Source organism: uncultured Algibacter sp., assembly GCF_947490405.1.
In the GTDB taxonomy this organism is placed as follows: domain Bacteria; phylum Bacteroidota; class Bacteroidia; order Flavobacteriales; family Flavobacteriaceae; genus Algibacter_B.
In genome coordinates this window covers 1-858,454 of sequence record NZ_CANLGU010000002.1, presented here as the reverse complement: position 1 = coordinate 858,454, position 858,454 = coordinate 1, and the positions used below count along the sequence as shown (strand labels likewise).

Genomic DNA, 858,454 nt, shown 5'->3' with positions numbered 1-858,454 from the left:
CAATACTTTTTAAATCTTTTTTAGAAAAAAAATTTTACAACCCTTTTTCTTAACCTAATCCGTATCTTTATATGAACGATCGCTTACAACTTTACTGCTGTTTTTAGCGGGTGCAAACATACTACCTATTTTTAATTACACAATGACTTTTTTAAGCTTTTTTTTATTCTTTTTTTAACTGACTTTTAAATGCCTTGTTTTCTGCTATTTATACACCAGAATTTTTTTGAAACTTTTTTAATTTAAAAGCAATAAATGAGCTTTTAATGTTCATGTTTGTTTCATTCTTGATTAAAACTTGATATTAATTAAGCATCTGCACCTTTTATTTTACTCTTAACTTCGAATTAAAATAGATTTCATGCAAACAAACAACCTGTGAAAAACTGAAAACGCTAAATGTAATATTTTAAGTCAGAGTTTGAAAATTTATAGAAACAAGTAATTGCTAAAAATGGTCCAACAAAAATCCTGATATAAATTCACGGAGTTAAAAAACTTCAAAATGAATTTATAGAACTATTATAAGAAGAAATTCCATACTAAACCAAAACGAATTGAAAAATCTCGATAAGGATAAGTTGGAGCGGAATAATAATTATATCCAGTGAAGGATGCATTAAAATGTTCTAGTTTAAAAAAGATACGCGTTTGTCGGATTTTAGCATTTAAGAAAAAATCTAAGCGTGGAAAATCTCCAAATTCAGTATGGTTTTGGACATAGAATTCTGCTAACAATGGACTGTAAGCATCCATGTAATATTTAGTAAAGTAGTTGAGCGTAATACCAGTTTGTAAGTAAAGTGCTTTTTTAAACAGATGACTTGTAAAGTAAAAAGTATTTCTTGTATTGATTTCGGGAACGTTCAAAACATTATTATCATCCTTTACATTTTGATACATTATGGTGTTATTGATAGCAAACTTTCCAAACTTGATTTCATTTTCTAGCTTTCCTCTGAGATAACTTATCGTTTGGTTGTTTTGAAATGGACTTATCTGTTCTGAAATTTCATCTTTTTTAAAATATACGTAATCGTTTATGGTTGAATAATCTACCGTTAATTTTAAAAGTTCCTTGTATTTCAATTTGAAACCTATTTGCTGTGTTTCTATATTATTAAAATTATTTTGCCAATTATAATTTACATAGTCACTCTGATACAGTAGGGTATTGTAGTTTGGCACTTTTGAACTATGATTTATAGATGCAGAAGCTGCAATTTCGTTATTTATGTTAAAGCTTGCTATTGCTTTGAGATAATTACCCTCAAAGTCTCCTGTTAAATTAACTCCAGCCTCCCCAATAAGCTTAAATCCTTTGTATCGCTTACTATACTTGCCACCTACTCCTAATACGTTCCCTTTTAAACGATTTATAATGGTTTCGCCATTTAACTGTATTAATTTATTATACCCATAATTATAATTAGTATTATTGATATTAACCTGGATATTACCCAATACGTTATTATAATAATCTAACTGCACCTCATTATAAAAATTTTCCAAAGTAGCTTTATCTGACAATCCTGAGGTTTGGAATGCTTCCCCAAATATTGCTGAATTTACCTGTGATTGTTTGTACTGATAATATTTGTCTTCAAAAGACATAAGATGCCTAACACTTAATTTACTTTTGGATGTTGAATCATTCAATGTTTGAGGTAGAAATTTTTCTACTACTTTATTAAATACATCATAATTCTGATCTAGATAGAACCGCTTGCCTATCAATATATTTTCAGCATTTTCAAAATTCACATCTAATATAGGGCGCTCAAGAAATTCATCTTCTCCAGTTTCAAAATTTTCTACACTTTCATCTGTAAGCCCTCCATTTTCTTCATTTGATAGATCTTGGGTTACAAAATGCCCTCTGACTTGATAGCGTTTATTTTTAGTAACATAATTTGAAGTAAACCTAAAATTACCCGTACTAGTTATCATGTGTTGATAATTACCAATAGAGCGCATACCTTTATATGCAATAGAAAAATTAAATTGAGGTGATGTATTTACTGTAAAAAAAGAATCCGCCAATTGCCCTTGCTCAAAAGCTGTACGGTAAAACAATTCAGTTAATGGTGTAGGAACGTGATAATACCTTATATCTTCAGTAGCCATGTAATTAAAATGTCTAGCCTGAGCTCCAAAATTTGGCATAACACTTGTGTTTTCAAAGTTATGAGTTAACGAATTATATGTTTGTCCTAAGTTTGAAAAAGGTATTAATCCAAAATTGTCTTTACGCAAATAATTAAACTTATATTCTTTTTGTATTGTTAATGATGTATCAAGATATGTAGTATCTCTTTCATAAGTCATTATTAAATAATTCTCAATTTTAGCTTCTGGATTTTTCAAGTTTTTAATACTTGTTGACTCTTGAGATTGATTCTGTAAAGAATCTTGAATTCCAACTCCAGGAATATTCCGATTATTATTCAAAACACCTCTCCCAGTTTGAATTTGTGCAGATACTTGTATAAACACAAAGAACAGAAAACAACTAAATAAGACTTTTTGAATCTGATTTATCTTATATCTGTCCTTAGTAATTAAGTGCGCTTTAAACATAAAGGTAAATTGGGCAATTTCAGCTATGTTGTTTAATTATAAATTTTATGAGGCAAAAGTAATTATTTGAACGTAAAGTGCGAGTAATTATTTTAAATAAAGAAAGCCAGCATTTTTTGCTGGCTTTCTTTTCACTATTAAACATCTAATATATAGATGATAATTCGAAATTTAATTTGAGTTAGTCATAAACAAACATCTTAATATTATTTCTAAAAACCAATTTTTTATCAAAAAAAATGCATGTGATAGATAAATGTTAAGACGATTTAGGCCTTGATTGAAGACATATTATATCTTTGTTTTTAATTTATGTTATTACTTAATCATTCAAATTACAAGTTAGAATGTGGAACAGATGAAGCTGGCCGTGGCTGTTTAGCTGGCCCTGTTACTGCAGCTGCAGTAATACTTCCTGATGATTTTAAAAATTTAATCTTAAATGACTCTAAGCAAGTTAGTGAAAAAAAACGATTTATTTTAAAACCAATTATTGAAACCGAAGCATTGTGTTTTGGTGTGGCTCATGTTTTTCAGGAGGAAATTGATACAATTAATATCTTAAATGCTTCCATATTAGCAATGCACAAATCGATTGAATCTCTAAAACCTCAACCAGAGTTCATTATTGTTGACGGCAACAAATTTAAACCTTATAATAATATTCCATTTGAGACCATTATAAAGGGTGACGGCAAATATTTAAGCATCGCTGCTGCCTCTGTTTTAGCTAAAACATATCGTGATTTGTATATGAACAAAATACACCAAGAGTTCCCGATGTATAATTGGAAACAGAATAAAGGTTATCCTACCAAAGAACATCGGGAGGCCATAAAAAAATACGGCATAACAAAATACCACAGAAAATCATTCAGATTATTGCCCGAACAATTAAAGTTAGATTTATAAGTTTCTATATTTGTAGAAATTAATTCCATACATGAGATTTTTTTGCTTTACCCTCCTGCTTATTTTAGTTTTTGGTTGCTCTAAATCTAATACAGAACACTTGAATCTCTTAGATTTTGTTCCAAAAAACACATCTATAATCATCAAAACTTCAAACCTAGAAAGTTTAAGTAACAGTATTAGTAATAGTGATTTTTTAAACACTATATCTGAAGCTTCTTTCTCTGAGAAAATTGAACAAAAATTAAAACCTATATCTCACCTAAAATCAAGTAACGATTTATTGATTTGCTTTTCTAAGGAAGCCAATGATAGTCTTCAATATACAGTTATTACAAAATATTCTACGGACTTATTTATAACAGACTTATTACCAAATTATACAGAAGAAGTACTTACTTATAATAACAGGTCCATTATTAAATCCACATTACACAACAACACATTTTATAGCGTTATTATTGATAGCACTTTTTTCGCATCTTCATCAAAAACTATTGTAGATGATGCTTTTAACTTTGTGAATGATGATTTAGAACTTAAGAAAACATATAAAACCTTAAGTAACGACAAAACGCTTTCTTTAATTTTAAAATCTAATACTAATTTCTCACCTTCATTATTTATTGAAGATTCTGTGACTTCAAATAGGCTTTCAAGGTTTATTGCTGTTGATGTTGATTTGAATCAGAATGAAACTTATTTTAATGGTATAACAAAAGCAACAGATTCTACCGAAAGCTTAATTAATATTTTTAAAAAAACCACTCCTCAAGTTAATAAACTACCAAGCATAACTCCATCAAATAGTGATGGTTTTCTCAGTTTTACTTTTGATAATTTTGACATTTTCAAAGCGAATTTATTAAAATTCAATAAAAAAGATTCAATTACAAATAACACTAAACTTTTTAATGATATAGTGGAAATTGGTATTATCTACGAAGATAAAAACCGTGCTATTGTTTTAAATTCAACTGATGTTATTGCTACTAAAGATGCACTTTTAGCAGAGGAAACTATTGCAGACACTTACAGAGGAATCGATGTCTATAATTTTAGCAAGCCTGTTTTATTTGCCAAAACATTCAATCCGCTAATACGTTACAATGATGCGAATTTATATTGTGTTTTGGATGATTATTTTGTGTTTACAAATAAGATTGATATGCTACAAAATATTATAGCCAATTATCAAAACAAAACTACTTTAAATAATACTTCAAATTTCAAAAATGCTAAAGAAAAATTAAGTGATGCCGCCTCTATATTACAGGTAATGAATGCTACGACATTAAAAACCGTTTTAAATAAAAACATAGAAACGAGCTCCAATTCCGTATTTAAAAACTACAATACTTCGGCTATTCAATTTATTTATGATACTAATTTTGCCCACGTAAACGGCATCATTAAAAAGAATAAAACAAGAGCTACAGTTAATTCTGTTTCAGAAGAATTGAATATTAAACTGGATAAGCCACTTTTAAACACACCTCAATTTGTTAAAAACCACATTACTAAACAGAAAGAGATAGTAGTTCAAGATATAAACAACAACTTATATTTAATTTCTAATAAGGGTAAAATTCTTTGGAAAAAACAATTAAAAGGTGCTGTTTTAGGTAAAATTAAACAAATTGATATTTACAAAAATGGGCGATTACAGTTAGCATTTGCAACTCCAAATCGAGTTTACGTTTTGGATAGAAATGGCAAAGAAGTAAAACCCTTTTCTTTAAAATTTAATGACGAAATTACACAACCCTTGGCTATTTTTGATTATGATAACCGAAAAAAATATCGTCTTTTAGTTACTCAAGGCAAACATGTTTTAATGTACGATACAAAGGGAAAAACCGTTAGGGGCTTTACTTTTAAATCAGCAAATAATGATATAATCTCGCAACCCAAACATTTCAGAATAGGCAACAAAGACTACATTACCATAAAAACAAAAAACAAACTTTATATCCTTGACAGGTTAGGAAAAACAAGGGTAAGACCAAAACAATCTCATTCCTATTCAAACCAAGCCATTTTCTTGTATAATAATACTTTTACAACAACTACAGATCTAGGCGATTTAATTTCTATTGATTCAAAAGGTAATATATCTTCAAGAAATTTGAACCTTTCTCAAAATCACTATATAGAAAGTACAAGTAAAACATTAGTCACCCAAAGTGAAAATAAACTTACTATAAAAAATAAAACTACAGAATTAGATTTTGGGGAATATTCAAAACCTAAAATTTTCTACATAAACAACAAAATATATGTTAGCACAACAGATTTACAATCGCATAAAACATATTTGTTTGATAGTCAATTTAAATTACTTCCAAACTTTCCAGTTTACGGAAACTCCAATATAGATCTTGATAATATTGACAAAGACAAAAATTTAGAGTTTGTAACTAAAGGCGATAATAATGCCATTATTCTTTATCAAATTAATTGAATACCGAAATTTAACATTTCGTCTTTGTCTATAAAAAAGTAATTTCTATCTTTAAGGCAGCTATTAATCAAATAATTACAAATGAAAATACCCAAGAGTGCAATAAGCATCCTCTCCTTTTGGATGGCTTTTGTATTTGTTACTCCAAACCTTGAAGCTCAAACAAAACAAATAAAAAGGCCAAAAAGTAGAACTGGAGTTAATAGTGTTGATACTTTTGTTTCTGAGTCTTTTGATATTTATGATAAAGTATACAAATACGATGGTTATGCCCAATCAGGAACCCCATTAGAAGATGAGGATATTGATGTTCTTGAAGATGCTCTTGATAATCTTGAGGGTTTAAGTAACAGTGCACCTGATATTTTAGGAGACTTAGATGGATTGAGTGTTTTAAAACAAGGAAAGGCCACTCTACAAATGAATAAAGCTAAGAAAGCTTTAAAATATAGTATAAAAACTTCAAAAGAACTCCTTTTAGGTCAGCGAAAGCGTGATGAAAATGAGAAACCAAAATCTAAAAACGAATCAGGTGAGACATCATCAAATAAGACAAATTCAGGAAACAATCCAAATAGTATCGGAGAACCTGAAGAGGTTAAAGAAAATCCAAACATTTCAGACAATCTAGAAGTTTACAGCAAATATGATTTTGTTCCTGGAGACAAACTCTTATTTTTTGATGATTTTGCTCGAGATTTTATAGGAGATTTTCCAAGTAAATGGAATACTAACGCCTCTGGAGAAGTTGTGAAAATTGGAAATAAAGGTAAATGGTTTGAACTCAAAACGGGATATGGTGTTTTTTATATTCCAGATGTAAAAAATCTTCCTGAAGATTTCACCATTGAGTTCGACATCTTAACCAAAGGCATTAGCCAACAAACCTCATCTACGGCTAGATTCAACGTTATTTTAAGTGGTGATGATAAATTTAAAAATGGTTCTGATCATTTTGCTAAAGTATCTATACCTCTAGGGCAGTATTCAGCTTTTTCATTTAGAGCAGATAACTATTTTAATAGAGGTGGTGGTGCTATAAATACAGATATAAAAGCCGATATAAGAAAAGCTATACTTAACCAACCTCACATTGCAATATCTGTTACAAAAAAACGCTTTAGACTATGGATTAACCAAACTAAATACATTGATATACCTAGGTTTATTGAAGAAATAAATGTGCTTAAGTTTTTAAAGTTTCATCTTAACAATTTAAAAGACGGAGAAGAGCATTTATACATTACAAACTTAAAAGTTGCTGAAGGCGGTGTTGATTTAAGACGTAAACTACTTTCTGAAGGCAAAATATCCACCAATGGTATTTTATTTGATTCTGGCTCAGCAAATATTCAACCGCAATCTTTAGGCATAATACGCCAGATTTCTCAAGTCTTAATGCAGGATGAAAATATTAAATTAAATATTGTTGGACATACTGATGCTGACGGAACTGAAGAAACGAACTTAAAACTCTCTAAAGCAAGAGCTGCAGCGGTTAAAGATGCACTTGTAAACATTTACAAAATTTCTGGAGACAGACTTGAAACAGGTGGAAAAGGAGAATCTGTACCTATTGGAGATAATAGTACAACAGATGGAAAAGCTCAAAATAGACGTGTAGAATTCATAAAAATATAAATACCATGAAAACAAAAATTATAGTTCTAATTAGCGTTTTTTTCATAAGCTTCTCTTCTCTGAGTCAAAATGCCTGTAAAGCATATTATCCATTTGAAGAAGGCACCAAATTTGAAATTACTAACTACAACAAAAAAGGCAAAAAAGAAGGTGTAGTAAAATACGAAGTTACTGATGTAAATGGTAATGAAGCAACTATAAAAACAGTAATTTTTGATGGCAAAGGAAAAGAAATCACAACATCTAACTACAAAGTTATGTGTGAAGGAAATAAAGTATCTATCGATTTTAAATCTCTTATAAATCCAGACATGCTTAAGCAATATAAAGATATGGACATGGATATTACAGGTACAAATATTGAACTACCTAATTATTTACAAGTAGGACAATCACTAAAAGATGCCAACATGAATATGGCTATAAACATGGGTGGTATAACAATGAATATGAAGATTGATATGCTTAACAGAAAGGTTGACAAAAAAGAATCTATTACTACTCCTGCTGGCACTTTTGATTGTTTTGCTTTAAGCTATGATAATGAAATGAAAATGGGCATGAAAATGAAATTTAAAATTAAAGAGTGGATCGCTGAAGGTGTTGGTATGGTAAGAAACGAATCCTACAATAAAAATGGCAAACTTATGGGCTACTCTGAACTTACAAGTTTTAAGAAATAAGGATTTTTAACCACCAAAAGCAAGTCCTCGAATCTTGAGCGTCAAAATGTAATGTTTTGGCGCTCATTTTTTATATCAAACTCAGCATAATTTTATAGTATTGCATTAATAATACACAACAAATGATTTCAAGAAAAAACGCGTCCATTTCAAAATTCATCATCCATAAAGTAGGTAATAAATTTAATGATACAAAAAATGCTTTTTCAGAAAAGTTAGTCGATTTTGACGAAGCTAGTTATGATTTAATGTTACCTTTTCTTTTAAAACCTTTTGGAAGCGTGGTTCAAAGCTATCGTTTTAATCATCATGCAAACATCTCTTTAAACGAAATTAATAGCTATTGCACACAATTATTTAATGATGAAGATGGGTTTATAGATATTTCAAAACATATTGTAATGCATTTATACGAGCAATCTAGTTCTGCACAAATAAAAACTGGCGATGTTTTAGTTGTTATGTTTGAAGGTATCGAGTTTAGAGACATGACTACCAATGCCATTGGAATTTTTAAAATTGAAAGTAAAGTGAATTTCTTTCAAACCTATTTAGAAAATAATAGCTACGATGTGTTGGTGCAAAAAGGTATAAATTCTAAAAAAGTAGATAAAGGCTGTTTAATTTTAAATCAAAGCGACACAGAAGGTAACATTATTTTAAGTGTTGATAATAATAGTTACGATGCACAATACTGGATTAATCATTTTTTAAATATTAAGTATGCTGATGACGCTAATAACCATACCCAACAATATATTGAACTTTGTAAAGAATTCTCTACTGAGGTTTTAAAAACCAATTATGGAGCCAAAGAACGAAACACTTTTTTAGCTCAAACCATAGATTTTTTTAAAGAAAATGAAGTTGTAAATATTGAACGCTTCAAAGAAGAACTTTTTGAAGAAGAAAAGCACATTAGAGAATTTGAAAATTATAAGAAAGAATTTGAAGGCGAGCAGAACCTAGTAATTCGAAATCAGTTTGATGTTGCTGAAGCCGTTTTAAATAAAGAAAAACGAAAAATTAAAACTGATATTAAACTAGATACTAATATTCAAATTAAATTAGATATTGATGCACCAGATGCTTCTGCTGAATATTTAGAACGCGGCTATGACAATGAGAAGAAAATGCATTATTACAAGGTGTTTTTTAATGCAGAAGATTAATTTTTTGAATATCTGCTTCAAATACACGAACTTGTAGAGATTAGTTTTAATTATAAAATCTATACAAAGTCATGAAAAAAACAATACTACCTTTGGTTGTTTTACTAATTGCCACTATTGAAACAACCTTTGCATTTACACTAAAAAATAGCGCAACACCAACTATAGAAATAAATAAAGATTCTCTACGTATTGCAGAACTTGATAAATTTTGGACTGAATTAGCAAGAACAGTTCGTGAAGGTGATTTTGAAGGTTATTCTGCTACTTACCACGAGGATGCCGTAGTTATATTTGCTTCTGGTAAAAATAAAACTTCCATTCCTGCAGCCAAAGCTTTGGCTGGTTGGAAACAGGGATTTATAGATACTAAATCTGGTAAAAATAAAAGTGATGTAAAGTTTCGTTTTTCTCAAAGAATTGGTGATAAAACTACAGCTCACGAAACGGGGATTTTCATTTACACATCTTCAAATAGTAATGGCGAAAATGAAGTACAGTATAGAGTTCATTTTGAAATGCTTCTTATAAAACGCAACAATAAATGGCTTGGAGTTATGGAATATCAGAAATCTGATGCTACTGAAGAAGAGTGGGAGGGTATGAAGAGATAAGCCTTAGATTTATTAAGCCTGAGAAATCAATCTTGATTTTTATCAACGCCAGTTATATCATCAATAGAGCCTTTAAATAAATCTGCATCGGTTTTGATAATACGTTTATAAAGATGGTAAGTTTCAAGAAATAAACACAAACCAAAAACAAACATTAGTAAACACACCATATAAGCTATATAAACCTCAGTATTTTGGTTTGTTTGATAGAGCAAATATAATGAGTACAACAAGTACAAAGCTGTTAAAACCTGAGATATTGCAAATAATGTATTACCTACCCACAATACAACATCTTTAAAACCTGTTGCTTTTGATTTTAAACCATAAAACCTCATTGTTTTAAAATGATAGACAACACTTAAAACACCAGCAGGAATCATAAAAAGAGGAATAAGCATACTATACTCAAACCGAGCGTTTTCAATGTAGAAAACAATATACATTAAAGCAACTAAAAACCCTGTTAGCGCAATACTTATAATTAATAATGAAATTTTTAATATGCGCTTTAATCTCATTTTAAATAAACTCTGCCTCGAAAAGCGTTGTAAAATGTTTTAGTAATTTTTCTTTAACCTCAGTCTCATCCACTTGCTTTTTTCCAAGTTCTACATTTAAAGAGGTTACTGCTTTACCTCGAATACCGCAAGGAATCATTAAGTCGAAATAACCCAAATCTGCATTTACATTTAATGCAAAACCATGCATGGTTACCCAACGGCTAGCACGAACTCCCATAGCACATATTTTACGTGCAAATGGTGTTCCTACATCTAGCCAAACTCCTGTTTCTCCAGAACTACGTTCTGCTTTTAAACCGTATTCAGCAAGTGTTAGGATTATCATTTCTTCTAAGAATCGCAAGTATTTATGAATGTCTGTGAAAAAATTATCCAAATCCAAAATAGGGTATCCTACTATTTGACCTGGCCCATGATAGGTAATATCTCCTCCACGGTTTACTTTATAGAATGTTGCGCTTTTAGCTTTTAATTGAACTTCATCAACTAATAAGTTAGACATATTGCCACTTTTACCTAAGGTATACACATGAGGATGTTCTACAAACAAAAAATAGTTATTGGTTTTCAAATTAGCACCTTCTCTCCTATTTTTAATTTTAGAATCAACGATACCTTTAAACAACTTTTCTTGGTAATCCCAAGCCGCTTTGTAATCTTGCAAACCTAAATCTTGTAGTTCTATTTTTTTATTCATAGCCTACAAAATTACGATATTTTTATATTTTAATTTTTTGGATTGTTAAGTATAACTAATGCAGCTATTACGCCAGGTACCCAACCACAAAGCCATAATAAGAAGACAATAATAATAGAGCCACACCCTTTATCGATAACGGCTAAAGGTGGGCAAATAATAGACAGTAAAACTCTCCAGAAACTCATTTTTGATTCATTTTAATTGATGATTAACTATTTGACGTAAAAGCTTGTTGTTTGTTACACTTTGCGTTAGGGATAGTAGTGGCATCCTTTTTAAAACCTTTGAAAAAACATTTTACTTAGAAACTTAAATTTAACAGATTGTTACGGTTGTTCTTTCTTCACCATGACGTTTTAAAAAGATATAACGAATAGCCCGACCCTTGCGGTAACGCCCAAAAAAATCATAAATCAATCAACTAGAAAAGGAAATCAAATGTTTATCTTTGTGCCTTAAAAATTTTTACTTAGAATTTAAATCATGTCACAATTATCTGAACAAGAGCTTGTAAGAAGAGAGAAGTTAGCAAAATTGCGCCAGTTAGGGATTAACCCTTATCCTGCGGATTTATACCCTGTAACACATACCTCTAAACAGGTAAAGGATGGTTTTGAGGTGGCAAAAAAGGTGGTGATTGCTGGACGATTGATGATGATAAGAGTACAAGGAAAAGCAAGTTTTGCTGAGTTACAAGATGCCGAAGGAAACATACAAGTATATTTTAATAGAGATGAAATTTGCACTGGCGAGGATAAAAGCAAATACAATGACGTGTTTAAAAAACTTTTAGACTATGGTGATTTTATTGGTATTGAAGGCGAATTATTTACAACTAAAGTAGGCGAAAAAACCGTTATGGTTAAAGACTTTAAATTGCTTAGTAAAGCCTTGAAACCTTTGCCTTTGCCCAAGGAAAAAGATGGTAAAGTTTACGATGCGTTTACCGACCCTGAGCAGCGCTACAGACAGAGATATGCAGATTTAGTAGTAAACCCACATGTTAAAGAGGTTTTTGTAAAGCGTACAAAATTGTTTAATGCAATGCGCCAGTTTTTTAATGACTCTGGTTATTTTGAAGTTGAAACACCTGTGTTACAACCTATTCCTGGTGGTGCTGCGGCGCGCCCATTTATTACGCATCATAATGCTTTGGATGTACCTTTGTACATGAGAATTGCTAATGAATTGTACTTAAAACGATTAATTGTTGGTGGTTTTGATGGAGTTTATGAGTTTTCTAAAAACTTTAGAAATGAGGGAATGGACAGAACCCACAACCCTGAGTTTACGGCTATGGAAATATATGTAGCCTATAAAGATTACAACTGGATGATGGATTTCTGTGAGCGTTTACTTGAGCATTGTGCTGTTGCTGTAAATGGTTCTACAAAAGCAACTTTTGGAGATTATGAAATCGATTTTAAAGCACCTTACGCCAGAGTAACCATGGCTGATTCTATAAAACACTTTACTGGGTTTGATATAACTGGAAAAAGTGAAAGTGAAATAAGACAAGCTGCCAAAGATTTAAGTGTTGAAGTTGATGAGACGATGGGGAAAGGCAAGTTGATTGATGAGATTTTTGGCGAAAAGTGTGAAGGCAATTATATCCAACCAACTTTTATTACGGACTATCCGAAAGAAATGAGTCCGTTATGTAAAGAACACCGAGATAATCCTGAATTAACAGAACGTTTTGAGCTTATGGTTTGTGGTAAAGAAATTGCAAATGCTTATTCTGAACTTAACGACCCTATTGATCAACGTGAGCGCTTTGAACACCAATTAAAATTAGCTGCAAAGGGTGATGATGAAGCTACTGAGTTTATAGACCATGATTTTTTACGTGCTTTGGAATACGGTATGCCTCCTACGTCTGGTATGGGAATAGGCATGGATAGATTGATTATGTTTTTAACCAATAACCAATCTATACAAGAAGTACTATTCTTTCCGCAAATGCGACCTGAAAAAAAGGCTGTTGCTGTAAGTGATGAGGCTAAAGGCATTTTAGAAATCTTGAAAAAAGCTAAAAAACTTGAACTTGTAGATTTGAAAACCCAATCTGGTTTATCTAATAAAAAATGGGATAAATCCATTAAAGAATTGACTAAAAATAGTTTAGCTAAAGTTGAGAAAATTGACGAAGGCTTATTTGTTAATATAATTTAAGGCTTTACTTTAATTTTTTTATATCGAAAAACCATACTAACCCCCTTACCCCTTAGATGTAAAAGCTTTTAAAAGACTAAATAGTTTGAAAATTAACTTCAAGACAAAAGTTAAATGGTATAATTTTTGTAGCTATTTTTTTATTAATTTCATTCAACTCAAATAGCTTTTATTGAAAAAATTATCCCAAATACTTATAATACTGTGTTTAAAACTATCGTTCTCCCAAGTTGAAGCTGTAGTAATTGATGCTGAAGGTTGGGCAAGAGGAGATTTTGTTGAAATTGGTGTTAGTAACATAGGTAGTTTTGGAGCAAACACAAGTAATAAACCAAATAGTTTTCATGATAATAGGGAGATGAATTTCAATAACCTTTTTGGGTTTATTGCTAACCCACAAAAAGATGGTTGGCTTGATTATGATGGAGATTATTTTGCTCCAGGAAATGCAGAAGAAGGTTTTACCATAGAGATAGATGGCATAAATTACAGCAACAACAGCCTTAACAAAAAAGAATCTTACGATATTATAGGTGAGGTTACTTCTGCTAGCACAATAACATCTAGTTGTTTTGATATATCTTCTCAATTAATTTGGGAAGGATCAGTAAATAACTTGCAAATAAAACGTTTCTTTAACTTAACAAAAGATGGGCTTTTTATTAAAATGACAACATTTCTGTATAATGATTCGGATGAATTAAAAAGAAATGTTTTTTTTATGCATAATGTAGACCCTGATAATAATCAAGCCATTGGCCACCCATACGAATTTAGAACAGATATACTTTTATTTTCTCAAGGAGATTTACCAGAAAACATCAGTTTAATTAAAGCATCTCAACCTCCTGAACCATTTATAGGTGATACTGATGGTTCTCATATAAGTTTTTATGCTAATGATAGAAGATCCAGAGTAGCATATGGAGGCTTCAGTAATAGATCTGCTTCTGATGTTTGGAATGGTATTTCTTTAAATTCGTCTGTAGGTGATCGCTCTGAGAGTATAGACCAATCTATATCTATTGCATTCAACTTAGGAGATATAGGTCCTTACGATAATATAGAATTCACCTATTACTACATTTTAGAAGATGTTAACACAAGTTTTGATCCTCCTATTATCGGTAATATATCGAGAATAGACCAAGGTTTATGTGGTCCTGGTAGCGGCGAAATACTTGTTGCTGGTTTAAAACCTAATGAAACTTATACCATAAGTTATAACTACGATAATATCATCGTACCAGCTGTAAATTATTCTACAAATGAATTTGGAAACTTTGTTATTCCTAGTCTTTCTGATGGCGTATATTCTAATTTCATTATTGAACAAAATAATTGCTCAACCACTATTAATGATACCATAGAAATTTTTAGAGAAAATCCCAATGGATCAATAGATGCTAAAGTTGTTATTTCTAAACAATTTTCCCCTAATCAAACTGCCAGAATTGTTATTTCTGAACCTAATAACTATAGATATAGACTTAATGACGGAGCATATCAAACCTCCTCTCTATTCAAGAATATACCTTTCGGTTTAAATAGGTTTTATATTATTGATTTTGAGGGATGTAACGAAACTCTTATTGAAAAAATCTCAGCGGGTTATTCGCCTTACTTTACACCAAATGGTGATGGCATTAATGATAATTGGTATATAAGAAATATTGAATCAATAATAATTAATAAAATATTTATTTTTAACAGATATGGGAAGTTATTAAAACAACTTGGAAAAAATAATGACAGTTGGGATGGCACTTTTAATAATGTACCAATGCCTACTGCTGGTTATTGGTTTACCGTCCATTACATTGACAATGATGAAAATATAGAGAAGTCTTTTAATGGTTATTTCACCTTAAAACGATAAACACAAACAAGAAAAAAGCAGCAAAGATTTAACTTTACTGCTTTTTCTAACTAACCATATATTGCTTAAACTAAACTCTGTACAAATAGAAGAATTTAATTTAAACCGTAAAAGTATTTTAGAAATGTTTAACAACATCTATCAACATTTTAGTCTTTCTTTAAGATTAGAAATTCTGTATGTTAATTTTTTAAGAAAAAAGCTCGTTAAATTAAACTAATATAGATGAATGTAGTCAAAAATATTTAAGAATTAATTAATACAAAAATCTACATCCATATTAATAGAAAAGATAATCTTTACAACAATTATGATTAAAAAAGCATCCTTATTTATTTCGATTTTAATTTTCGTATCCTTCACTCTGGTAAATAATTTTAGAGAACTTGTTATTGAAAAGCTTGAAAATTACCGTAATAATTATCCGGAAAAAATTTATATACAAACAGACAAACCTTATTATGCATTAGGAGATGATATCTGGTATAGTTCTTATTTGGTTAACGGTATATCACACAAAGCATCTAATACCAGCAATGTTGTTTATGTTGAATTAATAAATAGTAAAGACAGTATTGTTTCTAAAAAACAATTATGTGTTACTGATTTAAGTGTTGCTGGTGATTTCAAATTAAGAAAACGTTGGGAACCCGGAAATTATACACTTAGAGCTTATAGCAATTATATGCGCAATAAAGAGCAAGACTATTTCTTTCAAACTAATATTCCTGTACTAGATACATCAAAAAAGAATTTAACTTTTAATGGCGACACCAGTAAAAATTTTGAAATATCAAAAAACTCAATAAAATCAAATCTTGAAATTGGTTTTTATCCAGAAGGTGGTTATTTAGTAGACAATATCCCTTCAAAAATAGCGATAAAAGTAAAAGGCAAAAACTTTAAAGATGATGATGTTTTAGAGGGAGTAATAAAAGATTCTGACAATGAAATTATAACAACTTTTAAAACTTACAAATTTGGCCTAGGTTTAATAAAATTTACACCTGAAACAAATAAAAGTTATTTTGCTAGTATTATTATCAAAGACGATGAAGTTAAATATCCATTACCAAAGACACTACCTTCTGGTTACAATCTGGAGATTTCAAATAATGGGAAGCAAATTATTGTACAACTATCCTCAAACACAACTCTTGGGTTAAAAAATACATTTTTAGTAGCTCATCAAAGAGGAAACTTAATATATGAAAATTTACAAACTCAAGATACCACCTCTCAAAGAATTAGAATAGATACTAAATTTCTAAAAGATGGTGTTTCCAATTTCACTTTGTTTGATAGCACTGGAAAACCTGTCTGCGAAAGATTAGTTTATATTGACAATCCTGAAGACGATGTTGATGTAAACATCTCTCTTGATAAATCAACTCCTGCAACTCGAGATAAGGTTACCATGAAAATCAATTTAACTGATAATATTAATAGTCCGCAATACGGTAACTTATCCATGTCCGTTACCGATATTAATGCCATTAATCATGATACCAAAGATGAAAACATAAAAACCTATCTTTTATTAAACTCTGATTTAAGAGGCAAGATAGAAGACCCTGGTTATTTTTTCCAAAAAAAGGGTGATTACAAAAGAAGGTATCTTCTAGATTTAGTTATGTTAACACATGGTTGGAGACGTTTTAAATGGGAAGAACTACTCTACAATACACCTAATAAAAACCCAAAATTCAAACCAGAAAAAGGACTTTACATCTCTGGTATTACAACCGCTTTAAAAGGCTCTAGAAAACAAATCTCTGCAGCAACACGACTAACAATAATGCAAAAAAATATGCATCAAGAAAGTATGCAAGCAGATGCAAATGGACGTTTTAGATATGGACCTTATATATTCAATGATACAATAAAAGCTATGCTTGAAGCACGGGTAAAAGATTTTAATTCTGATCATGAAAAACTTAATAGGTTTGTTGATATTGGATTAAATGATCAGTTAAAAAATAGTCCTCCAATAAATAAATCAATCTACAACTATATCTTTAATAACATCAAGGATTCAACTAAATTGATAAATTACTTAGAACAAACAGAACTTAAACTAAAAATTGATACAGAATTCTCTAAAACAAGAACTAAGTTAGATGAAATAGTTATTACTGCCAAAAACACATCAAAAGAAGAAGAAGAACGAAACAAAGAAATACGAGAAAAAACATTATATGGAAATCCAAATCAGAGATTAGATTTGTCTAAAAATGAAGATCAGCGCATTTATAACGTTATGGATCTAATAAATCAATTACCTACTGTTGTGGCTTTTGACGATAATATTTCAATCAGAAATCAAGGACAAGCTAATATATTACTAGATGGCCAGAATGTTCAAGTGGAGGATATTTTATTTTTAACTGGTGATGATGTTGATTTTATTGATGTACTAGATGGCCCGCGTGCAGCAATTTTTCCGAATTCCGCAAATGGTGTTATAGCCATTTACTCAAGAACTGGTTCGTTTTCAAGCAATCAGAATGTAAAAAGAAGCCCCGGTATTACAAACTTTAGCGTAGCAGGATTTTATTCAACAAGAGAGTTTTATGCCCCTAATTATAGTGATGAATTTGAAAATTTTAGTAATTATCAAGATATAAGAACCACTTTACATTGGGAACCTAAAATTGTATTAAACCAAGCTTCAACTGAAGCAGAAGTTTCGTTCTACACAAGTGATGTAAAAAGCAGATACGCAATAAAAATTGAAGGCATAACACATACAGGAATCCCGGTTTATCATCTATCTACCATTGAAGTTGATTAAATTACTCATTTCAATACTTTATTCATATACTGATGATAAATTTCAAAAGCACTTAAGTCGCCATGGGTTCCACCTTCAATAGTCACAAAAGTGGTTTTTAATTTTGGAGAAGCTTCATATAGTTTTTTTGCAGACTGGTAAGGCACCACTTGATCTTTAGTACCATGAAGTATTAAAATAGGACACTTAACATCTTTTATAAATTGATAACTAAGGAGTTTATATTTTAAAAGTTGTTTTACAGGAAACATAGGAAACCTATATTGTGCCACATCTAAAACACTATAATAAGGGGTTTCCAAAATAAGTTGTTTTGGATTTTTTTTTGAAGCAATATTTGTAGCTAATCCACTTCCCAAAGAACGTCCATAAACAATAATTTCATCTTCAATATACATTGTCTTTAAATAATCATAACAGTATTGAGCATCATTATAAAGCGCCGCTTCACTTAGCTTACCTGTACTTTTTCCGTAAGTTCTATAATCCATAACCAATACATCATACTGCTTCTCAACAAAATATTCAGCTAAAATACCCCAACGCGATAAATCTCCTGCATTTCCATGAAAAAAAAGCACCACACCCTTTGGTTTTTCAATTTTAAAATGAATGGCGTTTATAATAGCCGTTTCATCAGTCTTCAGAAATAATTCCTCAAAAGAATAAGAAAATTGATACTGATAATCTTGTTCTAAAGTAGTAGGCAAAAACAATAACTTTTCTTGAAAAAAATACAATGCCGATGCAACCATAAGATAAATTGTAGTTAAAACAACAAATGCCCTTTTAAGCTTTTGTTTTAGTTGGTTTTGAGGAATGTTTAACATGAATACTTGTGGTTGATAAATCGATGCTTTGAGGCTTACTATTTAAAATCTCATGAATCATTTTGTGATAGGATTCAAAGTTATTCAAATTTTTATGTCCGCCACCAATAACCGTATGCAACTTGGTAAGTTTTGGATTTACTTTTGATAATTTCACACTAGTTTTATATGGAATTAAATTATCATTTGTACCATGAATGATATGAATAGGACACTTTACATATTTTAACCATTTGTATGTGGGTAGAGGATATTTTATAAGTAGTGATAGTGGCATAAACGGTGCATAACGTGCCGTAACTTTGGTTAAACTATAATATGGTGCATCAAGAATCAACATTTTTGGATCATTCATGGATGCTAATTTTGCAGCAAAACCTGAACCCAGCGACCTACCATACAATATAATTCTATCTTCAGTTGTGCGTTCTTTTATTTTATTATAAACCTCTTGTAAATCTCGTTTTATAGCTTTTTGAGAACGCCTACCAGTGCTTTTACCAAACCCACGATAATCAACCATCAAAACATTATAGCCATGTCTGGTAAAATCTACTGCAAACTTCCCCCAACCCTTTATACTTTTTGAATTTCCTTTTAAGTATAAAACAATGCCTTTTGATTGGATTTTGGGTTTAAACAAAATACCATTTATAGTAGCTCCATCTCTAGTTTCCAGATTATACTCTACGATATCTTGATTTTCATAGTAAAACTCAAAGTCTTTAGGTAACTTTTCAGGCTTAAACAACATGTAATCTTGCAAATAATACAAAGCAATACTAATTGTGACATACACAATTAGAACAATTACAAGAATATGTAACCAATATGGCATTACTAAAACTGTTTAATTACTAATATACAATAAATGAATTTAGAGAAAAAGCTTTAAGAAAACATCCTTAAATGGATCTTCGTCTAAAACTGTATAATAAAAAAACGCACCTAACCAACTATGAAAAAGCCCCATAACATAAAGGTTATTATTTTTTAAATACACAATACCGTAAAAAATTGCTAAGAAGAATGTGCCAATCATCAGCCATAATGAAGGGTAATGTACTATGGAAAATAACACCGCAGTAAATATTATAATTAAAACCTTATTGATTTTTACACTCTTGAGATGATTTAAATTTCCTGCTATTAGACCAATAGTTAAAAATTGTTGCATTACACCCCAAAGTGGATATGTAATCAAAATAGGAAAAATATGCCAACTTAAATTGATTGTACCTTGATTATATCCAATAACTAGAAAAGATATTATTGCTAAAATACCAAAAGGAAGAATCATCATTAAAGTTTCTTTAAAATTATCGAATCTGAACCCCCAATACTTCAAAACATCTTTTTCTTTCTTACATCTAGCCAAAATGTAAAGACTCCAGCATAATATCGCAAATACTACATAAAACAATCTGTAATCGAGTAAATCCATGAAAATGAATTTCCCTAATGCAGTAAATACAACTGCTAAAAGTTCAAGAAATCTTCTCGTATCTGGGACTGAAGGCATTAAATTTTCTGAAGAAAACTTCAACAATTCTTTAGTAAGTTTTGATTTCATAAATCATCAATTATTTTATTTTAAAACCTCGCAACCAAAAAGCCACGAGGTTTTGGGTTAACTAACCAATCATCAAAACAACCCATTATATTTTTTGCTTTGAGACCTTATTTAAACTATTTAGATTCATCATCATTCCTCTCAATATATTGCACATCTCTAGTGTTTTTCTGTACAGCAATAGCGGCAAATAGACTTAAAAGGAAAGACATCCCATAAAATCCTTTTTCACTTAAAAGTAAATCGGCATTCCAAAGCCCAATAACAAGAAGTACAATAGAAGCCATGGTTGTAAACCAACTAATACTATAATAAATATCAGTTACAGGAATATCTTCCATTTTATCTCTAACTGCTTTTTGAACAGAGATTACAGAGAATAAACCAAAAAGCAATATTGTAAAGTAATACCCTTTTTCGTTAAGCATCATATCCGCATTCCACAAACCAATACAATACGATGTCATACCAACTAACAAAGCAGTCCACGAAGCTCCTATGAATGCCGCTGTTGGTTTTTGATCATACACTTTAATTTCTTTTTTAACTTTTGTTTCTTTTGATTTTTCATCTATTGAAACTGTTGTTTGATAATTCATCTTTTTTGTTTTTAATGATTCTGATACAAAACTGCGAAATGCAATAGCACATAAAAACACAATATTTTTAAAAAACTGACGATATAAAAATTACTTATACACTATAAATAATTATATTTAATGACAATAAAAATTATTTACTGATTATTAAATGACTGAATTAAATACAATAATTTTAACTTTTTCTACCGAAGAACAACAAAAATTCATCTCATATTTAACAAAAAAGAACAAACGAAATGACACCAAAAACGTTGCATTATTTAAACTTCTATTAAAAAAAGAACAAAACTCAAATACTATTTGCAAGACACTTTATGGCAGTCAGAAAAAAGATGCTTACCACGCCTTAAGAAAACGCTTATATGAATCTTTAATAGATTTTACAGCAAACCAAAGTCTCCAAGAAGAGAATTCTACAGACATGCAAATCATTAAATACATACTAGCTGCCAAATCTTTTTTACAACAAAAACATTTTAAAATAGCTTATAAGATTTTAGACAAAGCAGAAAAACTGGCTAAAGCACATGATTTATTTCCGTTTTTAAATGAAATTTACAACACTCAAATTCAGTTTGCTCATGCATACCCTTTGGTAGATATAGACTCCCTTTCTTTAAAATTAAAAAACAATCAGAAAAACAGTCTATTAGAAGACGAACTCAATATTGTTTATGCTAAAATCAAGAAAACCTTAAATAGTATTTCATATCAAGCTAAAGTATTGGATTTTCAAACCATTTTAAATAATACTTTAAAAGCACATAAAATAAATTTAAACGATATTATATCATTTAAAGCATTATACCAATTAGTTACTATTTCAAGTATTTCAGCATTTATAACCAAAGATTATTTAAAAATAGAACCCTTTTTAATTTCTAATTATCATTCTATACTCACAAATAAAAACACAGAAAAACAAGGCTATTATCATATTCAAATTTTATACGCTATAGCCAACACCTTGTTCAGAAATAAAAAATTTAAAGAATCCTTATTCTATTTAGAACTTATGCTTCAACAAATGCTTTTACATAAAAAGAAGTATTATAGCATATTCAAATTAAAACACCTGCTACTAAAAGCTTTAAACGCAAACTACAATAACCAACAAGACCATGCTATAGAAATTCTAGAACCTATTATTGATAATAAACATCAAGACACAGAGGGATTGTTAGATATCCATTTAAGCTTAATTGTATTTCACTTTCAAAAAAATAATTTTAAAAAAGCACATAATCTACTTTCAAAATTCAAACATTCAGACCAATGGTATAAAGAAAAAGCAGGAATTGAGTGGGTTATTAAAAAAAATCTAGTTGAAATTTTACTTCATATAGAGTCACAAAATATAAATTTAGCTGAATCTAAATTTCGGAGCTTCAAAAGAAGTTACTACTCTTACTTAAAAAGTATAAAACAAGATCGAGTAATAACATATTTAGGCTTAGTTGAAATGTATTACAAGAACCCAAAACAAGTTACTTCAGAAGCTTTCAAAAATAAAGTTGAAAATGCTTTTGACTGGTTAGAAACACACAAAGAAGATATTTTTGTAATAAGTTTTTACAGCTGGTTAAAAAGCAAAATGAATAATGAAGGCTTATACAAAGCTACATTACAGTTAATAACTCAAGCACAAAAAGAATTAAACAATACCTAAATTACTTATTACTCAAACTTTATCTATTTTTACACAATGCTTAGAAAAAAACTTTTTATTGTATTCTGCTTATGTAGTTTCGTTATCGTTGCTCAAGAAAAAGATAGCTTATCAATAAAAAATGGCATTCAAAACCCCAGCCTTTTATCTACACATCACTTTGGAATATTTAGTTCTAGAATTAATACAAATTTTAAATATATTCCTTCCAAAACCCCAACATTATCATTCAACTATTCCAGCGGAAACACATTCCATCCTTTTGTGGAAGCCTATTTACCGAAAGACCCAGTGGTTCGCCAACAATTAAGTAAAATTAAATGGCATGACCGTCCTTTTAATTTCATCGACCAAGATATTACTCCTGCAGATTACATGAATATTGTTATAGATGCAGTTATTAAAGAGTTTAGAGTAAATGCTTCTTTCCCGATAAATAACCAACACGAGTTAGCAATTAATATGCGTAGTTACCTAATTACCAAAGGAAAACATCCATTTTCATTATTTACAAGTGATGAAAGCATTGAGTGGTTTCATTCAAACATTGCAGGAGGTGAAGACCCTTTTGGTAGACGTTACTACGGTTTAAATCAAGTTAATTTTACTTATCAAGACAGAAATGGAAGTACACTAAACCTTAATAACAACGCTTTTTTTATTGGCGGTTTCGAGTTTAGTCATTACTACTACCCCAAACTCAACATCAATAAAACCAAAAATATTTATCTAAATTTTGGCACGCATTTAAGCTGGAACACATCTAGGTTCAATGCTTCAATAGATGCAGGTCTGTCTGCTAATGCTATAAAAAAGCTCCCTCTGAGAAATAATTATGAGCTAAATTTTGCCTTCGGAGCCAACATACTTCGAAAAAATCTCATCAATTTTAAAGATGTTATTGATTTGGGTAACAACCGCTACCTTGGGACTGTTGAAGGAGAAGTTGAAATTACCAAATACACAAAAAAAGGCAACTTCAACGCTTTTGGCATAAACTATCAAGCACAATCACGTTACAATAAAAAAGACGAAACCGATTACTTTAAACTTCTAGGTAAATGGCGCGAAATTAATGCTGGATGGCAAAACGGTGTTTTTACTCTTTACGAACCTTTAGTTACTTGGAATTTTATCTACACATACGGCACGCCTAAATTCTTGCTCAACCTTTTTCTAAAACAAGATTTTTTGGTAAATAATGCTCCAGATTTACAAACAGGTATTAATTTAAAAATCCCTTTTTTAAAGTAATCCTGATGTTACCGCAAGAGTGGCTTTACTAACTAATTTCTGTTTAAATTAATAAATTCGTGAAGATTAATATTTCACTACTAAACCTCTCTTTCATTGGGGCTTTCAAACATACCAATCAACTCCTTACGCAAATCCGTTTCCACATTCAAAATGCTCAAATAGTGTTAATGTCACGTTAAAATATGAATAGTAATTAAACCTTTTTAAAAAGTAAAAGTCCAAAGAACAAACACAATAAAAACATAATACCATGAGAAAAATTTTAATTCTTGCATTAGCTATGTTCGCATTGCAAGCTACTGCGCAACAGCATAACAAAAAAGGAAACAAAGGAGAAAGAGCCAATAAAATGATGAATCTTTCTGCCGAAGAAATTGCAACACTGCAAACAAAAAAAATGACCTTATTTTTAGATTTAAACGAATCGCAACAAGCCAAGATTCAAAAAATCAATCTAGAAAACGCTACCAAAAGAAAATCCATGATGGAGGCACGTAAAGCCCAAAAAGAAAATGGAGAATTTAAAAAACCATCACAAGAAGAGCGTTTAAAAATGGCCAATGCTAAATTAGACCATAAAATTGCTATGAAGGCAAAAATGAAAGATATTTTAAACGACGAGCAATATGCAAAATGGGAAAAGGCTCAAGCTCGTATGGCTATGAAAAGAAAAGACAAAGGAGAAAAAAGAGCAAAAGGAAAGAAAAAGCAATAACGATTTTATTATTTTGATTATAGTTTAATTGATGTTAAAAATGCCTTCTATAGCCTTAGGAGGCGTTTTTATTTATCATTGTATGGTTCTATAATATTTTATTTTCTTTCCAATCATTTTTTAAATATTTTAGAGCATCTTCAAAAGCCTTTTTTGAGGACTTAGGATTAAAATTTAAATCTTTCCTTGATTTTCTTATATCATAATCTTGCTTTAAACCATAAAACATATCCAAGTAATGCCTTTGCAATAGAGGTTCTTTTCCAGTAATTTTACTACTAAACTCCATTAAACTAGCAGTAAAATATAACACCCATTTTGGTGCTTTTTTAGGAGTTTTTAATTTTAGTTCAGGATACAGATCAGAAGCTATTTTTACACTTTCTTGTAATGTTGTATGCATCTCGTTAGATAAAATATACCTCTCACCATCCTTACCTTTCATCATTGCGCTATACATCCCCAAAGCTACGTCTTTTACATCTACCCAGTTTAAAGTAATATTGGTATCTACAGGTATTTCTCCATTTAAAACTTGTAACACAAGGTTATTAGAATAACTTAATTTATAAGCTATAGAACCAATCATAGCAGAAGGTAAAACTAGAACAGTTCTAATGGCGTATTTTATTCCCAATTCTAATGCTAATTTATCTGAGTCATTTTTAGAATTATAATACCAATTTCTTCTATCTTTATTATACCCATTAGCGACATTGGCTGGCAATATTGTAAAATCTAAACTAGCAACTGAACTTACATATACGATATTTTTAATACCACATGCTTTTGCAATATCGAACACATTTTGGGTTCCCTGCATATTATTATCATAAATTTCTGCTTTAGGATTTTTAGCCCACAAACTAAAATTTGCAGCAACTGCATATAAGTTAGTAACTCCCTGAAATGCTTTTCTTAGAGATTTCCTATCGGTAATATCAGCTTGAACAACTTCGCAATCTAATCCTTTAAAGGGTTCTTTATTGCTAAGATTCCTGACTGTTGTTCTTACTTTTAGTTTTTCTGAAAGTAAAAGCCTAACTAAGTTGTTACCTAAATGTCCATTTCCTCCTGTTACTAATGAAATTTCGCTGCTCATGCTTGTGTATTTAATTTGAGCAAATTTCAAAAACTACTAAGGATTTAAATATAACATTTGTTAGAAAGCGATTTGTTTGCGAATACGACTTAAAGATTGAGGCTCCATTCCTAAAAAAGAAGCGATATTATCAATAGAAACATTTAAAGCTAATTTCGGGTGTTGATTTACAAATTTTAGGTAACGCTCTTTAGCTGTTAATATTTGAAAATCTTTAACACGCTGTAGCTTACAACTTAAGTGTTCATTGGTAATTTCTTTTACAAATGCACTCCAAAACTCAGTCTCATTTTGTAAAATATCAAAATCTGGTTTCGAAATTTTTACAAGCTTACAATTTGTAATAGTTTCGAAATAATCTAACGAGGGTGTTTCAGTCATAAAACTATCTAAAGATGTAAAAAAATCATGTTCAGCAACTAAATGTTGCACAACAATCTTTCCATCAATATTTTGATATCCTTTTACAATACCATGACTTAAAAAATAAACATATCGTTCTACTTTACCTGCTTTTAGGAGACTAGTTTGCGCTGGAATTTCTTCATAAACAAAATATTTTTTGATTAAATCAATATCGTTTTGTTCTATATTAGTTCGAGATTTTATATAATCAATTAAGCAATCCATTCTTAAGTTATAATGATATAAGACAATATCCTAGGGTTACTTTAATGTTTTGGCAACTTTATCTACAGCATCTATAGTAAAATCTAAATCCTCATAACTTAATGCATCTGTTAAAAACCAAGTTTCAAAAGCACTAGGAGCTATATATACCCCAGCATTTAGCATACCGTGAAAGAATTTTTTAAATGTATCATTATTGCCTTTTGCAGCTGTATCAAAGTCAATAACATCTGCTTCATCAAAATGCACAGAAATCATAGAACCTACTCTGTTTATAGTATGCATGATACTATTATCATTCAAAACTTTAGCAATACCTTCGTGCAAATACACTGTTTTTTCTTTAAGCCTATTAAATACATCAGTATCTGTATTTAATTCTGTAAGCATAGCTAATCCAGCTGCCATTGCCAATGGATTCCCACTTAGTGTTCCCGCCTGATATACAGGCCCTAAAGGCGCTAAATGGTTCATAATTTCATTTCTAGCAGCAAAGGCACCAACTGGCAACCCACCACCAATCACTTTACCAAAACATACAATATCAGCTTGTATTCCAAACAATTCTTGTGCACCACCTTTAGCTAAACGAAATCCCGTCATCACCTCATCAAAAACTAATAATATATCATTGGCATCACATAAATCTCTTAATGCTTGCAAAAAGCCTTCTTTAGGTGGAATACACCCCATATTTCCGGCAACAGGCTCAATGATAATACAGGCTATTTCATTCTTATTAGAATTTATAAGCTCAGATACATTATCAATATCATTATATCTAGCCAGCAACGTATCCTTAGCGGTTCCTTGTGTAACACCCGGACTATTAGGTGTCCCAAATGTGCTTGCACCACTCCCTGCTTGAATTAAAAACGAATCCGAATGCCCGTGATAACAACCTGCAAACTTGATAATTTTATCCTTCCCTGTAAAACCTCTTGCTAAACGCACCGCACTCATACAAGCCTCTGTTCCAGAATTAACAAAGCGAATTTTATCAATATTGGGCACCATAGACACCGCTAATTCTGCAATTTGAGTTTCAATTTCTGTTGGCATCCCAAACGATGTTCCTTTCTTAGCTTTTTCAACAACTGCATTTACAACAGGTTCGTGGGCATGCCCCAAAATCATAGGTCCCCAAGAATTGATATAATCAATCAAACGATTGCCATCAGCATCATACAAATAAGCCCCTTTAGCCTCGTCAACAAAAATTGGAGTTCCGCCAACTCCTTTAAACGCTCTAACCGGAGAGTTTACTCCTCCTGGAATCACTTTTTCTGCTTCAGCGAACAACGCACTGCTTCTCTTATAAATCATGAATTCTTATTAATTTTTTGATGATGGTTTTACAACTAATACTTGCCCAATACTTAAAGCTGAATCACGTAAACCATTTATATTTTGAAGTTTTTCTACTGAAATATTATAGCGTTTGGAAATAGAATACAAAGTATCACCCTTAACAACTGTATAAGTCACTGCCTCATTAACCTCGGGGCTTTTATATTTAACATAAGTATCACCCATAACTTCTTTATCAAACTCATACAACTTATAACGCTCAATTAAACTAATAAGCTTTTGTGGGTATTTTTTATCGGTAGCATATCCAGCTGCTTTCAAACCTTTTGCCCAACCTTTATAGTCTTCTTTTTTTAATTTAAAAAGTTTCGAATAACGCTTTCGCTCAGATAAAAACAACGAATGGTCTCTAAAAGAATATTTAGCATCCTTATACTTTCTGAAACACTCTTGTTTTTCATCATCATCATGATAAATCTTTTTTCCAGACCAACCATGACACTTTATACCAAAGTGATTATTTGCTTCAACAGATAACCTACCCTTTCCTGAGCCAGATTCTAGAATTCCTTGTGCTAAAGTGATACTCGCTGGTATACCATACAAACTCATTTCTTGCTGTGCAGTAACTTTGTGTATATCTATGTAACGCTCGGTATTATTGGCATAAACTTTAGTTGGTTTTTCAACTTTATCGTTTTCATTTTTATTTACAGGTGTTACCGTGTCATTAGGTTTTTTAGTTACAATTCCTTTTTTAGATTTACAACTAAATACCATAAGCGATACAAACAAAACAACAACTAATCTACTCATTATTTTAAATGATTACAGATAACTTCTTACTTTTTAAAGTAACATTCATACCTTCAATACCCTGCAATCCTCCTGTATGAATTACAAGTATTTTAGACCCCTTTGAAAAATAATTATTATCAATTAAATCCATAATCCCGAATAACATTTTTCCTGTATAAATAGGATCTAAAGGCACATCAAAATCTTTTTTAAACTGATTGATAAACGTTACTAATTTCTCATTTATTTTAGCATAACCCCCAAAATGATAATCAGTAATTAACTTCCAATTGTTTTTCGTTACAAATTTACTAATATCTTCCTTCAAAAAGCTCCCTTTTAGAGCAGGAAAACCTAAAACTTGTTGACTGGGTTTTGAACAATTTATAAGTCCCGAAATTGTCCCGCCAGTACCTACTGCACAACAAACATAATTGAACACCTCATCATCAGGAGTTAAAATTTCTTCACACCCCTTAACAGCTAGGGCATTTGTCCCTCCCTCTGGAATTGTATAAAACACTCCATATTCATCCTTTAAATTCTTTAAAAACGCTTTTGAAGTTTTATTTCTATAAGACTCTCTGGTAACAAACTTAAATTGCATCCCTTTTTCTTTTGCAAAACTTAAAGTGGCATTAGTAGGCACCATATCTTCTAACTCTTCACCCCTTATGACTCCAATAGTTTTAAATCCTAATAAACTCCCTGCTGCTGCCACAGCAGCTATATGATTTGAAAATGCACCACCAAAAGTAAGTAAGGTTTTAAAACCAAGTTTTTTAGCTGCATCAAGATTATATTTAAGCTTTCTGTACTTATTTCCTGAAACAAAAGGATGAATTTTATCCTCACGTTTTATATAAAGTTCAACAGTTTTATTTGATAAATTTATCCGCTGATTAACACTATGTTCAAGCTTAAATATCATGACTACGAAGGTACTTTAAAAAACTCCAAAAAGGCCGATTATTAAGATATTCTAAATCGGCTTCATTGAAATAAGCTTCTCTTTCAAAAGAAATATTTCTATACGCTTTTTGCCAACTTTTATATTGCACTAACTTGAATAAAAACTCTATACAGTAGAATACATAAAATGGCAAAAGCAATAATTCTACCTGTTGCCTTAAATGAATTTTCTCGTGATTAATCAAAACACTATTCAATTTTAATGCTTTATATTTTAAAAAAACAAAAGGAAAGATGGCTATTCCAGTATAACCTTTTGGCACTAAATATTTTGAGATAAAAACCATGATTATACACGTTCAAAAATCAATCCAATTTACATTATCTTTGCTAATAATGAAAAAGATTATCCCCATTGAAGAAGGCGACTACTACCTAACACCAGAAGGTTATCGTTGTTTTACCGAACAATACCATTTAAAGCGTGGTTATTGCTGTCAAAGTGGTTGTAGGCATTGCCCTTATGGTTATAACAAAGCGACTAACTCTATAAAAAAGTAACTATACCCTGTAAAAACACAAGTATCTTGGTATGATTATTGATAATATTTACATACTAAGTTATTAAAAAAAAGCTGCTAAGAATATACTTTTTATACAGCTATGGCAACCTAAAAAATTGTATTATGAAAAAAATTATTAAAACATTACCACTTTTAGCATTGTTTATAGTGGTATCATCTTGTAGCTCCATTAGAGTAGCTGCAGACTACGACAGAGAGGCAACTTTTAACGATTACAAAACCTTTGCTTTTTTTAAAACAGGAATAGATAAAGCTGAAATTAGCGATTTAGATAAGCGCAGAATTTTAAGAGCTATTGAAGCCGAACTTTTAGCTAAAGGTTTTACAAAATCTGAAAAACCAGATATCTTAGTAAGTTTATTTACAAAATCGCAACAACGTGTAAATGTTTACAATAATGCCTGGGGTGCTGGCGCCTGGGGCTGGGGCGGATGGGGCCCTTGGGGTGGCTTTGGTCCTGGTTGGGGCTGGGGTTGGAATAATCAACCAGCAGTTTCCACAAGTGTTCAAGGGCACTTATATATTGATCTTATTGATGCAGATAAAAAAGAATTAGTGTGGCAAGGTATGGGCACAGGCTATTTAAGCAGAAATATGGATAAGAAAGAAGCCCGAATAAAAGAATTTGTTACCAAAATCATGGAGAAATATCCTCCTGACACAAAAAAAGAATCCCTTTAATAGTGGATTCCTTTTTTTTCTTTAGAGTAATATTTTTCTAGTAATTCTTTTATATCATCAGCTTCTTTACTTTCTGCAAATGCAGTCATTATCATCAAGGGTAAAGGTTCGTTTAAAATTACAGATAGAGTTTGTAAAGTTTTAAATGAAGCATTTTTAGTTCCAGCTTCTATGTGATACAAACTAGATTTAGCTATGCCTGTTTTTTTAGACAGTTCAATAATTGAGAGATTTTCTCTTTCTCTTAAACCCTTAATGACTTTGCCTATGTTGTAAGTCATTTTATTTATTTTATTAAATTCCTAATATATTTTTTAAATGATTAACAAAACCAAGTAAAACATCGATTGGCATATTATCTGGTGTTTCATATTTTATAATAAATTCTAAAATAGTTCTGAAAAGAATTTTTTGATATTCTTGAGTTTCAAAAACATCATAATCTTTACTTATCACCTTTAAATTTTCAATCGCTTCGGAAATTGATTCTTCTCCACCAGATTCTAATAATCTTATTATGTTCTTTAAGTCATTTTCGTAAACTTTAATTCTTTTGTTTTTCATGAGGGTTAAGTTTTTGTAATGGTTCGCCAGCAATAATTAATAAAACTAAATTTTTCATAATGATAAGGTTTAATGGGTTAATATTTATTTTTACATATGTTACTAAAGTAATAAAAAAATTCTACTAAAAGTAGACAAAATCTACTTTTAGTAGAATTTTAACATTTTATAACTAAATTTTTAAGTATAAGTAATTACATCACAATATCATTCTCCCATTTATAAGGTTCAGGGATATCGGTATCATCTATAAGTTGTCTGATATCAATTTCTATACCTCTACTCATATCTGTAATAGGAATATCATTTGGTCCACCTTCAAAAGGGTTCTCTGTATTTTCTCCAATAGCTTCCATGGTATGAAACACCCAAGAAATTAATGCACTAAAGGGTATAGAAAACCACACAAAATGCTTTGCTATAAACTCTTGTATTAAATGCCCTAGAGAAGTATGAGATTGATGGTTTGCTAAATCTTCTAGAATATGGTCGCCAATAGATTCAAAACCCTCCATAATTCCAAACGGCAATAGAATAATAAATATCCATACAAAAAGATAATTTAAAGTAGCAAACTGCCTTGGGTATGGAAAATTTTTAATGCGCTCGCTCTTTCCTTGTAAGGTATAAAATTCAACAAGCATATTTGCCATTTCCATGTGCCTAAAATCTTCAATTAAACCTTCATTCATAAGTGTTTTTAGATGTCTTGACTGAATTCCTAAAATTTGAGAGGCTTGATTTCCTTTTGCAAATATTTCTTTGAATTCATCTTCAGAAAGATAGTCTTTAATGGCATCTTCCACTATAATTTCATCTTCACATACTCTAAAATGATTGCTTCTAAATTCTGCATTTTGTTTTCCTTGCTTTAAATGCATCTCCCATGGCTTATCTTGCCTTAATTGATACCTTAGAGCTGTTAACCAAGCTACATGCCTATGCACCAATTTACGTTTTATAGCTTGTAATTCCGTGTCTGTTCTTTTCTTCTTTGCATGTGTATTATCAATAAAATCCTTAACCATAATTGTCCAAGAACGAGAAGCGTTAACAATACCGCCCCAAATTTTTCGAGCCTCCCATAACCTATCATAAGACGCATTATTTTTAAAACTTACAATAAATGCCACAGCGGTACCTAAAACACCTAATGGTAACCATGGCACATGCAACCACTTTAGCCCAACAACATCAAATAATACAACTGGTATTAGCGCAATTAATAAAAACAAAAAAATATGTCTACGCGTCCATTTTAAAACACCTCTTACAGGAAATATTCGTCTAGTATACATGAAGTTTGATTAAAAAATTAGGTGTTCTAAATATATGGAAATCTTTAAGGTTTTCTTAAACAGAATAAACTAATAGGTTCTAATATTGAAAGAAAACCTAAATTTCACGATATATAGTGAATAATTCGTATTTTTATAAAGGATTTACATGTAAAAATTAAAGATGTCGAAATTATTTGAATCTAACGAAATTCTTCAAAAGCTACCAAAGCATTTGAAACAGTTTATAAAACCTCAAAATTATGAGGATTATTCTGCTATTAATCAAGCAGTATGGCGATATGTTATGCGAAAAAATGTAGATTTCTTAAGCACTGTTGCTCATCATTCTTACTTAAAAGGCTTAAAACAAACAGGTATTTCAATTGATAGTATTCCAAATATGTATGGCATGAACCGTATTTTAAAAGATATAGGTTGGGCAGCTGTTGCTGTTGATGGATTTATTCCTCCAAATGCCTTTATGGAATTTCAAGCTTACAATGTTTTAGTTATAGCTAGCGATATCCGACAATTAGAACATATTGAATACACCCCTGCACCAGATATTATTCATGAGGGTGCAGGACATGCTCCTATTATCGCAAACCCTGAGTATGCTGAGTACTTAAGGCGTTTTGGAGAAATTGGAAGCAAAGCGATTTCATCAGCAAAAGATTATGAATTATATGAAGCCGTAAGGTATTTATCCATAATAAAAGAAGCTCCAACTTCCAAAGAAGATGATATCGCTTCCGCGGAAGCTAAAGTAGAAGCTTTACAAAAAAATATGGGAGAACCCAGTGAAATGGCACTCATTAGAAACTTACATTGGTGGACCGTAGAGTATGGCTTAATTGGAAGCCTTGAAAACCCAAAAATATATGGAGCAGGTCTGCTTTCATCAATAGGTGAAAGTGCTTGGTGCATGACCAACGAAGTTATAAAACTACCTTATAATATTAATGCTACGTATAAAGATTTTGATATTACCAAACCACAACCACAACTATACGTAACACCAGATTTTGCAAATTTAAGTTTGATATTGGAGGAATATGCAAACACTATGGCACTGCGTAGAGGCGGTCTTTCTGGAGTTAATAAGCTAATAGAATCAAACGCATTAGGAACAATCGAACTGAGTACAGGGCTTCAAATTTCTGGAGTTTTTAATCATACTATTGAACACGAAGGCAAACCCATTTATATTCAAACTATTGGAAAAACTGCTTTAGCTTATCGCGAAAAAGAACTTGTTGGCCAAGGTACACATTCACATCTAGAGGGTTTTGGTTCTCCTATCGGAAAATTAAAAGGGATTAACCTTGCTATTGAAGATATGAGTCCGCGAGATTTAGCTGCTTATAATATTTACGAAGAACGCATTGTAAACTTAGAATTTGAAGGTGGCATTAAGGTTTCTGGAGAAATTATTACTGGAAAACGAAACCTTCAAGGTAAAATTATACTTATCAGTTTTAAAAACTGCGCCGTTACACACAACGAAACTATATTATTTAAACCTGAATGGGGTAATTATGATATGGCTGTTGGAAAAGATATTGTTTCTGCCTTTTCTGGACCTGCTGATTTGAGTAGTTTTGATTTAATAACACACAAAACTTCTTCAAACACCATTCATATTGAAAAATCTAAAGAACAATTGGCTCTTGAAGTATTATACCAACAAGTTAGAGATTATCGAGAAGGCACAAACAAAACCATATCAAGAACGAAAGTTTTAGAGCAACTTATAGATGAGCATCCAAATGATTGGTTGTTACCTGTTGAACTTTATGAACTAGCCCAAATTGGAAATGAAAGAGAATTAAGCGAAAAAATCATGAACCACCTAGAATCAATCAAACAAAACAAACCTCAAGTTGGACATTTGATTGATGATGGGTTGAGTATTGTGAGGAATGATAAAATTAATAATCATTAAATTTTAAAACAAGCTTAAAATAACAAACAAAACCCTATCTAAACCGCTTTAATGTGTGTTTTGTAAACTCACTTAAAACAAGTCTTCCACTCATTTCAGCACGTTCAGATAATAAATCATCCCAATGATCAGTGCCTTTCCAAAATACTTTTTTCATTTCGCTTAATGCTTCTGGGTTATATGCAGCTAACTTTTCTGCTAAAGTTTTAACTGCATCATCTAATACTTCAGTAGTTTCAAAAACATCAGCATACAAACCTTTATCTTTAGCAAATTGTGGCGTGAAAAAAGTTTCCGCATCAATAGTCATTTGAGACATCGCTGTAACCCCTATTTTTCTAGATACTGCAGGCTCTATTACAAAAGGCCCTATGCCTATACTTAACTCGCTTAATCGTATGGACGCGTATTGAGTAGCCAAACAATAATCTGTTGCAGCTGCCAAACCAACACCACCACCTACGGTTTTTCCTTGTACTCTTCCAATAATTAATTTGGGGCATTTCCTAATTGCATTAATAACGTTAGCAAAACCCATAAAAAATTGTTTTCCAGCAGTTTCATTATCAATAGCAATTACTTCATTAAAGCTAGCTCCAGCACAAAACGTCCTATCTCCACCGCTTTTTAAAACAATAACATTCACAGCATTATTATTACCTGTTTCAATAATTGTTTTTTCTAATTCAGATAAAACATGACTAGGCATTGAATTTCTATTTGGGTGAAAAAACTCAATATAACCTACTTTATTTTCAATAGTTAATGTAACATATGCGTTTTCCATGAATAACATTGTATTTACTTGGATTTAATATACACGAAAATATAAAATTAAGACTTAGTTCCTGTGATTAGTTATTTAAATAATTATTAATTTTAAAGAAAAAATATAATGGGATTTTTAAAATACTTTTTTAAAAACAAAAACAGCCAAATTAAAGAATTCATAGATCGTGGCGCAGTGATTGTTGATGTTAGAACTGAACGTGAATGGAATGAAGGATATATTCCAAATGCTATTCATTTACCTTTAAGTGAATTGAAAAACAATATTGAAGAAATCAAGAAAACCAATAAGCCTGTAATAGCATATTGCAAAAGCGGTGTTCGTTCTGCCAGAGCCACAAAACTTTTAAAGTTTTATAAAATTGAAGCTATAAATGGTGGTGGAATGGCAGATTTAAAACAACTTACAGCTTAATACCTCGAAGAGTTTCATAATTAGTAATTGGTGTTTCGTTGTACTGCAATGTCCACCCAAGTGAGTTGGTTAAAATATAAAATTTAGAAAGCTCACTTATCAATCGATTTTTGGCATTTGCTTTTAAATCTGATTTATCAATTTTTATTGATAGGGATTTGTTGATTGTATTTTTAATATCATTATAATCTTTGGCTTCAAAAGGATTTAAATAGTCTGCTTGAACGTCATAATATTCTAAATCTGGATTTATTTTTATTTCTTCTTCAGGAATACTTATAATCGTTAATGTTTTATTGGTTTTATCTATTTCAAACTCAATTTTACTTAAATCATAAGCAATAGTAACTTCAGCATTTACAACCACTAACGCTTTCTTTTCAACAGATAATAAGTCTCCAAAAATATCCTTTAAACTCTTATAATTAAATACCTCGCTAAAATATCCTTCTGTTACAATAAGTTTACCCACATTATTAATTTGCTCTTGAATAAGCGCTGTGTTTTCCTGAAGTACAATTTTATCCTCGCGTTTATCTCCACAATATTTAAAAGTGAATAAAACAATTAAAGTGATTATAACACCGAATAGAATTTTTCGCATGTACCAATTTAGTGATATTAAATTTTGAAGCAAAAAAAACATCAGTTTCTCCGACATATAGAGCCAAACCAATGTATTTATAAAACTAAACTAACACTACAAATATAATTGTTTTGTAATTTAAGCGTATTATGCTAAGGTTAACCATAGTTTAAATTAACTTGTTCTTTTTTGCTTTTTGAACTGCTTCTAGTTTATTATGGACCTGTAATTTTTTGTAGATATTTTCTATGTGCTTTCTTACTGTTCCAACAGATAAAATAAGATTATCTGCAATGGCATTATAGCTTAGTCCCTTACTTAATTGCTCTAAAACCTCAACTTCTCTTTCGGTTAGCTTAATATCTTCCTTTTCATATTCATTTTCAATCTCTAATGGATTCCGAAGAAGCTTTAAAGTTTTTAATGCTATTGAAGGGTTCATTGCTGCACCACCATTTAAAGTATCTTTTATTCCGTGATATAAATCTTTAGCATTAACTTCTTTAAGTAAATAACCATCAGCACCCGCTTTTATAGCATTGAATATATTTTCATCATTATCAAAAACAGTAAGCATAATAATTTTAATGTGCGGATATTTTTGTTTTATAATTTCAGTGGTTTCGATACCATTTAAAACTGGCATTTCAATATCCATCAATATGATATTTACATTATGATCTTCCTGAAGTTTCTCCAATAAATCAGAACCATTCATTCCTGAAAATTTAACTTTTAAATCTTCAAAAAAAGACAGCTTCTCTTCTACTGCTCTAATTAAAAAAGAATTATCATCTGCTATGGCTATTTTTATATTCATTTACTTGATTTTCAACATAGGAAATCTATCACTTTTTACTTGAGAAATCCATACGTAATTCATCGTATATTTTCAGAGCTAAACACACATAATAATCAACACCTCTGTACCCTTATTTAACTGACTATCTATATCTATATCTGCCCCAATTTCCTTTGCACGCTTTTTCATATTGTTTAGCCCGTTACCTTTTTTTAGGTTATTCTTTTCAAAACCTTTACCATTATCGGTGATTTTAAACTGTATGTTTTTATCCTGTTTAAGTATATCAACTTTTATCATTGATGCTTCTGCATATTTGATAGCATTATTTATGGCTTCCTGAATAATTCTATAAATATTCATTCCTTTTACTGATGTAAATGCTTCCGATTTGTCTATGGATTTATCAATCTTAAACTCAAAAGTCAAATTATTAGAAAACATATCAGCTTTATCAATAAAGTTTGAAATTCGAGTTTCTAAATCCTCTAGATAAATAACATTCTTATTCATAGCCCAAATAGTATCCCGCAACTCATAAATGGTATCTTTAGTAAATGCACTTATACTCAATAGCTTACTATTTAATTTTTTATTTTTTATTTTGAAGCCATATTGCAAATTCTCTATTGAAGAAATAATAAAAGTAAGTTGCGCCCCAATATTATCATGTAAATCTCTGGATATTCTTAGACGTTGTTCTTGTAATTTATTCTGGGTTTCAATCTTTACTAAAGCTTCTTTTAATTCACTTTCTTTTTTTAATTGCTCATTTTTTAATTTTTGCTGCTTAAAAAGCATGTAACCTAAAAGAGAGATAGCTATTGCCAAAATAATTAAACCTATTAACTGGGTGTTTTTTTTGTTTAAGTTTAGTTCTTTCTCTGCTATGTCTGCACGTTGTCCAAGTATTTCTTTTTCTCGTTCCGAGGCATTATACTTTTCTTGTACATTAGCTATTTCATTTAAAACTTGTTTACTATACAAGCTGTCTTTCAAGGTCTTGAACAACTCACGATAGTGAATAACACTATCTGTTTTATTTTGGTAAGCATAATAGTAAGCAAGCTTATCGTATGCTTCAACCTTTAACTCGTTGGCATTAAACTCCTCTGAAAGCTTTAAACCTAAGCGTAAATTCCGTTCCACTTTATTAAACGCTTTCATATCAAGATATAAACCACCTATGCGTATTGATGAGCTAGCAATTCCAAACCTATCATCCAGTTCTTGTCTTAACCGCAACGATTCTTCTAATGATTTTAATGCTTTACCGTACTCCCCTTTACTCTGTAATAAACTACCATAATTATTATACAAAGCAGCTAAACCAGTTTTAAAGTTATTGATTTTAGCAAGTTCAATACCTTTTTTATAATACAAGGTGCTGTTAACGGTATCAGTAAGATGTAAATAGGCATTTGCAATGTTATTATATGATTTTACTAAAGCCCTAGCATCATTTAATTCTTTGTTTAATTCTGCTAATTCCAAATGCGCTTCTAGAGCTTTTTTATATTGCTTTAATCCTTTATATATATTAGCTATATTATTTTTTAAAACAGCAGCGTATCTAATATTATTTCTTGCTTCATAGATTTTTAAAGCCTTAGTGGCATGGGTGATAGCGGAATCCATCTTAAAGGTATTTTGATATACCAAACCTATTTTATTATGCAAGCTTGCGATACCCGAAGAATCTTTCAATGATTGCCTTATCTTCAAAGACTTCTCATAAACCTCTAAAGCTTTAGAATATTCTGCTAATCCATAATGCAAAATACCTAAATCATTATATGCCTGGGCTTCTCCTAATTTATTTTTGTTTTTTTGGGAAATCCCTAATGCTAACCCTCCGTAATAAAATGCACTATCAGTAGAAGTGTTTCTATAATACCAACACAAATCACTGTATACTTTTGCCTTAATAGAGTCACTAGGTTTTAATTTTATGATTTGTTTTAAACTGTCAATTACTTTTGCTTGATCTTGAGAGAAGCTATAAAAACTTAATAAAACAAATAGGGTTGAGATAAATTTATTACACATAATGGCACTACTTACTATATGTTTGTTTATGTAATGAAATTAATTCATTAATAATTAAAAATAGTTTGTCGACTATAGAATAATTAAAACCATCCATTAGTTTTAATTTATCATAACTTATTCCAAATTGTTTAGTTTCTTTTTCTATGGTTTTTTGTATCAAATCTTGTTTCTCGATTCCTGATTTTTTTAAGAACTCTGTACTTAAATAGGTTTTAATAATAAGAACTAAAATTAATAAAACCAATAATGCAATTAAAATGCTAAAAAAATCAAACATCATAACAACTTATATTATGATGAAAAACATGTATAAAAAAACACCAAATACCTGAAATTTTGTGGATTAAAGGCTTTGGTGCTTTTTGATATGAACTGATTAATAGCATTTTAAAACTACAATTAAAAGTGTTATGTGATTAAATTTTTCGACTAAGTGTTATTAAAAAAGATTAAGCGCAATAATCTGATTATCACGCCTAATCAACAAATCTCAACAACAAGATTTAGTTTTTAAGGTTATAAGCATATATAGTATTGTTGTTTGCTAGATAATATAAATACCCTCCAAATTCATCAACTTCATATGTTGGTTTTTTATCTTTTAATAGAATTTCTTTTTCGGCTACCCCTGAATCTTTATTAATTTTTACTAATCCTGCACCACTGTCAAGTTTTGTAAGAATAAATTGAGAATTTTCAGTTGCTGCTGTAGCTTTAAATCGCTTAGCCATCTCATTAAAAGAAGCTGTACCAATTTCTGAAAACATATCTGCAGTTCTTTTCATTTGAGCTCCATATTGATTGTATTGTCCTAAATAATTTCTATTTGCACCAGCTCTAGCACTTGCACTTGTTGCCATTGCTGTTGAAGCTACTGCAGTTGCCGCTAATAAAGCAACAGCTAAGGCACTCTTCCCTGGTGAACGAAAATATTCATGATACTTTTCTGAACCATCAAAATCGAGCATCATTAAATTCTGATCTGCGCTTAATAAAAGCCCTCCATCTCTTACTTCTAAATTTGTAGGGTATTCTTTTTCCTCAAACTTATAGGTTGCTAGTGTACTTATATCTCCTGAGTTTTCATCAATTGCAATCATTTCAGCACCAGTACTGATTAAATATCTATCGTGAGATTCATCATAAACACTAGTAACCGCATTAGCTCTCTTGTATTTAATTGGCTTATTCCAAATAGATTCTCCCGTATCTAAATTCACAATATTGGCATCACTATCTGTTATATATATCATACCTTGCTTAGTTAATGCCATAGTATGTATATTCTCTCCTGTTTTTAATGGTTTTTTAAATAGTGGTTTTCCGCCAAAAGAAATTTTATTTATTCCTCCTTCTCTGATGCCAAAAAGAATACCATCTTCCATAATATAAAAGTGTTGAACATACCCCTTTGTTTTTGGCGCTTTTTCCCATAAATCTTCTCCTGTGCTAGATGATAAAAAAGATATATTACTCTGCGCTTTAGCTGCTGCCAATTTACCCAAACCTTTTTTTCCTGTATCTGCTACATCACTTACAATAGCTAACCCCTTTGGCGTTACCTCAAAATTAGACACTACACCTTTTAGTTTATTACCCTCTCCCCACATTTGAGAACCTGATGCTCCAATTTTATGAATCACATGATTCTTCCCTTTGCCTTGAACAGCATACATAGATTTACCATCTTTGTCTGGAATAACATATGCTACATTCTTTAAATCTACAACCCAACTTTCTACACCAGTATTCATATCTATTCTATAAACACCCTTATATGTTGGAAGTATAACACCCCCATCTATAATACTTGGTTGTCCGGTAAGAGAGTTTGTTCCCTTCATTTTAAAAAGTTTCACCTCATTTCCTGTTCCCATATCATAAATACCGACAGCTTGTACATATTTTTCTTTTGCTGTACGCTGGCCAGAAACAATTAATTTATTTTCTGGCATTAACAATGTTGGCCTGCCTGCTGCTTTCCAACCATTGGCTTTAGTATCAAATAAACGTTTTCCAGAAACAACATCAATAACACTTTGTTTAGCTGATATTCCTCCAAAACCAGATTGTCCCACCATAACATATGGCGTATTTGGCACTATGTGAATTTCTTCTTGTTTTACTTTTCCATAATCATCAAAATTAAATACTAATCCTTCTTGCCCTGGTTTTATTCCTGCTAATCCTTTACCATGAGTAATTAACATAACACCAGAGCTAGTTAATGTCATTTGTTCAATCTTACCTCCTAGATCATAAGTAAAATCTGGAGTTTCAGCTTTCTGCGCGTTCAATATTAGCGTACAGGCTAATAAGAAAACTAATATTTTTAAATGTCTCATTATTAATCTTTTTAAAAAGAAAACCGCACAATACAGGTGTATCGTGCGATAATCAATTATTATTACTCTATTGAAGCTTTAAATTCTCCTTCAGTAAAGGATTTAGTTGACATGTCACTAGCATTGTAGCCTGTGAAAGTAAAAGTCCCCTCTATTGTAGATCCGTCATCAGAAGTTACTGTAATAGTTCCTGTAGCAGAACTGTTCCCAAGAGATATTATTCCACTGCTAATCCAAGCTACCGTGGGCGTACTTATATCCCCATACTGAATTAAATTTGAATTAGTTAAGGCATCACCAGTTGTATAGGTTCCTGTTCCAGTATAATTCAGGATATTAAACCTAAGGTATTCACCATCATTTGTACTTCCTTGTACTGCAAGCACACCGCTGTCTACCACAGCACTAATCAATGATGCTGGGTCTGTTGAAGCAGAAAAACTAGCCCCATCAATTTTAACGGTTAAAAATTCACTTCCTCCTTTACTTGAGTCTCCATCGCCATCATCATCTTTTGAACACGATGTAAATGCTAGTAATGATCCCACCATTACGAATAACATAATTTGTTTTAAATTTCTCATTGTTGAATTATTTTATTGATTAATAGTGATACAAAACTGCAACAATGGATAAATGAAATCAATACGACGAATTACGTATATTGAATTTACGACATACGAATTTCAACTTAAGAATAATAAATGATGCTAAAATTTAATGTGTGGAAAACGAAATGATATCTGATCTTTTTTATCATTTAGATTTTGAAGAAATCTTTGATGCGCTTCAGAATTTTGATTAAAAGGTTTATGTTGATTTCCTTTTTGAATGGTTTCTACCTCCTGCATAGTTTTGATAGATTCATCAGAAATCCAAATACTTTGAAACTTTTCCCAGATATAATTAATAGCTAATGGACTAGGGTGAATCATATCTTGATTATAGAAACGATAATCACGAAGTTCGTCCATCATAATTTCATAAGAAGGAAAGTATAAAACTTTTATATTTAAGAGTGTATGGATAGCAGATATTAAGTTCGATTTTGCTAATGTGTTTTCTATAAAACCATCTTTTAGATGACGTACTGGCGATACCGTAAAGAGTATTATAGCTTTATGATTAACACGCTCAATTAGATTTATAATATTTTGAAGTGATTTTGAAATATCTTCCACATTTAACAATTCTTTTTTGAATTGTTTTTGAGGCACTTTATGGCAGTTAGCTACAACTTTATCAGATTCTAAAAATCGATATACCCACGATGTTCCTAGAGTTATAATAACATGTGTTGCCTTTTGAATAGATTCTGAAGTTAATTGAACTTGAGTATTCAACGCATTGAGCAAATCATCTTTAGAATTGGAACTAAGTCTTGAATGTGCGTCAAAACTATGCCATTGTTCATTTTGATTAAAAACATCTTGATTGGAGTACTGCTTACCATTTACAGCATTAGATATTAAAATCTCAATGGCTTTAGGATGAAATAATATCCCAAAAGGGTTTTGCGTATTTTGAAACTTAAAATAATCGAGTTTTTCACCTATATTTTCTGAAAAGCACGAGCCCAAAAGCAAAATATTAGAATTGTAGTCTATCAGATTTTTAGACTGTTTTTCTAATGGTATTTTGGTTTGCAATTCCATCTAATTTAATCCTGAAATAAGCTCAGGAAGATAAACTAATTCAAATAATCTTTTGAAGATTCTAAAGCTTGATTTATCCCTGAAGGGTTTTTACCGCCTGCTGTAGCAAAAAATGGTTGTCCGCCACCACCTCCTTGGATGTATTTACCCAATTCTCTAACTACTTGTCCAGCATTTAAGCCTTTACTTGAAACTAATTCTTTTGAAATATAACAAGACAATAACGCTTTTCCGTTTTGCTCAGTAGCTAAAAGTAAAAACAGGTTATCAAATTGGCTTCCCAACTCGAATGCTACATCTTTCAAGCCTCCTGCATCTAAATCCAATTTCTTTGCTAAAAACTGCACACCATTTATAACTTCTAGCTCATTTTTAAGATCACTCTTAATACTCTTTGCTTTATCCTTTAATAAACTTTCTATCTGCTTTTTTAAATTGGTGTTTTCTTCTTGAAGATTCTGGAGTGCTTTTACTGGTTCTTTGGCATTGTTTAATAAATCTCTCATTTCAAAATAAGCGCGGTTATTTTCAAAATAAAAATCTTTTACAGCATCATTAGTAATCGCTTCAATTCTTCTAATTCCAGCAGCAACAGCTCCTTCAGAAACTATTTTAAAATGCCATATATCAGAAGTATTTTGTACGTGTGTACCTCCACAAAGTTCTATAGATTTTCCAAATCTAATTGCTCGAACAGTATCTCCATATTTTTCACCAAATAAACTCATCGCACCTTCAGCAATTGCTTGTTCTTTTGGAACATTACGCATTTCTTCTAAAGGCAATTTACCTTCAATACGTCTGTTTACAAAATTCTCAACGTCTCTTATTTCTTCAACAGTTAATTTTGAAAAGTGTGAAAAATCGAAACGTAAATATTTTGAATGTACTGCACTTCCTTTTTGCTCTACATGCATTCCTAAAATTTCTCGCAAAGCTTGGTGTAGTAAATGTGTTGCTGTATGATTACACTCTGTTCTATGTCGCTGTTTAGAATCCACGACTGCTTTAAAAGATTCATTAATATGCTTAGGTAAGTTTTTAGCAAAATGGATAATAACGTTATTTTCCTTTTTAGTATCTAAAATATAAACCACATCACCATGCGTATCTTCCAAGTAGCCTTTATCGCCTACTTGCCCGCCTCCTTCTGGATAAAACGGTGTTAAATTAAATACTAACTGATACATGTCGCCTTCTTTTTTTGAAGTTACTTTTCTGTATCGTGTTAATTTTACATTAGCCTCTAAGGTGTCATAACCAACAAATTCTTCTTCAGCATCATTAACTAAAATGGTCCAATCATCTGTAGACATTTCACTTGCTGCACGAGATCTACTTTTTTGTTTTTGTAACTCAACATTAAAGCCTTCTTCATCAAGTTTTAATCCTTTTTCAGAAAGAATCAACGCTGTTAAATCAATTGGAAACCCATAAGTATCATATAATTCAAAAGCTTTTTCACCCGAAACGGTATCGTCTTTGGTTTCATTTACAATTCTATTTAGTAATACTAAACCTTGGTCTAGAGTTCTTAAAAACGACTGTTCTTCTTCTTTGATTACATTTTCAATAAGTTGTTTTTGAGCTTTAAGTTCTGGAAAAGCCTCTCCCATTCTTTTACTCAAAACATCAACTAATCTATAGATAAAAGGTTCTTTTTTATCAAGAAACGTAAAGCCATAACGTACCGCTCTACGTAAAATTCTTCTAATAACATAACCTGCTCCTGTATTACTTGGCAATTGCCCATCTGCTATTGAGAAAGCTACCGCACGAACATGGTCTGAAATAACACGAATGGCTACATCAGCCTTTTCGTTTTTACCATAATTTTTATTCGTAATCGTTTCAATCTCTCTTATAAGCGGTGTAAAAACATCTGTATCATAATTGGATTGTACTCCTTGAAGCACCATACAAAGACGCTCAAACCCCATACCTGTATCAATATGTTTATTTGGGAGTGCTTCTAGCGAACCATTTGCTTTTCGGTTATATTGCATGAAAACCAAGTTCCAAATCTCAACTACTTGTGGGTGATCTTCGTTTACTAAATCTTTTCCAGAAATTTTTGCTTTTTCTTCCACAGAACGAATATCTACATGTATTTCGCTACAAGGTCCACATGGTCCTTGATCTCCCATTTCCCAAAAATTATCCTTTTTATTCCCTTTTAAAATACGGTCTTCAGAAATGTATTGCTTCCAAATATCATAAGCCTCAGTATCCATTCCAATACCATCTTTTTCATCACCTTCAAAAACTGTTACATATAAAATATCTTTATCAATACCGTAAACCTCAGTAAGAAGTTCCCAAGCCCAAGCAATAGCTTCTTTCTTAAAATAATCACCAAAACTCCAATTTCCGAGCATTTCAAAAAGCGTATGGTGGTATGTATCATATCCTACTTCCTCCAAATCATTATGCTTACCAGAAACGCGTAGACATTTTTGCGAATCTGTAATACGATTATTTTTTGGCTTTGCATTTCCTAAAAAATATTCTTTAAAAGGTGCCATACCTGAATTAACAAACATTAAAGTAGGGTCATCTTTTAAAACCATAGGTGCAGAGGGCACTATACTGTGCTTCTTTTCTTCAAAAAAACTTAAAAATTTCGATCGTACTTTTTGTGACTTCATCTATATAAATTGAGCATCTTGCTTCTTTCAAATTCTATTTAATCAGAAACAATTTTTATATTTACTCTCCAAAACTATTTAAAATAAAGGAGATGTTAACCTTCAATTACATTTTTAGTTTAATTACTATAAAAATAATTTCGTAGGTTTGTTCGTTTACTTAATTAACACAGCACCTTAAGCTGTTTAATTGTAGTTGCAAAAATAGTATAATTTAAGGAATGAGTAAGGTAAAATATTACTACGATAAAGAATCACTTTCTTACCGCAAAATAGAACGTAAAAAGCGTACTACTTTTAAATATGCTGCAATTTTTATTTTAGCAGCTGCTTTTTTTGCTTTCATCTTTGTTTTTATTGCGAGTCAATACGTTGAATCTCCTAAAGAGCGTGCATTAAAACGAGAATTAGCGAATATGAAGTTACAGTTTGAATTGCTTAACAAGAAAATGGAGCATGCCGAAGCTGTATTGGAAAATATTGCTGATAGAGATAATAATATTTATCGTGTTTACTTTGAAGCTAATCCTATTCCAGATGAGCAACGTCGTGCTGGTTTTGGAGGTATAAATCGATATAAAGATTTTGAAGGGTTTGATAATTCGAAATTGATTGTTGAGAGCAATAAGCGTTTAGATATTTTACAAAAACAAATTGTAGTGCAATCTAAATCGCTTGATGAGATAGCTATTCTTGCTGAAGAAAAAGAAAAATTACTTACTGCTATTCCAGCAATTCAACCAGTAAGCAACGAAAACTTAACGCGTATGGCTTCTGGCTACGGGATGCGTTCTGACCCGTTTACTAAAGTACGAAAAATGCATTGGGGTATGGATTTTACAGCACCAAGAGGCACTCCTGTTTATGCGAGTGGAGATGGAGTTGTTGAGCGTGCGGATAGTAACTCATCAGGATACGGTAAGCACATTAGAATAAATCATGGTTATGGCTACACGAGTTTGTATGCACACCTTTACAAGTATAACGTTAGGAAACATCAAAAAGTAAAACGAGGCGATTTAATTGGTTTTGTAGGCAGTACAGGACGCTCTGAAGCCCCTCATTTACACTACGAAATATTTAAAGACGGAGACCGTATTAACCCTATAAACTTCTACTATGGTAGTTTAACTGCGGAAGAATTTAACAAGCTATTGGAGCATGCTTCCTTAGAAAACCAATCCCTCGATTAATGTATATAGAACTTCCAGAAAAAAGATATTACGGTATTGGCGAAGTTGCCAAAGCGTTTAATGTAAACACGTCTTTAATTCGCTTTTGGGAAAAGGAATTTGATGTTTTAAAACCTAAAAAGAATGCAAAGGGCAATCGTAAGTTCACACCTGAAGATATAAAGAATCTTAAATTCATATATCATCTAGTCAAAGAACGTGGTTTCACGCTTGAAGGTGCCAAAACACATCTGAAAGAAGAAAAAAAACAAGCACTTAATAATTTTGAAATTATTAGTAAGCTAGAAGATGTTAAAAATCAGCTTATCAAAATTAAGCAGCATCTTTAATATTAGGTTTATGTAACTTTTTATTAAAAGAAGTGTCTTATCTATAACCATTAACAAAATTAAACTAATTAATCATGAAGAAATTTTTACCATTAATTATTATTGCCATTGTGGTACTAGGAATCTACTCTTGGGCAAAAGGATTTAATAATACAGCTGTAGAATATGAAGCTGACGCGAAAACAGCTTGGTCTAATGTTGAAAGTGCTTACCAAAGACGTGCCGATTTAATTCCAAATCTTGTGGCCACAGTAAAGGGTTATGCTGCACATGAAAAAGAAACTTTAGAAGGTGTAATTAAAGCACGCTCTGAAGCAACAAAAACAACTATTGATGCTGGTAATTTAACTCCTGAAAAAATGGCTCAGTTTCAGCAAGCGCAGCAAGGTTTAAGTGGCGCTTTATCAAGATTATTAGTAACTGTAGAGCGTTATCCCGATTTAAAAGCCGACAAAAGCTTCTTAGAATTACAATCGCAACTTGAAGGCACTGAAAACAGAATTAATGTAAGTAGAGACCGTTTTAACGAAAAAGTAAATATCTACGACAAATTCACGACTAAATTTCCAGGGAAATTATTAGCCAGTTTATTTGGTTTTGAAGAAATGGCTCGATTTAAAAGCGCTCCTGGTAGCGAAAATGCTCCTAAGGTAGAATTTTAAACATGTCAAATAAAGTTGAGGATTTTTTAACTTCCGAGGAAGAACAAGAAATTGTTGAGGCTATTCGAGTAGCAGAGCTAAACACATCTGGAGAAATTCGTGTACATATTGAAAAAACATCTGAAGGCGATTCAACAAATCGTGCTTTAGATCTTTTTCATACTCTGAAAATGGACAATACCAAACTTCAAAATGCGGTATTAATTTATTTAGCTATTGAAGATAAAACCTTTGTGATTTATGGTGACAAAGGTATTAATGACGTTGTTGAAAACGAGTTTTGGGACAGCACTAAAGAGATTATGCAATTACATTTCAAAAAAGGAGATTTTAAACAAGGTTTAATACAAGGGGTTTTAAAATCCGGTGAGCAACTCAAAAAATATTTCCCATACACAGATTTAGATTCAAACGAATTGACTAACGAAATTTCAAAAGGATAAGGTTCTTATGCAATATCCACTACTAAGTAATTTACTATGTTTTAAAATGAGGAGCAAATTCGTGCTAACTCTATTAATTGCACTATTTACTTGTAGCAATACCCACGCTCAATTTGATATTCCCAAAAAACCCACAAAAGCCAATCCTGATGCTGTTTATGATTACATCAACTTACTATCATCATCACAAAAAAATAGTTTAGAACGAAAGTTAATTAAGTACTCCGATACCACCTCAACACAAATTGTTATTGCTATAATTAATTCTACTAATGGAGAGAGCATAAATTATTTAGGTGCGAAATGGGGACAAAAATGGGGTATTGGTCAAGAGAAAGAAGATAATGGGGTTTTAATATTATTGGCTAAGGACGACAGAAGAATAGCAATAAACACTGGATATGGTGTCGAACATTTACTAACAGACGCGATGTCTAAACGTATTATTGAGCGAGACATTATCCCTTATTTTAAACAAAATAATTACCCCGGAGGCTTAAATAGAGGCACTGATGCCGTTTTTGAAGTCTTGAATGGCGAATACAAAGGTACACGTCAGTCCAATCAAAGTGAATTCCCTATTGGATTGATTTTTATTTTGATTTTCATATTCATAATCATACTCATATCTATTTCAAAAAAGAGACGTGGAGGCGGTGGCGGAAATCGCGGAAACCGATCTTCAGGAAGTGACTTGTTAGAAGCCATAATTTTAAGTAATATGGGACGTGGTAGTTACCGTAGAGGTTCAAGCGGCTGGGGCGGAAGCTCTGGCGGTGGAGGATTTTCTGGTGGTGGGTTCGGTGGCGGATTTGGCGGCGGTGGCTTCGGCGGGGGCGGTGCTTCAGGAGGTTGGTAATGATGCAAAAAACACTATTATACATAACAATTTTAGTTTTGGTTTCTTGCAAAACAAAAACCAATCCCAACTTTTTAAAACACCATGCGGTAGTTCAAGATTATGCACATCTCTTTTCTTACGCAGAGAAAGACTCCTTATCTAATACTATTATTGATTACGAAATAACTTCTACAAACGAAGTTTGTATTTACACAATAGACTCGCTTCCTAAAAATGTTTCAGTTCATGATTATGCAACAACATTAGCAAATAGATTAGGCGTTGGTAAAAAAGAGAAAGATAACGGACTTTTAATTTTAATTTCTAAATACAACCGAGATATTGCTATTACTACTGGCTATAATACTGAAAAACATTTAACAGATTATGATTGTAAAATTATAATAGATAGCACAATTGTTCCAAAATTCAAAAAAGGAGAATTCTATAATGGCATCAATAATGCTCTTAATCGCATTATTTATAAATGGAAATAATTACAGCAATTAATCATTAAATAAGATATTGTCTTATTCTTTTCTTAAAAACACTAAACTTTTAGTTTGCTATTTCTGCCTTTAAAATCGACTTTAACATACTATTATTCATGTGTCTCATTTTTTGTTTTACAACCTCTCCTTTTTTGTTAACTAATGTATAATGTGGGATTCCTGTTATTTTAAATTTATCAGCTAAATAATTCCACTCATCAGCAGATACTCTGAAATGTTCACCATTTATATTTGGAATAGCATTTTTCCATGTTTTTTCTGGTGATGTTTGATTTGTAACATATAGAAACACAACATCCTCGTCTTTCATTTCTTCTTTTAAAGGCTCAATTTTTTTAATTCCAAATTTACAAGGACCACACCAAGTTGCCCAAAAATCTACATAAACTACTTTTCCTCTAAACTTTTTAAGCATAGCATCAAATAATTCGTCACCTTCACTTTTCTTTACTGTATTAATTGTATAGCCGCCTTTAGTTCTATTGGTTTCTATCTTTTCCGCTGTTCTTTTATTAGCAATTGCTAAATAATCAGCAAAAATTGGCTCATTAAATTCATTTTGTACTTGTTTTAATTCTCCTGAATCATATACTTCAAAATCATTTAACTTCTTATTTGCATCGTGTAATTTTAGTATATCAAATAAAAATGCATCAGATACACCGAAAAAACTCTTCATCCTGTTATGCTTCTTAGACGCCATTCTATCTCTTGCAATATCTGTAATAATATGATTATGCTTCTTATAAAAAGCCTTTCTTACTTTACCATATTCTGAATTGAACCCCCTTTCTTTTTCTTCTTCTTCGGGTGTTTTTAAAGTTTTTATAGCCTCAAGCATTAAAATTTCTTCATCTAGTAAAACAGCTCCTTTTTTCTTAGAATAATCCGCCATTCTTAACATAAACGGAGTATCACTTTCAGATTCATCTTTATTTTCTTTTAAAAAATCTTGATAATCCTTCATATATTTTTTATAAAATGCCTGTTGAACTTTACCATGAACCTTTCTAAATGCCTCTTGTTTTTTTAGCACCTCAGGTGTTTCAATTTCTTTACTCATTTCTATCATAGCTAATTCATCAACAGAAAGCTCTTTGTTATTTTTTTGCAGCCAATCTCCCATATCAGCTATTGTTGACGAATACACAGACCTTTCATTTTCCTTAAAGATTTTAGCATAAGCTATTCTATTTATTAAAATATAAAACTCGTTTGATAATACTGCTAATTTATTATCAATAAAATCTTTTGTTAGAAAATCATAATACGATTCATCAACTTCAAACGCTTTATAAGCCTTTTTCTTTTTTTTAGATTTTGCTTTTTCATTACTACGCTTTAAACTCCCCTTATACATTTCGTATCCAAATGCTTTTACTAGTGTCCCATAATTAATTTCAAGTTTCTTAATTTGGTGTGCTTTTACGCTTAAAAAGCTTGAGCTTTTATAGGCCTCTAAAGCTTTAAGTTCTTTATCGCGGGCATCTAAACAAATTGCTTTATAATCTTTAGGCGATAGTATTCCAATACTATCTCTAATAATTTTGTAATCGAAATATTTAATTTCATTTAACGCATTCAAATCAGAATTTACTTGTGCTAGACTCCCCATAAACAATGAATCTCCACCATCTATGTAATGAAATATTTCTTTACCTGGCTCTACAAAAACAGAAGTATTACTATTAGCAATACGAACCAATATAGATTGCGGGTAATTTATTGGAAGCTTTACAGAGAAACTTCCGTCATCAGCTATTTTAAGTAGATGAGACACCTGCTCTCCAACAAAAATATCGTTAACATATATCATCCCTGTTTTTTGTTGAGCACGTGGTGTGTAGTTTTTAACGACTCCAGAATATGTAGTGAAATCTATTTTAAATAAATTTGTATCCCTATATAAAACATCATAAGCTAATTTAAAAGCAGGATTATTTACTTTTTCTAAACTATAGGTTTTTAAAGATTTAGCACTATTACCAAAATCTACCGTCCCATTTTTATTTAGTTTTGCAAAAACTGTTTTAGTCTTACCATTACTTACTAAAGAAATAGCATATTTATTCTCTTTCTTATCTATAGATTTATAATTCCAAATAGCACTTTCTATAATGGCATTTTTAGAATTAAATCCATAATCCCAACGATTACTACCATCTGCTAAAAGCCAATTCCCCCTTAGTTCTTTTGGTATTGACAAACTACTTTCATCTTCTTGTAACACAATATCATAAACATGCCAACCTCGTTCTTTCTCTACACCAAAATCAATAGTCTTAGCAGTTTTATCAATAGGCGGGAAATATAACTGATACGTTACTTCTCCTGATGGTGGAAAATCATTTCTTTTAAATTTGGCACCTGTTACTTTGGTAACAAATAGTTTGTTATCACCACTTAAATCTTGAATATAAGATTCTTTTAATATATGAAAATAACCCCATCGCAACTTTTTTATTTTAAAATGTAACACAGTTGTAGTATCCTGTATTTCAATTTTTGTTATTTCCCCTGGGTATTTAGATAATCCGTACTCAGGGTTTTCAATAAATTTTTGAGCAAATGTAAACGTGCACATAAGCATTAATAAAATAACTGATACGCTTTTTTTCATGACTGTTTAATTGGTGTTTCAAGATTGTGGTTTAAAAAAATGGAAAGACAAAAAAGAGTATGATTAATCACTTTCCAATCTTCATGTATATTATTAATAGCTAAACTACTAACGAATATAGAGCATATTTCGTGTGATTATTCTTAAAAAAAGCCTAATTTACAGAGGGGATTTTACTTCTTACGCATATATACACTAATAGGTACGCCATTAAACCCAAAGTTTTCACGTAATTTATTTTCTAAATAACGTTTATACGGTGCTCGTATGTATTGTGGTAAATTACAGAAAAACGCAAATTGTGGTTGGGGTGTTGGTAATTGCATGATATATTTAATTTTCACAAACTTTCCCTTATACGCTGGTGGCGGATAACTTTCTATAATAGGCAGCAATACATCATTCAACTGACTAGTTTTAATTTTTTTAGATCGATTTTTATAAACCTCAACAGCAGTTTCAATAGCTTTAAAAATACGTTGTTTAGTTAGTGCTGAAATAAAAACTACTGGAACGTCTGTAAATGGTTCCATTTGTTTTTTTATAGCCTTTTCGTATTCCTTCATAGACTTATGGTCTTTTTCAACTAAATCCCACTTATTTACTAAAACCACAATCCCTTTTCTGTTACGCTCTGCTAACCAAAATATATTTTGCACTTGTCCGTCAAAACCTCTATTAGCATCTAAAACCAATAAACATACATCGGCATGCTCAATAGCTCTTACGCTTCGCATAACCGAATAAAACTCTAAATCTTCTTTTACTTTAGATTTTCTTCTAATTCCAGCAGTGTCTACCAAATTAAATTCAAATCCAAATCGATTGTATTTTGTATCAATAGAATCTCGTGTTGTTCCAGCAATATCAGTAACGATATATCTCTCCTCACCAATTAATGCGTTTATGAATGACGACTTTCCAGCATTAGGCCTTCCTACTACAGCAAATCTTGGCAACTCCTCTTCTATAACCTCTTCCTTTTCGGGTAAAGCTTCAATTAAAGCATCTAAAAGTTCTCCTGTACCACTTCCGTTAATACTAGCAACGGTATAATATTCGCCTAATCCTAAAGAATAAAACTCAACAGCATCTTCAGCTCGTTTTCCATTATCTACCTTATTTACAACAAGAAATACAGGTTTAGTCACTTTTCTGAGTAATCTAGCCACATCTTCATCCATCCCTGTTACTCCAGATTCTACATCCACCATAAAGATTATAGCATCAGCTTCATCTATAGCTAATTCAACTTGCTTATCAATTTCAGCTTCAAAAACATCATCACTCCCCAAAACATAGCCGCCTGTATCTATTAAAGAAAATTCTTTTCCGTTCCAATCACTTTTACCATAATGACGGTCTCTAGTAACGCCACTAACAGCGTCAACAATAGCTTCACGTCGTTGTATTAAACGATTAAAAAACGTTGACTTTCCAACATTTGGCCTTCCTACAATTGCAACAATATTACTCATAAACTTAAATTAAATGCATCAGAAACAACATCTTATAGTTGTATTCTGAAAACTTTTGCAAAAATAGGAAATATAGACGACGCAAAGTTCTTTTTTAATAAAGATTGAGCGTATTTAAACTTTAAAGAAAAAATAGTACTTTAATGTTCTAAACTTAACTATAAATGCCACTAAGTAATGACATTGTTTTAAGACCAAGGTTTAAAATGGAAATACCTAGGTATAATGAAGCCATTTTAAGTGATTTCGAGAATGCAAAAACTACTCAAAAGGATTTTGTTATAACTCGAGTAGATGACCATGTATTCATAAAATTCCCTAGAGACAAACAAACATTTTGGACGCCACAACTTCATCTTGAAATTAATAAAATTGACGATAATTCAAGTAAACTTCACGGATTATTTGGACCAAACCCAACAGTTTGGACACTTTTTATATTTCTTCATTTTATAGTTGCTGGACTATTTATAACATTTGCCATTTGGACGTACACAAATTGGTCGTTAAAAGAAAGTTATGCAGCTCAAGCTAGTGTTACATTTCTGATGGTTTTGGTTTGGATAACGCTATATTTTGCTGGGAGTATAGGAAAAGCTTCTGGCACAAGTGATATGCGATTACTTAATAATTTTATGAACAGCATATTAAACGCTGAAAATTAAAACCAGAGTGTAAGTTACACTCTGGTTCTCTTATTTACTCTTTATAAATATTGTAAAATTCTATTTTGAATAAATATTTAAAGTAGCGTCACTTGGAAACTCATTTGAAACAATTAATAATCTTTTTCCATTAGGACTTTCTTCTGGGTTTACTACTAATAAACCTTCAGGTGAAGTATTCCTTAATCTTTGAACGAAAAATGGATTATATACATCTGTTATATTATAAATAAGCACATCCCCACTTCTTTCTAGTCCAATTATTGCGAATGTATTTATTCCATCAGAATAAGTAGTTACAGCCTCTGGCTCAGTTCCTTTATCATCTGATCTGTTTTCAGGATAATTTCCAAAATCAAACAAACTCGCTAGTGTAAACTCATTCCCAGAGTCAAAAATCAATTTACCTGTAGTATTCCATATAGAAAAGGAACGTGCTCCATAGCCATATATTTGATCTATATCACCGTCTCCATCTGTATCTCCATTAGCTGTGGTAACTTTTAAACGTCCTAAATTTTCTTCCTCTTGAAGTATTGCTGCATTTGGGTAAGCTACCGGATCCAAAATTAAATCATCACCTCTTTCTTCTTCAGAATAACCATCATAATCTCTTGCATCTCCTTCATTAGCAGTAATAATATAACCAATACCTCCTATTTCAAAATAATCAATAGCATCAGGTTGATAAAAACTCCGTACTGGCCAATGTTTTAAATTTCCAATATCATCATCTCTATCACTTAAATCAAAAGCTATTTCAGAATAATCTTTTGTACCTAAAGGATAAATATTTGTTATTATTTTAGTATCAATATCCAATTTAGCAATACCATTATTCTCTTGTAGTGCTATAAAAGCTGTTCTTGAGTCTGATGATACTGTTATATACTCGGGCTCAACATCTGTACTTAAATCTGCTCCTGGACCAAATACTCTAAATCCATTATCCTCTAAAGTGGCTTCCTCTGAATTAAAATTATCAAAGAAAATTTGAGTTGCAGTTTTAGTTTCTACTTCAATTAATGTTATTGACCCTTTAGGATCTATATCATAAGCATCATTAGGTTCACCTTCATTTGCAGCTATAATATATTTTGCATCTGGTGTAAAAGTTACCATATCTGGTAATGCTCCAGCAGTAATTTCAGCATAAGGAGTGGTTAAATTATTTGTTTCAAAAACAATCACTTTACCATTATCAGTAGATTCGTTTGCTTCTATTGCGATTGCCAAAAGACCACTTCTACAAGCTACAGAGTTTACATTACCTCCATACAAAGTAACATCAATTGGATTTTTAATCTCTGGGTTGTTTAAATCAGATATATTTATAACATCAACTTCTTTAGCTTCAGAATTTGTTGAAAACACAGTTTTAGTTGCAGCATCATAAGCAGAAATTTCCGGAACACCGTCGCCTAAGCTAATTTTAGCTTCAGTAGTAAAATAGGCTACATCCATGCCGTCTTGCCCATTGACCCCATCTTGTCCATCAAGACCATTTGTTCCGTCTTGCCCGTCCATACCGTCTTCAACACATGAAGTGAATACTATAAAAGTTCCCACAAGGGTTACACTAAGTAATTTAAATAATTTGTTACGTTTCATAATTTTGAATTGATTAATTAATTCACAAATATGAAACAGCAACTTTACGATAATGTTAATTTATCAAGAAACTACTATTAGGATTTACTAGTTATTGTAACCAAAACGTTTCAGCTGATTTTGGTTACTACGCCAATTTTTATTCACTTTTACATATAATTCTATATGAATTTGTTTTCCGAAGAACTTCTCTAAATCTTTTCTTGCTTCAATACCTACTCGTTTTAAAGCACTTCCCTTATGCCCAATTATAATTCCTTTTTGTGTTTCTCTTTCAACCATAATTACTGAACGTACTCTGATGATATGGTCTTCTTCAAAAAACTCTTCTGTATCAACTTCAACGGCGTAAGGAATTTCTTTTTTGTAATGAAGTAAAATTTTTTCACGAATAGTTTCATTTATAAAAAACCGCTCTGGTTTATCTGTTAGTTGATCTTTAGGGTAAAATGGTGGTGATTCTGGTAATAAATCTAAAATACGACTGAATACTTCTTTGACATTAAATCCTTCAAGTGCTGATACTGGAAATATTTCTGCATTAGGTACCTTTTCTGCCCAAAGCTGTACTTGTTCTTCTAGTATTACTTGATCTGACTTATCGATCTTGTTGAGCAAAAGTAAAACTGGTATTTTAGAAGCGGTAATTTTATTAAAGAATGCTTCATCTTTTAATTCTTTTTCTCCTATTTCAACCATATAAATCAGCACATCAGCATCTTCAAAAGCAGACTTCACAAATCCCATCATTGACTCTTGAAGCTCATAAGCAGGTTTTATAATTCCTGGTGTATCACTTAATACCACTTGAAAATCATCTCCATTTACAATACCTAATATTCTGTGCCTTGTGGTTTGCGCTTTTGATGTTATTATCGAAAGTTTTTCGCCAATAAAAGCATTCATTAAAGTTGATTTACCAACATTAGGATTTCCTATAATATTTACAAAACCTGATTTATGTTTCATTTTGATTATTTAATACAGTGTAAAGTTACAATCTTGATTGGTTAACTTGGTTATAAAACAAAAAAACAGGAAGATGAACCTCCTGTTTTAATAATTATTTAAAATGTTAGAGTAAATTTACTCAACTATTTCTAATAATTCTACATCAAAAATTAATGTAGAATTAGGCTTAATTTTACCTCCAGGTCTTGGATTAGATCCATAAGCTAAATCCCCTGGTATAAAGAATTTATATTTAGCACCTTCTTTCATTAATTGCAAACCTTCTGTCCACCCTTTTATTACTTGAGTAACACCAAATTCTGTTGGCTCTCCTCTATCCACAGAACTATCAAAAACAGTTCCGTCAATTAAAGTTCCATGGTAATGTACTTTTACTTTAGATGTAGTTGTTGGTTTAGCACCAGTTCCTTCTTTTAAAACGATATACTGTAAGCCACTTTCTGTAGTTTGTACACCGTCTTTAGTTTTATTCTCTGCTAAGAATTTATCCCCTTCTTCTTTGTTTGCTTTTGCTTCTTCTTGACGCTTAGATGCTTCTTCTTGTTGTTTCTTTTGAAAATATGCTCTAATAACCTGTTGCGCTTTTGTTTCATCTAACAACATATTTGTAGAATCTAAAGCATTTGAAAACCCTTGAATAAACAAATCATTATCAAAATCATCAAAACTCGCTTTTACGTTTTTAGCTACATCCATTCCAATAGCGTAACTTACAGAATCTAATTCTGTTTTTATAGGTTTTTGCGCAACGCCATTCTTGTTACATGATACTAGCAACAATAACACAGTTCCAAGACTTAAATATTTCATTATTTTCATTTTTTATATTTTTTTAATGTGATGCCAAATGTAACAAATTTATAGTGAGTAAAAAAGTAAAATATATTGCTTGACTTAGTTAAAATATTATTAAAAATCTAATCTAACTATATCGAAAAAGTATAAAATTACACAAAAAAAGAGTCGCTTAATGGCAACTCTTTTTAAATTCAAATAAAATTTTAGTTTAGATTTATTTTCTAACAGACTTTACTATGTCTAATGCAGCTTTAACATCTTGCTCTAACTTAGCATAATCTTGATTTGCAATAATATCTTTTGAAATTAGCTTAGACCCCATTCCAACACATGCAACGCCTGCATCAAACCAACCTTTTAAGTTTTCTTCTGTTGGCGATACTCCGCCTGTTGGCATAATCGACGTCCATTGCTGAGGACCTTTTATACCCTTAACAAATTGAGGTCCATAAATATCTCCAGGAAATAACTTTACTATTTCACATCCTAATTCTTCCGCTCTTGTAATTTCAGTTAATGTACCACATCCTGGTGACCATAATACTTTTCTTCTATTACATACTATTGCGATATCTTCTCTTAGTACTGGTGTTACTATAAAGTTTGCACCCAAAGCCATATACATAGATGCTTGACCTGCATCTGTTACAGAACCTACTCCCATTATCATACCAGGTAATTCTGCTATTGCATATTTAGTTAACTCACCAAAAACTTCGTGAGCAAAATCCCCTCGAGCTGTAAACTCCATTAAACGTGCTCCACCATCATAGCATGCCTTTAATACTTTTTTACTTAACTCTATATCATTATGAAAAAACAAAGGAATCATCCCCGTATCTTTCATTGTTTGTGCTACTTCTAATCTTGTAAACTGTGCCATTTTATAAAATGTGTATTTTGTTGAAATGTGTATTTATTTGTCTGCAAGCTGAATAAACAACATAAAAGACAAATTAATAAATACTATGTACTATCTAGCTACTCTACCAGATGCATCTCCTCCCATTAATTTTTCTACTTCAGAAACTGTTACCAAATTAGCATCACCTTTAATGGTATGTTTTAAACACGAGGCTGCTACAGCAAAATCTAAGGCATTTTGATCATTTTCTGGGTATTTTAATAATCCATATATTAAACCTCCCATAAATGAATCACCTCCTCCTACTCTATCTACAATATCAGTAATTTGGTATTGGCGTGTTTCGTACATTTTCTTTCCATCGTATAAAACTCCTGCCCATGTATTGTGTGAAGCCGAAATAGAACCTCTTAAAGTTGTAATTACTTTTTTAGCCCTTGGAAATTTTTCCATCATTTGCTGACAAACGGATAAGAAAGCTTCTGCTTTAACATCATGCCCTTGAGTTTGAACCGTAATACCTTCTGGTTTAATACCAAAATGCATTTCAGCATCTTCTTCATTCCCTAAAACAATATCACAGTATGATGTTAACTCAGTCATAACCGCTTCTCTATGAGAATCACTACAATATTTCCAAAGTTTTGCACGGTAATTCAAATCTGTAGAAATTGTAATACCTTTTGCACTGGCAACTTTTAAAGCTTCTAAACAAACATCTGCAGCACCTTGAGAAATCGCTGGTGTTATACCTGTCCAATGAAACCATTCAACACCATCAAAAACAGCATCCCAGTCAATCATACCTGATTCAATTTCAGCAATTGCAGAATGTGCTCTATCATAAACGACTTTACTTCCTCTAGAAACTGCTCCGGTTTCTAAAAAATAAATCCCTAAACGATCTCCACCCCACACAATCTTATTGACACCTACACCTCTTTTACGCATTTCCATCATAGCACACTCACCAATATCATTTTTTGGTAAACGTGTTACGAAATCTACATCGACTCCATAATTAGCTAAGGAAACAGCTACGTTTGATTCTCCTCCACCATAAATAGCATCAAAATTATTTGCTTGAGAAAACCTTAAAAATCCTTGAGGAGCTAATCTTAACATGATTTCTCCAAATGTTACTACTTTACCCATTTTAATTGATCTTATTTAATAAAATATTAGTTTTGGTTAAACGTTTAACCTAGACTTTAAAAATAAATCAAAACCTTGATTTAATATTAGATTTTGATTAGTTTATTTAATACAGTACATTTGCTTAAACGATTAAGCAAAGATATAAAAAAACTGAATATCAAAAAGAAAACTACAATAAAAGATATTGCAAATGTGTTAAATATCTCTGCTGCTGCTGTTTCTAAAGCATTACATGACGACCCAAGAATTAGTGAAAAAACAAAAAAGGCAGTAAGACAGGTTGCTAAAAATCTAAATTATCAACCAAATCATCTTGCTAGTGCTTTAAGAAAAGGAAAAAGTCATTTGGTTGGTGTTATCGTACCCAGAACCAATAGTAACTTTTTCTCTTCTGTTATTCAAAACATAGAACAAGTTTTAAATAAAGAGGGGTATAATATTATAATCACCCAATCAAACGAATCTTATAAAAAAGAATGTGGTAATATAGACACCTTATTATTCACTCAAGTCGATGGTATTATTGCTTCTATGGCAAATGAAACTATTAACTTAGAATACTATGAAAAAGTAAAAGCTAAAGGTATTCCATTAATATTATTTGACCGAGGTGAGAATGATCTAAATGTGGATTATATTGGTATTAATGATTATGATAGTAGCCATGTAATTGTAGAGCACCTTGTTAATCAAGGACGACAACGAATAGCTCATATTGGAGGTTATAAACGCACTAGAATTTATAATAATAGAATTAGAGGCTATATTGATGCCTTAAAAAAACACAACCTTCCTATAGAGCCCGAACTTCTTATTGAAAGTAGCCTAACAATTGAAGATGGAAGAAAAAAAATGACACAACTTCTTAAGCTTGAAAATAGACCTGATGCTATTTATGTCGCTGGTGATTATGCCGCATTAGGAGCGCTACAAATACTTAATGAAAACAAAATTAGAATTCCTGACGATATAGCTCTTGTGGGTTTTGGTGATGAACCTTTTACTTCTATGGTAACGCCTTCTATTACAAGTATAAATCAACACAGTGAAGAAATAGGTAAACAAGCTGCACTTACATTTCTATCATACACTAATAAAAAACAGATAAAACAAACGTTGAATAAAATTATTTTAGATGCTAAATTAGTAGTAAGAGAATCTTCAAATATTTTATTGAAAACAACTCATAAGTAAATTCACAAATAGGTTCTGGATATAAACTGAGTTTAAAAGCCTAAAGTTTCAACACAAATACTCTTTAGTATTTCCAAAAACCTGTTTTATCTTTTTATTGAGGCACACTTTCTACAGTCATATTCAAATTATCAACTATATAGGCGCCTAAATTTCTACCTTGGCTTACACCAACCTCAACTGCAGCTCTATAATGTATACCGCCATACATTCTACTTATAGCAGCTTAATCTGCTGGTACGATATAAATTTCAATTTAATTATACTTTAAAATTCTAAGCCATATGTCATACTTAGAAACTAAACCTCTTATATTTTATTTAAAATCTAATATCAATATAATTTTATAGAATAAAAGTAAAAAGCCTTCACAAAAATGTGAAGGCTTTTTTAGTAGCGGGAACTGGACTCGAACCAGTGACCTTCGGGTTATGATTATCAATAGGTTACATTTATTTTAAATTTAGGTATGCCTAAAAGTGCACCTTTTTTCTACCACTAAACTTAATTGCCTTTTACCACCAATAGAAGAGGTGTAATAGTCTATTCTGTTTTGAACTTTGAAAAATTGTAAGTTAAACTCAGAAACCATCCAAACTTAGGAAATGCTTTAATAGTTGGTGGAGATTCTGGCAACTCACTTTTATTATATTCTACGTCAAATTTATAATTTCTATCTAATATTATTGCCTCTCTCATAGTTACACCTCCTGTAATAACTAACCTGTTTTTTCTTCCAAATATAGCTGATGCTCCCAAGTGAAAATTTAATCCATCCAATTCTGATGTTGTACTTAACCCTGGGCTTATAGCCCAATTAACCTTCTCTCCTTGTCTATAGTAAATATGCATTAATGCTCCTATTGATAACATTAACCTATCTCCTCCATCTTTAGATTGTATGATTGAAGTAGTGCTATCAACAGGTTTGTACTGTATTTCTCTACCAAGGAAGTCATCATTACCTCCATTGAAAAAGATTCCTGAGCTGAAATCTACTTTCCATCCTCCTTTAGTTTTCAAGGTTTTTAATAAAACAACTTCATTGTTCTTATCACATTTAAGAAGACTATCAGATGATATTTTGATATCAAATTTAACTTCATCTTCTTTTACTTTTATTGGCTTACTCTTATAAGTAAAATTTGATTCATTAATGAGGTTACAATTATCTATAAGAACTTGTATATTATTTTCATCTTTATATTTACGCATTTCTGCAACAAGTTCATTTGCCTTTGACTTTAACGATTTTAATGATTCTATATAAACCTTTGATTTACTCACATCATCAATTAGCACTTTATAAATTACATAAGCCTTAACATAATTTGCATGAGTTTTCGGCAAAGGTTTAGCTTCCCATTTGTAAATGTCTAAATTTTTCTTTCCTATCTCTACATTTATAGCTTCAATTACCTTAGGCAACAATTCATTAATCTTATATGATGAAGTTATAACAGAGTTGATAATGGTATTTACAGCCTCTTTTAATTCATTCAACTGATGACTTTTATCATCTGAAGTATCTCCTGTGAAATTTTTAAGCAACCCTATCAATTCATTATTAATTGAAGCATAAGACTTGTCACATGAAACATATAAATTTTTTATATCATTATTCAAATTCACTAACTTTTGAAATTTTATATACTCCGTTTTTATTTTCTCTACTTCATTTTTATAATTATCTTCCCCTGACCCAGTAGGCAATGACTTCAAACCATCTTTAACAACAGAGCCATCTTCAATTTCAGGGAGAGACAAATTCAAATAAGAAGGAATCTTAATCCCTTTAAAAATTTCTGGCAATTTTGTGTTATTATCCTGCTGAGTAATTGCACTAGTTATTTTGTACAAGCCTCTATTGATATTTTCAATCCTTACAATATACTTTTTGCCATGTTCTACTTCTTTAATGTTCCATTCAAAATCATCAATTGACAAAAAATCTATTTTAATTTCCTCTACATTAGAAGTCTCTTTTTCACTATTAGCTTCATTATCTTTTTCTTTTACCTTATTTTGAGCAAATGATGAGCTTAAAATAAGTAGACAGCTTAGGGTAATGATTTTTTTAATTAAATTCTTCATAGTGTAACTTTTTAAAATGGATAAAAAATATTAATAGTTTTCTTGTCTAGTTTTGAAAGTTCTCTTGGCCAAGGAATTGATACCCCATTTTTAGTCAGAGAATCAGGAACAGCATATATCATAATAGATTTTGAATCAAACTTACTATAGTCATCTGTTATGATTTTCTTAAAAATGTTTTTATTAACCTTAACTGAATCCCATTCATAAATCTTCTCGTAATATTTATATACTTTTGATGAATCCCATTTAATAATTGCTTCAGGATTCTGCAATTCATGCTCTAAACCTATAGCATGACCAAACTCATGCAATACAACTCTCTTAAATTCTGTATCTGTTCTTTTATGTAGATTTTGAAGATAAATTGTTGGTTTACCTAAAAACTTATACTCCTCAGCTTCAATCCCAAGAGCTGAAGCATAGCCCTTCTTTGCTAAAAAAGACACTCTCAAATCTGATTCATAAATAGAAGATGTTAATTCAAACTTGATATTAGAATATCTTGACCACGTATTTGCAGTTTTTACAGTTTTATCCATTAAATCTTCATCCTCTACATCAACAAAATAGACTAATAATTTATTCTTACCCCATTTATACGGTGTATTTAGAACTAATTGAACTCCTAATGAGTCAATATCAATCTTATTTAAGGATGTAGGTGCAACACCACAAGGAAATTGATAAGTGTTTTTTTCTCTATCATTTACTATTCTCCAAACCATATAAAGAAAGAATAACAACAAAATAAGAGTATATGTATATTGTTTTTTCACCCTGTCAAAATAGATAATACTTAAAAACGACAAAATCCCCAATAATGGGTATTTCATCTTAATTCAATAAATATTTAGCTATTAACTACAATACAGAGGGAGAGATTTTCTGTACTTGAGTTTAAATGTAAGTATTATCCTTAACAATACAAAGTATTGTATTTAAATCTTATTGATTTTAATCAATGTATTTTCAATTTCACTTCTCTTGTAATAAACTCTGTAACCAATTCCATAACTATTTAGCTTACCCTTTTTTGTCCAATTCCACAATGTAGTTATATTAATTTTTAAATAATCTGCAACTTCTTGACGCGTCATTAACTCTTCTTGTTCTTTGGGTTGAAAATTCTCCTTTATATTTTTAAGTTCTTTCTCTACAGAGGATAATTTCTCTAAAACAGTTTCCATAGCTTTTGGCAAATCCTCAAATTTCAAATTATTCATATCTATCTATTTTATCAATATCAAGTTGGCAATATATTTTTAAAAACTCAATTGTGTATTTAAAATCACCTCTTTCAACAAAAAGGTTTTCAGAATTATCTTTTATTAAAAAAACTTTTAAATGGTTTGTCTTTAATGAATAGTTTAAATAATCAACAAAAAAACTAACATATTTATCTCCCCCAAACCTTTTGTTTTTAGACAACCATTTACCTACTTTTTGAGGCTCATTTTCAATACCCTTATAAATAGCCATTTCTTGCTTGAAGTAGTTTTCGTTTTGATGAAAACATGATAGCTTTTCAAGTGCTTCATATAAGTACAAAAACTTTTCTTCTTCTGATGGTGGATTTATCAATGATGGTAAAACAACTTCTTCTTCATTTAGCAAAATAGTATTTTTATAATCTTCAATTGATTTAATATGATGATATGCCTTTTCATATTTCAATAACCACCATTCAATCTTGGCCATAGTGTAAATACCATCAGAAGAAAGAGTACTAAGTTCTTTTAGTTTGATACAATACAAGTTTTAATCAACAAAACTGATACTTTCAAATAGCTTCACTACATTTTGAGAACCAACAAGATAAGAAAGAGTAAAATAATAGTCATTGTGCCTAGTACTCATTATTACCATTTCTGATTGTTTTTCATTATTAAATTCTGATTTATAAACTTCAACAAAAAACAACCTCTCTTTTATTATTCTTTCATATTTCTTTCTTAGTTTTAAGGATATACCTGCTTTTCCAAGATTTTTAATAATCTTTTGACTTTGATACTCTGTATAGTCTTCTAACTCATTGAAATCATTTATTGTTCTAAATAGTATATTAAAATAATCTACACCCATAGTTAATTGAAGCATTCCTACTTCATCATTATTTTCAATAGGTTTACTGACAATTTTCCATCCCTCAATATCTATTCTTAAACTTTTAACATACTTGATATTCTTATCTTGTTGAATTTCATTAGTATTATTTTTAATCTCTTTCTTTTGATATTTATTTAAAGTGTTTTCTATTTTTTCTCTATTCTCAGGGTTTGAATACCACTCATCATTTTCTTTAGCCATTTTTTCTCCTGAGTATCTTATTATAGGAATAGCTATTAAAGCTCCAACTATTATTATCATCAATATTGATATTGGCAATATTTTCTTAAATAATATTTTAATCTGTGTCTTATTCATAATGAGTTATTTAAATAAATTAAAACTTGCCATATATGGCATTAAATCAAACAAATATAAACCATTTCTTGACTTGTCAAATATGTCAAGATGGAAAAATCTGAATTATTAAAAATTGTGGGTAAAAGAATTAAGGAAATTAGAGAAGATAAAGGACTTTCTCAAGTTGATTTGGTTGGTAAAATAGATGGTAATATTGATACCACCAATATTTCAAGAATTGAATCTGGCAGAACCAATCCTACTATATTTACACTACATAGGATAGCAGAAGGCTTAGATGTATCATTACAGGAAATAATGAATTTTGGTAAACCTGAAAATTAAAAAAAACGCTATTAATTAATATCTGTAATTTTTTAAAGTTTAAGATTTAACTTGTTTAAGACTAGTATTTAGCTCATTCACATTAACAATTCATCTGCAAAACTAAAATATGCACTCCTTGTAATTATTAAATGGTCAAGTAGTTTAATATCTAAAAACTTACCAGCCTCTATTAACTTTTTTGTAATATTCTTGTCAGCTTCACTAGGCTTTAAATTTCCTGATGGATGATTATGAGCAATAATAATATTTGAGGCACTACACTTTAAAGCTACTCCAAATACTAACTTTGCATCAATTACAGTTCCTGAAACTCCACCTTTTGATAATGGGTAAACTCCTAAAACTTGATTATTCCTATTTAAGAGTAATACTTTTGCTTCTTCCTGAAGTTCAATAGTTTTCATAGACCAACAGGAAAAGAATAGCCTATGTGAATCAATACTGTTTTTAATCTGCAACCTTTCTTTATTGGCATTGGTATAAGACACCTGTATTTCTGAAATATTTGTTTCCATATCTTAAAAATTAAAATGTCCAAAATTTATAAAGCAGTATATAAATTTTGGACATAATTATTACTCCACTCCATTACTTGAAAATGCTTCCTGTGGGTTTTCAAACTTCACAAAATCATCTATGGTTGATGAACTCAATGCCTCTCCTTCTGATGGTTCTTCAGGAATGTATTCATACTTATGAGTAAGTGTCACCTCTTCATTAGTATCAGGGATAGTGTACTTATAAGGTTCACACTTAACTTTTTGAATCTTCCCTTCTAATTCTGTACCTATCAATGAAGCACATGTTTTCTCTGTAAACGTTGATGAAATAAAGGTCTTTCTAGCTGTTGCGTAGAACTTGCCAGTTTCTTGGCTTTTTACAAATTCTAATGAACCTTCAAGCTCTAAAGCATAGAAAACTTCTCCACTCTCAGATTCTCTCTTTTGAAATGTTACAATTCTTACCATTGTTTTTAAATTTTTAAAATTGATTAATATTATTTTAGTGGTTTGTCTTGCACCAACAAGCAAAGGAGCAACTATCAACTTGATTCTTATCTTGGTGGCATAAAAAAACACATCTTATTCACAAAGGGGTGGGGAAGCCCATTTGCTCAAGTATGGGTGGGGGCTTTATTGAGGTATATCAGGCTAACACTAATAAAAGAGTTAGAAAAATTTTAAAAATAATTTTTTATTGGTAGTATTATTTCTACATTTATAAACTCTCCCTTATTTACTTAATAGCAAAGTAATTTTTTAATTAAATAGTAGGTATTCTATGCAATTAACCAAAACTAATTTTATTCAGTATTTAAGCTGTCCTGAATCACTCTGGCTATTAAAAAACAAAGAAAATGAATATCCTTTTGGTGAATTTTCTTTGTTTCAAGAAAAATTAAGAAATGAAGGGTTTGAAGTAGAACATTATGCTCAATTATTATTCCCTGATGGGTTAAGACTTGATGAATACATTGCACCAACAGCAACAAAAAAGGAATTAGATAAAGGTTTGAAATTCTATTTTCAACCTTCATTTGAAACTTCTAGAGGGGGCTATGCAGTAATTGATATTTTAGAAAGAAGTGATAATAACACATGGCACATTTATGAAATAAAGTCCTCAACTTCAATTAAGACAGACTCAAAACATAATCAAATAAAAGATGCCTGCTTTCAAAAGTATGTAATGACTGAAGCAGGATATACTGTTTCAAAAGTTTCAATTATTAATCTTAATAAAGGTTATATCAAAAATGGAGATATTAACCCTTCTGAATTACTTGAAATAGTAGATATTACTAATGAAGTAAATCAGATTTATTCAGAAACAGTAAATGAAATAAACACAGCTTTTAATTTCTTAAAAAAGGACATCAGTATAGATAGGTGTTCTTGTATTGAAAAAACTAGAAGTAATCATTGTGATGCTTTCAACTATTTTAATTCAGAAATTGATGAACATAATATTTATGAATTAAACAGAATCAGTGTTAAAAAAATTAAAGAGTTAAGGGAATTAGGAGTTTCAAAAATAAAAGACATTCCTGATAATTATAATCTTACTGCTAAACAGCAGTTACAATTAGTATCAAACCAGAAAGAAGAAGCAGTTTATGATTTAAAAGAGATTAAAAACACTCTTTCTGAGCTTAAATTCCCATTACACTTTATTGACTATGAAACTTTCCCAACAGCAGTTCCAAAAATAGATGGTCTAAGCCCACATGAACAATTAACATTTCAAGTTTCAATACATACTCTTCTTTCTGATGGTACTTTAAAACATTATGAATATTTATCTGACTCATTAGAGTTACCAAAAAAACTAATTGAATATATGGAGAGTATCACTGGACTAACAGGAACATTTGTATCATGGCATGCTAGTTTTGAAAAAGGCAGAAATGATGATATGATGAGACTATTCCCAGAGCATAAACCTTATTTGGATTTTATGAATACAAATATGTTTGATTTAGAAACCATATTTACACAATACTATGTTGATTATAGATTTTTAGGAAAGACTTCAATTAAAAATGTACTACCAGTTTTAGTACCAGAACTCTCATATAAAGTCCTAAATGTACAGAATGGAACAGAAGCATTAGATACTTGGGGGAGATTAGTATTAGAACCAGAAAAAATAGAAGACAAAGAATCAGTTAGAAAAGACTTGTTAGAGTACTGTAAATTGGATACATTGGCTATGGTAAAAATTTATGAAAAATTAATAGCATTATAACATGCCAACACTTAACTGGATAGGAAAAGAAAAAGTAATAAACCATCATCAAGATGTACCTTATAAAATACTTGAACCACAATACACATTTAGTGATGGTAAAGAAAGTAAAAAAGCTACTTCTGGAAACAAGATTATACATGGAGATAACCTAGAGGCTTTAAAAAGTTTGCTACCAGAATATGAAGGTAAAATTAAATGCATCTATATTGACCCTCCATACAATACAGGAAATGAAGGTTGGGTATATAATGATAATGTAAACCATCCTAAACTAAAAAAATGGTTAGGACAGGTAGTTGGAAAAGAAAGTGAAGACCTTAGCAGACATGACAAATGGCTCTGCATGATGTACCCTAGATTAAAACTGCTACATAAACTATTAGCTAATGATGGAGCTATTTTTATTTCTATTGATGATAATGAACAAGCTAACCTAAAATTAATCTGTGATGAGATTTTTGGTATTGGTAATTTCTTGACAACTTTTATGTGGAAAAGGAAAAAAGAACTATCTAATGACTCAAAAAATATATCTATACAAGGAGAGTATATTTTAGCTTATTCTAAGTCAAAAGAAACTCAATTATTGTTTGAAGATTTATCAAAAGAATATATCGAAAAAAGCTACAAAGATAAAAATGATGAATTTCCACTTGGTAAATGGAGACCAGTACCAATTACTGTCTCTAAAGGTTTATCAGGTGGTGGATATGAATATGAGATTAAAACTCCATCAGGAGACAAACACAATAGACTATGGGCTTACCCAGAAGAAAGTTACTTAAAATTGATTGAGCAAAAAAGAGTTTATTTTGGAGTTAACAAAAAAGGAATACCCCAAAGAGTTATTTATGCACATGAAAGTAAAGGGCAACCAACAACAAATTATTGGGATAATGTTATAACTAATAAAGAAGGCAAAAAAGAAATAATACAACTTTTTGGAGGTAATGATTTTAATACTCCTAAACCTGTACTTTTAATTTGTAAAATATTAAAAATATCAACAAACAAAAACTCCATTATTTTAGACTCTTTTGCAGGTTCAGGCACTACTGCACATGCTGTTTTAAACCTAAACAAACAAGATGGAGGTAATAGAAAATTTATTTTGGTAGAAATGGAAGACTATGCCAATACTATTACCGCTGAAAGAGTAAAAAAAGTTATAAATGGTTATGGAGAAGATAAAAAAGTAATTGAGGGTACAGGTGGAGATTTCATTTATTATGAATTAGGAGAGCCATTGTTTAAAGCAGACAAAATGCTTAATGAAGATGTACCTCTACCTAAAATACAAGAATATGTTTGGTATACAGAAACCAAGGAATCTTTTAAAGCACAAGAAGAAAATTACTTGTTAGGAACAAAACATGATACTGCATACTATTTCTATTATGAAAAAGAGAGTTTAACCACCTTAGATGAAAGTTATTTAAGGACTCTAAAAACTAAAGCACAACAATATATTGTTTATGCAGATTTATGTTTACTAGACCAAAAACTAATGGATAAGTATCATATAGTTTTTAAAAAAATACCAAGAGACATTACCCGATTTTAAAAAAATAGCATGGAATTAAAACCATATCAACATACAGTTATTAAGGACTTAGAGAAGTTTTTGGAATATACCCAAAAACAACCTACACCTGCAAAAGCATACAACCAGTATTGGGAAGATAAATTAGGAATGCCTTATACACCACAATTAGATGGCTCTTTTGAAGGTATGAAACCTTATAAAGATAATATTGCTAATGCAGTACATATAGCCATAAAAGTACCAACTGCTGGTGGTAAAACATTTATAGCAGTAAACGCCTTACATAGTATCAATAAGAATTTTAATAAAGGGAATACTAAAGCAGTAGTATGGTTAGTGCCTTGGTCTAACTTATTACAACAAACTGTAAATAATTTATCTAACCCCAATCACCCCTATAGAGAAAAATTAAATACACTATTTGGCAATAGAGTTGAAGTTTATGAAAAAGACCAATTATTACAAGGTGCAAACTTCAATCCTACCTCTGTAACAGAACAACTCAATATTTTTGTGTTCAATTTTAGTAGTTTACGTATTAATAGCAGAAAAAAGGATGATAGAAAAGTATATCAAGAAAATGGTGCTTTAGAGTCTTTTAGAAATACTATTGTAGATAAAGATTTAGTTATTCCAGACACAGATGAAACTGCTTTAATCAATGTTATTAGGAGTTTAAATCCTATTGTTGTTGTAGATGAAAGTCACAATGCTGAAAGTGATTTAAGTGTTGAAATGCTCAATAACTTAAATCCATCATTGGTGCTTGATTTAACTGCTACACCAAAAGAAAATAGTAATATTATTTCTTATGTAAATGCCTTAGCTTTAAAAAAAGAAAACATGGTTAAACTACCAGTAGTAGTCTATAACCATCACAAGAAAGAAGAAGTTATTACTAGTGCATTACACTTGCAAAGAAAGTTAGAATTAATTGCCAATGAAGAAGAAAAGCAAACAGGTAAATATATAAGACCTATTATCTTATTTCAAGCACAATCAAATATTAAAGGTAAAAACAATACCACTTTTCAAAAAATAAAAGAGCAATTAGTAAAACTTCAAATACCAGAGGAACAGATAAAAATTAAAACTAGTGGCATTGATGAGTTAAAAGGTATAAACTTGAATGCTAAGGATTGTAAAGTAAGATATATTATTACTGTTAATGCCCTAAAAGAAGGTTGGGATTGCCCTAATGCATATATACTAGCATCTTTGGCTGATAAATCTTCAGCAGTTGAAGTAGAACAAATTTTAGGTAGGGTTTTAAGGCAACCTTATGTAGTAAAGCATCAAAATGCCCTACTTAATATGTCTTTTGTACTTACTGCTTCTTCAAAATTCAATGATACTTTGGAGAATATTGTAAAAGGTTTACAAGATGCAGGATTTAGTAAGGATGATTATTATGCAGAAGAACAACCAGAAGAAGAATTAACTCCTAATGAAATCTTAACTCAAGATTTATTTGAACAAGAACAATCAAAACTTGATGACATTCCAAAATCTGATGAAGATTTTAATGTAGCAGAAATACAGTATAACCCTAATGAAGAAATTACCTTAGAAAACATAGAACAAAGTAACCCTTTATTAAGTACCATCACAAAAAAAGCTGAACAACAAGGAAGAGAGTTTGAACAAAAAGTAAATGATTTAGAAATAGATGACACCACTTCCATATTTACTGAAGTTATGAAAACAGCACCTAAACATTACTCTATTATTGAAGAGTATCAAGAAAAGGCAAAAAGTATTAAACTCCCTCAATTCTTTATTGAGAAAAAAGATGATTTGCAAAGTGGTCTGTTTCCAGAACTTAATGAAGAATGGCAACTATTACATAAAAATAGTTTATTAGATGGTTTTAAACTATCTAAGTATAATACAGAAGTAACTTTTGATGAAATTTCAAAAGATATTATTGCAGTTGACTTTGATGAAACCAAAGGAACTGCTACTGTAAAAAACTTCAACAAAAAGGCAAAGGGTATTTTAATAGACAATATTTTATCCACACCTAAAGAATCTCAAATTAACCAGGTAAGTAGCATAGTAGTTTCTAAATTGGGAGATATGACACCTATTAAGGAACAAGAACTAAAAAAGTATGTCAATAGAGTTTTTGATAATCTTACTAATGACCAAATAAGAGATATAGTTGAGAATGATTTTATTTATGTAAAGAGAATTAAAGATAAAATCAACCAGCTATCAAGTGCCTATGCCAAAGAAAGATTTAAAATACTTATTGATAGCAATAAAATTGTAGTAAGAGATAGTTTTGCATTTCCAGAAAAAATAACACCTTTAAGTTTAAGTACTAATATCAACAAATCTCTCTATGAAAGAGAGGGTAAAATGAATAACTATGAGCAATCTATGATTTTGGAAGTTGCCTCATTAGATAATATTGTGTTTTGGCACAGAAATTTTGAAAGAGGGAAAGGCTACGCTTTAAATGGCTATAGTTCTAATCATTATCCAGACTTTATACTTTACACTAAAAAAGGGAATATTATTCTATTAGAAACCAAAGGAGATGATAGAGTAAATGAAGATAGTAGGAGTAAAAATATTTTAGGTAAAACTTGGGAAAAATTAGCAGGGGAAAAGTTTAAATACTTTATGGTTTTTCAAAGTCAAAAAGTAGAGAACACCTATACAGCACATAGTGTTATTGAAGTTTTAAAAGGATTGTAATATTTAGAGTGATATATGATTGAAAAATTAATTGAGACCACACTTGAATCTGAACAAATTAAAGCCCTCATAAATGACAAGAGTTATTATTTTCAACACCTTCTGGATGTTAAGGACAGATATTTAAGCCATGTAGTCTCTGAAACTACTATTCAATCCATTTATGACAATTATTTAAATAATAAAACTAATATTAGTTTTGAAAAATTTGTAGCTAACCAAGGGGATGGTGATAATGAATTTTTTAATATTCTTGGAGAATTAATAAGCTATCTAGACTTAAATGCTTCTGGTAAAAAAAACTGGAATAAATACGATGATAATAGGGTTGTTGCTAAAGCTGGTGTGAGACAAACTCATTGGATAAATCATTTAATACTTTTAAAAAAAGACCCAAATCATAAATTACCTGACAATATAAAAAACGCATTGGATTATGCCATTTCTCCAATGGATAACCTGACCATATTGTCAAACAATCACAGAAAGCTCATTTCTGAAATACTTCTAAAGAAAGTATATAATGAACAAACTTTTACTAATGATATAATAGAATATTTCAAAGGGTATAATATCACCCCTAAGAATAAAATGAATTACACTTATATCATAAGTTCAATTCCTTATTTTAAAGAAATTAAATCAATATGGAACCATGAATCTGAGTCAAAAAAAATGCCAGATACAGAAAAAATATTTTATCAATTTAATGAGTATTTAAAAAACAAAAACTATTCAGAAAGTTCAACTAAAGCATATTTAGGTTCTATCAAAACTCGAACCCCTATTCTATATGAAGAGAAGTTTAAAACTTCTTTCTCTTCATTTAAAATTAACCAAGAAGAAATAGAAAAGCTAATTAAAATCACCCATATCCCTTTTGATGGAAATTTTAAAGGAAAGTTGACATTCAGAGATTTTTTAAATGGTTTATTAAAAAATAAAAAAGCATCAAATATGGAAGAAAATATTTTTGATTTATTTGAAGCATATTTAAAGGAACATAGAGCTTCAGAAATATCACCATCAACAATAACTGCATACTTAGAGGTTGCTAAAATACACATACCAACAAGTTGGAAAGAAACATATGATGAAGATTTCGATGACTTTGAATATGATTATTTCAATTTAAAGAAACTGAGAAGAGTAACCTATTCAAAGGGCTTTTCTGGTCAAATGTCTTTTGGGTGGTTTGTGAATGATTTAATTGAAAAACACAGAACTCACATTCCACTTAATCAAATTCTTTATGGACCACCAGGAACAGGAAAAACATATAAAACAAAAGAAATTGCCGTAAATATTATTCTGGGTGAACAAGACAGGAGTAGAGAAGAAATTTTAGAATTATATGATGACCTAAAAAATCAAAAACAAATCAGCTTTGTTACTTTCCATCAAAGTATGAGCTATGAAGATTTTGTTGAAGGCATAAAACCTTTCACCAATGACAATCAAAAATTAAGTTATGATGTAAAAAAGGGTATATTTAAAGAAATATGTGCAAGAGCAAAAGGTGTTTCTGGTTCAAGAATAATTAATAGTGGAGTAGATTTCCCAAAAGTTAATTATCATAAAATGAGTTTAGGTGGTAAGAACAGATACCAAATTCATAAATGGTGTATTGAAAACAATAAAATTGCTTTAGGTTGGGGTGACAATGAAGATTATACTACTTATACTAAAATTAATGATTGGAAAAAATTTAGAGATAAATTTACAGAAGAATATTCACATTTAGTTGAAAGCTCAAGATTTCATATACAAGCTATGTTTGCTTTTCAAAACATGGTAATTGGTGATGTTGTAGTTATATCATTAGGAAATCATATAATTGACGCTGTTGGTATTGTTGAGGGTGAATACGAATATGATGAGAATAATGAATTTGGTTTTCATCATTTAAGAAAAGTTAGATGGTTAGCAAAAAACATGAATGCTTCTCCTGAATTATTTCTTGATAAGGAAATTTCTCAAATGTCTATTTATGAATTTAATAAACAAGATGTAAAAATTGAAAAATTTATAGAATACTTTCATAAACAAGGTGAACCGAATAATATTAACCAAGATTATGTTCTTATTATTGATGAAATAAATAGAGGGAACATTTCAGCAATTTTTGGAGAATTAATTACTCTTTTAGAAGAAGATAAAAGAACTGAAGGAAAAGAAGAAATAACAGTAACACTTCCCTACTCTAAAGACAATTTTTCTGTCCCTAATAATTTATATTTAATTGGAACAATGAATACTGCTGATAGAAGTGTTGAGGCATTAGACACAGCATTAAGAAGAAGGTTTTCTTTTACAGAAATAAAACCTGATGGCAATATTTTAGAAATTGAACATAAAAAAAATGGAATTATTTCAATAAATCAAGATGATATAAACTTGATAGAACTATTAAATTCTATTAACAGTAGAATAGAACTTTTAATAGATAAAGACCACAAAATTGGACATTCTTACTTTATCAACGTGTTAAGTTTTGAAGATTTGGTTCAAGTATTTAAAGATAAAGTTATACCTCTATTAGAGGAATATTTTTATGGTGACTTTGGTAAAATTGGATTGGTCTTAGGTAAGGCTTTTATAAAATCCATTGAAAAAGACTCTACAATCAAGTTTGCTGATTTCAACTATGAAGACAAGGACATGTTATTAGAAAAAAATATTTATTGTTTTACAAATTCTAGTTCATGGACTGCTAAATCTTTTATATCAATATATGAAAACTCAGCTATAGCCTTAGATGATTAAAAAGAATTTCATACAGGTATTTGAATATCAGAAATTGAGATATGCTGAAAATGCTAATTTTAAAAAACATCATTTTGATGCTATGGTTAGGTTTAATGAAAAGAACCATAACAAGTACTTTACTATAATTCATAAAGGCATACAATTCAATAGTTATGTTGGAGTTATCCAGATAGGTGGGCTAACCATTGAAATTCTTCCCAAGGCTGACAGAAATAAGAATCCAGATAAAAACTTATGGCAAGGAGTCCTTCTAAATATGCTAAAAGTTTGTAATTATATTAATGTAGATAATGTCTCTGAAACAACCTTAAAGAAAAGGTACAACTCTATTTTGCAGGTTTATTTTGATATGTACTTAACTGAAATTGAAACCCTAATAAAAAGAGGGTTAATCAAAAAATACAGAAGAGTACAAAGCAACCAATTAGCATTAAAAGGAAAACTGTTATTTGCTAAAAACATTCAAAAAAACACAGTACATAAAGAAAGGTTTTATTGTGAACATCAAGTCTATGATAAAGACCATTTATTGCATCAGATTCTTTTTAAAGGATTAACAATTCTAGACAAATTAATCAATAATGGTTTAAGGGATAAACTTAATAGGGTGATGTTTGATTTTAATAGTTTCAAAGATGTCAATATCACAAAGAAACATTTTGAAAAAATAGTTCCTAACAGAAAAAATACTCCATATTCAAAAGCACTAGAAATAGCTAAAATGCTCATTTTAAATTATTCTCCTAATCTTAATTCAGGAAAAGATAATATGCTAACACTCATATTTGATATGAATGCACTCTGGGAAGAATATATTTATAGAATCTTACAAAAACACAAAGAGGAAAATACTACAGTCTCTTTCCAAAATAAAAAAGATTTTTGGTCAAGTGACACTAAAACCAAAACTATTAGACCTGATATAGTAATAATGGATTCTAATCATAAACCATCAGTAACTTATATTATAGATACTAAATGGAAGATTAGAGACTCAAACAATCCTGATGATGGAGATTTAAAACAAATATTTGCATATAATTTATATTGGGAAGCTGAAAAGAGCTTACTGTTATTTCCTAAAATCAATCAAGAAGACAGTAGTTTTGGCAACTATTATCAGCTGACTAAAAAAATGAATGAGAACAAGTGTAAGTTAGGCTTTATCAATATAATTGATAATAATTCTTTAAAAAGCAGTAAAATAATTGCAAGTGAAGTGTTTAAAAAATTGACTATCAATAGCTAAATAAAATTAACTTACTTTAAAACTAAGTTGATTTAAAATATATTCAACTTCATACAATACATGAAAGTATATCTTAAAAAAATACTTCTCTTGCTGTTGGTGCAAACAAATTTTACATAAATCATAAACATTACTGAAAAGTAGAGTTACACTTCTTCCTCAATCTTTTTTCTCTAAACTTCTGATTTTCACTAATGGAAATCCCCCAATAAAAGAGTATCTACTTCAAAAATTCTATTAAGCTATAATTAATAAAATAGCCAAAGGAAATCCATTGAAGGAGAATTAAAAAGAAAGAGAGGCTATAAGCCCCCCTTTCAATCTTACTGCATTATGTTTTTAATATTGCACTCATCTGATTCATTTGCAATATTCTTTGCCCTAGAGTCAGGTTCCAGATATTTTAAAATATCATGTTTAATATCCCATTCTGTCTCTTCATCCAAATAGATTTCAGGTATTAAATCAATAATTTTATCTGTATATAGAGTATAGTATGTAATTTGCCTTGGTTGACAATTAATTAACTCTGTTTTAATTTCAGAACTTAAAAACCCTAATCTTTTAAATTTCTTAATTATTGAAACAGCTCTATCCTTTCTAATTCCCATTTCACGGTTAATAGTTGGAAATGACAAAAAGAATGGAACAAATCCAAAATACCTATTCTTCATTACAAGAAACTCAAATAAAACCCTCTCATCACATTTGAATAAGTCACTATTGTAATTCTTGAACCTATTGAGACGTAAACCAAACATAGTAGCATAATCTACCACAACTAAATTTTCCCCAATACTGTCACACTCAAACAACTCATCTTGCTTGAGTATAATCTTTGAAAATTCACTCAAAAGTTGCTCATTTTTAACTTCACCAAAACCATCTGAAGAAATTGGCACCAACAAATATTTTGTACCAGTTCTTAAATTCTCTTCTTTGGTTTTTTCAAAATCATAAATTGGAACTTCAAAAAACTCTTCTTTTTCACTTTCATCAGTATCATAGTCTTTGTCTGATGGTAAATTTTGCTCAATGCAATCTTCTGGCTCTGTATAGCCATAACTCATTTTTTTAATCATTTTGATTAATTTTTTAAATAAAATAAATAATTACAAAACTCATCAAATATTAAACAATAGAATATTGTCTAATCGTAAATCCAAAACTCATCATGGAAATTTCCAAAAAGTGGAAATCTTAAAATGCCTACTAAAGTATAGGGCTTATCAAAACTCGCAGAAAAAAGGTTTACACCTTTTCAGGTACAAATGTATAAACATTAAGATAAATATTAACTATTTTTCATTTTTTTCTTTAAACGAAAAATTTCTTCACTAACTTTCTTCTGTACCACTTTACCATAAAATTTTTGTGTAATAGCCATTTTTGAATGTCCTAAAAGCTCACTCACAATTTCCATTGGAACATCATTATAAAGCAATACAGTGGTTGCAAAAGTCTTTCTGGCAATATGGTGTGTCAGCTTTTTTTTAAAGCCTAAAATCACTGCTATTTCCTTCAAATAGGAATTAAATTTTTGATTAGTAATAATAGGTAATATTCCTTCCTCTTGCTGGTACTTTTCAAGTATTACATTTGCTTGTGGCAATAAAGGCACACTTAGCAAACTCCCTGTCTTCTGCCTATACATTTTTATCCATTTGCTACCATCAAAGCCCTCAATAATGTGTTCATGGCTTAAAGCTGACATTTCAGCATAAGCCAATCCTGTATAGCAACAAAACACAAAGCAATCCCTTATTCTTTCTAATCTAGGATTATATGAAAAATCATGGCTTTCTAATTCTTGTAATTCATCAGAGTCAAGATAAACAACTTCAACTTTATATTTTTTAGGCTTGTACAAAATAAAAGGGTCCTTAAGTAAATAACCTTCAGCCAGAGCTAATTTGATAATTTTACGGAGTCTCTGTATAGACTTATTAATAGTAATTTGTTTATGACTAAGCTCTGACTTTAAGTAGAAATCGAAATCTTCAATAAATTTTAAAGTAATCTTGCTTAACAAAATGTCATTACGCTTATATTTAAAAGACAAGAAATTTGAAAGATGATTTTTAGCCTCAACAAACTTATAATAAGTTGACTTAGTGTATTCTTTACCAATAAGTTTGAACATGTTTTCATTATGAGTTTTAAACACTTCCATCAAAGTCTTTTCTTCATTAGTAGTTTCTCCTTTATACTTTAAATAAATATCTTCTACATCAAAAGGCTTATTATTAACCTGTAAAAACAAAAAAGCCTCATTAATCTTTTGACTAATAAGGCTCAATTGTAAATTGATATAATTGTTATCTGAATTAGGTGGTTTAGCTTTTTGCTCTTTACTGTACCAGTATTTAGGCACTATAAAAAAACCTGTTGAAAACACCTTCCTTTTTCCCAAGTAGGTAACTCTACACCTTATTGGGGATTTATTTTGCTTGTTAATTTTTACTCTATTGAGCAAAAACAACACTCTTATATTTTTGAAATTCATAATGTTACGTTTATAATATAGGGTGTACCTTTTTTATGAAAGGGTGTGCCTAAAAGTGTGCCTTTTGCTTGATGGTGTGATACAATCCTATAAAAAGTGAAGTATTAGTAAAACACAGTAACCCACAGATTTTACTGCATAAAAAAAGAGTAACCATTTCTGATTACTCTTTGCTAGTAGCGGGAACTGGACTCGAACCAGTGACCTTCGGGTTATGAGCCCGACGAGCTACCTACTGCTCTATCCCGCGATATTGGACTGCAAATATACAATCCTTTTTAGTTTCTGCAAGTATAAAATTAGAAAATATTATTGTTCGATACTATCTGCTTGAAAGCCCACTAATTCTGTATTAATAAATTCAGAAGTTACTTGTATTGGGTTACAGCATACCTCACAATCTTCGACATAAGATTGTTTTGAAATAGAACTATCAAACAACATAGAAATAGATTCCCAACAATGCGGACATGTAAAATGGTGTTCTATCATGATATAAAACTAAAAAAGCCATCATACAGATGGCTTTTAAACTAACTAATTTTATGAAAATTTATTTATTCTTTTTCAATATCCATGGTTGCAGTAGCATTTTGCAACTGTAATTGCATCAATGTTGGTGGGTTTTTACCAGAAACAGTAATGTATTCCTTATTTAAATTATTATCACTCACCATCATGGTATTTAACTTAGTTAAATTCATAAACTCTTGAGGTAAGTCTCCTGTAAACTGATTTGTAGACAGTAACAATTCTTCTAAATCTTTTAATTGAGCCAATTCTGCTGGTATTTCACCATCCATTTTATTATCCATCAAACTAAGCTTTTGTAATTTTGATAAAGCATAGATATCTGTTGGAATTTGTCCTGTTAAATAATTACTACCCAACAACAACTCTTTTAAGTTTGTTAAACCCATTAAAGAAGAAGGTATTTCTCCAGTAAATTTATTACTGTATAATTTTAAAGATTCTAGGTTTTTTAACTCACCTAACTCTGAAGGAATATTTCCTTCAAATCTATTCATAAATAACTCAAGTGATTTAAGTTCTTTTAAGCTACTTAAAGATGTAGGAAGCTCGCCCTGTAATTTATTGAATCCTAAGTTTAAAACTTTTAGATTTGAGAGATTACCTATTTCTTGTGGTAACTCTCCGTTTAAGTTATTAAACTGTAAATTTATTTCAGTAACTCTGTTATTTTCAATTTTAACACCATGCCACTTGTCAACTGATGCATTTAAATCCCATGAGGAATTCCATTCAGCACCGTTGGTAGCATTATATAATGCGATTAAAGCATTTTTATCAGTTGAAGATACATTAGCAAAAGCATACGCTGTAACTAAGAAACAAACGACAAGTAATTTTAAAGACTTCATGTTTTTGGTCAAATTTGGGATTAATTCTTGCACGAATATAGGCCGAAACCAGACAAAAAACTATTTTTATCGATAAAATACACTAAATTTTAACATTTTTTAATCGACAAACTGCTCAATTTCCAGTTGAATGACCTCCCATTTACTCATCAACTCTTGCAAATCAGTCTTTTTTTTCTGATAATCGTCGAAGAAATTAGGCTTAGAAGTAGCCTCTTCATAATTAATTTCAAGTTCAAAATCTATATCTTTAATAGCTTTTTCAAGCTGATTAATTTTAGATTCTACATTACTCAACTTGTTATTCAAAGATTTTAACTTTTTTTGATCTTCATACGACTGTTGTTTTTTTTCCTTAGGTGTTTCCTTAACCACAGTTCGTTTTTCCACTTCACGTAAACTCTCTACTTTACGCTGATCTAGGTAATAATCAATATCACCTAAATATTCTTTAAGCTTATGGTCTTTAAACTCATAAACAATATTGGTTAAACCCTGAAGAAAATCACGATCATGCGATACTAAAATCAAAGTCCCTTCAAATCGCTTTAAAGCTTCCTTTAAAACATTCTTAGATTTTATATCTAAATGATTCGTAGGCTCATCCATTATAAGGACATTAAAAGGTTGTAACATCAATTTAGCTAGTGCTAATCGATTACGCTCTCCACCAGAAAGCACACGTACATATTTTTCAACCTCGTCTCCTCTAAACAAAAACGAACCCAAAATATCTCTTACTTTACTTCTATTTGTTTCGTTGGCAGCATCAATCATGGTATCGTGCACAGTCTTGTTACCATCTAAATACTCCGCTTGGTTTTGAGCAAAATATCCTATCTGAACATTATGCCCTAATTTAAGGTGTCCATCGTGCTTTATATCACCAACAATAATTTTAGCTAATGTAGATTTTCCTTGTCCATTCTGTCCAACAAAAGCCGTTTTACTATCACGTTCAATTAACAAATCAATATCCTTTAAAACTTGATTATCGCCATAGTTTTTTGAAATTGTTTCAGCCTCTACAACAACTTTCCCTGGAGTAATAGAAACAGGGAAATTAAGTGTCATCACACTATTATCATCCTCATCAACCTCAATCCTATCAATTTTATCAAGCTTTTTAATAAGCGACTGAGCCATTGTTGCTTTTGAAGCTTTCGCACGAAACTTCTCTATTAACTTTTCAGTTTGCTCAATTTGTTTTTGCTGATTTTTTTGAGACGCCAATTGCTGCGTTCTTAGCTCTTCACGCAACACCAAGTATTTAGAGTACGGTTTTGGGTAATCATAAATACGCCCCAATGATATCTCGATAGTTCGATTCGTTACGTTATCCAAAAACATTTTATCGTGCGATACAATAACAACAGCACCTGCATAATTTTTTAAAAACCCTTCTAACCAAATAATAGATTCAATATCCAAATGGTTTGTAGGCTCATCTAAAAGTAAAATATCATTATTCTGCAATAAAAGTTTTGCTAACTCAATACGCATACGCCAACCTCCAGAAAACGTGTCTGTAAGTTTTTCAAAATCTTTTCTCTGAAACCCTAAACCTTGTAAGATTTTCTCAGTATCCCCTTGATAATTATAACCACCTAAAATTTCGTATTGATGTTGCAACTCATTAATATCAATCATTAATTGATTATAAGCTTCACTTTCATAATCCGTTCGTTCTGCCAACTGATTATTTACATCGTCCATTTTAGCTTCTAAAGCCTTAATCTCAGTAAAAGCCTCATACGATTCTTCCAAAACTGTTCTACCAAAAACAAAATCAATATCCTGTTTTAAAAAACCAATTTTCAATTCTTTATCAGTGGCTATTTGCCCTGTATCGGGTTCCATTTCTCTAGATAAAATTTTAAGCATCGTAGATTTACCTGCTCCATTCTTTCCAATTAGGCCAATTCTATCCCCGTTACCTAACTTAAAGGTAATGTCTTCAAACAGATATTCTCCTTGAAATGAAATCGATAAATTATGAATGTTCATCATAGAAATGTAACTTTTATCACAGTGCAATATCTATTAAATAGTATTTTTGCACTAAGTTCTCGATTCTATTTCGAGAAAACCTTTTAATATTTAGCTTGCAAAAATACATTAAATAATATGTTAAAAAAAGGCTTAAAGTTATATAGTATTCTCAATGGCTCTTGCCCAAAATGTCACGAAGAATCCATGTACAAAAACACAAACCCTTATGTGCTTCCCGAGGTTTTAGACATGCACAACACCTGCTCAAATTGTAAAACTAAATACAAAATAGAACCCTCGTTCTTCTATGGTTCCATGTACGTTAGTTACGCCGTAGGTATCGCCTTTGCCACAGCTGCATTCGTTATCTCATTCTTTTTATTTAATGCTAGTTTAATGCAGGTATTTATAGCCATAGTAATTACACTAATCATTTGTCTTCCAATTATATTAAGGCTTTCCCGAAATATTTGGATTAACTTTTTTATGAGTTACGATAAATCACTAGCAAAAAAATAAGGTTTTGGGCGTTACCTAAAGGTCGGGCTTTCACTACTCAATCCCTCCTTCGTCGGGTATTTCAAACATACCGTTCAATCCCTAACGCAAGCCAACCTCATCATTATAAAATAGGTTTAGCTTTTTATTTTCCATTAAACAAACCTGTTTATATCAATCTCGACATCCAAAGGTTTATTCTGCTCAATAAGGTTATAAAGCGCTTTAGCAACATAAGGGCCAATCATAACACCTCGTGTTCCAAGGCCATTTAAAACAAAAATATTATTGTAATCTTGATGCATACCCACCAAAGGCCTTCTGTCCTTAACTGTAGGTCTAACACCAGCAACTTGGTTAACAATTTTATAAGAACAACTTATAAGCTTATCTAATTTACTTAAAAGCGTATCCTTTGCTTTGTTAGTAGGCGTATTAGTTAAATCTTTCCATTCGTAAGTTGCTCCAACGATATATAAATCATTCCCCATCGGAATTAAAAAAACACCTGCTTTCAAAACAAAATCAATCTTTAAATCTGGCGCATATATGGTTAGCAACTCGCCCTTTACAGGATTTAAAGGTAAATCTTTAAAATAAGGGTTTTCCTTAACTCCAAAACCTTCAGCAAAAACAATATGTTTTGCATTAATGTTTTTATAACTAATTCCTGCGTTTTCAATTTGCAAATTATTGTAATCAAAAGGGCTCTCAAATAATAGTTTATTATTAATCAAATCTCTTTTATAGGCTTCAATCATAGTTTTAACATCAATACGTCCGGTTTCTAAAACCTTTCCATACCCATAAGGCGCATTAACAAAGTCATTATTATTTTTTATAATTTGTGTTGAAAGATATCTTGAAAGCAGAGGCTTGTCTGAAGCTGTAAACCAATCATTCTGTTCCTCTAACGAGGCAAATTTCCTGTAAACTGGAATCTTATAATCTAATTTTACATCTAGCCTTTTTTCGATATTAGTATAAACTGGTAAAGCTATATCCAACTGTTCGGTGCTTTTCCAAACCGATGTAAATCGTTTTAAAACCACTGGATTATACAAACCACCAGCTACTGTTGAAGATTTTTGCGAAGCATCATCAAATACTGCAAAAGATTTATTGTTTGCTCTTAGCTGCTCACAAAAACTTATGCCAGCAATACCTATACCAACTACAATGTAATCTAATTTCATAATTACGTACGAAGATAAGTAGATTTTTACTTAACTTTTTAAGGTTTCGACTGCACTTAACCTAACATATTAATAAACAAAAAACGCTCACTTTAAAAGTGAGCGTTTTTTTAATATATTTATCATTATGGCTTAATACGTCCACATATCTAATTCAAAGTCTCTAATTTTATCTTTAATTCTTTCAGACTCTAATAACTGCATTAAAGCGTTTTGAGATACATATTCTGATATCGCTCTATCACCTTGTACATTTTCTTCTCTAAAAATATACCCTTGAAAACGTCTTGCATTTAATACATGATCAAAAGAAAATGGCATAGAGCTATTCTCGTTATTAAAAGATTTAGCTTCATGAAGCACCTCTCTAGCATCTGGAAAAAACACCCAGAATAAAGGCACTAAATCTGGCTCAGAATCATCAATAAAGTTAACATCTGGTGCCACTGGAGCAATACCTAATAAACGGTATTTCATTTCCGCTTGACGCTTATCAAAATACCAAAGCCCTTTAATGTGATACTCTTTTATATCAGCAGAAGTAATTTCTCTTTTATTAATATACTCTGCAGATAATTCTTCACCAGCATTAATTTGTTCAATACCCAACTCTGTGGTATCAATCATAGTTAATGCAGATTCAATATCTTTTAACGTTCGTTTTGTTGTAAAATAAGAATCATCATAAATGTTCTTTATTTTCCCATTTTTAATGTTCTTCATAAGTACATCGTACAACGATCTTCTGTCACTACCAATATTGTTTGTATCTATTGGATAGTACAATGGAAAGTTAGCTCGCTCATCAAGAACAACTTTTTCCCAAGTCATCTTAGAAAACAGAATATCTCTATCATCAACGTAACCGTATTCTAAAGGTTTATCATTGTCTACTGCTTTCTGAGCCTCTGTTCTTACACCAATTTCCTCAGGGCTTTTAGCATTAAGAATATTTGCTTGTGCAATGATACCAGACACTGTAAAAACAGTTGTTAGGGTTAATAAAAAACGTTTTAAGTTCATTTCAATTTTATTTTACATTATGAATATTAGAGATATTCCTTAACAGAATATCTCTAATAGTTTTTCTAGTTTGTAAGCTCAACAAAAACTGGTGATACTTTTTTAAGTATTACACTTACACCACTAGCTTTTGCTTCGATGTCAAATATTTGAACTCCAGATCCACGTTTAGCTTTTGCTAAAGCTTTCTGCGCTCTACTATCTAACTTGTTTCCTTTTACATTTATTGTAGGTTGTCCAGGAACTTTAAATTTAAATCCTGATACACGTAATGGTAATTCAAAATCAAAATCATCAAACTTAGCACCAATAGTAGAGATTTTAAGACTGTTACGTTGCATTTTAATAGCACCATCTTCACCTCTAATTGTTCCTGTAGGTTTTGGTAAATCTTTAATTCTAAACTTAGCATTATCTGGAACTTTTTTCCCATCAGGTAAGGTAGCTGTAACATTAATTGTAACTTCTCTACCTTGAATTCTGGTAGCGTCCATTACGTATTTACTACCTGAAACTCGTGATAATCCTTGAGCACTTGCAGTAACTTTGTTATCTGGAACACCAGCAAATGAAATAGTCATAGGGTTTTTAACACCTCTATAAACTACATTCATTTTGTCTGCAGAAATAGTAGCGGAGTTAGGCCTTGCAACAGTAGCAAACTTTTGATAAACATCAACAGGTTCTTCTTTCCCGTCTTGGGCAAAAAACAGTTTTCCTTTGATTGTATGTTCTCCAACCCCACCTGAACTTACTTGTAACTTTACTTTTCCTCCTTCTAGTGTAAAATCTTTATCTTTTACAAGTTTTCTACCATCAAGTGTTAATTCTACTCTACTAGGCTTTGTAGATTCATCTGTACGACCTAAAACAATTTCACCATCAAATCTTTCTCCATTAAAGTAAGCTGATTTAGAAGTTTCCATTAAAGTTGAATAATTATCCATTGCAACTTGATTTGCAAGCTCTCCTGCTAGCATTTTTGATAGTACTTCAGACTCCGTAGTTTTAATATCAGCTTGAAGCTGTGTCATTTTAGTTAAAGACGCTACTAAAGGGAATCCTTTGTAGTGGTAGTCTAACCAATCTACTTTGATGCCATCTCTATTCACTTCTTGTTCTGTATTAAACTTATCTTTAACTTCTTTAATGATGGGTTCCATACCTTTTTCACCAGATAAGATTTTTACAACACCATCTCTAAATCCATTGATTTGATTTAGAAACTCTTGTCCATCTTCTTTTAACTTGTCTCCTTTAAAGAAATTTTGATCAAGGTAATCGCCTTTATCCATAATCTCATAATCTCTAGCATCATCAAGCTTAGCGGTCATTTTTCCTTTTAATTCTTCTAAATATCCATCAAATTTATGCGCTAGGGCATCTATTTGGTCAGCTTTAGCTTTTAAAGGCTTGTATTTTTCTGGTTGATCTGAAGCTTTTACAGCTAAACTTTTTACAAAATCAGCATTTCTTGCTTCAGTTGCTTCATTAGATTCAGTAAGCTTCTCGTTCATTAATCCGAAGGCTGAAAGCACTTCTTTTGACATATTTAAAGCTAGCATTGCTATAAATATTAAATACATCAGATTAATCATCTTCTGTCTTGGTGATAAATTATTTCCTGCCATGTGTAATTAGGTTTTTTTGGTTAATTAATAGTAATTTGGGATTAACTCACCTAATTATTTATTCATTGCAGATAACATTCCTCCATAAACACCATTTAATGATGATAAGTTAGATGCTAAAGATTGCATTTGCTCTTTTAACTTAGCAGCATTTTCAACAGACTCGTCGTTAATTTCAGCTTGTTTACTGATGCTTTCTAATTGTACTTTATATAAGCTGTTTAAAGATTCCATTTGAGCTGCAGCTAATGATAATTCTTCACCATATTTCTTACTAGCTTCAATTGAATCTACTGTAGAAGACATGTTTTTAGCTGCACCTTCGAAACCTCTGATGCTTTCTCCTAAACTAGAAATTAATTCACCATCGATTTTTGCTTCTTTTAATAAGTTATCTAGTTTTTGAGATAATAACCCTTGGGCATCTTCATTACCTGCCTTTTTAGATGATGCTTGTCCTCCAGCTAATTCTGGATATACTAAAGACCAATCTAATTCATCATCAACAGGTTCAAATGCTGATAATGCAAATATAATTGCTTCTGTTACTAGACCAATGGTTAACATTACGTTACCTGTTAACGGTCCTATTTCGAAATGAATAATCTTGAATAGTGCACCAACGATTACAATTGCTGCTCCTAATCCGTACGCCATATTCATGAATTTCTTACTTGCTTTTGACTTTGCCATAATTTTCGGTTTTTAATTTTAAGTAGGTTTTTGTTACTTAAGTAGGTTAATTAATAGTATTTATTATTATTGATTTGAATTAAAGTTTATTGCCCGTTCTGTGTTACTGCTGTCCCCATATAATCTTGAACGGTTCTGAAACCTATATAACTCCTTGCAGAATCTGCATATTCGTAGTCTCTTGAACTTACTTGCAAAAAGTAAGCTACATCTTTCCAAGATCCCCCTCTAACGATTTTACGTTTATTATTTGAATCGTTTACACTTGGATTTATGCTTGATGTGTATTCATATGATGAAGGATCGTAAGAAGCATTCACCCACTCTGACACATTTCCTGCCATATTGTACAGATTATAGTCATTAGGCTCATAACTCTTTGCCTCTACAGTATATAGTGCTTGGTCTGCTGCATAATCACCTCTTACAGGTTTAAAATTTGCCATAAAACATCCTCTATCACTTTTTGTGTAAGGCCCTCCCCATGGATAAGTTGCTGCTTGAAGACCTCCTCTTGCGGCATATTCCCATTCTGCTTCTGATGGTAATCTAAACGTATTTACCATTTGTGCTCCTTTTTTAGCTTTCTGGTAGGTGTTTTTCCATATTGTTCTCCACTCACAAAAAGCTTTAGCTTGTTTCCATGTAACTCCTACAACAGGATAATCACTGTAAGCATCGTGCCAAAAATAATCGTTATGCATTGGCTCATTATATGAATATGCAAAATCTCTAATCCAAACTGTAGTATCTGGATAAACTTCTACTTCTTCTTTAATGATGACATCTTTACGCTTTACGCCTCTGTTTCGAGCTGCTTCTTGAATATCCATATGATTATACTGGAACTTAAATTTAGTAACATCCCATGTACGTTGTCCATTATAAGATTCTTCTAAAGGTAGATACATAGTGTCCATTACTTCAGCATAGTATTCATCTAGATATTCACCAGTATCAAAAATTAAATCTACATCTTTATTAATTTTTCTTCCCTCATAGCCTGTTGGCCCTAAACCAGTGTAATTATCATACATGTATTTTTCATACACCGACATGTTTTCTGGATCTGCATCACTAAAAGCAAATTCACCTATCGTAGCTTCATCAGCTTGGGTTAAACCAACCTCATCTGCCAAAATAGCTAATCGCATTCTTACAATAGAATCTCTTACCCAATTTACAAATTGACGATATTCACTATTGGTAATTTCAGTTGCATCCATATAAAAGGCTCTAACAGTAACCGTTTTTGATGGCGCATCTTGAACACCAGCTAAATCATCATCTGCCTTACCCATAATAAAGGCTCCGCCTGGGATAAGCTCCATGCCATAAGGCTTTTCTGGATGCCATTTTTTTCCTCGTACACCAACTAGTTCACCTCTATCTTTAGAGCCGCAACTTGCTAGCATTGCAAATACTGTGGTTAATAATATAAACTTCTTAATATCCATAGAAAACTTGAGGTTAATTATTTTAAGCTTCATTTTTGAGAGCGTAAACATATTTATATATTTTTAATAAAACAACTTTTTATCTAAAAAAATAACATTTCATCGTGAAAAATAAGCATTTCACCGATGAAATTGGTAGTTAGACTATACTTTAACTTTTACACACTATTCTTCTGTAATGCTTTATACCAGCGTTCTGGCACCTTATTATTACAGGCATCAATGTAATCTTGATGCATGCAAGGTAATAACGTATGTCTTTTTAATTTATTATTGACTTCTGCTAAAAAAGGAATTTCAATCCACCAGCGCCCAGTTTTATTACTCTTATAGAATACTAATTCCTGTGATTCAACTAAAGTGATATACTTTTGATAGCTTCTATCATCCGAAAAATCATCATCTTTAACTCTAAAGTTAACACCCTCAATAAAATACCATAATATTTGAGCCACTAACATAGATGTGAGTTCATCATCTTTTGAAGGTTTGTATTCATAAATACCAAATGATGACACCTTATTGCTTATACCCGCATAACGAGCAATAGCACAAATTTCTTTTCCATCTAAACCGTTAGGTGAATACTTTTGTTTCGAACTTACCTCTGAACCTTTTACCGAATCTAAATCAATACTAACTATGTTAGCATCTCTTAAAACAGGCTCAACAATTGTAATATCATTTGAAACCTCACCAAGACGATACGATTCAAAATACAGATTGTCCATCAAATCAATTTCTTCTTGCGAATTAAAATAGGTTTGATAACCAATTGTAGCGTAATTAAATAAATTATAGGGTTGTTCTAAAATAATTTTTCCAACGAAACTATTATTCTTAATAGGCTTAGTAGAATCCCCTAAATTAAACTGTGCATCAATATTCACAACATTAACCATAGGAATTAAAGCATCGTAAGCTCTGTAGTTAGCATAAGTAAGATCTTGAGAACCGCCAATTACTACTGGTATAATATTCTTTTTGACCAATATAGTTATAGCTTCTTTTAAGGCAAAATATGTGTCTTCTACACTTTCACCTTTATAAATATCTCCCAAATCTGCTATAGAGGTATTCCAACTACCTGGAAAAAGACTATAAAACGATTTACGAATTTCATCTAACTGAAACGTTTCTCCTATATAATTAATATCATTTCTGTTCTCTAAAACTCCAAAAATAGCAACTTGCACACCATCCAAATCTGGCATACCATTTTGCGTTGAGTGAATTTTTATTTTCCGTCCGAGTGCTTGAGCCTGTAGTAGCTCGTTATGTGCTAAAACCGAATCTGAAACTGGGGATAAAAAATTAAAATTCATGTATTGTTATTTCTTTTTTGCTGGTGCCTTCTTTTTGGTTGCGGTTTTTCTTTTAGCAGCCTTCTTCTTTGGCGCATTAGCTTCAATAATTGCTTTAGCTTCTTCCAAAGTCATTTCTGAAACATCAACTGTTTTTGCAAGCTCAACTTTTACTTTTCCTTTGATAACATTATGTCTTCCCCATCTCGCTTTTTCAACACGTATACCTTCATCTTCCCAGTTGTGAATAACCTTATCAATTTCTTTCTGAATTTTCACTTCGATCAACTCTACAATATCTTCATCAGATAAATTATCCCAATCGTATTTTTTGTTGACGTTAATAAACATGTTGTTCCATTTTATATATGGACCAAAACGTCCTTTACCTTTTTGAACAGGCAAATCTTTATACATATAAATAGGAGCATCTGCTTTTTGCTTTTCTTTAATCAAAACAATAGCATCATCTAACTCAACACTTAAAGGATCGACTCCCTTTGGTAAGGACACAAAGGCAGCTCCAAATTTTACATAAGGCCCAAAACGACCATTATTAACTTGAACTTCTTCTCCTTCATAGTTACCTAATGTTTTAGGAAGCTGAAACAAATCCATAGCTTCCTCATAAGTAATGGTATTTAATTGTTGATCTGGACTTAAGCTAGCAAACTGTGGTTTTTCTTCATCATCAACGGTTCCTATTTGAACCATGGGTCCAAACTTCCCTAATCTCACACTAACTCTTCTTCCTGTTTTTGGATCCTCTCCTAAAATACGTTCACCAGATTCTCTATCAGCATTTTCTTTAACATCTTCAACTACAGGATGAAAATTCTTGTAAAAAGACTTCATCATTTTAGTCCAATCTTCATTACCTTCAGCTATTTCATCAAAATCAGCTTCAACTTTAGCCGTGAAATTATAATCCAAAATAGTATCAAAATGATTCACTAAAAAATCTGTTACAATCATGCCAATGTCTGTAGGCACTAATTTGCCTTTGTCTGAACCTACTTTTTCAGTAAGCACTTTTTCCTTAACAGTACCTAACTGTAACTTTAACTGAGAGTAATTACGCTCTTCCCCTTCTACGGTTCCTTTTTCAACATAATTTCTATTTTGAATGGTTGAAATTGTTGGCGCATAAGTAGACGGACGCCCAATACCTAGCTCTTCCAGTTTTTTTACTAAAGAAGCCTCTGTATACCTTGCTGGCGGACGTGTGTAACGTTCTGTGGCTGTGATGTAATTGTTGAGCAATGTTTCATTGGTTTTCATTGCTGGTAACATACCATCTTGCTCAATATCTTCGTCATCAGTCCCTTCTAAATATACTTTTAAGAATCCATCAAAGGTGATAACTTCTCCGTTAGCACTGAAAGTTTCGTTATGCGTAGAGGCGCTTATTTTAACATTGGTTCGCTCTAACTGAGCTTCACTCATTTGTGATGCAATAGCACGTTTCCAAATTAAATCATATAACCTTGCTTGATCTCTATCTATATCAACTGAATGTGTTGCAAAATTTGTAGGACGAATAGCCTCATGCGCTTCTTGTGCACCTTTAGCTTTTCCTTTGTAATTCCTTGGCTTACTATAATTATCACCGTAAGCTTCTTTTATTTCAGCTTCAGCCCCTTTTCTAGCTTCATCAGACAAGTTTACACTATCTGTTCTCATATAAGTAATTAAACCAGCTTCATAAAGGCGTTGTGCCATCGTCATGGTTTTACTTACAGAAAAATATAATTTACGGGATGCTTCTTGTTGCAATGTTGATGTTGTAAACGGAGCTGCGGGAGATTTTTTTGCAGGTTTCTTTTGTAAATCTGCTACTTTAAAATCTGCAGTACCATTTTGCTCTAAGAATTTTTGAGCTTCAGCTTTTGTTGAAAAATTCTTTGGAAGTTTAGCCTTAAACGTTTGCCCATCTTCATTTGAAAATTCAGCATCAATTCTATATGAAGCTACTGGGGTAAACCCTTGTATTTCTCTTTCTTTTTCAACTATTAATCGAACTGATACCGATTGTACACGACCAGCTGATAAACCACCTTTTACTTTTCTCCATAAAACAGGCGACAACTCATAACCTACAATTCTATCTAAAACACGACGTGCTTGTTGTGCATCAACCAAATCGTAATCGATACCTCTTGGGTTTTCAATAGCTTTCTTAATTGCTGATTTAGTAATCTCATGAAAAACAATACGCTTAGTCTTGTCTTTATCTAATTTTAAAGTTTCAGCTAAATGCCATGCAATTGCCTCTCCTTCTCGATCTTCATCACTAGCCAACCAAACCATTTCAGCTTTTTTTGCAAGATCTTTAAGCTTTTTTACTACAGCCTTTTTATCTTTTGAAACTTCGTATTTTGGTTTAAAGTCTCCATCAACATCTACCCCTAATTCCTTAGAAGGTAAATCGGCAATATGCCCAAAACTAGATTCTACTTTAAAATCTTTCCCTAGGAATTTTTCAATGGTTTTTGCCTTAGCAGGTGACTCTACTATTACTAAATTCTTCGCCATAAATCAATTTTTGAAGCTACAAATGTATATGAAAAAAAGTTTATCTGCCTAATTTATCTATATTTTACAGAATCTTAATGTGAAAAATTACGCTTTTTAAGATGCTTACAAAACAAACCCAAAAGTAAATACACCAAAAGCATGCGATTTAGATAATGGCGTTTCTTTGGTATTGTAATTATATTCCAACTTGAAAAAATTTCGTTTTGTTCTTAAAACCCCTCCAAATTTCAAATTAAAGATATGCTTTTCTGCAATTGTTGTAAACGGATCGTTAGACTTAAAAGGACTCCCTTGAATTAAGGTATTTAATAAAACATATTTATAACCACCACCTAGAAAACCAAAAAACTCTTTACTGCTATTTGAAGCTATAGCAGCTATTCGAGATGAATTTTGAAATGTGTTAATTTTTCCAAAGAAAACATACACATTGTTTTCTAAAAAGGTATCCTTACTACCTATACTGAGGGTGACTTCATTTTGAAAATTACTCCATGCATTTAGTTGAAAATCGTTCACTTGAGAAACTTTAAAATTAAAAAGCCACTTATATGCAATTTCATCAACCCAGGTTGGTTTACTATCAATATTTAATAAATCATGAAATGCTATTTGCAATTTACCAGCCAATGATTCTTCTCCTGTTATTCCAGATTCAATAGCTAAAAACAAAGCGGATTTATGTTTTATTTTAGCCAATTCTATTTTTCCAAATAACCATCCAGCATAAGGACGATCTAAATCATTTACATTAAAAGAATTAAGATTACTTGGAGTATAGGTCTCGTTACCAAACGAAATATTTAACTGTAGCTTTTCATTTTGTTTCTTTTTTAACAAAAAATTATTTAGCAGATTCTGCCTATACGTTAAATGAATGCCATTGGTATAATATTTATCCTGAAGCACAAACTTATCATTACTTATCTTGATTTCTAACTGTTTGTTTTGAGCTACCAAAAACTGTAAACAGCAAAAGATTAGTATGTAAATAATTCCACCTTTAAAATCAAAAAAATTAAACAAAAAGTTATGTTTTGCGAATAATAAGATTATCTAGCTTCAGCATAATCTATAAATTACCTCTCATTAAAAAATACTTATAATGTAACTGTAGTCGTAATTAGTTTATAATCCTATCTTAACACAACTATGCGAGAACTAGTATTCATCTGCTACACCAATCTTTTCAATTTCATCATTATCATCAAAACCAATAGTCTTTTTGTATATTAAATAAATTGGATGATACGTAAATGCGGCAGTAAAAAACAAGCCTATACCACATAAAATATAACCAACTATATTTGACAAAAGAGACGAAACAACTATTAATCCAAATGATAACAACCATTTTTTATTCCCTAATTTAAAGCTCACCTTTACTATTTCGCCTATGGTTAAATCTGGGTTATAAGCAAAAATCGCTGCGAAAAAAGATAGCGGAACAATCATATATATTAATGGTATATAACACAATAAAGCTGAAGGTATCGCAATTAATATTGAAACCAACATGAGCATAAACGTTTTAGATAAATATTGTTTTTTTACAAAATAAAAGAAATCAGATGTGGCCACTGTTTCATTATAATCTAACTTTCTCATAATTCTGTAAAATCCCGCATTAATGGCAACTGTAACAGCACCTGCAACTAAAGCTCCTACTATTACAAAAATGATATATAAAACAGACATGCTTGCAAAAAAAGTTTCAAAACCATCAGTATCAGCATAACCACTTTCTTGTTGCGCAATAACAGCTCCAATAAGAGGCACATAAAACACTATAATCAAAGGCAACATTATCAACATTGTAAACAAAATCATCAAAAACCCTTGTAACCAAGTCTTTTTAAATAATTCTATTGACTCACTGAAGATAGTACCAAAATCTAATTCTTTAGCTCGCTCAATTTTCCCTAATAACTTTTCTACTGTATTCATTTCTTAATTTGGTTAGATAAACTATACGTAATTCTGATTATTAATATGTTACAATTATAAACAAAAAAATCTGCCCGAAGGCAGATTAAAAACAACATTTATTTAGTTTTAGTCTAGTTTGAATGAGCTAATTAGCTCAATGTTGTTTTCCAAATATTTGTATTGATATAAAGTCTCTCCTCCTATCATGATCAAACTATTATCTAAAGGAATAACATCGGTAGCTTGCACATCTTGTAGTGTTTCTACCAACTTTAAATCTTTTGGTGTTTCACGTTCAAATAGTTTTAAACCAGCAGTACCGTCGCAAACATAAAGCATATCGTTTCTAACACCCAAACCATAAGGATTTTCCAAACTATATCTTTCTGCTAATACAGGATTGGATTTATCACTGATATCTATCACCTCCAAAACACTTTCAATTTGCCCACAAAGATTACCGCCTCGTAACGTTAAATATGCATAATCTCCATCAACTACTACAGGATCACAACCTTCCCAATGCACAAACTCTGAAACAAACTCTGGATCCGATGGGTTATCTAAGCTATAAATATACATACCGTTTGTACTTCCAAGATACAAATACCCTCCAGCCTGAAACATAGTTTCAATATTCCAACCCGCATATTGAGTGTTAGCGAGCAAAGGCTCTTTTAAATTTTGAATATTAAAAATAGCCATTTCGTAGTTTCCTACAGCATACAAATAATTATCAACTATTTGAAACCTAGCTAAAGAACCTCCAGTCCCTGTTGCAGATTCTGCTCCAGAACTTAAAGGCACAACATCGTTTGTAACAAAATCAATGCGTGAATTATCAACTTTCTTTCTACGCTCTGTAGTTACAGTCCACCCAACAATAATATCTTCTTCAAAATCATATTTTCCGTATTCAACAGCTTGAGCTTCTGTAGGGATATCTAAATCGTATACATTAAAAACATCTTCTAAGCGCTCTACAATAGTCACATTATTGATATCCGAAATATCAAAAACCACTAAATCGGTAGCACTATCAGCATATAAAAAATTATCTTTCACAGATATATCCTCATTACCAGGAATTTCAATAAACTTAATAGCCTGAGGTGCTTCAGGGTTTGAGTTATCAATAACATGAATCCCAGCATCCACATCGCCAACAAAAATATAGTTGTTGTAAACATAAATTTTACCCGGTTCCTCAATAGCTTTTGGAGCAACAATATCTACCGAACTTCTAAAAGCTGATTTACTCATTAATTGCGGCGTTGCAACCTGTACAAATTCATAGTCATCATCATCATTCTTGTCACAAGACAAAAATCCAATAAATATTAGGGACAAAAAAAGGTACTTTAATTTCATAATTTAAATAATTTAGTATATATAATTTAATGAGCTATCAAACCCGTCGATATTTAAAATAATTTCACCACTGTCATGAATTCTAACGGGTGTTAAGTCAAAAGAAGTTGTTCTTTGAAAAAAGGCCTCACAATCTTCATTATTTACCAGTTGTAATTTTAAAAAACGTTGCTCAGGCAAAGACTCTGCAATAGCGCCAGAATCTACTAATTCAAACTCCCAAGTACCCCCATCACAGCCAGAGGCCCCAATTTCAATAATTAAACAATCATCAATTATTTCAGCACTAACAAATTCAAATGTTGCAGATTGAAAATCCTTATATAAATCTGCATCAATAATGGTTTCGTAATCACAAAAACCATAATTAATCTTTGGCTCATCAATGTCTTCACAAAGCACATTCATCGAACAAAACATAATTCCTGTAGCAAAAGATACTTTTTTAAGCAGATTCTTCATTTAGGGCAAGTTTATTATACTATAGATACAAAAACTCAGGTAAGGTTGCGTATAAAAACCAATTTTTTAAAATATTATGGCGCATCCCTTAAGGGTCGGGCTTTACGTTACAAGTCCTCGCGCTCCCGATAGCAATCGGGAACGCTGTGGGCTTTCCACTGCAATCCCTTGCGCACCTATTCGCAGCTGTGTTTTATTAATCATAAATTCTGTTCTAACCCCAAAACCACAAAAACTTCTTTCAAAAAATCAAACTGCCACTTTGTCATAAAACACAAATTAATTGTATCTTTGCATGCTTATTGACTCAGTAGAGTTATCAATCAATTTATGGAAAAGACAATAGACGAAAACAAACAAGGCCAATCTTTAGTGTTAGAACAAAAAGAAGGCAATAATCGTAAACTTTTTATCGAAAGTTATGGTTGTGCTATGAATTTTAGCGACAGCGAAATTGTAGCTTCCATTATGACAGAGCAAGGTTTTAATACCACTCAAAAATTAGAAGAAGCCGATTTAGTTTTAGTAAACACCTGTTCTATTCGAGACAAAGCTGAACAAACTGTTCGTAAACGTCTTGAAAAATATAACGCTGTAAAACGCGATCACAATCCAAAAATGAAAGTTGGTGTTTTGGGCTGTATGGCAGAACGTTTAAAAACAAAATTTCTTGAAGAAGAAAAAATTGTTGATTTAGTTGTTGGCCCCGATGCATATAAAGATTTGCCAAACCTTTTAGCAGAAGTAGATGAAGGCAGAGACGCTATAAACGTTATTCTTTCAAAAGAAGAAACTTACGGAGATATTGCCCCTGTTAGACTTAACACTAATGGTGTTACCGCTTTTGTATCCATTACCCGTGGTTGCGACAATATGTGTACGTTTTGTGTTGTACCCTTTACAAGAGGAAGAGAGCGTAGTAGAGACCCACAAAGTATCCTTGAAGAAATTAATGACCTGTGGAATAAAGGCTACAAAGAAATCACCTTGCTTGGACAAAACGTAGATAGCTACTTATGGTATGGTGGCGGACTTAAAAAAGATTTTGAAAAAGCCAGCGACATCCAAAAAGCCACATCTGTAAATTTTGCAAAACTATTAGAGTTGTGCGCCAAAACACAACCAAAGATGCGTATTAGATTTTCAACATCAAATCCTCAAGATTTTACTTTAGATGTTATAGAAACCATGGCTAAATATCACAATATTTGCAACCATATACATCTACCTGTACAAAGCGGCAATAATCGTGTTTTAAAAGAAATGAACCGATTACACACACGAGAAGAATATATGACGCTAATAGATAACATTAGAGAAATAATTCCTAATTGCGCCATAAGTCAGGATATGATTGTAGGTTTCCCCACTGAAACTGATGACGAATTTAAAGATACCGTTTCGCTAATGGAATATGTGAAATACGATTTTGGATATATGTTTACCTATTCTGAGCGTCCAGGAACACTAGCAGAACGTAAAATGGAAGATGATATTCCTGAGCCTGTAAAAAAACAACGCTTAGCAGAAATTGTTGAATTACAACAAGAACACAGTGGTTATAGAACACAGCAAAACTTAAACACAGTTGTTGAAGTGCTTATTGAAAAGACATCTAAAAAATCAGATGCACATTGGTCTGGTCGTACACCACAAAATCTTGTGACTGTTTTTCCTAAGGAGAATTATAAAATAGGCGATTTAGTAAACGTAAAAGTTAACGATTGTACTACCGCAACACTTATAGGTGAGGCTGTTGGGTATTCAGAGAATAATTAGCAGTATGTCAGAATTCAACTTTAACAATAAAACATTTTCACTTTTAGAGAACTCTGAAAACGGAACAGTGAATTCTGAGACCATTTTTAAATATAAACAAGAGGGCAGTTTAGTAACCGCTAATTATTCTGGTGGCACCATTAAATATGGAAAAATAATTGCTCACTTAAGTAACAATACACTCAATATGTTATACCAATGTATAACAACAGAAAACGAATTAAAAGCAGGAAAAGCCCTTGCTCAAATAAGTTTAACAAGTACAAATAAAATAAAGTTAACACTTAATTGGGAATGGCTGGATAACAAGAATGAAAGTGGAGTTTCTGAATATATTGAGCATTAAAAATGCTTCCCGTATGTATAGGGAATAAAAAAGAAGATTAATTACATGGAATCAGTTCAAGCTATAAAACAACGTTTTGGGATTATTGGAAACACACCATCACTAAACAGAGCTATTGAAAAAGCGATTCAAGTGGCGCCAACTGATATTTCAGTTTTAGTAACTGGAGAAAGTGGTGTTGGTAAAGAAAGTATCCCTAAAATCATACACCAATTATCTCACAGAAAGCATAACAAGTACATTGCTGTAAACTGTGGCGCTATTCCAGAAGGCACCATAGACAGTGAATTGTTCGGACATGAAAAAGGCGCCTTTACAGGAGCCACTCAAACCCGTGCAGGTTATTTTGAAGTAGCCGATGGCGGTACTATTTTTTTAGATGAAGTTGGAGAATTACCACTAACAACCCAAGTGCGCCTTTTACGCGTTTTGGAAAATGGAGAATTTTTAAAAGTGGGCTCCAGTAAGGTTCAAAAAACCAATGTAAGAATAGTAGCTGCCACCAACGTAAACATGCATGAAGCCATTCAAAAGGAAAAATTTCGTGAAGATTTATTCTACAGATTAAGCACTGTAGACATCAATTTACCTCCTCTCAGAGAACGGCAAGAAGATATCCATTTACTATTTAGAAAGTTTGCTAGCGATTTTGCACTCAAATACAAAATGCCAACAGTAAAGCTTACCGATAATGCAATTCAGGTTTTATTAAAACATCGCTGGGGCGGAAACATTCGTCAGTTACGAAACATTGCAGAACAACTTTCGGTTTTAGAACAAAATCGCACTATAAGTGCCTCAACACTCCAAGGGTATTTACCAGCTTCATCTGAAACAAATTTACCTGCTATAATTAAAACATCCAAATCTGAAAGTGATTTCAGTAGTGAACGTGAAATTCTATACAAAGTTCTTTTTGATATGAAAAGCGACTTAAACGACTTGAAAAAGTTGACAATGGAATTGATGAAAAATGATAACACTAAAGATGTTAAAAAAAATAACGAGGGGCTGATTCAGAAAATTTACGGTGACAATGATGATGATGCCGTTAATTATGAAGAAACCATTGAAAACAATGATATTATAGCCATTCCTGAACATTCTCCTACTGAAGAGGACACAGCTCCAACTCAAGATAAATACTATTTTGCTGAAGAAATTCAAGAGGAAGAAACATTATCCCTTCATGATAAAGAACTAGAATTAATCAAAAAATCGCTTGAACGTCACAACGGAAAACGTAAATTAGCAGCAGCCGAGTTAGGCATTAGTGAACGTACATTATATAGAAAAATTAAACAATACGATTTATAAGATAACGTTTAACTTGAGAAAACAATTAGTCTACTAAATTTTAGGAATCTAATAAATATGAAAAAAAATATTATATACCTTTTTCTTTTAACTTTAAGTATTACTTTTTTTGGTTGTAAATTCTATTCTTTTACGGGAGCTTCAATTCCTCCTGGAACAGAAACCTATCAAGTCAATCGTTTTGAAAATACAGCTTTATTATTTGAACCAGGATTAGATCGTGATTTTAAAATAGCTCTTGAAGATTTGATTCAAAACCAAACCAATTTAACACTTGTACCTTCTAAAGGCGATTTAGTTTATGAAGGCGAAATAACAGAATACAGAATCTCTCCTACTACAGCAACATCTGACAACAGAGCTGCACAAAACAGACTAACCATTACAATTAAACTTCGCTTTTTTAACAGAAAAAAAGTTGAAGATGATTTAGAAAAAAGCTTTTCATTCTTTTTTGACTACGAAGGCAGCCAGCAGCTAGTTGGCTCACAAAAAACTACCGCTCACGAAGAAATTTTTGAGCGTATCACTCAAGATATTTTTAATGCTACATTAGCTAAATGGTAAAAATGGATCAAACAGGTTTTACAAATATTCTTCAAAACCCTCAAACAATTTCGCATGAGCAAACTGAAGGCATAAAATCAATTATTAAAGATTTTCCTTATTTTCAACCTGCAAGAGCCATCTATTTAAAGGGACTAAAAGATCAAGGCAGCATATCCTACAACCAAGAGCTAAAGACCACTGCAGCCTACACTTCAGACAGAAGTATCCTTTTTGACTTTATTACATCTGACGCATTTATTCAAAATGAAATCTCAAAATTCATCAAAAAGAACACTGATAATTTAAAAGATATTAATATTGATATCGAGGACATTTCAGTACTAAAAAAAGTCACAATTGATGACAAACTTAAACAACATATAAAAGAAACAGATGGTGTTTTAGATCCTTTGCTTTTTCAACCCAAAGAAGCACTACCTGAAAAAAACCCTAGCTTCATTTTAGATGAATCTGAAGCCATAGAAAATGTTACTGAACACACAAAAACCCAAGAAGTCACTGCTGAAGATATATTGAATCTGGGAAAACCGCTTCAATTTGACAAAAAGGAAACACATTCTTTTAATGAATGGTTGAAGCTTACAAGATTTAAACCTATTGAAAGAAATACTCATGAAAAATCCGCTGAAACTAAAACAACGCTAGATAAAGCTAAGAAGTTTCAACTTATAGATAAATTTATTTCTGAAAATCCAAAAATAAGCCCCGTTAAAGCTAGTACACAAAAAGTGAATTTAGCCAAAGCTCAAATGATACAGCCTGAAGCTTTAATGACAGAGACTTTAGCACGTATTTATGTTGAGCAAAAGAACTACAAAAAGGCTATTCAATCTTATAAGATTTTAAGTTTGAAATATCCAGAAAAAAGTAGTTTCTTTGCAAACCAAATTAAAGCGGTAGAGCAATTACAAGAACAAAACAATAAAGAATAATGAGCACGTTTACAATATTTTTAATCCTTATCGTGGTTGTAGCATTTTTGCTAGTAGTAGTAATCATGGTGCAAAACCCTAAAGGTGGTGGATTATCTTCATCTTTTGGTGGCGGTGGCACCCAACAATTGGGTGGTGTAAAAAAGACAACTGACTTTTTAGACAAAAGCACATGGACATTAGCAACCTTGTTACTAGTATTAATTTTAATATCTAACGTTGCTATAGATAGAGGTGGCGCAAGTGCAGATTCAAAAGCATTAGATCCAGACGCACAAACAACACAACCATTACCAAGTACCACACCTTTACCTGCAACCAATAATACTGCAACACCTGCAGATTCAACTGGTATCTAAAAATTAAAATAAATAAAACAAAATGCCAACTTTTAAAAGTTGGCATTTTTTGTTTCTAGCTAATTTAACAAATCAAGGTCTGCAAGTTTGTCAGTTACCAAGTATTGGCACATTTTTAGCATAACGCTTAAGCGTTAATTATAACTTTAAAATCAAAAATATACAACACATGGCATTAAACATTAAACCACTAGCAGACAGAGTTCTTATTGAACCTGCTGCAGCCGAAACAAAAACTGCCTCTGGAATTATTATACCAGACAACGCAAAAGAAAAACCTCAAAAAGGAACCGTTGTTGCTGCTGGACCTGGCACTAAAGACGAACCTATTTCGGTAAAAGTTGGCGACACTGTTTTATACGGTAAATACGCAGGAACAGAACTAAAACTTGAGGGTAATGATTATTTAATCATGCGTGAGAGCGATATTCTAGCAATTATATAATTACACCAGTCATTCCGCACTTGATGCGGAATCCAATAAAATTCAACAAAAAGTTAAATAGATTCCTGCCTTCGCAGGAATGACAAAAAATTTAAAAAATGGCAAAAGATATAAAATTTGATATTGAAGCACGTGATGGTTTAAAGCGCGGTGTAGATGCATTAGCCAATGCTGTAAAAGTAACTTTAGGACCTAAAGGGCGTAATGTAATTATTAGTAAAAGTTTTGGAGCACCACAAGTCACTAAAGATGGTGTTTCTGTAGCAAAAGAAATCGAACTAGAAAACGAGCATGAAAATATGGGTGCTCAAATGGTAAAAGAAGTAGCTTCTAAAACTAACGATTTAGCTGGTGATGGAACAACCACCGCTACCGTTTTAGCACAAGCAATTGTAAAAGAAGGTTTAAAAAATGTAGCTTCTGGTGCTAACCCAATGGATTTAAAACGTGGTATTGATAAAGCAGTAGATGCTATTACTTCTGACCTTGAAAAGCAAGCTAAAAAAGTTGGTAATTCTTCTGAAAAAATAAAACAAGTAGCAGCTATTTCGGCTAACAATGATGATACTATAGGCGAGTTAATCGCTCAAGCTTTCGGTAAGGTTGGAAAAGAAGGCGTAATTACTGTTGAAGAGGCTAAAGGTATGGAAACGTACGTTGATGTTGTTGAAGGGATGCAATTTGATAGAGGATACCTATCACCTTACTTTGTAACCGATTCTGATAAAATGGTAGCAGATTTAGAAAATCCATACATTTTATTATTCGATAAAAAGATTTCTAATTTACAAGAAATTCTTCCAATATTAGAGCCTGTAGCCCAATCTGGTCGTCCTTTATTAATCATTGCTGAAGATGTTGACGGACAAGCTTTGGCTACTTTAGTAGTTAACAAATTAAGAGGTGGACTAAAAATTGCTGCTGTAAAAGCACCAGGATTTGGAGATAGACGTAAAGCTATGCTTGAAGATATTGCCATCTTAACTGGAGGAACTGTTATTTCTGAAGAAAGAGGATTTACTCTAGAAAATGCAGATTTAAGTATGCTTGGTACAGCTGAAACTGTAACCGTAGATAAAGACAACACAACGATTGTTAACGGTTCTGGAAAAGCTTCAGATATCAAAGCACGCGTAAACCAAATAAAATCTCAAATAGAAACAACTACCTCAGATTACGATAAAGAAAAACTACAAGAGCGCTTAGCTAAATTAGCAGGTGGTGTTGCTGTACTATATGTAGGTGCTGCTTCTGAAGTAGAAATGAAAGAAAAGAAAGACCGTGTTGATGATGCTTTACATGCAACTAGAGCTGCTGTAGAAGAAGGCATTGTTGCTGGTGGTGGTGTTGCCTTAGTGAGATCTAAAAAAACCCTTGAAAAGATAGAAACGGATAACCTTGATGAAACTACCGGTGTTCAAATTGTAAATAAAGCAATCGAAGCACCTTTAAGAACAATTGTAGAGAATGCAGGTGGTGAAGGTTCTGTAGTTATCAATAAGGTTTTAGAAGGCAAAAAAGATTTTGGTTATGATGCCAAATCTGAAGAATATGTGGATATGCTTAAAGCAGGAATTATAGACCCTAAAAAAGTAACACGTATCGCATTAGAAAATGCAGCATCTGTAGCTGGCATGATTCTTACAACCGAGTGTGCTTTAATCGATATTAAAGAAGATGCTCCTGCTATGCCTCCAATGGGAGGTGGCGGCATGCCAGGGATGATGTAGTAGTCAAGAACCTCTACATACATATTATAACAAGAACGCTTCAATTAATTTTGGAGCGTTTTTTATTTAATTAAACCAAACTGCATAACGCTTTCTTCTTAATTCTAACGCTAAGAGTTTCTCTATTTTTAGAGCTTCTTGTCTTGAACTTACAGGGTTAATATGATTATACAAACTGGGCCTTAAATAAGAACCATATTTCTCTACAATACTAGAAGATATTTTATAACCTTTCTTATTTCTATAACCCGTTTTGTGTTGAATAAATCGTTCTTTTGGTGTTTTACTAGTCATACCAACATAGAGACATTCTAAAACACCATTAAACTGCGGGTTAGCTGCTCTAAACTTAGCATTTTCAGTAAATACACGTTTCGATAATTCAATAACATAAATTTGATATTGCACTTTACTTTTCATTTAAATTAAGCTATTCTCTTCCCTCTAACTGATGACTTTCACTAAAAATTGTTTTTGTAAATTACACCTAACAGAATATGTCAACTAAATTAATTTAAATCTTTAACAAAGACAAAAAGCTATATTTTAGTGTGTTATTTTGTCTTATTTTTACATTCTACAAAACATAGTTCAAAATTGATATCACAATCATCCATAGATCAAGTTTTTGATACCGCACGAGTGGAAGAAGTAATTGGTGATTTTGTACAACTTAAAAAAGCAGGAAGCAACTTTAAAGGCTTAAGCCCTTTTAGTGACGAGCGCTCCCCAAGTTTTATGGTATCGCCAGTTAAGCAAATCTGGAAAGATTTCTCTACTGGAAAAGGTGGTACGGCAGTCTCTTTTTTAATGGAACATGAGCATTTTACGTATCCAGAAGCTATTAAGTATTTAGCTAAAAAATACAATATTGAAATTGAGGAAACTGAACAATCTAACGAGCAAAAAGAAAAAGCAAACGAACGTGAAAGTTTATATTTAGTTAGTGAATTTGCCAATACTTACTTTCAGAGAATACTACATAAAACAGACCAAGGTAAATCCATTGGACTCAGTTACTTTAAAGAACGTGGATTTACAGATGAAACCATTAAAACCTTCGATTTAGGGTATTCTCTAAACGAATGGCAAGCCTTTACAGATGACGCTTTAAAACAAGGATACCATATTGACTATTTAGAAAAAACAGGGCTTACTATTGTTAAAGAAGACAAACGCTTTGACAGATTTAAAGGACGTGTTATGTTCCCTATAAAAAGCATGAGCGGTCGTGTTTTGGGGTTTGGAGGGCGCATATTAATTACTGATAAAAAAGCAGCAAAATATGTTAACTCTCCTGAAAGTGACATTTACCACAAAAGCAAAGTACTCTATGGCATTTATCATGCAAAACAAAGCATTGCCAAAGAAGACAACTGCTATTTGGTTGAAGGTTATACTGATGTCATTCAGTTTCATCAAACAGGAATAAAAAACGTGGTTTCCTCCTCTGGAACAGCCTTAACTTCTGAACAGATTAGACTTATTAATAGACTCACAAAAAACATTACAGTGCTTTTTGATGGTGATGCTGCTGGAATGCGTGCTTCATTGCGAGGTATTGATTTGATATTAGAACAAGGTATGAATGTTAAGGTGTGTACTTTTCCAGAAGGAGAAGACCCTGACAGTTTTGCAAAACAGAATACCCTAGAAGAACTTTCTACTTATTTAAATGAAAATGCTAAAGATTTTATACAATTTAAAGCCTCAGTTTTATTTGAAGAGTCTAAAAACGATCCTATAAAAAAAGCTGAAACAGTTAGGGATATTGTTAATAGTATTTCTAAAATCCCAGATCGTATAAAAAAAGAAATTTATATACAGGAATGTGCAAGAATCATGGACATAAGTGAGGAAGTTCTGTTCAGCACACTAGCACAAATCAATAAAAAAGAACACCAAGAAGAGAATAAAAAGTTTAAAACCGAAAAGAAAGCTTTTGAGGTAATAAAGCATGAACAACCTGTAAAAAAAGTGGATGTTCAATTTGTTTTAGAACGAAAAATAATTGAAATCTTATTACTGTATGGAAATAAAACTGAAGATTTTGAAGATTTAGTTTTAAAAGAAAACGACGATGGGGATTTAGTATTAGAACCTGTTATTCATCAAGCTAAAGTTTTTGAAAAAGTATTTTTAGACCTACAAGATGATGAGATGGAATTTACAAACTCACATTTCAAAACACTTTACTTTACTATTATAGACAGGCTAAATCAAGACGAAGCATTTGAGCTAAAAACTTTTGTGAATTCTGTAGATCAAGATATGGCCAACGAAATCACTACCATTTTGATGGAAGATGATCGTTACACTTTAGATGACTGGAATAGGATGAACATTTTTCCCAAAGAAAAAGAACACACCATAGCTCAATTGGTAAGTGAAACTATTTTAAGCTTGCGCTGCTTTTTAATTGACCAAAAGGTAAAAGAATTTCAGCAAGAAACATTAAAAAACAAAATAGACTCGAATAGAAATATACTTGAAGAAGTAAAAGACTATTCGGGTCTAAAAATGTTATTATCTCGAAAGCTAAATAGAGTATTGTAAACTCTAAACTTGTTGGCTAAGTTTAGCCTGATTAACTAAATCAACTAAATTAGTAACTTTAAGCTTACGCATTAATCTTGCTTTGTAAGTACTAACTGTTTTTTCGTTAATGTTTAACTCTTTTGAAATTTCCTTGTTTTTTCTACCAATGGTAAGAAGCTTAAGTACTTCGGCTTCTCTGGTAGAAAGCTTTTTGTAAAACGTACCACCTTTATTAACTCTAGTACCAAAAGCTAGTTGCTGTGTTAAATCATTACTTAAATGAATACCGCCATCATTCACTTTTAAAATGGCTTCATTAATAGTAATAACGTTAACAGATTTGTTTAAATAGCCTTGAGCACCAGCTTTAATGGCGTTAATGGCATAAACTTCTTCTGGTTGAGCACTAAAAATAATAGTTTTAATGTCTGGGTAATCATTTTTTAAATGGCGCAATACTGTTAGTCCATTTAACTTAGGAAAATCTGCTTCTGTTAAAATAATGTCTACAGGATTTTTCTTTACAAAATCTAAGATGGCCTCGCCATCGTCTACGCTACCAACAATTTTGATGTTGGAAGATGCAGAAAAAAGAACTTCGAGCCCTTTTCTCGTAATTGGGTGGTTGTCTGCTATTAATAATTTTATCATAATGAAAAGCTTTTTTTAATAACTAGTTGAGAGCTAGTTAGGTTGAGAGATTAAGCTTGCCGTAAATGTAAGACTTTTTTAAATAATCTGCAATAGTTACAGTAAATTACTAGGAATATCGCAAATTGGAATAGGAATCATCTTATGTTTGTTATTATTGTTATAACGTTTATATATTTTAAATACCTCTTGTTCTCTCCCAGAAAAGTCATTGACTTTCTTACCTTCATCATCCATTTTCATTGCCCATTCTAATTCTGGATAAGATGCTCCAATTTGATCTTCATCACTTCTTGCATCACCAAATAAACCATCACTTGGAGCTGCTTTCATAATAGATTCTGGCACTTTAACAAATTCTCCTATGTTATAAACTTCAGATTTCATTAAATCAGCTATCGGACTTAAATCTACACCTCCATCTCCATACTTAGTGTAAAAACCAACACCAAAATCTTCTACTTTATTTCCTGTACCAGCAACTAGTAAACCATAAAGTCCTGCATAATAGTATAGGGTAGTCATTCTTAATCTTGCACGCGTATTAGCTAAAGCCATATCAATTACGGCTTGCTCTCCATCCAGAAACACTTCAGTCTTAAATTCTTCAAAAACTGGCGTTAAGTCTGCTCGCGTATCATCAACATTTTCAAAACGTGCTTTAAGTTGTGCAATGTGCTCGTGCGCTCTACTAACATGACTTTTTGCTTGATGTATTGGCATTTCAACACATAATACATTTAATCCTGTTTTAGCACATAACGTAGAGGTTACAGCCGAATCAATACCTCCTGAGACCCCTACCACAAAACCATTTACACCTGCATTAGTAGCATAATCTTTAAGCCATTTCACAATATGATTTACAACTTTTTCTGTTTGCATTTTAAATGAATTTAATTCTAAGAATAGTACCTTTGTTAACAAAAATAACCTATACCCTCAATTTATAAAAATTTATGTCGTTTAAGTTTTATATGAAGCCTTTATTATTGCTTTTTTTCATTACACTTGTTGCTTTTTCATGTAAAAAAGATGTCGCACTAGTACAGAATATAGCAAAAATTAATACAGATATACAAATTGAACGGTTTGATATGCTATTCGCTAATGTGACTTCTGGTAAACTTTCTGATTTAAAAACAGCCTATCCTTTTATGTTTTCAGAAAAATATCCAGATTCGTTTTGGTTAGCAAAAAAAGCAGATACATTACAGGTTCAATTATTTAACGAAGTTGAAAATACTTTTTCGAATTTTGAAGATACTGAAAACGAAATAGAATCCTTATTCAATCATTTAAAATATTATTTCCCAGAATTTAATCCACCAAGAATTATTACAACAACAAATGATGTGGATTTTAGAAACCGCGTAATAGTTACAGACACTATCGTGGTTATAGCCTTAGACTCTTATTTAGGTAGTAACCATGAGTTTTATGGAGGTATTGCTAATTTTTTAAAAGCGAATCTAAATAAAGAGCAGGTTGTTGTAGATTTAGCAAATGAGTATGCTAAGAAGCACACCTATCATCCTAACCGAAAGACATTACTTGATGAAATGATTTATTTTGGAAAGCTTTTATATTTTAAAGACATTATAATTCCTTTTAAAACTGAGGTATCACGCATTGGCTATAATAAAGATGAATTAGAATGGGTAAAAGCAAACGAAAGCTATATTTGGCGTTATTTTGTAAGTCGAGAATTACTTTTTAGTACCGATTCAAAATTACCCAGTAGATTTATTAATCCAGCACCATTTTCAAAATTTTATCTAGAAGAAATCGACACAAAATCTCCAGGACGTATTGGACAATACATAGGCTGGCAAATTGTAAGAGCTTACATGAATCAAAATGATATTTCTTTAAAAGACATGCTTATAAAAAGTACCGAAGATATTTTTAATAATTCAAAATTTAAACCACGCAAGTAATGGCAAATAGCATAAAATCTAAAATAGAAATTAATGTTGAATTAGATGAAAATCGCGTACCAGAAAAATTACACTGGACCGCACAGGATGGCGGCATAACTGACGAAGAAGCTAAAGCTATGATGCTTGCCGTATGGGATGCCAAAACACAAGAAACGCTTCGTATCGATTTATGGACAAAGGATATGCCTGTTGACGAAATGAAAGTTTTCTTTCATCAAACTTTAGTTGCTATGAGTGATACATTTTATAGAGCTACCCAAGATGATAAAATGAGTGCTACTATGAAAGATTTTTGTGATTATTTTGCTGAAAAATTAGAACTCAATAAAAAGTAGATATTTACAAACGCCAACCGAGTCCTATTTTTATAATATTAATCTTTGTATTATATTTTATATCAGGTATACCAGCATCAGGTTTAGTTTTTATAAAATCATATTGAATCTGAGCATATAACTTTTCAGAAACATCAAGAACTAGACTTAAATTTATATTTATTCCGCCTTCATTCTCGCTAGCGTTAATTTGAGAATTGAATCCATCAAAATCCCTTATGTTAAAATTCATCAGCGCATAACCTAAACCTATTGAAGGATGTAATTTTTGCAACTTATTTATCTTGAATTGGGTAAAAATCCTTGGTTGAATAGCTATCATACTTGTCTCGTTAGGTTGCAACCTATCACTTTTCGGTCTTTTAAAAAGTCCTCCATTCACAGAGATTCCTAAATTAACAACCTTGTTTGTTGAAAAATGGTATTTAAATCCTAAATCAATTACTCCTTTAAAGTTTATACCTACAAAATTATCATCAATTGGCGTTGGATAATTAATATCCAAATTAAATTTAGAATCTTGAGAAAAACTATGTGAAATACAAACTAGAATTAAAAAAAATGCTGTAATCCGCTTAAACATCATATCCTTAGAAATTCATCGAAAACCCAACACCATTTGTGTTTGCGATAACATTAAACTCTGGATTAAAATTACTATATGATGTTCCATTTAAAGCAGCATTATACAATTCAACCGCCTGATTAATTTTTTTATTTGATTTTGAAGAAACAGGAATACTAACTACAACCAAACCCGCACCAATACCAGCCAATGTCCAATTTGCGTCACCACCCCCTATCGATGTTCCAATTGGCCAACCTATTAAAGCGCCTCCTGCAAAACCTAAAACACCAGCAAAACTTCTATTAGTCCTTCCTTTTTTTATTAATTCCAAAGCTTCAGTGTTGTTTTCCATAATAGTCACTAAGTCTCCAATTGAGATTAGTTCCTCATTTTGTGTGTATTTAAAACCACCAAAAACTTTTTCTACATCAATTTTTTGAGCATTAATAAAACTAAAAGATGAAATAATGAAGGCTAAGCTTAAGATTGTACTTCGCATGTTTTTAAAATTTGGGTTCTGTATTTGTTATAGTCTTACACAAATATATAAAACTCTAACTAGTTCATATTATTACGTAATTCCTTCTCCAAATGATCGAGATAGAGAATACCATTAAGATGGTCTATTTCATGCTGAAAAATTACCGCAGTAAACCGTTCTATCTGCTCAGTTTTATGTTCTCCTTCTAGTGTATCGTATTCAATAAATATCTCTTTAGAGCGACTATTCAAAGTATCCGCTCTGTCTGGAATGGATAAACAACCTTCTTTTACTGTCTGTTTACCCTCAGAATACTTTATAATCTTTGGATTTAAATAAACTTCAAAAGGAAAACCCTCTTTATCAAAACGTTGTACCCAAATAATATTTCTTAAAACTCCTACTTGAGGTGCTGCTATACCAACCCCCATAGAAACACTGTCTCGAACAGTAGCATATAATCGCTTTACAAAGCTTTGTAATATGGGATCTTTGGGGTTAGGCTTAACATAAACACTCTTTGTTCTGAGCACCAAAGAATCTTCTTTATTTGTAATTTTGTAAACACGCATGGGTTTAATACTGTCTGCCCTCATAATTAGAGCGATTTCTTTTTCAGAAAAGCACTTTTTACTCAGGTTTTTTGAGCTAGAACAACTAATAAAACATGAGTATAAAACCAAAAAAACAATTACTTTTCTAATTTGTATGTTTTTCATTTAAATGAGATAATCAAAAAAAACTGTTGCTTACCATTCGTTTATTCTATTGGAATCCAACTTTATAAAAATAAAAATTAAAATGGTAAATGCCCAAAGTCCAGAGCCACCATAACTAAACATAGGCAGGGGAATACCAATAGTTGGGATTAAGCCCATAACCATACCGATATTAATAAAGAAATGAATAAAAATTATTGAGGCTACACCATAACCATACACTCTGCTAAACTGTGACTTTTGTAATTCTGCAAGATGTAATATTCGCAATAAGAGTAGTACAAAAACAACCACCACAAATGCACTTCCTAGAAAGCCCCATTCTTCTCCAACAGTACTAAAGATATAATCTGTGTGTTGTTCTGGAACAAACTTTCCAGTAGTTCTGGTACCCTCCATAAACCCTTTTCCTGTAAACCCACCAGAGCTAATAGCCTTTTCAGATTCATTTAAATTATAAGCAAACGTACGTTTCATTTGCTCAAGTTTTTTTGGATCTTTTTCCAATCGTAACCAAAGACTTATCCTGTCTTGTTGGTGAGGTTTTAAAATACTCTGATAAAAGAATTTAACGCCAAACGAAATACCTAAGGCAATAATAGATATAAATATAGATTGAAAAATTCTTAGTTTTTTCTTAGAATAGAAATGAAAAATGACTAAAAACAAGAAAGCTATTACACTGGCTAAAATAGCACCAAACTTTAGTGACAAAACAGATAATAAAATAATAGCAACTCCAATGGTTAAATAATATTTTGGCAAACCTTCCCGATATAAAACAAAAAAGAAAGCCCCGTAAACAATAGTACTTCCTGTATCATTCTGAAGCAATACTAAAAGCGCTGGAATCATAATAATTACAAACGTTCGTATCTGATCTTTAAACGTATTGATATTCGTATTTAAATCGCTCACATATTTAGCCACAGCTAGTGCTGTAGCAGTTTTTGCAAACTCACTAGGTTGAATGGTAAAACTTCCAATAGCATACCATGAGGTGGCTCCATTAACATTTTTCCCAAAGATAAAGAGCCCCACAAGAGACAACATAGAAATAATGTATATGATACTTGAAAAACGCTCATAAAACTTAGCATCAATAGCCAGCAATAGTATGATTAAAATAAACGTTAAGATGATAAAAACAAGCTGTTTTCCGAACGGTTGCGAAAAATCAAAATAACTAAAATCAGTTCCGGTATGAGAAGCCGACATAATATTTAACCAACCAAAGCCAACCAATAAAAAGAAAAGGATAATAGTGATCCAATCAAATTTAAAATGTCTATTGCTCTCCCTAACCATCAATTTTTCGAGTTATTAATTCGATTTAGCTCTTTTTTTAATCGGTAGTATTCTTGCGCCTCTACAATTTGGAGTGTAGTATATCCATTAATTTTGAATGGCTCTCCAGAATACGGTTTAGCATACTCATCTTCTAGCGTATGTTTTAAAAGCCACTCTTCTAAATCTTTTCTTGTAATGTATCCTTTTATGTGCCTCTCAATCATTAAACTTGCTACTTTACCTGCAAACCTGCTTCCCCAATAACCATTTTCAACAAATACAGCTATGGCAATTTTAGGGTTGTCTTTAGGAGCAAATGCTACAAAAATTGAATGATCGGTTAGTTGCGTTTTTAAACTATCAATAATGGCAAAGTTTTCAACAGTTCCTGTTTTTCCACATATCTCAATATCTTTCACTTGTAAACTTGAAGCTGTTCCCTTTTTATAAACTTGATGCATCCCTTCAATTACTGGCTCAAAATGCTCTTTATCAATAGTTGTATATTTTGGTTTTGTATAATTTTCATGCAAACCTTCACCCTTAATATTTTTGATAATATGCGGCGTAAAATAATATCCTCTATTCGCTATAGCCGCAACCATATTGGCCAATTGTATTGGAGTAGTAGCGACTTCACCTTGACCAATGGCATTCGATATGGTATATGTAGAATAAAAAGTTTTTGGATAAATACGCTTGTAATAGGCTCTATCTGGAATCCTTCCTTTTTGTCCCACCTTTAAATCGTAACCTAAAAAATTACCTAATCCAAAACTTTTGGCATGCTTACTCCAAGTATCAATACCTTCAGAAGCACTACCGCTTTTGTCTAAAATTTTTCTGTAAGTAGTAGCAAAATAAGCGTTGCATGAACGTTGAATACCGCCAGTCATATTATTCTTTGTACCCCTATTACAATGGCATTTCATAAATCTGTTACCGTATTTATAACCAGCATAACAAGTGACGGTTTCTTCAGGAGTTAAAACATTTTCTTGAAGCGCTATTAAAGCATTCATTAATTTAAATGGCGAACCAGGTTCGTAAACACCTTGTAAACTTCTATTAAAAAGAGGATTAGCCAACGAGTCTTTTTTTAATTGTCTAAACCCTTCCGAACGATTTCTACCAACTAATATATTAGGGTCATAAGTTGGTGCAGCAACCATAGCCAGTATTTCTCCCGAGGCAGGTTCAATGGCTATAACACCACCACGTTTATTTTGCATTAATAATTCACCATACGCTTGAAGTTGGGCATCAATAGTTATAGTAATGTCCTTTCCTTGTTCAGGAATGGTATCAAATTTACCGCCTTTGTATGGACCAATATTTCTATTAAATCTATCTTTTTGAATAAACTTGATACCTTTAACACCTCTAAGTGTTTTTTCATAAGATGCTTCAACACCTTGTCTACCTATTAAATCACCCATTTTGTAGTAGGGTTCTTTTTTTATGTCTCTATTGTTTACCTCTCCAATATCTCCCAAAACATTTGCTCCAATAGTAGTTTCATAACTTCTAAGGGAACGTTTTTGAATGTAAAACCCATCAAATTTTCGCATCTTTTCTTGTAAAACCGCATAATCTTCTTTGGATAAATGTGATACAAATACAGATGGTAATCTTGGGGAGTAGCGTCTAGCTTTATTGAATTTCTTAATGAATTGTGCTTTATCAATTTTTAATAACGAACAAAATTCCAACGTATCTAAAGGTTCTACTTCTCTGGGAATAACCATAACATCATATGATGGTTGGTTAGCTACCAACAATTTCCCATTTCTATCATAAACAAAACCTCGTTTAGGATAATCGTATACTTTTCTAATGGCGTTATCTTCAAACAAACTATAATTATTTGCATCATAAATTTGCAAATAAAAAAGCCTTGAAAGAAACAAGATACCTACAGCAATTATAGATATGAAAAGTAAAAATTGTCTCATTTAGATGTTCTACTAAAAATTATAGTTATGACTACACTCAATAAAATAGTGAATATACTTGAGAATAACGTTTTTTGGAAGATTAAAAGTATTTTGGAAATACTAAAAATCTCTAAAGAAAATAAAACAATATGATGCAATATTGTAAGTAGTGTAAAATAGGTAAGCTTAGACCCAAAATCTACGGTATTAAATTTTATGGTTTGATGCTCATAAATCATCCCAAAAGATGTTTTTAATACTAACGGCCGTACATAAGCTACAAACACTGATGCACCAGCATGAATACCACCTGTATCTAAAAACATATCTATGGTAATTCCAAGAAGAAAAGCTAGTAAAATAAGAATCGCTCGATTATTTTTCACTGGAAATAAAGCGATAAAAAGTATGTATACATACGGATTTATATAACCTAAAAAATTGATGTGGTTTAATATTAAAATCTGCACAAACACTAAGGCAACAAATCGGATGGTATGTATCGAAAAAACACTATTCATTTAGTTATTGCTTAACAAAGTTGTTATTTCTTCTTTATTAGTGTTTTCAATAATATAAACATGTTCAACACTTGTCATATCATTAAACAGTTTCACATTAATTTCATAATAATTTTCAGCTTGATCTAATTGAAAATCTTCAACAATACCAATAGGCACACCTTTAGGGAAAATTGAAGAACGCCCAGAGGTAATAATGGTATCACCTTTTGCAACAGGTGCAATTTTGGGTATATCTATAAGTTGATTGAATTCGGGCGTCTCCCCATTCCAAGTTAAAGTTCCAAAATGGTTTGTCTTTTTTAACTGTGCACTAATTCTACTTGTTGTATTTAAAATTGAAATTACTGTAGCATAATTGCTACTTGTCTTATCAATAATACCTATTATTCCCTTTGAAGATATAACGCCTAAATCCTGTTCTACACTATCATTCTTCCCTTTATTCAATGTTAGAATATTATTATTCAACGAATAACTGTTTTTTATGATATTGGAAGTATAAAAACGATACGATTCATCAAACATTAAGCTATCAATAAAAACAGAATCTAATGCTACTCCATTGTTTTGTAATAAACTCCGTAACCTTTTATTTTCTTCTGAAAGTAATTGGTTTTGAGATTTTAAATCAAAATAACTACTAATGTTATTTAGGGAATTATAAACTCCACCAGTTAAAAAATTAGCTGAATTTATAAACTTACTACGATGATAAGAATGTGATTGAATAGTAAATAAAAGCGAAAATCCAAACAGCAACAAGAACAACAAAAAGTTTTTGTTCCTTATTATAAAATTAATAATCTGTTGCATGAGCTATTTGCCTATTTTATCAATACACTTTTGTATTTAGGTAAATTTTTAAGTGTAATACCAGTGCCTCTAACTACGGCACGTAAAGGATCTTCAGCTATATATACAGGTAAGTCTGTTTTTTGAGACAAACGTTTATCTAAACCACGCAACATAGATCCACCTCCTGCTAAATAAATACCCGTGTTATAAATATCCGCTGCTAATTCTGGAGGTGTTTGTCCTAGTGTTTCCATTACAGCATCTTCAATTCTCAAAATCGATTTATCTAATGCTTTAGCTATTTCACGGTATGAGATAGATACTTGCTTTGGCTTACCTGTCAATAAATCACGTCCTTGAACACTCATATCTTCTGGTGGTAACTCCAAATCTTCAGTAGCTGCGCCTATTTGTATTTTTATTTTTTCAGCTGTACGTTCCCCGACATAAAGGTTGTGTTGGGTACGCATGTAATATACAATATCGTTAGTAAACACATCACCTGCAATTTTTACAGATTTATCACAAACTATACCACCTAAAGCTATTACTGCAATTTCTGTAGTACCACCACCTATATCAACCACCATATTTCCTTTGGGTTGCATAATATCTACACCAATACCAATAGCCGCAGCCATAGGTTCGTGTATTAAATACACTTCTTTTCCATTAACACGTTCTGCACTCTCTTTAACCGCACGCATCTCCACTTCAGTAATTCCTGAAGGAATACATATTACCATTCGAAGCGCAGGCGTAAAAAACTTCTTTTTTAAAGCTGGTATGTTTTTAATAAACATACTTATCATTTGTTCCGAAGCATCAAAATCTGCAATAACACCATCTTTGAGAGGTCGGATGGTTTTAATATTTTCATGAGTTTTTCCTTGCATTAGACTAGCTTCCTGACCAACAGCAATTATTTTACCAGAAATTCTGTCTCGAGCTACTATAGAAGGCGCATCCACAACAACTTTATCGTTATGAATAATGAGTGTATTTGCAGTACCTAAATCTATTGCAATTTCTTCTGTTAAGAAATCAAAAAATCCCATGTTTTATTAAAATTTTAAGTGGTTTAAAATCGAATCCCGTAAATGTAATAAAAGATAAATAAATATTTGAATTTAATAGTATTCAAAATCTTCTAAAATTAAAATACTCAAACTATTCTATCTTTTTATCGAGACAATATAGCTAACAGTAGTAATGAAAATATTGAATTTTAACATTTGTTTTAGTCAAATGTTAGATAGCTAACATTTATAATTATTAAATCACTTTAATTTTATCAAAAATTCAATAAAAAAACAAAAGCAATGAAAACAGAATTACTTTTAAAGAAAATTAAACATTGGAGTGTTTATACACTCTTGTTTTTAGCAAATGTAGCACTTTTACAAGCCCAAGAAGATGTAAGGTTAACAAAAGTGGATACCGTAGAAGACGAAATTACAATATCAAATTTCGGGACAATGGAAGCAAACATAACCAACTATCAGCTTTGTTTGGGCCCAGGAACGTATGTAAGAGTTGGAGCCACAACTGGTGGCAACGTAATTATACCTCCCAGCTCCGATGTTATAATATCATATAACGTTAATGAAGCTAGCGGTGGACTAAGCTTGTTTAGTAACACTAATTTTGGCTCTAGTAATCCTGCTGATTTAATTGCATACGTACAATGGGGTGCTGCAAATCAGTTACGTGTTGGTCAAGCAGTTACTGCAGGTCGTTGGGATAATGCTTCTAATTTCGTGTCTGGCACACCTCCGTATTCTACAACCGAGGGAGGTTCTGCAGCGGTATGGTTTGAAGCATGTGATGCTAACGGAGGTCAAATCCAAATAGCTGCCACTACTGACACCACCGCCGAAATTTGTGTTGGTGAAGGTATAGATGATTTAATAGATGTGGAGTTTGTAGACCCTAATGTACGATCTGGTGATAGCTTCTCATGGGTCATTACTGACCAAGCTACTGGTGACATTTTAGGTAAACCTGCAAGTGTTCCTGCTGGCGGATTCAGTTTAGAAGGTGCTCCAACAGGTATTTGCGATATTTGGTATTTACGTTACAACGGTGATATTGGTTTTGATACTGCTACTAATGTATCTCAACTATCTGGTTGTTTCGATTTATCTAACCCAATCTCTGTAACTAGAAACGCTGTAAATGGTGGCGAAATTCAAATAGCTGGTACTACTGACACCACTGCCGAAATTTGTGTTGGTGAAGGTATAGATGATTTAATAGATGTGGAGTTTGTAGACCCTAATGTACGATCTGGTGATAGCTTCTCATGGGTCATTACTGACCAAGCTACTGGTGACATTTTAGGTAAACCTGCAAGTGTTCCTGCTGGCGGATTCAGTTTAGAAGGTGCTCCAACAGGTATTTGCGATATTTGGTATTTACGTTACAACGGTGATATTGGTTTTGATACTGCTACTAACGTATCTCAACTATCTGGTTGTTTCGATTTATCTAACCCAATCTCTGTAACTAGAAACGCTGTAAATGGTGGCGAAATTCAAATAGCTGGTACTACTGACACCACTGCCGAAATTTGTGTTGGTGAAGGTGCAGACGATTTAATTGATGTGGAATTTACTGCAAGTTCAACTACAAGTGGCACAAATGGAATTTATGTTATTACTGATCAAGCAACTGGTCAAATATTAGGAACTCCAGCTGCTGGTCCTTTCAATTTAGAAGGCGCACCTGCAGGAATCTGTGATATTTGGTATTTGAGATATGAAGATGGTTTAACAGGACTTACAATGGGACAAAATGTTGCAGGCTTAGCTGGATGTTTTGATTTATCTAATCCAATCTCAATTACAAGACTAACAGGTACAGATTGTAGTGCTTTAAGTGTTGACGATTTTGAAGCAGATTTTAATTTTTCAGTGTATCCAAATCCTGTTCAAGATGAATTATCAATTAAATATGCAGGTTCTCAAAATTTAAACTTAGAAGTTCAAGTTATAAATATGTTAGGAAAACAATTAATAAATGATGTTGACTTCTCAAATAAAGCTAATACAGTTTTAGATATGAGAGGATTAAATTCTGGAACATACTTCTTAAATATTAGGGATAAAAATTCAGGAAGTTCAATTGTAAAAAGAGTAGTTAAAAACTAATTAACTATTGCATCTTATAATTTTCAAAAAGAGCACTTTTAAAAGTGCTCTTTTAATTTTAATGAATATGAAAATCGAATTATACAATTTAAATTTTTACATCAAACTATAAAAAATTGCTCAAATAAATATATCATTTAATCCGATTAATTTGCTTTTAATCGATTAATTTCATATTATTGAACATCTATTTACCTCTAAAAAAGGTATTTAGACTTATTATTTTACCCAAATTTATTAACCTTAAATCTCTTAATTATGAGTACAACTACCTTAAGTGTAACCATTCCACCAGGACAACCTATTAACCGAAATTTAATAAAAATAACTAATTTAAATTCTCAAATTGAATTTGATTACAATTCTACAAGCTTAAAACCATTAACACCACTTGTACAAGTGAGTTTTAGCCCAGAAGGGAATCTACAAGTTAGCGCTGTAGTGTTTGTTGCTTCTTCTGAAACGCCAAACTTATCCGCTGTAAACCAAGAATCCGTTATTTCAGATTCTGGAGAAACTCAATTAGACTTTTTTATTATTTATGATGCACCAGAGCAGAGTCATCAAACTTTTAATGCTTATCGTGTTGATTTTATAGTTGAAAATCCACCTGCAGATTTAGTTCAAATTGAAACCTTTTTATGGGATAGTGATCCAAAAACTTCAAGAGGAGTAGTAACTACTGTTAATGGTGGGGGGGATTAATTTTTATTTACATCCTAATAAAAATAAAATAACCATTGGCTATAACTGATGGTTATTTTTTTGGATATATTTGTTTTCATGTATCCATCTTTGTTTAAAGGTATTGTAAATGTTTCATTCTTGGTGGTAATGTTTTCTGGTTATTTTCTTTCTTCTCAAGAAGAACATAAAACGGATTCGTTTGATTTAGAAGTCAAGAAAAAAATAGAGCAATACAAATCATACTCCTATTTCTACAAGGCTGGTATGTTTTTTATTGAGAACAATTGGGACTCTACTTTGGTATATTCAATGCGTCATCTTAATACCACCAAGCAAAATATTGAATTAGCTAATTACTCCCATTATTTTAGAGGCTACAGCTTGAATGAAAAAAAGTTATACCAAGAAGCTCAAAAGGAATTCGATCTAGTATCCTCAGAATTCAAGTTCAATTTTATCGTTAAAAAACGTTTAGCTGAAATAGCTTTAGAAAAAGATGAATTCGAAAAAGCGATTTCTTATTTGATACCGTTAACAAAATTACCAGAAGAGCATTATAAATATTTTAAAAAAACTGAAGTTTTTCAAAATTTAGGCATTTGCTACATTCATCTTAATGAATTTGATAAAGCGGAATCTTATTTATCCGAAAGCACTAAATTAAGCAAAGAACGAAAAGACACTCTTAAAATTATTAGTGCTTATGGCAATATTGCTGCTTTATACTACAATCAATACAAAGATGATTTAGCAATTCCTTATTTTAAAGAAGCATATGAACTTTCAAAAAACATAGACAATTTCGAAACAAAAAGGATCGCAACGCTTAATATGGCTGTTGTAGAAGAAAATCGTAAAGACTTAAGAAAAGCACTAGAATACAGAAAAGAATATGAAAAGTGGAAAGACTCTCTGAACGACCAAAATAAAATTTACGAAGTAGCACAAATAGAAAAAGCATTTGCAGTAAAACAAAAACAACAAGAAGTTAATCTGCTTGAAGCAGAGAACAAATCAAAAATTAGAGAACGTAATGGCTTATTATATTCTGCATTAACACTTCTTATTTTGCTTGGAGTTGCTTTGTATTATTATAAAGAAAAAAGTAAAGCTAATAAAATCATAGTGGCTCAAAAAGAAGATTTAGATGCCCTAAACGCTACTAAAGACAAACTTTTTTCTATTGTAAGTCATGATTTGCGTTCTTCTGTAAACGCATTAAAAACTAGTAATAATAAATTATTAGATAATCTAGAAGCAAAAAATCTAGATGCTCTAGATGAGCAGTTACAGAATAATAGCGCTATTGTAAATGGTGCCTATAATTTATTAGATAATTTATTGCACTGGGCTTTATTGCAAACCAACCAATCCTATTTTGAGATTGCTCCCATTCGTTTGTTTTCTATAGTAGAGCAAACAGCTTATAATTACAAACCTTTGATGCTGGAAAACAATATAGATTTTAAAAATGATGTTTTAAAAAGTGATTCAATTTTTGCTGACCAAGAATCTCTAAAAATCATTTTAAGAAATTTGCTAGACAATGCCATAAAGTTTTCTAAGCCTAACGGCACCATAAAAGTTTATACACAATCTACAAATGAAAAATATTGCGATTTAATCATTGAAGATTCTGGTATTGGAATGCAAGAAAGCACACGATTGGCACTTATAGAAGACACCATTTCACTCGCTAAGAAAGAAAACAAAAATAGTATTGGAACAGGATTAGGTTTGCAGTTATGCAAATCCATGATTAAAAAAAATAAAGGCAAACTTGATATTGAAAGTGAATTAGGAAAGGGTACAAAAATGATTGTATCTTTACCTTTAAAAGCATAAAATGGAAAACGTAAATGTACTTGTAGTTGAAGATACACCAGAGGAAAGTAATGCTTTAATAAAAGTACTAGAAGCAAATAATTATAATATTATAGGTGTTGCAACTACTTTTAAATCTGCACTAGACATTTTTTACAACAAAGCAATTGACATTGTTGTTTTAGATATTTTTTTAAACGGAAATCCAGATGGTATTGCCTTTGCTGAAACAATAAGTGTTACTCCAAACGCCTCAAAACCTTTTGTGTTTTTAACCAGTTCTACAGATCGTAAAATTTTTGAGCGCGCTAAACTCACACAACCTTTTAGCTATTTAATGAAGCCTTTTAATGAGCTCGAAATTCTTTACGCTTTAGAAATGGCTGTTGAAAAATTTTATGCGCAACCCGATGTCTTTTTAGGTGATGATGAAGATACCATTATAAGTTCAGAATACTTATTTATAAAAAAAGGCAAGTCTTTAAAAAAAGTATTGCTTACAGACATTATCTATATTGAAGTTGAAGAGAAATACTGTAATATCATTACTGAAAAAGAAAAATTCGTTATCCTTATATCTCTAACAAAAATATCCAAATTACTAGACGATTCAATGTTTAGTAGAACACACAGAAACTTTATTGTAAATACTGAAAAAATAACAGAAATTATTCCTTCAGATAACTTAATACTGTTATCAGGAAATCATAAGGCTACATTAAGTGATACTTACAAAGACATCTTAAAAAATGTACGTACACTTAAATAATTTCTATTAATTTACTTACTCAACAAGTTCGAAGTAGCTCATTTGTAATTCATCAAAAGTTTAATAAGAAAGATATTTATCACCTTGAGCGCAGTCGAAAGGTCATGAAAATTATTTGTTTTAAAAAGGTTTCGACTGCGCTCAATCTAACAATACATTTAACTATATTGAAATCAGAGATTTTAAATATTTGTTATATCAAACTCAAAATTAATTCATTTAAAATCATAGTTTCATTTATTATTCAAAATGATAAAATCATTATTGAAAGAAAAGCTTATGTATGCTTTTTCGTCTTTCATACCTAAAAATTCCTGTTTCGTGCCTATTTCTTAAAAAAGCCATGTATTTAGGTATAGTTTTATATTAAAATAAAGAACGCTTCAACATAAAAAGTATGCATTCTGAAGAAAAAGACACAAATAAAACTAATTCAAAAAATGATTCAAAAATGAATTTAGAAAGTACTCGAAAAAAAGTATCAGATTATTTCATATTCATACTAGTTATAGCAGTAGTCATTCAATTAGGATTACTTGTATACCGTTTGGCTCAATTATAATTTCTATATATAAAATTGAATTACACAATTAAGGGATTTGTAATTTAATTTTTTGGATTGTCTGCTAAATTACCAAACATAGAATTCAGTTGAGATGAGGGAAGATTGTTAGTTTTGGGATTAATGAACCTTTCCAAAAAAAAGAGCACTATTTATTAGTGCTCTTTTATTTTTATAATATGTAAGTATCGTTTAGTGCTTAAAATGACGCGTACCAGTCATTACCATCGCAACATCATTATCATTACAATAATCAATACTTAATTGATCTTTTATAGAACCTCCTGGTTGAATCACTGCGGCTATACCAGCATTGTTAGCAATCTCTACACAGTCAGGAAACGGAAAAAATGCATCACTCGCCATAACTGCACCATTTAAATCAAATTTAAAGGTTCCTGCTTTGTGAATAGCTTGTTCTAAAGCATCAACACGACTGGTTTGTCCTGTACCACTAGCACATAATTGCTTGTTTTTTGCTAGAACAATCGTATTGGATTTTGTATGCTTGCAAATTTTAGAAGCAAAAATTAAATCATCAATTTGAGCTTGCGTAGGTGCTATGTTAGTTACATTCTTTAAATCTTCAGCTTTATCAGTAATATCATTTCTATCTTGAACCAAAACACCATTTAAACAACTTCTTACATTTGTTTTTGGCATATCTATATCATGAATTACTAATAAAATTCTATTCTTTTTGCCTTTTAAAACCTCCAAAGCTTCATCTGAAAAAGAAGGTGCTATAACCACTTCGCAGAATAATTTATGAATCTCTTCAGCTGTAGCTAAATCAATTTCTGTATTACTAATTAAAACTCCACCAAAAGCCGAAACTGGATCGCCTGCTAAAGCATCGATATAGGCTTGATGTAGTGTGTCGCGTTGTGCTAAACCACAGGCGTTATTATGTTTTAAAACTGCAAATGTTGGTGCATCATTCTTAAATTCTAACATTAAGTTTACTGCAGCATCAACATCTAATAGATTGTTATAACTTAATTCTTTACCGTGAAGCTTAGTAAACAACTCATCAAAATTCCCAAAGAAAAACCCTTTTTGGTGTGGATTTTCACCGTAGCGTAATGTTTTCCCATTAGTTTCACTAAGCTTTAAAACTGTTTCATCATTATTCTGATTAAAATAGTTAAAAATTGCTGTATCATAGTGCGACGATACGTTAAAAGCTTTTCCAGCAAAACGTTTTCTATTTTCTTCAGAAATAGTACCGTTATTTTCTGAAATCAATTCTAAAAACTCAGCATAATCATCAACAGAAGACACACAGATAACATCTGCATAATTTTTAGCAGCTGCTCTAATTAAAGAAATACCACCAATATCAATTTTTTCAATAATATCTTGATTGCTTGCTCCAGAAGCTACTGTTTTTTCAAATGGATATAAATCAACAATCACAACATCAATTTGCGGAATATCGAACTCTAGTAATTCAGCCACATCACCATCGTGATTTTGCCTGTTTAAAATACCTCCAAACACTTTAGGATGTAAAGTTTTTACACGTCCGCCTAAAATTGAAGGGTATGATGTTACATCCTCTACAGGAACAACATTAACACCTAAATCGTTGATGAACTTTTCTGTACCACCAGTTGAGTATATGGTAACACCTTGTTTGTCTAATTCTTTTACAATAGGTTCTAAACCTTCTTTACTAAATACAGAAATTAACGCTGATTTGATGGTTTTTTCGTTGCTCATTGTTGTTGTGTTATGAAATTTTCAAGTTTAGTTCTTTGAAAATTCAAGATTAGTTTTAAGTTAAAAATTGATACTTTTTTTAGTAAAACGCAAAAGTAGTTATTTACTTTAGAATTTCAACTTGGAAACCATCCAAAAGACACTGTTTTTTTAACGAAAACTAGAAGTTATTAACATGAAATATTATAAAAGTAGTTTTGCCACCTTAGCGCAAACAAACTCCAAAAATCGTTCATCAGCTTCCGTAAAAGGGTTAGCAGTGTTCGAGTCAATATCTATTTGTCCTATATTTTCGTCATTTACAAAAATAGGCACAACAATTTCTGCCTTAACGGTAATACTACAAGCTATGTAATTATCTTGTGCAGCTACATCTGGAACTACAAAGTTTTCGTTACTTATGGCAACTTGCCCACAAATCCCTTTCCCAAAAGGTATAACAGTGTGGTCTGTTGGCTCACCAACATAAGGCCCTAAATGCAGCTCTTTTTTATCACTATTTGCAAAATAAAACCCTACCCAATTGTAATAATCAATATGAGACTCCAGTAATTCACAAATATCAAAAAGACGCTCATCAACTGTTTTATTTGAGTTAGAAACAATATTCTCTATTTGTGGTTTTAACTGTTCAAAAATCATAACGTCGAAAAGTTTTGGTAAAAGTATTTAAAAAGGTGTAAATTCGATATTCAGATTAAATAAAATTATTTCTATAATTGAAATCCCTATTCATAAAATACAAGTCGGTAATAAAATTTATCCTTACGTTTTTGGCAGTTTACGTTTTATTGTCTGTAGTTTATAAATTATATTTACAATATTCTGACGGTTCTAAGTTTTACCCAGATTGCGTTACGCATTTAGTAGCATTACAAAGCGAAGACTTACTCAATGTTTTTGGCTATAACACAAAAGTTTTACCGCACCCATATGAACCTTCAATGAAACTAATTTTAAATGGCAAATTTATTGGAAGAATCATTGAAGGCTGTAACTCAATAAGTGTTATTATTTTATTTCTATCGTTTATAGTTGCTTTTTCAGGCAAACTAAAAACAACTTTCTTTTACATTATTTCAGGAAGCGTTTTAATCTACGTGGTGAATCTTATACGAATTGTTGTTTTAGCCGTAGGATTGCATTTATACCCTAAGTATGGAGAAGTATTACATACCGTTATTTTCCCAGGAATAATCTACGGCATGGTATTCTTATTATGGATTTTTTGGGTGAATCGGTTTTCTAAATTAAAGAAAAACAATGCATAAAAGCGTAATATACATATTGCTTTCAGGTTTAGTATTTCTTCTGATTCTAATTCGGTTTTATGAAGACTTACTCTTTTATGATCCTTATTTAACCTTTTTTGAAAACGATTATTTATACATTGATAGTCCAAGGCGAGAAGTTGCAAAATTAGTTGGTTTCACTACCCTGCGTTATGTTATGAATACAATCATTTCATTGGCCATTTTATTTCTTGTTTTTAAAGATAAAAGTATTATCAAATTCTCAGTATTAATTTATGGAATTGCGTTTTTTGTACTGATGCTATTCTACTTATATTTTGTAATCAATCCAAGACAAGAAGATTATTATTTGTTTTTTAATATTCGTCGGTTCCTTATTCAGCCTATATTTTTAATACTACTATTACCTGCGTTTTACTACCACAAACTCAAAAACTAGGTGTTAATCATTTTGTAAAATTGAGAAGTTAATTTCAAATTTTCTTATTTTTACAACGTGTTAAAACAACTACTACATAAAGGGTTTTCAATAAGTCTTGCGCTAATTGTATTGTTTTCAACGGTATCTTTTACTATTGAAAAACACTATTGTGGTGATGTTTTAGTTGACGTTTCTGTTTTTTATGAAGCAGAAAAATGCGGAATGGAAGCGATAGAACTAGCTCAAAAAAAGTCTTGTTGTAAAGATGAAATTGATATTGTTGAAGGACAAGATGAATTAAAAATATCTTCTTTTGAAGACTTAGAATTTGAAAAGCAACAGTTCTTATCTGCATTTATTTATTCTTACATAAATGGTTTTGAAAGTTTACCAAAACAGACCATTCCTCATAAAGATTACTCTCCCCCTAATTTGGTCGCCGATATTCAGGTTTTAGACCAAGTTTTCATCATTTGATTTTTTATTTTTTTATCATTCTGAACCAGCTTCAGAAACTATTTCCGTTTAAGGAATTCATTCAAAAAATAATAAATAAAATATCATGAAACATACATATACAATTACAGGAATGACCTGTAATGGCTGTAAAGCTTCAGTGGAAAAGACACTAAACACAATTCCAGAAGTAACAATTGCATCAGTGAATTTAGAGAAATCTGAAGTTATTATTGAAATGTCAAGTCATATTTCAACTGAAAAATTACAAAACGCACTTTCTGACAAATACAGTATATCAGAAAAAAATATTTTTAATACATCTTCAGGTATTAAAGCTGAAGATAAAAGTGATTTACAGCAACTATTTCCACTTTTTTTAATATTTAGTTACATCATTATAGCTTCAATTTTACTCAATAATAATCCATGGGATGGCGCAAGTTTTATGCTCGATTTTATGGGACTTTTTTATATTGTTTTTAGCTTTTTTAAGCTGCTGGACTTGAAAGGTTTTCCAGAATCATTCAAAATATACGACCCTTTAGCCAAAGTATTTCCTACTTATGGTTGGGTCTATCCTTTTATCGAAGTAGCTCTTGGAATGCTATTTTTAATGCGAATTGAAATTCCAATCGCATTAATTACAACACTAATTATCTTAGGAATTACAACAATTGGTGTCACAAAAACTTTATTGAATAAAAAAACTATTCAATGTGTTTGCCTTGGTACTGCCTTAAAACTCCCCATGACCAAAGCCACATTTATTGAAAATAGTATTATGATTGTTATGGCTATTATAATGCTTATTAAAACCTATAATTAAATGAAACAGAGAATATACATACTGTTGCTGTTTCCAATTATAGCTTTTTCTCAAAATTCTATTTCAGGAATAGTTTTTGAAGCCAATGAACAAAACCAAAATATTGGTTTAGTAGGAGCAAACGTTTATTGGTTAAATACCGAAGTGGGTACAGTAACTGATATTGATGGTAATTTTACACTATCATATAAGGCTGAATATAAAAAATTAGTAATTAGCTACGTTGGTTTTAAAACAGATACATTAACAATAAACACTCCTAAAAAAATAAAACATTGGTTACAATCAACAGATAATTTAGATGCTGTAACTGTAAAATCAAGAAAGCAAACAACAGTTAAATCGTATTTTAAAGCCACTAATGTAATTAACGTAACTAGTGAAGAGTTACTAAAAGCGGCTTGTTGTAACCTCTCAGAAAGTTTTGAAACTAACCCATCCATTGATGTTAATTTTGCAGATGCCATTACAGGAACACGCCAAATAAAAATGTTGGGATTAACAAGTCCTTATATTTTAATTGCTACTGAAAATATTCCGTCAATACGAGGTGCATCACAAGCCTATGGGTTAAGTTTTATTCCTGGAACTTGGGTAGAAAGTATTCAGATTACAAAAGGCGCAGGCAGTGTAGTAAATGGTTTTGAAAGTATTGCAGGACAAATAAATACAGAGCTTGTAAAACCTTCAACGGATGACAAATTATTCGTTAACCTTTACGGCGCATCAAGTGAACGATTGGAGTTAAACACTCATATTAATACCAAAGTAAATAATAAATGGCATACAGGTCTATACATTCATGGGAACATGCATAATAAAAAACATGATGTAAATGATGATGGCTTTTTAGATATGCCGCTATTTAATCAAATAAACGTGATGAATCGTTGGCAGTATACTGATACCGAGAAAGGTTTTGTGAGTTTTATTAATTTCAAATTCTTAAATGATGAAAAACAAACAGGCGAGTTAGGTTTTAATTCAGACACTGATAAGTTAACTACCAATAATTGGGGAAGTGAAATTGACACTCAGCGGTATGAGATTTCAACTAAGTTTGGATATGTTAACCCAGAAATACCATGGCAAAGTATAGGTGTGCAAACAGCATTTAGTAGCCATAAACAAGACTCTTATTTTGGTTTGAATGTGTATGACATCAAACACAATAGTTTATATGCAAATGCCATTTACAACTCGATTATAAGTGATTCTCGTCACAAAATAAAAACAGGCTTAAGCTATACTTATGACCATTATGATGAATTAGTGAATACAACCAATTTTGAAAGAACCGAAAATTCTGTAGGCGCTTTTTTTGAGTATAGTTTTAATAACTTAGAATTGTTTAATCTTACGGCGGGTGTTCGATTAGATCATCATAATCTATTAGGAACATTTATAACACCTAGAGTGCACGCAAGATATTCACCTTGGAGTAAATCTGCTTTTAGGGCATCTTTTGGGCGAGGAAAACGAAGTGCAAATATTTTTACTGAAAATCAACAATTATTCTCAACATCACGACAAATTAACATTCTGAATTCTGGCGGAAACATTTATGGATTAGATCCAGAAATTGCATGGAATTATGGTTTTTCATATTTGCAAGGATTTAATCTATTTGGAAGAAAGGCGGATATCACTTTTGATTATTATAAAACTGATTTCACCAATAAAGTAGTTGTAGATTGGGAAAATTCACAAGAAATTAATTTTTATAACCTTGATGGAAAAAGTTTTGCGAACAGCTTTCAAGTTGAATTAAATTATAATCCTTTTGAAGGTTTTGATTTAAGAACAGCTTATAAATTTTACGATGTGAAAACCGATTATAATTCAGGAAGATTTGAAAGACCCTTAACACCTAAACACCGATTGTTTGCAAATCTTGGTTATGAAACGCAAGTAAAAGAAAGTGGAGCACGTTGGAAGTTTGACACCACCTTTAATTGGTTAAGCAGCCAACGTTACGCATCAACAACAAACAACCCCTCTGAATATCAATTATCAGAACGCACACCAACTGTGGCGACATTAAACACTCAAATCACAAAAGTATTTTCTTCTAAATTTGAAGTATATTTAGGAGGTGAAAACATCACCAATCTAAGGCAGTCTAATCCAATTTTAGGGGCTAATGATCCCTTTGGTGCGAATTTTGATTCCACATTTGTATATGGACCCATTTTTGGAAATCTGTATTATGCTGGATTACGATATAGAATTAAATAAAAAACTAGATCCCTGCCTTCGCAGGAATGACAAAAACAACAAAACATATGAAAAACTTAATAATTATCATACTATTACTACTAGGAACAACAACATTTGCACAAAACAAAAATGCTAAAGCCTCTATGGACGTAGATGGAGTTTGCGGGATGTGTAAAGCGCGTATAGAAAAAGCATGTTTAAACACTAAAGGTGTAAAATTTGCCACCTGGAGTGTTGAAACTCACGAACTAAAATTAATTTTTGACGAGCGAAAAACAAATACTGAAATTATAAAAAAGCAAATTTTAGGTGCCGGACATGATGTGAAAGATGAAAAAGCTACAGATGAAGCTTATGCTCAAGTTCATGCGTGTTGCAAATACCGAGACGAAGCTGTAAAAGATGATCATGAACCCAAGGAAGATAAATAGTATTAAAAAACTAAAAATCATCTTTAACTAAATGAATCGTTTTCTAGAAAAAGAATTTGGACTTAGCATAATTAAAACTGAGAAACTCAACGGTTACGACAATGCTAATTACCTTGTTTCAACGCAACAGAATAATTATATATATAAAACTTATAAATATTCTGAAGGTCTCTATGATATTTTGAAAGCCGAAAATGAAACACTTCTATTTTTGCAAGACGTTTTTAAAACCAAAGTTCCAAAACCAATTCCTTTTAAAAACAATTCTTATGTTAAAACACTAAACGTTGACAACAAGACTGAAATTTCCCGTATGTTGTCTTTTTTACCTGGTGTGTTTTTCGGTGATACCAAACATACTAAAAAGCTATTTCAGTCTTTCGGTTTATTTTTAGCTGAATTGGACACAAAACTTAAGACGCTAAAAAATTATACAATTCAAGCAAGACAATGGGAATGGGATCTTCAATATTTTGATTTAAATAAAAAATACATCTGTGATATTGATAATGCAAAAAATAGAAACATAGTTAAATATTTCTTTAATGAATTTGAAGAAATTATAAGGCCCGTAATACCTGAACTAAGAAAACAAATTATTCACAATGATGCTAATGAATGGAACGTTTTAGTACAAGAAGAAGAAATATCTGGAATTATAGACTTTGGGGATCTTGCACATTCATTTTTAATTAATGAGCTAGCCATAGCCATTACATACGCCTGCTACGATAAAGAAAACCCTATAGAGTGGGCAGTTATAATTGTAGAATCTTATCATAAAAAACTCCCATTAGAAGAAAAAGAAATTCGAATTTTATACTATTTAATAGCAGCTAGACTCTGCACTAGTGTTTGTAATTCTGCCCACGCTAAAAAAACAAATCCAGATAACATTTATGCTTCTGTAAGCGAAAAAAATGCTTGGGATATGCTTTACCAATGGTTGACTATAAATCCTATACATGCTGAAAATAAATTTAGAAAAGCTATTGATTTGCCTGAATTAAATACTACAAATATTGATAGTATTGTAGCAAGACGTCACAAACATATAAGCCATACTTTATCATTAAGTTACAATAAACCTATAAACATGGTTAAATCTGCGTTTCAGTTTATGTACGATGCATCAGGAAATACATTTTTGGATGCTTATAATAATATTCCACACGTTGGCCATTCTCATCCTAAAGTGGTTGCTGCAGGTCAGAAACAAATAGCTAAACTAAATACCAATACTAGATATCTTTATAATGAATTAGCGGACTATGCAGAAAAACTATTACGCTATTTTCCTCCACATTTAAACAAAGTCTTTTTTGTTAATTCTGGAAGTGCTGCAAGTGATTTAGCTATGCGAATGGCCCACAAACATACCGGATTAAAACACACCATGGTTATGGAATCTGGATATCATGGAAACACCCAAACCTCTATAGATATTAGTGACTACAAATTCAATAACTCAAAAGGAGAGGGACAAAAAAACCACATTATAAAAACACCGTTACCAAATACTTACAATGGGAAGTACACTGGAAGAGATGCTGGCAAATTTTACTCAAAAGACGCCATAGAGCAAATAAAAAATAGCACACCCCCTATTTCAGTTTTTATAAGCGAACCTATTGTGGGTTGTGCGGGTCAAGTACCATTAGCAAAAGACTATTTAAAGTACGTATATCCAGTAATAAGAGCTCAAGGCGGAATATGTATAAGTGATGAAGTACAAACAGGTTTTGGGCGATTAGGACATCACTTTTGGGGTTTTGAAGCTCATGATGTAAAACCAGATATGGTTATTTTAGGCAAACCTATTGCAAATGGGCATCCTATGGGCGCAGTAGTCTGTACCGAAGAAATTGCAGCTTCATTTGAAAAAGGTGTCGAGTTTTTTAGTTCTTTTGGCGGGAACCCTGTTTCTTGTGCTGTAGCCTCTGCTGTATTGGATGTTATTGAAGAAGAAAAACTACAAGAAAATGCTAGAATTGTTGGAGATTTTTACATGTCGCTTTTAAAAAGCTTAATGATAAACCATCCTTGTATTGGAGATGTAAGGGGTTCAGGATTATTTATTGGTTTTGAAATCGTGAAAGCTAATACAAAAATACCCGATACAGAATTGGCTAACTACATTAAAAATGAATTAAGAAATAAACATATTTTAGTGAGTACAGACGGGCCACATAACAATGTTATCAAAACAAAACCTCCTTTGTGTTTTAGCAAAGAAAATGCTGAACGTGTAGTTGCTGAACTCAAACAGATAATCAAAAATTATTAAAGCCCATTAAACTAATTTGAGTTGGCTTGCTCCTTTTAAAACTTAAAAAACCGAAACTTTTATAAGTTTCGGTTTTTTATTTTATTTTTCAAATACTGATTTCTAATCCATATCAAACCTAACTCCTACTGATATATTATTCTGGTCTGTAGTTTGATCTTTAAAAATTGGTGACAAGTCATATTTCACGTAAAATGCAACTTCATCAAAAGCTATATAAGTACTTAAACCGTAAACTAAGTTTGTTGTATTAAATGATTTTTTTTGTTTGTCTTTAGTACGTTCCCCATCCAATTCATATTTTAATTTTTGGCGTGAGCCTATATTAAAACCTGCATAACCTCCAATTCCTATTTTAAATTGATTATCTGTAGAATATCGAAAATAGGTGTCTTTGTCAATCTTTTTTGAAGGTCCAAACTCAAAATGAACAGGGAATACCAAATTGGTAATAGATAGCTTTGACTTTTTCAAGTCTTCAGGAAATTCTTCTAAGATAGTTTGATTACCATCCTGTACAAAATAATTATTATCCTTGGGCTTTAAGCCATTAATTTGAAAGGAGTACCCATATTTTAATCTTAAAAAGTTTGAGTTTTTAAATACACGCGTTTTCCACGCCCAACCTATTTCAAAAAAACGAGAACCGCCAAATTTATATGGTGAATCATCAAGATTTTCACCTTCAATTATGGCATTATTCAATCCAAAGGCTATTACAAAATCACTTGTTGTTCTTAAGTCATATTTTTTAGGTTTGTTTTTATTAGTGATATTAATCCCTGCAAAACTCCCTTCTTCTCCACCAATACTGATGCCGATTTTTGATAATTCTTCATCTTCATTGGCATTATAACCTTCTTCATTCCGTTGTAAAAGTGAAATTTTATTACTGACTATTGCTATGCGATTCTCTATATTTAACGCTCGCTTTTTAGCAGCATCCTTTTTCAATTTTTCGGCTTCTTCATTTGATATATCAGCATTTTCTAGACGACGATTAATAGCTTCTACTTCTGCTTTTAAAAACTCCTTTTCTTGATTTTTAATATCGTCACGGAGTTTTTTAAGCTCTTCTATTTTGTGTTTATTGTTTACATTAGCGATAGTATCTTGAGCATAAACACAATGAAGATTTAAGCATAATATTAATAACACTAAATACTTAGTAATTGTTTGCATAACTGTTCGTTTTTTGTGTGCTGAATGTATTTACAGCATCTTTTGATTAATGATTTTACTATTTGATTGAATTTAATTATTACGTTGGGCAACTGCAGTTTTTACCGAATTGTAACTTGATTTTAAGGCATCGAAAACCTTAGTCCTGAAGGATTGATCCAACTCCGCTTCAACGTCTTGAAGTAAAGCATTAGCATCAACCACTCCAGTTGTTTCGTTATTAAGTCTATTAAGTTGAATTTCTTTTTGAGCAGCTAGCAATAAGGCTTCAATATCAGCATCTGTAACCATATTATTTTCTGCTTTCATGAGTTGAACCTTTGCGACAACATCTTGTATTTTTTGCTCTTCAAAAGATAATTCCTTACTAGTTATATCTATTTCTTTTTTAGATTTAACGTTATCTTGAACTAGTTCCTTTTCGTATGCTAAATCAATAGGCGCATTTTTATTTTCTTGTTTAATTGATTGTTTTTGTTCTACTAATTCTTTTTGAATGTCTTTGTTTTCATTGAGAAGGATACTTTGTTCTTCCATCTCTATAACTTCATCATTATCAGCAGCAATAGTTATGATTTCACTTTTAGTAGTTTGCTCTGGAGTTTCAACTACTGCAGGTTCGTCTAAATTAACATCATCATTTAAAAGCTGAGAGACAACAAATAAAACACCAATAATACTGGCTGCTACACCAAACCACCAATAGGATTTTCTATTGCTTTTTTCTTCTTGATTATCTAAGCGTTCTGACAACTTAATCCAAGCTTCTGTTGATGGTGCTATGTCGCGTTTATTCAGCTTTTCTTTAAAGTCGTCTTCAAATTTAATGGGTGCCATAGCTCGTTTTATTAATTTTTTTTATTTGTTCTTGAAGCATCTTACGTGCTTTAAAAAGTTGCGATTTGGATGTACCTTGACTAATATTTAAAAGTTCTGAAATTTCATGATGCTTATACCCTTCAATGGCGAACATAACAAATACCATACGGTACCCTTCGGGCAAATTATCTATTAACTTTTGAATATCGTTGACTTCTAAATTGGTTTGAATACTATTACTATACGCATTAGTACTTACATCTTCATCTGACAAAAAATCAATCCTTTTTTTTTGCCTTAAATATGAAATAGATTCTCGAATCATGATGCGTCTAACCCAACCCTCAAAACTCCCATCTCCTTTATAGGATTTTAAGTTTTTAAACACCTTAAAAAAACCGTTCAACATAGCTTCTTCGGCTTGTTGAATATCTTTTATATAGTATCTACATACACTTAACATTTTAGGCGAATGCATTTCAAACAATACATGTTGCGCTTCACGATTATTTTTAATCGCTTTTTTTATTAAAGCATTTTCGTTTTTATGCAATTGTATGACTTTCAAAAATGTATTCATTTTTAACACCAAATAAATTTAGTATAATGCGTTTAATTGTCTCTTTTTAAGATATCATACATTATCTGATGTGCTTCTACTTATAAAGACGCAAATTTTAAGTTAATGGTTGCCTTAAGGTTAATATTTTTCAATTGATATAGAAACTATAAGACACGTTAGAATAAATAAAATGTAATTTATTGTATTTATTTTCATAAATGCTAATATTATTCTTAATAAAAATCAAAAATCCTTAATTTATTTTTTTAAAAACAACTAATACACTGAATATTTCTTAAAATATACTTATTTTTAAAGAAAGTGAAGCTTATGACCAACGATAACTTATTTTCATCATATGACTTACTTCCAAATACCTGGGATGAAATGTACAGTAGTGATTCTAACATTAGATCTCAGTACAATATAATTAATGAATATCTTAAAAGTACATCTCCAGAGGTTCTCTTTAAAAAAGAAGAATTATCCAAACAGTTATTTATGAGTCAAGGGGTCACTTTTACAGTTTACAACGATAATGAAGGTATTGAAAAAATATTTCCATTTGATATTGTTCCTAGAATAATTACAGCCCTTGAATGGAAAAAAATTGATAAAGGAATTAAACAACGTATCAAAGCACTTAATCTTTTTATTAAAGATATTTATCACGACCAATTTATAATTAATGATGGTATTATTCCTGCTGAACTCATTTATTCTTGTCCAAATTTTTTAAGAGAAATGAAAGGGGTTAAAGTCCCTCATGATATTTATGTTCATATTGCTGGGGTTGACTTAATAAGAAATAACGATGGTGAGTTTTATGTACTTGAGGATAATTTAAGAACGCCTTCTGGAGTAAGCTATATGCTTGAAAATAGAGAAATTTCTAAACGTATATTTCCTGGGATTATTCCAAAAAACCAAATAAGACCTGTAGATAGTTACCCTAATTTATTATATAAAAAACTTAAAGAACTCTCTGATCAGAACGATCCTAACGTAGTATTACTAACCCCGGGTATTTATAATTCGGCTTACTACGAGCACACTACACTAGCACGCCTCATGGGTATTGAATTAGTAGAAGGAAGTGATTTAGTAGTTAAAGACCACTTTGTTTTTATGAAAACAACTAATGGTCTAAAACGAGTAGATGTTATTTACAGACGTGTTGACGATGAGTTTTTAGACCCTTTAGAATTTAATGAATCAAGCACATTGGGGGTTGCTGGTATTATGGCTGCTTATAGAAAAGGCAATGTAAATATTGTAAATGCACCTGGAACTGGAATTGCTGATGATAAAGCCATTTATATTTATGTACCTGATATGATTAAGTATTATTTAGAAGAAGAACCTATTTTAAAGAATATTGAAACCTATCAATTAGGAAAACCAGAGGAGTATAAGCATGTAGCAAACCATATAAAAGATATGGTAATTAAAAAAACTGATGGAAGTGGCGGTTACGGCATGCTCATGGGGCATGAAGCTACTGATGAAGAAATTAAGGACTATCTTGAAAACGTTAAAAAAAATCCTGATAATTTTATAGCACAACCCATTTTAAGACTATCTACGGCACCATGCTGTATTGATGGAAAACTATCACCCCGTTGTATAGACTTAAGACCTTTTGCGCTCTCAGGTAAAGATGGAATAGATATAACTCCTGGTGGACTTACTAGAGTAGCTTTAAAAAAGGGGTCGTTAGTTGTAAATAGTTCGCAAGGGGGTGGCAGTAAAGATACTTGGGTGACTCAATAAAAATAAAAAAACAAAACATGCTAAGCAGAGTTGCAAATAATCTAATTTGGTTAGATAGATATATGGAACGCGGGAACGGTATTTTAAGTTTACTCAAAGTGAATTTTTATGCTAATCAGGACTCTCCAGAATTATTCTCATGGTCGCCAATAATTAAAAACTACACAAGTACTGACAACACATTTTATACCGAAGATGCTATTGAATGCATAAACTTCATGGTTTTTAATCATGAAAATTCCAACTCTATATTAAATATTGTTACACGAGCTAGAGAAAATGCCAGAAGCGTTCAAGAACATATTTCTAAAGAATTATGGTTATGTATTAATAGTTATTATTTATTCCTTACTAAAAAAGCACTTAGAGAAGAGCTTAAAGAAGAGGACCCAATTGTTTTTTTAGATAACTTATTAGCATTTCATCTAAAATTTTATGGTAATATGGACATTACTCTAGAACGAGGTCCTGCGTATTACTTTATGAACATTGGTAAGTATTTAGAACGGGTTATTCAAATTTCAGATTTTACTGCGATGAAACTTATTGAAATTGCTAAAACATCCGATAGTTTAGAACAAAGTTTTTATTGGAAAAACTTATTACTTTCCATTGGCGGCTATCAACTATATCTAAAAAAACATAAATCATCGTTCAGGGAAGACCATATTATTACCATGATATTTCAAGACACATTATTTCCTCGCTCTGTATACTATTGTATAAATAAACTAAACAGGCATGTAAATTTATTAATTGAATCTGGTGAACTTGAAAAAAATAATATAGAATTTTTACTCGGAAAACTTGAAAGTACAATAAAATACACTACTATTGAGAGTATAAATGATCAAGGCCTTGATAATTTTATTAAAGGCATAAAAGAGGATATTAAAAATATTTCTTTTAGTATTAATACTGTTTACTTTTCAAATGTTAACTAATTAAGCTCATGCCTACATTTTTTATAAAACATCTTACTAAGTATAGCTATAGTAATTTGATTATAGATGGTGCTAACCAAATTATGTTGCACCCAATACAGGATGAGTTTCAGAGTGTATCTTCTCATACTTTAAGTATTAATACGAATCCAAAAATAGAAACCTACACCGATTTTTTTGGAAATACAGTAGGTACATTTATGATTTTAGAACCTCATAATTTCTTGTCTGTTATTTCTGAAATTGAAATAAAAACAAAAGAAAAAATATTTCCTAACGATTTAAAACCTATTAACGAACAATGGGAGGAATTAAAAAACATAAAGCATAAACCAGATTTTATTGACTACTTAAAGTACAAAACATTTGATGGCACAGATTCTATTTTAGAATTATTAAATACAAAAGATTTAAATATACTCTCGCCTTTTAAAATCGTGCTTGAACTATGTGAATATATTTATAGTAATTTTAAGTATATACAAGGTATTACCAATGTAGATTCTAAACTTGATCATGTATGGAGCTTAAAGGCTGGTGTTTGTCAAGATTTTACAAATATTTTACTTCAAATGGTTAGAATGTTAGGTATCCCTGCACGTTATGTAAGTGGTTATATTTGCCCTAATGAATCTGGTTCAAGAGGTGAAGGTGCTACTCATGCATGGATAGAAGTTTACATCCCTTTTTATGGTTGGCTAGGTATAGATCCAACTAATAACGCGATTGCAAATGAGTACCATGTGCGGTTGGCTGTTGGAAGAGATTATAAAGATTGTGCTCCTGTTAAGGGTGTTTTTAAAGGTAACGCAATAAGTGATTTACTTGTTAAAGTAAAAGTAAGCACTTTTAAAAATAATGAGGAACTTAAAATCTCCTTAAAAAAAGAAGAACTTGAAGTTAGTAATAACAGCTATCTTCAAAACGTAAAATTACTACAACAAATGCAGCAACAGCAATAACTATTTCTTTCTATCAATCACATAATTCACCATAAGTTCTAGCGAATTTTTATAGTCTGATTCAGGGTAGTTTTCAAGTAATTGTAGTGCTTCTGCTTGAAATACTTTCATTTTTGAAATTGCGTAATCTAAACCACCGTTATCTTTAACAAAAGCAATAACTTCTTTAACGCGTTTAGCATTTTTGTTATGGTTTTTAACAGAATTGATAAGCCACTTTTTATCCTTTTTATTAGCATTATTAAGCGCATAAATTAAAGGCAATGTCATTTTTTGCTCTTTAATATCAATTCCTGTTGGCTTACCAATTTGAGTGTCTCCGTAATCAAATAAATCATCTTTGATTTGAAATGCCATACCAATAAGTTCACCAAATTTGCGCATGGTTTCTACGTGCTGTGACTCTGGCTTTACCGATGCTGCTCCCAAACTACAACAAGCTGCAATTAATGTTGCCGTTTTTTGCCTAATAATTTCGTAGTAAATATCTTCAGTTATATCTAGTTTTCGGGCTTTTTCAATTTGAAGGAGTTCACCCTCACTCATTTCCCTAACAGCAATGGAAATAATTTTCAGCAAGTCGAAATCGCTATTATCAATAGATAACAACAAACCCTTTGAAAGTAGAAAGTCTCCAATTAACACTGCTATTTTATTTTTCCAAAGTGCATTTACTGAGAAAAAACCTCTTCTACGATTACTATCATCCACAACATCGTCATGGACTAAAGTTGCTGTATGTATTAATTCTATTACTGATGCGCCTCTGTAGGTACGCTCATTTACTTCTCCATTAGAGACCATTTTTGCTACCAAAAACACAAACATAGGTCGCATTTGTTTACCTTTTCGGTTAACGATATAGTGCGTAATTCTATTTAATAAAGCTACTTTACTTGACATGGAAAGTTGGAACTTTTGCTCGAAAAGATCCATTTCAAAGGCTATAGGTTGCTTTATTTGTTCTACTACTTTCAAGTAATTGGTTTAAGGAATTTCAAAGATAAGTTTTAGAATATAATTTTTTAGGTTTTGTTTGCTAATTGCCCGCATGCGGCATCAATATCTTTACCTCTGCTTCGTCTTACTGTTACTGTAATATTATTTTCCTCTAGCACTCTTACATACATATCTAATGCTTTTGAGCTCGCTTGCTGAAACTCGCCATCATCAATAGGGTTATATTCAATAAGATTGACTTTACTTGGCGCAAATTTGCAGAACTCAACTAGTGCGTCAACATCTTTTTTCTTATCATTAATATCATCCCAAACTACATACTCATAAGTAATTCTGTTTTTAGTTTTGGCATACCAATATTGAAGTGCTTCTCTTAAATCGTTAAGCGGAAACGTAGCGTTAAATGGCATAATAGATGTTCTCACCTCATCTATTGCCGAGTGTAAAGACACAGCTAATTTAAATTTAACTTCGTCATCTGCCATTTTTTTTATCATTTTAGGTACTCCTGAAGTTGAAACCACAATACGTTTTGGTGACATTCCTAAACCTTCTTCTGATGTAATTTTATCAATGGCCTTTATTACGTTATTGTAATTCATGAGTGGTTCTCCCATTCCCATGAACACTATGTTACTTAATGGTCTGTTGTGATATAATCTACTTTCGTTATCTATGGCAACAACTTGGTCGTAAATTTCATCTGGATTAAGGTTACGCATGCGTTTTAATCGAGCTGTTGCACAAAACTTACAATCTAAACTACAGCCTACTTGACTAGATACACAGGCTGTAGTTCTTGTTTTTGTTGGAATTAAAACGGATTCTACTATTAAATCATCATGTAAACGGACTGCATTTTTTATGGTGCCATCTGAACTTCGTTGCATTTGATCAACCTTAATATGATTGATAACAAAATGATCTTGCAACATTTGGCGCGTTTCTTTTGAGATATTAGTCATATCTTCAAAAGTATGTGCAGATTTTTGCCACAACCATTCGTAAACTTGATTTCCTCTGAATGCTTTATCGCCTTCTTTTACAAAGAAATCTCTAAGCTGTTCTTTGGTTAATGCGCGTATATCTTTTTTACTTGTCGCCATAAGTTTTGCAAAAATAGTGAATCGAATTACGAATTACGATGTTTTCAATTATGAATTGTATTTGGAGTTAGCCTTTGCATTAGGGATAGTAACGGATAGCCCACAGCTTTTGCGCCCTTGCGCACAAGCGAGGACTTGTAGTGGATAGCCCGACCCTTGTTGTAATGCCCACCAAATAATTGAAATAAAAAAAGCCTCTTAAAAAGAGGCTCTTGATTTTAAATACTTGGGATTATATGATTAACATAGCATCGCCGTAGCTATAGAATTTGTAGCCTTCTTTAATAGCTTCTTCGTAAGCGCGCTTGATAAAATCGTGACCTGCAAATGCTGAAACCATCATTAATAGGGTAGATTTTGGTGTATGAAAATTAGTAATCATTGCGTTTGGGATACTAAACTCATAAGGTGGAAAGATGAATTTATTGGTCCATCCTTCAAACTCATTTAACTGACCGCTTGACGACACAGCACTTTCTACAGCACGAACTGCGGTGGTACCTACGGCACAAACACGTCTTTTTTCTTTTAGTGCTTTGTTTACAGTGTCTACTGCTTTTGTATCAATAGTTAACTCTTCGCTATCCATTTTATGTTTAGATAAATCTTCTACCTCTACAGGGTTAAAAGTACCTAAACCTACATGCAGGGTAACTTCGGCGAAATTAACACCTTTTATTTCTAAACGTTTTAGCAGATGTCTTGAAAAGTGAAGACCAGCTGTTGGAGCCGCTACTGCTCCTTCATTTTTTGCGTAAATGGTTTGATAGCGTTGCTCATCATCTGGCTCTACGTCTCTTTTAATGTATTTTGGGAGTGGTGTTTCTCCTAATTCGTTGAGCTTTATACGAAATTCTCTGTAAGACCCATCATATAAAAATCTTAATGTACGCCCTCTTGATGTGGTATTATCGATAACCTCTGCTACTAAAGTTTCGTCTTCACCGAAATATAATTTATTCCCGATACGTATTTTTCGTGCAGGATCTACCAAAACATCCCATAAACGTTGCTCTTCATTTAATTCTCTTAATAAAAAAACCTCTATTCTTGCTCCTGTTTTTTCTTTGTTACCGTAAAGTCTTGCAGGAAATACTTTAGTATTATTAAGTACTAAAACATCATCCTCATCAAAATAGTCGATTACATCTTTGAACATTTTGTGTTCAATGGTTTGCTCTTTTCTATTAAGCACCATTAAACGTGATTCATCTCTATTTTCAGCAGGATATTCTGCTAATAATTCTTCTGGTAATTCGAAGCCGAAGTGTGATAATTTCATTTAAAATGAGTTTATTAAATTATTTCTATAATCGCCTGTAATTAGTTTAAAAATTACAAACGATTGCAAATATACAATCTAGGAATAGGGGTTGTCAAGTAAATTGACAATTATTATTTATCTATGTTAAACCCAATGGCCTCTAAATCGCCCCAAAAGGTTGGGTAAGATTTTGAAACAACCATAGCATCTTCTATAACTATTGGAGTTTTTAATGCTAATGGAGCAAATGCCATCGCCATTCTATGGTCATTATAAGTAGCAATTGAAACCATAGGCTTTATACCTTTAGAGGCTGCTAGATGTAAAGATTTGTCTGTAATTTTAACATCACCTCCTAACTTTTCAATTTCTGTTTTTAAAGCTACTAACCTATCTGTCTCTTTAATTTTTAGAGTATGTAAACCAATCAAATCACATGGTATACCTATTGCAAAACAAGTTACAGCTATAGTTTGCGCTATATCTGGCGCATTTTTTAAATCTAGAGAAAGCGTCTCTAAATTAAATTTTTCTTTTTTTAAGGTGATTGTGTTTTTATTAAACACAGTAGACACTCCAAAATGTTTATAAATATCAACTAATACGGAATCCCCTTGAAGTGAATTCTTTTTGTAAGCCGACAAGGTAATTTCTGTACCAACCTCACTTAACGCTGCAATACTAAAATAATAGGATGCTGAAGACCAATCTGACTCTACTGTTAGAGTTTTAGGTTTTGAGTTTTGGATTTTGGGCTTAACGATTATAGTATTGTTTTGAAATATTGATTCTACCCCTATTTCATCTAATAGGCTTAGTGTCATTTTGATGTAAGGAATGGATGTGATTTCGCCTTCTAAAGATAGTTCAATACCATTTTCTAATTTTGAGCCGATAAGTAATAAAGCAGAAATATATTGACTACTTACATTAGCCTTTAATGATACTTTATTTTTTTTAAGCTTTTTTCCTGTAATTTTTATTGGTGGAAAACCTTCGTTTTCTGTGTAAGTAATTTGCGCTCCTAATTCTTGTAAAGCTTCAACTAAAATTTTGATTGGACGCTCTTTCATTCGTTTAGAGCCTGTAAGTACTGTTTCTCTGCCTTCTTGAATTGAAAAATAGGCTGTTAAAAAACGCATTGCTGTTCCTGCATGATGAATATCTACTATTTCTGAATTTGAGCTTAGTGCATTAGTCATTAAGTTACTATCATCAGAATTGGAAACATTTTCAAGTTTAAACTCTGGATACAATGCTTGGAGTAATAAGAGTCTGTTTGACTCACTTTTTGACCCTGTTATTTTAACAGATGATTGTTTAGCAATTTCAGATTTTTGAAGAGTAACATGCATGTTCTTAAAATTCGAATTTAAAGAAGTTGCAAATTTACTTGATAATAGAGATTAATACTAAGTAATTTAGTCTTTTTTTTGGGGATTGGACTAAATTCTGATACATACCATTCTAAAAATTGTTATTTTAATTTTTCGTTATTATGGTGCCTATCGTGGTCTCGTTTTCCTTTCTTATCCATTCTTTTATCAAAAGCTTCTTGTAAATCTACGCCTGTTTGGTTTGCTAAACATAGCACTACAAATAAGACATCGGCTAACTCTTCTCCTAAGTCTTTATTTTTGTCGCTTTCTTTTTCGCTTTGTTCGCCATAGCGTCTGGCTATAATTCTGGCAACCTCTCCTACTTCTTCTGTAAGTTGTGCCATGTTAGTAAGTTCGTTAAAATAACGAACACCGTGTTCATTTATCCAGTTATCTACTTCTTTTTGAGCGTTTTGAATGTTCATTTATATTCGTGTTAGTACTACTTGATCTGTTTCTTTTTTAACTATCATGCTAAAATAAGATTTTAAAGCTTCATAATATTGAGGTGCAATTATAGAACTATTAATTTTTGAGGAAACAATGACTTGAACCTTTTCCTTATCATTGGAAATTTTATACGAGAAGAACCCTAAATCATCTGCCATTTTAAACGCTTCCGACTTGGGTAGACTCTCAACTTTATAACCATCAGGTAAATTTATAGTAAAACGGTATTTAGTTTCGTAAGGATAACCAAAATCTACAGGAAATTCTCGATTCTCTATTTTAAAAGGGTTTTCACTCATCCTCATATAAAACAAAGGCGAAAAGTAAATTTTATCTCCAATAATATCTGCTTGATTTTCTTTTTCAAAAGTAAAAGACTCAATGATAGGTTTAGCTAAATCAGCGTTATTCTTTACAATGAATTCTGATATCTCCATACCGCCGTATTTATTTTCTAAATCATCTAAAAAATCATCTTCACCTTTTCTATTAAAATCTCTTCTAAATGATAAGGCTTTATGGTTCGTTTTTGTGTTTCTACACTTTCCTTTAATCGTCCCGTTCTCATCAAGATTTACCATCATCCCAACCATATCTTTAGAAATTGAGTTTGGGTATAAATCTATTAAAGTAGAATTACCTTTTTCTGCTATTATTCTTCCTTGCCAGTTTAGTGCTCTAAAAGGCAATAAATTTGGGTAACTATATTTACTAGTAGCGTCTAAAAGAAATGTCATTTCTGGCATTTTAACGTAAGTTACTACATAATTATACCCTTCTCGTGTTGGGAATAATGGCACACCATTTCTTCGAGTACTAACTAATACAGGATACGCATTGATACCAGCATAATTCAACATAGCTGTTAGCATTAAATTAATATCAGCAACATTTCCTGTTTGTTCCTTATAAGCTTTTTTCACACCTTCATCAACGAAATATCCATAATAACCATTCCAATTTATATGGCTTTTTACATAATTAAAAATTAAAGCTGTACGCTTTTGAGGATCTGAAATACTACCAACTATATTATCAATATCTTTCTTGAAATATGATGTTTTATTTAATTCATCACCAAAATTTGAACTTCTATAAATCGTCTTAACCACATCTTCCCAAGTTGTTGAATAATACTCTACAGTCGAGTTTGGGAATTTGGTATAAGAGAGTTCGTATTTAACTGATGACCTATAATTATTAATATTATTCACATAAGGCTCATCTTTAAGTGCCCCTATATCAGTTAAGTTATAATTAAAAACTTCGTTTTTATACTCAACCTCTCCTGTTCTATAATGTATAGTAGGATCCATTGGTGCATTTTCAGACAATGGTATTTCATTCTTATACAAAAGTTTAGCTCGCTTTGATTCTTTGGCAGGCTTAACCATGAAATAACCCTTAGTGTTTGATTTAAAGCTAAAATACTCTGGCACTTCAAAAATAGATTCTAATTTTTTAACAGGGATATCATGCTGGAAGATAAATTCACCTACATTAGACCAAAATGGAGAAGTTATTTCGTATTTATATTCAATAACTGATCCTTGTTTTACATCTGGCATTGTAAATTTAACCTCATTATTATACTTATTAGCTTTGGTTTTAAAAATACCACTTTTATCTAATTTTAATTTAATAAGCTTTCCATCTTTTAAATTATAACTATAGGCTTTTATTGTAGAAACTTCCTCTCTATTACCATTACTACCTTGATAAAGTCTCATTTTTTTTGTTGCATAATCAAGACCTTCTTGATTATAAATTTTTATGCGCTCATGTACTTCAGTTTTCAACTCAAAACCTTGCTCTCGTTCATATTCAAAATAAGTTTTTCTATATTTATATAGGTAAGCTGCATTAGCTGTTGAATCTATTGAACACGTTTTTTCCTTGACCTCTTCTATAGAAACTTTACCAAAATTATAATTCTGTGAAAAGGTGGGTATAGTAAAACATAAACCCAAAACAACTATCAGTACTCTCATTATAATTTATTTATTTTTTTTAAAGCGATTTTAGCGTTATCTTTTTTTGACACTTCTTTATGAAAATCACGAAAAGCGCGATAGTCCTCCTTTGGAAACTCCCCATCATTTATTACAAACTCTCTTTTGTATACAAGCACATTATCACTTTTAACAATAACTTCTGTTTTGTATTGTCCAAATTTGTTTTCAATTAAAATATTATCGGGCATTGATTCTACTTTATAATCTAAAGGAATTTCAATTTCAACCTCGTCTATATCTTTAAAGCCTCGCTTAACTTTAAGTGGAAATTTTCTGTTCCTATATCGATCGGGCACATGTGTATTTCTATTAAATGCGTTTACTGTAAGCAACATTCTATCTCCAACCATTTTTGTGTAATTGGGTGCTTCAAATGTAACTCGCTCAACAAATTCAATATTAGTTTTATCATTTTCAATATCCATACCACTTATAGATAGGCCATTTATATAACGCCAACGCTTTTTATAATGCTTATCTAAGTCTCTTTGGGCTTCAGTTTCTAACCAATATTTATCATCGTATTGAATACCTCCTGAATTCACTTGTACTTCAGCATTAATTGCGCCTTCATTTGACACCTTATATTTCCCTAATATTATTTGCGAGCTCTCGTTTACATGGTACTTTTTTGTATGTTTTATTTCACCTCCTTCTGGAGTAATTACCAAAACATCTCTATCATCAGTAAAATCTCCAATAAAACCAAATGGTAATTTTTGACTCGTACATTCTAACCAAATGTTATCATCTTCTGTAGGAATATTTAATATCACATGATTTCCTTGCATTGCAGCAAAATCTTTTTCCAAACTTCTTTGGGATTTGCCTGCATAAACCACTGTATAGTTGGATTTAACACCAGCAGCTTTCAATAAAGCCATAGTGTAATTTGTTAATCCTTTACAATCTCCATAACCCAACCTATCAACCTCTGAAGCATTAAAAGGCTTCCAACCCCCAATACCTACTTGCACACTGATATAGCGTGTTTTATCTTGAACATATTGATATATTTTTTTAGCCTTCTCGATATCATTCGGTTCATCCTTTACCAAATCTTGAATCATACTAGTAGTACTAGTAGGTAAGTCATGTGTATGTTTTATTAAATCATGGTACATCCATTTGCCAAAATCATTCCAACTCGTTACTTCGGAATGCACGCCTTCTAAAGCAAACTCATTAGAAGCCAACAAAACTTTTGGAGCTATATCAAAAAATGCAGGTGCATATTTCTCTGGTTTAATAGCTAAAATATTTTTCGCTTTGTATTTAATCACTCCAGCTATCTCTTCCTTTTCTATCTTAAAATCTTCAAGATTTTTATTTTTTGTTCTAATAGTAATATCATCAGGATAACTGATTTGATAGCTACTATTTTCAACACTCACAAAATATTCACTAAGTGGCATAAACGGTCTAATAAATGCGGTATTGTTATTTGATGTTTTACAAGTAAACTCTAAAGTATAAGGATATCCAATTGGTGTATATTCCAAATATTTCACTCTAGAATCAGAATATAGTGTACCGCCATCTACAGCGCTAACGTCCTTAAAATCATTTTTCTTTATTTTTTTAATTTGAACTCCAGCAGCATTATAAACTATGGCTTCTAGTTCTTTTATTTTCACATTATTATCATAATAAACATAAGCATTCACAGCATCATCACCCGATTTATTGAGTACCGTAATTATTCTTTTTTCCGTGATATACATTTCACTATAAGACTCTAGAGCAATATGGGTTTGGTTATATCGCACTACCGCATTTGCATTTGCAGTTAAGTTTGCAGGAATAGTAAAACTTGTTTTAAATTCTTGTTGAGAGAACGTATTTGTTATTATAAGAAACAATACAATGCTAACGACGTATTTTAAATTCATTCTTGAGACTTTAAAAACCAAATAGAAAGCTTAAAAATAGAGGGAATCTACTTTTGTTTCTATGAGATAAATCATACTTTAATAAAATGCTAATTTAATTTTTTAATTAAAAATCGTACAAGAAATATAAAGAAACATGGTAATAAAATGTATTTAAATTCGCTAAAAAGCACTTTTATTCCCCAAGAGGAAAAAAAGTTTTTAATTCCTAAAGGTGAAACCAATATTTCTCTAAAAGAAAAGAAAAATCTATCGTTGTTGAATGGTATAAAAAACCCAACACCTTCGCCTCCAGAAGTCATCGCATCTAAAATACCATGAGATATTGTAGAAAAAAAGACAACTACAAACCAAATAGCCTTGTATTTTCTGCCTAAGGTAAACATTAATATAAGTGCCCAAATTAGAGCAAAACTTATAGAATGCGTAAATCCACGATGTCCTAAAGGGTGGTTATAGTGTATACCAAATTTAAAACCAACAACATCAAAGTCTGGCAAAATTGTAGAAAAAATCGCTGCTAAAAGCAGCCATTTAAGATTTTTAGCATCAATGACTTTTGAAATCGTAAAACCAGCTATAACATGACCAAATATTGACGCCACTACTCTTTGTTTTTTGTATCAATAATAATGGTTACAGGTCCGTCATTCAATAAATCTACTTTCATATCGGCTCCAAAACGTCCGGTTTGCACAGGTTTATCTAAGTTATTTTCCAGTTGTTTTACAAAGCTTTCGTACAACGGAATTGCAACATCTGGTTTGGCCGCTTGGATGTAGCTTGGGCGGTTACCTTTTTTAGTTGATGCATGAAGTGTAAATTGACTTACCACAATAACATCACCATTTACATCAATCAATGACTTATTCATGATCCCATTTTCATCTGCAAAAACCCTAAGGTTCACAACTTTATTTGACAACCACTTAATATCATCTTCAGTATCTTCATGCACAATGCCTAATAAAATTAATAATCCAGATTGTATTGAAGCTATTTTTTCACTCTCAACAGTAACACTTGCTTGGGTGACTCTTTGTATAACTACTTTCATGGCTTATCCCAAATATCTGTTCTGTAATTTTCATCTTCACCTTCTAAAATCTGCAAATAACTTCTGTAACGCGAGTATGCTATTTCATCATTATCTAAAGCTTTTTTTACTGCACATTTAGGTTCTTGGATATGCAAACAATTATTGAATTTGCACTCTTGTTTCAAATTGAAAATTTCTGGAAAATAATCTCCAACTTCTTCCTTGTCCATATCCACAACACCAAACCCTTTAATACCAGGTGTATCAATAATTTTAGCACCAAAACTTAAATCGTACATTTCTGCAAAAGTTGTAGTGTGTTGACCTTGCATATGCTGCGTTGAAATCTCCTTAGTCTTCAAATTTAACAAAGGCTCTATAGCATTTACCAAAGTAGATTTGCCTACACCTGAATGTCCAGAAAACATACTTGTTTTATTATGCATAAGGGCCTTCACTTTATCTATATTTTTTCCTGTTTTAGCAGAAACACCTATACATTCATAACCAATTTTTCGGTATACATGCGCTAGATATCTCACTTCATCAAGTGTCTCTTCATCATAAGTATCCAACTTATTAAACAGTAAAACAGTTTTAATAGAATATGCTTCAGCAGTAACTAAAAACCGATCAATAAAACTGGTAAATGTTGGTGGATTATCTATGGTAATCATTAAAAACACTTGATCTAAATTAGCCGCTATAATATGCGTTTGCTTAGATAAATTTACAGATTTTCTAACTATATAATTGGCTCTATCATGTATCTTAAAAATAACACCTGTTTCCTCATTATTATAGGTTTCTAGTTCAAAATCTACAACATCACCAACAGCAATTGGATTGGTACTTTTAATGCCTTTAATACGAAATTTACCTTTTATACGACACTCATAGGTGTGCCCCAAATTGGTTTTAACGGTATACCAACTTCCTGTAGATTTATAAACGTGTCCTGTCATGCATTAAATTGTAACACAAAATAACAATTTTTATATTGAATACGTCAATCTATAATTGCTTTTTTAGTAGCTATTTGCTTTCCATCAGCATTCACATTTATGATGTACATACCTGAGGCAAGCTCACTTAAATCCATATATAGAAGCTTGTTGTTTGGTCTGGCATAGAATGATTTTACTAATTGCCCTGAAATATTATATACTAACAAATCAACTTTTCTATAATCACCTATTAATCTTAACTGAAATCGCCCTGATTTTGAAGGATTTGGATATAATTTTTCTGTTAAAACTTCATTCTCTTTTTGAAAACTCATGCTACTACCTATTAAACCATAACATATTATTGTTCTACAACTGTAACTTGCATAAGCCATAACAACAACCTCATCTAAAGCTATATAGCCATCTAAAGAAACATCTATATGCTTTTGATCACCAATTACAATTTCTTTAGGGGTAAAACCTAAATAAGAGATAACCAAAGTATCTCTGGGAGCTACCCTAATCTCGAAATTCCCATCAAAGTCTGAAATTGTTCCTTTTTTAGAGTGCTTAAGAATAATGTTTGCTCCAACAAGAGGATCTGCTTCTCCTGAAACATGCCCAGTAATTATAGCTTGCGAAAATGTTTCCATAGCAATGAATAAGAGTAAAAGTGTAATTTTTAATTTCATTATTTTAAAATTTTGGTTAATAATTCAAACCTAAATGAAACCAAATAGTATTAAAAGCAAAAATGAGTAAACGCTTACTTTCAATTAGTAAAGCGGTTTAAAAAAATATTATACTATTTACACTTTTATGTAAGAGTATTTTTATATTAGCTGTTAATAACCTTAAATTTTTAAAAACCTCAACAACATGAAAAAATTATTAATCGTATTAGCTGTTTCTTTATTTTCTTTTATTGAAACAAACGCACAAGTAGAGTACAAAGTAGTAACAAGTGTAGAGTCTATTGTTCCTAATGGTTTAGGGCGTTCTAGAATTATTAGCGCTAACGAAACGAAAGATTACAAAGAATTTACTTCAACTCAAACCGAAGAAGATAACACACGTAACAAATCCAAGCGTGGAGAAATTAGAGTAAAAGGTTTTGACGAAACTAAATTGTTAAACTTTTATAACATTGGTGGTATTCGTTTTCAAAATATTGCAGCCAATGATGCAATAATAGAATCTAAAATCAATACAATGATTGAAGAAGGCTGGGAACTAGCTTTTGTTACTAGTGGTGTTGAAAGCTCTGGTGGTAAAGGCGACAACCAAGGTATTTTTATTACTCGTTATATCTTTAAAAGGAATAAATAAATTGTAAAAAAGCCACAAAAAAAGCCTCCAAAAAATGGAGGCTTTTTTTATAATAGATACTCTTACTATCCATTAATAATCTTCTCTTGATGGTTAATCGATTCTTGATGAACCGCTTTAAACATCCTTAAGATAAACTCTTCGCTCAACCCGTGTTGCTCGCCTTCAAGTACCATTTTGCCTAAAATCTCGTTCCAGCGTTTAGACTGTAAAACAGCAACATTTTTGTTCTTTTTAAGCTCACCAATACCATCAGAGGCTTTCATACGCTGCCCTAACAATTCAATAATTTGGTTATCAACCACATCAATCTGAGCTCTCAAATTATTAAGTGCACTATTATATTCTTCTTCTTGATTAGACTCTTTTCTAATTTTCAAATCCTTCATGATTTGAACCAAAGTAGCAGGCGTAACCTGTTGTGCAGCATCACTCCAAGCATTATCAGGATCGTAATGCGTTTCAATCATCAACCCATCAAAATTTAAATCCAATGCCGTTTGAGACACATCAAAAACCATATCTCTCTTTCCTGTAATATGAGACGGATCGTTAATTAAAGGAATATCTGGAAATCTATTTTGAAACTCAATAGCCATTTGCCATTCTGGAATGTTTCTATATTTCGTTTTTTGATATGTAGAAAACCCTCTATGAATTGCACCAATATTTTTAACACCAGAACTGTATATTCTTTCTATACCACCTAACCACAAAGATAAATCAGGGTTTACTGGGTTTTTAATTAAAACTGGCTTATCTGTACCTTGCAAAGCATCCGCTATTTCTTGCATAATAAATGGAGAAACTGTAGATCGGGCTCCAATCCATAATAAATCAACATCATGCTCTAAAGCTAATTTTACATGCGCTGCATTAGCCACCTCAGTACAAACCTTCATGCCAGTTTCTTCCTTAACTTTTTGCAACCATTTTAAACCTAAAGCACCAACACCTTCAAAATTTCCTGGGCGTGTTCTTGGTTTCCAAATACCAGCTCTAAAATAGCTTACATCTGTGTCTTTTAGCTCATGAGCTATTCTTAAAACTTGTTCTTCTGTTTCTGCGCTACAAGGACCCGCTATTACTAACGGATGATCTAATCCTAAATCATCTAACCAGGTTCTCATTTCTTTATTGTTTTCCATTTTTACTTAATATTTAGCTGCTTAAGCTATTTTATGTTTACTATTTAATTTTTGTTGTTCTATGTTCAATTTATTTGGGCGTTACCACAAGGGTCGGGCTTTCCGTTACAAGTCCTCGCTCCGTGCCTCCGCTGTGGGCTTTCCTCTGCAATCCCTAACGCGGGTTTACTTGCCAAGGCCGCTTTCAAACCTTTCTAAATTATACCATTCAAAATATCTTTTATATGATTGGTACTTTTCATCTCCTCAAAAATGGCTTCAAAATTATCAGCAGCCATTAACTCTTTAAAATGCGTAAGGTTATTAATATATTCCTCTAAGGTTTCTATAACATTACTTTTATTCTGTTTAAAAATAGGCGTCCACATTTCTGGCGAACTTTTAGCCAAACGTACTGTAGATGCAAATCCACTACCCGCCATATCAAAAATATCACGTTCATTTTTCTCTTTATCAATTACTGTTTTCCCCAACATAAATGAACTGATATGAGATAAGTGCGATACATATGCAATATGTCTATCATGCTCCACAGGATTCATATATCGTATACGCATTCCAATATCTGTAAACATCTTTAAAGCCTTTTCTTGCAACTTAAAAGTTGTTTTTTCAACCTCACAAACAATATTCGTTTTCCCTTTAAACAAACCTTCAATAGCTGCTGTTGGCCCAGAATGTTCAGTACCTGCAATGGGGTGCATCGCTAAAAAGTTTCTTCGCTTCGGATGATTCTCAACAACCTTACAAATCGCTTCTTTTGTAGAACCTGCATCAACTACCAAACCAGTATCTGATATTTTATCTAAAATAGTTGGCAACAATTTCACTGTAGCATCAACAGGGATAGACACAATTACTAAATCAGCGTCTTTAATATCCTCCAAAGTTGCCTTTTTATCAATTAAGCCTAATTCTAAAGCGGTATTTAACGTAGTATCTTTTCTACTTATACCATGAATAACCACATCTGGGTTTTGCTTCTTGATATCAATAGCAAGACTCCCTCCAATTAAACCGACTCCTATGGCGTATATATTTTTCATACTATTTTACTCTTGCTAAGGCTTCTTCTAAAACTTCAGTTGATGCGCACAAAGAAAACCTAATATAACCTTCACCTTTAGTACCAAAAATGGTTCCTGGTGTAATAAAAATATGATTCTCCTTCAATACTAAATCTATAAACTCTTCAGCTTTTAAATAAGCAGGTAACTTAGCCCAAACAAAAAGTCCAGACGCTTCTTTATCATAAGTACAATTAAGCGCATCAGCTAATTTCCATACTAAATCCCTACGTTGTTTATATACATTATTTAAAGTTGCAAACCACATATTCGAGCATTTTAAAGCCTCTATAGCACCCTTTTGTATGCCATAAAACATACCAGAATCCATATTGCTCTTTACCTTCAAAATATTACTAATATGCTCGCTTGCTCCCATAACCATACCTACACGCCAACCCGCCATATTAAAAGTTTTGCTTAAAGAATTTAATTCTAAACACACCTCTTTGGCGCCCTCAACACTTAAAATACTTGTTGGGTTATCATTTAATATAAAACTGTATGGATTATCATTTACTATTAAAATATTATTCCGCTTTCCAAAGGCTACTAGCTCTTCAAAAACTGTTTTACTTGGTTTTGCTCCAGTTGGCATGTGTGGGTAGTTTACCCACATCAATTTCACTTTACTTAAATCTAAATTTTCTAGAGCTTTAAAATCTGGCATCCAATTATTTGCCTCATCCAATTCATATAAAACTCCTTTTGCTTCAACCAATTTGGTAACTGATTGGTATGTTGGATATCCAGGGTTAGGAATTAGCACCTCATCACCCGCATTTAAATAGGTCATAGAAATATGCATAATACCCTCCTTACTTCCCATTAAAGGCAAAATTTCTGTACCCGAACTTAAGTTTACCGAAAAATGTTCTTTATAAAATCTAGAAATTGCATCTCTAAGTTCAGGAAGCCCTTGATAACTTTGATATTTGTGCGCAATAGGATTCTCAAAACTCGCAGAAATTGCAGATAGCACCTTTTTTGGTGGCTGTAAATCTGGACTACCTATACCTAAATTAATGATAGGCTTACCATTTGCAATCAGCAAATTAACCTCTCTTAATTTTTTTGAAAAGTAATATTCTTCAACCGTTTGCAATCTATTTGCAACCTCAATCATAACTTCGCATTTTTATATTCTCCTAAAACTTTAAACCCTTCTCCCATAATATCTATAACAGATTTAGCCTTCTTAAAACTGTCATAAGTTTCAAACGTAACATCCACAAAAAAAGCATACTTCCATGGTGTTTCAACAATTGGTAATGACTGAATTTTAGTTAAATTTAATTTACAATCGCTCATTACATTTAATATCGTAGCCAAACTTCCACGCTTGTGGTTAGCCTCAAATTTTATTGACGCTTTATTAATTTCTAGTTCTGGGACTTCAGAATTGGTTCGTTTAACAATTACAAAACGCGTTTCATTATGTTTTATAGTCTGGATGCTATGTGCTAAAATATTCAAATCAAAAATTTCTGCAGCAGTTACACTAGCAATAGCAGCAACACCTGTTGTTTGATTTTTAGAAATACGTTCAGCAACCTCTGCAGTATCCTTGTCCTCAACTAATTTAATATGAGGGTGCTTTTTAAAAAACTCTTTACATTGTAACAAAGCCATAGGATGCGAGTATACCTCTTTAATCTCTTCAATACTTTGATTTGGCAATGCCATTAAATTATGCTGAATATCTAAATAATGCTCACCAACAATATGCAAACCATATTTGTCAATTAATGCATAATTAGGAATTATTGAACCCGCAATAGAATTCTCCAGAGCCATAATTGCAGCATCACATTCTTTATTGCTTAAAGCATCTACCACCCTATCAAATGTCATACACTCAATACTATCTACAGGTTTGTTAAAAAACTCCTGAGATACGATGTGATGAAATGATCCTCTTACACCTTGTATGGCTACTGTTTTTATCAAAATTCAGTTATTAATTCAAATTACTTTACTTCGTATTTGCTTTACCAATAGTTAAACAAAAAAAAGTCTCGATTTTCATCGAGACTTGCATTAAAATATATTGTTCTTCAACTATACATACAACGTCTCGATTTCTTTGCTAAAAAAGAAATAAAAAAAGTTAAAATATGTATAATATGCTGTTGTTCTCATAATTACACGGCTAAAGTAATTATTATTTTAAGAAATCAAAATACTATAAAACCTTTTTTTTATTTTTCTAAAAAATTTTAAAGATTTTATAGTAAATCTACCATTACGTTAGTTATTCAATTATTTTTGAGCAAATTATTTTAAATATGTCTATTGAAGTTCATGATGTTTCAAAAGCTTATGGTAAGCAAAAAGCTTTAAATAGCATCTCTTTTAAAGTTGATAAACCAGAAGTAGTTGGTTTTTTAGGACCTAACGGTGCTGGTAAATCTACGATGATGAAAATTTTAACGACCTATTTAACCGCCAGCAACGGTACTACTAAAGTAAATGGTTATGATGTAAACACCAATGCCAAAGAGGTGCAGCAAAGTGTTGGATATCTTCCAGAACACAACCCACTATACTTAGATCAGTATGTTAAAGAGTATCTAACCTTTAATGCCAATATATATGGTGTAAGCAAACAACGCATTAATGAAGTAATTGATTTAACTGGACTCATACCCGAATCGCATAAAAAAATTGGACAACTATCAAAAGGTTATCGCCAACGTGTTGGTTTAGCCAATGCCCTTTTACATGATCCTGAGGTTTTAATTTTAGATGAACCTACAACGGGTTTAGACCCAAATCAATTGATTGATATTCGAAATTTAATTAAAACCATCGGGAAAACAAAAACCGTATTTCTATCTACACATATCATGCAAGAGGTGGAAGCTATGTGCGACCGTGTTATTATTATAAATAAAGGCAAAATTGTTGCTGATAAAAAATTAAAAGACTTACGCGATGAGAAAGAACAAGTGGTTATTGTTGAGTTTGATTATAGAGTTGAAGACGCCTTTTTACTTAAACTACCCAAAGTTACAACAGTGGTAAACACTCATGACTTTGTTTATGAAATCACGTTTAAAACCTCTGAAGACATGCGCTCTTATGTATTTGATTTTGCACATGACAATCAATTAAAAATTTTACAACTAAATCAAAAAAACACAAGTCTAGAAACACTTTTTAGTGAATTAACTTCGAAATAAAAAAACGATGTCGTTGTCGTTTTATTAATTTTTTGATTTTATTTTGAAGTATGATAAATATCATCTTACTAAGGTTTGGAAGATATTAATTTTGCTGTGTTATTTAGTAAAAAGCATAGTTAATTTGCTAAAAGATATTAGTAAAACTATTTTGTAACCTACAAAACATTAAAAATGAGTAAAGGAATTTATGTAGCAACTATAGAACCCAATAGTGGTAAATCTGTTGTCGTACTGGGATTAATGCGGATGTTATTAGGAAAAACTGCTAAAGTTGGTTATTTCAGACCTATAATTGAAGACACCAAAGCAGGTGAAATGGATAACCACATAAACACGGTAGTCTCATACTTTGAAATAGATATTAACTATAAAAAAACATACGCCTTCACAAGGAGTCAAGTATTAGATTTATATAACAAAGGAAAATCTGGTGATGTTATAGATGAGATTATAAAGAAATACAAATACCTTGAAGAACGTTTTGATATTATTTTAGTTGAAGGCACCGATTTTTCTCATGAAAATTCCAGTTTAGAATTAGATATCAACCTTTTAATTTCTAAAAACTTAGGATTACCTGCCATAATAGTTTCTCAAGGAGATGGAAAACCACTTGATGAAATTGTAGACAATGTTCAGTTAGCTCATGACACCTTCAAAGAAGAAGTTGATGTGCTTTCCATAATGACTAACAAAATTAACCCAGATAATGTTTCTGAATTAAAGTCCCTTTTAAAAGGACGTATTAATAGCGGAACTGATATTACGGTTATCCCCAAAATTAAAAGTCTAGCAAGCCCAACAATTAAAGAAATTGTAAAAAACCTAAAAGGCAGGTTCTTATTTGGTGAAGATATGATTAACAATCAGTCTGAAAACTTTAGTGTTGGTGCTATGCAACTCCGTAATTATTTAACGCATCTAAAGGAAAACGCACTTGTTATTACTCCAGGCGACAGAGCCGATATTATTTTAGGAGCACTTCAAGCAAATATTTCTAAAAACTACCCTAAAATTTCGGGTATTATTTTAACAGGCGGATTAGTTCCAGAAGATTCTATTATGAAACTTATAGAAGGGCTTTCTAGCGTAGTCCCAATTATTAGTGTTAATCAAGGAACGTTTCATGTAACTAATAAAATTGGAAAGATTCGTTCTAGAATTTATGCCGAAAACACTGAAAAAATAGAAACTTCAATCGCTACATTTGAAAAACATGTAGATACTGATAAACTTTCTAATGATTTAATAACATTTGAGTCTGGTATTTTTACACCAAGAATGTTTCAATACAATCTATTACAGCGCGCTTTAAAAGACAAAAAGCACATTGTGCTTCCTGAAGGTTATGACGAACGAATTTTACGAGCTTCTACTAGATTGATTGATGCTCATGTGGTAGATTTAACTTTAATTGGAGATGAGGATAAAATCAGAGAACGTGTTGAAAAATTAGATATCCCACTAAATTTAAATGATATTAGTATTGTTTCACCACAAAAATCTCCACATTTTAAAGATTATGTTGAAACGTTTTATGAATTAAGAAAACATAAAAATGTGAATTTGGATATGGCTAGAGATGCTATGTCTGATGTGTCTTATTTTGCCACCATGATGATTTATAAAGGGCATGCAGATGGCATGGTTTCTGGTGCAGTACATACAACAGCTCACACACTTAGACCAGCATTACAATTTATAAAAACAAAACCTGGTGTAAATATTGTGTCTTCTGTATTCTTTATGTGTTTAGAAGATCGCGTATCCATTTTTGGAGATTGCGCTATTAACCCAAATCCAAATGCAGAACAATTAGCTGAAATTGCAATATCATCTGCTAAATCTGCTGAAGATTTTGGTGTTGAGCCTAAAGTAGCCATGTTATCTTACTCATCAGGTGCTTCTGGAAAAGGTGAAGATGTAGAACGCGTTAGAAAAGCAACCGAAATTGCAAAAGCAAAAGCACCTAATTTAAAAATTGAAGGCCCCATTCAATATGATGCTGCAGTAGATATGCGTATTGGGAAAAGCAAATTACCCGATTCTGAAGTTGCAGGACAAGCAAGTGTTTTAATTTTTCCTGATTTAAATACAGGAAACAATACCTATAAAGCAGTACAACGTGAAACTGGCGCCTTGGCAATTGGCCCTATGCTTCAAGGCCTAAACAAACCCGTAAATGATTTAAGCAGAGGCTGTACTGCTGATGATATTTACAGTACCGTTATAATAACCGCCATTCAAGCTCAAGATATTTAATATGCAAGTACTTGTTTTAAACTCAGGAAGTTCTTCTTTAAAATTTCAATTATTCTATATGCCAGAAGCTACTATTTTATGCTCTGGAATTATTGAGCGTATTGGTTTAGATGATGCTATATTTAGCTTCAAAACAGATAAAGACTCTATTAAAGTTGTTCAAGCTATTCCAAATCATAAAATAGGTTTAGAAATACTTTCAAAACAATTATTGAATAACGAAACTGGTATTATAAAATCCACAGATGACATAAATATTGTTGGACATCGTGTGGTACATGGTGGAAAACATTTTACAGATACTACAGAGGTTACACCAACTGTAAAAGATAAAATTAAAACATTATCCTCTTTAGCTCCTTTGCATAATCCTGCTAATTTGGAAGGTATTGAAGTAGCTGAAGCTATTTTTCCAAATGCTAAACAAGTTGCTGTTTTTGATACGGCATTCCACCAATCTATTCCAGAATATGCTTATAAATATGCTATCCCAAATAAGTTTTCAGATGAGCACAACATTCGGTTATATGGATTCCACGGCACCAGTCATAAATATGTTTCTGAGAAAACTATCGAGTTTTTAGGTAAAGGGCATTCAAAAATCATCACTATTCACTTAGGAAATGGTTGTAGCATGACTGCGATTAAAGATGGAAAAAGTATCGACCATTCTCTAGGATTTTCTCCTGTAAATGGATTGATTATGGGAACACGTTCAGGCGACATAGACCAGTCTATTATATTTCATTTAGCTGATAAATTTGGTTATAGTCTTAGCGAAATCAATACACTACTCCAAAAGAAAAGTGGAATGTTAGGGCTCACAGGATTTAGCGATTTAAGAGATATTCAAGCTGAAGCCGAAAAAGGAAATAAATCTTGCCAATTAGCATTACAAATGAATGCCTATCGCATAAAAAAATACATTGGAAGTTATGCTGCGATTTTAAATGGGTTAGATGCTATTGTTTTTACAGCTGGAATAGGTGAAAACTCTATTGATATGAGGCAACGCGTGTGCGAAGATTTAGACTATCTAGGTATCAATCTTGACATAGAAAAAAACAAAGTTAGACCAGATAAATTAACTGTTATTAACAAAGAAAACTCCAAGGTTAAAATATTAGTAATCCCAACAAATGAAGAACTAGAAATAGCCAAACAATCAGTAAAGTTATTCGAAAATTAATCGTCCTCTGTAAACTTCTTCAACATCAACAATTGGAGGTTGGTTCACAGAAATAACATCGCCTATTCCTGAAATTATACCTTTAATTTCTTGCTGTGGATTTACAATCATGTCGTTGGATCCTCTGTTAGAAACACTAACATTCTCAGCTATTAAATTACGCCCTTCAAATCTGGAAGTCCCAGCAGCAAAGGTTACACTCAAATTTTCCGTTTCTCCAGAAACATAAGCTACAGAGAGATTATTAAAAACCAATCTAAAACTTATATTGTCAATTTGTAATCTAAAATCACCTACATTAAAGGTTCCTTGAGCACCAAAATCCTCAGATAAAACAGTTAAATCAGGATACGTTAACACGCCATCCGAACGAATATCATATTGTGTTGAACTCCTAATCTCAGTGATATTTGGAGCCGTTACATATATTTTTGTAATACCATAATCTCTTACATAATTACAAGTATTATTATCTGTTAAAATCAATCTACCATCAACAACCTCAGCACTAACATCATTCCATAAATTCTTTCCAGTTTCAATGATGACGCTTTGGTTTACATCTTCTTTCAAAATAAGTTCCACATCACGATTTACGAGAATTTTGTCAAAACTAGAAACAACTACTTCTTCCTTAATAATAGTTCCCGCTTTTTGAAAACAATCCCCTGCATCTTCGCTATCACAAGCAAAAACAAAAATAAAAAGTACTACGTATTTTAAAGTTTTCATGTCTTGTTATTCATCAACTGCATTTCCGTTTTCATCTATATGTAAAAACGGATTATAAGCTATTTCCCATAGGTTTTCATCCATATCTGCAACATAACTACTATAACCTCCCCAGAATACTTCCTCTGGTCGTTTTACAATTTTCACACCTTTATTTTCAAGTGTTTCAATTAACGCATCAACCTCTGCTTTTGTTCTCGTATTATAAGCCATAGTAAAACCCTTAAAACCAGAACCTTTAGGATTCACAGTAGCATCTTCAGCTAATTTCTCTCGAGGGTAAAGCGATAGTAACATCCCATTCATTTGAAAAAAAACAATGTTTTCATTACTAGACTTTGTTTTCTTCCATCCAAATTTATGCTCATAAAAATCTGAAGCCATTTGCAAATCATCAACTCCCAGTCCAATAATGGTTAATCTTTGTTCCATTCTTTTAATTTATAATCTAATGCCTATTCCAAATTCAACACCTTCAGCTTTGGCACCATGAGATTTAAGTGTTAAAGCTCCATACCATTTTTTGTAAACATAACGTTTTAAACCAATCCTAAAATACGTTCTACCCTCAAAATCAAAAGGGTAGTATACATAATACCCAAGTTGGGTTAATAAAGATGTTTTATTTATAAATAGTTCATGACCGGCAAAAACTCCTACACGCTTATGGTCTTCATCTCCTGTAACACCAGCATCAGGAAACGCCACACTTCTGTAATAAATAAGTTCCTTTAAAAAATTAGAAAAGAATATATCGGTACCAACCTGTAACGCACTAGATTTATTAATACGTTTATCCGCATAAGCAGAAACCACATACATAGCATATTGCCCACTACCAACCACATCACTTTCATTTATTCCTGCTCTAAAAGCTAAATTATACTTAATAGGTTCTGAAAATTCCTGATCTGCTTTTTTATCTAAAGTATTTTGGTATTCCAAGTCTGAATCTTGCAAATTATAATTTACACCAATATTAAAGGTAATTGAATTGGTTCCGTTATTAGGTGATTTCACATTAGCGTTCGAATAATGAATTAAAGAAAACCCCGCTTGCAAACCAAACCTATCAATTATTCGCTCTTTTTTATAATTAAGCATCACATAAGTACTGCTTCCAAATTTAGTACCAAATGCTACATTCTTAAAATTGGTTTCTCGGTTATAAGGGTTGGTATTGTAAGACATCCCTTGTCCAATTCTAAACATTAAATTTCGCTTAAAAAAATAAAAATTATAATGTGCGTAAAGTGAATAATTGTCTCCTAAAACAGGATTCTTCATATCTTGATAAGCAAAAGACACACCATAATCTGGATAATTAAAACGCTGCTCCCAATCTTCAAAACCGTATGTTTTTTTATTCCAACTCAAAATAACACCGTCAGGGTGTCCTTGAATTAAATGTAGTATTTCATTATTATGTAGTGCAATATTACCCTGAAAATAATTAACATCTACATACGATGTGTGGTTCTTATCCTGAGCAAAAGACAAGCTAAATGCTAAACAAAAAACACATAAAAATATTTGGCGCATAAATAGGTTTTACCCTGTAAAAGTAATGTAATTATTAAAACAACTCTGATGCAATCGCTTTAATATTATCACTTTTCCCCATAGAGTAGTAATGCAACACGGGGACACCAGCGTCCAACAACTCTTTAGATTGCTCGATAGCAAACTCGATACCTACTTGACGTACCTCTTTATTCGTTTTACAATTCTCAACTTCAGAAATTAAAGTTTCAGGAATATCTATTCTAAAAACCTGAGGTAATAATTGCAAATGTCTTTTAACAGCAATAGGTTTAATCCCCGGAATAATAGGCACATGAATACCGGCTTTCTTCGCAGCTTCAACAAACTCAAAATACTTCTGGTTATCAAAAAACATCTGCGTAACCACATAATCTGCACCAGCATCCACCTTCTCTTTTAATCGTTTTAAATCCGTTTGTAACGATGGAGCCTCTAAGTGCTTTTCAGGATACCCAGCAACACCTATACAGAAATCAGCTTTATCATCAACATCTATAACACCATGTAAATACTTTCCAGAGTTTAAATTTTGTATTTGATTTACAAGTTGTGTAGCATAAGAATGCCCTCCTCTTGTAGCCTTAAAATATTGTTCTCCCTTCATAGCATCACCACGCAAAGCCATAACATTATTAATACCCAAATAATGGCAATCCACTAGCAAATATTCCGTTTCCTCTTTAGTAAAACCACCACATAAAACATGAGGTACCGTATCCACATTGTATTTATGTTTAATAGCTGCGCAAATACCTAAAGTACCAGGTCGCATTCTAGTAATCTTCTTATCAAACAATCCCTCTTTTTCAATATACACATACTCTTCACGAGAGGTAGTAACATCAATAAACGGGGGATTAAACTCCATTAACGGATCAATATTATCATATAACTCTTGAATATTTTTCCCTTTCTGCGGTGGTATAATTTCAAACGAAAACAACGTTTTTCCGTTAGCTTTATCTATGTGGTCTGTTACCTTCATCTTTATCTTTTGTCATTCCCATAAAAAACGAGAATCTCATTAATACTCTTATTTTATTTTTTGCGTTCCCCTCAAGGGTCGGGCTTTCACTACTCAATCCCTTCTACGTCGGGGATTTCAAACATGCCGTTCAATCCCTAACGCGGGCTATCCTGCCAAATTAGGGTGCAACCACTTTCTTGCTTTTTCTTTGGTTATGCCTTTTCTTTCGGCATAATCCATTAATTGATCGTCGGTAATTTTACCTAACCCAAAATATTTAGCCTCAGGATTACCAAAATAATATCCCGAAACAGCTGCTGCTGGCCACATCGCTAAACTTTCGGTTAGCGTAACGCCTATTAATTTCTCAACTTCCAATAACTCCCAAATCGTTTCCTTTTCCAAATGATCAGGGCACGCAGGGTATCCTGGTGCAGGACGAATGCCTTTGTAACTCTCCTTAATTAAATCTTGATTTGTTAAATCTTCATCAGCGGCATATCCCCAATGCTTGGTTCTAATTTGCTTATGTAAATACTCTGCAAAAGCCTCAGCAAAACGATCTGCTATAGCCTGTGCCATAATCGCATTGTAATCGTCATCTTTAGCTTTATAACTTTCGGCTAATTCTTGTGCTCCAAAAATCCCAACACAAAATGCACCCATGTAATCTGTTTTTCCAGACGCTTTTGGCGCAATAAAATCAGCTAACGCATGATTTGGAATTCCTTCTCGTTTTTTTAATTGCTGACGCAATGTTCTAAAAACAGCAATTTCTTCACCTTTTTTCTGAACAGAAATATCATCTTCATTAATTGAATTCGCTTCAAACAACCCAAATACCGCTTTAGGCTTTAATAGCTGTTTTGCTATAATATGTCGTATCATGTCTTCAGCATCTTCAAACAATTGTGTAGCCTGCTCTCCAACCACCTTATCAGTTAAAATATCTGGATATTTACCATGTAAATCCCAACTTCTAAAAAACGGACTCCAATCTATAAACGGCAACAATGCTTTTAAACTCAGTTGCTTTAACACCTGAACGCCTAATTCTTTAGGTTTTACAATTTCAGACGTATTCCAATCAATTTTATATTTTCTTTTTCTCGCTTCTTCAATAGAGATATAAGATTTCTCTTTACCGCGTTTTAAAAACTTGGTTCGAAATTCATCATAATCTGCTTTCATTTTTGCCACATAAGCATTTGATGTTTTCTTATTTAACAAATCGCCCACAACCGTTACGGCTCTAGATGCATCATTAACGTGTACTACCGCATTTTTATATTGCGTATCAATCTTTACTGCTGTGTGCGCTTTTGATGTTGTAGCACCACCAATTAATAGTGGTACTTCTAAATTTTTGTTTTGCATCTCTTTGGCGAGATATACCATTTCATCAAGCGATGGCGTAATTAATCCAGACAATCCAATAGCATCAACACGCTCTGCAATAGCGGTTTCTATAATTTTTTCTGGCGGCACCATAACCCCTAAATCTACGATTTCGTAGTTATTACAAGCTAGTACAACACTTACAATGTTTTTACCAATATCGTGCACATCGCCTTTTACGGTTGCCATAAGTATTTTGCCAACAGGCTCCGACTTATCTGATTTTTCAGCTTCAATAAACGGATTTAAATACCCTACTGCCTTTTTCATCACACGGGCAGATTTTACCACTTGGGGCAAAAACATTTTGCCTGCGCCAAATAAATCGCCCACCACATTCATACCTATCATTAAGTTTCCTTCAATGACTTCAATAGGTTTGTTTGCAGCTACTCGTGCCTCTTCAATATCTTCAATAATAAAGGCATCAAGTCCTTTTACTAAAGCATGTGTAATTCTATCTTGTAACGGGTTTTCGCGCCACGATAAATCAACTGTACGTTCTTTTGCTGAACCTTTAACAGTTTCGGCGAAATCTAGTAGGCGTTCGGTTGCATCGTCACGTCTGTCTAAAATTACATCCTCAACATGCTCTAATAAATCTTTTGGAATATCATCATAAACCTCCAACATGGCAGGATTTACAATACCCATATTCATACCATTTTGAATGGCATAATACAAAAACACAGAGTGCATAGCTTCGCGAACGGTATTGTTTCCTCTAAACGAAAAGGATACGTTGCTTACACCACCACTAACCGAAACATTTTCTAGGTTTTCACGAACCCATCGTGTGGCTTCAATAAAATCTATAGCGTTTCTACGGTGTTCTTCCATTCCTGTTGCTACAGGGAAAATATTTAAATCGAATATGATATCTTCTGAAGGAAAACCAACTTTATGCACTAAAATATCATACGAACGTTTTGCTATTTCTATACGGCGCTCATAATTATCGGCTTGCCCAACTTCATCAAATGCCATAACAATTACCGCAGCACCATAGCGCTTAATTTGGGTAGCTTCCCAAATGAATTTTTCTTCGCCTTCTTTAAGTGAAATTGAATTTACAACGCATTTTCCTTGCACAACTTGAAGACCTGCTTCAATGATTTCCCATTTTGAGGAATCGATCATCATAGGAACACGACAAATATCTGGCTCTGCAGCAATTAAGTTTAGAAAACGTACCATGGCTTCTTTTCCATCTATCAAACCATCGTCCATATTAATGTCGACAATTTGTGCGCCACCATCTACTTGATGCCTTGCGATGTCTAATGCCTCATCAAATTTTTCTTCTTTAATCAAACGCAGAAACTTTCGAGATCCCGCAACATTAGTACGCTCTCCTACATTTATAAAATTGCTGTTTTCGTTTAGGATTAGTGGTTCTAACCCCGACAATTTCATGTATTTGGTTTGTTTTACTTTCATTATTTATAGTGCTCAACTAATATAAACAGTTTGAAAAAAATTCTTTTCAATTTTACTATGCGCTACTTTTTAAAATCATAATTGATATGATGACATGATCCACAACTTTCGGCCAGCAACAGTTTTAACTTCATCTTTTTTAAAACCTAACGATTGATATAGCTTAATCGCTCTTAAATTGTCTTCATAAACATCTAGCCAAATTTGTTTTGCTTTCAATTGAGTAAAACAAATTTGTTTTATCAACTTAATTGCATCCTTTCCATAGCCTAGACCTTTTTTATCAACAACTATTCTTCTAAATTCAATAATTCTATTTTTACTAAATGTTCCTACTAATATTATATATCCAATTAAAGCTTCGCTTTTCTTTTCGATTATAGATAAATGGAGTTCTTCTTCTATTATATTTTGATGCTCAGCTTTACTATATTCTTGAACATACTGACTATCCTTTTTTTCAAGATCTACAATCTTATCAAGATTATTAGGAACTGTTTTTCTTATTATTATTTTATATGTTTCATTCATTTTATATCATACTGAAACAACTTCAGCATAACGACGCGGTTTATACTTAGCCGCAATATCTGCAATTACCTTAATATGTTCGGGACTCGTACCACAACAACCTCCAATAATATTTATTAAATTTTTCTTTAAATATTCTTCAATTTGTGCACCCATTTCTTCTGGCGTTTCATCGTATTCTCCAAAAGCATTAGGTAAACCAGCGTTTGGATGTGCAGAAATAGCAAAGTCTGTTTTATTAGCAATCGCCTCTAAATGCGGTTGTAATAAATTTGCACCTAAAGCACAATTAAACCCAACAGACAACAATGGTACATGCGATACCGAAATTAAAAAAGCCTCGGCTGTTTGTCCAGATAAGGTTCTTCCAGAAGCATCTGTAATCGTACCACTTAACATGATTGGAATATCAATATTACGCTCTGCCTTCACCTCTTCAATAGCAAACAAAGCGGCTTTAGCATTTAACGTATCAAACACGGTTTCAACTAGTAATAAATCTACACCACCATCTACTAATGCTTCAATTTGCTGCTTGTATGCAATACGTAATTCATCAAAAGTTACGGCACGATATCCAGGATCGTTTACATCGGGCGACATGCTTGCTGTACGGTTTGTTGGCCCAATAGAACCTGCAACAAAACGCGGTTTGTGGGGCTCTTTAGCTGTAAATTCATCAGCTACTTCTCTAGCTATTTTAGCCGACTCATAATTTAACTCATATACCAAATCTTCCATTTGGTAATCGGCCATAGCAATGGTAGTTCCCGAAAAGGTATTGGTTTCCACAATATCTGCGCCAACCTCAAAATACTTACCATGAATGGTTTTAATAGCTTCTGGTTGGGTGAGCGACAACAAATCGTTATTACCCTGTAGTGGTGTTGGATAATCTTTAAAGCGTTCGCCTCTAAAATCTTCCTCAGTAAATTTATACGCTTGTAGCATGGTACCCATGGCACCGTCTAAAACTAAAATTCGTGCTTGTAAAGCTTTATGTATGTTTGACATTTTTTATTTGTTATCTAAAATGTCATCAAGAAAAGTATGGAATTCACTTTTCGTTATCTTTCCAATACAAATTGTATTAGTAGAATTTAGCACCTTCTTTAAAAGATAAAGGGTTGCCAAGGTTTCATCGGGTCTAATCCCTCTACCTTTCTTGATAACTTTTAGTACGTTTATGAACTGAGGACAAAAATAACAACTATATTTTTCTTATCCTTAAAAATTTATCTTTTTATTCAAACAATGACGATGACAAATAACGATCACCTCTATCACAAATAATTGCAACGATTACACCTTCGTTAATTGATTCTGCGGTTTTTAAAGCACAATACATAGATCCACCACTACTCATGCCTGCAAAAACACCCTCTTCTTTGGCTAATTTTATAGTAGTTGATTTCGCATCTTCTTCTGACACATCTATTACTGTATCTACTCTTGAGCGATCGAAAAACTTAGGCACATAATCTGGTGACCATTTTCTAATCCCTGGAATTCTGGCTCCATCAGCAGGTTGTGCACCCACAATTTGAATATCTGGATTCTGTTCTTTCAAAAACCGAGAGGTGCCCATAATCGTTCCTGTAGTTCCCATCGTCGCTACAAAATGTGTAATCTTACCTTTGGTATCTCTCCAAATCTCAGGACCTGTAGTTTTATAATGCGCTTTCCAGTTATCATCATTTTCAAACTGATTTAAAAGTGTATAACCTTTTTCATCTCTTAACTTAAAGGCTAAATCTCTAGACCCTTCAATACCAACATCTGCAGGTGTTAAAATAACCTCAGCACCATAAGCACGCATGGTTTTTACACGCTCCTCAGTTGAATTCTCAGGCATAATCAACACCATATTCAAACCTAAAAGCTTTGAAATAAACGCCAAAGCAATACCTGTATTTCCGCTTGTAGCTTCAACAAGAGTACCTCCCTTTTTAATATCACCGCGCTTTAAAGCTTCATTAATCATATTAAATGCAGGTCTGTCTTTTACACTTCCTCCAGGGTTATTGCCTTCTAATTTTAAAAACAGTTTTACACCATCTTTATTAAGCAAGTGCGTTACTTCCACTAAAGGTGTATTTCCAATCTGGCCAATAATACTATTCTCGTATGCCATTCTTTTTCGGTCTTATTTTAATTTCTGTTTGATACGTTACTAACGAGTTTTCAGGAACAGATTCTGTAATCCAAACATTGGCACCAATAGTACTGTTTGCACCAATAACAATATCGCCTCCTAAAACTGTAGCATTAGCATAAATGCATACACCATCTTCAATAGTTGGGTGACGCTTTGTTTTGGCTAAACTCTTAGATATTGAAACACCTCCCAGTGTTACCCCTTGATATATCTTTACATCCTTACCAATAATCGCTGTTTCTCCTACAACAATCCCTGTTCCATGATCGATATAAAACGACTCGCCAATAGTGGCTCCTGGATGAATATCTATACCCGTAATACCATGAATATATTCACTCATCATCCTTGGTAGAATATAAACATCTCTTTTGTAAAGCGCATGACTTAAGCGGTAAATAGAAATGGCATGAAACCCAGGATATGCTAAATAAATTTCTTGTAAACAATGTGACGCTGGGTCATTTTGTTCAAAAGCAATAGCATCTAAATCTAATTTTTCTCTTATTTCTGGAAGTTCTGCTTTAAAACTTTTCCAAATTGCTTCTCCGTTTTCAATCTCTAAAGCAGAAAGTATTTTTAAAAACGTGTCACCCAAATACGCCTGGTGTTCTTTTTCTTGTTCACAATCGAACAACGAATAGAAGAGACGTTTGGTAAAGGTATTAACCGTATCTTTTAAGCAAACATTATAGCTTTTCATGGATAATATGTATTCACTGTTATGGTTGTATGCCACCTTCAACATCAAAAATAATTATAGTTATTAGAACAATTAGTATTTTGAATATGTTGGTTTTATCGTTTCAATTTTAAGTTGATAAAAATAAAACTAATACCTGAATAATTTGGTTTTACTATATAATAAATCCCGCGGTTTTTAAAAGAAACACGCGGGATAGTTTTATAATAAAAGCCAAAACTTTAATTTATAGCTTGTACAACCGCTTTTGGTGCTTCTTTTCTTGTACCATCAAAACCATTAACACCACTTACCGTTGTGTACTTTAACACAAATTTCTTTCCTGGATTAATGATTTTATATGCCGCTTGACACATTATGGTTGCTTCATGAAAGCCACACAATATCAATTTTAATTTTCCAGGGTAATAGTTACCATCGCCAATGGCGAAAATACCAGGGATATTAGTTTGATAATCTAACGCATTATTTACTTTTATCGCATTTTTTTCAATCTCTAAGCCCCAATTCGCAATCGGTCCTAATTTAGGCGACAGCCCAAATAATGGAATAAAATGATCGGTTTTTAATTGCATTGGTGCTTCATCCTTTTTGGTAATCTCTATAGCTTCAACCTTACCATCACCTAAAATATCAGTAACCTCAGCAGGGGTTATCAACGTAATTTTACCTTGATTTTTTAATTCTTGAACTTTTTCTACAGAATCTAAATGCCCTCTAAATTCATTACGTCTGTGTATTAATGTTACACTTTTTGCAACATCAGCTAAAAAGATACTCCAATCTAAAGCAGAATCTCCGCCACCAGCAATAACCACATCTTTATCGCGGTACATTTCTGGCTCTTTAATCATGTATTCCACACCTTTATCCTCGTACTTAGCCAAGTTTTCAAGTTGTGGTTTTCTTGGTTCAAAACTCCCTAAACCACTAGCAATAGCTACCACTGGCGCTTGGTGTTGCGTGCCTTTGTTAGTCGTAACTATAAACGTACCATCCTCTTGTTTTTCAACAGTTTCAGCACGTTCACCAAGGGTAAACCCAGGCTCAAATTGCTTTCCTTGCTCCAATAAATTATCTGTTAAATCGCCTGCTAAAATTTCTGGAAAACCAGGAATATCGTAAATAGGTTTTTTGGGATATAATTCTGAACATTGTCCACCTGGTTGTGGCAATGCGTCAATTAAATGACATTTTAATTTTAATAATCCTGCTTCAAAAACTGTAAACAATCCTGTTGGACCTGCACCGATAATGATTATATCTGTCTTTATCATTTTTTTATTTTTTAGACCTTACAGGTTTTGAAAACCTGCTAGGTCTTTAATCTATTTTTACTTTTTCTCTATTAATCCTTTTGTGAATTCGTTTAGTGTTTCCACTTTTTCTTCAAAATCACCTTTTATTGTTTTTCTGTACTCGTTTAAATTCTTTACCAAATCGTCTACATTCTCTGGAATAACATCCTCGAAAAACTGTCGCAAACGTTTTGCTGTTGTTGGCGATTTTCCGTTGGTACTAATAGCTACTTTTACGTTACCTTTTGTTACAATACCACCCATATAAAAATCGCAGTATGGTGGGTTATCAGCAACATTTACTAATTTAGCTTCTGCACGACAATCTTTCCAAACCTGTACATTTACATCGGGTATATCTGTCGTAGCTACAACCATATGCTTTCCTTGTAAATATTTTTTATGATACACATCATCAACTAGCGTTACACAACCTTTTTTAGCTAAAGCTATTGTTCCTTCACGAAACATAGGCGACACCATGGTGACATGCGCATCTGGACTCGATTTTAACAAGAACGTTAGTTTTTCTTCTGCAACATTACCGCCACCAACAATTAACACATTTAAACTTTTAGCTTTCAAAAAAATTGGATATAAATTATTACGTTCCATAATTTATCCTTGATTTACCTCATTATAAATTGCGCTTAAAGTTGCTCTTTCTTTTACAACGTCTCCAATAATTATAATTGCTGGGTTTGCTAGTTGCTGCGCTTCTACTATCTTTTCAATTGTATTAATGGTTCCAATGCCTACGTTTTCATTAGCCCTTGTACCATTTTGAATAACAGCTATTGCGGTATCTTGTTTATTTTCTTTTGAAAAAATAGCAACAATTTCAGACAGCTTACTCATACCCATTAAGATTACAACCGTAGCTGTAGATTTTGCAGCTAAAGCCACATCTCCTGATAATTGATGCTTTTTAGTTGTACCTGTAATTACCCAAAAACTCTCTGATGCACCACGTTTTGTTAACGGAATACCTTGATATGCGGGTACTGCCATTGACGAGGAAATACCAGGCACCATAAATGTTTGTAAACCAAACTGTCGTACATAATCAATTTCCTCAGCACCACGACCAAAAATAAATGGATCGCCACCTTTTAATCGCACTACATGCCCTTTTTCTTTAGCTTTTGAAACAATTAAATCATTAATCTGTTCTTGTTGAAAAGCATAACATCCCCTGCGTTTCCCCACAAAAATAAGTTCCGCATCTTCGGAAGCATATTTTAATAAAGATTCGTTTATAAGTGCATCATACAGAATAACATTAGCAGATTCAATAGCCTTAATTGCCTTAAGCGTTATTAAATCTTCGTCTCCAGGACCTGCACCTACAACCGTTAATTTTGGGGTTACTGTACTCATTTTATCTTTTAAACCGCTTTTTGTTCCAGTTCTTGTTGCGCTTCTCTAAACGCTCTAACTTTAGCTAAAAACTGATTTGCGTTTTCAATGTATTTTGAAGCAAAATCCTCAGTTGGTGCAAATTTATTAATTTGATATATCAATTCTGAGAAAGACGTTCCTAAATCTATTTTTCCGCTGGTAATAAATAACTCGTCAAAGTCTTTTATAATTCCTGCATGTGTATTGGTCTTCTTGTTTTCTGCTAGTAATAATGCTTTTGCAGAATTCACTAAAGATTGGTATGCTAAGTAAATAGCTCCAGAATACACACCGTTTTCAAAAGATTGCTTTGCATTATCAATTTTTTCTTCACTTTCAAAAAATAACGTTGCAATTAAATCGATAACTACACCGGCACATTCTCCAATTCCAATTTCTTTAACGTATTTTTCTTCTTCGCCCCAATCAATAAAATCGGCTTGCGTTAAATTTGTAGCATCTTGTAAATCATTTAAGAAATCGTAAAAATACTTTTCACCTTTTTCTTGGTAGTATTCTACAAATTGCTTGCCGTTAGCATTCGCCTCAAAATCATTTAAAATTCTACGTAAAGCTTCTGGACCTCTTTTACTTGGTACTTTTACCACTTTATCAGCAAATGTTGCGTTACCATCACCTTGGTTACCACCACCGAGCAACACTTGTAGTGCCGGTGCTACCAATTTATCTGGCGTACGAACGGTCATCCCTTGAAAACCAATATTTGCCATATTGTGTTGTCCACATGCATTCATACAACCACTAATCTTAATAACAAGATCTTCATTTTTTAAATATTGAGGGTATTCTGCTTTTATAACACGCTCTAACTCTTCGGCAATACCAGTACTACTAGCAATACCTAAGTTACACGTATCTGTACCAGGACATGCCGTTATATCTACTGCTTTATTATAACCTGCCTCCACAAAACCTAATTTTTCTAATTCAGCGTAGAAAAATGGCACTAATTCTTCTTTCACAAAAGGAATTACTATGTTTTGGCGTAATGTTAAACGCACTTCTCCAGCAGCGTAAGTATCAACTAAATCTGCTAACAAACGTGCTTTATCAGTATAAAAATCGCCTAATAAAACTTTAATACCAATACCAACATAACCGTCTTGTTTTTGAGGAATTAGGTTGGTAGATTTCCAAGTTTCAAAAGCTTGTTGATCTTTAATTGTTACTTCAGGAATATCAGTAATTTCAACTGGCGTAGACGCTACATAAGCATCTGCATCAATAGCGACACTTTTAAATTCAATCGCTTTTTGCTCTTCAGCTATTAAATCTCTAAACGCTTCTAACCCTATATCTTTTAATAAGAATTTCATGCGCGCTTTGGCACGACTTTTACGCTCACCGTAACGGTCGAAAACACGTAAAACCCCTTCCATTATTGGAATAATTTTATCTGTCTCTACAAAATCAAACAACACATCTGCATGACGTGGCTGAGACCCTAATCCTCCAGCTACCATCACTTTAAATCCGCGCACACCGTCTTTTATTTTCGCAATGTACCCGATGTCATGTAAATAAGACAATCCTGTATCTTCATCTGTAGAAGAAAAAGACACTTTAAATTTACGTCCCATTTCTTGACAGATAGCGTTACGTAAAAAGAATTTATACAACGCATCTGCATAAGGCGATACATCAAAAGGTTCGTTAACATCAATACCGGCAGTTTCAGAAGCTGTTACGTTTCTTACCACGTTACCACAAGCCTCACGAACTGTAACTTCATCTTTTTCTAACTCTGCCCAAAGCTCTGGCGTTCTATTTAAATCCACATAGTGAATTTGAATATCTTGACGCGTAGTAATATGCAAGCGCCCACGAGAATACTCATCTGATACTGCAGCAATTCTGCGTAATTGGTTGCTCTTTAGCTTTCCGTAAGGCACTTTAATACGAATCATTTGTACGCCTTCTTGACGCTGACCGTAAACACCACGTGCTAAACGCAGACTTCTAAATTTTTCCTCGTCGATTTTACCGTTATGGAATAACTCAATTTTTTGAGCTAATTCGATAATGTCTTTTTGGACAATCGGATTTTCTATTTCTGTTTCGAAACTTCTCATCTTCTTTTTCTTTTTATTGGATAAATCCGGCTCCAACCGTATTATTTGACTGTGGATCAATTAAAATAAAAGATCCATTAGTTCTATGATTTTTAAACTGATCGTAAAAAATAGGCTTATTCAATTTAAATGTTACTGAAGCAATATCATTAATACCTAAACCAGTAACATCCTTTTCAATACCTGAATAGTCAGGATTAATTTTATGATTGATTCTATCTACTTTAGCTAATACTTTATTAATACCATGTTGAACAATATACTTTCCTCCAGGGTTTAATTGATCTGAATCCATCCAACACACGTTAGCAGTAAATTGCTTATCAATAGTTGGCAAATCATTCTCCTTTACAATCATATCACCACGGCTCACATTGATATCATTTTCCAAAGTAATGGTTACCGAAGAACGTCTTGAAGCCGTTTCATACTTTTCATCATAGAAATAAATATCTTTAATTTTTGAACGTGTTTTAGATGGTAACACAATAATATCATCACCAACACTTAAATCACCTCCATATACCTTTCCAGCATAGCCTCTGTAATCATGAAAATCTTCCGTTTTTGGACGAATTACATATTGCACAGGAAAACGTGGTGTACCAGCATTGAAAATATCAGCTTTGTCTAATTGCTCTAAATGTTCCAATAATGCTTCACCTTCATACCAAGGCATTGCTTCAGATTTATTTACAACATTATCACCTTTTAAAGCACTTACAGGAATGAATGTGATTTTTTGATCTTGATAATCTCTTTTACTCATCAATTCAGAAAAATCAGCTTTAATCTTATTGTAAACTTCTTCAGAGTAATCTACCAAATCCATTTTATTGATAGCAACAACCACATCTTTAATTCTCAATAAATTATTGATGAAGAAATGACGATTAGTTTGTTCAATCACACCTTTTCTAGCATCAATTAAAATGATAGAAGCTTGCGAAGTTGAAGCTCCAGTTACCATGTTTCTAGTATACTCTACATGCCCAGGTGTATCTGCAATAATGTAACTTTTCTTTTTTGTTGAAAAATAAATATGCGCAACATCAATAGTAATACCTTGTTCCCTTTCTGCAACTAAACCATCCGTAGCTAAAGAAAAATCTAAATAATCGTATCCACGTTGTTTACTTGTTTTCTCAATGGCTTCTAACTTATCTGTAGTTAATGACTTTGTATCGTAAAGAATACGTCCAATCAACGTACTTTTTCCATCATCTACACTTCCTGCTGTTGCTATTTTTAATACTTCCATGTTTTTGTTATTGGTTGTTGGTTTTTAGTTTTTGATTTATCACACATTCCCTATAAATTCAACAACTTATTTTTTATTCTTTTGAACATTTATATGCTGATAATTACTAATAACCAGTAACTAACAACTATTAACCATTTTAAAAATACCCCTGTTGTTTACGTTTTTCCATGGCTGCTTCAGATCGTTTATCATCAATCCTTGCACCACGCTCTGAAATTGTAGAATCTCTAATTTCTTCTACTACTTTATCAATTGACACCGCATCAGATAATACAGCTGCTGTACAACTCATATCTCCAACAGTTCTAAAACGAACCATTTCTTCAATTACTTCTTCATCCTCATCTCTGTAAACCACACCGTCTTCGGCAGACCATATCATACCATCTCTTAAGAACACCTTACGTTTGTGTGCAAAATAAATAGATGGAATTTCAATATTTTCTCTTTCTATATAAGACCAAACATCTAATTCTGTCCAATTTGAAATTGGAAATACACGTACATTTTGACCATGATCTATCTCACCATTCAACATATCAAATAATTCTGGTCTTTGGTTTTTCTCATCCCATTGCCCAAAATCATCACGAACTGAAAAAATACGCTCTTTTGCTCTTGCCTTTTCTTCATCACGACGTGCACCACCAATAGCTGCATCAAATTTAAATTCTTCTAAAGCATCTAAAAGTGTTGTGGTTTGTAACATGTTTCTACTAGCGTAACGCCCAGATTCTTCTTTTACTTTACCTTGATCAATAGAATCTTGCACATTCCTTACGATTAATTCTAAACCTAATTCTTTAACCAAACGATCTCTGAATTCAATCGTTTCAGGGAAGTTGTGTCCTGTATCAATATGCATTAAAGGAAAAGGTACTTTTGCAGGATAGAATGCCTTTACTGCAAGTCTTACCAAAGTAATTGAATCTTTTCCTCCAGAGAATAACAATACAGGTTTTTCAAACTGTGCTGCTACTTCTCTCATGATGTAAATCGCTTCATTTTCGAGCGAATTGATATGTGATGTATCTTTCTTCATAATATCTTATTTAAGCGTGTAAGCCACACTCTCTATTTTCTAATGCTTTTGTTGGATCGAAATATTTGAATTCGTTAGGTAAATTATTGTCTTCTAAATACGTATCTAATTTTTCATCAGACCAATAGTAAAACGGACTCACTTTTAAAACGCCATCTTTACTTAAGCTAAAAATACCGATACTGTTTCTAAAAGCTGTTTGTCCTTGACGTAAATTTGTGAACCACACGTTTGGTTTATGCTCTTCCATGGCTCTTTTAAAAGGCTCTAACTTTACTTGCTCAGTAAACAAAGCGTGTTCTGGCGCATCAATACTAGGAATTCCCATAACCACATCTCTGTGGGAAGACGTTTGTTTTGGAACATACAAATGTACATTTAAACTCAAATCTTTAATCACTTGTTCTGCGTGCTTGTATGTTTGAGGTGTATTGTAACCCGTATCACACCAAACCACAGGAATGTTTGATTCTACTTTACTTACCGCATGAAGAATTGCAGCTTCATAAGGTCTAAAGTTAGTTGTAACTACAGCATTATTATTAAGCTCAAAAGCTTTCTGAATAATTTCAGAAGGTTTAGCTTTTTCAAAGTCTTTGTTTAATGCTTCTATTTGATTGTCTGTAAACATAACCTTATCTATTTATTTTCCCCATTTTATAGCATTCCAAATACGCTCATGGAAAAAGTACAATACTAATTTTGTTAAAAAATCTACTGATGCAATGGATGCTGCAACTGAAATTTCGCCAGTTAACACATAAGAAACTACCAGAGTATCTAAAGTCCCTACTACTCTCCAACTTAAAGCCTTAGCAACACTTCGTATTGGTTTTTCTCCAACACTATCTTCCTTGTAAGTGGACTTTTGTTTACTCTTTAATAACATTTGCGCTATCATTTGTTGTTATTTTATATTAATCCTATCAATTTAGTAGGGATTACAAAAGTAATACTTTTTTCCACTCTACAAACTATCAAACTTATTTTTTTGAATAATGAAGTATTTTGACGATAAATTGAAGAAAACTTACAGGGTTTTCGTGTAAACTGTGAATCTTTTAATCATTAGATACCAGAAAGATCTGCTAATGTTGTATTTCTAAAGACTTTAAGTGTGTTATCTCTCACCTCAATCATGAGTTTATGCACACTACATTTATGTTCGTCAGGGCAATCGTCGCACTTTTCGTAATAATTTAAACTTACACAAGGAACCATGGCGATTGGACCTTCAAGAACTCGCATAACATCAGTCATTTTTATTTCAGAAGGCAAACTTCTTAGATAGTAGCCACCATGTTTTCCTTTTTTTGAACCCAAAATTCCAGACTTCCTTAAAGTTAAAAGAATACCTTCTAAAAACTTCTGTGGAATTTGCTCACTCTTTGCTATAACACTAACCTGAACAGGCATATCGCTTTCACTTCTTGCGATGAAGGTCAAGGCTTTTAGTCCGTATTTGGTTTTTTTAGATAGCATTATGCTAATATAGATAATTTAGTTTTTGCACAATAAAACTACAGAAACATTTAAAAATACTGCCCAATCCCAAATACAAATCCATTACCTCCATTTCCTGTTAAATTAATGCCATAATCAAAACGTAAAACAGCATTAAAGATATATTTATGAATAAAGCGAACTCCTAAACCAGAATAAAATCGGGTTGTGTTTTTTGAAAAGACATCATTAAAATTAGTATCTGGTCGTTGCACACCACTAACATCCATAAAACTGTTGCCTTGTATAACGAACCAACCTTTTTCTAAAAGTGTGTGTCTATATTCACTGTTTAAACTAACAATAGCAGAACCTCTATCAACAATATTCCCAACACCTCGTGTGTTTAATTGGTTATCTATAATTAAAGGTGCGAAAGCACTATTTTCTATAGGGTTACTAAATTGTATTTGCAGTTGGCTTGCAAAATTACCCTTACTGCCCATTCTTTTAAAATATTGTATTGTATTATTAATAATAAAATCTGTTTGTAGCAATGTATTACTTTTATTAAATACAGTTGTTTCAAAAAGATTTCTAAACCCGGAAACATTCTGGTATTCAATATCTAAATCTACATATTCATGAGAACCTCTAAAAGCTGTTCTTCTTATGTTTGGTTCTGCTGCGTTAGATACACCTGCATCATCTTCAGACAAAAACACATAGCTTTCTTCAGAAGTTCTTACACCAAACTCAAACCTGTTGTTAAAGTTTAATTCATAAAATAATATGGTTTCAAAACCTTTGTTGGTAAAAACATAATCTGTGGCGTTATCACTATTATTAGGGTCGAAAAAAAGAGGCTGTTGCGTACTATCGTCCATATAATTAATCCCTAAACCTAACTTGTTTGTAAACAAATATGGGTGTTCTAGAAACACACCAAAAGCATTAAAAACTTCCTTTTTAAAAAACCCTCCAAAAATTATATTTCTACCTAATCCATTAAATTCAAATGCTGAAAATCTATACGAAAAGCTATCATCTGCAGCTTGTCCAGCTCTAATACCAGGAATGATACTAAAATTCTCTTCAACTATATATGTGATTTTATAGCCTGCATCACCAACAGATTCCACTTTGTAATCGGCAAACGCAATACCATCTAAACGTTTAAAACGTTCTATATCTGTTACTACTACAACACTATCCGTTTCCTGTCCTGCTTTTACTTTTGCTATTCTGGTTAAAAAACTGGCTTTAGTTTTTTTAAGGCCTTCGAAATTTAAACTTTCTACCTTGAATTTAGTTTGGGCTAAACTTTGAAGACTTGAGCAAACTAATAGAAGAATTATAAGAATGCTTTTATATCTAGATATCACAATCATTTTTTTTTAAGATTGTAAGTCGAGATAGTTAAAAAGAAATTACTTGATAACTGATTATTATTTCAAATTAGCAAAAAACAGTTTCAAGTATAATGTCTGCAAAATAAAGTTACAATGTAGTATGAGACTTATCTAAGTCATAAAACGTAGCTTGAACATAATCGTCTGCATCGCCAGAATTATTTTGGTTATAAACTCCAGCCTTAAAATACATATATTGCCCTCCAATATTAAATCCACTGCTGGCCATATTTATAGTTTTAACCACGTTATCTTTTCCTTCCCTAAAGATAATAACCGTAAGTACATCTCCAACAGTCCTAATACGGTAGCTAAATTTTTCATTAAGAGCGATACCGTCTGTAGGGTTCGAAGCAGAACTACTTCTTGATCCAATCATTTCGTGCCATTGTTCATTTCCATTACCATCTGTGGGTTCATGAGCAAAGTAAATTGATCCAAGCGAGTTGTCTGGTAACTTTCTATAATACAAACGTATAGGCTCATCATCATTGGCATGTATTTGTCCTATAATTACCCTACCCACTTGATTACTATTTCCTGTGGTAGTAACATGATTTACGGCCACGGTAGCATTCATCTCACCATCATAACCATAAGCCGCATTTTTATCAGCTTCTGAAGCAGTACCAAAAACCCAGTTGTTCTTATTTACACCTTGCGTACTTATACTTGTATTAGTACCTCTTAACATTTCACGCAGTTCTACTCTTACATAACTTGTATTAGCAGAAGTTTTAAAACCATCAACTGGACATTTAAACACCATGCCGCCATCATCACCAGTATAAAAATAGTTACTGTTTTCATAATTATTATTAATCTGGCTAACGGTAATTGTAGTTGCTGTACCATTCCCTTTATCTTCTGGAATACTTAAATTCCAAGTAGATAAATCAAAATTTTCTGAAGGTGTTTTACTAGCATCTAATCCTCCTGTATTTGGCTCTTTTCCCGCCTGGGTAATGGTTAAATCTCTTGATACATCTCCGCCTATAACACTAATTATTCCAGTACGTTTAACTTCCGTTGTGTTTGAAGACACAGCAATATTTATAGTTCCATTATTTGTGCCGTTTGTTGGAGTAAGGGTAATCCAATCATTGTTATTCTCAGTATACCAGTATAAATTAGCAGTTACTGCAAGTGATTGTGTTTCTTGGTTTGCAGAAAATTCAGAAACTGAAGACAAACTCAATTCTACAGCTTTCTCTTCATTTGAATCTTCTGAACTACAACTAATTATTGCTATAAAAATTAGAAATGTAAAAATGATTTTTATTAGCTTCATAACATGTTTTTTACAAAAATAGTAACTTAACCTCTAAATTGGTTAACCAATTTAAAATTCTTTGTAAAACCTTGAAAAAACATGCTATACACCTATAAAATTAAGACAAAGCCTGCTCAATATCGGCAATAATATCATCAATATGTTCTAACCCTAACGAGCAACGCACCATTCCATCCGTAATGCCCGCAGCAGCTTTCACATCGGCTTCAACCTTAGCATGCGTGGTACTTGCAGGATGCGTCACAATAGTTCTCGTATCACCCAAATTAGCAGAAAGCGAACACATTTTTACAGCATTTAAAAATGCTCTACCACCATCTAAACCACCTTCCACTTCAAAAGCCACTATATTACCACCTAAGCGCATTTGCTTTTTAGCAATCGCATATTTAGGATGCGATTTTAAAAACGGATACTTCACCCATGTTACTTTAGGATGCGCTTCTAAAAATTCAGCTAATTTTAGAGCATTCTCACAATGTTTATCTACACGAATGGCTAATGTTTCTAACGATTTAGATAGTACCCATGCGTTAAACGGACTCATAGCTGGCCCTGTTAATCTAGAAAACAAATAAATCTCGCGAATCAAGTCCGCTTTACCAACCGTAACACCACCTAAAACACGCCCTTGGCCGTCCATTAATTTTGTAGCCGAATGTATCACCAAATCTGCCCCAAACTTTATAGGATTTTGTAAATACGGTGTCGCAAAACAATTATCAATCACCAATAGCAAATCGTGCTTTTTACAAATAGCACTCAACGCTTCCATATCTAAAACATCAACCCCAGGATTTGTTGGCGTTTCTGCATAAATAAACTTGGTATTGGGCTGTATTAAATCCTCAATCGCTTCAACATCATTAATACCAAAATACGAACATTCAATATTCCATTTGGGAAAGTACTTAGTAAACAACCCGTGGGTTGCCCCAAATACAGAGCTACAAGACACCACATGGTCGCCTGCATCAAGCAAGGTCGCGAATGTTGAAAACACCGCAGCCATTCCACTCGCAAAGGCAAATCCTGCCTCAGCACCTTCCATCGCGCACACTTTATCTACAAATTCGTTTACATTCGGGTTGCTGTATCGGCTGTATAAATCGCGCTGTTTTTCCTCCGCGAAAGAAGCTCTCATGTCCTCCGCATCGTCAAATACAAACCCCGACGTTAAGTACAGGGGTACAGAATGTTCCGAAAACTGAGTGCGTTCACTCTGCGTTCTTATCGCGTCGGTTTCAAATTTTTTATGGCTCACTTTAATTCTTTTTTTTATTTTATTATTTGAGCATTTCCCTATCGGGTCGGGCTTTCCGTTCCAAGTCCTCGCACCTCCTTCGTCGGGCTGTGGGCTTTCCTCTGCAATCCCTAATGCACTTGTTTGCTGGGGTTTAGTTTTAAACCTAAGCTTATTTTTTGTAAGCTTTAGTTCTATTAACCCACCCCTAACCCCTCCAAGGAGGGGCACTCATACGCTTTAATTTATTTAAAACGCGAGATTTCAATAAGACCTGTCAGGTCTATTTAATCTTTTGATTATTTTACGCTAACATATAAATTTGTTGGAACCTGTATTTCTTCATTTTCTTTGTTATTAATTTTAAAAACAGCTACCAACTTAATATTGTACTTTCCTACTTTTTCTGGAACAAAATTATATATGAATTCATTATCTGTGAGGCTTTCGTAAATCAGCTTATCAAGTTTACCATCCCTAGTAGTTGTATAAACATCATAATTCGGCAACTTTTCAAGATAGTTAAAACAGAATTTCACTTCACTTTCTTCGTGTATAATAAACTCAGACTTAGCAGTCAGCCCGATAATATTCGAATTTAAAACTTTATTATACGCCGATTTAGAAATCGAATCAACGAGTTTTTTATTTTGAATTTCAAGCTCAGCGATTCGAGTATTTAGTTCCAAAATTTTCTCTTTATTACAAGAAGAAAACAAAGTGAGAAATATTAAAATTAATCCAAAGGTTGCTTTTTTCATATTTTTACCTAATTAATATGCTTACTCAACCGCAAAATATCACCAAAAACTCCGCGTGCGGTAACCTCAGCACCAGCGCCCGCTCCTTGAATTACTATAGGTTGCTCGCCATAACTTTCGGTAAATATTTCAAAAATAGCATCAGAGCCTTTTACGTGGCCCAACGTACTATCCTCTGGAATAGATACTAATTTTACTTCCAGATTCCCTTTATCTTGTGATAAATCTCCCGATAAATCACCAACATATCTTAGCACATGCCCTTCCTTTTGCTCGTCTTTCAACTTCTGATATTGCGCATCTAAAACCTCTAACTGACTCAAAAAGTCTTCCACCGAAATATCTCTATACGCCTCAGGAATCAAATTCAACACTTCAACATCTTCAAACTCATTTTGTAAATCTAATTCTCTTGCAAGAATTAACAGTTTTCTCGCCACGTCGTTTCCAGAGAAATCTTCTCGCGGGTCGGGTTCTGTAAATCCTTTATCCACCGTTTCTTGAATAATGGCACTAAACGGCTTGTCTTCCACAGAAAAATTATTAAACAAATAACTCAACGTCCCCGAAAACACACCTCTAATTCGTGTGATATTTTCTCCAGATTCGTGCAATAATTTAATCGTATCAATTAACGGTAAACCCGCACCAACCGTTGTTTCGTATAAATACTGTTTGTTGTTTTTGGCTAATTGTACTCGTAATTCAGTATAAAACGCATGCGAAATGGTATTCGCTATTTTGTTGGACGATACCAAATCGAATCCCGCTTCAACTAACGGAATATAATTGGTATAAAACTCCGAACTCGCCGTATTATCTACCGCTATCAAATTCTCTAAATGATGATTTTTTGCATAAGTAATAACATCTTCAATCGAACTCTTATACGTACTCGAAGCAATAGCAGTTTCCCAATTGGCATTCGCGCCATTTTTATCCAATACCAATTTTCTAGAATTCGCAATGGCAAACACATTCAAATTGATGCCTTTACGCTTTTCAATATCGTCTTTCGATTTTAATATCTGATTAATCAATGCGCCACCAACACCACCGTGTCCAAAAATGGCAATATTTATCTTTTTAGAAATCCCGAAAACTTCACCATGAACTACGTTTACTGCTTTGTGTAATTGCGATTTCTTCACCACCAAACTCACATTCTTGCCCGTAACCGTATTATTAAATAATAAGGGTGTAATCTGGTTTTTAATTAAAGCATTAAACGGTTTATGAAACGAACTTAACTCAATTCCAATAATCGAAATAACCGCAACATCATCAATAACATCAATTTTATTCACATCTTGCGAATAGAAATCGCTTTCAAACTCTCGCTCTAAAGCAATAACTGCTTGGGTAGCTTGGTCTGCATCAATAATCAATCCGATGCCTCTTTCTGAAGAACCCTGAGACACAATGCTCACGCTAATACCGTATTTGCTTAACGCTCCAAAAATTCGGGCATCTACACCAATTTTTCCGAGTAAACCGCGCCCTTCTAAATTCAACAAGGCCACATTATCTAAAATAGATAACGACGTCACTTCTTTAGTGCTTGGTCTTGCAGTAATTAGCGTCCCCTCGTCATCAGCATTAAACGTATTTAAAATACGTAAGTTGATATTTTTCTCAACTAAAGGAATAATGGTTTTAGCATGTAACACAGACGTTCCAAAATTGGCTAGTTCATTAGCTTCACTAAAAGATAATTCTCTAATTTGTTTTGCATCAGGAACCAATCCAGGGTCTGCGGTATAAATTCCACTAACATGCGTATAGTTTTGTAATTCTTCAGCATCTAAAAAATTTGCGATTAAAGCAGCAGTATAATTACTACCGTTACGTCCTAAAGTGGTTGTTTCATTCTTTAAATTAGACGCTATAAAACCAGCCACTACATTAACCACACCTTTATTTGCATTAAAATAAGCCTGTGTATTTTCTTTTGAAATTTTTGATAATGGTTGTGCATTGCCAAAAGATTCATCCGTTTTTATAAGTTCTCGCGCGTCAGTTGCTTGAGCTTTTACTCCATGCGCATTCAATAAATTTGCAATCAGTTTGATAGATAACAATTCGCCTTGCGCCAATATATTATCCTTGGTTTTTTTACTGTAATCTCGTAACAGGCTAACTCCTTCAAACAACTTATCTAAAACTGAAAATTCTTCAGAAAAATCTATGGTTTTTAAAGGCTCAATTTGATATGCTTTAAACGCTTCTAAATCCTCTTGATACGACGCTCCTTTTAGCGCTTTATTCAAAATAGCATCTAAAGCATCTGTTGCTGAACCTCTTGCAGAAACCACAACAGAAATTCTATCGCCAGCTTCCACTTTATTTTTTATAATTGAAAGTACTGTTTCTAAGCCTTTTCCGTTGGCTAAAGATTTACCTCCAAATTTTAATACCTTCATTGGTTTTCTTTTAGAATGTGGTACAAAAATGCCTTCTACAATTTTTTCAAGTTGATCGTATTCCATTAAAAATGCATCGTGCCCGTGCACCGAATGTATTTCGTTATACGTCACATTAGGATGTGTTAAGGCCAACTGTTTATGGGTTTCACGGTTTTCTTCAGCAGTAAAAAATAAATCAGAATCTACACCTACAATATGGATTTTGGCTTCTATATTTTCAAGCACATTAAAGTTACTAGAACGACCTTTAGTCACATCAATAGACTTTAATAACTGATTCATCAATTTATAAGCTGATAACTGAAACCGTTCCTGCAATTTTTTTCCATGATGCAACAACCAACTTTCGACATTAAAAATTTCTAAATCATCATTTTTAGAACGCTTAAAACGTTCTTTAAACGACTCTGGCGTGCGGTAACACAACATAGCATGCATACGCGCATCGTGTACAGGATGCTTAGAGTTTAATAAGAATTGTTCTTGTATTTGGCAGTTGGCAATCAACCAATCGGTAGATTTCCAATCGGTAGCCACAACTACCAAATGCTCTGTGAAATCAGGTTGTAACACCGCCATTTCCCAAGCAATGCCACCGCCTAAAGAGCCGCCAATTGTGGCGAATAATTTGCCAGTACCTAGCGCTTTTAAGCCTTGTAAAAATAACTTTGCCACATCGCGTGCCACAAAATCTTTATAATTATCAATCACAAAACCATCAAAACCGTTCCCTGGAATATTAAACGCCAACACCGAATACAATTTGGTATCAATAACCTTATCATCACCAATTAAATCTTTCCACCATCCGTTGGCACCAGCCACCTCACTATTTCCTGTCAATGCATGATTAACCAACACAATGGGCGCACTTCCCAAAGCCTTACCAAAAACTTGGTAGCTTAATTTAATTTCAGGGTTACGCGCACCACTTTCAGTAATGTAATTGGCAATGGTAATATGTTGTAATTCGTGTTTCATAAAGCCCCTCCTAACCTCCCCGAAAGAGAGGAATACTAACTCGTGTTATTTTTAAACCTGTCAGGTTTTAAAAACCTGACAGGTCTTGTTTCAATCAATTATATCTTAGCAAATGCTTGTTTTAAATCGGCTTTTAAATCTTCAATATCTTCAATACCAACAGACAAACGTATTAAGTCTGTAGACACACCTGCCGAAGCTTGTTCTGCTTCATCCAATTGTTGGTGTGTGGTACTTGATGGGTGAATAATCAATGATTTAGTATCTCCAATATTGGCTAATAAAGAGAATATTTGAGTTTCATCTGCAATGGTTTTAGCAGCATCGAATCCACCTTTATGTCCAAAGGTTACAATACCACTTTGTCCGTTTGGTAAATATTTCTTAGCCAAAGCATTGTATTTACTACTCTCTAACCCAGGATAATTTACCCAAGCCACTTCGTCTTGTGCTTCTAACCATTTTGCCAATTCTAAAGCGTTTTCACTGTGTTGCTTAATTCTAACTGGTAATGTTTCTAACCCTTGAATGATGTTGAATGCATTTGTTGGACTCATAGCGCCACCAAAATCTCTTAAACCTTCTAAAATTAATTTGAATGTGTAAGATGCTGCACCTAAAACTTCATGGTATTTTAAACCGTGGTAACCCGCAGATGGCTCAGTAAATTCTGGGAATTTCCCGTTTGCCCAATTGAAAGTACCAGCGTCAATAATGGCGCCGCCTAAAGATGTGCCTTGTCCGCCAATATATTTAGTTAATGAGTGTATAACAATGTTTGCCCCGTGTTTAATTGGATTTAATAATGCTGGTGTTGCCACCGTATTATCAACAATAAAAGGCACTTCTGCCGCTTTAGAATGTGCAGCAATAGCTTCTAAATCTAAAACATCAAGTTTTGGATTCCCTAAAGACTCCACAAAAAATGCTCTAGTATTATCTTGCACAGCATCTTTGAAATTATCAGGGTTTGAAGCATCCACAAATGTTGTTGTAATACCCAATCTTGGAAGCGTAACACTTAATAAATTATACGTACCACCGTATAAACTACTTGACGCCACAACATGGTCACCTGCCTTTAATAATGTTAATAACCCTGTGGCAATAGCTGCTGTTCCTGAAGCAAAAACTACGGCACCAATACCACCTTCTACAGCTGCTAAACGCTCTTGTAAAATTTGGTTGGTTGGGTTGTTTAAACGTGTGTAAATAAACCCTAATTCTTGTAAAGAGAAAAGGTTTGCTGCGTGGTCTGAATTGTTAAATACATACGATGTAGTTTGGTAAATAGGAACTGCTCTTGCTCCTCCGTTTGCTGTTACATCATGACCTGCGTGTAATGCGTTTGTTGCTAATTTTTGATCGCTCATTTTTCTATATCTTATTTAGTTAAACTTAAAGATTCCCGCGTTCGCGAGAATGACAAATTCAATCGAAACTTCAATGCAAAAGCATTTCAGAGTACTTTTTTGACTTAATAGAAAAATGTTATAAAGAATTATTAAAATTACAAAAAGTAATTTCTTTGGGGTTATCTATCCAAACGCCGATAAATGAATCGGTGTTTAAGTAGAATTTAGCACCTTCTTTAATAAGTTTAAAGGGTTGCTAAGGCTTCACGGGGTCTAATCCCTCCACCTTTCTTGATAACATTTCAATAAGTGTTTGAACTTTATGACTGCAAATATCGTATAGAAAAGTTAATCTGCAAATTTTTTGGGATACTATTTTTGTTTTCTTAGTAATTGCAAGTTGCTAGTTATAGAAAACTGCGAATGACACACTTGATTTTGTAAAAATTTTCAGCTACCTTCGTTTAACGGCGGATATAAGCCATTCCAACGGCACATATCCGTTAATTCGTTGTAAGTAATGTTGACCAAACCAAGATAATTTCTATATGCAATTAAAAATACCAACAGATAAAGCAATTGAAATTTTAAAAAAAAGAAAATCTGAAATCGGAACGTTTGACTTTGAACCCAAAGTCTGGAAAGGAAAAACGGAAAATGATTTAAGAGAAATATTTGATGGTTTTGATACAAAGTGGCTACAAATAAGTCAAATTAATTTTGACACCCCATTTTCTGATGTGAAATATGAAGTACTTGAAAAAGGAAAAAAACAAGCAAATCAATATTTAGAATCATATATAGAACAAATTAAAGAGTATTCCGAAATTCAAAATATTCAACACGAAGAAAATGAGAAATACTTTGAAAATCAAAATCGAGGGTTAAAAAAACAACTTTCAGAAGCCATTTCGAGTGCGAACGTAATTTTAGAAGATAGAAACCAAATTCTATCAGAACTAAATGACAAAAACAAAGAAGTAATAAACCTCAAAGAAAATACAGTACAATTGTCAGAAATCACGATAAATAAACTTTTCGGACTTTTAAAAAATCTTCCTATTGGACAAGTTGTTGCACTTTTTGGTTCAATTTTCGCAATTATTGGTTTTGCTTTTTATTTTGGAACATTAATCCAAGAAAAATCAAATATGGATGACGAATTTGAATTACGAGAAAAGTTAAACAACATCGAAAATTCAAACCAAAATTTAGAGGACAAAATAATTATATTGGAAAAAGAAAATTCTGAACTCAAAAATAACTTGAAAGAACAATCAACTAAAAAAACAGATACCATCAAAACAAAATAAAAATGAAAAAAATTATCATCGTCTCATTGTTTCTTACCTTTTGCTTTAAATCTTATTCTCAGCAAGTTCAAGGTCAAGCAGTAAAAACAAATGTGAACATTACCAAACAAAGAGATTTGGTATTGAAACCTGAATCTTCAATAATAAATATTCCTTTGGAAACTGATTTAACTAAATACAAAAAAATTGTTTTAAGTGTAGAGGGTTGGGCAAAAAAGGCAAATGAAAAAGATATTCGAAATGCTTTAAAACAATCAATTTTTATCGTTGAAAAGAAAGATTACAAAAAGGGGAAAACCAAAATGAATAGTGACACTTTATACTTTTTTTGGAATCGTTCGGCAGACCACGATGACAGAAACACAACTATTATTGTTAGAGATTCAGATATGAAAGTTTTATATAGTGCTTCGCATACAAACGTTGGTCGAGCCAAAATGTTAGACTTTATTTTGAGTATTTAATAAAAAAACACTACTTACAACAATGGCTATAAGTAATTGCTTGTTCTCGCCTACTTCTGAAAATCCTCGCGGATTTTCAGTTTGGTGTGTACTTGTAAAGTTAAGTGCTAAACCACGCAACTACTCATAGCCTAGACCGTTAAACGAACTCCTCAAATAAACAACTCTAAGTCCACAAAAGCACTAACCCAAGTAAATACACCTGCGCAAGGGATTACGAATACCGTATAGAAAAGTTAATCTGCAAATTTTTTGGGATACTATTTTTGTTTTCTTAGTAATTGCAAGTAGCTAGTTATAGAAAACTGCGAATAACGCACTTGATTTTGTAAAAATTTTCAGCTACCTTCGTTTAACGGCGGATATAAGCCATTAAAGAACGGCGCATATCCGCCGTTAAACGAACTCCTCAAATAAACCACTCTAAGTCCTCAAAAACACAGACTAAATTAAACACACCCGCGCAAGGGATTATGAATACCGTATAGAAAAGTTAATCTGCAAATTTTTTGGGATACTATTTTTGTTTTCTTAGTAATTGCAAGTAGCTAGTTATAGAAAACTGCGAATGACACACTTGATTTTGTAAAAATTTTCAGCTACCTTCGTTTAACTGCGGATATAAGCCATTAAAGAACGGCGCATATCCGGTAATCCATTACCTACAATTTGAACTCAACCACAACTAAAGAAACTACCTTGAAAGATTTGACTCCATTAAAAGTCAATAATGAATGGACTTATAGACAAACAACTTTTGACAAAGGAACTTCTAGGTCAAAAGAAACGACTGTGATAAACAAAGTTATCGACTCATTGAATTATATGGGACAAACTTGGTTTTTGGTAAGAGAATTTGGGGATGAGTTTTATCTGCGAAATTCTGAAAACGGACAACATTGTGCGGAATTTGAAAAAAAAGATTTAATTCAAACTTCATTATATTTAAAACACCCTAATTCGGTTAAAACTACTCCTTTTGAATACTCTGAAATTGTTAAGCAAAACGACCTCAATGAGAATTCAAATATTCCTAATATAGAAACGAATAGAATAAATTTAGTTTCTAAAAACATTGAAATTAAGATTGATAATCAAATTCATCATTGTCATCAATATGATATTAGCCCTATTGACATAGATACTGGCGAAATAGAAAATTATAAAATAACTATCTATATTGAATTAGGAATTGGAATTATAAAGCATATAATCTACGATGAAAATGAAATAGTGACGAGCGAATTAATAAATAAAAAACTGTAGGTAACATTGTATATAAAAAATTGCTATTTTGTGCCTAATCAATGTAAGTTGATTTGTTTGCTAGCTTCTGATTTTCCTTCGGAAAATCCTCGCACACAAACACGCAACTTTCCATATACGCAACCGTTAAACGAACCTCCACAAACAACCACTTTACAACAGTAAAAGTACTAACCCAAGCAAACAGGCCCCGCGCAAGGGATTGCAGTGGCAGCTTTTGGCGAGGCGTGCATCGAGCCAAAACTATTAACGGAAAGCCCGACCCCTTGTGGGTTGCGCCCTAAAAAATTATACGGTTGTTGCTTTAAATTTATCGCGAATAATATCGCCAATGGGTCTGTTTTCTATCTTAGATTCTAGCCACGAAATGATGTCTAGATACAAAAATGCGCGACTTTGGTAGGGATCGTTTTCAAACTCTTTTAATTTTTTGTGCAACTTGTTAAATTCACCTTTTACCTCGTGCGGGTAGATGTCGCCCAAACCACGTAAAAATTTAATGAATTCTTTTTGCACTTCGTATAAGTCTTCCATTTTTATTAGGAACTTGTATGTGCTTCTTATAAGTACGTCTAAATTATAATCTAAACCTGCCTCGTAATGTGCCACCAGGTTTAATATTCGAGAAAAACAGAGCAAATCTTCGCGCATTTGCAATGATTTGTTACTTATTATTTTATCGAGGTAGTAGATGCATTTTCGACTATCACCAGCACCAAAATACATACTCGCCATTTTGTAATAGAACACCATAATATGATGCTCATCTATACGGTTTTTGTAATTTTTTAGTTTTTCTAAAACCTCTTCTATTAATGGCAAACCGTTTTCAAAACTACCTTCAATAAAGTGTAAATTAAACTTGTTGTTATAAATGTACAAAAAGGCTAAGGACTCTGTATTATCGTCTAGAGGAAACCATTTTTCTTGAGTTACCACTTCGAATTTTGATAGGGTTTCTTTAAACTTATCATACTGCCTTAAATAAAACAAGGCTTCTAACAAATAATGATTTCCACGAAGGAAAAAGACTGGATTTAGCTTTATCATGTCTTGATTTTCGTAAAATAAATCTACCCATTTAGAAGCAAATTTGTAACAAGACAAAAAATCTACGGTTAAAAAGCTATACCACAGTTTTGCTTTGTATAACCACAATTTTTCTCGAAAACCGAGTTTATTGATATCGTATTTTGGTAATCTATCGTGATAATACTTATCTATAATTTGATATTCCTCATCATTCTTGACATAGCCTGTTTTTAAAAACAAGCCGTATAATTGTAGTGATAAATTAGACAGTTTGCTTGCCAAAACATTTTGTAAACTCAACGCTTTGGCTTGAATAGTTAATTCATCAGCTCGATTACTAATACTTCTTGTAATATACTGAGATTCAATTATTTTTTCAAGCTCTACAATTTCATAAGCAACATTTTTCTCCTCATTTGAAATAGCCAAATTTTTGGCCTTATCAAGAATTTTTAAGCTTTGTTTATAAAGCCCTTTATGGTACAAAATGGTTGCAAAATCGAGTTGCTCGCGAATTTGAATCCTGATATCTTGATGCGAAGGGTTTAAACGCAAACTGATTAAAATTTGCTTGTATAAGTGTGCTTTAAGGTTTGAAAGTTGCTGTTTCTTAACAATGCCTTTTTTGAGGATTACGGCTTCATTGTAAACCAAAAGTTTGTCAAGAATATTAAAGAGTTTCAAAAATTTTGATTCCTCATTAACACCTAATCGACCCACATAAAGCTTGAATTGTCTTTTTTCTGATTTAGACAATGATTTTATTAATATGAATAAATTATCTTTTTGCTCTTTTGTCATAGTCACAAAATAAGTCTCATTGTCTTGATTTTCAATTAATTAAACCTTTAACACCATGGTTAAACATCGTAAAAAAAATGAGATGAATAGTAGCTTTTACGAAACCAAAATATAAATTCGTATAGGAATAAGAAAATATATTTTAATAAATGTCTGATAATAAAGTCCAAATTTTTGATACAACGCTAAGAGATGGTGAGCAAGTCCCTGGTTGTAAATTGAACACTGAGCAAAAATTAGTCATTGCTGAACAGCTTGACTTATTAGGTGTAGATATCATTGAAGCTGGTTTTCCTGTGTCTAGTCCTGGTGATTTTAAATCAGTTGAAGAAATTTCTAAAATAGTAAAGCATGCTACGGTTTGCGGTTTAACTCGCTCGGTTGAAAACGACATAAAAGTAGCTGGAGAGGCATTAAAACATGCTAAAACCCCAAGAATACACACTGGAATTGGCACTTCAGAATCTCATATAAAATTCAAATTTAAATCGACCCAAGACGCTATTATAGAACGTGCAGTTAAAGCTGTGAGTTATGCGAAATCTTTTGTTGAAGATGTAGAGTTTTATGCGGAAGATGCTGGTAGAACAGACAATGCATATTTAGCCAGAGTTTGCGAAGCAGTTATAAAAGCTGGAGCAACAGTATTAAACATACCAGACACAACTGGATATTGTCTTCCTCACGAATATGGTGCAAAAATTAAATATTTAAAAGAAAACGTAAAAGGGATTGATAAAGCTATTTTATCTTGCCATTGCCATAACGATTTAGGATTAGCAACTGCAAACTCTATTGAAGGGGTTATTAATGGCGCGCGTCAAATTGAATGTACCATCAATGGTATTGGAGAACGTGCTGGAAATACCGCTTTGGAGGAAGTAGTAATGATTTTAAAACAACACCCATATTTAAATCTGGATACTGGTATTCAAACCGAAATGTTATATGGTATTAGCCAATTAGTATCAGATAGTATGGGTATCTATACACAACCAAATAAAGCTATTGTTGGCGCTAATGCATTTGCACATAGTTCTGGAATCCATCAAGATGGTGTTATAAAAAATCGTGAAACTTACGAAATTATAGACCCTAAAGATGTTGGTGTAACAGAATCTGCCATTGTATTAACAGCAAGAAGTGGAAGAGCTGCATTAGCTTATAGAGCAAAGAATATTGGATATGAATTAACAAAACTTCAATTAGACGAGATCTACACAAATTTCTTAGATTTTGCTGATAAGAAAAAGGAAGTTGATGATAACGACATCCATCAAATTATAGAAAACAGCAAAGTATATAACGAGATTACTTCTGCTTAAATAAATTAGATTTCTGCCTTTGCGGAAATGTAAAAACGAGATTGATGAAATTAAATATTGCCGTATTAGAAGGCGATGGTATAGGGCCAGAAGTTACTGCTCAAGCCGTAAAGGTTTTGAAAGCAATAGCTATGGAATTCAATCATATATTTACATTTCAAAAAGGGTTGATTGGAGCCAGTGCCATTGATAAAAAAGGACATCCATTACCAGAAGAAACCATCAGCATGTGTAAAAAAGCTGATGCTGTTTTATTCGGAGCTATAGGCGACACAAAATATGATGAAGATCCTGATGCTAAAATACGTCCAGAACAAGGACTTCTAGGAATCCGAAAAGAACTAGGCTTACACACCAACATTAGACCCATTATCGCCTATGAAGATTTACTAAACAAATCTTCACTTAAAGTCAAGCAAATAAAAGACACCAATATTCTTATTTACCGTGAGTTAACAGGTGGTATTTATTTTGGCGAACGTTATTTAAGTGATGATGGAAACATTGCTTCAGATGTATGCAAATACGAACGTTTCGAAATCGAACGTATTACACACCAAGCCTTTAAAGCAGCCTTGTCCAGAAAAAGCAAATTAACCCTTGTAGATAAAGCCAATGTACTAGAAAGCTCGCGCCTATGGAGACGTGTGGTAAAAGAAATTGCACCACAATATCCAAACGTGAAGGTTAACTACATGTACATCGATAATGCAGCCATGGAACTCATTATAAAACCAAGGCAATTTGATGTTATTTTAACCGAAAATATGTTTGGCGATATTCTATCAGAAGAAGCCAGTGTTATTGTAGGTTCCATTGGGTTGTTAGCGTCCGCATCAATTGGCGATAAACATGCCATGTTTGAACCCATACACGGTGCTTATACAAAAGCAGCAAACAAAGGTATCGCCAACCCAATTGCTTCTATTTTATCAGCAGCCATGTTACTCGACCATTTTGGGCTATATGAGGAAGCTGCATTAGTTAGAGATGGTGTAGACAAGTCTTTAAAACTACATATTACAACACCAGATTTAAATACCAAATACGACAATATAACCACAACAAAAGTGGGTGATTTTATAGAAGATTTTATACAAAATCCAGATGAAACTAATCTAAACTTTACTAATATACATTTAGGGCAATCCACCATTATTTAATTATTTGAGTTAGTCATCAAACAAATTAAACTTTATATTTTTTTTGGAGAGTCCTTAAAAGCGCATTGTAACAAATGCGCTTTTTTAATGCGTTACTTTTTTCTGTTAATTATTATTTGGGCGTTACCACAAGGGTCGGGCTATACGTTACAAGTCCTCGCTTATGCGCTAAGGCGCAAAAGCTGTGGGCTTTCCACTGCTATCCCTAACGCGCCTGTTTGCTAATGTTGGGTAATAAATCGGGAGTTAGTTTATTTTTGATATAATTTAACTTGGAAACTTCTCGCGAATTTTATCTAAACTCAAATTATGAATACTACCAACATGGGTATGTTGTTTTGAAGTATCAGGAACATAGGTACCGTCTTGCACTTGTCCACCAATTTTTTGGTAAGCTTCTCTAAAACTCTGCCCTTCAACAACAAGGGTGTTAATGTTATCTACAGTAAACAAATACTTATACTTATCATCATGAATATCAATATCTTTCACAATAATTTGTTGAATAGAATAATTAAAAATATCTAAAATATCTTTTAACTCTTCAAAAGCAGCAATCATATTTTCTTTTAATAACTGAAAATCTCTGTGATAACCGCTAGGTAAATTGTTGGTAATTAAAACCATTTCGGTTTGTAACGCTTGTATTTTGTTACACTTTCCGCGAATTAGCTCAAATACATCCGGATTCTTTTTATGTGGCATAATACTACTTCCTGTAGTTAACTCATCCGGGAACGAAATAAACCCAAAATTCTGACTCATGTACAAACAAGTATCCATTGCAAAACGCGCCAAAGTATTACTTAAACTTCCTAAAGCTGCAGCAATAGTACGCTCGTTTTTACCGCGACCCATTTGTGCTGCAACAACATTGTATTTTAAGGTTGAAAAATCCATTTCTTTCGTAGTCAATTCTCTATCTATTGGAAACGAACTACCGTAACCTGCCGCCGAACCTAAAGGGTTTTGGTCTACCGTTTTAATGGCAGCATCCAATAAAAACACATCATCAATCATTAACTCAGCGTAAGCTGAAAACCATAAACCAAATGAGGATGGCATTGCCACTTGTAAATGCGTATATCCTGGTAAAACTTTATCTTTATAACCATCTGCTAAATTTAAAAGCGTATCAAAAAGTGTTCTTGTTTTAGTTCTAATTAAACTTAAACTATCCTTATAATACAAATGGCAAGCCACAAGCACTTGATCGTTTCTAGAACGTGCGGTATGGATTTTTTTTCCAACCTCGCCTAAAGACTTCGTTAATTCAAACTCAATTTTAGAATGCACATCTTCAAACTGTTCTTCTATAACAAACGTTCCGTTTTCAATTTGCGTCTCTAAGGTTTTTAATCCTCTTAATAAATCAACCAATTCTTCAACCGTAATAATACCGATTTTTTGAAGCATTTTAGCGTGTGCTTTTGATGCTATAACATCATACTTCGCAATATGTATGTCAATTTCACGATCGTTCCCAACGGTAAAATTTTCTATTTTTTTATCTATTGATATGCCTTTATCCCAGAGTTTCATTCTAAAGTTTTTTGTCATTCCCGCGAAGGCGGGAATCTATTTTATTTTATTGGTTGGATTCCTGCCTACGCAGGAATAACAGAATTGCTAAACAATTACCCGATTCAACAATTCAACATATATTTTAATACCTTCTTCAATTTCATTTACATAAATAAATTCATTGGCCGAATGCGATCTTGTACTATCACCAGGTCCTAATTTTAAACTAGGGCAAGACAATACCGCTTGATCAGACAATGTTGGCGACCCATAACTCGTTCTTCCCATGGATAAACCTGCCTTTACCAAATCATGATTCACAGGAATAGACGATGAATTTAAACGTAAACTACGTGGTGTAATTTTAGTAACTGGTGCTTTTTCTTCTAATATTTTGGCAATTTCAGCATTGCTATAGGCGTCATTCACACGAACATCAATCACCAAATCCACATGCCCGGGCACCACATTATGTTGCGAACCTGCATTTATTTGTGTTACGGTTAACTTTACATCTCCTAAGGCTTCAGAGCCTTTTTCAAACTTAAAATCTTTAAACCACTGCAAAGCTTCAATACTATTATAAATAGCGTTGTTGTTATTAGGATGTGCCGCATGACTTGGTGTGCCTTCAATAACCGCATCAAAGACTACTAAACCTTTTTCAGCTACGGCGAGATCCATTAAAGTGGGTTCGCCCACTATAGCCACATCAATTTTCGGGATGATAGGTAACATACTATTTAACCCATTAGGCCCACTGCTTTCTTCTTCCGCAGAAGCGACAACAACTAAATTATATTTTAAATTTTCGTGGTTGTAAAAATATGTAAACGTTGCTATTAACGAAACCAAGCAACCTCCAGCATCATTACTTCCTAAACCATATAACTTACCATCTTCTACAAAAGCCTTAAAAGGATCGTTGGTATAAGCCGAATTTGGTTTAACCGTATCGTGATGCGAGTTTAGCAACAAGGTTGGTTTGCCTGCTTCAAAATGTTTGTTTACCGCCCAAACGTTATTCTTAGTACGTTTAAAATCAATATCGCAACGCCTAAACCACGTTTCAATATGTGTAGCAGTGTTATCCTCTTCTGATGAAAACGACTGTGTTTCAATCAAAGTTTTGAGTAATGTTATAGCGTCTTTTGTAAGTTGCTCTATCATAAATACAAGGTAGTAAACTTTTGATTTTTATTACTGATTACCGTAGGATTTCCTATAAATACCCTAGACACACCAGATGCTATCGCATGAAAACTATTGGCAAGTTTGGGCAACATCCCATCATGAAATACACCTTGGTGTTTTAACTGCTCATAAGTACCGTAATCCATATATTCTATTACCGAATTATCATCCTCAACAGATTTTAGTACACCGTTTTTTTCAAAACAAAAATACAACTCTACATTGTATAATTCTGAAAGGCCTATAGCCAATTCAGATGCAATAGTATCTGCATTGGTATTGAATAATTGTCCGTTTTTATCATGCGTAATCGCGCAAAATACGGGTGTAAAATCTGCTTCAATTAACTTGTTTATAGATTTGTGATTTACTTTTTTTACATCACCTACAAAACCATAATCAATGTCTTTAACTGGTCGTTTTTCGGAATAAATACTATTAACATCTGCTCCTGTTAAACCAATAGCATCAACCTGCAGTCCTTGAAGTTTAGCGACGATATTTTTATTTACTAAACCGCCGTAAACCATAGTAATTACCTCTAAAGTATCGGCATCAGTAATACGACGCCCATTCACCATATTTGATGCTATACCCAATTTTGAAGCCACATGTGTTGCACGTTTGCCACCACCATGTACCAAAATCTTCTTTCCTTCTATTTTAGAGAAATGCTCTAAAAAAGATTGAAGTGCTACTGCATCCTCAATAACATTCCCACCGATTTTTACTATGGATAGTTGTTCTTTCATTTATCTAATGTTTTTCTTCAAGAGATAATTTATATAATTTTCAATAATATTTTCATTTATAAAATTACTCTTAGAATCATCATTTAATAAGAAATTAATATTCGAAATAAAAGTAATTAACTTTTTTCTTAAAGTGTAAACACCAAAATCTATAATATCATCTTGAATAATAAAAAAAACTACGTAACCATTTTGTTTTTTTATATATAAACAAGGATGATTAGAATTTTTAAAACTATTTTCCTTTTCATATTGAAAGGCTTTATTTTTCTTTAGAAAATCTAACATCCCTATAAATCTTCTAATATCTTTTTAAGCACTAATTGTGCCGCATAAGTTCTGTTATTAGCTTGTGCTATTACTATGGAACTATCGCTATCTAAAACCGCATCTTCAACAACCACATTACGTCTTACGGGCAAACAATGCATAAATTTTGCATGCCCTAATTTTTCTTTAGTAATCATCCAATTCGCATCTTTATTTACAACTTTACCATAGTCTTCATAAGAACTCCAATTTTTGGTATATACAAAATCGGCATCCTTAAACGCGTCTTCTTGATTGTGACAAACAGGTGTATCACCTATAATTTCAGGATTCAAATTATAACCTTCGGGGTTTGCAATTACAAATTCCACATCCATTTTTTGCATGGCTTGAGTAAAGCTATTGGCCACCGCATGCGGTAAGGCTTTTATATGCGGCGCCCAACTTAACACTACTTTTGGACGCTTGGTTTTAGCATGTTCTGAAATAGTTAAAGCATCTGTTAATCCTTGTAATGGATGCCCTGTAGCGCTTTCCATATTTACAATAGGTACAGAGGCATATTTAGTAAAAGACTTTAAAACGTGCTCGCTCTCGTCTTTTGCCTTATCAGTTAAGGTTGGAAATGCACGCACTGCAATAATATCGCAATATTGAGATACCACAGCTGCTGCTTCTTTAATATGTTCTGCAGTAGTGCCGTCCATAACCGTACCGTCACCAAATTCAATACCCCAAGCATCACCAGACACATTCATTACAATAGGATTCATCCCTAAGTTTAAAGCTGCTTTTTGCGTGCTTAAACGTGTACGCAAACTAGAATTAAAGAATAATAACCCTATGGTTTTATCTTTTCCTAAAGCAACATGCTGTAATGGATTTGCTTTTAATGCTTTTGCATCTTCAATCCAAGCCTTAATATTATCTATATCGTGTATTGATGTGTAATGTTTCATACTTTTTTATTCTTTTCCAGACCTGTAATTTTTTTAAATCAGAGAGGTCTAATTTTATTGCGGCATCAACACCATTTGTTGATGCATAATTCCTGTTTTTTGTGACGGATATTTAGCTCCAAAAGCTATAAAATCATGCTTCTTATAAAAATGTATTGCTGTTGCCCTTGCACTAAGTTCGATATTAGAAATTCCGTTTTTTCTACTATATCCAACCAGTTCATTCAATATTTTAGCACCAACGCCTTTTTTTTGATAAACAGCTTTAACTGCCATTTGAGATATGATGTTTTTTTTACCTTCTGTGTGCAAACGCCCAGTTCCAATCACTTCATTTCCCTTTAAACACACTACATGTAAAGCCGTTGTTTCAAATTCATCATTAATTAAATCTAAACTATTGGTCATATCTTTAAAAAATAGTTTTTCTCTAATCGTAACAGCCGCTTTGTAAAAGGGCGTGTTAATGGCAACATATTTTAACTCAAACTCAGACAATCACTTATTTTATTTTTGTAAACGCTACCTTGTTTTCCATAGCATTCACTATAAAATTATCTTCTAGTCCGTTTACAATCCATGTTTCTATATTAGCACCTTTAGTAACTTGAGCTGCTTCAATTTTACTCTGCATACCGCCACTTCCGTGCGAGGATTTAGAGCTTACTACCTCATCTGCCAACGCTGTAAAATCAGTGACTTCTGCAATGGTTTTTGGTGTACCGTTCTCCATAGAAGCTTTGGTATAAATACCGTTCGTGTTGGTAGCAATAATAAACAAATCAACATCCAAAAGTGATGCCGTTAAAGCTCCTAATTTATCATTATCACCAAACTTGATTTCATCAGTAGCTACCGTATCATTTTCATTAATAATTGGTATGTAATTATTATTTACTAATACATTAATGGTATTGGATATATTAAGTTTACTTTCTTCTTTTTCAAAATCTGAATACGACAATAAACATTGCGATGTTAGTAAACCATATTCCCTAAAAATCTCCTGATAAATACGTATTAAATGGGGCTGACCAATAGAAGCCAATGCTTGCTTTACAAAAATATCCTCTTGCTTACTTTCTAATTTTACAAACTGTTTTGCCACCGCTATAGCACCAGAACTTACAATAATAAACTCACAGGTATTTTGAAGTTTGGCAATTTGACTTGCCATATCTTCAATTTTACCTCTAGAAATATTATCGGTTTCCTTGGTAAGGGTATTAGACCCCATTTTTAGTAATATGCGTTTTTTCTTCATCTTGTTATCACAAGCTATTTCTCAAAATACTTATTATGGATTTATCGTATTTGTCCGTTACCATGAACATACCATTTATTCGTCACCAAATGCTGCAAACCAATTGGCCCGCGTTGGTGTAGTTTATCTGTACTTATGGCTAATTCGCCACCTAATCCTAATTGTCCGCCATCGGTAAATCGCGTTGATGCGTTATGATACACTGCTGCTGTATCTACATTTTCCATAAACAGTTTTGCTTCGGCATCATTGTTTGTAATGATGGAAGACGAATGCCCACCAGAATACTTATTAATCATAGCAATAGTATCTTGGTTTGATGCAATTTCACCTATAAGAATCTTATAATCTAAGAACTCCTCGTACCAAATATCATCAGATGTTATAGATTCTAATCCGTTTGTTTTTGAAATGATTTCATCACCTAAAACTTCAATCTTATAGTCTTTTAATTTTGAAATCAACGTGTTTACAAACGCCTGCTTATTTGGAAGATTTTCATCTATTAAAACCTTATCAACAGCATTACAAGCTGATATTTTTGATTTTCCATTCATAATCACGTCTGCAGCAATATCTACATCTGCATCTTTATGAACGTACACAAAGTTATTACCACGACCACTAATAATAACAGGACACATAGCGTGTTGCTTCACAAAAGCAATTAAACGTTCGCCGCCTCGTGGTACAATTAAATCTACTTTTTGCGTTGGCTTTTCTAAAAACGCTTGTGTTTCTGTTCTATTAAATTGCAAATACGCTACCCAATCAGTAGATTCGCCTTCTTCCTCCAAAGCTTGGTGCCATAATTCTACAATTTTAAGGTTAGATCGTAATGACTCTTTACCACCTTTTAGTAATATTTTGTTTCCAGATTTAAACGCAATACCAGCAGCTTCAACCGTTACATCAGGACGCGATTCATAAATAATTAACACCGTACCAAACGATGCTGTTTTGTTATATACCTGCATACCGTTATCGTGTTTAAAGCTAAAACGCTCCACACCAACAGGATCATCTTGAGATGCTAAATGCGTTACCGCATTAATCATCTCATCAACTTTAGCATCGTCAACTTTCAAACGGTCAAACATCGAAATATCATCACCACTGTAAGCATCTAAATCGGCTTTATTAATAGCGATTATCGCCTGTCGTTCTTGTTCTAAAAGCACTGCCATTTTAAGTAAAACAGCGTTTCTTGTTTCTATAGATAAAAGTGTATTCATGTTTATTACTATACAGTTGTTTCAACTTCGGCTAAAGCTTCGATAAGAGCTTCAAAAAACATAGTTATATGCTCTTTTCTTACCGTTAATGGTGGCAGAATTCTTAACAAGTTTTTGTTAGCAGCTCCTCCTGTGAAAATATGATATTTATAAATCAATTGTTTTCTCAATTCACCAACTTCAAAATCGAACTCCAATCCAAGCATTAAACCTCTTCCTTTAATTGTTTTTATCTGCGGAATTGTTTTTGCTATCTGAACAAAATACTCAGACATCATGTTCGTATTATCAATAAGTTTTTGTTTCTCAATTACATTTAAAACCGATAAACCCGCAGCACATGCTAAATGATTACCTCCAAAAGTAGTACCTAACATTCCAAATTTCGCCTCAATATCTGGATGAATTAAAATCCCACCAATAGGAAATCCGTTACCCATGCCCTTAGCTATAGAGATAATATCTGGCGTTACATTATAATGTTGAAATGCAAAGAATTTACCTGATCGTCCGTAACCAGATTGTATCTCATCTGCGACAAACATAGTATTATTCGCTTTACACAAGGCATAAACTTGCTCAAAGAAATCTGTAGTTCCTTGATCCAAACCGCCTACTCCCTGAATAAACTCTACTATAACTGCACATACATCACCTTTTTCAAGCTCTTGCTTTACACCAGCTATATCATTCAAATCAAGAATCGTAACTTTTTGTTGCGCGTTAATTGGAGCAATAATCTTTTTATTATCGGTTGCAGCCACAGCAGCAGAAGTACGCCCATGGAAACCATTTCTAAATGCAACAACCCTAGATTTCCCTGTTTTAAAAGATGCTAATTTTAAGGCATTCTCATTAGCTTCTGCACCAGAATTACATAAAAATAATTCGTAGTCCTTACAGCCAGAAAGTGTTTCAATCTTATCTGCTAATTCTTTTTGTAAAGGATTTTGAATGGCGTTAGAATAAAAACCAAGTTTTGACACTTGTTCCGTAACAGCCTCAACGTAATTAGGATGTGCATGCCCAATAGAAATCACAGCATGCCCTCCGTAAAGGTCTAAATATTCAGTTCCTTGGTCATCATAAACATAAACCCCTTTCCCAGAAACAGGCGTTACATCATACAACGGATATACATTAAATAACGGCATTTTATTTAGTTTTTAATTGATTGATTTTTTCAAACGAAGCCACAATCCCTTGTATTAAAGCAGAGCTTAATCCTTGGTGCTCCATTTCATTTAAGCCTTCAATAGTGCATCCACTTGGTGTGGTTACTCTATCAATTTCCTGCTCGGGGTGTCTACCAGATTCTATTAATAAGCTAGCTGAACCAAAACATGTTTGTACAGCCAATTCATGTGCCTCTTCAGCTTCAAAACCTAATTGAATCGCGCCTTGTGTTGTAGCTCTAACCAAACGCATCCAAAAAGCAATACCACTAGCACAAATCACGGTAGCAGCCTGCACTAAATCTTCAGGAATTACCATAGTTGTTCCCAATTGCCCAAAAATCCCTTCTGCAACAGGCACCTTATCTTTCCCTGTTTCATTAGCAGCAATACAAGTCATAGATTTTCCTATAGAAATTGCTGTATTAGGCATAACCCTTATTATATTTTTGTCATCGCCTAAAATATTTTCTATCCTATTTATCTCTACACCAGCTGCAACAGACATTATAATATGGTTATGGCTTATTTTAGATTTTACGCTTTCTAAAACACCATCAATATGTTTAGGTTGTAATGCAAAAATAACGATATCCGATTGCTCTATCGCCAAAACATTATCGCTAGTAACTTCTACATTTTCAAGAGTTTCAAAGGCATCCACCGCCTTAGTATTTCTATCACTTAGGTATAATGAGCTAAACGACTTGTTACTAATAAGTCCTTTCGCAATCGAACTCCCCAAATTCCCAGTTCCAATAATGGCTATTTTCATGTCTAAATACTTTTGTCATCCCCTCAAAGGAGGGAATCTTATTTTATTATTCTTTTTTTATGGCGTTACCCACAAGGGGTCGGGCTTTACGTTACAAGTCCTCGCTCCTGCGTCGCTGTGGGCTTTCCTCTGCAATCCCTAACGCGCCACTCTTATGTGCTTACTCAAATTTTTAAAAGTAAGTCCCTTTTAATCCTAGTCCAGTCGTTTCTTCTAAACCAAACATCAAATTCATGTTCTGTACCGCTTGTCCAGATGCGCCTTTCAATAAATTATCAATAGTACTTGTAATTAATAATTTACCATTATGCTTATGTAGATGCACCAAACATTTATTGGTATTCACTACTTGTTTCATATGTAAAAACTCATGTGACACAAAGGTAAACTTCGCATCCTTGTAAAACGATTTATAAATCGCTTTAGCATCTTCAACATCGCCCTCAAAATCAGTATAAATTGTTGCAAAAATACCTCTGGAAAAATTACCCCTATTTGGCATAAAAATAATTTCAGAAGAAAAATCAGATTGTAATTGATTCACAGACTGATTGATTTCACCTAAATGCTGGTGCGTAAAGGGTTTGTAATACGAAAAATTATTATCTCGCCACGTATAATGCGTTGTAGCAGATAATGATGTTCCAGCGCCAGTAGCACCAGTTACCGCATTAATATGCACATCTCTTTTTATCAAACCAGCATCTGCCAATGGCAATACCCCCAATTGAATCGCTGTAGCAAAACACCCAGGGTTTGCAATATATTTAGCCTTTGTAATAGCCGCTTTATTCAATTCTGGCAAACCATACACAAACGTTTTACCTTCAAAAATTTTATCTGCTTCCAGTCTAAAATCGTTACCTAAATCTATAATTTTAGTAGCATCAGAAAACGTGTTTGCAGACAAAAATTTCACAGAATTACCATGCCCTAAGCATAAAAACAACACATCAATATTAGGGTTTACCGTATCGGTAAATTTCAACTCTAAACTCCCCACTAAGTCTTGGTGCACCTTACTAATTTTGTTTCCAGCGTTACTTGTACTAAAAACAAAATCTATCTCAGCTTCAGGATGATTAATTAGTAATCTAATTAATTCGCCTGCGGTATAACCCGCACCCCCAATAATTCCAACTTTTATATTTCCCATCCTTTTATTCATTTATGTGTCATGTCGAAATAAGGAACGATTGAGACAACTCATAAAATAACCTTTCTCAAATTATGTGATTTCTCCTATCGTCGAAATGACTAAAATAATTTCATTTTATATTTATTTTAGACCCATTACGAGTTTACTTGTTTGTATATTTTATTCTGGTTTCCTAGAATTTTAATAAATCCTTTAGCGTCATCAGCTGTCCAAGCTTTATTTTCTTCACCATAAGTACTAAACTTACTCGACATTAAATCATGGTCTGAAACAATACCATCTAGAGAAAAATGGTAAGGCTTTAAACTCACCACTACATTACCCGAAACCATCTTTTGAGAACTTTGTAAAAACGCTTCAATATCTCTCATCACTGGATCTAAATATTGACCTTCATGTAAATGCATGCCATAAAAACTAGACACATATTCTTTATGCTGTAATTGCCATTTCGTAAGTGTATGCTTCTCTAATAAATGATGTGCTTTTACTGTAATTAAGGCAGCAGCAGCTTCAAAACCAACACGCCCCTTAGTACCAACAATAGTATCGCCTACATGAATATCTCTACCAATAGCATAGGCGGAAGCTATATCATTTAATTTTTCAATATTCACTTCTGGTTTATTAGCGTCTCCATTTAGTGCTACAAATTCACCGTTTTCAAAAGTCAAGGTAACTTTTTCTTCACCTTCTTTTTCTAACTGCGATGGATACGCTTCACTTGGTAGAGGCTTTTCAGACTTTAAAGTCTCAACACCACCAACACTTGTTCCCCAAAGCCCTTTGTTTACAGAGTATTTAGATTTTTCCCAAGGCATATCAATACCTTCAGACTTTAAATAGTCAATTTCTTCTTGTCTTGTTAATTTTTGATCTCTAATAGGTGTAATAATTTCAATCCCTGGAGCCAAGGTTTGAAAAATCATATCAAAACGCACTTGGTCATTTCCAGCACCCGTACTACCATGAGCTATATATTCTGCACCAATACTTTTAGCGTATTCTATAATTTCAATAGCTTGAATAATACGCTCTGCGCTTACAGAGAGTGGATACGTACTGTTTTTTAAAACATTACCAAATATTAAATACTTTACTACTTTTTGATAAAATGTAGAAACCGCATCAATATTTTTATATGTAGAAACCCCCATTTTATAGGCGTTGATTTCTATATGTTTAATTTCTTCTTGTGTAAAACCTCCAGTGTTTACACTTACCGCATGTACATCATATTCTTTTGATAAACTTACCGCACAATATGAGGTATCTAATCCACCACTATAGGCTATTACTAACTTTTTCATTTTTTTACTTTTTTATCTTTTCTTAAAAACAATGCTTGTTTTATTCTTTTTAATCTTTTAAATACTTTCTCCTTTACCTCTTTGGTATCTTCTTCTTCCTTACCAACTTTTTTAGGATCGTAAAGCATACCTGTACACAAACACATTTTTCTGTTTGTACGCGTTAATACATCATAATTTTTACAAGTTTGGCAACCATCCCAAAACGTTTGATCGTCAGTAAGTTCAGAAAATGTAACAGGTTTATAACCCAAATCGCTATTCATTTTCATAACAGGTAAACCTGTTGTAATACTAAACACTTTGGCATCTGGAAATTTATGTCGTGAATGCTCGAAAACTTTATGCTTAATTTTTTTAGCAAGACCTTTACCTCTGTAATCTGGATGAACAATTAAACCAGAATTGGCTACAAATTTACCATGTCCCCATTTTTCTATATAGCAAAACCCTGCAAATGTATCACCATCAAGAGCAATAACAGCATTACCATTTTCAATCTTTGCAGATATATATTCAGGCGTACGCTTCGCTATACCAGTACCTCTAACCTGAGCAGAAGCTTCAATGGTTTCGCAAATGGCATTAGCGTATTTTATATGTGATTTATCGGCTATTACAACCTTCATTTCCTTACTTGTATTATTGTCAATTATTTTATTTTTTAAAAGCTGAACTGGACTCACCTAGTTCAATAAATTGAAGCATACCCTTACGGGCGACGTGGAAATTTACGGCGCATAATAGAACTGTTGTTAATTATCGAATTAACTTTATTTTGAAATACTATGAGAAAATTTTTAGACACTTTTTGAAAAATTAAAATTACGTTTGGTTTTTACTAATATTGGAGCATTAGAAGCGGCGGCGATTGCGCACGGGCAAACCGGGAGTAGAACAACGTATTTTATTTTTTAAATTTTTCACAGTGTAAAACTAAGATATTATTTTTTTAAATGATTAAAAATCATAGAGTTTTTAACAACAATTATAGAAATTTCTATTATTTCATGCTTTTATTTCAAAAAACTTAATTTTATAACGGATTTTTAGCAAATTTTACTTTGAAAGTTAATAAAAATGGCAGTTCCTATAATCATTTCTGTACTTTAAAAGACCTAGAAGCTGTTTTTTGAGCAGTAGGAAAATCTTCAGGCATCTCATTATTAACAACTTGCCCTGTAGCTGCCCATTCAACGCCTCGTCTTAAAAGCGTTATAAAACCAACACATTCAAATGATGTTGTATCGTGACCAAGAGTTGTGTGAAAAACTCTGCCTTTACCATAATCTATGGCCATTACTACGGGTTCTTTTTGTTCTAACTCTGGTGCTTTTTTACTTGATACCGCTGTAGCCAAAATAGTTACATTCTCAGCAGGTCCTCTTAAAAACGCATAACATTCATCACTGGTGTGCATCCATGAATCAGGCATATCTTTTGTAATTGGATGTTCTTTATTGTAAGTAGTCACAAGAAATGGTTCTTTGGGACCATGACTACCTGCAGCCCCTTCAGTATAATCTCTTTTAGGCATATTATCTTTATCCACGTATAAATAAGGCCCATCTTTTTCATTTCTATTTCCCCAACCACCAATAGCAATCATTTTATTATATGCTTTCCATTCTGGGAAACTATTATCAGCAGCATGGACACTAACAAAACCGCCACCATTATTCACATAAGTCTCAAATTCCGCCTTTGTTTTCTCAGACCAAGATGCTGCCTGCCAGCCAAAATTAGAAATAACAACATCATATTTTGAAAAATCTGGATTAAAACCTGGATCCGTTTTCGGTTTACCTTCAACACCTTTAGGAACATCAGCTAATGCTAACCATTCACTAAACGTTTCACTTTTATTCAAGAATTGAGTCCTAGAAATATCAACTTGAAACACACCAGTTTCTTCCAAATATTGCTTCATCATTATTGTTGATTTAGGCCACACTACGTGATTATTTTGTCCATCAACAATTAAAACTTTAATTTTTTCGTCTTTAGACTGGCAGGATATACTTGCAAAAAAGACAAATCCCAATAATAAATAAAATGTTGATTTTAACATAGTTGATTTACAGTTTACTATTTTCATTTAATTGTTCCTAAATTCCCAAAATACCTTTTAAATAATCGGCATCAATAGCACCACCAGCAAAATCATCAAAACTACGTGTTGCCGCTTCAATAATATGTTTTTGAATAAATGGTGCGCCTTCTCTTGCGCCTTGTTCTGAAGATTTTATGCAGCATTCCCATTCCATAACCGCCCATAAATCTAACCCGTATTTAGTCAGTTTTGAAAAAATACCACTAAAATCTACTTGTCCATCGCCCAAACTTCTAAAACGCCCAGCACGGTCTTTCCAATCGGCATAACCACCATAAACACCTTGTTTACCCGTTGGATTAAACTCTGCATCCTTAACATGAAATGCTCTAATACGCTCATGATAAATATCTATAAACGCTAAATAATCTAACTGCTGCAATACAAAATGACTTGGGTCGTACAACAAATTAGCACGCGAATGGTTTCCTGTAGCGTCTAGAAACCGCTCATACGAAATCCCATCATGCAAATCCTCTCCAGGATGAATCTCGTAACACACATCCACACCTTGTGCATCAAAATGATTTAAAATAGGTAGCCAACGCGCCGCCAATTCCTTAAAACCCATCTCTACCAATCCGTTAGGACGCTGCGGCCATGGGTACACGGTGTGCCACATTAACGCTCCCGAAAACGTAGCATGCGCCTTTAAGCCCAAACGTGCGCTTGCTGTTCCAGATTTTTTTACAAAATCTATCGCCCATTCCGTTCTAGCTTTTGGGTTGCCTCTTACGGCTTCTGGCGCAAACCCATCAAACATGGTGTTATACGCAGGGTTTACAGCCACCAATTGCCCTTGCAAGTGTGTCGATAATTCTGTGATTTCCAAGCCGTACGACGCCACTTTTCCTTTCAAATCATCACAATACGTTTGGCTATCCGCGGCCTTCTCAATGTCAATTAATCCCGTTTCCCAAGTTGGTATTTGTATCCCTTTATATCCTAAATCTGAAGCCCATTTGCACATGCCATCCAAACTGTTAAACGGCGCTTCACTTCCTGCAAATTGCGCTAAAAATACTGCTGGTCCTTTTATAGTTTTCATAAAATATTGTTTATGAGCCCCTCCTAACCTCTCCAGAAGGGAGAAATTGAGAACTCAATTATTTTTTATTTGGGCGTTACCACAAGGGTCGGGCTTTACGTTGCAAGTCCTCGCACCTCCTACGTCGGGCTGTGGGCTTTCCACTGCAATCCCTAACGCGGGTGTGTTTGCCAATTTTTGTTTTATCCGCTAGTTAACTTATTATCAAATACCTTTAATTCAAAAAAGACCTGTCAGGTTTTAAAAACCTGACAGGTCTAGATATAGATTAAATTTTTGTCCAAGCTGCATTATTGGTATCACTTTTCACAGCAGCGTAAATAAATTTCATCCCACGAACACCATCGGCAATCGTAGGATAATCTGGTGTATCACTAGATTTTCCTTCGTAAACAGCATTAACATGTGTTGCAAAATTTTTATAAATAGTAGCAAAAGCCTCTAAATACCCTTCAGGGTGTCCCGCAGGAATTCTAGAAACCGCCAAAGCTTCATCATGCAAACCATTGCCGTTTGGTGTGTATATTTTTTTGGGTGCTTCCAGCCAACGCGTAATCAATTCATTCGGATTTTCTTGATACCATTCCAAGCTGCCTTTTGTACCGTACACTTTAATACCTAAATTATTTTCTTCACCTAAAGCAATTTGCGAAATAGACATTGTGCCTTTCGCACCATTTTCCATACGTATCAACATATTGCCATCGTCGTCTAAAATACGACCTTCGCCAAATCGACCTAAATCGGCCGCAATTTCCTCTATTTTTAATCCAGTAATGTATTCAATTAGGTTTTCGGCATGCGTACCAATATCGCCTAAAGCACCACCAATACCAGAACGTTTGGGGTCTACTCTCCACGCTGCTTGCTTTTGCTCGGTTTTCTCCAAAGGTGTAGATAACCACCCTTGCAAATATTGCGCTTGTATTTTTCTAATACTTCCCAATTCACCTTTTGCTACCATAGCTCTGGCTTGTTTTACCATAGAATTACCAGTGTAATTATGTGTAAGTGCAAATAGCTTTCCGCTTTTTCCAACAATCTTTTCCAGTGCTTCGGCTTCTTCTAAAGTTAAAGTTACAGGTTTATCTGAAACCACATGAAACCCATGCTCTAAAGCCATTTTTGCTGGTGGAAAGTGCATATGATTAGGCGTTACAATAGCCACAAAATCCATTCTCACATCCTCAGGCAATGCTTTTTCCTTTTCAATCATGTCTTCAAACGTACCATAACATCGGCTTTCGTCTAAGCCAAGTGCTATACCAGATGCAATAGACTTTTCTGCAGTACTACTAAATGCACCACATACCAATTCAATCATCCCATCAATGGCCGCAGCCTTTCTATGTACATCGCCTATAAATGAGCCAGCGCCACCGCCAACCATTCCCATTCTTAATTTCCTACTCATATTCTATTTAAGCTTCTACTTTATTTCTTTTTTTCATATACATATGTAATCCTAAAAACGCTACAATAAGTATTGCAGGTAAGATAGACATGGTTCGTAACGCTTCCGCAGCACTTGCATTATCCATTAAATTACCCATTACAGGGAGCACAATTGATACTGAAAACATACCTGCACCTCCCATAATGGAAAGTCCTAAAGCACCAGTTTCTGGTAAATACTCTGCTACAAAACCGAGCATTGTTGGCCAGAAAAAGGTAACACCTACCGCAAAAACTGCGGCTGCAACAAACGTCATTCCACCACTAGATATGGTGAGCAACCACAAGCCTGCAAACGTAAATATTGCCGAATACAACAACATTCCAGAAGGACTTAATTTATGCACAACCTTACCTGCAAATAAACGTCCCAAAGCCATAATACCATTAATAAATGCTAGTACTAACAAAGGTTTAGCTACCGATGCTTTCAACAAAGATTCTATACGTTGTGTAGTTCCCAATTCTGAAGCTGCAGTTAAAAACATACAAGCTACCATGAATAAAAACAAAGGCTTTAAAATACTTGAAAACATTTTTTTATTACTAATACCCAACTGCACACGCTCTGTTACTGGAATAGTTTGCCCTAAAAACAAAAATCCATAAATTGCTAAAGGCACAAACAAAGTGCCTACCATAACTTGCCAACTTAACCCTAAAACATCCATAACAAGCCAACCCACCAATGCACCAATTACGATACCTCCAGGAAACCATACATGAAACCGATTTAGCATTTTAGTTTTTTCCTCAGGATACATTGATGCTACCATGGGGTTTAAAGCAGCCTCCACAAAACCATTACCAATACCTATAAAAAGTGTTGCAATAAATAGTGACGTCATGGAATCTGCCATCAACGTTAACACAATACCAACAGCATGCGTTATAAACGCCATCCACGTTATTTTTTTTATACCTAATAAATCTACTAACGGTCCACCAATAATCATGGCTATTGTAAATCCAAAAAATGCTGGTGCAAAAGCATAACCAATTTGCTCTAAAGTTAAACCAACGCCTTCGGGACCAAAAACGGTTTCCAATCGTGCTCGAATGGCAAACGTCATTGCTGTAGTAATTAAGGCTAAACAACTTGCTAAAAACAGTCTATTTTTATTAATATGTTCCATAATTTATTTGGTTTGGTTGGTTTTATTTTTAAGACAGTTGTTTCCCCACTTTAAGCAATAAATCTCTGGTTGCTTTTATACCTTCATCTTCGGGTAAACGCTTACCTTCATATTCAACACCTACAAATCCTGTATAATTTGCGTCCTTTACCATGTTCATCACTTTCATAAAATCTATAGTGGTTTCGTTACCATTAGCATCAAAATCATAAGACTTTGCGCTTACCGCTTTAGCAAAAGGGAGCAATGCTTCCATACCTTTATACCTATCGTAAGCCTCTAAACAATTACGATCTTTATCTTTGGTGATACAGAAATTTCCAAAATCTGGCAAGGTGCCACAATTTTCACTTTTCACATTTGAAAACACGCCAGACATCCATTCACCATTTGAAGAAAAGCCACCGTGGTTTTCAACTAAAATATTAATATTAGAATCTTTTGCATACGCTGAGAGTCGCTCTAAGGAATCTACTGCAGCTTTTGCTGCATCTACCTTATTAACGCCTCCCGCTAAATTAACACGAATGGCATGACAACCTAAAAAGTGAGCCGCATCTACCCATTTATGATGGTTTTCAATGGCCTGTAATCGTGCTTTTGCATCAGGGTGCGCTAACTTACCTTCACCATCAATCATAATTAACACGTTTTGTTGCCCTTCAGCATCTGCCCTATTATTCATCTCTTTTAAATACGCCTTGTCTGTCGCTTTATCTTTAAAAAAAGCATTCACATACTCCAAACCTTCACACCCAAAACCTCTGGAAGCAGCAGCAAAATCAAGATTATTCATCTTCTTATCAAACAAAGCATTATGTAACGACCATTGCGCTAGTGATATTTTGAAAAACAAATCCGCTTCTTCTTTCTCCACCATAATAGCTTCTTGTACCTGTTGTTTTGTTGCATTTTTACAAGCATACATGCCTAATGCAGCTATTCCTATACTTGCTTTAGATGTTTGTTTTACAAAATCGCGTCTTTTCATAAATTGATTCGTTAGTAATTTATTGAATATTTTCTAAACAGAAAATATCATAATCCATTTTATTTAGTAGAAAAATAAACTTTTAATTCATGCAAATTAATTAATTTTCGAATAATTAAGAATTTAATTATTAATTCCTTAAATTTTGAAATATTTAATTATCAATTTACCCTTAAAATACTTAAACATTTAAATGACCGAAGATAAGATAACCGAATACCCTACCGCCTATGACGCCATTGTAATTGGCACAGGCATAAGTGGAGGTTGGGCAGCTAAAGAGCTTTGTGAAAACGGACTAAAAACGCTTGTTTTAGATAGGGGCCGCATGGTAAAACATATTGAAGATTATCCTACTATGTATGATGACCCCTGGGATCTTAAATACAGAGGTGCTAAAAACCCTTTAGATGTAGCAAAACAACCCATACAAAACAAGTCGTACATACTAGGTCCTACAAGTCAACATTGGTTCGTTAATGATTTTAAGCATCCTTATAATCAAGTAAAACCCTTTGATTGGATTAGAGGTTATCATGTGGGAGGCAGATCGTTAATGTGGGCAAGACAATCGTACCGCCTAAGCGATTTGGATTTTGAAGCCAATAAAAAAGATGGGCATGGTGTAGATTGGCCTATACGCTACAAAGATATTTCGCCTTGGTATGACAAAGTAGAAACTTTTATTGGTGTATCGGGGCAAAATTTAGGGCTTTCACAATTGCCTGATGGTAAATTAACAAAACCCATGGAGCTAAATTGTGTGGAACTTGATTTTCAAAAAAAATTAGAAGAAAATTTTGATGACCGTTTACTAACCATAGGGCGAACAGCTCACAAAACAGGTGATGCCGTACATGAGGGACGTTCCAATTGTCAATTTAGAAATAGATGTGTTAGAGGATGCCCATTTGGTGGGTATTTTAGTAGTAACTCTTCAACACTTCCTGCTGCAGAACGTACAGGCAATATGCATTTGAGACCCAACTCTATTGCTTATGAAATAGTTTATGATGATCAAAATGGTGTAGCTTCAGGAGTTAGAATTATTGATGCTGAAACCCGAGAAAAAATTTTCTTTAGAGCTTCTATAATTTTTAGTTGTGCATCTACAATAGGATCAGCTAGTATCTTGATGCAATCAAAATCTGAAAGATTCCCTAACGGCTTAGGCAATGACAGTGGAGAATTGGGGCATAATATTATGGATCACATGTCCAAATCTGGTGCTTCTGCCAAAGTAGAAGGTTTTGAGGAGTTTTATTATAAAGGGCGGCGTCCTAATGGATTTTATATTCCACGTTTTAGAAATTTAGATAAAAAAACGCAGCACAAAGACTTTTTACGCGGCTATGGTTATCAAGGAAGCGCTAGCAGAACAAGTTGGAAAAGCGGTTTAGGAGAACTTAGTTATGGTGAAGATTTAAAAGAAGACTTGATGAAGCCTGGACATTGGCGAATTGGGATGGGAGGTTTTGGAGAATGTTTACCCTACCATGATAATAAAATGACTTTAAATTATGAAAAGCTAGACGACTGGGGCTTACCAACAGTAGACTTTGATGTTACTTTTAGGAATAACGAAATAAAGATGAAAGAAGATATTACAGAACAAGCTGTGGTTATGTTAAAAGCTGCTGGATTTAAAGATGTAGTAGGTAAAAATCCCGAAAGCACTCCTGGAATAGCCATTCATGAAATGGGTGCGGCAAGAATGGGACACGACCCAAAAACCTCTGTACTAAATAAACACAACCAAATACATGCAGTGCCTAATGTATATGTAACCGATGGTGCTTGTATGACATCTTCTGCTTGCCAAAACCCGTCTTTAACCTATATGGCCATTACTGCTAGAGCTGCTAATCATGCAGCAAAGGAATTTAAAAAGAACAAAAAAGCCTAAGATTATGGATAGAAGAACTGCTTTAAAAAATTTAAGTATTAGTTTGGGTTATACCGTTGCAGCTCCAACTATTTTTAATATGTTATCGTCATGCACTGCTGAGGCTAGTGGATGGAAGCCTTTATTTTTATCGGCTGATGAGAAACATATGATAACGCATTTAGCTGATATTATTTTACCTGTTACGGATACTCCTGGAGCTCTAGATGTTAATGTGCCACAATTTTTAGATTTGATGTATGCCGATATTGAAAAAGAGTATAATCAAAACATCTTTAAAAAAGGCGCTTTATTATTCGCTGAAGCCTTTAAAGCGAAGTTTAATATAGAAGTTTCTGAAGGAACTAAAGTGCAATATGAAACCCTTTTTGCATCTTATTTTAAGATTTCCGAAGCAACAGAAACATCAGTTTTAAAATTGCAGAATCAACCAATAGAAAATATCACTAGTGCTGAAATGGACAGTTATTTACTTTATAAATTTTTACTTTCTGTTAGGCGATATACATTATTTGGATATTATACTTCAGAAAAGGTTGGAGAAACAGTTCTAAACTACGACCCTATTCCAGGGAATCAAAAAGGATGTATTCCTATTGAAGATGTACCTAATGGTAATGCTTGGTCTTTATATAAATGAAAGCGTAATGAAATTTTTAAATAAAATATTGCTGGTTTTTATCTTGTTGCTATTCACTACACATTCTTGTAAACAAAGGCAAAGCAAAATACCTTCTTTTGAAAAGGAACAATGGATTAAACTATTTAACGGAAAAGATTTAGAGGAATGGTCACCAAAAATAAAGGGTTATACCTATGGAGATAATCACAATAATACATTTGTAGTAGAAGATGGTATTCTAAAAGTAAGTTACAAAGCCTACGATTCCTTTAACAATGCTTTCGGCCATTTGTTTTACAAAAGCCCTTACAGTAATTATAAATTTAGAATGGACTATCGTTTTACAGGTGAGCAGATAGCAGGAGGAAGACCATGGGCATTACGAAATAGTGGCATTATGATTCATTGTGAAGATCCTAAAAATATGGAGCTAGACCAAAACTTTCCTGTTAGTATAGAAGTACAACTTTTAGGCGGAAATGGTGAAGATGAACGCTCTACTGGAAATTTATGTACTCCCGGAACGCATGTATTTTACAAAGACACTTTAGTTACTGAGCATATTATAAAATCATCCTCAAAAACATATCATGGCAACCAATGGGTGCATGTTGAAATTGAAGTAAGAAACGATTCTATCATCAAACATTTTATCAACGGGAAGGAAGTTTTACAATACAACAAACCTCACATTGGTGGTGGCGCTGTTAACACAGGAGACAAATGGAAACCAAAACAGAACCATTCTTTAAAAGGCGGTTATATTTCATTACAAAGTGAAAGCCATCCTGTTGAGTTTAAAAATATTGAATTATTGGAATTAAAATAAAAAAAATCTCAGTTCAATGTTGAACTGAGATTTTTGGATTACATGTCAATCTTAGTGTGTTTTTTACTCTACAATAAACTTTCCTTTCATTAAAGCATAATGCCCAGGGAAACTACATAAAAAATCATAAGTTCCTGGTGCTGGAGCATCAAATTCTATAACAGCAGTTTCTCCTCCTCCAATCATTTTTGTATGCGCAATTACATCTGTTGTACCTTTTGGTATGTAACCATTTGCTGCTGCAGTAGCAGCTTTATTACCAAATGCAGTAAGATTTACACCTTGCTCCAAAATAACAACATTATGTCCCATCACATTTTTATTCATTTTTCCAATGTGTCTTAATGTGATTTTAACCTTCTTTCCTGCTTCAACTTTAATTTCTTTTTTGTTGAATTGCATGGCGTCATTACCTGTAATGGTAACATCATTCGGATTATTTTCTACCTCTTTCGAAACTTCAGATGTATTCTCGTAACTAAATCCTTCTTTCTTTTTTTCCTCTTTTCCTCCACAAGCAACTAGAAACATTGAAAAAATGAGTAGAGTAGTTATTCTTATTACTTTCATATCTGTATAGATTTTATATGTAAAATTAAATAATTTCAACTATAAAATATAATCCGTACTTATGAAATTTGAAGTTTTCTTATCTAATAATTCCTCAAGAATCGCATTATTATATTCATTGTCTTTTGAAGCCACAAAGGTTCTTATTGAAAACGAACGTAATGCATCATGTACACTTAAGGTACCAAATGCAGAATCTTTTCTACCAGTGAATGGATAAACATCTGGTCCACGCTGGCAAGAGCTATTCAAATTCACACGACAGACTAAGTTAACTAAAGTATCAATTAATGGCGATAAAGTCTGGATATTCTTACCAAATAAACTCACTTGCTGCCCATAATTGGATTCAGCCATATCGTCAAGAGGTTCTTCAATATCTGAAAAAGACACTATAGGTATTACTGGTCCAAATTGCTCTTCTTCAAAAACTCGCATCCCTTTATTCACTGGATATAAAGCAGCAGGAAAGATAAAATTTTCAGAAGTCTCTCCCCCTTTTTTATTTAAAATTTTAGCGCCTTTTTCAATAGCGTCATCAATTAATTCTTGAATATAAGCTGGTTTATCTGTTTCAGGAAGTGGTGTTAATTTTGCACCATCATCCCAAGGGTTTCCAAATTTTAACTGATCAATTTTATAAGCAAATCGTCTGTTAAACTCTTCCACAATAGACTCATGAACATATAACACTTTTAAGGCTGTACAACGCTGTCCATTAAAAGACAATGTACCTGCAATACACTCGTCTACGGCTAAATCTAAATCGGCATCAGGTAATACAATAGCTGGATTTTTAGCTTCTAAACCTAAAACCATCCTAAGCCTATTTCCTTTTGGGTGTTGCGCTTGTAATGCATTAGCAGATTTACTATTTCCTATTAGTGCTAGCACATCAATTTTTCCTGATTGCATTATAGGTGTCGCTAAAACACGACCGCGACCATATACAATATTTACTACACCTTCAGGAAAACTACTTTGGAATGCCTCTAGCAAAGGAGAGATTAATAAAACACCCAACTTTGCAGGCTTAAAAATTACGGGGTTCCCCATAATTAATGCAGGAATAAGTAAAGTAAATGTCTCGTTTAAAGGATAATTATAAGGCCCTAAACATAGTACAACACCGAGCGGCCCGCGACGAATATGTGCATAAACTCCAGAGTTTTTTTCAAACTTAGCAGAGTCTCTATCTATTTGTTTATAAGCCTCAATAGTATCATATATATAATCGACTGTTCTATCAAACTCCTTTTGCGAATCAGGAAGATTTTTACCAATCTCCCACATTAAAAGTTTTACAACTTCTTCACGTTTAGTTTTCATTTGTTCTACAAAAGATTCCATACAAGCAATTCTGTCAGCAACTTTCATAGTTGGCCACAGACCTTTTCCATTATCATAAGCTTGAGTTGCAGAATCCAATACTTGTAATGCTTCTTTTTCTCCTAATTGAGGTATAGTCCCTAAAAGTGTTTGCTTATATTTTGATGTTGATGAAATGGTTGAGTATACTTCTGCCGTATCCCCATTCCAATTTTTCAACTCTCCATTTACTAAATATGTTTTTTGGTGTAAAAGCGAATCTATTTTGTATGCTTCTGGAATATCTTGAAACTTTACTTTCATGAGGTGAAATTTTTGTTAATAATTTAGCTAAACTACCTTTAAGTTAATTGACAACTATCCTGTAATATACGGTTCTAATAAAAAAAACCGCATACTTTATATTAGAATTAATAGAAATTAAAACGCAAACGTTTTAGTTAAAAAGTGTAAAATAAAACCCTAATTAAACTAAAAACTGAAATAAATCTGGCTTGTCGTTAAGGTAATCACCAAAAAATTTATGATGCTTCATTTTATCAATTAGCGGTTTTAAATCTGAAGCTGATTTTAATTGTACTCCTACAACAGCAGATCCATTTTCGCGATTAGTTTTTTTGGCATATTGAAAATATGTAATATCATCATTTTCGCCTAAAATATCAACAACAAACTCCTTTAAAGCCCCAGCTCTTTGGGGAAAATTAATAATAAAATAGTGTTTTAAATTAGCGTATAGTAGAGCACGTTCTTTAATTTCTGGTGTTCTTGTTATGTCGTTATTACTTCCACTAACTACGCAAACAACATGCTTTCCTTTTATCTCATCTTTATAAAAATCTAATGCAGAAATACTTAAAGCACCAGCGGGTTCAACGACAATAGCATCTTTGTTATAAAGTTCTAAAATAGTCTCACAAACTTTACCTTCTGGAACGGTTATTATACCATCTAGGTTTTCTTTACAAATCTCAAAATTTAAATCTCCTACACGTTTTACGGCGGCCCCATCGATAAATTTTTCAATAGTTGTTAGCGTTGTATTTTTATTATTCTGAATAGAAGTTTTCATTGAAGGCGCACCTTCAGGCTCAACCCCAATAATTTTTGTGTTTGGAGATAGTATTTTAAAAACCGTTGATAATCCAGCAGCTAACCCTCCGCCTCCTATGGCTATAAAAACATAATCAATTGGGATGTCAGATTGTTGTATAATTTCTAGACCTATTGTTGCTTGACCTTCAATAACTTTTTCGTCGTTAAAAGGATGAATAAATGTTTTTCCTAACTCGCTACATTCAATCATGGCTGCATGGTAAGCATCATCAAAAGTATCGCCTTCTAATTTAATATCTATATAATCTTCCCCAAACATTTTAACTTGCTCCACTTTTTGATTTGGAGTTGGTGCAGGCATATAAATAGTTCCTTTTATCTCTAGTAATTTACATGACAAAGCAACACCTTGTGCATGATTACCCGCACTAGCACAAACAACACCACAAGATGATTGACTTGTATTTAAAGAACTTATTTTATTGTAAGCACCTCTAATTTTATAAGAACGAACTTGTTGCAAGTCTTCTCTTTTAAAAAAAATATTAGATTGAAATTGCTTTGAATATCTTAAACTGTAGCCTAAAGGGGTTACTTCTGAAACCTTTTTTATGTTTTCAGCTGCTCTTTTGATATCTTCAATTTCAGGAAAATATGTGTTTTTTTCCTTATTCATCTTTTTTTATTTTTTAAAAAGTTATAGAATTAAACATTATAAGAATAAAAAAAGCCTGTCAGGTTTAAAGTCTAACAGGCTTAATAGTACAAAGTAATTATAGTTTAGTTTAGTTGTTTTGTACTATACTATAGGTTTCATTGCCGTCATAGACGATCTTAAAAATTCACCTACTTTTTCAACAGGATGATTTCTTAAAGCCGCATTTACCTCAATAAGTTTTGCATTATCAACACCTTCACCATTATCTTTAGCGTAAGGCTTTCCAATAACATCTGTTTTTATATTCTTCATGAAATCTGTTAATAAAGGCTTACATGCATGATCGAATAAGTAGCATCCGTACTCAGCTGTATCAGAAATAACAGAATTCATTTCGTACAATTTACGTCTTGCAATAGTGTTTGCAATAAGCGGTGTTTCGTGTAAAGACTCATAATATGCAGATGCATCAATAATTCCAGAATCTGTCATCGCTTCAAAAGCTAATTCCACACCAGCTCTCACCATAGCTACCATTAAAACCCCATTGTCGTAATACTCTTGCTCTGATATTTCAATATCTCCTGCAGGTGTTTTTTCGAAGTTAGTTTCAGCTGTAGCAGCTCTCCATCCTAATAAATCTTTATCATCATTAGCCCAATCTGCCATCATACCAGCAGAGAAACGACCTTCAATAATATCATCCATATGCTTTTGGAATAATGGACGCATAATATCTTTTAACTCTTCAGATAATTCAAACGCTTTAATTTTTGCTGGATTAGAAAGACGATCCATCATGTTAGTAACACCACCATATTTAAGACCTTCTGTTACAGTTTCCCATCCGTATTGAATTAATTTTGAAGCATAACCTGCGTCAATACCTTCTTCAACCATTTTATCGAAACAAAGGATTGAACCTGTTTGTAATAACCCACAAAGAATAGTTTGCTCTCCCATTAAATCAGACTTCACTTCAGCAATAAAAGACGATGCTAAAACACCAGCTTTATCTCCACCAGTAGCAACTGCATAAGCTTTTGCTTGAGCCCAACCTTTTCCTTCTGGATCATTTTCGTCATGAACCGCTATTAATGTTGGGACACCAAAACCTCTTTTATATTCCTCTCTTACTTCTGTTCCTGGGCACTTAGGCGCTACCATAATAACCGTAAGGTCTTCTCTTACTTGAGTTCCTTCTTCTACAATATTAAAACCATGAGAATAAGATAAGGTTGCTCCTTTTTTCATTAAAGGCATAACTGCACCTACTACACTTGTATGCTGTTTGTCTGGTGTTAAGTTTAAAACTAAATCTGCAGTAGGAATTAACTCTTGGTAAGTACCAACATTAAATCCATTTTCTGTAGCATTAATAAAAGACTGACGCTTTTCAGCAATGGCAGCATCACGCAATGTATAAGAAATATCTAGACCAGAATCTCTCATATTTAACCCTTGGTTTAAACCTTGAGCACCGCAGCCTACGATAACTATTTTTTTACCTTTTAATGCGTTTACGCCATCTGTAAATTCTGAAGCGTCCATAAATCTACACTTCGATAATTGATCTAATTTATCTCTTAAAGATAGTGTGTTAAAATAATTTCCCATTGTTATATTTAATTGTAATTATTATTGGTTATTGAATGCTGATAGCATTTCAGTTATTTTCATTTCGTCTTTTGTGACCGCAATACGACCTGAGCGCACAAACTGCATGATTCCAAAGACATTTAAATCACGCCTTAAAGATTCTATCTCATGTCTTCTACCTGATTTTTCAAGCACAAAAAATTGTTTGTTTACGGTAACGATGTTAGAGTCACTTTCCTTTATTATATTTTGAATTTGAGGTTCATCAAATAATAACTCAGATTTTATTTTAAACATACATGATTCAGTAAAAATAGTTTCTTCATCTGTATGATAATATGCTCTAATAGTTTCAACCTGTTTTTCAATTTGCTTAACAATCTTAATAGCATTAGTTTCTGTAATGTTAACTACAATTACAAATCTATTTACACCATCAATCTCTGACTGTGAAGTTGTTAAACTTTCTATATTGATGTGTCTACGTTGAAAAATTGCTGAAATTCTATTTAGCAACCCTATGTTGTTTTCTGTATAAACAGATATTGTGAATGTCTTTATATCTTCGCTCATGTCTTTTTTCAATTTAGCTTAAACGGATATCTGAAACCGATGCTCCTGAAGGAATCATTGGAAATACATTATCTTCTTTTTCCACACAAACTTCTAGGAAATATGATTCTTTTGAAGCCATCATTTCTTTTACGGCATCTTCCAATTCATCACGCTTAGTTACTTTTCGCGCTTTAATGTAATACCCCTCAGCAATAGCTACAAAGTTTGGGTTTGTCATTTCTGTAGACGCATAACGTTTATCAAAAAACAACTGTTGCCATTGACGTACCATACCTAAAAACTCATTGTTTAGCACTACAATTTTTACTGCTGCTTTTTGCTGAAAAATGGTTCCTAATTCTTGAATATTCATTTGATATCCACCATCTCCAATAATAGCAACAACTTCGCGTTCTGGCGCAGCCATTTTCGCTCCAATGGCTGCAGGAAGTGCAAATCCCATAGTACCTAAACCTCCTGAAGTAATATTACTTTTTGTAACATTAAAATCAGCGTATCTGCAAGCTATCATTTGATGTTGACCAACATCTGAAACAATGGCAGCGTTACCTTTACTTTCTATATTTATTTGTTTTAAAACCTCACCCATTGTCAATCCTTCTTTCGTTGGATTAATATCGTCATTAATTACTTTTTCAAATTCTATATCATATAAATCTTTAAATTCTTGCAACCAAGATTCGTGAGTATTTTCATTTAATGCATCAAAAAGCATTGCTAAACTCTCTTTTGAATTACCAAGAACAGCAACATCCGTTTTAACATTTTTATCAATTTCAGCTGGATCTATATCAAAATGAATAATTTTAGCTTGTTTAGCATAAGTATCTAAGCTACCCGTTACGCGATCATCAAAACGCATTCCAATAGCAATTAAAACATCACACTCGTTGGTTAATTTGTTAGGCGCATAATTACCATGCATCCCTACCATACCAACGTTTAATGGATGTGAGGTTGGTAAAGCAGACGCTCCTAAAATAGTCCAAGCAGCAGGAGTTCCAGATTTTTCAATTACCGCTTTAAGTTCCTCTTCAGCTTGACCTAAAATTACTCCTTGCCCCCAAACAATCAATGGTTTTTTTGCATTGTTAATTAATTCTGCTGCTGCATCAACTGACTTTTGATTTGTTTTAGGTATGGGATAATAACTCCTTACTCCTTTACATTTTTCGTATTTAAAATCTAATTCAGAAACTTGAGCATCTTTAGTTATATCTACTAATACTGGTCCTGGTCTTCCACTTTTAGCAATATAAAATGCTTTAGCAATAGCTTGTGGTATATCTTCAGCTTTGGTAACCTGACAATTCCATTTTGTTACTGGTGTTGAAATACCAACAATATCTGTTTCTTGGAACGCATCACTCCCTAATAAATGAGAAAACACTTGCCCTGTAATGCATACTAAGGGTGTAGAATCAATTTGAGCATCTGCAATTCCAGTAATTAAATTGGTTGCACCTGGGCCTGAAGTAGCCATAGCAACACCTACTTTACCAGAGATTCTTGCATATCCTTGAGCAGCATGTGCTGCACCTTGTTCATGACGCGTTAAAACATGATGAATTTGGTCTTGAAATTTATATAATTCATCATAAACTGGCATAATAGCACCTCCTGGATACCCGTAAAGAATATCAACACCTTCAGCTATCAAACTCTTTACAATAGCTTCACTACCTGTTATACGTTCCGTTTTATTTGCCACGTCTTGTTTATTATTAATTGTTTGTGTTTTCATATCCTCAATGTTTTGAGATTTCCGCATTTGCAGAAATGAAAATTTTTATGTCTTATGCGTCAGTCACACAGCCTTTTGAAGCCGATGCTACCGATTTTGCATACTTATACAATATTCCTTTTTTATGTTTTAAGTCTGGTTGAACCCATTGCGCTTTTCTTTCCGCTAATTCTTCATCAGAAAGCAACACGTTAATAGAATTATCTTCTGCGCTTATTCTAATTTTATCTCCTGTTTTCACCAAACCAATAGCTCCACCATTTTGTGCTTCTGGTGTAATGTGTCCTACAACAAAACCATGTGTCCCGCCTGAGAATCTACCATCAGTAATCAACGCTACAGATTTCCCTAAACCTGCTCCCATAATTAGAGATGTTGGCTTTAACATTTCTGGCATCCCTGGTCCTCCTCTAGGACCTACATAACGAATGACGACGACATCTCCTTTTTCTACTTCTCCGTTAGAAATTCCTGTATTTGCAGCTTGTTCTCCATCATAAACCACAGCTTTACCTTCAAAAAGCAAACCTTCGTTTCCTGAAATTTTGGCTACAGCTCCTTCTTCAGCAAGGTTTCCGTATAGAATCTGTAAGTTTCCTGATTTCTTTAATGCGTTTTCTTTTTGATAAACAATATCTTGCTCTTCAAACTCAATAGCTTCGACATCAGCTAAATTTTCTGCTAATGTTTTGCCTGTAACCGTCATACAGTCGCCATGTAAATAACCGTTTTCTAGTAAATACTTCATGATTGCAGGAATACCTCCAATACTATGAACATCTTCCATTAGATATTTACCACTAGGTTTTAAATCACCAATTAAAGGTGTTCTATCGCTTACTCTTTGAAAATCTTCTAAAGTAAACTCAATATCAGCTGCATGTGCAATTGCTAAAAAGTGCAGTACTGCATTTGTAGAACCTCCTAAAGCATTTACTAGTGTAATAGCATTTTCGATAGATTTTTTTTCAATGATATCTAGAGGTTTTAAATCTAATTCTAAAAGGTTTTTAATAGCCCTAGCTGTTCTTTCACTTTCTGATAATTTATTAGGGTTTGTAGCAGGAATTGATGAATTATAAGGCAATGCAAAACCCATACATTCTATTGCAGAAGCCATTGTGTTTGCGGTGTACATCCCACCACAAGCTCCTGCTCCAGGAATAGATCGTTTTATAATTTCTTTATATTCGGCTTCATCAATCTCACCAGCTACTTTTTGCCCTAAAGCTTCAAATGCCGAAACAATATTTAGTTTTTTTCCTTTATAAGACCCTGATGCAGTAGACCCACCATACATCATTATTGATGGTCTATTTAAACGCAACATAGCCATAATAGATCCTGGCATATTTTTATCACAACCAACAATAGCAACTAATGCATCATAACTTTGCGCATTCATAACGGTTTCTATAGAATCAGCTATAATATCTCTAGAAGCTAAAGAGTAATTCATACCAGATGTACCCATAGAAATACCATCACTAACACCAATAGTATTGAAACCTAAACCAACTAACCCAGCAATATTACATTCAATTTTAACCTCATCTTTCAACCCATTTAAATGCATATTACATGGATTACCATCGTAACCCGTACTAGCAATACCCACTTGTGCTTTATTCATGTCTTCATCCGTTAAACCTGCTGCATAAAGCATGGCCTGTGAAGCTGGCTGAGATTCATCTTGCGTTAGCCTTTTACTATGTTTATTAATTTCTTTCATTTTTATTGTAGATAACTTTGTGCTTTTCCCTTTTTGATTTGTGATTCTAAATAATTTAAGGTTTTTAACAAAAATTCCTCATTTTACTTCAAACAAGTCATCGAAATTAATTTATTAGCTTCTTATACGAATAAATGTTTCTTTTTTTTGGTTAAATTCATAGCTATAAATATCAATATAAACAACTTATTTTCAAGTATTTAGATTCGTTTTTTTATGATGTTCAAAAATGAAAAAATAGTCCATAAAAAAACCTTCCGTTTTAAGGAAGGCTTTAAAAATCTATATTAGTTTAAATACACCTACCCTTTTCCTTGTGAAATAATCACACTGACAATGACAGAGATACTATTTAAAAATTGTTTTTTCATTTACTCAACAAATATTCTAAATTAAAACTAATTAACCAACTTAATATTGAAAAAAAGAAAAATCCATGTACATATTCTTTTATTTTTTTACTTTTGCCAAATCAAATAATAAGAGGAAAGATTTGACTGATTGCAACCTCTTTATACATAACAAAAAAGTATAAAATAAAAATGCTAAAGGCAGTGAAAACTCCTTCGACGTTACTGTCAAATCTTGCCCCGAAAAATAAAAAAAATGGCTTATTTATTTACTTCAGAAAGTGTTTCTGAAGGACACCCGGACAAAGTTGCTGATCAGATTAGTGATGCTTTAATTGATAATTTTTTGGCTTTTGATGTAGATTCTAAAGTAGCTTGTGAAACTTTAGTAACCACCGGACAGGTTGTTCTTGCTGGCGAGGTAAAATCCAAAACATATTTAGATGTCCAAAAAATAGCGCGAGACACTATCAACAAAATAGGGTATACTAAAGGCGAATATATGTTTGATGGTAATTCTTGTGGTGTGCTTTCTGCAATACATGAGCAGTCCGAAGAAATTAATCAAGGGGTTGATAGAGGTAGTAAAGAAGAGCAAGGTGCAGGAGACCAAGGCATGATGTTTGGTTACGCCACAAATGAAACTGAAAATTTTATGCCTTTAGCCTTAGATTTATCGCATAGAATTTTAATAGAACTTGCTGAATTACGACGAGAAAATAAAGATATTCCTTACTTAAGACCAGATTCTAAAAGTCAAGTTACTATAGAGTACAGCGATGATAATGTTCCGCAACGTATTGATGCCATTGTGGTTTCTACACAACACGATGATTTTGCTGATGATGATACTATGCTTGCAAAAATCAGAAAAGATATTGTTGAGATTTTAATTCCTAGAGTTATAACTAAGCTTCCTGAATCAGCTCAAAAATTATTTAATAACGATATTACATATCACATTAATCCAACTGGGAAATTTGTAATTGGAGGCCCTCATGGAGATACTGGATTAACAGGACGAAAAATAATTGTAGATACCTATGGCGGTAAAGGCGCGCATGGTGGTGGTGCTTTTTCTGGAAAAGACCCAAGTAAAGTAGACAGAAGTGCTGCTTATGCTACAAGACATATTGCTAAAAATTTAGTAGCTGCTGGTGTTGCTGATGAAATTTTAGTACAAGTGAGTTATGCTATTGGTGTAGTTGAACCCATGGGGATTTTTGTTGACACTTACGGCACATGTGCTTTTAACATGACCGATGGTGAAATTGCCGAAAAAGTATCTGAAATTTTTGATATGCGCCCATTTGCTATTGAAGAACGTTTAAAATTACGTTCGCCAATGTATAGCGAAACGGCTGCTTATGGCCATATGGGACGAAAAAACGAAACAGTAACTAAAACTTTTTCTCAACCTAATGGAGATAGTAAAACATTAGATGTAGAGCTATTTACATGGGAAAAATTAGACTATGTTGATAAAGTTAAAACAGCTTTTGAATTGTAAAATTTAAAACCTAGCCACATAAAAAAAAAGACCGCTTTTACGAGTGGTCTTTTTTATTATCAAAACTTGACTTTGTAAAAATTTTCAGCTAACTTCGTTTAACATCGGATATTTCCCTTTAGGAACTCAACTATAATGATTTCATAAAACAATTAAAAAATAAATCAAATGAAAATCTTAAAACCTCTACTTTGCATCCTGTGTTTGACGCTTAGTTTTCAACATACCATTTCTGCTCAAAAAAGTAAGACCAAGACAGTGATAGTAAAATATGTCATGCCACCATCAGAACCACTTCCTAAGGATCTAACTAAGTATTTTATAAAATTTAGCTGCAAACCTAGCTTTTTTAAGAAAGAAGCTGAGTTATTGCACCCTAAAGAATCTCTAACGATAAGGGGTTTAACAAGAGTAAATACTGAAAAAGAAGCAGATATTCTTATTTCTATGGCATTAAACTCTTTAACTGATAAAATAGAGTTTGTTTCACAAAAATCTAAATTAAAAAGGAAAGATGGGACTGAATACGATACTACGCTTTATTACGCAGATAAAACGTACATTTTGAATTCTACTACTTATGTTAAAGACCTTAGAAATAATAAAATTTTATTTTCAGAGGAAAACCATGAAAAAAAAGAATTTTTATCTACACAAGGATATGAATCCAAACAAGAAGTTCTTGCTGTTTTAGCAACCAAGGATAAGACTGGGCTAGAAATGTATAAGCGAGCCTTTGGTTTGCGAATAAATACTTTGAATAAGAGTTTTAAAAGTAAATTTGCGTTTCAAAAATTCACAAAGAAATTACCTATTGAAATAGGTAAAGGAAAAAAGTATGACTATTCCAATTTAGAAAAAACTTTTGAACGTTTTAAAGATGTAACTTCAAAAAAAGAATTCATAACTGATGATAATGGTAAACAAGTTCTTAATGATTGTATAAAAACTTGGTTAAAAGTGACCGAAGAATATAACGATAAATCCAAAAAGGCAAAGATTAATATAAAGAATGTAGGCGGTATTTATATGAACATTATTTATGCTTATTTTATGCTAAAGGACTGGGATAATGTCTATAAGTATTGTGAAAAAGCAATAATATTTAAAGATAATGAGAAAAAAGCATCCACCTTTAATCAATTCATAAAGTTATTACACAATAGGTATAAAACAAACAATCTACAGTGATATTTTAGTATTATGAAATTTCTAAAGTTCAACGAACCAAAACACATATTTATAGAAGCAGTTACAGTTCTTGAACTGAAATTTTATTTCAAAAACAGATTTAAATGGCTGGAGCGGTGTTAATCATAGGATAATGTAAACAAAATTTACTTATCATGAATATTTCAAAAATGAGTGCAACTTAACAAAAATTAACTTAGAGAAATATCGAACAAATGGAAAGTAAAAAAGCATTATAACAAAGATGTATAAAAAAAATACTAGAAGTAAGTCAATATTTGGAAAATTAGTCACTTAAACACGCAACTAAACTCATACACAAAAACGTTTAACGAACTCCCTAAAAATAAAACCCAAAACTCCCCGTAACACCAAACTTTCTAGCATCAGGGTACGCCTCCCGATCTTTATAATTTCCCCTAAAATTAAAATCAATTCTGAACACTTTAAAGATATTACCAATACCTAAACTATACTCATAATAAGGCTCTTGAGAAGGCGCCACTAATTGAAGGTTATTTGGGTTACTCGGAACATTGTTTAAGGCTACATTTTCAGCTGAAATATCAGCTATAACACCACGTACACTTACAATTTCACGAAGATTAAACTTCCGTAAAAATGGAATTCTAGAAAATAAACGTCCGTTAAAATTATGCTCAAAATGAAATGATGCATACGTATCAGACACAAACTCATAAAAATCGAGTTGAGAAAAAGTATTATAAATAGAAAAGTAGGTTTGATTTCCTGGGATAACACTTAATAAACCTAGAGGTACTTCTCCAAAAGTTTTACCAGCTTCAAATGTAGTAAACAAACGTCCAAAAGCACCAATTTGCCATGGTTGCGTGTAAGAAAGCTGAACCTTTGTATAGTCAAAATCGCTATTAAAAATAGTTTTATCGCCTCGAGTTACTTGAGCAAATATACGAGCAAAATCATCATTAGCTATTTTTCGTTCTACACCAAAACCTGTCATTTTTCTTCCTGGGAAATAGGACGCAGATAAACTAGTCTCAAACTGCTTAATTTCTGATGCAATTCCTGTTGGCGTGTTATAATCCAAACTAAAAGTTGGTGATGCAGATTCTAAAGTTCTATAGTTTCCTCCTAACCTAAAAATTACATTGCGCCAAGGCTCTGCTTCAATGGATAAACTCGTTAAATTTATATTGGTTAATTTATCATTAGCACCAGTACCAACAACCGCTGAAGACGCTAAGCTTCTACCTAAAACATCTGTACTTGTTGTTAAACTTGCACCTATTTGCTCTACATCACGCCTATTACCTCCAGAAATAATTAATCGACTCTTTTTATCTAGGAGCCACTTTCCAGAAATACCGTATTTAAATTTATCGTCTTTAAATCCGTAAGCTAAAAAACCTTCTAAACGCCACAAGTCATTTCTACCAAAATAGGTTCGTCCACCAGTACGCAAACGCAAACCTTCAACCTCATTAAATCCAAAGGTTGAAAAAATGGGGCCATAATCTAACGGTAACGAATTAAATTCAATATAACCCGAAGCCAAAATACTTCCTAGGTTATATAAACGCTTAAACTTTTTTACGGTTTTAAGAGTATCTAACATTTTATAGACACCTTGTTCGTCTTTATTTAATTGCTCTAAACGATTGTTAGCCCAAAATTCATCGTCTCTATCGTAAACATCTTTATCGTAATTATAGACTTCTGTTTCGTAAAACTTCTCATCCTTCTTTACATTAAATTTATAATTATTATATAACGTGGTGCGTTTTCCATAAACACCTCGCGACTTTTCTTTTTTATTAAATGCAAAGTCTGATAACATATAATCTCTAGTTACCAAAAACAGTGAGTCATTCAACACTTCAAACTCCTGCTCGATATAAATTTCTTTTACCCAATTTATATTGGCGCTTTTTGAAGCTTGAAGATTAATTTCCTTAATTGCATAAGTGGTATCTGCTACCCAAAAGTCGCCTTTAAAAGTCAATTCATTTTTACGCCTTGGATAGTAAATAATATTATAACACCACTTATTATCAACAAAAGCACTATCTGACAACACATAATTGTAAGTGCTAATTCCTGTTTTAGATAATGGACTAACAAAGCTCTTATCGAAAAACTTCATGTAGTTATCATATACACTAAAGTCTGAATATAAATCGTCAACAAAGTCAATAATCACTTGATTATCGCTAAAGCCTGAATTTTTATTTCCTAATAATTCCTCTTTCTTTTTATTGATAACATTATTACCATAAACCTTAGAAACTGCTTCGTTAATAAAAATTGGCAAGTACGTTTTTCCGGTAACATTGGAAGTATCCACTTCTTCAAAAACAAACTCCATACCTTTAAATAGTTTACTTTTTATCAAAGCACTATCAATGGTATTTAAATCAAACTCAACTTTTTCATATTTATCATATTCATATTGATTGAATTGTTTTAAACCATTACTACGTTTGTTTGCCCAAATTTTTCGAAGTAAATCTATGGCAGGATTATTCTTTTTTGGCTGTTTTCCAGAAACTACTAACACAGCATCTAACTGCGCAGCTTCTTCTTTGAGTATAAATTTTAAATTGTAGTTAACTTTCTTGTCTAATGGAATAACTAAAGTTTCATAACCAATAAAAGATACGGTAATACTACTCCAAGTTTCATCTGATTCTAAATAAAACTTTCCGTTTTCATTAGTAATAGTACCTTCTGTAGAGCCTTGAAAAATTACATTTGCAAAAGGCACAGGTTCATTAAGCTCATCAAACACAAAGCCACTTACTTTGGTTTGGGCAAATGCGGAACAAATTCCGAGAAAAAAAAGGGTAACTATTAATCTTATATTCATAATAAAAAAAAACTTCATCAACAACTATGCTAATGAAGCTTCTATAACGTAAAAAAATACGATTTATTTATACATCACTTTTTTAACTGCTTTGATCACATCTTCATAATCAGGTAACCATTCTTTCAATAAAACAGGAGAATATGGAGCTGGAGTATCAGCAGTATTAATTTTTACAACTGGAGCATCTAAATAATCAAAAGCCTCAGATTGTACTAGGTAAGTAATCTCAGTAGCAACATTCCCAAAAGGCCATGCTTCTTCTAAAACTACTAATCTATTTGTTTTTTTAACAGACTCAAGAATGGCTTTTCTATCCATTGGACGAACCGTACGTAAATCTATAATTTCACAAGAAATACCTTCTTTCTCTAATTCATCAGCAGCTTTGTAAGCTTCTTTTATAATTTTACCAAAAGATACAATTGTTACATCAGTTCCTTCACGTTTAATATCAGCAACGCCTATCGGTAAAACATACTCCCCTTCAGGAACCTCACCTTTATCTCCATACATTTGCTCACTTTCCATAAAAATAACTGGATCATCATCACGAATTGCAGCTTTCAATAATCCTTTAGCGTCATAAGGGTTTGATGGCACAACAACTTTTAATCCGGGTGTATTAGCAAACCAATTCTCAAATGCCTGCGAGTGAGTTGCTCCTAATTGACCAGCAGAAGCTGTAGGACCACGAAAAACAATCGGACATTTAAACTGCCCTCCAGACATTTGTCTGATTTTTGCAGCATTATTTATAATTTGATCAATCCCAACTAAAGAGAAATTAAAAGTCATGTATTCTACAATTGGTCTGTTTCCCGTCATCGTAGAACCAATAGCTATACCTGCAAAACCAAGTTCAGCAATTGGTGTATCAATAACACGTTTTTCACCAAATTCATCTAACATGCCTTTGGATGCTTTGTATGCACCATTATATTCAGCTACTTCTTCCCCCATTAAGTAAACGCTTTCGTCTCTGCGCATTTCCTCGCTCATTGCTTCGCAAATAGCTTCTCTAAATTGAATTGTCTTCATTAAAATTTATTTTAAATCGAGTTGCAAAAATAGGAATATTTCACAACACTTTTGATAAAAAGTTATTTCTAATCATGTAAAAATTACACTAATCTTTTAACGATTTTTAAATAAATTCATAAATGCACAGATAAACATTCATAATTCTTACCATTCACAAAACGATTTAAAATTGAGAAAACACTTTTAAACCCAACCCTTAATCAGCGATAAAAGCAATAAAATTAAAGAATTTTTTAAATTTACTATGCATGCATAGTAAATATTCAGAATAAAATATTTAACTTCGTAAATTCAAAAAATAAGACATTTTAATACATAAAAATTATGAAAATATTAGTGTGTATAAGTCACGTACCAGACACCACTTCAAAAATTAATTTTAGTGATAATAACACTAAATTTGATACCAATGGTGTTCAATTTGTTATTAATCCAAATGATGAATTTGGTTTAACCCGTGCTATGTGGTTTAAAGAAAAGCAAGGTGCTCAAGTTACTGTAGTAAATGTTGGTGGCTCAGAAACAGAACCTACTTTACGCAAGGCTTTGGCAATTGGTGCAGATGAAGCCATTAGAATAAACACGCCTGCTACTGATGGATTTTCAGTAGCTAAACAATTAGCGAACGTTGTTAACAATGGTGGTTACGATTTGGTAATTGCTGGTAGAGAATCTATAGACTATAATGGTGGCATGGTACCAGGCATGGTAGCTGGTTTAATTGATGCTAATTTTGTAAATAATTGTATTGAACTTGAGGTTGATGGTACATCTGCAAAAGCTACCAGAGAAATTGATGGTGGTAAAGAAACTGTTGAAACATCGCTTCCGTTAGTTATTGGTGGACAAAAAGGCTTAGTTGAAGAGAGCGATTTACGTATTCCAAATATGAGAGGGATTATGATGGCACGTAAAAAACCATTAAATGTTGTTGATCCTGTTGATGTTAGTGCCGAAACAACTTCGGTTTCATTTGAAAAACCAACGCCTAAAGGAGCAGTTACATTAGTTTCTGCAGATAATATAGATGAATTAGTAAGCTTGCTTCATAATGAAGCCAAGGTGATTTAAAATAGATACATATGTCAGTTTTAGTATATACAGAATCAGAACAAGGTGCTTTTAAAAAAGCAGCTTTTGAAGTAGCTTCTTACGCCAAAGCAGTTGCTAATCAATTAGGAACAACAGTTATAGCAGTTGCTATTAATGCAAATGATGTTTCTGCATTAGGAAATTATGGAGTAGATAAAGTTTTAACTATTTCAAATTCTCAATTAGATAGTTTTAATGCAAATGCATTCGCATCTGTTATTAAACAAGCAGCAGAGAATGAAAGCGCACAGGTTGTTGTAGTAAGTTCTACAGCAGACAGTAAGTATCTAGCTCCTTTATTGGCAGTTGGATTAAATGCTGGTTATGCTTCAAATGTTGTTGAGGCGCCATTAAACACGAGCCCTTTTACAGTAAAACGTACTGCTTTTACAAATAAAGCTTTTGAAACTACTCAAATTAATACCGATGTAAAAATTGTTGGTGTCTCTAACAATGCGTTTGGTTTGGTTGAACAAAATGGTAGCGCTTCTGCGGAAGACTTCTCTCCTTCAATTCCAGAGTTAGGTGTTACTGTTGAATCTGTTGATAAAGCAACCGATAAAGTTACTATTGCTGATGCTGAAATTGTAGTTTCTGCTGGTCGTGGATTAAAAGGACCTGAAAACTGGGGAATGATTGAAGAACTTGCTGATGTTTTAGGTGCTGCTACCGCGTGTTCAAAACCTGTTTCTGACTTAGGTTGGAGACCACATGGAGAACACGTTGGACAAACAGGAAAACCTGTAGCCGCAAACTTATATATAGCCATCGGGATTTCTGGTGCTATTCAGCATTTAGCTGGAATTAATGCTTCAAAAGTAAAAGTTGTAATAAATACAGACCCTGAAGCACCTTTCTTTAAGGCTGCCGACTATGGTGTTGTTGGCGATGCATTTCAAGTAGTTCCAGAACTTATCGAAAAATTAAAAGCATTTAAAGCACAACAATAATTTATATTTATAAATTGTTTAGTACTACAGAACTGCTTAAATTAGCATTTTGACTTAAATATGCCTTGTGCAGTTGGTAAAGTTCTAATTTAAGCAGTTCTTTGCGTTTTTTAAATTATGAGTTTAGTAAGATTAAATATAAAAGGCATTTCTTATAGCCAAACACAGAATGGCGCTTATGCCTTAATTTTAAATGAAGTTGATGGAGATCGAAAACTCCCAATAGTTATTGGTGCTTTTGAAGCCCAATCTATTGCTATTGCTTTAGAAAAAGAAATTAGCCCTCCAAGACCATTAACTCACGATTTATTCAAAAACTTTGCAGACCGATTTGATATTGTAGTTAAACAAGTAATCATTCATAAACTTGTTGATGGCGTTTTTTATTCTAGTTTAATTTGCGAACGCGATAAAATTGAAGAAATTATTGATGCACGAACAAGTGATGCTATTGCTTTAGCGCTACGTTTTCAAGCGCCAATATTTACTTATAAAAACATTCTTGATAAAGCAGGTATTTATTTAAAAGTAAATCCAAAAAAGGAAGATGAAGACGATGAAACTCAAGATAGTATTTTAATGGACGAATTGGTTGCCAATGAATTAGAACCCACTGAAACTCGTGAAAATTTCAAAGGTAAAACTTTAGAAGAGCTCCAAACATTACTTGAAGAAGCCGTTACTAACGAAGATTATGAAAAAGCAGCTCATATCCGTGATGAAATCTCAAAACGAGAATAACCATATTTAAGATTATGAAAAAGCTGTTTTTGCTCATTCTTGCCATCTTCTTATGTTTTTCTCCAACCATTACAGCGCAAGATTTAGACAAAACAGACCCGTCTGAAGTCGTTGAGCTTGTTTCACAAACAGAAACTATTTTAATCGATTCAACTCAAATAAATTTCTCGGATACTGAAATAAAAAATACCTCCTCAACTTCTACTTCAGAAAAAACAAAAAACACTATTATTCCAAGTCAAGGTTTTTCTATTAAAAGTCTATGGCGAGGTGCTTTAGGCATGGTTTCATTAATCTTTATTGCCTTTGTTTTTAGTAGTAACAGAAAAGCCATAGATTGGAAAATTGTTGGTATTGGATTAGCTTTTCAACTTTTAATAGCCATAGGTGTTTTAAAAGTTGAGTTTATAAAAACTATTTTTGAATTTATTGGCAGTTTATTTGTAAGTGTTTTAGATTTCACAAGAGCTGGAAGCAAATTTTTGTTTGAAGGTTTAGTTGTAGACATGGACACTTTTGGATTTATTTTCGCTTTTCAAGTATTACCTACTATTATATTCTTTTCTGCTTTAACCTCAGTCCTTTTTTATTTAGGAATTATTCAAAAAGTAGTAAAAGCAATGGCATGGTTACTTTCTAAGGCTTTAAAAATTTCTGGTGCTGAAAGTTTAAGCGTTGCAGGAAATATATTTTTAGGACAAACGGAAGCCCCCCTTTTAATTAAGGCTTATTTAGAAAAAATGAATAAATCTGAGATGCTATTGGTCATGATTGGCGGTATGGCAACCGTTGCTGGCGCTGTATTAGCAGCTTACATTGGGTTTCTTGGAGGTGATGACCCAACGCTACGATTATTTTATGCAAAGCATTTATTAGCTGCATCAGTAATGGCTGCACCTGGTGCCATTGTAATTTCTAAAATATTATACCCACAAACAGAAAATGTTAATACAGATGTTTCTGTATCACAAGAAAAAATAGGTTCAAATTTCTTAGATGCTATAGCAAACGGTACTACTGAAGGCTTAAAACTTGCCGTAAATGTTGGAGCGATGCTTTTAGTATTTGTAGCTTTTATTGCCATGTTTAATGGTATTTTAGGTTGGGTTGGCGACATAACTTCGTTAAATGGATGGATCGCATCTAACACAACTTACGAAAGTTTATCTCTAGAACTTATACTAGGATATATTTTTGCTCCACTCATGTGGCTTATTGGTGTAGCTTCAGAGGATATGGCTTTAATGGGGCAGCTGCTTGGAATAAAATTAGCCGCAAGCGAATTTATAGGTTATATCCAACTTAGAGATTTAAAAGATGTTTCAAGCGCGATTCACCTTAGCTACGAAAAGTCTATAATTATGGCCACCTATATGCTCTGTGGTTTTGCGAATTTTGCTTCCATTGGCATCCAAATAGGCGGTATTGGTTCTCTAGCACCAGGGCAACGAAAAACACTTTCTAAGTTTGGAATGAAAGCACTTATTGGTGGCACAATTGCATCTTTAATTTCGGCTAATATAGCTGGAATGATTATTGGGTAAAAACAAATTAGTAAAGATTAGTTGTTTAATCACAAAACAGAAAATTTCGTTAATAACTTTCTTATAATATATTGATAGGTAAAGTTTTTCATTTCGACCTATTTTTTATTTTTACGTTGCTTTTAAAAATCCAAGTTTAATTAAAAAAAGATCCCCATTTTCATGGGGAATGTTATGAAACAATATCACGACCTAGTAAAACATGTTTTAGAAAACGGAAATGAAAAAGGAGACCGAACTGGTACTGGAACTAAAAGTGTTTTTGGTTACCAAATGCGTTTCGATTTAAGTGAAGGTTTTCCTATGGTAACTACCAAAAAGCTTCATTTAAAATCTATTATATATGAATTACTTTGGTTTTTAAAAGGCGATACAAACACTAAATATCTTACAGAAAATGGTGTGCGTATTTGGAATGAATGGGCAGATGAAAATGGCGATTTAGGTCCTGTCTACGGGCATCAATGGCGCAACTGGAATAATGACGAAATTGACCAAATAAAAGAAGTTATTCACGCACTAAAAAACAACCCTAATAGTAGGAGAATGTTAGTATCTGCTTGGAATCCTTCGGTGTTACCAGACACTTCTAAAAGTTTTAGTGAAAACGTAGCAAATGGTAAGGCAGCTCTACCACCTTGTCATGCATTTTTTCAATTTTATGTAGCCAATGGTAAATTATCTTGCCAACTCTATCAAAGAAGTGCAGATATTTTTTTAGGCGTTCCTTTTAATATCGCATCCTATGCCTTATTTACCATGATGATGGCGCAAGTATGTGGTTATGAAGCTGGAGAATTCATCCATACTTTTGGTGATGCACACATCTACAGCAACCACTATGAGCAATTAGAATTACAACTTTCAAGAGATATTCGTCCGTTACCAAAAATGATTCTAAACCCAGAAATTAAAGATATTTTTGATTTCGGTTTTGAAGACTTTACGTTGGTAGATTATAATCCGCATCCACATATTAAAGGAGTTGTGGCTATTTAGGGTTTCACAATAATCAAGTGTTTTTAAAATTGACTTTGTAAAAAAATCTCAGCTAACTTCATTTAACAATCGATAAGTTAAATTGAAATGAGAACTTATCTTTGCATTGTTCGCAATGCAAAAAAAACGAAATTGAATGAAAAAAACTTTATATGATTTAACTAAAGAAGATTGGAATACTCTTTTTCCAATTGAGTTAGTTGACCATAATACTGAATGGAAAAATATTTACGAAAAAGAAAAAAAACGAATAATTCAAAAATTAGGGGATGAAATAATATTACGGGTAGAGCATTTTGGTAGTTCATCTATTACAGGTATTAAATCAAAACCATATATAGATTTAATGATAGAAATACCGAAAGAAAAACTATTTGACGAAAATCTAATTGAAAAATTCTCCGAATTAGGTTACACTCACTTTGTAATTCCGGCAAGAGAAAATATTGAAGCATATTCAAACTTTGGCAAAGGCTACAACCTAGAAGGAAAGAAAGAACAAATTTTCCATATTCATATGTGTCCAAAAGATAACGTAATGTGGAGACAGATAGAATTTAAAAATTATTTAAATAAGAATAAAAAACGAGCAAAAGAATACGAAGATTTAAAGATTGAGTTAGCTTCTAAATTTAAAAATGATAGAGGTTCTTACGTACTTGGAAAAACGGATTTTGTAAAAGAAACTTTAGAACTAATAGATAAAAAGCCAGCGCACAATGAGGTATAAACTGTATTGCTGGTTTTTTGCCTACATGCTAAAGCTCTCGCGGACTTTCACTTTCTGTATCAGTAATTATTTGCTAACTTTACTGTAAACTAATCGTAATAAAGTTTAAACAGAAACATCTAAAAAAGCCATTAAAAAACCTTCATCAAATAGCACACACTAGGAATAACAGTGTTATCCTTTTTGAAGCTATGAAAGCCAACAAAAACATATACAAATAACACAAAAGCACCTCTAATGAGGTGCTTTTGTGTTATTTTAAAACTAATAATTAAACATTTACAACACTGTTTTCCGCACCAGCAAAATCATTCCATGCATAAGCATCGGCAGCATCATCGTTAACGTAAACACCGTCTACAATGTATTTAAATTCGTAAGAGCTTCCAGCTTCTAAATCAACAGTCCCTTTAAAGGTACCATTCTTTAATTTTTTAAGCGGCGCTTTTTTAGCATTCCAATCGTTGAAAGAACCAACAACAGATACTTTCTTTGCATCTTCAGCTGGTAAAGAAAAAGTTACTTTACAAACTGGTTTACTTTTTAAAAATTGTTTTTTAATAGCCATAATTATATGATTTAATTTGTTTTTTTCTTTTATTATCGGTACAAATTTATAAACTATTTATAACCCGTAACCATCTAGTACTCTTTACTTTTAAAAAATTATCAATTTGATAATTTGAATTCTACAAAAAGTTAAAGTAGGCAAAATTTTAGCAAAAAATTTACTAGATTAACAATCTAAAACTACTGTTTTTACCTGATTATCAGCGCTTTTTAAAACAAAATTGATTTTGCTTATATTTTTATTTTAGCACTTTCAATTTGATGTTTTAGTCTTGCTAAAAAGCTTTAACTTTACACTTATTATTTCATTTATATGTTTGGAAAAAAGAAACCTATACCACAAATAGATAAAGACCAATTGGAGCTTATAGAAAATGCCCAAAGACGCATTAAACAAAAAAAACGTTTATATGTACATTTTGTAATTTTTTTAATTGGTGCTATTTTTTTAATTCTGGCAAATACTGTACTTGGTATTGGTAAGGATTTTAAACTTTTTGGAATAGATTGGTTCGTATTTGCCATCCTTATATGGTTGTTCCTGTTTGCATACCATCTTTTTAATGTTTTTATTACAAATAAGTTTATGGGGAAAACTTGGGAAAAACAACAACTTGATAAATTGGTTGCTAAACAGCAACAGCGTATTGATAAACTTAAAGGAGACTTCATCAAAGAAGAAAAACTTATAGCGCAAAGCGAAGTGTATTCAGAATCAAATAAAAAAACTAAAAAACAAAAACCTGAACTTACCATTATAGTTGCTGCTGCAGAGAATAATGCTATTGGTTTGGGAAATAAGCTCATTTGGCATTTAAGTGATGATCTAAAACGTTTTAAATCGCTTACTAACGGACATCATATTATCATGGGGCGTAAAACTTTCGAGAGTTTCCCAAAGCCTTTACCCAACAGAACACATGTTGTTATTACAAGACAGAAAGACTACAAAGCACCTGAGGGTGTTATAATTGTACATAGTTTGGAAGATGCTATTGACGCTTCAAAAAGTGATTCGCAGCCATTTATTATTGGTGGTGGTCAGATTTACAAACAAGCTATGACTATTGCAGATAAAATTGAATTAACACGTGTGCATCATGATTTTGATGCAGATACCTTTTTTCCTGAAGTAGATAATTCGGTTTGGAAAGAAACTGCAAATGTGTTTCATAAAAAAGACGGTAATCATGACTATGAATTTTCGTTTTTGACTTATGAACGAAAATAGTTTCAATTGATTCTATCAAATGCTAAAAGAAATACAACTTCGTATTACCCTTAAAGAGGAAGAGCAACCTAATATTTTAGTTTTAAAATCTGCCATTAAACTAGATATTGACAGAAAAGATATTTCAGGCGTAAAAGTCCTGAGAAAGTCTATTGATGCTAGGAAACCTAAAATTATTTTAAATTACAAAGTAGCGGTATATATTAAAGAGCCTGTTCCAGAAAACTCAGAATATATTTTTGAGTATAAAAACATATCTAAAGCTAAACCCATTCATATTATAGGTTTTGGTCCTGCAGGCATGTACGCAGCTCTAAGGTGTATTGAATTGGGTTTTAAACCCATTGTTTTAGAGCGCGGTAAAAATGTTCAAGATCGTCGTAGAGATTTAAGAGCCATAAACCAAGACCATTTTGTAAATGAAGATTCCAATTATTGTTTTGGTGAAGGTGGAGCAGGAACATATAGCGATGGCAAACTATACACCAGAAGCTTAAAGCGTGGTGATGTACGACGTATTTTTGAAAACTTAGTTTATCATGGTGCCACCGAGCAAATTTTAATTGATGCACATCCGCACATTGGCACCAATAAACTTCCAAAAGTGGTTCAGAATATACGAGAAACCATTCTTAAATATGGTGGTGAAATTCATTTTGAAACTCGTGTTACAAATTTCGTTTTAAAAGATCAAAAAATAACAGCCATACAATTAAATGATAATAACGAAATTCCTGTTAAAAAAGTCATTCTAGCCACAGGTCATTCAGCCAGAGACATCTTTTATCTATTAAATAAAAAAACCATTGCTTTAGAAGCAAAATCATTTGCAATGGGAGTTCGTGTAGAACATCCGCAACATATAATTGATTCCATTCAGTATCATTGTTCTGGCAATCGTCATGAATTACTTCCTGCCGCATCTTACAGTTTAGTACATCAAGTAAAAGACCGTGGAGTGTATTCCTTTTGCATGTGTCCTGGTGGCTTTATTGTACCCGCTGCAACTGCTAATGGTGAGGTTGTGGTAAATGGCATGTCTCCATCAAAGCGAAATAATTTATATGCCAATTCAGGTATTGTTGTAGAGATTAATGCAGATACCGATTTACCAAAATACGAAAAATTTGCCGCCTTAAAAGGCTTAGAATATCAAAAAAATTTAGAGCGTTTAGCATTTACAGCTGGTGGTAGAAGTCAAGTAGCTCCTGCACAAAGATTAACGGATTTTGTTGATGGCAAATTATCGCCCAAATTAAATAGCACCTCCTATCAACCAGGTTTAAAATCTGCACCACTACACTCTTTATTACCAAAATTTATTGGTGGCAGGCTCAGAAAAGGCTTTGAGGCTTTTGGAAGAAAAATGAAAGGCTATTATACAGAAGAAGCTAATATAGTTGGTGTAGAATCTAGAACCTCATCACCAGTTTCTATTCCAAGAAATGAGCAATTACAGCACCCTCAAATCAATAATTTATTTCCCTGTGGTGAAGGTGGCGGTTATGCCGGAGGTATTGTTTCCGCAGCTATGGATGGTGAGCGTTGTGCAGAAGCAGCTACAAATATTTAATACTTGGTTAGGGTTACTGTCAAATTTTCGTTATAGCTTTTTTATTCTTTGTTTTATAATGTACACCTAGGCAACGCTAACCTCTTACAATTAACTTATTATCTAAAAATAATTAAAATTAATCTATAGAATCATTTTCGTTTTTCTTGCTTCCTAACAAACCACCCAGAACATTTTTAATTACTTTAGTTGTAGATTTTGTAGTATCAGCTGCAGTAGAGTCTTGTGGTTTTTTAGATCTTAAAATATCAGTAAGCACATCGGTAACCGAATTGTTCTGCTCTTTTTTTATAGAGTCAGTTTTTGTCTTATTACCACCAATAACGTCGCCAATTAAATCTTTAACCTTATCCTTTCCTTGACTTAACAACTTTTGTTTTTGAATTTCAATAAGCTGATTGGTTAAGCTTTTAACACCACTAGTCAAGTCTGTTTTAACAGTAGGATTTGTAAAAACCCCAGAAATATTAGCAGTTACTGGAATCGTTATATTATTCACTTCAGTATCATTTATTTTACCAATCAATCGATTTACTTCACTCCCCAAGTATTTTGCAGGGACATTAAACACAGCATTATAGTTAAGTGTTTTATCAAAACCATGCGCTCCAGACACTTCAATAGCAATATCCTTATACTTTAAATCAAAAGGTTTAACGGCAACTTTTCCATCAGCAAAATCTAGTTTCGTTTTCACATCTTTTAAATTTAACTTGTCAAATTCAATAAAACTTAAAGAGCCTTCTAGTTTACTTAACAACCCGTCTTGAGTATTAATTTTAGTAGTTAATAATTCTGCTAGTGCATCACCAGAAACCGAATTTAATACAGGAGAAAATTCTTTATCTAAAGACCCCGAAAGACTTAGCGTGGTATTAAGTTTTCCTTGGAATAGTTTTACAATTGGCGCCAAATTCTGAAGTAATTCCATGCCTTTAAAAGACTGAGCGATATCAAAATCTTGAGCCCCCAATTTTAAATCAAAAACTGGTGTTTCTTCTTTAGTAGATACTGCGCCATTGATTGCTAATTTTCCATCAAAAAGAGACGAAGTCATATTTTGCAATGAGGCTTTTTGGTCTTTTATATAAAGCGTTCCCGTAACATTTTTAAGATTCAAATTGTCGTAAATAACAGTTTGGGCATTGGCATTTATTGTACAATCTAAAAATGATGGGATTTTTAAAGATTCTGAATCGCTAGTAGTTTTATTACCTTCAGAAACAGTTTCATCTTCAGACATAAAATCACTTACTTTAAACACGGTAGAGTTCACATTAAAATTACCTTTCAACGTATTATCACTTAAAAGAAAACCTAATAGGTTATTAATGGTTCCCACTGCATTCAAATCACTATCTCCCGTTTTAGCTTTAAAATTATTTAGTGAAACCCTTCCAGGGTTAAAAGCCATATTAGCTTCAGAAATATGAATTGGATTTACAATATCCTTTGAAGAAAACACAAAATCTGTGATACTCGCAGAACCGCTATTTTTAATGCGTTCGTAAGCATTAGTTTCAATAGCTTTCATATCAAAAGACGTACTTATTTTTCCTTTTAAAATACCAGTGAGTGTATTTTCTAGCTCTACAGGGTATACTTTTGTAATGTTTCCTAAATTCAAAACACCATCCACATTAGCATTAACCAACATGTTTCTGGTTAAATTTTTTAATGTAACGGACGACTTAAACATATCTTCATCAATTTTAAAGTTTAGGGTTTTAATATCTATATATGTGTCATCAGTTTTTCCGGTTTCGTTTTTAATACGTGTATCAATCGTAATATTACTCACGCGTTTTGGTAAATCAGGATATTTAAAGGACGCATTATTAGATGTAATACCAACATTTATATTTGGTATCGTTTCTTCTGAACTTAAACCTTTAACAATGCCTTTTATCTTAAAATCGCCAGTGGTTTGAACGCCTTCTATGTTTTTTGAATATTCATTAGGAATGACTGCTAAGAAATTTTTAAAGTCAGATTCTGGATTTTCAAACGATATATCTATTTCTTGTCCGTTTTCAACTTGTTGCACATAGCCGTTAAATTCTAAAGGCAAATCGTTAATAAACCCTTTATTTTCTTTAAAAGTGTATTTTGAGTTTTGAAGGTCTATACCAATCAAAGCATTAAGCTTAATAGGGTTGTTACTTAAATAATTTGTGCTATCTAATGAAATACTCACATTCGCTTCACTTTGCGTATCTAATTCCGAAGCTTTGGCAGAAAACGTACCATGCCCTTCATGATTCAATTCTGTTACCTGAATTAAAATATCAGAACCTTCGTCTATATAAGTAAAAGCACTTTTCTTTATTTGGTAATCTTCAATATCAAATCCAAATCCATTATTGTTATCACTTTCAGGGATGGTTTGGCTTTCTCTTTCTTTGGTTATATCATAATTATTATTCCCGAATTTATCAGTTTTCAAGGTCAAAAGTGCCTCGTCAATACTAATCGTGTTCACAACCAAAGGCGCTTCATTAGCAGACTTAAATAATTCAGTAATATTCATGGTAAATGAAATGTCCTTGGCAGTGGCAAACGTTTCATCTTTAAAAGGTTCAAAATTAGTAATCACCAAATTGTTTACACTAAGATGCGCTTGCGGAAAACTTCTAATAAAACTTAGGTTAACATCGCTGAATTCTACTTTAGCATTCACATTTTCGTTTATAAAACGTTTAACCATGTCTTTAATTTGCCCTTGAAAAGCAAACGGAATGGCTATTAAAAGTGTAATGATGATTAATATGGTTATTCCAACGATTTTTAAAACTTTTTTCATAAAGATTATTTGTTATACTAACTAAACAGGATTTTTTTAAAACAAAACTAATTAAAAGAATATACGCAGAAAAAGTGTTAATAGTTGAAAAAGAAAGCTTATCATTTTGTTAAGACTTGAAATACTAGAGTAAATCTATCTCTTCATTCACTTTTAAATTAAATCGTTTTCTAAAAAGATAAACACCCAAATATAGCAATGGCGTATCCAAAATAGCAATAAAAACTTTAAAAAGAAATCCACTTACCAACAAGCCTTTAAAATTTATCCAATCTATAATACCAAAAGAACACAATAAAAATACGATGGTAAAAGTGTCTACAAATTGTGAAAACCAAGTAGAGAAATTATTTCTGAGCCATAGATGCTTACCTTTAGTTAGACGTTTCCAGAAATGATAAATTTGGATATCTACAAACTGTGCAAATAGGTATGTTAACATACTAGCAAATACAGCAATTGTAGAATTTCCAAACACAGTTTTAAACGTTTCATTATCTACCGGAGACCATGGTGTTGCAGGGACAATATCAGCGATATAAATAATTAAAAGCGAAAAAATAGATGTAAAAATCCCGACTACAACCACATCATTTGCACGTTTTTCACCATAAATTTCACTTATTAAATCGGTAATTAAAAAGGTAATAGGATAAGGTAAAATGCCTACTGAAATTTCAAAAAGTTTACTACCAAAAATCGCTATATCCAATGGATACCAGTAAAAAAACTTCTGGAAAATTAAGTTTGAAACTACAAGTGATGTAATGAATAAACCTCCCAAAAGTAAATAAATGCGTTGGGCAAGTAATTTGTCTTTTAAATTCATGAATTGTGAACAAATAGGTACTGTAAAGATAACCCAAATCCGTTTACTTTTTATTATTTTGCTTTCCCGATGGAAAAACCAATGACATTTTATATTGCACTAGGAAGTAACAAAGGTGATAAGTTCAAAAACTTGCAAGCTGCAGTAGATGCTATTTTCCAACGAGTTGGTAATGTGAAGCTAATTTCGAAAGTTTACACATCGCCAGCCATAGGGTTTGAAGGTGATGATTTTCTAAATTGCTGTTTGGTGTTAGAAAGCTATTTGGCACCACAGGTTGTTCTAGATGTATTATTAGATGTAGAAACCAATTTAGGCAGAACGAGAGCTGAGACACAAGGCTATGAAGCACGACCAATAGACCTAGATATTATTTTTGTTGATGATGCCACCATAAATACAAAAACACTACAGGTACCTCATCCTGAAATGCAAAAACGCAAATTTGTACTGCAACCTTTACATGATATTGCTTCAAAAACAAAGCATCCAACCTTAAATAAAGACGTATCTGTTTTATTGAATGAATGCGAAGACAACTCAGTTTTAAAACCTATTAAAATATGGTTAAAAAACCCAGGCAGGCAATTTGACTTTTCAAAATACAACTACATAACTATTGAAGGTAACATTGGTGCAGGTAAAACAAGTTTAGCTACAAAAATAGCTCAGGATTTTAATGCAAAATTAATTTTAGAGCGTTATGCTGATAATGCATTTTTACCTAAGTTTTATGAAGATGCAAATCGGTATGCATTTCCTCTAGAAATGGCATTTTTAGCAGACCGTTACCAACAAATTTCTGATGATTTAGCACAACTAGATTTGTTTAAAGATTTTGTTGTGAGTGATTATTACGTTATCAAATCACTAATTTTTTCAAAAATCACACTTGGTGGCGATGAGTTTAGTTTATACAGAAAACTATTCCAGTTGATGTATAAGGATATAAAAAAGCCAGAATTGTATGTGTATTTATACCAAAACACTCAAAGACTACAAGAAAATATAAAGAAGCGCGGTCGCGATTACGAGCAACATATTGAAGACGATTATCTAGAAAAAATTAACGCAGGCTATTTAGAGTTTTTAAAATCTCAAAATGATTTTAAAGTAAAAATTATTGATATTTCTGATAGAGATTTTGTAGAAAATCGTGCTGATTTTTTGTGGGTTTTAGGGGAAATTTGTAGAGAATGATTTTATTTAAAACCTCTATACAATGTTGTTACAATACATCCTTTTTCGTTTTCTAAAGTATGTTCTCCAAGTTGTTTTTCTTCTTTTATTTTAAAATTGAAAGGCTTATCTAAAATATCAATACCACTATTTTTTTTAAATCGTATACCTTGTCCAGAAATAATATCTTTATTCGGAATAAAATCACCAAAAGGAATATGTTCAGTTAGAACAATGTATTTATAATCTTTTAGTTTTTTAAGGATATTTTTAATTTCAGTATTCGACAAATGTTGTAATACCTGGCGTAATATGATACAATCAGCGTGAGGCAACTTATCTTTTGAAATGTCTAAACATTGAAATTCTAAATTATCAGCTTTAAATAGAGTTTTATTTCTTTCAATAAGATCGTCTACAATATCAATAGCAATATAGTTTTTGGTGAATTTTACAAGATGCTTTCCAATATTAAAATCGCCACAACCCAAATCACAAACTACCAAAGGTTCAGAGAACGATTTGAAAAAATCACTAACAGTTTCTAAGTAAGGTGTTATAATTTCAGGATGATGCGACCCTTCACCTGAATAAAAATCAAAGTCTTTTCCACCCCAAAGATGTTTTTCATAAACCTGATGCATCACATCTTTGGTAGGCCAAGGTGTTTTAGGTTTTTTAATCACTAGAGTTATTTCTGTTTTTTATGGGTTTTTAGCCACTCTTCTCCTTTTTTATCTCGGAAAAAATCCATCCAAACATAGTACATTTTATTGTTTTCTTTTACTGATACAGAATGGCTAGAGCCTAATGGAATGTGGAGTATTGTATATTCTGGAAAATATATTTGTGCACTATCGGCATACACCATGGTTTGGTTATCTGTAAGTCCTAAAAATAGTTGCTCTAACATTGGATGTTCGTGTGCGCCAACTTTATCAGGACCAACAGTTTCTACTGTACCCATAGCTATTCTAGGAATAAATTTATTAGGCAATATTGTTCTACTTGTGGTTTGAGGGCTTTTAATAGGCTCAGTATACGATTCACAATCTGTAAATTTTTTAAAATAGATGTTATTTATGTTGTCTTCTGGAAACGTTTTTATATCGGTCTTGTCTATTTCAGTTTGTAAAACCGTTATTTTAATATAGTGTAAAGTGTCGTTTATTTGAGGTTTAAAGTATAGGTCTTTGACATTGTTGGGCAAAAAAATTGTTTCAGGTACTATGTCATAAGTTTTGTCTTTTGTACTTAGATCACCATTGCCTTTTATGAACAAATAAATGGTTTTATAAGAGTTATCCACAGTAACACGTTCTTTGAGACTATTAGTTAAAATCTCGTGTTTAGTACTAACGCCTGCAATCTCATTTTCTAAAACAGGTTTTGAATATTTAGATTGGTTTTTATCGATATTCATATTAAGAAACTCAATAGGAATATTTTGAGCACTAAGGCTTGCATTTATAAAGCCAAAGATCATTAAAAATAATATTTTTGATTTTTGATACATAATCACTCATTTTTATGAGTGAGAAGTTACAATTTAATATGAAAAACACAAGCTAAAATGCTTATTTTTAATGGTTTCAACCTTGTTAATAATGACAACGCCTTGTTCGTAAAAGTCCATGATGAAGTTTTCGTCAGGATCTTTTAACATAATTTCAAGCTTCTTCCATATAATTGCTCCAATGAATATAATCAAACAAAAAAATCACAACTGATCTATGTTAGATTTTACTAAAAATATCCCAAACTACAATGCCGCAACTTACTGAGATGTTTAAGGAATGCTTTGTGCCAAATTGAGGGATTTCAATCACTACATCACAAGCATTTACAACACCTTGTGCTACACCTTTAACTTCATTACCAAAAACTAACGCGTATGTCGTGTTTGGTTCAATATTGAATTTATCAAGCATTGTAGCATTTTCAGCTTGTTCTATAGCACAAACTTTGATGTTTTTAGCTTTTAGTTTTTCAACTATATCTAAGGTGTTTTCTGCATATTCCCAAGCAACTGTATCTGTACTTCCTAATGCTGTTTTGTGAATATCTTTATGTGGCGGTGTTGCCGTAATACCACAGAGGTAAATTTTTTCAATTAAAAACGCATCACTCGTTCTAAATACCGAACCAATATTATTTAAACTTCTAATATTATCCAGAATAATGATAATAGGTGTTTTTTTAGCAGTTTTAAACCCCTCAACGTCTAGTCTCTCTAATTCGCTATTTTTTAATTTTCTCACTACTGAAGTCTTTGTTATTTCCGCAAATGTAGAAATCTCTTCTAATGTGTTACTTTATTCAAAATAACAACTATTGTTAAAATCTCGTCGTAATTGTAGATAACTTCTAAAATATCAACTTCAAAAAACATGAAATTAATGGTAAATTGCAAGCTACAACTTTGCCAAAAGTAACACTTAAAAACCACTTTTCCATCACGATTTTTATCCTCATGGAAATGCTAAAAGCATGAAGAAAAAAGCAAAAAAAGAAACCCCGTTAATGAAACAGTACAATGCTATAAAAGCAAAGTATCCAGATGCGCTATTGTTATTTCGTGTGGGCGATTTTTATGAAACTTTTGGAAGCGATGCTGTAAAAGCTGCAGGTATTTTAGGTATTATTTTAACCAAGCGAGGCGCTGGTAGCGAAAGTGAAACAGAGTTGGCTGGGTTTCCGCACCATTCCTTAAACACGTATTTACCAAAATTGGTAAAAGCAGGAGAGCGTGTGGCTATTTGCGATCAATTAGAAGATCCAAAACAAACTAAAACTATTGTAAAACGTGGGGTTACAGAGTTGGTAACTCCAGGAGTAGCATTAAATGATGAGGTTTTAGTTTCAAAATCCAACAATTTTTTGTGCTCGGTGTATTTTGATAAAAAATATATTGGTATTTCGTTTTTAGATATTTCTACTGGAGAGTTTTTAACTTCTCAAGGCAATGCAGAGTATATCGATAAATTACTCCAAAACTTTAGTCCCAGTGAGGTATTAGTCTCTAAACAAAAACGAACGCTTTTTAATGAAACTTTTGGCGACGATTTTCATACATTTTATTTAGAAGATTGGGTGTATCAAACCGATTATGCCTATGAAACTTTAACAAAGCACTTTGATACAAAAACACTAAAAGGGTTTGGTATTGAAGATTTGTATGAAGGTATCATTGCATCAGGTTCTATTTTACATTATTTAGGCGAAACACAGCATCATAAATTGCAGCACATTACATCTATTGCGCGTATTGCTAAAGATGACTACGTGTGGATGGATAAATTCACCATCAGAAATTTAGAACTTTATAATTCTACAAATAATAATGCAGTTACGCTTTTAAACGTTATTGATAAAACCATTTCGCCAATGGGCGGCAGGTTATTAAAACGTTGGCTGGCATTACCTCTTAAAAATGTTGAGAAAATTAAGCAACGTCATGAGGTTGTAGATTTTTTAACCAAGCAAGATGAGGTGCTTCAGCATATTCAAAATCACATCAAACATATAGGCGATTTAGAACGTTTAATTTCTAAAACAGCTACAGGTAAGGTAAATCCGCGCGAGGTGATTCAACTTAAAAACTCGTTAGAAGCTATTGTGCCTATTAAAAATTTAGCTTCAAATTCTGAAAACGAATCACTGAGAATTATTGGTGATAATTTACAAAGCTGCGAGGTGCTTCGCGAAAAAATAAAAACAACTTTAAATGAAGAAGCTCCTGTAAATGTATTAAAAGGACAAACCATTGCTACGGGGTTTTCTTCGGAATTGGACGACTTAAGAGGCTTGTCTAAATCTGGAAAAGATTACTTAGATAATATGTTAGAGCGTGAGAGTGAGCGTACGGGCATCACATCACTTAAAATAGCATCTAACAATGTGTTTGGGTATTATATTGAGGTACGAAACACTCATAAAGATAAAGTGCCTGAAGAGTGGATTAGAAAGCAAACTTTAGTAAACGCCGAACGCTACATTACTGAAGAACTCAAAGAATACGAAGCTAAAATTCTAGGTGCCGAAGAACGTATCTTAGCCATTGAACAGCAGTTGTTTTCTGAACTTGTAGGTTGGATGAACCAATACATCAAATCTGTACAGCACAATGCGTATTTAATTGGGCAGTTAGATTGCTTATGTGGCTTTTCTCAATTGGCAAAAGACAATAATTATGTGTATCCTAAACTAGATGACTCCTTCGATTTAGAAATTAAAGACGGGCGTCATCCAGTAATAGAAAAGCAATTGCCACTTGGGGAAGCGTATATTGCGAACGATGTGTTTTTAGATAGAACATCGCAACAAATCATCATGATTACAGGGCCAAATATGTCTGGTAAATCAGCTATTTTACGTCAAACTGCCTTAATCGTATTATTGGCGCAAATAGGAAGTTTTGTACCGGCAAAAGCCGCTAATATAGGAGTGGTAGATAAAATATTTACTAGAGTTGGCGCTAGTGATAATATATCTATGGGCGAGTCTACTTTTATGGTAGAAATGAATGAAACAGCCTCTATTTTAAATAATATTTCAGATAGAAGTTTGGTATTGCTTGACGAAATTGGTCGTGGTACAAGTACCTATGATGGTATTTCTATAGCCTGGGCAATAAGTGAGTATTTGCACGAACATCCATCAAAACCAAAAACGCTATTTGCTACCCATTATCATGAGCTTAATGAAATGAGCGATACGTTTGGGCGTATAAAAAACTTTAATGTTTCTGTAAAAGAACTAAAAGACAATGTGCTGTTTTTAAGAAAACTTGTTGAAGGCGGTAGCGCACATAGTTTTGGAATTCATGTTGCTAAAATGGCTGGAATGCCACAGCAAGTGTTAAGACGCGCCAATAAAATTTTAGAAAAATTAGAAAAATCGCATTCTAGTGAGGAACTTACAGATAAAGTAAAAACCTTAAATGACGATTTACAGTTAAGCTTTTTTAACCTTGACGATCCACTCCTAGAAAACATTAAAGACGAAATTTTACATACCGATATTGATACGCTTACGCCTGTTGAAGCACTTATGAAACTTAATGAAATAAAGCGTATGTTGGTAAAGAAAAAACAAGCCTAAAAATATTTTTATTTATTTTGATAAAAGGCTTTGCAATTCCTAGAAATATTTTAAATTTGCAACCGCAATCGAAAGATTGTACGTTCATAAAAAACTGCGAAAGTAGCTCAGGGGTAGAGCATCACCTTGCCAAGGTGGGGGTCGCGGGTTCAAATCCCGTCTTTCGCTCTGGAACTTTCTTAAAATATACCAATTCATTGTGCAATAGCACTCTCGAATTATGCTGAAGTGGTGGAATTGGTAGACACGTTGGACTTAAAATCCAATGTCCATTAGGACGTACGGGTTCAAGTCCCGTCTTCAGTACAGATGAAAAGCCGAAACGAAAGTTTCGGCTTTTTTCGTTTAAGAAAATTTTTATTTGTTTGAAAAGTTTATTTACGACTCCAGACTTTCAATTCTGTTATCACCAATAATATTAATGGGGTTTGTTTCCTCGGTATCTAATGTTTCAATTTTCTTTCTTCCTGTAAGCTATTTTTTTTGATGTAAAAACTTTATTTATCTCAGCAATAGACGAATTTGTATTAGTATTAGACCTATTTGTTTTAATGATACTATAAAATCTTTTTTAGCTTTATAGAAATTATTAATATTTTTTAGCTACAATTTTCACAAAACTTACTTGATAATAGAAATTCTGTTAATCTATGGCAAGTCTATACATCAAAATAATAATAGCTGTCGTTTACATAATATTTTGATTGTTAGTGACATAAGATGTTTTAAAAGGTTAATAATAGAACATCTAATTAAAAAAACACCTGATATTTAAGACACTATAAGTTAAATAAAACTATGTATCAAAAACTAATACTATTTTTAAGTACCATCGTCATCTGTATAAGCTGTAAATCAAAGGAAAATAAAGTAAAAACAGATGGAAATTTGAAAGCTGAACTAGAATATAAAATAGCATCAGATTTAGGAGAGGGCTCCATTTGGAACTATAAAACACAAGAATTATATTGGATTGATATTGAAAAGAAAACGCTAAATATCTATAGTCCTGATAAGAAAGCGAATCGTATTATAAATATGCCTTCTAGAATTGGTACGGTGGTGCCAATTAACACCAATAAAGTATTGTCTGCCCTTGAGGATGGAGTTTATAAAACGGATTTAAAAACAGGTGATTCAAAGTTGTTTATTGATATGAGTGATGAACTTAAAGATAGTAGACTCAATGATGGAAAGTGTGACCCTAGCGGGCGTTTTTGGGTAGGCTCTATGCACTTAGAGCAAAAAGAAGGGCGTGCAAAACTTTTCAATATAAATACTGAAGGAGAACTACAAATAAAAATTGATAGCGTTACTATTTCTAATGGTATTGTTTGGACCTCAGATAAATCAATAATGTATTACATTGATACACCTACATCGCAAATTAAAGCTTACGATTATAATGATGGTACAGGAGAAATATCCAACGGAAGAGTAGCTGTTGAAATTGAAGCATCACTAGGATTTCCTGATGGAATGGCTATTGATGAAAACAATATGCTGTGGGTAGGGATGTGGAATGGCAATGCCGTAATACAATGTAATCCCAAAACAGGCAAAGTTATTCAAAAAATTGCTGTACCTGCTCATAATGTTACATCTTGCGCTTTTGGAGGAGATAATTTAGATATTTTATACATTACCACAGCAAGAATAGATATGACAGAAGATGAGCTTATAAAATACCCTAATTCAGGTTCTTTATTTAAAGTGATACCTGGTGTAAAAGGTGTGAAAAGTACGTTTTACAAAGACCAATCAAACATATAAACCAATGAAACAATATTACATATTAGTAGTTCTTTTATGTTTTTTAAGTTGTTCTAAAAATGAGCAAAACGAAAAAAAAGCTGTAAGCGAGAATGAGGAAAAGTATGAGCATATTATAAATAAGTTGCTTTCTAAAATGACGCTTGAAGAAAAAATTGGACAAACCAATTTAAGAGGTACTTCAAGTAGAGCCAAAACCTTATCAGAAGAACTAAAACAACAAGTGAGGGCGGGTAAAGTTGGAGCGTTGTTAAATGTAATGAAAATTGAATTTGTCGATGAATTACAAAAAATTGCAGTTGAAGAAAGTCCTAATAAAATACCTTTAATTTTTGCAAGAGATGTTATTCACGGTTTTAAAACCATGTTTCCCATTCCGTTAGGGATAGCAGCATCTTGGGATGAAGATATCGCAAGAACATCATCACGAATAGCGGCTATAGAATCTAGTTCTGTTGGTATCCGTTGGACGTTTGCACCCATGCTAGATATTGCAAGAGATAGCCGCTGGGGCAGAATAGCAGAATCGCCAGGAGAAGATCCTTATTTGGCCTCTGTTTTAGGAAAAGCCTATGTGGAAGGGTTTCAAGGCGACTCCTTAAATGATCCAACAAGTATTGCTGCCTGTGCAAAACATTATATTGGTTATGGTGCTGCCATTGGCGGTAGAGATTATAATACTACTATCATTTCAAAACCATTAATGCATAATGTGTATTTACCTCCTTTTGAGTCGGCTTTAAATGCTGAAGTGGCAACGGTAATGACAGCTTTTAATGAAATTAACGGTGTACCTGCTACAGGAAATAAATTTTTATTGAAAGATGTTTTAAGAGGTAAATTAAAGTTTGATGGCTTTGTGGTAAGTGATTGGGAATCTACCATAGAAATGATTGCACATGGCTATGCTAAAAACGAAAAACATGTGGCAGAATTAGCCGCAAATGCTGGTTTAGATATGGAAATGACTAGTAAAGCCTATGAAAATAATTTAAAAGCCTTGATTGAAGAAGGCAAAGTTTCTGAGGATCAATTAAATGAATTTGTAAGAAATATTTTAAGAATAAAACTAAGGTTAGGCCTATTTGAAATGCCTTACAGAGATACAAAAAATGAGGCTACATTTTACAAAAAATCTCATCTTGAAAAAGCAAAAAATGCGGCTGTAAAAAGTACTGTAATGTTAAAAAATACAGGCGTTTTGCCTTTAGCTAAAACTTCAAAAGTAGCTTTAATAGGTCCTATGGTTGATGCACCTCTAGACCAAATGGGAACATGGACTTTTGATGGCGAAAAAGAACACACCCTAACACCATTAGATGCTTTTAAAACAGCTAATATAAATTACAATTTTATTCCAGGATTAACGCACAGTAGGGCTACTTCAAAAAAAGAATTTAAAAAGGCAGTGGCTATAGCAACAGCTTCAGATGTAATTGTTTGTGTTGTAGGAGAGGAGGCTATTCTATCTGGAGAAGCCCACAGCAGAGCCTCTATTGATTTACCTGGCGCGCAAGAAGATTTAATTAAAGAATTAGCAAAAACAGATAAGCCAATTGTTTTGGTAATTATGGCTGGTAGACCAATTACAATTACCAATATAATTGATGATGTAGATAGCGTTTTAATGACATGGCACCCTGGTACAATGGGTGGTGAAGCATTACGGGAAATTTTATTTGGATTAAGCGAACCACAAGGTAGGCTGCCTGTATCATGGCCAAAAACAGCAGGACAGTTACCTTATTATTATAATCATAAAAATACAGGGAGGCCTGCAAATAAAGATGATTTTGTTGCTATCTATGATATTCCTGTTGGCGCGTGGCAAAGTTCTTTAGGGAATGATTCTCATTACTTAGATGCGGGGTACACACCTCATTTTCCTTTTGGTTATGGTCTTGGTTATACAAATTTTAGATATGATAAGGTAGAAGTATCAAAAGATACTATCACGTTTAATGAAGATATTATAATAAAAGCCACCATTACAAATACGGGAAAAAGAGCGGGGAAAGAAGTTGTGCAACTATATGTTCAAGATGTTGTGGGAAGTATTACTAGACCAGTAAGAGAGTTAAAAGGGTTTCAGCATATAAATTTTGAGCCTGGTGAAACTAAAGAAGTTCGTTTTAAATTGTCATCTAAGTCATTAGAATTTACAAGTCACAAATCTGTAAAAGCAGCCGAAGAAGGCGATTTTAATATTTGGGTTGGACCACATTCAGCATCAGGATTAAAGCATTCTTTTTATTTAAAAAATTAAGGATATGGTTATTGTAGTAATGGGTGTAAGCGGCTGTGGAAAAACGACCATAAGTAAAAAGTTATCAGAGCAGCTTCAATTACCGTATTATGATGCTGATGATTTTCATCCAAAATCAAATATTGATAAAATGACCAATAAACAAGCTTTAAATGATGAAGATAGATGGCCATGGTTACAAATATTATCAGATAACATAACCGATTGGTCAGTTAATGAAGGCGCCGTTTTAGCATGTTCGGCTTTAAAGGAAAGTTATAGAATACTATTATCTTCAACATATAAATCCATCATTTGGGTATATTTATCAGGAAATAAAAGTTTGATTAAAAAACGTATTGAAAAACGAAGCGGACATTATATGAGTTCAGATTTATTAGATGCGCAATTCAAAGATTTAGAAATACCCGATTATGGCATTCATGTAGATATAACTAAATCACTCGAACATATTATAAACACTATTGTTTCAAAAATAACATGAGCAAATCAACCATAGGCGTTATAGGATTAGGAGTAATGGGAAGCAGTTTAAGTCTTAACATTGCAGAGAAAGGTTTTGCTGTATCCGTTTACAACAGGGTTAAACAAGGAGAAGCACACGTTCTTTCTGATTTTTTAAAACGAACTGATGCGAGTATGAATATCAAAGGGTTTACAGAATTTAAAAGTTTTGTAACATCTTTAGAACGCCCTAGAAATATACTTGTTATGATTAAAGCTGGAAATGCTATTGATGCTGTTATTGAAGCTATTTTACCTTTTTTAGATGAAGGCGATATTTTGATTGATGGCGGAAACTCACATTATTTAGATACCAACAGGCGAGTAACAAATTTAAAAGATAAAAAAATAAATTTTGTGGGTTGTGGTGTTTCTGGAGGTGAAGAAGGCGCTAGAAAAGGGCCTTCAATAATGCCTGGAGGTACTAAAGAGAGTTATGCTAAAATAGCTCCGGTTTTAGAAGCTATAGCAGCAAAAGATAATCATGGTAAATCATGTTGTATACATATTGGAGAAGCAGGAGCTGGACATTTTGTGAAAATGGTTCATAACGGTATAGAATATGCCGAAATGCAATTATTAGCTGAAGTATACGCATTACTTTCGGTAACTAAAACTAACGATGAGATTGCAAACGTATTTTCTGAATGGAATAAAACAGATGTATCTAGTTACCTTTTAGAAATTACCATAGATATTCTTCGAAAAAAAGAAAATGGTATTTATGTTTTAGATACAATTTTAGATAAAGCAGGTAATAAGGGAACGGGATCTTGGTCTTCAAAAGCGGCATTTGATTTAGGAACTGTAAATACTATGATGTCTTCGGCAGTTTTTGCGCGATATATCTCAGCGTTTAAGCATAAAAGAAATGCACTCTCTAATGCCATTAAAACAGTTGCAAACCAAGTTGAAACTGTTGATGTTAAAGTTTTAGAGAAGGCATATAGGTTTGCAAGAATTGTAAACCATCATCAAGGTTTTGAGTTGATGCAACTCGCTTCAAATACCTATAATTGGTATTTAAATTTATCTGAAATAGCACGTATCTGGACTAACGGGTGTATCATTAGATCTGAGTTCATGGAAACTTCAATCAATATATTTAAATACAACAATAATTATTTAGAAGATGAGACTCTTCTTGAGGTATTAACATCTTCTGAAGCGGCAATTAAAAAGAGTATTTCATATAGTTTGTCACATCGTATTGCATTTGATACATTTTGGTCTGCCTATAATTACTGGATTGCAATAACAACAGAGCGTTTACCTGCAAATTTAATACAGGCGCAACGTGATTATTTTGGTGCACATACCTACCAAAAAACAGATGCTCCAGAAACGCAGTTTTTTCACACTAAATGGTATTAATAATGATTGATTTTTCTCTTTTAGGAGCTGTATTTTTAGGTGTGGTTTTACTTATCGTGCTTATTTTACGATTTAAAATTCAAGCATTTATAGCTTTACTAATGGCTAGTATTTTAGTGGGTGTATTATCTGGAATGGAACCGCTAACCATTGTAAAAACTGTACAAGAAGGTATGGGCAACACTCTTGGTTTTGTAGCTGTAGTTGTTGGTTTAGGTGGTATTTTTGGAGCTATTTTAGAACATTCTGGTGGTGCAGAAGCATTGGCCAGTAAATTACTATCCAAGTTTGGAATTGAACGCTCACCTTGGGCATTAATGCTTACAGGGTTTATTGTGGCAATTCCTGTATTTTTTGAAGTAGCGTTTATCATATTAGTTCCTATGATTTATGCGCTTCAAAAGAAAACAAAAAAACCAATTTTACTTTACGGCATTCCGCTATTAGCTGGTTTAGCAATAACACATACGTTTATTCCACCAACACCTGGGCCAGTTGCCGTAGCCGATATTTTAAAAGCAGATTTAGGTTGGGTTATTCTTTTTGGGTTTATTGCTGGTATTCCAACCGCTATCTTGTGTGGTCCTATTTTAGGAAAGTATATTTCAAAACGTATTCCTGTTTCTGGCATTGCTTCAAATGATATAATTAAGCCAGAGCAAAAGGGTTTACCATCTGTGGGTATTATCGTAAGTATTATTGCAATTCCTATAGTACTTATTGTTATAAATACTATTATAAACAGTCCATTAGTTGGTGAAGAACTAGTATCTAAAAACTTAAAGGGGTGGCTTGGAATGATTGGGCATCCCTTTTCTGCATTAATTATTGCAAATCTTATTGCTTGGTATACTTTAGGAATTAGAAGAGGGTTTACAAAGCAACAATTGTTAGATATTAGTACAAAATCTATGGCACCAGCAGGTATTATTATTTTAATTACTGGGGCTGGAGGTGTATTTAAGCAAATGCTTGTAAATACTGGAGCTGGTGAAATGCTAGCAAATTATTTTGCAGATAAAGGGGTGAGCATTTTATTATTTGCATTTTTATCAGCTGCTTTAGTAAGAGTATTACAAGGTTCTGCCACAGTTGCTATGATAACAGCTGCAGGACTTACTGCACCTCTTTTAATGGATTCTATTTCAGAGCCTCAAAAAGCATTACTAGTTATAGCTGTGGCTTCAGGTGCCAGTATCATGTCTCATGTTAACGATAGTGGTTTTTGGCTCGTTGGAAAGTATTTAGGACTTACCGAAAAACAAACTTTTAAAAGTTGGACATTAATGACGACGCTACTCGCCTTAATTGGGTTTAGTTGCTCGTTTGTGTTGTCTCTGTTTTTTTGAAATAGACAAGTTTTATGATTAACTTAGAAACATCATGAAAAGAGTCAATTATTTCAAAAGGTTTGAGTAGAATTAACTATGTAATTATTTGTAAACTCAGTTAATTTCTGAAAAACTCTAAAAGATGATTCGAGAGTAGATTCTTAATGTAAAAAAAAGCATTGTCAAAATTTTGATATGGCTTTTTGATTTTTACAAAAACATTGAAAATATAAAAAAGCCACCAAATAGGTGGCTTTTTAATTTATAAAACTAATCTAAGTTTAGTGACCAGTTTTTAATTTATCTGCTTCTTTTTTTACTGCGTCTGCAGCTTTATCAACAGTTTCTCCTGCGGCATCCACAGCTTTATCTACAGCTTCACCAGCTTTGTTAGCAGCATCACCAGCGGCATCAACTGCATTATCTACAGCTTCACCAGCAGCATCAGCAGCATTCTCAACAGCTTCACCTGCAGTGTTAGCTGCATTATCTACAGCTTCACCAGCGGCATCAGCAGCATTCTCAACAGCTTCTTCTATTGAATCTGCTTTTTTTGTATCTCTACATGATGTGAAACTTAAACTTAAAGCTAACAATAAGATTGAACTTAATACTAATTTTTTCATCGGTTTTTGTTTTAGTGTTAATTATTTTTTTAGTTAGTGCCAATTTAATGACTTTTCATCAGAATTACGAATATTTGTATAATTCTTAGATTAAAACATAACTATATACGTAGGTAATTTAGTATTTGGATGACAGCACCACGATTATTTTGTATGAATGCTTTATTTTTTGACCCTAGTTCTTGGCATAAGTCACTATCGTTAATCAATTTTTTAACAAGATCGTCAAATTCAACTTGTGTAGAAATGGAGAACATTCCTCCATTTGTAATTAAAGCCTCAGCTTCGGGGAATTTATGGTGATTTGGGCCGATAATAATAGGAACTCCAAAAACTGCTGGTTCTAGAGTATTGTGTAATCCTGTGTTACCCATTGCTCCTCCCACATAAGTAATATCTGCATAGCTATATATCTTTGAAAGAATTCCTATTGTGTCTACTATAAAAATTTGTTTTTCAGAAAGCTCTTCATTGTCTTTTTTAGAAAATAAAATACTGCTTTTGGTTAACTTTTCTTGAAGACTTTTTATATGAGATGTTTTAATGTTATGGGGGGCAATAATAAATTTTAAATCACTTGAAGCTTCAGAATTAATAAAATTTATAAACAGGGCTTCGTCTTCTGTCCATGTGCTACCAGCTATAATGCAGGTTTTTTTGTTTTTGAAATTTTCAATAAAATCTAATGTGTTATCTGTGTTTAATTGATTGTTAACACGATCAAAACGCGTGTCACCAGAAACTGTAACTTGATTACAACCTATGGATTCGAGTAGTTTTTTTGAAGACTCATTTTGAGTAAAAATATGTTCAAAACTAAATAATGCTTTTTTGAAAGGCGTGTTGGAATTTTTAAAATAGTGTTGGTTTTTTCTGAATGAAGCAGAAATTAATATAGCTCTCAGGTTTCTTTGTTTTAATTCAATTAAAAAATTTGGCCAAATATCGTATTTAACAAATACGGTGAGATTGGGGTTTACAATATCAAAAAAACGTTTTGCGTTTGCTTTTGTATCCAGAGGAAGATATATAACTACGTCAGCAATCGGAGTGTTTTTTCTAATTTCATATCCAGATGGAGAGAAAAAACTAAGAATTATTTTGTGATGTTGATAGTGATTTCTCAGTTCAGAAAAAACAGGAAGTCCTTGTTCATATTCTCCTAAAGATGCACAATGAAACCAAAGTGTTTTATCTTCTTTTTTTAGGTTGTTTTTCAAAATGTCAAAAGTAGACTCTCTTCCAAGAACACCTTTTTTAAGTTTACTATTAAACAATGCTCCAAACTTTAGACCAAAATTTGTAAGATATATTCCTATGTTGTAAATAAAGTGCAATATTCTATCTTTGAGTGCTAAAATACATTTCTTTGAAATAAATTCATTGGTTAGCGTTAATCATTTTTGTAATTTTGTTGCTTGTTAGTCCACAACAGATTAGCGTTAGAATGAGTCAATATTCTTTCTTTAAAATACTGACTACAATTTTCTTTAGATGAAAAAAATTCAAATGGTTGACCTCAAAGGTCAGTATAACGATATAAAAGATATTGTTAATCCTTCTATTCAAGAAGTCATCGAAAACACAGCATTTATTAATGGTCCTAAAGTCCATGAGTTCCAGGGAAATTTAGAGAGTTACTTGCATGTAAAACATGTAATTCCTTGTGCTAACGGAACCGATGCGTTGCAAATAGCTATGATGGGACTTGGTTTAAAACCAGGTGATGAGGTTATTACTGCCGATTTTACATTTGCAGCAACTGTAGAGGTTATAGCGCTTTTGCAATTAACACCCGTTTTGGTAGATGTTAATGAAGACGATTTCAATATCAATATTGAAGCGATAAAAAAAGCTATTACACCAAAAACAAAAGCTATTGTGCCAGTTCATTTATTCGGACAATGTGCTGATATGGAATCTATTATGGAAATAGCTAAAAAGCATAATTTATTTGTTATTGAAGATAATGCTCAAGCTATTGGAGCTAACTATACCTATACTAATGGGACAAAAGTAAAGGCTGGAACTATTGGAAATGTTGGAGCTACATCATTTTTTCCTTCAAAAAACCTTGGATGTTATGGAGATGGAGGCGCTATTTTTACAAATGATGATGATTTAGCTCATACAATACGTGGTATTGTAAATCATGGTATGTATGAACGTTATCACCATGATGTAGTTGGTGTAAATTCTAGATTGGATAGTATTCAGGCAGTAGTTTTAGATACTAAATTACCACGTTTAGATGATTATAATACAGCAAGACAAGAGGCTGCTAGAAAATATAACAAGGCTTTTGAAGGCATAGATAAAATAATAACTCCTAAAACAGTAAGTAGAAGTTGTAATGATATTTGTGATACGTGTGATTGTCATGTATTTCACCAATATACGCTAAGGGTAAAGCTTATAGACAGAGATGGCTTGGTAAAACATTTAAACGAGAATGGAATTCCTTGTGGCGTGTATTATCCCATACCGTTACATAAACAAAAGGCATATCTTGATGAAAGATACAATGAGTCTGATTTTAAGGTAACCAACAAATTGGTGAAAGATGTTATTTCATTACCAATGCATACAGAATTAGATGATGAACAAATAGAATTTATTACATCAACAATTATAAAGTTTATAAATGAATAAAATATTAGTTACAGGAGGATTAGGGTTTATTGGATCACATACAGTTGTTGAGCTTCAAAATGAAGGTTATGAAGTTGTTATTATTGATGATTTATCAAATTCTTCTGAAAAAGTATTAGATGGTATTACAGCTATAACTGGAGAAAAGCCAATTTTTGAAAAGTTAGATTTAAAAGATAAAGCTGATGTTGAAGCTTTTTTTGCAAAGCATAATGATGTAAAAGGAGTTATTCACTTTGCTGCAAGTAAAGCTGTTGGAGAAAGTGTTAAAGAACCTTTGATGTATTATGAAAATAATATCGGTTCGCTTATTTATATTCTTAAAGAATTAAAGAAACTGTCGTCAGCCGCATTTATTTTCAGTTCTTCTTGTACAGTTTACGGACAAGCAGACGAATTACCAATTACTGAAAATGCTCCAGTAAAAAAAGCTGAATCTCCGTATGGTAACACAAAACAAATAGGAGAGGAAATCATACAGGAAACATGTAAAGTGGTGCCTACATTAAAAGCAATTGCATTGCGTTATTTCAATCCAGTTGGGGCTCATGAATCTGTTGAAATTGGTGAATTACCAATAGGTGTGCCACAAAATTTAGTACCGTTTATTACGCAAACTGCTATAGGGTTGCGTGAAGAATTGTCTGTATTTGGAGACGATTACCCAACTCCTGATGGCACATGTATTCGAGATTATATTCATGTTGTAGATCTAGCTAAAGCACATGTTGTAGCTTTAGGCAGATTATTGAAAGGTGAAAATAAAACTAGCTATGAGACATTTAACTTGGGGACAGGTAAGGGAAGTTCGGTTCTTGAAGTAGTTCAGTCTTTTGAGCGAGTCTCAGGAAAAAAATTAAACTACAAGATAGTAGGTAGAAGAGAAGGTGATATAATTTCAGCCTATGCAGATACCAATAAAGCGAATAATGATTTAGGTTGGAAAACCAAATTATCTCTTGATGATGCTATGCGATCTGCTTGGAAATGGGAACAAAAAGTAAGAGAGAAGGAATAAAATTAGCTACAATAATTATACAAAAAAGACTACTTTTAAGTAGTCTTTTTTTTTACACAATTATTTAAAATACAAACTTAATTAGTAAACTATTATCGGTTTTTACCTTTTTAAGAAAGTTTTAAGACTATTAAAATCCATTATTTTTAAGTTAGATTAACATTCATAAACCAAGCTATCCTTGATGTTTAATTTTTCTAAAATATCCCTTATATTTTTGTTGTTTGTTCTACCAAATCATTTGATAGCTGAGACAATTTCTATTCAATCAGTACAAATAGACAGTTTGATAAAAGAAAAAAAAACAAATAACGATATGACTCAGCTTGAATTATTGTTGTTATATAATGAAGCCTTGAAAGAAAAACCAAAAGATTCAATTGATATTTTTAGGCAGTTAGCAATTCTAAATGCAGATTTAGATCAGCCAAAGGATGCGTTTATATATACTGAAAAATATATTTCAAATACTTTAGATTTCTCAATATTAGATAATGGAGCGTATGATTTCATAAAATACTCCAAGGAATATAAAGACTTAAAAAACAAGTACCTAACTAAAATAAATATTCTTACATTCTTTTATTTTTATACTGCGTTAATCGGGCTCTTCTTATCAGTCATATTGAGTTTTACCAAAATTGGTGATAGAAATAGTAAAATTTTTATTGGAAGTTTTATTGGAGCAAATGCTCTATTTATATTGGACTTTGTAATGTATGCCTCAAATCTTCAATTTAAATTCCCTCATGTATACCGCATGTCATCTTCAGTAGCTTTATTGTTTGGCCCTTTATTATATTTCTACTTTAAAAGCTTAAAAAAAGATTTTAGAATAAAGATTCTGGATTGGATTCATTTTATCCCCACAGCTATTTTAATCATATTTCTTATCCCCTTATATACTCAATCGTCAATTGATAAAATTAAATTGATGTTATATTCATCAAACCACCAAAAAATGTTCGATTATGCGATTTTCATCATGAAAATAGCTTCATTAACTTTTTATGCTTACTGTATATGGAAAATACAATTTCCTAAAGAAACCGTTCAAAAACCCAATATCCAAGCTATAAATAAGTGGTCAAAATCATTATTCAGAATTCACTTAGTATTTATTGTTTGCTATGCTTTTTATGGTATTGCAGCATACATTATCTATAGTGATATCTCTAGTTTTATTTATCATTTACAAATAGCCATAATGTGTTTAATAGTTATTTACATTGCTTATATGTCCTTTGTTCAACCAAATATTTTTAAAAGCGAACATGTATCATTAAAAGATAAATTATTTTCAGAAAAATACAAAAATTCTGGCTTGACCGAAGCACTTTCAAACGAACTTAAAGAAAATTTAATTAAGCTATTAATTGAAGAAAAAATTTATAGAAAAAGTGATATAAGTCTTGAATTATTATCACAAAAACTCAATACTACTAGACATAATACGTCTCAAATCATAAATGAGCATTTTCACATGAACTTTTTTGAACTTATAAACAAATTTAGAATTAATGAAGCTGTAAAGATTCTTGAAGAAGATGCTCATGGCAACTTGAACATTATAGATATAGCCTATGAAGTTGGATACAACAACAAAGTTACGTTCAATAAGGCTTTTAAAAAAGAAACCAACTTAACACCTTCTGAGTTTATTAATACTTCTTTAAACTAACCAATAAGTAAATACTGAGTAAACTATTAACGGATATAGTAAATTATTATAAGACTTACCCCTATTTATAAGTATTATAACTTCTTTTACTTAGCAATTGTTAAAAGGTAGGTAGTATAAGGACTTTACTTACTTTAGATTCCTCTAAACTTTTTTTTCAAAAAGTAAAGTATAATTTTTTGAATTAGTCACTTAAAAAAATCTTTACTACCTCCTTTTTTTCAATCTGCCTAGACTAACTCAAATAATTATAAGTATGGAAAAAAAGTTCAATAGATTACTAATGCTATTGATAGCATTGACTCTGCAATTCTCTTATGCACAAGAAATAACTATTTCTGGTATAGTTAAAGACGCTAATGGCCTACCTCTACCAGGAGCTACCGTTTTAATCAAAGACTCATCCACAGGTGTTTCTACAAATTTTAACGGCATATTTTTAATTCAAGCTAATCAAGGGGACACACTTGTATTCAGCTATATTGGGTATACTACTCAAGAAATTATTGTTAGCACTTCACCCAAAATTGATGTCATTCTAAAAGAAGATGCACAGTCACTTGAAGAAGTTGTTGTTGTGGCCTATGGAACACAGACGAAAGAATCGATAGTTGGAGCTGTTGGAGTTGTTTCATCTGATGTTATAGAAACCCAACAAGTTACTTCTCCATTAAGAGCATTACAAGGAGCAGTTCCAGGAGTAAACTTAATTACTGCTGGTGGACAACCTGGTAATAATCCAAGTATAAGAATAAGAGGGTTTGCTAGTGTTAACCTATCTCAAGAGCCTCTAATTATTGTCGATGGCGCACAGTTTAATGGTAATTTAAATACTATTAGTCAAGATCAAATCAAATCTATATCGGTATTGAAAGATGCGTCATCTTCTGCTTTGTATGGATCTAGAGCTGCAAATGGTGTTATTATAATAACTACCAAAACAGGCAATATTAATCAAGAACCAAAAGTATCTATCAGATCTCAAATAGGAGTCTCTAATCCTACTATTGGTATTCATAATCTTGTAGAACCAGAAGGTTATTTGAAATTAACATGGCAAGCTTTAAAAAACACAAATCAATTTACTAACAACCAATCTGCTACTGAAGCTGCCCAAAATGCAACCAACGGGCTAACAGGTTACTTAGGCTATAATCCATATAATGTTCAAAATCCAATTGATACAAATGGAAATTTAGTTAACGGTGCTAATTTATTATGGCAATCTAATTGGGAAGATGAGGTAATTAGGCAAGACTATTTAAGAACTAACCATAACGTTAGTGTTAGTGGTGGAAGTGAAAAAACCACATACTTTTTATCATTTGATTATTTAAATGAAGAAGGGCCTGTAATACCCTCAAATTTTGAAAGAATATCAACAAGATTGAATCTAACAACAAAAGTAAAAGATTGGCTTAAATTAGGGCTAAATACGAGTTTTTCTCGTTCTAGATCAAATAACCCTGACCAAACATCATCAACTACAGCTCAAACTATTTCATGGATATATGGCATTTCTAGTATTTATCCTATTTATGCAAGAGATGCCAATGGGGCACTTTTACTAGATGATGCTGGACAACGAATATTTGACACCGGTAATGGTATTGTTACAGGTCAACCAATCAATAGTGTTAGACCCACATTCAACGGTGAAAATTTACTTGCCAATTTAACTTTAGGCAAAGAAAGACGCATAAGAAGCAATTATTTAGCCAGTGCATATGCTGAATTGACACTTTTAGAAGGTTTAACTTTTAAAAGTAGTTTAAGTTATGAAAACTATTTATTTGATTCTTACAGCTTCGATGATGACAAAATAGGAGCTGCATCTGGAGATGACACCAAAGGGCGTGTTACCCAAGATAGAACCATAACATCTACCTTAAATGCTATACAAGCAATAAATTATAAAAACACTTTTGGTAAACATAATATATCTCTGGATGCTATTACCGAGTCTTATACTAGAACAGATGATGATGTTTTTGCTCAAGGGATAGGTTTTTTACCTGGTGTTGAGAATAATGATGGTGCTACAAACCCAGAATTAGTTGGTGGAAATATTATTACCGATAGACTAAATAGTTATTTAGGTAGAGCTAGTTATAATTTTGATAAAACTTATTTCGCTGAGTTTTCTATTAGAACAGATGGATCTTCTCGTTTTGCTGAAAATAATAGATGGGGCACTTTCTTATCTGGTGGTGGAAGTTGGATTGTAACAAATGAATCTTTTTTAAACAGCAACAACATCTTAAGCTACTTAAAAATAAGAGGTTCATATGGAGAACTAGGCAATAATCAGACTACAGGTTTTTTTCCCTATGAATCTGTATTCTTAACAGGTTTTGTAAATGAATCTAATCCAGGAATTTTACTTGATGGTATCTCAGATATTAATCTTGAATGGGAGAAAATAGAATCGTTAAATATTGGTATAGATTTCAATCTTTTCAAAGGTGTTCTCTCTGGTACAATAGATTATTACAACAAAGAATCTGTAGATCTTATACTAGAAAAACCCTTAGCTCCCTCTTTAGGTGTAACTAATATTCTAACAAATGTTGGTTCAATAAGAAATTATGGATGGGAATTTAGTCTAAATTCAAAAAATATAGATACTGAAAGTTGTACTTGGACCACTGGTCTAAATTTTTCACTAGATAAAAATGAGTGGACAAAACTTCCTGAAGAAGAAACTGTTCAGGCATCCAAATTATGGAAAGTTGGTAATTCTTTATTTGATTTCTATATAAGAGAATGGGCTGGTGTAGATCCAGCAGATGGACAAGGTATGTGGTATATGGATGTAACAGATGCTAATGGTGATGTTGTTGACAAAGTAACGACCAAAGATTATGACAATGCCACCAGATATGATCAAAACAAAACATCTTTACCAGATATTCAGGGAGGTTTTACATCATTTGTAAAATACAAACAATTCGATTTAAATGTCTTATTTAACTTTAGCTTTGGAGCTTACTTATTAGATTCTGATTATTCTGGTCTTATTGATCCTTTTCAGTTTCCAGGCTCAAGTGCGCATCCAGACAATTTTAAAGCGTGGCAAGCACCTGGTGATATAACAGATTTTCCATTATTACTTGTTAACAGTAACAATAATACTTCTAGATCAACACGATTTTTATTTAAGAATGATTATGTAAGGTTGAAAAGTTTAACTTTTGGTTATAATTTACCTCAAGGCGCATTGCATCGGTTTGGTTTAAGTAAACTTAGATTATTTATTCAAGCAGATAATATATGGACTTGGCAATCTCACAAAGGCATAGATCCAGAACAAGCTTTTAATGGAATAACGAATAATAGGTCTCCATTATCAAAGACTATTGCTTCAGGTGTAATTATCGAATTTTAACAAAAAGATATGAAAAAAATAAAGAGACATAATAGAACCATTTTTTTATTGATTTTTACAATAACAACTATTTTAAGTTGTTCTAAAGATTTTTTAAATGAACCAGAAAACACAGCTGGATTACCAGAAAGCATTGTGTTTTCAGAACGAGAAATTATAGAATCGTTTGAATCAGGAATATACGATCGTTATAAGAGTCAATGGGATAATGATTTAGGCGATGGTGTTAATAATTCTTCTCCAGATACGGGAGGGCTTTATGCACAATATTTCGCGAGAACAGTTAAAGGAAATGACTTAATTCAAGCTGTTACTATATTTAGATTTGATTATGGCCATGAAAATAGAGAGCCTAATTTCAGGAGAACCAGTTTTGCTTGGGAGTTTAATTATGAAATTATAAATTACGCAAATATTATTATACGTAATGTTGCTAGTTCTGATTTAGATGAAAACACAAAAAAAGAATTCATTGCAGTTGGCAAAGTTTTCAGAGCATTTCATTACTTTCAACTTGCTCTAGAATTTGCGCCGAATTATAATAATGACAGATCTGTAGCAAAAATACCCGTTTATACTAGTCCAGCAACAGGATCTACTATACCAGCTAAACCTAGCCCGCTTAGTGAAGTATACGCTTTAATAATTAATGACCTAAAAGAAGCTATTCTAGATTTACCTGAAGAGAGACTAGGCAAAAGTTATATTCGTAAATCTGTAGCTAATGGTATATTGGCAAGAGTCCTACAAGTAACGCAAGACGATTGGGCTTTAGCATCAGCCTCAGCTAGAGCAGCTTATGGTGGAAACTCTGCATCAGCTGTTGTATCAACTAATTGGAGAACAGGTTTTAGCGATTTATCTGATCAAGAATGGTTGTGGGGTCATTTTCAAAATGGCTCCAACGAAACTAACTTCTTTTGGATGTCTCCTCACCCATTTTTTGATCATTTGGTTTTATCTTATAATGGCACCTACATTAATCCTAATTTTAGGGATCAATTCTCAAGCACAGATATAAGAAACAACTTTTTCAACTTGTATAATGTCGAGGCAACCGAACCTTGGAGAGAATTTGTTTCAACAAAATTTTCATTTGCATTTACCTCTGATGTACCATTAATGAGAAAATCAGAGATGGTCCTTATCGATGCTGAAGCTCAATATCAATTAGGCAATGAACTTGAAGCTAAAAATTTACTTTTTACACTACAAAGTAATAGAGATTCTAACGCAGTAATGTCTGCAACCACAGGACAAGCATTATTAAATGAAATCCTTTTAGAAAGACGCAAAGAAATGTATGGTGAGTTTGGTGTAGAGTGGTTTGATGCTAAAAGATATAGATTACCAATAAACAGAGATCCTGTCCATAGAATCCCTATGAATATACCCGCTGACAGTGAATTATTTGTTTTAAAAATCCCTGAAAGCGAAACAGATGCTAATCCTAATATGGATACTAGCATAAATGATGATATATAGCAATCTAAGATCATTACCTTTTAAAAACTTAAAATAATTCAATTTCGATAACCTTGCTTAAACTAGCTATTATAATAAATACGTTACACGATGAATAGTTTTAGTTTGGTTTAAAATATTGAAATGCAAAACATAGTAACTAATAATTAATATAAAAAACATGAAAAAACTATTATTTATTTTAATAATTATTTTCGGAATTTTTAGCTGCGAAAAAAATGAAGACAACCCTACTGTTACTAAAATAAATTATGTAGGTTTTGAATCTGGTTTTATTATTGGTGTAGATCCAGTGGGAATCACTTCTCAAGAAGTGGTAATAGCATCCTCTAACACAGATAATAATCCTAGAACATACAATTTAAATATAAACACAGATTTAACAACTGCAGATCCAAACTCATACAATATTCCCACTATGGTCACTATACCAGCAAATAGTAATATTGGAATGTTTATTATAGATGTAAATGGAAAGTATGTTAATCCAATAGGAGATGACATTGTATCTATTTCCTTTTCTACTAATGATGATACTCTTTTTATTAGCAACCCTATTAGTTTAAATTTGAAGCAAGTATGCTCAAACCCAGAGCTTATTTTAGATATTACCTTTGATGACTGGCCAGAAGAAATCTATTGGGCAATTATAGATTCTAATAACGATACTATTTTTGAAAGTGCAACACCTCCTGGATTTGGAGCCTACGAAAATTTAACTGGAGGAATTTCTAGAACATTTTGCTTAACTCCAGGCAATTACACCTTCCAAATTTATGATCAATTTAATGACGGTGCTGGACCTTTTTCTTTAACTTTTGATAATAATCTTATTTTTTCCTCAAATGGCTCATATGGAGGATTTACTCAGACTACCTTCTCAATTAACTAAACCAAACTAATTGAATCTTGAAGAACCGAGGTATTAACCTCGGTTTTTTAATTTATTAGGTTTCTTTTTAAAACTTGTTAATAGAAGAATTATCATTCCAGTGGTAACTGATAAATCGGCTAGATTAAATATGCCAGTTCTAAATACACCTCCTAAATCAATAAATAAGAAATCGGTAACTTTTCCAAAGACTATTCTATCAAAAACATTGGCAATTCCTCCTCCAATAATGCTTGCAAAAGCAAAAAGTGACCAATTATCTAAAGATTTATCTTTAAAAATATGCCGAAGTACAAATCCTAAAACCAGTATGGGTAAAATGAGCAATAAAACAATTCTAAGGGTTTCGTTTAACTCGCTTCCCATACCTAAAAAAGCACCGGTATTCTCAACATTCATCATAATAAAGGCATCACCAATTAATGGAATACGATCTCCTGGGTTTACTTCTGTTCTAAGTATGATGTGCTTTCTAACAAGAACTTTTGAGATTTGATCTATCGCTATAGTTAAAACGATGACCAAAATTATAAAAGCGTTACGTTTGTTTTGCTTCATTTAACTATTAGCTTCAAAAGTTGCAGAAATTGTTTCTGATTCTCTATTGATTTTTTTAACCAAACCTTGTAAAACTTTACCAGGACCCACTTCTGTAAATGAGGTGGCACCATCTGCAATCATTTGCTGTACAGACTGTGTCCATCTTACAGGAGCTGTTAATTGAGACATTAAATTTGTTTTAATAGCATTTTCATCAATTACAGCATTTGCTGTTACATTCTGGTATATTGGGCAGTTTGGTTTACTAAATGTTGTGTTTTCAATAGCTGTTGCTAATTCTTCACGAGCTGGCTCCATTAAAGGAGAGTGAAAAGCACCACCTACAGGTAAAACTAAAGCTCTTCGTGCACCTTCTTCTTTTAAAGCATCACAGGCTTTAGTAATGGCTTCAACCTCGCCTGAGATTACTAATTGTCCTGGGCAGTTGTAGTTAGCTGCAACTACGGTACCTTGAGTTGTAGCACAAATTTTTTCAACCACATCATCATCAAGTCCTAGAACTGCAGCCATGGTACTAGGTTGTAACTCACAAGCTTTTTGCATAGCAGTTGCACGTTGCGATACTAATTTTAAACCATCTTCAAAAGTTAAAGTGCCATTGGCTACTAAAGCCGAAAGCTCTCCTAAAGAGTGTCCAGCAACCATATCTGGTTTAAAACTATCTCCTAATGTTTTAGCTAAAATTACAGAATGTAAAAATATGGCGGGTTGTGTTACTTTAGTTTGTTTTAAATCATCGGCAGTACCTTCAAACATAGTATCTGTGATATTGAAACCTAAAATATCGTTAGCATGTTCAAATAGTTCTTGGGCTAAGGCTGAATTTTCATAAAGATCTAAACCCATTCCAGAGAATTGAGCACCTTGACCCGGAAAAATATATGCATTCATGTTAGTTCGTTTTTGTGTGGCAAAAATAGGAATAAATCTTTAGAAGAACCGATTATGTTTTCTAGAAGTTGTGCTGCTGCGTTAGGGATTAAACGGCATGTTTGAAATCTCCGACGCAGGAGGGATTGAGTAGTGAAAGCGCGACCCCTTGTGGGTAACGCCAAAATTATTAGACAAATTACTCCATGAGCACTTAGATAGCTAAACAAATGAAGGTAAGGTTGTGCATGTGCTACTTTATCCCTAAAAAAAGGTTCTAAAAAACTATTTAGTTTAAAATTAAGGAATAAAGACTGTGATTTATTAGGTTATTCTAACAAAAAATTAGAAATTTGCATCCCTTTTAGGAAAACCATAGAAAACGATATAATAAAATATACACATGTTAAAGATTATAGTTAAAGATGGCGAAAACATCGAGAGAGCTCTAAAACGCTACAAAAGAAAGCATAGAAATATTAAAGTAATGCAAAACTTAAGAGATGGACAGTATTTCACAAAACCATCTGTTAAAAGACGTCGTGAAATCCAAAAAGCGGCTTACATCCAGACTTTAAGAGATCAGGAAGATATATAAACGTCTTTCTAAATTTATATAATTAAATCCCATTTACTTTTAGTGAATGGGATTTTTTATTGTAAGTTTTATAAATCTTATGCTACAAAGTATTTATGACGATACTTTATTTGTTCATAGGAATTTTGGCAGCTACTCTAAGCGCTTTACCACTTGGGGCTTCAAATATTGCGGTTATTAACACTACTTTAAAAGAAAATGCTACGCAAGCATTTAAAATTGCTATAACTGCAGGTATTGCCGAAGTATTACTGTCTTATTACGCTTTAGATTGCAACCAAGCCATTAAAGCTTTTTTTGACAATAACTTATGGGTACAAACTACCATAGCAATATTGCTTTTTGTAATAGGTGGTTACTTGTTTTTCAAAAAACAATCCTCATCCGCATCTAGAAAAAGAAAACACACACAATCAAAATACACTACAGGTTTTATACTTGGTATTATTAATCCTCCGGTTTTAATTTATTGGGTAATTGCTTTTGGAGTTTTAAATAACAACGATTTTATGTTATCCCTACAATCGTCTTTCCTTGTATTATTTCTATTTTTTACAGGTGTTTATCTAGGAAAACTTGTAACGCTTTACGGCTACAGTAGAATGAGTGTAATTATTAAAAGTAAAGTAAACAACATTACTCAAATATTAAATAGAGTAACTGGTGTGTTGTTAATGATAATTGGGATTTTACAAAGTACCCATCTTTTTTTTCTCTAAATTTTTATTTATTGATATAGCACAGGTTCAACTTATTAAAAATAAATAACTAGAGAACTGAAATATCTACAACTAAACCCTCATTAGCACGCACATTAAAAACAGTTTCATCTTCAAAAATGAGATACTGACCTTTTATACCAACTAAAGTTCCTTGGTAGACATGAGTTTTTTGAATATTTAAACTCTTTGGCTTTTCAGGGTATTTATGTACTGGAAATTCCAAGTTGGTTTCGCTATTATTTTCTATAAAATAGTCTTTTGCTTCATCTGGAATAAAAGACTTTAACCGCGCTCTCCATTCAATTAAATTCTCATCTTCAATATCATTTTTTAGCATTTTTCGCCAATTAGTTTTATCGGCTACATGGTCTTTTAAAGCTACTTCTGTAATACCTGCCAAATAACGGTTGGGCACCTCAACAATTTCAATAGCTTCGTGAGCACCTTGATCTATCCATCGTGTTGGCACTTGACTTTTTCTAGTCACACCTACTTTTACATTACTAGAATTAGCCAAATACACAATGTGTGGTTGTAACTGAGCTTTCTTTTCATACTCTAAATCACGGTCTTCTTTACCTAAATGTGCCGTACTTAATTCTGGGCGCATAATCCAATCGCCAGCTCGGGCCGTATCAAAAAAACACTGCTTATCAAAGCCTTGCCTGTAAATAGGTTTATCCAATCCACAATTTAGACACTGAAACTTTATAAATTCTATTTTTAAATGTTTATTTAGCAATTGATTCATGTTAATGAAGTCATTATCAAATACTAAATAGTACTGAATTGGATTAGAAAATTCAGTTTCCATTTTCCTTAGAACACCTTGGTAGGTCATATAAAAAAAAGTATTATTTTTAAAAAAATAAAGATAGCATAAATATGCCAATTCCATTAGTAAATTCAATTGCGTCATGGTTCCTTAAAAAGCGATTTCATCAAATTGAATTGTTTTTAAAATACCCTAATGAAGTACAGAATGAACTCTTATTGAGCTTAATTGACTTTGCTAAAAACACTGAAATTGGTAAGCAATATGATTTTGCTACAATTAAAGATTATAAAACATTCGCAGAACGTATACCCATAAAAAATTATGATGGTTGGCAAGATTGTATTGAACGTTCTAGAAGAGGAGAAAATAATATATTTTGGCCCACACCTATTAAGTGGTTTGCCAAATCTAGCGGAACTACTAGAGCTAAAAGTAAATTTATACCAGTAAGCGAGGAGTCTTTGGAAGATTGCCATTACGCAGCCAGTAAAGATTTATTGTGCATGTACTTAAATAATAACGAAAATGCTCAATTATTCACAGGAAAAAGTTTAAGACTTGGAGGCAGTAAAGAGTTATATAAAGAAAATGGCACCGTGTTTGGAGATTTGTCGGCAATCTTGATAGACAATATGCCTTTTTGGGCAGAATACAGCAGTACTCCAAGTAATAGAGTATCGTTAATGAGCGACTGGGAACATAAAATGCAAGCCATTGTAGACGAAACCATTAATGAGAACGTTACCAGTTTAGCAGGCGTACCTTCTTGGATGCTGGTATTACTGAATAACGTTTTAGATTCAACAGGGAAACAAAGCCTTCACGATATTTGGCCAAATCTTGAAGTTTACTTTCATGGCGGAGTCAGTTTTGTACCCTATAAAGATCAATACAAAAAAATATTACCAAGTAAGCAATTTAAGTACTATGAAATCTATAATGCTTCGGAAGGTTTTTTTGCCATTCAAGACCAAAACAATTCAGATGAATTACTCTTGATGTTAGACTATGGTATTTTTTATGAATTTATCCCTATTGATATTTATGCTACTTCAGAAGAAAAAGCAATTCCTTTAAGCGAAGTTGAATTAAAAAAAAATTATGCTGTTATAATTTCGACTAATGCTGGTTTATGGCGCTATAAAATTGGAGATACTGTTAGGTTTACTTCCTTAAACCCTTACCGTATAAAAATTACAGGACGAACTAAGCACCATATTAATGTTTTTGGGGAAGAACTTATTATAGAAAACGCTGAAACTGCATTAAAAAAAGTGTGTAAGCGAACAAAAGCAGAAATTGTAGATTTTACTGCTGCTCCGATTTTTATGGAGGGCAAAGAAAAAGGAGCACATGAATGGCTGATAGAATTTAAAACACCTCCTAAAGACATCAATTATTTTAATGAGTTATTTGATAATGCCTTAAAATCATTAAACTCAGATTACGAAGCAAAACGTTATAACAACATCACACTAAACAAACCCACCATTAATGTTGCAAGACCTCAACTATTCCATGACTGGTTAAAACAGAACGATAAATTAGGAGGGCAACATAAAGTTCCCAGACTTTCAAACACCCGAGATTACCTAGATGATTTATTGAGCCTAAATAGCTAAAATAATTGTCAGAATATACTCAAAAACAGGAAGTTAACGATTTTTGATGTTATTTGGTCTAAGAAATTTAAGAGATACTTGTTTTGCTTGGTATCTTTAAAATCAATTAATCCAAAACCCTAAACCAATGAAAGCAAAACTATGTTTTCTATTATTCCTAGCTTTTAATATTATTGTTGCCCAAGGCCCTTCAAATTTAATAGCATCAAACAATTATCTATATAATACACCCATTTTAAAGGCTAATAATACAGCTGATATCAATTCCAATGGTTTTGATTTTGAGCTTTTAGATGCTGGTGTAAACACTTATTTTTCTGAAATCGGATCTGGCTTTTTTAAAGATAAATTGATTATGGTCTCCTCCAAAAAACTTGGAGGATTTGCAAAAATAGACCCTAATACTAATGAGGCTTATAAAGAGTTATTTTGTTTAGATATTGACAAAAATGGAGCATTAAGCTCTCCGTATTTATTTAGCAGAATACTAAATACCAATGCCAGTGAAGATCAATTAACCTTCTCACCTGACGAGAAAACAGTTTATTACACAAGAAGTAGTAAAGAAAACTCATTGGAGTTTAAGCTTTACAGAGCTATACTCAAAGAAGATTCACATGGTAACTGGATAAATAATGAATTGTTAAGCATTAATAAAAACAATGTTTCTATTGAAACCCCTTTTGTAAACCATGCTGGTAATAAGTTATATTTTTCTGCCAACTACCCAGACGCCATAGGTGGATATGATTTATATGTTTCTGAAATAAATGAAGATGGTACTTTAGGAACTCCTAAAAACCTAGGAACAACTATTAATACTACTTTTGACGAAAAATACCCTGCACTTTCATTAGACGATAAATATTTTTATTTTTCTTCTAAAGGGCATCAAAATATTGGAGGCTATGATCTTTTTACCAGTAAAATATCTAAATCTGGTTTTAAAGCTCCTAGGAATATGGGTAATACCATCAACACAATTTATGATGAAATCGCTTATTTTTTAGCAGCTAAAAACAAGGGATATGTATCATCTAACAGACCCAATGGCAAAGGAGGTTATGATATTTATACAGCAACAAATGATGAAGTTATTCAAATTATAGAAGGTAAGATATTAGATAAAGAAACCAGAATTAAGCTGCCTAATACTGAAGTTATGTTAATAGATGAAAATGGTAATGAGGTCTCTAGAACATTGACTAAAGAAGATGCAACATATAGTTTTGATGTAATCCCTTTCGAAACATATACAATTTCAACATATAAGGACGGATTTAAAGATGCATCAGTTGAGTTTTTTACAAGCAGTGGAGATAAAACAACTTACAAGAAAAATATTGAACTTTTAACAACAGCACCGGTGATAGCTAAAGTTAAAGATGAAATGCGTATTATTTTAGAAAACATCTATTTTGATTTTGATAAATGGAGTGTTAAAGAAGAATCAACTATTTCTCTAAACAAGGTAGTTAAAATTTTAAATGAGCATCCTGAAATGAAACTTACCATAAATGCACACACAGATAATAAAGGTAGAGACTCTTACAACTTAAGTTTATCAAATAAGCGTGCTGCTTCTGCTGTTAAATACCTTATCAAAAATGGTATTTCAAAAAACAGACTAGTATCTAAAGGCTTTGGAGAATCTGAACCTTTAGTAGATTGTAAGACTAATTGTTCTGATGATGATTTACAGGCAAACAGGCGTGTTGAGTTTGTTATTTTAGATTAAGCAAATTACATCGATTAAATGTCAGCATATCGACAAGCTACAATGCTGTAAGTTTTTAAACGAGTATTTCGTCTTATAATCTAAAACTCTTAAAAGTGACTTTGCACAACTACTAATTAGACATACTTTTACTAAAGTTTTGAAGCAGAAATAATTTTTTTAAACGATATATCCATTATTAATTAATATCCATAAATGAAAAAAACCACGCTAAGGGCGTGGTTTTTTTATTATATATATTTAACTTCTTCTTTTAAGAAACAGCTTTAAGTTTCTTTAAAGTTGTTTTAGTCAATTTATCTTCGGCGTAAGTTTTAGTAACATTCAGCTTTTTCTCATTTGAACTCGGAAGCTCAAACATGGCATCAGTTAAAATCTCTTCACATAAAGAACGTAATCCTCTTGCTCCTAACTTATATTCAATAGCTTTGTCTACAATAAAACCTAGAGCACCATCAGTAATGGTGAATTCAATTTCATCCATTTCAAACAATTTCTTGTACTGCTTTATTATTGCATTTTTTGGCTCAGTAAGAATAGCTCTTAATGTACCAGCATCAAGAGGGTTCATATATGTTAGAACTGGTAAACGTCCAATTATTTCTGGTATTAAACCAAAATCTTTTAAATCCTTTGGAATTATATACTGTAATAAGTGATCTTGATCTATAACTTCATCAGACATCGAAGCACTGTAGCCAACGGCTTGCATATTTAAGCGTTTTGAAATAACACGCTCAATACCATCAAATGCTCCACCAGCTATGAATAAAATATTCTCGGTATTTACTTCAATGAATTTTTGATCTGGATGCTTACGCCCTCCTTTTGGCGGAACATTAACAACAGTTCCTTCTAATAATTTTAATAGTGCTTGTTGCACACCTTCACCAGAAACGTCTCTGGTAATAGATGGGTTATCACTTTTACGTGCAATTTTATCAATCTCATCAATAAATACGATTCCCTTTTCTGCTTTTTCTAAATTGTAATCAGCTGCTTGTAATAAACGTGTTAATATACTTTCAACATCTTCTCCAACATAGCCAGCTTCAGTAAGTACTGTTGCATCAACGATAGCTAAAGGAACATTTAACATTCTGGCAACAGTTTTTGCCATTAATGTTTTACCTGTTCCCGTTTGCCCTACCATTATGATATTACTTTTCTGAATATCAATTTCATCTTTCGATGGTGGTTGCAACAATCTCTTGTAATGATTATATACAGCTACAGACATCACTTTTTTTGTAGCATTCTGCCCTATTATATATTCATCAAGAAATGATTTTATTTGTTGTGGTTTACGAAGTTTTAATTCTGCCGATAAATCACTACTATCACTTTGCTTTGATTCTTCTATAACAATACCATGAGCTTGCTCAATACACCTATCGCATATATGAGCATCCAATCCTGCAATTAATAAATTTGTTTCGGGTTTTTTACGACCACAAAACGAACATTCTAGTTCTTCTTTTGCCATTAATCTTATTATTTTTGGGAATGAACTATTGTAAATCCCTGTACAACAATTCTTTAAAATTACAAATTATTTATTTGCGAGCCAAAATCTCATCAATCATACCATATTCTTTGGCTTTATCTGCCTTCATCCAATAGTCTCTATCACTATCTTCATAAACTTTGTCGTAATCTTGACCTGAATGCTTACTAATAATCTTGTAAAGCTCTTCTTTAAGAATTAAAATTTCTCTAGCAGTAATCTCTATATCACTAGCTTGACCTTGTGCACCACCTAATGGTTGATGAATCATTACACGTGAATGCGTTAGCCCACTACGTTTTCCCTTTTCACCAGCACATAATAACACCGCACCCATTGAAGCAGCCATACCAGTACAAATAGTAGCAACGTCAGGTTTAATAAATTGCATAGTGTCATAAATACCTAAACCAGCATAAACACTGCCTCCAGGAGAATTGATATAAATCTGAATATCTTTATTAGCATCTGTACTCTCTAAAAACAATAGTTGAGCCTGAACAATGTTTGCTACTTGATCATTAATTCCTGTTCCTAGAAAAATAATTCTATCCATCATTAAACGAGAGAATACATCAAAAACAGCAATATTCATTTGACGCTCTTCTATAATATTTGGCGTTAAGTTTGTTGGATACATACTACTTATTATTTTGTTGTAGTATGTACTACTTATTCCTTGATCTTTAATCGCGAATTTTTCAAATTCTTTTGCGTAATCCATAATCTTTTATTGTCTTTCTTTTTACTAAACTCTTAGCTTACATGAAGGTGAGTTTAAAAACTTATTATTGAGATAGCTTTTAAATAAAAAAGCGCTTAAATCTAAAACGATTTAAGCGCTTAAAGATAAACAATTATTCTTTATTTATTTATCGCCATAAACTTCTTTAACAAACTTTTCGTAACTCAATTCTTTTACCTTAAGATTTGCCTTTTCTTTATAAACTTCTAATAGTTTTTGACTTATTAATTGCTCTGAAATCCTGCGAGCCTCATCTTGATTTGACAACACTCTAGCTGCAATATCATCTAATTCTTTATCTGAAGGATTCATTTGACCAAATTGTGCCATTTGCCCTTTTATCATCTCTCTGGCGTGATTTTTAATATCATCCATGGTAACTTGAACATCATTATCTTGAATTAATTTACCTTCAATTAACTGGTAACGCAAACTCTTTTCAGACTTTTCATATTCCTCTTTTGCTTGAGCCTCATCCATTTCTTTTTCACCAGCTGTTTGCATCCATTTAGTTAAAAATTCTGCTGGTAAATCAAATTTTGTATTTTCAACTAAATACTCAGTCACATCATTAAGTAACTTTTGGTCAGCTTGCTGTACAAATTGCTTTTCAGCATCTTCCTTAATTTTAGCTTTTAACTCAGTAACCGAAGTTACAGCTTTAGGTCCGAAAAGCTTATCAAACAAATCTTGATCTAAATCAGCTAACTCACGCTTGTTTATTTCTGAAATGGTAAAATTCACTTCAATGTCTAAACCATGAACATCATCATGCCCTAATTTTAAAGCGTGCATTAAATCATGTTCATCATCAAAAAGACCTTTAGTTTTTAATGTAATTACATCTCCTGCTTTAGCGCCAACAAACTGTTTTGCTGTTGCTTTTCCTTTAAACTTATCTAAAGTTAAAGTAACAGTATTATCGATTTCTTTTTCTTCGTTTGTATATGCTCCAGTAATTTCGCTATCCTTTTCAACAACATCTTGAGATACTAGTTTCCCATATTGTTTTTGAATACGCTCAATTTGCTCATCAATCATTTTATCATCAGCAACAATATTATACTGCGTAATTGCTTTTTTACTTTTTAACTGAACATCAAATTCTGGCGCTAGCCCTAATTCAAATTCAAAAGAAAATTTATCGGCATTCCAATCAATTTCATCTTGAGTTTTTGGTAATGGTTGCCCAAGAACATCCAATTTTTCTTCAGTTAAATATTTGTTTAAAGCGTCTTGTAAAAGTTTGTTTACTTCATCAACCAATACAGCTTTTCCGTATTGCTTTTTTACCATTCCCATTGGCACATGTCCTTTTCTAAAACCAGGAATATTTGCTGTTTTACGGTAATCTGTTAAGATTTTTTCAACTTTATCGCTGTAATCTTCTTTAGCGATATCTACTTTTACTACAGCATTTAATGCATCAACGTTTTCTCTTGTAATATTCATTTTAAAAATCGATTTTTAGTATAACTAAAATTGGGTGGCAAAAATACAACATTTTTCCACACCTAACAAAGTTTTTAAACGACTGATTTTGAGGTTATTTTTTGTCTTTTTTAAGGAAAGACTGTAAAAGTGATTGCAGTATTGATAACAAGATGCTAAATAGTATTGCCCACCAAATATTAACTACAGAAAACCCATCAATAAATTTGTCTGCCAAAAGAATAATTAGCCCATTTATTACAAGTAAAAATAAACCTAAAGTAAGAATGGTTACTGGCAATGTTAATATCACCAAAAGCGGTTTTACCAGAAGATTTAAAATAGATAGAACAAGCGCTACAATAACTGCAGACACATAGCCATCTACACTAACACCTGTTAAAACATGTGCCAACACAAACACAGCAACTGCATTTAATAAAAGTTTTATTAATAAATTCATCTGAATATTTTTACTAAATGTACAAAATATATTAATTAATAAACTGAACTACCGCTTCATAAAACTCTTTTGGATTTTCAGCATGCAGCCAGTGTCCAGCATTGGAAATAGTTACAGTTTCGGCGTTTTGAAAATGGTTTTTTATAATAGCTTCATCTCCAACACCAATATACTCAGAACGATCACCTCTTAAAAACAATGTGTCTTTATCAAATGTAGCATAACTTGGTAACGCTTCTCCCACTTCTGAAACCTCATCCTTTAAAATTTCTAAATTTATACGAAGTCCTAATTTTCCTTTTTCAACCCAATATAAATTTTTAAGTAAAAACATACGTGTTCCAACCTCAGACACATAATTACTTAAAACTTTATCAGCTTCACCTCTACTTTTTATGGTCTCAAAATCTAAGGCACTTAACCCTTCTAAAATAGCATCGTGGTGCACAGGATAAAACCGCGGAGAGATATCAGCAACTAACAATTTTGAAACGACATCAGGATATAACGTAGCAAATAGCATCGCTGTTTTCCCCCCCATAGAATGTCCGAGTAAAACAATATCTCTCAAACCGTGTACATCGCAATACCTTTTTAAATCTTCAGCTAGCACTTCGTAATTAAAAGCATCATCATGAAAACTTCGTCCATGGTTTCGCTGATCTACCAAATGAATTTGAAAACCAAGTTCACCAAACTGTTTCCCGAGTGTTTTCCAATTATCACTCATTCCTAAAAACCCATGTAGAATAACAAATGGCTTTCCTTCTCCTATAATATTTGAATGTAAAAGCATTATTTAAGTTTATGTAAATACATTTGAATAACATTTTCTACTCCCAAATATAAACTTTCAGCTACCAAAGCATGACCTATGGATACTTCCAATAAATTTGGAATATTCGCTTTAAAAAACTTAATGTTATCCAATGATAAATCATGACCTGCATTAATACCAAGCCCCAAATTGTTAGCTAATTCAGCGCTTTCAGCGTAGGGTTTTATAGCATCTTTTTCACCTAAACCATATTGATGAGCAAAAGCTTCTGTGTATAATTCAATCCTATCAGTACCTGTTTCTTTAGCGCCTTCAATTTGCTTTAAAACGGGATCAACAAAAATGGAGGTTCTGATACCATTATTCTGAAATTCCTTAATCACATCAACCAAAAAATCTTTATGTTTAATTGTGTCCCAACCAGCATTACTTGTAATAGCATCAACAGCATCAGGTACCAAAGTTACCTGTGTAGGTTTAACTTCTAAAACAAGGTTTATAAAAGATTCTATAGGATTGCCTTCAATATTATACTCTGTAAAAACTTCGGGTTTTAAATCTCGAGCATCTTGATAGCGAATATGCCTTTCATCAGGTCTTGGGTGGATTGTTACACCTTCTGCACCAAACCGTTGCACATCCTTAGCAAATTGTACCACATTTGGCACATCTCCACCACGAGAATTTCTTAACGTTGCTATCTTGTTAATATTAACACTTAACTTTGTCATATAATCTAATTATAAAAAGACAAAAATACAAAGTAGAACAAGCATAGATACTATTTTTTTGATTAATTTGCAGTTCTATTGATTATAGTAAATGCAACTAGCTTAACTTTAAATTTAGTAAATTAATAAGCAAGTACATTTAACAGAATTAATAAAATAGAACCTATAGATGAAACTTTCAGAACTTATAATAAACGACATAAAACCTTTAAGCACTAACAGTAAAATTGGTGATTTACAAATGTTGTTTAATCAGCTTACTTTTTCCCATATTCCTGTTAAAAATGATTATGGTGCCTATTTAGGTTGTTTCTCAGAAGCGGATGCACATTGTTTTGACAGTGACAAACCATTAAACGAATACCTCTATGCTTTAGAAGACTTTCATGTTAGAAAAAACACACTTTGGTTAGATGTACTAGAAAATTTTGCCGTAAATTCTACCAACATTATGCCTGTTTTAGATGAGCAAAATGAGTATTTAGGTTATTATGAGATTAACGATGTTATCAGCTTATTTAGCGAATCGCCTTTTTTCTCCGAGGCTGGTGGCATTTTAGTTGTTGAAAAAGGCATTAACGATTATTCGTTTAGTGAAATAAGCCAAATAGTAGAATCTAATGACGGAAAACTTCTTGGTGCATTTGTTTCAAAAATGAATACAGATTTAGTTCATGTAACCTTAAAAATTGGAAATACCGGACTTAATGAAATTATTCAAACATTTCGCAGATACAGTTATAATATTGTTTCTGGACATGAAGAAGATGGCTATATTGAAAGCTTAAAAGAGCGCTCAGATTACCTTAAAAAATACTTAAACATGTAAGTATACATGTGTACTAAAATTTCGAATAGATGAAAGTTGCCATTTTTGGACGATATTATAACACTACTACACCAAAATCTGTTGAAACGCTTTTTAAATATCTTGAAAACCAAGGTAGTGAAGCTTACATAGAAACGGAGTTTTATAAACTAATAGATAAAGAGCCTCATGATATAAAAGACTATAGCAACTACAAAACATTTACTGAGCTAGATAAAAGTTTTGATTTCTTAGTTAGTATCGGTGGTGACGGTACCATTTTAAGAGCCACCATGTTTGTTAAAGATTTGGGTATTCCTATTATTGGTATTAACACAGGGCGCCTAGGTTTTCTAGCTACAATTCAAGTAAATGCTATTGAAAAAGCTATACAAAATATCATAGACGGTAAATACCGAATTTCCGAACGTAGCATTCTAGCAGTTGAAACCTCATCAAAAAACAAGGATATAGAATCTATGAATTTCGCGTTAAACGAAGTTTCAGTGAGCCGCAAAAACACCACGGCCATGATTACTATAGATACCTATTTAGACAATGAATTTCTTAACTCCTACTGGAGCGATGGTCTAATCGTTTCAACCCCAACAGGCTCCACAGGCTACTCATTAAGTTGTGGTGGTCCTGTAATTACCCCAGGCGCAAACAATTTTGTACTCACCCCTATTGCTCCGCACAACTTAAGCGCACGCCCGTTAGTCATTCCAGACAGTACTGAAATTCAACTCAGCGTAAACGGACGAGAAAAACAACACCTCATATCTCTAGATTCAAGAATTGCAACGCTCGACAACGGCACAATCATAAAAATTAAAAAAGCCGATTTTAAAATAAAAATGATTGACCTCTTAAACGAAAGCTTCCTACAAACCCTAAGAAAAAAACTCCTTTGGGGAGAAGACAAACGAAATTAATTTTTGGCGTTACCCTTTAATCCCGATAGCTATAGGGAGGGTCGGGCTTTCCACTATATCTTTTTAAAACCTAATCGTTAATAAAGAACACAAAATAACTACCTTTCAAGCATATTAGGCAACAATCAAAATATAGTATTTCAAACTTTAAAAAGGATGTCGTTTCAATCCCTAACGCATCTATCCGCTAAATTCAGTATCAAAACTGCAAGCTTAGCCACCATTTTTAAAGTCATTCCAAATGCTATTCTAATCTTAAAACAACAATAATTTCAAAGAATTTCTGTTTTACACTAATACAATTCAGCCCAAATTACATTTGGCTAATCTTATTTATTATATTTGCAAACTTTTGAATATTTATGAGGCATTTAACCATATTGATATTAAGCATATTAAGCACCCAATTAAGCACTGCTCAAATTAACGAAATAGGCGTTTTTCTAGGTGGCAGTAATTTTATTGGAGATGTAGGTGCAACCGATTATATAGCGCCAAATCAATTTGCCATTGGTGGATTATATAAATGGAATAGAAGCAAAAGACACTCATACAGAGCATCAGTAATCTTTAGTGAACTTCAAGGTATAGATAAAGATTCAGATGATCCAAGACGAATTCAAAGAGGCTACGAGTTTTCAAGTAAAATCACAGAAATTTCATTAGGTATGGAGTTTACATTTCTTGATTTCAACTTACATTCTGGTGAAAAATTAGGAACACCTTATTTATACTCAGGTATAACGGTAGCTCACCATGATAATCATTATTTTGCAAGTGGTGTACAAACATCAGAAAACACATCAAGTTGGGCTTATGGTATTCCTATGGCGCTAGGATTTAAAACTAATTTCTTAGAAAACTTTATCTTGGGGTTTGAAATTGGAGCGCGGTATACTTTTTCAGATGAATTGGATGGTAGTGTTCCAGAGCGAGAATCTTTACAGTCACAACGTTTTGGAAACATAAACAATAACGATTGGTATGTATTCTCAGGCATTACATTAACTTATACTTTTGGGGAAAACCCATGCTATTGCGTAGAATAAAATGGATTTAAAAAATAGTATTCTTACTGAAGCATTACCAAAACACATCGCTATTATTATGGATGGTAATGGGCGTTGGGCAAAACAAAAAGGAATGCTACGCGCTTTTGGACATGAAAATGGCACAAAATCTGTTAGACGAACTGTTGAAGCTTGTGCAGAATTAGGAATTGAAAATTTAACGCTCTACGCCTTTTCAACAGAAAATTGGAATAGACCGAAACTAGAGGTACAAACCTTGATGAAACTTTTAGTATCATCACTAAAAAAAGAAATAAAAACACTTCAAGACAATAATATAAAGTTATCCGCAATTGGGTCTTTAAATACCTTACCTAAAAAAGTATACAAAGAACTTTTTGAGGTGATAGAAAACACTAAAAACAATACAAGAATGACTTTAACCCTTGCACTTAGTTATGGTTCAAGGGAAGAAATCATAAACACTGTTAAAGAAATTAGTATTAAAGTTAAAAATAATATAATTTCGCCCGATAAAATTGATGAATCAATTATAAATGAGCATCTTTACACGCAAGATTTACCAGATGTAGATTTGCTTATTAGAACCAGTGGGGAACAACGTATAAGTAACTTTTTATTATGGCAAATTGCTTACGCCGAATTATACTTTGCAAGTATTTTATGGCCGGATTTTACGAAGCAGCATTTGTATGAAGCTATTATTGAATATCAAAAAAGAGAACGACGATTTGGGAAAACAAGTGAACAACTTAGTTAAAATTACATCTATATCTACATTTTTAAAGTACTGTTTTGCTCTAATATTTTTTATTAGTTACTTTAATTTAAGTGCACAGAATTCAAACTTTAGTACTGGAAAAAAATACACCATAGGTGAAATATCTGTTGCTGGAAACACAACTTTTAGTGAAAAAACTATAATCACTTATTCTGGCTTGAGAAAAGGTAGTGAAGTAACTATTCCTGGTGAAGATATTGGTAAAGCTATTAAAAAACTTTGGAACTCTAAATTATTTAGTGACATAGAGGTTTACGTCATAAATGTAGATGGTAATGTAGCAAATCTTCAAATAAAACTATCCGATTTACCTCAACTTAATGAACTTAAAATTAACGGTGTAAAAAAGGGCAAAAAGGAAGGTATCATAAAAGATAATAAATTAAATAAAGGAACAAAAGTTACTGAAAATTTAATAACAACTACAAAAAACTTTTTAGTAAAAAAATACAAAAAAAATGGTTTTTTAAATACCAAAGTCCATATCAATACCATAGAGGTTCAAGATTCTATTGAAACTGCAAGGGTAAACATGGTTCTTAATATTGATAAAGGAGAGAAAGTAAAAATTAAAGATATAAGTTTTAACGGCAATACGGTTTTAAGCGATAAAAAGCTTAGAAAAAGTATGAAAGGCACTAAAAAAATTAACCGAATTAGAATACTTAAACGTTCTAAATTTATTGATTCGTCTTATCAAGCCGATTTGGGTCATGTTATTGATACCTATAAAGAAAATGGATACAGAGATGCGAGAATTTTGTCAGACAGTATTATATATAACAATGATAAAACTATATCGCTTGTTATAGATGTTAATGAAGGAGAGCCCTATACGTTTGGAGACATCACATTTATTGGTAATACGGTTTACACTGATGAACAATTAAGTCGACTTTTGCGTATAAAAAAAGGAGACACTTATAATGGTATATTATTGCAAAAGCGAATTGCCGATGAAACAAAACCTGATGCTTTAGATATTACAAACCAATACCAAAATTACGGCTACCTTTTTTCTACTATCAACCCTGTAGAAGTAAGTGCAGACAACAATATTATTGATATTGAAGTTAGAATATCTGAAGGTAAACCTGCTTATTTCAATTCTGTCTCAGTAGTTGGAAATGATAAAACCAACGACCACGTTATATATAGAGAACTTCGAACTAGACCTGGGCAATTATACAGTAAAGCAAATGTTGTTCGAACAGTAAGAGAACTTGGACAATTAGGATTCTTTGATGCTCAAGAAATCTCTCCAAATTTCATAAACCCGAATCCTGTTGAAGGAACCATTGACATGGAGTATTCAGTTAAAGAAACTGGATCTAGTCAAATTGAACTACAAGGTGGTTATGGTGGTGGTGGATTCATTGGGACTCTAGGTTTATCTTTCAATAATTTCTCGATTAAAAACATATTCAATAAAGAAGCATACAAGCCTATCCCAATGGGAGATGGACAAAAGTTAGCATTACGTTTGCAAGCTAGTCGTTTTTTCCAAACTTACAGTTTTTCATTTTCTGAACCTTGGCTAGGAGGGAAACGCCCTGTACAATTTTCATCATCTTTATCTCATACAAAACAATTTTTATTTGATCCCCTTAGAAGAAATGCCGATAAAAGTAGAAGTTTTAATATTACTGGAATTACTTTTGGTTTAGCAAAACGCTTGTCAGTACCTGATGATTATTTTACATTATCTCAAGCCATAAGTTACCAACGTTACGATTTAAATAACTACAATACTGGCTTATTTACTTTTGGCGACGGATTTTCTAATAACTTGTCATATACGGTTGGCCTGAGTAGAAACAATACTAGTGTGGATCCTATATTCCCAACAGGTGGTTCGAATTTTAATGTTACAGCAAAACTATCCCTACCATATTCATTATTCAGTGATGTAGATTATGAAGCTTTAGCAGAAGAACGAGATATTAATGACGCCATAAGAGCAGATGCAAATGCTACAGAAGTAGCTAGAGCAAATGCTTCTACAAGAATAGCAGAAATAGACCAACAACGCTTTAGTTGGTTAGAATTTTATAAAGTTAAATTTTCTGGAGAATGGTATACAGAACTTACAAAAAATGTTGTTCTAAGGCCAAAAATTGAGTTTGGTTTTTTAGGAGCATATAATAACGCTAGAGGAGATATCCCCTTTGAAAGATTCTACTTAGGTGGAGATGGTTTAGGTAATTTTGCTTTAGATGGTAGAGAAGTTATTCAATTACGTGGATACCCAAATCAATCTTTATCAGATCAAGATGGTGGTACCATTTATAATAAATTTTCTTTAGAACTTCGCTACCCAATTACATTAAAAGCTTCAGCAAAAATTTATGCTTTAGGATTTTTAGAAGGTGGATCATCCTATAACAATTTTAGAGATTTTAATCCATTTAATATCAATAGATCAGCAGGTTTAGGTATTCGCATTTTTATGCCTGCTTTTGGTTTATTAGGTATTGATTTTGGTCATGGATTCGATCCTTTACCTGGGCAAACTACCAAACACGGATGGGAAACTCACTTTATAATTGGACAACAGTTTTAAGTTAAAAATTTACTTTGGCACGATATTTTCTAATAACACATTGATGATTTGCATGAGAATTAAAATTTTTAAGATTATATTTCGTTAATTTTGAAGATAAGATTCGATAAGGCAGAAAAAATCATCTGTCGTTTTAGAATTTATAAGTCATGAATTATAAAATATTAAACAGATGAAAAATCCATTATTGAAAATTCAATCATTTAGAAAGATGTCTAAATGGATTTTACGTGTAACCGTTAGGAATAATAACAACTATTACACGAAAAATAACGTTCTTTTTTTATTGACACTAGTTTTCATGCTAAGTTTCTATTCACATGCACAACGTGGGGTTAGAATTGCTTACATCGATACTGAGTATATTTTAGAAAATGTACCAGAATATCAAGAAGCTACAACACAATTAGAAGATAAAGCTCAAAAATGGAAAAATGAGATTCAATCTAAATTAGCTGCTGTGGAACAAAAGCGACAAAATTTAAGCAATGAAAAACCGCTTTTAACTAAAGAATTGATTGATGAACGCGAAGAGGACATCACTTTTGAAGAAAATGAAATTTTAGATTATCAGCAAAAACGTTTTGGTCCAAATGGTGATTTATTCATTCAAAAGAAACAACTCATGCAACCTATTCAAGATCAAATTTTTGCAGCAGTTCAAGATATGGCTGAAGGCAGAAAGTATGATCTTATATTAGACAAGACAGAAACAACAATGCTATACTCTAATAAATCTCTAGATGTTAGTGAGCAAATATTAAGAAGTATAACAAGATCATCAAAACGTAAACAAGCGCAAACCAAAGCAGAGCGTAAAGCTGCTAAGGAAGAAGAATTGTTACCAGAGATAAATGAAGAGCAAGAAGCTAGAGAAAAAGCTTTAGAAGAAAAGAAAGCTGCCAGAGAAAGTGCTGTTGAAAAACGCCGTCAAGAAATTTTAGCCTCTCGCGAGGCTAAGAAAAAAGAAGCTGAAGCAAGACGTGCAAAAATATTAGAAGAAAGAGAAAAAGCGAAGCAAGCAAAATTAGATGCTAGAAACAAACCTAATGATGCTGCAAAAACAGATGAAGTAGATAATAATGCTGAAAACACTGAAGCTAAAAAAGAAGACGAAGGTGCAACAAAAACAAAAGCACAACTGATTGAAGAAAACAGACAAAGAAAACTTGCAGAAAGAGCCGCAAGAAAAAAAGAATTGGAGGACAGAAAAAAGAAAATATTAGAAGATCGTCAAAAAGCGAAAGACAGTATAAACAAAAACAATTAATAATTTATAACACACTTAATACCATTAAAAATGAAACAATTTAAGACTCTCTTATTAGCAACTGTACTATGTATTGCAACAGTAAGCTTTACACAAGCACAAAGTAAAGTTGCACATATAAATACACAGGAATTAATTGCAGCAATGCCAGCAGCTAAAACAGCACAAGCTGAGATTGAAGCTTTAGGTAAAACTTATCAAACAGACATTCAAGCTTCTATTACTGAATATCAAAATACAGTAAAGCAGTATGATGCTGAAGCTAGCACAAAAACTGCTGAGGAAAACCAAAAAAGAATGGTTGAACTACAAGAAAAACAACAACGTATTCAACAATTTAGAGCAGATGCTCAAAAAGATTTAGCTGAAAAAGAAGCTGAATTATTTAAACCTATACAAGAAGCAGCTATGAAAGCTATAAATGAGGTAGCTAAAGCTAAAGGTTACGAATATGTTTTAGACAGAGCTACTTTAATTGTTGCCAACGGAACTGATATTCTTGCTGAGGTAAAAGCTCAATTAGGCATCTAAAAATTAAATTGCAATAAAATTATATAAAGCTGTCTTTTAAAGACAGCTTTTTTATTTTTGTTTACTATGAGTACACAACCTATTGGTATTTTTGATTCTGGCGTTGGAGGCACTTCCATTTGGAAGGAAATCCATAGCTTGATACCCAACGAAAACACAATATATTTGGCAGATAGTAAAAATGCGCCTTATGGACCAAAAGGTAAAGATGTAATAATAGATTTAAGTGTTAAAAATACGGAACACTTACTAAGTAAAAACTGTAAACTTATTGTTGTAGCTTGCAATACTGCTACTACAAATGCAATAGAATATCTGAGAGCCAACTACAACATCCCATTTATTGGTATTGAGCCAGCTATAAAACCTGCTGCCCTACAAACTAAAACAAATACCGTTGGTATTTTAGCTACCAAAGGCACTTTAAGTAGTGAGCTGTTTTCTAAAACTTCTACACTTTTTGCAAATAACATCAAAGTTGTTGAACAAATTGGCAATGGTATAGTTGAACTTATAGAAAGTAACCAACTTCATTCCGAAGAAATGAAATTGCTTTTAAAGGTTTATTTACAACCTATGATTGAAGCCAATATTGACTATTTGGTTTTAGGATGTACACATTACCCATATTTAATTCCTATTCTTATAGACTTGTTACCTAAACATGTTAAAATTATTGATTCTGGTGAAGCTGTTGCTAGACAAACTAAAACTATTTTAGAGCAGCATAATTTATTGAATTCTGAAATGCTAAAACCTAAACTTGAATTTTACACTAACGGAAATCTAGATGTTATGAGATCACTTTTAGATGGCAATTTTGATATTGAATATCTAGATTTTTAATATTATGAAAAACTCGATTCTTGTATTCTTTCTATTGATGCTTTTTTTAAGCTGTAATAATGACAAGCAAAATGAGCGTTTAAAAAATGCAATAAACTTTGAAACTGAACAAATTCAACAATTTAATTTACCTCCAGATTCAATAATTAGCATAACAGGAAATAAAGGCACTAAATTAACTTTTAAAATAGAAGATTTAGAAGGTCTCATAAATGGCACAACAATTACAGACTCTTTGCAAATTAATTTGATAGAACTAACATCGAAACAGGATTTACTGTATGTAAATGCGCAAACAGTCTCAAATGGCAAATGGTTGATTTCTGGTGGTGCATTTAAAATAGACATACTAGCTAAAAAAGGAGGAGAATCATTAACTTTAAAAAAAGGTAAAACTATAAATGTTGTATTCCCAAAATCAATCAATAAAACTGGAATGCAATTATTTTATGGTGAAAGAGATGGTTTTGGAAATTTAAACTGGGAAAAATCAAATTTAAAACTTGATGAAAAAAAATATTTTTCAATTTTTTATACTTTAGCTAGTCAACTTGATTCAACATTAACAAGGGATTACGGAATTGATGTTGTCGAAGATTATTTCATTTCTGACACGTTAGGATATTTAACTTTAAATGAATATAAGTTAAAACACCCAAAAACAGACAGTATTTATTTTGTAAATGACACGCTTTCAAACTTAAAGTCTTGGAGAAACTATAAAGACTTTCTATCTGACATATCACAATATCAAATTATAACCCAAAGCTTTTATAATAACATTGAAATTGAAAAATTAGGTTGGATAAATATAGACCAATTTGCACCTGAAGAGGAAAAAGTGGTGATTAAATTAAGTTTTCAACCAAATATTGAAATAGTCCAAACATTTCTTATTGATCAAAGAAACAATACTTTAGTGAGCTTTTACAAAGATGAACTAATAATTCCAATCAATAGAAGTTTCCATTTTATTTGTTTTGGGATAAATGACGGCTCTTACTATGCTTACAAAAAATCGGTTAGGTTTAATAAAAATGGAGAGTATTTAGTAGGTTTTAAAAAAGTTAAAAAAAATCAACTTAAATCAATATTGAAATTAGACTAATTTTTTTGCGTTAGGGATTGAGGCATTTGTTGAAGCTCCCTGACGCAGGAAGGAGCGACTGCCGAAAGCCCGACCCTTGTGGTAACGCCATAAAAATAAACCTTACTAATGTTGAGATCCTGAAACAAGTTCAGGATGACAAGTCATTCTTGAAACCAACTTGAGTATTTAATATAAGCATCGGAAATACGATTGATTTCTCCTGCAATAAGCTCTTTACTGATATCTTTTACTTTTTTTGCGGGAACGCCAGCATAAATACTTCCGGATTTAACGATTGTATTTTGAGTAATAACTGCACCTGCGGCAATAATACTATTACTTTCTATAATTGCGCCGTCCATAATGATGCTTCCCATGCCAACCAAAACATTATCGTGAATAGTGCAGCCATGTACTAGGGCATTGTGCCCTATAGACACATTATTACCAATGGTTGTCCCTGATTTTTGATAGGTCCCATGAATGACGGCTCCATCTTGAACATTGACCTTATTACCCATTTTTATAAAATTTACATCGCCGCGAACAACGGCACTAAACCAAACGCTGCATTGGCTTCCCATGGTAACCTCGCCAACTATGGTGGCATTTTCAGCTATGAAACAATCGTCTGGAATTATAGGAGATTTTCCTCTTACTGGTTTTATTATTGGCATAGTTTAATGTGAATTTATTAGTTTTTTGAGGAGCAAATACTTTACTTAACAAACGGCTTTAATTTTATATCTTATTTAAAATACGATAGTAATTGTGATTTTTTTGATGCTGAAACCATCACTTGCTTTCCGTTACTAAGCACAACGCTTCCCCCTTTTCCTTTTACATATTTAACCACCTCATTTACATTGACCAAATAGGATTTATGTATTCTAGCAAAACCTGAATCTGTTAAAGCCTCTTCAAAATATTTAAGTGTTTTACTAACGATTTTCTTTTTACTGGTGTTTAAATAAATTTCGGTGTAATTATCATCTGCTTTACAATATAGGATGTCTGAGGTATTTAAAACCTCAAAACCATCTAACTGTGGTATGGTAATTTTACCTTCAACATTATGTGTTTTAGGAACTAACACTTGGTCTTGTAGAGCGTCTTCTTTAGTTTTAATTTCAGTCACATAATCCACTGCTTTAATTAACTCATCTATAGAAATGGGCTTCATCAAATAGTAGCTTGCATGTGCATTTAGGGCATCAATAGCATAATGGTTGTAGGCAGTAACAAAAATGGTTTCGAAATTTACATCGCCTACTTTATCTAACAAATCGAAGGCATTACCATAAGGCATCTCAACATCAAGAAATACTAGATCTAAATCGTGATTTCTGATTAAAACTAATGCTTCCTCAACATTTGAAGCTTCTCCTAAAACGTTAATATTTGGGCAGTATTTTTTGAGATAATTTTTTAGAATCTCTCTACTGGTTTCTTCGTCCTCTACTATGATTGAGTTTAGTTTCATTATTAATCTTTTTTAAGCGTTACAACCACTTTTGTTCCTGTATCATCTTCATCTTGAAAATCATCAATAAAAACATCAACTTTATCCTTATACATATCATTTAAAATTGAGACCCGTTTTTTAATATTCCCCATGCCTTTGGAATTTTGTTTTTGTTGATTTTCGGTTTTTAAAGCTTTAGACTTTTTACGTCCAATACCATCATCTGTTATCATGATTTTTATTTCGACTGGTTTGGTTTGAGTTATTGCAATTTCTAAATAACCTTTAGTCTTTTTATACCTCAGTCCATGCCAAACAGCATTTTCTATGTAGGGTTGCAGTAGCATAGGTGGAATAACAAAATCTTCAACCTTTATGTTTTTATCTACATTTAGAGCATAATCAAATTTATCCTGAAACCTAAAATGCTCGAGTTTTGTGTAAAGCTCTAATAATTTGATTTCTTTTTCTAAGGAAATAAAATCTTCTTCGCTATTCTCTAAAACAGCTCTCATTAATAACGAAAAGTCTGTTAAGTATTTATTTGCTGTACGCTCATCATTTGAAGCGATAAAGCTATTTACTGAGTTTAATGCATTGAATATGAAGTGCGGATTCATCTGGCTTCGCAAACTTTTTAGGGCTAGTAAATTATTCGCTAATCGTTGTTGTTTGATGTTTTTAAACATTAAAAAGGCTGTCATTAATAATAAAAACAAACCACCGATTAAGGAGTAAATGATGAGTTTTTGTCGTTTAGCTTGCTCTTCAGACAGTTGATATTTACTTTCAGAGAGTTCCCTATCACTTTCTAAACTTAAAATACGATTTTGTTTACTGATGATATCTTTACTAAACCTAGCTGCTTGGGCAATCTCTTGTTCTTTTATTCGATAAAGTTTATCTAGTACTTCTACATAATCTTGATAAGCCAACAAAGCTTCGTTAAATTGCCCTGCATCCCGATAAACTTCTGATAGTTTTCTAGTGGCATCTTTCTTAACAACTAAATCTGATTTATTGCTAGCCTCTTCTATACTTTTTTGCAGATACGGAATAGCATTATTAAAATCTCGTTGTGATGCATAGGCATTACCTATCTTATAGTTTTGCTTCTGTATTGTTAGTGGGCTTTCTATATCATCTGATTCACTTTCTATTTCGCTCAAGGTATTTAAAGCCTCTTTACGTAATTCAATTTCATTAGAAAAATTATTGTTTTCACTTTCAAAATCAGCTACTTTAATTTTTTCTTCAACAGCACGTTTTTTGTTTTCTGTACTGGCTAACTCCATCGATTTATTAAAGAATGATTGTGCTTTCGCTGGTTCGCCTTTTACATTATAAGCTTGGGCAATTTTTGAATTTAAATCAGTAATTTTTGGTGTTATTGTATGTACTTGGGCTACTTTTAAACCGTCCTCATAAGCACCTATTGAAAGGCTGTAGGATTTAGTTAAAAGATAAACATCTCCTAAACCCTCATACAATTCTGTTAATTGCCAGTTGGACAAACGGCTCTTATCTATATCATTATAAGTTTCAATACTTTCTTGATAATTTTTATTTTTTCTATAAGCACCTGCCAATTTCAACTTTACAGAGTTTGAGTTAGAATTTTGCAGACTAATTCTATAATTTGAAACAGCTAAGTCGTGCTGATTCCAATGCGAATAAATATCTCCTAAAACTTGATAAGCTTCACTGTTCTCTTTTGAAGATTTACTTTTTGTTAGAGCATCAGCAACAAATTGAATACTTTTTTTAGCATCTTTTTTTAAATACGTTTTTGCTGAGTCTATCAACGTTTTAAATGATTCAGATATTCGTGAGCGTGATATTTTTTTCGACTTAGAAAGCTTCTTTATATTCTCATCTTCATTGGATTCAACTAGTACTTGTATTTTATCATCATTTCGAATGATATGATATACGGTCTCAAAATCTTTATGACGAATAATAAGTTCGTCTCCTTTCCTAACATCTATTTTGAATTCTCCAAATACATCAGTTGTGGTATAAGCGCCACCACTAACCTCAACATTTACATTCTGAATAGGGTCTCGGGTATCACTTTCAACCACGGAACCTTTAACAGTGAATTTTGGTACTTGATTATTAAAATTATCATCAACCTGAGCTGATAACAACATCACCCCCATTGAGAGGTAAACAGTAAATAAATATGTGAAAATATCTTTCATTCTGATTCGAGTAGATAAACTTACGCACTTTACTTGGTTTATTAAAATGTTGATTTTATAAAAATTACACTTTTCATTGGCTAAAAGATGAGTTTACATAATCATGAGGTTTGTTTACTCAATAAAAGGTCCTCTTTACTCATTATACTTTTTTTATGAATTAAGTTGATTTTAGTTTTACACTATTAGTAAAGAGTCTTAATGACTCATTTATCATTAATCTAAAAACAAAATCTTATGAAAACCTATTTTAAAACACTTTTACTCTTCATAGCATTAATTGGGTTTACTTCCTGTAATGCTAAAAATAAAAAACAACATGTAGCTGCTAGCCAAATAAAAGCCATGTATCACGAACCTAATAAACAATTTATAAAAGTAGCTTTACTATTAGATACTAGTAATAGTATGGATGGGTTGATAGATCAAGCTAAAGCACAACTTTGGGATATTGTAAACGAGCTGTCTTATGCTAAATGTGGAACCAAAAAACCAAATCTACAAATTGCTCTATACGAATATGGGAACGATAGACTTAATAGTTCAGAAGGCCATATCAGGCAAGTTCTGGCTTTTAGTGACGATTTAGATGATATCTCGAAAGAGCTTTTTTCTTTAACTACAAATGGTGGTAATGAATATTGTGGACAGGTAATTCAAACCTCATTAAACCAATTAAATTGGGGTAAAAACTCAGATGACCTAAAACTCATCTTTATTGCTGGAAACGAACCTTTTACACAAGGAAAAGTTAACTACCAAGATGCCTCTGCAAATGCCAAAGAAAAAGATATAACTATCAATACTATTTTTTGTGGTGACTATAATCAGGGCATATCTTCATATTGGAAAGACGGTGCACAATTAACTCATGGCGATTATATGGCTATAAATCAAAATCGTGCCACAGTCCATATCGCTTCGCCTTATGATGATGATATTTTAATTTTAAACCAAAAGCTTAATAAAACTTATGTGGCTTATGGCAGAAAAGGTGAGAAAAAAATGGCTCTTCAAGCTGAACAAGACATGAATGCAAGCGGTTACAGTAAAGCCAATGCTGTAAAACGAACGGTTAGTAAAAGTTCTCATCTTTACAAAAACAAAAGTTGGGATTTGGTAGATGCTGTTGAATTAGAAGAAGTTAACATTGAAGCCATTTCAGATAGTGAATTGCCACAAGAATTAAAAGGCAAAACTAAATCAGAAATTAAGAGTTATGTTTCTAAAAAAAGTAAAGAACGAGAAACCATTCAGAATAAAATTAAAGAATTAAACAATAAACGTAAAGATTATGTGCTAAAACATAAAAAAGAAAATACTAATGGCTTAGAAAATGCCATGACTAAAGCTATAAAAGAACAAGCTAAAAAGAAAAAATATACTTGGGAGTAAAAATAAAAAGAGGCTCAAAATTGAGCCTCTTTTCTATTTAATTTACTGCAGGACAATTACATTTGTAACGCTCTCGTCTACAGTTAAAGTTATACCCTAATGTTATTTGGTGAAAACCACCACTTGTAAAGACCACATCATTCATTTGATAAGTGTAATTATAAGCAAACATAAAGTTGTTATAATTAACCCCTAAGATAGGTGTAATTTGTTGAAGCTTTTGGCTACTTACAGCATTAGAGCTAGTTATAAATTCTGCACCGTCTAAACTTTGTCTATATGATAATCCTCCCCAAATTTTACCAAAATCCATTTGCTTGTAAACTTTAGCATTTACGTCAATTGCAGCTTCTTTTGTTAAATCTCTATATTGAAACATTACAGAAGGTTCGTAACTCCACTCGCTACCATATTTGCTATAGACATAGCCAGCAGAAATTAAAAAACGTCTTAGATTACTTGTAATTTCAGTATCCCTATTAATTCCTGAATTCTCTAAAAGATTTTTTACTGTAGCATGCGCGTAAAAATCAAGATAGTGATATGAGAACCCTAAATCAACATTAAAATTTGTTTGACTCTCTACAGTTCCGCTAATCAAATCATCTTGCACAGGAGCACCATTTAAAAATGTAGTTTCATCTAATTGGTACTGAACAAAACCAGCACTTAGACCAAAAGAAAGCATATTTAAATCTGCTTCGCTTCTAGAAAACATTAAATGATGTGCATAAGTAAAATAGGCTCCTTTTTGAGAATGAAACCCGTTTTTATCGGCGTACAATATCCCTCCAATCCCTGATTGAGAATCTCCTATCCTACCATTAACACTCATTGTTAAAAGTTTTGGTGCGTCATCCTGCCCAAACCACTGCTGTCGACCAGTTATTCTAACTTTTGCACAGTTTGCAACTCCAGCCATAGACGGATGAATTAAATAATAGTTGTCTGTTAAGTAATCAGTATAAATTGGCAAGCCCTCCTGAGACATCGTTATGTTAGAACACACAACCATAATTGCCACTAAAATGATATTTTTTATTTTCATAAATTTTTTCCCAAGTAGGTTTGGTTTTATACAAACGTCTTGATTATTAAAAAATTACACATAAAAAAGATAAAGTTGCACTTTATCTTAAGGTGTATTTCAAAAAACCAACAATACTCAAATATATGGATATCTAAAGTTTTCTTTTAGTATTTTTGTAAAAAATTAGCTAAAATGAACACTTTCAAGGTTTCTGTGCAAGAAACATCTAATAATTCTATAATAAAATTCGAGGTAAATCAATTTATCACGAAACATCAGAGTTTTGAGTTTAATAATATTGATGAAGCAAAATCATCTCCTATAGCTCAACAATTGTTCTACTTACCGTTTGTAAAGAAAGTATATATTTCTGGAAATTTTATTGCAGTAGAACGTTACAATATTGTTGAGTGGAAAGATGTACAAGATGAAGTTGCAGAACAAATAGAGGCGTATTTAAATGATGGAGGAATTGTTGTTGAAGATACTGCTGAAGCACAAAAAAAAGTTCCTGTAACTGTTTATGCTGAAAGTACACCTAACCCATCAGTTATGAAGTTTGTTGCTAATAAAAAATTGGTTACTGCTTTATACGAATTCACATCCATAGAAGATGCTAAATATTCGCCATTAGCAACAGAACTTTTTCACTTTCCGTTTGTAAAAAGTGTATTTATAGATGAAAACTACGTTTCTATCACAAAATATGATATTACAGAATGGCAAGAAATCACTGTAGAAATTAGAGAGTATATTAAAAAATATATTGAAACTGACAAGGATATTGTTTCTCCAGAAGCTGCGGAAACACTGCAAAAAACTTCAGCTCAAAAAGATAGTAATTTTGAGGCATTAGATGATACATCAAAAGAAATTGTAAATATTCTAGAAGAATACGTTAAACCTGCTGTAGCCAGTGATGGTGGGAATATTCAATTCATTTCTTACGACTCTAATGATAAAAATGTTAGTGTTTTGCTACAAGGTGCATGTAGTGGTTGTCCATCATCTACGTATACTTTAAAGAGTGGTATTGAAAACATGCTCAAAGAAATGCTTCCTGGAAAAGTTGAAACTGTTGAAGCTATAAACGGCTAGACACCTGTGACTTTTTATATTTTTAAGTGTCAAAAAAATGCTACCTTCAAAAACGAGGAGTAGTTACTGAATATTAATCTAAAAACATAAAAATCATGGCAGTTTTAAAAGTAATTGAAATTTTAGCAAACTCAGAAAAAAGTTGGGAAGACGCTACAAAGAAAGCCGTAAAAGAAGCTTCAAAAAGCATAAAAAATATCCGATCTGTATATGTACAAGACCAAAGTGCTAGCGTAGATAATGGAGAAGTTATTGACTTTCGAGTAAACGTAAAAATCACATTTGAAGTAAAATAATTTTCACTTCAAAATCAAACAAAAAGCGTTCTTCAATAGAGCGCTTTTTTTATGCTTAAAATTCGCTAACTTTGATAAATGAAGTATCTATCTCTACTCGTTATTTCCATTCTAATTATTGGCTGTAAAGGTGAAAATTCAGAAGCCACAAAACACAAATATACCAATGCGCTTGTAAATGAAACTAGCCCTTATCTTTTACAACATGCACACAATCCGGTTGATTGGAATCCATGGAACGACACTACCTTAGAAAAAGCAAAAACTGAAAGTAAATTAATACTTATTAGTGTCGGTTATGCTGCTTGCCATTGGTGTCATGTTATGGAACATGAAAGTTTTGAAGATAGCCTTGTAGCTCAAGTAATGAATAAAAACTTTATCAATATAAAAGTTGATAGAGAAGAACGACCTGATGTAGATCAAGTATATATGAATGCGGTACAGTTAATGACAGGTAGTGGTGGCTGGCCTTTAAACGTTATTACTTTACCAGACGGAAGACCCGTTTGGGGAGGTACTTATTTCAAAAAGGAACAATGGATGGATGCTTTAGAGCAAATCTCCAAATTATACAGTGAGAACCCTGAACGACTTCAAGAATATGCTGATAAATTAGAGGAAGGTATCAAATCATTAGATGTTGTTCAATTAAATACGGATGAGCCTGTTTTTAAAACGCCCTTTATTAAAGATGCTATTAAAAATTGGTCAAAACAATTTGATAATAAACTTGGTGGTATGGATAGAGCTCCAAAGTTTATGATGCCAAATAATTACCATTTCCTATTAAGGTATGCCTATCAAAATAACGATCATGAATTATTAAACTTTGTTAATCTAACACTCAAACAAATGGCTTATGGTGGTGTTTTTGATCAGATTGGTGGTGGATTTTCAAGATATTCTGTTGATAAAAAATGGCATGTCCCTCACTTCGAAAAAATGCTTTATGATAATGGACAATTAGTAAGCCTATATTCAGATGCTTACCTTATTTCTAAAAACGAATTATATAAAAATACTGTTGTAGAAACTTTAAATTATATTAAATACAATATGACTACTAGTGATGGTGCTTTTTACTCGTCATTAGATGCAGATAGTAATACTAAAGAGGGAGAATTAGAAGAAGGTGCTTTTTACGTTTGGAATAAAGACGAGCTAAAAACGCTCTTACAAGAAGATTTTAAATTGTTTTCAGACTACTATAACGTTAATGACTATGGTTTTTGGGAACATGATAATTATGTCCTCATAAGAAAAGATGATGATACTAAAATCATAGAAAAACACAAACTTTCTAGAGCTTCATTAGAAGATAAAAAAAATCAATGGAAAACCATCCTTTTAAAAGAACGCAACAAAAGAGCTAAGCCAAGGCTAGATGACAAGACCCTTACCTCATGGAATGCTATTATGCTCAAAGGTTATATTGATGCTTATCGAGTATTTAATAATGAAGATTATCTGGCTTCAGCTAAAAAGAATGCCAATTTCATTGTAGATAATCAATTAAGAAAAGATGGTGGACTAAATCATAATTACAAAAATGGTACGAGTAGTATTAATGGTTATTTAGAAGATTATGCAACCACAATAGACGCTTTTATTGCGCTTTATGAAAATACTTTGAATGAAAAATGGTTGAAAATTAGCCAAGATTTAGCTAACTACACATTCGATCATTTTTTTGATGAGTCTAGTAACATGTTCTTTTTTACCTCAAATGAAGATGCTTCATTAGTATCAAGAAGTATTGAGTATCGAGATAATGTGATTCCATCTAGTAATTCAATCATGGCTAAAAACCTATTTAAATTATCACATTATTATGATAATGAACACTTCGGTAAAACAGCGATGACGATGCTTAACAATGTTAAACCAGAAATGCAAGAATATCCATCTGGATACTCTAATTGGTTTAATTTAATGCTAAATTATGCAAAACCTTACTATGAAGTTGCAATTGTTGGAAAAGATGCAAAAGAAAAAATAAAACAACTAAATCAAAATTATATTCCTAACAAGCTTATTGCTGGAAGTACATCAGAAAACAATATGCCACTGCTCGAAAACAGATACAACCCAGACAATACGTTTATTTACGTGTGTGTAAACAAAGCTTGCAAGCTTCCTGTTTCAGAAGTTAATAAGGCGATTAAATTTTTAAAAAAATGAGTTTACTTGCAATCTCTTTAATAGCATTTGTTGCCTTAGAGCATTTTTACTTTATGATTTTAGAGATGTTTTTATGGACAACAAAAAAAGGAATTAAAACGTTTGGATTAAAATCAAAGAAATTTGCAGAAGAAACAAAGGTTTTGGCCGCTAACCAGGGTCTTTACAATGGCTTTCTAGCTGCTGGTTTAGTATTCTCAATAATTATTGATGATAAAAAAATCGCCATTTTCTTTTTAATTTGTGTGACTATTGCAGGTATTTACGGGTCTTACTCCACAAAGCAAATAAAGTTATTTTTAGTACAAGGAGTTCCTGCAATAATTGCTCTACTTTTTTGCTTTATTTAAAAATTAATTAATCATATAAACAGTTAAAAACTTAAGTATAGTTTTTAACTTCGTATTTACTAAAAACTAAAATGTATGGAAAACTTAGAAAACACTAATCCTCAAAAATGGATTGATATGGGGATAGAATTTATTTCAAATTACGGACTAAAGGTAATTGGTGCAATTATAATTTGGATTGTTGGTTCTTGGATTATTAGAAAACTAACCAAAGGATTAGAAAAAGTAATGTCTAAAAAGAATTATGATGAAAGCTTACAAAAGTTTTTATTGAATTTAGTAGGGTGGATTTTAAAAATACTATTAATCTTATCTATACTTGCAAATTTAGGGGTTGAAACCACATCATTTGCTGCAATTTTAGCTGCTGCTGGTCTTGCTATTGGTATGGCCTTACAAGGCTCTCTTGGTAATTTTGCTGGAGGTGTTTTATTAATGATTTTTAAACCTATTAAAATTGGCGACTTAATTGAGGCTCAAGGAGAATTAGGTGTAGTTAAAGAAATTGAGATCTTTACAACTAAAATAGTTTCTCCAACTAACAAAGAAATTATTATACCCAACGGGGCTCTTTCTAATGGTAATATCACAAATTATTCTACTGAAGGGAAACTACGTGTAGATTTAACTATTGGCGTTAGTTATGACGCCGATATTAAACAAACAAAAGATGTTTTAATGAAAGTTTTAACAGACAATCCTCAGGTTTTAAAAGATCCTGCTCCTTCTGTAAATGTATCAGAGTTAGCAGATAGTTCGGTTAACTTTGCTGTAAGACCTTACTCAACAGTTGCTGATTATTGGGATGTTTACTTTGGCACTATTGAAAAATGCAAAATAGCACTTGATGCTGCTGGTATTGAAATACCTTACCCACACAGCGTAGAAATACACAAAGAAGGTTAACATCCTTTTTTACATAAATATTTAGCCTCATCAATATTTTTAAAATTGATGGGGCTTTTTTTAATAGTACGTTTTAGGATTTATTTTGCCTTAGGTTTTAAAGCCACAAAGTCTTTTAAATAATAAGGTTCAAAATAAGCGACATCTTCGATGTCGCTTATTTTATATTTATTATAAGCTAACAAACTCATTTCATTTGCAGAAGGTAACTTTGCTTCTATAAAAACAGCATTTTGATGATTAATTAGTGTTTTGCTTTTTTCAACACCATTACCAACAAAATAAACTTTTCCTTTCTGCAAATAATCCTCAAATGACTTTTCATCTAAAATTTGTGCTTCAGTATTACGTAATTGCTTATAATCTGAATCGTAAACAGCTGAATATACTTCCATACGCCTAGCATCAAGCATTGAGACAATAACACCATCATTAACTTTAACTTGATGTGCTAGAACATCTAAAGTTGGAATAGATATCAATGGTTTATCTAATGCAAAACATAAACCTTTAGCAGCAGAAACTCCAATACGCAAACCGGTGTAAGAACCAGGGCCTTTACTAACCGCAATGGCATCTATATTACTTGAAGATAGGTTTGCCTCTTTTAAAACTTCATTTATATAAACATGAAGCCTTTCGGCATGCGAATAACTTTTATCATTATCTTCTTTCAAAACAATCGTTTTACCATCTTTTGAAAGAGAAACTGAACAATTCGTAGTTGCTGTCTCTAAGCTTAAAATATATGCCAATATGTTTGGTTAAAAATTATCTGTGTAAAAGTCTTAAACTTTCTTATTAAAACCAAAGATTAGAACAATACAGTTAATTTTGTCTTAAGTCAGTTATAGGAATTCCGAAGTAAAACTCCAACACTTTCAACTTAAAAATATAATCGTATTTTGTTCTTACCACCTCGCTCTGAGACTGCTCATAACGTGCTTGAGATTGACTAAAATCAAAAGAATTAGACAACCCAATATTATAACGTTCTTTCGCGTAATTAAAAGCTTCTCTTCTAGCTTCTTCTGTTTTTAATGCCGCTTCATAAGCTGTTAAAGCTCCCCTAGCATCATTCATAGCTTGGTAAACTTCTGTCTCTAAATCTAACTGAGTTTGGTCGTATTGATTTTTAGTTCGCTCCAAATTAACAATATTTCGCTGCACATTGTTTTTCGCTGAAAATCCATTTAAAATAGGAATGTTTAAACTAACTCCAAAATTATGTCCATCGTTTAAACTAAACTGACTTAATATATCGTCTGGACCTGCAATAATTCTGTCTGTAGTAAAATTTGGTGATAATACAGTCTGTCCTGTTACTTCAACAAAACCGATTGCAGTATTAGTTCCATCTGGTGTTCTTTCTACACCTAAAACTCTATCACTGTAAGATGCTCTTGTATTATAACGGTAAAACCCACTTAAAGAAGGCTGCAAATTACCTTTAGCTAATTTTAAATCGTACTCTGCAAGCTTTACATTAGCATCTGCTATTCTTAAATCGTACCGTCTTTCTTTTGCTTTTTCTACAACGGCTTTTGGAGACTCCTCCAAAATCGTAGTTAACGGTACATCATATTCAACATCCATAGTATCAAAATTTTGATAATCGTCAATACGCAATGTTTGTGCTAAACTTATTTTAGATAATAATAATGTGTTTTCAGTATTAACTATTTGTTGCTCTTGGGAAGACAAAGTGGCTATTAACTCTAAAGCATCTCCTTTAGGCAAAACACCAGCTTCAACTAGCTCTTCTGTTCGCTTCAAATCTTGATTAGTAATTTCATACTGTGCTTTTTGAATTTTAAGCTGCTCTTTATTAAATAAAATTTGAAGAAATGAATTTGCTATTAAAAGTGAAATATCATCTTTCATATCTGAAAGGCGGTATTGACTTGCCAATATTTCAAGATTAGAGCGATGCAACTGATTCATATTTCTTAAACCATTATAAATTGTAACATTAGATGACACACCTAAAGAAGTAAACTGAGTTGTTAAGTTCTCTAGTAAACCTGTTGTGATATTTTGGTTTAAACCTATGTTCCACGAGTGATTCCCCGAGGCATTTACCGTAGGTAGAAAATTACCAATAGCATCTTTTCTGTTTAATTCACTTAGCTGAACATCTAATTCACTTTGTTGTATAGAAATGTTATTCTCTAATGCATAATTAACACATTCTAGAAGCGTCCATTTTTTTTGTTGTGAAAAAGACAACATCGAACAAAAAAGGACCATATATAAGCTCGTTAATTTCATATTAGTCTTCATCATCTTCGTTATCTTTTGATGCTTTATTCCAAACTTTAATTTTGTCGCCTTCTTTAACACCTTCTGTTATTTCAACGTTAATACCATCGGATAAACCTAACTCAACATTTTCCTTTTTAAATTTCCCATCTTCTTGTTCTATTTCAACAAAAGGTTTTTCGGTAATTCTATTATACTGTAATAGAGCTTCTCTAATGGACAAAACACTATCCTTAGCTTCAATATCTATTTCTGCATTAGCACTGTAGCCTGCTCTAATATTTGTAAGTGAATCAATAGTTACATCAGCTTTTATTGTAAACTGTACAGCACCATTTTCTTCTATTCCCTTTGGAGCAACAAAAGTTAATTTAGCTGGAAACTCTTTATCATTAATGGCACCTAACAGCACTTTTATATCTTTACCTTCTTGAACTTTACCTACTTCAGCTTCATCAAGCTTTCCTTCAAAAATCATTAAACTCATATCAGCAATAGTGGCAATAGTTGTACCTGCATTAAAGTTGTTACTTTGTATAACTTGATCACCCTCACGAACAGGAATTTCTAAGATAGTACCAGGTATTTGAGCTATAATATTTGTGTTTGCTGAACTTCCTCCAGAAATAGAACCTCGCTTAATAATTTGATAATCATTTTGAGCTTGGGCTAAAGATTCTTTTGCTTGATTAAAAGACAGCTCACTGTTTTCAAAATCTTGTTGAGATATTACGCCTTTTTCAAATAGACTTTTATTTCTATCATATAACACTTTAGCGTTATCGTAAGACAACTTGGAAGTAGATATCCTTCCTTTTGAAGCGACTAAATTTTGCTCATTTGGCACCACTCGAATGGTAGCAATTAAGTCTCCTTTTTTTACTTTATCACCTTCTTCAACAAGTATTTTATCTACAATACCTGAAATTTGAGGTTTTAATTCAATCTCTTCTTCAGGATTTAATTTTCCTGTTGCTACAGCCTTGGTGTTTATTGACGTATAAAAAGGCTCTTCCACTTTATAATCAACCACATCTTTTGAATTAGCATCTTTAAAATACTTTAAAACAAATGCTAGTGCTATGATAGCAACTAATACTAAAATAATTTTTACTGTTTTGTTCATTTTTTTGATTGTTTATTCTTCTCTTAATGCTTCTATTGGTTTTACACTAGTGGCTTTAAATGCTGGTATTAACCCTATTAAAGTTCCTAAAATAACTAGGATAACTAGAGCAATAAATACAACGCCTATTGACACGGATGCGTTCACTATTGTGGCATCATCACCTTGCCCAAATGCAGCGTCTAGCCCAATTAAAATCCAACCTCCAGTTATAATTCCAAATAGTCCTGCCACTATGGTTAAAAAAACCGCTTCAACAACTATTTGTCTTTTAATTTCAAATGGTGTTGCTCCTAAGGCTCTACGCACTCCAATTTCTTTAGTGCGCTCTTTTACTGTAATTAATAAAATGTTTCCAATAGCAAAAACGCCTGCAATTAAAGTAGCTATACCTACAAACCAGGTTAAAAATTGCATCCCTATTAAAAATCCTGTTACTTTATCAAATTCTTTTCCTAGATTAAAACTACCAAATGCTCGTTTATCTTTAGGGTGAATTTTATTTAGGTTTTTAAGTAGTAATTTGGCATCTTCCTCAATTTGTTTGATATCGTATTCAGGCTTTCCTGTAATCATCATCCATCCTATTTGATCGCCTTGATTATATATTTGCTGAAATGTTGTAAATGGAATATGCATATCGGACGTAGGGCCCATATTTACATTCCCATTTTCAAACATGCCTATAACTTTAAAGTTAATTTTATTAATTTCAATATATTCTCCTATAGGCATTTCATCTTTCTCAAAAAGTTGTTTATAAGCGTCTTCAGAAATAACAACTACCTTTTTATTGTCATCAATATCATTTTGATTAATAAAACGTCCGTGAATGAGTTTTTTCTTTTGCACTTGGTCAAGCAAAGGGTAATCTCCATTGATTCCAAAATTACCAGACAGAAAATTTCTGACTACACTCGCTTGATTTTGATTTCTTGGTACCAAAAATTCAATACCTTCAACGTTTTCTTCAACTTTTTTTGCATCGGTTAATGATAAGGATACTTGCCTGCCTTCTTGAAAGCCTTTAAATGGTTTGCTTGTACTTTGCCCCCAAACAAATACACTATTAGTAGCAAAACTTCCGAATAAACGATTAAATGAATTTTCTAACCCACGCGCAGAACCTAAAAGTCCTATAAGCAATAAAATACCCCACCAAACACCTACCATAGTTAAGATAGACCTTAGTTTGTTTTTACTAAAGCTATCAAAAACTTCTTGCCATGTATCTCTGTCAAATAAAAATTTAAACATGCTAATCGTTTCTTAATGCTACAATAGGTTTAATTCTTGATGCCTTTTTTGCCGGTAAATATCCAGCAATAGCACCTGCTATAATTAATGTAAGTGTTGCGCCTATAACTAAACCATTACTTACTCCTGGGTCTTTTATAAAATACTCCTTTAAATTAGGACCAACCCATTCTAAGACACCAACACCTAGCAATAATCCGAAATATCCCGCAATAGCTGTTATCAGAATAGATTCTATTAAAATTATAGATACGATTGATCTTGGTGAAGCACCTAGCGCCTTACGAATACCAATTTCTTTAGTACGTTCTTTAACTATAAAAATCATGATATTACTAACCCCAACAATTCCAGCTATTAAGGTTCCAAATCCTATTACTAAAATTATAAATGTTAATCCCACCGTCATTTGGCTTATAGCTTTAGTTCCTTCAGCCATATTACGCACGCGTACAGCTCTTTGATCACTTCTTGCTACCGAAAATCGATTTTTTAATTTTTTTGTTAAAAGGGTACTGAATGCTAAAGCTTGATCATAATCCATTTCTGGATTATAAGTCAAGTTAATTTGATCGATATAATCATTATTCCCATAAAGATATTGTGCCGTAGTAACAGGCATATAAATTTGTCGTTCTTCATTATCTCCACCATCATCTGTAAAAACACCAATAACCTTAAATTGAATACCGCCTAAGTTAAGATACTTACCTAGCGCCCTTGTTTTTAAGAATAAATCTTCTTCAACTAAACGACCAATCACAACAGACTTTGTTTTATTATTCAAATCGTTTTGATTAATGTAGCGCCCTTCTTTAATTTTTGTTTTCTCAAGAAATTGATGATCTGGATGAACCGCTCGAATATTATATCTATTCTGTTCTCCTTTAAAAGATGCTTGGAAGTTTTTATAGATTCTTGCTGTTATAAACTCAACTTTATCATCAAAATCTTCTTTTATATAATTAAAATCTTCATTTTTAAATTGAATTCTTCGTCCTGCTTGCAATCCTTTGTGTGCTTTAGTTGTTCTGCCAGATCGTATGGAAATTGAATTATTGGCATCATCAACAAAAGCTTCCGCAAAGGTGTTTTGTAATCCATTGGCAATTCCAAAAAGAATAGTAAATAACAAAATAGCAAAAGCCACAGTAAAACCAGACAACAAGCTTCTGGTTCTATTCATATTTATGCTTTGAAATATTTCTCGCCAAAGATCGATATCAAACATACTGTTCTGCTCTTACTTGATTAACCTTTTTATCCTCCATTATTACACCATCTCTTAGACGAACAATACGTTTACACATATTAGCTATATCCTCTTCATGCGTAACCATTAATATGGTTTTACCTTCATCATTCAATTGTTGAATAAAAGCCATAATATCATAGGATGTTTTTGTATCTAAAGCTCCTGTCGGCTCATCAGCCAGAAGTAATTTAGGATTTGCTGCCAACGCTCTAGCAATAGCTACACGCTGCTTTTGACCTCCAGAAAGTTCTTTTGGTAAGTGTTTAGCCCAATCTGCTAATCCAACTTTTCCTAAATGAAATAATGCTTTCTCTTGACGCTCTTTACGTTTTAAACCTTGATAATACAGAGGAAGTGCTACATTTTCAAGAGCCGTTTTATAGTTTATCAAATTAAAAGATTGAAAAATAAATCCTAGAAACTTATTTCTATACACTGCTGCTTTTTTCTCGGTAAGATTTTTAATTGGAAGCTCATCTAAAATATACTCACCAGAGTCCGCTTCATCTAACATGCCAATAATATTTAACAATGTTGATTTACCAGAGCCAGAAGAACCCATGATAGCAACCATTTCGCCTTCTTCAACATTAAGATCTATTCCTTTTAAAACATGTAAACTGGAGTCTCCTATAGCATAGGATTTGTGCAATTGATGAATTTTAAGCATGCTTTGATTGATTGATAAATTGATTCCTCTTAAAGTTAGACTACTCTTACAAAGAAATGTTACAAAAGAAAGACAAAAAACTTTTTATTACTTTTTTAACGTATTGTATTTACGATAAATAAAGTATCCAATTCCTGCTACAAGTATATATGGTATAGCCATTAAATAAACAATCCCATCGTTGATACCTTGAGCAGCAGTTTGTCCTTCTTCACTTTCTAGTACTGCACGACACATGGCACATTGCGCTTCAGTTGAAATTGAAACTAAAAAAATAAAACCTAATACGATAATTACTTTCTTCATGTTACAGATTCTTTCGCTTTGCTTAAAATGATATTATGCATAATAAGGCGAAATCATTATATAAACAACAACTCCTGTAATAGCTACATAAAGCCATAACGGAAATGTAATTTTTGCTATTCTTTTATGCCTTTCTATATTGTTAGTAATGGCCCTAACATAGGTGATTAATACAAATGGAATAACAGCTATTGATAATATAATATGGCTTATTAGAATAAAGTAATACAGGTATTTAACTATCCCTTCTCCTCCAAACTTTGTAGAATCACTCGTCATGTGATAAGCGATATACATCAATAAAAATAGTACTGATAAAATAATAGCAAATTTCATTAAGCGCTCATGCAGAATTACTTTTTTACTTTTAATAGCAACGAACGCCAAGACTAAAACTAAGGCTGTTATCGCATTAATAGACGCATAAATAGGTGGTAAAAACACTGGTAGTTCTGCATCGATTTTAATTCCAAAAAGTGCTGCAACAGCTACAGGAATTACAATGGATAGTACAACAATTAGTTTATTATACTTTTTATCGTCTAGTACTTTATCTTGATTATCTTTCATTATTCTCTAGCATTTAAGGTTATTGTGAAACAACCCTTCGACTGCGCTCAGGGTGACATTTCCAAAATAATAAATGTCACTCGTTAAGCAACTTTTTTATATCTGCCTTTAGGGCACTTATTTCTTCAGCCTTACCATCTTCATCAATCTTTTCAGACTCTGATGTTATACCGTTATAATATATTATTGGATTTCCATTAACAACTCTGGATCTGATAAATCCGTTTTTATCAATTAAAGCAAAATTACCCGAATGTTCAAATCCGCCTTCAACATCATCATTTGCAGCTGCGTAAATATAAAACCCTTCGTTTGATAATTTGTATATGGCATCTTTGTCTCCCGTCATTAAATGCCAGTTGGGGTTGGTAACACCGTATTGGTCAGCGTATGCTTTAAGCACCTCTGAAGTATCGTGCTGCGGGTTAATTGTAAAAGATGCTACACCAAAATCTTCAAACCCTTCAAATTCCTTTTGGATTTGTATGAGGTTTCTATTCATTCTTGGGCAAATGGTTGGACATGTTGTAAAAAAGAATTCTATAACATACACCTTACCTTCGTAATCTTTATTAGTTATAGTCTTTCCGTTCTGATTTATAAATGAAAATGCGGGTACTTTCCTAAAAGATTCACCATTCGGGATAAAAACTAAATCTGATTGTTTTACAATCTCTTCCTTTAAATCACTTCTACTCTCTTGTCTAGAAATATCATCATTAGATATTCTATCTACAATTCTTGGAATAAAAATAATTCCAAAAACAAGAATAATAAATGCTATACCGATGTATGAATAGTTTGTTTTTTTACTCATTAGTTTCAGATTTCAAATCGCTTGCTCTTCTGGTATCAGAATTGAACTCACCTTTTCTTTTTTGTCTATATTCTGTAAATAAAATACGTAAATCGTCACTCATTTTGTTTTTTATTTCTGCGACTTCAATACAATCGTAAGCGCTGAGCCCGTAAATAGGTTTGTTTTTTTCTACTTCGTTATCTGTTCTATCGTCCAATCTACCGCGTTGGTTTAAATCTTTATCAACAACATAAACTTGATTGGTTGCCAAATCTGCTGATAGATTACCCTTTGTTTTTAAACTAAAAAACATACGTTTTATATCACTTGGTTCTCCAAAAACAAAATGCCAAAATCTTAAATCTTGATAAGAACTAATTTCTGCTTTTAATTTTTTTACGGCTTCTTCTGTACCTTTTGGCATTAAAACAACTACTTGAAAGCGCTTAAAGCCTTTAAACTTATCATACACCAACTCTTTTAAATTTAGGGCTGCAGTATTACTTGCTATTGGATTGTTTCCAAAAAAACCGAGTACCGTAATATGGTCTTTTAAAACAATATTTTCTTCAGAACTTGAAGTAAAGTTGTCTATATCTAAAACCGATTCATTTACAATTTCTAAGGGCGTGTAATTATGGGTAGCTGGATACAAAAACAATAAAAAAGTAACTGGTAGAAAGAATAAAATCCCTAAAACTACGTATCTACTTACCTTTTTATAATTCATTAAATATCAGTGTTTATTGTTCCTTGAAATTGTTTTGCAAAAATACAAAAAAGTGTTCTTATTAGTTGCTCTAATATTACTATTTAGCTTCTTGTTTTTTTGTTAAAACTAGCACTTCTGATAGTCTAAAATAAAGTTTGATAACATAATTTGGCGGATAGTTGCGTTAGGGATTGAAGTGGATAGCCCACAGCCCTTTCCCGTTAGCTATTGGGAGAGGTGCGAGGACTTGTAACGAAAAGCCCGACCCTTGTGGTAACGCCCAAAATATTGTAATAAAAAAATCCCGCCATTAGGCAGGATTTAATTTATAATTTTTAAAAGCTATTGCTTAAAAATCTCTTTTAATATAACCATTATCGTATACTTCAAAAACATAACCACCTTCTTGTAATAAGATGAATATTAAATAAAGTATTAGAAAGATAGCAGTCCATACCACCATACGTCTTAAGCCTTTAGTTTCATCTCGCATATGCATAAAATCCCATGTAATATAGTATGCTTTTACAATGGTTAGTATAATGAATATCCAGTTTAAGATTTTCATTCCTAAGAATTTTGCCATTAGCGATTCTGGTTTGAAGATACCCAAAGCTACTTCTATAATTGTTACTATGGTTAGAAAAATTAAAACACCCCAAATTTTTTGAGTATTTGATTTAAATTTTAATAATCCTTGAAATATTTCTAATTTATGTTCGTGTGCCATTTTAAATTTGCTTTTGGCCTCTAGCTTTTGGCTATTGGCGAATATTGTTTAATTAAACTAGATAGAAGAATGTAAATACAAATACCCAAACTAAATCTACGAAGTGCCAATACAATCCTACTTTTTCAACCATTTCATAACTTCCGCGTCTTTCGTAAGTTCCTAAAACAACATTAAAGAAAATGATGATATTTATTACAACTCCAGAGAATACGTGAAATCCATGAAATCCAGTTATAAAGAAAAAGAAGTCTGCAAATAACGGTGAGCCATATTCGTTAACGTGCAAGTTAGCACCTTCTACATATAACCTACCATTTTTCATGATTTGGTTTATAGATTCTTCTCTTGATAGTACTGTTTTTTCGCCTTCTTCGTTTATAATTTGAGTACGTACTAAAATATCTTTATTAGCTTGTAAACCATGAATTACTTCGTCCATAGTGTAAGTTGGTAAAGCACCCTCGTTAACAAACCACAATCCGTTTTTGCGTTCATGCTGCACACGCTCTCCATGAGCATTCATTGCAAAATCTCTCACAGCTATACGATGACCTTCCTTATCAACAAACTGTAAAATATTTCCACCTTTGGTCTGTACAGCGCCATAATCACCTTTAATAAAAGTATTCCACTCCCATGCCTGAGACCCAACAAATATTAAACCACCAATAATGGTTAAAAACATATAAATAGTCACTTTGGATTTATTCATATGATGTCCTGCATCTACAGCTAACACCATAGTTACAGACGACATAATAAGTACAAATGTCATAAACGCCACATAGTACATTGGTGCATCTACACCGTGTAAAAATGGAAAGTGCGTAAACACCTCGTCGGCAATAGGCCATGCATCAATAAATTTAAATCTTGAAAATCCGTAGGCTGCTAAAAACCCAGAGAATGTTAAAGCATCTGAAACGATGAAAAACCACATCATCATTTTACCGTAACTTGCTTTTAACGGTTGGTTACCGCCTCCCCAAGTTTTGCCTTCTGCTACTGCTGTACTCATATATAATGGTTGTTATTTAAAAGTTGCACAAAAATAATCATTTTATTCATCTAATAAAATATCGTGCTCTAAAAATTAAAATCTTGTTCTTTTCTATTTGAGCGTTCCCTTCTTTCCGTACCTACAAGTTAGAAAAAACCTTGTAGGAGTCTCTTCGGTCGGGCTTTCGGCAGTCGCTCCCTCCTTAGGTCGGGGAGCTTCAACATATGCCTCAATCCCTAACGCGGGTAACCTCCCTAAAGCCTTATATTTAAAACAAAAATTGCGATTATTTAAGACCAGTTACCTTACAAAATATAAAAACAAAAACAAGTATACCCATAAGATATCTATAAAATGCCAGAAGGTTGCTGCTAGCCCAAAACCTAACATATTCTCCTCACTATATTTTTGTTTAAAATGATTATAAATTACTACCAATAAGCAAATCAATCCAACAACCACATGTAAAATGTGTACAATGGCTATTAAATAAATATAAGACATGGTTACATTACTCGTAGGTCCAGTAAAATTATACCCTAAATCTATAATTTGTTGAAACCCCGAAAACTGGTTAAAAATAAAAACAAACCCTAGAATTAATGTGGCAAATAACCATAACATTGTTGCTTTATGATTTCCACTTTTTAAAGCACGTTTTGCTAAAATAAAAGTAAGACTACTAATAATTATTACAACAGTACTCACTACAAAAGCATTTGGCAATACAAAATCCTTTAACCAGTCTGGTCTTGAACTACTCACCACAAAGGCACTTGTCCAGCCTGCAAAAGACATAATTAGAGAAATAATCCCAAACCAAAGCATCATCTTTTTTGCTCTGCTATTTTTTTCCTGCGCTGTTCCTTGAGTTAAATCCATAATATTATCTGATAAATTTATCTGCAACGTAAATAATTTGTATTAAAGTAATGTAAGACACACTAACAAGCATTAATTGTCTTGCCGCTTTTTCAGTCATTAACCGAAACAATCGTATTGCATAAAACAAAAACCATAGGCCCGCACCAAAAACTAAAATAGCCGCTACAATGGATAGTTGCAATTTTCCTGTAAATCCAAATACTGGAATTATAGAAATTATAATCGTCCATATTGTATACATAATGGTTTGTACAGCCGTACCTTTATCTTGCTTACCTGTGGGCAACATGTAAAATCCGCCCTTTTTATAATCTTCAAACAAAAACCAACCAATAGCCCAAAAATGTGGGAACTGCCAGAAAAATTGTAATGCAAATAAGGTTCCTGGTTCAATACCAAAATCATCTGTTGCTGCTACCCAGCCTAACATAAAAGGAATAGCTCCAGGAATAGCTCCTACAAAAACCGCCAAAGGTGTTTTGGTTTTTAAAGGCGTATATGCACAGGTGTATAAAAAAATAGATATCGCACCAAACATAGCCGTTTGCTTATTTATGGTATATAAAATAGCAATGCCTAGTATTGTAAAAATAGTTGAAATAACAAATGCTGTATTCACAGACATACGTCCAGCAGGTATTGGTCTGTTTTTCGTACGATTCATCAATGCATCTAAATCTTTTTCTATAATTTGATTAAATCCATTGGAAGCACCAACCATAAAATAACCACCTAAAGCTAGTAATATTAAAGTTTGAAAGTCTATAGTGTCAACACCCAGCAAATACCCTGCAAGTGATGAAAATACGACACTTAAAGACAGACGCATTTTAGTAATTTCTTTAAAGTCTGAAATTACGGAAGGGGTTGCTAATGAAGTTTTTGAACGACTCAATATGTTATATGCTTAACCGCTTTCGCTTTGCGAGTGCAAAGATACGCCTTAAAAGCAATTTGAGCAATGCTTTATCTCAAATTTAAACGCGTGTCCTCGTTAAAATTTGTATTTTTAGAGTACAATAATCTTAAAACTGCTCATGAAATCACTTCACTTTCTTTTTGTCTTCTTTTTTGTTGGTTCTGTAACTTTAGCTTGTGCCCAAAAAAAGAAAGTTACTATAAAAACATACAAACTCACTGAAAGTATTTACATGCTTGAAGGCAAAGGAGGAAATATTGGTATATCGGTTGGAAACGATGGTGTTTTTATGATTGATAGTCAATTTGCACCATTAACACCAAAAATTTTAGCAGCTATTAGAGAAGTAAGTGATAAACCTATTAAATATTTAGCAAACACCCATCACCATGGAGATCACACAGGTGGTAACGAAAATATTTCAAAATTAAACACAGCAATAATTGCACACGATAATGTTTATAAACGTGTAAAAAACAACCCTAAACAAACAGACGCTTCACTTCCTGTAATTACTTTTAATGATAAATTGAGTTTATATGTTAATGGTGAGCAAGTCATGATTTTCCATATTGATAATGCGCATACTGATGGTGATGCATTACTCTATTTTACAAAAAGCAATGTGCTTCATACTGGCGATACGTATTTTAATGGACGTTACCCATACATCGATTTAAGCTCTGGCGGAAGTGTTGACGGTTATATCAATGCAGTAAAAAGCGCTATGATTTTTGTTGATGATAACACAAAAATAATCCCTGGCCATGGAAAGCAATCAAACAAACAAGAATACACTACGTTTTTAAACATGCTAGAAACACTTAAAAGTAAAGTTGAAACCGAAATTAGTAATGGGAAAACTGAAGATGAAGTAGTTTCAAATACTAACCTAACAAAAACCTTTGATGATTTATATTATGGTTGCTGTTTTGTTTCTTCTGAGAAAATGAGGCGCACACTTTATAAGAGTTTGAAAAAAGAATAAAAGAAGATTCCTGATTTCGCAGAAATAAAAATAATTTGAGATGCTGAAACAAGTTCAGCACGACAACTTTAGTTATCGAAATACCAATTAAACAAATCAGTTCTTAAACCAAAATTAATCCAGAGGGTATTATTTTCAAAAGTAGCAGTTGTAGTCGCCTCAGGGTCAAAATTTCTAACGGAAATATCTGTAAAAATTTTCAAGTTAGACGCTGGATTAATCAGATAACCTGCCTGCAAATTCCCATTAAAGGTAGTTACTTTATTTCCTTGACCTACTTCTACACCAGTTTGGAAAGGTCTATCGTTTTCACTTCTATATATATCACCTCCGTAACTAAAATTATCAGCACCGTTATTAAAATCTAGTCCACGCGTTCCAAAAATAAATTTGGCATCACCAAACCAACGCTTGTAACGGTAACGTCCAATGATGATGGCTTCACTAAAGTTAGCCCCCCATAAATGCGCCATAGATTGATTATTATGTGCATAATTCAACACAATCGTATTATGTGAGTAAGTATACGGTCTAACTCGATTATATTCAAATTGTAATAATAAGTTATCAACTTTAAAAGCATTAAAGTATTTAACACCCAATTGATAACCAAATTTGTTTTTCCAGCTTTTCTCACCTGCTTTTACATCACCTAGAGAAAATTCATCTAAAATAAACTGGCTGTATAAATTCACATTGTCATTCCATTTATATTTTGCAGAAGCTCCAAGGATAGCATTACCAGCACCTTGCCCTGTCTCAAACTCAATAGCTCTGTAAAATATAATAGGGTTTAAATAATTTACATCAAAACCTCTGTCGTTAGAGTTTGTCCATAGTACCGATTCGAACAACCCAATATTTAATCGTTTTGAGGCATTCCAACTTAAATAATGGTTAGCGATGTATTTGGTTAAAAAGGCTTTGTCTTGCTCCACTTCAGGGCGCACATCTTTTAACCACATCCAGGTATTGGTATATTTTATTTTCCAAAACTTGGTATTCAATTTTAAAAATGGGTGTGGACTAGCCGCATCTCCTAACAATAACGAGCGATAGCCATCTCCAATAAAGTTTTTACCATGCCCAAACTGGATATTTATAAACTTAGCAGGCGCAAACGACAAATAGGCTTCAGCTACAGGATAATCATAAGAATCTGTTTTAAATCGCTTCGCAATACCCCTTCCAGGAATAATAGCTGGGTCTGGACCAAACGCTTTTAAACTTTCAGCATACCGGTTTACATAATCTGCAAAACGCCCTTGGCTTTCAAATACGGTAGCGTAGAAATTTAATTTACTACCTAAACCACCCTGAATTAAAATTCCTCGAGTGTTATTATATGTTTTATTATTTTCAAGGTTCGATTCTATTCCAAACTCTAAATCCAAAATAGGGTCAACAGTAAACCAATAATCTTTTCCTTGGAGTTCCACCAAATGTTCGTTCCATAATTTCTTTTCTCCCCAAGAATTGGCTTCTTTTTTTAATCGATCTTGTTCTGCCTGAAAATCAAAATATTTAGAAACCTCTTCGTAAACAAAAGGTTTAGAGGCTGTATGACTATTGGTGCCAATTAGGTTCATTTGCCTATCAAAACGGGCATAATCACTATGGGTAAACTGAATATTTAATTGACTTTGAAACGCTTTATTCTCAAAGGCTTTTAAGTCTTCATCAACTTTATCAAATTCGGTTTTAGCAGCCTCTTCCAATTTAGATATTTCTTTTTCTTCTGCTAAATCTTGAGTAACTATCGATTGGTCGACTAATGGAATTTTAATAGAAATTGAATATTGCTTGAATACTTTTCTACCGCTATAAGTTGCTGGTTGAATTTTAGGGAACTCAGAAAACACCTTTTTGGTTTCTTTTTTTAACTCATCATAGATAGCATCAGTATAAATAACTCGAAAATACCCTGTAGTATCTACTTCAAAAATCACAACTACTTTACCTTTATAGTCTTCTTTTGAGACACGCTCTGGAACTTTAAATTTGCTGAAGATATGTTTGTAAACTTGTTTATCAAAACAGTGTTGTAGCGAATCTATAACAACACTTTCGCAGTCAGGAAAAACAGGAGGTTTCTCTGATGTGAAAGCGTTTTGTGAAAAGCTATTATATTGAACTAAAAGTAGGAGTAGTGCAATAATTTGCTTCATGTTTTTATTGAGAATTGATTTAGGGTAGAAAGATACTATATTTTTAATAATGATATATTAAAAAAAACCGCTATCATAACAAGATAACGGTTTTTAAAGCATGAAATTATATGAAGTATTTACTGAACTTGAAATATAATTGGTAAATTATAAATAACACCAACGTTTTTATCTCTTTGTCTTCCTGGGGTCATTTCTGGAATAAAATTAATTACACGAACAGCTTCTTTTTCTAACTTAGGGTGTGGCGCTCTAGTTTTTACATCAGTTACCTTTCCTGTTTTATCAATAGTAAACTGGACGTCTATTTTTTGTTTTCCTGACAAACCATAGTTAGAGGCAACGTCTCCTCCATCAAACTTTCGTTGTATGAGTTTAGCTATTTTTTTAGACATACATTTTTTTCTTGCCTCATTACCTTTCACTTTTTCACAGCCAGGATAAATTGGTACATTTTCAATAGAAATAAATGGAACGTTTTCTGGTTCAACGGGTTTTTCTATGGTAGGCGTAAAATCATCAAGATCTATATCTGGAGTATTAGTCAAGGGTTCTAAAAACTCTTCCTTAAAAAGGTTCTCTGGAGTATCATTAGGCACTTCTTCAAAATTGATTGGATCTTTTACTCGCTTTTGCTTAACTGGCTCTTCAACTACAGGCGCTATTTCTTTAATTACTGGAACATGAACAAATAATTCATCATCAATTGAAGGTAAACCTTCTTTGTAATTAGGAATTGTAGTCTCAAACTTCATTTCAAGAAGTCCAAATACAGCTATTAAACATACAATCAATCCAATTTGAAAATAAAGGGTTGAGTTTTTTTGTAAATTTGCTTCATGCTTTTGTGATTTTTTCACGATTTGCTCATTTTGCCGAATGAGTTCGTGAGAATTCTTTTGATTTCTCATAATAATTATAATTTAAATGTTAATGTTATGATAAAGTCACAATAAGCATACCAAAACAAGAAATCCCGTTCCATAATGGTAACGGGATTTTATTTATTTTAAAAAAACAAAAAAAACCTCAAAGCTAGCTTTAAGGTTTTGATATATAATTAAAGAATTAAATTCTTAGTCTTGCACTTGAAAAATTATTGGTAAAGAGTATGGAACATTTACTGGTTTACCACGTTGTTTTCCTGGTTTCATTTTTGGTAATAATCCAATAACTCTTTTAGCTTCTTTTTCTAAACCTGGATGTGGTGCTCTTGCACGGATACCTGTTACCGTACCAGTTTTATCAATTTTAAAAATTACGTTAATACGTTGTCTTCCTGATAAACCTAAGTCACCTGCTAACTCTGTATTAAATTTTTTATTTACAAATTGAGATATCTTTTTGGACATACAAGCCCTTTTCGTGTTATTGTTGCCTTTTTCACATCCTGGGAAAATTGGTACATTTTCAATAACTGAAAATGGAACATCTATATCTTCTTCAATAGCTTCAACTTCTACTTCTTCAACTTCCACAATCTCTGTTTCTTGATCAACCTCGGTAGATTCGATAACCGTTTCTTCAATTTCTACTTCATCTTCAACTATCTCTATCACTTCTGGTGCAGCAGGTGGTGGTGGCGGAGGTGGTGGAGCAAGAATTTGTTCTGTAATCGGAATTTCCTCATCTAATTCTTCATCAAGGTTTAATTGCCCGATATCAATATCAGATTTATCATAGGTTTTGTAATTTATAGCGTAATTTGTTAAAAACAACATTAGCGCTAATCCAATCGCGAAGAAAAGTGAACTGTTACGTCCAACATTTGCTTTGGTATTCTTTTTAGGTTCCATAATTTAAATCATTTATCAAGATTGCTAAAATAACTATTTATTTATCAAAAAAACAAGTGTTTAAGAGTTTTTAACGTGTAAAGATTTATTCATCCACAACACAATTCCTGCCATTAAAGCCCCTAGAGTATTAGCTAGAGCATCATAAACGTCTAAGGCTCTTGATGCTGTCATAGTATCTTGTAAAACTTCAATAATTATACCAAAAGTTACAGCCAAAATAAAAGCATAGCCAATAGCTTTTCTTTTTTTAAGGTTAAATTTATAATATAAAGCTAGATACCACAAAACAACAAAAATACCATAAGCCAAAAAATGAAAAATTTTATCAGCAAACGAGATTTGAACTTCAGGAAGATTATTCAGTGTTATTAAACTCACCGTGGCTAAAACTATGGTATAAATTAATGCTACTAAAAAAGTTACTTTTTTAAGCACCAATGAGAGATTTATAATCATCAGCAGACATCAATCCGTCCACTTGAGATAAATCAGAGCACTTCAATTTTATCATCCAACCAGCATCATAAGGATTTGAGTTTACAACTTCTGGTTCGTCTTCTAGACTTTCATTGAATTCAATAATTTCACCAGATAGAGGTAAGAATAAATCTGAAACAGTTTTTACCGCTTCCACAGTTCCAAAAACCTCATCTGCTTCTAAAGTTTCATCTAAAGTTTCAACCTCAACATAAACGATATCACCCAATTCACTTTGTGCAAAATCAGTGATCCCTATAGTTGCAATATCGCCATCTAATTTTACCCATTCATGGTCTTTTGTATATTTTAATTCTGATGGAATGTTCATACTGTTTTTTAATTTATTGTTATTCAACAAATGTATTTATTCAAATTTACATTTCAAACTTCAAAATAAATTATCATCGAATTATACTTAAAGTAATTTAAAGTGGTATAATTATTAATTTCCAAAATTATACCTGATAGTAAACCCAGACCTGATAGTAGTTTGTGGGAAAGCTGTTGAAATAGCATAGTCAGAGAACGTATAATCAAAATAGAAAATACCTGTTAAATTTTTACTGAAGGCATAATCTGCCGAATATTTAACCCCCCAAATGGTTTGACCTGAAGTGATTTGATTATTTTCCAAATCTAAATACCTGATAATAGTTTTATTATCTCTAACTGAAATATCTGCTTTCATGTTTAAATCACTAACAATACGCTTTTTAGGCCCTGCTAATTTAGAACGAATTCGTAAATCTTTAATTCGATATCCTAATCCAAGAATGTATTCATTACCTTGAACCTCGGTAACTAAATTATTATCGAAACTTAGTGATAACATTCTATCTTTTTTAACTTCAGCTAGGATTCTAACAGAGTTTTTCATTTCCATATCTATTCTAACTAATGGACTAAATAACTCTGTTAAATTGATATTGCTAAATAGTCTTTCGTTTTTGAAATTCCCAGATTGATCTAGTGCTTCTTGAGGCTGACTTGCATATGGTGTATTAGAAACAGGAGCTTCATTATCATTAGGATCTAAGTTCAAATCCAAATTCGTATTAAACTGATTTATGGTATAATTAGAGCGATATCCATGAGTGATTGAAAAACGCTTGAAACGCTTTTTAAACCATTTAAACTTCATGAAACCAGTATACTTTAAATCCCAATTTGGTATCGGAATATTTCTAAATGCGTTTGTGGATATCTTATTTGCATCTTGCCCTGTGTATGCTGCCAAAAAGGAAGGCAACAATACTTTTTGATTATTTTTACCAAAACCAAGAGGATAACCTTCAGCATCTCTAGCAAAACCTGTTGTTCCATAAAATTTTTCTGCTAATCGATCTGCTATTTTCAATCTATTTGTATCAAAGTCATCAAAAGCAGGAGAACTCACTTCATCACTTTTACCAAATGCTGTTTTAATTAAAATTGTTGAGATATTAAAATTCCCAAAAGTATTTGGTGTTAAACTATTATAATCTAATATCCCGTCTGGAACTAAATTTCCATCTCTATCCTTAAAGTCTTCTACCTTATAATTTTCAGTAAAATTCTGATAATAAGCCCTATTACCAACAATATCAATTTTTAAATCTCTAACAGGTTGCAAGCTTGCAGAAATATCGAGTTGCTTTGTATTTGTAGAAGTATATTGTTGATTAAACTCATCAAAGGTTGTTAGCCAACCTCGTCTTGCTGCAAGATCTCTAATATCTCTTTGGCTTCCAAAAGTAAAGCCAACAGTAGGCTTAAACGTTCCTATAAACCCGGGTGTATTTAAGTATCCTGGTAAAAATATACCATTGTTTTCAGAATAGTTTACTTGTATTCTTTTGATACTTGTTAAAATATCAATTCCTGCGTTCAATAGTTTTCTAACCGATTGATTTTTGGGTCTGGATTTTTTCTTTTTGCTATCCTCTTCCTTCCCTCCTGGAGGTGCTCCCCCAGCTGCTGTTCTTGAGCGAACGCGCCTTATTGGTTTTTTAACTAAGCCAATATATTTATAGAAACGTTTCATATCGAGCGATGTATTCAAATTATGAACATTTGAATTTTGAACCGTATTTCCTAAATCAAAAGTCTGACCGTTTACTTCTAAATTCCCAAATAAATCTGAGCCTTTTTGCCACTGAAAAGTTCCTGTGTATTGATATGTAGCATCAACAAAACTAAAGGTTGGAATTTTATTAATTGGTAATTGATAAGTAACTCCAAGCGTTTGTGTTTGCCTGTTTGGGTCACCTATATCCATTAAGCCATCCCATACATCAAGCGTCTCATCTTGCTCTCCTCTTATTAAATCATTGTCTTTAAAATAATTACGAACAATATTATTATTAGCCGCTTGGAAATTTACTTGCAATGCATTGGTTATGTTATAGTTGATGGCGTATTGAAAATCGAAGGTGTAATTTCTTCTAAATAATTCTTCTATACCAATATTAGAGCCTGTTAAATCAACCTCTCTAAATTTTTGTCTATTAAACTGTCTGTTTATATCTGTGTTTACTGTGAAACTAGTTGGTAGTAAGTTAAAATTAAAGTCTTTTAAAATCTTCCAGTATTTTCCTCTAAAAAGTGAATCGTTATTCTTGAAAGGCTCAATCGTGACTGGGTTGAAATTATGCGCATAGTTTGCACCTATGCGTACAGTTTTATTTACTGCGTTTTCAATTTCAAAATCCCTATGTTGTACTTTATTATAGGAATAGTTTAAAGTTAAGTTTTCAACATCATAAAAACGTGGCTTTTTATCTGTTGTTCTGTTTTTTCTAACCCCGATAAAATTAATACTTTGTCGTTTTGTATAATCTTCCGATTGCTGCTTTATTTCCTCTCTTTCGGTATTATTCTCAGCTGCATCTAATCTGGAATCTAAAGTTAAATCTTTATAAAACTGATCGTATTTTGGTGTAATTAACTCTTCACTCTGCGCATAATTAAATGGTACTTGAATCCCCCATTTTTTTGGTAATAACTGCCCTACATTAATATTGGTAACAATATCATATTGCTTAACATCTTCCAAAGCACGTTGGCTTGGACCTTGCTCTAAAGAACCAAATCCAGAAGTACTTTGCCTACCAGTGGCGCTGATGTTTGCAAAATCGGCAATATTGGTATCCATACTTACTACGGCAGCCCAACCACCTTCGTTATCTAAATCTGATAATCGCAATTCATTAAACCAAACTTCTGCGCATAAACCATCTTGTCCCGAAGCGTTTTTAACACCAACCATAAGCGTTCTTATATCTCCAAAGTTTGGATTTCCTTTGATTCCTACACGGTGCTGACCCGCTACATAACCTGTAAATTGATTTGGTGCCAAAACTATATCATTGCCCACAACATTATAAAACGTTGGATCTTCATTAGCTAACGTCATATTAGAAATACCTTCTGCCTTTACCTTACCAAGAATTTCAATGGGTAAATTAATTTCATTTTCTGTTGGCCATAACCCTTCTCTGGTTGTTGATGTAGATACTTGAAGTGGTAATTCAATCTGATAATAGTTTTCAGTGAGGTCATTACCCATTCTTATAAAGCCTACCAAATCATCACTAGCTAAAGCATTAGTTCCAGATTCGTCATCCTCAGCATGCATAAACATTCTAATACGTTTATACTGACGCATATCAATATTTATATTTTTAAATGCTGCTCTAGAATCTTCAGCTTCCAAATCACAAACTTTAGCTACTAAAGATTGTTCATTCTGTCTAACTACATTATTGTTATTAAATAATTGCTCTGGTTCTATTCCTGGAGGTCTTTGATAACTTCCATCATTTTCAATAGTACCAATAATACCAATAGAAAAATCAGTTTGATCATCCTCAGGAGTTGGGTCATCTTTATCTAGAGCTAAGTTATAACGTCTCCAATCACTTCTTACTAAATCAAGTGTACCAAAACGAAATACGGTAGTTTCTTGAAAATCCTTAAGATAAATTCTAGTGAATCTTACAGAACGTAAATCATTAATTCCACCTACAGCTTTTACATGACTTCCTTGAACAGGAATTCTAAACTGATACCATCTTACATTTCTGGAGTCTCCGTTAGGAAATGAACGTGGTTGATCTTTAAAATCTCTTAAGAACTGTTTTAAAGGATTGGAATCAGGTAAATTTTCAAAATCAGCCTGTGATTCTGGTAAATACTGTCTTTGAAGGTCTAATTCATATTCAAAATAACTATCAATCGTATTCATGGTATTATCACGATTAATATCCTCTACATCAGGTTGTGTATTAGCACCTCTATCTGTATTAGTAAATGTATCAGGAGTATTACCTTCAACTCCATTGTATTTTTTATAGCGTTCAAAAATATCCCCTTCAGTATTCAAAAAATAGGCGTAATTATCCTTGGCAGGATCATCTAAATTTTGAAAATTGGAGTAAATTGAATTGAGTGTATTAATTTCAGGATCATTATCAGGGTTTGGTAAAGGTGTTGCCTCTACAGCATCAATGTATCCATCGTAACCAACATCTTGATTATTTCGATCATTCCCTGTAGTATCAAAAGCATAAATTAAAGATTGATTTTGCGGTACAACAGTACCCCAAGTTGTTGGCTGCTGTCTCAGTATAGTGATATCCCCATCATCTGGCAACCCATTTTCATAGAGTTTTTTTCCATCCTTTATAATATCTTCAGAGATATTACCAAGATTAAATACTAACTTTCCGCCGGGGTTTGTTGGACTATCTTGAAACGGATCTTGTAACCAAAAATCAATATATTCAACATTTTGTTGCTCAAAATCAGTTGATGTAATTTGCCTAGTGATACCTGCCCAACTACTTTCTGGATTATCTAAAACATCATCCTCAGAACCTGGTTCAAAATTATAAGGACCTCTCTCCTCTGGATAATATGCCAAATCCAGGGTAAATAGTACTGAGTTTTGACCTTGAACTAAATCGCGCTCTGGGAACAATTCATTAATAAAGACGCGACTGGTGTATAAGCTAGACACATCATCATCTGATATTTCTCCAGGGCGTTGCGCACTATAAAAAATAGGATCAATAGTATACCAATTTAACAAAGCACGCCCATATCCATTTTGTATTCCAGCTTGATCTTCAAACTCTTCAGGATTACCGTCACCATTAATATCTAAAGGTCTACTAGATAAAAACCATGATTGTTGCGATGTTAAGTCTATGCCATTTTGCGAACCTTCAAAATCATCAATGTATGATGTAGCCTCTCCATTAAAATCTGTCCCTTTAGGAGCGCCTGGTGCTAAATAGGCAAATTCCCCACGTAGTGATAAATTTGATTCAACGTCTGTATCAATATTTGGTAACTTATTTGCTAAACGTGTTAAAAAGGGCACTTTAGTTGAATAATTACCATTTAACCCGAAAATAGTGTTATTTATTGATTCTGATCCAAAATTTGCTTTTTGGGTTATGGGGCGTTCATTCAAATTCAACAACGTTCCTCCTAAAACAAAGTTATCGTTGAATTTGTGCTCGATATTTAATCCCGTAAAACGTCGTGTTTGTTGACCAAATACCGCATTATTTTCTGTTGAAACTTGAATAGGTGTATTTGATGCTTTTAATGATTCATCTAAAATCTGAACACGCCCCAGTTGATAATTTACAGTATAGTCAATACCTTCAACTAACACACGTCCGCCCGCAGTAACTCTTACGGAACCTCTCGGTACATTAAACGCTCCTATTGGAATACCATCACCACCCCCAGAAGATGTGTAGCGTCCCTTAAGTTTGAATTTATTTTTTTCAACCTCATTTAACGCCTCCGTTTTAGTACTCTTATAAAGTATATCGTAAACATACTTCTCTTGATTCTCATTAAATGCTGCATCATTGTTATAGTCACCACCACCCAGCACGTTAAATAAATATTCTCCAAAAGGCTCAGCACTAGTAAATACAATTTTCCCGTTTTGAGGAATTACGGTAATTCCCGGGTAGTAATCAAAAAAACCGTCTCCTCTAGATTGCGGATCGTTATTGAAATTCAATTTATCTAAATTAAACACTCTTAATAAAGGCGAGTTTTCAATTAAATCGTCACTTGGCGTATTTGACGTAACTGGGTTCCCGTTTATATCCAAATCAAAACTTCCTCCTACAGGTGTTATAAAATTTAACGGTGATGCTTCGTTATAAAAAATGTTTAAGGTAAAATCTTCTTGACTCAAGTTAAAAGCACCAGTATCATAGACATTTTTCATCATCAAATCCCAGATGGGTTGATTAACATTAGTAATACTGCTCTTAAGCATTTTTAAAACTAAAGCGGTATTAACAACTGATGTGGTTTGACCTTGATCATTGGTTTCTACATCGGTGGCATCTAAACCATCATTTGCAAATTCACCTACTTGAAATACATTTCCTCCAATAGTATATTGAAAAGCAACTGCTAGCACTTCATCATTATTTAGCCTTTGGTTTAATGAAATGTAACCAAGTTCAGAATTCAAAGTATATTCTTGTCCATTTATTAATTTCCTAGCATTTTCTAGTTTTGCATAATCTCCGCCTTCGTTAACTTGAGTATTTAAAGCACCAAAACCTTGGTCTGCAGTAGATATATCTCTAATCTGTTCTGTTAAAATAGAACCTGTTCCAATAGCTGTAGGATCGAAATCATTATTCCCATTATCTGGAAGCGCATTTGGTGTATTAATAAACCCTCCTGGAATTGGATCTAATAACAAATTATCGTTTTCAGGATCTGTAGTACTATAAAATGATTCTCCTAAATCTTGGAGTGCCACAATATTTCTAACATTTTCAGTTCTGTTACTTCTATTAGTTACCCAAACTTCTAAACGGGTTATTTGCAACCCTTTATTATTAGTGAATGGATAGTTGGCTAATGCATTATCATATTCATCCCTAAAATATTGTGCCAAAAAGAAGTGCCTATTTTCATCATATTCTCTGATAAAAAATTCAAATTCTTCAAGTGTTCCACCACCTTGCGCTATAACAGTATTTGCTTGTGATTTTTGTTCTGAAAAGACTCCTGTAACCGTTGTTCTTCCAAATTGCAGTTGTGCTTTCACACCAAATAAACTTTGCGCTCCAGTAATTAATGAGCTATTTAATGGCATATTTACGTTACCAACTTCAATTTTTTGAATAATATCATCTTCTGTAGGTGTATATTCTAACTTAACGAGCTGTTGAAAATCAAACGTAGATTGTGTGTCATAATTTGCTGTAACCTGAAGTCTCGTACCCACTTTTCCTAAAAGACTCAAACTGATTCGTTGATCAAAATCAAAAGTAAAATTACTTCTATTTCGCGGAGAAAAAGACGGGTTATCTTGTCTTGAAAACAAGACTCCTAAATCCATCTCAACTGAACCTTGAGGAATAACTTCAATGGTGTTACTTCCAAAAATACTTTCAAAAAAGCCTGAATTTACATAGAATTCTGGGAGTAAATTTTTTTGTCCATCTTCTGAACCATCTTTTTTCCCATCAAAAGCATCAATCTTTTCCTTATAATAATTCTTCAGATTTTCTTTTGCAACCAAAGCATAGTACTCTTTAGGAGTTAAAATGATAGGGTAATTTATATTGAAAGATCCTATTTTTTCTGTATAGATATATCTATCTGTTAAAGGATCATAAGTATATTTAGACTCTACACTATTTGGATTAGGAATATTTATTTTACCCAGACTAAAACCTGTTTTGGTTGAATCCTGAGCTGGTTGTTGAGACCAAGCAACTAACGAACAGCATATCAAAAATACTGTTAGGAGAGATTGTTGAGTTCGTTTTTTTAGTTTATAGTTAATTTGGTTCAAAATATATTATAAATTTTTCAGGGCTTGTTTTATGATAGTTTCAACATCTGCGTCTTGTTGATTTGTCATAATTTTTTCCACAACACGTTCAGCTTGCTTTTTTGCAAAACCAAGCACTTCTAAAGCAGATAACGCTTCATCTTTATTGGTATTGCCTTTAGAAACAGAAACTTCATCAATATCATAAATCTTTAAGATTTTATCTTTTAAGTCTAAAATAACACGCTGTGCTGTTTTAGCACCAATACCTTTTATTGATTGAATTAAAGCCACGTCTCCAGTTGCGATACCCTCTCTAATTTGTTTTGGTGTTAAAGAGGATAACATGGTACGAGCAATACTAGCACCAATACCACTTACAGAAATTAATAATCTAAAAATTTCACGCTCTGCTAAAGATGAAAAACCATATAACGTGTGAGCGTCTTCTTTAATCTGTAGATGTGTGTATAGTTTTAGATTTTCTGCGTCAGGAATTTGAGAATAAGTATGTAACGATATATTTAACATATAACCTACGCCATTGCAGTCAATAACTACATGAGTTGGATTTTTCTCAGCAAGTTTCCCTTGAATATGAGTTATCATTTAGAGCTATTCATTAAACAACCAAATGTAATAAAATTATTCACATTAAAAAGGGCTAATCATCAGCATGTTCTAATTCCCATTTTTCTTTGTGTTGAGCATCAATTACAGCGATAGCCGTCATGTTTACAATTTCATCAACACTAGCACCTAGTTGCAGTATATGAACAGGTTTTCTCATTCCTAACATAATAGGTCCTATCGAATCTGCTTCATGTAACTCTTTTAATAATTTATATGTAATATTTGCAGAATCTAAGTTTGGAAAAATCAATGCATTTACTTTTTTTCCGACTAGTTTTGAAAACGGAAACCGCTCCTTAAGCATTTCATCATTCAAGGCAAAATCTGTTTGTAATTCACCATCAACTATCATATCAGGGTAATTTCTATGTAATAAAGAAACTGCTTCCCTAACTTTTGATGCCTTATCACTAATTGATGAACCAAAATTAGAATACGATACCATAGCTAATACTGGTGTTAACCCAAACATTTTGATAACTCTAGATGTCATTTGTGTAATTTTGGCTAGAGTTTTAGCATCCGGATCTATGTTTATAGAAGTATCACTTAAAAATAAGGGGCCTCTTTTCGTCATCATTAAATTTGTTGTGGCCGCTCGACTTATTCCGGGCATTAAACCAATAAGTTCCAACATTGGTTTTAATACTGTAGGATAATTTCTAGAGTAACCAGAAATCACAGCATCTGCATCGCCTTCGTTAACCATCATAGCTGCAAAATAATTTCGTTCTCTCATTAAACGTTGCGCTGAATAGTAGGTTACTCCCCTTCGTTTTCGTTGCTCCCAATATACTTTAGCGTATTTATTTTTTCGAGGATTTTCTTCTTCCGTTTTTGGGTCGATAATCATGATATCGCCTTCAAACTCGATTTCTTTCATTAACGATTCAATCGTCTCTTTTCTACCCAATAGAATAGGAATCGCAATTCCCTCTTCATAAACTATTTGAGCAGCCTTTAAAACATCTAACTGATCCGCTTCAGCAAAAACAACACGTTTTGGATCAAGTTTAGCACGGTTCAATAAAAGTCTAACTAGTTTATTATCAGAACCTAATCGCTCAAGAAGCGTGTTTTCATATTTTTCCCAATCTTTAATAGGTTGCTTAGCCACACCACTTTCTATCGCAGCTTTAGCAACAGCTGGCGGTACTTCAGCAATTAAACGTGGATCGAATGGTTTTGGAATGATATAATTTTTACCAAAAGTTAAACGCGTTTCTCCATAAGCAATATTAACTTGTTCTGGAACTGGCTCTTTGGCTAATTTCGCCAATGCATGAACTGCAGCCATTTTCATAGCTTCATTAATTTTTGTAGCACGTACATCAAGAGCTCCTCTAAAAATAAAAGGGAAACCTAACACATTATTTACTTGATTAGGGTGATCACTACGACCAGTGGCCATAATAATGTCCTTTCTTGTAGCAACTGCCAAATCATATTTTATTTCAGGATTTGGATTAGCCATAGCAAATACTATTGGATTCTCTGCCATCACTAATAGCATATCAGGAGTTACAATATCTGCCATAGAAAGTCCAATAAATACATCAGCATCTTTCATAGCTTCATCAAGTGTATCTATTTTTCGATGAGTCGCAAATTCCGCTTTTTGAGATGTAAGACTATCTCTATCTTGCCTAATTACACCTTTACTGTCCAACATCACCATGTTTTCCCGCTTAGCACCGCAAGCTTGATATAAACGTGAACATGAAATAGCTGCAGCTCCCGCACCACTTATTACAATTTTAACGTCTTCTAACTTCTTATTTGCTAGTTCTACGGCATTTAAAAGTGCTGCAGCCGATATAATTGCTGTACCATGCTGGTCGTCATGCATTACAGGGATATCTAACTCCTCTTTTAAGCGTCTTTCAATTTCAAAAGCTTCTGGAGCTTTTATATCTTCAAGGTTTATCCCTCCAAATGTAGGAGCAATATTTTTTACAGTTTCTATGAATTCATCAATATTTTCAGTGTCAACTTCAATATCAAACACATCAATATCAGCAAAAATTTTAAAAAGCAACCCTTTACCTTCCATCACAGGTTTTGAAGCTTCAGGACCAATATTTCCTAACCCTAAAACTGCTGTTCCGTTAGATATTACTGCCACTAAATTTCCCTTTGCAGTGTAGCGGTAAACCAAATCCTTGTCTTTCTCTATCTCTAAACAAGGTGCTGCCACTCCAGGAGAATATGCTAATGACAAATCTCTTTGACTTGCATATTTTTTGGTTGGCACAATTTTTATCTTACCAGGTGTAGGTTTTGCATGGTATATAAGGGCCTCTCTTCGCTTGCTCTCTTCGCTCATAAGGAATAATTAATTAAATGAATTCTATGCAAATCAAAATAGTACTTTTAATTTTTACATTAATCCACAAATATAATAATCCTAATAGAGGATAGCCTTAATCTTTTAAAAAATTGATATTCTTTTCTTATTTAAAACAATATCTATTTAAAAATACAAAATCCTACTTATCCCAGCTTCAGTATAGTTTATTGTGAAATTGTATGTTTTTAGATTTGCAGTAAGATGAGCTACTTCATTTTTATTAATCCATTTAATATCAATTTCTTTATCAGAAGTCTCGTTGATTCTCACATTTCCGGAAAAGGCTTTAGATGTGTTTCGTAATCTCAATAATTTGAGCTGATTTAATACAACTTCTCTTTTAAGACCCTCTTCAATATTTTGTAGTGTTAAATTCGTTCTATTAATTTCCTTATGCCCTCCACTTCCACCAGCATCAGCAGCTTGATAATCATTTTTTCCTGCAAAAATATCTAAATACCATACTTGCGGTGTCCCTGGCATAAATAACTGAATAGCTCTAGCTAGCAATAATTTTTGTTCATCTTCACCTAACGCACTAAAAAATGTAGCATTTACTTGATAATACGAAATCTTGTTACCTTCGGGATCGTATAGATTTTTTACACGACCACCACGTTCCATTATCACACTCATAACAGCTTCAATCTCATCATCTTCCAACAAACCTTTATTATACTTACCATTAACAGATTTCCCTTTTAAGTCTAGTACAGGAATCCCATCATGACACCCCAACATATTTACCGTTTTGTAACCTTTACTAATAATTTCTTTAGCCCAAGTTATTAAGGCTTTATTATTTCCAGTTTCAAGTGTATGAATCGTTAATCCTGGTAAGAAAAAATCGTAAATGCGATAACCTTCTTTAGCTACCTCATCGTGTAAATGCAAACCATATTCCGCATGAATTTCTGGCAAAAGCGTTAAATCATTTGTATCTGCAATCTGTTTAATTCGCTCTAAATATTCCCAAGTACCAGGCTTGTTGAAAAAGTTTGATTGTCCAATCTCTTTGTGCAAATATGCAAAAGCATCTAATCTTAAAATTTTACATCCAAAACGTTTTACTTTTTGTAAAGTTTCCTCATAAAAATCCCAAACTAACTCGGATTTTGCATTTACATCCATTTGCCCTAAAAACGTTTTATCATCGTTAACTTTCTGATAAAAAGTATTCCAATATGGTTGTTCAGTACCATCAGGAAAAGGCACTTTCAAAATTGGAAGCCCTGATTTCCTCATAAACAATTTACTTAGAAATTCTTCTTTAGGGATAATTATTCCATCTTCTCTCATAGCTCCATTACCCTCCCAAAAGGTATTCCAATTGATAAAAAAATCTTTATATTTTGATTTTGCACCGTTTTTTAGTAAATCTTTAAATTGTGGAGATGCTACCGATAAATGATTTAACACTATGTCAAACTTTAATTGAATATTAAGGTTTTCGAGCACTTTTAAATCTTCTTCTGAGACTAAATCCTGATTAAGATCATAATCTATTATAGAAAACCCTCTATCTAGATCACTATTAAAAAATGTTGGTAGTATATAAAACAACGAAAAAACATCTTTAAACTCTGGCTTTTTAAGCATCATTATGGTATCGCTTAATCTATCCCCAATACTATCTGGATAAGCATTTAGCATAACACCATTAGTAATATTAAAATCTTTTGACATCATTTGATTTTATAAAAGTTCAGACAAAATATTTATGTTATCAGGCAGTCTTCCTACATTTTGAAGTTTTAATGCGGCTAATTGAAGGGCTACTTCTAGACATTTTTCAATTGGCTTTTCTTTAATATAGGCGAACAAAAAACCAGACCAAAACGCATCACCTGCTCCTGTTGCATCCTGTACTACATCAATTTGTATTGCAGGTAACTTCACAACAGCTTTTCCTTTTTGAGACAATTTTACACCCTTACTTCCTAAGGTTAAACATACCGTATCAACACCTTCAGAATGGAAAAAATCAAAAATATCTTCGTGTGGCAATTTTTGCTCAAATAACCTAAGCATGTCATCTTCACTAATTTTTACTAGAGGATTAAATTTACAGTATGATTTAATAACCTGAAGTGCTTCTTCTTTACTATGCCATAACTTTTTAGCATAATTTACATCAATGCTTAATTTGCATCCTAAACTAAAAGCTTCTTCTGCCTTTTTTAAAATAGTAGTTTGTGCAGGGTTTTTACTTAAAGCAAAACAGGTTGTGTGATATATATTTGTTTTTAAAAGTAAATCTGTTGAAATTTGATCTTCTAGAATATAAGAATCTGCTTTTCTAAAAGGAATAAAATCTGGTGTACTATCTGTTTTTGATACAAAAATAACACTTGTAGGCTTATCACTAATTGTTTTAATATGATTTGTATTTACGCCAACTCCAGATAATCGTTCAAAAATATACTCTCCAAAACCATCATCGCCAACTGTTGCCACCAAAGCAGATTCTAAACCTAATCTTGCAGAATTCATAGCTACATTTGCAGGCGAACCGCCTAAATATCTATGATAATCTCTTGTATTATTAATAAGCACACCTGTTTGGTGTCCAATGAAGTCTACAAGAACTTCGCCAACACAAAGAATGTCTATATCTCTTATATTATTATTTTTCAAAACTATTTTTCTTGTTAAATTTAATGCCCGCCGCCTCCTAAAACAGAAACACTTGCATCATCTTCATTTGATTTTGGTTGTTTTAGTCTCAAAGCCAAAACACCAGCTATGATAAAAAATACGCCACCAAACAATATGGCATTAACTGCACTATTACCTAATAGATTTTTTACTATGGGCCCAAATGTTACGGTTTGAATACCCATAGGAATAACAATCATCATATTTAAAATTCCCATATATACTCCGCGTCGTTCTTGAGGTACAATTTTAGAAACCATAGAATAAGGAATACCCATCATTGCTGCCCAACCTATACCAAACAAAATCATTGGTAGAATAACTAAAAAAGGGTCTTGTATGTATGGAATACTAAGCATTGCAATTCCTGTTAAAAACAAACTAAACACATATACTTTTTTTCCCCCAAACTTTAAAGCCAATGGTACAAGCGCTAATGCAAAAACTATAGTTGAAACATTATATGTAGTATTCATTTTTGCTGCTTGACTTAAGGCCTCTGAACTATTAAAACCCATACTTTCTTTAAACATGGGTGCTATAAACTGCCAATAGACAAATAAAGCATACCATTGAAACAAGTAAACTCCAGATAATTTCCACATAAACTTAGGCATATCTTTAATAGCTTCAACTATCTCTATTATTGGTGTTTTTAACCTATCTAAAAAAGGTAAGGCATTATGCTTTTTTATCTCTTCAAACTCTTCATCAGATGGTGGAATTTCTGGTGTTTTTAAAACCGACCACAAGATTGTTGAAACGGATAACAAAGCACCTATAAAAAATGAATAATACAACCACTTAGGAATACCACTTGATACCTCAACTGCTTCTGCAGCACCAAACCAATCTTGAAAAAGAAATATAGAAGCATTTGCTAAAACAATTCCTGCTCCAACAAATAAACTTTGCATTTGATACCCAAAGCTTAACTGCTTATTTGGTAATTTATCACCTACAAAAGCGCGATAAGGCTCCATAGCCATGTTATTACCAACATCAAGAATCCACAACAAACCAACAGCAAACCAAAGTGCAGGACTAAATGGAAACGCAAACAAACATAAACTACCTATTATTGCTCCAATTAAGAAGAATGGTTTACGTCTACCCCAACGTGGCGACCATGTTTTATCTGAAATAGCACCTATAATAGGCTGAATAATTAAACCTGTAACAGGACCAGCCAAATTTAATAAAGGTAAATCTTCATGATGAGCTCCTAAAAATGAAAATATAGGATTAACTGCTGTTTGCTGCAAACCAAAACTGAATTGAATGCCTAAGAAACCCACATTCATATTAAAGATTTGCCAAAAGGATAAACTTGGTTTTTTTATCTTCATTTTAATTTAGTTTTTTAAGAAAATTTTCAAAATTAGCTTCATTCATAACAAGTTTGTTACCCAAATCTACAACTGGTAATGATAAGTTATCAACTGGAATTCCTGCCTTTTGAAGTTTTATGAGCATTTCTCTTTGCTTTAGTAAATTTATATCTACATCGTAATAAATAAAATCTATTTTTTTTTCTTTTAAATATGCTTTGGTATCAACACAGAAATGACAAGTATCGCTTCCATAAACAATCAATTTGTTTGATTTATTTTGAGAACTTACATTACTGTTTAAATCTGATTTTTTTATTTGTCCATAACCCTCTTTCCCGATGGTAATCATTAATAATATTGAAAAAACAAACGCCTTCATGTATATAAATTTTAGATTAAAAAGAGCTGGAACTTAAAATAAAACCCCAACTCTTTTATTACAAACTTAAAAATCAAACTAAAACCTTACAGTTTGTTAAAACTTGTATTGTAAAGATAATGTTGTAGAACGACCACTAATTGATCGGGCTCTTACTAAACGATCTGAACCAAAAGCACCATCTCCATTTCCTTCTACTTCAGTTATACCAACTGTATCAAAAAGGTTATTTACACTTAAAACCAGAGCAAGTCCTTTTGTTAAACCAGCTCTACCTATTAAATTAAAGTATGCATAAGCCGGCATTACTAAATCATTATCATCTTGAGCGTACGATTTAGATGTTCCTAAAACACTTAATGCTAAGGCATGTTGTCTATCGTCTCCAAAATTATACGATGGCGATAAGTTGTATACTAAATCAGCTTGTCTTCTTGGTGTATTTCCTTTGTTTGCCCCACCATCAATTTCAGCTTTTGTCCATGTAAAAGATCCATTAAAAGAAAAGTTCTCTCCGAATGCTAAAGCCGTTTCGGCTTCTAAACCTAAAGCTTTGAATGGATTACCTACAGATCTATTTAACTCGTTACTCAAGCCTTCGTCAGTATTACTCATAAAACCTGTTAGATTAAGTGTACCATTTTTAAGTCTTTTCTTAAAACCAACTTCAAGTTGCGATACTTCATCATATTGTACATCTGCTCTACCATTTGTACCGTAGTTATTTCTATCAGCAGCTCTTCCTGATGCTCCAGAACTATATCTTCCAAAGACAGCTGCCCCATCACTTAATTTATAATTAAGACCCGCAGAAAATGAAATAAAATTATAATTATCATCAATTATTTGACCCGCATTACCAACAATAATGGGCACACTTTCCTCAATACCTTCAATAGTTCCATTTCCATTATAATCAAAACTATCTTGACTTGTTGGACCACCAGCAATGTTACCATTTACACGAACATTTTCAAAACGAATACTTCCATCAAAGTTTAACTTTTCGTTAATATCAGCATCAATACCTACATACGGAGAATTTACGTTATGTACAGTATTATATTTACGCTGGCAACAGTTACCCCAAACAGGCGTTCCATAAGAATATTGACCACCTCTAGAAAAACCATCAAAATCAGCTAATCTTGCTTGTCCGCCACCTTTAACTTCTGAAAGAAATGAACTCCACTGCCATCCAATTTTTGTGTTTTGAGTCGCTGTGAACAAACCAGCTGTAACCCCAATATTATCAGTAACCTTTTTACTTACTTTCACATCACCAAAAAAGTTACTCAAATCTTCTATAGAAACATCAAACATATGAATGATTTGTGCTAATCCATTTGATGGACTAAATGCCTCTCTGTCACCATCAGCATAAACTAATGTACCTGTTGCATTTGAAGCATCTCTAGCTGTAGTTTCGATTTCAGAAACAGTTCCTACAGCTGCAGTGAATGGAGCAACCCATTGTCCACTATTATTAGAATACCTTGCTTTACCTAATATTTTCCAGTCATTTGGTAATTTAAAAGAAAACTCAGCACCCAAAGCTTTAGAAATAGGGTTATTCCCATTTCTAACATCATTAACATGTCTTTCCCCAGTAAAAGGAGATGTTCCAGCACTTTGCTGTAAATGAACAGACTGCAATGCATCATTAGTAATATCAAATCCTGGCAAGTTAGAATATGTTGGGTTTGAATTCCCTCCTTCTAATAACATTGGCATTGGCAAGTACATAACTGATCTATCGTTTAAAAACTTCATATACACACGTACATGACCTTTATCGAATTTTTTAGTAATATTTGCTTTAAATTGTCCACCTTTATTTCCTTGATAACCTATTTCTCTTGGACCTTCTCCAGTTCTCATAAATCCACCAATATGATAAGATAACCCATTACCTAATGGTGTACCATATTCAAAATCTAATCTACTAGTTTGGTAATCTAAACCAAAAGTTGTTCCTAAAGACCCTCCTTCAGTAGCACCTGTTTTGCTAATCATATTTATGATACCCGCAGGTCCATTTGATGTTTGCGTAGATGCCGACCCCCCTCTAATAGCTTCAACTCTCCCAACATTAGAATCGATTCTCAAAAAGTTATCTGCATTTCCAAATGATGTATCACCAAATAGATTGAGTGGCAAACCATCTTCTTGAATTTGAAAATATCTTGATCCACCAGATGATACTGGCACACCACGAACATTAAAGTTAGCATTACCTTCACCACCTGAAGACTCAGCACGAATACCTGGTACGTTTCTAAAAAGCTCACCAGCACTCCTAGGTGCAGCTTGTTCAATAAATTTAGCACCTATAGTTGAGATGGAAACACTAGATTCTATTCTAGATTTTGGGTTTACAACTCCTGTTACAATAATCTCATCTAAGGATTGTGCATCTTCTTTCATTGTGAAATCTACAACAACATCTGCACCATCAATTGTTACACTTTGTGAAGTTTTTGCATACCCAACAAAAGTTGCAGATATTGTGTAACTTCCATTTTCTAAATTACTAATAGTATAGTTACCATCGAAATCAGTAACCGATCCTTTAGTAGTTCCATCAAGAATAACGTTTACACCTGGTAAGGGTATTCCCGCTTGGTCTTTTACATTTCCTGATATTGATTGTGCTACAGCAGTACTAACTGAAACTAGCAACATTATCAATAAAAATCCATTTTTTCTAATTGAATTCATTTGTCTTAAATTTTAATTATTCAATAATTTATTTAGTTAATTTTTACCAAATCTATATTTATGACGGACTCAATTTCAATTTTTAATAACGAAAACGTTTTCGATTTAACCGAAAACGTTTTCGATTCTTCATTTAATTATTATATTTAGTCTTTAAATTAAAGATATGAAACCTGTAACATTAAAAGAAATAGCAGAACAATTAAATATATCTGTCACTACAGTTTCAAAAGCCTTAAAAGATTACCCCGATGTTAGTAAAAAAACTAAAGGCTTAGTAAAAGAATTAGCTAAAACTTTAAACTATAAACCCAACACTTTTGCTGTTAATCTCAGAACTAAAGAATCTAAGACTATAGGCTTAATAATACCCGTAATTGTACATCATTTTTTTTCAAATGTGATTAAAGGCATTATTTCACAAGCTGAAAAAAAGGGGTATTTGGTTATCATTCTTCAATCCAATGAATCTTATGAACTAGAAAAAAAACAAATTGATTTGTTACTAAGTCAACGAGTTGACGGTATTCTTATTTCTTTGGCAAATGGAACAGCAGATTTTAGTCACTTAAACCAAATTATAGATCAAGGAAAACCTTTGGTTATGTTTGATAAGATTGCGAAAATAGTAAAATGCTCTAAAGTTATAATTGATGACCGAAAAGCTGCTTATAAAGCAACGCAGCATTTAATAGATATAGGTTGTAAACGTATTGCTCATTTTAGAGGTGCACTTTTACCTCAAAATTCTATTGATAGATTTCTTGGTTACAAAAAAGCATTGTTAGACAACAATTTACCTTATGATCCTTCTTTAGTTTATATATGTGAATGTGGTGACATGAGTTTTGAAGAAGGCAAAAAAAATGCTAAACAATTATTAAATGAGCATAAAGACGTTGATGGTATCTTTATAAATACTGATTTGGTAGCTATTGGAGCTATGACAGAGTTTAATGAACAAGGTATAAAAATCCCTGAAGATATTAGCATCGTTGGGTTTAGCAATTGGTTTATGTCTTCCGTTATATCTCCCACCTTAACCACTATTGACCAACCTGGTTTTAAAATGGGAAAAACAGCTTTTAAACAGCTCTACAAAGAAATAAAAGCTATAAAAAACAAAAAACCTAAAAGACCCAAAACCATTACTCTTGAAACTGAATTAATTGAGAGAGAGTCAACAGAAAAATAGATACTTATAAATCAATTAATATTAATTTTTTATGAAATTAATATTTCTTTTTAATCCTGAATATTTAGTTCGTTTTATTGCCGAATTCTTAAATACTTTTTTGAATGTATCTTCTGTAATTTCCTCCCAATCTTTTTTACTCATAGACAATAATTCTGGGTTCGGATTAAACAATGGTTCATTATGTGATTTTGAAAAACGATTCCATGGACAAACATCTTGACACACATCGCAACCAAACATCCAGTCGTCAAATTGTCCTTTAAATTCTGATGGAATATTTTCTTTTAGTTCAATAGTGAAATAGGAAATACACTTACTGCCATCTACCACATAAGGCTCTGTAATAGCTTGGGTTGGACATGCATCTATACAAGCTGTACAAGTACCACAATGATTGGTTACTGGTGTATCATATTCCAACTCTAAATCGATTATTAACTCTGCAATAAAATAAAATGACCCCACTTGTTGGGTAAGTAAATTACTGTGTTTTCCAACCCAACCTAAACCTGATTTTGCTGCCCAAGCTTTATCTAGCACAGGAGCAGAATCAACAAAAGCACGACCGTAAACCTCACCTATTTCATCTTGAATAAAATGTAATAGTGATTTGAGTTTGTCTTTTATAACGAAGTGATAGTCGTTTCCAAAAGCATATTTAGAAATTTTAAAACTGTCTTGATTTTGTTCTTCTAAAGGAAAGTAATTGAGTAATAATGAAACCACACTTTTAGAACCTTCAACCAATTTTGTAGGATCTAAACGCTTATCAAAATGGTTTTCCATATAACGCATTTCTCCATGCATATTTTGGTTTAACCATTTTTCTAAACGCGGGGCTTCGTCTTCTAAAAATTCAGCTTTACTAATACCACAAGATAAAAAACCGAGGCGTTTTGCTTCGGTTTTTATGAGTTCTGTGTATTTACATTTATTATCAATCAAAATAAACCACCTTGAGTTGATCCTTGTATTTTACCCAAATGCTTATAAGCTTGTTCAGTGACTTCTCTTCCACGAGGTGTTCTCATAATAAACCCTTGTTGAATTAAAAAAGGTTCGTAAACCTCCTCAATAGTTTCAGGACTTTCACTAACAGCTGTAGCAATAGTTGTAATACCTACAGGACCTCCTTTAAATTTATCGATAATAGTAGATAAAATTTTGTTATCCATTTCATCTAAACCATGCGCATCTACATTCAATGCTTCTAAAGCAAATTTGGCTATTTTAATATCGATAGAACCATTACCTTTTATTTGAGCAAAATCCCTAACACGACGTAATAATGCATTTGCAATACGTGGTGTACCTCTACTTCGTCCAGCAATTTCAACTGCTGCCTCCATAGATATTGGAACGTCCAAAATCATAGCACTTCTTTGCACAATAGTTGTTAATAAATCTGTTTTATAATATTGAAGCCTACTTTGAATCCCAAAACGAGCACGCATAGGTGACGTTAATAAACCTGACCGCGTTGTAGCCCCAACTAATGTAAATGGATTTAAATTGATTTGAACGGTTCTAGCATTTGGCCCCGTTTCAATCATGATATCTATTTTATAATCTTCCATAGCAGAATAGAGATACTCTTCCACTATAGGACTCAATCGATGAATCTCATCTATAAATAATACATCTCGTTCATCCAAATTGGTTAATAAACCTGCCAAATCTCCAGGTTTATCTAAAACCGGACCTGAAGTAACTTTAATACCAACGTCTAATTCATTAGCTAAAATATGGGCCAATGTTGTTTTTCCTAATCCTGGAGGCCCATGAAATAAGGTATGATCTAAAGCTTCAGTTCTTAAATTTGCTGCTTGTACGAATATTTGAAGATTTTCCAGAACTTGATCCTGCCCTGTAAAATCATCAAAAGACAGTGGTCTTAACTTTCTTTCTACATCTATTTCCTCTGGAGAAAAATTTTCGTTTGTTGGATCTAGGTTTTCGTTCATATTAAACCCCTTCGACTGCACTCAGGGTGACATTTGGTTTCAATTTAAATATAAGTAAAAATATGGATTCCTGCCTGAGTAGGAATATCAGAGACACTAAAATAAGTTCAGCATAAGCAAATATAAACAAAAAGCCTTTCCGTAATGGAAAGGCTTTTCAAATATTTGGTTGGTAATTCTTGGCTGGTTATTTTAAAATTGTAAACTCACAACGTCTATTAATATCATATTCATCATCATCACAGATACCTTCTTTAACACATTTGTTAAGCGGTTGCATTTCACCATAACCTATACTTTTTAGTCGGTTACGCTCTATACCTTGACTTACTAAATATTCTAGAGTAGAGGCAGCTCTTCGCTTTGATAAATCTAAATTGTATTGATCTGGTCCTCGCGCATCAGTATGTGCAGAGACTTCCACTTCCATAGATGGATATTTCTTCATTAAATTGACTAAAACATTCAGTGTAATGGCAGCATCTTCTCGAATAACAGCTTCATCAAAATCAAAGAAAATCTTATCTAACTCAACTTGTACAACTTGTTCTGTTCCTTTATCTTTTTCTCTAACACGCTCTTCAGCATCAGCAAATGATTCTAAGTTTAAATATATATCATGTTGAACTTTTCCTTTACTATCCGTTGAAAACTCAACATCTTGAGGGATATATGCTTTTCGTGTTCCTCTAACTTTGTATTTTTTATTCGGTTCTATTTTAAAAATATAATACGCATCATCACCAACTATGGTATCCTGAATAACAGTATCTGATTCATCAAATAAGGATACTAATGATCCTGCTAATAGCTCTTTGCTGTTTAAATCTTGTACAACACCTTCAACTTGATATATCGTTAGTGGATTTTGTTGTCTTGCGAAACCGAATAACCTATCATAACCTGTACGATTTGAGGACACATAGCCTTTATTCGTTTTCTCTCTAATCACATAAGCAAAATCATCTAAATTACTATTAATAGAGCTTCCTAAATTAACAGGTTTGTCAAACGTATCATGAACCATGTTGCTTCTAAACACATCTAATCCACCATATCCTTGATGCCCAATAGATGAAAAATACAGCACGCTAAATTCACTAATAAAAGGAAACTGCTCCCTGTGTTTTGTATTGATGGTTTCTCCTAAATTTTCAGGTTCACCATAAGTACCATCATCATTTATTGAAACTCTATAAATATCAAAACTTCCATAAGTCCCTGGCATATCACTGGCAAAATAAAGTGTTTTTTCATCTTTACTTAATGCAGGATGCTCTGTACTATATGAGTTTGAAGTGAATGGTAATGCTGTAACATTTGTCCACTCACCATCAACTAATTCTGCTTTATAAATTTTGATATGTGCAATTCGTTCAGCATCTGTTTTTTTACGTGTTGTATTTGTTCTATTAAAATACATCGTTTTACCATCTTTAGAAATTACTGCATTACTTTCATGCGAACTTGTATTTATGGCTTCTGAAAAAGGTTGAATATCCTCTAAAACATTTTGATTGGTAATTGTAGCACTATACAAATCCAGATACGGCGTATTATTCCATGCATACTCTGGGTTTTCAGAATTTCTTGCCGAAGCAAAGGCTACTTTATTTTTTCCATAAAAAGACAAACCAAAATCGCTGCTAGAATTTCTATTTTCTATCTGTTTTAGTTTAAACGTGTGTGGTGTGGTATTATCAGTCTCCTCAATAAACGCCAAAGTATTTACAGGTTTATTGTAGTAACGTTTTAAATGCTTATCTGCTTCTTTATATTCTTTAACGCCTTTTAAAGCTTGCGCAAATCTAAAATGATAATCAATATCAATGGAATCTCCATATTCAACAAATAACTCTCTATAGGTTTTAATCGCTTTTTGAAGACTAGAATTATAGTAATAACTATCAGCCAAATTTTGAAGTACCTCTTGATTTCGTTCTTTGGTTTCATAAATTTCAGCGGCATCTTTATAAGCTCTCATTTCGAAGAGTTTATTAACGCGTTTTATATTTTTCTTTTGGGCAAACCCTATTCCGCTAACTAATAAAAGGCTTGCAAGTATGTATGTGTATTTTTTCATGTTTCCTAGTATTAAATTATTAGAAGAATCTTGGTGAACGGTCATACCCACCTTTAAATCCGAATAAATCGACATCAAATAAAATGAATATTTCATGAGATCCAGAATTGAAATCCCCCAAATTTGTAGTTGTGTAATCGTAGGCATAACCTATTCTTAAATCTTGAGTAACTCTAAAGTTAATTAGTGCACTAATGGCATCATCTAAACGATAGCCTAATCCTGCTTCCAGCTTTTCATTGATTAAAACATTTGCCGTAATATCAACCGCTAATGGTGCGCCTTTAACACCTCTTGCCATAAATGCGGGTTTTAATTTTACATCTTTATTAATATCAAATACATAACCACCTGTTAAGAAATAATGTACATTCTCGATACCTGTTGCTTTTATACCATTCTCGTTTTCTAGATGTTTGGTTGAAAGCATATTTGGGGCTGATAAACCAACGTAATAGGTGTCAGTAAAAAAGAATGCACCTATTCCTAAATTTGGAAAGGCTCTGTTGATGTTTTCATCAAAAGCATTATCACCACTTGCTGGTCCTGATTGTAATTGTAAGCCATTAAAATTAGTGTCAAACATTCTAACTCCTGCTTTTACACCAAAAGATATTTTTGTTTCAATTCCAACGGGCAACACATAAGCAAAATCTGCAAATATGTTATTTTCATTAACAATATCTCCAATATTGTCGTTAGTAAAAGACACACCCATTTCAATCTTTTCATTAATAGGTGTATGCGCAAAAAAGGTTCCTGTTTTAGGTGCTCCTTCTAGTCCTACCCATTGGGTTCTATATAATCCACCAAGGTTTAAAATACCTTCTTCTGCCGTAGCATAGGCTGGATTGATTACACTCATATTATACATATACTGAGTGAATTGTGGGTCTTGTTGTGCAAAACTTTGTAATGACAAGAGCGTCAAACTTAACAAAGCAGCGATTTTATGATATATATTTAATGTTTTCATCGTCTTAAATTTTGCTTTATCTATAAATTATCTGCTTAAGTATAAGCGTCCTTGTTCTGGTTTATTTTCCCCATCGTTAAATCGGAAAATGTAGAAATAAACACCTACTGGTAAATCGCCTTTTGCAACAATTCTTCCTTGATTAGAGGTTCCATCAAACCGTGGTGTATTCGCATTCCCTTTATAAACAATATGTCCATTTCTGTTGTAAATCTCTAAAACGAAATTTGGATACAAAATATCTAGATTATCAATATCATAAGTATCGTTAATTCCATCTCCATTTGGAGAGAAACCATCAGGCAAACTTACTTTACCACAGGCTGTTAAATCTGGAATAACCTCCAAGCGAATACTGCTCTCACAACCAGTTACTGCATCAAATAATGCTACATAATAGGTTATGTTTGTTAGTAATGTTGTTTCAGAAAGTGCTGAACCTCCAGTTTGAACATCATACCACCTGAGATTATCTGCTGTAGAATCATACTCAACAATATTATCAGAAAGTGTTCTTATTGTTGGATTATCGTTTATACAATATTCAATCATAGCATCATCTATTGTTGGTGTTGGTGTATCATTAACTGTTACATTAATTTGAACTGAAATGGATGACTCACAACCTGTACTATTTGTCTGAGTTGCATAATAATCTTCCCCATCTACCAATACATCTGTAACAGTTAAGGGTAATGTTAATGCTGCGTCTTCATACCAATTTACGGTACCTGTTGGACGAATACTTGAAGATAAATCAGCAACTGTAGGATTATCTACCAAACAAAACTCAGGGTTTGCTTCTAAGACAATTATTGGTGGTGAATCATTAACAGTAACTGTAATACTCGCCATAGAATCTGGTGAACAGGGAGATACTGCGGTTACTGTATAAGTGTAGGTTCCAGAAGCATCTACTGTTGGGTCAAACATTCCTGTTCCACTATCCAATACTGGAGACCATGTTCCACCACTTTGTGCTCCTGAACCTAATAACGTAAATAAATCTATTGGCATATCACCAGCACAAATTCCTGTAGAAGCATCACTTCCTGCATTTGGAGCAAGTGTTACTGTTGTTATAACTTGATTGGTGAATGTTCCACAACTATTTGTTAGTGTGTATGTATATGTACCGTCAGCATCAACTAATGGATCAAATACACCTGTGCCACTTGCTAATGTTGGCGACCAACTACCTCCAGTATCTGCACCTCCCAAGAGTGTAAATAAATCTTCCGTACCATTATTGCTACAAATATCTAAAGTTGGATTGATATTTGACCCAGCACTTAAAGGTTCTTCAATAGTAACCGTTATAGTTTCACTGTCATCAAGACAAGGAGCTGAAGCAGTTACCATGTATATAAAACTATAGGTTCCAGCTGAAACACCTGTTGCATCAAAAAGATTTCCAGATAAATTACCCACTCCATCATCATTATTCCATGTACCACCAGAATCTTGAGTTCCGTCAAGTCCAGTAAACAAATCAATACTAGTATTGTTATTACATGAAACTATTATTGTTGTGTTTGGATCTCCAGCATTTGGTGTTTGATAAATAGTAGCCATTACAGCTGTTCTAACTGAAGACTCACAATTTGTAGTGGCATCCGTTTGAGTTGCATAGTAGGTTTGACCATCTACTAAGGCTGTTGTATCAGACAACAGATTACCCCCTGTTAAAGCGTCATACCATTGAATGGTTGTTCCTGTTGCAACTAAATCTGATACTGTTGCTGTATCACAAAATTCCTGTGGTGTTGTTGCAGTAGGAGCTGGAGTATCATTAATAATTATACTAACTGTAACATTAGCATCGTCACATACGCCTATTGCATCAACATCAAAAGTAAAATTATATGTTGCCGGTATTAAAGCATCTAAAGCAACTATGTTTCCAGATAAAGCTCCAGAAGCATCATCATCTATCCAAGTTCCTGTTTGATCTTCATCTGTTAATAAATCAAACAAATTATATGTTTGACCAGTCATTATATCTGCAGCACAAAATTCGATTGGTGCGTTTGCAGTACCTGATTCTGGCGCATCTACTACAGTTATTCTAACTGTTGAACTGTTTGTACAACTATTAACATCTGTTATGGTATAAGTGAAATTATAATTTCCAATTGTCAATTGTGTTAAATCTACATCGCTTCCTGTAAGCGCTCCTGATGTATCATCGTCTGCCCAAGTTCCTCCTGTATCTTCTCCGGTTAATTGTCCGAATAAATCTAATGGTGAATTTGTAGCTAAATCATTTTCACAAAATGGAGATGGGTTATTTACTATACCGGTATTTGGTAATGGATTGATTATAACTTGAACGGTTACTAATTCATCATCACAGATTCCAATAGCATCAACATCAAAAGTGAAACTATAAGTATTTGGAGTTAGTACTGATAAGTCTATTAGATTACTAGATGTTGAACCTGTGTTATCAATACCTACATACCATTGCCCAGCTTGATCTTCGCTTTCTAATAAATCGAACAAATCAAAACTTGAAGGTGCTGAACCTTCGCAATATTCAGGAAAAGCAGTAACTGATGTTCCCGATTCAGGTGCATCTTCTACTATGATAGTCACTGTTGAACTATTTGTGCAATTATTTGTATCTGTTATAGTATAAGTAAAATTGTAATTTCCAATCGTTAATTGTGTTAAATCTACATCACTTCCTGTAAGCGCTCCTGATGTATCATCGTCTGTCCAAGTACCTCCTGTATCTTCTCCAGTTAATTGCCCGAATAAATTTAATGGTGAATTTGCAGCTAAATCATTTTCACAAAATGGAGATGGATTATTTACTATACCAGTATTTGGTAATGGATTGATTGTAACTTGAACCGTCACTAATTCATCATCACAACTTCCAATTAAATCAACGTCAAATGTAAAGTTATAAGTATTTGGAGTTAGTACTGATAAGTCTATTAGATTACTAGTTGTTGAACCTGTGTTATCAATACCTACAAACCATTGCCCGGTTTGATCTTCACCTTCTAATAAATCAAATAAATCAAAACTTGAAGGAGCTGAACCTTCACAATATTCTGGAAAAGTAGTTATAGGTGTTCCCGATTCAGGTGCGTCTTCAATAATTATTGAAATTTGTTCAGAATCCGAGCATGTTCCATTATCAATAGTATATGTAAATAAATATGGACTTCCTGCTACTGTAAAACTTGTTATATCGATTGGATTTGAGACTGAAGTATTGGTAACATCTGTCCATGTTCCTGAATTATTATCTTGAGAACCATCTAGAGCATCAAACAAATTATAAGGGGAGTTTGATATTAAATCATTTTCACAAAAAGCATCGTTTAAGGCCACCCCTGCATTAGGATCTTGTAGGACTATAATTTGTATTGTTGTAGATTCTTCAGGACATGGATTGGGTGATAAATTTTGAGTATATGTAAAGTTATAAGTATTTGGAGTAAAACTTGATAAATCAATAGTAGAAGTAACAATAGGATCTGAACTTGATGTACCTTGTGTCCATTGACCTCCTAAGTCATGATTTTCTATAAGAGAAAATAAATCAAATGCTGAAGGTAATCCAGCCTCACAAAATGATACTGGGTTTAAAGGAGATGGAATTCCAGAGGAAAGCGTTTCAAAAACTTGAATTGTTACATTAGAAATACCATCAGGACATACGCCGTTACTTGTTACTGTATATGTAAATGTATAAGTTCCTGCTGTTGTTAGTGTTGAAATATTTACAGTACCGTTATGCCCGTTTGAAGTAGATATTGGTCCAGACCATGTTCCAGTTGTATCTGGTGTCCCTCCAAGCTCATTAAACAAATCGAAATCTGAAGCAGGCAAACTATCATCACAGTATTCTAGATTCCCTGGGGTTCCTGGGTCAACTGGTATATCAATATTTACTATTACTTCAACAGGGTTGCTATCGCAGAAAACATCATTAATTTGGAGGTAGTAACTATTACCATCTATTAAAGCAGTTGACAAAGATAATGCTGGAGGAACTGGGTCTCCAGACCCATCTAAACTAGTATACCAACTAAAATTGGTGGCTGTTGTTCCTGTATCTAAATCACCAATGGTAGGATTATCGTCTGAACAAAACGCTTGAGGAGATGTTGGATTAGGGTCTGTAGGTGCACTAAAAACACCCAATTGTGCCAGTTCTAATTGGCTTTTACAACCTCCATTATCAACAAAAACAATATAATAATTAGTGGCCCCCACAGTTATTGTATCTGTCGGATTAGCTAAACTTGTTAAATCAACATCATAGTAGATCTCTACAGAACCTCCAATAGGAATAATCGCTTGTAAAACATCATCTATATAAGTTTGTACTGTAGCGTTTTCATTACTACAATACACCTGATCTAAATTTTGACCAGTATCGTTCAATAAAAAATCAATGGTTATAGAGGCTCTAGCTCCACAAGTTCCCGAATTATCATCAGCATAATAAATACCTTCTGTAACAAGCTCTGTTGGATTAAATAAACTTCCTCCTGAGGGAGAGTCATACCATACAATACCATTTCCGCCATCGGTAGCAAAGGCATTTAAATCATTAAAGGTAAAACCCGAAGCATCACATATAGGTGGAGGGGTTGGATCAGTAATAGTTGGACATTGAGCTAAACTCGAAAAAGATAGCCCAAAAACCAACAAATAAAAAAATGCATAGTAAGTCGCATTTTTTCTAGTAGATTTGGTTCTCATAGTTGATAGATTAAAATCAATTAATTAATAGCAGTGGAAATCATATTAAAACAAGGTTTAAAATATTTCCGAACGCAATTTAACTGATTTTTTTGTATTTCATCGAGTTTTTTTAATATTTTTTGTATTTCATCGAAAAAATAAGCTTTTAAACAGAAAAAGGCACACTTTAAAAGTGTGCCTTTTTTAATATAAAAAATAATGCTGTTTAGTGTTGTAGTTCTTCTTCGCCTTCTTTTAGAGGAATATTTTGTGGTACAAAGTCTACATCATGTCCTGGTTTACTGTAATCATAGGCCCATCGGTGTACATGAGGTATTTCACCTGGCCAGTTACCATGCATATGTTCAACTGGAGCTGTCCATTCTAATGTTGTAGATTTCCATGGGTTTTGTACTGCTTTCTTACCATAAAAAATACTTGCAAAGAAATTGTATAAATATACTATTTGAACAACACCTCCAACTAAAGCAAACATTGTAATAATAACATTTGCATTTGCAGTATCATCAAATAATGGGAAGTTACTATTTGTATAATAACGTCTTGGTAAACCTGCCATACCTATAAAGTGCATTGGAAAAAACACACCATAAGCACAAACAGCAGTAACCCAGAAATGAATATAACCCAAGTTTTTATTTAACATACGTCCAAACATCCTTGGATACCAATGGTAAATACCAGCAAACATTCCATAAAGAGCAGAAATACCCATTACTAAGTGGAAGTGTGCAACTACAAAATAAGTATCGTGTACATTAATGTCTAAAGCTGAATCTCCTAAAATAATACCTGTTAAACCACCTGTTATAAATGTAGAAACAAATCCTATTGAAAATAACATGGCAGGGTTCATCTGTAAATTACCTTTCCAAAGTGTTGTTATCCAGTTAAATGCTTTTACTGCAGAAGGTATAGCAATTAGTAATGTTGTGAATGTAAATACAGATCCTAAAAATGGATTCATTCCTGAAATAAACATATGGTGACCCCACACGATTGTTGAAAGGAATGCAATCGCTAATATAGAAGCAATCATAGCACGGTAACCAAATATAGGCTTACGCGAATTTGACGCCATAATTTCTGAAACTAATCCCATCGCAGGTAATATAACAATATATACTTCGGGGTGTCCAAGAAACCAAAACAAATGCTCAAATAATACAGGTGAGCCACCTTGGTAATGTAATACTTCTCCTTGAATAAATATATCTGATAAGAAGAATGATGTTCCAAAACTTCTATCCATTATTAATAATAAGGCCGCAGACAATAAAACTGGGAATGATATAATACCAATTACCGCTGTTACAAAGAATGCCCAAATAGTTAAAGGCAATCTAGTCATAGACATCCCTTTAGTTCTTAAGTTGATTACAGTAACCACATAGTTTAATGACCCCAATAATGAAGAAGCAATAAATATAGCCATAGATACTAACCATAAGGTCATACCCATACCAGAACCTCCTTGAGCAAGTGGCAACGCACTTAAGGGAGGATATATAGTCCAACCTGCTGCTGCAGGTCCAGCTTCTACAAATAATGAAATTACCATAATTACACTAGATAGAAAAAACAACCAATATGAGACCATGTTAAGGAATCCTGATGCCATATCTCGTGCTCCAATTTGTAATGGAATTAAAAGATTACTAAACGTACCACTTAAACCAGCCGTTAATACAAAGAATACCATAATGGTACCATGAATAGTAACTAATGCTAAATATATATCTGCATCCATAACACCATCTGGTGCCCATTTACCTAATAAAGCTTCAAACAATACGTTTGGTTCCTCTGGCCATGCAATTTGCATACGGAACATCATAGACATTAAAACTCCAATAACTCCCATTATAGTACCTGTGATAAGGTACTGCTTAGCAATCATCTTATGATCCTGACTAAATATATATTTAGTAACAAACGTTTCTTTATGATGATGTCCGTGATCGTCGTCGTGAGCGTGGTTATCTGCGTGTGCTGACATAATCTTATATCGTTTTTTTCTTTTTTAAATTAATTTACTAGAGAGTTCTTGAATTCTTTTTGTTCTGCAATCCAAGCATCATATTCTTCTTGTGTTTCAACTACAATCTTCATTTGCATATTATAATGTGATTTTCCACATATCTTATTACATAATAATAGATAATCAAACTCATAACGTTCTAAAGCATCTTCACCTTTAGCTACAAGCTTTTTACTCTTCTCTACTCTAATATTATTAATATTTTGAATCTTTTCAATCATCTGAGGTGTTTCTCGCATTTCAGAAGTAGTAACCGTTGGTGTAAAACCAAACTGAGTAATCATACCTGGTACACAATTCATTTGTGCTCTAAAGTGTGGCATATATGCAGAATGTAAAACATCTTGCGATCGCATTTTAAATAAAACTGGTCTACCAACTGGTAAGTGCAATTCTGTAGTAATAATATCATCTTGAGCATTAGGGTCAGATTCATCTAAACCCAAAATATTAGCACGATCTATATCAATTAAACGCACATTTGCTTTTCCAAGAGTATTATCTGCACCGCCATATCTAGCTTTCCAGTTAAACTGCTGCGCATATAATTCAACTACCAATGGGTCGTCACTTTCATCTACACCCATAATATTAATCCAAGTACTTAATCCATAAATGATTAAACCTGCAAGAACAATTACTGGTATAATTGTCCATATGGCTTCTAATTTATTATTATCAGCGAAAAACAATGCTTTCTTACCTTTTTCTCCTTTGTATTTATAAGCAAAATAATGTAATAAGAATTGTGTAACTGTTTGAACAAAGAAAATGATAACCATAGAAATAATCATCAAGTTATCTATAGTTGGACCATGTTCAGAAGCTGAGTTAGACATTAATGGCAAATCGCCCCATTTAACAAAACTTACAATGGTTATAATGTAAATGAATGCCAAAAAGCCCATCATTAAATAACCATTTATGGTATTGTCTTTGTCAGTAGCAACGCCAGAGGTAGAGCTTTCGTTTTTAGCTTGAGCTAAATCAAAAATCTTAACCATTTGCCATATGGCAATAAGAATAAATACTAAAACTATAATTGTTAATAAAGCAGTCATTGGTATCGTTCGTCTTTATTTAAAATCTTATTAATAATGAAACTCTTCACTTTCCTTTCTGAAAGGATAGCCTTTTACAAGTAATGGTGCTTTTGTTAAAGCTGTAAATACTATAAATATGAATAATCCTGCAAAAAGCAATACTGAACTTATTTCAGGGATTCCTATAAACCATCTATCTCCAACAGTTGCAGGCATAATCATATTAAAAATATCAATGTAATGTCCAAATAAAATAACTAGACCAGCCATGACTACAAACCAAGGAATACGTTTATAATCGGCATTCATTAACATTAATATTGGGAATACAAAATTCATAACCACCATGCCTAGGAAAGGTAATTTATAATCTTGAAAACGTGTTACAAAGTATGTTACTTCTTCAGGGATATTAGAATACCAAATCAACATAAACTGTGAGAACCACAGGTATGTCCAGAAAATACTAAATGCAAACATAAATTTAGCTACATCATGTAAATGGTTTTCATTTACAAACTCTAAATAATTTCTAGATTTTAAGTAAATAGTTATTAAAGCTATAACTGTAATACCACTCACAAACATACTAGCAAACACATACCATCCAAATAATGTTGAAAACCAGTGAGGGTCTACACTCATTATCCAATCCCAAGACATCATTGATTCTGTGTATATAAAAAACACTAAAAATGCTGCTGAAATACGGAATGATTTTTTGAAATTACTTTTATCTTCAGCGGTATCTTGAGCAATAGAGAATTTTCTTGAGAAGTGACGATATAAACTCCAACCTCCAATAAAAATTAAACCTCTAATAATGAATCCCCAAATATTTAACCATCCAGATTTTCCTTGTATTAATTTATCATGAGCCACAACCTCTGGATCCATCCAGATAAATATATTGTTATGACCTATAAAATGTGATGCTGCAGCTATTCCCAAAACAATTAAAGCTCCAGGCAATAAGTAAGCTGTCATCCCTTCCATAACTCTAAAAAGTACTGGTGACCATCCTGCTTGAGATGCAATTTGAATCGCATAAAACGCTAAAACGCCTAAAGCAATCATCATAAAGAAAAAGGCAGCTACATACAATGCAGACCATGGTCTATTTGCTATTTGGTGTTGAACATGTTCAATATGTTTGGTATGTTCATCAACTTCTGAATGCGCATCATCTCCATGAGTTTCAACTGCAGCATGAGCTCCGTGACTAGCTTCAGCATGAGCAACTTCTTCCCCATGTCCACCACCATGATGAGATTCTTCTGCAAGTAAGTGTTCAACTTCTTCAAAAGATTTATGAGATGTCATAAAACCATATCCTACACCTAATGCTCCTAATATCATTAGAATGAAAGAAAATGTCTTTAATTTATTTGAAAATGTATACATATCTATAATAATCTTATCAATCTTACTTTTCTAAATCGGCTTTCAACTTTAAAACGTAAGCAACCACTTGCCACCGCTCTTCTTCATTTAATTGGTTAGCATAAGAACCCATTGCATTTTTACCATAATAAATGGTGTGATAAATGCTACCTTCATTTATAGCTCTTCCTGCATCATCATAACTTGGTATTCCAAGAATTTTTTCACGCTTTACTAGTTTTCCTTGACCTTTACCTTTGTTACCATGACAAATGCCACAATAAATACTATAAAGCTCTTTACCTCTTTCCAAATCTACTTGTGTAGAATCTAAAGAAGATTTCAAGGTAGCTTTAGCCAATTCATAACCTTGAGTACTGTTCTCTATATCAAAAGGCACAAAACCTCTTGGAATGGAGCCTTCAGCAGGCACTTGTGCTTCAATTCCATTAGGAAATGCAGCTTCTCCATAAGTTTCATATCCAGCAGATTCATACATGTTGGGCATGAATTGATAGTTTGGTGCAGTATCTTTTTTACATGATACAGACACTAAAACAACTGCTATTGCTAATATTTTAATTAAGCTTTTCATATTTATATTAATGGGCTTTATCAACTAAATTAATTTCAACTGCTCCTGTTTCTTTAAGTAAGCTTTCTAATTCTCCTTCATTTCCATGAACCGCAATTTCCATCAAGAAATGATCATCGGTTGTTCTTGGGTCAGGGTTTTCAGCCTCTTTGAATGGCCACATTCTACTACGTAAGTAAAATGTAATTACCATTAAATGTGCTGCAAAAAATACAGTTAACTCAAACATAATTGGAACAAAGGCTGGCATATTTTCCAAGTAACTAAAACTTGGCTTACCACCAATATTTTGTGGCCAATCTTCAATCATGATAAAATTCATCATAACTATGGCAACGGTTAAACCAACTAACCCATACATAAATGCTGTAATAGCAATACGTGTAGGCGCAAGTCCCATAGCTTTGTCTAGTCCGTGAACCGGAAACGGTGTATATATTTCTTCAATGTGATGTTTTTCTGCCTTAACCTTTTTTACGGCTGACATTAAAATATCATCATCAGTATAAATAGCGTGAATAACTTTTGAAGCTTCCATTGACTATATTTAGTTTATTAATTTTTTAGCTTGTCCTGCCCAATCATCACGTTCTGCTCTTCCTGGGAAAGATTCTGTAATTGAGTCTAACAAATCATATTCTTTTTTTGTCATTTTACTAACTTGAAGGAAAGTATAAATACCTATACTATTAAGTACCCCCTCCATTTTAGGTCCAACACCACTAATTTTCTTCAAATCATCAGCAGTTTGAGTAGCCGCATCAAAAGCACCAATACTTCCCAATAAGTTACTTACTTTTTCAGAATTATCACCAGTAGATATTTTCGCTTCTGTCTTTTTTGCAGGTTGTATTGCTGTATTTCCAGAAGTTCTAGCATCTGCACCAGTTCCAACTAAACTATCGCCTCTTTCTCTAATGTTTTTATAACGTTCACCAGAAGATTTCAAAATTGTTTTTACTTCTGCTTGAGCGATAACAGGGAATGTTCTAGAGTACAACAAGAATAATACAAAGAAGAATCCAATTGTTCCGATGAAAATTCCAATATCTACAAATGTTGGAGAGAACATTGTCCATGATGATGGTAAGTAATCTCTATGTAAAGATGTTACAATAATTACAAAACGCTCAAACCACATACCTATGTTTACCACAATAGAAATAAAGAATGAGAACATAATACTTGTTCTTAGTTTCTTGAACCACATAAACTGTGGAGAGAATACGTTACAAGTCATCATCGCCCAATATGCCCACCAGTAAGGACCAGTTGCTCTATTTAAAAAGGCATATTGCTCATACTCTACACCAGAATACCATGCAATAAATAACTCTGTAATATATGCTACACCAACTATAGAACCTGTAATCATAATTACTATGTTCATTAACTCGATGTGTTGTACTGTAATATAGTCTTCAAGGTTACACACTTTTCTCATAATTATAAGAAGTGTATTTACCATAGCAAATCCTGAGAATACCGCACCAGCAACAAAGTATGGTGGAAATATTGTTGTATGCCAACCAGGAATAACTGATGTTGCAAAGTCAAATGATACGATAGTATGCACAGAAAGTACTAATGGTGTTGCTAAACCTGCAAGTACCAATGATACTTCTTCAAAACGTTGCCAATCTTTAGCACGACCTGACCAACCGAAACTTAATAAAGAATATATTTTCTTTTGGAACGGCTTGATAGCTCTATCACGTAACATAGCAAAATCAGGTAATAAACCAGTCCACCAGAATACTAATGATACCGATAAATATGTTGAAATTGCAAATACATCCCAAAGTAAAGGCGAGTTAAAGTTTACCCATAACGAACCAAATTGATTTGGAATTGGTAATACCCAATATCCTAACCACGGACGGCCCATGTGTATAATAGGGAATAAACCTGCTTGAACTACAGAGAAAATCGTCATGGCTTCCGCTGAACGGTTAATTGCCATTCTCCATTTTTGACGGAATAATAGAAGTACCGCAGAAATAAGCGTTCCTGCGTGACCAATACCAACCCACCAAACGAAGTTAGTAATATCCCAAGCCCAACCAACGGTCTTGTTTAAACCCCAAGTTCCAATACCTGTAGATATAGTATATAAAATACATCCAATTCCCCAAAGAAAAGCTGCAAGAGAGATACCAAAAACTATCCACCATTGTTTATTTGCTTTTCCTTCTACAGGTTTAGCCACATCCACAGTAACATCGTGATATGATTTTTCGCCTGTAACTAAGGGTCTTCTAATAGGTGCTTCGTAATGAGACGCCATAATTATATAATTGATTCTTTAATTAGATTTATGCTTCAGTTGTATTTCTCACTTTTGTTTGATATTGCACATTTGGCTTAGTGCCTACATGTTCTAACAAGTGATACATACGGTTATCTTCCTTAAGTTTTGCAACTTTACTGTCTTTATCATTGATATCTCCAAAAGTCATTGCTCCATTACTACAAGCAGCAGAACAAGCGGTTTGGAATTCGCCATCTTTAATTTGACGTCCGTCACGCTTCGCATCAAGAATTGTTTTTTGTGTCATTTGAATACACATAGAACATTTTTCCATTACACCACGAGAACGCACAACAACATCTGGATTTAATACCATTCGTCCTAAATCATCATTCATATGATAATCGAACTCATCATTTCCATTATATAAAAACCAGTTGAAACGACGGACTTTATAAGGACAGTTGTTTGCACAATATCTAGTACCTACACAACGGTTATATGCCATATGATTTTGACCTTGACGGCCATGTGATGTTGCAGCTACTGGACAAACAGTTTCACAAGGTGCATGGTTACAATGCTGACACATTACTGGTTGGAATGCTACTTGAGGATTCTCAGAAGCATTTTCCATTTCACCAAACTCACTTAATGAGCTTCCTAAACCAGAAATATTATCTTTTTTATCATTATCACCTTCAAATGATTCCTCAGATGAATAATATCTATCAATACGCAACCAGTGCATATCTCTACTTCGTCTTACTTCGGTTTTACCAACAACAGGTACATTATTTTCAGCGTGACAAGCAATTACACAAGCACCACATCCTGTACAAGCATTTAAATCGATTGATAAGTTGAAGTGATGCCCGATAGAGCGATCAAATTCATCCCATAAATCAACTTCTGGAGAAGTTACTGGAGTTTCTTCATGATTTAAAGAGACTACAGGAACTGCATTCCAGTATTTTTTATCCTTTGTGTTAAATATCTCTAAAGTAGTTTCTTTAATGATATCTCCACGACCCATTAATGTATTGTGAAGCTGAACTGAAGCAAATTCATGCTCACCAGCAGTTGGCTCGATAGTAACACTCTGAACGTTATTAAAGTTTTGGTATAATGTGTATGCATTAACACCTGTTTGCATTTCCTCTTTTAACCCTGCAGTTCTACCATAACCTAGTGCTAATCCAACAGAGCCTTTTGCTTGACCAGGTTGTATCATTACTGGAGCAGTAATTGTCACACCGTTTACAGTAACATTAGCATAACTACCGTTTAATGCACCATTAGCTACATGTGTATTACTTAACCCAATAGTATCTGCATCTGCTTTTGAAACCGTTAAATAGTTATCCCATGATGCTCTTGAAATAGGATCTGGAAATTCTTGTAACCATGGGTTATTGGCTTGCTGACCATCACCCATACCTACTTTGGTATATAATGTTAATTCTAAACCTTCAGATTTAGCAGATGCGGCTAACGAGCGCGCTGCATTTCCAAAAGGTGTTGCATTTTCTTCTTCAACTACTTCTGCAGTTTCTTCAACTTCTGTAGCAATTGTTCCAACATAAGCACCATCATGTAAGGCTTTATTGAAAGAACCTCCACCCAAAATACTAGTTCCCCAAGCGTCTTTAATATAATCGTGATAAGACACATCGTTTCCATTCCACTTTAATAAAGCTTCCTGAAACTGTCTTGTATCAAATAAAGGACGAATTGTAGGTTGCATTAATGCATAGTGCCCTTTTTTAAATTCAACATCTCCCCATGACTCTAAGTAGTGAGGTGCTGCTGCAATATATTGTGCTTGTGTAGACGTTTCATCAGCTTTCATTGAGAACGCTACAGATAATTCTGTTTTTTTCAATCCTTCAGCAAAATCTGAAGCATTCGCCAAGGTGTATATTGGATTTACTCCACTCATGATAATTGCAGCAACTTTACCAGCTTTCATATCAGCTACTAATTGTGCTACTGCTTTATCATTACCTTGTCTTGTTTTAATTGGTGTTTTAGGATCAAAAGCCTTACTTCCTAAAGCTTCATTAATTTCGATAGCAACTGTTTGTGCATTTACATCGTTAATACCAGTAACTACAACACCATTACTTCCTGCTTTCTTCAATTGAGAAGCAGCTTTTTTAACTGCATCTTCAATATGAGTAGGTAAATCTCCTGAAACAGAACCACCAACGATTTGACTATGTAATTTAGCTAAAGCTATTTTTTGTTGAGATGGTGTTAAAGGCACACGTTTATCAGCATTTGCACCAGTTAAAGACATGTTAGACTCAAACTGAACGTGTCTTGACATTTTGCCGTGATCTGGAACTCTATTTTTAGAATATCCAGAATCAAAACCGCCACCTTGCCAATCTCCTAAGAAATCAGCACCAACAGAAACGATAGTCATCGCTTTTTCAAAATCATAATTTGCCAGTGCGCGTTCACCATATTTAGCTTGGTAAGCATCTAATGCAGCAGATTCTGAAACAGCATCATAAACTACATGACGTACATTACCGTATTTTTCTTTAAACTCAGATATCAACTTACTAGTTGAAGGACTTGCAAAAGTTTGTGTTAGCAACACAATATCTTTATTTGCTGCTGCAATATCAGTTAACTTACTAGTAGTTTCAGAATCAAAATCACTCCAGGAAATTGACTTATCACCCTTTTTTGGACCTTGTACTCTTAGACTATCATACAAACCTAAAACCGAAGCATTTACTCTAGCATTTGCACTACCATTAGTAGCCGCCATAGTATTGTTTTCTATCTTAATGGGACGACCTTCGCGTGTTTTCACCAAAACACTTGCAAAATCAAATCCATTAGCAATAGTCGTTGCATAGTAATTAGCTACTCCAGGAATAATCTCTGTAGGTTGAACTACATAAGGGATAGATTTTTTTACTGGCCCCTCACAAGCAGCTAACGATGCTGCAGCTGTACTAAACCCAACATATTTTAAGAAATCGCGACGTGTAGTAGACGTTGACTCTAATGTATCTTTATCACCTAAAAACTCATCTGTAGGAATCTCTGCTACAAACTCATTTTGTTTGAGCGTCTCAACAATAGAGCTATTTTCGTTTAGCTCTTCAACACTTTTCCAGTATTTCTTGTTTGATGACATATTGTTTACTAGTTATTAGTTGTTAGTTATTAGCTATTAGAATTTCTTCTGACTAAAACTTTACTTTTTATTAATAATGACACTTACCACATTCTAGACCGCCCATTTGAGCAGCTGTTAATTCATCAACCCCATACTTTTTAGAAAGTTCTTCATGAATTTTTTCGTAGTATGCATTTCCTTTTACATCAACCTTAGTTTCTCTATGACAGTTAATACACCACCCCATAGTTAAAGGCGCATGTTGATACATCACTTCCATTTCTTCAACAGGACCGTGACATGTTTGACACTCTACTCCTGCCACTGTTACGTGTTGAGAGTGATTGAAATATGCAAAGTCTGGCAAGTTGTGGATACGCACCCATTTAACTGGTTTGGTTTCACCCGTATATTTCTGCTCAGCATCGTCCCAACCTACAGCTTCGTATAATTTTTTGATTTCTCCATCATAAAACTCTTTACTGTATTCTTCTGTAGCTGTTTCTGGAGCAACCTCATAAATAGATTTATGACAGTTCATACATACATTAAGAGATGGTATCCCAGAGTGCTTACTAACTCTTGCTGAAGAGTGACAGTATTTACAATCTATACCATTATCGCCCGCATGTATCTTATGTGAATAATGTATTGGCTGTACTGGTTGATAGCCTTGATCTACTCCTATTTGAGACAAATAACCATAAATAAAATAAGCACTTGCCAATAAGAAAAATATAGACACTACAATCATTAAGAATTGATTCTGAACAAACGCTTTCCATAACGGTGTTCTTCCAGATGACTCTGGCAAATCCAAACCTTGAGCCGTTGCAAAACGACGCAATGTTTTATTTACTAAATATAAACCTGCAGCCAAAAGAATAAATAAGATAGCTAATGCACCTAATATTATCTCGTTTGAAATTCCGCCTGAAGTATTTGACTGACTTACAACCTCAGATCCAGGCACTGGAGCAGGAGGCGCAGGAGCTTCAGCAGCTGTGTAAGCCAAAACATTATTAATATCTTCATCAGACAATTGTGGAAATGCCGTCATTGCAGCACCACCATACTCATTGTAAATTTTGTTAGCATAAGCATCGCCAGATTTAATAACCCCAGCACTGTTACGAATCCATGCGTATAACCAGTCTCTATCTAAACCTTGTTCCTCAGCTAATCTTGCTTCTACGTTACGTAAAGCAGGACCAGTCATTTTCTTATCTAATTTATGACAAGCCGCACAATTGGCATTAAATAAAGATTTTCCTTTTGCTGGATCGCCTTCCTGAGCAGAAAGAGCAGATGTAAACGCTAATAATACAACTAAGCCCAAACGAAGAAAGTTCGTACTTAATTTACGGTGAATCACCTTTTTCATATTGTTGGTCAAATTAACTTCTAAACTTTGGTATGATTTTTTCATTACTACAAATGGAAAAATATACAGTTAAAAAAATCTCTCGCAAAAGTAATATTAAAAGTCGATTTTAGAAATGTTAGCGAAGTGTTAATTACTAATTTAGAGGGATTCTAAATAATAAAAAAAGCCATATTTAGTTTTATATCGTATACATTTGTATAATAATATTTTAAAAATGAAACCACTACATTCCAAATTCAAAATTATAAGTTTTCTTTCCTTGATTTTAATATCATCATATGCTTTTTCTCAACAAGGACAAGTTGTAATAAATCAAGATAAACATATTACGGTTTTATTAGACTTAAAAAAAGAGATGAATAAAAACGAAACGAGTCCTGAACGTTATAAAATACAAGTATATTCTGGGAATCGTTCTGGTGCTTATGAAGCTCAAAAAGAATTTAGTAGTTCATTTGGCGGGTGGTATCCAAGCATGCAATATGAAACACCAAACTTTAAAGTTTGGGCAGGCAATTTTAGAACTAGACTAGAGGCAGATAGAGCACTAATGAAAATTAAGAGAAAATTCCCTAATGCTTTTATTTTTAAACCTAAGAAAGAAAAGAGTTAATTTTTAGCACTTGATAACCTCAATTTTTTTATTCGGTACATTATACTTGCTTTAGCTCTAAGCAAAAAACTATTAAACTTTGTTACAAGCCCTACTTTTTTATCAAAGAAAGATTCTCCATCTCTATCATTTATAGTTTCATAAGTACATTTAACAAATGAATCAGGAATCTTTTTGTTTTGACTGAAAGACATATGCATGCCGTAATCGCAAATTGAATAATTTTTATTTGTTTTATCTTCAATCTGAAAAAAAGGTGACGAATCCTTAAATGTTCTAATAGAAATATCACAATTATCTACAATATACATTTCTACACAAAAAAACAGAAAGTTATCAGTTTTCAATTTTTCAAGGAAATCGAAATTTTTGCTTGAATAAAACTTTTTATGGTTGATGCTATAATGTTTATCATTTGTACAATAAAAAACTGAATTGAAATCAAAGTCATTCATTTTACTTATTATGACTTTTTCATTCATACTCAAATCCAACTTTTTATTTAATCGATCTGTTCTCCTTAAATGTAATCCTATCGTAGGTTTTGGCAATTGAGCTATAACTTTATTTGCTATTTCAATTACTCTTTTGGGTGCAGCAACCATTGGAATCACAAATTTAGCTCCATTACCATGATATAGTTTTGCTAAACTAACAACATCACCTAATTTGTTTAGGTTCCAAAAATTATCATCAACTAGATTTCTAACAACTAAAACTTCATTTCTATTATAATCTAATGGGGTATCATTAATTTCTAAGATATCTTTTTCATCTATTTTATTTGCAATATCATCAAAGTTCTCATTGAATATATAATCTACTTTTAAACTATCAATATTACAATACTCATCAACTATGTAACTATCCTTTTTTTTACCATTGTTATGTTTCGAACCTAAAGCGAATTTTGGAATAACTGCTGTTCTATTACTTAATTTTGCTTCTGCTAATAAAATCATCAAACAAGCTCTTCTATCTGACAAACCTTCACCCCATCTGGCCTTTGCGTTATAATATAAATATTTCACCATAAGTCTAATACCGTTAGAAAGATCATAAATATACTTTATAAAAAAAGAGCGACCTAGAAAAGTCGCTCTTTAGTAATTTACCCCTTATGAGAAGGTTATTTCAAAGTCTTTTTAACCTCAACTTCATGGAAGGCTTCTATAATATCTCCTTCTTTAATATCATTGTAGTTTTTAATTTGCATACCACAGTCATAACCTTTTGATACTTCTTTAGCATCATCTTTGAATCGCTTTAACGATGCTAATTCTCCTGTATAGACTACTACACCATCACGTATTAAACGAATACCTGAATTTCTGAGAATTTTACCATTGGTTACCATACAACCAGCGATACTACCTACTTTAGAAACTTTAAATATTTCTCTAATTTCTGCGGTACCGGTAACTTCTTCTTTAAGTTCAGGAGATAACATACCTTCCATCGCATCTTTCAAGTCATTAATAGCATCGTAGATAATTGAGTATGTTCTGATATCAATTTCTTCCTTATCTGCAATCATTCTTGCATTACCAACAGGTCTTACATTAAACCCAATAATAATGGCATCAGATGCTGTTGCTAATAATACATCACTTTCAGTAATAGCTCCAACACCTTTATGAATAATGTTTACATGAATTTCTTCAGTAGATAATTTCTGGAATGAATCTGTTAAAGCTTCCACAGAACCATCCACATCCCCTTTAAGGATGATATTCAATTCTTGGAAATCTCCTAGTGCAATACGACGACCAATTTCATCAAGCGTAATATGGCGTTGTGTTCTAACAGATTGCTCGCGTTGTAATTGCGCACGTTTGGAGGCAATTTGTTTTGCTTCACGTTCGTCTGCAAATACATTAAACTTATCACCAGCTTGTGGCGCACCATCTAAACCTAATATAGAAACAGGTGTTGAAGGTCCTGCAGCTACAACATCATTTCCGCGTTCATCATGCATTGCCTTTACTTTACCACTATGCTGTCCTGCTAAAACATAATCTCCAACCTTAAGTGTTCCTGCTTGTACAAGAATAGTTGATACATAACCACGACCTTTATCTAAAAATGCTTCTACAACCGTTCCAACAGCTGGTTTATCTGGGTTAGCTTTAAGCTCTAACAATTCAGCTTCAAGCAATACTTTTTCTAATAATTCTTTAACTCCCGTACCAACCTTTGCTGATATGTCATGAGATTGTATTTTCCCACCCCAGTCTTCAACTAATAGATTCATATTAGCAAGTCCTTCTTTTATCTTTTCTGGATTTGCGGCGGGTAAATCGATTTTATTGATAGCAAACACAATTGGCACTCCCGCAGCTTGAGCATGCGAAATAGCTTCTTTAGTTTGCGGCATAATATCATCATCTGCAGCAGCTACAATAATAGCAATATCTGTTACTTGAGCACCACGAGCACGCATAGCTGTAAAAGCCTCGTGACCAGGAGTATCTAAAAACGCTATTTTTTGTCCGTTTTCTAATTGAACTCCGTAAGCTCCAATATGTTGTGTGATTCCACCAGATTCTCCAGCAATTACATTCTCTTCACGGATGTAATCCAAAAGCGATGTTTTACCATGGTCTACGTGACCCATTACTGTTACAATTGGTGCACGAGATTCTAAATCTTCTGGTTTATCTTCAATTTCTTCAATAGATTCTTCAATATCAGCAGTTACAAATTCTACTTGATAACCAAATTCCTCAGCAACAATAGATAATGTTTCAGCATCCAAACGCTGATTCATGGTTACCATCATACCAAGAGACATACATGCTGAAATAATTTCGGTAACCCCAACATTCATCATGGTAGCCATTTCACTTGCTGTAACAAATTCGGTAACCTTAATTATTTTACTTTCTGCTGCTTCTATCTGTTGATCAATCTCAGATTGTTCTCTGTGTTGATCTCTTTTATCTCTTCTATATTTTGCCCCTTTACCTTTGTTTGATTTACCTTGAAGCTTTTCAAGTGTTTCTCTAACTTGTTTTTTTACATCCTCTTCACTAGGCTCTTCTTTAACAACATTACGGCGTCCTTTTCCTTTAAAACGATCGTTTCTATTTCCACCTCTATTATTGTCTTGAGGACCACCAGCTTTACTTATACGACGACGTTTTCGCTTGTTTCCAGAAGCAGCGTCACCAGATTTTGCATCAGGTTTCTTATCTTCTTTCTTCTTTTTTGGTTTGTTGAATTGTGATAAATCTATTTTATCTCCAGCAATTTTAGGACCTGTTAACTTTTTGTATTGCGTAGTAACTTTTTCATCTGGAGTTACCAATTCGCCATCTACAACAACTTTTTTAGGCGCTTCTTTTTTAACCTCTTCCTTCTCAGGAGCAGGTTTTTCTTCTTTTTTTACAGGTGCTTCTTTTTTAACCTCTTCCTTCTTAGGAGCAGGTTTTTCTTCTTTCTTCTTTGCATCTAAATCAATTTTTCCAACTGTTTTAGGTCCTGAAAGTTCAGCAGCTGCTTTAACAACTTCTTCTTGTTGAGCTTTTTCTCTGGCTTCTTGAGCTTTTTGCTTTTCTTCTAATTCTTTTTCACGTTTAATACGTAAATCTTCTTTTTCCTTAAGCTTAGCTTCACTTACTGCTTGCGACTTAATTTTCTTATTGGCATCCGTCTCAAATTCATCTGAAAGCAGATTATAAGTCTCCTCAGAAATTTTAGTAGTGGGACGTTTCTCAATTTCCACGCCTTTAGAATCTAAAAATTCTACAGCACGGTCTAAAGAAATATTCAGTTCGCGTAATACTTTATTTAATCTAATTGTGTCAGCCATAAATCGCCTTTAAAATACTCAAATATATAGATTATACCAATTAAGGCATAAAATCATGCAAATCTGCACTTTTATTTACTATTCTTCAAATTCTTCTTTTAGAATTCTAATAACGTCTTGAATCGTTTCCTCTTCTAAATCCGTTCTTTTAACAAGATCATTAACATCCTGCTCTAATATACTTTTGGCAGTATCTAAACCTGCTTTACTAAACTCATCGATGATCCAAGATTCTATTTCATCAGAGAACTCGCGTAATTCAACATCCTCTTCAGCACCTTCTCTAAATACATCTATCTCGTAGCCTGTTAACTGTCCCGCTAAACGGATGTTATGACCACCTCTACCAATAGCTTTACTTACCTCTTCTGGCTTAAGTATAACCTCGGCACGTTTATTCTCTTCATCCAATTTAATTGATGTTACACGTGCTGGACTTAATGCTCTTGTGATGAATAATTGTAAGTTATTAGTGTAGTTAATTACATCAATGTTTTCATTTCCTAACTCACGAACGATACCATGAATTCTTGACCCCTTCATACCAACACAAGCTCCAACAGGATCAATTCTATCATCATAAGAATCTACTGCTACTTTTGCTTTTTCTCCAGGAATTCTTACCACATGTTTGATAGTTATTAAACCATCAAAAACCTCAGGTATTTCTTGTTCAAATAATTTCTCAAGAAATACTGGAGAACTTCTAGACATGATGATTGTAGGTTTAGCACCTTTAAGCTCTACACTATCAATAACACCTCTTACATTATCCCCTTTTCTAAAAAAATCAGAAGGAATTTGTCTGTCTTTTGGAAGCACAATCTCATTTCCTTCATCATCTAAAAGAATCACTGCTCTATGACGAATATGGTGTACTTCTGCTGTGTATATTTCTCCTACTAGGTCTTTAAATTGTTTAAAGATAATGGTGTTATCATGCTCATGGATTTTAGAAATCAGATTTTGACGTAATGCTAAAATAGCGCGTCTTCCTAAATCAATAAGCTTAACTTCTTCAGACACATCTTCACCAACCTCAAAATCTGGCTCAATTTTACGAGCCTCAGTTAATGAAATTTCTTGATTTGGTTCTTCAACCTCACCATCTGCAACAACAATTCTATTTCTCCATATTTCTAAATCTCCTTTGTCTGGATTTACAATGATATCAAAATTATCATCATCCCCAAACTTCTTTTTTAAGGCACTTCTAAATACATCTTCTAAAATTGCCATTAACGTTACTCTGTCAATTAGCTTATCGTCTTTGAATTCTGAAAATGATTCAATTAACGCGACATTCTCCATAACTCTTTAAATTAAAATTTAATCATAACTTTTGCTTCTACAATATTTTCATAAGGAATATTTACTTCCTTTTTTACAGTTACTTTGCCTTTACCAACAGGTTTAGGTTCTCTAACTTTCCACTCTAATTTTATATTATTTTCTGTTGCTTCTGTAAGTTTGCCTTCAATTTCCTCAGAAGATGTTCTTACTTTCAATGTTCTTTCAATATTTTTTATATACTGGCGTTGATGCGTAAGTGGTGACGCTGCTCCGGCAGACATAACTTCTAAAGAAAAATCTTCTTCTTCCCTATCTAAATTATGTTCAATAGCTCTACTTATAAACATACAGTCTTCAACCAAAACACCATTATCTCCATCAATAATCACCTTAATATGATTTTCAGAGTTAATTGAAAAATCAATTAAAAACAAATCCGAACGTTCAACTAACGCTGTTTCAAGTAATTCTTTAACTTTATTTTTAAACATTTTAAGTATAAAAAGAGGGGACTGTCCGTCCCCTCATAATCTTTAATTTCGCCTTTCAACGGTGCAAATATATAACATTTTATTGATTTTTAAAGGAATATTTCATAAATTTAAGTACACCATAGCTTAACTAATTATGAAAAAAATATTAGTTCCTACTGATTTTTCTGAACAAGCAGAAAACGCTTTAAAAGTAGCTGCACAATTAGCTAAGGCTCACAAGGCAGAAATATACCTTTTGCATATCTTAGAAATCCCCCTACATGAGGTAGATGCGATGAATTCGCAAAGCGACTTACCCGAAGCCGTATTTTTTATGAAATTGGCTCATAAGAAGTTTGAAAATATTTTAAATAAGGATTACTTAGAAGGCGTAACCGTACACGAAACTGTTGATTTTCATGAAATTTTTAAAGGTGTTTTTCAAACATGTAAAAAACATGATATCGATTTAATTATCATGGGATCAAATGGTGTAAGCGGTTTAAAAGAAATGCTTATTGGTAGCAATACTGAAAAAATAGTTAGAACTTCTGAAACCCCTGTACTTGTTGTTAAAAAGGAACATGAAACTTTTAAAGTAAGTGATTTTGTTTTTGCTTCTGACTTTAAAGAGGAAAGTAAGGTTACGTATAAAAAAGCGGTTGATTTTGCTGCAATTTTAAAAGCGAAATTACATTTACTTGTGGTAAATACACCTAATAAATTTATTACTTCAGACCATGCTAATGAGCGCATGCAAGATTTTGCTAATTCGTCCAGCTTTTCAAATTACTCTACTAATATTTATAATGATGTAACTATTGAAAAAGGCATTATGAATTTCTCGGAGTCTATTGGTGCCGATTTAATAGGTATGAGCACCCATGGCAGGCAAGGGATTTCTCATTTTTTTAACTGTAGTATTAGTGAAGACTTGGTGAATCATGCAAAACGCCCTGTGATTACTTTTAAGATTTAATTTTTCTCGCAGAGGTTTAGAGGCGCAAAGGTTTAATCTGGGATTTATTTTGATTTATGTAAATTTGAATAATTAAGCGAGGAAATTATGAAGCTTACTTGTCTTTACATTCGTAATTAATTTCAAAAACAACAACTCTACCGTTTCTGTTAATAATTAAATCATAGTTATCACTTTTTTTTGAAATAATATCTCCAGATTGGATATAATCATAAGCACCACTTTTGTCATAATTAAAAATTACAATATCTTTTCCTTTATTTTTAGTTAGCTTGATAGTTTTGTTCAAGTGATTCGTAGAGTCAATATATTTTTTAGATACTAGGCCTGAATAGGAAAAATTCTTTTCCGTTTCAAAAGATTTTTGACATGACGATATACTATTGTTAGTTTTTGTAATAAAAAAAATAACACAGATTACTGGACTTATATATAGAGCAATTTTCCAATATAACTTAAATATTTTATTCATAACTAAGCTTTTTATTGACAGTTTTCCAATACGGATTGAGCATAGAAAGATCCCCAGAATAACCAAGACACACCTATAACAGTGAATGTTATCGTTAACACAATAGATAATAAATGGCTATTGTCTATTTTAGGCCTCTCACTTATTATTTCTGTAGCATTATTTTTTTTATGATAGTACATATAATTCAATGCCATTAATAAAATCGCAACTCCAATCATAATCCACTTATCAATCTTACAGCAAAACAAGTTAAGAGCAATCATATCGATTACACTATTAATCCATAATGATTCCACAAAACTCAATGTAAATATAACTGTAGCATGTGGTTCATCATCTGGAATCACTCTTGTGTAAAATTCGTAATAGTAAAAATAAAATACTTTAAATAATTTCATATTTGTTTACAATTAATACCCGAATAAAACAAAAAATCCTAACTTCTTTCGAAATTAGGATTTAAATGTTGGCCCACTAGGGCTCGAACCTAGACTCTTTGGTACCAAAAACCAACGTGTTGCCAGTTACACCATGGGCCATTCTTGCAATGAGGGTGCAAATTTAAAATAAAATTTTCTTTGCACAAGTATTTTTTAAAAATAATATAGTCTGTTTGACGTTTTTGTGTGTGTCATTGATGTATATGTTAAGACAAACCAAATAGTTGTGTCTCGTTTGAGATTTATTGTTAAATTCGCCAATGCAAACAAACATAGACATACATGGCACATTTAAACTATAAAAAATGGAATACCATTTTAGGTTGGTTCTCGTTTTTAATAGCACTGATTACATATAGCTTAACCGTTGAACCTACAGTGAGTTATTGGGATGCTGGTGAGTATATTTTAACGTCGGCTAAGTTGCAGGTTGGACATCCACCAGGGGCACCTTTATTCCAAATGATGGGTGCGTTTTTCTCTATGTTTGCTTTTGAGCCTTCTCAAGTTGGTTTTATGCTAAATATGATGAGTGCCGTAGCAAGTGCATTCACCATTCTTTTTATGTTCTGGACCATTACTTTGCTTCTAAAAAAATTAGTTGGTGGTAAAAAAGATATGTCTCAAGGCAAAGCAATGGCTATTTTAGGTAGTGCTTTAGTAGGAAGTTTAGCGTTTACTTTTACAGATTCGTTTTGGTTTAATGCCGTTGAAACAGAGGTTTACGCCATGGCTACTCTAATCATGTCGGTTTTGTTTTGGTTAGGTTTACGTTGGGAACAAGATATGGACAAGCCTCGCGGTAACCGTTGGCTTATTTTAATTGCTTTTGTTATTGGACTTTCTTTTGGAGTTCACTTCATGGGATTATTAACTATTCCTGCCATTGGTCTTATTTATTACTTTAAAAACTACAAAGACATAACTATTAAAAACTTTATTATTGCTAATGTAGTTTCTGTTGGGGTTTTACTTTTTGTTTTTAAATTATTAGCACCTAACATTCTAAGGATTTTTAGTGCTTTTGAGTTGTTTTTTGTAAACACTATTGGCTTACCCTTTAATTCTGGTTCTGTAATTGCTGGTATTGCATTAGTAGCTATTATTTTTTATGCTTTAAAATATACACGTCAAAAAAATTACACACATTTAAATACAGGAATTCTGTGTTTAACTTTTGTTATTATTGGGTTTTCAACTTGGTTAATGCTACCTATTCGTGCAAATGCTAATGTTGTTATTAACGAAAACAATCCTTCCAGCGCGCGCGAATTATTAGCATATTACAACTTAGAACAATACCCTGAAACCCATTTGTTTTACGGTCCGCAGTTTACTGACCAATATGCATATTTAGATGATAATAACCCGTATATAGATGACAAACCTAAATATGAAAAAGATGAAGAAAAAGGGGAGTATGTGATAGTTAATAATTGGAAAAATGCTAAGCAAAATTACAATTCTGATCACGCATCTATATTGCCTCGTATGTGGAGTACAGAACATGCTGAAAACTACATGATGTTTTCTGGTTTTTTAGATTTTAAATTGAAGCCAGAATACGCCATGGAGAATGAGTTGATTGGTGCGGTTTCAAAATTTAGAAACGATGTTAAACAAGGCAACATTGATTATGAAGATTATAATGCTTTTTTAAAACAGTTTAAAGACTATATTGTTATAGAAAAGCCCTCTATAGCGAGTAATGTAAGATACCTTTTTGAATATCAATTAGGATATATGTATTGGCGTTATTTTATGTGGAATTTTACTGGAAGACAAGACGATATTCAAGGGCGATATGACAACCACGGAAATTGGATTTCTGGGATAAAACCAATTGACGAATGGCATCTAGGATTTTCTCAAGATAATTTACCAAGTGATGTAAAAAATAATAAAGCCAGAAATACGTATTACCTATTACCACTAATCTTAGGTTTAATTGGGTTTTTCTTTTTATTTAATAAAGACAGAAAGCTATTTTGGGTGATGCTTGTATTTTTCTTGTTTACAGGTATTGCCATACAGGTTTATACCAATGTGCGACCTTTTGAACCTAGAGAACGTGATTACTCTGTAGTTGGTTCTTTTTATGTGTTTGCACTTTGGATTGGTTTTGGAGTTTATGCTATTTATGATTTACTCAAAAAGTACATGTCCAAAAAATTAGTAGCACCAATTGTTACTATGGTTTGTTTAATACTAGTTCCAGGAATTTTAGCAGCCAATAATTGGGACGACCATGATAGATCTGACAAATACACTGCCAGAGCTATGGCCAAAATGTATTTAGATTCCTGTGCTGAAAATGCCATTTTATTTACTATTGGAGATAATGATACGTTTGCATTATGGTATGCCCAAGAAATTGAGGGATATAGAACTGATGTGCGTGTTGTAAACACCAGTTTGTTTCAAACAGATTGGTACATAGACCAAATGAAACGTAAGGCTTATGAGAGTGACCCTGTGCCATCTCAACTTACGCACGACTTATATAAATATGGCACTAATGATTATATTATTATTCAACCTGTTGTAAAAGACACGTTAGAAGTTAAACGCTTTTTAGATTTCGTTGCCAGTGACAACCCTAAAACAAAATATAAATACGTCTTGAAACAGCAAGGTGTTGATATGACTAACGTAAGGAGTCAGGATGCCAACGCAACCTACCTGCCAACACAATTTTTAAGAATTCCTGTAAATAAAGAAAACGCTTTAAACTCGGGTATTGTAAAACCTAAAGACGCTGATAAAATTGTATCGAAAATAGATATTAAAGTTACGGGTGGTGCCCTTTACAAAAACAGATTATTAATGCTGGATATTGTTGCTAATAACGAATGGAAACGCCCTATCTATTTTACTGGAGGAAGTTTTGGTGATGATGATTATATTTGGATGAAAGACTACTTACAATTGGATGGTATGTGTTATAAACTTGTGCCAATTAGAACGCCAGTTGACAGAGCAAATCCTTTTGATATGGGACGTGTAGATAGCGATTTAATGTATGAAAAGGTAAAAAATTGGGATTGGGGTAACAGCGGAAGCTCTGAGATTTACCATGATGTGGAAACACGTAAAAACTCAATTACTTACAGAGGTAACTTAGCGCGCCTTACTGAGCAGTTAATTAACGAAGATAAGCTTGATAAAGCTGAAGAAATTGCAGATATAGCTATGGATAACATGCCTGTAGACTATTTTGGCTATTACACTTTATTAGAGCCTTTTATTGGTGCTTATTACGAAGTTGGCAACAAAGAAAAAGCGCAACGTTTATTTAAAGATGTTGCCAAGAAGTATCAAGAAAACTTATCGTATTACAGTAGTTTAAAGATTGATAACCAAGAACGTTCGTTTGAAGATATTTATACAGATATACAACGTTACAAAGGCTTGATTGATGTTTTAATAAAATATGACATTGATTTTGCTGAAGCCGAAGGTGATGTGTTTAATAACTACTTGAGAGCTTTTAAACATTTTTATGGCGATGATGTGAAAGAAGATGAAGTTAGAACAGATGTAGATATTCCTGTTGATAGCAGCTTGCCTATTGAAAGTGATAGCTCGAATTAATATTGTTTAAGGCATGCCCTTAGTTACTGTAAAAACACCTGTTGTTGCGAAAAAACTATTTCCGAATTATGTTTGGAACATGCCCAGAACTGAGAAAAATATTTATTTGACTTTTGATGATGGACCAACTCCAAAAATTACCAATTGGACTTTAGATATTTTAAAGCAATATAAAGCTAAAGCATCCTTTTTCTGCATTGGAAATAATATTGAAAAGCATTCTGAAATTTTTCAGAATATTTTGAATAATGGGCATGCTATAGGAAACCATACACATAACCATATTAAAGGTTGGAAAACTAAGGCTGGAGATTATTTGACCAATATTGATTTATGTGAATCTGTTTTGAAATCTCAAGTTGTAAGTTCTGAAATCGCAAATCAAAATTCGTTAATCGTAAATCTTTTTAGACCGCCTTATGGGCAAATAACACCAAAACAAGGGAAAAAGCTAATAGCTTTGGGCTATAAAATAATTATGTGGGATATTTTATCTTTTGATTGGGATAAAAGCGTATCGCCTGAGCAATGTTTAGATAATGTTTTAAAGAAAGCCTCAAACGGAAGTATTATTGTCTTTCATGACAGCCTAAAGGCTTCAAAAAATATGCAATATGCTTTACCTAAGGTTTTAGAGCATTTTTCTAAAAAAGGATATTTCTTTAAATCTTTGAATACTATTTGAAGTTTGAATTTGTCTCAAAAGCTAGAAGTAAAAGTGGCATGCTTTTTACTTTACACCAAAAACTGTTTCGATATACATAAAAAAAGCTTGAAGCTCAACTCTTTTGGTAAAGCTCAAAAATTAATAGATTACATATATTCTTGAATAATATCTATTAGCGTATTGGCATTTTGTTCGCCACTTTGGCGCCATTTCATCTCACCATCCTTATAAATAATTAATGTTGGTAGAGTCTTCACCCGAAGTGCTTCTGCAAGCTCCTGGTTTTTTTCAACATCAATTTTTATAACCTTTGCCTTATCACCTAAAGCAGCTGCGACGTCTCTTAAAACAAGATGCATAGACTCAGATTGCGTATTTAATTCTGTGTAGAAATCTAACAAAACTGGAATTTCAACATCTATAAGTTCCCCAAATTTTGACATACTTTTTAATGTTTTAGTTCAAACATCATATACAAACCCATGCAGATTTTAAATAAAAAAAATCTCCTTTCTTTGATAGGTTTGGTCTGACTTTATTGATAAAAATAACAAATTTTTAGAGTAAATATAACATTTCCATGCAATTACGCACTATCAGAGGCTTTTTTAAGTTCTATAACTGTAATTTCTGGCCAAATACCAACCCGCCCCGGATAAGCGTGATAACCAAACCCTCTATTTACATTTATGTATTGATTGTCTTCTTTATACAATCCTGCCCATTGTTTGTATACATACTGTACGGGGCTCCATTTAAAGAAACCTGGAATTTCTATTCCAAATTGTAAACCATGTGTATGACCACTAAGTGTTAAGTGAAAATGCTCTTTATGTGATTTTACTTCGTATTCCCAATGTGATGGGTCATGGCTCATCAATATTTTAAAATCTTCACTAGAAACCGAGCTTATAGCCTTTTCTAAATCTCCAGCTTTTTTAAATTTTTTACCCCAATTTTCAACACCAATTAAAGCTAATCGTTCCCCATCCTTTTCTATAAACCGATTTTCATTAAGTAATAGGTTAAAATCTATCTTATTGTGAATACTTTTTATGGCTTCAAAATTAACTTGTTTAGCTTCTTTTGATGGCCATGATGCATACTCGCCATAATCATGGTTTCCTAATACTGAATACTTACCAAACTTAGGTGTTTTGATGCGCTTAAAGGTATCAATCCAAGGATTCATTTCTTCAGCTCTTGTATTTACAATATCGCCAGTGAATAGTATGAGATCTGTTTCTTGCATATTTATTAAGTCTATGGCGTATTCAATTTTTTCTCTGTCATCAAAACTTCCTGAATGAATGTCACTTATTTGAGTGAGTTTAAATCCATCAAAAGCGTCTGGTAAATCGTCAAACTTTAACGAATATTTTAAAACCTTGTAATTATACCTACCCTTATAAATTCCATACAACAAGGAAGCAAAAGGTATAACTGCTATACCTAAAGCTATTTTACTAACAAAATGCCGTCTACTGGGTAAGTGTTTTTCTGATGTGCCAGAGAAAAAATTATCAGTTATATAATTATAGCCTCCAACCAAGACTCTAACAATATCTTCTCCAAACATTATGAAAAAAAGAACCAATTTTGGGATAAATGAAAGCAAAAACAGCCCCATAGCCCATAGCGTTTTACTTGTTTGTCCTACGCTACGATCATAATTTAAGAATACATACATGAAATAACCATAAACCGCAAGAGAAACAAAGAAATAAACCCACGGCAACCATTGGTGTTTAAATATGGTTTTAAAAGCTTGATAAGCGTATATATCAATAGCTGCAAATACTAATAAGAAAATAATCCAACGTAGCATATTTCTTTTTTCATCAAAGATACTGGTATTACAAGTCAATGCTGTATAAGTAGTTTTTATTTAACTAATTGTTAAGAATTTAGCATACTTATTCTTGTGAAAAGAATTTGAAGCTATTTTTTGAATCTCATTTTACTATCTTAGTTGCATTGATTTTTTAATCAATTTATATTCACTTATCAATACTATTTAAAGTATCAGTTTCTATGAATCATCAAAATAATAAATCTGCCTTAACCACTTTAGTAACCGTATTTTTCTTTTGGGGCTTTATAGCCGCATCAAACGGAGTGTTTATTCCGTTTTGCAAGACCTATTTTAATATTGATCAATTTCAATCGCAATTAGTAGATTTTGCATTTTATGGTGCTTACTATATTGGCGCATTATTGTTGTTTATTTTATCTAGCGCAGTAAAACGCGATATTTTAAACAATTGGGGATATAAAAATGGTATTGTATATGGTTTATTGTTATCTGCAATAGGCGCATTTATTATGTTTCCTGCCACAGCTGGTGCAGAGCAGGGGCAAACTGCAGTATTTTATTTTGTGCTTGTGGTGTTATTTATTGTTGGTTTGGGCTTTTCTTTACAACAAACCGCTGCAAATCCGTTTGCAATTGCATTGGGAGATCCAAAAACAGGCTCTCATCGTTTAAATTTAGCAGGAGGTATTAACTCTTTTGGAACCACCATTGGACCCGTTGTTGTTAGCCTTATAATATTTGGTTCAGCATCGTGGTCTACGAGTGAGTTGGCTAAAATGATTAACAATAACGAGATTACGCTTATTACAGTACAGTGGTTATATGTAGGTGTTGGGGTACTATTTTTGCTTGCTGCTGCGCTATTTTATTTTTCAAAAAAATTACCTGATCTTAAATCTGATACTGCTTTTGAGTCTGCCAATAAAGCTAAAAACTTACTTATTGTTTTAACGCTCATTATTGTTGGGTGTTTTGGTTATATTTTTAGCACATATTCTGGTAATGCTGTTGCCACTGAAGATTTAGAGCAACAACGTTTAATCGTACTTTTCGTAGCGTTATTTGCTGTAATAGTGTCTATTTTTATTGCAAACTCTAGTGCTTCAAAAAAACCTGAAGGTTGGGGCGCAATGAAATATCCACAATTGGTTTTGGGGATGTTAGCCATTTTTACTTATGTTGGTGTAGAAGTAACTATTGGCAGTAATTTGGGAGAATTACTTAAAAAAGGTGTAGGCGATTCTGGATTAAACGGCATAGGTTTACCCGTTTTAAACGATTCTGAATTGGGCAAATACATCTCATTATATTGGGGCGGATTAATGATTGGGCGTTGGGTGGGCGCTATTACGGTTTTTAACCCAAGTAAAGGTTTAAAAAAAGCACTTCAAATTATAGTGCCATATATTGCGCTTGGGGTAATCGTTCTGGTAAATTCTATCAAATACACGTTTTCTACAGACGAAATTTTATTTTTCTCGGTGTGTATCGCTGTTCAAATTTTAGGGTTCTTCTATGCTAAAGATAATCCTGTAAACACATTAAAAACCTTTAGTTTATTAGGTGTTATAGCCATGTTAATTGGGTTGTTTTCTTCAGGAAATATTGCATTGTTTGCCTTTTTGTCTGGTGGATTATTTTGTTCTATTATGTGGCCATGTATTTTCACGTTAAGTATTGCTGGTTTAGGCAAGTATACCTCGCAAGGTTCTGCGTTTTTAGTGATGATGATTCTTGGTGGTGCCATTATTCCTCCAGTACAAGGAAAACTTGCCGATGTTTTCAATATTCAATCCTCTTATTGGATTGCAGTAGCTTGTTTTGCGTATTTGGTATTTTATGCCTTTAGAACCAAAACGGTTTTAGACAAACAAAATGTAACGTATTAACTAATTTACCATAACACAATTAAGCCTAACTTTTTGTAGCTTTGATGTTCTATCAAAACACACAAAATGTCAGACCAAAAACGCCTTTTTTTAGTAGATGCTTACGCTTTAATTTTTAGAGGGTATTATGCGTTCATAAAGAATCCACGAATTAATTCCAAAGGAGAAGACACCTCAGCTATTATGGGATTTATGAATTCGCTTTTAGATGTGATTAAACGCGAGCGCCCAGACCATTTAGCGGTGTGTTTTGATAAAGGCGGAAGTGCCGACCGTTTAGAAATGTACGAAGCTTACAAAGCGAATCGTGATGAAACACCTGAAGGTATAAAAACTGCTGTACCATACATTTATGAAATTTTGAAGGCCATGCACATTCCTATTATGGTTAAGGAAGGTTATGAGGCCGATGATGTGATTGGAACCTTATCGCGACAAGCAGAAAAAGAAGGCTTTAAAACCTTTATGGTGACACCAGATAAGGATTTTGCGCAATTAGTAACCGAAAATATTTTTATGTATCGCCCCGTGTTTGGTGGCGGTTATGAAACTTGGGGCATTCCTGAAGTTCAGAAAAAGTTTGAAGTAACCGACCCTATGCAGGTGATTGACTTTTTGGGTATGATGGGCGACTCTAGTGATAATATTCCAGGATTACCAGGCGTAGGTGAAAAAACTGCTAAAAAGTTTTTAGCGCAGTTTGGGAGTATGGAAGGCCTTTTAGCAAATACCGATCAGCTTAAAGGAAAAATGAAAGAAAAGGTTGAAGCAAATGGCGAATTAGGTTTACTTTCAAAAAAACTAGCAACCATTATGCTAGATGTTCCGGTTGAATTTAATGCGAAAGATTTTGAGTTAGACCATCCAGATGTAGAAAAAGTAAAAACTATTTTCCAAGAATTAGAATTTAGACGATTAACTGATAATTTTGTAAAAACGTTTGCAACCGAAACACCAACAACAAACCAAACCACTGCAACTTCGGAAACATCCGAAACAAAAGCAACACCTAAGGAAGTTACAGCTGCTGGTGCAGGACAATTTTCGTTATTTGGAGCAGATCCTTCAAAAGAAACAGATACTGAAATAAGTGCTGTATCTTCAAGAAAAACGGCTGAAACCGCATCGCATTTTTACCAAAGTGTGGCTTCTGGTATGGCAACTAAGCTATTTATTAAAAACCTAATGAATCAAATCTCAGTATGTTTTGATACTGAAACTACAGGATTAAATCCGCTTACTGCAGAATTGGTTGGTATTGCATTTTCATGGGAAGTTGGTAAAGGATTTTATCTGCCATTTCCTGAAGATAAAGCAGAAGCTCAAGAATTGATAGAGCAACTACGTCCGTTTTTTGAAAGTGAAACTATTGAAAAAGTTGGTCAGAATTTAAAATACGATATCAAAGTTTTAGCCAAGTATAATGTCAATGTAAAAGGTAAATTGTTTGATACCATGTTGGCACATTATCTTATCAATCCAGATATGCGCCACAATATGGATGTATTGGCTGAAACGTACTTAAATTACACACCAATTTCTATTGAAACTTTAATTGGTAAAAAAGGAAAAAACCAATTATCAATGCGCGATGTACCTTTAGAAAAACAAACCGAATATGCGGTTGAAGATGCTGATATTACGTTGCAGTTAAAAGAACATTTTCAAAATGAATTAGGTGAAGCTAACACACAAAAGCTGTTTAATGATATTGAAATTCCGTTGCTTAGAGTTTTGGCGGCTATGGAATTAGAAGGTATTAATCTTGATGAAAAATTTCTGAATTCATTATCTGAAGCGCTAAATAATGACATTGCAACTCTAGAAAAAAATATTTACGATGCTGCAGGAGAAACATTTAATATTGGCTCACCAAAGCAGTTAGGCATTATTTTATTCGAAAAATTAAAACTTGTAGACAAGCCTAAAAAAACCAAAACAGGACAATACGCTACTGGTGAGGAAATTTTAAGTTATTTGGCTAAAGATCATGAGATCATTAAAAACATATTAGAATACAGAGGGCTTTCTAAATTAAAAAGTACTTATGTAGACGCACTTCCTAATCAAGTTGAAGATGCTACAGGGCGTGTACATACCGATTATATGCAAACTGTTGCCGCTACAGGACGATTAAGTAGTAATAACCCTAACCTTCAAAATATTCCTATTAGAACAGAACGAGGTCGTGAAGTTCGAAAGGCATTTATTCCGCGAAGCGAAGATTACATATTATTAGCAGCAGATTATTCGCAAATAGAGCTTCGCATTATCGCCGCACTAAGCAAAGAGGAAACCATGATTGAGGCCTTTAAAAACGGAGAAGATATTCACGCCTCTACCGCTTCAAAAGTATTTAATGTAGGTATAGATGAGGTAACACGTGAGCAACGTAGCAATGCTAAAACGGTAAATTTTGGTATTATTTATGGTGTTTCTGCGTTTGGATTGAGCAACCAAACCGATTTATCAAGAAGCGAAGCTAAAGAACTCATTGATACGTATTATGCAACCTACCCAAAGTTACGTGCCTACATGAGCGAGCAAGTTGATTTTGCTCGCGATAATGGTTATGTGCAAACCGTTTTAGGGCGCCGTCGTTATTTAAAAGACATAAATTCTAGAAATGCTGTGGTTCGTGGTGCAGCAGAGCGTAATGCTGTAAACGCCCCAATACAAGGTAGTGCAGCAGATATTATTAAAATTGCAATGATTAATATTTACAACAAATTACAAGAAGGCAATTATAAAACCAAAATGCTACTACAAGTGCATGATGAATTGGTATTTGATGTGTACAAACCAGAATTAGAAACTATAAAAACCTTAGTTAAAACTGAAATGGAAGATGCTTTTAAAATGGATGTGCCTTTGGATGTTGAAGTGGATACTGGTTTGAATTGGCTACAGGCGCACTAGAGTATCTTTTTTATTATTTCAAATATTTAATCGAAGGATTGTCTCCTCAAGGGAACAATTATTACAGTATATCTTTTACGAAAATTAATATTTCAAACTACTAAACATAACATAAAAACGTTATCTAAAAGGATGTCTTAACTCAAATTAAGAGATTCAGGAGATTTGAAGCGTATTCGTGTAAAATAAGTTCCTCTTTAAAAATTAAATAAAGAGGAACTATATATTATTTTTAATAAAGTTACATATAAGACATTTACTTATATCTCAATAAGTTTTTCAAAAACTAGCTCTGAAGCTATATCTCCCAATTCACCAAAAGGCTCACTTGATACAATGGCTACGCGAGAACTCTCAAATCTAACGGTTGATGAATCTGATAAACCATTTAAGGATGTGAGCGTAAGTATTTCTCCATCAAAATTCCAAGTACCTTCTTGAACTTGACGGTCTAAGCAATCAAAAGTTGGTATATTCGGGTCATTTCCCTCAAATACTTCTTCAACTTGAAATATCTCAAGCGTTACCGTATTGTCTGCTCTTAAATCAATAGATATTAAATTACAGTTTAAATCTTGTAAAGCCTCTTTTAACTCTTGCGCATCCAATTGTTCTTCAACAGGATTACTTTCATCAACAATAATATCGGTTAATACCCAAATTCCAACAATATTGTTATTCTCGATTTCAACCGTGTCGTCTGATGATTTTGAGCATGACAATGTAATTAGAAATAGAGATAAAACAGCAATTTTAATAGTTTTCATATTCGTTTAATTTATGTTCATATACTCGTACATAAGCATAAATTAAAAATGTCATCATTAAAATTTAAAAAAAATTAAGCGTGTGTAGAATGTAAATTAACGCCGCTTCTTCTTACTCTTAAACTTAGCCTTATTTTTTCGTTGATTAAAAGGCACCGCATCGTCAAACGTATGCTTTGGTTTACCTGGTTTGTTTTTACGCCATTTTTCGGTTTTGGCAGGAAGTAGTACATCCAATAAATCTTGACGCCCCAGTTTATTCAACGTGTTTTTAATCCACGCTTTATTTTCATCTTTATACCAAAAGAAAAAACGATGTTGCTCGTCTTTTTCTTTTCTAGTTTTAGGCGTTTTTACCTTTTTTAACGTGTAAGGATGGTATCCACTATAGTAAATTACCGTGGCCACCGTCATAGGTGTAGGCGTAAAACCTTGCACTTGCTCTAACTGAAAGCCCATATCTTTGGTTTCGGCAGCAAGATTAGCCATATCTTCGGCCTCACAAGCAGGGTGATTTGATATAAAGTAAGGTATCAACTGTAGCTTTAAGCCTTTCTTAATATTAATTTTATCAAAACGCTCTTTAAACTTATGAAAATACGTAAACGATGGTTTTCGCATCAGTTTAAGTACAGGGTCGCTAGTATGCTCTGGCGCTACTTTTAAGCGTCCAGAAACGTGTTTTGTCATCACCTCTTCAGTATAATCGTCTAGCTCTTTAGCATCTGCATTTTTATTAAACTCAGGCACCAACATATCATGGCGAATACCAGAACCAATAAACGATTTTTTTACTTTTGGATGACTATCAACCGCTTGGTACAACTCCGTTAACGGTTTATGCGAAGTATCTAAATTACTACATATTACAGGCGAAATACAAGACGGCGCCACACACTTATCGCAAATTTCTTGCACCTTCCCTTTCATTTGATACATGTTTGCCGATGGGCCACCAATATCACTTAAATACCCTTTAAAATCGGGCATATTTGCAACAATATCTACTTCTCTTAAAATAGATGCCTTACTTCGCGAAGCAATAAATTTTCCTTGATGGGCAGAAATAGTACAAAAACTACAACCACCAAAACAACCTCTATGAATATTTATAGACGTTTTAATCATTTCAAACGCTGGTATAGCACCGCGTTTGTTATATTTTGGATGTGGTAAGCGCGTATACGGCAAATCAAAAGACGCATCAATCTCTTGCTCTGTCATGGTTGGATACGGCGGGTTTATCATCAAAACCTTCTCATCTACCTTTTGAAAAATACGGCGCGCCGCCAATTTATTAGATTCCTGCTCTATAATTTTAAAGTTAGAAGCATACTGCTTTTTATCCTTTAAACACAACTCGTGCGAAGCAATCTCAACATCTTCCCAATTACTATTTTTTGGTATTTTGTGGTCCTTTTGTAAAAGTACAGCCGTTTGTTTTACGGTAGTTATACTACTAAATGGCACGCCCTTTTCAAGCAGTCGTACAATTTCACGAAGTGGTTGCTCGCCCATACCATACACCAACATATCTGCTTTAGAGGTTTCCAAAATGGTAGGCATTAACGTATCACTCCAATAATCGTAGTGCGTAACGCGCCTTAAAGACCCTTCAATACCGCCAATTAGCACAGGCGTATCAGGCCATTTTTCTTTTAAAATTTTACTGTAAACGGTAGAGGCATAATCGGGTCTAAAACCAATATCGCCATTGGGTGTGTATGCATCCTTATCGCGTCGTTTTTTATTAGCGTTATAGTTGCTCACCATGGGGTCCATACAACCACCAGTAACACCAAAAAACAAGCGCGGTTTCCCCAATTTCACAAAATCCTGTAAATTATCGTTCACGTTAGGTTGCGGTACAATAGCCACACGCAGTCCAAAACTCTCTAGCAATCGTCCAATAACCGCAGGCCCAAACGTTGGGTGGTCCACATAGGCATCACCGCTAAATAGTATAACATCTAGCGCTTCCCATCCGCGAATTTTCACCTCTTTGTTTGTGGTAGGCAACCAATCTGAAAGTTTTAACTCCTGCATAGCATTGCAAAAATAGGCAAAAATCGTGGCTTCCTAAGTATATACAAACTATTTAGGGCGTTACCCCGCAAAAAGGCGGGGTCGCGCTTTCCGCTATATCTTTTTTTCGTGCCTCAAAAAAGGATGCCGCTACAATCGCTAACGCGGACGTACTTGCCAGCATAAATCCTTTAAACTTAAATCACATCATATTTTTAAGTAATTTTGTGCGCAATTAACGCGCATGAGTATTATTTCAAAAGACATATCAAAAGCCGTTGCTTTATTAAATAATGAGGAACTAGTGGCAATTCCAACAGAAACCGTGTATGGTTTAGCTGGTAATATTTATAGTAAAACGGCTATAACATCAATTTTTACAACCAAGCAACGCCCACTATTCAACCCGTTAATAGTACATATTCCGTCAATTCATCATCTTGATACTATTGTAAGTGCCATACCAGAAAAAGCAACACAATTAGCTCGCGCATTTTGGCCTGGGTCGCTAACCTTGGTGCTTCCTAAAAAAGATACCATTCCAGACATTATTACAGCGGGTAAAACTACCGTGGCGGTTCGCGTGCCAAATCACCCCGTAACTTTAGAGCTTTTAAAACAGCTCGAATTTCCTTTGGCAGCACCTAGCGCAAACCCGTTTAATAGAATTAGCCCCACAACAGCACAACATGTAGATGCCTATTTTAAAGATGCTATAAAAATGGTTTTAGATGGTGGCGCGTGCAAAAATGGTATAGAATCTACCATTGTAGGTTTTGAAAATAACGAACCTATTATTTACCGTTTAGGGTCCATTTCTGTAGAAGATATTGAAGCTGTAGTTGGCACAATTACTATTAAAAATAAAAAAGAAAATAATCCTGAAGCACCAGGAATGCTAGATAAACATTACGCGCCAACAACACCAACCGTTTTATCGCATGATATTTTAGAGACGCTAACAAAATACCCTAACAAACGTGTGGGTATCTTAACATTTAAAGAGCAATTAAAAAATGATAAGGTAACGCACCAAATTACAGTATCTAAAACAGGAGATCTGGCAGAAGCGACTTCTAAATTATATGAAGCCTTACACCAACTAGATGAACTTAATTTAGATGTAATTATCGTAGAAGTTTTCCCAGACTACGGTTTAGGTAAATCTATAAATGATAGGTTGCAACGGGCAGCTTTTAACGGTTAAAATTTTGCTGTAAAAAATTATTTAAAAAGAAAAGAGTACCTCTTTAATACGATTTAAAGAGGTACTCCTTTTAGTAAATTAGTGCCGTATAACTATTCTTTTTGTCTCTACTTTACTAGCAATAGTACTACGTAATAGATATACTCCATCTGGGATACTACTAAGATCTACTCTTGTTTTTTCTGATTGTGTTTTCTCGATTATTTTTAATGAAATTCCTAAAACATTAATAATTTCAATCTTACTACTTTTGTGTCCATAAACATCAATAAAAGCATCTGAAGGATTAGGGATTACTCTTAAAGTGGCAATACTCGCTGATTGAGTACTACTTGAAAGTGTTTTAGGCTCTGATTTGCTTGAGACTCCATTCGCATTCGGGTCAATTATATTTATATCTAATGTAATAACACAACCAAATTCTGACTCTATAGCATAAATTCCAGATTGCGATAACTCTACATCGCCTAAATTGTAATTATCGCCTACCTCACTACCATCTGGCAAGATTATGGTAAGGTCTACTCCATTAGGTAAAGCACTCAGAATAACCTCATCGCCTACCTCTACATCAATAGCATCCGATCCACTTTGCCATACTCCATTTATCTTGTACTCTTGTGTTAATGGATTTGTTACACACGCTAAATCATCAGTTATGGTAACACTCAATGTTTTTATACATCCGAATTCTGACTCAAAAGTATATAATCCAGACTGAGACGTTGTAACACTTCCCATATCGTAATCTCCAGTTTCAACTGTTCCTCCAGGTAAAGTAATTGTAAATTCGTCATTTTGAACTATACCTAGCACAAGAGTATCTCCTTCTGCTATAGTAATTTGTCCTGTTCCACTTCCTGAAACACCATTAATAACATAATCTACATCCATTGGATTACTAGTACATGCAGGGTCGGCATTAGGATCTTCAACATTTATATTTAATGTGATAACACACCCGAATTCTGACTCTATAGTATAAATTCCTGATTGCGTAACTTCTACATCGCCTAGGCTATAATTATCTCCTACCTCACTACCATCAGGTAAAGTTATGGTAAGGTCTACCTCATTTGGTAAAGCACTTAAGATAACTTCATCACCAACTTCAACATTAATAACATCTGATCCACTTTGCCATACTCCATTTATCTTGTATTCTTGCGTTAATGGATTTGTTACACATGCTGAGTCATCTGTTATGATGACATTCAATGTTTTTATACATCCAAACTCAGATTCAAAAGTATATAACCCCGACTGAGATGTTATAACACTACCCATATCAAAATCTCCAGTTTGAATTCCTCCTCCTGGTAAAGTAATCGTAAAGCTATCACTTTGAGTGATACCCAATATTAATTCATCACCCTCAATTAACGCTATAGTTTCTAAACCAATTCCTAAAACACCATTTATACTGTATTCAACATTCATTGGATTAGATACACATACAGGGTCTTGCTCATTAACAATTATATCTAAGGTTTCTATACATCCTAAGTCTGATTCAAAACTATACAAACCAGATTGAGATGTTGTAACATTACCTAAGTCATAATCTCCAATTACATCAGACCCATTTGGTAATGTGATTGTAAAGCCACCACTTTGAATGATACTCAATATTAACTCATCACCCTCTGTTAAAGTTATAGTTTCCAAATCACTTCCCGAAACACTGTTGATAATATATTCAATATCAATAGGGTTAGTGATACATGGGTTAGCATCTGGGTCTTCTATATTTATATCTAATGTTATTATGCATCCAAATTCTGACTCAATAGTATAAACTCCTGATTGTGATAATTCAACATCTCCTAAACTGTAATTATCACCTACCTCGCTACCATCTGGCAAGATTATGGTAAGGCCTACTCCATTTGGTAAAGCACTCAGAATAACCTCATCACCTACCTCTACATCAATAGCATCCGATCCACTTTGCCATACTCCATTTATCTTGTACTCTTGTGTTAGTGGATTTGTTACACAAACTGAATCATCAGTTATAGTAATGTTTAATGTTTTAATGCATCCGAATTCTGACTCAAAAGTATATAATCCTGATTGTGATAATGTGACACTACCTAAATTATAATCACCTGTTTCAACTGTTCCGTCTGGTAAAGTGATTGTAAATGTGTCACTTTGATTTATGCCCAATACCAACGTATCTCCTTCTGCAATAGTAATTTGTTCTGATCCACTTCCAGAAACACCATTAATAATATAGTCTACGTCCATTGGATTACTAGTACATGCAGGGTCGGCATTAGGATCTTCAACATTTATATTTAATGTGATAACACACCCGAATTCTGACTCTATAGTATAAACTCCTGATTGCGTAACTTCTACATCGCCTAGGCTATAATTATCTCCTACCTCACTACCATCAGGTAAAGTTATGGTAAGGTCTACCTCATTTGGTAAAGCACTTAAGATAACTTCATCACCAACTTCAACATTAATAACATCTGATCCACTTTGCCATACTCCATTTATCTTGTATTCTTGCGTTAATGGATTTGTTACACACACGGTATCATCAGTAATGGTAACATTTAATGTTTTTATACAACCTAAATCAGATTCAAAAGTATACTCCCCCGATTGTGAGGTTGTCACACTTCCTAAATCATAATTTCCCGTTTCAACTGTTCCATCTGGCAAAATAATTGTAAATCCATCAGTAGCTCCGAGTATACTTAGTACAAGTGTGTCTCCTTCTGCAATTATAATACTTTCAGAAGCGCTATCAGAAATTCCATTAACAATATATTCTGGAAAGATTTCAGTATCGCCTTCACAAGGCAATGGTGGCATTCCATTAACTATAATTTGTAAACTTACCTCACAACCATAAACTGAAGTTAATTTATAAACTCCTGCATCACCGAAATCTACAGTACCTAAATCAAAATTATCTCCTACTCTAGTTCCATCGGGTAAGGTAATTGTAAGCCCTTCTATATTAGGTAATGCACTTAAAACAACTTCATCACCTACATTAACATTAATAACTTCTTCTCCACTTAACCAAACACCGTTTATATTATATTCTTGTGTATGATCATCACATGTTTGTTCTGCAAAAACCTTTAGATCTATTGTTTTGGCACATCCATCTATGGTTGTAAAAGCATAGGTACCCGTATCTACTATTTCCACTAAACCGTCTCCAAAATAAGTGTCTATTTTATAAGCCGTTGTATCTTCAAAATTTGGAAAATCATTTACAGAGCTAAAAGTAGGACCATCTACTACAGGCAATGTAACCATATATTCTTTGTTACCTGGAATTACAGCTCTTATAAAAACTTCTACACCCTCAGCAACTTCTACATAATCTCCATCAACCCAATCACCATCTGTTCCTATTTTATATTGTGTAATTATATTCTCAACAGTACAGTCATAAAGAGTATTATCTTCTTGTAATCCTAATTTATAATAATACTCTATCACTTCAGGTCTATGTGCTTTGTTGAATACTTTAAGCTCATCAATCTTTCCATTTAATTCATCAGTAATACCACTACCATTACCTATAATTCTTCTATCATAAAAACCAGAAGTAGTAAAAGAAGAAAAATATTGTTCTACGGTTTCAAGAGTTATTTCTCCAGTTATGTAACCAGAATTTATTTCCACACCGTTTGCATAGAGTCTTGCAATATTACCATCATAAGTAGCTGCCATATGAACCCATGTTTGGGGCGGAGTATAGCCTGAAAACAATCGGACATGAGAACCATCTGTTGTTGGAAATGCCCATTTATATAGACTGTTATGAAAACCAAAGAATAAATCTGGATAATCGTTAGTTAATATACTTGCGTTGAAGACAATATCATCTCTGTACACCCAAGCCATAACTGTAATCTCATTGGCTATTGTGCCCATTGAGGCAGAATACGGAATTTCTACAAGGGTATTACTATCGTGTTCACTCCCGTCTGTTTCAAGTGCATTACCTTTAAAACCATCTGTACTCCAATAATTTTGTGTTAAATCTACTGAATTAGCATTATTATCCCGCTCTACGATTGTTGCATCATTATGGTATATAGAAAAGTCTTCTATTATACTTCCAGCACCCTCTTCAAATCTTAAGTCTAGCACCAATGTTGGGTCATTCTCGATAGGAATAACTGAACCAATTTTTACACTTTCAGCAATTGAAGGCACACCATTATTATCTATAGCAAATAGCATATAAATTCCAGGAGGTAGTAATTCTCTATTAGGAATAGATACTGAGTAATCACCGCCATTAGAGCTAAAAGAAACAGGAATACGTCTTTGCTCATTATTAGTACTATGTGTTGCTGAAGAAAAACGAACAAGGCTAAATTCTTGAATGTTAGGTGAACCTGCAACTGTTATTTGGCTATCATAATCTGCAGCTTCAGGAGCACTAATTGTTGGTCTTGTTGCTAAAGTTCCATCAGAATTAAATAAATATGCTGGACTATATATTTCTGCGCTAAAATGGTTTACGCAATCTGGAACTGGGCCTGCACACAAACCTCCTCCCCCAACAAAAACACGTCCATCTTGCATCAAAATAGCCACACTATGGTAAGTTCTGGCTTCCTGCATAGCAGCTGTGTAAGACCATGTATTGGTTTGAGGATTGAAAAGTTCACCTGCATAACTTGCTCCTTCATCTGTAAATACAGATCCAGAATCTAAACCTCCTGTTATTAAGACTGTTCCATCTGGTAAAACTGTAGTATTGTGCATAGCTCTGGCTTCGTTAAGCCCAGGAACTTTTGTAACTGATGGAATTTCTGAGTTAATATCAATAACATAAGAAAGATCAGAAGCGGGTGCTCCCATACTGTAAGTTCTTGCTCCGCCTGTTTTTAAAACCTTACCAATATCAAACATAGCCGCATTACCATTCATTGAATAGACATCATCTAATCTACTACCTAAGTCTTGAACTTGTGGATTACTAATATCATTTACATCTATCCAATGCATATTAGTACCGGGTCCAGCATGAAAAATCTTACCATTTGGAGCAGGGATTAACCAAGCATGATTATCTGTTCTATAAATCTGCTGTGAAGGATCAGGATCATCTAAATTTGGATCATTCCCATCAGTTAATAATATACCCGGTAATGATGGCATTCCTATCCAACCCGTATTAGGCGTCCATATTTCTGCATACTTACCTCCACGTTCACCTGCCCAAGAGCCTCCAATAGTAAACACAGAACCATCAGATAAGGTTACATTTCCTTGATACCCTCTAGGTACATTCATCTCATCTGCAACAGTCCACAAACCTGTTTGGTAATCATAAAGACTTGTTTTTTCGCTTGAGCTTCCTCCTGCTGCTAAAATTCTGCCATCTGGTAAGTTATTGATACCAGGACAAAACATATCGTGATTTGTATTAGACTCTGTACTTGGTTCAGCTACCCCATCAGTTCCTTGAAAAGGATCAAATATTTGAGTATAGGTATGACCATCTGCTCCACCATAAGTATCCTTATATTTGGAAGACCATACTATTAGTTTTCCATCGGGAAGATTAGCAGCAGCCACAGGAACAATATCGAAAACGATAGGATCACTCCATTGCCCATCTTGTGATGGGTTTTGTGCATTTATTTTTAAAGGCAGCAAAAAGCTTAACCCAAAAAATAATAATATAAAATGAAAGTATTTTTTTTTCATGACAGAGAGATTTAGAGGCTTGAGCAAGAAATATTTAGCTCAAAAAAAATTCATTAAAATTAACCTAATCTAATAGCTATCAACGAAAGTAAAAAAATAAATCAATGGCATACATAGTATTCGTTATTTGACAGAAAAAACCGTTAAATTTCAAATTTTTGATTTCTAAGTGGTTAACTCGTATTGTTCTCAACTTATTAATTTAAAATAATCATTAACAATTAAATACAATCAATAATTTTATATAAGAATATTATCCTATTTTTTATGAAACAAAAACTACAATAAAATCAAAAAAAATGAACGCTGATTAAAGTACTAAACAGTATATAAAATAATATCTCTTCACTATTTGGTAATCAAATATATAATCGTAAATTTGCAAACTCTTTTTGAGAGAGGAATGTTTAATAATTAAAAAATCAAAGTGTGGACACATTAAGCTACAAAACGATTTCAGCAAACAAAGCTACTGTAAATAAGGAGTGGGTTTTGGTTGATGCTGAAGGTCAAGCGCTTGGTCGTTTAGCTTCTAAAGTTGCAAAACTTTTAAGAGGTAAGCACAAGCCAAACTTCACACCTCATGTTGATTGCGGAGATAATGTTATCATTATTAATGCAGAAAAAATCACGTTATCTGGTAACAAATGGACTGATAAGTCATACATTCGTCACACAGGTTACCCAGGGGGTCAAAGAAGTTTAACTGCTACTGAGTTGTATGGGAAAGACCCAGCAAGAGTAGTGGAAAAATCAGTTAAAGGAATGTTACCTAAAAACAAATTAGGTGCAGATTTATTCCGTAACCTAACAGTTGTTGTTGGTACAGAGCACAAACACGACGCTCAAAAACCAAAAGCAATTAACTTAAACGAATTCAAATAATGGATGTAATTCACAAAATTGGCCGTAGAAAAACGGCTGTTGCGCGCGCTTATGTTGCCCCAGGAAAAGGTAACATTACAATTAATAAAAAAGACTTAGCTAACTATTTTACTACTGCTACTTTACAGTACAAGGTAAAACAACCATTAGCTTTGACTAACAATGACGCCAACTTTGATATTACAGTTAATGTATATGGAGGTGGTATTACTGGACAAGCAGAAGCTGTTCGTTTAGCAATTTCTCGTGCAATGTGCGAGGTAGATGCTGAAAACAGACTAACACTTAAGCCAGAAGGTTTATTAACAAGAGATCCAAGAATGGTAGAGCGTAAAAAATTCGGTCAGAAGAAAGCTCGTAAGAAGTTCCAATTCTCTAAACGTTAATATCCTGGACTTGGTTCAGGATCTGTATTTCAGATTCCTTTATCATTTTCAAAACAAAATAATAAATTAAAAACAGTTATTGTTGTCCTGGTGAAAAACAGGATTTAGTTTAGCATCTAAATGGTTAAGGCGAATTGAAAAATGACCACTTAATCATTGCTAATTCAACAGAACGTAAACTATTACAAAATGGCAGTAGAAGTAAAAGAATTACTTGAAGCAGGTGTACACTTCGGACACCTTACACGTAAGTGGGACCCAAATATGGCACCTTACGTATATATGGAGCGTAACGGTATCCATATTATAAACCTATACAAAACAGCGGCTAAAATTGACGAAGCTGGAGCAGCACTTGCGAAAATTGCTGCATCAGGACGTAAAATTTTATTCGTTGCAACAAAAAAACAAGCAAAAGATATTGTTGCTGAAAAAGCTGGAGAAATTAACATGCCTTACATCACTGAAAGATGGCCGGGTGGAATGTTAACAAACTTTGTTACTATTAGAAAAGCGGTTAAAAAAATGGCTTCTATTGATAGAATGAAGAAAGACGGTACTTTCATGACTTTATCTAAAAAAGAGCGTTTACAAGTTGATCGTTTAAGAGCTAAATTAGAGAAAAACTTAGGTTCTATTAGCGATATGACACGTTTACCAGGTGCTTTATTTGTTGTAGATATTAAGCGTGAGCACATCGCGATTAAAGAAGCTCAAAAATTAAACATTCCAATTTTTGCAATGGTTGATACCAACTCTGACCCACGTCAGGTTGATTATGTAATACCTGCAAATGATGACGCTTCTAAATCGATAGATAAAATCTTAACGCATGTAGCATCTGCAGTATCTGGTGGATTAGCTGAACGCAAAGCTGAAAAAGAAGCTGCTGCAGCACCAAAAGAGGAAGCTCCAAAAGCTAAGAAAGCTGCACCAGCCAAAAAAGCTGTTGCCGAAGAAGAAGAAGAAGAATAAATAACATAATACACACAAATAAGTCGTTTAGTTCTTTTTCTACATTGAAAATAAATTAAACGACTTTTTAAATTATAATAATTATGAGTACTACTGTAAAAGTTACAGCCCAAGAGGTAAATAAATTAAGACAAGCTACTGGCGCAGGAATGATGGACTGCAAGAAAGCTTTAGTAGAAGCTGGAGGTGATTTTGATAAAGCTATTGAAGTGCTTCGTAAAAAAGGACAAAAAGTAGCTGAAAAAAGAGCTGACAGAGATTCTTCTGAAGGCGCTGCAGTTTCAAAAATTAACGCAGACCAAACAGAAGGTGTTGCCATTGTACTAGGATGTGAAACTGATTTTGTTGGTAAAAACGAAAACTTTTTAGCATTGGCTAACCAATTAGCTGACATAGCATTAAACACAGAATCTAAAGAGGAATTTTTAGCTGCTAATTTTGACGGTATGACAGTTGCTGAAAAATTAGTTGAGCAAACTGGTGTTATTGGTGAGAAATTAGAAATCAACGCTTTTGAGAAATTACAAGCTGCTTATGTTGGTACTTACGTTCACATTAACAAAATTGCTGCTTTAGTAGGATTATCTGCTAAGGTTGATAATGCTGATGTTTTAGTTAAAGACGTAGCAATGCAAGTAGCTTCTATGGGAGCAACTTCATTATCTTATAAAGATTTTGATCCTGCCTATGTTGCATCAGAAACTGAAGCTAGAATTGCTGTTATTGAAAAAGACAATATTGAATTAGGACGTTTAGGGAAAACTCTAAAAAATGTTCCTAAATATATTTCTATGGCTCAATTAACGCCTGAAGTTATTGCTGAAGCTGAAGAAGCTGCAAAAGCTGAATTAAAAGCTGAAGGTAAACCAGAACAAATCTGGGATAGAATTTTACCAGGTAAAATGGAACGTTTCATTTCTGATAATACAACTTTAGATCAAGAACAATGTTTACTTGACCAAAAGTTTATTAAAGATGAAAAGAAAACTGTTGCTGAATACGTTTCTTCTTATGGAGACGTTGAAATCTCAGGTTTCAAACGTGCTTCAGTAGGATAAAACTTCCGCGAAAGCGAAAACAAAATAAAAATCACACCACTATTCTAATTGAGAATAGTGGTTTTTTTATGCTTAAATTCTAGGATTATAAAAATTCAAAAAATAAAAAAATTACGTAGTTTTGCACAACTTCAGTTAGCAAACAATGAAATACAAAAGAATACTCCTCAAATTATCAGGCGAAGCCTTAATGGGAAATCGTCAATACGGTATAGACCCTGAACGATTAGCAGAATATGCCCAAGACATAAAAACTATTACAAATAAAGGTATAGAAGTTGCCATAGTCATTGGTGGTGGAAATATTTTTAGAGGCTTAGCTGGAGCTAGCAAAGGAATGGATCGTGTGCAAGGAGATCACATGGGGATGCTTGCAACTGTTATTAACGGTTTAGCCTTACAAGGCGCATTAGAAGATGCTGATATTCCAACTCGATTACAAACAGCCATAAAAATAAACGAAGTTGCTGAGCCTTTTATTAGAAGAAAAGCGATGCGTCATTTAGAAAAAGGTCGTGTTGTAATTTTTGGTGGTGGTACAGGAAACCCTTATTTCACCACAGATTCTGCAGCTGTTTTAAGGGCTATAGAAATTGAAGCTGATGTTATTTTAAAAGGAACACGTGTTGATGGTATTTACAATACAGACCCTGAAAAAGATACTACAGCTATTAAATTTAATTCTATTTCTTTTGATGATGTTTTAAGAAAAGGATTAAAAGTAATGGATACAACAGCTTTCACATTAAGTCAAGAAAATAAGCTACCTATTATAGTTTTTGATATGAATAAAAAAGGTAATTTACTCAAAGTGGTTTCAGGTGAAAATATTGGAACTGTTGTAAACGTATAATAATTGGCGTAGTTTTTGGATACGTATATATAATTTGAAATAAAAGTTTAAGACAATGAACGAAGACATACAATTTATATTAGATACCACAAAAGAGGCAATGGACAACGCTATTGCTCATCTTAAAAAACAATTTTTAAACATTAGAGCAGGTAAAGCAAGTCCTGCTATGTTAGGAAGTGTTATGGTCGATTATTATGGCACTCAAACACCACTCAGTCAAGTGGCTAATGTTAATACTCCTGATGGCAGAACCATTACCGTTCAACCATGGGAAAAAAGCATGCTTCAAGAAATTGAACGTGGTATTGCCTATGCAAACTTAGGTTTTAACCCAATGAATAATGGAGAAACTATAATTATAAATGTACCGCCATTAACAGAAGAGCGCCGTAGAGATTTGGCTAAACAAGCCAAGGCAGAAACCGAAGATGCTAAAGTAAGCATCAGAAGTGCTCGTAAAGATGCCATGAATGATATCAAAAAGAACGATGACATCTCTGAAGATTTAAAGAAAAATGCTGAAATTGATATACAACAAATAACAGATAATCACGTTAAAATTGTTGATGAACTTTTCGATAATAAAGAAAAAGAAATCATGACCGTATAACTTATAAAGCGACTAAAATGTCGCTTTTTTTATATAAATTTTCTAGTTTCTGGATTTCTTGCAAATGGTTAAGCGTTATTATACTTTCTTTTTTTTAATGTGTGCTACTATTTTGCAAGCGCAATCATATCATAAAAAACACTTAGAACCTAAACAAGACTCTATAAAAAAGAAAGAATTACTTAAGAGTCTGGGAAACGGATTTTTACCCTCAAAATACTTCAACGCAGATTTAAGATACCTTATAAAGTTTAACCAATACGAAGGAATTAGAACAGGTATTGGTGGCCTTACAAACGAAGCTTTTTCAAAAAAATATAGATTTAATAGTTATGTAGTATATGGTTTCAAAGACCACCGCTTTAAATATAGTATAGGCGGTGGATTTAGATTATCCGATAAATCGAACACTTGGATCAATTTATCTTATACAGATGATTTACAAGAAACAGGGAGCACAAAATTCTTAACTGACAAACGGTTTTTTCAATTCTTTGAACCTCGCTTATTAAATATCGACTTATTCCATAAACACATCACAAAATCATTAAGTTTAGAACACAGAATAACCCCTAAATTACTTTCTAAAACAGAATTCTCAGTAAGCAACGTAAACCCTACTTACAGCTATAACTTTATTTCTGATGGTGAAAGTATAAGTTCTTTTCATTTAAGTAGTACAAAAATAGGACTTCAATGGAATCCATTTAACACGTTTAAAGTCTCAAATAAAAATACCGAGGAAATAGAAGATGGTTATCCTAAATTTACGCTTCAGTATTCAAAATTTTTTAATGATGTTTTAGGAAGTAATTTTGGTTTTTCTAAATTAGATTTTAGAGCTATTCATAAAATAGGAAATGAGAACGATGCGTTTTCAGAAATAACTGTGGTTTCAGGAATTGCCCGAGGCAATACACCTTTGACTCATTTGTACCACGCATACCCCAATAACATCACCAAAGAAACGATACTACAACGCTTTTCTGTGGCTGGCCTAAATAGTTTTGAGACGATGTATTTCAATGAATTCTTTTCAGATAAATTTGCCACATTTCAACTGAAGCATTATTTAAAACCTTTTAGTATCTCTGCAAGATATAAACCGCAAATGGTCTTAATAACTCGGTATGCTGTTGGAGATATGAATAGCCCTGAGAGACATCAAAATATTTCATTCGGTTCGTTAAAAAAAGGATATACAGAATCTGGTTTTGAACTGAATAAACTACTCTTTGGTTTTGGTTTAAGCTTTACGTATCGCTATGGTGCATATCATTTACCAAACTTTGAAGATAATATTGCATTTAAATTTACATTTAACGTCTCATTATGAGGTATTATACTTGTTTTTTCTACCTTTGCGCATCTTTTAACTAAGGCATGTTTAAACTTTTTTCTAAGGACTTTTGGGACGTTACTGCAAGACTGATTTTACGTAATAAAATCGTGATTCTTCTCAGTATTCTAATTGCAACTTTTCTATTAGCACAGAAATGGGAAAACATGCGTTTTACCTACACGGAAGCCAACTTACTTCCAGATGATCACGAAATAAATATTATTTACAATGACTTTTTAAAAACTTTTGGAGAAGAAGGTAATTTGATTGTTTTAGGAGTTAAAGACAGTACACTATTCTCAGTTGAAAAATTAAATGCTTGGAATAAACTTTCAGAAAATTTTAAAAATGACGCGGCTATTGAAACTGTTATTTCAATAAAAGATCTTCAAAAACTAATAAAGGACACTGAAAATGAAAGGTTTAAATTAGAGCCTTTTATTAAAGATTCAATTACCTCGTTATCACAAATAAGCATCTTACAAAGCGAGCTTTTCAAGAAGTATCCATTCTATGATAATTTTCTATTTAATAAGGAAACAAAAACAATACGCTCTGCGCTTTATTTAAAGAAAGATATTGTAAACACTTCAGCAAGAAAAGACTTTGTTGTTAATATATTAATACCAGAGATCGAAGCTTTTGAAAGCAAATATAGTATGGATGTGCGTATTTCTGGAATGCCATATATCAGAACCTTAAATTCTCAAAACATTGTTGATGAAATAAGCACCTTCATTTTAGCAGCTTTATTGGTAACATCAGTTATTTTCTTTTTCTTTTTTAGATCATTTAGAGCCACTTTTATTTCTATGATTGTGGTTTGTATTGGTGTTATGTGGACACTAGGAATTATAGGATTCTTAAATTATGAAATAACGGTTTTAACAGCTTTAATACCACCACTTATTATAGTAATTGGAATACCAAACTGTATTTTCTTAATTAATAAATATCAGCACGAAGTAAAGTTACATGGGAATAAAGTAAAATCTTTACAACGGGTTATTACAAAAATTGGTAATGCTACCTTAATGACTAATGTAACTACCGCTTCTGGTTTTGCAACATTTATACTTACAGAAAGTAAACTTTTAAAAGAATTTGGTGTTGTAGCTTCATTAAGCATTTTAGCCATTTTTATTTTATGTTTATTGATTATTCCAATTATTTACAGCTTCATGCCATTCCCAAAAGATCGTCATTTAGAGCACCTTAACAAGCGCTGGATTGGTGGTTTTGTAAATTGGATGGAACTTATGGTAAAGAAAAAACGTATTGCTATTTATATTACATCAATAATTCTTTTGGTAGTTAGTATCATTGGTATATATCAAATAAAAATCTCAGGTAGTTTAATTGAGGATATGCCCCAAGAATCTGATTTTGTAAATGATATTCGGTTTTTTGAAGACGAGTTTAATGGTATTATGCCATTAGAAATTATGGTAGATACTAAGCGAAAAAAAGGTGTCATGAAGCTTTCAACGCTTAAAAGAATGGACGCGCTTGAAGATTTGATTATAGAAACGCCAGAGCTTTCAAAACCCGTTTCAATTGTTGGGTTAGTTAAATATTCTAAGCAAGCCTATTATAATGGTAATACTAAATTTTATCAATTACCTACTTCACAAGAAAACAGTTTTATTCTATCTTATGCCAAAAATTCATCTTCAAATATAGATTTGCTGAATAATTTTGTAGATAGTACTGGGCAATACGCTCGTATAACGACTTTTATGAAGGATATTGGCACTGATAAAATGGAGCGCATTGAAGAAAATCTTCAAACCAAAATAGATAAAGTTTTTCCTAAAGAACGTTATGATATAACCATGACAGGTAAAGCCTTAGTATTTCAAAAAGGCACCAAATACTTAGTAAAAAACCTCGTGATTTCTCTATCATTAGCCATTATTTTAATCGCTTTATTTATGGCATATATGTTTAGGTCTGGACGAATGATTATTATTTCTCTTATTCCAAATTTATTACCGCTATTGGTTACAGCAGGTTTAATGGGTTATCTGGGAGTGCCTATAAAACCTTCAACTATTCTAGTTTTTAGTATCGCTTTTGGTATATCCGTAGATGATACCATTCACTTTTTAGCAAAATATAGACAGGAACTTCAAGCTAATAACTGGAAAATCAAAGTATCTGTGTACGGTGCTTTAAAAGAAACTGGTGTAAGTATGTTTTATACCTCTATTGTCTTGTTTTTTGGGTTTTCAGTATTTACCATATCTAGTTTCGGTGGTACAGTGGCTTTAGGAGCATTAGTTTCAGCAACTTTACTTTTCGCCATGTTATCAAACCTACTACTTTTACCTTCTCTACTCCTTTCTTTAGAGCGAAGTATTGCCAACAAGCAAGTGCTTAGAAAACCTTCAATAAACATTATTCCTGAGGAAGAGGAGGAAGGTTAAATTCTACTCTTAATAAATTTCAAACTCTGAAAAATTTTGGATTTTAGAAATTAAATTATGAGCATTGAAACCGTTATATTTACACTATGAATTTTTAAATATGTGTGACTTTGAAAACTGTTTCAGAATTATTATCAGAAGATATTATCATACCTGATGTAGAAATTAAAGGTTGGGTAAGAACCTTTAGGGCAAACCGATTTATTGCTTTAAATGATGGATCTACAATCAATAATATTCAATGTGTTGTTGATTTTGAAAATTTTGATGAAGCGTTATTAAAAAGAATAACGACTGGTGCAGCAATTCATGTAAAAGGCAAGCTTATTGAAAGTCAAGGCAAAGGTCAAAAAGTTGAAATTCAAGTTGATGAATTATACATTTTAGGAGATTCTGACCCCGAAACATACCCTATTCAACCGAAAAAACATTCGTTTGAGTTTCTTAGAGAAAATGCACATTTACGCACAAGAACTAATACGTTTAGTGCAGTGATGCGATTACGCTCTGCTCTATCTTTTGCCATCCATAAATATTTTAATGATAATGGATTTTACTACATGCATGCACCAATTATTACAGGCAGTGACGCAGAAGGTGCCGGGGAAATGTTTCAAGTAACCAATTTAGATATCAAAAATTCACCTGTTGATGATTCTGGTAATATAGATTATTCGCAAGATTTCTTTGGGAAAGAAACTAACCTAACTGTTTCTGGCCAATTAGAAGCTGAGACCTATGCGATGTCTCTAGGAAAAGTTTACACCTTCGGACCAACCTTTAGAGCTGAGAACTCAAATACCTCAAGGCATTTAGCAGAATTCTGGATGATTGAACCAGAAGTTGCATTTATGGATTTAGCTGGTAATATGGATTTAGCGGAAGATTTCATGAAATCAGTCATCAAATACGTTTTGGATAATAATCGAGAAGATTTAGAATTTTTAGATCAACGTCTTCAAAATGAAGAAAAAACTAAACCTCAAGCTGAACGAAGCCCCATGAATTTAATTGAGAAATTGAATTTTGTAACTGATAATAATTTCAAACGTGTTAGTTACACTGAAGCTATTGATATTCTTAGAAATTCTAAGCCTAATAAGAAAAAGAAATTCAAATACCCCATTAACGAATGGGGAACAGATTTACAAAGTGAACATGAGCGTTTTCTCGTAGAAAAACACTTTAAATGCCCTGTTATTTTATTTGATTATCCAGCTAACATTAAAGCTTTTTATATGCGTTTAAATGAAGACGGAAAAACGGTACGTGCTATGGATATACTTTTCCCTGGAATAGGAGAAATAGTTGGTGGCGCACAACGTGAGGAACGCTTAGATGTTTTAAAAGAAAAAATGGCTGCCATAAATATTCCTGAAGAAGAGCTTTGGTGGTATCTAGATTTACGTAAATTTGGAACTGCGGTACACTCTGGCTTCGGCTTAGGATTTGAACGTTTAGTGATGTTTGCGACAGGAATGAGTAATATCAGAGACGTAATCCCTTACCCAAGAACACCTCAAAACGCTGAATTTTAAAAATAGTTTTAAAAATAGAGCTTTTGGTATGACTTTGGTATACTAATCCCTTTTTATATCTTTGAGTAACAACCTGAATAAACCACATGCTTAAACAACATTTACAGTTTAAATTATCACAAAAGCTATCGCCGCAGCAAATTCAATTAATGAAATTGATACAGCTGCCCACACAAGCTTTTGAGCAACGTTTAAAGCAAGAATTAGAAGAGAATCCAGCCCTAGAAGGAGGAAAAGAAGAGAGTAAAGATGACTTGGATTCTGATTTTGACAATACAACAGATGATTTTGATGATAACGAATCTATAAATGCAGAAGACATCAATGTTGATGAGTATTTAAGTGACGATGAAATTCCAGACTATAGAACTCAGGCCAATAACTATAGTAGCGATGATGACGAAAAAACAATGCCTTATGCAGCTGGAACTTCGTTTACACAACATTTAAAAAATCAATTGAACACTTACAGGCTTTCTGATGAAGAACGTGATATTGCTGAGTTCTTGGTTGGAAGCGTTGATGAAAGTGGTTATATAAGACGTGATTTAAGTGATATCATGGATGATTTGGCGTTCACTCAAAACGTCTACACAACTGAAGAAAACATAGAAAAAGTTCTAAAAATTGTACACCAATTAGATCCTGCTGGTGTAGGTGCAAGAAATCTACAAGAATGTTTAAGTATTCAACTGCACCGAAAAGAAAAAACAGTAGATACAGAATTAGCAATTAATATTATTGATAATGCTTTTGATCAATTTACAAAAAAGCATTACAAAAAGTTACTTCAAAAATTTGATATTTCTGAAATTCAATTAAAAGATGCCATATCTGAAATAGAGCACCTAAATCCAAAACCTGGTGGCTCTTATGCTGGAAATAACCGAATTGTGGAGCATGTAGTACCAGACTTTGCAATTAAAATTGTTGATGGTGAATTGGAGTTAACCCTAAACGGAAGAAATGCTCCTGAGTTACATGTATCTAGAGAATACAACAACATGCTTAAAGGTTATAAGGATTCTAAAGACAAATCTAAATCGCAAAAGGATGCCGTATTATTCATCAAACAAAAGCTAGATGCTGCTAAATGGTTCATTGAAGCTATTAAACAGCGTCAACAAACTTTATTTGTAACTATGAGCGCCATCATGCATTATCAAAAAGAATATTTTTTGACTGGAGATGAACGTAATTTAAAACCCATGATTCTTAAGGATATTGCCGATGAAATCAATATGGATGTTTCTACCGTTTCAAGGGTTGCCAATAGTAAATATGTAGATACACCCTATGGTACTAAATTAATAAAAGAGTTCTTTTCTGAATCTATGAAAAATGATCAAGGAGAAGACGTTTCTACCAGAGAAATAAAGAAAATCCTAGAAAGTGTAGTTGAAGAAGAGAATAAGAAAAAACCTTTAACAGACGAGAATTTAGCTGCTATATTAAAAGAAAAAGGTTATCCTATTGCACGACGTACAGTAGCTAAATATAGAGAGCAACTAGACATTCCTGTGGCACGTTTACGTAAGAAAATATAATGGATAAACTACTAAAGAGTATCTCATATATTTTTCATCCATTAATAATGCCGTTACTAGGAGTTGTTTTTTATTTTGCAAAATCTCCACGTTATTTTCCAATAGAAGTTATTCAAGCAAAAGTAGTTTCACTTTTTATATTAACTATAATTCTACCAATTTTATTATATTTTCTTCTAAAAACCCTTGGCTTAGTTAGCACTCTAAATCTTGATACAACCAAAGAGCGTATTTACCCTCTAATCCTCAATGGTATTATTATTCTAATTGTTTTACAACGAATTTTAACGCCTTCGCAAGCTATAGAACTTTATTTTTTCTTTGTAGGGGTATTACTATCTAACATGGCTTGTTTGCTGCTAGCAATAATGAAATTTAAAGCAAGTATCCATATGATAGGGATCTCTGGTTTATTTATGTTTTTTATAGCTATAAGTATTCATTTTAGCATAAATATTAATGGAACACTTGCATTAATGTCGATAATAATAGGAGCTATTGCAACATCAAGACTACATTTAAAAGCCCACACCTATAAAGAATTAATCATGGGTGTTTTTATAGGTTTAATTCCACAATTAATTTTAGTAAACTATTGGTTGTTATAGAACATAGAACATGAGTCCTATTTTAACCGCATTAAAATCCAAATGCTGTCCATCTATTTCCGCATCTTCTTTTAATATTGGATTCAATCCATAATACACATGCACATTCCAAGTGTTATATCCAGCACTTAAAGTAAGTCCATACTGAAACCTATTAAAATCATTATTGCTCGTGAACTTGATACGCCCTAAATCACCTTCGTATTTAGAAGTATTAATTAATGTATAACCCAATTTAATTCCAGCATAAATACGCCAAAAATTATACTCCGATGGTGTAGATGTTCTCCATCTAAACTCTAAAGGTATTTCTATCAAATGTGTAGAAAATTTATTTTTAGAATAGGTTTCACTGTCCTCTAAAATAGTATAAAGAAAATCACCTGTGTCATTCTGGTTAATAAATAAATCTTGATTATAAGAATTTGCAGAATAACCAAGTCCTATACCAATAGCTAAATTTCTATTTTTATTTATAGGCATATCTTTAATAAACCCTAAATGAAACCCTAATGAAAAACCACTCTGATCTATATTATCACCTCTCTTGCCCAATAAATTATAAGTTATACCGGCATAAAGCTGATCTTCTTTATAAAGTGAATCAACTTCTTTACTGGTTTCTTCTTGAGCAATACCATGCATAATACTAGATAAGCAGAACAAAACAAAAAATAGATGTCTCATCAAAACTGATATTAATTAAAGTATAAATATTATAAAACCACAATAATAAATTAAAATTGTGAACTTCGCTAAAAAGTAAAAGGCGTTTTGAAATTTCAAAACGCCTTTATATAAAATTAAGAAAGTAAAGTTATTGTCCTGTAAACACACTACCCTTCTTAGTTGTGTAATTTATCTTAAGTGCATTAACCTTACGTAGTTCTTGCTTAATATCTCCTATTAATCCCATATTTGCATCACTATCAACCTTTAAGGCTGTAGTAAGAAATGGAACCAATTCTTCACGCTTGGAGGCACGTTCTTGCGCAATGAAAGATGCTATATCTTTCACACTGGCAAAATCATCATTAAGTTGAATTCTAGCTACAGAACCAAACTGCTTGTAATTTTGACTTGGTTTACCAGCATAAATATACATTACCAAATCTTTCTTGTCAAGTTTTTCAACTTGATCCGCAAAAGGCAAGTTATTTTCAATTTTCAAAGTATTTTGCCTCATTACTGTGGCCACCATAAAAAAGAATAATAACATGAATACGATATCTGGCAATGCAGCAGTATTTACAGCAGGTATTTCACCACCTTTTTTCTTTTTAAATTTAGACATATTTAATAAATGTTAAATTTTAATCTATTGTACTTCTGAAAGCTTTTGAGGATAATCTATCTTTATCTGATCGATTTTCTTCTTAAGCGCGTCTTTATTCCCAGGCCAATTAACATCTTTGTAATTTGCCTCCATCTCGGTAAATGGTTTACCGTAAAGGGATAATGCTCTAGCATCTCTTAAATCGTTGTATGCAGCAACTAATTCGTTCTGTACTGCGATATATTGTTTATAAGATGTTTCACGTTCGTTCTTCAATGAAATAATGGCTTTATCAGGATTATCTGATGAAGCTGGGTCTTTTTTCCCCTTGCAATAATCACAAGATTTATCCCCACCATTATCTAAAAACTCTTTGGCTGCTGCTCTTAAATCCTTAAGTTCCATAAGTTCATCTTCAACAAGTAATTGATCTTTACCATTTAACAAAACAGTAAAAATATTTTTCTGTTTGATGATGACATCCTCTTCAGATTCTTCCATAGGAGGAAGTTTTCTATTAATTCCAGAATCTACTTCAATAGTAGTAGTTACAAGAAAGAATATTAATAATAAGAAAGCAATATCGGCCATTGAGCCTGCATTTACTTCTGGTGCTGCTCTTTTTGCCATAATTTATTTATTAAACATTTTTTTAGCTCCTCCATATAACATTGAGCCAATTGCTACTGCTGCTAGTATATAAAAAGCATATAAACCAGCTCCTACATTTTTAGAAGTTGCGGTAGTGACATCAGCTCCTTTATCTGTAAAAGGTTTCAAATCTAAATCTGTTCCAGACGAAATAACATAAGATATAATGATTACTGCTGCAAACGCACCAACTGTCATTAATGTCTTTTTAATATCACCAGCAAATAAGCCTTTGATAACAAACAAAACAACTAACAACAATACTATACCTAAAACTACATAGGCTATAAATAGCATATAACTACTCATATTCTGAGCTGTATCTTCATCTCCAGCCATAATCATTAGCGCAAAAATCGCACCAATAATAGCTAAAGCAAAAGCTACAATTTTTAAAATTTTATGTAAACCCATAATTTTTTATTTTTTAAATTATTACTTTTTGTGTCTAATTAATAGATCCATTAACGTTATAGAAGCATCTTCCATGTTGTTAACTATGCTATCAATTTTAGCAATAATGTAATTATAAAAAATTTGAAGTATAATAGCTACTACAAGACCAAATACCGTAGTTAAAAGTGCTACTTTAATACCTCCAGCAACAAGTGATGGTTGCATATCTCCAGCTGCCTCAATCTTATCAAAGGCTTGAATCATACCGATTACCGTACCCATGAAACCAAGCATTGGTGCTAAAGCGATAAATAAAGAAATCCATGATACGTTTTTCTCTAACTGTCCCATTTGTACACCACCGTATGCTACAACAGCTTTTTCAGCAGCTTCAACACTCTCATCCGCTCTATCTAATCCTTGGTAATAAATAGATGCGATAGGACCTTTAGTATTTCTACAAACTTCTTTAGCAGCTTCAACACCTCCAGAAGACAATGCGTCTTCTACATCTTGAGTTAATTTTTTTGTGTTTGTAGTAGATAAATTTAAAAAGATAATTCTTTCAATAGCTATTGCTAAACCTAGAATTAAACATAATAATACTATACCCATGAAGCCAGGACCTCCTTCAATAAAACGCTTTTTTAATTCTTGATGAAATCCAAGTTCTTCAGCAGGAGCTGCATCATCTTGAGTCATTGTTGTAACTGTTGTTACGGCTGTACTAGTGTTAGCAATTGTAGTTGCATTAGCTGTTCCGAATGCCACCATTACTGTTATGGCAAGGATAGAAAATAATCTTTTCATGTTCTCGATCTTAATTTTATTAGTTAAAGTGTTAAAGATATAAAAAAAAAGCAATTAAAAATAAAAAATAACAGCAGAGAGGAAGGGATTCGAACCCTCGATACGCTATTAACGCATACACGCTTTCCAAGCATGCGCCTTAAGCCACTCGGCCACCTCTCTGTATTTAATTTTATTAATTACAGGGGTTCAAATAACAAAAAAAACTTTGAAGGCTAAAATTTTAAGAGTTAATTTTAATTCATTTCTCCTCGCAAGGGTTTTTCATATATGGTTTTGAAGGTTTTAGCAGGAATATTTTGTCCTAATAAAAACATCAATTTGCCAACTGCTGCTTCGGTTGTTATATCCTTACCTGAGATAACACCTATTTTTTTTAACAAACTACTAGTTTCATAATGTCCCATCATAACACTTCCACCAGCACATTGTGTGATATTTATAATATGTACTCCTTTAAAAATATATTTTTTTAAAATATCAATAAACCATGATTCAGTAGTGCAATTCCCAGCTCCATAAGTTTCAATTATCACTGCCTTCAAATTAGAGGTTTCAAAAATACTTTTTAAAACAGACTCTGTAATTCCTGGATACAATTTGACTACAGCAATGTTTTCATTTAAAACTTTATTTACTTTGAATTTCTTTCTAAGGTTTGGTTTAAATAAATACTCATGGTTCACTTTTAAATGAACTCCAGACTCTGCTAAATCAGGATAGTTTAAAGAAGCAAATGCTTGAAAATTTTCAGCATTTAATTTAGTTGTTCGGTTTCCTCGGTACAATTTATATTCAAAATAAAGACAAACTTCTTTAACAACAGGCTTCCCTTTATCTTGCATTGATGCCACTTGAATTGAAGTAATTAAATTTTCCTTTGCATCGGTTCGTAAATCTCCTATTGGTAATTGCGACCCTGTAAAAACTACAGGTTTAGCTAAGTTATCAAGCATAAAACTTAAAGCCGAGGCTGTGTAACTCATCGTATCGCTTCCGTGTAATACAACAAAGCCATCAAATTTTTGATAATTAGATTCAATAATTTCTGCAATTTGAAGCCAATAACTCGGATTCATATTACTAGAATCTATTGGTTTCTTTAAAGAAACTGTATGAATATCACATTCTAAGAGTTGTAGTTCTGGGATTCTATCTAAAAGATTTTTAAAATTAAATGCTTTTAAAGAATTCGTTTTAAAGTCTTTTACCATACCAATAGTTCCACCAGTATATATGAGTATTATTCTAGTTTTAGATTTTCCCATACTTTAGATTTTAAAAATATCTTTAGAATTCTGTGTTGTTATTTTTGCTATCGTTTCTTTAGATACATTATATATCTCAGAAAGCTTTTCAAGAACGTTTACTAAATAAGCACTCTCATTTCTTTTACCTCTGTATGGTACTGGAGATAGATATGGCGAGTCGGTTTCTAAGACAATATGTTTTAAATCAATTTTATTTAAAAAGGCGTCAATCTTTCCGTTTTTAAATGTTGCTACACCACCTATACCTAATTTCATATTATAGGACATCGCTTGGTATGCTTGTTCTAAAGATCCTGTAAAACAATGAAATATTCCAAACAAGTTATCATCATTTTCGGTTTCTAAGACTTCAAAAATCTCATCAAATGCTTCTCTACAATGAATTACAATTGGTAAATTATATAGCTTTGCTAACTTTATTTGATGCCTAAAAGCCTTAATTTGGATCTCTAAAGTAGATTTATCCCAATATAAATCAATACCTATTTCACCAACAGCATAAAATTTTCGTTCTTCCAGCATATTTTCAACATGCTTTAATTCTTCTTCATAATCATCTTTTACATGTGTTGGATGCAAACCCATCATCAAGAAAATAGATTCTGGATAATCTTCTTCAAGCTTAAACATGGCATTGGTATATGTAGAATCTATGGCTGGAACAAAAAATCTTGAAACACCCTGTTCCATAGCTCTTGCAATCATTTCATCTCTATCTTTATCAAATGCTTCGCTGTATAAATGAGTATGTGTATCCGTAATTATCAAAGTGAAAGGTTTTGGTTATACTATTCTGTAAAAATAATTGTTTTATAGGACTATATTTGTTTAAAATCTATTAAGATGGAAACGTTGAAAGAATTTCTTGATAAGAAAGGATACACTAAAATAAAATTAAAGTTTACCAAAACGAATCATTTTGAAATTAAAGCCACCATTAATGGTGTAAGAGGTAATTTCATTTTGGATACTGGAGCATCAAGTTCTTGCGTTGGTTTTGAAGGTATAGAAACGTTTAAACTTAATGCAGAAGATTCTTTGATTAAGGCTGCTGGCGCTGGCGCTACAAATATGGATACTAAAACAGCAAAAAAAAATAAAGTTAAAATAGGTAAATGGTCTAACAACAAAATTGTTTTAGTTTTATTTAATCTTACCCATGTTAATACCGCGCTTGTTAATCATAACTCCAAACCTGTTGATGGGATTATAGGCGCAGACATTTTAAAAAAAGGAAAAGCCATTATAGATTATGAAAAGAAATATCTATATTTAAAGTTATAAAATTAATAGTAAACCCTATCTCTCTCCTAAATTAAATGAATACATCTATTGTTATAGCTGATGACCACCCACTTATGTTACGTGGACTAACTGATTTTTTAACCTCAAAAGGATACAATATAATTGGTAGTGCAGAAGATGGTAAGGCTGCTTATAATTTGATTGTTAAATTAAAACCAGAAATTGCTATTCTTGACATAAGAATGCCTTATAAAACTGGATTGGAAATTGCTGAGGCCTGCAAAAAAAATGACTTACCAACAAAGGTTATCCTTATTACTTTTGACAAAGAAGAAGAACTTTACGATAAAGCCCAAGAATTTGATGTTTACGGTTACATTTTAAAAGAATTTGCTATTGAAGAGATTGAGACTTGCATTAGTCAGGTCGTAAATGGTAAACCTTATTTTAGTGAAGAAATAGCATCTTATTTAAATGCAAGCACTATTGATAAAAAGCCTGATGCTTTGGATATGCTTACAAAATCTGAATTGAGAATTATAAAACTTATCTCTGAGAGTAAAACGAGTCAAGATATTGCAGATGAATTATCAATTTCTGTTAGAACAGTAGATAAACATAGAAGTAATATTGTGCATAAGCTAGAGCTTGACAACAAACCCACATCTCTTTCTATTTGGGCCAACTTAAACAAAGACTTTTTGTAGTTGCGTATAAAATACGTAGATGTACGTATTTATTGTATCATTTATATATTCTATCTTTACAGTGCTATTAATTAGTTCTTAGGGAGAATTATAGAAAACTCTAAATTGTAATGATTTAGAGTTTTCGTTTTTTATAGATTCATCTCTCTTACTAACAATTATAAAAATACGTACAAGTGCGTATTTTTTTTTTAATTAATGCATCTTATTTTTACAGTGCTATTAATTAATTCTTTTGAGAGAGAATTTTTTAGATACTCTGCACTGTAATGGTGCAGAGTTTTTAAACAAATTTTTTAAAACAAAAATCATGCTTAAAGCCGAAATGGAAAAAGAGAACAACACTCTAAATAAATACTTTATTATAGGATTGTCAATTTTAGTTGTTATCGTTATCGCAGTAAATATTGTTATGTGTTTTATTTAGTTAGTCTAGAGTGCCTCAAAACTGGAACTAAAAAAGGTGTTACATAAAAATGTAACACCTTTTTTAGTTTGATACTTATAGATTACACTACAATTCTAATGCCTTTTTAACATCATTATCCATTAATAACTCCACTGGATTTTCAAGAGCTTCTTTAACTGCTACCAAAAACCCAACACTTTCTTTACCATCAATAATTCTATGGTCATAAGATAAAGCTACGTACATTATTGGCCTTATTTCAACCTTCCCATTAATTGCAACAGGACGTTCAACGATATTATGCATCCCCAAAATCCCACTTTGAGGCGGGTTTATTATTGGTGTAGACAACATACTTCCAAAAACGCCTCCATTTGTAATTGTGAAAGTTCCTCCTGTCATTTCATCAACTGTTATTTCTCCTTCTCTAGCCCTAATTGCTAAACGCTTAACTTCAGACTCCACACCTCTAAAGCTTAAATTTTCTGCATTTCTAATTACTGGTACCATAAGTCCTTTTGGTCCAGAAACAGCAATACTAATATCACAAAAATCATAAGAAAGCATTTCTTTACCATCTATCATAGAATTAACAGCTGGATACATTTTTAATGCTCTTACAACAGCTAATGTAAAGAAACTCATAAACCCTAAACTAACACCATGCTTTGCTTTAAATGTTTCTTTGTATTCAGTACGTAAAGCAAAGATTGGAGACATATCTACTTCATTGAAAGTAGTTAACATAGCCGTTGTATTTTTCGCTTCAACTAGTCTTTCTGCCACTTTACGACGTAACATTGACATTTTACTTCTTGAAGTCCCTCTGTTTCCTCCTGTAGGTGTTCCCATAGATGGCACAGCTTTTATAGCGTCGTCTTTAGTAACTCGACCATCTTTACCTGTTCCAGAAACAGTGCTAGCATCCATTCCTTTTTCAGATAAAATCTTTTTTGCAGCAGGACTTGCAGTACCTGTAGCATAAGTTTTAGTTTCAGAAGACACCGGTTTTGAAGCTTCAGTCTTAGAAACCTCTGCTTTTTTCTCTTGCTCTGGTGCTTCACCCCCTTCAGGTTTTTCAGCACTTGTATCAATCAAACACACTACTGCTCCAACATCTACTGCATCTCCTTCCTCAGCTTTAAGCGTTATAATTCCACTAGCTTCAGCAGGTAATTCAAGGGTTGCTTTATCACTATCAACCTCAGCAATAGCTTGATCTTTTTCTACATAATCCCCATTTTCAACCAACCATTCTGCTATTTCAACTTCTGTGATTGATTCACCTGGTGAAGGCACTTTCATTTCTAAAATCATTGTCTATAATTTTAATGTATCTTAATTTTAATTTTTGGTGTTAAAAACAGCGTCAATAACACGTCTTTGTCTTCTTTTATCTCGTGTACTCGATCCCGGTGCAGGAACAGAACTAAACGCCCTAGAGCAAACCTCAAGCTTTACTAAATTCATACGTTGTAACATATAGCTCCAAGCACCCATATTTTCTGGTTCTTCTTGAGCCCAAACATAATTTTCAACGTTTGGATATCTATCAATTATTTCTTGAATTTTTTCAAGATGAAGTGGAAATAGTTGCTCAATTCTTACTAATGCAACATCTTCTCTATTCAAATCTTCTCTTTCTGCTAACAGTTCATAATAAAATTTACCTGTGCATAATACTAATTTCTTAACCTTTTCTGGGTTAATAGAATCATCGATAACTTCTTGGAATTGTCCAGTTGCTAAGTCGTTTATTGTAGAAACAGCCTTTGGATGACGCAATAGACTTTTAGGTGTAAAAACCACTAAAGGTTTCCTGAAATCACGTTTCATTTGACGGCGTAACAAGTGGAAAAAGTTGGCTGGTGTAGTACAATCTGCTACTATCATATTATCCTTACCACAAAGTTGTAAATACCGTTCCATTCTTGCAGAAGAATGCTCAGACCCTTGCCCCTCATATCCATGAGGTAATAGAACTACGATACCGTTTTGAGACTTCCATTTATCTTCAGCAGCCGATAAATACTGATCGAAAATAATTTGTGCACCGTTACTAAAATCTCCAAACTGTGCTTCCCAAATAGTAAGCGTATTTGGATTTGCCATGGCGTAACCATAATCAAAACCTAAAACTCCATATTCTGATAAAAACGAATTGAAAATTGACATTTCGCCCTTATTATTTGGATTTGTATTTAACAGATTTATACGTTCTTCGGAAATTTCATCACGTAAAATAGCATGTCTATGACTAAATGTTCCGCGTTCTACATCCTGTCCAGATATACGTACATTAAAACCTTCTTCCATTAAACTTCCATAAGCCAAAGTCTCTGCCATACCCCAATCTAAAGTATCAGTTTCAAAAACCATTTTAGCTCGTCCTTGAAGTATTCTTTCTGCCTTACGCAAAAACTTAACACCATCAGGCACTGTAGAAACTACTTTAGAAATGTGTTTAAGATTATCTTCAGAATAGGTTGTATCTTCCGTTTTAAGCATAGCATCGACACCCTTGCGCTCAAAGCCTTTCCAACGCTCTTGCATAAATTCCCTAACCTTTGAAGATTCTGCCTCTTTTGATTTCGAATATTCTCTTTCTAAAGTTTCTTTGAATTCTTTTATAATTTTATCCGAATACACTTTATCAATAGTGTTTTCAGAAATCAGTTTATCAGAATATATTTTGAAAGGATTCGAATGTTTCGAAATATTCTTATAAAGTTTGGGTTGAGTAAACCTTGGTTCATCTCCTTCATTATGTCCATACTTTCTATAACCTAACAAGTCTATATACACATCTTTTTTATAACGCATTCTATATTCCAAAGCCATTTCAACAGCATGAACAACTGCTTCGGCATCATCTGCATTTACATGCATTACAGGAGACAATGTAACTTTAGCCACATCAGTACAGTATGTACTTGAACGAGCATCTAGATAATTTGTGGTAAATCCAATCTGATTGTTAACTACAATATGAATGGTTCCCCCCGTTTTATATCCATTTAACTGACTCATTTGTGCTACTTCATAAACAACACCTTGTCCAGCAACTGCAGCATCTCCATGTACAATTATTGGAATAATTTTAGAGTCATCACCATCATAATCATTATCTATTTTTGCTCGCGTAATGCCCTCAGCAACTGGAGCAACTGTTTCCAAATGTGATGGGTTTGGAACCAGATTCATTTTAATATTTTTACCGTTTTGGTATGTTTTATCTAGTGTTAAACCTAAATGATATTTAACGTCTCCATCAATATTTTCATCTTCAAAATCCTTTCCATCAAATTCACTAAACAATTCATTTAAAGGCTTTCTAAAAATATTTACTAGAGTACTTAAACGCCCCCTATGGGCCATCCCTAAAACACATTCTTTTACACCATACTTTTCAACAGCATAAAACAACACATTACTAATTGCTGGAATTAGAGACTCGCCACCTTCCAGAGAAAATCGTTTTTGCCCAACATATTTAGTTTGCAAAAAATTTTCGAAATGAACCGCTTGGTTTAATTTAGATAAAATGTATTTCTTAGTTTCTGGCGAATAATTAGGGTGATTATCATTCTCATTTAATTGTTCTTGCCACCACTTAATTACTTCAGGATTTCGTAAATACATATATTCCACCCCAATGGATGCACAATAAATACGCTCTAAATGTGCTATAATTTCTCGTAGCGATTTGGCTCCTACTCCAAGAATATCACCTGCATTAAAAACAGTATCTAAATCCCTTTCAGAGAGTCCAAAATTACTAATATCTAAAGTTGGTGTATACGTTCTACGTTCTCTTACAGGGTTGGTATCTGTAAATAAATGTCCACGGATTCTGTAGCCATCAATTAACTTAACAACGTTAAACTCTTTTTGAACGTGTTCTGGGATTTGAGTAGAAACACCTTCGATAATCTCTCCATCTAAACCATAATTTTCACTTCCAAAATCATAGCCTTGAAAAAAAGCTCTCCAACTTGGCTCAACGGCGTCTGGGTTTTCTAGATATTGCTCGTATAAATCAGCAAAATATGCTGTGTGTGCTGCGTTTAAAAATGAAAATTTATCCATTATTGCTTTTAATCCCCTAATAGGTTAGTCAAAATATTTTTCAAAAATACAACTTTTACTAAAATTAGATGTTTCTTTAACTATATTTATAACTGATATTATGCTTTTAAATAATCTCTCTAAATTATTGTTAATTTTTTATCAAAATCTCATAAAAATGAAACCATTTTCTCAAACCTTAAATAATACTCTTTTTATATGCATCATCATTGTGTTTTCATTTCAAGAAAACGTTGCTCAAGAACAGAAAAGTGATTTCTGGAAAAATGTAAGATACGGTGGCGGACTAGGTTTAAATTTTGGCGACGGATTTTTCAGTGCTACAATTGCACCAAGTGCTATTTATGAATTTGATCAGAATTTTGCCGTTGGTATTGGCTTAAATGCAACATTTAATAATCGAAAAAACCTATATAAATCTACAATTTTAGGCGGTAGTTTAATAGGACTCTACAATATTGTTAGAGAATTGCAAATTTCTACAGAATTTGAACAACTAAATGTTAACAGGCGTTTTAATGTAAATACAAATTTTGAGGATGACAACTACTGGATTCCAGCTTTATATATGGGTATAGGTTACAGAAGTGGCAATGTTACTTTTGGTGTCAGATATGATGTATTATACGATGATGAAAGAAGTATTTATGCAGACCCTTGGGCACCTTTTGTTAGGTTTTTCTTTTAACTAAACAATAAAATAAAGACTTGACTAATTTCAGTTCTTTCAGATAAACCTATGAATATTTTTGTTTAAACCACACCTTCTGCCATTCACGCTTCAAAATTAAAAAACTAACATCTTCTGATAGTTTTAAAGTGTCTTCGCCATCTAGAGCCTTAACTTGTTTTTCTGAAACATCAATAATGTATAGTAAATTAAGATACTCTGCAAACTTCTCTTGAATGAGTTTATAAACGGTTTCATGCAGTATGAGTTTTAAACTTGAAGGTAAAACATCTTCATGAAAATCTAAATCGATATTAGCTAGCAAAAAATCTTTATTAAGTTGGAAGATTAATTTCTTGTACAAATCTAACTCAGTAGCCTGCTCAATTAAATTTTCAAAAGTTTTTGGTAATTGCATTATACTGTTCTGTTCATCAGGTTCGTTCCAAAAGCTTTGAGTAAAGCTTTTTTGTCCTCAGAAATATTTAACAATTCCAATTCAGAAAACGCTCTATTAGTATAATCTTGAATAGCTTGTTTGGTAGCATCAGCAGAACCAGAAGTTTTAAAAAATTGTTTTGCAAGTTCTACTTTAGAGTCTACATGTTCAGGGTTAAAAGAAAACAACTCAATCAAACTAGCACCGTCTTTTTCGTTGGAAAACTCTAAAGCTTTCAAGTACAAATAGGTTTTTTTGTTTTCAATGATGTCTCCACCTACTTGCTTTCCAAACGTTTTTGGATTACCAAAAGCATCTAAATAATCATCTTGTAATTGAAAAGCAATACCTAAGTTTCTTCCAAATTCATAAATATTATTTTGATCTTCACTCGAAGCTCCTGCGACAATAGCCCCCATTTTCATAGCAGCACCAACTAAAACAGCAGTTTTATATTCAATCATTTTTAAATACTCAGGTATAGTAACATCATTTCTAGTTTCAAAATCAACATCGTATTGCTGTCCCTCACAAACTTCAAGAGCCGTTTTACTAAATAATTTTGCTAAATCCCTAAAAGTATTTGACTCATAATTTTCAAACAATTGATAAGCCATTATAAGCATCGCATCACCAGAAAGAATCCCTGTGTTAAGATCCCATTTTTCATGGACAGTTTGCTCACCTCTTCGCAATGGTGCGTCATCCATTATATCATCGTGTACTAGTGAAAAATTATGAAATACTTCAATGCTTAATGCTGCATCTAATGCTTTTTTATGGTCACCTTCAAAAACATCTGTGGTCATTAAAGTTAAAACTGGACGTAAACGTTTTCCTCCTAAGCCTAAAATATAATCAATAGGATTGTATAGGTTTTTAGGTTCTTTTAAAGTTTGATAGCTATTTAAATAACCTATAAACTCTTCTTGATATTCTTGTATTGAAAGCATCAAACAAAAATAATGGAATTAATACGATATGTAAAAGCCATTATAAAAGTAATTAACAAAAATCTAAAAAATATGTCCCCAATTGTAAATCACAAAACGTTTATTAAGTAAAGTATATGTTAAATAATTATTAAAACTCAGGAAACTTTTTTTGTGTTTAAAGTTTCCTGAGTTATATTTGCACCGAAATATGAGAGAAAAAATTATACACAAAGCAGCAGAATTATTCCTTACACTTGGTTTCAAGAGTGTTACAATGGATGATATAGCACATGAAATGGGTATATCTAAAAAAACCATTTATGTGCACTTTGCAAATAAAACTAAACTTGTTGAAGCTGTTACTTTTGAGCTTTTTGAAACGATATGTGATGGTATTGACGGTATTTGCGAAAGTTCTAACAATCCCATTGAAGAACTTTACGATATTAAAATGTTTGTAATGCATCATCTTAAAAACGAAAAATCTTCACCCCAATTTCAGTTAAAAAAGTATTATCCAAAAATATACGAAATGCTAAAACTTAAACAGTTTGAAAAAATGCACGATTCTGTAAAAGACAGTTTGAAAAAAGGGGTAGATACTGAGTTATTTAGAGCCAACATTAACATCGATTTTATTTCTAGAATGTACTTTAATGGTATGACGGGTATAAAAGACAACTCTATTTTCCCGCAAGAACTATTTACTATGGATTACTTAATGGAAAGCTATTTAGAATATCATTTAAGAGCTATTGTTACCGAAAAAGGTTTTGAAATATTAAACAAATTTATAACATCAAATCAATCATAAAATGAAGAAACAACTAATATTAGCTTTAAGTTTGTTATGCTTTGCGATTATGTTTTCACAAGAAAGCACACAAAGTTTCTCCTTACAAGAAGCTATCGATTATGCCTTAGAACACAATAGGACCGCAAAAAATGCGGAGCGAGACATAAAGGCAGCAAAAAAGCAAAAATGGGAAACCATAGCTAGTGGTTTACCGCAAATTGATGGCGTTATAAGCTACATCAACAATATTGAACGCCAATTTCCAGGAATAGATTTTGATGGTGATGGCGCTGTTGATATTGGTGCAAAACAAAACATAACGCCTACAATAACGTTAAGCCAACTTATTTTTGATGGGTCTTATTTAGTTGGTTTGCAATCTGCAAAAGTATTTCTAGAAATCTCTGAAAACGCTAAAGAAAAAACCGATTTAGAAATTAGAAAAGCTGTTATTAATGCTTATGGTAATGTATTATTAGCCGAGGAAAGTCTACAAATTCTACAACGTAATATTGATGTTCTTGAAAAGAACCTAAATGAAATTACTACAATTTACGAAAATGGTTTGGAAGAAGAAGAAAGTGTGGAACAACTGCAAATAACCTTATCTGGTTTAAAAAGCAACATGAATAACACAAAACGTTTAAAAGACTTATCGTACCAAATGCTAAACTTAACTTTAGGTTTAGATATAGATAGCAGCACTACTTTAACAGATAGCCTTTTAAATCTTACTGTTATTAATATGCAATTCGATTTATTAGATACCAGTAATGAAGTTGAAAGTACTATAGACTATAAAATTGCAAACAACAACAAAGTATCTAAAGAGTTATTAGTAAAACTAGAACAAAGTAGAGCTTTACCCACATTAAGTGGATTTGTTACAGGTTCATACATTGGAAACAATGAAAAATTTAGATTTTTAGATAACAGTCAGACTTGGGTCGGTACAGCTGCATTTGGTCTAAATTTAAATATCCCCATATTTGGTTCTGGTTTAAAATCTGCCAGAACACAGCGTGCAAAAATTAATTTAGAAAAAGCGAAAGACGATCTTACTGAAACCGAGCAAAAATTAAAACTTCAAATAGCATCTGCTAAAAGTGATTTCAAATTTGCCATAGAAGATTACGAAAATAAAAAGCAAAATTTAAACCTTGCTGAACGTATTGAAAAAAAGAATCAAACCAAGTTTTTTGAAGGCATCGCTTCAAGTTTCGATTTAAGGCAAGCACAAACTCAACTTTATAGTTCTCAACAAGAATTTTTACAAGCCATGCTTGATGTTATAAATAAAAAAGCTGAATTAGAAACCGTTTTAAACACCGTTAATAACTAAAATCAATCAAAATGAAATATATATATTCACTCGTATTAGCAACACTTTTTCTAACATCTTGTGGAAGTGATAAAAACAAATCTGTTGAAGATATTATTGCCACAAATGACTTAGAACTTATTAGAAAGAAGAAAACAGAGTTAGATGCCTCAGTTCAGGAAATTTCTACGCAATTAAAAGCATTAGAAAAGTCTATTAAAACCTTAGACCCTCAAGAAAAAATTCCTTTAATAACAACGTTTCCTGCTAAAAAAACAGTTTTCAATCACTTTGTTGAATTGCAAGGTAATGTTACCACTAAACAAAACTTGGTTATATATCCTGAGTTTTCTGGTGTGCTTTCTCGTGTTTATGTTAAAGAAGGCCAAAAAGTGAGCAAAGGTCAAATTTTAGCAAAAATTGATGATGGTGGTTTAAGTCAACAATTATCACAATTAAAAATTCAAGCAGATTTGGCTAAAACAACTTTCGAGCGTCAAGATCGCTTATGGAAACAAAAAATAGGTAGTGAAATTCAATATTTACAAGCAAAAGCAGCTTATGAATCTCAATTAGAAGCTACCAAACAATTACAGCAACAAGTAGGCAAAACAGTTGTTCGTGCACCATTTTCTGGATCTATAGATGATGTTATAACAGAACAAGGTAGCGTAGTTGCTCCTGGACAATCCATGTTATTTAGAATCGTAAATCTAGATGATATGTATATTGAAACTGACGTACCAGAACGTTACGTTTCAGACATCGTTAAAGGCAAAGAAGTAAAAGTAGAATTTCCAGTTTTAGGAAAAGAAGTTGATGCAAAAGTGCGTCAAGCTGGGAACTTTATAAATCCTGCAAATAGAACCTTTAAAGTTGAAGTAGCACTTCCTAATAAAGATATAGCAATAAAACCAAATCTTACGGCAAAACTTAAGATTAACGATTACACCAATCAAAATGCCATTTTAATTCCTCAGAGTATTATTTCTGAGAATGCAGAAGACCAACAATATGTTTATACCATTACAAATAAACAAGGCGAAAAAGCGAAGGTAAAACGCACTATCATCACCACTGGAAAAACACAAGGCGATGCTATTGAAGTGCTCTCAGGTATTACAAATGGAGATGAAATTATAGATGAAGGTGCACGAAGTGTAAAAGACGGTCAAGATGTGAAAATTTTGGATTTAGAAACCTCTAACGACTAAATACTACAACTAATGACTAAAAATAAAAAAAACAAAAAAGTAGACAAAGAGTTTGCTTTATCATCGTGGGCTATTAACAACAAAACAACCATGTATGTGTTGATAGCTGTAATATTGATACTTGGTACTAGCGCCTATTTTAGCATGCCAAGAGAAAATTTTCCAGAAATTAAAGAAACTAAAATCTACATAAGCTCTGTATACCCAGGAAATACAGCAGAAGATATTGAGAAACTAATTACTGACCCCATTGAAGACCAACTTAAAACAGTAAGTAATGTTGTAGAAATCACCTCAACATCGCAAGAAGACTACTCTATTGTAATTGTTGAATTTGATGAGAGTATTACTGTTGAAGCTGCAAAACAAAAAGTAAAAGACGAAGTAGATTCAGAAACCGCCAGTGAAGATTGGCCAACCTTTAACGGTGCGAAAGTAGAACCTAATGTGTTCGATTTAAGTATGTCTGAAGAAATTCCAATTCTTAATATCAATATCTCTGGAGATTATCCTGTAGATAAGTTAAAAGAATTTGGTGAGTATTTAGAAGATGAGATTGAAAGTCTACAAGAAATTAAGCAAGTAGATATTCGTGGTGCACAAGAAAAAGAGGTAGAAATAGCAGTAGACATCTATAAAATGATGGCAGCACAAGTAAGTTTTGATGACATAATTAACACGATTAGTCGCGAAAACATGACCATGTCTGCTGGAAACCTCATTACAAGTGGGCAACGACGTACTGTTAGAATTATTGGCGAAATTGAAACCCCTGAAGAACTAGAAAGTTTTGTTGTAAAATCAGAGAAAGGCAACCCCATTTACCTTCGTGATGTAGCACAAGTAAGTTTTAAAGACGAAGACAAAACCACGTATGCAAGAGAATTTGGGCATCCTGTAGTAATGCTTGATGTAAAAAAACGCGCTGGAAAAAACATGGTAGCCGCAGCAGAACAAATTCAAGTTATTGTGGATGATGCTATTGAAAACGTATTTCCTCCAGATCTTACGGTAACGGTTGCAAACGATCAATCTTCAAAAACCATCGGTCAGGTAGACGATTTGGTAAATAATATCATCTTCGGTATCATACTCGTTGTCACCGTTTTAATGTTTTTCTTAGGATTTAAAAACGCGCTATTTGTTGGGTTTGCTATTCCTATGTCCATGTTTATGTCTTTGATGATTTTAAATGTGATGGGATACACCATGAATACCATGATTCTCTTTGGATTAATCATGGGCCTTGGTATGTTAGTAGATAACGGTATTGTAGTGGTTGAAAACGTGTATCGTTTGATGACCGAAGAAGGTATGAGCCGTATTGAAGCTGCTAAAAAAGGGATTGGAGAAATTGCATTTCCAATTATTATTTCAACATTAACAACCGTGGCAGCTTTTGTACCACTTGGGCTTTGGCCTGGAGTTATGGGGCAGTTTATGATATATTTCCCAATTACCTTATCGGTAGTTTTAGGGTCTTCACTGTTCGTAGCCATCTTTTTCAACTCTGTATTAGTATCCCAATATATGACTACTGAGGATAAAGACATGCCTCTTCAAAATATCATTAAAATATCAGCCATAGTAGGCGGTATTGGTTTAGTAATTGCACTTTTTGGTGGAAGCTACAGAGGCCTTGGAACACTTATGATTGTTGTGGTTGTACTATTATGGATGTACCGTTTATTTCTACGTTCTTGGGCCAACGGATTTCAAAACAAGATTTTACCTAAGTGGGAACGTTTCTACGAAAGAGCACTAAGAGGGGCTCTAAAAGGTAGAAAACCAGGTATTATAGCTATTGGCACATTTGTTTTATTAATTATTGCGTTTATGGGCTTTGGCGCATCGGTTGGGAGCCAACGTACAAAAGTGGAATTCTTTCCAGACAATACACCAAATCAAATTATTGTTTATATAGAATACCCTGAAGGTACAGACATTAAGAAAACCAATGCCATTACAAAAGACATAGAAAAGCGTGTTTATAAAATTATAAACGAAGACGCCTATATGAAAGGCGACTTTAATTTCTTAACAGAAAGTGCGGTGTCTCAAGTTGGCGAAGGTGCAGGAAACCCACAAACTGATGGTGGTTCTGCTGCAGAAATGCCACATCGTGGAAAGATAACTGCCACCATGCGAGAATATAAATTTAGAGACGGTGCAGATAGTAACGTACTACTTAAAAAAGTACAAGAAGCGTTAAAAGGCATTTATCCTGGTGTTGCTATTTCTGTTGAAAAAGATGCTGTTGGGCCTCCTGCGGGTTATCCTATTAATTTAGAATTAGAAGGTGAAGATTACGGTGAACTAATTGCTACTGCCGAAAAAATGCGTGATTTTATCAATTCTAAAAATATTCAAGGTATTGATGAATTAAAGATTGATGTAAACAAATCTAAACCTTCGATGCAGGTTTTAGTAGATCGAAAAAAAGCAGGTGAATTAGGTGTAACTGCAGGACAAGTTGGTCAGCAATTACGTAATTCTATATTTGGAGCCAAAGCAGGTATTTATAAAAAGGATGGTGAAGATTATGATATCTATGTTCGTTTTAACGAAGAAAACCGATATAACACAAGTGCTATTTTCAATCAGAAAATCACATTTAGAGATATGGCTTCAGGGCAAATTAAGGAAATTCCAGTTTCTACAGTGGCTAAACAAAATAACAATTCTGGATTTAGCGCTATAAAACATCGTGATGTGCGTCGTGTAGTTACTTTGTATTCAGCATTAGCTCCAGGGTTTACTGATGCAGGTGCTATAGTTTCAAAAATTCAAAATGAGATGAATAGTTTTACCGAAAAACCAGATAGTGTAAAAGTAGATTACACAGGCCAAATTGAAGAACAGAATAAACAAATGGCGTTCTTAATGGGTGCATTTTTCTCTGGCTTAGGTTTAATCTTCTTTATTTTAATATTTCAATTTAACTCAGTATCTAAACCGGCTATTATCATGTTGGCCATTTTCTTAAGTTTAATTGGTGTATTTGGAGGTATTGTAATTACTGGAAGTGCCTTTGTAATTATGATGACCATGATGGGTATCATTTCGCTTGCGGGTATTGTAGTAAACAACGGTGTAGTTTTACTCGATTACACACAACTGTTGATAGATAGAAAAAAGGTGAAACTAGACATAGAAGACAACCACTATTTACAAACTAACGATTTAATTGAAGCTATTGTAAAAGGCGGTAAAGCGCGTTTGCGCCCCGTATTATTAACCGCCATCACAACAATTCTCGGGTTAATACCATTAGCCACAGGTTTAAATATCAACTTCTTTACCTTGTTTAGTGAATTTGATGCTAACATTTATGTTGGTGGCGATAACGTAATTTTCTGGGGGCCATTGGCTTGGACTGTTATTTACGGCTTATTCGTAGCTACCTTCCTTACGTTAATTGTCGTGCCTATTCTGTTTTTCTTAGCAACTAAATTTAAAATGTGGTTGTATAAAAATCGTGTGTCGACAAATGAAGAATTGATGACACAGGAAGTGTTTAATATGGATCAACGTTTGGACTAATTTAATAACAGCTCTTCGAAAATTTGTATTGGTATCCTCAAGAAATTTGTATTCTTGCCACTCAGATATTTTCTGACAGTTTAAACAACTTTTCATCTTTTAAGTTGTTTTAAAAAGATCCTTTTGTTCTTTGATCAGGAGGATTAGTTAATAGCGAAGAAAAGCCCTAACAATTGTTAGGGCTTTTTGATTAATAATTGCAGAAGTTACGTAAATTTGCACATCAAAATTTAACTATGTACAGAAGTCATAATTGCGGCGAATTAAGAGCAGCACATATCAATAGAGAAGTAACCTTAGCAGGATGGGTTCAGAAATCTAGAGATAAAGGTTTTATTGTTTGGGTAGATTTACGTGATCGATACGGTATAACGCAGTTAGTATTTGATGAAGAACGCACCTCTAAAGATTTAATTGAACAAGCACAAAACTTAGGTCGCGAGTTTGTTATTCAAGTTAAAGGAACTGTGATTGAGCGTGCTTCAAAAAACCCAAATATACCCACTGGAGATATTGAAATTTTAGTTTCAGAATTAACCATTCTAAACGAAGCAAAATTACCACCTTTTACTATTGAAGATAAAACAGACGGTGGTGAAGATTTAAGAATGAAATACCGTTACTTAGATATTCGTCGAAATCCTGTAAAAGAGAGTTTAATTTTTAGACATAAAGTTACTCAAGAAGTTAGAAATTATTTATCCAAAGAAGGTTTTATTGAAATTGAAACACCTTATCTGATAAAATCGACCCCCGAAGGTGCTCGCGATTTTGTAGTCCCATCAAGAATGAATGAGGGACAGTTTTATGCTTTACCACAATCACCTCAAACCTTCAAACAATTGTTGATGGTTGGTGGTATGGATAAATACTTCCAGATTGTAAAATGTTTTAGAGATGAAGATTTACGTGCTGATAGACAACCAGAATTTACACAAATTGATTGTGAAATGGCGTTTATTGAGCAAGAAGATATTTTAAATGCGTTTGAAGGATTAACACGTCATTTATTAAAAGAAGTAAACGGTATTGACGTTAATAAATTCCCTAGAATCTTATACGATGATGCCATGCGCTTGTATGGAAACGACAAACCAGACATTCGTTTTGGGATGGAGTTTGGTGAGTTAAATGAGGTTGCCCAACATAAAGATTTCAATGTATTTAATTCAGCAGAACTCGTAGTTGGTATTGCTGTTCCTGGAGGAAACACATATACCAGAAAAGAAATTGATAAATTAATTAACTGGGTGAAACGTCCACAAGTAGGGGCATTAGGCATGGTTTATTCCCGTTGTAATGATAATGGAACTTTTAAATCGTCTGTAGATAAATTCTACGATCAAGACGACTTAGCAAAATGGGCAGAGGTAACAGGAGCAAAACCAGGTGATTTAATTTGTGTGCTTTCTGGCAATATAAATAAAGTGCGTGCACAACTAAGTGCTTTACGTATGGAATTAGCAGAACGTTTAGGTTTGCGTAAACCTAATGAGTTTGCTCCGCTTTGGGTTATGGATTTTCCATTATTAGAATGGGATGAAGAAACAGAACGTTATCATGCCATGCATCACCCATTTACATCACCAAAACCAGGGCAATTAGAATTATTAAAAACAAACCCCGGAGCTGTAAAAGCCAATGCTTATGATTTAGTATTGAATGGTAATGAAATTGGTGGTGGCTCAATAAGAATTCATGATAAAGAAACGCAGTCTTTAATGTTTGATTATTTAGGTTTTACACCTGAAGAAGCTAAAGCACAATTCGGCTTCCTTATGGATGCCTTTCAATATGGTGCTCCGCCACATGGTGGTTTAGCCTTCGGACTAGATAGATTAGTTGCAATTTTAGGCGGTCAAGAAACCATAAGAGATTTTATTGCGTTTCCTAAAAACAACTCTGGTCGTGATGTGATGATAGATGCACCTGCTCCAATTGATGAAGAACAATTAACAGAATTAAGTTTAAAACTTAATCTAAAATCATAAAAATTAAATCCCGCTAGCGCGGGATTTTTTGTTAGTTTTATAGTATGCCTTTTAGCTCAAAAAAACTATTGCGGAAATTCTTAATCTGGAAATACAAGCATATTTCTGAACGTCAGTTTATTTACGCTTTAAGCATTTTAGTTGGTTTTTTAGCAGGTTTAGGTACAGTAACTCTAAAAAACCTCACACACTACATCAGGTATTTTTTTAGCTTATATATTTTTCAAGATTATCAAAGCTCATTATATTTTATTCTACCAATAATAGGGCTCTTGCTAGTTTATATAATTAAGCAAACCTGGTTAAAAAAACATATTGGGCACGGTATTTCTACAACATTACATGCTATCTCCAAACTTAATGGTATTATTCCAAGATATAATATTTATGCAGCACTAATTACAGCGCCTTTAACAGTAGGTTTTGGAGGATCGGTTGGATTACAAGGGCCAGCAGTAAGCGTGGGTTCAGCATTAGGTTCAAATGCGGCACGTTTATTTCGAATGAATACTAAAACCAGAATGCTTTTAATTGGTTGTGCCGCTGCAGGTGCTATGGCATCTATGTTTAAAGCCCCCATTGCTGCCATAGTTTTTGCCATAGAAATTTTTAGTTTGGATATTGCCTTTACCTCTTTAGTACCTTTACTTTTAGCTTCAGTCTCTGCAGTAGTAACATCGTATTTATTTACTGGTACAGACGTGCTTTTAAGATTTGAACTGACTGATAAATTTGAAGTAAACGATATAGCATTTTATGCCCTATTAGGTTTAGTTACCGCTTTTGCTTCTGTATATTTTTCTAAAGTATTTTTCGCAATTACCAATTTTTTTAAACAATTTGAAAGTAGAGCACTAAGGCTACTCATTGGAGGTTTGGCTATAGGTACCATGCTTTATTTTATCCCGCCGCTTTATGGTGAGGGTTATGGTATTATGAATAACCTTTTAAAAGGCGATCATTTGTCCGCCATTGGTAATACACCCTTTAATTTAGACTTATCAAACATCTGGATTGTTATCTCCCTATTATTAGGTATCGCTATTTTTAAGGCAATTGCCATGACTACTACGTTTGGTGCAGGTGGTGTAGGTGGTGTTTTTATTCCAACCTTAGTTATGGGAAGTGCTATAGGCAATGCCTTTGCAAAAATTATTAATAATATGGGGTTAGATTTTCAAGTTTCAGAATCTAACTTCACACTTATTGGCATGACGGGATTAATGGCAGGTGTTCTTCATGCACCATTAACTGCCATATTCCTTATTGCAGAAATTACTGGAGGCTACGAGCTATTTGTTCCACTAATGATAGTCGCTGCCATTTCATTTGCCATAACAAAATACTATGTTTCACATTCTATTTATACACTTAAACTAGCGCAGCGTGGAGAATTAATGACCCACGATAAAGATAAAAACGTCCTTATGGTTTTAGATATAGATAAAGTTATCGAAACAAATTTTATCATCCTAAAACCCGAAATGAAACTAGGAGAAATTCTAAAAAATGCCGTCGCAAAATCCTCTAGAAATCACTTCCCTGTTGTTAATGATAATCACGAATTTTTGGGCGTTATCCGTTTAGATGATATTAGACACATGATGTTTGATGCGGACCTCTACGAGAAAGTGGAGGCTTCAAACCTTATGCATGCAGACGCAGGAATTATTGATTACAATGAAGATAGCATGAATGATATTATGAATAAATTCAAATCCAGTGGCGCTTGGAATTTACCCGTTATTAAAAACGGAAAGTACTTTGGTTATATCTCAAGATCAAAACTATTAACAGCTTACAGGCAACAATTAATAAACTTTACCCAATAAATAATAAAAGAATTCATGAAATATCTCATCCTAATTTTAGCAATCGCTGCAATAACAAGTATTGCTTTAGGGTTTACATTAGATGTCCATTATACTCAAAAGCTTATCGGATTCGGTGTTGCAGGTCTCTTTTTAATAGTCATCCCACTATTTACGTATCATAATTGGAAAGATAAAAACGTACAAGACTACATGCTTACCAAAGAAAATTTAGATAAAATGCGTGATAATCAACGTAAAAAAAAGCATTAATTTTTGGGAGTTATCACAAGGGTCGGGCTTTACGTTACAAGTCCTCACTCCTATACAACTTTAGGCTTTCCTGTGTAATCTCTAAAACCAGCTAGTAGCCATAATCTTTTCTATCCTCAATTTTTCGATATGTTTAATGTATTTTTGCTTAAAATAAAATATCATGTGGCAATTTTTGTTAAACTTATTTAAAAAGGAAACCAAAATTGAAGAACAAGATTCTATGAAAAAATTTTTAATTGTAGGCTTAGGAAATATCGGCGAAAAATACAAAAACACCCGCCATAACATAGGTTTTAAAATATTAGATTACTTTGCCGAACAAGAAAATCTAAGCTTTGAAACTCAAAAATTAGGAGATCTATCAACTTATAAATTCAAAGGAAGAACCTTTATTTTTTTAAAACCTAACACCTATATGAACCTCAGCGGAAAAGCTGTTCAATACTGGTTAATAAAAGAAAAAATCCCTATAGAAAATCTACTAATTATCACCGACGATTTAAATTTACCATTTGGCAGTATGCGCTTAAAAACAAAAGGAAGCGATGGTGGACACAATGGATTAAGAGATATCCAACTAAAGTTAAACTCTTCAAAATACAATCGGTTTAGATTTGGTATAAGCGATGCTTTTAGTAAGGGAAGACAAGTTGATTATGTGTTAGGCGAATGGACGGAGCAAGAAAACGAAACACTTCCTGAACGCCTTGATAAATCAATAGAACTAATAAAGTCTTTTGTGCTTGCAGGAGTTAATAATACCATGAACATCTTTAACGGAAAATAAAGAAGCATTTCAAAATCTTCCTTTTTATTTTTCTATTATAATCTTTCTAATAGACTTCCTTTGCCCATCACTGACCGTTAAAATATACATACCTGACTGTATACTTTTTAAGTTTATATTTTCCTCAAAATCTCCTCCTATAGTATAGAGTTTGTTATATACTGCTCTACCCCTTAAGTCTATAATTTCAATTTTCACTTTATTTAATAATGCTGTATCTAACTTTACAGTAAACTGACCCTTATTTGGATTAGGATATAATACAAAATTCTCAAAACCAAATTCCTCTACAGATAGCGTTGGCATAATATTTAGGCTATAATCCTCAACTTCTCCATCAAAATCGTTCTCACACGAACCTACAGTACCATCCCCTAAAAACTTAGTAGAAACTCTCATAATTGTATTTCCTAAAAGTGCATCTGTAGGTATTGTTATTCCTCTTGGGCTCTCTCCTGTAGGACCATTAGCAATATTAGTAGCATTACCCATATCATATTCTTCGCCAGCATCAAAAACACAATTTTGGTTCCAATCTATCCAAACCTTTGTATTTGTGGTAAATGCTCCATCAGTATCTACATTAACAGATAAATTATATAAAGTACCCCTGTTAACATCTGTTGGAGTAGCACTATAGTCCGTGTAACCTTGTGTTTTCATAGCTGGAGAAAACTCTGTTATAGTATTGAATTGAACAAATGTTGTTCTTGTATCATATTCAGTATTTCCAACAGAAGGACAAACACCATTATATAAAGGAAGTATTTCATTTTTATTCTTGGTACTAGTAGCATTAACTCCTCGAATAATAAAATTATAATCCCCCTGAGATACTCCGTCCAAATTACTAATAGTTAAAGTAACATTACCTGAAGTTGTTCTGGCTGTGGGAGAAAAAACAGCTGTTGCACTACTAGGCAATCCTAATGCGCTAAAAGTTGTATTCTCTGAAAACCCATTTACTGTTATGTAATCAAAATTATAAACTACCATTTCATCTCCACATTCAATTGTTGTGAGAATTTCATTTGCTATAAAAAAGTCTGGATCTGTAGAAATAGAAAAATTAAAATCTGAAACATCATAAAATATATTATCTACAGCTTCAATTAAAATTCTTGCATTACTTGTGCTTGGTATAGAAGGAACAGTATAAGAAAAAGAACCGTCGTTAGGGGTTGCTGCTGTAATAATAGTAGGAAAAGTTAACCCTCCATCAGTAGATAGTTTTATGCTTACAGTTTGGCAATTAATACCACCTACATCAGCTGATTGTCCAACTACCCATTCTATATTTTGTGTAGAACCTTGAGCCCAAGAAAACGGATTTACTACAGTAAATGGGTCTGTACTATCTACAATAATATCCACAAAGTCAACATCCGTCTGCCCACCACCATTAGCTCCTACTACATCATTATCACGAACTGTTAAAGCAAAAGTCATCGTTCTGTTAACTGAAGGTATTTTTTCCCAAGTAGTTGATCCACCAGCCGCAACATATTCATCAAATTTAGGTATATTCCTAACTGGATTAGATGTCCCTTCATAAGAGCGTACTAAAGGTCCTGTTAGGTTATTCTCTTGAGGTAATCCAGTGGGACCTAAATCGTATTGTTCCCAAGTGTAAGTATGTCCAGAAATTCCATCAGGATCAGTCGAACTACCAACTAGTTTATAAGCTGTAGAAACAGGAATTGTATAATTAGGTCCAGCATTTGCAATTGGTGCATTATTTACTAAATCAGTCTCAGCACCACATGTACTACTACCTGTGGTAATATTGTCCCATATCATCTGGATACTCTTTTGATGAAAATAAGCATCTCCACTATTTTGTACATTTTGTGGTGGACAAATTCCTGCATATGCCATAATGGTAGTTCCACTCCCAGGTTCATAAGCATTACTGGCAGTTCTATTGTCTCCTGCACAATTACCAGCATCTCCATTAAAGGTATGTGGCGCACCAAATTGATGTCCCATTTCATGGGAAACAAAATCAATATCGTAAGCGTCTCCTACAGGAGACGGTAAACCTGTAATTCCCTCAGCTTTGCTTCCCGGTACACAAGGAGAATTTAAGGCAGCTAGTCCGCCACCACCGGTACTAAAAGTGTGTCCAATATCATAAGTAAAAGGAGTTGATACAGCAGCAGCATCTATTTCAGTTTGGCTTTCATTTATTAAAGCACTGGCATTATCATTAGAAAAATTATCTGATAGAATAAAAATAAGATTACTATTATCTACCAAAGTCATTTTAATAGCTAAATCCCTTTGAAAAATGGTATTAACACGATTCATGGTAACTACCATAGCGGCTAATACAGCCGCTTTTCTATCTTCAACAGAGCTAAGATTATTTAAACCAGCTGCTTGCCAGTGAAATTGTGAATACTCAATAGTAGAAGCTAAAGCCAACCTAAACGTTCTAAGTTTTCTGTCATTAGCATTTTTTTGAAGTCCAGACTTTTTGTTATTACTATCCAATACTATTACATCATCAGGCACAAGGCATTTAAACCCTTTTGTCAGAACTGGAAGATCACCCTTATCATAAACAATATATGTGTCATTACCTGAATAAGGATCAATAAACTGAGTTCCTGTTTTTGATGATAAAGTCATGGCATGTAATCCCTGAGGAGTAATACTAAAACTAATTATTGAAGCTGGATTGTTAATGTTTTGACCAATATATGTTCTAATTTCTGGATGCTTTTCTTGATAAGCAGGTTCTAACATTGATGATTCTTCAACTCTAAATTCATCAAAACCACCTTCACTATTTGGAAATTTTATAATTTGATTAGGTGTTTTATTACTTTTTGTTTTTTTTGAAGAAAAATTTAATGTGTTTTTCAATGCATTTACATTCAAATGATAGAAAATAGATTTAGAAGGCTCTGTTTTTCTGATCATTTTTTTTCCAATAGAAGCTCCTTTTTTAGAAATGTTAGACCAAATCTCTTGATTGGTCTGTGCATAATTTGTAGTTAAACAAAGCGAAAAAAGAAGTAAACTTAATTTTATTTTCATGGTAAAAAATTTCATAGCATTGTATGTTTTTATTTTTCTTAGCATGTTAAAAATAGGTTGTAAAATTATCAATCACAAAAAATAAGTAGGCATTTTAAAATAACATATATTTGTTTATGAGGTTTTTTTGTCTATTATACGTAGCGATTTGCTTACTTGCATGTAAGGCTAAAAAAGATGCAAACGCAGTAATCGCAGAGCATGAGACTCTTTTTGAGTGTCCTGAAAATGGAGCGTGTTCCTTTGAAATCTTTGAAAATAAATCACTTCAAATAATAACCGATGAAATACAAGGCACCTACCCCAAGATAGAAAATGGTGCACATTTAGTGTTAAAATTTGAATATAAGAAAGTTGGAAACTCCAATTATGAAGATAGTGGTTATAGAGAAGAAATCTTTATTGAGCTTGATAAAAACAATCTTGAATTTGAAACTGAAGATTTACAATCTCAGAAACTTTTTTTTGCAAGATGGTGTTATTGCAAAGGACAAACAGGGTACTATAAAATTAATCAAGGGAAATTAATGATAACTAAAATTGACGATAAAAATTTTCAACTGCAATTAAATTTTAAGACAGAAGAAGTTCCTCAAATCATAACTGGAATAACTCATAACTTCAGTACACAATAAATATTTAGGGTTTGTTTTAAGATACATAATACCTAATTTTGTTGAAAATAGAAAGCTTGAAAACTAAGCGTAATTTAAATACTTTACTAGATAAGAAAACGGTTGTTACTATTGGTACGTTTGATGGTGTGCATATTGGACATCAAAAAATAATCAGCCGCCTGATTAATACTGGAAAATTGGAAGGATTACAATCTGTAATACTTACTTTTTTTCCACATCCGCGAATGGTACTACAAAAAGATTCGAATATAAAACTCATAAACACCATTGATGAGCGCCATGATATTTTAGAGGGATTAGGGTTGGATTACCTAGTTATAAAAAAGTTTACCCAAGAGTTTTCTAGACTTTCCGCTGAAGATTTTGTTAAAAATATTTTAGTCGACAAACTAAACGCAAAAAAAGTAATTATAGGTTACGATCATAGGTTTGGTAGAAATAGAAATGCAGACATATCAGATTTAAAAACCTTCGGAGAAATCTATAATTTTGAAGTAGAGGAAATCTCAGCACAAGATATTAATGATGTAGCTGTAAGCTCTACAAAAATTAGAACCGCTATTATTGAAGGTGAGATAGACAAAGCAAACACCTATTTAGGTTACAATTTTATGATAACTGGAAAAGTTACAAAAGGAAGAGGTTTAGGAAGAAAACTTGGATACCCTACAGCTAATATAGAGATAGAGGAAGACTATAAAATCATTCCCAAACACGGTTCATATATTATTAGTTCTATTATTAAGGATAAACTTGTTTATGGAATGATGAATATAGGTATGAACCCTACAGTAAATGGTAATAAACAGACCATTGAAGTTCATTTTTTTGATTTTAAGAAAGATCTTTATGAAGATACCCTAAAGATAGATTTACTCCGCAGAATTCGGGATGAAGAAAAATTTGAGTCTGTAGAAGCCTTAAAGCGTCAATTAGCTATAGATAAAAAAACAGCTTTAGACTATATATCAAATCAAAATGCTTAATAATTGGCTATTTAAACATATAGACAATTCATCGTTAATCGTTTTTAGAATTATTTTTGGATTACTTTGTTTTCTAGAATCTATAGGCGCAATTTTTACTGGTTGGATAAAGAAAACTTTAGTAGAGCCCGATTTCACATTTAATTTTATAGGTTTTGATTTTTTACAGCCCTTACCGGGTTATGGTATGTATTTTTACTATGCTATCATGGGTGTTTTTGGGTTGCTAATTATGGTTGGGTATAAATACCGTTTTAGCATGTTTACATTTACTATTATGTGGTCTGCTACGTATTTAATGCAAAAATCATCATACAATAATCATTACTATTTATTAATGCTGTTAAGTGCAATTATGGTGTTTCTTCCAGCTAATAAATATGCTTCAGTTGATGCTAAATTAAACCCAGAAATTAAAAGTTATTCTATGCCGCAATGGTGCAGGTGGTTTATTATTTTGCAGTTATTTATTGTGTATACGTATGCTTCTGTAGCTAAGTTGTACCCAGATTGGTTGGATACCTCAGTTATAGAACTGATGATGAGAGGGAAAAAAAATTATTTTATAGTTGGTGATTTTCTTCAGCAAAAGTGGCTTCATTATGTATTGTCCTATGGTGGAATTTTATTTGATGGATTAATTATACCCTTATTATTATTTAAACCAACAAGAAAGTATGCTTTTTTTATTTCAATCTTTTTTCATTTATTTAATTCATTCATATTTCAAATTGGCATTTTTCCATATTTATCTTTAGCATTTTCATTATTCTTTTTCCCAGCTAGGAAAATTCAACAGTTATTTTTAAAAAAGAAACCATTTTATACAGCTAATGCAATTAAGGTACCAAGCCATAGTTTGTTATTAGCCGTGGTATGCTCAATATACTTTATAATTCAAATAGGGTTACCACTAAGGCATCATTTTATTGAAGATAATGTACTCTGGACAGAAGAAGGGCACAGACTTTCATGGCGCATGATGCTGCGTGTAAAAAGTGGACAAACAAGTTATTGGGTAGAAAATAAAGATACTGGAAAACGTACGTTTATAAATTTAAATGCGTATTTGAGCAAAAAACAAAAGCGATCTGCCAGTACAAAACCAGACGTGATGTGGCAATTTGCGCAGCGCCTTAAAACAGATTTTAAAAACAAAGGAGAAGACGTAGCGGTTTATATAAACAGTAAAATTAGCGTTAATGGTAAACCGTATAAAACTTTAATTAATCCCGATATAGATATTGCCAGTATAGAATGGGAGGTTTTTAAACATTGCGAATGGATTTTATCTTCAGAAGGCGATTGATTATATATTCAATTCATTAAATTTGTCGCTTAAAATTTTAAGTCATGTTACAAGTTGCTTTTATTAGAGAAAACAAAGATTTAGTTATTGAGCGATTAGCAAAAAGAAATGTTGATGCTTCGCAAATGATTAATGATGTTATCACTTTTGATGATGATAGAAAACGTCTTCAAACGGAGTTAGATAAAACTTTGGCTGAATCTAATACCTTGTCAAAAGAAATAGGAAACTTGTATAAATCTGGCGAGGTTGAAAAAGCAAATCTTTTAAAAGAAAAAACAGGTCAATTAAAGGATACTTCAAAAGAATTAACTGAAAATTTAGGTAGTACAACTGAAGCTTTAAAGGAGTTACTTTATAAAATCCCTAATGTGCCTCATGATTCTGTACCCCGTGGTAATTCAGATTTAGATAATGAGGAAGTATTTAAAGCAGGAGACATTCCAACTCTACATCATGGCGCTTTACCACATTGGGAGCTAGCTAAGAAGTATGATATTATTGATTTTGAGTTAGGAAATAAAATCACAGGAGCTGGATTTCCCGTATATAAAGGTAAAGGTGCCAGATTACAACGCGCTTTAATTGCATATTTTTTAGATAAAAATACAGCAGCTGGTTACACAGAGTATCAATTACCACTTTTGGTAAATGAAGCCTCAGGTTTCGGTACAGGTCAATTACCCGATAAAGAAGGACAAATGTACCATGTTACTGAAGATGATTTATATTTAATTCCAACTGCTGAGGTACCAGGAACCAATATTTTTAGAGATGTGGTTTTAAGTGAAAGCGAGCTTCCTGTAGGTATAACAGGTTATACTCCATGTTTTCGAAGAGAAGCAGGTAGCTATGGCGCGCACGTAAGAGGTTTAAATAGATTACATCAATTTGATAAAGTTGAGATTATTCGTGTAGAACATCCAAGTAAATCATATCAGGCTTTAGATGGTATGGTAAACCATATAAAAGATATTTTAAAAGCGTTAAAATTACCATACAGAATCCTACGCTTATGTGGAGGCGACACCTCTTTTGCTTCAGCACTAACTTATGATTTTGAAGTATTCTCAACTGCACAAGATAGGTGGCTAGAAATTAGTTCTGTTTCAAATTTTGAAACCTTTCAAGCCAATCGCTTAAAACTTCGATTTAAAAATAGTGATGGAAAAAACGAATTAGCCCATACTTTAAATGGAAGTGCTTTGGCATTACCAAGAGTATTAGCAGGAATCCTTGAAAATTATCAAACAGAGGATGGTATAGTTATTCCAGAACTACTTCAACCTTACACAGGTTTTAAAATCATAAATTAAAGTAAAATACTACATTTTTAATTCATTCATTATTATTTTATCGATTAAAAGCAATATATGCATGCTCATTAACGATTTTATTCGTATTTACTTGATTTTCTAATAAAAATTTTTCAAGTTCGCTTAACCAAATTTAGTTAGCCTACTTAATTATGAAGAACTTTAAGCGTATAGTACTGTTAATTACTCTAATTTTTTTCGCATCTAAAGTTTTATCTTCCGATTTTCAGATATTCGAATCCGAAGATAAAACAACAACCATTGCGAGTAAATAGGGATTTTTTCAAACAAATTTCTTGATGCAATCTATAAGATTTTTTGAAAATAGTCGTTCTTGTGTAAATGAGAATTAAAAGACTGTCCCCAATCGAGTATTTAATTAACAAGTAGTTAATAGAAATTATTTTTGGTTGGTAAGTGCCCGGTTTTATGTCGGGCACTTTTTTTAGTGAAACTCATTATTGAAAAGTTTGTAAAACGCATTCAATAATGTTTAGTTGAACTAATCCCGATGGCTATCGGGATATCACAATTAAAGTGAGTTAATTTTATAAAAACTTTTACAAAATCAACACATTACATTTGTTATATTTACCCTATGCGATATATTTTATTTTTATGCATACTTATTTCTGGTGTTATGTTTTCGCAAAACGTAACACTAGCCAAAGACTATTTTCAAAAAGGTGATTATGAAAAGGCATTGACTGAATACAAGAAACTATATGCAAAATCGTCTTCAAATATTAATTATATAAATCAAATAATAAGTACTTATCAGCAATTAGAACAATATGATAATGCTGAAGAATTTATTTTAGAATTAATGGAACGCGTAAAGTATCCAGCTTTTATAGTTGAGTTAGGATATAATTATCAGCTTAAAAATGATTTAGAGAAGGCCAAAGTAAACTATCAAAAAGCCATTTCTACCATAGATAAAAAGGCAAGTAATGTATTTGCTGTAGCAAGAAGTTTTCAAACGCATTCACTTTTAGATGAAGCTGTTATTTCTTATGAAAAAGCCGCTGCTTTAAATCCAGACTATAATTTCAATATACAATTGGCACAAATCTATGGTGAACAAGGTAATATTGAAAAGATGTTTAATAGTTATATCAATTTTGCACAATCAAATCCTGTAGTTATAAGAGATGTAAAACGAGCTGTGAATGATTTTATAACAGAAGATAGCAGTAATGAGAATAATGTTTTATTTAGAAAGCTGTTACTAAAAAAAATGCAGCAAGAGCCAAATATTCTTTGGAATGAGTTATTGAGCTGGTTATTTATTCAACAGAAAGATTTTAAAAAAGCATTTACTCAAGAAAAAGCAATTTATAAAAGGCTAACAGAAAGTTTGCAACGCATTGAAGAGTTGGCTGCAATAGCTTTAAATGATAATGAAAATGAGATTGCTCATGAGATTTATGAGTATGTAATTGAAACTGCTCAAGATGCCGAAACCAAATTAGGTGCCCATAGGAACTTAATAAAAATTGATATCAAGGAAAGCTCTGAGTCAAATTATGGTGCTATTAAAAGTAAATACCTAAACCTATTGAAACAGTTTGGGGATGACTCTGAAACTATTGAATTACAAATTGCGTATGCACATTTTTTAGCTTTTTATTTAAACGAAACAAAAGATGCTACGGCGTTTTTAGAAAATAGTTTAAAGCTACCATTAGCGGCTATAGAAAAGGCTAAAGTAAAATTAGAGTTGGGTGATATTTTGGTGCTTCAAGAAAAGTTCAATAAAGCATTAATCTATTACACACAAATCCAGCGAAACCTAAAAAATAGTACCATTTCTCAAGAAGCGCGTTTTAAGGTGGCAAAAGCGAGTTATTACAAAGGCGATTTTAAATGGGCAGAATCTCAACTTAAAATCTTAAAGGCTTCAACATCTCAACTTATTGCCAATGACGCTTTAGATTTAAAACTCTTAATTTCAGATAATAAATACGAGGACTCGCTTCAAACAGCATTAAAACGTTATGCAAAAGCAGATTTGTTGGCGTTTCAGAATAGAAATGATGAAGCTATTAAGATGTTAGATAAAATCTTAACTGAGCATAAAACTGAACCTATTATTGCACAAGCTTTACTAAAACAGGCGCAGTTATTCGAGCTTAAATCTCAGTTTGATAAAGCAAAAGCAAATTATGAAGTGCTCATTGATAATTACAGAGATGGTATTTTGATAGATGATGCTTGCTTCTATTTAGCTGAAATATTTGAGAATAAATTAAGCCTTCCCGAGAAAGCTAAAGCACTTTATGAACAAATTATTTTTAATCATGCCGATAGTATTTACTTTGTTGAGGCCAGAAAACGCTATAGAGCTATAAGAGGTGATGCCATAAATTAAAATATGATAGCTGAAACCGAACGTTTAATTATTGAAAAATTCACAACCAAAGACGCGCCTTTCTTTAAAGCTTTAGTAAATACACCACATTGGTTAAAGTATATTGGGGATAGAAATATTAATACCATAAAAGATGCAGAAACCTATATACAAAACACACATCTTAAAAGTTATGAAAGTGTAGGTTTTGGTTTTTATAAAATAATTTTAAAAGACACAAATATACCGATAGGATCTTGCGGATTAGTTAAAAGAGCCGAGTTAGAAGATGTAGATATTGGTTTTGCGTTTCTTGGAGAATACGAAAAACAAGGTTTTGGTTTAGAAGCTTCAAAAGCTATTATGAAATTGGCTAAAAATGAATTTGGTATTGAAAAACTTTTAGCAATTACGGTTCCTTACAACACAGGATCTGTAAAACTGATTGAAAAACTAGGGTTTAAGTATGAAAAAAGAGTGAAACCTTTTGAAGATGATCAAGAACTCCTGTTATTTGCAAAAATTTTATAGTAAATATGATAATTTATAACGTTACCGTAAATATTGACGAATCGATTCACGACGAATGGCTTAAATGGATAAAAGAACACATTCCACAAGTTTTAGGCACAGGTAAATTTGAAAAAGCAACGCTTTCAAGAGTTTTAGTAGAAGAAGATATGGGCGGTGTTACGTATTCTATTCAATATCGCTCTTACTCACGAGAAGCTCTCGATACATATTACAAAGACGACGCCGAAAAATTAAGAAATGAGGGTATGAAAAAGTTTGCAGACAAAATGTTGGCATTCAGAACAGAACTTCAAATTGTTGATGAATACACAGTAAATTTCACTTAATACCTAACCCACTATACGTGTCAGTAAAAGCAAAAAAACATTTAGGACAACATTTTTTAAAGGATGAATCTGTAGCTCAAAAAATTGCGGACACCCTCACTTTAAAGGGCTATAAAACCATTTTAGAGATTGGTCCTGGTATGGGCGTGCTTACAAAGTATCTACTCAAAAAAGATATCACAACTTATGTTATTGAAATTGATTCGGAGTCTGTAGAATATTTACAGTCTAACTACCTCAATTTAGCACCAAGGATTATAGAAAAAGACTTTTTAAAGTATGATTTAAATACTGTTTTCAATCAAGAACCATTCGCCATTATTGGTAACTTTCCATATAATATTTCAACGCAAATCGTTTTTAAAACGCTAGAAATGCGCGAACAAATCCCTGAATTTTCTGGAATGTTTCAAAAAGAAGTAGCAAAACGTATTTGCTCAAAAGAGGGTAGTAAAGTTTACGGTATTCTTTCAGTACTAACTCAAGCCTTTTACAATGCGGAGTATTTGTTTACGGTGCCACCAGGGGTTTTTAACCCTCCACCAAAAGTAGATTCGGGAGTTTTAAGACTCATCAGAAAAGAAAATTATACATTACTCTGTAACGAAAAACTCTTTTTTAAAGTGGTTAAAGCCGCTTTTCAACAACGTAGAAAAACGCTTCGTAACAGTTTAAAAACATTCAATTTATCAGATAATTTAAAAGCAAATAGTATATTTGGCAAGCGTCCAGAACAATTGAATGTTGAAGCTTTTATTGAGCTTACGCAGTTAATCGAAAACGACGCTTAAAACTTTTTAAAACAGTTCTATTTGTCCGAAGAAGCAGAAAACATACAATTTCAACTCACTGATGAACTCCTGGAGCAAGTTGAGCGCTTTATCAAAGAAGAAAATGATAAAGAACTCAAAACACTATTAGATGAGTTTCATTACGCTGATATTGCTGAAATTTTAGATGAACTTAATCTAGAACAGGCAGTGTATGTTATAAAACTTTTGGATTCTGAAACTACTTCAGACATATTAACGGAGCTAGATGAAGATAACCTAGAAAAAGTTTTAAAGAATCTTTCTGCCAAAGAAATTGCTGAAGAAGTAGAGGAATTGGATACTGATGATGCTGCAGATATCATTGCAGAACTTCCTGAAGCACGTCAACAAGCTGTAATTTCTCAAATTGAAGATGAAGAACATAAAGCTGAAATCACAGAACTCTTAGCCTATGATGAAGATACAGCAGGTAGTCTTATGGCTAAAGAGTTGGTTAAGGTTTATGAAACTTGGACAGTAGCTGGATGCATGCGCAGAATTCGTGGGCAAGCCAAAGAGGTTACCCGTGTACATTCTATTTATGTAGTTAATAAAGAAGAAAAACTAATTGGAAGACTCTCTCTAAAAGACCTTATTGTTGCTAAAAGCGAACAAAAAATAGCAGATATTGTTAAGGTAAATGTGGATTATGTAAATGTAGAGGAAGACGTAGAAGAAGTTGCTAAAGTCATGGCAAAATACGATTTAGAAGCGATTCCAGTAGTTGATGAAAACAAAACACTTCTGGGTAGAATTACCATTGATGATATTGTAGATGTTTTAAAAGAAGAAGCCGAAAAAGACTATCAAATGGCAGCAGGTATTACTGGAGATGTAGATTCAGATGATAGTATTCTAGAACTTACCAGAGCACGTTTACCTTGGCTATTTTTAGGTTTGGTTGGAGGTATAGGCGCTTTTTTAATTATGGAAGGTTTTCAAGACACTTTCAAAACATACGCCGTTTTATTCTTTTTTACGCCCTTAATTGCGGCTATGGCTGGTAATGTAGGCGTTCAATCAAGTGCTATTATTGTGCAAGGTTTAGCAAACGATGATGTAAAAGGAAGCATTAATAGTCGTTTAATAAAAGAAATGTTATTAGCAGCATTAAATGGAGTCATATTAGCCATATTTCTTTTCTTTTTTGTTTGGGTAACTAAAGGCGAAATGAACACCGCTTTTGCCATTTCAGTATCACTTGTGGCAGTCATTATTGTTGCTGGACTCATAGGCACATTTGTTCCTTTATTTTTAAACAAACGCGGTATTGATCCAGCCATTGCTACAGGACCTTTCATCACAACAAGTAACGATATTTTAGGAATTCTACTCTATTTCTGGATCGCAAAAATGATTTTAGGTATATAGATACATTAGGGCGTTACCACAAGGGTCGGGCTTTTATTCATGCATTCTATTGTAAATTTTGGAATTCATGAACATAAATGTTTCGTTACAATCTTTTTAAAACGTCATTGCGAGGAGTGGGCGATGTGGCAATCTGTTAATTTTTATATTAAAACACAATTATAAGTTATCAAATTTTAAAAAGGATTTCCTCTGCAATCCCTAACGCAAAACTTCGTAATTTTATAACATGAATTCAATTAATATTAAAGAAAAGTTTACCAAATTCAGTAAAAATTGGCATCCACACCAAATTGCAGTTGTAGATAATATGCAAGTTGTTTTAGCAAAATTAAAAGGTGAGTTTGTATGGCATAGTCATGATGATGAAGATGAGCTATTTCAAGTGATTAAAGGCACATTATACATGCAATTCAGAGATAGAACAGAGGTTGTAAACGAAGGAGAGATAATAGTAATTCCAAAAGGTGTAGAACATAACCCATGTACAAAGAATGATGAAGAGGTACATGTTTTACTATTCGAAAAGTTAGATATTGCACACACAGGAAAAGTAAAATACGAAAAAACTCAAACACATTATCCAAAAATATAATCAAATGTCAGGTCGAGCGCAGTCGAGATCTTTATCATTCACATATGAAAATATTACACTTAGATACTAATCACGAATTACTAATAAATCAACTTAAAGATTTAGGCTATACAAACCACGAAGATTATACATCTTCAAAAGCTCAAGTGGAAACCAAAATACACGAGTATGATGGTATAGTATTAAGAAGTCGTTTTACTATAGATAAACAATTCCTTGATGCAGCAACAAACCTAAAATTCATAGGACGTGTTGGCGCAGGATTAGAAAACATAGATTGCGATTATGCTGAAAAAAAAGGCGTGTATTTAATTTCTGCACCAGAAGGCAATAGAAATGCTGTTGGAGAACATAGTTTAGGGTTGTTATTATCACTTTTTAATAAACTTAATAAGGCAGATAATGAAGTTAGAAATGGAAAATGGCTTAGAGAAGATAATAGAGGAATTGAATTAGATGGGAAAACAGTTGGCTTAATTGGTTATGGAAACATGGGTAAAGCCTTTGCAAAAAAACTAAGAGGCTTTGATGTTGAGGTGCTTTGTTATGACATTAAAGAAAATGTAGGTGATGCAAATGCAAAACAAGTATCACTTTCAGAATTCCAAGAAAAAGTAGATGTAGTAAGTTTACACACCCCTCAAACACCATTAACTTTAGGAATGATAAACACTCAATTTATCAATTCCTTTAAAAATTCATTCTGGTTAATTAACACAGCTCGAGGTAAAAGTGTAGTGACTAAAGATTTGGTTTCTGCTTTAAAATCAGGAAAAGTTTTAGGAGCTGGACTTGATGTTTTAGAGTACGAAAAAAAATCTTTTGAAAGTCTATTTTCAGCAGAAATGCCAGAAGCTTTCCAATACCTAATTGAAGCTAAAAATGTACTATTAACACCTCATGTTGCCGGTTGGACTATAGAGAGCAAAGAAAAACTAGCACAAACCATTGTAGATAAAATTAAAGCTAAATTTTTTTAATCGAAAAGAAATTCCCAGACAATCAGTTTCGAGGTATATGTTGAAATTGTCATTCCCATGAAATCAAAGATTCATGAATTCATTAATTTGAAATAAAAGTCTATGAATAAAATGGGAATCTAAATACCCGAATTTAGGTTTTTAAACAAAAAGCTTAAAAGGAAAATTGTCATAATTTTATAGCTACACTATAAGCACAATTTGTTTTAATAAATTCTTTATTTTTAAAGCATGAAGAAAACTGTTCTTGTTTTTTCTCTACTAATTTTGGCGTTATTACTTCTATTTCAATTTAGCAAGTATACTGTTATTAGTGGCGATTTAAATATTGAATATATTATGGCAATTATAGCTATTGCTTTTTTAGGTATAGGTATATTTATTAATAAGAAAACCCAAAAACAACCAGAAACCTCTAACGATCAAATAAACCTTCAAAAAGTTGAAGAATTAGGCCTTAGTAAACGAGAATACGAAGTATTAAAAGAAGTGGCCTTGGGTTTATCTAATCATGAAATAGCAAAGAAATTATTTGTTTCAGAAAGTACAATTAAGACACATGTTTCAAGTTTACTCTTAAAGCTAAATGCTAAACGTCGTACACAGGCAATTCAAATTTCAAAAGATCTAAATATTATATAATTTAGGGGTTTTACAACTAAAGTAGTATCAAATTAGTACTTTAGTATGAGCTTCTTATCTTCATATCTCCCTACTTTTGGCTTACTAATCAATTACCAAATAAATTTTAATATGATTGATAATAAATTTGAATTATATTTTATTTAGATGAAATAGAAAATATAAGCATAGCCTTAGTTACGGTTTTATTTTATATTGAAATATAAAGTAAATAGAAACGAATTTAGTCAGTTATATTAATGTTTATTTGGTATAAAATAATTTAAAATGAAAAATACTGTAATTAAGTTTGGTCTTTATGCATTAATAAGCGGCTTTCTGTTATTTGGGTTACCTTTCTTTTTAGGAATGGGTGTAGATTATGACTATGGAGAACTTATAGGTTATACATCTATGATACTCTCTCTATTGTTTGTTTATTTCGGGATTAAGCATTACCGAGATAAAGTAAATGAAGGAAAAATATCTTTAGGAAAAGCTATAGCAATTGGAATGCTAATAGCTTTATTTTCAGCAATTGGAGTTGCCGTTTTCGATTACATTTATACCTCATATATAAACCCAGATTTTGCAAGTGAATATTTAGAGTATTCTATTAAAAAAATGGAAGAAACATTATCTGCTGAAGAAGTAAAACTTAAAACGGCTGAGTTAACACAACAAATGGAAGATTATGGAAGCCCTAGTTTTATGGCTTTGATGATGTTTGTATCCGTTATGATTCTCGGATTTATCATATCTTTAATTTCAGGATTAATTCTTCAACGTAAATAATTTGACTATGCAGTATAAAGCTACATCACCAGAAGACTATATAAACCAAGTTCCAGAGGAACGACAGGCTGCTCTAAAAAAACTGAGAAAAATTATAAATAAAAACCTTCCTAAAGGCTTTGAAGAAGGCATACAATATGGTATGATAGGTTATTATGTTCCACATTCTGTTTATCCAGATGGTTATCATTGCAACCCTAAAGAGCCTTTACCTTTTATGAGTTTTGCATCACAGAAAAATTCAATAAACCTTTACCATAGCGGAATATATTCAACAAAAGCGATACATGATTGGTTTGTATCAGAATACCCAAAGTATTCTAAGCTTAAATTAGACATGGGAAAAAGTTGTATTCGCTTTAAAAAAGTAGACCAAATACCCTATGAGTTAATAGGAGAATTATCAAAGAAGTTAACCGTTCAAGAATGGATAAATATTTACGAATCGGCTATTAAAAAATAATTATTAATAAAATTAGCAATATGAAATTAGGAGCATTTTCAACAAGCCTAAATGTTAAAGATATTAAGGCATCAAAACAGTTTTATGAAACATTAGGATTCACAAAGTTTGCTGGCGATATAGAAATGAATTATCTCATCATGAAAAATGGAAACGCACTTATAGGCCTTTTTCAAGGCATATTTGAACAAAATATATTAACCTTTAATCCTGGTTGGGATGAAAATGCAAATAAAGTTGAACCATTTGATGACATAAGAACCATTCAAAAGCATTTAAAAGACAATAATCTTAAGCTTGAAAGGGAAGCAGATAAAAATTCAACAGGACCAGCGAGTCTTGTTCTCTATGATCCTGATGGAAATACTATTCTTATCGACCAACATGTTTAAATTGAATCAATTAAAATGAAAAATCGAGTAACAGGAATAGGCGGGTTATTTTTTAAAACCAAAGATCCAAAAGCATCAAAAGATTGGTACAAAAAACATTTAGGGTTTAATACAGATGATTACGGTTGTACTTTTTGGTGGAAAGATAATGCAGGTAACAAGTGTTCTACACAATGGAGCCCTTTTCCAGAAGATACTAAACACTATGAGCCTTCTAAAAAAGACTTTATGTTTAATTATCGCGTTGAGAATTTAAAAGAATTATTAAAAGTTTTAAAAGCTGAAGGGGTTACAATTGTGGGTGAAGTAGAAGAGTATGAATATGGTAAGTTTGGTTGGATTCTAGATAACGATGGAAATAAAATAGAATTATGGGAACCTATAGATAGTGCTTTTTTGTAATTTTATCCACATAAAAACACACTTTGTCTTATTTAGAAATTCTTCAATCGCACGGTTTATCTCAACTTCAATGGGTCGCCATTTTTTTAGCTGCTTTTATTTTAGGCTTTTCAAAGTCTGGTATTAAGGGTATAGGCATCATCATTATTTTAATACTGGCATTTGTTTTTGGTGAAAAAGCATCTACGGGCATTTTATTACCCATGCTAATCTCTGCAGATATTGTTGCGGTTAGTTATTACAATCGGCATACGCAATGGCGTTTTATAAAAAAGTTAATGCCCTCAATGATTATTGGTGTTTTAGTAGGCGTTTGGGTTGGTGATACTATTTCTGAAGTAGTTTTTAAACGTATTATGGCCATAATAATTATTGGCTCTATTGGTATTATGTGGTTTTTTGAAAAGAAAAAGAACAATACGATTCCTCATAATAAAGTGTTTTCAAACTCAGCGGGATTTCTCGCAGGTTTTACAACCATGATTGGAAATTTAGCAGGCCCTATTTCAAATATTTATTTTCTGGCAATGCGCTTACCCAAAAACGAGTTTATTGGTACGGGTGCTTGGTTGTTTTTTATCATTAACGTTTTTAAGCTGCCATTCCACTTTTTTGTTTGGAAAACGGTAACCAAAGAAAGTTTAGTGCTCAATTTAACCTTAGTTCCAATAATTGTAGCTGGTTTTTTTCTTGGGGCTCGTGTTGTAAAATTAATATCCAATGTTAATTACAGACGTTTTATTCTTATCGTTACTGCTATTGGAGGTATTATTATGTTAATTAAATAATTGTAACATTTTAATAATTTAATATACATATAGTTATAAAAAGTTATTTTTATTAACTTTAGAGTCTAACCAAAAAAATAAAAGAAAATGTCTGATGATAAAAATTTAAGTGACGACCTTAACGATATGTTAGGTGATGCTAAAGAAGGTGCAAAAAAAGCGGCTGATAAAGCTGGTGAGCTAGCAGATGATGCAAAAGAAAAAGCTAAAGAATTTGCTAGTGAAGCAAAAGAAGCTGCATCTGATTTTGCTGATGAGGCAAAAGAAGTATATGAAAAGGCTACTGGAGAGAACAAAAAAGTGCTTGCTGGTATTTTGGCTATTTTATTAGGAGCATTAGGAATTCATAAATTTATTTTAGGTTATAACAAGGAAGGAATTATTATGCTTGTTGTCACATTAATAATTGGTGGGTTTACTTGTGGTATTGGTGTTGGATTAATGAGTATTGTTGGTTTAATAGAGGGAATTATTTATTTGACCAAATCTGACGAGGAATTTTATAATACTTACCAAGTTGGCCAAAAGCCTTGGTTTTAATACCTTTTAGAAAGATATAAATATTTAAAAAAGTCAAAAAAAAATGTTTTGACTTTTTTAAATCAAATTAACATCGTAATATTGCAATATATAGTTTACTTATGGGCGTTACAAAAACTCAAATATTTACAGATAAGCAAAATGATTTGGCACAGTTTTTTAAAGTGTTAGGGCATCCTGCTCGTGTAGCAATATTACAGTATGTAAGTAAACAAAACGCTTGTATTTGTAGTGATTTAGTTGATGAAATTGGATTAGCACAGGCCACAATTTCTCAACATTTAAAAGAACTAAAAAGCATTAATTTACTCAAAGGCGAAGTTGAAGGTAAGCGTATGTGTTATTGTATAAATGTAGAACGATGGTCTGAAATACAAGAACAACTAAACACTTTTTTTAATAATGCAAAGTCTAACTGCTGTTAAACACTATTATAACAATAAAAAAAATTAAAGTATATATGAAAACTCAAGAATTTTTTCAGGTATTAGAACAAAATAAGGACAAATCCTTATTGTTCGAATACGCGCCAGATCTATTAGTTGGTGCTAATTACCATATTACTGAAGTAAAGCATATTAAAGTTGATTCTGTAGACTGTGGCGCACAAACAGATTCTTGGAATGAAACCATTATTCAATTATGGGAAAGTCCTTTAGAAAAAGGAAAAACAGAATATATGTCTGTACTAAAAGCACTTGGTATTTTGAATAAGGTTGGTAAGATGAAATCTTATGACTTAGAGTCTGAGGTTAAATTTGAATACAGCAATGCAAATTTTCATACCGCTCAATTATTTGTTAATGATTTTGAAATACAAAACCAAAATATAATCATTAAGCTCGCCATTCAAAAAACAGACTGTAAAGCTAAAGAACTTTGTGGGGTTCCAGAGAGCGTTGTTGAGGTTGCAGAAAAAGTAAAAGAGAAAGTTGAATCTTGTTGCTCACCAAGTTCAGGTTGCTGTTAATATATAAGATACATGAATACTATATTATTTGAAAGTATTTCTAATACTATAAATGCATTAGAAATAAATAAAATTTCAGAAGGCAGAAAAGCTATACTAAAACCTTTAATTGGTTATTTACAAAATAAAATAGAATCTAATAAATCTATACGCCTAAATTTTATTTGTACGCATAACTCAAGACGCAGTCATTTGTCTCAAATTTGGGCGCAAACTATGGCAGCATATTATAGTATTAATAATGTGTCTTGTTATTCTGGAGGCACTGAAGCTACAGCTATGTTTCCAAAAGTTGGAGAAACTTTAGTTAATCAAGGGTTTAAAATCAATACATTATCTGATGGAAATAATCCAGTTTACAGTATCAAGTTTTCAGAAAATGAACCTGCACTTATAGCTTTTTCAAAAGAATTTAGTAATGCGTTTAATCCTACTTCTGAGTTTGCTGCAATCATGACGTGTTCATCGGCAGATGAAGCGTGTCCTATGGTTTTAGGTTGTGACAAACGTATTCCTATAACTTATGAAGACCCTAAAAAATCTGATGGTACACCACTGCAAACTGAAACTTATTTGAAACGGAGTTTACAGATAGCAACAGAAATGAAGTATGTTTTTTCTAGTTTGATTTAAGTGGTAAGGATTTTAAAAAAAACATTTACAGACTTTTCAGGTTTTTAAAATTTGAAGATTTTTTTTGCGTTAGGGATTGTAGAGAAAAGCCCACAGCCCGACGAAGGAGGTGCGAGGACTTGTAACGGAAAGCCCAACCCTTGTGGTAACGCCCAAATTAAAAATTTTGGTAAAAAATATAAGTGGTTTAAATTAGTCCTTGTTATTGCCAAAAACCTTGCGCTCTAATTCAGCCTGAAATTCTTCCATTACAGGTTTTACAGTACTCTCAGGTAAGTCGGCAATTCTTATATACATCAAACCATCAACCGAGTTATTAAATAAAGGATCGACGTTAAATGCTACCAAACGCGCATTTTGTTTGATGTATTTTTTTAAAAGAACTGGAAGACGCAATGCTCCGGGTTCTATTTCGTCAATAAACTTATCAAATTTATTTAAATCAGCTTCAGCTTCATCAAAAACAAAATCCTTATCAGCGTCTTTTAATTTAACCTTAAACTCCTTTTTAGGATGCACGTATTGGGCAATGTATGGATCGTAATAGTGCGACTTCATAAACTCAACCATCAAAGATTTTGAGAAGTTAGAAAACTGATTACTAATACTCACACCACCAATTAAGTATTTATGTTCTGGGTGACGTAGTGTTGTATGTACAATACCCTTCCAAAGTAAAAATAAAGGCATAGGTTTTTGTTGATATTCTTTGATGATAAATGCACGCCCCATTTCTATAGATTCGCTCATCATTTTATACAATTCAGATTCGAATCTGAATAAATCTTGAAGATAAAAACCATTAATACCATGTTGCTTGAAAATGAGGGAACCTAAACCCATTCTATATGCACCAGCGAGTATTTTTTTTTCATTATCCCACAAAAACATGTGGTGGTAGTAGTTATCAAAAGTATCTAAATCAATAGCTTCATTGGTACCCTCACCCACTTCTCTAAAGGTAATTTCTCGAAGTCGACCAATCTCACGAAGGATGTTAGGTATCTTATCTGCTTGAGCTAAAAACACTTCATAATTTTTACTTTGCAAAAGTCTTGAATCATCTTTTTTGATTGCTTCTACTTCTTCAATCATTAATGACTTATCAACTGGAGTAACAATATTTTTGGGCGTTTTGGGTGTTTTTAAACTAGAAGACAAATTATCTAACATTTTTGGCTTGTCTTCAAAAGTATTAGAAAGCATATATGTTTTTCTTCTTAAGAATTCAGTAAATTCTTCAAGAGAACTGTGTTCTTTTTGATCATTTAATGAGACAGGTTTCCCAATTCTTACCCGTATTGTGCGTCTTTTTTGCGTTAACAACTCTGATGGTAATTTAGCTGTCCTGAACGTATCACTGATTTTGGAAAGCTTGTAGAATAACTTACTGTTTTTTGCATGAAAATAAATGGGAACTACAGGAACCTCTGCTTTTTTAACCAACTTCATAGCAGCTTCTTCCCAGGGTTTATCAACAACCAATTTCCCATCCCTATAGGTAGAAACCTCTCCAGCGGGAAAAATTCCTAACGGGTGTCCGTCTCTTAAATGTAGAATAGCATTTTTAAAACCTGCAATACTAGATTTTACATCTTTCCTGTCTTCAAAAGGATTTACAGGCATAATATAGGGCTTAAGAGGCGCTATTCTATGTAATAAAAAGTTTGCTATAATTTTAAAATCCTTACGCTGTTCTAGCATTAATTTTAAGAGTAAAATACCATCAATACCACCAAGCGGATGATTAGAAATAGTAATATAGGCGCCATCTTTTGGTAATCGCTTTAAATCTTCTTCAGGAATTTCAAATTTAATCTGAAAATCATCAAGAATACCATTTAAAAAAGGAAGTTCGTTTAAATGTTTATTACGTTTGTAAATTCTATTTAGAGTAGATATTTTAAGAACTTTCATTAAAATCCAACCAATAAATGTGCCTAAAAAGCCATATTTATCTAGTTGAATAGCTTTAGCAACTTCTTTTGCATTTACTAATCCTACATCTTGCGGTTTACTCATGTTGTAAATGTACTAAATTGTTTATTTAGTTACTATTTGAACGGTTTCTTGAGTTAATTGTTTTAATAACACCATTTTACCAGATTCAATCTGTTGAATGGCTGATGCGTTGTAGTGGCGAATTGTGTAAAGTGATACATTTTCATCACAGGTTACTTTAAATTTAGCTTTTAAATGTTGCAAAAGCTTGCTAAGATTGTTATAAATATTATCTATGCAAACGGAGAAGCTAATTGCTGAATTTTGAATGACATCCACTTTCATTTTATATTCGTGTAAGAGACTAAAAATGGCACTAATATTATCTTCAACGATATATGAAAAATCTAAAGACGATAATGAAATTAGAACCTGGTTCTTTTTAACTATAAAGCAAGGTATCATAGGCTCTAAAGTTTCGTTTTTCCCTATTTGAGTCCCTGCTGCTTCGGGGTTTAAAAATGATTTTACAAACAATGGAATTTCCTTTCTTTGTAATGGTTGTAATGTTTTAGGGTGTATTACAGATGCTCCATAAAATGCTAATTCTATGGCTTCTCTATATGAAATTTTATTTAGAAGTTGAGCGTTTTCAAAATAACGTGGATCAGCATTTAAAACACCAGGAACGTCTTTCCAGATGGTTACAGTATTAGCGTTTAAACAATAGGCATATATTGCTGCAGTATAATCACTACCTTCCCTACCAAGTGTTGTTGTAAAATTATTTTCATCACTACCTAAAAAACCTTGAGTTATATTTAGAGTATTGGTATTAAGTTTTGATGATATAGCATGTTGTGTTTCAGTCCAATTAACGTTAGCGCGTCTGTAATAATTATCTGTTTTTATTTGAGTTCTAGCATCTATCCAATTATTACTTAATCCAATATGGTTGAAGTACTCACTAACAATTGTAGTTGAGACGAGTTCGCCATAACCAATAACTTGATCGTAAACAAAATTATAGTCAGGAGATTTATTAACTTCTAAAAAACTGTTTAATTCATCAAATAAATCATTAACTTTTTTAAATGCCTGATGATTAACATTTTCAAATAAATCAAGTAAAATTTGATTATGATATTTTTTTACTTCTTGGAATGAGCTTTGAAATTCTTTCTTGTTTTCAATATAGTTTTCAATTACAAGCTCAAGAGCATTAGTTGTTTTGCCCATTGCAGAAATAACAATCAATATATTATTGTAGCCTGTTTTTTTTAAAACAGAAGCTAAATTTTTAACGCCAGCTGCATCTTTTATTGATGCACCACCAAATTTAAATACTTGCATGTTATAATTTTGCTACATAATTTTTAATACCAGCTTCATCTAGCCAAACCACATCCCAATCGCGTAAAACCTTTGCGCCTTTCTTTTCGTAAAAAGTAATCGCTGGTTCATTCCAATCAACAACTTCCCAGTTAATCCGTTTCACACCTAAATCATGGCCATACTTTACAACTGTATCTAAAAGTGCTGTCCCTAGGCCAGATCCACGCATAGTTTTACTTACAATCAAATCTTCAAGGTGTAATATTTTACCTTTCCATGTTGAGTATCGATTGTAAATTAAGGCTATACCTTCAATTCTAGAGTTTACCTCAGCAACAAAACAGTGAAAAGCTGGATGTGTTCCAAAACCATCCTCCTGCAAATCATTAATGGTTACTTCTACTGCATCTTGTTCTTTTTCAAATTCGGCCAATTCTTTTATCAAATCAAGCACCTGTGGCATATCATTTTTAGTAGCGTCTCTAATTGTATAATTCATAGTTTAGTAATTCATCCAAATATAGTTTAAAGTTGTCTAAATTATTGTTTTTATACTAATCTATAACGTTGTAGTTTCATAAAATTTATGCATATTTGTGTAAATCTAATTTTATTAAACATGGCTCAAAAAAAACAAACCTTAGGAGAATTTATTATTGAAAATCAATCATCATTTCAATATTCTTCTGGCGAATTATCCAGTCTTTTAAATTCAATTCGTTTGGCTGCCAAGGTAGTAAACCATGAAGTAAATAAAGCTGGTTTGGTAGATATAATAGGAGCTGTTGGAGATACCAATATTCAAGGGGAAGATCAGCAAAAATTAGATGTTTATGCAAATGATAAATTTATTCAAACACTAACACGAAGAAATATTATTTGTGGTTTAGCAAGTGAAGAAGAAGATGATTTTATTACCATTAATAGTCAAGATGAAAACCATCAAAACAAATATGTCGTTTTAATTGATCCTTTGGATGGATCATCTAACATTGATGTTAATGTTTCTGTTGGAACCATTTTTTCTATATACAGAAGAGTTACTCCGGTAGGGACTCCCGTTCAGTTAGAAGATTTTTTACAAAAAGGAAGTGAGCAAGTTGCTGCGGGTTATGTAGTTTATGGAACCTCAACTATGTTAGTGTATACTACTGGAGATGGTGTAAATGGGTTTACATTAAATCCAGCTATTGGTTCTTTCTATTTATCACACCCTAAAATGGAATTTCCTGTTGATGGTAATATCTATTCTGTAAATGAAGGTAATTATATTCATTTTCCGCAGGGAGTAAAAAATTATATAAAGTATTGTCAAGAAGAAGAAGATGACAGACCTTATACATCAAGATATATAGGATCTTTGGTTTCAGACTTTCATAGAAATATGATAAAAGGTGGTATTTATTTGTATCCGCAAAGTTCTAAAAACCCTAATGGGAAATTACGTTTGTTATATGAATGTAATCCAATGGCTTTCTTAGCAGAACAAGCTAATGGTAAATCTAGTGATGGCTTTACAAGAACTATGGATGTAGAACCTACAGAGTTGCACCAACGTGTCCCTTTTATATGTGGCAGTAAAAACATGGTTGATAAAGCAGAGGAGTTTATGAGACAAGCCATAAAGTAAACTATTTATATAATTCCTTTCCTTAGAATATTAAAACAAAAAATGCGAACTAAATAAGTTCGCATTTTTTTAAGGTATAATTGTATTTATAACAATCTTTCCCGTTTAATTTGAAAAAGAGAGGTTGTCACCATTTTTTGTAAAGCTGACTACTTCAGCAGTACTACCATTTTGGGTTGTTCCTTCATAGCTTCTACTTTCACCAGAACCATTTATGGTTACATAAAAAATATTAGGAGTTGTTGTGCCTTCAAAATCGTTAACTGCTACAGAGTATGAACCGTCAGGTGCATTTTCTAGCCAGAAAATATTTTCAGGACCAAAACCATCTATATCATCTCTATCAAGAGCTCCCCCGCTAGATGATTGCGTGTTTATGAAAGAGATAATTTCACCACTTGGATCTGTAACATATAAATCCTGATCAGTAGCAGTGTTCCATGAAAGACTTATTTGTAGAGCTCCAGTTCCTAGCCTCAACACATTTATACATGTGTTAACAACATTACTTACTAATCCATTAGTGTCATAAACACAAAAGCTTACACAAAAAACTCCAGCTTCAACATTGGTAGGAATTCCTAAAGGCACTTGTAAGTCACCAGAATTTCCAGCATTTGAATCATAAGGTATTGTGAAGTAGTTGCCTGCCCCATCTACTTGAACATAACAACCTCCTAAATTATTACTTACATTTGAGTATGAAAAGGTTAAAGGGGAGGTGGAGCCATTAGAACTGTTAATGATGGATATTTCATTTGTTACTTGTGGTGCTTCACTGGAAGCAGAAGGACCGGGAGGTGTTCCTTGACTTGTCTGAGTGCCAGCTGGTGTTATTAACACACGGCTTATTGCATTGGCATCTGTTGGGTCTACAAGTTCCTCTTCAGGATTTGTACCGCTATCGTCGCTTCCTCCACAGCTTAATATAAGTGTTGCAAGTAGTATGAAACATAGTTTTAGCTTGATTGTTTTTGTTGATTTGTTTTTACTCATTTTTTTTGAATTATTGGTTAATAGTTATTCAATAATAGCACATTTTAATGTGTTAATCAATACCTATTAATGGGTATATTAAAGTGCTATATTTCTTGTTAATCTTAAAGATTTACCACATAGCCTGAAAAAAATTAGCACGCTAAGCTGAGGAATTTATATCTAGTGAGATTATGAGAATGCGGGTGTTTCCACCCACATCTCTAAACACCCTCGATCATAGCAGACCTATTGGGAATAGCAATCTATTCTTTTACTATTTTAAATGTGGCTTTACCATGTTTTGATGAAAGTTGTAAAAAGTAAATGCCTTGAGGCAAGAAATCTAAGTTCAAATTTTTAGAACTTGATTTCTTCTTGTAAACCTCTTTTCCTAGGGTATTATAAATTGTAATTTCATCTAGATCCTTAGGGTTTGTTAGAGATATATTGATGGTTTCATCAAAAGGATTAGGATACACTGAAGTAGATTTTTGTAAAAAACTTTCTGTTCCTAAACTAGCAACTTCATCAAGCACTGTGGTAATAGACCAATTTTGATTTGAATCTTTTACGCGCACAAACAAAATATCGTTAAAATCATAATCCCCAGCAGGGTAAGGCACATTAAAAGTCCAACTTCCATCAGGCTCAGGTGAATTGATACTTACTAGACTATTATTACCAAACTCTAAATCATCACCAAAAAAATATTCGATTTCGACCACATTTGTAATTGGATTAACATAAACCTCTATATTTTTTCTAAAAGTTTGACTCCAATTACCTTTGGAATCTTTTACCCTTCCATATAGTTTATGATATCCTAATGATGTAGAATTAAGTATTTGAGCTGTAAAAGCTTGTTCTATATCATTTTGTTCTGGGCTTATAGGGAAAGATATAGCATCTTCAAACTCTGGATCGATATCTATAAAATATTCCCCCATCACGATATTATTTTGAGTAACAGGAGGAAATATCTCTATATTTTTTCTAATAGTTTGGCTCCACTTCCCATCTTCATCTTTAGTCCTTATATATAGTTTGTGGTATCCAATAGTTGTAGATGGTGGTATATTCGCCATTACTGTTTCCAAAACATCTACATCAGGCGATATTATATTTAATACTGTGTTAAGCCCAAACCCATTATCCGTATCTAAGAAATATTCTATCTGTGAGACATTAGATTGGGCTCCGGTAGCGCAGAAAGGCATTACTAAAACAGTAATTATAAAAACAATATGTTTCATAATACAATTAATTATTAGTTCTCGCCTGAATAGTTACTGACAAACCAGTATTAGGTTCAGCAACGCCTGGAGTTGTTACATTATAGACAACCGGAATTGAACCTAGGCCAGAGATATTATAACGATTAGTAGGTACAGCACCACCAAAAGCACCGCGTTCTGCATTGTCGATACCTGGCTGATTATATGTTGGATCTGTTTTCAATTTATAACTTCCATCAGTAGTTCCCGAATCAACAAATAAAAGATTCATACTTGGCACCCAAAGGTTGCCAGTTGTATTTTGGAATACACTAGAATTAGATACAGTATTAAACTGGACATTGTTATTAGTACCGTTATTAATATTAGCTGTGATACCTGGAGATCTTAGTATATTATTTTGAAATGCCCCAGTGTTAAATTCTAAATTTAATTCGTTAGCTGGACCATTAAAAACATTATTATTACATTCTAATAGCGTACCTAAAAAATTACTATTGGACCATATTAACTTTTTTTCACAGATGTTATTATTAAATATGACATCTTGTGGCGGTACAAAAATACTAGTTACTCCAAGTGAAAAAGCGTTAGTGTTCGTATTCGTGAAAAAGTTTTGGAGAATATAAATCTCTGATAATTGAGTAGCAAATTGTATGTCACGGTCTATTCTACATCGCTTAATTGTAATTCCATTTACATTTAAATAAATAGTACCTGTTAATGATGAACCATTAATTAGTACATTCATTCCAATAACTTGAGAAAATTCAGATCCTGTATCAAATGTTATACTGCCTATTCTGGCATCATAGGTATTATTAGATACATTAGAATTTTCAGTTAAAAAGTACCCAGGTCCGATAATAACTAATCTTTTAGTAATTGTTGCATCCCCATAATCAATAGTAGAGCCTTCTATATGCAATGTGTCACTGGCTGTAACATTGGGATACGCTACAGCATCATTTATTTCCTTAAATACAGGAAAACTTGGTGTGCCTCCATAGTTTTCACCAAAAGCTGTAGAGCCATCATAATTTGATTGGTTATTTACACGCCATGTCTTAGCTTGCGCTATAGAAGCGAAAAATAAAGCAATACATACTACTGAGTTAAAAAGTAATCGTTTTGTTTTCATAATTTTAAGTTTTAAGAGGATTAATTAATAGCTATATTATCTTAAGTAGATTTATATTGGGGTTCTAAAGATTTCTTAAACTTGATGCACTTTTTATTTATTTTAATCTTCAGTATAAGACAGGTTAGTAAATTCACCGTTGGTAACGTTATATGTTTTTTCATTGTTGCTATTGTCTTCAACAATTTCAACGAAACTGAATTTCCCAGACACTAGCTTTTCGCTTGTATCTACCTTGGTAAATTCAAGACGCATGGACGTATTTTCAACAAAGTCGTATTCTTCACTGCCAGTTTCCGTATATACCCCGCTAAGAAATAAATCTTCATCGTTATGAGTTAATACTAAACCACTACGAAACTCAAATTCATTGTTGGTTGAAACGAATGTAATTCCAATAGCTTTAGCGAAATTATTATTTTCAAGATCCGTAGCTACAATGGCAAATGCGCTGGCTCCTGAAGAAGCATTATAACTGGCTCCAATAAAGGGGTCTCCTGAGATAAAACGATCCCCATTTACTTGAGCAAAAAATTTATCATTTGTTTGTAAATCATTATCATCACTATCGTCATTTTTAGAACAGCTGACAGTTACAAAAAGAAAAAGAAGCGAAACTTTTAAAATGGTTTTCATAAATATTATTTTTTGGGTTATTCTTGTTTTTCAGTTATGTATTTTAGATTATTCGCTATTTTTCTAGCATTTTCTACATCCGTAGCTTGTATAGCAATTTTGTAGGCATAACTTTTTATACTACCATCTTGATAGGTTTTTATTATTTTTTCTAAATGTTTGGTATTCAATTCAACCATAACTTGTTTTCCAGAAGTTATGATTGCTATATTTTTAGGGTTTATATCTCCCAAACCAAACTCATAGATAGTCTCTTTACTACTCTTAAGATTGGAATACACAGAAGTAATCTTAATAATATAAGGAGATGTATTAATTACCTCTAAAGATTGGTCATAATTATTATCGCCAATTTTAACCAGTGTTATATCTTTTTGTAAGGCATCAAGTTTAGATGAAATAGAACTAGATGATGTTTTTGGAGTTTTTATTTCGCAAAATTTAACTATGTTTTGCAATGCCTCTTTTGAAACCATTGCCTCTTCAATACCATTAACATATAATTTGAAAGTACTGGTGTAATTTTGCAGCTCATCGTTTTTAAGATAGCGTATAAATTTTGCTTTTTTACGAGTATTAATTTCTAAGTAAAGCTGATTCTTTGCAGAATTATAATCAATATTATCTACGTTAATATCACTAAAATTAAATTCAAATACATGCTCTTTGGTTTCCTTTATATCAGCTTCTTTAATCATTACCTTACTTACACAACTACCTTCTATATTCTGCGTGTACGTTTTATCATTAGTTGAAACACTTTGTGTAACTGTATTTAAATAGGCTACAGCTCTTTCAACATTAGATATATCTGGTTTAGATTGAAGAAAAGCTTTTTCAGCTAAGGGAATAATTTGCTTTATAACTTTATAAATATCTTTGGCATTCTCGATACTTGTACTATAAAAACGTACCTTATTAGTATAGCTTTGTTGTACACCGTCTTTAAAAGCTTTAATTACTTTTATATTTCTGCGATTTGAAGCTTCAATATAAAACTCGTCTCCACTAATTTTAAAAGAAAGACTATTTGGGTTTAATGTGGCAAGGTTAAACTCAAACTCTTCGGTAGTGGTCTTACTTTTGGAGTTTGTGGTTGTACTTAACTTTAAGGATCCATTGTTAAGTTTTCCATGTTCTAATTTTTGAACAATTTGGCTTTTGGTGAAATCTACATCTTGAATATTTGAAGCTAACCAATTTTGATGATCTTGGAAACTTGAAAGTGCCAATTTGTTTTTTTCAAGTACTTCGTTAATTGGAATGATTTTTTTAATTTCATCAACCAATACCCTACCATTATCAATATTTTTTGCATAAAAAGAAAGATTGTCAACATAGTTTATCTTATCTCCACTATTACTTGTTTTTTTGATTAACTTTTGTTTCCCTTTAATTAGTAATTGAATTAAAATAACATCCTTTTTGGTGATGGTTCTAACCGTATTAACATCAATATCTGAGAAACTAAAACTATATAGACTTTCTTCACTTTTTCCTTTTGCATCAACTTCAGTTAATGTGTAATTTATATAATTAGTAGTTGTGAGTTTTAAGTCTTGTGCATACTCCAATTTTGAAGCTTCTACAATTTCTAAAGCATCAGCAATAGTGTTTACATACTTGTTAAGCTTTTGAGAATAAGTAACATTATAAAGCAACAAGCATATAATGAAACTATTAAAACATTTCTTTTTTGTCATAATCTCTAGATCTTATTATTACTTTATTTGAAGATGCAAGCTTAAAATCTTTAAGTTTTGCATCCTCATAAATAAAACACTGATGAATGATGATATAACTAAATTTATTATAGATTGAAATAATAATGTATTCCGCCACCACCGTTGAAACCTCCAATGGAGCCTATACCATCAAAAGAAACATTTGTATAACCCAATTCAAATGAAAAAGCTAGACCATCAACGAAATTATTAAAAGACCATTCTATACCAGCACCTGCCCCAATAGCTATTGAGTTTTGGTTAAATTCACCTCCAAAGGCACCCAAATCGTATTTATATGTCCAGTATCCTATTTGTCCATACAAATAGGGCTTATAGGATGCAAAATCAATATCGCCTGCCTCAAAATTATAAGCATACCTTCCAGTGAGGGAAAAACTGTTAGCACCAGAAAAGTTAAATCCATAATTGGCTGAACCTACAATAATCTGACCTGTGTGTTTTTCTGTAAAATTATATTTAGCAGACACCCCATAATTTAAAGAGGTCCATGCTAAACCAGCTCCTAAGGCCCCAGCTTCACTCATCTCTTGAGCTTTAATTTTACTACTAAATAATAATAGAAATGCTACTGTTGTTAAAAAATAGATTTTTTTCATGGTTACTTATTTTAAATATGTATTGATTAATTATTGTTTCGGAGAGTTAAAATCAGAGTCATAAGCTATACGGCCCGTATTATTTGGAATCCATTCACCATTTGGATTTCCTTTATTATCAAGCATCATAAAGGCCATTTGAATATTTTCAATCCCACCATCTGTTAATACTCCTGATATTGAAATAGCTGAATCAGCAGTAGTGTTATTAGACTCATCAGTAGATGTAGTAATTAATAAAACAGTGAAATTGTCATCATCTCCAGAAATAAATGATCCACTTCCTTGATCTATTTGGTTACCTTGATCACCAAAATAATCAATCGTTAAAGCACTATTATTTTGATTAGAAAATGTTATTGTATAATCATTAAAAGGCATTCCAACTATATCTCCCGTTACACTGCTAGCTTCCAATAATAATGGCGACACAAAATATACCCCTTCAATATTAGGAGGATTATTTCCAGTATTTAAATTAAAACCCAAGTCTTCAAGCGCATCTACCAAATCATCATTATAAAAATCTCTAATGTCTTCTATGGAGCCATCAAATCCTTCATCTTGATTATTGTCATCATCATTATTACTGCAGTTAAATAATAGAAATGGACTTACAGTTAATAGAACAAATAGTAATCTTTTCATCTTTAATTTTATTTATTGTTAATAGCAATAGAAACAATAACATATAGTAGATAAATTGAGAGGAAGATTTTTGGGTTGATTTACTTATTCAATATTACGCCATAAGAGAAAGGAGTGCAATCCGTAAATTCCCGTAATTTTATATTTATAAGGTAATTTATAGCCAATATTTTTTAATTTGGTGGAGTAAACCAAAAACCCTCAATGAAAAATCTTGTTTTTCTATTGTTATTCTCATTTACACACTTGTATCCAGAATGTCAAACCTTTAATCAAAAGAATGAGAGGGATAGAATAGATGCTTTAATTAAAAAAGGAGATAGTTTAAAGAAAATAGATAATACAGCTGCTTTAGATATTTTTAAAAAAGGTTTAGCTATTGCTTTAGATAATAAAAACAATAGTAAAGCAGCTATTTTCTATAAGAAAATTGGAGCTCTATATCACAGAAAACGAGATTATATTAAAGCTGAATTTATATATAAAAATGGGCTTGCCTTAGATAGTACATCAAAAGTTGCTGCAGATTTAAATTATAATATTTCACTGCTTAAGGCGAGACATAACCAGCAAGATAGTTTATTAACATACCTTAAAAAAAGTATTGATATCTATGAAAATTTTGATCCTGATAAATCTATTTATAAAGCTTATTTAAAAGCAGGAATTGTTTATAAAAACAGGCAGCTTTATGAAGACGCTTTAATATACTCAATAAAAGCCTATGAGGGTTTTAAAAAAACAGATAACAAACAAAAGCTAGCTGATGTTTGTACCATTATTGGCAATATCCAAAATCAATTAAAAAACCATAATCAAGCTTTAATCTATTATTTTCAAGCATTAGAGCTTGAACAAAAACTAAATAATAATTTAGGCATCGGTATATGTTACACAAATATTGCTAATGCTTATGATAATCTCAAAATTTTAGATTCTGCGATTGTAAATTATAAAAAAGGACTAAAATTCTTAGACAAAAATAGCTCCCAATATGCTATTTTACTTAGTAATCTTGCTCTAACCTATAAATCACTTGGTAAGACCAAAGCCTCTGAAGAGAATTTCATTAAGTCTATAACTATAAATAGTATTTTAAAAGATACTATCTCACTCCTGTATAATTATAATGGTATTACTAACTTATATTTAGAATATTTTGATTTAGACTTAGCAAAACAAAACTTAAATAAAGCAAATCAACTTCTACCTTCTGTAACAAATCAACAAGCTATTCTTAGCCATTATAAGAATGAGGCTGAATATTATAAAAAAAAAGGGCTTTATAAAAAAGCACTAGAGGTTTATGAAAAACACTCTAACTTATATGAGGTTGTTTATAATTCTGAACAAACAAAGCTTGTGCAAAACTTACAGGCAAAATTTGAAAATAAAAAAAAAGAAAATGAAATACTAAAATTAAATATAGAGAATAAAAATGCACAAATATTACTTACCCAAAAAAACGAAAACATAAAGAGTAAAAATTTAACAGTTATAATTTTAGCAACTATAACCTTATTACTTATCGTTGTTTATTATTTTTTCGTACAAAAACAAAGAACAGTTGTTCAAAGTAATAAAATAGAAAAACTTGAAGCTATATATCAAGGGCAAGAAACCATCAAAAAAAGAATAGCAAGAGATTTACACGATATTATCACTACAAATTTTGATGGGCTTAGGTTAAGGGTATTAGCCTTAAAACGATCTAAAAAACTAAATCAAATGGTTGATGAAATTACAGAAGATTTAAAAAAAATGAATCAACAAATTAGAGTGGTTTCACATAGAATCTATCCTTTGGAAATGTATATGGGAAGTCAAAAATTTACAGATATTATTAAATCTAGGCTTAGTGAATTTCAGTTATACGGTAATATTTTTGTTGAACTTGAAACTCAATTACCCGATGTTTTAAATACGTTACCTCTGGTTGTAAAAAACAATTTTTACGGTATTTTACTAGAGGTATTAAATAATGTTGAAAAGCATTCTCTTGCTACAAAAATCACTATTAAAAACTATAAAGATAACAATGATAATTTGCATTTTTTATTTGATGATAATGGCATTGGGATAGAAAATAATCATAAAGAAGGCATTGGTTTACTTAATATTAAACAACGTGTTGAAATTATTGAAGGCAAGTGTAAAATAGAAAAGACCCATACAGGAACTCAGGTACATGTTAATTTTCCAATTCAAAAAGACTTATGAAGGTAATAAAATCAGATATTTTAATTGTAGATGACTCTGTTATTTTCTCTCAAGGACTAGTGTCTTTATTAGAGCAGTATCCCAACTATGTGAATAGTATAAATGTTTCTTATAATTATCAGCAAGCTCTTGGTATTTTGTCTTCTCAAAAAGTAACCATACTAATTTTAGATTTAAATTTTGAATCAGATGATTATAATGGGTTTGATATAGCAAAAAAAGTTAAGGCGTTCTACCCAGAGATTAAAATTATAATTCTTTCTCAAGAAGCAAAAATAGATAGTTACGAAATCCTGTTTAACCATATCCATGTAGATGGCTATTTGCACAAACAATTGGGTATAGATGAAACTTTGGAAGCTCTAACTGCCGTAATGAATGGAGAAAAATATATAGACAAAAATATTCAGGCTATGTTAAACATAGGTAAGTGGTTGAATATATCCAATCGAGAAAAAGAAGTTATAAATCTTTTAACTATAGGCTTAACACAAAAAGAAATTGCAGATAAATTAAATATAAGCAGTAGAACAGTTGAAACTCATATTAAAAATTTAACCGTTAAGATGGATGCAAAAAACACAGCGCATTTAGTATCCATTTATACCAAATATAAGAACGGAAATAGAGAAACCAATTATTAATTAAAACCAATTTTAAAAAGACAACAAACCCTTTAAAATTGGTTTTAAATATTAATGATTAATCATTAGGATCATCATCCGTTGGTGGATCAAGATCTTGGTTTGGTGGGTCAGTAACAACTTGTTGTTGATCACTATCCAACTCTTGTGCTGTACAAGAAACACATGTTAAGCTTAAGCAAAACACTAGTAGTAATAACTTAAATACATTTTTCATTTTATAAGGGTTTTAGGATTAAAATTTTATTAAACCTAGCCCTATACCTATCAAAAAGCTATTTGGAATTATTATTCAAGGGTGTTTATTTATTATTTGAAAAAAAATTAAAAATTTAATATTCATGAAGTGTTCAAAAAGAGATTATATAAAAAGGGCAATAGGTTTTTTAGCACTTATTTTAATGCCTGTTTTTATGTCTTCTCAACAACAAAAAGAAGTAGATTCTTTACTAATGGTAATAGAAAATAATACCCAGAAAGACTCTTTAAAAGTTATGTTAATGCTAAAAACAGCCTATAAAATAATGTATAATTACCCTGATGAAGCTACAAGCTTATCACAAGCATCTCTTATATTGTCGAAAGATTTGGATTATAAGACGGGAGAATTCAGGTCTTTTTTATTTCTTGGAATGTCCTATTATATTAAAAAGGTGTTTTCTGAAGCATTAGATAGGTTCCACCAAGCGTTGGATATCGCTAATGAAATAGACAATAAAGTCTTTAAATCTACTGTTTATGCAAATATTGCTAATATCCATGCTGACTTAGGTGAATTTGATAAGGCTTTTGAAAATTATAACGGTTATTTAGAAATTACCCGAGAACTAAATAATTTGCGCGGTCAATCTGAAGCTTTAACAAATTTAGGAGTGCTTCTTACTGAAAAAGAAAGTCGTATTGCAGAAGGTATAAAGTATTTAGAAGAGGCATTATCTATAGCTAAGCAAGAAGATTATAAGGACTTTATTCCTAACATAAGCTTGAATCTAGGACTAGCTAATAAAAGAAATAATAATATTACTAAAGCTCTACACTACTATGATGAAGCAAATCGACTAGGCAAATCGTTAAATAATTACAACGTTCAAGTTTTAGCGCTAAATAATATTAGCGCAATTAATTTGATGCAAAAAGATTATAGGTTAGCAGAAATTAATATAAAAAAGACACTTAAACTATCACAACAAACAAATCAGATAGAATGGCAGGCAAGTGCTTGGGAAGGTCTCTACGAAATTTATGAAAAAAGAGGAAACTACAATGAAGCCTTGAATGCATACAAAAAAAGTGTAGCACTTAATGATAGCTTAATTGTTTTAAACAATAAAGAAGAAATAATTAAAAGAGAAGAGCAATATAAATATGAAAAAGAAAAACTGGTTTTAAAAAATCAATTTGAAAAACAACAACTTATCTCTAATCAAAAGGCAGAACACCAAAAAGTTATAAAAAATTCAACTTTGGCTATTGCTATTTCTATAATTACATTTTTATTAATTGGGTTTTTCTTGTATAAGAAAAGAAGAAAAGCACAGTTTGATTTAAAGGTAGCAGATACTGAACTTAAAGCACTCAGGGCGCAAATGAATCCACACTTTATTTTTAATGCGATAAACTCAATTGGTAGCTACATATCTAGTAAGGATAAAAATACTGCAAAAAGTTATTTAAATAAATTCTCTAGCCTTATGAGAAAAACTTTAGAGAATTCAGAAAAGACTGAAATAACTCTGGAAGAGGATATTGAACTGTTAAAAACTTATTTAGAAATTGAAAACAAACGTTTTTCTGAAGGGTTTAATTACGAGATTACAGTAGATTCAGATTTAGACATCAAAAATGTTTTAGTCCCTCCTATGATTTTACAACCTTTTGTAGAAAATAGTATTTGGCATGGTATATCAAAAATAAACACTAAAGGCGTTATAACTATTGAAGCAAAAAAAGAACATGGAATGTTATTGTATATTGTAGATGATAATGGTATTGGACGACAACAAAATCATAATTTAAATAAGCGTTCTTTAGGAACCAAAATCACAAAAAATAGGATTGATATTATAAATAAAAAGACAAATACTAATGCGAGTCTAAAAGTAATTGACAAGAAAGTTGGAACGAGAGTAATGCTACATTTACCATTAAGAAAACTATTTAACGATGATTAGAGCTATAATAATTGATGATGAACAGCACTGTGTTAAAAACATTTTAGAGTTAGCTAAACAACATAGCACAATCTCTATTGAAGGCACTTTTAATTCCGTTGAAGACGGATTAAAAGGTACTAAAGCGCTAAAACCCGATTTGGTTTTTTTAGATGTGGAAATACATGAAAAAACAGGATTTAATTACTTAGAACAATTAACATATAGAAATTTTCACGTAGTATTTACTACGGCATTTGATAAATACGCAGTTAGAGCTTTTGAGTTTAGTGCACTTCATTATTTACTTAAGCCAATTATCTCGGAAGATTTTATTGAAGTTATAAGACGAATAAACAATGAAAAGAGCACTGTAGATAAATTAAGTGAAAAAATAGATGCCTTATTATACAATCAAAAAGTTAAAGATGCTGAAAGAAGAATTACAATAAATGGTTCAGACTCTAATACCGTACTACAAGTTTCTGATATATTATATTGTAAATCAGACATAAATTGTACTTTCTTCTACATGAGCGATAACAGAAAGATTTTTAGTTCAAAAACACTAAAAACGTATACAGATTTATTTATTGACTCTGATTTTTGTAGGGTTCATCAATCATATTTGGTTAACTTAAAACACGTTAGAAAATACACAAAAGGAAAGCCACCTTTTGTTTATATGTCTAATAACGATAAGATAAAAGTGTCCATAAATAATAAATCGGAGCTTTTGAAAAAATTAAATAATTTGAAATAAAAAAAGCGAACCTTTAAGTTCGCTTTTTTTTAGTCTTAACTTTTAATATAATTACATAGCAACCAAATCTCCAGTAACATCTTTTGATGGTAAATTAGATTTACCCATCAAATATAAATCAACTTGTCTAGCAGCTTCTCTACCTTCAGAAATGGCCCATACAATCAAAGATTGCCCACGACGCATATCACCAGCGGTAAAAATATTAGGGATATTAGTTTGATATTTTCCATACTCTGCCTTGTAGTTGGAACGTGCATCAGTTTTAATGCCTAATTTATCAGCAAGTGTGCTTTCAGGACCTGTAAAACCAAGTGCTAGCAAAGCCAAATCACATGGCCATGTTTTTTCAGTGCCTTCAATTTCTATTAATTGTGGACGTTGTCCTGGCACCATTTTCCATTCTACATTAACAGTTTTAAGAGCAGTCAATTTTCCGTTTTTGTCTTTAACAAACTCCTTTGTATTGATTAGCCAGTTACGCTCTACACCTTCTTCATGAGAAGACGATGTTTTTAACTGTAAAGGCCAAAAAGGCCAAGGTGTAGTTGGCGAACGATGCCCTGGAGGTTTTGGCATAATCTCAAAATTAACTACCGATTTTGCTCCGTGACGGTTCGAAGTTCCAATACAATCTGAACCTGTATCACCACCACCAATAACTATAACGTCTTTATCTGTAGCCATTACTTGGTTTTCTACCTTCTTGCCAAATAGTACTTTAGTTTGTTGTGTTAAAAAATCCATAGCCTGAACAACCCCATCAGCATCAATACCTGGAGTTGGTAAACTACGTCTTTCTGTAGCACCACCACAAAGTACAACAGAATCAAATGCTTTTAAATCTTCAACATCATAATTAACACCAACATTTACGTTAGTCTTAAATGTGATGCCTTCAGCTTCAAGAATAGCAATACGGCGGTCTATAATTTCTTTTTCCATTTTGAAGTTAGGAATACCATAACGTAATAAGCCTCCAACTTCATCATCACGCTCAAAAACAGTTACTGTATGTCCAGCTCTGTTTAATTGTTGTGCAGCAGCTAAACCGGCAGGTCCAGAACCAACAACAGCAATAGTTTTTCCTGTTCTTGTTTTTGGAGGTTGTGGTTTAATCCAACCTTCTTTAAAAGCGCGTTCTACAATGTTCTTTTCTATATTTTCTATAGATACGGGGTCTTCAATAATCCCTAAAACACAAGATTTTTCACAAGGAGCAGGACATAATCGACCTGTAAATTCTGGAAAATTGTTAGTAGAATGTAGTATCCACGATGCTTTTTGCCATTCGCCTTGGTGTACCATATGGTTAAAATCAGGAATTAAATTTCCTAATGGACAACCACTATGACAAAACGGGATGCCGCAATCCATACAACGCGACCCTTGTTTTGTTATTTCCTCTTCAGGTAGAGAAACTGTAAATTCTTTATAATGTTTTACACGATCTTCTACAGGCGTGTACTTTTCATCTTGTCTTTCAAATTCTTTAAATCCTGTTACTTTTCCCATGACACTATGCTGTTGTTAATTCTTCTACCATTTGTTCTTCAGTCTCTAAACGCTTCAAAGCACGTTTGTATTCAATTGGCATCACTTTTACAAAATTGCCTAAGCTTGTATCCCAATCTCCTAATAGCTTTTCCCCAAGGCTACTATTTGTGTAGAGTACATGCTTTTCTATAGTTTGTTTTAATTCGTTAGCATCTTCAGATGTGATATCTTCAAACTCAATAGTTTCTGTGTTGCATAACCCGTTTATAAATTTATTTTTAGGGTCATATACATAAGCAATACCACCACTCATACCTGCGGCAAAGTTTCTTCCGGTTTCACCTAAAACAATTACTCTACCACCTGTCATATACTCACAACAGTGATCTCCGACACCTTCAACAACAGTAGTAGCTCCAGAGTTTCTAACTGCAAAACGCTCACCAGCAATACCATTAATATAAGCTTCACCTTGAACAGCACCAAACAAACAAACGTTACCTACAATAATGTTATTCTCTGCAATAAAATCAGCTTTAGCAGGTTTTTTAATAATTAACTTTGCTCCAGATAAACCTTTACCTAAGTAATCATTTGTATTTCCTTCTAAAGTAAATGTTAATCCATGTGCTCCAAAAGCACCAAAACTTTGTCCTGCAGAACCTGTGAAGTTAATATTAAGGGTGTCTTCTGGTAACCCTAAATGGCCATAGATTTTAGAAATCTCATTACTTACAATAGCACCAACAGTTCTGTTAATATTGTTAATTGGGTATTCAAGAGTCATTTTTTCTTTTCGATATAGAGCCCTATGTGAATCCTTTAAAATAGTAAAGTCTAAAACGTTATCTAAATTATGATCTTGTTGTTCAGTATTTCTAACAGTTAACTCACTGTATGCTGATGGTCTGTGTAATATACTTGATAAGTCTAAGCCTTTTGCTTTGTAATGCTTAATTGCTTTGTTTGCATTTATTTTATGAGTTTGCCCCACCATTTCAGCTAAAGTTCTAAACCCTAATTGCGCCATAATGCCTCTTAGCTCTTCAGCAATGTAGTAGAAGAAATTAATAACATGTTCTGGCGTACCTTTAAAGTTTTTACGTAACTCCTTGTCTTGAGTTGCAATACCTACAGGGCATGTATTTAAATGACACTTACGCATCATTATACAACCTGAAGCCACTAAAGGAGCCGTAGCAAAACCAAATTCTTCAGCACCTAACAATGCTGCTATAGCAACGTCTCGTCCTGTTTTTAATTGGCCATCACACTCAACAACAATTCTACTTCTTAAATTATTAAGTACTAAAGTTTGTTGTGCTTCAGATAACCCTAGTTCCCATGGTAATCCTGCATGTTTAAGTGATGTTAAAGGCGAAGCTCCTGTACCACCATCATATCCTGAAATTAGTACCACATCGGCTTTTGCTTTTGCAACACCAGCAGCAATGGTTCCAACTCCAACTTCTGATACTAATTTAACGTTAATTCTAGCGTCGCGATTAGCGTTTTTTAAATCGAAAATTAATTGTGCTAAATCTTCAATTGAATAAATATCGTGATGCGGTGGCGGAGAAATTAAACCTACGAAAGGTGTAGAGTTACGAGCATTTGCAATCCATGGTAATACTTTTTCTCCAGGTAATTGTCCACCTTCACCAGGTTTAGCTCCTTGAGCCATTTTAATTTGAATCTCTCGAGCATTTGTCAAATAATGTGAAGTTACACCAAATCGACCTGATGCTACTTGCTTTATAGCTGAGTTTCTACTATCTCCATTAACATCTTTCTGAAAACGCTTTCTATCTTCTCCACCTTCACCAGAATTGGATTTTCCACCAATTCTGTTCATCGCAATTGCTAAATTTTCATGAGCTTCACGAGAAATGGAACCATAAGACATGGCTCCAGTTTTAAACTTTTTAACTATCTCGGTCCATGGTTCAACCTCTTCAAGAGGAATAGGGTCTAAGTTATCAAATTCAAATAAACCTCGAATAGTCATTAAATTTGAAGACTGTTCGTTGATGGCTTTTGAATATACATCATAACTCGCCTGATCACTCAATCTTACAGCTTGTTGAAGTTTAGAAACCGTAGTTGGATTAAACAAATGACGTTCACCATTACGTCTCCATCTGTAATCACCACCAATATTCAACCCTAATTTTTTATCGATTGAATTATCTGGATAAGCTTGCTTATAACGTTGGTCAATTTCTTTTTCAATTTCATATAAACCGATACCTTCTACTCTTGAAGCAGTGTAAGGGAAATATTTTTCAACGAATTGTGAGTTGAAACCAACAATTTCAAAAATTTGAGAACCTCTGTAAGAATGAAGTGTAGAGATTCCTATTTTATTCATAATCTTTAAAATGCCTTTCCCAATAGCTTTATTAAAATTATCAACTGCTTTTTGCTCGTCCATATCAGTAATGAAACCTTCTTTTACTTGCATTCTGATAATTTCGTTAACCATATAAGGATTTATGGCACTAGCTCCATAACCAAATAAAGTTGCAAAATGATGTGGTTCGCGTGGTTCAGCAGATTCAATAATGATATCAAAATATGAACGTTTGCGTAAACGATTTAATTGATGATTTACATAAGAACAAGCTAATAAGGCAGGTATAGGAGCAAATTCTTCATTTACGCCACGGTCTGAAAGAATAATGATATTTGTTTTTCTTTCTATGGCCTTTTCTATTTGTATAATAACATCATCAAGCGCATCTTCCAAACCATTCATCCCTTGAGCTTTTGGATAAAGCATTTGGATGGTTTCAGCTTTAAAGCTTTCAATTTGGATAGTTCGTATTTTTTCTAAATCAGCATTAGAAATTACAGGGTTTTGAATTCTTAATTTTCTACACTGTCTATCTGTTATGCTGAATATGTTTCGATCTTTACCTAAATTTAAACTAATGTCTGTAACAATTTCTTCTCTGATTCCATCAAGAGGCGGATTGGTTACTTGTGCAAATAATTGCTTAAAGTAATTTGAGATGAGTTGAGGTCTATCAGATAAAACTGCTAAAGGCGTATCTATACCCATAGATCCTAAAGCTTCTTTGCCTTTTTGAGCCATAGGTGTGATTACCTCTTGGATATCTTCAAATGTGTAGTTGAATAAACGTTGACGCGTTTTAATGTCAATCGTTTCAATCGGACAAGTTTCGTTGGTGTAAGGTACATCTCTAAGATGTAAACGTGTTTTGTCTAACCACTCTTTATAAGGTCTTTCCGATACTATTTTGTTTTTTATCTCTGCATCATCTATAATTCTTCCTTTGTTCATGTCGACTAAAAACATTCTACCAGGTTCTAGTCTACCGTGTTTTTCTACATCTTCAGGGGCAATATCTACTACACCAACTTCTGATGACATAATTAATTTACCACTTTTAGTCAATGTATATCTAGAAGGTCTTAAACCATTTCTATCTAATAGAGCTCCTATATAATCTCCATCTGTAAATGGCACAGAGGCAGGACCATCCCATGGTTCCATGATACAACCATTATATTCATAGAAGGCCTTTTTTTCTTCAGACATGGTTGCATGTTTTTCCCAAGCTTCAGGAATCATCATCATCATGATTTCTGGTAAAGATCTATCTGTGTGTGTCAATAATTCAACCACCATATCCATAGATGCAGAATCAGACTTTCCAGGTAAAATAATTGGGAATAATTTATCTATTTGAGGGCCAAAAACATCACTCCTCATGATCTCTTCTCGAACACGCATTCTACTAACATTACCTCGTAGCGTATTAATTTCTCCGTTCTGACACATAAAACGGAACGGTTGTGCCAGTTCCCATGTAGGCATTGTGTTTGTTGAGAAACGTTGGTGTACTAAAGCTAATCGAGTAACCAGATCTATTTGCTGTAAATCTGTATAATATGGGCCAATATCCTCGGGCATAATAATACCTTTATAGATAAGCGTTGTCGTAGATAAACTTGGTACATAAAAATAATCACTTTCAGATATTTTTGAACGTCTTATCGTATGTTCAGTTATTTTTCTTGCAGCGTATAATTTAGCCTTAAAAGTAGCCTCGTCAATATCTTCAGTTTTACCAACAAATAATTGTTCTATGTTTGGTTCTGAAGCCAATGCTATTTCACCTAATTGAGAAGAATCAACAGGAACTTGTCTCCATCCTAAAATAGCTAATCCTTGAGCTTCTACTTCCTGCTCAAAAGTTCTTTTGCAGAAATCATATTGGTTTGAAACTTTAGGTAAAAACACCATACCTACAGCATATTCTCTTTGTTCAGGGATTTTGAAATCACAAACACGTTTAAAATAATCATGAGGGATATCAATCAATAATCCAGCACCATCACCTGTCTTTCCATCAGCACTTACACCTCCACGGTGCTCTAATTTCACCAGAATTTCTAAAGCATCATGAATGATTTGATTTGTTTTTTCTCCTTTAAGATTACAAATAAAACCAGCTCCACAATTTTCATGTTCATATTCTGGTAAATAAAGTCCTTGTTTCTTAATCATAATCAACAATAAATTAGTTTAAAAACTTGAGTTGAAAGGCTAAGATACGTGCTAGTTTTTGAATTACAATACGGTGTATTTCATTATTTCGATTTTAGAAGTCATCGGGTTATAAAAATAATTATATATCAATATTACACGACTTTTTTAATAAATATTCAAACCTTAATTTTTTGTTAATAAATAGGTATATGTGAATTTCTTCTAATGAAACTTGAAATAATTGAAAATAACGGCATTGTTTTTTAGAAAATACTGACAATAATTCAATAATTCTTATTGTTAAAAAAACAAAAAATGAATTATTTTGATGAATACCCTTAAAAAAATAGGGTTAAAATTAGAATATTGATAAAAATAGACTAATCAACCCTATTTTTTATGGGGTTTAAAAGTTTTTGACATAGTTTAGCCCCGTTCTTAAGGAAAATTAGATCTAAAAATTTAAACTTAAAAAGAAAACTAATCAACAGTTCAGATCTAAAAAATTAAATAACTTAAAAATAAAACAATGATGAAAAAAATTATTACACTTTCAATGCTTTTTGTAGCAACAGCGTTATTTGCTCAAGAAGAAGCAACAGAAAAAAAATTAAGTATTAGTGGTAGTGTTGATGCTTATTACAGAGCAAACATAAATGTGCCAAACAATAATGGTGTTGGAACTCAATCACCAGGCACATCATTTGCACAATTACCAGGTTTTGCACTTGGTATGGCAAATGTGATTATTGGTTACGAAGGAGAAAAAACTGGTTTTGTTGCTGATTTAGTTGTCGGCCCAAGAGGTACAGACGCTATATTCAACTCACCACAATATTCTGCAACAGGAAATATCATAAATCAATTATATGCATATTGGAATGTAAGTGAGTCTGTAACATTAACAGTTGGTAACTTTAATACCTTTTTAGGATATGAGGTGATTTCTCCAACAGGTAATTTTAACTACAGCACTTCATACTTATTTACCAATGGTCCTTTTTCACATACTGGATTAAAAGCTGACTTTGCTTTAGGAGATGATTTAAGTTTAATGCTAGCGGTTATGAATGGAACTGATTTAACTGAGTTTAACCCTAATGGAAGCTATGCTTTAGGAGCACAATTAGGATATGCAGGTCAATTTCTTAACTTTTTGTATGATGATGCTGGCTTAGGTTTTGAGGTTGATTATACAGGAGGGTTCGATTTATCCGATGATTTCTTTTTAGGTATCAATGGTGCTTACCAAACTAAAGATGATGCTGGATTCTACGGTGTTGCTCTATACCCACAACTAGCAGCTTCAGATGCTTTTTCTGTTGGTCTAAGAGGCGAGATGTTTGGAGGTCATGCTAAAGATGTAGACGATATTCCAAGTGTACTTGGATTAACACTTACAGGTAGTTATGCTATAGAAAACCTAACTATCAAACCTGAAATTAGACTAGATTCTTGGAATAATGATTTCGAGCCTTTTACAGATAGCGATGGTGAATTAACAAATAGCTTAAGCTCTTTTTTAATTGCTGCTATCTACTCTTTCTAAAAGAAGAAGAAAAATATAAAAAGAGAATAAGACAAGTTTCTCTGCAAACCAGAGAACTTGTCTTTCTCTATTAACTAACCCTTAAAATTATTTATTATGTCTATTTTAAACATGCCCCTTATAATGCAAGACACCGCCGCTATTGAAGGCGATATGGGAATGCTATGGATGCTTATTTCAGGTATCTTAGTATTCTTAATGCAAGCAGGATTCACATTAGTTGAGTCTGGTATGACACGTTCTAAAAACGTTGTAAACATCGCGATGAAAAATGTATTAGACATTGCGGTAGGTTCATTAGTATTCTGGTTTATAGGTTACTCTTTAATGTATGGAACCGATGTTGCTGGTGGATGGCTTCACTGGGGAGGTGTAATGTTTAATCAAGGTCCAGCTGATTTATTCTTCCAAACTGTATTCTGTGCTACTACAGCTACTATTGTTTCAGGAGCTATTGCTGGTAGAACAAAATATTCAACATACTTAATATTTTCATTAGTGTTAACTGCTTTTATTTACCCAATAGCTGGTGGATGGGAATGGAACGGTGGATGGTTAAACAATACAGATGGTATTATGCCTGCTGAGTTTATCGATTTTGCTGGGTCTTCAATTGTACACGCTGTAGGTGGTTGGGCTGCATTAATTGCTGCTTTTTTAGTAGGACCTCGTTTAGGTAAATATATTGATGGTAAAGCTGTTTCTATACCTGGACATAACAAATTATTAGCAACTTTGGGTGTATTCATCCTTTGGTTCGGATGGTTTGGATTTAATGGTGGTTCTCAATTAGCTTGGGGTGGCGATGATGCTACTGGAGCTTCTATGGTAGTTCTTGTAACAAATTTAGCTGCTTCTGCAGGTGCTTTAGGTGCATTATTCCTAACATGGTTTAAATACAAGAAACCAAATTTAGATATGACGTTAAATGGTGCTTTGGCTGGTTTAGTAAGTATTACTGCTGGTTGTGGTAACATGAGTGAAGGTGGTGCTATAATAGCTGGTTTTATCGGTGGTATTATCGTTGTATTTGCTATGGAGTTTGTTGAGCAAAAACTTAAAATTGACGATGCAGTTGGTGCATTTTCTGTACATGGTGTTGCTGGATTCTGGGGAACAATTGTAATTGGTCTTTGGGGTATAGATGGTGATGCTGGTATTGGTTTATTCAATGGTGGTGGAGCTGATCAGTTCTTAGCGCAATTAATAGGTGCATTAGCTTATGCTTTATGGGCAGTAGTTACATCTTTTATCTTCTTAACAATACTTAAGAAAACTCTAGGATTAAGAGTTAGTGAAAAAGTAGAAATTGAAGGATTAGATCTTTCTGAGCATGGTGCTTTAGCTTATCCAGGTAAGAGACAAAGAGAAATTGAAGATTAATAAAAACGGCTCGTTTTAAATTAGTTAGTTTGATAAAAAAGGGTGCTTTTGATAAAAAAAAAGCACCCTTTTTGTGTGTTTTTTAAAGAACTAATAATATTTTTTTATTAATAGGACATTATTCTCAGTCGCTTTAATAATTTTCTATTTTTGAAAAATCACAAATTAAAAATCAAGGCATATTATGAAGAAAATTGAAGCAATCATTAGAAAATCCAAATACCGTGTGGTAAAAGAAGCCCTGCACGAGGTAGGTGTTAATTTCTTTTCTTACTGGGATGTTACAGGATTAGGAAATGAAAAAGAAGGACATGTATATAGAGGTGTATCTTATAGCACTAGCGATATTCAAAGACGCTACCTTTCAATAGTTGTTAACGATGACTTTGCAGAAAAAACAATCAATGCTCTTTTAAAATCTGCTGCAACTGGTGAAGTTGGAGATGGTAAAATATTCGTTTCTGATATTGATGAGTGTTACAGAATAAGAACAGGAGAAAAAGGTGGAGACACCCTAAAATAAAATACTAACTAATTAGAATTACAATGGAAGGATTATTTACAGCAAATAACGTATGGATGATGATCTGTACTGCACTAGTTTTCTTTATGCATACAGGATTTGCGTTTTTAGAGATTGGACTAACAAGGCAAAAAAACACAATCAACATATTATTTAAAAATATATTTATCATTACAGTTGGGTTGTTACTATATTACCTAATAGGATTTAATTTAATGTATCCAGGATTTGAAGAAGGTTCTGCAGGATTTTTTGACTTCGCTGGATTTGGAATTGCTCCACCAGAAAATGGGATGACTCCTGAATATGCAGATGGTGGTTACACATGGTGGACAGATTTCTTATTCCAAGGCATGTTTGCAGCTACTGCAGCTACAATAGTATCTGGTGCTGTTGCAGAACGTATGAAAATTGGTCCATTTATGATGTTTACAGTAATTTATGTAGGTATTATATACCCACTTGCTGGTTCATGGAAATGGGGTGGCGGATTTTTAGATATGAGAGAAACACCTTTTTATGATTTTGCAGGTTCAACTTTAGTTCACTCTGTAGGAGGTTGGGCTGCTTTAGTTGCTGTTTGGTTATTAGGATCAAGAATTGGGAAATTCAAAGATGGTAAGCCACAAGCTATTCCAGGACACAGCATTCCTTTGGCTACTGCTGGTGTTTTAATATTATGGTTAGGATGGTTTGGTTTTAATGGAGGTTCAGTACTTTCTGCTGATCCAGAATTAACTTCGTTAACATTAGTAACTACGTGTTTAGCTGCTGCTGCAGGTGGTGTAGTTTCTGCATTAGTATCATTTTTAAAGTATAAGAATTTAGACTTAACTATGTTTCTAAACGGTATATTAGGAGGTTTAGTAGGTATCACAGCCGGAGCTGATCAAATGAGTCCAGAAAACGCCATAGCCATTGGTGCTATAGCAGGAGCATTAATTGTTTTTGCTGTTGCTTTTATTGATGCTGTTAAATTAGATGACCCTGTTGGTGCTATTGCAGTACACTTAATTTGTGGTATTTGGGGAACTTTAGCAGTTGGAATCTTCGGAGCTTTAGCTGGAGTTGACCAGTTTATTAGCCAATTAGTTGGTGTGTTATCTTATGCTGCAATATGTATCCCTTCTGCATTCATCATATTCTTTGTCATGAAGAAAACAGTAGGCATCAGAGTTTCTGAAAGAGAAGAGTTGGAAGGATTAGATGCTCATGAACATGGAATGTCTGCTTATGCTGATTTCCGAATGAATGAACACTAACAATTAAAATATATATTTATTATTTAGTGTACAAAAAAGAGGCCTTGCTTTAAGCAAGGCCTCTTTTTTCAGCTCATATTCATAATTGATATTATGAATATGGAATAAAAATTGAAACTAAATTTATTATTTGTTAGCCCTTCAAAAGGTATTAATAATAACAAAATTAAGAAGGATAATATTGAATGATTATTCCCAGCTGTTTTAAAAAAATTAAAAGTTTGTTTTAACATAGTTTAAATGTTTTAAGAAACGACTTTTTGAAGTATATAATTATTTTAAGATGCCAAAGAAGAGACTTTTGATGAAAGCAAGAAAAGACACCATACTATAAGGTGAGAGATTTTATAACGAAAAAGTTTGTCTCATACTTCATTATATTGACATATAAAAAAAGCCTTCACTTATTAAGTGAAGGCTTTTTTAGTACTTGAATTATTTTTTTAAGCCGAATTACGACTAGCATTAATATTACCAAATAATGATCGTGTAACAATCTTTTCAAAAATCAACTTTTCTGGATCATCATTAGGTACACCAGCTTTTTCTAATTCTTGAACCTTTTTAAGAGCATATTGCTGTATGGTTAATAAAGGTAAAACTATAGATTCTCTAACTTCAATAGAAGCTTTTCCTGAAGGTTCATTCTCCATTAACTCATCATAACCTGTTAGTTTTAATAACAACCTTTTGGTAATTTGATATTCTTCGAAAATAATATTCCAAAACGCACCAAACTCTTCGTCTTTAGACATGTATTTTGTTAAATCAAAAAATGATTTTGTTAAAGACATCATACTATTCTCAAGTAACGTTTTAAAGAATTTAGAGTTGTTATAAAGTTGCTCTACTTTATACCATTCGTCATTGTCTTCATAAACTTTTAGCGCAGTTCCTACACCATAAAAACCAGGTACATTTTGCTTTAACTGACTCCAAGATCCAACAAAAGGAATTGCTCTTAAGTCAGAAAACACTAACTTATCTGATTTTCCTCGCTTTGATGGTCTACTACCAATATTGGTCTTGGCATAATATTTTAAAGTACTCATGCGTTCCAAGTAAGGTATAAACATAGCATGACTTTTAAAGTCTTTGTATGTTTGATAACTTGTTTCAGCTAAATCCGTCATTACCGTTCTATCTTCATCAGATAAACGATTCTTTTCGCCATCAATTCTATTTTTAATACCAGAACTAATAAGTTGTTCTAGGTTATACTGTGAAGAATCGTTAGTTCCAAAATTAGAACTCACCGTTTGACCTTGAATAGTTATTTGTACTTCCTTATCCTCAATAGTTGGACCTAAAGAAGAATAGAAGTTATGTGTTTTTCCGCCACCACGTGCTGGAGGTCCACCACGACCATCAAAAAATATTACAGTTACATCATATTTTCTAGACATTTCTGTAAGCTGTTCTTTGGCTTTATAAATACCCCAGTTAGCCATTAAATATCCACCATCTTTAGTTCCGTCTGAGAATCCAAGCATAATATGTTGCTTACTTCCTCTAGCTCTTAAATGTGCTATATATTCTGGATTTTTATACAATTGTTCCATGACTCCTGGTGCATTCTCTAAATCAGGAATTGTTTCAAATAAAGGTGCAACATCAACCGTTAATTCGTCTTTAAAAGCAACTATTTTTAACATGGCAAATAACTGCATCACGTTTAAAGCCGTTTGATTGTTACTAATAATATATCGGTTCGCACCTCGCTCTCCGTTGCTTTTTTGAATATCTTTTATAATGGCTATGGTTTTCAGAGTATTTCTAACCATTTCATCGTCAAAAGCATCTAGATCACCAACATCATCAGTAGCTTTTGATAATATTTCAATTTGTTCAGCTTCAGATAAATCATGATAATTATCTGGAAAAGATGACTTTCCTGTTGCGATTAATGAATCTATAACCGTAGTAAATACGTTGTGGTGTATTCTACTATCTTGTCTTATATCAAGCGAGGCAAATCGATAATCAAAAAGATGTACTCTATTTATCAAATTATTAACCTCATTTACATATAATGATTGGTGCTGATCAACAATAACATCTCTGATACTTAAAAGCTCTGTTCTAAGTTCTTTAGCTGTTATAGCCTTTTTAGATTTTAAGTTGATACTGTAATCATACATAATGGTTTCAAGACGAATAACACGATCTTCAACACCTCTAAACGTTAACTTTTTTCTTAAATCTCTTAAATCTTGATAGTACTTTTTAAGGATTGATTTTTTTAACTTTTTTGCAACTTTTAAAGTGGTTTCTGGTTTAACAAATGGATTTCCATCACGATCGCCACCTGGCCAGAATCCAATATTTATAATGTCGTTGTGTTTTTCACCATCATCATAAATATTAGTTTGAATATAATTATATATATCACCAAACGTCTTATAAAACACATTCTCAAGGTACCACATTAGGCTTTTTGCTTCCTGATAAGGTGTTGGTTTTTTGTGCTTAAAAAATGGTGTTTTTCCTAATTGACCAAATAGATTATTAATCTCAGCAAGGTCATTTTGCTTAATAGCCTCGGTAAGTTTTGTAATAATACCTAAAACAGAACCTGGGTAAAATTGCGTTGGGTGTGCTGTTAATACTATACGTACTTTGAATTCCTCAAGAAATGCTTTAAGTTCTTCTAGTTTACCTTCAGACCTTGCATTACCTTTTAGGTTTCTTAATGTACCAACACCATCCATATTATTTACAATAGGGAATGCGGCATCTTCAATGGCATCAAATAAAACCACCTGCCTTTCTATATACTGAATAAATCTAAAAAGAAGATTTATTTGACTTTCCTTGTTTCGTCTTCCTTGATATTTTTCAAAAAATGTATTTACTATAGTGGTTGGGTCATCTCCCTTATTAAAACCTTTTTCGCACGTTTCATGAAATAACGGAAGTAAAACCCCCGTTTTAGTTACTGCATCAAAGGGTAGTGTCATGAATATACTATTATAGATATTATATTTTGACAATACAGTTTGGTTGAATCTGGTTAATTTTGGCTCTACGGACATAAAATCTTTCTGTTGAAAATGAACCATAAAAATAGTGAAGCTTACATGAAACACACAGTCTTTTTTGAATATTTATCAATTTTTATGGTTTGACTAATTATGATTGTGAATATTTAATAAAAAAAGCTTTTATAGCTTGATTTTTTTAATGATATCTCAATTTCAAAATAAGCCATTTCAATCCACATATATAAATTTATAGGTTATATGATATAAGTCATGTAATCCTTTTTAACACCATCTTACTTTTACGAATTAATATTTATAACAATGAAAAAACCTCATTCTTTTCATATTCCTGTAATGGGAATTGGTTTCACTATAGACACGCCTTTAAAAGTAGCGCAGTACGGTATGGATTCTGTTATTTCTTTGGTAGATGATATTTTGCTAGAAAAATTAAGAAAAATGTATAGTGAAAAGTTTGAGATACCTTACCAAGAAATTAGTGAAAAAATCGAAGATTTTAGAGCCAAAAGAATCACATCTTATTTAAACTTAATGAATGATTTGACAGAGAAGAAATTCAAGTCTATGAAAGCGCATATAAGTTCAAAAAACTACAGTGATCTGGTGGCATATATTAATATGCTTCCAGACAATTCAAAGCTTAAAACAGATTTTAAAGTATTAATATCAAACGTATTTAGTCTTAACAAAATCAAGTCTTGGGTGTCTAAAAACTTGGTTAAAGGTGCTATTGACGTTAATATTATGACTAAAGTAGACAAGGATAATTATAAAAAAGACAAAAAATTACCTGTAGAGTATAATGATGCGCATGCAGCATTACGTGGTTTTGCTCAAAGTAAATTAAATTCTGCTGTAGTGTTGTCGGCTGGGATGAATCCTAGATTATATAGTTATATATCTCAATTTGATGATTTTTTTCCAGATGAAAAAGGTGTTTTTAACAAACGCATTATTTTAAAAGTAAGCGATTATAGATCAGCACTTATTCAAGGTCGATTTCTAGCAAAAAAAGGATTGTGGGTGTCTGAATATAGAATAGAATCTGGATTAAACTGTGGCGGACACGCTTTTGCAACAGATGGATTTTTACTAGGGCCAGTTCTAGCAGAGTTTAATGAAAAGCGTGATGAGTTGCAGAAAGCCACCCTGAGTATTTTAAATAAGGAACTTTTAAATCAAAAGCGAAGTGTTCCTGAGTTACCATTATCATTCGAAATTACTGCTCAGGGTGGTGTTGGAACACAAGAAGAGCATGCCTTTTTATTAAAGCATTACAATTTGGATTCTGTAGGCTGGGGCAGCCCTTTTTTACTGGTTCCAGAAGCAACAACAGTAGACTATAAAACACTAAGAAAATTAGCTAAAGCAGAGGAAAAAGATTTGTATTTAAGCGATGTTTCTCCGTTGGGAATTCCGTTTAACAGTTTAAAAGGAAATACTAAAGATGTTGAAAAACAAATGCTAATTGATAAAAATAGACCTGGGAGTTCTTGTCCCAAAAAATTTGTAGCTCTAAATAAAGAGTTTAAAGATAAAGGCATTTGTACGGCATCCAGAGAATTTCAATATTTAAAAATGAAAGCTTTGGATGAAATGGATTTAACACCAGAATTATATCAAAAAGAAGTTAATAAAATTACAGATAAATCCTGCACATGTGTTGGGCTTGGTACATCAGCATTATTAAAATATGATTTGGATACTAAAGTTGAAGGTAATGGGGTTTCTGTTTGCCCTGGCCCTAATATGGCTTATTATTCTAAAGTTATGAGTCTGCAAAATATTACAGACCACATTTATGGTAGAGATAATATGATATCGCGTACAGACCGTCCAAATATGTTTATTAAAGAACTCCATATCTATATGGATTTTCTCAAAAATAAGCTTAATGAAACAAAACCTTCTTTAAACCAAAAAGAGAAAAAATATCTTAAAACTTTTATGAATAATATGGCTATTGGAATAGCCTATTACCAAAATCTGTTTAAAGAAATTCAACATAGTTTTGGGGATATAAAAACAACTGTTTTAAAAGAACTTGAAAATTGCAAATTCAGTTTAGATGCTATGCAAACAGAACTTCATGTTTTAACAGTTATGGCTTAAAATTATTAGGATTACTGAAAAAATCAGTTTTATTTTTCAGAATTATTCAAGCTTTTGATTAGTAATAGTTTAATGATTTAAATAAAAAACTGTAAGTTTCTTATTAGATGTTTTTTTTTAATGATTTCATATTTCACTACAGGTTTTAATTAAGATATTTGTAACATAATCAGTGGTAAACACTAGTTATTTTATATTTCATAATTATTCTCATAAACCAAATGGATTTAGTAAAAGAAATTCAACGTCTTAAAAAAGAAAAAAACGCGATTATTTTAGCACACTATTATCAAGTTGGTGAGATACAAGATATAGCGGATTATGTTGGAGATAGTTTGGGCTTATCTCAAAAAGCAGCTGAAACGGATGCAGACATGATTGTATTTGCAGGCGTGCATTTTATGGCTGAAACGGCTAAAATTTTAAGTCCAGATAAAACAGTTGTACTGCCAGACTTAAATGCTGGATGTTCTCTGGCCGATTCTTGTCCGCCAGAAGCTTTTGAAAAATTCACTAAGGCACATCCAAATCATGTGGTGATAACTTATGTAAATTGTTCTGCGGAAATTAAAGCATTAAGCGATATTGTTTGTACGTCTTCAAACGCTTTAAAAATTGTAAACTCTATACCTAAAGAGACGCCTATCATTTTTGCTCCAGATAAAAACTTAGGCCAGTATATTATCAACGAAACAGGAAGAGACATGGTGTTGTGGGACGGTAGCTGTATTGTGCATGAAGCGTTTTCCATGGAAAAACTAATCCAACTTCATAAAAAATATCCTGACTATAAAATTATTGCACATCCAGAATCTGAAACACATATCTTAGATACAGCAACATATATTGGTTCAACTTCAGGTATGATAAATTATGTAAAGAAACATCAGGATCAAAAATTTATTGTGGCTACAGAAGCAGGTATCTTGCACAAGATGAAGCAAGAAATGCCAAATACAGAATTAGTCCCAGCCCCAGCTAAGGAAGATAATACTTGTGCTTGTAGTGAGTGTCATTTTATGAAAATGAATACACTACAAAAATTATATGATTGTATGCTGAATGAATCACCTCAAATAGAAGTTGATCCTGAAATAATTGAGCGCGCTTTACTACCTATTGAGCGTATGCTTGAACTCTCTAAATAGCTATGACTACAGATTATTTAGTTATAGGTTCTGGAGTTGCTGGCTTAACATTTGCTGTTAAAATTGCAGAAAAATTTCCTGATAGAAACATTGTTATTGTTACTAAAGCAAATGAAGACGAATCTAACACTAAATACGCTCAGGGAGGAGTTGCCATCGTTTTAGATAAAGAAGAGGATTCTTTTAAAAAGCATATTAAAGATACGCTGATTGCTGGTGACGAACTTTGTGATGAAGATGTTGTAAAAATGGTTGTAAAAGAAGGTCCTGATAGGTTGAAGGAGCTTTTGCTTTGGGGTGCTAATTTTGATGTGAATGATGCAGGGAAATTTGACTTAGGAAAAGAAGGCGGTCATTCAGAATACCGTATAGTTCATCATAAGGATATTACAGGTTACGAAATTGAACGTGCTTTATTAAATAAGGCACATCAATTAGAAAATATTTCGATTTTGCCACATCATTTTGCTATTGATTTAATTACAAATCATCATGTAAAGGATTATGATTCTCTAGAACTTAAGTGTTTTGGGGCTTATGTTTTTAATCAAAAATCTGGTGAAATATTTACAATTAAAGCAAATTACACGTTACTTGCTTCAGGTGGAATTGGCTGTGTTTATGGGCATACCACAAACCCTGTTATTGCAACAGGTGATGGCATTGCCATGGCATACAGAGCTAAGGCTCGAATTAAGGACATGGAGTTTGTTCAGTTTCATCCAACGGCTTTGTATGATGCTAAAGGCGAATCTTCGTTTTTAATTTCTGAAGCTGTAAGAGGTTTTGGTGCTTATCTAAGAAACACTGAAGGACACCGATTTATGCCAGATTATGATGAACGTGCCGAATTAGCATCCAGAGACATTGTATCTCAAAGTATCGATAGCGAATTAAAAAAATCTGGAGAATCTCATGTATATCTAGATTGTACCCATTTAGATATGGAGGCGTTTATCAAGCATTTTCCAAATATCTATAATAAGTGTTTAGAACAACATATAGATATTAAAGAAGATTGGATTCCTGTGGTGCCAGCATCTCATTATTTATGTGGCGGTATTGAGGTTGATAAAAAAGGAAAAACTACTATTAAAGATTTATTTGCTTGTGGAGAATGTTCGAGAACAGGTTTACATGGAGCTAATAGACTAGCATCTAATTCCCTCTTAGAAGCACTGGTTTATGCTCATAATATTTTTAAACATTTGTCCAAGACAAAGCATAAAGATGCCGATATTGAAATCCCTGATTGGAATGATGAAGGTACAATTATCACCAAAGAGCATATTTTAATTCAACATAACTTAAAGCAATTACAAGCTTTGATGCGTGATTATGTTGGAATAGTAAGAAGCAATAAACGCTTAAAACGTGCTATTAAACATTTAGATTTAATTTATGAAGAGGTTGAAGATTTGTACCGAGAATCAAAAATTACTACATCACTTTGCGAATTAAGAAATATGATTAATGTAGCGCATCTTATCATACGTCAATCTTTAGATAGAAAAGTAAACAAGGGAGGGTATTTTAATATAGATAACATAAAAAAAGGAAACCTGTAATTCACAAGTTTCCTTCATTCAGTTTTTGGATAAAAAAAGGTTTATTTTCCTAGCATCAATAATTCTCCACATACAATTTCTGTGATGTAGCGCTTGTTACCATCTTTATCATCATAGCTTCTAGATGTTAACTTTCCCTCAATGGCAACCTCTTTGCCTTTGGTTACATACTTCTCTATTATTTGAGCAGTTTTACCCCAAGCAACTACATTGTGCCATTGTGTATTTGTTATTTTTTCACCGTTATTGTTAGTGTAACTTTCATTAGTAGCAATGTTAAATTTAGCTAATGTTTTTCCTGATTCTAGATTGATGATTTCTGGATCGTTTCCTAAGTTACCAATCAACTGTACTTTGTTTCTAAGCGTGTTCATAATTTTAAATTTTTTCGTTAAACAGTTAATACCTTGTCCTGAACTCGTTTCAGGATCTTTTTAATTTTTCTTATTAGTCGTTTCACTCATGAGTTACTGAAACAAGTCCAGCATAGATTCGACACTGCAAATATCTAACAGTACCAAAATTTTAATCGGTTATTACTTGTTTAAAATCGTTTGTAAATGTTTGTAGTCGTTTGTAAACGATTAATTTATTTTGTACATTCGCCTATGGACACTACAAAACATGGGCTAAAAGATATTATTTGTAATCTTGAAAATAATAAATCGATTTTCGAAAATCTTTTGAAAGATATTCCTGAAAATCAATATCTGTGGCGGCCAAAACCAGAAAAATGGTGCCTATTAGAAATTGTTTGTCATCTTTTAGATGAAGAAATTTATGATTTTAGAGCACGAGTAAAACATGCTCTCGAGTATCCAGAAAAGAAATTGATACCTATCGATCCTGAAGGGTGGGTAAATGACAAAAATTATATTTTAAATAATTACAAATCAACACTTCAATCATTTTTAAATGAGCGTGCAAATTCTGTTACTTGGTTAAAAGAATTGGATGTTGCAAATTGGGAAAATTCATTGTTGCATCCAGAACTTGGAAAATTATCTGCAGAACAATTTTTAAGAAATTGGTTGGCACATGATTATTTGCATATTAGGCAAATTTTAAGATATAAGTTTGAGTTTTTAAAAGCATCATCAAGTATAAGTTTGAGTTATGCCGGCAATTGGTAAAACAATTTAGGTTATGGTATTTAACATTGAAACAGAACGTCTAATTTTAAGAGATATGCGTCTATCAGATTTAGAAGGCATGTTTGAATTGGATTCGAACCCCGAAGTGCATAAATATTTGGGGAATAAACCTGTTAAAACAAAACAAGCATCTCAAAAAGTTATCGAAGGTGTTCTTAATCAATATAAAGAAAGAGGCATAGGGAGATGGGTGGCTATTGAAAAATCTTCAGGGAATTTTATAGGCTGGTCTGGATTGCGTTTAAACACAGAATATAACATGAATGGTTATACTAAATATTATGATGTGGGTTATAGGTTAATTCCAAAATATTGGGGTAAAGGTTATGCTACAGAGTCTGGAAAAGCTGCAATAGATTACGCCTTTAATGTTTTAAAACTTCCAGAGATTTATGCAACTACAGAAATAGGAAATGAAGCATCGCATAATACGCTTTTGAAAATTGGATTGCACTATGTTGAAGATTTTTATTTTGAACAAGAAAAAATGCATCTTCGTTGGTATAAAATGAATAAATTATAATTAATGAGCTCAATTATATGCAAAAAGAATGTTTAGAATGTGGCGATAAAATTGTTGGTAGAATTGATAAAAAATTCTGTAGCGATGGTTGTCGAAACGCTTACAATAATAGAGTCAATAAAGACAGTAAAAACCTAATTAGAAACACAAACAATAGGCTTCGGAAAAATTACAGAATTCTGGAAACTTTAAATCCACAACAAAAAACAAAAACGTCTCGTGCTAAATTGATTGAGGCAGGTTTCGATTTTAATTATTTTACAAGTATTTATACCACAAAAGCTGGAACCGTTTATTATTTTGTTTACGATCAAGGGTATTTACCTTTAGAAGGCGATTATTATGCATTAGTAAAACGCGAAAGCTAAATTTATGGAAGACATTTTATTATTTTTTAAAGAGAACTCAAAGCTGTTAGTCCCCCTATTAATGTTTTCAACTGTAATTGTTATAGGTTTTGTTGCAACATATTTTAGCAATAAAAAGGTTATGCTTCGAGAATTTAAAAAGAGCAGAAAAAAGCAGATAAACAGAATTCAGGAAAACGAATACGCAAAAATTATAGGTAAAGCAAAACACGTCCATGAACCATTAGAAGCTCCACTAAGTGGAAGACAATGTGTTTATTACCATGTAATGGTCGAAGTAAAAGGAGATAAAAATTGGAGAAGAATAATTAATGATGAAAAGCATCAAGATTTTTTTATTGAAAGTAATTCTGAAATGGCCATTGTAAAAATGTCTGCACTAAGTAAATCGATGAAGCGTTACCATTTAGTAAAAGATTATAAACAAAAATCGGGGTTTAGAAATGACGCTCCTGAAAAACTTGAAGCCTATTTAAAATATCATAATAAAAAGAGTACCGGTGTTTTAGGGATAAATAAAACTATAAGATATACCGAAGGTGTTATAGAATTAAATGAGCCTATTGCAGTTAAAGGTGTTGCAAAATGGAGTATGCTAAAAGAACCGATTGAAGGCTACTCGTATTCTAAAATATTAACCCTAACAGGTACAAAAAAAGAAAAGCTTTTGATTACAGACGAACCAAAAGCTTTACAAAGAATTCATGATAGATTTTAATCTATTTCCAATTTTGTCCTTTTAATTGCATAGCGGCTTTAAGCACATCTTTTTGGCTTATTTGCCCTACCAATTTGCCGTTTTCTACAATAGGAAATCGTCTGCGTTTAGCTTCTAAAAACTTTTTTGCAGCATCAAAAATATTCATATTCCCATCAATAGTTTCTACATTACCAGCCATATGCTTCTCAATAGTTTGGTCTTGCATAGGCATATTATAGTATCTACTTTCACTTATTTGCTTTATACAATCACCTTCAGAAATAATTCCGATAAGCTCTTTTTTATCATTAACAACTGGTCCACCAGAGATTCTGTGTTTAATCAAAGATTGCATTACACTTTCAATGGATTGGTCAGGAGTAAATGTTATCAAATTAGTAGTCATGTAGTCACTAACCGTTAACGACGTAGCATCAGCAGTATTAGACTGCTGTCTTCTTGCACCTTGAAAACTCTTTATTCCCATAGATTTTATTTTATTAGTAATCTTAAATATACTTAATTTATTCCAGAATTCCTAAAAGGATCTGGAATTCAGTTTTCAAAAAACTAGTGGTATCTCGTCTTAAAAAGATATAAAGATTTTATTTTTCATCAAAAAGTCTAAATAATTAGCATTCTTTTAAGAGTTTAACTCGTATTTTTTTATAGTTTTAGCGCACTTAAATTAAATTAAAATGAAAAAATTATTTGGATTGGCTTTATTGACGATTAGTTTTATGGCGGGTGCACAAACTAACTCAGAACTGTTAAAACACTACGAAGCGTATTATTCGCAAATGAAGTCTCAAGGAGACACACAAGGTATTATTAATGCCATGACACATTTAAATGTATTATCGCCATCTGAAGCAAGAAAAGACACTCTGGCTTATATTTACATGAGTGGAAATCAATATATGCAGGCACTTAATACCATTGGAATAGAACAAAATGCTACAGATTCTGACATTGCTGTAGAGGTTAAAGCAGTGTCTTTAAAAGCAGCAAAACAACCCAAACTTGCCATAGAACATTTCGAAGAAATGTTTAAAAGACAACCAAACTCAGTAGTGGCTTATGAGCTGGCTGAACTAAATATGCAAATTCAAAATGTATCAGAAGCAGACAAGCACATTGCATTTGGACTAACAAATTCTAAAGCAGACGAAAAAAAAGCATTCTATGAAAAGCAAACACCATACGAAGTGCCTATGAAAGCTGCGTTTATGTATTTAAATGCTGTATCAACTTACAGTAAGGATAAGACAGCAAATATTGATGCTGCCGTTGATATATTAGATACTACTTTAAAAGAAGCTCCTAATTTTAACCTTATTCAAATTACTAAAAACGAATTATTAAGGCAAAAGCAAGCACTTCAACAAGCTGAACAACCTAAAAATTAATTATTAAATAAAAAAAGTGATTCTTAAAATATTGAATTGCTTTTTTTATTTAAAATACTAGGGCCTTTCTATATTCCTATCATCAAATTCAACCTTCTTATTCATTTGAAAAACTAGTGTATAATGTGCTACGAAAAACTCTCTAATATGTTCTAAAAGTTCAGCTTTAGTTGTAGTTAATAGGTTGGCTAAACTTTCAAGTTTTAAAATTTTAGTTTCTAAAACCAAAAGTCTGGCCGTAATGGATGCAGAGTTTAAAGATTCTGGAACATTTACCTTCAACTCTTTTATTAATAATAAAATAGCCTCCTCGTTTTCCTTAAAATAAGAAATGTCTCCTTTTTTAATAGTTGCTATCAAGTCTTGAATTTGCATAAATTCAGCCCAATCAGTAACAGTTTCTTCAGTTTTAGGGTCTAACGCATATTCAATATACTTCAATTTAGCAACGTCTTGCTCAGTAAAAACTTGGTTTTTCTCTTGCCCCTCTTTAGCTTCTGTATTTTCTTCTTGCTCCTTTTTGCAAGAAAAAAATAAAAACAAAAAACTTAAAATATATAAGGGCTTAACAAACATAATGTGTGGTTTAAAAAAGTGACATGATACAAATATATATTAAACGTTTATTTTTTAAGAATTAAAGAATAGCATAAATCAGTAATATTTCAAAATAAAAATGAATTATTATCAATAAAATCTTATTATTTTTGAAATATCTTTATAATAAGTGATTTAATGAGCTCTAAAATATTAATAATTGGTGCTGGTGGGCAAATTGGTTCAGAATTAACATATAAGCTAAGGCAGATGTATGGTGAGGAAAATGTAATTGCTACGGATATTAATCGAAATAATTCTGACCTAGTAAATTCTGGAACTTTTGAAATTTTAGATGCAAAAGATTATGAAGGCGTAAAAAAATGTGTTGAAACGTACAATATTGACACTGTGTACTTAATGGCCGCCATGTTAAGTGCAACTGGGGAGAAATTCCCAGAAGAAGCATGGAATTTAAACATGGATTCTTTATTTCATGTCTTGAATTTAGCCAAAGGTAAGCTTATAAAAAAGGTGTTTTGGCCATCAAGTATTGCGGTTTTTGGGCCTACCACTCCAACCAAGTATACCCCGCAATATACTACCACAGAACCCAAAACAGTCTATGGTATTACAAAACAAGTTGGCGAACGTTGGTGTGAATATTACCATGATAAATACGATGTGGATGTGAGGAGTATACGTTACCCAGGAATAATAAGCTGGAAAACAATTCCTGGTGGCGGCACAACTGATTATGCAGTTGAAATATACCACGAAGCTGTAAAAACAAAATCGTATAACTGCTTTTTAAAAGAAGATACCGAATTACCAATGATGTTTATGGATGATGCTATTAAAGCCACCGTTGACATTATGATGGCAGAACCAGAAACAGTAAAAATAAGATCGTCATACAATTTAGCAGCCATAAGTTTTACACCTAAAGAAGTTGCTGCTTCTATAAAAAAATACATACCAGATTTTAAAATAAACTACGTGCCAGATTACAGGCAAGACATCGCAGATAGTTGGCCAAAAAGTATAAACGATTCTTATGCAAGGCAAGATTGGAACTGGAAACATTCATTTTTATTGGAAGATATTACAAAAGAAATGATTTTTCAGCTACGCAAAACATATAAAGCTATTTCAAGAACATCTTAATAATTGTATATTTGGACAACCCTAAATCAACCTAAACCTTAATTATTATGCTAGAAAATTTTTGGTTTAATGTAGAATATGGTATTAATCATGTACTAGATATTAATGCCTACGACCATGTTTTATTCCTCATTGTTTTAACAGTGCCCTATGTTTTTAAAGACTGGAAGCGGGTGCTATTATTAGTGTCTCTGTTTACTTTAGGGCATACACTATCTTTGGTGTTGGCAGCCTACAATGTAGTAAGCGTAAACGCTACCATGGTAGAATTTTTAATACCTATTACCATTTTAATTGTTGCACTTTTTAATGTGTTTACTTCTGGTAAAGGCGCACAACGCGAAAAAGTAGGCATCCTGTTTTTATCAACACTATTTTTTGGTTTAGTACACGGCTTAGGCTTTGCCCGCGAATTCCAGATGCTTTTGGGTGATACAGATAACAAACTAATATTACTTTTAGAATTCGCTTTAGGTATAGAAATAGCACAGGTTATCATCGTATTTATCGTTCTATTTTTAGGCTATGTAGTGCAAACTATTTTCAGGTTTACAAAACGCGATTGGATCATGGTAATTTCAGCCATCGTAGTAGGTTTGGTAATTCCCATGATTTTAAATAGCAATTTTTTGGCCTAAATTATTTAGGCTATAATGTAGGGTTTTTAACTAATTATGTGATTTCTTGTTGCTCTTCCGATAGCAATCAGGACTACTCTGTAGAAATGACAAATACTTAAAAATCAGTCTTATTACTATTTTTGTTTTTATGTAGAACTAAGTTTACTTAAGGTAAGTTTAGTTGCCACGAAACACCAAATTGATCAATAACCCATCCAAACTTTTTGCTAAAGCCGTAGTTATTCAAAGGCATAGTTACTGTACCATTTTCAGATAATTTTGAAAACAGTTTTTCAAGTTCACTTTCGGTTTCGCAATCAATAAAATTGGATACAGCTGGAGAAAACCCCCAATCGTGTACAGGAGGACTATCGCTACACATAAACAGGCTCCCATTCAAATCAAATGTAGCATGCATAATTTTTCCAGCTTCAACAGGGGCACCTTCTCCCCAACGTTTTACGTTTATAATTTTGGAGTTGTCAAACAATGCTACATAAAAGTTCATAGCGTTTTCCGCATTGTTATCTTGAAATGTAAGAAACGTTTTTATCTGATTTTTAATTGTTGCTTTATGTTTTGTAACGATACGTTTTAAACTGTCGTTTTTTATTTTCAGTTGTTCAATTTTGGCAAGGTTAGTTTGCGCTTTTTTTGAGTCTGAGCAACCTGTAATAAGAAAGCATAATAAAACTAACTGAAGTATTGATTTTTTCATTTTTAAAAGGGTTTTATTTGTGGTTTACTTTTAATTATGATAATTAGTAAATTTATTATTTACATAATATATTAATTATTTTTTTATTGTAAACCGTTTTTTAGTGGAGCTTGTAATAAATTAAACTTTCGTAAAACTTTAACGAAACTAGCGTTGTAATTAAAATACGAACCCTGTATATTCGTTATTTAGTTTTTGCGTTAAGGATTGTAGAGGAAATCCTTTTGCTTTTTTTGCAAAAGATTGAAACGTAAAGCCTGACCCGAATTGTAATAAAGCTAAAAGCTTACGTGAATTTTAAATGAGGGTAACGCCCAAATACATAAAATTAATGCCAGACAACAAACAGTTAAAATATGATAAGGCGTATCTGCGTATAGCGCAAGAATGGGGTAAGCTTTCGTATTGTAAACGCAAGCAAGTAGGTGCCATTATCGTTAAGGATAGGATGATAATTTCTGATGGATATAATGGTACACCATCTGGTTTTGAGAATTTTTGCGAAGACGAAGAGGGCTATACCAAATGGTATGTTTTGCATGCAGAGGCTAATGCCATTTTAAAAGTAGCAGCATCTACACAATCGTGTAAAGGGGCAACCTTATACATTACATTGTCTCCATGCAAAGAGTGTAGCAAGTTAATCCATCAAGCAGGTATTGTAAAGGTGGTTTACAACAGAGCATATAAAGATAATTCTGGTTTAAAATTTTTAGAACGTGCCGGAATAGAACTAGAACTTATAGAAGATTTAAACGAATAATGTCGTACCAAAAAAAATATTTACCCTTAGTGTTAGGTGTTGCTATTGCAGCAGGTATTTTTATTGGCGGTAAGTTAGATTTTACCGACGCTCCAGATCGCTTATTTTCTACCAATAGTAAAAAAGATAAACTCAATAGGCTTATAGATTATATTGAATACGATTATGTAGATGATATTAATACAGACAGTATTGTTGATGTTACTGTAAATGGTATTTTAGATAACCTCGATCCGCATTCCGTTTATATCCCAAAAGCAGATATGGAGCGTGTTGCTGAGGAAATGAAAGGCGATTTTGTGGGTATTGGTGTGAGTTTTTACACTTACAGAGATACTATAGCTGTAATTCGTGCTATTGAAAACGGACCAAGTGCAAAAGTAGGTATTAAAGGCGGTGATAGAATTATTACTGCCAATGGCGATTCGTTATTCGGAACACATTTAAAAGACGGTGAAATTATTAAAAAGTTAAAAGGTGAGATGAACTCTAAAGTAAAATTAGAAGTTTATAGGCGCGGTGAACCAGAACTTTTAAAATTTACCGTAAAGCGAGGAACCATTCCTATTAAAAGTGTTGATGCTGCTTATATGCTTACTGAGAAATTGGGATATATAAAGATTAACCGATTTGCGGAATCTACTTATAAAGAGTTTAAAAAAGGGATTGAAAAATTAGAGGCATTAGGCGCTACTGAAATAGCAATAGATTTAAGAGATAATCCTGGTGGGTTTTTAGGTATAGCCGAAAGCATCGTAGATGAATTTCTTGAAGATGATAAACTTATTTTATTTACTAAAAATAAAAGAGGAGATGTAGAGAAAAGTTATGCTACCAGCAAAGGTGATTTTGAAGATGGTAAAGTGTATGTATTGATAGACGAAAACTCTGCTTCAGCCAGTGAAATTGTTGCAGGTGCGCTTCAAGATAATGATAAAGGCACTATTGTTGGAAGGCGTTCTTATGGTAAAGGACTCGTACAACGCGAAATGGATTTAGGCGATGGTAGTGCTGTGCGCTTAACGGTATCTAGATATTATACACCTACAGGACGCTCCATACAACGCCCATACACCAATGGGAATAGAGATTATTACGATGAGTATTTTGATAGATTGAATAGCGGTGAGCTTCTTGATCCTGAAAAAATTAAAGTAGACGATTCGCTAAAATTTACCACACCAGCAGGAAAAATTGTGTACGGTGGTGGCGGTATTATTCCTGATGTTTTTGTGCCTATTGATAACAGCATGCAAAACGAAACGTTATCGTTTTTACAACGCCGCGGTTTTTTTGGAAATTTTGTGTTTGAGGAATTAGAAAAAGACCGACATGTTTATGATGATTTACAGCGACAAGACTTTATAGATTCGTTTGAAGTAGGTGACGATTTAGTATTTGCTTTTCAAGACTATTTGAATCTCAGAACAGAATCTAAAGTAACCTTTGTGGCCTATCATGATGAGGTAAAACAATACATAAAAGCAACCCTAGCCGATCAACTTTTTGGGGCTGGTGCTTTTGAAGAGGTTTATAACCAACGTGATATTATGATTGATGAGGTTATTAAGTTGAGTGATGATAACTAATAATTACTAACAAGCATTAAAAATCTTACCCTTAGCACAGTCGATAGGTTATTTCAGAAATTTAGAAAACTTAAGTAAACGAAATTATTCATTTTTGTTTAAGCCCTGTTCAATCATTTCAGCTTTTTCCATTAACGTTTTAAATTGCTGCTTAACCTCTTGTAAATCAAAATCTAATCCGTGGTGTTCCATTTCTTGTTGTGCACCTTCTAAAATCAAGCAACAAGTTTCAAAACGTTTAATTAAATTTTTGTCTCTTTCAATGGTTTTTGGTTTTACTAATCGTAAAACCGATAACAGATATAATACTAGTGCAATTACAATACAACTGGGTATTATAATAATTGTGGCTGCTATACCAATTAAAAAGTTAGTTAAAGTACTATCATCAAAGACTTCTCCAGCATCATTGTGATACGCTTCATGGCAGTGATTAGGGCCATCTACAGGACAAAATGTAAAATCGATTATTTTTTCAAACCAATACCAATACCATGGTATCTTTCCAGATTCAAAATTATAATGATGATTGTAGTAGCCTACTCTAGCAGAAATGGTATTATCTGGATTACCACCAGCTAATGCGTTTCCTAATTGATCTATAGAGACAAAAAAGTGGGAGAAGAACTTCCAAATTTTAGTTGTTTTAGTAATCATAATCCGTTGAAATTAATGGTTTAAATCGCAGAGATGTAAAAAACACCTCATTAGAGCTACTAAAATGTTATAGAGAAAGTGCTTTAAAGATAGTAAAATAGTTGTTTAGTGATTTGTTCAATCTCTAGATTTTTTAAAAATGAACCCAAAAAGCAGATTGGTTATTTACAACTAAGCAATTTTATCATGCACCTTAGCATGTTTTCCACTATTCCATAGTGTTAAAATATCAGTAGCTACATGCGCGCCACTTCCAGAAGCTATAGCAAATTGACTACGCCACCCTGCTAATGTACCAGCAACGTATAAATTTTTTTCAATTAAATGATCGGTGTTTTTTAACCAAATACGGTGTTTTTCAATAGCTGCTCTTGGATGCGGTTCAATATAATGATCTAAACCTTTTATCGTCATTAAATTGGTGTAGCCAACAGCAATTACAACAAGTTTAGATTGGCAAATATTTTTATTGGTTTTTATTAGAAATCCGTTTTCTGATCTTGATATTTCCAAAACTTTTTCTCCATCAATTTGCTCAATATGCGGGTATAAGTTTGCAAGTTGCGCTTTACCGCTGTTTAAAATTGAAGCACCAGTTGTTCCGGGAGCTAATCCTAAAACATTATTAAATAAAGCCGTTTGTAAATGCGAGGTTTTTTGATGCGTAATAATACCAATAGTTTTATCCTTTGCAAAAGGTTTGTTTTTTGCTGAGCCTAAAACTAAGGCGCAAGACATACCTGCGGCACCACCACCAATTATTAATGCATCGTACATAGTTACTTCTTTCCTTTTACTTGGTCTTCAATACGTTTTGAAGTTCTTAAAATAGCCATCATAACTATTACGCAGAGTGAAGCAACAATGGTTATAATTGCAATAATACTATCACCTTCAAAAGGGGCATTAAAATCCACTTTAGTAAAATTAAAAATGATTAAACCTAAGGCAATAACGCTAAGAATGATACTAAGGATTTTCATGTATTTTAATTTTATAGACCATTTAAAATAGCCTTTTATTTGTAAAATTTTGTTGTTTCACTTATACTAAGTCAAACAAGGCTTTAATGTTATGCGCAAATAATTTTACGGCAATAGCCAATAAAATAACACCAAATACTTTTCGTATAATATTAATACCGTTTGCTCCTAAAAAGCGTTCTATTCTTGATGATGTTTTAAGTACAATATAAATAATAATAACATTCATTAAAACGGCAATTATAATATTTTCTGTCCTAAACTCTGCTCTTAAAGACAGTAGAGTAGTTAAGCTTCCTGGACCAGCAATAAGCGGAAATGCTAATGGAAAAACAGCAGTTGTTAAAGATGCATTTTCATCTTGCTTGTAAAGAGTGATACCAAGAATCATTTCTAAAGCAATAAAAAATAATATAAAAGCACCTGCTACAGCAAACGAATTAACATCAATACCAATAAGATTTAATATGCTTTTTCCTAAAAACAAGAATATAATTAAAATAATACCAGCTACAATAGAAGCTTTTTCGCTTTGAATATGTCCAGCTTTTTTTCTTAAATCAATAACAATAGGAATGTTTCCAACAATATCAATCACTGCAAACAAAACCATGAAAGCGGTAAATATTTCTTTAAAGTTAAACTGCATAACTAGAGCATTTTATATTTAAAAAAGGTCTTGCAAATTTTTGCAAATCCTATAGAATTGTCATTCTCGCGGATGCGGGAATCTAAAAATTAAAATCCCAGTTTTATGGAATTCTTAATTTTTCGCAAAAGTATAGCATTATTAGTTAATTATCTTAAAAATAAAGTCAAAGTTTGTCTATTTTTGTAAACGTTTTTTAATGCGTTTTTATGTTTCAGCTAGGGAAAACCATAGTTTCAGAAGATATTATAGAAAAAGATTTTGTTTGTAATCTATCGGCATGTAAAGGTGCGTGTTGTATTGATGGTGATGCAGGAGCTCCTATAGAATCTGACGAAGCAAAAATTTTAAAAGATATTTATCCTAAAGTGAAACCCTTTTTGCGAAAAGAAGGTATTGATGCTATTGAATCTCAAGGGGCATATATTACTACTGAAGAAGGAGAATTGGAAACACCACTTATTAATGGAGCGGATTGTGCTTATGTTATTTTTGATGAAAACAAGATAGCACTTTGTGCTATTGAAGAGGCATATAACCAAGGAGAGGTATCATGGAAAAAACCAGTTTCATGTCATTTATATCCAATTCGAGTTCAAGATTACACTGAGTTTTCGGCAGTAAATTATCATAAATGGCAAATTTGCGATGATGCTTGTGCACTTGGTAAAGAGCTTCAAGTTCCTGTTTATAAATTCGTAAAAGAGGCACTCATAAGAAAATTTGGTGAAGATTGGTATACCGAATTAGAAAAGGTTGCACAAACTTTTTAACACTTCCAAAAAAACATCAAAAAACACCTTAAAAAGCCCCATGAACAAAGGACTTTTCATTTCAATAACTTTATTTTTTTTTGTAAACATTTTAAATTTTAAAAAAAGTTAAAATATTGATTTTCAATAATTTAACTAATTTTTTCTGTAAACTTCTGAGTTTCAACACAAAAAAATCTTTGTTAAAAACTTGTTGAAAAGGTTTTTAGATTCACTTAAAAACGTATCAATCATTTTGCAATCTTTGTTGAGCTCAATTCTGAGTAAAAACACAAAATTAGCTTGTTAATAAACTTGTTAAAAAGGTATTTTAAGATTATCAAAAATACATTTAACAATTTATAATCTTTGTTGAAGCCATTTTTATCGAAAAGATATTTTTCAATAAAGTTTTTCTAAAATGCACCAGATTTTAGGGTGTGTTTTTCAGGGAAAATCCTGCAAGTCTTTGTATGTTAATTATTTAACCAATACCATCAAATGGAAATAACTCACATTATTAAACGCGACTACGAAACTACCCCTTTCGTTTTAGACAAAATCACTAGTGCTATTGAAAAAGCTATGCTTTCTGTAAACCATGGTACTAAAGAGGATGCAAAAGATATTTCAGACAGAGTATTTGAATCTCTTTTAGCAAGAAAAGCTGTGGATAACAGGTACGTTCCTACAGTAGAACAAGTACAAGATATTGTTGAAGATAAATTGATGGATAGTGCGTTTCATAATGCAGCCAAAGCCTACATTTTATATAGAGATGAGCAAGCTAGAAAAAGACAAACTAACATTTTTGAGAAGCGTATTAATCTGAAACCTTACGAATATCCTGATTTATATGAATATGTAAATGCTATTAGGCATTCATATTGGATTCACACTGAGTTTAACTTCACAAGTGATATTCAAGATTTTAAAGCACAACTTAATGCAACTGAGAAATCTGCTATTAAAAACACCATGTTAGCAATTTCTCAAATAGAAGTTGCTGTGAAATCATTTTGGGGAGATATTTATCAAAAAATGCCTAAACCAGAAATAGGATCTGTGGGATCAACTTTTGCTGAAAGTGAAGTACGCCACCATGATGCCTACTCACATTTATTAGAAATATTGGGTCTTAATGAAGAGTTTAAAGCTCTAAAAAAGAAACCTGTTATCATGAGACGTGTACATTATTTAGAAACGGCTCTAAAAAACTCTAAAAGTGAAAATATTCAAGAATATGCAGAATCCATTTTGTTATTCTCACTGTTTATTGAACATGTATCATTGTTTTCTCAGTTTTTAATCATCATGGCTTTTAACAAGCATAAAAACATGCTTAAAGGTATATCTAATGTGGTAGAAGCAACTTCAAAAGAAGAGCAAATACACGGAGACTTTGGTATTGATATTATCAAAATCATCAAAAAGGAAAACCCAAGTTGGTTTGGTGAAGAGTACAACGGTAAAATTCAAACTATTTGCAAAGAAGCTTTTAAGGCTGAAAGTGATATTGTTGATTGGATTTTTGAAGCGGGCGAATTGGATTTCTTGCCTAAAGCTGTTGTAAATGAATTCATTAAAAAACGATTCAATAACTCATTAGAGAGTATTGGTATTGATAAAGTTTTTGAAGTGGATGATGAATTATTAGCGCAAACTGAATGGTTTGATGATGAAATTATTGGAACCAAACACGGCGATTTCTTTGTAAAACGATCCATTAACTATAGTAAAAGAACAAAAAGTATAACCAGTGACGACCTATTTTAAACTATGAAAATTAAAACAAACACCCCTCAAAACAACGAAACAACAGAAAAAAAATCAAACTACGACCAACTTGTAAACGCAAGAAAAGAGCAAATTAAAAATGCTAATCAATCTGCTACTGAGCAAGGGTTTGAATGGTTAACTGAAAATAGTCGTAAATTTTTAGCATCAGGTTACTTAACTGATGGTGCTACCCCAGAAGAAAGAATACGTGAAATAGCAGAAAGAGCAGAACAGATTTTAAAAATTGATGGTTATGCAGATAAGTTTTATAAATACATGTCTGAAGGCTTCTTCTCTTTGGCTTCACCAGTATGGTCTAACTTTGGAAAAAAGAGAGGCTTACCAATAAGTTGTTTTGGATCTAACATCGCTGATGATATGGGTAATATCCTTTACACCCAATCTGAGGTAGGAATGATGTCTAAATTAGGTGGTGGTACGTCTGGTTATTTTGGGAATTTAAGACACAGAGGCGCACCAGTAAAAAACAATGGCTCGTCTTCTGGAGCAGTACATATCATGCAACTTTTTGAAAAAATGGTTGATGTTGTTAGCCAAGGTTCTGTGAGAAGAGGTCGTTTCTCACCATATTTACCTGTAGAGCATCCAGATATTAAAGAGTTTTTAGAAATTGGTACAGAAGGTAATTCTATTCAAGAGTTAACACATGGTGTTAGTGTTACTGATAAATGGATGGAAGAAATGATTGAAGGTGATGTTGATAAACGTTCTATTTGGGCAAAGGTTATACAACGTAGAGGTGAAATAGGATATCCATATATTTTCTTTAAGGATAAAGCTAATAATCAAGCTGCAGATGTATATAAAGACAAAAAGCATCAAATTGTTGCAAGTAATTTGTGTACTGAAATCATGTTGCCTTCAAATGATAAATGGTCGTTTGTATGTGTATTATCGTCTGTAAATTTATTGCATTATGACAAATGGAAAGATACTGATGCTGTTGAAACCATGGTGTATTTCTTAGATGCCGTAATTACTGAATTTACTGAAAAATTAGAAGAATTTAGAGATTCTGATGATTTAGAAGACAGGCAAACATTTATGTTTATGGAGCGTGCCTATAATTTTGCTAAAGACAATAGAGCTTTAGGTTTAGGCGCTTTAGGTTGGCACTCTTTACTACAATCAAAAATGTTATCTTTTGATAGTACAGAAGCATTTAATCTAAATAGTGAAATATTTAAAACTATAGAAGAGAAGTCGTATAAAGCATCTAAAGAGCTAGCCGAATTATTTGGTGAGCCTGAAGTTTTAAAAGGATATGGTAGACGTAATGCGACATTAAACGCTATAGCACCTACAACATCATCAGCCTTTATTTTAGGGCAAGTTTCTCAAGGGATTGAACCTATTTGGTCTAATATTTATGTAAAAGATATTGCAAAAATTAAAACCACTATAAAGAACCCATTCCTATTAGACCTTTTAGAAGAAAAAGGAATGAATACCCCAGATGTGTGGCGAAGTATTAGAGATCATGATGGTTCTGTGCAACATTTAGAATTTTTAACTGATAATGAGCGTGATGTATTTAAAACCTATTCAGAAATAGATCAGTTAAACATCGTATATCAAGCTGCTAATAGGCAAAATCATATAGACCAAGGGCAATCTGTAAATATTATTGTACATCCAGATATGCCGGTAAAAGACATTAATAAAATTTATGTTACAGCATGGAAACTAGGTCTTAAGTCATTATACTACCAACACAGTATGAATGCTGCTCAAAAATTCAAACAGAAAAAAGAGTGTGCGAGTTGTGAAGGATAAAAGGAACTACTAATAAAAGTTTCTTAGGGGTTCCCTCGAAAGGGGGAACCCCAAATTTTTAAAAAAGGTATCTCTATTGAGATACCTTTTTTTATTAGTAAATTTTAAATATATAACTAAACAAAAAAAGCATCACGTGAGGGCGTGATGCTTTTTAATTACAAAAATAAATAGATTAATTAATCTAATATGCTATTTTCTGCAACAGTATTATCGTTTTCAGACATTAAAGCAAAGAATTTATCAATGTTTGGAAGTATGATAATTCTTGTACGTCTATTTTTTGCTTGGTTTTCTCTAGAATCATTTTCTGCAATAGGTTGGTAACTACTTCTACCAGCTGCAATTAATTTTTCTGGAGCTACATTATATTTCTCTTGTAATTTTCTAACTACTGAAGTGGCTCTTAAAACACTTAAGTCCCAGTTATCAGCAATATGACCTGAGCTTATTGTTCTTGAATCTGTATGACCTTCTACCATAACATCTAAACTAGGTTCAGAGTTAATAACATCTGCTAATTTTTGTAAAACGTTATCAGCTTTAGAACTTAGTCTGTAACTTGCTGTGTTAAATAACATATCATCTGCAATAGATATCATCACAACAGTTTCGTTAATATTAACTGCAAAATCTTCATCCTCGTTCATATTGCTTTCGCTAATTGTTTTTTCAAGGTTGTAAGCCACAGCTAAATTCATTGAATCTTTAAGTGTTTTAGCTTGTGCTAATTTTTCAGGATTCACATTTTTAAGTGTTTCTTGCATTTTAGCTTTTGTGTTATTAGACATAAATGCAACACCTTCTACAACGTCTAACTTAGCATCATTTTCTTGTTTAAGTGATGCTATTTTAGAATTATAGGCATCAACACGAGATTGAATTTTATCAAACTTAGCTTCTAAATCTTCTTTAGCAACTTTTGTTTTTTGTAATTCACTTTTAATTTCACCATTTTCTTGTTCTAAAGCCATGTATTTCTTTTTAGAAACACAAGAAAAAGTGAGGGCAACTAATAATAAAATTGAAATTTTCTTCATAATAAAAAAAGCTTTTGATTTATTTTATTTACGATGAAAAGACAATTATAGATGTTAAGATGTAACTTATTTTCTTATAAATATTGAATACTTTATAAATGACTTAAATTCAATTAGTTATGGTTTTTTTATAAAAAAGTAGCTTATTTATATTGGCATAAATATGAGGTTTGACTAGATACTTTTACTTGGAATTTTTCATTAGCATCAATTTTGAAGGAGTCCCCAGGGTTATAAGCTACCCATGTATTGTTATTGGGAAGTTTTACTGTCATTTTACCTTCAATAACATACATGGTTTCATGTGTAGAAGTGCTAAATTCATATTCGCCTGCTTCCATTACACCTACAGTAGATTGTCCTGATGCAGATGTGTAGCCTAAAGATTTTACATTACCTCCAAAATATTCGTTTGTTGAAATCATATGTTTTTATTTAATAGTAGTGTTTTTATGAAAATAGAAAAGCACCCTACAACAGGGCGCTTTTTAATATTGTTTTATCTGTAATTTAATTATTCATCATTTTCAGGATCAGAAATAGTTGCTGGTTCAACAGAACCATCATGAGCATTATAATACTCTTCTAAAAGAGTCATAGTAGCTTTTAACAAATCTTTTGTTTCTAATAAAACACTAAAGTAAAGTGTTGTGTTTTTTGGACTTGACTCTTCGGTTCTGGTTCGTTCTACCTGCTTTTGAATCTTATCTGTCAATAAATCAAAAACCTCTTGTTTCTTATTTAATACAGAACCAATCTCTTCAAATGAATGAGAATTGAAAGCTGTTTTAGTATCATTAAAAAGTACCTCTAAAGTAGCATCGACCTCCTTTAATTCTTTAATTTGCGTGAATTTTAACTTTTTATGATTGTTATTAACGTGCTTGAAACTCACGTTAGAAATGTATTCTAAAGATTGGGCTAGGTCTTGTAAATGACTTAGAATATTAATATAAAAATTACTGGCAGTAACACTCGGTTCGTCTAAATTTTTAATAAAATAAAATATATTATCTCTCAAAGATTCAATTTCGTTTGATAGCTTATCTATATTTTTTTTATTCTTTTTTAGCAGTTTTAAATTATGAGTAGCCAAACCATTTATAGCACTTGTATAAATTTTATTTCCACGTTTTACTACATTGGCAATATTCTCTGCACTCTCAATGATAACACCTTGGGTAGAGCTACTCTCTGCTTTTTCTAAAGTATTCTCTTCCTTTTGGACTATGGCTTGTTTTCTGTGGCTTAAATAATTTTTAATAAGGAGAACAACAGCTAAAACAAGTAAAGCAGTAAGCGCATAACCTTTACCGTAAAATAAGATTAGTGCCATAATTGCAGCAGCCACAAAAGCACTTAATGCTGTAAAAAACCATCCGCCAACTACATTTAATACACCAGCTACTCTATATACGGCACTTTCACTTCCCCAGGCACGATCAGCAAGCGATGTTCCCATAGCAACCATAAACGTAACATAGGTTGTAGACAAAGGCAACTTCATAGACGTCGCAATTGAAATAAGAACACTAGCAACCATTAAGTTTACTGATGCTCTTACCAAATCAAAAGCAGGAACATCTTCTGGCTTAATTACAACAGCTAATTTGGGTTTTTGAAATTGCTTTTCAATTTGTGCTTTAAATGATTTAGGAAGGATTGCATTTAGATTATCAGAGGCAGTAATACTCATTCTTACAATACCTCTTGATAAAGAGTTTGGTTCAAATCTTTCCTCACCAGAGTCTTGACGCGATAAATCCACAGATGTTTTAACTACTGCTTTAGCTTTACTAGAAAACCAAAGGGTAAGCACCATAACCAAACCAGCTATTAATAGTAAAACGGGTTCTGTAGCAACAGGTTCTCCAAGCGCTATCATTGGAAAGTTTGATGGTAATATATTCGAAACAGACCAAGCTTCGTAAGAGTTAAATGCAGCAATAGGGACGCCAATGAAGTTAACTAAATCGTTTCCTGCAAAAGCAACAGCTAAAGCAAAAGTACCTACTACGATAATTATTTTATAGATATTTAACTTAAAGAATTGCATAAGTGCCATTGAAACCAATGTTAGTAGAATAAAACTGATTCCTAAAAGCGCTAAATTATTATCTGATATTAATGTTTTAAGATCACTGCTCATAAAAGAAGCATTCTTGATACCCTTTATAAGAATAAAATATAAAATTGAAGTTGTAGCTAAACCACTAAAAATTGCACCGAATAATTTTGGCTTTTCACTAAAGTTGAAAGACAATAATAATCTGGATACAAATTGTATAATGGCTCCAATAGAAAATGCAACGACAACAGATAATAGAATACCTAGTATAATCTCTATGGCTTTCTCATTATTTATGTAGTTTCCTAAGTCTAGTATAGTTTGATTACTATCAGGAGACGCTATTTTTAAAATAGCAATACAAACAGATGCACCTAAAAGCTCAAAAACAATAGAGACAGTTGTTGAGGTTGGAAGACCAAGAGTGTTAAAGAAGTCGAGTAATAGAATATCTGTAATCATCACCGCCATAAAAATGATCATGATTTCATCAAACATAAACTCGCTAGGATTAAAAATACCTTTTCTAGCAACTTCCATCATACCGCTTGAGGTTAGAGCACCAACGGCTACACCTAAACTAGCAACAATCATTATGGTCTTAAAAGAAACCGCTTTTGAACCTATAGCAGAGTTTAAAAAGTTTACGGCATCATTACTTACACCAACTACTAAATCAGCAATAGCTAAAAACGCTAGAGCAACTAACATGTAGATATAAATATCTCCCATTTAAAATGTAAAAATTTTTATTGAAAGCAAATGTCGAATTTTTAAATGAACCCAATGTTATGGAAATGTTATGTTCTTTTCAAAAAGTCTAATAATGTTATTTATAAAGTCTGGGACTAACCACTCATATTATGAAGGTTACATAATTTTGATGTTTTTTAAATAATTAAATATCTTATAATCAATGCATTACATTGTCAATGTTAATTTAATGTTACCTAAATGTTGTTTAAATGTAAAATAGATTATATATTTGTTAAGTAATTATTAATTAAAACCCCATAGAAAATGAAAAATATAGCCATATTAGTAATAGCACTTTTTACAACATTAAGTTTTGCTCAGAAAGAAAGAACTTTAACCCTTAATAAAGAAACTAATTTAATTGAAGTAGTTTATTACCACGATAATGGTGAAGTTAGCCAAACTGGAACTTACACTGCTGATGGGAAATTAGAAGGTGAATGGTTAAGTTTTGATGAAAAAGGTTCTAAGTTAGTAACTGCTTATTACAAAGATGGCAAAAAAGTTGGAAAATGGATTTATATAATCGATGGTAAGTTAAAAGAAGTTGATTATTCTAAAAATGTGGCCTCAATTTAGTTGTAGCCATTATATATAAACAAAAAAGCATCCCAAAAAGGGATGCTTTTTTGTTTTTTTAAAATCAATTTATTTAGTCCAACCTGCTCCCCAAGTTGCATAATCTGTAGCCGTACCGTTTCCTTCACCAGTATAAAAATCAGCATCAGTAAAAGTTACAGTAGTATCATTTTTCATATTAGTAGTTACATCAACAAAAGTAACATCTGTTACTTGTAAATCGTCACTTACTACACCGTTTCCAGTATCTTCATCGTCAAGATCAAATCCTTCAATATAACCTGTGATATGCACATTATTAAAGATTCCTTGTGTACCTGCTCTTAGTCTTACAGCTTCTGAGTGTCCAGCTGCAGTTCCTTCACCTACAATAGTTAAATTATTAACAGTAGGTTTAGAGAATATACCTGTAGCATTACTAAAATCTGTATTAAATCCATCGGCTTCGATAGCTTTATCATCTGTAATCCTGTTTGAGATATAAACATTAGTTAAAGTTCCTGAATATCCTTCAGTCCAATCAACAGAATCATCTTCAGCGTTTACAACAGATACAAAACTTGCATTGACAGTTCCACCGAAAAACTCGATACCATCATCTTTTCCTGCATAAGCTTGAATATAGTTTACAACTGTTCCGTTACCTACACCGTAGAAAGTAATTCCGTTGTTTTCAGATTGTCCATCTGCTGCACCACCAGAATACTCAACACGAACATAGTTTAAAGATCCTGAATTGTCATCTGCAACATTTCCACCATAAGGCAAACTTGCAATTTCAGAAGTTGCTGTTGCGGTTCCTGTTACAGAGTTTATAGGTGCGCTACCTAAAATAATTAAACCACCCCAATCTCCAGCCGCAGGGCTAGAAGCATCAGATGTAAAAACGATTGGACAATCAGCAGTACCATTTGCAACTATTTTTGCGCCTTGAGAAATAGCAACGTAAACATCAGAACCAGCAGCTAAAGCTTCAATAGTCATACATGCAGGAATTGTTAATGTTGTTCCGCTTGCCATAATTAACGACCCATTTAATTTATAGGTATTATTAGCATCTAAAGTTAAATCTTCAGTAAAAGTACCTGATAAGAAAATAGTTTCAGGGTCTGTATCACCACCACCTGTTGTATTATTTACAACACTATTATCGTTTATTACAATATCAGCAGTGTCGTCAGTTGAGCAAGAGAAAAGCATTGAAACTAATACTAAGCCTAAGATTATTTGTTTTTTCATTGTTATCATTTTTAATTTATTTTTTTGTTATTGTGTAGCTTTATTATTAAAATTTATATTTAAGTTGAAGTCCTATATTTAAACCTCGTTTGTAATCTGTTACACCTTTTCCGTTTGCAGATACGACTAGAACATCTCCAAAATTTTGATCTTCTCTAACGTATTGAATGGTTGGGTTTAATAAGTTTTTAGCACTAAAGTTGATTTCGAAATTTTCTTTGATGGTATTTTTCCAAATAAAATCTAAGGTCGGAACACTTTTTTCAACAATGTTTCCTAAGTCTCCAGAACCTAAGGCATCTATACGATCTGAGAAATATGAGAATACTAAATTGGCAACAGGTTTGTAATTCTCATTTGATGTTGGTGAGTAACTAACATCAGCATTTAATAAGAATGGTGATGCACCTTGTAATTCGTCTTCGTTTCTATCAAAAGCTAAATCGAAAGTGCCATCTATAGTTTCGTATAAGTCTTGTTTCGTATTCATATAAGTGGCGTTTATACCAAAAGATAGATTAGCATTGTCATCTTCATCAACCAAAAGGTTTTTTCTTAGTTCAACCTCAAAACCATAAATAGTGGCTTGGTCTCCGGTTCTTACATAACGTTGTGTTCCTGTAGCATCTCCAACAACGACAAGGTTAATTGGATTGTCTATTTGTTTTGTAAATGCGCCTACTGAGAAAATTTCACTTTTACCAAAGAACCATTCGTATTTTAAATCGATGTTTAAGACATCTGAATACCCAAGTACATCTGGGTTACCACCAATTCTTGTAGATACATCCTCATAAACAAATGGTGCAATTTCTTTAAACTCTGGAGTAGAAACGGTTCTACTTGCAGATAAACGTAGGTTTTGCTCATCGTTTAAAGTATACTTAATATTTAAACTAGGTAGAATAAACGTTTCGTTTGATGTTTTTGAATCTACACCATCGTTTCCTAAGTTAATTACATCATAAGAAATGTTTTGTTCAAAACTTTCAAGTCTTACACCGGGTACAAATAACCATTTTTCGCCAGCAGTAATTTCAGCATCAATATACCCTGAATAAATATTTAACTCGCCACTATATGTATTTTCAAAAAGACCTGGTCTATTAGTATTAGATAATCCTGGATAAGGATTAATAACCTTAATCTCATAAATACCATTTGAAGCAGTGTTAAGATTTAAATTCTCTAAGTTAAAAATCGAATCAAAATTGTTTACATCAGTAATTTGAAAACCGCCATCTACAATATCATAACCGTATCTAATATTATTAAATTGTCTTGTTTTGTGACGCCCGTTATACCCAAAATTGAATTTTAAATTTTCATTAGATTGATATGCTAAATTAATGCGCCCATTATATTCATCATCTTCAATTTTTTGAAAATAACGTTGGTTATCAAAAACAACATTACTGTAAAATGTTGGGTTAGTATTAGGGTCGTTATCTAGTGCAAACTGATAATTTTCAACACTAAATCGCTTTCTATCTGGTTGGTCAGAGAATACTTTGTTATAACCAAATCCCCAATCTAATTCAAGCTTACCAGATTTGTGATTTCCTAATAATTGGTTTACAAACATTCTAGTTTGATCGAATTGAATGTTTTGTTGGTAAAAACCTTGGTCAGTATCTAAAATAGCATCTCTATTTCTACCATTTCCATCAATACCAAAATAACCAACTTCATCTGAAGAACTGTTGATAAAAACCGAGTTAAAACTCAAACGGTTATCATTATTAATCTTGTATTTTAAATTGGCCATAGCCGTTGATGTTGTCCCATATTCAAACTCTTCAGAATCTTCAAAAGCTTTCTTTTCTACTGTTGTAAAATCAATATTTTTCCCCCTTCTGTATTCATAGCTGTTTTCAAAACTACCTGTGAAGAAAACACTTAATTTAGACCCATTATCAAATTTGAATGAGTTTCCAATGGATGCACCATATGCAACATTAATAGGAGTGTCAACACTAACAGGATCTACACCATGCGATAAGATTATTGCAAAAGGGTTATGTTCGTATCTGCCATAGTATCCAAAATAGCCAGAACCTTCACTTCTAACAAAGTTTTTATCTATAGCATTGGTATTAAAACCAGAACCCACAAAGGCATCAACAAAGAAACCTCCGTTATGCTCTTTTGAGGTAATGTCTACATTACCTGCAGCAAAATCCCCATAAAACTGAGCAGCATAAGCCTTACTGATAGATACGTTTTGAATAACGTCTGAAGAGAATAAGTTTAAATCGATATTCTTTTTATTTACATCATTTGATGGTAATGATAAGCCATTCATCGTTGTATTCAAATATCTATCTCCTAAACCACGTACATAAACATTGCTAGATCCTTCTTGTTTTGATACACCTGAAATTTTGGCTACTGCACCTGCAGCATCACTTACACCTTTTCTAGAAAGTTCTTGTGCGCCAATACTTTGTTTAATTTCAACCGCTTTTCTTTGTTCAGTTAATAAAGCTTGTTCACTTTCTCTTGTAGTGGTTGTAGTAATAACTACTTCATCCAAAGATGCGGCACTTGCACTCATCGATACATTTACCTTAATATCGTTTCCAGCTGTAATTTGTACAGGTATTTCTTGTGTTTCGTATCCAACAAAACTGAATACTAAAGTATAAGATCCTACTTCTAAATCGTTGAAAGTATAAAGTCCATCAAAATCAGAAGTGGTTCCTTTGGTTGTACCTTTAATTAAAACATTAGCAAAAGCTAAAGGCTCATTATTATATTCTTTATCAGTTAACTTTCCACTTACAGAACCTGTGTTCTGAGCGTATGTTAATGCTGATAGTAAGAGTAAAAATAATATTGATAATTTTCTCATTAGTTCATTTAATTTCTTGCCGCAAAGAAACCACCGTATTGTGAATAGTATGTTACCTTAGGATTAAAGAACCGTAATAAAAGCGTTAGATTAATGTTACCAATTTCGATAAGTTTTTAGCTATTGGTTACATTTAGTTAACATTAAAATGCAAGTTGTTGATTTGAAATTTCTTGATTCTATTGAATTAGAGATGTAGGGAGTTTTAAAAAAGTAAACACATAAAAAAAGCTTTCCTAAAATTGGAAAGCTTTTTTTATAACTCAATATAATTTATATGTATATGGTCACTAACTAATTGTTAGTTGTAGATGATGTTTGAGCGTTGTCAGCACTAGCAATGGTATTTACTAAATCTTCTAATGATAAGGTGCTTGCTTCCAATGTTAATTTTAAAGCAGTTGTTTTATTAGCTTCTACTTTTATTTTAGACTCTTTTGTTTCATAGCCAACAAAGCTACTCACTAAAGTGTACTCGCCGTTTTCTAGATTTTCAAACTTAAAGTCTCCTTTTTCGTCTGATAATAGTTCAGCTCCAGTTTCTTTAATTACAACCTTAGCAAACATTAAAGGTGCGTTATTCGATTCAACATCTAATAACTTACCACTTATAGAACCTGTCTCTTGTGCATAAGATAATGCAGAGATAAAAAAGATGGCTATGTATATAATATGTTTCATACTGTACTTTAATTCTGTTGCAAAAATACACTCCAAAGCCATAATTTGATGTTACGATAACATTAAACAACCATGATTAAAATGTTACCCTAATGTTAAGGGATTTTACAATATATTTTTTAATGAATTTAGTATCTTGCCTCAGCTTAATTAGATACCATGAACTGGGAACAACTCCTCTCCTTAAAACGCTACGGCGACACCAATAAACGACTACGACAAGAACAAGACGAGACCCGCTTAGGTTTCGAGGTAGACTACGATAGAATTATTTTTTCACAAGAATTTCGTAGCCTCCAAGATAAAACTCAGGTTATACCACTATCAGAAACTGATTTTGTACATACCCGCTTAACACATAGTTTAGAGGTAAGTGTTGTTGGGCGTTCTTTAGGGCGACAAGTAGGGCAAAAAATACTAGAAAAACATCCGCATTTACAAAATGTACACGGTTATCAAGCCAACGATTTTGGTGCCATAGTAGCCACAGCAGCTTTGGCGCACGATATAGGTAACCCACCCTTTGGACACTCGGGCGAAAAATCCATAGGAGAATTTTTTAAAACAGGAGCCGGAAAAATATATAAAGAGCAATTAACTGATAAAGAATACCAAGACCTTTGCGATTTTGAAGGTAACGCCAATGGCTTTAAAATATTAACCCAAAGCAGACCAGGACGTGAGGGCGGACTTCGTTTAAGCTATGCCACATTAGGAGCTTTTACCAAATACCCTAAAGAATCACTACCCAAAAAGCCAACACACCATATAGCCGACAAAAAATATGGCGTATTCCAATCCGAAAAAGAGGCCTTTGTAGATGTAGCTAAAGAACTCGGGCTTGTAAATCGTAGTGATAAGTACCTTAGTTACTCACGCCATCCACTCGCTTATCTTGTAGAAGCAGCAGACGATATTTGCTACACTATTATCGATTTTGAAGATGGTATCAATTTAGGTCTTATTCCAGAAGAATATGCCCTAGAATATCTCTCAAAAGTAATTCGCGATAACATAAAACCAGAGAATTATTATGCTTTGGATAATAAAGCAGATCGTATAGGATATCTCCGCGCTTTAGCCATAGGGGCACTCATAAAAGATGCTGTAGCCATATTTATGAAAAACGAAGACGCCATTTTAAAAGGCACCTTCGATAGTGCACTACTCGATAAAAGCAAATACGAAGCCCAAATACGAGATATCATTAAAATAAGTATCGAAAATGTTTACCAATCCGAAGAAGTAATCGATAAAGAAATTGCAGGATATCAAATCATTAATAAACTCCTTACCGTTTATACCAATGCTGTAAACCATAGTTTTAGTGGTACCGCCTCAAATTACGATGAGCTCATCCTCAAGAGCCTGCCAAAAACCATAAATTTTAGCCATAACAGTATATACCAACGTCTCCTTGCCGTATGCCATTACGTTTCTCTGCTCTCAGATAGTAAAGCCATACAAAACTTTAAAAAGATTGAAGGCGTTACGTTTTAAATTGTAATAATTAGGGCGTTACCCTCAAGGGGTCGGGCTTTCCGCTATATCTTTTTAATGCGTCATTGCAAGGAGCAAGCAACGTTGCCTCTGGTTGCACTGTGCACAACCATTTGTAAGTAAACCAAGTATTAAAAAGGATGCCGCTGCAATCCCTAACGCGGGTATATTTGCCAAAGTCAATTTATCTTAATTACTTGAGGTATATTTGAAAAAGAATATTTTATTTAAATTTAATATTATGAAAATAAAATTAGTGCTTGTAATCCTATCGATAATATTTAGTAATTATACACATTCAACTGAACGTCCTGTTTTTAATAAAAAAACAGATCTTTTAATCGCTCAGTTTGATAGTAAGCCAGATCCCGACGATATTCATGCTCAAGCAGCTTTAGGGTCAATGTTATTACACAAAGACTTAAAAAGTGTAAATTATTTTGTGGTAGCAGGAGCAGTTGGTATTCAAGATGGCTCTTTTATAGACTCTAGTAAATTACTAAAACTCGCATTTGGTAATAAGTGGACTAATGCCCATCAAGATTGGGATGGAGCTGTAAGTTGTATTACAAAAAAAGTATTGCGTACCTTAAAAAAGGGCGGAAAAGTTTGGGTGCAAGAAGCAGGACAATCTAATATTACTGCTGATTGGATTGCAGAAGTGCTTAAAGTAATACCAGAGTCTAAGGTAAAATCAAATGTTATAGTAGTGCAACACAGTAAATGGAATGAAGACCACGCTACAGTATCAGATTTAGACTATGTAAAACAAAAAACAAATTATTTTCAAATAGACGACGGCAATAGAGCCTATGGCGCTAAAAAAGGAAATCGCGGACCACATTTAACACCAGAGTATAGAGCTAAAGACAGTAAATGGATAACTTTGGCTAAAGAGATATCCAACAAAAAAGTGGGACGATTATGGATTGAGGCAGATCATATTATTACTAAAAAATTCCCAAACAAATTCCCTCATGTATGGTCTTACATACATTATGATGGTGTTGATTATTCGGATTGTGTAGAAAATTGGTGGATTTTTAATATTGGTGCATTGGCAGATACTCATACCAAATTTTGGGATAAATACATATTAAACTAATATTAAGTTCTACGTTTTAAATCCATAAAAGTTTGCTTTAAGCTTTCTATATCTAACCCTACTAAAGCTTGTAATTCGTTTACAGTACCATGTTCAACAAACACATCTGGAACACCAAGTAGTCTCAAAGTATTAGTGTATGCATGTTTAGCAGCAAACTCTAAAATAGTTGAACCAAAACCACCAGTTATCGCATTGTCTTCAACCGTTACTATAGTATCATGAGTTTTAAAAATACCATGAAGCAAATTGTCATCCAAAGGTTTTACAAAACGCATATCATAATGTGAAACATCCATGTTTTCTATGGCTTTGGTAACGTTTTTAGCAATAGTACCTATACTCAAAACTGCAAGTTTTTTTCCTTGTTTTAGCTGTTTGCCTTTACCAATCTCAAGCTTAGTAAAAGGTTGTTTCCAATCTAAAGTAACACCTCTACCCCGCGGATAGCGAATAGCAATAGGGTGTTTTAAGTCTAATTGTGCCGTATACATGATGTTACGTAACTCTAATTCGTTTCTAGGCGCAAAAATAATAAGATTAGGAATGCTTCGTAAATAAGAAATATCAAAAACACCATGGTGTGTAGCGCCATCGGCACCCACTAAACCTGCGCGGTCTAAACAAAAAATAACAGGTAAATTTTGTAATGCTACATCATGGATTATTTGATCGTAAGCACGTTGTAAAAACGTAGAGTAAATATTGCAAAATGGTATTAAACCTTGCGTAGCCATACCTGCGGCTAAGGTAACCGCATGTTGCTCAGCAATGCCTACATCAAAAGCACGATCTGGAATTTCGTCCATCATATATTTAAGTGAACTCCCTGTAGGCATTGCAGGTGTAATACCCACAATATTTTTGTTTTTTTTAGCAAGTTCTACTAAAGTATGTCCAAAAACATCTTGATATTTTGGCGGTTGTTTTGTATTTGGTTTTACAGCCAAATCTCCTGTTTTTGCGTCAAACTTTCCAGGAGCATGATATTTTACTTGGTCGGCTTCTGCTTGTTTTAAACCTTTACCTTTTGTGGTGATGATATGTAATAGCTTTGGACCTTTTACAGTTTTTAAACGTTGTAACTCAGAGATAACAGTATCTATATCATGACCATCAATAGGTCCTGAATAGTCAAAATTCAAAGCTTCTATAATATTATTGCGCTTATGTGTTCCTTTTTTAACGTTGGTTAGATATTGTTTTAATGCACCTACACTGGGGTCGATGCCAATAGCGTTATCATTCAATATTACTAGTAAATTAGCATCGGTAACTCCAGCATGGTTTAGGCCTTCAAAAGCCATTCCGCTGGCTACCGAGGCATCACCAATTACGGCAATATGATGTTTGTCTTCACCTTTTAATTTAGAGGCAATGGCCATTCCTAAAGCTGCAGAAATGGAGGTTGAAGAATGTCCAACACCAAATGCATCATATTTACTTTCGCTTCGTTTTGGGAAACCACTAACACCTCCTAATTGTCTGTTGGTATGAAAAATATCTTTTCTTCCAGTTAAAATTTTATGCCCATAAGCTTGATGGCCTACATCCCAAAGTAGTAAATCTTCTGGTGTGTTAAATACATAGTGTAGCGCAATAGTTAATTCTATTACCCCTAAACTTGCGCCTAAATGGCCTTCTTTTGTGGCGATAATGTTGATGATAAATTCACGTAACTCTTGTGCAAGTTGAGGTAAGTCTTTTTGATCTAAAAGACGTAATTGCTTGGGTGTTTTGATTTTATCTAAAATAGATTTTTGCACTCAACAAAAATACGAGAATTTATTAGGCTAAAAACTGTTTAATCTATGCTAAGTATGTTTGCAGGATAAAAGATTTTTAAAAACTCATAAAAATATCAAGGATAAACACATGTTTTTTGTCGATTAAATTGACGAATAATCATCAATTAACAAGTTCTGTTGCATTATTTGCGATAATATAATTATATTTGATCGACTAATTCAAAAAAATAATATGGAAAGAAATTACAAAAAAATTGTAATAGTCGTTTTTTTACTTGTCTTTACTTTTTCAGCTAAAGCTCAAAGCGAACTAAGCAAGTCAAAATACGCTGGAATAATTACAAGCTATCTAAACAGTAGTGAGAATGCATCAAAAGTATCAAATTCCGATTTATCAGATATTTACGTTAACAAAGAACTATTTTCTGAGAAAACAGGTATTGCTAATGTATACTTAAACCAGAGATTTAAAGGAATAAAGATTTTTAATTCAATCTCAGTTGTTGGTATTAAAAACAATAAGGTTTTTCATTATGCTGATAAATTCAAATCAAATATTGAATCAAAAATTAACACTTCAACTCCTTCTCTAACTAAAGAACAAGCTATTCAGAAAGCTGCATCATATTTTAAATTAGGGGATACAGGTAATGTTAAACTTATTAATCAACTTGAAGAAAAAACATTTTTTTCTAAAGGAGCTATTTCTCAAGAAGATATCCCTCTAGAACTAGTCTATTTCCAATTACAAGACGAATCTTTAAGATTATCTTGGGATTTGAGTATTTATACACTAGACAGTAAACACTGGTGGAGTATTAGAGTTGATGCAGTAACAGGAGAAATTTTAAACATAAATGATTGGATTGTAAGCTGTAATTTTAAAGGAGATCATACAAGTCATGGAGTTAATCACAATACTAAATCATTACAAAAACCGACCATCGATTTATTTAAAACTAATAATTTTTTAGTTGCTGATGGATCTGAATATACCGTTTTCCCAATACCTGTAGAAAGCCCCAATCATGGTAGTAGACAAGTGGTTTCTGAACCAGCTGATGATATTGCTTCACCCTTTGGATGGCATGATGATAATGGTGCTGTAGGAGCAGAATATACGACAACAAGAGGTAATAATGTTGTAGCACAGTTAGATGATGATGGTAATAACGGCGAAGGGTTTTCACCTGATGGAACTGCTAGTTTAGATTTTAATTTTAGTTTAGATCTTAATGCAGAGCCTGCAGTTAGTAGAGAAGCCGCCATAACAAATTTGTTTTACATGAATAACATCATGCATGATATTTGGTATCAATATGGATTTGACGAAGCATCAGGTAATTTTCAACAAAACAATTATGGTAAATCATCTCCTAGAACAGCAGGCGATCCAGTTAATGCTGATGCCCAAGATGGGAGTAGTTTAAATAATGCAAATTTTGGTACACCTCCAGATGCAAATAGCCCAAGAATGCAAATGTTTTTATGGAACACACCCAATACGGTTCCGCTTTTAACAATAAACAATACGTCACTAGCTGGAGGTTATTTAGCTGTTTTACCATCTAATGGAGAGGGAGATAACGGTACTGGTAACATAACACGCCCCAATGAGACGCCTATTACCGGTGATGTTGTTCTTGTGGATGATGGAACTACTGCAGGAGAGGAAGGCTGTAATGCTTTAACAAATGGAGCCTCTGTTGCTGGAAAGATAGCTATAATTAGAAGAGGTACTTGCCCTTTTACTGATAAAATCCAAAATGCTCAAAATGCTGGAGCCATAGCCGTAATAGTTGCAAATCATAACAACCCAGATAATGACCCAAATTATGTTGAATATGTAAATATGTATGGTGTAACAAATCCCGTTTTCACAATACCTTCTATATTCATAAATTTTACTGATGGTGAAGCTATAATATCTGCTATAAACAATGCTGAAACAGTTAATGCTACCATAGTTAACAATCCAGGAATTCTTCTTGATGGAGATTATGATAATCTTGTAATTGCTCATGAATATGGACACGGTATTTCTAACAGACTAACAGGAGGAGCCTTTGCTTCTGATTGTGTTTTAAATTGTACTGAGAGAGATAGTGAAGGTCGCTGTGTTCCTTCAACAAATACTGAGGTGATGGGTGAAGGATGGTCTGATTGGTTTGGATTAATGTTAACAATGAAATCAAGTGACTCAGCTTCAGATAGTAGAACTGTTGGTACATTTGTTTCAAGTCAACCCACAAATGGGTCAGGTATTCGACCATTTCCTTATAATCCAGATACAAATGTTAATCCGATGACTTACAATACAACAAATGATACTGCTAACATCAGTGCGCCACATGGTGTTGGATCAGTTTGGTGTACAATGCTGTGGGATCTTACATGGAAGTACATTGAAAAATATGGATTTGATCCAGATTTATATTATGGAACTGGAGGTAATAATAAGATTATGCAGATAGTTATGGACGGTCTTAAACTACAGCCATGTAACCCTGGTTTCGTTGATGGTAGAGATGCTATTTTAGCCGCTGATATAGCCTTAACAGGAGGAGAAGATCAATGTATGATATGGGAAGTATTTGCCGCTAGAGGCCTAGGCTTAAATGCAAACCAAGGTAGTCCTCTATTGAGGGTGGATCAGACAGAAGATTTTACAATGCCTGACCCTTCAGACCCTTCATTAGCAAATTGTACAACATTAAGTGCTGCAAAATTTAATACTAACGATTATAGTATTTTCCCTAATCCAACATCTAGTCTAATTACGCTTAAAGCTAAAAAAGATTTAGGAGACGTTACTCTAACATTGGTTGATATTAACGGAAGAGAAGTAAAAACTCTCAAAACTTCGTTAATAGGTGAAGTAGATATGGATGTATCTGCTGTACAAAGTGGTCTCTATATATTAAATATTAAAGGAGATTACATAGACACCAATGAAAAGATAGTAATTAAATAGACTTATGTTTTTATAACATATTAAAAAAGGCGAATTAAACATTCGTCTTTTTTTATTTTTGTAACTATGATAGAACCTTTTGATCATATCTATTTTATGAAAAAAGCCCTTTTGGAAGCTGAAATAGCTTTTGAAAAAGGAGAAATTCCAGTAGGTGCTGTGATTACCATTGATAACAAAATTATTGCTCGAGGACATAATTTAACAGAAACCTTGAATGATGTTACCGCTCATGCAGAGATGCAAGCTATTACTGCTGCCTCCAGTTTTTTGGGAGGTAAATACCTTAAAAACTGTACACTATATGTAACTCTAGAGCCTTGTCAAATGTGTGCTGGTGCGTTGTATTGGAGTCAAATCTCAAATATCGTTTATGGAGCCAGAGACGAGCAACGTGGATGTATTAATTTAAAGACTAAGCTACACCCTAAAACAAATATAAAAGGTGGAGTTTTGCAAGATAAAGCCAGTGATTTATTGAAACGTTTTTTTATTATTAAGCGTAATTTAAATTGATATTTAGTCTATAAAACATAACCTTTATATTACTAAAAATAAAATATCACTAATAAAAAAAGCATTCTGATTCAGAATGCTTTTTTTATTGACATTTAATACTGTAGAATAATATTTATTCTTGTGCTGCTGGTGCTTCTGCCCCTTCAGCTGCTGGTGCTTCTGCCCCTTCAGCTGCTGGTGCTTCTGCCCCTTCAGCTGCTTCTGCGCCTTCTTCTTCTTCCTCTTCGTCTTCAACTGCGACTCTAGAAGTTTTAATTTGACATACAACCGTATTATCTGAATGTAAGAAAGTGTAGTTTTCACTTGGTAATTCACCAACTGCAACCTTATCACCAATTTTAAGAGGTGTAATATCTATCTCTATAAAATCTGGTAAGTTAACAGGAAGTGCTTTAATACGTAGTTTTCTGTTATTTCTTCTTAAAACACCACCGTTTTTAACACCTTTTGAATTACCAACAAGTTGTACAGGAATGTTAAGTGCAATTTCTTTATCCTCAAATAATTGGTAAAAATCTACGTGTAGAATTCTATCTGTTACTGGGTGAAATTGAATGTCTTGGAGTACTGCGTTTAAAGTTTCTCCATTTTCTAGCTCAATCACAACTGTATGCGCATTAGGCGTGTATACAAGTTTTGAGAAAGCCAATTCTGGTGCAGAGAAATGCACAGGTTTGTCTCCTCCGTATAATACGCAAGGAACCTGACCAGCATTACGTAAGGCTTTTGTTGCTTTCTTGCCTACGCTTTCTCTTTGAGATCCGTTGATTGTAATTGATTTCATTTTCTATTTATATAATTTGATTAATACTCTTTTTTTAATGTGATTTACATCACGAATTTAGAACTGATTGATCTATTATGATGAACTTTATCCATAACTTCTGCGAATAAATCAGCACAACTTAATACTCTAATTTTTTCGTTTTGCTCTTTTATCGGAATAGAATCTGTTGTTATTAATTCTTCCAGTTTAGAGTTTTTTATTCTTTCATATGCAGTTCCAGATAATATAGGGTGTGTACATATTGCCCTAACACTTAATGCTCCTCTCTCCATCATTAAATCTGCGGCTTTTGTTAAAGTCCCTGCAGTATCAACCATATCATCCACTAAAACTACATTCTTCCCAGTTACATCACCAATTAATTCCATATGAGATATAACGTTAGCTTTTGCGCGTTGTTTGTAACAAATTACAACATCGCTCTCTAAAGCTTTTGAATATGCATAAGCTCTTTTAGAACCTCCCATATCTGGTGAAGCTATGGTTAAGTTAGGCAAGTTTAAACTTTTTAGGTATGGCAAAAATATTATAGACGCGTATAGATGATCAACTGGCTTTTCAAAAAATCCTTGAATTTGGTCTGCATGCAAATCCATGGTTATAATCCTTGTTGCCCCAGCTGCTTCTAGCATTTTAGCTACTAATTTAGCGGCTATTGGCACACGAGGCTTGTCTTTCCTGTCTTGTCTTGCCCAACCAAAATATGGCATAACAGCTGTAATATGTCTAGCAGATGCACGTTTAGCTGCATCAATCATCAATAACATTTCCATTAAATTTCTTGGTTCTGGATGCGTTGATCCAATAATAAAAATTCTAGTTCCACGGATAGATTCTTCATAAGACGGTTGAAATTCTCCATCACTGTAAGTTGATGTGATAACCTTACCTAATTCTGCTCCAAAAGCTTTAGCAATTTTCTCACCCAATACTGTACTTTGTGTACAAGCAAAAATTTTAGCTTCAGTTTTTACAACACCCATGGTTAACTAGTTGTTTTTATTGTCTTTATAAAGACTCCTTTTTTTAACGAGGTGCAAATTTAGACATTTATTTCTACCTAAAAAGTATATTGCACAGTATTTTATAGTACAATATAGAAAAAAACTATATTTTTGCAGTCCAAAATTGCTCAAGTGGCGGAATTGGTAGACGCGCTGGATTCAAAATCCAGTTTCTTCGGAAGTGTGGGTTCGATTCCCACCTTGAGTACAACATGGGACAAATCATTATTTTTTGATTTGTCCCTTTTTTATTCACTTGTAAATCAATATTAGTATTAGAAATTTTAATACGTATTGGATTGACATCTTCGGTTCAAACTTAATTTTTTTCAAAATGGAGCCTTTAAATCTTACCCCATAACACTACTCAATTTAAACATTGGCAAATACATAGCAATTAAAATCACACCAACTAAAACACCAACAATTAAAATAATAAAGGGCTCCATAAGTGTAGAAAGCGTTTTTGATTGCTGCTGTACTTGAATATTATACTGCATATTAAGTCTTTCAAAAATGTATTCAGTTTGATTCGTTTCTTCTGCAACTTTTACAAGAGCAATCATCTTATCATCAAACAATTTATGCTCACTTAAACTGTCACTCAATGATTCTCCTTTTAATACATGTTGTTCAACAGTTTCAAGAGCATATTGTAAAGGATAAAAATTTATCATCTGTTTTACTAATTGAATACTACTAACAACAGGTACTTTTGAGGCTGTTAATAACGAAACTGCTTGCGTAAATTGAGATAAATAAACCGTTTTAACAAAATTGCCAACAAACGGTATTCTTATAATAAATATATCTTTTAGTTTCTTGAATTTTTCGCTTTTATTTAAAAATGATTTTGATAGTATTAACCCTAAGAACACCAACAGAAATATACCTCCATAAGCTTTCATAAACTCAGACACCTTAATTATAAGCTTTGTTATTGTTGGCAAATCTACACCTTGTTGCTTAAAAATATCCTGAAACATGGGCACAACATAGTTTAGCATAAATACCACCACAAGAACTGCTGTGCTTAATATAATAACGGGATATGTTAATGCACTAATTAAGTTGCTTCTTTGTTCATTCTTTCTAGTAAAGAAACTTCCTAATTGTTCAACCACCTGAGCAATTGTACCCGTTTCTTCCCCAATTTTTATAGAATGAAACTCGTAATTAGTGAATTGTTTATGTGATTTTAAAGCGTCGGATAAAGTTTGTCCTGAAACAATATCTCTAGATATGGTATTTAATATATCTTTATTTGGTTTTTTCTTTTGTGATTTCTCAATAAGCTCTAAAGCGGATTTTAATGATACGCCTGCTTTTAACAAAACACTTAGTTCTATATAAAAATCTTCTTTAATTTTATTAGAAAAAACATTATTGAATAACGTAATTTCTTTTTTTAAAAAAGATAGACCCTCATAAGGCTCCTCCTTTTTTATTTTAGAAACGGACTGCGATATTTTATTTAACTGAAACCCCATTAATTCATGTATAAATTGGCATCATTAACTTTATAAACAAAAATCTGCTGCCTTTGAAAAGTTTTTTGAGTTTCAAGTTTAATGGCATCTAATTCATCATTTTCAGTTTTGTCCCCATTCAAAAAAAACAACTTATCTTTTAATTGTATACTTAACGTATCACTCTCCTTAATTATATAATTATTAGTAAATCTGTATGAAGTAGAATCTAATTCAGAAATAAAAATCAACTCATCCTCAATGGCATTGTATGTAATCCTTGAGTAGGAATTAAAATCTATCCATAACGCTTGTTCTAACTTACTAAGCTCGGTATTATTATTAAAATTTTGTTTGATGCTAAACATGTTTTTTTGAACCAAAGACAAAACAGAAAAAGCAATCCCTACTACAAGGCTAGTTAAAATAATAACCACCACCATTTCACTTAATGTAAAAGCACTTATTTTAGCGTTATTCTTCAATAGTTTCTTTGGTAATAATTTTATTCGTTATGGTATTTATAGCTTCAGTTATTACTATGCTTTGATCATTTTCTTTTATTTTTTTTAGACTTACTTCCCAGGTATTAAAACCATCATAATAGGGTAAAGTGAGTTTATCATTTTTAAATAAATACTCTAGTTCATTTAAATGCGCATTAATGTTTCTTGTGTTTTTTTTAGTAGTATTTGAAAACAAGTTGTTTAATATCATACTCGCTACCATAAACACCACAACAATTAATACTGTGGCTACTAATGTTTCCATAAGTGTTGAGGCTTTTATTTTTTTTAATATAACCATTTAGCAATACCTTTTTTTGAATTTTCGAATTCTAACCCTATATACTCCTCTGGCAACTTATTAATATTTATTGTTCCATTATAAATATGATTTTGATAAGCTGACCCTGATTGATTAGCTACAAAACCCGAGGTAAACAAACTACCATAAACCTTACCCAATAATTCGAGGTTTTGGTTACAATACACCTCCCCAACAATAGTTGCTTTATCATCAATTAGCACTTGCGCTTTATAATTTTTTGTTTTCCCCAAATACACAACACAACCACTTATCTTAGAGCCAGAATTGATTTTTAGTGATGGTGTATTATGCTGATTATTTATTGAAGCTTGAGAAATGTTATTACTTTCATTCAATACAATTGCTGAAGGATAATCTAATTTACAATGACTACTAACAATAATTTCCTTAGTTGCAAAAATTTGAAAATTGCCTTCCACCCCATTTTTAAGTTCTATTTCTGGAGCAATTAAAATAACATCCTTTAATTTAGATGAAGCATCAACAGTAATTTTTGTTTTTGACTGAACAACAATGTTTCCAGTTAATTTTACACCAGTTAATCTTATATCAAACGAATTATAAAATATTTTTAAAGGCTTATAAAATGAATTTTTAAAGCTTTTTACTACTTGTAAATCAATAAATTGAGTGGCATCAACACTTATAAATTTTTGACCAATATTTTCAACACTTTTTAATACTGAAGAATTTAATATTGGTAAATTATTACTCAATCTTTGTTTGCCATAAATTAGATGCTGACCATAATAAGCATGTCCAGATATATTTCCAGTCCGTACACCTCGCTTTGGTATATATGTAACACCTACAATTCTTGTATTACCAACAACCACTAAAGGCTTATTATGGTTTTCTAAATACAATGCTATTCTATACTTTTCAGGTTGACTTGCTCCAATCAAACCCATTTTTTTAAAGCTTTTATTCTTTATACTTGAAACTGACACCACTTTTTCAAAAACACCCCAAAAATCACGGTGCACTTTTAATGTTTTATAATCCTCATCTTGTAATTCAACAAGAATAGTATCGTTTAATTGTAAGTCGTTTTTTAATGCATATAAAATGCCTTTATCAGCATTACTTATAGTTTCTATAGTATGGCTCGTCTGAACTTTAAACGTGTTGTAGGTATGTATAAGAATAATAAAAGCAGATAACAATAATGCAATTACCACCACAATAAACATTGCAAATTGTAGAGCTCCCGCTTTTAATTTAAAAAACATCATGTTTTTGTTATGGTTTTTATTTTTCCTTTATAACGTAATTGCACATGTTTACTGGTTCCCTTAATTAGCTTTATGTTTTTCACAACCTGTCCAATTTTCATTAAATATTGAGACCCTTCAATAGAAATCACATAAACCACAGCCTTTTTATTTTGATTAGATATATTACCATGATAGGTAATAGGTTTCCATACCACAGGTTGTTGTTTCAATTTTGACAATGTGCTTTTTGAAGTCTGCTTAACCAATCGTGTTCCTAAAAATGGATCTCTATCTGCGGTTTGAATAGAAAAGGTATCAACTTCTGTTTCTGCTTTAGGGTTAAAAGCTATTGCAAAATCTTGATTAACCACTTTTTCTTTTTCAGGGTTAACAGCAGATACTATTTGATAGCCTATAGCACCCCAAATAGCCAGTACCAAAACTAAAAGCAAATATGTTTTTGTTTTACTCTTCAATTGAAAAAGAGTTTATGGTATAGTTGGTTTGATATCCTGAATTTTCAGCACGTATACGCCACTGGTAATTTTTAAAACTTAAAGTGGTTGAAAAGCTTGTGGTGGTTAGCGTGGTGTCTTTTACAATTTGTTGTGCGCTTTCAAAACTTGGTGTTGCTATTTGTAGTCTATAAGATTCAGCATCTTCTAGACCATCCCACGTAAACACAATGGCTCCTGATTGTAAAATGATTTCATTTTTAGGTGCTAAAACAGTAACTGTTTTATTTGAAATATCTGCAACCTCTATAAGTTCTTCACAAGAAACCAAACCTATTAGGGTAAAAACATAAAACAATAGTTTCCTCATTTTCTATAACTTAAAATAGTTGATTTTCTTTTTGGCTCTTTTAGAAGACTTATAGGTATTATTAGGGCAATTGGAATAGTTGTCTACAATATCAACTATTTGTAGTTGCCGTCTGCTGTCTTCTTGCCAACAGCAGTTGGAGGTACTGTATTGAAACACCACACCATCATCCAACAAAATATTTTTATGAGTATTATTTTTATAAATACTTAAAGCATATATCTTGGGGTTTTTTTCGATTAAAAAAACCGCATCGGCAGAAGTTAGAGCCCCATAATGTTTTTGATTAAACGCAACGGATATATGCGTGAGCACATTAGCATATTTATTATGGCTTAAATAGTTTTTAATACCTTTATTTTTTTTGCTGTTAATGGCATCAACAAGCTCAATTTTATCTGCCAATATCAATTCGATATATTTAGGTTTCTGTTCCAACGAATCTATATATATAATGGAAACGTTGGAGTTCTGTAACTGACTGGCTTTTTCAAATTGTTTAAACGACTGTTTTTTAAAAACAACAGGCTTTACTTCAAGTTTTATAGGTTTGCTGTAAGCAGGAAGTCCGCTGTAACTAAAGTCCTTTTGTAATAAAAAATCTTTTTCTGATCCTATACTCCCCAAAGCTAATTTTTGGGTAGTTGGTGTTTGCGAAACACCCATAAAATCAGTGCTTCTACAACTTGTTATAAAAACGAGACAACTAAGTAGTAACAAAAACAATATTCTCATGTGTTGATATTGATATGTTTAGAAAAATACTGTATTTACGTTATTGCCTGATAAGGTTTAACCTTACTTTTGGTAAGGCTTGTAAATTATTCAGCATACCAAATACTGGGAAATTATTTACTTTAAAATCGATTTTTGATGATTCAAATCAAGCTACTGCTATGCTTTACATAGTGGCAAAAAGGCCATAAGCAACAACTAATTCTTTTAAAAAAATCCGATATCATCAATTTCTAGAATAGTATGATCTTCTTGAAAATTTCTTGCACTTGAGTATTTCCAATCCTCTGCATTGGCTACAAAACCACTTTCTACAGGGTTGTTATGTATATAATTTATTTTTTGCTTAATAACTCCTTCGCTCCATAATTCAATTGGGTTGTTATGATGCTGCCAAAACTGATATTTGCTTATGTTTCCTCGCTTCTTACCAGCACGCTCAAACATCCATAACAACCATTCTTTTCTGCTTTCTTGTGGATTGTTTTATATAGTTTCTATTATGTTTTTAGCTGTATAACTTTTAAAATCTCTTAATAACTCCATAGGTTGATCATTTACAGACCTAAATATAAAATGAATATGACTTGGCATAAAACAATAACAATATAATTCCATGCCCTTTTCTTTTCTGCAGTAATCTACACTATCTGCTAACAAATCAAAATAAATTTGCCTCGTAAAAACATCTATCCAATTAACGGTTGCAAAACTTACAAAATAAAGTCCTGACTTATTATGAAACTTATATTTTCTACTCATGTATCTAAAATACAAAAGCTACTCTAATTTAGAATAGCTTTTGTTTTACTTACTCCTTTTCGGCACTCGTTGCAAACGAGCGCTAGCGGGGGTTTCTGCATTTCTTTAATTACCATTCGTATTTCAATATATCATCATTAGTAGTATCGGTATTGTAAAAACCTATTTTGATATTAGTTACATAATCCTCTTTGAGCTTAAAGAACCCTTTTATAGGTTTATCATCAAAAATTAAAATGTCTTTTTCTACTTTAAATATATTTCCCAACCTTTCTATTAAAAGCTTTTTTGTCATACCGACTTCTATTGAATCATCAAGCAGTTTTACGCCTCTTTTCCACAAATTGATTTCAATAAATTCATCAGTGTCTTTATTATATTTATATGGGTTTATATCATCATAAACAATCATTTTTCCAACAATATTAGATAGGTCTCCTTTTATCAAATAATAGACTCCAAAAAAATTATCTTTAGGTTTTTTTATAAAAATTTCAGTGTCTTTTTTAGATAAAAAACTTGTTGTAACATTATCAACTTGTCGTTTAATATTTTTTATATCAACTTTTAAGTCTGTAGTTACGATATCTTTGGATTGAACTTCCTCTTGCTGTTCAATATTATTTACCTTAAATGACGTTGAAGAAACTTCTGTGTTTTTCTTTTTACAAGAAAACACTAACAATAATGCAATAAAAGCCACTACTATATTATTTCTCATATTTTTAGAATTATCTTTTTAATTTTTAAAACTGTCCAGGCATAATTTCATCTCTACGTATCCTACTTCCATTAGGCAAATTGATATAAAATTGTTCTTCTCCTGCTCCTGCGTTTGCTCTTAACGTAGTTGAAGCACTTGGTAATGCACTCGGCATAGGTGTAATACCAGCTGGTGTAATTGAATTTACAGGGGTTGGTGGATTAAGAGTTCTATTCATCAACCTAATCACATCTACACTTGGTCCAATTCCTTGAGAGTTTGCTTGGTCAAACGATATAAACTCTTTTGAACTTGGGTCCCATACCGTAAACTCCATAGTATTTATGTTTTCAGGATTTGGATTTGGATATCCTAGTCCTACAGAATCATTTGCTCCAATAACTGTTGCGCCCGTTATTTCTGATAATCTCTGAGCGAACGAAGAAGGGTCTCCTGAACCGCAAGTTCCAGAATTACAATTACCAATGAATATTACTGCATTGTCCGTAAAACTTACTTCTCCATTTTTAATAGCTGTATTTAACTGGTCTAATCCTGATGTGGTTACATTAACATCTGAATAGTTGCCACTCGCATATATTCTACCAGGAACACCGTGACCCCATATTGCAGCAAAACCAATTCCTTGTGAGTCTGAAGCTGATGCCGTTCTGAATGCACTTACAAAATCTGATGTACCTTGATTTGGTGTATTGATGTTTGTATGTTGTGCATTTGGTTGTGCTTGCTGTATAATATCTCCTCTATATCTGACATCTTTACCAAAAGTGATAGCTAAAACAGCTTCAAGTCCTTCTAATTCAAAATGACTTGTAACTTTATTTTCACTAAAAGCATAAGGTGAATTATAAAAGAATTTCTCTGCAAGCGGGTCAATACTCATAAACCTACCAATTGCTGGGTCATGATTTCTCCACTTAAAAGACAACCAATTTAAACCGAGCTCATCATTTCTTTCTTGTCCTTTAAAAGTTTGATATTTATTTTCAGTACTATTCACAACGTTGTTATAACCTTTATGACGTAACCCAAAGAGTTAATACATTGCTAGCAAAAAAGAGCTATACCTTAGTTTTTATTTTTTTACCAATATGTCTAAGAACATATAACAAAAATAAGATTTACCAATAATATATAGGTAAGGCAAAAGCTTACTTTTAGTAAGGCTTGTCAATTATTTTAAAGAACGTTTTACTATTACCAAATCTAAAGAATTATAGGCTATTGTCCTAACTATTTTAGTAATATAACTTATTGTGAAACTCATATTTAACATTTAGATTTGAATTAAGTTTTACTTAATAATTGGGCTAAAAATAACTATATTGCCGGTAGTAAAATATTAACAATTGCCAGACTTAGATAAAATATGGGTATTCAGAATGATAGCATTGGATAATGTTGAATCTGATTTAACTAACGGTCTATTTTCTAAGTTAAATTCTCCCAATAATCCAAATAGAAAAGACATTGGAAACACTGAAATAATAAGTGAACGAAGTAGAAGGACTGTTAATTGTTATCCAAACTCTGTAGTTAACAACTATGTTCCATTTTACTTTTCCGTAAAGACTCCTATGTTATATAATATTTATACTGGGCATGGAGTACCTAAATTAAGTCAACCAAATATTGTATATTTATGTGTTCCACTATTAGACTTAGCTACTCCAAATTTTCAATGGTGCTTTACTGACGGTAATGCTGCTAAAGTAATAACTAGTTATTTTAATAATCTGAACGATATTAATAAAATTGATTGGCGTTCTATTACTTCTAGTGATTTCAAGCATGATAATGCCGATGGTGATGAAGATAGAATTAGAAAAAAACATTCTGAATTTCTAGTAAAGGACTATGTTCCAAATAATAAAATTAATAGAATAGCAGTTTATAATAACAGAACGAAAGCTATTGTTGAAGAAATTGTTCAAAAGTTAGGTTTGGACATCATTGTAATAGTCAAAAGAGATTTTTACTTTTAAAGACATGAAATTTATAACAGGAAATTTATTAAATGCCAAAACCCAAGCAATAGTTAATACTGTTAATATAGTTGGTGTAATGGGTAAAGGTATTGCTCTACAATTCAAAGAAAGATTCCCACAAAACTATAAAGCTTATGCTGATGCTTGTAAAAAAGGATTAGTTATAGCTGGTAAAATGTTTGTCTTTAACGAATCTGATTTGTTAAACAATGAAAAAATTATAGTGAATTTCCCAACCAAAGAACAATGGTATCGCAAATCTCAATACAGTTATATTGAGGATGGTTTGAAAGATTTGGTTAAAGTTATTAAGGATAATAATATAAAGTCTATTAGCATTCCTCCTTTGGGCTGTGGTAATGGTGGTTTGAAATGGGATAAGGTAAAGGCGATGATGATAAAATATTTAGGTGATTTAGATGATGTTGAGGTTGTTATATATCAACCTAATGAAAAAATCAAAGAGATTCTTCAAAAAGAAAACATCAAAAAAGAAGTTAAATTAACTCCAGCCAGAGCAATGCTATTATATGCATTATTCAAATATGAAAGGTATGGAGAATATACTACGGTTTTTACAGCAAATAAATTAGCTTATTTTCTTCAGGAGAGCGGGGAAAATTTAAAATTAAAATTTGAACCGTATACTTATGGTCCTTATGCCCAAGCAATAGAGAAAGTACTATACGCATTAAATGGGAAATACCTAAGAGGTCTTGAACAAATGGATGCAAAACCTTTTGAACCTTTAGCATTGAATTATGAGAGATACGATGAGGTTAATAAATTTGTTCAAGAGAAATTAAGTCAAAATCAAAAAGATAGATTAGAAAGTCTATTTGGTGCTATCAATGGATTTGAATCAACTTTGTCATTAGAGGTACTTTCATCAGTTCATTATATAAAACAAGAATATCCTAAAATTGAAATGAAAGAAATTCTTTCTAAAATAAGAGAATGGAATAAGAGAAAGAAGGCTTTAATTACTGAACAATATGTTCAATTAGCTTATGACCATTTAAACGAATATGGTCGTACATTAAATTTTGCATAATTGATTTACTCTGGCGTATGAACTAGCGCATCAAATGAAACACATCCGCAGCACTTCTGTTAGCATTTGGGTCGTATTTCTTATAACTTTCAGTTGAGGTAATAAAACGATGTCTAGCTTTTCTTTGTGCTGTTCTTAAATCATCATGTTGCACCCAAAGTGCTAATACAGAAGCTCGTATTTGATGACTATTAGTTACTTTATAATTAATCGTTTTAAGCACTTTCATAACTTGTGTAGTAATGATGCTAAACCTATTGGAATTAAGCGGAAATAAAGCTTCTGAATGGTTATTAATCTTGTTTTGAAGCATTGCCCTGTCTTCAAATAAATACTGTCTTAGAGCTGGTATTTGCTCAGGTTTTAATTTATAAGTTTTGGGTTCAGATGTTCTAGTCCCTGGGATATGTAGTTTTTGTTTATCTAAATTAACATGGTCCAGCGTTAGACGTTTTAAAATGCTAGTATCTAAACCTTGGAATACCATAAAACCAGTAATAACTTTATTTCTAATGGCTACGTGTTTACAATTAGGTAATTTAATATTTAGCGTTGGAAAACAAACATATAATAGCTCCAATTCTTTAGCTGTTAATAACTCATGCTCATAACCTTTATCAATAACATAGTTGTAATCTTCAATAGGACTAACGGTGTAGATATCTTCATTTACTAGATAATCGAAATAGACCTTTATAGCACCTGTGTAGCTCTTAATGGTGGTGTCCAATAATGATTTATCATATTTGATTTTCTTACGTTTTAGAGCATTAAAATAGTTGGTACATTGTTTATAGGTCATGCATTCCACATCGTAACTTTTTTGCTTGCACCATTTTAAGAATGTATCTACAATACTAATGTAAGTTTCTATTGTAGATTCAGAATAAGTATTCTGTTTTAGATATGTTGGAAAATCATTCATCGTCATCTAAATCTATAAAATGAGTGTAGATTTGTGTGGATTCTAAGCTATTATGACCAAGAAATTCAGATACTTTTTCAATTGGTAATCCATTTTGCAATAAATGGGTAGCTACAGAATGACGTAGGTTGTGGAGGCTAATATCTTTGTCGATGATAGTTTCGTTTTCAGTTGCTTTAACAATAGCGGTTAACCTGTCTGCAAAACTCTTACCTAGCATGCGGTTACCGTTTTTGTTTACAAATAAAGCTTCGCATAAATGTGAATTATGGAATTGTGGTCTGGAGTTTATTATATAATCTTCAATAAGGTTTAGGTTATAATCATTGATAGGTACATACGGATTTTTACGCTTTTTGTTTCTGGACCCGTTACGTATATAGATTTGTTTATTATCAAAATCTACATCGCTGAGGTTTAGCTCCACAGCTTCATTTCGCCTAAGTCCGCATGAGTATAGCACCGCTAATATGGCTTTATCACGTAACCTAAAACGTTTTGATACATGTGAATAGTTAGTCGCTTCAAACAGTTCTAAAACTTCATCTTGGGTGAGTATATCCTTTTCAGTAATCGTATTGGTTTTTTCTGTTTTTAGATGCACACCAAAAGTCATTTTAAAATTGTTGTTCTTGAGATACTTCAGAAATAATTTTAGTGCTTCCTGATGTTTGTTTAATGAACCATTGCTTAATGCACCACCTCGTGTTTGGTTTTTACGAGTTGATAAATATTCGTAGTATTTAGTAACTATTTTGGTGGTTACATGGTTTAGATTCTCATGCCCTTTTGCTTCCAAATAGTTGAAGAATTCCCTAAGATGCGTAGGCATGTTATATACCAAAGATTCAGATTTGTTACGAGTAACTAAATCGTTTTGAAAATCATTTAAAATTTCTAAAAACGTATTACTATGTACTGGTAAATTTTTCATGGGCTTCCTTTAGTTTTGAGATTTGTGGCGAGTTTGAGTTAATTTACTAGTTTCCTGTGTTTTAAGTTCGCCATTATTGGAGTGGCGAACCTGTGGCGAGGTGGCGAGGTCTAAACACAGTTTTAATGCTTTATCAATAGTATTTTCTAAATCTTGGAATTCATCCACGATTAGCACTTCGTAACTATCTGAAATACTTTTAATATCTGGTCGCTTTTTAATGTAACCTTCGGTTTCTAGTAATCCATGATAACGTCTAAGTGTGGTTTCTTTTATTCTGAATTCACGTCTTATTTCTTGGTTGTTATAGGTACTGGTATTCCTTTCTTTTAGGTACTCATTAAGTTTTTCAAAGTAATCCCTCGTTGCACCATTTAAGCGGTCTGACTTGCGTAACAACACATCTTTGATAAGTGTATTAGCTAGTTTAATATCTTCTAAACTTGTTTCTATGTATGCTTCACCACTAGATTCATCGAACTTTTCTTCTCGTTGGTATTGGTTGTAAAATGTTATAACCTCAATCAATTGTAGATAGTGCATATTAGTACGCCTAGGCTTGAAAACAGTTCGTGGTAACTCTAAGTATTCAGCGTATGGATTAACTACTTTAACAGGTCTTAGAATACGTTGTATGTTACGTAATATCTTGCTTGCTTCCAGTTCTGTATCTACATTAATTCTACCAGCAGATTGTTTACGTTGGTATGCCATAATACGATTATCCTGCGCCTCGCTTTCATCTACATATAACAGAAAACTTCTGTTACTGTTATCTTCATAAACACTTTCTTTGGTGGTGCATCCTGCTACTGATACTGGACCTTCTACAATTAAGTTTTTTGTTTTACCGATACCACCAATACCTTTATGCACGATGCTTTTTGAAATACGTTTTTTGGTTTGTAATTCCCGTAGTGGTAACAGTCCATCTTCAGCACCGTCCATGTCTTCAATAAGGATTAACTTATTCTTAAGCTGGTATTGTTTGAAGTAATAAAAAGCATTAGCTGATAATTGGGTGAATTCTATTTTATCTTCATTTGGGATGAATTCTGCTACTTTACCTAACATGTGCGTTTTACCCGAACCACTAGACCCATGAATGATGCAATGCAGGGGATTGTCCATTTTGCGGGACGTAAATATGAGATATGCTAATAATCTGTTGGTTTCTTCACCTATAAAACCACTGGCATCAATTAGGTTATTGGTTTTGGTTAGTAAATCATCGGATTTTAGTAATGATTCAGCTTCGTTGTGTTCTTCTTCTGTTAGCTCAAAATCGTGGGTGTCTTCTTCTGCTTCTTGGGATTGAGTTTCCAACCGATACGATTCTAAAGCATCAGTTAATTTTATAAACGCTCTACGGATAGTTATATCACTTATTTCTAATCGATGTGATACCTTGATTATAAATTTCTCTAGCTCGGTATTACCAAAAAGATTGATACTATGACGTATAGGATTGTAACTATCTTTTTTATTGATTTTTACAGTTACCTGCATGCGGTCATGCCTTTCATCATTGAGTCCACCCGGAATTTGTATCTCTAAATCTTCATAGTTAAAGAAAAAATTGAGTTTGTTATCCGTATTGAGAGTTGAGACTACCTGTGTTTTTTTGGAATTTTGAACAGTATAGCCCTTGCTGTTCAAAGTATTTTCCATACTTTTGTTTAACATATTTATTATTTAATTTTAACCGATTACGTAATAATTTAAAAACATCTAAAGTTCCGACCGCCATCGGGACTTTTGTTTTTTAATTACTTATTATATTTCATTTTTATCTAATTTATATTTAATGCATATCCCATGTAATACTGCAATAAAGCCTTATTACTTAGTATGTCTGAATTCATTTGTGTGTCATTAAAAACTTCGCTGAAGCTAAAAACTATATTATCATTAGGTTCTACTTCTAATAGTGCTATTGTATCTTTTAAAGTACGATGCCCCATAAACTTTGAAATCTCCACAAAGCATTTTTTAGAATAATAATACCTCTCAAGATTTTTTAACGCCCATGCAATTTGAAATGCATTAGATTTCAATGGTTTTAAATGAAGTTTTGCTCCGATAATTTCTTCCATTTCCTTTAAAAAATCAGTAGCAAATTTTTGTAATTCTCTATTTAGCGTAGAAGTGGTTAGAGGTCTACCTGTTTTATAATTTTTATAAATTAGGTCATCCCAATACTCAAATTCAACTGCTTTATACGCCAACTCTATTGATTGCCTTGTAATTCCAATAATTGGTCGGTCATAATTGTCGTCTTCATCTGTTTCTATGGCAATCTTAACTTTGGCTTCATGGTCATCATCATGCAGTAAATCTTCCCATGTAATCTTTAGTTGATGCCCTATTTTAAAACCCCATTGTGGTCCATGAATACACATTAAAGCATGTCCATATTCTCCCTTCTCCCAAAGCCATAACCCAAATACGGTTAAAAGTTCACTTGACCAATGTTTTTCTTTTACTTCCATTTATATATAATTTGTTGTTTTTTCATAATTACAATGCAAATATAACGGAAATAATCGAATTATCCAAGATTTTTTCAATAAAAACATGATTTTACAACAAAAATGATATTTGAAATTCTATACTGAAAAAGATAAGACCCCATTATTCAAGGGGCTTACTGTAGTTTTTATACACTTAAATATAAATTGCTGATTTCTTGCTCCTGAATTCCTAAATATCGCTTAGTAACTGTTACAGAACTATGATTTAGTAAATCTGACAGTAACAATAGTGCTTTATCAGAACAGCCATTTTTCTCCCATATCTGACGTGATAGTGTTTTCCTGAGGCTGTGTGATGATATCCTACCTTCAACACCATATTTTTTAAAAACTTCTTTTAATTTATGGTTGATATGCTGAATGCTTACTGGTTTTTCTCCGAACCTGTTAACAAACATATACTGATTCACATCTGGGTTTATTTTAGCATATATACGTTGTATAATTTCCTGTAAATCTGGATGGATAGTAATTTTACGCTCTTTCTTGGTTTTCTTTTCTATGACATTAAGATATTCTTTATTTAGAACATTATTCCATTTTAAGATTCTCAAATCAGAAATCCTTAACCCAACATAACTACCTACGGCAATTAATAGGGCATATTTTAACTCACCATCTCTTTCTAGTTTTAAAACTGTTGATTGCATATCCTGCCACTGGATATAATCTGCACGTGTCTTCTGACCAAGTAAACTCATAATTTTCGTTTTTGTGTTTCGTTTTTGATGATTTTCAACCTAAGTGAAACTTGTTTATACTTCTTTTTGTTTAAAACCTCTCGAATGTGTTGATATTACTGGGTTTATTTTTTTATCCTTCTGATATTGAAAAAAGTGAAGGTTGTTCAACAAATATGGAAGGACAATTTGAATTACACCAGCATTTTTTCATTTTCCCGTTATAATGCGGAAAAAACTTTTTATCCGTAAAATCCCGTCATTAAAGGGTTTGTAGAGTTTTGTTGATACAAATTTTCATTTAACAAGGACTTTGTTCCCTGACGAAATATTTATAGAGAAACAACTCTATGAATATTGAAAAAGGAATTAACGTGCTATCGCTATTTGACGGAATTAGCGTAGCACAATTAGCATTAAAAGAATTAAACATTCCCGTCAACTATTATGCAAGCGAAATCGATAAAAATTGCATAAAATTAACACAACATCATTTTCCAAATACAATTCAATTGGGCAATGTATGTGATATAGACGGTACTACATTACCAAATATAGACCTGATGGTATTTGGGTCGCCATGTCAGTCGCTTTCGAGCTTAAATCGTGCCTCTAGAACAACAGGTTTGGATTCTGAAGATTCAGGGCTATTCTATGAAGCCTTACGGATATTGAAAGAGGTAGAGCCAAAATTCTACATTATGGAAAATGTAAAATCTATGCCTACGAAAGATAGAAATATAATTTCTGATTTATTAGGTGTAAAACCAATTGAAATAAATTCAAATTTAGTTAGCTGTAGTAATAGGTCCAGATTATACTGGACCAATATACCTAATGTAGTAGCACCTGAAGACAAAAACATTTCATTACAAGATTATATTGAAGATGGTTTTTTTGACAGAAAATTTTCAAATGCGATTCTCACCAAAAACATACCTTATACCAAAGCTGGTCTTATTAGGTATTTAAAAAGGAGCATTGGTCAAGTAGTTTTCCATGATAAGTCATTTGCTGAATTACCTAAAAAAGAAAAGCTTAAACGCATTTACCCGATGCCGTTGGAAGAAGTTAAATCTTTATATAGATTATTTACGGTTCAGGAACTGGAGCAATGCCAGACGTTACCAATAGGTTATGTTTCAGATATACTTAAAAAGACACCAGCTACACACGCAATTGGGAATAGCTTCACCAAAGACGTGATATCACATATTTTATCATTTGCTAACTTCTGATGGGTGGTACTTTTTTAAAATGTTTAAAACTACTGGGGCTACCTTATAATCGAAATTTAAAGGATATTTTGGTTTTTGCTGCTTTAACAATAAATCAAACTGTGTTGTGGTTACTATTAATCTCATAAGGTTTCTTTAATAATAAATAGTATCATTAATCACAATTGTTAAAAAAACAAGGAGCTTTTTATTTAGTTTGCTAAAACATATACAAACTTTATGAATGACTCCGATTGAAACTATATGATTCTGCCCATATCTATATATAAGAGCGGTAATGTGGACAAATGCTAATTAACATAAATGGTACCCCTTCCCGATCCTCGGGGAGGGGACTACCTATGTTTGAAGCTCATTATTAATGTATTACATATAATTAGAATATCCTTGGTTTTATAAACGTGGTGCTTCACACCCCCACTAGTTACCTCAAAAAGGAACATTTGGTACATTATACTTTGCTTAAATCTAACTTTTGGAAATGTTGATATACTGCTTCATTTCTAGCTACAAATGATTGAAACTCACCATGGTTTTTAAAATGAGTATTGGCTAAATCCAATAACTCATTCATAGTTTTGGTTTTAGTAAAATCGACCACATCAGGTCTTATTACATTTGGTATTACTTCACTTGGTGAAACTACATTTTGATTTATTACACTTGATGCTACCCACTTTTTTAAATCTTTTACACTCAAGTATCTTATCGTAATAACTTGCTCTCCTTTTTTTAGCTGAACGTATTCCTTACGTTTGTTTAGATATGGTTCTAACAGTTTTACAACTCTGGCTGCTGTTGATTCACTAAAACCATATTCATAGCCTATGCCTTCGTTACTCATATAGAATTCTTTACCTTGTAATTGGTAACTGATGATATGCGATAATACCATTTTACTTTTTGCATTTAGCTTGGTATTACGTCTTACGTTATTAAATAATCGAATGAATTGTCCCTCATTCCGGGCTTGGATGTCGTTTTCATTTTCCATCTTTTTAATTTTTTTTTTAAAATCTTATTATAATTATCCAACTATAAAAGTTAGATATTGATAATATAGTACAGATAGAAAAAAATTAAATAGTTAGTGAATACGAATTTGAGATTTCTTTTTTGAGCCTTCGAAAATGACACAGTATTAGAATAACTATTTATTAGAATAATATATTATAAGAATAGTATATATAAATAATACAATATCAAAATGACATTTTCAACTTCACTTGTGGTTACGTTGAAATATCATTTATGACTTTGAATCTAGGTTTCTTTTTTTTAATTGTAAATCACACATTCCAACTGGTACAGTTTTAATTGTAACCAATACCAATATATTTTATAAAATTAATTTGAGAAATTCACACACTCCAACTGGAATTCTATTGGTATCAACCAATTACTATAAATTTTATAAAAATCATTTAAAAGCTATACGCTCCAACTGATATAATGTTGCTTGCAGACCATTTCAATACTATTTTAAATAAAAAACAAACATCATCTTCAACCGTACCTTCTTAGAACCCCCGATTGCGCTCAACCCCCTTGAGGGCTATTCTTAGAACTTGTTTTGTATGGTTAAACTACTTGCATCAATAGCGAAATTGATGGCTTTAAATGCATTAAAAAAGACCGATAGGATTATGTATTTCCATCGGTCTTAAATACTTGAGAGACTATTAATTAATCCAATACTAGATTATATTTCGTTTCAACCAACCAATAGACAATGGTGTAAAACATAATTTAAAAAAATTAGAAACTACGTTTGTATTTTTCATTTTATTTAATTGTTTGGCTATACTAGAATAACTAAAAATCAGTAATCCAAACATAACAAAATAGATACCTGTTTTAAATTGGGTTAGATAGGAAATGTAACTTTTCTCAAATCCATTTAATTCTGAAATACTAGATTGAAATAAAGCCTTTTTAAGCGATAAATGAACGATTGAGATAGAAATAAATAACAATATAGGCAGTACTATATTTAATGTTTTAGATAGCTTAAAAAGCTTTATTTGGGTGATGGTTTCTTTAGCAAAAAATAACAATGAAAACAGTTGAAGAAAGATAAATATGTCGGTTAAAATAGAAACCGGAAAACTAATAATATTCTTATCATTTGCATACATAAACACAAACGTTATAAAGCTGATTATAGGCATTATTAGGAACAAAAACAGTATGGCGTTAGGTAGTTTTAGAAGTGGTCGCATAAGCTCTAATTTTGGATGATTGCCGAGGTTTTATGGTTATTTCTTAATGAGTATATCAATCATATTTCCGTTTCGGTCATGTAACACACCTTTTAGGTTACCATTGCATTCAATTTTTAGCATTCCACGTGATGGACTATTATTTGAGGCATCAAAAGAGCCACTAATTATTCTATAATTTTTTATAGTGATTAGGTTGCCAAGTTTTACTTGCCATGTACCTTCTAATCTATAGTTGCCACTAGTTATAATAATTTTATCCTCAATCCATTTGTCTCTAGCGTGGTCAAAACGTTTGGTAAACCGAACAGAGCCGTTACCATTTAAGGTAAACGAGCGTGTGTCAATGAGATAATTGTAGGTTTCTGAAGATGATAGTGAGCAATAACTACTTGTAGATTTAGTATTAGATTTACTTTCATTCTGTATTGTAGTGTTTTGCTGCGTTGTGTTTTGGTTAGAATAGTTCTCATTAGTGAACCAATTATAAATATTGCCTGAGTTTAACGTACAGATTAGTGTTAATGCTGAAAATAGAATATAGCCCCAATAGTTTTCGTTTTCGGATTTAGATTTGGTTGTATTCTCCATGATAATTGAATTTGGTGTTTCAAATATAGGAAAACATTTCTTTATTCGGGTTATCGTCCGAAATATTTGTGTATCAAAATATTTCTTTGTTATATGGTTGACATAAACAAGAAAATTTGTAATTACATAGCTAATGAATGGATATCAAAAGCTAAATCAAAAAGTAAATTTGCTGTCAATCATAATATTGACGAGAAAACTGTTCGTAAAATTGTAAAAGAAAAAGACGGTTATCGCATACCAGTTAAAACACTTCAAAAAATATGTGAAGCTCGTGAGATTAAAATATCAGAGTTCTTTCAACTAATTGAGGAATAGCGTATCAAATTCATATCTAACATAATTTCGTATATTTGAAGTAATGGATTTATTGACAATTATAGGAATTGTATCTTCTGTTTTGGGGATTTATTCGTTCGTTAAGAACGATACATTACTAATTTCCTTTTTTAAAAAAACTATTTTTTTGGTTTGTTGCACACAACAAATATTAATTCCATTGCATATAAAAAAAATCTAATTTGAAAATTAGAGCTCTAATTAATCCGTAATTTTTCCGTAACTAAATTTAGATTATTCTTTTAATACTAATGATATAGTGGTTTCAAAAAATCTTTACATGAAAGGTAATCCGAAACATGTCGATTAGATAAACACTGTCTTTTTCAACCACAAAACCATTATTTTCATTACTCAACAATAACAGAAATAACCAAATTGACATCAAAAAATCGGACTATAAAAACAAAAAGGATATACCAAAGTATACCCTTTATTTTAATTGTTTCTATTGAATTTTAATTGATTATCAATTAGTTAGAATAACAATATTTAATATCAACTAATTTGACCGACTACCTTCTTTGAATATCAAATCTACACGGATAATCATTGTGAGCGTCATCATAGAAATTTATAGTAAAAGAAAAACCAGAGTTAGTATCTAAAATAAAGCAAGTATTGTTTTCATCTAATTTTGCAATTTTTAATGCATTTTCAAATGCTTCCTTGGAATCTACTTCAAACATTCCACAATATTCAAAATCATCAGTAAACATATAACAAGAAGAACCATCTTCAAGCTTGAGATATACTTCTCTCAATAAATCAGATTCAATAAAATTTTCATCTGAATTAATGAACTCTGTTCTTTTAACAATTTTTTGTAACCCTTTTTTATTTAATTCTTTTAAGATTAAATCAGACTTTTCTAAATCAATCCATTCAAGCTTAGTGAATTCTTTAAACAATAGCTTATAAGCCTTTAATTTAAGTTTTCCTTTTTGTTTTCTTTTTAAAATGTTTAATTTATTCGTCATATTCAGCTTTAGATTTAGGCTTCCCCATTTGTGGCTTATTATTATTTCCACTTCGATTTAAACCATCAGGAGAGTTAACATCTTTCTTTGTTGGTCCAGCTTCCCAATGGGGCTCTCCTTTGTGACTTACATCATTCTTTGCATCTTGAACGGTACTCTTCTTATCTCTTGTTAAAAATACCTTATCTTTAGATTTAGTCGCTTTATCTGGAATAAGTGGTTGACTTGTTGGTATTCCAGCTTCTCTCATAGCTTCCCTTCTAGCTGCCTTACTTGTTTTTTTTGTAGTTTTTAATGCATCAGAAGCTAACTCTACTCCCTTCTTTATCTTTTTTCCAAAAGGTATTATCCCTAATGCTGCACTACCATAATTCCCTTTAGAAATATCTAAAGCTTCTCCAGCTCCTGGAAGTTCATCAGCAAGGTTTTCAATAACTGGGTCATCCCTTACTGATTTTAAATGTGCAACAGCTAAATTATCTCCATCCTTAACATTACCTAAAGTCCTCTTGACCGTCTTTAACAGATATCCCAAAAGTCCACTACTAGGAAAAGGCCACATCCCATCAGGATCTTGAAAGAAAACAGGGTTATCAAACGAAAAGTTATATGGTGACCACCTACGCCCATTTTCAGCTAACGGGTCAAGATTCATCCATCTCCCCAACGCAGGGTCATAATTCCTAGCCGTAATATCGTACCAACCTAATCCTAACTCATCCTGATACTCCTTACCACCGAATTTTCTTTTAAGCGCAATATTAGTACTTCCAACATTCCCATTATACCCTTTATGTTTAAGTCCAAAAGGATAGTAGTTGTTTTCTTCTAGTATTTCAAATTCCCCTCTACTGATAACTATATTATCTACATAAAACTGAGTAGCAGAGGCAATACTTGAGGCTATATCAAACTTTACATATATTCTTGCTACATTAGAATTAACTATTGTGTGTGAACTTTGAAAAGTACCATTTTCAGCATTAGCTACAAAATACCACCCAATGCTATTATTATTAGCATCTCTTTCATTAACAATTAATCTTATAGGCACTGTTGTAGTGTATTTATCGAAATCTAATTTAACATGAACCTTTTCTCCTACATTAAATGGCTCTATAAGATGTTTACCCGTACCAGTATATTGATTCTGTACTGTAACTTTTAAACGACCATTTTCATTAACTCTGACTCCATTCCAATCAGCTAATCCACTATCAAATGTATCATAATTTAATTGTAAATATCTATCATCAGCTTTATAGCTCAATCTTGCATTTCCTAAATGGTCTTTGTATTGGTATACATAATCAAAACCATTTTCAGCATCTACATACCCTTCAGGGTGGTTAAAGAATTTCAAAGAACTACCTTCGTAAACATAATTGCCTGCATAATATGTAGTAGTTGCTGTACTACTATTGTTATAAACAGCTTTACTAAGTTTTACACCTGTGGCATCGTAAATGTACTTAATTTTTTTGTTATTATTGTTCTCAAATTTTACTTCATCAGGAAGGTTTAAATGATTGTAGGTAATACCGTTGGTTGTGGTAGTGCCAATACTTTTGTTTAAATCCTTGACCATATTACCATTAGCATCATAGGTATAATCATCAAGACCTGTATTTTCTTTTACGTTACCATCTTTAAAGCCTTCAATACCTGTTGCGCTTAAACCTATACCATCTTTTACATTTAGTAATTTATTGCCATCATAACTATAGGTTAAATCATCCATCGTTGTAGAGCTATACCATGTTTTTAGTGGATCATTTAAATCTGATGGCATCCTACGTACCATTCTCTCTATATTTCCATTTCGGTCGTATCCATAAATATACATATTATACTTATATGTACTAATTCCTGCCTCAGAAGAATGTGCGTTAATAATCCTGTTTAATGCATCGTAATTGTATCTATATTCTTTTAATCGGTTGTCTTCATTATTAGTTTTCCAAAAAGTATGGCTAATATTACCATTATATAACGGAGTTAAACTACCAGTAACAGTAACTTCAGGTTGGTTATAGGTTAATCCAAAGCCAAACAAATCGTTACCCAAATTAATAGGGTTGTTTATGGTTTTTAACCAACCTCTTATATTGTATGTATAATCTACGTTTTGTAGTCTGTTGGTATTACTACCACCTACGCCTTTACTTTGTAATTGTCCCAGCTCATCATAGTGATTTTCTGTGATTACCTCTAACGCATTTGTATTATTTAACTCTTGCGTTTGCTTAGTTAATCGTCCCATATGGTCGTAAGTAAATAAATCTTTGGTTATAACAGTAGTTGATTGTTTATTATGATAGGTTTCCATTTTATCAACTGCACCTGTGAAATTTAATTTACTTGCTGTAACATCAGTAGTTTCTAAATAGTTGTTTTTACTGGCTACATATATTGGGCGTGCTTTTGTATCATAACCCGTAATTGTTGTTATCCATTTTGTAGGTGATGTATTTAAAACTTTAACTTTGCTACCTGTTGCTAAGCCTTTGGTTAAAGGCTTATTGTTGTTATTATGATTTATAACGGTTTGCCCTTCATAGTTTATTGGAAGTGACATTCCATCTTTATCAAAAGTATAGTCATCATAATAATTAATCGTTAATATTTCTAAATTAGAATATGGAAAATTGTTATTATAATAATAAATACCTTCAAATCCTATATCACCAGGATCTGCCTTAACTTCATAATTTTCTGAAGCACTTTTATTATTAAAAAAACCTTGTAACGTAGCCCTGTCTAAATTACTATTATAAAGGCCAGTATATATCACTCTACCAAAAACATCATACTTTGTAAACAACCATTGGTTATCAGATAAATTGGGATTATTAATGGCTAATAAGTTGGCATCTTGCGTTAATACCGGTCTATCCAATTTATCATACACGATATATTCTTTTCCTTTTCCAGGGATTTTCTTCTCTATAAGCCTATTACGCTCATCGTATTTGTATTGATAAGCCAGTTTGTCTAAATCATTTGGATTTATAGCTAAAGGTGAAAATGTGGATTGAAAGTCTTCTATATCAAAAGATACACTAAAATAAATATCACTATTTGAAATTACAACATCATGTGAATCAATGTAGATATCTCCGTCTTGCATGTAAACTGTTGCAGCAGATACATTCCCATCCATAATATCCCCTAAGGTGATATCTGGTATGAGATTAAAGTTTGAATCTGCTAGTTTTCCGTCTTTAAAAGGCACTCCTATGGGCCCTGGTATGTTATTATACATTTCTATGTACATATGAAAACCACTAGAGTAAACATTCGCCTCGAAATAAATTACTGTTTGAGTTGACCCATTGAAAAAAGGAGATGGTTCATTATAAAACTCATCATAGTATCCATTTATATCAAAAGCATGCTGTGCAATATTATTGTAAGTAAGCAATTCTGGAGGGAGCACAAAGGTTAAATTACCATAATCGTCATACACATAATAAGTGTCGTGCCATTTATTGTTATTATAAGTTCGTTTTAAGACAATCTGCCCTTGCTTATCCTTATATTCTTCTGATGTATGATTTTTTGAATAACTGGTATTAGGTTTCCAATTTTCATCTTTGGTAATAGTTTTGTACAATTCATTAGGTTGATAAACCCCACTTTCTACTAATGTTGGTGACCCGCTGGATAAATCAACCTCAAAAAGGCGTATCATATCTGCATCTGTATTGGTTCCGTGCTCAAATTTTATGGTGTGGTCTAAATCATCATCACTGGTATCGGTTGGCGTAACACTTTCGTTAAGTGCCCAATCAGCTCCTGGGGCGGCTTGTTCCAGAAGCCTGTTTAAGGGCGAGGACTCAAAATGTTTTTCCAAATAGGGATTTAGAGTATTTTCATACTTTAAAGTATTGTAGAAGTTTTTAGTTTCTAATTCGATATCTCCTGGTCTAATATCTAAATTTCCTGATCCGTCGGTGTATGGCAGATAATCCTTTGTTTGCCTTCCAAATTCATCGTAGTTTATATGGGTTATTATATCTTCTTTATTACCGCCTGCCGCAACGGATACAATTTGTTTGGGACGACCAAGACCGTCAAAATAGGTAACACTTTCTATTTTTTCATCAGCTAACACAGATCCAGTAGTAGTTTCAACTTGATATGTTGTGGTTTTTATGTAATTCTCTGTGGGGGTCTGCCCAATAACTAATACTGGAAAAAACATAACTAAAATATATATTAATTTTTTCATCGTTTTTCTATATTTGGTTATTGTTTGTAGTTATACTCCTTTTTATTTAAAATATTACCGTCTGAATCCTTGATATATTCTAATCTGTTAAAACTATCATACTCATAAGTTGTTTTCTGACATTTAGGATCAACTATGCTTTCAATTAGTCCTGAATCACCAATGTAATTATATAAAGTTACCATTGAATTTGAATGTTGATTTTGATGGTAACAAAGTGAGGAACTGTTGGTGCCATAATGCGGTTCGTTCATTGAAGTGTCGTAATTCTCTATTTTTCTAATTACATGAGAATTAGGGTCATAAACATACCTTACTAAATTCCCACCTTCTCTTGAAACCTGCAATAAATCACCATATATTGTATAATCATAAAATCTAACTCTATTAGTTAATGTATTGCCACTTTTAGATACTTTTATAATTTCTGGTAATACTAAACCTCCTCCATTCCAATTTCTATATAATGTTCTTTGAGTAGATATTAATTCAGAAGTGCTATTACTTCTAATTTGATAATTTTCAGATTGTAAAATATCAGACAGACGATGCATTGTTTTTAATGTATTATAAGCATTTTCCTGGTCTGTTGTTAACCCTGATAACTGTGTTATCTGATCAACATAATAATTTTTTGTTTCCAAAACAACATCACTGTTACTTGTCGTTGTTGTAATTTTTGTGGGTTGCCCTACATAGCTTTCATACTCGTAACTGGTAGTTGCTACAACTTTATCATAGTTGTTTTCATTTTCAAAATCTGTTAAAGGCACAGGATCAACATATGTAGTAAATTCACTGCTTTCAAGCTGCAATTCGTTTTCATAAGTTTTATAAAAACCAATGTAAACACCCGATAAACTATTTAAATTACTTTCTTGTAATTCACACACATCATATGCTCTTTGCAAAACCATGTTGTCAATATGAAATGGTGTTGGTACTACATAGTTATTTTTGGTAACTTGGTTTATGTATAATGATTCATTTTTGTTTAATATACTTTTCTCTTCAACAACCTTACCATTAAAAATATCTTGATTTGACTTGTTGGTTTCATAAATTTGAGCACTTGGTAAGTCATTACCCAAAGAGTAACTAAGAGTACCTACTTTCAGGCGGTTTAAAAATTTCTTTTCTACTCCTCCTCCTTCAAAATTATCTCCTCCAAAGCTGGTAGTAACATACTGATGTATTGGTCCATCGCTAGAAGGGAACAGGGAATATAGAGTTTCAGAAGATAATTTTTTAGCATTATATGTATCATATATTGGAAAATCACTAAAAGTTCCTAAATCTCCAACAAAAGAACAACAGATAACTAAATGTCTATTAGTAATGTAAGTTGACCAATAATTGATTGGGGAAGGAATAGCATCAGTATCAAAAACTTTATCTATTGTATTGTAATAATACCTTTGGGTATTAGATAGAACATTAGTTTCAGTGTAATTCTTAACATTTTTTATTCTAACCCCCAATCCTTCCTCAATACTACTACCATTAATATGCGAAAAGTTTAAATTTACATCCACAGGATATGAATTGCTTGATTGAGGATCTGTTTCCAACTCTAGTGTTACACGATAAGACCTGTCTTTAAAAAAAGTAGTTTCAAAAGCCCATGAATAATTATATACATCATGCTCCAAAAAATACTCTTTCACTGTTTGAGTTTGATTAGACAAATCATCAATAATAACCCTTACTTTGTAATGGTGATTAATATTTCCCTGAGCAGTGGCGTTAATTTTTATTAGAGCTGAATGTGTTTTTGCCATATCAAAATTGGGGAAGTCTCCAACCAAAATTTCTGTATGGCTCAATTTTGTATCAGGAATTGGATACGCATTTGGATACATTGTAGATAGATCATTATAAACCTTAAGATTAATGTTTTTGTATGTATCTATCTTTATCTTATTTCCCTCGTATTCATACTCCGTAAAACCACCAGTGGGATATTCAATTTTTACAAGGCTTCCCTTTTTAGCGTAATTAATATCGGCATCTTTATTAGCCAGATTCCCCCCCATTGCATTACTAAGATGATAATCATCATTTTGAGGCAATAAAGTCGTATTGGTGGTTTTACCATTGTAATAGCCCAAATGATCTTTTGCTTTGGAGAATCTATCTGGCAACCCTAAAGGATTATCATATTCTAATTTATAATCATATAAAAATTGATCATTTCTGTTTAAAAAAGAAACTTTATCTAAGAAAAAACGTGAAGGTGCCATAGTGTATTGAAAGGTGAATTTTTTTTCATTTTCTGGCACAAAACTGTCATTAACTTCAATAGATTCAAGCTTTCGCTTATAATGCCCAAATACGTTTTCCTCTGTTGAATGAAAAATAATTTCTTGATTAGTTCTGCTGGCATAAATACGGCGTAAATATTTACCATCATATATTTTATTATAAGTTTCTGAATAGTTATATCCATTATTGCTTAGATTAACATCTCCACACAATCTACCTGCATTACCCCCAGTTATTACTTCTTTTGATTCACTTTCTCCTATTTTAATATCATAATTATCACTAGCCTCGGTTAAGTATTCAAAAGAAATAGTGTCTAGAAAAGGATGTTGAATTAAATACAAATAGTAAGAGGTAGTATAATACTCAGTAGCAGTAATATTAACACTATTCCTTGTTCTAGTCTGTTCACAATATTGCCCGCCAAAATAATATTTAACACCATCTTTAGTAGTTATAATAATATCTTGTACGTTACTATATTGTACACCTCCAACAAACTCAATTTTCATTGGCTCACTACTATTTGCAAGATGAACGTTAAAGTCTTCGTCTAAAAAGAAGCTTCCAGAGTAATTTAAAAAGGAAAAGTTAAATTGGTCTGCTTGGGTATCATAATATCCTGTTTCAATAATATTTAAATGTTGCGAGTCTTGACTCCCTACACTTAAATCCATATTATTCAAATCATTCGCTGAATAAAGTATTCTTCTACTAGAGTTAATTTCAGAAACAAAGTTTTCATCAGGTTCATCTTTCACAATCCTAGTAATCACACCACCTGCATTCAAGTTCCAGTTTATTCCTGTCCAACTAGACATTTGATCTACTTTTACACCTGCACCAGTATAGCTAAGACTTATTGGCAATTGTAGATTACCAGATTCAAGAACACAAAGTGGAATAGCTGCATTTATTTTTCCTGTATTTTCATTAGTTGATATATCCCCATACTTAGTAAATTCAAAAGCGGTTGGAGATGCAATGTTTATTTCTGGAACTTCTTGACTATAACATATGAAACATAATGAAAATGATAATAGTAATTGATAGTAAGATTTCATGAGATACTTATTAATGAGAATAATCAATACCGTAAAGCTACATCGCCTCTTAAAATAATAAGTAAGTCTTTCCCTTATAAAGGGTAAGGTTTTTTTGAATTTGAAATTATTCTCTATTCTCATTAGTTTATAATTACTTTAAGAGTTATTTATAGTATAAACTATTTAGGATTTTTGATTTATTGTAAACTACTGAATTCCATATATTAAACAAAAATCTTTTACGGTAAAACCTTAGTAAAAATAATCTAATAGCTTAGCATTAAATCTTCTAAAATAAATATTACAAATGGATATTTCGTAGGATATAAATCAGGTTGATATGAACGAGCCTATAGATGTTTTATAGTTGAAGATGAACCAAATATTGTAGGATTATTAAAAACTATTTTTTCAGCAACTTAATGATTCTAATGCATTTTATGATTTTAGAATACAGGCTTCCTTAAATTGCGACACAGTGTTAAATAAAATTGAAAAGCTATAATTGATACTGCAAACTTATTGGTACGGAAAGATCCTTAACTTATAAGTTAAAAATTGGAACTAAAACTTCAGCTTGACTGGTATATAAACTAATCGGAAAATTTACAAACTTCTTAAATGTATTAATCTATGGGAGTAGATTTCTGGGACAAAATCTGATTTAGCATCTGTTTGACTAAAAACTAAAATTGACTTTAGAAATAAAACACATCAATACTGTTACATAATATAATAGTTATAAAACTAAATTGAAAAAAAAAATATATTGCTAAAATTTTAATATCTCAGGTATCGTTTTAATTTTTCACAAAAACAAGTAGTTTTACTTTCACTTTCCCTAACTAAGCACATTTTTTAAATATTTTATTTACCTTACCTAAGGTAAGGTAAAACCTTACTTTTGATTTAAGAATAGTGAATAAATTTATGTACTCTTTTAAAGGTGAGGACTAAGAAAAACCTTTATTGATGAATGCCAGCAAGATTTTAACTAATGAATAAACCATTAAACACCCTCATTGTTGAAGACCATCAACTTATTATTGATTCTTATAAAATGGCACTTGATTTTGTAGCCAATAAAGAATCGGGTTATAATTTTAAAATCAATGTATGTAAAAGTTGCGAAGAAGCCTATTTAGAGATAGAACACGCCGCTACTTTTGGGACTATCGATTTAGTTTTTCTAGATATTAGTTTACCTCCAGCAAAAAAGCACAATATATTATCTGGTGATGACATTGGAATTAAAATAAGAAGTTTTTTTCCTAAAGCAAAAATACTTGTAGCTACACATTTAAGTGATAATTATAGATTAATAAATATTTTAAAATGTCTTAAACCTAACTGTTTGCTTTTAAAAAATGAACTTGATTTTAATAAGCTTACCGAGAGTATTACTAACGCACTATATGGTGTTCCGTATTACTCACACTCTGTTCTTAAACTTGTGAGACAACATATCTCTAATGACTTTAACCTAGATCAAATAGATAGACAAATGCTTTATTATTTATCTCAAGGAAATAAAACAAAAGATTTACCCGAATTGGTTAATCTATCCTTAGCAGGTATTGAACGAAGAAAACGCAAGCTAAATGAAATATTTAATAATGAAAAAAAGTCCGACAAAGTGCTTATTAAGATTGCTAAAGAAAAAGGGTTTATTTAAATGTATGTAATGATGGGAAAAGTTAAAAAAATTAAAGCCTATAACTTGCAAGAAGTATTAATTGTACTAGTAATTATTGGAATTCTTTTACTATTAGCCTTACCCAACTTAATGCCTTTAATAGCAAAAACTAAAAGTGTAGAAGCACAAACGCAATTGAAATATATATACAATTCACAAACGACTTATAGATATATGTATTCTAAATACGCTATTGATTTAAACGAGATTGATTTTGAAGCCCCTAAAACCGTTAATCAAAATGGCACTAGTAATTATAGTTATGAACTTTTAACAGCAAGTAACAATAGTTTTAAAGCAAGAGCTACCGCTATCACAGATTTTGATGGCGATGGGATTTTCAATGTTTGGGAAATTGATGAAACTGGAACGCCTAAACAAATTGTTAAAGATTAGATGTTCATTCTGAAAACCATATTATTCCTTTGCTTTTTTTTTGTTTTCATCCAAGATATGAAAGAACGACAAGTATATTGGTTTTTATTTCCAATTAGTGGCTTAATATGCGCCTTATTATTTTACAATAATACGCTTCCAGAGCTGTTTTACTTATCTGTAACCTTCAATTTTATTTTTATTTTTCTATTAATATTAGTCCTTAATTTTTATGTTAAATTTAAACTTAAAACAACAATTCTAAAAGCTATAGGTTTAGGCGATTTACTACTCTTTGGGTCTTTATCATTATCGTTTTCTACTATATCATTTATTATCATTTTTATTAGTAGCCTTATCTTTTCTTTAGTTTTACACTTGGCGTCTTCTAAAAATCAAAAACTACTTCATGTACCATTAGCTGGCTATATGAGTTTGTTCTTTTTAATCACATATTTAATTCACTGGTCTGGTTATGTAAGTCTTGTTTACACTATTTAATATGAAGCATAAGAATTATAATATCCCGACGCATCTTTCACAAATTTTAAGTAGTGAGCAGGCATACTATTATAGTATCATTCCTATAGATGCTCATAATGGAACTCTTGTTTTTAAATCTAACTCAGTAACTGAAGATTTAAAAAAAGAACTGCAAGTTGTTTTTGGAAAAAATATTGAATTACAACCTGAAACATCTGAAAATATTGATTTATACTTATCAAAAAATTTCAGAAAGCAAGCCTCAAAAACTACTGAAGACTTACATTACACTAATGATTTTCTTGAAAAAATAGTTTTATCAGCAAAAAATATTGGCAGTAGTGATATCCATTTTGAACCTTATGAACACAAATGTAGAGTGCGTTTTAGATTAGATGGAAAATTAAAAGAACACTTTATAATTGCCTTATCTGAGTACCCTGTTATTGTAAATAAACTTAAGATTAAAGCAGGTTTAGATATTTCTGAAAAACGTTTACCACAAGATGGTAGGATTACTGTTAAAACTGAACAAGATGAATTTGATATACGAGTATCTAGCCTACCTACTTTACATGGAGAAAAAATAGTACTTCGTATTTTGAGTAAAGATACTAATCACATTAACATTGACGATCTTGGTTTTACCGAAAAAGAATTAAAAACATACAAAGAAGCTGTTAAAAACCCTAACGGCATTATCTTAATATCTGGACCCACAGGGTCTGGTAAGACTACAACACTTTATGCTACACTAAAGTTATTAAATGATCATAAAACTAACATAGTTACTATTGAAGACCCTATAGAATATACGCTTGAGGGCATTAATCAAGTTCAACTTAAAGAAAATATAGGGTTAGATTTTACTAGTGCATTACGTACTTTTTTGCGGCAAGATCCAGATATTATAATGGTAGGAGAAATTCGTGATGTTAAAACTGCTAATATGGCTATTCGAGCTGCTTTAACTGGACATTTAGTATTATCAACTATTCATACAAACTCTGCTTGGGCTACTATTTCTAGACTTATAGATATGGGTATTCCTGCTTTTTTAATTGCAAGCACATTAAATGTAAGTATCGCGCAACGGTTGGTTAGAAAATTATGTAATGATTGTAAACAAAAAGCTTCTATTTCAAAAGATATCTTTCCTGAAAATTTTAATATTCCAAAAAGTTTAATAAATCATTATTTGGCAAATGGATGTGTTAACTGCTACCATACAGGCTACAAGGGTAGAAAAGCAATCTATGAGATTATACCTGTGATTAAAACACTTATTCCTTACATTAAACAAAATGATTTAGAAATCGATCAATATTTAGAGGAACATAACATTACAACATTAAAGCAAAATGCTATTCAGCTAATCAAATCTGGCACTACTTCAATTGAAGAAGTTTATGCTTTACTTATCGATTAAGAATTTAAAGTAAAAAACGAATGAAAAAAACACTTTATATATTATTATTTACTTTAAGTTTCAGCTTTGCTCAAGATACTGATACTCGGATAGAAACTATTAAAAACCAATTAACCATTTTAGCTCTAGACAATGCTGGATTAACTGAACTTGTAAAAACAGAAATTAGCGTCAGTAATATCACTCTATCTAACTTCTTGTTGGCAGTTTCCAATATTCATAAAGTGAATATTAATATTGGTTCTGGACTTGAAAATATATCAATTATTAATAATTTTTCTGATGTTACGGTTATAGATTTATTAATATTTCTCTGTAAAGAGTATAATTTGACAATTGATTTTACTGGTAATATTCTTTCTGTAAAAAAGTATGTAGCCCCTATAAAAAGCCCCCAAGAACGAATTATACCTATTCTTTATAATCCTGATAAAAATACAATTAGCATAAATGCAAAAGCAGATAAACTTTACACAGTATTTAAACATATTATGGATGAATCTGGCAAAAATCTAGTATTCACTCCTGGAATGGAAAGTAAAATGATTACGTCTTATATTAAAGAATTACCTTTTGATACGGCAATGCATAATTTAGCACTTGCAAATGACTTATTTGTTGAAAAAACAAAAGACAATTTTTACATATTTGAAGACAATTCTCAATCAAAAAACACTAATACTAAAACCAATAGAAGACAATCTAATTTAAGGTATAAAATTCTAGATTATGAGAACCAATTACTTGAAGTAGACTTTAATAATTCACCCGTAGCAAGTATAATAAATGACATAGGTTTAGAACTTAATTTGAATATATTCACTGCAACACCTTTAGATGAAGCTGGTAATATCACATTTAAAACCAATACAATTTCTTTTGATGAATTGCTTGTTAAGATTTTTGAATCACAAACTGCTTCAACTCAAATTAAACAAAATACCAATACCCCAGAAAGAAGTAATTCAAATCAAAGCAGAAACAACTCCAATCAAAATAGTAATTCGAATAACTCTTCAAAAGTTTTTACTTTCAAAAAAGAAAACAACACCTACTTTTTTGGAACTGAAAACCAACTTAGTGTTCGTAAAGTAGAAATCATTCATTTAATATCTCGTACTGTAGAAATTTTTGCAGACCCTTCAGGTGGAAATGGTAGAAATAGAACAGTTGGAAGAACTAATAATAGTTTAAATCGTTTTGGAGATGTTAATTCGAATAGCAGGTTTTCAAATAATTACAATAATCAGTTTGACAATAACATTGGACAACGAAATACATCAAATAGAGTTTCAGTAAATACTAATAACCAAAATGGGTTTGATAATGCTCAAAATCCTGGAGAAGCATTATTAAGCGTTCTACCTGATGAAATTACTCAAGATTTAGATATTAAAATTGATTTTGAGCTCAATAGTTTTTATGTTATGGGTTCTAGTAGTAAAATAGAACGTTTTAAAGCATTCATTAAACAAATTGACAAACCCGTTCCAGTAATCTTGATTGAAGTTATGCTTATTGAAGTTAGCAGGAACTCAACAATTGAGGCTGGAGTAAGCTGGGGTATTGCTGATGAACCGGCAACAACTGGAGGTGCAATATTTCCTGAAGCTGACTTAACACTTGGAGCAAAAACAATAAATAAAGTCCTTAATGGGTTTGATGGATTCGGACACATTAATTTAGGAAAAGTTGTTCCCAATTTTTTTGCAACTGTTAAGGCTATGGAATCAAATGGGAATATCAAAATTCGTTCTACTCCTAAACTTTCTACATTGAATGGCCATAGGGCTACATTTTCTAACGGGCAAACATCTTATTATGCTGTAACACAACGTAACATTTATGGTACGGACAATCCACAAACTTCAGAGATTACTAATTATGAACCTATTGATGCTGAATTAGGCTTAACTATCAAACCCCTTGTATCTGGTGATGGACAAGTAACCTTGGACATTTTTGTAGTACAATCTAGTTTTGGTGCCCGCATAGCTGAAGATGCGCCACCAGATTTAAGCTCTCGAGAGTTTAGTTCCATTATTAGAGTTCAAGACCAAGATATTGTAGTTTTAGGTGGCTTAGAAGAACGAGTTAAAAATGATTCGGGTACTGGAGTTCCTTTTTTAGCTAGAGTACCAGTTATTAAATGGCTATTTAGTAAACGTAGGCGTGAAGATTCTAAATCTAAATTAACGGTACTTATAAAACCAACAGTCATTTACTAATGTTAAAGCAAATTAAAACATATTTTGAGTATGGTAACCATTTTTGCGGTATTGAACATGCAACACTAAATGGAAATGAAATTTGTTTTATTACTCAGTTAAAAAAAAACAAAAACTCCTTAGATAGAAAAAATACTTTTGAAGAGTTTTTAGTTAAAAAAGCCATTTCAAACCTTCCTAAAAACCAACATATCTCACTTATAATTAATAATGACAATGTTCTTAGCAAACAAATTGAAAGCTCTGAAACAGATACTTTTAAAGTAGTTTACAAAGTGTTTCCTAATATTAATTTAGATGATTTCTATTTTGAGGTTATAAAACAAGGATACAATCAGTTTGTATCCATTTGCAGAAAGACTTATGTCCAAAAAATCGTAGATAACTATAAACCGTATGGTTTTTCAATAATTAATATTACACTAGGGAATGGAATAGTTTCTGGAATATCTAGTTTCTTAAAATCAGAAAACATAACAACTTCAAATGCTAATATCCATCTTGATAATCAAACCATAATTACTATAAAAAAAATTGAGATTGAGAATACGATAAATTATGATATTAATGGTTTAGAAATATCAAATAAGCATGTATTATCATGCTGTGGCGCCTTAAACAGCCAACTAAATAGATATCATCCAATAACAAACTTTGACAAGCTAAAAACTACTTTAGAAAATGACTACAAACAATCTAGATTTTACAGCCTTTCTCTAAAATCTGGACTAGCTTTAATATTAACCACCTTATTGATTAACTTTTTAATATTCAATCATTATTTTAATAAAGTAAAAACGTTGCAACAAACATCTCAAATCAATCAAACCACAAAGCAAAAAATTATAGAACTTAATGAGAATGTTAGTAAATCTAAAAAAATGGTTGAAGATATGCTTAAGGGTAGTTCATCTAAAAGTTCTTTCTATATCAATACGATTGTGCAGGGTTTGCCAAATTCTATTTTACTATCCGAGTTAAATTATCAACCTGTATTGAAACGTATAAAAGCTGAACAACCTATAAGCATTGATAAAAACATGATAATACTTAGTGGTATCTCTAATATTAGTGATACTTTTTCAAATTGGTTGGCTGATTTAGAAAACACCAATTGGATTAATAGAGTTGAGATTTTAAATTATGAAGATTATTCAAAATCAAGCTATAAATTCAGTCTGAAACTTAACATATCCAATGACTAAAAAAACAAAAAACATATTACTAGTTATTGGTTTTATAAGCACTCTCTTTTTGTGTTATAAATTGGCTATTTCAAAAACGCTTAGTCTTAAAAAAGAGTTTAACAATTTAGCACTACAAGAAACTTTATTTGAAAATGCCCCAAAACAAGTCTCTCTTTTGAAACAAAAGGAAGAATACTACAATAAGGTATTAGATAAGTATCAACTTAACGGAAGTTCGGTGCAAAATAATCTGCTAAAAACAATAAATAGATATTCAGATTCCACAAACCTGAAGGTTGTTAATTTTTTAGAACCTCATATCATTATAAAAAATGATTTAAAAATAAACACTTATCAATTTACTTTGGAAGGTGATTTTAATGCTATTCTAAAACTCATTTATAAACTAGAACAAAAAACCAAGTTTGGAGAAATCATTAATCTTCATTTTGAAAAGAAGAAAAATTTTAGATCTGGAAAATCTTATTTACAAGCAAGTGTGCTTTTGAAGAGTTTTGGGTAAATAAAAAGTACGACTACAAGATGCACGGGAAAAACTAAATCTGGTTCAAGTTGTAAACATTTAACTTAAAAGCAAGGTGCTATTAGCATTAATTTCACCTTATAAAATTGACTAAATTTTGAAGCAATTTCAATACTTGGTTCGAGAATAAGTCAATGCTCTGTACAATAAAGAGATAAACATAGAGTTTATCTCTTTATTTATAAGAATAAAATTAATCCGGCAACATATCTGGCGTAGCAACCGTTCTAAAACCAATATGTTCAGAAGATGAATCTGTACTTGTTCCCATTCTGGAAGACACTCTGTAACTGGCACAATACGAATCGCTACACAAAAATGAACCACCTTTTATAACTTTTTCTTGTAAATAGGGTTGGCTAGGGTTATACGCTTTATCTGGTCCTTGTGGGTTAAAAACATCTTTATTTGCAGCTAATAATTCTTCGTAATATTTAACACTATACCAATCTGAAACAAACTCCCAGACATTTCCAGCCATGTCATACAAACCAAAATCGTTAGGAGAATACGATTTTACTGGAGCAGTTCTCTCAAAACCGTCGTCTAAGGTATTATTTACTGGAAATTCACCCTCCCAACTATTAGCCATATTAGAGAGCAAAGACTTATCATCTCCCCAAAAATAAACAGTACTTGTTTTTCTTCCTCGTGCTGCATACTCCCACTCAGCTTCAGTTGGCAAACGTCTTCCTGCCCATTTACAATAAGCCTGTACATCCTCATAAGAAACATGAACTACTGGATGATTCTCTTTACCTTGTAAGTTACTATCTGGTCCACTTGGATGCCTCCAATTAACACCTATAGCCCAACGCCACCACTGCGAAAAATCATATAAATTAGAAACCGACGATTTCGTTTTTTTAAACATTAATGACCCTGGTTGTAAAATGCTATCGTGAGGTTTAGGTGTGTTTTCTGGAAGTTGCTTTTTCATAACTTCCCAATCAATTTTACGTTCTGCTACAGTTACATAGCCTGTTTCATCAGTAAACGCTTTAAAAGCGGCATTAGTTACTTCAGTAATATCCATAAAAAATCCATCAACAAATACTGGATGCTGAGGCTTTTCATGAAGCATTGCCGTTTTATCTTGATTTACAGCACCTTGTAAAAACGCTCCTCCAGGAATCCAAACCATACCTTTTGGGGGATTTACAATATGCTTATCATGTGGTTTTTGAGTTGTTTCTACACCACTAGTTTCTTCCGCTAAATCAGCATCTTGTTTAATGTTTTTACAGCCAACAAAAAACACACAACATCCAATCACAACACCTATTTTAAGTATTCTTTTCATTACTATTATTCAAAAAATTTATTTCCGTAAAAGTATTTATTAATTACTTTATAACCCACTTATCTCATTTAAAGTATTTTTAACGCAAATCAATACGTTCTCTTTACTTAGGTTTTAATTACATTTGCATAATCTTAATACTTGCGTTCATGATATATTCTATGACAGGTTATGGAAAATCTGTTTTACAACTACCAACAAAAAAAATAACAATAGAGCTTAAATCTTTAAATAGTAAAAATTTAGATTTAAATGCCAGAATGCCTTCTATATACAGAGAGAAAGAATTGACTATAAGAAAAACTTTAGCCAACAAATTAATACGTGGAAAAATTGATTTCTCTATTTATATTGAAACAACAGCAGACGATACATCTACCCAAATAAATACACCTGTTGTAAAACAATACATGGCGCAACTAAAAAATGTTGCAGATGCAGATGATTTGGATTTGCTAAAAATGGCTGTTAGATTTCCTGATGCTTTAAACACAATTAGAGAAGAGATTAATAATGAAGAATGGAAAGCCATTGAAGCAGGAATATTTAATGCGGTTGAAGATTTAATAGAGCATAGATTGAATGAAGGAAAAGTACTTGAAATAGACTTTAATAACCGTGTAGTCTCAATAGAGGCATTACTTGATAAGGTTATTGCTATGGATCCTGAGCGTATTGAAGGTGTTCGTGAACGACTTCAAAAAGGTGTTGAGGAATTAAGGGAAAAATATGACGAAAATAGATTTGAGCAAGAATTGGTTTACTACATTGAAAAATTTGATATTACCGAAGAAAAAGTAAGGTTAAAAAATCACCTTAACTATTTTACTGAATCTATAAACTCGAAAGATTCCAATGGGAAAAAATTAGGTTTCATCAGTCAAGAAATGGGGCGCGAGATAAACACAATTGGTTCAAAAAGTAATTATGCACCTATGCAACAGCTTGTAGTTCAAATGAAAGATGAGCTCGAAAAAATTAAGGAACAGTTATTGAACGTGCTTTAGTAAAAAAGAAAAGTTAGTGTGATTAAAGAAAACAAAAAAAAAGGTAAGCTTATCGTATTTTCTGCACCTTCAGGCTCAGGAAAAACAACTATTGTTCGGCATTTATTAGGTATTGAAGAATTGAATTTAGAATTTTCAATATCTGCAACCTCAAGAGAAAAACGAGGTGAAGAAATATATGGAAAAGATTACTACTTCCTCTCTGCTAAAGCCTTTAAAAACAAAATAAAAACGGATGCATTTTTAGAATGGGAAGAGGTTTATCGTGATAATTTTTACGGTACTTTAAAAACTGAGGTTGAACGCATTTGGGAAAAAGGCAAAAACGTCATTTTTGATATTGATGTTTCTGGTGGCTTACGTATAAAACGAAAATTTCCTGAAGAAACACTGGCTCTTTTTGTTAAGCCGCCTAGTATAGATGAGTTAAAAATTAGATTGAAAAAACGTAAAACTGAAAGTGAAGACAAGATAAACATGCGTGTTGCTAAAGCCTCTGCTGAATTAGCAACAGCACCCTTGTTTGACAGCATAATTGTTAATGATGATTTAGAGAAAGCTTTAGCCGAGGCTGAAGAAAAAGTTAGTACATTTATAAACTCTTAGATTTTTATAATGAAAATTGGTTTGTATTTTGGCTCTTTTAACCCCATACATGTAGGGCATTTAATTATAGCAAATTACATTGCAGAATACAGCGATTTAGATCAAATTTGGTTTGTTGTAACCCCACATAATCCTTTTAAAAAAAAATCTAGTTTACTTGATAACTACCAACGGTTAGAGATGGTTTATCTAGCTACAAAAGATTATACAAGACTAAAACCTAGCGACATTGAATTCAATTTACCTCAACCTAATTACACCGTAAACACACTAGCACATTTACAAGAAAAACACCCTGAAAAAGAATTTTCCTTGATTATGGGAGAGGATAATTTAAAAAGCTTTCATAAATGGAAAAACTACCAGGTTATTCTTGAAAATCATCATATCTATGTATATCCAAGGGTTTCAGACAATAAAGTAGAAACTCAATTTAATAATCATGAAAAAATTCATAGGGTTAATGCGCCCATTATACAACTCTCTTCAACTTTTATAAGACAAGCTATTAAAGATGGTAAAAATATTCAGCCAATGCTTCCAAAAAATGTTTGGGAGTATTTAGATAAAATGAATTTTTATAAGAAACCCTAGTTTTTAGTAAAAAAATAAAAATCAACATTAATTCTTACCTTTATACAAAGCACAACAATTAATGAATAAAACTAGACGGAACTTATTAAAAAGTATAGCCCTTACCCCTTTTGTTTTAAATACTAATAAACTTATAGCGTTTTCCAAAGACGCTAAACCAGCACCTAACAGATTACAATATAGTATTAATGCATACTCCTTTAATTCTGAGTTACGAAGTGGTGAAATGACTTTCTTTGATATGATGGAATTTTGTGCAGAGATTGGTATGGATGCTGTTGATTTAACAGGGTATTATTTTTCTTCTTACCCACAAATACCAGAAAATAAAGCGCTTTTTGCTTTAAAAAGAAAGGCCTTAGATTTAGGTTTAGATATTGCTTGGACAGGTGTTAGAAATAATTTTGTTACACCAGATGTAAATTCTCGTAACTCGGATATTGAGCTAATTAAAAATTGGCTTGATGCATCATCAAAACTAGGTGCCTCAATCATGAGGGTGTTTACTGGAAGAAATAAAAGTGAAGAATTCACAAAAGATGAAATAAAGAAATGGTTAGTAAAAGATTATAAAACATGTGCTGATTTTGGTGAACAATATGGCGTTATTGTAGGCTTGCAAAATCATGATGAATTTCTGTTTACAAGTGATGAAATAATAGACATAATAAAACGTGTAAATTCAGATTGGTTTGGTTTGGTGCTAGATTGTGGTAGTTTACCCTCTTCAAATACCTATGAAGAAATGGAAAAACTAGCACCTTATGCTAATTACTGGTTTGTAAAAGAACATGTAAAAACTAAAGACAGTACCAAAGTGCCTGCTGATTTAAAACGAATTGCTAAGATTATAAAAAACTCTAATTTTCAAGGTTATGTGTCTTTTGAGAGTCTTCAAGAAGGCAACACAAAAGAAATTATCAAGGATATGTTTAGTACTTTCAAGTCTGCTTTATAAGTTACTCAGTAAAAACAACAAAAATAAAAAGCCAACTTTTTCAAGTTGGCTCCGAACATAACATAATTAGCTATTAATTAGGTCTCTCATGTTCTAATCTAGTGTTGGGATTCTTAATACCTGACCAGGATAAATTTTATCTGGATCAGTCAACATAGGCTTATTTGCTTCAAAAATAACAGGGTATTTCATGGCATTCCCATAATATGCTTTGGCTATCTTCCCTAGAGTGTCACCACTTACTACAGTGTGAAATTGAGCTGCAGGCGCTTCATGTTCTACAGTCATTTGGTCATCAACAGTTGCAATACCATTTGAGTTACCAATAACTAAAACCACTTTTTCTCTTGTTGTTTGATTGTAAGCCATACCAGAAACAGTAGCTGCATCATTATCAATAAAAACATTTAAACCTTCAACTTGTAGTTGTAAATCAGTAATAGTTTCTTCAAGTTTTCTTGCAGCAGCTTCCTCTAACTTTAATGCTTTTGCTGCTGCTTCTGCAACCTCTTCAGCATCAGTTTTACCAATACCAAACACTTTTGCTCCTGCATTTTTAATAAATGAAAATAGTCCCATTTTATAATATTAATTTAAGGGTTAATGTTTTTAGGACACATAAAATTTAAATGGGTCACTATTAACACTTTATGATAACAAATAATTTTGTTAAAATCGACTTCAAACAAAATATCATTTACTGAGAAGTAGAGTCTAGTAGGCTCATAATATTAAGCAGGAATTCTTAGCACTAAACCCGTATATATATCATTTGGATGATTAAGCATAGGCTTGTTTGCTTCAAAAATAATAGAGTAATTCATTGTATTACCATAATAAACTTCAGCAATTTTTTTGAGGGTATCCCCATTACGCACTGTGTAAAATTGAGCAGCAGACGCTTCATTTTTTACAGTCATATAGTCATCAACAGTAGAAATACCATTTGAGTTTCCTACAACTAAAACAACTTTTTCCTTTGTGGCTTGATCGTGAGCTAAACCAGAAACCACCGCAACATCAGTATCTATAAAAATATTTAGATCTTCAACATGTAATTGCAAGCTTTCAATGATGCTTTCTAATTTTTTTGCGGCAGAGTTTTCAAATTCGAATTTTTCCATTCCAGTTTCAATAGCTACTAACATAACTGTCTTTTCACCTTCAAATATTTTAATTCCAACATTTTTTTTGAATGAAAACAATCCCATTTATTTTTATTTTGCTTTTAAGTGTTTGTACTTTTTAGACACTAAAAACTCAAATATGTCACACAATTCAATAAAAAAAGAAACCGCATAGAACAAGATGTTCCAAACGGTTTCTAAACTAAATAACCAACCAAAATTTTAGTGAAACTTTAATTTGTATTGTTTAAAAAAACAAAATCAAATTAATTTAGTTGAACTAATCCCGCCCTAAAGCGGGATCTCACTTTAATTATCTTCTAAACCTTCCGAGTGTTCTCTCTTGGGTTTGCTACTTTATCTTTTCTAAATTTACGTTTTTTGTCTTTTTGCACTTTCTTTCCTTTAGTCTTATCATCAGACGACTTTAAGAATTGAATGTATCCGCGTCCTACAAACTCATATACCGTTTCAGATGTTGGATGGAACAATTCTATCTTACTGTCATTTATAACGGTCAATTCAAAAAATTCATTGTCCAGAGAATCATAATCTAATGTTAAAGTTTTCAACAAATTATTTCCACTAACATCTCCTACACCATACAAACCTGTGTAGTCCCAAAGTAAGTTGTTTACATTCATCCCTGTATCATCTTGAGAACTTCTAAATGTAGAGTCGTTTCCACCAGCTAAAAACTGTAAATAATTTTCATTATCAAATTCGTTTAAAACACCAAACTCGCTAGTGTAGGTCTTTTCCCAAGCTTCATACTCTTGTAAGAAATAATGAATATTATCATAGAATACAAAATCATAATCAAAACTATTTCTTTGGTAACCATCTAAAAAATAAGAGGTATCATTATTAGGATTATATAATTCAATGGTATTAAAATCTACTTCATAAACATCAAAGGTTGAAAACCCGTCAATATCATGTTGCACATCTAAAATCATTTCGTAAGCATCATAACTACCAACATCAATCCCAAAACCATCTCCATTAGCTCCAAGTCCAGCTATATTATTATTAGCGTAAACTACACCGTTAAGAAACGATACTGTAAATGCCTTCTGTAAAAAAGGAGTTTCCCCATATCCAACAGTACTATTTATATCTACATACCAAAGATCATAAGACCCAAGCAATTGGTTTAACGAAATTCTTGGTTCATCAATTATATCGTCTACTACAACTTCAGTGTAGCACGATATGAATAGTGTTGCTGTTAATGCAAAGCTTAAAAGTATTTTTAACGTCTTCATCTTATCTTCATTTTAGGGTTTCTGATTAGTAAGTTTCAAAACGCGTGCCAAAAAATAAAAAGCTTTATCTATATGCATAATTAGTAAGCATAATTTTGTGTATTTTTGGTGTATATAAACACACACTTTTATATGGGTAAGCCTTTAAAATACGCAGTTTTTGGTTCAGGAAGTTGGGCAACAGCTATTGTTAAAATGCTTTGTGAAAACTTAAATGAAGTAGGCTGGTATATGCGTAGTGTTTATATAAAAGAGCATCTAATAAGGGAGGAACATAATCCAAGTTATTTAAGTTCGGTTGAATTTAATATTGAGCAACTTAAATTAAGTAACGACATAAACGAAATGGCAAATTATGCCGATGTTTTAATCTTTGTAATTCCTTCAGCTTTTATTTATACCGAACTAGAAAAGCTCAATATAGATATTACCAATAAAACCATTGTTTCTGCTATTAAAGGTATAGTACCAGAAACAGGTTTACTAGTTGGCGAACATTTTAATGAGCACTACAAAGTTCCTTTTGAGAGTATTGCGGTTATTGCAGGCCCTTGTCATGCAGAAGAGGTAGCACTAGAGCGTTTGTCTTACTTAACTATCTCGTGTTGGGATGCTAAAAAAGCACAACAAATTGCCAATAGCTTGTCTAGCGATTACATAAAAACCAAAATTAGCGACGATGTTATAGGAATAGAATACGGCGTAATGCTAAAAAATATTTATGCCATTGCCGCAGGAATAGCACATGGTTTGGGGTATGGCGATAATTTTCAAAGTATTTTAATGAGCAACGCTATTAGAGAGATGAAGCGTTTTATAAAAAAGGTGCATAAAATGAAACGCAATATCAATAATTCAGCTTATTTAGGCGATTTATTGGTTACTGGTTACTCTACATTTTCAAGAAACCGCATGTTTGGTAACATGATTGGTAAAGGTTACACTGTAAAATCTGCACAAATGGAAATGAATATGGTGGCCGAAGGCTATTATGCCACAAAAAGCGCCTATTTTATAAATGAAAATAATGACAAAAAAGCTGAGACTCCTATAATTAATGCTGTTTATGAGATTCTATACAGTAACAAAAACCCAAAAAAGGTATTTAAAAAGTTAACAGATAAGTTAGATTAAAATAATTTGGGCGTTACCACAAGGGTCAGGCTATCCGTTACAAGTCCTCGCTAAAACCCTTTTGGGTTTTAGCTGTGGGCTTTCCACTACTATCCTTAACGCAACTACCTGCTAAAGTCTATTTCACCAAAACACCTTTCACATCCATTAAAGGCAAAGGTTGTAAAGCTTTTAAATTAATCGTATTTTTTCTAAACACATATGTTTTATCAAACATGGTATTCCCTTCAAAAAAAGACACTTTAAAAGTATTGTTAAGCGCAAACAATTCTTCTTGCATCAACTCAATTTTAGCATAACTTTTTTTAGGAAGCATATCTATTTTTTTTCTAAAAATAGAAGTAGTTTTCTTTTCTGAATAGCCGCTAGTAACAATAATTACCATCTCTAAATCAACTGCTTTATCGTTTATAATGTAAGCATTCCAATCTTGAGTTTTATAAATATCATTGTACTCGTTTACTACAGCAATGTAAACCTCTTCAACTTTAGGAATTTGGATATCTTTTTTCATTAAATTAAATTTAATCTATTTTTGGTAAATGAAAAACTCCAATTACCTCTTATTCGCTTTTCTTTTTTTATCCTTTGTTAGTAATGCTCAAGACAACGCTTTTGGAGCAAAACTAGGTTACGTAATAACCAACGCTTATTACCCCGATGGAAATCTTGTTTTATATACAGATGGTTCTGGAGGACAAGGTAATAATTCGTTTAGTTATAAGTCTGGATTTCAATTAGGGCTTTTCAAAGAGATTCCTTTAAAATCTACACCTGGTTATATCTATATAGCAGGACAATATGTAAACTATGGGTTTAATGATAATAATTTAACAGTAGATTTAAATTATATTGAACTCGATATAAACGGCGTTCAAAAATTTGGTAAATCAGATGAGTTTCTTGTCGGTTTCGGATTAAGTCCAGCTTATTTAATTTCCAACAGTAATGAAATAGAAATTGATAGTAAGTTTGATATTAGAGCAAATACAATAATTGGATTTAAATTATCTAACACCATGAAACTCTTTTTTCAAGGAAAAATAGGCTTTTTAAAACTCAACAGTGAATCAGAATTAAAAAGTTATTTGCTGAGTTTAAACACAGAAATTTCAATATTCAATAATTAAAGCGCAGACTTAAACTGCTCTAAAAATCTAACATCATTTTCACTTAATAAACGAATATCACCAATTTGATGCAGTAGCATCGCAATACGGTCTATACCCATACCAAAAGCAAAACCAGAATACTCTTTGGAATCTATACCACAATTTTCTAGTACGTTAGGATCTACCATACCACAGCCCATAATTTCTAGCCAGCCTGTGCCCTTAGTAATGCGATAATCTATTTCTGTTTCTAAGCCCCAATACACATCAACCTCAGCACTAGGTTCTGTAAACGGAAAGTATGATGGACGTAAACGTATTTTACTTTTCCCAAACATTTCTTTTGTAAAATGTTGTAGCGTTTGTTTTAAATCTGCAAAACTTACATCTTTATCAATATACAAACCTTCTACTTGATGGAAAAAACAATGCGAACGTGCCGATATAGCTTCGTTTCTATAAACGCGCCCCGGAGAGATAGTTCTAATTGGTGGTTTATTGTTTTCCATATAACGCACTTGCACAGAACTGGTGTGCGTACGCAATAAAATATCTGGATTAGTTTGAATAAAAAAGGTATCCTGCATATCGCGCGCAGGGTGATATTCTGGTAAATTTAAAGCTGTAAAGTTATGCCAGTCATCTTCAATTTCAGGACCTTCACTTACATTAAATCCAACACGAGAAAAGATATCTATAATCTGATTTTTAACTATAGAGATAGGATGTCGTGCCCCAATTTCAATAGGCTTTCCTGGACGAGACAAATCACCATAAACCCCTTTTACTTCCTCCTTGCTTTCAAGCTCATCCTTTAATGCATTTACCTTTTCTTCAGCTGTTTTTTTGAGCTTGTTTATAGTTTGCCCAAATTCCTTTTTCTGATCGTTTGCTACATTTTTAAACTCTGCAAAAAACTCGTTTAACAGTCCTTTTTTACCTAAGTATTTTATACGAAATGCTTCTACCTCTTCTTTAGATTGGGCTTTGAATGCTTCTGCTTCTGCTATGAGTTGGTTTATCTTATCTATCATGACATTCTAAAATGAAGGCAAATTTACTATTTTTTTATATGAATTGCGTTAGGGATTAAGGCTTTGTTGAAGCTCTTTTTGTGTTGTTGCACCTATGCAACACAAAAAAGCGACTGCCGAAAGCCTGACCCTTTAGGGTAACGCCCAAATTATTTTAATTGATATACTCGGTTTCTATAAAGTAATTTACAATAGCCTCCTTCATTAAAACACTTTGTTCGCCTGCCTTAAGATGTGGTAAGGTTTCCAAGGTTTTATAATGTGGCCACCCATCTTCATCTACAAAATCTAACTCATAGTAGCCGTAAGGCGCAAGGAGTTTACATATGGCAATGTGCATGAGGTCTAGCTTTTGGTCTTTTTTAAAGGCTCTATCTAACTGCCCGAGTTCTTGTACGCCAATTAAATAAATAATGGCATCAAGATCCAACGGGTCGCCATCGGCAAATTGATTGGATAGTTTTTCTACTACTAGTTCCCAGCGTTCTTTTAATTGTTCGTCTCTTGCCATAATAATTTCAAAGCAACAAAGTTAATAAACCTAAGTGTTAGTATTATTTTATATTTGTTTAAAATCTAATAATTATGGGGGTTATTGATATTGTTTTAGGGGCATTAATTTTATTTGGACTGGTTCGTGGGTTTATGAAAGGGCTTTTTGTTGAAGTAGCATCTTTAATAGCCTTAATAGCAGGAGTTTATGGCGCCATACATTTTAGTAATTTTGCTGCCGAATTTTTGCAAACCAAAACCGAATGGAATGAAAAAACTATTAATATTACTGCCTTTGCTATAACGTTTATAGTTATAGTTATTGCTATTGGGCTTGCAGGTAAAGCCTTAACTAAATTAGCTGATTTTGCAGCTTTAGGTATTATAAATAAATTGGCTGGTGGAGTTTTTGGTGCTTTAAAAATTGCTTTGATTCTGAGTGTTGTACTAAATATTTTTGACAGATTTAATAACACAATAACCCTTTTAGACGAAGACACGAAACAAGACGCTGCTCTTTACGAACCCGTAAAATCTTTAGTGCCCATGATTTTTCCGAATTTATTACAACCCAAAAAAGATTCTAAAGAAGACACTACAGCTTAATAAGCTTCCATCCATTCAAAGAATTCTTTATATACATTATCTTTTTCTTGCCTTACATAATCTAAAAATGCCAAAGCTACTGGTGATAAATTTTTCTTTTTAAGCCAAATAAGTTTCCATGTAGATTTTAATGGTAAATCTTTTACTGGAATAATTTTGAGTTCATTTTGTAAAAGCTCATTCTTAATACTTAATAACGATACGATAGACATTCCAATATCTGCAACCACTGCTTGTATTATGGCTTCATTAGTAGTTAATTCTAACTTTATTTTTGGTTTAATGGCTTCTTCTGCAAAAAACTGTTGCATGGTAAAACGTGTACCTGAACCTTCCTCCCTATATATTAAAGGAATTCTACTAAATATAGATTTGTCTTCAACCTTTTTAATATCTAGATCATGGCTTGATGCAGCTACAAGGTGTAGCTTGTTAATCATTAAAGGCTCTTCCTCAAGCTCTAAATGCTGGGGACTAACTGTTACTAATGAAAAATCAACCTCGTTTTGCTCCAAATCTTTAATCACATTCGTTTTGTTTGATACGTCTAAAACCAAATCAATCTGCGGATGCTGTTTTAAAAAACCTCTCAAAAAATAAGGCATCACATAGTTTCCTGTTGAAACTACTGATATTCTTAGCTTACCAGATAACAAGCCTTTAAAAGCCTCAGTCCTATATTCTATGGTGCCTACTTGATTTAAAATAGATTCTGCTATTTCATAAATTTCCATCCCAAAATTGGTAACATATAGTTGCCTGCCTAACACTTCTGTAAGTGGGATATCAAACTGATCTTGAAAATTTTTAAGTTGTATAGATGCAGCTGGTTGGGTCATGTTCAACTCCTCTGCGGCTTTAGTAATACTCTTATTTTGAACAATAACAGTAAAAACTCTTAGTTGGTGTAATGTAAAATTCATAAATAATGCTTATGCTTTGAATAACAAATTTAAATAAAAATATATGGATATGCTAGTGTAAATTTGCCCAGATTTAAAACTAACCTTATGAATATTGATGTACTTATTAGCAATTTAACTAACCCCGTACTTTTGTTTTTCTTACTTGGTATTATTGCAACATGCTTAAAAAGTGATTTGAAAATTCCTGAAAACTCCTCTAAATTTATTTCACTTTATTTGCTTTTTGCCATTGGATTTAAAGGCGGACAAGAACTATCCCACAGTGAATTTAGCTCAGAAATTTTATACTCAATCATTTTTGCTGTGTTACTTTCTAGTATTGTACCCATTTATACCTTCTTTGCTCTAAAGAAAAAAGTTGGTGTACCAAACGCAGGAGCCATAGCTGCTGCATACGGTTCGGTAAGTGCAGTAACCTTTGTAACTGCAGTCTCCTTTTTAGAAAATCAAGGTATTAGCTTTGGTGGCCACATGGTAGCAATTATGGCTATTATGGAATCTCCAGCTATTATTGTTGGTGTAATTTTAATTATGCTATATGATGCAAATAAAAAATCTAGTGAAAAGAAATCAATAGGCGCTTTAATAAAACATTCACTCACCGGCGGAAGTATATTAATGCTTATAGGTAGTTTAGTTATTGGGTTAGTTGCAGATGCTACTCAGGCAAGAGGTATCGAGCCTTTTACAACAGATATTTTTAAAGGCTTTTTATCATTATTCTTATTAGAAATGGGTATGGTAACCGCAAAACGTATTAAAGGATTTAAACAATATGGTTTGTTTCTATTCGCCTTCGGGATTATTATACCTTTAATTAATGGTTTAATTGTAGCTTACTTAAGTGGCTTTATAACTGAAAGCGATGGTAACAGGTTACTATTTGCCATACTAGGTGCAGGAGCTTCTTACATTGCAGTTCCCGCTACCATGAAACTCGCAGAACCTAGAGCCGATGCAGGTATTTACATCCCCATGGCTTTAGGTATTACCTTCCCTTTTAATATTACTTTAGGTTTACCCATTTATTATGCCTTTATACAAATGACATAAATTGAAAAAGAAAATTGAATCAAAAAAGCCATCAAAAGTTTTATATTTTGATGGCTTTTTAATTAATATGTAATAAAATTTTTGTTTTGGGCGTTACCCAAAGGGTCGGGCTTTTCACTATATCTTTTTTGCAGAAAAAGCAAAAAAGGATGCCGTTTCAATCCCTAACGCAATACCAAATAAAATTCAACTCTATATTCTTATAAAGTAATTTTTGCAAGCTCTTAATCTAAATCTAAAGTAAAAATATCATCTAAATGTTGTGCACTATCCATTGATACTTTTAAATCGTGAATAATGCCATCTTTTAAGTCATAAACCCAACCATGTACCTCTAAGCCTCTATCATCTTTCCATGCTTGCTGTACTATAGATGTTTTAGCTAAATCATAAACTTGAGCCTTTACATTTAACTCTACAAGTCTATCAAAACGCTCTTTATCATCGTCTATTTTTTTAAGCTCTGTTTTATTGTCTTTATATACCTCTTTAATATTTCTTACCCATTTGTTAATCAACCCAAGAGATTTATTTTGCATTGCTGCGCCAACTCCACCACAACCATAGTGTCCGCACACAATAACATGTTTAACGCCTAAATGATTTACTGCATAGTCTAATACACTTAGCATATTCATATCTGTATGTACTACCATGTTTGCTATGTTTCTGTGTACAAATAACTCCCCTGGATGCGTACCAGTAATCTCATTAGCTGGCACTCTACTATCTGCACAGCCTATCCATAATACGGGTGGTTTTTGACCTTTAGACAAATCTTCAAAATAATTTTTGTCTTTTTTGGTCATATCCTTTACCCACTCCTTATTATTTGCTAATAATTGATTGTAATATGTATTTTTCATCTTTAAATTTTAAGTTAATTAATATGCTTTTTATACATGCCATACATGCATTAAAGTTATCAAAAATTTGTTCTTGTAAACCAACAAGAGTATATAATTATTCTTTAGTCAGATAACAAATCAAGCCTTCCATCTTAAGCAATCTTTACTAGTGAAAGTCATGGTACCACCAGAAGCAACTCTCTTAATATTAGAAAAAATATTTTTCATTTATAATATCAACTAAATTAAATTTGTTTTCTAAGTTAATTTAAACTCATTTTCGATTTTGGTCTAAGGTCAAAAAACTCTATAAAACTTTTTGGGTTTTCAATAACGCCTCGTTTAGAAATTAATTTAATATCAATATTTCTTTCTTTAGCTTTTAAAGCAAAATCTTCTAAAATTTCAATAATATCATAGTCTAAATATCTGGTATTTATTAAATCTATTTCTAGATATGAATCTGAAGGAATGTTATCTAATTCCTTTAGAATGGCTCCTTTGTTGAAGAACGTTACTTCTTCAGCTAGGGTCATCTTTATTTTTCCATCATCGACATCTTCACCTTCTTTATGCAAAAAATGAGAGTTTTGGAAGCTTTTTAGTAAAACAACAAAAATACCAACTGCTAGTCCTAAGCCAATACCCCATAGTAAGTCTACAAGAACTATCCCAATTATAGTAACTATAAATGGCACCCACTGTTTCCATCCTAAGCTAAACATCTTTTTAAATGTTGACGGTTTAGCAAGTTTAAAACCTACTATAAATAGTACTGCTGCTAAAACAGAAAGCGGTATCATATTTAATAATTTAGGGATAACAATAACAGAAATTAGTAACAAAAAGCCGTGTATAATGGCAGACATTTTTGTTCTTCCTCCAGATTGTATATTCGCCGAGCTTCTAACAATTACCTGAGTTATTGGCAGTCCTCCAATCAAACCCGATAAGATGTTTCCTGTTCCCTGAGCCAATAATTCTCTGTTTGTTGGCGTTACGTTTTTGTGTGGATCTAACTTATCTGTAGCTTCAACACAAAGCAATGTTTCTAGTGATGCTACTAGTGCTATTGTAAACCCAGTTATCCAAACATCTGTTCTACCAATTGCAGCAAAGTTTGGAAACCTAAACTGTCCTAAAAAACCATTAAAATCTTCTGGAACAGGAACCGATACTAAATGGTCTCCAGTAATGTTGAATGAAGTATCTTTAGTAAACACATAAAATAAAATACCAACAGCTACCGCCACTAAAGGGCCTTGTACTAATTGGAAGAATTTACCTTTACTAGATAAAACATTAGACCACAAAATGAGAATTGCCATAGCAATTATGGCAACAGTTGTAGCACCAACACTTACATTGCCACTTATTAATGCATTGATAGCTTTTAAAAGTTCAGTTAAAGTGTTTTCACCATCCACTTGAAGAAATGCAAAATCCCCTTGTGGGTCTTTATCCATACCAAAAAAGTGAGGTATTTGTTTTAAAATGATAATGATTCCAATACCTGTTAGCATTCCTTTAATTACGGATGACGGAAAGTAATAACCAATTATACCAGCTCTTAAAAAGCCAAATATTAATTGGATAATTCCACCTAAAACTACGGCTACCAAAAAGTTTTCATAGCCATCTAAAGCTGTAATTGCAACAAGAACAATAGCAGCTAACCCTGCGGCAGGTCCACTAACGCCAATTTTTGATCCACTTAAACCACCTACAACAATTCCGCCTATAATACCTGCAATAAGACCTGAAAATAAAGGCGCCCCACTTGCTAGAGCAATTCCCAAACATAATGGTAACGCTACAAAAAATACAACAATACTTGCTGGAAGATCATTTTTTAAATACTTGAACATAAAACAATAAATTTAAAACCATAGCTAAAACACTATTGATTTTATTGATAAAAAAGTTTGAGTTTATTAAATAATTGTAAAAACTATTTTTGGTGGCGGAAAAGAAAGTTCTATATGAGGTTTATTGTATGTTCTAGAGTAGTAATGTAAGCTTAATTCCTCAAGATCTTTTCCATTTATTTTTAGTGAAGTATTCACCAAAGTGAATATAAATTCTTTATCTATATTTTTCTCTTGGGTATTATCCTTTTCTTCTTCAGAATTATTATAAAATATTGAAACATCAACAGAATCATCTAATGCAATAATAACTGTAGGCATTACTACAACTAATATAAAGATTGATGATAATATTAAAGCTAATACGTTTTTAAACATTCCTGTTTTTTCTTAGAAAGTAAGAAATAAATATAAACATATTTTTTTTAGCTTTTAAACTCTTTTAACATTTTTATGTCTACAGAAGAAATCCAACCTACCTTTCCATCAGAAAGCTCAATTTTTTTCCAATCGTTATAAGTTTCAATAACTTGAACTTTTGTGCCTTCGTGCAATCTAAAAGACTCTTCACTTCTATTGTTAGGATTACTTCTCACCTTACTCTCTTGGGCGAAAATAATAGCAGGATTATCTTTTTTATCTAAGTTGAACTTATGAAAAGCAAACAAAAGTGCAATAAAGGCAACTACTAAAGATGTAATACTAACTATAAAACTTAAACGCTTGCTAAAAGTAGAATACGCAAAATAGTACACCAGAAATAACACTACAAAACAAAAAACAAATGTTACGGCTGTTTTTGCCCAAGTATCAAAAGAAAATTTATGAGTTGTATCACTCAACAATTTAGAGAATCCAGCATCTGGTACAACATCTATAGCATCAATAGTCATGTTTCTGGCAAAAGCGATGTTGTTTTTTATTTCAGAATCATTAGGGTTGAGTAACAAAGCTTTTTCATAATAATAAATACTTGGCGCAATATTATTGAGTTTGTAGTGCGCGTTAGCCATATTAAAATATAAATTAGCAGAATGCTTACCAGAATCAAGGATAGTTTGATAACTATCAATAGCTTCAGCATATTTACCATCATTATATAAGCTATTTGCCTTTTCAAACAACGCTTCGTTTTGTGCAAAAAGCCCTAAACTAAAAAACAACGATAGTATGTAAAATCTCCATTTCATTTTAACGTGCTTGTTTATCAATTAAAGAAATTGTTTTTGCGGCTTTTTCATAATCTTCTTGCATCGTTACTATATCAATAGGTGTATAACGAGCTAATTCACAACTTTCTAAAATACTTTCAAAATCCTTAATTACATTACCCTCAACACCTTTTTCAATGAGTAGTGTATTAATTTTATCCTTACTTAAATCGCTCGTTTCAATATGTAACTTAGCTTTTAAATAATTGTGCAATGCTTTTTCTAGAGCTATGTAAAACGTTTCTTTTTTTCCTAAGGACTTTTTAGCATTTCCCAGATACTTTCGGGCTAACTTATTTGCTTTTCTAATTTTGTTACCATAAACATCTGCATCTCGTGTTGCTTTTTTATTACGAATAAAAATAGCCAATGGAATCGCTAAAAAAGGTAATAGTAAAAGACTCCAAAACAATCTAGTTTTAAAAAAATAGTTTGGTTCTAATGCTGAAAAATTTGTTTTTGTTTTAATAAACGCAAATTGATCGCTATTTAAAACTACAGCTTGCTTATTTGGATTAGAATCTGAATTATTTTCTGTTGACGCTGAATTATTTGAAGGCCCATTTAAAACATTTATTACAATTTCATTAGAAGACAGTCTTTTATAACTTTCTGTTTTTAAGTCAAAATAAGAAAACGAAATACTCGGGATAGGATATTTTCCTTTAAACTGAGGAACAACAGTGTAAGTATCAGAAATATCACCTCGCATACCTGACAAATTAGTTCTCACATTTTCTTTATGCTCCGGCTCATAAACTTCCAAAGAACTTGGTAATGATATTTTAGGCAATTTAAAAAGTTTTAAATTTCCATCACCTTTCACTCTAACTTTTAACTGAAGGGATTCATTAGCATCAAGTTCAGTTTTTGAAGATGAAACATCAAGTGAAAAACTTCCCACGGCTCCTGTAAAATCGATAGGTTTTCCTATCTCTGGTAAAGCCTTTACATTAATTGTTTTATTTCCAGCAGAAACCGTTTTATTAACTCTAGTCATTAATAAACTTCCAAAAATATCGCGCCTCTTGGAAGGTACCCGCATAGATATATCTAAGGTTAATGGTTCTATATTTAGCTTGCCTGTTTTTTGAGGATATAATACCGTTTTTCTTAGTACTAAATAACGATAATCTTCTCCTCTAAAAGTTCCATTTTGAACTTTTTGACCCTGTGTGTTTATATTCTGACTCCAAAAATCATTATATCTAGGTGTATCAATTTCGTTCCAATTATCTACCGCAATTGATGGTGAAACATATAATTTATATACTACTGTTATAGCTTCATTAAGGTATGGGTTCGTTTTTGAAACCTCAGCTACCAAATGGATTTTCTGAGATGCAAGATAATTTGGATCATTAGGATCTTTAGGGATATCAACTGCAGCAGTAACTTGTATTTTTACGGGTGTTGTTTTATAAGTTTCTCCATCAATGTTAATTGTAGCTTGAGAAATTGTAAAATTCCCTCGTTTTTTTGGTGCTAAAAAATACGTGTAGGTTTTTTTAAAAGAACGTTTACCATTTATCCACGAATTACTTACTGATTGATTTGGTCCGCCAACTACAGTAAATCCAGCAAAACTAGGCGGGTTAAAATTATCTCCATCTTGATTCATGACAAAATCAACACGCAAACGTTCATTTACCCCAAGCTTATTTTTGCTCACTCTAGCATCAAACTTTACTTGTCCTGAAGCAAAACTTGTTACAAGTAAGAATAATATAATGGATATGTGTTTTTTTAAATACATGTTTTAGGTTCGTCTTCTAAATTCAATCTTCAAATTACCAATCTTTTTCAGTTTTTACTTTTACGCCTTTTTGTTTTTCAGCATTCATTTTTTCTTGAACTTTTTGCTCTTGATTATTCATAGCTTCTAACAAATTTTTTATTTGCTGAGGAGACAATTGACCAGGTTGAGGCTTAGGTTTTTCTTGCTCTTTTTTCTTGTCTTCATCACCTTTTCCTTTGTCCTTTTCTTCATCTTTAGGTTTTCCTTCTTCATCTTCTTTATCCTCGCCATCCTTTTTATCTTGATCGCCTTCGTCCTGATTATCTTTTTTATCCTCTTTGTCTTCGCCCTCTTTATTTTCGTCTTTATTGTTTTCTTTATTGTCTTGGTTCTCTTTGTTCTCGTCTTGTTTTTCTTGGTCGTCGTTTTTATCGTCTTTATTTTTATCGTCCTCCTTTTCTTGTTGCTTTGCACATGCTTTGGCTACCGCTAAATTATACCGCGTTTCATCATCAGCAGGATTATTTCTTAATGCATTTTTATAAACTTCAACAGCTTCTTTACATTTTTTATTTTGCATTAAAATATTTCCAATATTATGAAATGCTTTATGCTTTTCTGCTTTTGAACTGGCCGTTTCTGTTGCTTGTTCAAGACGATAAAGCGATTCGTCTAAATGGCCACTTTTAAAATAAGTTGTTCCTAGATTATATGCTCCGGCAACTGTAGTTGATTGTTCTGAAATAGCTTTTCTGTATTCCATTTCTGCAGATACAAAATCCTCATCTTTAACTAACTCATTGCCTTCGTATACAAAGTTATTAGCTTTTCTTGCAGCTAATAATTGTGCTTTGTTTTCTTCTTGAGAGAAAGAAAAAAGCGAAGTAAGAACTAGTGTAATAGCTACTAAAATTTTCATTTTTTTATTTCTAAATTATAAAACCCTTTGTTTATGGTTCGTTAAAAAATTTATAAAAGTTTAAACTTTATAGGTTTTCATTAAATAAATTTAACTTTTTTAACCATGCTGTTTTTCTTTCTAAAAGAAAAATATCAATGAGTAAAAAGAAGATACCAAATCCTAAAAACCATTGAAATTGATCTTTAAAATCTGCAAACTCTTTAGCTTCAAACTCGGTTTTATCCATGGCATTTAAAATCTCACGAATATTGGCAACCACATCTTTTGTGCTTTTTCCATTAATGTAAGCACCATTAGCCTCTGATGCTATATTTTGAAGCGTCTCTTCATTTAACTTTGTTATAACGGTTTCACCTTGATTATCTTTTTTATAGTTTAAAACAATACCATTGCGTTTCACAGGAATTGGACCTCCTTTTATATCGCCAACTCCAATTGTGAAAATTCTAATACCTTCCTCACTAGCTTCTTCAGCAACCAGTGCAGCCTGTTCACTGTGATCTTCACCATCTGATATTATAATAAGTACGCGGTTGGTTTGCTCTTCATCATCAAAATATGTTTTGGCTAATTTGATAGCTTCATTTATTGCTGTGCCCTGTGAGGACAACATATCGGTATTCATACTTTGTAAGAACATTTTTGCCGATGCATAATCTGTAGTAATTGGTAATTGCGGAAAAGCTTTTCCTGCGTAAGCAATAATCCCAACACGATCACTAGCTAAATTATTGATGATTTGAGTAACTAACTGTTTCGATTTTTCTAAACGGTTAGGCGCAATATCCTCAGCCAGCATACTTTTAGAAACATCAACAGCAAAAACAATATCTACACCTTCACGTTTAACAGTTTCAAGTTTTGTACCAATTTTTGGGTTAACCAAAGCTATAGCTAAACAGAAGAAAGCTAAACACAGAACAATAACTTTTAAAACCGATTTAAATAGTGATCGATTTGGACTCAATCGTTTCAAAAGTGGGGCATCTGCAAACTTTTTCTGTATTCTGTATCTCCAAAACTGAAGTAAAGAGAAAAGTAAGATTATTAACGGAATAACCCCTAATACCCAAAACCATATTTTTTCTTCTAATTGATACATTAATATTAATTTGTTTTTTACAGATTTACTCCTTTTAAACCAACAAGTTCTTATCTATTAATTAAACAAAACTCCTGAATACGGTATATCGTAATAGTAATTCTATAAGCAATAAAAGGCCTGCTAGAATAACTAATGGACGATACTTTTCTTCGTAATTATAATATTTAAATTCTTCTATTTCTGTTTTCTCAAGCTTATTGATTTCTTCATAAATCTCTTCAAGCTTCTTATTATTTGTGGCTCTAAAATACTTACCACCTGTAACTTCTGCTATCTCCTTTAATAAATCTTCATCTATTTCTACTTGAATTCTTCCATATTGAAAATTTCCATTTGGTAATATAGCAACTGGTGATAATGCCATACCGTTTGTTCCTAAACCAATTGTATAGGTTTTTATACCATATTCAACAGCTAACTCACTTGCAATTTTAGGGTCTATAAAACCTGAATTATTGACACCATCCGTTAAAAGAATGATTACTTTACTTGACGCTTTACTATCTTTTAATCTATTTACTGAAGTAGCTAAACCCATACCTATAGCCGTTCCACCTTCAATAATTGTGTTATATCTAATACTTTTAAGTGACCGAAGTACAATAGCCTTATCGCTTGTAATTGGAGTTTTTGTATAGCTTTCTCCTGCATATTCTACAAGGCCAATTCGGTCATTTGGTCTTCCTTTAATAAATTCTGATGCTACTTTTTTTAATGCTTCAAGTCTATTTGGTGATAAATCTTTAGCCAACATACTTGCTGAAACATCAATTGCCATAACAATATCAATCCCTCGGGTTGTTTTTGTTTTAGTAGATACATCTACAGATTGAGGTCTTGCTAATGCCATAATAAGTAGCGCTAAAGCGAGTAGTCTTAACACAAACAAAACAGGTCTTAATTTTGGCAACCATGACTTAGTGACTTTAAAGCCTTTTAGACTTGATATTTTAAGTTCTGCAGTTTGCTTTTTATTCTTAAAAAAGTACCAAAGTATAGCCAAAGGAAGTGCTAACAACAACCAGAAAAATTCTTTATTCACAAATTCAATCCCTTCAAACATTATTCTTCTGCTGGTTTTAGTTCAACTGAATTTAAAATACGTTCTACCATTTGGTCTGCATAAATATCATCTTGTCTCCATGTAATAATTATTTGTTGCATCACTTTATTTTCAGCGGTAAAACTTAATGAGGTATACTTACCATTGATGAAGTTTTCTGTATTTTCTATTGGGTATTCTAAGGATCCAAACGTTTTTATTCCTTCAGCTCCGTTTGGTGTTACAAATTTTTCGTTTTTTGTAATTATATTTCTACCTCCATTATTTTCAATTACCTTAAGATTCCCTTCTATAGCTTTACCAATATCTAAACTATCTAATTTTTGAGCTAAAACAGTAGTTGAAATAACTATTGTTAGTTTGTTTTTTTGCTCAAAAGAAAACGTAGTAATATCCATTTTACCCTTTAACTCTTCGGGTAAAGGTACAGCTGTTCTTTTTAAAACTTCTGGTGTTGAAATAGTCACTGGAGGAAATCCGTATTCACTTGTTACCCAATTGCCTTCTAAAAGTTCTTTACTATCATGACCAATAATAGTATCTTTCACATAATCAAAACCATACTTGACTGAAAGTCCTGTAAGTGTTGCTAGGAGTAAGAAGATGCTAATTCCAACCGTTAACCAAATCTTTTTTCGTTTCTTTTTTCGCTCTTGCTCTTCTCTATATTTTTCGTCTAGAAGTTTTTCTTCTTCGGTAGGTTCAGGTAATGCTTCTTTAACGTGGTCTATCTCAATATCAATAGTATTTCTGTCAATTTTAGCTAACTCTACATCTGGAGCAGATTTAGCAAATTTCACTAAATCAGCACGTTTTAAAATACTTTCTAAGTTCTTGATATCTTCATTACTCAAATCAACTTGGTTACCTTCTTTAAGTAAATTTAATCTTGTAATCAATTCATCAGTGGTGCTTTCCAAGGCATGATCATATACTTTTTCGTCTAGGTATTTTCTAATAATAAATGTTAGCTCAGAATAGTAATCTTTTAAATTTTCATTTTCAAGATATGGTCTTTCATCTAACTTTTGTAAAGCCAATTTTGCTCTATCATAGGGTGGCAACAAAGCAATTTCTTCTTCTTCAGTTAAAGGTTTTTTTCGCCAAATAAACCAGTATAATAAAAAAGCAACCGCAGCAATAATCAATAATGTAAGTAATAGGTATTTCCACCAATCGCTTCCTTTTTTATCAACTGCAATAATGGGTTTAATATCGTAAAGGCCTTGAGTAGTATCAACAACTACATTATTAACCTCAACCTTCAAAGAATCCGTAAAAAACGTTTTATCTCCAATTATAATTTTTTGTCTTGGAATGGTATACGACCCAGAATCGAATTGAGTTAATCCGTATTTTTTAATCAAGCTATATTTATCACTTTTAGATGTCTTCTTTAGCGTATCAATATCATAAGACTCTATCATTTCTAGAGGTGAAAAGGTTTGTCCCTCTGGAAAAACAACTAAATCTGTGGTGTCAACTTCAACTTGAATATGATAGGTGATTTGTTCTCCAATTTTTATTGAAGTTGAATCGATAGTAGATGAAACTTGAGAATAAGATAAAATAGAAAATAGAATAAAGAATAAAGTGATTGAAGCTTGAAGCCTGAAGCTAGAAGTCTTCTTAATCATCCAATTAAATTCAATATCAATTTTATTTTTCATATTTATCTTCATGCTTCTAACTTCGCACTTCGTAGTCATTATCATCTTCTTTTAAAATACCCCAGAAGCTTTTTTACATAGCTTTCGTCTACACGACAATCAATAGCACCTGCTCCAGATTTTGTGAAGCTTTCTTTATAGTAATCTACTTTTTGATTGTAGAATTTCGTATAGTTAGTACGTACTTTTTTTGATGTGGTATTTACTAACATTAATTCCCCCGTTTCTTCATCTAACATTTGAACCATTCCTAAGTTAGGAATAGCTTCTTCGTGTTTATCGTAAACCCTTATTCCGGTAACATCATGCTTTCCGGATACAATTTTCATGGTTTGATGATAATCATCTGCAATAAAATCCGATAACACAAAAACAATAGCCTTCTTTTTCATGACATTTTGCATGAATTTTAAGGCTTCAGCTAAATTAGTTTGCCTGCTTTCCGGCTCAAATTCTATTAACTCGCGAATAATACGAAGTACATGGGAACGCCCTTTTTTTGGCGGAATATATAACTCAACTTGATCTGAAAATAAAATCAGTCCTATTTTATCATTATTCTGAGTTGCAGAAAACGCTAATGTTGCTGCAATTTCAGTTACTACTTCATTTTTAAACTGCTGCTCTGTACCAAACAATTCAGAACCCGAAACATCTACCATAAGCATCATGGTAAGTTCACGTTCTTCTTCAAAAACTTTTACAAAAGGTTCGTTGTAACGGGCAGTAACATTCCAATCAATATTCCTAACATCATCTCCAAACTGGTATTGACGTACTTCACTAAAGGTCATACCACGCCCTTTGAAGGTAGAATGATATTCTCCCCCAAAAATATGATCAGACAATCGCCTTGTCTTAATCTCTATTTTACGTACTTTTTTTAGTAATTCTTTAGTATCCATTTTACGTTTTGTCATTGCGCACTTAATGCGGAATCTATCAAATTAAATTTCTGACTAATCTTAATGAGATTCCTGCCTTCGCAGGAATGACAATCCTAAGGGACTTCTATTTCGTTTACTATTTTGTTGATGATGTCCATTGAAGTTACATTTTCGGCTTCGGCTTCGTAAGTAATGCCAATTCTATGGCGTAATACATCGTAAACTACAGCACGAACATCCTCAGGAATTACATAACCACGACGCTTAATAAATGCATAGCATTTTGCTGCCGTTGCTAAATTTATACTTCCACGAGGCGAGGCTCCAAAAGAAATTAATGGTTTTAATGCAGGAAGTCTATATTTATCTGGATATCGTGTTGCAAATATGATATCTAGAATATATTTCTCAATTTTTTCATCCATATAAACATCACGAACAGCCTCTTGCGCTTTAAGTATCTGAGATATAGAAACCACAGGGTTTACTTTATCCCAAGCACCTTTCATGTTGGCTCTCATAATCAATTGCTCTTCGTCAATTTTTGGATAATCAATAACTGTTTTTAGCATAAAACGGTCAACCTGCGCTTCTGGCAACGGGTATGTTCCTTCTTGCTCCACAGGGTTTTGAGTTGCCATTACCAAAAATGGTTTATCTAAAATAAACGTTTCATCGCCAATAGTTACTTGCTTCTCCTGCATAGCTTCAAGTAAAGCAGATTGTACTTTTGCAGGTGCTCTGTTTATCTCATCTGCCAAAACAAAATTTGCAAATATGGGCCCTTTTTTTATTGAAAAATCATTGACTTTCATATTATAAATCAATGTCCCTGTAACATCTGCAGGCAATAAATCTGGCGTAAACTGTATTCTACTAAAACTACCATCAACAGCTTGAGCTAGTGTGTTTATAGCTAAAGTTTTTGCTAAACCAGGAACACCCTCTAACAGAATATGCCCTTGACCAAGTAAGCCAATTAATAAGCGCTCCACCATATGCTTTTGCCCTACAATAACTTTGTTCATTTCAAGCATTAGCAAATCAATAAAAGCGCTTTCCTTTTCAATTTTCTCATTAATTGATTTAATATCAATTGTACCTGTTTCTTCCATCATTTTTTATTTTATTAAAAGCTCGAATATAACGCTCTAATTTGAGCATTGCAAAATGTTAAAAAAATTATTGTAAAGGTGTTAAAAAATGGTTAAAAATATTAGGTAACATCAATGTTAATGGTATTTAACAAATAATTATTATAAGTTTATCTTAATTCCTCAATTCTGTGTTTCGTTTATATTTTTAAAAGCAGGAATTTATCTATTGACTTTTCAGTATTTTTAAACAGTAATAAATTTAAAACTAGATGAAGAAAACTGCATTAATTACAGGTGCTACGAGTGGCATTGGAGAAGCAACGGCCTACGAATTTGCAAAACAAGGCATTAATTTAGTACTCTGCGGACGACGACTACAACGCTTAAAAACCATACAAAAAGCTTTGGAGCGTTTAACCGATGTACACATTTTAAATTTTGATGTTCGTGATAAGGCTGAAGCTATAAAAGCCATAGAAACTCTCCCCAAAGATTTTAAACAAATCGATATTCTAATAAATAATGCTGGAAATGCTCATGGCTTAGACCCTATTCAAACAGGAAGTATTGACGATTGGGATGCTATGATGGATATAAACGTGAAAGGTTTACTTTATGTAAGTAAGGCAGTTATTCCTCAAATGACTGAGCGTAAATCTGGCCATATTATAAACATTGGTTCTTCGGCAGGAAAAGAAGTTTACCCTAAAGGCAACGTGTATTGTGCTAGTAAACATGCCGTTTTAGCCATAACAGAAGGTATGCGTATTGATTTAAACCCTTTTGGTATTAAAGTAGGAGCAATAAGTCCTGGTTTAGTAGAAACTGAGTTTTCAAAAGTGCGTTTTAAAAATGGTAAAGAAGCAGATTCCGTTTATAAAGGTTTTAAAGCTTTACAAGCCAAAGATGTGGCAGAAGTAATTTATTTTGCAGTTTCTAGACCACCTCATGTTAATATAGCCGATGTTTTAATGTTTTGCACTGCTCAAGCAAATAGTATAACGGTAAAAAAGGAGTTATAGATGGCGACAAATATTACTTATTTATTGGGAGCTGGAGCGAGCTATAATGCGTTACCAGTTGTTGAAGGGATTTCCAACTCCCTTGCGGGTTTTGCAAATGAATTTGATCCTGGAAAACGAGAGCATATTGATACTAAATATGAATATAATAATCCTATAAAAAAACACTTATCAAAAAATATTAATGATTTTGAAAAAGCCAAAAATTTTCATGCAGATATTATCTGGTTAAAAAATGAAACTGAAAACCATACAAGTATAGATACCTTTGCAAAAAAGCTCTATTTGCAAGACAAGGAGACAGACTTAAAAAAATTAAAGTACATATTATCTTGTTTCTTTATTTATGAACAAACTTTCAAATTTGATAAAAGATATGACAGTTTTTTTGCATCTGTCTTAGATAGTCTATCTGAAATACCAACTAATTTAAAAATTTTATCATGGAATTATGATTCGCAGTTAGAAATAGCTTTCAGTAACTTCTCTAATCAAACTATTGAAAAAAGCAGAGAAGTTCTAAATATTTTTTCAAAAGGAAATCAGATTGATTCTTCTAAAACAAATCTAAATAATACATTTAATGTATTTAAAGTTAATGGTACAACATCTATAAGAGATAAGGAAAATAAAAACTATGATTTGATTCTGGATTATAGTGTTGACAAAGTTAAACTTGTTTCAAGCTTTTTAGAGATTTATAGTAATAGAACATTATTTTCAACGCATGAACCAAATATGTCTTTTTCATGGGAAAATTTCAATGAAAATCAAAAATTTTATAGTGATTTGCGGAAATCCATTGAAAACACAGATATACTTATTGTTGTTGGGTATTCATTTCCTTTTTTTAATAGAAAAATTGATGAGTTTATTTTACATTCAATGGATAATCTGAAAAAAATTTATGTACAAGACCCTTATAATGCTGATGACATTATTTCGAAAATAAAGGAAATGGTTCCTTGGAGAGAAAGTTTCTATCATATTGGAAAAGATGGATTAAATGCTACAACCAAAGACACAATTAAATTTATCCCGATAATCTTTGATAAACAGTTCTTCATTCCAATAGAATTTTAAACTAGATTCCCGCTTTCGCGGGAAATTACTATGATTAATAAACGCTTACTTATAAAACACCTTCTAGCTCACAACGATGAGAACAGTTTTTATGACAAAAAGCGAAAAGTTGATATTAGCCATAAGGAAGGAAAAGCTAAGTTCTTAAAACATATTTGTGCCTTATCTAATAGTAACCCTAAAAACAATTCTTATATCGTAATTGGTGTAGAAGATGAAGATAACAATATTATTGGGGTTGATTTTTTTGACGATAGCAAAATTCAAAATCTCATTAATGCCTATTTATCTCATCCACCCATTGTGCAATATGAAAATATTCCATTTCCTCATTTGCCAGAAGATAAAGTTGTGGGGTTAGTAACTATTCGCCCAACTGGAAAAATTACATCGCTAAGAAAAAACATCTGGAAATATTATGGCGGCTCTGTGTTTTTTAGAGATGGTAGCATGAGCATGCCTAAGGTTTTTGATATTGAGATTAAAGACGTAAACTCTAATATAGTTGAAGCCATTGAAAAACATGCTCAAAACAATATTGAGCACACTTTAAACGGTGTTTTCGATTTTATGAATTTCAGGAAAGACTTTAATCCGCAGTACAAAGTTTTTAAGGAATATTTTGTGGTATGTTGGGCGGGACAGAAAAAAGAAGTGAAACATGAAACGTTTTTTTCTCGGGTGGATATTGAACTTATAAATGAGCAAGTCCGTTTGTTTTTTTCGGCTTTAGATGAAGTTTCTATTGCTATAAATGATGATAGTTTTAAAATTATTGAATATGTTAATCTTGGATTTCAAAACTCCAATAAGTATTATCAATTAGAAGAAACCATCATTAAGTTTGAAGACAACGCCCATTATAATATTGAAACCAAACTATTATTTGAGCCCCCTCAGTTTAACAAAAAAGATCTTCATCATATTTACAATACCAATAATGCCATTTTGGATAAATTGAAAAAAGGGTTGACTTTAAGCCCAAGAGAAACATTAGATTTAAAAAATTTACCAGCTACTTATTTAATTTGTTATTTAAATGCATTTGATAAAGCTTTAGATAAACTTAATGATGCTAAACCTTACTTAAAAGCATTTAGTAAAGACGTTTATCTTTCATATAAAGAAACACTCCGTATTTTAAGAAAAGTAAAATACAATTAATTTTAAGTACAAAGTCAATATTCACTCTTAATCATAAACACTTATTAATTATTATTTCTTTGATTCAAAGTAATATCATATTCAATCTATAGCAAATTAAACGATGTTACATATTTAACATCTTTTGTTACATATATGGTATTGTGTACTACAGTAGTAATATACTTTGCAAGCTATTAATAATCGAATCTTTAAATCAAAGAAATCATGAAAACAATCAAATTATTTACAATTTTACTATTTACATTTATTTTAGCCTGTAGTAAAAGTGATGATTCAAGTAATAACAAGGGAATCAATGCACAAAATTTAGTAACCACTATTGATGAAAACCCAGTTAATGGAGATGTTATAGGTACTTTACAAGCTGTTGGAGATGGTACTTTAAGTTTCGCTATTGCCTCTCAAACTGTTGCAGGTGCTTTAAACATCAATCCTAGTACGGGAGTAATTAGTGTTGCTGACGCTTCATTATTTGATTTTGAAACCAATCCAATTATATCAGCTAACATTTCTATTATAGACGCTTCTAACTCTGCAACAGCTACAGCAACTTTTAATCTTAATGACATAGATGATATTGAAAGCTTTTTATCTACTTCAAAATCGGCATATTCCTCAGCCAACGATGGAGATTGGGTAATAATTACCGAAGTAGAATATAATAATTTGGCTAATAGTTTAAATGATATAAACAAATCTGCAATGACAGATTTAGACTATAGCGCAACACCTTCAAGCGGAACACTTTCAGAAGCAACCATAGCAAATAATGATGGTGTAACAATACCTAATGGGAGCTATATATTTGCTGTTAAATATAAAATGCTTAGTGAGTCTTCTGGAGCAACTATAAAAATTAAACAGTCTAGTACAAATATTTCAGATGAGTATTTAGATTTAGGAAACACTTTAAATTCAACAACTATCGGTGATAATTTTTTAGTTCTTAAAGGTAGTAATATGCCAACAACTTCAACAGGGTATTTAGCTATTTACGAAAGCGGTGGACAATTAGGTTTTTTAAATGTAATTGGGAAAAATATTTGGGTCTTCAATGGAGACGCTAATAATTTGGCTATCAATCAAGGAGATTCAACAGTATTTTATCAAGGCTTAAGTACCACCCAAAAACAATGGTAAATAAATTAACAAATGTTAATAGATTTAACCTTAAGTTAACATTGGAATTTTGAAAACATAGAATAATTCCTATCTTTGCACCGCTATTAATCTTTTTAATTAAACCTTGTGCCCCAAATCGTCAAGATTGGATTCAAGGTTTTTTTTATGTCTTTTTTTTTCTGTTTTTAGGAATTAACATGTTTTGCTAGTGCTATAAATTTAGCCTTGTTTCCAAAAACCTATAAGCTTTTTATAGTTGTTATTCTTTGGGTAAGCACCGCTTGAATTTGTCAGAAAAAAATGATAAATTCGTTTAACAATCGATAAAGTTCATTGAAACGGAACTTTATCTTTGCATTGTACACAATAACCCACGAAAAATGACATTGGATAAATTATTAACCGAATTTTATATCAAAAACGGAATTCCAAAAGATGGAGGAATTGACGATGAAACCTTTGAATTTAAAGTGTTTGGGTTAAAATTAAATTTACCTAATCCAAAATTCAGAAGAGAAGCATTACATATTCACGACATTCAACATATTTTGAATAATTGTGATACTTCTTGGAAAGGAGAAGGATTTATAGCTGGTTGGGAAATTTCTACGGGAATTTGGAAACATTTTCAATTAGGTTTTTTGAGTTTATGGGCTATGGGTTACAGTTTCTGGATTTACCCGAAATCTGTTTTTAATGGATATAAAAAAGGAATTAATGAAATTGGAATAATCGACTTGAAAATCAGCAAGTCTAACTTTATGAAAATGGAATATTCCGAACTTGTTAAAATCACAAAAAAGGAAAAAATTACGGAAATGAATGCTCTACAGTTCATTAAATTTCTATTTTGGATAATGACAAGTCAAATCATTTTTCTTTTTCCACTTATTGCTATCGGAATTGGATTGACATTTATATTGAAATAAAAATACTGTGTACAACAACGTTAAACGAAACTTCCAAAAATTCAACAAAGTATATTTAAAAAACTTAGCTAGCAAATATGCCCGCGTTAGGGATTGAACGGCATGTTGGAGCTCCCGACCTAAGGAGGAGCGACTAGTGAAAGCCCTACCCCTTGCGGGTAACGCCCAAGTTATTTTAAATAAAATTGAGTTGACTAAAGGATTTGTTCAATACTTTTTTGTCGTCTACCTCTAGCCATTTGTCTAAAACGGTGGCATATATGGCTCTAAAATCTATTTCGAATTTTAAATCACCATTATCGTCTAAATCGCCAAGGTTTGGCATGTTATTGTAAAGCCCTTGTGTTTTTAAATTTTCGCCTATTATAAAAACATTATTAGCTGTACCATGATCTGTGCCTACACTAGCATTTTGATTTACACGACGCCCAAACTCAGAAAATGTTAAAATTAAAGTGTCTTTAAATGTGTTATTCGCTTTTAAATCTTCTACAAAAGCTTCCACACTTTCTGCGTAGGTTTGTAATAGTTTTTTTTGTGCGCCTTTTTGGTTTACGTGCGTATCAAAACCATCCAGTGAGGTATAAAACACCTTGGTATCTAAATGAGAATTTATAAATTGTGCTGTAGTTTTCATTTGCTTACCAAACTTAGTGTTTGGGTATTCTTTTTTACTAACTACGGTTCTGGTGGTTTCGTAAATATATTTTGCAGACGACTCTGCTGCTATCATAGATTTATACAAATACCCCAAATTATGCTCGCTTAAATGCTCGTCTGCCAAGTGCTTATTTATATTTTTTAAATAAGGCCCTTTTGATAAGTTGTACATGGTTTTTGCATCTTTTGTTGCTATAGCATTCATGCTTTCGCCTTTCATAGCTAGCGACAAACTATCATCTATCTCAATAGCACTATGAGATTGTTTGCCATAATTATCTAAATAACGCCCTATCCACCCACTTTGTGAATATTGATTAGAATCTGAGGCCGTTTGCCAAATGTCCATTGATCTAAAATGCGAGCGAATAGGGTTTGGATATCCCACATTATTGATTATGGATACGTAACCTTTATCGTAAAGGCGTTTTAATGGTGCTAAATTGATATTTAAACCTACATTATCATTTAATTTTATAATCTCGTTTTGCGATAACCCCAGATTTGGACGCGCTTTATAATACAAATCGTTTCTATAAGGTACAACGGTATTTAAACCATCATTACCGCCAGAGAGTTGAATAATTACTAAGCGTTTATAACCTAACTTACTACTTGCTACTTCCTCAAAGGCTCTAACAAAACTAGGCACAAAAAATAGGCTACTTGCTAGAGAGGATTGTTTTAAAAATTTTCTTCTGTCCATAACTAAATAATTTTCTAAGATAAATTAGCACATTTGGTATTCGGGTAACGACATAAGTTGTATGCAATACTCGTGTTTAGATAGTTTAGCCAAAGATTGCAAATATGCTTTTGCATCTTTAGTTACGGGTTGCGCTAAAATATGAGGATCCATATCTTGTAAAGCTACGTTTTTAAAGTGCTTTTCAAAATGATTCCAATTGGTTTGCGTGTTAAAACGCTTGCCGTATTTTTTCTTGAACTGTTCTTTTTTTTGAGTCATTATAGCGTCTTGTTTTCCTTCTTTAACATTTGAAATATAAGCGTTGTTTAATAATAATGATGGGAGTTTTAAACGCAATACAATAGTGTTACTATCAATCCAATTTCTACCACCTTTCCAACCTGCTACATTTGGAGGATCTAATAATGTTTGTCCTAACAATCGTTGAATCTGTATAACTTGCTTTTTGTTTTTAAAAGTAACCGGAACTGTTTGTTTTAAACCAACTAAAAATTCTATGGGCGATTTAATTTTTGTGCCTATATTTTTGTCGTCGTAAAACCAATCAGACATTAAAACGAATTGCATTAATTTTTCAATATTGTAGTCTTTATAAAACACATCGGTCATGGCATTTACATGTCCATCATCTACCTGATCATTAACAAAATAACGATATACTTTAGTACAAATGTATTTAGCACATTGGCGTTCTTTTAATATGATATCTATGATATCTTCTCCAGTAAAATTTCCAGTGTTTCCAAAAAAAGTTTTATCGGTATAATCGTGTTGGCGTTTTTTAAATACAAATTCGCCTTTTAAATTATGACTATAGCCCGTAAAAGCTCTCGCGCTTTCTTTAATATCGTCTTCAGTATAATGGCCTTCTCCTAAGGTAAATAATTCCATGAGTTCACGGGCAAAATTTTCATTAGGCTTTTGTTTTCTATTTTGCTTGGTGTTAAGGTATTTTGTCATCGCCGCTTCTTTAGAAATAGCATTTACAAAATCTCTAAAGTTCCCTAAAGCATGGGTTCTAAGTGTATTGTTGAAGTTTTGAATGTAAACTATACTATTGTCTTTACACACAAAATGGTTCGCCCAGAACAAAGTCATTTTCTCACGAAGTAATTCTGATGTGCTTGCTAATCGGTTAATCCAAGACACATTAAGTTCTACTTGTTTTTTTCTACTTATTTTCTGTAATTTTCGGCGTGTTTCATTATCTATTTTAGTACCACTCATCATCATACCACCAAAAACATCTTTGATCTCAGAAATATCTACTTCTAGTATGGTGTACGTTTTAGAAGCCTTAATTAAATCATTTACATTGTGCTTCTTACTTTTTGTAGCTACCTTTTGAAGTGTTGAAGGTAATATTCCAAAACCAATGCGTCTATACAAATGCTGAATGTGCTTTTCTTTCATGGCTTAAAAAATTAAAACTAAACTATCATAATAACCTCTTAGACTGAATAGTATCAAAAAGGTTTAATCTTTCATTGAATATACAAAAAAACCGTTTCATTACTGAAACGGTTTTTTCTTTAGTATTAATTTACAATATGTTATTTTCCACCATCGAGCTCATCTTGCCATTTTAAAAGCTGCTTCCAATTTCCTTCATAGGCCATTTTAGCTTGCTCTGGCCATGTACCAGGGTTGTGCATTTTAAAACGATCTCCTCCAGACCTTAAAACGTCTTGACATTTTTCAATGGAACATTCAGAAAGAGATTTCCAAGTTGTAACATCATGGTTGAGGAATAGCTCTTGGATTTTTGGACCAATACCTTCAACTACCGTTAAATCGTTTTCTTTTATTTTTTTACCAAATACGGCTTTGGCTGCGGCTGCATCAAAAGCTACAAGCGTTCCTGTACTAGCAGCTGTTAATGAGGATGCTAATGAAGCTTGTGTCGTTTTTAAATCACTTTCTAAAGACACTCTACTTTTTCTACAAGCTTCTAAATCCGCTTGTAATTTTGCAATTCTATCTTCACAATCATTATCATTACCGCCTCCTAAAAGTTTTCCTAATAAGTATCCTAAAATTGCACAAATTGCACCAACTAATAATGGAATTAATATACACCAATTCATAATTTTATATTTTTATATTTTTAATTTAGTTAATTGTTATTACTGTTCTTCTGTTTTCTGCTTTACCTTCATCTGTTGCATTATCTGCAATAGGTTCTGTTTGTCCTTTAGATGATGTTTCAATATTGCCCTCTAAAATACCATTTCTAGTTAAGTAGCCTTTGGCAAAATCTGCACGTTTTAGTCCTAATACAACATTGTTTGCAGCATCTCCTGTATTATCTGTATGCCCAACCACTTGAATCTTTACTCCTAATTTATCGACACAATGCGAAATATCTGCAATTTTTTGACGTTGCTCTGAAGATAAGTTAATGGCAGCTTGACCGGTTTTAAAATGAAGTACTAATGGGTTTGCTCTAACTGCATCACAGACCTTTTCCAAAGCTTCCATGTATGAAGCATCTGATGCATCTGTAGTTAGTATTCCAAATTCAAGAGGCCCAAATAATGTGCTATTTACATCTGGATTAATATCATTATTTAACTTACCATAAGTATCTATTTGTTTTGAGGGTATATCGTGTAATACCAAATAGTTTTTAACCGAATTTGCGCGTGCTAATCCTAAATTTGGATATGCAGAATTATTAACTTCATCGCTTTTATAAAACCCTGTAATTTCAATATCTTTTGAAGGGTTTGCTAATAAATAATCTTTTAATTTTAAAACACCTTTATCAACATCTTGTGATACTGGATCTAGAATTGAAAAATTAGAAGTTTTGAAATTGAAATTGTCATTCATTTTAATGTTAAAGTCGCTGTTGGCGTCTTTAATCATAAATGCATTTCTGGTTGCATCTTTAATTTCTGGAGTTACTGCACTTTTAGTCTCATCTTTTTTGTGTCCACAACTTTCTTGACCACAGCATATACTGCAACAAAGAAAATAATACAAAATTGTCCCGAGAATAATAGTGAGTATAATTCCTAAAAGATAGGATGTTTTTTTACTCATCTTTAAATAGTTTATGGTTAATAAAATTATAAGTGCTTACAATATAACACTTTAAGCTCATACAGTAAGAACCATAAAACAAAAAAAGTCACATTCTAAGAATGTGACTCTATAAAAATTGAGTAAAATCATTTACCTTTATAAATCAAATTTAATCCCTTGAGCTAAAGGTAACTCTGTAGTATAATTAATAGTATTAGTTTGTCTACGCATGTAAATTTTCCAAGCATCAGAGCCTGATTCACGTCCGCCACCAGTGTCTTTTTCACCTCCAAAAGCACCACCTATTTCTGCACCAGATGTTCCAATATTTACATTGGCTATTCCACAATCTGAACCTTGAACAGATAAGAATCGTTCTGCTTCACGTAAATTATTTGTCATAATAGCAGAAGATAAGCCTTGAGCTACTTCATTTTGAATATCAATTGCATTTTCAATATTACCAGAGTATTTTAATAAATATAAAACTGGTGCGAATGTTTCGTGTTGTACAATCTCAAAATGGGGTTTTGCTTCTGCGATTGCTGGTTTAACATAACAACCACTTTCGTAACCTTCTCCTGAAAGTACACCACCTTCTACTACAATATTTCCACCTTCTTTAACTACGTTTTCTAAAGCCTGATTATACATATCTACTGCATCAACATCAATTAAAGGGCCTACATGATTGTTTTCATCTAAAGGATTTCCAATATGTAATTGTTTGTAAGCATCAGCCACAGCGTTTTTTACTTTATCATAAATCGATTCATGAATAATTAAACGACGTGTAGAGGTACAACGCTGACCTGCAGTACCAACAGCACCAAAAACAGCACCAATCACTGTCATTTTTATATCGGCGTCAGGGGTTACTATAATAGCATTATTGCCACCTAATTCTAAAAGTGATTTTCCTAAACGCCCCGCAACTTCTTTAGCCACAATTTTACCCATTCTAGTTGAACCAGTTGCAGATATTAATGGTATACGTGTATCCTTCGTCATAAATTCACCAACACTATAATCCCCATTAATCAAGCATGAAATACCTTCTGGTAAATTATTTTCAGCAAAAACTGCAGCAGCAATATTTTGACAAGCAATCCCACAAAGCGGTGTTTTCTCAGAAGGTTTCCAAACACAAACATCACCACAAATCCAAGCTAAAGCTGTGTTCCACGCCCAAACTGCAACTGGAAAATTAAATGCTGAAATAATGCCTACAATACCAAGAGGATGATACTGCTCGTACATACGATGTCCAGGGCGCTCAGAATGCATGGTTAGTCCGTGTAGTTGTCGTGATAACCCAACAGCAAAATCGCAGATATCAATCATTTCTTGTACTTCACCTAAACCTTCTTGATAGCTTTTACCCATTTCATAAGACACCAATTTTCCTAGGGCTTCTTTCTTTTCGCGTAATTTATCTCCAAATTGGCGTACAATTTCTCCACGCTGTGGTGCTGGCATAGTTCTCCAAGTTTTAAATGCTGAAGTTGCAGCATCCATCACTTGCGCATAGTCTTCTTTTGTAGTCGTTTTTACTTTTCCGATAAGTTGTCCATCTACTGGCGAATAACTTTCAATACTACCCCCATTAGAAAAATTATTTGACCCCGTAGATGTGCCTTCATTAATAGGTTTTACACTCAAAATTTCTAGTGCCTTATCTATACCAAAATCAGTCGCTATTTTATTCATTAATTATTGATTTATTAAATATGATAAAATTATTTGCGAATATACTAATAAAATGTTGTTTTTATTGAAATTAGTTAATGATAAAATTAGTAACTTTAGTTGCTAAACTTAAAGCTAAGTCATGAAAAAAATTACAGCTACTATTGCCATTATTTTTACTCTATATTCATGTAATAAAGAAGTTAAAGTTGTTGAAAAACCAATAGTCAAAGCATCTGAAAAGGCAGCGTTTTCCATCGTGATACATGGCGGTGCTGGTTTTATTAAAAGGGACAATATTTCTCAAGAAAAAGAAGCAGCATATCGTCAAAAATTAGAAGAAGCGATTCGCGTAGGCTATAACATCTTAAATAATGGTGGCACTAGCATAGATGCAGTACAAAATACGATTAACATTTTAGAAGACTCACCTCTTTTTAATTCTGGCAAAGGTGCTGTTTTAACTAACGAAGGCACTTGTGAACACGATGCTTCTATAATGGATGGTAAAACTTTAAATGCAGGTGCATCAGCAGGGACAAAAACGGTAAAAAACCCGATTAATTTGGCTAGAGCCGTTATGGAACACTCACCACATGTGATGCTTGCTCGTGAGGGTGCAGAAACTTTTGCTCAAGAACAAGGACTAAAAATTGTAGAGCCCTCCTATTTTCATACAGAAAAAAGCCTAAAAGCTTTAGAGCGTGTAAAAGCGTCTGAAAACACAAAAGTAGCCTCTTTTTTTGATGCAGATATTCAAAACTCAAAGTTTGGAACTGTAGGGTGTGCCGCTTTAGATAAACATGGTAATTTAGCAGCAGGCACCTCAACTGGCGGTATGACCAATAAACGTTGGGGACGCATTGGCGACTCTCCCATTATAGGCGCAGGCACTTATGCCAACAACAACACTTGCGCTGTTTCTAGCACAGGTTGGGGCGAGTATTTTATTCGTGGTATGGTCGCTTACGATATTTCTGCACTTATGGAATATAAAGGACTTTCTCTAAAAGAAGCTTCAAAAGAAGTGATTCAAAATAAATTACCTACTATTGGGAACGGCAAAGGTAACGGCGGTATTATAGCCATTGATAGCGATGGCACTATTGCTATGGAATTTAATACACCTGGAATGTTTCGTGCCACAATGGATGATAAAGGTACATTGTATATCGGGATGTTTAAAGACTAAGCATTATTATCAGGTCTTTTCTTTAAAAATATCTGAGTAAAATAATAAACGCCAGCATCATTTTTTACAACACCAATGCCTATGTGGGTAAAATCGCCTTCAATATTTTTTCTATGACCAGGGCTATTCAACCATGCAGTCATTACTTCTTGCGCCGAACGCTGCCCAAAAGCTACGTTTTCACCAGTTCTTGAGGCATTTTCCTCATCAATTAATCTATCAGAACGTTGGTTAAAATCATCATGACTAATATCATTTTGGGCAATCATATACTCCGTATGTTCGTTGGCTAAGTTGGTTGCCAAAGTATTGGTTTCTAATGTGTTTTCACCTATACTTAATCTATGGTCATTTACTATCTGTAAAATTTCATCGGCTATAGTAAGAATTTCAGCTTTTGCAATAGCCTCTTCATTAGTCGTATCATCTTTAGAACACGATGTCGCAGCAATTAATAATGCAAAACAAATAAGAATTAAGTAGGTTTTAGAATAGTAGGTTTTCATAATATCAATCATTTGGGTACATGAAATATACGGTTATCCCATATTCGTAGATGTATAAAACCCTAAAAATCGTCTGCTTTTATTAAAAACGGGCAATTCATCGATAATTTTCCACAAAAGACATAACAATACCAATTCATAAAAAACCTTAAGACTTATTTAACATCTCCAAAAGACTAAATAGCAATTCCTAAACGTAATTTAATTAACGGGATTCTACCTACGCTTTCGTTTTTTAGTTAATTTGTTCATTTAAATCTATTCTTCATGTCATTCAAAAAACTTCTTGCTGTCGTAACGGTTATTGTACTAGTATTTTCCTGTAAAAAGAAAGTTGTAGAAACCGATAATCTTTTCAAATTTCGAGATTATATTAGTTATACCACATCAGGAATAACCTCAGTGGCTAGTCCTATTCAAATTAATTTAGCAAACGAAGTTGAAGACTGGGAAATGGGACAGGAAATAACCGATAAAATCGTAATCATAAAACCTCATGTTGAAGGTAAATTAACGGTAGCCAACAAACACACCTTACTTTTTAAACCCGATGAACATTTAGAACCCGATACGGAATACACGGTTGTTGTGAAGCTAAATGACATCTATAAAAATATGCCAGATGGGTTTAAAGATTATACGTTTCAGTTTAAAACCATCACGCCTAGTTTTAATATTGAAACTAATCATTTACAATCGTACAGCAAAAATTGGCAATACCTTGAAGGGGTTATAAAATCGGCAGATATTATTTCAATTGAAGATGCCAAAACATTAGTTGAAGCCTCCCAAAATGGCAAAAAATTAGCATTGGTTTTTAATGAAGCAAATAAAAGTTCGAAGTATTTTGAATTTAAAATTGATAGTATTAATCGTAAAATTGAAGACGACAACATCCTTGTAAAATGGAATGGAAAATCTATTGAAGCAACTAATGAAGGCGAAAACACTATTTTAATTCCTGGTATAAATAACTTTACGATTGTTGAAACTAATGTCACGCAATCTCCAGAACAGCATCTATCCATTAACTTTTCAGACCCACTTAAAAAACAACAAAATTTTGATGGTTTAGTCTCCATTCAAAAAGTAAAGAATCCAAAATATGTAGTCGATGGAAATGTTCTTAAAGTGTATCCTGACAGTAAATTAGTGGGTAATATTCAGGTAGATGTATTTCAAGGCATCAAAAATACTGAAGGTTATAAATTGAAGAAACCATTTTCTGAAACCATAGCTTTTGAAGATTTAAAACCACAAGTAAAACTAATTAGCAACGGTAGTATTCTACCAAATTCTGAGCAATTAAAATTCAATTTTGAAGCCGTTAATTTAAGTGCAGTTGATGTTCGTGTGATTAAAATATTTGAAGATAATGTACTTCAGTTTTTGCAAGACAATAACTTAAATAGCAACAATAAATACGACATAAAAAAAGTTGGAAGACGCATTGCAAAACAAACCATTCAACTTCAAACTGCAGCAGAAAATACAGGAAAATGGAAAGTCTATAGCATCGATTTATCAAAGTTTTTTAAAGCTGATGCTGGCGCTATTTATCGGGTGGAATTAAGTTTTGATAAACGTTATTCGTTATACGATTGTGAAGCCAATGCAGGTGTTTCAACTTCTAGAAACGATGATTATGATGACTATTACGAAGAAGATTACTATGAAGGCGATTACGCTGAAATAGATAGCGAAAATGAAGACTTACTTGAGGAAGCTTATTGGGATAACAAAGCCTATCGTTACAAAAATTATGTTTACAATTGGCGCGAAGAGCAAAACCCATGTCATGATGCCTATTATAACGAGCGTAAAATAGTGTCTCAAAATTTATTAGCTTCAAACTTGGGCGTTATTGCAAAACAGGGCGCTAACAACTCGTATTATTTTGCGGTTACCAATATTTTAAACACCAATCCAGAGGCTGGTGCAAAAGTTGCTATTTACAATTTTCAGCAGCAAGAATTGGCAAGTAGAACTACGGACGAACAAGGTTTAACTTTGATTGATTCCGATAAAAATGCAGCATTCGCCATCGTTTTAAAAGAAAAAAACACTACGTATGTTAAACTTCATGATGGAAACTCGTTGTCGCTTAGTAAGTTTGATGTGTCCGGACATCGCTTACAACGCGGGCTTAAAGGTTATATTTATGGCGAACGTGGTGTTTGGCGACCAGGAGATACTTTGCATTTAACGTTTATGTTGAATGACAACGCTAATAAACTTCCAAAAAGGCATCCAGTAAAACTTGAAATAACCGATCCTAACGGGAAATTGGTATACAAAAACGTTACCGCAGACCACTTAAATAACTTCTACAAATTTACCGTACCATCATCTTCAGAAGGCAAAACAGGAAACTACAACGCCAAAGTTTCTGTTGGAGGAGCAACCTTTTATAAAGGTTTAAAAATTGAAACCGTAAAACCTAATCGATTAAAAATTAAGGTCGATTTTGAAAACGAAATCCTTTCAAATAACGAACTATTAAAAGGCGATTTGGATGTAAAATGGCTTCACGGAGCTCCAGGAAAAAATTTAAAAGCTGAGATAAAAGCGAAATTCACTTCTGCTTATACCGCTTTTGAAAACTATAAAAATTACACGTTTAACGACCCTACACGAAAATTCAATACAGAAGAAATTAAAGTGTTTGAAGGGAAAGTAAATGAAGAAGGTTTAGCGTCAATCAACAAAAAACTCAATGTTGGGAAGAATGCACCAGGGATGCTGAATGTTCAATTTTTAGTCCGTGCGTTTGAAAATGGTGGCGATTTCTCCATGGACGCTTTTACCAAAAAATATGCGCCTTATACATCTTTTGTTGGATTACAATCCCCAAAAGGAAAAGCCTATGGCTCATTTTTTACAGATGAAAACCAAACCTTTGACGTAGTGGTGGTTGATGAAAATGGCAAGCCTATAAAACGCAACAACCTTGAAGTGAAGATTTATAAAGTGGAATGGCGCTGGTGGTGGAATTCGTCTTACGATGATTTGGCGAGTTATGTGTCAAGTAGTTATCACAGACCTTATAAATCTCTAAAAATAAACACAGATACTAACGGTAAAGCTAATTTCAATGTGAAAATTCCAGACAACGATCGTGGGCGCTACCTCATAAGAGTATCCGATCCTGTTAGCGGTCACGCCACAGGAAGAACCGCATATTTCTATAAAAACTGGTGGCAAAAAGCACCATCATCTGATAAAGAAGCAGCTAAAATGTTAGTCTTTTCAGCAGATAAAGAAAACTATAATGTAGGCGAAACAGCTAAAGTGACATTTGCTTCAGGAAGTGAAGGGCGTGCTTTGGTAAGTATTGAAAATGGCACCGAAGTTTTGGATTATAAATGGGTGAAAACGAGTAAAGGTGAAACTACTGTTGATATTCCAATCAGTAAAGAAATGGCTCCAAACGTATTTGTGAATATTTCATTATTACAACCGCATGCTATTACGGCTAACGATTTACCAATTCGATTATACGGTGTCATTCCAATTATGGTTGAAAACCCAGACACGAAATTATATCCTGAATTAAGCATGCCAGATAAGCTACGTCCAGAACAAACTTTTGAAGTGAAAGTCTCTGAAAAAAACAACAAAGCGATGACTTATACTATTGCCATGGTTGAGGAAGGGCTACTAGATTTAACCCGATTTAAAACTCCAAATGCATGGCATGAGTTTTATAAACGTCAAGCACTTGGTGTAAAAACTTGGGATGTTTTTGATGCTATTATTGGTGCGTATTCAGGAAGTATCGACCAAGTATTTGCCATTGGTGGCGATGGAAGTGCTGCAGGTGGCAAAAATAAAAAAGCGAATCGTTTTAAACCTGTGGTTACGTATTTAGGGCCTTTTAAATTGGATGCTGGAAAAACAAAAACCCATCAAATAAAATTACCAAATTATATAGGTTCTGTTCGAACGATGGTGGTTGCTGGAAATAATGATAATGAAGCTTATGGAAGCACCGACAAAGCAGTTGAAGTTAAAAAACCGTTGATGGTTTTAGCAACGCTTCCGCGGAAATTAAGCCCAGGCGAAAAAGTAACCTTACCCGTTACCGTTTTTACTATGGAACCTAAAGTAAAAAACGTAAATATCAGTTTGAAACTGAGTGATGGAATTTCAATTGTGGGAGAAAATACTAAAACACTTTCTTTTGCAAAACCTGATGAGCAAATGGCGTATTTTGAATTGGATGTAAGTAAAGCCAAAGGCATTAATACTGTTGAAGTGATTGCGACAGGAAATGACGAAAAATCCACTTATAAAGTAGAATTGGATGTTGTGAATACAAATCCAATAACTTCAAAAGCTTTGGACAAAACATTGGCAGCAAATGCATCTGAAACGTTAGACTTTTCAACGTTTGGGGTTGCTGGAACAAATTCGGCTACTGTTGAGTTTTCAACCTTACCTCCGATGGACTTTTCAAGACGCTTACAGTATTTAATTCGTTATCCGCATGGGTGTGTAGAGCAAACCACATCGAGTGTGTTTCCACAGTTATTTTTAGCTGATATTTTTGATTTGACTTTTGATAAAAAGAAACAAATTCAAACGAATATTGAAAATGGCATCAAACGTTTAGGGCATTTTCAACGTGCTCATGGTGGACTCAGTTATTGGATTGGAGAAGCTAGTGCCAACGATTGGGGAACGAGTTATGCAGGACATTTTATGATTGAAGCCGAAAAGAAAGGCTACGTGTTACCACTAACGTTTAAGAGCAATTGGTTAATGTACCAAAAGCAAGCCGCTAGAAATTGGCGACCAAGTTATCGCACTTATAATTCGGATTTAGCACAGGCTTACAGATTATATACTTTGGCTTTGGCTGGTAGTCCGGATTTAGCAAGTATGAACCGACTTAGAGAATTCTCTGAAATTTCGAATGAAGCCAAATGGCGATTGGCAGCAGCTTATGCTTTGGCAGGACAAAAAGAGGCTAGTGACAAGATTTCGCAATCGGCAAATATTAATTTTAAACCTCAGCGTTATAATTATTACACCTATGGCTCAGTAGATAGAAACCGTGCGATGGCTCTAGAAACTATGGTGTTGACTAAAGATTCTAAAATGCGAGCACTTGCTGAAGACATTGCTAGAGATTTATCAAGTAACCGATGGATGAGCACTCAAACTACAGCGTATAGTTTATTGGCCATGGCAAAAATGGTAAACGCTAATGGTGGAAAAGCTTTAAACCTAAATTATACCATTAATGGAAAAACCGAAAGTATAGACACCAAAAGTGCGATTGCACAACGAGATTTAAACGTAGTTGAAGGCACAAACAATTTAGTATTTAAAAATGCTAAAGACAATGTGGTTTATGTAAGAGTATTGAATTCTGGAAAATTACCACTTGGGCAAGAATTGGTTGAGTCACGTGGGCTAAGTGTATCGGTGCAATACAAAGATTTAAAAGGGAATACAATTGATGTTTCTAAACTCATGCAAGGACAAGATTTTGTGGCTACGGTTAGCGTAAGTAATTTGAAAAATGCATCGGTTAATGATGTAGCATTAACTCAAATTTTTCCATCGGGTTGGGAAATTGTTAATACCCGTTTTACAGCTTTTGGAAGCACAACAACAAGTGCTGCAAGACATACCGATATTAGAGACGACCGTGTGAATTTCTATTTTGATTTACCTAAAAAAGGAAAACACAGTACCAAAACCTTTAATGTGATGTTGAATGCCTCTTATTTAGGTACATATTATTTACCTGGAGTACAAGCTGAGGCGATGTATGATGATGAGTTTTTGGTTAGGACTAAAGGAAAATGGGTTGTGGTTGAGAAGTGATAAATTCCTGCGACTTGTGCTGAACTTGTTTCAGTAAAGCAGGAATCTTACCCAAGATATTACACCATTGAATAACTTGACTTTGTCAGAAAAAAATGATAAATTCGTTTGACAATCGATAAAGTTCATTGAAACGGAACTTTATCTTTGCGTTGTAAACAATATGAACAAAAACCTGTCCTACATAGAAAAGCTTGAGGAGCAAATTGATAATATCGGACTTATTATAGATGAAATGTTAGACAATTCTTCTATTTATTATCACGACATAAATGCAAATAGCAACGTTTTAGTTATAGGAGCAAGCTCATATCATTGGGACAAAAAAGATGAAAAGAATCAGATTAAAGCTAAAAGTAAGTACCTTGATTTCTATAGTAACTTTAATCTTCTAATCGACAAAGCAAATCCTAGTACTAAAAGAAAAATAAAAGAAGTAAATAATTGGATTATCAACCTGATTGAACAAAATAGAGCGCCATCTTCAATAGAAAATGGAAAAAGCTATTATAGAAAGCAAACACAAACTTTTAAAGACTTCTTAAAACTTTTAAGCAGTGAATCTAATAAAACGATAATCTTACCCGATACAAATTCTATAATCCAATATCCTGAACCTAAAACCTATTCTAACATTTCTTCAACAGAAAAATTTGACTTTATCATTTTACCAACAATTCTATCCGAGTTAGACAAACATAAAATGACCCACAGAAATGATGACTTTCGAAAAAAAGTCACCTCTGTAATCAAGAGGTTAAAAGGATATAGAAAACAAGGAAATGTATTAGATGGTGTTACTGTAAACAAAACAATTACGGTAAAAATGATTGCAACTGAACCAAATTTTGAAAAAACTTTAAGCTGGATTGATTCCAAAAATAATGATGACAGAATTATAGCTAATGCTTTAGAATTACAGATTTGCTATCCTGGAGACAGCGTAATTTTCGTAACATCGGATATCAATCTACAAAATAAAGCTCAACTAGCGAATTTAACAGTATTCGACACAGACGAGTTAGAATAAATACTGTGTACAACACCATATAAAATTAATGGCTAGTCCTCGCGGATTTTCTATCTGGTGTTTATTGGCTAAATTAGGTGCTTAAACAAGCCACTAATCTTATACATAAACGCTAAACGAACCTCTCCAAAAATAAATCCAACTCTAATTTTAAAAAACAAGTTAGCAGATAACCCGCGTTAGGGATTGCAGTGGATAGCCCACAGCTTTTGCGCCCTAGCGCAGAAGCGAGGACTTGTAACGGAAAGCCCGACCCTTGTGGTAACGCCCAAATGATTTATCTTAACGCTTAAATTAAGTTAAAGAATGATGAAACAAACTTTTAAACCATATTACGCCGTTATTTTCACGTCTACTCAAAATAAAAACATTGATGGTTATTCTGAAATGGCCAATAAAATGGAACATTTAGCGAAACAACAAAAGGGCTTTCTAGGAATAGACAGTGCAAGAAATGAGGTTGGTATTACCGTAAGTTATTGGGAAACTTTAGAGGATATCAAACTTTGGAAACAACAAAGTGAGCATTTGGAAGCGCAACAAAAAGGAAGAGTAGATTGGTACAGTTGGTATAATGTGAGAATTTGTAAAGTTGAACGCGAATATGAATTTCTAAAAAATGAATTATAAAGTTATCTTAAAATACATCTAAACAGCGTTACTAATAGTATATATTTTAAGTGATAAGGTTAAAAAACTACATAAAGCGGCATAAAATAAAAGTGGTAATTATTACTATTCTTTTTTTTGCCTATTTACTATGCTTACCTAAGCAACTTTTTAAAGACCCTACATCTACAGTCATTACAAGTTCGAATCGTGAATTATTAGGTGCAAAAATTGCAAAAGATGGCCAATGGCGGTTTCCGCATAATGATTCTATTCCAGAAAAATTTAAAACTTGCATTATTCAATTTGAAGATGAATATTTTTATAAACACCCTGGTTTTAATCCAATTTCAATTTTTAAAGCATTACGAGAGAATTTAAAATCTGGAGGTGTAAAACGAGGCGGAAGTACCTTAACTCAACAAGTTATAAGGCTTTCTAGAAAAGGACAGCAACGTACTTATTTTGAAAAACTCAAGGAAATTATTCTAGCCACTCGATTAGAATTACGAGATTCTAAACATGAAATTTTAACTTATTATTCTAGTAATGCTCCTTTTGGCGGAAACGTGGTTGGTTTGGATGCTGCATCATGGCGCTATTTTAACAGACATGCTAATGAATTGTCTTGGGCAGAAAGCGCTACACTTGCTGTTTTACCTAATACACCAAGCTTGATTTATCCTGGTAAAAATCAAAAGCGATTACTGAATAAACGTAATAGACTTTTGCAAAAACTTCTTGAAAATACAATTATAGATTCGCTTACTTATAAACTTTCTATTGCAGAGGGTTTACCTCAAAAACCATATCCTTTACCTCAAATAGCGCCTCATTTATTACAAAAAGTTGCGCAAACGCATATTGGAAAACGTGTTGAAACTACTATTAACAAAAACCTACAAGAGCGTGTTAATCATGTTGTAAAAACACATTATAACCAATTAAGTCAAAATGAAATTTACAATACCGCCGTTTTAGTTCTAGACGTTAAAACAAGACAAGTTATAGCTTATGTTGGAAATACGCCAACCGATAAAGCACATCAAAAAGATGTGGATATTATAGATAAACCAAGAAGTACAGGTAGTATTTTAAAGCCTTTTTTATATGCCTCTATGCTAGACTCTGGAGATTTACTTCCTAATACTTTGGTTGCTGATGTGCCTACGCAATTTGGAAGTTATAATCCTGAAAATTATGATAATACTTATGATGGTGCTGTTCCTGCAAGTCGTGCTTTATCACGCTCTTTGAATGTTCCTGCAGTTAGGATGTTGCAAGAATTTGGATTGGATCGGTTTTACCATTATTTGAAGCAATTGAAGCTTAAAGACTTAAAATACAATGCGAATCATTACGGATTATCTCTAGCCTTGGGTGGCGCTGAAAGTAACTTATGGGATTTGTGTAAAAGTTATGCTGCTTTATCTTCAACCTTAAATCATTTTTCTGAAAGTTCTAGTGAATATTTTTCAAATGAATTTTGCGAACCTACTTTTTTGGCTTTTAAAGCTATTGATTTTGGAACAAAAACTTCTGATAAAACGCTTTTTGATGCTGCCTCGATCTATTTAACTTACGAAAGTTTAAAAGACGTAAATAGACCCGAAAGTGATGAGAGTTGGGAGTTTTTTGATGGCTCTAAACAAATTGCGTGGAAAACAGGCACTAGTTTTGGGTTTCGAGATGCTTGGGCTATAGGTACAACCAAAGATTATGTAGTTGGTGTTTGGGTTGGAAATGCAGATGGTGAAGGACGACCTGGTTTAGTTGGTGTGCAAACCGCTGCTCCTATTTTATTTGACGTGTTTGATTTATTACCAAATAGCGATTGGTTTGCAAAACCTTTTGATGAAATGCAAGAGGTTTCTATTTGTAAGCAAAGTGGACATCGCGCTTCTCCAAATTGTAATGATACTAAAGAAAAATATATTCAACTTAGCGGATTGAAAACTAAACCTTGTCCGTATCATATTTTAATTCATGTGGATAAAAATGAAAACTTTCAAGTCAATACTTCTTGCGAAAATTTAGACAATATTCAGCACAAATCTTGGTTTGTATTACCGCCGCTAATGGCATATTATTATAAAACTAAAAATCCATTTTATAAATCTTTACCAAAATTTAGGGCTGATTGTTTGGGCGATAATTCCGTTTCTATTGATTTTATTTACCCAAAGGCTAATAATAGTATTTTTTTACCTAAAGATTTTGATGGAAAAACAAATGACCTCATTTTGAAAATAGCACACTCAAAACCAGAGAGCACTGTGTTTTGGTATGTTGATGAAACCTTTGTAGGTAGTACCAAAGATATTCATGAATTAGGTATTCAGCCAAAACCTGGAAAGCATCTTTTAACTGTGGTTGATGAGTTTGGGCATGAAGTAAAACGTTGGTTTGATATATCTAATTAACGCTTCAAGGTAAAGTGACCCGTGAATTTTTGCCCTTCTAAAATAATAACATACCAATAATCGTCTGAGGGAAGATTTTGCCCTCTAAGTGTTCCATTCCAACTAAAGACACTGTTTCTCGAATATTTCATGAGTTTTCCGTATCTATTAAAAATTGATACTTCAGACGATGAGAAAAATGCTATGCCACCTAAATTAAACGTGTCATTTACCCCGTCATTATTAGGCGTGAAAAACTTCGGAATATAAAAGTGCAAATGCTCTGCGGTGACAGTTTCAATACAATTTGCTTCTCTTACTGAAATTGTATATAAACCACCTTCAATATTAAAAAATGTATTATTATTTTGAAATGTGTTACCATTTAATGAATATTGAACATTACCCGGATTTGAGATATTAACAATTATGTTTCTTCCATCAGATTCAATAGATTCAATCATTGGTGTTTCTAAAATACTTACATCAAAAATTCTGGTTTCAAAAGAGCAAATACCACCGCTTATTTCAACCGTATAAGTGCCTTCTGCTGCTATTTCAACGCTTTCCGTTATTTCTCCATTGCTCCATAAATAACTTGGATTAGGTATATCTGTTTGTGCTGTTAATTGTTTGTCGTCATTAGGACAGAAATTTACAAACGTTTCAATGATATTCCCAGGTTGTGTCCCTTCAACTTCCCATAAACAATTTGTTTCGTTAAATGATGCTGTTTGCCAACATTCCAAATTAGGTTGCGCAGGTTGTGTTCCTGTAACTTCCCAATCGCAAATTATAGTGTTAAATAGTGCTGTTTCCCAACACGCTGTTGTGGGTTCTGGCGGTTGCATTCCAGAAATATCCCAAGAACAGGTCATGGTGTTAAATAGTGTTGTTTGCCAACATTCTAATGTAGGCTGAACAGGTTGAGACCCAGATACATCCCAAGCACAAGTTGTATTATTAAACGTTGCAGTCTCCCAACACTCCAAAGTAGGTTGTGCTGGTTGATTGCCAACGACTTCCCAAGAACAGGTGATATTATTAAATGTTGCTGTTTCCCAACATTCAAGATTGGGTTGGGCAGGTTGAGTGCCTGTTATTTCCCAAGCACAACTAATTGAATTAAAACTTGCTGTTTCCCAGCATTCTAAAGCAGGCTGTGTAGGTTGTGTTCCTGATACCTCCCACATACAAGTGTTATTATTAAAATTTACCGTTTCCCAACATGCTGTGTTAGGTTGGGTGGGTTGCGTACCTGTTACAATCCAATCACATGCTATGTTATCAAAACTTCTTGTTTCCCAGCATTCTAATGGTGTAGTTGGTTCGGTAGGCGTTGTATCTGTAACAGTAATAGTAACTGTTATGGTGTACTGATAACTTATATGCCCATTAGTTACTGGATTACAACCAGGATTAGAAACTGGTATGATATCTATACTTAAATTTTCGCCAAAATCTGGTGCTATATTAGGGTTAACAGGGCTGCCTAAAGGGTTTCCAAAATTAAACGGTGCGGGGTTTACATTTACAGGGTAATTAGGCTCAGCTATCAAATTAGTAGCTGGCAAACACGTTGCACCACCAGCATATGAAGTACATCCATAAAATAGATTATAGTACGTTTCAAAATGAGGGCAAGCATTATTATTAGTGTAATTGGTAAGACTTATTTCGATTTCTATACCAGTAATTTGTTGACAGGAAATTGTACTTGCAGGTAATGAGAAGTCATGTGCATAACCATCACTAAGTGGAGATGTATTACCTAAACCAGCCCAAGCTTTTCTATCAAGACCTATTGTAGCATCACTTTGGGTCTGTATCAAAACAATCTGACCAAAAGATAAATCTGTTAGTAATAATAAAAATAATACTAAAGAATGTTTAAACATTTAATTTGTTTCTCTAATAATTGCAAGTACTAAAAACAGTATAGTTTCTATTAAACAGAAAAGAGACTTGTTATTTAATTACTTTAGCCCTCTTTATTCAACTTTTAGTAACTGAATCTAGGTAAAGCTATATTAAGAAAAACTTGTTCAAAAAGAAATCATAAAAAGAGGTAGAAACCTATACAAAAACTATACAAGTGAATAAAAAATCAATATCATCGCTTAATAACCGCTTTAATCATGCTATGATCCGACTTAAATGTTCCGATTTTTTCTGCATTTAAAATATCTAAATCTTTAGAAACCCAAATATGATCCAGAGATAAAAGCGGTATATTCCAAAACCAGGTTTCTCTAAAACCATTGCCTTTTTCTGTTAAGACATGATTGAAATTATTTTTAATATCCTTTAAAAATTTTGATTCTAGAGGTGTATTAAAATCCCCTAGAAGAATAGTTTTTTTATCTGATTCAATACATTCTTGAACAAAGGCTATTTGATTTTTTCTAAAAACGGTCATGCTAGATGCTACATCAATAGCATAAAAATTAAGTCTGTGCGAGGTAAAATTAATCACTACTGTTTCATCTTCAGAGATAAACACCTGCTTTATATCAATATGTTTTTTTGAAAATATACCAATTTCACTATCATCATGCCAATAGTAAAAGCAATTTGGAAACTTAAGCTTTAGTTTAGCCAATTCCACCGCATGATATTCTACCAAAACCACAACATCTGGTAAATTATCCACCTTATCAAATACATCTTTAAATTCTCTTTTGTGGGTGGCATTCCAAAATACCACTTCTATATCTGTTTCATGAATCGTTTCTGGCGTATTTATTTTAAAGCTTCTTCCAAACCAAATCACTAGTAAAACTAACGCAAGGATTAAATTATAGGTTCTTATTTTCTTTTTTTGAAAGAGAGATAAAAAAACTGTGATTACAATAATAATGGGTATGGGGAAAGTATAATATAGTAGAGAAAAAACATAATTGCTTTCTTTTAATACAAAATGAATCAAGAGTAACCCGATGATTACTATAATATTAATTCGCTGTAAAAAGGTTTTAATAAACTCCAACATTATCTATCTTAAAGGAAATCCTTTACCAGCCCACCAAGGATGAATTTCTATTTCTAATCTTCCAGCAATAACCATAGGATCTGAATTTGCTAAACTATCTGCCATTTTAAGAGTTGGTACATTGTATATAGTTATTCCTCTCATATTACCATCATCTCCAAAAGGTCCAGAAATATCTGCATAACCTAAAGCATACATTTTTTTTAAATGTGCCATATGCAATTTCTGTAGTTCGGCAGCTTCTTCTTCATTTTGCCCACGAATAGGTCCTTTTTTTAAAAATGCCATAAAATATTGCTGCATTAAAACAGTATCTTTAGTTTCTTCATCAACATAATCAAAAATTTTGTAACCTTTTGCATTGAGCTCTTCTTTAATTTGTTTTATTGTTTTCGGAACAGCTTTCTCAATAACGTTTTTAGATTGAGCGACCATTGAATCTTTAACTTCTTCATTTGAAACCGCTTTAACGGTTTCTCCTTTGTCAGGTAACATCGTTTTTGATTCTTGTTTACAACCAAAAAAGAACGAAATTAATAGTAAGACTAATGCTGATTTTTTCATGATGTCCATGTATTATAGGGTTTCTTACTTAATTGAGAATTATAATATGGCTCTTGCCCTGTAACTTCTTCACCTAACCAATTTGGCTTTTCAAAAGATTCATTTTCTGCATTTAATTCTACTTCCGCAACTACCAACCCTGTGTTATCTCCAAAAAACTCATCCACTTCAAAAATATGATTTCCTAGCTTGATTTCGTAACGTATTTTATCAATAACTCCTGGTTCGCATAAATCTAATAATTCTAAAGCCTCAGATTTTGTAATTTCTTTTTCCCACTCAAATCGGGATAATCCATTTTTTGAAGATTCACCTTTGATAGTTAAATAGCCTAATTCGCCTTTTAACCTAACTCTAACCGCACGCTGTTTATTAGAGTTTAAATACCCCTGAATAATTCTTGTTTTTCTTAAAGCTTCAGTTTTATAAGCCTTAGAGGTTACTAAAAATTTTCGTTCTATTTCTATCATTTACAATTTGTCCAAAACATTATTTAAAAGGCATTTAATGCCTAAATTTACAGTATGTCTGTCGATTTACCAATTAGAAAAATAATTCATGTTGATATGGATGCCTTTTATGCCTCTGTAGAGCAAATGGATAATCCTGATTTAAAAGGTAAGCCCATTGCTGTTGGTGGTGGAGGAAAACGCGGTGTTGTAAGTGCAGCAAGTTATGAAGCTAGAAAGTTTGGTGTTAAAAGTGCCATGGCAGGTAGGCTTGCTGCAAAATTATGCCCTGAATTAATTTTTGTTAAACCTCGCTTTGATAGGTATACCGAAATATCAAAAAAGATTAGAGCTATTTTTTATGATTATACCGATTTAGTTGAACCCCTATCTTTAGATGAAGCCTATTTGGATGTTACTACAAATAAAAAAGGAAACCCTAGTGCTTCTATGATTGCTGAAGCTATAAGAACTCGTATTTTTAATGAAGTTGGTTTAACCGCTTCTGCAGGTATTTCTATCAATAAATTTATTGCAAAAGTAGCTAGTGACTACAATAAACCTAACGGGCAAAAAACGGTAAATCCTGAAGAGGTTATGGAATTTCTGGAACAATTAGACATTAGGAAATTTTATGGCGTTGGTAAAGTTACTGCCGAAAAAATGTACCAAAAAGGTATTTTTACGGGACTGGATTTAAAACAAAAATCTATTGAATATCTGGATGAAAACTTTGGTAAATCAGGCAGATACTATTATTACATTGTAAGAGGGATTCAGAACAGTGCTGTTAAGCCTCATAGAACTCGAAAAAGTTTAGCTGCAGAACGTACGTTTAGCGAAAATTTATCGTCTGAAGTCTTTATGCTTGAAAAATTAGAGCATATTGCAGAAGAAGTTTCTAGAAGATTAGCAAAAAGCAACGTAGCAGGTAAAACCGTAACTCTAAAAATAAAATATAGCGACTTTACATTGCAAACTAGAAGTAAAACTTTGCCCTATTTTATTAGTGATCAAAGCATAATTTTAGAAACTGCTAAGGATTTATTGTATCAAGAGAAATTGAATAATTCTGTGCGGTTGCTGGGTATTTCTATGTCTAATTTGAATACTGAAAAGAAGAAAAAGCCTGAAGTGCAGAAAAGCGTTAGTGTCCAGTTGCGGTTTGAGTTTTAAATATCAAGACGTCTCTTGACTTTGTAAAAAATTTCTGCTACCTTCGTTTAACGTCGGATATAAAACATTAAAACGATTTGATATCCGTAAGGAACATTACCTACCATTTGAAAAACTGAAGTGCAAAAAAATTACTTTCTAAATATTGCGATTGACAATTACGAAAACCCAACTTTTCCACCTTTAAATAATGCTGTAAATGATGCAAAGAAATTAGAAGAAATTTTGACCAAGGAATATGGTTTTGAATTAATAATGGAATCGTTAATAAATGAACAAGCAACAAGAAAAACAATTATAGAAAGTTTAAATCAACTATCAGTTTTAACAGACAAAAATGACAATCTAATAATACATTTTGCAGGACACGGTTCTCTTCATCCTAAAACTGAAAAAGGGTTTTGGATTCCACAAAATGCAGGAAATTCAATTAGTGATTACATTCCAAATTCAACTATAATAGATACGATTTTAGGAATAGACGCCAAACATATATTTCTCATAATTGATTCTTGCTTTTCTGGAACTTTATTGTCCCAAACTAGGTCAAGTGTAGAATTTCATTACACAAAACTTAACGAAAATAAATCGCGATGGGTTTTGGCTTCTGGTAGAGATGAAAAAGTATCTGACGGAAAACCAGGTAGCGGTAGCCCTTTTTCTATAATACTAAACGAGTTTCTAAAGCAAAATTCAGAAAATACTTTTTCTGTCGCTGAACTTGCAACTGCTGTAGCCAAGGGAACAGGCGCAACTGCTAAACAACAACCAGTTTTTGCTCATATTGAGGGTGTTGGACACAAAGATGGTCAAATGGTTTTTAATTTAGGAAAAACGGTAGAAAAAGAATCAAATAATGAATTAAAACCAAATTTATCATCGATTGTGTTGCCTATCGAATCCGCTTTGAAAATTTATAATATTGGATTAACAGATGAGAGTATATTTGGTTATTATCAAAAAGGAGATTCTTATGAAATTAGAATGGTTGATACTAAAAACCAAAAAGATTTTCTTTGTAATGCATACACATTCGAGGAAATAGTCAAGTACATACCTGAACATATTGAGGTTGATGAAAACACTTTTATCGCTCATTCTACTGGATATGACAAATTAGGAAAACCTGAACAAGGAACTTATGACTTTGCAAACGTAACCTTTCAAAGAACAGAAGTTATTAATGAACCGTATATGTCTATCTGTAAATGTCGAGGGAGAATGGTAGCTTTTAGCAAAACTTCCGATGGATATTATAACAACCTCATAAGATGGGGAATAAACCAAGCAGAATCGGCCGCATTAATGATTTTAGCTTTAGTAGAGGAAAATAAAATTGAGATAAAAAACGGTAGGTAACAATGTGTATAATTCATTGCTAGTTATAGCCTACTTACGAAAGTCCTCGCGGACTTTCTATATGTGATTTATTTGCTAACTTTAGTGCTTAAACACGCAACGAAATCATACACTAGACCGTTAAACGAACCTTCCCAAAAATAGACCAACTTTCAATTTAAAAACAAAACTTAACAAACAAGTGCGTTAGCGATAGAAACGGCATCCTTTTAAATAGAAAAACCTGCTTTATAAGCAGGTTTTTCTATTTAAAAGATATAGTGGATAGCGCGACCCTTGTGGTAACGCCCAAATATTTACTATAGATTTAAAAGTTACAGGTTTGAATTTCTGTAACACGAAGGGTATTAACCATCCCTTTATCTTGTATTGGCATTGCTGCTAAACTAATTAGCATATCGCCAACATCTAAATAGCCTTTTTTACAGGCAATAGCATTTACATCTTCTATGGTTTCATCGGTGCTTACAAACCTATCGTAATAAAATGCACGCACGCCCCAAAGTAAGCTTAAACGTGTTAAGATACGTTTGTTTGATGTGAATACTAAAATATGACATGATGGTCTCCAAGCTGAAATTTGAAATGCTGTATACCCACTATTGGTTAGTGTTGAAATGGCTTTTGCATTAATTTCGTTTGCCATATTAGCGGCATGGTAACATATTGATTTTGTAATGTAACGGTTGGTACGAATGTGAGGCGGCAATTGTGGTACTTTAATTAAATCTGAGCTCTCTACACTTTTTAAAATATTAGCCATTTGCCTAATAACCTGTACAGGATATTGACCAACTGAGGTTTCTCCTGATAACATTACAGCATCTGCGCCATCCATTACAGAATTTGCCACATCGTTTACTTCTGCTCGTGTTGGTGTTAAACTATCTATCATAGTCTCCATCATTTGCGTAGCAATTATTACTGGAATTCTAGCTTTTTTGGCTCTCAGCACTAATTGTTTTTGAATAAGTGGAACTTCTTGCGCTGGAACTTCTACACCTAAATCGCCACGGGCTACCATTAAACCATCACAGTGTGCAACGATTTTATCGATATTTTCAACGGCTTCAGGCTTTTCAATTTTAGCAACGATTGGAATTTTATGATCGGCATGTTTAGCGATTAAATCTCTAAGTTGCATTAAATCTTCTGCATGACGTACAAAAGATAATGCTAACCAATCTACCTCTTGGCTTATAGCAAAAATAGCATCATCAATATCTTTTTCAGTTAAAGCTGGTTGAGATATATCTGTATTTGGTAGGTTCACACCTTTTTTTGATTTTAACGGCCCACCTTGAATAACTTTAGCTTTAACTTCAGATTTTTTATCTGTTGAAACCACTTCAAAAATTAACTTTCCATCATCTAAAAGAATCCGTTCTCCTGGTTTTGCATCTTGAGGAAACCTTTCATAGGTCATATACACACGCTCCTTAGTACCTTCAAAACGCTCTCCTGTAGCAAAAATTATTTCATCTCCAGGGTTTACAACAACTTCCTCTTTCATTACACCTACACGAAGTTTAGGCCCTTGTAAGTCTCCAAGAATTGCAGCGGTAAAGCCATATTCTTCGTTTAATTCACGTATCATTTGGATGCGCTCTTTCACATCGTTGTAATCAGCATGAGAAAAGTTTATTCTAAATACATTAACACCTTCTTCAAGCATGCCCTTTAAAACTTCTTTTGTACTTGTAGCGGGTCCGAGAGTTGCTACTATTTTTGTTTTCTTATCCACTGCCATTAGCTAAATATTAAATTATCTTTAGATTTCAATGTACTAGAATCCACACTGTAAGCGGTTGCAATTTGTGGTATTTTTAATATACTGTCGAGAATATATTTTTCTTTACTAAAACTGAATTCGCTATCTATTTTTAAAAAATAGTTTACCGTTTTGTATTCTGGTAATAATTGAAATGTTTTGGTTATTTTTTGTTGGTTATCGAATAACGATTTATAATCTGATTGTTGGAGTTCTTCGATTTTACAAATATTTGACACCAAACTCCAGGTTATTAGTTGTTTTTGATCTTCCCATTCGAAAATAGAATAGGAAACCTGTCCGTCGTTATAATCTATATCTGATTTTTTTCTAGATAGTGTTATTCCCAAATGTTGATTTAAAAGGTACGCTAAACGATAATCTTCCAATCTACAATGTATTGCTATTAAGGTATATAACGCTTCATCAAAAGCATCATCAAGAATAAGTTTGTGAACAGCCATAACTTATTTTAAATTTCGTAAATATAGTATTTATAACGGTGAGTTATGTTAAGTTTATGCTATTCTTAACGAGAAAAACAACTAAAACGTTATAGTGAAATAAAGGGAAATGAGTAGATTAAATCATTTTAGACATTCTGCTCTGGAAAGCAAAAAATGCTCGTTTTGAAGCTTTTTCTTCAGCTTTTTTCTTTGATGTAGCTCTGGCTTTTGCTATTACTTTTTCGTCTATAGATAATTTTACTGAGAAATGCCTAACATCATCATTACCTGTATCTTCATAAACATTGTAACCAAAAGTCTTTTTTTCTTTTTGGCACCATTCTATCAATAAGCTTTTGTAACTAATAACTTTACCTTCTAAAGTTTCTATATCTACATAGGGAATGATTACCTTATTGTAAATGAATTTTTCACAATATTTATAGCCTTTATCTAAAAAAATAGCACCAACTAGAGCTTCAAATAAATTTCCATGAATATTATCTCCAAATTGTCCAGGAGGAATCTTACTCTTCACTAAATCAATGAGTTTTAAATCTTTGCCTAACTCATTTAAATGTTCTCTACTTACTACTTTAGAGCGCATTTTAGTTAAATATCCTTCATCACCACTAGGAACTTCTAGATATAAATGTGATGCAATTACGGAGCTTAACATGGCATCACCTAAAAACTCCAAACGCTCGTAATTAAATGGATTTCCTTTACCGTCTCTTATATTCATGGAGCGATGCGTAAAGGCCTTTTTGTAGAATTTAATTTTCTTGGGTTTAAAACCTAATATTTTAGTTAATTCCATAAAAAAATTCCCGTTGCGTTTAAAACGGGAATTTAGTATGTTACGAATGTTTTTCATTCGGGATTTAATCTATTTTCTTGAATAATACACAAGCGTTGTGACCGCCAAATCCAAATGTATTACTCATTGCTACTTTTACATCACGCTTTTGAGCCTTATTCAAAGTTAAATTCAATTCAGGATCAATATTCTCATCTACTGTAGTGTGGTTAATTGTTGGAGGTACAATACCGTTCTCCATGGCCAATATAACCGAAATGGCTTCAATAGCTCCAGCAGCACCTAAAAGGTGACCTGTCATTGATTTTGTTGAGTTGATATTTATATTCTTAGCGTGACTACCAAATACTTCTGAAATTGCTTTAAGTTCTGCAACATCGCCTAAAGGTGTAGATGTTCCATGTGTATTAATATGGTCTACATCTTCTGGCTTTAACCCTGCGTTTTCAAGGCAGTTTTTCATTACAGCTATAACACCAATACCGTCTGGATGGGGGGCAGTCATATGATGTGCATCAGAAGATAATCCTCCTCCAATACATTCAGCATATATTTTTGCTCCTCTAGCTTTTGCATGTTCGTATTCTTCTAGAACTAGTGCTCCTGCTCCTTCTCCTAAAACAAAACCATCTCTGGTAGCATCAAAAGGTCTGGAAGCTGTTTCTGGACTTTCATTTCTAGTAGATAGGGCATGCATAGCGTTAAATCCACCCATACCAGCAATGGTTACTGCTGCTTCACTACCTCCTGTTACCACAACATCTGTATGTCCTAAACGTATAGAGTTTAGAGCATCAAACATAGCATTAGCAGAGGATGCACAAGCAGAAACCGTTGTATAGTTTGGCCCCATAAAACCATGTTTTATAGAGATGTTACCTGGTGCGATATCCGCAATCATTTTTGGAATAAAAAACGGGTTAAATCTTGGTGTACCATCACCCGCAGCAAAGTTTAAAACTTCTTGCTGAAAGGTTTCTAATCCTCCAATACCTGCTCCCCATATAACACCAACACGTAATTTATTGACCTCATCAAGATTCAATTTAGCATCTTCAATGGCCTCGTCTGCTGCTACCATAGCATATTGTGCAAACTTATCCATTTTACGAGCCTCTTTTCTGTCTAAAAAGTCTGTTACGTTAAAGTTTTTAAGTTCGCATGCAAACTTTGTTTTAAACTTCTCGGTATCATAATATGTTATAGGCGCAGCTCCACTTTTACCACTAATTAGTCCTTCCCAATATTCATCTTTGGTATTACCAATTGGCGTTAAAGCGCCTAATCCTGTGACTACAACTCGCTTTAATTCCATAAAGTATTTTGATTGTTTTACTTATTTTGCTTCTTCTATATAAGAAATAGCTTGACCAACTGTAGCAATATTTTCAGCTTGGTCATCTGGTATTTGAATATCGAATTCTTTTTCGAACTCCATAATTAATTCCACAGTGTCTAAAGAGTCTGCTCCTAAATCGTTAGTGAAGCTAGCTTCAGTTACAACTTCGTTTTCATCTACTCCTAACTTGTCTACGATAATCGCTTTTACTCTTGATGCAATGTCTGACATAATCTTTTAATTTTAATGTTTTAATTAGTTGGCAAAAATAAAAAACTTTATTTTAAAACACACTTTTACTATAAAAATGTGCTTCCAATTTACTAAAATAACTTTGAAGAATTTAGTTTTTACCTTCTAATTGTTAATAATTATTCCTTTTTTTGTTTGAACAATTTTAACACTATAGTCTGTAAAATGAAACGTATTGTAATTTTTGCGTCCGGAAGTGGAAGTAATGCTGAAAATTTAATTAAGTTTTTTCACAACAGCGATAATGCGTCTGTTATTCAAGTACTCACTAACAATCCTCATGCCAAAGTTTTAGAGCGTGCAAAACAACTAAAAGTTAGTGCGTTGTCTTTCAACAAAATAGCATTTTATAAAACAGATGATGTGTTGAATATATTGAAAGCTTCAAATCCCGATTTAATTATTTTAGCTGGGTTTCTTTGGAAGTTTCCAGAAGCCATTTTAAATGTGTTTCCCAACAAAGTCATTAATGTTCATCCCGCTTTACTTCCTAAATACGGAGGCAAAGGCATGTATGGCATGCATGTTCACGAAGCTGTGGTTGCTAATAAAGAACCTAAAACAGGAATTACAATTCATTATGTAAATGAGCATTATGATGAGGGGGCTATAATTTTTCAAGCTAAGTGTAATGTTGATAATAATGATTCAGCCAAGGATGTCGCTGCTAAAATTCATGAATTGGAGATGGAATACTTTCCTAAAGTTGTTGAAAAATTGTTGAATGAGTAACTAACACCTAAAGCGATAGGCTCCTGTGCTCACAGGAATGACAAAAATGGGATCTAAGAAAAAGAAGAAATATTATACCGTTTGGAAAGGCCATCATACTGGTGTTTTTGAATCTTGGGACGACTGTAAAGCTCAAATAAAAGATTTTCAAGGCGCACAATATAAATCGTTTTCAACATTTGAGGCTGCGAAAAAAGCCTTAAAAGGCAACTACAAAGATTATATAGGAAAAAGCAAAAAGTTTACTAGTGAGCTTTCAGACACACAACTTAAAAAAATAGGGCAGCCTAACTACAATTCTATTTCGGTTGATGCGGCATCTAGTGGAAATCCGGGAATAATGGAATACCGTGGCGTAGATACAAAAACCAAAAAGCAACTCTTTATTCAAGGACCTTTTGAAGAAGGCACTAATAATATTGGTGAATTTCTAGCTATTGTCCATGGCTTAGCGCTTTTAAAAAAAAATAAAAGTAATCGTATTATTTATACCGACTCTAGAACGGCTATGAGTTGGATAAAAAAGAAAAACTGTAATACAAAACTAGAGCGCAATAAAAAAAACAAACCTGTCTTTGACTTGATTGATAGAGCGATTGACTGGTTAAAAAACAACACATATAACACTACTATAGTTAAATGGGAGACCAAAGCTTGGGGAGAAATCCCTGCAGATTTTGGTAGAAAATAACAAAATCTTGTTAAAAAATGTAATGTATGGCTAACGAAGACAACTAAATTAACCATAAAATTATATTATGACAGTTTGGAAAAATTTAGTTAGTCTCATTTTAATTTTGATGAGTTTCTGTAATGGGTATTCTCAAGATTCTTGGGTGTTAAAGAAGGCAGAAAAAGGTATAAAAATTTATACGAGACCCAAGGCAAATATTCCTTTTGATGAATACAAGGCCACTACAATCATAGACACATCCATAGAAAATGTTTTAAATGAATTATTGGAAGCTCCAGAATATTATGATGAGTGCCCATCAGAGATAAGTTATTATCTAAAATCAATAAGTAAAAATCAACATTTATTTTATGTCCATAAATCTTTCCCTTGGCCTATAAAAGATAGAGATATTATAACCTTATTAACTATAGAAAAACTCTCTGACAAAAAAATTAAGCTCTATTTAGAAAGTGCTCCAAACCAAATTCCAAAAAAAAATAAAACAATACGAATTAAGGATTTAATGGGTTTTTGGCTTTTAGAAGAAAAGAACAATAAAACCATGGTTACTCAACAACTTTACTTAGATCCTGAAGGAAGCTTACCGCCTTTTATTGTAAATAAACTTTTAGTAAAAGGTCCTTATAAAACCTTTAGTGTATTACAAGATTTAAAAGATAAATCTTCTTAAAAAGAAAAAAGAGGAATGTAATAAATTACATCCCTCGATTTTTAAATTGATAAATAGCATTTGATTATATGACACAGTATTTTCTAAAAAGTCACATAATTATTTAATACTATTCAAAACGCTACCTGTTGAAAAATATAGTTCAAGTAATCTATAAAAAGACTTATATTTGCAGCTTAATTCTACATCTCATTTATGAGTAAATTAGTAATTGTAGGTACTGTGGCATTTGATGCTATTGAGACACCTTTTGGAAAAACCGATAAAATCCTTGGTGGAGCAGCTACCTACATAGGTCTTGCAGCTTCTCACTTTAATATTAATACCGCTGCTGTTTCAGTTGTTGGTGGCGATTTTCCGCAAGATTATTTAGATTTATTATCCAACAAAAATATTGATGTTTCTGGCGTAGAAATTGTAAAAGAAGGTAAAACATTCTTTTGGAGTGGACGCTATCACAACGATATGAATTCTCGTGATACTTTAGTAACAGAATTAAATACACTTGCAGACTTTAATCCTATAGTTCCTGAAGCTTACAAAGACGCTGAAGTAGTGATGTTAGGTAACTTACACCCTATTGTACAATCTAGTGTTTTAGACCAGATGACAACTAAACCAAAGGTGGCGATTTTGGATACCATGAATTTTTGGATGGATTGTGCGCTAGATGACTTATTAAATGTTATAAAGCGTATTGACGTCATTACCATAAATGATGAAGAAGCTAGACAATTAACTGGAGAATACTCTTTGGTTGTTGCTGCCAGAAAAATTCATGAAATGGGGCCTAAATATGTCGTTATAAAAAAAGGAGAACACGGTGCTTTATTATTTCATGACGATCATGTGTTTTATGCTCCAGCTTTACCTTTGGAGGAAGTTTTTGATCCTACAGGAGCAGGTGATACCTTTGCAGGAGGTTTTGCTGGTTATTTAACTAAAACTCACGATTATTCATTTGAAAATATGAAAAAAGCGGTTATTTACGGATCTACATTGGCTTCTTTTTGCGTCGAAAAATTTGGAACAGAACGCATGCAAAATTTATCAAATAGTGAAGTACACAAACGCTTATTACAGTTTAAGCAGCTAACACAATTTGAAATAGAATTAACATAAACCAACGCGCTCTAAAATAGAGGGCGTTTTTTAATTTATAATATGAGTGATGCCTTAAAACACGAATGTGGAATTGCCATGATAAGACTTTTAAAACCTTTAGAGTTTTATAAGGAAAAATATGGTAGCGCATTTTATGGTGTAAACAAAATGTATTTAATGATGGAAAAACAGCACAATCGTGGACAAGACGGTGCTGGTTTTGCAAGTATAAAATTAGATACTAAACCCGGACAACGTTATATTAGTAGAGTTCGTTCCATAGCACAGCAACCTATTCAAGATATTTTTGCGCAAATTAACGAAAGGGTTAATAAAGAATTTGAGGCACATCCAGAATACAAAAATGATGTAGCAGCCCAAAAAAGAAATCTTCCATATATAGGAGAAGTTTTATTAGGACACGTGCGTTACGGTACATTTGGAAAAAATAGTGTAGAAAGTGTTCATCCATTTTTAAGGCAAAACAATTGGATGCATAGAAATTTAATTATGGCTGGAAACTTTAACATGACCAATGTTAAAGAACTTTTTAGCAACCTTATAGAACTCGGACAGCACCCAAAAGAATATACTGATACCATAACCATCATGGAAAAAATTGGTCATTTTCTAGATGATGCTGTTAGTAAAATTTACAAAGACCTAAAAAAAGAAGGTTACAATAAAAGAGATGCATCTCCATTAATTGCAGAGCGTTTAAAAGTTGCAAAAATATTAAGACGTGCTGCAAAAAATTGGGATGGTGGTTATGCCATGGCAGGACTCATTGGCCATGGAGATTCTTTTGTGTTAAGAGATCCAGCAGGAATTCGTCCAGCATATTATTATAAAGATGATGAAATTGTAGTTGTAGCATCAGAACGTCCAGTAATTCAAACTGTTTTTAATGTAAACTTTGATGATGTTAAAGAGTTACAACCCGGACAAGCCATAATTACTAAAAAATCTGGAGAGGTTAGATTAAAGCAAATCCTTGAACCTTTAGAAAAAAAATCGTGTTCTTTTGAGCGCATTTATTTTTCCAGAGGAAGTGATGCCGAGATATACCAAGAGCGTAAAATGTTGGGTAAATTATTAATGCCTAGAGTTCTTGAAGCTATTGAAAACGACACAAAAAATACGGTTTTCTCATATATTCCGAATACAGCAGAAACATCATTTTTTGGAATGATTGAAACTGCTGAAGCGTTTATTAATAAAACAAAAACAGCAGAAATTTTAAACGGACAACGCTCTTTATCTGCAGCAAAAGTTACAGAGATTTTATCCGAACGTACTCGGATAGAGAAAATAGCAATAAAAGATGTAAAACTTAGAACTTTCATTACTGAAGATAGTAGTAGGGATGACTTGGTTGCCCACGTTTACGATGTTACTTATGGTGTTATAAAACCAAACGACAACTTAGTAATTATTGATGATAGTATTGTACGTGGTACAACCTTGAAGAAAAGTATCTTGAAAATGCTAGACCGTCTGAGTCCAAAAAAGATTGTGGTTGTATCTTCTGCACCTCAAATTCGATATCCAGATTGTTATGGTATTGATATGGCTAGATTAGAAGATTTAGTGGCCTTTAGAGCTACTCTGGAACTTCTAAAAGATGCTGGCAAGTATGATACTGTTGAAAAGGTGTACGATAAATGTATTACTCAAACTGAGTTAGAAGATAAATACGTACAAAACTTTGTAAAAGAAATTTATGACCCGTTTACTGATGAGCAAATCTCTGATAAAATTTCGGAGTTACTTAGTGATGAATCTGTGAATGCTGAAGTGAAAATTATATTTCAGCCTGTAGAGAATTTACATAAAGCTTGTCCAGAGCATTTAGGCGACTGGTATTTTACTGGAAACTATCCAACGGTTGGGGGAAATAGAGTGGTAAATCGAGCCTTTATAAACTTTTATGAAGGCAATAAAGAACGTGCCTATTAATTATGAAATTAGCAATTTTCATGCGGTAAAACCGTAAACCACGTATTTCATCCCAAAAAAATGCGTTTTATCTAAAAAAAACACAGAATATTTAAAATACACATAAATTGGTCTCACCATAACATAAGTAGGTTAAGTTCATGGTAGATTTGGGGCAAAAAAAGGTGAACATCTGTTCGCCTTTTTTTATGCCCTTTTTTGTTTTTTACCGCTATTTTTTAAGCTAACGCAGTTTATCTTAATAATCCGTCAGAATCTCTTTTAAGCCAATATATACGCCGTTTAACTAAAATATTTTAACATCCTGTATCGTCATCATATATTTGAACCACCATAACATAAGTAGGTTAAGTTTATGGTAGATTTGGGGCAAAAAGGTGAACATCTGTTCACCTTTTTCATTTTATAATATTTCTTTTTTGAAATTGCTATAAGAGCATTTATTAATTCTTCAGGTAATTGTAATTATTATCTTTTTATACATAAACGCCTTTTGATTAGATTTTATTAAAACCAATATGATTGTTATTGGCGGATTAGTGCGTTAGGGATAGAAGAGGAAAGCCCACAGCCTGATCCCGATAGCTATCGGGAGAGGTGCGAGGACTTGTAGCGGATAGCCCGACCCTTGGGTAACGCCAAAAAAAAAGCAAATCCATTTCTGAATTTGCTTTTGTATTTAAAATATAGAATATAATTACTTTGCGTCTGCGTAACGTTTTTCAACTTCATTCCAATTTACAACACTAAAAAATGCTTTTATGTAATCTGGACGACGGTTTTGGTAATTTAAATAGTAAGCATGCTCCCAAACATCAAGTCCTAAAATTGGAGTTCCACCACAGCTTACTCCTGGCATTAATGGGTTATCTTGATTTGGCGTAGAGCAAATTTCTACTTTACCACCTTTGTGCACGCACAACCAAGCCCACCCTGAACCAAAACGGGTTGCTGCTGCTTTTGAAAATGCATCAATAAAATCGTCTTTTGATCCGTAAGCTGCTTCAATAGCATCCTTTAAATCTCCTGATAAATATCCTTTATCTTCTGGATTTATAACATCCCAAAACAACGAGTGGTTGTAAAAGCCACCTCCATTATTTCTTACACCGCTATTTTCCATATCTAAACCTGTTAAGATATCTTCTATAGATTTATCATCTAAATCTGTACCCTCAATGGCAGCATTTAATTTACTTGTATACCCTGCATGATGCTTAGAATGGTGTATTTCCATTGTTCTCGCATCTATATGAGGTTCTAAGGCGTCATAAGCATATCCTAATTTCGGTAATTCGAAAGCCATAATTATTTTGTTTTAATTTATTAATATTTAATTTCTTTCAAATTTACGCATAAAACGGGGCAATAAAAAATAATAAATTGTTATGAAACCATTGATAGTTTTTATCTTGTAAGCAAATCAATCTTCATGCTACAACCATCGCCTTTTACCATTTACAACGCCTCGGCAGGAAGCGGAAAAACATACACGCTTGTAAAAGAATATTTGAAGATTTTATTTAAGTCAAACCATCCTGAACCTTTTAAACATATTCTAGCTATAACCTTTACCAATAAGGCCGTTGCAGAGATGAAGGCACGTATTATAGACACGCTTAAAACCTTTGCAGATGAAACGGTTTTAAAAAGTAATGATACTATGTTTGAGAGTATTAGCAACGAACTGGAAATAGAGCCCTTAAAACTACACAGGAAAGCCAAAAGTTTATTGAATAGTATTTTACATAATTATGCGGCTTTTGATATTTCTACTATTGATGGATTTACTCATAAACTCATTAGAACATTTGCCCATGATTTACGATTGCCTCTAAATTTTGAGGTAGAATTAGACCAGGATGCATTATTGAATGAAGCGGTTGATAGTTTAATTGCTAAAGCTGGAAATGATGATACTCTTACTAAAATTTTAGTTGATTTTGCTATTGAAAAAGCAGATGATGATAAGAGTTGGGATATAGCTTTTGATTTTAATAAGATTGCTAAACTTTTAGTGAATGAAAACGACATGCCTTATGTAAATAGTTTGGAGGAGAAAACCTTGAACGATTTTAAATTGCTTAAATCCCAATTGAAAAAGGAAATTTCTGAGTTAGAAAATAATATTGTTGACAATGCCATAACTATACTAGAGTTAATAGAAGAATCTGGATTAGAATTTAAAGACTTTTCGAGTAGTTTTTTACCTAAACACTTTGAAAAATTAGCCAATAGAAATTTTACTGTAAGTTTTGGAACTAAGTGGCAAGAAGATATTGAAACTAAAACGCTTTACCCTAAAAGGGTTACAGATACTATAGCGGCTATAATTGAACAAATACAACCAAAATTAGCAGCAAGTTTTAATGCAACAAAACAAGCTTTTTTTTATTTAAAGTTTTTAAAAGCATTTTATAAAAATGTAACGCCTTTATCGGTTTTAAAGGTTATAAATAATGAGCTACAATTGCTCAAAGAAGAACAAAACAAAATGTTAATCTCTGAGTTTAATTCCATTATTAGCAATGAAATAGCTGAACAGCCCACACCTTTTATATACGAGCGTTTAGGTGAAAAATTTAAACATTATTTTATTGATGAATTTCAAGACACCTCTGTGATGCAATGGGAGAATTTAATTCCGTTGTTAGACAATTCTCTATCTGCCGCAAACGGTAGCACAATGCTTGTAGGGGATGCAAAACAAGCTATCTATCGTTGGCGAGGTGGTAAAGCAGAACAATTTATTGATTTGTTTAATAAAAAAAGTAAGCCTTTTCAAGTTGAGCAAGATGTTAAAAACCTTGAAGAAAACTATAGAAGTTCCAAAACTATAGTAGATTTTAATAACGAGTTTTTTAAATTCTTATCATATCAGGTTTTTAATAATAAAGATTATTCAGCACTTTACGAAAACGCTCATCAAAATATAACCAAAAACCATGAAGGTTATGTATCGCTCTCTTTTTTAGACATTGAAAAAGACGATGATAGAGATGAAATTTTTACAGAATCGGTTTTTAATACCATTAACCATTGTTTAAAAAAAGGATTTGATCTTCAAGATATTTGTGTTTTAGTTAGAAAGAAAAAGGAGGGTGTTGCTATTGCTGATTATTTGAGCCAAAATAATATCTCAATAATATCTTCTGAAACCTTATTGATTAACAATTCACCTGAGGTTGCCTTTATAAATAATGTATTACAATTATTGATTCAACCAAAAAATAATGAGGTTAAAATTAAGGTTCTAAATTATTTAACTGTCCTTTTCAATATTGAAGATAAACATGATTTTTTCTCAAAATACATCAATCTTTCTGCTGAAAAACTTTTAAAAAGTCTTGATATATTCAACGTTTACATTGATATTAATATTCTATTACAACTTCCGCTATATGAATTAGCTGAAACGATTGTTAGAGGTTTTAATTTAGTAAAACAATCCAATGCCTACATTCAGTTTTATTTGGATGTTGTTTTGGACTTTTCGCAAAAAAAAGGCTCCGATATTTCTACTTTTTTAGAATACTTTGATAAGAAAAAAGATAGCTTAAGTATTATTTCGCCTCAAGGCCAAAATGCTGTGCAAATAATGACCATACATAAATCCAAAGGACTAGAATTTCCTGTGGTGATTTTTCCCTATGCAGATTTAGATATTTATCGAGAACTTGAGCCTAAAGAATGGTTTAGTTTAGATAAAAAGCAATTTAACGGGTTTTCACATACACTTCTCAACTACAATAAGGATTTTGAAAATTATGGTGATGAAGGGTTGCGCATATACAATAAACACCAATCTGAACAAGAATTAGATAATATTAATTTACTCTACGTAGCGTTAACTCGTGCCATTGAACAAATACATATCATTTCAACAAAAAACATATCATCTAAAGGTATTACCAATCCAAAGAAGTATTCTGATTTATTGATAAATTACCTTCAATATAAAGATATTTGGGACGATACAAAAGTTAATTATAGTTTTGGAAATCCAGAAAAAACTTCTAAAGACTCGATTGATGAAAACAACATGCAATTTCAACAAGAATTTATTTCAACTGCCAAAGAAGACCATAATATAAAGGTTATTACAAAGTCTGGATTACTTTGGGATACATATCAACAAAAGGCCATTGAGAAAGGAAACCTAATCCATAATATTATGGCTCAAATTAAAACCAGTGATGATGTTAATTTTGTAATTGATGATTTCTTGAAATCTTCCATAATAAATACCGAACAAGCCAAAGCTGTTGGAAAAATTATTAAAAATTTATTGGTACATCCTAAACTTCAAGATTATTATACTTCAAACTACACCATTTATAATGAACGCGACATTATTTCAAAAGATGGCATTATTTTAAGACCTGATAGAATTGTAATTAATTCAAAAAATGAAGCAGTTATTATAGATTATAAAACAGGAGAACAAGACAAAAAACATGAGCAACAATTGCAATCTTACCAAGATGTTTTAGAAGCCATGAAAATAAGCATTAAAAAGAAGATTCTTGTCTACATAAATGATGATATTTTAGTAAAAGATATTTAAATTTGCATAAAACGCAATAAAATGTACGGAAAACTGAAAAATCATCTTCAAAAAGAACTGCAAGTTATAAAAGAAAACGGGCTTTATAAAGAAGAGCGTATTATTACCTCTGCACAAGGTGCCGAAATTACTTTAAATACAGGTGAAACCGTACTAAACTTTTGCGCTAACAACTATTTAGGGTTATCATCACATCCTGAAGTAATTCAGGCAGCAAAAGACACCATGGATACGCATGGATTTGGTATGAGTTCAGTACGTTTTATATGCGGCACTCAAGATATCCACAAAACTTTAGAGCAAAAAATAGCAGAATTTTATCAAACTGAAGATACTATATTATATGCTGCTGCTTTTGATGCTAATGGAGGTGTTTTTGAACCTTTACTTACTAAAGAAGATGCTATTATTTCTGACTCACTAAATCATGCATCCATCATTGATGGTGTACGTTTGTGTAAAGCTGCTAGGTATCGGTATCAAAATAACGATATGGTAGATTTAGAAAAGCAACTTATAGACGCTAATTCAGATGGTGCTAGGTTTAAAATAATTGTTACAGATGGTGTTTTTTCTATGGATGGGTTAATAGCTCCTTTAGATGAAATTTGTGATTTGGCAGATAAATATGATGCTTTAATTATGATTGACGAATGTCATGCAGCTGGTTTTATAGGAAAAACAGGCAAAGGAACTCTTGAAGAAAAAGGTGTTTTAAACCGAATTGACATTATTACAGGAACTCTTGGTAAAGCTTTAGGTGGCGCTATGGGTGGTTATACTACAGGTAAAAAGGAGATTATTGATATGTTACGCCAACGTTCTAGACCTTATTTATTTTCAAATTCTCTTGCACCAGCAATAGTTGGTGCATCAATTAAAGTATTTGATATGTTAGCAAATAACACAGAATTAAGAGATACTTTAGAATGGAACACGAATTACTTCAAAAAAGGCATGAAAAAAGCTGGTTTTGATATCGTAGATGGTAATTCTGCTATAGTTCCAGTGATGCTATACGATGCAAAACTATCTCAAACTATGGCAAACATGCTTTTAATCGAGGGTATTTATGTAATAGGCTTCTTTTTTCCAGTAGTCCCAAAAGAGAAAGCTAGAATTCGGGTTCAACTTTCCGCAGCTCAAACAAAAGAACACTTAGACAAGGCTATTACTGCGTTTATTAAGGTTGGAAAGCATCTAAATGTTATCTAAACTCATTCTTAACTAGTATATGAGTTAAAGTAATCATTAATAGGACTCAGTGTAATGTTTAATATTTTTATATATTTGTCTTTGTTAATAACATTTAACAACTTACTTTTGTTCACAATTAACACTTAAAAATTAAACTTTTGAATATGAAAAATCTTAGCAGATTATTGTTCGCTATGTTGCTTGTACTTGTTTATAGCAACGTAAATGCGCAAGACAAAAACAATCCATGGCAACTTACTATTGGAGTAAATGCAGTTGATGCATATCCTTCTGGCGATGGTGGTAACTTTAGTGACTCTTTTGGAGAAGAATTATTTAACGCCACAGATCACTGGAACATTTTACCTTCTTTATCAACCATTTCTGTATCTAAATATCTTAGTGATGGTTTCTCTTTTGGACTTGCTGGATCTTTAAACAAAATAGAAAAATGGGGTGATGCAATTGACGCAAATGGAGACAAATTAGTCCCTGAGGAAGTTAACAACGTTGATGATTTATCATATTATGCAATCGACGCTACTATCAAATACAATATCTTAGAAGGAAAAACTATCGATCCATTTGTTGGAATAGGTGGTGGTTACACTTGGGTAGATGAAATTGGTGCTGGTACATTAAATGGAACTATTGGTGTAAACGTATGGTTCAGCGAAAATGTTGGTTTAACATTACAAACTGCTTACAAACATGCCTTTGAAGATTACTTAAATACACATTTCCAACACTCTGCTGGTCTTTCTATCAAATTTGGTGGAACGGATACAGATGGTGATGGTATATACGATAAAGACGATGCTTGTCCAGATGTTGCTGGTTTAGAAGCATTCAACGGATGTCCTGATTCTGATGGTGATGGTATCGAAGACAGTAAAGATGATTGTCCTAACGAAGCTGGTTTAGCTGAACTTAATGGATGTCCTGATGCTGATGGTGATGGTATTGCTGACAATAAAGATAACTGTCCTACAGTTGCTGGATTAAAAGCTTTAAACGGTTGTCCTGATGCTGATGGTGACGGTGTAACTGATGCTGATGATAAGTGTCCTAACGAAGCTGGTCCTTCTGCAAATAAAGGATGTCCATGGCCAGATACAGATGGTGATGGTGTTTTAGATAAAGATGATAAATGTCCTGAGGTTAAAGGTACTGTTGCAAACAACGGTTGTCCTGAAGTTACTGCTGAAGTACAAAAAACATTAAACGAATATGCTAAAACTATCTTATTTGATACTGGTAAAGCAACTATCAAAGCTCAATCTGAAGCTGTATTAGCTGACATTATTGGAATTCTTAAAGAATACCCAACTGCTAAATTTACAGTTGAAGGTCATACTGATAGTGTAGGTAGCGAGAAATTAAACCAAAGATTATCTGATTCTAGAGCTAATTCTGTTAAAGAATACTTAGTAACTAATGGTATTGATGCCTTCAGATTATCTGCTCTTGGATATGGAGAATCTAAACCTATTGATTCTAACAAAACTAGAGCTGGTAGAGCTAACAACAGACGTGTAGAAATTAACTTAGCTAAATAATTAACAGCTGAATTAATTTAAAATAAATAAGTTTACTAAAAACGCTTCGGTTTTCCGAAGCGTTTTTTATTTTTATACAATGACGACTTTCATTCATGATGTTTTAAGAGATTTACAACACAACAAAAATAATCTATCCCAATTAACATTTGTTTTACCCAGTAAAAGAGCTGGAATTTTTTTAAAGAATGTGCTATTATCAATTGTTGATGAAACCATATTCTCTCCAATTATTCTAAGTATTGAAGAGTTTGTTGAAGAACTATCACAATTAAAACCCATTTCCTCTACTGAGCTTCTTTTTGAATTTTATTCTACTTACACACATTTAACAAAAGAAAAAAATAGAGACACTTTTGAATCGTTTTCAAAATGGGCTCAAATACTAATTCAAGATTTTAATGAAATTGATCGTTATTTAATTCCTCAAAAAAATATCTTTAACTATTTAAGCGCTATTCAAGACTTAAAACATTGGTCAGTAGAAGGAAACAAAACTGATTTTATAAAAAAATATCTATCCTTTTGGAATAAATTGAATACTTATTATCAGCATTTTACAACACAACTTCTTAACAAGAAAATTGGATATCAAGGATTGATTTATAGGGAAGCTGTTGAAAATCTTGAAGCTTATATTCAAAATAATTCAGAAAAAAAGCACGTGTTTGTTGGCTTTAATGCCCTAAATACTGCTGAGGAATCCATTATTCAAGAATTACTTCAAAATGATTTAGCTCAAATCTACTGGGATATTGATGATACATTCATAAGTAACCCAAAACATGATGCAGCGCTATTCATCAAATCACATTTAAAAAACTGGAAATACTTTGAAAACAATACTTTTAGCTGGATAACAAAAAATTATTCAAAAGACAAAAACATATCTGTTGTTGGCATTCCTAAAAATATAGGTCAAGCAAAATACATAGGTTCTATTCTAAAAGACTTACAACAAGAAAATCCTCATTTAAATAGTACTGCCGTTGTATTAGGAGACGAAAACCTATTAATTCCAGTACTAAATTCTTTACCAACTAGCATTCAGGCTTTAAATGTTACCATGGGGTTTCCTTTAAAGTCAATCCCTATGGCATCTCTATTTGATGCACTTTTTCAATTGCATAAAACCAATTCAGAATCATTCTACCACAAAGATATTATCAATATTTTGTCGCATCAGTTTATAAGGCCTTTACTGGTGTTAAATGGTACAGATAATGCTTCAAAAATTATTGAAACAATAGATAGTAACAACCTTGTTTATTTAAATAAAGGTAAACTCACGAAAATTATTGAGGGCGAAAATAAAATTTTAGATTTATTATTTTCTAGTTGGAACAACTCTACATCTATAGCTTTAGCGAGTTGCTCAAAACTCATATTGTTCATAAAATCCTATCTGGATGAAAAATCAAACTTACTCGCATTAGAATACGCATTCCGCTTTAATGAATTGTTTAATGAATTGACGAGATTAAACTCAGAATACCTGCATATAAAAGATATTTCAACACTATTCAGTATTTATAAAGAGCTTTTAAGTAGCGAAACTTTAGATTTCCAAGGAGAACCGTTACAAGGTTTACAGGTAATGGGTATGCTTGAGTCTCGTGTTCTAGACTTTGAAACTGTAATTATTTCTTCTGTAAATGAAGGTATTCTACCAGCTGGAAAAAGTAATAATTCTTTTATTCCGTTTGATGTAAAATTGGAAAACAACTTACCAACCTACAAGGAAAAAGATGCAGTATATACCTATCACTTTTACAGACTTTTACAACGCGCAAAACATGTTTTTATATTGTACAATACAGAAGCAGATGTGCTAACGGGAGGCGAAAAAAGCCGATTTTTAACCCAACTTGAATTGGAGGGAATCCATAATATCAATCACCAAATAGTTGCGCCAAAAGTGCCAGTTGTTAAGCAAAGCTTAAAGGTTGTCAAAAAAACAGATGTTTTGCTCAAAGATATTTTCTCGGTTGCTAAAAAAGGATTTTCACCATCGTCTCTAACCAATTATATGAGAAACCCTATTGATTTTTATTATCAAAAGATTTTAAAAATTAGGGAATATGATGATGTAGAGGAAACCGTTGCAGCTAATACCCTAGGAACAGTGGTTCATAATACCCTAGAAGATTTTTACAAGCCACTCATAAATCAAATTTTAACAGTTAACAGCATAAAAAGTTTAAAGCCAAAAATTGAAAAACAAGTTGCGTTTCATTTTAAAAATGAATATAAACAAGGTGATATTTCAAAAGGAAAAAACCTTATAGTATTTGAAATCGCAAAACGCTACGTATTAAATTTTTTGAATGCTGAAATCGAGGATATCAAAATAGGTAACGAGATAAAAATTCTTCAAATTGAAGCTACTAATGAAGTTGAAATAAATATTCCTAGCTTAGAATTCCCAGTAATCTTAACTGGAAAAGTAGATAGAGTTGATAGCTACAATGGTGTTACAAGAATTATCGATTATAAAACAGGTAACGTACAACAAAATCAAGTAGAAGTTATAGATTGGGAAGATATCACTTCAGATTACAAAAAATATAGCAAGAGTTTTCAAGTGCTAACTTATGCTTACATGATGCATAAATCGAATCAAATTCATTTACCCTTAGAGGCTGGAATTATCTCATTTAAAAAGCTGAATTCAGGATTCCTAAAGTTTGCCAAAAAAGAAAGTTCTAGAGGAAAAAAAGACTCCTTAATTACTAAAGACACTATTTTGGCCTTTGAAGTTGAATTGAAATCATTAATTACTGAAATTTGTAATCAGAATATTGATTTTATAGAAAAAGAAGTTTGATTATGAAAATATCAAAAAATATAATTGTAGAAGGAAAGCACAAAAAACCAATATTAACTGATGTGTTTTATAATGAAAACGTAACACAAAAACCGATAGTCATTTTTTGTCATGGTTATAAAGGTTTCAAAGATTGGGGCGCTTGGGATATTATGGCAAAAACATTTGCTGAAATTGGATTTTTCTTTATAAAATTTAACTTTTCACATAATGGTGGGACTTTAAAACAGCCCATTGATTTTCCAGATTTAGAAGCTTTTGGGAATAATAATTATACAAAAGAACTTGATGATTTAGAATCTGTGATTAATTGGGTCTTTAAAAATTCTGAGTTCAAAGCCAATATTGACACAGATAACATCAATATAATAGGGCACAGTCGAGGTGGCGGTATTGTAACCATTAAAGCTGAAGAAGATCCTCGTGTTACTAAAGTGATTAGTCTTGCAGGGGTTTGTGCTTATGGTAAACGCACTTCAACCGTTGGAGATTTAGAACAATGGAAAAAAGATGGTGTAAAATATGTTTTAAACGGACGCACAAAACAACAAATGCCACATTTCTATCAATTTTACGAAGACTTCAAAGCAAATGAAAACAGGTTAACCATAAAACGAGCTGTTTCCAATTTAAAAATTCCATATCTCATCATTCATGGAGATGCAGATACAAGTGTATTAATAGATGAAGCTCACCAACTTCATAAATGGAACGGAAAAAGTAAATTAGAAATTATTGAAAATGCAGACCATGTATTTAATACCAAACATCCTTGGATAGAAAAAACAATTTCGAAAGAATTAAAGGCAGCTATTAAGCTCATAGTAGACTTTATAAAACATTAATTTAGATTGAAAACATCAAACTTTTCTATTTTACACAGAACGTCTCAAATACAAAAACTTAAAACCGAAGTTTTTGATTTAGCTATTATTGGCGGCGGCATTACTGGCGCTGGTATTGCACTTGATGCTTCAGCAAGAGGTCTTAAGGTGTGTTTAGTAGAAAAAAATGATTTTGCTTCTGGCACTAGTAATAAATCCACAAAACTTATTCATGGTGGTTTACGTTATTTAAAGAATTTTGAGATTAGTTTAGTTCGAGAATCAGGATCAGAGCGTGCCATTGTTCACAATCTTGCACCACACTTAGTAACACCTCAAAAAATGCTATTACCACTGGTTGAAGGTGGTACTTATGGTAAACTTATGACAGCACTAGGCTTAAAGGTTTACGATTTTTTAGCTGATGTTAAGGGTGAAGATCGCAGAAAAATGCTCGATAAGCAAGAAACCATCGCTCAAGAACCCTTGCTAGATGAACAAACTGTTGTGGGTGGCGGACTTTATGCTGAATATAAAACCGATGATGCGCGATTAGCAATTGAAATTTTAAAAAATGCAACTGCATTTGGAGCAACAATAATTAACTATTGTGAAATGACTGCGTTTAACTATAATGCAAGTTCAAAAATTGAGAGTTTAAATTGTACAGACATAAACACAAATGAGGTATTTACCGTTAAAGCCAAAAGTTATTTATCAGCAGCTGGTCCATGGGTAGATACCATTAGAAAAAAAGACAATTCTATTAATAAAAGGCGTTTGCACCTTACTAAAGGCGTGCACTTGGTATTTCCTTTTGAAAAACTACCTGTAAAACAATCGGTGTATTTTGATGTGTCTGATGGTAGAATGGTATTTGCTATTCCAAGAGGGCGCGTAACCTATGTAGGTACTACAGATACTGATTACTCTGGAGATTTAGATCGAATTGTTACTACACAACAAGATGCCAATTACCTACTAAACGCCATAAATAATACATTTAAAACTGTAAAATTAACACTAAGCGATATAGAATCGAGTTGGGCAGGACTAAGACCATTAATTCATGAAGAGAATACGTCGGCTTCAGAATTATCCAGGAAAGATGAAATATTCGTATCAAAAAGTGGCTTAATATCTATGGCTGGCGGTAAGCTTACAGGCTACAGAAAAATAGCATATAGAGCTTTAGAAACTGTGTTAAAAACATATTCTAAAGAAAATAGTACGAGTGCATTTCTAGAATCTACTACAGCAACAATTTCTTTAGTACAACCGCCACTTAACTCTAGTGAAGATATAGCAGCATATCAACAAGAGCTAACAGATAAATTACTGCAATTAGGCATATCAGAAGCATATTATGCCAATTATTTGTGCAGATATTATGGAAAACAGGCAGATATTATCATTAAAAAAATAAATGATTTTGAATCTCTCAATCCCTTAGAAAATCTAATTAGAGCCGAGACTTGGTTTGGTGTGCATTTTGAAATGGTAAATAGCCTTAACGACTTTTTTATAAGACGTACTGGCCGCTTGTATTTTGATATCGCCAGCATCTACAAATTTAAAGATAGTGTTACAAAAGATATAGCATTACTTTTAAATTGGAGTAGCGAAAGAACAAAAAAAGAAGTAGCACTATTAGAGTTGGCACTTAAAGATGCTACAACGTTTTACAACGAAGAATTCAAATAAAAAAGCAACATCAAAAGATATTGCTTTTTTAAAGTGGAGAAGATCGGATTCGAACCGACGACCTCTTGACTGCCAGTCAAGCGCTCTAGCCAACTGAGCTACATCCCCATTTTGTTATTTCAATCCACTTAAAACTAACACAGGAATACTACTATGAAAATCTTTTTTCAAAATGGTATTCTTCTCCCATTTCTTAGCAAAAAAACCACGTTTACGTCTCACTACGCACAATATATCTGGATTATGCGATTGAAAATGTTCTAAAACACCTTGAAACGTCGTAGCATTTTCAGTTTTTGTTGTTTTATTTATAATGGCTGTTAAATCTTCACTTACATTAAAATCATCTGCTTTATAAAACGGTGTTTTAACCAATAATAAATTTACAGAGGTTTTAAATGTCGATTTTAAATCTTTAAGAGGTTGCAACGCATTTTTCTTTTTAATTGTAGCTGATTTTATAGCCATCAAAATATTTGTGGGTTTTGAGAACTTATAACCTTCTGGCACAATTAAAGCAGGTACATCCATTTGTTTTATAATTTTCCCAGAAGTTTTTCCAAGGTACACCTCTTCTTTAATTGATGTGGTCTTAGGTTCAATTAAAACCATATCAACATCAGCTGCTTTACATGCCAATTCTAATGTATCAATTAAATTACCTTTTAAGGTTTTTATAACAACATCAACACCTTTAGTATCAACCTTAGAAACTAAGTCTTTTAAAAAAGCCAAACTTTCCTTTTCAATAATTTTATCCACTTTTATCATAGTACCAGCTTTGGTATAAACATTATACACTTGTACTACAAAAACTTTCGCATGAATAGCAGCAGCAAAATCTACTGCATACTGTAAATGACTTACTGCATTTTTTGATGAGCCTACTGGAACTAAAATATTCTTCATATCTATAACTTTAAAAGCTAAATTTACAATAAATTTGATGCAAAAGTATAATAATTAAATGATTCGAAAGGGAGCGGTAGCAGATATAAAAAATATTCTTAAAGTCACAAAAGCATGTGCGGCTTTTATGATTACAAAAAATATTTTTCAATGGAACGAATACTACCCTAATAAAAAACCCTTTATAAATGATGCTAACCGAGGAGAATTATACGTTTTAGAAATTGAAAATGAGATTATAGGTTGTGTAACAGTTTCAACGTTTATGGACGAGGAATATATTCCAATCTCTTGGTTAACACCTAATGAAAAAAATATTTACATTCATCGTTTAGCTGTTCATCCAGATCAACAAAGCAAAGGTTTTGCCCAACAACTCATGCAATTTGCTGAGGATTATGCTCGAAAAAATAATTATCAATCTGTTCGATTAGATACGTTTTCACAAAACAAAAGAAATCAAAAGTTTTATGAACTTCGTGGCTATAAAAAATTGGGCGATATCTACTTCCCAAAACAAAGTGAACATCCATTTCACTGTTATGAACTAGTCTTGTGAATACAAACATCAGTTTAAAATATATAAACAAACTGGCTATTCCAGCATTAATTTCTGGAGTATCTGAACCTATTTTATCATTAACAGATGCTGCCATAATTGGAAATATAGACATAAACGCAACAGAATCTTTAGCTGCCGTTGGTATAGTTACCACATTTATATCTATGCTTATTTGGGTTTTAGGACAAACCAGAAGCGCCATTTCTTCTATTGTATCTCAATATGTTGGTGCTAATAAACTAGAGAACATTAAAAACCTTCCAGCTCAGGCTATTTTTATAATTACCTCACTTAGTATTCTTATTATTTTTGGAACATATCCCATAGCAAAACAGATTTTTAAACTTTATAATGCCTCCGATTTAATTTTAGATTATTCAGTTATCTACTATAAAATACGAGTGTTAGGGTTTCCATTTACACTATTTACCATTGCCGTTTTTGGAGCATTTAGAGGTTTACAAAACACCTACTATCCCATGATAATTGCTATTATTGGTTCAGCATCAAATATTGTTTTAGACATTGTTTTAGTTTATGGAATAGAAGGTTTTTTAGCACCAATGCATATTGAGGGTGCAGCATACGCTAGTGTTATTGCGCAAATATTAATGGCAGGTTTTTCAGCGTTTTATCTTCTTAAAAAAACAAGCATCCCATTAAAACCAAGCTTTCCTTTTAATCCAGAAATAAAACGATTCATTTTAATGATTCTAAATCTTTTTGTTAGAACCATTGCCCTAAACGTTACACTGTACTACGCTAGCGCATTTGCAACAAGCTACGGTGCAGAATATATTGCAGCCTATACCATAGCTATTAACTTATGGTTTTTAGGAGCATTTATAGTTGATGGTTACGCAAGCGCCGGTAACATTTTATCGGGCAAACTATTTGGAGCAAAAGCCTATACAACTTTAATAATACTAAGTAATAAACTCATAAAATACGGTGTAGTTATAGGTATTATTTTAGGCATTATAGGCGCAATATTTTATTATCCTATCGGGCGTATTTTTACCAAAGAACCAGAAGTTTTAAAAGCCTTTTACAACGTATTCTGGATTGTACTCGTTATGCAACCCCTCTGTACTTTGGCTTTTATTTTCGATGGTATTTTCAAAGGTCTAGGAAAAATGAAATACCTAAGAAACGTGCTTTTATTTTCAACCTTTCTTGTTTTTATCCCTGTTTTATTTTGGTTAGATAGTTTAAACCATAAACTCCATGCCATATTTATTGCTATTACCATTTGGATTATAGCACGAGGTATTCCATTAATTATAAAATTCAGGAAAATATTTATACCGCTTGCGCAAAAAACTTAACTTTGGGCCAGTAAATAGACATTAAAAAAATCACAGTATGGATATTATGTCATTCATTAGCGGAAACGGATTATTTCTAATACTAGGTCTAGTTTTAATCATCGTATATTTCGTCAATAAAAGAAAAAGAAGATAATGGGAAACAACATTCGCATCACAAAACAATTCTCTTTTGAAACCGGACACGCCCTTTACGGCTACGACGGAAAATGTAAAAATGTACACGGGCATAGCTACAAACTCTCGGTAACCGTTATTGGTAAACCCATAACGGATAATACCAACGTAAAATTTGGAATGGTAATAGATTTTGGCGATTTAAAAAAAATTGTGAAAGAAGAAATTGTAAACGTATTCGACCACGCCACCGTATTCAATAAAAACACACCTCATGTAGAGTTAGCTAAAGAGTTGCAAGATCGTGGGCACAATGTTTTATTGGTTGATTATCAACCAACCAGCGAAATGATGGTTATAGACTTTGCAGAGAAAATAGACAAAAGACTTCCAAAACACATCAAATTACATTCCTTAAAACTTCAAGAAACAGACACCTCTTTTGCAGAGTGGTTTGCTTACGAAAACAATTAGGGCGTTTCCACAAGGGTCGGGCTTTCGGCTATATCTTTTTTGCTTTTAATGGCAAAAAAGGATGCCGCTTCAATCCCTAACGCGGGTTAATTTGCTATCATATTTTTTAAACCAAAGTTTTTGCTTTTTTAGAGAGGTTCGTTTAACGACATGATATGAAATCGTTTTAATGTTTTATATCGGTCTCGGCTATGAGTAGTTGCGTGGGTTAGCACTTAACTTTGCAAGTACACACCAAACTGAAAATCCGCGAGGATTTTCAGAAGTAGGCGAGAACAAGCAATTACTTATAGCCATTGTTGGCATTAGTTTTTTAATTCAGTTTCATTGGTTTCACACTCATAACTTTCATCCATTCATTTACTTCCAATGGTTTCCATTGTTCATTTGTGTAAACACTATAAATGTAATCGTATAATTCTTTAGTTAAGAATATTAGTCGTCCGTCATTTCCACCAGAAGCTAAATACACTTTTTCTTTAATTCCCTGATTTTCGGCTTCTTGATTTATGATTTGAGCAAATCTCATTACTGCTTCGCCCCAGCCATAATCTTTAAAGTTCTTAAAAATCACGTATTCAGTTCTGTTTATTGTTATTCTATGATTTAACCATTTGTTTTTATCATCCCATTCCTCAAAATGGTCAGTAACATTTATTTTCAGTCCAATTTTGTCAAAAGTTGGTTTGACTTGTTCTAAAAGTTCTGTAAATCCACCTTCTTCATAAACTGTTTCTCCGTCACACCAATAATATCTGTAGTCAAGAGGAACTCCTGTGTTGTCATCCCAAATCGATACTAATTCATTTGTCGGGTCGTAATTTTCGATAAGGTCATTTTTCAAGCTGTCAATATTTTTCTTGTCAGCGTATTTATAGTATCCTAATTTTTCTAATTCAGCAACAAATTCGGTAGCCGAAATTTTTGGTTTTGAATTGTCTTCACCCTTTTTCTTAAAAGCTCCAAAGACTATTAATCCGATTATTATTCCAAATATTATTCCCAATTTTTTCATTCGGTTTTAAATTAATGCCAACAAATGTTAAACGAAGTTCGTCAATTTTTCTGACAAAGTCAAATCATATAAAACAGTTTATAAATATTAAAAGCAACGATTCCTGCATGCGAAGGAATTAGTATATTTACGCATGCAAATTCCAAAAGGAAAAAAAATATATTTCGCTTCAGATAATCACTTAGGTGCACCAACCAAAAAAGCATCTTATCCTCGCGAAAAAAAATTTGTCGCTTGGCTAGATGAAATAAAACACGACGCTGCTGTCATTTTCCTTTTGGGCGATTTATTCGATTTTTGGTTTGAGTATAAAACTGTGGTTCCTCGCGGATTTACAAGAACACTTGGCAAACTAGCCGAAATTTCAGATTCCGGAATACCTATTCACTATTTTGTAGGTAATCATGATTTATGGATGAATGGTTATTTTGAAGAAGAATTAGGAATTCCCGTTTACCACAAACCCAAAGAATTTACCTTTAATGATAAAACATTTTTTATTGGTCATGGTGATGGTTTAGGCCCCGGAGATAAAGGCTATAAGCGTTTAAAAAAAGTATTTACAAATCGGTTTTTTAAATGGGTTTTTCAATGGGGGCATCCAGATATTGGAATGAAGATTGCGCAATATTTTTCAGTAAAAAATAAACTTATTTCTGGTGATGATGATGCCAAATTCTTGGGTGAAGAAAACGAATGGCTTGTGCAGTATTGTAAACGCAAACTAGAAGACAAACATCGCGATTTCTTTATCTTTGGTCACAGACATTTACCGTTAGACATAACACTGAATGAAAACTCAAAATACCTTAACTTAGGCGACTGGATTCAGTATTACACTTATGGTGTTTTTGATGGGGAAACTTTAGAATTGAAAGAGTATTAATCCTCTATCTCATTAGCATACATATCTTCAGTTAAATCCAAATCTCGAAGTACAGGGTTTTTCGCACCAATAGTAAAAACAGTAATTAACGTCATGGTGCCACCAAAAACAACTGCGGCAACAGGACCAACTAATTTGGCTGCTAAACCACTTTCAAAGGCACCCAACTCATTGGATGATCCAACAAACATGGAGTTAACGGAAGATACACGTCCACGCATATCATCAGGTGTTTTTAATTGTAAAATAGTCTGACGAATAATCATAGAAATACCATCGGCAGCACCACTAATAAATAACATCAATACACTTAACCAAAAGATATTAGATAAGCCAAAACCTATTATACTTACGCCAAATATAAATACAGAGATGAGCAATTTTTTACCTGTATTTTTACTAATAGGAATGTACGTAGTTGCAAACATGGTGATTATACTTCCTAACGAAATAGATGCATTAAGTATACCAAAACCTTCGCTTCCTACTTCTAAAACATCTTGGGCAAAAACAGAGAGAATAGCTACAGTGCCTCCAAATAAAACGGCAATCATATCCAAGGTCAAAGCTCCTAAAATGGCTTTATTTTGAAATACAAACCGAATGCCTCCTTTTAAACTCTCTTTAACAGGTTCACCAATTTTTTTATTCAATATAGGTTTCTTGCTTATTAAAAAAACCAGAAAAAATGAAATTACCACCAAAACAAAAACAACGCATAAAGTTTTATCTACACCAATCCAACTTATAAAAAATCCACCAAATAGTGCGCCTAAAACTGCTGCCGTTTTCCAAGTACTGGTACTCCATGTTGCTGCATTTGGATATATTTTTTTGGGCACAATTAAAGCCACTAAAGAAAAAATAATAGGCCCGAAAAAGGAACGCAAAAACCCTCCAAAAAATACCAAGGCATAAATAGCATATAAAATAGAATGTGTTGACCAATTTGCTATAACATCCTCTGTGGTTAATAAAAACAACCCTAAACTTATAAGAGAAAAAGCAGCAATACACAACGCAAACAGGTTTCTCTTTTCCTTTTGATCTACAATATGACCTGCAAATAATGCCATGGTAAATGCTGGAATAATTTCCATGAGACCAATTATTCCGAGCGATAAAGGGTCTTTAGTAATACTATAAACTTGCCACTCTATAACAATAAATTGCATAGACCACCCAAACACTAAGAATAAACGCAATAATAAAAAAATATTGAATTCCTTAATTCGTAGTGCAGCGTATGGATCGGTTTTAGACATCTATTTATAATTACTCTTGCTTTTTTATATCTCTCAATTTGAGCTGTAAATTTATATTTCCTCGCCATTCGTTTTCATCAATAGAATAAACCGCCATAAAAGGTTTCTCGTTAGAAATAATATCAAATTTATCACCCATACCAAACCCAATACCAACCATTCTACTGGTCGATTCTGCTTGTGTAGCAGTCAATCTTAAATGGGTTTTATCTGCCCCAACACATTTCCCATAACCTGTATCAATTAAATCTTCTGTCATAAAAACAGGGGTCATATTACTTGGCCCGTATGGTGCGAATTGTTTTAGGATACGATAAAACTTAGGCGTGATATCCTTTAAATCTATCTGAGCATCAATCTTAATTTCTGGAGTTAACAAATTTCTATCTATGGTTTTAGAAACCACATCTTCAAAAGCTTGTTTAAAGGCCTCATAGTTATCTTCTTCAAGTGTTAATCCAGCAGCATATTTGTGTCCCCCAAACTGTTCAATATGTTCTTTACACGCTTCCAAGGCATTATAAACATCAAAACCTCTAACTGAACGTGCCGAAGCTGCTAACTTATTACCGCTTTTTGTAAATACTAAAGTAGGCCTGTAGTAGGTTTCCGTTAATCTAGAAGCCACAATACCAATAACACCTTTATGCCAATTTTCATGGTAAACAACAGTAGTAAGGCGGTCCTGTTCTTTTTGTTCTGCAATTTGTTCCAGAGCTTCTTGTGTAATTTGTTTATCTGTTTCACGTCTATCAAGATTATACTCATTAATTTCTGCAGCATATTTTTCAGCCATATCTGGCTCTTCTTCAGTCAATAAGGTTACTGCATAGTTACCGTGTTTCATACGTCCTGCGGCATTTATTCTTGGAGCCACAATAAAAACAACATCGGTAATCGTTAATTTATCTTTTTCAACTTGGTTTAAAATAGCTTTTATTCCAGATCTGGGATTGGTATTGATTACCATCAATCCAAAATAAGCTAATATTCTATTTTCGCCATTTATAGGCACAATATCTGCACCAATAGCTGTAGCTACCAAATCTAAGTATTCTGTTAAATCTTCAGCGGTTTTACCATCTTTTGAGGCTAGGGCTTGAACCAATTTAAAACCAACACCGCAGCCACATAATTCTTTATACGGATATTCACAATCTTCGCGTTTAGGGTCAAGAACTGCTGCTGCATCTGGTATTGTATCTGCTGGTCTATGGTGGTCGCAAATAATAAAATCGATTCCCAATTTTTTAGCATGCTCAATCTTTTCAACAGATTTAATTCCGCAGTCTAAAGCAATAACTAGAGAAAAACCATTTTCAAGAGCAAAATTGATGCCTTTATAAGAAATTCCATATCCTTCATCGTATCGGTTTGGAATGTAAGTATAGACCAAACCATGTTTGGTTTTTAAATAAGAAGACATTAATGCTACAGAAGTTGTTCCATCAACATCATAATCACCATAAACTAAAATATTTTCCTTATCTGCTATAGCTTTTTCAATTCTAGCCACAGCTTTATCCATATCTTTCATTAAGAAAGGATCATGCAAATCAGTTAAACGTGGCCTGAAAAATGCTCTGGCATCATCATAGGTATCTATACCTCGCTGTACAAGTAAACTTGCAATAGTAGTATCGACTTGAAGTGCTTTTTGTAGTGCCTCAACTTTATCAATTTCTGGTTTAGGTTTTAATGTCCAACGCATCGAGAGATAGATTAATATAATAACAATTTAACGAAAGTATCTCCCTTTATTGTTTATGAAAATACGTTTGAATATCTAATTCTGAAAACTGACGAAACATTTCCATAACACCACAATATTTTTCAATAGATAAATCTACTGCGCGTTGTAACTTCTTTTCATTTAAATGGCTCCCATAAAAATGAAAATGCATCGCTACTTTATCATAATATTTTGGGTGTTCTTCAGTTAGGTTAGCCTCAACTTCTATATTAAAATCGTCAACATCTAGCTTCATTTTTTTAATTAAAGCAGCTACATCTAATCCTGAACATCCAGCTAAACCAGATAACATTAAGGCCTTAGGACGATAGCCTTCACTTTTACCACCGTTTTCCTCACCTGCATCAATAAATAAGTTGTGTCCTGACGGATTTGTACTTTCAAACCTCATGTTTCCTAACCATTTTGTAGTCACTTTATTTGTCATTTTCCGAATTATTTTTTGTTAACTTGTAACTTCAAAAATACTATTTAAAAAACAAAATATGCCTTTAGTAACACCATTATCTGCTGACCACGATTTAGAAACCAAAAAGCTTGCTGAGTTTTTTAATGAAACTTTAGGGTTTTGTCCTAATTCAGTGCTTACAATGCAACGCAGACCTGCTATTAGTAAAGCCTTTATAAACTTAAATAAAGCAGTAATGGCAAATGAGGGCCGTGTAACCTCGGCTTTAAAACGCATGATTGCTTGGGTGTCTAGTAACTCAACAGGCTGCAGATATTGTCAAGCCCATGCTATTCGTGCTGCTGAACGTTATGGTGCAGAACAAGAGCAATTAGATAATATTTGGGAATACAGAACACATCCAGCCTTTAGCGAAGCCGAACGTGTTGCTTTAGATTTTTCTTTGCAAGCCTCTCAAGTACCAAACGGTGTTGACGAGGAAATAAAAAAACGTTTATATGAGCATTGGGATGAAGGTGAAATTGTTGAAATGCTAGGAGTAATTTCTTTATTTGGTTATCTCAATAGATGGAATGATAGTATGGGGACCTCTATTGAAGGTGGTGCTGTTGAAAGTGGCAACCAGTATTTAGGCAAGCATGGTTGGGAAAAAGGAAAGCATGTTTAATGAAAGGAATAGATTTCTCAAAAATAACAACCTTCTTTTCTAAAATTGTAGATCTTAACGATGAAGAAAAAAAGCATCTAGTTAATAAACTTGAGGTTTTCCATTTCAAAAAAAAGGATGTAATTGTAAAAGAAGGCGCTACAAGTAAGTATGTGTATTTTGTTAATAATGGCACACTTCGATCATATTATTTAAAAGATGGCGAAGAATTTACAACGCAATTTTATTTTGAAAACTCTTATTGCGCATCATATAGTAGTTTTTTAACTCAAAGTAAAGGACGCATAAATATAGAATGTTTATCTGATGTAGAGCTATTAGCATTATCTTTTGAAAACGTTCAAAATATGTATGAAAATAGTAAAGCCTTTAATACTTTTGGAAGGCGTATTAGTGAGTTTCTGTATATAGATTTCTTTGAAAGATCTTCCTCTTTTTTATTAGATGATGCTAAAACTAGGTATTTAAATCTTGTAACAGGTAGACCAGAAGTTTTAAAATCTATCCCTAATTATATGATTGCATCTTATATTGGTATTACTCCTGAATCGTTAAGTCGACTGAAAAAACAACTTTTAAAGGAATAAAACCTACTAAATCTGGTTTTCTTACCATAGGTCAATTTTTTTTATTGTCTTTTCGTATAGTTTTGGAGTATAATTTTAATATCTGGAAAAATGAGAGCATTCTTTTTAACTATTATCATTCTTTTTACTTCAATAAAAGCCTCAGCATGTTCTGCATTTGTGTGTCGTGCTAAAAACGGGGTATATTTTGCTAAAAATTTCGACTGGCAATACAGCCATGGTTATATCATAAAAAACAGTAAAGGTGTTTTTAAAAACGGGTATAATTTTAAAGGAGAACATACTGCATCATGGACATCAAAATATGGCTCAGTTACTTTTAATCAAATAGGAAAAGAGTTTCCTTTTGGAGGTATGAATGAGGAAGGTTTAGTTGTTGAACAACTTTGGAATCAAGATGATTGCGAATATGAAGTTTTCAAAAATTCAAAAACGATTTCTGAATTAGAATGGATTCAATTTCAATTGGACAATTATAAAACTGTAGACGAAGTTATTCACTCTTTAAAACAAATCACGATTATTCCCGTAATGGCAAAAGTGCATTATTTTATAGCAGATACTTCAGGTAAATCAGTAATTATCGAGTTTATAAATGGTAAAACTCAACTTATTGAGTCATCTGATAATCATCAATTAATCACGAATAGCAACTATAAAAATTCTCAAAACTATTGGGCAACTCATAAAGACACTGTAAATAAAACCTCAGGGAGTTCTTTAGATAGGTATTGCCATTTATCTCATAGTATTTCAAAATTAAATTTAGATGATACTATAGATTCTGAAGCCCTGTTTAAAACCTTATTACCAACTAGAACAACACAAACACAATGGAGTATAGTTTATGATATTACGAATAAAGAAATTCAATTTTTAAGTCGAAATAATCCAACTATAAAAACCATTAAACTTGATAATTTCAACTTTGAAGATAATACAACTATAGCTGCTAAAATTAATTCTGAAACTTTAAATTTTGATGATTATAATTTTGATGACAATAAAATATTGGTAGATACATTCCAAAAAAACTTTGGGATTCCTTATATAGATTACTCGATGATGAATACACATCAAATGAATCCGAAGAAACAGTTATCAGATTCACTTTTTAAGAATACTGTTAATATTAAAGTAATTTTTAATGTTAAAAAAAATAGTGGTAAAATAGCATTGATGCTTGTAAATAGCGAAGAAAATTATATAAAAAGACAACCTATTAAAGCTGCTAAAAGTAACGTTGTTGATGGCAGAGTCTCTGTTATGTTTTACTCTATCTCTAAAGGAAATTATGCAGTAATGGCCTACCACGATGTGAATAATAATGGAAAACTAGACACTAATTTTTTAGGTATCCCAAGTGAGCCATTTGCATTTTCAAATAACGCTAAGGGTTTTATGGGTGCTCCAAAATTTGAAAAAGCGAAGTTTATTGTTGATTCTGATACTGTTATTGATTTGGATATAAAGTAGATTCCACTAATACACGAATGATTTTGTTTCGAAAACTATAAAGCCTTGAACTTAATTTTCTTAGATTTTATCTTTTTGCCTTCAAAAGAAATTTCATTACTAGTTATTATAGCGCAAATAGAATCTTTTTGCATTGAATTATTTGAAAGAATATCGTATGACAATTTCATTTTTTGTACAGAATCTGAAACTTGAATAATTTCTTCCTTTAATTTTATGTTTTTAATTGAAATATCTGTAGAATTTGAGAGGCTTATATTATCATCAGTATAAGCTTTTAATTGAGAGGTTATAGTTTTCGCAAACTCAGGATGCTTTTCTTTTAAGCTTATTAAATCATACATTTCTTGTAGCTTTTGTGTGCTTAAATCTTCATAAATAAAAGTATTGGGTTTTATTTTATTATTCTCAATATCTTCAGTTTCATAATTAGCATTCACCTCTATTGTCTCTAGATTCATGATTTTTTCATCACGACTATTGCACGAAATAACTATCAGAACAAAAAAGATATATATTAATTTTTTCATTTTACTATAAATTTTAAAGTTACAATCTTCCCGTTGCTAATTGTTTTGTCTAGGATTTCAATTCGTTTTAAACTTTTAGTCGGAATAGTAAGCATTCTAATAAACTCATCTTTAGAGTACAACTCAATATCAATATTGTTTCTAAAAAGTCGGTATATCTTAACATCTTTATCAATAAGTGAGTTTAATTTTTCAATATGCTTTTTCCAATCAGAAATATTCCCATTTGCATAATAATTCAACATTAAAGCATAGTCATCTGATTTAACTTTAACTATTTGACTATTATTAGAATTAATATTTCTAACAATAGTATCTGTTTTATGATAAGGTGATTTCACTACAAACTTTATAACATCATTCCTTGTTTTAAAGGAAAAACACCCAAGACTATCTGTTTTGTAATGCATAGGAGATTCGTTGTGTTGTAATACCATAATATCTAGCGGTATAGATGTAATATTTTCGTTTTTTATTTCATCAACAAAACAAAACTCAAAAGTGTTTTTTACTGAGAAAGTGTAAATAATTATCAATAATGGCAATAATGTTAGAAGCCAAAATTTTGAAACGCTTCTCTTTTTTTTATTACTTCTTTTTTTTAATCCATTATTAGATTTAAAAGTATTCCAATTAGTAGAGCCAACATAATTACTTAATAAATTTAAAACATCAATTCTTGGTAATTTATCAGGAGTGTTTTTTATATATGTATAGAACCATTTCTCACTTACCTTACCTTTTACTTTATTAAATAAGTCCTCTTGAAAAGCTACAATTTCTTCTCCTTTCCAATCTTTAATTGGAGAAGATATACTATTGTTTTGTGAAAAAACAGACTCAACTGATTGTTTCAATAAATTAAAAAGATGTTTTTCTTCTGAATTCAAATCAATTTAACGCATTTATTTTTAGACACTTAATAATTGTATAACAATTTACAAGTGTTTTGCAAGAGCTTTTCAAAAGATACAGGTTTTCTCCTAATAAGTTTGCTTCTATAATTCTTAAAAATATAAAATTATGAAAGTAATAACATTAAAAAGTAGATTTAAAATTTTAGCATTTATTCTGTGTTCATTTTGCTTTGCCTGCAATAATACTTCTTATAAAGAAGATGTTATGACAAATGCTGTTGAAATTTCTGAAGATTTTGAAATTGCTGAATCAGACAAAATAATTAGTAAATATAAAACTGATCAAAGCAATATTCCCTTGGGTTTAAAAATTATTAAATCTGCTAATGCTCGATACAAGGTGAAAAATGTAAAAGAGGCTACTTATAAAATTAAAGCTATTGCTCAAAAACATGGCGCGTACATCTCTGATCTAAGATTTCAAAACGACCTTTACAAAAAAGAAAATAGATTTACCATAAAAGTACCGCAAAAGTATTTTGATATTGTTATGGATTCAGTTAATACTGTTGTCGATTTTGTCGAATATGAAAATATCACAACGAAAGATGTTACTGAGGAATATATAGACTTAGAAACAAGATTAAAAACAAAGCTTGAGGTAAAAGAACGTTATGAAAGTATACTTCGAAAAAATGCTAAAACGGTAGAAGACATCTTAAAAACTGAAGATAAATTACGTATTATTCAAGAAGAAATAGAATCTGCCCAAGGAAGGCTGAAGTATTTAACAAACAAAGTATCATTTAGCACAATTCAAATAGACTTATATGAATCAGTAGACTATATTGAAGAACCTAAAAGCTATACTAAAACTTTTTTAGACAAATCAAAAGAAGGTATTTCTAATGGTTGGTTTTTTATTGAATCTTTTATTATTGTACTAATAAATATATGGCCTTTATTAATTATTGGTTTAGCTTCATTTTTCTTAGTTAGAAAAAGATTAAAAAAATAAAGCCTACTTATTATCCAGTTTCATAAAACCTTACTTGAAAACAGTAAGGTTTTTATATAAATTCCTCAACCCTTTTTCTCAAAATAGGCAACACTTCAACCTCAAACCAAGGATTCTTGGTTAACCAAAATCTATTTCTAGGCGATGGATGTGGTAAAGGCAAATATTTAGGCAAATATTCTTGAAAATTATCAACTGTCTCTGTTAAGGTTTTTTTTGCGGCCTTTCCTAAGTAATATTTTTGGGCATACATCCCTATTAAAATAACCAACTCTACATTTTTAAGTTCATCAAACAACGGTTTATGCCATTGTGGAGCACATTCTGGTCGTGGTGGTAAATCGCCTGTTTTTCCTTTTCCTGGGTAACAAAAACCCATAGGGATTATGGCAAACTTTGTTTCATCATAAAAATCTTCATCCGTAACATTTAACCATTTACGCAATTGTCTACCACTAGCATCATCCCAAGGCACACCAGAAGCATGCACTTTGGTTCCTGGTGCTTGCCCAATAATGACTATTTTAGATTCTGGATGCGCAGAAACTACAGGTCTTGGACCTAAAACCAAATGTTCTTTACAAATGGTACATTGTTTAATCTCCTGTAAAAGTGCTTTCATATCTTTTAAAAAATAAAGGAATTCTTATTTTTTTATTAATGGATTCGTTTTAAAACTTAAACCCTCAAAACCAGTTTTTATAAAATTTCTAATATTTTGATGCCCTTCACCGTTTGGGTCTTCTAAAACATCTTTAAAATAGTATTGCCCAAAACAAGCCAATGTTTCGTCTTTTGATAGTCCTTGGGCTTTTGCAAAGGCAAATAATTTGCATGATCCTGAATTTTGTCCCTCGTCATTTTTTAAATTTCCATTTTGAAAAGCCGTTGGTATAAACTGATAGTTTTCGTCTATAATACTCATGGTTTCAGAAAAATCAATCTGTTTAGGGGTATGCTTTAATTTCGTTTTAAAAGATTCTATATTCATTTTTAATAATTAAAATTTCACTTTCCTTTTCCTCCTACCACAACAACAATTTCTCCTTTAGGCGGTTTATTAGTATAGTATTCTAAAACCTCTTTTGCTGTTCCGCGAATGGTTTCTTCAAACAATTTTGTTAATTCTCGAGATACTGAAACGGGTCTATCCGCTCCAAAATACTCGCAAAAATGCCCCAATGTTTTTACTAATTTATGAGGGCTTTCATAAAAAATCATGGTGCGAGTTTCTTCTGCTAAAAGTAATAATCTAGTTTGCCTTCCCTTTTTTACTGGTAAAAACCCTTCAAACACAAATTTATCGTTTGGCAATCCTGAATTTACTAGTGCTGGTACAAACGCAGTAGCTCCTGGTAAACATTCAATATCAATATCATGTTCAATACAGGCTCGAGATAACAAAAACCCAGGGTCTGAAATTGCCGGTGTTCCAGCATCGCTTATAAGTGCAACAGTAGTTCCTGCTTTTAATTTTTGAATGATGTTCTCTATTGTTTTATGCTCATTATGCATATGATGCGATTGCATATGTGTGGTAATCTCAAAGTACTTTAACAATTTTCCAGAAGTTCGAGTATCTTCAGCTAATATCAAATCAACATCCTTTAAAACTTCAATGGCTCTAAAAGTGATATCTTTTAAATTACCTATTGGAGTGGGTACTATAAAGAGTTTACTCATTTAAATGTTATATTAAAATTACGCTAAAGATAATGACTTAAATTGTTCTTGCCCTTTTAAAGTTAAGTAGGGAAAGATAGACTGATAAATAATTTCTGAATACTCATCTACTGATGCTTTAGTGATTTTGCCGCGTTCTACAACGACTGAAGACATCCAAAAGTCACTTAAAATCTGAAACCGTTTAAACAGATTATTGTATTCATTTAAAAATATGGGTTGTCTAAGTATGTCATAATCCATTAATATTTTAGTCATATTTAAAAACTCTGCTTCTCGTTGCTTTATCAACATTATATAATGCTGCTTAATTGTTTTATGCTCTCGCATAATTAAAACAAAATCTAGTAAGAAAAACTGATATTTATAAAATGTAAACATTATGGTTTTAGATACACCAAATAGAGCTTCTAAATGATTTTGAGATTGCATACTATTGGTAACTGCTTGGTTTATATTTTCAACAATTTGAAAATAGAGTGCCTCTACAATGTCCTCTCTTTTTTTAAAATGATAATTTAAATTGCCTTGGCTAATACCCATTTTATTAGCAATAGCTCTTAATGTAACCTTAGCCATCCCTTGTGTATTAAACAAATCTAAGGCTGTTTTAAGAATAATCTCTTTAGTATTCCCCATAAATCAAATATATTAAAATTAGTATATTTGACCTAATTTTAATTTAAACACTAATAATGGTTGTAAAAACAGAACAGTCCCCAAACACAAAGGGTATAAAAGAGGCACTTTCTAGAATAGATTTTACAGATACGTTTTCAACTACAAATCATAAAGATTCCTTAGAAACTATAACGCATTTAATTTTTGGAACGATGCCCAAATGGGTAATGTTTTTAATGCGTTTGCGTAATGCTTTAGTTAAAATATTTGGTTTAAAAACGGATATGGATAAAGATTTCAAGCCACAATATAAACCAGGTGAAAGTATTGGATTTATTAAGGTGTTTAGTGTTGAAGATAATGAGGTTTTAATTGGGGCAGATGATAAACATTTAGACTTTAGGGTGAGTGTTTTCAATTCAAAAGAATATCAACATAATATTAAGGTTACTACCTTAGTAAAATACAATAATCTATTTGGTAAGGTTTATATGGCTCTAATTAGACCATTTCACATCGTTATTGTAAAGCATATGGTAAAACAAGCTTATAAGGTTTAGTTAAACTTAGCCTCAATAATTTCTATGAAGCGTTCTTCAAATTCTTCTTTTCCTTCCCAATTATTGTAATCTGGTTTTACCATGTTTTCGATAAAACGCTTTGCATCGCTTAATGAAGCTGAAGTATTTAGTTGAGACATCACACGGTCATAATCTTCACTTTTACCATCAAATAAATGCTTAATAAAAGCTATTTTATCATTAAGTCCGATATTAAATCCACCTATTTTAAGCTTATCATTTAAAGATTTTTTACCATTAATTATTCCATTTTTTGGTGCAGAAACAGGCTCAAAAACTGGAGTGTCTTCAAACCCAGCGGTTATATCTTCTAAATTGTGCCGCTTTAAAGGTTCTTTAGGAATAGTTTCTTCAAAAACAGTTTTAATCTCGTCATTATCTTCAGGCATGTGCGCAACCATGTCTTTGATTTTGTTCATTACGGGCTCCATAATATCATCATCTTCAACATCATCTAGGTTAATATAAATTTTATCTTCCACCTCAATATTGTCACTAACCTTATTATTGAATGCACTATCTAGCATATCAAAAAATGAAGAATCGCTGCCTATTGTTGGTAAATCTCCCTCAAAATTATCATGTGCAAATTTTAATACTGAAAGCTTTTCATAAAGCGCAGAGACCTCGGCATGCATTTTAATAACATCTTCCTTCCCTTTTAATTTAAGAATTCTGTGCGCTATACTAATAAGTTCCGATTCGAGCCTCTTCTTCATTGTTTATAAATTTTTAATTATTGCACTTTAGGCTTTTGATTTTTAATAAATTTACGCCACCTTTATACAAACGAATAATTATTCCCATTTAGTGTTAAAATTACAAAATGTTTCTTGAAAATACCGTAAATCATAAAGAACAATTTGGATGGATTGAAGTTATCTGCGGCTCCATGTTTTCTGGAAAAACAGAGGAATTGATTCGTAGACTGAAGCGTGCTCAATTTGCAAGACAAAAAGTTGAGATATTTAAACCCGCCATTGATGTGCGTTATGATGAAGATATGGTAGTTTCTCATGATGAAAATCAAATACGCTCTACGCCTGTACCTGCAGCAGCAAATATTCCAATTTTGGCCGATGGTTGTGATGTTGTTGGTATTGATGAAGCTCAATTTTTTGATGATGAAATAGTGCGTGTTTGTAACGATTTAGCAAATAAAGGCGTGCGTGTTATTGTGGCTGGTCTAGATATGGATTTTAAAGGCAACCCGTTTGGGCCAATGCCAAATCTTATGGCTACTGCAGAGTATGTTACCAAAGTTCATGCTGTTTGTACAAGAACAGGGAATTTAGCGCAATATAGTTACAGAAAAAATCAAGATGATAATCTAGTTTTATTAGGTGAAGTTAACGAATATGAACCTTTAAGTAGAGCCGCTTATTATAAAGCGATGCTTAGGGATAAAGTCAGGAATATGAAAGTTAACGATGCCGAAGAAGTAGATACTAAACCCAAAGATGCCAATGCCTAAAGCACAAGAAACTGTGCTTGAAATTGACTTAAAAGCACTTAAATATAATTTTGAGTATCTACAATCAAAGCTACAACCTAAAACTAAATTTTTAGCAGTTGTTAAAGCTTTTGCATATGGCAGTGATGCTCAAAAAATTGCTAATTGTCTACAACGTTTAGATGTCGATTATTTTGCTGTTGCTTATGCAAATGAAGGTCTAGCATTACGGCAAGCTGGGATTACTAAACCTATTTTAGTACTTCATACACTGGCTATTAATTTTGATGTTATTATTGAAAATTGCTTAGAACCAAACCTTTACAATGCTAAAATTTTAAACGAATTTATTGAATTTGCATCTTCTAAAAAGCAAAATGAATACCCTATACACATAAAATTTAATACCGGTTTAAATCGTTTAGGGTTTTGGGAAAATGATGTAAAACATGTAGTTTCAAAAGTAAAAGCTACACGTGTAGTAAAAGTAAAATCTTTATTTTCTCATTTAGCAGCCAGTGAAGATTTAAATGAACGCGACTTTACATTAAATCAGATTAATAAATTTAAAACAATTGCTGAAAATTTTGAAGCTGAAATTGGATACATGCCTATTTTACATATGAGCAATACCTCCGGAGTTTTAAATTATCCTGAAGCTCATTTTGATATGGTACGTTCAGGAATTGGACTCTACGGTTTTGGAAATTCTAAAAAAGAAAGTGCTTATTTAAAACCCATAGCGACTTTAAAAACTGTTATATCTCAAATACATAAAATTGAAAAAGGCGAGTCCGTAGGTTATAATCGTGCCTATAAAAGCGATGGATTAATTACAAAAACAGCAACACTCCCTTTAGGTCATGCCGATGGGATTAGTAGAATTTATGGAAACGGAAATGGTTTTGTTACCATAAATGGGCAAAAAGCATCTATTATTGGGAATGTTTGTATGGATATGATTATGGTTAATATTACTGATATTGATTGTAAAGAAGGGGACGAAGTTATTGTTTTTGACGCTAATACAATTACTGCAGAAACTTTGGCTAATTCTGCAGATACTATTTCTTATGAGTTAATTACTTCAATCTCTCAGCGAGTTAAGCGTACTTTTATTAATTATTAATTATTACAAACATGTGACTTTTTTAATTATCTTGGTCACAATTAATATTTATTTAACCATTAAAACTAATTAAAATGTTAAAAGAATTCAAAGAATTTATCATGACGGGTAACGTTGTGGAATTTGCAGTTGCCGTTATTATGGCAGGAGCTATTGGTGGTGTTGTTAAAGGTTTTGTTGACAATATTGTTATGCCTGTAGTGGGTCATTTCTCTGGCGGAATGGATTTTGCTGAACTAAAAGTAGTTCTGTCTGAAGCAATTGTTAACGCTGAAGGCGTTGTAACAACTCCTGAAAATGCAATCATGTGGGGATCTTGGGTAAACACTATAGTTAACCTTATTATAGTTGGTTTTGTAATGTTCTTAATTGTTAAGGCTTACAACAAAACTAAAAAGCCAGCAGAAGAGCCAGCTCCAGCAGGACCATCTCAAGAAGATTTACTTGCAGAAATAAGAGATTTACTTAAAAAATAACAAAATGTTAATTATATAACATCGTGTTATTTGTTGTTAAAAAGCCCTTGTTTTCTTAAAATGAGGGCTTTTTTTGTATTTAGAATTGTAATTAATACTTAGTTTTGTCGTCTCAAAAAACAAATTAAAGTTAGAAAAAATGAAAGTAGCTGTTGTTGGTGCCACTGGTATGGTAGGCGAAGTGATGTTAAAAGTGCTTGCAGAACGTAATTTTCCTGTAACTGAATTAATTCCTGTTGCTTCAGAACGCTCTGTTGGAAAAACATTAACCTACAAGGGTAATGATTATAAAGTAGTTGGTTTAGAAACAGCTGTTTCTATGAAACCAGATATTGCTTTATTCTCAGCAGGAGGAGGAACATCAATAGAATGGGCTCCTAAATTTGCAGAGGCTGGTACTACTGTTGTAGATAACTCTTCTGCTTGGAGAATGGATCCTACTAAAAAATTAGTGGTTCCAGAAATTAATGCTAATGAATTAACTAAAGAAGATAAAATTATTGCGAACCCTAACTGTTCTACAATTCAGTTAGTAATGGCTTTAAACCCGCTTCACAAAAAATATAAAATGAAACGTGTTGTGGTATCCACGTATCAATCCGTTTCTGGTACTGGAGTTAAAGCCGTACGTCAATTAGAAAATGAAATTGCTGGTATTGAAGGTGAGATGGCTTATCCGTATCCAATTGGAAGAAATGCATTACCACATTGTGATGTTTTTGAAGACAATGGATACACCAAAGAGGAAATGAAATTAGCTAGAGAACCACAGAAAATCATGAATGATAGAACATTTTCTGTTTCGGCTACTGCAGTTAGAATTCCTACTGCTGGCGGGCACTCAGAATCTGTAAACGTTGAGTTTGAAAATGATTTTGATTTAGCTGATGTTCGCAAATTGTTACACGAAACTCCTGGAGTAGTTGTACAAGACAATACGGATACAAACACCTATCCAATGCCAATTTTTGCGCATGAAAAAGATGAAGTTTTTGTAGGACGTATTCGTCGTGATGAAACACAACCAAACACACTAAATATGTGGATTGTTGCTGACAACCTTCGTAAAGGTGCTGCTACTAATACCGTTCAAATTGCTGAATATTTAATTGAAAATGATTTAGTGTAGATTTTAATCTTAATATAATGTTATAAAACTCCTGTATAAATCAATACAGGAGTTTTTTATTTATTTTTGATAAGCTTAAATATTCAATCATGAGATAAATTAATACTCATCCTTATTGACTTAATCTCGTTTGTAGCATTTAAAGAAGAAAAACAAAAAACTAATATTATTTTGTGAATTACCCAGAAACCAAAACTGTAGATACTATAGATACTTATTTTAATACAGAAGTTAAAGACCCCTATCGTTGGCTAGAAGATGACAAAAGTGAAGACACTGTAACATGGGTAAAAACTCAAAATAAAACAACTTTTAGTTACTTAAATAGCATCCCTTACCGAAAAGACCTTAAAGAACGTCTCTCTAAATTATGGAATTACGAGAAAACAGGATCGCCATTTAAAGAAGGTAATTACACCTATTTCTATAAAAATGATGGGCTTCAAAACCAGTATGTTATTTATCGATACAAAACAGGAGAAGATCCAAGTACAGCAAGTATCTTTTTAGATCCAAATACGTTCAAAGAAGATGGCACAATTTCACTTGGAGGTATTAGTTTTTCTAAAAATGGTAAAATACTAGCCTATTCCATTTCGGAGGGTGGAAGTGACTGGAGAAAGATTTTGGTTATGGATGCTGAAACTAAAACTATTATTGAAGATACTCTGGTAGATATTAAATTTAGTGGCATGTCTTGGTATAAAAATGAAGGGTTCTATTATTCTAGCTATGACAAGCCAGAAGGCAGTAAGTTATCCGCTAAAACCGACCAGCATAAAGTATATTATCACAAATTAGGTACCCCTCAAAAACAAGATAAGCTCATTTATGGAGGAACTGATAAAGAAAAGCATCGTTATATTTATGGCTCTGTAACTGAAGATAACCGTTATTTAATCATTTCTCCTAGAATTTCAACTTCAGGGAATAAGTTATTTATTAAAGATTTAACAAATCCTAATAGCAAACTTGTAACCATTTTAGATCACATAGATAGTGACACTTATGTTATTGATAATGTTGGCAGTAAATTATTTTTAGTTACAAATTTAAATGCTCCAAATAAAAAAATTGTTACAGTTGATGCTTCTAATCCAACTCCAGATAATTGGGTTGATTTTATTCCTGAAACTGAAAACGTATTAAGTCCTTCTAACGGCGGTGGTTATTTCTTTGCTGAATATATGATTGATGCTGTCTCTAAAGTGTTACAATACGACTACAGTGGAACTTTAATACGAGAAGTAAAATTACCTGGAGTTGGTTCTGTGGGTGGTTTTGGTGCTAAAAAACAAGAAAGAGAACTATACTATTCGTTTACTAACTATAAAACACCTGGTAATATTTATAAATATGATATTGAAAATGGTACTTCACAATTATATCAAAAGCCAGATATCGATTTTAACCCAGAAGATTACGAAAGCAATCAAGTATTTTATACCTCAAAAGATGGCACAAAAGTACCTATGATTATTACCCACAAAAAAGGCTTGGAATTAAATGGTAAAAATCCAACAATCCTTTATGGATATGGCGGATTCAATATTAGTTTAACTCCTAGTTTTAGTATTACCAATGCCATTTGGATGGAACAAGGAGGAATTCTTGCTGTTCCAAATTTACGTGGTGGTGGCGAATACGGTAAAGCATGGCATAATGCAGGTACCAAAATGCAAAAACAAAATGTTTTTGATGACTTTATAGCTGCTGGTGAATATTTAATTCAGAAGAAGTATACATCATCAGATTATTTGGCTATTCGAGGTGGTTCAAATGGCGGGTTATTAGTTGGCGCAACTATAACGCAGCGCCCCGATTTAGCCAAGGTAGCATTGCCTGCAGTTGGTGTTCTAGATATGTTGCGCTATCATACTTTTACATCTGGAGCAGGTTGGGCTTATGATTATGGTACTGCTGAAGACAGCAAAGACATGTTTAAGTATTTAAAAGGCTACTCCCCTTTACACAATATAAAGGCTGGCATGGAATATCCTGCAACATTAATTACTACAGGAGACCATGATGATCGCGTAGTGCCAGCACATAGTTTTAAATTTGTTGCAGAATTGCAAAGTAAACAAGCTGGCAATAACCCAACACTTATAAGAATTGAAACCGATGCTGGTCATGGAGTAGGAACTCCGGTGAGTAAAATCATTGAACAATATGCTGATATTTTTGGTTTCACATTATACAATATGGGCTTTGAAGTGTTGCCTAGTAAAGTTAATGAGAAAGTAAAGGGGTAATACGTACTATACTTTTTATCAAAAACACGCTTCTAGTTTAGAAGCGTGTTTTTTTATACTATTTTTGCGCTGCTATGCTACACGTTAAAAATCTAACTTTTTCTTATAATAAAATACCCGTTTTAAAGGATATTTCCTTTAATGGTAAGCAAGGTGAAAATATTGCTATTATAGGTGAAAGTGGTTCTGGGAAAAGCACATTACTTAAAGTTTTATATGGTGAGTATGATTTAGATAAGGGTCATGTTTTTTGGAAAGATGAAGAGATTTTAGGTCCGAAATTCAACTTGGTGATCGGTTATGATTTTATGAAATATGTAGCTCAAGAATTTGATTTAATGCCATACATAACCGTTGAAGAAAATATTGGAAAACACTTATCTCGATTTTTTCCTGAAGAAACACAACAACGTATTGATGAACTAATTAAAGTAGTGGAACTTGAGGCTTTTGCAAACACTAAAGTTAAAACCTTAAGTGGAGGACAAAAACAACGTGTTGCCCTAGCGAGAGCTTTAGCAAAACAACCTGAAATTCTTTTATTAGACGAACCTTTTAGCCATATTGATAATTTTAAAAAGCAAAGTCTTAGAAGAAAGGTTTTTAGATATCTGAAAGATAAAAATATTACCTGTATTGTGGCCACCCATGATAAGGATGATGTGCTTGGTTTTGCAGACCGCATGATTGTTTTAAACAACAATAAAATAATAGTAAACGATTTACCAGAGATGCTTTATAAGAACCCTAAAACTCCCTTAATTGCTTCTTTTTTTGGTGAGTTTAATATTATAAACGGTGCCATTGTTTATGCTAATCAATTAAAAATTATTGAATCCTCAGATTTAAAAGTAGTTGTTAAACAGTCTTTCTTTAAAGGTTATTTTTATTTAATTGAAGCTGATTTGAATGGAAATTCGATATTTTTTGAAAATCAAAATAAGTTAGAAGGCGGTATTGAGGTTTGTCTTTCTATTATAAAATAGATTGCTATAAAACTTTGGTTACTTTAAACGCTTGAGCTCTGAATGAGATAACATCTCCTACTGCTTTTCCTATTAAAAGCTGTCCCATTGGTGTATTTGCTGAAATAGCAAAAAAATTATCTCCCTTAGCTTTTAATTCACCAGCACTAATAGCAATAAAATAGTTTGACTTTGTGGTAAAAACAACACTTCCTACACCTATTTTATTAAGATTATTTTCAATATTTACTTTTGACAATAAAGCTTTTGTTTTCTCTATTTCTGCTAATTGTACTCCAGCTTTTTCACGTTCTAATTGTAACATGGCACGCCCTGTTTCGTGCTTATCACCAGCACTACTTTTAGTTTCTGAACGTAATGAAACTTGAATTTCTTTAATTGTATTTTGAACTGCTTGGTAGCGGTTTTCAATAAATTCAAAACATTGATTATAAAGCTCTTTTTTAATATTCATATTGCTTAACGTGATTATTATCTTTACACAAGAAACAAATTACTGAATTAATTCTGCTAACTCCTTTCCTACCAAACTCCCAATAGCAACACCCATACCGCCTAAACGAACACCACAAAACACATGTTTGCCAATTGGCTTTACAATGGCTTTCTTCTGATTTCCAACTCCCATAATACCGCTCCACCTGTGCTCAATTTCAAATGGGGTTTTAGGTAAAATAGTAGACTTTAATAGATCTTCTAGATTGTTTTGAATATAGTTAGTTTGATTTAATTCTGTGGTTTCTTCTCCTTTAAAATCTAGATGTCGTCCACCTCCTAAAAGGATTCTGTTATCTATATTTCTAAAATAATAATAGCCTCTATCTAGGTGAAAGGTTCCTTGTATTTTTAAGTCCTTGATAGGTTTGGTTATTAATACTTGCGCTCTTGCTGGCTTCACATTTTGAGGTATTAGTTGTGATGCAAAACCATTTGTTGCAATACACAATTTTGAAGCTGAAAACTCAAATGTGTTGGTTCTTATTTTTACTGATCCAGCTTCTTCTAAAAATTCTTCAACTTGAGTATTATTTAAAATTTTAATGCCATTTGAGTATGCTTTCTCTAATAGGGATTCCATCATTTTTCCTGTGTCTATTTGCCCCTCAAACTGATTAAATATATACTGATTGTTTATTTTATTGAAGTTGAAAATATTATTTTTTAGGCTAAATACGGAATCCTTAAAAATTGGCTTTAACCATTTATTGATGTTTTCTTTTTTTAAAATACAATTTTCAAATAAGCTTTTATCAGAATTTAAAAACAATTCGTAGCCACCTAATTGTTGGTAACTAATTGCTTTGTCTCCTAGGGTTTGCCTTAGTAATTTTAAGCCATTTACCCGTTTTGAAATGAGTTGAAAAACTTCATGCTCAGTGTGGGTTTCTAAGTCATCAAGAATTTCGCTTAAACTACCAAAGCATGAAAAACCTGCGTTTTTTGTGCTAGCGCCTTGTGGTAGCATCCCTTTTTCTAGAATTAAAACCTTAGATTTTGGATACCGTTCTTTTAAATGAAGCGCACAATTAAGACCAACAATACCGCTACCAACAATACAGTAATCAATATTAGTTAACCATGATTTTATTTCCCAATAAGACAGCTTCATGAGGCTAAGTTAGAATTTTAAATTGGAGTTTTATAGCGCGTTAGGGATTGAAACGGCATCCTTTTTTGCTTTTTCTGCAAAAAAGATACAGTGGAAAGCCCGACCCTTTTGGGTAACGCCAAAAAAAAAATCCCGACTTACATCGGGACTTTATTATTTATTCTTCATCTTGTTTCATCTCGAAATCTTCCATGAATTTTGTGGTGTAATTACCTGCTAAATAATCTGGATGATCCATGAGTTGTCTGTGAAAAGGAATTGTGGTTTTTATACCTTCTATAACAAACTCATCGAGCGCACGTTTCATTTTATTAATTGCTTCTTCTCTAGTTTGTGCTGTTGTAATCAACTTAGCAATCATAGAATCGTAGTTAGGCGGAATGGCATAACCTGCGTAAACATGTGTATCTAAACGAATACCGTGCCCACCTGGAGCGTGTAAGGTTGTAATAACTCCTGGTGACGGTCTAAATCCATTGTAAGGGTCTTCTGCGTTAATTCTACATTCTATAGAGTGTAATTTTGGTGTATAGTGTTTACCAGAAATTGGCACACCTGCAGCAACCAAAATTTGTTCACGAATTAAATCGAAATCAATAACTTGTTCTGTAATTGGGTGCTCTACCTGGATACGTGTATTCATCTCCATAAAGTAGAAATTACGGTGTTTATCTACTAAAAACTCAACGGTTCCTGCACCTTCGTATTTGATGTATTCTGATGCTCTTACTGCTGCTAACCCCATCTCTTCACGAAGCTTATCTGTCATGAAAGGCGATGGTGTTTCCTCTGTTAATTTTTGATGACGACGTTGAACCGAGCAATCTCTTTCTGATAAGTGACATGCTTTCCCTCGAGAATCCCCAACAATTTGAATTTCAATATGTCGTGGCTCTTCAATAAGTTTTTCCATATACATATCATCATTTCCAAAGGCAGCTTTAGATTCTGTTCTTGCAGATTCCCAAGCGTTTTGCAAATCTTCAGGTTTCCAAACCGCGCGCATCCCTTTACCTCCACCACCTGCTGAAGCTTTTAGCATAACAGGATAACCTGTTTCTTTAGCAACTCTTTTACAGTCTTCAAAGGTTTCAATAATGCCATCACTCCCTGGTACACATGGAACACCAGCCGCTTTCATGGTCGCTTTTGCATTGGCTTTATCTCCCATTCTATCAATCATTTCTGCAGAAGCACCGATGAATTTTATTCCATGCTCTTCACAAATTTTTGAAAACTTGGCGTTTTCTGATAGAAATCCATATCCTGGATGTATAGCATCTGCGTTTGTTATTTCAGCTGCAGATATAATATTGGACATTTTTAAATAAGATTCGCTACTTGCAGGAGGTCCAATACAAACCGCCTCATCAGCAAATTTGACGTGTAAACTTTCTTCATCAACAGTAGAATATACAGCTACTGTTTTTATACCCATTTCTTTACAGGTTCTAATAACACGAAGTGCTATTTCTCCTCTATTGGCAATTAATATTTTTTTAAACATAACATCTTGAATTAAAAATTTCAAATTCCAATCGCCAAATTCCAAATATTGGATTTCGAGATTTGTGTATTGGAATTTTTAATAGGTTATGATGGGTCTACTAAGAATAGTGGTTGATCAAACTCTACAGGAGATGAATCATCAACTAATATTTTTACAATTTTCCCTGAAACTTCAGATTCAATTTCATTGAAAAGTTTCATTGCTTCAATGATACAAAGTACATCGCCCTCAGCAATGGTTTGCCCTACCTCAACAAATAAAGGTTTATCTGGAGATGGTTTTCTGTAGAATGTACCAATTATTGGTGATTTGATTGTAATATATTTTGAATCTTCAGATGCTGTTGGAGCTGCTTCAGATGCTGCTGGTGCCGCTGGAGCTTCTGCTAACGGAGCCGCTGCTGTAATAACTTGTTGTGGAATTTGTGCAGCAGGAACTTGTTGAACTATTGTTGTATCCGAATCCGATCCTGTTCTGATGGTGATTTTTATATCATCCATTTCTAATTTAACCTCACTTGCTCCAGATTTAGCAACAAACTTGATTAAGTTTTGAATCTCTTTTAAATCCATAGTTTTACTATTAATTAGTGGTTAGTTTTTTGAATTATAAGCCCATTTTAAATATGAAGCTCCCCAATTAAATCCGCCACCAAAAGCAGCGAAAATAACATTATCTCCTTTTTTAAGTTGTGATTCGTAATCGCTTAAAAGTAATGGTAACGTTGCTGATGTAGTGTTTCCATACTTATGAATATTCATCATCACTTTATCCTCGTCCAAATTGATACGTTGTGCTGTAGCATCAATAATGCGTTTGTTCGCTTGATGTGCTGCTAACCAATCTACTGTATCTTTATTCAAATTATTGCGTTCCAAAATTTTAGCCGTAGCATCAGCCATGTTAAAAACAGCATTTTTAAATACCGTTCTTCCTTCTTGAAAAGCACAGTGCCCGCCTTGTTCTAAAATTTCGGCAGTTAGTGGATGAGATGAGCCACCATAAGTAGCTTGTAAAAACTCTCTACCTGTTCCATCACTTCTTAAATATTCATCTTGAAGCCCAAGATTCTCTTCGTTTGGTTCAAATAAAACAGCACCAGCACCATCCCCAAAGATGATACAAGTTGCTCTGTCTTTATAATTTATGATAGAAGACATTTTATCGGCTCCGATAAGAAGTACGTTTTTATAACGCCCAGATTCAATATAGGTTGAGGCTACAGACATACCGTATAAAAAGCTAGAACAAGCCGCATCCATATCAAAGGAAAACGCATTTACAGCACCAATCTCAGAAGCTGTAAATGAAGCTGTAGAAGCTGCTTTCATGTCTGGAGTTGCAGTAGCAACTATAACAAGTTCTATATCTTTTGGGTCTATACCCTTTTTATTTATTAAGTCTTGAGCTGCTTTTATAGCTAAGTAAGATGTTCCTTTACCTTCTTCTTTAAGAATTCGGCGTTCTTTGATTCCTGTTCTTGAGGTAATCCATTCGTCATTTGTATCAACCATCGTCTCAAGAATTTGATTGGTTAATACATAATCTGGCACATAAGCACCTACAGCGGTAATAGCTGCTGAGATTTTACCCATACCTTTAAAGTTAATTTGACCAAAAAACATTAAAATTGAGCAAAAATGCTCAAAATTTCACGAAAACTACTAAATTTTGGTCTAATAATGTACAAATTACATGTTTTTGTTAATTAGAAAAAGTATTTCATAAAAAAAACGCTCATAGAATGAGCGTTTTATATAGGTGAGCATAACTATTTATGCTACGTTTTCTACTTCTTCAGAGTTATCAATTAATACTTGACCTCTGTAGTATAATTTTCCTTCATGCCAGTGTGCTCTGTGATATAAGTGAGCTTCACCTGTTGTAGGGCATGTAGCAATCTGTGGCGCAGTTGCTTTGTAATGCGTTCTTCTTTTATCTCTTCTTGTTTTCGAGATTTTTCTTTTAGGATGTGCCATTTTATATGTTTATTTATCCGTTAATAATTTCTTTAATGTATTCCAACGAGGATCAATTTCCTCTTCTTTGTCTTTATTTTTTTTAAGCTTTGGGCTTAACTCTTCTAATTTATCAAGTATTTCTGAATCTAATGTACCATCTTCAACTCCTGGGTGAATCCTTTTTATTGGAACAGCAAGTATAACTAACTCGTAAATATACTGCTGAATATTAATCTCGTAGGTACCGTGAGGTATAATAAGAATATCAATATTTTCATCGTTATACTCATCTCCAAACTTAACCACTAAGTCAAACTCGTTTTCAATCGTTTGATTATAAGGTTCGTTTGTTAAATCACAATTTACATTAACCCAACCAGAAATTTTAAAATGTAATTCTAATAATGTTGTCTTTTTTTCTAAAACAAGATTTACATTAATATTTACATCATTAAAATCTTCATACTCAAAATGTTCAAAGAACGCTTGCTCTACTTTATACTCAAAATGATGTTTTCCTATTTTTAATCCTACAAATGGGATTGTAAACTCTTTCAATAGCTTCATTATCACATCTATTTTGAGCCTGCAAATATATAAATTTTTATTTAGGTAGCATGAGTTATAAACATTTTTTTACTCATGCTTCTTTTGCTAAAAAAAATTACAGGTATTAATTAAAAATCAGAGTTTTAACGTCTGTCTTTTCTAGGTGCTTTTTGGAGTGGATTTGCTGTAAGTTGTTCATAACTTAACCTATTCCTGTAAATCTTTATAGCACTAAATACAGCTTCTTTGAAAGAGTTTTCATCAGCATTTCCTTTTCCTGCTATTTCGTAAGCTGTTCCATGATCAGGTGATGTTCTTACTTTATTCAATCCAGCCGTATAATTTACACCTTGTCCGAATGATAATGTTTTAAAGGGTATCAAACCTTGATCGTGATAAGACGCAATTATGGCATCAAAGTTTTTGTAATTGTTTGATCCAAAAAAGCTATCAGCCGCATAAGGACCAAAAACTAATTTTCCATCTTCTTTTATTTTTTGTAAAGTAGGTCGCAATACATCATCATCTTCACTTCCAATAACTCCGTTATCTCCAGTATGTGGATTAATTCCTAAAACAGCAATTTTTGGTTTTTGAATTTTAAAATCCTTCTTCAAAGACCCATAAACTGTGTTTATTTTTTCTTCAATTAATTCAGATGTTATATGTGTTGATACATCTTTAACAGGAACATGATCTGTAAGTAAGCCTACTCTTAACGTATCAGTTATCATGAACATTAAGCTTTCACCTTCTAATTCTTGCGCCAGATAATCTGTATGCCCTGGGAATTTAAAATCTTCAGATTGAATATTGTGTTTATTTATTGGTGCAGTTACCAAAACATTAATATCATTATTTTTTAATGCCTTAGTTGCTAGCTCTAATGATTTAATTGCAAAGGCTCCTATCTTAGTGTCTTCTTTACCAAACTCAATATTAACAGATTCGTTCCAACAATTAAACACATTAACTTTTCCATGACTTAATTGATTAAAATTGTTAATGCTATGAAAGTTAATTTTAGAACTAAAATGCGATTTAAAAAAAGACATTGTTTTTATTGATGCAAAAATTACAGGTGTGCAAAAGTCTAAAACCCTAGAGTCTTCAAACGTTTTTAAAATGATTTCACTACCAATACCATTTAAGTCTCCTATAGATATTCCTACTATTATATTTTCTTCCTGCTTCATTAAAAATGACAACTTTTGTTCGTAATTTTGATTGCAAATTTAACTAATTAAATAAAGAATTGAATGTTTACAGGAATTATTGAAGATATAGGTGTTATTTCGAATTTGAAAGCTGAATTAGATAATCTTCATATTTCGATAAAAAGCAAAATAACATCTGAGTTGAAAATTGACCAAAGTGTGGCACATAATGGCGTTTGTCTTACTGTAGTTAACATTAATGGTGATGAATATACAGTAACTGCGATAAAAGAAACATTAGACAAAACAAGTCTTAATAATTTGCAAATTGGTGATAAAGTAAATCTTGAACGTGCTATGAAACTAGGAGATAGACTAGATGGCCATATTGTTCAAGGTCATGTAGATCAAACCGCTATATGCACCAATGTTAAAGAAGAAAATGGAAGCTGGGTTTTTACTTTTGAATATGATAGCACTTTAAATAACATAACCATAGAAAAAGGATCTGTTACAGTTAATGGGACAAGTTTAACGGTTGTGAATTCGCAAAAAAACACATTTAGTGTTGCCATTATACCTTATACTTATGAACATACCAACTTTCATACCCTTAAAAAAGGAACGATTGTAAATCTAGAGTTTGATGTTTTAGGGAAATATGTGGCTAAACTTATTGAGTTAAATAAGTAATCTCAATTATCCACGTTTTAATAAAAGTTTTCTAACCCCATAAAATAACGCAAAAGCAATACCATAAAGCACTCCCCCATCTATAGGAAATCCTCTTGGTGGCGGTGGTCCTGGAGGAGGAGGTCCCGATCCAGGAATTTGGGCTACGCATACAAAACTTATTAATACAAATAAGATTGAGGCAATTATTCTTTTATTTTGTATCATCATGGGGTCACAAATGTATAAAAAAAAGCGAGTTTACAAAATATTTACGAACTTTTGCATCAAAAAACATCCATGAAGTGTTAAAAATCATCGATAAAATGCAGTTTTTTTATTTAGGATAAACATTTGTTAACATATTATCCAAAAAACATTTTAGGTGTAAAATTAATCCCTCACTTTTCTTTTACATAGCAAATATATATAATTCGATATAAAATTAAACTATATTATTCACCTAGTTCCATTTTGCACTTTTGTTATTTGAAACTTTTAGTTATCAAACGTTAGTTATTGGATATCATTGTATTGATTAAAATAAAATATATCTGAAGAAAATAAAAAAGCCTTTCATAAAAAACGAAAGGCTTTTTTCTTTAAAAGTGGGCCCACCTGGGCTCGAACCAGGGACTTTCTGATTATGAGTCAGATACTCTAACCAACTGAGTTATAGGCCCCATTACATAAAATGTAATCCTCTTAAAAATAAGAGTGTGCAATATTACTATATTTCTTAAAACTCTACAAGAAATTTATTCCCTAATCTCTTGACATAACTCAATTAAAACACCATTTGACGATTTTGGATGTAAAAAAGCTATCAACTTATTATCAGCACCCTTTTTTGGAGTTTCATTTAACACCTTGAAACCTTCATTTTTAAGGCGCTTTATCTCAGATTCAATATCATCAACATCAAAAGCGATATGGTGAATCCCTTCACCCTTTTTCTCAATAAACTTTGTAATTGAGCTATCTTCTTTTGTGCCTTCCAACAACTCAATTTTATTTTCACCAACTTGAAAAAACGATGTATTTACACCTTCACTTTCAACAGCTTCAATTTTATAATGTGGTTCTCCAAAAAGTTTATAAAATAATTCATTGGAATCTTTGAGATTCTTAACCGCTATTCCTATATGTTCAATTTTGTTCATCATGCTAATTTTACCATTAAGATATGAAAATCACTCATAAAAGTAACATTATCTTTAAATATCCGTTATTTTTGCAACATAGCAAGAATTAAAGCTATATGATATGGAAGAGAGTCAAAGACAGAAAAAAATAGCTTCGGTTTTACAACACGATTTAGTTGATGTTTTACAAGGTGCAGCAACCCAAGGTGGTATGCGCGGTATTTTAATCTCAGTTACTAAAGTAAAAGTTACTGTAGATTTGGGTGTTGCAAAAGTATATTTAAGCATTTTCCCAAATGATAAAGGTCTCGAATTATTAGAAGGTATTAAATCTAATACGCCCTTAATCCGTCATGAATTAGCACAACGTACTAAAAATCAATTGAGACGTATGCCTAATTTGGAATTTTTTATTGATGACTCATTGGAATATATAGACCAAATAGAGAAATCTTTAAAAGGTGACGAAAACCCTATTAAAAATCCAGATATTCTAGATAAAAGAAAAAAATCGTAGCCCTATTGAGCTTCCCTCTTCACATAGCAAAGCGATATTTACGTTCAAAAAGCACTAACAATGCTATTAATTTTATAACCTACATTGCTTTAATAGGTGTTATTTTAGGTTCTGCATCTTTATTTATTGTTTTATCTGGCTTCGCAGGCTTGAAAGATTTTACATTGCAATTTACAAGTCAGGTTGACCCTGATTTAAAAGCAGAAGCAGCCTTAGGAAAATCCTTTTTCCTAACCCAAGAAGAAATCTCTAGACTTGAAAACTTAAAAGACATTGTCAACTTCTCTAAAATTGTAGAAGAACGTGTTTTTTTAGCCTCCGATGATAAAAACACGTTAGCCGTAATAAAAGGTGTCGACGAACATTTTCAAAACGTTGTTGCCGTAGATTCAACGCTAGATTATGGTAGTTGGTTCGAGCAAAAATCAAATCAGCTTGTTGTAGGTTGGGGTATTTCAAACAGTTTATCACTGGGTGTTTTAAATTTTACAAAACCCTTAACTATTTATGTGCCTAAACCTGGAAAAGGGCAAATAACATCTACAAAAAATGCATTTAATAGTATAAAAGCTATCAACGTTGGTGTCTTTTATATCAATGAAACCCTAAATGACACCTATATTTTTGCACCCATAGATTTAGCTAAAAACCTTCTTAACTACGAGTCTAATCAAATTTCATCTATCGAGTTTAAACTGAATGATGGTGCAGATGAAAACCAAGTAAAAAATAACATTAAAGCTATTTTAGGAGACAAAGTTATCTTAAAAAATAGAGCGCAATTAAACGATGCCCTTTACAAAATGCTAAACACCGAAAACTTAGCCGTTTACCTTATTTTTACGCTTGTGCTTATTATTGCATTTTTCAACGTCATCGGATCGTTAATCATGATGATTCTCGATAAAAAACAGAGTTTAAATACTCTTTTCAATATTGGCGCCACAGTAAAAGACATTCGTAAAATTTTCTTTTTCCAAGGTAGTTTAATGAGCGTTATTGGAGGTTTAATGGGTTTAGTTCTAGCCCTTATCATCACCGCACTTCAAAAAGTATTCAGCTTAGTCATGATAACTCCAACGCTACCCTATCCTATAACCATTAAGGTCGAAAATTTTTTCATCGTATTCTTAACTATTTCTGTTTTAGGTATTGTAGCATCAAAAATCGCATCTGTTCGAATCACAAAAACTTTAGTACAACAATTATAAAGCATTTGGGCGAGTTGCCATTTCAAAAAAATGGCAAACAGGCTTTCCGCTATATCTTTTTGCAAAGTGTCCTCAACTTGTTTTGAAATCTAATTATTATTAGCCCAATCCTAATAAATTTTTTAACTTCTGTGCTTATCCTCGCAAAAAGGATGCCGCTGCAATCCTTCTCGTGGGGTGCACTTGCTAACGTTAGAATTCTTAATTTACACTTATCTTATTTGCTAAAACCTTTCCAACAGAATCTTTGCGTACCTTAATACTAATTGCTTTTAAAAGCGTATAAGTTTCACAAATATACATAACCGTCATAGGCATTTCTCTAGGTATCGATACACCAGCTATTTTTACTTTCTAATATTAGGCGTTTAACATAGCTTATCTGCGTTGTATATTATTTAAAGCGCTTTTCTCCATCGTTTATTTCAATCCAATACCCATCAGGATCTTGAATGTATATTTGTTTTACCTTATCTGGTCTTACTGACACAGATCCTTTCTTCCCAGGCCAATCATAGTACGTAATTTTTAATACTTCTAAATGTTTAATAAATAAAGATAAATCTGCAGTAGTTAATGCTAAATGCACACCTTTAGGTATCTGCAATTTTAATGACTCTACAGCAATAATATGTAGTTCTTGTTGGTCTCCCAATCGAAACCATCTAATATGTTTCTTTTCAGTACCATTGTAGATTTCTTTTATGCCAAAAACCAACTGATAATAGTCAACACTACGTTGCAAATCTGAAACATTAATAGCATAATGATCTACAGAAAATCGCATTGTATCTTTTTGTGCTTGTGCACTATAATTATATGTAAAACTTATAATTAAAATGAAAGTATAAAAATGACGCATAAGTTCTAATTTTAATAGTACATAGTTGCACAACTAAATGTACTAATGCTATTTGTAAATCGTATCTAAACATTTTTGGGCTTTGTTTACAGCACATTTATACTGTAAACTGGTAGCCTGCAAACTTATCTAACACCTCATCAAAAGCTGCAAACACATCTTTAGAGTGGTCTGAAGTAACCATTTTCATGCGGTATTCCTTAAAGTGTGGAATGCCTTTAAAATAGTTGGTATAATGACGACGGGTTTCAAAAACACCTAACACCTCACCTTTCCAGTCGATAGACATTTGCAAGTGGCGGCGCGCTGCTTCTACACGGGCTTCTAAAGAAATTGGGGCTAAATGTTCGCCTGTTTTAAAATAGTGTTTTACCTGTTTAAAAAACCAAGGGTTGCCTATACTAGCACGACCAATCATGGCGCCATCTAATCCAAATTCATCGCGCATTAAAGCTGCTTTTTCGGGCGTATCTACATCGCCATTTCCAAATACAGGAATGTGCATACGTGGATTGTTTTTTACGGCAGCAATGGGTTTCCAATCGGCACTGCCTTTATACATTTGCGCACGCGTACGCCCATGAATTGCGATAGATTTTATGCCTACATCTTGCAAACGCTCTGCAACCTCAACAATTTTTATAGAATCGTGGTCCCACCCTAAACGTGTTTTTACCGTTACTGGTATATTGGTGCGTTTTACCATTTCAGCAGTAAGTTTTTCCATAAGGCAGACGTCTTTTAAAATACCTGCGCCTGCGCCTTTACTCACTACTTTTTTTACGGGACATCCAAAATTAATGTCGATAATGTCGGGTTTAGAACGCTCAACAATATCTATGGTTTGTAGCATACTATCTAAATTTGCTCCAAATATTTGTATGCCTACTGGTCGTTCTTTTTCATAAATATCCAACTTCATAACGCTTTTGGCGGCGTTACGAATTAAGCCTTCGCTAGACACAAACTCAGTATACACAACATCGGCACCTTGCTCTTTACATAAGGCTCTAAACGGCGGATCGCTAACATCTTCCATCGGTGCTAAAAGCAACGGAAATTCACCAAGTTCTATAGTGTCTATTTTTACCAAGCTAGATTAATTTTTGAACAAAATTAAGTTTTTTTAGTTAAAACACCTGTCAGGTTTTAAAAACCTGACAGGTCTGAGTAAAATTCATTTATATTTATAAAAAAATGAACTATTGCAAATTCCTTTCGAGCCTCAACTATTCGGCTATAACATAAACATTCATCTGGTTTTAGAATATTTGGCGTTTTTTGTAGCGTTTAGATATTATGTGATTTTAAGGCGAAAACGCAGCGACACTATTTCATCTAACAACCGCTTGTCTATTATTCTTGGGGCTGCTTTGGGCGCTTTAATTGGCTCACGGCTAGTTGGAATTTTAGAGAACCCTGTGTTTGAATTATCGCAACAAAACATCCTGCAACTACTAAATACCAAAACCATTATGGGTGGTTTATTTGGTGGACTTTTAGGTGTAGAATTGGCCAAAAAAATTATAGGTGAAACCCAATCTTCGGGAGACTTGTTTGTATTTCCTATTATTTTGGGGATTTTTATTGGGCGCATTGGTTGCTTTTTATCTGGAATCAACGAGTTTACCTATGGCAAAGAAACCTCTTTTTTTATGGGAATGGATTTGGGCGATGGTTTACTGAGACATCCAACGTCATTATATGAATTGGCGTTTTTAATAATGTTATTCTTTGGTTTGAAATGGCTCCAAAAACATAGAGAATTATCAAATGGCGACCTCTTTAAATGGTTTATGATTTTATACTTTGCGTTTCGATTTTGGATTGAATTTTTAAAACCGAATGTGTTTTTTGTGTTTGGATTGAGTACGATTCAAATTTTATGTGTGGTTTGTTTACTTTACTACGGGAACACAATAGTTAAAGTAATTAAAAATTGAATGTAGTATGATGTGATTGTACCTTGACTTTGTCAGAAAAAATGATAACTTCGTTTACCGTCGGATATAAGTCATTAAAACGACGCATATCCTTAAGCCATTAGCAACAAGGCAAAACGAACATCGAGAATAATAAAATGTTTAGGAATTTATTTAAAAATAGAGCATCAACCAAATATCCAATTGGACTAGGAATGTCGGAACTTCCGAAAAGCATTTACAAAGGAAAACAGCCAATAACGAGTAAAGATTTTAAAGTTTATGTAAATGACCATTTTGCTTCGAAAATAAAAGAAATCGGATTTAAAGGTCGGGACTTTAATTATTACAGAGAACAAGAGGATTATATTGAATGTGTAAACTTTTGGACTTATAAAGTTGGTGGAGCAATTCAAGTTGATTTAATGATTAAGTTCAAGGGAATTAAATATCCTAACGAAGAAACTGAAATCAAGCCAAGATTTGTAAAACAAGAAAATTCGGAATTTATTCGTCGTTTATCACCTCATAAAATTTTGGATAATAATATGAATGTTTGGTTTTGGATTTTTAATGAAAAGCCTGAAAAAAACATCGAAACTGTAAATGATATTTGGAAACTATTTGAGTCTTGTGGAATGGATTTTTTCAACGAATTTAAGAACCACCAAGAATATGTCCGAAATGTAGACACTAAAAAATATATGAATTTTCCTGACTTTTATACAAAACGAATTTCTGGAAAATTTGAGATTGGAGTTGTGTATTTTCTTTTTAAATATTGGAGTAAATATGGCGACAATTCAAAAGCGACTGAATTTGCTAAAAGAGGAATTGAAATCGCAACAGAAAAGGAATATTTGGAATATAAAACTGAATTTGAAAAACAGATAAATATATAAAGCCCAGTTGCTAACACCGTATATAATTTATTGCTAGTTCTAGCCTACTTACGAAAATCCTCGCGGATTTTCTATTCGGTTTTTATTTGCTAAATTTAGTGCTTAAACTACGCAACAAACCATATACAAACACGGTAAACGAACTCATCCAAAATAAATATAAAAACCCTCTTGAGAAACATAGATAGCAAAGAAGCCCGCGTTAGGGATTGCAGCGGCATCCTTTTTAAGGCTATTAAAACCTAATTTTGATTTTAGACTAATTATTTAAAAAGATTGCCACCGCGTAAACGCCTCGCAATGACGCCTTAAAAAGATATAGCGGAAAGCCCGACCGAAGCGATCCTACAAGGTTTCATTAAAAAACCTTGTAGGTATGAGCGAAGGTAACGCCCAAATAAAAATAAAACTATGCCAACAAGAAAATACACCTATTACGATTTTACTTTAAGTTTATGTCCTGAGTGTTTAAAGCGCGTGGATGCAAAAATTGTATTTGAAAACGGTAATGTGTATATGCTAAAACGCTGTAATGAGCACGGGAATTCTAAAGTGTTGATTGCCGACGATATTGCCTACTACAAAAGCATTAGAAATTACAACAAGCCAAGTGAAACGCCGTATGCTTTTAATACGAAAACGCATTACGGCTGCCCATATGATTGTGGGTTGTGTCCAGATCATGAGCAGCATTCGTGCCTTACGGTTGTGGAGGTTACTGACCGCTGTAATTTAACCTGCCCCACGTGTTATGCGGGGTCATCGCCAACATACGGGAGACATCGCACTTTAGACGAGGTGAAAGCAATGCTTGATACTATTGTTAGGAATGAAAAGGAGCCTGATGTGGTGCAAATTTCGGGCGGAGAACCAACGATTCATCCACAGTTTTGGGAGATTATGGATTATGCGAAATCGCTACCTATTAGGCATTTAATGTTGAATACCAACGGCATTAAAATTGCGAAGGATATTGCTTTTGCCAAACGCCTTAAAACTTACGCACCAGATTTTGAAATTTATTTACAGTTTGACTCGTTTGAAAACAGCGTGTTGCAAGAATTGCGTGGTGCTGATTTAAACCATATTAGGGAACAGGCTATTGCGAATTTAAATGCTGTAAACCTCTCTACAACTTTGGTTGTTACGCTCCAAAAAGGCTTAAACGACCATGAAATTGGAAAAATTATTAATTACGCATTGCAACAAAAGTGTGTGCGTGGTGTAACGCTACAGCCTACGCAAATTGCGGGACGCTTAGAGCATTTTAATCCTGAGACGGACAGAATGACGCTTACCGAAGTTCGCCGCAAAATTATGGAACAAACCGATATTTTTACTTCAGACGATTTGTTGCCCGTACCTTGTAATCCGGATGCTTTGGTAATGGGTTATGCGTTGAAATTGGACGAAGAGGTGTTTCCATTAACGCGATATATTAACCCCAATGATTTGTTGGATAACAGCAAAAACACCATTATTTATGAGCAAGACGAACAGCTACATGGAAAAATGATTGAACTGTTTAGCACAGGAAATTCCGTGGAAGTTGCCGAAGAAAACCTAAAAAGCATTATGTGTTGCTTGCCAAATATTGATGCGCCAAACTTAGGTTACGACAATTTATTTCGTATTATTATCATGCAATTTATTGATGCTTACAACTTTGATGTGCGCGCCATAAAAAAATCGTGTGTGCATATTGTGGATAAAGACAATAAAATTATTCCGTTTGAAACTATGAATTTGTTTTATCGGGATGATAAGAAGCAGCGGTTGGAAGCGTTAAGAAATAACATATGATACATAACATGCTATTAGAGAGTTCTGCTTTAGGTTGGTATATTATTTTATTGTTTTTTTTAGCATTTGGTGTGCCACTAATACTTTTAATTATTGGTATTGCAATAAGACGAAAACATAAAAAAGCTTCAAATATTCTACTAATTATAACCGCAGTTTATGCTATTATTGGTTTAGGCATTTGCGGCTCAATGCTGATTTAAAATGATAAATATGGTATTACTTTTAGGTCCGAATATGAATTTTGATGGTTTACTCTTAATGATTGTTGCCATTATGTTTGGGCCTGCAATTTTATTAGCCATAATAGGAGCGTTTCTACTTAAAAAAAACAAAAAAGCTGCTAAGGTTTTATTTATTCTAGCTGTAGTATATCTAATTATTAGCTTGGGTATTTGTGGTGCTTTAATAGCGGGTTTTTAACACCCAAGCGCCATAAAATCCTAAAACTAATTCTCCAAAAGTTCCAAATACATAGGCAAATGTTGGGGTGCCATCTAAGGCTAAACTTAACAATCTCCCAAAACCTAATCCGAGCATAAAAATCATGTTGCTTACTAAAGCGAGTTTTAAATATTTCTTTTGAAAAATTCCTAAAACCCAAAGTATTGAAAAGCCCAGATATAAGCCCATTATGGCTTTGAAAGCATTATGTTCATCTATGGTATTTAAATGAATATTGAATTGAGTATCTGGATTAAATCCATAGATAAAAGCTATTGGTACAACAATTAAAACAGAGATAATCATGTGCGTTTTAGTGATAAAATCTTCTTTGTTTTTAATCATTTTTACAACTGAGTTTTTGCTAAAATACTAAACACTTATTGGGATTTAAAAACCAGAGGCTTGTAACACATAAAACTCCACTAAAAACCTATATCTTTGCGAGGTCTTTTTTTATGACGATTATTGACTATGAAGAACATCAGAAATTTTTGCATTATTGCGCATATTGATCATGGTAAGAGTACGCTTGCCGATCGTTTATTGGATTATACAGGATCTGTAACGGCAAGGGAACAGCAAGCTCAATTATTAGATAGTATGGATTTAGAGCGCGAGCGCGGTATTACCATAAAATCGCACGCCATACAAATGGACTATGAACTTAATGGCGAAAAGTATATTTTAAATTTAATTGACACGCCTGGTCACGTTGATTTCTCATACGAAGTATCACGATCTATCGCAGCATGCGAAGGTGCGCTTTTAATTGTTGATGCTGCACAGAGTATTCAAGCACAAACCATTTCTAATTTATACTTAGCCTTAGAAAATGACTTGGAAATTATCCCAGTTTTAAACAAGGTTGATTTACCTAGTGCAAATCCAGAAGAAGTTACGGATGATATCGTTGATTTATTAGGTTGCGACCCTGAGGAAGTAATTCACGCCAGCGGGAAAACAGGCTTTGGTGTAGATAAGATTTTAGAAGCTATTATAGACCGTGTTCCTGCCCCGAAAGGCGATCCGGAGGCACCGCTTCAAGCTTTGATTTTTGATTCTGTTTACAATACGTTTAGAGGTATTGAAACCTATTTTAGAGTATTTAACGGTGAAATTAAAAAAGGACAACACATAAAATTTGTTGCAACAGATAAAGATTATTACGCTGATGAAGTTGGTACTTTAAAACTTAATCAAGTTGCAAAACAGAGTGTAAAAACTGGTGATGTTGGGTACCTTATTACTGGTATAAAAACAGCAAAGGAAGTAAAAGTAGGAGATACCATTACAGACTTTGCAAAACCAACTACCAACATTGTTGAAGGGTTTGAAGATGTAAAACCGATGGTTTTTGCTGGTATTTATCCTGTGGATACTGAAGATTACGAGGAACTTCGTAATTCTATGGAGAAACTACAATTAAACGATGCCTCTTTAGTATTTGCTCCAGAAAGTTCTGCGGCTTTAGGTTTTGGTTTCCGTTGTGGTTTTTTAGGTATGTTACACATGGAAATTATTCAAGAGCGCTTAGAACGTGAATTTGATATGACTGTGATTACGACGGTTCCCAACGTATCATACCATGCTTACACAAATAAAAATCCTGACGAAGCATTTATTGTAAATAACCCTTCTGATTTACCAGAACCTTCTTCAGTGAATCGCGTTGAAGAGCCATATATTAAAGCCACCATCATTACAAAATCTGATTTTGTTGGTAATGTGATGTCGTTGTGTATTGAAAAGCGTGGTATGATTATTAACCAAACGTATTTAACACCAGAACGTGTTGAGTTGATTTTTGAAATGCCATTAGCTGAAATTGTTTTCGATTTTTACGATAGATTAAAAACAGTTTCAAAAGGTTATGCGTCTTTTGATTATCATCCAATAGGTATGAAAACATCAAAATTAGTGCGTTTAGATGTGTTATTAAATGCACAACCCGTTGATGCGCTTTCTGCTTTAATACATGCCGATAATGCGCATAATATTGGTAAGAAAATGTGTGAAAAGCTTAAGGAACTTATACCGCGTCAACAATTTGATATTCCAATACAGGCAGCCATTGGTGCCAAAATTATATCTAGAGAAACTGTAAAAGCTTTACGTAAAGATGTAACTGCAAAATGTTACGGTGGTGATATTTCTCGTAAACGTAAACTTCTGGAAAAACAGAAAAAAGGTAAAAAACGTATGCGTCAAGTAGGTAATGTAGAGATTCCGCAACAGGCGTTTATGGCGGTGTTGAAGTTGAATGATTAAACATCGGCTTTGGCAGATGGTCGCGTTAGGGATTGCAGTGGCATCCTTTTTAAAACCTTAAGGAAAATGACTTTCTTGGAAACTTTAATTTGAGAGATTGTTACGGTCGTTACTCCCTCACAATGACGTTTTTAAAAAGATATAACGGAAAGCCCGACCCCTTGTGGGTAACGCTCAAAAACTTATTGCTCTAACCACTTTCTGAAATCAGAGGTTGTAGAAGAACTCGTCATTACTTTTTCTTTTATATTGCTCATTTTAATAAGTAATCTATTCTTGAAATGGCTTTCTATATTCTCGATATAGTCTATGTTTATAATTTCACTACGGTTAATTTTAAAAAATTTATTGGGGTGCAACTGTTGGTGAATAGACCCTAGGTTTTGCGAAATAGTGTGCCGTTTTCCCTCATTATCTGTAGCGATGCAAAAATCTCCTGAGGCTTCGATGAGGTTGATGTCTGATACATTTAGCAACTGAATGCCTTTTGCTTTTTTGATAACAAAGCGTTTTTTATAATTAGTATGCTCTTCTTTTAAAGCAGATTTTAGTTCAGTTATGGTTTGCTTATTTAATGTGCTGTAATCGCCTTGATTAAATAATGCCTGATACTTTTCTATGGCCTTTTGGAAATCTAATTTGGTATATGGTTTTAAAATATATGCAATACCGTTGGTGTTGAAGGCTTGAAAGAGATACTCATCATGCGCAGAGCAAAAAATGATTGGAGCTGATATGTCTATATCATTAAACAAATCAAACGAAATGCCATCCAAAAGCTGAATATCTGACAGTATAAAATCGTATTCGTGCTTTTCAAGAAACGTTTTTGCATCCTTATTTGATCGCGCCCAATCGTGAGCTACTTCAATTTTAAAATATTCATTTACAAAGGTTTGAAGCTTTTTGTATGCTGGTATTTCGTCTTCTAAAATTAAAATTTTCATCTTAACTATTATTCTATAAGTTTAATAATTGGAATGGAAATATGGTATTCTTTATCTGTATTTATAATAATAACTTCTTTATCTGAAAGTAATTGATACCGTGTTTTTAAGTTCTCTAAACCTGTTCCGAAAGACTCGTTTTTAGATTTTGTGTCAGACTTGGTGTTAATGACTCTTAAAACGTCATCTTCTATAATAATTTCTGCTTTAATCTCTTTTGCGTTTTGGGGTTTATTGTGCTTTACCACGTTTTCTAGCAGCGCTTGTAAAGCTCCTGTGGGAATAAATTTATCTTCAATTTGAGTTTTAATATTTATTTTGAAATCGTAATCGTTTTCAAAACGCGTTTTTATTAAAAATATATAGTTTTCGGCTAATTCTATTTCTTTGGAAAGCTCCATAACCTCAGCATCCTTGGTTTGAATAAGGTATCTGTATATTAACGACAATCGGTTAATGTATTCCTTAGCTTTTTCAGTATTACTATCTATTAAAGAGTCTAAGGTATTCAGATTATTAAATAAAAAATGCGGGTCTATTTGAGAGCGTAGTAATTTAAGCTCGTTCTCCTTTTGTTGTTTTTCAATTATTAAATATTGGTTTTGCCCTTCGTAGAATTTTTTGGTTAGTAATAATGCAAACGGAAAAGCGGTTTGCATAGACCCCTGATTTATCATACGAATTATAAAATTTAATCCTTTTGGGTATTTATTCCAGTCGTTATTACCAGACCAAAAACCAATAGTATATTCAAAAGCTGTAAAGGCAATAAGGGTTAATATACCAAATACCCCAAAGCGTAAATACTTCTTTTTATTATTTACAAATTTTGGAATTAACCAAAATACGAATACAAAAATAGTACCACAGATAGCTATAATTTGTGCTGGAAAATCAACTAAATATTCTATAAGGAAGGCTCCTCTATCATGATAATCTATAGCTTGTATACTAAAGGATACTAAAAAGTATACTGCTAGAATAATAAAATCGGATTTGTTTAATTTGGTATTCATTAGATAAATCTTAAATTAAATTTATTATCCAAGTAGCTTATTAAAAGGATTAGTAATAGTGCCATTATGAAAGTAAAAATATTAGTTTTTATTTCATGTTTCTCTCTTTTTGAGGTTTTATAAACTAAAAAGAACAAGAAAGAAACAACAATAAAAGATAATGCATATAAATTTAAACCCATGTATAAGCTAATTCTACCTTCGTCATTAGGTTGAAAAACATTGGCTATTCCTGCACCAAACCTCATTACAAAAGGAAGGAATAAAAACGGGTATAGCATTAAATTATTCCTTTTCTTTAAAATAAAATAAAAAACAACAGCTTGTAAAATTGTAAATAATGGACCCGAACCGCTAGTTATAATTCTTTGAGTTTTTGAAAGCTCAATTTTCGAATTTTTTAAACTAGATGTATTGAGCGTAAAACCGGCATCATATCCCAATAACTCATAAGCAATCCAGTGACTCATTTCGTGAAAAAAGAACGTTAAAAATGTGGCTGCTATAATAGCAACTGTATACATTATTAAGTTGTTTTTTGTTAGCATCTTAATTATTGTCTTCAATTCTGTTTTGTTCTTCACTTGAAGAATTTCTTCTACTCTTCTTTTTTCCAAACTTAGAACCAAAACTATAAGCTAACCTTAATTGTACATTTTGTCTTGAGCCGTTACTTTCAATATCCGCATCAATATTATCGTAATTTACGGTTCCTACAAAGCCTCTATTTAGAACTTTATTGATGCCTAAATTTACTTTTAATCTATCATCCATGAACTTTTTACCAAAGGAGAAGCTCAAATTACCAATCCACCCTACATCTATTTGTCCTTCTAAAGCACCAGAACCAAAATAACTGGACATTTCTGCGTTAACCTCCCAAGGCATTTCATAACTGGCTTGAGTGTACCAACCATAATTCCACTTAGAGAGTTTTAATTGCGGGTTTAAATCGAAAGATTGAAACTCATTATAATCTACTATAAACCCTGTAAATCCTTCCACACCTTTTATGAAATCTAGAGGGCCAAAAAGTCTAAAATTCCAGTTTCTTCTTTCTGATAAATTGATTGTAGTACGACTTATTTGAGCGGTTTGATCATCTTGTGAAATGAATAAGAACAAATCGTCTTTAGTTTCGCTGTAAGCTATTGTAAAAAACGGTTGACTATCAAAGGTTAAATTAAATTGATAATTATTGGTGAACGATGGTTTTAAACTTGGGTTTCCAACCTCAGATGTTAAGGGATCATAAAACTGTACAAATGAATTTAAACTATTATACGAAGGTCTTCTTATACGATTACTGTAAGCAATATTTGCGCCTAAATTTTCATTTATCTTTCTACTAATTGAAGCACTGGGAAAGAATCTTGTAATCTTTCTTGTTCTACTATCGTTGGCATTGGTTGAAACACCTTCTGTATCACTATCCTCAAAACGTAAACCTCCAGAAAAAGACCATTTTCCAAATTTAGCGTTTAATTTAGTGTATACCGCAAAAATGGTTTCATCAATTAAAAAACGATTGCTGTTACTTTCTTGAAAATCAAACTCATTGGTAGTTTCATTTTGGGTAAACGACTTTAAATCACTATCAGTATCTACTACCGCAAGTTTACTCCCTAAGCTTAGTTTTAAATCATCAGAAAATGTTCTAATATAGTCTACCTTATACGTATTAATTGTAAACTCACCATCTTGCAAATACCTCTGGTTGGTAAACGGAACTGTGTTGCCATTAGCAGCAAATACCTCATCAATATTATTATTTGTAAAGTTTACATAATTAAAATCTGCAACAAACTTATGCCCTTCTGTTTTAAACTCGTAATATGGATTAATATTAAAAGTCTTTCTTTCTCTATCAAAAGAGTTTTGCGACACTAGCATTTCATTAAAACTTGGCGAAGAAATTGATGTGTTACTTCTAGATATCCTATCTGAATTAGTGTTAATGTAGCGTGTACTGAAACCAATAGAATGTTTTTCGTTTATATAATAATCTAAACCTCCTCCAAGTCTAAAAGTTTTTGGGTCATATGGTTCTATGGTGGCTTGGTCATATACTGTTTCTTCTAACGAATTGGGGTCTTGCACTCTACGTGTAATAAACAAATCATCTCGCCATGTTGGGCTAGATTGCCCAATATTAGCTTGCCAATTTAGTTTGTTTTTGTAGCTAGCTATTGAAAAGCTTGTGCCATGCTCGATACCTTCATCTTCACCAACCCAAGCATTTACACTTCCGTGCGTTCCTAATTTTATGTTTTTCTTTAAAATAATATTGATAATTGGCCCTGAGCCTTCAGCCTCAAACTCTGCTCCTGGTTGCTCTATAAGCTCTACTTGTGCTATATTATCCGCAGGTAAGTCTTGAAGTAATGTTCTCATATCCATGTAATTTGTTGTCTTACCGTTTATTAGAATTCTAACATCGCTTCTTCCAGCAAAGTTGATACCGTTGTTGGTTACCACAATCCCTGGAACTCGTTTTATGACATCCTGTAAATTGGAATTTATCATTTCGGATTTTTCTAAATCCACCACAAGTTTTTCAGCGGTTTGCCTAATTACTGGTCGCTTACTTTTTACAACAACTTCATTTAATACTTGTGTTTCTTCTTCTAAAGTAAAGTCTAGTGTTTTGTTGTTACTTAATTCAAAAATTTCTGATTTTTCTGTTTTAAAACCTAATGTAGATACTTCAATGTAATATTTGCTTCTTGCAACATCTTTAAAAAGATAAATTCCTTCATCATTAGAAATTACACCCGTAATTACATCCTTGGTATCTGCATTATAGAGTATCACATTAGCAAACTCTAAAACACGACCATTAGATTCTTTTATAGTTCCAGAAATAGTGTTTTGTGCATTACTAGAAAATATGCAAGAAAAAAGAATTAAAATAAAATTGATTGTTGATTTCATAAGTGTTCGTTTTTTGATACTGTAAAACTCTAAAAAAAGACCGCATTAGAAAACTAATATTTTTTAAATTGGGTTAAAAAAGGGTTGAATTGGTTGTTTTTAGATTTAATTAAAAATCTCTGACTACCTATAAAGAATCTTTTCTTATAAATTTAACAATACCACAAACCTGTCTAGAATAAAAAACTTAGAAGTGATAGATCTTAGGAATTGACAGGGTCTTGAGATAGTTATGAGAAGAAAAACATATAATTTAGTTTACAATAGCTATTTTAAATTTTCTTCATCAATTTGAAAAAAACCATTAATTTTCTGCAATGGTTTTAATCTTTACTTCAAGATTTTTATTAATAATTTCTTGTTATCGAAAAAACACTCTTTTTTATGTAAAAATATTTCATCCTCAAATTGTTAATAATTTATTTTGTAAATTACATCTCTGGCGTTTGCACAAATTATACAAGCCGCCAGAAAGCCTAAAAATACTATGCTTTAATCGTTTAAAATTCATGAGTACAGTTCAAAAAAAGCCAAAATTGTTATTAACAATTTCACATTCTATTAGGGTGTACTTTATTATATTTCAAATGATTACACCTTTCAAAAATAGAATTAATAATTTTTAAAAGTAATGTCTTAAATAAGAACAATGTAATCGTTAAAAGCCTTTCTTTTGACGATATTTTGACTTAAAACCGACCATATAATTTTTTATGAAAGCACTTTTTTACACTAGAGAATTTCCTCCTTACGTTTATGGTGGGGCTGGAGTGCATGTTGAATATTTAGCCGATGAACTATCTAAGCTAATGGAGTTAGACGTTAGATGTTTTGGTGATCAAGACTCAGATAATGATAATTTAAGTGTGAAAGGCTTTCCATTTGATGACGGTGTTTTTGCAAATTCAGATGATAAACTCAAATCAGTTTTTAAAACTCTTAGCACCGCGCTACACATGAATGCTGATGCTGTAGATGCAGACGTTGTGCACTGCCATACTTGGTATGCTCACTTTGCTGGTATAGTATCCAAACTGTGCTATGGCACACCATTAGTTATCACTACTCATTCTCTGGAGCCTCTACGGCCTTGGAAACGGGAGCAGTTAGGGCGTGGTTACGATGCCTCATCATGGGTTGAAAAAACAGCCATAGAAATGGCTGATGCCTTAATTGCAGTATCTGAAGAAACTAAAGAAGATGTTATAAAACATTTTAATGTAGATGAGAATAAAGTTAAAGTGATTTACAACGGCATTAATTTGCAGCAGTATGTTCAAACAAGCGAAAGTTCAACTTTAGATGAATACGGTGTAGATAAAACAAAACCTTATGTTCTTTTTGTAGGTAGAATTACCCGTCAAAAAGGTATTATTCACCTTGTAAATGCCATTAAGTATATAGATTCTGATACTCAAATTGTGTTGTGTGCTGGCGCACCAGACACTAAGGAAATTGGTAAAGAAATGGAAGATGCAGTAAACGAAGTTAAAAAAACTCGTAATAATGTTATATGGATTGACAAGATGGTAACCAAAGAAGAGATTATACAATTATACTCTCATGCTGATGTCTTTTGTTGTCCTTCTATTTACGAGCCATTTGGCATTATTAACATAGAGGCTATGGCTTGTAACACTGCTGTTGTTGCCAGTGCCGTAGGTGGTATAAAAGAAGTTGTAGTTGATGGTGAAACAGGTATTTTAATACCCTTAGAACAACAAACCGAAGCACCTTTTGAACCCATTGACCCTGATAAATTCTCAAGAGATTTAGCAAATGGAGTAAATAAAGTTATAGGTGATAAAACATTAAGAGAAACTATGGCAAAAAATGGCAGAAAACGTGTTGAAGATTATTTTGACTGGGTAGCTATTGCTAAACAAGTAGAAGCATTATATAAAACACTCGTTTAATTAAATTAACAAACTAAAAACTAAAAGATATGATTAACAATAAAGTTTTATCTATAATACTAGGTGGTGGTCAAGGTTCAAGACTATATCCTTTAACAGATCGACGTTCAAAACCAGCTGTATCCATAGCAGGTAAGTACCGATTAGTTGACATCCCTATTTCAAACTGTCTTAATGCAGACATCAAACGTATCTTTGTTTTAACGCAGTTTAATTCTGCTGGTTTAAATAGGCATATTAAAAACACCTATCACTTTAGTTTTTTTAGTAGTGCTTTTGTTGATGTATTGGCTGCAGAACAAACTCCTGAGAGTAAAACTTGGTTTCAAGGAACTGCCGATGCAGTAAGGCAAAGTATGCATCATTTTTTACAACACGATTTTGAATATGCTTTAATATTATCTGGAGACCAATTGTATCAGATGGATTATGATAAAATGATTGAAGCTCATGAAAAAAGTGGTGCTGAAATTTCTATTGCTACTATTCCTGTTAATGATAAAGATGCCCCTGGTTTTGGTATTCTTAAAGCTGATAACGAAAGTGTTATAACTTCTTTTATTGAAAAACCAGATCCTAGTTTATTGCCAGATTGGACGTCTGAAGTAAGTGATGATATGAAAGACCAAGGACGCAACTATTTAGCTTCAATGGGTATTTATATCTTTAATAAGGATTTATTAGTCGAGTTAATGAAAAACCCAGATACGATTGATTTTGGCAAAGAAATTATCCCACAATCTATAGGTTCTCACAAAACATTAAGTTATCAATACGAAGGCTATTGGACCGATATAGGGACAATAGATTCGTTTTTTGAAGCCAATTTAGGTTTAACAGATGATATTCCTAAATTTGATTTATACAATAAAGATAAACGTATTTATACCCACGCTAGAATGTTACCAACCACAAAAATTGCAGGTACTGTTTTAGACAAGGCTGTAGTTTCTGAAGGATGTATTATCAGTGCTGGTAAAATTGAAAAATCAGTTATTGGTATTCGTTCAAGAATTGGTAAAGAATCTACTGTTATTAATACTTACATGATGGGGGCAGATTATTATGAATCTCTTGAAGATATGGAAAGTAATAAAATTGAAAACCTAATGGGTATTGGCGAGCGTTGTTTCATAAAAAACTGCATTCTTGATAAAAATTGTCGCATTGGTGATGATGTTAGAATAAAAGGAGGTCCGCATTTAGAGGATTCTGAAACAGATACATATTGCGTAAGAGATGGTATTGTTGTTATTAAACGCGGGGCCACAATTCCTAAAGGCACTATAATCTAGAAATCCTAACCTTTTATTTTCTTATATAACTAACTAAAATGCAAGACCAAAAAAGAGTTGTAATAGACTATGTTTCACCTAGTGTTAATTGTGGTGAGTTTTATATAAAACGTATAATAAACGAAATTGTTAATGTAAGAGCTTTTATTTTAGCCGATGGTCATGATGTTTTAAGTGCTTCTGTTTTATTAAAACATGAGAATGAAAAAAAATGGGTTGAGACTAGAATGTTATTAGATTTTAACAACGAATGGCAAGCCACATTTGCTGTAAAAAAACAAGGGTTTTACAGTTATAAAGTTGAAGCTTGGGTAGATTATACTTTAAACTGGAGACACGGTATAATTAGAAAAATTGATGATGGCCAGCATGTCACTTCTGAGCTACTAGAGGGTGTTGAATATCTCAAACAAGTGCTTAAAAAGGTTTCTTCTGAAGAAGATAAAACCTATTTAAAACACTTACAACAAATCTTTAAAAAAGAGGAAAGTTATCAAGAAGCCATCAATGAGGCAACTTCAGATAAACTATATAAAATTTTCTTTGAAAACCCTATTAAGTTTTTAGAAAACACATCAAAAGAATACCAAGTTTATGTAGATAGAAAAAAGGCAAGATTTAGTACTTGGTATGAGTTTTTTCCTCGCTCTGCTTCAGAACATGAAGGTGTTCATGGTACTTTTAAAGACTGTGAACGTTTACTCCCTAAGATTAAAAACATGGGGTTTGATGTTGTGTATTTACCTCCTATTCACCCTATCGGGGAAGTAAACAGAAAAGGTAAAAATAACACAACAGAAGCTAAAGATGGAGATGTTGGTTCAACATGGGGTGTTGGCTCAAAATACGGTGGCCATAAGTCAATTCACCCTGAGTTAGGAAATCTAGATGATTTTAAGGCTTTAATTAAAAAGGCAAAAGAACAAGATTTGGAAATTGCAATGGATTACGCTTTACAAGCTGCTCCAGACCATCCTTGGGTGAAAGCGCACCCAAAATGGTTTAAATGGCGACCAGATGGCACTGTACAATATGCCGAAAACCCTCCAAAAAAATATCAAGATATTTTACCTATTTATTGGGAAAGTGAAGATTACAAGGCACTTTGGGAAGAGTGTTTAGATATTTTGTTATACTGGATAGATTGTGGCATAGAAATATTTAGGGTAGATAATCCGCATACAAAACCGTTCTATTTCTGGAATTGGATTATTACAAAAGTGAAAGAGAAACACCCAAATGTAATCTTTTTAGCAGAAGCCTTTACTGCTCCCAAAGTAATGCAACAACTTGCTAAGCAAGGTTACACACAATCATATACGTATTTTACTTGGCGTAATACAAAACACGAACTGATTGAGTATGTAGAAGAGTTAACTAAAACCGAATTAAGAGAGTATATGCAGCCTAATTTCTGGCCTAATACACCAGATATTAACCCTTTCCCGTTGCAAAATACAGGGGATTCAAAACATATACAGCGGTATGTATTAGCAGCAACTTTAAGTTCTAGTATTGGTATTTACGGTCCGGTTTTCGAATATATGCTATCTGATGCTTTGCTTGGTAAAGAGGAGTATTTAAATTCTGAAAAGTTTCAAATTGCACATTATGACTGGAATATTGAAAACAAACTCACTACAGTTATTGCAAAAATTAATTATATAAGACACCATAATGAAGCGCTTCAACAAACAAATAATATAAAGTTCTGTTATGTTGAAAATGATAATTTAATTGCCTTCTACAAATGGAACGAGGCTAAAACCAATCATATTTTTGTTGTTATAAGTTTAGATCATCATAATTCTCAACAAGGAACCATACAAATGCCTTTGCACGAATTAGGTGTTCATGAGGGACATAACTTAGAAATGCATGATTTAATAACCGATAATCGTTACAATTGGCATAACGAATGGAATTTTGTGGAATTACACCCTGCATTACCATTTCATATATTTCAAATTAGTAAATAAAGATATTTAGCAGTTTAAGCTTCATTATAAAAAACAAACTATGGCACACGTTAAACCGTACAGTTTATTCACAGAATTCGATATTAACCTATTCAAATCAGGAAAACACTTCAGGCTTTATGAAAAATTTGGATCGCATATGGTTACCGTTGATGGTATCGATGGTGTATATTTTGCAGTATGGGCGCCTACGGCAAAACAAGTTTCAGTAATTGGCGATTTTAACTACTGGATGGAAGGTGAACATCAATTAAATGTTCGTTGGGATTCAAGTGGTATTTGGGAAGGCTTTATTCCTTTAATTGGAAAGGGAGCTACATACAAATATAAAATTCAGAGCAATAACAATGACATTAAAACTGAAAAGGCTGATCCTTACGCAAGACGCTTTGAGCATCCTCCAAAAACTGCATCGATTGTTTGGGATGACGATTATAAGTGGAAAGATAAAAGTTGGATGAAAACTCGTAAAAAGAACAATGCTATTGATGCACCATATTCTGTTTACGAAGTACACTTAGGGTCTTGGAAACGCAATATAGAAGAAAATCGTTTTATGTCTTACTATGAGTTAGCAGATGATTTAGTAAACTATGTAAGCGACATGAATTTTACTCATGTAGAGTTAATGCCTATTATGGAATACCCTTATGATCCTTCTTGGGGATATCAACTTACAGGCTATTTCGCACCAACATCGCGTTTTGGATATCCCGAAGAGTTTAAATATTTGGTAGATAAATTGCATCAAGCAGGAATTGGTATTATTCTAGACTGGGTACCATCACATTTCCCTGAAGATGCTCATGGTCTAGGCTTTTTTGATGGTTCAAATTTATACGAACATCCAGACAAAAGAAAGGGATATCACCAAGATTGGAAAAGTTTAATTTTTAACTACGAGCGAAATGAAGTGCGTTCCTTCTTAATAAGTAATGCGGTGTTCTGGATGGATCAATATCATGCCGACGGTTTACGTGTTGACGCAGTTGCCTCTATGTTATTTTTAGATTATTCAAGAGAAGATGGGGAGTGGGAACCAAACATATATGGTGGAAGAGAAAACCTTGCAGTAATAAGCTTTTTAAAAGAATTAAATGAAGAAATTTATGCTTCTTTTCCAGATGTGCAAACTATCGCTGAAGAATCTACAGCATTTCCAATGGTGTCTAAGCCAACCTTTGTTGGCGGTTTAGGTTTTGGAATGAAATGGATGATGGGTTGGATGCATGATACATTAGAGTATTTTGCCAAAGATCCTGTATATAGAAAATACCACCAAAATGATATTACATTTAGTCTAGCTTATGCGTTTACAGAAAACTTTATGCTTCCGCTTTCCCATGATGAAGTAGTTTATGGTAAAAATTCGATTCTTGGAAGAATGCCAGGAGACGAGTGGCAACGATTTGCCAACCTACGCTTATTATATGGCTATATGTTTACACATCCTGGTACAAAATTACTATTTATGGGTAGTGAATTCGGGCAATATAATGAGTGGAATTTTCAAGAAAGTCTAGATTGGAATCTACTGGAGTTTGCGCCACATAAAAACATGCAAAATTATTATAAATCGCTTAACGCTTTATATAAAAATACTCCAGCTCTTTATGAAAAAGGATTTAGTGGTGAAGGGTTTGAATGGATAAGTTATGATGATCACGAAAATTGTGTGATTTCATATATGAGAAAAGGTTATAAAGAAGATGAAAATGTTGTTGTAGTTTGTAATTTAACACCAACTATTAGAGAAAAATACAAAATAGGGGTTCCTACAAAAGGAAAACTAATTGAAATTTTTAATAGTGATGCCAAAGAATTTGGAGGTAGTGGTGTTGGTAATAAAAAACAAACCGCAATTAAAAAGGATTCATGGAATGGGAAAGACTATTCTGCAGAAGTAACCTTACCACCTCTAGCTGTTACGGTTTTCTCTTTCAAAGCTTAAATAGCTATAATTTTTATTGTCAAAAGCTTCGGTGTTTATTTTAAAAAACATCGAAGCTTTTTAGATTTTTAAAACGATTAAACAGCTAAAAACCTGTTGATTGACTTAATGTTAAACATTCTATAATTAAACAGTTTATTATTTAACTTATATGCAATTTTTGGCTTCATTTTTTAATGAAAAGAAGTCTATAAGGTCTTTAAAATTTAGTAATTTCGTTAATTAACATTGATACATATTTTTTATGATATTAAATACAGAACTAGAATACAAAGGAAATCTATTTCCTTCAAAAATAGTTAAGTACGAAAAGAATCTTAATGTTCTCTCATTTACTACCGAAAACGGTGTTGTTTTACAAGTTTCCGTTAGAAGAGATAGTATTCTTCGTTTCAGATATACAACTACTGGGATTTTTGAAAATGATTTTTCTTATGCCATCACCAAATACGCAAGCAGAGGATATAACCATCTTGAAGTTACTGAAGATGAAGATAATTACATCATTACAACTTCAAAACTAATCTGTCATATTTCAAAATTAGATTTAAGAACATCTATTTATGATGCAAAAGATAAATCTCTAATATGTGAAGATGAACTTGGTTTCCATTGGGAAGAAAGTTACGAGTATGGTGGAGACATTGTAAAGATGTCCAAAACAGCGCAACCTGGAGAGAGTTATTATGGTTTAGGTGATAAACCTGTAGATAACAACTTGAAAGGAAAACGATTTGAAAATTGGGTTACAGATTCTTATGCTTATGGCAGAGATACAGATCCCATTTATAAAGCCATCCCTTTTTATACAGGATTGCATAACAAAAAGTCTTACGGTATATTTTTTGACAATACGTTTAGGTCCTTTTTCGATTTTTGTAATGAGCGTAGAAACATAACCAGTTTTTGGGCACAAGGAGGTGAAATGAATTATTATTTCATTTATGGCCCTGAAATGTCTGATGTTGTTGAAAGTTATACAGATTTAACTGGTAAACCTCATGAAATGCCGGCCTTATGGACTCTTGGATATCATCAATGCAAATGGAGTTACTACCCAGAATCCAATGTAAAAGAAATAACCGCCAAGTTTAGAGAATTAGAAATTCCTTGTGATGCTATTTACTTGGATATTGATTATATGGAAGGATTTAGGTGCTTTACTTGGAGTAAAGAATACTTTCCTGACCCTAAACGTATGGTTAAGGAATTGGCTGATGATGGGTTTAAAACCATTGTTATTATAGATCCAGGAATTAAAATAGACATGGATTATTCGGTGTTTAAAGAAGGTCTTGATAAAGATTACTTCTGTAAACGTGCTGATGGCCCTTACATGAAGGGTAAAGTATGGCCAGGGGAATGTTATTTCCCAGATTTTACTAACCCAGAAGTAAGAGATTGGTGGTCTAATTTATTCAAAGAACTCGTTGAAGATATAGGGGTAAAAGGTGTTTGGAATGATATGAACGAACCTGCGGTTATGGACGTTCCTGGAAAAACATTTCCTAATGATGTAAGACATGATTATGATGGTAACCACTGTAGCCACAGAAAAGCACATAATGTTTATGGTATGCAAATGGCTCGTGCTACGTACCAAGGGTTAAAGAAATTCTCATACCCAAAACGTCCTTTTGTAATTACAAGAGCAGCCTATTCTGGAACACAACGTTATACATCAAGTTGGACAGGAGATAATATAGCAACTTGGGATCATTTAACCATTGCTAACTTACAAGCGCAACGTATGTGTATGTCTGGATTCTCATTTATTGGATCTGATATTGGTGGATTTGCTGAACAACCAAATGGCGAATTATATGCAAGATGGATTCAGTTAGGTATTTTCCATCCGTTTTGTAGAACACACTCTTCTGGAGACCACGGTGATCAAGAACCTTGGGCATTCGGAAAAACCATAACAGATGTTGTTAGAAAATTTATTGAAATTAGATATCAATTATTGCCTTACTTATATACAGCATTCTGGAGATATGCTGAAGAAGGTACACCCATTTTAAAATCTTTAGTGCTTTACGATCAAGCAGATCCACAAACACATTACAGAAATGATGAGTTTATTTTTGGTGAAAAGATATTAGCTTGCCCAATTACAGGACCAAACCAAAACGGAAGACGTATGTACTTCCCTATTGGTAAATGGTATAACTTCTGGAATGATGAGGTTGTTGATGGCGGTACGGAACAATGGGTTGATGCTGACCTAGATAGTATGCCAATTTTTGTAAAAGAAGGAGCAATTATTCCTAAATACCCCATCCAACAGTACGTAGGAGAAAAGACTATAGACGAGTTGTTGTTGGATGTATATTACAAAGAAGGTAAAGAAGATTCTGAAGTTTATGAAGATGCTACAGACGGATACGATTATATTAAAGGTAGATATAGTTTAAGAACATTTAAGCTATCTGGTAAGAAGAAGGAATTGATTATCCAACAGCACAAATCTGGTAAATTCATAACAACATACAAAACGTTTAAATTGAATTTACATGGATTGCCTTTTAAGATTTCTAAAGTAGAGGTTGATAATGTTCAAATTCCTTTAAAAGATCTTAAACTTAATGGAAACAATACATTAACACTTACTAAAGAGTTTAATGAGCTACATATTATTGGTTAATAAACTCATGTTTTTTAAGATTATAAAAAGCCTCACTTTTGAATAAGTGAGGCTTTTATATCTAACTTGGTATTATCTTCTAACTGAAAAAAATCTAAGTTTAAACACTTACGCTTCTTTTGATGAATTAATTTCAATAGTTGGTACTTCTTCAACATCAAAAGGTTTTCCTAAATAAACTAATTGATATCCCTCTTCTATATTTTCAAATTCTAAGTTATTAGAGGATATAATATGAAATTCTCCTTCATTATCTTTAACAAAAAGAGGTATAATATCTTCATCATTATTAGACATTTCAATCAATTTCTTATAATGCTTTTTATCCTCTAAATCAATTTCCTGAATTGAAGGATGCTTTCTAGTTAAATCCATTAATCGGTTATAGTCATCTTTATGAGAAAACAAACCTTCTTTTGGGTTGTTATCTTCATCACCTATTTCTTGAGCTGTAACTAATCTAAACGAACCGTTTTCACCAAATTGATTACTAAATTTATTAATAGCGTATTTATTAATATCTGGATTTCCAGTAAGCGCCATCAAATAGCCAACATCATTTAATTCTATATTATCAGTTAAAGTTTCAGAGTAAATATTAGTACTTATAGCTTCTAATCCTAGTTCTTTGGCTTTTTCAATATTGTTTTCATTACTATCAATAAGTACAACGTGCCTGTTGTTTGTTACCAAATAATGTCCAAGTAACCTTGATACTTTTGATGCACCTACAATTAAAATACCATCAGATTTTTTAAGGAATACACCCACCAGTTTAGCAAATAAACGGGCCGTTGTTGCATTAAGTAACACGGTTCCTAAAACAATCATAAATACGAGTGGCGTAATGTATTCTGCGCCTTCAATCCCTTGTTTAATAAGTTTACTTCCAAAAAGCGAAGCAATACCTGCGGCAACAATACCTCGAGGACCAACCCAACTAATAAATAGTTTTTCGTTAAACTTCAACTTTGAGCCATGAGTACTTACAAAAACAGCAAGTGGCCTTATCAAAAACACTACTAAAGCAAAAAGTATTGCTGTTTTCCATGTATAAAGTAGCATTAAATCTTCAATATTAATATTGGCAGCAAGGAGTATAAAAAGTATAGAAATTAATAGAACACTAAGAGACTCTTTAAAATAAAGTAACTCCTTTAGGTTATTTAGTTTCCCGTTACCTAAAACCATTCCCATAACTACAACTGCTAATAGTCCCGACTCGTGGGCAAATATTTCAGATTCAACAAAAACCAACAAAACGGTTGATAAAGACACCACATTTAATAAGTAATGCGGAATAAATTTCTTGTTTATTGCAAAGGCTAAGGCATGGGCAAAAGTAAAACCAAACGTTGTTCCGAATAATACAATTTTACCAAACTCTATTAAAGCTGTTTTTGTAAAGCCGCTATCTCCTTCAACACTTATAAACTCAAACACCAAAACTGCAACTAAAGCGCCTATAGGGTCGATTAAAATGCCCTCCCATTTTAAAACAGTAGAAATGTCTTTTTTTAATGGTATATTTCTCAAAATGGGCGTAATTACTGTGGGTCCAGTAACAATAATAAGACCTGCAAATAAAAATGAAAGCTCCCAGCTTAAATTAAATATAAAATATGCCAGCATACCAGCTCCAAAAAAGGTAATGGCAGATCCTAAAGTTATTAACTTGGTAATAACGGGGCCTACATTTTTTATTTCAGAGCGTTTTAATGTTAAACCGCCTTCAAAAAGAATAATACTTATTGCTAAGGATACAAAATAGTATAAGCCGTCTCCAGGAAACAATCCTTTTTTGCCATTCCAAACAGGTTCTATCCATTTAGATCCATCTTCGCTTAAAAATGCAGCAGCTATGGGACCAACTAATAGTCCAATTAAAATTAATGGTAAAATAGCTGGAATTTTAAATTTCCAAGCAAACCATTGGGCTAATATTCCCAAGATAATTATTCCAGCAAGTTCTAACATAAGCTAAATTTTATTTTAAAAACACTAATTTAAGTAAAACCTTTGTATTAAAAGCCTTTTAAAAGTATTGGAATTGGGATAGGATATTCCTGAAACTTAAAAGCTAATCTTTTTGAGGCTGCACAATTATCTACTTTTTTAGTGCTAAATTGTTTTTAAAAGGGGTAACACTATAGATGCCATTTTATCGAATATGCAAGGACAAAAAACAGGTTTATTGATACTTAGGCCTATTAAATATATAAGGCAATAAGACAACTATTGTCGAGGAAATTGAGCAAGACAAAATAGTTATAAATGTTAACGATAATAAATCACTTAGAAGAGTAGCTATTTTAAAGAGCGTGTTAAACTCAGAGAAAATGTATGTATTAAAGAAATTAAAGCCCTTTAAGATTTTAGTAAGCGTTTAAAGCAAGTTATTTCTTAATATATTCTTAAGTTTTTTAAGGATATGATATAGATTTCTTAATTTTACATTCCTATGAACTTATATCCCATAAACGCTGGACATTTGAAGCTTGATGGTGGTGCCATGTTTGGGGTTGTTCCAAAATCATTATGGTCGCGCACTAATCCTACTGATACTAACAATATGATCGATATTGCAACACGTTGTTTGCTGATTGAAGATGGTAATCGTTTGATTTTGATAGATACGGGAATGGGAAACAAACAGTCTGATAAGTTTTATAGCCATTACCATTTGTGGGGTGATTTTAATTTAGATAAATCACTTAAACAATATGGGTTTCATCGTGATGATATTACTGATGTATTTATGACGCATTTACATTTTGATCATTGTGGCGGTAGTATTCAATGGAATAAAGATAGAACGGGTTATGAACCTGCATTTAAAAATGCGCATTTTTGGAGTAATGAAGACCACTGGACCTGGGCTACAAAACCAAACAGACGAGAAAAAGCGTCTTTTTTAAAGGAAAATATTTTGCCTATGGAAGAAAGTGGTCAATTAAAATTCACTTCCATTTCAAAAGATAAAATTCTTAAGAATTTAGAATTGGGTTTTGATATCTTTTATGCAGACGGACATACTGATAAACAAATGATTCCCCTTATAAAATATCAAGATAAAACCATTGCTTTTATGGCAGATTTATTGCCAACCGTAGGGCACATACCACTACCCTACGTTATGGGTTATGATACAAGACCGTTACTAACACTTAATGAAAAAGAAAGTTTCCTAAACATGGCTGCAGATAACAATTTCTATTTATTTTTAGAACATGATGCCCACAATGAAATTATAACGGTCCAAAAAACAGAAAAAGGGGTACGTTTAAAAGATGTTTTCACAACTCGAGACATATTCAATTAATTTAAAAATGACTAATTCATATAATTATAATGAGAACAATTAAAACAATAGCAACATCTGCTTTTTTAGCAGTGTTTATTTTTGGCTGCGGCGGAACTGCAGACATTTTATCAACTCCCGTTGAAAACATAGATACATCACCCTTAAAAGTTTCAGAACTTACTGAGGCGGAGAAACATAATTGGGGGCATTTAGACCTTGAAAAAGACACCATTCCAGGAATGAGTGTTGATAAAGCATACACTGATATTATTAAAAGCAGAAAAGGCAAAAAAGTAATCGTTGCAGTGATTGATTCTGGTATTGATATTGACCATGAAGATTTAGATGATGTTATTTGGACAAATAAAGATGAAATACCTAATAACGGTATTGATGATGATAAAAATGGATATGTTGATGATGTACATGGTTGGAATTTTTTAGGTGACGGACATAATGAGCAACTCGAGTATGTTAGAATTTTGGCAACTGGTAACACAAGTCATCCAGAATATGCTGCAGCAAAAGCTGAGTATGAAAAAGAATATGAAGTATGGATGGGTAGAAAAACGCAATACGATCAAATTTACCAACAAATTAAAACGGCCGATGAAACCTTGGCGAAACACTTTGGAAAAAAAGATTATACTAAAAAAGAAGTAGCAGCCATTAAAACTGAAGATCAAAGTCTTGCTCAGGCACAACAAATAGCTAACTATATGTATAGTAACGGTATGGATTCTATGGCCGATGCTATTGGAGAAATTGAAGACGGTTTGGAAAGCATTAACGACCGTTTAAACTACAACTTAAATAAAGATTTAAAAGGACGTGTAACTGGTGATAATCCAGATGATATGTCTACTAAATACTATGGAAACGGGAATGTAAAACCTGTTAAAAAGAGTGAAAGCCATGGTACCCATGTTGCTGGAATTATTGCTGCAGAACGTAATAATGGCAAAGGCGCAAATGGTGTAGCTAATAATGTTGAGATTATGAGTATTAGAGCGGTACCAAACGGTGATGAGTATGATAAAGATGTAGCTTTAGCCATCCGTTACGCAGTTGATAATGGCGCACAAGTTATTAATGGTAGTTTTGGAAAAAGCTTCTCTACGCATAGCGATTGGGTTCGAGATGCTATTGCTTATGCTAGTGAAAAAGATGTTGTTTTTGTTCATGCTGCTGGTAACGATAGTAAAGATGTTGATACTGAACCTAATTTCCCAGATGATAATGTAAACGGTGTAGAAGTATCAAATACTTACATTAGAGTTGGTGCCTTGGCACCTAAATACGGATCTAGTATGATTGCTGGATTTTCTAATTACGGAAAGAAAAATGTAGATGTTTTTGCTCCAGGAGCAAGTGTATATTCTACAACACCAGAAAACGAATACAAAACCAAAGGCGGTACATCAATGGCTGCACCTGGTGTTGCTGGTATTGCTGCTTTAATTCGTTCTTATTATCCTAACTTAAGTGCTGCTCAAGTAAAACAAATCATTATGGATTCTGGCTTAGCTATCAAAACTAAGGTTATTGTTGGGGGTAATTCTGAAGATATAAGACCTTTTGCAGATTTAAGTAAATCTGCAAAAATGGTTAATGCTTACAACGCATTAATTATGGCATCAAAAATGTCAAAATAATATTATTCAAAATATAGCGGTTGTTTGATACAGCTTGGTATCAAACAACCGCTTTTAATTTCTATTTCTATGAATCGCTTTTTTATTTCAATCTTTAGTATCGCCACCTTGTTTTCCTGTAACAGTTCAAAAGAAGTTGTTGTAGCTGCTCCTCAATCTCCAGAAGCGCCAATAAAAACCAATACAACATCTGGATCTGGATACTGGCAACAACATGTAGATTATCAAATGGATATTGATATGGACGTAAACAACTATCAATACAAAGGAAAACAAAAGCTTGTTTACACAAACAACTCCCCTGATGTTTTAAATAAAGTATTCTACCATTTATACTTTAATGCGTTTCAACCAGGAAGCGAAATGGATGTGCGTTCTAGAACAATTGCCGATCCTGACCCTAGAGTTGGTGATCGAATTAGTAAATTAAAACCAAATGAAATAGGCTACATCAAAGTAAATACTTTAAAGCAAAATGGTATGGCTTTAAATTACAATACTGTTGGCACTGTTTTAGAAGTGGATTTAGCAACACCTATACAACCGGGAGAAAGCGTAACATTTAATATGGATTTTGATGCTCAAGTCCCTATACAAATTCGTCGTTCTGGAAGAAACAACAAAGAGGGTGTTGTGCTTTCAATGACACAATGGTATCCTAAATTAGCAGAATATGATTTTGAAGGTTGGCATGCCGACCCTTATATTGGAAGAGAATTTCATAGTGTTTGGGGCGATTTCGATCTTAAATTAACTATTGATAAAAATTACGTTGTTGGTGGTACAGGTTATCTTGAAAGTGAGCAAGTAAACGGTAGTAAAAAAACACTTCATTTTAGAGCGCCAAATGTTCATGATTTTACTTGGGCAGCAGATCCAGAATATATTCATGATACATTGCAAGTACCTAATGGCCCTTTACTAAACTTTTACTACAAAAGCACCTTAGAAGCAGATAAGCTTGAGAACTGGAAAAAATTACAACCTAAAACCGTGGAACTCATGCAATATTTTAATGAGCATATTGGTGCCTATCCCTACAAGCAATACTCTGTTATCCAGGGAGGAGATGGTGGTATGGAATACGCTATGTGTACTCTTATTACAGGGAAAAGAAATTTTGGTAGCCTTGTAGGTGTTACAGCTCATGAAATGGCACATACTTGGTTTCAATTTTTACTTGCTACAAACGAAGCTAAGCATGAGTGGATGGATGAAGGTTTTACAACATACATTAGTAACCTAGCAGAAGATTATATCTTTAAAAAAGGAAACGAGAACCCCAACTCTGGTTCTTACAATGGCTATTTATATTTAGCTAAATCTGGCAAAGAACAACCACTTACAACCCATGCAGATCGCTACGAGTTCAATCAAGCTTATGGCATTTCTGCGTATGCCAAAGGCGCTGTTTTTATAGCTCAATTAAATTATGTAATTGGTGAGGACAACCTTAAAAAAACCATAAAAAAATATTTTGAAGACTTTGGTTTTAAACACCCAAGACCAATAGATTTTATAAGAACAGCAGAAAAAATATCTGGATTAGAATTAGATTGGTATTTAACAGATTTTGCACAAACTACTAATACCATTGACTATGCGGTAAAATCTATTGAAGATAAAGCTATTACTTTAGAGCGTATTGGTTTAATGCCAATGCCAGTAGACCTCAAGGTAACTTATGCTGATGATTCTACAGAAGATTTTTATATCCCTTTACAGATGATGCGAGGTGAAAAACCAACCTCAGCAACTATTATTAAAGATTGGGCTTGGGCTTACCCTACATATACTTTTGAAGTTTCAAAAGCAATTAAATCTGTTGAAATTGACCCAAAACACTTAATAGCAGATGTAGATAAAACAAATAATAAAAAGTAAAACCAATTGCTTTTAAAAATAATAAGCCACTTTGTTTTAAACGGAGTGGTTTTTTGTTTTATAACACCTTGATTTTGTCAGAAAATTTAGCTAACTTCGTTTAACAACCGATAAGTTTTACCTGTACTGAACTTGTTTCAGTATTGAAACGGAAACTTATCTATGCATTGGCAAACATTTGAAAAAACTACTTTTTAGCTTTTTTGTTTGATTTTTTATTAGCTTTTTCTTTTGGAATTAAATCATCCATATTGAATAATGGTAGACAAATATTTATTGGTAAGCTAGCTATTTTGTAAGCCAACATACCTCTAGTAGCACCAATAGCTGTATTTAGAAACACATACATTAATTCATCATTAATAAATATCTCTTTGTTGCCATCGATAAAGCGAATATCATCATCCTTAAAATTACTAATATTAAAAGTTGTTGTTGTTTCTAATTTCAAGAACTCTTTTGGCTTTTCCTTTACAAGAGAATTAAAATGGACAATTATTCCAATTATAATAGTATTCTTTTCGAAATCGCCTCTAACAGCATAACCTAACTTAATTTCAACTTTTTCGTCATCAAAGTTTTCAACTAATTCCTCATTGACTTTATTAGAAAATGAAATTTCCTTTATTTCTTGAATTTTAATACCTAAACCTTCTTCTTGCTTATTCATAACTTAACAATCAGCAATTACTGTATTTCTGTAATTAGGAGAATACTTTTTTAAATGACCTGTTTGTCTAGACGATTTATATTGACTCGGAGAATAAATATGTTCTGGATTAATAAAATAAACACTGACTTTTTCGTCTTTAATTGTAACTTCATCTTTTACAACTTCCAGCAACTTATCGCCTAATACATCTTCAATTCTAGCAACAGTTTTTAAAGTAAAATTATGAGAGCCTGACAACCATTTACTAATTTCAGATTCATTTTTACCTAATGCTTTTGCTAGGTCTTTTTGATCCATAGAATTTTGATCTAATAAAAACTGAATTCTATTTGATAAATCAAATGTATAGTCCACAAAAATATCAACATATTTAGAACGATACTTTCTAATTTTGTCTAATACTCTATTTTTTTTCATTATTTAATGTAAAATTTTAAATCACCCATTAATTCTTTTCTGAAAATAATTGTTTGACCTTTGTTTATTCTGCTACCAATAAAACGGTCAATCTGCTTTAATGTTTCAACACATTCATTTAAAAAAGGGTCTTCATTGTAAGTTTCTGTTGTCTTAAGTCCACCATTACCTAGTATAACTATATTTTTATTTAGCCTTATAGCGTATAATCGTAAATTTGTACTTGAAAGATATTCGGGTAAAGCTGCAACTTTATCCCTTTTCGTACCAGCGTGTCTGAAATGTCTTGGTTCTGCACCATTTTCACCTATCTTATCTAATAATTTTGATAATATCTCAACATCTTCTTCCAAATCTTCATCGTCTAAAACTTTATCAAAAAACAACTCTGATTCTGACAATTCATTATCAAAAAATCTGATTGAATAAAAATTGACTTGAGAATGCTCTTCAAAAATTTCAACAATAATTTCTCGTTTGGAATTCACTTTTAAGTTAAGTACAAAATTAGACTATTCAATTGGATTTGCAAATATTATTAAAAAAAAATTAACTTTTAAGTGAATTCAATCAAAATTCTCAACATATTGTGAACATAAAAACGTTTGCCAACACCGTATATAATTTATTACTAGTTCTAGCCTACTTACGAAAATCCTCGCGGATTTTCTATTCGGTTTGTATTTACTAAATTAGGTCCTTAAAACACGCAACAAAACCATATACAAACACGTTAAACGAATATCTCAAAACTCAATACCAAGGTTCACTTTTATAAACTTCAGTTTTTGCTACACGCTCTCTATTATTTAATCTTAAATGTGTGCTGGTAATTTGCCGGTTTCTATAACCCAATAGATGAAAAAGTGGTTTTGCTAAAAACTTAGCAACGGTTATATTAACTTGTAAAACACCTTCAGCTTTATTTTCCCAAGAAATTCCTGGTAACCACGCTAATAACGTGTCTGTTTTTATTTTCCTTAAAACAGCAGATAATTTTAAAAAGAAAGGTTTTATGGGTTTAATAATAAAAAAACCTTCTGCTCCTTTTTTCTGGTATAACGGCATAAATATATTGCCTGTATAGGGCGATGCAACTTCAATAGAGTTGCTTAGCGCTAAAGGGGTGCCTCTTTTTACTGCTTCAAAACTTTTAAAACCATTTAGCATCTCAAAACGTTCCCCACGATGGATTTTATGTAAATGCACCACCTCAAAAATAGCGTTGGTATGTTTAGCATGCGTTTTTAACTGTTCTTGATATTCTAAGAGGTTTGCAACAGCTTTTTCATCTAAAACACCTGAATAAGCCAAAGCCAAATACACAAAAGCCTCACTGTTTGTTATAGCAGATAAATCATCATGTTGCCCAGACTCAAAACCAAGAGATACATAACCTAATTGATTAATATAACTTAACAACGGGCCATTTAAATATTCTTCAATACCCAAAACAATAGGCACTGGAAATTGTTGAGAAAATTTTCTGTTGATTAATGCATCATTAATAGTTATAAAGGGCAATGTCTTACTAGACGTCGTGTGTAAATCAACAAAATAAAATGGTGGCTTGTTGGTTTGTAAAATTTCGTTTAAAAGATTAAACAATGCGACTAGTTCTTTCTCATCTGAGTTTAAAACCCTTTTTCTGCTTATACTTTTTATTTGCTGTTTGGTCCAAAGTCTATTTAAATCATCTTCCATATAGCGTTTATGCTTTTCTAAGGCATTTAAATTCCCAGAAATACCATAAATAGTCCCTTTTACTTGAGCAGGCTTTATATTATTAAAAACACGCTTTAAAGCAAAAACACCAGAAGTTTCATTGCCGTGAATCCCACCAAAAAATACTAATGTTGGCCCATATTTATCACCTTCAATTTTACCAATAATTCGGTTTACTTTAATGGTGGTATCAAGGGCTTTGTTATATACTTCAATCATTAATTAAAGTCATTTCTTGTTATTAAGCCTATTAGTTTATCATTTTTCATAACTGCTAAGCTTCCTATTTTATGTTTATCCATTAACGCTTTTGCGTCTTCTAGCGGAGCATATTGATCAATGGTTATAATCTCTGTTTTCATGAGTTTACTAACACTATTATGCTTTTCGATTGGTGCTTCTAAATACCCCTCAACATCCGTCCAACTTATTAAACCCTCTAACTCTTTATCTCCTGATATAACTGGCATATGATGAATATTTTTCCACTTCATCATGTTAAGTACTAAATCAATACTATCCTTTTTATTTACCGAAAGAATATCAGTACTCATTACATGCTTTACAACATATTTGGCTTTAAAGCTAGATTTACCCGTATGATGTACCATGCTCCAAACCGAAACGGGATAACCCATTTCCTGCTTTTCGTACATATTAGCGGTAAGGAGTTGCATACTTTCGTAGCGTTTATGGGTTTTTAATAAGTTTCTGTAGTTTCTGGTTAACCATTCTGAACCATTGTACCCTCTAACTCTATCCTTAATAACCTTTAAATAATACTCAGCATCTTTTGGACTAATTCCCATATAATACAACCCTTTAAAGGCTATCGGAATTAATTCGTCTATAATAAGTTTATGACTAGACATATATTTTCCATTCCAGTAAAATTGCGTAGCCATACCATATCGAGCTGCGTTAAAAAAGTTGTTTTTTACATCTTTAAAATCCCATTGCTCATGAATATTTTTATAGTTTTTTGGTTTTCCCATCATGAGTCCAACCCAAAACATCATGTTTGCAATTTCGTCTAGAGTTGTTGGTCCTGATGGTATATATCTATTCTCAATCCTTAAATTGGGCTTACCGTTTGTAACGCCATAGCACGCTCTATTCCAGGGATATATTGTTCCGTTATGCAGTTGCAGTGCTTTAAGTTTTGGTGTTTCATTATTTTCAAGCAGATCCATACTGCTTCGAGTAAAATCAGTGGTTAAAAAACTTCTAAACCTAGAAATATTATTTTTAAATATATCTGTTACACTTCCTCTTTCCCAATCATTTCCAAAACTTACTCTGGATTGTTTTTCATTTAATAAATAAGAATTGGCCCTAGTATCAATACTTTGCGTAAAAAGTGCAATTCGTGTTTCGCTCCATAATTCTTTTCCAAACAATAATGGTGAATTAGCACAGGTGCTTAAAACAGGACCTGCAATGGCTTGAGCCCAATTATAATCATCAACAAAGGTTTTGGGGTTGAGTTGTAAATGCATTTGAAAACTTGTATTACAACCTTCTAGCATAACAGAATCGTGTAGTAAATTCAGCTCATCAATGCCTTTAATATGAATATCAAAACTTTTTCTTCGGCTTTGTTTTATAGCATCGTTTATAACAGAATAGCGCTCTACATCCGTCATATTATCTTCAGTAACATTATTGACAGATAGAGACGGAAGAATCCCGGTTAAAATAATTTTAATACCCTTTTTTGCTGCAGCTTTTTTTGCTTTATCCAAATAATCATCTAGCTGTTTATGAAGTTTCGAAAAACAGTCATTTTCAAGCTCAAAGACATCTAAATTGAGCTCTAAATTGTAATTTCCTATCTCGGTTGTAAAATGGTCGTCATTTATGTCATCTAGAAGTTCTAAAGACTTACTCTCAGGTAAAAACTGATCATTCACCAAACAAAACTCTTGTTCTGCACCAATACGAAAAGTACCTTCCTCAATCATATTGTTTTCAATCATAAAGTCCAATGTCTTTATATCATTCAACAAATGATGGATGTAATTAGCTCTATCTTTCTTTGTGTCTAGTTTAGTAACATTTAAATTTCCCATGCCTGCAATTTTTATTCATTCTTAATGGACTAAATTACTCGGTTTCAAGAGTTTTAAATATGATTTTTATCATGCATAATCATTGATGCTAAGAGTTAATTGTTATTCCTATTTTTGCAGGTATAAGGTTTTATATGTCTGCAACGTATCCGAAAAAAGAAAAGCTTAAAAGCAAAAAACTAATTGACCAATTATTTACTGATGGACAATCGGTTTCTGCTTTTCCATTGCGGTTGGTATTTATGCCAGCAGAATTTGAAGAAGATATTATTGCTAAAACTGGGGTTTCGGTAAGTAAGCGTAATTTTAAAACTGCTGTAGATAGAAACCGTATAAAACGTTTGTTAAGAGAAGCTTACAGACTTAATAAAGCTGCCTTTTTTAACAATTTAACAACGCAACATACGTTTATGATTTTGTACATTGGCAAAGATAAACCCACATATACACAAGTTGAAACGAGAATGAAAGTATTGTTTGAGAAGTTTTCAAGCACGGTTTCAGAATCTTAAAATCCCATATTAATGAAATACCTTTTAAAAAAGAAAATCATCATACCAATATTAGCATGTGTTGTGTTTTTATCCACAACTGCGTTTAAAAACGATTTTTTTGAAATTGCTAAGCAAATAGAGATTTTCACTACACTGTTTAAAGAATTAAACATGAATTATGTGGATGAAACCAACCCTGGTGATTTAATGGATACCGCCATAAAAAGCATGCTGGCCGATTTAGATCCGTATACCAATTTTATGAATGAACAGGATGTTGAAGCTGCTAGAATAAATAATACTGGAGATTATACAGGTATTGGCGCAAGAATTAAAACCTTAAAAGATAAATTAATTGTTGTTGAGCCTTATAAAGATTATCCTGCAGACAAAGCGGGTTTAAAAGCAGGTGATGAAATTATAAAAGTTGGTAATACTTTAGTTGCAGGTTACGATGATTATGCTGGCGATTTATTAAAAGGTGCACCAGATTCTTCAATTAAGGTGGCTTATAAACGTCAAGGAAAAACACAAACAGCCACAATAAAACGTGCAGAAGTTGAAATTAAAGCGGTACCACATTTCTCTTTAATTGATGATAAAACAGGTTATATTGTTTTAAGTAGATTTAGCAGAAAAGCACATGCTGAAACCAATTATGCCTTACGCGATTTAAAGGCTCAAGGTGCCGAACGTATTATTTTAGATTTACGTGGAAACCCTGGCGGATTAGTAAACGAAGCTATTAAAATTGTTAATCTTTTTGTGCCTAAAGGGCAATTAGTTGTAACCACAAAATCAAAAGTAAAAAAATACAATCGCACCTACATTACTAAAAATGAGCCGATTGATACCGAAATACCATTAGTTATTTTATTAGACGGTAATAGTGCATCGGCTAGTGAAATAGTTTCTGGAGCTCTTCAAGATTTAGACCGAGCTGTAATTGTAGGTTCTAGGAGTTTTGGGAAAGGTTTAGTGCAACGCCCTAAAATTTTAACTTATGGTACTCAAGTAAAAATTACTATTTCTAGGTATTACACACCTTCGGGAAGATCTATTCAATCTCTAGATTATTGGAATAGAAATGAAAAAGGTGAAGCGGTAAGAGTAAAGCAGGAAAATTATAACGAATTTAAAACTAAAAACGGTCGAAAAGTATTTGATGGCGGTGGTGTTTTTCCAGATGTTCCTGTGGGATCTTATAAAATTTCTCCCATAACTACAGCAATCGTTAATAATGATTTAGTTTTCGATTTTGCTACAACGTACTATTACAATCATAATTTTGATGATATTAATACTTTAAAACTTACGGATAAAGATTTTTTAGATTTTAAACAATTTTTAAAAACAAATAACTTTTCTTTTGAAACAGATACAGAAAAAGCACTTAAAAACGCTTTTGAAACCTCTAAAAAAGAAGAATTAAACGATAATATCGAGCAGGATTATAACACATTAATTTCAAACTTAAATGCTTCAAAAACACAGGTTATTGATGAAAACAAAGAGTATTTAATTGAGCTTTTAACCAAAGATATTGTTAAACGTTATGTGTACAGAGAGGGTTTATATGAATATTTAGAAGTACACGATATGGAAATAAAAAAAGCTACAGAGATACTTAGTAGCTCATCAACTTATCAAGGGTATTTAAAATAAATAACAGGTTTTTGCGGTTTAATAATAGTACCCGAAACCGCATACATATTGGCTTCTGGCATGATTTTAGATTAAAAACAGTATATTTATCACCTATTCAATGCCCTAATATGAATAAATTATTAATCATAATATTAATCACTTTAAATAGTGTGTTTTCTTTTTCGCAAGAAAAATTAACACACGAAGTGTATTTTGAAACAGATCAGTACGAGGTTCCTAATACTGAAGTTAACCGATTATTATTATTTATATCCACCCTAAATGATGTCGATATTGATTCTATTTCAATATTTGGCTTTTGTGATGATAGAGGTGCTGATTCATACAACCTAGTACTCTCTCAACAGCGTGCAGATGCTATAAAAGCTATTTTTTCTAATAATGAAATAAGCGAAACTTTAATATCAAATGTAGATGGTAAAGGCGAGATTTTATTAAAAATTATAGAAGAGGAAAACCTTTTAAAAATACGCGGTTTAAATAGGAAAGTTGAAATTATCGTAAAACCCAAACCACCAAAACCAAAAGTAGAAAAGGTTGTTGAAGTTAAGCCAGAAGTACCCAAAGAAAAAAACACTGTAGAACTTATTAAAGACAGTGAAAAAGGAGATAAAATACTATTTAAAAACATCTTATTTAAAACAGGATACCCCACGGTAACACCAAGTTCTAAAAAAGTATTAGAATCTATTGCACAAGCACTTTTAGAGCGCGATGATATTTATTTCACCATACAAGGTCATGTATGTTGCACGCAATACACAAGAGATGCTGTAAATAGAAAAACTAAAAAACGTAATTTATCTGAGGCCAGAGCCAAATATGTTTACGATTACTTTATTAAAAAAGGTATTGATAAAAAACGCATGAGGCATATTGGGATGCGAAGAAAATTCCCTTTAGGTGGCGACCCAAAATTTGATAGACGGGTAGAAATACTTATTACCTACGTTGGTGATACTGCTAACTAAACTCTAATGAATTTTAAAACTAAGTTTCTACTCATTAGTTTCTGTTGTATTATAATTATTAACAGTTTCTCTCAGAACACTTTTATTCCTGATGATAATTTTGAGCAAGCTTTAATAGACTTAGGGTTTGATACACCACCTTTAGATGATAATGTTCCAACAGCAAATATTAATTCTATAACAAACCTAGATATAGCCACAAGAAACATTTCAGACTTAACAGGAATTCAAGATTTTCAAGCACTAACTAATTTAGATTGTTCAGAAAACCAATTATCAGTTCTAGATGTTACTCAAAATACAAACCTTACAGAATTGTATTGTTCAAATAATATGCTAACTAATTTAGATGTTACCAATCAGACAAATTTAGTAAGGCTTTGGTGTTTTAATAATCAGCTCTCAAGTTTAGATGTTAGCTTAAAACCAAATTTAATTTCATTTAGATGTGAAAATAATCAACTAACATCTTTAAATATATCAAACCTTACAGGTCTAAATATTTTAACATGCGAACAAAATCAAATAATGGCTCTCGATGTTTCAGATAGTGCTAATTTAAGTAGGTTACAATGCGGAAATAACCAATTAACTAACCTAGATGTTAACAATAATACCAACCTTTCATTCTTATCCTGTGAACAAAATCAAATCACAAATTTAAACCTCAGAAATAATAATCGTTTAGCTTTTCTGTACTGTTTTAATAATCAAATTTCTGTTTTAGATTTAACGCAAAACTCCACTTTAACCGATTTAAATTGTAGTAACAACCAGTTATGCACTTTAAATATAAATAATGGTAATAATAGTAATTTAACCGCTGTAAATTTTGATACAAACCCAGATTTAGATTGTGTTATAGTCGATAATTCAAACGGAAACCATTCAACTTGGATGCCCACATCCTTCACTAATTATGTAGAAACTCCCAGTGCTTGTAGTAGTTTTGTTTCTGTTGATGTACTCCCAAATATAATAGGTACCAGTTACACATTACCAACATTAAATAACGGTGACTATTTTACAGAATCTGGCGGGATGGGAACACAGCTTAATCCTGGAGACAACATCTCGACTTCACAAACCATTTACATTTTTAACGAAACAACTTGTAACAGTAACGAAAGTAGTTTTAGTGTTATAATTAATAACGATGACTATTTTATTCCAAAATACTTTACACCAAACAACGATGGTGCTAACGATGTTTGGCAAGTTTACGACAGGTTAAACTTAGTAAATAATATTTCTATTTATAACAGACACGGTAAACTTATTAAATTTTTACCCAGTAGTGCCTCTAGTTGGGACGGAACCTTTAATGGTCAATTACTTAACAGCGGGAGTTATTGGTACGAAATTGTTTTAAATACCAGAGAAATTATACGGGGTTATTTTGCTTTAAAACGCTAGTTATCTTTTACCATTGCTATATGCGGAATATTATCCTCTAAATATTCCTCTCCAATAGCATGAAACCCTAAATTATTATAAAATTTCTTTAAATAACACTGTGCAGAAATCTTTATTAAAGGTGTTTTAAAATATGTTTCAATAGCTTTTATCGAAGCTTCCATAATTACATTTCCATACTTAAGGTGCCTTTTATCTTGCCTTACCACAACTCTACCAATACTGGCGGCTTCAAAATAATCTCCAGGTTTAAAAACTCTGGTATAAGCAACAAGGTCATTATTATCAAAACCCAAAACATGCAATGCCTTTTGGTCCTTAAAATCAATATCTTGGTACACACAATCCTGCTCTACAACAAACACCTCACTTCGCAGTTGCAACAAACTGTACAGTTCCAACTTTGTTAATTCATCAAACGTTTTTACAACAATATTCATTTAATTTTTATTTGGGCGCTACCCACAAGGGGTCGGGCTTTCCACTATATCTTTTTAAAACGTCATTGTGCGGGAAGAACAACCGTTACAATCTGTAAAACCATAGTTCCCTTAAAATTTATGTTTTCTAAGTTTTAAAAAGGATGCCGTTACAATCCCTAGCGCACTTATTTACTAGGGCTATTTCCTAATCCTGAACAATCACTTCTTTAGCATCATCTTTACCATATTCTGGTTGAATATTCACATGGTTAATATCATACTTGCTAAACACTAAGCCTTCTATCTCTTGCAAAATTTCATCAAATCTTGATAAACTAATATCCTCATGAAAATCTATATGTGCTTCTAAATGAATTTCATCTTCATTTAATTGCCATACATGCACATGGTGTACATTCTTTATCGTATCAAAAGCATTTATCTCATCAACTATATTTTGAACTGGAATGGTATCTGGTGTAAATAACATTAATACTTTAGTAGAGTTTTTTAAAAGATCCCAACCCATCCAAACCAAATATATAGCAATAGCAAAGGTTAAAACACTATCCACCCAATACAACTCATAATACTTCATAAGTAAGCCCCCAACCAATACCGCTACACTAGCCATCATATCAGTTAATAAATGCAGATATGCACTTTTCATATTCATGTTGGCTTCAGAATCTTTCTTAAGTAATAACACACTAAAACCATTACCAAGTATAGCAACAACAGACAACCAAATAACTAAATTAGATGCTATCTCTTGCGGGTTTTGAAAACGCTCTACAGCTTCAATTATTAATAAAACTGCCACTATTATAAGTGTAGCTGCATTAATAAAAGCTGCTAAAATTTCGGCACGTTTATATCCAAATGTTTTTTTAGATGAAGCTTTTTTCTTTACAAGTCTATTAGCTATATAACTTATAATAAGCGATACAACATCACTAAAATTATGCAATGCATCACTTAATAATGATAAACTACCTGATAGTAATCCACCAATAACCTGTGCTATGGTTATAGCAATGTTTAAAAAAATAGAAATAATAAGATTACGACCTTTTAAGTCGTTATGGTTATGATGGGAATGGTTATGCGAGTGTCCCATTTACATGTATTAACAAGATAATGGAATTTTATCTATTCTATTTTGGTGTCTTCCACCTTCAAACTCCGTATTTAAAAACGTTTCTACCATTTTTAAAGCTTGAGGAATAGCAGTAAATCTAGCTGGAATACACAATATATTAGCGTTATTATGTTGCCTAATTAATTCAACAATTTCATTATTCCAACATAAACCAGCACGTATTTTTTGATGTTTATTAGCAGTCATTGCTACACCATTTGCACTTCCACAAATTAAAATACCATAAGTTGCTTTGTTGTTTTCAACATCTTCAGCAACAGGATGCACAAAATCAGCATAATCTACACTATCAACAGTATCAGTACCGTAATTATTTACAGTATAACCTTTCTCTTCTAAAAATGTTTTTATAGCAAATTTATAATCTGTTCCGGCATGATCGTTACCTATAGAAATTGTCATTATTTTTATTTATTATTGGATCCTTATACAAAGGTAGCAATTATAAACAATGTGTATTAGTATATTCATTAGTTGTTAATAACTGTTTATTAGTTTCTAAAACTAAAATTAGGAGAATTCATTTATTTTTTCAATCCATAACATTTAATTAACATGCAAATAAGTTAATGTAAATTTTTAGTTAATTTATAAGCACTAAAAGGTATAGTTGTAAGTTCTATTTTAAGAAATACTTATCAAAAATACTTGTTAATAAGGGTTACAAACAATTGTTAATAGAAATAATAAATAGGTTCAATTTAAATACGTTAGCTTTTTAAAAGTTGTTAATTACCTATCAACAATATTCAATAACATATATATCAAAATAAAGCTTAAAAAAGTTATACCGCTATTAACACGCTATAATAACCATCATTTATTTTTTTAAATTTTAAAAGAAAATTAATTATATAATATATAATGTGGATAACTCAAAAGAAGTAAATAAGTACGTTGTTTTAATTGTAGTATAAAACTTATTTTATACAGGGTTGTACAGGATAGTTTAATAAGACTACATATTTACATTTAATACTAAATTATATATATTATGAATAGATTTTTACTTTTTATGTTATGTCCATTTTTTTTAATTGGACAAGTGCAAATAGGTCAGGATATAGACGGAGAATTAACCATTGCAGGTGATAATTCAGGAAGAGTTTTAAGCATGTCTTCAGATGGAAGTATTGTTGCTATAGGGGCTACAGGAAACGATGGTAATGGAACTTCTTCAGGGCATGTAAGAATATATAGAAATGTATCAGATGTTTGGACTCAAATAGGAAGTGATATAGATGGTGAGGCAGCAGGAGACTCCTCAGGATTTAGTGTAAGTTTATCTTCAGATGGTGGTATTGTCGCTGTAGGAGCATCTTCGAACGATGGTAATGGAGAAAGGTCAGGGCATGTAAGAATATATAGAAATATATCAGATGTTTGGACTCAAATAGGAAGTGATATAGATGGTGAGGCAGCAGGAGACTCCTCAGGATTTAGTGTAAGTTTATCTTCAGATGGTGGTATTGTCGCTGTAGGAGCATCTTCGAATGATGGTAATGGAGAAAGGTCAGGGCATGTAAGAATATATAGAAATATATCAGATGTTTGGACTCAAATAGGAAGTGATATAGATGGTGAATCAATAGATGATTTATCAGGAGTTAGCGTAAGTTTATCTTCAGATGGTAGTATTGTCGTTATAGGGGCATCTTCAAACGATGGTAATGGAACTTCTTCAGGACATGTAAGAATATATAGAAATGTATCAGATGTTTGGACTCAAATAGGAAGTGATATAGATGGTGAGGCAGCATTTGATAATTCAGGAACTAGCGTAAGTATATCTTCAGATGGTAATATAGTTGCAATAGGAGCTTTAAGAAATGATGGTAATGGAGTAGATTCAGGGCATGTAAGAATATATAGAAACGTATCTGATACTTGGACACAGATAGGTAATGATATAGAAGGTGAAGCAGCAGGTGATAATTCAGGAACTAGCGTGAGTATATCTTCAGATGGTAATATAGTTGCAATAGGAGCAACAGGAAATGATGGTAATGGAGTAGATTCAGGGCATGTAAGAATATATAGAAATGTATCAGATGTTTGGACACAGGTTGGAAGTGATATAGAAGGTGAAGCAGCAGGTGATAATTCAGGAACTAGCGTAAGTATATCTTCAGATGGAAATATAGTTGCTATAGGAGCTTTAAGAAATGATGGTAATGGAGATAATTCTGGTCATGCACGTATATATATAAATATATCTGATACTTGGATACAGGTGGGAACAGATATAGATGGAGGAGAGCCTATTGGTGGTTCTTCTGGTGTGAAAATAAGTATATCTTCAGATGGTAATATAGTTGCAATAGGAGCAACAGCAAATAATGGAAATGGAGAAAGATCTGGCCACGTACGCATTTATGAAAATGTATCAGGAGTATGGACTCAAATAGGAGATGATATTGATGGAGAAGCAGCATTTGATAGATCAGGATCTAGTGTAAGTTTATCCTCTGATGGTAATATTGTTGCTGTAGGAGCAGTTTTTAATGATGGAAATGGAAATGCTTCAGGTCATGTACGCATTTATGAAAATGTATCAGGAACATGGACTCAAATAGGAGATGATATTGATGGAGAAGCAACAGGTGATCTTTCTGGACATAGTGTAGGTTTATCTTCTGATGGAAATATTGTCGCCATAGGAGCAACTCAAAATGATGGAAATGGAAGTTCTTCAGGTCATGTACGCATTTATGAAAATGTATCAGGAGTATGGACTCAAATAGGAGATGATATTGATGGAGAAGCAGCAGATGATCGTTCTGGATCAAGATTAAGTTTGTCTTCTGATGGAAATATAGTTGCTATAAGTGGTGATTTCAACGATGGAAATGGAGAAGCATCTGGTCATGTACGCATTTATGAAAATGTATTAGGAATATGGACTCAAATAGGAGATGATATTGATGGAGAAGCATCTGGTGATCGTTTTGGATTAGGATTAAGTTTGTCTTCTAATGGAAATATAATTGCAATAGGAACAGGTGAAAATGATGGAAATGGAGAAGCATCTGGTCATGTACGTATTTATGAAAATGTATCAGGAATATGGACTCAAATAGGAGATGATATTGATGGTGAAACAGCAGGAGATTTCTTAGGTAGAAGCGTAAGTTTATCCTCAGATGGAAGTATTATAGCTATAGGTGTTCCAGGAAATGATGAGAACGGACCAGATTCGGGTCATGTAAAAATTTATAGAAATATATCAGGTGTTTGGACGCAAGTTGGAACTACTATAAACGGAGAAGCAACAGGTGATCTTTCTGGACAAAGTGTAGGTTTATCCTCAGATGGGAGAGTTATTGCTATAGGCGCTCCAGGAAATGCAAAAAATTCAGGTCACGTTCGAGTATATGATTTAAGCGCTGTATTGTCTACAAAAAGTTTTGAAAGAGATTATTTTTCATATCACCCAAATCCTGTAACAGATATTTTAAATATAGAATTAAAGCAAGATATAAAATTAAAGAAGGTTAATATTTATAACCTACAAAGTCAATATTTATATTCAGTAAAAACTTCAAAAATAGATGTAAGTAATTTATCTAGTGGTATGTATTTTATTGAGGTAGAAACTAACCAAGGAAAGTCTGCTAAAAAGATTATCATTGATTAAAAATAAGTTTATGAAGCAATTATTAATTTTAATAGTAAGTCCATTTTTTGTTTTTGGACAAACACAAATAGGTCAAGATATTGATGGAAAAGATAGTTACGTAGACAATCTTTTCGGTAAAAGTGTTGCTATATCTTCAGATGGTACTATAGTAGCTGCTGGAGCACCGAATAATGACGATATACATGGAAAAAATTCAGGCCAATTGCGTGTTTACAAAAATATAAATGGTACCTGGATTCAAATAGGAAATGATATTAGTGGTGACGTATCAGGAGATAGTTTAGGAGAAAGTGTTAGTTTATCTTCAGACGGAAGTATTGTCGCTGTAGGAGCACCAGGAAATGATGGGATAAATGGAGAAAACTCAGGTCATGTTAGGATATACCAAAATATAAATGATAATTGGGTACAAATAGGTAGTGATATAGATGGAGCAGCTGCAGGAGATGAATTTGGTTATAGATTAGATTTATCTTCAGATGGCAGTATTGTAGCAATAGGCGCTGAAAATGCTGAATATGTGAGTATTTATGAAAATATAGGTGGTACATGGACACAAATAGGAAGTACTATTGAAAATGAAGGTAATATTTGGTTTAGATTTAGTTTAAGCTTATCTGGTGATGGAAATACATTAGCTATTGGTGCACCATATAGTAATAATGAAAATAATATCAGATCAGGTGTTACACGTATTTATGAAAACATAGCTGGTACATGGACGCAAATAGGAAGTGATATTTATGGAGAAGCAAATAGAGACCTATCAGGTTATAGTGTAGATGTGTCGTTAAATGGTAGTATTGTAGCTATAGGAGCTAGAGATAACAATGGTTCTGTAATGTCCAGAGGACATGTGCGTGTTTATGAGAATATTGGTAATACATGGACGCAAATAGGCAATGATATTGATGCCCAAATGGGAGATATAGGTTTAGGATATAGTGTTAGTTTATCTTCTGATGGGAGTGTTATAGCTATTGGTGCACCACCAAGCAGCACAAATAATTATAGATCTGGTTTGGTTCGGGTATATAAATATAATGGCTCTTTTTGGAATAGTGTTGGATCGGATATTAATGGAGAAGGAAAACAAGATTATTCTGGTGAAAGTATAAGTCTATCTTCTGATGGGAATACTATAGTAATTGGCGCTCCAAGAAATTCTGGAAATGGTATAAATTCTGGTCATATAAGAGTATTTGAAAGTATAAATAATACATGGACACAAATAGGAAATGATATTGATGGTGATATAGGAGTTTCAGGTGATAATTTAGGCGAAAGTGTAAGTGTTTCTTCGGATGGAACTGTTGTAGCTATTGGTGTTCCTCGCCACGACTCCGCAAAAGGAAGTGTTCGCGTATATGAAAATATAAATGGAAATTGGAATCAAAAAGGATTAGATATAATTGGAGAAGCTAATCACGATTTATCAGGGTCATCTGTAAGTATGTCTTCAGATGGAAACATTGTTGCTATAGGTGCTCCAAGACATGATGGAATTAATGGATTTAATTCCGGTCATGTTAGAGTTTTTGAATTTAATAATGGTAATTGGACACAAATAGGAAATGACATATATGGACCATCAATTATTATTAATTTTGGAGAAAGTATAAGTTTATCTTCAGATGGAAATATACTAGCTATTGATAATTTAATTGTCTATGAAAATATTAATAATAATTGGGTTAAATTAACTGAGGATTTAAATGAACAATCTGCAACATTAGGTGCTCGAAGTGTAAGTTTATCCTCAAGTGGAAATGTTATAGCTGTAGGTGTACCCTCAGATAATACATTAGCAGGAGGACGTGTTTATATTTTTGAAAACATAAATGGAACTTGGACTCAAAAAGGAAATGATATTATAGGTGAAGCAGAATTTGATGGATCAGGCTCTAGTTTAAGTTTTTCTTCAGACGGAAATATTGTAGCCATTGGAGCTCCTTTCAATGATGGAACAGTAGAAGGTTCAGATACTGGGCATGTGCGCGTTTATAAATATATTAATAATGAGTGGACACAAATAGGTGATGATATAGATGGGGAAGCAGCAAATTATAATTTTGGGTTAAGTATAGAACTCTCATCAGATGGAAGTATTATTGCTATAGGCTCACCATTTAATAATGGCAATGGTCCTGGTTCTGGGCTCGTACGTATTTATAAAAATATAAATGATGTTTGGACACAAATAGGCGATGATATAGATGGAGAAGCAGCAGAAGATTTTTCAGGAGCAAGTGTTAGTTTGTCTGCAGATGGAAAGGTTGTAGCTATAGGCGCTCCATACAATGATGATAATGGTCTTTCTTCTGGTCATGCTCGTGTATATGATTTATCAGCAATATTATTATCAACAAAAAGTTTCGAAAAAGATTATTTTTCATATTATCCAAACCCAGTAAAAGATATTTTAAATATTAATATAAATAAAGGTTTAGATTTAAAACAGATAAATATTTATAACCTACAAAGTCAATATTTATATTCAGTAAAAACTTCAAAAATAGATGTAAGTAATTTATCTAGTGGTATGTATTTTATTGAGGTAGAAACTAACCAAGGAAAGTCTGCTAAAAAGATTATCATTGATTAAAAATAAGTTTATGAAGCAATTATTAATTTTAATAGTATGTCCATTTTTTGTTTTTGGACAAACACAAATAGGTCAGGATATTGATGGTAAGTATAGTAGAGTTCGTAATAGATTAGGTACAGCTGTTAAATTATCTCAAGATGGTTCAGTAATGGCTATTTCTGCTAGAGAAAATACATCTGTTAAATATAGATCTGGCCAAGTCACTTTGTTTAGGAATAATAGCGGAGTTTGGACCCAAATAGGTAAAGATATTGATGGTGAAGGAATAGATGATCAATCAGGGTATGGTTTAGACTTATCTTCAGATGGGAGTATTGTAGCAATAGGTGCTCCATTTAATAATGGAAATGGTAATAATTCAGGTCATGTACGTGTTTATAAAAATGAAAATGATGTTTGGACGCAAATAGGCGAAGATATTGATGGAGAGGCAGAAGGTGATAATTCAGGATATAGTGTAAGTTTATCATCAGATGGAAGTATTGTAGCCATAGGCGCAAGATATAATGATGGAAATGGTGATGCATCAGGTCATATACGTATTTATAAAAATAATAATGGTGTTTGGATGCAAATAGGCGAAGATATTGATGGAGAGGCAGAAGGTGATAATTCAGGATATAGTGTAAGTTTATCATCAAATGGAAGTATTGTAGCTATAGGCGCAAGATATAATGATGGAAATGGATCTAATTCAGGCCATGTGCGTATTTATAAAAATGAAAATGGTGTTTGGATGCAAATAGGCGAAGACATTGATGGAGAAGCAGCAGATGATCGGTCAGGATATAGTGTAGAATTATCATCAGATGGAACTATTGTGGGAATTGGGGCTTACTGGAATGATGGAAATGGATCTAATTCAGGCCATGTGCGTATTTATAAAAATAAAAATGAGGTTTGGACCCAAATAGGTGAAGATATTGATGGTGAAGCATCAGATGATCAGTCAGGATATAGTCTAGGATTATCATCAGATGGAAGTATAGTAGCAATAGGTGCTAATAAGAACGATGGGAATGGTGTAAATTCAGGCCATGTACGTATTTACAAAAATGAAAATGAGGTTTGGACCCAAATAGGTGAAGATATTGATGGTGAAGATATATTTGATGAATCAGGAACTAGTCTAGGATTATCATCAGATGGAAGTACGATAGCTGTAGGCGCACCAAAGAATCATGAGAGTGGATCTTCCTTAGGCCATGTAAGGGCCTATAATTTTGAAAATAATTTATGGACACAGATAGGATCTGATATCTATGGAGATTGGTATGTATATGAAAGTAAATTAGGTTCTAGCTGTAGTCTATCTAATGATGGAACTATTTTAGCAATAGGGGCAGAAAATGAAAATAGAAACCAAGGAACTGTTTATGTTTATAAACAAGAGGGTAGTGTTTGGACCCAAATAGGTCAAGGTATTGCTGGTGAAGAGGTATTTGATACTTCAGGAAGAAGTGTAAGTCTTTCTTCAGATGGAAGTATTGTAGCCATAGGCGCTGTTGGTAATGATGGGAATGGTCAAAATTCTGGTCATGTACGTATTTATAAAAATGAAAATGGTGTTTGGACGCAAATAGGTGAAGATATTGATGGTAAGGGAGAAGTTGATCGGTCAGGATGGAGTGTAAGTCTCTCATCAGATGGGAGTATTGTAGCTATAGGTGCTCCATTTAATGATAGAAATGGGAATGGTTCTGGTTATGTAAGCATTTATAAAAATGAAAATGGTGTTTGGACGCAAATAGGTGAAGATATTAATGGTAAGGGAGAAGTTGATCGGTCAGGATGGAGTGTAAGTTTATCATCAGATGGAAGTATTGTAGCCATAGGTGCACCATATAATAATATAAATGGAAATGGTTCTGGTTATGTACGTGTTTATAAAAATAATAATGGAGTTTGGACCCAAATAGGTGAAGATATTAATGGTGAAGCAGTAGATGATCGGTCAGGATATAGTGTAAGTTTATCATCAGATGGAAGTATTGTAGCCATAGGTGCAAGATATAATGATGGAAATGGATCTAATTCAGGCCATGTGCGTATTTATAAAAATGAAAATGAGGTTTGGACTCAAATAGGTGAAGATATTGATGGTGAAGCAGAGGGAGATTTTTCAGGGTCCGGAGTAGAATTATCATCAGATGGGAGTATTGTAGCCATAGGCGCTGTTGGTAATGATGGAAACGGTTCTAATTCAGGCCATGTACGTATCTATAAAAATAAGAATGATGTTTGGACACAAATAGGTAAAGATATTGATGGTGAAGCTTTAGAATATATTGATGGTGAAGCAGTATATAATCCATCAGTAAATGGTTTAACCCTCTTTGGAAAAAGTATAAGTCTTTCTTCAGATGGTAATATAGTTGCAATAGGTGCTCTGCAAAATAATGCAAATGGACCTTTTTCTGGTAGTGTTCGTGTTTATGATTTAAATGCTGTTTTATCTATACAAAGTTTCGAAAAAGATTATTTTTCATATTATCCAAACCCAGTAAATGATGTTTTAAATATCAACTTAAATAAAGGCTTAGAATTAAAACAGATTAATATTTATAACCTACAAAGTCAATATTTGTATTCCGTAAAAAGCTCAAAAATTGATGTTAGTAATTTATTAAGCGGTATGTATTTTATTGAGGTAGAAACTAACCAAGGAAAATCTGCTAAAAAAATAGTTGTACAATAGTATTTATAACTATAATAGATTACAAAGGCTTTTATTTATTTGAAAGTCTTTTTTATTGAATTAATGTTTACCCCCCCATTTAATATTAAAACCCTAACTTTGTAAAATAAATAGCAATTTCTTCACCTGTACAATGCTATTAAATAATAAAATTTCCTATACCTTAGGAATTGAAAATGATTACAAAATTAAATGAGTAAAAAAAGAAAAGGGAAATCCAAAAAGAGTGGTATTTCCAACCTTACAAATACAATCTTAAGTATATTAAAAAAAGAGAGAAACCAAAGTTTTAACTACAAACAAATAGCTGCTAAACTTGGCGTTAACGACGCTAGTAGCAGAAACCAAATTATAAAAACCTTAGCTAAACTTGCTGTAAAACAAGAGATACAAGAAGTAGATCGCGGTAAGTTTAAAGCAATAGTTAATGCCGAATACCATATTGGTGTTTTAGATATGTCTGCAAAAGGATCTGGTTATATTATTTCAGATGATTTTGAAGAAGATGTGTTTATCGCATCAAACAATATCAATAAAGCCTTAAATGGTGATGAAGTAGAATTTTATGCGTTTAAGCGCAAAAAACGTGGAAAAGTAGAAGGCGAAATTACCAATATTATTAAACGTGCAAAGTCTGAATATGTTGGTGTTATTCAAATGCAAAAAAATAATAATTATGCTTTTGTAGTACCAGATAGTAACAAAATGTACAAAGATATTTTTGTACCTATTAACAAAACCTTAAAAGCTGAAGACGGTGATAAAGTTTTAGTATCACTTGAAGATTGGCCAGAAAAAGCCGATTCTCCTTATGGAAAGGTGTTAAAAATTCTTGGAAAACCAGGAGAACACAATACTGAAATCCATGCTATTTTAGCCGAATATGGTTTACCTCACGAATTTCCTCACGATGTTGAGGCTTTTGCAAACGAATTAGATACTTCTATTACTGAAGCAGAAATTGCAAAACGTAGAGATATGCGTAAAGATTTAACCTTTACCATAGATCCTAAAGATGCTAAAGATTTTGATGATGCCTTATCGTTTGAAGTTTTAGATAACGGGTTGTACGAAATAGGTATTCACATAGCCGATGTATCGCATTATTTACAAGAAGGCACTGTTTTAGATGATGAAGCTTACGAACGCGCAACATCGGTGTATTTGGTAGATCGTGTGGTGCCTATGCTTCCTGAAGTATTATCAAATAATACCTGTTCTTTACGTCCGCATGAAGAGAAATATACATTTTCAGCAGTGTTTCAAATAAATGATAAAGCCGAAATAAAAAACGAATGGTTTGGTAGAACGGTAACTTATAGCGATGCCCGTTATGCTTATGAAGAAGCGCAGGTAATCATCGAAAATAATCCGACTGTCACGTTGAGCGCAGTCGAAACGTCTCAAATTAATACCGAAATTCCACAAGAAATATCCCTTACAGGAAAACCATACAATACCACACCAGAGCTAGCAAAAGCTATTTTAATTCTAGATAGACTTGCTAAAATTATGAGAGGTAAACGCATGCGAGATGGTGCAATTTCTTTTGATAAAGTAGAAGTAAAATTCAATTTAGACGAAGACAATAACCCTGCTGGTGTATTCTTTAAAACCAGTAGAGATGCTAATAAACTGATTGAAGAATTCATGTTGTTAGCCAACAGAAAAGTATCTGAATTTATAGGAAAACAAAGTCCGAAGAAAACATTTGTATATCGTGTACACGACGAACCAGACGAAAGTAAGCTAGCATCTTTACAAAATGTAGTAGGCCGTTTTGGATACAAACTTAATTTTAAAGATAGAAAATCTACAACAGCATCGTTAAATAATTTACTAAAAGAAGTTATTGGTAAAAAAGAGCAAAATTTAGTAGATACATTAGCGATACGAAGCATGAGTAAAGCTGAATATACCACACACAATATTGGACATTACGGTTTAGCTTTTGATTATTACAGTCATTTTACCTCACCTATTCGTCGTTATCCAGATGTGATGGCACATCGATTATTACAACATTATTTAGATGGTGGCAAATCTGCTAATGAAGCCGATTATGAAGAAAAATGCCAACATTCTAGTAATATGGAAAACCTTGCTACTAAGGCAGAACGCGATTCAATTAAATACATGCAAATTCGTTTTATGGAAGACCATAAAGATGAAGAATTTATAGGTGTTATTTCAGGCGTAACCGACTGGGGGATTTACGTTGAAATCATTCAAAATAAATGTGAAGGGATGGTAAGTGTGCGTGATATGAAAGACGACCATTATGCTTTTGATCAAGATTTATATGCTATGGTCGGGAGAAGTAATGGCATAATATACCAACTTGGTGATGAGGTTGTTGTAAAAGTGAAGAATACCGATTTAGTGAAGAAGCATTTGGATTTTAATATGATTGGAAAGGTTGAGGTGGAGTAATTGATTGTTTTTTTTTATCAATAGTAACGAAATAAAAGCATTCCTTTTCAGAAAGGAAATTATAAAATAAAAAAAAAAGCAATTTGAATTTTAATTCAAATTGCTTTTTTTAATTATAAATGTTATTAGTAATAACTATTAAACCATGACTTGATTCCAAATACCAGTTTTAACAGTGTCTTGTGCATATTCTACAAAAGGTTTTGCTTTTCTACCCAAAACGCGCTCAATATCATGAACCACCAATTGGTTTTTTGGATTGGTTAAAACATGACTAAATAAATACTCAATTAACCACACAACATCATTTGGTATTTGCATTTGCTTCATACCATCAACATACTGATCTAATGTGATGTCGTAAAAATTTAAATTTCTGTCACTAGTCTTTGAAATGATGTTAACGATTTGCTTAAATGTAATTAATTCTGGTCCTGTTACCTCAATAATTTCTCCATTATAAGAATCATCAATTAATACGGTAGCAGCAACTTCAGCAATATCATTTGCATCTACAAATGGGATTAAAACATCAGACATTGGTAATGCTACTTCACCAGATAAAATAGGTTCTAAAAAGAAACTTTCGCTCCAATTTTGATTAAACCAAGACGCTCTAACTATGGTATAATCCATACCAGAATTTATCACAATTTTTTCACAAGCTTCAGCTTCTGTTTCCCCTTTTCCAGAAAGTAAAACCATTTTTTTAACACCTAACTCTTTAGCTAAATAAGTTAAACTCTGTATGGCCTCTTTGGCTCCTGGGACAGCTAAATCAGGATAATAGGTTACATACATTCTTTCTATACCTTGTAAAGCATTTACCCAAGTGTCTTTATCATCCCAATCAAAGCTTGGTGATGCGTTTCTTGAGCCAATTCTTGGTTCAATTCCTTTGTTTTGTAATTGTTCTACTACTCGGCGACCAGTTTTTCCGGTTCCTCCGATAACTAAAATGTTCGTTTTCATAATGAATTGTTTTAAAATTATTTTTTAATAAATATTGATATAAGTAATAGTATGAATGAAATTATACTTGAAATGGTTCGTATGTTATGATATTGATTCCAAGCACTTTCATAATAGGTTCTAAAGTTTTTTAATTCTAATATGCTCAGTTTGGTAATGTTTAATGCTTCTAATTCATTATTTAAAGGAACATTTCCAAAGGCTGTAATACCAAAAGTCCCAATTAGGTATATGATTGCTGATGCTAAAACCAACCCAAACATTGGTTTGTTATTAAACTGCATACTGGCGGACATTACCAACATAATAAGGCTTCCAAAGAACACAATAAAGAATGCTGGGTTTAAGATTTCTTTATTGATACTCTGCATGCTTTCCAAGTAAGTGAAATCGCCTACTTTTTTTGTTCCCAGTATAACCGAAACGGACCAAGCGAAGAAAAAGCCTGTAGAAAGTGCATTCAATAAAATTGTTATAAAAAGAGCCGTTGTTTTCATGCTTTTATTTTTTTTGTTAAATGAGTTCCGAAATACAATACAATGAAGTAAAACTCAACTACTATGTTATAAAACATAGGGTCTCCAAAGAATTTTGAATAACTCCCACCATATGGTATTATAAAAGCAGGAACTGTTATCAATACATCTAATACAGTAGCCACAATTACAAATGTAATAGCCAATGCAGATGGTTTCATGTAGTGGTTTCTATAGAACAGATAAGTCCCTAAACATGTGCTAGGTATAATGCCTAAAGCTAGTATAATATTAGATTGTAATTCAGGGTTTTCTAAAAAAGGTATATAATAGGAAAAGAGGTAAAAGCCAACTCCTAAAACCCAAACTAAAATGGCACATAGAATGCTAAATAAATTTTTACTAATCATAATTTTTGTTTTTAATTATGATACAAATTTATTGTAGCTGTAAGCCAGCGACTTATTCAAAAAGAATTATGATTTATTCGAAAAGAATTTTATACTTGGCTAGGTCTATAACCAAACTTTTTTTCAAAAGCGTTAGAGAAAGAGCCTAAACTATCGTACCCGACAGCCCAAGCAGCTTCTTGAATTGTTTTTTGTCCGTTCTTTATTAAATTATAAGCTTTCTTTAAACGCTCGTTTTGTAAGTATTTAAAAACGGGCACACCAAACTGCGCTTTGAATTCTATTTTTAGTTTGTTGGTATTGGTTCCAATTCTGTGTGCTAATTCTGTTAAGGAAGGTGGGTTTTCTAAATTGGATACTAAAATTTCTTGGGCTAGATTAATTTTTTCAAGTTGAAAAGTATTTAATGTTGTGTTTTCTTGTTTCGATAATTGTCCAAAATAATGAGAAAGTAAAGCTGTGATATGGCTTTTATATAATAGCATTTTAATTTTGCCTTCATAAGTGTTGTTAAAGAATTGTTCCACTAATAAAAACATTTCTGGGCTCATATTAAATATTGGGCCCTCAACGTAATGATCTTTTGGATGTACTAATTGATATAAAAATTGTTCCAAAAACTGCCCCTCTTCATTTGGTAATTTATCTATCTTTTTTATGGTAGTTGCGATTACTAAGCATTGCAATGATTTTAGCTTGGAAACATGATGCTCAAATTCTACTTTACTATCTGCGTAAAATGAGAGTACCATACCTTTGGTATGATGGAATTCTTTAGTCCTTCTATCAAATTTTACCTTAAGACTAACATCGCCTGCACCATAAAAAGCGATAGCTATTACAGGTTCATCAAAAAAACAGGAATCGATTAAATTGTTATCAGAGGTGGCTTCTTCTAACAAAACTGTATAATCATTGATGTCTATGATTTCACGGTTCATTCTTATGTTTATCCTAATCAGGTTTAATTATTGTTTCTTTGGATGTCTAAGCTGAAATTTTTTATAATTTCAAACAACATTATTTTATGATTAAGCTTTCAGTTTTTGTTTTAAATACAAAAATGCAGCATCAATATTATCAAACACATCATCTTCAGGCACTAAATCAGGAATAATATCAACAGCTTCTAGCATATCTTTAGGTTGTTCTTTAAGTCCTACTAAAAGTACTTCAATACCTTCTTCACGCAAATCAAAAACAATATCTTCTAAAGCATATAATCCAGATTGGTCCATATAAGGTACACGATCCATTCTAAATATTACGGCTTTAACCTCGTCTGGTAATTCAGAAATTTGATCTTTAAAATAAGACGTAAACCCGAAAAACAAAGAACCATATAAGTGTTTAATAATCACTTTATCTTTATAGGCTTCGTAAAATTCTTTTTCGTCTTGCCAAGGCTTATTACCATCAATATCAGCAACCGCACCTACTTCTAAACCTTGTTCGCTAATATCACCAGATTTTTTCATAAATAACAAACAAGCCAGCGCAACACCAATACCTACAGCTTGTATTAAACTCCCAAAGGTGGTGATTAACAATACTAAAATTAATACGACTGCATCTGCACGAGGTACTTTAAGTAAATGTTTTAAGCCTTTAAAATCTACAATTTTAAACCCAATAGGAATTAACAAACCAGCCAATACACAAAGCGGGATATGTGCTGCCAATTGCCCTAAACCTAAAAGAACAGCTAGTAAAAAAAGTCCATGTAATACACCTGATAGTTTTGATGTACCACCAGCATTAATATTTACAACCGTACCTTTTGTGGCGCCAGCACCAGGAATACCACCAATAGCAGCAGCAATCATATTACCAATACCTTGGCCAATTAATTCTCTATTACTATTGTGTTTTGTTTTCGTCATATTATCAGCAATCACTGAGGTTAATAAAGAATCTATACTACCAAGTACAGCTAAAACTAGGGCGTATTCTAAAATGGTACCGTAAGCACTAGCATCAACATCAAGAATACCACCTAATTGAAATGAAGGCAAACCAGAAGGAATTTCACCAATTAAAGGCACATCTATTTTGAAAAAATAAGCAATTAAAGTAGCAGCAATTAAAGCCACCAAGGCACTTGGAATAGCTTTGGTAATTTTAGGAAACACAAAGTATATTAGAATAGTAATCCCGCCTAACATGAGTGCGTATAAATTAGCATCGGTAAATAGTTTAGAAAAATTTTGAATAACCGCTATAGTAGATTTTGAAGAACCCAAACCAGCAAAAGGGAATAATTGTAGTATCACAATAATGAGTCCCACACCACTCATAAATCCTGAAACCACAGGATACGGAAAGTATTTTACATAACTCGCAATATTTAAAAACCCAAAAATAACTTGAAATAAGCCGCCTAATAAAAAGCTTAGTAAAATTATTGGCATTGCGTTTTCAAGACTTCCTGCCATTTCTATTGCAAGAGCTACCAAGGTTGCAGAAACCACCGTCATTGGTCCTGTAGGGCCGCTAGCCTGCGTTTGCGTGCCACCAAATAATGCTGCAAAAACACCAACAGCAATAGCACCATATAAGCCAGCTGTAGCACCCATACCTGATTGTACGCCAAAAGCTAAAGCTAATGGAAGCGCAACAACCCCAGCAACTAAACCGCCCGTAAAATCGCCTTTTAAATTTTTGATATTATAAAAATTAGATAGCATATTTTTTATGTTATATGTAATTATTTATTAAAAAATCAAGATAAACGAAGTTAGGTGAAAATTTTTATAAAGTCAATGCATAAAAGCCTCTTAATGATTATTCATATCTTAGTGCTCATTAAACTATAATTTAATGATTTTAACAACAACTGATTCTATAGAAGGACATAAAATAGAAAACTATTTAGGTATTATAACAGGTGTTTCAACTAATATAAAAACATCGTTTTCTTTTAAAACAGAAAAAAATAAAAGTTTGTATCAAAATTTCATCAATGAAGCCAAAGAAGAAGCTTTTCAATATTTAAAAACTAATGCAACTAATTTAAATGCTAATGCTGTTGTTGGAATAACTATAGATATAGAAACTTCTCCTAATTCTTATTTTTTTGTATCTATTACAGGTACTGCAGTAAAAGTTGTTTAAGTATTATAATGTTTTCATAAAATTAATCCTTTGCAAAACAATTATCAATAATTTTACGTTCTCAATAAAATCTATACCTAATGAAAACACTTATTAAAGTTGTTGTATTGTTTATTACAACAGTTACATTCGCTCAAAACTCTATTGAAAAAACTATTGGAGAATTTAATGAACTAAAAGTTTATGATTTAATAAATGTTGAACTCATTAAATCAGACATAGATAAAGTGACAATAACAGGAAAAAACAAGAAAGATGTCTTAGTAAATAACAAGAGTGGAACCTTAAAAATTAAAATGAATTTAGGCGAAGCCTTTGATGGTAATAAGACAAAAGTAAAGCTATATTACACAAATATAGATGTTATAGATGCCAATGAGGGTGCTAAAATTCATTCAGATGATATCATAAAACAATTTGAAATTGATTTAAATGCTCAAGAAGGATCAAAAATTAATGTTAAATTGGATGTAAAGTATGCTAATATAAGATCGGTAACTGGAGCAGATATAATTGCATCTGGGATAGCTATTAATCAAGATATCTCTATTTATACAGGAGGTGATTATAACGGAAAAACACTTAAAACAGAGTTAACTGAAGTTTCAATTAGAGCTGCTGGTGAAGCTCATATTTATGCTACAAAAAAAGTAGAGGCTAAAGTACGTGCAGGAGGTGATATCTATATTTATGGTAACCCAGAGCGTGTGGACGAAAGCAGGGTTTTAGGAGGCCGTATAAAACGTATTAATGAATAATATACTTGTGTATATTTAGTAATAAAAAGCCTTCATAAAACGAAGGTTTTTTTTATTAATTGACATATTATATAATTTTAATTCCAAGAGATAAAACCATACAGAAACCATACAGTGTTTGTTTTAAGCCCTAAATTTACTACCTTGCTTACTTAACATACCCCTAAGATTGTGAAAACTATAAGAAGTTTAGTTTATCTACTAGTGTTTGGTTACTCTTTATTTATTTATGCCCAAGAAAGATCTCCTATAAATATATTTAACCCAAAGGATTATGGTGCAGAATCCCAAAACTGGTCTATAACTCAATCCAACAATCGTAACATATACGTAGCAAACAATAAGGGTTTATTAGAATATAATGGAGCCAAATGGAGTTTGTATTTATCTCCAAACCAAACTATAATTCGTGCCGTAGAAGTCATAGATGATTTAATCTACACTGGAAGTTATCGTGATTTTGGTTATTGGAAAAGAGATGATTTTGGTGTACTAAATTATACATCACTCGCAAATGAACTTAGTATAGATTTTTTAGAAGATGAAGAATTTTGGAATATCCATTTTCTTGATAATTGGATATTATTCCAATCTTTAGATAGAATACATATATACAATAAGTCTACAAAAGGATATAATGTAATAAATTCAGTAACTAGTATCTCTAGTTTATTTAAAGTTGAAGAAAACTTTTACTTTCAAAATATAAATAATGGTTTATACAAGATAGAAAACGGAATAGATGTATTGGTCTCTTCAGACCCTATTATACAAAAAAACATTATAGTCAATATGTATATGCATAATAATGATTTGCTTGTTTTAACTGAGAATAATGGTTTTTACAAGCTAAATAATCGTTTCCTTACCAAATGGGATATAGAAGCAAATACATTACTAGATAAAATAAGTGTCTTTAGTAGTATCAAACTTAAAGATGGAAGTTTTATTCTTGGTTCAATTTCTGATGGAATAATACATATAAACAGTAGTGGAGTTGTTACTTATGATGTAAATCAATCTAAAGGTCTTAGTAATAACACTATACTGTCAATTCATGAAGATATAGATCATAATATATGGTTAGGTTTAGATAATGGAATTAACTGTGTAAACATTAATTCACCTTATTTAATATATTATGATAAAAATGGAATAATAGGAAGCGTTTACACATCTCGGGTTTACAACGGATTAATTTATCTGGGAACAAATCAAGGTTTATTTTATAAACCCTTAGATAGCAAAACTAGTTTTGCATTTGTTAAAGGTACAGAAGGTCAGGTCTGGTGTCTTGAAGAGATAAACAATCAATTATTTTGTGGCCATAATTCAGGAACATTTTTGATTAATAATGAAAAGGCTGAAAAAATATCAAGTATCAGAGGAACTTGGCAAATAAAAACTATTGAAGATCATAGCGATTTATTGATACAAGGTAATTATGATGGTTTATACATTTTGGTTGAGCGTAATAGTAAATGGCAATTAAGAAATAAATTAAAAGGATTTGATATATCAAGTAGGTTTTTTGAGTTTTTTAGTAAATCAGGACTTTACGTTAGTCATGAATATAAAGGTGTTTTTAGGTTAAAGTTAGATGATAAACTAACAAAAGTTGAATCCGTCTTTATGGATACCTTAATCAATAAAAATAAGAATTCAAGTTTTATTACATATCAAGACGATTTACTTTACACCAATAACAAAGGAGTGTTTAAGCTTAATACAGTAGCTCAAACATTTGAAAAAGACTCGCTTTTTAGTAGTTTAATAAATGAAGAAAATTTTAAATCAGGTAAACTGGTGCATGATAAAAAGACCAATAGACTCTGGAGTTTCTCATCAAAAGAAATAAAATATCTTGAAACATCAGGATTAAGTGGAGAAAAGAAAATAAAAACAATCAGTTTTCCCGCAGATATAAGAAATGAGGTTACAGGCTATGAAAATATCACACATTTAAATGACGAAAAGTTTTTATTAGGTACAACAACAGGCTATATAATACTTGATTTAGATAAAATTGAAGAACAAAATCACGAAATAGCCATAAACAAAATAGCAGTTAGTAAGCTCAAAAACAATGATACTGTTCATTTAGTTAAACTCAATTCCAAAGCTAGTTTTGAAAATGACCAAAACAACATTGAGATATCATATAACATTTCAGAATTTTTAAAAACTCAAAAGCCCGAGTATAGATACAAACTTGAAGGGATGTATGATGTATGGAGTGATTGGAACTCCGAAGGAGTAGTTTTTTACGAAAACTTACCTTATGGAAGCTATACATTTAAAGTAAAAGGGCGTGTTGGAAATCAAGTAACCTTAAATACAGCCTCGTTTTCTTTTAAAATTGATCGTCCTTGGTTTCTTTCTAATTTGGCTATTGCATTTTATGTTTTAAGTATTTTACTATTTTCTTTGTTCATGCACAATATTTATAAGAGGTATTATAGAAAACAACGAGAGCGCTTAATGACTAAAACTACACGAGAGTTTGAGTTAAAAGAGCTGGAAAATAAGCAGCAGTTAATGCGTTTTAAAAATGATAAACTAAGAGAAGATATTGAAAGTAAAAATAGAGAACTTGGTATATCTACAATGAATTTAATTAAGAAAAACGAATTTTTAAGCTCAATAAAAAAAGAACTCGAAAGTGTTGAAGAAGTAAAAAATATAAAACATGTTGTTAAGATTATAGATAGAAACCTTAATAATAATGATGATTGGAATTTGTTTCAAGAAGCTTTTAATAATGCAGATAAAGATTTCCTAAAAAAAATAAAAAGTATACATCCTGCACTTACTTCAAATGATTTAAGACTTTGTGCTTATTTACGTTTAAATTTATCTTCAAAAGAGATTGCACCCCTCCTCAACATATCCGCAAGAAGTGTAGAAGTAAAACGTTACAGATTACGTAAAAAGATGGATTTACCTCATGAGGCAAGCCTTTCCGATTATATCTTAGAGATATAATAAACAATACAGCTATAACTCTTACCTATACATTACCACTACACTTGATGTTTTTAGCTACATGGAGTAAAAATTTGAAACCCCTATTTTATTAGTAAAACCAATGATTTTTAGCATTTTATTAAAGAAACGTGCTGTTTTTTGAGATGTATGTTTTTTGTTGAGGTATATTTTGTCAATACTTTAATAACTTCTGTTAATTTTATCATAAACTAAAACTAAACAATTTATGAGACACAAGCTATTAAAGATTGTAGCACTCTTTTTTACCGCCCTAGTTAGTGCGCAAACTATTAACGTAAGCGGTAATGTTCAAGACAATACAGGATTTCCTATTCCAGGGGTTAATGTAATTGTTGCGAATACCAGTAAAGGAGCTGTAACGGATTTTGATGGAAATTTCACAATTACAGATGTGGAATCAGGATCAACATTAACCTTTAGTTACATAGGATATGTTACTAAAGAAATTGTTGTTAGCAGTAACGCAAACCTAACAGTTGTATTAGAAGAAGATGTAGCTAAATTAGATGAAGTCGTTGTTGTGGGTTATGGAACCCAAAGAAAAAAGGAAGTAACAGGAGCAGTTTCTGTTATAGATTCAAAAGCAATTGAAAAGCTAAATCCACAAAGGGTTGAGCAAGCTCTGCAGGGACAAATTCCAGGTGTCAATGTAACTTCCAACTCAGGATCTCCAGGTAGTGGATCTAACATCCGTATTCGTGGTATTACTACAAATGGAGATAACAGACCCCTTATCTTAGTAGACGGCAATGTTATAGAAGATTTATCAGTAATAAATCCAAACGATATTAAAAGCATGAATGTTTTAAAAGATGCCACTGCTGGTATTTATGGAGTTCGTGGTGCCAACGGTGTTATCTTGATAACAACAAAAACGGGTAGAAAGAATTCCGAACTAAAATTTTCTTTTGATGCTTACACAGGTTTTCAAACAACTAGTAACAAAATAGACTTATTGAATCCTACGCAATTTGCTAAGTATGTTAATGATGCTGCAGATGAAACTAGATTTTTTGTATACCCTAGAGAAGGCACAGATTGGCAAGATGAAGTTTTTCAAACGGCTGCAATATCTGATATAAACTTTAGCGGTAGTGGAGGTACAGAAAAATCAGCTTACACATTTGGTGTTTCGTATTTAACTCAAGATGGAATTGTTGGTGGAGGAAAAGCAGGCTATGAGAGATTAACAACAAGATTAGGATATCAATATGATATCCTAGAAAACTTAAAGTTATCTGCAACAGGTTTATACACAAAATCTAAGAAAAATAATTTACCAGAGGGCGGTATTGGTTCTGTACTTTATAGTACTGTAAATATAAATCCTAACCTTCCTGTAAGAGATGAGAATGGCGATTTTTCTCAGCCAACAGATATTTCACAAATTGAAATTATTAATCCATTAGCTCAAATAGCTAATTCGCATAATACAACAAGAGTTGATAGATATAGTGGCACATTAGGTTTAGATTATACTTTTTTAGATCACTTCACAGTGAGTTCTAAAATTCAAATAAACTATTCTAATGTTCTAAATGACATTTTTAATCCAATTTTTGATTATGGAAATGATTTTAGTAAATCGAACTCGAGAAGAATAAATGAAGTAATTGATAATGTAGATTTATATACTGATTATACGTTTGATAATTATATCAACTATACTAATACATTTGGAGAAAATCATGATTTAACGTTATTACTAGGTACTTCAGTATTTAGAACAAGAGGTCATTTCTGGGGATATACAGGAAATATGTTAAGAGGTGGTAGTAACTCTGCTTCTGATGCCTTGGTAGATGGTTGGATAGGTGATAGAGTTGAAGGACAAATCGTGAATCGTTTTAACCCAGGAGAGTTTGAACGTGGTGCAGAGCAATTTGATGTGCGTTTATCTTCTGTTTTTAGCAGATTTCAATATAGCTATAAAGGGAAATATTTGTTATCTGGTGTGATACGTAGAGATGTTTCATCAAGGTTTAATTCTGATAATAATATTGGTTATTTTCCTTCAGGTTCTATAGGCTGGAATATATCAGATGAAGATTTCTTCAATAAAGGTGGTTTGGTTAATTCTTTGAAGTTTAGAGCGAGTTATGGTATTATAGGGAATGACCGAATTCCAAGTAATTTTGCTTTTGTAACAAGGTTAGATGGAGAGGCAACTATTGATTCAGGAGATCCAAATATTGTTGATCCAGCACAATTACCTAATGGGGTTGGTGCAGGAGAAATAGGAAATCCAGATTTAACATGGGAAGAACAAGAAACGGCCAACATTGGTTTAGATGCCAGAATGTTTAACAATAAATTAAGTTTAACAATTGATGCCTTTAAAAAACAAACGAAAAATCTTTTAATTCAACCTCAAGCTTCTGGTGTTTTAGGTGCCTCTGCACCTGGTGCTGGTTCTCCATTTATTAATGCTGGTACGGTTGAAAATAAAGGTCTTGAATTGGGAATTAATTTTAATGATAATTTTTCAGACAATTTTCAATTTAATGTTGGATTCAACTTTACGGTAATAGATAATGAGGTGACTTCGCTTAACGGAAATTTACCTCCTGTTGGAGGGGAGTATGGTGTAGGTCTGAGTCAAACAGGGATATCAAGAATGGTTGTAGGTTTACCTCTAGGGTATTTTCATGGTTATAAAACAGATGGTATATATCAAACACAAGCAGAGATTGACGTATTAAATGCTAATGCTACTGCTAATAACAATGTTTACCATGCAGATGCTCAACCTGGTGATTTAAAGTTTATTGATACTAATAACAATGGTTATATAGATGATGGAGACAGAACCAATATAGGAGACCCTATACCAGAAATCACTATGGGTTTTAATATAGGCTTTACATATAAAAATATAGATTTTAGTGCCAACGCGTTTGCTTCTATAGGTAATGATATGATAAGAGATTATGAACGTATAGACTTATTTGCAAACAGGGGCACCTACATTTTGGACAGATGGCAAGGAACTGGGACAAGTAATTCTGTTCCAAGAGCTTCTTCAGGAGGGTCTATTAACACAGATCTTTTCAGTGATTTCCATGTAGAGGATGCGTCATTTGTTCGTTTACAAAATGTACAACTTGGTTATTCTTTTAATCAAAATATGCTTGATAAGTTAGGTGTTAATAAATTCAGAATATACATTTCTGGCAACAATTTAGTAACCATTACAGATTATACTGGTTATGATCCTTCAGCTACAAATGGATCACCTTTGGGTGGTGGAATTGATAAAGGCTTCTATCCCGTTGCAGCGACTTATTTACTAGGTGTTAATTTAAATTTTTAAAACGTTATGAAAGAAGTTAAAAAATTAAGGTATATATTCCTTACAGTATTTATTGCTTTAGCTGCTTGTGATGATTTTGTAGAGGTTGATCCAATAGGACCAAATGCAGGAGATTTTTTCAATACAGAGGCTGAATATGAGCAAGCTCTAATAGGAGCTTATGACCTGTTGCAGGCAACATTTTGGAATAACTTATTAGCCGTTTCGGCTTCTGATGATTATGGTTCTGGTGGTGATGCTTTTAATTATGATCAGCCAGTAGTTCAAAATGTAAATTTTATGATTCATAGTCCGGATGATGAAGAACAGCTAAGAAGTATTTGGCAATTAATGTATGGGGGATTAAGTCGGGTAAATTATTTATTAGAAAATAAAGGTGCTTTAGATTTTTCAGGAAAGGATGAAATTATTGCGCAAGCTTATTTTTTAAGAGCATATTACACCTTTGAGTTAGTTAAGTTTTTTGGTAATATACCTTTAAAAACTGAGGAAAGAGGAGGGGTAAAAAGAATTGCTGACTCTCAAATATCTGCTACAGATCAATTTGCTATCGAAAGGGTATCAAGTATATCTGAAGTCTACGGATTGATTCAAGAGGATTTAAAAGAAGCCATTCCTAGTTTACCAACTACTCAAGATTTACCATATAAAGTTACCAAAGGTGCAGCACAAGCACTACTAGGAAAAGCATATTTATATGATGGAAAGTTTTCAGACGCTGCAACTATTCTAAATCAAGTAGTTTCAAGTAGCCAATACAGTTTAACAACAGGTGATGATTACATGGGCATGTTTACTGTATCTGGAGAAAATGGTTCAGAATCAGTTTTCGAAATCCAATACACGAATGTAGAAGGTGCTGGATGGGATTGTTTACAATGTAGTGAAGGGTCTTATTTTGTTCAATTTAATGGCCCAAGATCGCCATTTACAGATGATGTATTTGCCACAGGTTGGGGCTTCTTATTACCTTCACAAGCGTTATATGATACTTTTGATGCTAACGATATGAGAAGAGACGCTACTATTTTAGATTTAAGAGAACTTAAGGCATTAGAAGATAACGCGGTTTATTCTGCTCCAAGAGAAGATACAGGATTTTACAACCTAAAATATATTCCAAGAAAAGCTGAAAAAGCAGGAAATGCTAATACACAAGAATTAGTTCACCAAAATAATTATAGAGCTATTCGTTTTGCAGATGTTTTATTAATGGCTGCAGAAGCAGAAGCACAAAGTGGTGGCTCTAATGCAGAGATCTACTTAAACAGAGTTAGAGCGAGAGCCTATGGAGATAATAGTAATGATTACTCATCTAGTGAAGGATCCTTACTAGATGCAATTTATGAAGAGCGTCGTAAAGAACTAGCGGGAGAAGGACATCGTTTTTTCGATCTTGTAAGAACAGGTAGGGCTGTTGCTGCATTTGCAGAATATAATGCTTCAAAACCAGACGGTTTTGAAGATATCGTCTTTCAAGCTAATAAACATGAAGTTTTTCCTATTCCAAGAGTTGAATTAGAATTAGCTCAAGCGGAAGAACGATGGGGACAAAACCCAGGATATAGCAACCAATAATAAACTAAACATAAAACTATAGAAAATGAAATTATTAACAAAAGGAATATACAAAGTCTTAGCACTGGTACTTTTATTAGGAGTCTCAGTTGCTTGTGAAGATGATGATCAATTAAATATCATTGAAGGATTAGATTTTAACATTGCAACATTGAACCCAGAAGGTAATGAGATTGGTGTTATTGCAACAACAGTTCCGCCAGATGGTAGAATTTTATACACTGTGGATTTTGGTGATCCTAGTGGAGATATAGCAGATGTAATTAGACAAACAAGTGGGCCTATGGTAACTTATACGTATCCAGAAGTTGAAGAATCTGTTACATATACAATTACAGTCACCGCAGCGCTAGATGGTAGAGATGATGTATCAATTTCAAAAGATCATACGGTTATATACAAGCCAGTAGTTGATCAAGGGCCAAGTCCTGATGTGTCTCCAATCGCAGGAACTTGGAGATTAGCTCCAGAACCAGGATCGTTAGTTGTAGGTCCAGATATTATTAATGGTGGAGGACCATGGTTTTCAATCAACCAAGAACAATTAGAAATGAGACCATGTTTATATGATGATGAGTATGTTTTTAACGAAGATGGTACTTTTCAAAATGTCTTTGGTTCAGAGACATGGTTAGAACCATTCCAAGGTATGGATCCAGAAGGTTGTGGAGCACCATTATCGCCTCATAATGCACCAAGTGGGGCTACATACGTTTATGATCAAGCAAACGAAAGTCTAACAATTACAGGAAGAGGAGCGCATTTAGGTTTGGCAAAAGTAGTTAACGAAGGAGAGCTTGCATCTCCTGCTGATGCACCAGATTCAATAACATATATTGCTAAATTGAATGGTGATGTATTAGATATTTTCATTCTAACAGACGTAGCAAATAATGCGTATTGGTATTTTAAACTTGTAAGAGACGGGGCGCCATCCATAGTTGGAACATGGCAATTAGATCCAACACCAGGGTCATTAGCTGTAGGTCCAGATATTATTAATGGTGGAGGACCATGGTTCTCAATAAACCAAGAACAGTTAGATATGAGACCATGTTTGTATGATGATCAATATGTTTTTAATGCAGATGGAACTTTTCAAAATGTTTTTGGAACAGAAACTTGGTTAGAACCATTCCAAGGTATGGATCCAGAAGGTTGTGGAGCACCTATTTTTCCTCATAATGCATCTGCATCTGCAACATACACTTTTGATGAAGCTGGTGAAAGTTTAACAATTGATGGTCAAGGAGCACATTTAGGGTTAGCAAAAGTAGTTAATGAAGGTGAGTTAAGTTCGCCAAGTGCAGCGCCAGATTCAATAACCTACATTGCCAAACTAAATGGTAATATGTTGGAAGTATATATTATTACTGATGTTGCTAATAATGCCTATTGGTATTTTAGAATGATTAAGCAATAATAAGCTTTAAATATTTTAGATACAAAGCGGTATCAATTCTTGATATCGCTTTGTAGCCTAGAATATAAATGACTAACTAAAATCAACATAACTAAAGAAAATATGAAAAACAATTTATTAAAATTAGTGTTTCTCTTATTTACCTCAGCATTTTTTGCTCAGGCCAATAAAGTTGAAGTAGTAAAAAATGATCAAGGAACTAAATTAGTTGTAGATGGTAAAGACTTTATGATTAATGGGGTAAACTGGGATTATGTTCCTATTGGTACCGATGTAACTGATGCCAATTTTTATGAAAAATCTGATGATGTAATTAAAGCAGGTTTGGATACAGAAATGGGGCTTTTAAAAAACATGAATGTTAATGTAGTAAGACAATATGTTGGCGTGCCAGCAAAATGGGTAAAATATATATACGAAAAATATGGTATTTACACCTTACTGAATCATCAATTTGGACGTTACGGATTAACATTGGATGGTGTTTGGACACCTGTTACTGATTTTTCAGATGAAAAAACACAAGAATTGCTTGTTTCTGAGATGATTAAATTGGTTGAAGATTATAAAGATGTCCCTGGAATTTTGATGTATATGATGGGTAATGAGAATAACTATGGGTTGTTTTGGCAAGGTGCAGAAACTGAAGATTTCCCAGAAGGTGAAGAACAAAAAAGAGCCGTAGGAGAAAACAGAGGAAGACCAATGTACCGATTGATGAATGAAGTTGCGAAAAAAATGAAGGCAATGGATTCAAATCACCCAGTTGCCATATGTAACGGTGATGTATTGTTCATCGATATTATCGCTGAAGAATGTAAAGACGTTGATGTTTATGGAGCTAATACCTACAGAGGTGAATCTTTTGGAGATTTCTTTCAAGTGGTTAAAGACCAATTAGACATACCGTTAATGTTTACAGAATTTGGTGCAGATGCTTATAATGCATTAGCAGATAAAGAAGACCAATATTGGCAAGCACATTACAATTTGTTAAACTGGAAAGAAATTTATGAAAATGCTGCTGGATTAGGAAAAGTAGGAAATTCAATAGGTGGTTTTACTTTTCAATTTAGTGATGGTTGGTGGAAGTTAGGTTTTGATGATAGAGAAAATGCCGATTCTCACGAAACAGGTGCTTCATGGAGTAATGGTGGATATTATCATGACACAAAAGATGGTTCTAATAATATGAATGAGGAGTGGTTCGGAATTTGTGCCAAAGGGCCAACAGATGCCCGCGGTTTATACGATCTATATCCTCGCGCTTCCTATTACACATTAAAAGACGCACATGCTTTAAACCCTTATGGAGAAGGTGTTGATTTAGATTTTATTCAAAATTATTTTGGTAATATAAATATCATGGATGCTGTTTTAAGAGCACGTGGTGATAAAGCAGCACTTGGTGGAGGTGATTTTGAGAAACTTAGTATAAGCAGATTATCGGCTCAGTTTACTACATTCAATACAGGAGGTAGTTTAATCACAACTCCAGAGACAGCAGATCCTAATAACACACAAACGTTTCCTAACCAATTAGGTTTTGATCACATGCAATCTTATTTCGTTGGTATTCAAGGAAAACCAGCTTCAAATATGAAGGCTAATGTAGATTTCAACATTTTAGGTAATGTTGCCAGTAACCCTATAAATGAAATATTCTACGAGAATGTTGGCAGACCAGTAACCGTAAATAATTCTGAAGGAGAGCCTATAACGATTACTGATAACAATCGTTTACGGGTTTATCAAGCAGAGTTTGAATGGAATGCGAAAGAGTTTGATTTAAGAGGTTTTTACAGAACAGGGCATTACCATTGGGCTTACGAAGGAGATTTCTTTAACCTTTACCCGGAAGCAAATTATGGACCAAATTTAGATATTTATAACGGTGAAATTTTAGGAATTGAGGTTGACGCTAAAGGTGAATTGGAAGGTCTTAAGGCTGCTTTTGGTCCACAATTATGGTGGGGAGCTAACCCAACAATGCTATTAAAGTATTCTAAAAATATACTTAAATGGGACGTAACAGGAATATATCATAGAGATTTTAGCACAGATTTGGAATTTGATAATACTGGACGTCGTGTATTAAACACAAATCAAATACGTTCAGGTGTGATTACTCCTTGGCCAACAGAAAGAGCAACATTAGCTATGGAAAGAGAGTTTGGTCATTTTGGGGTAACCCTAGGAGGTATGTGGGGTGGTAATCCACTTAATGGTAGTTCTTTCCAAATGTTTCAAGAAAACACTGACGTAGTAGTAGTAGATAAGGTTAATAGTGAAGATAATTGGGGGGCTAAAGCTAAAATAACCTATCAGAAAGGTGGTTTTAACATGTATGCACAAGGGTCTTATATGGGCTTAGTAGCAAATGGAGGCGTAGATCAAACGAGAACATTTACAGGATGGAGACTTAAAGATTCAGGTAGTGGTAATATGACTAATTTCTTATCTGGATTTACATTTTCTGCAGGTAACTTACAAATTGCACCAAACTTTATGTGGCAAAAACCACTTGTAGATGCGATGCCAAATGGCGCACCAGGACCAGGACGTCTAAGAAATGTAATTGATGATCCTTTTGCAGTTAGAAACGGCAACAGAGAAACTACGGCAGGTGAAATATTACTTACTTATGATCCAACTCCTGGTTCTTGGATGTATGCATGGGATAACGATAGAGCAGAAGACGCAAAGTTTGCTGTTAGTGCTGGGTTTGTATACAGACATCTACCTACACAAATGGACGGTCATATAGGGTTTTTAGCAGATCGAACATTTTTTGCTTTTGGTGAATCTGCTCCTGCTGAAGATCTTTGGGAAGCTCATACACGTATAGTTTCAAAGTTTAATCGAGATTTAGGTATTATAGGTAACTTCTATTATGGTAATGGACAAGCAAATGGTGACTCTCAAAGAACTATTAAGCGTTTTGGTGGCGATATAAGAATGTTATACAATAAGTTTAAAGTACAGTCTCATGTTAAAATAAATGACTGGGGACCATTTGATTATCACCGCGATTTCAACTTAACATACCCACTTCAATTAATGCTAGACGTATCTACGACTTTAGGTAAACCGGATTGGTTTATTTTACCAAGTACTCAAATTGGAATTAGAGGTATGTGGCGTTCTATGGATCAGAATTCGCCCCGATACACACCAAATCAAACACCAGAGTTTGCAACAGAGCCAACTATTAATCCCACAGGATTCCCAGATGGCACAGAATGGGAAATAAGAACATATATACATATCAACATTGGTAAATAAAAATAGTATAATCATGAAAAAATTAAATTATAAATATCACATAGTATTTCCTATACTAGGATTAATATGTGTTGCTCTAGTTAGCTGTGAAAGAGGATTTTCTGATGATGTTGAGGTTGCAACTTTTGGCAATAATCCAGGAATATTTATGGATTCTCCCATAGGGCTTACAGATCAGTTTTTTGATTCTTTTGATCCTGCAACAGGAGCAAATACGGAAGGCTTTGGAACGGACGAAAATGAAGCCTATAGTGGTAGTTCCTCAATAAGAATTGATGTACCGTCTCCAACAGATCCTGATGGAGGTTATATTGGAGGTATATTTCTAGACCGAGGCAAAGGTAGAGATTTGACAGGTTATGATGCTCTAACATTTTGGGCAAAAGGATCAACGACTACAACAGTAGATCAAGTAGGCTTTGGAACTGACTTTGAAGAAAATAAATATGCAGTTAATTTAGATAACATTGAATTATCTACAAATTGGAAAAAATATATTATTCCTATTCCAGATCCATCTAAACTGGTTCAAGAAAAAGGGATGTTTCTTTTTTCTGCTGGCACTTCAAATAATAACGGTGTTGGCTTTACTTTCTGGATAGATGAACTACAGTTTGAAAAATTAGGAACAGTAGCCCAACCTAGGCCAGCAATTCTTGGAGGGCAAGATCAAACAGCACAAGCGAATGTCGATACTACTGTCCCTTTAACAGGTTTTACCCAAACATTTAACCTTCCTACAGGGCGGGATGTAACAGTTTCAACAACACCATACTACTTTGATTTTGAGACCTCAAATCCATTTGTAGGTTCGGTAAACGATACAGGGATTGTATCAATTGATGGTGCAGGGGATATAGACCCTGAAACAGGCGAACAAGATAACTCAGCTACTATAACAGCAAGTTTAGCAGGCGTTGAGGCTATGGGGTCATTAACTGTTGAAGCAGTAGATATTGAGGTAATATCAATTTTTAGTGACGTTTTTGCCAATGTTGCAGTAGATAACTACAATGGCTTCTACGAGCCTTTTCAAACAACGCTTGGAGGATCTATTGAAGCTGAAGGAGGTAATATAATTGATTACACTTTACTGAATTTTGTGGCTATAGAGTTTTATGGTAGAGAAGGAAGTGGAGTGCCACCTGTAGATGCAACCGAAATGGCGTTTCTGCATATAGACATTAGAGCAAACGAAAATGTAGATGCATCTGATTATATTAATATGTCATTACACAATAATTTCACACAGAGTAATGAAGTGTCTGGAACATTTGTAGTGAATGGGAGTGATTTAGTGAGTAATGAATGGGTGCAATTTGATATTCCTTTAGATAGTTTTACAGGATTAAGCGTTAGAGACGCTATCGGGATGATGTTATTTGTCTCTGATGGAACTATTGCCAATGTTTCTCTTGATAATATATATTTCTATTCAGAATAATAATCAAAAAAATCATAACTATAATGAAGAATAAATTTTTAAATACAGATATAAAATCAATATTACATAGTGTTTTTTGTGTAAGCTTGATTGTTTTGATTGTCAGTTGTAATCCAGATGAAACACAAACTGTTACAAACTTTGATAAACCTACACTTTCTGAAGAGTTTGATGGTACGGAGTTAAATACAAATCTATGGACATATGAAATTGGAGATGGTAGCGATCAAGGGATTCCAGGGTGGGGTAACAATGAACAACAATATTACACAAACCGAACAGAGAATGTACTAGTAGAAGATGGTGTACTTAAAATTATTGCACGTCAGGAATCTTTTGAAGGATCTAGCTACACATCTGGTAGAATTATTACAAAGGGACGTTTTGAGCAAAAATATGGTCGTTTTGAAGCACGAATTAAATTGCCGTGGGGTACTGGGATGTGGCCTGCATTTTGGATGGTCGGAGATGATAGCAATGGCGATATTTGGCCAGAAATAGGTGAAATAGACATTATGGAAAATAGAGGTCAAGAACCTACATTAATATCAGCAAGTGTGCATGGTCCAGGATATTGCGGTAATCAAGTTATTTGTGAATCTGGGGCGATCACAAAAGAGTATGAATTAACTAATGATCGTTTTGATACTGATTTTCACATTTTTGGAGTTGAGTGGGGTCCAAATTATATTAATTACTATGTAGATGATGTCTTATATAATCAAATAACACCTGAAGATTTAGAAGAAGAAGATATCGATGAATCTAATTGGGTGTTTAACGACCGTAAATTCTATATTATTTTAAACGTCGCTGTTGGAGGGAATTTTGCTGGTAATGCAGATCCTAATATACCCTACCCTCAAATTATGGAAGTAGATTATGTAAGAGCTTACCAATGATAAATAAATTTTAAAGGCTAGTTTCTAAAAAAATAAAGACAAGTTTTTTACTATACAGATTATTACCAAACTATGATTACTACAGAAGCGCATAATGTTTCAAACGAAACAATGGATATAAAAGGCGAATTAATCACTTTTAATAACGAAATGTATTATAAGATTTCGAATAGTGATAAAATGCGACCGTTTTTCATGAGTATTGTTAGTGACTCCAATCACTGGATGTTTATTTCAAGTAATGGAGGTTTAACTGCAGGAAGAAAGAATGCAGAATATTCTCTATTTCCATATTATACAGATGATAAAATAACAGAAATGGCTGAAACTACAGGAAGTAAAGCTGTTTTTCATGTGATAAAAAACGGTAAAAAGTATCTTTGGGAGCCATTTTCTATTCGTCAAACTGGGATTTACAAAACACAAACGAATCTATATAAAAACAGATATGGTAATAAGGTGGTTTTTGAAGAAAACAATCTAGATTTAGGGTTAACTTATAGATATCAATGGAACTCTAGTAACAAATATGGGTTTGTAAAAAAGTCATCCTTAATTAATAATTCTGTTGATACCGTTGAGGTTTCTTTACTTGATGGATTACAAAACATACTACCTGCAACGGTTACTGCCGATTTACAAAATAGCAGAAGTAACCTTGTAGATGCTTATAAAAAAAGTGAATTACAGACAGAAGTTGGTTTAGGTATTTATGCTCTAAGTTCTGTAATTGTAGATAAAGCAGAACCTAGTGAGGCCTTAAAGTCAAACATTGTCTGGTCTTCAGGATTAGAAAATGCAACACATTTAATTTCTTCATTACAATTAGATGACTTTAGAAAAGGTAATACGATATCTCAAGAAGTAGATATCAAGGCAGAAAAAGGTGCCTATTTTATAGTTTCAAAAATTGAATTAGTTGAAGAAACTTCCAAAAGCTGGATGTTTGTAGCTAACGTTAATCAATCTATTTCAGATGTTGTTCAAATTTCAGAAATTATTAAAAATGAATCTGATTTAGAAAACTTAGTTCAAAAAGATATTGATTTAGGTACAAAGAATTTAATTGATTTAACTGCAGCTTCGGACGGATTACAGCAAACAGAGGACCCTCTAACTAACATGAGGCATTTCTCAAATACACTTTTCAACATCATGCGTGGTGGTATTTTTGATGACGGATATACCATTGAAAAAGCTGATTTCTTAAAATACATAGACAATGCAAGTAAGGTTGTTTTCAAAGAAAAACAATCTATTTTAAAAGATCTGAGCCCTACATTTTCTCTACAAGATATTCGAAGTCTTGCAGAAACTGATGATAACAAAGATTTTCAACGTTTATGTTTTGAATATTTACCGTTAAAGTTTAGTAGAAGACATGGTGATCCAAGTAGACCCTGGAATAAATTTTCCATTAATACAACAAATGAAGTTGATGGTTCAAAGATTCTAGATTATGAAGGCAATTGGCGTGATATTTTCCAAAATTGGGAAGCTTTAGCGCATTCCTATCCTGAGTATATAGAAGGAATGATTCATAAGTTCTTAAATGCCACAACTTTTGAAGGATATAATCCGTATCGAGTAACTAAAGGCGGTTTTGATTGGGAAGTTATTGAAGAGCACGACCCATGGTCTTACATTGGTTACTGGGGTGATCATCAAATTATTTACTTATTAAAATTCTTAGAAATTATAGAAGGGCATTATCCTGGGGCCTTAGAAAAACGCTTTAATCAGGACTTATTTGTTTATGCTAATGTGCCTTATGTGATTAAAGGTTATGAAGATACACTCAAGAACCCTAAAGACACCATAGACTTTAATTACGAATTAGATAGAACGATCCATAAACGTAGAGATGAATTTGGTGCCGATGGTGCTTTGTTACTAGATCAAAATTCAAATATCTACAGAGTCAATTTTATTGAAAAAATATTAGCTACGGTACTTTCAAAAATTTCAAATTTTATCCCAGAAGGTGGTATTTGGTTAAATACGCAAAGACCTGAGTGGAATGATGCCAATAATGCCTTGGTTGGTAATGGTGTATCTATGGTAACACTCTACTATATCTATAGATTTTTGAATTTCTTTGAGGATATTGTTGCTAAAGCAAACGTTAAATCGGTATATGTTTCAGAAGAATTAAGAGATTTCTTTAATAAAGTTTCTGAAACACTTCAAAATAATGTAAATATTTTATCAGGAAATATTTCTGATAAAGACCGAAAAACGGTACTTGATGGATTAGGTGGTGCAGGAAGCGAATATAGAAATACCATATACAATAAAGGCTTTTCAGATTCGAAAACAGAATTAAGTTTAGCAGATATATCAAGCTTTATTGAGATTACAAAGTCTTATTTTGAACATAGTATTAATGCCAATAAGAGTGATGATAATATGTATCATGCATATAATTTAATGACTGTAGAAAATGACACCAAAGTTTCTATTTCATATTTATCTGAAATGTTAGAAGGTCAAGTAGCAGCTTTAAGTGCGGGTTACCTCTCTCCTACTCAAGCATTAAGTTTATTGGATGGTTTGAAAAATAGCTCTTTATTTAGAGAAGATCAATACAGCTATATTTTATACCCTAATAAAGAATTACCTCGATTTGATAAAAAGAATAATATTCCAGCAAGTAAGGTAGAAAAGTCTGAGTTGCTTAAACGTTTAGTTTTAGATGGTAACAGACAAGTTGTTGAAAAAGATGTAAACGGAGGGTATCATTTTAATGGTAATTTCAATAATGCAAATAGCTTAAAGGAGGCTTTATCGAATCTGGATGACACTTATAAATCATTAGCGAATAAAGACGAAGCATTTCTGCTTAAAACTTTTGAAGATATTTTCGATCACAAGTCATTTACAGGTCGCTCAGGTACATTTTTCGGTTATGAAGGTTTAGGGTCTATTTATTGGCACATGGTGTCTAAGTTATTACTAGCCGTTCAGGAAAATTGTTTAATGGCTGTTAATAGCAATGAAGATCCTGTTGTAATTGGTAAACTTTTCGATCATTATTATGAAATTAATGCAGGGATCGGGGTGCACAAGTCGCCAGAATTATATGGTGCCTTCCCAACAGACCCTTATTCGCATACACCAGCAACCAAAGGTGCGCAACAGCCAGGTATGACGGGTCAGGTAAAAGAAGATGTCCTAAGTAGGTTTGGAGAATTAGGCGTATTTGTTGAAGCGGGTAAAGTTATTTTTAAACCAAGTATGCTTCAAGAAAAAGAGTTTTTGAATACCCCAAAAACATTCAATTATATAGATGTAAATAAAGTAGAGCAAGAACTCACACTTGATAAAGACTCGTTATGTTTTACATATTGTCAAGTTCCAATCATTTATAAATTATCAGAAGTAGAAGGTTTGGAAGTTGTTTATAATGATGGAAAACAGCGTAAATACAACAATATTAGTTTAGATGAATCTGTTTCAAAATCACTTTTTGAAAGAAATGGAGAGGTTAAGATGATTGTTGTATTCATAAATAAGTAAAAATGAAATTCAAGTAAATCAAAATATTTACAACCAATATTTTTTCTAAATGCTAGAATCTAAGAAAAAGACACATACGGAAAAGCAATTAAGCGCTGCCGATATTTTAGGAAACCCTGATTACCTAGCCATTTCCTACGGAGGTTATCGTCAAAAAACACGTGATATCCAACCCACTATAAATGAGCTAAAGGATGATATGAAATTATTATCGGCTATGGGTATTAAAATATTACGAACCTACAATGTACAATTACAACAGGCTTCTAATTTACTTAAAGCCATTAGTGAATTAAAGAATGAAGATTCATCCTTTGAAATGTATGTTATGTTAGGCGCATGGATTGATTGTTTAAATGCTTGGACAGATAGGGTGCCTAACCATGAAGTGGAGAGTGAACAAAATGCTGGAGAGATTGATCGTGCTGTGGCTTTAGCAAAACAATATCCAGATATTGTTAAAATTATTGCTGTTGGTAACGAAGCAATGGTTAATTGGGCTACAAGCTATTTTGTACGTCCTCGTGTGATTTTAAAATGGGTAAATTATTTACAAGATTTAAAGCAAAAAGGCGAATTACCTGGAGATTTATGGATAACAAGTTCAGATGATTTTTCGTCTTGGGGAGGAGATTCTAATTACCATAATGAAGATTTAAATAACCTAATCAGGGCAGTAGATTATATATCAATGCATACCTATCCTATGCACAACTCTCACTATAATCCTGCCTTTTGGTTAGTTTCTGAAGAAGAATTAGAACTATCAGATAAAGAAAAAGTAGACTCGGCAATGCAAAGAGCCATATTATTTTCCCAAAAGCAATTCGATAGCGTTTCAAATTACATGAGAAGTTTAGGTATTAACAAACCAGTGCATATCGGTGAAACAGGTTGGGCAACTATTTCTAATGAACATTATGGCGCAGATGGATCTAAGGCTGCGGATGAATATAAATCAGGAAAGTATTATCAACTTATGAGGGAATGGACTAATAAAGAAAAGGTTTCTTGTTTTTATTTTGAAGCTTTTGATGAACAGTGGAAAGATGCTGCTAACCCTCTAGGTTCTGAGAACCATTTTGGATTAATCAACCTCAAAGGACAGGCAAAATATGCTATATGGGGTTTAATAGATAAAGGAGTTTTTAATGGATTAACCAGAGATGGTAAAACCATTACAAAAACTTATAACGGAAAGGAAAAAGATTTATTGGAGGATGTTCATGTGCCACCGCTTAGGGAAGAAATTATAAACTATTAATTATGAAAAACTATGTATCAATTATGAAACCATGGTTACTAATTTTAATAATTGGTGTTATATGGTCTTGCGGAAAGACTAAAAAAAATAATGATGACCAAGTGATTGAAAAAAAGCAATTAATAGCAAAAGATATTTTAGGTAATCCAAACTATTTAGCAATGTCTTACGGGGGGTATAGGTATGCAGATCACGATATTGAACCTACATTGGATGAGTTAAAAGAAGATGTAAAAATCTTATATGCTTTAGGAATTAGGGTGCTTAGAACCTATAAAGTTCACAAACCTCAAGCCGAAAACCTTTTAAAAGCTATAAGCGAAATAAAACAACAAGACCCAAGTTTTGAAATGTATGTGATGTTAGGCGCTTGGATTGATTGTAAAAATGCTTGGACAGACCAAGAGCCTATTCATAACGAGGAAAGTGCTGATAACAAACCTCAAATGGAGAAAGCGGTTGCTCTTGCAAATCAATATCCAGATATCGTAAAAGTAATTGCTGTAGGTAATGAAGCTATGGTAAAGTGGGCAGCCAGTTATTATGTAGAGCCATGGGTTATACTAAAATGGGTGAACTATCTGCAAGGTTTAAAGAAAGAAGGAAAGCTGTCTAAAGATATATGGGTTACAAGCTCAGATAATTTTGCTTCTTGGGGAGGTGGTGGAGAAGAATACCATGTAGAAGATTTAAATAAACTAATTAAAGCTGTAGATTTTTTATCTGTCCACACCTACCCGATGCATGACACACATTACCAACCAGACTTTTGGTTAAATCAAGAAGGACTTGAGGGTAAAACAGACATGGAAAAAATCGAAATATCAATGTTACGCGCAAAAGCCTATGCTATGACGCAAACTGGAAATGTAAAGAAATACATGGAAAGTTTGGGCGTAGACAAGCCAATTCATATTGGCGAAACAGGGTGGGCTAGTTTTTCTTCAGGGCATTATGGTACAACTGGATCTAAAGCTTGTGATGAATATAAAGAGGCATTGTATTATAAACACATGAGAGATTGGACTAACGAAAAAGGAATGTCATGTTTTTATTTTGAAGGTTTTGATGAACCTTGGAAAGGTGGTGATAATCCAGGAAATTCAGAAAAGCATTTTGGGCTATTTACTGTTGACGGCAAAGCAAAATATACACTCTGGAACGAAGTAGATAAAGGAATATTTAAAGGATTAACAAGAAATGGAAACCCAATTACTAAAACTTATGGAGGTAATAAAGAAACTTTGATGAAAGATGTAGAAGCACCTCCTACTGCTGAAGAATGGAATGCAAATCAAAACAAACATTAAACAGATTAATTTAGATGAAATCATTTAAATACATAGCATTTTTAATAGCAACATTGAATATGATAGGTTGTAATAATGAAAATAAAGCACTTGTTGTTGAGGTTTACGAAACTTCAGAAGCAGGTAATAAGCTGTCTAAAATTACAGAGTTTCAAAATTTAGAAAATAAAGTAACACTTAAACTAAACCCGGAAAAAACATTTCAGACTATTACAGGATTTGGTGGTGCATTTACAGAGTCGTCGGTCTACTTGTTAAATAAGTTAAGTAAAGAAAATCGCAAAAAAATTATTGATGCCTATTTCAGTAAACAAGGTGCGCACTACTCTCTAACAAGAACACACATGAATTCTTGCGATTTTTCTCTTTCAAATTATTCTTATACTCCAATTGAAGGTGATAAAAATTTAGAACACTTTTCTATTGAAGAAGATAAAGAAGATATAATTCCATTTATAAAAGAAGCAATGGCTGCGTCAACTGATGGGTTTAAAATTTTTGGTTCTCCATGGACAGCAGCACCTTGGATGAAAGATAACAATGAATGGGTAGGCGGTAAATTATTACCTGAATATTATGATACATGGGCCTTATTTTTTTCAAAATATGCAGATGCTTATAAGGCTGAAGGTATCGATATTTGGGGTTTTACAGTTGAAAATGAGCCATTAGGGAACGGTAATAATTGGGAAAGTATGCACTATACACCTGATGAAATGACCAATTTTGTTCAAAACTACTTAGGGCCAAAGTTAGAGGCTGATGGTAAAGGTCATTTAAAAATCTTAGGATATGATCAGAACAGAGAGCATTTAAAAGAATGGGTAGACTCTCAATTTAAAAATGAAGACACATCAAAATATTTTGACGGTACGGCCATTCATTGGTATGCTAGCACATATGAAGTGTTTCCAGAAGAATTGCAGTATGCGCACCATAAGGCACCAAATAAGCTTTTAATTCAATCTGAAGCTTGTGTAGATGCAGAAACACCTGTTTGGGAGGATGATACATGGTATTGGAAAAAAGAAGCAACCGATTGGGGTTGGGATTGGGCCCCCGAAAAAGATAAACACTTACACCCAAAATATGCACCAGTAAATAGATACGCAAGAGATATCATTGGCTGCCTAAATAATTGGGTAGACGGATGGGTAGATTGGAACATGGTGTTAGATACCAAAGGTGGACCAAATTGGTTTAAAAATTGGTGTATTGCTCCAGTAATTGTAAACCCAGATACGGATGAAGTATACTTCACGCCTATTTATCATACCATGGCGCATTTTAGTAAATACATAAGACCAGAAGCTAAAATTATAGAATTAGAGAACTCAGATAATACATTAATGGCAACAGCAGCACAAAACCCTGACGGCTCTTTTGCTATTGTACTTTTTAATGAAACAAAAACCCCAAAAACTATAAACTTATCCCTTAATGAAGAGCATGTAGAATTTTCAATAGATGCACAAGCAATTCAAACTATTGTAATTCCAAAAGCATAACCAAAACTAACTAACTAAAAAATTAAATTATGCCAAATGTAAAAACATCTGCAAGTGATAGAGTACCATTGGGCCAAAAAGCCGCTTTTGGAGCTGGTCATTTGGTTTTAAATCTTTACCCAGGAGCTTTAGGTTTCTTTATGTTTTTTTTACTAACTGCATTTGGAATGGATCCATTTTTAGCAGGCCTTTTAGGAGGATTACCTAGGTTTTTTGATGCGATAACTGACCCTATTATGGGATTCATCTCGGATAACACAAGCTCAAAATGGGGTCGAAGGAGGCCATACATTTTTATTGGAGGTATTTTAAGCGCCATTACATTTGTTTTGCTTTGGCAACTTGACGAGAACAATTCATCAGACTATAATTTTTGGTATTTTCTTATCATGTCCATGGTGTTCCTTATCGGAAATACAATGTTCGCCACACCTTTAGTGGGCTTAGGATATGAGATGACTTCCGATTATAATGAACGAACAAGGCTTATGGCGTTTTCGCAAACTGTAGGTCTTATAGCATGGGTAATTGTACCCTGGTTTTGGGTAATTATTGCAGACCCTGATATTTTCAAAAACCAGGCCGAAGGTGTTAGAACAATGGCGATATATGTTGGAGTAGCATGTTTAATACTTGGACTCTTACCTGCTATTTTTTGTAGGGGAACAGATTCTGCAAATATGGGAGATAGGAAGCCTTTAACATTAAAAAACATCTTTAGTAATGTAAAAGACTTATTTAAAAGCATTGGAGAAGCAGTTAAAAACAAGCCTTTTATGAAATTATGTGGCGCAACATTTTTAGTTTTTAATGGTTATCAAATTGTTGCATCTTTTAGTTTTTTCATTTTCGTTTTCTACATATTTAATGGAAGTTATGAAGCTACTGCTACATGGCCAGCGTGGTTCAGTTCAGTTGGAGCACTAGTTTCAGCTTTTTTAGTGATTCCAATAGTATCAAAAATGGCTACTAAGTGGGGTAAAAAGAAAGCCTTTATTATTTCAACAGCACTTTCTATTGTTGGTTATCTTTTAAAATGGTGGTCTTTTACTCCAGATAATGTTTGGCTATCTTTTATTCCAATTCCTTTAATGTCATTCGGTTTAGGAAGCCTTTTTACTTTAATGATGAGCATGACAGCAGATGTTTGTGATTTAGATGAACTTGTTAACGGGATGCCCAGAAAAGAAGGAACTTTTGGGGCATTATACTGGTGGGTTGTAAAACTTGGTCAAGGGTTAGCTTTAGTATTAGGCGGTCTTGTATTAAGCCTTATAGGATTTGATGGTAACGCAGCAACCCAATCAGCAGAAACATTAACACAACTTAGAATAGCTGATATTGTTATTCCTGTTGTAACGGCTGGTTTAGCTATATGGGTCATGTGGAAATATAACTTGACTGAAGAAAGAGCCAAGGAAATTAAGGAGCAATTAGAAGAACGTAGAGGCGTGATATGATTGCGAAACGGTTAATTACAAAAAATAAACCAAAATAGTATGTCAACAAAAATAATGATCATAGTAGGGCTTGTACTTATATTAATTGCAATCCTAAGCAGTATAAAAAAGAACTCAGGTACTAGGTTTATTAGTACTAAGCTTGGAATACCAGCTGGAATTATAGGTGTTTTAACGATGATTTATGCCAGCTATTCGTCAGATTTAGTTAAATATAACAGTCAAATTGAGCAAGTTTCAATTGGAAATAAATTAAAAGTTAAAGGTGAAGTTAATGCCACTAAAGTGATTTCTCCAATAGATAAAGATTCTGTTGATTGCAGGATTTTAACAATGGGCGTTTATCCAGAATCAAACAAGAATGATATTTGGGTATTAGTTCGCCCTTCGGATGATCGTTATTACCCCCAGTCAGACCATACGAACACCTCTTACAAAAGAGATGGGGAATGGCAGGTTGTAGTTCGTTTTGGTGGAGATTTAGGAGAAGTCTATGATTTAATTGTTTATGAAGCTAATTCAGACGCATCATCATTTTTCACTTCTACAATAGAACAATGGAAAGAAGCTGATGATTATCCAGGATTAAAGCTAAAAGAAATACCAACTGGAGTAAAACAAGTAGACAAAATAAAGGTATACACTAGAAAGAATTGTAGAGGGGTATTTTAATCAAACCTAGTGTAAAAAACATGAGTTATCCATTAACGGAGCATTAAAATTAAACGAAAAATGTCTTATAGAGAAGAATCATATTATAAATCCAGTTATAGTCAAATAGCAACCCAAGGAATTAATCTTTCAGATTATTCATTGGAAGAATTAAAAGCCTTATGGCACAAAACTATACAAAATGGTTTTCATGGTATATGCTTTAGCATGTATAAAGACGGACAATCTCCTGGAGATGATATAAGTATGGAACAAGTAGAGCAACGCGTTAGTATATTGAAACCGCATGTTGGAGCTATTCGTTCATTTTCGTGTATTGAAGGCAATGAGTATGTGCCAATTGCAGCAAAAAAGTATGGCCTTAAAACTTTGGTTGGTGCGTGGCTTAGTGATGATAAAGAGGATAATGAAAGAGAAATAGAAGGTTTAATTGCATTAGCTAAGGCAGGTCATGTTGATGTTGCAGCTGTAGGTAACGAGGTTTTATATCGAAATGATTTGACTTTAGATGAACTAGTTGGTTACATCAATCGAGTTAAAGAAGCTTTGATAGGATTAGATATTCCTGTTGGATATGTTGATGCCTATTACGAATTTTCAAGACATCCTGTTTTAGTTGAAAGTACCGATGTTATTCTAGCAAATCTATATCCTTATTGGGAAGGTTGCCCAATCGAGTATGCCTTAGGACACATGCAGGCTATGTATGGTTCTGTTGTTGACGCTGCCCAAGGAAAACCAATTATTATCACAGAAACAGGATGGCCAAGTCAAGGCGGTGGTCTTGATGGTGCAATTGCTACTAACGAGGCTGCTATGAAATATTTTATTGATACCATTGGATGGACAGAGACTAATGGTATCCCAATTTTTTATTTTTCATCTTTTGATGAGTCATGGAAAACGGGTGATGAAGGTGACGTTGGAGCCTATTGGGGGCTCTGGGACAAGCATGAAAACTTAAAGTTTTAAATTTATAAACAAGCACAGAACATTAGTATAAATACAATATGTCAATAGCTAAAACAGTATCTAGAAACAAAGTTCCTATAGGCCAAAAAATAGCCTTTGGTGTTGGCATGTTGGCCAACCAAATGTTTCCAGCTATTCTAGGCATATTTATGGTTGTTTTAGTCCAAGACCTTGGATTTACAGGTTGGATGTGGTCGCTAATTTATTTTTTTCCTAGAATATTTGATGCTATTACAGATCCTATAATGGGGTATATCTCAGATAACACAAAATCTAAATGGGGACGCAGAAGGCAATATGTATTATTAGGAGGCATAATGATGGGTATAGCCTATGTTTTTATGTGGCAACTCTTCAGGGAAAATACATTACAATTTAATTTTTGGTATTTCTTTTTATGGTCTATTATTTTTTATTTAGGTCTTACTCTTTTTAGTGTACCATACGTAGCTATGGGTTATGAGATGAGTGATGATTTCCATGAACGCACAAATATTATGGCAGTTGCGCAATGGATTGGACAATGGGCTTGGGTAATTGCACCTTTATTTTGGATTATAATGTACGATCCAGAGTGGTTTCCATCTGCAGATGTAGCAGTAAGGCAGTTAGCAATTTGGGTAGCGATACCTTGTACTATTTGCGCAATGGTTCCTGCAATATTTATAAAAAGTAAATCTACTATAAATGAAAATTACGAACCTTTAAACTTGAGGAATATAGGTGGTAGTTTAAAGAAAATATTTGTTGATAGTTTTGCCGAAGCATTTAAGATAAAAGAGTTTAGGAAATTATGTGCCGCCACGTTTCTGGTATTTAATGCGTTTAATACTGTTGCGTCGCTCACTTTTTTTGTCATTGTTTATAAACTCTTTAATGGTGATGCCGCTGCCAGTGGTATCTGGGTCTCTCTATTTGGGTGCCTAGGCGCTTTAGGTACTACATTTATTGTTATACCTATTGTAACATGGATGTCTAAAATCATGGGAAAGAAAAAAGCATTTATGATATCACAAGGTATTTCGGTTATCGGTTATATTATGCTTTGGTTTTTATTTGTGCCAGGGAAGCCTTGGATGTATGTTTTAGCACTACCATTTTTTTCTTTCGGAATAGGTAGCTTATTTACTATCATGATGTCAATGACAGCTGATGTAATTGATATAGATGAATTAAATTCAGGTTTACGCAGAGAAGGAATATTTGGAGCTATTTATTGGTGGATGGTTAAGGTTGGCTTTGCTATTGCAGGTGCTTTAAGCGGAGTAATAATCTCTGTTGTTGGATTTAACCCAGATTTTGCAACTGTAGATCAGCAAGATGCTGTTGATGGACTACATGCTTTCTTTTGTTTCTTCCCAATGCTAGGAACACTTATTGCCATGTATGTGATGCGTAATTATGATGTTACTGAAAAACGAGCAAATCAAATTAGAGAAGAATTAAATAAACGAAGAGGTAAATTGTAATAAAAAAATCATAGAGTAAATGTCATACAAATCAGATAAAATAATGTCGTTATCTGGATATGGTTTAGATAATAAAACACCCAGAGGATTACAAAATTGCTTTAAGAGAGTTCTTAAAAAAGGGATGCATGGTGTTGGTTTTAGTCCCTATACTGAAGGACAAGAACCAGGGGTCCAATTATCAGAAAAGCAAATACGAAAACGGCTAAAAATAATTAAACCATATACCAATTGGGTGCGTTCATTTTCATGCACTGATGGTAATGAGTTAATCCCAAGGATAGCAAAACAAATGGGAATGAAAACTATGGTAGGTGCATGGTTAGGTGATGATGCTGAAATTAATGTAAAGGAGGTTGATGCACTTAAGCAACTATCTAGGGAAAATATCGTAGATATTGCTGCAGTTGGTAATGAAGTGATGTATCGAGGTGATTTAACCGAAGCTGAGCTATTAAACTTTATTTACGACGTGAAAAGTGAAATAACAGATATCCCTGTTGGTTACGTTGATGCCTATTATGAGTTTGTTCATCGTCCTAAAATAGCCGAAGCTTGTGATGTTATTCTTGCTAACTGTTATCCATATTGGGAAGGTTGTAGTATAGAGTATTCTTTGATTTATATGAAGGATATGTATAATAAAGCAGTTAAAGCTGGTAAAGGAAAGAAAGTTATAATTTCTGAAACAGGATGGCCTAGTGAAGGAGAAGGTTTAAACGGAGCATTTCCTTCAAAGGAAAATGCCATGAAGTACTTTATAAATACTCAGTTATGGGCTCAAGAAGAAGATGTAGAAATCTTTTATTTCTCTTCTTTTGATGAATCATGGAAGGTCGGAGCAGAAGGTGATGTTGGTGCTTATTGGGGGCTTTGGGATAAAAACGAGAAACCAAAGTTTTACAAAAATAATGTTGGTTTCAACCGTAAAAAAATCTTTTTAAAATAGATGGAATTCCTCTAGTTTTATCTAATCTTATTGATAAATAAATATTTACAGAACTGGCATCTCCACAACCTGTTATAATATAAGCACAACATACTTATTATTTACCACAACAGTACCACAACATATCTAAAAACACCCTAAATTCATGTAGTTTTTTGGCTTCTAGATTATCGTTGATAAGCTCAATAATAGCGGCCATTTTTTAGTTTTTTGATAAAAAAATCACCTTTTTTTTATTATGTATGTTTTTTGTAGGGGTTATAAATAGTAATATATCAATAGTCTGGGTTTAACTTTGAGAAACAACTATTTCTAAAACTAATTATTAACAATTTAAAACCGTTTAAAGATGAAAAAAATTACACTATTACTTTTTTTACTCACAGCGTATTTTGGTTATGCACAACCAACCACTAATCCAGCTGCACCAACAAACGATGCTGTAGATGTCATTTCTATATATGGAGATACATTCACAAACATCGCAAATAATTACGACCCAAACTGGGGACAATCTGGACACACACAAGTTAATCCAAATTATGACCCAGGTACAGGACAACTTCTTTTGGCTTATCCAAATTTTAATTATCAAGGGACTGAGGTTACAGCATCGGATGCTTCTCAAATGGAATTTTTACACATTGATATTTGGACTGCAGCTAGTCCTGGAGCTACAGATATTCAAGTTAGCCCAATAAACAATGGTTCTGGAGCAGGAGAAACATTAGTTTCAATTACATATACATCTGGAACTTGGACAAGTGTTGATATTCCAAAATCTGCATTTACAGGAATGACATGGGATAGCGTTTTTCAAATGAAGTTCGCTGCAAATGGACCAGGAAGCACAACACCAGTAGATATTTATTTAGATAACATTTATTTTTGGAAAAACCCAACAGTAGCAGGTTCAGATGCTTCGCTAAGCGCTTTAGAAATAGACGGGAATCCTTTATCAGGATTTGGCTCTGGAGTATTTAGCTACGAAGTAGAGTTAGCTCCTGGAACAGTAGTTGTACCACAAATTACAACGGCTACAACAACAGATCCTGCAGCTAGCGCTAGTATTACACAAGCTACTAACATTCCAGGTAGTGGAACTGTAGAAGTAACTTCTCAAAACGGTAATGTTATGCAAACGTATACAGTATCATTTGTAATATCTGGACCAGCAATGGCAGCACCAACGCCTCCTTCAAGACCAGCCGCAGATGTCGTTTCAATATATAGTGATGCATATCCAAATATAACCGTTAGTACATATGATGCAGGGTGGTGTGGAGTAGCAGTATCAGAAGTACAGATTGAAGGTAACAACACATTTAAAAAGAATACAGGTATTCCATGTCAAGGAATTGATTTTGCATCAAATAGACAAAATTTAACTGATTTTACACACATTCATTTCGATTTCTTTACTGATGACACTGATCTAGTTGGAGACGTTTTTAATGTAAAATTGGTTGATTTTGCTGGCGGTGGCGGAGAAGCATCTGCTTTAGAAGTAAATATAAATACAGGTACAAATCCAGCTATAGTTGCTAACACGTGGGTTTCTGTTGATATTGATATTACATCTTTAGGTGGTGTTGTAGCAGGAAACCTTACAAGAAGCGATATTGCTCAGTTTGGTATTACAACAGCCAACTTAACTAATGTTTGGTTTGATAATATTTACTTTCACAAAAACACGGTATTAAGTACTAAAGATTTTGCTAAAGTTGCATTCAACGCCTATCCTAACCCAACACAAGATAGCTGGACAATTAAAACAAATAACGTGCCTATGGAGGTTATCACTGTATTTGATGTTTTAGGAAAACAAGTATTATCATTATCACCAGAAAATAGCGAAGTTGAAGTAAATGCAGCAAACTTAAAAGCTGGTTTATACTTTGCAAAAATAAAAACTGAAAGAGGAATTAATAGCATTAAGTTGATTAAGAATTAAGTAAGTTAGTTTGATTTGTTGATAGAAAGGTGCTTTTTTTAAAGCGCCTTTTTGTTTAAGTAATAATTCCTTTACTTTGTGTAAAGCACTACCGTTTTATGCTCGATGATATATTAACAGCCATCCCTTTTGGAATAATACTCGCCTTTACCATTGGCCCCGTGTTTTTTGTACTCCTAGAAACCAGCGCTACAAAAGGCTTTAGAAGTGCTTTAATATTCGATTTAGGGGTTATTCTTGCAGACATCATCTTCATCATCATTGCGTTTTATAGTACAAACAGTCTAAGAGATAAAATCGGTAACGACCCTAGTTTTTTAATTTTTGGTGGTGCCCTATTAATCGTTTATGGCATCATTTCATTTATAAAAACCTCAAAATCATTCAGAGCTATTGTTAAAGAATACCATAAGGTCGAAATCCAAAAAGATTATGGCAAACTCTTTATAAAAGGATTTTTACTAAATTTTATAAACATAGGTGTACTATTAGGTTGGTTAGGTTTCATAGTGCTCGGTGACTCATTAACCACTTCAGAACATGGCGATATTGTATTTGTTGTATCTATGCTCCTCGCCTACTTTGTCTCAGATTTAGTTAAAATAGTCATAGCAAAACGCCTTAAAGCTAAGTTAACACCACGCCTTATATTCAAAACCAAAAAAATCATTGCTATAGTTATTTTAGGCTTTGGTGTATTACTCTTTATTCAAGGTATATTTCCAGATACTTACGAGAAAAACAGAGAAAAGCTAGAAAAAATAAGTCCAATAAAAGAGAAGTAAAACATGTTTTTGGCGTTACCACAAGGGTCGGGCTTTCGGGAGTCGCTCCCTCCTACGTCGGGGAGCTTCAACAAATCCCTCAATCCCTAACGCAATTCACAACACCTAGTAAACGCCCAAATACAATTAAAATAAGTTATAAACATAAAAAAAACCCTCAAGAAAAACTTGAAGGTTCTTTGAGGCGTCGAGCGGATTCGAACCGCTGTAGAAGGTTTTGCAGACCTCTGCCTAGCCACTCGGCCACGACGCCATAATTGTTATCAAAATTTCAGAAAAGAGCTAAAAGCTTCTGAAATTATCATTCCCACAACACTGCGGAAAATCTGCTGCAAATGTAAAAAAAATTGTGACTTTTCAATAGTTAAAATCACTTTTTACGCTTTTCAGTCATTTTTATCGTTACTCGTTCTACATCACCTCCAATTGGCGGGTTCAGTTTACTCACATTTACAGTAGCTTTTGTAACTAATTTATCTTCATTAAAGATTCTATCTAAGATTCTTTTTGCCACAGTTTCCAGTAATTTGGAAGGAATTGCCATTTCTTCTTTAATAATGCGATTTAAAAAAACATAATCTACGGTATCCTCCAATTGGTCTGTTTTCGCAGATTGTTGCAAATATGCCTTCACTTTCAAATCTACACGGTAATCGCTACCTATTTTTGTTTCTTCGTTTAAACATCCATGGTAAGCAAAAACACGAATATTAGTAACCTTTATAATTCCCATAAAACAAAGAACAATAATATTTAGCTTGTAAACAAATCAAATATATTACTTATGGCACTTGTTTTCGCCTTGTAAAACTCTGTGTATGTACACCTATCACAAGTAACAGAGGTATATTTTTCAGTTTGAACATCAAATATTTTAGACAATGTACCACCAGTGGCTCGCATTTGTCCAACAGTATATGTTTTGTTGTTGCACTTTGGGCATTCATAATTTCTGTGTTGCATGGTTTAAGCTTTTATAATTAGTATACGAAAGACTCTAAAAGTTACATTTATCAAACATTATAAACAGGTAGTTACCTTTATTTTAACTAATTTTGTTTCTTTCTTTTTTGAATGAGTTAAAGTTATGTCTGAAGATAGAAAATCACTCAATTTTATTGAGCAAATTATAGAAGAAGACTTGTCAAATGGCATGTCTAAAAACAAGTTACGTTTCCGTTTTCCACCGGAACCAAATGGGTATTTGCATATTGGGCATACTAAAGCTATTGGAATAAGTTTTGGTCTAGGTGAGTATTACAACGCCCCAGTTAACTTACGTTTTGATGACACAAATCCAGCAAAAGAAGAGCAAGAGTATGTAGATGCTATAAAGAAAGATGTTGCTTGGTTAGGTTATAAATGGGATAAAGTTTTGTTTTCTTCTGATTATTTTCAGCAATTATACGATTGGGCAGTTATTTTGATAAAAGAAGGGAAAGCCTATGTAGATTCACAATCTAGTGAAGCCATGGCAGAGCAAAAGGGAACGCCCACTCAACCAGGAGTTGATGGCCCTTTTAGAAATAGAAGTATTGAAGAAAACTTGGCTTTATTTGAGGGTATGAAAGCTGGTGAGTTTGATGAAGGCGAGCATATTTTACGCGCTAAAATAGACATGCAGCATACCAATATGCTGATGCGAGACCCCATAATGTATCGTATTTTAAAGAAACACCATCATAGAACGGCTAATGATTGGTGTATTTACCCGATGTACGATTGGACACATGGCGAAAGTGACTATATCGAGCAAATATCTCACTCATTATGCTCTTTAGAGTTTAAACCTCATAGAGAACTTTACGATTGGTTTTTAGATCAGATTGTAGACACTAATAAGCTAAGACCAAAACAGCGTGAGTTTGCACGTTTAAACTTAAGCTATACCATTATGAGTAAGCGTAAGTTGTTAAAGCTTGTAGAAGATGGTATTGTAAATGGATGGGACGACCCAAGAATGCCTACCATTTCTGGGCTTAGAAGAAGAGGTTATACCCCTAATTCTCTCAGAAAGTTTGTTGAGACTGTAGGCGTTGCAAAACGAGATAATGTTATTGATGTTTCGCTTTTAGAGTTTTGTATTCGCGAAGATTTAAATAAAACGGCGCCACGCGTTATGGCAGTTTTAAATCCTGTAAAATTAGTGATTACTAATTATCCTGAAGATAAAGTGGAGTGGATGGATGCCGAGAATAATCCAGAAGATGAAAGTGCAGGTTTTAGAAAAGTACCATTCTCACGAGAACTTTATATTGAGCGAGAAGATTTTAAAGAAGAAGCCAGCAACAAGTTTTTTCGATTAAAAACAGGAGGAGAGGTTAGGCTAAAAAATGCATACATCATTAAAGCGGAAAATGTTAAGAAAGATGCTGAAGGTAACATCACAGAAATTCGTTGTACCTATTCTGAAGACACATCAAAAAAAGTTAAAGGTACTTTACATTGGGTATCTATTAAACATGCTTTAAAAGCTGAAGTAAGAGAGTACGATAGGTTGTTTAATGATGAGGCACCCGATAGCCATCAAGACAAAGATTTTATGGAATTCTTAAACCCGAATTCTTTAAAAATCATTGAAGCTTATGTAGAGCCAAGTTTAAAAGAAGCCAATATTGGTGATAGGTTTCAGTTTCAAAGGCTCGGTTATTTTAATATGGATGACGATTCGACCTCAGATAGCTTGGTGTTTAATAAAACAGTGGGTTTACGAGATACTTGGGCAAAACAAAAACCAAAACCGAATAATAATCAACCTAAGCAAACACCACAAAATAATAGACCAGCTATTGATCAAATAAAATCTTATGGCAAAAAGTATGATAGAATGCCAGAAGATAAGCAAGCCAAAGCTAAAGCAGAGATTCAAGAACTAGCAAAATTAGTGAGTTATGATGAGGTTGAACCACTATTCAACACTTCTGTGAAGAAATCTGGTACACGAATTATTACTATGATTACACTGGGTGTATTACTACAAAATGGTTTAGAAAAAAACGATGCTATTAGCAACTTTATTGCTAAAGCTTTGGAAGATAAAAATATCTTATTAGTACAAGAAGCTAAGGCACTTTTATAATCCAAAATATACATTCATGTGATTAAAATAAAATGGATAATTCTTTTGATTATCGTTTGTTTTCAATATACAAGCGGACAAGCGGATTATCCTGTTTTAACAGAAGTTGCAACAGATAACGCTGCACTTTTCAGCGAAAGCGAAACGTTTCAACTTAGACAAAAACTTACCACTTATGAAACAGAGACTTCACACCAAATAGTGGTGCTAACTATTAATACTTTAGGTAATGATACCGTTGAGAACTATACATATCAAGTTTTTAATAAGAACCAATTAGGTCAGAAAAACAAGGATAATGGGCTTTTAATATTCATTGCTAAAAACGATAGAAAATTTAGAATTGAGGTTGGGAAAGGACTAGAACCCATAATAACGGATGCATTTGCCTCAAGAATTATTAGAGAAATCATGACGCCTAAATTTAAAGAGGGTCTTTTTTATGAAGGTGTAGATTTAGGAACTTCAGAAATTATTAAACTTATTGACAATCCTAAATATCGAGATGAGTTTGCTCAAATAATAGAAGAAGAAGGTAAAATTCCGTTTTGGGCTAAACTATTAATCGGAATATTTTTAACGCTATTTATCAGTATTTTTATTGTAGCAGGTAGCGCGATTTTCTACACGGGTTATAAGCGATTAATTACTATTTTTAGAGGATTAATCACTGGGAAACTAAGTGTAATTTCTTTTCCATTATTATTGATTTCGTCATTGTTTGTGATGCTTATCAGTCTTCCATTTATTTTAATGCCATTATTTTTTGCTGTAATTTTAATCAGCACTCAGATGAATAAAGATAAGGTTTTAGACCCTTTTAAATTAATTGAAAATACTTCTTCCGAAAGCTTGATTTACGTTTTAATATCAATCATAATTCTGTTTTTAATAACGCCATTGATTATCGCCTTTTTTACGCGCTCTAGAAAAGTTTACCAGCCTGTGAAATTTTCATTTTTAAAGAGCGATAAAACCTTTATGAGTAAAAACTTTTCTTCAAGAGGCGTTAGTTCTGGAAGGTCTTCATATTCATCTAGTAGTAGTTTTTCAGGAGGCGGTGGTAGTTCTGGTGGAGGCGGTGCTAGTGGTAGCTGGTAAACTAGGTTGAAAGTATTTTTTGTACATTGTAAGTACAAACCAAAATTTTTAAATCATGGAAATGAATTTTTTAGCACTAGCAGCTGCAGCACTTTCTGCTCTAGTTGTTGGATTTGTTTGGTATAACCCAAACGTTTTTGGAAATGCTTGGATGAAAGCAGCAGACATGACAGAAGATAAAATGAAAGGCGCTAATATGGCGAAGATTTTTATTCTGGCATTTATATTTGCCTTTATTTTAGCTATGGCAATGCAAATGCTTACTATTCACCAAATAGGAGCCATGGGAATGGTTGGTGCTGATATTGAAAATGCATTACCATCTTATGCTGCTTTTATGGCGGATTATGGAACTGCTCATAGAACCTTTGGCCATGGTGCATTACACGGTATAATGTCTGGTATTTTTGTAGCTTTACCTATAATTGGAACTAATGCTTTATTTGAAAGGAAAGGAGCTAAATACATCTTAATAAATAGTGGCTATTGGATAGTTACTATGGGTGTAATGGGAGCCATTGTATGTGGATGGGTATAATTTTGTAAACTTTTAACAAACATAAAGACTGAGAATTTAAATTTTCAGTCTTTTTTTAATATATATTGATACATTATAATATTTACGAGAGTATAGATAAAGTTCCTATGGGATGGAATAATTTGGTTGAGCATAATGTGCTTTTACAAACCAATTATTTAAAAGCTTTAGAGATTGCTTCTCCAAAAAATATTAGTCTGTTTTATATAGGTGTATTTAAAGATGATACTTTAGTAGGTATAGCCATTGTTCAACGTGTTCAATTATATCTAAAGGATATGTTTAGAAACACACAGGTGTCTTGTTTAAAAACATTTTTAAAACAAACCATTTCTAAGTTGCTTAAAGGCAATATTTTAGTGGTTGGTAATTTAACTCATACAGGTCAACACGGTATATATTTTAACATAAATAAAATATCTAAAACAGATTTTTATTCTTGTGTTTTTCAGGGTGTTTCTGAGGTTGAAAAGCGGATAAAAAATAATGGAGGTAAGATTCGATTAATTCTTTTGAAAGATTTTTTCGAAGATGATATTATGCTTGACGATAGTCTATTTCTAAATGAAAAATTACACAGAGTTATTGTACAACCTAATATGATTATGAATGTTAGAGATGTTTGGGGCTGTAATGAAGACTATGTAAACTGTATGAAAAAGAAGTACAGAACAAGGTATAAACGTGCCAAAAAGAAACGCAATGGTATTGTTTGTGAAGAAATGGATTTAGATGCGATAGAAGCGAACTCTCAATTGCTTCATAACCTATACCTTAATGTGTCTGATAATGCAACATTTAATACGTTTATACTCCCCAAAAATCATTTTTTTATATATAAGCGCCATCTTAAGGATAATTTTAGGGTTTTTGGATATTATTTAGATGATGAACTTGTTGGATTTTTTACCCTAATTTTAAATAATAAGCATTTAGAGACCTATTTTTTAGGCTATAATACTAAACACCAACAAGCCAATCAACTATATTTAAATATGTTATATGAAATGGCTAAATTTGGGATAGAACACCATTTTGAGAGTATTGTTTACGCCAGAACAGCTATGGAAATTAAGAGTTCGGTTGGTGCAAAACCAAAGGCAATGGTGATGTATTTAAAGCATACAAATTTTGTTCTCAATACTATTTTAAAACAAATTTTTCGTTTTATGAACCCATCAAAAGATTGGGTGGAACGCCATCCGTTTAGTTAAAAACTTCAATTTTTTTTTAAGTATTAGTTTTTATTTTCGACTTAATAAAGCAAAATATCATATCATGAAACGGTTATTTCTATCATTATTACTATTTCCTTTGTTAAGTTTTTCTCAAAATATGAATAACGAAAAGTTAGAAACTATTTACACTACAGTTAGCGACTCTATTCAAGGACAACCTGGAGCGTGGCAATTTCATATTAAATCTGTGCCATTAATTAGCATAACAGATGTAAATCATAACCGAATGCGGATTATTTCACCAATAGCAGATTCAAACACTTTAAACGAAGGCTTATTAAAGGCAAGTTTAGTAGCCAATTTTCACACGGCTTTAGATGTTAAATATGCTGTTTCGGATGGTGTATTGTGGTCGGTATTTATTCATCCTTTAAAGGAACTTTCAGAAGAACAGGTAAAAGATGCGGTGAGCCAAGTATATCATGCTAATATTAATTTTGGAACTACTTTTACAAGTACATCTTTATCTTTTCCTGGAAAAATTTCTGATAAGGGTGAAGAACAAGTTGAAGAAAAACCTAAGTTTAAAAGATTCTAGTTTTTTAAAGAAAAAACCCCAATATAAGATATACTGAGGTTTAATTTATTTTAAATGAAATAGGTTTATTATTTATCCTCTTTCTTTTTGGCGGCTTTCATAGCTTCACCAATTTGATTACTAGCTGCAAAACTTGCTACCATATCGTTTAGCATATTGCTTCCTGCTTGTGGGGCATTAGGTAAAAGAATTAAGTTACTATTGGTTTCTTCTCCTAAAGACTGCAACGTATCGTAATGTTGTGTTACAACAATTAAAGCTGATGCTTCTTGACTGTTAATTCCAACGCGATTAAGCACCTCAACAGACTCTTCTAAACCACGAGCAATTTCTCTACGCTGATCAGCAATACCTTGCCCTTGTAAACGCTTACTTTCGGCCTCAGCTTTTGCTTTTTCAACAATTAAAATACGAGCAGCATCACCCTCAAATTGGGCTGCAATTTTTTCACGTTCAGAAGCATTAATTCTATTCATAGCTTCTTTAACTTGAGCATCAGGATCAATATCAGTTACAAGTGTTTTTATAATATCATAACCATATTCAATCATGGCATCATTTAACTCAGATTTTACTGCAATAGCGATATCGTCCTTTCTAACGAATACGTCGTCTAATTTCATTTTTGGCACTTCAGCACGTACCACATCAAATACATAACTTGTAATTTGATCATGCGGATAATCTAACTTGTAAAAGGCATCATAAACTTTTTCTCGAATCACTTTGTACTGTACGGATACTTTTAAACGCACAAATACATCATCCAAAGTTTTAGTTTCTATAATAACATCTAATTGCTGAATTTTAAGACTTAATTTTCCAGCAATTCTGTCTACTATTGGAATTTTTAATTGTAAACCAGAATGACGTATACTTTGAAATCTACCAAAACGTTCTATAATGGCTGCAGTTTGTTGTTTTACAATAAAAAAGGATGAAATAAGAATAACAAATCCTATAAAGATAATGGGTATTAAAAAGTAGTTCATATATATAATTTTAAATGGTTATAAAATCGTGGATTACTAAATTAAGTTATATTTGGGCATTTAACCCTAAACAGACATGAAAAAATTACAGCTTTACCTATTAGTAGTATTATTTATAAGTTTTGTTACAAAAAGTTTTTCTCAAAAAGGAAATTATAGAATTACTAATGGCATTAATATTACTGGTGGGGTAACACAATTTGATATTGTGACTGATAATTTCACTACAAAGGCATCAAATGGTTTTATTGGAGGGCTTGGTGCCTCAGTAGATATTCCTGTGCGATGGTATAATATAAGTTTTGGAATGCAACTCTCAGAAAGTAATGTTGAGGTTTTAGGAAGACCTGCACTAATAAGTACTGAAGAAGAGTTTATTGAGTATAAAATGTTTGCGGCGCAAGTGGCTATGTTGTTGCATGTAAAAGTAATTCCAGACCATTTTACAATTGATTTTGGACCTATGCTTCAATACAATAGTAAATTAGAATTTAGAGATGAAAATCAAGAAAGTTACTTTATAAATAATTACACCAATTTATCTGCAGAAGACATTACTAATATTTCTCAATTTAACCTTAATGGAGCTGTAGGCGCTTCAGTAGGTTTTAAATATTTTAAGCTGAAAGTGCAATATATTTATGGTTTTACCAATATATTGAAGAAACTTGAAAATGAAGACTTAGATGCTTCAGGTGGCGATTCTCGTTTTAAAGGGAATCAGAGTATGTTGGTTTTGGGGGCGGTAGTGTCGTTTTAAGATTTTTTGTTTTTACGTTGAATTCACGTAAACTTAAAAATATCTATTCATCTGAATTACAATCTTCATTATAATATTCAATGATATCGTAAAAATCCCATTTCTTAAACTCTTTATTTTTAATTTTTTCAATTAAAGTAGGACAGTTTTCAAAAATAGTTAAGTGTTTCTTTTTTAGTTTTGTTCCAAGTTTGATAAGTTCATCATTGACTTTAATGAAATAAATTTTCGAGGTACCAGGTCCAATACCAAAAGTAATACCACCTTGAGAAGAACCATTAGAATTTGGCAAACCAGAGCTATAAACTTCACTATTGTAAAGTGAAATTTCACCCTCAAGAATTAGTTTTAAAAACTTAGGTTTATCGCTTGAATTACTTTCTACATATCTAAATTGCCAACCTTTGACATCATAGCCCTTAATTTGTTTAGAAGTATAGTCTACTACCTCAGTATCTTCTTTGAGTTTAAATTTTATTCCTTCAAACATTTTTACTTTTATTAAACCCTCTGAAGTACTATTGTCTTTGAAGTATGCAGTGCCTGGGCTATACTGCGCATAAAGAACAGTAAATGATAATAATAAAAATAACGCAAAAATGTTTTTCATTTAAATTCTATAATATTTCCATTATCATTTCAACCCGCCTAACCGTCTCATCTTTCCCAATCATAAACATAATATCAAACACATCAGGACCTTGTAAAGCACCAACTAATGCTAAACGTAGTGGCATCATCACTTTACCAAAACCAATTTCGTTGCTTGTAATCCAACCTTTAATTTCGGTTTGAAGGTTTTCTACAGAGAAATTTTCAATGCTATTTACAATCGAAACCACTTCAGATAAAATGGCTTTTGTTCCTTCTTTAAAAGCTTTTTTAGATGCTTTTTCATCATAAGACGTAGGTGCAATAAAGAAGAAATGACTCAAGTCCCAAAAGTCTGAAACAAACGTAGCACGCTCTTTAACCAAAGCAATTACCATTTCAATATAGCTAAGATCAATATCAGCTAATTCAGAGTTATGATTTTTAAAAGCTTCAGCCAATTCATAATCATTTTGCTCTTGCATATAATGGTGGTTAAACCATTTTGTTTTGTCAGGGTCAAATCGCGCTCCAGATTTGTTTACTTTGTTCAAATCAAAGGCAGCAATTAGTTCATCCAAATTAAAAATTTCTTGTTCTGTTCCTGGATTCCAACCTAAAAAGGCTAAGAAATTAGCCATAGCTTCAGGGAAATACCCATCTTCTTTATAACCTCTGGATACGTCTCCAGTTTTTGGGTCTGTCCACTCTAAAGGAAATACGGGAAACCCTAATTTATCGCCATCACGCTTGCTTAATTTCCCTTTTCCTGTTGGTTTTAAAATAAGTGGTAAATGAGCAAATTCAGGAGCTTCCCAACCAAAAGCAGTATATAATTGATAGTGCAATGCTAAAGAAGGTAACCATTCTTCACCACGAATCACATGTGAAATCTCCATTAAATGATCATCTACAATATTTGCTAAATGGTAGGTGGGCATACCATCACTTTTAAATAACACTTTATCGTCTAAAATATTAGTATCTATTTTAATATCACCACGAATAATATCTTTTAAATGAAGTGTTTCATCTTGAGGTGATTTAAAGCGGATTACATAATCCTCACCTGCATCTAATTTAGCTTTTACTTCCTCTGCACTAAGCGATAATGAATTGCTCAATTTTAAACGGTTGTGCCAATTGTATATAAATGTTTTGCCTTTTGCCTCATGGTCTTTTCGGTGAAAATCTAAGGCTTCAGCAGTATCAAACGCATAGTAAGCATTTCCAGAAGCTATTAGAGTATCTGCATATTGTTTATACAAATCTTTACGTTCGCTTTGTCTATAAGGGCCATATTTCCCTTGGTTTGCTGGACTTTCATCAGCAGGCATGCCACACCAATTTAGCGCTTCAATAATGTATTGTTCTGCACCTTCTACATAACGGTTTTGGTCGGTATCTTCTATTCTTAAAATAAAAGTACCATTATGTTTTTTTGCAAATAAATAATTGAATAATGCAGTACGAACTCCGCCTATATGTAAAGGTCCTGTTGGGCTAGGTGCAAAACGCACTCGAACGTTTTTTGTCATGTTTGTAATTTAACAGTTAAAGGGTAACAATTAGGTGCTAATTGATGCCGATATTTTAATCTTTTTTCAAGGATTTGAGGCAAAGATAAAACGATATTTAAGAATAAAAGAGTTAAGCTAAAACAATCTATAAAAGCGCTTAGAAATTATGGTATATACCTAATGTTAGAGCAGGTTCTTTGGCTACGTTTTGTCCAAAAAATGCGCCACCAAAACCTGCATTAATACCAAATGATTTAGTGAGTTCGCTAATGAATTTAATTCCATAAGCGCCATATTCTTGGTTATTTGTGTAAAGTACATTTAGTAAATTGGTTTCAGGTAATACAATATCTCCATCTTTAAATGATTTCAAAATATCTATAAAACCAATAACTAAAATTTTTTTAAATGGTCGGGTACCTATCTCTCCGCCTAATTTAAAATTGGTACTATAACCATTGGATCGGAAATTAAAACCAGTAAAAAATTGCGTGTAGAATTTTTTAAAACTTCTACCAAAATTAATTGTGGGAGTAAAAGCCCACGAATCAAACCCTGTTCTAATACCAGAAGGATTATCAAAAGAACTGGTATTTAATTCAATATTAAATTGCCCCGATATAATCCATTTGTTTTTGTAAAAACGTTGTCTTACACCTATTTCAATATTCCCCAAACTTGATACCGAGTTAGCTGTTGTTAAGCCAGTTGCACTATCAACTAAGTCATTTGTTTGTATAAATTTAATAGGAACGTTAAGTATTAATGTGGTTTTATCATGTAATCCATATTCTCCATAAAATTGAAGTGTATTGTCCGTCACATTACGCTCTGTTGTATAATCTGGGTTTCCAAAAATTAAATTATAGTCATTAATTGTAGTAAAAGCCAGTTGGGTATATAGTGCGTCTTTATCTTTAGTCCAAGCGCTTTGGGAAAACGAAGAATGAAAAATTAATGCAATAATAAAGGATAAGTACAGTTTCATTTTTTAATATTTGATGAGTTAGTAGTCCCTTATCTTGCAAGCTTACAAAAGGTTTAACAAATATTAAAGGTTTTGGTTTTATTAAATATCTTATTTTTATGAAATCTTAATGAACAATTTTAAAATCATACAAAATAAGTTAGAAGCGTTTATTAGGCGTTATTACACTAATGAGCTGCTTAAAGGTGTTATTCTATTTTTTGCAATAGGATTGCTTTATTTTTTATTTACCCTATTTTTAGAACATCTTTTATGGTTAAATACAAGCTCTAGAACTGTATTATTTTGGTTGTTTATTGCGGTGGAATTGGGTTTGCTTATTAGGTTTATTTTTATTCCGTTAGCCAAATTATTTAAGCTTCAAAAAGGCATAAATTATGAAGTGGCTTCAAGAATTATTGGAAAACATTTTCCTGAAGTTGATGATAAGTTATTGAATGTACTTCAGTTACACCAAGAGCAAACAGAATCCGAATTATTATTAGCTAGTATTGAGCAGAAGTCTTCAGAATTAAAACCCGTTCCGTTTAAGTTAGCCGTTAATTTTAAAAAGAATTTAGGGTATTTAAAGTATGCTGCTATTCCAATCGTTATTTTACTTTTAGCGCTAATAACCGGAAACTTTAATTGGTTTAGTGATAGTTACGAGCGTGTGGTGCATTACAAAACAGCTTACGAACCACCAGCACCTTTTCAGTTTTTTGTGGTTAACGGAAACATGAATGCCATTGAAAACAAAGATTTTAAACTTTTAGTCAAAACAGCGGGCGAGGTTACTCCTGAAAGCGCTCAGATTACCTTTAATGGTGAAACTTACTTTTTACAACAAAAGGCTCTAGGTGAATTTGAATATGTTTTTACGCAACCTAAAGAAGCCGTCGTGTTTCAATTATCGGCTAACGATGTTACCTCGAAACCTTATACGCTAAATGTAGTTGAAACGCCTTCTTTATTGGGATTTGATATGGTTTTAAACTATCCAAATTATACCAAAAAGCGAGATGAAACTTTGAAAAGTACTGGAAACGCCCTGGTGCCAGAAGGCACACAAATTAAGTGGCAACTTAAAACAAAATCTACTGATGAAGTGTTTTTATACGCCAATGATACGGTGGTCTTTAACTCTGATAAAGCAGGTGTTTTTGAAGCTTCTAAGCGCGTTTATACTAATTATGATTATACTTTAAGCACAAGCAATAAAAACCTAAAAAATTACGAGAATTTAGCCTTTAATATTGATGTAGTGAAGGATGAATATCCGGAGATTAATTTGAAAGTAGAGCGCGATAGTCTTGATTTACAAACCTTATATTTTTATGGACAAGTTAGCGATGATTATGGTTTTAGTAAGTTGCAATTAGTTTACTATCCTGCTGAAAATGAAAAAGAAAAGCAGATTGAAGTTTTAGAAGTATCAAATTCTAATATTTCAGAGTTTATTAGTGCATTTCCTAATAATTTAAATATTGAAGTAGGAGTGCCTTATGAATTGTATTTCCAAGTATTTGATAATGATAGGGTTAATCGTTTTAAAAGTGCCAAAAGCAGTGTTTTTACTTATAGAAAACGAACTAAAGATGAAGACGCTCAAAAAAAGCTTGAAGAACAAAGCAAAACCATAAAAGATTTAAATAAGTCTTTAAACAAGTTTGATGAACAAGAGAAAAAGCTAGAGGAATTGACCAAAACTCAAAAAGAGAAATCAAATTTAAATTTTAATGACAAAAAGAAATTAGAATCATTTATTAAGCGTCAAAAACAGCAAGATGAAATGATGAAAAATTTCAACAAAAAACTAAAAGATAATTTAGAGGAATTTCAAAAAGAAAACCCAAAAGAAGATCAGTTTAAAGAAGATTTAAAAGAACGTTTAAAAGACAATGAAGAGAAACTAAAACGCGACGAAAAACTACTTAAGGAGATTGAAAAGCTTCAAGAAAAAATAAATAAGGAAGAATTAATTCAAAAATTAGATAAGCTTGCAAACCAAAATAAAAACAAAAAACGAAGTTTAGAACAGCTTTTAGAATTAACTAAACGTTTTTATGTTGAAAAGAAATTAGAAAAGCTCAGAGATGATTTAGAGAAATTAGCTGATGAACAGGAGAAATTATCCAATGCAACTGATAAGGAAAACACTAAGGAAAAGCAAGATAAATTAAACAAAGCTTTTGAGGATTTTAAAAAAGAAATTGAAGAACTAGAGAAAGAAAGCAAGGCTTTAAAGAAACCCATAGATATACCTAGAGATAAATTGGACGAGCAAGAAGTTGAAAAAGAACAACAAAAAGCATCTGAAGAATTAGAAAAAGGAGAAGAGCAAGAAGAACAACAGGGATCGGAACAGGAGAAAAAAGAATCTAGCAAAGAGCAAAAGCAAAGCCAAAAGAATGCAAAGAAAAGCCAGAAAAAAGCGGCTCAAAAAATGAAGCAGATGAGTCAGCAAATGCAAAGCATGATGCAATCTAGTGGTGAAGAGCAAATGCAGGAGGATGTTGATATGTTGCGACAAATTTTAGACAATTTGGTTTTGTTTTCTTTTGATCAGGAGGCACTTATGAATCAATTCAAATCCATTGAAGTGAACCACAATAAGTTTGCTACTTATTTAAAAAAGCAAAAAAACCTCCGTGAGCATTTTGAGCATGTAGATGACAGTTTATTTGCTTTATCACTTCGTCAACCAAAACTATCTGAACAAGTTAATAAAGAGATTACAGAGGTTTATTATAATATTGATAAAGCATTAGGCTTACTGGCAGAGAATCAGCTTTACCAAGGGGTTTCAAACCAACAGTTCACAGTAACAGCGGCTAATAATCTTGCAGATTTTTTAAGTAATGTTTTAGATAGTATGCAAGAAAGCATGAGTATGAGTGCTGGACAGGGCGGTGGTGGAGATATGCAATTGCCAGACATTATTATGAGTCAAGAAGAACTCAACAAAATGATGGAAAAGGGGATGAAAAAAGGTGAGAATGGAAAACCAAATAAAGGTGAAGGTAAGCAGCAAGGAAAAGGAAATAAAGAAGGGGATAAAAAAGGTGAGAGTGGAAAAGATGGTAAATCTGGTAAAAGCGGTGAAGAAAAGGGTAAACAAAGTGGAGAAAATGGTAAGCAAAGTGGTGGTGAAGGCGAAGGACAGAGTGAAGAAGATAATGGATTGCTTTATCAAATTTATCAACAACAACAGCAACTGCGTCAAGCCCTACAAGACAAGCTAGCCAAAGAAGGTAAAAGCGGTAACGGTAATGCCTTGGTTAGAAAAATGAAGGATATTGAATTAGATTTATTGAATAAAGGGTTTACAAATCAAACTCTTCAAAAGATGATGCAATTAAAGCATCAGTTGTTAAAATTGGAGAATGCTACCTTTCAACAAGGAGAAGATAATAAACGTGAATCTGAAACTAACAAAAATAGATTTGATAATAACTCAAACAATCAAATCCCAACGGCAAAACAATATTTTCAAACTACAGAAATATTAAATCGACAAGCTTTACCTTTGCAGCAAGTTTACAAAAAGAAAGTGCAAGACTATTTTAAAAAAGCTAATGATTAATTTCAATTATGAAACCGATTTTGAATTAGATTCTGAGGAACAAATTTCAAAATGGATTATTGATACTATTTCGACCGAATCACATAAATTGGAAGAGATAAATTATGTGTTTTGCGATGATGAATATTTGCATAAATTGAATGTTGAATTCCTAAAGCATGATACACTAACAGATATAATTAGCTTTGACTATTCAATAGGAAAAATCATACAGGGCGATATTTTTATTTCTGTTGAGAGAGTCGCTGATAATGCTAAAGACTTTGGCGTTTCATTTGAAGAAGAATTGCATCGTGTTATTATCCATGGTGTACTTCATTATTGTGGATACAAAGATAAAACTGATATTGATGCTAAAGAGATGCGTGATAAAGAAAATCACTACTTATCATTGCTTAATTAGAATTCAAGATTTCAACGTATATTTGCAAACCTAAAACACAAACATGTTCCACGTGGAACATTGTTTTATTTATTTAGATTATTCTACTTAGCAAAACCCAAGTGTAATTAGAAACTAAAAATCAAATTGAATTAAAAATCATGTTTAACGAGATTTATGACGTTATAGTTGTTGGAGCAGGTCACGCAGGAAGTGAAGCTGCTGCCGCTGCTGCTAATATGGGAAGCAAAACCTTATTGGTTACCATGAATTTGCAAAACATTGCACAAATGTCTTGTAATCCTGCTATGGGAGGAATTGCAAAAGGACAAATTGTGCGTGAGATTGATGCGCTTGGAGGATATAGTGGTATTGTTTCTGATACATCGGCTATTCAATTTAAAATGCTTAATAAATCTAAAGGGCCTGCCATGTGGAGTCCTAGAGTGCAGAGTGATAGAATGCGTTTTGCTGAAGATTGGAGAATGCTTTTGGAAGGCACACCTAATCTTGATTTTTATCAAGAAATGGTTTCAGGTTTAATTATTGAAAAAGGAAAAGTCGTTGGTGTAAAAACTTCACTTGGTATACAGATAAAAGCAAAGTCGGTTGTGCTCACTAACGGAACTTTCTTAAATGGCTTAATTCATATAGGCGATAAGAATTTTGGAGGCGGAAGAGCAGGAGAAAGAGCAGCAACTGGAATTACAGAACAGCTTGTAGATTTAGGTTTTGATTCTGGTAGAATGAAAACAGGTACGCCGCCAAGGGTGGATGGTAGATCTTTGGATTATTCTAAAATGATTGAACAACCAGGTGATGATAATCCAGAAAAGTTCTCGTATTTAGACACTACAAAGCCATTAGATAAACAACGTTCTTGCTACATGACCTACACGAGTAATGAAGTGCATGAATTGCTTCGTGAAGGCTTTGATAGGTCGCCTATGTTTAACGGTAGAATTAAAAGCTTAGGACCAAGATATTGTCCATCTATTGAAGATAAGATTAATCGTTTTGCCGACAAAGATAGACATCAATTATTCATTGAACCTGAAGGTTGGAATACATGCGAAGTTTACGTTAATGGATTTTCTACGTCTTTACCTGAAGATGTTCAATTTAAAGCATTACGCTCTGTAGTTGGATTTGAAAATGTGAAGTTCTTCAGACCAGGATATGCTATTGAATATGATTATTTCCCACCAACACAATTAAAACATACTTTAGAAACTAAACTAGTTGAGGGATTATATTTTGCAGGACAGATTAATGGAACAACAGGATATGAAGAAGCGGCTTCTCAAGGTTTGATGGCAGGTATTAATGCGAGTTTAAAAGTACAAGAAAAAGATCCTTTTACTTTAAAAAGGGACGAAGCATATATTGGTGTTTTGGTTGATGATTTAATTACAAAAGGGACTGAAGAGCCTTATAGAATGTTTACATCTAGAGCAGAATATAGAACATTATTGCGTCAAGATAATGCAGATTTAAGGTTAACACCTAAAGGTTTTGAGTTAGGTTTAGCCTCTGAAAAACGTTTAAAACGTATGGAAGAAAAACATGAAGCTGCAGAAAAATTTGTAAACTTTTTTGAAAAGCAAAGTGTAAAACCAGAAGAGATTAATCCTATTTTAGAAGACAAAAAATCATCTCCTGTAAAACAATCTGGAAAACTTTTTAAAGTTTTTTCTAGACCAAATATTGAGATGGAAGATGTTAGGAAAGTTGAAAGCGTTGAAACTTACATTCAAGAAAATAATTTGGATAGGGAGGTGATAGAGCAAACCGAAATTCAAGTTAAATATGCCGGTTATATCGCCAAGGAAAAAAACAATGCTGATAAGCTAACACGATTGGAATATGTAAAAATTCCAGAGAATTTTGACTATTCGCAAATCAAATCTATGAGTTTTGAAGCCCGAGAAAAGCTTAAAAAAATTCAACCAACAACAGTATCCCAGGCATCAAGAATAAGTGGCGTTTCACCTAACGATATTTCTGTGTTGCTAGTTTACATGGGACGATAAATTCCTTTGAAAATAGGAATTTCATGATTTAAAACAAGTATGCATTAATGATTGTAATGTGAATTTTTCATAAACGTTCCACGTGGAACACTTTAAATTAATTTCTCTTTTTTGTCATTCTGAACTTGATTCAGAATCTATTTTAAATGAAAAACAAAGCTGCTTTTTTAACCGTCAAAGACCACTCTGTTTCAGGAGAACAATTCGAGATAATTCAGAATTCAGAATATGGTTTTCTTGAAACCACACCTCAACCATCTTCAGAAAAATTACCTGATTATTATCAAAGCGAAGACTATATTTCTCATACAGATTCTAAAAGAAATCTATTTGAAAAAGCATATCATATAGTTAGAAGCATTTCATTAAAAAAGAAATTAAACCTAATTAATTCATATTCCTCACAAGAAAAAAACCTTTTAGATGTTGGATGCGGGACAGGAGATTTTTTAGAAATCGCTCAACAAAATAATTGGCATGTTACAGGAATTGAACCAAATGAGAAAGCTAGAAATATTGCCAATAAAAAAACAAATAATGCCGTTTTTAAAACAGACCAACTACTAAAGTTTGAACCCAACAGTTTTGATGTAATTACACTTTGGCATGTTTTAGAACATTTACCAAATATAGAAGATCATATTTCAGTATTTAAAAAACTTTTAAAACCAAAAGGCACTTTAGTTATTGCTGTACCAAATTATAAAAGTTATGATGCAAAACATTATAAACAGTTTTGGGCAGCGTATGACGTTCCAAGGCACCTTTGGCATTTTAATAAAGCATCCATTTCAAAATTAGTTTCAAAACAATCTTTTAAAGTTCAAAAAGTAAAACCCATGTGGTTTGATTCATTTTATGTAAGTATGCTTTCAGAAAAATATAAATCTGGAAAAATGAATCCTATTAAGGGTTTTTGTATTGGATTGCTTTCAAATTTAAAAGCTATATCAACGAAAGAGGCTTCATCTTTAATTTACGTCATAAAAAACAGTTAAAAACTATTTCAGTTTATCTGAGGCTCTCTTCATTCTAACAAATGCACAAACACTAGTTAGTTTTTTTTAAGTGTCTTAAAACGCTTTATATGGATTTGATTTTAATAGAAATTTATTATTCCAAATCATTTTTTTAATAAATATTTCTTATAAGTTAAATTCAAACCAATTCTGCTTTCAATTTTAACTTACTTTGTTATTTTTGTTCGGATTAAAAAGTAAATCAATCAAAACATATAGACTGATGAGAAATGTAATTTATGTAGTGCTAGCGATGTTAATTTTTGCTTCTTGTGAAAAACCAAATAAAATTGGTTTTATAGATAATGGAACTGTAATTAACGATTATCAAAAAAAGAAAGATGTTGAAGCTAAATTCCAAGCTAAAGAAGAAGCTTTTAGAAAACGAGCAGATAGTATAAGTTTGGCATTTCAAGCGGAAGCTCAAAAAGGACAAGCCGAGGCGCAACGTGTTGCAAGAAGTAACAGAAAACGAGCAGAAGAGTTAATGGCTGGTTTACAACAAAGGCAACAAATATTGCAACAACAAATGCAATCTGAACAACAAAACTTAACAAAAGAATTTCAAACCGAAATAGATTCTGTAATTTCAAATGTGAAAGATTTTGTAAAAGACTACGGAAAAACAAATGGTTATAACTACATCTTAGGAACTAGTGATGCAGCAGCAACCGTTATGTATGGTCAAGAACAAAGTGATTTAACCAAAACTATTTTAGATGCGCTTAATGCGGATTATAAGAAAGAATAATATATTAAATATCTGATTTACAGTGTTTTAAATCCTATTAAAAGCAATTTTAATAGGATTTTTTATTTAATCTACTCCGCTTTTTTATGAAGTAACCGCGTTAACTTAATAGATAAATCGGTTAAAATAATTTTAGAGTTGCCGTTACGTTCAATATGGTAAATAGCATCCTGTAGTTCGTTACTAATATCCATAATGTTGTTTCCGTGTACAAAAGGCGCAAAATTTTCAAGCTTAAACTTTTCGGTTTTGGGTTCTAAATACACCAGATCTGTAGCATTATAATTTAGCAAAAGAGCTTGACGAAAAAAGTCCAAACAGAAATTCAAAAATTGCTTTTGGGTCTCTCTACCTGTTTTAGCAATATCCTCACTCCAAGAAATTAAATCATGAATAGCCGCTTTATTGCCTTTCGCTTTAAAAGCACTTCTAATCCAGAAAACAAACCAAGTTTCAAACTGAATATCTTCAGAATCTTGATACACCAAATCGCAAGCCTTGTTATAATTCCCGTTAGATTGACTCGCTATTTTGGCAGCAACCCTAACATCAATATTATACTGTTTTATTAAAGCATTTTTTATAACGTCTTCAGCCAATGGCGGAAAATGTAAAATTTGGCAGCGCGACCGTATGGTGTTTATAATCTGCTCTTCATCTTCAGCAATCAATAAAAAAATCGTTTTATTAGGCGGCTCTTCAATCAGTTTTAAAAGTTTATTGGCACAAGCAGTATTCATTTTTTCAGCCATCCAAATCAGCATCACTTTATAACCACCTTCGTAAGATTTTAGCGTAAGTGATTTGACGATTTCATGCGCCTCATCAACCCCAATCTGCCCCTGTTTATTATCAACCCCAAGTAATTTATACCAATCAAATAAATTCCCATAAGGCTGCTCATTCAACAATTGGCGCCACTCTTCAAGATAAAAACTAGACACAGGTTTACTTTTTACCTTACTACTTGTAGTTACCGGAAAAGCAAAATGCAAATCAGGATGCGAAACGTTTTTAAACTTCAAATTACAAGCTTCGTTTCCCGTATTATTTTCTCCACCAGAATTAGAGCATAAAATATATTGCGCATAAGCCAACGCCATAGGCAAGGTGCCAGAACCCTCATTACCAACAAATAATTGCGCATGCGGTATTCTGCCATTATCCACACTCTGCGTAAGGTGTTTTTTAATATGTTCTTGACCTAAAATGTCTTCAAAAAGCATAAAAGCAAAAGTAAATGAATTTTATTAGATGTTACGCACCAAAAAAGCAGTAAAATTTTATAGATGTTTATTTGGGCGTTACCCGAAAAGGGTCGGGCTTTACGTTACAAGTCCTCGCACCTCCTAAAGTCGGGCTGTGGGCTTTCCTCTGCAATCCCTAACGCGCTTGCTTGCTATCTTAGGGATTTAAACGTTAAAAGTGATTTTTTTTGAGAGGTTCGTTTAATGTTTCGCGGATATAAAATCGTTTTAATGTTTTATATCCGACGTTAAACGAAGGTAGCAGAAAAATTTTACAAAGTCAAGTTTTAGATGTAATCGATATTTCATTATTTTTCAGTATAACAATGAGTTTGAGAGTAAGTTTATAAAATCTGAGACCTGTATAATTAAAAAATCAAACATTTCTTTGACACTTCAAACGTTTTCGTTAAAAAACACATTTTATATAGGCTTTTAATTAGTTACATTTGTTAATCAAACAGTTAAAACGATAAAATTAAATATATAATGAAGACGCTAAACGATTTTAATTTCGAAAATAAAAAAGCTCTAATCCGTGTGGATTTTAATGTGCCATTAAACGAAAATTTTGAGGTAACAGATGCAACAAGAATTGTATCTGCAAAACCAACAATTATTAAAATTTTAGAAGATGGAGGGAGTTGTATTTTAATGTCGCATTTAGGTCGCCCAAAAGGATTTCAAGAGGAGTTTTCGTTAAAACACATAGCAAAAAAAGTTGAAGACGTTTTAGGTGTAGAGGTTAAAACCGTTGCAGATTGCATTGGTGATGATGTTGAAGCTGCTGCTGCAAGTTTAGAGCCTGGGCAAATTTTATTATTAGAAAACTTACGTTTCTATAAAGAAGAAACTGCTGGAGATAAAGACTTTGCAGAAAAACTATCAAAATTAGGAGACATCTACGTAAACGATGCCTTTGGTACAGCGCACAGAGCGCATGCATCTACAACCATCGTAGCGCAGTTTTTTGAAGGTAAAAAATGCTTCGGTAACTTATTAGCTCAAGAAATTGAAAGCATCAATAAAGTTATGGAAACAGGAGAAAAACCTGTTTTAGCAATACTTGGAGGCGCAAAAGTATCTTCAAAAATTACCATTATCGAAAATATTTTAGATAAAGTAGACCACTTAATTATTGGTGGTGGTATGGCATTTACATTTGTAAAAGCTCAAGGTGGAAAAATAGGAAACTCCATATGTGAAGACGATAAAATGCCATTAGCGCTTGAAATATTAGAACAAGCTAAAGCTAAAAATGTACAAGTACATATTCCTGTTGATACGATTGCAGCAGACGATTTTAGTAATGATGCGAACACACAAATACTTGACATTAACGAAATTCCTGACGGATGGGAAGGTGTAGATGCTGGACCAAAATCTAGAGCGCAATTTCATGATGTGGTCATGCAATCTAAAACCATCCTTTGGAACGGGCCATTAGGCGTTTTTGAAATGGAAAGTTTTGCAAACGGAACTATAGAATTAGGAAACTCTATTGCTGAAGCTACTAAAAACGGAGCCTTTTCTCTTGTTGGCGGTGGAGATTCTGTTGCAGCAGTTAAGCAATTTGGTTTTGAAGATAAAGTAAGCTACGTAAGTACAGGTGGTGGTGCCATGTTAGAAAGTTTAGAAGGTAAAACACTTCCTGGAATTGCTGCTATTTTAGAATAGTTGTAATTAAGCTTTCAAATTAGCCTAAAAAATACGATTTTAGCCATAGTATCGTTCATTAATGAATAGATTTTATGGCTTTTCGTTTTTTTATAATAATATGTCTTCTTAACATAAGTACTTGTTTTTCTCAAATCCAAGACTCCATTTCTACATCAAATCATGTAGTAAAGGATACGCTTTCAACTCAAAGCACACAAGTTAAAGATTCACTAATTCTTGATAATACAAGAATTGTAAAAGTTATTGAAGCTGAGATTGACTCAACTTCAACAAAAAGCTTAAAAGACTTAGAATTTGCTTCTAAATTAGACGAGAAGTGGTTTGAGGAATTGTATAGTAATAATTTATTTGATACGATTTACAAATCGGTTTTAGAACTTGATTATAAACCTATTGACTATCCAGAATTACATGCCGATACACTTAAAGCACGATTAAAAGAACTTGATGCAAGAACACCTTTTAATGTGGAGTATAACCCATCATTGGAAAGTGTTATAAAATCTTATTTAAAACATCGTCGAAAATCCATTCAAAAGCTAATAACCTTGAGTGCCTTTTATTTCCCGATGTTTGAACGCGAGTTGGATTTATATGATATTCCTTTGGAAGTTAAATACCTAGCTATTGTAGAGTCTGCGTTAAAACCTAGAGCAAGATCAAGAGTTGGCGCTACAGGTTTGTGGCAATTCATGTTTGGTACAGGTAAAGAGTATGGTTTAGATGTAAGCAGTTATGTTGATGAGCGTAGCGACCCCATAAAATCAACCGAAGCAGCAGCAAAATATTTAGCCAGATTATATAAAATATTTGGTGATTGGGATTTGGCTTTAGCAGCATACAATTCTGGTCCGGGGAATGTTTCAAAAGCCATAAGACGTTCTGGAGGCTATAAAAACTATTGGAATATACGTCATAATTTACCACGTGAAACAGCAGGCTATCTACCAGCTTTTTTGGCCAATATGTATATTTTCGAGTATGCAAAAGAGCATGGTTTTAAAAAATATAAACCAGAGTTAGCCTACTTTGAAACTGATACAGTACGGGTAAAGCAGATGATAACATTAGATCAAGTTTCAGAACTTACAGGAACACCAATAGAAGAACTTCAGTTTTTAAACCCTTCATATAAATTAGATATTATTCCTTTTATCAAAGATGAAAACTATAGTTTAAGGTTGCCAAGAGATGTTGTTGGGAAATTTGTAAATAATGAGGATGCCATTTATGCCTATGCAAAAGCAGAGTTTGATAAACGTGAAAAGCCAATGCCTCAATTTTTTAATGCTGATGCAAAAGTAACCTATCGCGTAAAATCTGGAGACTATCTAGGAAAAATATCTAGAAAATATGGTGTTAGAGTAAGTCAAATAAAAAAATGGAATGGTTTAAGAAGCAATAATTTAAAAATAGGGCAACGCTTAACAATTTACCCGAGAAAACCTAACGTTAATGCAGTATCTACTGCAAAACCAAAAGTTAAACCGAAACCCATTTCTGGAGAAGTAATTACTTATATAGTTAAAAATGGCGATTCTCTTTGGAGTATTTCTCAAAAGTTTCCTGGAGTTTCTATTCAAAATATTAAAGATTGGAACGGTATTAGTAGTAGTAAATTAAAACCGGGAATGAAACTTAAAATTTCAAAAGGTTAATTGAGAATAATTTATCGAGGCTTAGTCTCAGATTTCATAAATAAAAATTATTACCCCGAAATTATTTTGGGAACTAAAATATAAAATAAATGATGAGGAATTTTCTTTTTTCAGTACTTGTATTAACACTTATTACGTCCTGTGGGGACAAAAAAAAATCAAATGAAAAATTTCTACCGGATGCTTCAGGTGCTATAAATAATGTTTCGGTAGTTACTGAAAATGACTTGTGGGATGGACGAGTTGGTGAAGCCATAAGAGATGTTTTAGCAAAGCCTATTTATGGCTTACCACAAGACGAACCAACATTCACTATTAGTCAAATTCCACCAGCAGTTTTTTCTGGGTTTGTTACCAAAAACAGAACTGTTTTAAAGATTGAAACGGGGAAAGAAAAAGGTATGTTTATTAAAGACGATGTATATGCTAAACCGCAAAAAGTTATTGTATTAACAGGACAATCACGAGAAGATATTATTAGTGTTTTAAAAGCAAACGGTTCTAAGATTGTTGATACATTTAGAAATGAAGAGCTAAATGAAAGAATGCGACAAATGTCTAAATCACCCCACAGCTTCACTTCTATTAAAGAAAAACTAGGTTTAACCATTCAGTTTGCTTCCATTTATAGAATGGCTAAAGAAACTGAAGATTTCTTTTGGATTAGAAAAGATATCACAACAGGAACAAGTAATTTAATGATTTATGAATTGCCGTACGACGCTATTAAAAAGAACGATAGTATGGTAAATCAAATTATTAAAATAAGAGATTCTATAGGGAAAAAATATATAGATGGTCCTGTTGAAGACTCTTATTTACAAACACAAAATGCATATACACCATTTCATGGAGAAACTATTATAGACAATAAACCTACATTAGAAACAAAAGGTATTTGGTCTGTTAAAAACGCCTTTATGGGTGGGCCATTTATTAACTACGCCATAGAAGATAAAATTAATAAACGTTGGATTGTAGTTGAGGGTTTTGCTTTTGCACCTTCTGTTGAAAAACGAAACTATATGTTAGAGCTTGAAGCGATTATTAGATCCGTTAGAATAGAATAGTTTTTAATACACTATATAAAAAGCAAAAACCAGCTCACTGAGCTGGTTTTTTTTATGTGTGTATTTTTTTATCCTTTTTTATCTTCGGTAGATTCTTCTTCTTTACTAGCATCTTTAAATTCCTTAATACCACTACCTAATCCACGCATCAACTCAGGTATTTTTTTACCTCCAAATAAAAGTAAAACCACCACAACAATTAATGCAATTTGCCAAGGCCCTATAGCTAAGGGTAACATATATAAGCTCATAATAATCAATTTAAAGAACAAAGTTAATAATTAATGTTTAATAAAGTCGTTTTAAGTTCAACTTTAGTATATAGACTCTTAAGTCTTGTAATAAATTTAATTATTTTTGTTTCGATATGGCAGACGAAAAAAAGAAACCAAAAAAGATAAAACGGAAATTACTGGATAAGTATCGTTTGATGATACTTAATGAAAATACTTTTGAAGAGCGTTTATCGTTCAAACTTACCAGATTAAATGTTTTTGTAATGAGTTCGTTAATAGCCATTTTTTTCATTGCACTAACATATTTACTCATAGCATACACACCGCTTCGGGAATATATACCGGGTTATTCATCTACAGCATTAAAAAAGAAAGCAACAGAGTTGAGTTTTAAAACAGACTCTTTACAACGTGTTTTGCATATGAATGATCGTTATTACGAATCTATTAAAAAGGTTTTAACAGGCGATTTAAATGCGATAGATTTTAACAGAGATTCTATTATTCAAGCTGTTAAGCTAGAAGCAAGTGAGGTTGATTTAGCACCAACTGCAGAAGATTCTTTACTAAGAGAAAAAGTAGACAAAGAAGATAAGTATAATCTTTTTGAATCTGCTACAACAGCTACAAATTTTGTGTTATTTCCGCCAGTAAACGGCACAATAAGTGAACCATACAATGCTAAAGAAAAACATTTTGCTGTAGATGTTGTAGTGGAAAAAGATACACCTGTAAAGGCAACAGCCGATGGAATTGTTGTGTTTGCTGAATGGACAGCCAGTACAGGTTATGTTATAATCATAGAGCATAGTTATGGATTAATTTCTATTTACAAACACAATGCAGCTTTAACTAAAGCTCAAGGCGATTTGGTTAAAGCTGGCGAAGTTATTGCTACTGCGGGAAATACTGGTGAACTTTCAACAGGCCCGCATTTACATTTTGAACTTTGGAACGATGGGTATCCTATTAATCCAACAAACTTTATAGATTTTAAATAGATTATGATATCATTAAAGTCTGCCTTAGCAAAACCTTTTGCGAAACGTATTTATAAAAAAACTCAAAAATGGGCTAATAATCCTATTAAAACTCAAAATAGAGTATTTCAAGAATTAATTTCAGAAGCTGCTGGAACAGAGTTTGGAAAAGATCATGATTTTGTGAGTATAAATAATCATGAAGATTTTGTGAAACGTGTTCCAATAAGAGATTACGAAGCATTAAAATCTTATGTTGAGAAAGTGGTTGATGGGAAGGAAAATGTTCTTTGGAAAGGAAAACCTCTTTATTTTGCAAAAACATCAGGAACTACATCGGGTTCAAAATATATTCCTATTACCAAGGAAAGTATGCCTACACATGTTGAAGCAGCTAGAAATGCTATTTTAATGTATATCCATGAAACGGGTAATAGCAAATTTGTTAATGGTAAAATGATTTTCCTTCAAGGGAGCCCCATTTTAAATGAACAAAATGGGATTCAACTTGGGCGATTATCAGGAATTGTGGCGCATTATGTTCCTAAATATTTACAAAAAAACAGATTACCATCTTGGGAAACCAATTGTATTGAAGATTGGGAAACTAAAGTAGATGCTATTGTTGAAGAAACTCTACCTGAAAACATGACAGTTATATCAGGAATACCATCATGGGTGCAAATGTATTTTGAAAGACTTCAACAAAAAACCCAAAAAAAGGTAGGAGACATATTTAAAAATTTTAACCTGTTTATTTTTGGAGGTGTAAATTACGAACCTTATCGCGCTAAATTTGAAAATCTTATAGGCAGAAAGGTAGATAGTATTGAATTGTATCCAGCAAGCGAAGGTTTTTTCGCTTTTCAAGACAAACAAAATGAAAAGGGAATGTTGCTTCAACTTAATTCTGGTATTTTTTATGAGTTTGTAAAAGCAGATGAATTTTTTGATAAAGACCCGAAGCGAATCACGATTAAAGATGTTGAAGTAGGTGTAAATTATGTGATGATAATTTCAACCAATGCAGGCTTATGGGCTTATAATATTGGTGATACTGTTGAGTTTACTTCAACCAAACCATATCGTGTTATTGTTTCAGGTAGAATCAAACATTTTATTTCTGCATTCGGGGAGCATGTAATTGGTAAAGAAGTAGAACAGGCTATGCAAGAGGCTATTCAGGGTTCTGAGGTTAGAATTTCAGAGTTTACCGTAGCGCCTCAAATTAATCCTAAAGAAGGGCTACCATATCATGAATGGTTTATAGAATTTGAAAATGAACCTGATGATTACTCTGCTTTAGCTAGAAAAATTGATGAATCGCTTCAAGAACAAAACACCTATTATTTTGATTTAATACAAGGAAAGGTTTTACAGCCTTTAAAAATAACTAAAGTAGAGCAAGGAGGTTTTCAAGAGTATATGAAATCTATCGGTAAATTAGGAGGACAAAATAAGCTTCCAAGGCTTTCAAATGATAGAAAAATTGTTGATGAGTTTTCCTCTTATAATTAATTTTTTAAAAGTATTAAGTATATTACCTAATTAATACATCTCAAATTAAATTAAAATGCAAAAAAAGGTAGCATTAATTACAGGAGTTACAGGACAAGATGGGGCCTATTTGAGTGAGTTTTTGCTTAAAAAAGGTTATGAAGTTCATGGTATTAAAAGGAGAGCTTCATTGTTTAATACGGATAGGATAGACCATTTATATCAAGATCCTCATGAAGACAATCGTAATTTTATTCTACATTATGGTGATTTAACTGATAGTACAAACTTAACCAGAATTATTAAGCAGGTTCAGCCTGACGAAATATATAATTTGGCTGCCATGAGTCATGTACATGTATCTTTTGAGATGCCTGAATACACAGCAGATACAGATGGTATGGGAGCTTTACGAATATTAGAATCAGTAAGACTACTCGGTTTAGATAAAAAAACAAGAATTTATCAAGCTTCAACTTCAGAGCTTTATGGTAAAGTTCAAGAAGTTCCGCAAACTGAAACAACACCTTTCTACCCTAGAAGCCCATATGCAGTAGCAAAAATGTATGCATATTGGATAACTGTAAATTATAGAGAGGCTTATAACATATTTGCTTGTAATGGCATTTTATTTAATCATGAATCACCAATTAGAGGTGAAACATTTGTAACTAGAAAGATTACTAGAGCAACATCAAGAATTGCTTTAGGTCTTCAAGATAAAGTATATCTGGGGAATTTAGATGCTAAAAGAGACTGGGGGCACGCAAAAGATTATGTTAGAATGATGTGGATGATTCTTCAAGCCAAAGAACCAGAAGATTGGGTTATAGCAACAGGAAAAACAACTTCTGTTAGAGATTTTGTAAAAATGTGTTTTGAAAATATTGGTGTTGAATTAGAGTTTAGGGGCAGTGGGGTCCATGAAAAGGGCTTTATAAAATCTTCAGTTGATTCTGATTATAAATTGGAAATAGGTAAAGAAGTAGTTTGCGTTGATGAAAAGTATTACCGTCCAACAGAGGTTGATATATTAATTGGAGATGCTACAAAAGCAAAAGAAAAATTAGGTTGGGAACCAGAGTATAATTTAAAAGGCTTAGTGGATGACATGATGAGTAGTGATATAAAATTGATGAAAAAGGATGATTTCTTAAAATCTGGAGGCTACACGATTAAAAATTATTTTGAATAAACATTGGATACTTCTTCAAAAATATACGTAGCAGGTCATAGAGGTTTAGTTGGTTCTGCAATACTTAAAGTATTAAAACAAAAAGGGTATACTAATCTAGTAACCAGAACTCATAACGAATTAGACTTAGCAAATCAAATAGAAGTTTCGAATTTTTTTAAAATTGAAAAACCTGAATATGTGATTTTGGCTGCGGCAAAAGTTGGTGGTATTATGGCAAATAACACCTATCGTGCGGATTTTATTTACGAAAACTTAATGATCCAAAGTAATGTAATTCATCAAAGCTATTTAAACGGTGTAAAAAAGCTTTTGTTTCTAGGAAGCACTTGTATATATCCAAAAAACGCGCCTCAACCTATTAACGAAGAGAGCTTATTAACTAGTCCTTTAGAGTATACCAACGAGCCTTATGCTATTGCTAAAATTGCAGGAATAAAAATGTGTGAAAGTTATAATTTGCAATATAACACAAACTTTATTTCTGTAATGCCAACAAATTTATATGGGCCAAATGATAATTTTGATTTAGAGAAATCACATGTATTACCTGCTTTGATAAGAAAAATTCATTTAGCAAAATTATTATCAGAGCATAAGTATGATGAGGTATTAGCTGATTTAGAATTCACCTCCATAGATGAAACCAAAAAATATCTTTTACAAAAAGGGGTGACTGCATCAAGTGTTGAAATTTGGGGAACAGGAAAACCTAAGAGAGAATTTTTGTGGAGTGAGGATATGGCCGAAGCTTGCTTTTTTATTATGAAAAATATTGATTTTAAAGACACATATTCACCATCACAAAAAGAGATTATTAATACACATATAAACATTGGATCTGGAAAAGATATTTCAATAAAAGACTTAGCAGAAACAATAAAGCGTATAATTGGTTATAAAGGCACCTTTATCTACAATTCTAAAAAACCAGATGGCACTTTAAAAAAGCTTACAGATGTGTCTAAAATTAATTCTAAAGGGTGGAAACATAAAATTGAAATTGAACAGGGAATAGAGAAACTCTACAATTGGTATACCTCTTACAAATAGTAGAGTTTAAGTAATATTTGATATTTAGCAACCCCACAAAAATTAAAGTAAATAATAGTATATTTGTCCAACCAAATTAAACTATGAGTAGTAAAAAACATCATGAGAGAACACGTGCTCAAGAAAGCTCCAATGCGATAGAGCGTATGTATATTACTATGCGTCATTTATTTAATAGAGGTTTTTATAAGCCTATGGGGATATCTGGCGAAACCTTAAGGAAATCCTTACTTCTTCTGAGACCAGAAATTTACGGATCTGTAGGAGATGAAAAAGCAGAATTAGAAGGTTTAATTTACGTTATTGATAGGCTTCCTCAAGGCATTGAAGAATGTACATTTATAAACTTAACAAGTGACGAAGGATATTCAAATTCTCACTTTAAACCTATAATCCCAGAAAAACGTCGCCGTAATTGTTATAGGATTGATGATGAGCAGATGAATATCGAAATTACTCGAGGACGATCTGAAATTTACGACATCTTAACCCATCTTACTTTTCTTTTTATTGAGTCTCATAAAATCGGTAATCGTGTTATTGTTGATGAAGATGGAGCAACAACAAGAGATTGGGTTAAACTTGAAAAAGCAGTTTTATCAAAAAAGAAACTTACCCAACAAGAACGAGAAATTGCTATTACACACACAGCTAATATTTTAGGAAGAACTTTCAATGAATTAAGTTCTATTTATGATGAGTTTGCAATCCCTTCTCAACCGGAAAGATTATTACACATTGTTTATTGGTTGGGAAAACTTGCTATCGAAGAGTTGATAAATAACCAAAAACGTACTATTACCTTTAGTCCAGTTCTAAGAGAACGTATTGGGCACCATATTCATGGAGAGATTTGGGCTGATTATATTAAAGAGGCGTTGCATAAAAATGATTTGTTGGAAAGACCAATCCATATAATTAGTGCCAATATGCATAGCGTTATGAATACCTTATACGCTAATAACGTTTTGAAAGATCAATCTAATAAGAAAGATGATTTTGAAGTATATCAATTGTTGAGTAAAAAAGAAAATCAAGCATTACGAGACAAAGTTACCAAACAAGCATTACTTAAAGGAATGATTTATGTTGAGGATAAGTCTGGAACTAATATTGATGTTCAAATATTTGATACAACTAAGTTAGACGTTTCATTGATGAACATTAAAGTCTCTGAAAAACACTTGAAACAAAAAAAACCTGTTATATTAGTGATGGATTATGCATTTGGCGAGCAGGCTTATGAGACTATTGATGAATTACTAAAGCCCTATAAGAAAAATAAAAAAAAGTGCCATCTTAATGTAGATTCAATTTCAATTATGGGTAAAGCGGGTATATTAGAAGGTGATAAAGGAGATATTATGATTCCATCTGCACATATTTTTGAAGGAACAGCAGATAATTATCCATTTAAGAATGAATTAAAAAGAGAAGATATAGAAGGGCAAGGAATTAGTATATGTGAGGGGTCTATGATTACTGTTCTTGGAACTTCATTACAAAACAAGGATATTCTAAAATTTTTTTACAACTCTACTTGGCAAGTAATAGGTTTAGAAATGGAAGGAGCGCATTACCAAAAAGCCATTCAAGCCGCTTCAAAAGTAAGAGGCAGTATTAAGCCTGATGTAAAAATAAGATATGCCTATTATGCAAGTGATAATCCATTAAAAACAGGTGCAACATTAGCTTCAGGAGGCCTAGGTACTTCTGGAGTAAAACCCACTTATGTAATTACAAGAACAATACTAGAACAAATATTTAATTAAAATAAAATTATGAGTAAAGATCTGCAAAAACCACAGCAATCTGAAGAATTAGATTTAGGACACATATTTAAGGTGATTGGAAATACGTTTGAAAAATTATTTCAGTTTATTTCAAACATATTAAAAAAACTATTCTTGTCATTTGTATGGTTAATATTTTTCATAAAAAAGCATATAATAAAAATTATTATTGCAGGTATAATAGGTTTTGCTTATGGTTATTACAGGCAAAGCAAAGGTGAACCAATTTATAAATCAACAACAGTAATAAAACAAAATTATGATACTGGAGAGAATTTGTACAGAGCCATAGATTACTACAATGAATTAATAGCAGAGAGAGATTCAGTTACTTTAGGTTCTGTTCTAGATATTAATTCTATTAAGGCAGGTTCTATTCTCGAGTTAGAAGTAGAGTCTGTTATTACAGAAAACGATAAACTAGAGAATTTTGACGAATATACAAAGGGATTGGATTCGATAATTGCATCATCAGTAACTTTTGAAAATTATGTAAAAAACTCAAAGGAATTTCATTATCCAGTACAAAGAATCATAATAAAAGCTAAAGAGAAAGCTGTTTTTGGTACTGTTATCTCAAAAATTGTAGATAAAATTGCATCAACGGAATTTTTTCAAATCGAGCAAAAAAAGGACTTAACAGAATTGATGAATTTAGAAAAGACAATTCTAGAATCTTTAGAAGCTTCGAAAGATTTACAAAGTGTTTATAAAAAAGTTTTAGAGAAACCTTTGGAAAAACCTGTAGGCTCGCAAACTAGTATAACTATTGATAACAATGAAGATAAAAATGTTACAAAAGAGTTTGAATTGTACAATAATGATGTTGAATTACGTAGAGAGCTTGTTCAAATACAAAGGGAAAAGGAGGATAAAAAGTTTATAGTAGAAGTGGTATCGAGTCAAGAAAATCAGGGAACTATAGATAATACCAAAGAATTTTTAGGAACACCATTAGATTTTAAAATTTACTATGCACTTGTTCTTATGATACTAGCGTCTATGATATTACTTACTCTTCATTTTATTAAATTCTTAGAAAAATATAAAAACGAAATATAATTAATGACTATTTTAATAACAGGCGGGGCAGGTTTTATTGGCTCGAATTTTATAGTTTATTTTTTAAACAAATATCCTAATATTAAAATTGTAAACTTAGATAAGCTCACTTATGCAGGTGAGCTTTCTAATTTAGAAGAAATAGAGAGGAACAAAAATTATACGTTTTTAAAAGGGGATATTTGTAATAGACAATTGATTGAAAAATTGTTTAAAGAACATAATTTTTCTGGAGTTATTCATTTTGCTGCAGAATCTCATGTTGATAACTCGATTAAATCGCCAAACGAATTTATAAGCACCAATGTATTAGGAACATTTAATTTAATTGATGTAGCAAAAAACCATTGGATGTTGGCTCCGTATAAAGTGAATTCTAACCATATTAAATCAAGATTTCTTCATATATCAACTGATGAGGTTTATGGAACTTTAGGAGATCAAGGTTTTTTTACTGAGAACACTGCATATGCTCCTAATAGCCCATATAGTGCTTCAAAAGCATCATCAGACTTTATTGTTAGAAGTTATTTTCACACCTATGGATTAAATGTTGTAACAACCAATTGTTCAAATAATTACGGACCTAAACAGCATGACGAGAAGTTAATACCAACAATTATAAGAAAGGCTCTAAAAGGTGAAAATATTCCTATTTATGGAGATGGGAAAAATATTAGAGATTGGCTTTATGTAAAAGACCATTGTAAGGGTATTGATTTAGCTTTTAATAAAGGTATTGTAGGAGAGACTTATAATATTGGAGGTAAAAACGAAAGAAATAATTTATATATTGCGAATACAATATGTGAGATTTTGGACAATATTTTACCAAAAGACAAATCTTATAAGGAACACATAACGTTTGTAAAAGATAGACCAGGTCACGATTATAGATACGCTATTGATGCATCTAAGCTAGAAAGTAACTTAGGGTGGTTAGCTGAAGAAAATTTTGAAACAGGAATTAGAAAAACCATAGATTGGTATATTAAAAAGTATCAAGGAAGAGGATAGATTAATGAAAGGAATTATATTAGCAGGAGGCTCAGGAACACGGCTGTATCCACTTACCAAAGTAGTGAGTAAGCAGTTGATGCCTGTTTATGATAAACCCATGATTTATTATCCATTAACAACCTTACTATCAGTTGGAATTAGAGAAGTTTTAATTATTTCAACATCAAAAGACTCTCCCAAGTTCAAAGACCTTCTTGGAAATGGAGAAGACTTTGGATGTAAGTTTGATTATGCAATTCAAGAAGAGCCAAAAGGATTAGCAGAAGCCTTTATAATTGGAGAAACATTTATTGGAAAAGATAGTGTTGCTTTAGTTCTAGGCGATAATATTTTTTACGGTTCAGGCTTGTATAAAACATTACAAAATAACATTAACCCTACAGGTGGAGTTATTTTTGCTTATCATGTTCAAGACCCTCAACGTTATGGTGTAGTAGAGTTTGACCAATTTAATAAGGCAATATCTATTGAAGAAAAGCCAGATAAACCAAAATCTAATTTTGCTGTTCCAGGAATATATTTTTATGATAATTCAGTAGTAGATATTGCAAAAAAAATTAAACCAAGTAAGCGTGGAGAATTAGAAATTACAGATGTCAATAAAGTTTATTTAAACAAAGGAATTCTTAATGTTCAAATTTTAGATAAAGGTACGGCATGGTTAGATACAGGAACATTTTCATCACTAATGCAAGCCTCCCAATTTGTTCAAGTTATTGAAGAACGTCAAGGTCAAAAAATTGGGTGTATTGAAGAAGTAGCTTATAAAATGGGCTACATAAACAAGACACAATTAAATAAATTAGCACAACCACTACTAAAAAGCGGTTATGGTGACTATCTTCAACAATTGAGTTAATAAATGGTAGTTGAAGAAACATATCTAAGAGGGTGTTACGTTATTACACCCAAGGTTTTTAAGGATGAAAGAGGTTTTTTTTTAGAATCGTTTAATAAAAAAACATTTTTTACAGAAACAGGTATTAATTCTAATTTTGTTCAAGATAATTTATCGAAATCTTCAAAAGGTGTTTTAAGAGGATTACATTTTCAAGTAGGTAAGGCAGCTCAATCTAAATTAGTTCAAGTTATTAAAGGAAAGGTTTTAGATGTTTGTGTTGATTTAAGAAAAGACTCACCAACATTTGGGAAACACTTTTCAATAGAACTAGATGGGATAAACAAAAAGCAATTTTATGTACCTAGGGGTTTTGCTCATGGGTTTGTAGTACTTGAAGATGATACAATTTTTTCGTATAAATGTGACAACTATTACAATAAACCTTCTGAATCTGGAATCATTTTTAATGATAAATATTTAAATATAAACTGGGGATTAGCTGAAAAGGATATGATTATTTCTGAAAAAGATAAGAACCTACCAACATTTGAAAATCTATTTAGATGATAAAAAAAGTTCTTGTAACAGGTGGGAATGGTCAATTAGGAAAAACCCTAAAAGAACTTTTCAAAAATAACACTAAAGGACTAGACTTTGTTTTTACTTCAAAAGAAGTATTAGATATTACAAAAAAAAATGATATTGATGCCTTTTTTCGCAATACGGATTTTGATTATTGTATTAATTGCGCAGCATATACTAGTGTTGAACAAGCTGAAAAAACACCAGAAATAGCATATAACATTAATGCTAAAGGCGTTAAAAATTTATCAGAAGCATGTAGCCAAAACGGTACTATTCTGATTCATATTTCTACAGATTATGTTTTTGATGGTGAGAAAGTTGAGCCTTATCTAGTAAAAGACGAAACTAACCCAATTAATGTTTATGGGAAATCTAAGTTGCTAGGGGAAGAGTATATTCAGGATATTATGACTGAATATTTTATTGTAAGAACATCATGGTTATACAGTAAAAAATATGGGCATAACTTTTATAAAACTATCGTAAAAAAAGGCAAATCAGAAAAGGAACTCTCAATTACTACCGAACAAAAAGGCTGTCCAACAGATACTGTTAATTTATCGAAATTTATTATTCAATTAATCCATAAAAAACGACGAGATTTTGGGGTTTTTCATTTTTCCGATAACCAAGTAATGACCTGGTATGACTTTGCAAAACTAATCTTGTCAGAAAATAATTTGTTGCATAATATAAATCTTGTTAAAATAAACAATTATCGTACTTTTGCAAGGCGACCTAAAAATTCAGTTTTAGGCATGTGAAATCATTAATTATTGTATAAATTTCACTTCTAAAATAATCATGCATAAAAAACAACTTTAAAGAGCCTTATAATTTAATAAAAGTTAAAAAAAATGGGTAAGAAACTAAATTTTGCCATTGTAGGATGTGGAAGAATAGGTACTAGACACGCAGGACACATAAACAACAACGGTAACCTGAAAGCAGTTTGTGATATTGAATTTGATAAAGCACAAACTTTGTCAAAACAATATAATGCCAATGCATATAAGTCTATCGAAGAAATGCTATCAAATGAACCTGAGGTAGATTTGATAGCAATATGCTCTCCAAACGGATTGCATGCAACACATACTATTCGAGCTTTAAGAGCTGGTTTTCATGTGCTTTGCGAAAAACCAATGGCAATTAGTGTTCACGATTGTGGTGAGATGATAAAGGAAGCAGAAAAAGCCAACAAGCGATTAATGATTGTAAAACAAAATCGATTTAACCCTCCTGTAGAAGCCGTAAAAAAAGTTGTTGAACAAGGACAACTTGGAAAAATCTATTCTGCTCAGCTGAACTGTTTTTGGAATCGAAACCCTGATTATTACAAAGATTCCTGGAAAGGTTCATTAAATCTAGATGGCGGAACACTTTATACTCAATTTAGTCACTTTATAGATTTATTATATTGGATAGTTGGAGACGTTAAAAATGTTGAGGCTTTTGGAGGTAATTTTAATCATCAAGGAATAACAGAATTTGATGATAATGGTGTAATTGCTTTGGAGTTTTACAATGGAGCTCTTGGAACTATTAATTATACAGTTAATAGTTATGGTAAAAACATGGAGGGTTCTTTAACAATATTTGGAGAAAAAGGAACTCTGAAAATTGGAGGACAATACCTTAATGAACTAGAATATCAAAATATTGAGGAATATAAAATAGAAAATTTAGCCAAAGGAAATACGGCTAATAATTATGGTCAGTACCAAGGATCTATGTCTAATCATGATAAAGTATATGAAAATGTTGTAGAAGTTTTGTTGAATGATGGAGTTATTTCAGCCAATGGGTTTGAAGGCTTGAAAACTGTTGAAATTATAGACAAAATATACCGAAAAATAGAAAATAGAAATAAAAGTGTATAAGCAGCTTAAAGTAGGAGTTAAAGATTGCTCATTTGGTGATAATGTAAAAATTGTTGAGCCTGTAAATCTTTATGGATGTGAAATTGGAGATAACTGTTTTATAGGTCCTTTTGTTGAAATTCAAAAAGATGTAATAATTGGTAGAGAAAGCAAAATTCAATCACACACCTTTATTTGTGAGTTAGTTACTATAGGCAGTAAATGTTTTATAGGTCATGGAGTAATGTTTATTAATGACTTATTTAGTGATGGAGGTCCAGCAGGAGGAGATCAGTCAAAATGGAAATCAACAAACATAGGTAATAATGTGTCTATTGGTTCTAATTCTACTATTTTACCCATTAAAATATGTGATAATGTAGTTATTGGTGCTGGTGCTGTTGTTACAAAAAACATAGAAAAACCAGGGGTTTATGCAGGAAACCCAGCAAAGAAAATAAAATAAGAATGATAAAATTTCTAGATTTACAAAAGCAATATCTTTCAATAAAAGAAGAAATAGATACTTCTATTCAGAATATAATCAATACATCCTCTTTTATAGGAGGAGAGAAACTAACACTTTTTGAGAAAAATTTTGCGAGCTTTCAACAAGCAGATTATTGTGTAGGTGTTGCTAATGGTACTGATGCTTTAGAGATAGCAATAGAAGCGCTTAATCTTCCAAAAGACTCAGAAATTATTGTTCCAGCAAATAGCTTTATTGCAAGTTCTGAAGCTGTGACAAGATCAGGATTTAAAGTGCTTTTTTGTGATTGTGAAGAAGATAGTTATACTATCTCAGAGGAAAGTATTAAAGCTGTAATTACTGATAAAACTAAAGCAATTATAGCGGTACACCTTTATGGTCATCCGTGTGATATGGACATGCTTTTGGATATAGCCAAACAATACAAACTTAAAATTATAGAAGATTGCGCACAAGCTCATGGCGCAGAATATAAAGGGAGAAGAGTTGGAGCTATAGGTGATATTGGAACCTTCAGCTTTTATCCAGGTAAGAATTTAGGAGCCTATGGAGATGGAGGCGCTATCGTAACCAATGATGAAAACTTAGCAATAAAAACGAGAATGATTGCTAACCATGGGCGTGTAGAGAAGTATAATCACGTCTTCGAAGGCAGGAATAGTAGGCTAGATACTTTGCAAGCATCTATTTTAGATGTGAAGTTGAAACACCTAGATAAGTGGACAAATCATCGTATAAAAATTGCAGATTATTATCTTGAAAATTTAAAGGGTGTTACAGAAATAATCTTGCCCAAACGTTCTAAGGATGTTAGGCAAGTATATCATTTATTTGTAATTAGGTTAGAAAACAGAGATGAACTTAAAGCATATCTTTCAGAAAATGGGATTCAAACAGGAATACATTACCCAATAGCCTTACCTAAATTGAAAGCTTACAGCTATCTTAATATGGCCAGTTCTGATTTTAAGGCAAACAAATTGGACACATCATTATTGAGTATACCTATCGGAGAGCATATACCTATAGAATCTGCTGAACAAGTAGTAAGCGCAATAAAGTTATTTTTTAACGATTAGCAATCAATAATTAAACTATGAAGTATGATGTTGCTGTAATTGGAGCAGGTATTGTAGGATTATCGGTAGCGTACAACCTTTTAAAGGAAAACCAAAACCTTAGTATAGTTGTAATTGAGAAGGAAAACGATATCGCATCTCACCAGACAGGGCATAATAGTGGTGTTATTCATTCTGGGATATATTACAAACCAGGTAGTGTAAAAGCTATTAATTGTAAAAAAGGATACGACCTTCTTTTAGAATTTTGTAAAAGAGAAAAAATACCACACGAAATTTGTGGAAAAATTATTGTTGCAACAAGCAAAAACGAGGAAAAGAAATTAAAGGCTATTTATGATAGGGGAGTTCAAAACGGTCTAAATAATTTAATACTACTAGATAAAGAAGGTCTTGAAAAGATAGAACCCAATGTTTCTGGAACAAAAGGTATTTATGTACCACAAGCAGGAATTGTAGATTATAAAAAAGTTTCAAGGCGATTGTATCAAATTGGACTAGAAATGGGAGCAAGTTATACTTTTAACAACAAAGTAATTACTTTGGAAAAACAAACAGATGGTTATAATATTAAGACTGAAAATAAGATAATTAAAGCGAAATTTTTAGTTAATTGTGCTGGATTATATTCAGATAAAATAGCTAAAATGGATGGGGTTGGTCTAGACTATAAAATAATACCCTTTAGAGGAGAGTATTATTTATTAAAAGAGGATAAGACACATCTAGTAAAAAACTTAATCTATCCAGTACCAGACCCTAGTTTTCCTTTTTTAGGAGTCCATTTTACAAGAAGGATTAATGGTAAAGTAGATGCTGGTCCAAATGCTGTATTAGCTTTTAAAAGAGAAGGTTATACAAAAAGGGATATTAATATAAAAGAGCTTTTAGAGAGTTTATCCTATTCAGGGTTTATCAAAATTGCACTAAAATATTGGAAAGTTGGAATGTATGAAATGTATAGGTCTTACTCCAAAAAAGCATTTGTTACATCTTTACAAAAATTAATCCCTAAAATTAAAGAAGAAGATTTAGTAATTGGAGAATCTGGAGTAAGAGCTCAACTTTGTGGTAAAGACGGTAGTTTAGTTGATGATTTTTTGATTGAATATACAGAGAATGGGGTTCATGTAATTAATGCTCCATCTCCTGCAGCAACTTCTTCTTTGAATATAGGTCAAGAAATTGTTACTAGAATTTTAAGTAAACAAAATAAGGATCAAGCAACCAATTGATGACAAGCTTTTTAAAAAAGATATTAGAAAATGAATTCGCAAAAAATGTCATCACATTGGTCTCAGGCACTACTGTTGCCCAAATGATTCCTGTATTGATATCTCCAATATTAACAAGAATTTACAGCCCATCAGATTTTGCCGTTTTAGGTATGTTTACTAGTATAACACTGATTTTATCAGAGATAGTTTCTGGAAAATTCGAAATGGCTGTTATGAATACTGATGATGAAATTGAGCAGAAAAAAATTACCACTCTCACAGTTACTACTATTATCTTTTTTAGTGTTATTTTTTTGATACTTTTTGCTTTATTTTTTGATAAGATTCCTTTTTTACAAGTTGAAGGCTTGAAGAAATGGAAATATTTATTAGTAGTGTCAATTGCTCTAATAGGGTTTAGTAAACTTTTGACATTTTTGAGTACAAAAAAAAAAAAGTACAAAACTATAGCTTATGGTAAAGTTGTTAGATCAATATCGTTATCAATTTTTCAACTAGGCCTGTACTTTTTAAAATATTTCGGTTTAATCGTAGGTTACCTTATGGCTACTATTGCAGAGATTAGTGTTTTATTAATAAAGAACACTAACATGTATAAAAAGCTAAATACAAAACAGCTTGTAGCAACCTTAAAAAGGCATAAAAAATTCCCGTTATTTGATGTTCCGTCTAGCTTATTGAATATAGGTTCAATACAAGCCCCAATCCTTATGTTGCCATCTTATTTTGGGTCTGTTTATGGAGGGTTATATTTTCAAGCCTTTAAGGTTTTAACAATGCCTGTATCATTAATAGGAGGAGCAGTAGGGCAAGTTTTTTTTGAACAAGGCTCTTCTTTAAAAAACGAACCCGAAAAGTTTTCTAAATTAGTATTAGATTTACATAAAAAGCTTGTTTTCTCTATAATTCCTTTTGCCATAATAGCTTTTTTTGGACAAGAATTATTTGGTTTTGTTTTTGGACAAGAATGGGAATTATCTGGAAAGTATGCTATGATTATGACGCCATGGTTGTTTTTTAATTTTTTAACATCTCCAATAGCCTCAATAATAATAATAAAAGAGAGACAAGGCCTAGGGTTTATTTTTATTTTTTTTATGTCACTCTTTAGGCTATTAGGATTAGGACTAGGTGTTTTTTATTTTAAAGATATAGATATAACTATTGTTTTATTTAGTGTAACGAGTGCAATTTCCTATTTTGTTTACTCTTCGTTTTTAATTCATAAGTTTTTAACTATTGGACTAAAAAACTATTGGTTAATTATTTTAAAATTGGTTATACCAACCATTATTGGTTTTGCAATTATTAAGTTCTTGCTTTTTGAGAAAATATTTTAACTTAAGCTAACAATGAAAAAGATTCTAGTAAAAATAACGATTACTATTCTTAAAATAATAGCTCCATTATTTTATGATAAGAAATTCTTTAAAGGAAGATATTTTAAAACTAATGAAGGTTGGGGATGGGTTTTAACTGGAATATGGAGACAAAAAATATTAGGTTTTAATAGACATATCCCATGGCCAGTCAATCATTCAACTATGATTTCCAATTATAAACGAATTCATTTTGATATAAATGATATTAATAATTTCCAGTCAGCGGGTTGTTATTTTCAAAATTTTGCTGCTGACATAAAGTTAGGAAAAGGTGTTTATATTGCACCAAATGTTGGAATCATAACAGCTAATCACGATTTTTCTAACTTGGAAAAACATTTACCAGGAAAAGATGTTATTATTGGTGAGAATTGTTGGATAGGAATGAATTCTATAATATTACCAGGTGTAGAACTAGGGAATAATATAATTGTTGGCTCTGGATCTGTTGTTACTAAAAGTTTCTTGGAAGGATCGATGATTATTGCAGGTAACCCTGCAAAAATAATTAGAAAACTAGACAAACATTAATTAAGAAAAACTAAATTGAAAAAAGTCATTATTGTTTCCGGACACTTTTATAAATCTAAAAGAAAGGCTGGCTTTCATCTATTCGCGGAAGCATTTCTAAATAGAGGTTTTAGTATTGTTTTTATAACTGCCCCATGTAGTCTTATTTTTCGTTTTAAAAAACAACACTATTTTAATAAATTAAGCTTAAAATTAAATAAGCTAGTATCTCATGGAAAAAATAGCTTTTCTTACGTTCATTTTACCCCTTTTCACATTTTTAATTTTAAAAATAGAATTATTAATTTCTTAACTTTTTATTTATATAAACTATATCTTATTTTCCCCTTTAATAAAGATTTAAATAAGAAAATTAAAGAATCGGATATAATAATTTTTGAATCTACACCTGGACTTTTTTTGTTCTCAAAATTAAAAAAACTTAACCCTAATGCAAGGTTTGTTTACAGAGCGTCAGACGATTTAGGCATTTTAAATGCTCATCCATCTTTAATAAAGTTCGAAAAAAATAATTTAAGTAAATTTAATCTAGTAAGTGTTCCTAGCTCATATATACTTAACAATTTGAATAGAAAGTCTAACGAGGCAAATATTAAATTGCACTTTCATGGCATTAATAAAGATTTGTATGATAGTGAATACAAAAACCCATACAAACAAAATACTTTAAATGCTGTTTTTATTGGTGTAACAGGATTAGATTACATGTTTTTAAAGTACGCTGCATTTAACTATCCAGAAATAACTTTCCATATAATAGGGCCATTGAATAAGGAGGTTGTTGCTGATAATATAAAGTATTATGGAGAAATGATGTTTAACAAAACAGTGCCTTATGTAAAGTACGCAGACATAGGATTACATACTATTTTATATTCCAAAGGGGGAGAATCTCTAACTGATAGTTTAAAAGTACATCAATATACTTATTGTGGTCTACCCATTATTTCAGCACATTTTCTAAAGTCGTCTAGAAAGAATTCATTCTATTATAAAGATGAAAAAGACATTGATAAAGCAATAAAAGAATGCCTAGAATATGGAAAAAATTTTGATTTAAAGGCTAATGTATCTAGTTGGGACGAACTTTGCAATAAACTAATTATTGATTAATGAAAATTAAACTAAAATACCTTATTTCTTCTCCATTTATTGCTATATCTGCGTTAATATTTTTGTGGTATATTCCTTATCTGTATCCTTCATATTTTTTCCCTTTTGAAAAGGTATATGGGTTTTGGGGACATACATTATTTTGTCTTGTGTTATTATCCATAGTTATATTTTCTAGAATACTATCTGGACACCCTAGTTTGAAGTTAGAGCGGTTTGAAGCAAAAGATATAGTGGTTCCAAAAGTAACAAAGACTTGGTTTACAATCAGTAAAGTGTTTATATATACTGCAACATTGATGAACATTTTGATTGCTACAAATGCTTATTTAACATATGATGGAAATATTCATGCATCAAAGGCTTCTTTAGCAGATTTTGGCGGAATTAATATTTTATCTCAGTTTTATTTGTTCTTTATTGTCCCTTACTTACTTTATACTTTTCAAAATAAGCTAAAATGGAATAAGGTTTTTGTTGTGTTGTTAGGGTTAATATTATTAACAAGATCAATTTATTTAGCAGAAAGGCTTGCTATACTTGAGTTTGTTTTACCCATAATACTTGTTTTGGTTACACTTAAAAACAAGAGAGTTTTAGTTACGAAATTTCTGAAGTATTTTGCTTTTTTGTTATTATTTTTTGTTTTACTAGAATTATCTCGACAATTTAGTGATCAATATGGTGATAAAAATATGGATGTATGGTTTAAGTTGCAATGGACTTTAGAACGCTTTTTTAATTATTATGGAGATACACAAAATAAATTTTATTATGTTTTCGAGAATGGCTTGTCTTTTGAAACGACGAATTATTTGGAATGGGCTGGTCGAGTAATTAGGCGTATTACAGGCATTGAAATAGAAACCGGTCACAATATTGATTTTGGCAAGTATCACTGGAGAGATTACACAAATTTTGGCGGATTATCATATACTTATACAGATTTCGGAATAGTTTTAGGAGTTACTTTTTTAATAACTTTTTTTACATTATTTTTTAGAATATGGTTTAAATTAAAAACAGGAAGTCTGTATGCTTGGAGTGTATACCCAATGTTTTTTCTTTGGGTAGCTGAGTTTCCACGATATAATGGAATATTTCTAAATAGATTTATTATTGCTTTTATTTTATTTAATTTTACCTATCTTATTTTTAGAAATGTTAAAATATTTAAGTAGCAAAACTAGTGTTGAGAAAATCTATATTCTATTATTAAGTTTTGTTTTTTTTTCTTTGCCTTTTTCGTTTGCTTTGAATTCTGTGAGTTTAGGAATTTATATCTTTTTTGGTTTTTTTTATTCAAGGAATAAAACTTTAAAGAATATAAAAGACGTTTTCTTATGTTTTGCACTGTCAGCCTTTTTTGTGATAAGCCTTTTTTGGTTAAGAAATTTTGAAAACGCCCAATTTGAATTTTTGCTCAGAATTTCCCCTATTATTTTTTTGCCCTTTCTTTTCTTTATGAATCAAGAAAAGTACAATATGCTTGAGTTAACATGGGTGCTCACTATTTCTTCAATCTTGGCGTTATTATATGGTGTTTTTAGTGCCGTAGAATTCTATACAAGACCAGAAGAACATTTTGAACTCATTCACCTACCACATACATTAAGAGGAAATTACCATGCCGTTTATTTTTCTATACAATTAGGTATTAACATTATATTGCTATTTTTTAGTTTTAAAAAAACCAGAAATGTTTACTTACTTATTTTGGCATTTTTATTATTTTTTGCTATGATTTTACTTGGGAAAAGAATGCCACTTCTTAGTGTAATTTTGTTGGGCATTGTATATACTTGTAACAGCCTCAAGAAATTTGTAATTTATTTATTATCATTAATCTTTTTTGCAACGGTTTTTATCTTTACACCCTACAATAAATGGAGGTTTAATAAGCTTTCTGAAGTAGGAGAAGGCTCTGAGCGTATAATTATGTTAAAAGCATCAGGTCAACTTATTAGTGAAAGAGTGCTATTGGGTTTTGGAACAGGGAATGTTTCTAAAAATTTAGAAAGAACCTATGAAGGCATGAATATTAAAACACCATTTTATTCAAATAATCCTCATAACTTATTTCTTTTTATTTTAATTTCCCATGGTTTATTAGGATTAGTAATATTTATAATGTTTCAATTGAAGGTTTTAAAATTTGCTTGGGGTAAAAACAATAAACTATTTTTATACACCTATTTATTTTTACTTTTTGTTTCTATGACCGAAGTAATATTAATTCGTCAACAAGGAATAATTTTATATAGCCTTATTTTATCATATTTATTTTTTAATAAAAAGTCCAACATTGAAGCAACCAACTATATACATTAACGCTAGATTTTTAACTCAGCCAATATCAGGTGTACAGCGTTTTGCTATAGAGCTTTCCAAAGAGCTAAAAAAGTCCAACATTCCTGTAGAGTTTGTTACTCCTAGTAATATTATACACAAGGAATTAGCCGAATACCTTGAAGCAAAAACTATTGGTTGGGGTTTGTTAAAAGGGCATTTGTGGGAGCAAATAATCCTTCAATTTTATATTTTAAGAAAGAATAAGTTACTCATTTCGTTTTGTAACACTGCACCTATATTCGTTAAAAAACAAATAGTTACTATTCATGATTTGGCATTTAGAGTGAAACCTGAATGGTTTTCTAAGCTATTCTCTCTTACGTATAATCTAATGATACCTCTTATAGCAAAAAAAGCAAAGCATGTTTTAACGGTAAGCTCCACTTCCAAAAAAGAAATAGTAGAAGAATTAAACTTAGATGAGGAAAAAATAACTGTAATTTATAACGGTATTAGTTCTGTGTTTTTGGAAAAGGTAGAAAATAGTTTTATTAGAAGTAAAAATTACATCTTAACAGTTTCATCTCATCATCCCAGAAAAAATTTTAATAACCTAACTCAAGCTTTTAAATTAATTGAAGAACAAGATTTGAATTTATATGTTATTGGAAATTTTAATAAACACTTCTCAGGGTCTATTCAATATTTCGAAATGGATAATAGAATAATTTTTTTGGAAAATATTTCAGATAAAGAATTGACAAATTATTATAAAAATGCCAGAATGTTTGTTTATCCAAGTGTATATGAAGGTTTTGGGATCCCTATCATTGAAGCTATGAGTCAATGCTTACAAGTTTGTGTTTCAAACATAGAGGTATTCAAAGAAGTATGTGGTGAAAAAGCAATTTATTTTGACCCTTACGATATTAATGATATTAAAGCTAAAATATTACAAGGCTTAAACACAAAACTTAAGCCTGAATATAATTTAGAAAAGTATAGTTGGAATAAATCATTTAAGAAATTAGAAAAATGTATTTTAGCAATTCAAGATATTAACAGCAAATGAAAAAAGCGCTGATTCACGATTGGTACTATATTAATGGTGGTGCTGAGAAAGTTATACATTCTTTTAATAATATTTGGCAAGATTTAGAGCATTTCGCTTTAGTAGACTTTCTTAATGATCAAGAGAGAGAATTTATTCTAAAAGGGAAACAAGTTAATACCAGTTTTATACAAAAATTGCCAACAGCCAAAAGCAATCACAGAAAGTTTCTTCAACTATTCCCATTAGCTATAGAACAATTTGATTTGACGGATTATGATTTAGTTTTATCATCCTCTGCTTCAATTGCTAAAGGAGCGTTAACAAATCAAAGCCAATTACATATTTCCTACTGTCACTCTCCCATGAGATACGCTTGGGATTTATACCATGATTACCTCAAAAGGAGTAACCTTAAAGGGTTAAAATCTTGGTATGCAAAGAAAGTCTTGAAAGATATTAGGATTTGGGATGTTATAAATTCAAATAGAGTAGATTATTTTATTGCAAATTCAAATTATATTGCAGAACGAATTAAAAAAGTTTATCGTAGAGATTCCATAGTCATTTATCCACCAGTAGATATTAATAAATTTACCTTACAAGAGAAAAAGGAAGATTATTACATCACTGCATCCAGACTAGTCCCTTATAAAAGAATTGATTTAATTGTTGATGCTTTTTCAAAAATGCCAGAGAAAAAATTATTGGTAATAGGTGATGGACCAGAAATGAAGAATATTAAATCTAAAGCTTCAAAAAATATCGAAATATTAGGGCATATACCATCTAGTGAGATGATAGCATATATGAAAAAAGCTAAAACATTTATTTTTGTTGCAGAGGAGGATTTTGGTATTGTTCCAGTAGAAGCTCAAGCTTGTGGCACACCTGTATTAGCATATGGTAAGGGAGGGGCTTTAGAAACAGTAAAAGATGGTGTAAGTGGAACATTTTTTTATGATCAGTCAGTAAAGGGTGTAATAGAAGGAGTTGAAAAAATAGAAAAAACTAAGTTTGACCCAAAATTAGTAAGGAAAAGTGTTGAAAAATTTAGTAAAGAAAGGTTTGAAAAGGAATTTAAGGAAACTGTAGAAAAATTGTATAAACAGTGGAAAGCATAATAGCTTGAAAATGATCTTAATGAATAAAACCCAATGAAAAAAAAAATTCTTATAACAGGAGCAGCGGGTTTCCTTGGTTCTCATTTATGTGATAGATTTGTTAAAGAAGGTTACCACGTAATAGCTATGGATAACTTTATTACTGGAGATAAAAGAAATATTGAACATTTATTAGACTTAGAATATTTTGAATTTGTGGCTCATGATGTTACTAACTTTATTGAACTAAGAGGTCACTTAGATTATATTTTACATTTCGCATCACCTGCAAGTCCAATAGACTATTTGAAAATACCAATTCAAACCTTAAAAGTAGGTGCATTAGGAACGCACAACCTTTTAGGATTGGCCAAAGCTAAAAATGCACGTATGCTCATAGCTTCAACATCAGAGGTGTACGGAGACCCTTTAGTTCATCCACAACCTGAGGATTATTATGGAAATGTAAACGCTATAGGTCCTCGTGGAGTTTATGACGAAGCAAAACGATTTCAGGAATCTATAACAATGGCATATCATCGTTTTCATGGTTTAGAAACACGAATTGCTCGAATATTTAATACTTATGGACCTAGAATGAGACTTAACGATGGAAGAGTTATTCCTGCATTCATTGGTCAAGCACTAAGAGGCGAAGATTTAACTGTTTTTGGTGATGGGTCACAAACGCGTTCTTTTTGTTATGTTGATGACCAAGTTGAAGGGATTTACAGATTACTTTTAAGTAACTATACGAATCCTATTAACATTGGTAACCCACATGAAATAACAATCAAAGCATTTGCTGAGGAGATTATAAAGCTTACAGGGACTAATCAAAAAATAGTTTATAAAGAATTACCCAAAGACGACCCCTTACAAAGACAACCAGACATTGCGTTAGCAAAAAAAATACTAAATTGGGAGCCAAAGATTTCTAGATCTGAAGGAATGAGTACTACCTATAACTACTTTAAATCTTTAACAGAAGATGAATTGTATAAAAGTGCTCACAAGGATTTTAAAGAACATATAAAGAGATAAGTGGATTATAAAAAAGGTAGATATTCAAATCTTATAAAACCTTTATTTGGGTTAATGGATTTAGTCATACTCAGTATGACTATATTTTATTTTGAGATAAATCTTAAAGATAATCTTTGTTTTTTTATTGTTTATATAAATTTTGCATGGATAATTATTTCATTAAAAAATAGCTTTTACAATGTCAATAGAAATACAAGGCTAATTCAAATTCTCCCACTTTTATTTAGACAAATGATTCTTTTTTCAATAATTGTTTACGCTTTCATTGGATTTTTCAAACAACCAATTATGAGTAGGTTAGCGCTTGGCAATTATTTATTAATAATATTTCTCCTTATTTGTGTTTTTAAATTTTTAACTACTTTTTTGTTAAAAAAATATAGGACAGTACTCAGAGGAAATATAAGAAAAGTAATTGTGATTGGAGATAATGATAAATCAAGGCAATTAATAAGAACGTTTAACACAAGAATAGACTTTGGTTATAAATTTGAAGCCAATTTTGATACAAGGAGAAAGGATTTTTTATTAGATGATTGTTTTAATTATATAATAGAAAACAGCATTGATGAAATTTATTTTTCTGTAGCAGAATTATCTAATAAACAAATAAATAGATTGATTGACTTTGCAGATAATAATTTACGGGAACTTAAATTTATACCAGATAATAAAGATATTTATTCTAAAAAACTAAAATATGAGTACTACGATTATATACCTGTTCTTTCATTAAGGGCAATTCCACTACAAGAATCAGTAAATAAATTTGTAAAAAGACTATTTGACATTCTGTTTTCTTTATTTATTATAGTGTTCGTGTTATCTTGGTTAACACCAATTCTAGCTATACTTATTAGAATAGAGTCCAAAGGTCCTGTGTTTTTTAAACAATCTAGAAATGGATTTAACTATCAAGAGTTTGATTGCTTTAAATTTAGATCCATGACTCCAAATAAAAATGCACATTTGCACCAGGCCACTAAAGGAGATTTAAGAATTACAAAAGTTGGGTCTTTTATTAGGAAAACTAGTATTGACGAATTACCTCAGTTTTTTAACGTACTTTTTGGCGATATGTCTGTTGTTGGCCCTAGACCTCATATGGTAAGTCATACCAATATGTATGCACAAAGAATCGATAAGTTTATGGTGCGTCACTTTGTAAAACCAGGTATTACGGGTTTAGCCCAAGTTAGCGGTTTTAGAGGAGAAGTAGAGACGGACAACGACATAATCAATCGTGTTAAATATGATATTTTTTATATCGAGAACTGGTCTTTGTTATTAGATGTCAAAATTATCATCCAAACACTTTCTAATGCATTAAAAGGAGAAGAAAAAGCATATTAAATTAGAGCTATAAGTTGATTTAATTGGTTGTTAAAATCAAAATTACTTAAAGCTTCTTTTTGTATAGCAATTCTATTTTCTGATTCAAGTTTCGTAGTATCTATTTTTGAAATTATACGATTTAAAGATTTGTAATTACTTGGTTCTGCAATCCATCCTAAAGCATGCTTTTTTATAATATTCTCTCCTTCTCCACCTCCAAAATACATCATAGGCATACCTAAACGTGCATATTCAAATATTTTTGAAGGTACAGAACCATAAATTCTGTTGAGTAGGGGAATTATAGTGAAATCGTATTTAGTCAATATGCTATGTAATTGCTCCCTAGAAACTTCACCATGATAAACTATATCTAGTTTGGGTTCAATTTTAATCAAGTGTTCAATAGCTTGTTGTTCTGCACCAGAACCATATATATGAAATTGAATTTTAGTATAATCTAAGTTTTTACAGAGTTTATAAATACCTTGGGCCATACCTAATAAACCCGCATAAACCATCTTTAATTTTTGATTTGAGTTTATCTTATGCTCATGTAACGATGTTTTAAAATCTGGAAAATTACGATACAAAAAGGTGCTTTTTTTAGGGAAGCGTGCTGTTATGTGAGATAATATTTCTTCACTCTGACCCAAAACTAAATTGGAATGTTTATAATTAAATCGTTCAATTTTTTCTAAGAGCTTATAGCTAAAATTCTTTTTAAATGCACCCAATTCTAAACCAGCAAGAGGCCATAAATCGCTAACATTTAATATAATTTTGCGCTTTTTAGAACGTAAAAAAAATACAGATGTGAAAGCTACAAGTAGAGGCGGAGATTGGATAATAACTGTTTTGGGGATTTTGCTCCATACAAAAAACCATATCAAACTAAAGCTATAAGATAACATAGCTATCAGGCGCAGTAGTTTGTTTTTTGAGTTACTGGCATAAATCCATAGTCTATGGCTTGTTATGTTTTGTTCTTTTGAAGTATGTTTAAAATAGCCTTTGTAATCTTCAAAAACTTTTCCTTTTGGGTAGTTGGGTAAAGGCGTTAAAACGGTTACATTAAAATCTCGCTTTTGTAACCCTTCGGCTAAATGAAAAATACGGTTCGAAGCGGCACCAGTTTCGGGAGGAAAATAATTAGTTATAATGAGTACATCTTTCATTCTAAAAATTAAATAGATGCTAAATGATGAATAATTCGTTTTGCCGCATTTCCATCCCATAATTCAGGAATTATAGCTTGTTTCCATTTACCAGACATTAAAATTTTAAAAGCATTTTCAATTTTAATAGAGTCATTTCCTACCAAAATATTGGTGCCAATATCGCAAGTTTCAGGACGTTCGGTAGTATCACGTAGCGTTATACAAGGGATATTCATAACGGTAGCTTCCTCAGTAATACCACCAGAATCTGTAATTACTGCTAGGGTATTTTTTATTAAATAATTAAATTCTAAATAGCCTAAAGGACTTATATAATGCAGGTTCCCAAAATTTAAATCTAAGCTACTCAAAAGCTTTTGTGTTCTGGGGTGTACAGGAAAAATAATAGGATAGTCTTTTCCTAAAGTAACAATCTGAGTGATGAGTTGCTTTAAATGGTGTGCCTCGTCAACGTTACTTGGGCGATGCAAAGTCATTACCATATACTTTTTTTTAGCTAAGCCTAAATTCTCCCATATTGAAGGTTTTCGTAGTCTATTTTTATTTTTCAATAGCGTATCAATCATCACATTACCCACAAAAAAAATCTTGGATTTAGAAACTCCTAACTGGATTAAATTTTTGTTGGCATGTTTTGAAGTTGTAAAAAAATAATCCGTTAAGCTATCAGTTACTATTCTATTAATTTCCTCGGGCATGCGCATATCTCCCGAGCGAATTCCAGCCTCTACATGAGCTACTTTTATATGTGCTTTTTTAGCAACTATTGTGCACGCCATTGTTGAGGTTACATCACCTACAACCATAACTAAATCACATGGATTTTGTTTCAATTCATGTTCAAAACCAATCATTATAGCCGCTGTTTGTTCAGCTTGTGTCCCACTTTTCACCTCTAAATTAGCATCAGGAAGGGGAATATTAAGTTCCTCAAAAAAAGTGCCACTTAAATTTTTATCGTAGTGTTGACCTGTATGTACAAGCCTATAATTGATATTGAAACCTTCTTTTTTCTTCTCTAAAATAGCTTCAATTATTGGGGCAATTTTCATGAAGTTAGGTCGTGCACCTGCTACTATAGTTATATTCATGTATTTTGGTTTAAGTAGGACGTAAACTGCTTTAATTTACCACTTTTTGAACGAATTAATTGATCATGTCTCACAAAGTTAACTTCTAATCCTTGTTCAAGGTATTTTTCCATTTCAGAACGTATAATTTCTATTTTTTCTTGATTAAGGTTTTTATCACTTACATAAATAACTTTGAATGTGTTTGGATTTAATTGTTCGATAACAAATTCTTTAACATTCCCATCTGCTTCAATAATACTTTTAGTTATATAATAGAACGTTAAACCTGCAGCTTTTTTTCCGCTAGGTAAAGTAGCTATATCATTTGTTCTACCAATTAATTTTTCAAGAATAGCCATTTTTAAGGTGCTTTCTTTGGAGAGTATACCAATATCACCAATATCATATCGAATAAACGGATGTGCTTTATTGTAAAGCGATGTAATAACAACGCGACCTTCTTCACCGTAAGGTAAAATGTTATTGTTTTCATCTAGAATTTCAACAAATAATGTTTCACTATTTAACTGCCAAATGCCATTTGGGTTTTCAAAAGCAATTACATCTAACTCAGAAGCACCATATTCATTAATAACTGGTACCCCAAATTGAGTTTCCATAAGGCTTTTGTCATCCTCAAAAAGCATTTCTGACGTTACAATACAAGCTTTTAAGGAAGGACAAATTTCTTTTAAAACCATGCTTTTTTTCTGAAGAAATTTAGCAAATTGTACAATAGCACTAGTATAACCATTAATGTAATCAAAAGGGAAGGTTTGAAATTTTTTAAGATGTTTTTCAAAAGCAGTATCGCTCAAATCAAAAACTGAAAATCGAAATCTACTACTAAGTTTATCTTTAATACGCTCTTTATAGTAACCTTTTTTATCTAAAGGAATACCGTAAAAACGGGCTTGTTTAGAGCTGTTAAAATCTAAATTATACCAACCAAATCGGTTTTGTATTACAGCCCAAGTTAAGGCATGACTAAATCTATCTTTAGCAAAAACAAACGGATCTCCCGAAGAACCAGAAGTTTTATTAATATAAACGTCTTTTTCTGAGATACCACTTGAAAGTCTTTCGGAAAGCGGCTTCTGTAAATCTCTTTTTGTCATTACAGGAATAGAATTCCAATCATCAATATTGATGCCTTTGGCGAAAGATTTATAAAATGCATTATTTTGAAGATGATACTTTAGAAGTTCTTTTTTTGTGTCATGGAGATAAGTTTCATAACTATTAGTATCAATATTTTGAATAGATTTTAATACACGACTCGCTTCCTTAATTGGAAAACCATTTAATTGTAATGAAAAATCGAATAAATTCACTTTAAAGAAATATTGTTTGTAAAGTAAATAAAAAATATTCGTGTATTAGAGGCATTAATTTTATTTTTGCGGAAACTTAAAACTAGCTTTTAATGCTCAGCATTAAAAAACAGTCATTTGTCATTTCCGTGAAGACGGAAAACTAAAACAAAATAGATGAATATTTTAATACTTGGTTCGGGAGGAAGAGAGCATACTTTTGCTTGGAAAATTGCTCAAAGTTCAAAATGCGAAAAACTATTTGTTGCACCAGGAAATTCAGGTACTGCAGAAGTAGCTACCAACGTAAATATTAGTGTAACTGATTTTCCTGCAATAAAAAAATTAGTAATAGAAAACCATATTAATATGGTTGTTGTTGGGCCAGAAGATCCTTTAGTACAAGGTGTTCATGATTTTTTTCTAAATGATGAGGCGCTTAAAGCCATTTCGGTTATTGGGCCTCAAATGAAAGCGGCTGAACTAGAAGGCAGTAAAGAATTTGCAAAAGAGTTCTTATTTCGCCATAATATTCCAACTGCAGCTTATGAGAGTTTCACAAAAGAAACTGTTGAAAATGGTTATGTGTTTTTAGAAACTCTAAACCCACCTTACGTTTTAAAGGCTGATGGTTTAGCAGCAGGTAAGGGTGTAGTTATTTTGAATGATTTGGATGATGCTAAAGCTGAATTAAAAAGTATGTTGGTTGATGCTAAATTTGGACAAGCAAGTACTAAGGTTGTTATAGAAGAATTTTTAGATGGAATTGAATTAAGCTGTTTCGTATTAACTGATGGAGAGCATTACAAGATATTGCCAACAGCTAAAGATTATAAACGTATTGGTGAAGGAGATACGGGACTTAATACGGGAGGCATGGGGGCTGTTTCTCCGGTACCTTTTGCAACGAATGAGTTTTTAAATAAAATTGAAGAGCGTATTGTAAAACCAACTATTGCAGGCTTTAAAAAGGATAATTTACCTTACGTTGGATTTGTGTTTATTGGATTGATAAAAGTTGGTAACGACCCTAAAGTTATTGAATATAATGTAAGAATGGGAGATCCAGAAACTGAAGTTGTTTTACCTAGATTAAAAAATGACTTTGTTGAAATTCTTCAGGCTATGGCTAGTGGGACTTTGGACAAAATAAATATTGAAATTGAGGAGCGTGCAGCAACTACAATCATGACTGTTTCTGGAGGTTACCCTGAAGCTTACGAAAAAGGAAAAATTATAACAGGGGTTGATGCAATAACAGATTCTATCCCGTTTCATGCAGGAGCTCAAATTAAAGATGGTAATATTGTGACTTCTGGAGGGCGAGTTATGGCTATTACATCTTATGGAAATACCTACCAAGAGGCCATAAAAAAATCTTACCAAAGTATAGAAAAACTACATTTTGATAAGATTTATTATCGTAAAGATATCGGATTCGACCTATAAGAATGAATGAGAAGAAATACTTTTATCTTCTTCATTATTATCATTAAAACCTTTCAATTGTATCATCCAATATACCATGGCTATAAAACCTATAATCATGAATATCCATGATATACCATTAGCTAAAAACCAGTTTTCAAGCTCTAAAGCTCTTAAAGCATCAAGAGGTGAAAAAAGAACATTAACAAATAAGTCTTGTATAGCGTAAAAGAAATCTTTCATTTTGTGTTTATTTATTAATTACTAACTATTTTATAGTTAGTATATTTACAAGGCAAAAATACAAAAACAGTTAATGATAACAAGCTTTTTTAATAAATCTAGACCATTATATTTTGCCCTAGTATTTTTTATTGCAATTTTAGCCTTTGTAATGGCTAGAGTTAATGTTGATTTTTCTTTAGATGTTGTCATAAAACAATCTGTTTTACTTTTTATAATTTTTGCTTCCATATTGCTTTTAAATTTTATTGTGAGCAAGAATAGTTTAACCAATAAAAACAATTACGAAATATTACTATTCAGTTTGTTTTTATTATTTATTTCACAAACTACAAGCAACTCAAATGTATTAATTTCTAACTTTTTTGTTTTATTAGGTTTAAGAAGAATAGTTAGTTTACGTTCGCCTAAAAACACTAAAAAGAAGCTTTTTGATGCTGCAATTTGGATTGGAATTGCGGCATTATTTTATTTTTGGGCTATTTTATTTTTCGCTCTTATCATTTTGTCTCTAGCATTTTATACAGACAATAATATCAGACATTGGATAATACCTTTTATTGGATTGAGTGCTGTTTTTATACTGTCTTGTGCTATTTCAATAATTTTATATGATAATTTTTTTGAAATACTAAACGTTTCACCAAGTGTTAGTTACGATTTTAGTAATTATAATTCAATTCAATATTTAATAGCCATCACAGTGCTATTATCCTTTGGTATATGGTCTTCTATATTCTATTTAAAAAATATAAAGAAAAAGAAAAAAGCATTTAGAGTATCGTTTAAAACGATTATCCTAGCAGCTTTTATTGCTTTTTTTATTGTACTTCAAGTACCAGAAAAAAACGGAAGCGAATTTTTATTTTTATTTGCGCCTTTAGCAATTATAGTAGCTAATTATATTGAGATTATTCAAGAAGAATGGTTCAAAGAAATTTTTTTAGCGGTATTGATTCTAGTACCTTTTGTTTTGTTACTGTTGTAGTTTTTCTCCAAAAGCCAAATCGCCTGCGTCACCAAGCCCAGGGATAATATACCCTTTACTGCTTAGAGTCTCATCAATAGCAGCAATCCATAAATGTGTGTTACTATCAAAGTTTTCCTTAATAAATTTAACCCCATTTTGGGCACCAATAACACTTATTAAATGTACAGATTTAGGAGTTCCAAAAGGTTTTAGAGCTTCAAAAGTAGCAAGCATTGATTGTCCAGTAGCCAACATGGGGTCAGCTAGGATTAGCGTTTTGTTTTCCAAATTAGGGCAAGCCAAATACTCTACAATAATCTCAAAACTTTCAGGGTTATGTTTATGATGCCTGTAGGCAGAGATAAAAGCGTTTTCTGCAGCATCAAAATAGTTAAGAAGCCCATTGTGTAAAGGTATACCAGCTCTTAATATAGAGCAAAGAACAATTTCATTTTGAGGCAGACTAACGGTTGATGCCCCCAAAGGTGTCTCAATAGCTTTGGTTTTATAATCTAAGCTTTTACTCATTTCATAGCCAATAATCTCGCCTATGCGTTCCATGTTTCTTCTAAAACGCATACTATCTTTTTGAACTGATTTTGATCTAATTTCAGAAAGAAACGTATTGAGTACTGATTTTTCTTGAGAAAGGTTGTGTATATGCATAATTAACGTCGGTTTTTCGATAATAAAGTTAACCAAATATAGCCTATATTTGTGCTTTAAATGACACGTAATATGTTTACAAATAAAGCGAATAAAATATTTCAAGAGGTTATTGAAAAGTACCATGTAATTAATACCGTTGACCAGTCATTTGCGAATGCTTATCCTGAAAGTGACTTAATAGAGCATTTGTTATATAGAAAATGCTGGATTGATACCGTTCAATGGCATTATGAAGATATTATTCGCGATCCGCAAATAGATCCTGTTGCTGCCTTGACTTTGAAACGTCAAATTGATGCTTCAAACCAAGATAGAACTGATATGGTAGAATACATTGATAGTTATTTTCTTGAGAAGTATAAAGCTGTAACTGCTAAGGTAAATGCTACAATTAATACAGAAAGTCCTGCTTGGGGTATTGATAGATTGTCAATTTTAGCATTAAAAATTTATCACATGAATGAGGAAGCTACTCGTAATGATGCTTCTACTGAACACAAAGCAGCTTGTCAAAAAAAGTTAGATATTTTATTAGAACAACGTGATGATTTATCTACAGCCATCGATACCCTTTTAAGTGATATCGAAAACGGTGACAAATACATGAAAGTTTACAAACAGATGAAGATGTATAATGATGACGAGTTGAATCCAGTATTACGTTCTCAAAAATAACTATTTGTTATCCTGAACTTGTTTCAGGATCTCATCACCATCTTTGAGATGCCAAAACAAAAAAACATCTTAGTTATACGACTCTCAGCAATGGGTGATGTAGCTATGGTGGTTCCTGTTTTAAGTGCACTAACCAATCAATACCCTGAATTAAAAATTACGGTTTTAACTCGCGCTTTTTTCAAACCTTTTTTCAGAGATTTAGAACATGTTGAGGTGTTTTCAGCAGATGTTAAAGGCGAGCATAAAGGTATTTACGGACTTTATAAATTATCAAGGCAACTAAACAAAAAGTATTTTTACGTAGTAGCCGATTTGCATAATGTTTTAAGAACTAAAGTGCTTAAGAAATTTTTAATGTGTAAACGTTTTATTTCTATTGATAAAGGTAGAAAAGAAAAACGATTGCTTACCTCTGGACATGTCTTTAAGCAACTTAAAAAGACCCATCAACGTTATGCTGATGTATTTGAAGCTTTGGGGTATAAATTGGATTTGTCTAAACCTAGATTCCCTAAAAAGGTTGTATTAAACTCAAAACTTCTAAGTTTAATTGGAAATAATTTAAAACCATTAATTGGTATTGCACCATTTGCTGCTCATGAAGGAAAAATGTATCCTTTAAGTTTGATGAAACAGGTTATTGAAAATCTATCCAAAGAGTATCAAATTATTCTATTTGGAGGAGGGAAAGATGAAATAGAGATCCTTAAAGAATTTGAAGAACGTTATGATAACACTATAAGTTTAGCAGGAAAATTATCGCTTGATGAAGAAATGAATGTAATTTCAAATTTAGAAGTTATGGTTTCCATGGATTCTGGAAATGGGCATATAGCAGCGATGCTTGGTGTTAAAGTGATTACTATTTGGGGCGTTACACATCCTTTTGCTGGTTTTACACCGTTTAATCAACCAGATGATTATGCATTAGTAGCGGATAGAAGTAAGTTTCCATTAATTCCGACATCAGTTTATGGAAATAAGTATCCAGAAAATCATAAAGAAGCTGCGGCAAGTATTTCACCAGATAGCATAATTAATAAAATTAAATTAATAGTTTAATTAAAGATATTAATTATCTTTATATTAATAGATTATGTTTTTAGACATCATCATAATCTATAGTAATACTTGAAGTTGTTGGGTGCGCTTGACAAGTAAGAATTAAACCTTCAGCCACTTCACTCTCGGTTAAAATATTATTTTGTCTCATGGTAGCTTCCCCTTCAGTAATTTTTGCTAAACAACTACTACAAATTCCGCCTTGACAAGAATAAGGAGCATCAATATCCTCATCCAATGCAGCTTCAAGAATAGTTTGTTTTTGAGACATCTCAAAAGTTGTTGTTTCATCATCAACAATAACAGAAATTTTAGTACTTCCTGTGACAACGGCTTCTTCTTTTATCTCTGTGGGTTTAGCGGCTTTAAAAAGCTCAAAATGTATACGGTTTTCTTTAATGTTATGCTCGAGTAAAACATCTTTCACAGTATGAATCATGGCTTCCGGCCCACAAAGATAAAAGGCATCAACCTCAACATGTTTGTGTTTATTTTTCATAACATAATTAACCGTACTTTTTTCAATTCTACCAAAAATAGCATTGTCTTCATCCTTTTGACTAAATACAAACTGTATTGAAAAACGATCTTTATAAGCGTGTTGTAATTCTAAAAGTTCATTTAAAAACATGGTATCATGGGTAGTTTTGTTACCATAAACTAGTATAACTTTACTATGCACTTCTTCTTCTAAAGCACATTTAACAATACTCAAAATAGGTGTTATACCACTACCAGCAGCAAAAAGTGCTATGTTTTTAGTTTTAGAATCGTTTGGCTCAAAGGTAAAACGTCCTTTGGGTGGCGCAACTTCTATAGTATCTCCAGCTTTTAAAGAATTATTTGCATAAGCCGAAAATGTACCGTTTTTAACTTCTTTAACAGCAACCTTTAATTCTTCACTTTTTGGTGATACACAAAGCGAGTAATCGCGGCGCACTTCATTACCAATAATTTCTGTTTTTAAAGTAATGTATTGTCCGGCTGTAAATTTGAAAGTTTCTTTAAGGTTCTCAGGGACATTAAATGAGATGCTAATAGCTTTATCTGTTTCTCTTTTTATATTTTTTATTGAAAGTTTGTGAAATGATGACATACAAATAATTTTAAGCAAAAATAGTGAAGCCTTAATGAAAAAGCTTATTTTTTCTATAAAAAGTAATATATAAGAAAATTATGCATAATAAAATTATGCATATATTTGTTGCTCGATGAAAAGCACAAACTTATATAAAGGGAGTCTAGTTACCATTATTTTAAAACTCTTAAACGAGCATGATAAAATGTATGGTTATGAGATAACTCAGAAGGTAAAGGAAATCACAAAAAATGAGCTCCAACTTACAGAAGGCGCATTATATCCAGCGCTTCATAAGCTAAAAGCTAAAGGGCTATTGGACGTTGAGATTTCAAGGATTGGAAACAGGGTTCGTAAATATTATAGACTTACCGAGGCTGGTACCAAAGAAACTGTAGATAAACTTGCAGAATTAGAGAGTTATATCAAGAATATGCGTGCATTAGTAAACCCAAAGTTTCGTGGTGAATAATTCAAAATCAAAAATAATATTCTAAAAAGTGTAACAAATCAAAAGGTTATAACACTTACTTTTAAGAAAACTAAAACCACCAAAAAATGATAAAACGATTTTTAAGTTTAGAATGGAAGGCTTTTTTTAGGTCTGCTAGTTTTGGGAAAAGTTTAGGAATCAAAATATTTATGGGTTTTTTAAGCCTTTATTTTATAGCGATGTTTTTGGGTATGGGTGTGTTGCTTTTTCCGGGACTTAAAAAAGTCTATCCAGATCAAGATCCTTTATTAATTGTTAACAGTTTTCTCTTCTTTTGGATAATAGCCGATTTAGTACTTCGCTTTTTCTTTCAGAAACTTCCAGTAATGAGTGTAAAGCCCTTGCTAACGCTTCCTGTTAAAAGAAGCAAGGTTGTAAATTATGTGTTGGGGAAATCAGCGGTATCATTTTTTAATTTTTTACCATTATTTGCCATCATTCCGTTTGGAATTACACTGATCACCAAAGATTATCCAGTTACAAATGTTTTAGTTTGGATGCTTGCATTGATTATTGTGGTTTTAATTATAAACTTCTTAAATTTTATAATTGAAAGTTTTTCAGCAGAAAAAGAATTATCCTTTTTGCCAATAATTTTAGTCGCAGGAGGATTGTATGCATTAAACCACTTTGATATAATTTCGTTCAATAATATTATTGGTAGCGCTTTTAATGCGATATATCATAGTCCTTTTTTAATTGTAGTGCCTTTATTAATCCTTGTAGTTTGCTACATTATAAACTTTAAATTGTTAAGACAAAAGCTGTTTTTAGATAGTGGTTTAAAAACAATAATTAAAGAAGTAAATACTTCAAATTTAGAATGGACAAAGAATTTTGGAGATATAGCACCTTTTATGCAGTTAGATTTAAAGTTGATTTGGCGTAATAAGCGTACAAAGTCTTCAGTTTGGATGGTAGCAATAGGTTTGCTATATGGTTTGTTTTTCTATCCTCAACCTATATACCAAAACCTAGAATGGTTTTTTGTTTTTATTGGTGTCTTTTCAACAGGCATATTCTTAATTAATTTTGGGCAATTTATCCCAGCTTGGGATAGTGGTTACTACAAACTACTTATGAGTCAAAACATTAAGTATGAACAATACTTAAAGTCAAAATTCACATTAATGGCTGTAAGTGTGTTGATTTTATTTGTTTTAGGTATTCCTTATGTGTTCTTTGGATGGAAAATATTACTAGCGCATTTTGCGGCTGCAGTTTATAATATTGGAGTGAATACACATGTGATTTTATTAGGGGGTTCTTTCAACAGAAAAAAGATAGACTTAAGTAAAAAAGCAGCATTTAATTATCAAGGTACAGGAGCAGTACAATGGTTAATTGGTATTCCGTTATTGCTTTTACCCATGGGTTTGTTTGCAGCATTCCATTTTTTAATTGGTTTTGAAATAGCGTGTTTAGTACTGGTTATTCTTGGTGTAGTAGGTATTGTATTTCATCAAAAACTAATGAAAACTATTACTCAAAAATATTTAGATTCAAAATATAAAATGATTGATGCTTTCAATCAAAACAACTAATACAATCATATTATGATAACAACATCTAATTTATCAAAAAAATATAGTGGTAATCAAGTGCTAAATATTGAAGCTTTGGAGATTCCTAAAGGGCAAAGTTTTGGTTTGGTAGGGAATAATGGTGCAGGTAAAACCACATATTTTAGTTTGCTTCTAGATTTAATTCAGCCCACAACAGGTCATATTGAAAGCCACGGTGTACAAGTGAATAAAAGTGAAGATTGGAAACCTTTTACTTCTGCGTTTATAGACGAAAGTTTTTTAATTGGTTATTTAACACCAGAGGAATATTTTTATTTTATCGGCGAGTTACGCGGACAAAATAAAGCTGATGTAGACTCACTGGTTTCACAATTTGAAGATTTTTTCCATGGCGAAATACTGGGTCAAAAAAAGTATTTACGTGATTTAAGTAAAGGGAACCAAAAGAAGGCAGGCATTGTGGCGGCCCTAATTGGAAACCCAGAAGTGATAATTTTAGACGAACCTTTTGCAAACCTAGACCCAACAACACAAATACGTCTTAAAAATATAATTAAGGAATTAGCTGAAAAACAAGGTATTACTGTTTTAATTTCAAGTCATGATTTAATGCATGTTACAGATGTTTGCGAACGCATAGTGGTTTTGGAAAAAGGAGAAGTTGTAAAGGATTTAGCTACTAGTGCTGCAACATTAAAGGAGTTAGAAGCGCATTTTGCCAACTAACCCTTTTGTTTAAAAGTCATTGCATTTTTAGGTAAATACAAAAAGATGCTTATTTTTACGATTCTATATAATAATAACAAGAGATTATAGTTATTATTTAGACTAAAAATACCAGCACTTGAAAACACCTACTAAGGCCATACTACTTCTTATCTTCTTAACTTTTCTAGGATTGAGTTGTTCTAGGAAAAAAGATAAATTCATCAATAGAAATTTTCATGCAGTTACAGCAGAATTTAATGCGCTTTACAATGGCTACAATGCCTTAGAAGAAGGAAAGAGTACTCTTAATGACGCATATTTTGACAATTATTGGGAAGTACTTCCTATTGAGCGCATGCAGATTTTTGAAGATATTGTGCTTCCGGGTCAGTCCAAGAATGAAAATTTTACCAGAGCTGAAGAAAAAGCAGCAAAAGCCATTCAAAAACATAGTATGAATATTGATGGTAAGGAAAAGAACCCTCAAATGGATGAAGCTTATCTACTTTTAGGAAAAGCCAGATATTTTGACCAGCGTTTTATTCCAGCCTTAGAAGCATTAAACTATATACTTTATAAATATCCCGCTAGTGATAAGATTAATCAAGCTAAAGTATGGCGAGAAAAAACCAATATTAGGTTAGACAATAACGAATTAGCTATTGAAAACTTGAAGCGTCTTCTAAAACAAGAAGAGTTAGAAGGTCAAGATTTAGCTGATGCTACATCAATATTGGCACAAGCATATCTAAATCTAAAAGTTATTGATACAGCAATCACAAATTTAGAAATAGCATCAAATGCCACGAAAAATAATGATGAACGTGGACGTTATAGATTTATCCAGGGCCAACTTTATAATAAACTGGGGTACAAAGACAGTGCAAATATTGCTTTTGATAAAGTAATTGAGCTCAATAGAAAAACACCCAGAATCTATATGATTTCTGCTCATTTAGAAAAGGTTAAAAATTTTGATTTTGAAAATGGTGACAAACTAGAAATAACAGAATTACTAACAGAACTAGAAGAAAATAGAGAGAATCGGCCATATTTGGATAAAATATATCATCAAATAGGAGCATTTCATTTAAAAAATGGCTCAGATTCATTGGCAGTAGCCTACTACAATAAATCTTTAAGAACAGATACTCGTGATAAACTCCTTAAAGCCAAAACTTATGAAACTCTTGGCGATATGAATTTTGATGCATCAGTTTATGCAGAAGCAGGAGAATATTATGATAGTACAATGAGTAATTTAGTTTTAAACTCAAAACCTTATCGTGTTATAAAACGTAAGCGAGATAACTTAGAAGATGTTATTTATTACGAATCTATAGCCAAAGTTAACGACAGTGTTTTAAGGCTAGTTAATTTACCAGACACTGAGCGAGTTGCTTATTTTCAGTCGTTTGTTGATGATTTGAAAGAAAAGGCAGAAGCAGAAAAAGAAAAACAGGAAGCTGCTGAGCGTAATAGTGGTTTAGTTACTGTAAATAATGGTATTGGATCACAGCAAAATCGTGTAGGGCCACAACAAGCACAATCCAATGCATTTTATTTTTACAACCCAACCACAGTAGCTTTTGGTAAAAATGAGTTTGTAAAAAAATGGGGAGATAGGCCATTAGAAGATAATTGGAGATGGTCTAGCAGCGGGATTTCAAATATAGGAAACACGTCAAATACTAATGATGTTTTGGCTACTGCCTCAGATGAAGAACGTTTCGATCCTCAGTTCTATATTTCTAAAATACCATCCTCTGAAAAAGAAATTGATAGTATCTCTAAAGATAGAAATTATGCCTACTATCAATTAGGATTGATTTATAAAGAGAAGTTTAAAGAGTATGAATTAGCTAAAGATAAATTTCAAAATTTATTAAAAAGTAATCCAGAAGAACGATTGGTATTACCTTCAAAATATAATTTATTTAAGATTTATGAATTGTTAGGCGAAAGTGATGAAGCATCTATAGCTAAAGATGAAATTATTGCTAAATATCCAGATTCTAGATATGCAACCATTTTGAAGAATCCAGAGTTGGTGACAGAACGAGATGAGAATAGCCCTGAAAGCTTATATGAAGCTTTATATATACAGCATGAAAATCAGGAATATGTTGAAGTTGTTTCTAAAAGTGAAGATTATATAAAAACCTTTGATGGTGAACCTTTGGTGCCAAAATTTGAATTGCTAAAAGCTACAGCTATGGGGCGTTTATATGGTTATGAAGCGTATAAAAAAGCGATTAATTACTTAGCTATAACCTATGCAAATACACCTGAGGGCAAACAAGCACAAGATATAGAGGCTAATTTATTACCAAAAGTGGCTAATAAAGAGTTTGTTAAGTCTGTTGATAGTATTTCAGATAATTACAAAGTTATTTTTAAATTTGAAGAACCCCAAACAGAGGCAATTGCAGGTTTTAAGGAAACATTGGATACGGTTTTGAAAAACGTAAGGTATTACAAACTAAATGCTTCTATTGATGTTTACAACCCTAAAACTAAGTTTGTAGTAGTGCATGGATTGAAAAATGAGCAAGTAGCAAAAACATTTGATCAGTTATTAACCGAAGACGATCAAAAGAAAATAAAAGCCCCTTATTTTGTAGCATCATCTACAAATTATCAAATTATTCAAATTCACAAAAATTTGGATACGTATTTGAATCTAGATAACAATTAAACTTAACCCCAAATTATTATGTTCTCTGAAAACAAAAAAGAAAAACAAATGGCAGAAGGTACATCAAGCCAAAATATTATTGCTCAAGGCACTAAAATGGTTGGCGACTTTAATAGTCAAGGCGATTTAAGAATAGACGGTATTATTGATGGAAATATTAAAACTTCAGGTAAAGTTGTAGTAGGTAAATCAGGATTAATTAAAGGCACCTTAAATGGTACCGATGCTTATTTTGAAGGTAAGTTTTCAGGAAAATTATCGCTATCAGGAACACTAACTTTAAAATCGTCTGCACATATTGAAGGCGAGGTGGTAGCAGGTAAGTTAGCTGTAGAACCAGGAGCAACGTTTAATGTTACATGTGTTATGAAAGGCACTGTAAAAGAAATGAACAATGGTAATGGCGTACAAGCACAACAACAACAAAGAAAACCAGAAGCCGGCAAAACAGCTTAAACAAATTGCCGCTTTAACAGGAATAGCTATACAAATGGGTGCTACTATATACTTATTTGTTTTGTTAGGAAAATGGCTTGATGGCAAATTTAGTGCTGATTCTAAAACGTTTTTAATTATCTGCACTTTATTTGGAGTTGCTATTTCCCTTTATGCTGTACTTCAACAAATAAAGAAAATTAACCCTTGAATCATAGAAAGCTTTTTTCTAATTGTTTAGTAGTTATTTGTGTTGCTATCATAGCATTTATAATTCACTCAGTTGTAAATTCTGTAATAACCTACCAAATAGAGTTTTATGAAATCCTATACTCTTACATTATCAATGTTGTACTAGCTTGTGGAGTAATTCTTCTTCTTTTTTTATTGCGAAAAAAACTAAAAGATCAATTAGGCTTTGTTTTTATGGGAGCCAGCATGCTTAAGTTTGTGTTCTTTTTTTTTTCTTTTTTCCTAAATACAATGCGGATGGTGATTTAAGTAGGTTAGAATTTTTAACATTTTTCATTCCCTATGTAATTTGTCTCATTACCGAAAGTATTGTTTTATCCAAGTTTCTCAATAGTTTGGACAATTATAATTAGTTATAATTGAAGATAGTAAATAATATTAAATTTTGTTTTTGGCTTTTGATATAAAAGTATACCTTTGCACCGATTTTTAAGCCACTATTTATATAAGTGATATGCAAAATATTATTTCTAGAAAAACGATTTGTTTGCTCTTCTTAATGATTACAACATTTTCTTTTGCTAAAGAAGAAAAGCATGAGGGCGAGGGGGATATAAAAACTGAAATAAAAGAATACATAAATCATCACTTACTGGACTCGCATGATTTTAGTTTAACGTCTTACACTAATGGTGCTGGAGAACATAAATACATTGGTTTTCCTTTACCGGTAATCTTATGGGATAATGGCTTAAAGATATTCTCTTCTTCAAAGTTTCATCACGGAGAGTCGGTAGCCGAAGTTAATGGAGAATATTACACCTTATTTCATAATAAAGTATATAAAACGGATGCTGCTGGAACTATCAATCTTGATGATGATCATCATCCAACAAACATAAAACCTATAGATTTTTCTATTACTAAAAACGTGTTTACCATATTTTTAGTAGGATTGTTAATGTTTGTTATGTTTAGCCGAATGGCAAAAAAATATAAAACAGGTAGTATTCCAAGGGGTATGGGAAGATTCTTAGAGCCTATAATTCTTTATATAAGAGATGATATTGCTGTTCCGAATATTGGTGAAAAGAAATACAAAAGGTATATGCCATATCTATTAACTGTATTCTTCTTTATTTGGATAATTAACCTATTAGGATTAACGCCACTAGGAGTAAATGTTACAAACAATATTGCAGTGACATTAGCTTTAGCATTAATTACATATTTCTTAACAACATTTACAGCTAATAAAAATTACTGGGGACACATTTTTTGGATGCCAGGGGTGCCAACACCTATGAAAATAATTTTAGCGCCCATTGAGTTGTTAGGTACTATTATTAAGCCATTTTCATTAATGATTCGTTTGTATGCAAACATTACTGCGGGTCATATTGTATTAATGAGTATCATTGGTTTAATGTTCATATTTAAAAACTGGATAGGAAGTTCATTATCATTTGGTTTGGCATTTGCTTTATCTCTATTAGAACTTTTGGTTGCAGCACTACAAGCATATATCTTTACTATGTTATCTGCTTTGTATTTCGGGTCGGCTGTTGAAGAACATCATGAAGACCATTAAAAAAGAATGTTTAATTTTTAATATATATACATTATGACAATTCCAAACATTGTAGGAGCAGGTTTAATCGTTATTGGTGCTGGTTTAGGTATCGGTAAAATTGGTGGATCTGCAATGGATGCCATTGCACGTCAACCAGAAGCTTCTGGAAAAATCCAAACAGCTATGCTTATTGCAGCAGCACTTATTGAAGGTATTGGATTTGCTGCTTTATTTGCAGCTTAAAAAAACAAAAACAGCTTTAACGGTTGGTTAAAGCTGTTTTTTAAAATTTATTATGTATTAAAATCTATATAGATAAATGGAAAAGTTAATTAATGAGTTTTCAATAGGATTATTCTTTTGGCAATTAGTGTTGTTCATTGGATTAGTTTTACTTTTAAGAAAATTTGCTTGGAAGCCAATACTTGATGCTGTTGAAAAGCGTGAAGATGGTATTAAAGATGCATTAGATGCTGCTGAAAATGCAAAACTAGAAATGCAAAACCTTCAAGCTGATAACGAAAAGCTATTAAAAGAAGCCAGAGCAGAGCGAGAAGAAATGCTTAAGGAAGCGCGTGAAATGAAAAATAAAATGATTGAGGATGCTAAAACTGAAGCAAGCGAAAGTGCTGCTAAATTAGTCGCTCAAGCACAAGCTAGTATTGAATCTGAAAAGAAAGCTGCTATAGCCGATTTGAAATCTCAAGTTGCTAACTTATCAGTAGAAATAGCTGAAAAAGTTGTACGTACTGAATTATCTAACAAAGACAAGCAATTACAATTGGTTGAAACAATGTTAGCTGAAAAATCATTAAAATAAGAATAATGGCAGGAGCAAGAGCAGCAATACGTTACGCAAAAGCACTGTTAAGCTTAGCATCAGATCAAAATTCAGCTGAAGCTGTAAATAAAGATATGAAGCTTATTGCAGAAACAATTGCAGACAATAAAGAGCTAAGCGATATGCTTCACAGTCCTGTAGTGTCTTCTTCAGATAAAAAAGCTGTTGTGTTAGAGGTTTTTAAAACATCTAATAAATTAACAATAAATTTGGTGGATACGTTAGTAGATAACAATAGAATTAATATTTTAGGTTATGTAGCTTCAAAATATAACGATTTATTCGAAGCATCTAAAGGTGTTCAAATTGCTACAGTTACTACAGCAGTAGCGTTGTCAGCAGATTTAAAAAAGCAAGTTTTAGCTAAGGCGAAAGAACTTACGGGTAAAAAAGTTGAAGTAGAAAACATTATAGATGAAAGCATTTTAGGTGGTTTCATTTTACGAATTGGCGATGTGCAGTACAACGCAAGTGTTGCAAATCAGTTAAATAAATTAAAACAAGAATTTACATTAAACTAAGATCTAACAGATCTAAATAAATAATAAGATGGCAGAAGTAAAACCAGCTGAAATATCAGCAATCTTAAAAAAACAACTTTCAGGTTTTGAAGCAAGTGCTTCATTGGATGAAGTAGGAACTGTATTAACTGTAGGTGATGGTATTGTACGTGCTTATGGATTATCTAACGCACAATATGGTGAGTTAGTAGAATTCGAAGGCGGATTAGAAGGTATTGTACTTAACCTTGAAGAAGATAACGTTGGTATTGTATTATTAGGAGGTTCATCTGGAGTAAAAGAAGGGTCTACTGTAAAACGTACAGAGCGTATTGCTTCTATTAATGTAGGTGAAGGTATAGTTGGTCGTGTGGTTGATACTTTAGGAAACCCTATCGATGGAAAAGGACCAATTTCTGGAGATACTTACGAAATGCCATTAGAGCGTAAAGCGCCTGGTGTTGTTTTCCGTGAGCCAGTAACAGAGCCATTACAAACAGGTATTAAATCTATCGATGCGATGATTCCTGTAGGTAGAGGGCAACGTGAGTTGGTTATTGGTGACCGTCAAACAGGAAAAACAACTGTTTGTATCGATACCATCTTAAATCAAAAAGAATTTTATGATGCAGGTGAGCCTGTATATTGTATATATGTTGCTGTAGGTCAAAAAGCATCTACTGTAGCAAACATTGCAAAAGTATTAGAAGAAAGAGGTGCATTAGCTTACACAACGATTGTTGCTGCAAATGCATCAGATCCTGCGCCAATGCAAGTATACGCTCCTATGGCAGGTGCTGCAATTGGTGAGTATTTTAGAGATACTGGTCGTCCAGCATTAATTATCTATGATGATTTATCTAAACAAGCAGTGGCGTACCGTGAGGTATCATTATTATTAAGAAGACCACCAGGACGTGAAGCATATCCAGGTGACGTTTTCTACTTACACTCTAGATTATTAGAGCGTTCTGCGAAAGTTATCAATGATGATTCTATTGCTAAAGACATGAACGATTTACCAGATTCACTTAAACCATTAGTGAAAGGTGGAGGTTCTTTAACAGCTTTACCAATTATTGAGACACAAGCGGGAGACGTTTCTGCATATATTCCAACAAACGTAATTTCGATTACTGATGGACAAATCTTCTTAGATGGAGATTTATTTAACTCTGGTGTACGTCCAGCAATTAACGTAGGTATTTCGGTATCTCGTGTTGGTGGTAATGCACAGATAAAATCAATGAAGAAAGTATCTGGTACATTAAAATTAGACCAAGCTCAGTTCCGTGAGCTAGAAGCATTTGCTAAGTTTGGTTCAGATTTAGATGCTGTTACTTTAAATGTAATTGAGAAAGGTAAACGTAATGTTGAAATCTTAAAACAAGCGCAAAACGATCCATTTACTGTTGAAGATCAGGTAGCAATCATTTATGCTGGATCTAAGAATTTATTAAAAGATGTTCCTGTAAATAAAGTAAAAGAATTTGAAAGAGATTTCATAGAATTCTTAAACGCTAAGCACAGAGGTATCTTAGATACTTTAAAAGCAGGTAAATTAACTGATGAGGTTACAGATACATTAACAGCTGTAGCTAAAGATTTATCAGGAAAGTATTAATTAGATTTTGGTCGTTAGTCACCAGACTATAGACTAACTACTAATAACTAAAGATTAGAGAATGGCGAATCTTAAAGAAATACGTAACAGAATATCTTCGGTATCTTCAACGATGCAGATTACAAGTGCCATGAAAATGGTATCTGCTGCAAAGCTAAAGAAGGCCCAAGATGCTATTACAGCAATGCGTCCTTATGCTGATAAGTTAACAGAGCTTTTACAAAGTTTAAGTGCAACTTTAGATGCAGATTCTGGAAGTGCATATTCAGAACAACGTGAATTAAAGAAAGTGCTTATTGTAGCTATTACGTCTAACAGAGGTTTAGCTGGTGCTTTTAACTCAAACATTATTAAAGAAGTTAGCAGATTAACTTCTGAAACGTATGCTAATCAAGAGGTTTCTTATTTTGCTATTGGTAAAAAAGCTAATGACGCTTTCAAAAAAACCAATAATGTTATTGCCAACAAAAGTGAAGTCTATGATGATTTAACGTTTGATAATGTTGCTGAAATCGCTCAACTTTTAATGGATAAATTTGTTGCTGGCGAGTTTGATAAAATTGAAATTGTATATAACAAGTTCAAGAATGCAGCCACTCAAATTGTAATGACAGAGCAGTTTTTGCCTATAGTTCCTGTTGAAAGCGAAGCTAATGCTAATTCGGACTATATTTTTGAGCCATCGAAATTAGAGATCGTTGAAGAATTAATTCCTAAGTCTTTAAAAACACAATTGTACAAAGGTATTAGAGATTCTTTTGCTTCTGAACATGGAGCACGTATGACGGCAATGCACAAAGCAACTGATAATGCAACAGAATTGAGGGATCAATTGAAATTAACGTATAATAAAGCACGTCAAGCAGCTATTACTAATGAAATCCTTGAGATTGTTGGTGGTGCAGAAGCTTTGAATAACTAATAAGTTGTGTCGTTCTGAACTTGTTTCAGAATCTCATTAAAATATATCAGACCTGTCAGGTTTTCAAAACCTGACAGGTCTTTTTGTTTCTCGTCTTATAAGCAATAACTTATCTTTGGTTAGCGTTAGCTAAAAACGTATTTTTAGGCATATAAAACATAACTTTTTGGGCGTATTAAAAACTTTTTTTAAAGACACAGTTATCTATGGTTTAGCTATTGTGCTACCTAGGCTAATTAACTTTCTTTTAGTGCGATTACATACTGATGTACTTCCAAACGAACGCTATTCTGAAAACACAGAATTTTACGTTGTAGCTGCTTTTTTTAATGTGATTTTAACCTATGGGATGGAAACATCATTCTTTAGGTTTTTCAGTAAGAATAAAGAAAAGAAGGATGTGTTATCAACAGCAATGATTACCATTGTTGTAAGTACTTTTATTTTCGGAATATTACTATTCTTATTTAGAGTCCCAATTTCAGAGGTCTTACGGATAAATACAGACTTCTATTCGCTTCTTGTTGGCATTACGCTTATTGATACCTTAATAGTTATTCCGTTTGCTTATTTAAGAGTTACTGGAAGACCAATAAAATTCGCATCAATTAAATTAATTAATGTGTTTATTATAGTGCTTTTAAATGTACTTCTTTTATCTAAAACTTATGGTTCAGAAGGGTTACGATCGTTATTTAGTGTAGAAAATAATGTAGAATACATATTTATAGCCAACCTTATAGCAAGTGCAGTCGTTTTAACTCTCGTTTTACCGTACTTTTTTAAGGCTAAACTAAATTTTGAGCCTAAAATTTTAAAACAACTTTTAAATTACGGTTGGCCTATTATGGTTGCTGGTTTAGCTTTTGTAATTAATGAAAATTTAGATAAATGGTTGTTGCCACAAATTGAAGGTGAGTTTATTAATGGTGCGTATAGTGCCTGTTATAAATTAGCAGTTTTTATGACGCTGTTTATTCAAGCTTTTAGAATGGGAGCAGAACCATTTTTCTTTAATCATTCCGATAAAGAAAATGCAACCCAAGTCTATGCTACCGTTTTAAAGTATTTTACAATTGTTGGTGCTTTAGGGTTAATGATTGTAGTTGTTTATATAGATGTATTAAGACCTATTTTTATAAAAAAAGAAAGTTATTTATTAGCTTTAGATATAGTGCCAATAGTGTTACTAGCTAATCTTTGTCTAGGTATTTATCATAATCTTTCTATTTGGTATAAGCTTACAGACCGAACACGTTTTGGTATGTATATTTCTCTTATTGGTGCAGCTATTACCATTGGTTTTAATATCATATTCATTCCAAAAATTGGCTTTATGGCTTGCGCATATGCAACACTAATAGCTTATGGCTTGATGATGTTAATTTCTTATATACTTGGGAGAAAGTATTATCCAGTACCGTATGATGTGAGTCGAATAGCCATTTACCTTATAATAAGTACTTTGTTTAGTTTCATAACTTATTACCTTTTTGATAGAAATATTTTATTAGGAACTGTATTTTTGTTACTCTTTATAGCTTTAGTTGTTTTCTTGGAAAGAAAGGAGCTAAAATTGATATTAAAAAAGACTTAAAAGATGAACATAAAAATAATCAACAAATCCAGTCACGATGTGCCGCATTATGAAACGATGGCTTCAGCAGGAATGGATTTACGTGCCAACATATCAGAATCAATAGTATTAAAGCCATTAGAACGCAGTATAGTGCGCACAGGCTTGTTTATAGAGCTGCCAGTTGGTATTGAGGCCCAAGTGCGCCCAAGAAGCGGTTTAGCAGCTAAAAAAGGTGTTACAGTACTTAATACACCTGGGACTATTGATGCCGATTATAGAGGCGAAATAGGAGTGATTTTGGTGAATCTTTCAAACGAAGATTTTATCATCCAAAACGGTGAGCGCATTGCACAATTAGTTATTGCTAAACATGAGCGTGCGGAATGGGTTCAAGTTGATGAATTATCTTCTACTGAACGTGGCGAAGGAGGTTTTGGAAGTACAGGTGTGAAGTAAAAAATATGTCAGGTTGAGCGCAGTCGAAACCTAATTGAAATAAATATTTTAGTATTAAAAAGATTCCCTTCTCCAAGGGAATGACAAATAGAAAATAAATGAAAATAATAGTACCCATGGCAGGTCGAGGTTCTCGATTACGCCCACACAGTTTAACAGTACCAAAACCATTAATCCCTGTTGCAGGACAACCTATTGTTCACAGATTGGTAAAAGATATTGCTAAAGTTTTAAAACAACCTATTGATGAAATAGCATTTGTTTTAGGAGATCCAGCATGGTTTGGAGACGATGTCGTTTCAAGTTTAGAAAAATTGGCAACTGATTTAGGGGCTAAAGCATCCATTTATAGACAAGACAAACCGCTTGGAACAGGTCATGCTATCATGTGTGCAGAACCTTCACTTTCAGGACCTGCAGTTATTGCTTATGCGGATACCTTGATAAGAGCGGAGTTTGATTTAGATCCGACAGCAGATAGCGTAATTTGGACAAAACAAGTGGATAACCCAGAAGCTTATGGTGTTGTTAAGTTAAATAACAATGATGAAATTGTAGAGCTAGTTGAAAAACCTGAAAGCTTTGTGAGCGACCAAGCGGTAATTGGTATTTACTATTTTAAAGATGTTGCTGTTTTAAAAGGAAAACTTCAAGAAATCTTGGATGAAAACATTATGAATGGTGGCGAATACCAAATTAATGATGGTATTAAGCGCATGATGGCTGAAGGTAAAATATTTAAAACAGGAACGGTTGATGAATGGATGGACTGTGGAAATAAAGCCATAACTATTGAAACTAACCAACGTATGTTAGGCTTTTTAAAAACTGATGGCGAGGAGCAATTAGTAGCATCTTCGGCTAAATTGGAAAATGCCAACATTATTGAACCTTGTTTTGTTGGTGAAAATGTGGTGTTGAAAAACACAACTATTGGTCCGTTTGTTTCTGTTGGAAATGGAACGGTTATTGAAAACGCTACTATTAAAAATAGCTTAATCCAAACGAATACAAGCATCAAAAATGCTAATTTAGATAATGCTATGATTGGTAATAACGTTAAGTACAACGGTGAGTTTACTAGTATAAGCATAGGCGATTATTCTGTGTTAGAATAAAATTTCTTTAAAAAAAAGAATCTTTAAGCTGATAAAAACAAACCCAAACGTAAGCCTAATGTTGGAGGATGGTTGCGTTAGGGATTGAACGGTATGTTTGAAATCCCCACTCCCGATAGCTGTCGGGAGTGGGATTGAGTAGTGAAAGCCCGACCCCTTGTGGGTAACGCCCAAAATAATATGTAATGAAAAGATTAATTTACATACTTTTTTTCTTTGGAATAATTGCTATTCCTCAGCTAAACCATGCGCAGGTAGATTTCAATAAAACACCTGATGACGATTTAGGAGATAATGAAGATAGATTTCAGGAATTGTTTTATGAAGCTTTGAAACAAAAGGGTATTGAGAATTATGATAGGGCTGTTGAAGCTTTACAAAAATGTATAGAAATTGATAACTCTGTGCCTGTTTTGTATTTTGAATTGGGAAAGAGCCAGAGTAAACTTAAAAATTTTGGAGCTGCTGAAGACGCTTTAAAAAAGGCCGTAGAAAAAGATCCTGATAATGAGTGGTTTTTAGATGAACTTTATGGTTTTTATGCTTCTCAAAATGAACATGATAAAGCGTTAAAGACTGTTAAGCAGTTGGTTAGATTTCATCCCGATTATAAAGAAGATTTGGCATCGCTTTATCTGAAAACGAAAAAGTATGATGAAGCTTTAGAGGTTTTAGATACGTTGGATGCAGAGTTTGGTGTATCGGTTAGTAGAGATATTATGCGAAACCGAATTTATGAAGCTACAGGGCGTAAAAAAGACCAAATAAAGAATTTAGAAAGTCGTGTTGAAAGTAATCCAGAAAAGGAGTCTAATTATTTGGCACTTATTTATCGTTACAGTGAAAATAATGAAAAGGATAAGGCTTTTGAAACGGCTAAAGAGTTATTGAAGATTAACCCAAACTCACAACTGGTACATTTGGCTCTATACAAATTTTATTTGGATGATAATGATGCTGAAAAAGCTATTGAATCTATGAAAATAGTGGTTGAAAGCTCAAAAATTAAACCTGAAGCCAAGGCAAAAGTACTCTCAGATTTTGTAAAGTTTGTAAAGAAAAACCCGGAATACGAAACGGATTTAATTGAAGCTACAGCTATGGTTAGTGATGCTAATGATAGTAAATCTGTTGAAGAATTAGGGCAATATTATTTAGCTAAAAATGATAAAGTAAAAGCTTTGGAAAATTTTGAGGCTGCACTTAAACTAGAGCCTAATAACTTTGGTATATTAAGAAATGTGATGTTGCTTTATTTGGATTTAAAAAAGTACGATTTAGCAAAAGAAAAGAGTAGTGAAGCTCTGGAGATTTATCCGTCTCAACCCGTTTTATATTTAATACACGGAGTGGCTTTAAACGAACTTAATGAAGCTAAGGATGCCATAGAAACTCTTGAAACTGGTTTAGATTATATTATTGACGATACTAAAATGGAAGCCGATTTTTATAATCAACTTAGTAAGGCGCATACTTTGTTAAACAATACAACCAAAGCAAAAACGTTTAGTGATAAAGCAAAACAAAAACAATCCCCAAATTGATGTATAAATTTTCAAAGTTTATTTTATTGATGCTACTTGCAATTGTGTTTAGTTGCAAATCTGCAAAAACGATTGGTAATGGTGAGGCTAATTTTAAGCTATCTACCAGACAACTGATAAAGGAAAATGCTAAACAAGCTGCCAATTTTAGAACCTTGCAGGCTAGACTTAAAATAACTTATACCCAAAAGGGAAAGTCTCAAACACATACGGTTAGTTTTAGGGCTAAAAAGGATGAAGTCTTATGGATAAGTGCTACATTTTCGGTAATAAGAGCTTTGGTAACGCCTGAAAAGGTGAGTTTTTACAATAAGCTAGACAAAACCTATTTTGATGGCGATTATAAATATTTAAGCGATTTATTAGGAACGGAATTAGATTTTGAAAAAGTTCAGAATTTATTATTAGGTGAAACTATTTACAACATGACTTCTGGGGATTATAAAGCTACAGTTGATGAAGAATCATACATTGTTCAACCAAAAAAACAACGCGAATTGTTTGAGATTTTCTTTTTATTAAATCCTTCAAATTTTAAAGTAAAATCCCAACAAATATCACAACCTAAAGAATATAGACATTTGCAGATTGATTATTTATCGTATCAAGATGTTGAAAAACAAATTATTCCTGAGCGTATTAAAGTGATTGCGGTTGAAGCTAGTGAGGAAATGCTTGTTGAGTTAGAAATGAAGAACGTGTCTTTGAATGAAGAATTAAGATTTCCGTTTAAAATACCTTCAGGGTTTAAAGCCATAGAACTTTAAATGAAATTAAACCAACTGACATATAAATTAGTTTTTGTTCTTGGGTTTTTACTCGTTTCAAGTTTTAGTTTTTCGCAAAGTGATAAGCAAAAACAATTGGAATCTCGCCTGCAGGAATTACGAAGAGAAATCCAGAAGATTAATGAACTGAGAACCGAAAATAAGTCCAAGGAGAAATCTGAGTTGTCTTTGATTGAAGATTTTAATTATAAAATTAATGTACTTTCTAACTTAATAAAAGTAACAAACCAGCAGGCTAATTTATTAACTCGAGAAATCAACTCAAATCAGAAAAAAATAAGTGATTTAAGAGACGAATTAAAGCAGCTAAAAGAAGATTATGCTGCTATGATAGTCAAGTCTTATAAAAGTAAAAATCAACAAAGCCGTATTATGTTCTTGTTGTCTTCAAACGATTTTAAACAGGCTTATAAGCGCTTACAATACATTAAACAATACTCAGACCACCAGAAACAACAAGGCGAGGTTATAAAGATTAAAGCTATAGAATTACAAGAAATAAATGTTAGTTTATTAAAACAGCAGGAAGACAAAAAGAAACTTATTGCTGAAAATCGAGTGGTCCAAAAATCTCTTGAAAAAGAGCGTAAAGCGCATCAAATTTTAATGGCATCTATTCGAAAAAATATGAATAGGTATACAGCGCAAATTCGACAAAAACAACGAGAAGCAGATAGAATTGATAGAGAAATTGATAAACTTATTAAAGCAGCTATTGTAAAATCGAATAAAAAAGTTGGTAAAACTACAAGTTCTAAAACATTTGCTTTAACTGCGGAAGAAAAAGTATTGGCTTCAAATTTTGTTTCAAACAAGGGAAAGTTACCTTGGCCAGTGGAAAAAGGTTTTGTGCGTTTAGGCTATGGGACACAACGTCATCCAATTGATAGATCTTTAACTATAAAAAGTAATGGTGTACGTATTGCTACAGAAAAGGGTGCTGAAGCTAGAGCGGTTTTTGATGGTGAAGTAAGTGAGATTTTGAAAATGAAAAATGTGAATCCTATTGTAATGATTCGTCATGGAAATTACTTAACCGTTTACAGGAATTTAGCCAAAGTATATGTGAGAAAGGGTGATAAAGTAAAAACTAAACAAGCCATAGGAGAGGTTTTTACAAACCCATCCAATGGAGAAACTATTTTGAGGTTTACTTTATCTAAAGGTACTGCTACTGAGAATCCTGCTAGTTGGATTTATAAGATGTGATACGAAGTGTCATCCTGAACTTGTTTCAGGATCTTATGAAGTTCTGTTCTAGAATTTATTTTGCTAATTGCCTTTTTATTAATTATTGGCTATCGATGATAATACTTGTCCATTGGTTTTGCACCAATGATTGCGGGTTTACCTGCGTTAGGGATTGAGGCATTTGTTGAAGCTCCCCGACGAAGGAGGGAGCGACTGCCGAAAGCCCGACCCTTGTGGTAATGTCCAAAAAATTAAACTCTTACAAATACGTAACCTCTTCTTGTTTTTCTGTAATGCTTCCCATTCCAAAAATAGTAACGTTTACCTTTTACAATAACTGTTTTATGATGTTTTGGGGCTGTTTTTACAACCGTTACAGAAGCTGGTTTTGTAACGACTCTTGAAGCGCATGATGATAAACTCATCATACAGATAACTGATAATAAAATAAATAAAGTTCTCATAGCAATATGATTTTGGGTTTACTATAAGACTTTAGAAGTTAAAAAAGGTTTAATCAAACAATGCTTTTAACTCAGTAGCGTCAGTAGGTTTGATTTTACCAGCTAGTAAAAGACTGAGTTGCTTACGCCGTAATGCTGCATCAAAGCGTTCTACTTCTAAAGTTGTTTCAGGAGTGACTTCTGGTACTTTTACAGGGCGACCGGTTTCATCTACGGCAACAAAAGTGTAAATAGCTTCATTAGCTTTGGTTCTAGCACCAGATTCTCTGTCTTCCATCCAAACATCAATATAGATTTCCATAGAAGTATTGAAGGCACGAGATACTTTAGCCTCAACCGTAACAACACTTCCTAATGGTACCGCTCTATTAAAGGCTACATGGTTTACTGAAGCTGTAACCACAATACGCCTAGAATGACGGCGGGCAGCAATACTTGCAGCACGATCCATACGTGCTAATAATTCGCCACCAAATAGGTTGTTTAACGGATTGGTTTCACTGGGTAAAACCATATCGGTCATAGTTGTTTTAGATTGTTCGGGAGTTTTTGCCTTCATCTTTTAATTTTGATGTGGCAAAGTTACGTATTAATACAGAAATTGGTAAGTGAAATGTTTGTTAAACTAATCTAGCTTTTTAACGAGTAACCAAGCATCTCTATTATGTGTTTTTTTGATACTTCGTAAAGCTTTTAAGGCATCTAACCTACCCTCGTAAGTCGCATAAGCTACTTGATGTAAACCGTACTTATTAGCACCAATTTTTCTGGCACTAAATCCGTCAGCTTTTAGTTGTTTTACTTTTTTATCGCAGTTTTCTTCAACTCTAAAGGCACCTGCAACAATATGGTAATTACCAGTTTGTTTGGTTACATTTAAAGTAATTGCAGGAAGCGGATTTAAATTAAAGGTAGCTTGCTGAATTTTTGTATCTAACTGTTGTGCAGCCTCTTCTTGTGCTAATTGATTATGTTCTTCAATTTGATCCACATAAAATTTAGAAGCTCCAAAACCACCCAATGTTAAAGCAATTAATGCCACTGCAGCATACTTTAAATAAGGTTTAGTTTTACGTTTTTCTGGAGTAATAGTAATAGGAATTACTTTTTCTATCTCTTTAACAACTTCTTTGTGTTCCTCGCGAGTTACAGTTGGTGTTACAAATTGCGATAAACCAAAAGCATCTGTTAAATAGTTGAGGTGGTATGTAGGTTCAAATAAAATTTTACCTTCTTTATTAAAAACAATCTCACCAATATTTTTAAAAGTAAGCGTTTCACCTTGTGTTAAGTAAGATTTTAGAAGCTTAACACGTTTAGCAATTTTTTTATTGGCAACCTCAAAAGGTATTTTTTCTATATCGGCAATATAGTGCGCTAATAAGCCATCATTCTGTTGAATTTGTTCATTAAAAGACAACACTTTTTTTGGAGCATAAAACGTATTTGTAGCATCATCAATAGTTGCTGATACGCGCTGTGTTAAAAATGAACCAAACTCTGGAATGGTAACACACTCATATCTATATAGTAAGTCGCTTATGTAGGTCTCTAATTGCATGAAAACAAAGTTAAAAAAATGTGCTTTCCAATAAAATTTGGACTTAACTATTTATTAACAATGTAAAAATTCTTTTATTGCGGTTTAATAATTAGATACTTAGAATGACAGAAAACGATTTGCTTTATACTTTAGCCTTACAACATGTGCCAAATATTGGGGATATTACTGCAAAGCGATTGATTAATACTTGTGGTTCTGCTGAGGCTGTTTTAAAAGAAAAGAAGGCAAACCTTTTGAAAATAGATGGTATTGGGACCGTAACAATAAGCGATTTGTTTAAAACGCATCATTTAAAAGAAGCCGAAAAGGAGTTATTGTTTATCAAAGAAAATGAGATAGATGTATCTTATTTTCAAGAGGATAAATATCCTGAAAAGTTGAAACATTGTATTGATAGTCCTATTTTATTATTTCAAACAGGCAAAATAGATTTAAAGAAACAGCATATTATCAGTATTGTTGGCGCTCGAAAAATAACAACCAATGGGATTGCCTTTTGTGAAAATTTAGTTGAAAAATTAGCACCCTATGACCCCATAATTGTTTCTGGATTTGCCTACGGAACAGATATTACAGCACATAAAGCAGCCATGAAACACGATTTGCAAACTGTGGCGTGTTTAGCACACGGATTGAACCAAATTTACCCTAAAGTGCATAAAAAATATATGGTAGATATGGAGAAAAATGGTGGTTTTTTCTCTGATTTTTGGAGTACAGATGTTTTTGATAAGCGAAATTTTTTAAAACGAAATAGAATTATTGCTGGTTTAAGTGAAGCCACTATAGTTATAGAATCTGCTGAAAAAGGTGGAAGTTTAGTTACAGCAGACATTGCTGGGTCATACAATCGCGATGTATTTGCGGTTCCCGGGCGCGTTGGAGATACCCAAAGTATAGGTTGTAATAATTTGATAAAGCATCAAAAAGCACATATGATGACAACGCCTTTGGATGTACCTTATATATTAAATTGGCAACTTGAAGACGATAAAAAACCAGCCATACAAAAACAATTATTTGTTGAGTTAGATGCTACTGAAAAAGTAATTTATAATTACTTAAAAGAAAACGAAAAACAGCAATTGGATAGTATTGCTTTGAATTGTGATATGCCCATTTTTAAAGTATCAGGAACACTTTTAAATATGGAATTGAAAGGGGTTATTAGACCTTTGCCTGGGAAGTTATTTGAGGTGGTTTAGTACCCAACCTTCTTACGAACCCTTCCTAAAACATCATCAGCAACCAACTTAGCTTTTTCGGCACCAATAGCTAAAGCTTTATCAATTTCTTCAAGGTTACTCATATAATAATTATAACGCTCTCTTGGTTCAGCAAAAGTTTCTAAAATCAATTCATATAAAGCTTGTTTAGCATGCCCATAACCATAACCACCATTTTCGTAATTAGCTTTCATGTCGTTAATTTGAGCATCATTAGCCAATAAATTATAAATAGCAAAACAATTACAAGTGCTCCAATCTTTTGGTTCTTCAAGTGGTGTACTATCCGTTTGAATTCCCATAATTTGCTTACGTAGTTTTTTGTCAGCCAAAAATATATTGATGATGTTATTTCTACTCTTACTCATTTTTTGGCCATCTGTACCTGGAATAAGTTTGGTGTCTTTTTGTACTTCAGCTTTTGGTAAAACAAAAGTTTCTCCAACTTTTGCATGAAAACGTGATGCTACATCACGTGTCATTTCAATATGTTGTTCTTGATCTTTTCCAACAGGAATTATTTCTGCATCATAGAGTAAAATATCCGCAGCCATAAGCATTGGGTAAGTAAACAACCCTGAATTTACATCTTCCAGTCTATCAGCTTTGTCTTTAAAACTATGCGCTAAGGTTAAGCGTTGGTAAGGGAAGAAACAGCTTAAATACCAAGACAACTCGGTTACTTGCGGAATATCACTTTGTCTGTAAAACACTGTTTTTTCAATATCTAAACCAAAAGCTAACCAAGTGGCTGCTGTAGAATAGGTGTTATTTCGTAACAATTCAGCATCTTTTATTTGTGTTAGCGTATGCAGATTTGCAATAAATAAATACGAATCGTTTTCTGGTTTTTCAGCCATTTTTATTGCTGGCATAATAGCGCCCAAAATGTTTCCTAAATGTGGTGTTCCTGTGCTTTGTATCCCTGTAAGTATTCTTGCCATAATATTTCCCGCTTAGGCAGGAATCTTTTTCATCTGTTAAACATAAAAAGCAAAGGTAAACGTTTTAATAAAATAGCTCAATACAATTATGTATTTTTGGCTTTCATGAAGGTTTTTAAATATATATTTTGGGTATTATACCGCATTTGGTTTTACATCCTTGTTGCTTTACCTATTCTTATACTTTTCCCAATCCTTTTAATTTCTATATCAAAAGAATCTTGGTATCCTTTCTTTTTTAGAATAGCCCGTCTATGGGCTAAGTTTATTTTAATAGGTATGGGTTTTGCTTACACAATTGAAAGCGAGCAAATTCCAGAAAGAGGTAAAAGTTATATGTTTGTTGCTAACCACACCTCGATGGCAGATATTATGTTGATGTTGGTCTCGGTTAAAAATCCATTTGTGTTTGTTGGCAAAGCGGAGTTAGCTAAGATTCCACTTTTTGGGTTTTTTTATAAACGCACTTGTATTTTGGTTGATAGAAGTTCGGCAAAAAGCAGGCAAGCTGTGTTTTTAAGAGCACAACGTAGGCTAAAATCAGGGTTAAGTATTTGTATTTTTCCTGAAGGAGGCGTGCCCGAAGAGCATATTATGTTGGATGAATTTAAAGATGGTGCTTTTAGGTTAGCCATAAATCATCAAATACCAATTGTGCCATTAACGTTTGCAGATAATAAAAAACGATTCTCATATACTTTTTTTAGCGGAAGCCCAGGTAGAATGCGAGTAAAGATTCATAAATTTTTATCGACGGAGGGTTTGACTGTTGAGGATACTAGAGCTTTGAATGATAAAACTAAAGCTGTTATTTTGAAACAGCTTGAAGTGTTTAATAATTAAGTTTAAATACTTAAAAAGTTAGAGGTGCAGACTGCCTAAACCTGAAAGAGTTTAGAAACCTGAACAAAGTATAACCAAGTTTAGTTTTAAGAAAGACTTTGGCGGATTTGCCCGCGTTAGGGATAGTAGTGGAAAGCCCACAGTTACGCCTAAAGCGTAACGAGGACTTGTAACGGATAGCCCGACCCCTTGTGGGTAACGCCCAAATTGTTTTTAAAATAAAAAAACTGCTCGAGGGGACGAGCAGTTTCTTTTCGATATGAGCTTCAGAGCTTAAATTGAAACCCATATCCAGATCTAACCAAAAACCTAGAACTTTATAGCTAATCCAGTATAAACACCTATTAAAAATGGTGAAAAATTACCAGAAGTATTATTAAACGTATTGAATTGATATTTAAAGATGGGCTCTAAATTTAAATCAAATCGTTTTGAAACTTTATAGTTTAAGCCCAATCCAAAATTGGCGCTGTAACTTACTTTATTTATATTATTTGCCTCTCCAAGTATAGTTCTATTACCATTGTCTTCTTCATAAAAAACTTTACTTGCGTTTAAAAAGAACGAACTAAAACCACCGATAACATTTATACCAAGTTTGCTATCAGATAATTTATATTGAATTTCTAGAGGGACCTCAAAGTATCTTAAATTTTGATTGATTGATGCATTTGAAGCGACTATAGACTCAGAAGCATCAGACTCTAAACTCTTTGTACTAATAAGAGATACATTGTTAGAAGAGTTACTAACATTTTGCAGAGCACTACTGCTTGATCTAGCCCCAACATTTTGAAATACAGCCACATCATTAGTGTTATAACCTAAGTTAACACTGTGAATTCCTGAGCGAATACTTATTTTTTTATTTATAGCATAACTTGTAGATATACCATAACTCATATTAACATCTCCTGATTTGGAGTTATTGTTGAATTGAGGGTCTATTGATGAGCCGTCTCCAAGTGTATTAAAATAAACAGGCGCAGCATTTGGGGCGATACTCCACCTGCTGTTTAGTTGAGTGTTTTCTTTTTCAATAAAATCTTCGGGGTTATTTATAGCATCTTCAATAGAACGCTTATTTTCTTCTTTGGTATTAGTATTTGTAACATTATCCAGCATTTCATTGGATTTTGCAATAGTCGAATTCTCTTTTGATGTCCCATTAATAATTGATTTAGCATCTTCTTTATTTACTAATGGAGTTTCGTTTTTAGAGTCAATACTCTTATCTAATGTATTGTCCTTTTCAGCAGTATTAGCAACTTGAGTACTGTTTTCTGATGAAGTTTGAAGATGTTTTGATTCGAACTTATGTGCTTCTTCAGATGAAGAATTTGTAATGGCATTCGTATTGGGATTAATTAACTTTTTTGAATGGATTAATTGCTTATTAGAAGGTGTATTATATTTACTTTCATTTTGCTTTTTAGAAGCTGAAGTTTCAGCATTAGAAGTTTCTGTTGATGGGTTAGTATTTTCATCATTCGTTATTATTTCAGACGACTTATTAGATGCCTTATTCAAATTTTCTTGAGCCGTATTATCTGAAATTGTTGGCGTTGTATCTTGAGGGTCATTTAAAGGGTTGTTGTCTTTAACGTCAATGTCTTTTAATATTGTGTTTTCAGTATCAACCACTTGGTTGGTTGAATTCTTATCTGAATTATTCAGAAATACACCTCCAATAGTTAAAAGCAGCAATAATAAAGCCGCAACACCAGCATAACGCCACCAAATAGGAATGACACGGCGTTTTTTCTTTTTCTGGTTAAGCTCAGCTTCTATATTTTTCCAAACGGCATCATTAGGTGTTGCTTCAAAGTCTTTAAAGCCTTCCTGAAAAAGTCTGTCTATATGTTTTTTATCACTCATTTATAATGACTGAGATCGTCGCTCAGTGTTGTAATTTTCAATGGTTTGTTTCAAAATTTGTCTAGCTCTAGCTAAGTTAGATTTTGATGTTCCAATAGTTATACTTAGCATTTCTGCTATGTCTTTATGTGAATATCCATCAAGAACATACAGGTTAAAAACAAGCCGGTATCTGTCTGGTAATTCTTGTATTATTTTTAAAAGATAATCAATGGAGACAGTGTCTTCATCAACATCTAATTCAACATCTTCAATAGTATTCTCGTTAATTATGTCAAAAACTTTTTCATTGCGGTAACGCTGTAATACTGTGTTAACCGTTATGCGTTTTAGCCAACCTTCAAAAGAACCTTTATTCTTGTACTGTTCAATTTTTTTAAAAATTGTTAAAAATGCATCCTGCAGATTATCTTCTGCTTCGGCATAGTTACGTGAATACTTTAAGCATATAGCAAATAACTTACTCGAAAAGAGTTTGTATAATTCGCCTTGTGCTTTAGTATCATCAATTTTACAATTTTCTATGAGTTGCTTTAAACTCAATTTAAACATGTATTAAATATGAATACTTAATTACTCTACTACAGGAACTTCAATGGTTAAATATTGAGATTCTCCATCGTCATCTTCACCTTGCCAAAACTTAAAAATGTAGGAACCATTACTAGTAACTTGAAAATTAAAAGTAGCTTCTACCAAATTGTCACTTTCAAGAGTTTCACAGTTGTTGTTATCAAAAACATAAGTTATTGGAGCAACAGTTCGTTCATTATTTTCTTTTAAGTAATAAAACTCTTTAAAAGCGTGACATGTGGATGGTCTTAAATATGAAACTGTAATAGGGTAAACTTCTCCTAACTCAAATTCGTCAGGAATGTCTACACTTTCAACAGGTAAAACTTCAAAACTAAAACTCGTGCCATCGTCTTCAGTACTACATGACGCACAAAGTATAAGCGTTAAACAAAGAACTAATAACTTTTTCATAGCAAATAAATTCAGGGTTAAATACATGTTTGCACTTCTAAGATGCAAAATAGACTAAAAGGTTGCGTATAAAATTAATTTATTTTAGGCTGTACAAAAAAACTAAAGGAGTAGAATTAAAAAATCCCGATAATCGGGATTTTTTAATTATTGTTCTGTTACAACTGCTCTAACTTTGGTTTCAAGCTCATCCATCAGTTCCGGATTGTCTTTTATTAAAGCTTTTACAGCGTCTCGACCCTGCCCGAGCTTGGTTTCATCATAGCTAAACCAAGAGCCACTTTTCTTTACAATGTCATGCTCAACGGCTAAATCTAGAATTTCACCAACTTTAGATACACCTTCGCCATACATAATATCAAATTCTGCTAATCTAAAAGGAGGAGCTACTTTATTTTTTACCACTTTTACACGGGTTTTGTTACCCATCACATCACCTTGAGTACTTTTTATTTGTGTAGAACGGCGGATATCTAATCTCACCGAAGCATAAAATTTTAAAGCATTACCACCAGTAGTTGTCTCAGGGTTGCCAAACATAACGCCAATTTTTTCACGTAATTGGTTTATAAATATTACAGTACAATTAGTTTTGCTTATAGAAGCCGTTAGTTTTCTTAAGGCTTGAGACATTAAGCGCGCATGAAGCCCCATTTTAGAGTCTCCCATTTCGCCTTCAATCTCACTTTTTGGTGTTAATGCTGCCACTGAATCTACAACAACAATATCAATAGCACCAGAGCGAATTAAATTATCAGCAATTTCTAAAGCTTGTTCTCCATTATCGGGTTGAGAGATAATTAAGTTATCTATATCTACACCAAGTTTTTCAGCATAAAATCTATCAAAAGCATGTTCTGCATCTATAAATGCAGCAATACCACCGGCTTTCTGCGCTTCAGCAATAGCATGTAAGGTTAGTGTGGTTTTACCTGAAGATTCTGGACCATAAATTTCTATAACACGCCCGCGTGGATAACCGCCAACGCCCAAAGCAATGTCTAAGCCTAAGGAACCTGATGGAATAGCTTCTACATCGACTATTGCAGAATCACTCATTTTCATTACCGTACCTTTACCGTAGGCTTTATCTAGTTTATCTAATGTAAGTTTTAATGCTTTTAATTTCGCTTCTTTTTCGCTGCTCATGAATCTTATTTTTTCTGAAGTTACACGTGCTAAAATACTATAAGTTTTTACATGTTACAATAATATGACGCAACCTTTTTCCACAATTTGCATCTACTTAATAAAGAAGAAAAATTTTGCTATAAAATGAGCCTTAATTATTATGTTGATTCGATTCAATGTGATTTTTGGTGAATTACATCTGACCAATTTTTGAGATAGCAAAATTTGAACAGATGAAAAGATTATGAAATTTTTCAAACAAACTATTTTAATTAATGCATTAGGCGTTTTAGTTACTGTGCTTATAAATAGTAATTGTAAAGCCGATGGTGGCTAAATTCGATTGTGTTTTAATAAAAATTAAAAATAATATGAATCGAATTAGTCAATAAAAAGTGCTCTATGTTTACAAGAGCACTTTTTTTATGTTTGAAAATTGATAGAGGTTAGTGTACTAGAGATTGTTATGGAAAGCACGATCCCAAAAGGGTAACACCCAAATATTTAAGCTTGTAATTGTTGTAATTAATTGTATTTTTGCGCTTTAAATATTTCTTTAACCTTAAATTAGTATAGCATGCAACTGTACAATAAGTTAAGCGCCAAAGAGAGAGCAGATTTAATTGAGAAAGCCGGAAAGGATAGATTAACACTCTCTTTTTATCAATACGCTAATATTGAAAACCCTCAGGAATTTAGAGACCAATTATTTATTACTTGGGATAAACTGGACGTTTTAGGACGTATTTATGTCGCTGCCGAGGGTATTAATGGTCAGTTATCTCTTCCCGCAGACCGGTTTAATGAATTTAAAAAACATCTGGACACTATTGGTTTTTTAAAAGGCATTCGTTTAAATATTGCTGTAGAGCAAGATAATATGTCGTTTTTAAAACTAAAAGTGAAAGTACGCCATAAAATTGTGGCCGATGGTTTGAATGATGATACTTTTGATGTGACAGACAAAGGGGTGCATGTTGGTGCTGAAAAATTCAATGAACTTATAGAAGACGAAAATACCGTTTTGGTAGACATGCGTAACCACTACGAAAGTGAGATTGGACACTTTAAGAACGCTGTTACTCCTGATGTAGATACGTTTAGAGAATCACTTGATATTATTGAGGATGATTTAAAGGCACATAAAGCTGATAAAAATTTAGTAATGTATTGCACAGGTGGTATACGTTGTGAGAAGGCTAGTGCATATTTTAAGCATAAGGGGTTTAAAAATGTATATCAGCTTGAAGGTGGTATTATTGAGTATACAAGACAGATAAATGAAAAGAATCTTGAAAATAAATTTTTAGGAAAGAATTTTGTTTTTGATGAGCGAAGAGCAGAAAAAATTAGTGATGACGTCATTGCGCAGTGTCACCAATGCGGAACTCCTTTTGATGTGCACACAAATTGTGCAAATGATGCCTGCCACTTATTATTCATTCAGTGTGATACATGTAAAGAAGAAATGAATAATTGCTGTTCTGAAAACTGTAAAGATATTCATGCTTTACCTTACGAAGAGCAAAAAGCACTGCGTAAAGGGCAAGGAAATAGTAACGATATTTTCAAGAAAGGACGTGCAGACCACTTGCCTTATAAAAAGGATTTGAGAAATATTTTTGAGACTTTAAAAGTTGATAAAATATAATCTTTATAGAATTTATTATTAAATAAGGCTCCGTATCACGGAGCCTTATTTCTTTAGTTTTTGATGAGTTTAATAGTTTTTTGCTCGTTTGAAACACCTTTAAGGTTAAGAAAATATAACCCTTTGGGTAAATTTGAAATATCAACTGTTTCTATGGCTTTTGTAGATGCATTTAAAACTCTAATAGATTTTCCTGTAATACTAGTAATTTCTGCATTAATAATCTTTGTTTTTGAAACGATATGTACCAAATTATTTGATGGATTGGGGTATACTGATGTGTCTTTCAAAACATTGTCTTTAACATTAAGAGCATTTGTAACGTTAAATGTATGAGTTATAGTTTCTCCACCAAATGTTGCGCGCCATTTCCATTCTCCTACCATATCAAAGTAACCATTTAAATCCCAGTAGTAATACCAAGAAGAAGCTGTTGTTTGTACAGTAACATTCCAATTACCAAACACGGATGAATTATCTGGTCTTATAATTTCAAGAGAAATATTATCATTAACAGTTTGGTCTCTTACATAAACAGCAAAAATAATATTATCACTAGTTACAAAATCATTGTTAGTGTTTGGTGTTTCAGTTGTTGGGCAAGCAGGAAAAATATTGGGTATTTGGTTATGGGTTAAAAGTGCATTTATTTTAGGGTTTGTGTAAGGCTTTTGGTTAGCCCACCAAGACTCACTATTCATATTGTTGCAAGTACCAGAGTAAGGGTCTATTAGTTTGGTGTAACTATTATCTTCCCAAACTTCAAAGTGTAAATGTGGTCCGGTTGAGTTTCCTGAGCTTCCTATAATTCCTAAATACTCACCTTGAGAAACCATATCCCCAACAGATTTACTGGTTGTAGAGCCATTTTTCATATGCCCATACCAGGCAACGCTTCCATCGGCGTGTTGAACGTATACGGCGTTCCAAGTATTGCTATTAAAATCACAACTTCTATCAAATTCGCCATCGTTTTTAGCGATTATTTGTCCACTTGATGCAGCAATTATTTCTACTGCATCGTCATCAAGAAGTTTCCATGTAAATGGCCATGTGTAGATGTCTAATCCTTGATGATTGTAACCACTATTGGTGTCATACGTTTTAGAACCACAGTTATAATCTGTTAGTTGGTTTGGAGCTGCTGAATTATGATCTACGTAATTAGAAATAGACCATACATCGTTATAAGAGTTTGTCGATGACTTTTTCACAGGCCAAATAAAAAGTGGATTAACTGTAGAGGTGTTTTTTGAATAGGCTAATTTATTTTGCGACTCGAGCGTTTTTACATTTTTTTGAAGTAATTCTTTAATATTGTTTTTTTTATCTGTAGTCAAACAAGGTGTTTTATTTGGATTGAAGATATATTCTCCACCACCCGATGGGGTTTTGGGAACTTGAGAATAACTCATGGAAATTAAGAAAAACAAGGAAAGAGTAATATGCGTAATTTTAGAAATCATAACTAATATCTTTTATGGTTGTATATACACATCTGAAATTTACAAAAATGTGAGCATAAATTTTTTAAAAAATTTAAAAGAAGAATTTAAAACCATATCCAATAAGCTTAATTACGAAGTTGAGTTTAATCAAAATCTTTCTTCCTAATCCTTAGAATAATATTATATTTACATCGAGAAGCCGTTTTTTGTAGAAACACATTTAAGAGGGCTTGCAAAAAACTCATCATCAAGCATTTACGATTTATTTTTTTAAAAAAATGTGAGATTCAAAATAGATATGAACCATCTTCTGATAGACATTAAGTTCTAATCGGAATCAATATATATAATATATGGCTTGCGCTAGTTGCTCGACTAAAGACGGCTCCCCAAAAGGCTGCAAAAATAACGGTACTTGTGGTACAGATAGTTGTAATAAGTTAACTGTTTTTGACTGGTTATCAAATATGTCGCTTCCTAATGGCGAAAAACCCTTTAATTGGGTTGAGGTACGTTATAAAAACGGTAGAAAAATATACTACCACAACACAGAAAATTTAACCTTAAGTATAGGCGATATAGTCGCTACTCAGGCCAAAGCGGGTCATGATATTGGTATGGTTACCCTTACGGGAGAACTAGTACGTGTTCAAATGAAACGTAAAAATATTTCTGAAAACATAACAGAAGAGACCCTAAAAATTTACCGTAAAGCAAGTCAGAAAGATATAGATATTTGGCAAAAGGCTAGAGATAGAGAAGAATCTATGAAGGTTAAAGCGCGCCAGTTTGCAATTGATTTAAAACTGCAAATGAAAATTTCGGATATCGAATTTCAAGGTGATGCCAGTAAAGCCACATTCTATTATACGGCAGAAGAACGGGTTGATTTTCGTGAGTTAATTAAAGTTTTTGCTAGAGAATTCAGAACTCGAATTGAAATGAAGCAAGTTGGGTTTCGTCAAGAAGCTGCAAGACTTGGTGGTATAGGTTCATGTGGGAGAGAGTTATGTTGTTCTACATGGTTAACTGATTTTCGTTCGGTAAGCACATCGGCCGCACGTTACCAGCAGTTATCTCTAAACCCTCAAAAGTTAGCAGGACAATGTGGTAAGTTAAAGTGTTGTTTAAATTATGAATTGGATACGTATTTAGACGCTTTAAAAAACTTTCCTAAAAATGATACAAAGTTATATACCGAAAAGGGTACTGCAGTGTGTCAAAAAACCGATATTTTTAAAGGACATCTTTGGTATGCTTACGAAGGTGAGTGGATGAATTGGCACAAGATAACTACAGAACAAGCTAATGAAATTATTGAAATAAATAAACAAAAGAAAAAAGTAGCAAGCCTTGAAGAGTATGCTTCAGATCTTGTTGAGGTAGATACTAAAGAGGTGTTTGAAAACGTTGTTGGACAAGATAGTTTAACACGCTTTGATAGTCCAAAACGCAATAAAAAACGTAGAAATAATAAAAAGAGGAAGGGAAATCAGAATAATCGAAAAACCGGAGCAAACAAAAATACGCCTGATAATAAAAACCCTAACCAAAAAAATAGGAGTAGAAATAATAACAAAAGAAAACCTCAAAAAAGTAATAATGCTTCAAAATAAAATCCTATTGGTTTTTTTTGCATGTTTCATATTGGTTTCATGTGATTCAAATAGTGTTTATAGCACCTATAAGTCGGTTTCGAATTCATCATGGCATAAAGATTCTATTGTGAGTTTTAAAGTTAATCCTCCAGATTCTATAAATGCTTACAATTTGTTTGTTAATTTGAGAAATACCAATGCATACAAATACAATAATTTATTTTTAATAGTTGAAATGGTTTTTCCTCATGGTAAAACCATTAAAGATACTTTAGAATATAGAATGGCAGAACCTAGCGGAAAACTTTTAGGAGAAGGTTATACCGATATTAAAGAGAATAAATTGTGGTATAAAGAAAACGTTGTTTTTACAGAAACAGGAGAATATACTGTAAATATTCAACACGCCATGCGAGAAAATGGGAAAGTAAATGGTATTGTTGAATTGGAAGGTATCACAGATATTGGCTTTAGAATAGAAAACCAACCCATAAAATAACCAACATAACTTTAAATACTTAAGAAAACTTTTAACTTAAGACACTTAAACTATGGCAAAAGCAAAAAAAGAATCAAAAATAGTTCAAGATTTTTCAAAATACATCCGTTGGTTTTGGATGATTTTTTTAGGAGGTATAGTAGCTTTTGTACTTGTGTTTTTATTAGCATCTTGGGGAGTACTTGGTGACATGCCAGATCATACACAATTAGAAAATCCACGAACTAATCTAGCTACCGAGATTATTTCGTCAGATGGTGAAACTTTAGGAAAGTTTTATTTTAAAGATAATAGAACACCAGTTAGTTATAGTGAGTTACCTCAAAATTTAGTAGACGCTTTGATTGCTACTGAAGATGCCCGTTTCCATGAGCACTCAGGAATTGATGCACGTGGTACTTTAAGAGCATTTTTCTTTTTAGGAAAAAGAGGTGGTGCGAGTACTATTTCTCAGCAATTAGCAAGACAGTTATTTGTAGGAGTGAGAGATAAGGAAAGTACAACTAATGCTATTTTTCAGAAGATTCAAGAGTGGGTTATTGCCACTCGTTTAGAGCGTCAATATACCAAAGAAGAAATTATGGCTCAATATTTCAATATTTATGATTTTGGTAACAATGGAGACGGTATCAGAAGTGCATCAAGTATTTATTTTGATAAAGAGCCTAAAGATTTAACGTTAAAGGAGTCTGCAATGTTGGTTGGGATGTTTAAAAATTCATCTTTATACAACCCAAGAAGAAATCCAGAAGGTGTAAAGAATAGGCGTAATGTGGTATTGGCTCAAATGGAAAAGTATGGCTACATATCAGAAGCGGTTAAGGACTCACTTCAAAAAACAGAGTTAGATTTGAAGTACACACCGCAATCTCATCGTGATGGAATCGCTACTTATTTTAGAGGCTATTTGGATAGATTTATGAAAGATTGGATAAAGAAAAACCCAAAACCAGATGGCACTAAATGGAATTTATATAACGATGGATTAAAAATATATACCACGATAGATTCCCGCATGCAAAAATATGCTGAAAATGCTGTTCAGCAACACATGCCGCGGTTACAAGCAGAGTTTTTCCATCAAAACACACCAAAACGAAATCCTACAGCTCCTTTTTTAGAGCTTGAAAAAGAAGAAATTGATGCGCTTATGAATCGTGGGATGAAACAATCAGAGCGTTGGAGGCATATGAAATACGATTTAAAAAAATCGGATAAAGAAATTAAAGCATCTTTTCAAAAAGCGACTAAAATGTCAGTTTTTAAATGGGTAGACGGAAAAGCCTCAGAGGTTGATACTATTATGAAACCTATTGATTCTATGCGCTATTACAAATCGTTTTTGAGAACAGGAATGATGTCTATGAATCCACAAACAGGACATGTAAAAGCTTGGGTTGGAGGTATTAACTACAGGCATTTTCAGTATGATATGGTTAAACAAGGGAAACGTCAAATAGGTTCTACTTTTAAACCTTTGGTGTATACGGCTGCTATAGACCAGTTGCATTATTCGCCATGTGATGAATTCCCCGATGTGCCTTATTGTATAGAAGCTAATAAATATGGTAATCCTGAAGAATGGTGTCCTAAAAATTCAACACCAAATTACGGAGGTACGCGTACGTTAAAAAATGCTTTAGCAAATTCGGTTAATACCGTTACTGCTCAATTAATTGATAAAGTAGGTCCACAAACGGTTGTAGACTTAGCCCAAAAATTGGGTATTGAATCTGAAATGCTTCCTGTTCCATCTATTGCTTTAGGAACACCAGATATTAGTGTTTACGAAATGGTGGGAGCATATTCTGCTTTTGCTAATCAAGGTGTGTATACAAAACCAGTTATGGTAACCAGTATAGAGGATAAAAATGGTACAATTTTATACCAATTTAAACCTAAAACCAGAGATGTTTTAAGTGAAGAAACAGCTTACGTGGCAGTTCAGCTTATGCAAGGTGTTACTCAATCTGGATCTGGGGCTAGTTTGCGTCATACGTACAAAAGAAATAGAGCAGAGTATAAAGAAGTTGTTACGGGGTATCCGTATGAATTAACAAATCCTATAGCAGGAAAAACAGGTACCACACAAAATCAAAGTGATGGATGGTTTATGGGTATGGTTCCTAATTTAGTTACAGGTGTTTGGGTAGGTGCCGAAGATAGGGCAGCTCATTTTAAAAGTATTACTTACGGTCAAGGTGCTGTTATGGCATTGCCAATTTGGGGTATATATATGAAGAGTTGTTATGCTGATGAAGATTTAGGAATTTCAAAAGAAGAATTTCAAGAACCTAAAAACTTATCAATTAACGTAGACTGTTCTAAACATACATCAACAATAACTGATGGAGATGATGATAATGATGATACTCCTGAAGATTTAGATTTTGGATAAGGTTTACTAAAGCTTATAGATATATAAAAACCACTCATAATTGAGTGGTTTTTATTTCTCAATATTTTGATATTTTCATTCAATTATTCGTAATTTTATAAAGCGAAAACTGAATAATAATGATTAATAAAAAAGTAATTAATGTTCAAGAGGCTTTAAAAGGAGTTTCAAATAACATGACTTTTATGCTTGGTGGTTTTGGTCTCAGTGGCATTCCAGAAAATGCTATAGCAGAATTAGTAAAGCTAGGTGTTAATGGGCTAACCTGTATTTCTAATAATGCAGGGGTTGATGATTTTGGGTTAGGCTTATTACTTCAACAAAAACAAGTCAAAAAAATGATTTCTTCATATGTTGGTGAGAATGATGAATTTGAACGTCAGATGCTTTCAGGAGAATTGGATGTAGAATTAATTCCTCAAGGTACTTTAGCAGAACGCTGTAGAGCTGCTCAAGCAGGTTTTCCTGCAATATATACTCCAGCAGGATATGGTACTGAAGTGGCAGAAGGAAAAGAAACCAGAGAGTTTGATGGTAAAATGTATGTTTTAGAACATGCATTTAAAGCAGATTTTGCTTTTGTAAAAGCTTGGAAAGGGGATGCTGCGGGTAACTTAATTTTTAAAGGGACTGCTAGAAATTTTAACCCCAATATGTGTGGAGCCGCTAAAATTACAGTTGCTGAGGTCGAGGAATTAGTGCCACTAGGGGAATTAAATCCTAATCAAATTCATATTCCAGGAATATTTGTACAGCGCATTTTTCAAGGAGAGGTTTATGAGAAACGCATTGAGCAGAGAACGGTAAGGCAAAGAGTTTAATGTATTTGTTATTCCCGCGAAAGCAGGAATCCACTTTTAAATATTAAGTTTCAATTGAAAAGATTCCCGTTTTCACGGGAATGACAAAAAGGGAGTATATATGTTAGATAAAAACGGTATAGCAAAACGAATTGCAAAAGAAGTTAAAGATGGTTACTATGTAAACCTTGGTATTGGTATCCCAACTTTAGTAGCTAATTTTGTTAGAGACGATATAGAAGTAGAATTTCAAAGCGAAAATGGTGTTTTAGGTATGGGACCTTTCCCTTTTGAAGGTGAAGAAGATGCAGATGTAATAAATGCAGGAAAGCAAACGATAACCACGTTGCCTGGAGCAAGCTTTTTTGATTCTGCCTTAAGTTTTTCTATGATTCGAGGGCAACATGTAGACTTAACTATTTTAGGTGCTATGGAGGTAGCAGAAAATGGGGATATAGCCAATTGGAAAATACCAGGGCGTATGGTGAAAGGTATGGGTGGTGCTATGGATTTAGTAGCAAGTGCAGAAAATATAATAGTAGCTATGATGCATACTAATAAACGGGGTGAATCAAAACTTTTAAAAACATGCTCATTACCTCTAACCGGTGTTGGTTGTGTAAAACGAATAGTAACTAATCTAGCTGTTATTGAAGTTTCGGAAAATGGATTTATACTATTAGAACGCGCTCCAGGAGTTTCTATAGAAGACATAAAAAATGCAACAGAAGGTACTTTAATTGTTGAAGGAGACATTCCTGAAATGGAAATTTAGGATTGTCTATTTTCAGAGGATTAGAAGATAAATCGACAAAATGTTAAATAAAAATGCATTTTGTCGATTTTTTATGTTTTTTAACGATACATTTGAAAATGTATACTATATTAGCTGTCCCCAAAAAAACCAAATATTTATAGATTTCCCCAAATCTACCATAAACTTAAAAACTTATGAATATTGCAACAAATCTACCTGAACAACCTACTAATGATGAAAGCAAATTCAAACAAACTTTAAAAGAGAATTTGCAGTTTTTAAAAAGCTTAGTTTATCTAACCAAAAAAATATTCATGCTATAACCCTTTGGGTATGGCATGAATTAATTTTTTAGTGTAATCCTTTTTGGGTGCGTTATATATTGTATCAGCATCATCTAATTCTTCAATTTTGCCTTGATTCATAACCAATAATTGATCAGACATGTACTTAACTACAGCTAAGTCGTGTGATATGAATATATAAGTAAAACCAAAATCAGCTTTCAACTCATTAAGTAAATTTAATACTTGTGCTTGAACAGAAATATCTAAAGCAGAAACCGATTCATCACACACAATTAATTTAGGTTGTAAAGCAATAGTTCTAGCGATACCAATACGCTGACGTTGTCCACCAGAAAATTCATGTGGGTATCGATTAAAGTAATCTTCGGATAAACCAACGCGGTTTAAAATATCAATTACCTTTTCTTTTCTTTCAATATCAGAAGCATAAAGTTTATGCACCTTCATAGGTTCTATGATTGCCTCCCCTACTGGTATTCTAGGGTTGAGTGATGAATAAGGATCTTGAAATATAATTTGAATATCTTTCCTTAAACGTCTAGTTTCTGTTTTGGAAAGTTTGGTTATGTCAATACCATTATATAAAATAGAACCAGCAGTAGCTTTATCTAATTGGAGAATAGCATTTCCTAAAGTTGATTTTCCGCAACCAGATTCCCCAACTAAACCCAGAGTTTCTCCTTTATAAAGCTTAAAACTAATCTTGTTTACAGCTTTGAAATGTTGAGGTTTTGAAAACCAACCTGATTTTGATATGTACTCCTTTTCAATATTAACAACTTCCAATAAAGGTTGCTGGCTATAAAGTTTTTTATGGATTTCCTTCCGTTTTTTAGTCGAAATAACTTCATCTGGAATACGATCACTCAAAAAATCTTGAATAGTGGGTAATACTTTTAATCGCGTATCTAACGATGGTCTTGCATTTATTAAAGCTTTAGTATAATTATGTTCTGGATTCTTAAAAATAGTTTCAACAGGGCCTTGTTCAACAATATTGCCTTTATACATTACTAACACGCGGTCTGCAATTTCAGATATTAAAGCTAAATCGTGTGTAATAAAAATAATACTCATTTTGGTTTCAACCTGTAACTCTTTTAGTAGCTTTACTATATCGTTTTGTACGGTAACATCCAATGCTGTAGTTGGTTCATCAGCAATTAAGATGTCTGGTTTACAAGCAACAGCCATAGCTATCATAACACGTTGTTTTTGCCCGCCAGAAATTTCATGAGGGTAAGATTTAAAAACGCGTTTAGGGTCTGGAAGCTTTACTTTTTCAAATAGTGATATGGTCTCTTCAGTGACTTGATTTTTTGATAAGTTGGTATGTTGTAGTAAGATTTCTTCAACTTGCTTTCCACATGTCATTGATGGATTTAAAGAACTCATAGGTTCTTGAAAAATCATCGCAATTTTATTACCTCTTATTTTTTGAAAAGTTTTATTTGAAAGTTGAGTAAGATCATTATCCCTATAAGAAATTGAGCCATTTGTGATTTTAGAAATATGTTCAGGTAGTAATCCCAAAATGGCCAGTGATGAAACTGATTTTCCTGACCCTGATTCGCCTACAATACCTAAAATTTCATTTCTATCAAGAGTATATGATATATTATGAATGACTTCATTTTTGCCAAAAGCAATGGAAAGATTTTTAATTGATAAAATAGAACTCATTTAATGAATAAGGAAATTATATTTCAAATATACTAAATAGAGAGTAGCTTTTAGATGCTCTTTTTTTTGTAGGATTAATAATATATGTAAGCAATTTCAACAAACCATTTATGGTAAACCCATAAAATACATAACTATCTATGAATCAGTATAAGAATATAGGGATATGTAAAAAAAAAACTGTACTTTAAAACTAATTATTAATCTTATAACCAACCAACTCTCATGAAAAATTTTTCATTCGCACTTGTCTTTTTGGCAAGCACATTATTGGGATATTCCCAAAATTTGATTTCAAAACGTATTAAAATCAACAATCCGTCAAAAGCTCAACTTTTAAAAGTTAAGGATGCTGGAATTGATTTATCGTGTGGTGCCGTCTTTACAGGTAATAGTTTAATTCTAGAACTAGAATCTAGTGAATTAAACGCTTTAAAGGAGCAAGGAATTTTTTACTCTGTTCTTGTTGAAGACTTAATCGAGCATTACAAGAAAAAGAGTGAAATAGATCTTCCTGTTGCCAGAGCACAATTACAGGCAAAAAAATCGCAAACACTTGCCAATAAATCTTTAAGTACCAAAAGTGAAAGTATTGATAATTTTATTCAATATGAAGGCTGTACAGAAGTAAATTGGGCAGTGCCTACTAACTTTAATTTAGGTAGTATGGGAGGCTGTTTAACTTATAGTGAAGTTCTAGCAGAGTTAGATCAAATGCGTGCTTTATATCCCAATTTAATTTCTGTAAAAACAGATGCGTCACCTTCCAATCAAGTTACTCATGGAAATTCTTTTACTAATGGAGGACAGTATAGTACATGGTCGGGGCAAACTATATATTATGTAAGAATATCAGATAATCCAGATACAGACGAAGCAAATGAACCAGAGTCGCTTTACTCTGGAATGACACATTCTAGAGAAGTTAGTAGTTTGATGAATTTAATGTATTACATGTGGTACATTTTAGAGAACTATAATTCTGATGCAGGGATAAAAAATCTAGTAGATAATCATGAAATGTACTTTATTCCTGTAGCTAATCCAGATGGTTTATTATGGAATGAGCAAATAGCACCTAGTGGTGGTGGGTTACAACGCAAAAATTTAGGCCCATATAATACAGGAAATAATAATTTAAGAGGTGTTGATCTAAACAGGAACTACGATTATTTTTGGGGTCCAAACGCTATTTATGGAGGATCGTCAGGAACTCAGAGTAGTAATGTGTATAGGGGCCCTTCTGCGTTTTCTGAACCAGAAACACAAATTGTTAGGGATTTTTCAGCAACTAGGAGTTTTAAAACAGCTATGAATCATCATGCAACTTCTAATTTAATTCCTCATGCATATAATGGGTATCCAAATGCACCAGCTTCAGGTAGAGAGGCAGAATACCATAAGTTTTGTAATGATATGACTCGTTTTAACAGATACATTTATGGTGAAGCACCAGACATTTTAACTATTGCAAATGGCGATATGAGTGACTGGATGTTAGGCGGTGTAGCAGATGTAAATGGTTCTAATGGATCTGGGCAAGGTATCTTAGCGCTTGCGCCAGAAAATGGATCGTGGATTTCCAGTGATGGTGAAGGAAGCTTTTGGCCAAATGCTACTAAAATTGTTGAAATTGCCCAAAGAGCAGTTAGAATGAATTTTGTAAATGCTTATCACAGTGGAAAGTTTGCTCAATTCCATGATTTAAATACTACTGATATTAATACAACTTCAGGTAATCTTGAGTTTGGTATTGAGTATTTAGGACAAACCCTAGGGAATATTACCCTTAATATTACACCAGTTTCATCAAATATTACATCCATAACGCCACCACCAACACAATCTGGATGGAGTAAACTAGAGCAGCGAACGGTTACTGCAGCTTACACATTAGACACTGCGATTCAACCAAACGATGAAATTGAGTTTCGTATTACTTTGAGTAATGATGATGGCTACGTGATGTATCAAGCTAATATCATAAAGCTTTACAACCCTTCAGTTTTATTTATAGATAATCCAGATATTGATAATTTAACAAATTGGACAGCATCAGGAGGATCTTGGGGAACAACCTCGGATTCATACTCTGGAACAACAGCAATTACTGATTCGCCATCTGGGGCATACGCAAATAATCAATCAACAACATTAACACTTAATTCAGGGGTAAATTTATCTTCAGCATCAGCGTCAGTTGTTCAGTTTTTTGCAAAATGGGATATAGAAAGAAACTTTGATTATGTTCAAATTGAAGGTTCTACAGACGGGTCAACATGGATTCCACTTTGTGGAAAATACAGCAAACCAGGATCAAGTATATCTACAAATAGATATAGTAGTGGAAATAGTTCGAATACGAGCACAGGAAAATCTACTTCAGATCAAAATAATCAGCCTACTGGAGAATCTATATATGATGCTGATACTATGGATAAGTGGGTAATGGAAGAAATACTTATTGATGGAACTGAAAACAGTTTTCTTGTTGGAGCAACTAATGCACGTTTTCGTTTTGTTTTTGATTCTGATAATACAAACAGAGCTGATGGTTACCCAACAACTTTTGATGGTTTTATTTTTGATGACTTTAAAGTTATTAGTCAGCAAACACCATGCGCACTTTCAGTTCCAACGGGATTAGTAAGTAGTAATGTAACCACAACAGATGCCACAATCTCTTGGGATAATATCGCCTCAGCTACTTACGATTTAAGATATCGTGTGGTTGGAGCACCTAGTTGGATAGATGTTAATGGCTTGTCTGCTCCAACTACTACACTAACAAACTTAGCAACATTAACAGATTACGAAGTTCAAGTGCGTTCTAATTGTGGAACAACGCCATCTTCTTATACAGCTTCAATTAATTTTACAACTTTAGATGTCCAGTTAAACTATTGTGCTTCTGCTAGTACAGATGTTAGTGATGAGTTTATAAGTAGAGTACAATTAAACACCATCGATAATACCTCTGGAGCTCAGTTTTATTCAGATTTCACTAACATTTCTACATCATTAGAAAAAGGTAACCAATACTCTATTTCTATTACTCCAACTTGGACCGGACAAGTATTTACTGAAGCATATTCTGTTTGGATTGATTATAATAGAGATGGAGATTTTGAAGATGCAGGTGAACAAGTGTTTACACAGTCACCAACAAATGCGACTTTAGTAAGTGGAAACTTTACGGTGCCTTCTTCAGCATCAGAAAATTCTACTAGAATGAGAGTATCCATGCAATATAACGCAATACCTACATCATGTCAAACGTTCCAATATGGTGAGGTTGAAGACTATACTATTGTGATTGAAGCGGCAGGTCCAGATACAACGGCTCCTGTAATTACACTAAATGGTGCATCGAGTATTGATGTAAATCAAGGCGCCATATATACTGATTTAGGTGCCACAGCAATTGATAATGTTGATGGTGATATTTCTGCAAATATTACAGTAGGTGGTGATACTGTAGATACTGGAACAATTGGAGCATACCTTGTAACTTACAACGTAAATGATACTGCTGGTAACAATGCAACTGAAGTCATTAGAACTGTAAATGTAGTAGTTCCTTCTTTAGGATGCTCAGGAGGTATAGACACATACCCTTATGCATTTGGATTTGAAGGTTCAGTAGGAACTTGGACTCAATCTTCTAATGATGATTTAGATTGGTTGGTAAATTCAGGAACTACACCATCCAATAACACAGGACCTTCTGGAGCTATTCAAGGTTCAGATTATATTTATATAGAGGCTTCGGGTAATGGTAATGGTTTTCCTGACAAAAGGGCTATTATTACGTCTCCTTGTTTTGATTTTAGTAGCTTAAGCGAGGCTGAATTTAGCTTTGCTTATCATATGTTTGGTGCTGCTGATATGGGTACTATAGACTTAGAAATTAGTACTGATGATGGTGCTACATGGGCAAGTATTTGGAACCAATCTGGAAATCAAGGCAATTCTTGGTTAACAGTTAATATAAATTTAAACGCTTATGTTGGCGGAGGTGTTCAACTTAGATTTAATAGGTTTGTTGGTAGTACTTGGCAAGCTGATATTGCTCTCGATGATATTAATCTAACTGGAGTTGAAGGTATTGATACCACAGCACCAGTAATTACTTTAAATGGAAATGCAACCATAGATTTAAACGTTGGCGATACTTACACAGAACAAGGTGCTACAGCCACAGATGATTTAGATGGCGATATTACGGCAGGTATTGTTATAGGCGGTGTAGTAGACACCAACATAGGTGGTACATATCTAATAACTTATGATGTAAGCGACGCTGCAGGAAATGCTGCAACACAAGTGGTAAGAACAGTCAATGTTATACCAGATACCACAGCACCAGTAATCACTTT

Annotated in this window: 738 protein-coding genes, 9 tRNA genes, 1 pseudogene and 2 riboswitches; of the genes and pseudogenes, 365 read left to right on the top strand and 383 right to left on the bottom strand. The window is 32.5% G+C overall.

The genetic code is table 11. The features are described from left to right. Nucleotides 1-522: 522 nt before the first annotated feature. Nucleotides 523-2,580, bottom strand: coding sequence for a putative porin (locus tag Q0772_RS07705; RefSeq protein ID WP_298342398.1), 2,058 nt, complete (start codon nucleotides 2,578-2,580; stop codon nucleotides 523-525). Nucleotides 2,581-2,892: 312 nt separating this feature from the next. Between Q0772_RS07705 and Q0772_RS07700 the strand changes: the two genes are divergently transcribed. The 6 genes from Q0772_RS07700 to Q0772_RS07675 all read left to right on the top strand — a co-directional run bounded on the left by Q0772_RS07700 (nucleotide 2,893) and on the right by Q0772_RS07675 (nucleotide 10,066). Then, nucleotides 2,893-3,492, top strand: a complete 600-nt coding sequence (locus tag Q0772_RS07700; RefSeq protein ID WP_298342395.1) for a ribonuclease HII — start codon at nucleotides 2,893-2,895, stop codon at nucleotides 3,490-3,492. Between the two features lie 100 nt (nucleotides 3,493-3,592). Then, on the top strand, nucleotides 3,593-5,956 hold the full coding sequence (locus tag Q0772_RS07695) for a ribonuclease HII (RefSeq protein WP_298342392.1): 2,364 nt from the start codon (nucleotides 3,593-3,595) through the stop codon (nucleotides 5,954-5,956). A gap of 81 nt (nucleotides 5,957-6,037) precedes the next feature. After that, entirely contained in the window at nucleotides 6,038-7,597 is a 1,560-nt protein-coding gene (locus Q0772_RS07690; protein WP_298342389.1) for an OmpA family protein, read from the top strand. A gap of 5 nt (nucleotides 7,598-7,602) precedes the next feature. Then, a complete protein-coding gene (locus tag Q0772_RS07685; protein WP_298342386.1) occupies nucleotides 7,603-8,280 on the top strand; it encodes a hypothetical protein in 678 nt (225 codons plus the stop codon). A 122-nt stretch (nucleotides 8,281-8,402) separates the two neighbouring features. Next, complete coding sequence (locus Q0772_RS07680) at nucleotides 8,403-9,452, top strand: nucleoid-associated protein (RefSeq protein ID WP_298342383.1); 1,050 nt, start codon at nucleotides 8,403-8,405, stop codon at nucleotides 9,450-9,452. A 71-nt stretch (nucleotides 9,453-9,523) separates the two neighbouring features. Next, nucleotides 9,524-10,066 (top strand): nuclear transport factor 2 family protein, encoded by a 543-nt coding sequence (locus tag Q0772_RS07675; RefSeq protein WP_298342379.1) that lies wholly within the window; start codon nucleotides 9,524-9,526, stop codon nucleotides 10,064-10,066. A gap of 26 nt (nucleotides 10,067-10,092) precedes the next feature. On the opposite strand, the gene Q0772_RS07670 is transcribed toward Q0772_RS07675, so the two are convergent. The 3 genes from Q0772_RS07670 to Q0772_RS07660 are packed head-to-tail and all read right to left on the bottom strand — an operon-like array spanning nucleotide 10,093 to nucleotide 11,475. Further along, nucleotides 10,093-10,587, bottom strand: coding sequence for a hypothetical protein (locus tag Q0772_RS07670; protein WP_298342376.1), 495 nt, complete (start codon nucleotides 10,585-10,587; stop codon nucleotides 10,093-10,095). 1 nt (nucleotide 10,588) lies between these two features. After that, entirely contained in the window at nucleotides 10,589-11,287 is a 699-nt protein-coding gene (gene lipB / locus Q0772_RS07665) for a lipoyl(octanoyl) transferase LipB (RefSeq protein ID WP_298342373.1), read from the bottom strand. A 29-nt stretch (nucleotides 11,288-11,316) separates the two neighbouring features. Continuing rightward, entirely contained in the window at nucleotides 11,317-11,475 is a 159-nt protein-coding gene (locus Q0772_RS07660; RefSeq protein ID WP_019388284.1) for a YqaE/Pmp3 family membrane protein, read from the bottom strand. Between the two features lie 298 nt (nucleotides 11,476-11,773). On the opposite strand from Q0772_RS07660, the gene lysS reads away from it, so the two are divergent. The 3 genes from lysS to Q0772_RS07645 all read left to right on the top strand — a co-directional run bounded on the left by lysS (nucleotide 11,774) and on the right by Q0772_RS07645 (nucleotide 18,138). Continuing rightward, nucleotides 11,774-13,465 carry a lysine--tRNA ligase gene (lysS, locus tag Q0772_RS07655; RefSeq protein ID WP_298342370.1) on the top strand — a complete coding sequence of 564 codons (1,692 nt, stop codon included), beginning with the start codon at nucleotides 11,774-11,776 and terminating at the stop codon, nucleotides 13,463-13,465. 172 nt (nucleotides 13,466-13,637) lie between these two features. Further along, nucleotides 13,638-15,344, top strand: coding sequence for a T9SS type B sorting domain-containing protein (locus Q0772_RS07650; RefSeq protein WP_298342367.1), 1,707 nt, complete (start codon nucleotides 13,638-13,640; stop codon nucleotides 15,342-15,344). 310 nt (nucleotides 15,345-15,654) lie between these two features. Further along, nucleotides 15,655-18,138, top strand: coding sequence for a hypothetical protein (locus Q0772_RS07645; RefSeq protein ID WP_298342365.1), 2,484 nt, complete (start codon nucleotides 15,655-15,657; stop codon nucleotides 18,136-18,138). Nucleotides 18,139-18,143: 5 nt separating this feature from the next. Here Q0772_RS07645 and Q0772_RS07640 read toward each other — a convergent pair whose 3' ends face one another. The 4 genes from Q0772_RS07640 to yiaA form a co-directional block, all read right to left on the bottom strand. Further along, nucleotides 18,144-18,893 (bottom strand): alpha/beta fold hydrolase, encoded by a 750-nt coding sequence (locus tag Q0772_RS07640; protein WP_298342362.1) that lies wholly within the window; start codon nucleotides 18,891-18,893, stop codon nucleotides 18,144-18,146. 34 nt (nucleotides 18,894-18,927) lie between these two features. Beyond that, the gene (locus Q0772_RS07635) at nucleotides 18,928-19,806 is read right to left on the bottom strand and encodes an alpha/beta fold hydrolase (RefSeq protein ID WP_298342360.1); all 879 of its coding nucleotides are present in this window, start codon (nucleotides 19,804-19,806) and stop codon (nucleotides 18,928-18,930) included. Between the two features lie 39 nt (nucleotides 19,807-19,845). After that, a complete protein-coding gene (locus Q0772_RS07630) occupies nucleotides 19,846-20,541 on the bottom strand; it encodes a CPBP family intramembrane glutamic endopeptidase (protein ID WP_298342357.1) in 696 nt (231 codons plus the stop codon). 116 nt (nucleotides 20,542-20,657) lie between these two features. Further along, nucleotides 20,658-21,140 carry an inner membrane protein YiaA gene (yiaA, locus tag Q0772_RS07625; RefSeq protein ID WP_298342354.1) on the bottom strand — a complete coding sequence of 161 codons (483 nt, stop codon included), beginning with the start codon at nucleotides 21,138-21,140 and terminating at the stop codon, nucleotides 20,658-20,660. 151 nt (nucleotides 21,141-21,291) lie between these two features. Between yiaA and Q0772_RS07620 the strand changes: the two genes are divergently transcribed. The 3 genes from Q0772_RS07620 (at nucleotide 21,292) to Q0772_RS07610 (ending at nucleotide 24,784) form a co-directional block, all read left to right on the top strand. Further along, entirely contained in the window at nucleotides 21,292-22,812 is a 1,521-nt protein-coding gene (locus Q0772_RS07620) for a hypothetical protein (RefSeq protein ID WP_298342351.1), read from the top strand. A 36-nt stretch (nucleotides 22,813-22,848) separates the two neighbouring features. Further along, nucleotides 22,849-24,066, top strand: a complete 1,218-nt coding sequence (locus tag Q0772_RS07615; RefSeq protein ID WP_298342348.1) for a hypothetical protein — start codon at nucleotides 22,849-22,851, stop codon at nucleotides 24,064-24,066. A 253-nt stretch (nucleotides 24,067-24,319) separates the two neighbouring features. Then, the gene (locus tag Q0772_RS07610; RefSeq protein ID WP_298342346.1) at nucleotides 24,320-24,784 is read left to right on the top strand and encodes a hypothetical protein; all 465 of its coding nucleotides are present in this window, start codon (nucleotides 24,320-24,322) and stop codon (nucleotides 24,782-24,784) included. A gap of 88 nt (nucleotides 24,785-24,872) precedes the next feature. Here the strand turns inward: Q0772_RS07610 and Q0772_RS07605 are convergent, their stop codons facing one another. Genes Q0772_RS07605 through Q0772_RS07580 form a run of 6 tightly spaced genes read right to left on the bottom strand, consistent with a single transcriptional unit; the run spans nucleotide 24,873 to nucleotide 29,884 of the window. After that, nucleotides 24,873-25,886 (bottom strand): NAD-dependent epimerase/dehydratase family protein, encoded by a 1,014-nt coding sequence (locus tag Q0772_RS07605; RefSeq protein ID WP_298342342.1) that lies wholly within the window; start codon nucleotides 25,884-25,886, stop codon nucleotides 24,873-24,875. Between the two features lie 60 nt (nucleotides 25,887-25,946). Then, the gene (locus Q0772_RS07600; RefSeq protein WP_298342339.1) at nucleotides 25,947-26,516 is read right to left on the bottom strand and encodes a Crp/Fnr family transcriptional regulator; all 570 of its coding nucleotides are present in this window, start codon (nucleotides 26,514-26,516) and stop codon (nucleotides 25,947-25,949) included. Between the two features lie 36 nt (nucleotides 26,517-26,552). After that, entirely contained in the window at nucleotides 26,553-27,842 is a 1,290-nt protein-coding gene (gene hemL, locus Q0772_RS07595; protein WP_298342336.1) for a glutamate-1-semialdehyde 2,1-aminomutase, read from the bottom strand. 9 nt (nucleotides 27,843-27,851) lie between these two features. Further along, on the bottom strand, nucleotides 27,852-28,643 hold the full coding sequence (locus Q0772_RS07590; protein WP_298342333.1) for a glucosaminidase domain-containing protein: 792 nt from the start codon (nucleotides 28,641-28,643) through the stop codon (nucleotides 27,852-27,854). A gap of 4 nt (nucleotides 28,644-28,647) precedes the next feature. Beyond that, nucleotides 28,648-29,556: a pyridoxal-phosphate dependent enzyme gene (locus Q0772_RS07585; RefSeq protein ID WP_298342330.1), complete on the bottom strand. Its 909-nt coding sequence runs from the start codon at nucleotides 29,554-29,556 to the stop codon at nucleotides 28,648-28,650. Next, nucleotides 29,546-29,884 carry a hypothetical protein gene (locus Q0772_RS07580; protein WP_298342327.1) on the bottom strand — a complete coding sequence of 113 codons (339 nt, stop codon included), beginning with the start codon at nucleotides 29,882-29,884 and terminating at the stop codon, nucleotides 29,546-29,548. Before Q0772_RS07580 ends, Q0772_RS07585 begins: the two co-directional genes overlap by 11 nt. Nucleotides 29,885-29,933: 49 nt before the next feature. Here Q0772_RS07580 and Q0772_RS07575 point away from each other — a divergent pair, with 49 nt between their 5' ends. Beyond that, complete coding sequence (locus tag Q0772_RS07575) at nucleotides 29,934-30,098, top strand: DUF5522 domain-containing protein (RefSeq protein WP_298342324.1); 165 nt, start codon at nucleotides 29,934-29,936, stop codon at nucleotides 30,096-30,098. A gap of 125 nt (nucleotides 30,099-30,223) precedes the next feature. Continuing rightward, nucleotides 30,224-30,802: a DUF4136 domain-containing protein gene (locus Q0772_RS07570; protein ID WP_298342322.1), complete on the top strand. Its 579-nt coding sequence runs from the start codon at nucleotides 30,224-30,226 to the stop codon at nucleotides 30,800-30,802. On the opposite strand, the gene Q0772_RS07565 is transcribed toward Q0772_RS07570, so the two are convergent. The 3 genes from Q0772_RS07565 to Q0772_RS07555 all read right to left on the bottom strand — a co-directional run bounded on the left by Q0772_RS07565 (nucleotide 30,799) and on the right by Q0772_RS07555 (nucleotide 32,664). Next, nucleotides 30,799-31,083, bottom strand: coding sequence for a helix-turn-helix transcriptional regulator (locus Q0772_RS07565; protein WP_298342319.1), 285 nt, complete (start codon nucleotides 31,081-31,083; stop codon nucleotides 30,799-30,801). The genes Q0772_RS07570 and Q0772_RS07565 overlap by 4 nt on opposite strands. Before the next feature lie 13 nt (nucleotides 31,084-31,096). Continuing rightward, nucleotides 31,097-31,366 carry a hypothetical protein gene (locus tag Q0772_RS07560; RefSeq protein WP_298342314.1) on the bottom strand — a complete coding sequence of 90 codons (270 nt, stop codon included), beginning with the start codon at nucleotides 31,364-31,366 and terminating at the stop codon, nucleotides 31,097-31,099. Between the two features lie 194 nt (nucleotides 31,367-31,560). Then, nucleotides 31,561-32,664: a bestrophin family ion channel gene (locus tag Q0772_RS07555; RefSeq protein WP_298342311.1), complete on the bottom strand. Its 1,104-nt coding sequence runs from the start codon at nucleotides 32,662-32,664 to the stop codon at nucleotides 31,561-31,563. 163 nt (nucleotides 32,665-32,827) lie between these two features. Here Q0772_RS07555 and Q0772_RS07550 point away from each other — a divergent pair, with 163 nt between their 5' ends. Next, nucleotides 32,828-34,591 (top strand): aromatic amino acid hydroxylase, encoded by a 1,764-nt coding sequence (locus Q0772_RS07550; protein ID WP_298342308.1) that lies wholly within the window; start codon nucleotides 32,828-32,830, stop codon nucleotides 34,589-34,591. Between the two features lie 34 nt (nucleotides 34,592-34,625). On the opposite strand, the gene Q0772_RS07545 is transcribed toward Q0772_RS07550, so the two are convergent. After that, nucleotides 34,626-35,378, bottom strand: coding sequence for an enoyl-CoA hydratase/isomerase family protein (locus Q0772_RS07545; protein WP_298342305.1), 753 nt, complete (start codon nucleotides 35,376-35,378; stop codon nucleotides 34,626-34,628). Nucleotides 35,379-35,486: 108 nt separating this feature from the next. On the opposite strand from Q0772_RS07545, the gene Q0772_RS07540 reads away from it, so the two are divergent. Further along, nucleotides 35,487-35,795 (top strand): rhodanese-like domain-containing protein, encoded by a 309-nt coding sequence (locus Q0772_RS07540; protein WP_298342302.1) that lies wholly within the window; start codon nucleotides 35,487-35,489, stop codon nucleotides 35,793-35,795. Here the strand turns inward: Q0772_RS07540 and Q0772_RS07535 are convergent. The 8 genes from Q0772_RS07535 to alaS all read right to left on the bottom strand — a co-directional run bounded on the left by Q0772_RS07535 (nucleotide 35,785) and on the right by alaS (nucleotide 45,883). Then, nucleotides 35,785-36,399 carry a DUF4230 domain-containing protein gene (locus Q0772_RS07535; protein ID WP_298342300.1) on the bottom strand — a complete coding sequence of 205 codons (615 nt, stop codon included), beginning with the start codon at nucleotides 36,397-36,399 and terminating at the stop codon, nucleotides 35,785-35,787. The genes Q0772_RS07540 and Q0772_RS07535 overlap by 11 nt on opposite strands. Before the next feature lie 151 nt (nucleotides 36,400-36,550). Further along, nucleotides 36,551-37,201 carry a response regulator transcription factor gene (locus Q0772_RS07530; protein ID WP_298342296.1) on the bottom strand — a complete coding sequence of 217 codons (651 nt, stop codon included), beginning with the start codon at nucleotides 37,199-37,201 and terminating at the stop codon, nucleotides 36,551-36,553. A gap of 78 nt (nucleotides 37,202-37,279) precedes the next feature. Beyond that, nucleotides 37,280-39,232, bottom strand: coding sequence for a sensor histidine kinase (locus tag Q0772_RS07525; protein WP_298342293.1), 1,953 nt, complete (start codon nucleotides 39,230-39,232; stop codon nucleotides 37,280-37,282). 7 nt (nucleotides 39,233-39,239) lie between these two features. Next, entirely contained in the window at nucleotides 39,240-39,515 is a 276-nt protein-coding gene (locus Q0772_RS07520) for a hypothetical protein (protein ID WP_298342290.1), read from the bottom strand. Between the two features lie 223 nt (nucleotides 39,516-39,738). After that, a complete protein-coding gene (locus Q0772_RS07515; protein ID WP_298342286.1) occupies nucleotides 39,739-41,580 on the bottom strand; it encodes a PQQ-binding-like beta-propeller repeat protein in 1,842 nt (613 codons plus the stop codon). A 62-nt stretch (nucleotides 41,581-41,642) separates the two neighbouring features. Further along, nucleotides 41,643-42,164 (bottom strand): DUF6252 family protein, encoded by a 522-nt coding sequence (locus Q0772_RS07510; RefSeq protein ID WP_298342283.1) that lies wholly within the window; start codon nucleotides 42,162-42,164, stop codon nucleotides 41,643-41,645. 126 nt (nucleotides 42,165-42,290) lie between these two features. Continuing rightward, nucleotides 42,291-43,235 (bottom strand): GSCFA domain-containing protein, encoded by a 945-nt coding sequence (locus Q0772_RS07505; protein WP_298342280.1) that lies wholly within the window; start codon nucleotides 43,233-43,235, stop codon nucleotides 42,291-42,293. Between the two features lie 35 nt (nucleotides 43,236-43,270). Further along, nucleotides 43,271-45,883 (bottom strand): alanine--tRNA ligase, encoded by a 2,613-nt coding sequence (alaS, locus tag Q0772_RS07500; protein ID WP_298342277.1) that lies wholly within the window; start codon nucleotides 45,881-45,883, stop codon nucleotides 43,271-43,273. A 221-nt stretch (nucleotides 45,884-46,104) separates the two neighbouring features. On the opposite strand from alaS, the gene Q0772_RS07495 reads away from it, so the two are divergent. The 6 genes from Q0772_RS07495 (at nucleotide 46,105) to Q0772_RS07470 (ending at nucleotide 49,848) form a co-directional block, all read left to right on the top strand. After that, on the top strand, nucleotides 46,105-47,076 hold the full coding sequence (locus Q0772_RS07495; protein ID WP_298342275.1) for a M23 family metallopeptidase: 972 nt from the start codon (nucleotides 46,105-46,107) through the stop codon (nucleotides 47,074-47,076). Then, nucleotides 47,076-47,405, top strand: a complete 330-nt coding sequence (locus tag Q0772_RS07490) for a MerR family transcriptional regulator (RefSeq protein WP_298342272.1) — start codon at nucleotides 47,076-47,078, stop codon at nucleotides 47,403-47,405. Before Q0772_RS07495 ends, Q0772_RS07490 begins: the two co-directional genes overlap by 1 nt. Nucleotides 47,406-47,479: 74 nt before the next feature. Continuing rightward, on the top strand, nucleotides 47,480-48,067 hold the full coding sequence (locus tag Q0772_RS07485) for a LemA family protein (protein WP_298342270.1): 588 nt from the start codon (nucleotides 47,480-47,482) through the stop codon (nucleotides 48,065-48,067). A gap of 2 nt (nucleotides 48,068-48,069) precedes the next feature. Further along, nucleotides 48,070-48,510: a TPM domain-containing protein gene (locus tag Q0772_RS07480; protein ID WP_298342267.1), complete on the top strand. Its 441-nt coding sequence runs from the start codon at nucleotides 48,070-48,072 to the stop codon at nucleotides 48,508-48,510. A gap of 46 nt (nucleotides 48,511-48,556) precedes the next feature. Beyond that, on the top strand, nucleotides 48,557-49,369 hold the full coding sequence (locus tag Q0772_RS07475) for a TPM domain-containing protein (RefSeq protein ID WP_298342265.1): 813 nt from the start codon (nucleotides 48,557-48,559) through the stop codon (nucleotides 49,367-49,369). Next, a complete protein-coding gene (locus tag Q0772_RS07470; protein ID WP_298342262.1) occupies nucleotides 49,369-49,848 on the top strand; it encodes a TPM domain-containing protein in 480 nt (159 codons plus the stop codon). The genes Q0772_RS07475 and Q0772_RS07470 overlap by 1 nt, the downstream gene beginning before the upstream one ends. Before the next feature lie 61 nt (nucleotides 49,849-49,909). On the opposite strand, the gene Q0772_RS07465 is transcribed toward Q0772_RS07470, so the two are convergent. Further along, nucleotides 49,910-52,483 (bottom strand): TlpA disulfide reductase family protein, encoded by a 2,574-nt coding sequence (locus Q0772_RS07465; RefSeq protein WP_298342259.1) that lies wholly within the window; start codon nucleotides 52,481-52,483, stop codon nucleotides 49,910-49,912. 173 nt (nucleotides 52,484-52,656) lie between these two features. Continuing rightward, nucleotides 52,657-53,961 (bottom strand): ribosome biogenesis GTPase Der, encoded by a 1,305-nt coding sequence (der, locus tag Q0772_RS07460; protein ID WP_298342256.1) that lies wholly within the window; start codon nucleotides 53,959-53,961, stop codon nucleotides 52,657-52,659. A gap of 164 nt (nucleotides 53,962-54,125) precedes the next feature. On the opposite strand from der, the gene Q0772_RS07455 reads away from it, so the two are divergent. Further along, the gene (locus Q0772_RS07455) at nucleotides 54,126-54,626 is read left to right on the top strand and encodes a GTP-binding protein (RefSeq protein WP_298342253.1); all 501 of its coding nucleotides are present in this window, start codon (nucleotides 54,126-54,128) and stop codon (nucleotides 54,624-54,626) included. Nucleotides 54,627-54,686: 60 nt separating this feature from the next. Here the strand turns inward: Q0772_RS07455 and Q0772_RS07450 are convergent, their stop codons facing one another. The 5 genes from Q0772_RS07450 to Q0772_RS07430 form a co-directional block, all read right to left on the bottom strand. Then, nucleotides 54,687-56,237, bottom strand: a complete 1,551-nt coding sequence (locus Q0772_RS07450; protein ID WP_298342250.1) for a choice-of-anchor I family protein — start codon at nucleotides 56,235-56,237, stop codon at nucleotides 54,687-54,689. 87 nt (nucleotides 56,238-56,324) lie between these two features. Further along, nucleotides 56,325-57,206: a GTPase Era gene (gene era / locus Q0772_RS07445; protein WP_298342245.1), complete on the bottom strand. Its 882-nt coding sequence runs from the start codon at nucleotides 57,204-57,206 to the stop codon at nucleotides 56,325-56,327. 117 nt (nucleotides 57,207-57,323) lie between these two features. Next, nucleotides 57,324-58,019 (bottom strand): FKBP-type peptidyl-prolyl cis-trans isomerase, encoded by a 696-nt coding sequence (locus Q0772_RS07440; RefSeq protein WP_366105352.1) that lies wholly within the window; start codon nucleotides 58,017-58,019, stop codon nucleotides 57,324-57,326. Nucleotides 58,020-58,221: 202 nt separating this feature from the next. After that, nucleotides 58,222-58,890, bottom strand: a complete 669-nt coding sequence (locus Q0772_RS07435; RefSeq protein WP_298342240.1) for a bifunctional 4-hydroxy-2-oxoglutarate aldolase/2-dehydro-3-deoxy-phosphogluconate aldolase — start codon at nucleotides 58,888-58,890, stop codon at nucleotides 58,222-58,224. A gap of 90 nt (nucleotides 58,891-58,980) precedes the next feature. Next, nucleotides 58,981-60,027, bottom strand: a complete 1,047-nt coding sequence (locus tag Q0772_RS07430; RefSeq protein WP_298342237.1) for a sugar kinase — start codon at nucleotides 60,025-60,027, stop codon at nucleotides 58,981-58,983. Nucleotides 60,028-60,180: 153 nt separating this feature from the next. On the opposite strand from Q0772_RS07430, the gene Q0772_RS07425 reads away from it, so the two are divergent. Next, nucleotides 60,181-61,224, top strand: coding sequence for a LacI family DNA-binding transcriptional regulator (locus Q0772_RS07425; RefSeq protein ID WP_298342448.1), 1,044 nt, complete (start codon nucleotides 60,181-60,183; stop codon nucleotides 61,222-61,224). Between the two features lie 543 nt (nucleotides 61,225-61,767). Here the strand turns inward: Q0772_RS07425 and Q0772_RS07420 are convergent. From Q0772_RS07420 to Q0772_RS07400, 5 genes are all read right to left on the bottom strand, one after another. Then, nucleotides 61,768-63,318, bottom strand: a complete 1,551-nt coding sequence (locus tag Q0772_RS07420; RefSeq protein ID WP_298342234.1) for a hypothetical protein — start codon at nucleotides 63,316-63,318, stop codon at nucleotides 61,768-61,770. An 11-nt stretch (nucleotides 63,319-63,329) separates the two neighbouring features. Then, on the bottom strand, nucleotides 63,330-64,154 hold the full coding sequence (locus Q0772_RS07415; protein ID WP_298342232.1) for a matrixin family metalloprotease: 825 nt from the start codon (nucleotides 64,152-64,154) through the stop codon (nucleotides 63,330-63,332). A gap of 105 nt (nucleotides 64,155-64,259) precedes the next feature. Further along, entirely contained in the window at nucleotides 64,260-64,544 is a 285-nt protein-coding gene (locus Q0772_RS07410; protein ID WP_298342230.1) for a helix-turn-helix domain-containing protein, read from the bottom strand. Next, entirely contained in the window at nucleotides 64,537-65,076 is a 540-nt protein-coding gene (locus Q0772_RS07405) for a hypothetical protein (protein WP_298342228.1), read from the bottom strand. Before Q0772_RS07405 ends, Q0772_RS07410 begins: the two co-directional genes overlap by 8 nt. 3 nt (nucleotides 65,077-65,079) lie before the next feature. Continuing rightward, on the bottom strand, nucleotides 65,080-65,745 hold the full coding sequence (locus Q0772_RS07400; RefSeq protein WP_298342225.1) for a hypothetical protein: 666 nt from the start codon (nucleotides 65,743-65,745) through the stop codon (nucleotides 65,080-65,082). A 90-nt stretch (nucleotides 65,746-65,835) separates the two neighbouring features. On the opposite strand from Q0772_RS07400, the gene Q0772_RS07395 reads away from it, so the two are divergent. Further along, nucleotides 65,836-66,072: a helix-turn-helix transcriptional regulator gene (locus tag Q0772_RS07395; protein ID WP_298342222.1), complete on the top strand. Its 237-nt coding sequence runs from the start codon at nucleotides 65,836-65,838 to the stop codon at nucleotides 66,070-66,072. Between the two features lie 77 nt (nucleotides 66,073-66,149). On the opposite strand, the gene Q0772_RS07390 is transcribed toward Q0772_RS07395, so the two are convergent. Both Q0772_RS07390 and Q0772_RS07385 read right to left on the bottom strand, forming a co-directional pair. Beyond that, nucleotides 66,150-66,590, bottom strand: a complete 441-nt coding sequence (locus Q0772_RS07390) for a JAB domain-containing protein (RefSeq protein WP_298342219.1) — start codon at nucleotides 66,588-66,590, stop codon at nucleotides 66,150-66,152. A 60-nt stretch (nucleotides 66,591-66,650) separates the two neighbouring features. Then, nucleotides 66,651-67,043 carry a hypothetical protein gene (locus Q0772_RS07385; protein WP_298342216.1) on the bottom strand — a complete coding sequence of 131 codons (393 nt, stop codon included), beginning with the start codon at nucleotides 67,041-67,043 and terminating at the stop codon, nucleotides 66,651-66,653. A gap of 313 nt (nucleotides 67,044-67,356) precedes the next feature. Between Q0772_RS07385 and Q0772_RS07380 the strand changes: the two genes are divergently transcribed. From Q0772_RS07380 to Q0772_RS07360, 5 genes are read left to right on the top strand one after another with little or no spacing between them, the layout of a single operon-like run. Next, a complete protein-coding gene (locus Q0772_RS07380; RefSeq protein ID WP_298342213.1) occupies nucleotides 67,357-68,823 on the top strand; it encodes a DUF2779 domain-containing protein in 1,467 nt (488 codons plus the stop codon). Nucleotide 68,824: 1 nt separating this feature from the next. Further along, nucleotides 68,825-70,390, top strand: coding sequence for a site-specific DNA-methyltransferase (locus tag Q0772_RS07375; protein WP_298342210.1), 1,566 nt, complete (start codon nucleotides 68,825-68,827; stop codon nucleotides 70,388-70,390). Nucleotides 70,391-70,399: 9 nt separating this feature from the next. Continuing rightward, nucleotides 70,400-73,078: a DEAD/DEAH box helicase family protein gene (locus tag Q0772_RS07370; RefSeq protein WP_298342207.1), complete on the top strand. Its 2,679-nt coding sequence runs from the start codon at nucleotides 70,400-70,402 to the stop codon at nucleotides 73,076-73,078. A 15-nt stretch (nucleotides 73,079-73,093) separates the two neighbouring features. Then, nucleotides 73,094-75,844 carry an AAA family ATPase gene (locus Q0772_RS07365; RefSeq protein WP_298342205.1) on the top strand — a complete coding sequence of 917 codons (2,751 nt, stop codon included), beginning with the start codon at nucleotides 73,094-73,096 and terminating at the stop codon, nucleotides 75,842-75,844. Next, entirely contained in the window at nucleotides 75,837-77,096 is a 1,260-nt protein-coding gene (locus Q0772_RS07360; protein WP_298342203.1) for a restriction endonuclease, read from the top strand. Before Q0772_RS07365 ends, Q0772_RS07360 begins: the two co-directional genes overlap by 8 nt. A 323-nt stretch (nucleotides 77,097-77,419) precedes the next feature. Here Q0772_RS07360 and Q0772_RS07355 read toward each other — a convergent pair whose 3' ends face one another. The 6 genes from Q0772_RS07355 to Q0772_RS07330 all read right to left on the bottom strand — a co-directional run bounded on the left by Q0772_RS07355 (nucleotide 77,420) and on the right by Q0772_RS07330 (nucleotide 82,994). Continuing rightward, the gene (locus Q0772_RS07355) at nucleotides 77,420-78,178 is read right to left on the bottom strand and encodes a hypothetical protein (protein WP_298342202.1); all 759 of its coding nucleotides are present in this window, start codon (nucleotides 78,176-78,178) and stop codon (nucleotides 77,420-77,422) included. A gap of 212 nt (nucleotides 78,179-78,390) precedes the next feature. Then, nucleotides 78,391-79,602 carry a site-specific integrase gene (locus tag Q0772_RS07350; RefSeq protein WP_298342200.1) on the bottom strand — a complete coding sequence of 404 codons (1,212 nt, stop codon included), beginning with the start codon at nucleotides 79,600-79,602 and terminating at the stop codon, nucleotides 78,391-78,393. A gap of 177 nt (nucleotides 79,603-79,779) precedes the next feature. Next, nucleotides 79,780-79,852 (bottom strand) — tRNA-Met (locus tag Q0772_RS07345). Nucleotides 79,853-79,911: 59 nt separating this feature from the next. Continuing rightward, on the bottom strand, nucleotides 79,912-80,094 hold the full coding sequence (locus Q0772_RS07340) for a CPXCG motif-containing cysteine-rich protein (RefSeq protein WP_298342196.1): 183 nt from the start codon (nucleotides 80,092-80,094) through the stop codon (nucleotides 79,912-79,914). A 65-nt stretch (nucleotides 80,095-80,159) separates the two neighbouring features. Continuing rightward, nucleotides 80,160-80,984 (bottom strand): Two component regulator three Y domain protein, encoded by an 825-nt coding sequence (locus tag Q0772_RS07335; protein WP_298342193.1) that lies wholly within the window; start codon nucleotides 80,982-80,984, stop codon nucleotides 80,160-80,162. Nucleotides 80,985-81,083: 99 nt separating this feature from the next. Continuing rightward, nucleotides 81,084-82,994, bottom strand: a complete 1,911-nt coding sequence (locus Q0772_RS07330) for an ATP-binding cassette domain-containing protein (RefSeq protein WP_298342189.1) — start codon at nucleotides 82,992-82,994, stop codon at nucleotides 81,084-81,086. Nucleotides 82,995-83,111: 117 nt separating this feature from the next. Between Q0772_RS07330 and Q0772_RS07325 the strand changes: the two genes are divergently transcribed. Continuing rightward, the gene (locus Q0772_RS07325) at nucleotides 83,112-83,495 is read left to right on the top strand and encodes a DUF983 domain-containing protein (protein ID WP_298342187.1); all 384 of its coding nucleotides are present in this window, start codon (nucleotides 83,112-83,114) and stop codon (nucleotides 83,493-83,495) included. Between the two features lie 134 nt (nucleotides 83,496-83,629). On the opposite strand, the gene Q0772_RS07320 is transcribed toward Q0772_RS07325, so the two are convergent. The 11 genes from Q0772_RS07320 to Q0772_RS07270 form a co-directional block, all read right to left on the bottom strand. Then, entirely contained in the window at nucleotides 83,630-84,670 is a 1,041-nt protein-coding gene (locus tag Q0772_RS07320) for an FAD-dependent oxidoreductase (protein ID WP_298342185.1), read from the bottom strand. Between the two features lie 132 nt (nucleotides 84,671-84,802). Next, nucleotides 84,803-85,693, bottom strand: coding sequence for a gliding motility protein GldN (gldN, locus tag Q0772_RS07315; protein ID WP_298342183.1), 891 nt, complete (start codon nucleotides 85,691-85,693; stop codon nucleotides 84,803-84,805). Nucleotides 85,694-85,758: 65 nt separating this feature from the next. Further along, on the bottom strand, nucleotides 85,759-87,324 hold the full coding sequence (gldM, locus tag Q0772_RS07310; RefSeq protein WP_298342181.1) for a gliding motility protein GldM: 1,566 nt from the start codon (nucleotides 87,322-87,324) through the stop codon (nucleotides 85,759-85,761). Nucleotides 87,325-87,378: 54 nt separating this feature from the next. Beyond that, the gene (gene gldL, locus Q0772_RS07305; RefSeq protein ID WP_298342178.1) at nucleotides 87,379-88,017 is read right to left on the bottom strand and encodes a gliding motility protein GldL; all 639 of its coding nucleotides are present in this window, start codon (nucleotides 88,015-88,017) and stop codon (nucleotides 87,379-87,381) included. An 86-nt stretch (nucleotides 88,018-88,103) separates the two neighbouring features. Continuing rightward, nucleotides 88,104-89,474, bottom strand: a complete 1,371-nt coding sequence (gene gldK / locus Q0772_RS07300; protein WP_298342445.1) for a gliding motility lipoprotein GldK — start codon at nucleotides 89,472-89,474, stop codon at nucleotides 88,104-88,106. Nucleotides 89,475-89,632: 158 nt separating this feature from the next. Further along, a complete protein-coding gene (locus Q0772_RS07295; protein WP_298342175.1) occupies nucleotides 89,633-90,799 on the bottom strand; it encodes a formimidoylglutamase in 1,167 nt (388 codons plus the stop codon). Nucleotides 90,800-90,805: 6 nt separating this feature from the next. Next, on the bottom strand, nucleotides 90,806-93,313 hold the full coding sequence (gene topA / locus Q0772_RS07290) for a type I DNA topoisomerase (protein ID WP_298342170.1): 2,508 nt from the start codon (nucleotides 93,311-93,313) through the stop codon (nucleotides 90,806-90,808). A gap of 105 nt (nucleotides 93,314-93,418) precedes the next feature. Beyond that, the gene (locus Q0772_RS07285) at nucleotides 93,419-94,342 is read right to left on the bottom strand and encodes a lipid A-modifier LpxR family protein (RefSeq protein WP_298342168.1); all 924 of its coding nucleotides are present in this window, start codon (nucleotides 94,340-94,342) and stop codon (nucleotides 93,419-93,421) included. 135 nt (nucleotides 94,343-94,477) lie between these two features. Then, entirely contained in the window at nucleotides 94,478-95,263 is a 786-nt protein-coding gene (locus Q0772_RS07280) for a hypothetical protein (RefSeq protein WP_298342165.1), read from the bottom strand. Between the two features lie 108 nt (nucleotides 95,264-95,371). Beyond that, nucleotides 95,372-96,595, bottom strand: coding sequence for a hypothetical protein (locus Q0772_RS07275; RefSeq protein ID WP_298342163.1), 1,224 nt, complete (start codon nucleotides 96,593-96,595; stop codon nucleotides 95,372-95,374). Nucleotides 96,596-96,628: 33 nt separating this feature from the next. Further along, the gene (locus tag Q0772_RS07270; protein ID WP_298342160.1) at nucleotides 96,629-97,078 is read right to left on the bottom strand and encodes a hypothetical protein; all 450 of its coding nucleotides are present in this window, start codon (nucleotides 97,076-97,078) and stop codon (nucleotides 96,629-96,631) included. Nucleotides 97,079-97,408: 330 nt separating this feature from the next. Here Q0772_RS07270 and miaB point away from each other — a divergent pair, with 330 nt between their 5' ends. From miaB to groL, 8 genes are all read left to right on the top strand, one after another. Next, entirely contained in the window at nucleotides 97,409-98,857 is a 1,449-nt protein-coding gene (gene miaB, locus Q0772_RS07265) for a tRNA (N6-isopentenyl adenosine(37)-C2)-methylthiotransferase MiaB (protein WP_298342157.1), read from the top strand. Nucleotides 98,858-98,861: 4 nt separating this feature from the next. Continuing rightward, on the top strand, nucleotides 98,862-99,203 hold the full coding sequence (locus Q0772_RS07260; protein ID WP_298342153.1) for a hypothetical protein: 342 nt from the start codon (nucleotides 98,862-98,864) through the stop codon (nucleotides 99,201-99,203). A 45-nt stretch (nucleotides 99,204-99,248) separates the two neighbouring features. After that, nucleotides 99,249-100,520 carry a sigma-54 dependent transcriptional regulator gene (locus Q0772_RS07255; protein WP_298342150.1) on the top strand — a complete coding sequence of 424 codons (1,272 nt, stop codon included), beginning with the start codon at nucleotides 99,249-99,251 and terminating at the stop codon, nucleotides 100,518-100,520. 57 nt (nucleotides 100,521-100,577) lie between these two features. After that, the gene (locus Q0772_RS07250) at nucleotides 100,578-101,087 is read left to right on the top strand and encodes an LptE family protein (protein WP_298342147.1); all 510 of its coding nucleotides are present in this window, start codon (nucleotides 100,578-100,580) and stop codon (nucleotides 101,085-101,087) included. 2 nt (nucleotides 101,088-101,089) lie between these two features. Further along, nucleotides 101,090-102,022, top strand: coding sequence for a hypothetical protein (locus Q0772_RS07245; protein ID WP_298342145.1), 933 nt, complete (start codon nucleotides 101,090-101,092; stop codon nucleotides 102,020-102,022). Further along, complete coding sequence (gene secG / locus Q0772_RS07240; RefSeq protein WP_298342142.1) at nucleotides 102,022-102,381, top strand: preprotein translocase subunit SecG; 360 nt, start codon at nucleotides 102,022-102,024, stop codon at nucleotides 102,379-102,381. The genes Q0772_RS07245 and secG overlap by 1 nt, the downstream gene beginning before the upstream one ends. Nucleotides 102,382-102,550: 169 nt before the next feature. Beyond that, a complete protein-coding gene (locus Q0772_RS07235; protein WP_298342140.1) occupies nucleotides 102,551-102,826 on the top strand; it encodes a co-chaperone GroES in 276 nt (91 codons plus the stop codon). A 98-nt stretch (nucleotides 102,827-102,924) separates the two neighbouring features. Next, nucleotides 102,925-104,556, top strand: coding sequence for a chaperonin GroEL (gene groL / locus Q0772_RS07230; RefSeq protein WP_298342137.1), 1,632 nt, complete (start codon nucleotides 102,925-102,927; stop codon nucleotides 104,554-104,556). A 66-nt stretch (nucleotides 104,557-104,622) separates the two neighbouring features. Here groL and Q0772_RS07225 read toward each other — a convergent pair whose 3' ends face one another. After that, a complete protein-coding gene (locus tag Q0772_RS07225) occupies nucleotides 104,623-104,976 on the bottom strand; it encodes a ribose-5-phosphate isomerase (protein ID WP_298342134.1) in 354 nt (117 codons plus the stop codon). 177 nt (nucleotides 104,977-105,153) lie between these two features. On the opposite strand from Q0772_RS07225, the gene dnaG reads away from it, so the two are divergent. Then, on the top strand, nucleotides 105,154-107,112 hold the full coding sequence (dnaG, locus tag Q0772_RS07220; protein ID WP_298342131.1) for a DNA primase: 1,959 nt from the start codon (nucleotides 105,154-105,156) through the stop codon (nucleotides 107,110-107,112). A 3-nt stretch (nucleotides 107,113-107,115) separates the two neighbouring features. On the opposite strand, the gene Q0772_RS07215 is transcribed toward dnaG, so the two are convergent. Both Q0772_RS07215 and nadE read right to left on the bottom strand, forming a co-directional pair. After that, nucleotides 107,116-107,745, bottom strand: coding sequence for a response regulator transcription factor (locus tag Q0772_RS07215; protein ID WP_298342128.1), 630 nt, complete (start codon nucleotides 107,743-107,745; stop codon nucleotides 107,116-107,118). Nucleotides 107,746-107,841: 96 nt separating this feature from the next. Further along, nucleotides 107,842-108,630 (bottom strand): NAD(+) synthase, encoded by a 789-nt coding sequence (gene nadE / locus Q0772_RS07210; protein WP_298342125.1) that lies wholly within the window; start codon nucleotides 108,628-108,630, stop codon nucleotides 107,842-107,844. Nucleotides 108,631-108,704: 74 nt separating this feature from the next. On the opposite strand from nadE, the gene gldB reads away from it, so the two are divergent. After that, nucleotides 108,705-109,685, top strand: a complete 981-nt coding sequence (gldB, locus tag Q0772_RS07205) for a gliding motility lipoprotein GldB (protein ID WP_298342123.1) — start codon at nucleotides 108,705-108,707, stop codon at nucleotides 109,683-109,685. Continuing rightward, nucleotides 109,685-110,023, top strand: coding sequence for a gliding motility protein GldC (gldC, locus tag Q0772_RS07200; RefSeq protein ID WP_298342121.1), 339 nt, complete (start codon nucleotides 109,685-109,687; stop codon nucleotides 110,021-110,023). The genes gldB and gldC overlap by 1 nt, the downstream gene beginning before the upstream one ends. A gap of 4 nt (nucleotides 110,024-110,027) precedes the next feature. On the opposite strand, the gene Q0772_RS07195 is transcribed toward gldC, so the two are convergent. Genes Q0772_RS07195 through Q0772_RS07160 form a run of 8 tightly spaced genes read right to left on the bottom strand, consistent with a single transcriptional unit; the run spans nucleotide 110,028 to nucleotide 117,395 of the window. Next, nucleotides 110,028-110,609, bottom strand: coding sequence for an outer membrane beta-barrel protein (locus Q0772_RS07195; RefSeq protein WP_298342119.1), 582 nt, complete (start codon nucleotides 110,607-110,609; stop codon nucleotides 110,028-110,030). Between the two features lie 4 nt (nucleotides 110,610-110,613). Next, the gene (locus tag Q0772_RS07190) at nucleotides 110,614-111,090 is read right to left on the bottom strand and encodes a hypothetical protein (protein WP_298342118.1); all 477 of its coding nucleotides are present in this window, start codon (nucleotides 111,088-111,090) and stop codon (nucleotides 110,614-110,616) included. Nucleotides 111,091-111,149: 59 nt separating this feature from the next. Then, the gene (def, locus tag Q0772_RS07185) at nucleotides 111,150-111,791 is read right to left on the bottom strand and encodes a peptide deformylase (protein WP_298342115.1); all 642 of its coding nucleotides are present in this window, start codon (nucleotides 111,789-111,791) and stop codon (nucleotides 111,150-111,152) included. A gap of 30 nt (nucleotides 111,792-111,821) precedes the next feature. Further along, entirely contained in the window at nucleotides 111,822-113,099 is a 1,278-nt protein-coding gene (gene rodA, locus Q0772_RS07180; protein ID WP_298342111.1) for a rod shape-determining protein RodA, read from the bottom strand. Further along, complete coding sequence (mrdA, locus tag Q0772_RS07175; RefSeq protein ID WP_298342108.1) at nucleotides 113,099-115,036, bottom strand: penicillin-binding protein 2; 1,938 nt, start codon at nucleotides 115,034-115,036, stop codon at nucleotides 113,099-113,101. The genes rodA and mrdA overlap by 1 nt, the downstream gene beginning before the upstream one ends. Then, on the bottom strand, nucleotides 115,033-115,539 hold the full coding sequence (locus Q0772_RS07170) for a rod shape-determining protein MreD (RefSeq protein WP_298342105.1): 507 nt from the start codon (nucleotides 115,537-115,539) through the stop codon (nucleotides 115,033-115,035). Before Q0772_RS07170 ends, mrdA begins: the two co-directional genes overlap by 4 nt. Then, nucleotides 115,540-116,355, bottom strand: coding sequence for a rod shape-determining protein MreC (mreC, locus tag Q0772_RS07165; protein ID WP_298342102.1), 816 nt, complete (start codon nucleotides 116,353-116,355; stop codon nucleotides 115,540-115,542). Nucleotides 116,356-116,366: 11 nt separating this feature from the next. Continuing rightward, nucleotides 116,367-117,395 (bottom strand): rod shape-determining protein, encoded by a 1,029-nt coding sequence (locus tag Q0772_RS07160; RefSeq protein ID WP_109352373.1) that lies wholly within the window; start codon nucleotides 117,393-117,395, stop codon nucleotides 116,367-116,369. 264 nt (nucleotides 117,396-117,659) lie between these two features. Here Q0772_RS07160 and Q0772_RS07155 point away from each other — a divergent pair, with 264 nt between their 5' ends. The 5 genes from Q0772_RS07155 (at nucleotide 117,660) to Q0772_RS07135 (ending at nucleotide 123,331) form a co-directional block, all read left to right on the top strand. After that, nucleotides 117,660-119,489: a T9SS type A sorting domain-containing protein gene (locus Q0772_RS07155; protein ID WP_298342096.1), complete on the top strand. Its 1,830-nt coding sequence runs from the start codon at nucleotides 117,660-117,662 to the stop codon at nucleotides 119,487-119,489. A 258-nt stretch (nucleotides 119,490-119,747) separates the two neighbouring features. Then, nucleotides 119,748-120,194: a hypothetical protein gene (locus Q0772_RS07150; RefSeq protein ID WP_298342094.1), complete on the top strand. Its 447-nt coding sequence runs from the start codon at nucleotides 119,748-119,750 to the stop codon at nucleotides 120,192-120,194. Nucleotides 120,195-120,272: 78 nt separating this feature from the next. Next, nucleotides 120,273-122,021: an ATP-binding protein gene (locus Q0772_RS07145; protein ID WP_298342091.1), complete on the top strand. Its 1,749-nt coding sequence runs from the start codon at nucleotides 120,273-120,275 to the stop codon at nucleotides 122,019-122,021. A gap of 1 nt (nucleotide 122,022) precedes the next feature. Next, nucleotides 122,023-122,769: a response regulator transcription factor gene (locus Q0772_RS07140; RefSeq protein ID WP_298342088.1), complete on the top strand. Its 747-nt coding sequence runs from the start codon at nucleotides 122,023-122,025 to the stop codon at nucleotides 122,767-122,769. A gap of 397 nt (nucleotides 122,770-123,166) precedes the next feature. Further along, nucleotides 123,167-123,331, top strand: a complete 165-nt coding sequence (locus Q0772_RS07135; protein ID WP_298342085.1) for a hypothetical protein — start codon at nucleotides 123,167-123,169, stop codon at nucleotides 123,329-123,331. Between the two features lie 192 nt (nucleotides 123,332-123,523). On the opposite strand, the gene purH is transcribed toward Q0772_RS07135, so the two are convergent. Beyond that, nucleotides 123,524-125,056 (bottom strand): bifunctional phosphoribosylaminoimidazolecarboxamide formyltransferase/IMP cyclohydrolase, encoded by a 1,533-nt coding sequence (gene purH, locus Q0772_RS07130; protein WP_298342082.1) that lies wholly within the window; start codon nucleotides 125,054-125,056, stop codon nucleotides 123,524-123,526. A 183-nt stretch (nucleotides 125,057-125,239) separates the two neighbouring features. Next, the gene (locus Q0772_RS07125; protein ID WP_298342079.1) at nucleotides 125,240-125,698 is read right to left on the bottom strand and encodes a GAF domain-containing protein; all 459 of its coding nucleotides are present in this window, start codon (nucleotides 125,696-125,698) and stop codon (nucleotides 125,240-125,242) included. A gap of 77 nt (nucleotides 125,699-125,775) precedes the next feature. Here Q0772_RS07125 and xrtF point away from each other — a divergent pair, with 77 nt between their 5' ends. The 7 genes from xrtF (at nucleotide 125,776) to Q0772_RS07090 (ending at nucleotide 132,953) form a co-directional block, all read left to right on the top strand. After that, complete coding sequence (gene xrtF, locus Q0772_RS07120) at nucleotides 125,776-126,327, top strand: exosortase family protein XrtF (RefSeq protein WP_298342076.1); 552 nt, start codon at nucleotides 125,776-125,778, stop codon at nucleotides 126,325-126,327. Further along, nucleotides 126,320-126,748 (top strand): exosortase F system-associated protein, encoded by a 429-nt coding sequence (locus Q0772_RS07115; RefSeq protein WP_298342073.1) that lies wholly within the window; start codon nucleotides 126,320-126,322, stop codon nucleotides 126,746-126,748. The genes xrtF and Q0772_RS07115 overlap by 8 nt, the downstream gene beginning before the upstream one ends. A 57-nt stretch (nucleotides 126,749-126,805) precedes the next feature. Beyond that, complete coding sequence (locus Q0772_RS07110) at nucleotides 126,806-127,207, top strand: hypothetical protein (RefSeq protein ID WP_298342070.1); 402 nt, start codon at nucleotides 126,806-126,808, stop codon at nucleotides 127,205-127,207. A gap of 85 nt (nucleotides 127,208-127,292) precedes the next feature. Then, complete coding sequence (locus Q0772_RS07105; RefSeq protein WP_298342067.1) at nucleotides 127,293-128,015, top strand: MauE/DoxX family redox-associated membrane protein; 723 nt, start codon at nucleotides 127,293-127,295, stop codon at nucleotides 128,013-128,015. Then, the gene (locus Q0772_RS07100) at nucleotides 128,016-130,253 is read left to right on the top strand and encodes a TonB-dependent receptor (protein ID WP_298342064.1); all 2,238 of its coding nucleotides are present in this window, start codon (nucleotides 128,016-128,018) and stop codon (nucleotides 130,251-130,253) included. Nucleotides 130,254-130,300: 47 nt separating this feature from the next. Then, nucleotides 130,301-130,666, top strand: a complete 366-nt coding sequence (locus Q0772_RS07095; RefSeq protein WP_298342061.1) for a heavy-metal-associated domain-containing protein — start codon at nucleotides 130,301-130,303, stop codon at nucleotides 130,664-130,666. A 31-nt stretch (nucleotides 130,667-130,697) separates the two neighbouring features. Further along, complete coding sequence (locus tag Q0772_RS07090) at nucleotides 130,698-132,953, top strand: aminotransferase class III-fold pyridoxal phosphate-dependent enzyme (protein ID WP_298342058.1); 2,256 nt, start codon at nucleotides 130,698-130,700, stop codon at nucleotides 132,951-132,953. 102 nt (nucleotides 132,954-133,055) lie between these two features. Here the strand turns inward: Q0772_RS07090 and Q0772_RS07085 are convergent, their stop codons facing one another. From Q0772_RS07085 to Q0772_RS07075, 3 genes are all read right to left on the bottom strand, one after another. After that, nucleotides 133,056-134,135, bottom strand: a complete 1,080-nt coding sequence (locus Q0772_RS07085) for a hypothetical protein (protein WP_298342054.1) — start codon at nucleotides 134,133-134,135, stop codon at nucleotides 133,056-133,058. Between the two features lie 72 nt (nucleotides 134,136-134,207). Beyond that, entirely contained in the window at nucleotides 134,208-134,972 is a 765-nt protein-coding gene (locus Q0772_RS07080; RefSeq protein WP_298342051.1) for a hypothetical protein, read from the bottom strand. Next, nucleotides 134,959-135,534, bottom strand: a complete 576-nt coding sequence (locus tag Q0772_RS07075) for an RNA polymerase sigma factor (RefSeq protein WP_298342048.1) — start codon at nucleotides 135,532-135,534, stop codon at nucleotides 134,959-134,961. Before Q0772_RS07075 ends, Q0772_RS07080 begins: the two co-directional genes overlap by 14 nt. Before the next feature lie 312 nt (nucleotides 135,535-135,846). Here Q0772_RS07075 and Q0772_RS07070 point away from each other — a divergent pair, with 312 nt between their 5' ends. From Q0772_RS07070 to Q0772_RS07060, 3 genes are read left to right on the top strand one after another with little or no spacing between them, the layout of a single operon-like run. Then, nucleotides 135,847-137,289: a circularly permuted type 2 ATP-grasp protein gene (locus Q0772_RS07070; RefSeq protein WP_298342045.1), complete on the top strand. Its 1,443-nt coding sequence runs from the start codon at nucleotides 135,847-135,849 to the stop codon at nucleotides 137,287-137,289. A gap of 17 nt (nucleotides 137,290-137,306) precedes the next feature. Then, complete coding sequence (locus Q0772_RS07065) at nucleotides 137,307-138,233, top strand: alpha-E domain-containing protein (protein WP_298342041.1); 927 nt, start codon at nucleotides 137,307-137,309, stop codon at nucleotides 138,231-138,233. An 8-nt stretch (nucleotides 138,234-138,241) separates the two neighbouring features. Continuing rightward, nucleotides 138,242-139,195 (top strand): transglutaminase family protein, encoded by a 954-nt coding sequence (locus tag Q0772_RS07060; RefSeq protein WP_298342038.1) that lies wholly within the window; start codon nucleotides 138,242-138,244, stop codon nucleotides 139,193-139,195. Here Q0772_RS07060 and Q0772_RS07055 read toward each other — a convergent pair whose 3' ends face one another. The 11 genes from Q0772_RS07055 to Q0772_RS07005 all read right to left on the bottom strand — a co-directional run bounded on the left by Q0772_RS07055 (nucleotide 139,196) and on the right by Q0772_RS07005 (nucleotide 150,942). After that, a complete protein-coding gene (locus Q0772_RS07055) occupies nucleotides 139,196-140,173 on the bottom strand; it encodes a polyprenyl synthetase family protein (protein WP_298342035.1) in 978 nt (325 codons plus the stop codon). It abuts the gene before it with no gap. Between the two features lie 47 nt (nucleotides 140,174-140,220). Beyond that, nucleotides 140,221-141,261, bottom strand: a complete 1,041-nt coding sequence (rlmN, locus tag Q0772_RS07050; protein WP_298342032.1) for a 23S rRNA (adenine(2503)-C(2))-methyltransferase RlmN — start codon at nucleotides 141,259-141,261, stop codon at nucleotides 140,221-140,223. A gap of 232 nt (nucleotides 141,262-141,493) precedes the next feature. Then, nucleotides 141,494-142,543, bottom strand: a complete 1,050-nt coding sequence (queA, locus tag Q0772_RS07045; protein WP_298342029.1) for a tRNA preQ1(34) S-adenosylmethionine ribosyltransferase-isomerase QueA — start codon at nucleotides 142,541-142,543, stop codon at nucleotides 141,494-141,496. A gap of 113 nt (nucleotides 142,544-142,656) precedes the next feature. After that, nucleotides 142,657-143,880: a 3-phosphoshikimate 1-carboxyvinyltransferase gene (locus Q0772_RS07040; RefSeq protein ID WP_298342027.1), complete on the bottom strand. Its 1,224-nt coding sequence runs from the start codon at nucleotides 143,878-143,880 to the stop codon at nucleotides 142,657-142,659. Nucleotides 143,881-144,002: 122 nt separating this feature from the next. Continuing rightward, nucleotides 144,003-144,329, bottom strand: a complete 327-nt coding sequence (locus Q0772_RS07035; protein ID WP_298342024.1) for a nucleotide pyrophosphohydrolase — start codon at nucleotides 144,327-144,329, stop codon at nucleotides 144,003-144,005. Further along, nucleotides 144,330-146,345, bottom strand: a complete 2,016-nt coding sequence (locus Q0772_RS07030) for a DUF3857 domain-containing protein (RefSeq protein ID WP_298342021.1) — start codon at nucleotides 146,343-146,345, stop codon at nucleotides 144,330-144,332. It lies immediately after the preceding gene. After that, nucleotides 146,345-148,261: a DUF3857 domain-containing transglutaminase family protein gene (locus Q0772_RS07025; RefSeq protein ID WP_298342018.1), complete on the bottom strand. Its 1,917-nt coding sequence runs from the start codon at nucleotides 148,259-148,261 to the stop codon at nucleotides 146,345-146,347. Before Q0772_RS07025 ends, Q0772_RS07030 begins: the two co-directional genes overlap by 1 nt. Before the next feature lie 89 nt (nucleotides 148,262-148,350). Then, complete coding sequence (locus Q0772_RS07020; protein WP_298342015.1) at nucleotides 148,351-148,866, bottom strand: metal-dependent hydrolase; 516 nt, start codon at nucleotides 148,864-148,866, stop codon at nucleotides 148,351-148,353. Continuing rightward, complete coding sequence (gene dtd, locus Q0772_RS07015; RefSeq protein ID WP_298342012.1) at nucleotides 148,866-149,318, bottom strand: D-aminoacyl-tRNA deacylase; 453 nt, start codon at nucleotides 149,316-149,318, stop codon at nucleotides 148,866-148,868. Before dtd ends, Q0772_RS07020 begins: the two co-directional genes overlap by 1 nt. Then, nucleotides 149,315-150,265, bottom strand: a complete 951-nt coding sequence (gene rsgA / locus Q0772_RS07010; RefSeq protein WP_298342010.1) for a ribosome small subunit-dependent GTPase A — start codon at nucleotides 150,263-150,265, stop codon at nucleotides 149,315-149,317. Before rsgA ends, dtd begins: the two co-directional genes overlap by 4 nt. 44 nt (nucleotides 150,266-150,309) lie before the next feature. After that, the gene (locus Q0772_RS07005; protein ID WP_298342007.1) at nucleotides 150,310-150,942 is read right to left on the bottom strand and encodes a carboxypeptidase-like regulatory domain-containing protein; all 633 of its coding nucleotides are present in this window, start codon (nucleotides 150,940-150,942) and stop codon (nucleotides 150,310-150,312) included. 187 nt (nucleotides 150,943-151,129) lie between these two features. Between Q0772_RS07005 and Q0772_RS07000 the strand changes: the two genes are divergently transcribed. Then, entirely contained in the window at nucleotides 151,130-151,579 is a 450-nt protein-coding gene (locus Q0772_RS07000) for a hypothetical protein (RefSeq protein WP_298342004.1), read from the top strand. Between the two features lie 65 nt (nucleotides 151,580-151,644). Here the strand turns inward: Q0772_RS07000 and Q0772_RS06995 are convergent, their stop codons facing one another. From Q0772_RS06995 to Q0772_RS06980, 4 genes are all read right to left on the bottom strand, one after another. Continuing rightward, the gene (locus tag Q0772_RS06995) at nucleotides 151,645-152,727 is read right to left on the bottom strand and encodes a bifunctional 3-deoxy-7-phosphoheptulonate synthase/chorismate mutase type II (RefSeq protein ID WP_298342001.1); all 1,083 of its coding nucleotides are present in this window, start codon (nucleotides 152,725-152,727) and stop codon (nucleotides 151,645-151,647) included. Between the two features lie 194 nt (nucleotides 152,728-152,921). Beyond that, nucleotides 152,922-153,773: a prephenate dehydrogenase gene (locus Q0772_RS06990; RefSeq protein WP_298341999.1), complete on the bottom strand. Its 852-nt coding sequence runs from the start codon at nucleotides 153,771-153,773 to the stop codon at nucleotides 152,922-152,924. Nucleotide 153,774: 1 nt separating this feature from the next. Further along, on the bottom strand, nucleotides 153,775-154,920 hold the full coding sequence (locus Q0772_RS06985) for an aminotransferase class I/II-fold pyridoxal phosphate-dependent enzyme (RefSeq protein WP_298341997.1): 1,146 nt from the start codon (nucleotides 154,918-154,920) through the stop codon (nucleotides 153,775-153,777). Then, nucleotides 154,917-155,744: a prephenate dehydratase gene (locus tag Q0772_RS06980; protein WP_298341995.1), complete on the bottom strand. Its 828-nt coding sequence runs from the start codon at nucleotides 155,742-155,744 to the stop codon at nucleotides 154,917-154,919. The genes Q0772_RS06985 and Q0772_RS06980 overlap by 4 nt, the downstream gene beginning before the upstream one ends. A gap of 338 nt (nucleotides 155,745-156,082) precedes the next feature. Between Q0772_RS06980 and gldA the strand changes: the two genes are divergently transcribed. From gldA to Q0772_RS06965, 3 genes are all read left to right on the top strand, one after another. Continuing rightward, nucleotides 156,083-156,979, top strand: a complete 897-nt coding sequence (gene gldA, locus Q0772_RS06975) for a gliding motility-associated ABC transporter ATP-binding subunit GldA (RefSeq protein ID WP_298341993.1) — start codon at nucleotides 156,083-156,085, stop codon at nucleotides 156,977-156,979. 174 nt (nucleotides 156,980-157,153) lie between these two features. Then, on the top strand, nucleotides 157,154-159,244 hold the full coding sequence (gene pta / locus Q0772_RS06970) for a phosphate acetyltransferase (RefSeq protein WP_298341991.1): 2,091 nt from the start codon (nucleotides 157,154-157,156) through the stop codon (nucleotides 159,242-159,244). A 1-nt stretch (nucleotide 159,245) separates the two neighbouring features. Next, on the top strand, nucleotides 159,246-160,433 hold the full coding sequence (locus tag Q0772_RS06965) for an acetate kinase (RefSeq protein WP_298341988.1): 1,188 nt from the start codon (nucleotides 159,246-159,248) through the stop codon (nucleotides 160,431-160,433). Here the strand turns inward: Q0772_RS06965 and Q0772_RS06960 are convergent. The 24 genes from Q0772_RS06960 to Q0772_RS06845 all read right to left on the bottom strand — a co-directional run bounded on the left by Q0772_RS06960 (nucleotide 160,419) and on the right by Q0772_RS06845 (nucleotide 187,938). Next, on the bottom strand, nucleotides 160,419-161,165 hold the full coding sequence (locus Q0772_RS06960; RefSeq protein ID WP_298341986.1) for a head GIN domain-containing protein: 747 nt from the start codon (nucleotides 161,163-161,165) through the stop codon (nucleotides 160,419-160,421). The genes Q0772_RS06965 and Q0772_RS06960 overlap by 15 nt on opposite strands. 6 nt (nucleotides 161,166-161,171) lie before the next feature. Further along, complete coding sequence (locus tag Q0772_RS06955; RefSeq protein ID WP_298341984.1) at nucleotides 161,172-161,597, bottom strand: VOC family protein; 426 nt, start codon at nucleotides 161,595-161,597, stop codon at nucleotides 161,172-161,174. 9 nt (nucleotides 161,598-161,606) lie between these two features. Further along, a complete protein-coding gene (locus tag Q0772_RS06950) occupies nucleotides 161,607-162,707 on the bottom strand; it encodes an acyloxyacyl hydrolase (protein WP_298341982.1) in 1,101 nt (366 codons plus the stop codon). A gap of 34 nt (nucleotides 162,708-162,741) precedes the next feature. Next, a complete protein-coding gene (metF, locus tag Q0772_RS06945) occupies nucleotides 162,742-163,695 on the bottom strand; it encodes a methylenetetrahydrofolate reductase [NAD(P)H] (protein ID WP_298341980.1) in 954 nt (317 codons plus the stop codon). Nucleotides 163,696-163,842: 147 nt separating this feature from the next. Beyond that, nucleotides 163,843-166,515, bottom strand: coding sequence for a methionine synthase (gene metH, locus Q0772_RS06940; RefSeq protein ID WP_298341978.1), 2,673 nt, complete (start codon nucleotides 166,513-166,515; stop codon nucleotides 163,843-163,845). A gap of 75 nt (nucleotides 166,516-166,590) precedes the next feature. Beyond that, nucleotides 166,591-167,046, bottom strand: coding sequence for a GNAT family N-acetyltransferase (locus tag Q0772_RS06935; RefSeq protein WP_298341977.1), 456 nt, complete (start codon nucleotides 167,044-167,046; stop codon nucleotides 166,591-166,593). A 6-nt stretch (nucleotides 167,047-167,052) separates the two neighbouring features. Further along, on the bottom strand, nucleotides 167,053-168,060 hold the full coding sequence (locus Q0772_RS06930) for a homocysteine S-methyltransferase family protein (RefSeq protein WP_298341975.1): 1,008 nt from the start codon (nucleotides 168,058-168,060) through the stop codon (nucleotides 167,053-167,055). A 50-nt stretch (nucleotides 168,061-168,110) separates the two neighbouring features. Beyond that, nucleotides 168,111-168,221, bottom strand: a riboswitch (SAM riboswitch). A gap of 68 nt (nucleotides 168,222-168,289) precedes the next feature. Beyond that, on the bottom strand, nucleotides 168,290-169,180 hold the full coding sequence (gene cysM / locus Q0772_RS06925) for a cysteine synthase CysM (RefSeq protein ID WP_298341972.1): 891 nt from the start codon (nucleotides 169,178-169,180) through the stop codon (nucleotides 168,290-168,292). After that, complete coding sequence (epsC, locus tag Q0772_RS06920) at nucleotides 169,164-169,907, bottom strand: serine O-acetyltransferase EpsC (protein WP_298341970.1); 744 nt, start codon at nucleotides 169,905-169,907, stop codon at nucleotides 169,164-169,166. The genes cysM and epsC overlap by 17 nt, the downstream gene beginning before the upstream one ends. A 221-nt stretch (nucleotides 169,908-170,128) precedes the next feature. Further along, nucleotides 170,129-171,184, bottom strand: a complete 1,056-nt coding sequence (locus tag Q0772_RS06915) for an NAD(P)/FAD-dependent oxidoreductase (protein WP_298341968.1) — start codon at nucleotides 171,182-171,184, stop codon at nucleotides 170,129-170,131. A 57-nt stretch (nucleotides 171,185-171,241) separates the two neighbouring features. Next, a complete protein-coding gene (locus Q0772_RS06910; protein WP_298341966.1) occupies nucleotides 171,242-171,820 on the bottom strand; it encodes a bifunctional precorrin-2 dehydrogenase/sirohydrochlorin ferrochelatase in 579 nt (192 codons plus the stop codon). Nucleotides 171,821-171,823: 3 nt separating this feature from the next. Beyond that, nucleotides 171,824-172,585 (bottom strand): uroporphyrinogen-III C-methyltransferase, encoded by a 762-nt coding sequence (cobA, locus tag Q0772_RS06905; protein ID WP_298341964.1) that lies wholly within the window; start codon nucleotides 172,583-172,585, stop codon nucleotides 171,824-171,826. A gap of 8 nt (nucleotides 172,586-172,593) precedes the next feature. After that, nucleotides 172,594-174,699, bottom strand: a complete 2,106-nt coding sequence (locus tag Q0772_RS06900; protein WP_298341962.1) for a HEPN domain-containing protein — start codon at nucleotides 174,697-174,699, stop codon at nucleotides 172,594-172,596. Between the two features lie 13 nt (nucleotides 174,700-174,712). Further along, complete coding sequence (locus Q0772_RS06895; RefSeq protein WP_298341957.1) at nucleotides 174,713-175,960, bottom strand: GTP-binding protein; 1,248 nt, start codon at nucleotides 175,958-175,960, stop codon at nucleotides 174,713-174,715. A gap of 139 nt (nucleotides 175,961-176,099) precedes the next feature. Beyond that, nucleotides 176,100-177,005, bottom strand: coding sequence for a sulfate adenylyltransferase subunit CysD (gene cysD / locus Q0772_RS06890; RefSeq protein WP_298341954.1), 906 nt, complete (start codon nucleotides 177,003-177,005; stop codon nucleotides 176,100-176,102). 10 nt (nucleotides 177,006-177,015) lie between these two features. Continuing rightward, nucleotides 177,016-177,636 (bottom strand): phosphoadenosine phosphosulfate reductase family protein, encoded by a 621-nt coding sequence (locus Q0772_RS06885; RefSeq protein WP_298341951.1) that lies wholly within the window; start codon nucleotides 177,634-177,636, stop codon nucleotides 177,016-177,018. Nucleotides 177,637-177,648: 12 nt separating this feature from the next. Then, nucleotides 177,649-177,906, bottom strand: coding sequence for a DUF2061 domain-containing protein (locus Q0772_RS06880; RefSeq protein WP_298341948.1), 258 nt, complete (start codon nucleotides 177,904-177,906; stop codon nucleotides 177,649-177,651). A gap of 167 nt (nucleotides 177,907-178,073) precedes the next feature. After that, complete coding sequence (locus Q0772_RS06875; protein ID WP_298341944.1) at nucleotides 178,074-178,487, bottom strand: Rrf2 family transcriptional regulator; 414 nt, start codon at nucleotides 178,485-178,487, stop codon at nucleotides 178,074-178,076. A 50-nt stretch (nucleotides 178,488-178,537) separates the two neighbouring features. After that, nucleotides 178,538-179,839: an outer membrane protein assembly factor gene (locus Q0772_RS06870; protein ID WP_298341942.1), complete on the bottom strand. Its 1,302-nt coding sequence runs from the start codon at nucleotides 179,837-179,839 to the stop codon at nucleotides 178,538-178,540. A gap of 109 nt (nucleotides 179,840-179,948) precedes the next feature. After that, entirely contained in the window at nucleotides 179,949-181,151 is a 1,203-nt protein-coding gene (locus Q0772_RS06865; protein WP_298341940.1) for a polysaccharide lyase family 7 protein, read from the bottom strand. 100 nt (nucleotides 181,152-181,251) lie between these two features. Continuing rightward, a complete protein-coding gene (locus Q0772_RS06860) occupies nucleotides 181,252-182,424 on the bottom strand; it encodes an aminotransferase class I/II-fold pyridoxal phosphate-dependent enzyme (RefSeq protein ID WP_298342442.1) in 1,173 nt (390 codons plus the stop codon). Between the two features lie 272 nt (nucleotides 182,425-182,696). Beyond that, entirely contained in the window at nucleotides 182,697-183,158 is a 462-nt protein-coding gene (locus Q0772_RS06855; RefSeq protein WP_298341937.1) for a hypothetical protein, read from the bottom strand. Nucleotides 183,159-183,166: 8 nt separating this feature from the next. Further along, nucleotides 183,167-186,565, bottom strand: coding sequence for a bifunctional aspartate kinase/homoserine dehydrogenase I (thrA, locus tag Q0772_RS06850; RefSeq protein WP_298341934.1), 3,399 nt, complete (start codon nucleotides 186,563-186,565; stop codon nucleotides 183,167-183,169). 98 nt (nucleotides 186,566-186,663) lie between these two features. Beyond that, nucleotides 186,664-187,938, bottom strand: coding sequence for an O-acetylhomoserine aminocarboxypropyltransferase/cysteine synthase family protein (locus Q0772_RS06845; RefSeq protein WP_298341932.1), 1,275 nt, complete (start codon nucleotides 187,936-187,938; stop codon nucleotides 186,664-186,666). Nucleotides 187,939-188,096: 158 nt separating this feature from the next. Beyond that, nucleotides 188,097-188,221, bottom strand: a riboswitch (SAM riboswitch). A 247-nt stretch (nucleotides 188,222-188,468) separates the two neighbouring features. Here Q0772_RS06845 and Q0772_RS06840 point away from each other — a divergent pair. From Q0772_RS06840 to Q0772_RS06830, 3 genes are all read left to right on the top strand, one after another. Further along, the gene (locus Q0772_RS06840) at nucleotides 188,469-189,233 is read left to right on the top strand and encodes a hypothetical protein (RefSeq protein WP_298341930.1); all 765 of its coding nucleotides are present in this window, start codon (nucleotides 188,469-188,471) and stop codon (nucleotides 189,231-189,233) included. Nucleotides 189,234-189,235: 2 nt separating this feature from the next. Continuing rightward, complete coding sequence (locus Q0772_RS06835; protein WP_298341927.1) at nucleotides 189,236-189,697, top strand: hypothetical protein; 462 nt, start codon at nucleotides 189,236-189,238, stop codon at nucleotides 189,695-189,697. A gap of 669 nt (nucleotides 189,698-190,366) precedes the next feature. Further along, nucleotides 190,367-190,963 carry a hypothetical protein gene (locus Q0772_RS06830; RefSeq protein ID WP_298341924.1) on the top strand — a complete coding sequence of 199 codons (597 nt, stop codon included), beginning with the start codon at nucleotides 190,367-190,369 and terminating at the stop codon, nucleotides 190,961-190,963. Nucleotides 190,964-191,251: 288 nt separating this feature from the next. On the opposite strand, the gene Q0772_RS06825 is transcribed toward Q0772_RS06830, so the two are convergent. Further along, nucleotides 191,252-192,796 carry a hypothetical protein gene (locus tag Q0772_RS06825; protein WP_298341921.1) on the bottom strand — a complete coding sequence of 515 codons (1,545 nt, stop codon included), beginning with the start codon at nucleotides 192,794-192,796 and terminating at the stop codon, nucleotides 191,252-191,254. 149 nt (nucleotides 192,797-192,945) lie between these two features. Between Q0772_RS06825 and Q0772_RS06820 the strand changes: the two genes are divergently transcribed. Beyond that, on the top strand, nucleotides 192,946-194,121 hold the full coding sequence (locus Q0772_RS06820; protein WP_298341918.1) for a 2-isopropylmalate synthase: 1,176 nt from the start codon (nucleotides 192,946-192,948) through the stop codon (nucleotides 194,119-194,121). Nucleotides 194,122-194,165: 44 nt separating this feature from the next. Beyond that, the gene (gene leuB, locus Q0772_RS06815) at nucleotides 194,166-195,284 is read left to right on the top strand and encodes a 3-isopropylmalate dehydrogenase (protein ID WP_298341915.1); all 1,119 of its coding nucleotides are present in this window, start codon (nucleotides 194,166-194,168) and stop codon (nucleotides 195,282-195,284) included. A gap of 267 nt (nucleotides 195,285-195,551) precedes the next feature. On the opposite strand, the gene argH is transcribed toward leuB, so the two are convergent. The 18 genes from argH to Q0772_RS06725 form a co-directional block, all read right to left on the bottom strand. Further along, complete coding sequence (argH, locus tag Q0772_RS06810; protein WP_298341912.1) at nucleotides 195,552-196,826, bottom strand: argininosuccinate lyase; 1,275 nt, start codon at nucleotides 196,824-196,826, stop codon at nucleotides 195,552-195,554. Between the two features lie 87 nt (nucleotides 196,827-196,913). Beyond that, the gene (locus tag Q0772_RS06805; protein ID WP_298341909.1) at nucleotides 196,914-197,978 is read right to left on the bottom strand and encodes a M20 family metallo-hydrolase; all 1,065 of its coding nucleotides are present in this window, start codon (nucleotides 197,976-197,978) and stop codon (nucleotides 196,914-196,916) included. Next, nucleotides 197,975-198,754, bottom strand: a complete 780-nt coding sequence (gene argB / locus Q0772_RS06800) for an acetylglutamate kinase (RefSeq protein ID WP_298341906.1) — start codon at nucleotides 198,752-198,754, stop codon at nucleotides 197,975-197,977. The genes Q0772_RS06805 and argB overlap by 4 nt, the downstream gene beginning before the upstream one ends. Beyond that, complete coding sequence (locus Q0772_RS06795) at nucleotides 198,755-199,042, bottom strand: hypothetical protein (protein ID WP_298341902.1); 288 nt, start codon at nucleotides 199,040-199,042, stop codon at nucleotides 198,755-198,757. 2 nt (nucleotides 199,043-199,044) lie between these two features. Beyond that, nucleotides 199,045-199,983, bottom strand: a complete 939-nt coding sequence (locus Q0772_RS06790; RefSeq protein ID WP_298341899.1) for an N-acetylornithine carbamoyltransferase — start codon at nucleotides 199,981-199,983, stop codon at nucleotides 199,045-199,047. A gap of 54 nt (nucleotides 199,984-200,037) precedes the next feature. After that, the gene (locus Q0772_RS06785; RefSeq protein WP_298341896.1) at nucleotides 200,038-200,481 is read right to left on the bottom strand and encodes a GNAT family N-acetyltransferase; all 444 of its coding nucleotides are present in this window, start codon (nucleotides 200,479-200,481) and stop codon (nucleotides 200,038-200,040) included. A 4-nt stretch (nucleotides 200,482-200,485) separates the two neighbouring features. Then, nucleotides 200,486-201,247, bottom strand: a complete 762-nt coding sequence (gene proB / locus Q0772_RS06780) for a glutamate 5-kinase (RefSeq protein WP_298341894.1) — start codon at nucleotides 201,245-201,247, stop codon at nucleotides 200,486-200,488. A gap of 41 nt (nucleotides 201,248-201,288) precedes the next feature. After that, a complete protein-coding gene (locus tag Q0772_RS06775; RefSeq protein WP_298341891.1) occupies nucleotides 201,289-202,482 on the bottom strand; it encodes a glutamate-5-semialdehyde dehydrogenase in 1,194 nt (397 codons plus the stop codon). A gap of 8 nt (nucleotides 202,483-202,490) precedes the next feature. Further along, the gene (locus tag Q0772_RS06770) at nucleotides 202,491-203,636 is read right to left on the bottom strand and encodes an aminotransferase class III-fold pyridoxal phosphate-dependent enzyme (RefSeq protein WP_298341888.1); all 1,146 of its coding nucleotides are present in this window, start codon (nucleotides 203,634-203,636) and stop codon (nucleotides 202,491-202,493) included. Nucleotide 203,637: 1 nt separating this feature from the next. After that, complete coding sequence (gene proC / locus Q0772_RS06765; RefSeq protein ID WP_298341885.1) at nucleotides 203,638-204,432, bottom strand: pyrroline-5-carboxylate reductase; 795 nt, start codon at nucleotides 204,430-204,432, stop codon at nucleotides 203,638-203,640. A 172-nt stretch (nucleotides 204,433-204,604) separates the two neighbouring features. Further along, the gene (argC, locus tag Q0772_RS06760) at nucleotides 204,605-205,588 is read right to left on the bottom strand and encodes an N-acetyl-gamma-glutamyl-phosphate reductase (RefSeq protein WP_298341882.1); all 984 of its coding nucleotides are present in this window, start codon (nucleotides 205,586-205,588) and stop codon (nucleotides 204,605-204,607) included. Between the two features lie 137 nt (nucleotides 205,589-205,725). Then, nucleotides 205,726-206,901 carry an argininosuccinate synthase domain-containing protein gene (locus tag Q0772_RS06755; protein WP_298341880.1) on the bottom strand — a complete coding sequence of 392 codons (1,176 nt, stop codon included), beginning with the start codon at nucleotides 206,899-206,901 and terminating at the stop codon, nucleotides 205,726-205,728. Further along, entirely contained in the window at nucleotides 206,898-207,530 is a 633-nt protein-coding gene (locus Q0772_RS06750) for a GNAT family N-acetyltransferase (RefSeq protein WP_298341877.1), read from the bottom strand. The genes Q0772_RS06755 and Q0772_RS06750 overlap by 4 nt, the downstream gene beginning before the upstream one ends. 467 nt (nucleotides 207,531-207,997) lie before the next feature. Continuing rightward, nucleotides 207,998-208,999, bottom strand: coding sequence for a ThuA domain-containing protein (locus Q0772_RS06745; protein WP_298341874.1), 1,002 nt, complete (start codon nucleotides 208,997-208,999; stop codon nucleotides 207,998-208,000). Between the two features lie 10 nt (nucleotides 209,000-209,009). Continuing rightward, on the bottom strand, nucleotides 209,010-210,062 hold the full coding sequence (locus Q0772_RS06740) for a sugar phosphate isomerase/epimerase (protein ID WP_298341870.1): 1,053 nt from the start codon (nucleotides 210,060-210,062) through the stop codon (nucleotides 209,010-209,012). Nucleotides 210,063-210,330: 268 nt separating this feature from the next. Then, nucleotides 210,331-211,476, bottom strand: a complete 1,146-nt coding sequence (locus Q0772_RS06735; RefSeq protein ID WP_298341867.1) for a Gfo/Idh/MocA family oxidoreductase — start codon at nucleotides 211,474-211,476, stop codon at nucleotides 210,331-210,333. 7 nt (nucleotides 211,477-211,483) lie between these two features. Beyond that, nucleotides 211,484-212,653: an MFS transporter gene (locus Q0772_RS06730; protein ID WP_298341864.1), complete on the bottom strand. Its 1,170-nt coding sequence runs from the start codon at nucleotides 212,651-212,653 to the stop codon at nucleotides 211,484-211,486. Nucleotides 212,654-212,681: 28 nt separating this feature from the next. Beyond that, nucleotides 212,682-213,644, bottom strand: a complete 963-nt coding sequence (locus tag Q0772_RS06725) for a sugar phosphate isomerase/epimerase family protein (RefSeq protein WP_298341861.1) — start codon at nucleotides 213,642-213,644, stop codon at nucleotides 212,682-212,684. A 193-nt stretch (nucleotides 213,645-213,837) separates the two neighbouring features. Between Q0772_RS06725 and Q0772_RS06720 the strand changes: the two genes are divergently transcribed. Genes Q0772_RS06720 through Q0772_RS06710 form a run of 3 tightly spaced genes read left to right on the top strand, consistent with a single transcriptional unit; the run spans nucleotide 213,838 to nucleotide 217,001 of the window. After that, entirely contained in the window at nucleotides 213,838-215,550 is a 1,713-nt protein-coding gene (locus Q0772_RS06720) for a GMC family oxidoreductase (RefSeq protein ID WP_298341858.1), read from the top strand. Nucleotides 215,551-215,554: 4 nt separating this feature from the next. Next, a complete protein-coding gene (locus tag Q0772_RS06715; RefSeq protein WP_298341855.1) occupies nucleotides 215,555-216,190 on the top strand; it encodes a gluconate 2-dehydrogenase subunit 3 family protein in 636 nt (211 codons plus the stop codon). A 7-nt stretch (nucleotides 216,191-216,197) separates the two neighbouring features. Continuing rightward, a complete protein-coding gene (locus Q0772_RS06710; protein ID WP_298341852.1) occupies nucleotides 216,198-217,001 on the top strand; it encodes a DUF1080 domain-containing protein in 804 nt (267 codons plus the stop codon). A gap of 63 nt (nucleotides 217,002-217,064) precedes the next feature. Here Q0772_RS06710 and azu read toward each other — a convergent pair whose 3' ends face one another. The 7 genes from azu to ilvD form a co-directional block, all read right to left on the bottom strand. Next, nucleotides 217,065-217,571, bottom strand: coding sequence for an azurin (gene azu, locus Q0772_RS06705; protein WP_298341849.1), 507 nt, complete (start codon nucleotides 217,569-217,571; stop codon nucleotides 217,065-217,067). Nucleotides 217,572-217,610: 39 nt separating this feature from the next. After that, nucleotides 217,611-219,203, bottom strand: coding sequence for an NADP-dependent glyceraldehyde-3-phosphate dehydrogenase (locus tag Q0772_RS06700; RefSeq protein WP_298341845.1), 1,593 nt, complete (start codon nucleotides 219,201-219,203; stop codon nucleotides 217,611-217,613). A 163-nt stretch (nucleotides 219,204-219,366) separates the two neighbouring features. Then, a complete protein-coding gene (gene ilvA / locus Q0772_RS06695; protein WP_298341842.1) occupies nucleotides 219,367-220,632 on the bottom strand; it encodes a threonine ammonia-lyase IlvA in 1,266 nt (421 codons plus the stop codon). Between the two features lie 123 nt (nucleotides 220,633-220,755). Further along, nucleotides 220,756-222,231, bottom strand: coding sequence for a ketol-acid reductoisomerase (gene ilvC, locus Q0772_RS06690; RefSeq protein ID WP_298341839.1), 1,476 nt, complete (start codon nucleotides 222,229-222,231; stop codon nucleotides 220,756-220,758). 21 nt (nucleotides 222,232-222,252) lie between these two features. Further along, nucleotides 222,253-222,786, bottom strand: coding sequence for an acetolactate synthase small subunit (gene ilvN / locus Q0772_RS06685; RefSeq protein ID WP_298341836.1), 534 nt, complete (start codon nucleotides 222,784-222,786; stop codon nucleotides 222,253-222,255). Between the two features lie 13 nt (nucleotides 222,787-222,799). Beyond that, nucleotides 222,800-224,533, bottom strand: coding sequence for a biosynthetic-type acetolactate synthase large subunit (gene ilvB / locus Q0772_RS06680; RefSeq protein ID WP_298341833.1), 1,734 nt, complete (start codon nucleotides 224,531-224,533; stop codon nucleotides 222,800-222,802). A 52-nt stretch (nucleotides 224,534-224,585) separates the two neighbouring features. Further along, on the bottom strand, nucleotides 224,586-226,265 hold the full coding sequence (ilvD, locus tag Q0772_RS06675) for a dihydroxy-acid dehydratase (protein WP_298341830.1): 1,680 nt from the start codon (nucleotides 226,263-226,265) through the stop codon (nucleotides 224,586-224,588). A 606-nt stretch (nucleotides 226,266-226,871) separates the two neighbouring features. On the opposite strand from ilvD, the gene metK reads away from it, so the two are divergent. Together metK and Q0772_RS06665 are read left to right on the top strand one after the other, a co-directional pair. Then, nucleotides 226,872-228,125 (top strand): methionine adenosyltransferase, encoded by a 1,254-nt coding sequence (gene metK, locus Q0772_RS06670; RefSeq protein ID WP_298341825.1) that lies wholly within the window; start codon nucleotides 226,872-226,874, stop codon nucleotides 228,123-228,125. Nucleotides 228,126-228,293: 168 nt separating this feature from the next. After that, a complete protein-coding gene (locus Q0772_RS06665; RefSeq protein ID WP_298341822.1) occupies nucleotides 228,294-229,316 on the top strand; it encodes a hypothetical protein in 1,023 nt (340 codons plus the stop codon). Between the two features lie 340 nt (nucleotides 229,317-229,656). Here Q0772_RS06665 and Q0772_RS06660 read toward each other — a convergent pair whose 3' ends face one another. Next, a complete protein-coding gene (locus Q0772_RS06660; RefSeq protein WP_298341819.1) occupies nucleotides 229,657-232,164 on the bottom strand; it encodes a DUF5686 and carboxypeptidase-like regulatory domain-containing protein in 2,508 nt (835 codons plus the stop codon). Nucleotides 232,165-232,227: 63 nt separating this feature from the next. Then, nucleotides 232,228-233,205, bottom strand: coding sequence for a pyruvate dehydrogenase complex E1 component subunit beta (locus Q0772_RS06655; RefSeq protein WP_298341816.1), 978 nt, complete (start codon nucleotides 233,203-233,205; stop codon nucleotides 232,228-232,230). A gap of 327 nt (nucleotides 233,206-233,532) precedes the next feature. Here Q0772_RS06655 and Q0772_RS06650 point away from each other — a divergent pair, with 327 nt between their 5' ends. The 6 genes from Q0772_RS06650 to Q0772_RS06625 all read left to right on the top strand — a co-directional run bounded on the left by Q0772_RS06650 (nucleotide 233,533) and on the right by Q0772_RS06625 (nucleotide 239,264). Continuing rightward, nucleotides 233,533-234,279: an electron transfer flavoprotein subunit beta/FixA family protein gene (locus tag Q0772_RS06650; RefSeq protein ID WP_298341813.1), complete on the top strand. Its 747-nt coding sequence runs from the start codon at nucleotides 233,533-233,535 to the stop codon at nucleotides 234,277-234,279. A gap of 11 nt (nucleotides 234,280-234,290) precedes the next feature. Then, entirely contained in the window at nucleotides 234,291-235,250 is a 960-nt protein-coding gene (locus Q0772_RS06645) for an electron transfer flavoprotein subunit alpha/FixB family protein (protein WP_298341811.1), read from the top strand. A gap of 117 nt (nucleotides 235,251-235,367) precedes the next feature. Continuing rightward, nucleotides 235,368-235,991 (top strand): bifunctional nuclease family protein, encoded by a 624-nt coding sequence (locus tag Q0772_RS06640; protein WP_298341809.1) that lies wholly within the window; start codon nucleotides 235,368-235,370, stop codon nucleotides 235,989-235,991. Between the two features lie 14 nt (nucleotides 235,992-236,005). Continuing rightward, nucleotides 236,006-237,535 carry a nucleoside transporter C-terminal domain-containing protein gene (locus tag Q0772_RS06635; RefSeq protein WP_298341806.1) on the top strand — a complete coding sequence of 510 codons (1,530 nt, stop codon included), beginning with the start codon at nucleotides 236,006-236,008 and terminating at the stop codon, nucleotides 237,533-237,535. A 174-nt stretch (nucleotides 237,536-237,709) separates the two neighbouring features. After that, nucleotides 237,710-238,534 (top strand): thymidylate synthase, encoded by an 825-nt coding sequence (locus Q0772_RS06630; protein WP_298341803.1) that lies wholly within the window; start codon nucleotides 237,710-237,712, stop codon nucleotides 238,532-238,534. A gap of 136 nt (nucleotides 238,535-238,670) precedes the next feature. Beyond that, nucleotides 238,671-239,264, top strand: a complete 594-nt coding sequence (locus Q0772_RS06625; RefSeq protein WP_298341800.1) for a GrpB family protein — start codon at nucleotides 238,671-238,673, stop codon at nucleotides 239,262-239,264. 271 nt (nucleotides 239,265-239,535) lie between these two features. Here the strand turns inward: Q0772_RS06625 and Q0772_RS06620 are convergent, their stop codons facing one another. Next, nucleotides 239,536-239,832, bottom strand: coding sequence for an isoamylase early set domain-containing protein (locus Q0772_RS06620; RefSeq protein WP_298341797.1), 297 nt, complete (start codon nucleotides 239,830-239,832; stop codon nucleotides 239,536-239,538). Between the two features lie 315 nt (nucleotides 239,833-240,147). Between Q0772_RS06620 and Q0772_RS06615 the strand changes: the two genes are divergently transcribed. After that, nucleotides 240,148-241,065, top strand: coding sequence for a dihydrofolate reductase (locus Q0772_RS06615; RefSeq protein ID WP_298341794.1), 918 nt, complete (start codon nucleotides 240,148-240,150; stop codon nucleotides 241,063-241,065). A gap of 19 nt (nucleotides 241,066-241,084) precedes the next feature. Then, the gene (locus Q0772_RS06610; protein ID WP_298341792.1) at nucleotides 241,085-242,638 is read left to right on the top strand and encodes an FAD-dependent protein; all 1,554 of its coding nucleotides are present in this window, start codon (nucleotides 241,085-241,087) and stop codon (nucleotides 242,636-242,638) included. 118 nt (nucleotides 242,639-242,756) lie between these two features. Here the strand turns inward: Q0772_RS06610 and Q0772_RS06605 are convergent, their stop codons facing one another. Then, nucleotides 242,757-245,441: an AsmA-like C-terminal region-containing protein gene (locus Q0772_RS06605; protein ID WP_298341789.1), complete on the bottom strand. Its 2,685-nt coding sequence runs from the start codon at nucleotides 245,439-245,441 to the stop codon at nucleotides 242,757-242,759. 124 nt (nucleotides 245,442-245,565) lie between these two features. Beyond that, entirely contained in the window at nucleotides 245,566-246,270 is a 705-nt protein-coding gene (locus Q0772_RS06600; protein WP_298341786.1) for a queuosine precursor transporter, read from the bottom strand. Between the two features lie 81 nt (nucleotides 246,271-246,351). Here Q0772_RS06600 and folK point away from each other — a divergent pair, with 81 nt between their 5' ends. Then, nucleotides 246,352-247,470 (top strand): 2-amino-4-hydroxy-6-hydroxymethyldihydropteridine diphosphokinase, encoded by a 1,119-nt coding sequence (folK, locus tag Q0772_RS06595; RefSeq protein ID WP_298341782.1) that lies wholly within the window; start codon nucleotides 246,352-246,354, stop codon nucleotides 247,468-247,470. Between the two features lie 2 nt (nucleotides 247,471-247,472). Here the strand turns inward: folK and Q0772_RS06590 are convergent, their stop codons facing one another. The 3 genes from Q0772_RS06590 to Q0772_RS06580 all read right to left on the bottom strand — a co-directional run bounded on the left by Q0772_RS06590 (nucleotide 247,473) and on the right by Q0772_RS06580 (nucleotide 249,710). Further along, nucleotides 247,473-248,135: a class I SAM-dependent methyltransferase gene (locus Q0772_RS06590; protein ID WP_298341779.1), complete on the bottom strand. Its 663-nt coding sequence runs from the start codon at nucleotides 248,133-248,135 to the stop codon at nucleotides 247,473-247,475. Nucleotides 248,136-248,140: 5 nt separating this feature from the next. Next, nucleotides 248,141-248,935: a hypothetical protein gene (locus Q0772_RS06585; protein WP_298341776.1), complete on the bottom strand. Its 795-nt coding sequence runs from the start codon at nucleotides 248,933-248,935 to the stop codon at nucleotides 248,141-248,143. A 250-nt stretch (nucleotides 248,936-249,185) separates the two neighbouring features. Continuing rightward, a complete protein-coding gene (locus tag Q0772_RS06580; RefSeq protein ID WP_298341773.1) occupies nucleotides 249,186-249,710 on the bottom strand; it encodes an RNA methyltransferase in 525 nt (174 codons plus the stop codon). A gap of 229 nt (nucleotides 249,711-249,939) precedes the next feature. On the opposite strand from Q0772_RS06580, the gene mutS reads away from it, so the two are divergent. The 8 genes from mutS to Q0772_RS06540 all read left to right on the top strand — a co-directional run bounded on the left by mutS (nucleotide 249,940) and on the right by Q0772_RS06540 (nucleotide 259,818). Beyond that, a complete protein-coding gene (gene mutS, locus Q0772_RS06575; RefSeq protein WP_298341770.1) occupies nucleotides 249,940-252,552 on the top strand; it encodes a DNA mismatch repair protein MutS in 2,613 nt (870 codons plus the stop codon). A 96-nt stretch (nucleotides 252,553-252,648) separates the two neighbouring features. After that, nucleotides 252,649-252,720: transfer RNA gene (locus Q0772_RS06570), tRNA-Gly, on the top strand. A gap of 54 nt (nucleotides 252,721-252,774) precedes the next feature. Next, nucleotides 252,775-252,858 (top strand) — tRNA-Leu (locus Q0772_RS06565). Between the two features lie 492 nt (nucleotides 252,859-253,350). Then, nucleotides 253,351-254,325, top strand: coding sequence for an SMP-30/gluconolactonase/LRE family protein (locus Q0772_RS06560; RefSeq protein ID WP_298341767.1), 975 nt, complete (start codon nucleotides 253,351-253,353; stop codon nucleotides 254,323-254,325). A 4-nt stretch (nucleotides 254,326-254,329) separates the two neighbouring features. Beyond that, nucleotides 254,330-256,591, top strand: coding sequence for a glycoside hydrolase family 3 N-terminal domain-containing protein (locus Q0772_RS06555; RefSeq protein ID WP_298341764.1), 2,262 nt, complete (start codon nucleotides 254,330-254,332; stop codon nucleotides 256,589-256,591). A 4-nt stretch (nucleotides 256,592-256,595) separates the two neighbouring features. Next, nucleotides 256,596-257,075 (top strand): gluconokinase, encoded by a 480-nt coding sequence (locus Q0772_RS06550; protein WP_298341761.1) that lies wholly within the window; start codon nucleotides 256,596-256,598, stop codon nucleotides 257,073-257,075. Further along, nucleotides 257,072-258,469 carry an NADP-dependent phosphogluconate dehydrogenase gene (gndA, locus tag Q0772_RS06545; RefSeq protein WP_298341758.1) on the top strand — a complete coding sequence of 466 codons (1,398 nt, stop codon included), beginning with the start codon at nucleotides 257,072-257,074 and terminating at the stop codon, nucleotides 258,467-258,469. The genes Q0772_RS06550 and gndA overlap by 4 nt, the downstream gene beginning before the upstream one ends. 2 nt (nucleotides 258,470-258,471) lie before the next feature. After that, a complete protein-coding gene (locus tag Q0772_RS06540) occupies nucleotides 258,472-259,818 on the top strand; it encodes a gluconate:H+ symporter (protein WP_298341755.1) in 1,347 nt (448 codons plus the stop codon). A gap of 263 nt (nucleotides 259,819-260,081) precedes the next feature. Here the strand turns inward: Q0772_RS06540 and Q0772_RS06535 are convergent, their stop codons facing one another. Together Q0772_RS06535 and Q0772_RS06530 are read right to left on the bottom strand one after the other, a co-directional pair. Then, on the bottom strand, nucleotides 260,082-260,426 hold the full coding sequence (locus tag Q0772_RS06535; RefSeq protein ID WP_298341752.1) for a hypothetical protein: 345 nt from the start codon (nucleotides 260,424-260,426) through the stop codon (nucleotides 260,082-260,084). A gap of 101 nt (nucleotides 260,427-260,527) precedes the next feature. Then, entirely contained in the window at nucleotides 260,528-261,763 is a 1,236-nt protein-coding gene (locus Q0772_RS06530) for a glycosyltransferase N-terminal domain-containing protein (RefSeq protein ID WP_298341749.1), read from the bottom strand. 157 nt (nucleotides 261,764-261,920) lie between these two features. On the opposite strand from Q0772_RS06530, the gene Q0772_RS06525 reads away from it, so the two are divergent. The 6 genes from Q0772_RS06525 to Q0772_RS06500 all read left to right on the top strand — a co-directional run bounded on the left by Q0772_RS06525 (nucleotide 261,921) and on the right by Q0772_RS06500 (nucleotide 271,542). Then, a complete protein-coding gene (locus Q0772_RS06525; RefSeq protein WP_298341746.1) occupies nucleotides 261,921-263,078 on the top strand; it encodes a DegT/DnrJ/EryC1/StrS family aminotransferase in 1,158 nt (385 codons plus the stop codon). Further along, a complete protein-coding gene (gene galE, locus Q0772_RS06520) occupies nucleotides 263,071-264,096 on the top strand; it encodes a UDP-glucose 4-epimerase GalE (protein ID WP_298341742.1) in 1,026 nt (341 codons plus the stop codon). The genes Q0772_RS06525 and galE overlap by 8 nt, the downstream gene beginning before the upstream one ends. Nucleotides 264,097-264,412: 316 nt before the next feature. Continuing rightward, complete coding sequence (locus tag Q0772_RS06515) at nucleotides 264,413-265,777, top strand: helix-turn-helix domain-containing protein (protein WP_298341739.1); 1,365 nt, start codon at nucleotides 264,413-264,415, stop codon at nucleotides 265,775-265,777. Nucleotides 265,778-266,033: 256 nt separating this feature from the next. After that, nucleotides 266,034-269,165, top strand: coding sequence for a TonB-dependent receptor (locus tag Q0772_RS06510; RefSeq protein ID WP_298341735.1), 3,132 nt, complete (start codon nucleotides 266,034-266,036; stop codon nucleotides 269,163-269,165). A 9-nt stretch (nucleotides 269,166-269,174) separates the two neighbouring features. After that, nucleotides 269,175-270,650, top strand: a complete 1,476-nt coding sequence (locus Q0772_RS06505) for a RagB/SusD family nutrient uptake outer membrane protein (protein ID WP_298341732.1) — start codon at nucleotides 269,175-269,177, stop codon at nucleotides 270,648-270,650. A gap of 160 nt (nucleotides 270,651-270,810) precedes the next feature. Continuing rightward, nucleotides 270,811-271,542, top strand: coding sequence for a hypothetical protein (locus Q0772_RS06500; RefSeq protein ID WP_298341729.1), 732 nt, complete (start codon nucleotides 270,811-270,813; stop codon nucleotides 271,540-271,542). A 33-nt stretch (nucleotides 271,543-271,575) separates the two neighbouring features. Here Q0772_RS06500 and lspA read toward each other — a convergent pair whose 3' ends face one another. Then, nucleotides 271,576-272,100 (bottom strand): signal peptidase II, encoded by a 525-nt coding sequence (gene lspA / locus Q0772_RS06495; protein ID WP_298341727.1) that lies wholly within the window; start codon nucleotides 272,098-272,100, stop codon nucleotides 271,576-271,578. Continuing rightward, entirely contained in the window at nucleotides 272,101-272,994 is an 894-nt protein-coding gene (gene fabD, locus Q0772_RS06490) for an ACP S-malonyltransferase (RefSeq protein ID WP_298341724.1), read from the bottom strand. It lies immediately after the preceding gene. Between the two features lie 382 nt (nucleotides 272,995-273,376). Here fabD and rpsU point away from each other — a divergent pair, with 382 nt between their 5' ends. Together rpsU and Q0772_RS06480 are read left to right on the top strand one after the other, a co-directional pair. Continuing rightward, nucleotides 273,377-273,571 carry a 30S ribosomal protein S21 gene (gene rpsU / locus Q0772_RS06485; protein ID WP_298341721.1) on the top strand — a complete coding sequence of 65 codons (195 nt, stop codon included), beginning with the start codon at nucleotides 273,377-273,379 and terminating at the stop codon, nucleotides 273,569-273,571. 95 nt (nucleotides 273,572-273,666) lie between these two features. Then, nucleotides 273,667-274,290: a LysE family transporter gene (locus tag Q0772_RS06480; protein ID WP_298341718.1), complete on the top strand. Its 624-nt coding sequence runs from the start codon at nucleotides 273,667-273,669 to the stop codon at nucleotides 274,288-274,290. Between the two features lie 49 nt (nucleotides 274,291-274,339). On the opposite strand, the gene Q0772_RS06475 is transcribed toward Q0772_RS06480, so the two are convergent. Then, nucleotides 274,340-275,134, bottom strand: a complete 795-nt coding sequence (locus tag Q0772_RS06475) for a DUF2797 domain-containing protein (protein WP_298341715.1) — start codon at nucleotides 275,132-275,134, stop codon at nucleotides 274,340-274,342. Nucleotides 275,135-275,178: 44 nt separating this feature from the next. On the opposite strand from Q0772_RS06475, the gene Q0772_RS06470 reads away from it, so the two are divergent. Both Q0772_RS06470 and Q0772_RS06465 read left to right on the top strand, forming a co-directional pair. Next, nucleotides 275,179-276,693, top strand: a complete 1,515-nt coding sequence (locus Q0772_RS06470) for a GH3 auxin-responsive promoter family protein (RefSeq protein WP_298341712.1) — start codon at nucleotides 275,179-275,181, stop codon at nucleotides 276,691-276,693. 127 nt (nucleotides 276,694-276,820) lie between these two features. Next, nucleotides 276,821-278,431 (top strand): OmpA family protein, encoded by a 1,611-nt coding sequence (locus tag Q0772_RS06465; RefSeq protein ID WP_298341709.1) that lies wholly within the window; start codon nucleotides 276,821-276,823, stop codon nucleotides 278,429-278,431. A 253-nt stretch (nucleotides 278,432-278,684) separates the two neighbouring features. Here the strand turns inward: Q0772_RS06465 and clpX are convergent, their stop codons facing one another. The 6 genes from clpX to Q0772_RS06435 all read right to left on the bottom strand — a co-directional run bounded on the left by clpX (nucleotide 278,685) and on the right by Q0772_RS06435 (nucleotide 284,086). Continuing rightward, nucleotides 278,685-279,917 (bottom strand): ATP-dependent Clp protease ATP-binding subunit ClpX, encoded by a 1,233-nt coding sequence (gene clpX / locus Q0772_RS06460; protein ID WP_298341706.1) that lies wholly within the window; start codon nucleotides 279,915-279,917, stop codon nucleotides 278,685-278,687. Between the two features lie 70 nt (nucleotides 279,918-279,987). Next, a complete protein-coding gene (gene clpP, locus Q0772_RS06455; protein WP_109352251.1) occupies nucleotides 279,988-280,662 on the bottom strand; it encodes an ATP-dependent Clp endopeptidase proteolytic subunit ClpP in 675 nt (224 codons plus the stop codon). A gap of 144 nt (nucleotides 280,663-280,806) precedes the next feature. Next, the gene (gene tig / locus Q0772_RS06450; RefSeq protein WP_298341697.1) at nucleotides 280,807-282,135 is read right to left on the bottom strand and encodes a trigger factor; all 1,329 of its coding nucleotides are present in this window, start codon (nucleotides 282,133-282,135) and stop codon (nucleotides 280,807-280,809) included. A 94-nt stretch (nucleotides 282,136-282,229) separates the two neighbouring features. Then, nucleotides 282,230-282,577 (bottom strand): phage holin family protein, encoded by a 348-nt coding sequence (locus tag Q0772_RS06445; RefSeq protein ID WP_298341694.1) that lies wholly within the window; start codon nucleotides 282,575-282,577, stop codon nucleotides 282,230-282,232. 31 nt (nucleotides 282,578-282,608) lie between these two features. Next, on the bottom strand, nucleotides 282,609-283,373 hold the full coding sequence (locus Q0772_RS06440; protein ID WP_298341690.1) for an alpha/beta fold hydrolase: 765 nt from the start codon (nucleotides 283,371-283,373) through the stop codon (nucleotides 282,609-282,611). Next, nucleotides 283,373-284,086, bottom strand: a complete 714-nt coding sequence (locus Q0772_RS06435) for a pyridoxine 5'-phosphate synthase (protein ID WP_298341689.1) — start codon at nucleotides 284,084-284,086, stop codon at nucleotides 283,373-283,375. The genes Q0772_RS06440 and Q0772_RS06435 overlap by 1 nt, the downstream gene beginning before the upstream one ends. Nucleotides 284,087-284,255: 169 nt before the next feature. On the opposite strand from Q0772_RS06435, the gene Q0772_RS06430 reads away from it, so the two are divergent. The 9 genes from Q0772_RS06430 to Q0772_RS06390 all read left to right on the top strand — a co-directional run bounded on the left by Q0772_RS06430 (nucleotide 284,256) and on the right by Q0772_RS06390 (nucleotide 293,959). Further along, nucleotides 284,256-284,915: an acetoin utilization protein acuB gene (locus Q0772_RS06430; protein ID WP_298341685.1), complete on the top strand. Its 660-nt coding sequence runs from the start codon at nucleotides 284,256-284,258 to the stop codon at nucleotides 284,913-284,915. A 29-nt stretch (nucleotides 284,916-284,944) separates the two neighbouring features. After that, nucleotides 284,945-285,829 (top strand): NAD kinase, encoded by an 885-nt coding sequence (locus Q0772_RS06425; RefSeq protein ID WP_298341682.1) that lies wholly within the window; start codon nucleotides 284,945-284,947, stop codon nucleotides 285,827-285,829. A gap of 362 nt (nucleotides 285,830-286,191) precedes the next feature. After that, nucleotides 286,192-286,878 (top strand): DUF6089 family protein, encoded by a 687-nt coding sequence (locus Q0772_RS06420; RefSeq protein ID WP_298341679.1) that lies wholly within the window; start codon nucleotides 286,192-286,194, stop codon nucleotides 286,876-286,878. Nucleotide 286,879: 1 nt separating this feature from the next. Continuing rightward, nucleotides 286,880-287,620 carry an isoprenyl transferase gene (locus tag Q0772_RS06415; protein WP_298341674.1) on the top strand — a complete coding sequence of 247 codons (741 nt, stop codon included), beginning with the start codon at nucleotides 286,880-286,882 and terminating at the stop codon, nucleotides 287,618-287,620. Then, a complete protein-coding gene (gene bamA, locus Q0772_RS06410; protein ID WP_298341671.1) occupies nucleotides 287,553-290,204 on the top strand; it encodes an outer membrane protein assembly factor BamA in 2,652 nt (883 codons plus the stop codon). Before Q0772_RS06415 ends, bamA begins: the two co-directional genes overlap by 68 nt. A gap of 172 nt (nucleotides 290,205-290,376) precedes the next feature. Continuing rightward, nucleotides 290,377-291,474, top strand: a complete 1,098-nt coding sequence (locus Q0772_RS06405; RefSeq protein WP_298341668.1) for an OmpH family outer membrane protein — start codon at nucleotides 290,377-290,379, stop codon at nucleotides 291,472-291,474. 30 nt (nucleotides 291,475-291,504) lie between these two features. Then, the gene (locus Q0772_RS06400) at nucleotides 291,505-292,005 is read left to right on the top strand and encodes an OmpH family outer membrane protein (protein WP_298341665.1); all 501 of its coding nucleotides are present in this window, start codon (nucleotides 291,505-291,507) and stop codon (nucleotides 292,003-292,005) included. 66 nt (nucleotides 292,006-292,071) lie between these two features. After that, nucleotides 292,072-292,851 carry a glutamate racemase gene (murI, locus tag Q0772_RS06395; RefSeq protein WP_298341663.1) on the top strand — a complete coding sequence of 260 codons (780 nt, stop codon included), beginning with the start codon at nucleotides 292,072-292,074 and terminating at the stop codon, nucleotides 292,849-292,851. A gap of 4 nt (nucleotides 292,852-292,855) precedes the next feature. Then, nucleotides 292,856-293,959 carry a hypothetical protein gene (locus Q0772_RS06390; RefSeq protein WP_298341658.1) on the top strand — a complete coding sequence of 368 codons (1,104 nt, stop codon included), beginning with the start codon at nucleotides 292,856-292,858 and terminating at the stop codon, nucleotides 293,957-293,959. A 143-nt stretch (nucleotides 293,960-294,102) separates the two neighbouring features. Here the strand turns inward: Q0772_RS06390 and Q0772_RS06385 are convergent, their stop codons facing one another. The 3 genes from Q0772_RS06385 to Q0772_RS06375 form a co-directional block, all read right to left on the bottom strand. Then, nucleotides 294,103-294,618: a gamma carbonic anhydrase family protein gene (locus Q0772_RS06385; protein WP_298341655.1), complete on the bottom strand. Its 516-nt coding sequence runs from the start codon at nucleotides 294,616-294,618 to the stop codon at nucleotides 294,103-294,105. Between the two features lie 71 nt (nucleotides 294,619-294,689). Then, complete coding sequence (locus tag Q0772_RS06380) at nucleotides 294,690-295,424, bottom strand: LytTR family DNA-binding domain-containing protein (RefSeq protein ID WP_298341651.1); 735 nt, start codon at nucleotides 295,422-295,424, stop codon at nucleotides 294,690-294,692. A gap of 2 nt (nucleotides 295,425-295,426) precedes the next feature. Further along, nucleotides 295,427-297,610, bottom strand: coding sequence for a histidine kinase (locus Q0772_RS06375; protein ID WP_298341648.1), 2,184 nt, complete (start codon nucleotides 297,608-297,610; stop codon nucleotides 295,427-295,429). 237 nt (nucleotides 297,611-297,847) lie between these two features. Between Q0772_RS06375 and Q0772_RS06370 the strand changes: the two genes are divergently transcribed. Then, nucleotides 297,848-299,005, top strand: a complete 1,158-nt coding sequence (locus Q0772_RS06370) for a vWA domain-containing protein (RefSeq protein WP_298341647.1) — start codon at nucleotides 297,848-297,850, stop codon at nucleotides 299,003-299,005. Nucleotides 299,006-299,042: 37 nt separating this feature from the next. Here the strand turns inward: Q0772_RS06370 and Q0772_RS06365 are convergent, their stop codons facing one another. Further along, nucleotides 299,043-300,053: a type IX secretion system membrane protein PorP/SprF gene (locus Q0772_RS06365; RefSeq protein WP_298341644.1), complete on the bottom strand. Its 1,011-nt coding sequence runs from the start codon at nucleotides 300,051-300,053 to the stop codon at nucleotides 299,043-299,045. Nucleotides 300,054-300,227: 174 nt separating this feature from the next. Between Q0772_RS06365 and Q0772_RS06360 the strand changes: the two genes are divergently transcribed. From Q0772_RS06360 to Q0772_RS06340, 5 genes are all read left to right on the top strand, one after another. Beyond that, entirely contained in the window at nucleotides 300,228-301,133 is a 906-nt protein-coding gene (locus tag Q0772_RS06360) for a NifU family protein (RefSeq protein ID WP_298341641.1), read from the top strand. 95 nt (nucleotides 301,134-301,228) lie between these two features. Beyond that, complete coding sequence (locus Q0772_RS06355; protein ID WP_298341638.1) at nucleotides 301,229-301,429, top strand: dodecin family protein; 201 nt, start codon at nucleotides 301,229-301,231, stop codon at nucleotides 301,427-301,429. A gap of 78 nt (nucleotides 301,430-301,507) precedes the next feature. Beyond that, on the top strand, nucleotides 301,508-303,613 hold the full coding sequence (locus Q0772_RS06350; RefSeq protein ID WP_298341635.1) for a thioredoxin domain-containing protein: 2,106 nt from the start codon (nucleotides 301,508-301,510) through the stop codon (nucleotides 303,611-303,613). Continuing rightward, nucleotides 303,610-303,963, top strand: coding sequence for a DUF1304 domain-containing protein (locus Q0772_RS06345; protein WP_298341632.1), 354 nt, complete (start codon nucleotides 303,610-303,612; stop codon nucleotides 303,961-303,963). The genes Q0772_RS06350 and Q0772_RS06345 overlap by 4 nt, the downstream gene beginning before the upstream one ends. 75 nt (nucleotides 303,964-304,038) lie before the next feature. Next, nucleotides 304,039-304,869 carry a mechanosensitive ion channel domain-containing protein gene (locus Q0772_RS06340; RefSeq protein ID WP_298341629.1) on the top strand — a complete coding sequence of 277 codons (831 nt, stop codon included), beginning with the start codon at nucleotides 304,039-304,041 and terminating at the stop codon, nucleotides 304,867-304,869. 80 nt (nucleotides 304,870-304,949) lie between these two features. On the opposite strand, the gene tsaB is transcribed toward Q0772_RS06340, so the two are convergent. The 14 genes from tsaB to cyoE all read right to left on the bottom strand — a co-directional run bounded on the left by tsaB (nucleotide 304,950) and on the right by cyoE (nucleotide 317,339). Beyond that, nucleotides 304,950-305,624, bottom strand: a complete 675-nt coding sequence (tsaB, locus tag Q0772_RS06335) for a tRNA (adenosine(37)-N6)-threonylcarbamoyltransferase complex dimerization subunit type 1 TsaB (protein WP_298341626.1) — start codon at nucleotides 305,622-305,624, stop codon at nucleotides 304,950-304,952. A 73-nt stretch (nucleotides 305,625-305,697) separates the two neighbouring features. Continuing rightward, a complete protein-coding gene (locus Q0772_RS06330; protein ID WP_366105282.1) occupies nucleotides 305,698-307,155 on the bottom strand; it encodes a TolC family protein in 1,458 nt (485 codons plus the stop codon). After that, nucleotides 307,142-308,257, bottom strand: a complete 1,116-nt coding sequence (locus Q0772_RS06325; RefSeq protein ID WP_298341623.1) for an efflux RND transporter periplasmic adaptor subunit — start codon at nucleotides 308,255-308,257, stop codon at nucleotides 307,142-307,144. Before Q0772_RS06325 ends, Q0772_RS06330 begins: the two co-directional genes overlap by 14 nt. 12 nt (nucleotides 308,258-308,269) lie before the next feature. After that, nucleotides 308,270-309,514 (bottom strand): ABC transporter permease, encoded by a 1,245-nt coding sequence (locus tag Q0772_RS06320; protein ID WP_298341620.1) that lies wholly within the window; start codon nucleotides 309,512-309,514, stop codon nucleotides 308,270-308,272. A gap of 1 nt (nucleotide 309,515) precedes the next feature. Continuing rightward, the gene (locus tag Q0772_RS06315) at nucleotides 309,516-310,745 is read right to left on the bottom strand and encodes an ABC transporter permease (protein ID WP_298341617.1); all 1,230 of its coding nucleotides are present in this window, start codon (nucleotides 310,743-310,745) and stop codon (nucleotides 309,516-309,518) included. Continuing rightward, nucleotides 310,738-311,439: an ABC transporter ATP-binding protein gene (locus tag Q0772_RS06310; RefSeq protein WP_298341614.1), complete on the bottom strand. Its 702-nt coding sequence runs from the start codon at nucleotides 311,437-311,439 to the stop codon at nucleotides 310,738-310,740. The genes Q0772_RS06315 and Q0772_RS06310 overlap by 8 nt, the downstream gene beginning before the upstream one ends. An 87-nt stretch (nucleotides 311,440-311,526) precedes the next feature. Beyond that, nucleotides 311,527-311,745 carry a hypothetical protein gene (locus Q0772_RS06305; protein ID WP_298341611.1) on the bottom strand — a complete coding sequence of 73 codons (219 nt, stop codon included), beginning with the start codon at nucleotides 311,743-311,745 and terminating at the stop codon, nucleotides 311,527-311,529. Between the two features lie 33 nt (nucleotides 311,746-311,778). Next, nucleotides 311,779-312,315 carry a DUF420 domain-containing protein gene (locus Q0772_RS06300; RefSeq protein ID WP_298341608.1) on the bottom strand — a complete coding sequence of 179 codons (537 nt, stop codon included), beginning with the start codon at nucleotides 312,313-312,315 and terminating at the stop codon, nucleotides 311,779-311,781. A 76-nt stretch (nucleotides 312,316-312,391) separates the two neighbouring features. Beyond that, nucleotides 312,392-313,132, bottom strand: a complete 741-nt coding sequence (locus Q0772_RS06295) for an SCO family protein (protein ID WP_298341590.1) — start codon at nucleotides 313,130-313,132, stop codon at nucleotides 312,392-312,394. After that, entirely contained in the window at nucleotides 313,125-313,844 is a 720-nt protein-coding gene (locus Q0772_RS06290) for a hypothetical protein (protein ID WP_298341588.1), read from the bottom strand. Before Q0772_RS06290 ends, Q0772_RS06295 begins: the two co-directional genes overlap by 8 nt. Before the next feature lie 331 nt (nucleotides 313,845-314,175). Further along, entirely contained in the window at nucleotides 314,176-314,556 is a 381-nt protein-coding gene (locus Q0772_RS06285) for a cytochrome C oxidase subunit IV family protein (RefSeq protein WP_298341585.1), read from the bottom strand. Nucleotides 314,557-314,608: 52 nt separating this feature from the next. Further along, a complete protein-coding gene (locus Q0772_RS06280; protein ID WP_298341582.1) occupies nucleotides 314,609-315,577 on the bottom strand; it encodes a cytochrome c oxidase subunit 3 in 969 nt (322 codons plus the stop codon). 282 nt (nucleotides 315,578-315,859) lie between these two features. Beyond that, nucleotides 315,860-316,441: a cytochrome c oxidase subunit 3 gene (locus Q0772_RS06275; protein ID WP_298342436.1), complete on the bottom strand. Its 582-nt coding sequence runs from the start codon at nucleotides 316,439-316,441 to the stop codon at nucleotides 315,860-315,862. 4 nt (nucleotides 316,442-316,445) lie between these two features. Beyond that, entirely contained in the window at nucleotides 316,446-317,339 is an 894-nt protein-coding gene (cyoE, locus tag Q0772_RS06270) for a heme o synthase (protein ID WP_366105277.1), read from the bottom strand. 142 nt (nucleotides 317,340-317,481) lie between these two features. Between cyoE and Q0772_RS06265 the strand changes: the two genes are divergently transcribed. Then, on the top strand, nucleotides 317,482-318,351 hold the full coding sequence (locus Q0772_RS06265) for an MBL fold metallo-hydrolase (protein WP_298341579.1): 870 nt from the start codon (nucleotides 317,482-317,484) through the stop codon (nucleotides 318,349-318,351). Between the two features lie 68 nt (nucleotides 318,352-318,419). Here Q0772_RS06265 and Q0772_RS06260 read toward each other — a convergent pair whose 3' ends face one another. From Q0772_RS06260 to Q0772_RS06200, 13 genes are all read right to left on the bottom strand, one after another. Next, nucleotides 318,420-320,519: a gliding motility protein RemB gene (locus Q0772_RS06260; RefSeq protein ID WP_298341577.1), complete on the bottom strand. Its 2,100-nt coding sequence runs from the start codon at nucleotides 320,517-320,519 to the stop codon at nucleotides 318,420-318,422. A gap of 119 nt (nucleotides 320,520-320,638) precedes the next feature. Further along, nucleotides 320,639-321,430, bottom strand: a complete 792-nt coding sequence (locus tag Q0772_RS06255) for an energy transducer TonB (protein WP_298341574.1) — start codon at nucleotides 321,428-321,430, stop codon at nucleotides 320,639-320,641. Between the two features lie 165 nt (nucleotides 321,431-321,595). Further along, on the bottom strand, nucleotides 321,596-322,315 hold the full coding sequence (locus Q0772_RS06250; protein ID WP_298341571.1) for an energy transducer TonB: 720 nt from the start codon (nucleotides 322,313-322,315) through the stop codon (nucleotides 321,596-321,598). A 60-nt stretch (nucleotides 322,316-322,375) separates the two neighbouring features. Beyond that, on the bottom strand, nucleotides 322,376-322,753 hold the full coding sequence (locus Q0772_RS06245) for a VanZ family protein (protein WP_298341568.1): 378 nt from the start codon (nucleotides 322,751-322,753) through the stop codon (nucleotides 322,376-322,378). Next, nucleotides 322,746-323,126 (bottom strand): glycine cleavage system protein GcvH, encoded by a 381-nt coding sequence (gcvH, locus tag Q0772_RS06240; RefSeq protein WP_298341566.1) that lies wholly within the window; start codon nucleotides 323,124-323,126, stop codon nucleotides 322,746-322,748. Before gcvH ends, Q0772_RS06245 begins: the two co-directional genes overlap by 8 nt. Nucleotides 323,127-323,240: 114 nt before the next feature. Continuing rightward, a complete protein-coding gene (sprA, locus tag Q0772_RS06235; protein ID WP_298341561.1) occupies nucleotides 323,241-330,629 on the bottom strand; it encodes a cell surface protein SprA in 7,389 nt (2,462 codons plus the stop codon). Between the two features lie 6 nt (nucleotides 330,630-330,635). Next, nucleotides 330,636-331,217 carry a Holliday junction branch migration protein RuvA gene (ruvA, locus tag Q0772_RS06230; RefSeq protein ID WP_298341558.1) on the bottom strand — a complete coding sequence of 194 codons (582 nt, stop codon included), beginning with the start codon at nucleotides 331,215-331,217 and terminating at the stop codon, nucleotides 330,636-330,638. 55 nt (nucleotides 331,218-331,272) lie between these two features. Beyond that, the gene (locus tag Q0772_RS06225; RefSeq protein WP_298341555.1) at nucleotides 331,273-333,567 is read right to left on the bottom strand and encodes an NADP-dependent malic enzyme; all 2,295 of its coding nucleotides are present in this window, start codon (nucleotides 333,565-333,567) and stop codon (nucleotides 331,273-331,275) included. 147 nt (nucleotides 333,568-333,714) lie between these two features. Then, nucleotides 333,715-335,280, bottom strand: coding sequence for a sucrose phosphorylase (gene gtfA, locus Q0772_RS06220; protein WP_298341552.1), 1,566 nt, complete (start codon nucleotides 335,278-335,280; stop codon nucleotides 333,715-333,717). Between the two features lie 6 nt (nucleotides 335,281-335,286). Beyond that, complete coding sequence (locus Q0772_RS06215) at nucleotides 335,287-336,228, bottom strand: sugar kinase (protein WP_298341548.1); 942 nt, start codon at nucleotides 336,226-336,228, stop codon at nucleotides 335,287-335,289. 20 nt (nucleotides 336,229-336,248) lie between these two features. Next, nucleotides 336,249-337,598 carry an MFS transporter gene (locus tag Q0772_RS06210; RefSeq protein WP_298341545.1) on the bottom strand — a complete coding sequence of 450 codons (1,350 nt, stop codon included), beginning with the start codon at nucleotides 337,596-337,598 and terminating at the stop codon, nucleotides 336,249-336,251. Between the two features lies 1 nt (nucleotide 337,599). Continuing rightward, complete coding sequence (locus Q0772_RS06205) at nucleotides 337,600-337,962, bottom strand: glutaredoxin family protein (protein WP_298341542.1); 363 nt, start codon at nucleotides 337,960-337,962, stop codon at nucleotides 337,600-337,602. Between the two features lie 96 nt (nucleotides 337,963-338,058). After that, nucleotides 338,059-340,683, bottom strand: coding sequence for a TonB-dependent receptor (locus Q0772_RS06200; protein WP_298341539.1), 2,625 nt, complete (start codon nucleotides 340,681-340,683; stop codon nucleotides 338,059-338,061). A 166-nt stretch (nucleotides 340,684-340,849) separates the two neighbouring features. Between Q0772_RS06200 and Q0772_RS06195 the strand changes: the two genes are divergently transcribed. Next, complete coding sequence (locus Q0772_RS06195) at nucleotides 340,850-341,878, top strand: LacI family DNA-binding transcriptional regulator (protein WP_298341535.1); 1,029 nt, start codon at nucleotides 340,850-340,852, stop codon at nucleotides 341,876-341,878. A 21-nt stretch (nucleotides 341,879-341,899) separates the two neighbouring features. Here the strand turns inward: Q0772_RS06195 and queG are convergent, their stop codons facing one another. The 13 genes from queG to Q0772_RS06130 all read right to left on the bottom strand — a co-directional run bounded on the left by queG (nucleotide 341,900) and on the right by Q0772_RS06130 (nucleotide 363,474). After that, complete coding sequence (gene queG, locus Q0772_RS06190) at nucleotides 341,900-342,823, bottom strand: tRNA epoxyqueuosine(34) reductase QueG (protein WP_298342429.1); 924 nt, start codon at nucleotides 342,821-342,823, stop codon at nucleotides 341,900-341,902. Beyond that, nucleotides 342,823-343,845 carry a Holliday junction branch migration DNA helicase RuvB gene (gene ruvB / locus Q0772_RS06185; RefSeq protein ID WP_298341532.1) on the bottom strand — a complete coding sequence of 341 codons (1,023 nt, stop codon included), beginning with the start codon at nucleotides 343,843-343,845 and terminating at the stop codon, nucleotides 342,823-342,825. The genes queG and ruvB overlap by 1 nt, the downstream gene beginning before the upstream one ends. A gap of 187 nt (nucleotides 343,846-344,032) precedes the next feature. After that, nucleotides 344,033-346,024: an OmpA family protein gene (locus Q0772_RS06180; RefSeq protein ID WP_298341529.1), complete on the bottom strand. Its 1,992-nt coding sequence runs from the start codon at nucleotides 346,022-346,024 to the stop codon at nucleotides 344,033-344,035. Then, on the bottom strand, nucleotides 345,948-346,904 hold the full coding sequence (locus tag Q0772_RS06175; RefSeq protein ID WP_298341526.1) for a type IX secretion system membrane protein PorP/SprF: 957 nt from the start codon (nucleotides 346,902-346,904) through the stop codon (nucleotides 345,948-345,950). Before Q0772_RS06175 ends, Q0772_RS06180 begins: the two co-directional genes overlap by 77 nt. 27 nt (nucleotides 346,905-346,931) lie before the next feature. After that, complete coding sequence (locus tag Q0772_RS06170) at nucleotides 346,932-351,632, bottom strand: gliding motility-associated C-terminal domain-containing protein (RefSeq protein ID WP_298341523.1); 4,701 nt, start codon at nucleotides 351,630-351,632, stop codon at nucleotides 346,932-346,934. Nucleotides 351,633-351,840: 208 nt separating this feature from the next. Next, on the bottom strand, nucleotides 351,841-353,634 hold the full coding sequence (locus tag Q0772_RS06165; RefSeq protein WP_298341521.1) for a cbb3-type cytochrome c oxidase subunit I: 1,794 nt from the start codon (nucleotides 353,632-353,634) through the stop codon (nucleotides 351,841-351,843). Between the two features lie 29 nt (nucleotides 353,635-353,663). Beyond that, nucleotides 353,664-354,737, bottom strand: a complete 1,074-nt coding sequence (locus Q0772_RS06160; RefSeq protein ID WP_298341518.1) for a cytochrome c oxidase subunit II — start codon at nucleotides 354,735-354,737, stop codon at nucleotides 353,664-353,666. Between the two features lie 30 nt (nucleotides 354,738-354,767). Next, on the bottom strand, nucleotides 354,768-356,123 hold the full coding sequence (locus Q0772_RS06155; RefSeq protein WP_298341514.1) for a quinol:cytochrome C oxidoreductase: 1,356 nt from the start codon (nucleotides 356,121-356,123) through the stop codon (nucleotides 354,768-354,770). A 22-nt stretch (nucleotides 356,124-356,145) separates the two neighbouring features. After that, nucleotides 356,146-356,697: a cytochrome c gene (locus Q0772_RS06150; protein WP_298341511.1), complete on the bottom strand. Its 552-nt coding sequence runs from the start codon at nucleotides 356,695-356,697 to the stop codon at nucleotides 356,146-356,148. Nucleotides 356,698-356,704: 7 nt separating this feature from the next. Then, nucleotides 356,705-357,235 (bottom strand): DUF3341 domain-containing protein, encoded by a 531-nt coding sequence (locus tag Q0772_RS06145; RefSeq protein WP_298341508.1) that lies wholly within the window; start codon nucleotides 357,233-357,235, stop codon nucleotides 356,705-356,707. Between the two features lie 9 nt (nucleotides 357,236-357,244). Further along, nucleotides 357,245-358,984 (bottom strand): NrfD/PsrC family molybdoenzyme membrane anchor subunit, encoded by a 1,740-nt coding sequence (nrfD, locus tag Q0772_RS06140; protein ID WP_298341505.1) that lies wholly within the window; start codon nucleotides 358,982-358,984, stop codon nucleotides 357,245-357,247. Between the two features lie 28 nt (nucleotides 358,985-359,012). Continuing rightward, on the bottom strand, nucleotides 359,013-362,108 hold the full coding sequence (locus tag Q0772_RS06135) for a TAT-variant-translocated molybdopterin oxidoreductase (RefSeq protein ID WP_298341503.1): 3,096 nt from the start codon (nucleotides 362,106-362,108) through the stop codon (nucleotides 359,013-359,015). Between the two features lie 70 nt (nucleotides 362,109-362,178). Beyond that, on the bottom strand, nucleotides 362,179-363,474 hold the full coding sequence (locus Q0772_RS06130) for a c-type cytochrome (protein ID WP_298342426.1): 1,296 nt from the start codon (nucleotides 363,472-363,474) through the stop codon (nucleotides 362,179-362,181). Nucleotides 363,475-363,691: 217 nt separating this feature from the next. On the opposite strand from Q0772_RS06130, the gene Q0772_RS06125 reads away from it, so the two are divergent. Beyond that, on the top strand, nucleotides 363,692-364,090 hold the full coding sequence (locus Q0772_RS06125) for an SPOR domain-containing protein (protein ID WP_298341500.1): 399 nt from the start codon (nucleotides 363,692-363,694) through the stop codon (nucleotides 364,088-364,090). On the opposite strand, the gene Q0772_RS06120 is transcribed toward Q0772_RS06125, so the two are convergent. The 4 genes from Q0772_RS06120 to rimP form a co-directional block, all read right to left on the bottom strand. Beyond that, a complete protein-coding gene (locus Q0772_RS06120; protein ID WP_298341497.1) occupies nucleotides 364,087-365,124 on the bottom strand; it encodes a hypothetical protein in 1,038 nt (345 codons plus the stop codon). The two genes, Q0772_RS06125 and Q0772_RS06120, sit on opposite strands and share 4 nt — an antisense overlap. A 95-nt stretch (nucleotides 365,125-365,219) precedes the next feature. Continuing rightward, nucleotides 365,220-367,904 carry a translation initiation factor IF-2 gene (gene infB / locus Q0772_RS06115; protein ID WP_298341494.1) on the bottom strand — a complete coding sequence of 895 codons (2,685 nt, stop codon included), beginning with the start codon at nucleotides 367,902-367,904 and terminating at the stop codon, nucleotides 365,220-365,222. 78 nt (nucleotides 367,905-367,982) lie between these two features. Beyond that, a complete protein-coding gene (nusA, locus tag Q0772_RS06110; RefSeq protein WP_298341491.1) occupies nucleotides 367,983-369,215 on the bottom strand; it encodes a transcription termination factor NusA in 1,233 nt (410 codons plus the stop codon). Between the two features lie 11 nt (nucleotides 369,216-369,226). Continuing rightward, entirely contained in the window at nucleotides 369,227-369,688 is a 462-nt protein-coding gene (gene rimP / locus Q0772_RS06105) for a ribosome assembly cofactor RimP (protein ID WP_298341488.1), read from the bottom strand. A 136-nt stretch (nucleotides 369,689-369,824) separates the two neighbouring features. On the opposite strand from rimP, the gene Q0772_RS06100 reads away from it, so the two are divergent. Beyond that, nucleotides 369,825-370,649: a universal stress protein gene (locus Q0772_RS06100; protein WP_298341485.1), complete on the top strand. Its 825-nt coding sequence runs from the start codon at nucleotides 369,825-369,827 to the stop codon at nucleotides 370,647-370,649. A 94-nt stretch (nucleotides 370,650-370,743) separates the two neighbouring features. Here the strand turns inward: Q0772_RS06100 and Q0772_RS06095 are convergent, their stop codons facing one another. The 3 genes from Q0772_RS06095 to Q0772_RS06085 form a co-directional block, all read right to left on the bottom strand. Further along, complete coding sequence (locus Q0772_RS06095; RefSeq protein ID WP_298341482.1) at nucleotides 370,744-371,121, bottom strand: hypothetical protein; 378 nt, start codon at nucleotides 371,119-371,121, stop codon at nucleotides 370,744-370,746. 11 nt (nucleotides 371,122-371,132) lie between these two features. Further along, nucleotides 371,133-371,522: a hypothetical protein gene (locus tag Q0772_RS06090; RefSeq protein ID WP_298341479.1), complete on the bottom strand. Its 390-nt coding sequence runs from the start codon at nucleotides 371,520-371,522 to the stop codon at nucleotides 371,133-371,135. A gap of 68 nt (nucleotides 371,523-371,590) precedes the next feature. Next, a tRNA-Gln gene (locus Q0772_RS06085) sits at nucleotides 371,591-371,663 on the bottom strand. Nucleotides 371,664-371,846: 183 nt separating this feature from the next. On the opposite strand from Q0772_RS06085, the gene Q0772_RS06080 reads away from it, so the two are divergent. Together Q0772_RS06080 and Q0772_RS06075 are read left to right on the top strand one after the other, a co-directional pair. After that, nucleotides 371,847-375,158 carry a DUF2723 domain-containing protein gene (locus tag Q0772_RS06080; RefSeq protein WP_298341476.1) on the top strand — a complete coding sequence of 1,104 codons (3,312 nt, stop codon included), beginning with the start codon at nucleotides 371,847-371,849 and terminating at the stop codon, nucleotides 375,156-375,158. A 13-nt stretch (nucleotides 375,159-375,171) separates the two neighbouring features. Further along, nucleotides 375,172-375,843 (top strand): polysaccharide deacetylase family protein, encoded by a 672-nt coding sequence (locus tag Q0772_RS06075; RefSeq protein ID WP_298341473.1) that lies wholly within the window; start codon nucleotides 375,172-375,174, stop codon nucleotides 375,841-375,843. A gap of 128 nt (nucleotides 375,844-375,971) precedes the next feature. Here the strand turns inward: Q0772_RS06075 and Q0772_RS06070 are convergent, their stop codons facing one another. Together Q0772_RS06070 and Q0772_RS06065 are read right to left on the bottom strand one after the other, a co-directional pair. Further along, entirely contained in the window at nucleotides 375,972-376,268 is a 297-nt protein-coding gene (locus tag Q0772_RS06070) for a thioredoxin family protein (protein ID WP_298341471.1), read from the bottom strand. A gap of 143 nt (nucleotides 376,269-376,411) precedes the next feature. Beyond that, nucleotides 376,412-377,653: a metallophosphoesterase gene (locus Q0772_RS06065; protein ID WP_298341468.1), complete on the bottom strand. Its 1,242-nt coding sequence runs from the start codon at nucleotides 377,651-377,653 to the stop codon at nucleotides 376,412-376,414. A gap of 206 nt (nucleotides 377,654-377,859) precedes the next feature. Between Q0772_RS06065 and Q0772_RS06060 the strand changes: the two genes are divergently transcribed. Beyond that, nucleotides 377,860-379,530, top strand: a complete 1,671-nt coding sequence (locus Q0772_RS06060; protein ID WP_298341465.1) for an MFS transporter — start codon at nucleotides 377,860-377,862, stop codon at nucleotides 379,528-379,530. A 66-nt stretch (nucleotides 379,531-379,596) separates the two neighbouring features. Continuing rightward, entirely contained in the window at nucleotides 379,597-382,449 is a 2,853-nt protein-coding gene (polA, locus tag Q0772_RS06055; RefSeq protein ID WP_298341463.1) for a DNA polymerase I, read from the top strand. Nucleotides 382,450-382,709: 260 nt separating this feature from the next. Here polA and Q0772_RS06050 read toward each other — a convergent pair whose 3' ends face one another. Both Q0772_RS06050 and Q0772_RS06045 read right to left on the bottom strand, forming a co-directional pair. Then, nucleotides 382,710-383,216 (bottom strand): hypothetical protein, encoded by a 507-nt coding sequence (locus Q0772_RS06050; RefSeq protein ID WP_298341459.1) that lies wholly within the window; start codon nucleotides 383,214-383,216, stop codon nucleotides 382,710-382,712. Between the two features lie 96 nt (nucleotides 383,217-383,312). Beyond that, on the bottom strand, nucleotides 383,313-385,262 hold the full coding sequence (locus Q0772_RS06045) for a YgiQ family radical SAM protein (RefSeq protein ID WP_298341456.1): 1,950 nt from the start codon (nucleotides 385,260-385,262) through the stop codon (nucleotides 383,313-383,315). Between the two features lie 223 nt (nucleotides 385,263-385,485). Between Q0772_RS06045 and Q0772_RS06040 the strand changes: the two genes are divergently transcribed. After that, nucleotides 385,486-386,448 (top strand): L-threonylcarbamoyladenylate synthase, encoded by a 963-nt coding sequence (locus Q0772_RS06040; protein ID WP_298341453.1) that lies wholly within the window; start codon nucleotides 385,486-385,488, stop codon nucleotides 386,446-386,448. Nucleotides 386,449-386,526: 78 nt separating this feature from the next. Here Q0772_RS06040 and Q0772_RS06035 read toward each other — a convergent pair whose 3' ends face one another. Further along, on the bottom strand, nucleotides 386,527-392,154 hold the full coding sequence (locus Q0772_RS06035; RefSeq protein ID WP_298341450.1) for a galactose oxidase-like domain-containing protein: 5,628 nt from the start codon (nucleotides 392,152-392,154) through the stop codon (nucleotides 386,527-386,529). Between the two features lie 429 nt (nucleotides 392,155-392,583). Here Q0772_RS06035 and rplM point away from each other — a divergent pair, with 429 nt between their 5' ends. The 11 genes from rplM (at nucleotide 392,584) to Q0772_RS05980 (ending at nucleotide 404,388) form a co-directional block, all read left to right on the top strand. Continuing rightward, the gene (rplM, locus tag Q0772_RS06030; protein WP_298341448.1) at nucleotides 392,584-393,039 is read left to right on the top strand and encodes a 50S ribosomal protein L13; all 456 of its coding nucleotides are present in this window, start codon (nucleotides 392,584-392,586) and stop codon (nucleotides 393,037-393,039) included. Then, the gene (gene rpsI, locus Q0772_RS06025) at nucleotides 393,039-393,425 is read left to right on the top strand and encodes a 30S ribosomal protein S9 (RefSeq protein ID WP_298341445.1); all 387 of its coding nucleotides are present in this window, start codon (nucleotides 393,039-393,041) and stop codon (nucleotides 393,423-393,425) included. The genes rplM and rpsI overlap by 1 nt, the downstream gene beginning before the upstream one ends. 189 nt (nucleotides 393,426-393,614) lie before the next feature. Then, nucleotides 393,615-394,400, top strand: coding sequence for a 30S ribosomal protein S2 (gene rpsB / locus Q0772_RS06020; protein ID WP_298341442.1), 786 nt, complete (start codon nucleotides 393,615-393,617; stop codon nucleotides 394,398-394,400). An 83-nt stretch (nucleotides 394,401-394,483) separates the two neighbouring features. Further along, nucleotides 394,484-395,458: a translation elongation factor Ts gene (tsf, locus tag Q0772_RS06015; RefSeq protein ID WP_298341438.1), complete on the top strand. Its 975-nt coding sequence runs from the start codon at nucleotides 394,484-394,486 to the stop codon at nucleotides 395,456-395,458. Nucleotides 395,459-395,603: 145 nt separating this feature from the next. Beyond that, the gene (gene pyrH, locus Q0772_RS06010) at nucleotides 395,604-396,311 is read left to right on the top strand and encodes a UMP kinase (RefSeq protein ID WP_298341436.1); all 708 of its coding nucleotides are present in this window, start codon (nucleotides 395,604-395,606) and stop codon (nucleotides 396,309-396,311) included. A 55-nt stretch (nucleotides 396,312-396,366) separates the two neighbouring features. Next, nucleotides 396,367-396,924 (top strand): ribosome recycling factor, encoded by a 558-nt coding sequence (gene frr, locus Q0772_RS06005; RefSeq protein WP_298341432.1) that lies wholly within the window; start codon nucleotides 396,367-396,369, stop codon nucleotides 396,922-396,924. Nucleotides 396,925-397,021: 97 nt separating this feature from the next. Continuing rightward, complete coding sequence (locus Q0772_RS06000; protein ID WP_298341429.1) at nucleotides 397,022-398,260, top strand: DUF5686 family protein; 1,239 nt, start codon at nucleotides 397,022-397,024, stop codon at nucleotides 398,258-398,260. A 47-nt stretch (nucleotides 398,261-398,307) separates the two neighbouring features. Further along, a complete protein-coding gene (locus Q0772_RS05995) occupies nucleotides 398,308-400,695 on the top strand; it encodes an efflux RND transporter permease subunit (protein WP_298341426.1) in 2,388 nt (795 codons plus the stop codon). 104 nt (nucleotides 400,696-400,799) lie between these two features. Next, complete coding sequence (asnS, locus tag Q0772_RS05990) at nucleotides 400,800-402,233, top strand: asparagine--tRNA ligase (protein WP_298341423.1); 1,434 nt, start codon at nucleotides 400,800-400,802, stop codon at nucleotides 402,231-402,233. Between the two features lie 86 nt (nucleotides 402,234-402,319). Then, complete coding sequence (gene rpoN, locus Q0772_RS05985; protein ID WP_298341420.1) at nucleotides 402,320-403,780, top strand: RNA polymerase factor sigma-54; 1,461 nt, start codon at nucleotides 402,320-402,322, stop codon at nucleotides 403,778-403,780. Further along, nucleotides 403,780-404,388 carry a hypothetical protein gene (locus tag Q0772_RS05980; protein ID WP_298341417.1) on the top strand — a complete coding sequence of 203 codons (609 nt, stop codon included), beginning with the start codon at nucleotides 403,780-403,782 and terminating at the stop codon, nucleotides 404,386-404,388. Before rpoN ends, Q0772_RS05980 begins: the two co-directional genes overlap by 1 nt. Here the strand turns inward: Q0772_RS05980 and Q0772_RS05975 are convergent. From Q0772_RS05975 to Q0772_RS05940, 8 genes are all read right to left on the bottom strand, one after another. Then, nucleotides 404,383-405,075 carry a porin family protein gene (locus tag Q0772_RS05975; RefSeq protein ID WP_298341414.1) on the bottom strand — a complete coding sequence of 231 codons (693 nt, stop codon included), beginning with the start codon at nucleotides 405,073-405,075 and terminating at the stop codon, nucleotides 404,383-404,385. The genes Q0772_RS05980 and Q0772_RS05975 overlap by 6 nt on opposite strands. A gap of 130 nt (nucleotides 405,076-405,205) precedes the next feature. Beyond that, nucleotides 405,206-405,682, bottom strand: coding sequence for a biopolymer transporter ExbD (locus tag Q0772_RS05970; RefSeq protein WP_298341411.1), 477 nt, complete (start codon nucleotides 405,680-405,682; stop codon nucleotides 405,206-405,208). 24 nt (nucleotides 405,683-405,706) lie between these two features. Further along, complete coding sequence (locus Q0772_RS05965; protein ID WP_298341409.1) at nucleotides 405,707-406,294, bottom strand: biopolymer transporter ExbD; 588 nt, start codon at nucleotides 406,292-406,294, stop codon at nucleotides 405,707-405,709. Between the two features lie 3 nt (nucleotides 406,295-406,297). Further along, on the bottom strand, nucleotides 406,298-406,729 hold the full coding sequence (locus Q0772_RS05960; RefSeq protein ID WP_298341406.1) for a hypothetical protein: 432 nt from the start codon (nucleotides 406,727-406,729) through the stop codon (nucleotides 406,298-406,300). Nucleotides 406,730-406,750: 21 nt separating this feature from the next. After that, the gene (locus tag Q0772_RS05955) at nucleotides 406,751-407,521 is read right to left on the bottom strand and encodes a MotA/TolQ/ExbB proton channel family protein (RefSeq protein ID WP_298341403.1); all 771 of its coding nucleotides are present in this window, start codon (nucleotides 407,519-407,521) and stop codon (nucleotides 406,751-406,753) included. Nucleotides 407,522-407,595: 74 nt separating this feature from the next. Further along, a tRNA-Ser gene (locus tag Q0772_RS05950) sits at nucleotides 407,596-407,683 on the bottom strand. A 74-nt stretch (nucleotides 407,684-407,757) separates the two neighbouring features. Then, nucleotides 407,758-408,789 carry an asparaginase gene (locus tag Q0772_RS05945; protein ID WP_298341401.1) on the bottom strand — a complete coding sequence of 344 codons (1,032 nt, stop codon included), beginning with the start codon at nucleotides 408,787-408,789 and terminating at the stop codon, nucleotides 407,758-407,760. 3 nt (nucleotides 408,790-408,792) lie between these two features. Further along, nucleotides 408,793-409,560, bottom strand: coding sequence for a TatD family hydrolase (locus Q0772_RS05940; RefSeq protein ID WP_298341398.1), 768 nt, complete (start codon nucleotides 409,558-409,560; stop codon nucleotides 408,793-408,795). A 75-nt stretch (nucleotides 409,561-409,635) separates the two neighbouring features. Here Q0772_RS05940 and Q0772_RS05935 point away from each other — a divergent pair, with 75 nt between their 5' ends. Beyond that, nucleotides 409,636-410,076, top strand: coding sequence for a retropepsin-like aspartic protease (locus Q0772_RS05935; RefSeq protein WP_298341396.1), 441 nt, complete (start codon nucleotides 409,636-409,638; stop codon nucleotides 410,074-410,076). 35 nt (nucleotides 410,077-410,111) lie between these two features. Beyond that, entirely contained in the window at nucleotides 410,112-410,744 is a 633-nt protein-coding gene (locus Q0772_RS05930; protein ID WP_298341393.1) for a response regulator transcription factor, read from the top strand. Between the two features lie 514 nt (nucleotides 410,745-411,258). On the opposite strand, the gene odhB is transcribed toward Q0772_RS05930, so the two are convergent. Then, nucleotides 411,259-412,470 carry a 2-oxoglutarate dehydrogenase complex dihydrolipoyllysine-residue succinyltransferase gene (gene odhB, locus Q0772_RS05925; protein WP_298341390.1) on the bottom strand — a complete coding sequence of 404 codons (1,212 nt, stop codon included), beginning with the start codon at nucleotides 412,468-412,470 and terminating at the stop codon, nucleotides 411,259-411,261. Nucleotides 412,471-412,497: 27 nt separating this feature from the next. Further along, nucleotides 412,498-415,242 carry a 2-oxoglutarate dehydrogenase E1 component gene (locus Q0772_RS05920; protein WP_298341387.1) on the bottom strand — a complete coding sequence of 915 codons (2,745 nt, stop codon included), beginning with the start codon at nucleotides 415,240-415,242 and terminating at the stop codon, nucleotides 412,498-412,500. Between the two features lie 157 nt (nucleotides 415,243-415,399). Between Q0772_RS05920 and Q0772_RS05915 the strand changes: the two genes are divergently transcribed. Further along, entirely contained in the window at nucleotides 415,400-415,930 is a 531-nt protein-coding gene (locus Q0772_RS05915; RefSeq protein WP_298341385.1) for an alpha-ketoglutarate decarboxylase, read from the top strand. A gap of 49 nt (nucleotides 415,931-415,979) precedes the next feature. On the opposite strand, the gene Q0772_RS05910 is transcribed toward Q0772_RS05915, so the two are convergent. After that, complete coding sequence (locus Q0772_RS05910; protein ID WP_298341380.1) at nucleotides 415,980-416,330, bottom strand: hypothetical protein; 351 nt, start codon at nucleotides 416,328-416,330, stop codon at nucleotides 415,980-415,982. Next, nucleotides 416,330-417,304, bottom strand: a complete 975-nt coding sequence (locus tag Q0772_RS05905) for a polyprenyl synthetase family protein (RefSeq protein WP_298341377.1) — start codon at nucleotides 417,302-417,304, stop codon at nucleotides 416,330-416,332. The genes Q0772_RS05910 and Q0772_RS05905 overlap by 1 nt, the downstream gene beginning before the upstream one ends. A 190-nt stretch (nucleotides 417,305-417,494) precedes the next feature. Between Q0772_RS05905 and Q0772_RS05900 the strand changes: the two genes are divergently transcribed. From Q0772_RS05900 to pth, 8 genes are all read left to right on the top strand, one after another. Continuing rightward, a complete protein-coding gene (locus tag Q0772_RS05900; protein ID WP_298341374.1) occupies nucleotides 417,495-418,100 on the top strand; it encodes a TetR/AcrR family transcriptional regulator in 606 nt (201 codons plus the stop codon). A 1-nt stretch (nucleotide 418,101) separates the two neighbouring features. Then, the gene (locus Q0772_RS05895; protein WP_298341372.1) at nucleotides 418,102-419,424 is read left to right on the top strand and encodes a TolC family protein; all 1,323 of its coding nucleotides are present in this window, start codon (nucleotides 418,102-418,104) and stop codon (nucleotides 419,422-419,424) included. A gap of 11 nt (nucleotides 419,425-419,435) precedes the next feature. Beyond that, on the top strand, nucleotides 419,436-420,617 hold the full coding sequence (locus tag Q0772_RS05890; protein ID WP_298341369.1) for an efflux RND transporter periplasmic adaptor subunit: 1,182 nt from the start codon (nucleotides 419,436-419,438) through the stop codon (nucleotides 420,615-420,617). Between the two features lie 12 nt (nucleotides 420,618-420,629). After that, nucleotides 420,630-424,160, top strand: coding sequence for an efflux RND transporter permease subunit (locus Q0772_RS05885; protein WP_298341366.1), 3,531 nt, complete (start codon nucleotides 420,630-420,632; stop codon nucleotides 424,158-424,160). Between the two features lie 236 nt (nucleotides 424,161-424,396). Continuing rightward, a complete protein-coding gene (gene aspS, locus Q0772_RS05880) occupies nucleotides 424,397-426,151 on the top strand; it encodes an aspartate--tRNA ligase (protein ID WP_298341362.1) in 1,755 nt (584 codons plus the stop codon). 44 nt (nucleotides 426,152-426,195) lie between these two features. Continuing rightward, on the top strand, nucleotides 426,196-427,983 hold the full coding sequence (locus tag Q0772_RS05875; RefSeq protein WP_298341359.1) for a chloride channel protein: 1,788 nt from the start codon (nucleotides 426,196-426,198) through the stop codon (nucleotides 427,981-427,983). Nucleotides 427,984-427,998: 15 nt separating this feature from the next. Next, entirely contained in the window at nucleotides 427,999-428,235 is a 237-nt protein-coding gene (locus tag Q0772_RS05870; protein ID WP_298341356.1) for a hypothetical protein, read from the top strand. A gap of 163 nt (nucleotides 428,236-428,398) precedes the next feature. After that, nucleotides 428,399-429,025 carry an aminoacyl-tRNA hydrolase gene (gene pth / locus Q0772_RS05865; protein ID WP_298341353.1) on the top strand — a complete coding sequence of 209 codons (627 nt, stop codon included), beginning with the start codon at nucleotides 428,399-428,401 and terminating at the stop codon, nucleotides 429,023-429,025. A 24-nt stretch (nucleotides 429,026-429,049) separates the two neighbouring features. On the opposite strand, the gene Q0772_RS05860 is transcribed toward pth, so the two are convergent. Beyond that, the gene (locus tag Q0772_RS05860) at nucleotides 429,050-432,070 is read right to left on the bottom strand and encodes a reprolysin-like metallopeptidase (protein WP_298341350.1); all 3,021 of its coding nucleotides are present in this window, start codon (nucleotides 432,068-432,070) and stop codon (nucleotides 429,050-429,052) included. 116 nt (nucleotides 432,071-432,186) lie between these two features. On the opposite strand from Q0772_RS05860, the gene Q0772_RS05855 reads away from it, so the two are divergent. The 21 genes from Q0772_RS05855 (at nucleotide 432,187) to Q0772_RS05755 (ending at nucleotide 448,894) form a co-directional block, all read left to right on the top strand. Next, a complete protein-coding gene (locus Q0772_RS05855; protein ID WP_298341347.1) occupies nucleotides 432,187-432,705 on the top strand; it encodes a hypothetical protein in 519 nt (172 codons plus the stop codon). Nucleotides 432,706-432,761: 56 nt separating this feature from the next. Continuing rightward, nucleotides 432,762-433,694: a bifunctional riboflavin kinase/FAD synthetase gene (locus Q0772_RS05850; protein ID WP_298341344.1), complete on the top strand. Its 933-nt coding sequence runs from the start codon at nucleotides 432,762-432,764 to the stop codon at nucleotides 433,692-433,694. Next, a complete protein-coding gene (locus tag Q0772_RS05845; protein ID WP_298341341.1) occupies nucleotides 433,687-435,003 on the top strand; it encodes an HTTM domain-containing protein in 1,317 nt (438 codons plus the stop codon). Before Q0772_RS05850 ends, Q0772_RS05845 begins: the two co-directional genes overlap by 8 nt. Nucleotides 435,004-435,047: 44 nt before the next feature. Continuing rightward, complete coding sequence (gene serS / locus Q0772_RS05840) at nucleotides 435,048-436,319, top strand: serine--tRNA ligase (protein ID WP_298341339.1); 1,272 nt, start codon at nucleotides 435,048-435,050, stop codon at nucleotides 436,317-436,319. A gap of 598 nt (nucleotides 436,320-436,917) precedes the next feature. Beyond that, entirely contained in the window at nucleotides 436,918-438,693 is a 1,776-nt protein-coding gene (locus Q0772_RS05835; protein ID WP_298341336.1) for a tetratricopeptide repeat protein, read from the top strand. A gap of 3 nt (nucleotides 438,694-438,696) precedes the next feature. Further along, a complete protein-coding gene (locus Q0772_RS05830) occupies nucleotides 438,697-439,203 on the top strand; it encodes a GNAT family N-acetyltransferase (protein WP_298341333.1) in 507 nt (168 codons plus the stop codon). A 5-nt stretch (nucleotides 439,204-439,208) separates the two neighbouring features. After that, nucleotides 439,209-439,532, top strand: a complete 324-nt coding sequence (locus Q0772_RS05825) for a DUF4286 family protein (protein WP_298341330.1) — start codon at nucleotides 439,209-439,211, stop codon at nucleotides 439,530-439,532. A gap of 17 nt (nucleotides 439,533-439,549) precedes the next feature. Next, nucleotides 439,550-440,323, top strand: coding sequence for a 16S rRNA (adenine(1518)-N(6)/adenine(1519)-N(6))-dimethyltransferase RsmA (gene rsmA, locus Q0772_RS05820; RefSeq protein ID WP_298341327.1), 774 nt, complete (start codon nucleotides 439,550-439,552; stop codon nucleotides 440,321-440,323). A gap of 21 nt (nucleotides 440,324-440,344) precedes the next feature. Beyond that, a complete protein-coding gene (gene mgtE, locus Q0772_RS05815) occupies nucleotides 440,345-441,715 on the top strand; it encodes a magnesium transporter (protein ID WP_298341323.1) in 1,371 nt (456 codons plus the stop codon). A gap of 229 nt (nucleotides 441,716-441,944) precedes the next feature. After that, a complete protein-coding gene (locus Q0772_RS05810; protein WP_298341320.1) occupies nucleotides 441,945-442,310 on the top strand; it encodes a cupin domain-containing protein in 366 nt (121 codons plus the stop codon). Nucleotides 442,311-442,354: 44 nt separating this feature from the next. Next, entirely contained in the window at nucleotides 442,355-443,290 is a 936-nt protein-coding gene (locus Q0772_RS05805) for a 2-hydroxyacid dehydrogenase (RefSeq protein ID WP_298341315.1), read from the top strand. Nucleotides 443,291-443,521: 231 nt separating this feature from the next. Then, nucleotides 443,522-443,932 (top strand): response regulator transcription factor, encoded by a 411-nt coding sequence (locus Q0772_RS05800; RefSeq protein WP_298341312.1) that lies wholly within the window; start codon nucleotides 443,522-443,524, stop codon nucleotides 443,930-443,932. A 267-nt stretch (nucleotides 443,933-444,199) separates the two neighbouring features. After that, on the top strand, nucleotides 444,200-444,706 hold the full coding sequence (locus Q0772_RS05795; RefSeq protein WP_298341310.1) for a DUF4199 domain-containing protein: 507 nt from the start codon (nucleotides 444,200-444,202) through the stop codon (nucleotides 444,704-444,706). Nucleotides 444,707-444,713: 7 nt separating this feature from the next. Continuing rightward, nucleotides 444,714-445,169, top strand: a complete 456-nt coding sequence (locus Q0772_RS05790; protein ID WP_298341307.1) for a DUF1801 domain-containing protein — start codon at nucleotides 444,714-444,716, stop codon at nucleotides 445,167-445,169. 20 nt (nucleotides 445,170-445,189) lie between these two features. Continuing rightward, entirely contained in the window at nucleotides 445,190-445,561 is a 372-nt protein-coding gene (locus Q0772_RS05785) for a VOC family protein (RefSeq protein ID WP_298341304.1), read from the top strand. A 15-nt stretch (nucleotides 445,562-445,576) separates the two neighbouring features. Continuing rightward, entirely contained in the window at nucleotides 445,577-445,963 is a 387-nt protein-coding gene (locus Q0772_RS05780; protein WP_298341299.1) for a VOC family protein, read from the top strand. Between the two features lie 23 nt (nucleotides 445,964-445,986). Then, nucleotides 445,987-446,751, top strand: coding sequence for a sulfite exporter TauE/SafE family protein (locus tag Q0772_RS05775; RefSeq protein ID WP_298341297.1), 765 nt, complete (start codon nucleotides 445,987-445,989; stop codon nucleotides 446,749-446,751). Nucleotides 446,752-446,838: 87 nt separating this feature from the next. Beyond that, nucleotides 446,839-447,291 (top strand): NINE protein, encoded by a 453-nt coding sequence (locus tag Q0772_RS05770; protein ID WP_298341295.1) that lies wholly within the window; start codon nucleotides 446,839-446,841, stop codon nucleotides 447,289-447,291. 101 nt (nucleotides 447,292-447,392) lie between these two features. Further along, nucleotides 447,393-447,716 (top strand): metalloregulator ArsR/SmtB family transcription factor, encoded by a 324-nt coding sequence (locus Q0772_RS05765; RefSeq protein ID WP_298341293.1) that lies wholly within the window; start codon nucleotides 447,393-447,395, stop codon nucleotides 447,714-447,716. Nucleotides 447,717-447,751: 35 nt separating this feature from the next. Further along, on the top strand, nucleotides 447,752-448,261 hold the full coding sequence (locus tag Q0772_RS05760) for a DUF6428 family protein (protein ID WP_298341291.1): 510 nt from the start codon (nucleotides 447,752-447,754) through the stop codon (nucleotides 448,259-448,261). A gap of 12 nt (nucleotides 448,262-448,273) precedes the next feature. Next, nucleotides 448,274-448,894, top strand: coding sequence for a protein-tyrosine-phosphatase (locus Q0772_RS05755; RefSeq protein WP_298341289.1), 621 nt, complete (start codon nucleotides 448,274-448,276; stop codon nucleotides 448,892-448,894). Nucleotides 448,895-449,086: 192 nt separating this feature from the next. Here the strand turns inward: Q0772_RS05755 and Q0772_RS05750 are convergent, their stop codons facing one another. Genes Q0772_RS05750 through Q0772_RS05740 form a run of 3 tightly spaced genes read right to left on the bottom strand, consistent with a single transcriptional unit; the run spans nucleotide 449,087 to nucleotide 452,669 of the window. Further along, entirely contained in the window at nucleotides 449,087-450,916 is a 1,830-nt protein-coding gene (locus Q0772_RS05750) for a lysophospholipid acyltransferase family protein (protein WP_298341287.1), read from the bottom strand. A gap of 21 nt (nucleotides 450,917-450,937) precedes the next feature. Beyond that, nucleotides 450,938-452,188, bottom strand: coding sequence for an aspartate kinase (locus Q0772_RS05745; protein WP_298341285.1), 1,251 nt, complete (start codon nucleotides 452,186-452,188; stop codon nucleotides 450,938-450,940). Between the two features lies 1 nt (nucleotide 452,189). After that, nucleotides 452,190-452,669: a GNAT family N-acetyltransferase gene (locus tag Q0772_RS05740; protein ID WP_298341283.1), complete on the bottom strand. Its 480-nt coding sequence runs from the start codon at nucleotides 452,667-452,669 to the stop codon at nucleotides 452,190-452,192. A gap of 120 nt (nucleotides 452,670-452,789) precedes the next feature. Here Q0772_RS05740 and fbp point away from each other — a divergent pair, with 120 nt between their 5' ends. Continuing rightward, the gene (fbp, locus tag Q0772_RS05735) at nucleotides 452,790-453,800 is read left to right on the top strand and encodes a class 1 fructose-bisphosphatase (protein ID WP_298341280.1); all 1,011 of its coding nucleotides are present in this window, start codon (nucleotides 452,790-452,792) and stop codon (nucleotides 453,798-453,800) included. A gap of 105 nt (nucleotides 453,801-453,905) precedes the next feature. On the opposite strand, the gene Q0772_RS05730 is transcribed toward fbp, so the two are convergent. From Q0772_RS05730 to Q0772_RS05700, 7 genes are all read right to left on the bottom strand, one after another. Continuing rightward, nucleotides 453,906-454,796 (bottom strand): hypothetical protein, encoded by an 891-nt coding sequence (locus Q0772_RS05730; protein WP_298341278.1) that lies wholly within the window; start codon nucleotides 454,794-454,796, stop codon nucleotides 453,906-453,908. A gap of 245 nt (nucleotides 454,797-455,041) precedes the next feature. Beyond that, on the bottom strand, nucleotides 455,042-456,031 hold the full coding sequence (locus tag Q0772_RS05725) for a T9SS type A sorting domain-containing protein (protein WP_298341277.1): 990 nt from the start codon (nucleotides 456,029-456,031) through the stop codon (nucleotides 455,042-455,044). Between the two features lie 7 nt (nucleotides 456,032-456,038). Further along, nucleotides 456,039-457,154 carry a hypothetical protein gene (locus Q0772_RS05720; RefSeq protein ID WP_298341275.1) on the bottom strand — a complete coding sequence of 372 codons (1,116 nt, stop codon included), beginning with the start codon at nucleotides 457,152-457,154 and terminating at the stop codon, nucleotides 456,039-456,041. A 102-nt stretch (nucleotides 457,155-457,256) separates the two neighbouring features. Continuing rightward, entirely contained in the window at nucleotides 457,257-457,790 is a 534-nt protein-coding gene (locus Q0772_RS05715; protein WP_298341273.1) for a hypothetical protein, read from the bottom strand. A gap of 17 nt (nucleotides 457,791-457,807) precedes the next feature. Further along, on the bottom strand, nucleotides 457,808-459,493 hold the full coding sequence (locus tag Q0772_RS05710) for a hypothetical protein (RefSeq protein WP_298341271.1): 1,686 nt from the start codon (nucleotides 459,491-459,493) through the stop codon (nucleotides 457,808-457,810). A gap of 107 nt (nucleotides 459,494-459,600) precedes the next feature. Then, nucleotides 459,601-460,134 carry a hypothetical protein gene (locus Q0772_RS05705; protein ID WP_298341269.1) on the bottom strand — a complete coding sequence of 178 codons (534 nt, stop codon included), beginning with the start codon at nucleotides 460,132-460,134 and terminating at the stop codon, nucleotides 459,601-459,603. Nucleotides 460,135-460,164: 30 nt separating this feature from the next. Continuing rightward, nucleotides 460,165-460,782 carry a hypothetical protein gene (locus tag Q0772_RS05700; RefSeq protein WP_298341267.1) on the bottom strand — a complete coding sequence of 206 codons (618 nt, stop codon included), beginning with the start codon at nucleotides 460,780-460,782 and terminating at the stop codon, nucleotides 460,165-460,167. A gap of 204 nt (nucleotides 460,783-460,986) precedes the next feature. Here Q0772_RS05700 and Q0772_RS05695 point away from each other — a divergent pair, with 204 nt between their 5' ends. Further along, nucleotides 460,987-463,002 (top strand): ATP-binding protein, encoded by a 2,016-nt coding sequence (locus Q0772_RS05695; RefSeq protein ID WP_298341265.1) that lies wholly within the window; start codon nucleotides 460,987-460,989, stop codon nucleotides 463,000-463,002. Further along, a complete protein-coding gene (locus Q0772_RS05690; RefSeq protein ID WP_298341263.1) occupies nucleotides 462,999-463,646 on the top strand; it encodes a response regulator transcription factor in 648 nt (215 codons plus the stop codon). Before Q0772_RS05695 ends, Q0772_RS05690 begins: the two co-directional genes overlap by 4 nt. A 58-nt stretch (nucleotides 463,647-463,704) precedes the next feature. Here Q0772_RS05690 and Q0772_RS05685 read toward each other — a convergent pair whose 3' ends face one another. After that, a complete protein-coding gene (locus Q0772_RS05685; protein WP_298341261.1) occupies nucleotides 463,705-463,863 on the bottom strand; it encodes a hypothetical protein in 159 nt (52 codons plus the stop codon). 124 nt (nucleotides 463,864-463,987) lie between these two features. On the opposite strand from Q0772_RS05685, the gene Q0772_RS05680 reads away from it, so the two are divergent. Continuing rightward, nucleotides 463,988-465,817, top strand: coding sequence for a histidine kinase (locus tag Q0772_RS05680; RefSeq protein WP_298341258.1), 1,830 nt, complete (start codon nucleotides 463,988-463,990; stop codon nucleotides 465,815-465,817). After that, nucleotides 465,810-466,559, top strand: a complete 750-nt coding sequence (locus tag Q0772_RS05675) for a LytTR family transcriptional regulator DNA-binding domain-containing protein (protein ID WP_298341256.1) — start codon at nucleotides 465,810-465,812, stop codon at nucleotides 466,557-466,559. The genes Q0772_RS05680 and Q0772_RS05675 overlap by 8 nt, the downstream gene beginning before the upstream one ends. 51 nt (nucleotides 466,560-466,610) lie before the next feature. On the opposite strand, the gene Q0772_RS05670 is transcribed toward Q0772_RS05675, so the two are convergent. Together Q0772_RS05670 and gltB are read right to left on the bottom strand one after the other, a co-directional pair. Then, nucleotides 466,611-468,074, bottom strand: a complete 1,464-nt coding sequence (locus Q0772_RS05670) for a glutamate synthase subunit beta (RefSeq protein ID WP_298341254.1) — start codon at nucleotides 468,072-468,074, stop codon at nucleotides 466,611-466,613. Between the two features lie 4 nt (nucleotides 468,075-468,078). After that, nucleotides 468,079-472,593 (bottom strand): glutamate synthase large subunit, encoded by a 4,515-nt coding sequence (gltB, locus tag Q0772_RS05665; protein ID WP_298341252.1) that lies wholly within the window; start codon nucleotides 472,591-472,593, stop codon nucleotides 468,079-468,081. Between the two features lie 514 nt (nucleotides 472,594-473,107). On the opposite strand from gltB, the gene Q0772_RS05660 reads away from it, so the two are divergent. The 4 genes from Q0772_RS05660 to amt all read left to right on the top strand — a co-directional run bounded on the left by Q0772_RS05660 (nucleotide 473,108) and on the right by amt (nucleotide 477,292). After that, entirely contained in the window at nucleotides 473,108-474,124 is a 1,017-nt protein-coding gene (locus Q0772_RS05660; RefSeq protein ID WP_298342423.1) for an outer membrane beta-barrel protein, read from the top strand. A 96-nt stretch (nucleotides 474,125-474,220) separates the two neighbouring features. Continuing rightward, on the top strand, nucleotides 474,221-475,507 hold the full coding sequence (locus tag Q0772_RS05655; protein ID WP_298341250.1) for an ammonium transporter: 1,287 nt from the start codon (nucleotides 474,221-474,223) through the stop codon (nucleotides 475,505-475,507). A 184-nt stretch (nucleotides 475,508-475,691) separates the two neighbouring features. After that, a complete protein-coding gene (locus Q0772_RS05650) occupies nucleotides 475,692-476,030 on the top strand; it encodes a P-II family nitrogen regulator (RefSeq protein ID WP_298341248.1) in 339 nt (112 codons plus the stop codon). Between the two features lie 23 nt (nucleotides 476,031-476,053). Then, nucleotides 476,054-477,292 (top strand): ammonium transporter, encoded by a 1,239-nt coding sequence (gene amt / locus Q0772_RS05645; RefSeq protein WP_298341247.1) that lies wholly within the window; start codon nucleotides 476,054-476,056, stop codon nucleotides 477,290-477,292. Between the two features lie 443 nt (nucleotides 477,293-477,735). On the opposite strand, the gene Q0772_RS05640 is transcribed toward amt, so the two are convergent. Next, nucleotides 477,736-480,327 (bottom strand): phosphoenolpyruvate carboxylase, encoded by a 2,592-nt coding sequence (locus tag Q0772_RS05640; RefSeq protein WP_298341246.1) that lies wholly within the window; start codon nucleotides 480,325-480,327, stop codon nucleotides 477,736-477,738. Nucleotides 480,328-480,597: 270 nt separating this feature from the next. On the opposite strand from Q0772_RS05640, the gene Q0772_RS05635 reads away from it, so the two are divergent. The 3 genes from Q0772_RS05635 (at nucleotide 480,598) to nadB (ending at nucleotide 485,125) form a co-directional block, all read left to right on the top strand. Continuing rightward, the gene (locus tag Q0772_RS05635) at nucleotides 480,598-482,409 is read left to right on the top strand and encodes a hypothetical protein (protein ID WP_298341243.1); all 1,812 of its coding nucleotides are present in this window, start codon (nucleotides 480,598-480,600) and stop codon (nucleotides 482,407-482,409) included. Nucleotides 482,410-482,630: 221 nt separating this feature from the next. Then, nucleotides 482,631-483,557, top strand: a complete 927-nt coding sequence (gene nadA / locus Q0772_RS05630; RefSeq protein WP_298341241.1) for a quinolinate synthase NadA — start codon at nucleotides 482,631-482,633, stop codon at nucleotides 483,555-483,557. 2 nt (nucleotides 483,558-483,559) lie between these two features. Continuing rightward, nucleotides 483,560-485,125, top strand: coding sequence for an L-aspartate oxidase (nadB, locus tag Q0772_RS05625; protein WP_298341239.1), 1,566 nt, complete (start codon nucleotides 483,560-483,562; stop codon nucleotides 485,123-485,125). 41 nt (nucleotides 485,126-485,166) lie between these two features. Here nadB and ssb read toward each other — a convergent pair whose 3' ends face one another. After that, a complete protein-coding gene (gene ssb, locus Q0772_RS05620) occupies nucleotides 485,167-485,499 on the bottom strand; it encodes a single-stranded DNA-binding protein (protein ID WP_298341237.1) in 333 nt (110 codons plus the stop codon). A gap of 186 nt (nucleotides 485,500-485,685) precedes the next feature. Here ssb and Q0772_RS05615 point away from each other — a divergent pair, with 186 nt between their 5' ends. The 4 genes from Q0772_RS05615 to Q0772_RS05600 are packed head-to-tail and all read left to right on the top strand — an operon-like array spanning nucleotide 485,686 to nucleotide 487,888. Further along, nucleotides 485,686-486,258 carry a DinB family protein gene (locus Q0772_RS05615; protein ID WP_298341235.1) on the top strand — a complete coding sequence of 191 codons (573 nt, stop codon included), beginning with the start codon at nucleotides 485,686-485,688 and terminating at the stop codon, nucleotides 486,256-486,258. Between the two features lie 13 nt (nucleotides 486,259-486,271). Further along, nucleotides 486,272-486,802, top strand: a complete 531-nt coding sequence (locus Q0772_RS05610) for a GNAT family N-acetyltransferase (RefSeq protein ID WP_298341233.1) — start codon at nucleotides 486,272-486,274, stop codon at nucleotides 486,800-486,802. A gap of 17 nt (nucleotides 486,803-486,819) precedes the next feature. Beyond that, nucleotides 486,820-487,170, top strand: coding sequence for a hypothetical protein (locus tag Q0772_RS05605; RefSeq protein ID WP_298341231.1), 351 nt, complete (start codon nucleotides 486,820-486,822; stop codon nucleotides 487,168-487,170). A 4-nt stretch (nucleotides 487,171-487,174) separates the two neighbouring features. Further along, nucleotides 487,175-487,888 carry a hypothetical protein gene (locus Q0772_RS05600; protein ID WP_298341228.1) on the top strand — a complete coding sequence of 238 codons (714 nt, stop codon included), beginning with the start codon at nucleotides 487,175-487,177 and terminating at the stop codon, nucleotides 487,886-487,888. A 1-nt stretch (nucleotide 487,889) separates the two neighbouring features. Here the strand turns inward: Q0772_RS05600 and Q0772_RS05595 are convergent, their stop codons facing one another. Next, nucleotides 487,890-488,357 carry a CBS domain-containing protein gene (locus Q0772_RS05595; RefSeq protein WP_298341226.1) on the bottom strand — a complete coding sequence of 156 codons (468 nt, stop codon included), beginning with the start codon at nucleotides 488,355-488,357 and terminating at the stop codon, nucleotides 487,890-487,892. A 211-nt stretch (nucleotides 488,358-488,568) separates the two neighbouring features. Here Q0772_RS05595 and Q0772_RS05590 point away from each other — a divergent pair, with 211 nt between their 5' ends. Next, nucleotides 488,569-489,279, top strand: a complete 711-nt coding sequence (locus Q0772_RS05590; protein WP_298341224.1) for a hypothetical protein — start codon at nucleotides 488,569-488,571, stop codon at nucleotides 489,277-489,279. A 57-nt stretch (nucleotides 489,280-489,336) separates the two neighbouring features. Here Q0772_RS05590 and Q0772_RS05585 read toward each other — a convergent pair whose 3' ends face one another. Then, complete coding sequence (locus Q0772_RS05585; RefSeq protein WP_298341222.1) at nucleotides 489,337-489,855, bottom strand: hypothetical protein; 519 nt, start codon at nucleotides 489,853-489,855, stop codon at nucleotides 489,337-489,339. Between the two features lie 159 nt (nucleotides 489,856-490,014). Between Q0772_RS05585 and Q0772_RS05580 the strand changes: the two genes are divergently transcribed. Beyond that, nucleotides 490,015-490,983 carry an NAD-dependent epimerase/dehydratase family protein gene (locus Q0772_RS05580; RefSeq protein ID WP_298341220.1) on the top strand — a complete coding sequence of 323 codons (969 nt, stop codon included), beginning with the start codon at nucleotides 490,015-490,017 and terminating at the stop codon, nucleotides 490,981-490,983. Between the two features lie 47 nt (nucleotides 490,984-491,030). After that, nucleotides 491,031-491,621: a HupE/UreJ family protein gene (locus Q0772_RS05575; protein WP_298341218.1), complete on the top strand. Its 591-nt coding sequence runs from the start codon at nucleotides 491,031-491,033 to the stop codon at nucleotides 491,619-491,621. A 148-nt stretch (nucleotides 491,622-491,769) separates the two neighbouring features. On the opposite strand, the gene Q0772_RS05570 is transcribed toward Q0772_RS05575, so the two are convergent. After that, the gene (locus Q0772_RS05570; protein ID WP_298341217.1) at nucleotides 491,770-492,321 is read right to left on the bottom strand and encodes a VOC family protein; all 552 of its coding nucleotides are present in this window, start codon (nucleotides 492,319-492,321) and stop codon (nucleotides 491,770-491,772) included. Nucleotides 492,322-492,652: 331 nt separating this feature from the next. Here Q0772_RS05570 and Q0772_RS05565 point away from each other — a divergent pair, with 331 nt between their 5' ends. Both Q0772_RS05565 and Q0772_RS05560 read left to right on the top strand, forming a co-directional pair. Then, complete coding sequence (locus Q0772_RS05565; protein WP_298341215.1) at nucleotides 492,653-493,084, top strand: dCMP deaminase family protein; 432 nt, start codon at nucleotides 492,653-492,655, stop codon at nucleotides 493,082-493,084. Beyond that, nucleotides 493,084-494,673 (top strand): S41 family peptidase, encoded by a 1,590-nt coding sequence (locus Q0772_RS05560; RefSeq protein ID WP_298341213.1) that lies wholly within the window; start codon nucleotides 493,084-493,086, stop codon nucleotides 494,671-494,673. Before Q0772_RS05565 ends, Q0772_RS05560 begins: the two co-directional genes overlap by 1 nt. An 84-nt stretch (nucleotides 494,674-494,757) precedes the next feature. Here Q0772_RS05560 and Q0772_RS05555 read toward each other — a convergent pair whose 3' ends face one another. The 4 genes from Q0772_RS05555 to Q0772_RS05540 form a co-directional block, all read right to left on the bottom strand. Then, on the bottom strand, nucleotides 494,758-495,330 hold the full coding sequence (locus tag Q0772_RS05555) for a hypothetical protein (protein ID WP_298341211.1): 573 nt from the start codon (nucleotides 495,328-495,330) through the stop codon (nucleotides 494,758-494,760). Between the two features lie 171 nt (nucleotides 495,331-495,501). Next, a complete protein-coding gene (locus Q0772_RS05550) occupies nucleotides 495,502-496,107 on the bottom strand; it encodes an FAD-dependent oxidoreductase (protein ID WP_298341210.1) in 606 nt (201 codons plus the stop codon). 2 nt (nucleotides 496,108-496,109) lie between these two features. Next, nucleotides 496,110-496,313 carry a hypothetical protein gene (locus Q0772_RS05545; RefSeq protein ID WP_298341208.1) on the bottom strand — a complete coding sequence of 68 codons (204 nt, stop codon included), beginning with the start codon at nucleotides 496,311-496,313 and terminating at the stop codon, nucleotides 496,110-496,112. 61 nt (nucleotides 496,314-496,374) lie between these two features. Beyond that, entirely contained in the window at nucleotides 496,375-496,962 is a 588-nt protein-coding gene (locus Q0772_RS05540; protein ID WP_298341206.1) for a MarC family protein, read from the bottom strand. 209 nt (nucleotides 496,963-497,171) lie between these two features. Between Q0772_RS05540 and Q0772_RS05535 the strand changes: the two genes are divergently transcribed. From Q0772_RS05535 to Q0772_RS05525, 3 genes are all read left to right on the top strand, one after another. Then, complete coding sequence (locus Q0772_RS05535; RefSeq protein WP_298341204.1) at nucleotides 497,172-497,735, top strand: DUF3109 family protein; 564 nt, start codon at nucleotides 497,172-497,174, stop codon at nucleotides 497,733-497,735. A 480-nt stretch (nucleotides 497,736-498,215) separates the two neighbouring features. Next, nucleotides 498,216-499,490 (top strand): ribonucleotide-diphosphate reductase subunit beta, encoded by a 1,275-nt coding sequence (locus Q0772_RS05530; RefSeq protein WP_298341202.1) that lies wholly within the window; start codon nucleotides 498,216-498,218, stop codon nucleotides 499,488-499,490. Nucleotides 499,491-499,493: 3 nt separating this feature from the next. After that, nucleotides 499,494-501,290 carry a ribonucleoside-diphosphate reductase subunit alpha gene (locus tag Q0772_RS05525; protein ID WP_298341200.1) on the top strand — a complete coding sequence of 599 codons (1,797 nt, stop codon included), beginning with the start codon at nucleotides 499,494-499,496 and terminating at the stop codon, nucleotides 501,288-501,290. 179 nt (nucleotides 501,291-501,469) lie between these two features. On the opposite strand, the gene Q0772_RS05520 is transcribed toward Q0772_RS05525, so the two are convergent. The 3 genes from Q0772_RS05520 to Q0772_RS05510 form a co-directional block, all read right to left on the bottom strand. Continuing rightward, entirely contained in the window at nucleotides 501,470-502,330 is an 861-nt protein-coding gene (locus tag Q0772_RS05520; RefSeq protein ID WP_298341198.1) for an OmpA family protein, read from the bottom strand. A gap of 143 nt (nucleotides 502,331-502,473) precedes the next feature. Continuing rightward, on the bottom strand, nucleotides 502,474-502,755 hold the full coding sequence (locus tag Q0772_RS05515; RefSeq protein WP_298341196.1) for a pyrimidine/purine nucleoside phosphorylase: 282 nt from the start codon (nucleotides 502,753-502,755) through the stop codon (nucleotides 502,474-502,476). 89 nt (nucleotides 502,756-502,844) lie between these two features. Continuing rightward, nucleotides 502,845-505,130, bottom strand: a complete 2,286-nt coding sequence (locus Q0772_RS05510) for an inorganic phosphate transporter (protein WP_298341194.1) — start codon at nucleotides 505,128-505,130, stop codon at nucleotides 502,845-502,847. A 288-nt stretch (nucleotides 505,131-505,418) separates the two neighbouring features. Here Q0772_RS05510 and Q0772_RS05505 point away from each other — a divergent pair, with 288 nt between their 5' ends. Then, nucleotides 505,419-505,733: a nicotinic acid mononucleotide adenyltransferase gene (locus tag Q0772_RS05505; protein WP_298341192.1), complete on the top strand. Its 315-nt coding sequence runs from the start codon at nucleotides 505,419-505,421 to the stop codon at nucleotides 505,731-505,733. Between the two features lie 69 nt (nucleotides 505,734-505,802). Here the strand turns inward: Q0772_RS05505 and Q0772_RS05500 are convergent, their stop codons facing one another. From Q0772_RS05500 to Q0772_RS05490, 3 genes are all read right to left on the bottom strand, one after another. Continuing rightward, nucleotides 505,803-506,972, bottom strand: a complete 1,170-nt coding sequence (locus tag Q0772_RS05500; protein ID WP_298341190.1) for a multidrug transporter — start codon at nucleotides 506,970-506,972, stop codon at nucleotides 505,803-505,805. Between the two features lie 46 nt (nucleotides 506,973-507,018). Beyond that, on the bottom strand, nucleotides 507,019-509,826 hold the full coding sequence (locus Q0772_RS05495; protein ID WP_298341189.1) for a TonB-dependent receptor: 2,808 nt from the start codon (nucleotides 509,824-509,826) through the stop codon (nucleotides 507,019-507,021). A 294-nt stretch (nucleotides 509,827-510,120) separates the two neighbouring features. Beyond that, entirely contained in the window at nucleotides 510,121-510,507 is a 387-nt protein-coding gene (locus Q0772_RS05490) for a carboxypeptidase-like regulatory domain-containing protein (protein ID WP_298341187.1), read from the bottom strand. A 159-nt stretch (nucleotides 510,508-510,666) separates the two neighbouring features. Here Q0772_RS05490 and dgt point away from each other — a divergent pair, with 159 nt between their 5' ends. Further along, nucleotides 510,667-512,007, top strand: a complete 1,341-nt coding sequence (gene dgt / locus Q0772_RS05485; RefSeq protein ID WP_298341185.1) for a dGTP triphosphohydrolase — start codon at nucleotides 510,667-510,669, stop codon at nucleotides 512,005-512,007. A 241-nt stretch (nucleotides 512,008-512,248) separates the two neighbouring features. Then, nucleotides 512,249-513,112: a hypothetical protein gene (locus tag Q0772_RS05480; RefSeq protein WP_298341182.1), complete on the top strand. Its 864-nt coding sequence runs from the start codon at nucleotides 512,249-512,251 to the stop codon at nucleotides 513,110-513,112. Between the two features lie 2 nt (nucleotides 513,113-513,114). On the opposite strand, the gene dxs is transcribed toward Q0772_RS05480, so the two are convergent. Continuing rightward, nucleotides 513,115-514,878, bottom strand: a complete 1,764-nt coding sequence (gene dxs, locus Q0772_RS05475; protein ID WP_298341180.1) for a 1-deoxy-D-xylulose-5-phosphate synthase — start codon at nucleotides 514,876-514,878, stop codon at nucleotides 513,115-513,117. Between the two features lie 214 nt (nucleotides 514,879-515,092). On the opposite strand from dxs, the gene Q0772_RS05470 reads away from it, so the two are divergent. After that, nucleotides 515,093-517,834, top strand: a complete 2,742-nt coding sequence (locus Q0772_RS05470) for a T9SS-dependent M36 family metallopeptidase (RefSeq protein WP_298341178.1) — start codon at nucleotides 515,093-515,095, stop codon at nucleotides 517,832-517,834. A gap of 66 nt (nucleotides 517,835-517,900) precedes the next feature. After that, nucleotides 517,901-518,350, top strand: a complete 450-nt coding sequence (locus Q0772_RS05465; protein WP_298341176.1) for a nucleoside deaminase — start codon at nucleotides 517,901-517,903, stop codon at nucleotides 518,348-518,350. Between the two features lie 115 nt (nucleotides 518,351-518,465). On the opposite strand, the gene Q0772_RS05460 is transcribed toward Q0772_RS05465, so the two are convergent. Together Q0772_RS05460 and Q0772_RS05455 are read right to left on the bottom strand one after the other, a co-directional pair. Further along, nucleotides 518,466-519,137, bottom strand: a complete 672-nt coding sequence (locus tag Q0772_RS05460) for a 50S ribosomal protein L25/general stress protein Ctc (protein WP_298341174.1) — start codon at nucleotides 519,135-519,137, stop codon at nucleotides 518,466-518,468. A 44-nt stretch (nucleotides 519,138-519,181) separates the two neighbouring features. Then, nucleotides 519,182-520,123, bottom strand: a complete 942-nt coding sequence (locus tag Q0772_RS05455; protein ID WP_298341172.1) for a ribose-phosphate pyrophosphokinase — start codon at nucleotides 520,121-520,123, stop codon at nucleotides 519,182-519,184. A gap of 147 nt (nucleotides 520,124-520,270) precedes the next feature. On the opposite strand from Q0772_RS05455, the gene Q0772_RS05450 reads away from it, so the two are divergent. After that, a tRNA-Leu gene (locus Q0772_RS05450) sits at nucleotides 520,271-520,352 on the top strand. A 142-nt stretch (nucleotides 520,353-520,494) separates the two neighbouring features. On the opposite strand, the gene Q0772_RS05445 is transcribed toward Q0772_RS05450, so the two are convergent. The 10 genes and pseudogenes from Q0772_RS05445 to Q0772_RS05400 form a co-directional block, all read right to left on the bottom strand. Next, nucleotides 520,495-521,634, bottom strand: coding sequence for a type II secretion system F family protein (locus Q0772_RS05445; RefSeq protein ID WP_298341170.1), 1,140 nt, complete (start codon nucleotides 521,632-521,634; stop codon nucleotides 520,495-520,497). Continuing rightward, a complete protein-coding gene (locus Q0772_RS05440; RefSeq protein WP_298341168.1) occupies nucleotides 521,634-522,098 on the bottom strand; it encodes a hypothetical protein in 465 nt (154 codons plus the stop codon). Before Q0772_RS05440 ends, Q0772_RS05445 begins: the two co-directional genes overlap by 1 nt. Then, complete coding sequence (locus Q0772_RS05435; RefSeq protein WP_298341166.1) at nucleotides 522,088-522,384, bottom strand: hypothetical protein; 297 nt, start codon at nucleotides 522,382-522,384, stop codon at nucleotides 522,088-522,090. The genes Q0772_RS05440 and Q0772_RS05435 overlap by 11 nt, the downstream gene beginning before the upstream one ends. A 23-nt stretch (nucleotides 522,385-522,407) precedes the next feature. Beyond that, nucleotides 522,408-523,679: a hypothetical protein gene (locus tag Q0772_RS05430; RefSeq protein ID WP_298341164.1), complete on the bottom strand. Its 1,272-nt coding sequence runs from the start codon at nucleotides 523,677-523,679 to the stop codon at nucleotides 522,408-522,410. Next, nucleotides 523,676-524,137, bottom strand: coding sequence for a hypothetical protein (locus Q0772_RS05425; protein WP_298341162.1), 462 nt, complete (start codon nucleotides 524,135-524,137; stop codon nucleotides 523,676-523,678). The genes Q0772_RS05430 and Q0772_RS05425 overlap by 4 nt, the downstream gene beginning before the upstream one ends. Beyond that, entirely contained in the window at nucleotides 524,127-524,486 is a 360-nt protein-coding gene (locus Q0772_RS05420; protein ID WP_298341160.1) for a hypothetical protein, read from the bottom strand. Before Q0772_RS05420 ends, Q0772_RS05425 begins: the two co-directional genes overlap by 11 nt. Nucleotides 524,487-524,489: 3 nt before the next feature. Further along, complete coding sequence (locus Q0772_RS05415) at nucleotides 524,490-525,152, bottom strand: hypothetical protein (RefSeq protein ID WP_298341158.1); 663 nt, start codon at nucleotides 525,150-525,152, stop codon at nucleotides 524,490-524,492. 276 nt (nucleotides 525,153-525,428) lie between these two features. Beyond that, nucleotides 525,429-525,983, bottom strand: a pseudogene (locus Q0772_RS05410) (transposase). Nucleotides 525,984-526,092: 109 nt separating this feature from the next. Beyond that, nucleotides 526,093-526,704, bottom strand: coding sequence for a hypothetical protein (locus tag Q0772_RS05405; RefSeq protein WP_298341155.1), 612 nt, complete (start codon nucleotides 526,702-526,704; stop codon nucleotides 526,093-526,095). Between the two features lie 25 nt (nucleotides 526,705-526,729). Then, nucleotides 526,730-527,707: a hypothetical protein gene (locus tag Q0772_RS05400; protein ID WP_298341153.1), complete on the bottom strand. Its 978-nt coding sequence runs from the start codon at nucleotides 527,705-527,707 to the stop codon at nucleotides 526,730-526,732. A 349-nt stretch (nucleotides 527,708-528,056) separates the two neighbouring features. Between Q0772_RS05400 and Q0772_RS05395 the strand changes: the two genes are divergently transcribed. Together Q0772_RS05395 and Q0772_RS05390 are read left to right on the top strand one after the other, a co-directional pair. Then, nucleotides 528,057-528,692, top strand: coding sequence for a DUF4433 domain-containing protein (locus Q0772_RS05395; RefSeq protein ID WP_298341151.1), 636 nt, complete (start codon nucleotides 528,057-528,059; stop codon nucleotides 528,690-528,692). A gap of 4 nt (nucleotides 528,693-528,696) precedes the next feature. Continuing rightward, nucleotides 528,697-529,749 (top strand): macro domain-containing protein, encoded by a 1,053-nt coding sequence (locus tag Q0772_RS05390; protein WP_298341149.1) that lies wholly within the window; start codon nucleotides 528,697-528,699, stop codon nucleotides 529,747-529,749. Nucleotides 529,750-529,771: 22 nt separating this feature from the next. Here Q0772_RS05390 and Q0772_RS05385 read toward each other — a convergent pair whose 3' ends face one another. The 5 genes from Q0772_RS05385 to Q0772_RS05365 all read right to left on the bottom strand — a co-directional run bounded on the left by Q0772_RS05385 (nucleotide 529,772) and on the right by Q0772_RS05365 (nucleotide 534,843). After that, nucleotides 529,772-530,674 carry a phage integrase N-terminal SAM-like domain-containing protein gene (locus tag Q0772_RS05385; protein ID WP_298341147.1) on the bottom strand — a complete coding sequence of 301 codons (903 nt, stop codon included), beginning with the start codon at nucleotides 530,672-530,674 and terminating at the stop codon, nucleotides 529,772-529,774. Then, a complete protein-coding gene (locus tag Q0772_RS05380; protein ID WP_298341145.1) occupies nucleotides 530,667-531,608 on the bottom strand; it encodes a tyrosine-type recombinase/integrase in 942 nt (313 codons plus the stop codon). Before Q0772_RS05380 ends, Q0772_RS05385 begins: the two co-directional genes overlap by 8 nt. A 9-nt stretch (nucleotides 531,609-531,617) precedes the next feature. Then, nucleotides 531,618-533,279: a hypothetical protein gene (locus tag Q0772_RS05375; RefSeq protein WP_298341143.1), complete on the bottom strand. Its 1,662-nt coding sequence runs from the start codon at nucleotides 533,277-533,279 to the stop codon at nucleotides 531,618-531,620. A 122-nt stretch (nucleotides 533,280-533,401) separates the two neighbouring features. Continuing rightward, nucleotides 533,402-534,100, bottom strand: coding sequence for a hypothetical protein (locus Q0772_RS05370; RefSeq protein WP_298341141.1), 699 nt, complete (start codon nucleotides 534,098-534,100; stop codon nucleotides 533,402-533,404). 167 nt (nucleotides 534,101-534,267) lie between these two features. Continuing rightward, nucleotides 534,268-534,843: a tyrosine-type recombinase/integrase gene (locus tag Q0772_RS05365; protein ID WP_298341138.1), complete on the bottom strand. Its 576-nt coding sequence runs from the start codon at nucleotides 534,841-534,843 to the stop codon at nucleotides 534,268-534,270. A 353-nt stretch (nucleotides 534,844-535,196) separates the two neighbouring features. On the opposite strand from Q0772_RS05365, the gene Q0772_RS05360 reads away from it, so the two are divergent. Further along, nucleotides 535,197-536,060, top strand: coding sequence for a DNA cytosine methyltransferase (locus Q0772_RS05360; RefSeq protein ID WP_298341136.1), 864 nt, complete (start codon nucleotides 535,197-535,199; stop codon nucleotides 536,058-536,060). Between the two features lie 451 nt (nucleotides 536,061-536,511). On the opposite strand, the gene Q0772_RS05355 is transcribed toward Q0772_RS05360, so the two are convergent. The 3 genes from Q0772_RS05355 to Q0772_RS05345 all read right to left on the bottom strand — a co-directional run bounded on the left by Q0772_RS05355 (nucleotide 536,512) and on the right by Q0772_RS05345 (nucleotide 538,873). Continuing rightward, nucleotides 536,512-537,054 (bottom strand): hypothetical protein, encoded by a 543-nt coding sequence (locus Q0772_RS05355; RefSeq protein ID WP_298341134.1) that lies wholly within the window; start codon nucleotides 537,052-537,054, stop codon nucleotides 536,512-536,514. Between the two features lie 703 nt (nucleotides 537,055-537,757). After that, nucleotides 537,758-538,198: a hypothetical protein gene (locus Q0772_RS05350; RefSeq protein WP_298341132.1), complete on the bottom strand. Its 441-nt coding sequence runs from the start codon at nucleotides 538,196-538,198 to the stop codon at nucleotides 537,758-537,760. Between the two features lie 120 nt (nucleotides 538,199-538,318). Continuing rightward, nucleotides 538,319-538,873: a hypothetical protein gene (locus Q0772_RS05345; RefSeq protein ID WP_298341130.1), complete on the bottom strand. Its 555-nt coding sequence runs from the start codon at nucleotides 538,871-538,873 to the stop codon at nucleotides 538,319-538,321. 93 nt (nucleotides 538,874-538,966) lie between these two features. Between Q0772_RS05345 and Q0772_RS05340 the strand changes: the two genes are divergently transcribed. Continuing rightward, entirely contained in the window at nucleotides 538,967-539,191 is a 225-nt protein-coding gene (locus tag Q0772_RS05340) for a helix-turn-helix domain-containing protein (RefSeq protein WP_298341128.1), read from the top strand. A gap of 536 nt (nucleotides 539,192-539,727) precedes the next feature. Here Q0772_RS05340 and Q0772_RS05335 read toward each other — a convergent pair. The 3 genes from Q0772_RS05335 to Q0772_RS05325 are packed head-to-tail and all read right to left on the bottom strand — an operon-like array spanning nucleotide 539,728 to nucleotide 547,755. Next, nucleotides 539,728-540,192, bottom strand: coding sequence for a hypothetical protein (locus Q0772_RS05335; protein WP_298341126.1), 465 nt, complete (start codon nucleotides 540,190-540,192; stop codon nucleotides 539,728-539,730). Further along, nucleotides 540,182-544,426, bottom strand: coding sequence for a DUF6443 domain-containing protein (locus Q0772_RS05330; RefSeq protein WP_298341124.1), 4,245 nt, complete (start codon nucleotides 544,424-544,426; stop codon nucleotides 540,182-540,184). Before Q0772_RS05330 ends, Q0772_RS05335 begins: the two co-directional genes overlap by 11 nt. Before the next feature lie 17 nt (nucleotides 544,427-544,443). Further along, complete coding sequence (locus Q0772_RS05325; protein WP_298341122.1) at nucleotides 544,444-547,755, bottom strand: hypothetical protein; 3,312 nt, start codon at nucleotides 547,753-547,755, stop codon at nucleotides 544,444-544,446. A gap of 979 nt (nucleotides 547,756-548,734) precedes the next feature. On the opposite strand from Q0772_RS05325, the gene Q0772_RS05320 reads away from it, so the two are divergent. Genes Q0772_RS05320 through Q0772_RS05290 form a run of 7 tightly spaced genes read left to right on the top strand, consistent with a single transcriptional unit; the run spans nucleotide 548,735 to nucleotide 555,658 of the window. Then, entirely contained in the window at nucleotides 548,735-549,412 is a 678-nt protein-coding gene (locus Q0772_RS05320) for a DNA-binding response regulator (RefSeq protein ID WP_298341121.1), read from the top strand. A gap of 9 nt (nucleotides 549,413-549,421) precedes the next feature. Then, nucleotides 549,422-549,829: a prepilin-type N-terminal cleavage/methylation domain-containing protein gene (locus Q0772_RS05315; protein ID WP_298341120.1), complete on the top strand. Its 408-nt coding sequence runs from the start codon at nucleotides 549,422-549,424 to the stop codon at nucleotides 549,827-549,829. Nucleotides 549,830-549,886: 57 nt separating this feature from the next. Then, the gene (locus Q0772_RS05310; protein WP_298341119.1) at nucleotides 549,887-550,309 is read left to right on the top strand and encodes a hypothetical protein; all 423 of its coding nucleotides are present in this window, start codon (nucleotides 549,887-549,889) and stop codon (nucleotides 550,307-550,309) included. A gap of 1 nt (nucleotide 550,310) precedes the next feature. Further along, nucleotides 550,311-551,720: a GspE/PulE family protein gene (locus tag Q0772_RS05305; protein ID WP_298341116.1), complete on the top strand. Its 1,410-nt coding sequence runs from the start codon at nucleotides 550,311-550,313 to the stop codon at nucleotides 551,718-551,720. A 20-nt stretch (nucleotides 551,721-551,740) separates the two neighbouring features. Then, the gene (locus Q0772_RS05300; RefSeq protein ID WP_298341114.1) at nucleotides 551,741-553,948 is read left to right on the top strand and encodes a general secretion pathway protein GspD; all 2,208 of its coding nucleotides are present in this window, start codon (nucleotides 551,741-551,743) and stop codon (nucleotides 553,946-553,948) included. Next, nucleotides 553,948-555,153, top strand: a complete 1,206-nt coding sequence (locus Q0772_RS05295) for a hypothetical protein (protein ID WP_298341112.1) — start codon at nucleotides 553,948-553,950, stop codon at nucleotides 555,151-555,153. The genes Q0772_RS05300 and Q0772_RS05295 overlap by 1 nt, the downstream gene beginning before the upstream one ends. Continuing rightward, nucleotides 555,146-555,658: a hypothetical protein gene (locus tag Q0772_RS05290; RefSeq protein WP_298341110.1), complete on the top strand. Its 513-nt coding sequence runs from the start codon at nucleotides 555,146-555,148 to the stop codon at nucleotides 555,656-555,658. The genes Q0772_RS05295 and Q0772_RS05290 overlap by 8 nt, the downstream gene beginning before the upstream one ends. Before the next feature lie 214 nt (nucleotides 555,659-555,872). Here the strand turns inward: Q0772_RS05290 and Q0772_RS05285 are convergent, their stop codons facing one another. After that, entirely contained in the window at nucleotides 555,873-556,982 is a 1,110-nt protein-coding gene (locus tag Q0772_RS05285; protein WP_298341108.1) for a formylglycine-generating enzyme family protein, read from the bottom strand. Between the two features lie 149 nt (nucleotides 556,983-557,131). Here Q0772_RS05285 and Q0772_RS05280 point away from each other — a divergent pair, with 149 nt between their 5' ends. From Q0772_RS05280 to Q0772_RS05265, 4 genes are all read left to right on the top strand, one after another. Next, the gene (locus tag Q0772_RS05280; RefSeq protein ID WP_298341106.1) at nucleotides 557,132-557,989 is read left to right on the top strand and encodes a YicC/YloC family endoribonuclease; all 858 of its coding nucleotides are present in this window, start codon (nucleotides 557,132-557,134) and stop codon (nucleotides 557,987-557,989) included. A gap of 21 nt (nucleotides 557,990-558,010) precedes the next feature. Then, nucleotides 558,011-558,595 carry a guanylate kinase gene (gene gmk / locus Q0772_RS05275; protein ID WP_298342421.1) on the top strand — a complete coding sequence of 195 codons (585 nt, stop codon included), beginning with the start codon at nucleotides 558,011-558,013 and terminating at the stop codon, nucleotides 558,593-558,595. A gap of 9 nt (nucleotides 558,596-558,604) precedes the next feature. Next, entirely contained in the window at nucleotides 558,605-559,189 is a 585-nt protein-coding gene (gene nadD / locus Q0772_RS05270) for a nicotinate (nicotinamide) nucleotide adenylyltransferase (protein ID WP_298341104.1), read from the top strand. 61 nt (nucleotides 559,190-559,250) lie between these two features. Beyond that, entirely contained in the window at nucleotides 559,251-560,147 is an 897-nt protein-coding gene (locus Q0772_RS05265; protein ID WP_298341102.1) for a sugar phosphate isomerase/epimerase family protein, read from the top strand. A 93-nt stretch (nucleotides 560,148-560,240) separates the two neighbouring features. Here the strand turns inward: Q0772_RS05265 and lysM (Q0772_RS05260) are convergent, their stop codons facing one another. From lysM (Q0772_RS05260) to Q0772_RS05250, 3 genes are all read right to left on the bottom strand, one after another. Continuing rightward, a complete protein-coding gene (gene lysM / locus Q0772_RS05260; protein WP_298341100.1) occupies nucleotides 560,241-560,726 on the bottom strand; it encodes a peptidoglycan-binding protein LysM in 486 nt (161 codons plus the stop codon). 152 nt (nucleotides 560,727-560,878) lie between these two features. Beyond that, complete coding sequence (lysM, locus tag Q0772_RS05255) at nucleotides 560,879-561,358, bottom strand: peptidoglycan-binding protein LysM (protein WP_298341098.1); 480 nt, start codon at nucleotides 561,356-561,358, stop codon at nucleotides 560,879-560,881. Nucleotides 561,359-561,594: 236 nt separating this feature from the next. Continuing rightward, a complete protein-coding gene (locus Q0772_RS05250; protein WP_298341096.1) occupies nucleotides 561,595-562,542 on the bottom strand; it encodes a nicotinic acid mononucleotide adenyltransferase in 948 nt (315 codons plus the stop codon). Between the two features lie 132 nt (nucleotides 562,543-562,674). Between Q0772_RS05250 and Q0772_RS05245 the strand changes: the two genes are divergently transcribed. Continuing rightward, nucleotides 562,675-563,676 (top strand): NAD(P)H-dependent glycerol-3-phosphate dehydrogenase, encoded by a 1,002-nt coding sequence (locus tag Q0772_RS05245; RefSeq protein WP_298341094.1) that lies wholly within the window; start codon nucleotides 562,675-562,677, stop codon nucleotides 563,674-563,676. 118 nt (nucleotides 563,677-563,794) lie between these two features. Here the strand turns inward: Q0772_RS05245 and Q0772_RS05240 are convergent, their stop codons facing one another. Continuing rightward, nucleotides 563,795-564,190, bottom strand: coding sequence for a hypothetical protein (locus Q0772_RS05240; protein WP_298341092.1), 396 nt, complete (start codon nucleotides 564,188-564,190; stop codon nucleotides 563,795-563,797). Between the two features lie 28 nt (nucleotides 564,191-564,218). Between Q0772_RS05240 and Q0772_RS05235 the strand changes: the two genes are divergently transcribed. Next, nucleotides 564,219-564,806, top strand: coding sequence for a hypothetical protein (locus Q0772_RS05235; RefSeq protein ID WP_298341090.1), 588 nt, complete (start codon nucleotides 564,219-564,221; stop codon nucleotides 564,804-564,806). Here the strand turns inward: Q0772_RS05235 and pheS are convergent. Beyond that, the gene (gene pheS / locus Q0772_RS05230; RefSeq protein WP_298341088.1) at nucleotides 564,803-565,822 is read right to left on the bottom strand and encodes a phenylalanine--tRNA ligase subunit alpha; all 1,020 of its coding nucleotides are present in this window, start codon (nucleotides 565,820-565,822) and stop codon (nucleotides 564,803-564,805) included. The genes Q0772_RS05235 and pheS overlap by 4 nt on opposite strands. 154 nt (nucleotides 565,823-565,976) lie before the next feature. Beyond that, nucleotides 565,977-566,333 (bottom strand): hypothetical protein, encoded by a 357-nt coding sequence (locus Q0772_RS05225; protein ID WP_298341086.1) that lies wholly within the window; start codon nucleotides 566,331-566,333, stop codon nucleotides 565,977-565,979. A 74-nt stretch (nucleotides 566,334-566,407) separates the two neighbouring features. On the opposite strand from Q0772_RS05225, the gene Q0772_RS05220 reads away from it, so the two are divergent. Continuing rightward, nucleotides 566,408-566,920, top strand: coding sequence for a CvpA family protein (locus tag Q0772_RS05220; RefSeq protein WP_298341084.1), 513 nt, complete (start codon nucleotides 566,408-566,410; stop codon nucleotides 566,918-566,920). Here Q0772_RS05220 and Q0772_RS05215 read toward each other — a convergent pair. Then, nucleotides 566,917-567,843, bottom strand: a complete 927-nt coding sequence (locus Q0772_RS05215; RefSeq protein WP_298341082.1) for a LysR family transcriptional regulator — start codon at nucleotides 567,841-567,843, stop codon at nucleotides 566,917-566,919. The genes Q0772_RS05220 and Q0772_RS05215 overlap by 4 nt on opposite strands. 87 nt (nucleotides 567,844-567,930) lie before the next feature. Here Q0772_RS05215 and Q0772_RS05210 point away from each other — a divergent pair, with 87 nt between their 5' ends. Then, nucleotides 567,931-568,899, top strand: a complete 969-nt coding sequence (locus Q0772_RS05210; RefSeq protein ID WP_298341080.1) for a sodium-dependent bicarbonate transport family permease — start codon at nucleotides 567,931-567,933, stop codon at nucleotides 568,897-568,899. Between the two features lie 224 nt (nucleotides 568,900-569,123). Here the strand turns inward: Q0772_RS05210 and can are convergent, their stop codons facing one another. The 11 genes from can to Q0772_RS05155 all read right to left on the bottom strand — a co-directional run bounded on the left by can (nucleotide 569,124) and on the right by Q0772_RS05155 (nucleotide 581,326). Next, entirely contained in the window at nucleotides 569,124-569,765 is a 642-nt protein-coding gene (gene can / locus Q0772_RS05205; RefSeq protein ID WP_298341078.1) for a carbonate dehydratase, read from the bottom strand. A 245-nt stretch (nucleotides 569,766-570,010) separates the two neighbouring features. Continuing rightward, the gene (locus tag Q0772_RS05200) at nucleotides 570,011-571,615 is read right to left on the bottom strand and encodes a SulP family inorganic anion transporter (protein WP_298341077.1); all 1,605 of its coding nucleotides are present in this window, start codon (nucleotides 571,613-571,615) and stop codon (nucleotides 570,011-570,013) included. A 66-nt stretch (nucleotides 571,616-571,681) separates the two neighbouring features. Then, a complete protein-coding gene (locus Q0772_RS05195; RefSeq protein ID WP_298341075.1) occupies nucleotides 571,682-571,993 on the bottom strand; it encodes a hypothetical protein in 312 nt (103 codons plus the stop codon). Nucleotides 571,994-572,040: 47 nt separating this feature from the next. Further along, nucleotides 572,041-572,805 (bottom strand): tetratricopeptide repeat protein, encoded by a 765-nt coding sequence (locus Q0772_RS05190; protein WP_298341073.1) that lies wholly within the window; start codon nucleotides 572,803-572,805, stop codon nucleotides 572,041-572,043. Between the two features lies 1 nt (nucleotide 572,806). Further along, a complete protein-coding gene (locus Q0772_RS05185; RefSeq protein WP_298341070.1) occupies nucleotides 572,807-574,582 on the bottom strand; it encodes a BatD family protein in 1,776 nt (591 codons plus the stop codon). Nucleotides 574,583-574,616: 34 nt separating this feature from the next. Next, entirely contained in the window at nucleotides 574,617-575,483 is an 867-nt protein-coding gene (locus Q0772_RS05180) for a tetratricopeptide repeat protein (RefSeq protein WP_298341068.1), read from the bottom strand. Nucleotides 575,484-575,550: 67 nt separating this feature from the next. Further along, the gene (locus Q0772_RS05175) at nucleotides 575,551-576,588 is read right to left on the bottom strand and encodes a VWA domain-containing protein (protein WP_298341064.1); all 1,038 of its coding nucleotides are present in this window, start codon (nucleotides 576,586-576,588) and stop codon (nucleotides 575,551-575,553) included. Between the two features lie 61 nt (nucleotides 576,589-576,649). After that, nucleotides 576,650-577,654 (bottom strand): VWA domain-containing protein, encoded by a 1,005-nt coding sequence (locus Q0772_RS05170; protein WP_298341062.1) that lies wholly within the window; start codon nucleotides 577,652-577,654, stop codon nucleotides 576,650-576,652. Continuing rightward, a complete protein-coding gene (locus Q0772_RS05165; RefSeq protein WP_298341060.1) occupies nucleotides 577,654-579,324 on the bottom strand; it encodes a BatD family protein in 1,671 nt (556 codons plus the stop codon). The genes Q0772_RS05170 and Q0772_RS05165 overlap by 1 nt, the downstream gene beginning before the upstream one ends. Nucleotides 579,325-579,365: 41 nt before the next feature. Next, nucleotides 579,366-580,229, bottom strand: a complete 864-nt coding sequence (locus Q0772_RS05160; protein ID WP_298341058.1) for a DUF58 domain-containing protein — start codon at nucleotides 580,227-580,229, stop codon at nucleotides 579,366-579,368. 95 nt (nucleotides 580,230-580,324) lie between these two features. Beyond that, nucleotides 580,325-581,326 carry a MoxR family ATPase gene (locus tag Q0772_RS05155; RefSeq protein ID WP_298342418.1) on the bottom strand — a complete coding sequence of 334 codons (1,002 nt, stop codon included), beginning with the start codon at nucleotides 581,324-581,326 and terminating at the stop codon, nucleotides 580,325-580,327. Between the two features lie 251 nt (nucleotides 581,327-581,577). Between Q0772_RS05155 and Q0772_RS05150 the strand changes: the two genes are divergently transcribed. The 5 genes from Q0772_RS05150 to Q0772_RS05130 all read left to right on the top strand — a co-directional run bounded on the left by Q0772_RS05150 (nucleotide 581,578) and on the right by Q0772_RS05130 (nucleotide 586,631). Next, entirely contained in the window at nucleotides 581,578-582,330 is a 753-nt protein-coding gene (locus Q0772_RS05150; RefSeq protein WP_298341056.1) for an SDR family NAD(P)-dependent oxidoreductase, read from the top strand. After that, entirely contained in the window at nucleotides 582,331-583,413 is a 1,083-nt protein-coding gene (locus Q0772_RS05145; RefSeq protein WP_298341054.1) for a hypothetical protein, read from the top strand. 30 nt (nucleotides 583,414-583,443) lie between these two features. Then, complete coding sequence (locus Q0772_RS05140; RefSeq protein WP_298341052.1) at nucleotides 583,444-584,577, top strand: ATP-binding protein; 1,134 nt, start codon at nucleotides 583,444-583,446, stop codon at nucleotides 584,575-584,577. Nucleotides 584,578-584,784: 207 nt separating this feature from the next. Further along, nucleotides 584,785-585,720, top strand: a complete 936-nt coding sequence (locus Q0772_RS05135; protein WP_298341050.1) for a cadherin repeat domain-containing protein — start codon at nucleotides 584,785-584,787, stop codon at nucleotides 585,718-585,720. 362 nt (nucleotides 585,721-586,082) lie between these two features. Further along, nucleotides 586,083-586,631: a hypothetical protein gene (locus Q0772_RS05130; protein WP_298341048.1), complete on the top strand. Its 549-nt coding sequence runs from the start codon at nucleotides 586,083-586,085 to the stop codon at nucleotides 586,629-586,631. A gap of 175 nt (nucleotides 586,632-586,806) precedes the next feature. On the opposite strand, the gene Q0772_RS05125 is transcribed toward Q0772_RS05130, so the two are convergent. From Q0772_RS05125 to Q0772_RS05105, 5 genes are all read right to left on the bottom strand, one after another. After that, a complete protein-coding gene (locus tag Q0772_RS05125; RefSeq protein WP_298341046.1) occupies nucleotides 586,807-587,997 on the bottom strand; it encodes a DUF1501 domain-containing protein in 1,191 nt (396 codons plus the stop codon). A gap of 24 nt (nucleotides 587,998-588,021) precedes the next feature. Further along, the gene (locus Q0772_RS05120) at nucleotides 588,022-589,413 is read right to left on the bottom strand and encodes a DUF1800 domain-containing protein (RefSeq protein ID WP_298341044.1); all 1,392 of its coding nucleotides are present in this window, start codon (nucleotides 589,411-589,413) and stop codon (nucleotides 588,022-588,024) included. A 140-nt stretch (nucleotides 589,414-589,553) separates the two neighbouring features. Beyond that, nucleotides 589,554-590,087: a hypothetical protein gene (locus tag Q0772_RS05115; protein ID WP_298341042.1), complete on the bottom strand. Its 534-nt coding sequence runs from the start codon at nucleotides 590,085-590,087 to the stop codon at nucleotides 589,554-589,556. A 25-nt stretch (nucleotides 590,088-590,112) separates the two neighbouring features. Further along, nucleotides 590,113-591,048, bottom strand: a complete 936-nt coding sequence (locus tag Q0772_RS05110; protein WP_298341040.1) for an OmpA family protein — start codon at nucleotides 591,046-591,048, stop codon at nucleotides 590,113-590,115. 138 nt (nucleotides 591,049-591,186) lie between these two features. Then, nucleotides 591,187-592,740 carry an aldehyde dehydrogenase family protein gene (locus Q0772_RS05105; protein ID WP_298341038.1) on the bottom strand — a complete coding sequence of 518 codons (1,554 nt, stop codon included), beginning with the start codon at nucleotides 592,738-592,740 and terminating at the stop codon, nucleotides 591,187-591,189. A 121-nt stretch (nucleotides 592,741-592,861) separates the two neighbouring features. Between Q0772_RS05105 and Q0772_RS05100 the strand changes: the two genes are divergently transcribed. Beyond that, nucleotides 592,862-593,911 (top strand): isoaspartyl peptidase/L-asparaginase, encoded by a 1,050-nt coding sequence (locus Q0772_RS05100; protein WP_298341036.1) that lies wholly within the window; start codon nucleotides 592,862-592,864, stop codon nucleotides 593,909-593,911. On the opposite strand, the gene Q0772_RS05095 is transcribed toward Q0772_RS05100, so the two are convergent. After that, a complete protein-coding gene (locus Q0772_RS05095) occupies nucleotides 593,908-594,417 on the bottom strand; it encodes a CAP domain-containing protein (RefSeq protein ID WP_298341034.1) in 510 nt (169 codons plus the stop codon). The genes Q0772_RS05100 and Q0772_RS05095 overlap by 4 nt on opposite strands. 267 nt (nucleotides 594,418-594,684) lie before the next feature. Between Q0772_RS05095 and Q0772_RS05090 the strand changes: the two genes are divergently transcribed. From Q0772_RS05090 to pbpC, 4 genes are all read left to right on the top strand, one after another. Next, on the top strand, nucleotides 594,685-600,255 hold the full coding sequence (locus Q0772_RS05090) for an MG2 domain-containing protein (protein WP_298341032.1): 5,571 nt from the start codon (nucleotides 594,685-594,687) through the stop codon (nucleotides 600,253-600,255). Between the two features lie 163 nt (nucleotides 600,256-600,418). Beyond that, nucleotides 600,419-601,285: a PIN domain-containing protein gene (locus tag Q0772_RS05085; protein ID WP_298341030.1), complete on the top strand. Its 867-nt coding sequence runs from the start codon at nucleotides 600,419-600,421 to the stop codon at nucleotides 601,283-601,285. Between the two features lie 309 nt (nucleotides 601,286-601,594). Further along, nucleotides 601,595-601,915 (top strand): antibiotic biosynthesis monooxygenase, encoded by a 321-nt coding sequence (locus tag Q0772_RS05080; RefSeq protein ID WP_298342415.1) that lies wholly within the window; start codon nucleotides 601,595-601,597, stop codon nucleotides 601,913-601,915. A 92-nt stretch (nucleotides 601,916-602,007) separates the two neighbouring features. Beyond that, a complete protein-coding gene (gene pbpC / locus Q0772_RS05075; RefSeq protein WP_298341028.1) occupies nucleotides 602,008-604,317 on the top strand; it encodes a penicillin-binding protein 1C in 2,310 nt (769 codons plus the stop codon). Here the strand turns inward: pbpC and Q0772_RS05070 are convergent. The 4 genes from Q0772_RS05070 to Q0772_RS05055 form a co-directional block, all read right to left on the bottom strand. Further along, complete coding sequence (locus Q0772_RS05070; RefSeq protein WP_298341027.1) at nucleotides 604,314-606,194, bottom strand: T9SS type B sorting domain-containing protein; 1,881 nt, start codon at nucleotides 606,192-606,194, stop codon at nucleotides 604,314-604,316. The two genes, pbpC and Q0772_RS05070, sit on opposite strands and share 4 nt — an antisense overlap. Before the next feature lie 215 nt (nucleotides 606,195-606,409). Beyond that, nucleotides 606,410-607,069, bottom strand: a complete 660-nt coding sequence (locus Q0772_RS05065) for an endonuclease/exonuclease/phosphatase family protein (protein WP_298341025.1) — start codon at nucleotides 607,067-607,069, stop codon at nucleotides 606,410-606,412. Nucleotides 607,070-607,291: 222 nt separating this feature from the next. Then, a complete protein-coding gene (locus tag Q0772_RS05060) occupies nucleotides 607,292-607,852 on the bottom strand; it encodes a YciI family protein (protein WP_298341023.1) in 561 nt (186 codons plus the stop codon). Continuing rightward, nucleotides 607,849-608,322: a CYTH domain-containing protein gene (locus Q0772_RS05055; protein WP_298341021.1), complete on the bottom strand. Its 474-nt coding sequence runs from the start codon at nucleotides 608,320-608,322 to the stop codon at nucleotides 607,849-607,851. Before Q0772_RS05055 ends, Q0772_RS05060 begins: the two co-directional genes overlap by 4 nt. A 54-nt stretch (nucleotides 608,323-608,376) precedes the next feature. On the opposite strand from Q0772_RS05055, the gene dinB reads away from it, so the two are divergent. After that, nucleotides 608,377-609,477, top strand: a complete 1,101-nt coding sequence (dinB, locus tag Q0772_RS05050; protein ID WP_298341019.1) for a DNA polymerase IV — start codon at nucleotides 608,377-608,379, stop codon at nucleotides 609,475-609,477. A 120-nt stretch (nucleotides 609,478-609,597) separates the two neighbouring features. Continuing rightward, a complete protein-coding gene (locus tag Q0772_RS05045) occupies nucleotides 609,598-610,836 on the top strand; it encodes a caspase family protein (protein ID WP_298341017.1) in 1,239 nt (412 codons plus the stop codon). A 307-nt stretch (nucleotides 610,837-611,143) separates the two neighbouring features. On the opposite strand, the gene pyk is transcribed toward Q0772_RS05045, so the two are convergent. From pyk to Q0772_RS05020, 5 genes are all read right to left on the bottom strand, one after another. Continuing rightward, nucleotides 611,144-612,586, bottom strand: a complete 1,443-nt coding sequence (pyk, locus tag Q0772_RS05040; RefSeq protein ID WP_298341015.1) for a pyruvate kinase — start codon at nucleotides 612,584-612,586, stop codon at nucleotides 611,144-611,146. After that, a complete protein-coding gene (locus Q0772_RS05035) occupies nucleotides 612,586-613,071 on the bottom strand; it encodes an IPExxxVDY family protein (protein WP_298341013.1) in 486 nt (161 codons plus the stop codon). Before Q0772_RS05035 ends, pyk begins: the two co-directional genes overlap by 1 nt. A gap of 118 nt (nucleotides 613,072-613,189) precedes the next feature. Then, nucleotides 613,190-613,930, bottom strand: coding sequence for a ribonuclease III (gene rnc, locus Q0772_RS05030; RefSeq protein ID WP_298341011.1), 741 nt, complete (start codon nucleotides 613,928-613,930; stop codon nucleotides 613,190-613,192). 7 nt (nucleotides 613,931-613,937) lie between these two features. After that, a complete protein-coding gene (fabF, locus tag Q0772_RS05025) occupies nucleotides 613,938-615,188 on the bottom strand; it encodes a beta-ketoacyl-ACP synthase II (protein WP_298341009.1) in 1,251 nt (416 codons plus the stop codon). A 21-nt stretch (nucleotides 615,189-615,209) separates the two neighbouring features. Then, a complete protein-coding gene (locus Q0772_RS05020; protein ID WP_008269813.1) occupies nucleotides 615,210-615,443 on the bottom strand; it encodes an acyl carrier protein in 234 nt (77 codons plus the stop codon). Between the two features lie 186 nt (nucleotides 615,444-615,629). Here Q0772_RS05020 and Q0772_RS05015 point away from each other — a divergent pair, with 186 nt between their 5' ends. The 5 genes from Q0772_RS05015 to Q0772_RS04995 all read left to right on the top strand — a co-directional run bounded on the left by Q0772_RS05015 (nucleotide 615,630) and on the right by Q0772_RS04995 (nucleotide 620,626). Continuing rightward, nucleotides 615,630-616,196 (top strand): phosphoribosylglycinamide formyltransferase, encoded by a 567-nt coding sequence (locus Q0772_RS05015; RefSeq protein WP_298341007.1) that lies wholly within the window; start codon nucleotides 615,630-615,632, stop codon nucleotides 616,194-616,196. 46 nt (nucleotides 616,197-616,242) lie between these two features. Continuing rightward, complete coding sequence (locus tag Q0772_RS05010; protein ID WP_298341004.1) at nucleotides 616,243-616,887, top strand: ribonuclease H family protein; 645 nt, start codon at nucleotides 616,243-616,245, stop codon at nucleotides 616,885-616,887. A gap of 67 nt (nucleotides 616,888-616,954) precedes the next feature. Beyond that, entirely contained in the window at nucleotides 616,955-617,563 is a 609-nt protein-coding gene (locus Q0772_RS05005) for an START domain-containing protein (protein WP_298341002.1), read from the top strand. Nucleotides 617,564-617,758: 195 nt separating this feature from the next. After that, nucleotides 617,759-618,685: a PfkB family carbohydrate kinase gene (locus Q0772_RS05000; protein WP_298341000.1), complete on the top strand. Its 927-nt coding sequence runs from the start codon at nucleotides 617,759-617,761 to the stop codon at nucleotides 618,683-618,685. A 42-nt stretch (nucleotides 618,686-618,727) separates the two neighbouring features. Continuing rightward, complete coding sequence (locus Q0772_RS04995) at nucleotides 618,728-620,626, top strand: amidophosphoribosyltransferase (protein ID WP_298340998.1); 1,899 nt, start codon at nucleotides 618,728-618,730, stop codon at nucleotides 620,624-620,626. Nucleotides 620,627-621,323: 697 nt separating this feature from the next. On the opposite strand, the gene Q0772_RS04990 is transcribed toward Q0772_RS04995, so the two are convergent. Next, the gene (locus Q0772_RS04990) at nucleotides 621,324-621,932 is read right to left on the bottom strand and encodes a superoxide dismutase (RefSeq protein WP_298340996.1); all 609 of its coding nucleotides are present in this window, start codon (nucleotides 621,930-621,932) and stop codon (nucleotides 621,324-621,326) included. A 126-nt stretch (nucleotides 621,933-622,058) separates the two neighbouring features. Here Q0772_RS04990 and Q0772_RS04985 point away from each other — a divergent pair, with 126 nt between their 5' ends. The 6 genes from Q0772_RS04985 (at nucleotide 622,059) to Q0772_RS04960 (ending at nucleotide 633,304) form a co-directional block, all read left to right on the top strand. Continuing rightward, nucleotides 622,059-625,193: a UvrD-helicase domain-containing protein gene (locus Q0772_RS04985; protein WP_298340994.1), complete on the top strand. Its 3,135-nt coding sequence runs from the start codon at nucleotides 622,059-622,061 to the stop codon at nucleotides 625,191-625,193. 21 nt (nucleotides 625,194-625,214) lie between these two features. Continuing rightward, entirely contained in the window at nucleotides 625,215-626,408 is a 1,194-nt protein-coding gene (gene kbl / locus Q0772_RS04980; RefSeq protein ID WP_298340992.1) for a glycine C-acetyltransferase, read from the top strand. 146 nt (nucleotides 626,409-626,554) lie between these two features. After that, complete coding sequence (locus tag Q0772_RS04975; RefSeq protein ID WP_298340990.1) at nucleotides 626,555-627,949, top strand: OmpA family protein; 1,395 nt, start codon at nucleotides 626,555-626,557, stop codon at nucleotides 627,947-627,949. Nucleotides 627,950-628,028: 79 nt separating this feature from the next. Further along, nucleotides 628,029-630,776 (top strand): PD-(D/E)XK nuclease family protein, encoded by a 2,748-nt coding sequence (locus tag Q0772_RS04970; protein WP_298340988.1) that lies wholly within the window; start codon nucleotides 628,029-628,031, stop codon nucleotides 630,774-630,776. Between the two features lie 2 nt (nucleotides 630,777-630,778). Continuing rightward, the gene (locus Q0772_RS04965) at nucleotides 630,779-631,621 is read left to right on the top strand and encodes an alpha/beta fold hydrolase (protein WP_298340986.1); all 843 of its coding nucleotides are present in this window, start codon (nucleotides 630,779-630,781) and stop codon (nucleotides 631,619-631,621) included. Nucleotides 631,622-631,627: 6 nt separating this feature from the next. Then, nucleotides 631,628-633,304, top strand: a complete 1,677-nt coding sequence (locus tag Q0772_RS04960) for a glycerol-3-phosphate dehydrogenase/oxidase (RefSeq protein WP_298340984.1) — start codon at nucleotides 631,628-631,630, stop codon at nucleotides 633,302-633,304. A 34-nt stretch (nucleotides 633,305-633,338) separates the two neighbouring features. On the opposite strand, the gene Q0772_RS04955 is transcribed toward Q0772_RS04960, so the two are convergent. Both Q0772_RS04955 and Q0772_RS04950 read right to left on the bottom strand, forming a co-directional pair. Further along, nucleotides 633,339-633,412: transfer RNA gene (locus Q0772_RS04955), tRNA-Ala, on the bottom strand. A gap of 6 nt (nucleotides 633,413-633,418) precedes the next feature. Further along, nucleotides 633,419-634,213 carry a universal stress protein gene (locus Q0772_RS04950; RefSeq protein ID WP_298340982.1) on the bottom strand — a complete coding sequence of 265 codons (795 nt, stop codon included), beginning with the start codon at nucleotides 634,211-634,213 and terminating at the stop codon, nucleotides 633,419-633,421. 58 nt (nucleotides 634,214-634,271) lie between these two features. Between Q0772_RS04950 and Q0772_RS04945 the strand changes: the two genes are divergently transcribed. The 3 genes from Q0772_RS04945 (at nucleotide 634,272) to Q0772_RS04935 (ending at nucleotide 636,694) form a co-directional block, all read left to right on the top strand. Continuing rightward, entirely contained in the window at nucleotides 634,272-634,772 is a 501-nt protein-coding gene (locus Q0772_RS04945) for a GNAT family N-acetyltransferase (RefSeq protein WP_298340980.1), read from the top strand. Further along, a complete protein-coding gene (locus tag Q0772_RS04940; protein WP_298340978.1) occupies nucleotides 634,769-636,103 on the top strand; it encodes an MATE family efflux transporter in 1,335 nt (444 codons plus the stop codon). The genes Q0772_RS04945 and Q0772_RS04940 overlap by 4 nt, the downstream gene beginning before the upstream one ends. A 135-nt stretch (nucleotides 636,104-636,238) precedes the next feature. Next, a complete protein-coding gene (locus Q0772_RS04935) occupies nucleotides 636,239-636,694 on the top strand; it encodes a 6-carboxytetrahydropterin synthase (protein ID WP_298340975.1) in 456 nt (151 codons plus the stop codon). Between the two features lie 313 nt (nucleotides 636,695-637,007). On the opposite strand, the gene Q0772_RS04930 is transcribed toward Q0772_RS04935, so the two are convergent. After that, nucleotides 637,008-637,709 (bottom strand): hypothetical protein, encoded by a 702-nt coding sequence (locus tag Q0772_RS04930; protein WP_298340973.1) that lies wholly within the window; start codon nucleotides 637,707-637,709, stop codon nucleotides 637,008-637,010. 133 nt (nucleotides 637,710-637,842) lie between these two features. Here Q0772_RS04930 and Q0772_RS04925 point away from each other — a divergent pair, with 133 nt between their 5' ends. Next, nucleotides 637,843-638,595, top strand: a complete 753-nt coding sequence (locus tag Q0772_RS04925; protein ID WP_298340971.1) for a UDP-2,3-diacylglucosamine diphosphatase — start codon at nucleotides 637,843-637,845, stop codon at nucleotides 638,593-638,595. On the opposite strand, the gene Q0772_RS04920 is transcribed toward Q0772_RS04925, so the two are convergent. Genes Q0772_RS04920 through Q0772_RS04910 form a run of 3 tightly spaced genes read right to left on the bottom strand, consistent with a single transcriptional unit; the run spans nucleotide 638,592 to nucleotide 642,040 of the window. Continuing rightward, nucleotides 638,592-639,860 carry an MFS transporter gene (locus tag Q0772_RS04920; RefSeq protein ID WP_298340969.1) on the bottom strand — a complete coding sequence of 423 codons (1,269 nt, stop codon included), beginning with the start codon at nucleotides 639,858-639,860 and terminating at the stop codon, nucleotides 638,592-638,594. The two genes, Q0772_RS04925 and Q0772_RS04920, sit on opposite strands and share 4 nt — an antisense overlap. Before the next feature lie 10 nt (nucleotides 639,861-639,870). Further along, entirely contained in the window at nucleotides 639,871-641,571 is a 1,701-nt protein-coding gene (gene recJ / locus Q0772_RS04915) for a single-stranded-DNA-specific exonuclease RecJ (RefSeq protein ID WP_298340967.1), read from the bottom strand. Between the two features lie 46 nt (nucleotides 641,572-641,617). Next, a complete protein-coding gene (locus Q0772_RS04910; protein ID WP_298340965.1) occupies nucleotides 641,618-642,040 on the bottom strand; it encodes an OsmC family protein in 423 nt (140 codons plus the stop codon). Between the two features lie 58 nt (nucleotides 642,041-642,098). Between Q0772_RS04910 and Q0772_RS04905 the strand changes: the two genes are divergently transcribed. The 3 genes from Q0772_RS04905 (at nucleotide 642,099) to Q0772_RS04895 (ending at nucleotide 644,752) form a co-directional block, all read left to right on the top strand. Beyond that, on the top strand, nucleotides 642,099-642,689 hold the full coding sequence (locus tag Q0772_RS04905; protein ID WP_298340963.1) for a carboxymuconolactone decarboxylase family protein: 591 nt from the start codon (nucleotides 642,099-642,101) through the stop codon (nucleotides 642,687-642,689). Then, on the top strand, nucleotides 642,689-643,276 hold the full coding sequence (locus Q0772_RS04900) for a Crp/Fnr family transcriptional regulator (RefSeq protein ID WP_298340961.1): 588 nt from the start codon (nucleotides 642,689-642,691) through the stop codon (nucleotides 643,274-643,276). Before Q0772_RS04905 ends, Q0772_RS04900 begins: the two co-directional genes overlap by 1 nt. Before the next feature lie 90 nt (nucleotides 643,277-643,366). Continuing rightward, the gene (locus Q0772_RS04895; RefSeq protein WP_298340959.1) at nucleotides 643,367-644,752 is read left to right on the top strand and encodes a DUF2141 domain-containing protein; all 1,386 of its coding nucleotides are present in this window, start codon (nucleotides 643,367-643,369) and stop codon (nucleotides 644,750-644,752) included. A gap of 35 nt (nucleotides 644,753-644,787) precedes the next feature. Here the strand turns inward: Q0772_RS04895 and Q0772_RS04890 are convergent, their stop codons facing one another. Together Q0772_RS04890 and Q0772_RS04885 are read right to left on the bottom strand one after the other, a co-directional pair. Beyond that, on the bottom strand, nucleotides 644,788-645,282 hold the full coding sequence (locus Q0772_RS04890; RefSeq protein ID WP_298340957.1) for a hypothetical protein: 495 nt from the start codon (nucleotides 645,280-645,282) through the stop codon (nucleotides 644,788-644,790). Beyond that, a complete protein-coding gene (locus Q0772_RS04885; RefSeq protein WP_298340955.1) occupies nucleotides 645,279-646,172 on the bottom strand; it encodes a hypothetical protein in 894 nt (297 codons plus the stop codon). The genes Q0772_RS04890 and Q0772_RS04885 overlap by 4 nt, the downstream gene beginning before the upstream one ends. Before the next feature lie 133 nt (nucleotides 646,173-646,305). Between Q0772_RS04885 and Q0772_RS04880 the strand changes: the two genes are divergently transcribed. After that, nucleotides 646,306-647,157, top strand: a complete 852-nt coding sequence (locus Q0772_RS04880) for a DUF4349 domain-containing protein (protein WP_298340953.1) — start codon at nucleotides 646,306-646,308, stop codon at nucleotides 647,155-647,157. Between the two features lie 52 nt (nucleotides 647,158-647,209). Here the strand turns inward: Q0772_RS04880 and Q0772_RS04875 are convergent, their stop codons facing one another. From Q0772_RS04875 to Q0772_RS04860, 4 genes are read right to left on the bottom strand one after another with little or no spacing between them, the layout of a single operon-like run. After that, nucleotides 647,210-647,779, bottom strand: a complete 570-nt coding sequence (locus Q0772_RS04875; RefSeq protein ID WP_298340951.1) for a uracil-DNA glycosylase family protein — start codon at nucleotides 647,777-647,779, stop codon at nucleotides 647,210-647,212. A gap of 24 nt (nucleotides 647,780-647,803) precedes the next feature. Further along, on the bottom strand, nucleotides 647,804-648,148 hold the full coding sequence (locus tag Q0772_RS04870) for a HopJ type III effector protein (protein WP_298340949.1): 345 nt from the start codon (nucleotides 648,146-648,148) through the stop codon (nucleotides 647,804-647,806). Nucleotides 648,149-648,165: 17 nt separating this feature from the next. Further along, nucleotides 648,166-648,840, bottom strand: a complete 675-nt coding sequence (rsmI, locus tag Q0772_RS04865) for a 16S rRNA (cytidine(1402)-2'-O)-methyltransferase (RefSeq protein WP_298340947.1) — start codon at nucleotides 648,838-648,840, stop codon at nucleotides 648,166-648,168. An 18-nt stretch (nucleotides 648,841-648,858) separates the two neighbouring features. Beyond that, the gene (locus tag Q0772_RS04860) at nucleotides 648,859-649,479 is read right to left on the bottom strand and encodes a TetR/AcrR family transcriptional regulator (protein ID WP_298340945.1); all 621 of its coding nucleotides are present in this window, start codon (nucleotides 649,477-649,479) and stop codon (nucleotides 648,859-648,861) included. Nucleotides 649,480-649,535: 56 nt separating this feature from the next. Here Q0772_RS04860 and Q0772_RS04855 point away from each other — a divergent pair, with 56 nt between their 5' ends. Continuing rightward, on the top strand, nucleotides 649,536-650,021 hold the full coding sequence (locus tag Q0772_RS04855; protein ID WP_298340943.1) for a DUF2867 domain-containing protein: 486 nt from the start codon (nucleotides 649,536-649,538) through the stop codon (nucleotides 650,019-650,021). On the opposite strand, the gene Q0772_RS04850 is transcribed toward Q0772_RS04855, so the two are convergent. Then, nucleotides 650,018-650,761 (bottom strand): hypothetical protein, encoded by a 744-nt coding sequence (locus Q0772_RS04850; RefSeq protein WP_298340941.1) that lies wholly within the window; start codon nucleotides 650,759-650,761, stop codon nucleotides 650,018-650,020. The genes Q0772_RS04855 and Q0772_RS04850 overlap by 4 nt on opposite strands. A 107-nt stretch (nucleotides 650,762-650,868) precedes the next feature. Here Q0772_RS04850 and Q0772_RS04845 point away from each other — a divergent pair, with 107 nt between their 5' ends. The 6 genes from Q0772_RS04845 to Q0772_RS04820 all read left to right on the top strand — a co-directional run bounded on the left by Q0772_RS04845 (nucleotide 650,869) and on the right by Q0772_RS04820 (nucleotide 657,470). Then, nucleotides 650,869-651,516, top strand: coding sequence for a thymidine kinase (locus Q0772_RS04845; RefSeq protein ID WP_298340939.1), 648 nt, complete (start codon nucleotides 650,869-650,871; stop codon nucleotides 651,514-651,516). Then, nucleotides 651,509-652,624, top strand: a complete 1,116-nt coding sequence (gene alr, locus Q0772_RS04840; RefSeq protein WP_298342412.1) for an alanine racemase — start codon at nucleotides 651,509-651,511, stop codon at nucleotides 652,622-652,624. Before Q0772_RS04845 ends, alr begins: the two co-directional genes overlap by 8 nt. Before the next feature lie 74 nt (nucleotides 652,625-652,698). Beyond that, entirely contained in the window at nucleotides 652,699-653,100 is a 402-nt protein-coding gene (mscL, locus tag Q0772_RS04835; RefSeq protein WP_298340937.1) for a large conductance mechanosensitive channel protein MscL, read from the top strand. A 139-nt stretch (nucleotides 653,101-653,239) separates the two neighbouring features. Next, nucleotides 653,240-654,229, top strand: a complete 990-nt coding sequence (locus Q0772_RS04830) for an aspartate-semialdehyde dehydrogenase (RefSeq protein ID WP_298340935.1) — start codon at nucleotides 653,240-653,242, stop codon at nucleotides 654,227-654,229. A 173-nt stretch (nucleotides 654,230-654,402) separates the two neighbouring features. Then, entirely contained in the window at nucleotides 654,403-656,484 is a 2,082-nt protein-coding gene (locus tag Q0772_RS04825; RefSeq protein ID WP_298340933.1) for a prolyl oligopeptidase family serine peptidase, read from the top strand. A 74-nt stretch (nucleotides 656,485-656,558) separates the two neighbouring features. Beyond that, nucleotides 656,559-657,470: an ABC transporter ATP-binding protein gene (locus Q0772_RS04820; protein ID WP_298340931.1), complete on the top strand. Its 912-nt coding sequence runs from the start codon at nucleotides 656,559-656,561 to the stop codon at nucleotides 657,468-657,470. 4 nt (nucleotides 657,471-657,474) lie between these two features. On the opposite strand, the gene Q0772_RS04815 is transcribed toward Q0772_RS04820, so the two are convergent. The 8 genes from Q0772_RS04815 to pdxA all read right to left on the bottom strand — a co-directional run bounded on the left by Q0772_RS04815 (nucleotide 657,475) and on the right by pdxA (nucleotide 664,295). After that, nucleotides 657,475-657,924, bottom strand: coding sequence for a 3-oxoacyl-ACP synthase (locus Q0772_RS04815; protein ID WP_298340929.1), 450 nt, complete (start codon nucleotides 657,922-657,924; stop codon nucleotides 657,475-657,477). A gap of 39 nt (nucleotides 657,925-657,963) precedes the next feature. After that, entirely contained in the window at nucleotides 657,964-659,079 is a 1,116-nt protein-coding gene (locus tag Q0772_RS04810) for an FAD-dependent oxidoreductase (protein WP_298340927.1), read from the bottom strand. A 157-nt stretch (nucleotides 659,080-659,236) separates the two neighbouring features. Beyond that, entirely contained in the window at nucleotides 659,237-660,586 is a 1,350-nt protein-coding gene (gene accC / locus Q0772_RS04805; RefSeq protein WP_298340925.1) for an acetyl-CoA carboxylase biotin carboxylase subunit, read from the bottom strand. A gap of 86 nt (nucleotides 660,587-660,672) precedes the next feature. Further along, entirely contained in the window at nucleotides 660,673-661,161 is a 489-nt protein-coding gene (gene accB, locus Q0772_RS04800) for an acetyl-CoA carboxylase biotin carboxyl carrier protein (RefSeq protein ID WP_298340923.1), read from the bottom strand. Between the two features lie 21 nt (nucleotides 661,162-661,182). After that, the gene (locus Q0772_RS04795; protein ID WP_298340921.1) at nucleotides 661,183-662,184 is read right to left on the bottom strand and encodes a beta-ketoacyl-ACP synthase III; all 1,002 of its coding nucleotides are present in this window, start codon (nucleotides 662,182-662,184) and stop codon (nucleotides 661,183-661,185) included. 180 nt (nucleotides 662,185-662,364) lie between these two features. Then, complete coding sequence (gene rpmF / locus Q0772_RS04790) at nucleotides 662,365-662,568, bottom strand: 50S ribosomal protein L32 (protein ID WP_034042489.1); 204 nt, start codon at nucleotides 662,566-662,568, stop codon at nucleotides 662,365-662,367. Between the two features lie 9 nt (nucleotides 662,569-662,577). Further along, complete coding sequence (locus tag Q0772_RS04785) at nucleotides 662,578-663,117, bottom strand: DUF177 domain-containing protein (protein WP_298340916.1); 540 nt, start codon at nucleotides 663,115-663,117, stop codon at nucleotides 662,578-662,580. Nucleotides 663,118-663,242: 125 nt separating this feature from the next. After that, on the bottom strand, nucleotides 663,243-664,295 hold the full coding sequence (pdxA, locus tag Q0772_RS04780; RefSeq protein WP_298340914.1) for a 4-hydroxythreonine-4-phosphate dehydrogenase PdxA: 1,053 nt from the start codon (nucleotides 664,293-664,295) through the stop codon (nucleotides 663,243-663,245). 63 nt (nucleotides 664,296-664,358) lie between these two features. On the opposite strand from pdxA, the gene Q0772_RS04775 reads away from it, so the two are divergent. Continuing rightward, on the top strand, nucleotides 664,359-664,949 hold the full coding sequence (locus tag Q0772_RS04775) for a riboflavin synthase (RefSeq protein ID WP_298340913.1): 591 nt from the start codon (nucleotides 664,359-664,361) through the stop codon (nucleotides 664,947-664,949). 6 nt (nucleotides 664,950-664,955) lie between these two features. Here Q0772_RS04775 and Q0772_RS04770 read toward each other — a convergent pair whose 3' ends face one another. The 3 genes from Q0772_RS04770 to mce all read right to left on the bottom strand — a co-directional run bounded on the left by Q0772_RS04770 (nucleotide 664,956) and on the right by mce (nucleotide 666,091). Further along, the gene (locus Q0772_RS04770) at nucleotides 664,956-665,159 is read right to left on the bottom strand and encodes a PID-CTERM protein-sorting domain-containing protein (protein WP_298340911.1); all 204 of its coding nucleotides are present in this window, start codon (nucleotides 665,157-665,159) and stop codon (nucleotides 664,956-664,958) included. Between the two features lie 378 nt (nucleotides 665,160-665,537). Further along, nucleotides 665,538-665,611 (bottom strand) — tRNA-Ile (locus Q0772_RS04765). Nucleotides 665,612-665,686: 75 nt separating this feature from the next. Next, nucleotides 665,687-666,091 (bottom strand): methylmalonyl-CoA epimerase, encoded by a 405-nt coding sequence (gene mce / locus Q0772_RS04760; RefSeq protein WP_298342407.1) that lies wholly within the window; start codon nucleotides 666,089-666,091, stop codon nucleotides 665,687-665,689. 103 nt (nucleotides 666,092-666,194) lie between these two features. On the opposite strand from mce, the gene rbfA reads away from it, so the two are divergent. Together rbfA and Q0772_RS04750 are read left to right on the top strand one after the other, a co-directional pair. Beyond that, nucleotides 666,195-666,590 (top strand): 30S ribosome-binding factor RbfA, encoded by a 396-nt coding sequence (gene rbfA, locus Q0772_RS04755; RefSeq protein WP_298340909.1) that lies wholly within the window; start codon nucleotides 666,195-666,197, stop codon nucleotides 666,588-666,590. A gap of 5 nt (nucleotides 666,591-666,595) precedes the next feature. Continuing rightward, nucleotides 666,596-667,801: an FtsX-like permease family protein gene (locus Q0772_RS04750; RefSeq protein ID WP_298340907.1), complete on the top strand. Its 1,206-nt coding sequence runs from the start codon at nucleotides 666,596-666,598 to the stop codon at nucleotides 667,799-667,801. A 394-nt stretch (nucleotides 667,802-668,195) separates the two neighbouring features. On the opposite strand, the gene Q0772_RS04745 is transcribed toward Q0772_RS04750, so the two are convergent. Both Q0772_RS04745 and dusB read right to left on the bottom strand, forming a co-directional pair. Beyond that, nucleotides 668,196-668,663, bottom strand: coding sequence for a VOC family protein (locus Q0772_RS04745; protein ID WP_298340905.1), 468 nt, complete (start codon nucleotides 668,661-668,663; stop codon nucleotides 668,196-668,198). A gap of 97 nt (nucleotides 668,664-668,760) precedes the next feature. Beyond that, complete coding sequence (dusB, locus tag Q0772_RS04740; protein ID WP_298340902.1) at nucleotides 668,761-669,756, bottom strand: tRNA dihydrouridine synthase DusB; 996 nt, start codon at nucleotides 669,754-669,756, stop codon at nucleotides 668,761-668,763. Between the two features lie 112 nt (nucleotides 669,757-669,868). Between dusB and Q0772_RS04735 the strand changes: the two genes are divergently transcribed. From Q0772_RS04735 to Q0772_RS04715, 5 genes are all read left to right on the top strand, one after another. Then, the gene (locus tag Q0772_RS04735) at nucleotides 669,869-670,606 is read left to right on the top strand and encodes a prolipoprotein diacylglyceryl transferase family protein (RefSeq protein WP_298340900.1); all 738 of its coding nucleotides are present in this window, start codon (nucleotides 669,869-669,871) and stop codon (nucleotides 670,604-670,606) included. A 137-nt stretch (nucleotides 670,607-670,743) separates the two neighbouring features. Then, the gene (locus tag Q0772_RS04730) at nucleotides 670,744-671,487 is read left to right on the top strand and encodes a DUF4304 domain-containing protein (protein WP_298340898.1); all 744 of its coding nucleotides are present in this window, start codon (nucleotides 670,744-670,746) and stop codon (nucleotides 671,485-671,487) included. Between the two features lie 411 nt (nucleotides 671,488-671,898). Further along, the gene (locus Q0772_RS04725) at nucleotides 671,899-673,290 is read left to right on the top strand and encodes a radical SAM protein (RefSeq protein WP_298340896.1); all 1,392 of its coding nucleotides are present in this window, start codon (nucleotides 671,899-671,901) and stop codon (nucleotides 673,288-673,290) included. Continuing rightward, nucleotides 673,287-673,493, top strand: coding sequence for a hypothetical protein (locus Q0772_RS04720; RefSeq protein ID WP_298340894.1), 207 nt, complete (start codon nucleotides 673,287-673,289; stop codon nucleotides 673,491-673,493). The genes Q0772_RS04725 and Q0772_RS04720 overlap by 4 nt, the downstream gene beginning before the upstream one ends. A 10-nt stretch (nucleotides 673,494-673,503) precedes the next feature. Further along, nucleotides 673,504-673,713, top strand: a complete 210-nt coding sequence (locus Q0772_RS04715; RefSeq protein WP_298340892.1) for a hypothetical protein — start codon at nucleotides 673,504-673,506, stop codon at nucleotides 673,711-673,713. Here Q0772_RS04715 and Q0772_RS04710 read toward each other — a convergent pair. Continuing rightward, on the bottom strand, nucleotides 673,696-674,079 hold the full coding sequence (locus Q0772_RS04710; protein WP_298340890.1) for a DUF4345 domain-containing protein: 384 nt from the start codon (nucleotides 674,077-674,079) through the stop codon (nucleotides 673,696-673,698). The two genes, Q0772_RS04715 and Q0772_RS04710, sit on opposite strands and share 18 nt — an antisense overlap. Before the next feature lie 129 nt (nucleotides 674,080-674,208). On the opposite strand from Q0772_RS04710, the gene lepA reads away from it, so the two are divergent. Beyond that, nucleotides 674,209-676,005 carry a translation elongation factor 4 gene (gene lepA, locus Q0772_RS04705; protein WP_298340888.1) on the top strand — a complete coding sequence of 599 codons (1,797 nt, stop codon included), beginning with the start codon at nucleotides 674,209-674,211 and terminating at the stop codon, nucleotides 676,003-676,005. 182 nt (nucleotides 676,006-676,187) lie between these two features. Here the strand turns inward: lepA and Q0772_RS04700 are convergent, their stop codons facing one another. From Q0772_RS04700 to Q0772_RS04685, 4 genes are read right to left on the bottom strand one after another with little or no spacing between them, the layout of a single operon-like run. After that, nucleotides 676,188-676,952: a LytTR family DNA-binding domain-containing protein gene (locus Q0772_RS04700; protein WP_298340886.1), complete on the bottom strand. Its 765-nt coding sequence runs from the start codon at nucleotides 676,950-676,952 to the stop codon at nucleotides 676,188-676,190. A gap of 8 nt (nucleotides 676,953-676,960) precedes the next feature. Further along, nucleotides 676,961-677,968 (bottom strand): histidine kinase, encoded by a 1,008-nt coding sequence (locus Q0772_RS04695; protein WP_298340884.1) that lies wholly within the window; start codon nucleotides 677,966-677,968, stop codon nucleotides 676,961-676,963. Continuing rightward, on the bottom strand, nucleotides 677,968-678,492 hold the full coding sequence (locus Q0772_RS04690; RefSeq protein ID WP_298340882.1) for a hypothetical protein: 525 nt from the start codon (nucleotides 678,490-678,492) through the stop codon (nucleotides 677,968-677,970). Before Q0772_RS04690 ends, Q0772_RS04695 begins: the two co-directional genes overlap by 1 nt. Nucleotides 678,493-678,517: 25 nt before the next feature. Continuing rightward, nucleotides 678,518-680,902 carry an outer membrane beta-barrel protein gene (locus Q0772_RS04685; protein WP_298340880.1) on the bottom strand — a complete coding sequence of 795 codons (2,385 nt, stop codon included), beginning with the start codon at nucleotides 680,900-680,902 and terminating at the stop codon, nucleotides 678,518-678,520. A gap of 713 nt (nucleotides 680,903-681,615) precedes the next feature. On the opposite strand from Q0772_RS04685, the gene glgA reads away from it, so the two are divergent. From glgA to Q0772_RS04660, 5 genes are all read left to right on the top strand, one after another. Next, nucleotides 681,616-682,818 carry a glycogen synthase gene (glgA, locus tag Q0772_RS04680; protein ID WP_298340878.1) on the top strand — a complete coding sequence of 401 codons (1,203 nt, stop codon included), beginning with the start codon at nucleotides 681,616-681,618 and terminating at the stop codon, nucleotides 682,816-682,818. Between the two features lie 29 nt (nucleotides 682,819-682,847). After that, nucleotides 682,848-684,113: a glucose-1-phosphate adenylyltransferase gene (locus Q0772_RS04675; RefSeq protein WP_298340876.1), complete on the top strand. Its 1,266-nt coding sequence runs from the start codon at nucleotides 682,848-682,850 to the stop codon at nucleotides 684,111-684,113. Between the two features lie 38 nt (nucleotides 684,114-684,151). After that, nucleotides 684,152-686,092, top strand: a complete 1,941-nt coding sequence (locus Q0772_RS04670; RefSeq protein ID WP_298340874.1) for an alpha-1,4-glucan--maltose-1-phosphate maltosyltransferase — start codon at nucleotides 684,152-684,154, stop codon at nucleotides 686,090-686,092. Nucleotides 686,093-686,132: 40 nt separating this feature from the next. Continuing rightward, nucleotides 686,133-688,043 (top strand): 1,4-alpha-glucan branching protein GlgB, encoded by a 1,911-nt coding sequence (gene glgB / locus Q0772_RS04665; RefSeq protein ID WP_298340872.1) that lies wholly within the window; start codon nucleotides 686,133-686,135, stop codon nucleotides 688,041-688,043. Between the two features lie 244 nt (nucleotides 688,044-688,287). Beyond that, nucleotides 688,288-690,690 (top strand): glycoside hydrolase family 31 protein, encoded by a 2,403-nt coding sequence (locus tag Q0772_RS04660; RefSeq protein WP_298340870.1) that lies wholly within the window; start codon nucleotides 688,288-688,290, stop codon nucleotides 690,688-690,690. A gap of 108 nt (nucleotides 690,691-690,798) precedes the next feature. On the opposite strand, the gene Q0772_RS04655 is transcribed toward Q0772_RS04660, so the two are convergent. Further along, nucleotides 690,799-692,667, bottom strand: a complete 1,869-nt coding sequence (locus tag Q0772_RS04655) for a sodium:proton antiporter (protein WP_298340868.1) — start codon at nucleotides 692,665-692,667, stop codon at nucleotides 690,799-690,801. A 484-nt stretch (nucleotides 692,668-693,151) separates the two neighbouring features. Between Q0772_RS04655 and Q0772_RS04650 the strand changes: the two genes are divergently transcribed. The 3 genes from Q0772_RS04650 to Q0772_RS04640 all read left to right on the top strand — a co-directional run bounded on the left by Q0772_RS04650 (nucleotide 693,152) and on the right by Q0772_RS04640 (nucleotide 697,533). Next, nucleotides 693,152-694,012 (top strand): MBL fold metallo-hydrolase, encoded by an 861-nt coding sequence (locus Q0772_RS04650; RefSeq protein WP_298340866.1) that lies wholly within the window; start codon nucleotides 693,152-693,154, stop codon nucleotides 694,010-694,012. A 29-nt stretch (nucleotides 694,013-694,041) separates the two neighbouring features. After that, the gene (locus Q0772_RS04645; RefSeq protein ID WP_298340864.1) at nucleotides 694,042-695,649 is read left to right on the top strand and encodes a S8 family peptidase; all 1,608 of its coding nucleotides are present in this window, start codon (nucleotides 694,042-694,044) and stop codon (nucleotides 695,647-695,649) included. A gap of 69 nt (nucleotides 695,650-695,718) precedes the next feature. After that, nucleotides 695,719-697,533 carry a M1 family metallopeptidase gene (locus Q0772_RS04640; protein WP_298340862.1) on the top strand — a complete coding sequence of 605 codons (1,815 nt, stop codon included), beginning with the start codon at nucleotides 695,719-695,721 and terminating at the stop codon, nucleotides 697,531-697,533. Nucleotides 697,534-697,720: 187 nt separating this feature from the next. Here the strand turns inward: Q0772_RS04640 and Q0772_RS04635 are convergent, their stop codons facing one another. From Q0772_RS04635 to Q0772_RS04615, 5 genes are all read right to left on the bottom strand, one after another. After that, complete coding sequence (locus tag Q0772_RS04635; RefSeq protein ID WP_298340860.1) at nucleotides 697,721-698,203, bottom strand: hypothetical protein; 483 nt, start codon at nucleotides 698,201-698,203, stop codon at nucleotides 697,721-697,723. 3 nt (nucleotides 698,204-698,206) lie between these two features. After that, a complete protein-coding gene (locus Q0772_RS04630) occupies nucleotides 698,207-698,623 on the bottom strand; it encodes a helix-turn-helix transcriptional regulator (RefSeq protein WP_298340858.1) in 417 nt (138 codons plus the stop codon). Then, nucleotides 698,623-699,111 carry a hypothetical protein gene (locus Q0772_RS04625; protein ID WP_298340856.1) on the bottom strand — a complete coding sequence of 163 codons (489 nt, stop codon included), beginning with the start codon at nucleotides 699,109-699,111 and terminating at the stop codon, nucleotides 698,623-698,625. The genes Q0772_RS04630 and Q0772_RS04625 overlap by 1 nt, the downstream gene beginning before the upstream one ends. A 265-nt stretch (nucleotides 699,112-699,376) precedes the next feature. Further along, nucleotides 699,377-700,567 carry a succinylglutamate desuccinylase/aspartoacylase family protein gene (locus Q0772_RS04620; protein WP_298340854.1) on the bottom strand — a complete coding sequence of 397 codons (1,191 nt, stop codon included), beginning with the start codon at nucleotides 700,565-700,567 and terminating at the stop codon, nucleotides 699,377-699,379. Continuing rightward, nucleotides 700,567-702,420: a CBS domain-containing protein gene (locus Q0772_RS04615; RefSeq protein ID WP_298340852.1), complete on the bottom strand. Its 1,854-nt coding sequence runs from the start codon at nucleotides 702,418-702,420 to the stop codon at nucleotides 700,567-700,569. The genes Q0772_RS04620 and Q0772_RS04615 overlap by 1 nt, the downstream gene beginning before the upstream one ends. Before the next feature lie 134 nt (nucleotides 702,421-702,554). On the opposite strand from Q0772_RS04615, the gene rnpA reads away from it, so the two are divergent. The 4 genes from rnpA to Q0772_RS04595 all read left to right on the top strand — a co-directional run bounded on the left by rnpA (nucleotide 702,555) and on the right by Q0772_RS04595 (nucleotide 706,969). Next, entirely contained in the window at nucleotides 702,555-702,932 is a 378-nt protein-coding gene (rnpA, locus tag Q0772_RS04610; RefSeq protein WP_298340850.1) for a ribonuclease P protein component, read from the top strand. Nucleotides 702,933-702,944: 12 nt separating this feature from the next. Continuing rightward, nucleotides 702,945-704,579, top strand: coding sequence for a S41 family peptidase (locus Q0772_RS04605; protein ID WP_298340848.1), 1,635 nt, complete (start codon nucleotides 702,945-702,947; stop codon nucleotides 704,577-704,579). 110 nt (nucleotides 704,580-704,689) lie between these two features. Beyond that, nucleotides 704,690-705,553, top strand: a complete 864-nt coding sequence (locus tag Q0772_RS04600; protein ID WP_298340845.1) for an OmpA family protein — start codon at nucleotides 704,690-704,692, stop codon at nucleotides 705,551-705,553. A 6-nt stretch (nucleotides 705,554-705,559) separates the two neighbouring features. After that, nucleotides 705,560-706,969 (top strand): T9SS type B sorting domain-containing protein, encoded by a 1,410-nt coding sequence (locus Q0772_RS04595; RefSeq protein WP_298340843.1) that lies wholly within the window; start codon nucleotides 705,560-705,562, stop codon nucleotides 706,967-706,969. On the opposite strand, the gene Q0772_RS04590 is transcribed toward Q0772_RS04595, so the two are convergent. The 3 genes from Q0772_RS04590 to rpiB form a co-directional block, all read right to left on the bottom strand. Further along, on the bottom strand, nucleotides 706,966-707,409 hold the full coding sequence (locus Q0772_RS04590; protein ID WP_298340841.1) for a GNAT family N-acetyltransferase: 444 nt from the start codon (nucleotides 707,407-707,409) through the stop codon (nucleotides 706,966-706,968). The two genes, Q0772_RS04595 and Q0772_RS04590, sit on opposite strands and share 4 nt — an antisense overlap. Before the next feature lie 187 nt (nucleotides 707,410-707,596). Then, nucleotides 707,597-708,511 carry a cation diffusion facilitator family transporter gene (locus Q0772_RS04585; RefSeq protein ID WP_298340839.1) on the bottom strand — a complete coding sequence of 305 codons (915 nt, stop codon included), beginning with the start codon at nucleotides 708,509-708,511 and terminating at the stop codon, nucleotides 707,597-707,599. 9 nt (nucleotides 708,512-708,520) lie between these two features. Beyond that, on the bottom strand, nucleotides 708,521-708,955 hold the full coding sequence (gene rpiB / locus Q0772_RS04580) for a ribose 5-phosphate isomerase B (protein WP_298340837.1): 435 nt from the start codon (nucleotides 708,953-708,955) through the stop codon (nucleotides 708,521-708,523). 592 nt (nucleotides 708,956-709,547) lie between these two features. Between rpiB and Q0772_RS04575 the strand changes: the two genes are divergently transcribed. The 4 genes from Q0772_RS04575 to Q0772_RS04560 all read left to right on the top strand — a co-directional run bounded on the left by Q0772_RS04575 (nucleotide 709,548) and on the right by Q0772_RS04560 (nucleotide 719,932). Then, nucleotides 709,548-712,190, top strand: coding sequence for a T9SS type A sorting domain-containing protein (locus Q0772_RS04575; protein ID WP_298340835.1), 2,643 nt, complete (start codon nucleotides 709,548-709,550; stop codon nucleotides 712,188-712,190). Nucleotides 712,191-712,200: 10 nt separating this feature from the next. Further along, nucleotides 712,201-714,798 carry a T9SS type A sorting domain-containing protein gene (locus Q0772_RS04570; protein WP_298340833.1) on the top strand — a complete coding sequence of 866 codons (2,598 nt, stop codon included), beginning with the start codon at nucleotides 712,201-712,203 and terminating at the stop codon, nucleotides 714,796-714,798. Nucleotides 714,799-714,808: 10 nt separating this feature from the next. After that, a complete protein-coding gene (locus tag Q0772_RS04565; RefSeq protein WP_298340831.1) occupies nucleotides 714,809-717,499 on the top strand; it encodes a T9SS type A sorting domain-containing protein in 2,691 nt (896 codons plus the stop codon). Between the two features lie 192 nt (nucleotides 717,500-717,691). Then, a complete protein-coding gene (locus Q0772_RS04560) occupies nucleotides 717,692-719,932 on the top strand; it encodes an RNB domain-containing ribonuclease (RefSeq protein WP_298340829.1) in 2,241 nt (746 codons plus the stop codon). A 138-nt stretch (nucleotides 719,933-720,070) separates the two neighbouring features. On the opposite strand, the gene Q0772_RS04555 is transcribed toward Q0772_RS04560, so the two are convergent. The 5 genes from Q0772_RS04555 to Q0772_RS04535 all read right to left on the bottom strand — a co-directional run bounded on the left by Q0772_RS04555 (nucleotide 720,071) and on the right by Q0772_RS04535 (nucleotide 724,477). Beyond that, nucleotides 720,071-720,904 (bottom strand): NmrA family NAD(P)-binding protein, encoded by an 834-nt coding sequence (locus Q0772_RS04555; protein WP_298340827.1) that lies wholly within the window; start codon nucleotides 720,902-720,904, stop codon nucleotides 720,071-720,073. 17 nt (nucleotides 720,905-720,921) lie between these two features. Further along, nucleotides 720,922-721,401, bottom strand: coding sequence for an anthrone oxygenase family protein (locus tag Q0772_RS04550; protein ID WP_298340825.1), 480 nt, complete (start codon nucleotides 721,399-721,401; stop codon nucleotides 720,922-720,924). Further along, a complete protein-coding gene (locus Q0772_RS04545; protein ID WP_298340823.1) occupies nucleotides 721,398-721,790 on the bottom strand; it encodes a DUF5367 family protein in 393 nt (130 codons plus the stop codon). The genes Q0772_RS04550 and Q0772_RS04545 overlap by 4 nt, the downstream gene beginning before the upstream one ends. A gap of 89 nt (nucleotides 721,791-721,879) precedes the next feature. Further along, entirely contained in the window at nucleotides 721,880-722,731 is an 852-nt protein-coding gene (locus tag Q0772_RS04540; RefSeq protein ID WP_298340821.1) for an AraC family transcriptional regulator, read from the bottom strand. A gap of 90 nt (nucleotides 722,732-722,821) precedes the next feature. After that, nucleotides 722,822-724,477, bottom strand: a complete 1,656-nt coding sequence (locus Q0772_RS04535; protein WP_298340819.1) for a SulP family inorganic anion transporter — start codon at nucleotides 724,475-724,477, stop codon at nucleotides 722,822-722,824. A gap of 133 nt (nucleotides 724,478-724,610) precedes the next feature. Between Q0772_RS04535 and Q0772_RS04530 the strand changes: the two genes are divergently transcribed. The 20 genes from Q0772_RS04530 (at nucleotide 724,611) to Q0772_RS04435 (ending at nucleotide 756,478) form a co-directional block, all read left to right on the top strand. After that, complete coding sequence (locus Q0772_RS04530) at nucleotides 724,611-724,904, top strand: heavy metal-binding domain-containing protein (RefSeq protein ID WP_298340817.1); 294 nt, start codon at nucleotides 724,611-724,613, stop codon at nucleotides 724,902-724,904. Between the two features lie 80 nt (nucleotides 724,905-724,984). Then, nucleotides 724,985-725,662 (top strand): head GIN domain-containing protein, encoded by a 678-nt coding sequence (locus Q0772_RS04525; RefSeq protein WP_298340815.1) that lies wholly within the window; start codon nucleotides 724,985-724,987, stop codon nucleotides 725,660-725,662. Between the two features lie 171 nt (nucleotides 725,663-725,833). Beyond that, entirely contained in the window at nucleotides 725,834-728,647 is a 2,814-nt protein-coding gene (locus tag Q0772_RS04520; protein ID WP_298340813.1) for a triple tyrosine motif-containing protein, read from the top strand. A gap of 229 nt (nucleotides 728,648-728,876) precedes the next feature. Further along, a complete protein-coding gene (locus Q0772_RS04515) occupies nucleotides 728,877-731,984 on the top strand; it encodes a TonB-dependent receptor (RefSeq protein WP_298340811.1) in 3,108 nt (1,035 codons plus the stop codon). A 6-nt stretch (nucleotides 731,985-731,990) separates the two neighbouring features. After that, nucleotides 731,991-733,562 carry a RagB/SusD family nutrient uptake outer membrane protein gene (locus tag Q0772_RS04510; RefSeq protein WP_298340809.1) on the top strand — a complete coding sequence of 524 codons (1,572 nt, stop codon included), beginning with the start codon at nucleotides 731,991-731,993 and terminating at the stop codon, nucleotides 733,560-733,562. Between the two features lie 25 nt (nucleotides 733,563-733,587). Further along, nucleotides 733,588-734,985 carry a hypothetical protein gene (locus Q0772_RS04505; protein ID WP_298340808.1) on the top strand — a complete coding sequence of 466 codons (1,398 nt, stop codon included), beginning with the start codon at nucleotides 733,588-733,590 and terminating at the stop codon, nucleotides 734,983-734,985. A 102-nt stretch (nucleotides 734,986-735,087) separates the two neighbouring features. Continuing rightward, a complete protein-coding gene (locus tag Q0772_RS04500; RefSeq protein ID WP_298340806.1) occupies nucleotides 735,088-738,270 on the top strand; it encodes a glycosidase in 3,183 nt (1,060 codons plus the stop codon). Nucleotides 738,271-738,283: 13 nt separating this feature from the next. Next, nucleotides 738,284-739,714: a carbohydrate-binding protein gene (locus Q0772_RS04495; RefSeq protein WP_298340803.1), complete on the top strand. Its 1,431-nt coding sequence runs from the start codon at nucleotides 738,284-738,286 to the stop codon at nucleotides 739,712-739,714. Between the two features lie 23 nt (nucleotides 739,715-739,737). Continuing rightward, nucleotides 739,738-740,616: a glycoside hydrolase family 16 protein gene (locus tag Q0772_RS04490; protein ID WP_298340802.1), complete on the top strand. Its 879-nt coding sequence runs from the start codon at nucleotides 739,738-739,740 to the stop codon at nucleotides 740,614-740,616. Nucleotides 740,617-740,688: 72 nt separating this feature from the next. Further along, entirely contained in the window at nucleotides 740,689-744,135 is a 3,447-nt protein-coding gene (locus tag Q0772_RS04485) for a hypothetical protein (RefSeq protein WP_298340800.1), read from the top strand. Nucleotides 744,136-744,184: 49 nt separating this feature from the next. Next, entirely contained in the window at nucleotides 744,185-745,399 is a 1,215-nt protein-coding gene (locus tag Q0772_RS04480) for a glycosyl hydrolase family 17 (RefSeq protein WP_298340798.1), read from the top strand. Between the two features lie 2 nt (nucleotides 745,400-745,401). Beyond that, a complete protein-coding gene (locus Q0772_RS04475) occupies nucleotides 745,402-746,709 on the top strand; it encodes a glycosyl hydrolase family 17 protein (RefSeq protein ID WP_298340796.1) in 1,308 nt (435 codons plus the stop codon). Nucleotides 746,710-746,723: 14 nt separating this feature from the next. Then, nucleotides 746,724-748,217, top strand: coding sequence for a glycoside hydrolase family 30 protein (locus Q0772_RS04470; RefSeq protein ID WP_298340794.1), 1,494 nt, complete (start codon nucleotides 746,724-746,726; stop codon nucleotides 748,215-748,217). A gap of 29 nt (nucleotides 748,218-748,246) precedes the next feature. Next, nucleotides 748,247-749,677 (top strand): MFS transporter, encoded by a 1,431-nt coding sequence (locus Q0772_RS04465; protein ID WP_298340792.1) that lies wholly within the window; start codon nucleotides 748,247-748,249, stop codon nucleotides 749,675-749,677. Between the two features lie 54 nt (nucleotides 749,678-749,731). Continuing rightward, nucleotides 749,732-750,349 (top strand): hypothetical protein, encoded by a 618-nt coding sequence (locus Q0772_RS04460; RefSeq protein WP_298340790.1) that lies wholly within the window; start codon nucleotides 749,732-749,734, stop codon nucleotides 750,347-750,349. 60 nt (nucleotides 750,350-750,409) lie between these two features. Further along, a complete protein-coding gene (locus tag Q0772_RS04455) occupies nucleotides 750,410-751,321 on the top strand; it encodes a glycosyl hydrolase family 17 protein (RefSeq protein WP_298340789.1) in 912 nt (303 codons plus the stop codon). A 38-nt stretch (nucleotides 751,322-751,359) separates the two neighbouring features. Further along, a complete protein-coding gene (locus Q0772_RS04450) occupies nucleotides 751,360-752,790 on the top strand; it encodes an MFS transporter (RefSeq protein ID WP_298340787.1) in 1,431 nt (476 codons plus the stop codon). 19 nt (nucleotides 752,791-752,809) lie between these two features. Continuing rightward, nucleotides 752,810-753,739 (top strand): glycosyl hydrolase family 17 protein, encoded by a 930-nt coding sequence (locus Q0772_RS04445; protein WP_298340785.1) that lies wholly within the window; start codon nucleotides 752,810-752,812, stop codon nucleotides 753,737-753,739. Between the two features lie 349 nt (nucleotides 753,740-754,088). Next, nucleotides 754,089-755,693, top strand: coding sequence for a T9SS type A sorting domain-containing protein (locus tag Q0772_RS04440; RefSeq protein WP_298340783.1), 1,605 nt, complete (start codon nucleotides 754,089-754,091; stop codon nucleotides 755,691-755,693). Between the two features lie 98 nt (nucleotides 755,694-755,791). Then, nucleotides 755,792-756,478 carry a LysE family transporter gene (locus Q0772_RS04435; RefSeq protein ID WP_298340781.1) on the top strand — a complete coding sequence of 229 codons (687 nt, stop codon included), beginning with the start codon at nucleotides 755,792-755,794 and terminating at the stop codon, nucleotides 756,476-756,478. A 182-nt stretch (nucleotides 756,479-756,660) separates the two neighbouring features. On the opposite strand, the gene Q0772_RS04430 is transcribed toward Q0772_RS04435, so the two are convergent. The 3 genes from Q0772_RS04430 to Q0772_RS04420 form a co-directional block, all read right to left on the bottom strand. Beyond that, nucleotides 756,661-756,731, bottom strand: a tRNA-Cys gene (locus tag Q0772_RS04430). A gap of 117 nt (nucleotides 756,732-756,848) precedes the next feature. Then, nucleotides 756,849-757,211 carry a dihydroneopterin aldolase gene (gene folB / locus Q0772_RS04425; RefSeq protein WP_298340779.1) on the bottom strand — a complete coding sequence of 121 codons (363 nt, stop codon included), beginning with the start codon at nucleotides 757,209-757,211 and terminating at the stop codon, nucleotides 756,849-756,851. Between the two features lie 20 nt (nucleotides 757,212-757,231). Then, nucleotides 757,232-757,441, bottom strand: a complete 210-nt coding sequence (locus tag Q0772_RS04420; protein WP_298340777.1) for a zinc ribbon domain-containing protein — start codon at nucleotides 757,439-757,441, stop codon at nucleotides 757,232-757,234. A 124-nt stretch (nucleotides 757,442-757,565) separates the two neighbouring features. On the opposite strand from Q0772_RS04420, the gene Q0772_RS04415 reads away from it, so the two are divergent. The 5 genes from Q0772_RS04415 to Q0772_RS04395 all read left to right on the top strand — a co-directional run bounded on the left by Q0772_RS04415 (nucleotide 757,566) and on the right by Q0772_RS04395 (nucleotide 762,972). Continuing rightward, nucleotides 757,566-759,557 (top strand): glutamine--tRNA ligase/YqeY domain fusion protein, encoded by a 1,992-nt coding sequence (locus Q0772_RS04415; protein WP_298340775.1) that lies wholly within the window; start codon nucleotides 757,566-757,568, stop codon nucleotides 759,555-759,557. 18 nt (nucleotides 759,558-759,575) lie between these two features. Continuing rightward, nucleotides 759,576-760,658, top strand: a complete 1,083-nt coding sequence (locus Q0772_RS04410) for a TPM domain-containing protein (RefSeq protein ID WP_298340773.1) — start codon at nucleotides 759,576-759,578, stop codon at nucleotides 760,656-760,658. Nucleotides 760,659-760,713: 55 nt separating this feature from the next. Further along, nucleotides 760,714-761,196 carry a DUF1761 domain-containing protein gene (locus tag Q0772_RS04405; RefSeq protein ID WP_298340771.1) on the top strand — a complete coding sequence of 161 codons (483 nt, stop codon included), beginning with the start codon at nucleotides 760,714-760,716 and terminating at the stop codon, nucleotides 761,194-761,196. Between the two features lie 65 nt (nucleotides 761,197-761,261). Beyond that, complete coding sequence (locus Q0772_RS04400) at nucleotides 761,262-762,410, top strand: GNAT family N-acetyltransferase (protein ID WP_298340769.1); 1,149 nt, start codon at nucleotides 761,262-761,264, stop codon at nucleotides 762,408-762,410. 64 nt (nucleotides 762,411-762,474) lie between these two features. Further along, entirely contained in the window at nucleotides 762,475-762,972 is a 498-nt protein-coding gene (locus Q0772_RS04395; protein WP_298340767.1) for a hypothetical protein, read from the top strand. A 68-nt stretch (nucleotides 762,973-763,040) separates the two neighbouring features. On the opposite strand, the gene Q0772_RS04390 is transcribed toward Q0772_RS04395, so the two are convergent. After that, on the bottom strand, nucleotides 763,041-763,964 hold the full coding sequence (locus Q0772_RS04390; RefSeq protein WP_298340765.1) for an SPFH domain-containing protein: 924 nt from the start codon (nucleotides 763,962-763,964) through the stop codon (nucleotides 763,041-763,043). 76 nt (nucleotides 763,965-764,040) lie between these two features. On the opposite strand from Q0772_RS04390, the gene Q0772_RS04385 reads away from it, so the two are divergent. After that, nucleotides 764,041-764,724, top strand: a complete 684-nt coding sequence (locus tag Q0772_RS04385) for a hypothetical protein (protein ID WP_298340763.1) — start codon at nucleotides 764,041-764,043, stop codon at nucleotides 764,722-764,724. Between the two features lie 43 nt (nucleotides 764,725-764,767). On the opposite strand, the gene Q0772_RS04380 is transcribed toward Q0772_RS04385, so the two are convergent. The 3 genes from Q0772_RS04380 to Q0772_RS04370 all read right to left on the bottom strand — a co-directional run bounded on the left by Q0772_RS04380 (nucleotide 764,768) and on the right by Q0772_RS04370 (nucleotide 767,823). Further along, nucleotides 764,768-765,334 carry a hypothetical protein gene (locus Q0772_RS04380; RefSeq protein WP_298340761.1) on the bottom strand — a complete coding sequence of 189 codons (567 nt, stop codon included), beginning with the start codon at nucleotides 765,332-765,334 and terminating at the stop codon, nucleotides 764,768-764,770. 7 nt (nucleotides 765,335-765,341) lie between these two features. Continuing rightward, nucleotides 765,342-766,853 carry a glutamate--tRNA ligase gene (gene gltX / locus Q0772_RS04375; RefSeq protein ID WP_298340759.1) on the bottom strand — a complete coding sequence of 504 codons (1,512 nt, stop codon included), beginning with the start codon at nucleotides 766,851-766,853 and terminating at the stop codon, nucleotides 765,342-765,344. A 139-nt stretch (nucleotides 766,854-766,992) separates the two neighbouring features. After that, nucleotides 766,993-767,823, bottom strand: coding sequence for a hypothetical protein (locus Q0772_RS04370; RefSeq protein ID WP_298340757.1), 831 nt, complete (start codon nucleotides 767,821-767,823; stop codon nucleotides 766,993-766,995). Between the two features lie 109 nt (nucleotides 767,824-767,932). On the opposite strand from Q0772_RS04370, the gene Q0772_RS04365 reads away from it, so the two are divergent. The 5 genes from Q0772_RS04365 to Q0772_RS04345 all read left to right on the top strand — a co-directional run bounded on the left by Q0772_RS04365 (nucleotide 767,933) and on the right by Q0772_RS04345 (nucleotide 775,573). After that, nucleotides 767,933-771,388: a DUF4175 family protein gene (locus Q0772_RS04365; protein ID WP_298340755.1), complete on the top strand. Its 3,456-nt coding sequence runs from the start codon at nucleotides 767,933-767,935 to the stop codon at nucleotides 771,386-771,388. Further along, a complete protein-coding gene (gene ybeY, locus Q0772_RS04360; RefSeq protein ID WP_298340753.1) occupies nucleotides 771,381-771,791 on the top strand; it encodes an rRNA maturation RNase YbeY in 411 nt (136 codons plus the stop codon). Before Q0772_RS04365 ends, ybeY begins: the two co-directional genes overlap by 8 nt. Nucleotides 771,792-771,931: 140 nt before the next feature. Next, a complete protein-coding gene (gene mnmG / locus Q0772_RS04355) occupies nucleotides 771,932-773,803 on the top strand; it encodes a tRNA uridine-5-carboxymethylaminomethyl(34) synthesis enzyme MnmG (protein WP_298340751.1) in 1,872 nt (623 codons plus the stop codon). Between the two features lie 146 nt (nucleotides 773,804-773,949). Further along, complete coding sequence (locus tag Q0772_RS04350) at nucleotides 773,950-774,801, top strand: class I SAM-dependent methyltransferase (protein ID WP_298340749.1); 852 nt, start codon at nucleotides 773,950-773,952, stop codon at nucleotides 774,799-774,801. A gap of 244 nt (nucleotides 774,802-775,045) precedes the next feature. Beyond that, on the top strand, nucleotides 775,046-775,573 hold the full coding sequence (locus tag Q0772_RS04345) for an OmpH family outer membrane protein (RefSeq protein ID WP_298340748.1): 528 nt from the start codon (nucleotides 775,046-775,048) through the stop codon (nucleotides 775,571-775,573). Between the two features lie 71 nt (nucleotides 775,574-775,644). On the opposite strand, the gene Q0772_RS04340 is transcribed toward Q0772_RS04345, so the two are convergent. Next, nucleotides 775,645-776,799 (bottom strand): DNA polymerase III subunit delta', encoded by a 1,155-nt coding sequence (locus Q0772_RS04340; RefSeq protein ID WP_298340747.1) that lies wholly within the window; start codon nucleotides 776,797-776,799, stop codon nucleotides 775,645-775,647. Between the two features lie 510 nt (nucleotides 776,800-777,309). On the opposite strand from Q0772_RS04340, the gene Q0772_RS04335 reads away from it, so the two are divergent. The 3 genes from Q0772_RS04335 (at nucleotide 777,310) to Q0772_RS04325 (ending at nucleotide 781,228) form a co-directional block, all read left to right on the top strand. Further along, nucleotides 777,310-778,497, top strand: coding sequence for a phosphoglycerate kinase (locus Q0772_RS04335; protein WP_298340745.1), 1,188 nt, complete (start codon nucleotides 777,310-777,312; stop codon nucleotides 778,495-778,497). A gap of 74 nt (nucleotides 778,498-778,571) precedes the next feature. Beyond that, nucleotides 778,572-780,158 carry a LysM peptidoglycan-binding domain-containing protein gene (locus Q0772_RS04330; RefSeq protein WP_298340743.1) on the top strand — a complete coding sequence of 529 codons (1,587 nt, stop codon included), beginning with the start codon at nucleotides 778,572-778,574 and terminating at the stop codon, nucleotides 780,156-780,158. Between the two features lie 89 nt (nucleotides 780,159-780,247). Further along, the gene (locus tag Q0772_RS04325) at nucleotides 780,248-781,228 is read left to right on the top strand and encodes a DUF4837 family protein (protein ID WP_298340741.1); all 981 of its coding nucleotides are present in this window, start codon (nucleotides 780,248-780,250) and stop codon (nucleotides 781,226-781,228) included. A 68-nt stretch (nucleotides 781,229-781,296) separates the two neighbouring features. Here the strand turns inward: Q0772_RS04325 and tatA are convergent, their stop codons facing one another. Beyond that, nucleotides 781,297-781,479 (bottom strand): twin-arginine translocase TatA/TatE family subunit, encoded by a 183-nt coding sequence (gene tatA / locus Q0772_RS04320; protein WP_298340739.1) that lies wholly within the window; start codon nucleotides 781,477-781,479, stop codon nucleotides 781,297-781,299. A gap of 116 nt (nucleotides 781,480-781,595) precedes the next feature. On the opposite strand from tatA, the gene Q0772_RS04315 reads away from it, so the two are divergent. From Q0772_RS04315 to Q0772_RS04205, 23 genes are all read left to right on the top strand, one after another. Then, nucleotides 781,596-782,465: a M23 family metallopeptidase gene (locus Q0772_RS04315; RefSeq protein WP_298340737.1), complete on the top strand. Its 870-nt coding sequence runs from the start codon at nucleotides 781,596-781,598 to the stop codon at nucleotides 782,463-782,465. 3 nt (nucleotides 782,466-782,468) lie between these two features. Further along, on the top strand, nucleotides 782,469-783,962 hold the full coding sequence (locus tag Q0772_RS04310; RefSeq protein WP_298340735.1) for a GH3 auxin-responsive promoter family protein: 1,494 nt from the start codon (nucleotides 782,469-782,471) through the stop codon (nucleotides 783,960-783,962). 55 nt (nucleotides 783,963-784,017) lie between these two features. Beyond that, nucleotides 784,018-785,136 (top strand): GDP-mannose 4,6-dehydratase, encoded by a 1,119-nt coding sequence (gmd, locus tag Q0772_RS04305; protein ID WP_298340733.1) that lies wholly within the window; start codon nucleotides 784,018-784,020, stop codon nucleotides 785,134-785,136. A gap of 3 nt (nucleotides 785,137-785,139) precedes the next feature. Continuing rightward, nucleotides 785,140-786,189 (top strand): GDP-L-fucose synthase, encoded by a 1,050-nt coding sequence (locus tag Q0772_RS04300; protein WP_298340732.1) that lies wholly within the window; start codon nucleotides 785,140-785,142, stop codon nucleotides 786,187-786,189. Nucleotides 786,190-786,272: 83 nt separating this feature from the next. Beyond that, nucleotides 786,273-787,961 (top strand): hypothetical protein, encoded by a 1,689-nt coding sequence (locus tag Q0772_RS04295; protein WP_298340730.1) that lies wholly within the window; start codon nucleotides 786,273-786,275, stop codon nucleotides 787,959-787,961. Between the two features lie 9 nt (nucleotides 787,962-787,970). Further along, nucleotides 787,971-789,044, top strand: a complete 1,074-nt coding sequence (locus tag Q0772_RS04290; protein ID WP_298340728.1) for a hypothetical protein — start codon at nucleotides 787,971-787,973, stop codon at nucleotides 789,042-789,044. A 3-nt stretch (nucleotides 789,045-789,047) separates the two neighbouring features. Beyond that, entirely contained in the window at nucleotides 789,048-790,061 is a 1,014-nt protein-coding gene (gene rfbB, locus Q0772_RS04285; RefSeq protein WP_298340726.1) for a dTDP-glucose 4,6-dehydratase, read from the top strand. Between the two features lie 4 nt (nucleotides 790,062-790,065). Further along, nucleotides 790,066-790,923: a glucose-1-phosphate thymidylyltransferase RfbA gene (gene rfbA, locus Q0772_RS04280; RefSeq protein WP_298340724.1), complete on the top strand. Its 858-nt coding sequence runs from the start codon at nucleotides 790,066-790,068 to the stop codon at nucleotides 790,921-790,923. Nucleotides 790,924-790,926: 3 nt separating this feature from the next. After that, nucleotides 790,927-791,472, top strand: coding sequence for a dTDP-4-dehydrorhamnose 3,5-epimerase (gene rfbC, locus Q0772_RS04275; RefSeq protein ID WP_298340722.1), 546 nt, complete (start codon nucleotides 790,927-790,929; stop codon nucleotides 791,470-791,472). Continuing rightward, the gene (rfbD, locus tag Q0772_RS04270) at nucleotides 791,469-792,254 is read left to right on the top strand and encodes a dTDP-4-dehydrorhamnose reductase (protein WP_298340720.1); all 786 of its coding nucleotides are present in this window, start codon (nucleotides 791,469-791,471) and stop codon (nucleotides 792,252-792,254) included. The genes rfbC and rfbD overlap by 4 nt, the downstream gene beginning before the upstream one ends. Before the next feature lie 93 nt (nucleotides 792,255-792,347). Further along, the gene (locus Q0772_RS04265; protein ID WP_298340718.1) at nucleotides 792,348-793,373 is read left to right on the top strand and encodes a Gfo/Idh/MocA family oxidoreductase; all 1,026 of its coding nucleotides are present in this window, start codon (nucleotides 792,348-792,350) and stop codon (nucleotides 793,371-793,373) included. Next, complete coding sequence (locus Q0772_RS04260; RefSeq protein WP_298340716.1) at nucleotides 793,366-793,818, top strand: acyltransferase; 453 nt, start codon at nucleotides 793,366-793,368, stop codon at nucleotides 793,816-793,818. The genes Q0772_RS04265 and Q0772_RS04260 overlap by 8 nt, the downstream gene beginning before the upstream one ends. A 2-nt stretch (nucleotides 793,819-793,820) precedes the next feature. Continuing rightward, nucleotides 793,821-794,921, top strand: coding sequence for a DegT/DnrJ/EryC1/StrS family aminotransferase (locus tag Q0772_RS04255; RefSeq protein WP_298340714.1), 1,101 nt, complete (start codon nucleotides 793,821-793,823; stop codon nucleotides 794,919-794,921). Nucleotides 794,922-794,938: 17 nt separating this feature from the next. Beyond that, complete coding sequence (gene lhgO, locus Q0772_RS04250; RefSeq protein ID WP_298340713.1) at nucleotides 794,939-796,156, top strand: L-2-hydroxyglutarate oxidase; 1,218 nt, start codon at nucleotides 794,939-794,941, stop codon at nucleotides 796,154-796,156. Beyond that, nucleotides 796,156-797,499 (top strand): oligosaccharide flippase family protein, encoded by a 1,344-nt coding sequence (locus tag Q0772_RS04245; RefSeq protein WP_298340711.1) that lies wholly within the window; start codon nucleotides 796,156-796,158, stop codon nucleotides 797,497-797,499. The genes lhgO and Q0772_RS04245 overlap by 1 nt, the downstream gene beginning before the upstream one ends. A 12-nt stretch (nucleotides 797,500-797,511) precedes the next feature. Further along, complete coding sequence (locus Q0772_RS04240) at nucleotides 797,512-798,072, top strand: acyltransferase (RefSeq protein ID WP_298340709.1); 561 nt, start codon at nucleotides 797,512-797,514, stop codon at nucleotides 798,070-798,072. A 399-nt stretch (nucleotides 798,073-798,471) separates the two neighbouring features. Further along, nucleotides 798,472-799,185 (top strand): hypothetical protein, encoded by a 714-nt coding sequence (locus Q0772_RS04235; protein WP_298340707.1) that lies wholly within the window; start codon nucleotides 798,472-798,474, stop codon nucleotides 799,183-799,185. Further along, a complete protein-coding gene (locus tag Q0772_RS04230; protein WP_298340705.1) occupies nucleotides 799,185-800,366 on the top strand; it encodes a hypothetical protein in 1,182 nt (393 codons plus the stop codon). Before Q0772_RS04235 ends, Q0772_RS04230 begins: the two co-directional genes overlap by 1 nt. Beyond that, entirely contained in the window at nucleotides 800,305-801,516 is a 1,212-nt protein-coding gene (locus Q0772_RS04225; protein ID WP_298340703.1) for an O-antigen ligase family protein, read from the top strand. Before Q0772_RS04230 ends, Q0772_RS04225 begins: the two co-directional genes overlap by 62 nt. Beyond that, nucleotides 801,491-802,549, top strand: coding sequence for a glycosyltransferase family 1 protein (locus tag Q0772_RS04220; protein WP_298340701.1), 1,059 nt, complete (start codon nucleotides 801,491-801,493; stop codon nucleotides 802,547-802,549). Before Q0772_RS04225 ends, Q0772_RS04220 begins: the two co-directional genes overlap by 26 nt. Continuing rightward, on the top strand, nucleotides 802,546-803,652 hold the full coding sequence (locus Q0772_RS04215) for a glycosyltransferase (RefSeq protein WP_298340700.1): 1,107 nt from the start codon (nucleotides 802,546-802,548) through the stop codon (nucleotides 803,650-803,652). Before Q0772_RS04220 ends, Q0772_RS04215 begins: the two co-directional genes overlap by 4 nt. A 33-nt stretch (nucleotides 803,653-803,685) precedes the next feature. Further along, nucleotides 803,686-804,675 (top strand): UDP-glucuronic acid decarboxylase family protein, encoded by a 990-nt coding sequence (locus tag Q0772_RS04210; protein WP_298340698.1) that lies wholly within the window; start codon nucleotides 803,686-803,688, stop codon nucleotides 804,673-804,675. 54 nt (nucleotides 804,676-804,729) lie between these two features. After that, entirely contained in the window at nucleotides 804,730-806,031 is a 1,302-nt protein-coding gene (locus Q0772_RS04205) for an undecaprenyl-phosphate glucose phosphotransferase (protein ID WP_366105150.1), read from the top strand. On the opposite strand, the gene Q0772_RS04200 is transcribed toward Q0772_RS04205, so the two are convergent. Genes Q0772_RS04200 through Q0772_RS04190 form a run of 3 tightly spaced genes read right to left on the bottom strand, consistent with a single transcriptional unit; the run spans nucleotide 806,028 to nucleotide 809,601 of the window. After that, a complete protein-coding gene (locus Q0772_RS04200; RefSeq protein ID WP_298340694.1) occupies nucleotides 806,028-807,191 on the bottom strand; it encodes a glycosyltransferase family 4 protein in 1,164 nt (387 codons plus the stop codon). The two genes, Q0772_RS04205 and Q0772_RS04200, sit on opposite strands and share 4 nt — an antisense overlap. 8 nt (nucleotides 807,192-807,199) lie before the next feature. Then, the gene (wecB, locus tag Q0772_RS04195; RefSeq protein ID WP_298340692.1) at nucleotides 807,200-808,285 is read right to left on the bottom strand and encodes a UDP-N-acetylglucosamine 2-epimerase (non-hydrolyzing); all 1,086 of its coding nucleotides are present in this window, start codon (nucleotides 808,283-808,285) and stop codon (nucleotides 807,200-807,202) included. Beyond that, a complete protein-coding gene (locus tag Q0772_RS04190; protein ID WP_298340690.1) occupies nucleotides 808,282-809,601 on the bottom strand; it encodes a phenylacetate--CoA ligase family protein in 1,320 nt (439 codons plus the stop codon). The genes wecB and Q0772_RS04190 overlap by 4 nt, the downstream gene beginning before the upstream one ends. Before the next feature lie 156 nt (nucleotides 809,602-809,757). Here Q0772_RS04190 and purD point away from each other — a divergent pair, with 156 nt between their 5' ends. Continuing rightward, nucleotides 809,758-811,029: a phosphoribosylamine--glycine ligase gene (gene purD, locus Q0772_RS04185; RefSeq protein WP_298340688.1), complete on the top strand. Its 1,272-nt coding sequence runs from the start codon at nucleotides 809,758-809,760 to the stop codon at nucleotides 811,027-811,029. On the opposite strand, the gene Q0772_RS04180 is transcribed toward purD, so the two are convergent. Further along, nucleotides 811,024-811,251 (bottom strand): uracil phosphoribosyltransferase, encoded by a 228-nt coding sequence (locus Q0772_RS04180; RefSeq protein WP_298340686.1) that lies wholly within the window; start codon nucleotides 811,249-811,251, stop codon nucleotides 811,024-811,026. The two genes, purD and Q0772_RS04180, sit on opposite strands and share 6 nt — an antisense overlap. 73 nt (nucleotides 811,252-811,324) lie before the next feature. Between Q0772_RS04180 and Q0772_RS04175 the strand changes: the two genes are divergently transcribed. Then, nucleotides 811,325-812,239, top strand: coding sequence for a DUF6427 family protein (locus Q0772_RS04175; protein WP_298340684.1), 915 nt, complete (start codon nucleotides 811,325-811,327; stop codon nucleotides 812,237-812,239). Here Q0772_RS04175 and upp read toward each other — a convergent pair. Next, nucleotides 812,228-812,887 carry a uracil phosphoribosyltransferase gene (gene upp, locus Q0772_RS04170; RefSeq protein WP_298340682.1) on the bottom strand — a complete coding sequence of 220 codons (660 nt, stop codon included), beginning with the start codon at nucleotides 812,885-812,887 and terminating at the stop codon, nucleotides 812,228-812,230. The two genes, Q0772_RS04175 and upp, sit on opposite strands and share 12 nt — an antisense overlap. A gap of 72 nt (nucleotides 812,888-812,959) precedes the next feature. Between upp and Q0772_RS04165 the strand changes: the two genes are divergently transcribed. Both Q0772_RS04165 and Q0772_RS04160 read left to right on the top strand, forming a co-directional pair. Next, nucleotides 812,960-813,565, top strand: coding sequence for a DUF4254 domain-containing protein (locus tag Q0772_RS04165; protein ID WP_298340680.1), 606 nt, complete (start codon nucleotides 812,960-812,962; stop codon nucleotides 813,563-813,565). A gap of 48 nt (nucleotides 813,566-813,613) precedes the next feature. Then, nucleotides 813,614-814,630, top strand: a complete 1,017-nt coding sequence (locus Q0772_RS04160; protein ID WP_298340678.1) for a glycosyltransferase family 9 protein — start codon at nucleotides 813,614-813,616, stop codon at nucleotides 814,628-814,630. A 40-nt stretch (nucleotides 814,631-814,670) separates the two neighbouring features. Here the strand turns inward: Q0772_RS04160 and Q0772_RS04155 are convergent, their stop codons facing one another. Next, nucleotides 814,671-815,726: a ferredoxin--NADP reductase gene (locus Q0772_RS04155; protein ID WP_298340677.1), complete on the bottom strand. Its 1,056-nt coding sequence runs from the start codon at nucleotides 815,724-815,726 to the stop codon at nucleotides 814,671-814,673. 115 nt (nucleotides 815,727-815,841) lie between these two features. On the opposite strand from Q0772_RS04155, the gene Q0772_RS04150 reads away from it, so the two are divergent. From Q0772_RS04150 to Q0772_RS04065, 18 genes are all read left to right on the top strand, one after another. Next, nucleotides 815,842-816,180, top strand: a complete 339-nt coding sequence (locus Q0772_RS04150) for a PadR family transcriptional regulator (protein ID WP_298340675.1) — start codon at nucleotides 815,842-815,844, stop codon at nucleotides 816,178-816,180. Nucleotides 816,181-816,266: 86 nt separating this feature from the next. After that, nucleotides 816,267-817,745, top strand: a complete 1,479-nt coding sequence (locus tag Q0772_RS04145; protein ID WP_298340673.1) for a DUF5687 family protein — start codon at nucleotides 816,267-816,269, stop codon at nucleotides 817,743-817,745. Between the two features lie 12 nt (nucleotides 817,746-817,757). Further along, nucleotides 817,758-818,453, top strand: coding sequence for an ATP-binding cassette domain-containing protein (locus Q0772_RS04140; RefSeq protein ID WP_298340671.1), 696 nt, complete (start codon nucleotides 817,758-817,760; stop codon nucleotides 818,451-818,453). A 118-nt stretch (nucleotides 818,454-818,571) separates the two neighbouring features. Beyond that, nucleotides 818,572-821,133, top strand: a complete 2,562-nt coding sequence (locus Q0772_RS04135) for a tetratricopeptide repeat protein (RefSeq protein ID WP_298340669.1) — start codon at nucleotides 818,572-818,574, stop codon at nucleotides 821,131-821,133. 18 nt (nucleotides 821,134-821,151) lie between these two features. Continuing rightward, a complete protein-coding gene (locus Q0772_RS04130) occupies nucleotides 821,152-821,589 on the top strand; it encodes a polymer-forming cytoskeletal protein (protein WP_298340667.1) in 438 nt (145 codons plus the stop codon). Next, nucleotides 821,534-821,779 carry an AtpZ/AtpI family protein gene (locus Q0772_RS04125; RefSeq protein ID WP_298340665.1) on the top strand — a complete coding sequence of 82 codons (246 nt, stop codon included), beginning with the start codon at nucleotides 821,534-821,536 and terminating at the stop codon, nucleotides 821,777-821,779. Before Q0772_RS04130 ends, Q0772_RS04125 begins: the two co-directional genes overlap by 56 nt. A gap of 495 nt (nucleotides 821,780-822,274) precedes the next feature. Next, a complete protein-coding gene (gene atpB / locus Q0772_RS04120) occupies nucleotides 822,275-823,351 on the top strand; it encodes a F0F1 ATP synthase subunit A (RefSeq protein ID WP_298340663.1) in 1,077 nt (358 codons plus the stop codon). Nucleotides 823,352-823,384: 33 nt separating this feature from the next. After that, nucleotides 823,385-823,576 carry an ATP synthase F0 subunit C gene (atpE, locus tag Q0772_RS04115; RefSeq protein WP_046746066.1) on the top strand — a complete coding sequence of 64 codons (192 nt, stop codon included), beginning with the start codon at nucleotides 823,385-823,387 and terminating at the stop codon, nucleotides 823,574-823,576. A gap of 76 nt (nucleotides 823,577-823,652) precedes the next feature. After that, nucleotides 823,653-824,153 (top strand): F0F1 ATP synthase subunit B, encoded by a 501-nt coding sequence (locus Q0772_RS04110; protein ID WP_298340660.1) that lies wholly within the window; start codon nucleotides 823,653-823,655, stop codon nucleotides 824,151-824,153. Between the two features lie 5 nt (nucleotides 824,154-824,158). Next, entirely contained in the window at nucleotides 824,159-824,695 is a 537-nt protein-coding gene (gene atpH, locus Q0772_RS04105; RefSeq protein ID WP_298340658.1) for an ATP synthase F1 subunit delta, read from the top strand. A gap of 28 nt (nucleotides 824,696-824,723) precedes the next feature. Further along, entirely contained in the window at nucleotides 824,724-826,298 is a 1,575-nt protein-coding gene (gene atpA, locus Q0772_RS04100) for a F0F1 ATP synthase subunit alpha (protein ID WP_298340656.1), read from the top strand. Nucleotides 826,299-826,359: 61 nt separating this feature from the next. After that, nucleotides 826,360-827,220 carry an ATP synthase F1 subunit gamma gene (atpG, locus tag Q0772_RS04095; RefSeq protein ID WP_298340654.1) on the top strand — a complete coding sequence of 287 codons (861 nt, stop codon included), beginning with the start codon at nucleotides 826,360-826,362 and terminating at the stop codon, nucleotides 827,218-827,220. Nucleotides 827,221-827,386: 166 nt separating this feature from the next. After that, entirely contained in the window at nucleotides 827,387-828,817 is a 1,431-nt protein-coding gene (locus Q0772_RS04090; RefSeq protein WP_298340652.1) for an oligosaccharide flippase family protein, read from the top strand. A gap of 3 nt (nucleotides 828,818-828,820) precedes the next feature. Beyond that, on the top strand, nucleotides 828,821-829,255 hold the full coding sequence (gene dut / locus Q0772_RS04085; RefSeq protein WP_298340650.1) for a dUTP diphosphatase: 435 nt from the start codon (nucleotides 828,821-828,823) through the stop codon (nucleotides 829,253-829,255). A gap of 98 nt (nucleotides 829,256-829,353) precedes the next feature. Beyond that, nucleotides 829,354-830,373: a sugar phosphate nucleotidyltransferase gene (locus tag Q0772_RS04080; RefSeq protein WP_298340648.1), complete on the top strand. Its 1,020-nt coding sequence runs from the start codon at nucleotides 829,354-829,356 to the stop codon at nucleotides 830,371-830,373. Nucleotides 830,374-830,558: 185 nt separating this feature from the next. Next, a complete protein-coding gene (locus tag Q0772_RS04075; protein ID WP_298340646.1) occupies nucleotides 830,559-831,917 on the top strand; it encodes a tetratricopeptide repeat protein in 1,359 nt (452 codons plus the stop codon). 29 nt (nucleotides 831,918-831,946) lie between these two features. Beyond that, nucleotides 831,947-832,684, top strand: a complete 738-nt coding sequence (locus Q0772_RS04070; RefSeq protein WP_298342404.1) for a DUF4292 domain-containing protein — start codon at nucleotides 831,947-831,949, stop codon at nucleotides 832,682-832,684. Continuing rightward, nucleotides 832,685-833,914: a peptidoglycan DD-metalloendopeptidase family protein gene (locus Q0772_RS04065; protein WP_298340645.1), complete on the top strand. Its 1,230-nt coding sequence runs from the start codon at nucleotides 832,685-832,687 to the stop codon at nucleotides 833,912-833,914. Nucleotides 833,915-834,147: 233 nt separating this feature from the next. Here Q0772_RS04065 and Q0772_RS04060 read toward each other — a convergent pair whose 3' ends face one another. The 3 genes from Q0772_RS04060 to Q0772_RS04050 form a co-directional block, all read right to left on the bottom strand. After that, nucleotides 834,148-834,360 (bottom strand): DUF6515 family protein, encoded by a 213-nt coding sequence (locus tag Q0772_RS04060; protein ID WP_298340643.1) that lies wholly within the window; start codon nucleotides 834,358-834,360, stop codon nucleotides 834,148-834,150. Between the two features lie 49 nt (nucleotides 834,361-834,409). Beyond that, nucleotides 834,410-834,919, bottom strand: a complete 510-nt coding sequence (locus Q0772_RS04055; protein ID WP_298340642.1) for an acyl-CoA thioesterase — start codon at nucleotides 834,917-834,919, stop codon at nucleotides 834,410-834,412. A 66-nt stretch (nucleotides 834,920-834,985) separates the two neighbouring features. Then, nucleotides 834,986-835,921: an SPOR domain-containing protein gene (locus tag Q0772_RS04050; protein ID WP_298340639.1), complete on the bottom strand. Its 936-nt coding sequence runs from the start codon at nucleotides 835,919-835,921 to the stop codon at nucleotides 834,986-834,988. A gap of 104 nt (nucleotides 835,922-836,025) precedes the next feature. Between Q0772_RS04050 and dprA the strand changes: the two genes are divergently transcribed. After that, a complete protein-coding gene (dprA, locus tag Q0772_RS04045; protein WP_298340637.1) occupies nucleotides 836,026-837,129 on the top strand; it encodes a DNA-processing protein DprA in 1,104 nt (367 codons plus the stop codon). On the opposite strand, the gene trpS is transcribed toward dprA, so the two are convergent. After that, nucleotides 837,126-838,094, bottom strand: coding sequence for a tryptophan--tRNA ligase (gene trpS / locus Q0772_RS04040; RefSeq protein ID WP_298340636.1), 969 nt, complete (start codon nucleotides 838,092-838,094; stop codon nucleotides 837,126-837,128). The genes dprA and trpS overlap by 4 nt on opposite strands. A gap of 105 nt (nucleotides 838,095-838,199) precedes the next feature. Between trpS and Q0772_RS04035 the strand changes: the two genes are divergently transcribed. Beyond that, on the top strand, nucleotides 838,200-838,937 hold the full coding sequence (locus Q0772_RS04035; RefSeq protein ID WP_298340635.1) for a lysophospholipid acyltransferase family protein: 738 nt from the start codon (nucleotides 838,200-838,202) through the stop codon (nucleotides 838,935-838,937). Nucleotides 838,938-839,246: 309 nt separating this feature from the next. Here the strand turns inward: Q0772_RS04035 and Q0772_RS04030 are convergent, their stop codons facing one another. The 4 genes from Q0772_RS04030 to recA form a co-directional block, all read right to left on the bottom strand. After that, on the bottom strand, nucleotides 839,247-840,815 hold the full coding sequence (locus Q0772_RS04030) for an outer membrane beta-barrel protein (RefSeq protein WP_298340634.1): 1,569 nt from the start codon (nucleotides 840,813-840,815) through the stop codon (nucleotides 839,247-839,249). Next, nucleotides 840,816-841,358 carry a sigma-70 family RNA polymerase sigma factor gene (locus Q0772_RS04025; protein ID WP_298342401.1) on the bottom strand — a complete coding sequence of 181 codons (543 nt, stop codon included), beginning with the start codon at nucleotides 841,356-841,358 and terminating at the stop codon, nucleotides 840,816-840,818. 30 nt (nucleotides 841,359-841,388) lie between these two features. Continuing rightward, nucleotides 841,389-841,802, bottom strand: coding sequence for a hypothetical protein (locus Q0772_RS04020; RefSeq protein ID WP_298340633.1), 414 nt, complete (start codon nucleotides 841,800-841,802; stop codon nucleotides 841,389-841,391). Nucleotides 841,803-841,949: 147 nt separating this feature from the next. Continuing rightward, on the bottom strand, nucleotides 841,950-842,951 hold the full coding sequence (gene recA / locus Q0772_RS04015) for a recombinase RecA (protein ID WP_298340632.1): 1,002 nt from the start codon (nucleotides 842,949-842,951) through the stop codon (nucleotides 841,950-841,952). Nucleotides 842,952-843,510: 559 nt separating this feature from the next. On the opposite strand from recA, the gene Q0772_RS04010 reads away from it, so the two are divergent. Next, nucleotides 843,511-844,584, top strand: coding sequence for a rhodanese-related sulfurtransferase (locus Q0772_RS04010; protein ID WP_298340631.1), 1,074 nt, complete (start codon nucleotides 843,511-843,513; stop codon nucleotides 844,582-844,584). A gap of 53 nt (nucleotides 844,585-844,637) precedes the next feature. Here the strand turns inward: Q0772_RS04010 and Q0772_RS04005 are convergent, their stop codons facing one another. Further along, nucleotides 844,638-846,050, bottom strand: a complete 1,413-nt coding sequence (locus Q0772_RS04005; RefSeq protein WP_298340630.1) for a peptidoglycan DD-metalloendopeptidase family protein — start codon at nucleotides 846,048-846,050, stop codon at nucleotides 844,638-844,640. Between the two features lie 335 nt (nucleotides 846,051-846,385). Between Q0772_RS04005 and ricT the strand changes: the two genes are divergently transcribed. From ricT to Q0772_RS03980, 5 genes are all read left to right on the top strand, one after another. Next, complete coding sequence (gene ricT, locus Q0772_RS04000; protein WP_298340628.1) at nucleotides 846,386-847,648, top strand: regulatory iron-sulfur-containing complex subunit RicT; 1,263 nt, start codon at nucleotides 846,386-846,388, stop codon at nucleotides 847,646-847,648. After that, nucleotides 847,635-848,129 (top strand): gliding motility lipoprotein GldH, encoded by a 495-nt coding sequence (locus Q0772_RS03995; protein ID WP_298340626.1) that lies wholly within the window; start codon nucleotides 847,635-847,637, stop codon nucleotides 848,127-848,129. Before ricT ends, Q0772_RS03995 begins: the two co-directional genes overlap by 14 nt. A gap of 52 nt (nucleotides 848,130-848,181) precedes the next feature. Continuing rightward, nucleotides 848,182-850,527 carry a transglycosylase domain-containing protein gene (locus Q0772_RS03990; protein ID WP_298340625.1) on the top strand — a complete coding sequence of 782 codons (2,346 nt, stop codon included), beginning with the start codon at nucleotides 848,182-848,184 and terminating at the stop codon, nucleotides 850,525-850,527. 119 nt (nucleotides 850,528-850,646) lie between these two features. Next, complete coding sequence (locus Q0772_RS03985) at nucleotides 850,647-851,348, top strand: CoA transferase subunit A (RefSeq protein WP_298340623.1); 702 nt, start codon at nucleotides 850,647-850,649, stop codon at nucleotides 851,346-851,348. A 100-nt stretch (nucleotides 851,349-851,448) separates the two neighbouring features. Next, the gene (locus Q0772_RS03980) at nucleotides 851,449-852,102 is read left to right on the top strand and encodes a 3-oxoacid CoA-transferase subunit B (protein ID WP_298340621.1); all 654 of its coding nucleotides are present in this window, start codon (nucleotides 851,449-851,451) and stop codon (nucleotides 852,100-852,102) included. Between the two features lie 299 nt (nucleotides 852,103-852,401). Here the strand turns inward: Q0772_RS03980 and Q0772_RS03975 are convergent, their stop codons facing one another. Further along, nucleotides 852,402-854,075 carry an ABC transporter ATP-binding protein gene (locus Q0772_RS03975; RefSeq protein WP_298340619.1) on the bottom strand — a complete coding sequence of 558 codons (1,674 nt, stop codon included), beginning with the start codon at nucleotides 854,073-854,075 and terminating at the stop codon, nucleotides 852,402-852,404. Between the two features lie 225 nt (nucleotides 854,076-854,300). Between Q0772_RS03975 and Q0772_RS03970 the strand changes: the two genes are divergently transcribed. Then, on the top strand, nucleotides 854,301-858,454 hold a 4,154-nt coding region (locus Q0772_RS03970), incomplete at its 3' end, for a M14 family zinc carboxypeptidase (protein WP_298340617.1).

Excerpts from the sequence above, each read along its gene's own strand:
- Q0772_RS07705 (WP_298342398.1), bottom strand. The coding sequence starts at position 2,580 with ATGTTTAAAGCGCACTTAATTACTAAGGACAGATATAAGATAAATCAG.
- Q0772_RS07700 (WP_298342395.1), top strand. The coding sequence starts at position 2,893 with ATGTTATTACTTAATCATTCAAATTACAAGTTAGAATGTGGAACAGAT.
- Q0772_RS07690 (WP_298342389.1), top strand. The coding sequence starts at position 6,038 with ATGAAAATACCCAAGAGTGCAATAAGCATCCTCTCCTTTTGGATGGCT.
- Q0772_RS07685 (WP_298342386.1), top strand. The coding sequence starts at position 7,603 with ATGAAAACAAAAATTATAGTTCTAATTAGCGTTTTTTTCATAAGCTTC.
- Q0772_RS07680 (WP_298342383.1), top strand. The coding sequence starts at position 8,403 with ATGATTTCAAGAAAAAACGCGTCCATTTCAAAATTCATCATCCATAAA.
- Q0772_RS07675 (WP_298342379.1), top strand. The coding sequence starts at position 9,524 with ATGAAAAAAACAATACTACCTTTGGTTGTTTTACTAATTGCCACTATT.
- Q0772_RS07670 (WP_298342376.1), bottom strand. The coding sequence starts at position 10,587 with ATGAGATTAAAGCGCATATTAAAAATTTCATTATTAATTATAAGTATT.
- lipB (WP_298342373.1), bottom strand. The coding sequence starts at position 11,287 with ATGAATAAAAAAATAGAACTACAAGATTTAGGTTTGCAAGATTACAAA.
- Q0772_RS07660 (WP_019388284.1), bottom strand. The coding sequence starts at position 11,475 with ATGAGTTTCTGGAGAGTTTTACTGTCTATTATTTGCCCACCTTTAGCC.
- lysS (WP_298342370.1), top strand. The coding sequence starts at position 11,774 with ATGTCACAATTATCTGAACAAGAGCTTGTAAGAAGAGAGAAGTTAGCA.
- Q0772_RS07645 (WP_298342365.1), top strand. The coding sequence starts at position 15,655 with ATGATTAAAAAAGCATCCTTATTTATTTCGATTTTAATTTTCGTATCC.
- Q0772_RS07640 (WP_298342362.1), bottom strand. The coding sequence starts at position 18,893 with ATGGTTGCATCGGCATTGTATTTTTTTCAAGAAAAGTTATTGTTTTTG.
- Q0772_RS07635 (WP_298342360.1), bottom strand. The coding sequence starts at position 19,806 with ATGCCATATTGGTTACATATTCTTGTAATTGTTCTAATTGTGTATGTC.
- Q0772_RS07630 (WP_298342357.1), bottom strand. The coding sequence starts at position 20,541 with ATGAAATCAAAACTTACTAAAGAATTGTTGAAGTTTTCTTCAGAAAAT.
- yiaA (WP_298342354.1), bottom strand. The coding sequence starts at position 21,140 with ATGAATTATCAAACAACAGTTTCAATAGATGAAAAATCAAAAGAAACA.
- Q0772_RS07620 (WP_298342351.1), top strand. The coding sequence starts at position 21,292 with ATGACTGAATTAAATACAATAATTTTAACTTTTTCTACCGAAGAACAA.
- Q0772_RS07615 (WP_298342348.1), top strand. The coding sequence starts at position 22,849 with ATGCTTAGAAAAAAACTTTTTATTGTATTCTGCTTATGTAGTTTCGTT.
- Q0772_RS07610 (WP_298342346.1), top strand. The coding sequence starts at position 24,320 with ATGAGAAAAATTTTAATTCTTGCATTAGCTATGTTCGCATTGCAAGCT.
- Q0772_RS07605 (WP_298342342.1), bottom strand. The coding sequence starts at position 25,886 with ATGAGCAGCGAAATTTCATTAGTAACAGGAGGAAATGGACATTTAGGT.
- Q0772_RS07600 (WP_298342339.1), bottom strand. The coding sequence starts at position 26,516 with ATGGATTGCTTAATTGATTATATAAAATCTCGAACTAATATAGAACAA.
- hemL (WP_298342336.1), bottom strand. The coding sequence starts at position 27,842 with ATGATTTATAAGAGAAGCAGTGCGTTGTTCGCTGAAGCAGAAAAAGTG.
- Q0772_RS07590 (WP_298342333.1), bottom strand. The coding sequence starts at position 28,643 with ATGAGTAGATTAGTTGTTGTTTTGTTTGTATCGCTTATGGTATTTAGT.
- Q0772_RS07585 (WP_298342330.1), bottom strand. The coding sequence starts at position 29,556 with ATGATATTTAAGCTTGAACATAGTGTTAATCAGCGGATAAATTTATCA.
- Q0772_RS07580 (WP_298342327.1), bottom strand. The coding sequence starts at position 29,884 with ATGGTTTTTATCTCAAAATATTTAGTGCCAAAAGGTTATACTGGAATA.
- Q0772_RS07575 (WP_298342324.1), top strand. The coding sequence starts at position 29,934 with ATGAAAAAGATTATCCCCATTGAAGAAGGCGACTACTACCTAACACCA.
- Q0772_RS07570 (WP_298342322.1), top strand. The coding sequence starts at position 30,224 with ATGAAAAAAATTATTAAAACATTACCACTTTTAGCATTGTTTATAGTG.
- Q0772_RS07565 (WP_298342319.1), bottom strand. The coding sequence starts at position 31,083 with ATGACTTACAACATAGGCAAAGTCATTAAGGGTTTAAGAGAAAGAGAA.
- Q0772_RS07560 (WP_298342314.1), bottom strand. The coding sequence starts at position 31,366 with ATGAAAAACAAAAGAATTAAAGTTTACGAAAATGACTTAAAGAACATA.
- Q0772_RS07555 (WP_298342311.1), bottom strand. The coding sequence starts at position 32,664 with ATGTATACTAGACGAATATTTCCTGTAAGAGGTGTTTTAAAATGGACG.
- Q0772_RS07550 (WP_298342308.1), top strand. The coding sequence starts at position 32,828 with ATGTCGAAATTATTTGAATCTAACGAAATTCTTCAAAAGCTACCAAAG.
- Q0772_RS07545 (WP_298342305.1), bottom strand. The coding sequence starts at position 35,378 with ATGGAAAACGCATATGTTACATTAACTATTGAAAATAAAGTAGGTTAT.
- Q0772_RS07540 (WP_298342302.1), top strand. The coding sequence starts at position 35,487 with ATGGGATTTTTAAAATACTTTTTTAAAAACAAAAACAGCCAAATTAAA.
- Q0772_RS07535 (WP_298342300.1), bottom strand. The coding sequence starts at position 36,399 with ATGCGAAAAATTCTATTCGGTGTTATAATCACTTTAATTGTTTTATTC.
- Q0772_RS07530 (WP_298342296.1), bottom strand. The coding sequence starts at position 37,201 with ATGAATATAAAAATAGCCATAGCAGATGATAATTCTTTTTTAATTAGA.
- Q0772_RS07525 (WP_298342293.1), bottom strand. The coding sequence starts at position 39,232 with ATGTGTAATAAATTTATCTCAACCCTATTTGTTTTATTAAGTTTTTAT.
- Q0772_RS07520 (WP_298342290.1), bottom strand. The coding sequence starts at position 39,515 with ATGATGTTTGATTTTTTTAGCATTTTAATTGCATTATTGGTTTTATTA.
- Q0772_RS07515 (WP_298342286.1), bottom strand. The coding sequence starts at position 41,580 with ATGAGACATTTAAAAATATTAGTTTTCTTATTAGCCTGTACGCTAATA.
- Q0772_RS07510 (WP_298342283.1), bottom strand. The coding sequence starts at position 42,164 with ATGAGAAATTTAAAACAAATTATGTTATTCGTAATGGTGGGATCATTA.
- Q0772_RS07505 (WP_298342280.1), bottom strand. The coding sequence starts at position 43,235 with ATGGAATTGCAAACCAAAATACCATTAGAAAAACAGTCTAAAAATCTG.
- alaS (WP_298342277.1), bottom strand. The coding sequence starts at position 45,883 with ATGAAGTCACAAAAAGTACGATCGAAATTTTTAAGTTTTTTTGAAGAA.
- Q0772_RS07495 (WP_298342275.1), top strand. The coding sequence starts at position 46,105 with ATGAGTAAGGTAAAATATTACTACGATAAAGAATCACTTTCTTACCGC.
- Q0772_RS07490 (WP_298342272.1), top strand. The coding sequence starts at position 47,076 with ATGTATATAGAACTTCCAGAAAAAAGATATTACGGTATTGGCGAAGTT.
- Q0772_RS07485 (WP_298342270.1), top strand. The coding sequence starts at position 47,480 with ATGAAGAAATTTTTACCATTAATTATTATTGCCATTGTGGTACTAGGA.
- Q0772_RS07480 (WP_298342267.1), top strand. The coding sequence starts at position 48,070 with ATGTCAAATAAAGTTGAGGATTTTTTAACTTCCGAGGAAGAACAAGAA.
- Q0772_RS07475 (WP_298342265.1), top strand. The coding sequence starts at position 48,557 with ATGAGGAGCAAATTCGTGCTAACTCTATTAATTGCACTATTTACTTGT.
- Q0772_RS07470 (WP_298342262.1), top strand. The coding sequence starts at position 49,369 with ATGATGCAAAAAACACTATTATACATAACAATTTTAGTTTTGGTTTCT.
- Q0772_RS07465 (WP_298342259.1), bottom strand. The coding sequence starts at position 52,483 with ATGAAAAAAAGCGTATCAGTTATTTTATTAATGCTTATGTGCACGTTT.
- der (WP_298342256.1), bottom strand. The coding sequence starts at position 53,961 with ATGAGTAATATTGTTGCAATTGTAGGAAGGCCAAATGTTGGAAAGTCA.
- Q0772_RS07455 (WP_298342253.1), top strand. The coding sequence starts at position 54,126 with ATGCCACTAAGTAATGACATTGTTTTAAGACCAAGGTTTAAAATGGAA.
- Q0772_RS07450 (WP_298342250.1), bottom strand. The coding sequence starts at position 56,237 with ATGAAACGTAACAAATTATTTAAATTACTTAGTGTAACCCTTGTGGGA.
- era (WP_298342245.1), bottom strand. The coding sequence starts at position 57,206 with ATGAAACATAAATCAGGTTTTGTAAATATTATAGGAAATCCTAATGTT.
- Q0772_RS07440 (WP_366105352.1), bottom strand. The coding sequence starts at position 58,019 with ATGAAATATTTAAGTCTTGGAACTGTGTTATTGTTGCTAGTATCATGT.
- Q0772_RS07435 (WP_298342240.1), bottom strand. The coding sequence starts at position 58,890 with ATGGCACAGTTTACAAGATTAGAAGTAGCACAAACAATGAAAGATACG.
- Q0772_RS07430 (WP_298342237.1), bottom strand. The coding sequence starts at position 60,027 with ATGGGTAAAGTAGTAACATTTGGAGAAATCATGTTAAGATTAGCTCCT.
- Q0772_RS07420 (WP_298342234.1), bottom strand. The coding sequence starts at position 63,318 with ATGAAGAATTTAATTAAAAAAATCATTACCCTAAGCTGTCTACTTATT.
- Q0772_RS07415 (WP_298342232.1), bottom strand. The coding sequence starts at position 64,154 with ATGAAATACCCATTATTGGGGATTTTGTCGTTTTTAAGTATTATCTAT.
- Q0772_RS07410 (WP_298342230.1), bottom strand. The coding sequence starts at position 64,544 with ATGAATAATTTGAAATTTGAGGATTTGCCAAAAGCTATGGAAACTGTT.
- Q0772_RS07400 (WP_298342225.1), bottom strand. The coding sequence starts at position 65,745 with ATGAATAAGACACAGATTAAAATATTATTTAAGAAAATATTGCCAATA.
- Q0772_RS07395 (WP_298342222.1), top strand. The coding sequence starts at position 65,836 with ATGGAAAAATCTGAATTATTAAAAATTGTGGGTAAAAGAATTAAGGAA.
- Q0772_RS07390 (WP_298342219.1), bottom strand. The coding sequence starts at position 66,590 with ATGGAAACAAATATTTCAGAAATACAGGTGTCTTATACCAATGCCAAT.
- Q0772_RS07385 (WP_298342216.1), bottom strand. The coding sequence starts at position 67,043 with ATGGTAAGAATTGTAACATTTCAAAAGAGAGAATCTGAGAGTGGAGAA.
- Q0772_RS07380 (WP_298342213.1), top strand. The coding sequence starts at position 67,357 with ATGCAATTAACCAAAACTAATTTTATTCAGTATTTAAGCTGTCCTGAA.
- Q0772_RS07375 (WP_298342210.1), top strand. The coding sequence starts at position 68,825 with ATGCCAACACTTAACTGGATAGGAAAAGAAAAAGTAATAAACCATCAT.
- Q0772_RS07370 (WP_298342207.1), top strand. The coding sequence starts at position 70,400 with ATGGAATTAAAACCATATCAACATACAGTTATTAAGGACTTAGAGAAG.
- Q0772_RS07365 (WP_298342205.1), top strand. The coding sequence starts at position 73,094 with ATGATTGAAAAATTAATTGAGACCACACTTGAATCTGAACAAATTAAA.
- Q0772_RS07360 (WP_298342203.1), top strand. The coding sequence starts at position 75,837 with ATGATTAAAAAGAATTTCATACAGGTATTTGAATATCAGAAATTGAGA.
- Q0772_RS07355 (WP_298342202.1), bottom strand. The coding sequence starts at position 78,178 with ATGATTAAAAAAATGAGTTATGGCTATACAGAGCCAGAAGATTGCATT.
- Q0772_RS07350 (WP_298342200.1), bottom strand. The coding sequence starts at position 79,602 with ATGAATTTCAAAAATATAAGAGTGTTGTTTTTGCTCAATAGAGTAAAA.
- Q0772_RS07340 (WP_298342196.1), bottom strand. The coding sequence starts at position 80,094 with ATGATAGAACACCATTTTACATGTCCGCATTGTTGGGAATCTATTTCT.
- Q0772_RS07335 (WP_298342193.1), bottom strand. The coding sequence starts at position 80,984 with ATGAAGTCTTTAAAATTACTTGTCGTTTGTTTCTTAGTTACAGCGTAT.
- Q0772_RS07330 (WP_298342189.1), bottom strand. The coding sequence starts at position 82,994 with ATGATGAACATTCATAATTTATCGATTTCATTTCAAGGAGAATATCTG.
- Q0772_RS07325 (WP_298342187.1), top strand. The coding sequence starts at position 83,112 with ATGTTAAAAAAAGGCTTAAAGTTATATAGTATTCTCAATGGCTCTTGC.
- Q0772_RS07320 (WP_298342185.1), bottom strand. The coding sequence starts at position 84,670 with ATGAAATTAGATTACATTGTAGTTGGTATAGGTATTGCTGGCATAAGT.
- gldN (WP_298342183.1), bottom strand. The coding sequence starts at position 85,693 with ATGAACTTAAAACGTTTTTTATTAACCCTAACAACTGTTTTTACAGTG.
- gldM (WP_298342181.1), bottom strand. The coding sequence starts at position 87,324 with ATGGCAGGAAATAATTTATCACCAAGACAGAAGATGATTAATCTGATG.
- gldL (WP_298342178.1), bottom strand. The coding sequence starts at position 88,017 with ATGGCAAAGTCAAAAGCAAGTAAGAAATTCATGAATATGGCGTACGGA.
- gldK (WP_298342445.1), bottom strand. The coding sequence starts at position 89,474 with ATGGATATTAAGAAGTTTATATTATTAACCACAGTATTTGCAATGCTA.
- Q0772_RS07295 (WP_298342175.1), bottom strand. The coding sequence starts at position 90,799 with ATGAATTTTAATTTTTTATCCCCAGTTTCAGATTCGGTTTTAGCACAT.
- topA (WP_298342170.1), bottom strand. The coding sequence starts at position 93,313 with ATGGCGAAGAATTTAGTAATAGTAGAGTCACCTGCTAAGGCAAAAACC.
- Q0772_RS07280 (WP_298342165.1), bottom strand. The coding sequence starts at position 95,263 with ATGAATACAGTAGAAAAGTTATTAGGGAAAATTGAGCGAGCTAAAGAA.
- Q0772_RS07270 (WP_298342160.1), bottom strand. The coding sequence starts at position 97,078 with ATGAAGAATCTGCTTAAAAAAGTATCTTTTGCTACAGGAATTATGTTT.
- miaB (WP_298342157.1), top strand. The coding sequence starts at position 97,409 with ATGGAAAAGACAATAGACGAAAACAAACAAGGCCAATCTTTAGTGTTA.
- Q0772_RS07260 (WP_298342153.1), top strand. The coding sequence starts at position 98,862 with ATGTCAGAATTCAACTTTAACAATAAAACATTTTCACTTTTAGAGAAC.
- Q0772_RS07255 (WP_298342150.1), top strand. The coding sequence starts at position 99,249 with ATGGAATCAGTTCAAGCTATAAAACAACGTTTTGGGATTATTGGAAAC.
- Q0772_RS07250 (WP_298342147.1), top strand. The coding sequence starts at position 100,578 with ATGAAAAAAAATATTATATACCTTTTTCTTTTAACTTTAAGTATTACT.
- Q0772_RS07245 (WP_298342145.1), top strand. The coding sequence starts at position 101,090 with ATGGATCAAACAGGTTTTACAAATATTCTTCAAAACCCTCAAACAATT.
- secG (WP_298342142.1), top strand. The coding sequence starts at position 102,022 with ATGAGCACGTTTACAATATTTTTAATCCTTATCGTGGTTGTAGCATTT.
- Q0772_RS07235 (WP_298342140.1), top strand. The coding sequence starts at position 102,551 with ATGGCATTAAACATTAAACCACTAGCAGACAGAGTTCTTATTGAACCT.
- groL (WP_298342137.1), top strand. The coding sequence starts at position 102,925 with ATGGCAAAAGATATAAAATTTGATATTGAAGCACGTGATGGTTTAAAG.
- Q0772_RS07225 (WP_298342134.1), bottom strand. The coding sequence starts at position 104,976 with ATGAAAAGTAAAGTGCAATATCAAATTTATGTTATTGAATTATCGAAA.
- Q0772_RS07215 (WP_298342128.1), bottom strand. The coding sequence starts at position 107,745 with ATGATAAAATTATTAATAGCAGACAACCACCCAATTACGAGAAAAGGG.
- nadE (WP_298342125.1), bottom strand. The coding sequence starts at position 108,630 with ATGCAAACAGAAAAAGTTGTAAATCATATTGTGAAATGGCTTAAAGAT.
- gldB (WP_298342123.1), top strand. The coding sequence starts at position 108,705 with ATGTCGTTTAAGTTTTATATGAAGCCTTTATTATTGCTTTTTTTCATT.
- gldC (WP_298342121.1), top strand. The coding sequence starts at position 109,685 with ATGGCAAATAGCATAAAATCTAAAATAGAAATTAATGTTGAATTAGAT.
- Q0772_RS07195 (WP_298342119.1), bottom strand. The coding sequence starts at position 110,609 with ATGATGTTTAAGCGGATTACAGCATTTTTTTTAATTCTAGTTTGTATT.
- Q0772_RS07190 (WP_298342118.1), bottom strand. The coding sequence starts at position 111,090 with ATGCGAAGTACAATCTTAAGCTTAGCCTTCATTATTTCATCTTTTAGT.
- def (WP_298342115.1), bottom strand. The coding sequence starts at position 111,791 with ATGAAAAACATACAAATTAGAAAAGTAATTGTTTTTTTGGTTTTATAC.
- rodA (WP_298342111.1), bottom strand. The coding sequence starts at position 113,099 with ATGGTTAGGGAGAGCAATAGACATTTTAAATTTGATTGGATCACTATT.
- mrdA (WP_298342108.1), bottom strand. The coding sequence starts at position 115,036 with ATGAGACAATTTTTACTTTTCATATCTATAATTGCTGTAGGTATCTTG.
- Q0772_RS07170 (WP_298342105.1), bottom strand. The coding sequence starts at position 115,539 with ATGAATAGTGTTTTTTCGATACATACCATCCGATTTGTTGCCTTAGTG.
- mreC (WP_298342102.1), bottom strand. The coding sequence starts at position 116,355 with ATGCAACAGATTATTAATTTTATAATAAGGAACAAAAACTTTTTGTTG.
- Q0772_RS07160 (WP_109352373.1), bottom strand. The coding sequence starts at position 117,395 with ATGGGATTTTTTGATTTCTTAACAGAAGAAATTGCAATAGATTTAGGT.
- Q0772_RS07155 (WP_298342096.1), top strand. The coding sequence starts at position 117,660 with ATGAAAACAGAATTACTTTTAAAGAAAATTAAACATTGGAGTGTTTAT.
- Q0772_RS07150 (WP_298342094.1), top strand. The coding sequence starts at position 119,748 with ATGAGTACAACTACCTTAAGTGTAACCATTCCACCAGGACAACCTATT.
- Q0772_RS07145 (WP_298342091.1), top strand. The coding sequence starts at position 120,273 with ATGTATCCATCTTTGTTTAAAGGTATTGTAAATGTTTCATTCTTGGTG.
- Q0772_RS07140 (WP_298342088.1), top strand. The coding sequence starts at position 122,023 with ATGGAAAACGTAAATGTACTTGTAGTTGAAGATACACCAGAGGAAAGT.
- Q0772_RS07135 (WP_298342085.1), top strand. The coding sequence starts at position 123,167 with ATGCATTCTGAAGAAAAAGACACAAATAAAACTAATTCAAAAAATGAT.
- purH (WP_298342082.1), bottom strand. The coding sequence starts at position 125,056 with ATGAGCAACGAAAAAACCATCAAATCAGCGTTAATTTCTGTATTTAGT.
- Q0772_RS07125 (WP_298342079.1), bottom strand. The coding sequence starts at position 125,698 with ATGATTTTTGAACAGTTAAAACCACAAATAGAGAATATTGTTTCTAAC.
- Q0772_RS07115 (WP_298342073.1), top strand. The coding sequence starts at position 126,320 with ATGCATAAAAGCGTAATATACATATTGCTTTCAGGTTTAGTATTTCTT.
- Q0772_RS07105 (WP_298342067.1), top strand. The coding sequence starts at position 127,293 with ATGAAACATACATATACAATTACAGGAATGACCTGTAATGGCTGTAAA.
- Q0772_RS07100 (WP_298342064.1), top strand. The coding sequence starts at position 128,016 with ATGAAACAGAGAATATACATACTGTTGCTGTTTCCAATTATAGCTTTT.
- Q0772_RS07095 (WP_298342061.1), top strand. The coding sequence starts at position 130,301 with ATGAAAAACTTAATAATTATCATACTATTACTACTAGGAACAACAACA.
- Q0772_RS07090 (WP_298342058.1), top strand. The coding sequence starts at position 130,698 with ATGAATCGTTTTCTAGAAAAAGAATTTGGACTTAGCATAATTAAAACT.
- Q0772_RS07085 (WP_298342054.1), bottom strand. The coding sequence starts at position 134,135 with ATGCAAACAATTACTAAGTATTTAGTGTTATTAATATTATGCTTAAAT.
- Q0772_RS07080 (WP_298342051.1), bottom strand. The coding sequence starts at position 134,972 with ATGGCACCCATTAAATTTGAAGACGACTTTAAAGAAAAGCTGAATAAA.
- Q0772_RS07075 (WP_298342048.1), bottom strand. The coding sequence starts at position 135,534 with ATGAATACATTTTTGAAAGTCATACAATTGCATAAAAACGAAAATGCT.
- Q0772_RS07070 (WP_298342045.1), top strand. The coding sequence starts at position 135,847 with ATGACCAACGATAACTTATTTTCATCATATGACTTACTTCCAAATACC.
- Q0772_RS07065 (WP_298342041.1), top strand. The coding sequence starts at position 137,307 with ATGCTAAGCAGAGTTGCAAATAATCTAATTTGGTTAGATAGATATATG.
- Q0772_RS07060 (WP_298342038.1), top strand. The coding sequence starts at position 138,242 with ATGCCTACATTTTTTATAAAACATCTTACTAAGTATAGCTATAGTAAT.
- rlmN (WP_298342032.1), bottom strand. The coding sequence starts at position 141,261 with ATGGCGACAAGTAAAAAAGATATACGCGCATTAACCAAAGAACAGCTT.
- queA (WP_298342029.1), bottom strand. The coding sequence starts at position 142,543 with ATGAAATTATCACACTTCGGCTTCGAATTACCAGAAGAATTATTAGCA.
- Q0772_RS07040 (WP_298342027.1), bottom strand. The coding sequence starts at position 143,880 with ATGCATGTTACTCTTCAAAAATCTGAAATTGCTAAACAATCATCTGTT.
- Q0772_RS07035 (WP_298342024.1), bottom strand. The coding sequence starts at position 144,329 with ATGAACATTCAAAACGCTCAAAAAGAAGTAGATAACTGGATAAATGAA.
- Q0772_RS07030 (WP_298342021.1), bottom strand. The coding sequence starts at position 146,345 with ATGAGAGTACTGATAGTTGTTTTGGGTTTATGTTTTACTATACCCACC.
- Q0772_RS07025 (WP_298342018.1), bottom strand. The coding sequence starts at position 148,261 with ATGAATTTAAAATACGTCGTTAGCATTGTATTGTTTCTTATAATAACA.
- dtd (WP_298342012.1), bottom strand. The coding sequence starts at position 149,318 with ATGAAAGTAGTTATACAAAGAGTCACCCAAGCAAGTGTTACTGTTGAG.
- rsgA (WP_298342010.1), bottom strand. The coding sequence starts at position 150,265 with ATGACAGGACACGTTTATAAATCTACAGGAAGTTGGTATACCGTTAAA.
- Q0772_RS07005 (WP_298342007.1), bottom strand. The coding sequence starts at position 150,942 with ATGAAATTAAAAATTACACTTTTACTCTTATTCATTGCTATGGAAACA.
- Q0772_RS07000 (WP_298342004.1), top strand. The coding sequence starts at position 151,130 with ATGAAAAAATTATTAATCGTATTAGCTGTTTCTTTATTTTCTTTTATT.
- Q0772_RS06995 (WP_298342001.1), bottom strand. The coding sequence starts at position 152,727 with ATGGAAAACAATAAAGAAATGAGAACCTGGTTAGATGATTTAGGATTA.
- Q0772_RS06990 (WP_298341999.1), bottom strand. The coding sequence starts at position 153,773 with ATGAAAAATATATACGCCATAGGAGTCGGTTTAATTGGAGGGAGTCTT.
- Q0772_RS06985 (WP_298341997.1), bottom strand. The coding sequence starts at position 154,920 with ATGATTGAGGTTGCAAATAGATTGCAAACGGTTGAAGAATATTACTTT.
- gldA (WP_298341993.1), top strand. The coding sequence starts at position 156,083 with ATGTCTATTGAAGTTCATGATGTTTCAAAAGCTTATGGTAAGCAAAAA.
- pta (WP_298341991.1), top strand. The coding sequence starts at position 157,154 with ATGAGTAAAGGAATTTATGTAGCAACTATAGAACCCAATAGTGGTAAA.
- Q0772_RS06965 (WP_298341988.1), top strand. The coding sequence starts at position 159,246 with ATGCAAGTACTTGTTTTAAACTCAGGAAGTTCTTCTTTAAAATTTCAA.
- Q0772_RS06960 (WP_298341986.1), bottom strand. The coding sequence starts at position 161,165 with ATGAAAACTTTAAAATACGTAGTACTTTTTATTTTTGTTTTTGCTTGT.
- Q0772_RS06955 (WP_298341984.1), bottom strand. The coding sequence starts at position 161,597 with ATGGAACAAAGATTAACCATTATTGGACTGGGAGTTGATGATTTGCAA.
- Q0772_RS06950 (WP_298341982.1), bottom strand. The coding sequence starts at position 162,707 with ATGCGCCAAATATTTTTATGTGTTTTTTGTTTAGCATTTAGCTTGTCT.
- metF (WP_298341980.1), bottom strand. The coding sequence starts at position 163,695 with ATGAAGGTAACAGACCACATAGATAAAGCTAACGGAAAAACGTTGTTT.
- metH (WP_298341978.1), bottom strand. The coding sequence starts at position 166,515 with ATGAAAGTAAAACAAACCAAATACATGAAATTGTCGGGGTTAGAACCA.
- Q0772_RS06935 (WP_298341977.1), bottom strand. The coding sequence starts at position 167,046 with ATGAATGAAACATATAAAATAATAATAAGAAAAACAGTTCCTAATAAT.
- Q0772_RS06930 (WP_298341975.1), bottom strand. The coding sequence starts at position 168,060 with ATGTCAAACATACATAAAGCTTTACAAGCACGAATTTTAGTTTTAGAC.
- cysM (WP_298341972.1), bottom strand. The coding sequence starts at position 169,180 with ATGGCATACGAGAATAGTATTATTGGCCAGATTGGAAATACACCTTTA.
- epsC (WP_298341970.1), bottom strand. The coding sequence starts at position 169,907 with ATGAAAAGCTATAATGTTTGCTTAAAAGATACGGTTAATACCTTTACC.
- Q0772_RS06915 (WP_298341968.1), bottom strand. The coding sequence starts at position 171,184 with ATGATAAAGACAGATATAATCATTATCGGTGCAGGTCCAACAGGATTG.
- Q0772_RS06910 (WP_298341966.1), bottom strand. The coding sequence starts at position 171,820 with ATGGAACGTAATAATTTATATCCAATTTTTTTGAAAGCTAAAAGTTTA.
- cobA (WP_298341964.1), bottom strand. The coding sequence starts at position 172,585 with ATGAGTACAGTAACCCCAAAATTAACGGTTGTAGGTGCAGGTCCTGGA.
- Q0772_RS06900 (WP_298341962.1), bottom strand. The coding sequence starts at position 174,699 with ATGAGAAGTTTCGAAACAGAAATAGAAAATCCGATTGTCCAAAAAGAC.
- Q0772_RS06895 (WP_298341957.1), bottom strand. The coding sequence starts at position 175,960 with ATGGAAGTATTAAAAATAGCAACAGCAGGAAGTGTAGATGATGGAAAA.
- cysD (WP_298341954.1), bottom strand. The coding sequence starts at position 177,005 with ATGAAGAAAGATACATCACATATCAATTCGCTCGAAAATGAAGCGATT.
- Q0772_RS06885 (WP_298341951.1), bottom strand. The coding sequence starts at position 177,636 with ATGTTTACAGACAATCAAATAGAAGCATTAAACAAAGACTTTGAAAAA.
- Q0772_RS06880 (WP_298341948.1), bottom strand. The coding sequence starts at position 177,906 with ATGATAGCGCAAATGTTATTAAAGAGTAAACAAAAGTCCACTTACAAG.
- Q0772_RS06875 (WP_298341944.1), bottom strand. The coding sequence starts at position 178,487 with ATGCTATCTAAAAAAACCAAATACGGACTAAAAGCCTTGACCTTCATC.
- Q0772_RS06870 (WP_298341942.1), bottom strand. The coding sequence starts at position 179,839 with ATGATTGTGATATCTAGATATAAAAGCATTCTTATAATTCTTCTATTA.
- Q0772_RS06865 (WP_298341940.1), bottom strand. The coding sequence starts at position 181,151 with ATGAAGCTAATAAAAATCATTTTTACATTTCTAATTTTTATAGCAATA.
- Q0772_RS06855 (WP_298341937.1), bottom strand. The coding sequence starts at position 183,158 with ATGAAAAAAGCAACCTTTGGATTAATTTTAATATTTCTCACTTTGTTT.
- thrA (WP_298341934.1), bottom strand. The coding sequence starts at position 186,565 with ATGAAACACGAATTACAACATATTACCATTGCCAATTACATTACTGAA.
- Q0772_RS06845 (WP_298341932.1), bottom strand. The coding sequence starts at position 187,938 with ATGAGCGATCAAAAATTAGCAACAAACGCATTACACGCAGGTCATGAT.
- Q0772_RS06840 (WP_298341930.1), top strand. The coding sequence starts at position 188,469 with ATGCAATTAAAAATACCAACAGATAAAGCAATTGAAATTTTAAAAAAA.
- Q0772_RS06835 (WP_298341927.1), top strand. The coding sequence starts at position 189,236 with ATGAAAAAAATTATCATCGTCTCATTGTTTCTTACCTTTTGCTTTAAA.
- Q0772_RS06825 (WP_298341921.1), bottom strand. The coding sequence starts at position 192,796 with ATGACAAAAGAGCAAAAAGATAATTTATTCATATTAATAAAATCATTG.
- Q0772_RS06820 (WP_298341918.1), top strand. The coding sequence starts at position 192,946 with ATGTCTGATAATAAAGTCCAAATTTTTGATACAACGCTAAGAGATGGT.
- leuB (WP_298341915.1), top strand. The coding sequence starts at position 194,166 with ATGAAATTAAATATTGCCGTATTAGAAGGCGATGGTATAGGGCCAGAA.
- argH (WP_298341912.1), bottom strand. The coding sequence starts at position 196,826 with ATGAAACTCTGGGATAAAGGCATATCAATAGATAAAAAAATAGAAAAT.
- Q0772_RS06805 (WP_298341909.1), bottom strand. The coding sequence starts at position 197,978 with ATGATAGAGCAACTTACAAAAGACGCTATAACATTACTCAAAACTTTG.
- argB (WP_298341906.1), bottom strand. The coding sequence starts at position 198,754 with ATGAAAGAACAACTATCCATAGTAAAAATCGGTGGGAATGTTATTGAG.
- Q0772_RS06795 (WP_298341902.1), bottom strand. The coding sequence starts at position 199,042 with ATGTTAGATTTTCTAAAGAAAAATAAAGCCTTTCAATATGAAAAGGAA.
- Q0772_RS06790 (WP_298341899.1), bottom strand. The coding sequence starts at position 199,983 with ATGAAACATTACACATCAATACACGATATAGATAATATTAAGGCTTGG.
- proB (WP_298341894.1), bottom strand. The coding sequence starts at position 201,247 with ATGAAGAAAAAACGCATATTACTAAAAATGGGGTCTAATACCCTTACC.
- Q0772_RS06775 (WP_298341891.1), bottom strand. The coding sequence starts at position 202,482 with ATGAATACACTTTTATCTATAGAAACAAGAAACGCTGTTTTACTTAAA.
- Q0772_RS06770 (WP_298341888.1), bottom strand. The coding sequence starts at position 203,636 with ATGCCGTTATTTAATGTATATCCGTTGTATGATGTAACGCCTGTTTCT.
- proC (WP_298341885.1), bottom strand. The coding sequence starts at position 204,432 with ATGAAAATAGCCATTATTGGAACTGGGAATTTGGGGAGTTCGATTGCG.
- argC (WP_298341882.1), bottom strand. The coding sequence starts at position 205,588 with ATGGGAAATATAAAAGTTGGAATTATTGGGGGTGCGGGTTATACCGCA.
- Q0772_RS06755 (WP_298341880.1), bottom strand. The coding sequence starts at position 206,901 with ATGAAAAAGTTAGTAATAGCCTATAGTGGTGGATTAGATACCTCATAT.
- Q0772_RS06750 (WP_298341877.1), bottom strand. The coding sequence starts at position 207,530 with ATGAAGGTTGTAATAGCCGATAAATCACATATAAAATACGCTAATGCC.
- Q0772_RS06745 (WP_298341874.1), bottom strand. The coding sequence starts at position 208,999 with ATGAAAATAGTAAACTGTAAATCAACTATGTTAAAATCAACATTTTAT.
- Q0772_RS06740 (WP_298341870.1), bottom strand. The coding sequence starts at position 210,062 with ATGAAAACTATAAAAGGACCAGCAGTATTTTTAGCGCAATTTGCAGGA.
- Q0772_RS06735 (WP_298341867.1), bottom strand. The coding sequence starts at position 211,476 with ATGAGTAGGAAATTAAGAATGGGAATGGTTGGCGGTGGCGCTGGCTCA.
- Q0772_RS06730 (WP_298341864.1), bottom strand. The coding sequence starts at position 212,653 with ATGGAACATATTAATAAAAATAGACTGTTTTTAGCAAGTTGTTTAGCC.
- Q0772_RS06725 (WP_298341861.1), bottom strand. The coding sequence starts at position 213,644 with ATGAAAAGACGCGATTTTGTAAAACAAACATCTAAAGCAAGTATAGGA.
- Q0772_RS06720 (WP_298341858.1), top strand. The coding sequence starts at position 213,838 with ATGACCGAAGATAAGATAACCGAATACCCTACCGCCTATGACGCCATT.
- Q0772_RS06715 (WP_298341855.1), top strand. The coding sequence starts at position 215,555 with ATGGATAGAAGAACTGCTTTAAAAAATTTAAGTATTAGTTTGGGTTAT.
- Q0772_RS06710 (WP_298341852.1), top strand. The coding sequence starts at position 216,198 with ATGAAATTTTTAAATAAAATATTGCTGGTTTTTATCTTGTTGCTATTC.
- azu (WP_298341849.1), bottom strand. The coding sequence starts at position 217,571 with ATGAAAGTAATAAGAATAACTACTCTACTCATTTTTTCAATGTTTCTA.
- Q0772_RS06700 (WP_298341845.1), bottom strand. The coding sequence starts at position 219,203 with ATGAAAGTAAAGTTTCAAGATATTCCAGAAGCATACAAAATAGATTCG.
- ilvA (WP_298341842.1), bottom strand. The coding sequence starts at position 220,632 with ATGAATAAGGAAAAAAACACATATTTTCCTGAAATTGAAGATATCAAA.
- ilvC (WP_298341839.1), bottom strand. The coding sequence starts at position 222,231 with ATGGGAAATTATTTTAACACACTATCTTTAAGAGATAAATTAGATCAA.
- ilvN (WP_298341836.1), bottom strand. The coding sequence starts at position 222,786 with ATGAGCGAAGATATAAAGACATTCACAATATCTGTTTATACAGAAAAC.
- ilvB (WP_298341833.1), bottom strand. The coding sequence starts at position 224,533 with ATGAAAACACAAACAATTAATAATAAACAAGACGTGGCAAATAAAACG.
- ilvD (WP_298341830.1), bottom strand. The coding sequence starts at position 226,265 with ATGAAAGAAATTAATAAACATAGTAAAAGGCTAACGCAAGATGAATCT.
- metK (WP_298341825.1), top strand. The coding sequence starts at position 226,872 with ATGGCTTATTTATTTACTTCAGAAAGTGTTTCTGAAGGACACCCGGAC.
- Q0772_RS06665 (WP_298341822.1), top strand. The coding sequence starts at position 228,294 with ATGAAAATCTTAAAACCTCTACTTTGCATCCTGTGTTTGACGCTTAGT.
- Q0772_RS06660 (WP_298341819.1), bottom strand. The coding sequence starts at position 232,164 with ATGAATATAAGATTAATAGTTACCCTTTTTTTTCTCGGAATTTGTTCC.
- Q0772_RS06655 (WP_298341816.1), bottom strand. The coding sequence starts at position 233,205 with ATGAAGACAATTCAATTTAGAGAAGCTATTTGCGAAGCAATGAGCGAG.
- Q0772_RS06650 (WP_298341813.1), top strand. The coding sequence starts at position 233,533 with ATGAAAATATTAGTGTGTATAAGTCACGTACCAGACACCACTTCAAAA.
- Q0772_RS06645 (WP_298341811.1), top strand. The coding sequence starts at position 234,291 with ATGTCAGTTTTAGTATATACAGAATCAGAACAAGGTGCTTTTAAAAAA.
- Q0772_RS06640 (WP_298341809.1), top strand. The coding sequence starts at position 235,368 with ATGAGTTTAGTAAGATTAAATATAAAAGGCATTTCTTATAGCCAAACA.
- Q0772_RS06635 (WP_298341806.1), top strand. The coding sequence starts at position 236,006 with ATGAAAAAGCTGTTTTTGCTCATTCTTGCCATCTTCTTATGTTTTTCT.
- Q0772_RS06630 (WP_298341803.1), top strand. The coding sequence starts at position 237,710 with ATGAAACAATATCACGACCTAGTAAAACATGTTTTAGAAAACGGAAAT.
- Q0772_RS06625 (WP_298341800.1), top strand. The coding sequence starts at position 238,671 with ATGAAAAAAACTTTATATGATTTAACTAAAGAAGATTGGAATACTCTT.
- Q0772_RS06620 (WP_298341797.1), bottom strand. The coding sequence starts at position 239,832 with ATGGCTATTAAAAAACAATTTTTAAAAAGTAAACCAGTTTGTAAAGTA.
- Q0772_RS06615 (WP_298341794.1), top strand. The coding sequence starts at position 240,148 with ATGTTTGGAAAAAAGAAACCTATACCACAAATAGATAAAGACCAATTG.
- Q0772_RS06610 (WP_298341792.1), top strand. The coding sequence starts at position 241,085 with ATGCTAAAAGAAATACAACTTCGTATTACCCTTAAAGAGGAAGAGCAA.
- Q0772_RS06605 (WP_298341789.1), bottom strand. The coding sequence starts at position 245,441 with ATGAAAAAAGTTTTAAAAATCGTTGGAATAACCATATTAATCATCATT.
- Q0772_RS06600 (WP_298341786.1), bottom strand. The coding sequence starts at position 246,270 with ATGAATTTAAAAGACAAATTACTTGCCCAACGCATTTATTTACTTTTG.
- folK (WP_298341782.1), top strand. The coding sequence starts at position 246,352 with ATGACATTTTATATTGCACTAGGAAGTAACAAAGGTGATAAGTTCAAA.
- Q0772_RS06585 (WP_298341776.1), bottom strand. The coding sequence starts at position 248,935 with ATGATCTTTGGCTTTATAAATGCAAGCCTTAGTGCTCAAAATATTCCT.
- mutS (WP_298341770.1), top strand. The coding sequence starts at position 249,940 with ATGAAGAAAAAAGCAAAAAAAGAAACCCCGTTAATGAAACAGTACAAT.
- Q0772_RS06560 (WP_298341767.1), top strand. The coding sequence starts at position 253,351 with ATGTATCAAAAACTAATACTATTTTTAAGTACCATCGTCATCTGTATA.
- Q0772_RS06555 (WP_298341764.1), top strand. The coding sequence starts at position 254,330 with ATGAAACAATATTACATATTAGTAGTTCTTTTATGTTTTTTAAGTTGT.
- Q0772_RS06550 (WP_298341761.1), top strand. The coding sequence starts at position 256,596 with ATGGTTATTGTAGTAATGGGTGTAAGCGGCTGTGGAAAAACGACCATA.
- gndA (WP_298341758.1), top strand. The coding sequence starts at position 257,072 with ATGAGCAAATCAACCATAGGCGTTATAGGATTAGGAGTAATGGGAAGC.
- Q0772_RS06540 (WP_298341755.1), top strand. The coding sequence starts at position 258,472 with ATGATTGATTTTTCTCTTTTAGGAGCTGTATTTTTAGGTGTGGTTTTA.
- Q0772_RS06535 (WP_298341752.1), bottom strand. The coding sequence starts at position 260,426 with ATGAAAAAATTAGTATTAAGTTCAATCTTATTGTTAGCTTTAAGTTTA.
- Q0772_RS06525 (WP_298341746.1), top strand. The coding sequence starts at position 261,921 with ATGAAAAAAATTCAAATGGTTGACCTCAAAGGTCAGTATAACGATATA.
- galE (WP_298341742.1), top strand. The coding sequence starts at position 263,071 with ATGAATAAAATATTAGTTACAGGAGGATTAGGGTTTATTGGATCACAT.
- Q0772_RS06515 (WP_298341739.1), top strand. The coding sequence starts at position 264,413 with ATGACTCAGCTTGAATTATTGTTGTTATATAATGAAGCCTTGAAAGAA.
- Q0772_RS06510 (WP_298341735.1), top strand. The coding sequence starts at position 266,034 with ATGGAAAAAAAGTTCAATAGATTACTAATGCTATTGATAGCATTGACT.
- Q0772_RS06505 (WP_298341732.1), top strand. The coding sequence starts at position 269,175 with ATGAAAAAAATAAAGAGACATAATAGAACCATTTTTTTATTGATTTTT.
- Q0772_RS06500 (WP_298341729.1), top strand. The coding sequence starts at position 270,811 with ATGAAAAAACTATTATTTATTTTAATAATTATTTTCGGAATTTTTAGC.
- lspA (WP_298341727.1), bottom strand. The coding sequence starts at position 272,100 with ATGAAGCAAAACAAACGTAACGCTTTTATAATTTTGGTCATCGTTTTA.
- fabD (WP_298341724.1), bottom strand. The coding sequence starts at position 272,994 with ATGAATGCATATATTTTTCCGGGTCAAGGTGCTCAATTCTCTGGAATG.
- rpsU (WP_298341721.1), top strand. The coding sequence starts at position 273,377 with ATGTTAAAGATTATAGTTAAAGATGGCGAAAACATCGAGAGAGCTCTA.
- Q0772_RS06480 (WP_298341718.1), top strand. The coding sequence starts at position 273,667 with ATGACGATACTTTATTTGTTCATAGGAATTTTGGCAGCTACTCTAAGC.
- Q0772_RS06475 (WP_298341715.1), bottom strand. The coding sequence starts at position 275,134 with ATGACCTACCAAGGTGTTCTAAGGAAAATGGAAACTGAATTTTCTAAT.
- Q0772_RS06470 (WP_298341712.1), top strand. The coding sequence starts at position 275,179 with ATGCCAATTCCATTAGTAAATTCAATTGCGTCATGGTTCCTTAAAAAG.
- Q0772_RS06465 (WP_298341709.1), top strand. The coding sequence starts at position 276,821 with ATGAAAGCAAAACTATGTTTTCTATTATTCCTAGCTTTTAATATTATT.
- clpX (WP_298341706.1), bottom strand. The coding sequence starts at position 279,917 with ATGGCAAAAGAAGAACTAGAATGTTCGTTTTGTGGTCGTAAAAAACCC.
- clpP (WP_109352251.1), bottom strand. The coding sequence starts at position 280,662 with ATGGATTACGCAAAAGAATTTGAAAAATTCGCGATTAAAGATCAAGGA.
- tig (WP_298341697.1), bottom strand. The coding sequence starts at position 282,135 with ATGAATATTACAAGAGAAAACGTTGATGCATTAAATGCTGTAGTAAAA.
- Q0772_RS06445 (WP_298341694.1), bottom strand. The coding sequence starts at position 282,577 with ATGAATTTATTAATAAAACTTTTATTAAATGCAGTTGCTGTGTTTGTG.
- Q0772_RS06440 (WP_298341690.1), bottom strand. The coding sequence starts at position 283,373 with ATGCTTTTACATTCAAATATTATAGGAGAAGGAAAGCCATTTGTTATT.
- Q0772_RS06435 (WP_298341689.1), bottom strand. The coding sequence starts at position 284,086 with ATGACAAAGTTAAGTGTTAATATTAACAAGATAGCAACGTTAAGAAAT.
- Q0772_RS06430 (WP_298341685.1), top strand. The coding sequence starts at position 284,256 with ATGAAACTTTCAGAACTTATAATAAACGACATAAAACCTTTAAGCACT.
- Q0772_RS06425 (WP_298341682.1), top strand. The coding sequence starts at position 284,945 with ATGAAAGTTGCCATTTTTGGACGATATTATAACACTACTACACCAAAA.
- Q0772_RS06420 (WP_298341679.1), top strand. The coding sequence starts at position 286,192 with ATGAGGCATTTAACCATATTGATATTAAGCATATTAAGCACCCAATTA.
- Q0772_RS06415 (WP_298341674.1), top strand. The coding sequence starts at position 286,880 with ATGGATTTAAAAAATAGTATTCTTACTGAAGCATTACCAAAACACATC.
- bamA (WP_298341671.1), top strand. The coding sequence starts at position 287,553 with ATGAAGCTATTATTGAATATCAAAAAAGAGAACGACGATTTGGGAAAA.
- Q0772_RS06405 (WP_298341668.1), top strand. The coding sequence starts at position 290,377 with ATGAAAAATCCATTATTGAAAATTCAATCATTTAGAAAGATGTCTAAA.
- Q0772_RS06400 (WP_298341665.1), top strand. The coding sequence starts at position 291,505 with ATGAAACAATTTAAGACTCTCTTATTAGCAACTGTACTATGTATTGCA.
- murI (WP_298341663.1), top strand. The coding sequence starts at position 292,072 with ATGAGTACACAACCTATTGGTATTTTTGATTCTGGCGTTGGAGGCACT.
- Q0772_RS06390 (WP_298341658.1), top strand. The coding sequence starts at position 292,856 with ATGAAAAACTCGATTCTTGTATTCTTTCTATTGATGCTTTTTTTAAGC.
- Q0772_RS06385 (WP_298341655.1), bottom strand. The coding sequence starts at position 294,618 with ATGCCAATAATAAAACCAGTAAGAGGAAAATCTCCTATAATTCCAGAC.
- Q0772_RS06380 (WP_298341651.1), bottom strand. The coding sequence starts at position 295,424 with ATGAAACTAAACTCAATCATAGTAGAGGACGAAGAAACCAGTAGAGAG.
- Q0772_RS06375 (WP_298341648.1), bottom strand. The coding sequence starts at position 297,610 with ATGAAAGATATTTTCACATATTTATTTACTGTTTACCTCTCAATGGGG.
- Q0772_RS06370 (WP_298341647.1), top strand. The coding sequence starts at position 297,848 with ATGAAAACCTATTTTAAAACACTTTTACTCTTCATAGCATTAATTGGG.
- Q0772_RS06365 (WP_298341644.1), bottom strand. The coding sequence starts at position 300,053 with ATGAAAATAAAAAATATCATTTTAGTGGCAATTATGGTTGTGTGTTCT.
- Q0772_RS06360 (WP_298341641.1), top strand. The coding sequence starts at position 300,228 with ATGAACACTTTCAAGGTTTCTGTGCAAGAAACATCTAATAATTCTATA.
- Q0772_RS06355 (WP_298341638.1), top strand. The coding sequence starts at position 301,229 with ATGGCAGTTTTAAAAGTAATTGAAATTTTAGCAAACTCAGAAAAAAGT.
- Q0772_RS06350 (WP_298341635.1), top strand. The coding sequence starts at position 301,508 with ATGAAGTATCTATCTCTACTCGTTATTTCCATTCTAATTATTGGCTGT.
- Q0772_RS06345 (WP_298341632.1), top strand. The coding sequence starts at position 303,610 with ATGAGTTTACTTGCAATCTCTTTAATAGCATTTGTTGCCTTAGAGCAT.
- Q0772_RS06340 (WP_298341629.1), top strand. The coding sequence starts at position 304,039 with ATGGAAAACTTAGAAAACACTAATCCTCAAAAATGGATTGATATGGGG.
- Q0772_RS06330 (WP_366105282.1), bottom strand. The coding sequence starts at position 307,155 with ATGATGAAGACTAATATGAAATTAACGAGCTTATATATGGTCCTTTTT.
- Q0772_RS06325 (WP_298341623.1), bottom strand. The coding sequence starts at position 308,257 with ATGAACAAAACAGTAAAAATTATTTTAGTATTAGTTGCTATCATAGCA.
- Q0772_RS06320 (WP_298341620.1), bottom strand. The coding sequence starts at position 309,514 with ATGTTTAAATTTTTATTTGACAGAGATACATGGCAAGAAGTTTTTGAT.
- Q0772_RS06315 (WP_298341617.1), bottom strand. The coding sequence starts at position 310,745 with ATGTTTGATATCGATCTTTGGCGAGAAATATTTCAAAGCATAAATATG.
- Q0772_RS06310 (WP_298341614.1), bottom strand. The coding sequence starts at position 311,439 with ATGCTTAAAATTCATCAATTGCACAAATCCTATGCTATAGGAGACTCC.
- Q0772_RS06305 (WP_298341611.1), bottom strand. The coding sequence starts at position 311,745 with ATGAAGAAAGTAATTATCGTATTAGGTTTTATTTTTTTAGTTTCAATT.
- Q0772_RS06300 (WP_298341608.1), bottom strand. The coding sequence starts at position 312,315 with ATGAAAGATAATCAAGATAAAGTACTAGACGATAAAAAGTATAATAAA.
- Q0772_RS06295 (WP_298341590.1), bottom strand. The coding sequence starts at position 313,132 with ATGAGTAAAAAAACAAACTATTCATACATCGGTATAGCATTTATTATT.
- Q0772_RS06290 (WP_298341588.1), bottom strand. The coding sequence starts at position 313,844 with ATGAATTATAAAAAGGTAAGTAGATACGTAGTTTTAGGGATTTTATTC.
- Q0772_RS06285 (WP_298341585.1), bottom strand. The coding sequence starts at position 314,556 with ATGGCACACGAACATAAATTAGAAATATTTCAAGGATTATTAAAATTT.
- Q0772_RS06280 (WP_298341582.1), bottom strand. The coding sequence starts at position 315,577 with ATGAGTACAGCAGTAGCAGAAGGCAAAACTTGGGGAGGCGGTAACCAA.
- Q0772_RS06275 (WP_298342436.1), bottom strand. The coding sequence starts at position 316,441 with ATGGATTTAACTCAAGGAACAGCGCAGGAAAAAAATAGCAGAGCAAAA.
- Q0772_RS06265 (WP_298341579.1), top strand. The coding sequence starts at position 317,482 with ATGAAATCACTTCACTTTCTTTTTGTCTTCTTTTTTGTTGGTTCTGTA.
- Q0772_RS06260 (WP_298341577.1), bottom strand. The coding sequence starts at position 320,519 with ATGAAGCAAATTATTGCACTACTCCTACTTTTAGTTCAATATAATAGC.
- Q0772_RS06255 (WP_298341574.1), bottom strand. The coding sequence starts at position 321,430 with ATGAGAAATCAAAAGAATTCTCACGAACTCATTCGGCAAAATGAGCAA.
- Q0772_RS06250 (WP_298341571.1), bottom strand. The coding sequence starts at position 322,315 with ATGGAACCTAAAAAGAATACCAAAGCAAATGTTGGACGTAACAGTTCA.
- gcvH (WP_298341566.1), bottom strand. The coding sequence starts at position 323,126 with ATGAACATTCCATCAGAATTAAAATATACAAAAGACCATGAATGGGTA.
- ruvA (WP_298341558.1), bottom strand. The coding sequence starts at position 331,217 with ATGATAACTCATATTCAAGGGAAACTTGCTGAGAAAAATCCAACTCAT.
- Q0772_RS06225 (WP_298341555.1), bottom strand. The coding sequence starts at position 333,567 with ATGAGCGAAGAGAGCAAGCGAAGAGAGGCCCTTATATACCATGCAAAA.
- gtfA (WP_298341552.1), bottom strand. The coding sequence starts at position 335,280 with ATGATGTCAAAAGATTTTAATATTACTAATGGTGTTATGCTAAATGCT.
- Q0772_RS06210 (WP_298341545.1), bottom strand. The coding sequence starts at position 337,598 with ATGAAGATAAAAAAACCAAGTTTATCCTTTTGGCAAATCTTTAATATG.
- Q0772_RS06205 (WP_298341542.1), bottom strand. The coding sequence starts at position 337,962 with ATGAAGGCGTTTGTTTTTTCAATATTATTAATGATTACCATCGGGAAA.
- Q0772_RS06200 (WP_298341539.1), bottom strand. The coding sequence starts at position 340,683 with ATGAATTCAATTAGAAAAAATGGATTTTTATTGATAATGTTGCTAGTT.
- Q0772_RS06195 (WP_298341535.1), top strand. The coding sequence starts at position 340,850 with ATGAAACCTGTAACATTAAAAGAAATAGCAGAACAATTAAATATATCT.
- ruvB (WP_298341532.1), bottom strand. The coding sequence starts at position 343,845 with ATGAACGAAAACCTAGATCCAACAAACGAAAATTTTTCTCCAGAGGAA.
- Q0772_RS06180 (WP_298341529.1), bottom strand. The coding sequence starts at position 346,024 with ATGAAATATTCATTTTATTTGATGTCGATTTATTCGGATTTAAAGGTG.
- Q0772_RS06175 (WP_298341526.1), bottom strand. The coding sequence starts at position 346,904 with ATGAAAACATTAAATATATATCATAAAATCGCTGCTTTGTTAAGTTTG.
- Q0772_RS06170 (WP_298341523.1), bottom strand. The coding sequence starts at position 351,632 with ATGAGAACCAAATCTACTAGAAAAAATGCGACTTACTATGCATTTTTT.
- Q0772_RS06165 (WP_298341521.1), bottom strand. The coding sequence starts at position 353,634 with ATGTCAGCACACGCAGATAACCACGCTCACGACGACGATCACGGACAT.
- Q0772_RS06160 (WP_298341518.1), bottom strand. The coding sequence starts at position 354,737 with ATGACTGCTTTATTAACAATTATAGTTTTAGTATTTATTCTTATTGCC.
- Q0772_RS06155 (WP_298341514.1), bottom strand. The coding sequence starts at position 356,123 with ATGTATACATTTTCAAATAAATTAAAGACATTTTCTTTCATTCTAATG.
- Q0772_RS06150 (WP_298341511.1), bottom strand. The coding sequence starts at position 356,697 with ATGAAAAGCTTAATTAAAATATTAGCAATAGCAGTTGTTTTAGTGTCT.
- Q0772_RS06145 (WP_298341508.1), bottom strand. The coding sequence starts at position 357,235 with ATGGAAGCTTCAAAAGTTATTCACGCTATTTATACTGATGATGATATT.
- nrfD (WP_298341505.1), bottom strand. The coding sequence starts at position 358,984 with ATGGCGTCTCATTACGAAGCACCTATTAGAAGACCCTTAGTTACAGGC.
- Q0772_RS06135 (WP_298341503.1), bottom strand. The coding sequence starts at position 362,108 with ATGTCATCAAACAAGAAATACTGGAAAAGTGTTGAAGAGCTAAACGAA.
- Q0772_RS06130 (WP_298342426.1), bottom strand. The coding sequence starts at position 363,474 with ATGAAAAAGGTGATTCACCGTAAATTAAGTACGAACTTTCTTCGTTTG.
- Q0772_RS06125 (WP_298341500.1), top strand. The coding sequence starts at position 363,692 with ATGAAACCACTACATTCCAAATTCAAAATTATAAGTTTTCTTTCCTTG.
- Q0772_RS06120 (WP_298341497.1), bottom strand. The coding sequence starts at position 365,124 with ATGGTGAAATATTTATATTATAACGCAAAGGCCAGATGGGGTGAAGGT.
- infB (WP_298341494.1), bottom strand. The coding sequence starts at position 367,904 with ATGGCTGACACAATTAGATTAAATAAAGTATTACGCGAACTGAATATT.
- nusA (WP_298341491.1), bottom strand. The coding sequence starts at position 369,215 with ATGGAGAATGTCGCGTTAATTGAATCATTTTCAGAATTCAAAGACGAT.
- rimP (WP_298341488.1), bottom strand. The coding sequence starts at position 369,688 with ATGTTTAAAAATAAAGTTAAAGAATTACTTGAAACAGCGTTAGTTGAA.
- Q0772_RS06100 (WP_298341485.1), top strand. The coding sequence starts at position 369,825 with ATGAAAAAAATATTAGTTCCTACTGATTTTTCTGAACAAGCAGAAAAC.
- Q0772_RS06095 (WP_298341482.1), bottom strand. The coding sequence starts at position 371,121 with ATGAATAAAATATTTAAGTTATATTGGAAAATTGCTCTATATATAAGT.
- Q0772_RS06090 (WP_298341479.1), bottom strand. The coding sequence starts at position 371,522 with ATGAAATTATTTAAAGTATTTTATTTTTACTATTACGAATTTTACACA.
- Q0772_RS06080 (WP_298341476.1), top strand. The coding sequence starts at position 371,847 with ATGGCACATTTAAACTATAAAAAATGGAATACCATTTTAGGTTGGTTC.
- Q0772_RS06075 (WP_298341473.1), top strand. The coding sequence starts at position 375,172 with ATGCCCTTAGTTACTGTAAAAACACCTGTTGTTGCGAAAAAACTATTT.
- Q0772_RS06070 (WP_298341471.1), bottom strand. The coding sequence starts at position 376,268 with ATGTCAAAATTTGGGGAACTTATAGATGTTGAAATTCCAGTTTTGTTA.
- Q0772_RS06065 (WP_298341468.1), bottom strand. The coding sequence starts at position 377,653 with ATGCTACGTTGGATTATTTTCTTATTAGTATTTGCAGCTATTGATATA.
- Q0772_RS06060 (WP_298341465.1), top strand. The coding sequence starts at position 377,860 with ATGAATCATCAAAATAATAAATCTGCCTTAACCACTTTAGTAACCGTA.
- polA (WP_298341463.1), top strand. The coding sequence starts at position 379,597 with ATGTCAGACCAAAAACGCCTTTTTTTAGTAGATGCTTACGCTTTAATT.
- Q0772_RS06050 (WP_298341459.1), bottom strand. The coding sequence starts at position 383,216 with ATGAAAACTATTAAAATTGCTGTTTTATCTCTATTTCTAATTACATTG.
- Q0772_RS06045 (WP_298341456.1), bottom strand. The coding sequence starts at position 385,262 with ATGCAGGAGTTAAAACTTTCAGATTGGTTGCCTACCACAAACAAAGAG.
- Q0772_RS06040 (WP_298341453.1), top strand. The coding sequence starts at position 385,486 with ATGAGTATTATTTCAAAAGACATATCAAAAGCCGTTGCTTTATTAAAT.
- Q0772_RS06035 (WP_298341450.1), bottom strand. The coding sequence starts at position 392,154 with ATGAAAAAAAAATACTTTCATTTTATATTATTATTTTTTGGGTTAAGC.
- rpsI (WP_298341445.1), top strand. The coding sequence starts at position 393,039 with ATGGATGTAATTCACAAAATTGGCCGTAGAAAAACGGCTGTTGCGCGC.
- rpsB (WP_298341442.1), top strand. The coding sequence starts at position 393,615 with ATGGCAGTAGAAGTAAAAGAATTACTTGAAGCAGGTGTACACTTCGGA.
- tsf (WP_298341438.1), top strand. The coding sequence starts at position 394,484 with ATGAGTACTACTGTAAAAGTTACAGCCCAAGAGGTAAATAAATTAAGA.
- pyrH (WP_298341436.1), top strand. The coding sequence starts at position 395,604 with ATGAAATACAAAAGAATACTCCTCAAATTATCAGGCGAAGCCTTAATG.
- frr (WP_298341432.1), top strand. The coding sequence starts at position 396,367 with ATGAACGAAGACATACAATTTATATTAGATACCACAAAAGAGGCAATG.
- Q0772_RS06000 (WP_298341429.1), top strand. The coding sequence starts at position 397,022 with ATGTGTGCTACTATTTTGCAAGCGCAATCATATCATAAAAAACACTTA.
- Q0772_RS05995 (WP_298341426.1), top strand. The coding sequence starts at position 398,308 with ATGTTTAAACTTTTTTCTAAGGACTTTTGGGACGTTACTGCAAGACTG.
- rpoN (WP_298341420.1), top strand. The coding sequence starts at position 402,320 with ATGCTTAAACAACATTTACAGTTTAAATTATCACAAAAGCTATCGCCG.
- Q0772_RS05980 (WP_298341417.1), top strand. The coding sequence starts at position 403,780 with ATGGATAAACTACTAAAGAGTATCTCATATATTTTTCATCCATTAATA.
- Q0772_RS05975 (WP_298341414.1), bottom strand. The coding sequence starts at position 405,075 with ATGAGACATCTATTTTTTGTTTTGTTCTGCTTATCTAGTATTATGCAT.
- Q0772_RS05970 (WP_298341411.1), bottom strand. The coding sequence starts at position 405,682 with ATGTCTAAATTTAAAAAGAAAAAAGGTGGTGAAATACCTGCTGTAAAT.
- Q0772_RS05965 (WP_298341409.1), bottom strand. The coding sequence starts at position 406,294 with ATGGCAAAAAGAGCAGCACCAGAAGTAAATGCAGGCTCAATGGCCGAT.
- Q0772_RS05960 (WP_298341406.1), bottom strand. The coding sequence starts at position 406,729 with ATGGGTTTACATAAAATTTTAAAAATTGTAGCTTTTGCTTTAGCTATT.
- Q0772_RS05955 (WP_298341403.1), bottom strand. The coding sequence starts at position 407,521 with ATGAAAAGATTATTTTCTATCCTTGCCATAACAGTAATGGTGGCATTC.
- Q0772_RS05945 (WP_298341401.1), bottom strand. The coding sequence starts at position 408,789 with ATGGGAAAATCTAAAACTAGAATAATACTCATATATACTGGTGGAACT.
- Q0772_RS05935 (WP_298341396.1), top strand. The coding sequence starts at position 409,636 with ATGGAAACGTTGAAAGAATTTCTTGATAAGAAAGGATACACTAAAATA.
- Q0772_RS05930 (WP_298341393.1), top strand. The coding sequence starts at position 410,112 with ATGAATACATCTATTGTTATAGCTGATGACCACCCACTTATGTTACGT.
- odhB (WP_298341390.1), bottom strand. The coding sequence starts at position 412,470 with ATGATTTTAGAAATGAAAGTGCCTTCACCAGGTGAATCAATCACAGAA.
- Q0772_RS05920 (WP_298341387.1), bottom strand. The coding sequence starts at position 415,242 with ATGGATAAATTTTCATTTTTAAACGCAGCACACACAGCATATTTTGCT.
- Q0772_RS05915 (WP_298341385.1), top strand. The coding sequence starts at position 415,400 with ATGAAACCATTTTCTCAAACCTTAAATAATACTCTTTTTATATGCATC.
- Q0772_RS05910 (WP_298341380.1), bottom strand. The coding sequence starts at position 416,330 with ATGCAATTACCAAAAACTTTTGAAAATTTAATTGAGCAGGCTACTGAG.
- Q0772_RS05905 (WP_298341377.1), bottom strand. The coding sequence starts at position 417,304 with ATGCTTTCAATACAAGAATATCAAGAAGAGTTTATAGGTTATTTAAAT.
- Q0772_RS05900 (WP_298341374.1), top strand. The coding sequence starts at position 417,495 with ATGAGAGAAAAAATTATACACAAAGCAGCAGAATTATTCCTTACACTT.
- Q0772_RS05895 (WP_298341372.1), top strand. The coding sequence starts at position 418,102 with ATGAAGAAACAACTAATATTAGCTTTAAGTTTGTTATGCTTTGCGATT.
- Q0772_RS05890 (WP_298341369.1), top strand. The coding sequence starts at position 419,436 with ATGAAATATATATATTCACTCGTATTAGCAACACTTTTTCTAACATCT.
- Q0772_RS05885 (WP_298341366.1), top strand. The coding sequence starts at position 420,630 with ATGACTAAAAATAAAAAAAACAAAAAAGTAGACAAAGAGTTTGCTTTA.
- aspS (WP_298341362.1), top strand. The coding sequence starts at position 424,397 with ATGTACAGAAGTCATAATTGCGGCGAATTAAGAGCAGCACATATCAAT.
- Q0772_RS05875 (WP_298341359.1), top strand. The coding sequence starts at position 426,196 with ATGCCTTTTAGCTCAAAAAAACTATTGCGGAAATTCTTAATCTGGAAA.
- Q0772_RS05870 (WP_298341356.1), top strand. The coding sequence starts at position 427,999 with ATGAAATATCTCATCCTAATTTTAGCAATCGCTGCAATAACAAGTATT.
- pth (WP_298341353.1), top strand. The coding sequence starts at position 428,399 with ATGTGGCAATTTTTGTTAAACTTATTTAAAAAGGAAACCAAAATTGAA.
- Q0772_RS05860 (WP_298341350.1), bottom strand. The coding sequence starts at position 432,070 with ATGAAAATAAAATTAAGTTTACTTCTTTTTTCGCTTTGTTTAACTACA.
- Q0772_RS05855 (WP_298341347.1), top strand. The coding sequence starts at position 432,187 with ATGAGGTTTTTTTGTCTATTATACGTAGCGATTTGCTTACTTGCATGT.
- Q0772_RS05845 (WP_298341341.1), top strand. The coding sequence starts at position 433,687 with ATGCTTAATAATTGGCTATTTAAACATATAGACAATTCATCGTTAATC.
- serS (WP_298341339.1), top strand. The coding sequence starts at position 435,048 with ATGTTACAAGTTGCTTTTATTAGAGAAAACAAAGATTTAGTTATTGAG.
- Q0772_RS05835 (WP_298341336.1), top strand. The coding sequence starts at position 436,918 with ATGCGATATATTTTATTTTTATGCATACTTATTTCTGGTGTTATGTTT.
- Q0772_RS05830 (WP_298341333.1), top strand. The coding sequence starts at position 438,697 with ATGATAGCTGAAACCGAACGTTTAATTATTGAAAAATTCACAACCAAA.
- Q0772_RS05825 (WP_298341330.1), top strand. The coding sequence starts at position 439,209 with ATGATAATTTATAACGTTACCGTAAATATTGACGAATCGATTCACGAC.
- Q0772_RS05810 (WP_298341320.1), top strand. The coding sequence starts at position 441,945 with ATGAATTCAATTAATATTAAAGAAAAGTTTACCAAATTCAGTAAAAAT.
- Q0772_RS05805 (WP_298341315.1), top strand. The coding sequence starts at position 442,355 with ATGAAAATATTACACTTAGATACTAATCACGAATTACTAATAAATCAA.
- Q0772_RS05800 (WP_298341312.1), top strand. The coding sequence starts at position 443,522 with ATGAAGAAAACTGTTCTTGTTTTTTCTCTACTAATTTTGGCGTTATTA.
- Q0772_RS05795 (WP_298341310.1), top strand. The coding sequence starts at position 444,200 with ATGAAAAATACTGTAATTAAGTTTGGTCTTTATGCATTAATAAGCGGC.
- Q0772_RS05790 (WP_298341307.1), top strand. The coding sequence starts at position 444,714 with ATGCAGTATAAAGCTACATCACCAGAAGACTATATAAACCAAGTTCCA.
- Q0772_RS05785 (WP_298341304.1), top strand. The coding sequence starts at position 445,190 with ATGAAATTAGGAGCATTTTCAACAAGCCTAAATGTTAAAGATATTAAG.
- Q0772_RS05780 (WP_298341299.1), top strand. The coding sequence starts at position 445,577 with ATGAAAAATCGAGTAACAGGAATAGGCGGGTTATTTTTTAAAACCAAA.
- Q0772_RS05770 (WP_298341295.1), top strand. The coding sequence starts at position 446,839 with ATGTCTGATGATAAAAATTTAAGTGACGACCTTAACGATATGTTAGGT.
- Q0772_RS05765 (WP_298341293.1), top strand. The coding sequence starts at position 447,393 with ATGGGCGTTACAAAAACTCAAATATTTACAGATAAGCAAAATGATTTG.
- Q0772_RS05760 (WP_298341291.1), top strand. The coding sequence starts at position 447,752 with ATGAAAACTCAAGAATTTTTTCAGGTATTAGAACAAAATAAGGACAAA.
- Q0772_RS05755 (WP_298341289.1), top strand. The coding sequence starts at position 448,274 with ATGAATACTATATTATTTGAAAGTATTTCTAATACTATAAATGCATTA.
- Q0772_RS05750 (WP_298341287.1), bottom strand. The coding sequence starts at position 450,916 with ATGAGTAAACCGCAAGATGTAGGATTAGTAAATGCAAAAGAAGTTGCT.
- Q0772_RS05745 (WP_298341285.1), bottom strand. The coding sequence starts at position 452,188 with ATGCAAGTATTTAAATTTGGTGGTGCATCAATAAAAGATGCAGCTGGC.
- Q0772_RS05740 (WP_298341283.1), bottom strand. The coding sequence starts at position 452,669 with ATGAATTATACAATTAGAGACGCTACTAAAAATGATATGCCACAGGTG.
- fbp (WP_298341280.1), top strand. The coding sequence starts at position 452,790 with ATGGCTCAAAAAAAACAAACCTTAGGAGAATTTATTATTGAAAATCAA.
- Q0772_RS05730 (WP_298341278.1), bottom strand. The coding sequence starts at position 454,796 with ATGAGTAAAAACAAATCAACAAAAACAATCAAGCTAAAACTATGTTTC.
- Q0772_RS05725 (WP_298341277.1), bottom strand. The coding sequence starts at position 456,031 with ATGAAACATATTGTTTTTATAATTACTGTTTTAGTAATGCCTTTCTGC.
- Q0772_RS05720 (WP_298341275.1), bottom strand. The coding sequence starts at position 457,154 with ATGAAAACAAAACGATTACTTTTTAACTCAGTAGTATGTATTGCTTTA.
- Q0772_RS05715 (WP_298341273.1), bottom strand. The coding sequence starts at position 457,790 with ATGAAAACCATTTTAAAAGTTTCGCTTCTTTTTCTTTTTGTAACTGTC.
- Q0772_RS05710 (WP_298341271.1), bottom strand. The coding sequence starts at position 459,493 with ATGACAAAAAAGAAATGTTTTAATAGTTTCATTATATGCTTGTTGCTT.
- Q0772_RS05705 (WP_298341269.1), bottom strand. The coding sequence starts at position 460,134 with ATGAAAAAAATCTATTTTTTAACAACAGTAGCATTTCTATTATTATTT.
- Q0772_RS05700 (WP_298341267.1), bottom strand. The coding sequence starts at position 460,782 with ATGAAAAGATTACTATTTGTTCTATTAACTGTAAGTCCATTTCTATTA.
- Q0772_RS05695 (WP_298341265.1), top strand. The coding sequence starts at position 460,987 with ATGAAAAATCTTGTTTTTCTATTGTTATTCTCATTTACACACTTGTAT.
- Q0772_RS05690 (WP_298341263.1), top strand. The coding sequence starts at position 462,999 with ATGAAGGTAATAAAATCAGATATTTTAATTGTAGATGACTCTGTTATT.
- Q0772_RS05685 (WP_298341261.1), bottom strand. The coding sequence starts at position 463,863 with ATGAAAAATGTATTTAAGTTATTACTACTAGTGTTTTGCTTAAGCTTA.
- Q0772_RS05680 (WP_298341258.1), top strand. The coding sequence starts at position 463,988 with ATGAAGTGTTCAAAAAGAGATTATATAAAAAGGGCAATAGGTTTTTTA.
- Q0772_RS05675 (WP_298341256.1), top strand. The coding sequence starts at position 465,810 with ATGATTAGAGCTATAATAATTGATGATGAACAGCACTGTGTTAAAAAC.
- Q0772_RS05670 (WP_298341254.1), bottom strand. The coding sequence starts at position 468,074 with ATGGGAAAAGTAACAGGATTTAAAGAATTTGAAAGACAAGATGAAAAG.
- gltB (WP_298341252.1), bottom strand. The coding sequence starts at position 472,593 with ATGATTAAGAAACAAGGACTTTATTTACCAGAATATGAACATGAAAAT.
- Q0772_RS05660 (WP_298342423.1), top strand. The coding sequence starts at position 473,108 with ATGAAAAAAATTATTACACTTTCAATGCTTTTTGTAGCAACAGCGTTA.
- Q0772_RS05655 (WP_298341250.1), top strand. The coding sequence starts at position 474,221 with ATGTCTATTTTAAACATGCCCCTTATAATGCAAGACACCGCCGCTATT.
- Q0772_RS05650 (WP_298341248.1), top strand. The coding sequence starts at position 475,692 with ATGAAGAAAATTGAAGCAATCATTAGAAAATCCAAATACCGTGTGGTA.
- amt (WP_298341247.1), top strand. The coding sequence starts at position 476,054 with ATGGAAGGATTATTTACAGCAAATAACGTATGGATGATGATCTGTACT.
- Q0772_RS05640 (WP_298341246.1), bottom strand. The coding sequence starts at position 480,327 with ATGTCCGTAGAGCCAAAATTAACCAGATTCAACCAAACTGTATTGTCA.
- Q0772_RS05635 (WP_298341243.1), top strand. The coding sequence starts at position 480,598 with ATGAAAAAACCTCATTCTTTTCATATTCCTGTAATGGGAATTGGTTTC.
- nadA (WP_298341241.1), top strand. The coding sequence starts at position 482,631 with ATGGATTTAGTAAAAGAAATTCAACGTCTTAAAAAAGAAAAAAACGCG.
- nadB (WP_298341239.1), top strand. The coding sequence starts at position 483,560 with ATGACTACAGATTATTTAGTTATAGGTTCTGGAGTTGCTGGCTTAACA.
- ssb (WP_298341237.1), bottom strand. The coding sequence starts at position 485,499 with ATGAACACGCTTAGAAACAAAGTACAGTTGATTGGTAACTTAGGAAAC.
- Q0772_RS05615 (WP_298341235.1), top strand. The coding sequence starts at position 485,686 with ATGTTTGTAGTCGTTTGTAAACGATTAATTTATTTTGTACATTCGCCT.
- Q0772_RS05610 (WP_298341233.1), top strand. The coding sequence starts at position 486,272 with ATGGTATTTAACATTGAAACAGAACGTCTAATTTTAAGAGATATGCGT.
- Q0772_RS05605 (WP_298341231.1), top strand. The coding sequence starts at position 486,820 with ATGCAAAAAGAATGTTTAGAATGTGGCGATAAAATTGTTGGTAGAATT.
- Q0772_RS05600 (WP_298341228.1), top strand. The coding sequence starts at position 487,175 with ATGGAAGACATTTTATTATTTTTTAAAGAGAACTCAAAGCTGTTAGTC.
- Q0772_RS05595 (WP_298341226.1), bottom strand. The coding sequence starts at position 488,357 with ATGGGAATAAAGAGTTTTCAAGGTGCAAGAAGACAGCAGTCTAATACT.
- Q0772_RS05590 (WP_298341224.1), top strand. The coding sequence starts at position 488,569 with ATGAAAAAATTATTTGGATTGGCTTTATTGACGATTAGTTTTATGGCG.
- Q0772_RS05585 (WP_298341222.1), bottom strand. The coding sequence starts at position 489,855 with ATGTTTGTTAAGCCCTTATATATTTTAAGTTTTTTGTTTTTATTTTTT.
- Q0772_RS05580 (WP_298341220.1), top strand. The coding sequence starts at position 490,015 with ATGAGCTCTAAAATATTAATAATTGGTGCTGGTGGGCAAATTGGTTCA.
- Q0772_RS05575 (WP_298341218.1), top strand. The coding sequence starts at position 491,031 with ATGCTAGAAAATTTTTGGTTTAATGTAGAATATGGTATTAATCATGTA.
- Q0772_RS05570 (WP_298341217.1), bottom strand. The coding sequence starts at position 492,321 with ATGAAAAAATCAATACTTCAGTTAGTTTTATTATGCTTTCTTATTACA.
- Q0772_RS05565 (WP_298341215.1), top strand. The coding sequence starts at position 492,653 with ATGCCAGACAACAAACAGTTAAAATATGATAAGGCGTATCTGCGTATA.
- Q0772_RS05560 (WP_298341213.1), top strand. The coding sequence starts at position 493,084 with ATGTCGTACCAAAAAAAATATTTACCCTTAGTGTTAGGTGTTGCTATT.
- Q0772_RS05555 (WP_298341211.1), bottom strand. The coding sequence starts at position 495,330 with ATGATTACTAAAACAACTAAAATTTGGAAGTTCTTCTCCCACTTTTTT.
- Q0772_RS05550 (WP_298341210.1), bottom strand. The coding sequence starts at position 496,107 with ATGTACGATGCATTAATAATTGGTGGTGGTGCCGCAGGTATGTCTTGC.
- Q0772_RS05545 (WP_298341208.1), bottom strand. The coding sequence starts at position 496,313 with ATGAAAATCCTTAGTATCATTCTTAGCGTTATTGCCTTAGGTTTAATC.
- Q0772_RS05540 (WP_298341206.1), bottom strand. The coding sequence starts at position 496,962 with ATGCAGTTTAACTTTAAAGAAATATTTACCGCTTTCATGGTTTTGTTT.
- Q0772_RS05535 (WP_298341204.1), top strand. The coding sequence starts at position 497,172 with ATGTTTCAGCTAGGGAAAACCATAGTTTCAGAAGATATTATAGAAAAA.
- Q0772_RS05530 (WP_298341202.1), top strand. The coding sequence starts at position 498,216 with ATGGAAATAACTCACATTATTAAACGCGACTACGAAACTACCCCTTTC.
- Q0772_RS05525 (WP_298341200.1), top strand. The coding sequence starts at position 499,494 with ATGAAAATTAAAACAAACACCCCTCAAAACAACGAAACAACAGAAAAA.
- Q0772_RS05520 (WP_298341198.1), bottom strand. The coding sequence starts at position 502,330 with ATGAAGAAAATTTCAATTTTATTATTAGTTGCCCTCACTTTTTCTTGT.
- Q0772_RS05515 (WP_298341196.1), bottom strand. The coding sequence starts at position 502,755 with ATGATTTCAACAAACGAATATTTTGGAGGTAATGTAAAATCTTTAGGC.
- Q0772_RS05510 (WP_298341194.1), bottom strand. The coding sequence starts at position 505,130 with ATGGGAGATATTTATATCTACATGTTAGTTGCTCTAGCGTTTTTAGCT.
- Q0772_RS05505 (WP_298341192.1), top strand. The coding sequence starts at position 505,419 with ATGAAAAATATAGCCATATTAGTAATAGCACTTTTTACAACATTAAGT.
- Q0772_RS05500 (WP_298341190.1), bottom strand. The coding sequence starts at position 506,972 with ATGAAAAAACAAATAATCTTAGGCTTAGTATTAGTTTCAATGCTTTTC.
- Q0772_RS05495 (WP_298341189.1), bottom strand. The coding sequence starts at position 509,826 with ATGAGAAAATTATCAATATTATTTTTACTCTTACTATCAGCATTAACA.
- Q0772_RS05490 (WP_298341187.1), bottom strand. The coding sequence starts at position 510,507 with ATGAAACATATTATATACATAGCCATCTTTTTTATCTCTGCATTATCT.
- dgt (WP_298341185.1), top strand. The coding sequence starts at position 510,667 with ATGAACTGGGAACAACTCCTCTCCTTAAAACGCTACGGCGACACCAAT.
- Q0772_RS05480 (WP_298341182.1), top strand. The coding sequence starts at position 512,249 with ATGAAAATAAAATTAGTGCTTGTAATCCTATCGATAATATTTAGTAAT.
- Q0772_RS05470 (WP_298341178.1), top strand. The coding sequence starts at position 515,093 with ATGGAAAGAAATTACAAAAAAATTGTAATAGTCGTTTTTTTACTTGTC.
- Q0772_RS05465 (WP_298341176.1), top strand. The coding sequence starts at position 517,901 with ATGATAGAACCTTTTGATCATATCTATTTTATGAAAAAAGCCCTTTTG.
- Q0772_RS05460 (WP_298341174.1), bottom strand. The coding sequence starts at position 519,137 with ATGAAATCAATTACAATCAACGGATCTCAAAGAGAAAGCGTAGGCAAG.
- Q0772_RS05455 (WP_298341172.1), bottom strand. The coding sequence starts at position 520,123 with ATGGGTGTTGTAAAAACTGAAGCTAAAATTTTTGCTTGTACACAAAGT.
- Q0772_RS05445 (WP_298341170.1), bottom strand. The coding sequence starts at position 521,634 with ATGGGGTTTCAGTTAAATAAAATATCGCAGTCCGTTTCTAAAATAAAA.
- Q0772_RS05435 (WP_298341166.1), bottom strand. The coding sequence starts at position 522,384 with ATGGAAACATTAGTAGCCACAGTATTAATTGTTGTGGTGTTTATGGTA.
- Q0772_RS05430 (WP_298341164.1), bottom strand. The coding sequence starts at position 523,679 with ATGATGTTTTTTAAATTAAAAGCGGGAGCTCTACAATTTGCAATGTTT.
- Q0772_RS05420 (WP_298341160.1), bottom strand. The coding sequence starts at position 524,486 with ATGAGGAAACTATTGTTTTATGTTTTTACCCTAATAGGTTTGGTTTCT.
- Q0772_RS05415 (WP_298341158.1), bottom strand. The coding sequence starts at position 525,152 with ATGGGTGTTTCGCAAACACCAACTACCCAAAAATTAGCTTTGGGGAGT.
- Q0772_RS05405 (WP_298341155.1), bottom strand. The coding sequence starts at position 526,704 with ATGAGAAATAATATAGTAGTGGCTTTTATTGCATTATTGTTAGTGTTT.
- Q0772_RS05390 (WP_298341149.1), top strand. The coding sequence starts at position 528,697 with ATGAAATTTATAACAGGAAATTTATTAAATGCCAAAACCCAAGCAATA.
- Q0772_RS05385 (WP_298341147.1), bottom strand. The coding sequence starts at position 530,674 with ATGAATGATTTTCCAACATATCTAAAACAGAATACTTATTCTGAATCT.
- Q0772_RS05380 (WP_298341145.1), bottom strand. The coding sequence starts at position 531,608 with ATGAAAAATTTACCAGTACATAGTAATACGTTTTTAGAAATTTTAAAT.
- Q0772_RS05375 (WP_298341143.1), bottom strand. The coding sequence starts at position 533,279 with ATGGAAAATACTTTGAACAGCAAGGGCTATACTGTTCAAAATTCCAAA.
- Q0772_RS05370 (WP_298341141.1), bottom strand. The coding sequence starts at position 534,100 with ATGGAAGTAAAAGAAAAACATTGGTCAAGTGAACTTTTAACCGTATTT.
- Q0772_RS05365 (WP_298341138.1), bottom strand. The coding sequence starts at position 534,843 with ATGAGTTTACTTGGTCAGAAGACACGTGCAGATTATATCCAGTGGCAG.
- Q0772_RS05355 (WP_298341134.1), bottom strand. The coding sequence starts at position 537,054 with ATGGAAAATGAAAACGACATCCAAGCCCGGAATGAGGGACAATTCATT.
- Q0772_RS05350 (WP_298341132.1), bottom strand. The coding sequence starts at position 538,198 with ATGTATGCAAATGATAAGAATATTATTAGTTTTCCGGTTTCTATTTTA.
- Q0772_RS05345 (WP_298341130.1), bottom strand. The coding sequence starts at position 538,873 with ATGGAGAATACAACCAAATCTAAATCCGAAAACGAAAACTATTGGGGC.
- Q0772_RS05340 (WP_298341128.1), top strand. The coding sequence starts at position 538,967 with ATGGTTGACATAAACAAGAAAATTTGTAATTACATAGCTAATGAATGG.
- Q0772_RS05335 (WP_298341126.1), bottom strand. The coding sequence starts at position 540,192 with ATGACGAATAAATTAAACATTTTAAAAAGAAAACAAAAAGGAAAACTT.
- Q0772_RS05330 (WP_298341124.1), bottom strand. The coding sequence starts at position 544,426 with ATGAAAAAATTAATATATATTTTAGTTATGTTTTTTCCAGTATTAGTT.
- Q0772_RS05325 (WP_298341122.1), bottom strand. The coding sequence starts at position 547,755 with ATGAAATCTTACTATCAATTACTATTATCATTTTCATTATGTTTCATA.
- Q0772_RS05320 (WP_298341121.1), top strand. The coding sequence starts at position 548,735 with ATGAATAAACCATTAAACACCCTCATTGTTGAAGACCATCAACTTATT.
- Q0772_RS05315 (WP_298341120.1), top strand. The coding sequence starts at position 549,422 with ATGATGGGAAAAGTTAAAAAAATTAAAGCCTATAACTTGCAAGAAGTA.
- Q0772_RS05310 (WP_298341119.1), top strand. The coding sequence starts at position 549,887 with ATGAAAGAACGACAAGTATATTGGTTTTTATTTCCAATTAGTGGCTTA.
- Q0772_RS05305 (WP_298341116.1), top strand. The coding sequence starts at position 550,311 with ATGAAGCATAAGAATTATAATATCCCGACGCATCTTTCACAAATTTTA.
- Q0772_RS05300 (WP_298341114.1), top strand. The coding sequence starts at position 551,741 with ATGAAAAAAACACTTTATATATTATTATTTACTTTAAGTTTCAGCTTT.
- Q0772_RS05295 (WP_298341112.1), top strand. The coding sequence starts at position 553,948 with ATGTTAAAGCAAATTAAAACATATTTTGAGTATGGTAACCATTTTTGC.
- Q0772_RS05290 (WP_298341110.1), top strand. The coding sequence starts at position 555,146 with ATGACTAAAAAAACAAAAAACATATTACTAGTTATTGGTTTTATAAGC.
- Q0772_RS05285 (WP_298341108.1), bottom strand. The coding sequence starts at position 556,982 with ATGAAAAGAATACTTAAAATAGGTGTTGTGATTGGATGTTGTGTGTTT.
- Q0772_RS05280 (WP_298341106.1), top strand. The coding sequence starts at position 557,132 with ATGATATATTCTATGACAGGTTATGGAAAATCTGTTTTACAACTACCA.
- nadD (WP_298341104.1), top strand. The coding sequence starts at position 558,605 with ATGAAAATTGGTTTGTATTTTGGCTCTTTTAACCCCATACATGTAGGG.
- Q0772_RS05265 (WP_298341102.1), top strand. The coding sequence starts at position 559,251 with ATGAATAAAACTAGACGGAACTTATTAAAAAGTATAGCCCTTACCCCT.
- lysM (WP_298341100.1), bottom strand. The coding sequence starts at position 560,726 with ATGGGACTATTTTCATTTATTAAAAATGCAGGAGCAAAAGTGTTTGGT.
- lysM (WP_298341098.1), bottom strand. The coding sequence starts at position 561,358 with ATGGGATTGTTTTCATTCAAAAAAAATGTTGGAATTAAAATATTTGAA.
- Q0772_RS05250 (WP_298341096.1), bottom strand. The coding sequence starts at position 562,542 with ATGAAGACGTTAAAAATACTTTTAAGCTTTGCATTAACAGCAACACTA.
- Q0772_RS05245 (WP_298341094.1), top strand. The coding sequence starts at position 562,675 with ATGGGTAAGCCTTTAAAATACGCAGTTTTTGGTTCAGGAAGTTGGGCA.
- Q0772_RS05240 (WP_298341092.1), bottom strand. The coding sequence starts at position 564,190 with ATGAAAAAAGATATCCAAATTCCTAAAGTTGAAGAGGTTTACATTGCT.
- Q0772_RS05235 (WP_298341090.1), top strand. The coding sequence starts at position 564,219 with ATGAAAAACTCCAATTACCTCTTATTCGCTTTTCTTTTTTTATCCTTT.
- pheS (WP_298341088.1), bottom strand. The coding sequence starts at position 565,822 with ATGATAGATAAGATAAACCAACTCATAGCAGAAGCAGAAGCATTCAAA.
- Q0772_RS05225 (WP_298341086.1), bottom strand. The coding sequence starts at position 566,333 with ATGGCAAGAGACGAACAATTAAAAGAACGCTGGGAACTAGTAGTAGAA.
- Q0772_RS05220 (WP_298341084.1), top strand. The coding sequence starts at position 566,408 with ATGGGGGTTATTGATATTGTTTTAGGGGCATTAATTTTATTTGGACTG.
- Q0772_RS05215 (WP_298341082.1), bottom strand. The coding sequence starts at position 567,843 with ATGAATTTTACATTACACCAACTAAGAGTTTTTACTGTTATTGTTCAA.
- Q0772_RS05210 (WP_298341080.1), top strand. The coding sequence starts at position 567,931 with ATGAATATTGATGTACTTATTAGCAATTTAACTAACCCCGTACTTTTG.
- can (WP_298341078.1), bottom strand. The coding sequence starts at position 569,765 with ATGAAAAATACATATTACAATCAATTATTAGCAAATAATAAGGAGTGG.
- Q0772_RS05200 (WP_298341077.1), bottom strand. The coding sequence starts at position 571,615 with ATGTTCAAGTATTTAAAAAATGATCTTCCAGCAAGTATTGTTGTATTT.
- Q0772_RS05195 (WP_298341075.1), bottom strand. The coding sequence starts at position 571,993 with ATGTTTAAAAACGTATTAGCTTTAATATTATCATCAATCTTTATATTA.
- Q0772_RS05190 (WP_298341073.1), bottom strand. The coding sequence starts at position 572,805 with ATGAAATGGAGATTTTACATACTATCGTTGTTTTTTAGTTTAGGGCTT.
- Q0772_RS05185 (WP_298341070.1), bottom strand. The coding sequence starts at position 574,582 with ATGTATTTAAAAAAACACATATCCATTATATTATTCTTACTTGTAACA.
- Q0772_RS05180 (WP_298341068.1), bottom strand. The coding sequence starts at position 575,483 with ATGAAAATTTTAGTAGCTATTACACTAGTTCTTACTTCGCTTTTTTCT.
- Q0772_RS05175 (WP_298341064.1), bottom strand. The coding sequence starts at position 576,588 with ATGTATCAATTAGAAGAAAAAATATGGTTTTGGGTATTAGGGGTTATT.
- Q0772_RS05170 (WP_298341062.1), bottom strand. The coding sequence starts at position 577,654 with ATGTTTGAAGGGATTGAATTTGTGAATAAAGAATTTTTCTGGTTGTTG.
- Q0772_RS05165 (WP_298341060.1), bottom strand. The coding sequence starts at position 579,324 with ATGAAAAATAAAATTGATATTGAATTTAATTGGATGATTAAGAAGACT.
- Q0772_RS05160 (WP_298341058.1), bottom strand. The coding sequence starts at position 580,229 with ATGGATACTAAAGAATTACTAAAAAAAGTACGTAAAATAGAGATTAAG.
- Q0772_RS05155 (WP_298342418.1), bottom strand. The coding sequence starts at position 581,326 with ATGGAAGAAACAGGTACAATTGATATTAAATCAATTAATGAGAAAATT.
- Q0772_RS05150 (WP_298341056.1), top strand. The coding sequence starts at position 581,578 with ATGAAGAAAACTGCATTAATTACAGGTGCTACGAGTGGCATTGGAGAA.
- Q0772_RS05145 (WP_298341054.1), top strand. The coding sequence starts at position 582,331 with ATGGCGACAAATATTACTTATTTATTGGGAGCTGGAGCGAGCTATAAT.
- Q0772_RS05140 (WP_298341052.1), top strand. The coding sequence starts at position 583,444 with ATGATTAATAAACGCTTACTTATAAAACACCTTCTAGCTCACAACGAT.
- Q0772_RS05135 (WP_298341050.1), top strand. The coding sequence starts at position 584,785 with ATGAAAACAATCAAATTATTTACAATTTTACTATTTACATTTATTTTA.
- Q0772_RS05130 (WP_298341048.1), top strand. The coding sequence starts at position 586,083 with ATGACATTGGATAAATTATTAACCGAATTTTATATCAAAAACGGAATT.
- Q0772_RS05125 (WP_298341046.1), bottom strand. The coding sequence starts at position 587,997 with ATGGACAGAAGAAAATTTTTAAAACAATCCTCTCTAGCAAGTAGCCTA.
- Q0772_RS05120 (WP_298341044.1), bottom strand. The coding sequence starts at position 589,413 with ATGAAAGAAAAGCACATTCAGCATTTGTATAGACGCATTGGTTTTGGA.
- Q0772_RS05115 (WP_298341042.1), bottom strand. The coding sequence starts at position 590,087 with ATGAATTGGTGTATATTAATTCCATTATTAGTTGGTGCAATTTGTGCA.
- Q0772_RS05110 (WP_298341040.1), bottom strand. The coding sequence starts at position 591,048 with ATGAGTAAAAAAACATCCTATCTTTTAGGAATTATACTCACTATTATT.
- Q0772_RS05105 (WP_298341038.1), bottom strand. The coding sequence starts at position 592,740 with ATGAATAAAATAGCGACTGATTTTGGTATAGATAAGGCACTAGAAATT.
- Q0772_RS05100 (WP_298341036.1), top strand. The coding sequence starts at position 592,862 with ATGAAAAAAATTACAGCTACTATTGCCATTATTTTTACTCTATATTCA.
- Q0772_RS05095 (WP_298341034.1), bottom strand. The coding sequence starts at position 594,417 with ATGAAAACCTACTATTCTAAAACCTACTTAATTCTTATTTGTTTTGCA.
- Q0772_RS05090 (WP_298341032.1), top strand. The coding sequence starts at position 594,685 with ATGTCATTCAAAAAACTTCTTGCTGTCGTAACGGTTATTGTACTAGTA.
- Q0772_RS05085 (WP_298341030.1), top strand. The coding sequence starts at position 600,419 with ATGAACAAAAACCTGTCCTACATAGAAAAGCTTGAGGAGCAAATTGAT.
- Q0772_RS05080 (WP_298342415.1), top strand. The coding sequence starts at position 601,595 with ATGAAACAAACTTTTAAACCATATTACGCCGTTATTTTCACGTCTACT.
- Q0772_RS05070 (WP_298341027.1), bottom strand. The coding sequence starts at position 606,194 with ATGTTTAAACATTCTTTAGTATTATTTTTATTATTACTAACAGATTTA.
- Q0772_RS05060 (WP_298341023.1), bottom strand. The coding sequence starts at position 607,852 with ATGAAAAAATCAGCATTAGTCTTACTATTAATTTCGTTCTTTTTTGGT.
- Q0772_RS05055 (WP_298341021.1), bottom strand. The coding sequence starts at position 608,322 with ATGATAGAAATAGAACGAAAATTTTTAGTAACCTCTAAGGCTTATAAA.
- dinB (WP_298341019.1), top strand. The coding sequence starts at position 608,377 with ATGTCTGTCGATTTACCAATTAGAAAAATAATTCATGTTGATATGGAT.
- pyk (WP_298341015.1), bottom strand. The coding sequence starts at position 612,586 with ATGGCAGTGGATAAGAAAACAAAAATAGTAGCAACTCTCGGACCCGCT.
- Q0772_RS05035 (WP_298341013.1), bottom strand. The coding sequence starts at position 613,071 with ATGGCTGTTCACAAACTTATTCTTGATGATGCTTTTGATGAAGCGTTA.
- rnc (WP_298341011.1), bottom strand. The coding sequence starts at position 613,930 with ATGAAAAACATTCGTAACATACTAAATTCCCGTTTTAAACGCAACGGG.
- fabF (WP_298341009.1), bottom strand. The coding sequence starts at position 615,188 with ATGGAATTAAAGCGAGTTGTAGTCACAGGATTAGGCGCTTTAACGCCA.
- Q0772_RS05020 (WP_008269813.1), bottom strand. The coding sequence starts at position 615,443 with ATGTCAGACATTGCATCAAGAGTAAAAGCGATTATCGTAGACAAGTTA.
- Q0772_RS05015 (WP_298341007.1), top strand. The coding sequence starts at position 615,630 with ATGAAACGTATTGTAATTTTTGCGTCCGGAAGTGGAAGTAATGCTGAA.
- Q0772_RS05010 (WP_298341004.1), top strand. The coding sequence starts at position 616,243 with ATGGGATCTAAGAAAAAGAAGAAATATTATACCGTTTGGAAAGGCCAT.
- Q0772_RS05005 (WP_298341002.1), top strand. The coding sequence starts at position 616,955 with ATGACAGTTTGGAAAAATTTAGTTAGTCTCATTTTAATTTTGATGAGT.
- Q0772_RS05000 (WP_298341000.1), top strand. The coding sequence starts at position 617,759 with ATGAGTAAATTAGTAATTGTAGGTACTGTGGCATTTGATGCTATTGAG.
- Q0772_RS04995 (WP_298340998.1), top strand. The coding sequence starts at position 618,728 with ATGAGTGATGCCTTAAAACACGAATGTGGAATTGCCATGATAAGACTT.
- Q0772_RS04990 (WP_298340996.1), bottom strand. The coding sequence starts at position 621,932 with ATGGCTTTCGAATTACCGAAATTAGGATATGCTTATGACGCCTTAGAA.
- Q0772_RS04985 (WP_298340994.1), top strand. The coding sequence starts at position 622,059 with ATGCTACAACCATCGCCTTTTACCATTTACAACGCCTCGGCAGGAAGC.
- kbl (WP_298340992.1), top strand. The coding sequence starts at position 625,215 with ATGTACGGAAAACTGAAAAATCATCTTCAAAAAGAACTGCAAGTTATA.
- Q0772_RS04975 (WP_298340990.1), top strand. The coding sequence starts at position 626,555 with ATGAAAAATCTTAGCAGATTATTGTTCGCTATGTTGCTTGTACTTGTT.
- Q0772_RS04970 (WP_298340988.1), top strand. The coding sequence starts at position 628,029 with ATGACGACTTTCATTCATGATGTTTTAAGAGATTTACAACACAACAAA.
- Q0772_RS04965 (WP_298340986.1), top strand. The coding sequence starts at position 630,779 with ATGAAAATATCAAAAAATATAATTGTAGAAGGAAAGCACAAAAAACCA.
- Q0772_RS04950 (WP_298340982.1), bottom strand. The coding sequence starts at position 634,213 with ATGAAGAATATTTTAGTTCCAGTAGGCTCATCAAAAAATGCAGTAAGT.
- Q0772_RS04945 (WP_298340980.1), top strand. The coding sequence starts at position 634,272 with ATGATTCGAAAGGGAGCGGTAGCAGATATAAAAAATATTCTTAAAGTC.
- Q0772_RS04935 (WP_298340975.1), top strand. The coding sequence starts at position 636,239 with ATGGGAAACAACATTCGCATCACAAAACAATTCTCTTTTGAAACCGGA.
- Q0772_RS04930 (WP_298340973.1), bottom strand. The coding sequence starts at position 637,709 with ATGAAAAAATTGGGAATAATATTTGGAATAATAATCGGATTAATAGTC.
- Q0772_RS04925 (WP_298340971.1), top strand. The coding sequence starts at position 637,843 with ATGCAAATTCCAAAAGGAAAAAAAATATATTTCGCTTCAGATAATCAC.
- Q0772_RS04920 (WP_298340969.1), bottom strand. The coding sequence starts at position 639,860 with ATGTCTAAAACCGATCCATACGCTGCACTACGAATTAAGGAATTCAAT.
- recJ (WP_298340967.1), bottom strand. The coding sequence starts at position 641,571 with ATGCGTTGGACATTAAAACCTAAACCAGAAATTGATAAAGTTGAGGCA.
- Q0772_RS04910 (WP_298340965.1), bottom strand. The coding sequence starts at position 642,040 with ATGACAAATAAAGTGACTACAAAATGGTTAGGAAACATGAGGTTTGAA.
- Q0772_RS04905 (WP_298340963.1), top strand. The coding sequence starts at position 642,099 with ATGCCTTTAGTAACACCATTATCTGCTGACCACGATTTAGAAACCAAA.
- Q0772_RS04900 (WP_298340961.1), top strand. The coding sequence starts at position 642,689 with ATGAAAGGAATAGATTTCTCAAAAATAACAACCTTCTTTTCTAAAATT.
- Q0772_RS04895 (WP_298340959.1), top strand. The coding sequence starts at position 643,367 with ATGAGAGCATTCTTTTTAACTATTATCATTCTTTTTACTTCAATAAAA.
- Q0772_RS04890 (WP_298340957.1), bottom strand. The coding sequence starts at position 645,282 with ATGAAAAAATTAATATATATCTTTTTTGTTCTGATAGTTATTTCGTGC.
- Q0772_RS04880 (WP_298340953.1), top strand. The coding sequence starts at position 646,306 with ATGAAAGTAATAACATTAAAAAGTAGATTTAAAATTTTAGCATTTATT.
- Q0772_RS04875 (WP_298340951.1), bottom strand. The coding sequence starts at position 647,779 with ATGAAAGCACTTTTACAGGAGATTAAACAATGTACCATTTGTAAAGAA.
- Q0772_RS04870 (WP_298340949.1), bottom strand. The coding sequence starts at position 648,148 with ATGAATATAGAATCTTTTAAAACGAAATTAAAGCATACCCCTAAACAG.
- rsmI (WP_298340947.1), bottom strand. The coding sequence starts at position 648,840 with ATGAGTAAACTCTTTATAGTACCCACTCCAATAGGTAATTTAAAAGAT.
- Q0772_RS04860 (WP_298340945.1), bottom strand. The coding sequence starts at position 649,479 with ATGGGGAATACTAAAGAGATTATTCTTAAAACAGCCTTAGATTTGTTT.
- Q0772_RS04855 (WP_298340943.1), top strand. The coding sequence starts at position 649,536 with ATGGTTGTAAAAACAGAACAGTCCCCAAACACAAAGGGTATAAAAGAG.
- Q0772_RS04850 (WP_298340941.1), bottom strand. The coding sequence starts at position 650,761 with ATGAAGAAGAGGCTCGAATCGGAACTTATTAGTATAGCGCACAGAATT.
- Q0772_RS04845 (WP_298340939.1), top strand. The coding sequence starts at position 650,869 with ATGTTTCTTGAAAATACCGTAAATCATAAAGAACAATTTGGATGGATT.
- alr (WP_298342412.1), top strand. The coding sequence starts at position 651,509 with ATGCCTAAAGCACAAGAAACTGTGCTTGAAATTGACTTAAAAGCACTT.
- mscL (WP_298340937.1), top strand. The coding sequence starts at position 652,699 with ATGTTAAAAGAATTCAAAGAATTTATCATGACGGGTAACGTTGTGGAA.
- Q0772_RS04830 (WP_298340935.1), top strand. The coding sequence starts at position 653,240 with ATGAAAGTAGCTGTTGTTGGTGCCACTGGTATGGTAGGCGAAGTGATG.
- Q0772_RS04820 (WP_298340931.1), top strand. The coding sequence starts at position 656,559 with ATGCTACACGTTAAAAATCTAACTTTTTCTTATAATAAAATACCCGTT.
- Q0772_RS04815 (WP_298340929.1), bottom strand. The coding sequence starts at position 657,924 with ATGAATATTAAAAAAGAGCTTTATAATCAATGTTTTGAATTTATTGAA.
- Q0772_RS04810 (WP_298340927.1), bottom strand. The coding sequence starts at position 659,079 with ATGAAGCTGTCTTATTGGGAAATAAAATCATGGTTAACTAATATTGAT.
- accC (WP_298340925.1), bottom strand. The coding sequence starts at position 660,586 with ATGTTTAAAAAAATATTAATTGCCAATAGAGGAGAAATAGCACTTCGT.
- accB (WP_298340923.1), bottom strand. The coding sequence starts at position 661,161 with ATGGATTTAAAAGAGATTCAAAACTTAATCAAGTTTGTTGCTAAATCT.
- Q0772_RS04795 (WP_298340921.1), bottom strand. The coding sequence starts at position 662,184 with ATGGGTAAAATCTCAGCAGCTATTACCGCTGTAGGTGCTTATGTGCCA.
- rpmF (WP_034042489.1), bottom strand. The coding sequence starts at position 662,568 with ATGGCACATCCTAAAAGAAAAATCTCGAAAACAAGAAGAGATAAAAGA.
- Q0772_RS04785 (WP_298340916.1), bottom strand. The coding sequence starts at position 663,117 with ATGAAGCTATTGAAAGAGTTTACAATCCCATTTGTAGGATTAAAAATA.
- pdxA (WP_298340914.1), bottom strand. The coding sequence starts at position 664,295 with ATGAAGCAGGAAGAAAATATAATAGTAGGAATATCTATAGGAGACTTA.
- Q0772_RS04775 (WP_298340913.1), top strand. The coding sequence starts at position 664,359 with ATGTTTACAGGAATTATTGAAGATATAGGTGTTATTTCGAATTTGAAA.
- Q0772_RS04770 (WP_298340911.1), bottom strand. The coding sequence starts at position 665,159 with ATGATGATACAAAATAAAAGAATAATTGCCTCAATCTTATTTGTATTA.
- mce (WP_298342407.1), bottom strand. The coding sequence starts at position 666,091 with ATGAACAAAATTGAACATATAGGAATAGCGGTTAAGAATCTCAAAGAT.
- rbfA (WP_298340909.1), top strand. The coding sequence starts at position 666,195 with ATGGAAGAGAGTCAAAGACAGAAAAAAATAGCTTCGGTTTTACAACAC.
- Q0772_RS04745 (WP_298340905.1), bottom strand. The coding sequence starts at position 668,663 with ATGCGTCATTTTTATACTTTCATTTTAATTATAAGTTTTACATATAAT.
- Q0772_RS04730 (WP_298340898.1), top strand. The coding sequence starts at position 670,744 with ATGTTTAGGAATTTATTTAAAAATAGAGCATCAACCAAATATCCAATT.
- Q0772_RS04725 (WP_298340896.1), top strand. The coding sequence starts at position 671,899 with ATGCCAACAAGAAAATACACCTATTACGATTTTACTTTAAGTTTATGT.
- Q0772_RS04720 (WP_298340894.1), top strand. The coding sequence starts at position 673,287 with ATGATACATAACATGCTATTAGAGAGTTCTGCTTTAGGTTGGTATATT.
- Q0772_RS04715 (WP_298340892.1), top strand. The coding sequence starts at position 673,504 with ATGGTATTACTTTTAGGTCCGAATATGAATTTTGATGGTTTACTCTTA.
- Q0772_RS04710 (WP_298340890.1), bottom strand. The coding sequence starts at position 674,079 with ATGATTAAAAACAAAGAAGATTTTATCACTAAAACGCACATGATTATC.
- lepA (WP_298340888.1), top strand. The coding sequence starts at position 674,209 with ATGAAGAACATCAGAAATTTTTGCATTATTGCGCATATTGATCATGGT.
- Q0772_RS04700 (WP_298340886.1), bottom strand. The coding sequence starts at position 676,952 with ATGAAAATTTTAATTTTAGAAGACGAAATACCAGCATACAAAAAGCTT.
- Q0772_RS04695 (WP_298340884.1), bottom strand. The coding sequence starts at position 677,968 with ATGAATACCAAATTAAACAAATCCGATTTTATTATTCTAGCAGTATAC.
- Q0772_RS04690 (WP_298340882.1), bottom strand. The coding sequence starts at position 678,492 with ATGTATACAGTTGCTATTATAGCAGCCACATTTTTAACGTTCTTTTTT.
- Q0772_RS04685 (WP_298340880.1), bottom strand. The coding sequence starts at position 680,902 with ATGAAATCAACAATCAATTTTATTTTAATTCTTTTTTCTTGCATATTT.
- glgA (WP_298340878.1), top strand. The coding sequence starts at position 681,616 with ATGAAAGCACTTTTTTACACTAGAGAATTTCCTCCTTACGTTTATGGT.
- Q0772_RS04675 (WP_298340876.1), top strand. The coding sequence starts at position 682,848 with ATGATTAACAATAAAGTTTTATCTATAATACTAGGTGGTGGTCAAGGT.
- Q0772_RS04670 (WP_298340874.1), top strand. The coding sequence starts at position 684,152 with ATGCAAGACCAAAAAAGAGTTGTAATAGACTATGTTTCACCTAGTGTT.
- glgB (WP_298340872.1), top strand. The coding sequence starts at position 686,133 with ATGGCACACGTTAAACCGTACAGTTTATTCACAGAATTCGATATTAAC.
- Q0772_RS04660 (WP_298340870.1), top strand. The coding sequence starts at position 688,288 with ATGATATTAAATACAGAACTAGAATACAAAGGAAATCTATTTCCTTCA.
- Q0772_RS04655 (WP_298340868.1), bottom strand. The coding sequence starts at position 692,667 with ATGTTAGAACTTGCTGGAATAATTATCTTGGGAATATTAGCCCAATGG.
- Q0772_RS04650 (WP_298340866.1), top strand. The coding sequence starts at position 693,152 with ATGAACTTATATCCCATAAACGCTGGACATTTGAAGCTTGATGGTGGT.
- Q0772_RS04645 (WP_298340864.1), top strand. The coding sequence starts at position 694,042 with ATGAGAACAATTAAAACAATAGCAACATCTGCTTTTTTAGCAGTGTTT.
- Q0772_RS04640 (WP_298340862.1), top strand. The coding sequence starts at position 695,719 with ATGAATCGCTTTTTTATTTCAATCTTTAGTATCGCCACCTTGTTTTCC.
- Q0772_RS04635 (WP_298340860.1), bottom strand. The coding sequence starts at position 698,203 with ATGAATAAGCAAGAAGAAGGTTTAGGTATTAAAATTCAAGAAATAAAG.
- Q0772_RS04630 (WP_298340858.1), bottom strand. The coding sequence starts at position 698,623 with ATGAAAAAAAATAGAGTATTAGACAAAATTAGAAAGTATCGTTCTAAA.
- Q0772_RS04620 (WP_298340854.1), bottom strand. The coding sequence starts at position 700,567 with ATGATTGAAGTATATAACAAAGCCCTTGATACCACCATTAAAGTAAAC.
- Q0772_RS04615 (WP_298340852.1), bottom strand. The coding sequence starts at position 702,420 with ATGGGAAATTTAAATGTTACTAAACTAGACACAAAGAAAGATAGAGCT.
- rnpA (WP_298340850.1), top strand. The coding sequence starts at position 702,555 with ATGTCTGCAACGTATCCGAAAAAAGAAAAGCTTAAAAGCAAAAAACTA.
- Q0772_RS04605 (WP_298340848.1), top strand. The coding sequence starts at position 702,945 with ATGAAATACCTTTTAAAAAAGAAAATCATCATACCAATATTAGCATGT.
- Q0772_RS04600 (WP_298340845.1), top strand. The coding sequence starts at position 704,690 with ATGAATAAATTATTAATCATAATATTAATCACTTTAAATAGTGTGTTT.
- Q0772_RS04595 (WP_298340843.1), top strand. The coding sequence starts at position 705,560 with ATGAATTTTAAAACTAAGTTTCTACTCATTAGTTTCTGTTGTATTATA.
- Q0772_RS04590 (WP_298340841.1), bottom strand. The coding sequence starts at position 707,409 with ATGAATATTGTTGTAAAAACGTTTGATGAATTAACAAAGTTGGAACTG.
- Q0772_RS04585 (WP_298340839.1), bottom strand. The coding sequence starts at position 708,511 with ATGGGACACTCGCATAACCATTCCCATCATAACCATAACGACTTAAAA.
- rpiB (WP_298340837.1), bottom strand. The coding sequence starts at position 708,955 with ATGACAATTTCTATAGGTAACGATCATGCCGGAACAGATTATAAATTT.
- Q0772_RS04575 (WP_298340835.1), top strand. The coding sequence starts at position 709,548 with ATGAATAGATTTTTACTTTTTATGTTATGTCCATTTTTTTTAATTGGA.
- Q0772_RS04570 (WP_298340833.1), top strand. The coding sequence starts at position 712,201 with ATGAAGCAATTATTAATTTTAATAGTAAGTCCATTTTTTGTTTTTGGA.
- Q0772_RS04565 (WP_298340831.1), top strand. The coding sequence starts at position 714,809 with ATGAAGCAATTATTAATTTTAATAGTATGTCCATTTTTTGTTTTTGGA.
- Q0772_RS04560 (WP_298340829.1), top strand. The coding sequence starts at position 717,692 with ATGAGTAAAAAAAGAAAAGGGAAATCCAAAAAGAGTGGTATTTCCAAC.
- Q0772_RS04555 (WP_298340827.1), bottom strand. The coding sequence starts at position 720,904 with ATGAAAACGAACATTTTAGTTATCGGAGGAACCGGAAAAACTGGTCGC.
- Q0772_RS04550 (WP_298340825.1), bottom strand. The coding sequence starts at position 721,401 with ATGAAAACAACGGCTCTTTTTATAACAATTTTATTGAATGCACTTTCT.
- Q0772_RS04545 (WP_298340823.1), bottom strand. The coding sequence starts at position 721,790 with ATGATTAGTAAAAATTTATTTAGCATTCTATGTGCCATTTTAGTTTGG.
- Q0772_RS04540 (WP_298340821.1), bottom strand. The coding sequence starts at position 722,731 with ATGAACCGTGAAATCATAGACATCAATGATTATACAGTTTTGTTAGAA.
- Q0772_RS04535 (WP_298340819.1), bottom strand. The coding sequence starts at position 724,477 with ATGCTATCTAATTTTTATAATATCAAAAATTTAAAAGGCGATTTTACG.
- Q0772_RS04530 (WP_298340817.1), top strand. The coding sequence starts at position 724,611 with ATGATTTTAACAACAACTGATTCTATAGAAGGACATAAAATAGAAAAC.
- Q0772_RS04525 (WP_298340815.1), top strand. The coding sequence starts at position 724,985 with ATGAAAACACTTATTAAAGTTGTTGTATTGTTTATTACAACAGTTACA.
- Q0772_RS04515 (WP_298340811.1), top strand. The coding sequence starts at position 728,877 with ATGAGACACAAGCTATTAAAGATTGTAGCACTCTTTTTTACCGCCCTA.
- Q0772_RS04510 (WP_298340809.1), top strand. The coding sequence starts at position 731,991 with ATGAAAGAAGTTAAAAAATTAAGGTATATATTCCTTACAGTATTTATT.
- Q0772_RS04505 (WP_298340808.1), top strand. The coding sequence starts at position 733,588 with ATGAAATTATTAACAAAAGGAATATACAAAGTCTTAGCACTGGTACTT.
- Q0772_RS04500 (WP_298340806.1), top strand. The coding sequence starts at position 735,088 with ATGAAAAACAATTTATTAAAATTAGTGTTTCTCTTATTTACCTCAGCA.
- Q0772_RS04495 (WP_298340803.1), top strand. The coding sequence starts at position 738,284 with ATGAAAAAATTAAATTATAAATATCACATAGTATTTCCTATACTAGGA.
- Q0772_RS04490 (WP_298340802.1), top strand. The coding sequence starts at position 739,738 with ATGAAGAATAAATTTTTAAATACAGATATAAAATCAATATTACATAGT.
- Q0772_RS04485 (WP_298340800.1), top strand. The coding sequence starts at position 740,689 with ATGATTACTACAGAAGCGCATAATGTTTCAAACGAAACAATGGATATA.
- Q0772_RS04480 (WP_298340798.1), top strand. The coding sequence starts at position 744,185 with ATGCTAGAATCTAAGAAAAAGACACATACGGAAAAGCAATTAAGCGCT.
- Q0772_RS04475 (WP_298340796.1), top strand. The coding sequence starts at position 745,402 with ATGAAAAACTATGTATCAATTATGAAACCATGGTTACTAATTTTAATA.
- Q0772_RS04470 (WP_298340794.1), top strand. The coding sequence starts at position 746,724 with ATGAAATCATTTAAATACATAGCATTTTTAATAGCAACATTGAATATG.
- Q0772_RS04465 (WP_298340792.1), top strand. The coding sequence starts at position 748,247 with ATGCCAAATGTAAAAACATCTGCAAGTGATAGAGTACCATTGGGCCAA.
- Q0772_RS04460 (WP_298340790.1), top strand. The coding sequence starts at position 749,732 with ATGATCATAGTAGGGCTTGTACTTATATTAATTGCAATCCTAAGCAGT.
- Q0772_RS04455 (WP_298340789.1), top strand. The coding sequence starts at position 750,410 with ATGTCTTATAGAGAAGAATCATATTATAAATCCAGTTATAGTCAAATA.
- Q0772_RS04450 (WP_298340787.1), top strand. The coding sequence starts at position 751,360 with ATGTCAATAGCTAAAACAGTATCTAGAAACAAAGTTCCTATAGGCCAA.
- Q0772_RS04445 (WP_298340785.1), top strand. The coding sequence starts at position 752,810 with ATGTCATACAAATCAGATAAAATAATGTCGTTATCTGGATATGGTTTA.
- Q0772_RS04440 (WP_298340783.1), top strand. The coding sequence starts at position 754,089 with ATGAAAAAAATTACACTATTACTTTTTTTACTCACAGCGTATTTTGGT.
- Q0772_RS04435 (WP_298340781.1), top strand. The coding sequence starts at position 755,792 with ATGCTCGATGATATATTAACAGCCATCCCTTTTGGAATAATACTCGCC.
- folB (WP_298340779.1), bottom strand. The coding sequence starts at position 757,211 with ATGGGAATTATAAAGGTTACTAATATTCGTGTTTTTGCTTACCATGGA.
- Q0772_RS04420 (WP_298340777.1), bottom strand. The coding sequence starts at position 757,441 with ATGCAACACAGAAATTATGAATGCCCAAAGTGCAACAACAAAACATAT.
- Q0772_RS04415 (WP_298340775.1), top strand. The coding sequence starts at position 757,566 with ATGTCTGAAGATAGAAAATCACTCAATTTTATTGAGCAAATTATAGAA.
- Q0772_RS04405 (WP_298340771.1), top strand. The coding sequence starts at position 760,714 with ATGGAAATGAATTTTTTAGCACTAGCAGCTGCAGCACTTTCTGCTCTA.
- Q0772_RS04395 (WP_298340767.1), top strand. The coding sequence starts at position 762,475 with ATGAAACGGTTATTTCTATCATTATTACTATTTCCTTTGTTAAGTTTT.
- Q0772_RS04390 (WP_298340765.1), bottom strand. The coding sequence starts at position 763,964 with ATGAACTACTTTTTAATACCCATTATCTTTATAGGATTTGTTATTCTT.
- Q0772_RS04385 (WP_298340763.1), top strand. The coding sequence starts at position 764,041 with ATGAAAAAATTACAGCTTTACCTATTAGTAGTATTATTTATAAGTTTT.
- Q0772_RS04380 (WP_298340761.1), bottom strand. The coding sequence starts at position 765,334 with ATGAAAAACATTTTTGCGTTATTTTTATTATTATCATTTACTGTTCTT.
- gltX (WP_298340759.1), bottom strand. The coding sequence starts at position 766,853 with ATGACAAAAAACGTTCGAGTGCGTTTTGCACCTAGCCCAACAGGACCT.
- Q0772_RS04370 (WP_298340757.1), bottom strand. The coding sequence starts at position 767,823 with ATGAAACTGTACTTATCCTTTATTATTGCATTAATTTTTCATTCTTCG.
- Q0772_RS04365 (WP_298340755.1), top strand. The coding sequence starts at position 767,933 with ATGAACAATTTTAAAATCATACAAAATAAGTTAGAAGCGTTTATTAGG.
- ybeY (WP_298340753.1), top strand. The coding sequence starts at position 771,381 with ATGATTAATTTCAATTATGAAACCGATTTTGAATTAGATTCTGAGGAA.
- mnmG (WP_298340751.1), top strand. The coding sequence starts at position 771,932 with ATGTTTAACGAGATTTATGACGTTATAGTTGTTGGAGCAGGTCACGCA.
- Q0772_RS04350 (WP_298340749.1), top strand. The coding sequence starts at position 773,950 with ATGAAAAACAAAGCTGCTTTTTTAACCGTCAAAGACCACTCTGTTTCA.
- Q0772_RS04345 (WP_298340748.1), top strand. The coding sequence starts at position 775,046 with ATGAGAAATGTAATTTATGTAGTGCTAGCGATGTTAATTTTTGCTTCT.
- Q0772_RS04340 (WP_298340747.1), bottom strand. The coding sequence starts at position 776,799 with ATGCTTTTTGAAGACATTTTAGGTCAAGAACATATTAAAAAACACCTT.
- Q0772_RS04335 (WP_298340745.1), top strand. The coding sequence starts at position 777,310 with ATGAAGACGCTAAACGATTTTAATTTCGAAAATAAAAAAGCTCTAATC.
- Q0772_RS04330 (WP_298340743.1), top strand. The coding sequence starts at position 778,572 with ATGGCTTTTCGTTTTTTTATAATAATATGTCTTCTTAACATAAGTACT.
- Q0772_RS04325 (WP_298340741.1), top strand. The coding sequence starts at position 780,248 with ATGATGAGGAATTTTCTTTTTTCAGTACTTGTATTAACACTTATTACG.
- tatA (WP_298340739.1), bottom strand. The coding sequence starts at position 781,479 with ATGAGCTTATATATGTTACCCTTAGCTATAGGGCCTTGGCAAATTGCA.
- Q0772_RS04315 (WP_298340737.1), top strand. The coding sequence starts at position 781,596 with ATGGCAGACGAAAAAAAGAAACCAAAAAAGATAAAACGGAAATTACTG.
- Q0772_RS04310 (WP_298340735.1), top strand. The coding sequence starts at position 782,469 with ATGATATCATTAAAGTCTGCCTTAGCAAAACCTTTTGCGAAACGTATT.
- gmd (WP_298340733.1), top strand. The coding sequence starts at position 784,018 with ATGCAAAAAAAGGTAGCATTAATTACAGGAGTTACAGGACAAGATGGG.
- Q0772_RS04295 (WP_298340730.1), top strand. The coding sequence starts at position 786,273 with ATGAGTAGTAAAAAACATCATGAGAGAACACGTGCTCAAGAAAGCTCC.
- Q0772_RS04290 (WP_298340728.1), top strand. The coding sequence starts at position 787,971 with ATGAGTAAAGATCTGCAAAAACCACAGCAATCTGAAGAATTAGATTTA.
- rfbB (WP_298340726.1), top strand. The coding sequence starts at position 789,048 with ATGACTATTTTAATAACAGGCGGGGCAGGTTTTATTGGCTCGAATTTT.
- rfbA (WP_298340724.1), top strand. The coding sequence starts at position 790,066 with ATGAAAGGAATTATATTAGCAGGAGGCTCAGGAACACGGCTGTATCCA.
- rfbC (WP_298340722.1), top strand. The coding sequence starts at position 790,927 with ATGGTAGTTGAAGAAACATATCTAAGAGGGTGTTACGTTATTACACCC.
- rfbD (WP_298340720.1), top strand. The coding sequence starts at position 791,469 with ATGATAAAAAAAGTTCTTGTAACAGGTGGGAATGGTCAATTAGGAAAA.
- Q0772_RS04265 (WP_298340718.1), top strand. The coding sequence starts at position 792,348 with ATGGGTAAGAAACTAAATTTTGCCATTGTAGGATGTGGAAGAATAGGT.
- Q0772_RS04255 (WP_298340714.1), top strand. The coding sequence starts at position 793,821 with ATGATAAAATTTCTAGATTTACAAAAGCAATATCTTTCAATAAAAGAA.
- lhgO (WP_298340713.1), top strand. The coding sequence starts at position 794,939 with ATGAAGTATGATGTTGCTGTAATTGGAGCAGGTATTGTAGGATTATCG.
- Q0772_RS04245 (WP_298340711.1), top strand. The coding sequence starts at position 796,156 with ATGACAAGCTTTTTAAAAAAGATATTAGAAAATGAATTCGCAAAAAAT.
- Q0772_RS04240 (WP_298340709.1), top strand. The coding sequence starts at position 797,512 with ATGAAAAAGATTCTAGTAAAAATAACGATTACTATTCTTAAAATAATA.
- Q0772_RS04230 (WP_298340705.1), top strand. The coding sequence starts at position 799,185 with ATGAAAATTAAACTAAAATACCTTATTTCTTCTCCATTTATTGCTATA.
- Q0772_RS04215 (WP_298340700.1), top strand. The coding sequence starts at position 802,546 with ATGAAAAAAGCGCTGATTCACGATTGGTACTATATTAATGGTGGTGCT.
- Q0772_RS04210 (WP_298340698.1), top strand. The coding sequence starts at position 803,686 with ATGAAAAAAAAAATTCTTATAACAGGAGCAGCGGGTTTCCTTGGTTCT.
- Q0772_RS04205 (WP_366105150.1), top strand. The coding sequence starts at position 804,730 with ATGGATTTAGTCATACTCAGTATGACTATATTTTATTTTGAGATAAAT.
- Q0772_RS04200 (WP_298340694.1), bottom strand. The coding sequence starts at position 807,191 with ATGAAAGATGTACTCATTATAACTAATTATTTTCCTCCCGAAACTGGT.
- wecB (WP_298340692.1), bottom strand. The coding sequence starts at position 808,285 with ATGAATATAACTATAGTAGCAGGTGCACGACCTAACTTCATGAAAATT.
- purD (WP_298340688.1), top strand. The coding sequence starts at position 809,758 with ATGAATATTTTAATACTTGGTTCGGGAGGAAGAGAGCATACTTTTGCT.
- Q0772_RS04180 (WP_298340686.1), bottom strand. The coding sequence starts at position 811,251 with ATGAAAGATTTCTTTTACGCTATACAAGACTTATTTGTTAATGTTCTT.
- Q0772_RS04175 (WP_298340684.1), top strand. The coding sequence starts at position 811,325 with ATGATAACAAGCTTTTTTAATAAATCTAGACCATTATATTTTGCCCTA.
- upp (WP_298340682.1), bottom strand. The coding sequence starts at position 812,887 with ATGCATATACACAACCTTTCTCAAGAAAAATCAGTACTCAATACGTTT.
- Q0772_RS04165 (WP_298340680.1), top strand. The coding sequence starts at position 812,960 with ATGTTTACAAATAAAGCGAATAAAATATTTCAAGAGGTTATTGAAAAG.
- Q0772_RS04160 (WP_298340678.1), top strand. The coding sequence starts at position 813,614 with ATGCCAAAACAAAAAAACATCTTAGTTATACGACTCTCAGCAATGGGT.
- Q0772_RS04155 (WP_298340677.1), bottom strand. The coding sequence starts at position 815,726 with ATGTCATCATTTCACAAACTTTCAATAAAAAATATAAAAAGAGAAACA.
- Q0772_RS04150 (WP_298340675.1), top strand. The coding sequence starts at position 815,842 with ATGAAAAGCACAAACTTATATAAAGGGAGTCTAGTTACCATTATTTTA.
- Q0772_RS04145 (WP_298340673.1), top strand. The coding sequence starts at position 816,267 with ATGATAAAACGATTTTTAAGTTTAGAATGGAAGGCTTTTTTTAGGTCT.
- Q0772_RS04140 (WP_298340671.1), top strand. The coding sequence starts at position 817,758 with ATGATAACAACATCTAATTTATCAAAAAAATATAGTGGTAATCAAGTG.
- Q0772_RS04130 (WP_298340667.1), top strand. The coding sequence starts at position 821,152 with ATGTTCTCTGAAAACAAAAAAGAAAAACAAATGGCAGAAGGTACATCA.
- Q0772_RS04125 (WP_298340665.1), top strand. The coding sequence starts at position 821,534 with ATGGCGTACAAGCACAACAACAACAAAGAAAACCAGAAGCCGGCAAAA.
- atpB (WP_298340663.1), top strand. The coding sequence starts at position 822,275 with ATGCAAAATATTATTTCTAGAAAAACGATTTGTTTGCTCTTCTTAATG.
- atpE (WP_046746066.1), top strand. The coding sequence starts at position 823,385 with ATGACAATTCCAAACATTGTAGGAGCAGGTTTAATCGTTATTGGTGCT.
- Q0772_RS04110 (WP_298340660.1), top strand. The coding sequence starts at position 823,653 with ATGGAAAAGTTAATTAATGAGTTTTCAATAGGATTATTCTTTTGGCAA.
- atpH (WP_298340658.1), top strand. The coding sequence starts at position 824,159 with ATGGCAGGAGCAAGAGCAGCAATACGTTACGCAAAAGCACTGTTAAGC.
- atpA (WP_298340656.1), top strand. The coding sequence starts at position 824,724 with ATGGCAGAAGTAAAACCAGCTGAAATATCAGCAATCTTAAAAAAACAA.
- atpG (WP_298340654.1), top strand. The coding sequence starts at position 826,360 with ATGGCGAATCTTAAAGAAATACGTAACAGAATATCTTCGGTATCTTCA.
- dut (WP_298340650.1), top strand. The coding sequence starts at position 828,821 with ATGAACATAAAAATAATCAACAAATCCAGTCACGATGTGCCGCATTAT.
- Q0772_RS04080 (WP_298340648.1), top strand. The coding sequence starts at position 829,354 with ATGAAAATAATAGTACCCATGGCAGGTCGAGGTTCTCGATTACGCCCA.
- Q0772_RS04075 (WP_298340646.1), top strand. The coding sequence starts at position 830,559 with ATGAAAAGATTAATTTACATACTTTTTTTCTTTGGAATAATTGCTATT.
- Q0772_RS04070 (WP_298342404.1), top strand. The coding sequence starts at position 831,947 with ATGCTACTTGCAATTGTGTTTAGTTGCAAATCTGCAAAAACGATTGGT.
- Q0772_RS04065 (WP_298340645.1), top strand. The coding sequence starts at position 832,685 with ATGAAATTAAACCAACTGACATATAAATTAGTTTTTGTTCTTGGGTTT.
- Q0772_RS04060 (WP_298340643.1), bottom strand. The coding sequence starts at position 834,360 with ATGAGAACTTTATTTATTTTATTATCAGTTATCTGTATGATGAGTTTA.
- Q0772_RS04055 (WP_298340642.1), bottom strand. The coding sequence starts at position 834,919 with ATGAAGGCAAAAACTCCCGAACAATCTAAAACAACTATGACCGATATG.
- Q0772_RS04050 (WP_298340639.1), bottom strand. The coding sequence starts at position 835,921 with ATGCAATTAGAGACCTACATAAGCGACTTACTATATAGATATGAGTGT.
- dprA (WP_298340637.1), top strand. The coding sequence starts at position 836,026 with ATGACAGAAAACGATTTGCTTTATACTTTAGCCTTACAACATGTGCCA.
- trpS (WP_298340636.1), bottom strand. The coding sequence starts at position 838,094 with ATGGCAAGAATACTTACAGGGATACAAAGCACAGGAACACCACATTTA.
- Q0772_RS04035 (WP_298340635.1), top strand. The coding sequence starts at position 838,200 with ATGAAGGTTTTTAAATATATATTTTGGGTATTATACCGCATTTGGTTT.
- Q0772_RS04030 (WP_298340634.1), bottom strand. The coding sequence starts at position 840,815 with ATGAGTGATAAAAAACATATAGACAGACTTTTTCAGGAAGGCTTTAAA.
- Q0772_RS04020 (WP_298340633.1), bottom strand. The coding sequence starts at position 841,802 with ATGAAAAAGTTATTAGTTCTTTGTTTAACGCTTATACTTTGTGCGTCA.
- recA (WP_298340632.1), bottom strand. The coding sequence starts at position 842,951 with ATGAGCAGCGAAAAAGAAGCGAAATTAAAAGCATTAAAACTTACATTA.
- Q0772_RS04010 (WP_298340631.1), top strand. The coding sequence starts at position 843,511 with ATGCAACTGTACAATAAGTTAAGCGCCAAAGAGAGAGCAGATTTAATT.
- Q0772_RS04005 (WP_298340630.1), bottom strand. The coding sequence starts at position 846,050 with ATGATTTCTAAAATTACGCATATTACTCTTTCCTTGTTTTTCTTAATT.
- ricT (WP_298340628.1), top strand. The coding sequence starts at position 846,386 with ATGGCTTGCGCTAGTTGCTCGACTAAAGACGGCTCCCCAAAAGGCTGC.
- Q0772_RS03995 (WP_298340626.1), top strand. The coding sequence starts at position 847,635 with ATGCTTCAAAATAAAATCCTATTGGTTTTTTTTGCATGTTTCATATTG.
- Q0772_RS03990 (WP_298340625.1), top strand. The coding sequence starts at position 848,182 with ATGGCAAAAGCAAAAAAAGAATCAAAAATAGTTCAAGATTTTTCAAAA.
- Q0772_RS03985 (WP_298340623.1), top strand. The coding sequence starts at position 850,647 with ATGATTAATAAAAAAGTAATTAATGTTCAAGAGGCTTTAAAAGGAGTT.
- Q0772_RS03980 (WP_298340621.1), top strand. The coding sequence starts at position 851,449 with ATGTTAGATAAAAACGGTATAGCAAAACGAATTGCAAAAGAAGTTAAA.
- Q0772_RS03975 (WP_298340619.1), bottom strand. The coding sequence starts at position 854,075 with ATGAGTTCTATTTTATCAATTAAAAATCTTTCCATTGCTTTTGGCAAA.